General features: G+C 38.4%; 722 protein-coding genes, 9 tRNA genes, 3 other RNA genes, 15 pseudogenes, 1 riboswitch and 1 other annotated feature (1 of these 751 only partly in view). Of the genes and pseudogenes, 355 read left to right on the top strand and 394 right to left on the bottom strand.

The features are described 5' to 3' along the window. Positions 1-83: 83 nt before the first annotated feature. A complete protein-coding gene (gene adk, locus AC21OH_RS02365) occupies positions 84-737 on the top strand; it encodes an adenylate kinase (RefSeq protein ID WP_487370633.1) in 654 nt (217 codons plus the stop codon). A 415-nt stretch (positions 738-1,152) separates the two neighbouring features. On the opposite strand, the gene secB is transcribed toward adk, so the two are convergent. From secB to rsgA, 4 genes are all read right to left on the bottom strand, one after another. Continuing rightward, the gene (gene secB / locus AC21OH_RS02370; RefSeq protein WP_486535905.1) at positions 1,153-1,596 is read right to left on the bottom strand and encodes a protein-export chaperone SecB; all 444 of its coding nucleotides are present in this window, start codon (positions 1,594-1,596) and stop codon (positions 1,153-1,155) included. A gap of 113 nt (positions 1,597-1,709) precedes the next feature. Continuing rightward, the gene (grxC, locus tag AC21OH_RS02375; RefSeq protein WP_486535904.1) at positions 1,710-1,973 is read right to left on the bottom strand and encodes a glutaredoxin 3; all 264 of its coding nucleotides are present in this window, start codon (positions 1,971-1,973) and stop codon (positions 1,710-1,712) included. Between the two features lie 129 nt (positions 1,974-2,102). Next, a complete protein-coding gene (locus AC21OH_RS02380; RefSeq protein ID WP_487370632.1) occupies positions 2,103-2,531 on the bottom strand; it encodes a rhodanese-like domain-containing protein in 429 nt (142 codons plus the stop codon). A 239-nt stretch (positions 2,532-2,770) separates the two neighbouring features. Continuing rightward, the gene (gene rsgA, locus AC21OH_RS02385; protein WP_487370599.1) at positions 2,771-3,952 is read right to left on the bottom strand and encodes a ribosome small subunit-dependent GTPase A; all 1,182 of its coding nucleotides are present in this window, start codon (positions 3,950-3,952) and stop codon (positions 2,771-2,773) included. Positions 3,953-4,288: 336 nt separating this feature from the next. On the opposite strand from rsgA, the gene orn reads away from it, so the two are divergent. Further along, entirely contained in the window at positions 4,289-4,876 is a 588-nt protein-coding gene (gene orn, locus AC21OH_RS02390) for an oligoribonuclease (protein WP_487370597.1), read from the top strand. Positions 4,877-4,959: 83 nt separating this feature from the next. On the opposite strand, the gene AC21OH_RS02395 is transcribed toward orn, so the two are convergent. Next, positions 4,960-6,051, bottom strand: coding sequence for a UDP-2,3-diacylglucosamine diphosphatase (locus AC21OH_RS02395; RefSeq protein WP_487370596.1), 1,092 nt, complete (start codon positions 6,049-6,051; stop codon positions 4,960-4,962). An 81-nt stretch (positions 6,052-6,132) separates the two neighbouring features. Further along, positions 6,133-6,645, bottom strand: coding sequence for a peptidylprolyl isomerase (locus AC21OH_RS02400; protein WP_487370631.1), 513 nt, complete (start codon positions 6,643-6,645; stop codon positions 6,133-6,135). A gap of 548 nt (positions 6,646-7,193) precedes the next feature. On the opposite strand from AC21OH_RS02400, the gene AC21OH_RS02405 reads away from it, so the two are divergent. Beyond that, positions 7,194-9,002 (top strand): glutamine--tRNA ligase/YqeY domain fusion protein, encoded by a 1,809-nt coding sequence (locus tag AC21OH_RS02405; RefSeq protein ID WP_487370595.1) that lies wholly within the window; start codon positions 7,194-7,196, stop codon positions 9,000-9,002. Between the two features lie 266 nt (positions 9,003-9,268). Continuing rightward, positions 9,269-9,802 carry a TFIIB-type zinc ribbon-containing protein gene (locus AC21OH_RS02410; RefSeq protein WP_487370594.1) on the top strand — a complete coding sequence of 178 codons (534 nt, stop codon included), beginning with the start codon at positions 9,269-9,271 and terminating at the stop codon, positions 9,800-9,802. 270 nt (positions 9,803-10,072) lie between these two features. On the opposite strand, the gene AC21OH_RS02415 is transcribed toward AC21OH_RS02410, so the two are convergent. Further along, positions 10,073-11,863, bottom strand: a complete 1,791-nt coding sequence (locus AC21OH_RS02415) for an aminotransferase class I/II-fold pyridoxal phosphate-dependent enzyme (protein ID WP_487370593.1) — start codon at positions 11,861-11,863, stop codon at positions 10,073-10,075. A gap of 460 nt (positions 11,864-12,323) precedes the next feature. On the opposite strand from AC21OH_RS02415, the gene msrB reads away from it, so the two are divergent. The 13 genes from msrB (at position 12,324) to radA (ending at position 25,949) form a co-directional block, all read left to right on the top strand. Then, a complete protein-coding gene (gene msrB / locus AC21OH_RS02420) occupies positions 12,324-12,752 on the top strand; it encodes a peptide-methionine (R)-S-oxide reductase MsrB (RefSeq protein WP_486535896.1) in 429 nt (142 codons plus the stop codon). 265 nt (positions 12,753-13,017) lie between these two features. Next, positions 13,018-13,494: a glutathione peroxidase gene (locus AC21OH_RS02425; RefSeq protein WP_486535895.1), complete on the top strand. Its 477-nt coding sequence runs from the start codon at positions 13,018-13,020 to the stop codon at positions 13,492-13,494. Between the two features lie 368 nt (positions 13,495-13,862). Further along, positions 13,863-14,456, top strand: coding sequence for a 6-pyruvoyl trahydropterin synthase family protein (locus AC21OH_RS02430; RefSeq protein ID WP_487370592.1), 594 nt, complete (start codon positions 13,863-13,865; stop codon positions 14,454-14,456). A gap of 141 nt (positions 14,457-14,597) precedes the next feature. Further along, positions 14,598-15,110, top strand: coding sequence for a tRNA (adenosine(37)-N6)-threonylcarbamoyltransferase complex ATPase subunit type 1 TsaE (gene tsaE, locus AC21OH_RS02435; RefSeq protein WP_487370591.1), 513 nt, complete (start codon positions 14,598-14,600; stop codon positions 15,108-15,110). Between the two features lie 263 nt (positions 15,111-15,373). Next, positions 15,374-17,389: a DNA mismatch repair endonuclease MutL gene (gene mutL, locus AC21OH_RS02440; protein ID WP_487370590.1), complete on the top strand. Its 2,016-nt coding sequence runs from the start codon at positions 15,374-15,376 to the stop codon at positions 17,387-17,389. A gap of 147 nt (positions 17,390-17,536) precedes the next feature. Further along, positions 17,537-18,574, top strand: coding sequence for a tRNA (adenosine(37)-N6)-dimethylallyltransferase MiaA (miaA, locus tag AC21OH_RS02445; RefSeq protein ID WP_487370630.1), 1,038 nt, complete (start codon positions 17,537-17,539; stop codon positions 18,572-18,574). 222 nt (positions 18,575-18,796) lie between these two features. Beyond that, complete coding sequence (gene hfq, locus AC21OH_RS02450; RefSeq protein ID WP_487370589.1) at positions 18,797-19,441, top strand: RNA chaperone Hfq; 645 nt, start codon at positions 18,797-18,799, stop codon at positions 19,439-19,441. A 566-nt stretch (positions 19,442-20,007) separates the two neighbouring features. Further along, positions 20,008-21,006, top strand: coding sequence for a KpsF/GutQ family sugar-phosphate isomerase (locus AC21OH_RS02455; RefSeq protein WP_487371186.1), 999 nt, complete (start codon positions 20,008-20,010; stop codon positions 21,004-21,006). Positions 21,007-21,197: 191 nt separating this feature from the next. Next, a complete protein-coding gene (locus tag AC21OH_RS02460; protein ID WP_487371185.1) occupies positions 21,198-21,725 on the top strand; it encodes a KdsC family phosphatase in 528 nt (175 codons plus the stop codon). Positions 21,726-22,073: 348 nt separating this feature from the next. Beyond that, positions 22,074-22,664 (top strand): LPS export ABC transporter periplasmic protein LptC, encoded by a 591-nt coding sequence (lptC, locus tag AC21OH_RS02465; protein ID WP_487371184.1) that lies wholly within the window; start codon positions 22,074-22,076, stop codon positions 22,662-22,664. Positions 22,665-22,929: 265 nt separating this feature from the next. Further along, complete coding sequence (gene lptA, locus AC21OH_RS02470; protein ID WP_486535887.1) at positions 22,930-23,430, top strand: lipopolysaccharide transport periplasmic protein LptA; 501 nt, start codon at positions 22,930-22,932, stop codon at positions 23,428-23,430. Positions 23,431-23,523: 93 nt separating this feature from the next. Further along, the gene (lptB, locus tag AC21OH_RS02475; protein WP_487371187.1) at positions 23,524-24,240 is read left to right on the top strand and encodes an LPS export ABC transporter ATP-binding protein; all 717 of its coding nucleotides are present in this window, start codon (positions 23,524-23,526) and stop codon (positions 24,238-24,240) included. 254 nt (positions 24,241-24,494) lie between these two features. Continuing rightward, the gene (gene radA / locus AC21OH_RS02480; protein ID WP_486535886.1) at positions 24,495-25,949 is read left to right on the top strand and encodes a DNA repair protein RadA; all 1,455 of its coding nucleotides are present in this window, start codon (positions 24,495-24,497) and stop codon (positions 25,947-25,949) included. A gap of 32 nt (positions 25,950-25,981) precedes the next feature. Here the strand turns inward: radA and thiD are convergent, their stop codons facing one another. From thiD to AC21OH_RS02525, 9 genes are all read right to left on the bottom strand, one after another. Then, a complete protein-coding gene (thiD, locus tag AC21OH_RS02485; RefSeq protein ID WP_487371183.1) occupies positions 25,982-26,767 on the bottom strand; it encodes a bifunctional hydroxymethylpyrimidine kinase/phosphomethylpyrimidine kinase in 786 nt (261 codons plus the stop codon). A gap of 169 nt (positions 26,768-26,936) precedes the next feature. Beyond that, the gene (gene thiE, locus AC21OH_RS02490) at positions 26,937-27,584 is read right to left on the bottom strand and encodes a thiamine phosphate synthase (protein WP_487371182.1); all 648 of its coding nucleotides are present in this window, start codon (positions 27,582-27,584) and stop codon (positions 26,937-26,939) included. Between the two features lie 316 nt (positions 27,585-27,900). After that, complete coding sequence (gene thiM / locus AC21OH_RS02495; protein WP_487371181.1) at positions 27,901-28,710, bottom strand: hydroxyethylthiazole kinase; 810 nt, start codon at positions 28,708-28,710, stop codon at positions 27,901-27,903. A 105-nt stretch (positions 28,711-28,815) separates the two neighbouring features. After that, a riboswitch (TPP riboswitch) is annotated at positions 28,816-28,907 on the bottom strand. A 228-nt stretch (positions 28,908-29,135) separates the two neighbouring features. Continuing rightward, positions 29,136-29,729: a septal ring lytic transglycosylase RlpA family protein gene (locus AC21OH_RS02500; RefSeq protein WP_486535882.1), complete on the bottom strand. Its 594-nt coding sequence runs from the start codon at positions 29,727-29,729 to the stop codon at positions 29,136-29,138. 350 nt (positions 29,730-30,079) lie between these two features. Then, a complete protein-coding gene (gene greA / locus AC21OH_RS02505; protein ID WP_486535881.1) occupies positions 30,080-30,556 on the bottom strand; it encodes a transcription elongation factor GreA in 477 nt (158 codons plus the stop codon). 550 nt (positions 30,557-31,106) lie between these two features. Then, positions 31,107-34,373 (bottom strand): carbamoyl-phosphate synthase large subunit, encoded by a 3,267-nt coding sequence (gene carB, locus AC21OH_RS02510; protein WP_487371180.1) that lies wholly within the window; start codon positions 34,371-34,373, stop codon positions 31,107-31,109. A gap of 68 nt (positions 34,374-34,441) precedes the next feature. Continuing rightward, a complete protein-coding gene (carA, locus tag AC21OH_RS02515; RefSeq protein ID WP_487371179.1) occupies positions 34,442-35,704 on the bottom strand; it encodes a glutamine-hydrolyzing carbamoyl-phosphate synthase small subunit in 1,263 nt (420 codons plus the stop codon). Positions 35,705-36,234: 530 nt separating this feature from the next. Beyond that, on the bottom strand, positions 36,235-36,786 hold the full coding sequence (locus AC21OH_RS02520) for a phosphatase PAP2 family protein (RefSeq protein WP_487371178.1): 552 nt from the start codon (positions 36,784-36,786) through the stop codon (positions 36,235-36,237). Positions 36,787-36,863: 77 nt separating this feature from the next. Continuing rightward, positions 36,864-37,946 carry a DUF475 domain-containing protein gene (locus tag AC21OH_RS02525; protein ID WP_487371177.1) on the bottom strand — a complete coding sequence of 361 codons (1,083 nt, stop codon included), beginning with the start codon at positions 37,944-37,946 and terminating at the stop codon, positions 36,864-36,866. A 768-nt stretch (positions 37,947-38,714) separates the two neighbouring features. Here AC21OH_RS02525 and AC21OH_RS02530 point away from each other — a divergent pair. The 3 genes from AC21OH_RS02530 (at position 38,715) to prfB (ending at position 41,508) form a co-directional block, all read left to right on the top strand. Next, positions 38,715-39,251, top strand: coding sequence for a gamma carbonic anhydrase family protein (locus tag AC21OH_RS02530; protein WP_487371176.1), 537 nt, complete (start codon positions 38,715-38,717; stop codon positions 39,249-39,251). A 176-nt stretch (positions 39,252-39,427) separates the two neighbouring features. Further along, positions 39,428-40,138 carry an HAD family hydrolase gene (locus AC21OH_RS02535; protein WP_487371175.1) on the top strand — a complete coding sequence of 237 codons (711 nt, stop codon included), beginning with the start codon at positions 39,428-39,430 and terminating at the stop codon, positions 40,136-40,138. Between the two features lie 274 nt (positions 40,139-40,412). After that, positions 40,413-41,508 (top strand): peptide chain release factor 2 gene (gene prfB, locus AC21OH_RS02540; protein ID WP_486535874.1). Its coding sequence is split into 2 segments (ribosomal slippage): positions 40,413-40,484 and positions 40,486-41,508, totalling 1,095 coding nucleotides; the frame shifts between segments, so codons are not numbered across the junction. 40 nt (positions 41,509-41,548) lie between these two features. Here prfB and AC21OH_RS02545 read toward each other — a convergent pair. Continuing rightward, positions 41,549-42,415: a Cof-type HAD-IIB family hydrolase gene (locus tag AC21OH_RS02545; protein ID WP_487371174.1), complete on the bottom strand. Its 867-nt coding sequence runs from the start codon at positions 42,413-42,415 to the stop codon at positions 41,549-41,551. Positions 42,416-42,568: 153 nt separating this feature from the next. Between AC21OH_RS02545 and cobT the strand changes: the two genes are divergently transcribed. The 4 genes from cobT to AC21OH_RS02565 all read left to right on the top strand — a co-directional run bounded on the left by cobT (position 42,569) and on the right by AC21OH_RS02565 (position 46,013). Continuing rightward, positions 42,569-43,624, top strand: a complete 1,056-nt coding sequence (gene cobT / locus AC21OH_RS02550; protein ID WP_487371173.1) for a nicotinate-nucleotide--dimethylbenzimidazole phosphoribosyltransferase — start codon at positions 42,569-42,571, stop codon at positions 43,622-43,624. Positions 43,625-43,702: 78 nt separating this feature from the next. After that, positions 43,703-44,536 carry an adenosylcobinamide-GDP ribazoletransferase gene (cobS, locus tag AC21OH_RS02555; protein WP_487371172.1) on the top strand — a complete coding sequence of 278 codons (834 nt, stop codon included), beginning with the start codon at positions 43,703-43,705 and terminating at the stop codon, positions 44,534-44,536. Between the two features lie 96 nt (positions 44,537-44,632). Continuing rightward, complete coding sequence (locus AC21OH_RS02560) at positions 44,633-45,217, top strand: histidine phosphatase family protein (protein WP_487371171.1); 585 nt, start codon at positions 44,633-44,635, stop codon at positions 45,215-45,217. 208 nt (positions 45,218-45,425) lie between these two features. Next, positions 45,426-46,013: a YhgN family NAAT transporter gene (locus AC21OH_RS02565; protein WP_487371170.1), complete on the top strand. Its 588-nt coding sequence runs from the start codon at positions 45,426-45,428 to the stop codon at positions 46,011-46,013. 71 nt (positions 46,014-46,084) lie between these two features. Here AC21OH_RS02565 and AC21OH_RS02570 read toward each other — a convergent pair whose 3' ends face one another. Further along, a complete protein-coding gene (locus tag AC21OH_RS02570; protein WP_487371169.1) occupies positions 46,085-47,698 on the bottom strand; it encodes a DUF2135 domain-containing protein in 1,614 nt (537 codons plus the stop codon). Between the two features lie 569 nt (positions 47,699-48,267). Here AC21OH_RS02570 and AC21OH_RS02575 point away from each other — a divergent pair. The 17 genes from AC21OH_RS02575 (at position 48,268) to AC21OH_RS02655 (ending at position 74,498) form a co-directional block, all read left to right on the top strand. Next, entirely contained in the window at positions 48,268-48,600 is a 333-nt protein-coding gene (locus AC21OH_RS02575) for an ArsR/SmtB family transcription factor (RefSeq protein ID WP_487371278.1), read from the top strand. A gap of 90 nt (positions 48,601-48,690) precedes the next feature. Continuing rightward, a complete protein-coding gene (locus AC21OH_RS02580; RefSeq protein WP_487371279.1) occupies positions 48,691-49,125 on the top strand; it encodes a YeeE/YedE family protein in 435 nt (144 codons plus the stop codon). An 80-nt stretch (positions 49,126-49,205) separates the two neighbouring features. Beyond that, complete coding sequence (locus AC21OH_RS02585; protein ID WP_487371280.1) at positions 49,206-49,646, top strand: DUF6691 family protein; 441 nt, start codon at positions 49,206-49,208, stop codon at positions 49,644-49,646. Between the two features lie 437 nt (positions 49,647-50,083). Next, positions 50,084-51,874 carry an AMP-binding protein gene (locus AC21OH_RS02590; RefSeq protein WP_487371281.1) on the top strand — a complete coding sequence of 597 codons (1,791 nt, stop codon included), beginning with the start codon at positions 50,084-50,086 and terminating at the stop codon, positions 51,872-51,874. A gap of 122 nt (positions 51,875-51,996) precedes the next feature. Further along, complete coding sequence (locus AC21OH_RS02595) at positions 51,997-52,773, top strand: SDR family NAD(P)-dependent oxidoreductase (protein WP_487371282.1); 777 nt, start codon at positions 51,997-51,999, stop codon at positions 52,771-52,773. A 468-nt stretch (positions 52,774-53,241) separates the two neighbouring features. Next, entirely contained in the window at positions 53,242-54,471 is a 1,230-nt protein-coding gene (locus AC21OH_RS02600; protein WP_487371283.1) for a DNA topoisomerase IB, read from the top strand. 396 nt (positions 54,472-54,867) lie between these two features. Continuing rightward, complete coding sequence (locus AC21OH_RS02605; protein WP_487371284.1) at positions 54,868-56,670, top strand: phospholipase D-like domain-containing protein; 1,803 nt, start codon at positions 54,868-54,870, stop codon at positions 56,668-56,670. 272 nt (positions 56,671-56,942) lie between these two features. Beyond that, positions 56,943-58,571 carry a 3-deoxy-D-manno-octulosonic acid transferase gene (locus AC21OH_RS02610; RefSeq protein WP_487371285.1) on the top strand — a complete coding sequence of 543 codons (1,629 nt, stop codon included), beginning with the start codon at positions 56,943-56,945 and terminating at the stop codon, positions 58,569-58,571. A gap of 7 nt (positions 58,572-58,578) precedes the next feature. Then, a complete protein-coding gene (locus AC21OH_RS02615) occupies positions 58,579-59,295 on the top strand; it encodes a 16S rRNA (uracil(1498)-N(3))-methyltransferase (protein ID WP_487371286.1) in 717 nt (238 codons plus the stop codon). A gap of 122 nt (positions 59,296-59,417) precedes the next feature. Further along, a complete protein-coding gene (locus AC21OH_RS02620) occupies positions 59,418-60,554 on the top strand; it encodes an ABC transporter substrate-binding protein (RefSeq protein WP_487371287.1) in 1,137 nt (378 codons plus the stop codon). 214 nt (positions 60,555-60,768) lie between these two features. Then, on the top strand, positions 60,769-61,926 hold the full coding sequence (locus AC21OH_RS02625; protein ID WP_487371288.1) for an extracellular solute-binding protein: 1,158 nt from the start codon (positions 60,769-60,771) through the stop codon (positions 61,924-61,926). Between the two features lie 260 nt (positions 61,927-62,186). Beyond that, positions 62,187-63,719: an ABC transporter permease gene (locus tag AC21OH_RS02630; protein ID WP_487371289.1), complete on the top strand. Its 1,533-nt coding sequence runs from the start codon at positions 62,187-62,189 to the stop codon at positions 63,717-63,719. 473 nt (positions 63,720-64,192) lie between these two features. Continuing rightward, complete coding sequence (locus AC21OH_RS02635) at positions 64,193-65,440, top strand: ABC transporter ATP-binding protein (RefSeq protein WP_487371290.1); 1,248 nt, start codon at positions 64,193-64,195, stop codon at positions 65,438-65,440. A 394-nt stretch (positions 65,441-65,834) separates the two neighbouring features. Further along, complete coding sequence (gene gyrA / locus AC21OH_RS02640) at positions 65,835-68,588, top strand: DNA gyrase subunit A (protein WP_487371291.1); 2,754 nt, start codon at positions 65,835-65,837, stop codon at positions 68,586-68,588. A gap of 135 nt (positions 68,589-68,723) precedes the next feature. After that, the gene (locus AC21OH_RS02645) at positions 68,724-69,428 is read left to right on the top strand and encodes a glutathione S-transferase (RefSeq protein WP_487371292.1); all 705 of its coding nucleotides are present in this window, start codon (positions 68,724-68,726) and stop codon (positions 69,426-69,428) included. Positions 69,429-70,087: 659 nt separating this feature from the next. Next, on the top strand, positions 70,088-72,673 hold the full coding sequence (clpB, locus tag AC21OH_RS02650) for an ATP-dependent chaperone ClpB (protein WP_487371491.1): 2,586 nt from the start codon (positions 70,088-70,090) through the stop codon (positions 72,671-72,673). A gap of 196 nt (positions 72,674-72,869) precedes the next feature. Further along, positions 72,870-74,498, top strand: coding sequence for a BCCT family transporter (locus tag AC21OH_RS02655; RefSeq protein WP_487371490.1), 1,629 nt, complete (start codon positions 72,870-72,872; stop codon positions 74,496-74,498). A 345-nt stretch (positions 74,499-74,843) separates the two neighbouring features. Here AC21OH_RS02655 and AC21OH_RS02660 read toward each other — a convergent pair whose 3' ends face one another. From AC21OH_RS02660 to dnaQ, 6 genes are all read right to left on the bottom strand, one after another. Further along, complete coding sequence (locus AC21OH_RS02660) at positions 74,844-75,182, bottom strand: DUF3144 domain-containing protein (RefSeq protein WP_486535397.1); 339 nt, start codon at positions 75,180-75,182, stop codon at positions 74,844-74,846. Positions 75,183-75,220: 38 nt separating this feature from the next. Next, entirely contained in the window at positions 75,221-76,387 is a 1,167-nt protein-coding gene (metK, locus tag AC21OH_RS02665; RefSeq protein WP_487371489.1) for a methionine adenosyltransferase, read from the bottom strand. A 105-nt stretch (positions 76,388-76,492) separates the two neighbouring features. After that, complete coding sequence (nth, locus tag AC21OH_RS02670; protein WP_486535395.1) at positions 76,493-77,188, bottom strand: endonuclease III; 696 nt, start codon at positions 77,186-77,188, stop codon at positions 76,493-76,495. 159 nt (positions 77,189-77,347) lie between these two features. Then, positions 77,348-78,175: an RnfABCDGE type electron transport complex subunit B gene (locus tag AC21OH_RS02675; RefSeq protein ID WP_487371488.1), complete on the bottom strand. Its 828-nt coding sequence runs from the start codon at positions 78,173-78,175 to the stop codon at positions 77,348-77,350. A gap of 361 nt (positions 78,176-78,536) precedes the next feature. Continuing rightward, on the bottom strand, positions 78,537-80,267 hold the full coding sequence (locus AC21OH_RS02680) for a hypothetical protein (RefSeq protein WP_487371487.1): 1,731 nt from the start codon (positions 80,265-80,267) through the stop codon (positions 78,537-78,539). Positions 80,268-80,716: 449 nt separating this feature from the next. After that, positions 80,717-82,492, bottom strand: a complete 1,776-nt coding sequence (dnaQ, locus tag AC21OH_RS02685; protein WP_487371402.1) for a DNA polymerase III subunit epsilon — start codon at positions 82,490-82,492, stop codon at positions 80,717-80,719. 303 nt (positions 82,493-82,795) lie between these two features. Here dnaQ and AC21OH_RS02690 point away from each other — a divergent pair, with 303 nt between their 5' ends. After that, positions 82,796-83,353 (top strand): hypothetical protein, encoded by a 558-nt coding sequence (locus AC21OH_RS02690; RefSeq protein ID WP_487371401.1) that lies wholly within the window; start codon positions 82,796-82,798, stop codon positions 83,351-83,353. Between the two features lie 18 nt (positions 83,354-83,371). Then, positions 83,372-83,677, top strand: coding sequence for a hypothetical protein (locus AC21OH_RS02695; RefSeq protein ID WP_486535390.1), 306 nt, complete (start codon positions 83,372-83,374; stop codon positions 83,675-83,677). Positions 83,678-83,988: 311 nt separating this feature from the next. Here the strand turns inward: AC21OH_RS02695 and AC21OH_RS02700 are convergent, their stop codons facing one another. The 4 genes from AC21OH_RS02700 to AC21OH_RS02715 all read right to left on the bottom strand — a co-directional run bounded on the left by AC21OH_RS02700 (position 83,989) and on the right by AC21OH_RS02715 (position 91,805). Next, a complete protein-coding gene (locus AC21OH_RS02700; protein WP_487371400.1) occupies positions 83,989-85,749 on the bottom strand; it encodes an efflux transporter outer membrane subunit in 1,761 nt (586 codons plus the stop codon). Between the two features lie 41 nt (positions 85,750-85,790). Then, complete coding sequence (locus tag AC21OH_RS02705) at positions 85,791-89,063, bottom strand: efflux RND transporter permease subunit (protein WP_487371399.1); 3,273 nt, start codon at positions 89,061-89,063, stop codon at positions 85,791-85,793. 29 nt (positions 89,064-89,092) lie between these two features. Further along, on the bottom strand, positions 89,093-90,556 hold the full coding sequence (locus tag AC21OH_RS02710) for an efflux RND transporter periplasmic adaptor subunit (protein ID WP_487371398.1): 1,464 nt from the start codon (positions 90,554-90,556) through the stop codon (positions 89,093-89,095). 319 nt (positions 90,557-90,875) lie between these two features. Then, complete coding sequence (locus AC21OH_RS02715) at positions 90,876-91,805, bottom strand: polyprenyl synthetase family protein (protein ID WP_486535425.1); 930 nt, start codon at positions 91,803-91,805, stop codon at positions 90,876-90,878. Positions 91,806-92,458: 653 nt separating this feature from the next. Between AC21OH_RS02715 and rplU the strand changes: the two genes are divergently transcribed. The 4 genes from rplU (at position 92,459) to AC21OH_RS02735 (ending at position 95,052) form a co-directional block, all read left to right on the top strand. Then, positions 92,459-92,770 carry a 50S ribosomal protein L21 gene (gene rplU / locus AC21OH_RS02720; protein ID WP_486535386.1) on the top strand — a complete coding sequence of 104 codons (312 nt, stop codon included), beginning with the start codon at positions 92,459-92,461 and terminating at the stop codon, positions 92,768-92,770. Between the two features lie 135 nt (positions 92,771-92,905). After that, positions 92,906-93,163 (top strand): 50S ribosomal protein L27, encoded by a 258-nt coding sequence (gene rpmA / locus AC21OH_RS02725; RefSeq protein WP_486535385.1) that lies wholly within the window; start codon positions 92,906-92,908, stop codon positions 93,161-93,163. Positions 93,164-93,494: 331 nt separating this feature from the next. Continuing rightward, on the top strand, positions 93,495-94,211 hold the full coding sequence (gene lolA / locus AC21OH_RS02730; protein WP_487371397.1) for an outer membrane lipoprotein periplasmic chaperone LolA: 717 nt from the start codon (positions 93,495-93,497) through the stop codon (positions 94,209-94,211). 190 nt (positions 94,212-94,401) lie between these two features. Beyond that, a complete protein-coding gene (locus tag AC21OH_RS02735) occupies positions 94,402-95,052 on the top strand; it encodes a TetR/AcrR family transcriptional regulator (RefSeq protein ID WP_487371654.1) in 651 nt (216 codons plus the stop codon). 2 nt (positions 95,053-95,054) lie between these two features. Here AC21OH_RS02735 and queE read toward each other — a convergent pair whose 3' ends face one another. From queE to AC21OH_RS02750, 3 genes are all read right to left on the bottom strand, one after another. Further along, entirely contained in the window at positions 95,055-95,783 is a 729-nt protein-coding gene (queE, locus tag AC21OH_RS02740; protein WP_487371656.1) for a 7-carboxy-7-deazaguanine synthase QueE, read from the bottom strand. 118 nt (positions 95,784-95,901) lie between these two features. Continuing rightward, on the bottom strand, positions 95,902-96,723 hold the full coding sequence (dapD, locus tag AC21OH_RS02745; RefSeq protein ID WP_486535380.1) for a 2,3,4,5-tetrahydropyridine-2,6-dicarboxylate N-succinyltransferase: 822 nt from the start codon (positions 96,721-96,723) through the stop codon (positions 95,902-95,904). 243 nt (positions 96,724-96,966) lie between these two features. After that, positions 96,967-97,884, bottom strand: coding sequence for an alpha/beta fold hydrolase (locus AC21OH_RS02750; protein ID WP_487371655.1), 918 nt, complete (start codon positions 97,882-97,884; stop codon positions 96,967-96,969). Positions 97,885-98,288: 404 nt separating this feature from the next. On the opposite strand from AC21OH_RS02750, the gene AC21OH_RS02755 reads away from it, so the two are divergent. The 3 genes from AC21OH_RS02755 to AC21OH_RS02765 are packed head-to-tail and all read left to right on the top strand — an operon-like array spanning position 98,289 to position 102,091. After that, the gene (locus AC21OH_RS02755) at positions 98,289-99,362 is read left to right on the top strand and encodes a TAXI family TRAP transporter solute-binding subunit (protein WP_487370339.1); all 1,074 of its coding nucleotides are present in this window, start codon (positions 98,289-98,291) and stop codon (positions 99,360-99,362) included. Positions 99,363-99,414: 52 nt separating this feature from the next. Then, positions 99,415-99,990 carry a DUF1850 domain-containing protein gene (locus AC21OH_RS02760; RefSeq protein WP_487370338.1) on the top strand — a complete coding sequence of 192 codons (576 nt, stop codon included), beginning with the start codon at positions 99,415-99,417 and terminating at the stop codon, positions 99,988-99,990. Continuing rightward, complete coding sequence (locus AC21OH_RS02765) at positions 99,968-102,091, top strand: TRAP transporter permease (protein ID WP_487370337.1); 2,124 nt, start codon at positions 99,968-99,970, stop codon at positions 102,089-102,091. The genes AC21OH_RS02760 and AC21OH_RS02765 overlap by 23 nt, the downstream gene beginning before the upstream one ends. 155 nt (positions 102,092-102,246) lie before the next feature. On the opposite strand, the gene lipA is transcribed toward AC21OH_RS02765, so the two are convergent. After that, positions 102,247-103,290, bottom strand: coding sequence for a lipoyl synthase (gene lipA, locus AC21OH_RS02770; protein ID WP_487370336.1), 1,044 nt, complete (start codon positions 103,288-103,290; stop codon positions 102,247-102,249). Positions 103,291-103,617: 327 nt separating this feature from the next. Then, a complete protein-coding gene (locus tag AC21OH_RS02775; protein WP_487370335.1) occupies positions 103,618-104,010 on the bottom strand; it encodes a carboxymuconolactone decarboxylase family protein in 393 nt (130 codons plus the stop codon). An 896-nt stretch (positions 104,011-104,906) separates the two neighbouring features. Here AC21OH_RS02775 and acnB point away from each other — a divergent pair. Beyond that, positions 104,907-107,510 carry a bifunctional aconitate hydratase 2/2-methylisocitrate dehydratase gene (acnB, locus tag AC21OH_RS02780; protein WP_487370334.1) on the top strand — a complete coding sequence of 868 codons (2,604 nt, stop codon included), beginning with the start codon at positions 104,907-104,909 and terminating at the stop codon, positions 107,508-107,510. Positions 107,511-107,840: 330 nt separating this feature from the next. Here acnB and AC21OH_RS02785 read toward each other — a convergent pair whose 3' ends face one another. From AC21OH_RS02785 to dnaB, 3 genes are all read right to left on the bottom strand, one after another. Next, on the bottom strand, positions 107,841-108,644 hold the full coding sequence (locus tag AC21OH_RS02785; protein WP_487370333.1) for an enoyl-CoA hydratase/isomerase family protein: 804 nt from the start codon (positions 108,642-108,644) through the stop codon (positions 107,841-107,843). A gap of 620 nt (positions 108,645-109,264) precedes the next feature. Further along, on the bottom strand, positions 109,265-110,311 hold the full coding sequence (locus tag AC21OH_RS02790; RefSeq protein WP_487370332.1) for a threonine aldolase family protein: 1,047 nt from the start codon (positions 110,309-110,311) through the stop codon (positions 109,265-109,267). A gap of 47 nt (positions 110,312-110,358) precedes the next feature. After that, positions 110,359-111,807 carry a replicative DNA helicase gene (gene dnaB / locus AC21OH_RS02795; RefSeq protein ID WP_486535370.1) on the bottom strand — a complete coding sequence of 483 codons (1,449 nt, stop codon included), beginning with the start codon at positions 111,805-111,807 and terminating at the stop codon, positions 110,359-110,361. A gap of 236 nt (positions 111,808-112,043) precedes the next feature. Between dnaB and pdxA the strand changes: the two genes are divergently transcribed. The 3 genes from pdxA (at position 112,044) to AC21OH_RS02810 (ending at position 115,428) form a co-directional block, all read left to right on the top strand. Continuing rightward, positions 112,044-113,534 carry a 4-hydroxythreonine-4-phosphate dehydrogenase PdxA gene (gene pdxA / locus AC21OH_RS02800; RefSeq protein WP_487370331.1) on the top strand — a complete coding sequence of 497 codons (1,491 nt, stop codon included), beginning with the start codon at positions 112,044-112,046 and terminating at the stop codon, positions 113,532-113,534. 80 nt (positions 113,535-113,614) lie between these two features. After that, on the top strand, positions 113,615-114,487 hold the full coding sequence (gene rsmA / locus AC21OH_RS02805; protein WP_487370343.1) for a 16S rRNA (adenine(1518)-N(6)/adenine(1519)-N(6))-dimethyltransferase RsmA: 873 nt from the start codon (positions 113,615-113,617) through the stop codon (positions 114,485-114,487). 104 nt (positions 114,488-114,591) lie between these two features. Next, positions 114,592-115,428, top strand: a complete 837-nt coding sequence (locus AC21OH_RS02810; protein WP_487370330.1) for a symmetrical bis(5'-nucleosyl)-tetraphosphatase — start codon at positions 114,592-114,594, stop codon at positions 115,426-115,428. Between the two features lie 76 nt (positions 115,429-115,504). Here AC21OH_RS02810 and AC21OH_RS02815 read toward each other — a convergent pair whose 3' ends face one another. The 6 genes from AC21OH_RS02815 to ahcY form a co-directional block, all read right to left on the bottom strand. Next, positions 115,505-118,051, bottom strand: a complete 2,547-nt coding sequence (locus AC21OH_RS02815) for a site-specific recombinase (RefSeq protein WP_487370329.1) — start codon at positions 118,049-118,051, stop codon at positions 115,505-115,507. 461 nt (positions 118,052-118,512) lie between these two features. Beyond that, positions 118,513-120,297 carry an acyl-CoA dehydrogenase C-terminal domain-containing protein gene (locus AC21OH_RS02820; RefSeq protein ID WP_487370328.1) on the bottom strand — a complete coding sequence of 595 codons (1,785 nt, stop codon included), beginning with the start codon at positions 120,295-120,297 and terminating at the stop codon, positions 118,513-118,515. 263 nt (positions 120,298-120,560) lie between these two features. Next, positions 120,561-122,354 carry an acyl-CoA dehydrogenase C-terminal domain-containing protein gene (locus tag AC21OH_RS02825; RefSeq protein ID WP_487370327.1) on the bottom strand — a complete coding sequence of 598 codons (1,794 nt, stop codon included), beginning with the start codon at positions 122,352-122,354 and terminating at the stop codon, positions 120,561-120,563. A 334-nt stretch (positions 122,355-122,688) separates the two neighbouring features. Next, a complete protein-coding gene (locus AC21OH_RS02830; protein WP_487370326.1) occupies positions 122,689-123,795 on the bottom strand; it encodes an RsmE family RNA methyltransferase in 1,107 nt (368 codons plus the stop codon). A 4-nt stretch (positions 123,796-123,799) separates the two neighbouring features. After that, positions 123,800-124,675 carry a methylenetetrahydrofolate reductase gene (locus AC21OH_RS02835; RefSeq protein ID WP_487370325.1) on the bottom strand — a complete coding sequence of 292 codons (876 nt, stop codon included), beginning with the start codon at positions 124,673-124,675 and terminating at the stop codon, positions 123,800-123,802. A gap of 224 nt (positions 124,676-124,899) precedes the next feature. Then, a complete protein-coding gene (ahcY, locus tag AC21OH_RS02840; RefSeq protein ID WP_487370342.1) occupies positions 124,900-126,297 on the bottom strand; it encodes an adenosylhomocysteinase in 1,398 nt (465 codons plus the stop codon). Between the two features lie 885 nt (positions 126,298-127,182). On the opposite strand from ahcY, the gene AC21OH_RS02845 reads away from it, so the two are divergent. After that, positions 127,183-128,049 (top strand): hypothetical protein, encoded by an 867-nt coding sequence (locus AC21OH_RS02845; RefSeq protein WP_487370324.1) that lies wholly within the window; start codon positions 127,183-127,185, stop codon positions 128,047-128,049. Positions 128,050-128,231: 182 nt separating this feature from the next. Here the strand turns inward: AC21OH_RS02845 and AC21OH_RS02850 are convergent, their stop codons facing one another. The 3 genes from AC21OH_RS02850 to AC21OH_RS02860 form a co-directional block, all read right to left on the bottom strand. Then, complete coding sequence (locus AC21OH_RS02850; protein ID WP_487370323.1) at positions 128,232-129,194, bottom strand: 4'-phosphopantetheinyl transferase family protein; 963 nt, start codon at positions 129,192-129,194, stop codon at positions 128,232-128,234. Positions 129,195-129,360: 166 nt separating this feature from the next. Next, positions 129,361-129,873 carry a peptidoglycan-associated lipoprotein Pal gene (gene pal / locus AC21OH_RS02855; RefSeq protein WP_487370322.1) on the bottom strand — a complete coding sequence of 171 codons (513 nt, stop codon included), beginning with the start codon at positions 129,871-129,873 and terminating at the stop codon, positions 129,361-129,363. A gap of 254 nt (positions 129,874-130,127) precedes the next feature. Beyond that, positions 130,128-130,775, bottom strand: coding sequence for a DUF6231 family protein (locus tag AC21OH_RS02860; protein ID WP_487370321.1), 648 nt, complete (start codon positions 130,773-130,775; stop codon positions 130,128-130,130). A 375-nt stretch (positions 130,776-131,150) separates the two neighbouring features. On the opposite strand from AC21OH_RS02860, the gene pepN reads away from it, so the two are divergent. Continuing rightward, positions 131,151-133,823 carry an aminopeptidase N gene (gene pepN, locus AC21OH_RS02865; RefSeq protein WP_487370341.1) on the top strand — a complete coding sequence of 891 codons (2,673 nt, stop codon included), beginning with the start codon at positions 131,151-131,153 and terminating at the stop codon, positions 133,821-133,823. Between the two features lie 144 nt (positions 133,824-133,967). Here pepN and AC21OH_RS02870 read toward each other — a convergent pair whose 3' ends face one another. Then, entirely contained in the window at positions 133,968-135,053 is a 1,086-nt protein-coding gene (locus AC21OH_RS02870) for a 3-deoxy-7-phosphoheptulonate synthase (RefSeq protein WP_487370320.1), read from the bottom strand. A 488-nt stretch (positions 135,054-135,541) separates the two neighbouring features. Between AC21OH_RS02870 and lpxB the strand changes: the two genes are divergently transcribed. Further along, entirely contained in the window at positions 135,542-136,852 is a 1,311-nt protein-coding gene (gene lpxB, locus AC21OH_RS02875) for a lipid-A-disaccharide synthase (protein ID WP_487370319.1), read from the top strand. Between the two features lie 61 nt (positions 136,853-136,913). Beyond that, complete coding sequence (locus AC21OH_RS02880) at positions 136,914-138,065, top strand: ribonuclease HII (RefSeq protein WP_487370318.1); 1,152 nt, start codon at positions 136,914-136,916, stop codon at positions 138,063-138,065. A 92-nt stretch (positions 138,066-138,157) separates the two neighbouring features. Here AC21OH_RS02880 and AC21OH_RS02885 read toward each other — a convergent pair whose 3' ends face one another. Together AC21OH_RS02885 and AC21OH_RS02890 are read right to left on the bottom strand one after the other, a co-directional pair. Next, on the bottom strand, positions 138,158-140,737 hold the full coding sequence (locus AC21OH_RS02885) for an esterase/lipase family protein (protein ID WP_487370317.1): 2,580 nt from the start codon (positions 140,735-140,737) through the stop codon (positions 138,158-138,160). Positions 140,738-141,007: 270 nt separating this feature from the next. Further along, positions 141,008-142,951 carry a TonB-dependent receptor plug domain-containing protein gene (locus tag AC21OH_RS02890; protein ID WP_487370316.1) on the bottom strand — a complete coding sequence of 648 codons (1,944 nt, stop codon included), beginning with the start codon at positions 142,949-142,951 and terminating at the stop codon, positions 141,008-141,010. A 398-nt stretch (positions 142,952-143,349) separates the two neighbouring features. Between AC21OH_RS02890 and AC21OH_RS02895 the strand changes: the two genes are divergently transcribed. Continuing rightward, positions 143,350-145,320: a mechanosensitive ion channel family protein gene (locus tag AC21OH_RS02895; RefSeq protein ID WP_491140016.1), complete on the top strand. Its 1,971-nt coding sequence runs from the start codon at positions 143,350-143,352 to the stop codon at positions 145,318-145,320. 167 nt (positions 145,321-145,487) lie between these two features. Here the strand turns inward: AC21OH_RS02895 and AC21OH_RS02900 are convergent, their stop codons facing one another. The 4 genes from AC21OH_RS02900 to AC21OH_RS02915 all read right to left on the bottom strand — a co-directional run bounded on the left by AC21OH_RS02900 (position 145,488) and on the right by AC21OH_RS02915 (position 149,842). Further along, positions 145,488-146,222 carry a Smr/MutS family protein gene (locus AC21OH_RS02900; protein WP_487370314.1) on the bottom strand — a complete coding sequence of 245 codons (735 nt, stop codon included), beginning with the start codon at positions 146,220-146,222 and terminating at the stop codon, positions 145,488-145,490. 313 nt (positions 146,223-146,535) lie between these two features. Next, positions 146,536-147,399 carry an indole-3-glycerol phosphate synthase TrpC gene (trpC, locus tag AC21OH_RS02905; RefSeq protein ID WP_487370313.1) on the bottom strand — a complete coding sequence of 288 codons (864 nt, stop codon included), beginning with the start codon at positions 147,397-147,399 and terminating at the stop codon, positions 146,536-146,538. A gap of 142 nt (positions 147,400-147,541) precedes the next feature. Further along, a complete protein-coding gene (gene trpD / locus AC21OH_RS02910; RefSeq protein ID WP_487370312.1) occupies positions 147,542-148,639 on the bottom strand; it encodes an anthranilate phosphoribosyltransferase in 1,098 nt (365 codons plus the stop codon). Between the two features lie 471 nt (positions 148,640-149,110). Next, positions 149,111-149,842 (bottom strand): anthranilate synthase component II, encoded by a 732-nt coding sequence (locus AC21OH_RS02915; RefSeq protein ID WP_487370311.1) that lies wholly within the window; start codon positions 149,840-149,842, stop codon positions 149,111-149,113. 877 nt (positions 149,843-150,719) lie between these two features. On the opposite strand from AC21OH_RS02915, the gene glnA reads away from it, so the two are divergent. Beyond that, positions 150,720-152,129 carry a type I glutamate--ammonia ligase gene (gene glnA, locus AC21OH_RS02920; RefSeq protein WP_487370310.1) on the top strand — a complete coding sequence of 470 codons (1,410 nt, stop codon included), beginning with the start codon at positions 150,720-150,722 and terminating at the stop codon, positions 152,127-152,129. An 86-nt stretch (positions 152,130-152,215) separates the two neighbouring features. Here the strand turns inward: glnA and AC21OH_RS02925 are convergent, their stop codons facing one another. After that, positions 152,216-152,941, bottom strand: a complete 726-nt coding sequence (locus tag AC21OH_RS02925; RefSeq protein WP_487370309.1) for an SIMPL domain-containing protein — start codon at positions 152,939-152,941, stop codon at positions 152,216-152,218. A 312-nt stretch (positions 152,942-153,253) separates the two neighbouring features. Here AC21OH_RS02925 and ffs point away from each other — a divergent pair. Together ffs and AC21OH_RS02935 are read left to right on the top strand one after the other, a co-directional pair. Further along, an RNA gene (gene ffs, locus AC21OH_RS02930) (signal recognition particle sRNA small type) lies at positions 153,254-153,350 on the top strand. Positions 153,351-153,713: 363 nt separating this feature from the next. Then, on the top strand, positions 153,714-154,901 hold the full coding sequence (locus AC21OH_RS02935) for a CinA family nicotinamide mononucleotide deamidase-related protein (RefSeq protein ID WP_487370308.1): 1,188 nt from the start codon (positions 153,714-153,716) through the stop codon (positions 154,899-154,901). Between the two features lie 403 nt (positions 154,902-155,304). Here the strand turns inward: AC21OH_RS02935 and AC21OH_RS02940 are convergent, their stop codons facing one another. The 5 genes from AC21OH_RS02940 to AC21OH_RS02960 form a co-directional block, all read right to left on the bottom strand. Next, positions 155,305-155,526, bottom strand: a complete 222-nt coding sequence (locus AC21OH_RS02940) for a hypothetical protein (protein ID WP_487370307.1) — start codon at positions 155,524-155,526, stop codon at positions 155,305-155,307. 518 nt (positions 155,527-156,044) lie between these two features. Then, positions 156,045-156,254 (bottom strand): hypothetical protein, encoded by a 210-nt coding sequence (locus AC21OH_RS02945; protein WP_487370306.1) that lies wholly within the window; start codon positions 156,252-156,254, stop codon positions 156,045-156,047. Beyond that, positions 156,244-156,471 carry a hypothetical protein gene (locus AC21OH_RS02950; protein ID WP_487370305.1) on the bottom strand — a complete coding sequence of 76 codons (228 nt, stop codon included), beginning with the start codon at positions 156,469-156,471 and terminating at the stop codon, positions 156,244-156,246. The genes AC21OH_RS02945 and AC21OH_RS02950 overlap by 11 nt, the downstream gene beginning before the upstream one ends. 2 nt (positions 156,472-156,473) lie before the next feature. Then, on the bottom strand, positions 156,474-156,731 hold the full coding sequence (locus AC21OH_RS02955) for a hypothetical protein (RefSeq protein WP_487370304.1): 258 nt from the start codon (positions 156,729-156,731) through the stop codon (positions 156,474-156,476). A gap of 2 nt (positions 156,732-156,733) precedes the next feature. Continuing rightward, positions 156,734-157,234 carry a hypothetical protein gene (locus tag AC21OH_RS02960; RefSeq protein WP_487370303.1) on the bottom strand — a complete coding sequence of 167 codons (501 nt, stop codon included), beginning with the start codon at positions 157,232-157,234 and terminating at the stop codon, positions 156,734-156,736. Between the two features lie 190 nt (positions 157,235-157,424). Here AC21OH_RS02960 and AC21OH_RS02965 point away from each other — a divergent pair, with 190 nt between their 5' ends. Continuing rightward, a complete protein-coding gene (locus tag AC21OH_RS02965) occupies positions 157,425-158,795 on the top strand; it encodes an SNIPE associated domain-containing protein (RefSeq protein ID WP_487370302.1) in 1,371 nt (456 codons plus the stop codon). Positions 158,796-158,849: 54 nt separating this feature from the next. Here the strand turns inward: AC21OH_RS02965 and AC21OH_RS02970 are convergent, their stop codons facing one another. The 9 genes and pseudogenes from AC21OH_RS02970 to rpsF form a co-directional block, all read right to left on the bottom strand. Beyond that, complete coding sequence (locus AC21OH_RS02970) at positions 158,850-159,419, bottom strand: YagK/YfjJ domain-containing protein (RefSeq protein ID WP_487370301.1); 570 nt, start codon at positions 159,417-159,419, stop codon at positions 158,850-158,852. A 640-nt stretch (positions 159,420-160,059) separates the two neighbouring features. Next, positions 160,060-160,341: a helix-turn-helix domain-containing protein gene (locus AC21OH_RS02975; RefSeq protein ID WP_487370300.1), complete on the bottom strand. Its 282-nt coding sequence runs from the start codon at positions 160,339-160,341 to the stop codon at positions 160,060-160,062. A 2-nt stretch (positions 160,342-160,343) separates the two neighbouring features. Further along, positions 160,344-160,640, bottom strand: coding sequence for a helix-turn-helix transcriptional regulator (locus AC21OH_RS02980; protein WP_487370299.1), 297 nt, complete (start codon positions 160,638-160,640; stop codon positions 160,344-160,346). Between the two features lie 151 nt (positions 160,641-160,791). Continuing rightward, positions 160,792-161,457, bottom strand: coding sequence for a hypothetical protein (locus tag AC21OH_RS02985; protein WP_487370298.1), 666 nt, complete (start codon positions 161,455-161,457; stop codon positions 160,792-160,794). A gap of 158 nt (positions 161,458-161,615) precedes the next feature. Continuing rightward, positions 161,616-162,851: a tyrosine-type recombinase/integrase gene (locus tag AC21OH_RS02990; RefSeq protein WP_487370297.1), complete on the bottom strand. Its 1,236-nt coding sequence runs from the start codon at positions 162,849-162,851 to the stop codon at positions 161,616-161,618. Between the two features lie 149 nt (positions 162,852-163,000). Further along, positions 163,001-163,358, bottom strand: a transfer-messenger RNA (tmRNA) gene (ssrA, locus tag AC21OH_RS02995). Positions 163,359-163,952: 594 nt separating this feature from the next. After that, a pseudogene (gene rplI / locus AC21OH_RS03000) lies at positions 163,953-164,447 on the bottom strand (50S ribosomal protein L9); the annotation flags it as partial. A 19-nt stretch (positions 164,448-164,466) separates the two neighbouring features. Beyond that, positions 164,467-164,694 carry a 30S ribosomal protein S18 gene (rpsR, locus tag AC21OH_RS03005; RefSeq protein ID WP_007395263.1) on the bottom strand — a complete coding sequence of 76 codons (228 nt, stop codon included), beginning with the start codon at positions 164,692-164,694 and terminating at the stop codon, positions 164,467-164,469. Positions 164,695-164,720: 26 nt separating this feature from the next. Continuing rightward, the gene (rpsF, locus tag AC21OH_RS03010; protein ID WP_486535346.1) at positions 164,721-165,110 is read right to left on the bottom strand and encodes a 30S ribosomal protein S6; all 390 of its coding nucleotides are present in this window, start codon (positions 165,108-165,110) and stop codon (positions 164,721-164,723) included. Positions 165,111-165,554: 444 nt separating this feature from the next. On the opposite strand from rpsF, the gene AC21OH_RS03015 reads away from it, so the two are divergent. From AC21OH_RS03015 to AC21OH_RS03035, 5 genes are all read left to right on the top strand, one after another. Beyond that, a complete protein-coding gene (locus AC21OH_RS03015) occupies positions 165,555-166,271 on the top strand; it encodes an NAD-dependent epimerase/dehydratase family protein (RefSeq protein ID WP_487370296.1) in 717 nt (238 codons plus the stop codon). 133 nt (positions 166,272-166,404) lie between these two features. Continuing rightward, on the top strand, positions 166,405-166,920 hold the full coding sequence (gene rraA, locus AC21OH_RS03020) for a ribonuclease E activity regulator RraA (protein ID WP_487370340.1): 516 nt from the start codon (positions 166,405-166,407) through the stop codon (positions 166,918-166,920). A 565-nt stretch (positions 166,921-167,485) separates the two neighbouring features. Further along, positions 167,486-171,217, top strand: coding sequence for a transcription-repair coupling factor (gene mfd / locus AC21OH_RS03025; RefSeq protein WP_487370295.1), 3,732 nt, complete (start codon positions 167,486-167,488; stop codon positions 171,215-171,217). A 209-nt stretch (positions 171,218-171,426) separates the two neighbouring features. Then, a complete protein-coding gene (locus AC21OH_RS03030) occupies positions 171,427-171,606 on the top strand; it encodes a hypothetical protein (protein WP_487370294.1) in 180 nt (59 codons plus the stop codon). 457 nt (positions 171,607-172,063) lie between these two features. Continuing rightward, positions 172,064-172,498: an HIT domain-containing protein gene (locus AC21OH_RS03035; protein ID WP_487370293.1), complete on the top strand. Its 435-nt coding sequence runs from the start codon at positions 172,064-172,066 to the stop codon at positions 172,496-172,498. A gap of 77 nt (positions 172,499-172,575) precedes the next feature. Here the strand turns inward: AC21OH_RS03035 and fdx are convergent, their stop codons facing one another. The 8 genes from fdx to AC21OH_RS03075 form a co-directional block, all read right to left on the bottom strand. Then, positions 172,576-172,914, bottom strand: coding sequence for an ISC system 2Fe-2S type ferredoxin (fdx, locus tag AC21OH_RS03040; RefSeq protein ID WP_486535341.1), 339 nt, complete (start codon positions 172,912-172,914; stop codon positions 172,576-172,578). Positions 172,915-172,971: 57 nt separating this feature from the next. Then, positions 172,972-174,990: a Fe-S protein assembly chaperone HscA gene (gene hscA / locus AC21OH_RS03045; RefSeq protein WP_487370291.1), complete on the bottom strand. Its 2,019-nt coding sequence runs from the start codon at positions 174,988-174,990 to the stop codon at positions 172,972-172,974. 238 nt (positions 174,991-175,228) lie between these two features. Beyond that, positions 175,229-175,783, bottom strand: coding sequence for a Fe-S protein assembly co-chaperone HscB (gene hscB / locus AC21OH_RS03050; protein WP_487370290.1), 555 nt, complete (start codon positions 175,781-175,783; stop codon positions 175,229-175,231). Positions 175,784-176,054: 271 nt separating this feature from the next. Further along, on the bottom strand, positions 176,055-176,375 hold the full coding sequence (iscA, locus tag AC21OH_RS03055) for an iron-sulfur cluster assembly protein IscA (RefSeq protein ID WP_486535338.1): 321 nt from the start codon (positions 176,373-176,375) through the stop codon (positions 176,055-176,057). A gap of 95 nt (positions 176,376-176,470) precedes the next feature. Next, the gene (iscU, locus tag AC21OH_RS03060) at positions 176,471-176,866 is read right to left on the bottom strand and encodes a Fe-S cluster assembly scaffold IscU (protein ID WP_487370289.1); all 396 of its coding nucleotides are present in this window, start codon (positions 176,864-176,866) and stop codon (positions 176,471-176,473) included. 103 nt (positions 176,867-176,969) lie between these two features. Beyond that, a complete protein-coding gene (locus AC21OH_RS03065; protein ID WP_487370287.1) occupies positions 176,970-178,196 on the bottom strand; it encodes an IscS subfamily cysteine desulfurase in 1,227 nt (408 codons plus the stop codon). After that, the gene (locus AC21OH_RS03070) at positions 178,193-178,714 is read right to left on the bottom strand and encodes an Rrf2 family transcriptional regulator (protein ID WP_486535335.1); all 522 of its coding nucleotides are present in this window, start codon (positions 178,712-178,714) and stop codon (positions 178,193-178,195) included. Before AC21OH_RS03070 ends, AC21OH_RS03065 begins: the two co-directional genes overlap by 4 nt. A 547-nt stretch (positions 178,715-179,261) precedes the next feature. Further along, positions 179,262-179,897: a hypothetical protein gene (locus tag AC21OH_RS03075; RefSeq protein ID WP_486535334.1), complete on the bottom strand. Its 636-nt coding sequence runs from the start codon at positions 179,895-179,897 to the stop codon at positions 179,262-179,264. A 996-nt stretch (positions 179,898-180,893) separates the two neighbouring features. On the opposite strand from AC21OH_RS03075, the gene AC21OH_RS03080 reads away from it, so the two are divergent. Further along, positions 180,894-181,172: an HU family DNA-binding protein gene (locus AC21OH_RS03080; RefSeq protein WP_486535333.1), complete on the top strand. Its 279-nt coding sequence runs from the start codon at positions 180,894-180,896 to the stop codon at positions 181,170-181,172. Between the two features lie 145 nt (positions 181,173-181,317). Beyond that, a complete protein-coding gene (locus tag AC21OH_RS03085) occupies positions 181,318-183,192 on the top strand; it encodes a SurA N-terminal domain-containing protein (RefSeq protein WP_487371367.1) in 1,875 nt (624 codons plus the stop codon). A 401-nt stretch (positions 183,193-183,593) separates the two neighbouring features. Here the strand turns inward: AC21OH_RS03085 and purH are convergent, their stop codons facing one another. The 5 genes from purH to mrcB form a co-directional block, all read right to left on the bottom strand. Beyond that, positions 183,594-185,168 carry a bifunctional phosphoribosylaminoimidazolecarboxamide formyltransferase/IMP cyclohydrolase gene (gene purH / locus AC21OH_RS03090; protein ID WP_487371368.1) on the bottom strand — a complete coding sequence of 525 codons (1,575 nt, stop codon included), beginning with the start codon at positions 185,166-185,168 and terminating at the stop codon, positions 183,594-183,596. Between the two features lie 242 nt (positions 185,169-185,410). Continuing rightward, positions 185,411-185,653, bottom strand: a complete 243-nt coding sequence (locus tag AC21OH_RS03095; RefSeq protein ID WP_486535419.1) for a helix-turn-helix domain-containing protein — start codon at positions 185,651-185,653, stop codon at positions 185,411-185,413. Positions 185,654-186,084: 431 nt separating this feature from the next. After that, a complete protein-coding gene (gene prmA / locus AC21OH_RS03100; protein WP_487371369.1) occupies positions 186,085-186,999 on the bottom strand; it encodes a 50S ribosomal protein L11 methyltransferase in 915 nt (304 codons plus the stop codon). A gap of 94 nt (positions 187,000-187,093) precedes the next feature. Continuing rightward, a complete protein-coding gene (locus AC21OH_RS03105; RefSeq protein WP_487371370.1) occupies positions 187,094-187,954 on the bottom strand; it encodes a tetratricopeptide repeat protein in 861 nt (286 codons plus the stop codon). A 200-nt stretch (positions 187,955-188,154) separates the two neighbouring features. Further along, on the bottom strand, positions 188,155-190,632 hold the full coding sequence (gene mrcB, locus AC21OH_RS03110; RefSeq protein WP_491140400.1) for a penicillin-binding protein 1B: 2,478 nt from the start codon (positions 190,630-190,632) through the stop codon (positions 188,155-188,157). Between the two features lie 673 nt (positions 190,633-191,305). On the opposite strand from mrcB, the gene AC21OH_RS03115 reads away from it, so the two are divergent. Continuing rightward, positions 191,306-194,215, top strand: coding sequence for a heavy metal translocating P-type ATPase (locus AC21OH_RS03115; protein ID WP_487371373.1), 2,910 nt, complete (start codon positions 191,306-191,308; stop codon positions 194,213-194,215). A gap of 92 nt (positions 194,216-194,307) precedes the next feature. Here AC21OH_RS03115 and AC21OH_RS03120 read toward each other — a convergent pair whose 3' ends face one another. Further along, positions 194,308-195,030, bottom strand: coding sequence for a Bax inhibitor-1/YccA family protein (locus AC21OH_RS03120; protein ID WP_487371374.1), 723 nt, complete (start codon positions 195,028-195,030; stop codon positions 194,308-194,310). Positions 195,031-195,704: 674 nt separating this feature from the next. Between AC21OH_RS03120 and AC21OH_RS03125 the strand changes: the two genes are divergently transcribed. After that, positions 195,705-196,598 (top strand): NAD(+) kinase, encoded by an 894-nt coding sequence (locus tag AC21OH_RS03125; RefSeq protein WP_491140402.1) that lies wholly within the window; start codon positions 195,705-195,707, stop codon positions 196,596-196,598. Positions 196,599-196,763: 165 nt separating this feature from the next. Beyond that, positions 196,764-197,075 carry a YeaC family protein gene (locus tag AC21OH_RS03130; protein WP_486535326.1) on the top strand — a complete coding sequence of 104 codons (312 nt, stop codon included), beginning with the start codon at positions 196,764-196,766 and terminating at the stop codon, positions 197,073-197,075. A 125-nt stretch (positions 197,076-197,200) separates the two neighbouring features. Here AC21OH_RS03130 and AC21OH_RS03135 read toward each other — a convergent pair whose 3' ends face one another. The 5 genes from AC21OH_RS03135 to AC21OH_RS03155 form a co-directional block, all read right to left on the bottom strand. Further along, a complete protein-coding gene (locus AC21OH_RS03135; RefSeq protein ID WP_487371375.1) occupies positions 197,201-197,575 on the bottom strand; it encodes a HopJ type III effector protein in 375 nt (124 codons plus the stop codon). A gap of 76 nt (positions 197,576-197,651) precedes the next feature. Beyond that, positions 197,652-197,897, bottom strand: a complete 246-nt coding sequence (csrA, locus tag AC21OH_RS03140; protein WP_486535324.1) for a carbon storage regulator CsrA — start codon at positions 197,895-197,897, stop codon at positions 197,652-197,654. Positions 197,898-198,527: 630 nt separating this feature from the next. Beyond that, positions 198,528-199,811 carry an aspartate kinase gene (locus AC21OH_RS03145; RefSeq protein ID WP_487371298.1) on the bottom strand — a complete coding sequence of 428 codons (1,284 nt, stop codon included), beginning with the start codon at positions 199,809-199,811 and terminating at the stop codon, positions 198,528-198,530. Positions 199,812-200,153: 342 nt separating this feature from the next. Further along, a complete protein-coding gene (gene alaS / locus AC21OH_RS03150; RefSeq protein WP_487371299.1) occupies positions 200,154-202,838 on the bottom strand; it encodes an alanine--tRNA ligase in 2,685 nt (894 codons plus the stop codon). Between the two features lie 504 nt (positions 202,839-203,342). Continuing rightward, positions 203,343-205,463, bottom strand: a complete 2,121-nt coding sequence (locus AC21OH_RS03155) for a DUF389 domain-containing protein (protein WP_487371297.1) — start codon at positions 205,461-205,463, stop codon at positions 203,343-203,345. Between the two features lie 277 nt (positions 205,464-205,740). Here AC21OH_RS03155 and AC21OH_RS03160 point away from each other — a divergent pair, with 277 nt between their 5' ends. Further along, the gene (locus AC21OH_RS03160; RefSeq protein ID WP_486535321.1) at positions 205,741-205,929 is read left to right on the top strand and encodes a hypothetical protein; all 189 of its coding nucleotides are present in this window, start codon (positions 205,741-205,743) and stop codon (positions 205,927-205,929) included. Between the two features lie 203 nt (positions 205,930-206,132). Here the strand turns inward: AC21OH_RS03160 and AC21OH_RS03165 are convergent, their stop codons facing one another. Then, positions 206,133-207,446, bottom strand: coding sequence for an MFS transporter (locus tag AC21OH_RS03165; RefSeq protein ID WP_487371296.1), 1,314 nt, complete (start codon positions 207,444-207,446; stop codon positions 206,133-206,135). 206 nt (positions 207,447-207,652) lie between these two features. Here AC21OH_RS03165 and AC21OH_RS03170 point away from each other — a divergent pair, with 206 nt between their 5' ends. Both AC21OH_RS03170 and AC21OH_RS03175 read left to right on the top strand, forming a co-directional pair. Then, positions 207,653-211,387 (top strand): autotransporter assembly complex protein TamA, encoded by a 3,735-nt coding sequence (locus tag AC21OH_RS03170; RefSeq protein WP_487371295.1) that lies wholly within the window; start codon positions 207,653-207,655, stop codon positions 211,385-211,387. Positions 211,388-211,526: 139 nt separating this feature from the next. Then, positions 211,527-216,530, top strand: coding sequence for a translocation/assembly module TamB domain-containing protein (locus tag AC21OH_RS03175; RefSeq protein WP_491140036.1), 5,004 nt, complete (start codon positions 211,527-211,529; stop codon positions 216,528-216,530). A 358-nt stretch (positions 216,531-216,888) separates the two neighbouring features. Here the strand turns inward: AC21OH_RS03175 and hemP are convergent, their stop codons facing one another. Continuing rightward, positions 216,889-217,053 (bottom strand): hemin uptake protein HemP, encoded by a 165-nt coding sequence (hemP, locus tag AC21OH_RS03180; protein WP_486535317.1) that lies wholly within the window; start codon positions 217,051-217,053, stop codon positions 216,889-216,891. Between the two features lie 268 nt (positions 217,054-217,321). Between hemP and AC21OH_RS03185 the strand changes: the two genes are divergently transcribed. The 18 genes from AC21OH_RS03185 to AC21OH_RS03270 all read left to right on the top strand — a co-directional run bounded on the left by AC21OH_RS03185 (position 217,322) and on the right by AC21OH_RS03270 (position 241,811). Further along, positions 217,322-217,765: an NUDIX domain-containing protein gene (locus AC21OH_RS03185; protein ID WP_487371293.1), complete on the top strand. Its 444-nt coding sequence runs from the start codon at positions 217,322-217,324 to the stop codon at positions 217,763-217,765. A 435-nt stretch (positions 217,766-218,200) separates the two neighbouring features. Further along, a complete protein-coding gene (locus tag AC21OH_RS03190; RefSeq protein ID WP_487371606.1) occupies positions 218,201-218,902 on the top strand; it encodes a lipocalin family protein in 702 nt (233 codons plus the stop codon). A gap of 295 nt (positions 218,903-219,197) precedes the next feature. Further along, on the top strand, positions 219,198-220,640 hold the full coding sequence (locus AC21OH_RS03195) for a glyceraldehyde-3-phosphate dehydrogenase (protein ID WP_487371607.1): 1,443 nt from the start codon (positions 219,198-219,200) through the stop codon (positions 220,638-220,640). Positions 220,641-221,057: 417 nt separating this feature from the next. After that, positions 221,058-222,266: a GTPase ObgE gene (gene obgE, locus AC21OH_RS03200; RefSeq protein WP_487371608.1), complete on the top strand. Its 1,209-nt coding sequence runs from the start codon at positions 221,058-221,060 to the stop codon at positions 222,264-222,266. A gap of 168 nt (positions 222,267-222,434) precedes the next feature. Continuing rightward, positions 222,435-223,598 (top strand): glutamate 5-kinase, encoded by a 1,164-nt coding sequence (proB, locus tag AC21OH_RS03205; protein ID WP_486535415.1) that lies wholly within the window; start codon positions 222,435-222,437, stop codon positions 223,596-223,598. 122 nt (positions 223,599-223,720) lie between these two features. Beyond that, a complete protein-coding gene (gene hemE, locus AC21OH_RS03210; RefSeq protein ID WP_487371076.1) occupies positions 223,721-224,866 on the top strand; it encodes a uroporphyrinogen decarboxylase in 1,146 nt (381 codons plus the stop codon). Positions 224,867-225,035: 169 nt separating this feature from the next. After that, the gene (argC, locus tag AC21OH_RS03215) at positions 225,036-226,103 is read left to right on the top strand and encodes an N-acetyl-gamma-glutamyl-phosphate reductase (RefSeq protein ID WP_487371077.1); all 1,068 of its coding nucleotides are present in this window, start codon (positions 225,036-225,038) and stop codon (positions 226,101-226,103) included. A gap of 214 nt (positions 226,104-226,317) precedes the next feature. Then, the gene (locus AC21OH_RS03220) at positions 226,318-227,112 is read left to right on the top strand and encodes a coiled-coil domain-containing protein (RefSeq protein ID WP_487371078.1); all 795 of its coding nucleotides are present in this window, start codon (positions 226,318-226,320) and stop codon (positions 227,110-227,112) included. A 338-nt stretch (positions 227,113-227,450) separates the two neighbouring features. Then, on the top strand, positions 227,451-227,882 hold the full coding sequence (locus AC21OH_RS03225) for an ATP-dependent Clp protease adaptor ClpS (protein WP_486535309.1): 432 nt from the start codon (positions 227,451-227,453) through the stop codon (positions 227,880-227,882). A gap of 351 nt (positions 227,883-228,233) precedes the next feature. After that, the gene (locus tag AC21OH_RS03230) at positions 228,234-230,819 is read left to right on the top strand and encodes an AAA family ATPase (RefSeq protein ID WP_487371079.1); all 2,586 of its coding nucleotides are present in this window, start codon (positions 228,234-228,236) and stop codon (positions 230,817-230,819) included. A gap of 326 nt (positions 230,820-231,145) precedes the next feature. Beyond that, a complete protein-coding gene (locus tag AC21OH_RS03235) occupies positions 231,146-231,862 on the top strand; it encodes a uracil-DNA glycosylase (protein ID WP_486535307.1) in 717 nt (238 codons plus the stop codon). 61 nt (positions 231,863-231,923) lie between these two features. Continuing rightward, positions 231,924-232,502 (top strand): tRNA adenosine(34) deaminase TadA, encoded by a 579-nt coding sequence (tadA, locus tag AC21OH_RS03240; RefSeq protein WP_487371080.1) that lies wholly within the window; start codon positions 231,924-231,926, stop codon positions 232,500-232,502. A gap of 294 nt (positions 232,503-232,796) precedes the next feature. Further along, positions 232,797-233,501 (top strand): (d)CMP kinase, encoded by a 705-nt coding sequence (gene cmk / locus AC21OH_RS03245; protein ID WP_487371081.1) that lies wholly within the window; start codon positions 232,797-232,799, stop codon positions 233,499-233,501. A 179-nt stretch (positions 233,502-233,680) separates the two neighbouring features. Beyond that, the gene (rpsA, locus tag AC21OH_RS03250; protein WP_487371082.1) at positions 233,681-235,366 is read left to right on the top strand and encodes a 30S ribosomal protein S1; all 1,686 of its coding nucleotides are present in this window, start codon (positions 233,681-233,683) and stop codon (positions 235,364-235,366) included. A gap of 348 nt (positions 235,367-235,714) precedes the next feature. Beyond that, a complete protein-coding gene (locus tag AC21OH_RS03255; RefSeq protein ID WP_487371083.1) occupies positions 235,715-236,014 on the top strand; it encodes an integration host factor subunit beta in 300 nt (99 codons plus the stop codon). A 65-nt stretch (positions 236,015-236,079) separates the two neighbouring features. Then, positions 236,080-237,372, top strand: a complete 1,293-nt coding sequence (locus AC21OH_RS03260; RefSeq protein ID WP_487371084.1) for a CNNM domain-containing protein — start codon at positions 236,080-236,082, stop codon at positions 237,370-237,372. A 244-nt stretch (positions 237,373-237,616) separates the two neighbouring features. Further along, on the top strand, positions 237,617-238,099 hold the full coding sequence (locus AC21OH_RS03265) for a hypothetical protein (RefSeq protein ID WP_487371085.1): 483 nt from the start codon (positions 237,617-237,619) through the stop codon (positions 238,097-238,099). Positions 238,100-238,478: 379 nt separating this feature from the next. Beyond that, entirely contained in the window at positions 238,479-241,811 is a 3,333-nt protein-coding gene (locus tag AC21OH_RS03270) for a lytic transglycosylase (protein WP_487371086.1), read from the top strand. Between the two features lie 262 nt (positions 241,812-242,073). Here AC21OH_RS03270 and AC21OH_RS03275 read toward each other — a convergent pair whose 3' ends face one another. Both AC21OH_RS03275 and AC21OH_RS03280 read right to left on the bottom strand, forming a co-directional pair. Next, the gene (locus tag AC21OH_RS03275; RefSeq protein ID WP_487371087.1) at positions 242,074-243,300 is read right to left on the bottom strand and encodes an MltF family protein; all 1,227 of its coding nucleotides are present in this window, start codon (positions 243,298-243,300) and stop codon (positions 242,074-242,076) included. A gap of 818 nt (positions 243,301-244,118) precedes the next feature. Continuing rightward, positions 244,119-244,886: a Nif3-like dinuclear metal center hexameric protein gene (locus AC21OH_RS03280; RefSeq protein WP_487371088.1), complete on the bottom strand. Its 768-nt coding sequence runs from the start codon at positions 244,884-244,886 to the stop codon at positions 244,119-244,121. A 1,057-nt stretch (positions 244,887-245,943) separates the two neighbouring features. On the opposite strand from AC21OH_RS03280, the gene AC21OH_RS03285 reads away from it, so the two are divergent. Next, the gene (locus AC21OH_RS03285) at positions 245,944-247,272 is read left to right on the top strand and encodes a S1C family serine protease (RefSeq protein WP_486535297.1); all 1,329 of its coding nucleotides are present in this window, start codon (positions 245,944-245,946) and stop codon (positions 247,270-247,272) included. A 207-nt stretch (positions 247,273-247,479) separates the two neighbouring features. Here AC21OH_RS03285 and yfaE read toward each other — a convergent pair whose 3' ends face one another. After that, positions 247,480-247,737 (bottom strand): class I ribonucleotide reductase maintenance protein YfaE, encoded by a 258-nt coding sequence (yfaE, locus tag AC21OH_RS03290; RefSeq protein ID WP_487371089.1) that lies wholly within the window; start codon positions 247,735-247,737, stop codon positions 247,480-247,482. Positions 247,738-248,050: 313 nt separating this feature from the next. Beyond that, positions 248,051-249,184 carry a class Ia ribonucleoside-diphosphate reductase subunit beta gene (nrdB, locus tag AC21OH_RS03295; RefSeq protein ID WP_486535295.1) on the bottom strand — a complete coding sequence of 378 codons (1,134 nt, stop codon included), beginning with the start codon at positions 249,182-249,184 and terminating at the stop codon, positions 248,051-248,053. 682 nt (positions 249,185-249,866) lie between these two features. On the opposite strand from nrdB, the gene AC21OH_RS03300 reads away from it, so the two are divergent. From AC21OH_RS03300 to AC21OH_RS03310, 3 genes are all read left to right on the top strand, one after another. Next, a complete protein-coding gene (locus tag AC21OH_RS03300) occupies positions 249,867-250,964 on the top strand; it encodes a TRAP transporter substrate-binding protein (protein WP_487371090.1) in 1,098 nt (365 codons plus the stop codon). 105 nt (positions 250,965-251,069) lie between these two features. Then, positions 251,070-251,621, top strand: a complete 552-nt coding sequence (locus AC21OH_RS03305) for a TRAP transporter small permease subunit (protein ID WP_487371091.1) — start codon at positions 251,070-251,072, stop codon at positions 251,619-251,621. Continuing rightward, positions 251,618-252,964, top strand: a complete 1,347-nt coding sequence (locus AC21OH_RS03310) for a TRAP transporter large permease (protein WP_487371092.1) — start codon at positions 251,618-251,620, stop codon at positions 252,962-252,964. Before AC21OH_RS03305 ends, AC21OH_RS03310 begins: the two co-directional genes overlap by 4 nt. 473 nt (positions 252,965-253,437) lie before the next feature. On the opposite strand, the gene AC21OH_RS03315 is transcribed toward AC21OH_RS03310, so the two are convergent. From AC21OH_RS03315 to AC21OH_RS03385, 15 genes are all read right to left on the bottom strand, one after another. Beyond that, on the bottom strand, positions 253,438-253,650 hold the full coding sequence (locus AC21OH_RS03315; protein WP_487371093.1) for a hypothetical protein: 213 nt from the start codon (positions 253,648-253,650) through the stop codon (positions 253,438-253,440). 168 nt (positions 253,651-253,818) lie between these two features. After that, positions 253,819-254,583, bottom strand: a complete 765-nt coding sequence (locus AC21OH_RS03320) for a TSUP family transporter (RefSeq protein ID WP_487371094.1) — start codon at positions 254,581-254,583, stop codon at positions 253,819-253,821. Positions 254,584-255,048: 465 nt separating this feature from the next. Beyond that, positions 255,049-255,603 carry an NADPH-dependent FMN reductase gene (locus tag AC21OH_RS03325; protein ID WP_487371095.1) on the bottom strand — a complete coding sequence of 185 codons (555 nt, stop codon included), beginning with the start codon at positions 255,601-255,603 and terminating at the stop codon, positions 255,049-255,051. A 678-nt stretch (positions 255,604-256,281) separates the two neighbouring features. Next, entirely contained in the window at positions 256,282-256,461 is a 180-nt protein-coding gene (locus AC21OH_RS03330) for a hypothetical protein (RefSeq protein ID WP_487371096.1), read from the bottom strand. Positions 256,462-256,516: 55 nt separating this feature from the next. Beyond that, positions 256,517-257,682 (bottom strand): IS3 family transposase gene (locus AC21OH_RS03335; protein WP_491140049.1). Its coding sequence is split into 2 segments (ribosomal slippage): positions 256,517-257,424 and positions 257,424-257,682, totalling 1,167 coding nucleotides; the frame shifts between segments, so codons are not numbered across the junction. 62 nt (positions 257,683-257,744) lie between these two features. Next, positions 257,745-258,431 (bottom strand): hypothetical protein, encoded by a 687-nt coding sequence (locus AC21OH_RS03340; protein ID WP_487370971.1) that lies wholly within the window; start codon positions 258,429-258,431, stop codon positions 257,745-257,747. Between the two features lie 55 nt (positions 258,432-258,486). Further along, the gene (locus tag AC21OH_RS03345; protein WP_487370972.1) at positions 258,487-259,725 is read right to left on the bottom strand and encodes a hypothetical protein; all 1,239 of its coding nucleotides are present in this window, start codon (positions 259,723-259,725) and stop codon (positions 258,487-258,489) included. A 38-nt stretch (positions 259,726-259,763) separates the two neighbouring features. Next, on the bottom strand, positions 259,764-259,898 hold the full coding sequence (locus tag AC21OH_RS03350; protein ID WP_487370973.1) for a hypothetical protein: 135 nt from the start codon (positions 259,896-259,898) through the stop codon (positions 259,764-259,766). 348 nt (positions 259,899-260,246) lie between these two features. Then, a complete protein-coding gene (locus AC21OH_RS03355) occupies positions 260,247-261,233 on the bottom strand; it encodes a hypothetical protein (protein WP_487370974.1) in 987 nt (328 codons plus the stop codon). Positions 261,234-262,324: 1,091 nt separating this feature from the next. After that, positions 262,325-262,774, bottom strand: a complete 450-nt coding sequence (locus AC21OH_RS03360; protein ID WP_487370975.1) for a hypothetical protein — start codon at positions 262,772-262,774, stop codon at positions 262,325-262,327. Positions 262,775-262,948: 174 nt separating this feature from the next. Next, on the bottom strand, positions 262,949-265,237 hold the full coding sequence (gene nrdA / locus AC21OH_RS03365) for a class 1a ribonucleoside-diphosphate reductase subunit alpha (protein WP_487370976.1): 2,289 nt from the start codon (positions 265,235-265,237) through the stop codon (positions 262,949-262,951). Between the two features lie 813 nt (positions 265,238-266,050). Next, on the bottom strand, positions 266,051-266,398 hold the full coding sequence (locus tag AC21OH_RS03370) for a DUF493 domain-containing protein (RefSeq protein ID WP_487370977.1): 348 nt from the start codon (positions 266,396-266,398) through the stop codon (positions 266,051-266,053). Between the two features lie 215 nt (positions 266,399-266,613). Further along, positions 266,614-268,494 carry an RNA polymerase sigma factor RpoD gene (gene rpoD, locus AC21OH_RS03375; protein ID WP_486535285.1) on the bottom strand — a complete coding sequence of 627 codons (1,881 nt, stop codon included), beginning with the start codon at positions 268,492-268,494 and terminating at the stop codon, positions 266,614-266,616. A 484-nt stretch (positions 268,495-268,978) separates the two neighbouring features. Continuing rightward, positions 268,979-271,351 (bottom strand): DNA primase, encoded by a 2,373-nt coding sequence (dnaG, locus tag AC21OH_RS03380; protein ID WP_487370978.1) that lies wholly within the window; start codon positions 271,349-271,351, stop codon positions 268,979-268,981. 311 nt (positions 271,352-271,662) lie between these two features. Beyond that, a complete protein-coding gene (locus AC21OH_RS03385) occupies positions 271,663-272,853 on the bottom strand; it encodes an outer membrane protein assembly factor BamD (RefSeq protein WP_487370979.1) in 1,191 nt (396 codons plus the stop codon). A gap of 361 nt (positions 272,854-273,214) precedes the next feature. Here AC21OH_RS03385 and AC21OH_RS03390 point away from each other — a divergent pair, with 361 nt between their 5' ends. From AC21OH_RS03390 to AC21OH_RS03400, 3 genes are all read left to right on the top strand, one after another. Next, positions 273,215-274,417, top strand: a complete 1,203-nt coding sequence (locus AC21OH_RS03390; RefSeq protein WP_487370980.1) for an RluA family pseudouridine synthase — start codon at positions 273,215-273,217, stop codon at positions 274,415-274,417. A gap of 244 nt (positions 274,418-274,661) precedes the next feature. Further along, positions 274,662-275,951, top strand: a complete 1,290-nt coding sequence (locus AC21OH_RS03395; protein WP_487370981.1) for a purine nucleoside phosphorylase YfiH/LACC1 family protein — start codon at positions 274,662-274,664, stop codon at positions 275,949-275,951. 155 nt (positions 275,952-276,106) lie between these two features. Further along, entirely contained in the window at positions 276,107-276,730 is a 624-nt protein-coding gene (locus AC21OH_RS03400) for a flavodoxin family protein (RefSeq protein WP_487370982.1), read from the top strand. Between the two features lie 428 nt (positions 276,731-277,158). Here AC21OH_RS03400 and AC21OH_RS03405 read toward each other — a convergent pair whose 3' ends face one another. The 4 genes from AC21OH_RS03405 to tolQ form a co-directional block, all read right to left on the bottom strand. After that, positions 277,159-278,478 carry a hypothetical protein gene (locus AC21OH_RS03405; protein WP_487370983.1) on the bottom strand — a complete coding sequence of 440 codons (1,320 nt, stop codon included), beginning with the start codon at positions 278,476-278,478 and terminating at the stop codon, positions 277,159-277,161. A 256-nt stretch (positions 278,479-278,734) separates the two neighbouring features. Further along, on the bottom strand, positions 278,735-279,742 hold the full coding sequence (locus AC21OH_RS03410) for a TonB C-terminal domain-containing protein (protein WP_487370984.1): 1,008 nt from the start codon (positions 279,740-279,742) through the stop codon (positions 278,735-278,737). 65 nt (positions 279,743-279,807) lie between these two features. Beyond that, positions 279,808-280,269: a protein TolR gene (gene tolR / locus AC21OH_RS03415; RefSeq protein WP_486535277.1), complete on the bottom strand. Its 462-nt coding sequence runs from the start codon at positions 280,267-280,269 to the stop codon at positions 279,808-279,810. A 12-nt stretch (positions 280,270-280,281) separates the two neighbouring features. After that, positions 280,282-281,034, bottom strand: a complete 753-nt coding sequence (tolQ, locus tag AC21OH_RS03420; protein WP_487370985.1) for a protein TolQ — start codon at positions 281,032-281,034, stop codon at positions 280,282-280,284. 696 nt (positions 281,035-281,730) lie between these two features. Between tolQ and AC21OH_RS03425 the strand changes: the two genes are divergently transcribed. The 4 genes from AC21OH_RS03425 to AC21OH_RS03440 all read left to right on the top strand — a co-directional run bounded on the left by AC21OH_RS03425 (position 281,731) and on the right by AC21OH_RS03440 (position 286,905). Then, the gene (locus AC21OH_RS03425) at positions 281,731-282,495 is read left to right on the top strand and encodes an MBL fold metallo-hydrolase (protein WP_486535275.1); all 765 of its coding nucleotides are present in this window, start codon (positions 281,731-281,733) and stop codon (positions 282,493-282,495) included. 123 nt (positions 282,496-282,618) lie between these two features. Next, entirely contained in the window at positions 282,619-283,509 is an 891-nt protein-coding gene (locus AC21OH_RS03430) for a hypothetical protein (RefSeq protein WP_487370986.1), read from the top strand. A gap of 227 nt (positions 283,510-283,736) precedes the next feature. Beyond that, positions 283,737-285,761, top strand: a complete 2,025-nt coding sequence (locus AC21OH_RS03435) for an AAA family ATPase (protein ID WP_487370987.1) — start codon at positions 283,737-283,739, stop codon at positions 285,759-285,761. Positions 285,762-285,792: 31 nt separating this feature from the next. After that, entirely contained in the window at positions 285,793-286,905 is a 1,113-nt protein-coding gene (locus tag AC21OH_RS03440; RefSeq protein ID WP_487370988.1) for a type I glyceraldehyde-3-phosphate dehydrogenase, read from the top strand. A gap of 67 nt (positions 286,906-286,972) precedes the next feature. Here AC21OH_RS03440 and AC21OH_RS03445 read toward each other — a convergent pair. From AC21OH_RS03445 to AC21OH_RS03475, 7 genes are all read right to left on the bottom strand, one after another. Next, positions 286,973-287,063: transfer RNA gene (locus tag AC21OH_RS03445), tRNA-Ser, on the bottom strand. 244 nt (positions 287,064-287,307) lie between these two features. After that, positions 287,308-287,398 (bottom strand) — tRNA-Ser (locus AC21OH_RS03450). Positions 287,399-287,468: 70 nt separating this feature from the next. After that, positions 287,469-287,804, bottom strand: a complete 336-nt coding sequence (locus AC21OH_RS03455; RefSeq protein ID WP_486535414.1) for a CopG family transcriptional regulator — start codon at positions 287,802-287,804, stop codon at positions 287,469-287,471. A gap of 317 nt (positions 287,805-288,121) precedes the next feature. Further along, positions 288,122-288,197 (bottom strand) — tRNA-Asn (locus AC21OH_RS03460). A 193-nt stretch (positions 288,198-288,390) separates the two neighbouring features. Next, the gene (locus AC21OH_RS03465; RefSeq protein ID WP_487370989.1) at positions 288,391-290,406 is read right to left on the bottom strand and encodes a flotillin domain-containing protein; all 2,016 of its coding nucleotides are present in this window, start codon (positions 290,404-290,406) and stop codon (positions 288,391-288,393) included. Between the two features lie 229 nt (positions 290,407-290,635). Then, positions 290,636-291,397 (bottom strand): OB-fold-containig protein, encoded by a 762-nt coding sequence (locus tag AC21OH_RS03470; RefSeq protein ID WP_487370990.1) that lies wholly within the window; start codon positions 291,395-291,397, stop codon positions 290,636-290,638. A gap of 256 nt (positions 291,398-291,653) precedes the next feature. Further along, a tRNA-Asn gene (locus AC21OH_RS03475) sits at positions 291,654-291,729 on the bottom strand. Positions 291,730-292,201: 472 nt separating this feature from the next. Here AC21OH_RS03475 and AC21OH_RS03480 point away from each other — a divergent pair. Then, a complete protein-coding gene (locus AC21OH_RS03480; RefSeq protein ID WP_486535270.1) occupies positions 292,202-292,762 on the top strand; it encodes an acyl-CoA thioesterase in 561 nt (186 codons plus the stop codon). 427 nt (positions 292,763-293,189) lie between these two features. Beyond that, complete coding sequence (gene uvrB, locus AC21OH_RS03485; RefSeq protein WP_487370991.1) at positions 293,190-295,307, top strand: excinuclease ABC subunit UvrB; 2,118 nt, start codon at positions 293,190-293,192, stop codon at positions 295,305-295,307. A gap of 207 nt (positions 295,308-295,514) precedes the next feature. On the opposite strand, the gene AC21OH_RS03490 is transcribed toward uvrB, so the two are convergent. The 8 genes from AC21OH_RS03490 to nirB all read right to left on the bottom strand — a co-directional run bounded on the left by AC21OH_RS03490 (position 295,515) and on the right by nirB (position 335,359). Beyond that, complete coding sequence (locus tag AC21OH_RS03490; RefSeq protein WP_491140062.1) at positions 295,515-303,350, bottom strand: Ig-like domain-containing protein; 7,836 nt, start codon at positions 303,348-303,350, stop codon at positions 295,515-295,517. A 57-nt stretch (positions 303,351-303,407) separates the two neighbouring features. Further along, positions 303,408-312,674 carry a beta strand repeat-containing protein gene (locus AC21OH_RS03495; protein ID WP_491140064.1) on the bottom strand — a complete coding sequence of 3,089 codons (9,267 nt, stop codon included), beginning with the start codon at positions 312,672-312,674 and terminating at the stop codon, positions 303,408-303,410. A gap of 65 nt (positions 312,675-312,739) precedes the next feature. Beyond that, positions 312,740-313,675, bottom strand: coding sequence for an OmpA family protein (locus AC21OH_RS03500; protein WP_491140066.1), 936 nt, complete (start codon positions 313,673-313,675; stop codon positions 312,740-312,742). A gap of 614 nt (positions 313,676-314,289) precedes the next feature. Beyond that, on the bottom strand, positions 314,290-316,971 hold the full coding sequence (locus tag AC21OH_RS03505; RefSeq protein ID WP_491140068.1) for an Ig-like domain-containing protein: 2,682 nt from the start codon (positions 316,969-316,971) through the stop codon (positions 314,290-314,292). Positions 316,972-317,206: 235 nt separating this feature from the next. After that, complete coding sequence (locus AC21OH_RS03510) at positions 317,207-330,799, bottom strand: Ig-like domain-containing protein (RefSeq protein ID WP_491140070.1); 13,593 nt, start codon at positions 330,797-330,799, stop codon at positions 317,207-317,209. Between the two features lie 72 nt (positions 330,800-330,871). Then, positions 330,872-331,774, bottom strand: a complete 903-nt coding sequence (locus AC21OH_RS03515; RefSeq protein WP_487371704.1) for an OmpA family protein — start codon at positions 331,772-331,774, stop codon at positions 330,872-330,874. A gap of 531 nt (positions 331,775-332,305) precedes the next feature. Continuing rightward, positions 332,306-332,680, bottom strand: coding sequence for a nitrite reductase small subunit NirD (nirD, locus tag AC21OH_RS03520; RefSeq protein ID WP_487371309.1), 375 nt, complete (start codon positions 332,678-332,680; stop codon positions 332,306-332,308). A gap of 57 nt (positions 332,681-332,737) precedes the next feature. Further along, positions 332,738-335,359, bottom strand: coding sequence for a nitrite reductase large subunit NirB (gene nirB, locus AC21OH_RS03525; RefSeq protein ID WP_487371308.1), 2,622 nt, complete (start codon positions 335,357-335,359; stop codon positions 332,738-332,740). 408 nt (positions 335,360-335,767) lie between these two features. Between nirB and AC21OH_RS03530 the strand changes: the two genes are divergently transcribed. The 5 genes from AC21OH_RS03530 to cobA all read left to right on the top strand — a co-directional run bounded on the left by AC21OH_RS03530 (position 335,768) and on the right by cobA (position 346,999). Continuing rightward, positions 335,768-337,273, top strand: coding sequence for a NarK family nitrate/nitrite MFS transporter (locus AC21OH_RS03530; protein ID WP_487371307.1), 1,506 nt, complete (start codon positions 335,768-335,770; stop codon positions 337,271-337,273). 188 nt (positions 337,274-337,461) lie between these two features. Continuing rightward, entirely contained in the window at positions 337,462-339,984 is a 2,523-nt protein-coding gene (locus tag AC21OH_RS03535; protein ID WP_487371311.1) for a bifunctional protein-serine/threonine kinase/phosphatase, read from the top strand. A 271-nt stretch (positions 339,985-340,255) separates the two neighbouring features. Further along, positions 340,256-341,827: an NAD(P)/FAD-dependent oxidoreductase gene (locus AC21OH_RS03540; RefSeq protein ID WP_487371306.1), complete on the top strand. Its 1,572-nt coding sequence runs from the start codon at positions 340,256-340,258 to the stop codon at positions 341,825-341,827. 80 nt (positions 341,828-341,907) lie between these two features. Continuing rightward, positions 341,908-345,762: a nitrate reductase gene (locus AC21OH_RS03545; protein ID WP_487371305.1), complete on the top strand. Its 3,855-nt coding sequence runs from the start codon at positions 341,908-341,910 to the stop codon at positions 345,760-345,762. Between the two features lie 247 nt (positions 345,763-346,009). Continuing rightward, on the top strand, positions 346,010-346,999 hold the full coding sequence (gene cobA / locus AC21OH_RS03550; RefSeq protein WP_487371304.1) for a uroporphyrinogen-III C-methyltransferase: 990 nt from the start codon (positions 346,010-346,012) through the stop codon (positions 346,997-346,999). Between the two features lie 206 nt (positions 347,000-347,205). On the opposite strand, the gene AC21OH_RS03555 is transcribed toward cobA, so the two are convergent. The 3 genes from AC21OH_RS03555 to AC21OH_RS03565 all read right to left on the bottom strand — a co-directional run bounded on the left by AC21OH_RS03555 (position 347,206) and on the right by AC21OH_RS03565 (position 348,834). Beyond that, positions 347,206-347,601, bottom strand: a complete 396-nt coding sequence (locus AC21OH_RS03555) for a hypothetical protein (RefSeq protein WP_487371303.1) — start codon at positions 347,599-347,601, stop codon at positions 347,206-347,208. A gap of 191 nt (positions 347,602-347,792) precedes the next feature. After that, positions 347,793-348,140 carry an AzlD domain-containing protein gene (locus AC21OH_RS03560; protein WP_487371302.1) on the bottom strand — a complete coding sequence of 116 codons (348 nt, stop codon included), beginning with the start codon at positions 348,138-348,140 and terminating at the stop codon, positions 347,793-347,795. Continuing rightward, entirely contained in the window at positions 348,133-348,834 is a 702-nt protein-coding gene (locus AC21OH_RS03565) for an AzlC family ABC transporter permease (RefSeq protein WP_487371310.1), read from the bottom strand. Before AC21OH_RS03565 ends, AC21OH_RS03560 begins: the two co-directional genes overlap by 8 nt. Positions 348,835-349,169: 335 nt before the next feature. Here AC21OH_RS03565 and AC21OH_RS03570 point away from each other — a divergent pair, with 335 nt between their 5' ends. After that, positions 349,170-350,630 carry an SLC13 family permease gene (locus AC21OH_RS03570; RefSeq protein WP_487371301.1) on the top strand — a complete coding sequence of 487 codons (1,461 nt, stop codon included), beginning with the start codon at positions 349,170-349,172 and terminating at the stop codon, positions 350,628-350,630. A 277-nt stretch (positions 350,631-350,907) separates the two neighbouring features. On the opposite strand, the gene AC21OH_RS03575 is transcribed toward AC21OH_RS03570, so the two are convergent. Together AC21OH_RS03575 and AC21OH_RS03580 are read right to left on the bottom strand one after the other, a co-directional pair. Beyond that, positions 350,908-351,378 carry a Dps family protein gene (locus tag AC21OH_RS03575; RefSeq protein WP_487371300.1) on the bottom strand — a complete coding sequence of 157 codons (471 nt, stop codon included), beginning with the start codon at positions 351,376-351,378 and terminating at the stop codon, positions 350,908-350,910. 616 nt (positions 351,379-351,994) lie between these two features. Further along, positions 351,995-352,645 carry a YcxB family protein gene (locus tag AC21OH_RS03580; protein ID WP_487371340.1) on the bottom strand — a complete coding sequence of 217 codons (651 nt, stop codon included), beginning with the start codon at positions 352,643-352,645 and terminating at the stop codon, positions 351,995-351,997. Between the two features lie 432 nt (positions 352,646-353,077). Here AC21OH_RS03580 and serS point away from each other — a divergent pair, with 432 nt between their 5' ends. Both serS and tkt read left to right on the top strand, forming a co-directional pair. Beyond that, positions 353,078-354,364, top strand: coding sequence for a serine--tRNA ligase (gene serS, locus AC21OH_RS03585; RefSeq protein WP_487371339.1), 1,287 nt, complete (start codon positions 353,078-353,080; stop codon positions 354,362-354,364). Between the two features lie 406 nt (positions 354,365-354,770). Then, on the top strand, positions 354,771-356,783 hold the full coding sequence (tkt, locus tag AC21OH_RS03590) for a transketolase (protein WP_487371338.1): 2,013 nt from the start codon (positions 354,771-354,773) through the stop codon (positions 356,781-356,783). 416 nt (positions 356,784-357,199) lie between these two features. On the opposite strand, the gene AC21OH_RS03595 is transcribed toward tkt, so the two are convergent. After that, positions 357,200-357,889 carry a hypothetical protein gene (locus AC21OH_RS03595; protein ID WP_487371337.1) on the bottom strand — a complete coding sequence of 230 codons (690 nt, stop codon included), beginning with the start codon at positions 357,887-357,889 and terminating at the stop codon, positions 357,200-357,202. Positions 357,890-358,136: 247 nt separating this feature from the next. Between AC21OH_RS03595 and AC21OH_RS03600 the strand changes: the two genes are divergently transcribed. Further along, on the top strand, positions 358,137-359,141 hold the full coding sequence (locus AC21OH_RS03600) for a nuclease-related domain-containing protein (RefSeq protein WP_487371336.1): 1,005 nt from the start codon (positions 358,137-358,139) through the stop codon (positions 359,139-359,141). 26 nt (positions 359,142-359,167) lie between these two features. Beyond that, positions 359,168-359,758 carry a hypothetical protein gene (locus AC21OH_RS03605; RefSeq protein WP_487371335.1) on the top strand — a complete coding sequence of 197 codons (591 nt, stop codon included), beginning with the start codon at positions 359,168-359,170 and terminating at the stop codon, positions 359,756-359,758. A gap of 56 nt (positions 359,759-359,814) precedes the next feature. Here the strand turns inward: AC21OH_RS03605 and AC21OH_RS03610 are convergent, their stop codons facing one another. After that, positions 359,815-360,741 carry an IclR family transcriptional regulator gene (locus AC21OH_RS03610; RefSeq protein WP_487371334.1) on the bottom strand — a complete coding sequence of 309 codons (927 nt, stop codon included), beginning with the start codon at positions 360,739-360,741 and terminating at the stop codon, positions 359,815-359,817. 569 nt (positions 360,742-361,310) lie between these two features. Here AC21OH_RS03610 and AC21OH_RS03615 point away from each other — a divergent pair. From AC21OH_RS03615 to AC21OH_RS03635, 5 genes are all read left to right on the top strand, one after another. Beyond that, a complete protein-coding gene (locus AC21OH_RS03615) occupies positions 361,311-362,516 on the top strand; it encodes an acyl-CoA dehydrogenase (protein ID WP_487371333.1) in 1,206 nt (401 codons plus the stop codon). A gap of 216 nt (positions 362,517-362,732) precedes the next feature. After that, entirely contained in the window at positions 362,733-363,998 is a 1,266-nt protein-coding gene (locus tag AC21OH_RS03620) for a CaiB/BaiF CoA transferase family protein (protein WP_487371332.1), read from the top strand. 162 nt (positions 363,999-364,160) lie between these two features. Continuing rightward, positions 364,161-365,558: a tetratricopeptide repeat protein gene (locus AC21OH_RS03625; protein WP_487371331.1), complete on the top strand. Its 1,398-nt coding sequence runs from the start codon at positions 364,161-364,163 to the stop codon at positions 365,556-365,558. Positions 365,559-365,657: 99 nt separating this feature from the next. Further along, positions 365,658-368,282: a WG repeat-containing protein gene (locus AC21OH_RS03630; RefSeq protein ID WP_487371330.1), complete on the top strand. Its 2,625-nt coding sequence runs from the start codon at positions 365,658-365,660 to the stop codon at positions 368,280-368,282. Positions 368,283-368,349: 67 nt separating this feature from the next. Then, positions 368,350-369,210, top strand: a complete 861-nt coding sequence (locus tag AC21OH_RS03635) for a hypothetical protein (protein WP_487371329.1) — start codon at positions 368,350-368,352, stop codon at positions 369,208-369,210. 14 nt (positions 369,211-369,224) lie between these two features. On the opposite strand, the gene AC21OH_RS03640 is transcribed toward AC21OH_RS03635, so the two are convergent. Then, a complete protein-coding gene (locus AC21OH_RS03640) occupies positions 369,225-369,998 on the bottom strand; it encodes an IclR family transcriptional regulator (protein WP_487371328.1) in 774 nt (257 codons plus the stop codon). Positions 369,999-370,406: 408 nt separating this feature from the next. Between AC21OH_RS03640 and AC21OH_RS03645 the strand changes: the two genes are divergently transcribed. From AC21OH_RS03645 to AC21OH_RS03655, 3 genes are all read left to right on the top strand, one after another. Next, a complete protein-coding gene (locus tag AC21OH_RS03645; RefSeq protein WP_487371074.1) occupies positions 370,407-371,861 on the top strand; it encodes an NAD-dependent succinate-semialdehyde dehydrogenase in 1,455 nt (484 codons plus the stop codon). 277 nt (positions 371,862-372,138) lie between these two features. Further along, positions 372,139-373,398, top strand: a complete 1,260-nt coding sequence (gabT, locus tag AC21OH_RS03650) for a 4-aminobutyrate--2-oxoglutarate transaminase (RefSeq protein ID WP_487371073.1) — start codon at positions 372,139-372,141, stop codon at positions 373,396-373,398. A 94-nt stretch (positions 373,399-373,492) separates the two neighbouring features. Beyond that, complete coding sequence (locus AC21OH_RS03655; RefSeq protein WP_487371072.1) at positions 373,493-374,929, top strand: APC family permease; 1,437 nt, start codon at positions 373,493-373,495, stop codon at positions 374,927-374,929. Between the two features lie 306 nt (positions 374,930-375,235). On the opposite strand, the gene copM is transcribed toward AC21OH_RS03655, so the two are convergent. From copM to AC21OH_RS03700, 9 genes are all read right to left on the bottom strand, one after another. Then, on the bottom strand, positions 375,236-376,039 hold the full coding sequence (copM, locus tag AC21OH_RS03660) for a CopM family metallochaperone (RefSeq protein ID WP_487371071.1): 804 nt from the start codon (positions 376,037-376,039) through the stop codon (positions 375,236-375,238). A gap of 57 nt (positions 376,040-376,096) precedes the next feature. Then, the gene (locus AC21OH_RS03665; protein WP_487371075.1) at positions 376,097-376,774 is read right to left on the bottom strand and encodes a glycosyltransferase family 2 protein; all 678 of its coding nucleotides are present in this window, start codon (positions 376,772-376,774) and stop codon (positions 376,097-376,099) included. 147 nt (positions 376,775-376,921) lie between these two features. Next, entirely contained in the window at positions 376,922-377,728 is an 807-nt protein-coding gene (locus tag AC21OH_RS03670; RefSeq protein ID WP_487371070.1) for a class I SAM-dependent DNA methyltransferase, read from the bottom strand. Continuing rightward, entirely contained in the window at positions 377,715-378,548 is an 834-nt protein-coding gene (locus AC21OH_RS03675) for a PIG-L deacetylase family protein (RefSeq protein ID WP_487371069.1), read from the bottom strand. Before AC21OH_RS03675 ends, AC21OH_RS03670 begins: the two co-directional genes overlap by 14 nt. Before the next feature lie 127 nt (positions 378,549-378,675). After that, positions 378,676-379,851 carry an acyl-CoA dehydrogenase family protein gene (locus AC21OH_RS03680; RefSeq protein WP_487371067.1) on the bottom strand — a complete coding sequence of 392 codons (1,176 nt, stop codon included), beginning with the start codon at positions 379,849-379,851 and terminating at the stop codon, positions 378,676-378,678. A 177-nt stretch (positions 379,852-380,028) separates the two neighbouring features. Beyond that, complete coding sequence (locus AC21OH_RS03685) at positions 380,029-381,843, bottom strand: alpha,alpha-trehalose-phosphate synthase (UDP-forming) (RefSeq protein ID WP_487371066.1); 1,815 nt, start codon at positions 381,841-381,843, stop codon at positions 380,029-380,031. Next, positions 381,840-382,943 (bottom strand): trehalose-phosphatase, encoded by a 1,104-nt coding sequence (otsB, locus tag AC21OH_RS03690; RefSeq protein WP_487371065.1) that lies wholly within the window; start codon positions 382,941-382,943, stop codon positions 381,840-381,842. The genes AC21OH_RS03685 and otsB overlap by 4 nt, the downstream gene beginning before the upstream one ends. Before the next feature lie 199 nt (positions 382,944-383,142). After that, positions 383,143-384,627 (bottom strand): ATP-binding protein, encoded by a 1,485-nt coding sequence (locus AC21OH_RS03695; protein WP_487371064.1) that lies wholly within the window; start codon positions 384,625-384,627, stop codon positions 383,143-383,145. 68 nt (positions 384,628-384,695) lie between these two features. Then, complete coding sequence (locus tag AC21OH_RS03700; protein WP_486536455.1) at positions 384,696-385,379, bottom strand: heavy metal response regulator transcription factor; 684 nt, start codon at positions 385,377-385,379, stop codon at positions 384,696-384,698. Positions 385,380-385,556: 177 nt separating this feature from the next. Here AC21OH_RS03700 and AC21OH_RS03705 point away from each other — a divergent pair, with 177 nt between their 5' ends. Together AC21OH_RS03705 and AC21OH_RS03710 are read left to right on the top strand one after the other, a co-directional pair. Continuing rightward, positions 385,557-386,213 carry a DUF411 domain-containing protein gene (locus AC21OH_RS03705; protein WP_487371063.1) on the top strand — a complete coding sequence of 219 codons (657 nt, stop codon included), beginning with the start codon at positions 385,557-385,559 and terminating at the stop codon, positions 386,211-386,213. A 67-nt stretch (positions 386,214-386,280) separates the two neighbouring features. Next, positions 386,281-386,421: a hypothetical protein gene (locus AC21OH_RS03710; RefSeq protein ID WP_487371062.1), complete on the top strand. Its 141-nt coding sequence runs from the start codon at positions 386,281-386,283 to the stop codon at positions 386,419-386,421. 455 nt (positions 386,422-386,876) lie between these two features. On the opposite strand, the gene AC21OH_RS03715 is transcribed toward AC21OH_RS03710, so the two are convergent. Continuing rightward, a tRNA-Asp gene (locus tag AC21OH_RS03715) sits at positions 386,877-386,953 on the bottom strand. A 37-nt stretch (positions 386,954-386,990) separates the two neighbouring features. Next, positions 386,991-387,066: transfer RNA gene (locus AC21OH_RS03720), tRNA-Val, on the bottom strand. 313 nt (positions 387,067-387,379) lie between these two features. Between AC21OH_RS03720 and AC21OH_RS03725 the strand changes: the two genes are divergently transcribed. From AC21OH_RS03725 to proX, 4 genes are all read left to right on the top strand, one after another. Continuing rightward, positions 387,380-388,006 carry an SOS response-associated peptidase family protein gene (locus AC21OH_RS03725; RefSeq protein ID WP_487371061.1) on the top strand — a complete coding sequence of 209 codons (627 nt, stop codon included), beginning with the start codon at positions 387,380-387,382 and terminating at the stop codon, positions 388,004-388,006. 318 nt (positions 388,007-388,324) lie between these two features. Next, positions 388,325-389,620: a glycine betaine/L-proline ABC transporter ATP-binding protein ProV gene (gene proV, locus AC21OH_RS03730; protein ID WP_487371060.1), complete on the top strand. Its 1,296-nt coding sequence runs from the start codon at positions 388,325-388,327 to the stop codon at positions 389,618-389,620. 70 nt (positions 389,621-389,690) lie between these two features. After that, positions 389,691-390,845 (top strand): glycine betaine/L-proline ABC transporter permease ProW, encoded by a 1,155-nt coding sequence (gene proW / locus AC21OH_RS03735; protein ID WP_487371059.1) that lies wholly within the window; start codon positions 389,691-389,693, stop codon positions 390,843-390,845. 72 nt (positions 390,846-390,917) lie between these two features. Further along, positions 390,918-392,012, top strand: coding sequence for a glycine betaine/L-proline ABC transporter substrate-binding protein ProX (proX, locus tag AC21OH_RS03740; RefSeq protein ID WP_487371058.1), 1,095 nt, complete (start codon positions 390,918-390,920; stop codon positions 392,010-392,012). 675 nt (positions 392,013-392,687) lie between these two features. Here proX and AC21OH_RS03745 read toward each other — a convergent pair. Then, a pseudogene (locus AC21OH_RS03745) lies at positions 392,688-393,122 on the bottom strand (DDE-type integrase/transposase/recombinase); the annotation flags it as partial. 417 nt (positions 393,123-393,539) lie between these two features. On the opposite strand from AC21OH_RS03745, the gene AC21OH_RS03750 reads away from it, so the two are divergent. The 4 genes from AC21OH_RS03750 to AC21OH_RS03765 all read left to right on the top strand — a co-directional run bounded on the left by AC21OH_RS03750 (position 393,540) and on the right by AC21OH_RS03765 (position 396,388). Next, positions 393,540-394,097, top strand: coding sequence for a CdiA family toxin C-terminal domain-containing protein (locus AC21OH_RS03750; protein ID WP_487371057.1), 558 nt, complete (start codon positions 393,540-393,542; stop codon positions 394,095-394,097). After that, positions 394,081-394,512: a ribonuclease toxin immunity protein CdiI gene (gene cdiI / locus AC21OH_RS03755; protein ID WP_487371056.1), complete on the top strand. Its 432-nt coding sequence runs from the start codon at positions 394,081-394,083 to the stop codon at positions 394,510-394,512. Before AC21OH_RS03750 ends, cdiI begins: the two co-directional genes overlap by 17 nt. Continuing rightward, the gene (locus tag AC21OH_RS03760) at positions 394,488-395,750 is read left to right on the top strand and encodes a VENN motif pre-toxin domain-containing protein (RefSeq protein ID WP_487371055.1); all 1,263 of its coding nucleotides are present in this window, start codon (positions 394,488-394,490) and stop codon (positions 395,748-395,750) included. The genes cdiI and AC21OH_RS03760 overlap by 25 nt, the downstream gene beginning before the upstream one ends. A gap of 116 nt (positions 395,751-395,866) precedes the next feature. Then, complete coding sequence (locus AC21OH_RS03765; protein ID WP_487371054.1) at positions 395,867-396,388, top strand: hypothetical protein; 522 nt, start codon at positions 395,867-395,869, stop codon at positions 396,386-396,388. 413 nt (positions 396,389-396,801) lie between these two features. On the opposite strand, the gene AC21OH_RS03770 is transcribed toward AC21OH_RS03765, so the two are convergent. After that, positions 396,802-396,878: transfer RNA gene (locus AC21OH_RS03770), tRNA-Asp, on the bottom strand. A gap of 496 nt (positions 396,879-397,374) precedes the next feature. Here AC21OH_RS03770 and ftsY point away from each other — a divergent pair. The 3 genes and pseudogenes from ftsY to AC21OH_RS03785 form a co-directional block, all read left to right on the top strand. Further along, the gene (gene ftsY, locus AC21OH_RS03775) at positions 397,375-398,574 is read left to right on the top strand and encodes a signal recognition particle-docking protein FtsY (RefSeq protein ID WP_487371053.1); all 1,200 of its coding nucleotides are present in this window, start codon (positions 397,375-397,377) and stop codon (positions 398,572-398,574) included. A 140-nt stretch (positions 398,575-398,714) separates the two neighbouring features. Then, a complete protein-coding gene (locus AC21OH_RS03780) occupies positions 398,715-399,284 on the top strand; it encodes a methylated-DNA--[protein]-cysteine S-methyltransferase (protein ID WP_487371052.1) in 570 nt (189 codons plus the stop codon). Between the two features lie 216 nt (positions 399,285-399,500). Then, a pseudogene (locus AC21OH_RS03785) lies at positions 399,501-399,662 on the top strand (IS3-like element ISPar1 family transposase); the annotation flags it as partial. A gap of 344 nt (positions 399,663-400,006) precedes the next feature. Here AC21OH_RS03785 and AC21OH_RS03790 read toward each other — a convergent pair. Further along, positions 400,007-400,753, bottom strand: a complete 747-nt coding sequence (locus tag AC21OH_RS03790) for a YebC/PmpR family DNA-binding transcriptional regulator (protein WP_487371051.1) — start codon at positions 400,751-400,753, stop codon at positions 400,007-400,009. 193 nt (positions 400,754-400,946) lie between these two features. On the opposite strand from AC21OH_RS03790, the gene AC21OH_RS03795 reads away from it, so the two are divergent. The 3 genes from AC21OH_RS03795 to AC21OH_RS03805 all read left to right on the top strand — a co-directional run bounded on the left by AC21OH_RS03795 (position 400,947) and on the right by AC21OH_RS03805 (position 403,976). Next, complete coding sequence (locus AC21OH_RS03795) at positions 400,947-401,777, top strand: ion transporter (RefSeq protein WP_486536443.1); 831 nt, start codon at positions 400,947-400,949, stop codon at positions 401,775-401,777. Positions 401,778-401,916: 139 nt separating this feature from the next. After that, positions 401,917-403,224, top strand: coding sequence for an ABC1 kinase family protein (locus AC21OH_RS03800; RefSeq protein WP_487371050.1), 1,308 nt, complete (start codon positions 401,917-401,919; stop codon positions 403,222-403,224). A gap of 65 nt (positions 403,225-403,289) precedes the next feature. After that, positions 403,290-403,976 (top strand): YoaK family protein, encoded by a 687-nt coding sequence (locus tag AC21OH_RS03805; RefSeq protein ID WP_486536441.1) that lies wholly within the window; start codon positions 403,290-403,292, stop codon positions 403,974-403,976. A gap of 98 nt (positions 403,977-404,074) precedes the next feature. On the opposite strand, the gene AC21OH_RS03810 is transcribed toward AC21OH_RS03805, so the two are convergent. Continuing rightward, complete coding sequence (locus AC21OH_RS03810) at positions 404,075-404,584, bottom strand: Lrp/AsnC family transcriptional regulator (protein WP_487371049.1); 510 nt, start codon at positions 404,582-404,584, stop codon at positions 404,075-404,077. Positions 404,585-404,828: 244 nt separating this feature from the next. On the opposite strand from AC21OH_RS03810, the gene leuA reads away from it, so the two are divergent. After that, positions 404,829-406,580, top strand: a complete 1,752-nt coding sequence (gene leuA, locus AC21OH_RS03815) for a 2-isopropylmalate synthase (RefSeq protein WP_487370540.1) — start codon at positions 404,829-404,831, stop codon at positions 406,578-406,580. Between the two features lie 69 nt (positions 406,581-406,649). Here leuA and AC21OH_RS03820 read toward each other — a convergent pair whose 3' ends face one another. The 5 genes from AC21OH_RS03820 to AC21OH_RS03840 form a co-directional block, all read right to left on the bottom strand. Continuing rightward, the gene (locus AC21OH_RS03820) at positions 406,650-407,450 is read right to left on the bottom strand and encodes a YdcF family protein (RefSeq protein WP_486536438.1); all 801 of its coding nucleotides are present in this window, start codon (positions 407,448-407,450) and stop codon (positions 406,650-406,652) included. A gap of 101 nt (positions 407,451-407,551) precedes the next feature. After that, on the bottom strand, positions 407,552-408,697 hold the full coding sequence (locus tag AC21OH_RS03825; RefSeq protein WP_487370539.1) for an S-(hydroxymethyl)glutathione dehydrogenase/class III alcohol dehydrogenase: 1,146 nt from the start codon (positions 408,695-408,697) through the stop codon (positions 407,552-407,554). Between the two features lie 62 nt (positions 408,698-408,759). Further along, the gene (locus AC21OH_RS03830; RefSeq protein ID WP_487370538.1) at positions 408,760-409,620 is read right to left on the bottom strand and encodes a mechanosensitive ion channel family protein; all 861 of its coding nucleotides are present in this window, start codon (positions 409,618-409,620) and stop codon (positions 408,760-408,762) included. 322 nt (positions 409,621-409,942) lie between these two features. After that, positions 409,943-410,290 carry a DUF7079 family protein gene (locus AC21OH_RS03835; protein WP_487370537.1) on the bottom strand — a complete coding sequence of 116 codons (348 nt, stop codon included), beginning with the start codon at positions 410,288-410,290 and terminating at the stop codon, positions 409,943-409,945. 145 nt (positions 410,291-410,435) lie between these two features. After that, positions 410,436-414,437 (bottom strand): AAA family ATPase, encoded by a 4,002-nt coding sequence (locus AC21OH_RS03840; protein WP_487370536.1) that lies wholly within the window; start codon positions 414,435-414,437, stop codon positions 410,436-410,438. A gap of 482 nt (positions 414,438-414,919) precedes the next feature. On the opposite strand from AC21OH_RS03840, the gene AC21OH_RS03845 reads away from it, so the two are divergent. The 3 genes from AC21OH_RS03845 (at position 414,920) to AC21OH_RS03855 (ending at position 416,411) form a co-directional block, all read left to right on the top strand. Continuing rightward, a complete protein-coding gene (locus tag AC21OH_RS03845) occupies positions 414,920-415,201 on the top strand; it encodes a hypothetical protein (RefSeq protein ID WP_487370534.1) in 282 nt (93 codons plus the stop codon). A gap of 39 nt (positions 415,202-415,240) precedes the next feature. After that, positions 415,241-415,702: an Abi-alpha family protein gene (locus AC21OH_RS03850; protein ID WP_491140099.1), complete on the top strand. Its 462-nt coding sequence runs from the start codon at positions 415,241-415,243 to the stop codon at positions 415,700-415,702. Between the two features lie 244 nt (positions 415,703-415,946). Next, positions 415,947-416,411: an HAD domain-containing protein gene (locus AC21OH_RS03855; RefSeq protein WP_487370533.1), complete on the top strand. Its 465-nt coding sequence runs from the start codon at positions 415,947-415,949 to the stop codon at positions 416,409-416,411. Between the two features lie 51 nt (positions 416,412-416,462). On the opposite strand, the gene AC21OH_RS03860 is transcribed toward AC21OH_RS03855, so the two are convergent. Beyond that, positions 416,463-416,708, bottom strand: a complete 246-nt coding sequence (locus AC21OH_RS03860; protein ID WP_491140101.1) for a helix-turn-helix domain-containing protein — start codon at positions 416,706-416,708, stop codon at positions 416,463-416,465. A 121-nt stretch (positions 416,709-416,829) separates the two neighbouring features. Then, positions 416,830-418,437 carry an exonuclease SbcCD subunit D C-terminal domain-containing protein gene (locus tag AC21OH_RS03865; RefSeq protein WP_487370532.1) on the bottom strand — a complete coding sequence of 536 codons (1,608 nt, stop codon included), beginning with the start codon at positions 418,435-418,437 and terminating at the stop codon, positions 416,830-416,832. A 182-nt stretch (positions 418,438-418,619) separates the two neighbouring features. On the opposite strand from AC21OH_RS03865, the gene AC21OH_RS03870 reads away from it, so the two are divergent. Both AC21OH_RS03870 and AC21OH_RS03875 read left to right on the top strand, forming a co-directional pair. Further along, positions 418,620-419,801, top strand: coding sequence for a methyltransferase (locus AC21OH_RS03870; RefSeq protein ID WP_487370531.1), 1,182 nt, complete (start codon positions 418,620-418,622; stop codon positions 419,799-419,801). 162 nt (positions 419,802-419,963) lie between these two features. Continuing rightward, complete coding sequence (locus tag AC21OH_RS03875; RefSeq protein ID WP_487370530.1) at positions 419,964-420,512, top strand: hypothetical protein; 549 nt, start codon at positions 419,964-419,966, stop codon at positions 420,510-420,512. Between the two features lie 162 nt (positions 420,513-420,674). On the opposite strand, the gene cysG is transcribed toward AC21OH_RS03875, so the two are convergent. The 4 genes from cysG to AC21OH_RS03895 form a co-directional block, all read right to left on the bottom strand. After that, on the bottom strand, positions 420,675-422,147 hold the full coding sequence (gene cysG, locus AC21OH_RS03880) for a siroheme synthase CysG (protein ID WP_487370529.1): 1,473 nt from the start codon (positions 422,145-422,147) through the stop codon (positions 420,675-420,677). Between the two features lie 650 nt (positions 422,148-422,797). Beyond that, the gene (locus AC21OH_RS03885) at positions 422,798-423,442 is read right to left on the bottom strand and encodes a phosphoadenosine phosphosulfate reductase domain-containing protein (protein WP_486536732.1); all 645 of its coding nucleotides are present in this window, start codon (positions 423,440-423,442) and stop codon (positions 422,798-422,800) included. Positions 423,443-423,662: 220 nt separating this feature from the next. Continuing rightward, positions 423,663-424,256, bottom strand: a complete 594-nt coding sequence (locus AC21OH_RS03890; RefSeq protein ID WP_487370527.1) for a DUF934 domain-containing protein — start codon at positions 424,254-424,256, stop codon at positions 423,663-423,665. After that, positions 424,249-425,934 (bottom strand): nitrite/sulfite reductase, encoded by a 1,686-nt coding sequence (locus AC21OH_RS03895; protein ID WP_487370526.1) that lies wholly within the window; start codon positions 425,932-425,934, stop codon positions 424,249-424,251. Before AC21OH_RS03895 ends, AC21OH_RS03890 begins: the two co-directional genes overlap by 8 nt. 454 nt (positions 425,935-426,388) lie before the next feature. On the opposite strand from AC21OH_RS03895, the gene cls reads away from it, so the two are divergent. Together cls and AC21OH_RS03905 are read left to right on the top strand one after the other, a co-directional pair. Further along, on the top strand, positions 426,389-427,783 hold the full coding sequence (gene cls, locus AC21OH_RS03900; protein WP_491140106.1) for a cardiolipin synthase: 1,395 nt from the start codon (positions 426,389-426,391) through the stop codon (positions 427,781-427,783). An 87-nt stretch (positions 427,784-427,870) separates the two neighbouring features. After that, positions 427,871-428,110 carry a hypothetical protein gene (locus AC21OH_RS03905; protein WP_487370524.1) on the top strand — a complete coding sequence of 80 codons (240 nt, stop codon included), beginning with the start codon at positions 427,871-427,873 and terminating at the stop codon, positions 428,108-428,110. A 61-nt stretch (positions 428,111-428,171) separates the two neighbouring features. Here AC21OH_RS03905 and AC21OH_RS03910 read toward each other — a convergent pair whose 3' ends face one another. From AC21OH_RS03910 to AC21OH_RS03925, 4 genes are all read right to left on the bottom strand, one after another. Next, positions 428,172-429,059: an SEL1-like repeat protein gene (locus AC21OH_RS03910; protein ID WP_487370523.1), complete on the bottom strand. Its 888-nt coding sequence runs from the start codon at positions 429,057-429,059 to the stop codon at positions 428,172-428,174. Between the two features lie 76 nt (positions 429,060-429,135). Beyond that, positions 429,136-429,936, bottom strand: coding sequence for a M48 family metallopeptidase (locus tag AC21OH_RS03915; RefSeq protein ID WP_487370522.1), 801 nt, complete (start codon positions 429,934-429,936; stop codon positions 429,136-429,138). A 5-nt stretch (positions 429,937-429,941) separates the two neighbouring features. Further along, positions 429,942-433,271, bottom strand: a complete 3,330-nt coding sequence (locus AC21OH_RS03920; protein WP_487370521.1) for a type I restriction endonuclease subunit R — start codon at positions 433,269-433,271, stop codon at positions 429,942-429,944. A 165-nt stretch (positions 433,272-433,436) separates the two neighbouring features. Further along, positions 433,437-433,868 (bottom strand): hypothetical protein, encoded by a 432-nt coding sequence (locus AC21OH_RS03925; RefSeq protein ID WP_487370520.1) that lies wholly within the window; start codon positions 433,866-433,868, stop codon positions 433,437-433,439. A 496-nt stretch (positions 433,869-434,364) separates the two neighbouring features. Between AC21OH_RS03925 and AC21OH_RS03930 the strand changes: the two genes are divergently transcribed. Both AC21OH_RS03930 and AC21OH_RS03935 read left to right on the top strand, forming a co-directional pair. After that, positions 434,365-434,577 carry a hypothetical protein gene (locus AC21OH_RS03930; protein WP_487370519.1) on the top strand — a complete coding sequence of 71 codons (213 nt, stop codon included), beginning with the start codon at positions 434,365-434,367 and terminating at the stop codon, positions 434,575-434,577. A 3-nt stretch (positions 434,578-434,580) separates the two neighbouring features. Further along, positions 434,581-435,369, top strand: coding sequence for a hypothetical protein (locus tag AC21OH_RS03935; RefSeq protein WP_487370518.1), 789 nt, complete (start codon positions 434,581-434,583; stop codon positions 435,367-435,369). Between the two features lie 556 nt (positions 435,370-435,925). Here the strand turns inward: AC21OH_RS03935 and AC21OH_RS03940 are convergent. From AC21OH_RS03940 to AC21OH_RS03960, 5 genes are all read right to left on the bottom strand, one after another. Continuing rightward, positions 435,926-436,393 carry a hypothetical protein gene (locus tag AC21OH_RS03940; RefSeq protein WP_487370517.1) on the bottom strand — a complete coding sequence of 156 codons (468 nt, stop codon included), beginning with the start codon at positions 436,391-436,393 and terminating at the stop codon, positions 435,926-435,928. A gap of 122 nt (positions 436,394-436,515) precedes the next feature. Further along, a complete protein-coding gene (locus tag AC21OH_RS03945; RefSeq protein WP_487370516.1) occupies positions 436,516-437,679 on the bottom strand; it encodes a restriction endonuclease subunit S in 1,164 nt (387 codons plus the stop codon). Further along, entirely contained in the window at positions 437,669-439,243 is a 1,575-nt protein-coding gene (locus AC21OH_RS03950) for a type I restriction-modification system subunit M (protein ID WP_487370515.1), read from the bottom strand. The genes AC21OH_RS03945 and AC21OH_RS03950 overlap by 11 nt, the downstream gene beginning before the upstream one ends. Before the next feature lie 640 nt (positions 439,244-439,883). Further along, on the bottom strand, positions 439,884-440,477 hold the full coding sequence (locus tag AC21OH_RS03955) for a DUF2058 domain-containing protein (protein ID WP_487370514.1): 594 nt from the start codon (positions 440,475-440,477) through the stop codon (positions 439,884-439,886). 254 nt (positions 440,478-440,731) lie between these two features. Beyond that, positions 440,732-441,514 (bottom strand): hypothetical protein, encoded by a 783-nt coding sequence (locus tag AC21OH_RS03960; protein WP_487370513.1) that lies wholly within the window; start codon positions 441,512-441,514, stop codon positions 440,732-440,734. Positions 441,515-441,936: 422 nt separating this feature from the next. Here AC21OH_RS03960 and AC21OH_RS03965 point away from each other — a divergent pair, with 422 nt between their 5' ends. The 4 genes from AC21OH_RS03965 (at position 441,937) to AC21OH_RS03980 (ending at position 446,266) form a co-directional block, all read left to right on the top strand. After that, on the top strand, positions 441,937-443,028 hold the full coding sequence (locus AC21OH_RS03965; protein WP_487370512.1) for a sulfate ABC transporter substrate-binding protein: 1,092 nt from the start codon (positions 441,937-441,939) through the stop codon (positions 443,026-443,028). Positions 443,029-443,388: 360 nt separating this feature from the next. Beyond that, the gene (gene cysT, locus AC21OH_RS03970; protein WP_487370511.1) at positions 443,389-444,279 is read left to right on the top strand and encodes a sulfate ABC transporter permease subunit CysT; all 891 of its coding nucleotides are present in this window, start codon (positions 443,389-443,391) and stop codon (positions 444,277-444,279) included. A 148-nt stretch (positions 444,280-444,427) separates the two neighbouring features. Next, positions 444,428-445,435, top strand: coding sequence for a sulfate ABC transporter permease subunit CysW (cysW, locus tag AC21OH_RS03975; RefSeq protein WP_487370510.1), 1,008 nt, complete (start codon positions 444,428-444,430; stop codon positions 445,433-445,435). A gap of 108 nt (positions 445,436-445,543) precedes the next feature. Beyond that, the gene (locus AC21OH_RS03980; protein ID WP_486535524.1) at positions 445,544-446,266 is read left to right on the top strand and encodes a sulfate/molybdate ABC transporter ATP-binding protein; all 723 of its coding nucleotides are present in this window, start codon (positions 445,544-445,546) and stop codon (positions 446,264-446,266) included. Between the two features lie 120 nt (positions 446,267-446,386). Here AC21OH_RS03980 and AC21OH_RS03985 read toward each other — a convergent pair whose 3' ends face one another. Both AC21OH_RS03985 and AC21OH_RS03990 read right to left on the bottom strand, forming a co-directional pair. Beyond that, positions 446,387-447,277 (bottom strand): universal stress protein, encoded by an 891-nt coding sequence (locus AC21OH_RS03985; RefSeq protein ID WP_487370509.1) that lies wholly within the window; start codon positions 447,275-447,277, stop codon positions 446,387-446,389. Between the two features lie 280 nt (positions 447,278-447,557). Beyond that, positions 447,558-447,875 carry an ArsR/SmtB family transcription factor gene (locus AC21OH_RS03990; protein WP_486535522.1) on the bottom strand — a complete coding sequence of 106 codons (318 nt, stop codon included), beginning with the start codon at positions 447,873-447,875 and terminating at the stop codon, positions 447,558-447,560. Positions 447,876-448,142: 267 nt separating this feature from the next. Here AC21OH_RS03990 and AC21OH_RS03995 point away from each other — a divergent pair, with 267 nt between their 5' ends. From AC21OH_RS03995 to AC21OH_RS04010, 4 genes are all read left to right on the top strand, one after another. Further along, entirely contained in the window at positions 448,143-449,432 is a 1,290-nt protein-coding gene (locus AC21OH_RS03995; protein ID WP_487370508.1) for an arsenic transporter, read from the top strand. Positions 449,433-449,522: 90 nt separating this feature from the next. Beyond that, complete coding sequence (locus tag AC21OH_RS04000) at positions 449,523-450,104, top strand: arsenate reductase ArsC (protein ID WP_487370507.1); 582 nt, start codon at positions 449,523-449,525, stop codon at positions 450,102-450,104. Between the two features lie 146 nt (positions 450,105-450,250). Further along, on the top strand, positions 450,251-451,018 hold the full coding sequence (gene arsH / locus AC21OH_RS04005; RefSeq protein ID WP_487370506.1) for an arsenical resistance protein ArsH: 768 nt from the start codon (positions 450,251-450,253) through the stop codon (positions 451,016-451,018). A 353-nt stretch (positions 451,019-451,371) separates the two neighbouring features. Then, the gene (locus AC21OH_RS04010) at positions 451,372-451,827 is read left to right on the top strand and encodes an MgtC/SapB family protein (protein ID WP_487370505.1); all 456 of its coding nucleotides are present in this window, start codon (positions 451,372-451,374) and stop codon (positions 451,825-451,827) included. Between the two features lie 42 nt (positions 451,828-451,869). On the opposite strand, the gene AC21OH_RS04015 is transcribed toward AC21OH_RS04010, so the two are convergent. The 3 genes from AC21OH_RS04015 to AC21OH_RS04025 all read right to left on the bottom strand — a co-directional run bounded on the left by AC21OH_RS04015 (position 451,870) and on the right by AC21OH_RS04025 (position 454,641). Further along, complete coding sequence (locus tag AC21OH_RS04015) at positions 451,870-453,297, bottom strand: DHA2 family efflux MFS transporter permease subunit (protein WP_487370504.1); 1,428 nt, start codon at positions 453,295-453,297, stop codon at positions 451,870-451,872. 168 nt (positions 453,298-453,465) lie between these two features. Further along, a complete protein-coding gene (locus tag AC21OH_RS04020) occupies positions 453,466-454,359 on the bottom strand; it encodes an alpha/beta fold hydrolase (protein ID WP_487370503.1) in 894 nt (297 codons plus the stop codon). A gap of 174 nt (positions 454,360-454,533) precedes the next feature. Then, on the bottom strand, positions 454,534-454,641 hold the full coding sequence (locus AC21OH_RS04025) for a hypothetical protein (protein ID WP_491140119.1): 108 nt from the start codon (positions 454,639-454,641) through the stop codon (positions 454,534-454,536). A 250-nt stretch (positions 454,642-454,891) separates the two neighbouring features. Between AC21OH_RS04025 and yghU the strand changes: the two genes are divergently transcribed. Both yghU and csdA read left to right on the top strand, forming a co-directional pair. Beyond that, positions 454,892-455,764 carry a glutathione-dependent disulfide-bond oxidoreductase gene (gene yghU / locus AC21OH_RS04030; protein WP_487370501.1) on the top strand — a complete coding sequence of 291 codons (873 nt, stop codon included), beginning with the start codon at positions 454,892-454,894 and terminating at the stop codon, positions 455,762-455,764. Positions 455,765-456,333: 569 nt separating this feature from the next. Then, positions 456,334-457,806, top strand: a complete 1,473-nt coding sequence (gene csdA, locus AC21OH_RS04035; RefSeq protein ID WP_487370541.1) for a DEAD/DEAH box helicase CsdA — start codon at positions 456,334-456,336, stop codon at positions 457,804-457,806. Between the two features lie 135 nt (positions 457,807-457,941). Here the strand turns inward: csdA and AC21OH_RS04040 are convergent, their stop codons facing one another. Further along, complete coding sequence (locus tag AC21OH_RS04040; RefSeq protein WP_487370500.1) at positions 457,942-459,453, bottom strand: L-serine ammonia-lyase; 1,512 nt, start codon at positions 459,451-459,453, stop codon at positions 457,942-457,944. Between the two features lie 400 nt (positions 459,454-459,853). Between AC21OH_RS04040 and AC21OH_RS04045 the strand changes: the two genes are divergently transcribed. From AC21OH_RS04045 to AC21OH_RS04055, 3 genes are read left to right on the top strand one after another with little or no spacing between them, the layout of a single operon-like run. After that, positions 459,854-460,687: an amino acid ABC transporter substrate-binding protein gene (locus AC21OH_RS04045; RefSeq protein ID WP_487370499.1), complete on the top strand. Its 834-nt coding sequence runs from the start codon at positions 459,854-459,856 to the stop codon at positions 460,685-460,687. Next, a complete protein-coding gene (locus AC21OH_RS04050) occupies positions 460,684-461,421 on the top strand; it encodes an amino acid ABC transporter permease (RefSeq protein ID WP_487370498.1) in 738 nt (245 codons plus the stop codon). Before AC21OH_RS04045 ends, AC21OH_RS04050 begins: the two co-directional genes overlap by 4 nt. Positions 461,422-461,463: 42 nt before the next feature. Then, positions 461,464-462,207 carry an amino acid ABC transporter ATP-binding protein gene (locus AC21OH_RS04055; protein WP_487370497.1) on the top strand — a complete coding sequence of 248 codons (744 nt, stop codon included), beginning with the start codon at positions 461,464-461,466 and terminating at the stop codon, positions 462,205-462,207. A 193-nt stretch (positions 462,208-462,400) separates the two neighbouring features. Here AC21OH_RS04055 and AC21OH_RS04060 read toward each other — a convergent pair whose 3' ends face one another. From AC21OH_RS04060 to uraD, 15 genes are all read right to left on the bottom strand, one after another. Beyond that, positions 462,401-463,147 (bottom strand): proteasome-type protease, encoded by a 747-nt coding sequence (locus AC21OH_RS04060; RefSeq protein ID WP_486535508.1) that lies wholly within the window; start codon positions 463,145-463,147, stop codon positions 462,401-462,403. Positions 463,148-463,380: 233 nt separating this feature from the next. Then, positions 463,381-464,166: a transglutaminase family protein gene (locus AC21OH_RS04065; RefSeq protein ID WP_486535507.1), complete on the bottom strand. Its 786-nt coding sequence runs from the start codon at positions 464,164-464,166 to the stop codon at positions 463,381-463,383. A 3-nt stretch (positions 464,167-464,169) separates the two neighbouring features. Continuing rightward, positions 464,170-466,488 (bottom strand): circularly permuted type 2 ATP-grasp protein, encoded by a 2,319-nt coding sequence (locus AC21OH_RS04070; protein WP_487370496.1) that lies wholly within the window; start codon positions 466,486-466,488, stop codon positions 464,170-464,172. 423 nt (positions 466,489-466,911) lie between these two features. Continuing rightward, positions 466,912-467,676, bottom strand: a complete 765-nt coding sequence (locus AC21OH_RS04075) for a hypothetical protein (RefSeq protein WP_487370495.1) — start codon at positions 467,674-467,676, stop codon at positions 466,912-466,914. A 75-nt stretch (positions 467,677-467,751) separates the two neighbouring features. Further along, positions 467,752-468,480: an anthranilate synthase component II gene (locus AC21OH_RS04080; protein WP_487370494.1), complete on the bottom strand. Its 729-nt coding sequence runs from the start codon at positions 468,478-468,480 to the stop codon at positions 467,752-467,754. Positions 468,481-468,615: 135 nt separating this feature from the next. After that, positions 468,616-470,037 (bottom strand): anthranilate synthase component I family protein, encoded by a 1,422-nt coding sequence (locus AC21OH_RS04085; protein ID WP_487370493.1) that lies wholly within the window; start codon positions 470,035-470,037, stop codon positions 468,616-468,618. A gap of 157 nt (positions 470,038-470,194) precedes the next feature. Then, on the bottom strand, positions 470,195-470,515 hold the full coding sequence (locus tag AC21OH_RS04090) for a Trp family transcriptional regulator (protein WP_487370492.1): 321 nt from the start codon (positions 470,513-470,515) through the stop codon (positions 470,195-470,197). Positions 470,516-470,685: 170 nt separating this feature from the next. Then, positions 470,686-471,204: an ureidoglycolate lyase gene (locus tag AC21OH_RS04095; protein WP_487370491.1), complete on the bottom strand. Its 519-nt coding sequence runs from the start codon at positions 471,202-471,204 to the stop codon at positions 470,686-470,688. An 89-nt stretch (positions 471,205-471,293) separates the two neighbouring features. Then, the gene (gene alc, locus AC21OH_RS04100; RefSeq protein ID WP_487370490.1) at positions 471,294-472,385 is read right to left on the bottom strand and encodes an allantoicase; all 1,092 of its coding nucleotides are present in this window, start codon (positions 472,383-472,385) and stop codon (positions 471,294-471,296) included. 69 nt (positions 472,386-472,454) lie between these two features. After that, positions 472,455-473,474 carry an allantoinase PuuE gene (gene puuE, locus AC21OH_RS04105; protein ID WP_487370489.1) on the bottom strand — a complete coding sequence of 340 codons (1,020 nt, stop codon included), beginning with the start codon at positions 473,472-473,474 and terminating at the stop codon, positions 472,455-472,457. A 140-nt stretch (positions 473,475-473,614) separates the two neighbouring features. After that, a complete protein-coding gene (locus AC21OH_RS04110) occupies positions 473,615-475,045 on the bottom strand; it encodes an NCS1 family nucleobase:cation symporter-1 (RefSeq protein ID WP_486535498.1) in 1,431 nt (476 codons plus the stop codon). A gap of 99 nt (positions 475,046-475,144) precedes the next feature. After that, positions 475,145-475,822 carry a GntR family transcriptional regulator gene (locus tag AC21OH_RS04115; protein ID WP_487370488.1) on the bottom strand — a complete coding sequence of 226 codons (678 nt, stop codon included), beginning with the start codon at positions 475,820-475,822 and terminating at the stop codon, positions 475,145-475,147. 806 nt (positions 475,823-476,628) lie between these two features. Continuing rightward, the gene (locus AC21OH_RS04120; RefSeq protein ID WP_487371028.1) at positions 476,629-477,972 is read right to left on the bottom strand and encodes a urate hydroxylase PuuD; all 1,344 of its coding nucleotides are present in this window, start codon (positions 477,970-477,972) and stop codon (positions 476,629-476,631) included. An 86-nt stretch (positions 477,973-478,058) separates the two neighbouring features. Beyond that, entirely contained in the window at positions 478,059-478,442 is a 384-nt protein-coding gene (gene uraH / locus AC21OH_RS04125; RefSeq protein ID WP_487371029.1) for a hydroxyisourate hydrolase, read from the bottom strand. Positions 478,443-478,495: 53 nt separating this feature from the next. After that, positions 478,496-479,020, bottom strand: a complete 525-nt coding sequence (gene uraD / locus AC21OH_RS04130) for a 2-oxo-4-hydroxy-4-carboxy-5-ureidoimidazoline decarboxylase (RefSeq protein ID WP_486535494.1) — start codon at positions 479,018-479,020, stop codon at positions 478,496-478,498. 218 nt (positions 479,021-479,238) lie between these two features. Here uraD and AC21OH_RS04135 point away from each other — a divergent pair, with 218 nt between their 5' ends. Continuing rightward, positions 479,239-479,886 (top strand): TetR family transcriptional regulator C-terminal domain-containing protein, encoded by a 648-nt coding sequence (locus tag AC21OH_RS04135; RefSeq protein ID WP_487371030.1) that lies wholly within the window; start codon positions 479,239-479,241, stop codon positions 479,884-479,886. Positions 479,887-479,949: 63 nt separating this feature from the next. On the opposite strand, the gene AC21OH_RS04140 is transcribed toward AC21OH_RS04135, so the two are convergent. Then, the gene (locus AC21OH_RS04140) at positions 479,950-481,365 is read right to left on the bottom strand and encodes a uracil-xanthine permease family protein (protein ID WP_487371031.1); all 1,416 of its coding nucleotides are present in this window, start codon (positions 481,363-481,365) and stop codon (positions 479,950-479,952) included. Between the two features lie 235 nt (positions 481,366-481,600). On the opposite strand from AC21OH_RS04140, the gene AC21OH_RS04145 reads away from it, so the two are divergent. Next, positions 481,601-482,863, top strand: a complete 1,263-nt coding sequence (locus tag AC21OH_RS04145) for a DUF819 family protein (protein ID WP_487371032.1) — start codon at positions 481,601-481,603, stop codon at positions 482,861-482,863. A 74-nt stretch (positions 482,864-482,937) separates the two neighbouring features. Then, entirely contained in the window at positions 482,938-483,693 is a 756-nt protein-coding gene (locus AC21OH_RS04150; RefSeq protein ID WP_487371033.1) for a M90 family metallopeptidase, read from the top strand. A gap of 108 nt (positions 483,694-483,801) precedes the next feature. On the opposite strand, the gene AC21OH_RS04155 is transcribed toward AC21OH_RS04150, so the two are convergent. Next, complete coding sequence (locus tag AC21OH_RS04155) at positions 483,802-484,668, bottom strand: hypothetical protein (RefSeq protein ID WP_487371034.1); 867 nt, start codon at positions 484,666-484,668, stop codon at positions 483,802-483,804. A 135-nt stretch (positions 484,669-484,803) separates the two neighbouring features. Continuing rightward, complete coding sequence (locus AC21OH_RS04160) at positions 484,804-485,331, bottom strand: LysE family translocator (protein WP_491140130.1); 528 nt, start codon at positions 485,329-485,331, stop codon at positions 484,804-484,806. Between the two features lie 553 nt (positions 485,332-485,884). Here AC21OH_RS04160 and AC21OH_RS04165 point away from each other — a divergent pair. Next, complete coding sequence (locus AC21OH_RS04165; protein ID WP_487371035.1) at positions 485,885-487,351, top strand: aminotransferase-like domain-containing protein; 1,467 nt, start codon at positions 485,885-485,887, stop codon at positions 487,349-487,351. 622 nt (positions 487,352-487,973) lie between these two features. Here the strand turns inward: AC21OH_RS04165 and AC21OH_RS04170 are convergent. After that, the gene (locus tag AC21OH_RS04170; RefSeq protein ID WP_487371036.1) at positions 487,974-489,269 is read right to left on the bottom strand and encodes an NCS2 family permease; all 1,296 of its coding nucleotides are present in this window, start codon (positions 489,267-489,269) and stop codon (positions 487,974-487,976) included. Positions 489,270-489,554: 285 nt separating this feature from the next. Between AC21OH_RS04170 and xdhA the strand changes: the two genes are divergently transcribed. From xdhA to guaD, 4 genes are all read left to right on the top strand, one after another. Beyond that, positions 489,555-491,117: a xanthine dehydrogenase small subunit gene (gene xdhA, locus AC21OH_RS04175; protein ID WP_487371037.1), complete on the top strand. Its 1,563-nt coding sequence runs from the start codon at positions 489,555-489,557 to the stop codon at positions 491,115-491,117. 70 nt (positions 491,118-491,187) lie between these two features. Further along, positions 491,188-493,866 carry a xanthine dehydrogenase molybdopterin binding subunit gene (xdhB, locus tag AC21OH_RS04180; protein WP_487371038.1) on the top strand — a complete coding sequence of 893 codons (2,679 nt, stop codon included), beginning with the start codon at positions 491,188-491,190 and terminating at the stop codon, positions 493,864-493,866. Between the two features lie 138 nt (positions 493,867-494,004). Further along, complete coding sequence (locus AC21OH_RS04185) at positions 494,005-494,982, top strand: XdhC family protein (RefSeq protein WP_487371039.1); 978 nt, start codon at positions 494,005-494,007, stop codon at positions 494,980-494,982. Between the two features lie 21 nt (positions 494,983-495,003). Continuing rightward, positions 495,004-496,518 carry a guanine deaminase gene (guaD, locus tag AC21OH_RS04190; RefSeq protein ID WP_487371040.1) on the top strand — a complete coding sequence of 505 codons (1,515 nt, stop codon included), beginning with the start codon at positions 495,004-495,006 and terminating at the stop codon, positions 496,516-496,518. 67 nt (positions 496,519-496,585) lie between these two features. Here the strand turns inward: guaD and AC21OH_RS04195 are convergent, their stop codons facing one another. The 8 genes from AC21OH_RS04195 to AC21OH_RS04230 all read right to left on the bottom strand — a co-directional run bounded on the left by AC21OH_RS04195 (position 496,586) and on the right by AC21OH_RS04230 (position 508,783). Next, entirely contained in the window at positions 496,586-497,296 is a 711-nt protein-coding gene (locus AC21OH_RS04195) for a DarT1-associated NADAR antitoxin family protein (protein ID WP_487371041.1), read from the bottom strand. 295 nt (positions 497,297-497,591) lie between these two features. Beyond that, the gene (locus AC21OH_RS04200) at positions 497,592-498,788 is read right to left on the bottom strand and encodes an OmpP1/FadL family transporter (RefSeq protein ID WP_487371042.1); all 1,197 of its coding nucleotides are present in this window, start codon (positions 498,786-498,788) and stop codon (positions 497,592-497,594) included. Between the two features lie 112 nt (positions 498,789-498,900). Next, the gene (locus AC21OH_RS04205; protein WP_487371043.1) at positions 498,901-500,586 is read right to left on the bottom strand and encodes an AMP-binding protein; all 1,686 of its coding nucleotides are present in this window, start codon (positions 500,584-500,586) and stop codon (positions 498,901-498,903) included. A 429-nt stretch (positions 500,587-501,015) separates the two neighbouring features. Beyond that, entirely contained in the window at positions 501,016-502,710 is a 1,695-nt protein-coding gene (locus tag AC21OH_RS04210) for an AMP-binding protein (protein ID WP_487371044.1), read from the bottom strand. Positions 502,711-502,907: 197 nt separating this feature from the next. After that, positions 502,908-503,969, bottom strand: a complete 1,062-nt coding sequence (locus tag AC21OH_RS04215; RefSeq protein WP_487371045.1) for a CaiB/BaiF CoA transferase family protein — start codon at positions 503,967-503,969, stop codon at positions 502,908-502,910. Continuing rightward, positions 503,962-506,133: a 3-hydroxyacyl-CoA dehydrogenase NAD-binding domain-containing protein gene (locus tag AC21OH_RS04220; RefSeq protein WP_487371046.1), complete on the bottom strand. Its 2,172-nt coding sequence runs from the start codon at positions 506,131-506,133 to the stop codon at positions 503,962-503,964. The genes AC21OH_RS04215 and AC21OH_RS04220 overlap by 8 nt, the downstream gene beginning before the upstream one ends. Before the next feature lie 97 nt (positions 506,134-506,230). Next, entirely contained in the window at positions 506,231-507,439 is a 1,209-nt protein-coding gene (locus AC21OH_RS04225; protein WP_487371047.1) for an acetyl-CoA C-acetyltransferase, read from the bottom strand. A gap of 192 nt (positions 507,440-507,631) precedes the next feature. After that, the gene (locus AC21OH_RS04230) at positions 507,632-508,783 is read right to left on the bottom strand and encodes an acyl-CoA dehydrogenase family protein (RefSeq protein WP_486535475.1); all 1,152 of its coding nucleotides are present in this window, start codon (positions 508,781-508,783) and stop codon (positions 507,632-507,634) included. A 268-nt stretch (positions 508,784-509,051) separates the two neighbouring features. Here AC21OH_RS04230 and AC21OH_RS04235 point away from each other — a divergent pair, with 268 nt between their 5' ends. Then, positions 509,052-509,630: a TetR/AcrR family transcriptional regulator gene (locus tag AC21OH_RS04235; RefSeq protein WP_486535540.1), complete on the top strand. Its 579-nt coding sequence runs from the start codon at positions 509,052-509,054 to the stop codon at positions 509,628-509,630. 109 nt (positions 509,631-509,739) lie between these two features. On the opposite strand, the gene AC21OH_RS04240 is transcribed toward AC21OH_RS04235, so the two are convergent. Beyond that, entirely contained in the window at positions 509,740-510,714 is a 975-nt protein-coding gene (locus AC21OH_RS04240) for a hypothetical protein (RefSeq protein ID WP_487371048.1), read from the bottom strand. Between the two features lie 638 nt (positions 510,715-511,352). Here AC21OH_RS04240 and AC21OH_RS04245 point away from each other — a divergent pair. The 11 genes from AC21OH_RS04245 (at position 511,353) to prpF (ending at position 523,582) form a co-directional block, all read left to right on the top strand. Beyond that, on the top strand, positions 511,353-512,606 hold the full coding sequence (locus tag AC21OH_RS04245; RefSeq protein WP_487370391.1) for an NRAMP family divalent metal transporter: 1,254 nt from the start codon (positions 511,353-511,355) through the stop codon (positions 512,604-512,606). A gap of 452 nt (positions 512,607-513,058) precedes the next feature. Continuing rightward, positions 513,059-513,745, top strand: coding sequence for a hypothetical protein (locus AC21OH_RS04250; RefSeq protein ID WP_487370390.1), 687 nt, complete (start codon positions 513,059-513,061; stop codon positions 513,743-513,745). A 217-nt stretch (positions 513,746-513,962) separates the two neighbouring features. After that, a complete protein-coding gene (locus tag AC21OH_RS04255) occupies positions 513,963-514,988 on the top strand; it encodes a LysR family transcriptional regulator (protein WP_487370389.1) in 1,026 nt (341 codons plus the stop codon). 330 nt (positions 514,989-515,318) lie between these two features. Then, the gene (prpB, locus tag AC21OH_RS04260; protein WP_486535470.1) at positions 515,319-516,209 is read left to right on the top strand and encodes a methylisocitrate lyase; all 891 of its coding nucleotides are present in this window, start codon (positions 515,319-515,321) and stop codon (positions 516,207-516,209) included. 156 nt (positions 516,210-516,365) lie between these two features. After that, positions 516,366-516,965 (top strand): DUF2059 domain-containing protein, encoded by a 600-nt coding sequence (locus AC21OH_RS04265; protein ID WP_487370388.1) that lies wholly within the window; start codon positions 516,366-516,368, stop codon positions 516,963-516,965. Between the two features lie 115 nt (positions 516,966-517,080). Continuing rightward, on the top strand, positions 517,081-518,211 hold the full coding sequence (gene prpC, locus AC21OH_RS04270) for a bifunctional 2-methylcitrate synthase/citrate synthase (RefSeq protein ID WP_487370387.1): 1,131 nt from the start codon (positions 517,081-517,083) through the stop codon (positions 518,209-518,211). Between the two features lie 21 nt (positions 518,212-518,232). Next, positions 518,233-518,520, top strand: a complete 288-nt coding sequence (locus tag AC21OH_RS04275; RefSeq protein ID WP_487370386.1) for a hypothetical protein — start codon at positions 518,233-518,235, stop codon at positions 518,518-518,520. A gap of 163 nt (positions 518,521-518,683) precedes the next feature. Further along, a complete protein-coding gene (gene acnD, locus AC21OH_RS04280; RefSeq protein ID WP_487370394.1) occupies positions 518,684-521,332 on the top strand; it encodes a Fe/S-dependent 2-methylisocitrate dehydratase AcnD in 2,649 nt (882 codons plus the stop codon). Between the two features lie 307 nt (positions 521,333-521,639). Further along, positions 521,640-521,942 (top strand): type II toxin-antitoxin system Phd/YefM family antitoxin, encoded by a 303-nt coding sequence (locus tag AC21OH_RS04285; protein WP_487370385.1) that lies wholly within the window; start codon positions 521,640-521,642, stop codon positions 521,940-521,942. A 9-nt stretch (positions 521,943-521,951) separates the two neighbouring features. Then, positions 521,952-522,212 (top strand): Txe/YoeB family addiction module toxin, encoded by a 261-nt coding sequence (locus AC21OH_RS04290; protein WP_486535465.1) that lies wholly within the window; start codon positions 521,952-521,954, stop codon positions 522,210-522,212. 122 nt (positions 522,213-522,334) lie between these two features. Further along, positions 522,335-523,582 (top strand): 2-methylaconitate cis-trans isomerase PrpF, encoded by a 1,248-nt coding sequence (gene prpF, locus AC21OH_RS04295; protein WP_487370384.1) that lies wholly within the window; start codon positions 522,335-522,337, stop codon positions 523,580-523,582. A gap of 381 nt (positions 523,583-523,963) precedes the next feature. On the opposite strand, the gene AC21OH_RS04300 is transcribed toward prpF, so the two are convergent. The 3 genes from AC21OH_RS04300 to dsdA all read right to left on the bottom strand — a co-directional run bounded on the left by AC21OH_RS04300 (position 523,964) and on the right by dsdA (position 527,421). Then, the gene (locus tag AC21OH_RS04300; protein WP_487370383.1) at positions 523,964-525,310 is read right to left on the bottom strand and encodes a Y-family DNA polymerase; all 1,347 of its coding nucleotides are present in this window, start codon (positions 525,308-525,310) and stop codon (positions 523,964-523,966) included. Positions 525,311-525,519: 209 nt separating this feature from the next. Further along, a complete protein-coding gene (gene umuD / locus AC21OH_RS04305) occupies positions 525,520-525,978 on the bottom strand; it encodes a translesion error-prone DNA polymerase V autoproteolytic subunit (protein ID WP_486535462.1) in 459 nt (152 codons plus the stop codon). A gap of 168 nt (positions 525,979-526,146) precedes the next feature. Continuing rightward, a complete protein-coding gene (gene dsdA / locus AC21OH_RS04310; protein ID WP_487370382.1) occupies positions 526,147-527,421 on the bottom strand; it encodes a D-serine ammonia-lyase in 1,275 nt (424 codons plus the stop codon). Between the two features lie 294 nt (positions 527,422-527,715). On the opposite strand from dsdA, the gene AC21OH_RS04315 reads away from it, so the two are divergent. From AC21OH_RS04315 to AC21OH_RS04325, 3 genes are all read left to right on the top strand, one after another. Next, entirely contained in the window at positions 527,716-528,474 is a 759-nt protein-coding gene (locus tag AC21OH_RS04315; RefSeq protein WP_487370381.1) for a GNAT family N-acetyltransferase, read from the top strand. 78 nt (positions 528,475-528,552) lie between these two features. Beyond that, positions 528,553-529,914 (top strand): DUF2868 domain-containing protein, encoded by a 1,362-nt coding sequence (locus tag AC21OH_RS04320; RefSeq protein WP_487370380.1) that lies wholly within the window; start codon positions 528,553-528,555, stop codon positions 529,912-529,914. Positions 529,915-529,983: 69 nt separating this feature from the next. After that, entirely contained in the window at positions 529,984-531,747 is a 1,764-nt protein-coding gene (locus tag AC21OH_RS04325; protein ID WP_487370379.1) for a DUF3482 domain-containing protein, read from the top strand. 105 nt (positions 531,748-531,852) lie between these two features. Here the strand turns inward: AC21OH_RS04325 and AC21OH_RS04330 are convergent, their stop codons facing one another. Together AC21OH_RS04330 and AC21OH_RS04335 are read right to left on the bottom strand one after the other, a co-directional pair. Further along, complete coding sequence (locus AC21OH_RS04330) at positions 531,853-533,538, bottom strand: hypothetical protein (RefSeq protein WP_487370378.1); 1,686 nt, start codon at positions 533,536-533,538, stop codon at positions 531,853-531,855. Between the two features lie 26 nt (positions 533,539-533,564). Continuing rightward, on the bottom strand, positions 533,565-535,412 hold the full coding sequence (locus AC21OH_RS04335) for a hypothetical protein (protein WP_487370377.1): 1,848 nt from the start codon (positions 535,410-535,412) through the stop codon (positions 533,565-533,567). A 313-nt stretch (positions 535,413-535,725) separates the two neighbouring features. Between AC21OH_RS04335 and AC21OH_RS04340 the strand changes: the two genes are divergently transcribed. After that, positions 535,726-536,391, top strand: a complete 666-nt coding sequence (locus tag AC21OH_RS04340; RefSeq protein ID WP_487370376.1) for a hypothetical protein — start codon at positions 535,726-535,728, stop codon at positions 536,389-536,391. Positions 536,392-536,499: 108 nt separating this feature from the next. Beyond that, positions 536,500-537,066 carry a hypoxanthine-guanine phosphoribosyltransferase gene (locus tag AC21OH_RS04345; RefSeq protein WP_487370375.1) on the top strand — a complete coding sequence of 189 codons (567 nt, stop codon included), beginning with the start codon at positions 536,500-536,502 and terminating at the stop codon, positions 537,064-537,066. A gap of 171 nt (positions 537,067-537,237) precedes the next feature. Here the strand turns inward: AC21OH_RS04345 and recD are convergent, their stop codons facing one another. The 3 genes from recD to AC21OH_RS04360 all read right to left on the bottom strand — a co-directional run bounded on the left by recD (position 537,238) and on the right by AC21OH_RS04360 (position 549,360). Next, positions 537,238-539,733 (bottom strand): exodeoxyribonuclease V subunit alpha, encoded by a 2,496-nt coding sequence (gene recD, locus AC21OH_RS04350; protein WP_491140148.1) that lies wholly within the window; start codon positions 539,731-539,733, stop codon positions 537,238-537,240. 151 nt (positions 539,734-539,884) lie between these two features. Continuing rightward, positions 539,885-544,456: a UvrD-helicase domain-containing protein gene (locus tag AC21OH_RS04355; protein ID WP_487370393.1), complete on the bottom strand. Its 4,572-nt coding sequence runs from the start codon at positions 544,454-544,456 to the stop codon at positions 539,885-539,887. Between the two features lie 101 nt (positions 544,457-544,557). Continuing rightward, entirely contained in the window at positions 544,558-549,360 is a 4,803-nt protein-coding gene (locus AC21OH_RS04360; protein ID WP_487370373.1) for an exodeoxyribonuclease V subunit gamma, read from the bottom strand. A gap of 914 nt (positions 549,361-550,274) precedes the next feature. Here AC21OH_RS04360 and AC21OH_RS04365 point away from each other — a divergent pair. Together AC21OH_RS04365 and dnaE are read left to right on the top strand one after the other, a co-directional pair. Next, a tRNA-Arg gene (locus AC21OH_RS04365) sits at positions 550,275-550,350 on the top strand. A gap of 395 nt (positions 550,351-550,745) precedes the next feature. Then, positions 550,746-554,441 (top strand): DNA polymerase III subunit alpha, encoded by a 3,696-nt coding sequence (gene dnaE, locus AC21OH_RS04370; RefSeq protein WP_487370371.1) that lies wholly within the window; start codon positions 550,746-550,748, stop codon positions 554,439-554,441. A 60-nt stretch (positions 554,442-554,501) separates the two neighbouring features. Here dnaE and AC21OH_RS04375 read toward each other — a convergent pair whose 3' ends face one another. From AC21OH_RS04375 to AC21OH_RS04400, 6 genes are all read right to left on the bottom strand, one after another. After that, a complete protein-coding gene (locus AC21OH_RS04375; RefSeq protein ID WP_487370370.1) occupies positions 554,502-555,290 on the bottom strand; it encodes a DUF3726 domain-containing protein in 789 nt (262 codons plus the stop codon). 97 nt (positions 555,291-555,387) lie between these two features. Next, positions 555,388-557,259: a hypothetical protein gene (locus tag AC21OH_RS04380; RefSeq protein ID WP_487370369.1), complete on the bottom strand. Its 1,872-nt coding sequence runs from the start codon at positions 557,257-557,259 to the stop codon at positions 555,388-555,390. A 73-nt stretch (positions 557,260-557,332) separates the two neighbouring features. Then, complete coding sequence (locus AC21OH_RS04385) at positions 557,333-559,150, bottom strand: BCCT family transporter (RefSeq protein WP_487370368.1); 1,818 nt, start codon at positions 559,148-559,150, stop codon at positions 557,333-557,335. 117 nt (positions 559,151-559,267) lie between these two features. After that, positions 559,268-560,290 carry a membrane dipeptidase gene (locus AC21OH_RS04390; protein ID WP_487370367.1) on the bottom strand — a complete coding sequence of 341 codons (1,023 nt, stop codon included), beginning with the start codon at positions 560,288-560,290 and terminating at the stop codon, positions 559,268-559,270. Positions 560,291-560,344: 54 nt separating this feature from the next. Then, entirely contained in the window at positions 560,345-561,799 is a 1,455-nt protein-coding gene (locus tag AC21OH_RS04395) for an aldehyde dehydrogenase family protein (RefSeq protein WP_487370366.1), read from the bottom strand. A 174-nt stretch (positions 561,800-561,973) separates the two neighbouring features. Further along, positions 561,974-562,456, bottom strand: coding sequence for a RidA family protein (locus tag AC21OH_RS04400; protein ID WP_487370365.1), 483 nt, complete (start codon positions 562,454-562,456; stop codon positions 561,974-561,976). A 554-nt stretch (positions 562,457-563,010) separates the two neighbouring features. Between AC21OH_RS04400 and AC21OH_RS04405 the strand changes: the two genes are divergently transcribed. The 3 genes from AC21OH_RS04405 (at position 563,011) to cysE (ending at position 566,009) form a co-directional block, all read left to right on the top strand. Further along, complete coding sequence (locus AC21OH_RS04405; RefSeq protein WP_487370364.1) at positions 563,011-563,895, top strand: LysR family transcriptional regulator; 885 nt, start codon at positions 563,011-563,013, stop codon at positions 563,893-563,895. A 123-nt stretch (positions 563,896-564,018) separates the two neighbouring features. After that, positions 564,019-564,918: an RNA methyltransferase gene (locus AC21OH_RS04410; RefSeq protein ID WP_487370363.1), complete on the top strand. Its 900-nt coding sequence runs from the start codon at positions 564,019-564,021 to the stop codon at positions 564,916-564,918. A 152-nt stretch (positions 564,919-565,070) separates the two neighbouring features. Continuing rightward, complete coding sequence (gene cysE / locus AC21OH_RS04415) at positions 565,071-566,009, top strand: serine O-acetyltransferase (RefSeq protein ID WP_487370362.1); 939 nt, start codon at positions 565,071-565,073, stop codon at positions 566,007-566,009. Between the two features lie 75 nt (positions 566,010-566,084). On the opposite strand, the gene AC21OH_RS04420 is transcribed toward cysE, so the two are convergent. The 6 genes from AC21OH_RS04420 to pheA all read right to left on the bottom strand — a co-directional run bounded on the left by AC21OH_RS04420 (position 566,085) and on the right by pheA (position 573,650). Further along, positions 566,085-566,720, bottom strand: coding sequence for a hypothetical protein (locus AC21OH_RS04420; RefSeq protein ID WP_487370361.1), 636 nt, complete (start codon positions 566,718-566,720; stop codon positions 566,085-566,087). A gap of 272 nt (positions 566,721-566,992) precedes the next feature. Continuing rightward, positions 566,993-567,370, bottom strand: a complete 378-nt coding sequence (gene folB / locus AC21OH_RS04425; RefSeq protein WP_487370360.1) for a dihydroneopterin aldolase — start codon at positions 567,368-567,370, stop codon at positions 566,993-566,995. A gap of 148 nt (positions 567,371-567,518) precedes the next feature. Next, complete coding sequence (rarD, locus tag AC21OH_RS04430) at positions 567,519-568,430, bottom strand: EamA family transporter RarD (RefSeq protein ID WP_487370392.1); 912 nt, start codon at positions 568,428-568,430, stop codon at positions 567,519-567,521. A gap of 307 nt (positions 568,431-568,737) precedes the next feature. Next, positions 568,738-571,032, bottom strand: a complete 2,295-nt coding sequence (locus tag AC21OH_RS04435) for a bifunctional prephenate dehydrogenase/3-phosphoshikimate 1-carboxyvinyltransferase (protein ID WP_487370358.1) — start codon at positions 571,030-571,032, stop codon at positions 568,738-568,740. 175 nt (positions 571,033-571,207) lie between these two features. After that, a complete protein-coding gene (gene hisC / locus AC21OH_RS04440) occupies positions 571,208-572,311 on the bottom strand; it encodes a histidinol-phosphate transaminase (protein WP_487370356.1) in 1,104 nt (367 codons plus the stop codon). A gap of 118 nt (positions 572,312-572,429) precedes the next feature. Next, positions 572,430-573,650, bottom strand: a complete 1,221-nt coding sequence (gene pheA, locus AC21OH_RS04445) for a prephenate dehydratase (protein WP_486535437.1) — start codon at positions 573,648-573,650, stop codon at positions 572,430-572,432. Between the two features lie 292 nt (positions 573,651-573,942). On the opposite strand from pheA, the gene AC21OH_RS04450 reads away from it, so the two are divergent. Continuing rightward, positions 573,943-574,890: a transaldolase gene (locus AC21OH_RS04450; RefSeq protein ID WP_487370355.1), complete on the top strand. Its 948-nt coding sequence runs from the start codon at positions 573,943-573,945 to the stop codon at positions 574,888-574,890. 271 nt (positions 574,891-575,161) lie between these two features. Here the strand turns inward: AC21OH_RS04450 and AC21OH_RS04455 are convergent, their stop codons facing one another. Then, entirely contained in the window at positions 575,162-575,695 is a 534-nt protein-coding gene (locus AC21OH_RS04455; RefSeq protein WP_487370354.1) for an adenine phosphoribosyltransferase, read from the bottom strand. Between the two features lie 338 nt (positions 575,696-576,033). On the opposite strand from AC21OH_RS04455, the gene AC21OH_RS04460 reads away from it, so the two are divergent. From AC21OH_RS04460 to AC21OH_RS04470, 3 genes are all read left to right on the top strand, one after another. Continuing rightward, complete coding sequence (locus AC21OH_RS04460) at positions 576,034-576,198, top strand: rubredoxin (protein ID WP_486535434.1); 165 nt, start codon at positions 576,034-576,036, stop codon at positions 576,196-576,198. A gap of 81 nt (positions 576,199-576,279) precedes the next feature. Continuing rightward, a complete protein-coding gene (locus AC21OH_RS04465; protein WP_487370353.1) occupies positions 576,280-577,245 on the top strand; it encodes an alpha/beta fold hydrolase in 966 nt (321 codons plus the stop codon). 237 nt (positions 577,246-577,482) lie between these two features. Further along, positions 577,483-578,430, top strand: coding sequence for an alpha/beta fold hydrolase (locus tag AC21OH_RS04470; protein WP_487370352.1), 948 nt, complete (start codon positions 577,483-577,485; stop codon positions 578,428-578,430). Between the two features lie 202 nt (positions 578,431-578,632). On the opposite strand, the gene argJ is transcribed toward AC21OH_RS04470, so the two are convergent. The 7 genes from argJ to cysS form a co-directional block, all read right to left on the bottom strand. After that, complete coding sequence (gene argJ, locus AC21OH_RS04475; protein WP_487370351.1) at positions 578,633-579,922, bottom strand: bifunctional glutamate N-acetyltransferase/amino-acid acetyltransferase ArgJ; 1,290 nt, start codon at positions 579,920-579,922, stop codon at positions 578,633-578,635. A gap of 107 nt (positions 579,923-580,029) precedes the next feature. Continuing rightward, on the bottom strand, positions 580,030-580,854 hold the full coding sequence (gene xthA, locus AC21OH_RS04480; RefSeq protein ID WP_487370350.1) for an exodeoxyribonuclease III: 825 nt from the start codon (positions 580,852-580,854) through the stop codon (positions 580,030-580,032). 247 nt (positions 580,855-581,101) lie between these two features. Further along, complete coding sequence (pdxH, locus tag AC21OH_RS04485) at positions 581,102-581,743, bottom strand: pyridoxamine 5'-phosphate oxidase (RefSeq protein WP_487370349.1); 642 nt, start codon at positions 581,741-581,743, stop codon at positions 581,102-581,104. A gap of 97 nt (positions 581,744-581,840) precedes the next feature. Further along, positions 581,841-583,196: a phosphoglucosamine mutase gene (gene glmM, locus AC21OH_RS04490; RefSeq protein WP_487370348.1), complete on the bottom strand. Its 1,356-nt coding sequence runs from the start codon at positions 583,194-583,196 to the stop codon at positions 581,841-581,843. A gap of 374 nt (positions 583,197-583,570) precedes the next feature. Then, the gene (gene guaB, locus AC21OH_RS04495) at positions 583,571-585,043 is read right to left on the bottom strand and encodes an IMP dehydrogenase (RefSeq protein ID WP_486535427.1); all 1,473 of its coding nucleotides are present in this window, start codon (positions 585,041-585,043) and stop codon (positions 583,571-583,573) included. A 299-nt stretch (positions 585,044-585,342) separates the two neighbouring features. Beyond that, positions 585,343-587,427, bottom strand: coding sequence for a mechanosensitive ion channel family protein (locus AC21OH_RS04500; protein WP_487370347.1), 2,085 nt, complete (start codon positions 587,425-587,427; stop codon positions 585,343-585,345). Positions 587,428-587,716: 289 nt separating this feature from the next. Next, on the bottom strand, positions 587,717-589,282 hold the full coding sequence (gene cysS / locus AC21OH_RS04505; protein WP_487370346.1) for a cysteine--tRNA ligase: 1,566 nt from the start codon (positions 589,280-589,282) through the stop codon (positions 587,717-587,719). Positions 589,283-589,615: 333 nt separating this feature from the next. On the opposite strand from cysS, the gene AC21OH_RS04510 reads away from it, so the two are divergent. Beyond that, positions 589,616-590,236, top strand: a complete 621-nt coding sequence (locus AC21OH_RS04510) for a cob(I)yrinic acid a,c-diamide adenosyltransferase (RefSeq protein WP_487370345.1) — start codon at positions 589,616-589,618, stop codon at positions 590,234-590,236. Between the two features lie 126 nt (positions 590,237-590,362). Here the strand turns inward: AC21OH_RS04510 and AC21OH_RS04515 are convergent, their stop codons facing one another. Next, positions 590,363-591,337, bottom strand: a complete 975-nt coding sequence (locus AC21OH_RS04515) for a hypothetical protein (protein WP_487370344.1) — start codon at positions 591,335-591,337, stop codon at positions 590,363-590,365. Positions 591,338-591,738: 401 nt separating this feature from the next. Here AC21OH_RS04515 and AC21OH_RS04520 point away from each other — a divergent pair, with 401 nt between their 5' ends. From AC21OH_RS04520 to AC21OH_RS04535, 4 genes are all read left to right on the top strand, one after another. Continuing rightward, positions 591,739-592,647: a glycerophosphodiester phosphodiesterase gene (locus AC21OH_RS04520; protein ID WP_487371445.1), complete on the top strand. Its 909-nt coding sequence runs from the start codon at positions 591,739-591,741 to the stop codon at positions 592,645-592,647. 171 nt (positions 592,648-592,818) lie between these two features. Next, entirely contained in the window at positions 592,819-594,279 is a 1,461-nt protein-coding gene (locus tag AC21OH_RS04525) for an acyl-CoA desaturase (protein WP_487371446.1), read from the top strand. A gap of 284 nt (positions 594,280-594,563) precedes the next feature. Then, positions 594,564-596,294 (top strand): protein adenylyltransferase SelO, encoded by a 1,731-nt coding sequence (locus tag AC21OH_RS04530; RefSeq protein ID WP_487371447.1) that lies wholly within the window; start codon positions 594,564-594,566, stop codon positions 596,292-596,294. Positions 596,295-596,765: 471 nt separating this feature from the next. Continuing rightward, complete coding sequence (locus tag AC21OH_RS04535) at positions 596,766-599,087, top strand: NADP-dependent malic enzyme (RefSeq protein WP_487371448.1); 2,322 nt, start codon at positions 596,766-596,768, stop codon at positions 599,085-599,087. 263 nt (positions 599,088-599,350) lie between these two features. Here AC21OH_RS04535 and AC21OH_RS04540 read toward each other — a convergent pair whose 3' ends face one another. Further along, complete coding sequence (locus AC21OH_RS04540) at positions 599,351-599,995, bottom strand: BLUF domain-containing protein (protein WP_487371449.1); 645 nt, start codon at positions 599,993-599,995, stop codon at positions 599,351-599,353. Between the two features lie 253 nt (positions 599,996-600,248). On the opposite strand from AC21OH_RS04540, the gene AC21OH_RS04545 reads away from it, so the two are divergent. Both AC21OH_RS04545 and AC21OH_RS04550 read left to right on the top strand, forming a co-directional pair. Next, positions 600,249-601,457: a tRNA nucleotidyltransferase/poly(A) polymerase-related protein gene (locus AC21OH_RS04545; RefSeq protein WP_487371450.1), complete on the top strand. Its 1,209-nt coding sequence runs from the start codon at positions 600,249-600,251 to the stop codon at positions 601,455-601,457. A gap of 93 nt (positions 601,458-601,550) precedes the next feature. Beyond that, positions 601,551-601,627: transfer RNA gene (locus tag AC21OH_RS04550), tRNA-Ile, on the top strand. Between the two features lie 70 nt (positions 601,628-601,697). Here AC21OH_RS04550 and AC21OH_RS04555 read toward each other — a convergent pair. The 5 genes and pseudogenes from AC21OH_RS04555 to AC21OH_RS04575 form a co-directional block, all read right to left on the bottom strand. Next, a complete protein-coding gene (locus tag AC21OH_RS04555) occupies positions 601,698-603,899 on the bottom strand; it encodes a beta-propeller domain-containing protein (protein ID WP_487371451.1) in 2,202 nt (733 codons plus the stop codon). A 591-nt stretch (positions 603,900-604,490) separates the two neighbouring features. Further along, positions 604,491-605,117 carry a hypothetical protein gene (locus AC21OH_RS04560; protein ID WP_487371558.1) on the bottom strand — a complete coding sequence of 209 codons (627 nt, stop codon included), beginning with the start codon at positions 605,115-605,117 and terminating at the stop codon, positions 604,491-604,493. 164 nt (positions 605,118-605,281) lie between these two features. After that, entirely contained in the window at positions 605,282-605,725 is a 444-nt protein-coding gene (gene arfB / locus AC21OH_RS04565; RefSeq protein ID WP_487371557.1) for an alternative ribosome rescue aminoacyl-tRNA hydrolase ArfB, read from the bottom strand. A 442-nt stretch (positions 605,726-606,167) separates the two neighbouring features. Further along, complete coding sequence (locus AC21OH_RS04570) at positions 606,168-606,581, bottom strand: hypothetical protein (RefSeq protein ID WP_487371556.1); 414 nt, start codon at positions 606,579-606,581, stop codon at positions 606,168-606,170. A gap of 7 nt (positions 606,582-606,588) precedes the next feature. Then, positions 606,589-607,869 (bottom strand): annotated as a pseudogene (locus tag AC21OH_RS04575) (type I restriction-modification system subunit M); the annotation flags it as partial. 449 nt (positions 607,870-608,318) lie between these two features. Between AC21OH_RS04575 and AC21OH_RS04580 the strand changes: the two are divergent. Then, the gene (locus AC21OH_RS04580) at positions 608,319-610,133 is read left to right on the top strand and encodes a choline/carnitine O-acyltransferase (RefSeq protein ID WP_487371555.1); all 1,815 of its coding nucleotides are present in this window, start codon (positions 608,319-608,321) and stop codon (positions 610,131-610,133) included. A gap of 338 nt (positions 610,134-610,471) precedes the next feature. On the opposite strand, the gene AC21OH_RS04585 is transcribed toward AC21OH_RS04580, so the two are convergent. The 3 genes from AC21OH_RS04585 to AC21OH_RS04595 all read right to left on the bottom strand — a co-directional run bounded on the left by AC21OH_RS04585 (position 610,472) and on the right by AC21OH_RS04595 (position 612,311). Beyond that, entirely contained in the window at positions 610,472-611,041 is a 570-nt protein-coding gene (locus AC21OH_RS04585; RefSeq protein ID WP_487371554.1) for a peptidase associated/transthyretin-like domain-containing protein, read from the bottom strand. A gap of 477 nt (positions 611,042-611,518) precedes the next feature. Beyond that, a complete protein-coding gene (locus AC21OH_RS04590; RefSeq protein WP_487371553.1) occupies positions 611,519-612,052 on the bottom strand; it encodes a peptidase associated/transthyretin-like domain-containing protein in 534 nt (177 codons plus the stop codon). Beyond that, positions 612,036-612,311 carry a hypothetical protein gene (locus AC21OH_RS04595; protein ID WP_487371552.1) on the bottom strand — a complete coding sequence of 92 codons (276 nt, stop codon included), beginning with the start codon at positions 612,309-612,311 and terminating at the stop codon, positions 612,036-612,038. The genes AC21OH_RS04590 and AC21OH_RS04595 overlap by 17 nt, the downstream gene beginning before the upstream one ends. Before the next feature lie 771 nt (positions 612,312-613,082). On the opposite strand from AC21OH_RS04595, the pseudogene AC21OH_RS04600 reads away from it, so the two are divergent. After that, positions 613,083-613,535: pseudogene (locus AC21OH_RS04600) on the top strand (integrase core domain-containing protein); the annotation flags it as partial. Between the two features lie 407 nt (positions 613,536-613,942). Here AC21OH_RS04600 and AC21OH_RS04605 read toward each other — a convergent pair. The 9 genes and pseudogenes from AC21OH_RS04605 to AC21OH_RS04645 form a co-directional block, all read right to left on the bottom strand. Beyond that, entirely contained in the window at positions 613,943-614,572 is a 630-nt protein-coding gene (locus AC21OH_RS04605; RefSeq protein ID WP_487371354.1) for a hypothetical protein, read from the bottom strand. Positions 614,573-615,061: 489 nt separating this feature from the next. Beyond that, positions 615,062-615,688 (bottom strand): hypothetical protein, encoded by a 627-nt coding sequence (locus AC21OH_RS04610; protein ID WP_487371355.1) that lies wholly within the window; start codon positions 615,686-615,688, stop codon positions 615,062-615,064. 315 nt (positions 615,689-616,003) lie between these two features. Next, positions 616,004-616,375 carry a hypothetical protein gene (locus AC21OH_RS04615; protein WP_487371356.1) on the bottom strand — a complete coding sequence of 124 codons (372 nt, stop codon included), beginning with the start codon at positions 616,373-616,375 and terminating at the stop codon, positions 616,004-616,006. Beyond that, complete coding sequence (locus AC21OH_RS04620; protein WP_487371357.1) at positions 616,372-616,590, bottom strand: hypothetical protein; 219 nt, start codon at positions 616,588-616,590, stop codon at positions 616,372-616,374. The genes AC21OH_RS04615 and AC21OH_RS04620 overlap by 4 nt, the downstream gene beginning before the upstream one ends. A 51-nt stretch (positions 616,591-616,641) precedes the next feature. Then, positions 616,642-616,803 (bottom strand): annotated as a pseudogene (locus AC21OH_RS04625) (PAAR domain-containing protein); the annotation flags it as partial. Positions 616,804-616,857: 54 nt separating this feature from the next. Further along, positions 616,858-617,670: a type IVB secretion system protein IcmH/DotU gene (gene icmH, locus AC21OH_RS04630; protein WP_487371358.1), complete on the bottom strand. Its 813-nt coding sequence runs from the start codon at positions 617,668-617,670 to the stop codon at positions 616,858-616,860. 107 nt (positions 617,671-617,777) lie between these two features. Further along, complete coding sequence (gene tssK, locus AC21OH_RS04635; protein WP_487371359.1) at positions 617,778-619,124, bottom strand: type VI secretion system baseplate subunit TssK; 1,347 nt, start codon at positions 619,122-619,124, stop codon at positions 617,778-617,780. Between the two features lie 9 nt (positions 619,125-619,133). Continuing rightward, complete coding sequence (locus tag AC21OH_RS04640; RefSeq protein WP_487371360.1) at positions 619,134-619,838, bottom strand: hypothetical protein; 705 nt, start codon at positions 619,836-619,838, stop codon at positions 619,134-619,136. A 108-nt stretch (positions 619,839-619,946) separates the two neighbouring features. Beyond that, complete coding sequence (locus AC21OH_RS04645; RefSeq protein ID WP_487371361.1) at positions 619,947-620,996, bottom strand: M15 family metallopeptidase; 1,050 nt, start codon at positions 620,994-620,996, stop codon at positions 619,947-619,949. 426 nt (positions 620,997-621,422) lie between these two features. On the opposite strand from AC21OH_RS04645, the gene AC21OH_RS04650 reads away from it, so the two are divergent. From AC21OH_RS04650 to AC21OH_RS04720, 15 genes and pseudogenes are all read left to right on the top strand, one after another. After that, complete coding sequence (locus AC21OH_RS04650; RefSeq protein ID WP_487371362.1) at positions 621,423-622,907, top strand: hypothetical protein; 1,485 nt, start codon at positions 621,423-621,425, stop codon at positions 622,905-622,907. Positions 622,908-622,967: 60 nt separating this feature from the next. Continuing rightward, the gene (tssM, locus tag AC21OH_RS04655; RefSeq protein WP_487371363.1) at positions 622,968-627,011 is read left to right on the top strand and encodes a type VI secretion system membrane subunit TssM; all 4,044 of its coding nucleotides are present in this window, start codon (positions 622,968-622,970) and stop codon (positions 627,009-627,011) included. Beyond that, a complete protein-coding gene (gene tagF, locus AC21OH_RS04660) occupies positions 627,008-627,970 on the top strand; it encodes a type VI secretion system-associated protein TagF (RefSeq protein ID WP_487371364.1) in 963 nt (320 codons plus the stop codon). The genes tssM and tagF overlap by 4 nt, the downstream gene beginning before the upstream one ends. A gap of 74 nt (positions 627,971-628,044) precedes the next feature. Continuing rightward, the gene (locus AC21OH_RS04665) at positions 628,045-628,848 is read left to right on the top strand and encodes an OmpA family protein (protein ID WP_487371365.1); all 804 of its coding nucleotides are present in this window, start codon (positions 628,045-628,047) and stop codon (positions 628,846-628,848) included. Between the two features lie 94 nt (positions 628,849-628,942). After that, positions 628,943-631,606, top strand: coding sequence for a DUF2345 domain-containing protein (locus tag AC21OH_RS04670; RefSeq protein ID WP_491140167.1), 2,664 nt, complete (start codon positions 628,943-628,945; stop codon positions 631,604-631,606). 9 nt (positions 631,607-631,615) lie between these two features. Next, complete coding sequence (locus AC21OH_RS04675; RefSeq protein WP_487371650.1) at positions 631,616-633,049, top strand: zinc metalloprotease; 1,434 nt, start codon at positions 631,616-631,618, stop codon at positions 633,047-633,049. 8 nt (positions 633,050-633,057) lie between these two features. Beyond that, a complete protein-coding gene (locus AC21OH_RS04680) occupies positions 633,058-633,750 on the top strand; it encodes a hypothetical protein (RefSeq protein ID WP_487371651.1) in 693 nt (230 codons plus the stop codon). Positions 633,751-633,853: 103 nt separating this feature from the next. Beyond that, complete coding sequence (locus AC21OH_RS04685) at positions 633,854-634,069, top strand: hypothetical protein (RefSeq protein WP_487371652.1); 216 nt, start codon at positions 633,854-633,856, stop codon at positions 634,067-634,069. Then, positions 634,066-635,568 carry a DUF2345 domain-containing protein gene (locus AC21OH_RS04690; RefSeq protein WP_491140170.1) on the top strand — a complete coding sequence of 501 codons (1,503 nt, stop codon included), beginning with the start codon at positions 634,066-634,068 and terminating at the stop codon, positions 635,566-635,568. Before AC21OH_RS04685 ends, AC21OH_RS04690 begins: the two co-directional genes overlap by 4 nt. Continuing rightward, positions 635,568-635,723, top strand: a complete 156-nt coding sequence (locus AC21OH_RS04695) for a hypothetical protein (protein ID WP_487371665.1) — start codon at positions 635,568-635,570, stop codon at positions 635,721-635,723. Before AC21OH_RS04690 ends, AC21OH_RS04695 begins: the two co-directional genes overlap by 1 nt. Before the next feature lie 157 nt (positions 635,724-635,880). Next, positions 635,881-636,372, top strand: a complete 492-nt coding sequence (locus AC21OH_RS04700) for a hypothetical protein (protein ID WP_487371664.1) — start codon at positions 635,881-635,883, stop codon at positions 636,370-636,372. Between the two features lie 11 nt (positions 636,373-636,383). Then, positions 636,384-637,151 carry a hypothetical protein gene (locus AC21OH_RS04705; protein ID WP_487371663.1) on the top strand — a complete coding sequence of 256 codons (768 nt, stop codon included), beginning with the start codon at positions 636,384-636,386 and terminating at the stop codon, positions 637,149-637,151. Positions 637,152-637,325: 174 nt separating this feature from the next. Beyond that, a pseudogene (locus tag AC21OH_RS04710) lies at positions 637,326-637,436 on the top strand (IS982 family transposase); the annotation flags it as partial. Between the two features lie 69 nt (positions 637,437-637,505). Further along, positions 637,506-637,817 carry a transposase gene (locus tag AC21OH_RS04715; protein WP_487371662.1) on the top strand — a complete coding sequence of 104 codons (312 nt, stop codon included), beginning with the start codon at positions 637,506-637,508 and terminating at the stop codon, positions 637,815-637,817. Continuing rightward, positions 637,814-638,320 carry an IS3 family transposase gene (locus AC21OH_RS04720; protein ID WP_487371661.1) on the top strand — a complete coding sequence of 169 codons (507 nt, stop codon included), beginning with the start codon at positions 637,814-637,816 and terminating at the stop codon, positions 638,318-638,320. Before AC21OH_RS04715 ends, AC21OH_RS04720 begins: the two co-directional genes overlap by 4 nt. Here AC21OH_RS04720 and AC21OH_RS04725 read toward each other — a convergent pair. Then, a protein-coding gene (locus AC21OH_RS04725) for an IS3 family transposase (RefSeq protein ID WP_491140049.1) occupies positions 638,308-639,473 on the bottom strand; the annotation gives its coding sequence in 2 pieces (ribosomal slippage) (positions 638,308-639,215 and positions 639,215-639,473; 1,167 coding nt in all). The genes AC21OH_RS04720 and AC21OH_RS04725 overlap by 13 nt on opposite strands. Positions 639,474-639,646: 173 nt before the next feature. Here AC21OH_RS04725 and AC21OH_RS04730 point away from each other — a divergent pair. From AC21OH_RS04730 to AC21OH_RS04780, 11 genes are all read left to right on the top strand, one after another. Next, complete coding sequence (locus AC21OH_RS04730; RefSeq protein ID WP_487371726.1) at positions 639,647-639,970, top strand: integrase core domain-containing protein; 324 nt, start codon at positions 639,647-639,649, stop codon at positions 639,968-639,970. A 6-nt stretch (positions 639,971-639,976) separates the two neighbouring features. Next, positions 639,977-640,507: a hypothetical protein gene (locus tag AC21OH_RS04735; protein WP_491140173.1), complete on the top strand. Its 531-nt coding sequence runs from the start codon at positions 639,977-639,979 to the stop codon at positions 640,505-640,507. 39 nt (positions 640,508-640,546) lie between these two features. After that, entirely contained in the window at positions 640,547-641,221 is a 675-nt protein-coding gene (locus tag AC21OH_RS04740; RefSeq protein WP_491140175.1) for a hypothetical protein, read from the top strand. Positions 641,222-641,719: 498 nt separating this feature from the next. Further along, entirely contained in the window at positions 641,720-642,508 is a 789-nt protein-coding gene (locus AC21OH_RS04745) for a DUF2345 domain-containing protein (RefSeq protein ID WP_491140178.1), read from the top strand. Between the two features lie 21 nt (positions 642,509-642,529). Further along, complete coding sequence (locus AC21OH_RS04750; protein WP_487371668.1) at positions 642,530-643,366, top strand: hypothetical protein; 837 nt, start codon at positions 642,530-642,532, stop codon at positions 643,364-643,366. Then, positions 643,351-643,722 carry a DUF7079 family protein gene (locus AC21OH_RS04755; protein WP_487371669.1) on the top strand — a complete coding sequence of 124 codons (372 nt, stop codon included), beginning with the start codon at positions 643,351-643,353 and terminating at the stop codon, positions 643,720-643,722. The genes AC21OH_RS04750 and AC21OH_RS04755 overlap by 16 nt, the downstream gene beginning before the upstream one ends. A gap of 58 nt (positions 643,723-643,780) precedes the next feature. Beyond that, a complete protein-coding gene (locus AC21OH_RS04760; RefSeq protein ID WP_487371670.1) occupies positions 643,781-644,011 on the top strand; it encodes a DUF2515 family protein in 231 nt (76 codons plus the stop codon). 98 nt (positions 644,012-644,109) lie between these two features. Further along, on the top strand, positions 644,110-645,222 hold the full coding sequence (locus tag AC21OH_RS04765; RefSeq protein ID WP_491140181.1) for a hypothetical protein: 1,113 nt from the start codon (positions 644,110-644,112) through the stop codon (positions 645,220-645,222). A 156-nt stretch (positions 645,223-645,378) separates the two neighbouring features. Further along, positions 645,379-645,495: a DUF2515 family protein gene (locus AC21OH_RS04770; RefSeq protein WP_491140183.1), complete on the top strand. Its 117-nt coding sequence runs from the start codon at positions 645,379-645,381 to the stop codon at positions 645,493-645,495. A 110-nt stretch (positions 645,496-645,605) separates the two neighbouring features. Further along, complete coding sequence (locus tag AC21OH_RS04775; RefSeq protein ID WP_491140185.1) at positions 645,606-646,709, top strand: hypothetical protein; 1,104 nt, start codon at positions 645,606-645,608, stop codon at positions 646,707-646,709. Between the two features lie 296 nt (positions 646,710-647,005). Next, the gene (locus AC21OH_RS04780) at positions 647,006-647,797 is read left to right on the top strand and encodes a hypothetical protein (protein WP_491140187.1); all 792 of its coding nucleotides are present in this window, start codon (positions 647,006-647,008) and stop codon (positions 647,795-647,797) included. Here AC21OH_RS04780 and AC21OH_RS04785 read toward each other — a convergent pair. Further along, positions 647,785-648,950, bottom strand: a protein-coding gene (locus tag AC21OH_RS04785; protein ID WP_491140049.1) for an IS3 family transposase whose coding sequence is annotated in 2 segments (ribosomal slippage) — positions 647,785-648,692 and positions 648,692-648,950 — 1,167 coding nt in all. Because the reading frame shifts where the segments join, the coding sequence is not laid out codon by codon here. The two genes, AC21OH_RS04780 and AC21OH_RS04785, sit on opposite strands and share 13 nt — an antisense overlap. An 85-nt stretch (positions 648,951-649,035) precedes the next feature. Between AC21OH_RS04785 and AC21OH_RS04790 the strand changes: the two genes are divergently transcribed. Both AC21OH_RS04790 and AC21OH_RS04795 read left to right on the top strand, forming a co-directional pair. Further along, positions 649,036-649,680: a DUF2345 domain-containing protein gene (locus AC21OH_RS04790; protein ID WP_491140189.1), complete on the top strand. Its 645-nt coding sequence runs from the start codon at positions 649,036-649,038 to the stop codon at positions 649,678-649,680. Continuing rightward, positions 649,677-650,117 carry a hypothetical protein gene (locus AC21OH_RS04795; RefSeq protein WP_487371720.1) on the top strand — a complete coding sequence of 147 codons (441 nt, stop codon included), beginning with the start codon at positions 649,677-649,679 and terminating at the stop codon, positions 650,115-650,117. Before AC21OH_RS04790 ends, AC21OH_RS04795 begins: the two co-directional genes overlap by 4 nt. Positions 650,118-650,160: 43 nt before the next feature. Here AC21OH_RS04795 and AC21OH_RS04800 read toward each other — a convergent pair. Beyond that, a protein-coding gene (locus AC21OH_RS04800) for an IS3 family transposase (RefSeq protein WP_491140049.1) occupies positions 650,161-651,326 on the bottom strand; the annotation gives its coding sequence in 2 pieces (ribosomal slippage) (positions 650,161-651,068 and positions 651,068-651,326; 1,167 coding nt in all). A 167-nt stretch (positions 651,327-651,493) separates the two neighbouring features. Here AC21OH_RS04800 and AC21OH_RS04805 point away from each other — a divergent pair. From AC21OH_RS04805 to AC21OH_RS04860, 12 genes are all read left to right on the top strand, one after another. Next, entirely contained in the window at positions 651,494-652,114 is a 621-nt protein-coding gene (locus AC21OH_RS04805; protein WP_487371619.1) for a GH-E family nuclease, read from the top strand. Beyond that, the gene (locus tag AC21OH_RS04810) at positions 652,114-652,695 is read left to right on the top strand and encodes an ankyrin repeat domain-containing protein (RefSeq protein WP_487371618.1); all 582 of its coding nucleotides are present in this window, start codon (positions 652,114-652,116) and stop codon (positions 652,693-652,695) included. The genes AC21OH_RS04805 and AC21OH_RS04810 overlap by 1 nt, the downstream gene beginning before the upstream one ends. Positions 652,696-652,804: 109 nt before the next feature. Beyond that, a complete protein-coding gene (locus AC21OH_RS04815; RefSeq protein ID WP_491140408.1) occupies positions 652,805-653,050 on the top strand; it encodes a T6SS effector amidase Tae4 family protein in 246 nt (81 codons plus the stop codon). Further along, entirely contained in the window at positions 653,050-653,442 is a 393-nt protein-coding gene (locus AC21OH_RS04820) for a T6SS amidase immunity protein Tai4 family protein (protein WP_487371617.1), read from the top strand. The genes AC21OH_RS04815 and AC21OH_RS04820 overlap by 1 nt, the downstream gene beginning before the upstream one ends. A gap of 282 nt (positions 653,443-653,724) precedes the next feature. Beyond that, complete coding sequence (locus AC21OH_RS04825; RefSeq protein ID WP_487371616.1) at positions 653,725-654,051, top strand: hypothetical protein; 327 nt, start codon at positions 653,725-653,727, stop codon at positions 654,049-654,051. Positions 654,052-654,261: 210 nt separating this feature from the next. After that, positions 654,262-654,531, top strand: a complete 270-nt coding sequence (locus AC21OH_RS04830; protein ID WP_487371615.1) for a hypothetical protein — start codon at positions 654,262-654,264, stop codon at positions 654,529-654,531. 462 nt (positions 654,532-654,993) lie between these two features. Beyond that, the gene (locus AC21OH_RS04835; protein WP_487371614.1) at positions 654,994-655,371 is read left to right on the top strand and encodes a DUF7079 family protein; all 378 of its coding nucleotides are present in this window, start codon (positions 654,994-654,996) and stop codon (positions 655,369-655,371) included. A 66-nt stretch (positions 655,372-655,437) separates the two neighbouring features. Beyond that, positions 655,438-655,671 carry a DUF2515 family protein gene (locus AC21OH_RS04840; protein ID WP_487371613.1) on the top strand — a complete coding sequence of 78 codons (234 nt, stop codon included), beginning with the start codon at positions 655,438-655,440 and terminating at the stop codon, positions 655,669-655,671. A 2-nt stretch (positions 655,672-655,673) separates the two neighbouring features. Next, the gene (locus AC21OH_RS04845) at positions 655,674-656,891 is read left to right on the top strand and encodes a hypothetical protein (protein WP_491140194.1); all 1,218 of its coding nucleotides are present in this window, start codon (positions 655,674-655,676) and stop codon (positions 656,889-656,891) included. A 156-nt stretch (positions 656,892-657,047) separates the two neighbouring features. Continuing rightward, positions 657,048-657,164, top strand: coding sequence for a DUF2515 family protein (locus tag AC21OH_RS04850; protein WP_491140183.1), 117 nt, complete (start codon positions 657,048-657,050; stop codon positions 657,162-657,164). A gap of 110 nt (positions 657,165-657,274) precedes the next feature. Continuing rightward, positions 657,275-658,291 carry a hypothetical protein gene (locus AC21OH_RS04855; protein ID WP_491140196.1) on the top strand — a complete coding sequence of 339 codons (1,017 nt, stop codon included), beginning with the start codon at positions 657,275-657,277 and terminating at the stop codon, positions 658,289-658,291. Positions 658,292-658,563: 272 nt separating this feature from the next. After that, positions 658,564-659,799, top strand: a complete 1,236-nt coding sequence (locus AC21OH_RS04860; protein ID WP_487371498.1) for a DUF2345 domain-containing protein — start codon at positions 658,564-658,566, stop codon at positions 659,797-659,799. A gap of 18 nt (positions 659,800-659,817) precedes the next feature. On the opposite strand, the pseudogene AC21OH_RS04865 reads toward AC21OH_RS04860, so the two are convergent. Continuing rightward, positions 659,818-660,905, bottom strand: a pseudogene (locus AC21OH_RS04865) (IS3 family transposase). Between the two features lie 240 nt (positions 660,906-661,145). On the opposite strand from AC21OH_RS04865, the gene AC21OH_RS04870 reads away from it, so the two are divergent. Then, positions 661,146-661,673, top strand: coding sequence for a hypothetical protein (locus AC21OH_RS04870; protein ID WP_487371499.1), 528 nt, complete (start codon positions 661,146-661,148; stop codon positions 661,671-661,673). A 28-nt stretch (positions 661,674-661,701) separates the two neighbouring features. Here the strand turns inward: AC21OH_RS04870 and AC21OH_RS04875 are convergent. Continuing rightward, positions 661,702-662,356, bottom strand: a pseudogene (locus tag AC21OH_RS04875) (IS1595 family transposase). Between the two features lie 436 nt (positions 662,357-662,792). Between AC21OH_RS04875 and AC21OH_RS04880 the strand changes: the two are divergent. From AC21OH_RS04880 to AC21OH_RS04940, 13 genes are all read left to right on the top strand, one after another. After that, entirely contained in the window at positions 662,793-662,966 is a 174-nt protein-coding gene (locus AC21OH_RS04880) for a hypothetical protein (protein ID WP_487371500.1), read from the top strand. Between the two features lie 159 nt (positions 662,967-663,125). Continuing rightward, positions 663,126-663,734 carry a T6SS effector amidase Tae4 family protein gene (locus AC21OH_RS04885; protein ID WP_487371501.1) on the top strand — a complete coding sequence of 203 codons (609 nt, stop codon included), beginning with the start codon at positions 663,126-663,128 and terminating at the stop codon, positions 663,732-663,734. 3 nt (positions 663,735-663,737) lie between these two features. Then, positions 663,738-664,325 (top strand): hypothetical protein, encoded by a 588-nt coding sequence (locus tag AC21OH_RS04890; RefSeq protein ID WP_487371502.1) that lies wholly within the window; start codon positions 663,738-663,740, stop codon positions 664,323-664,325. A 721-nt stretch (positions 664,326-665,046) separates the two neighbouring features. Further along, positions 665,047-665,400, top strand: a complete 354-nt coding sequence (locus AC21OH_RS04895; RefSeq protein ID WP_487371503.1) for a hypothetical protein — start codon at positions 665,047-665,049, stop codon at positions 665,398-665,400. Positions 665,401-665,785: 385 nt separating this feature from the next. After that, the gene (locus AC21OH_RS04900) at positions 665,786-666,601 is read left to right on the top strand and encodes a WG repeat-containing protein (RefSeq protein WP_487371504.1); all 816 of its coding nucleotides are present in this window, start codon (positions 665,786-665,788) and stop codon (positions 666,599-666,601) included. Positions 666,602-666,923: 322 nt separating this feature from the next. Next, positions 666,924-667,346 carry a hypothetical protein gene (locus tag AC21OH_RS04905; RefSeq protein ID WP_491140204.1) on the top strand — a complete coding sequence of 141 codons (423 nt, stop codon included), beginning with the start codon at positions 666,924-666,926 and terminating at the stop codon, positions 667,344-667,346. Positions 667,347-667,367: 21 nt separating this feature from the next. Then, a complete protein-coding gene (locus tag AC21OH_RS04910; RefSeq protein WP_487371506.1) occupies positions 667,368-667,721 on the top strand; it encodes a DUF7079 family protein in 354 nt (117 codons plus the stop codon). A gap of 671 nt (positions 667,722-668,392) precedes the next feature. After that, positions 668,393-668,647: a hypothetical protein gene (locus AC21OH_RS04915; protein ID WP_487371535.1), complete on the top strand. Its 255-nt coding sequence runs from the start codon at positions 668,393-668,395 to the stop codon at positions 668,645-668,647. A 468-nt stretch (positions 668,648-669,115) separates the two neighbouring features. Further along, the gene (locus AC21OH_RS04920) at positions 669,116-669,754 is read left to right on the top strand and encodes a hypothetical protein (RefSeq protein WP_487371534.1); all 639 of its coding nucleotides are present in this window, start codon (positions 669,116-669,118) and stop codon (positions 669,752-669,754) included. A 682-nt stretch (positions 669,755-670,436) separates the two neighbouring features. Then, positions 670,437-670,601 carry a hypothetical protein gene (locus AC21OH_RS04925; RefSeq protein WP_487371533.1) on the top strand — a complete coding sequence of 55 codons (165 nt, stop codon included), beginning with the start codon at positions 670,437-670,439 and terminating at the stop codon, positions 670,599-670,601. After that, complete coding sequence (locus AC21OH_RS04930) at positions 670,601-670,954, top strand: DUF7079 family protein (protein ID WP_487371532.1); 354 nt, start codon at positions 670,601-670,603, stop codon at positions 670,952-670,954. The genes AC21OH_RS04925 and AC21OH_RS04930 overlap by 1 nt, the downstream gene beginning before the upstream one ends. A gap of 72 nt (positions 670,955-671,026) precedes the next feature. Next, positions 671,027-671,158 carry a hypothetical protein gene (locus AC21OH_RS04935; RefSeq protein ID WP_487371531.1) on the top strand — a complete coding sequence of 44 codons (132 nt, stop codon included), beginning with the start codon at positions 671,027-671,029 and terminating at the stop codon, positions 671,156-671,158. A 19-nt stretch (positions 671,159-671,177) separates the two neighbouring features. Then, positions 671,178-671,501, top strand: a complete 324-nt coding sequence (locus AC21OH_RS04940) for a hypothetical protein (RefSeq protein ID WP_487371530.1) — start codon at positions 671,178-671,180, stop codon at positions 671,499-671,501. Positions 671,502-672,071: 570 nt separating this feature from the next. Here the strand turns inward: AC21OH_RS04940 and AC21OH_RS04945 are convergent. Then, positions 672,072-672,305 (bottom strand): annotated as a pseudogene (locus tag AC21OH_RS04945) (transposase); the annotation flags it as partial. A gap of 204 nt (positions 672,306-672,509) precedes the next feature. Here AC21OH_RS04945 and AC21OH_RS04950 point away from each other — a divergent pair. Next, positions 672,510-672,881 (top strand): DUF7079 family protein, encoded by a 372-nt coding sequence (locus tag AC21OH_RS04950; protein ID WP_487371529.1) that lies wholly within the window; start codon positions 672,510-672,512, stop codon positions 672,879-672,881. 148 nt (positions 672,882-673,029) lie between these two features. Here AC21OH_RS04950 and AC21OH_RS04955 read toward each other — a convergent pair whose 3' ends face one another. From AC21OH_RS04955 to AC21OH_RS04965, 3 genes are all read right to left on the bottom strand, one after another. Further along, positions 673,030-674,313 carry a hypothetical protein gene (locus tag AC21OH_RS04955; RefSeq protein WP_487371528.1) on the bottom strand — a complete coding sequence of 428 codons (1,284 nt, stop codon included), beginning with the start codon at positions 674,311-674,313 and terminating at the stop codon, positions 673,030-673,032. Positions 674,314-674,416: 103 nt separating this feature from the next. Next, entirely contained in the window at positions 674,417-675,343 is a 927-nt protein-coding gene (locus AC21OH_RS04960; protein ID WP_487371527.1) for a hypothetical protein, read from the bottom strand. Positions 675,344-676,019: 676 nt separating this feature from the next. Next, positions 676,020-677,183 (bottom strand): tetratricopeptide repeat protein, encoded by a 1,164-nt coding sequence (locus AC21OH_RS04965; RefSeq protein ID WP_491140211.1) that lies wholly within the window; start codon positions 677,181-677,183, stop codon positions 676,020-676,022. Between the two features lie 485 nt (positions 677,184-677,668). On the opposite strand from AC21OH_RS04965, the pseudogene AC21OH_RS04970 reads away from it, so the two are divergent. Next, positions 677,669-677,822 (top strand): annotated as a pseudogene (locus tag AC21OH_RS04970) (IS1 family transposase); the annotation flags it as partial. A gap of 262 nt (positions 677,823-678,084) precedes the next feature. Here the strand turns inward: AC21OH_RS04970 and AC21OH_RS04975 are convergent. The 36 genes and pseudogenes from AC21OH_RS04975 to AC21OH_RS05150 form a co-directional block, all read right to left on the bottom strand. After that, the gene (locus tag AC21OH_RS04975; protein WP_487371674.1) at positions 678,085-678,387 is read right to left on the bottom strand and encodes a hypothetical protein; all 303 of its coding nucleotides are present in this window, start codon (positions 678,385-678,387) and stop codon (positions 678,085-678,087) included. 65 nt (positions 678,388-678,452) lie between these two features. Then, positions 678,453-679,160, bottom strand: a complete 708-nt coding sequence (locus tag AC21OH_RS04980; RefSeq protein ID WP_487371673.1) for an RHS repeat domain-containing protein — start codon at positions 679,158-679,160, stop codon at positions 678,453-678,455. A gap of 1,173 nt (positions 679,161-680,333) precedes the next feature. Further along, the gene (locus tag AC21OH_RS04985) at positions 680,334-680,771 is read right to left on the bottom strand and encodes a hypothetical protein (RefSeq protein ID WP_491140214.1); all 438 of its coding nucleotides are present in this window, start codon (positions 680,769-680,771) and stop codon (positions 680,334-680,336) included. 280 nt (positions 680,772-681,051) lie between these two features. Beyond that, positions 681,052-681,486, bottom strand: coding sequence for a hypothetical protein (locus AC21OH_RS04990; protein ID WP_491140217.1), 435 nt, complete (start codon positions 681,484-681,486; stop codon positions 681,052-681,054). Between the two features lie 215 nt (positions 681,487-681,701). Next, positions 681,702-682,777 (bottom strand): IS3 family transposase gene (locus AC21OH_RS04995; protein WP_491139564.1). Its coding sequence is split into 2 segments (ribosomal slippage): positions 681,702-682,522 and positions 682,522-682,777, totalling 1,077 coding nucleotides; the frame shifts between segments, so codons are not numbered across the junction. A gap of 307 nt (positions 682,778-683,084) precedes the next feature. Further along, positions 683,085-684,250, bottom strand: a protein-coding gene (locus AC21OH_RS05000; protein WP_491140049.1) for an IS3 family transposase whose coding sequence is annotated in 2 segments (ribosomal slippage) — positions 683,085-683,992 and positions 683,992-684,250 — 1,167 coding nt in all. Because the reading frame shifts where the segments join, the coding sequence is not laid out codon by codon here. 182 nt (positions 684,251-684,432) lie between these two features. Further along, positions 684,433-684,717, bottom strand: a complete 285-nt coding sequence (locus AC21OH_RS05005) for a type VI secretion system Vgr family protein (protein WP_487371687.1) — start codon at positions 684,715-684,717, stop codon at positions 684,433-684,435. A 3-nt stretch (positions 684,718-684,720) separates the two neighbouring features. After that, entirely contained in the window at positions 684,721-684,852 is a 132-nt protein-coding gene (locus AC21OH_RS05010; RefSeq protein WP_487371686.1) for a hypothetical protein, read from the bottom strand. Next, positions 684,849-684,992 (bottom strand): hypothetical protein, encoded by a 144-nt coding sequence (locus AC21OH_RS05015; protein ID WP_487371685.1) that lies wholly within the window; start codon positions 684,990-684,992, stop codon positions 684,849-684,851. Before AC21OH_RS05015 ends, AC21OH_RS05010 begins: the two co-directional genes overlap by 4 nt. Next, positions 684,982-686,067: a hypothetical protein gene (locus tag AC21OH_RS05020; protein WP_487371684.1), complete on the bottom strand. Its 1,086-nt coding sequence runs from the start codon at positions 686,065-686,067 to the stop codon at positions 684,982-684,984. The genes AC21OH_RS05015 and AC21OH_RS05020 overlap by 11 nt, the downstream gene beginning before the upstream one ends. Before the next feature lie 575 nt (positions 686,068-686,642). Then, complete coding sequence (locus AC21OH_RS05025; protein ID WP_487371711.1) at positions 686,643-686,879, bottom strand: hypothetical protein; 237 nt, start codon at positions 686,877-686,879, stop codon at positions 686,643-686,645. A gap of 439 nt (positions 686,880-687,318) precedes the next feature. Then, on the bottom strand, positions 687,319-687,552 hold the full coding sequence (locus AC21OH_RS05030) for a hypothetical protein (protein ID WP_487371712.1): 234 nt from the start codon (positions 687,550-687,552) through the stop codon (positions 687,319-687,321). 473 nt (positions 687,553-688,025) lie between these two features. Further along, complete coding sequence (locus AC21OH_RS05035) at positions 688,026-688,268, bottom strand: hypothetical protein (RefSeq protein WP_491140221.1); 243 nt, start codon at positions 688,266-688,268, stop codon at positions 688,026-688,028. Between the two features lie 341 nt (positions 688,269-688,609). Next, positions 688,610-688,681 carry an RHS domain-containing protein gene (locus AC21OH_RS05040; protein ID WP_487371630.1) on the bottom strand — a complete coding sequence of 24 codons (72 nt, stop codon included), beginning with the start codon at positions 688,679-688,681 and terminating at the stop codon, positions 688,610-688,612. A gap of 2 nt (positions 688,682-688,683) precedes the next feature. After that, complete coding sequence (locus tag AC21OH_RS05045; RefSeq protein WP_487371627.1) at positions 688,684-688,860, bottom strand: hypothetical protein; 177 nt, start codon at positions 688,858-688,860, stop codon at positions 688,684-688,686. Between the two features lie 132 nt (positions 688,861-688,992). Next, a complete protein-coding gene (locus AC21OH_RS05050; protein WP_487371626.1) occupies positions 688,993-689,160 on the bottom strand; it encodes a hypothetical protein in 168 nt (55 codons plus the stop codon). Between the two features lie 300 nt (positions 689,161-689,460). After that, entirely contained in the window at positions 689,461-689,829 is a 369-nt protein-coding gene (locus AC21OH_RS05055) for an ankyrin repeat domain-containing protein (protein WP_487371625.1), read from the bottom strand. 633 nt (positions 689,830-690,462) lie between these two features. After that, positions 690,463-690,597: a hypothetical protein gene (locus tag AC21OH_RS05060; protein ID WP_491140224.1), complete on the bottom strand. Its 135-nt coding sequence runs from the start codon at positions 690,595-690,597 to the stop codon at positions 690,463-690,465. 144 nt (positions 690,598-690,741) lie between these two features. Beyond that, the gene (locus AC21OH_RS05065; protein WP_487371624.1) at positions 690,742-691,224 is read right to left on the bottom strand and encodes a hypothetical protein; all 483 of its coding nucleotides are present in this window, start codon (positions 691,222-691,224) and stop codon (positions 690,742-690,744) included. Then, complete coding sequence (locus AC21OH_RS05070) at positions 691,211-691,792, bottom strand: hypothetical protein (RefSeq protein WP_491140226.1); 582 nt, start codon at positions 691,790-691,792, stop codon at positions 691,211-691,213. Before AC21OH_RS05070 ends, AC21OH_RS05065 begins: the two co-directional genes overlap by 14 nt. A gap of 253 nt (positions 691,793-692,045) precedes the next feature. After that, on the bottom strand, positions 692,046-692,174 hold the full coding sequence (locus AC21OH_RS05075; protein WP_491140411.1) for an RHS domain-containing protein: 129 nt from the start codon (positions 692,172-692,174) through the stop codon (positions 692,046-692,048). Positions 692,175-692,179: 5 nt separating this feature from the next. After that, positions 692,180-692,428, bottom strand: a complete 249-nt coding sequence (locus AC21OH_RS05080; RefSeq protein ID WP_491140228.1) for a hypothetical protein — start codon at positions 692,426-692,428, stop codon at positions 692,180-692,182. 257 nt (positions 692,429-692,685) lie between these two features. Then, positions 692,686-693,426 (bottom strand): tetratricopeptide repeat protein, encoded by a 741-nt coding sequence (locus AC21OH_RS05085; protein WP_487371675.1) that lies wholly within the window; start codon positions 693,424-693,426, stop codon positions 692,686-692,688. A gap of 12 nt (positions 693,427-693,438) precedes the next feature. Then, positions 693,439-693,921, bottom strand: coding sequence for a hypothetical protein (locus AC21OH_RS05090; protein WP_487371676.1), 483 nt, complete (start codon positions 693,919-693,921; stop codon positions 693,439-693,441). Positions 693,922-693,939: 18 nt separating this feature from the next. Continuing rightward, a complete protein-coding gene (locus tag AC21OH_RS05095) occupies positions 693,940-694,206 on the bottom strand; it encodes an RHS repeat-associated core domain-containing protein (RefSeq protein WP_487371677.1) in 267 nt (88 codons plus the stop codon). Then, a complete protein-coding gene (locus AC21OH_RS05100; protein WP_487371678.1) occupies positions 694,207-694,413 on the bottom strand; it encodes an RHS domain-containing protein in 207 nt (68 codons plus the stop codon). A 638-nt stretch (positions 694,414-695,051) separates the two neighbouring features. After that, positions 695,052-695,822, bottom strand: coding sequence for a hypothetical protein (locus AC21OH_RS05105; RefSeq protein WP_491140232.1), 771 nt, complete (start codon positions 695,820-695,822; stop codon positions 695,052-695,054). 134 nt (positions 695,823-695,956) lie between these two features. Beyond that, complete coding sequence (locus AC21OH_RS05110) at positions 695,957-696,916, bottom strand: hypothetical protein (protein WP_487371709.1); 960 nt, start codon at positions 696,914-696,916, stop codon at positions 695,957-695,959. A 115-nt stretch (positions 696,917-697,031) separates the two neighbouring features. Next, a pseudogene (locus tag AC21OH_RS05115) lies at positions 697,032-698,198 on the bottom strand (IS3 family transposase). Positions 698,199-698,431: 233 nt separating this feature from the next. Beyond that, a complete protein-coding gene (locus tag AC21OH_RS05120; RefSeq protein ID WP_491140234.1) occupies positions 698,432-698,743 on the bottom strand; it encodes a hypothetical protein in 312 nt (103 codons plus the stop codon). A gap of 35 nt (positions 698,744-698,778) precedes the next feature. Continuing rightward, positions 698,779-699,234: a hypothetical protein gene (locus tag AC21OH_RS05125; protein ID WP_487371683.1), complete on the bottom strand. Its 456-nt coding sequence runs from the start codon at positions 699,232-699,234 to the stop codon at positions 698,779-698,781. Positions 699,235-699,864: 630 nt separating this feature from the next. After that, positions 699,865-700,431 carry a DUF2345 domain-containing protein gene (locus AC21OH_RS05130; RefSeq protein WP_487371682.1) on the bottom strand — a complete coding sequence of 189 codons (567 nt, stop codon included), beginning with the start codon at positions 700,429-700,431 and terminating at the stop codon, positions 699,865-699,867. 6 nt (positions 700,432-700,437) lie between these two features. After that, a complete protein-coding gene (locus AC21OH_RS05135; RefSeq protein ID WP_487371681.1) occupies positions 700,438-700,746 on the bottom strand; it encodes a hypothetical protein in 309 nt (102 codons plus the stop codon). Positions 700,747-700,866: 120 nt separating this feature from the next. Further along, positions 700,867-701,928: a DUF6708 domain-containing protein gene (locus tag AC21OH_RS05140; protein WP_491140237.1), complete on the bottom strand. Its 1,062-nt coding sequence runs from the start codon at positions 701,926-701,928 to the stop codon at positions 700,867-700,869. Between the two features lie 159 nt (positions 701,929-702,087). Then, positions 702,088-703,173 (bottom strand): hypothetical protein, encoded by a 1,086-nt coding sequence (locus AC21OH_RS05145; RefSeq protein WP_491140239.1) that lies wholly within the window; start codon positions 703,171-703,173, stop codon positions 702,088-702,090. 575 nt (positions 703,174-703,748) lie between these two features. Continuing rightward, positions 703,749-703,985 carry a hypothetical protein gene (locus AC21OH_RS05150; RefSeq protein WP_487371711.1) on the bottom strand — a complete coding sequence of 79 codons (237 nt, stop codon included), beginning with the start codon at positions 703,983-703,985 and terminating at the stop codon, positions 703,749-703,751. A gap of 519 nt (positions 703,986-704,504) precedes the next feature. Between AC21OH_RS05150 and AC21OH_RS05155 the strand changes: the two genes are divergently transcribed. Next, positions 704,505-705,580, top strand: a protein-coding gene (locus AC21OH_RS05155) for an IS3 family transposase (protein ID WP_491139564.1) whose coding sequence is annotated in 2 segments (ribosomal slippage) — positions 704,505-704,760 and positions 704,760-705,580 — 1,077 coding nt in all. Because the reading frame shifts where the segments join, the coding sequence is not laid out codon by codon here. A 95-nt stretch (positions 705,581-705,675) separates the two neighbouring features. On the opposite strand, the gene AC21OH_RS05160 is transcribed toward AC21OH_RS05155, so the two are convergent. The 4 genes from AC21OH_RS05160 to AC21OH_RS05175 form a co-directional block, all read right to left on the bottom strand. Continuing rightward, positions 705,676-706,200, bottom strand: a complete 525-nt coding sequence (locus AC21OH_RS05160) for an RHS repeat domain-containing protein (RefSeq protein ID WP_491140241.1) — start codon at positions 706,198-706,200, stop codon at positions 705,676-705,678. Positions 706,201-706,457: 257 nt separating this feature from the next. Beyond that, positions 706,458-707,198 (bottom strand): tetratricopeptide repeat protein, encoded by a 741-nt coding sequence (locus AC21OH_RS05165; protein ID WP_487371724.1) that lies wholly within the window; start codon positions 707,196-707,198, stop codon positions 706,458-706,460. Between the two features lie 15 nt (positions 707,199-707,213). Further along, positions 707,214-707,690 carry a hypothetical protein gene (locus tag AC21OH_RS05170; protein ID WP_491140246.1) on the bottom strand — a complete coding sequence of 159 codons (477 nt, stop codon included), beginning with the start codon at positions 707,688-707,690 and terminating at the stop codon, positions 707,214-707,216. A gap of 18 nt (positions 707,691-707,708) precedes the next feature. Beyond that, positions 707,709-708,185 carry an RHS repeat domain-containing protein gene (locus AC21OH_RS05175; RefSeq protein ID WP_487371570.1) on the bottom strand — a complete coding sequence of 159 codons (477 nt, stop codon included), beginning with the start codon at positions 708,183-708,185 and terminating at the stop codon, positions 707,709-707,711. 105 nt (positions 708,186-708,290) lie between these two features. Here AC21OH_RS05175 and AC21OH_RS05180 point away from each other — a divergent pair. Then, a pseudogene (locus AC21OH_RS05180) lies at positions 708,291-708,599 on the top strand (integrase core domain-containing protein); the annotation flags it as partial. A gap of 104 nt (positions 708,600-708,703) precedes the next feature. Here the strand turns inward: AC21OH_RS05180 and AC21OH_RS05185 are convergent. Further along, positions 708,704-709,246 carry a hypothetical protein gene (locus AC21OH_RS05185; RefSeq protein WP_486547888.1) on the bottom strand — a complete coding sequence of 181 codons (543 nt, stop codon included), beginning with the start codon at positions 709,244-709,246 and terminating at the stop codon, positions 708,704-708,706. A 145-nt stretch (positions 709,247-709,391) separates the two neighbouring features. Beyond that, the gene (locus tag AC21OH_RS05190; protein ID WP_491140249.1) at positions 709,392-710,048 is read right to left on the bottom strand and encodes an RHS repeat-associated core domain-containing protein; all 657 of its coding nucleotides are present in this window, start codon (positions 710,046-710,048) and stop codon (positions 709,392-709,394) included. A gap of 129 nt (positions 710,049-710,177) precedes the next feature. On the opposite strand from AC21OH_RS05190, the gene AC21OH_RS05195 reads away from it, so the two are divergent. Further along, positions 710,178-710,306: a hypothetical protein gene (locus tag AC21OH_RS05195; protein ID WP_487371568.1), complete on the top strand. Its 129-nt coding sequence runs from the start codon at positions 710,178-710,180 to the stop codon at positions 710,304-710,306. A gap of 60 nt (positions 710,307-710,366) precedes the next feature. Here the strand turns inward: AC21OH_RS05195 and AC21OH_RS05200 are convergent, their stop codons facing one another. The 15 genes from AC21OH_RS05200 to AC21OH_RS05270 all read right to left on the bottom strand — a co-directional run bounded on the left by AC21OH_RS05200 (position 710,367) and on the right by AC21OH_RS05270 (position 723,999). Then, the gene (locus AC21OH_RS05200) at positions 710,367-710,741 is read right to left on the bottom strand and encodes a hypothetical protein (RefSeq protein WP_487371567.1); all 375 of its coding nucleotides are present in this window, start codon (positions 710,739-710,741) and stop codon (positions 710,367-710,369) included. A 1-nt stretch (position 710,742) separates the two neighbouring features. Further along, entirely contained in the window at positions 710,743-712,131 is a 1,389-nt protein-coding gene (locus AC21OH_RS05205; protein WP_487371566.1) for an RHS repeat domain-containing protein, read from the bottom strand. 241 nt (positions 712,132-712,372) lie between these two features. Further along, on the bottom strand, positions 712,373-713,392 hold the full coding sequence (locus AC21OH_RS05210; protein WP_487371565.1) for a hypothetical protein: 1,020 nt from the start codon (positions 713,390-713,392) through the stop codon (positions 712,373-712,375). Position 713,393: 1 nt separating this feature from the next. Continuing rightward, positions 713,394-713,846, bottom strand: coding sequence for a T6SS effector amidase Tae4 family protein (locus tag AC21OH_RS05215; protein WP_487371564.1), 453 nt, complete (start codon positions 713,844-713,846; stop codon positions 713,394-713,396). Between the two features lie 455 nt (positions 713,847-714,301). Beyond that, on the bottom strand, positions 714,302-714,949 hold the full coding sequence (locus tag AC21OH_RS05220; protein ID WP_491140253.1) for a DUF2345 domain-containing protein: 648 nt from the start codon (positions 714,947-714,949) through the stop codon (positions 714,302-714,304). A gap of 317 nt (positions 714,950-715,266) precedes the next feature. Continuing rightward, positions 715,267-716,328 carry a DUF6708 domain-containing protein gene (locus tag AC21OH_RS05225; RefSeq protein ID WP_491140255.1) on the bottom strand — a complete coding sequence of 354 codons (1,062 nt, stop codon included), beginning with the start codon at positions 716,326-716,328 and terminating at the stop codon, positions 715,267-715,269. 159 nt (positions 716,329-716,487) lie between these two features. Then, positions 716,488-717,573, bottom strand: coding sequence for a hypothetical protein (locus AC21OH_RS05230; RefSeq protein WP_491140256.1), 1,086 nt, complete (start codon positions 717,571-717,573; stop codon positions 716,488-716,490). Positions 717,574-717,818: 245 nt separating this feature from the next. Beyond that, positions 717,819-718,880 carry a hypothetical protein gene (locus AC21OH_RS05235; protein WP_487371647.1) on the bottom strand — a complete coding sequence of 354 codons (1,062 nt, stop codon included), beginning with the start codon at positions 718,878-718,880 and terminating at the stop codon, positions 717,819-717,821. Positions 718,881-718,895: 15 nt separating this feature from the next. Further along, a complete protein-coding gene (locus AC21OH_RS05240) occupies positions 718,896-720,965 on the bottom strand; it encodes a hypothetical protein (RefSeq protein WP_487371646.1) in 2,070 nt (689 codons plus the stop codon). 30 nt (positions 720,966-720,995) lie between these two features. Continuing rightward, positions 720,996-721,424, bottom strand: coding sequence for a hypothetical protein (locus AC21OH_RS05245; RefSeq protein WP_487371645.1), 429 nt, complete (start codon positions 721,422-721,424; stop codon positions 720,996-720,998). Positions 721,425-721,432: 8 nt separating this feature from the next. Then, the gene (locus AC21OH_RS05250) at positions 721,433-722,293 is read right to left on the bottom strand and encodes a hypothetical protein (RefSeq protein WP_491140260.1); all 861 of its coding nucleotides are present in this window, start codon (positions 722,291-722,293) and stop codon (positions 721,433-721,435) included. A gap of 294 nt (positions 722,294-722,587) precedes the next feature. Further along, the gene (locus tag AC21OH_RS05255; RefSeq protein ID WP_487371325.1) at positions 722,588-722,863 is read right to left on the bottom strand and encodes a hypothetical protein; all 276 of its coding nucleotides are present in this window, start codon (positions 722,861-722,863) and stop codon (positions 722,588-722,590) included. After that, the gene (locus AC21OH_RS05260; RefSeq protein WP_487371324.1) at positions 722,860-723,234 is read right to left on the bottom strand and encodes a hypothetical protein; all 375 of its coding nucleotides are present in this window, start codon (positions 723,232-723,234) and stop codon (positions 722,860-722,862) included. The genes AC21OH_RS05255 and AC21OH_RS05260 overlap by 4 nt, the downstream gene beginning before the upstream one ends. After that, positions 723,235-723,558, bottom strand: a complete 324-nt coding sequence (locus tag AC21OH_RS05265) for a DUF2345 domain-containing protein (RefSeq protein ID WP_491140262.1) — start codon at positions 723,556-723,558, stop codon at positions 723,235-723,237. It abuts the gene before it with no gap. A 174-nt stretch (positions 723,559-723,732) separates the two neighbouring features. Further along, a complete protein-coding gene (locus AC21OH_RS05270) occupies positions 723,733-723,999 on the bottom strand; it encodes a type VI secretion system Vgr family protein (RefSeq protein ID WP_487371323.1) in 267 nt (88 codons plus the stop codon). Between AC21OH_RS05270 and AC21OH_RS05275 the strand changes: the two genes are divergently transcribed. Further along, entirely contained in the window at positions 723,985-724,170 is a 186-nt protein-coding gene (locus tag AC21OH_RS05275) for a hypothetical protein (RefSeq protein ID WP_487371322.1), read from the top strand. The genes AC21OH_RS05270 and AC21OH_RS05275 overlap by 15 nt on opposite strands. Positions 724,171-724,187: 17 nt before the next feature. Here the strand turns inward: AC21OH_RS05275 and AC21OH_RS05280 are convergent, their stop codons facing one another. The 15 genes from AC21OH_RS05280 to AC21OH_RS05350 all read right to left on the bottom strand — a co-directional run bounded on the left by AC21OH_RS05280 (position 724,188) and on the right by AC21OH_RS05350 (position 745,465). Next, positions 724,188-725,396, bottom strand: coding sequence for a DUF6708 domain-containing protein (locus AC21OH_RS05280; protein ID WP_487371321.1), 1,209 nt, complete (start codon positions 725,394-725,396; stop codon positions 724,188-724,190). A 118-nt stretch (positions 725,397-725,514) separates the two neighbouring features. Continuing rightward, positions 725,515-726,726 (bottom strand): DUF6708 domain-containing protein, encoded by a 1,212-nt coding sequence (locus AC21OH_RS05285; RefSeq protein ID WP_487371320.1) that lies wholly within the window; start codon positions 726,724-726,726, stop codon positions 725,515-725,517. Beyond that, positions 726,727-729,381, bottom strand: coding sequence for a T6SS effector BTH_I2691 family protein (locus tag AC21OH_RS05290; protein WP_487371319.1), 2,655 nt, complete (start codon positions 729,379-729,381; stop codon positions 726,727-726,729). Positions 729,382-729,405: 24 nt separating this feature from the next. Beyond that, positions 729,406-730,356, bottom strand: a complete 951-nt coding sequence (locus AC21OH_RS05295) for a hypothetical protein (RefSeq protein ID WP_487371318.1) — start codon at positions 730,354-730,356, stop codon at positions 729,406-729,408. Between the two features lie 21 nt (positions 730,357-730,377). Further along, entirely contained in the window at positions 730,378-733,161 is a 2,784-nt protein-coding gene (locus tag AC21OH_RS05300) for a contractile injection system protein, VgrG/Pvc8 family (RefSeq protein WP_487371317.1), read from the bottom strand. A 195-nt stretch (positions 733,162-733,356) separates the two neighbouring features. Next, complete coding sequence (tssA, locus tag AC21OH_RS05305; RefSeq protein WP_487371316.1) at positions 733,357-734,493, bottom strand: type VI secretion system protein TssA; 1,137 nt, start codon at positions 734,491-734,493, stop codon at positions 733,357-733,359. A gap of 161 nt (positions 734,494-734,654) precedes the next feature. Further along, on the bottom strand, positions 734,655-737,561 hold the full coding sequence (gene tssH, locus AC21OH_RS05310) for a type VI secretion system ATPase TssH (RefSeq protein WP_487371315.1): 2,907 nt from the start codon (positions 737,559-737,561) through the stop codon (positions 734,655-734,657). A gap of 87 nt (positions 737,562-737,648) precedes the next feature. Then, positions 737,649-738,662, bottom strand: coding sequence for a type VI secretion system baseplate subunit TssG (gene tssG, locus AC21OH_RS05315; protein WP_487371314.1), 1,014 nt, complete (start codon positions 738,660-738,662; stop codon positions 737,649-737,651). Then, positions 738,626-740,458 carry a type VI secretion system baseplate subunit TssF gene (tssF, locus tag AC21OH_RS05320; protein ID WP_487371313.1) on the bottom strand — a complete coding sequence of 611 codons (1,833 nt, stop codon included), beginning with the start codon at positions 740,456-740,458 and terminating at the stop codon, positions 738,626-738,628. Before tssF ends, tssG begins: the two co-directional genes overlap by 37 nt. A gap of 170 nt (positions 740,459-740,628) precedes the next feature. Then, positions 740,629-741,111: a type VI secretion system baseplate subunit TssE gene (gene tssE, locus AC21OH_RS05325; RefSeq protein ID WP_487371312.1), complete on the bottom strand. Its 483-nt coding sequence runs from the start codon at positions 741,109-741,111 to the stop codon at positions 740,629-740,631. Between the two features lie 282 nt (positions 741,112-741,393). Next, complete coding sequence (locus tag AC21OH_RS05330) at positions 741,394-741,897, bottom strand: Hcp family type VI secretion system effector (RefSeq protein WP_487371657.1); 504 nt, start codon at positions 741,895-741,897, stop codon at positions 741,394-741,396. 37 nt (positions 741,898-741,934) lie between these two features. Then, positions 741,935-743,416: a type VI secretion system contractile sheath large subunit gene (gene tssC, locus AC21OH_RS05335; protein WP_487371658.1), complete on the bottom strand. Its 1,482-nt coding sequence runs from the start codon at positions 743,414-743,416 to the stop codon at positions 741,935-741,937. Between the two features lie 2 nt (positions 743,417-743,418). Next, positions 743,419-743,931 (bottom strand): type VI secretion system contractile sheath small subunit, encoded by a 513-nt coding sequence (gene tssB / locus AC21OH_RS05340; RefSeq protein WP_487371659.1) that lies wholly within the window; start codon positions 743,929-743,931, stop codon positions 743,419-743,421. A gap of 144 nt (positions 743,932-744,075) precedes the next feature. Beyond that, entirely contained in the window at positions 744,076-744,825 is a 750-nt protein-coding gene (locus AC21OH_RS05345; protein WP_487371660.1) for a hypothetical protein, read from the bottom strand. A gap of 160 nt (positions 744,826-744,985) precedes the next feature. Beyond that, on the bottom strand, positions 744,986-745,465 hold the full coding sequence (locus AC21OH_RS05350) for a tetratricopeptide repeat protein (protein ID WP_491140273.1): 480 nt from the start codon (positions 745,463-745,465) through the stop codon (positions 744,986-744,988). Between the two features lie 453 nt (positions 745,466-745,918). On the opposite strand from AC21OH_RS05350, the gene AC21OH_RS05355 reads away from it, so the two are divergent. From AC21OH_RS05355 to AC21OH_RS05460, 22 genes are all read left to right on the top strand, one after another. Then, complete coding sequence (locus tag AC21OH_RS05355) at positions 745,919-748,750, top strand: DUF2345 domain-containing protein (RefSeq protein ID WP_491140275.1); 2,832 nt, start codon at positions 745,919-745,921, stop codon at positions 748,748-748,750. 77 nt (positions 748,751-748,827) lie between these two features. Further along, complete coding sequence (locus tag AC21OH_RS05360) at positions 748,828-749,934, top strand: DUF2931 family protein (RefSeq protein WP_487371586.1); 1,107 nt, start codon at positions 748,828-748,830, stop codon at positions 749,932-749,934. A 159-nt stretch (positions 749,935-750,093) separates the two neighbouring features. Beyond that, positions 750,094-752,046: a T6SS phospholipase effector Tle1-like catalytic domain-containing protein gene (locus AC21OH_RS05365; RefSeq protein ID WP_487371585.1), complete on the top strand. Its 1,953-nt coding sequence runs from the start codon at positions 750,094-750,096 to the stop codon at positions 752,044-752,046. A gap of 10 nt (positions 752,047-752,056) precedes the next feature. Continuing rightward, positions 752,057-752,515: a hypothetical protein gene (locus AC21OH_RS05370; protein ID WP_487371584.1), complete on the top strand. Its 459-nt coding sequence runs from the start codon at positions 752,057-752,059 to the stop codon at positions 752,513-752,515. Between the two features lie 92 nt (positions 752,516-752,607). After that, positions 752,608-753,081, top strand: a complete 474-nt coding sequence (locus AC21OH_RS05375; protein WP_487371583.1) for a hypothetical protein — start codon at positions 752,608-752,610, stop codon at positions 753,079-753,081. Between the two features lie 89 nt (positions 753,082-753,170). Beyond that, positions 753,171-753,650 (top strand): hypothetical protein, encoded by a 480-nt coding sequence (locus tag AC21OH_RS05380; RefSeq protein WP_487371582.1) that lies wholly within the window; start codon positions 753,171-753,173, stop codon positions 753,648-753,650. A gap of 81 nt (positions 753,651-753,731) precedes the next feature. Further along, positions 753,732-754,214: a hypothetical protein gene (locus AC21OH_RS05385; protein ID WP_487371581.1), complete on the top strand. Its 483-nt coding sequence runs from the start codon at positions 753,732-753,734 to the stop codon at positions 754,212-754,214. A gap of 81 nt (positions 754,215-754,295) precedes the next feature. Next, complete coding sequence (locus AC21OH_RS05390) at positions 754,296-754,772, top strand: hypothetical protein (RefSeq protein ID WP_487371580.1); 477 nt, start codon at positions 754,296-754,298, stop codon at positions 754,770-754,772. An 88-nt stretch (positions 754,773-754,860) separates the two neighbouring features. Beyond that, positions 754,861-755,340 (top strand): hypothetical protein, encoded by a 480-nt coding sequence (locus AC21OH_RS05395; RefSeq protein WP_487371579.1) that lies wholly within the window; start codon positions 754,861-754,863, stop codon positions 755,338-755,340. Between the two features lie 81 nt (positions 755,341-755,421). Continuing rightward, the gene (locus AC21OH_RS05400; RefSeq protein WP_487371578.1) at positions 755,422-755,904 is read left to right on the top strand and encodes a hypothetical protein; all 483 of its coding nucleotides are present in this window, start codon (positions 755,422-755,424) and stop codon (positions 755,902-755,904) included. 81 nt (positions 755,905-755,985) lie between these two features. Further along, positions 755,986-756,471: a hypothetical protein gene (locus AC21OH_RS05405; RefSeq protein WP_491140280.1), complete on the top strand. Its 486-nt coding sequence runs from the start codon at positions 755,986-755,988 to the stop codon at positions 756,469-756,471. Between the two features lie 89 nt (positions 756,472-756,560). Next, positions 756,561-757,040 (top strand): hypothetical protein, encoded by a 480-nt coding sequence (locus AC21OH_RS05410; protein WP_487371740.1) that lies wholly within the window; start codon positions 756,561-756,563, stop codon positions 757,038-757,040. Between the two features lie 81 nt (positions 757,041-757,121). Then, positions 757,122-757,601, top strand: a complete 480-nt coding sequence (locus tag AC21OH_RS05415; protein WP_487371730.1) for a hypothetical protein — start codon at positions 757,122-757,124, stop codon at positions 757,599-757,601. Between the two features lie 81 nt (positions 757,602-757,682). Then, positions 757,683-758,159, top strand: a complete 477-nt coding sequence (locus AC21OH_RS05420; protein WP_487371696.1) for a hypothetical protein — start codon at positions 757,683-757,685, stop codon at positions 758,157-758,159. 89 nt (positions 758,160-758,248) lie between these two features. Beyond that, positions 758,249-758,728 carry a hypothetical protein gene (locus tag AC21OH_RS05425; RefSeq protein WP_487371695.1) on the top strand — a complete coding sequence of 160 codons (480 nt, stop codon included), beginning with the start codon at positions 758,249-758,251 and terminating at the stop codon, positions 758,726-758,728. Positions 758,729-758,809: 81 nt separating this feature from the next. Then, positions 758,810-759,286: a hypothetical protein gene (locus tag AC21OH_RS05430; RefSeq protein WP_487371694.1), complete on the top strand. Its 477-nt coding sequence runs from the start codon at positions 758,810-758,812 to the stop codon at positions 759,284-759,286. A gap of 89 nt (positions 759,287-759,375) precedes the next feature. Continuing rightward, entirely contained in the window at positions 759,376-759,855 is a 480-nt protein-coding gene (locus AC21OH_RS05435) for a hypothetical protein (protein ID WP_487371740.1), read from the top strand. Positions 759,856-759,936: 81 nt separating this feature from the next. Continuing rightward, positions 759,937-760,416: a hypothetical protein gene (locus AC21OH_RS05440; protein ID WP_487371730.1), complete on the top strand. Its 480-nt coding sequence runs from the start codon at positions 759,937-759,939 to the stop codon at positions 760,414-760,416. A gap of 81 nt (positions 760,417-760,497) precedes the next feature. Next, positions 760,498-760,974, top strand: coding sequence for a hypothetical protein (locus AC21OH_RS05445; protein ID WP_487371729.1), 477 nt, complete (start codon positions 760,498-760,500; stop codon positions 760,972-760,974). Positions 760,975-761,055: 81 nt separating this feature from the next. After that, on the top strand, positions 761,056-761,541 hold the full coding sequence (locus AC21OH_RS05450; RefSeq protein ID WP_491140284.1) for a hypothetical protein: 486 nt from the start codon (positions 761,056-761,058) through the stop codon (positions 761,539-761,541). An 89-nt stretch (positions 761,542-761,630) separates the two neighbouring features. Then, positions 761,631-762,107, top strand: coding sequence for a hypothetical protein (locus AC21OH_RS05455; RefSeq protein WP_487371635.1), 477 nt, complete (start codon positions 761,631-761,633; stop codon positions 762,105-762,107). Between the two features lie 89 nt (positions 762,108-762,196). Further along, positions 762,197-762,679 (top strand): hypothetical protein, encoded by a 483-nt coding sequence (locus AC21OH_RS05460; protein WP_487371636.1) that lies wholly within the window; start codon positions 762,197-762,199, stop codon positions 762,677-762,679. 205 nt (positions 762,680-762,884) lie between these two features. On the opposite strand, the gene AC21OH_RS05465 is transcribed toward AC21OH_RS05460, so the two are convergent. Further along, on the bottom strand, positions 762,885-763,409 hold the full coding sequence (locus AC21OH_RS05465) for an SUMF1/EgtB/PvdO family nonheme iron enzyme (protein ID WP_487371637.1): 525 nt from the start codon (positions 763,407-763,409) through the stop codon (positions 762,885-762,887). A gap of 662 nt (positions 763,410-764,071) precedes the next feature. On the opposite strand from AC21OH_RS05465, the gene AC21OH_RS05470 reads away from it, so the two are divergent. The 11 genes from AC21OH_RS05470 (at position 764,072) to AC21OH_RS05520 (ending at position 775,744) form a co-directional block, all read left to right on the top strand. Then, complete coding sequence (locus tag AC21OH_RS05470) at positions 764,072-764,278, top strand: hypothetical protein (RefSeq protein ID WP_487371638.1); 207 nt, start codon at positions 764,072-764,074, stop codon at positions 764,276-764,278. A 598-nt stretch (positions 764,279-764,876) separates the two neighbouring features. Beyond that, positions 764,877-765,113: a hypothetical protein gene (locus AC21OH_RS05475; protein WP_487371639.1), complete on the top strand. Its 237-nt coding sequence runs from the start codon at positions 764,877-764,879 to the stop codon at positions 765,111-765,113. Between the two features lie 208 nt (positions 765,114-765,321). Next, positions 765,322-765,537, top strand: a complete 216-nt coding sequence (locus tag AC21OH_RS05480; RefSeq protein WP_487371640.1) for a hypothetical protein — start codon at positions 765,322-765,324, stop codon at positions 765,535-765,537. Positions 765,538-765,693: 156 nt separating this feature from the next. Then, complete coding sequence (locus AC21OH_RS05485; protein ID WP_487371734.1) at positions 765,694-765,948, top strand: hypothetical protein; 255 nt, start codon at positions 765,694-765,696, stop codon at positions 765,946-765,948. A 6-nt stretch (positions 765,949-765,954) separates the two neighbouring features. Beyond that, positions 765,955-766,188: a DUF2345 domain-containing protein gene (locus AC21OH_RS05490; RefSeq protein WP_491140289.1), complete on the top strand. Its 234-nt coding sequence runs from the start codon at positions 765,955-765,957 to the stop codon at positions 766,186-766,188. Beyond that, on the top strand, positions 766,178-767,161 hold the full coding sequence (locus AC21OH_RS05495) for a DUF8616 domain-containing protein (RefSeq protein WP_491140291.1): 984 nt from the start codon (positions 766,178-766,180) through the stop codon (positions 767,159-767,161). Before AC21OH_RS05490 ends, AC21OH_RS05495 begins: the two co-directional genes overlap by 11 nt. A 5-nt stretch (positions 767,162-767,166) precedes the next feature. After that, positions 767,167-768,156 carry a hypothetical protein gene (locus tag AC21OH_RS05500; protein WP_487371691.1) on the top strand — a complete coding sequence of 330 codons (990 nt, stop codon included), beginning with the start codon at positions 767,167-767,169 and terminating at the stop codon, positions 768,154-768,156. A 338-nt stretch (positions 768,157-768,494) separates the two neighbouring features. Continuing rightward, positions 768,495-768,869, top strand: coding sequence for a hypothetical protein (locus AC21OH_RS05505; protein ID WP_491140293.1), 375 nt, complete (start codon positions 768,495-768,497; stop codon positions 768,867-768,869). A gap of 360 nt (positions 768,870-769,229) precedes the next feature. Further along, a complete protein-coding gene (locus AC21OH_RS05510) occupies positions 769,230-769,472 on the top strand; it encodes a hypothetical protein (RefSeq protein ID WP_487371715.1) in 243 nt (80 codons plus the stop codon). A gap of 171 nt (positions 769,473-769,643) precedes the next feature. Further along, positions 769,644-772,508, top strand: coding sequence for a DUF2345 domain-containing protein (locus AC21OH_RS05515; RefSeq protein WP_491140296.1), 2,865 nt, complete (start codon positions 769,644-769,646; stop codon positions 772,506-772,508). Then, the gene (locus AC21OH_RS05520; protein ID WP_487371549.1) at positions 772,508-775,744 is read left to right on the top strand and encodes a hypothetical protein; all 3,237 of its coding nucleotides are present in this window, start codon (positions 772,508-772,510) and stop codon (positions 775,742-775,744) included. Before AC21OH_RS05515 ends, AC21OH_RS05520 begins: the two co-directional genes overlap by 1 nt. 122 nt (positions 775,745-775,866) lie before the next feature. On the opposite strand, the gene AC21OH_RS05525 is transcribed toward AC21OH_RS05520, so the two are convergent. Continuing rightward, positions 775,867-776,847: a formylglycine-generating enzyme family protein gene (locus tag AC21OH_RS05525; protein WP_487371548.1), complete on the bottom strand. Its 981-nt coding sequence runs from the start codon at positions 776,845-776,847 to the stop codon at positions 775,867-775,869. A gap of 446 nt (positions 776,848-777,293) precedes the next feature. Next, positions 777,294-778,280, bottom strand: a pseudogene (locus tag AC21OH_RS05530) (SUMF1/EgtB/PvdO family nonheme iron enzyme). 673 nt (positions 778,281-778,953) lie between these two features. On the opposite strand from AC21OH_RS05530, the gene AC21OH_RS05535 reads away from it, so the two are divergent. The 20 genes from AC21OH_RS05535 (at position 778,954) to AC21OH_RS05630 (ending at position 797,799) form a co-directional block, all read left to right on the top strand. Beyond that, a complete protein-coding gene (locus tag AC21OH_RS05535) occupies positions 778,954-779,142 on the top strand; it encodes a hypothetical protein (protein WP_487371547.1) in 189 nt (62 codons plus the stop codon). A gap of 30 nt (positions 779,143-779,172) precedes the next feature. Continuing rightward, positions 779,173-779,382: a hypothetical protein gene (locus tag AC21OH_RS05540; RefSeq protein ID WP_491140413.1), complete on the top strand. Its 210-nt coding sequence runs from the start codon at positions 779,173-779,175 to the stop codon at positions 779,380-779,382. A gap of 357 nt (positions 779,383-779,739) precedes the next feature. Next, positions 779,740-779,976 (top strand): hypothetical protein, encoded by a 237-nt coding sequence (locus AC21OH_RS05545; RefSeq protein WP_487371546.1) that lies wholly within the window; start codon positions 779,740-779,742, stop codon positions 779,974-779,976. Between the two features lie 208 nt (positions 779,977-780,184). Further along, on the top strand, positions 780,185-780,538 hold the full coding sequence (locus AC21OH_RS05550; protein ID WP_491140299.1) for a type VI secretion system Vgr family protein: 354 nt from the start codon (positions 780,185-780,187) through the stop codon (positions 780,536-780,538). An 18-nt stretch (positions 780,539-780,556) separates the two neighbouring features. Beyond that, positions 780,557-780,811: a hypothetical protein gene (locus AC21OH_RS05555; protein WP_487371734.1), complete on the top strand. Its 255-nt coding sequence runs from the start codon at positions 780,557-780,559 to the stop codon at positions 780,809-780,811. 6 nt (positions 780,812-780,817) lie between these two features. Beyond that, a complete protein-coding gene (locus AC21OH_RS05560; RefSeq protein WP_491140301.1) occupies positions 780,818-781,123 on the top strand; it encodes a DUF2345 domain-containing protein in 306 nt (101 codons plus the stop codon). Between the two features lie 104 nt (positions 781,124-781,227). Continuing rightward, complete coding sequence (locus AC21OH_RS05565; protein WP_491140303.1) at positions 781,228-782,982, top strand: phospholipase effector Tle1 domain-containing protein; 1,755 nt, start codon at positions 781,228-781,230, stop codon at positions 782,980-782,982. 62 nt (positions 782,983-783,044) lie between these two features. Then, a complete protein-coding gene (locus AC21OH_RS05570) occupies positions 783,045-783,419 on the top strand; it encodes a hypothetical protein (protein ID WP_491140293.1) in 375 nt (124 codons plus the stop codon). 360 nt (positions 783,420-783,779) lie between these two features. Next, on the top strand, positions 783,780-784,022 hold the full coding sequence (locus AC21OH_RS05575; RefSeq protein ID WP_487371715.1) for a hypothetical protein: 243 nt from the start codon (positions 783,780-783,782) through the stop codon (positions 784,020-784,022). Positions 784,023-784,194: 172 nt separating this feature from the next. Next, positions 784,195-787,197: a DUF2345 domain-containing protein gene (locus AC21OH_RS05580; RefSeq protein WP_491140306.1), complete on the top strand. Its 3,003-nt coding sequence runs from the start codon at positions 784,195-784,197 to the stop codon at positions 787,195-787,197. Then, entirely contained in the window at positions 787,181-787,741 is a 561-nt protein-coding gene (locus AC21OH_RS05585) for a hypothetical protein (RefSeq protein ID WP_487371538.1), read from the top strand. The genes AC21OH_RS05580 and AC21OH_RS05585 overlap by 17 nt, the downstream gene beginning before the upstream one ends. Positions 787,742-787,761: 20 nt before the next feature. Continuing rightward, positions 787,762-790,170: a hypothetical protein gene (locus AC21OH_RS05590; protein WP_487371539.1), complete on the top strand. Its 2,409-nt coding sequence runs from the start codon at positions 787,762-787,764 to the stop codon at positions 790,168-790,170. Between the two features lie 14 nt (positions 790,171-790,184). After that, positions 790,185-791,003, top strand: a complete 819-nt coding sequence (locus AC21OH_RS05595; protein ID WP_487371540.1) for a hypothetical protein — start codon at positions 790,185-790,187, stop codon at positions 791,001-791,003. Between the two features lie 347 nt (positions 791,004-791,350). Further along, positions 791,351-792,190: a hypothetical protein gene (locus AC21OH_RS05600; RefSeq protein ID WP_487371541.1), complete on the top strand. Its 840-nt coding sequence runs from the start codon at positions 791,351-791,353 to the stop codon at positions 792,188-792,190. A 176-nt stretch (positions 792,191-792,366) separates the two neighbouring features. Next, positions 792,367-793,497 carry an N-acetylmuramoyl-L-alanine amidase gene (locus AC21OH_RS05605; RefSeq protein WP_487371542.1) on the top strand — a complete coding sequence of 377 codons (1,131 nt, stop codon included), beginning with the start codon at positions 792,367-792,369 and terminating at the stop codon, positions 793,495-793,497. After that, positions 793,475-793,894 carry a hypothetical protein gene (locus AC21OH_RS05610; RefSeq protein ID WP_487371543.1) on the top strand — a complete coding sequence of 140 codons (420 nt, stop codon included), beginning with the start codon at positions 793,475-793,477 and terminating at the stop codon, positions 793,892-793,894. Before AC21OH_RS05605 ends, AC21OH_RS05610 begins: the two co-directional genes overlap by 23 nt. 18 nt (positions 793,895-793,912) lie before the next feature. After that, positions 793,913-794,647 (top strand): hypothetical protein, encoded by a 735-nt coding sequence (locus tag AC21OH_RS05615; protein ID WP_487371544.1) that lies wholly within the window; start codon positions 793,913-793,915, stop codon positions 794,645-794,647. Positions 794,648-795,245: 598 nt separating this feature from the next. Further along, positions 795,246-795,755 carry a hypothetical protein gene (locus AC21OH_RS05620; RefSeq protein ID WP_491140310.1) on the top strand — a complete coding sequence of 170 codons (510 nt, stop codon included), beginning with the start codon at positions 795,246-795,248 and terminating at the stop codon, positions 795,753-795,755. A gap of 66 nt (positions 795,756-795,821) precedes the next feature. Next, positions 795,822-796,897, top strand: a protein-coding gene (locus AC21OH_RS05625) for an IS3 family transposase (RefSeq protein ID WP_491139564.1) whose coding sequence is annotated in 2 segments (ribosomal slippage) — positions 795,822-796,077 and positions 796,077-796,897 — 1,077 coding nt in all. Because the reading frame shifts where the segments join, the coding sequence is not laid out codon by codon here. Positions 796,898-797,496: 599 nt separating this feature from the next. Further along, on the top strand, positions 797,497-797,799 hold the full coding sequence (locus AC21OH_RS05630; protein WP_487371718.1) for an SH3 domain-containing protein: 303 nt from the start codon (positions 797,497-797,499) through the stop codon (positions 797,797-797,799). Positions 797,800-798,100: 301 nt separating this feature from the next. Here the strand turns inward: AC21OH_RS05630 and AC21OH_RS05635 are convergent. Continuing rightward, positions 798,101-799,104 (bottom strand): annotated as a pseudogene (locus AC21OH_RS05635) (IS110 family RNA-guided transposase). A 639-nt stretch (positions 799,105-799,743) separates the two neighbouring features. Between AC21OH_RS05635 and AC21OH_RS05640 the strand changes: the two are divergent. The 8 genes from AC21OH_RS05640 to AC21OH_RS05675 all read left to right on the top strand — a co-directional run bounded on the left by AC21OH_RS05640 (position 799,744) and on the right by AC21OH_RS05675 (position 809,126). After that, on the top strand, positions 799,744-800,217 hold the full coding sequence (locus AC21OH_RS05640) for a hypothetical protein (protein WP_487371631.1): 474 nt from the start codon (positions 799,744-799,746) through the stop codon (positions 800,215-800,217). Positions 800,218-800,607: 390 nt separating this feature from the next. After that, complete coding sequence (locus AC21OH_RS05645) at positions 800,608-801,930, top strand: hypothetical protein (RefSeq protein ID WP_487371632.1); 1,323 nt, start codon at positions 800,608-800,610, stop codon at positions 801,928-801,930. A 499-nt stretch (positions 801,931-802,429) separates the two neighbouring features. Next, positions 802,430-802,546 (top strand) — a sequence feature (AL1L pseudoknot). A 350-nt stretch (positions 802,547-802,896) separates the two neighbouring features. Then, on the top strand, positions 802,897-804,048 hold the full coding sequence (locus AC21OH_RS05650; RefSeq protein ID WP_491140314.1) for a hypothetical protein: 1,152 nt from the start codon (positions 802,897-802,899) through the stop codon (positions 804,046-804,048). Positions 804,049-804,402: 354 nt separating this feature from the next. Continuing rightward, entirely contained in the window at positions 804,403-804,657 is a 255-nt protein-coding gene (locus AC21OH_RS05655; RefSeq protein ID WP_487371485.1) for a hypothetical protein, read from the top strand. Between the two features lie 77 nt (positions 804,658-804,734). Then, on the top strand, positions 804,735-805,049 hold the full coding sequence (locus AC21OH_RS05660; protein WP_487371484.1) for a hypothetical protein: 315 nt from the start codon (positions 804,735-804,737) through the stop codon (positions 805,047-805,049). A 72-nt stretch (positions 805,050-805,121) separates the two neighbouring features. Then, the gene (locus AC21OH_RS05665) at positions 805,122-806,516 is read left to right on the top strand and encodes a DUF2931 family protein (protein ID WP_487371483.1); all 1,395 of its coding nucleotides are present in this window, start codon (positions 805,122-805,124) and stop codon (positions 806,514-806,516) included. A 682-nt stretch (positions 806,517-807,198) separates the two neighbouring features. Then, a complete protein-coding gene (locus AC21OH_RS05670; protein ID WP_487371482.1) occupies positions 807,199-807,822 on the top strand; it encodes a hypothetical protein in 624 nt (207 codons plus the stop codon). Positions 807,823-808,529: 707 nt separating this feature from the next. After that, a complete protein-coding gene (locus AC21OH_RS05675; protein ID WP_487371481.1) occupies positions 808,530-809,126 on the top strand; it encodes a hypothetical protein in 597 nt (198 codons plus the stop codon). A gap of 86 nt (positions 809,127-809,212) precedes the next feature. Here the strand turns inward: AC21OH_RS05675 and AC21OH_RS05680 are convergent, their stop codons facing one another. After that, positions 809,213-814,087, bottom strand: coding sequence for an NAD-glutamate dehydrogenase (locus AC21OH_RS05680; protein WP_487371480.1), 4,875 nt, complete (start codon positions 814,085-814,087; stop codon positions 809,213-809,215). 863 nt (positions 814,088-814,950) lie between these two features. Here AC21OH_RS05680 and curA point away from each other — a divergent pair. From curA to AC21OH_RS05695, 3 genes are all read left to right on the top strand, one after another. Further along, positions 814,951-816,000, top strand: a complete 1,050-nt coding sequence (gene curA / locus AC21OH_RS05685) for an NADPH-dependent curcumin/dihydrocurcumin reductase (RefSeq protein ID WP_487370948.1) — start codon at positions 814,951-814,953, stop codon at positions 815,998-816,000. Positions 816,001-816,076: 76 nt separating this feature from the next. Beyond that, positions 816,077-816,766 carry a type 1 glutamine amidotransferase domain-containing protein gene (locus AC21OH_RS05690; protein ID WP_486535800.1) on the top strand — a complete coding sequence of 230 codons (690 nt, stop codon included), beginning with the start codon at positions 816,077-816,079 and terminating at the stop codon, positions 816,764-816,766. Positions 816,767-816,777: 11 nt separating this feature from the next. Next, positions 816,778-817,407 (top strand): glutathione S-transferase family protein, encoded by a 630-nt coding sequence (locus AC21OH_RS05695; protein WP_487370949.1) that lies wholly within the window; start codon positions 816,778-816,780, stop codon positions 817,405-817,407. A 223-nt stretch (positions 817,408-817,630) separates the two neighbouring features. Here AC21OH_RS05695 and AC21OH_RS05700 read toward each other — a convergent pair whose 3' ends face one another. The 4 genes from AC21OH_RS05700 to AC21OH_RS05715 all read right to left on the bottom strand — a co-directional run bounded on the left by AC21OH_RS05700 (position 817,631) and on the right by AC21OH_RS05715 (position 823,532). After that, positions 817,631-818,716, bottom strand: coding sequence for a WG repeat-containing protein (locus AC21OH_RS05700; protein WP_487370950.1), 1,086 nt, complete (start codon positions 818,714-818,716; stop codon positions 817,631-817,633). Positions 818,717-818,928: 212 nt separating this feature from the next. Then, positions 818,929-820,272 (bottom strand): D-arabinono-1,4-lactone oxidase, encoded by a 1,344-nt coding sequence (locus AC21OH_RS05705; protein ID WP_487370951.1) that lies wholly within the window; start codon positions 820,270-820,272, stop codon positions 818,929-818,931. After that, on the bottom strand, positions 820,260-821,468 hold the full coding sequence (locus tag AC21OH_RS05710) for an alanine racemase (RefSeq protein ID WP_487370952.1): 1,209 nt from the start codon (positions 821,466-821,468) through the stop codon (positions 820,260-820,262). Before AC21OH_RS05710 ends, AC21OH_RS05705 begins: the two co-directional genes overlap by 13 nt. Before the next feature lie 393 nt (positions 821,469-821,861). Then, positions 821,862-823,532 (bottom strand): fatty acid--CoA ligase, encoded by a 1,671-nt coding sequence (locus AC21OH_RS05715; RefSeq protein ID WP_487370953.1) that lies wholly within the window; start codon positions 823,530-823,532, stop codon positions 821,862-821,864. 306 nt (positions 823,533-823,838) lie between these two features. Here AC21OH_RS05715 and xseA point away from each other — a divergent pair, with 306 nt between their 5' ends. The 4 genes from xseA (at position 823,839) to AC21OH_RS05735 (ending at position 829,338) form a co-directional block, all read left to right on the top strand. After that, positions 823,839-825,365, top strand: a complete 1,527-nt coding sequence (gene xseA, locus AC21OH_RS05720; protein ID WP_487370954.1) for an exodeoxyribonuclease VII large subunit — start codon at positions 823,839-823,841, stop codon at positions 825,363-825,365. A gap of 83 nt (positions 825,366-825,448) precedes the next feature. After that, complete coding sequence (gene xseB / locus AC21OH_RS05725) at positions 825,449-825,709, top strand: exodeoxyribonuclease VII small subunit (RefSeq protein WP_486535807.1); 261 nt, start codon at positions 825,449-825,451, stop codon at positions 825,707-825,709. Positions 825,710-825,813: 104 nt separating this feature from the next. Further along, positions 825,814-826,623: a prolipoprotein diacylglyceryl transferase gene (locus AC21OH_RS05730; protein ID WP_491140326.1), complete on the top strand. Its 810-nt coding sequence runs from the start codon at positions 825,814-825,816 to the stop codon at positions 826,621-826,623. Between the two features lie 1,068 nt (positions 826,624-827,691). Then, positions 827,692-829,338 (top strand): radical SAM protein, encoded by a 1,647-nt coding sequence (locus AC21OH_RS05735; RefSeq protein ID WP_487370956.1) that lies wholly within the window; start codon positions 827,692-827,694, stop codon positions 829,336-829,338. Positions 829,339-829,657: 319 nt separating this feature from the next. On the opposite strand, the gene AC21OH_RS05740 is transcribed toward AC21OH_RS05735, so the two are convergent. The 9 genes from AC21OH_RS05740 to AC21OH_RS05780 form a co-directional block, all read right to left on the bottom strand. Continuing rightward, complete coding sequence (locus tag AC21OH_RS05740; RefSeq protein WP_491140329.1) at positions 829,658-831,442, bottom strand: DUF4178 domain-containing protein; 1,785 nt, start codon at positions 831,440-831,442, stop codon at positions 829,658-829,660. Between the two features lie 128 nt (positions 831,443-831,570). Continuing rightward, positions 831,571-832,629 (bottom strand): SPFH domain-containing protein, encoded by a 1,059-nt coding sequence (locus AC21OH_RS05745; protein ID WP_486535811.1) that lies wholly within the window; start codon positions 832,627-832,629, stop codon positions 831,571-831,573. Between the two features lie 122 nt (positions 832,630-832,751). Beyond that, positions 832,752-833,159, bottom strand: coding sequence for a DUF350 domain-containing protein (locus AC21OH_RS05750; protein WP_486535812.1), 408 nt, complete (start codon positions 833,157-833,159; stop codon positions 832,752-832,754). A 187-nt stretch (positions 833,160-833,346) separates the two neighbouring features. Beyond that, positions 833,347-833,850 carry an S-adenosylmethionine decarboxylase family protein gene (locus tag AC21OH_RS05755; RefSeq protein ID WP_486535813.1) on the bottom strand — a complete coding sequence of 168 codons (504 nt, stop codon included), beginning with the start codon at positions 833,848-833,850 and terminating at the stop codon, positions 833,347-833,349. Positions 833,851-833,921: 71 nt separating this feature from the next. Further along, positions 833,922-835,550, bottom strand: coding sequence for a polyamine aminopropyltransferase (locus AC21OH_RS05760; protein WP_487370958.1), 1,629 nt, complete (start codon positions 835,548-835,550; stop codon positions 833,922-833,924). A gap of 128 nt (positions 835,551-835,678) precedes the next feature. Beyond that, on the bottom strand, positions 835,679-837,433 hold the full coding sequence (gene msrAB / locus AC21OH_RS05765) for a bifunctional peptide-methionine (S)-S-oxide reductase MsrA/peptide-methionine (R)-S-oxide reductase MsrB (protein ID WP_487370967.1): 1,755 nt from the start codon (positions 837,431-837,433) through the stop codon (positions 835,679-835,681). 466 nt (positions 837,434-837,899) lie between these two features. Beyond that, complete coding sequence (locus AC21OH_RS05770) at positions 837,900-838,934, bottom strand: ATP-binding cassette domain-containing protein (RefSeq protein WP_487370959.1); 1,035 nt, start codon at positions 838,932-838,934, stop codon at positions 837,900-837,902. Positions 838,935-839,146: 212 nt separating this feature from the next. Then, positions 839,147-841,075, bottom strand: coding sequence for a glycine betaine ABC transporter substrate-binding protein (locus AC21OH_RS05775; protein ID WP_487370968.1), 1,929 nt, complete (start codon positions 841,073-841,075; stop codon positions 839,147-839,149). A 399-nt stretch (positions 841,076-841,474) separates the two neighbouring features. Further along, on the bottom strand, positions 841,475-842,887 hold the full coding sequence (locus AC21OH_RS05780) for a coniferyl aldehyde dehydrogenase (protein ID WP_487370960.1): 1,413 nt from the start codon (positions 842,885-842,887) through the stop codon (positions 841,475-841,477). A 384-nt stretch (positions 842,888-843,271) separates the two neighbouring features. On the opposite strand from AC21OH_RS05780, the gene lipB reads away from it, so the two are divergent. The 4 genes from lipB to AC21OH_RS05800 all read left to right on the top strand — a co-directional run bounded on the left by lipB (position 843,272) and on the right by AC21OH_RS05800 (position 849,145). Beyond that, the gene (gene lipB / locus AC21OH_RS05785; protein ID WP_487370969.1) at positions 843,272-844,231 is read left to right on the top strand and encodes a lipoyl(octanoyl) transferase LipB; all 960 of its coding nucleotides are present in this window, start codon (positions 843,272-843,274) and stop codon (positions 844,229-844,231) included. A gap of 188 nt (positions 844,232-844,419) precedes the next feature. After that, entirely contained in the window at positions 844,420-845,226 is an 807-nt protein-coding gene (locus tag AC21OH_RS05790; RefSeq protein WP_487370961.1) for a hypothetical protein, read from the top strand. Positions 845,227-845,810: 584 nt separating this feature from the next. Further along, complete coding sequence (gene ilvD, locus AC21OH_RS05795; protein WP_487370962.1) at positions 845,811-847,751, top strand: dihydroxy-acid dehydratase; 1,941 nt, start codon at positions 845,811-845,813, stop codon at positions 847,749-847,751. A gap of 158 nt (positions 847,752-847,909) precedes the next feature. Next, positions 847,910-849,145 carry a cation:proton antiporter gene (locus AC21OH_RS05800; RefSeq protein WP_487370963.1) on the top strand — a complete coding sequence of 412 codons (1,236 nt, stop codon included), beginning with the start codon at positions 847,910-847,912 and terminating at the stop codon, positions 849,143-849,145. A gap of 85 nt (positions 849,146-849,230) precedes the next feature. On the opposite strand, the gene AC21OH_RS05805 is transcribed toward AC21OH_RS05800, so the two are convergent. The 4 genes from AC21OH_RS05805 to AC21OH_RS05820 form a co-directional block, all read right to left on the bottom strand. Continuing rightward, positions 849,231-850,712: a serine hydrolase domain-containing protein gene (locus AC21OH_RS05805; protein ID WP_487370970.1), complete on the bottom strand. Its 1,482-nt coding sequence runs from the start codon at positions 850,710-850,712 to the stop codon at positions 849,231-849,233. Between the two features lie 150 nt (positions 850,713-850,862). Further along, entirely contained in the window at positions 850,863-851,369 is a 507-nt protein-coding gene (locus AC21OH_RS05810; protein ID WP_487370964.1) for a protein tyrosine phosphatase family protein, read from the bottom strand. A gap of 476 nt (positions 851,370-851,845) precedes the next feature. Further along, complete coding sequence (locus AC21OH_RS05815; protein ID WP_487370965.1) at positions 851,846-852,742, bottom strand: MaoC family dehydratase; 897 nt, start codon at positions 852,740-852,742, stop codon at positions 851,846-851,848. Positions 852,743-853,097: 355 nt separating this feature from the next. After that, a complete protein-coding gene (locus AC21OH_RS05820; RefSeq protein ID WP_487370966.1) occupies positions 853,098-854,498 on the bottom strand; it encodes a 3-oxoacyl-ACP reductase in 1,401 nt (466 codons plus the stop codon). A gap of 529 nt (positions 854,499-855,027) precedes the next feature. On the opposite strand from AC21OH_RS05820, the gene AC21OH_RS05825 reads away from it, so the two are divergent. Next, the gene (locus AC21OH_RS05825; protein WP_487371263.1) at positions 855,028-856,926 is read left to right on the top strand and encodes an acetyl-CoA C-acetyltransferase; all 1,899 of its coding nucleotides are present in this window, start codon (positions 855,028-855,030) and stop codon (positions 856,924-856,926) included. Positions 856,927-857,188: 262 nt separating this feature from the next. Here the strand turns inward: AC21OH_RS05825 and AC21OH_RS05830 are convergent, their stop codons facing one another. The 8 genes from AC21OH_RS05830 to rsmG form a co-directional block, all read right to left on the bottom strand. Continuing rightward, positions 857,189-857,521: a PilZ domain-containing protein gene (locus AC21OH_RS05830; protein ID WP_487371264.1), complete on the bottom strand. Its 333-nt coding sequence runs from the start codon at positions 857,519-857,521 to the stop codon at positions 857,189-857,191. 190 nt (positions 857,522-857,711) lie between these two features. After that, positions 857,712-858,881 (bottom strand): DNA polymerase III delta subunit-related protein, encoded by a 1,170-nt coding sequence (locus tag AC21OH_RS05835; protein ID WP_487371265.1) that lies wholly within the window; start codon positions 858,879-858,881, stop codon positions 857,712-857,714. A gap of 230 nt (positions 858,882-859,111) precedes the next feature. Beyond that, a complete protein-coding gene (kdsB, locus tag AC21OH_RS05840; protein WP_487371266.1) occupies positions 859,112-859,960 on the bottom strand; it encodes a 3-deoxy-manno-octulosonate cytidylyltransferase in 849 nt (282 codons plus the stop codon). A 110-nt stretch (positions 859,961-860,070) separates the two neighbouring features. Then, the gene (gene lpxK, locus AC21OH_RS05845) at positions 860,071-861,219 is read right to left on the bottom strand and encodes a tetraacyldisaccharide 4'-kinase (RefSeq protein WP_487371267.1); all 1,149 of its coding nucleotides are present in this window, start codon (positions 861,217-861,219) and stop codon (positions 860,071-860,073) included. A 41-nt stretch (positions 861,220-861,260) separates the two neighbouring features. Further along, positions 861,261-863,078, bottom strand: coding sequence for a lipid A export permease/ATP-binding protein MsbA (msbA, locus tag AC21OH_RS05850; RefSeq protein WP_487371268.1), 1,818 nt, complete (start codon positions 863,076-863,078; stop codon positions 861,261-861,263). Positions 863,079-863,270: 192 nt separating this feature from the next. Next, positions 863,271-864,473: a ParB/RepB/Spo0J family partition protein gene (locus AC21OH_RS05855; protein ID WP_487371269.1), complete on the bottom strand. Its 1,203-nt coding sequence runs from the start codon at positions 864,471-864,473 to the stop codon at positions 863,271-863,273. A 327-nt stretch (positions 864,474-864,800) separates the two neighbouring features. Then, entirely contained in the window at positions 864,801-865,556 is a 756-nt protein-coding gene (locus AC21OH_RS05860; protein ID WP_487371270.1) for a ParA family protein, read from the bottom strand. Between the two features lie 214 nt (positions 865,557-865,770). After that, complete coding sequence (rsmG, locus tag AC21OH_RS05865; RefSeq protein WP_487371271.1) at positions 865,771-866,442, bottom strand: 16S rRNA (guanine(527)-N(7))-methyltransferase RsmG; 672 nt, start codon at positions 866,440-866,442, stop codon at positions 865,771-865,773. Positions 866,443-866,694: 252 nt separating this feature from the next. On the opposite strand from rsmG, the gene AC21OH_RS05870 reads away from it, so the two are divergent. From AC21OH_RS05870 to AC21OH_RS05880, 3 genes are all read left to right on the top strand, one after another. Next, a complete protein-coding gene (locus AC21OH_RS05870; protein WP_487371272.1) occupies positions 866,695-869,232 on the top strand; it encodes a Lon protease family protein in 2,538 nt (845 codons plus the stop codon). 159 nt (positions 869,233-869,391) lie between these two features. Next, positions 869,392-870,462, top strand: a complete 1,071-nt coding sequence (locus AC21OH_RS05875; protein WP_487371273.1) for a helix-turn-helix transcriptional regulator — start codon at positions 869,392-869,394, stop codon at positions 870,460-870,462. Positions 870,463-870,612: 150 nt separating this feature from the next. Further along, on the top strand, positions 870,613-871,413 hold the full coding sequence (locus AC21OH_RS05880; protein ID WP_487371274.1) for a TerD family protein: 801 nt from the start codon (positions 870,613-870,615) through the stop codon (positions 871,411-871,413). A gap of 64 nt (positions 871,414-871,477) precedes the next feature. On the opposite strand, the gene AC21OH_RS05885 is transcribed toward AC21OH_RS05880, so the two are convergent. The 3 genes from AC21OH_RS05885 to aceE form a co-directional block, all read right to left on the bottom strand. Continuing rightward, complete coding sequence (locus AC21OH_RS05885; RefSeq protein ID WP_487371275.1) at positions 871,478-872,476, bottom strand: ion transporter; 999 nt, start codon at positions 872,474-872,476, stop codon at positions 871,478-871,480. A 381-nt stretch (positions 872,477-872,857) separates the two neighbouring features. Next, the gene (locus AC21OH_RS05890; protein WP_487371276.1) at positions 872,858-874,711 is read right to left on the bottom strand and encodes a 2-oxo acid dehydrogenase subunit E2; all 1,854 of its coding nucleotides are present in this window, start codon (positions 874,709-874,711) and stop codon (positions 872,858-872,860) included. Positions 874,712-874,771: 60 nt separating this feature from the next. Continuing rightward, the gene (gene aceE, locus AC21OH_RS05895) at positions 874,772-877,597 is read right to left on the bottom strand and encodes a pyruvate dehydrogenase (acetyl-transferring), homodimeric type (protein ID WP_487371277.1); all 2,826 of its coding nucleotides are present in this window, start codon (positions 877,595-877,597) and stop codon (positions 874,772-874,774) included. A gap of 834 nt (positions 877,598-878,431) precedes the next feature. On the opposite strand from aceE, the gene AC21OH_RS05900 reads away from it, so the two are divergent. Further along, entirely contained in the window at positions 878,432-878,941 is a 510-nt protein-coding gene (locus AC21OH_RS05900; protein WP_487371226.1) for a hypothetical protein, read from the top strand. A 221-nt stretch (positions 878,942-879,162) separates the two neighbouring features. On the opposite strand, the gene zapE is transcribed toward AC21OH_RS05900, so the two are convergent. Together zapE and AC21OH_RS05910 are read right to left on the bottom strand one after the other, a co-directional pair. Beyond that, positions 879,163-880,257, bottom strand: coding sequence for a cell division protein ZapE (zapE, locus tag AC21OH_RS05905; RefSeq protein ID WP_486535840.1), 1,095 nt, complete (start codon positions 880,255-880,257; stop codon positions 879,163-879,165). Between the two features lie 67 nt (positions 880,258-880,324). Then, the gene (locus AC21OH_RS05910; protein WP_487371227.1) at positions 880,325-880,999 is read right to left on the bottom strand and encodes an alpha/beta hydrolase; all 675 of its coding nucleotides are present in this window, start codon (positions 880,997-880,999) and stop codon (positions 880,325-880,327) included. A gap of 248 nt (positions 881,000-881,247) precedes the next feature. Here AC21OH_RS05910 and AC21OH_RS05915 point away from each other — a divergent pair, with 248 nt between their 5' ends. Then, on the top strand, positions 881,248-881,637 hold the full coding sequence (locus tag AC21OH_RS05915; RefSeq protein ID WP_487371228.1) for a hypothetical protein: 390 nt from the start codon (positions 881,248-881,250) through the stop codon (positions 881,635-881,637). A gap of 168 nt (positions 881,638-881,805) precedes the next feature. On the opposite strand, the gene AC21OH_RS05920 is transcribed toward AC21OH_RS05915, so the two are convergent. From AC21OH_RS05920 to AC21OH_RS05965, 10 genes are all read right to left on the bottom strand, one after another. Then, positions 881,806-882,819, bottom strand: a complete 1,014-nt coding sequence (locus tag AC21OH_RS05920; RefSeq protein WP_487371245.1) for an ABC transporter permease — start codon at positions 882,817-882,819, stop codon at positions 881,806-881,808. Positions 882,820-882,882: 63 nt separating this feature from the next. After that, positions 882,883-883,953: a microcin C ABC transporter permease YejB gene (locus AC21OH_RS05925; protein WP_487371229.1), complete on the bottom strand. Its 1,071-nt coding sequence runs from the start codon at positions 883,951-883,953 to the stop codon at positions 882,883-882,885. Between the two features lie 120 nt (positions 883,954-884,073). Continuing rightward, the gene (gloB, locus tag AC21OH_RS05930) at positions 884,074-884,853 is read right to left on the bottom strand and encodes a hydroxyacylglutathione hydrolase (protein WP_487371230.1); all 780 of its coding nucleotides are present in this window, start codon (positions 884,851-884,853) and stop codon (positions 884,074-884,076) included. Between the two features lie 293 nt (positions 884,854-885,146). Further along, the gene (locus tag AC21OH_RS05935) at positions 885,147-886,997 is read right to left on the bottom strand and encodes an extracellular solute-binding protein (protein ID WP_487371231.1); all 1,851 of its coding nucleotides are present in this window, start codon (positions 886,995-886,997) and stop codon (positions 885,147-885,149) included. A gap of 68 nt (positions 886,998-887,065) precedes the next feature. After that, positions 887,066-888,238, bottom strand: coding sequence for a 3-phosphoserine/phosphohydroxythreonine transaminase (serC, locus tag AC21OH_RS05940; RefSeq protein ID WP_487371232.1), 1,173 nt, complete (start codon positions 888,236-888,238; stop codon positions 887,066-887,068). Positions 888,239-888,361: 123 nt separating this feature from the next. Then, a complete protein-coding gene (locus tag AC21OH_RS05945; protein WP_487371233.1) occupies positions 888,362-889,273 on the bottom strand; it encodes a hypothetical protein in 912 nt (303 codons plus the stop codon). A gap of 433 nt (positions 889,274-889,706) precedes the next feature. Beyond that, positions 889,707-890,591 (bottom strand): MetQ/NlpA family ABC transporter substrate-binding protein, encoded by an 885-nt coding sequence (locus AC21OH_RS05950; RefSeq protein WP_487371234.1) that lies wholly within the window; start codon positions 890,589-890,591, stop codon positions 889,707-889,709. Positions 890,592-890,789: 198 nt separating this feature from the next. Beyond that, a complete protein-coding gene (locus tag AC21OH_RS05955; protein WP_487371235.1) occupies positions 890,790-891,473 on the bottom strand; it encodes a methionine ABC transporter permease in 684 nt (227 codons plus the stop codon). Positions 891,474-891,476: 3 nt separating this feature from the next. Then, a complete protein-coding gene (locus AC21OH_RS05960; protein ID WP_487371236.1) occupies positions 891,477-892,232 on the bottom strand; it encodes a methionine ABC transporter ATP-binding protein in 756 nt (251 codons plus the stop codon). A 305-nt stretch (positions 892,233-892,537) separates the two neighbouring features. Beyond that, complete coding sequence (locus tag AC21OH_RS05965; RefSeq protein WP_486535851.1) at positions 892,538-892,744, bottom strand: DUF2905 domain-containing protein; 207 nt, start codon at positions 892,742-892,744, stop codon at positions 892,538-892,540. 361 nt (positions 892,745-893,105) lie between these two features. Here AC21OH_RS05965 and purD point away from each other — a divergent pair, with 361 nt between their 5' ends. Together purD and AC21OH_RS05975 are read left to right on the top strand one after the other, a co-directional pair. Continuing rightward, the gene (purD, locus tag AC21OH_RS05970; protein ID WP_487371237.1) at positions 893,106-894,383 is read left to right on the top strand and encodes a phosphoribosylamine--glycine ligase; all 1,278 of its coding nucleotides are present in this window, start codon (positions 893,106-893,108) and stop codon (positions 894,381-894,383) included. 273 nt (positions 894,384-894,656) lie between these two features. Continuing rightward, a complete protein-coding gene (locus AC21OH_RS05975) occupies positions 894,657-896,120 on the top strand; it encodes an ABC1 kinase family protein (RefSeq protein ID WP_487371238.1) in 1,464 nt (487 codons plus the stop codon). Positions 896,121-896,223: 103 nt separating this feature from the next. On the opposite strand, the gene AC21OH_RS05980 is transcribed toward AC21OH_RS05975, so the two are convergent. Next, complete coding sequence (locus AC21OH_RS05980; protein WP_487371239.1) at positions 896,224-896,916, bottom strand: class I SAM-dependent methyltransferase; 693 nt, start codon at positions 896,914-896,916, stop codon at positions 896,224-896,226. A gap of 429 nt (positions 896,917-897,345) precedes the next feature. On the opposite strand from AC21OH_RS05980, the gene AC21OH_RS05985 reads away from it, so the two are divergent. Together AC21OH_RS05985 and AC21OH_RS05990 are read left to right on the top strand one after the other, a co-directional pair. Then, positions 897,346-897,537 (top strand): DNA gyrase inhibitor YacG, encoded by a 192-nt coding sequence (locus AC21OH_RS05985; RefSeq protein ID WP_487371246.1) that lies wholly within the window; start codon positions 897,346-897,348, stop codon positions 897,535-897,537. Positions 897,538-897,710: 173 nt separating this feature from the next. Beyond that, a complete protein-coding gene (locus AC21OH_RS05990; RefSeq protein ID WP_487371240.1) occupies positions 897,711-898,904 on the top strand; it encodes an aspartate aminotransferase family protein in 1,194 nt (397 codons plus the stop codon). A gap of 106 nt (positions 898,905-899,010) precedes the next feature. Here AC21OH_RS05990 and ruvA read toward each other — a convergent pair whose 3' ends face one another. The 3 genes from ruvA to AC21OH_RS06005 form a co-directional block, all read right to left on the bottom strand. Next, complete coding sequence (ruvA, locus tag AC21OH_RS05995; RefSeq protein WP_487371241.1) at positions 899,011-899,643, bottom strand: Holliday junction branch migration protein RuvA; 633 nt, start codon at positions 899,641-899,643, stop codon at positions 899,011-899,013. A gap of 444 nt (positions 899,644-900,087) precedes the next feature. Beyond that, positions 900,088-900,462, bottom strand: a complete 375-nt coding sequence (locus AC21OH_RS06000; RefSeq protein ID WP_487371242.1) for a hypothetical protein — start codon at positions 900,460-900,462, stop codon at positions 900,088-900,090. A 284-nt stretch (positions 900,463-900,746) separates the two neighbouring features. Further along, on the bottom strand, positions 900,747-901,952 hold the full coding sequence (locus tag AC21OH_RS06005) for a phosphoglycerate kinase (protein ID WP_487371243.1): 1,206 nt from the start codon (positions 901,950-901,952) through the stop codon (positions 900,747-900,749). Between the two features lie 268 nt (positions 901,953-902,220). On the opposite strand from AC21OH_RS06005, the gene AC21OH_RS06010 reads away from it, so the two are divergent. Beyond that, positions 902,221-902,550, top strand: coding sequence for a TraR/DksA family transcriptional regulator (locus tag AC21OH_RS06010; protein ID WP_487371244.1), 330 nt, complete (start codon positions 902,221-902,223; stop codon positions 902,548-902,550). Between the two features lie 110 nt (positions 902,551-902,660). On the opposite strand, the gene AC21OH_RS06015 is transcribed toward AC21OH_RS06010, so the two are convergent. Next, positions 902,661-903,695, bottom strand: a complete 1,035-nt coding sequence (locus tag AC21OH_RS06015) for a serine hydrolase (RefSeq protein ID WP_491140365.1) — start codon at positions 903,693-903,695, stop codon at positions 902,661-902,663. Between the two features lie 521 nt (positions 903,696-904,216). Here AC21OH_RS06015 and AC21OH_RS06020 point away from each other — a divergent pair. Continuing rightward, positions 904,217-904,852: a response regulator gene (locus AC21OH_RS06020; protein WP_487371605.1), complete on the top strand. Its 636-nt coding sequence runs from the start codon at positions 904,217-904,219 to the stop codon at positions 904,850-904,852. Between the two features lie 151 nt (positions 904,853-905,003). Here AC21OH_RS06020 and AC21OH_RS06025 read toward each other — a convergent pair whose 3' ends face one another. Both AC21OH_RS06025 and gpmI read right to left on the bottom strand, forming a co-directional pair. Beyond that, complete coding sequence (locus AC21OH_RS06025; protein ID WP_487371604.1) at positions 905,004-906,485, bottom strand: S41 family peptidase; 1,482 nt, start codon at positions 906,483-906,485, stop codon at positions 905,004-905,006. A gap of 289 nt (positions 906,486-906,774) precedes the next feature. Beyond that, positions 906,775-908,367: a 2,3-bisphosphoglycerate-independent phosphoglycerate mutase gene (gpmI, locus tag AC21OH_RS06030; protein WP_486536825.1), complete on the bottom strand. Its 1,593-nt coding sequence runs from the start codon at positions 908,365-908,367 to the stop codon at positions 906,775-906,777. Positions 908,368-908,924: 557 nt separating this feature from the next. Here gpmI and ssrS point away from each other — a divergent pair. Then, positions 908,925-909,116: non-coding RNA, 6S RNA (gene ssrS, locus AC21OH_RS06035), on the top strand. Positions 909,117-909,248: 132 nt separating this feature from the next. On the opposite strand, the gene AC21OH_RS06040 is transcribed toward ssrS, so the two are convergent. Further along, positions 909,249-909,878 carry an FxsA family protein gene (locus AC21OH_RS06040; protein ID WP_487371603.1) on the bottom strand — a complete coding sequence of 210 codons (630 nt, stop codon included), beginning with the start codon at positions 909,876-909,878 and terminating at the stop codon, positions 909,249-909,251. A 192-nt stretch (positions 909,879-910,070) separates the two neighbouring features. Between AC21OH_RS06040 and ruvC the strand changes: the two genes are divergently transcribed. Next, complete coding sequence (gene ruvC, locus AC21OH_RS06045; protein WP_486536823.1) at positions 910,071-910,655, top strand: crossover junction endodeoxyribonuclease RuvC; 585 nt, start codon at positions 910,071-910,073, stop codon at positions 910,653-910,655. A gap of 182 nt (positions 910,656-910,837) precedes the next feature. Here ruvC and AC21OH_RS06050 read toward each other — a convergent pair whose 3' ends face one another. From AC21OH_RS06050 to AC21OH_RS06075, 6 genes are all read right to left on the bottom strand, one after another. Beyond that, a complete protein-coding gene (locus AC21OH_RS06050) occupies positions 910,838-911,662 on the bottom strand; it encodes an META domain-containing protein (RefSeq protein ID WP_487371590.1) in 825 nt (274 codons plus the stop codon). Positions 911,663-911,692: 30 nt separating this feature from the next. Then, a complete protein-coding gene (locus AC21OH_RS06055; protein ID WP_487371591.1) occupies positions 911,693-912,316 on the bottom strand; it encodes a glutathione S-transferase family protein in 624 nt (207 codons plus the stop codon). Positions 912,317-912,619: 303 nt separating this feature from the next. Continuing rightward, the gene (locus AC21OH_RS06060; RefSeq protein ID WP_487371592.1) at positions 912,620-913,261 is read right to left on the bottom strand and encodes a peroxiredoxin; all 642 of its coding nucleotides are present in this window, start codon (positions 913,259-913,261) and stop codon (positions 912,620-912,622) included. 381 nt (positions 913,262-913,642) lie between these two features. Then, entirely contained in the window at positions 913,643-914,353 is a 711-nt protein-coding gene (locus AC21OH_RS06065) for a DUF2057 family protein (protein ID WP_487371593.1), read from the bottom strand. A gap of 57 nt (positions 914,354-914,410) precedes the next feature. After that, positions 914,411-915,223, bottom strand: a complete 813-nt coding sequence (gene hda, locus AC21OH_RS06070) for a DnaA regulatory inactivator Hda (RefSeq protein ID WP_487371594.1) — start codon at positions 915,221-915,223, stop codon at positions 914,411-914,413. Between the two features lie 152 nt (positions 915,224-915,375). Beyond that, positions 915,376-916,476, bottom strand: coding sequence for an AI-2E family transporter (locus AC21OH_RS06075; protein ID WP_487371595.1), 1,101 nt, complete (start codon positions 916,474-916,476; stop codon positions 915,376-915,378). Between the two features lie 517 nt (positions 916,477-916,993). Here AC21OH_RS06075 and purM point away from each other — a divergent pair. Then, positions 916,994-918,085 carry a phosphoribosylformylglycinamidine cyclo-ligase gene (gene purM / locus AC21OH_RS06080; protein ID WP_487371575.1) on the top strand — a complete coding sequence of 364 codons (1,092 nt, stop codon included), beginning with the start codon at positions 916,994-916,996 and terminating at the stop codon, positions 918,083-918,085. Between the two features lies 1 nt (position 918,086). After that, on the top strand, positions 918,087-918,788 hold the full coding sequence (gene purN / locus AC21OH_RS06085) for a phosphoribosylglycinamide formyltransferase (protein ID WP_487371574.1): 702 nt from the start codon (positions 918,087-918,089) through the stop codon (positions 918,786-918,788). Between the two features lie 115 nt (positions 918,789-918,903). On the opposite strand, the gene AC21OH_RS06090 is transcribed toward purN, so the two are convergent. From AC21OH_RS06090 to AC21OH_RS06105, 4 genes are all read right to left on the bottom strand, one after another. Further along, on the bottom strand, positions 918,904-919,635 hold the full coding sequence (locus AC21OH_RS06090; protein WP_487371573.1) for an ABC transporter ATP-binding protein: 732 nt from the start codon (positions 919,633-919,635) through the stop codon (positions 918,904-918,906). 78 nt (positions 919,636-919,713) lie between these two features. Next, complete coding sequence (locus AC21OH_RS06095) at positions 919,714-920,646, bottom strand: ABC transporter substrate-binding protein (RefSeq protein ID WP_487371576.1); 933 nt, start codon at positions 920,644-920,646, stop codon at positions 919,714-919,716. A 188-nt stretch (positions 920,647-920,834) separates the two neighbouring features. Continuing rightward, complete coding sequence (locus AC21OH_RS06100; protein WP_487371572.1) at positions 920,835-921,614, bottom strand: ABC transporter permease; 780 nt, start codon at positions 921,612-921,614, stop codon at positions 920,835-920,837. Between the two features lie 220 nt (positions 921,615-921,834). After that, positions 921,835-922,746, bottom strand: the 3' portion of a protein-coding gene (locus AC21OH_RS06105; protein ID WP_487371571.1) for an NAD-dependent succinate-semialdehyde dehydrogenase. It continues 486 nt past the right edge of the window; only the last 912 of its 1,398 coding nucleotides appear in the window; its start codon lies beyond the right edge, outside the window; it ends in the stop codon at positions 921,835-921,837.

A 922,746-nucleotide genomic window follows, 5' to 3' on the forward strand; every position in this document is an offset into this window, starting at 1 on the left:
AACTTATAGCTAAACACTGTGATATAGGTTTATATAAAGACATAAATTACCTATCACTTAAACCAAGAGGATAACAACTTATGATGCGTATTATACTGCTAGGACCTCCGGGGGCGGGTAAAGGTACCCAAGCTCAATTTATCTCAAAAGAATTCGATATCCCTCAGATTTCAACAGGAGATATGCTGCGCGCTGCTATTAAAGAAGGAACAGAGCTCGGTAAGAAAGCGAAAAGTATCATGAAGACGGGCGGGTTAGTATCCGATGACCTAATCATCAATCTTGTCAAAGAACGTATCGCTAAGCCGGACTGTGCCAATGGTTGTATTTTTGATGGTTTTCCACGCACTATACCACAAGCGGCTGCCTTAGTAGATGCGGGTGTAGACATTGATCATGTGGTTGAAATAAGTGTGCCAGACGATGAAATAGTTAATCGTCTTTCTGGCCGTCGTCAGCATCCTGGATCCGGACGTGTGTATCATATGATTCACAATCCTCCTAAGGAAGAAGGCGTTGATGATGTGACGGGTGAGCCACTAATACAACGTGAAGATGACAAAGAAGAGACTATCCGAGATCGCTTAGCTACCTATCACGATCAAACCTCTAAACTTGTCGACTTTTATCAGAAAAAAGCGAATCAAAACCCAGATGCTGCTCAATATCATCAGTTTGATGGTACTAAAGACATAGAAGTGGTTAAGAATAATATTCTAAAAGCTTTAAAAGGGTAGTTTATTAGTTTTAGTACGATAAGTAACATCAATAAAAAAAGCTTCTATATATGCAGAAGCTTTTTTTTGTTCGAAGCTTTTTATTCATGTAGTCAGCGAACTTGTAAAGAGTCACAATGTTAACCTCGTTAAGCCTACCCTAGTAGTACTTGCACTCGGTTGCCATGTGACTACTTTAAAGTTCTTTGACTATAGTATTAGGAGATACTTACAGGGGTTGCCTCCATTAAAGACACGCCCTTATAATAGATTAAATAGAAAAAGACCGCAAAAGCGGTCTTTTTAATTTATTCAAATATAAGTATTTAAGCTAAGTCTTGAACATGAGATATTAAGCTTAACATTCAGTTGGATTAGACACTATAGCGTTAAACCTTAAATAGTGCATATCTGTAAATAGTGCATATCTGAATGATTAAGCATTACCTTGAACTTGCTGTTGGCTTTGTGCATAAGCTTGATCAAAGTTAACAGGAGCTAAAAGTAATTGTGGGAAGCTACCACGGGTCACGATATCACTAATTACTTCGCGAGCGTATGGGAATAATACGTTAGGGCAATATGCGCCTAGGATTTGACCCATTTGATCTTCTGGGATGTCTTTTAATAAGAAGATACCACCTTGATGCACTTCAGCGATAAAAGCTGGCTCACCTGAGTTTTGAGCATTAACGGTTACTGTTAATATAACTTGATAATGATCATCATCAAGTTTTTTAGCGTCCGTAGCTAAGTTAATATCAAGCTCTGGTTGCCATTCCTTAGTAAATACTTCAGCACCTGGAACTTCAAGAGACATATCTTTTACGTAGATGCGTTCTAATGCCAATTGAGGTTGTGCTTGTTCTTGCTCTGCCATGATAGCTGTCCTTTATTAAAATTAAAAAAATAAATAAAAATGAAAGATAATCAGAGTAAATTAAAATTAAATCTTAATCATCAAGGTACAAGTAGCACCTTAACATAATACGATTAAGCATTAACCATTTCATCAAGTTTACCGTCTTGGTTTAATTGATTAAGCTCATCAAATCCACCAATAAACGTTTCACCAATAAATATTTGCGGTACAGTACGATAGTTATTAGTTTTTTTCATAAGATTCATACGCTCATCAGAGCTAATGTCGTGCATGCCAATCTCTTCAAATTCAATATCTTTAGAATTTAAAAGTTGTTTTGCATTGGTGCAATATGGACAAATTGGGGTAGTATAGACCGTTACAGTAGCAGTCATGATAAATCCTTATATTGTATATAGTGAGTTTATAAACAAATTTAAATAAAATACTTATGTGTCAATAGGGGACGTCAATATACGGTGTAAATTCAGGGGTATTAAATCAAACAAAATTAAAGTTAATAATTAACGCGCTTTAGCTTTGCTATTAATGGTTTTACCTTTGGTAGACTTGCCACCGACTAAAGGCATACCTGCAGCTTGCCAACCACCTATGCCACCATCTAAGCGGAACACATTAGGCTTACCTATCATCTGTACTGCTGCACCTGCTTGTATGCCCATATCACATACCACCACGATAGGTGCGTCAATCGCTTGAATTTCAGTAAGCCGATCTTTAAGACTCGTAAATGGAATGTTACGACTACCTTGAATGTGACCAGTTTCAAACTTTTTATTAGAACGTATATCAATAATCTGTGCATTTTCAGAATTTACAAGGGTTCCCAAAGCATTAGGTGATATCTTCTTACCACTTCTCTTATTCTCAACTGCAAAAAATAGAACCAAAAGTACAGCTAAAGTACCAAATAAAAATGGGTGGTTACCCATAAATTCAAGCCAACGATCTAATGACAAAACACTTCTCCAATAATAAACTTTATGTATAATATTATAACGTGATAGACCTTAGAATGCATCATACAATACAGTCAACCCTACATAAACCTTGTATCGTTTTAAATATTCTATAAGACGCACTGCTTCCATGAAAGGCGCTGCTTTAAAAAGCGACATAATATTAAACCTTTTCAGTTAAACGACCGTCTGCTGATAATGCTGTATTTAAATTACCTATAATCCTGAGTATCTGCTTCAGCTTGTAAGGTAACGAGACTCTCAACGCGCCGTTTTAGTACTTTATTGTCATCAACTGCTTGCCATAATGCACACCCTTTACTATTGTGAGTGTGCTTACAGTCTCGAAACTTACAGTCTGCTGAAAGTGGATATAACTCTTTAAACCCTGCTATGACATCCTCTGGGGTCAGATGCCATACTCCATATTCACGTATACCAGGCGTATCCACGATGCCCCCTTGAGACAAATCATTCGGAACAAAGGGTAATAAACAGCTTGTCGTTGTTGTATGTTGACCAAGTTTTGAATTGGTCGAGATAACGTTAACGCTCTGATCGGAGTTGGGCAACATAGCGTTTACTAAGGTGCTTTTACCGACACCAGATTGTCCAGCAAAGATTACCAGCTTGTTTTTAATTTTGTGCTGTAGCTCATCGACACTAATGATCCGCTCCATAAGTGAGTCTTGGATGGTGTCATTGTCTAATTTAGACGCTGATTGAGATGCTGATGGTTCTAACGGTGCAGATTGATAAAGACTGTTCTCAGGGCAAGGAGCAGCAGTTAATACAGTTTCATAGCCTAGATTTTTGTAGTCAATTAATAGGTTTTCAGTAGGGGCATGATCTTCATTATTCAATAAATCTGCTTTATTTAATACTAATAATGGGGTCACACCCGCATGATGACAAACAACCAAATATCTATCAATAAGACCAGGTGCGGCGGCGGGTAAAGGTGCAAATACAATGGCTAAAATATCAATATTTGCAGCCACTGGTTTTAGTTTATGATATCGATCTGGACGTGAGATGATAGAGGTACGGTTTTGAACAGATTCGATTCGACCAAACCCAGTATTTGGGTCAGCCGTCCAGCGCACCTTGTCTCCTGTGGCCAGCATAGGAAGATTAGTGCGGGCGTGGCAGCGCCATATGTCATGCATCTTCATCTCTTGCCAAAAGGGCTCAGGCTCACCCTCAGCTACAATAGGCGGTTCAGGTATATGTTTTGGAAGTGACGTAACCTGTACCTCAAGCTGCTTACCATAGTGCGCCATAACAACACCATCCATTAGACTATCATTGTCTAAGTCTTGCTGTTGGTCTTGCTGTTTACTAATGCGGCGAAGCTGTTGTTTAGTAAGTTTGCGTTGTCTTATTAGCGCCATATTATTTGATTACCGTGTTTAATGTTTGGATGAATTATTTAATTAAATTCGGTATGAAAAGCCGATTATAAAATGTAGTAGAATTTACTAAGTTTTATAATTCTAAAGCTTAATAACTAGAATTGTATGAAGTCTCTGCATGAAATTTGTTACTATAGACATTCTAAAAATCTCATACAGTCAGTGAATAACTAAACGGCTACGGTATTAATCTAGCTTAGCTAACTGCATATTAAGTTCACAAGTATGTTCATTCGATTAGCGTGTAACCATTTCAGACTTCATTGATTATAGATGATATTTTGAAAGGTTTAATTTCATAAAATAGGATTAATAATGGGAACGACCAACCACCCTAACAAAATAAAAATTAAAAACCAAGGTAAAAAAGGTTTGGTATGGATAGACCTTGAGATGACTGGGCTTGATACCATGCACGATGATATTATAGAGATTGCGACTATCGTGACTGATGATGATCTTTATGTATTGGCTGATGGCCCTGTTTATGCCATCAAAGTGTCAGATCAGAAGCTAAACGCGATGGATGAATGGAATACGAAACAACATGGCGAATCTGGCTTAATTGATAGAGTACGTAGAAGCCAAGTGACGTTAGAAGAAGCTGAGGCAGGTACGATAGCATTCTTGAATAAATGGGTTGATGAAGGCAAATCGCCGATGTGTGGCAATTCTATCTGTCAAGACCGCCGCTTTTTGGCAAGGCAGATGCCAGCACTGGAAAAGTTTTTTCATTACCGAAATCTAGATGTATCTTCAATCAAAGAGCTTTGTTATAGGTGGCGACCAGACGTACTCAAAGGGGTTGAAAAGACGGGATCGCATCTAGCAATGGACGATATTCGGGACTCCATTAGAGAATTAAAGCATTACAGACAACATTTTTTTAAACTTTTGGATTAAATTGCCTAAAATTAATTGCTCTAATTAGCAATTGTTGAATTAAACATCCGCAACTTAACACTGGTTAACCTAAAGTAGTTTAATTAAACAGTGCGTAGTTTGTGCTTAAAGCGCACCAATTGGAAGTTTTCAGATTCTGATGATTGTGAGTGTTCATGATTAAAAGTACTAGGTTCTAAAGTACTAGGTTCTAAAATATCAGGCTCTAATGTAGTTATTCCTATAACTGCCTCTACATAACCTTTAGATGAATAAGTAAGCTTTAATTTATCATCGTTAAGTTTGGGGTTGTCATGGTTTATATTTAATGCATTTTTTATAAAATGACTGCTTTGCTCAAGATTACTTTGCTCAAGATTGGTTTGCTCAAGATTGCTTTGCTTATGTTCGAAAATGAGTTTGTCAGTATTAAGTACTCTCCAATCGCCTAATACATAGCGAGGTTTATCATCCATCGTTTGATGACAAGCGGGTCGATGGGTATGACCATGTATAAGGACATCTACCTTATGGATAGCTTTGTCGACTGCCGCATAATTAACATCCATAATCAACTCATTTTTGGATGATTTATCTGAGGCACTTCTTTTTCGAATTTTATCAGCGAGTTTCTCACGCTGCGATATAGAACGTCTTAACAGTCCCCATTTTATTGGTCGAAAGCGTAAGACCTTGCGCATGCGCTGATATGCCACATCGTCTGTACAAAGGGCATCCCCATGCTCAAGCCTTACTGTTAAGCTGCCAATTTTTGATGTATAAGGTTCTTTAATAAGTTGACCATGAAAGGTGTCGCATAGATCTTGTGAGATTAGAAAATCTCTATTGCCATGCATCACGTAGGTTTGACACCCTGTTGTGTGTAATTGTTTTAATTGTAAAATAAGTGGGGTTAACCAATGTCTCTGTTTTTGAGCATGAGATAAGCTTAAATAGGCATCGTCACCAATCCAAATATCAAACCAATCCCCGAGAATATAAAGCTCATTAAGGTTAGGTAACTGACAACAGTCATCTAATAGAGCTGAAAAAGCCTGCACTAATGCAGACTCCTCAGCTGACAAATGTAAATCACTAACAAACACACGCTTTATATCATGCGGGCGTGTGGTTATTAAGTGATTATAATTGATAACATAAGGTCTATCGGTGTCATAAATGTCTGAATAAGTCATTTTTACTTTTTTTAATCAATAAATTTTAATAAATAATATTGAGCTAATGTTATCGAGCGTTGTTAATAACTTGTTAAGGCATTATTTGCTAACGACTGTCGCTGTGTTGATGAATACAGCTTCATTAGGCACATCGGCATGCATACCAGAACGTCCAGTAGATACACCTTCGATTTTCTTAACAACATCCATGCCGTCGGTCACTTTGCCAAATACAGTATAGCCCCAACCTTGCATGTTTTTACCAGTATGATTTAAGAAACCATTGTCATTTACATTGATAAAGAATTGACTGGTAGCTGAATGTGGGTCTTGAGTACGTGCCATGGCAATTGAACCTTCTTCGTTCTTAAGGCCGTTGTCCGCTTCATTTTCAATCGGCGCGTTAGTCGATTTTTCTTTCATATTTGCGTCCATACCACCACCTTGAATCATAAAGTTTGGTATAACACGATGAAAAATAGTACCGTTATAATGACCTGACTCAACATAGTTAATAAAGTTATCAACCGTTTTAGGTGCTTTTTCTTCATTTAGTTCAATAGTAATGTCACCCATTGAAGTGTTAAGTTGTACGACTGGATGTTCGCTCATTTGAGTCTCCTTATAATTGGTTTTAGAGATAGCGTCATTTTCGTGGACACTATCATTGACATGGTTGTTTGAGTTGGCACAGCCCATAAGGAACATGGGTAGTAAAAAACCACCTATGCCAAAATTTCTTAATGCAATCATTTCACCCTCGATGGTTTGTTAATTACCAAACGTTAATTAGCTTTAAGATGGTTTGGAACTTTCAAATTTATTTTTAATAACATTTATTTTGATAACAGGCTATATATAAAAACTATTAGTGACTTCCAAAATATAGATATCAGTAATTAAAGTTTTTTTGAACAAAGCTATTCTTGATCAAAGTAATTAGGGATAAAGGCAATTATACAATAAGTTATTAGCGATTAAGTTATCAAAGGCGATAGTCTAACGCCTTTTTTTATTGATGTCATGTGTCTAGCTGTTACAGGGTTTGGTAAACCTGTTAGAATAGGCTTAATGATGTATTTTAAAAATCTAGTTTTTAAATCACCTTCTATCTATCCAAATATAAATCTTCCTAATTTAAGTGACAGGAGCACGCGTTTATGAGTCATGCGAACAGCGTCAAAGGCAACCTTGGCAACCCTAAAAATAACAGCAATTCTGCAAATAGTAATTCTTCTAATAGCACTCAAGACGCTCAAAAAAATGATTTTATACGTCATATTATTAGAGAAGATTTAGCCGAGAACAAGTACGATACAATCGTCACACGTTTTCCGCCTGAGCCAAATGGTTATCTGCACTTGGGACATGTTAAATCTATTTGTCTTAACTTTGGTGTGGCAAACGAATTCGGTGGCGTGTGCAATTTACGCTTCGATGACACCAACCCGTTGGCTGAAAAACAAGATTATATTGATAATATCGAAAAAGATGTGAAGTGGTTGGGGTTTGATTGGGTAGGGGAGCCACAACATGCTTCAGGTTATTTTGATCAATTGTATAAGTGGGCGGTTCAGCTAATAGAACAAGGCGACGCTTACGTTGATCTACAAACACCAGAACAAATAAAAGACAATCGAGGTTCGTTCAAAGAACCTGGTACGCCGTCTCCACAACGTGATGCGAGTATTAAAGATAATCTAAAGTTATTTGAAGATATGCGCGCAGGTAAGTTTGAAGATGGTGAAGCGGTGCTACGTGCCAAAATTGACATGGACAGCCCTAATATGAATATGCGAGATCCAGTGATTTATCGTGTACTTCATCAAGAACATCATCAAACGGGTGATAAATGGTGTATCTACCCTATGTATGATTTTGCGCATCCTTTATCAGATGCCATCGAAAAGGTAACCCATTCGCTATGTACCCTTGAATTTGAAGATCACCGTCCATTCTATGATTGGGTAATTGAAAAAATTGGTGAAAAAGGAGGTATCTATAGAGCGCCGCATCAATATGAATTTAGTCGCTTAAATGTGGATCATACCTTAACCAGTAAACGTAAGCTTAAACAATTGGTTGATGAAGAGATTGTAGAGGGCTGGGATGACCCACGAATGCCAACTGTCGCCGGTATGCGTCGACGCGGTTATACGCCTGAAGGTCTGCGAGATTTTTGTGAGCGTGTAGGTATCACCAAAGCGGATAGTGTTGTTGACTTTCGGTTGTTAGAGTTTAGTGTTCGTCAATCATTAGAAAATTCCACAGCTCGTGGTATGGCAGTTTTAAAGCCACTTAAAGTTACAATAACAAATTTTGATAAAGCAATCAGCGAGTGGCAAGATCTAAAAGCTGAGAGTGTGACTGCGCGATATGATGATGCCAACAAAACCCTATGGTTAACTCAGCCAAAACATCCTAATGTTGATATGGGTGAGCGTGAGATTCCATTTACAGATACCATCTATATTGATCAAGGGGACTATGAGCTCGAACCTCCAAAAGGTTACAAACGTTTGTCTCCTGAAAAGACTGAAATACGCTTACGAAATACTTATATATTATCAGTGACTAACCATGTTCTAGATGATAATGGAGATGTCGTAGCATTGGAAGCCACGATTGATAAGACCACCTTAGGTAAAAACCCAGAAGATCGAAAAGTAAAAGGTGTTATTCATTGGGTATCTGCAAGTCAAGGGGTGCCGGCTAAAATACGGTTATATGATCATTTGTTTAGCATAGAAGATCCAAGTAGTGTTGACGATGTTCACGATGCGTTAAATCCCAATTCATTAACTGAGCTTGATGCCATAGTTGAGCCTTCACTTGCTAATTGTGAAGCAGGAAGCCGTTTCCAGTTTGAACGTGAAGGGTATTTTGTCGCTGATAGTAAGCTGCATACGTCAGAAAAGCCAGTGTTTAATGAGATTGTTAGCTTGAGAGATAGTTTTAAGCCTGACTAAGAAATGCTGTTTAGTTGAACTCGCAATTTTTAAGCGAGTTTTAAAGACATACTTAAATAAAAAAGAGTATGTCTTGTTTTATGGTTGAACAGTGAAAAACACTTAGCTTTGTCTTAAGTCTTTGATATATAAATGAATTTAAAAATAGTATTAAAATAGAGTCTAGTAATTGAACAATAGTTCATAAAATGGTGTATTCTGTCATTATTAGTAATCAATTCGAGACTAAAATGCAATTAGACTGCTACAAATGCAAGACTAATACCATGGAGCCCAATCTGCTTGAGGGAAGTTTAGAAACCTTGAAGTGTTCGACCTGTAAGGGTCTCTATCTTAATTTATCCACTTATAGAGCGTGGTTAGAGGCTAAAACACTGTCGCAGCGTAATGCTAACAAACTAAACTTGAGCAGTCAGCCTGATACATTTAAGTTTATAGAAGCTGAGAACACTCAGGGCGCTATAATCTGTCAGCAATGCGGCAAGTTCACAATTAAGTACGATATAGATAATGAATTTGATAACACCATTAATGTTTGCGAAACGTGTGATGCCATATGGTTGGATAGGGGAGAATGGCAGCTCTTAAAGTACTTAAATATTGAAAATAAGCTGACAAAAGTAATTAGCGACTCTTGGCAACGCCATCTAAGAGCGCAAGAAATGGAGAATGACTTCAAAACACTTTATCAGCAGAAGTTGGGTGATGACTACAATAAAGCAGAAGCGTTTGCACAATGGCTAGTATCACGTCCTAATAAATTTGAAATAATCCATTATCTTACAGAACGAAAGCTGTAACTTATTTTTAACGAAAGCTTACAAATTATGCTTATAACTCATGCTTATAACTTAAGATTTAAACGTTAGCTTTCAACTTAAGCAGTCAACTTATGTTTTAAAAACAGGTTTAAATAACAGCTTTCATATATTATGACTTAATCAGGGCCTGTTAATACTAAATTAATAGGCCCTGAATTTTTAGTCCTTTGATTCATTCCTTTCAAGAAATCTTATATTTAATACCGTCTACTTAATACCATCTATATCAATGAGCTACGAAAATAAGTTCTAAGCATTTTGGGTGTCATGACTGTTAACATTAGATTCAGAGTTATCATTATCTATAACATCAGTCGTATCTGTCCCGAACTTCTGACGCTGATTTGCAAAGAATCTCTCAATTCTATCCATCGCTTCTTCCAAATCATATAGGTTAGGTAAGAATACCACTCTAAAGTGATCTGGTGCATCCCAATTAAACCCGCTACCTTGCACCATCAGTACTTTTTCTTGATTCAATAATTGCATCATAAAATCTGTATCGTCTTCAATAGGATAGATTGAGCGGTCAATCTTAGGAAAACAATAAAAAGCCCCTTGAGGCATGGTGCACGAAATCCCTGGGATTGCATTTAACCGCTCAACCGCCATTTGACGTTGTTTATACAAGCGTCCATTAGGTTCTGTTAACGCTTTCATGCTCTGATAACCTCCAAGGGAAGTTTGAATAGCGTATTGAGCAGGCACGTTTGAACAAAGGCGCATAGAAGCCAGCATATCCAAACCTTCTATGAAGTCTTTGGCATGACTCTTATTACCCGAGAGCATCATCCAGCCTGCTCTAAAACCTGCAATGCGATGCGACTTTGATAGACCGTTATAAGATAATATCATCACATCTTGCGATAAAGTACACATGGGGGTATGAACGGCGTCATCATATAACACCCGATCATAAATCTCATCTGCCATGATCACTAAGTTGTATTCGCGAGCGAGATCTACAATTTGGTTCAACAATTCATCTGAATACAACGCACCAGTTGGGTTGTTTGGATTAATCACTACGATACCGCGCGTTTTATCCGTAATCTTAGCTCGTATATCTTCGATATCTGGTTGCCAGTTATCCGCTTCATTACATCGGTAATGCACAGCCGTTCCACCTGCAAGGTTAGTGGCTGCGGTCCACAGCGGATAGTCTGGCATAGGAATAAGCACCTCATCCCCATCATTCATCAGCGCTTGCATTGTCATAACAATTAATTCAGATACTCCATTACCTAGGTACACGTCTCTGATATCTACGGCAGACAATAACCCTTTTGATTGATAGTATTGCAAAATGGCTTTACGAGCAGAGAATATACCTTGTGAATCTGAATAGCCAGTAGCATTATGAAGGTTTAGCGCAACGTCTTGCAGAATCTCATGCGGCGCTTGAAGACCAAAAGGCGCAGGATTGCCAACATTTAGTTTGATAATTCGTTGTCCTTGCTGCTCCATTAAGTTGGCAGTTTTAAGAAGAGGGCCTCTAATGTCATAGCATACATTCTGCAGCTTTTCAGACTTTCTAAGAGGTTTGGGACTATTATGATTTGAATGTGTCATAGTCGATTCGCTTATACGTAATGGTGATGGATTTGAATGAGAACCGTTTTGGCTAGTTTTGCTTTGCGAGTCATTCTCTGCTTTATTATTTTGACTAGGGTTGCTGTTATTGTTATTAGAATTCGTATCGAGAGAACTATTCCTAGAAGTAGTATCTTGCTCGTTTTGAGCACTGTTAATTTTTCTACTTTTAGTAGGGTTACTGGTTTTGTTTAGATGGTATATTTTTTGATCGGGCTCACCTGTCAACAAATAACCTTCTGAGCAGTCTAGTAATTTGACCAAGGTAGGTATTTTTGAGGCAACAATACCATTTATGCCCCTTTCCCAATTTGATATTGCACCTCGGCTGACTTTCGCACCTGCCTCAGTCATTAGTGTTGCGAGCTGTTCGGCAGTAAGTCCTTTTGACTTACGCAAAGCGCTTAATCGTTTGCCTTGATCTTTGTATTCTAATGAGTCAGTCATAATACTGTCCAATATGGTATTTTGAGAACGATAGAGGTTTGAAGCTAAATCTAATTAGAAAGTTTAATAATTAATTATATTAGATCTATAATGCAAGATATTATTGCAAAACTAGACTGAGCGCAAGTATATATGATGCAAGTTTTACTTGCATTGATTGATTGTTATTTATAGAACGTTAAACATTCAAGATAACTGCCGATTATATAATCCACCAATTATAATAATTGATTTTAAAATGTGATTTACTGTTGAACAAATTTTGAGTACTTAGGTTTTATTGAACTCAAAGTGTTACAACCCCATCTATAGAGTATTGCGTTCCTATATATAGAAATCTTTAAAATGTAATCTAATACAATATGAATCCCTATTTATATACATAAGTCATATATAGAAGTTTAATCACTGATGTGGATATTTAGAAATTTTATAAATCAATCAAACCTAAGGAATCATTATGCAAGATTCACAATTAACCAAAGAAGAGATACAACAGCTTACTGATGCAGACTGGCGTGAGCGCTTGACCCAAGAAGAGTACAACGTTCTACGCCAAAAGGGTACGGAGCGTCCATTTACGGGTATACACAACGATATGAACGAACAGGGTACCTATCGCTGTAAAGGCTGCGGTACTAAATTGTTCGAATCAAAGAATAAATTTGATGCAGGATGTGGCTGGCCTAGTTTTGATGCTTCGGTTGACGACTCTGCAATAGATGAACATCTTGATACGTCGCATGGTATGCGCCGTGTTGAAGTTACCTGTAGCAATTGTGGTGGCCATTTAGGTCATGTGTTTCCTGATGGACCAAAAGAGACAACCGGCATGCGTTACTGTATAAACTCGGTGGCTATTGATTTAGAGCCTAGTGATACGCCTTAGTCATCAAAAACTAGGGGCTGTATTGAATTGATTTGTGGGACTGGCGGAGACTATTTTTTAGTCAATATGCAGGTGAATTTTAGCAGCTTAATCGTTCTAAGTTAGAATCGTAAGTTAGAACCGTTAATTATTAAAAGTCACATTATATTGGCAAAAAATAGCCCTGCTCCCCTCTCGAGCAAAGCTCTTGCCTTGCGAACGGAAAAAGCAATGCTTTGCTCGAGAACCGTTCTCAAGGCTGATATATAATAACAAGGATGCAATTATGACAACGATATACGATTTTAAAGCCAATGATTTAAGTGGTAATGAAGTTGATTTTAGTGACTTTAAGGATAAGGTTCTATTGATTGTGAATACTGCCAGTCAGTGTGGGTTCACACCTCAATTTGAAGGTCTTGAAAAGTTGTATCAAAAGTATAAGGATCAAGGACTTATCGTAATAGGCTTCCCATGCAATCAGTTTGGCAGTCAGGATCCCGGTTCGAATGAAGAAATTGGTTCTTTTTGTCAAAAAAATTATGGCGTTAGCTTTTTGATGATGGAGAAAGTTGATGTTAATGGTAAAAATGAGCATCCGATATTTACTTGGCTTAAAAAGCAAGAGGGTGGTTTTTTAACAAGTGGGATCAAATGGAACTTTACAAAGTTTCTTGTAAACTCTAGTGGAGAGGTGACTGATCGCTATGCCTCGTTATCAAAACCTGAAGCTATTGAAAAAGACATACTAAAACTGCTTTAAAGCCGTTAAACCCTTATTTAACTTTATTAAATGAGTAAAACATGAATTATAAGCAGGTAGACTCGTTGATTATTTAATCTGTTGTCTGAATTAACTAATTCGCTTGCTTGCTCATTTGATTACCTGCTTATTTGCTTACTGGACTTAATGGATAGTGCTAAATAGCGTTATCCATTTTTGTTTGCGCGTTTAAATGTTAAACTGTATAGAAGTAGTGAGCTGTAGAAGTAATTTACATCTGATTCATAAACAGTCAGCGTCTACAAATTAAAAGCGCTTTATATCGATCTATTAAACCTTCCTGAAAGTGTCAGATAGGTTTTATTTTAAAAAATTAAAGTAGGTTAACAAAAGTAGTGAGAGAGTAAATGAGAATAAGAAAACTCTTTAAGTTTGAGAATGCGCATATAGTGCGTAACTGTAGTTCGGATAGATGTAAACGTTCGATCCATGGTCATAGCTATCAAATTGAGCTTATATTACAAGCTGATAGACTCGACAACGGACAAATGGTGTATGATTTTGGGTTATTAAAATCCTCTATTAAAGACATCATTGATAGCTTTGATCATGCCATCTGTTTTTGGAACAGAGATGACCCTGAATACATAGCAATGTGCAAAAAATTCAGTGCGCGGTGGATTAGCCTACCTGTTTCTCCATCTGCCGAGCAGTTTTCAAGGGTTATATTTTTTTGGGCACAAAATATTCTGAATCAAACTAAGATGGTCAATGGCGAAGCAGGCGTGAGTGTGTATTCCGTCATTGCTCATGAGACCGCAACTGGCTACGCACAATGTTTTGAGGAAGATGTCGCTAATGAAGATATGGGTATTCTTAAGCTCGAAGATTTTGAATTTAGTGATCAAGTTAAGCAGGAATGGCATGATCCCGAGATGTACTCTAAATTGATCGCAGGGGAGCCGTTCATCAATCCTGAGGTTCAGTTACAAATTAAATAGACCTTCCAAACATCCATAGAAATTTGGTCAGATTCACCTCCAAATTATCCCATAAATAAATCCTCGTTAAAGCTAATGTCTAATCAGGTTATACTTTTAATTCACTAGCTTTAATTTAAGTAGCTTTTGAGTGAGAACAATATGCCTCAAGAATCCACATCTGAATCTACCCCTATTATTTTATATTCTGAACAAGATACCAAAAGGTTTGCTGAGTGGTTAGCCAGTAACGAAATATTGGGCAGTGTATGGCTGATAGGGGATATGGGAGCTGGTAAAACAACTTTGACGCGCTATTGGTTACGCGCTCTAGGTCATGAAGGTGCTGTTAAAAGTCCAACCTATACCTTGGTAGAACCGTATGGATTGAATAATATGATTCAGAGTAGAAATAGCACGCTTGAGCGCGTTTATCATGCTGATCTTTACCGTTTACAAGATCCTGAAGAACTATCATTCATTGGTTTTGAAGAATATCTCGAAGATGACCATGCGCTTGTCATTATAGAGTGGGCCAGCAAAGCTTTAGAGTACTTACCAACACCGCTGATGAAAATTCATATAAAACTGGTTGAGTATGAAGGGAGTACTGTTAGACAAGTCCAAATTGAATCAGATGAAACGCTTGTTCTTGATGTTGATAACTATAAATAAAGATATAGTATTTAGTAGCTATCATTTGAATATCATAAATCTGCTAACAATAAGATGATACCAGTAATTGAATAACAGTAATTAAATAACAATAATATGATATCAGTAATTAAATAATAGTAATTAAATAACAGTAATTAAGCCACAGTAACTAAAGAACAAAATTGAGAAAATCGTTTTAATAAATTAAATTGAATAAAATAATGAACTTAAGCAATGGCCCTACAAACAACTTAAAGACCCTAAGTCAAAATGACCTAACAATGTATAGGCAGGGCAGCTCATCGTCTCGTAAAAATAATCTTTCACCCTCTAATGTGCCGTCGAATACCGCCTTAAATTCAAATCGTATCAAAAAACTATCACCACTTTTGGTCAATCAACTTGCAGCCGGGGAAGTCGTAACACGGCCAGCTTCGGTGGTAAAAGAGTTGGTAGAAAATGCTATTGACGCTGGTGCAACGTCTATTGATGTTCGAATTACACAGGGTGGAATGGGGTTTATAGAAGTAAGTGATAATGGCTACGGCATACATCCTGATGATATGGTTATGGCGGTAACACGTTTTGCCACCAGTAAAATAGCAGATGTGGCGCATCTACAAGGCATAGCGACGCTAGGTTTTAGAGGAGAAGCTCTGGCCGCTACTGCTTCAGTATCTAGACTGACATTAACCAGTAGCGCCAATCATAGTGGTATAGGACGTGCACTTAATGTAGCAGGTATTTTAGATGATTCGCCAGAACTCGTTCCCGTTGTCCACCCATGCGGTACAACCGTTACTGTTAGGGATTTATATTTTAATGTACCCGCGAGACGTGCTAATTTAAAATCGATTTCGACTGAATATGCTCATATTGAAGAAGTGGTTAAGTATTTGGCTTTGGTAGCCAGTGACATAAGTTTTAATCTGTGGCATAACGGTAAGAAGCGATTTCATTTCGAGCCAATTCAGCTTACAGATGATGAAGGTTTTGATAATATTGATGTGAATGTTTTGGATCATAGCCATGCTCATAGCAATAGCAATCGCCATGTGCCTACTGGTTTTCATCAGTCAGTTTTGTCTCGAATACGCTCAATTTTTCCAACCACACAGTCATCTTTATTTGATGTCTATAACCTTCAGCCTATTGCAATAGATTTAGAAGGATTGAGGGTTAATACCAGTCCGCCAATAACCCCATACTCTCATAACGAGACTGTCCTAGACGAGACTGTCCTAAACGACAATTCGCACCCTATAGATATTCAAGGTTTCTTGATTCCAAGCGATCAAAAGCATATTAATAACATATCTAAGTTGATATATATAAATGGACGGCTGGTTAAAGACAGTCGCATTTCTAAATGCATGCGAGACTGTGCTAAGGAAGTGAAAAGTTTAGGGTATGTTTTATTTTTTAGATTGCCAAAACAATGGCTAAACTTGAATGTGCACCCATCAAAGCAATGCATAAAAATTCAAAACTTAGGTAACATTATGGCTTATTTAGATGTGGGTACTAAGGATGCGCTGCGCGAGTGGAAAAAACGTCAGGTTAATTTAGAAACGGTTGAACAGCCAATCCAATCGTCTTTTAAGACGCCTCTAAAATCATCGTTGTCATCACATCATAGTCGACAAAATAGTCCACAAATAAACAACGAGGATCTCATTGATAAATCAGAGCTTGAGTTAGACGTTGGCAGCTTTGGTAGTGGTCGTTCTAGTAGCAGTTGTTCTAATAGCAAACATTATACTAGCAGTCGTTCTAAACATAGCTATTGCAGCGATACTGCGACATCCTCTACAAACACGGTACATTTGGGCATTGCTCAGGATAATTCACGTCAAAATGTTAGAGAGTCATCATTTCAATATCTAGCTAATTCGAGGGAACATAACCAATCCGATTTGACCTATAGTGAACATAATATAAGATGTTTGGGTATCTTTAATAACGACAATACCAACAACATAGTGGTTGATGCGTTTAAAGATCAGCTATCAGATCTAAGTGATCATTCAATGCTGGCCTTAGTGCAAATTGACACTGCTATGTGCTTGCTTGGATTGTCAGATTTGATGACGTCGATAAATATTAATTATATGGCAGATAATAAAATTAATGCTGCGCACATCAACCAATTGTTTGACCGTGTTTTAAGCTTACAAACAGACGTTGACCCAAAAGATATCGTTGATAATTTATCTGCTGCAGCGCTCGCCGAACTACAAATGCATGAGATTGTTGCAATTTTATTAAGTCAATCTAAATCCCTATATGATTCTTAATCCAAAAGAATATCCACATAGTTTATTCCTCTCATAAATCATCTTACATAACTTTCAATCGAGTATAACGTGTTCAATACCATTACAGATACCGCTCATTTATCAAAAGATTTGGATAAGTTACCTGATAACGCTGTGCTATGTTTGATGGCGCCTACGGCAAGTGGTAAAACGTCACTTGCATACGAGCTATATGATACTGGCCGAATCGAGCTTATATCTGTCGATTCTGCATTGATATATCGCGAAATGGACATTGGTACGGCGAAACCAACCCAAGAGGAACTTGAAAAATATCCCCATTATTTAGTTGATATCATTGACCCAACTGAAACATATAGTGTGGCTAATTTCGTGGAAGATATAGACGCATTAATAAATGACGTACATGCGAGAGGTAAGATTCCTCTGCTAGTCGGAGGGACGATGATGTACTACATGGCTTTGTTTGCTGGACTATCCCCAGTGCCTCAAACAGATTTTAAAGTACGAGAAGAGGTTGAACAGTGGCGACAAGAAGCTGGTATTAATACATTGTATCAATATTTATCAGAGGTTGATCCTGATATCGCCGAACGACTAAACATTAATGATTCACAGCGTATTACCAGAGCCATAGAAGTATTTAGACAAACTGGCAAGCCATTAAGTTATTGGCAGCAACTACCAAAACAGGCATTATCTGATAATCCAAATCAGCTCTGGATAGGCATAGCAGTAATGCCAGATAGAAAATGGCTGCACGAACGGATTGAATTGCGACTTAAGATGATGTGGGAGGAAGGGTTCGTTGATGAGGTCAAATACTTATTAAATAAATACGCGTTAACAGATGACGCCCCTTCTATGCGATGTGTGGGTTATCGTCAAGTTATTGATTATCTTATACAAACTAAAGATTCAAGTGTTCAACACTTACAAATTAAGTCAGACCATAACGATAAAGAGTCACAAATACAGCTATCTAAAAACCCTGATTATGATAAGGATATTTCTTGTCAACATATGAAAAATAAGGCATTATATGCAACTAGACAGCTTGCAAAGCGCCAATATACATGGCTTAGAAACCTATTGTCAACATATGGTACGAAAGAGGACGGGTCATTAAATTCAAATAACAAAATAGTCCTTAAGTTTTCAACCATGGAAGACGCTAAACGTTATATTATTTCATTAATATAAACTTTTAATCTTTTGTAATAGTTCTTTTTATTTATATGTGGTAACAAATTTAGTGTCATTTTATGACTCTTTTAGTATGATAAATGATAACGTATCCATAAAGTTATTTTAAATACTAGATTAGTCTGATTAAATAGTACATATTGAAATAATTAAGATTTTAAGAGGCTAACTTAACTTTGTCATCCATAAATAATAAATTAGAAAAAGGAGACACAAATTATGTCTAAAGGACAGACGTTACAAGATCCATTTTTAAATTCATTAAGAAAAGATCGTATTCCAGTATCTATATTTTTAGTTAATGGTATCAAGCTGCAAGGTCAGATTGAATCATTTGATCAATATGTCGTTCTACTAAAAAATACCGTGAGTCAAATGGTCTATAAACATGCCATATCAACTGTAGTTCCTGCTCGTAATCCTCGTAGTAGTAGCACGACGGCTCAAGGCGCTACCACGTCGCAATTGTCAGGTTTCCAAGGTGGGTTCGGTGCGGCACCTACCCCAACTGGGTTTGAGTCTGGTAGTTTTGCTAACAAACGCAGCAGCTTTAACCGTGGCGGCTTCCCTGAACGAGGTTTTAATCAAGAACGTGGCGGCCTTACTGAAGACCGTGACTTTGCCAATAAACGTGGCTTTGATAGTGATAAAGGCTTTGAGACGGACAATTCTTTTGATAATCGGTCTCAACAAGGTTTTGAAAATCGCGGATTTGCAGATAAAGGGTTTGCATATAAAGGGTTTGAAGATAAAGGTGCTGATACATCAAATATCTCAAGCTCAACATCCGATTCTAATAACTTAAAATCGGACTTTAATAGAAACCCTGATAATGAGTCTGGTGGGTTTAATAAAGAAGATTAGTATTTATTTAATTAGTATTTAGTTTTTAATTTATAAATATCATATTGTTCTGATTAATTAAACGTTAACTATATAGATTATTTTATAACTACTTGTGTACGCTTTAAAGCTAATAGAAAGCTAAGTGAAGAGTATTTAATATCTATTTAATGATTTAGGACTGTCTATCATCAACATTAAGTCAATAAATTAAATAATAACCAATATACTTAATATACGAATAGAACCTGCTTCAAGCAGGTTTTTTAATGACTATCGATTAATTTATTTTTATACCTTTTTAAAATCGCTACTATGAGCTCTTTAAAAACTTCTGATATTTTTTAATTGAGTGTCTATACATGGGTCTTTATAACCTAGCCCTCATATAACGATTACTGAATTACAGATGCTTTACATAGACGTTTGATATCGACCAATCTTAATATGCTAAACTTATGCTGTTAATAAGCTCATTAATAGACTCGTTATTTATTTATTAAACATAAAAACTGATTCATTAGCAGGCTAATTGTATCTTTAATTCGTATCTTGAATATATCTACTAAAAAGAAAATAATAAATTTATGACATCTCATACCTTATCTGATAAAGAGAAACGTTATATCGACTATGCTTCTGATGCCATTCGTACTGAACAGGCAGCTTTAGATTTATTAATAGGCCAACTTGATGAACGTTTTGTGAGTGCTTGTGATTTGATACTCAACTGCAGTGGACGAGTTGTTGTCACTGGGATGGGTAAATCAGGCCATATTGGACGTAAAATTGCGGCAACTTTTGCCTCTACTGGAACCCCAGCGTTCTTTATGCATCCAGGTGAAGCAGGTCATGGGGATCTGGGTATGTTAGTCACCGGAGATGTGCTATTAGCCATTTCAAATTCTGGCGAGTCAGATGAAATTAAAACATTACTACCTGTTGTCAAACAGTTGTCTATACCGCTCATAAGTATTAGCCGTGATAAACGTGGGATGTTACCCAAAAATGCAAACGTTGCATTAACCCTAGGCGCTTTTGATGAGGCATGCCCGTTAGGGTTAGCGCCCACATCAAGTACAACAGCAACATTGGCACTCGGTGATGCGATTGCAGTAACGCTTGTGCATCTACGAAATTTTACATCCGAAGATTTCGCAATGTCACATCCAGCAGGTGCTCTGGGACGCAAGCTGCTTATGCGAGTGAGTGATCTGATGCACAAGGATAAAAGTGAGCTTGAGTTGCCAACGGTCAATACGAGTACAAGCCTGCATGAAGCATTGTTCACCATGACTAGTGGACGTCTTGGTATGGCCGTGGTTATTGATTCAGACAGCAAAGTGGTGGGTATTTTTACTGATGGCGATTTGCGCCGAGCTCTTGAAAAACATATTGATTTAGACACGTCTATGCAGCAAATAATGACCCCAAACCCTAAGCAAATATCCAAAGATACACGTGCGTCTGATGCCTTAAGTATTATGAATGAATTAGAGATTAGTCAATTGTTAATTGTAGATGAAAACCTGCGCTTAGAGGGCGTTATTTCTATACATGATCTTATACAAGCAGGGGTGACGTAACACGCTCTTTAATCTGCAAATTTTTTGAAGGTTTAAAGGTGTTTTATATTCAACAGCCTCAATATAATTGCTTCAATCATGTATATAATAATCAAACAATAGACTTTAAAGCTTTAATGAAATGCTAGGAACATACTTAGTTAAATTAACACCTATACTAATTAACATGATAACTATTTAAGAGAGTTAATATGCAAGACTTAATTCAAGACGCTAGCAAAGTTAAGCTATTGGTTTTAGATGTGGATGGCATTTTATCCGATGGTCATATTGTCTATGATGCTAATGGCATCGAAACTAAGAGCTTTAATGTTAAAGATGGGATAGGGGTAAAATCTCTTAAATTTGCGGACGTTAAAACTGCGATCATAACGGGCCGAACGAGTCCTATGGTAGACAAGCGGGCTAGCGAAATGGGCATTGATTATGTTGTACAAGGCCGTGATGATAAATTATTGGCTTTAAAAGAGTTAATTGAAGAACTTCCTTACGAACTTGAAGATTGTGCTTATATGGGCGATGACTTACCTGACATCAAAGCATTACAGACTGTTGGTTTTTCTGCGACGGTAGCTAATGCACATTCTGAGGTATTAAGCAGAGTCATGATGGTGACTACACGTGATGGTGGAGAAGGCGCTGTACGTGAAGTCTGTGATGTTATCTTAAAGGGTCACAAGAAGTATGATGAGTTTCTAAGCCAATATTTGGTTGATTAAGTTTAAAAACTTATAGTGATAAGACCAGTTGCTAGTTCGTTCACTAAATCTTTAAACTATCATTCATATCATTCGATGATTTAAGCATACGCTTACGCTTTAAAGCCGCTGAGCTACTGATCAATTTAGACCAAGCATTCAAACTACCAAGCAAATAATTATGTTAGCTAACTACCATGCAACTAATTATGTTAGCTAACTATCATGCAACTAATTATGTTAGCTAACAAGCTATCCGTTTGATAAGCTATCGGTCTCATAACTCATACGAATGAGACTTAAAACATTAGGTTTTTAAATTTATAATATAATTGACGTCTTAACAAACGAATCTACTGTAGAAATATCATGAATACACGCTTTTTATTTGTATTGTCTCTTGTCGTGATGGTGTTCGCTGTCTGGTTTTATAGAAACCAAGGTGATTTAGATTCTGTCGTAAACTTGGCTGGAACTAATATTGAGTATCAAGCAACCGATATATTGGCTGTCCAAACAAATAATGAGGGTGTGGCCGAGTATGCATTGACTGCTGATGAACTAACCCATTATTCCGCTCAAAATGCAGATAAACTTATTGGAATGACGCTTAATTGGCGACCAAATGCTTCTCGAAATGTGGTGATAAATGCAAATGAAGCCACTATGTTTCATGAGCAAAATAAAGTTGTTATGACAGATAATGTGTTGTTTTCAAGCCGAAATGCTTATGCAAATTCTGATACTATTAGCGCTCCGATTAAACTTGAAGCGCAGAAACTTATTGGTGATTTGATTAGCAAGCAGGTATATAGTGATACGCCTATTCAGGTTGTTCAAGCTAATAACAGTTTTAAAGCTGCCGACTTTTCTGCAAACTTGCAAACAGGAGAGTATGATTTTTCTATAGTTGCAGTCACATTCATGCCCCCAAAACGTAAAGATGTTCCTTTATTTTAATAACGCCTTGTATGCTATTGCACAGTAACTAATTGATGAGACTTTTGTATCATTTAAAATCACTAATGAGTAACTAATCTTACCTCTTACAATACTAAAAGTTTTAAGGTAAATATATTAAACTCAAAAACACTAAAGTTAATAAACGGCCTTACCTCATAATCAAAAATGAAATAATTGATATAACATTGGGAAATAAATAGTGAATAAACGCTCTAATTGCATAGCACCGACTTGGTCATTTAATTTGATAAGTGCGGTTAAAATGACAGCTATTATTTCGACGACTATGATGGCGTCTATGACTGTCAACGCTTTACCTTCTGATGCTAATCAGCCCATACGATTACTCGCAGACAAAGCAACTTACAGTGAGCGTACTGGCGTAACCTCTTATTATGGCGACGTGACGATAACCCAAGGCACACTTAAACTTTCAGCTGATAAAATAGTGGTTAATTTATCGGGGTCACGCAGTATTCAGTCCGCAGTTGCTACAGGTCGTCCTGCTACTATGCAGCAAGTAGTGACTCAAGAAAAGGGTCTAGCGAAAGGCCAAGCAAATCGTATCGATTACAATGCTCAAACTGGGATTGTAACACTCACCGGTAATGCTAAGTTGTCACAAAATGGCGCAAGCTTTTCTGGTAATGAGATTCGCTATAGTTTGAAGCTTGGTGATGTTGAAGCAACTGCTGGCGGCAGTCAGCGAGTTGAGCTTATTTTCCCGCCTAGTGAGAGTACCAATCGTAGAGGAATTAGATAACTCATGCACAATAAGCCTACGTCTGCACATATAGAACATATTGATAGTAATGAGCTATCAAACACACAAACATCTGATAAATCTGTATTAACCATGCGCAATCTTGCAAAACGCTATGGTAAGCGCTGGGTCGTAAAAGATGTGTCATTTAGTGTAGAGCAAGGTCAAGTTGTTGGGCTGTTAGGACCTAACGGTGCAGGAAAAACAACCAGTTTTTATATGGTTGTTGGTCTTGTGAATATGGACAAAGGCACGGTCAAACTCGGCAACAACGATTTGTCTAAATACGCCATGCATGAACGTGCACGTGCTGGTATTGGATATCTTCCTCAGGAAGCATCCATTTTTAGAAAGCTCAGTGTACAAGATAACATTCTAGCTATTTTGCAAACGCGCAAAGATTTAACTAAAGAGGCCCAGCAAGCAGAACTTGAAAAACTTATTGCAGATTTTAATCTGGGTCATGTTCGTCATTCTTTGGGTATGAGTGTATCAGGTGGCGAACGAAGACGTTGTGAGATAGCCCGTGCTCTGGCGGCCAATCCAAAGTTTATTTTACTAGATGAGCCATTTGCGGGTGTGGACCCAATTTCTGTCAGTGATATTAAAGAGGTTATCATCACTTTAAAAGAGCGGGGTATTGGCGTGCTCATAACTGATCATAATGTTCGCGAGACGCTTGCTATTTGTGAATCCGCTTATATTGTTAGTGAAGGTCAGATTATTGCAAATGGCACACCCGCTGAGGTGTTAAGCAACGATCTGGTCAAAGAAGTCTATTTAGGTAAAGATTTCCAAGCTATGATTTAATAATTTAGATGATTTGATAGTCTAATATTACCTAATTATTTCGTCATTTTGTGACGTGTATTCTCATTTTATTATTCTAACTACTTCACTCTTAACCAACACAGCTGGCATTTTTGTCGGCTATTTTTGACTAAATTCAATTCGTTTCAATTTACAATCTACAGTCTAAGCTGCAAGCTGCAGGCTTCAAACTCTCAATACGAGTTATTAAAAAAATATCTATCAAAGTTACTGTTATCAACCAAGGTTAATTCATGGCGAAATCCAAAACAAGTTATGTGTGTCAAAACTGTGGAGCTTATTTCGGTAAATGGTCGGGTCAATGCTCAGATTGTGGCGAATGGAATACCTTAGTGGAAGCCCCTAATGTGAGTATGCCGCATCATAAGACGCCTAGTAAATCATCAAAGCCCTCATATACAGGAGCGCCTGCAAGAGATGGGTCCACGATAGCAGCAGAACGGAGTAACTATTCAGGTTCACAAAGTGGGGTCGTGACACTCAATTCAATTAACGTCACCTTCGATACCAGGTTACCTACAGGTATTAGCGAGTTTAACCGTGTTTTGGGCGGCGGATTGGTAGCAGGGTCTGTCGTCTTAATTGGCGGTGATCCTGGGATTGGTAAATCAACAATATTATTACAAACAGCAGCTTACATGGCTGACCCTGAATCACTATCAGGTAGTGCGCTATACGTGACCGGTGAGGAGTCGTTATCTCAAGTTGCAATGCGCGCTCAACGTCTTGGTTTACCAGCCACTCATTTAAAGGTGATGACTGAAACAAATGTAGAAACAATTTGTGCAGCGTTGACTCAAGAACAACCCGCGGTAGCAATCATTGATTCTATACAAACGATTTATACCGATGCGATCAATTCGGCTCCAGGTGGGGTAAGCCAAATACGTGAGTCTGCTGCCATGCTAACCCGCTATGCTAAACAAACAGGTACGGCGTTATTTCTAGTGGGGCATGTGACTAAAGAAGGTACGCTGGCAGGCCCACGCGTACTTGAGCACATGGTAGATACGGTACTGTATTTTGAAGGCCAGTCCGATTCAAGATTTAGAATGATTAGAGCGGTCAAAAATCGATTTGGAGCGGTTAATGAGCTCGGTATTTTCGGTATGACTGATACGGGTCTAAAAGAGGTGGCAAACCCTTCGGCAATATTTTTAAGCCGCTATGAAAAGCCCATTTCAGGTTCTGTTGTTATGGTAAGCCGTGAAGGTACGCGGCCTTTATTGGTCGAGGTACAAGCCTTAGTAGATGACTCGGCAGGACAGCCTAGACGAATGGCGCTTGGATTGGATCAGCAGCGGCTGGCAATGCTATTGGCGGTTATGCATCGTCACGGCGGTATTCATACCAGCGGTCAAGATGTCTATGTCAATGTCGTGGGCGGGGTTAAGGTGATGGAGACAGGTTCAGATTTGGCAGTATTACTGGCTTGTGCTTCTAGTATTAAAGAAAAACCTTTACCCTCGTCATTAGCTGTGTTTGGAGAGGTAGGGCTCTCTGGAGAGATACGTCCTGTACCAAATGGTCAAGAAAGGCTTAAAGAAGCAATGAAGCACGGTTTTAAACATGCCATAGTGCCCAAAGCAAATGCGCCAAAGGATTTGATGGGACAATTCAAAGATATAAATGTGATTACAGCCGATAGGTTAGATGATGCCATAGACCGGGCTTTTGAAATAAACTAATACGGCCGCTTAGGTCATCAATTAGATCGACGTTAATAATATTTATAAAAATGATGAACGGGCCCCTGACCACGGCCTACCTTTAATTTTGAGGCATTCTGTAGAGCGCCTGTTAAATAGTCTTTTGCTTTATCACATGCTGTATTTAACGTATCGCCTTGACCCCAAAAAGTTGCGATAGCTGCTGAGAGGGTGCAGCCTGTACCGTGACTATTCTTAGTAGAAATACGCGGACTCTCATACCAATAAAACTCTCCGTCACAAACTAACAAATCTGGAGAGCTGTCCATTGTCAGATGGCCACCTTTTAAAAAAGTAGGTACCGCAAAACTTTTAGCCTGCTGAATCATATCTTCGCGATTCTGGGCTTCTGACATATTCAGTAAATAAGCAGATTCGGGTAAATTAGGTGTCATTAAACCTACGTTCGGAATCAATAGCTCTCGCATAGCCTGAACCGCATCAGATTCTAATAATCTATCGCCACTTTTTGCAACCATAACAGGATCAAGTACCACCTTTTTTGGTTGGTATTTGTTTAGCGCATCAACAACGCAGCGAATAACCTCGGAGTTGCCTAACATGCCTATCTTAACAGCATCGACTCGCACATCATCAAATACTGAATTGAGCTGCGCTTGTATCATATCAATGGGTAATATTTGTACCTTTTGAACGCCTTGAGTATTTTGAGCTACCACACCCGTGATGACACTCATTGCATAACCCCCATTCGCGCTTATGGCTTTAATATCTGATTGAATGCCCGCTCCGCCTGTACAATCGGTGCCTGCAATCGTTAATATATTAGATATCATTTTATTATCCTTAAAGACGATATGTAGTTATCAGAAATTTTTAAAGCGTGTTAGGTACTAGCGTCTAAGGTACTTTACTTAGGTACCATGTGTAGGTAACTTGTTCAAACATCTTACTTTGCTATCAGCAGTCCCAATTAATCAATTCTGTACAGCCCATAGTAAGTTTTTAGAGATTTATTAAATCATAAGCCGCTTGTTTAGGGTTGTGCGCAGCGCAAATGGCCGACACGACTGCAATACCATCACAACTGGTATTATAAATCTCCTTTGCATTGTTCAAATTTATACCACCGATTGCCACCGTAGGCAGTTTACTAGCTTGAGCGAGTGTATCGATACCTTGTACACTTAAGGGTTGGGCGTGATTTTTTTTAGTTTTGGTGGGATATACCGGACCAATACCAAAATAATCTAAATCATCAAGAAAATAAGTCTGGGCTTCTTGGCATTCTTCTAAGTTTCCTATAGACAGACCTATTAATGCCTGTGGTCCTAAGATACGACGGGCTTCTTTAACATTCATATCCCCCTGACCAATATGCACGCCATTAAGTTTTGCTTTATACGCTATATGAACCCGATCATTTAGTATTAATGGTACTCGGCCATCTATGGCTTTCTTAAGCTCGCAAGCAGTATGATATAAGTCGTCATCACAAGCTTGTTTGTCACGCAGTTGTACCATTGTGGCACCGCCTTCAATTGCTGCACACACGGTGTCGATAAGCCCTCGTTTTGCACACATACTAGGATCAGTGACCAAGTATAATCGTAAAGCAGAAGCTATCTTTTGTTGAGCAACCAGAGTCATCATCGTCCTCCCTAATCTTTAATACTTATAATTATCAATACATAGCGTTTAAACTGCTATAAATCATTAGCTATAGTCAAAGAACTTTAAAGTAGTCACAAGGCAACCGAGTGCAAGTACTACTGGAGTAGGCTTAACGATGTTAACACCGTGACTCTTTATAAGTTCCCCGACTATATTAAACCCCACTCTCAACTTATTAAACTGCCTAGTAGGCTTGTGCTTTTAGCCCAGAAAATCTCAAATTTTTTATTCATATTGCTGTGCTAAAGCCATAGCTTACGTCAAGAGTTGAGAGTGTGGTCTATCAAATAATAAACTATGTATCAAATAATGATGCGCTAACCTTTGAGTCTCTAGCAAGTTGTAAGGCATCTAGGTTATGGAGGGCATCTAAAAATTCAACATAAAAGCTACCTGGACCATTGCTAGTTTTGGCTGCAAGTTCGCCAGCTAGACCATAGAAGCAAAGAGCGACGGCAGCAGCTTCACCTTTGTGCTCAGTATTTGAAGCAACAATACCTGCTATAAGTGCAGATAAAGCACAGCCTATAGCGGTGACTTTTGTCATCATAAGATCGCCATTTTCTATAGACCAGCAGTGCTTACCATCAGTAACCCAATCAGTTTCTCCGGTTACTATGACAACGGATGCATGTTCTAATAAACTGGCAGCGGCACGCTTTGCTGATTGAACACTATCTCCACTATCTGCGCCTTTACTAGAGCTACTCATTCCCGCTAAGGCTAAGATTTCTGATGCGTTTCCGCGTATTACGTCGGGTTTGAACTTTAATAGCTGCTTGCAAGCAAAAAGACGAAAGGACGTAGCGCCTACTGCAACTGGATCTAAAACCCAAGGTATATTATTGTCGTGAGCAGATTGTGCTGTGGCAAGCATACTCTCTAAGCTTTGTGAGCAAAGCGTGCCGATATTGAGGGCTAATGCATGGGATATTTTGACAAAATCAGGAGCTTCTTCAATAGCTATTACCATAGCAGGAGATGCACCACTGGCTAATAAAACATTAGCAACCGTATGGTTAGCAACATCATTGGTAATATTATGAACTAATGGAGAATGTTTTTTGAAATTAGTAAAGTGAGATTGGATAGATTTAGATTGCATATTTCCCTCTAAAGAAAAAGAGGGCGAAAGAAAACACACAGAGTACCGCAGCAGTTTAATTAAATGCCATAATTAAAAAATTAATTTAAATTACAAATAAGCTTTGCAGTACTGCTATACACTCCCTACGCCAGTATAATCTGGATCAGGTTCAAAGGGTACGTCTCAGCCAATAGATGGCGCCCCTGTGACTAACATTGATCAATTGAGTTTATATCATAGCGAAACTGATTAAGTTTAACAAGCCAGTGCGGTTTATTACCGGTATAACAAATCGTTTTTAAAAAGTTTAGGACATAAAAAAAGACTTACCTAGGTAAGTCTTAAGATTATTAAAAATAGGCTTTGAATTTATATAATATATGAATCAAGATCTATCCTAAAACTATAATAAATAATTAACATAGTTTTAGTTTATATATAGGTTATGGATTATTGACACGTTCGATAACAACATTAGCAGTACCACGATTAACTAAGCCAATCTTTTTAGCTGCGCCGTAAGAGAGGTCTAAAACACGATTACCATGGAAGGGACCACGGTCATTTACTTTAACAACAACACTGCGGCCATTGTGCTTATTAGTTACTTTTAGATAAGTATTAAAGGGTAAAGATCGGTGTGCAGCGGTCAAAGAGTTCATATTAAAACGTTCGCCACTAGCCGTTTTTCTTCCATGAAATTTGCCGCCGTACCAAGATGCACGACCGTTTTGTTTAAAGTTATTGACTGAGTTTGATGCAACTAACGTTAAATGAGATAAAACATCATCATTATTGTTAGAGGCATTGACCGTTCTAGATTTAATTAAGCTGCTATTATTAGCTAATGATGTAGGTTCAAAGGACGCTTGGAATAATGAGGGTGATTGTTGTTGGTGTGCTAATTGGCTTAGTACCATATCAATATTATTAGAGTCTTTGGCTCCACCAACTTGATTATAGTCAGTGGCATGAACTAAAGAGGTTGCACCGATCATACATGCAAAACCACATAGTGCAGATGAAATCTTCATCATAATTGCCTCATAAATATCTATTGAATAATAATTCAAACTCGAGAAACTATGCATTCTTTAATAAATATTGCGCATAGACAAGTTAAAATGGTGTTTTAGTATTAGTTATATAAAGTACGACTTTATTATCACTATTAAATGTTTCATTGTTGACGTTTTGTAACTTAACATTAAATAAGTATGTTTTACAAGTGACTAAACAGTTTATTTTATAAATAAGTTGGTTTACATTTTTCTATACAATAATTATCTATATATATTATTATTCGAATAATTAATTCAATATGTTTATTTAGGCGCTAAAATAAAAAAAGCTAAGCAATTGCTTAACTTTTAATTATTCAAAAGGATTATTCATAGATAACTTCAACAACTTCGAATTCAACCATACCGCTCGGGGTTTGAATTCTCGCTTCATCTCCTTCTTCTTTACCTATTAAACCGCGTGCAATAGGAGAATTAATAGAAATCTTATTAAGCTTAAAGTCAGCTTCATCATCGCCAACGATTTTATAACGCTTTTCTTCTTCATTATCTAGATTTTCAATGACTACCGTCACGCCAAATACCACACGACCTTCTTGAGGAAGGGTAGTCGGGTCAATGACTTGGGCGCCAGATAATTTGGCTTCGATGTCTCGAATACGTGCTTCACAAAACCCTTGTTGCTCGCGGGCAGCATGGTATTCAGCATTTTCTTTTAAATCACCATGCTCTCGTGCTTCAGCGATGGAAGCTGTGATGCGAGGACGATCAACGGTTTTAAGTTGTTTGAGCTCATCTTCGAGCTTAGCGTGTCCTTGCGGTGTCATTGGGTAGCGTTGCATATCAATTTCCTTTGTTAAACATTTGCATTGTGAATCATTCAATAAACTATGTGGTTTATCAGGTTGTAAGGATTAAAAAAACATAAATACCATAACACCATCCAAAGTGGATGGCGTTATGAGTGTAACTTTTAGGGTCTAATAGGATTTATATATAATAAAGTATTATAAATCAACCATTATTAGAACTGCCATAATAAGATGATGATTCAAAGTATAGCTACTTTTTAAATATAGCTACTATAGTCAGCGAACTACTAAACGGTTTCGGCATTATCCTAGCTAAGCCTACATAAGTAGTACTTGCACTCGGTTGCCTAATAACCATTTTGACTGTTTCGACTATATATACAGACCCTAAGCATTTAAATAAAACCCATACCATTTAACTGAAAAATTGCTAACCGCATCTACGATTAGCAATTATTTAGGTATCAAGTTGGCCTATAAAAGCGAATAAATAAAAACTCAAATGCAGCTTAAGTAATACCAAACAACCTAATCAACTATAGCCGACTGATGAAGTGGCTAGCTATATTTAGTTATTAGCTTAGCTATTTAGCGCTTGAGCATGTAGCGCTTGTAACTTATAAACTTCAAAAGGTAAGTCGATCGCATATGATTTACATATGGCATCTGCCGCACCTAACGTAGTCACATAAAACACTTTACTTTGTAAAGCGTTACGGCGGATTGAAAAAGAGTCTTCTTGAGCTTGCTTACCTTCAGTAGTATTGATGATAAGGTCAATCTCACCATTTTTCAAGGCGTCAACCACATGAGGTCGGCCCTCAGTTACTTTATTGATACGCGTACATTCAATACCTTGGTCATTCAGATATTGCTGTGTACCCGCCGTTGCAACAAGTTTAAAGCCATAATCGACTAATTGGTGAGCTATAGGCGTAAGACCTGGCTTATCACTGTCTCTTACAGAGATGAATACGGTCTTAACCTCATCGGCTTTAGGTAATCCTGGCAGACGTTCGTTAGTACCAATAATTCCTTTATAAAAGGCTTCTCCGAAGGTTTTACCAACTCCCATCACCTCGCCAGTAGATTTCATCTCAGGGCTTAAAATAGGATCAACGCCAGGAAATTTAGCAAATGGGAATACCGCTTCTTTAACGGCATAAAATGCAGGCTTAATTTCTTGAGTAAAGGCTTGATCTGCTAATGATTGACCAGCCATACAGCGAGCAGCTACTTGCGCTAATGATGTGCCAATACACTTAGATACAAAAGGTACGGTACGCGCAGCGCGTGGGTTTACCTCTAAAATATACACCGTGCCATTTTTGACAGCGAATTGTACGTTCATTAATCCCACAACGCCAAGCTCTTTTGCCATGGCAATGGTTTGCGCTCGCATCACATCACAAACTTCTTCTGATAACGAATAAGGGGGTAGTGAACAGGCGGAATCTCCTGAGTGAACACCCGCTTGTTCAATATGTTGCATAATACCGCCGATGACCACCTCATTACCGTCACTTACACAATCAACGTCAACTTCAATCGCATCGTCTAAGAATCGATCAAGTAGCACAGGCGCTTCATTTGAAGCTTGAACGGCGGTGCGCAAGTAATGCTTAAGCTCATCTTCGTTATAAACAATCTCCATTGCACGGCCACCTAAAACATAGGATGGACGTACCACTAATGGATATCCGACTTCTTTAGCTTTAAACAATCCATCTTCTAAGCTGGTTGCTAACGCATTAGGTGGCTGAATTAAGTCGAGTTGATGAATCATATGCTGAAAACGCTCGCGGTCTTCAGCACGGTCAATCGCATCAGGCGACGTACCAATGATGCTGACGCCAGCTGCTTCTAAGCTGCGAGCAAGTTTCAAAGGTGTTTGACCGCCAAATTGTACAATAACGCCTTGAGGTTTTTCGATACGGACTATTTCAAGGACATCTTCTAATGTAATTGATTCAAAATACAATCTATCAGAAGTATCATAGTCAGTGGATACCGTTTCTGGGTTACAGTTCACCATGATGGTCTCGTAGCCATCGGCACGCATGGCGAGCGCTGCGTGAACACAGCAGTAATCAAACTCAATACCTTGACCAATGCGGTTAGGACCACCACCGATAACCATTATCTTCTTATTATCCGTCGGGTTGGCTTCACACTCTTCATCATACGTTGAATACATATATGCCGTTGAGGTGGCAAATTCAGCAGCACATGTATCCACTCGTTTGTAGACTGGATAAACTTCTAAATCCCAACGTTTTTTACGCAGTTGTTTTTGCGACACACCAAGCAGTTTTGCAAGACGAAGATCAGACAAACCTTTACGTTTAAATCGTCTTAAATTATTGGCATTTATACCGCCAAATCCAAGCGATTTCACATGCGCTTCTGTGTTAACGATATCTTTGATCTGAACTAAAAACCACGGGTCGATATTAGTATAATTAAATACATCATTGACACTCATGCCAATTCTAAAGGCATCTGCTAAATAAAAAATACGTTCTGGCGTCGGTACTGTGAGACGCTGCTTAATCTCTGCTTTAACTTTATCTGCGCTGATCTTACCTTCTGCTAAGGCAGCAAAGTCAATCTGCTCATCAAAGCCATCAGCGCCTGTCTCTAACCCACGTAAGGCTTTTTGCATGGACTCTTGAAAGTTACGCCCAATCGCCATAACTTCACCAACAGACTTCATTTGTGTTGATAAAATGTTTTCTGCTTGTGGGAATTTTTCAAAGTTAAAGCGTGGAATCTTAGTCACAACGTAATCAATTGATGGCTCAAAGCTTGCAGGCGTTTTACCACCAGTTATATCATTATTAAGCTCATCAAGGGTATAACCAACCGCTAGTTTTGCAGCTATTTTAGCAATTGGGAAGCCGGTGGCTTTAGAAGCCAATGCAGATGAGCGTGAGACACGTGGGTTCATCTCAATGACTACCATACGCCCAGTCTTTGGATTGACACCGAACTGTACGTTTGAGCCACCCGTTTCAACGCCAATCTCGCGCAGTACGGCGAGTGACGCGTTACGCATGATTTGATATTCTTTATCAGTGAGCGTTTGCGCCGGTGCAACTGTGATCGAATCCCCTGTGTGTACGCCCATTGGGTCAACGTTTTCAATGGCACAGATAATTATACAGTTATCGTTTTTGTCGCGTACCACTTCCATCTCATATTCTTTCCAGCCGATTAATGACTCGTCAATCAATAATTGATGGGTAGGGGAGAGATCAAATCCGCGCTCACAAATTTCAATAAATTCGTCACGGTTATAAGCGATACCGCCGCCTGAGCCACCCATGGTGAATGATGGACGTATAATACATGGAAAGCCCAGCTTGGCTTGTATATCAAAAGCTTCATCCATAGATTCTGCGATTTCGGCACGTGGACACTCAAGACCAATACGCTTCATTGCTCGGTCAAATAAATCACGGTCTTCAGCCATCTCGATCGCTTCTTTGGTTGCGCCGATAAGCTCAACGTTATGTTTTTCTAAGACACCGTTTTTGTCTAAATCTAGAGCGCAATTAAGCGCAGTTTGACCGCCCATAGTAGGCAAGATAGCATCAGGACGTTCTTTTTCAATAATCTGTTCAACGGTTTGCCACGTGATAGGCTCAATATATGTTGCATCTGCCATGACAGGGTCTGTCATGATGGTTGCTGGGTTTGAGTTAACTAGGATAACGCGGTAGCCCTCTTCACGTAAGGCTTTACATGCTTGAGCGCCTGAATAATCAAACTCACACGCTTGCCCAATAACGATGGGACCTGCGCCGATAATAAGAATGCTTTTAATGTCGGTACGTTTTGGCATAAGTTTCTCTTTTTATAAATGGTATATATTTGAACGATTTAAGAATATAGGTAAGATTAAAATGTCCGTTAGCTTTGTTTATATGCATTCAACATTTCTGCAAATTTCTTAAATAAAAGGGCAGCATCTTGCGGACCAGGGCTAGCTTCAGGATGACCTTGGAAGCTAAAGACAGGCTTGTTGCTTAATTCAATACCTTGGTTCGTACCATCAAATAGCGAACGATGCGTTGGTTTAACATGATCTGGTAGAGTACTTTCATCAATAGCAAAGCCATGGTTTTGGCTGGTAATCAAGACTTTTTGAGTCGCCAAATCTTGAACAGGATGGTTGGCACCATGATGTCCTGTTTTCATTTTCAAAGTATCTGCGCCGCATGCTAATCCTACTAACTGATGCCCTAAACATATGCCAAAAGTTGGTATGTTGGTTTCTTCAATTATATGACGAACAGCGTCAATAGCGTAACCACACGCAGCAGGGTCTCCAGGGCCATTCGATAAGAAAATACCATCTGGATTCATCGCTAAAACATCTTCAATAGGCGTTGTCGCTGGAACAACCGTTACTTTACAGCCGATATCCACCAGCATACGTAAGATATTGGTTTTGGTACCAAAGTCATAAGCAACCACATCATATCTATGTTCAATATGCTCGCCTAACTGTTTGTAGTAGCCACCGGTTTCGCTTTTTGTGACCCCATGCACACCGCGGTCTGCTAATTCCCATGTTCCTGCCGTCCACTCAAACCCTTCCGGATGGCAAGACCACTGTGCTAAGTCCATACCTTTAAGACCTTCAAAACCTCTAGCAAGCTCTAAAGCTTTTTCTATGTCGACATCGGTTAGGGTATCGTCGTTACTGGCCGTTAAAATACAGCCATTTTGCGCGCCTTTTTCACGTAATAAGCGAGTCAATTTGCGGGTATCAATCTCGGCAATGGCGACGGTTCGCTGACGTTCAAGATAATCTGACAAGCTTTCAGAATTACGAAAATTTGAGGTGGTCATGGTGGCGTCACGAATAATTAACCCTTCTGCCCATACTTGATGGCCATCTGGTGAGGTGCAATCAATGTTTCCTGATTCTGCATCCTCTGTATTAGTACCGGTATTGCCAATATGCGGGTAGGTTAGGGTAACGATTTGTTTGGCATAACTAGGGTCAGTAAGTATTTCTTGATACCCTGTCATAGAGGTATTAAATACGACTTCACCGATGCGATGACCTTTAGCACCTATAGAGATGCCGCGGAAGATACTACCGTCTTCTAATGCCAAAACAGCTTCGGTTTGTTTGAGATAAGTTGTGTCTTGTTGTACGCCCATATGACTACCCTTGTAATTCGTGATTATCATGACCTGATATTTGGAAAAAATGACGGTTTGCTGCTGCAATAAATATGTAATCTGTTCCAAATGATAGAACTAATGCTGATAGAAATGATGCTGATGGATATGATACTAGGTTTAAACCCATTCTTATAAAAGCAGTTTGAATAGATTAAGCCTATCAATTGGATGATATGTTTATAAATTAAAATGTGATTTTTGCAAAATTTGGCCACAAAAAAGCGAGTAGCTTAACAACAGAAAACAACGAAATCACTAAAAGGTATGATATTAGTGAGCGCTGTTAACTGTGTCATTTCTACTCGCTTAGGTACAGATTTTGCATATTATACAAAACCTAACAGTAAATGGCTACTGAATCCTAAAAAAAATATTAAAATGACATAAGTCTTTTTAGTAAAAAACTTTTTAGTCTAAACTTCATGTAATCTTAATATAAATATGATTATAGTCAGATAGAAAACCCATATATATCTTGTATCACTATATGAGTGCATTGTTATAAATTAAAAGTGGTAATTAAGAGTTATTAGATAATTATCGGGGTCAACATTGGCACTAATATGTAGTTTGTCCTCAGTATAGCTTTTGGTAAAGAATAGACTACTGGCAACCCCTAAAGCTGCACCAGCTAAAACATCAGAGGTGTCATGTTTGTCCGCTTCAATACGGCTATAACCAACAAAAGCAGCGCCTACATAAGCAGGTAAGCTTTGCTTAAACCCATATCGCTTGTGTACAAAACTGGCACCTTGAAATGCTATTGAGGTATGACCTGATGGAAAAGAATCATCATCACTTTTATCCGGTCTTTGTTTATTGACAACTTCTTTTAGGGCATAAGTTGCAGCGACATTAGTACCAAACCCTTTATATAGCTGCATTCTTCCTTCTTTATCATCCATATAATGCGCAGTGCCATAAGCATATGCTGGAATAGCTACCATAATTATATCGCCTGCGGTTTCGATATCCGAGCTGCCAGCTGTTGCTGAATGGGTAGCGAGCATAATACCGCTGCCTATGTATAAAGTTGCACGAAGATGTCGGTTTAGCATCAAGAGGTTCCTATAGGGTCTAAGTTTAAAGGGTTTTATATATTTAAATCGCTTCGAGTTTTGTTTGTCTTTGAGGGCTAAGTGTGTTCATGACGTCTTTTATATTGGATAGAATTAAATAAGGACAATCCAATAAAGGCGACACCAATAAGACCAGTAATTAACTCAGGAACATGATATTTCATGGACACCAACATGATTACTGCTAAAGCACCGATAGCATAGTGTGCGCCATGTTCAAGATAAATAAATTCACTTAATGTTCCCTTATCTACTAAAAAGATAGTCATGGAACGAACAAACATAGCACCGATTGCCAAACCTAACATAATAATAATCACGTCGTTGGTAATAGCGAATGCACCAATCACACCATCAAAACTAAATGAGGCGTCTAATACTTCTAAATAGATAAATCCAGCGACGCCCCCTTTTAAAATTGTCGTTGAGACGCCTGCTGTATTTGTGACCACATTACCATTCACGTCAACAACGACGTCATCCTCGTCGCTATCCTCTTTACCCTCTAGCAAAGTTGAAAGTACATTGACGCCTAAGTAAACCAATATACCCCATATACCAGCAGTCAAAATAACTGATTCTTTGGCTTCCTCAACCCACGATAATGAAATCATTAATACCACGATGGCAACAAAGGTACTCATAGCATCAACCTTACTAAAGCGGTTTAATTTACTTTCCAGCCACGAAAACCATTCCACCTCTTTGTCACCGAAAATAAAGGTTAAAAATACCAATAATAAAAACATACCTCCAAACGCTGAAATTTCAGCATGATGGGCGTTTAGATGAGTGGCATATTGTGCTGGATCATTGAGTGCTAGCTGAATGACCTCAATGAATCCAAGGTTAGCAGTCACCGCCACAATAACGATTGGGAATACCAAGCGCATACCGAATACTGCAACTAAAATACCTACTGTTAAGAAAATCTTTTTCCAAAACTCATTCCAGCCTTTTAGAATGGACGCATTCACTACGGCATTATCAAATGATAATGAGATCTCCATAACTGCCAGTATGGCTGTTACCGCTAATGCTGAAAACATCGTGGTTACACCACCATGCGAAAACCCCCACCAAGCGGCGGCAATTAGACAAACAATTGTAAAAATAATATCAAATAAAAAGTGACGCATAGAATGTCCAGTAAATAAGGAATTTTAGATAGGAATGATATGACAATTTTTGATACTAAACGTGAATCAGTTTATGATAACGCTTTAGTGTCGTTATAGGGTTTATTAAACATTTAATAGAATCCTAAACGAATAATAATGATGCAGATGATATCATGACCTATACTGACAAATAAATTAAGTTAATATAAAAGGTTGCTGTGTCATATCGATTATCAATTTATAATAGCCACTTTATTCGTTTTGTTTTTATAGAATTAGGCGTCCGTACGAGTTTTGATAGCTATCATAAGTAAGGCTTCTATCATAAGTAAGGCTTCTATATTTGAATACGTTATTAGGGGCTGTATAGAATTGCTTAATTAGGACTGCTGATAGTTACCAATTAATCCAAGCTGTGTTCCAAGCTAGGCGTTAATCGACGATAATGCCCGAAGCGTATTGGACCTTAGCTAGTTTTACAACAATGTTTGGGGCAATTTTAGCATCAGCCTTGAGAACGGTTCTTGAGCAAAGCACTGATTTGCCCGTTCTAAAGCCGAGAGCTGTGCTTGAGAGGGCAGGTCTATTTTTTGCCAATATATTGTGACATTCAATAATTAAGGGTTCTAACTTAGAACGACTAAGTGTCTAAAATTTCCCAGTATATTGCATAAAAAATAGCCTCTGCCAGTTCCATGAATCAATTCTATACAGCCCCTAGTTAATCAGCTAAAAAGTTACTCTGCGTTTTAAAACAACAATTAAATTTAAATAAGGATATTTAAAATGATTTATCAATTTATGGACAAAAAACCTGAATTTGCAATCCCATTTAATGGATGGGTGGCTAACAATGCCCAAGTAATAGGTGATGTGTACTTAGGGCATAAAGCCAGTGTCTGGTTTGGTGCCGTGATCCGTGGGGACAACCAGCGCATTCATATTGGGGACTATTCCAATGTTCAAGAAAACGCAGTGATACATACTGACGTAGGCGTCGAAGTAAATATTGGAGATCACGTTACCATTGGCCATCTGGCTATGCTACATGGATGTACGGTGGGCAATAATAGTCTTATCGGTATTGGTGCGGTGGTGCTAAACAACGCGAAGATAGGTAAGAACTGTATTATCGGAGCTAAGGCACTTGTGACAGAAGGTAAAGAGATTCCGGATAACTCATTAGTCATGGGAGCGCCGGCAAAAGTTGTAAAAACTCTCACTGATCCTCAAGTGGCGATGCTAAAAATGTCTGCACTGCATTACGCGGAAAAATGCCAGCAGTTTAAAACTGAATTAAAAGAGGTAGAGCTGCCAGATTAATTAAGTGTTAATTTGATTTACATCAATCACTTATTCATACCTCTTATCTACTTATAACAACTGTAAACACGGAAGGTTAAACACAACTCAGTTTCTTAACACATTAATTAATACAGTAATTAACACAGCAATATATTGGAAAAACTAACTAGGTATAAATTAAAATAAGGCGTTTTATGAATAGTCAGTCTGCTAACTCAAATAATTACACCATCAATGAACTGGCTCTATTTGATCTGGATCACACTTTGCTTGATGTAGACAGTGATTATTTATGGGGCGAATATATCGTTAAGAAAGGACTGGTGGATGAGGCGCAATATCGGACAGCGAATCAGCGATTTTATGAGCAGTATATAGAAGGCACTTTAGACGCTACCGAATATAACGAGTTTGTCGCAGAGTTTTTAACTACTTTACCGATGGATAGACTGCTAAAGATACGCGAAGACTATATTAAAACTGAGATTGAACCGCACATACGTCCAAAAGCTATTGATGCTATCAAACATCATATTGATGCAGGACATGATGTGGTCATAATTTCTGCCACCAATGATTTTGTCGTGTCTGCCATCGCTGCGAAGTTTGGTATTAAAGCGGCTAATATTTTGGCGACTCCGCTTGAGGTTAAAGATAATCGGTATACTGGAAAATTAACTGACAAGCCTAATTTTAAAGAAGGTAAGCTATATCATCTAGAGAAATGGCTCAATATGCGCATGCAAGATGGTATTGAATACACCAAAACGTACGCTTATTCGGATTCAAAAAATGATTTACCTTTACTTGAATGGGCAGATGTTGCCATTGCGATTACACCCGACGATGTATTACATGCGTATGCACTGGCTCATCGCTGGGCAGTAGAAGATTGGTCTATTTAAATAATAGCCTAAGCAGTATGTCGTCATTAATAAATTTAGAAAAAGCAATCAATGCTAATCCCGTTATACCAAATAAAATTTTTGATAAAAACCTAGCTTATTTAGCTATACTTAATCAAATACTTACTTAACTAATAAAAAGTATCGTATTTACTCTTTACGCTATTGATATGTTATTTAAACGATGGCATATCAGGTAATGTCATGATTTAGAATGCTTCAAAACTTTAATTAAACATTGAATAAATACAAAACCCTGAACTTTGGAATAGTTATGGAAACCAATCAATATCAAGAACAAATTAAAGACCTAACCGAACGAGCAAAGGATTTACGGAGGTATCTTTGACTTCGATGAAAAGGTCGAACGCTTAGAAGAAGTGAACCTCGAGATGGAATCACCAGAACTTTGGAATAATCCCGAGCGTGCCACCAAAATGAGTAAAGAGAAAAGTCAATTAGATGGGGTTATCGATACCATTACAGGATTAGAAGCCACCTTAGAAGATGCGTCTGCTATGCTAGAGTTAGCTATCGAAGCGGATGACGAGGGTTTACTGACGGACGTTCAAAGCGAGCTAAATACTGCTCAATCTCAAGTAGATGACTTAGAATTCAAACGTATGTTCGATGGCGAGATGGATACCAATAATTGTTTCGTCGACATTCAATCAGGCAGCGGTGGTACAGAAGCTCAAGACTGGGCAGAGATGCTACTACGAATGTATACACGCTGGTGTGATTCACACGGATTTAAAGTTGAAATTATTGAAGAGTCTGCTGGCAGTGTTGCAGGTATTAAATCTGCATCGTTTAAAGTCACAGGAGATTATGCATTTGGTTGGCTACGTAGTGAGACGGGGGTTCACCGTTTGGTACGTAAGTCACCTTTTGATAGTAATAATGGACGTCATACCTCATTTGCAGCGGTATTTATTTCACCAGAAATTGATGATGATATCGAAATTGATATCAATCCTGCCGATCTGCGCATTGATACGTATCGATCGAGCGGCGCGGGTGGTCAGCATGTCAACACAACAGATTCAGCAGTGCGTATTACGCATGAGCCTACAAATACCGTCGTACAGTGCCAAAATGAACGTAGCCAACATGGTAACAAAGCCACTGCCATGAAAATGCTCCGGGCCAAACTGTATGAGCTTGAAATGCAAAAACGCATGGAAAAGCAGCAAGCTGTTGAAGACAACAAATCGGATGTGGGCTGGGGGAGTCAAATTCGTTCATACGTTTTGGATGATTCGCGTATTAAAGACTTACGTACAGGGGTGGAAACTTTCAATACGGGAGCGGTACTCGATGGTGATTTGGATCAGTTCATCGTCGCCAGTCTGAAAGCAGGTCTATAGTTTTACATAAACGCTTTTTAAAAAACGATTCCGCTAGAGCTTATGTTTGCTTAAAAGGCTCTAGTAATGGATCCAAAACCGTTTGCAATCCAAACGCTTCGATACTGCCTGTAATAAAATCTGCACGTTCCTGTAAGGCAGGCTGGCCATCGCCCATCGCGACAGCATAACCGACCGTATCGAACATTTCCATATCATTAAATCCATCACCTATTGCCATAGATTCATCAACCCCAATGTTAAAATGCTGGCATATATCATGCACACCGCGTGCTTTTGATGCGTCACTAGGAAGAATATCGCCGCCAACGCTGTGCCAATATACAAGCTTTAAACCGTCTTTAGCAAAATCTACATCTTGCATCTTATTGGTTTTATCAAAAAAGAAAACAGAACACTGATAGACCGTATTATTTTTAAAATAGTCAGGATCTACAAATGAGCTTGGGTGATGCTCGATAAATTCGCGGATACGTTCATTGGCATGTGACCATACCACGTGCTCAGCTGAGTCAAATTTGTGAATAAAATGACGGCTATTACATAGCTCATTAATTTTAAAGGCCTGTTTTAACGTAAGTGGATAGTGACTAATTAACCCCTGGTTGTTAAAACTATATTGACCATTCATACATATAATGGCATCAAATACGTCAGATTCTAATAGACCTAAAATGTCTTTGGGTAACATCGATTTTGCTCGGCCTGTGGCGATAACCAGCTTGATATCAGTTTGAGCCAATGCTTCCAAAGTTTTTTTATTATGCGGTGCTATAATCCCATCGCGGCTCAGCGTATCATCAATATCAAAAAATATGATTTTTGGAACAAATGCCGAACCATTTAGTTGGCGCTGTACGCAATGAGTATTATTATTTTGAGTTATAGTCGTACTATCATTAGACATAACTTACCTGTTCAAATAGGGTTTAAATGTTTATAAATATGACTAGATCACTAGACCACTTTAGCATATTTAGCTTAAATGAAACGTAACCTTCAGTTGTCTTCATACTTCAAATCAGATGGTTTATTAGACTAAAATTTAGGAAAATTCAAATTGACTACGTTAACTTTACCCAATATTGCTCATATCGACAATCTTCCACTGCAAAAGGAATTGCAGCGTATATTAGACAAGAAAACCAAACCGATTGGTTCATTAGGTAAACTCGAAACACTCGCTATAAAGATGGGGCTGATTCAAGATAGCGTGGCGCCTAGCGTTAATAATGCAATTATTCGAGTGTTTGCAGCAGATCATGGTTTGGTTAAACACGGCATCTCAGCCTATCCAAGTGAAGTCACTGCACAAATGGTGCTAAATTTTCTAAACGGTGGTGCGGCAATTAATGTGTTGGCGCGTCAACACGATATCGATCTGAAAGTTATCGATGCAGGCGTTTCAGTATATTTCTCAGAATATAATGTGTTAGACCATCCTAGTCTTTTAAATTACAAAGTGAGGTTAGGTAGCCGTGATGCGCTTATTGAACCTGCTATGACACTTGAAGAATGTATTCAATCACTTCATTCAGGTATGGACATTGCTAAGCAGCTTGACGGGGAGTTATTTATTGCAGGGGAGATGGGTATAGGTAATACCTCGTCAGCGAGCTTGCTGCTTGCAAAAATAGGCGGTTTTCCAATTGAAAAATGTATTGGTAGAGGAACGGGGCTGGATGATGCGGGACTCAGCCGCAAACAAAAAGTCTTAACTCAAGTCTTAGCACGGCATACTCAAGTTACGCAGCCTCTTGATATTCTAGCCTCAGTTGGCGGTCTTGAGATAGCTATGATGGCAGGCGCTTTTATACAGGCTGCGAGTGATAGAAAGGTTTTACTAATTGATGGATTTATAAGTAGCTGTGCTTTGTTAGCTGCTGAGCAAATAGCATCTGGTGTTAAAAATTATGCCGTATTTGCACACCATTCTGTAGAGCCTGGTCATCGTTATTTACTTAAGCTATTAAATGCTCAGCCATTATTGGACTTTGATATGCGATTGGGAGAGGGAAGCGGAGCCGCTTTGGCTTATCCTTTATTAAAGTCTGCCTGTGCAATAATTAATGAAATGGCAAGCTTTGAAGATGCGGGCATCAGTGAACAACAATGATTTACTTTATCTAATTGAATAAAACTTAAAATAAAGAACTATAAATAAAAAATTAATAACCGTATATGAAAGAGTGATATGTCAAAAGACAATCTATCGAAGCGCCAACATTCTTTTTTAATAAAAGCTATCAAATATGAATGGCAACTGTATCTCGTAGCGCTTCAGTTTCTGACACGCATACCCATTAGCTTTAATAAATATCAACCTGAATGGCTACATCAAAGTAGCCGACACTTTCCAGGGGTGGGTTTGCTGGTAGGAGTATTATGTGCATTGATTTACTGGCTGACAAGTTACTTGTTTACACCCATTGTCAGCGCTGCATTAAGTACGCTTTTTGGCATCAAACTTACGGGTGCATTTCATGAGGATGGGTTAGCAGATACTTGTGATGGGTTAGGCGGCGGATTAACCCGTGAGCGTACGTTAACTATTATGAAAGACTCGCGTATAGGCACTTATGGCACGCTGGGGCTAATAAGTGTGATATTACTTAAAATCCTATTATTGGCATCAATGCCATTATCATCCGCACTTGTAGTTATAATTGTTGCGCACACCGCATCCAGACTATTGTGTACGAGTCTTATCGTATTATTGCCTTACGGCGGTGATATTGATCACGCAAAAGCAAAACCTATGGCTCAACAAATGTCGCCTGTTCAATGGTTGGCGAGTACTTTATGGCTGGTTCTTTTAATATTAATAATGTACTTAGGCTTACCCGAATTATGGCACCAAATCCATATTGCACAGTGGACATTGGCTGCACTGATGGCGATTATAGTGACGTATTATATGTATAAATTATTGAAGAGACGACTGACAGGGTATACGGGTGACGGATTAGGCGCTACCCAGCAGGTAGTTGAAATAGCTATTCATCTAGGGCTTGCTGCAAATATTTAATAAACCAGTGTTTATGATCTAATTAAAGTAACCATATTTAAAGAGTAAACCGCTTTTAAACTATCGCGCAGTTAGATGATAAAAAGAGAGTTAAGCATGAGGTTATATGTCTGGCGGCATTCCAAGCCTAAATATAAAATTGGCGTTTGTTACGGTCAGACTAATATAAGTGTCGACTCACGAAAAATTAAAAGACTTGCCAATCAGATACATAGCTTTGTAAAGAAGCACCAGCTTCCTAAAGTCGTATGGGTTAGCCATTTGGATCGCTCGAAAAAAGTTGGTGAAATGCTTGAAAAAAGAGGTTTTGAATGCCATGAAGATTCAAGGTTGGCGGAAATAAATTTTGGTGAATGGGAAGGGAAGCACTGGTCTGATATAAATAAACTCCAAATTGATAGGTGGTGTCATGATTTTTTAAATTTCGCCCCTCACGACGGTGAAAGTTTGCAACAACTTTTTAATAGAGTGGATAAATGGGTAAGTGAAAGGCTCAATGAGCCTAACGTGTTAGCCATCAGTCATGCAGGCTGGATTACATCGGTCAAGATGATATCAATGGGCCTAGAAGCACCTAAGCTTGCAAGCGATTGGCCAAAACCTATTAAATACCGACAACGATGTGAGCTTGAATTCAGCAGTAAAGAGAGTGAAAAAGAAAACAAGAAGGAACTCAATTAAAAAAGCGAGAAAGAAAGCGCGCGAGTAATATCTTCAATAGCTATAAATACATAATACGGACTCTAATAATAGATTAATTTAAAATATTAATATCTACACTATCAAAAATTAGATCACCCAAACATTAAAAACTTTCTAAAATAAATTTAAGTTATAATGCCCTCAAACAATATCTATAATTTATTAGTCATTTAATTTTTGAGGATTTATGGAGATATTTGCCACAGCTTTGACATTATTTTTAATTATGGATCCCTTGGGCAATATTCCCATATTTCTAAGCGTCCTAGATAAGGCTCCTGAACAAAGACGTAAATTTATTATTATTAGAGAGCTCTTACTGGCACTTGGTGTGATGGTACTGTTTTTATTTGCAGGCGGTAGTATTCTGCATACCTTAGGGTTAAGTACGGAGGCTGTTGCCATTGGTGGCGGGCTTGTGATGATGATTATTGCAATACGCATGATCTTCCCACAGCCAGGTGGGGTTATGAGTGATGATGATATTGATGGTGAACCCTTCCTTGTGCCTTTAGCCATTCCATTAATAGCAGGTCCATCCATTTTAGCGACACTAATATTGTTAACAGAGAAGAACCCTCAGAGTATTCCGAAAGCGTTGATGGCACTATTCTTAGCATGGTTTGTTACTTCAATAATCCTGTTTTTCTCAACCAAGCTATATAGTATATTGGGTAATAGGGGGTTAAAAGCCATAGAAAGATTAATGGGGATGATTTTGATCTCAATCTCTGTACAGATGCTATTAAATGGTTTCTCATCTTTTTTGCAATAAATTATAGTTTTAAATAAAACAAACCTCCATATTGGAGGTTTGATTCATTTAAGCCTACAAATGATTAGAAGTTATAGCATTGGTACGGTGCAATACTCTGGATCAGTAGCCGTTGTATTCACAAATTCAGACATCTCTTGCTCAGTAGATAACCATTGGTCTACGGATTCAAAAGAGATATTGCATGATTCGTCCACAATAAGATCAAAAGCATGCCAGAAGCTATATAAATTGGTTGCATTGTCTTCAACTGAAGGAACTAGGGTACGTGACCTAAGGGTTGGGCCTTCTAATAACACATTGATCGGTGAATTCTTGAGACCAGGATTATAAGTTCCTGAAAAATTATTGACACCATATTTATATCGCCCTACCATTAATTGACGGACAGTAATAAATTCGGGACCATAACTATCTATATCATCCACGTCTAAATTAACGAACGGAGCTTGAAATAAATTTCCAGGATTCTCATAATATATATGTTCACCAGACGGCGTTACTATGTGTGAGTCAACATCAGCGGGTTTTTCTCCCCAAGTTAATCGTACAGATAGACTATTATCATCTGTGCTAATAACCAGACAACTTTGACCTAACGAATAATTAGATCCTTCTGTAGTAACTGTTACCGCATTAGAATTATAATTTTGTAATTGGGAATATACATATAGCTCACCCGTTTGGCGCGCTGGAAGTATAAAGTCACCTTGTGCATCCGTATAAGCTGTTGTGATCGAAGAATAGTTTATGCCATCACCTTTAACAATGGCGCCAGAGATACGATTGCCATTTGTATCTTCAACACACCCTGTAATATCAACAGTTTGCATCTCTTCATCAACATTCCATGCACCGATGGTGTCTACCTCTGATGTATACGCTTGACTATTATCATCCAGTACAACTAAATCAGCGACACCATTCTCAATCCAGCCACCAAGTTGAATATCATAATAAAATAAGGGCATTTGTTCGTGCAATTGATCAAGATTACTACGTGTTGAAACTGGGATAACAATAGACGCTATATTACCTTGTTGAAGCTCTAATTCGTTTCCATCTTCATCAATCGCAGATATGATAAGGGCGCCAAAGCTTTCCATAAAACCGCCATCTACGATCTCATAACCGCCTGGCATTTCTTCTGGGTCTACGCTAGGCGTTACCGCATCTATCGTAACTGTCACCTCTCCAACGATTGGCTCTCCATCGGTACGAACCAGCGCATTAGCAGGAATAACAACTTCGGCACCATTTTCTGGGACATAGACAACGATTTCGGAACTCGCAGGCAATGTGGTATTGGCTACGGTCGAGTCATTACTAATTCTATACTCTACTTCAAGTGATTGATTACCAGCTATGGTTGTTGCATAGCTACGCTCTGGGTAACCCTCAGCAGTCACTGTTAATAAAATAACATCTCCAGCATTAACACCTTGAATTTCGAATTGACCATTATCATTTGTCGTATATTGCATCCCATCAGCTATGATGGTTGCATTTGCAATAGGCAGTAGGCTTTGTTCGTCAACAAGCGTACCTATTAAGCTATTGGTAACGATAACTTCAGAACCATTTGATGAATTATCTGAATCGTCGCCACAAGCTGTAAGTAATATAGTTGAGGTTAAAGCAACTAAAAGAGTTTTGGTAAAAGGAGCTAAATGAATATATTTCATGAACAGTGCCTTCTAAGTAGATAAATATAAATAAAAAAAGAGGTGAGTTAGTTCTAAAAAAAATTAGGAACTAATATAAGATTTATTAAAAGATTCAGAACAGATAAATACGCTACTTAAACTTAAACTTTAAAATAAATCGTTTTAATATGATATTAAATACCCTAAGTGCATAAGACACCATTCAGCCCAAAGGTAAGAACGATAAAAATAGTATATATATTTTAAAAAATTCTTATTTATTTTAGATAATCTAAACCAATAAAGATAAAAGTCATAAATACAATATTTATATTGAAGCATTTAATACAATTAATATTACTACGGTAATCATTGATAAACAAAGGGTATTTAAGCAAATAAACTTTTATCATTGATTTTTTAAATTAATAGAATCTAAACGCTTGATATTAAAGTATATTACAATCAGACTTATTAATTATATCTAAAATGAATAAACAAAGTATTTATTTGCATATGATGAAATTCTGATATATTCAAAAATACTTGAGAACAAACTGCATCTAAAGAGATGACAACTTTATATAACAATAAATGAAGGCCAATTAATGACTGACACATTACAAAGAGTTGACCAGGTAGAACTAAGTGGGCTTAAAGAATCTGCCTCTAAAGCCTCTCAATTACTTAAATCCCTTTCGCACTCCAATCGTTTATTATTACTGTGTAGTTTGGTTGAATCTGAAGCTTGTGTTCGAGATTTAGAAATATCTACAGGTATCAAACAGCCGAGTTTGTCTCAGCAATTAGGTGTTTTGAGAGAAAACGGCTTAGTAAATACCCGCCGGGAGGGCAGACAAATTTACTATAGCATCGCAAGTGACGACGCATTGGCTGTGATGAGAGTATTGTATGAGCGTTTTTGTACAGCGCCTAGTTAAAATGACTATTTATTAGAAATGGTATGATTTATAATATATAAAATTATAATATATATTAATATATACTATTTAGTTCGAATAGGAGCGTTTATGCCCGCATGGATCGATATAGCAAATTTTACACCATGGAGCGCTTTAATCGGTGGTCTTATAATAGGATTTGCAGCCTCTGTCTTAATAGTAGGTAGCGGTCATATCATGGGCATGAGTGGCATATTAAAGAACTCTATAACTCAGTTGCCAAAGCCTAGTTGGCAATTGTTTTTTGTATTTGGTATGGCCTTAGCAACTTGGGTTTATGCTTTACTTATCGGCTTTCCCGAATTAAATATGGCCCAACCTATATGGAAAATTATCCTTGCAGGGCTGTTGGTCGGTTTTAGAACTAGATTGGGTTCAGGCTGCACAAGCGGACATGGAATTTGTGGTATTTCAAGGCTGTCGCCACGCTCAATCACCGCCACCTTACTGTTTTTATCAAGTGGCATTCTAACGGCAACTTTTTTTGCAATGATTCAAACTTAGTCAGTCCCGCCTACAGTTTTAATATTTACCTTTCTTTTTTCTATTTAATTTCTCTCTCATAGTCATTTTGTGAGCCTGTTATGATATCAAACAACCGACTAACGCTGACATTTAGTTTCATTTCTGGTTTTATATTTGCCATAGGGCTCATCGTATCTCAGATGGTTAATCCTGAGAAAGTATTGGGATTTCTACGACTTTTTCATAATTGGGATCCTTCATTAGGTTTGGTTATGGGTGGGGGTATCGCCGTCGCTATGCCAGTCTTCTTCTATATTAAATCACGTAAGAATCAAGGCAAAAAAGCATTAAATAGTGCTCCCTTTGACCTGCCTACGACCAGTAAAATTAATTCAAAACTTATAATAGGCAGTTTGATGTTCGGAATCGGTTGGGGTATGTTAGGGTTTTGCCCTGCACCTGCATTGGTAACAGCATTTGCAGGTTATACCGAATCTATTCTATTTGTTATAGCCATGTTAGCTGGATTTTGGTTGCACGCTAAACTCATTAAAACTTAACGTTCAATACTTGATTCAAAAAGCTAACATTATTCTTACTTATAATTATCTAAGCGTTATACTATTAGAGTTTTAAAAAATAATAATATGTCCTAATACAATCAATAATAAAAGACTCTGAATCATTGAAAAGTAATAAATATATAGAATGAGATGAAATGTATTGATATACTAAATTAGGGGCTGTATAGAATTACTTAATTAGGACTGCTGATAGCTAAAATTTACCTGCATATCGACTAAAAAATAGCCTTTGCCAGTTCCATGAATTAATTCTATACAGCCCCTAGTAGGAATAGAAATTAGAAAATAAATTAAAGATTAACAGGATTTAATCTTTTGTTATTTATTCAGATTTTATTCAGGTCTGTTTAATTAAATAGATCAGTATTTCTAATCAGTACATATACAGTATCTCGCTAAAGGAGTAGCAGAAAATGTCACAAGATACGTCTATCAACACCTCATTAAGTCAGCTTCCAGAACACTCTCAATATAAAAGCCAAGACCAAAACCATAATCAGTTTAGTCAAAATAATGACACGAGTGACATTCAAGCCTATCAAGCCTTCTATCAAACCTTCAATCAAGATGTATTGGTGCAAAAGATTTTCAAAGATACACCAGAAGATGCATTAAATGCCTATGTGGCATGTTGCGGTAGACATGTCCGCAATGGATTAGGCGATAAAATCGCGCTCGTCCATCAAAATACCAATGAAAAAGTGACACAGCTAAGTTTTAATGACTTAGATCATAAAAGTGCTCAGGTTGCTCACATGTTGCAGCAATATGGGGTCCAGTCTGGTGACAGAGTAGCAACGATGCTACCGCGTACGCCAGAGCTTTTAATAATTGTATTAGCAACCTGGCGCATTGGTGCTATCTATCAACCATTGTTTACAGCATTTGGTGTTGAATCTATCGAATATAGGTTGAATAAAGCGGATACTAAGGTGGTGTTTACTAATCCTGAAAACCGCGAAAAATTTGATGATATCAAAAACTTGCCAAAAATGGTGTTTGTAACAGACGACCATACGTTGAATGAATCGAATGAGAAGCAATCAGATGTCGATTACGAAGATATCGATTACGAAGATGCCAATTTGAGAAATGCCAATTTGAGAAATGCCAGCCAATTTGATACAAAATTTGAGCCAATCAATCTCGCACCCGATGCCCCTTTCTTACAGATGTTTACCTCGGGTACTGTTGGAAAGTCTAAAGGCGTGAGTGTTCCTTTAAGTGCTCTACCTACCTTTTATTTATACATGTGTTATGCTATTGATTTGTGTGAATCAGATAACTACTGGAACATGGCCGATCCTGGGTGGGCATATGGATTGTATTATGCCATTACTGGGCCTTTGCTTATGGGCATGACTACCTACTTTAATGAAGCCGGGTTTGATGCGCAAAATACCTTTGATTTTCTAGTACGCCATAAGATAACCAATGTTGCTTCCTCACCGACAGCATTTAGAATGATGAAGTCGAGTGGTGTATTTGAAAATGTTGCTGACCAATTATCATTACGAATTGCCAACTCAGCAGGTGAGACGCTCAACACTGAGGTTGTGACTTGGGTCAAAGATAATTTAGGTTGCCCTGTGTATGATCAATATGGACAAACAGAAACTGGAATGACCTGTTGTATGCATCATGCACTTACCCACGATGTGCCGACTGGTAGCATGGGTGTGCCAATGCCAGGGCATAAACTGATTGTATTAAATGATCAGTTAGAGCCAGTAGCTGATGGGGTACAAGGGCAACTGGCAATTGTTGTTAGTGAATCCCCTGCATTCTACTTTAGCGGATACAGCTGGGATGAAAAGCAGTCTTTTTCAGGTGATTATTATCTGACTGGCGATATCGTAGAGCGGCATAAAGATGGAACATTCTGGTTTGCAGGACGCGATGATGATATCATCATCACTGCAGGTTATCGGATAGGTCCAACGGATGTAGAAAACTGCGTCATGGAGCATGAGGCAGTGGCTGAATCGGTGGCAGTGGGTGTGCCAGATGAGATGAGGGGGCATGTTATCAAGTCATACGTGGTATTAATGCCAGGTATAGAAGGCACAAAAGATTTGGAAGATGAGATTAGATCTTTGGTACACAAACGCTTATCAGCACATGCTTATCCAAGATTTATTGAGTTTATCGAAGCATTGCCTAAGACGCCTAGTGGTAAAGTTCAGCGTTTTTTACTGCGTTAATAGGCGCTTTTGCTGCGCCAATAACTTAAGATGCTTTAATAGCTCTTCAATAGTTCAATAATATCAATTCAACAAACCCTAATTTTTAACTTCTTTAAAATATAACCTAAAAAGGACAATAAATGAAAATTGAATCAAAAACGTTTATCGTAACTGGCGGCGCTTCAGGTTTAGGTGAAGCGGTGACTAGAGAGTTGGTATCTCGTGGGGCGAACGTTGTCATAGCTGATTTAAATGAAGAAACAGGCGCGGCCTTAGCCAAAGAACTTGGCGATGTTGTGCGTTTTGTACGCTGTGATGTGACTAGCGGTGAAGATGTTTCAACCGCTGTTGAAACTGTCGAAAATGAATTTGGTGCACTGGCGGGCAGTATTAACTGTGCGGGCATTGCAATCGTACAAAAATTGCTTGATCGCGATAATAATCCTGCTGACTTGGATCAATTTAACAAAGGCATACAAGTTAATTTGGTAGGCAGTTTTAATGTGGCACGTTTAGTAGCTGCAAGTATCGCTAAGCAAGTGGCGAATAATGGGGGTCCTAATAATATAGACCAAGGTATTATCATCAATACAGCTTCAATTGCTGCGTTTGATGGTCAAGTGGGTCAAGCCAGTTATGGTTCATCAAAAGCTGGGGTAGTTGGTCTGATGTTGCCCTTAGCACGTGAGCTGACACGACATGGTATTCGAATAATGACCATAGCGCCTGGAGTGTTTGCCACCCCTATGATGGATTCTATTCCAGATAAAGCACGTACACAGCTTGAAGCAAGCGTACCTTATCCAAAACGCTTAGGCCAGCCCGCTGAGTTTGCTAATTTAGTAGCACATATCATTGAGAACGCCTATCTTAATGCCGAAGTAATACGCCTCGATGGTGCGATCAGAATGATCTAACATTATTCGCATTTCCTAAAATTATAGTGTTTGAGATTAATGTAATATAGCTGCGTCTTATCAGATGCAGCTTTTTTTTGACATAAATTATTCATATAAAGGTTAACGCATATTTATTTGAATTAGAATAAGTTGCGTGTTTGGGTTCAACTATAGTCGGCGAACTTATAAAGAGTCACGGTGTTAACCTCGTTAAGCCTACCCTAGTAGTACTTGCACTCGGTTGCCTTGTGACTACTTTAAAGTTCTTTGACTATATATGACGTTTTATTACAGTAAGTGCGCCCAATAAAACATATAACGGTGAATTACGTAACCGGGCTTTACAGTTTTACTATGCGTAAATGCTGTGTTATGCAAGAGACTTCTAATAGAATAAGAAACCATAACACTTAAACTTTTAAATGTATTCTAAAAAGTCTTATGTAATAAAAGATACCAAGATTATAATTAGCCTTCGAGGTTTAAATGCAGACTAATAAAAACAGCCCCAATAAAAATAGCCTTTCTAAAAATGGCTCAAAGCAAAAGACCCCTAAGAACAACAAAGATAATAATAAACTTAAAAATGAGACGTCTAATAAGCAGTCAGTTGCCAATGATACCGATAATAAGTCGGTATTAGATGAGCTGTCTGATACTGTAGATCGACATAATTATGAAGCATTAGCCAAACGCGCAAACTTACGTTATGTAAGCGATAATGAGCCGGGTTATACGCGAAAACGTTGGGGTAAAGGATTTAGTTTTAAGGACTATAACGGTAAGACGATTAAGGACAAAAACTTACGCGCTCGGTTTGATGCTTTAGCGATACCTCCGATGTGGTCTGAGGTTTGGATATGCAAATATGATGATGGTCATCTTCAATGTACGGGCAGAGATGAAAAAGGACGTAAGCAATATCTGTATCATGAACTGTGGAATAAGGTTCGTGATGAGGCAAAGTTTGATGCGATAGTAGGTTTTGCTGAAAACTTACCAACGTTACGTGCTCAAATAGAAGCAGATTTAAAATCGGAGTTTTTAAGCCGTGATAATGTACTCGCTGCAGTAGTAAAGTTACTAGAAACCACCTTAATACGTATTGGAAATGATAGATATGCCAAAAAAAACAAAAGCTATGGGCTTAGCACATTAAGAAGTAAGCATGTCAGTGAAACAGAAGAGGGGTTAGCGTTTGATTTTGTGGGCAAAAGTGCCAAAGAGCATCATATAGAGCTTCAAGATGAACGACTTATAGATATCGTCAGGGCGTGTTCCGATTTACCCGGTTATCGTATTTTTAAATATATTGATAATGAGGGTAAAAAACAAATTGTTGAAAGCCAAGATATAAATGAGTATCTACGTATCCATACCGGGCATGAGTATAGTGCAAAAGATTTTAGAACATGGATGGCGTCGGTGTTAGCTGCCGATTATTTATATGAGCAAGCAGGAAATGACATATTAGAGAGTAAAAAAAATAGCAAAGCGCGCCAACAGCTGATAGTTGACGTGGTCAAACAGGTGGCTCAAGACTTAGGTAATACGCCCAGTGTCTGTAGAGCGTCATATATTCACCCTATGATTTTAAACAGCTTTTTAGAAAATAACTTTATTGAACGCTATAAAAAAGGACGTGTCGGCCGGACACGTAAATTCCAACAATTGAATGAAAAAGCTTTATTAGCGTTTTTAAAATCGTTCGATTAGTTAAGGGCAGTCTAAAATTAGTATATGTCACTGACTAAGACTATTTTTTTGGCCGTACGCAGTATAATTTTCGATGCTTATTGAATCTAGGTTAGACCAGCTTTTAGAAAATTTTACAATGTAGTGGCAAAAATAGTCCTGTCCCTTATAACGGGTATCGAGCAATGTACTGCTTTACCCGTTCGCAAGGCAAGAGCTATGCTCGAGTGAGGGGCTGATGCTAGAATTGACCCAAACATTGTTGCAAATCTAGCCAAGGTCTAATACGCTTCGGGCATTACCGCCGCTTTGTGACTAATCTGAAACAATTATAGCTATCGGCAGTACTAATATACTAATTCTAAACAGCCCCTAGTATATCGCCCTAAATATTTAAGAGAGAACTGACATTTTTTCATGAGTCCAATTTTACCTAATCCCTTGTTTCTTGCAGCAGCTACTACTTCAATTCCAATTGAGGGTATATGGTCGTGGTTGCAAAATATATCGCTGGGGGACTGGGCATGGTTAGGGGTCGCAGCCCATATCATTCTAACAATTTACATGTTTGTAAGGGTGTTATCCACTCAGCGCAATACCAGCATTGTCATCACTTGGTTGGTATTAATTATTGTGGTTCCTTTTTTTGGTATTATTGCCTATATATTAGTGGGCGAACCTTATTTAGGTAAAAGTTATAAATTAAGAAGCTCCAAGGCGCAGAAGATGCTTAAACAATTGACGGATCATGAGGGTATCACTTATGACACCGTTGAAGATATGCTTCCTGAGCGATATCAGGGGGTTAGCCGTATTGGAACTTATGATACAGGTTTTGGGGTTTATGATGGTCATACCATGCAACTGCTAACCTCAGCAGACAGTACGATCGATAGCTTGCTTGTAGATATAAATAATGCCACTCGTTTGGTGCTTATGGAGTTTTATATTATCTATCCTAAGGGACGGGTTCAGGAGATCTTTGATGCACTCATTAAAGCTTCCAAACGCGGGGTAGAGTGTCAAATACTTGCAGATAGTGTCGGCAGTTTTAGCTTTTTTACCGATGATTGGTATGAAAAATTAATCCACTCTGGCGTCATTATTCATCAATCGTTGCCAGTTGGGCTATTTAAAACGTTATTTAAACGCACAGACTTGCGTAATCATCGCAAAATAGTGGTAATAGATGAGTATATAGGCTATACCGGTAGCTTTAATCTGGTTGATCCAGAGTTTTTTAAACAAGACAAAGCGCTAGGTCAATGGATTGATCTTATCATGCGCATAGAGAGTAAAGAACAACTTAGTGTAGTAACCGCGCTGGCTGCAGTAAATGTTACGGACATAGGTGCAGAAAGCTCTGAAAATCTAAAAGTATTAAGTCAGCGTATCGATGAGAGCATCAATACCTATACACGCAAGCTGTATCGACCCAAACCTACGATTAACGATCTTAATGATAAGGTGCCGGGTTATATTGCACGGCAAATTTCAGCGTTAAATCTAAGCGATGAATATGGTCAAGAGTTTCAAACACCAAATAGCCATTCAACTTCAATGTCTAAGTCAACATCAACATCTATATACAAGTCAACGTCAACATCAACATTTGGGGATATAGCGTCTCAAGGTTATTTAAAGCCGATTAAGCAAATGCCTGTGGTTCACAATATCATAGCGCAGTTGATACCCTCTGCCCCTAGGCTCACAGAAAACGTGATATATAATACGTTACTTACCGTATTTCATAGAGCAAATTTTAAAATTCAAATTACGACCCCTTACTTTGTTCCTGACGAAGCGTTATTAGCTGCCTTAACCACAGCCGCCAAACGGGGTGTAGAAGTTACATTAATACTGCCCAAAAAAGTTGATTCATTTTTGGTCCAACACGCGTCGCAGGCTTCTTATTCTATATTAATGGAGGCGGGCGTTAACATCGCTCAGTTTAAAGGCGGCCTATTGCATGCTAAAACTGTCGTTATCGACGATGATTACTGTCTGTTCGGAACTGTTAACATGGATATGCGCAGTTTTTATTTAAATATGGAAGTTAGTCTAGCGTTATATTCTCCTGCAATAGTGCAGCAGGTGTTGACCTGTCAACAAGCCTATCTAACCCAATCCGAAATACTGGATTCACAACACTGGGAGATGCGCCCAACCTACAAAAAATTGTTCGATTCAAGTATTCGGCTATTTAGCCCCTTGCTATAATATAATGTTGACTATAAATGAATAATATTGGCTTATCTTATATCCATACTATTTAAACTATTTTTTATAATGTAAAATAGCCTATCCCTATACAAATAACGAGCACATAAAGCGTAATCATAAAGCGCTTGAACTTAAATCGTCTGAAATAGTAGAACTTCAACTTAAATCTAATAAAAATTTAACAGTTTAAACTATCTTTACGCGTTAGTTGTGTACAAAAATTAGTCTTAGATTTGCAAGCCATTGCACCTTATTAGGTATTTTATTACATGCCCGCGCCAAATTCTCTTAATTCTTCTGAATCTGCTTATGCGCTATTATCTGATGTAGCTGAAACATCAAATGCGCTTAAGCCCCCTTTTTACTACCGATTGCTCATAAAGCTTTTAAAGCCTTTATATCGCGTTGCTTTATGGCGCCGCCATCAAAAAAGTAAAAACTTAGACACGCCTACCGCTGATTATGAACAAGAAATTGACGCACGGTTTGGTCGTCAATATCCAAACCCGCCTACGCTCCCACATACTCATACAGGTACTGTAAATACTCAATTAGATAAGTCATCTGTGTTTTACGATAAGACAGTTTGGTGTCATGCAGTGTCACTGGGTGAGACCAATACCATCGCGCCTATGCTAAAGATTATGCTCGAGCAGGGTGCAAAGTTATGGATTACTAATACGACGCAAACTGGCTTTGCCCGCGCGGAAGAATTGTTTGCTACTTATTTGCAAACAGGTCAAGTGGCACACACATTTGTACCCGTGGATGATAAAGCAGTGGTAGAAAAGTTTGTAAACCACGTTAGACCTGACATTGCTTTATTTGTTGAAACTGAGTTGTGGGCGAACATTCTAAATGTCCTCAATAGGTTAGGCATTCCTTCTGTGTTAGTTAATGCCAGATTATCTCAAAAGTCTTTTCAAAACTATGCCAAGTATACTGATGTCATTACCAGTATGGTACAGAATTTGACGATGATAATCGCTCAAGACGTCGATACTGCGAAACGATTTCGTAGACTGGGCACCCCTGTTCCTAAAATACGCCGTGCGGATTCTTTAAAATGGTCTACGGGCTCTGCGCCGAGCTTAACAAAGTCCCATTTTATGTCTAAACCTTCTAATAGGGCAGATCAGATTGACAGCGAATCGGCTCAAAAGTTTGCTGAAGATTTGAGTGCTCTTGATAGACCAATTTGGGTGGCAGGCAGTACCCATGCTGGCGAGGAACAGGTTGTATTGGAAGCACATCAAGCGATCATTAAGATGCCTTCTCTTAATAACGCGTTATTGATTTTGGTGCCACGTCATCCTGAGCGATTTGATAAGGTTGCAGATCTCATTTCAGCGACGGGCATGACGCTACATCGACGCAGTAAAGGGGACAAAATAAATAAAGATACACAGGTTTATCTTGCTGATACTATGGGTGAGCTTAACGCATGTTACGCCCTATCTGATGTGGCTTTTGTTGGCGGGTCGGTAGTCAATATAGGAGGACATAATCCTATTGAAGCGGCAAGTTTGGCAAAGCCAATAATTATGGGTAGCTATACTCAATCCTGTCATGAAGTCGTGAGCGCCTTATATGATGCTGGCGCGCTTAGATTGATAGAGCCTAATACGGGTCAATCCAAACGTCAAAGCAAACGAAATAAAAGTCAGCTTAAAGATGTTGCGACAACACTTGCTAAGATAGTTAGTGACTGGCTTTTAAATCCAGAATTAGCCAAACAAGCAGGCGATGCTGGATGGCAATTAGTAACTCAAAAAAGCAACGCCATGCAAAATCAACTGGCCATGATAGAATCTTTATTAATTGATCTTGAACCTACGATAGAAACGTCGCTTCAAGCAGATGATTTAGACCACTTTGTAGTTAAATCACGATCATAACTACCCTATGAATATTATTCTATTACCAAGTACTGCTACGTTCGGTCAAGAGTTTACAATCACAAATGAGCGTCAGATAACTCATATCCTTAAGGTACTCAAGCTTGAGGTAGGGGATTTAGTAAAAGTTGGCATTGTATCGGGTAACATCGGAACGGCAACTATAAAATTTATAGATAGTGATAAAGTCATTTTATCAAACCTTGTCAGTCAGTATTTTCCACCAAACAAGCTTAATTTGACGGTTGTTCTGGCGCTACCAAGACCTAAAGTATTGCGCCGATTAATCATGGATATGACCGCTATTGGTGTGGATCATATAATATTAGTCAATAGTTACCGTACCGATAAAAGCTATTGGCAAAGCCCCATGTTACATCGTGTTGATGAGTTTATCGAATTAGGTTTACAACAAAGTGTCGATACCGTAAAGCCCATAGTAAGTTTTAAGAAACGGCTTAAGCCTTTTGTCGAAGATGAACTAAGTGTGATGACCCAAACCCACACATGTGTGGTAACGCATCCTTATGCACAAACCTCTTTTGGACAGTCTCAAAAGATCAATAGTTTTCCACAAATAGTCTGTATAGGTGCAGAAGGCGGGTGGATAGATTATGAGATTGAGCTATTTGAAGCAAATGGATGTACCGCTGTGTCTTTAGGAAACCGGATATTACGCACTGAAGCGGTTGTGAATGCATTGTGTGGTCACTATCTATTTTAACTGGTTGAATAATGTACTTACCAAACTATATGTTGAGAGTTATAGAGGCCAAATAAATGTTTAAAAGTTATCATTATTTACACAGTTTTATTATAAATGTGGTATCCAACATGATGGCCTTTATGTCAATTGTTTTCTATTATGATGACAAAGCTAATGGGTCAATAGCCCATAAACTGTGGTTGGTTTTAAGTGTTACTATACTCATGCTTGCAGGATGTGATAAACAAGCTACCCAAACAAATTCGGACACTATAGACACGGAGATACTAAACGCACAAGCACCCATTAGAATTGGAACAGATATTGAGATAAACTATCTTAAGCCTATAAGCGATGCTTATTACGAACAAGAAGGTTTTGAGATTGAATGGGTTCCTCTTGATACTGAGCTATTTAAACTCGACAGAACGTCGAATTTGCAGCTATCAGATAGTATAAACATCCCTCAAGATATCGATATGCTACTCATGCATAGTGCACATACCCTTTTTAACGCTGCTAGTGCTCATAAACTTCAGCCCATAGGCTCAAATAAATTAAATGATGCCGTGCCAAAGCAATATCAAGATACCGATGGTGAATGGTTTGGTATAAGTAGCTATGCACGGACTATTATTTACAACAAAAATAAAGTCAACGAACCTGAGCTGATTAATTATGCAGGGTTAAGTAACGATAAATGGCACAACCGATTATGTATGACTGACATAATGCTACCTGAGAATCAATCGATAGCTAAAATGATGTGGCATTATCGAGGGAGTAAACCAACTGCAAAAATCCTCTCTAATTTAGACCGCAATGTGTCAGAGTATTCGATAAATGAACAAGCCGTTATAAATAGTATTGAACAAGGTCGGTGCGATGTAGGTGTGGTCAATAGTGATATATTCTGGCGCTATGCTAAATCTAATCCTTCAACACCCGTTAGACTAACTTGGTCTAACCAAATTAATCGCGGCACTCTGACGGATGTCATTAGTGCCGGTATACTAAAATCTAGTCTTAAGGCGGGTCAATCCTTAAGATTTATGGAATGGCTGGTTAGTGACACAGGACAAGCATTAATAGCCTTCAATACCAGCACGTTTCCTATTATTAATATTAAAGATCCAAGTATTAACTCAGGTGCTATTCGTCCTAATTGGACTCAGTTCAACCCTGATGATAAGCCTTTGTATGACATTTATGAGAACAAACGGGTGTATAAGCCCACGCAAATTGAGTCTGAGGAAGCGTTGGAAGATAATATTTGATGTCGTTTAGTTTTTAATGACAATTAATGGCATTAATTATAAAGTTGCAAGTGAAGACAAACCCTAATAATTACTTCTAAATATTAACTTTTATATAGAACGTTTCTCATTTGTTATTGATAATTATTATTATTTGTATTATTATGCCGTTTACTATTAATAGTGCAGCAATATTAAAAATTATCATCGATTTATCATAACTAATGAGGGCCATATGAGTAACGCAATAGAGGCAACATCCGGCAAACTAAGCACTACCAAAATCACATTATTAAGTGCAGCAATTATGGGTGCATTCGCACTTACAGGTTGTAATCAGACAACTGAAACTACTGAAGCTGAAGCACCTGTTGACACGGAAACCACAAAAGCTGTCGAAACCGAAGTTGTCAGTTCTGAGGCTGCAAATACTGATGTGGCAAGTAAAGGCCCAGTCACTATCTATTCATCACGCAATGAACAGTTGATTCAGCCGTTGTTAGATCAGTTTACTTCTGAAACTGGGGTTCCAGTTGAATTGGTTACTGATAAAACAGGCCCATTAATGGCACGTTTAGAAGCTGAAACGACAAACACACCTGCTGATATGTTATTAACTGTTGATGCAGGTAACCTGTGGCAAGCGGGCGAACAAGGCCTACTACAGCCTTTAAACTCTGAAGTGGTTAATACCAACGTTCCACAGAAGTATCGTTCATCAGATGATCTATGGACAGGCTTATCGCTTCGTGCACGTACCATTTTTTATGATCCAGCTAAAGTAGATGCATCAGACTTATCAACCTATGCTGATCTTGCTGATCCAAAGTGGAAAGGTAAATTATGTTTACGTACCTCTAAAAAAGTCTACAATCAATCTTTAGTCGCCAGTATGATTGAGCATTATGGTGCTGAAAAAACTGAAGAAATCGTTAAAGGTTGGGTAGATAACTTAGCGGCTCCAGTGTTTAGTAATGATACTAAAATGCTAGAAGCAATCGCTGCTGGTCAGTGCGAAGTCGGTATCGCAAACAGTTATTATTATGGCCGTATCTTAGAAGATAATCCAGATTTCCCAGTTAACATTTTCTGGGCAAATCAAGGTGACGGTGCAGAAGCTACCGGTACGCATGTGAACGTATCGGGTGCTGGTATTGTAAAAAATGCTGATAACCCAGAGGGCGCGCGTATGGTCATCGAATGGCTGTCATCTGATACCGCTCAGGGCGAATATGCTAGCAGTGATAAAGAATTCCCTGTAAAAGAAGGCATTAATAAGTCAGAAATGCTTAATTCTTGGGGCGACTTTAAACAAGACGATATCAATGTAACAGTATTTGGTAAGCGTCAAGCTGAAGCTGTTCAGTTGATGGACCGTGCAGGATACGAATAATAATACCTTATCTGAAAACGATCTATCATTGTCAAACTCGAACCTAGTGATGGTAACGTTTGCACTGGTTTTCATCGATATGTTAATTTTTAGATTAGGTATAATAAGCAGTCTCATATTCACTTTATGATAAATAATAACGATTGCTAAGGCGTATACATTTCAAGAATGTATACGCCTTACAAAAGGGTATTATGAAATCAAATACAATAAAGCGTGACTTAATAGCGAAATTGGTCCTTGGGCTAATTTCGCTATTTATGTTAATACCAATACTCATTGTGATGCGATCATGGCTAGAACCAATGGCCGATGTCTGGTCGCATCTTTTAGATTATGTCCTACCTGATGTTGTCAAAAATACAATATTGATATTAGCACTGGTCACGCTAATTGCGGGTAGTTTAGGCACTTATCTTGCGTGGCTGACAAGTATGTACCGATTTACTGGTCAGCGGTTTTTCGTGTGGGCCTTAATGTTGCCATTTGCAATACCTGCCTATGTCCTCGCTTTTGTGAGTGTTGGTCTATTTGATTATAGTGGGGTCGTACAAACCACACTACGAGATATGGGCATCACATGGTCATTTAGTCAAATTCGAAGTGTATGGGGTGCAGGGGTTATCCTCTCACTTGTATTTTATCCATACGTGTATTTACTTGCGCGCCAAGCATTTTTATCTCAAGGAAAAAGAGCCTTAGAAGCCGGCCAAATGCTAGGATTAACTAAGCGTACTGCATTTTTTAAAGTGGCGCTTCCTCAAGCGATGCCTTGGATTCTTGGCGGACTACTTTTAACGTGGATGGAAACCCTAGCAGACTTTGGTGCGGTCTCGGTATTCAATTTGAATACGTTTACTACCGCGATTTATAAAGCTTGGTTCGGATTTTTTAGTTTAACCACGGCTGCGCAATTAGCGGCTATATTAATTCTTACTGTTTTTATAATTTTATCTTTAGAACGATATTGGCAACGAAAGCGAAGTTATTTACCCAGTGCAGGTCAGCGTGAACGAGAAAAGTTAACCGGAGTCCCTAATGTGCTTGCGGTACTGTCTTGTAGTATCGTATTTTTATTAGCATTTGGGTTTCCAATGCTGCAATTAATTGCTTGGGTAATAGATAATTATCATATTGATTTAGATACCCGCTACTGGGGGTTTTTGTTTAATACATTATCAATCGCTGCGACTACGTCAGTGGTCATCGCCATAATAACTCTAGTTATGGCATGGCTTTTAAGGCAATATCCCAATAAAAGTAATCAGTTAATTGTGTCTTTAGCGAACTTAGGATATGCGGTGCCAGGTACGGTATTAGCGGTCGGCGTATTTATACCGATTGCGTGGGTGGATAACTTGTTTATTGCCTATAATATTACTGACGCACAGGTATTAAGTGGCAGTGTCCTTGTAATGCTACTAGCATTGACAACCCGCTTTTTGACAGTGGGGTTTCAGCCTATTGATCGTCAATTAAATCGATTAACACCCAATCAAGAGCAAGCGGCGCAGCTACTTACTACCAACCGCTGGAAACGTTGGCGCAACGTCTACATGCCTGTGATAAGTCCAGGTGTGTTTACCGCGCTTATTATGGTATTTGTGGAAGTTACCAAAGAGATGCCCATTACATTAATGACACGACGTCATGGATGGGATACGTTGGCAGTTAGGGTGTTTGAAATGACCTCAGAAGGTATGTATGAACGAGCAGCATTGCCAAGTTTAACGATTGTTTTACTTGGTTTAATCCCTGTCATTCTACTCATTCGTCAATCTGACAAACTATAGAGTCTATTGGCTTCAACTATATTTACAGTGATAAACACACTTTATATCTGCACTTTAAAAATAAGTACGTGTCTACATATTAAGTTAGGGCGTGTGGAACTTTCGACCATGGCACTGGCGGCGGCTATTTTTTAGTCAATATGCAGTGAAATTTTAGACGCTTAGTCATTCTAAGCTATAAAATTTCGCAATATATTGGCAAAAAAGAGACCCGCCCCTGAGGACGGATTAAGCAAAGCACTGCTTTGCCGTTCGCAAGGCGAGAGCTGTGATCGAGTGAGGCTGATGCTAAAATCGCCCCAGATGTTGTTGTAAACCTAGTCAAGGTCCAATACGCTTCGGGCAGCCTAGTCTGGAACGATTTTAGCTATCAGCAGTGCTAATTTGCGAATGTTCTACACGCCCTAATAAGTTTAAAGATATATAAATGAATAAATGCATATAAACGACATTAAGCCTAATGGTGAAAACAAATGACATCCAAAGTACCTAATCCTTCACGTCCTGATTCAGAGTCATACTTAGATATCAATAATCTAAGTGTTAGCTTTGGAGATACAGAGGTGGTAAAGTCATTATCAATGCAATTAAACCAAGGTGAAATTGGATGTCTACTTGGATTTAGTGGCTGCGGTAAAACGACGGCGTTAAGAACAATAGCTGGGCTTGAACAACCTCAGCAAGGACTGATTAAATTAAATCATAAAACTTTAACCTACGTTATAAATACTCATATCAAAAAACAGGTAGCGCCTGCTAAACGCGATATGGGAATGGTATTTCAAGATTACGCATTATTTTCACATCTGACGGTAAAAGAAAATATAGGGTTTGGCTTACACCGATTGAACAAAGCTCAAAAGGCTGAACGTATTCAAGAAGTTCTACAATTAGTAGAGCTCAGTGAGCATGCTAATAAGCGGGTAACTGAACTCTCAGGCGGACAGCAGCAGCGCATTGCATTAGCCCGCGCACTAGCGCCTAAGCCTGAGTTATTGCTTTTGGATGAGCCGTTTTCAAATTTAGACATGATGCTGCGAGAATCTCTTGCCAGCAGAGTGCGAGATATATTAAAAAAGACAAATACAACGGCGATATTAGTAACCCATGATCAGCATGAAGCGTTTGCAATTGCGGATAAAATTGGTGTCATGCATCATGGTAAGATTGCACAGTGGGCCACACCAGATAAGTTGTATCATGAGCCCAATAGCCCGTTCATTGCCGAGTTTATTGGAGAAGGCGCGATGATTAATGGTGTAATAGAGCAGGGCGTTATCAAAACGGCCCTTGGTGATATTATGCGCCAACCAGAACCCATCCACGCTCGTGGCACCGCTCCCCCTCTAATCATTAGCGATTCAGAACATCAATTAACCTCTAATAGGACTATCGAATCAGACAATAAAGCACAGTTTGATAAAGGTGAAGTATGTCGCTACGATTATCCCAACGGAACGCAAATCAAGATATTGATACGTCCAGATGATATTGTTCATGATGATGATAGTCCGCAACAGGCTGAGGTCGTTGAGCGGGTATTTAGAGGTGCGAATTTTCTTTATCGATTACGCTTAGATAACGGAGAAGAGGTGTTGTCTTTAGTCTCCAGCCATCATGATCATCCTATTGGGTCTAAGATTGGTTTTTATCCGATAATGGCGCATGTCGTATTATTTCAAGGTAATGGCTTAGATGTCACCACTTGGCAACGTATTTGAATCTTATAGCAATACTTTAAAGCGGTTTTATAAATTAACGATCTCATATGTCCTTGATAAAGCCCTTAGACTTTCAAGCTTGCATAAGTTTTGACTAATTAAGCTGTTGTAAATTACACTGTTTCTATTAACCATTAATTATTATACTAACAAAGTGTGATTGGCTCACCTTATATTAAAAAATCCTATCTAAACAAACCATTTTATCGTCATATATAGTCTCCCATAATGGTGTGTCTATACGCCCGTTACATCTTATTTTGTGTTAAAATAGCAAAGATATTTTTGATACAAAAACTTTTAAATAGTTTGTATTATTTTTAGATCATTTCGGAGCCAATTGTTCCTTAATTATTTAATGATTTAAAGCTATTAGCAACACGGAGATGTATATATGAGCGATTCGGTCAGTCCTATTGCTATCGTCGATGAGATGAAGCAATCCTATCTTGATTATGCTATGAGCGTCATTGTTTCTCGGGCGCTACCGGATGTACGTGACGGGCTCAAACCTGTGCATCGCCGTATTATGTATGCCATGCATCAACTCTCAAACGACTACAATAAACCTTACAAGAAGTCTGCCCGTGTGGTTGGTGATGTTATTGGTAAATATCACCCGCATGGTGATACAGCAGTTTACGATGCCATCGTGCGAATGGCACAGGATTTTAGTCTTCGCTACCCTATGGTAGACGGTCAAGGTAACTTCGGCTCTATTGATGACGATCCTGCTGCTGCCATGCGTTATACCGAAGTGCGCATGACCAAGCTTACCCATCAAATGCTCGCTGATCTTGAAAAAGATACGGTAGATTGGGAAGATAACTATGATGGCTCTGAACGTATGCCGAGTGTTCTGCCCGCGCGTATCCCTAATTTACTAGTAAATGGAGCAACAGGTATTGCGGTTGGTATGGCCACGAATATGGCACCGCATAACTTAACTGAAGTACTGGATGCTTGTTTGGCTTATGCAGAAGATTCTAATATTTCTAGCGAAGCGTTGACCAATTTCATATCAGGCCCTGACTTTCCTACTGGCGGCATTATTCATGGTCGTTCAGGTATTGTTGATGCCTATCGTACGGGTAAAGGACGTCTTCATATTCGAGGACGTTATCATATTGAACCTATGAGTGACTCTGGGGCGAACCGAGATCGAGAGCGCATTGTATTCACCGAAATTCCATATCAATCAAATAAAGCCAAACTTATCGAGCGTATCGCTGAATTGGTTCGTGATAAGAAAATCGAGGGTATTTCCGAGATTCGCGACGAGTCTGATAAAGATGGTATGCGTATAGCGATTGATCTTCGCCGTGGAGAAGTTGCCGAGGTCATCGTTAACAACTTATTCTTGCAGACGCCTTTAGAGTCAAGCTTTAGTATTAATATGGTTGCGCTAGACAATGGTCAGCCAAAGCTTATGACGCTAAGACAGCTTATTGCTGCATTTGTACGTCATCGCCAAGAAGTTGTGACCCGCCGTACTATTTATGATTTAAATAAAGCCAAAGCTCGCGGACATCTGTTAGAGGGCTTAACTGTTGCCTTAGCCAATATTGATGACATCATTGCAACTATCAAAGAGTCTGCAAATCGTGGTGAAGCTCGTGAAAAGCTATTGGCTGAGGTGTGGGATTCAGGTACAGTGGTTGCTATGCTTCAAGCGGCAGGGCGTGGGTCACTTGAAACAGGGGATCTTCGTTCTGTACGTCCAGAGTTTATTGATGATGAAGATCTTAAAAACCCTTTTGGTTTGATTGATAACGGGAACAACTATCGGTTGTCATTAGATCAAGTCAATGCAATTTTAGAGATGCAATTGCACCGTCTTACTGGACTTGAACAAGAAAAGTTAACGGAAGAATATCAAGATTTATTGCGCCAGATCGCAGAGCTTGAATCTATCTTAGATGATTTTGATAAGCTTATGACGGTAATCAAAAACGAATTGATTGAAATTCGTGACAATTTTGGTGATGAGCGCCGAACAGATATCGTAGATTCACGTATTGATTTAAGCCGTGAAGATTTAATACCGGAGCAAACGGTTGTATTGACAGTGTCGCGTACAGGATATGCAAAAACCCAGCCTATTGGTGATTATGTTGCTCAAAAACGTGGGGGCAAAGGTAAATCTGCTACTGCCATGAAAGAAGATGATGTGATCGATCATTTGGTAGTGACGTCTACGCATTCTACCGTACTGTGTTTCACTGATAACGGGCGAGTGTTTAGTCTACGCGGTTTTGAAGTGCCTATTGCTAGCCGTGGTGCTCGTGGTCGTCCTTTGGTCAACATCATTGGATTAGATGCGGATGAAGTTGTCACCACAATATTGCCTATTCCTAAAATGGTTGAAGAAGCCCCAAATACAGCAGCTGTTGTAGATTCAGACGATTTATATATCGACAATGATGAAGATAACAACAACAATGATGCGGCAGTAGAAGGTCCGTTTGTTTTCTTTGCCACTGCTAATGGTGCGGTTAAACGAGTAGAGTTAAAGCATTTTGCAAATATCAGATCGAATGGGTTAATAGCCATAGGTTTAGATGAGGGTAACAAGCTGGTATCTGCTCGAGTTACCGATGGCTTGCAGGAAGTCATGCTATTTGCCTCAAGTGGTAAAGCCATTCGCTTTGATGAAAATGACATACGTGTCATGGGACGAACTGCAAAAGGCGTGCGTGGTATGCGAATCAGCAAACAAGAATCTATTAAATCTTTAGTCGTTATTGATGAAGATGTGAACGAGATACTGATTGCTTGTGAGAATGGGTTTGGAAAACGTACTTCTATTGATGAATTCAAGACTCAGAATCGTGGTGGCGGTGGCGTAATCGCTATAAAAACCAGTGAACGAAACGGTGCATTAGTTCGGGCTACAAAAGTGCAACCTGAAGATGATGTCATCTTGATATCAAACAAAGGTACTCTAGTGCGCACACCAGTTGCTCAAGTAGCCACATCAGGGCGTAATACTCAAGGTGTTACCTTAATTCGTTTATCAGAAGATGAACAATTAGTATCGATGGCACGAGTTGAAGATACTGGTGAAGAAGATGAGATACTTGAGGCTATCGCTGATGCCACTGCATTAGATGATGACGCGGCAGTTGATAATCAAAAATTAATTTAAACTTTCATTCTCTATATACTTATATTTAATATTGATATTAAATTTATGTCGTTGATATAGACAATAGAAATCTAATGCCGACATATAGGTTGTCGGCATTGTATTATCCATACCACTATTTTATTAGGAATCTTTATGTCTAACCTTCGAATACATCATCTAGAGAACTCACGGTCGTTTAGAATCGTTTGGCTATTAGAAGAACTAGGTTTAGATTATGAACTTACTCAATATGAACGAACCAAAACATTTTTAGCACCAAAAAGTTTAGAACAAGTTCACCCGACTGGTAAGTCTCCCATACTTGAAGTAACTGGTATAGATTCAGACAACCCTGAACATACTCAAGCATTAATTGAATCAGGTCACATTATAGATTATTTGACTGCAAAATATGATGCTGACTACAAGCTGCATCCTAAAGTGAATCCTGAAGATGTGGTATGGCGTAATTATAATTTTTGGATGCATTACGTCGAAGCATCAGCGATGCCAGGACTCGTTATGCGTCTGATTTTTAATAAAGTGGTTGAGCGCTCTCCTGCGCTTATCCGTCCTATTTCAAAAAGTATTCGTAAACAAGTTGAATCCTCAATGATTGAGAAAAATATCAAAAAATCATTGCAAATGGTCGAATCTCAGCTAAGTAGTAACAAATGGATAGCGGGTAATAACTTTTCAGCAGCAGATATTCAACTGGCTTTCTTTATTGAAGCGGCGAATAGTGGTGAAGGTTTGGATGCAGTGAAATATACCAATACATTAAATTGGCTAAAACTGTGTAAAGCACGACCAGCTTATCAAGCAGCGGTTGAAAAAGGAGGAAAGCTTGAGTTCTAGAAGGTCGAATCAGATAGAGAACTCTTATAAACCAGAAGTATTAAAGTCTTGGAAGACGAAATTACTTATACTTATATTATGTGTAATAAGTTTTTATGCTGGGTGGCAGGCAAGTCGATCGTATCTTATAAAGAACTGTCAACAGGCAGGCGCTATTGTAGAAGTTCAAAACGCTTTGATCTTGTGTCAAATGCCAAACAAGTAATTGGGTTAAAAAGTATACTCTACAAGTCAGCGAATAAATGAGCGTACAATTTTGGTATTGTACGCTTTTTTTATGTTTATTTAATCTGCAAATATAGCTCCTATTCAAGTTATAAATTTAAGTTTTACTATTTTAAGCTTTATTATTCTAAGCTTTAATTTATTGAACTGTTTTAGAGAACTATCTAATCAATTAAGCTCTATTTTTGTAAAATAAATCAAATCTTATGGTTTAATTAGACAAGCTAACTACGTAGTCATATTAAAACTTGACATAAATAAATATCTTTGATTTTTATTGAATTATTAGTTAATCATCCATATATAGTTACTAGAGTAAAACGTAAGCTTAGTATCATAAATGTTCTAACCATTTATTATGATTACATTACGAGTTAGAGCTTATAGTTACGTTTATATAAATAATAAAAATATTAAATTTTATAAGGATTATTATGAGATTAGATAAATTTACGCAGAAGCTTCAAGCTGCTTTACAGCAAGCTCAAAGCTTAGCAGTGGGTAGAGACCACACCAGTATTAGCCCTGTTCATTTAATGGCAGCATTACTTGAAGATGAGTCTAACTTGTCTGTATGTCAGCAAGCTGGGGCGAGTATACCTGCGCTAAAAAATGGCGTTGCTAAAGCGTTAGAGAATGAAGCAGTTATTGCAAACCCAACAGGTGAAGTAAACTTAAACCCTGAAGTCGTTCGAGTGCTGAATTTAGCAGATCGTCAAGCGCAAAAAGCGGGAGATGAATACATCGCGACAGAATGGGTTTTATTGGGGTTATCTGAGCAAGGTGATACTAAAAAGATATTCACTCAATCAGGGGTGACCTCTGAAAAACTAAAATCGGTTATTGAACAAATTCGTGGAGAACAAACTGTGGATAGTCAAAACGCTGAAGATCAACGCGACGCTTTAAATAAATATACAATTAATTTAACCGAACAAGCAGAGACCGGTAAACTCGATCCCGTTATTGGACGTGATGAAGAAATCCGCAGAACCATTCAAGTACTGTCACGCCGTACCAAAAACAATCCTGTATTAATTGGTGAGCCCGGTGTTGGTAAAACCGCTATTGTAGAAGGTTTGGCTCAAAAAATTGTGAATGGTGATGTACCAGAGGGTATGCGTTCCAAAGAAGTGTTATCACTTGATTTAGGGGCTTTAATTGCAGGTGCCAAATATCGTGGTGAGTTTGAAGAGCGTTTAAAAGCGGTACTGGCCGACTTATCTAAGCAAGAGGGTAATGTCATATTATTTATCGACGAATTGCATACCTTAGTTGGCGCTGGTAAAACTGATGGCGCGATGGATGCGAGTAATATGTTGAAACCTGCACTTGCACGTGGTGAGTTACAGTGTGTGGGCGCAACGACATTAGATGAATATCGCCAATATATTGAAAAAGATGCTGCACTTGAACGCAGATTCCAAAAAGTACTGGTTGATGAGCCTACGGTTGAAGATACCATCGCAATATTACGGGGTCTAAAGGAGCGCTATGAATTGCATCATGGTGTCGACATTCAAGACAGTGCCATTATTGCCGCGGCGCGTATGAGCCACCGTTATATTACTGATCGTAAGCTACCCGATAAAGCGATTGACTTGGTGGATGAGGCTGCTAGCCGTTTGCGTATGGAAATGGACAGTAAACCAGAAGCTTTGGGTAAAGTGGATAGCCGCTTAATTCAATTAAAAATGCAGCGCGAAGTTCTTAAGAATGAAGAAGATGCGGGAGCTCAGGCAGAACGAAAACTTCTGGATGAACAGATTGAAGAGCTTGAAAAAGAATATGCCAATTTAAATGAAGTATGGCAGGCAGAAAAAGCACTGCTCAAAGGCAGTCAGCAGTTAAAAGATGAGTTAGATAAAGCCCGTATCGCTTATGATAAAGCAAGTCGCGAAGGCGATTACGAAACCATGAGTAAGCTTCAATATGAGACCATACCTCAATTAGAGAAGCGTATTGCCGAGTCTGACCTAGCAGAGCAAAAGCAACAGTCTGAAGAAGGTGAAGATATTAAGCTGCTACGTAACAAGGTCACTGATAACGAAATCGCTGAAGTGGTTGCGTCTGCTACTGGTATTCCGGTAAGCCGTATGCTTCAAGGCGAACGTGAAAAAATGTTGGCAATGGAAGAGCGTTTACACGAGCGTGTTGTCGGCCAAGATGAAGCGGTTCAGTCAGTTGCGAATGCGGTACGTCGTAGCCGTGCTGGTTTGTCAGACCCTAATAGACCTTCTGGGTCCTTCTTATTCTTAGGCCCAACAGGTGTGGGTAAAACAGAGCTAACTAAGTCACTCGCCAAGTTTTTATTCGATTCTGATGATGCTATGGTTCGTATCGATATGAGTGAGTTCATGGAGAAGCATAGTGTGAGTCGATTGGTTGGTGCGCCTCCTGGCTATGTGGGTTATGAAGAAGGTGGTGTTTTAACAGAAGCGGTACGACGTAAGCCATATAGTGTAATCTTGTTTGATGAGGTTGAAAAAGCACATCCTGATGTCTTCAATATCCTACTTCAAGTGCTAGATGATGGTCGTCTTACTGACTCTCAAGGCCGTGTCATTGATTTTAAAAACACCGTCATTATTATGACCAGTAACTTAGGATCTCATAAGATACAAGAAATGGCAGGTGATGATTATGAAGAGATTAAAGCGGCAGTCATGGATTCTGTTGGTCAACACTTCCGTCCAGAGTTTGTGAACCGTATTGATGAAATAGTAGTCTTTCATCCACTTGGTATGTCGCAGATGGCTGGTATTGCTGAAAGACAACTTGAGCGTTTACGTGAGCGCTTACAAGAGCGTGAAATGGATATCAAACTCACGCCTGATGCTTTGAATCTGTTAGTAGCCGTTGGCTATGATCCCGTTTTTGGTGCTAGACCGCTAAAACGCGCTATTCAGCAGCAAATTGAGAACCCATTATCACTCAAGTTACTCGCTGGTGATTTTGTCGCTGGAGATACGATCAAAGTTGATATTGATGACAACGACAACTTGGTTTTTTCTAAATAATGGTCTAATTAAATAGGCAAGAGACCTAACACTTTGTTGGGTCTTTTTTATGCATGTTATATTTAAATAGTTATAAATTCAGTTAAAATTTAGAACAAAAACGTGACTCAGTCTTGTAATAGATATGTTTCTGATAATTGATAATTAATAATTGACTTGTTAATGTATCATTTTTTTTAGGACATAAGGTATTCTAATGGATGACTTAAAAGTTGGGCGCTTAGGTCCTTTTCCTAGGGTTAATAAGCCTGTATTTATAGCCTCGGTTATTTTAATCGTAGGCTTTATTGTATTTGGTGCTATTTTCCAAGACTTAGCAAGTGAGGTGTTTAGCGCGAGTCAAAGCTTTATTACCCAAAGATTCGGCTGGATGTTTATTATTTTGATGAATGTCGCTGTTGCGTTTTGTCTTTATTTGATTTTAAGTCGGTATGGTGATATCAGATTAGGGCATCAAACTGAAGCCCCTCGATACAGTTTGCTATCGTGGATTGGCATGTTGTTTTCTGCTGGTATCGGTATTGGAATCATGTACTGGGGTACTGCCGAACCTGTCTATCATTTCATGGCACCTCCAATGGGAGAGCCGCAAACGATAGAAGCTGCAAAACAAGCGATGAATATCTCATTTCTACATTATGGTATTCATGCTTGGGCAATTTATGCCTTTGTTGCTTTATCTTTGGCATATTTCCATTTTAGACGCGGTTTGCCGCTTGCAATACGCTCAGCCCTTTTTCCTATTTTGGGTAAACGTATCAATGGTAAATGGGGCCATACAGTAGATGTGTTGGCTGTCTTTGGTACGATGTTTGGGGTGGTTACGACACTTGGCTTAGGGGTCTTACAAATCAATTCAGGCCTTGAAGGATTGTTTGGACTACCCAACAATGTGCCAGTGCAGATAGTTTTAATCGCATTCATTACACTTTTGGCATGTGGCTCATTAATGCTAGGATTAGACAAGGGTATCAAACGTTTAAGTGATTTAAATATATTTTTAACCTTTGTGTTATTAACATTTGCCTTTATATTAGGGCCTACGCAATACATCATGGATAGTTTTGTTGAGAACATTGGTAATTATATAAGTAATGTCGTTGAACTGGCTTTTTGGAATGAAGCCTATACTAAAACAGACTGGCAATCTTCTTGGACTATTTTCTACTGGGCATGGTGGGTAAGCTGGTCACCATTCGTCGGCGTATTTATTGCACGTATTAGCCGTGGGCGAACCATCCGAGAGTTTTTATTAGGTGTGCTTTTTGTGCCTATGACCATATTGTTCTTTTGGTTTACCACTTTTGGTGGCGTAGCTGTCAATATGGAACTTATAGGTGATGCTGGATTTATCGAAGTCGTTCAAAATGATTATGGTAATGCTATCTTTAAGCTTATGGAATACTATCCATTAACTAAAATAACGACTATGTTAATCATTATTATGATTGTATTGTGGTTTGTGACGTCATCAGATTCGGCAAGTTTCGTAATTGATATGTTGACCTCAGGTGGAGATACCAATCCACCCAAAATACAGCGTTTATTTTGGGCAGTAACTCAAGGTTTAGTAGCAGCGATTCTACTGGCAGCAGGCGGGCTAAAAGCACTACAAGCAGCAGCAATTGTTGCAGGCTTCCCGTTTGCTATCGTTATATTTGTGATGATATTAGCACTCTTAAGAGGGCTTAGCCGTGATAGATTAATACTATATCGTACTCAGCAGCGCTTTATTACTGAAGAGTCGGCAGAGCATAACTCAGCGAATGAGTTTAAGGATGAAGATCTTCTTAAAGGTCCACCTAAAATAGTATCAGGTGAATAGCCCGTACGCTCATAAGTCGATTGAAAGCCAATTCCAATGAATTGGCTTTTTTATTTGTTTTTTAAAGGCTGTAATCATTTAGTATAGTCAAAGAACTTTAAAGTAGTCACAAGGCAACCGAGTGCAAGTACTACTAGGGTAGGCTTAACGAGGTTAACACCTTGACTCTTTATAAGTTCGCCGACTATAGTTCGATGACTATATTAATCCAATTCTATAAGTTCAAATTATATTTTATAAAAAATTAACCCACCTTAGGGTGGGTCAATATTTTTAAAAATAAGAAGTAACAACTTAGATTAAATAAGTGGTTCTTTAAAGTATTAGCTTTTAGATTCTAACTAACTAGTTTTTTGGATCTTTATTAACCTGTACATACTTGTCAAAATTGTCCGCATAATCGTCAAGATTATCACTAAGCATCTGACGGTATTGCTTGGCGTAAAAGTCAATGATGTCTTCTTTCTCTTTTGCTAAATCACCTCCCTTAACAAAGCCTATTGATGCCACTGAAGCACTATAGCGAGCAGCCGCATACAATAAAGAGGCGCCTACTTGACCAGAATGAGATTCAGGTCCCAACTGACTGTTTGCTAATTGAATAATGGCGTCGGCACGTTTATAAAATGCTTCAATATCTTGAGATATTTCTGGGATTTCTGGTGTATTAGAAGTGTCTGTCATAATAAATAACTTTTGAATAAATGAGTAAATGATTCAATTTATAAATTAGCATCAGCACGAAGTATTTCGGCTTTGTCTGTTTTTTCCCATGTAAATGCCGTTTCTGAACCTTCACGTCCAAAATGCCCATAAGTAGCCGTTTGTTGATACATAGGCTGTAACAGGTTTAACATGTGAGTGATGCCATAGGGGCGTAAATCAAAATGGGTGCGAATAAGCTCAATAATAGTTTCTGAGCTTACTTTTGAAGTACCAAATGTATTCACTGAAATGGAGGTAGGCTCAGCGACACCAATAGCATAACTGATCTGAACCTCACAGCGCTCTGCCAGTCCTGCTGCAACGATATTTTTGGCAACATAGCGACCTGCATAAGTGGCACTGCGATCAACTTTGGAAGGGTCTTTACCACTAAAAGCACCCCCACCATGACGCGCCATACCCCCGTAGGTATCCACAATAATCTTACGACCTGTTAGACCCGCATCACCTACTGGACCGCCGGTAACGAACTTTCCAGTAGGGTTGATGTGGTATCTTGTGCCTTGATGAAGTAGGTCAGATGGCAATACATGTTTAATAATATTCTCCATGACTGCTTCTTTTAAGTCTGACTGAGAGATGCCTTCATCATGCTGCGTAGAAAGAACAACAGCATCGATAGCAGAAGGGACACCGTTATTATATTGTAGAGTTACCTGCGCCTTAGCATCAGGGCGTAACCAGTTAAGCTCTCCAGAACGGCGTAATTCAGATTGTCGTTCCATTAAACGGTGCGCGTATTCGATAGGCGCGGGCATCAATACTTTGGTTTCATTGCTAGCGTAACCAAACATTAAACCTTGATCACCAGCCCCTTGGTCTTCAGGATTAGAGCGATCTACACCTTGCGCAATTTCATTAGATTGTTTACCAATCATATTAATAACCGCGCAAGTATTACCATCAAATCCTAAATCAGAATGGTTATAACCAATATCATTAACTGTTTGACGAACGATACGCTCCAGATCTACATTGGCATTTGTTGTGATTTCACCCGCTAATACTACAGCGCCAGTTTTAACTAAAGTTTCGCAAGCAACACGAGCATTTAGGTCTTCTTTTAATATGGCGTCGAGTATGGCGTCTGAGATTTGATCTGCCATTTTATCTGGATGACCTTCGCTAACAGATTCTGAGGTAAAAAGTTGATAATCATGCATAGTTTATAAGTCACTTATATTTTAAGCTTAAATTTTATGGCTTGAAATGGGGGTATATTAGATATCAGATTTTAACACATTAGGATTATACAAACATTAAGCATGTTATTGTGTAGCAAAAACTTGTTTATTCTTGAACATGCATTCGTCGTACACGGGGCATTTACCACACTTTGGGGTACGCGCTTGGCAGGTATAGCGGCCATGCAAAATCAAATAATGATGCGCGGTTAAGATATACTCATCAGGTACTCTTTCAAGTAATTTTTTTTCAACGGCCAATACCGTTTTGCCGGTAGCAAGGCCTGTTCTATTACTGACTCTAAAGATATGCGTATCCACGGCCATCGTTGGCTGCCCAAAAGCAGTATTTAATACAACGTTAGCCGTTTTTCGACCGACTCCCGCCAGTGCTTCCAAATCCTTACGGTTATCTGGAACTTGACTATTATGTTTATCTATTAAATCTTGGCACGTTCTAATAATGTTCTTCGCTTTAGCATTATATAAGCCAATCGTTTTGATATAGTCTTTAAGGCCGTCTTCACCGAATGCTAAGATGGCTTCAGGCGTATTAGCTACTTTAAATAGCTTCGAAGTCGCTATATTTACACTCACATCAGTAGCCTGTGCAGAGAGTATAACAGCGATAAGTAGCTCAAAGTTATTGTTATATTCAAGTTCGGTTACAGGTTCTTCGATAGCTGCAGAAAGCTTATCGAAAAATAGACGTACATTGCGATTTGGTAGCCGCCTTGATGGGGGTGTTTGGGCTGTTTTATGCTTTACAGTCAGGCTCATAAGGTTTTATTAGGTCAAAAAGTAGTGAGTTAATATGTTTTATATTTTTAGTTTTTAGTTTTTAGTATGGATGATCTTGATGGTATCGGGACTATTTATAAATAAATATTCTAATCATAAAATTGATCTGATTAAAAGGACAATTAAACCTTACTTAAATTAATCTGTTATCGCATTTAATTCTTGTTTTAGCTTATTAAGCTCGCTCTGTTTTTTCTCATTCGCTCTAACACTAAGCTGCTTCTCGAGTTTTTTTATTTTAGTGCGTAGCTTGGCTGACGCTATGGTTTTCTTAGCTTCATCAGCGTCGATATTCAAATGATTGATTGATGCATTCCCAAGCTTGGTTTCAACCATACTCGTCACTGGCTTTGCATTGGTATTATCCGCCATTTGCTTAGCGACTCGATTTATATGGGTATGATACCGCTTACGTAAGTGAGATTGTTCAAGGGAGCGGCTTTCAGGAGATTCTAATTCAGCGGCTCTAGGCACTTCAACTAAGTCAATACAGTCAACAGGACAGGGAGGTAAGCATAGCTCACAACCTGTACAAAGATCAGTAAATATAGTATGCATGTGCTTACCTGTGCCTACTATCGCATCGACAGGACATGCAGGTATACACTTGGTACAACCAATACAATCATCTTCTCGTATAACCGCGCGTACCTCTACCGGTCGCTGTGTGACAGGATCTACAGGCCACTGTGATTCGCGAGCTTTAAGCGATTGGCGGCCTAGTATACCTGTAATAGCATCTGTCACAGGCTGACCACCAGGCACGCATTTGTTATGCGGTTCGTCATCTACAACGATTGCTGCCGCATAAGGCAGACAGCCATCAGAATGATCACACAGGCCGCATTGAGTTTGAGGCAATTCGGCATCAATCATAGAGATGATATTGCGCTGTTGCTGTGTAAGTTTTACTAATTCTAGACGTTTAAATAAAATAGGAAGGTTGTCTAATCGAGTATTACTCATGGGTGCCTTGGCTTAATTTCATTAAACACGAAATACTTAATTATAAAATAGGTTAGGGATTACATAGAATAGCTACGGCTAAAAAGATATGGCGGCTAATAGGAGCACGGCATATAGTCAGAAAAATGCTAAACGGTTACGGTGTTAACCTCGCTCGCCCTACTACTAATTGTACTTGCACTCGGTGGCCTTGTAACCGTTATAGATTTATTTGACTAGCTATTTTATAAATTAAACATAAACAAAATTAAACAGTATAAAAATTAACCAGCGATAACCTTTGATCGTAATTCATTAATAATAAGCTCACGTGAGTGACACATAAGTTTTAAAACGGTCATGTGCAACGAGACAAGATGATTTAAGCCGCCAATTGAGTCATCAGCTTATTAAGGCTTTCATTGCCAACGTTCATAGCATGATTGCCAACGGGATGGTTTTTCTGTAATGCGCTCAGTGTATGATCAACAGCAAGTATGACGTCCGCTACTTTAGCGTATTTGCGGTAGTTGGCGTTTTCATCATTTTCTATAATATTATGATCAATATATAGCGCATCACTCATATAATTAGACAATCGATTGATTACATTAGCAGCATCGGTAAGTTCTAAAAAACTTAATGCTCCGGCAACTTGTTTAAGTTGTCCAGGCACGTCTTTTAATACATCGACATCCTTATTAGGATTGGTAATGTCATCCATAAAGTTACTAATTGAATGTTCTATAAGGGATAAGAGTTTACGACTTTCATTGACCAAGGAGTGATAGGCGGTATCAAGTTGGAAAATGGATATGTTTTCATTATTAAAAGGATGAATTTGAGACCCTGGTGTGTGCGCTTTAGAAAGATTTATCGCTGCATTTTCAGTAGTCATCAGTCTATTTAGTAAAGCATCTAGATCCGATAGATTAGGCGTCGTCCATTTACCCACTATTAACGCACTCTCATCAAGCTCTTTGGCCGCATTGTTCAAAGATAGCATGCGCATAGTAGACGCTAACTGCTTAAGCTTAGCCACAATAGGCTTCACGTCATCAGGTTTGATCGCTGAACCTGTATCGACGTTGTTGTCATATACCAAATTACTAACTTGGCTTTTAATATCACTAACTTCACTTTGGATGATATTGTTTAAAGTATTGGTAATGTCCTGATCAGGGCCGAACATAAACTTTCTTAACTGTCCTCGTTGTGAGTCTGTTAAGGTATTGGCGTCGAGCTGTTTTCTAAGCTCAATTGCCAATTCATGATTGCGTAAACAGGCGAAACTGACTAAGTCAGCAAAGCGCTTATCATCTGCTGGCAAGTAATTGTGGAACTGTTGGTCCAAAAATATAAAAATGTGTTTATGTTCGCTCGGTAAAGGTAGTAATTCTTGAATCTGATAAGTAGCTGCTGCAGCTGCTTTCCAAAACAGCGAGTCTGACCTTTCTGCCACATGAGCACAGGATTGATACATGGCATTAAGTTTTTCTGAATCTTTAGCATTAAGCTCGTTATTGTCGTTGGCTAGAATAACGTTAAGCCCAGTACGATAAACCGTACTCAAGAGCTCTGAGTCTAGATCGAGACTCGCCAAAGACTTAAAGTTTTGTGCAGGGTTCGCGAGGGAGACGTGACTATAATCATAAGTGATTAAATTATCTAAACTTAACGGCTGTTTACCGATAACCTCATTAAGCTGATTAATTACAGGTAATAACAAACTTGGTTCTAGAGTTTCATACAACAGCACAAATTCTATATAACGATTCAACGTCATAATTGCTTGAGAGGTCGCCATAATTAATAGCTCATTTGTGTTCTCACCGATGTCATATAGTCGCTGCATCGATTCTGATAACAGTTCGGCAAGTTCTCCGCCACCTGATAAAGATATGAGCTTTAGCACCTCGGCAAGCTGTTTGAGCATAGCTACTGAATCTAATAGTAATGGCGCTTGCTCTTCATTATCATTAAATTCACTTAAATGACGTTCCGCATTTTTTAAGGTGACAGTTATTTCAGGTCTAAGCAAATATAATGAAGACAAATCAAAATTAGTGACACTTATTGCTTGAGTGCTTAAGGGTTCTTTTGTCAATGTCATCGTATGCTACCTAAAATTGAAGGGTATTTTAAATTAAATTTTCTTAAATTAGATGCTTATTAAATTAAATGCTGGTTAAATTAAATGCTATTTAAGATCGAACGCTTTAAAATTAAACTTATTATAATTAAACGTACCTAAAGTGTATCTTGCATAAATATTGCATAGATATAATACTATCTTAATATATTAATATGAAAAACAATTTAAATTCTAACATTAAACGCGTGCTTTAATCATTAACAATAGTAACTATTCATACTAACAATCAATAGTAAATTTTAATAGCAATTAACAATACTAACCATCAATCTTTGTACTTACTAATTGCTATCAAATAAATTATTTAAATGTATTTAAAAATGAATTTTTAGATATTAAGTCCATAAAAAGGTAGATTTAAACATTACTAAGTCTCTAGTACACTTAATAAGTATTAAAAAGAACCATTAACAACCAATAAATAAAGCATTTTCTAAGATAGGTGGGTTGTTATAAATTAATTTCTCATCAATATTTGATTCAGATGTCATCTTTAATGTATTAGAAAGCTGAGTACGCAAGACAGATAAAGAACTATTCACATTAGCGTCATTAACTTCTGTTAAATAAGCCACATCCTGTACCTCTAATAGTTGTGGATGGTCTTTAACTAGACCTGCAACCCATGCAACATGTGCTTTAAGATTCGAAGGAGCTGCTAAAATCTGCGAGGCCAATTGACTAAAATCTTCATGTGAGTTCGATCCTTCAGATTGAATGTCTTCATCAATTGCAAGGGTAACTTGCCCGCCTGTCATGGCTAAATAAACTTCTGCTAATATCTCAGAGTCTAATAAAGCCCCGTGGAAAGTACGATCCATTTTACCCACATTTAGACGGCGTACTAAAGCGTCGAGGGTGTTTTTTTGGCCAGGGTATTGTTGTTTGGCCATGACTAATGAATCCGTCACTTTAATCACATCTGTAAAGTCGTCTAAACCTACTTTAGCGAACTCCATTGATAAAAAGCTAATATCAAACGGCGCGTTATGAGCGATAACTTCTGCACCATACATAAATTCATATAACTTATGAGCGACTTTATCAAAGGTTGGTTTATCCGCTAAGAATGCTTCAGAAATGCCATGAATTCTGATGGCATCTTCATCCATACCGCGCTGAGGATTAATATAAACATGAAGTTTTTCACCCGTGAACTTACGGCCAATTAACTCGACAATACCGACTTCAATAATACGATCACCTTTGAGCGCATCAAGCCCCGTTGTTTCAGTATCCATGATAAGTTGCCGACCGGATTGACCACGGTTTATAGGTTCGGGTAATAATGGCTTGAACCCAGGGTTTGCTCGACTTGTATCGCCGTCAAATTCAATATTAGTTGGTTCTTCAGCTGACTTTACTTGTAGGGTAGTTTGTACCGATTTAACCTGTTGTATTGGTTGTATATGTTCAGGTTCAGAGACTAAAGTCATGTCATCAGCATTCATTTGATCTGCTATATTTGTGTCTGCTAACTCATCGAAACCTAGCGGATCTCCTGAGATCCAATCTTCACTTTCAGACCCACTACTTTGAACATGGCCTTGGATGGGTTTTTGATTGGAGATGTCATTTTGCGAATTAGTCATAGTATTAAAAGAACTTGTAGAATGATTAGTAATAGAGGTGTTGGTAGAGGGTAGGGCAGAGTCTGAATTATTTAGTTTTTTTTGGTTGTTTTGTGAATCAGTAAGGGTAGAGACAGAGGCATCGATATTCGATTCTGAAGAAGCTGAAATACCCCGATTGGCCAGCTCATCAGCTTTTTCATTACCTTCATGTCCCGCATGACCTTTTACCCAGTGCCAACTGACGTCACGATTACGCTGTAATTCATCGAGTCGCTGCCAAAGCTCTTTGTTTTTAACAGGTTTATTACCAGACGTTTTCCAGCCTTTATTTTTCCAACCTTTAATCCATGAGGTTATTCCATTTTTTACATAGCTTGAGTCAGTCCATATTTCCAGTAGTTGATTATTAGGACTTTTTTCAAGAGCCTTAATGGCACCCATTAACTCCATTTGATTGTTGGTTGTATGGGATTCACCACCATAATGCTCTTCGACTCGGCCATCACTAAATACCAGATAGGCGCCCCACCCACCAGGACCAGGATTGCCTTTACATGCGCCATCAGTGAAAGCGATAGTGGTATTAGGTTTAGGATTTAGAACGGACATAAGAGCTCACTAGCGATAAATGAATTAGTACAGGATATTAAAAGACGATTTAGTAACGTTCATTATATCAAAGATACAGCTTATAAAAATGGTTAAACATTCAAATAACAATAAGATCGATTTGCTATAATAATGTATTTATTATCAACGACACGCTCTAATATAATAACGGCATCTATGATCCGAAATCCTTATATAATTAATAACTATGTTCTATTAAATTTATATATACGGCAGATCGAGAGAGATATCAATCATAGCGTCTTATCATCAATGACTTATAAAACATAATAGGAATCTATATTGAATATCTATAATAAATTGATATCTACTATAGTTGTTATCAGCTTAATTGCATTAAATACAAGTTGCAGTGAACCTGAAAATAATAGCATGGTGTTTTCTGGCTGCTACTCAACACTAAAGCCAAATGGACCTGCGCAAATTAAGGTCAATGTGAACAGTGATGATGTGACGATGCAAATGAGAGCATCGATATCCGCTACTGGAAGAGTTTGGGATGATCCGGCATCTTTAGACCTAATACCGATCAATGATGCTGAAAAGTATTTTGATATCGATCCTAATAATGTAACCAGTATGGTCGGGCGCTCTGATAGATTCTTTGTATTAGGTCATGTTACAGATTCTTATGCAAATATTAATCCACTATTAGACAGCCAGTATTTGATATATATTCTTAATGCTTCCAACACCGTTTTTAAAGTCGATTGTGATAAAATTCAACCAGAAAAAGGTTCTCATAGTTCTATACATTCAAAATCCTCAATTCATAATAAGAGCTACATTCATGACAGCAATATTAGTATTGAGCCTGCTCAAAATACTGAACCACAATAACATTTAGGATATTTATCTATGGAGTTTCTTGGTTATCTAATTATGGGTGGTTTGGCATATGGTGCTGGGTGGGGCGTTAGGACTCATATACTCGACAAAAACCCAAAGCCTGAAAAACCTTATGGACTAAAGCATCCTCTGATAATACGCTACATGCTAATATTCTTTATTTTTATGTTAATTGTATCCGCCTTATTAGGACGATTTGTGTTGGATCATGCTCATTTAGACATACCTTTTATTGTTATTAACAGTTTGGTAGCAACCTTTGTGTTTTCTTTTGGGGTAAGTCCGGATAATGTGACTTATGATGTACCGGATTAAACTGTCTACGATTCTTAACGTATTTATCCTAATTATTTCAATTTAATGTTTTTTAAACTATTTATATTAAAGTTATCTATCATTTAAAATGCACAAATCTAATTTGAATCTCCTTCATCTTTAACCCACTACATTATTTTTGGGTTGATTTTCACTACCAGTATCTTATTAAACCGTTTTTTTTATAATTTTTTTTCGTACTTGTTATACCTGTACATATATTTTCAAATAAAATAGGGCCAAATACAGGCCCTATTTATCTCGTGGTTTAGATAACTATTTATACAGCTATCTTAATAAATATATAACGATTATTCTGCAGGTAAAACAACGTACCCATCAGCTGTAGAACTAGGTTCATAAGGCGTGATGTCATTAGCTTGCGGTGTGATTATTTCGACATCGGCAACAACCGCTTCAGCTTGTCTATCTCCATCTAAGTCTACAGGCGCAGCTTCGCTATACGTGAACAACGTTGCAGGTTGAGCGGATTCAATAACATCTGCTTCTTCGGCTGAGATTAGCTTAGGTGCGCTCGCAGCTTTGACAGCATCTATTGCTTTTTGCTCATCAGTTTGGGTGTTCAAAATATTTATTAGATTTGTATTTTGTGGCGTTGGTATTGCTTTAGGCTCACCTAAATTAGCACCGCCACCAAGCACTTGATATAACTCAATCTGATTAAACAATCGTTCCTGCTCTAAACTTAAAATAGAGAGCTGCGTTGAGAACAAAGAACGCTGCGCATCTAGAACACTCAAATAGTCATCTACTTGTGCAATATAACGCGCTTCAGAGATATTAAAGATTTCATTATAGTTCTCTTGTTGACGGTATTGAGACGCTGTTCTTGCATCTAATGTGGCTCTGTCTGCCAGAACATCACTCACCTCTTTAAATGCAGTTTCAATGGTGGACTCATACTCAGCGAGCGCTTGTTGTCTTTCAACTTGGGCAACATCATAGTTTGCATCACGTTGACCAGCGTCAAAAATTGGCAGATTAATTGAAGGTCCAAATGACCAGCTCGCTGCGCTACTCTTAAATAAGTCTGATAAATCCCCACTAGAATAGCCTAAATTTCCAGTCAAACTTATAGTGGGGTAATAGGCAGCTCGGGCAACATTAATATTAGCACCTGCAGCTTTCAAACGGTATTCAGCCTGTAACACATCTGGTCTATAAAGCAGTAAGTCGCTTGGTAGGCCTGCACTCATAATGGTATCAGTAGCAATCTTGCTTACTGCTGGATCGGGTAATAGATCGTCAGATAATGGCGCACCTATCAAGTATTTAAGGGCATTTTTAGCTTTTAGTACACCGCTTTGAGCATCCAATGCTGCTATACGAGCAGTTTCAGCTGAAGCCGCCGCTTGTAGAGAAGGAGCTTTGGAATCGATACCGGCGTTGAGACGTGCACGAGTGATACGTAGAGACTCTTCACGACTTTGTAACGTTTTGGTGGCGAGCTCTAATTGCTTTAATTGATAGCTTAAAGATACATAACTTTTGGCAATATTCGCTATTAAACTTGTCTGTACGGTATCTTTAGCGGCACTCGTCGCTAAATAATTTTGTAAGGCTTGTTCCTTTAAACTTGAGATCTTACCCCAAAAATCTAGCTCGTAGCTTGCTAATCCTAAGCCTACATTATATGAATCGCTTGGATTACGGTCGCGTATATTGTTTGCACCACGTGAATATCCGCCTTCTAATCCTACAGTAGGTAAGTCTGAACTATCAGAAATACGATATTGAGCCTGAGCTTTTTGTATGGCCAGTATGGCTTGCTTAATGTCTTTATTGTTTTCAAGACCAAGCGCAATCAATTGTTTTAATTTTGGGTCAGTATAAAAAGTTTGCCAGCGTACACTGGCTAAACTTGAAGGCACTTGGCGATTTCCATAAACTTCATATCCCTCACCTGGGTTTAAGGGAATATTCGGACGCGCAACGGCCGTATCGGTATTCATAGTAGGGATAGTTTGACACGCGTTTAGCGCAATCACTATAGCTGAAAGACCGAATATACGTGACACTTTTTTGGGCATTGATATTGTACTTGTATTCACAGTTCGACCTATTAGATTAGTTTTTATATTTGGAAATGTCATCATTGTGTATTATCTCCAAAATTAGCAGATTCGGGTGATACGACCACCTTAGTATCATATTTCGTAGCCTCATTGTGGCGTTTGTCACCTTCACTATTGCTACCATTACCACTGTTGCTACTGTTGCTATTAGAGCTGTCACCACTATTGTTATCAATATCTTTATTTTTAATTTTAAATATAGAGCGTACCCAAACGTAGAACATTGGAATAAAAAAGATACCAAGTAACGTTGCGGTTATTACACCACCAAGAACACTAGTACCAATAGCATTTTGGCTACCCGACCCTGGACCACTTGCAATAAATAACGGTACAACACCAAGTCCAAATGCTAATGACGTCATAATAATTGGACGTAGACGTTGACGTGCAGCAATCATAACAGCATCTTTTAGAGAGTTACCAGCTTCTTGGTGCTCTTTGGCAAACTCAATGATAAGAATAGCGTTTTTAGCAGACAGACCTACAACGGTTAATAAACCGACCTGAAGGTATATGTCGTTATCAAAGCCTTTAAACCACGTTAATAATACGGCACCCAGCACCCCTAATGGTACCACTAATAGTACAGAAAAGGGGATTGACCAGCTTTCATACAACGCAGCCAAACATAAGAACACAACAAGAATTGATAGAGCATATAGCATAGGTGCTTGTGCGCCCGACTTCTGTTCTTCTAAAGACAAACCTGTCCATTCAAAACTCACGCCTTCGGGCAACTGATCGACCATTTGCTCCATGGCAGACATCGCTTCACCAGTACTTAGTCCAGGAGCAGCTTCACCCTGGATATTCATGGAAGGGAAGCTATTGTATCGTGTTAGACGGGGAGAGGCATAGCGCCATTCACTGTTAGAAAACGCATCAAATGATATCATCTGACCAGTATTATTACGCACAAACCATTTTTGGATATCACTGGGGTTAGTGCGGCTTTCTGGCTCGCCTTGCACAAATACTCGCTTAATACGGCCTCTATCTATATAGTCGTTCACATAAGTAGAACCCCATGCAATAGATATTACGCTATTGATCGCTGGCATAGGCAGACCGTACGCAGCTGCTTGCTCTTGATCAATATTGACCTTCAGCTGAGGCGCATCTTCTTGTCCATTAGGACGAACATTTTTAACTTGATCGCTTTGAGAGGCCATACCTAATAACTGGTTGCGCGCTTGAAGCAACTGATCGTGACCTATGTTTTCAACATCTTGAATCATTAAATCAAAACCACTCGCATTTCCAAGCTCCGTAATAGCAGGTGGTACAATTGCATAGACTTGAGCTTCGTTAAGTTGGGTGAAGAAATACCCCATGGCTCTTTGTGCAACCGCTTGGGCAGTGTTTTCTTCCCCAACACGACCTTCCCAATCAGATAGACGTATAAAGGCAAGTCCCATGTTCTGACCTTGACCTGCAAAACTAAACCCTGCTACGGTAAATACTGAATTAACATTATTTTCTTCTTGAGAATGATAATAATCATTTACTTTATCCAGTACATCTTGCGTTTGATCAAGGGTTGATCCAGCTGGCAACTGAACCAAAGTAATCATAATGCCCTGATCTTCTTCGGGCAAAAACGACCCAGGTATTCTTAAAAACACCACGGTCATAACCGCAATAATGGCAGCATAAGCAATAACATAAAGCCATTTTAAGTTGATGCTCTTACCTATAATACGTTCATACGAGCGACTGGTTTTATCAAATACACGGTTGAACCAACCAAAAAAGCCTTTCTTACCTTTTTCTTTATCGCGTTCACGTTTAAGTAAAGTCACGCATAATGCTGGAGTAAAAATTAACGCTACCACTGCAGACAGTACCATACTGGTAATTAAGGTAATAGAAAATTGACGGTAAATAACACCTGTAGACCCACCAAAGAATGCCATAGGTACGAAGACTGCAGCTAGTATAAGTGCGATGCCAATAACGACTTTACTAATCTCGCCCATAGACTGAATAGTGGCATCTTTGACAGAGATATTTTCGTCTTCTTCTAAGATACGTTCGACGTTTTCTACAACAACAATAGCATCATCAACAAGCAAACCAATGGACAATACCATGGCAAACATGGTTAAGACGTTAATACTGAAACCGGCAACATATAGGACAGCAAATGTCCCTAAAAGAACGACAGGAACAGCAAGGGTGGGAATAATCGTCGCACGAAAGTTCTGTAAAAACAGGAACATGACTAAGAATACTAAAATAATAGCTTCGATTAAGGTCTTGACTACTTGTTCAATAGAAAGTTTAACAAAGGGGGTTGTATCATAGGGTACGACTGTTTTTAGACCTGCTGGAAAATTCTGTTCCAGCTCCGCCATGCGTTCTTCAACAAGTTGTCGAGTGTCTAGAGCATTAGAGCCGGGTGCTAATGAGATGCCAAAACCAGAGGCATCATAGCCATTATAACGTGAGATAACACCATAGTTCTCACTACCCACTTCAACTTTTGCAACATCGCCTAGACGTACTTGTGCGCCAGTATTATCAGTTTTTAATAAAATATTTTCAAACTCTTCTGGTGATTGCAAATAGCTTTGCACACTGACCGTGGCGTTGATTACCTGATTGTCAGTGTCAGCGGGTGCTTGACCTAATTGACCGGCAGAAACTTGAGTGTTTTGTGATTGAATTGCCTGGACTATATCGCTAGGCACAAGGTTATACCCACGAAGGCGGGCAGGGTCTAGCCAAACACGCATCGCATAAGACGAACCGAAAAGCTGGACATCTCCAACCCCTTCAACGCGGCTTATTTGATCCACGATATTTGAAGCAACATAATCAGCAATGTCAACATTGTCCATTGAGCCATCTTCTGATACGAAGCCCTGAACCATTAAAAACCCACTAGATGACTTAGTGACATTAACGCCTTGTCGCTGAACTATTTCAGGAAGGGCGCTCATGGCAGACTGCAACTTGTTTTGTACCTGAACCTGAGCAGTATCTGGATTTGTGCCATTTTCAAAAGTTAGAGTTACCGAACCCGTACCACTTGAAGAGCTTGAGGATGACATATACATCAAGCCATCCAAACCTTTCATCTGCTGCTCAATAATTTGAACAACTGAATCTTCTACAATTTCAGCGTTGGCACCGGGATAGACTGCATTAACACTAATGGTAGGCGGTGCAATTCGTGGGTATTGTTCAATCGGTAAATTGATAACCGATATAACGCCCAACAGCATGATTAATATTGCAATAACCCATGCAAAAATAGGGCGGTGAATAAAAAATCGTGACATGATAATTTCCTAGTATGCCTATTCTTGAATTATTGCGCAGTTTGAGCTTGTTCTTGATTAGCAGGACTTTGTACAGCCTGCTCCTCGGACCCTGACTGTTGAGGTGATGCTTGTTGAGGAGATGCCTGTTGTGGAGCTGACTGTTGAGACTCATTCTGCTGAGAAGGCGGGGCATAAGGCCCTTTAGATGCTGCTTGTGGAGCGGATCTGTTAAGTTGGTTAGGCGCTGGAAGCGGTTTAACAACTACCTCTTGATCAGGCTGCACTTTAGAGCCACCTATCGCCACAATTTTTTCGCCAGCATTCAATCCATCAGTGACAACCCAGTCCCCTTTATAAGTTCCATTAACCTCAACATCTCGTACTTGTATCTTATTTTCGTTATCAACTATATAGACTTGAGTCTCACCTTTAGGGGTACGTATCAGAGCGCCTTGGGGTAAGAGAACAGCATTATTAATCAATCCTTGAATTATTTTAGCTTTTACGTACATACCGGGTAGTAATATATAGTTATCATTTTTGAATATAGCTCTTAATGTTACAGCGCCGCTATCTTCATCAACCTTAGCTTCAGCCAAAGATAATTGACCGCGCACCGGATACGTACTGCCATCTTCAAGTATAAGCTCTACGGTGCTGCTACCTGAATCAAGCTTACCTGAAGCTTGTTGTTGTTTAAGTTTTAACAAGTCTGAAGAGGATTGGCTAATATCGACATAAATAGGATTTAGTTTAGATATTGTTACTAAAGGCTCGGCTTGGTTAGCATTCACTAAAGCACCGACCGTAACATTTGAACGGTCTGTTTTACCGCTAATAGGTGCGCGCACGATGGTACGGTTTAAATCTAATTGACTGCCTGATAATTGAGCTCTAGCAGTCTCAACAGCAGCTTGTGAGCTTGCAATATTTGCTTTAGCTTGTTCAACAGCTGCTTGTGAGCTAGCAAAAGCAGCTTGCGCAGTTTTAAAATTGGTTATCGCTTGCTCAAACTGCTGTTGTGAAATAGCTTTCATTCCAACCAAAGGCTCTAATCTTTGAACATCAGAACGCGCTTGTTCCAGCAGTGCCTTTTGAGACTCTAAATTAGCCAGCGCATTATTGTAACTGGCCCTCGCTGTATTGACATTAGCCATAGCTTGTTGAACAGCTGCTTGCGCCGCAGCTTGACCAGCTTGATAGTTATCGACGCTTAACCGATATAAAGGCTGATTTTTATTGACCATACTTCCTTCACGATACAATATCTCATCGACGACGCCTGTTGCTTGTGGACGAACATCAGCTTGTTGATAAGCGTGTGTTCTACCAGAAAACTCTTTTATTAAAGGGACTGTTTGAAACTGCGCATTAATTACGTTGACAGTAGCAGGAGGCATTTGTTGTTGAGCGGCAGCCGCTGAAGCTTCATCTTCCTTTTTATCACAACCTTGCAACAAAATGCTGGATACAGCCAAGCTTAAAGCTAAAAAAAGGGGAGAGTGATTCATTTAATAAACCTTAATAATTGGGTCAACACAAGCAGTTAAATAAGTAGGGATATTTGATAATTTAGCTTGTAGAAAAGATATATTTATTATCACCTATTTAGCAGTTAAAAATCAGTGATAGGGATTTTTTTAATCGTTTCGAAATTGTAATATTTTGCACGAGGTTCTAATTGATTGGTTGTGAAATCTTCATGTAAACACGCTGTAAAATATGATTTAGTTGATTAAGCTTAAATCGATGCTTAATAGACGTATATCCAATATGCCAATTTACTATAAGTAATTTTTTTTATAAGTAATTTTGTTTAAAGCGAATAATTTAAACTAATCGATTGGTCGCTAATTGTGTGAGCTGCCATAACCCTAAACGGTATTGATTGTCAGGCAAAGCTGTTAACGCCTGTTGTGCCAGACGCGTCTCTTCTAAAGCGCGCTTACGGCAGTATTCTAAAGCCCCAGAGTCTTTTACCAAACTAATTAGTTTTTGAGGATCTCCAACCTTACCTGTCTGAACTGCGATACGAAGTAGGTTATAATTATCTTCATCGCTATCTTTTAATATTTTGAGTGCCACAATGGTAGGTAAAGTAGGCTTGCCTTCAGCCAAATCGTCGCCAAGGTTTTTTCCCATAACCTCACTATCACCGCTATAATCAAGGACATCATCTATAATCTGGAATGCGTTACCAAAGTGCTGACCAAAATCACTAAAAGGTTTTATAAATTCTTTTTTATTTTGCAAAATAGCAACACCACAAGTAGCCATCATGAATAAACGAGATGTTTTACCATCTATGATACGCATGTAATCCTCTTCTGTTGCTTCCGGATTATGCTGATGTTGAAGCTGTAAAACTTCACCTTCTGCAATATCACACGTTCCATCTGAAAATAATTTAAGCAAGGGTAAACTTTCAAAACCTACCAGTAGATTAAATGCACGTGCTATAAGATAATCACCCACTAATACAGCCGTTGGGTTATCCCATGTTGCATTCGCAGTAGGACGACCTCGTCTTAAGCCCGATTCATCAATAACGTCATCGTGAACGAGTGTGGCTGTATGTAGCATTTCAGTAATAGCAGCCAAATGCATAGTGTCTCTGGATTGCTCATCTTGACATAGACGTGAACATAACAAGGTAATAAGGGGCCGCATTCGCTTGCCACCAGCATTAATTACATGTTGCGACACGCTCATAACAAGCTTAACTTTGGAGTTTAAACTGCCAAATACTTGTTTATCCATAATATCGAAATCTTCTGCAACGATGTTTTGAATATCAGCGTATTCGATATGAGTGGTGGCGTTATTTTTAATTAAATCATTCAGTTCTGTAGAAGTTTTAGAGGTCATATTTCGAGTCATCTCATATTTCGAGTCATCTATAGTAGAATTGCGATTTTAGTATAAAGATGAAAATTATTACGTTGATAAATCGTTTAAATAGCAAATAGCATCTAATATTCTAAACCAAATATGGTAGCTGTATAAAAAATTTATATCACCAAACCTAAATTAGGTTTTTGAATTATTCTAGCATAGGTTTATTTTATAGACAGGGCTTGCAATTACATCAATAAATGCGTAAAATTCCGTCTTCATATTTAACGTAAAGCTTCTATACATAGCGAGTTTAAATTGTTGTGATTTCTTCGTAGTTATTAGCCTAATTAATTTGGGTGTCATTTATCAAACACCTGTCTTAATTTATTAAGTTTAAATTACCCTCTTGAATTTACAAAGCCTTGAATTCGCTTAATCTTGAATTTTAATTGTATAGAAAATTTTCCTGTAACTTTCCCTGTAGTGATCGTCGTTCAAGCGATACGCTGAAGCGTTATTTGAGCTTTATTTGAGCAGATAATAACCACGTCACACGGGTTAAATGGAGTCATAAGATGTACGCAGTTATTAAAAGTGGTGGTAAGCAGCATCGTGTAAATGTTGATGAACTACTAAAAGTTGAGCTTCTTAAAGCTGAAGAAGGCGAGACCATTAAAATCGAAGATGTATTAATGGTTGTAGATGGCGATGATTATAAGATCGGTCAGCCAGTTGTTGAAGGTGCTAGCGTTGAAGCTGAAGTAGTAGAGCACGGCCGTGGTAAGAAAATCCGTATCGTTAAGCATAAGCGCCGTAAGCATTATCATAAAGAGCAAGGCCACCGTCAGTGGTATACGCTTCTTAAAATCAAAGCGATTAATGTTTAATAGCTAAATAGTTCTTTTCAAATATTAAGAGAGTTGATTTACATTTATCAATTTACAGTTATTGATTAATAGCCTATTATTCATCGTCTTAATACTTAAAGTTTTTATATATTAGTCTCAATAAGGAGATTTCTCATGGCACATAAAAAAGCCGCAGGTTCAACTCGTAACGGTCGTGACTCTAACCCTAAAATGCTTGGTGTAAAAGTATTTGGTGGTCAAGATGTTGTTGCTGGAAACATTATCGTTCGTCAACGTGGTACTGAATTTCATGCCGGCGAAGGCGTAGGTATGGGTCGTGACCATACTTTATTCGCACTAACTGATGGTGTTGTTAAGTTTGACACTAAAGGTAAATTCAACCGTCGTTATGTTTCTATCCAAGAAGCTTAAACAACGGTCAAATCAAATTCAAGATATTTATATTAATAAATAACTTAAATTATGATTTTGATGTATATGTTGATATATAGATACCAAAACCCTGATATTGTCTATCAGGGTTTTTTTATATGCTTATTTAATACTTAAACAAGGTTGGCAGCTATATATTAGTCGCGAACATGCAATAGATTTAAGATAATATCTAATCAAAATTAAACTGCGTTACATAACAGAAGTTATTTTTGCAATTATCATCTAGTCACGTAAGAAAAGAACTGGCAAACTAGCGTTCAAGTTATCAATTCAATTGACTGATATTAATTAACTATAGGTAAATAATATGCAAATAAATATCAACCAAAATAATAAAATGAAACCACTACTGAAGAAATTAATGGGCACTGCGCTATCTGGCGCTTTGATTTTTGGTATGCCAGTTATGACCATGTCTCAAGCAGCACAAGCTACTACAGCCGCTGACAACTTAACAGCCGCTAAACGGTTGAATGCATTACTCAAGAATACAAGAAGTATGACCGCTAATTTCACTCAAACCACTAAGGGTGAAGGTGGTGGTAGAAGCGGGCTAACTGCAAAAAATGGTACTTTTTCAGGCAAAGTAAGTTTGAAACGTCCAAATAACTTTCGCTGGAATATAACGTCACCATTTGAACAGTTAATCGTCACTAATGGTAATGATCTATGGGTATATGACAAAGACTTAGAGCAAGTGACGCGTCAAAACGCAAGTCAACAGCTAGGCAATACGCCAGCCTTACTTTTATCAGGTGAACCTTCAAAGATTTCACAGAACTTTAAAATAACTCAGCCTAATAAAAATAAGAACTATTATGTCTTATATCCAAAATCTAACGCAAGTAATTTTAAGAGTTTAGCGGTTAGTTTCAATGGCGGTAAGCCGGTGATGATGGTATTGAATGATTCGTTAGGACAAGTTACTTCTATTAATTTTAACAATGTTAGGTTAAATACTAGCATCCCTAGTAGCCAATTTAGCTTTACACCGCCAGCTGGTGTAGATGTAATAAACCAATAGTATAGATAGCTTAATAGTCGTATTATTATTTAATATAATATTTCTTAATATAAAATTAACCCAAGCTTAAAGCTTGGGTTTTTTAGTATATAATATTAATTAATAAATACTTATGAATAGTTTGATTAATAATCATTTTTTTGAATGATAAGAGATGGTATCAATTAACTTTATTTAAAACGAGAAAACTATGATAGCTACCCTCAAAGTTAATAGTTCTAAACGCGCCGAGCAGGAGCGAACTAAAGAAACCAAAAGTAAGATACTTACCGTAGCTATTGAAGAGTTTTCATCTTCTTGTTATGACGGTGTCTCCGCGCGTTCGATAGCTGCTAAGGCTGATGTTAATCATACGTTAATTACGCATCACTTCGGCAGAAAATTGGACCTATGGAAAGCATCGGCTGAGGTTATTTTTGATACTTACATATCGGAATCTGATAAACGGCGTAAGCAGATAAGCGATGTGGATGAACGTATACTCATTCGTGAACTTATTCAACATTATATAGAGTTTAGTGCTCACTATCCGTACTTCTATCGATTTATGATTCAAGCCAATCAAGGAAATCCTGACCGCATAAATTGGTTTACAGACAATTATATTGGCCCAAATGCCCGATCGGAATTAAATCTGCTTAAACTCGCTCAAAAATATGGACTTATGCCTAAAGGTGACAGTATTCATATACGCTATATCTTTATTGGAGCCGTCAATTCTATCTTTATTTATGCACCTCAATTCTACCGTATATCTGGTAAAGACCCTTACTGCGATAAAGTAATAGAGCAGCATATTGATTATGTGATGTCGATATTCGGAACAAAGAATATCAATTAATTTTATTTACCCTTCGCATCTGCCCATATGATTTTATGCAGCTGCAATTGTAACCTTACAGGCAGTGCATCTTCGAGTATCCATTCTGCTAATTCACGTGCTAAATTGGGTACTTTTACAGTCTGTTCTATATTCTCATCTATATTAAACATAGGTGAAAACCATACGGTTCCTACCAATTTATCAAGTTCATATTCTTTAAGCTTTTGTTCGGACCATTCATAATCACTGCGATTCATAATCACAAATTTTAATTGATCATGGTCAGTCAAATGTTCAAGATTTGACCAAAGGTTTTTATCGACTTCGCCGCTACTAGGTGTCTTTATATCCATAACTTTACTAACAGCTTTTGGTACATCCGCAACAGATAGGGCGCCAGCGGTCTCTAATGATATTTCATAACCGTCTTCAAGCAGTCTCTTAATTAGAGCTATACAATTAGGCTGCGCTAGAGGTTCTCCGCCAGTAACACAGACACGTTTACAAGGATATTGGGCAATCTCATGTATGATTGTATCAAGTGATAGTCGCTCTCCACCTACAAAAGAGTAGGTTGTGTCACAATACACACAGCGTAAAGGACACCCTGTTAATCTAACAAAGATTGTGGGTAACCCTGATGTTAATGCTTCTCCTTGAAGCGAATAAAAAATCTCAGTCATGCGTAAACCAGCTTCAGGGTCAGTAACCGGAATACTGGGGCTACGTAGTGGTTTATTTTGAGTCATAATAATTTGCTCTAAATGAATAAAGGTGCTTAGAAGCATTCTAAGCACCTTATTAAATCGTCTGATAGTTTTGTATTAACAAAAGTAAAGCTAATTATGGGTTAGACTGAATTAAAGTCTAAGCTAATCGTAATAATTCGTTGATGCTGGTTTTTGAACGGGTTTGTGCATCAACTTTCTTAACAATTACCGCGCAATATAGGCTATGTGAACCATCTTTGGCAGGAAGACTACCAGACACGACCACTGAACCAGCGGGTACACGGCCATAGTGTATTTCTCCAGTTTCACGATCATAAATCTTAGTTGATTGACCAATATAAACGCCCATAGAAATAACTGAGCCTTCTTCAACAATGACACCTTCAACAATTTCAGAACGCGCTCCAATAAAGCAGTTGTCCTCAATAATCGTAGGGTTAGCTTGCAAAGGCTCTAATACGCCACCAATACCAACACCGCCTGATAAGTGAACATTCTTACCAATTTGCGCGCACGAGCCTACTGTCGCCCAAGTATCAACCATTGTACCTTCATCAACATATGCACCAATATTGGTATAGCTTGGCATTAGTACCACACCTTTAGCAATGAATGATCCACGGCGCGCTACTGCAGGGGGTACGACTCGGACGCCAGCTGCTACAAACTGCTGCTCAGTCCAATTTGAAAATTTAGTCGGTACTTTGTCATAAAATTGTAGATGCTCACAGCTTGGCATCGGATAGTTATCATTCATACGAAAAGATAATAAGACAGCTTTTTTAGCCCACTGATTTACGGACCACTCGCCATCTTTCTTTTCAGCAACGCGAAGAGACCCGTTATCAAGTTGTTCTAAAACGGTATTTACGGCATCTTTTACATCTTGAGGCATAGAACTAGGGCTAAATTCAGCACGTTTTTCGAAAGCTTGTTCAATGATTTGTTCTAATGACATAATATTATCCATTTATTCAATTTATACCAACTCATAAAAATAATCTGTCTTTATCAAACTCGCTGAACCTACTACTTATAGCGTTCGCACTCGTTCTCATTGATATAATAATTTTTAGATTTAGTATATGTTATTTAAAGATTATAAAAGCGTGCAATATTCTAGTAATTTGACGTAGAGTATTGTCGCTAATTTCATCAAAATTAGCAACTTATTCGAGTGGACTATATTTGATACTAGGAGTTAGGAGTTAGTATTTATCCAGTTAGATAAGTCTGCATAGACAGTTTCATATTCCTTTTCATGCAAAGGTTCATGACGCATTAGAGGATATAGTATTTGATCTATATTTTTGAAATCTTGCTTTTCTAAGCTTGACGTCACTTTTCTTATTCCTTTACCCATGTTGCCAACGGGGTCATTTTCACCGCTAATAAACAGCATAGGGAAGTCATGCTCTATAGTAGAAGCCCAGTTTTTAGATAAGCCTGTCTCCATAAGTTCAAATAATGTGTAAAACCCATTATTTGTAAAATCAAAACCACAAAGGGGATCTTTTATATAGGCTTCTATAGCTTCTGGATTTTTACATAACCAAGCATATTCAGAATCCATTTTCTTATCGGTGAGTTTGGCATTCAATATCTTATTCATGATATTTGAGAAGGCGGCATTATGACGTTTAGGTTGAAACTTGTTTAAAACCTTACTTAAAGGCCTTAACGCATTTAATAAAGGATCATAGTCACTACTACCCATTAATATGGCACCTGCAAAATCGTGACTATGAACTTGTAGAACATTACGCACAATGAAAGAGCCCATTGAATGACCCATTATAAAATGTGGGGTCTTTGGATAGTGGCGTTTCAAAACGTTCGCCATGATAATAGTGTCTTTAAGAAGAGTTTGGGCGGGATGCGCCTGCGTAAAATAACCTAAGTCATCACTATTTCTAATACTACGCCCATGGCCTAATATATCGTAGGTTAAAACCGCAATGCCTATATTTGATAAATACTCAGCAAAATCGGTATATCTACCCCCATGCTCCATCATCCCATGAACTATTAATAAAGTTGCTTTTGTATCGCCGCTTGGTTTAAATAAGGTGTGATGCAGCGTGTGTATTTTATCAGATGAGAATATAGACTTAGCCATAGAAATCCTTTAAAGAGTATTTTTTAAATATAATTGATTATGAGAATCTTATGTTTAAACCTAAATAAATTCAATGAGCGTATTATAAAATATGGTAGCAATTAAATAGTCATAAAGCTGTACATAACAATATATCAATAGTTCAAGTCATATTTTATAAGCAAATAATTATATGTTGAACCCTATTTTAGATATAGACAGTTATATACGGCTATGCATTAAACAGTCACATAAAAGTAAGAAGAATTAACAAAATTCTATAAGTTATTAGTATTTTATGTTATAAATATTATGGTTATCTAAATTGTAACCATATTTATTGATCTAAATATAGATCATTATCAACTTAATACTAACAGCACTTAATTCTTAAGCCTACTTTTAATTTTTATAGGGATATAAATATGACAGCTTTGTCTACACTCCATACCGCAATTAACTCGCATAAAATAGGGTTAGCTTCGCTGATTTTATTAACAACTATGGGCTTAACCGCTTGTTCTGATAATAGTACTGATGCAGTAACTGAAGGTGATACGCCTGAAGAAACGGTTAAAGGCACTGACACTGAAAGTGGGACTGAAACGGTGGCAACTGATAAGCTTGAGACCAAATTTGCAACACTAGCGACAGGCGGTGCTTCAGGTCCTTATAATATTATAGGCACCTCACTAACCGAAGCTTTTAATCAAACCTATGGCGTAAACTCCAAGACTCAGACCACAGGCGCATCAGTGGAAAACATGAATCTTATCAATCAAGGTAAGGTCGAAATGGCATTTGCCATGAGCGATGTAGTAAACGATGCTGTTAAAGGCCAGAATAACTTTACTGCACCCATTACTAAGGTGCAGCAAATCGCAGCTTTATATCCTAACTATGTTCAAATCGTAACCTCGAAAGATTCAGGCATTACCAACTTTGAAGACTTACGTGGCAAGCGCATTGCAGTTGGAGCTCAGAACTCAGGAGTTGAAGTTAATGCACGCAACTTGCTTAAAGGCTTTGGCATGAGCTATGAGGATGTTAAAGTAGATTATTTGGGTTATGCTGAAGCAGCAGACGCTCTAAAATCTGGCAAATTAGACGCAGCGTTTTTAACCAGTGGTTTACCCAACTCTTCATTAATGGAACTAGAGCAAGGTTTTGATCTACAATTGGTTAGTATTGATCCTGCTAAAGTGAACGAAATCGCTCAAGATCAAACTTATTTTACGACTAAAGAAATTCCTGCCGGCACTTACGGTAATGAGACAGCCATACCCACTGCCGCGATTATGAATGCGTTTGTTGTTAGCTCAGATTTGTCAGAAGATGATGTGTATAAGCTCACAAAAACGTTTTTTGATAGTCAAGATAAGCTTAAAACGGCACACCAAGCAGCGGCTGGCATTAGTCTAGAAACTGCGCAACAAGGATTGGTCGCGCCGATTCATCCAGGTGCTAAGCGCTATTATGATGAGCAAAATGCTAAATAGATAGCTATGGCAATCGGCAATTAGCAATCGTTTATCGAGAAAGTTAATCTTAATGATATTAAATAACCGCGATCAGCACTGGCAACACCACCATGCTGGTCGCTTTTTATTTGTAAAGACTTTAATAATAAGCCTATTAGCTTTTGGCTTGCTAATTTATTTGGTTAGTTACTGGTTTTTGATACCTCATAGCGTTGTAACGGTGAGTTTTAACAATTATCAGTGCCTACTTGAAGATGATTTTGAAATCAAATGGATGCACTCGGTTGAAAAACAGTGGTGGATTGAGAGTTATAAAAAGCAGGGTGATCAGCTCCTATTAACAGATACCTATTTTGAAACCTTTGGTGCGGGTACACCATCTACCGGGACAATAGGTAGGCCAGACGGTAAATACCCTCAATATACCCATTATTCAATCAATACGACATTGCCATATTTGAACTGGATGATATCAAGCAATATTAAAGCGCAAATAATACTTAACCACAATAATGACACCTTCGACAGTTTACCTATTTATAAATGGGTAGACGGTTATACCAACATTTATATAGCAATACGGAAGCTCAACCTATGGAATCTAAGACGACAGGAATCTTGTTATGAGTACATCCCGCCCAAGTAGCGGAGGCATAAATAATCCCGCAACATCTAGTATACCCACCAGCGCTATTCCAGCACCAGGAGCAGCTATTCCACCCTATGATGAGCTGCCTAATGTTGATGATATTGATGAAGATGCACCTACCGCAGAGCAGCAGCAGAAAATACTAGAGAAGTTCGATCGCGAGTCGATTACAAGGCATCTTAAAAATAAAAAGGTAAGTTGGTTGATTGCGGCGATAGCGATCTTATACGCAATTTTTCATTTATACATTACTTTTAACCCCATGCCTGCTTTGTTACAGCGTGCTATACACGTAGGCGTTGGTTTCGGGCTTATCTTCCTGATTTATCCTGCTACTAAAAAAGCATCACGTTTAAAGGTGGCTTTCTATGACTGGATTTGGTTCTTGATGTCCTTGTCAGGTGTTGTGTATTTAATGATGGAGTATCAAAACATTGTTACGATTCGCGGCGGCATACCCAATACATTAGACATTATATTTTCTATAATTACCGTACTTTGTGTATTGGAAGGTACAAGACGTATCACTGGGTTTATATTGCCATTATTTGCATTGGTATTTTTAGCATATCCATTTTTTAGTCATCTCGACTTTATGCCGGATAGATTACTGACCAGACCGTATGATATGGGTGATATTTTTGGGCAGCTTTATCTTAAAACTGAAGGATTATACTCTACAGCCATTGGGGCGTCGGTAACGTTTATCTTCCTATTCATTCTTTTTGGCGCATTTTTATCACGTTCAGGTATGGGGCAACTTTTTAACGATTTAGCGCTTGCGTTAGCTGGGCACAAACAAGGTGGGCCTGCAAAAGTTGCGGTGATTTCCAGTGGCTTTATGGGAAGTATCAACGGTGCTGCGGTTGCTAATGTCGTGGGTACGGGTGCGTTCACTATTCCTTTAATGAAAAAGGTGGGTTACCACAAAAATTTTGCTGGTGCAGTGGAGGCAAGCGCCTCTGTAGGCGGGCAGGTACTACCTCCTATTATGGGTGCCAGTGCTTTTATTATGGCCGAAACCACAGGCGTTAAATACAGTACCATTGCTTTGGCGGCTTTATTACCAGCTGTGCTTTATTACTTAGGAGTGATTGCACAAGTTCATTTTAGAGCCGGAAGACGCGACCTAAAAGGTATTGCTAAAGATAGCCTGCCACAGTTAAAAGAAGTGATGCGCGCGCGCGGGCATATGCTATTGCCTATCATCTTTTTGGTAACGTTATTAGCCAAATCGGTACCAGTTGGTTTTGCTGCGGCTTACACCATCGGGTTTACGGTTTTAATCAGTATGATTAAAAAAGAAACGCGCATGAGCTTCACGGATGTACTTGGCGCTTTAGAAGACGGAACGCGTCAATCGCTGGCGGTAATGGCAGCGTGTGCGGTGGTCGGTATTATCATTGGTGTGGTGAGTTTGACCAGTTTTGGTACAGTAATGACTTCATCAATAGTGACCCTAGGGGCCGGCTCGTTATTGCTAACCCTTATATTAACAATGCTGGCTTCAATGGTACTTGGTATGGGATTACCTTCTATTCCAGCCTATATCATCACTGCGACTATGGCAGCACCGGCACTGGCTGGTTTTGATATTCCTATTCTATCAGCACATATGTTTGTGTTTTATTTTGGTATATTTGCCAATATAACCCCACCTGTTTGTTTAGCAGCCTTTGCTGGAGCAGGGATAGCTGGTGGTGACCCGATGAAAACTGGTTTTCAATCTCTAAGATTAGCTTTGGCTGGGTTTATCGTGCCGTTTATGTTTATTTATAATCCAACCATGTTGATGATTGATCCAGTAGGATTGGCAGTAACCGCTAAAGAATTCCCTTTGCCACCTATATTAGACATTATTACTGTGGTATTCACTTCAGTAACTGGTGTAATAGGGCTAAGTGCTGCGGTTGAAGGCTATTTTAAAGGTCCAATGAATGCTGTCACTCGTATTATATTAGGAGTGGGCGCCTTGTTGCTTATTTATCCTGAGCTGATGACCGATGTGGTAGGTGGAATAATTGTACTAGGTATAGTGGTTTTAAATATCACTGCCAATAAATCAAATAAAAAACCGGTACAAGTTTCTACACTATAAAGCTAAACTATAAAGCTAAATTCTGTGTTGAATCTAAATAGGTTCTATTTTAATAACAAGTTAATCGTTTTAATATTAAGTTAATAGTTCAAACTTAAAAAGGAGACCTAGTTATTAGGTCTCCTTTTGACTTTATTTCGTAATTATGGTTTTTATTAACAACCAAGCTTACCTTCAGCTTCTAAAGCCTTTTTACTACGAATAGGCGTAGGGCAGTCTTCACCATAGTATTGACGATCTGCAAAGTAACTTGAGCGTACCATCGGTCCTGCCCATATACTAAAGAAGCCTATCTCTTTTCCATAATCCATATAACGCTGGAACTCATCAGGGTGCACATAACGCTCAACTGGAGCATGGTTTTTACTAGGTTGCAAATATTGACCAATGGTGATCATATCAACATCATGTGCTTTTAAGTCATCAAGTAAAGCATAGACCTCTTCTTCAGTTTCACCAAGTCCCACCATGAAGCCGCACTTAGTTGCGATATCGGGACGACGTGCTTTGTACTTTTTAAGCAGATCGAGTGAATGTTGATAATCCGAACCAGGGCGAAACGCTTTATATAAACGAGGCACCGTTTCGATATTATGGTTAAACACATCTGGTGGTGTCTCAGTTAATAAATCTAAAGCCACCTCCATACGTCCTCTAAAATCAGGAACAAGGATTTCTATCAAACAGTTTGGGCTTAAAGCTTTTGATTCATTGATAACCTCAACAAAATGTTGAGCACCACCATCTTTTAAATCATCGCGATCAACTGAGGTGATAACCGCATACTTAAGACCTAGGCCTAAGATAGTTTCTGCGGTATGACGTGGCTCATCAGGATCGAGGTTGTTTGGTCGGCCATGTGCCACATCACAAAACGGGCAACGGCGTGTACATATATCACCCATAATCATAAAGGTAGCCGTACCATCACCGAAACACTGAGGTAGGTTGGGGCAGGCGGCTTCTTCACACACGGTATATAGTTTTTGTTTACGCAGTGTCTTTTTGATGCGATCGACCTCGGCAGGAGATGACATCTTAACGCGAATCCAATCAGGCTTCTTTTTAGCCTTATCTGTAGGAATAACTTTGATAGGAATACGTGCAACCTTATCATAGCCGCGTAGTTTCTCACCTTTCACCGCTTTTTTTGGCTTTGGCTTCGGTGACGGTACATGAGTTTGTACAATTACAGTCATAATAAACTTATCTCTTAAACCGTTATTAAATAAGGGTTTTTAATCAATCATTCGATCATAAATAATTATTGTATTATATCAGAGTATCGATGTTTTAAAGTCATATTCGTGCACAAGCGTCTGATGCTCAGTGCAGATCCAATTTCGCTTTTGATCTCTTACTTATGAACGACTAGTTCTGAATAAGTAATTACCCAACTCACAACTTTTTAAACTGCCTTGTAGGCTATGACTTTAGCCCATCAAATTAAAAATTTTTTTCATATTTCTGGGCTAAAATCACAGCCTACGTCAAGAGTTGAGAGTGAAGTAAGTAATTATAATCAACTATTTATAATCTATCTCCATTTCTTCAAACACTTCAATAGCGGCCCTAAAAGCTTCTTGAGTAGTAGGCGCCCCGCAATACAGCAAGCTGTGCATTAAGACTTCACGTATCTCTTCTACAGAAGCGCCATTGTTAATAGCACCTCTAATATGACCTTTTAATTCATTTGGACTTTTTTGAGCAATTAAAAACCCTAATGTTATTAAAGATCGATATTTAAGAGGTAATATTGAGTCATCCTGCCACGTCGTTCCCCATGCGTGTTCAATAATCCAGTCTTGAAGAGGCTGGGTAAAAGAGGTGGCAGCATCTAAAGAACGCTGGACATGCGCCTCGCCCATAACTTCGGTACGAACTTTAAGACCTTTATTATATTTATCGTTTTTTGACATACGTGGTTATCCCAATATAGTGATTATAATTTAACATTAACGTATAAATTGTCTAAATGTTATGAACGTTTTATATATTCACACGTTATAAAATTGACAATACTGATGTTCAGCACCATCAAGCTACGTATGAATTTATATCTTAAAACTCTGTGGCAAATCTACAAAAAATACTAATTTATCATAATTATATTAGGGGCTGTATAGAATTGATTAATTAGGACTGCTGATAGCTACCAATTAATCCAAGCTGTGTTCCAAACTAGGCGTTAATCGACGATAATGACTGAAGCGTATTGGACCTTTGCTAGGTTTACAACAACGTTTGGTGCAATTTTAGCATCAGCATTGAGAACGGTTCTCGAGCAAAGCATTGCTTTGCCCGTTCGAAAGGCGAGAGCTGTGCTCGAGAGGGGGCAGGGCTATTTTTTGCCAATATATTGTGACATTCAATAATTAAGGGTTCTAACTTAGAACGACTAAGTGTCTAAAATTTCCCAGTATATTGCCTAAAAAATAGCCTCTGTCAGTTCCATGAATCAATTCTATACAGCCCTAGTAATTTAATAAACATTGTGAACTTTAATACTCTTATTACATTTAATGCCAAACTATTAATAAATGGTGTAGATATAATATCTAAAATAAAACAGATAGGCATAACTTTTCCATATACCGTATTTCAATAATAAATGATGATTATAGTCCCTTATTACTAATGTATAACGCTATTAGGATTAACTTTTGCCGCGTTTTACGCTATATTAGTAGGGATATTTAAACCCACCTGCAAGGCCCTGGCAGCCAATACATAAATCCACTGAAATCAGATGATTGGTCAGTGGATTTATCAATGTAGCTACCTTAGCCTGCATTTAAATTTAGAGGACGCTATTGTGTTAGATGCATATCGTAAACATATTGAAGAACGTGCCGAACTCGGTACAGTACCACTACCTTTATCTGAGCATCAGACTGCAGATTTGGTAGAACTATTAAAAAATCCTCCAGCGGGTGAAGAAGAGTTCTTGATGGACTTATTGGCGAACCGCGTACCAGCGGGTGTTGACCAAGCAGCATATGTAAAAGCCGCTTTCTTAGCAGCTATCGTAAAAGGCGAAACAACCTCACCTCTTATTGACAAACAAAAAGCAGTCGATATTTTGGGTACCATGCAAGGTGGTTATAACGTATTACCATTAGTTGAAGCTTTAGAAGACGAAGAAGTTGCTGAAAATGCTGCTGAAGCGCTTAAAAAGACATTATTAGTATTTGATGCGTTCAATGACGTTACTGACAAAGCTGAAGCGGGTAACCAAAAAGCTAAAGAAGTGATTAAATCTTGGGCAGACGCTGAGTGGTTCTTAAACCGTCCAGAAGTACCTAAAATAACAACTTATACTGCGTTTAAAGTAACTGGCGAAACCAATACTGATGACTTATCTCCTGCTCAGGATGCTTGGAGTCGGCCAGATATTCCACTGCACTCATTAGCCATGCACAAAAACTCTCGCGACGGCATTCAAGCTGACGAAGAAGGTGTCCGTGGTCCTATGACACTTATTGATGAGCTTAAAGAAAAAGGCCATCCACTAGCTTATGTTGGTGATGTAGTAGGGACAGGTTCTAGCCGTAAGTCAGCTACCAACTCTGTACTTTGGTTAATGGGTGATGATATTCCTAATGTACCTAACAAGCGTGCAGGCGGTCTTGTATTAGGTGGTAAAATTGCGCCTATCTTCTTTAATACGATGGAAGACTCAGGTGCGCTACCTATCGAAGACGTTGAAGTTGATAACATTGAAATGGGTGATGTGTTTGACATCTATCCACATGATGGCAAAATCACTAAGCATGATTCAGATGAAGTATTATCTACTTTCAAACTGAACTCTGCAACGCTTCTAGACGAAGTACGCGCCGGTGGCCGTATTCCTTTAATCGTAGGCCGTGGTCTGACGAACCGTGCACGTGACTATTTAGGTTTAGAGCATTCAGACGTATTTGCTAAGCCTGAGCAGCCTGAAGAATCTGACAAAGGCTATACTTTAGCTCAGAAGATGGTAGGTAAAGCTTGTGGTATGGAAGGTGTACGTCCAGGGATGTACTGTGAGCCTAAGATGACAACCGTTGGTTCTCAAGATACTACCGGTCCTATGACTCGTGATGAGCTAAAAGATTTAGCTTGTCTAGGCTTCCAAGCCGATTTAGTCATGCAGTCTTTCTGTCACACAGCTGCTTATCCAAAGCCTGTCGACGTTGAGACGCAGCACACCCTTCCTGACTTCATCATGAACCGTGGCGGCGTAAGCTTACGTCCTGGTGATGGTATTATCCATAGCTGGCTGAACCGTATGCTTCTTCCTGATACGGTTGGTACGGGTGGTGACTCGCATACGCGTTTCCCAATGGGTATCTCATTCCCTGCAGGTTCTGGTTTGGTTGCATTCGCTGCTGCGACTGGGGTTATGCCACTAGATATGCCTGAGTCTGTACGTGTTCGTTTCGTTGGTGAGCGTCAGCCTGGTATTACTTTACGTGATCTAGTACATGCTATTCCTTTACAAGCGATCAAAGAAGGGTACTTAACGGTTGATAAGAAAGGTAAAATCAACGAATTTAACGGCCGTATCTTAGAGATTGAAGGTCTAGAAGATCTAACTGTTGAGCAAGCATTTGAATTGTCTGACGCTTCAGCTGAGCGTAGTGCTGCTGGCTGTACCATCACGTTATCTGAAGATTCAGTTAAAGAGTATCTAGAGTCAAACATCACACTACTTAAGTGGATGATCTCAGAAGGCTATGGTGATGCACGCACACTTAGCCGCCGTATTGAAGCAATGAAAGAGTGGTTAGCGAATCCAAGCCTCATGCGCGCTGATGCAGACGCTGAGTATGCTATTGATATGACCATCGATATGAGTCAGATTAATGAGCCAGTATTATGCTGCCCGAACGATCCAGATGATGCTAAGACGTTAGCTGATGTTGCTGGCGACAAAATTGATGAAGTGTTTATCGGTTCTTGTATGACTAACATTGGCCACTTCCGTGCAGCGGGTAAATTACTACAAGAAGTACCTGCGGGTAGCCTCAAAACTCGTTTATGGATTGCGCCTCCAACTAAGATGGATGCACGCCAGTTAATGGAAGAGGGGTATTACAACGTTTATGCTCAAGCTGGCGCACGTACTGAAATGCCAGGGTGTTCACTATGTATGGGTAACCAAGCACGTATTGCGCCAGGCTCTACGGCGGTTTCAACTTCTACGCGTAACTTCCCGAACCGTTTAGGTCAAGGCGCGAATGTATACTTAGCATCAGCTGAGCTGGCTGCAGTTGCTGCCGTACTTGGTAAACTGCCAACGAATGATGAATATCAGCAATACGCTGGCATGCTAAACAGCATGGGTGATGAGGTATACCGTTACATGAACTTCGATCAGATGGAAACCTATTCTGAAGAAGCGGATAAGATTAACGTGGCACAATTGGCTTAATTTTATTTAAGTAATATCTTATAAACAAAAGCTCTCGTATTAGTATACGGGAGCTTTTTTGGTTTCTATAGTCAGCGAAATACTAAACGGTTACGGTGTTAAACTCGCTCACCCTACTATATTAGTACTTACACTTAATTGAAATGTAACCATTTTAGTTTTTTTAACTATTTATGTTGTTTTAATTAATATGATAAATTAAGTCTATCAAGGTAAGTTTAAAATATAATAATTTAGATTGGCTGAATTTGAATGGCTTAGATAGTCAATTTATAGCCAAAATAGAAGCTACCATTGGGTAGCCTTAAATTAACTCGTTATATAGCAAAGTTATTTGACAATATAAACGGGTTGTCGTTTTTCAACAAAGGCGGTGACCCCTTCGATAAAGTCATCCGTTTTTGCTAACCGAGCTTGCTGATGAACTTCCATATCTAAAGCTTCATTTAAGCCTGCATAGGCATGTGTGTTTAACATATGTTTCATAGTGGCTAATGCAACGCCTGGTAGACGGCTTAAACGCTTCGCTAAAGTGAGTACAGTATCATCGAGCTCATCTTGAGTGACCACTTGATTTATTATATTTAAATCTGCCATATCTTGAGCACACAATTTATCACCGAGCATCACAAGCTCAGTTGTTTTGGCAGCGCCCACCAGTTGGTTCAATAAGTAAATACCCCCAGCATCAGGTACAAGACCAATATGAACAAAAGCCTGTAAATATTTAGCAGTATCGGTAGAAATTCTAAAATCGCAGGTTAATGCTAAGTTCATGCCTGCACCTGCTACAGCGCCTTCAAGTTTTGCAATGATAGGTTTGTGAATTTTACGAAGTTTTAAACTTACCTCGCCTGCGCCTTCTACCATCGATTCTAATTTGCTAGAAATTTTGTCTTTATCAATCCCATCAGATAGCATCTCTTTTATATCGCCACCGCTAGAGAAGTTACCACCAGCACCTTGCAAAATAATCACTCGTACCTGTTCATCTTTTTCTGCCGCGTCTAGCACTTTTAGAACACCATTTTTCATAGTGGTGTTAAACGCATTTAAGCTATTTGGGTCATTTAAAGTGATGGTAGCTATGTGATCTTCAACTTGGTATAACACGGTATCTTGAGATTGGGTCATTAGCGAAATCCTTAAATTATAAATAGTTATAAAGATATGATAAATCGATCAAAACAAGGGGTTTACCTTTAATACATATTGGCACTTGAACTTAGTAGATATAGGGGCTGTATAGAATTGATTAATTAGGACTGCTGATAGCTTCCATTTAATCCAAGCTGTGTTCCAAACTAGGCGTAAACCGCCGATAATGCCCGAAGCGTATTGGACCTTAGCTAGGTTTACAACAACGTTTGGGGCAATTTACGCATCAGCCTTGAGAACGGTTCTCGAGCAAAGCATTGCTATGCCCGTTCGCAAGGCGAGAGCTGTGATCGGGAGGGGGGCAGGGATATTTTATGCCAATATATTGTGACATTCAATAATTAAGGGATCTAACTTACTATTCTAACTTAGAACGACTCAGCTGCGAAAATTTCCCTGCATATTGCCTAAAAAATAGCCTCAGACAGTTCCATGAATCAATTATATACAGCCCCTAGTTAAAGACTTTAAAATTATTGTAAAATGTTTAAAAGAATTAGCGGCTGCACGATTAATAAGCGCTTTTCTCATTAAGCGCTAAAGACAATAAGCGCCATAATCAATAAGCGCCACAATCAATAAGTACATCGAAAAATTTAAGAGCAGGCTTCTGCCACGATTCGTAGAAATTTATCAACTTCATGTTCTGGAGTAGCCCAAGAGGTCACAAGTCGAACAATACTGCGTCCATCATTTAATTGCTGCCACTCATAGAAACCAAAGTCCAACGCAAGCTTTTTAATGAGATTAGTATCTAATATAGCAAAGACTTGATTGCTATGGGTAGGAACAGACAGTTCAATACCATAACTGGTGAGTCCATTTGCAAGTTTTTGGGCCATGTTGTTTGCATGCATGCAAAGCTCGATATACTTATTGTCTTTTAATAAAGTGGCAAATTGTACACCCAATAAAAAACCTTTAGCCATTAAAGCGCCCTGACGTTTTAGATAGGTATCAAAATCTATAGCAATATTTTGATTGGGTATAATAATAACTTCACCAAATAAAGCCCCCATTTTGGTACCTCCGAGCCAGAATATATCGGTCAGTTCTGCAAAGTCGGCTAAAGTAACGGTTCGTTCATTGTCTTGAGTAGTTGTATAAGCAATAGCTGTACCTAAGCGAGCACCATCCATAAACAATAACATGTCATGTTTACGGCAGTAGTTCGATAACGCTTTAAGCTCTTGGTAGCTGTATACTGTACCAAGTTCTGTTGAATTGGAAATATAAACGGCTTTAGCACGGACCACATGTGGTTTAAAACTATGACGTACCCTAAGCGTCTCGATAGCGTCAATGGTTAATTTACCGTTTGTCGACTCAGCGATAATAACTTTATGACCTGTGGCTTCAATAGCGCCTGCCTCATTCACCGCAATATGACCAGTATCACATGCAATAATACCGTCTATCGGTGATAACATAGCATCAATACAAACTTGATTGGTCAAAGTTCCTGTCGTACAAAAATATACGGCAATGTTTTCGTCTTTGAGTTCTTTTCTAATTAAGCGCCGCGCAGAGTCACAGTAGTCATCTTTGCCATATCCGCCATATTGATGTAAACCTGTCGATTGAATAGCTTGAATTACATCGGGATGAGCGCTTTCGCTATAATCATTATAAAAATGAAACATATGAGAGTATTCGCTTTTATGGTTTAATTTATTAGGACTAAACTTTTTTATTCATCATTTTCAAAGGCGGCATCTGCCATAAAGTGATCGGGCGTTAGGTTTATGAATCGTGTGTATTGACCTTCAAAGGCGAGTCGAACCGTTCCTATAGGGCCGTTACGCTGCTTACCTATGATAATTTCGGCCACACCCTTTAGATCAGAATTTTCGTTATAAACCTCATCGCGATAAATAAAGGTGATTAAATCGGCATCCTGCTCAATCGCTCCAGACTCTCTTAAATCTGACATGATAGGACGTTTATTGGGACGGTTTTCTAAGCTACGGTTGAGCTGAGACAAAGCGACCACAGGACAATTTAGCTCACGCGCTAAGGCTTTTAAACTTCGAGAAATCTCTGAGATTTCTTCAACACGGTTACCACTTAAGCTAGGGACTTTCATCAGCTGCAAATAATCGACAACAATCATGCCTAATCTGCCATCATGATTTTTAGCAATTCGGCGGCAACGTGAACGTAACTCAGAGGGGGGTAGGGCGGTGCTGTCATCGATATATAAATGCTTATCTTGTAAATGGGTTATCGCATTCATCATTCGCGCCCATTCGTCTTCATTCATCTGTGCTGAACGCAAATTGGTTTGATTAATTTGACCCCACGACGACAACAAACGAAGCACAATAGATTCCGCAGGCATCTCCATCGAAAATACAACAACTGGTAGGTCTTCATTGAATAACACACCTTCAGCCAAGTTCATCGCAAATGTCGTTTTACCCATAGATGGACGTGCTGCCACAATAACTAAATCACCAGCTTGCAGTCCTTGAGTTTTATTATTTAACTCAGCAAACGGGGTTCTTAAACCTATTAGACCGCCAGGGTTGTTTTTAATTTCATCTAATTGTTCGACCACATTGGATATAACATCAGTCACTTCTCGAGGGCCACGTTGTTCAGCACGTTTATTATGTTGTTCATTAATAGAGAATATTTTTGATTCAACGGTGTCTAAAATATCACTAACACCCCGATCTCTAGGGTCATAAGCCAAAGCCAACATCTCATTACCCGTAGTGATCAGCTGTCTTAACGTCGACAATTCACGTACGCGCTCTGCATAGGATTGTAGATTAAATAGAGTGCCCGGGCTTTGGGTCACAATATCGGCCAAGTAGCTTTCGCCGCCTGCCGCTTTAAGTAGCTTTTGAGAGCTTAACCAATCATGAACCATAATGGTATCATAAGGCTCTCCAACCATCGCTAAATGTGTAATTGCAGCAAATATATGCTGATGTCGACCCGCATAAAAATCGTCTTTTGATACGATGTCAGAAATTTTATCAAAAGATTCCTCAATGCTCATCAAGGCAGCAATTAAAGCTTTTTCAATGTCGATATTATGAGGCGGCTGTTGACTGAGTAAGTCAGTCAATCCTGCATCATTGTTACTGTCTTGTGTGTTGTTCTTGGACTTTTTTTTGGTTTCTGCCATAGTTATATAATCTTATTCTTAACCTTAATAATAGTATCGTTAAGAAAACTTAATATTAATAGATTTAAATGAATTCGCGAGTTTAATAGATAGGGTTAAATTGAATAAAGAATCGAAGATCGTAGCAGGTAAAGTTTACCACATTGCCCGTGTACAAAAGATGAATTTAGCATTTAATAAGCCTATAAATGTATGAGCAAAATAAATATTAACGATAGCCATGCGAGTAAAGCAATATGAACAATAGCAATATTAACAATAGTTGTCATAAAAATAGCAGTGATAAAGATAACAATATAAATAACAATAACAATATCAGCGATTCATTTTCGAATGACTCTAATTCTTTAACAAAGCTTAGGACAAAACAGTATAGGCTACCTTTAATAGTTACCTCAGGTGAACCTGCCGGCATAGGTATGGATATTATTTTACAGCTTGCGGCATCAGGTAAACTTAGTGAACTAAATCGACCAGTTATCGTTTTGGCTGATGAGCAAGCATTAATAGAGCGTGCTAATCTTATATTTAATAAAGCCATCACAAAGGATTCTAAGCAGAATCAAACTACAACCTTGCCTAACGAGCTTAGCGCTATTAAATGGATACGACTGTGTAACATCAATGAATTAACGAGTATTGAAGATAGCCATATTGAAGATAGCAGTATTGATGAAAACAGTATTAACAAAACCAGTATTTATAAAGATAGTATTTATAAAGATAGTATTGATAAAACCAGCATTAAAAAAAGCAATCAAAGCAGCACACTTGAAAGCACTAAGCCTGATAGCACTAATCCTAATAGCACTAATCCTAATAGCACTAATCCTAATAGCATTAAAATTGAAAGCACTAAGATTAACTGTTATCTAACCCAAGTTACTAAAGAAAATCCTATGCACAATGATGAAGGATTTTATTTGATAGATGTGCCATGCACTGAGCCAGTCATTCCTGGAAAATTAGTGGTAGATAACGCCCATATGGTTATTGAACAGCTTGAACTGGCTAGCCGCTTAGCTGATTCAGGTAGTGTTGCCGGTATTGTGACCGGACCACTGCAAAAGTCGAACCTTATTGATGCTGAAATCACGCTTGATGATGGAACGATGTTCACAGGTCATACGGAGTATTTTATGCAAAAAAGTGGCTGTGACAAAGTGGTGATGATGCTTGCGAATAATGCGATGAAGGTTGCCTTAGTCACAACACATTTACCCCTTAGACAGGTTGTTGATTATGTGACGCCTAAGAACGTGAGACAAACTGTTCAGATTGTATTGAATGATCTTAAATCAAAATTTGGCTTATCTGATCCTAAAATACTGGTTTGTGGATTAAATCCTCATGCAGGTGAGGGCGGACACTTGGGTGAAGAAGAGATAACCATTATAAACCCTGTACTTGAGGACTTTCAAAAACAGGGGGTTAATATATCTTCAGCGATGCCAGCCGACACTGTATTTACTTCAAGACATCTTGAGGACTGTGATGCGGTGATTGCTATGTATCACGATCAAGGGTTACCTGTTCTTAAGTCGCACGGATTTGGAGATACAGTGAACCTAACCTTAGGACTACCCTATATTCGAACCTCTGTAGATCATGGTACCGCTTTAGACTTAGCCGGTAACCTTATAGGTCAAGGAGAAGCCAGTAGTAGTAGCCTATGGCAAGCGCTTTTTATGGCCGATAATATGGCGTCCTCTCAAGAAATGTTGTGAAATCAAGGGATCATAATTCAACCTCTAGTTGTGCTAGAATGAAAGACCAAACTAATATTATCGGTAACAGCTATATATTTATGACGCATTCAAATTTACCTAAACATCCTCTTGCTAATAAATTACAACGTACGGCCAAACATCAGCCTAGAAAGCGTTTCGGTCAAAATTTTTTACACGACAGTAGCATTATCGGTCAAATAGTCGATTCAATTAATCTCAATAGAGAAGATAATTTAGTTGAGATTGGACCGGGTATGGGCGCCTTAACTGAACCACTGTTAGAACAAGTTGATGCCATGACGGTTATTGAACTGGACCGAGATTTAGCGAGTAGTTTGCGTATTCGTATTGGCGCAAATAGCCATGAAAATTTTAAAATTTTATCCGCGAATGCGATGGATTTTGATTACGCGACTTTATACGATGCCAACAGTGACGCACCCAAAAAACTGCGTATAGTAGGCAATCTACCTTATAATATATCAACACCGCTATTGTTCAAACTTCTTGAGTATTCAGACATTATTGAAGATATGCACTTTATGCTGCAAAAAGAAGTGGTTGAACGCATTACGGCTGATGTAGGTAGTAAGATATATGGCCGATTATCAATAATTATGCAGTATCACTGCGAAACCGAATATCTGCTTACAGTACCACGTGGGGCATTCAACCCACCTCCAAAGGTAACAAGTGCCGTATTTAGATTGCGTCCCCATCGTGTCAAACCTGTCATAGCAGAAGATGAACAGACTTTTGCTATCGTAGTACGCGAAACCTTTAATCATCGTCGTAAAACACTACGTGCTATTTTTAAACAGTCATCATTTTTACCTCAGTTGACAGACGAAGATTTCGCTTCAATTGATATATCAAGCTCTGCACGTCCCGAGACATTGGACGTGAACCAATTTGTAAAACTGTCAAATTTAGTTACCCAACGTCAATAGTGTCCACTTCATAAAGTTATGGTCAGTAGAACAGTTTAAAGTAAAATTTTAAATATAAATTTAGAATAGTAAAAAATTAAGTATAGTAAAAATTGAGTGATTTTATGAGTTGTCGTGCCGAATATGTGATTGGCGATTTACAAGGATGCTATGCTGCATACCTTGAATTATTAGATAAATTAGACTTTGATCCTAAACAGGACAAACTCTGGTTTGTGGGAGATATTGTTGCGCGTGGAGATGATTCTCTTGCGACACTAAGACATGTAAAAAATCTATGTTATCAGAATGCGGCTGCTATTGTACTCGGTAATCACGATATAACACTCATTGCAGTATGGCGCGGTATAATTAACCTTAAAGATAAAGACAAGACCCAACCTATATTTGAAGCTGAAGATTGCGACGAGCTGCTTCAGTGGTTACGCAAACAACCTTTGCTTAGATGTCCCGACGACAGAACTGTCATGGTACACGCCGGAATTCCACCACACTGGACCATTAGTCAAGCCCAACGCTACGCGCGCGAGGTAGAGGTACAGCTTTCAAGTAGCTTACATCAATTAGATAGGGTGCTACCGCATTTATATAGCAAGTATCCTGATGAATGGTCTGAGCAGCTAAACGGATTCAGTAGAATAAGAGCCATTACCAATTACTTCACTAGAATGCGCTTATGTAAAGCAGATGGTTCACTGGAATTTGACTTTAAATCAAGCTTAAGTGATGAGATGCCAGATAGCTTTAGACCTTGGTTTGAATGGGATGTACCGCGCAAAAGAAAGATATTATTTGGTCACTGGGCGGCATTAAAGGCTGAAATAGACTTACCTCATGCACGAGCATTGGATGGCGGATGTGTGTGGGGTAATTGTTTAGTTGCCTATAGATTGAGCGATGGCAAAACCATTACATCTTCTAAAAATTGTCCCAAGAATTAACAAACGTTAGTAAATCGGATTCTTACAAACTTTGATGACCTTTGAGCTTTAATGACCTCTTAACTTTAAGGACCCCTTAATTTGGAAGATTAGGGGGTTTTTTAGGTTTTGGTAAGGAGTGTTTTTTATCCCCCTGTTCTTGAATGGACAGGTTTTTATTATTAGAAGTCTGTTGGTTTGAAGATAACTTGTTGTGTTTGTCTACAGAGGTTAATTCAGCAATGCGCGTCGTTTTATGAGGTGAGCTGAGTTGTCTATCAGGTTTGTCAGTAGCTTGTTTATCGCTAACTTGTGCCCCGTTATGGATCTTATTTTGCATTAAATTTTCAGGTATATCATTCGTTAATATTACCTTTTTAGCGGGTTTAGGGTTTACTTCTTTCCCATTAGCGCTGGCTAGATTCTGCTGCAATTGTTTCTTATGTTTTATCTCATCTATTTTGTCCTTATCAATGGTCATACCTTTTGGTAACACTTGAATCTCGGATAAGTGACGAACTGCTGACTTTGATTGTATATTTGCTGATACAGCATTTGATGGCGAGTTAGCAGTATGGCTACTGTCATTATTATCTTCATAAATCATCTGACCTTGTTCATTGATATGTGCATATTGCATAGGCTCAGGTCTTGGCCAAAAGAAATCACGGGTATTGGTAACCATATGATTGAGTAATAAATGACCGAGAGTTTTCCATTCAGAGAACTCAACGCCTTTTGATCGAAGAGCAACCATTAACGCTAATGAAAAGCTAACCATCAGGTTAATTATACCGATTAAGGCAACCCCTAATAAAGAGATAAGAACCAAAGTGATGCTAAAGTAGTCCGCTGGAATGTTAAAAATACCATGTGCAAAATTAGCAGATGAAAACGCAATATGGCGTATATCAAGAGGTAAACCAAATATAAACCCAATAGTTGCGGTACTACCTAAGAATACACCGAACATAAAATTACCCATTATTGCACCCAAATTGGATTCAACAAATGCGCCCAATCGCTCCGTCTTTTTGACAGACATAAATTTTAGTAATAGTTTGTGTCTTCCTATCCGTTCACCAATATCATTAAACACAGCTAGGTTGTCATAAAAACCTGCTATCAGACCTGCCATAAATAAATAAACGCCCGCAATAGCCGCATGAAAAAGAGCTAGGGAAGTAATAGGGTTTAAATCATCAAGTAAATATTTTGCTTTATCGAAGTTTATAATTGGATCGCCAGTAAATTGTACCCATGCAAAAGAGATAATCAACGCCAATGGCATGGCTATCAAAACATTACCCATAATGGCTATAAATTGAGTACGTAAAATATCAACCATGATTTCTGATAGTTTAGAGAGTCGTTGAGTCCGCTTGCCTGACCCGTCAGAAATTGTTGAAGCAATAGCAGCTGCTGTCATAGCGGGTTGTTTGGTAGCTACGGTTCCATGAATAATATGAATAAATACAAAACCCAGACCATAAATCATACTGTAAACAAATGCGCGGCCCATAGGAGCCAAATCTAAGTTATAAGCTAGTATTTTAAGCGTTGCCATAAATGCGATAACAAAACCGCCAATAGCAGCCTTCTTAAACATTTTTTTATAGCCCGCTTTATTAGTACTGATATAGTGCTCGCCAACGCGACCTGAATTTTCAGTGACTTTACGAGATAGCAGCTCCGTATTGGTGCGAAATAGATAACGTATGCTGTACCGCTGTTTAGCACTAAAAATAAGAACTTGACTCAGCTCAACAATGGCCTTATCGCGATTTAGATGTTCGTTAGACAATAATTCACTCAGTACTCTTAGGCGGTTAATTTTCTGCTCCAACCGCAGTAGCATATTGGTCAAACGTATAGATATGCCAGTTTTATAAATGCGCTTGCGAATAGTGGATACGGTATTATCACACTGTTCGAGCATCACTAATAAGGGATCAGTAGAGACAGGCTCATCTCCTTTATTTTCTGGACGACCTTCTAAACCTTGCTCGTTACGATATTCGTTAGCAAACAGGAGCGTCTCTTGGTTTTGAGCAACAAAAGCAGCTGAATAATCAATCATCTCGGGGTAGGCTTTCATTAAATCTTGATGCAATCCCAACCCATTTATACGATATGACAAGACGACCATGGCGTTAATAAGGTTGTTCTTTACCTCAGCGACCAATTCGCTGTCAATATCGCCTTGAGACAATATGTTGATTAATTGCTCCCACAATGTGGTGTCAATTAAGTCTAGCCATTGATCATCATCTCGATCATCGAAGAGGTAGTCTATAATCTCTATCATATTGTCATCATCAGGTAATAACGGTAGAAAGCGATGACCAACCAACCTCATCACATTATGTACAAAACCGTAGCCTAAGATACCCGTGTCGGTAAATAGAGACATTTTATAGTGCGTATTTAATAAAGTGAGAACAAAGGTGGTAAGACCAACCGCATAATCAGGGTTGGACTTTAATATATCGATAAGCTCATCAATTTTGACATTCGCGGATTGCTGAGCGTTTTTATCATCATGACTGACCCTAAGCAGATCAATAAGCTGTTTAAGAACATAGGGCTCTGGTACATGTTGTAGCGCTGTTATCTTATTTAAAATACGCTCAAGCTCACTCACTAAAATATCCTCTGAATTATTAATGTCAAATCAATTTTTACTTTATGATTATAAGGTTAGAGATGTTAAGTTTAAAATATTTTTAACGGCTATTGAAATATAGTTAATCTTAAGATTTATTACTTTTTACTTATAACATTGTGTTAATAGTTTCGTGTATAAAGCCTGCCGTGTATAAAACAGTCATGCTTTTATCATCTATGACCGTTCTTTACTAATGCAAATATCATGCTATATTACGCGCTAATAGTGAGAAATGTTTATAGCTAATTTGTAGTATAATTCCTGAGAGCATGTATCAGATATAATTAATAAAACTATTAATTAATTTACCAAGAAGCCTTCATTAAATAAATCCTTAATAGAAAAACAACGCTCAACAAAAAAACGCTCAATAAAAAAGACAACCCTTGGTTGTCTTTTTAAATTAAATAATAAGAAAATAAATATATAACTATAACCTAGCTGACATTCTCTTCAAAATAAGATTGATCGAATGCCATAATGGGGTCACTACCTGCTTTAACCATGTCAGCGTGAGCACGTATGCGTGGTAAAATGCGCCCGATATAATAGTCAGCTAATTTTAATTTATCAGCATAAAACTCGCCTTCTTTATCATGTGCCGCTTCTACCATCATGGCAAACATGAATGAATAGCATAAATAGCCCATGGCATGTAGGTAATCCACCGCGCAGCCATTGATTTCACTTTTACGAGTCGATAAGTTAGTTAAAACGGTTGATGTAAGCTCTTCGATCGTATCAGCAGCGTCTAATGTCGCTTGTTTAATCTTATGTTCAGCTTTCATAGTAGATACGAAATCACGAATCTCACCTAAGAAATTCTCAAGGTATTTACCATTATTACGAACGACTTTACGACCTAATAAGTCGAGAGCCTGAATGCCATTTGCACCTTCGTAAATTTGAGCAATACGGGTATCACGAACGATTTGCTCCATACCCCATTCACGAATGTAACCATGACCGCCAAATACTTGCTGACCATCAACGGTGGCCTCTAATGCTTTATCGGTCAAAAATGCCTTAGCAATTGGCGTTAATAACGCAACACGACTCGCTGCAGCTTTGGCATTTTCAGCGTCGGTACTAAATTTAGATTCATCAAGTTGTTTAGCCACATACATCGCAAAGCAACGTGACGCTTCAGCATTAGCGCGTGCATTTAACAACATACGGCGCACATCAGCATGATGAATAATGCTGTCAGCAGGCTTCTCTGGGCTTTGAATTTGAGTATCGCTACGACCTTGCCCACGCTCTAACGCATAGGCTGCGGCATTTTGATAAGCAAGCTCAGTACCACCTAAACCTTGTAGACCCATGGTTAAGCGCTCGTAGTTCATCATTACGAACATTGATGATAACCCGGTGTTTTCAGCACCAACCATCCAACCTTTGGCGTCATCAAAGTTCATTACACAAGTTGCCGAGCCTTTGATACCCATTTTATGTTCGATAGAACCTGCTGCTAGCGAGTTACGCTCGCCAACAGTGCCATCATCATTAACTAGGAATTTAGGTACGATAAATAGTGAGATGCCTTTAGAGCCTTCTGGCGCATTGGGTGTCTTTGCCAATACTAAATGAATGATGTTCTCAGTTAAGTCGTGCTCACCGGCAGTAATAAAGATTTTAGTACCAGAGATGGCATAGCTACCATCATCATTTGGTACGGCTTTAGTTTTGATGATGCCCAAGTCCGTACCCGCATGAGGTTCGGTAAGACACATTGTGCCTGACCATTCACCAGAATAAATTTTCTCAAGGTAGGTTTCTTTTTGTTCATCACTTGCAGCAGCTAGTAAACAGAGTGAAGCACCGACAGAGAGGTTAGGATATAAAGCAAACGCTTGGTTTGCAGTAAATACCATCTCCTCGGTAAGCATTGTTACCATTTTTGGAAAGCCTTGACCGCCATACTCAGGATCGCCGCCAAGACCAATCCAGCCTGCTTCAGCATACTGTTTGAACGCATCTTTAAAGCCTGCAGGTGTGGAGACAACACCATCGCCTTCATACTTTGCGCCTTCTTCATCACCACTACGATTAAGAGGTAATAAAACGTTTTTAGACAGCTTAGCCATCTCTTCAAGCACCATGTTGATGGTATCCATATCAACATGAGCTAAATTTTCATTGGCTTGCCAAAATTTCTCGACATCAAATACGTCATTTAACATAAAACGCATTTCATCTAATGGGGGATTATAAATCGCCATAATGATCCTTTTATTCTTTATGATTTTGGGATTATTTGTGAATATCTACTTAACTAAACTTACACATATCAATAAGATATGACGACCGGCAATCATTTTTGAATCGTCTAGAAGTAATGCGTAGCCGCTCCAAAAATAATTACCAGTCGTTAATCAAAGGGGTAAATTATATTTTGCTTAAATTCAGTACTTAAGACAAGTGCTACACATCGATAGTAGCACTTGATTGTTAGCCTAAGTAGCGTTTATTCGTTACAATTAAATTAGAAAGCGAACTGGTCTACATCCATGCTCATAAATGGCTCAACACCAGTGGCGATACGAGCCACATGTGTACGAGTACGTGGTAACAGCTTACTAAAGAAGAATTGTGCTGTCTTCACTTTAGCGTCATAAAAACCCGTTTCAGTGGTATCACTTGCCAGCGCTGCTTTAGAGACTACTGCCATACGTGCCCATAAATAAGCAAAAGTGACGTAACCGCTATAGTACATGTAGTCAACAGATGCCGCGCCAACTGCCAATGGGTTTTGCATGGCTTCTTTACCGATATTGGCAGTAATATCTGCCCACTCTTTATTTAAATCAGCAAGTGGCTTGATAAACTCACTCATTGATTCGTCACCTTCATGCTCTTTACAGAATTTATGAATGACTTTAGTAAAGTTAGCTAGCAGCTTACCTTGTGAGCCCAATACTTTACGACCTAACAAATCAAGAGATTGAATTTCAGTAGTGCCTTCATACAAGCAAGCAATACGCGTATCACGAACATTTTGTTCCATACCCCACTCACGAATAAATCCATGACCACCATAAACTTGAACACCATGATTAGCCGCTTCATAACCTGTTTCAGTTAAGAAGGCTTTGGCAATAGGCGTGAGTAACGATAACATTTGATCGGCGTACTGTTGTGCTTCGCCTTCACCTTTATTTACGGTATCGGCAAAGAAAGATAAATAATAGATTAAAGCACGGCCGCCTTCAGCAAACGCTTTTTGAGTCAATAACATATTACGTACAGGTGGATGTACAATAATAGGATCGGCTTCTTTTTCTGGTTCTTGCGGGCCTGCTAATGAACGCATAGCCAAACGATCTTTAGCATATTCTAATGAACCTTGAAATGCCAATTCAGATGCCGTTAGACCTTGCACAGCCGTACCAATACGAGCCACGTTCATAAACGTGAACATACAGTTTAGACCACGATTTTCAGGACCAACGAGATAGCCTGTTGCTTGGTCAAAGTTCATCACACAAGTGGCAGATGCTTTAATACCCATTTTATGCTCGATAGAGCCACAGGTAACGCCATTACGCTCACCTAAGCTGCCATCGGCGTTGATATTAACTTTAGGCACTATAAATAATGAAATACCTTTCGTACCTTTAGGGGCATCTGGAAGACGCGCAAGAACAATATGAATAATGTTCTCTGTCAAATCATGCTCACCTGATGAGATGAATATTTTTTGACCTGTAATGGCGTATGTACCATCATCGTTTGGCACAGCCTTAGTGCGAATAAGACCCAAATCAGAACCGGCATGCGCCTCAGTTAAGCACATTGTGCCCGACCATTCGCCCGTAACCATTTTATTAAGATAGGTTTGCTTTTGCTCATCACTACCATGATGCTCAAGGGTTGCAATAGCACCATGACCTAAAAGTGGATACATTGAAAAAGACCAGTTTGCCGTACCAATGATTTCATTAACGACCGTGCCTAATGAAGAGGGCATACCCAAACCACCAAACTCTTCATCAGCGGATAGTGCTGCAAAACCTAATTCACAGTACTGTTGGTACGCTTCTTTAAAACCAGTCGGGGTGGTGACCACGCCATTATCAAAATGGCAACCTTCTTCATCACCGGTACGATTTAGCGGCGACAATTCGTTTTCGGCATAGCTTGCAGCTGCTTCAAGATAGCTATCGACAATGTCACTTTCAACTTCTTCATACTCAGCCATGCTTTTATAGTGAGAAGTGCTGTCTAAAAGCTCATGTAAAACGAACTGCATGTCTCTGATAGGGGCTTTGTATTGCATACTAATATCCTTTATTGGGTTCATTCAAATGAATAGGGCGAATCACGATTCAAGATGGGCAAAAGATGAGAAAAAATTAAACGATAAAGAAAGATTAATAATCACTTACGATTAAAAGTCATTTATATAATGAACTTTCATGGCGAATTGCAGTTATTAATTTCTACAGTTAATATCTGGGTTTAATTTCTATAAATAATTTTAACTATTAGGACATAAAAGATAGATGTTAAGCCATTATATTACAAGCCTTTGGCTAGACTTATAAGTCACAAAAACTTTGTTGAAAAATTAAAAATGATGCTGATTTTTGAAGTATTAGTACTTAAGACGCTTATGTATAATATTGAACAGATGACATTTTTGAGATTGCCATTAATGTTGAGAGAGCGGCCACAGGGGCAGTCTCTGTGCGCAGTACACGGTTACCCAGTTGCCAAGGCAAATATCCCTTTTCACGTGATAATTTATACTCTTTATCAGATAGACCGCCTTCGGCACCGATAAGGATATTAAAGCGGGGTGTCACATACATTGACGTAGAGGAAGTCGTGGAGAGTGAAGTGTTAGAGGTAGAAGAAATGTTAGAAGTAGTGAGCGATTTAGAATCAGATGTAGCTTTAGCACCTGATGACATCATATCACTAATATATTGATGCACTTTAATTTTTAAGTCTTCTTCAGTATTAGGTACGGCCAATACTAAATTTAATGACGGGTTTATAGCATTATAAATTTCAGGGTTGTTTACATTATCAGCTTTATCTGTTAACTGACCAGGTGCATGACCGCTTGTTTGACCTCTAGTATCATCTAAGCCTTGGTATAAATCATATTGATTAAAGTAATTGCTGTAATAGTCGCTTTCAACCAAGTACTGAATAGAATCATGTACCTGACCTCTATCACCTTCTAAATACGATACGATGGATATTGGTGAAAATACTAAAGTAGGGCAGTTAAGCCCACACTGCTCACAGGCGGATAAAGCAACTTGTTGCCAATGTTTAAGCTTTTTATCAACTTGAGAGGATTTAAGTTTAACTTCACCATATTGGCTAGTAAGAAGCTGGATTGAAGTGGCGCCTAGTTCAGTCGACTTTTGAATGGCATAGTCCATTCTGTCTCCGCGACTCATGACAATGGCTATATTTGTTAGATAATCAGACGTTCTATCAATGGGTGAATGAGATAAAAGCCTAACGGTTGCGTTTTTCTTATCGATTGACTCCAGCTGTACAGTTGACTCGCCGCCTAAACCATCAAATAAGATACTTTGATCACCTATCTTGGCGCGCAATACGCGGCACCAATGATGAAATACATTCTCAGGTAGCATAAGAGAACTGCCAATATTAAGGCTATTTAATGACGGGGAAGCGTTTTTAGAAACATCCCCAAAGTTCGTACTTGAAATTGAAGGATAAAAAAAACGACGCATGGGATTATCCCTCTTCTTGCACAGCATGTTGAACAGGGGATAGACCTAATGAACCTACCAAACGTTTATTTGGCTCAATGCGATTCATGCTATAAAAATGTAATGCAGGCACACCCTCACAAATTAAATTCTCACATAGACGGTGAACAACTTCAAAGCCGAACTCTCGAATAGCTTTACGATCATCACCGTAATCTGCTAACTGTTTGCGGATATAACGGGGTATATCAGCGCCACAGCTATCAGCAAAACGGACCAAATTATTTGAATTTGTAATAGGCATGATACCAGCTACTAGCTTGTGCTTATCCGTATCAACCCCACGCTTTTCAAGCTCATCACGGAGATACAAATAACTCTCTGTATTGTAAAAAAACTGTGTGATAGCTGAATCTGCACCAGCATCAAACTTATTAATTAGATTCTGAATATCAAAATCAAAGCTTTTTGCTTGAGGATGCATCTCAGGGTAAGCTGCTACTTCTATCTTGAAGTGATCACCTGAATGCTCACGAATAAAACGGACTAAATCGACTGCGAAAGGTAACTCGCCCATCCCAACTTGACCTGAGGGCAAATCACCACGCAGCGCAACAACACGATCTATATCTATGGATTTATAGAAATCTAAAAGTTCGGCAATCTCATTCTTATCATCACCGATACAAGAGATATGCGGAGCGATAGGGGTGTTTGCACGCTTTTGGAGCGCTTCTACAATACCTAAGGTACGCTCCCGGGTAGTTCCGCCTGCACCATAGGTTACTGAAAAATATGAGGGAGATAGCTCATTTAAGGTATCAAACGTTTGGCATAACTTTGCCACCCCGTCATCAGTCTTGGTAGGAAAAAACTCAAAAGAAAATTGAGGTTTGTTCATGTGTGGTCCTTTGTAAGGAGTTAAAAGGCACTAATGTTTGCTAAAAATTAATATAAAAGTTTCAATAATTTAACTGATTAGCGCCTTATAATATAAAGAACTATAGATAATTTAGCTTACTGAATAATACCCATAAGAACCTAAATATTAAATAATTTTATAAGGTTCTCATTAGGGCTTTATTTCTTAATTATTAATACTAACTAAGCATAATAGGCTAGTGTTTAATACTTGTAATCTTCAGGTTTGAATGGGCCTTCAACAGGCACACCCAAATAATCTGCTTGTTCTGGGGTAAGCTTGGTCATAACCCCACTGAATCCTGCGACCATTGCAGCAGCTACTTCTTCATCAAGCTTCTTAGGTAAGACACGGACATATAAATTATTGCTACGGTCATCTATTGGAAGCTCTGAGAACTTTTGCTCATGTAGATACATCTGTGCCAATACTTGGTTTGCAAATGAACCATCCATGACACGTGAAGGGTGGCCAGTCGCATTACCAAGATTCACAAGGCGACCTTCTGCTAATAAGATTAAATAATTACCGTCATCATCAGAGCGGTAAACTTGATGTACTTGAGGTTTGATTTCAACCCAGTTCCAATTATCACGCATAAATTGGGTATCGATTTCAGTATCAAAATGGCCTATATTACAAACCACAGCACCTGATTTTAAAGCAGCTAACATATGCTTGTCGCATACATGGTAGTTACCCGTTGTCGTAACGATAAGGTCTGTATCTTGTAATAAACGTGTATTGATATTTTCAGCAGTATTGTTATTCGTACCATTAATATAAGGTGAAACCAGCTCGTATCCATCCATACATGCTTGCATGGCGCAGATTGGATCAACTTCAGATACACGTACTATCATGCCTTCTTGACGTAAGCTTTGTGCAGATCCTTTACCCACATCACCATAGCCAATAACCAATGCACGGCGACCTGCAAGTAACATATCTGTTGCGCGTTTAATCGCATCATTTAAGCTATGACGGCACCCATATTTATTATCATTTTTTGACTTAGTCACCGCATCGTTAACATTAATAGCAGGAACTTTTAAAGTGCCTTTATTTAACATATCAATCAAACGGTGCACGCCTGTAGTCGTTTCTTCAGAAATACCGTTAATGCTATCAAGCATTTGTGGATAGTCATTATGGATTAATGCGGTTAAATCGCCCCCATCATCTAGTATCAAATTAGCGTCCCAAAGCTGACTGCTTTCTTCACCGCCCACATGCAATTGTTGACGTAAACACCATTCATATTCCTCTTCAGTTTCGCCTTTCCATGCAAATACAGGAATACCACTAGCCGCCATGGCTGCCGCAGCGTGATCTTGAGTAGAGAAGATGTTACATGAAGTCCAGCGTACTTCCGCACCAAGCGCCACAAGCGTCTCGATAAGTACGGCGGTTTGAATGGTCATATGAATACAACCAAGAATTTTAGCACCAGCTAAAGGCTGCTCGTCGCTATAGCGCTTACGCAGTCCAATTAGGGCAGGCATTTCTGCTTCTGCAAGTGAAATTTCACGGCGGCCATAATCAGCAAGCGTGATATCGGCAACTTTATAGTCAGTAAAACTTGTATCGATGTTAGACACTGCGTCCATCTCGAACTCCTAGATAGAATTAAATTTATGGTTAAATTTACGCAGGTGTCGTTGATTGTTTAGTTAAAAGTTTAAGACATTATTAAAGTAAAAGTAGAATAGAGACAACTAAAGTAGGTTGGATACATTTAAAACATTAATAGTAGGTTGTACCCTTATAGAATTTATATAAGGATACAATAAAATGATAACTATTGAGTTTTAAAACTACTTTTAGTTAGTGCTAATATTCTATCGCTACTTGTTCAAAAGCCTATAAACCTTTGTATACACTAAGACTATCGGATGCTATAAATACATAAAATGTTTAGCACATAAAAATTATTATTGGAGCTAGTCAATTAAAAATAAACAAACTTATATGAATGAAGTATTAGATAATAGATATAAGTTAAGCAGCAATATAATAATTTTTAAATAGCGTCCATACCGATATACCGAGCCTGACAGTAACGTTTAACTAATCTGTATTTAAGTGATATAATATATATCGTGCTAAACATACTGACGCAACACCTCTCGGTAGCTGCATATTGTAATGGAAGTAAGTACGATTGTCATCTTCTCACTTCTTAAATCATTATCACCGATTTAGATTTAATAATTGGTTTTTATACTCAACTATTCAATATTTAGTTGTAAAACAGCTCATCTAATCTTAACTGATTACAAATTGTAAGTAAAAATTACAGAAACTCTATTAAAAAACAACTATGAGAGGATGACTTAAATTGTAAAAAAGTGTTTAATAGTAATACATTAATACGGGACGTCTTAATTGAGCAATTAAAGGATTAGCAGTTCAGGTGGTTTTATCTGGATTGCTTTTTTAGTTGCGTAATTTAGGCCTAATACAGTTTAAAATTTGGAGATATTATGAAACTTTTAAAATTATCAGCTTTGGCTGCAGCAGTGTTAGGATCAACAGCAGCTATGGCAGCTACGGATGCCGTCGTTGTTACTGATGCGAATGCGGTAGTTGTAGAAACTCAACCTGCTTATCAGTATGACCGTAACGCTGGGCTTGTTAGAAATACTGCTGGTGCGGTAACGGGTACTACTAAGACACTTTTCAATACCGTAACTAATCCAGCCGCTATTAGCGCTGAAGTTGGTACAATGGGCTACGGTGCTAACATCGCATGGGGCTTAAATGAAACTACTGAGCTTCAAGCTGGTTGGTCAGGTATGGATTTTGACGGCGATCAAGATTTAGACAGTAATGATTGGATTAACTGGTCAAAAGCTTTTGGTGACGGCTATGGTCGTTACGATGGTAACATTGCTTATGATTTTGATTTTAGTAACCCATACATTGGCGTTCAAATGCGTCCATTCGCAAACGACTTTACGATTGCTGGTGGTGTAATGGTTCCTGATAACAAAGTTAAAGCGACTTTAACGTCTAATAGTTCTGATGCTACAGTTTCTATCGACGGCTACGAATATAACATTGGTAACGAAACTGTTAATATCAAAGCTGAAAACAAGAACACTTTAGCGCCTTATGCGACTATCGGTTACCGTCCTAATATTAATAAAAGATGGGGTGGTTTCTTTGAAGTAGGTGCGGCGTACATGGGTGAGCTTGATGCTAAAGTTTCTGGCGGCGAAACTGTAACTGGCGTAAATGATGCTGGTCAAGTTTCTACCTTAAACTTTAATGAAGCTGCTAAACAAGAAATTCAAGAAGATGATTTCTGGTATCCAATCGTTAAAGCAGGTGTTACTCTACGCTTCTAAGATTTAATACTATTGATAGTAAACTATTAGTTGCATGATTTAAAAAAACGACTCAATTGAGTCGTTTTTTTTATTTTTATACTGCTATAAAGAGTACTGATTTTAAATAAAACAACGTGATAGAGTTTGACAATCTTTTTAGATAGTCATTATGGCGTATTAGACTTTGTAAAAATCTGAATTTATAGCGCCAGAACTAAATTACAATCTGGTATCCAAATATAGCTAAAGTTATATGGGTCATCTGCATAATAAACTGGTGCAGTATAGTTTTGATTATCATTAACATCCTGCCCGTTATATTTATAAATTATTTCACTAATGATATTATTAAATGCCGCTGTCTTAAATAACGTTGTCTGAAATAACGTTGACGGCTCTCTTGAGTAATAGATTTTAAGCAGATGGCAGGCAGGCAGACTTAAGTCATACTTTAACTCTTTAAACAAACCAACTGTAATGTCCTCATTCCCCAATCGTTTAATCCTAGCTTCTTTAAGTGACCAAAGTAGCTTTAACGCAAGTTTGCATTGATGCGTATCTAATGTATTTAGCCACTTTAATTCATATGGATGATAATAGCGATGGGCTACTTTTAGAGAGACATTTGATAATTCTATATCTAAACCAATAGGTGAGTGATAGACCACACATGCTGCAAAATTTTTAGAATGTGAAAAACTCACATAGTAGTTGTAAGGCGTTAATAGGTAAGGATAAATTGAGTCATTTAACGAAATGTTGTTTACATCACCATTATTTGAAAATTGACGTAAAGTGTGAGTGGTTGCAAATAAATGCATGTCGTTTTTATAGTGATGACTCAAATCATTAAGTAATTGGCGTACCGCAATTTTTTGACGAGAGTTTTGATTTGTTTTTATTTTAGTATAGGAGTTAGAATCTGAAGAATTGATTTTTTTCTGATCTTGTATTGATGGGCTATCGATACAAGTACCAGCACTCATATCATCAGTATTGTTAAGATCTTCTATCTGACCTAAGGCTAACCAGATAGGCGAGAGAGACTTAGCTGCATAAGCTGACAAAGATGGGCTTAGCGCTGAGGTAGGTTGAATAATATCTTTACCCTGATTAGCAAGTTCTGCCAAGTTCAAACTAAAGAAGAAACTATTCGCTATCATAAATTAGCAGTCTATGAGTTAGTTAAGTATTTATTAGTATAAAATTGAAATTATTAAACGTTAATTGTTCATATCTTTATAAAACTAATAAACCCAGTGCTAGCTGGGTTTATTAATTAATATGAATAGTACTCAGTTTGCAGTCTATAACTTATTAAGACTATTCTTAGTAAGATAGTTCTGCACGGCGGTTTTGAGCATATGCAGCTTCATCGTTACCAACTACAGCAGGACGTTCCTCACCATAACTAATCGTCTCTACACGAGCATTGCTAATACCTTGACCAGCTAAATAATTACGTACTGCATTTGCACGGCGCTCACCTAATGCATGGTTATATTCGCGGCTACCACGCTCATCAGTATGACCCGCGACTAACACGGTAGCATTAGGATTATTACGCAAAAATGCAACTTGTTCATTTAATACGCTTGCAGCTTCACTAGTAATTGCATTGCTGTCAAATGCAAAGTACACGATACCCCTTACATTTTGCGCAGCTGCTTGTATGGATGCTGGGTTAGTGACTATCGTACCCGTTCCATATACTGCATTTCCCGGTACGCCCATAGGGGCTACAACGACTTCAGAGGTCGAGCGTTTATTAGCACAACCTGAGCTAAATGTCATTGCTGTTGAAATAATTGCTAAACCCGTTAATTTAGTTATGGTATTCATATTACTATCCTCAATGATGTGTTCTTTATTTAATGTATATATCAATTAATACCGGCTTAAATAATCATTAATTATTATTCATGACTTATGGATAAGAATATAGCACAAATAATATCTGATGTTATTTTGTGTAAGTAGGCTTACTGTAAATATGATTAATCTTGCATGTTTTGAGACCTTAACTTATAGAAATAATAGACATAAAGTCAGTCAAATAAATGAATTATGTTAACTCATCAATCTATTACCAGATTTTACCAGCGGTATTTATCATAATTTTCTGGATTAGCCCAAAATCTTGAATTTAGCCAATCTGGACGCTGTTTATAATCGTATAAGTTAAACTGCCAAAATTGTATGTTGTTATTAGCCTGTGTTTGATTATCAGATGTTAATAAGGTGTATCCTAAGCTGTTTAGAGTTATACAATTCTGTTGTGACTGGTTTTGATAGGGTACGTCATATTCAGTGCGCGTAAATACAATACATTGATGAGCAAATAAATCCCTTAAGCGCATTGCAATGATATTCAAAGTTTTTGAAGTATCGGTATGATTATCATATTTTCTAAGGTCTTCGCTTTCCTTTTTTTGATGACCATTGTAGTCCGATATAGTATTAAATTCTGAATTATTAGTCACACTTGGCTCAATAAAACATCCTAAATCGAATCTTGAGTTGAAAGGTGTTTCTAAGAACTCATTCATTGAAAGCGTGGTCATACTAATTTGAGGGCGTAAGTCACAAATTATAGTGGATACCTCAGAGTTTAAGCTTTTAGTACTCGTGAGTATTACGTTTAGGGAGTGATGCTCATCAGTCTCAAGATAGTTAATAACACTGAGAATATGATGTGTTATAAAAGATATTGTATCTAGATCAGAGTGATTTTTAATTGTCATAATTTATACTTATTAATTGTTCTTAAAATAGCGACTTAAATCCATCTACTTCATTCGATTATACTAAAGAAGGTTAGAAGTTATAAGAGACTGTTTAATTAGAGACTTTTTTGAAGAGTTAAGACTTTTAGAGGTTTAAAATTTTGTTTAAGCAACAATATACATTGAATGACTTATAAAAATCTATATGCGTCTCATCATTCTATATTAATTCTATTTAAAATGACGTGCAGTTTAACGATAGATGAGAGATAAATGGATTTATAAATGAGTCGATAATAATTAATTTACATCACTAAAATGAGAGCTCTAATGTCTGAACTTTATAACAATAACATTACAGATGACGATAATGCATCATTAATAAATAACACAATGCCTGATGCGCCCAATCATAACCCACAAGATACGAGTGTACCTGCAAAAGTATATCTTAAGGATTATGAGCCACCAGTATTTGAGGTTGATAGCGTCAGTTTAGACATCAAATTATTTGAAAAACATGCTGAGGTTGAAAGTATATTAAAAATGTCCCGTCAATACCCAGGAGACTTGGTGTTGTTTGGACAAAATATGACGTTGTTATCGATAAAACTTAACGAAAAAACGCTTGATGCAAGTGGTTATACCCTTAGTGATACCAGTCTTATTATTCATGACGCACCTGAGAATGCCAAACTTAATATCAAGGTACAGCATGAACCGCATACCAATACTGAACTAGAAGGTCTATATATCGCGGGTGAGGGTAGTGATCAGATGTTCGTGACCCAGTGCGAGCCGGAAGGGTTTCGTAAAATAACGTACTACCCCGATCGACCCGACGTATTGTCTGTGTTTACGACACGATTAGAGGCAGATATGGCCTATCCAACTTTGCTAGCGAACGGTGATTTGATAGAAGCTGGTGAGGTTGATGGTGATAGTACGCGGCATTATGCGATATGGCATGATTCAAGCAAGAAACCCAGCTATCTATTTGCGTGTGTTTTTGCCAACCTCGCCGTATTAGAAGATAGCTACACCACCATTGAAGACAGGGACGTTAAGCTTGAAATTTATGCCAAAGCGCATGATATTGATAAATGCCTCGTCGCTATGCAAGCACTAAAAGACGCCATGAACTGGGATGAGGTGAACTATGGGCGGGCATATGATCTTGACCGCTATATGATAGTCGCAGTCAGTCAATTCAATATGGGTGCTATGGAGAATAAAGGTTTAAATATCTTTAACACATCTTGTGTGCTTTCAAGTCCTGAAACCACCACGGATAGTCGTAGTTTTAGCGTTAAGTCTATTATCGCTCACGAATATTTCCACAATTGGACAGGCAACCGTGTTACATGCCGTGATTGGTTCCAGCTATGCTTAAAAGAAGGTTTAACGGTATTTAGAGACCAGTCTTTTTCAGCTGATCATCAGTCACCTGCGGTTCAACGTATCGATGATGTGTCCATGCTTAGGGCGCATCAATTTAGTGAAGATGCAGGTCCATTGGCACATCCGCCACGGCCAAATAGTTTTATAGAAATTAATAACTTCTATACCGCGACTGTCTATGAAAAAGGTGCTGAAGTGGTACGCATGCTCGCCAATACTTTGGGCGATGAATACCGTCAAGGTACGGACACCTATTTTGAACGCTACGATGGTCAAGCTGTCACTGTAGAGGATTGGTTGTCTGCGCTAAGTGCTGAGGGTAAATCGGTAGAGCATTTTATAGACTGGTACACACAGCCCGGTACGCCAGAAGTTGTTGGTAGCCAGACGTATGTATTTAATGATAAGAGCCAAGCGGGCGATTTGACCGTTACCTTGTCTCAGCATACTCGACATGTAAAAGGCTTTGATGCCCCTAAACCTTTACCTATTCCTATTGCTACCGCTATCTTTGATAGAGAGACTGGTGACTTGATTGAAGAATGTCTCTTAATGTTAACTGAGGACACTCAAGAGTTTGAATTTAAGAATTTAAAAACTACTAAAGGTCTAGAGCCTGTAGTCTCTGTCTTACGCGACTTTAGTGCGCCGGTGCAATTAAAGTATGACCACAGTGAAGAAGATCTCGCATTTTTGTTAGCCTTTGAAATCAGTGGGTTTAACCAGTGGCAGAGTGCCCAAGCTTTAGTTAATCGAGTCTTATTACAAGATATAGACGCTAAAACGTACCTAGATGCGGTTAAAAAAGCCTTTTTAAGTCTTGTCGATACTGACGCTATGTTGGCCGCTAGGATATTGGATATACCTGCTGAACGTGAGCTTGCTACCGCATTTAATTCAAATTACGACCCTGAAATAATTAAACAAAAACGACAAAAGCTCAAAAAGCAATTGGCCAATACATTAAAAGAAGACTTATCTGAAATATATGCCAATTTACCTATCGAGCCCTATACAGATACGCCAGAAGCACGAGGTATACGTGCATTACGCAATGTGGTTTTAGACATGGCGTTTGAAGCACAAATTGAAAATGCTCTTGAATGGGCCAAAGCGCAGTATAATAATGCCTATTGTATGACAGAGCGCTTGGGTGCACTTAGTAGCTTAGTTCATCATCAGCAGGCCTACGACAATAGTGCTGATAAACAATCAGATACTAAAGGTGCGTCTTTAAAAGATGCCTACCTACAGGATTTCTACAACCGTTTTGAAGAAGAAGCTTTGGTCATCGATTTATGGTTTAGTATTCGGGCCGCTGATGACAATGCCTTGATCGATGAGGTACAAAAACTGATTGTGCATCCAGATTTTGATTGGCATACGCCAAACCGCATACGTGCTGTAGTTAGTAGCTTTGCTTCTAATCCTACGAAACTATGGACCAGTAAAGGTATTGATTTATATATAGAGGTGGTACAGAAGCTAGATGACAGTAATCCTGTATTGGCATCTCGTTTATTACAAGTATTATCAAGATGGTATACACTGATAGAGCCTCTACGCAGTATGACTGAACAAAGACTTAAAGCGTTAAGTAAAAATGTTACCTCGAAAAATGTTATTGAAAGTTTGCAGACCATACTAAATGCAGGTCATGAATAGAACTGATTGGTTTGTTATATATATAATTCCAAAAAAAACGCCTAACTCAATGTTAGGCGTTTTCTATTAAGGTTTACTAAATAAGATAAATAGCTATTTCAAAGATGATAGTCATTCATAATATTTAAATCATTTATAGCGTTGCTAGCGTACTTCAATCACATCTTTAATGGTATTTCGCAAATTACGTAATGAGGCTACGGTACTGTCCCAATCAAGACAGCCATCTGTAATCGATTTGCCATACTCAAGATCACTTGGATCTTTGGTTAATTTTTGATTGCCACCTTTTAGATGGCTTTCAATCATTAAGCCCATAATAGATTTATTACCATTGGCAATTTGCTCAGCCACATTTTGTATAACCATAGGTTGCAAGTAAGGGTCTTTACCAGAGTTTGCATGGCTTGAGTCAATCATGATTTTGACCATAGCATTGCCTTTTTCCAACTCATTTTCAGCTTTTTCGACAGATGATTGGTCGTAGTTTGGCTTTCCGTTACCCCCACGTAAAACTACGTGAGCGTATGGATTTCCTTTGGATTTAATAATACTGACTTGACCATCACTTGAAAGGCCTAAAAAGTTATGCCCATATTTAACGGCATTCATGGCGTTGACAGCAACAGTCATGCCGCCATCGGTACCATTTTTGAATCCAACAGGGCACGACAAGCCAGAACTCATCTCACGGTGAGTTTGACTTTCAGTAGTACGTGCACCGATGGCAGACCAACTAATAAGATCCTGCATGTACTGAGGTGTGTTTGGATCTAATGCTTCGGTCGCACAAGGTAGACCTTTTTCATTCAAATCTAATAGAAGCTTACGAGCCATACGCAGGCCTTTCTCTATATGGAAACTGTCATTCATATCGGGGTCATTAATCAGACCTTTCCAGCCAACTGTTGTTCGAGGTTTTTCAAAATAAACCCGCATAACAATATACAGACTGTCTTGCACTTCTTTGGCAAGCTCTACTAATTTATCAGCATATTCATGCGCCGCTTCTACATCATGAATAGAACAAGGACCCACCACAATCAACAAACGCTTGTCTTTACCATCTAAAATGTTTTGGATGGTAGTACGACCTGTTAAAACTGTTTCATGTGCTTTTTCAGATAGTGGATACTCTGATTTAAGTTCTGCTGGGGTAACAAGCGGTATAAATTTTTCAATATTCACGTCGTCAATGTCTGCTGTGTGGGAAATCGAAGATGTCGTCATAAGCAATCTGCCTAGTTTAATTCGTTATAAATTCGGTTGAAAGTTTAATTAGTGGTGATCACTCAATAAAACGACATTATAATCATACTAAATTATAATTTTTATGGATGATGTAACCATTCCTAATTGATTAAAAGTAGGTTACTGGGCACCAGTTATAAGCCATTGATCATTTAATATCGTTTATTAAGTATGTTGACATCACTATTCGTATCAATATCAATAGATGTAAAACAAAAAAAGTAGCGAATTAATTCAATATTTTTTAAGTAGTTACCTATTATTATGAGGGCATTGAATGATATTGACAAGTGTTATACGTTTTTGATTACCTGATATAAGGAATAGGGGGTAAAAATTTTTGTTATAATATTTAAGCCTTTGAACTATCAATCGTTTAAATTTAGTCAATAGTTTAAAATTTAACCATAAGATAAAATTGAACCAAAAGTTAAATCCAGCCTTTTAAATAGAAAGTCGAGTTGATAATGTTAGCATCCGCTGCAGATTCATATGTACCCAAAGATCAAACTTATACAGATAATCAAGAAGCTCACGAGGCAGTTGTACCTCGGCCGCTAGTCATCGGTATTGTTGCGGGCGAGGCCTCAGGTGATAGTCTCGGAGCTGACTTTATGCAGCAAATGAATAACCTATACGAAAACGTCATTTGGGTGGGCGTCGGTGGGCCAAAAATGGCGGCACAAGGGCTAGTGTCTTTATTTGCTTTAGACAGATTGGCGGTTATGGGACTTGTGGAAGTGATGTCTCGGTTGCCAGACCTATTGAAAGCTCGAAAAGAGCTGGTTAATGCTTTCATAGAGGCTCATATCGATATGTTTATCGGTATTGATGCGCCAGATTTTAATTTAAGGGTATCCAAAAAGCTTAAACCTTTAGGGGTATTTTGCGTTCAATATGTGAGTCCTTCAATATGGGCATGGCGAGAGTCACGTATCGAATCTATCAAAAAAGCCACTCACTTGGTACTGTGCTTATTCCCTTTTGAGCTTGAGGTTTATGAGCGGCATAATCATCCTGCGGTATGCGTCGGCCATCCCTTATTACATAGCATACCCAAAGAATTTATAGAGGTCTCAACGCACGAGCAGCGTTTAGAGAGGGTATGGAATAATCATGAGCTACATACCTATTTTGCAAATCGTAAAGATGATATCAGTAATATCATTTGCCTCATGCCTGGTTCCAGACGCTCTGAGATTAATGCAATTTTACCGCTTATGTTAGAAGCCATAGGCCGATTGTTGTTAATTGACGAAAACTTATGTTTTATAATCCCAACTATTGATAAGAACCATCAATATATTGTTCAAGATTTAGTAGACAAACAAAATGCATCGCTCAGATCAGTGGTGGCTGTTGCCTATGACGAGAAGCAAACCAATGCTAATTTTAGCCAATCTATCATGGCCATGTCGGATTTAATTATATTGGCTTCTGGTACAGCCGCGCTTGAAGCAATGCTGCTCAATCGTCCCATGGTTGTGGTTTATCAATTAAACAAACTCACTTATTCCATTGCAAAGCGTTTGGTAAAACTGCCTTATGTGTCTTTACCAAATATATTAGCTGATGAGCAAATAGTTCCAGAACTTATTCAAAAAGAAGCCACTGCTGAAAATATATGCCGCACTGTCAATCGGCTTATACAAGATCGAGAGTATGTCGAACAACTTGAAAAGCTTAAACAAACCTCTGACTGGCTGCGTAAACAAAGCAATCAAAGTGCAGTTGCTGCTGTTATCAACACATGGCATGATTATAATGAAAGTCATTAAAGATTGTATCATCACATAGAAATTAAATATTTATACTATATAGAGGTCTAATAAAGCGTAGATGAGAATACTTAATGACACGTTGTATCACTTACCTGAAACCTTCGATTCAATAAATGGATTTTCATTTGATTTACAAAACCCTTTAAAAGATCCTATCCAAATTAATGGTCATATCAACGATCTAGAAATTATTAAAGATATCAGATCACATCTTAATTCAAATACTATAGATGAGATTGATGAGATTTGTGAGCCTTATTGTATGCAAGTAGGGATTGATGAAGTAGGGCGGGGGCCATTATACGGTAGTGTGGTGGTGTCGGCGGCGGTTCTACCTTCAAGATGGTCGGGTGAGATTGACGCCAAGCTATTGAACAATACCCCCTTACAAATTATGACGGACTCTAAAAAGCTAACTGAAAAAAAGCGTGAGTTGTTATTTGAACCGATAAACGAACTTGCTTTATTGATTTTAACCGTAGACATACCTGCATGCGTAATTGATGAGATTAATATACTGCAAGCTACATTATTAGGAATGCGGCTAGCAAGTGAACGAGCGATTTGTTCAATGGCTGTATTTTTGGAAAATAATGTTCAGAAATTTATAGGTATGCATCATGATGAAGTCAAAGAGTCTATATTAGATAAAACAGAAAATAACGACACCTCGCATTATCCACATACAGATTTATCAAGGCACCATAATTTATCAAAGCAAGATAATACATTTAAACAAATAGACTTATCAGAAATGGTGACATTTGAATTATTGATTGATGGTAATACAGTTCCCAATTTAAATAATAGAATATTTAAGAAGGATAGGATTCAAATCAGGTCTAAGTTTGATGACGATAATGATTTAAATGATAACTTAGATAACTTTATTTCAAATAACGGTAACTTAGACGAAGGTAATACAGATATCGGTAATTCAATGACTGAGTCGTGCTATTCATTTAAAGCGCAAGCCTTGGTCAAAGGAGATGGTCGTCATACCGCCATTGCAGCAGCCAGTATTATTGCAAAAGTAACACGAGACCGACATCTGATCCAAGAGGGTTTCATATACCCAGGATATGGCTTAGAAAACCATAAAGGGTATCCTACTAAGCCTCATATTGAAGCCATAGCAGAGCTTGGTGTGTTGCCCAAGCATCGTCGTAGCTTTAAACCTGTGCGTGACGCACTCTCAACATCCAAATAGACATACTAAAAATATATAGGTATCAGAAGCCATCTTACTTCTTATTGATTTAAACAATTTAGACATCTTGTTCAATTAGTTATCTCATTGATTTATTGTTCTTCGACTGGATATTTATTAAGGTGTTCATGCAATATTTTACGTAATGTTAAAATAGCTTCTGGCGTTTCATGAATGCCATGACCACCTGATAATATGGTTTCACTGGCCGCACCTTCTAAATGTGCACTCTTATAAGGCACAATTCCATCTGAGAGATTAGGTGTGATCGTTTGTGTCAATTCATCTTTTAAATCACCGATAGTTAGATTCGAATACTCACCATTGGTTTTATTTTCGTTATCCACTTTTTCAGATTCTGCATTAATAGCAGCTACCTCTGGCGATAAACCATCTAAATCAGAGAGCTCTGTATCGGGTGCACTGGTGATATTTAACCTCATTAAGCCTTGAAACAAATCCGAATCTCTATTTGCAATGATCGAGTGATAGGTCACACCGTCCGCTATTTTAAGATCAGCAGTGAGTTTCATAAATGAGGATTTGTCACTCAGCTGGCTGGCACCATTTTCAAAATATAATGCACCTAAAGGATTAGAGGCTAATTCTCCTTCTGAGGCTATACTGGCTAGATTTCCCTGAATAGTTTGTATAAAGCCGATAGGCAATTGCACAATGCGGCGTAACAGTTGCGTAAACCATCTATCGGCAAAGTTAGTACCTCTAAATGGCGCTGAGATGAATATGGCAGTATCAATACTGTCTATTTTATTTAGATACAATCTATTTTTAATATTGAGCTCATCAAGCTTATTAGACAATATTTTATTTAATTTATGAGCCGGCTCTTGACGGCTAAGTTCTATAAATTTTTGTTCAAGATTTTGATTTGATACCAGCATTCTTCCGATGACTGCACCCATACTGTGGCCGATTAGCACACTATGATTACTGGCTATATGTTCAGCGCGTGGATCATTTAGATCATACGCTGTTTCAATTAATTCTTGAATACGGTAACGGTTCTCTAAAATTGGTATGTTGGTTGGGTAGAAAATTTGCCAAACTTGATAATTGTTTCTAAGATTAACGTCATTACCTATGTCATTCGTGACACTCACCCAAGTCGCTGGACTAGATGCTAACCCGTGAATCATAATAATAATACGTTTATTAGGGTCGTAAGGCTCTAGCATAAACAATTGTGGTTGGACCAAGGACTGTTGTTTGGCTAATAAGTTAAAATAACCAACATTATTAAGTCTGTTTTCTGCTAACCACATGCCATAGCTTGCTGAGAAGTTGGCAGCTAAATAGTACGGATTGCCTAATATGTCAACGGTTTCGGTATGATAAGGGTTATATAAATTAATATCATAATCTTGACTTTGTAAGACATTTTCTAAAGTATCACCCTTGGGCTGAATAATACTTGATAGAAGCAAATTGCCTGTCAAATGGATACGGTCTAAAGGATCCTCAGAGTTAAGAGATTCGTTGTCAGAGGTTAATAATCCTTTAATTGATGTGTTCAGTCGGTCTTCAAATAAAGTCACATAACTCACGCCAAAGCCTTCTCGCTTACTGACGGTGTTTAGACCAGAGAAGCTTAGATCGTGACTGGCATAAATTTTATCTATACTTTGGTTATAACGGCGTGAGTTTTGAAGATATTCTGGTTCATTAGGAAGGTATAAGTCTATAGAGGAAGGTTGAGCAGTAATAGAGGGTGATGAACCATTGTCTTCATCTTGTGTATTAATCTCAGGCTTTGACACTTGCTTAAGGTCAGTATTACTATTAGTGTTTAAAACAGCCGGCTCTTCTTCAGCATTGATAGGTACAAAATACTTATTGTCTTCAATAGGCGGGAAAGTAAAATTTAAAACTTTTATCTGCCCACCATAAGATGCGATACCAGAGCTATCGACGTTGTCCATAGACTGCCTAGCATCTGAGACTAAGTCAGTACTTAAGTACGAGGTAACATTTGCAACTTTATGACTGATATTTCTATTGACATAGAGACGCTTAATGAGGGAATCAGAAGCATCGTCATACACATCTTGAGTTTGGATGTCTAAATCTGTTGGTAAATGGTTCGAATTACTTAATAATTGCTTTGATTCCTCGGCATTAGGCGCTAACTGTGCATAAAACAGATAGCCGTAGCTGTACTTAATAGCGTTTAGTAAGTAAATACGATAATAGGTATTGCATTCAATAAGCTCATTAGTACGTGCTATTTTCTCAGCATCACTCAAGGGAGCATTGGCGTAATAAGGGTCAATAGGGGGTCTGACTATTTCAGGTTCGCAGCCTTCTTTTGACTCGATACTTTTAGCCTTAGCTAAGTAGAGCTCAGCATATAATGCTAAGTTTTCGCGGCTGTTCTTATTGAGAGTACCTCGATCGATGTTCTCTAAACATTCTTTAAAACTAGACAAGCAATTATTTGCATCTATACCCTTAGATCTGAGTACGGATGTGGTTCTTCTACTTAATGTGCTGGCGGTTACAATATTACTACGTTGGTTTTGTATGGTTCGACTGGAGCTGGTTGTATTTACTGAAACGGTGCTACACGAAGTTAACAATGATGCATTTATCATTAAACCTGTCAAAATGAAGGGCTTCAACATTAAAGATTTAAAGCGGGTTTTAATAGTCATTAGATAGGCTTAATATTATAGATAAAAAGTTGAACCAAAACCAGAATTATTCAATCATACCTTAAAATTATGACAGATATAGAAACTTATATATGACTGGTAAATATAAATCATTCTGAACTATAAACAAATCAGTTAAACTCCATACCAAATACCAAATACCAAATACCATTTAAAATTAAAAAAATAAGCCACTTACTCAAGTGGCTTATTTCTAATTGTAAAATTCAAAGTTAAATATGAAGACACGCTTTAGTCTTTAAATCTATTTTATTTGAATGTATAGGTCAATGAGGTTAAAAAGTTCGTGCCATTATCAGTGCTATAACCTGGTGAAGTGACATAATCTTTATTGAAGACATTATTTAATCGAGCCGATAATTTCAGTGAAGGCGACAGTATATAGTTACCACTTATATTCACTAAGTTGTAACTGTCCAGCTGGGTATTATTTGCACTGTCATAATAATAGTCATCAACGTATTGATATTCTGCGCGAACATCTAAGTCAGCAATACGATATCCTACATAGACCATGCCTTTGTTTTCTGGTCGAATCGGCAGGTAGTTGCCATCGTTAGCCCGCTGTTCACCACTCTCATTTTTAGCTTTCTGATAGTCATAGCTGATTCCGAATAAATAATCATCGATATTCCAATCAGAAACCAAAGACACGCCACTTATTTCAGCTTCTTCTATATTAATATTTTTCCCATATGGAAAATCTGCGGTACTGATACCGTCACTTGCTATCATATCTTCTACGTTACTTCGATATCCCGTTAAACGTGTAGACTGATTAAGGGTAATATATTCTAAGAATGCTTCATAGTTATCGCTAGTTTCTGGGCTTAAGTTAGGATTGCTACCCCAACTCTTTGGACCATAAAGATCATTAAATGTTGGAACGCGGTAGCCTTTAGCATAATTAACACCAGCACGAAGCTGCGGCGTAAAGTTATAAGCAGCACCTAAGTTATAAGTGGTTTCGCTATCAAAATCTGAATAATCGTCATAACGTACGTTAGCCTGAGCATCAATATTATTATATGAGGTTAGATAACCTAAGAAACCACTGGTTACTTTGCGGTCATCTGCATCATAGACATTAGAATCAAGCTTTTGTTTTAAATGTTCAGCACCGTATATCAATTCACCTGTAGGTAAGTTGTAAGTGCCTATCAAATTAACTTGCTGCTGTTTGGTGTCATACTGACTTGGGTTTGATAAATGTTGAACATTCTCATAAGTAGATGATTTATCAACGCTGTATCCATAAGACAGTTTTGCATCATATTGATCTGTAGAATAAGCTATATAAGCATTACCAGCGCCATTTTCTTGGTCAGCGTGCGCATTGTCTAAAGCAGCAGCGCCAGTTTGCCAATCATCTGCTGAATCAATATCTGTTGTTGAATCCATGAATATACCACTTGCGCCAACATCAATATAATCATTAATTTGATGTTTTAGATTCAAGCTATAGCTGTCACTCTCAAACCCGTCGTCGTCTTTATTGTACCCATAGCCACCAGGTAACACAGCGCTGTAGCCTTCAGTTTCATTGTGCACAGCAGATAAGCTTAAACTTGATCCCTGATTATTTAGTAATTGTGCCGTCGCACCGTACAAATAATGATCATTGCTACCCGCTCCAACTATCACCGAGAGCTGGTTGTGTTTAATATTATTACCTTTGGTAAATATCTGAATAACACCGCCGACAGCGTCTGCACCATAGATACTTGACCCTGATGCCCCATATAGGACTTCAATACGTTCGATTTGTTCTGCGGGTAATAAGTTTAGGGTAGCGCCTCCAGCACTAACAGAGCTATAACGCATGCCATCGATCAGTACCAAAATACTTTTATTATCGTACCCACGTAGATAGAAGTTTCCACCTGTCCCCAAACCACCGTAGCTAAATTGACTAAAACCTGGCTGGCGTTTTATAACTTCTAACGCAGATAGTCCTTGGTAGGTATTTAAGGTTTCACTGCCAATAACTTGTGTTTGCGCTATTGTATTGTCTATAGCGAGTGGTGTGCGTGTGGCTGTTATCGTGATTTTATCTAAAGTAGCTGTCGGCAAACCATCTACAAAACCCTGAGCGGCATACGCTGAAAAAGAAGACAGACACGCTATGGTAGTTAAGAGAGTAGTGGATGCATTGAATAAACTTTTGTACAAAGTGCTATAAGAGGTATTCATTATTGACTCGAATATAATAATTGTTTGAAGTGGTAAAATAGGTCTATAAAACGATTTGAAGAACCTTGTGCACGTATTATCCATTATTAGCATCAAAAAGTAAGGGTTTTTAATTGATTTATACTCACTTTTCCACAAATTTGATTCAATAAGCGTCAATCTGTACGAATAAAAAAATTAATTTATAAAATTTACTAAAAATAAGCAGCTGATAAAGTTTGTAGCCTATTAAAGCCATGCTAGAATTATAAGTTCTTTGAATCTAAATGCTATCTAAAAATAGATGTTACTTATATTTGAACAAATCTATAGCGGTAGATAAAAGCTGAATTTATACCAATAAATTCAATTGCAAATGATATATGACATTTATTTAAATAAGACTAAAGGTTGTCTAGATGCGCCACCCTATAAACCAACCCAACGCTAAATATAAATCTAGCACAATGACACGTTTATTCAGATCACAGTCGGCTAATTCACAGTCTGCTAATTTGATTAAAGCTGGCATGAAGACCACCAGTTCATATATTGAAAATAAAAGTAACTTTGCTAAAGCGAATGATTTAGAGGCACATGATTTTGAGGCACATGATTTTGAGGCACATGATTTTGAGGCACATGATTTTGAGGCGAATGAAAGCTTGCAATATATTGACGTCAAATTGAAAAACGCAGATGCTAAGTTTAAAGTTGTGGACGTCAAATTAGAATCTATACATTCTATAGCCAAAAAACTATCTGTCTCTCTTCTTATTATGTTAGCGTTGTTTATGTCGTTTGGCGCTCATGCTGAAAATGAATCTACGGATGCAGTGGCAGCGACAGTAGCACCAGAGCCTGAAATAATTGATCCTTTCGGTCGTCAAACACCGCGAAGTACCGTTCAAGGATTTATTAGAGCGCTATCTGAAAATAATGCTTCACTTGCTGCAAACTATCTTAATTTAAACGCGGGTGACAACCCTGTCCAAATAGTGCGCCAGCTTAAATTAGCCTTGGATCAAGGGGGAAGGCTGTATGCTGAACTGCAAATCAGTAATAGTCCCACCGGCGATTTAGCCGATCAGCTACCTTCCTCGCTTGAAAAAGTAGGTACAATCACCTCAGGTGATCAAGTGATTGATATTATATTGGTACGCAAAAACTCGGTACACGGTAATCAATACTGGCAAGTTTCCTCCGAGACCATTCAAGCTATCAAGAATACCAAATTTGCCACAAACACCTCACTTATAGATAAATACACATTTGAACCCTTCAAAGGCAAGACCGTAGGGGGTTATAACTTAGCAGATATATTTGCAGTATTGGTTTTAGCACTAATATGCATAGCTGCAAGCTATATCTTTGTTGGTGTCATTTATTTAGTGCTCAAAAAATATTATCCACGTATACGTAATAAGCCTTTACCAGCAGATTCTAAATTTATTTTACCGTTAGCGCTTGTTTTGACGTCAATCATTTTATATGAAGTGATGGTGTATGCCGGAGTCTCAGTGACGGTTAGAGAACCTGTGAACCGTATCAAAGACATTGTTGGCTGGTTTGCTTCAACATGGTTACTCTTGCGTATAATAGATGCTATTTTTAACCGTGCTGAACGCCAAAGTTATAAGAAAAACCAAACCGAACGTGTCTCCATCTTAAGCTTACTGCGAAAGGTTATAAAAACACTATTATTAATCCTAGCCTGTATATTTATATTTGGGAACTTAGGTTTTGATTTAACAACTGGTATCGCAGCGCTGGGTGTGGGTGGTTTAGCTTTAGCGTTCGGTGCTCAAAAAATGATTGAAAACTTGGTCGGTAGTGTCGTCGTTGTTGCAGATCAGCCTGTAAGAGTAGGGGATTACTGTAAGTTTGGACCGTTGGAAGGTACAGTCATCGACATAGGTATTAGGTCTACCCGTGTACGAACACTTAATCGTACCGTTGTAACCGTGCCAAATGGTGACTTTTCATCCATGTCCATCGAGAACTTTGCGTCCCGTGATATGTTTCACTTTTTGCATAATATTTATATTAAAAGAAACATCAGTGCCAGTGATCTTGACGAGTTTTTAAAGGATATGGAAGAGTTTATGAATAATCATGAACTTACCAATTCTGAATGGACGCAAGTAAGAATTGCAGAACTGCGACAGGACTGTTTGGTTATTGAGTTTCGCGCGTATGTGTATGCGAGCGGAGCCGATGAGTTTTATGATAAGCAGACACAACTGCTTATAGAGATTCTAAAAGAAGTAGAGAAGTACAACGTAGAACATGCACTTGAAACTCAGCGTATTATTATTGATACTGAAACCTCAGAAACGACACCATCAACCGCTCCTAAAACCTTTGAAAATAAACCCGTTGATGAATAAACCAGTTGATAAATAAAACATCTGATGAATTTAAGTATTGTTATTCATATCTTACAGTAGTTAATCGAACACTATAAAGCCATTACCTAGAAGTAGTGGCTTAAGTGATATCATAAGTTAAATAATAAAATATTAAATATCTACCATTCAATATTTTTTCAAATACCCTAAGACTTATTATTATCGGTTTTATTCTTTTTTAGTAACACCAGTACTGCACCATTGCCGCCATCTTTAGGCGGTGCAGAGCTAAAACCTAGCACTTCAGGCAGTTGTCTTAACCAGCCATTAACACATGTTTTTAATACAGCATCAGTACCTTTACCGTGTACTATTTTAACGACAGTTTCATTGTTCTTTTTAGCCTGAGCTATTAGGGCAATTACGGCTTCTCTAGCTTCATCAATGGTAGCACCATGGATGTCTACCGCATCATACCAGCGTAGCTTACCTTGTTTAAGCTGATTAAAGACTTTATTCTGTAACGTCGGCGTTTTGTAGATTAAATATGAATCTCCACTGACAGGATTGAGTAGCGCTTGCATATCTGATAAGCCTGATTCTAAAGTCTCAATCTCATCTCCTTGGGCCGCTGCACGCTTTGATAATGTATCAGCGTCAGGTTTAATTTTAGGTTCTTTAACCTCAGAGATTGTGTTGTTATCTTTTATAGGCTCAACACCTGCCATGGCTTGCATAAACAATATTTTTTCATCATCTATATGCTCGCTATCCAACTGTTTGACTGTTTTTTCAACTTGTTTTTTTGTGGGTAGCGCTACAGGATCAGTTGGTTTTACATTTTCTGGATCATCGGGCGAGGTAGCACGGCCTTTACTCAATTCACTTTTCAGCTCTTTAAGCTGATTTTGCATGTCTTTAGAAAATAATGATTTAGTCATATTGTCGTTCACTTTATTTATTTAATGAGCTTAGGGCGTGTACCTATTTGCAAATGAAATAAGTTATCGTCTAGAAATGTCTATATTTTCGCCAATCTTTGTATAATTTCTAGATAATATGCCTATATTATCTTCGAAATTATTCGTGTTAGACATAAATTTATCACATTTTTAGACTCATAGTCCTAATAGGGACACGCCCTAAAGTTTAATATATGTTCGTGTTAATAGTTGAATTTTGTATAGTTAATGGCAGAAGTAGAAAGTTATGTGCAAACTATTTGAGAGCTAATTTAAAGCTATAAGGTATCGATTATAACGACTCTATTAAGCTTTTAAGGGTATCCCCAGGATGGTCTGTTTTCATAAATTGCTCCCCAATTAAGAAGCTTGAAATATTGTTATCTAACATAAGCTTCATATCATCAGAATTGTGAATACCACTTTCGGTCACTAATAGTTTTGATTCTAGTTTAACATCTGTTTGAGTATCTATATATTGTTTAAGCTCTATAGAGGTTTCAAGATTCGTATTAAAAGTGTTTAAGTCGCGATTGTTAATACCGTAAATATTATGCTGAGAATGAGACAGCTTTAAAGCTCTTTCTAACTCTTGTTGGGTATGCACCTCAATTAGAACATCCATATCAAAATCACAAGCTACTTGATGTAATGAATAAAGCGTATCATCATCCAAACAGGCCACAATCAATAAAATACAGTCTGCACCTAATAAATAAGACTCGTAAATCTGATAAAAATCTATTATAAAATCCTTACGTAAGATAGGCAGAATGCTGGCTTCTTTTGCTTCTTTTAAATAGGTGTTACTACCTTGGAAATACGGTTCATCCGTTAATACTGACAAGCAGGTTGCGCCTGCTGCTTCATACTGTTTGGCAATAGAAGCGGGATTAAAATTAGGACTAATAATACCTTTTGAAGGAGACGCTTTTTTAATTTCAGCAATAATACCGGGCTGCTTCAGACAGCTTTTATGGCGTAGAGCGTTTGCAAACCCTCGACGCGGTGCGTTATTGGATTCAAACAATTCTAAAGCTTCTGATTTTATATCATCAATGGGTTTATTAGCTTTAGCTATAGATACTTCATCTTTTTTGGTTTCGATAATTTTTTTTAGTATCGAAGGTATTTCAAGGGTGTTATTCTGCATCATAATAAACTCGAATTTAAGAACACTTTATATATATCATCTTTTCTAATGTTTTGGGTGTTGTCAGGTTTAGCGCTGACAGTAAAATGAAAATAGTAATACTATAAGTTAATTAAACATTAGATTAATTTGTAATTTAACAACATTATGATTCATCAAATGCTTGAGTAAAAGCCGCTAATTCATTCATTTTTTCCAGCGCCTTACCGGATCGAATAATATTCTGTGCTTGGCTGACACCATTGGGAAGATTACTGGCAAGTCCTGCCACGTAAATAGCCGCGCCAGCATTCAATGCAATCATGTCTCTTGCTTTATTTACACTACTTTTTGTTGACTTGTGGCCCGACAAAGCAGCTTGAATAAGATTGAGACTTTCATCAGAAGAATTCACACTCAAGCCGATTAGCGTTTGCGATTCTATACCTGCGTCTTCAGGATATAACTCATATACCGTCACTACTCCATCTTTAAGTTCTGCAACTTTAGTGCTGGTAGCAAGACTGATCTCGTCCAAGCCATCTTTAGAGCCTACCACCATCACATGATTTGCACCTAAGTTTTTAAATACATGAGCCAAAGGTTCGCACAACGTGTCTGCAAATACACCAACGAGTAAATTTTTGACACCAGCTGGGTTGGTTAAAGGCCCCAGTATGTTAAAGATGGTACGAATCCTTAGCGCTCTACGTACAGGAATTGCATGTTTCATGGCTTTATGATGATTAGGTGCAAATAAAAAGCCAATGTTTTGCTGCTCTATACATTGGCGGGCTTGATCTGGAGTAATACTTAAATTTAGACCTGCCTGCTCAAGCAAATCAGAGCTACCAGATTTTGAAGACACCCCTCGATTTCCATGCTTTGCAACATGCGCGCCTACAGCGGCAGCAACGAATGCAGAAGCGGTGGAAACGTTAAACAAATTACTGTCATCTCCACCAGTACCAACAATATCAACCAGATTTTCGCAGTTTGGTTCAATTTTGGTCGCAAAATCTAACATGACACTTGCAGAAGCGGTTATCTCGTCGATGGCCTCACCTTTCATATTTAATCCAGTGAGGATAGCACCCATAGCTGCGTATGAGCATCGCCCATCCATAATTATCGTCATTACTTCACGCATCTCTTTGACCGTCAAATCGATGCGTTTGGTAATACGGTTTAATGCGGTGGTCAAAATGTGGTTAACCTGATCATCAGTTAAATTTGCCGTAGAAAAAGCTTCATTATGTGTCATAAGTTTCAAATTATTAGTAGTTTAAGAAGATTTAAAGTCCATGATTTATTTCAAAAATCATAACATTTATGGCATACATCATCATATTATGTCATAAGTTCTCATATCAGAACATTATACTATAGTCGAAGAAGTCAAATGGTTACTAGGCGCCGAGTGAAAGTATTACTCTTTAGGCTTAGCAAGTTTAACGTTTCAACCGTTTCGTTGTTTGTTGACTATAACGTGACGGTATTTTCTAAATTCAAATAGCTGACAACACTATAGACAGATTTAAATTTAAACCCCTCTCTCAACTTATTACACCCTATAGTAGGGCGTGCTTTAGCCCAGCCAAATTTATCTATTAATGTAATATGCTGGACTAAAGCAACAGCCTACGCAAAGTTTTGACAGTAAGTTAAATCTCATAAAATTTATAAATGAAATTCACAATAAATATCAAGTCTATTGAACTCAAAGCGACTATATTTAAACCAAATCATTGAGTTTTAAAAAGTTTTTAAATAGCTTCAGCCCGTCGTGACTTAGAATAGATTCAGGATGAAACTGAACACCTTCAATAGGAAATTGCTTATGGCGTATGGCCATGATTTCATTGAGTTCCGTATCCAACTCATTTAGTAACATATTAGGATTTGATAGATGGATGTTTGGATTTGTTGGGTGGCTTTGCGCAGATGAATCAATAGGCGCTGAGCTTTCTATGCTTTTAGTGGATAGTGTGTTGTGTGACGTGTTTTTAAGACGATCTTCACTACGCGTCCAAGCCGTCACTACTAAGCTTGATGGTAATGTCGCTTTATCAACAATTAAAGAATGATATCTGGTAAATTCAGTAGGGTTATTTATACCTTTAAATAAGCCTGCTTGATTATGATATATTTTAGAGACTCTACCGTGCATCACTTTTGGTGCATGTATAATTTTTGAACCAAATGCTTTTGCAATAGCTTGATGACCTAAGCAAACGCCGAGAATAGGAATACTATTATAAAAGTGATTCACGCAGTCCAAAGTTATACCAGCCTGAGATGGGGTACCAGGGCCAGGGCCGAGAACAATCGCTTTAGGAGACATATGCGTGATTTCTTTGATACTAATGTCGTCATTTTTACAGACGAGCACGTTGGTATCAAGCTGTTCTAAGTATTGCAAAATATTGTAGGTAAAGCTGTCATAGTTATCTATTAGCAATATCATAATTTAATTGGCACTTTGTAAATAAATTTATAAGCGATATTATAAGTGAGTTAAAGAGCGAGATTATAAGTGTATCAACGAGTGAATTAATAAGCGGGTTTATAAGTGTGTTGACAAGCGAATTGATAAGACAATTAACAAGTCAATTAATAATAGAACAAATGACAACTTATTGAATTGAATGACACGCATTCAAAAAATAAATAGGGTGATATCATTTCATACTAATATGCACTAAAATAGTTCTTTCCTGTTTACTATTGCACAATAAAAGTGCCTTTATAATTTAAAATTTGTTTATTGACAGTGCATATAGATTTTTAATAAATCTCTAATAGCTGATCAAATTACTCATTCCTTATTAAGGCTTGAAATTATAAGCGATAGGGCCGTAAATTTCACCCTACTAAATATTGGTAAATGATTCTGGCATATGATTTGCAATATCTAAATCAGAAAATCTTAAGTTAAAAAACTTAATTTATGAATGAGAAGCCATTAGATAAGGACGTCATTTAAAGTATATATTGATACGGCTCTTTGATTATTATTTAAGTTACTGATTTAGTTGCTAGAGTGGTATATAAGCTGTTATCAAAAACTGATTTATATTTTGAGGTTCATCTTTTAAGGGTTTATATTGAAAGACTACTAGGTTTTTATTCTGCTGTCGCCTATACTATTTTAAGCCTTTACTAAATCATGAAAGCCTATAATATGTATGTGGATGAAAGTAACGTATCAATAGGAATAACTTAGGAATAACTTAATTTTTTAAACGTGCTATATAATCATATATTGCATAAATTTTTAGAATTAGTTGCGTTTGAACTAACGACAACTAAGTATTTGTTACTAATAAATGGAGAGACATAAAATGTCGAACAAACTTTTTGATCTAATCAATGAATCTGGTGCTAAATGGGTAGATTTTCGTTTTACCGATACCCGCGGTAAAGAGCAACATATCAGTTATCCAGCGTCTACAATCGACGAAGATGTCCTTGAAGATGGTAAAATGTTTGATGGATCATCAGTAGCAGGCTGGAAAGGTATTGAAGCGTCTGACATGATTCTACGTCCAGATCCTGAAACTGCGTTTGTAGACCCGTTTTATGATGCAACGACAGTTGTTGTAACCTGTGACATCATTGAGCCTACGACGATGCAGGGTTATTCTCGTGATCCACGTTCAATTGCGCGCCGTGCAGAAGAATATTTAAAATCTACAGGCATTGGTGATACGGCTTACTTTGGTCCAGAGCCTGAATTCTTCGTATTTGATGACGTTAAATGGTCAGTAGATATGTCAGGTGCCCGCCATCGTATCACAGCTGAAGAAGCAGCTTGGTCTACTGATAACGACTATGATTGGGGTAATATGGGTCACCGTCCACGTGTTAAAGGCGGTTATTTCCCAGTACCACCAGTAGATAGCTCACAAGATCTTCGTTCGGTTATGTGTCAGCGTTTAGAAGACATAATGGGTCCAGACCGCGTTGAAGTACATCATCATGAAGTTGCATCATGTCAGTCTGAAATTGGTGTGTCATTCAACACTATGGTTCGTAAAGCTGATGAAGTTCAGCAATTTAAATACGTAGTCCATAACGTCGCACATCAATTCGGCAAAACTGCGACCTTTATGCCAAAACCTATCGTTGGTGATAACGGCTCTGGTATGCACGTGCACATGTCAATCTCTAAAGATGGTGTCAACACGTTTGCTGGTGATGAATACGCTGGTTTATCAGAAAATGCACTATATTACATCGGTGGTATTATCAAGCATGCTCGTGCGCTAAATGCGATTGTTAACCCATCAACTAACAGCTATAAGCGTCTAGTACCACATTATGAAGCGCCTATCATGTTAGCTTATTCAGCTCGCAACCGTTCAGCATCTATCCGTATTCCATATGTCAGTTCACCTAAAGGTGTACGCGTTGAAGCACGTTTCCCTGATCCTACTGCCAACCCATATCTAGCTTTCGCGGCTTTATTGATGGCTGGCCTTGACGGTATTCAGAACAAAATCCATCCAGGTGATGCAGCTGATAAAAATTTATATGATCTTCCTCCTGAAGAAGAAGGTTCAATCCCAACTGTTGCTGAGAACCTAGAAGTAGCGCTTCAAGCTCTTAAAGATGACCATGAGTTCTTACTAAAAGGTGATGTATTCACTAAAGACATGTTAGATGGCTTCATTGATCTTAAAGAAGAAGAAGTTCAGCGTCTAAATACAACAGTACATCCAGTTGAATTTGATATGTACTATAGCTTATAAGCCGTTGTAGACTGCTTCTAATAATCAAAACAATAAAATCCCTGACTAAAAGTCAGGGATTTTTTTTATTAATCTTTAACGCTCAATTACTTCATCCAAGGTATGAGCTCAATCGTACCGCTAGCAGTAACGCTCAGCTTAGTATTACCGCCTTCAAAGTTTTGAGCGGGTACACTACCTTTAAAAGAAGATTCGCGCATCATCATTACCGGACGTGGCTGATAACCACCATTGGTATTAAGAGAAACATTGACGATTTGATACCCGCTCATATCCCAAGTTTCAGTTAAAGATTTCGCTTGCTCTTTAAATTGCAGTGATGCTTTTTTGATTAACGCCTGTTCTATTTGTTTTTGTTTGTTCTCAGAGACGCCAAAGTTAATATTTTGGATGACTAAGGTATTTTGTAATTTAGAAATTAGCTCGCTAGTGCTAGTAAAGTCGTTGCTATTTAAATCAATACTGACAGAGCCTGTCCAGCCCGTTATTTTGCCATCTTTATTATATATTGGATGGTTATTTTGTTGACCGGTAGTTGCAGTCACGGTAGGGTAGCGTTTGGCGATATTAAGTGCTTGATTAATAGCGGTATTTAACTGGGTAGCTAGTAGATTTGGGTCAGAGGATTGTACTTGTTTGGATAAAGTAGCCGTTACTTCATCATTTTCGACCTCTTGTCTCGCTTCTACATCAAAGCTGATTTGATTGTAGCCATTGGGTTCTGCATGCGCAACTTGAGTGATTGATGCAGCACAACCGATTAATGACAATAAGCTGGCTTTAGTTAGCGTTTTAGACATTGATTTAAACATAGAGTGAATCCTTACCCGTAAAGTTATTATATTAATGAATTGGTTTATTTAACTATACTAGTTTATTAGGAATATTAGTATTGCCACTTATAAACATACCAACTAAATAGTAGCAGTTTTAAATATTGCCGTAAGTTCTAAACCTGTGAATATTGTTTCAATAAAAAACTGAAATTTAATTATTCCAAAACGCGCAACTTCACTACATCAATGATACTTTACATAAATGATGCTTAGTCAATAAGGGTTACTATTAATTCGAATCTACTTGAAAACAATGAAAGTTTAGGTATAATACGTGTTTGGTGGCTCCATTGGTAGCCTCGCAACAGTGTACTACGAACCCCGCCAGGACCGGAAGGTAGCAACGGTAGTAGATATATTGTGTGCCGAGGATGTGCTGATGGGGCCATCATTTTTTATGTCTAAAATCTATTCATAGTTATTGTTTTATAAAGTTTATGAGTCATGATGGTCTGCCACTATAAAGTGTCAGACTTTTTTTTGCACAATTTAGATGATTACTACACAATGTATAGTTTATTGATTGCTATGATAAGTGCTTACACTATATGAGTTATATTGAATCGTTAGATAATATCGATTCCTCAATAAGTTTTGGAAAGTCATAAGTAATTAATTGAATCATAGGCTATTGACTGAATCATAAGCTATTGATTAAGCACTGTGGTATTAATAGGTTCTCAAGTTGTTTATTAACTAATCCTTGATCAATTCGTAAGTTATAAAAATTATAAAAAAGGTGACTGCTATGAAAGCCGAGATTATCGCCATTGGAACTGAGATATTAATTGGTCAAATTGTGAATACCAATGCTCAATATATGGCTAAAGAATTGGCAGATTTGGGCGTGGATGTCTACTTTCAAGGCGTGGTAGGTGATAATATGATCCGCGTTAAAGAGGCGCTGAGCATCGCCAGTAAGCGTTCAGACCTAGTAGTTTGCTGTGGAGGTTTGGGCCCAACTGAAGATGATTTAACCAAAGACGCTATCGCCGAATTTACGAACTCTAATCTGATTATCGATAAAGCAGCGGAACACAAAATCCTTGAATTGTTTAAAGGCGGGGGTAAGTCACTAATCGCCTCTAATAAAAGACAAGCCAATATTATTAAAGGCAGTCATATACTTAATAACGAAGTTGGACTTGCTGTGGGCTTTGTTCATCAATACCAAGGCACCTATTTTGCAGTGATACCAGGCCCACCTAGAGAAATGAAAGTAATGTTTGAGTGTGCGCTTAAGCCTTATATTGATAACTTACTTGGCAAGCGAAAAAAGCTTTATTCAAAGTATCTTAAGTTTGGCAATATCGGTGAGTCTGCTGTGGAGAATACTCTAAAAGATTTAATTAAACACCAAAAAGAGGTATCAATTGCCCCTTATGCCGGTATAGGTGAGATTACAGTTCGGTTGTCAGTTAAATCACAGAGTGCTGAACACGCAGAAAAGGATATTAAACCAATCGTAAGTCAGATAAAGGAGTTATTGGGTAACTATCTGTATAGTGAACAAAATGAGTCACTTGAACAGGTATTAGGTCAAATACAGATTGATAACTTTGGGGTTATTGAAATTAACACCAGTGCTTACTTGAGTCATAGAATCTTAAGTACGGACGCCACCTATGAGAATTTATTAGTTAGCACTACCAAAACTGAAAAAATGAATATCACGCCAGCATTGGCAAAAAGTCAGTTTATAGAATTTATTAACCAACACCAGTTAGAAAATGGTTTGGGTTTATTACATTGCAAAGTCTCTCAAACATCAGTGACAGCATCTGGTCGCCCAAAGAAACGGTTCTTTATTGCTTTGTGTATTAACAACCAAGTGACAGTTATTGAAAGAACCTTTATCGGAGATAGACAAGCAGTTCAAATACGAGCGGCTAAAACGGCATTATTTATGTTCATCAAACAATTAAAAGAGCAGTGATACATCAACCCTTTAATTTACATCAACGTTTTAAAATGCATCAAGACTTTAAGTTGCATCAACTCTTTAAGTTGCATCAACACTTCAAAATGTCAGAATGTCGAACTCATAACGGAAATTTCGAACATACGAGAGGTTAGAGTAGATACGTTATTAAAGCAGATTATAGTATAAACATAAAAAAAGCTTGCCACATTAATGTGACAAGCTTTTAAGAATATGGTGGAGATGGCGGAAACTAAACTTAATAACTAAGATATTGATATTAAAGGTATTTATTAATTTAAATTTATTTTATACCAACAAATATACCAACAATAAAAAAAGTTACCATCAGTTTTTAGCTTAAAATAATCTGTAATTTTACATCAGAATAGAATTGTTACTGATTGTAATTTGATAATCAATACAGATCGAATTTATAAACTATCACATTTTGGTTAACTGCCATTGCTTCTAACTTATCCAATAAAGCATCTCTACCAAACAGAATAAGACAATCGCTATCTTCAATAAGTTGCTGTGGGGTGTCCACTGTTATAACTCTCTTTTGAGCGACACCAGCATAACGGCGAGCCCATCTGTTCGCTTTGGTATCTTTACCTATGACTATATCAAGGCTCATTACGCTATAGTTCTTTATAACCTCATTACAGCACTGTATAAGCCTCGGATAGTGGCGATAATTGAAGTTCTTACAGGTCTTAATCGCTATTCTGTGGTTATATGTCGCCATAGTTGCATCAGTATTGTTTATTCAAAATATGGTTAGTTGTTGGCAAGCGAGCTGTAGTTTCATTTTAAATGTGAGCCTTAAATACATGATAGGTAATTCTGCATTTCAAATGCTAAATAATTTGCATCTGTGTGGAGTTAATTACCATGCAGTTAACTGACTCTTAAGTCATCAGATGATACGCCTACAATATTACCTTGATATGACTGTTCACGTGCGTGTGCGTACTGTTCCAAAAACCTCTTTTTATACTGTAAAAAAATCCATTAATGAAGTGCTTTATAAGCTTATTAGTAAGTTACCAAAGCTTTTAATTTTGCGACTATGAATATTTGTGCAAGTGGGCGGTACTTTGATGCTAACTTTTAAACTTTTTTACCACCTCTCCCTAACGTGTCCGAAAATTATCAAAATTCCATTATCTTTTTAAGCACTGGGTCATTGTTATATTTCTCTCGTTGCTCCAATGCAGTGCCACCACCTAGTAACTTGCATTTACTCATAGTACAACTTAACGCTGTTTTATAATCGTTTTCTGTAAGTGCTAATTGTCTTATTTGATCTATTTCCTGTAGGACTGTATCGAGTGTGATTTCATCTCTTAATCTACTGCTCATAACTTACCTCTTTTTGTCCATCAGGGTTTATTCTTGCATCCTCCACTTGGATAACGACTTTAACAGGCTGGACTTCCTCATCTTCAATAACTCCATTATCCAGCCCAAATAATTTAGCCTTACTCATAGTAGCACTGATCATAGCAGTAGCCTTGCCAGTGTCTTTGGCTATCTGCCTTGCATCGTCTAATTCTGCTATAAGATCGTTAACGGTCATATTTAATAACTCTGTGTTGTGTTGTTCACTGGGTCAACTATCGTCCTAATGACTTTTATATTATCCTCTGCTATTTCGTCCATCAGATTTGACACACTCTGAATGTCATTATCCGATGGATTAACTGGATTTGGATTTGCCAGTCCTAATAACTTAGCTTGGGTCATAGTAGCATTAACCAAACCATTCACGTTCTCATTCTTAATGGCTATATCTTTGGCAAGCTGTAAATCCTGTATCAAGTCGTTTAAATCTGGCATTCTCATTCATTCGTCTCATTGTTTGGTAAATAGGCAAGCGTGGCATTTATCGCTTGTTTAGCCACCGTATGATATTCATTCAATAATCTATCGTATGTTTTTTGGTGCATATAACGAGGTCTATCTCCTATGCCATGTGCAAGCCCACCTTGCCAGCCTAAACGCTTTCTAAGCTCTGCTATACGCTTAAAATACCTATCAATGGGCTGTATAAGCTGTGTTTGATAGTTAGCACCTATGCAGTGTCTACAGACGTATATACCAGCACAATAAAGCACACTGACACGCTTAAAACACTTAGGGCACTGCCACCAGTAACGCTTACCGCCATAATTTGGCTGTGTCGTTGTCACTGGTAGATCATATTGATAATTTTGCTGTTTGTAAGAGTAGTTTAAGGTAATAGCAGATACTTTATCCGATACTCTCAATTGATCTCTATATCTGCTAATTGATAGTCTGGGGTAGTCTCTGAGACTGTGAGCAGTAGCTAATATAGGCATTAATATCTAAATCATTAGAAAGTTTAGTTATATTATAACATTTTAGTTTTAATTTTTTCCTATAATGATTTAATAAATTCTATAAACTTAATAAAGGTTTATTGTTTATTAATTTTGACATTCGTTACACTTTCTTGCATATTCTATTTATGAGTTATACGGTAAGATAATTTAAAAAATGAGTCTCACTATGAATATTAAAAAAATACTGTTGGTTTCTTTGGCAGTTATTCTAACCTTGACAATAATATTGTATATCCCTCAATTAGCTATAGTTCTTATCATTGGTGTTTTGCTTTACAAATGGATTAATGCAAAGAAAAAAATAGAAGAATACGAAGAGAAGTATTCAAAAATCATTGACGTTGATTCAGCAGTAGATAACTCAAAAGCAGAATTAGAAAAAATTAATTTTGAAATCGCAAAACTCAAGGAAAATTATACAGAAAAGCGAACTCTATATGATGAATTAATACACAAAGTAGCTATCTTTGATGAACGTTTAGACTTTGCTGAGATGGGGCTATATGAACCTCATTTTGATTTTGATGTTTCAGAATCATATAAGAATAAAATAAAAGAGGTTAAAGAAAAACAGAAAGAAATGATTAGAGATAAGTCAGCTATTACTTGCACAATTGAATGGCAAGTTAGTGGTAGCAAGGCTGAAGGGCGTAAAATGACTAATAGGGGCATTCGTTTAACTGCTAGAGCATTTAACAATGAATGCGATGCAGCAATTGCTAATGTGTCTTGGAATAATATTGAAAGAATGGAAAAAAGGATTAAAAAAGCATTCGAAGCTATTAATAAGCTAAACGAGACCAATAAAATATATATTTCTCATCCGTATTTAAAATTAAAACTTAATGAACTATATCTAGCACATGAATATAAAGAGAAGCGACAAATTGAAAAAGAAGAACAGGCCGAATTGCGTAGATTAGAGCGTGAGGAAGAAAAGTTAAAGAAAGAAGCAGAAAGAGCTTTAGCTGAAGAGAAAAAATTGGAAGACTTATTAAGTAAGATTCAAGAAAAAGCAAAGCATTCACAAGGCGAAGAACTTGAAAGGCTGAAAGCAGAAATAGCCCAACTTGGAGATGAACTTAAGGACATGCAGAAAGAACACGATAGAGTTAAAGCAATGGCAGAACAAACTAAATTAGGATATGTGTACGTTATATCTAATGTAGGATCATTTGGAGAAAATGTTTATAAAATTGGAATGACAAGAAGATTGGAACCAATGGATAGAGTAAAAGAGCTTGGTGATGCAAGTGTACCTTTCTATTTTGATGTTCACGCAATGATATTTAGTGAAGATGCACCAGCTTTAGAAGCAACAATTCAAAGAGAGTTTGCAGATAAAAGACTGAATTTAGTCAATTTCAGAAAAGAATTTTTCAATGTAACTCTTGAAGAAATTAAAGAAAAAGTTTGGGAACTAGAACCTGATGTTGAATTTATCGATGAAATTGAAGCTAGAGAATTTAAAGAATCCTTATCATTAAGAAAAAGTACAAGTTTTGAATCAACTTCAGATTTGCCAGCTGAAATCTAATATAAGATTTTAAATAATTATGAAAAAAATGAGGAACTATCAATTAAGTTTTCCTCATTTATTTAGTTTAATTCTACTGGCTGAATAGTTGTTAGCTAACTTACCCTTCTCCTCTTTACTACGCTCTTTAGCTAAGTAACTGCCACGCTTAAAAGCTTGATTAAATTTATCTTGTTCACCTCTAGCAATTATGTAATAACAATTTTTAGGTGTGTAAGCAGATAAATCATATATTGATGCCATATAATCAATGCGATCTATTATTCGTTGGGGATAAATCACCTTGTTAGCGTCAATCATAAGGATTAAGTGATAATGTTGTTTTTCAGAGTCTTTTTGCTCTCTTACCCATAAATGACCAATGTCTCTAGTTTTATAGTTGTTTCTAAACCATTTTTTCAACTGTCTGAGAAATTTACTCATCACTGAATTAGTTTCAGTATATTCATAAATTCTTATGTCAATTCTTAGAAACATTATTCTGCTATGTTTCGATAACATTATATTCATTTGTTCATATAATGCTTTTAAAATTTCAACATAACAGCCGTATGAACCATTGGCGTTTATGGGTAACTTCAACCCATTCAGCTCTATGCTGTTTTTATAGGTTATCTGCCTCATATTAAGCCTGTATGTAGTAAATGCTAATAGATAATATGAAATACCGACCTGTTTTTAATAATTTACCTAACCCCTAAAGCTATATGGTGACTTAGCTAAAGGGGCAGTGATTAATTAAAATTTCAGGGTACAATATTGACATTAGTTTACGGTTGTAAACTCAATTAACATTTACTTTCAAACGGCTTTTAGTGGTCATAGATAACCTTAATTTCCTAGCTAATTTGCCAAAATTTGGGGGTCTATGAGGTGATAGCAGGGTATCAAGGCATAAATACACCTTTAGACTTCCTGATATGCCTATAGACTCCCTTATTTTATCTTTGCCATTATCTTTTACTGCTTCTCTAAGATAAAAGCAAACTGGTTCACCTTTTAGATATTTTCTATTTTGGTAATTATCATCTAAGGGGCATATAGGGGCGTTGCAACTATCAAACCGTTTGCATCTGTGCATATTCATTGATCAACCCCCTGAATGAAGTTTGTAACTAAAACAGGGGCTGGCTTGCAAGATGGTAGTATGAGCATTAGTAATGCAATGAATATAACCAGTATGAAAGTTGAATAGTTTTTAAAAATGCGTTTAAATATATTTGTTCGTTGCTTTGGTCGGCTGTGAACATTGTTTGAGGGGCGGTTATTTTTCTCCATAATTAACTACTCCCTCTAACAATCCATCATTTTTATTTAATCGCTTGTTATATCTTTCTATATCTTCAGTATCAATCCAATAAACTGCATGTTTAACATTGTTGACTACCATTCTACTTTGGATATTTAAGCCTTGTTTCCTGAGCCTATAAATCACATCACGATACGCAAGGCAACCAAATTCCAGCATCAATTCTAACCCTGTAAGGGTCTTACCAGACAATAGATATTCTTTAACTTTTAAAGTTTTATTAGTTTTAATATCCATGATTAAGCCTCCTCTTTATCAGTTGAGGTAGGCAGTTGGCTCTCAAGCCATGCTAAAACATCAGAATTACGCCATGCCACCATAGTAGGTGATAACTTAACGCTGGCAGGGAAGCGCCCATCATTACTCCATTCGTGTAATGTGGTACGGCTAAAAGGTAAGAATGGCAGAATGTCTTTTGCTCTGCTCATTCCTTGAGATGGTAGGTATTTTGCATATTTACTTAGTGATAAATGCTCAGCATCACAATTTGATTTTTGATTAAAGTCGATAACTTTACTATTGGTAGGATTATTCATATATATCTCTCCATACTGTTTATATTTAACGGTATCTGTAGTTACCGCTTGTATGGAATGATAGGTATATTCATAAGGCAGTTAAATCATGTTGCTAGTAGAATGCACAGTATGCTTAAAGAATGTACAATATGCTTGCATTCTGTAAACGCTAATCTTCTTTTGACGCTTCACTAAGCTTTTCATAAATCCATCTATATTTTTTACCTTCAGGGTTTTCATTCAGATGGATATAGTCAGTAGCACTAGCAATAGTGTGGTGTTTTCCTTCTCTCATAATTCTCAAATATTTTCGTTTTAGCTGTTCGGTTTCCTCATTACGAGGTTTCCATCTAGTGTTAGCGGCTTTAGTACCTTTATTAGATAATGCTTTATCTTTAATTTCATCGTAGTCTAAACCAATTGAAAAGTTAAGAATCGCTTCGACCTGTTGTTGTTTCACATAACAGTCTATTCCACGTAAAAAGTAACCCTTTATAAACATTCGTCTTGCTAGTTCTCTATAAACTACCCATGAAGTAAACCCAATAACTCCTTTAGATTCTTTTTCATATTTATTGCATAAAGCGTTAGTAGTGCTTTCAATAAGCTCATCTATATGTATATGAAAAATTATCTCCAGCTCTTGTTCTGAATGCTCGCTGTATTTGTTATAAAAGTCATCAATGTAATTATGAATATCTTTTAAGAAGTTTATTAAATCACCGAAGGTACAATTTGAATGAGCTTGGGCAACAACTATAAATATAAATGGTATAGAACCAATTTTATCTAGCTTTGTATGCTCAATTATTTCTTTAGATAGCTTATCGAACATAAGTTCACCTTTAGCACACCTTTAGATAAAGTAAGGTGCAAGGCGGTGACTGCATAAAGGTGTAAATGGCAGTCTTTCGGGTAATTACTCCTAGCCTTGCAAGCTGTTGTGAGATTTATCTCATATTTGGGGTTTTGGCAGTTTTGTCAGTTGGTCATCTAGCCATTTTGTATTTTTTTGGACTTCGGCATGACTATAAGATTATCAGTCTTACCGTTAAAAGCATCGTCAACATAGTTAGCCCAGTCATTCATCATCTTAGTGCGATAGGGCAGGTGTTGAGCGCCATTATATGCCTTGCTTATTTTGTTTTCTCTATCATGTGCAAGTTGAAGCTCAATAGCTTCGTGCATATACTCTTTTTCATGTAACGTGGTGCTGGCAAGCCCTCTAAAGCCATGACCAGTCATTCTTCCTTTATAACCCAAACGCCATAAGGCAGTTATAAAAGCATTTTGGCTATATGGTTTACGTGTCGATGGATTATAGAAAACGTATTGATCTGAGAAACCTAACTCTTTAATCTTTTTGAGCAAATCTATTACTTGCGGTGCTAAAGGTACAAGGTGTATCCGTTTAGCTTTCATTTTTTCAGCAGGTATGGTTATTAGTTTGCGTGTGAAGTCGATATCCTGCCATTCAAGATATCTAACCTCATTTGTTCTAAGGAATGTATAGCACATAAACCATAATCCATACTTAACCAATACATCACCATCATAAGCATCTATATCTTGTAATAGCTTGGGGAGTTGTTGTGTAGTTATTCGGCTATGGTGTTTTGTGCGGTGAGGTTTGATAGCTTCAGTTAAATCATTAGCTGGATTGCTAGTTGCTAAACCTGTGCGTATGGCGTGTTTAAAGATTTGACCAACTTCTCTTATGGTTCGTCTAGCCATTTCATTAGCACCTCTTTCTTCAACTGCTTTACCAATTGCTAAAACATCGGGAGAGGTAATGTCGTCAATTAGTTTGTGACCTATAGCAGACTTAATATCACGTTCATAAGCTGAATAGTTTCGGCTAAAGGTACTAGGTGCTAAGTATGTTTTACGCTCTGCATACCAAGATTGAGCTATAGTGTCGAATAGTTTTGAGCCATCTTGGCTGGCTTGCTGTTCCTTTTTATGATCTTTTGGATTTATACCATCAGCGATCTGTTTTTTTATTTCAAGGTTTTGTTGTCTAGCGTTTTGCAATGATAGGGCAGGGTATTTACCTAAAGTAAGGCTTTGCTGTTTGCCATTCCATCTATAAGCGCTAACCCAAACTTTATTACCTGTGTGTCTTACCCACAATTGAAGTCCATCACCATCACTATGCTTGTCAGGTCGGCTCGGTGTGCATTTTTCGCTTGGTGTTAATTTATTTATGTAGGTATGAGTTAATGACATGTTGGTATATTCCTATGTTGTGACTATCTATACCAACAAATATACCAACATTCTATATGTAACACCATAGCCCAATATATTCGCTAATCCTCTAAAACGCCCATTAAAAAAGGCTTACCGAATGTTACGGTAAGCCTTGATTAAGAATATGGTGGAGATGGCGGGAGTTGAACCCGCGTCCGCCAGCACTACGCTCATGAGTCTACATGTTTAGGGTCTGTCTTTAGTTTTAGCCCGCACCGAACCGACAGTCAGGTTGGATTGGGCGATCCTTTAAGTTTGAACCCAAACAACTAAGGCAGTTGCTTAAGCGAACCCATATGCGTGCGCTTCAACTCGTCTAACCCACTATGGGTAAAGGGCAGAGGAGTAAGCAGGGTTTAAGCTGCTAGAGCGTAAGTTTCGTCGTTTGCGACTATAACAATATATGTTTGATTTACGAGAGGACATATACTCTCGACATGCATCATTGAGTTTCATCACCAGCGTCGAAGCCAGAACATCCCCAATTGATAGAACGACATATTATACTATATTTCAGTGTTTTAAGCAAGTTTGATCCATTGAGTCTTATTGGATGCTGTCCTTAAAAAGCACTTATTTAATAATAAGGTATAACGTCTCACACAACTTATATATTAGTCTTAAATAAGAAATATCAAGACCTTTAGTATAAAACTTCTATATAAGAATATAGTCAGCGAACTACTAAACGGTTACGGTGCAACCTCACTCGCCCTAATATAGTATAGTCGGCGAACTTATAAAGAGTCACGGTGTTAACCTCGTTAAGCCTACCCTAGTAGTACTTGCTCTAGGTTGCCTTGTGACTACTTTAAAGTTCTTTAAATATAGTATTCGCACTCGGTTGCATAGTAATTATTTTAGATTATTTTAACTACAGTATTAAAATGACGATATAAAAAAAGCCAGCCTAAGCTGACTTTTTACTAAACTATAAGCTTTATAATACTCTTATTATTCTGAAGCTTCTTCAGTAGAGGTAGCTTCTTCTTCAGTCTCTTCGCTAGAAGTTACTGCAGTTTCAGCTTCTTCGTTAACAGGTTCTTCAGAAGCTTTCTTAGCGGCTGCTTCTTCAGCTTTCTTTCTGTCAGCTTCTTTCTTAGCAGCTGCAGCTTCGGCAAGACCATCTTCAGACATAATGGTTACTAAGATATTAGCAAAGATGTCATGGTGAAGCTGGATATCAACCTTGTATTCACCAATCTGACGTAAAGTACCTTCTGGTAATTTAACTTCAGAACGGTCAACTTCAAGACCTGATTTAGTAAGTGCATCAGCGATATCACGTGTACCTATAGAGCCGAATAACTTACCATCTTCACCAGACTTAGCGCGCATAATAACATTAACATCAGTTAATGCATCCGCACGTTCTTTAGCAGCTGCAATTTCTTCAGCTTCAATGGCTTCAAGCTCAGCACGACGTGCTTCAAATCTTTCAACGTTCGCAGCTGTTGCAGGTAACGCTTTACCTTGAGGTATTAAAAAGTTACGACCGTAACCTGATTTAACATCAACAGTATCGCCAAGCTTACCAAGGTTGACGATACGCTGTAATAAAATAACTTGCATGAGTCACTCCTAAGTTGGCTTACTGATGGTTGTCAGTGTATGGTAGCAATGCTAAATAACGGGCTTGTTTGATAGCAGTTGCTAATTGACGCTGATACTTGTTTGAAGTACCAGTGATACGGCTAGGTACAATTTTACCATTGTCACTAATATACTGTTTTAATAGCTCAACATCTTTATAGTCGATGTGAGTGATACCTTCAGCAGTAAAACGGCAAAATTTACGACGGCGATAAAAACGTGCCATGGGTGTTCTCCTTAAATGAGCTTAAATTATGCGTCAGACTCGGCGTTCTGATCGTTTTCATTGTCTTCACGTGGCGATTTGCGAGTGCGTTTTTCGTCAGCACTTTTAGCTAACTGCGAAGGCTCAGTAATCGCTTCATCACGACGAACAACCAAACTACGGATAATCGCGTCGTTGTAACGGAATAGCTCTTCAAGCTCTGATAGAGTTTCACCATCACACTCAATATTGAATAATACATAGTGAGCTTTATGGATTTTGTTGATTGGATAAGCCAACTGACGACGGCCCCAATCTTCAAGACGGTGTACAACACCACTATTGTCTTGAACTAATTTAATATATCGCTCAACCATACCTACTACTTGGTCGCTTTGATCTGGGTGTACGATAAGCACCACTTCGTAATGTCGCATTTAGGACTCCTTACGGATTAATAGCCATTGACACCATTGTCAATAGCAAGGAGATTTATAGCAGATGCAAATTTGGGTGAATTTAATTACACCACTTATTAAAATACATCTACAGCTAAATAAATTTAAACCACTAAATAAGCAACTTAAAAATAAGATACTTAAAATGAGCCATATAAATTATTATTTGACTAGTTTGCTATAAAGCGCGGGATTATATCATTTGTACACAAAATTGACAAGCTTTGTGTCAAAAGATTGCAAACATGAATAACTGATTGTGGCGATGCTAAAATGCGTTTAGAGTATGTCATAACTTAAATAAAAATTGCAAAAATTATTAAATATCAGCTCTTAGTTTAACTCAAATTGAATCATTAACAGCTCTTGCTGTGCATTTATTCAGTACTAATATACAGAACTAAATTATAGGTTATAAAAGGTATGAATCGAAAAGCCATTTTAATAGGCGCAACAGGTCTGGTCGGGCAACATTTGGTTGAGTACTTGAGCCGAATGTATGACAGCTTAATTATCATCTCAAGAGTTGCGCCGAAGCATATTGATAGCCATATGCAGTATTATCATTTAGGCGACTTTAGCAACCTAGAACAAACCATGACAAACATCGATATCGGTGCAAATACTGATGCATTTACCTGTCTTGGTACCACCAAACGGCTTGCAGGTAGTGAGCAAGCGTTCAAAGCCGTTGATTATGGTTTTAATTATCAGTTTGCGAAGCTATGCTGCAATAAAGGCGTGGAACGATTTTATTTACTATCTGCCAAAGGCGCAGATACCAACAGTCGATTTTTTTATAATCAAGTAAAAGGTGAGCTTGAAGAGTCAATAAAACAACTTGGATATAAAGAGCTAGTTATTTTCCGCCCCTCCTTACTATTGGGTATGCACAAAGGGCGGGTGCTTGAGAACTCTGCGCAAGTTGCATTCAAGCTTGTCTCACCTTTGGTGTCAAAATCTTTTGGTTCGCGTCCTATTGAAGCACAGCGGGTTGCTGCAGCAATGGCATTAAGCGCCCAGCAATTATACGATCGTCATAAGTACGTCGATGGATATACAGATAAAGAAAAAGTCAAAAACAAGATAACTATCATTGAAAACAAACAACTGCTTGCGATGACACGTATAAAGTCTTAAGCTTATTTATCAACATAACTAAACTTATGTTCATATATAAATCACCAAACCATATATAAAATACCAAACCATGCCTAACTAAACTATCTCTAACCAAAAGATGTCTAACTAAAAGGGTAAAGCGATGACTGAAATGACCAAAACCAACTTTGTAACCTGTGATTTATTAGATGCCAACCCTCAAAGCCAAGTTTGCTTGCCTAATATAGAAGGCAAAACCTTTAAAAGCTTCGGCGGTAAAGACAAATTCTGCGGTGAAATCGTAACAGTCAAATGCTTTGAAGATAACAGCCGCGTCAAAGAGCTCTTAAATAGCGATGGGCGCGATGACAACGGCGAGGCGAAAGTCTTAGTAGTAGACGGTGGTGGCTCAATGCGCTGTGCGCTGCTGGGCGATATGATAGCGCAATCAGCAATTGATAATGGCTGGGCAGGCGTGATCGTATATGGGTGTGTACGTGATGTCGATGATATGGCGCAAATGGATATTGGCGTCAAAGCGCTAGGATGTATTCCGCGAAAATCAACTCGGCGCGGTGAAGGTCAAACCGATATCGAAATACGCTTTGGTGATTTGACACTCACCTCAGGAATGTACATATATACCGATAACAATGGCATTATAGCCAGCGAAAAACCTTTACTTTAAAGACATATAATAGTTGTTAAAACGATATACGCTAACATAAAGTCAATTATGTTGGCGTTTTAACAATTTGATAAGGCATTTAATGTTCTATTGATTTAGCATAAATGGGTTAATATATTCGCTAATAGCTGCTCCAATGAGTTCATTGAAAATAACTGTGAACCAATTACCCAAAACCATTAAAATTTAATTAGAAGCTTTAATAGGTATGAACGAAGCCATACCTGCTTTACGCTACTATCTTGGTTCGTCCTTGGTGAATCGCTACATCTTATCGCGTTCCTGCTACCGCGATAACGCGCTAAGACTAGCGCTTCACTCAAGGACATTACCAAGTATTTCCGCTGCAATCAGGGCTAAACCGCACCACCTATTAACTGGCGGTACGTACAATCAGCCGTTTAAGTCAGCACTATAATTTAGCGCTAAAAGTCATCGCTAAAAGTCAGCACTTTAAATTAGTGTTTGAAGTAAGCACTTTAAAAAAGAGTCTAGGGCGTGTCCCTAATTAACAAATTGGCTATCAATAAGATCGGCTACCCTTAAGGATAAAAATTTCACCATTATGCCCAAACACCATAAGCATCCGTTAACTGATATATTTACCCCCATCAACAAACAACTATTTCCGATCAAAGCAGCACAAAGGCGTTGGCTATATCCTGCGCATGCTGCTGCGGGAAGTTTGTGGCTTGCAAGCCTAACAGATTGCCCAGAGGCTAATGTCGAAAACCGCTTAAAGGTCATGGTGACCAAAGATCAAAATCAGCTCAATCAAATTGAGACAGAGCTGGCTTTTTGCGGCGTAGATGCTTATGTATTTCCAGACTGGGAAACCCTAACCTATGATGAGTTGTCGCCGCATCAAGATATCGTTAGTGAACGGATAAATCTACTTACCGAAATGCCAAAAGAGGGTATTTTACTCATCAGTATTCAAACCCTCATGCACCGCGTTGCACCCCCAAGCTGGCTTATTGGGCAGCACTTTGATCTCAGTGTCGGAGATGTATTTGATATTGAAACGCAGCGTGAAATGTTGGCTACAGCAGGATACCGAGCTGTCGACAATGTGTTTGAGCCAGGGGAGTTTGCCGTTCGCGGTAGTGTGGTAGATATATTTGCTATGGGTCAGCCCTTTCCTCTACGCCTAGATTTGTTTGATAATGAAATCGAAACCATAAGATTTTTTAACCCGCAAACCCAGCGTACCTTATCTACCCAAACCCTCGTAGAGCTGGTATCAAGTCGTTCAGATACAGACAGTGCCAACAAGCACGATTTATCCGTAGAATCATTGTCTTTACTCCATAAATTACCCGATGTTTCTAAGCCCATCACTGAGTTTCAGATATTACCTGCAAAAGAGTTTCCACTTGAAGAAGGGCGAGATACCTTCCGCAACAACTTCGCTGCCATGTTTCCAAAAACCAGTGCCCGCAAGTTTGAGCTACATAAAGATGTGATGGCAGGAATCGCCAGTAGCGGCATTGAATACTATCAGCCTTTATTCTTTGATCTTGAAGATTGGTCTCAAACTGGTCATCTGTTTTCATACCTACCAAAAGATGCTTTATTCATTGCAGACGAGCATATTGCTGAAGCTCAAGCTGACTTTTGGTCTCAAATTCAGCGCCGTTATGAAGAGCGTCGCCATGATATCGATAAGCCTATTCTAAACCCAGCTCTTTTGTATTTACCGAGTAATGCACTGAACGAAAAGCTCAATGACTACTCGCGTATTGTCTTGAGTCATCAGGATTTAGACGCAGAAAATGACAGTCAAAGTGGTAAGGTTAAGCTGCCAGTTAAGATGCCCCCAGATCTGCCCGTCAGTCATCAAAAAGCCGAACCGCTCGCTAAGTTATTGGCCTACGCCTCAGAGCCATGGGAAGATGTTGGACAGCGTATAAATGGTGCAAACCCTCAAGATGTACGCCGTCCAATATTAGTCGTCGCAGAAACAGCGGGACGCCGTGAGATACTTTTAGAGCTATTTAAAGGTAAGCTGGATGTCAAAACATTTAATAATCTGCATGAATTTTTAACCAGTCCGTTATACAAGTCACCTCAGCAATACGACCTCGATCTTAAACCCATTGTTGGCTTAACTATTGCACCTTTAGAGCGTGGGGTAGTGATAGAGGGTGAGCTTTCTATCATTAGCGAAACCCAGCTCTTTGGTAGGCAAGTATTACAGACGCGTAGACGTCGTCAAAGTGATGTCTCAGAAGAGTTCTTGATCAAAAGTGTCACTGAGCTGACTGAGGGCAGTCCAGTTGTACACATTAATCAGGGCATAGGGCGTTATCATGGTCTAATAACCATTGATGCAGGTGAGGGTGAGCAAGAGTTTATTCATCTTAAATATGCTGACGATGCCAGTATTTATGTACCTGTCGCAAATCTACAGCTCATTAGCCGATATAGTGGCGGCGATCCAGCATTAGCACCACTGCATAAAATTGGTAGTGGTAAATGGGATAAAGCCAAGCAAAAAGCGCTCGAACAAATTCATGATGTTGCAGCAGAGCTTCTTAATATGCAGGCTCGGCGTCAAGCAAAAGAAGGAATTAATTTTAAGGTTGAAACAGATCAATATGAGCTGTTTGCCAGTCAGTTTGCATTCGAAGAAACACCAGATCAGGCCAATGCTATTCGCGCAGTAATGCATGACATGAAGCAAAACAAACCTATGGATAGGTTAATATGCGGCGATGTCGGCTTTGGTAAAACCGAAGTTGCCATGCGAGCGGCATTTATTGCAGTAAATAGTGGTTATCAGGTCGCGTTACTGGTACCGACTACCTTACTTGCCGGTCAGCATGAAGACAACTTTAAGGACCGCTTTGCAGATTGGCCTATTAGAGTCGAGACTTTATCGAGATTTGGGGGTAAAAAGTATCAAGATAAAGTTTTAGAAGATTTGGCAGCTGGAAAAGTAGACATTGTTATCGGGACGCATAAATTACTGCAAAAAGATGTAAAATTTGCCAATTTAGGATTGATGATTGTCGATGAAGAGCACCGCTTTGGGGTGCGCCACAAAGAGCGCATTAAAGCGATTCAAAGCGATGTGGATAGTCTATCCATGACAGCGACGCCCATACCGCGAACATTGAATATGGCCCTAACAGGTATGCGTGATATGTCAATCATAGCTACGCCGCCAGCGCGAAGACTGTCTATTAAGACTTTTGTGATGCAAAAGTCCGATCAACTCATGAAAGAGGCCATCTTGCGTGAATTGCTGCGTGGCGGGCAGGTCTATTTACTGCACAATGACGTCGCAAGTATCGAGAGAATGGCTGAAAACATTCGTGAGTTAGTACCTGAAGCAAGAGTAGGGGTTGCGCACGGTCAAATGAACGAGCGTGGTCTTGAGCAAGTGATGCAGCAGTTTTATCACAAAAAGTTTAACGTATTGGTATGTACTACCATTATCGAAACGGGTATTGATGTGCCCAATGCCAATACCATAATTATAGAACGTGCTGACAAATTTGGTTTAGCTCAGCTACATCAGCTGCGCGGGCGAGTAGGACGAAGCCATCATCAAGCATATTGTTATTTACTGGTGCCATCGGTGAAAGGGCTTAAGGGCGATGCCAGAAAACGTTTGATGGCGGTGGAGCGTGCAAATACTCTAGGTGCTGGCTTTATGTTGGCAAGTGAAGATCTTGAAATTCGCGGTGCAGGTGAGTTACTTGGTAAACAGCAAAGTGGCAACATGCAAGCTATTGGGTTTAGTTTGTACATGGATATGTTAGAGCGGGCGACTAAAGCCATTAAATCTGGGAAAGAGCCTGATCTTAATACACCTTTATCACTCACTAGCGAAATCAATCTACATTGTTCCGCTTTAATTCCTGAAGATTATGTCAATGATGTGCCGCAGCGTTTATTGTTCTACAAACGTATCAGTAATGCTGAGGATAAAGATACCCTGACAAATATTCGTACTGAGATGATTGATCGATTTGGTGCGTTACCAGATCAAACCAAACAACTCCTTGCGATTCATCAGTTACGCGTTAAAGCTGAACCATTAGCCATTAATAAAATAGACGCAACCACAAACAGTGTGTCACTAGAATTCGCTCCTGATACGCCAGTGCAAGCGCTGGCTATTATAAAACTAATTCAGTCAGATGGTAATCGATACCGCATGAACGGTGCATCAGGGATACGCTATACCAATCCTGATAAGCTCGATACGCCTCAAAAGCGCATTGATGTGGTACACGAATTATTAAATCACTTCTCCAAAAACGTCAATGAAAAATCCAACGAGTAGATGTCGGTTACACAACCAGTCAATTGACTTTGAATTTGGTTATATAGCCAAACTTCATAGCCTTAACCACACTACATTGCCATAACTTCATCAGGACAGCTGTATTGAACACCCTAGATAGTCATAAAATTGTCATCAATACTTCATAGCGTTGTCATTTATTGTATTTAGTATATATTTCACTAAATAAAATAGTGAAGGAGGCAGAAGTGAGTTCGTATACAATATTAAGACCTAAAGTAATAAATAGCAGGGGCGTCAATAGCAACGTATTTACAAGCACTCCATATATTAATAATAAACGAAATGTGCATTTTGCGATTGAACTTGAAGAATTAAATTCGCCAGAATGGGGTAACGATGAGGCAGATGACGCCGTGGAAATGTAATGTACAATTAATAAATAACTCAGTTTAAAAGTTATAATCGATACCAAGGATGACTATTAGAACAAAAGGACAATAATAAGAACGACTAGTTAAGACGGTATTTGAAAACTATACCTATTCGTAAAGCAGCCTTAAGGCTGTTTTTTTTGTGTATGGACTTAGGGTCTGTTGAACGTTCAAATGTGGAACTGACGGTGGCTATTTTTTAGACCATGTGCTTAGATTTGACGAGTTTATTTATATAGTTAGCGAACTACTAAACGGTTATGGCGTTAACCTCACTAATTCTACATGCGTAGTACTTGCACTCGGTTGCATTGTCACCATTTTAGACTTCTTTGATTATAGACTGCCACATCCAAGTAAACCCAATTAAACCTTATCAACATCTATAATATCTAGGCAATACCTGATAAAATAGCTAACAAATAATTTATATAAAAATCAGAGAGCAAATATGTTTCAACTTCATCCGACACTTGCCAAAGACTCGTTTTTAGTAGGCGACTTTCCTTTGTCTACTTGTCGTTTAATAAATGACTGCCAGTTTCCTTGGTTGATTATGATACCTAGAGTTGCTGGAGTACAAGAAATTTATGAACTATCAGCTGAAGATCAAGCTCAGTTTTTACGTGAATCAAGCTGGCTATCAAGCCAATTAGCAAAGGCATTCAATGCAGACAAGATGAATGTGGCTGCACTCGGTAACCAAGTCCCTCAGCTTCATTTTCATCATATTGTACGTTTTCAAAATGATTTAGCATGGCCTAATCCAGTATGGGGAACGCCATCCGTACCCTATACTCAAGAAGTATACTTAGCCATGAAACAAACGCTAATGATGGCCTTAAGAGGACATAATCATATGCCTTTTGATTGGCAAATGACATAACCGATAATGACATATATAAAATAAAAAAAGACACCCTTGAGGTGTCTTATTTATATAACTTTAATGAATTAACGTAATCAATGATTCTCTTTAGCATGATTAAGTGTGTATTTGGGGATATCAATCAATAGGTCAGTGTCTTCAACGATAACTTGACAAGATAAGCGTGAATCAGGTTCGAGTCCCCAAGCCCTATCAAGTAAGTCAGCTTCAATATCATCCATCTCTTCTAAGCTATTAAATCCCTTACGAATCACAACGTGACACGTTGTACATGCTTTTGACATCTCGCAGGCATGTTCAATCTTAAATCCCTTTTCTAGAAGACCTTTACATAGGTTTTGTCCATTGTCTAATTCTACTTCCGCCCCTTCTGGGCATATTTCGTGATGAGGTAATAATGTAATTTTAGGCATAAAAGTATCCAAAATAGTAAGATATGATCATTTCAAATATAAATTGTAAATAAGTTCCTATTTAGTCCAGTCTTCTGCACTGGTACCTGATAACGATTGTTTAATACTTAAGTTCATAATACGAGCAGCGAAGCTATCACTTAACGGTTTCAATTGTGATTGTTTGGCATCAACATTATCTTTGATAGCACTTAGATCCTCTTTTGCGCTGGCTGAAGTCTGGCTTAAAGCAGTTTCTAAATCTAGTATGGCTTTACTAAGATCGTTTAATTCAGTTTCAGATAATAAATTACCATATTCATGCATAGCAGACTTCAATGCAAGTATCTCACGTTCAGCTTCGACTTTCGCTTCAATCAAGCTGCGTGAAAGCTTATCCTGCTCAGCATATTCAAACCCAGAGCGTAATAGCGCTTCTTGTTGTTCGTCGCTCAGTCCATAAGATGGCGTGATTTTAATATCACTTTTAACGCCCGTTGTGGATTCTTCAGCGCTTACAGATAATTGACCATTCGCATCAATATCAAAAGTAACTTCTATACGTGCAAGACCTGCCTTCATAGGTGGAATACCAAATAACTCAAAGCGGCCAAGTGAGCGACAGTGCTCGACTGTATCGCGTTCGCCTTGCACAACATGTATCACCATTCCTGTCTGACCATCTTGATAAGTCGTAAAGGTTTGTTTTTTAGCGACAGGAATAGGGGTATTACGCGGTATCACAACTTCAACCAGTCCGCCCATCGTTTCCAAACCTAGAGACAGTGGTGTCACATCTAATAATAAGACATTGTTAGACTTGTCATCTTTAATGAGCTGATCTGCCACTTCAGCTGCACCTAAAGCCACTACTTCATCTGGGTTTAAATGAGACAGTGGTTTGATACCAAAAAAATTATGCACTGAATTTTGAATGACTGGCATGCGCGTAGAACCACCCACCATGATAATATTATCAAGTTGATCAGGTTTTATATTAGCATCACGAATAACTTGTTCACAGGTCGCTAAAGCTCTACGAGTAATCGGTTCAATGATTTGAGTTAATGAATCTGAATCAAGCGTGCCCTGCCAAGTTGTATTTGCTATATCTAAAGTTACGTCAACACGATCAGTATCGGAAAGCTTTTGTTTGTACCTTTCAGCTTGGCGTGCAATTTTAGATCTCTGCTGAGCAGACAAATCCGCAGGATTTAGACCGGCTTGTTTTAATAGCCAGCCCATAATCAGGCGGTCCATGTCATCTCCGCCTAATGCGCTGTTGCCTCCTGTAGCAAGTACCTCAAATACCCCATCATTCATCTTGAGTAACGACACATCAAAAGTACCGCCGCCCAAATCATATATCAAATAAATCTTTTCTTTAGTATCCGTAGCGTCTCGATCAAGACCATAAGCAACTGCTGCAGCTGTAGGCTCATTTAATAAGCGTAATACCTCAAGTCCCGAAAGCTTTGCGGCATCCTTTGTTGCTTGACGCTGAGCTTCATCAAAATAAGCAGGTACGGTAATGACCGCACCTTGCAGACTGTCATCTGGTAACGCTAGTTCAGCACGATTTTTTAATGTTCGAAGTATCTGGGCTGATACTTCAACCGGCGAAATATCACCTTGTGACGTGATAAACGAAGGCATGGATGCTTGCTGGGCATCAGTGCTTTTCAACTCATAAGGGTGCGAAAATTTGATGTCATTGATGCTTCGACCCATAAAGCGTTTAGCAGAGATGATGGTGTTACTGGGATCAGTTTCGAACTGCTCAAGCGCCAAGCTACCTACAACAGGATTAGACGTATTTAAGTTATTTCCATAGTAAACAACCGAAGGTAGTAGGGTATCTGTAGGGCTTTCATTCGATAGAGTCGTGCTGCTTTTAGGGTTATGAATAACAGCAGCTTCGGTTGAATTTGTCATGTCCTTTAGCGACTTAGAAGTAGGCGCTTCTATTAAAGATGCTTTACCCGAGCGCACTACAGCGGCCATAGAACGTGTCGTCCCCAAATCTATACCAATAGCATATTTATGTTCATGCGGTTTGGTACTTTTGTTAGGTTCAGCAATCTGTAATAAAGACATATAAAACTCAATCGGTTAAGAAAATATGAAATAAAAAAAAGAAAATTTACTATAAAGCGATAAATAGGGTCAAATGACACTTTTCTTAAGTAACAGTCTTCTTAAGTTACTGTCTTCTTAAGTGACAGTGTTCATAAGTGACAGTGTTCTTGAGTCTAACTATGCAAAATAAATAGTATAAAAACAAACCATTACTCTATAAATTCAATTTTATAAATGTAACTTTATAAATGTAACTTTATAAATACAAATCATCATCATTGTCATGACTTTGCTGACTGGTATCAATAGCGGTATTAATATCTCTTTTTAGCTTAACAAGAAATTTAAGCTTTTGCGTCGCATCAATAGCACTGTTCCAGTCTTGATCTAAATAAGCGCTTTTAAATCGATCGGAATAGTCATCAATACGGGTATCAACGCTTGCCTTGAGGGACTGTATTGTATCGATATCCTGATTACTTTCAGCATCCTCTAATGAAACTCGTAAATCCATAGCATCGTCTAAAAAATCTAAATCGCTTATAGACTTATCGGTATTAAGCTCTTGATTAGAAAGCTCTAATAGATAGGTTGCACGGCTATCGGGATTTAATAGTATCTCATAGGCGTGATTTATAATCGCAGAATTTTGCTGAGATTGAGCAGTGCTACTGCCACTTATATTATCGGGATGATACTGCTTTTGAAGGCTTCTTAATTTTTGATTTAACATTGATGTATCAATATCAAAAGCCACAGGCTGATCATATAAATCAAAAAAGTTTGAAAATGAAGGGGTAATATTAGACATAAGTTTATTATATTGAAAAATGAATAAGGATGATAATATTTAAAAGTGAGTTATCGTAACATGTAAATAGGTAAACCCTTAGATATCCATACTAGAATAAGAAGCAAGCTTACTAATTATAGGAGTTATATCAGTTATAAATATTATAATATTAAAAACTAAAGCTGACGAACAACGTCGTCAGCTAAAGGTAATAAGGTAAGTAATAAAACAGTTTAGTAATAGAAGCAATACTTCAAAACTTATGATGCAGTATCATAGATGATATAAGTTAAACGGTGAAAGATTCACCACAACCACATTCGCCTTTTTTATTTGGATTAGTAAATTTAAAGCCTTCATTAAGACCTTCAACCACATAATCCATTTGTAAACCATCAAGATAAACCATGCTTTTTGGATCGACAAAAATATTGACACCATTACTTGTGTATTTTTCATCGACCTCATCAGGTTCATCAACAAATTCAAGTACATAGGCTAGTCCTGAGCACCCAGCAGTGCGAATTCCCACCCGTATACCTTCACCATGACCACGATTATCTAAATAATCTGTCACATGTTTAGCTGCGCGTTTGGTCAATTCAATCATATAGACTTTCCTACTTATTTTATTCAGTAGCTTTTGATTTAATTCAATAGCTTAAACTCATTAGCTTGTGTTTCACCGACACTATTTAACTCATATTAAGCATCAATTTTTAAATTACTTTTTGCTTGATAGTCATGAATAGCGGCTTTAATCGCATCTTCTGCTAATACTGAACAATGCACTTTAACTGGCGGTAGAGCAAGCTCTTCGGCGATATGTTTGTTCTTAATCTCACCAGCTTGATCCAACGTTTTACCTTTTAACCACTCAGTAACTAATGAGCTTGAGGCAATAGCTGATCCGCAACCATACGTCTTAAATCTTGCATCTTCAATAATGCCATCATCATCTACTTGGATCTGTAAGCGCATGACATCACCACAAGCGGGTGCACCAACCATACCAGTACCGACATTAGTCGCATTTTTATCTAAATTACCAACGTTACGTGGATTCTCATAATGGTCAATTACTTGATTACTATAAGCCATTGTATTACTCCTAGGTTTTAACCTATCAAAATATGAATATTATTATTTAATACTTACTTGCTAGCTATTTTAATGGTTAGCTATTATTGATGTTCATTTAATATTAATGTTCAGCCCATTCAACCGTGTTTAAATCAACACCGTCTTGATACATATCCCAAAGTGGAGACAAATCTCTAAGCTTATCTACCGCTTCATGAATTTGAGCTAATATCACATCAATATCTTCTTCGGTAGTATAACGACCGAAACTAAAACGTATTGAGCTATGAGCCAGTTCGTCCGGACGTCCGATAGCACGAAGTACATATGACGGCTCAAGCGTAGCAGACGTACAAGCTGATCCAGAAGAGACGGCCATGTCTTTAAGCGACATCATTAACGACTCACCCTCAACAAAGTTAAAACTAATATTGATAATATGGGGCACGCTATTTTCAAGACTACCATTTAGATAGATCTCTTCGATATCTTGTACACCAGCCCAAAGCTTATCATGCATCTTTTGAGCATGAGCTCTATCATTTTGGAGACGCTCACCAGCAATAGCAAACGCTTCCCCCATACCAACAATCTGGTGTGTTGGCAAAGTGCCTGAACGCATACCACGCTCGTGGCCACCGCCATGTTGTTCAGCACGAATACGTACACGCGGTTTACGGCGTACAAATAAAGCGCCAATACCTTTAGGACCGTAAACTTTATGACCTGAGAAACTCATCAAGTCAATTTTCATGTCTTGCAAGTCTATTTCCGTCTTACCAGCAGCTTGTGCGCCATCTACATGGAATATAACACCAGCTTCTCGAGTAATCTCGCCAATAGCTTTTACATCAGTAAGTGTACCGAGCTCATTATTAATCATCATCAAAGACACTAAGATGGTATCTTCGCGCATAGCTTCTTTAACTTGCTCTGGTAGGATTAAGCCTGTACTTTCTTGCGGAACAAGATAAGTGATTTCAAAACCTTCTTGCTCAAGTTGACGACAAGTATCAAGGACAGCTTTGTGTTCGATTTTGCTCGTAATAATATGTTTACCACGACCTTCGTAGAAGTGAGCGGCACCTTTAATGGCTAAGTTGTCCGACTCAGTCGCGCCTGATGTGAATACAATCTCACGTGAGTCTGCATTAATAAGGTCTGCAATTTGCTGGCGCGAGTTTTCTACTGCTTCTTCAGCTTGCCAGCCATATCCATGCGAGCGTGATGCTGGGTTACCAAACATGCCATCAAAGGTCATGTATTCAGCCATAACTTTAGCAACCTGAGGATCTACAGGAGTTGTTGCTGCATAATCAAGATAAATAGGGCGATCTAAGTTACTCATACTGGTTTAACCTCACTGGCTGAGAATATAATATTAGGGTTTAGGTTATTTAATGAAATATCAGTTGCGGTCTCAGAAATCAATTGTTGACGCGCTGCAACATCACTCACATTCTCCATTTGTAATAATTGATCTAGAGTAATGTTTCTTAAATATTGTTCGATATGTTTTGATAGTGCACACCACAAATCATGGGTTAAGCACATCGCACCACCTTGACAGTTGCCCTTACCATCACATTGCATCGCATTAATAGATTCATCAACGGCAGTGATTATGGTCATGACATCAATGTCAGCTAAAGGTTTAGCAAGATGATAACCACCAAAGGCACCTCGAGTACTAGTGACTAATCCAGCTTTTCTTAATTTAGAAAAAAGCTGTTCTAAATAAGATATCGAAATTGATTGGCGTTTTGCTATATCAGATAAGGAAACAGCGCTTGAAGTGTCACTATCTTGAATAGCCAAATCAAGTAACGCAGTAACCGCATATCTTCCTCGAGTAGTTAAGCGCATCGTGCCTCCAAAGCTTACTATGAATTATAATAAAGCTATTATAATTAAACCTGAGTAATTTAGTCAAGATTAAATATTGTATTGATAGTAAAGTTTTTGTAAGGCAATATATCTTAAAAAAATAAAACTTAATTATCGAATGAAGAGATTTAACTGGCAAAAAAATTAAAGTAGTTATTTAACTACAATAGGTGGATGTTACTTGCTATATGGGGGGGATAGATTAAAACGCAAGCTATAGGCAGGTAGAATTAGCACAAATAGGGCTAATTATTTTAGTCATTTAAAGTATCTTAACGTCTCTTTAAAAAGGGCTAAAATAGAGTGAATAGTACATAACAAAACAGACGTATTGAAATCTTCAATACGCCTCTTTTATATAAAAGTTTTAATAATGTATAGAATATAAGAGATATTAAGTATGAGAGATATTAAGTGTAAGAGGTTTTAATATGTCATAGTAATTAGATATATATTACCTTATAAGTAAAGCAAAGTTCTCGACTCACGTACCTAATCAAGTACTTAAATCACTTTAATACTTTTACTACAATATCCATCCAATTATAGCGCCGATAGCAACTAAAGAGACAACTACTAGCGCAATCAAAGTGACTTTCTGCTTACTTTGTACCTCTTTTATAGTCATTTCAAGCTCATGATTTCGCATACTTAAAACATTAAGCTGTTCTTGTTGTTCTTGAATTCTTGCTTTGTAGTCTGGCTTATTTTCCTCAGTAGATTTGGGTTTGTCCGATTTATTGTCACCCTTAAATGTACGTATTAAACTTTGGAACAGACTAGCAATACCAAGCTGAACTAAAAAGTGGCGCAATTGGACCACAGTTTCAGTTGCTCCTCGCATAGTTAATTTACTGATTTGCTTAGGGTCATTGCTGATTAACGAATTAATAAGTTGATGACTATAAGCATTAATGACGACATCGGCTTTTTGATGATCGTCTGCTAGTTTGGTATCTAATAACACCCCGCGGTTGTTAAACGTCGCGAAAACTTGAGTATGTGGCAAATAGCTTCGTATACAAACCGTCGTATTAGACTTAGCTAATGGGTACATTGCTTTACGCAGGTTGGGATCAAACCTTAACACGATGGAAATAACAGATTCTGCTAATACCAGTACCATATTTAATATAGAGTTTGTGATAGGATTTTGATTCATGCGAAACCTTATTATTATTTAAAAAAGTCTATTGTTAAAAAAGTATGTCGTTATAAAAGTCTGTTACTAAATTTTAAATAGACTGGAGTGTGTAGGGACAAATATTGAACACGTAAGGGTTAACTATTTTTATTTAAACTATTAACTATAAACTAACAATTATCAATTATTTTCAATTCACTAATATAGAGTTAGATTCTAAGCCATCAAAACCGTCTTAAATAATAGCATATTGCAGATAATTCAACATAACCACTATAGTAATAAATAGTTAAGTAATGAATAGTTAATGGCGTAATTTTAAAATATTTGAAAGTTTCTTATGTACTTATATTTATAAGCAATATCATAGGTTTATATAAGTTAGTTAAACTTAAAGTTTATGAGTTAGCTCATTAATCATGATTTATTACCTTTATTTTATCAATACTAATGGGCTTAATATCTTTTGTCCATTGAGTTTACCTCCCTTTATTTACTTGCATTTAGAAGATGAACTGTGTATTAATATAGCAAGCATACTTAAAGAGGTTTAAACCTATACCTTTATCGTTATAATTTAGCGTTACCATGACTTTTAATAATTTTGGAATATTAAATTTATTCAAAGATTTCAATATAATTATAGTTTTAAATATATTGATAATTATCAAAAGAATTTTAAGTATTGATTCTTAAATTATATTTATTCAATAAATTATAATAATAAGAGTTTAAATACTTGAATCTTATTGTATTTAAAGGTATAAAATAACTTCTACAAGCCAGTTATAATATATGATGAGTATATAAATCTACTAGAATATGTAATTTAACTTGCACATTTTAATAGCCCTTGTTATAACTGCAAATGATTCAACCTATATAAAGAACATATTAGAAATATAAAGTGCATTTTTTGCGCTGTTTTGTAGTCTTTATAGGCTTGGTTATTGCTTAATTAATGTTTAAGCGATAAAATTTACCCCGAATTAAACCCAATTTAAGGAATTCTTTATGAACAAATCAGAATTAGTTGATAGCATCGCTGAGAAAAGTGGTCTTAACAAAACTCAAGCTGCTGACGCTCTAAATGCTATGATGGAAAGTGTTGGTGAAGCTCTAGAAAGCAACGATACTATTTCATTAGTTGGTTTTGGTACATTTAGCGTTAAAGATCGCAAAGCACGTACTGGCCGTAACCCTAAAACTGGTGATGAGCTTCAGATTCCTGCAAGTCGTGTACCACACTTTAAAGCGGGTAAAGGTCTTAAAGATCGCTTAAATCAAGGTTAATTAAATCTTTGAGTTGAATATCCACTATTTGAATTTAATTTTATTCGTAATGATAACGCACCTTAGGGTGCGTTTTTTTTGTGTCGTACAATTTTTTCGAGTATGATATGTCGTTAACCTTAAACAACCAAGACTGATATGTACTATGGAATCAATACGTAATTTTCTTAAGAGCTGGCCAGGTAGAATCTTTTTGATGCTTTGTTTGTCACCACTAGCAATTCTTGGTCTTGAAAGCTACTTTAGTGGCAGTTCAAGTATTAATGAAGTTGCTAAAGTAGGGGAGCAATCAATTAGTCGTACCGAATATCAAGAAAGTATTACTGCTCGTAGAAATCAATTAATGCAAAGCGGAGTTGATCCAAGCAATATCAATACGAATACGTTAAATAGCGAAGTACTCAAAAACTTGATCAATCGCGCATTACTTCAAGAACAGTCTAAACATCTTGGGTTACATGTGTCTGATAGAGTGATTAACGACTTACTATTGCAAGAACGTAGCTTTTTAGATAACAATGGTCAATTTTCAAACGAACGCTTTGCTGCTACCTTAAGACAACAAGGGATTACCAAGGAGCAGTTATTCAATCAGTATCGTCAACAATTAAATTTAATGCAGTTATTTAATGGGGTAACTCAAACTGCTTTATATCCAAATAGTGATATTGATGATTTGATTTCTCTAAAGCGAGAAAGTCGCGAAATTTCGCTACATAGATTTTCTTGGCAAGATTATAAAGATAAGGTTCAGGTCTCTGCTAAAGATATCGAAGATTATTACAACCAACACAAAAATGATTTAAATAGTGTATCAAAGGTAGACTTGTCTTATATACTATTGAATCCTGAAAGCGTCAATATGGACGATATAACTGATGAAGAGATTCAGGCAGAATATGACGCATTTAAAGCTAATTTTGTTACTGATGAGTCTAAGAGAGTCAGTCAAATATTGATAACAGGTAATGAGGCCGAGAAGACAATAAATGATATTAAAACACGTTTAAATGCAGGCGAAAGTTTTGATAAGTTAGCAAAAGAGGTATCACAAGACCCAGTAAGTGCTCAAAATGGCGGTGATATTGGTACGTTTAATCCAGATATGTTTGGAGAAGACGGAACAAAAGTAGCTAAAGTTATTGATTCGCTTAAAATTGATGATATCTCTGATCCTATACAGACAAATTTTGGTTATCAACTCTTTAAAGTCACGGATATCTCGTCTAATTCTATCCCATCACTTGATGACAAACGTGAAGAAATCATCACCAAAGTTCAAAGACAGAAAAAAGATCAACTTATAGCTGATAAAATTACGCGTATCAATGATATGGCAATTGATGGTGTGAGTATTGCAGATATAGCTCAGCAAGAAGAGTTAGAGGTTCATAAGATTGATAACTATACTGAGACTAATAATTATACTAAGCTTAATCAACCTGCGATAATCGAAGCTGCTTTTGATGATTTTATTATTGAAGATGAATCAGTTAGTCCGAGTATTAAAATAAACGACGGCACTGTATGGCTACAGTCTAGTAACTATAGGCCGGTAGCGCCTTTAAGTCTTGATCAAGCTTCTGATAGAATCAAAGCGGTGTTAATTAGAGAAAAGGCGACGCAAAAAGCACTGGATACCGCAAAAGCATTGGCTGCAAAAATCAATGAAAATGGTATAAATTCAGCGGGTATACGTTTTGAAGATTTAGGTGAGTTAAATCGTCAAAATAATAAACTATTACCTGCAGAAAATGCTGCGGCATTTAGTGGTGATACTGATAAGGCTCAGGGTAAAGCTATTGCTCAAAAAACCCAATTGGGCGCTTCTATCTTAGTGCTTGGAGATATCAATCGTGGTTCAGCTGATGATGTGGCCCTTGAAGAGCGTATGATGACCACTGCTACTGAAAGACAAAATAGAGGTATAGAGCAGTTTAATGACTATATACAATATTTACGAGAAGCTATCCCTATCGCTAAAAATGAGGATATTATCAATGATGTGGCTGGGCTGTAAATATGTGAGCTAAATGGTTTAAACGTGAGGCTAATTGAACTAACAGTTAGCCATTAGTAAAAGAAAGCTTAACTATTAAAGTCACTAAATCAATTAACTCAATTGATTAAATAAGCTAGGTTAGATATTTAGATCAATTAGATTAGACAGTTGAATAGTAAAAATAAAACCCATTGATTTTTAGTCAATGGGTTTATTTTTATATCGCTCAAAAGTTGAGTTTCATTGGGCGCTATATATAGTAAATAAATCTAAAATGGTTACAAGGCAACCGAATTCAAGTACTACTATAGTAGGGCAAGCAAGGTTAACACCGTAACCGTTTAGTATTTCGCTGACTATAGCTTTTTGTTCAGTATATAATATGGCTGCGCTTTAAATTTATACTTGATTTATAGCGTTTAGTGACGGAAATGGCGCATACCAGTAAATACCATAGCTATACCATGTTCATCTGCAGCAGCAATGGTCTCATCATCACGTATTGAGCCGCCCGGTTGTATAATAGCCTTAATACCGACTTTGGCTGCATTATCAATACCATCTCTAAATGGGAAAAAGGCGTCAGAAGCCATGACTGCGCCATTAGTAGCTAGGTTTGCATGTTCCGCTTTAATAGCAGCGATACGAGCAGAGTTGACACGGCTCATCTGTCCAGCACCCACGCCAATGGTACGCAAATCTTTGCCATAGACGATGGCATTTGATTTAACATATTTAGCGACTGTCCATGTGAATAACAAATCATTAATTTGTGACTCGGTTGGATGAAGTTTGGTTACGATATTTAGATCACTTGCAGTAATTAGACCTAAATCTTGGTTTTGAACCAGCAGCCCGCCTGTCACTCGCTTGAAGTCAAGATTTGAAGTACGCTCGGTAGGCTTTGGCAATTCACCACAAGTTAAAACGCGGACATTCTTTTTCTTAGCTGTTATCTCTAGAACTCCCTCTTCTAAAGATGGAGCAATGATGACCTCAGCGAACTGATTATCCACGATAGACTGAGCAGCTGGTTTAGTAAGTGGACGATTAAAAGCGATGATACCACCAAATGATGATTCAGGATCAGTACTAAATGCCGTCTTATAAGCTATCGTTTGATCTGCATTAATAGCCACGCCGCATGGATTGGCATGCTTAACTATTACACACGCAGGCTCACTAAATGATTTAACACATTCAAGCGCAGCATCAGTGTCTGCAATGTTATTATAAGACAGCTCTTTACCCTGATGCTGTTTGGCGGTTGATATACATCCATTTACTAAACTGTCAGTTTCAGTATAAAACGCTGCTTTTTGATGTGGATTTTCACCATAACGTAAATCCTGAGATTTGGTCATTTGAATGTTTATAGTACGAGAAAACTCAGATGGCTCGTCAAATGATTCAAGTCTATTTCCTAAAAAGTTTGCGATCATCCCATCATAATTTGAGGTATGCTCAAACGCTTTAACAGCCAAATCAAAACGAGTACGCTGAGATAAGCTGCTTTCATTTTTGAGCTCATCTAATACTTTGTTGTAATCTTCTGGATTCGTCACAATTGCAACATGCTCATGGTTCTTAGCGGCTGAGCGAACCATAGTAGGACCACCGATATCAATATTTTCAATTGCATCAGCTTTACTTACATTAGGATTTGCCACAGTTTGGGCGAAGGGATATAAGTTTACAACCACTAAATCTATAGGACGGATGCCATTTTCTTGCATCACGGAATCATCTTGACCACGGCGACCTAAAATACCTCCATGAATCTTAGGATGTAAGGTTTTAACCCGTCCATCCATCATCTCTGCAAATCCAGTATAGTCAGCAACTTCTGTAACTGCTATGCCATTTTCAGATAATAGACGATAGGTACCGCCAGTAGATAATATATCATAACCAGCTTCAATAAGGCCTTGAGCAAAATCTTCTATATTTGATTTATCAGATACTGAAATAAGAGCGTATGGTTTTTCAGACATAAAATTTCCAATTCTATTAAGGTTATTGGTGGAGGAGGCGTAAGCGATTGAGTACGGTTGTATTGTATGGTGCTATTATTGAACTAATCAAAATGGTACCTAAATAGCCTAAAGATAAATAGCAGTTAGGTTAAGTATTTATCCATAATTGGTTTTATATTATTTGGAATGCTTAAAAAATTACTTGGAATTATAAGACACTATATTTGGGTCTGTTGTACAAATCTGTTTGGCAGCTAGATTTACATTAATCCGTATTGAGCCATTTTTTTACGCAGTGTTCCTCGGTTTAAGCCAAGAATCGCTGCAGACTTCGATTGATTGCCTTTAGTTTGTTTTAAGACAACCTCTAATAGTGGCTTCTCAACCTCTTTGAGTATGGTGTCGTATAAGTGAGTTGGCATATCACCTTCAAGCTCAGCGAAATATAGCTCAACAGCAAGCTGTACATGGTGACATAGAGGCGTACGCTCCGCTTCAATCATAGCGCACTCTGCATAGTTGTTTTTAGCCAGGTTATCTTTAGTTATTGAAGCTTGAGTCGTTAAAGCGTCGAGACGTTCGCCGCTATTTTGTTCATCACTATCAGATACGGTGGAGTAAGGGAGATTTGTACTATCATTATATTTTAAAAAAGCACCCTCATAGTCATCATCAATACTGTTATTATTGACAATGGTGGCTTTAAAGGTTTGTATGTTTATATCACTCATAATAGTATATCTATACCTTGGAAATGAACATTCTAATCGCCACTGTTTAGCAGCATTCATGACTAATAGAATATAACAGCCCATTCATTTAATAGGCATCATTTGGCTAAAAACCATAAAATTTATAATGCCCTATTATAATCGAATATAAAATAAACGGTGTGAAATTTTATGACCGCTTTAATAAGCCTAAGCACAATATATTAATTGATTCGTTTACCTGATAAACGGTGCCAGTGTGAATCTTCTGCTTTTTCATAAGCATGTCTGCTGTTCAAATCGAACCAAGGCTTAAAGGCGGCAACTACCTCATCAAGTTGTTCAGATATTAAACCAGCTAGAACAATGTCCGCACCAGGCTTTACTAACGTTGCCAAATAGGGCGCTAACTCCATGAGGGGCTTAGCTAAGATATTTGCTGTAATCATATCTACCTTATGACTGCCCTTTTCTTTAAATACATCGGTAAATTCATGAGGTAAATATGCTGATAGGACCTGATAGACGTCATTTCTTTCAGCGTTTTGACGGGTTGCCAAAACAGCTTGGGGGTCTATATCTACACTGTATACCTGTTTAGCTCCTAGTTTTAAAGCAGCAATACCCAAGATACCCGAACCGCATCCGTAATCTACAATGACTTTATTTTCAAGATCTTGATCAGTTAACCAGTCTAAACACAGCCTTGTAGTAGGATGATAGCCGGTTCCAAAGGCCAGACCAGGGTCCATCATGATATTGATAGCATCAGGGTTAGGAGGGGTAAGCCATTTTGGAACTATCCAAAGATTGTTTGTACACTCGATAGGAACATAATGCGACATCCACTCTCGTTCCCAATCTGTATCTGCAAGCGGCGTAATCCAGACTCGACTGGCATTGACTAAAACTGCCATTGTTTGGGCGGTGGCTTCTATGTCTTGAGCGGTATCGGCTTCAAATAGACCGGTAACAATAACCTCATCCCAAAGGGGGGATTGACCAGGTAAGGGTTCAAATAAAGGCTGATCACCGGCATCTTCTAAACTAATAGACAGTGCACCTTCTTCTAATAACAAGCTTTCTGCCAGATCAACGTCATCTTTTTTACATTGCAAATGTAGCTGTTGCCAATCCATAGTGGTCCTTAAGTATAGTGATAACGTAGGGTTCTTAAATTGACAAGTCAATTCATATGAAACCTTAATATAAACCTACAATTTAGACAAAGCGTTAATTAGATAAAGCTCTACGTGCTTCATTAATCACACGCTGATTACCTTGAGCCTGACCTGCTTTTAAGATAACTTGCCATAAGGCTGTTTTTCTCGAAGAAGTTTTAGCCACTACCACCCCCCGTCGTGCCATTGCTTCTGCTTTTAAAGGTTGATCTTGTTTTAGTGCCACTTGTCCTAGATAAAAGTAAACAGCTGATGATTTTGGTGCAATGCGCTGAGCACGTGTGAAGGTATCTTGTGCAGCGGAGGTCTGACCCTGACGCAATTGAGAAACGCCTTTATCCATCAAAGATCTAAAGGCAGGAAGATTGTCGCCTTCTTCACCACTTGAAGATGCTTGAGCTGAAGGTGATGAGTTTTGGCGCGCTTGCTCAAGCAATATTTGATTTACAGATCTATTATCTTCTATGCGAATAGGCGGACTAACAGGGCGGCTAGGTCTAGTGGGTTGTTCAGTATTAGGGCTTTGTAATCCAAAGTCATTCGCTTTAGACTCGGTAGGGGTTTGAGTATTGTTATTATGAACGCTATTGTCATGAGTAGAATGGGGTACAGAAGGTCTGGTGTGATCACTTTCAAAGGGATTATCTACACGGTTGTTGTGAGGCTGTATATCTTCCTTTGGTTCAATGCTTGCACGGGGAACGTCTTGATTTTGAGGTTGATGCGTATCGTTAATAACAGGTTGTTGTGTTTCGATTCTTTGATGTTCAATTGTACTCTGGCTGTTTGTATTAGAAATACCAGTAGTGGTCTGACACCCCGACAACGCTACTAGTCCTAAGCCCGCCATGACTAATAATGAATTTATAGAAAGTTTGTTCTGAAGAGGTTTGGCTAGGCTAGTATGCATCATAAGACTTTAAATCTTCCATAGTAATGTTTTAAGGGGGTATAAAATAGTAAAGCATTTAATATAACGCAAATATATAGCAACTGACGACAAAGAATAACTGACAATTAAATAGTAACTGACCATAAGAGTATCTATATTAGGATTATAAACCGTATGCGGGTTTATATAGGGTACTAAATAGCTGTACTACAGCATACACACTACTCCATCCATTCTACCGCTCTATCATACCAAGTATCAGCATTTTCGTTTTGCTCATCCGTTTCAGCATTATTGGCGTTGCCATTTTGGGAATCAGAGCTACTTTGGTTATTAGGGTCAATAGAGTTATTAGGGTTATTTGAGTTATTAGGATTGATTGAGTTTTGATTGTCGTAATTATAATCACCTTCTTCTTGAGCTTCTGTCAAACTACTATCCGTATCATTCTGACGACTTTGATCAAGTAGTTGTCTGTTCTCATTTCTCAACCACTGCATTTGACGCTGAGATTGTGCTTGTTGATAGATTTGTATCGCACAAGTGCTGGCCTCTTCTGGGAGATACTTTGAGAGTACAGGTAAGTAACGCGCGTTAGGACAGCTCTCATGTGATAATTGACCTGTACCGTTTTGAAGCCATAACCATTCAATATTTTCAGGTTGAACCAGATCAACAGGCGTTAAACGTAATCGTCCCATGTAATCTTTCCACACGGGTAATGCCCCACTACCGCCACTTAAGCCAATAGGTTTATTATCATCACGACCTACCCAAACTACGCTAACATAGTTACCGCTATATCCTGCAAACCAAGCATCACGGTAGTCATTGGTAGTACCTGTCTTGCCTGCTAGGTTTAAATTACTGCCCAGAGATTTTAAAGATTTAGCAGTACCATTTCTTACGACTTCTTGCATGGCATAATTTGTTAAATAATTTACACCAGGTGGGATGCTGCGTTTAGTATCAAGCCCAGAGCGCTGCAAAATCTGACCACGATCATCAACCACAGAGCGAATACTTATTATAGGTGTTCTAAAACCACCAGCAGCGACAACTTGATATACCCCAAGCATATCCATCGGGCTTAGCTCTACAGAGCCTAATAGGATTGATGGATAAGTAGGGAGTTTTTTGTTGATACCTAATCGGTGCAATTGATTTATGAACGTTCCTATGCCAAACTCTACACCTGTATTAACCGCCGCTTGGTTATAGGACTTAGCCAAAGCAGTGGTTAAAGGTACAAAGCCGTGATCGCGTCCCCCATAATTTTTGGGCGTCCACGTGCCACCATCTTTTAATTTTAGGGTAACAGGATTATCATTAACAGGACTGGCTAAATTATACTTGCCACTTTCTAATGCGGTCATATAAATAAAAGGTTTTAATAATGAACCTACTTGACGATTGGCATCGATAGCGCGGTTAAAGCCTGTAAATTCGCTACCACTACCTACCACTGCAACTAACTCGCCTGAAGCTGGATTGGCACTTACTAAAGCAGCTTGTAAATTTTTGGTCTTGTCACTCTTTTTACGTAACGTTGTCAGTTGTTTGTCTATAGCAGCATCAGCGGCTAACTGAGCAATTGGATCCAACGTGGTGAATACTTTTAGGCCTTCGTTCTTAAGATCGTCTTTGTGATAGTTATTACGCAGTTCACGCTTAACAATATCTAAAAAGTCGGGGAAACGGCTTTTGCCAACGCTCGGCTTTTCAACCACATCTAATTCATGGCTAATCGCAGTATCATAAGTCTCTTGGTCTATTTTACCAGTGACTAACATATTACTTAATACGGTATTACGGCGATTTAAAGCCCGTTCTGGATGGCGTCTAGGGTTGTAGTAAGAGGTACCTTTAGCTAATCCTACCAACAATGCTTGCTGATCTATTCGAAGCTCTTTTAATGGTTTATTAAAGTAAAATTGTGACGCCAAACCAAAACCATTTATAGATCGATTGCCGTTTTGCCCTAGATTAATTTCGTTCAGATAGGTTTGCAAAATTTCATCTTTGTCATAGTGCAATTCTAAAAGAAGTGCCATAACGGCTTCGTTAGCTTTACGCTTTAAACTACGGTCTGAGCTTAAGTAAAAGTTTTTGATAAGCTGCTGGGTTATAGTAGATCCACCCTGCATGCTACCGCCTTTTAAATTGTTCAGTATGGCGCGGCTAATACCTTTTACTGAAACGCCTTTGTGTTCATAATAACTACGGTCTTCTGTTGCTATTAAGGCATCAATAAGGGGCTGTGGCACCTCACTAATTGGGACAACAATTCGGTCTTCATTATTATCAGGATAAATGCCACCAATTGTAATCGGCTCAATACGTACTATTCCCGTATCGTTTGGTTCAGTGCTTTGAATATCTGTTATTTTAGAATTATTAATGCTGATTTTAATGACTTGCTCAGGCTCAATGTCATTTGCACTATATTTGAAGCCACGCGTATGAATGGTATATTTACCTGATGCTTTGTTATAAGAGCCAGTACGGTCATAATTTGAAGCGGATTGGTAATTTAGCATCTCAAGCCATTTTTCAAGGTTTTTCCCTGATATAGGCGCACCTTGATATAATTCTAATGACTTTGAGTATACCTTAGCTGGAATGTTCCATCGTTTACCCTCAAACTTTGTAGTTATGACTCTGTCTTGCTTTACAAGATACATCGCCAATACCAGCATACCTACTATAATAATAATAAGTAAAATAAAGCTGGTAATGGCACCTTGCTGACTTTTCAAATTTTTTGGAAAAGAGCTGTTTGGAATAGGGCGGTTTGGAACGTGAGAAGGGGTTAGCGGATTCAAACCACCGTTTGCGTTGTTTAGCGTATTTGGATGAGACGTTGAAGAAGAGGTTTTTTTTGAGAATGAAGGTTTTGAATACACGATATTTTACCAACTGAAGATGACAGGGTTATGATGACGTAAAAATTTATGATTTTCAATGCTATTAATTAAAACCACACCGCGATGCATGTTTGGCGCATTGTTTTCATCTATTTTCCATACAACTTGGGTTTGAAGCACATTCAGTGACTGTTTATAAGCTTTTAAACGTATTAAAGCATTTAATATGAAATTATTTAAACAGACACCGTATTTAATTTATTAGGGACACGACCTAAACTAACCAGCATGCTATAAGACGGCGTAGTATAATATAATTAACTTCCTAGAATTACAAACCTAGGGCATCAAATTTAGAAAAATTAATAAAAGGGTTAGTTTCCTAATTTACTTGTTTTAAAAAGTTTACCTAATTAATTATTTTTTATTCGCAGCGTGCCTTATATTTTATAACTCTCAATTTAAATCAATAATCAGAGCTCATTCAATATATTGTGAAAATTATATGACCCATCCTTCTAGTTCCTTTGTAGATTCCCAGCAGAGTTCTCAAAACAAGCAGACCGATCTGGTTTATTTAGAAGACGACATTAATAACTTAGTCCTTCCACCAGAAGGATGTTGTTTTCATTGTGGAGAGCCTGTGCCCATCACACCATTTAAGGCTGTAATTCTCGGGGAATCGCGTTTGATGTGCTGTATGGGGTGCCAACTGGCCTCGGAAAGTATTGTCGAGGCAGGACTAGAGCAATATTATTTAGACCGTACAGAAATTAACCGTACCGCCAGTTTGCCTACGGAGCTTGATCGTTTAAAAGCTTATGATCATGAAGATGTTAAATCTCAATTTGTATATTCAGATGCCAATCATTCAGTAGCAGAGCTATCAGTAAATAACTTACGCTGTGCAGCTTGCACATGGCTTATTGAAGCAAGGGTTGATGAGCTTGAAGGGGTCGAAAACTGTCAGGTTAATCTCACCAATCAGCGTATGCGAGTCGTTTGGGATGAAGACAAATTAGCCATTAGTGAAATACTGGGCTCTATCAATCAAATCGGATACGATGCCAAGCCATATCGTCAAGATACTCACGAAGCGATGCTTGCAAAACATAATAAGCAAATGCTGATTCGATTAGGGATTGCGGCACTTGGTGCTATGCAGGCTATGATGTTTGCAGTGGGTATGTATTTTGGTAAGTATACTGAATTTAGTGGCATGCTGGTTGAGCAGCGCGACTTTTTACGCTGGGTGTCTTTATTTGTCAGCGTACCTGTATTTTTCTATTGTGCCGTACCTTTTTTCAAATCAGCATGGTCAGCCATCAAAGTCCGTCAAGTCAACATGGACGTTCCTGTAAGTATTGCGCTATTCATCACATTTTTTGCTAGTGTCTATGCCACCATTATGGGGCACGGAGAGACGTATTATGACTCAGTTAGTATGTTTGTTTTCTTTCTACTGGCAGGTAGATATATTGAAAACAATGCGCGTTTAAAAGCGGCAAATATGGCGAATGATTTGGTAGTTATTGAGCCGTCATTAGTGCAGCGTATAGGCAATGACTTACCCTTGGTCAATCAGCTTATATCCAATCAGCCTAAAGATTCAATAGAGCAAACCGATGATTTATCTAAACTTAAAATCAATGCTAATAGTAAAAGTAATAGTAATATAAAGCCATTAGATCGGGCTCAAGGTGCTTTTTATATAACCGATGACTATAAAACTGAGCAATATACGACCGAGCAATATACGACCGAGCAATTAGATCAATTGGCAGAGATAGGGGATGGGCTGCTGACTGCCAAAACGCTCATTGACGATACTCAAACTGATTTAGGTCCTGAATCAGTGACTGCAAACGTGTTACACATCGGAGATATTATACTGATTGAGGCGGGTAGTGAAGTTGTTGCAGACGGCATCTTGTGTAGTAACACTGCAACTGTCTCGCAGAGTTTACTGACAGGTGAAAGTCAGCTTATCGTCAAAAAAAGAGGCGAGCTTGTTGTAGGAGGCTCTCAGAATGACAGTCAGCCTTTTATAATGATCGTTACAGCGTTGCCAGAAGACAGCCAAATTGCACTAATAGATCGGCTAATGAACCGAGCGCTGAGTGAAAAGCCTAAAATTGCTGAACAAGCCGATATTTGGGCGCGCTGGTTTGTCGCGCGCATATTAGTATTGTCGGTATTGGTATTCATAGGCTGGTATTTAATAGATCCATCTCAAGCATTGTGGGCGACAGTTGCTGTATTAGTCGCGACCTGTCCTTGCGCATTATCGTTAGCAACGCCAATTGCACTGACTGTATCTACCAATCGGCTGGCAAGCTATGGGTTCTTGACCACTCGCGGACATACTATTCAAACATTAGCAGATATTAGATATGTTGCTTTTGATAAAACAGGCACATTAACTTATGGCAAACCTAACTTGTTATATATTGATGATTTGCAGCATAAGGAATCCGGCACGACTCAATTCAGTTCAGAAGCGGTTAATACTGATCACTTACTTGCGCTTGCCGCTACTTTAGAAGTCGGTAGCCGCCACCCAATTGCAAAGGCTTTATTAGATGCCGCTTACCAACTGCATCTGCCAAGAGTAAGTCAATTGAAGCACCATGTTGCAGGGGGTGTAGAAGCCATTATTCATAATGCAGGTAACAACAACCGTTATCGATTAGGACATGTGGATTTTGCCTTAAATCGTACAAAATTAAACAGCGAGTCCTCGTACTTAAACGATAGCTATCCGGACTACACCCCGCAATTAGAGACGCACAACGCCAGTACAGCAGTTATGTTATCAAGACAAAAAGATAACGAGTCATCTACTGCAAATGACGACTGGGAGCCTCTGGCTATGTTTTATTTTAATGACAGTGTGCGAGAGGGCGTAGCGGAAATGATTGCGTCGTTACAAGCACAGCATATTAAAACGATCATTTTAACTGGTGATCCAAGTCAACATGCTCAATCGATCGCTAAAGAATTAAATATCGATGAACTGTATTATGGTTTATCACCTAGTGATAAGGTCAATCATATCAAAGCCCTTCAAGAAAAAGGGGAGGTGGTAATGATGGTGGGCGATGGCATTAATGATGCCCCAGTATTAGCCGCTGCTAACATCTCAACTGCAATTGCAGGTGCAGCAGATTTGGCTCAAGTCTCAAGCGATAGTGTTATATTGAATGGCGCGGTTACTGCGGTAGAGGATGCCAAGCGAATAGCAGATAAAGCGCAGCATATTATCAAACAAAATCTACGGTGGGCTATTGGTTATAATACAGTAGTTTTGATACCTGCGGCTCTAGGATATGTGCCGCCATGGCTAGCCGCCATAGGCATGTCATTAAGCTCACTTGTGGTTGTGCTCAATGCCCTTAGATTAAAAAGATCATAACTTTATAGCATCAGTATTAAAACATTTATACAAAAAAAAGGTCGAATAATTCGACCTTTATATATTGAACTTATTGAACTGTTTATTGAGCATTAGTCTTGGAAATGACTGAGTAAACGCATGAATTCAAAGTACATCCATACCAGTGTTGCTAGAATACCAATACTAAAGATCCATTCAAAATCTTCAGAAACACCTGCTGCCACGCCACGCTCAATGTTATCAAAGTCTAATAGCAAACTAAATGAAGCGATAACAACAACGAACAGACTAAAACCAATGGCAACAAGACCACCTGTTTGGAACAAGAAAGGCAGCGTTGAACCGAACAGAACAAAGCCCCACTGTACGATGTAAATTAACATAATTGCAAAAATAGCCGACATCATAATTGAGCGGAATTTTTCATTGACTTTAATCATTCCTGAACGGTAAAGTCCTAGCATTACCGCCGCAGTGACAAATGTAGCCGCTAACGCATTAAGGGGAATGCTTGGGTCAATGGCCATGAACATAATAGACACACCGCCCAAGAATAAACCCTCTAAAATGGCATAAGGTGCTGCTAGAGATTTGGCTTTTTGTGGTTTAAACGTTATAAATATCGCTAAACCAAATGCGATAAACATACTACCAAAGGTGACCATTTGCACCATGCCACCACTAATACCACCACTTACAATAAAGAAGAAGAAGCTCAAAGCAGCAATAGCACTCAAACCCAGTAAGAAACTGGTCTTATGTATAACACCCTTAACGGACATAGACTTGCCGCCAACTGCGAGCTCTGCACGACTGACAATAGGATTTGCCATATTGTTAATTCCCTTAATATATAAATTTGAGCTTTTAAGTTACTCTATAAACGTTAAATTTTGGAACTGTCTTATTGAACTAAGTCTTCATAAACAAACAAATTTATAGCAGTATATAAGCCACAATGTAATTAAATAGAAAAAATAGTTCTTAACTAGAATAATTAATAGAGCTAATTAACGTTCATAATAGCGCACTATAATAATGTTAGTAAAGATTTTAGTGAGCGTAATCGATAATGTTTGAAGCGCATTCAACATACAAAGATACCTTTATAAGGTTATAATGGTAACAAATAGACTCAAATTCAATGCTTAAATGAGAATTAAGTGATTCTAACTCAATAACTTTTTAAATAATTTCTGATATAACCTGCTAAATTTTTCAACGCTAAAAGTATGTTTTAATGTACGCAGTTATTAATGACGTACAAAGCATAGTATGATACGCTTTAAACCTGTCATTAACCCGATATAATTACTCATTTAAATGATTATTAGATTAAAAATAATAAGGTATTTTATTTCGGATTTATCCTCTTTGATACATTTTAATCAACTTAGATCTACCAATGCCTATGGAAAGCTCTGCGCAATCTGACAAAATTCCAAACCTATCAGAATCGACACATTTTCATTCAATTAAAAACCCTGCATTTAGACGTATTGGACTTATGGGCCGTGCCAGAAAACGGGGCGTAATTACGACTATTCATGAGATTGGGCAGCGTATTAATGACATGGGCCTTGATTTATATATTGACTCTGAAACAGCTGGTTTACCAGAATTGGAACTTGAGAAATTAAATAAACTACATATGGTCAAACGTAGTTTACTTGGTGAGATATGCGATCTTGTCATTGTAGTCGGGGGAGATGGATCTATTTTACATGCCGCCCAAGCTTTAGCTAGATACCGAGTCCCCGTGCTGGGTGTCAATAGGGGCCGTTTAGGGTTCTTAACAGATGTCAATCCTGATGAAGTAGGGACCAAGTTACGTCAAGTGCTTATGGGTGACTATCAACTCGATCAACGTTTTTTACTCACAATGGAAATAAGAGAAGGGCGTGAGGTTATTCATCAGGATATGGCGCTAAATGACGTGGTTCTACATGCCGGTAAATCTGTACATATGATAGATTTTCAGCTCAAGATTGATGGATTAGATGTCTACCGTCAGCACAGCGATGGATTAATTGTTGCGACGCCCACAGGCTCTACAGCTTATGCCTTATCAGGTGGGGGTCCGATCATACATCCAAGTTTAGATGCCATATGTTTAGTACCTATGCATCCACACACCCTCTCAAGTCGACCCATAGTGGTAAGCGATCAAAGTGAAATTATTATAAGAATCCATAAAGACAATCGCACCCAGCCCATGGTAAGCGCGGATGGTAAGCAAAGTATACAAATTGATCAACATCAGCGGCTGCATATTAGAAAACATCCAGACAAATTAACCCTGATTCATCCTCCTGGATTTGATTTTTATAAAGCATGCCGTACCAAGCTTAATTGGAACGTACATGCAGAAGAATTTTCCTTAGATGGAGATGATGATTAAATAATCATTAGTTCGTCCTGAGTGAAATTCTACTTTTATTATCTATCAATAAACTTAGAGGTATACAGCTTAACCAAAACCTTGTCTCATTGTTTGATTTATACTGTAGCTAATTGATTTGAAAGTTCTAGCACTTACGTACTCGTATATGTCATAGAGGGCATCATGGATAAACAAAAAATTTTAAACGCAATGACACCTGAATTAGTGGAGTCGTTTAAATTAGCGATAGAAATTGGGAAGTGGCCTGATGGATCAAAGCTGTCGTCTGAACAGCGTGAAACTTGCATGCAGGCTGTAATGGTGTGGGAGCATGAAAACCTACCTCCGCAAGAGCGAGTAGGATATATTCATAAGCCTATTAAAAAAGATGGGTCGGTTGTGGGTGAAGAATGCGATGTAGAGCACGATCATCATTATCCTAACTTACCTAATCCTAAAGGTGATATTCAGGCGGTAAAATTCCGTAATAAGTGATATTTTATAAATTGGTTTTAAGAATAAGTTATTTTTATATAAGTCACAGGATTGATCGAAACAGTAAAATGAATTCATAAAAAAAGACCAGCAAATGCTGGTCTTTTTTTAGTCATAAAGCAATATTAAATATTTTTAACATCTACATTAGGACGTTTTGTTAATGGATTCTTTTCCATTAAAAAGGCTTGCCATCCCCAATGAATAAAATTGCGAATGTTGGCGTGATCTGTACCATTTGGCGTTGATAAGACGGAGTCATAATGCTCGCCAAAAAGTTTAAGAGTGTCCATTTGGCTTAAATTATGATGCTTAGCGAAACCAAAAATTTTAGCACTGCCCTCATTTGTGCCAGCTTCATTAACTACCTGACCGTTAGTGAACTTAACGGGAGTGTAACGATAAAAATCATCGATAAAGTTAATGACATCATCGAAGCCTATGGCTTTTTTACTTAGTCCATTTAGTAATGCAGATACGTCCGATTGGCGGATACTCATAAAAGCCTCTTAATTTCTAAAAGATGAAAAATATTAGTAGAACAGTATAAAGGGTTTATCGCATTAAAAAATAAGATTATCTATTAAAGAAATCATCATCATCGAATGAAGCAGGAAAGTTGCCTTGTTCAAGATGCTGCATTTGAGACTGCATTGCGCGTTCGTTCTGAATACGTTGATAAATCTCTTCGCGGTGAACAGCAATATCCTTAGGTGCATTAACACCAATGCGAACTTGATTACCTTTTACACCTAAAACAGTGACACTGACTTCGTCACCTATCATTAATGTTTCACCAACTCTGCGAGTTAAAATTAACATGCGTCACGCTCCTTATGTCGCAATAAAAAGAATTGGCAAATGCCAAACTTAAAATTAGTCATATCATTGCCCAATATATATATTTAATTAAATAATTGGCCTTTTAAAACACCTTCAATTTAAAATATATAAAAGTCGAAACTAAATAAATTATAGCTTTACATTTTAAATTGCAGCTGCACTTGGTAATGTATTTGCCCTAAGCCACTCTACCAATAAATGTTTTGATCAAATAAAACATTAAAATTATAGTATTTAATTGTCTATAATTAACTTTTATAATTTAAATCCTATTTAAATTCATGATAAATGAGTGTCTTAAATAGCATCACTATAGGCCTCAATCGAACAGCACATTATAAAGATAATAATATAATATGTCATTATCATTCATTGTATTCGAACAATAATTAATAATTCAATAAAAGTACCGAAACGAATTAGGTTGCGAATCAGGTTAAGAAGAATTTATTTAATTCTATATAGATCATTAACATACGTATTAATCGAAAAATACACATAAAAAAAGAGCCTATTAAGGCCCTTTTAATATAACATTCTAAACCTAATTAAAAGATTCAAAATATCAAAATACAACACGATGTAAACAGTTAGAACATAAAATATAACTTACAGTCCAGCGACTTTGCTTTCACCATCTGTTCTATCTAAACCAAATGCGGAATGTAAAGATTTGACAGATTTATCAAGATATTGTTCTTTTATGAGTACTGATATTTTGATTTCACTGGTCGATATCATTTGAATGTTAATGTTGTTTTCTGCTAACACTTGAAACATTCTGCTAGCAACTCCTGCGTGTGAGCGCATACCAACACCAACTAGAGATACCTTAACCACATCTGTGTCGCCATAAATATCTTTTGCACCAATATCTTGTTTGTTTTGTTCAAGAATACCAATTGCTTTTTCAAAATCAGGACGATTAACAGTAAAGCTAAAATCCGTTAGACCTTGGTCAGATAGGTTTTGCAATATCATGTCAATTTCGATATTAGCATTACTAATCGGCGTTAAAATTGAAGAAGCAACACCGGGGTGATCAGGTACGCCGCGTACGACAATTTTAGCTTCATCTCTATTAAATGCAATGCCTGAAATTACCGGCTGTTCCATGTCGTCTCCTTCGTCTACAGTAATTAAAGTGCCAACGTTTTGGCGGAATTCATCATCAAAACTACCATCTTGCCCTTCATCAAAGCTCGATAGCACTCTTAAAGGAACCTGATATTTACCTGCAAATTCAACGGCGCGAATTTGCAACACTTTTGAGCCTAAGCTTGCCATCTCTAGCATTTCTTCAAAAGTTATTTTATCAAGTTTGCGAGCTTTAGATGTCACACGCGGGTCAGTGGTATATACGCCATCCACATCTGTATAAATCTGGCATTCATCAGCATTTAATGCCGCAGCAAGCGCAACACCAGAGGTGTCTGAACCACCACGTCCTAATGTCGTAATGTCTTTATTTGCATTGACACCTTGAAAGCCTGCAACGACAACGACATTACCTGCATCCAATTCAGACTGAATGTTGGTTTCATCGATAGATAAGATACGCGCTTTGTTATGGGTTTCATCTGTCATTATAGCAACTTGACCACCTGTAAATGAGCGCGCGCCAACCCCTAATTCCATCAGTGCCATAGACAATAATGATATAGAAACTTGTTCGCCTGTAGATACCATTTGGTCAAACTCGCGTGGATTTGGCGTATGGCTAATTTGATTCGCAAGATCAATCAATCGATTGGTTTCTCCACTCATGGCAGAAACAACAACAACGACTTTGTGGCCATTGTCGTGCCAGCGTTTAACACGCTTTGCAACATTCTTGATACGATCAATACTACCCATCGACGTACCACCATATTTTTGTACAATCAACGCCATGTTGAACCCTTTGAATTGATAGTTTAATTTATAAATTAAATGTTAATGATAGTCTTACCGCCTTTTATATGGCCGTAGTGGTTACCATATCTTCAAAAAACTAGCTTATATTATAATAGTTTCAATAGTAGCTTAAATATTAGCTTCTTAATAAATAACGCATCTATTTATGCAGTAACTCAAAGTAAGAGGTGACCATAAAAATTTAGCCATTATTAGAACGTACGTTATATCACAACCCAAGCATAGTCACAAAGATTGAATGAGTAAAATTGATTAAAAATAGTTATTTTAAAACCAACTATTTAAAATATAACCAATCCAAATCAGCTATTATTTTACTTACGCGTTAAGCTGAGATGCTATCCAGTTTGGTAAATCTGTAATAACATTTTCTAATTTATTACTGTTCGGTGCGCCGCCTTGAGCATAATCAGGTTTACCGCCGCCTTTACCGTCAAGCTCACCTGCTAAGTAACGTATGATATCACCCGCTTTAATCTGATTGGTCAATGTTTTACTTACTGATGCTGCCATTGCCAGTTGATCTGTTTTTTCACCAATTAATACGATAACAGTATCTTGTAGTTTGGACTTGATATCATCCATAAGACCACGTATGGCTTTACCATCAATACCAGCAACTTTAGCTATTAGCACTGAAGTTCCTGCGATAGTCTGAACGTTATCAACGAGATTCGCAGCTTGAGCACTCGCAATTTTCTGATTTAATCGTTCAATCTCTTTTTCAAGTTCGCGCTGTTTATCTGCCATAGATTTAACACGTTCGGATACCTCTGGACGTTTGGCTTTAAGCTGATTGGCTAAGGCGGTTAATTGACTATCCGCTTGCTGAACATAACGTAAGGCACCCATACCTGTTAGCGCTTCAATTCGACGTATACCTGCGGCAATACCAGACTCAGATGTTATTTTGAATAAACCGATATCTCCTGTTCGCTGAACATGCAGACCGCCGCATAATTCAATAGAAAAAGGCTTCTCAATGCCATCCTCTATCTCATGCGTACCCATCGTTAACACCCTGACAGTTTCGCCATATTTCTCACCAAATAATGCAGCGGCGCCTTTAGCCATAGCTTCATCAATACCCATATGTTCGATTTGGGTTTCAACATTGGCTAATATTTGCTCATTAACCAAGCGCTCAATAGTGGACAAGTCTTTTAAAGAGACCGCATTGTCGTACGAAAAATCAAAACGGAGGATATCACTACTAACCAGTGACCCTTTTTGTGTTACTTTGTCACCCAGCACCTTGCGAAGTGCAGCATGTAATAAATGCGTTGCAGAATGGTTACGTGCACTGGCTGAACGAATTGCAGAAACAACTTGAGCATCAGCAGACTGATTTTGCTCAATACTACCCATATTTACCACACCATAGTGAATAATAGCTTGGCCAGATTTTTTGGTGTTTTCAACATTAAATAGCCCGGTACTGGTACGAATTTCACCCATTTCACCAACTTGTCCGCCGCCTTCTGCGTAAAATGGGGTACGGTCTAAGACTAAAATAGCTTCATCGCCTTCGTTTAAGGTCGTTACAGCTTTGCCTTCTTGATACAGGCCAATAATATTGGTTTGTTTATCATCAAGACGCTCATAACCAACAAATTGAGTAGGGGTATCTACTTTAATGGTCGCTGAATAATCGACATCAAACTTACCGGCATCGCGGGCCCGTTGACGTTGTAGCTCCATTTGTTCATCAAACCCAGCTTCATCAATGCTAATACCACGCTCGCGCGTTATATCCGCAGTTAAGTCAACAGGGAATCCGTAGGTGTCATAGAGCTTGAAAGCCGCTTCGCCAGAGAGTACGTCGCCTGAATTAAGGGTTTCAAGTTCACTGTCTAACAGACGCAAACCTTGAGCCAATGTTTTGGCAAATTGAACCTCTTCTTTTTCAATTGACGCTTCAATAAACTCTTGTTGCTCGACTAATTGCGGATACGCATCCCCCATTTCTTTAACAAGAGGCGCAACCATTTTGTAAAAAAAGCTGTCCTCAGCACCAAGTTTATTACCATGACGAACACCGCGGCGGATGATACGGCGCAGCACATACCCACGCCCCTCGTTACTTGGTAAGACACCGTCCGCAATTAAGAAGCTTACCGCTCGTATATGATCTGCAATGACTTTTAAAGAAGCTTGTCCTTCATTTTGTATGCCTAATAACTGTGCGGCGCTATTCATAAGATTGACAAATAGATCGATCTCGTAGTTGCTGTGTACCCCTTGCAATATGGCACTGATACGCTCAAGCCCCATGCCCGTGTCCACACTCGGAGCAGGTAACGGCTCCATCGTGCCATCAGGCTGGCGGTTAAATTGCATAAATACACAGTTCCATACTTCGATGAATCTATCACCGTCTTCTTCTGGCGTACCAGGTAGGCCGCCTTCGACGTGTTCACCATGATCATAAAAGACTTCTGAACATGGACCGCATGGGCCCGTATCACCCATAGCCCAAAAGTTATCAGAGGCATAAGGGGCGCCTTTATTATCACCAATACGGATAATGCGCTCTGTAGGCAGTCCAATGTCTTGATGCCATATGTTGAATGCCTCATCGTCCGTTTCATAAATGGTGACATATAATTTGTCAGCATCTAAGCCGAGCCACTCTTTTGAAGTTAAAAACTCCCATGCATACGCGATTGCAGATGATTTAAAATAATCACCGAAAGAAAAATTACCTAGCATTTCAAAGAAGGTATGATGACGTGCTGTATAGCCTACATTATCTAAGTCATTATGTTTACCACCCGCTCTTACACATTTTTGAGAAGAGACCGCACGGGTATAGTCACGTTTATCGATGCCTAAGAAACAATCTTTAAACTGATTCATACCTGCATTAGTAAATAATAGCGTTGGGTCATTATACGGAACCAAGCTCGATGAGGGTACGTGGGTGTGGTCTTTACTCACAAAGTAGTCAATAAATGCTTGACGCAGCTCTGCTGTGCTAAGTGATTTTTGAGTATTGGAGATGTTAGATGTATGAGAACTAGAAGTGGATTGAGTCACGAGTACCCCTTTACAATGGCTTGAAGGCTATAGGTAATTAAGATTAATTAAAAGTTTCCAATGATTTAGAACATACACAAATGATGTCGGTGTTAGCAAAATTTAGCTATGGTTTGATTAGCGTTATTGGCGTTCTTGACACTTTCATTGCTGTAAATTTTTTAATCATCAACAACCTAAAAATTAGTTGGAGTTTTAATTTTTGAACGTATAAAAATAGGTGTATAAAATATAAGGGGCAAAGTTTATCATATTTCACACCAAAACATGAGTATTGCAAAGCACAGAACAGGATAACGGCACATTCTGATTTAGAAAACCAACCACTATCAAGATACATAGTCAAATCAGTAATAATCGCTGATAAATAGACGCTAGTAATCAAGCACTGATAAACAAGCACTGATAAACAAGCAATGATAAATAGGCGCTAATAAATTTAAAGAATTTAAAAAATAGTGCAATAACTTACTCGTTAGTCAAAATAGCAGCATCTGTTTTATCAATATCATCGATATTGTAAGGGGATGATTCGATAACGATGACTGGCATATATCTAAATTGAAGTTTTACCGGTTGGTATTTAGGATATTCTGATAGAATACGGCTATTTATCTTCTGTTCTAAAAAATGGGCATCATAGGGCGTAGGACGTGTTTCACCGCGCATGACCGCTCTGACAGTTTGATGATCCTCTCTTGATAAAAACTGAGTGACCGCCAAGGCATTACCTTTATCAATAAAGTAATTTTCAATACTTTCTTTAACTTCATTTTCAAAAATCTGTCTTTTTCTAACTGTATTAAAGTTAATTGTTAAATATGCACCGATGCCAACTAACAATAATAAAGGTACGGTATTGCGACGAAAAAATGCAACGATTGGACTGCTCTTATAATCATTATCGACCAATCTGCGAAAACCTGAGAACCATAAGACCAATGCATTAGTAAGCTGAATGGCAATAATATTAGTAATGGCCAGTATTAATGCTCCCAATCCCAAAGTATTCTCACCGTGGGCAAATAATATACCGCTAGCGGCCAACGGAGGAACCAATGCGGTAGCAACTGCCACACCTACTACGGCCACAGACAAATGCGGCGAAATCATCGCATACGCGCCTGCCGTACCACCGGCAAGTGCAATCATTAAGTCCATAGACGTAGGCTGCGTACGTGACAGTATTTCATTAGTCAGCGGAGAGTCTTGGTGCATGAATCCAACAATATAGCCGATAAGCACGACCATAAAAGCACCTGAAGCTACAGTTAATAGGGATTTTCGCAAAAATGGCATGCGGTAATCAATAATGGCTAAGGCAACCCCACTGATAGGGCCTAACATCATTGCCACTAGCATTGCACCGATGACAACGGCAGCTGAATTAATCACCAAACCGTAGCTCGCTATAATGGCAGAGAGTGCATTCATTATAAAATACATGCGGTTTGGTAACGCGTTTGCTTCAATATCAATGCGTATGCCAGGGTAGTCGATATCAACTTTACTTTTCTGCTCAGCTAAGAACTGTTTGTAAGATTCAAGTTGTGATTCTTTTTCTATTTTTTGCTTTTCTTCCTCAGTTAGTTCCTTATCGTCATCTTCCTTATCGTCATCCGTCTTAGCATCCTCGTTCTCTATAACGTCATCTTTAACTGGTTCTTCATTATTGCTCTCGTAGTTATCTTTCTCATTCTTGACTTGGTTGTTTTTTATAGGGGCATCATCATCAGATTCACCATTACTAGAGTCATCGATTTCTTCATCAGATTCTATTTGTTCAAAAAGCGCATTAGATTCAGTCGAACTAACTTTCTTAACTTGCGTACTGGTATGATCCGATTGAGCGCATTGATCTGAAGTTTCTTTGTTTACTAAAGAATGTTTAGAGGCTATGTCAACATTTTTAGTCGCAGACACAGATGCTATGTCTTGTTGAGAAGTATCTGTTGAAAGACTGTCTGATTGTTTGGCTGTATTATTGCCATTGGCAGTTTTTATTCTATTGCTATCAGACGTATTATCGGATGCAACTGACTTCTTTTTTTTCTTTTTGTGAGCTTTGGCATGGACAGGATCAGCTACTTGTTTAGCTAAATAATCTAACCTCGCTTGCTCTTCTTTGGACAGATCTTCATAAGTTGTAGTTGTATCAATAGTGGGCGTATCAATAGAAGTATCCTTACTATCGAGATTATTATCGTAATCACTACCGGGTTCAGACGAGTTTGTTGAATCAGAAACGTTAGCATTAGAGTCACTAGATTGTTCAGAATCTATTTCTAGATTGTTATTGGCATTACTTTCATCATATTGTGTCTGTTCGGTGAATTTAATAGGCTCGCCAACGTCGACGTCATCTTCGTAACCGTTTTCATAGTCAGCCTCATCTTCAACCGGTTCTTCTGCAACCGCTATGTTCATCAAAGGTTCATTTATATAATCTGCATCAATAATAATAAAAGGGCAATGACGATGTATTTTTTTATTAGGAACAGGCTTATAGCTATTATGAGATAAATCATAATGAATTGAATTGGGTGCGAATTGAAAGTAGGGTGCTGGAATGTAGGAGGAGTTCGACATTCAATGACCTAAAATATGATTTGAATGAGTAGAATATAAAAGAAAATTCAAGAAATTATATTATATTGATGGAATTGCCTTAACTATAACATTTATAGTAGTAAACGTAATATATTTATATCGACTATATAAGTGACAAAATAAGTGACAAAAACTTTTAAAAACCTTAAAGAAAATATGGATATAGTGTATAACTGTATTATAATAAAGATATACGATACAACATAATATATTATTCATTAAAACTTGTTATTTCTACAAAGGTGAGGAATTCGAAATGAACTGGCAACTACTTAGTATGATTTGGAGTATGACAGCAACTGTTCTTATTGGCGTATTTATGATTGCTGCACTGGTGATGGGTTATGATGACATACCTCATATTATTGGCGTCGCTATAGCCGGGGTTTTATTAGCAATACCTGTTGCCTTGGTATTAACGAAAAGAATTAAACATATAAAGTAATTACTAATTAGGTCTAATTAAACGAGTCAATTAATATACTTATATCACTAATTGACTTATATACTATTTGACCTATATAAAAGTCAAATGGTTGCCTTAATAATTAGACAGCCAACTTATTATGAGTTGGCTTTTCTATTTTTGTTCAACATAATAATTACCTATTTAAACCGTTAAGCGTGGGTCATATTAGCATTGAGTTTTTATGAATCTGCATGAATCTGCATAGTATCTTTAAACTTATTTAATTTTAAATAAAGAAACAATCCATAGACTATATTTATAACACCCGTCACTAAAAATAGCTGAGGTAGAGATAGATTTATAACATCCAAAATAAGTATGGCAAAAATTGCTGAACTCACCATAAATATGGCATTGAATATATTATTTGACCCTATAATTCTCGCTCTATGGCTAACAGGAGAATAGGCCTGCATCGCTGCGTATAAAGGTACAATATAAATACCTCCGCTAAACCCTAGTAGAAATAAATCTGCAAATACTCGCAGACTCCCATTTGATCCTACCAACTCTTTAATGCCTAACAAGCTACTTGAGTCGATATTAACGGAGGATAAAGATAAGTATAAATCTATAGCAAATAAACTTAATCCTGCCATACCAAAAGGTAGTAGCTTAAAGCTCACTTGATTTTTGGTTAACGTTTTACAAATTAGCGAGCCTGAAGCGACGCCTATAGAAAACAAAGTGAGTAAGAAGATTACAACGGACTGATTGCCATGCAGGATAACTTTGCTAAACTCAGGGGTCTGGGTTATAAATGTTGCGCCATAAAACCAAAACCAGCTGTTACCTAGAATGATAAAGAATAACAAAGGCAGACAGTACAGATATTTAGTAGTCTCCATACTGGTACGCCAGATGTTCCAATCAATATTGATATCAGGCTCTACAGCAGGCATTTTCGGAATATATTTACTGGCAGTTAACCCCATAAATGCGATTAAAATAGCCGCGCCACTCACCCAAACTAGATGGTTGTCCATTTGAGTAAATAAGCCAGCGATTATCATACCGAGCAAAATTGACATCGACGTACCCGTTTGAAATAAGCCATTTGCACCTACCAACTCGTCTTTATGCATGGCTTGCGGCAAATAAGCGTATTTAATGGGTCCAAAAAAAGTAGATTGTGCACCTAATAAAAATAACGCAACAAACAATAGCCAATACAGCTCAAATATAAGTCCAATAGCGGCTAGCACCATAATAATAATTTCTAAAACTTTGATATACCAGGTTAACCGCGATTTTTCATATTTATCTGCCAGTTGTCCTGCTAGCGCTGAAAATATAAAAAAGGGTAAAATAAATAACATCGCCGCAAGATTATTCAGTAAACTAACAGAGGCGCCCATCTTGTCTGCCGCACTGTAAGTCAAAACCAATAACAACGCTTGTTTAAAAAAATTATCGTTAAAAGCACCCAAAAACTGCGTTAAAAACATGGGTGTAAAGCGTCGGTGCTTAAATAAACTAAACTGTGAGGCCATAACGGCTTCCTAATATGATTTCAAATTTGTATTCTAAATTCTCTGACTGAATAATTTATGCAGCTGAGGTATCATAGCCACAATTTATCATAACTACATTAAGATTGTTTTTAATTTTTGAAATTCAGCTATCTTATAAGGGTTTATTGTTAATTGGTTTTAATTTAATATTTTTAAAAATTAAGATTTCACTTTAGAGATTTAGAATGCGTACAAAATACGATACCCCATTTGTTAAACACAATAATGTTAATAAAGTTGATACTAAAATAAATCATAAAAAAGACATGGTCAATAAACACCATAAAGGCGAAATAATAGCTGCTAAATCCCCCCGCTATTTGGTACGATCTTCCTTATTGCCAATTTTTCCAACCTTACCTTTCAAATACTCTACTCTAGCTTATGGTCTACTCAGTTGTGTCCTATCAAATATGGCTATGCAGCCTGCTTACGCCGATAACAACAATCAGGTTTCACAAAATTATATTGATAATTTAAGCGAAGATGATTTACAAAACCTTGATGACTTACTTCAGCAACAAAGAGAGGCGGCAGAATCTGCTGATTCAAAATCTGATAATAAATTCACACAACTCGATACCAGTCGAAGTAAAAGCGGCGGCTTCGATAACTATAATCAAGCTAACCTAAACCTAGATGACAGCAGTCAGTATGATGATGAGCAGCTCGAAGAAGCACTGGTTGCATTACGACTAAAACGAGCGGTAGAAAGTGGCATTATTAGCCCTGAGGTTTTGAAAGATTATCAGCGCGAAACGCTTAATAATGAAAGTTTATTTGATCAAAATGCAACTGATAGTGAGCAGTACGAAGCGTTGATAAATAGTAAGTTAGAAAGTGAAGACAATTTAAATCAAACAAAAGACGATAATATTGAAACCAGTATAGATGACAATAACTCTCCAAGAGATTTTATTGATGCGATACAAGAAGTAGAGGATTTTGCAAGCGATCAGCAGTTAGATTCTCCTCAAGAGTTAGAGAATATTCTTAATCAGGTGACCCTAGGGGTTGAAGATAGTTTTGATGCACCAACAGCCCTGCTGGATGATAACCAGCCGCCCATAGGTTTAGACAATAGACCGGATGAGATGGCAGACTTCGTGCCAAATAACCGAGAAATATTGGGTTTAGATATCAGAACACCACTGGTACAACAAGAGGCTGTCAAGACACAAAATGACATTCCTACTCAAGATGTTCAAAACAACCATGATGGCCAAGACAACCCAGATTATCAAGACTTCCAAGGCTACAATGTGTCGCAGAATAATACTGTAGCGTCATCTGATTCATATTCACTTAGTGAGGGCTCTATTAATAAGGAGTCATTAGAGGAATCTATAAATCAGCACACTATCCATGCAAATAGTGATGCTATAGACAATATTATTGATGAAGTGGATAAAGAATTAGGCGATGTGAAAGGTAATGGCCTTAATCCCGACGAATATTTACCCGAATACGATAGCGATGCAAATGGTGGGCTTGATGATAATCAAATTATAGTAGATAGCGGCTATGAGGAAGAAGTCGAAGATTCTGAACCAGGATTTTTTAAGCGTCTATACAATCGATGGTTTAAAGATGGCTACAACGCACTGCCTAAAATTAAAGCCAAAGTTTATGTGCAGCAATCTATCAATGAGTCGCTGCAGCCTGAGCTTGTACGCGCAGATTCTGATGTTCAGCCAATAAGTAATATAAAGGCGGCAATAGAGAATATCACTGTTGAAGCCATCAATGACTTCACAGCAGCGACGCCTAAATTACGTGAAGAAGCTATTGATGCGGCCGAAGCAGTAGGGTATTACGATGTACGTCTACGGTTTAATCGAACAGATAGCGATAAAGTAGATATCATTATCGAAGATATAGGTGAGCCGGTGTCAGTCGCTAGCCGAATTGTAGATATACGCGGGGAAGGTAGTGATCTTAAAGAGTTTCAAGTTATTGAAAATACAGCGTCTCCTCAAGAGGGCGATGTCTTTAACCATGGTATATATAAAAATACAAAAAGTTTAGTAGAGGGCGTTAGAAACAACTATGGTTACTTTGATGGATACTGGTTGAATAAATCAGTAGACATTATTTTGCCCGATGATACAGCAGATGTTGATTTGATCTATGAAACAGGGCAACGTTACAAATTCGACGAGGTGGTTTATTTTACGATTGATCAAGATACAGGCAAGCTGACTACCGATCCTGATAAATTACCTGTTAAACCTGAATTATTACATCAGTTGCATCAGTTTAAAGCGGGAGATTATTTCTATAATCCGCTTATAACAGACTTCACGAATGATTTGTCTGCTACTAGGTATTTTAATGCCGTGAACGTAGAAGTTATACGACCGTCCACGGACAATCCTAGCTCATTGGACTTTGATGAAGATGAAGAAACTAATGACAATAACGAAAATGTGAATGATTCGACTGCGAATAATAACACGGCTGACAATGGGGCTGATTCTTCAGCTCAAGACAACACTTTAGCTCAAAACAATTCAGATCAAAATACGCAGTCAGATTCTGATCAAAACGATTCAACATTAGATCAAGCCAGTTATAGAGAGAGCTTTGAACCTATTGAATATACAGTTGATGAAGAAACCTCTACAAAGCTTGCGAGTATCACTGAAAAGGCAGAGCGTTTGTCTCGTTTGCCTGATGATAGAGTACTAGATGAAGCCGAAAAAGAAGAGGCTAAGAACTTTTTGGGTAAAATATCAAATGCCATCAGTAATTTGGTTGAAAAAATAGTACCTGATGATAAAGATGTATTGGCAGATTCAGATGCCTTACCTGATGATTTAAGCAATACGTTTTTATCAAACCGTATCACACCTGAAGATGTCGCTGAAACAAAATCTGTTCCCTTATATGTATTTGTGATGTCTGATAAACCCAAAGATGTAGATTTAGGTATCGGATATGGCACTGATACGGGCGTTAGGGCTATTGCTCGTTTAGACCACAATCTTATCAATAGAGACGGTTATCAAGCAGGTGTGAGTGTAGGCGCTTCACGTATAAACCGATCTATAAATGTCAATGTAAGACGACCTTGGAAACATCCACTTAATGATATATTAACGGCGAATGTCAGTTATGAGCAAGAAGAGATTAATCAAGGTGAGGGTAATCTTGACCTATCGACTAATACTGTCCAAGCGGGTATTGCACGAAGAATAAGAAAAGAAAATGGCTGGAATAGATCTTATTCGTTAAGGTATCGATTAGATGATTTGGAGAGTGGTGTAGAAGGGGCGGATCGTCAAAACTTACCTGTACCCTTTAATCGTAAAGGGGCAAGCTTTGAACAAGAAGCGCTATTGCTCGGCTACCAAATGGATAAAACCTCAGCGAATAGCAAAACTAACCCCACTCAAGGATGGCATCAATATTATGGCATTGAAGCCGGTACCAAAAGTGTCTTAACAGATACAGATATGGCCATTGTAAGAGCAGGGGTGAGCGGTCTATATAGCTTTGGTGAAAGTGATAAACATCAATTACTTGGTCGATTAGATACGGGTTATATTTGGACAGATGAATTTGAAGCAGTACCCTATAAGCTGCGGTTTTTCGCAGGTGGGGATCGCAGTATCCGTGGCTACGATTACAACAGTCTATCGACTTTAGAAAATGGCTACCTTGTTGGAGGTCAAGTGTTGGCTCTGGGAAGTACGGAATATAATTATGAATTTAAACCAGGCTGGCGAGGCGCTGTATTCGCTGATTTTGGTAATGCATACGACACCAGTTTCGAGACTGAGACTAAACTTGGAGTGGGTTTCGGGGTACGCTGGGCGTCACCCGTTGGAATGGTTCGAGTCGATCTTGCAGCAGGTGTTTTAGAAGACAGTATTCCAGTACGTTTGCATCTGTTCGTAGGTTCACCGCTACAATAAAAGATTTGTCTATGACTTATTTTAATAAACCCTTATTGAAAAATAGTTCGATGAAAAATAGTTCGATAAAAAATATAAAAATAGTTCAATATACACATTACTCCTAAATAGTTATTGACCCTTAGAAGTTAACTTATCTATGACTACGCCTCAAACTCCAGATTCTAATAACAATCAAGACCCTAATCAGCATCCTGCTCAGCGCGATGCTGAACGTCTTAAAAGACACTATCCTTTATCATTTTTGATAAAGATATTGTCACTGCTTTTGGTGTTGTTCTTGATAGTTTGTATTGTTCTTTATGTCATGGCGGGTACGTCCAAAGGCACTAAGTTTTTAATAGAAAAAATAGTTTCTGAGACTGGGGTATCTTTAGAGTATGGTGAAGGGAATCTGAGAGATGGACTTATTGTCAAAGACATCGCCTTAAGTGCATCTGAGGATATTGATGTCCATTTTGTTGATACCTATGTCAAGATTGGCTGGCGAGATATGTTCACCAAAGAAGTGCATTTACGAGATGCGGATATCAAACGCATCGAAATAGTCAATCATAAGCCCCCAACGGGTGATCCCTTTGATTATAAAACTCTAGAGCTACCGGTAAACTTGCGTTTTGATAGAGCCCGAATAGACCAAATTGTTTACAACCAAGTTGTTAAGGAGCCGATAGAGGTTAACCACATTTGGGCAGAAGATCTTAATTGGGTAGGTAGTGAAGTTGAAGTTGGTAATGCGCATATACTGTATAACGATCTTGTTAATGTGGCAGACCTGAATGGGTCAATAAACCTGACTGGCGACTATCCATTAGACCTATCAGCAGTGGTTACTGTTAAAAATTTAGAAAAAGCACATATAGATGCTTTTAACATAACCGCTGGGGGGAGCTTAAAGCGTACTGTAGGCAAAGTGCGAAGTCGTTATAATGACAGCGATGTACGCGGTGAATTTGTTGTTCAAGGTATGGACAGTAACGCACCTTTTGACGCGAAGCTATATTGGGACGAGGTTCGATTACCGTATGTAGAAAGCCGCAATATAAACTTATACCAAGGTGTTGCGGTTGCCTATGGGGTTTTGTCAGATATAGAGCTTAGAATTAATACGCGTCTTATTGGAGATGGTATTCCGAGTGGACAATATAGAGCCCGAACTAAGGTAATTGACTTTAATAAAATGCTGGTCGAACGCTTAACTGCAAATACGTCAGATGGTGATTTACTCGCTCAAGGTGTCCTGAACTGGGAAGACGATTTTACAATCAAAGCACTATTGAATAGCAGTGATTACCAAGTGCGCACGTTACTACCAGATTCTGTAAAATCTTATGCTCCCAAATATTTAGATGGTAAATTAGCATTTATTCTTAATACGAAAAATGACAAAAATTTATTGCAAATGAATGCGCATTTAGATCAGCGTGATGGTGAAACCATATCAGCGAAAATCGTACAAGGCGCTAAACCTAATAATCCACGCTACGATGCAGCATGGTATATAGATGCAAACTGGAAGAATCTTTATCGTGCTGATGTGCCACAACTTGACGTTATCGACAGTCCGTATGGTAAGGCGAACGTCCAATTACGTGGTGGTCTATTGTGGGTCGATGCCGATGCACGTATTGATAAACTAAATGTTGCACCCGCTGGTGATTACAGTGTACGCATGAACAAAGTTAACGACACTATTAAGCTGCGTAACCTCAACTATGATGGCGTAATGGGCGATTTAAATGGACAAGGCAATATCGTATTAGCGAATAATGACCAACCATTGAAATGGACGATTAATGCATCAACGAATGAGCTTAAACCACAAGTTTTATCCTCAGACATTCCAGTGACTAGAGTGTCAGGGCGTCTCAGTGCCTCAGGTCAAATGCAGGATATTTCAAAAGTAGTTCAAGGTAAAGTTGTTAAAGGGCAACGCCATATCTTCAATATTGATTCTACCAACTTATCTACGACATTAAATGCGCAAGTTAACGAGACAAATGAATACCGCCGAATAAATATAAGTGGTGATGGAAGGGGGTCTGTAAGCTTATTCGACGGGTCGCTACAAGCTTTTGCTGTAAAAGCCAATGGAATGTTAGATACCCAAGGCATTCCTAAAGGTAGTTTAAAAGTTGAAGCTAAAGGTACCCCCAATAACATTGCTATAGATACATTAAATTATGCAGGTGGTGCAGGACAAATAAATGCAAATGGTTCTATTAATCTCACCCAAGGCGTCGGATGGCAAATTAAAGCCAAAGCCAAAAATTTTAATATTGGATTGTTTGCGCCCCAAACTCAAGGCATTATCACGGGTGATTTAAATACTACCGGTAAATGGCGTGATAATAATACCAAACTTGGTGATTTAAGAGTGTTCTCGCTTAAATTTGATGGGTTAATAGACACCCCGCAGTTACCTGCTGGTAAACTTATCATAGATGCCGAAGGCGATGCGCATGCTATTAAGCTACGTCGTTTTAGTCATTCGGGTGAAGCAGGTAATGTGATTGCTACAGGTACTGTCAATGTTAACAAAGGAATCTCATGGGATATTAATGCCAGCATGAATAAGTTTAATGTAGGGTATTTCCTAAAAGACACACCAAGTACAATTACAGGACGCATCAACACAACTGGCACATGGCAAGATTCGTTACAACGTATCAATATAAACCAGATGTCGTTACAAGGCTCATTAAAAGGTGAACCTGTGATTGCTCAAGGTAAATTAACCGCATTATTACATTTGCCAAAAGATTTAGAGTCTTATCTGCAAATGTTGAAAAATGCGGACACCAACAATCAAGTCAAACAAGTAAGAACTCTTATTGAAACCTTAAAAGCAGACAATCTATTGGTGCAATGGGGTAACAATCAAGTTGTTGCAAACGGAGATGCAGAACGTCTTCAAGCTAAAGTTAAAATACGTAATTTAAGAGACATATCTAAAGACCTATCCGGCAATATATTAGGCGGCCTTACATTGGTTCAGCCTCAAAATCAGGCTCTGCCGACTATTTATGTTGATTTAACGGCTGAGAATTTGGTGTTATCAGGAATCAAACTCAATAAAGGAGTGCTAAAAGGTAAGGTTGTTAATCTGGCCAAACAACCGAGTACGTTGGTGCTATTGGCCACAGGATTAAGAACTACTGGTAATACCTTTCAATCTTTAAAAGCTGTTTTTAAAGGCACTGAAAAGCAGCATGTGCTGTCATTAAATGCTGAAACCGAACGCGCTGATACAGATGTTGCGATCAAAGCTATCGCAAAGGGCGGACTGGATCGCAATAGCTCAAGCTGGCGAGGTATTATTGGTAATGGTGAAATAACAACCAGATATGTTAGTTTAAAACAGAACCAGCCAGCCCAGCTGGTGGCGAGTTATGGTGGTAACGCGCCCAAAATACAATTGGCCGCACATTGTTGGCAGACGACAGATCAAAAAGGAAAGCTGTGTCTACGTGACAAGCTTATCGCATCAGCAGATAAAGGGATGCTAAACCTTGCTGTTCAAGATTTAAATACCACATTATTTGCACCTTTTTTGCCTAAGGATCTCTCATGGCAAGCCAAAGTCGATGGTAAAGCTGTCGTTAGCTGGCAAAAAGGAGTGGATCCATCTATCGATGCTACTTTCTATTCTGATAATGGCAAAATCGGTATGACACAGGATGATCAAGCCAGTGCTGTAACGCTACCCTACAAGCGGATCTCTTTAATTGTTAAATCCTTTGCAGAGGGATTAAAGCTTCGTACGGACATTGATAATGGTCAAGGAGCGCGAGGTTACGCAGATATTGTTATTGATCCTTTTAAAGAATCGAAACCAATTTCAGGTGCGCTGGTGCTGAACCAATTTAATTTAGCGATTCTCAAACCATTCTTCCCCGGTATGCGTAAACTTAGTGGCAACATAACGATGGCAGGGGGACTGGGCGGTACAGTATCTAGTCCGGTGTTTTATGGTGATGTAAACCTAAAAAATGCAACTGTAGCTATGTTAGATTTGCCTGTTAATTTAACCAATATTAATGCTAAAGGTAAAATTCGTGGACAAAGCGCAACAGTCAATGGCACCTTTTTGAGTGGTGAGGGACAAGGTAACGTCAGTGGCACCGTGAATTGGCAACAAGAGCTGCAAGCCAAGCTAAGAGTAACTGGAGATCGTTTGGTCATAACCCAGCCGCCGTTATTGTTCGCCGAAGTTAGTCCTGATGTGAATATAATTGTGAAACCGAATCAGCAATTCGTCAACATTGTTGGTGCTATTTCAGTGCCAAGAGCTACCATTAGACCACCAGAAGCCAACAATGAGGTAATCACAAAATCTGAAGATGTGGTTGTACTTGATAGACGCTTGATAGGTAATATTGATGAAGTACTGGCCATTTCAGAACCTTGGTCTATTAATGCTGATATCGGCATTGATTTGGGACCTAACGTCAACTTCCGTGGATTCGGTTCTGTATTACCATTAGCGGGAGCGGTTCATATCACTCAACAAGGTCGAGGTGTTATGAAAGGCGTTGGGGTTGTTCAAGTCAGTCGTCGTACCAATATTGATGCTTTTGGTCAAAGTCTTGAGCTTAACTATGGTCAAGTTAGATTTAACGGTGATTTATTAGATCCTCGTCTAAGTATTGAAGCTGTCAAAGAAATTGAAGGCCGCACCGTTGGTGTACGCGTTAAAGACAACGTGTCCAATCCGAATATTGTTGTATTTAACAATGCGGGGTTGACCAATCAACAAGCCATGAATGCATTGGTAACAGGCCGGATTAATGACTCTAATGCTACGCAAATTAGTGAAGAAGGGTTTAAATCTGAAGTCACTAACAACATCGCTGCTGCAGGCTTAAGTATGGGTTTGAGTGGTACCAGAGGCTTAACAAACACAATTGGAAATGCGTTTGGTCTTGAAAGACTAACGATTGATGCTTCTGGCACCGATAGCGATACCAATGTCAATGTGACAGGCTATATTACCCCAGATCTATATATACGATATGGGGTTGGCGTGTTTAATGCGCAAAGTAGCTTATCGTTACGTTATCAGTTAACCAGACGTATATATGTAGAAGCTTCTTCTGCGGCTGAAGACGCGGTTGATATGGTATATAGTTTCAAATTTTAGCTCTAAGTTATAGTTCTAAATGTCAAAGGTGTGTTCTGTAATCAGCGAACTACTAAACGTTTACAGTGTTAACCTCGTTAAGCCTACTCCAGTAGTACTTGAAATGGGTTGCCTTGTAACCATTTTAGACTACTTTGACTATATAGTGCTTTTAATAGCTATAGTGCTTTTAATAGCTTCGAGATATAAAATGTATATTGATAAAAAAAATCATAACTTTTATATAACTGAACAGACAAACAATAAAAGGGTGACAGTTTATTGTCACCCTTTTAAAACTTTATATGCAGTTATAAAATTTTCAAAGCGTTTAAAACAAAGCGTAGTTAGTTTAAACTGTTTGTTTGGTAAAAACTGTTTATTTAGTTAAAATGAGGCGATTGTTACGGGTTAGACGTAAACGATATTCTTCACCTTCATGCTGAATACGTACCTCTTTAGTTAGTGCAAAAAGATGTTGCGACTGAAGCATTGGAAGCTGGTTGTCACGGAGTTGAAGCGCTCGAGAGATAATAGTAGCCATGCTAGTGTCCTTTTTGTTTGCCGTGGTTAAATATCGAACTGAATGAGTATGCTATAAGATAAGTAAACTATAGAATTTAATTGATAATGATTATCATTAACTTATTATTGTTTATTTTTTCTTTTTATGCAAGCACTTTTTTAAACAAATTAATACATATATTTTTTAATAAAAATACGACTATAATTTGAAGAAATTAAAGCGAAAGTAGGCTTTAGTTTTCCTATTTAATTCTTAAATATTTGATTAACAGGACTTAATAGACATAATGAAAAAAGTTCAGGTAGCCATTGCGGTTATCAATTATTCGGATTTTTATCTTCTAAGCTATAGAAATGAATCTCAGCACCAAGGTAATCGGTATGAGTTTGTTGGAGGCAAAGTAGAGGGTAGTGAATCTGAAATGCAAGGTTTAATCAGAGAAGTACGTGAAGAGATTGGTTTAGATATCAATCAATATAGCCGCATTGAAAAAATGGGCGTCATAAATCACCAATATATCGATAATAAATATATAAACAATTCGAAATTAGTTAGTCTACATGTTTTTAAAGTGGTTTTATCTAGACAGCAGTATGATGATTTGAAACTTAAAGAGTATGGATGTGAAGGACAAAAACTTATATGGGTCAATAAGTTAGATCTAATCAATAATAAATATAAACTCCCTGATGCTAATATAACGATTCTAACTTGGCTTATGGGCTCTTAAAGTTTATTTATTTAAAATGAGGCTTGATAAATTCTAATAAAGTGTTGCGACTTAAACTATATTTAACAAGTATTTAGTCTTAAACGATTATAATAGTTTTGAATTTAATATATAAAATAAGCCTTAATAGACATCAATAGAAAATATAAAAGCTAATTAAAATTACGAAAACTTATAAAATGTTACTCAAATTCATGTTTTTAACATTTGGTATCTTTATACTACATTCGGTAGATAGATAACAAAAAGATATTATTTTAAAGTCGTCTTATTACTGATTAGCTTATAATCGTTTTATTTTATTAAGAATAGCTGATATTAGTGAATTAATTTAATTTATGTGCATTATTAAATAATAAAGTACAATTAATCGGAAAATATTAATGCTAGCTTAATAACTTTAAAACCAATTTTTTTTCAACTTGTGAATTTATTATGACTGAATTTGAACATGATATTTCGGAACGTACCTTTATGAGTGCTTTGCTAAAGCACACGGGTATCGCTTTAGCGATGTTAATCCCTTTAGCAGCATATACATCCTTAGCTCATGCATCTTCTGGTGTTCAGCCTAGATATAGTAATGATAATGCATCTTCTGGAGTTAGCATTGCTGGATCTAATACCGCAGCTGAAGGTCAAGTTAATTCTGAACCCACAGCTGTCGACGGTGTTGATTTAGAGAAATATGCTGGCCGCTGGTATGAGATTGCACGTCTACCTATGAAATTTCAAAAAGACTGCGCCTCAGATGTCACCGCTACCTATAATGTACTTAAAAATAGTTTGGGTGATATAAAGTCTGTCCAAGTTATCAATGAATGCCGAGAAGATGACGGCTCACTTATGCAAGCTAAAGGACTCGCCAAACCTGCCAATAGCTCAAACAGTAAGCTTAAGGTTAGCTTTTTACCAAGCTGGGTGCGCTGGGTTCCGGTAGGAAAAGCGGATTATTGGGTATTAGAATTAGATGATGAGTATCAAAATGCGTTAGTTGGTACACCAGATAACAAATTCTTATGGTTACTTTCACGCACGCCTGATATGTCAACCACGACCTACAATCGTTATGTAGAAAGTGCACAACGTCAAGGTTACAATACCAATAAGCTTAAAATGACTATACATAATCCTTAAGGTTTACTATTCAGTATTTATATTACATACGCTTAAGTCAGCAGATTTGAGCGTTTTTTTTATCTTAATTTTTTATATCGATTAGGGTTGCCGTCTCGTTTGTGCAATAGACCCTAGCTTATAAAGTCGATATGATTTAAAATCTCATTTTATAAACTAACATCTATAAACTTCCCTATTAGATAGCTGATACAAGCTATTGATAATTGTCCATTAGTAAAGTCGACAGTAAACCTGCTGACTGTATACTGTTGACCGTATATAAACATCTAAACTTCTTTTATCTTATCAAAGGATGACTATTGTGAGTAATGCTAATAAGCACCGCGAATTACATCAAAATCACTTAGCTAAATACCAAAACCAGAACAATCAAGCACATGATCTTGTGAGCATACTACATGATCTATATATCAATAGAGATATAAAAGTAAACCTATTTGGTGAAGCAATCAATGGATTGTCCACAGCGGATGTACTAACAAAGGTTCAGCAAACATCAACACGAAATAATGGTGTGGCGCTTGATATCAACGATATCTTGTCAACTGTTAAAAAAGTCGCTGATAATAAAGATATCTCTACAGCTATTATAGATGCAGGACAGTTGGTCAAAAATAATACATCAGCCAACGATGCTTTAAAAAAAGCAGACACTTCTCAAAAGCCAAACAGCACTGCATCTGACGTTGTATTATATGGTTTTGGTCGTATTGGACGTATTCTTACGCGCTTATTACTTGAACAGTCAGCCAGTGATAAAGGGCTTCAGTTAAGAGCCTTTGTCGTGCGCCCTGGTAAGGATGGTGATATTGCAAAACGTGCGTCACTGCTAGAACGTGATTCTGTACATGGGACTTTTGCAGGTTCAGTCGTTGTCGATGAAGAAAACCAAGGTATTATAGTTAATGGCCGATTTGTACAAGTTATCTATGCTAATGATCCAAGTGAGATTGATTACACCGAATATGGTATTAATGATGCCATAGTAATTGATAATACCGGTATTTGGAAAGATGAAGACGGCTTAGGTAAGCATCTAAAAGCCAAAGGGGTTAAAAAAGTATTACTTACTGCACCGGCTCAGGGTGATATCAAGAATGTTGTTTATGGTGTAAACAATAATACTATTGGTGAAGATACTATTGTGAGCGCTGCCAGTTGCACGACTAATGCCATCACCCCATCATTGAAAGTCATTCATGATGAATTTGGTATCGAAAATGGCCATGTTGAAACGATCCACGCGTTTACTAATGATCAAAACTTGATTGATAATTATCATAAGTCAGATCGCCGTGGTCGTAGTGCGGTCTTAAATATGGTAATAACAAGTACTGGCGCTGCCAAAGCGGTTGGTAAAGCGCTCCCGGAGTTAAATGGTAAATTAACTGGCAATGCAATACGTGTACCCACACCAAATGTAAGTTTGGCTATTTTGAATTTGAACCTTGAAAAAGCGCCTGAAAGCGCAGAAGCATTTAATGAGTTTTTCAAATTAGTTTCTGATAGCGATACTTGGCAGTCTCAAATTGCCTATTCTGATTCTACAGAAGCCGTATCCACTGATTTTGTAGGGACTAAACAGGTAGGTATTTTTGATGCCGAAGCTACCATCGTTACTGATAATCATGCCACTGTATATGTCTGGTATGACAACGAAGTTGGTTATAGTACTCAAGTGTTAAGAGTAGCTTCGCAAATGGCGGGCATTCATTATACAAATATTTCAGCTTAGTTTATTAGGCTCTAATTTATTATTAAACGTTAAAGACCAATTATGGTTAAGTCCAATTAAAGGCCTCAAAATATTAGACGACTGATCCTACAATCCTTTAATGTTATTTAGGTTATAATAAGTCAGTTGAATAAATACCCGATAATCTTTAAGGTTGTCGGGTATTACTTTTATATATCTAGGGTTAATTTAAAAATTAATAAGATCACATGAAGATCACATTGGATGTAATGATATTAGTACATATTATTTAAGACAATCAGGGCTGAAGCTATTATTCTAATAATTATTCAATTGTTTCTTAAAAACATTTAAGTTAGCGCGCAATCATTTTAACTATTAAATACACTGGATTATTAAGGTTTATTGACCCTAAAATAATTCTAAGCAATACATTATAAGTATGGAGCAATATTAATGCGATTTATCGATGAAGCAGTGGTTACTGTCAAAGCAGGGGATGGTGGTAATGGCATTGTGAGTTTTCGACGTGAGAAATATGTTCCGCGGGGTGGGCCCGATGGCGGTGATGGTGGTAAAGGGGGTGATGTGTTTGTCATCGCTGATGACAACACCAACACCTTGGTAGATTATCGTTATACCCGCCGGTATGATGCTGGACGCGGCCAAAATGGTCAGAGTAAAAACTGTTCTGGAAAGGGTGCGGACGATATATATTTGCGTGTTCCCGTGGGTACAACCGTGATCGACACTGAAACGGGTGAAGTAATTGGTGACTTAACTGAGATTGATCAAAAGTTATTAATTGCAAAGGGTGGTGATGGCGGCTTAGGGAATACTCACTTTAAAAGCTCTACAAATCAGGCACCGCGAAAAGCTACCTCAGGGTTTGAAGGCGAGTTAAAACAGCTAAAATTTGAGTTAAAAGTTGTGGCAGATGTGGGCTTGATTGGTTTGCCAAATGCTGGAAAATCAACTTTTATTCGCCAAGTATCTTCGGCTAAACCTAAAGTTGCTGACTATCCGTTTACAACACTAGTTCCTAATTTAGGTGTGGTTGATGTGGGTGTCCATCGTTCCTTTGTTATGGCGGACATCCCCGGTCTTATCGAAGGTGCTTCAGAAGGTGCAGGGCTTGGTATAAGATTCTTGAAGCATGTTGCGCGTACACGCCGCTTACTGCATATTATTGATATTAAGCCGATAGATGGTAGTGATCCCATAGAAAATGGACGAGTTATTTTAAATGAACTCGAACGTTTTTCATCTGAGTTGTCAAAACTACCGCAAATTCTTATTCTTAATAAGATAGATCAAGTTCCTGATGAAGCAGAGCTTAACGAGCTGTGTCTGCATATCGTAGCGGAGCTTGGATGGACGGGCGCTGTATTTAGAACTTCAACCTTAACTGGTGAAGGGGTTGATGCCGTCAAATATCATCTTATGAATGAGATTGAACTTGAAAAAGAGCGCGAAGAGGAAGATCCTTTATTCGCTGAAGCTCAGAAAGAAAGGTTTGAGCGTTTAGAAGAAGAGGTTCGCTTAAATACTGAAGAGCAAAGAGAAGCTTACCGCGCCGCACGTCGAGCCCAGCGTGAAGCCGCATTAGAATTTGACGATGATGATGACGATGACGATGGTGTTGAAGTCATCTATGTGCCTTAGTAAATAAGTACGGTTTAATAAGATAAGTACGGTTCAATTATTACCTTTTTACTAAAAACTACCTATAATTAATTTATTTTAACCTAGGTCTAATTATTAAACGGTAAACCAAATCCAGTGGTAGAAAATCATATGTATGATCAATCAAGCAATCAAAGTGTCATTTCAATGCCAACTCAGGATGGTGATGAACGGTTTGCTATTAAAGACCGTTCTTTCAATTTACAACGTGTCATCGTCAAGATAGGCTCATCATTACTTACCAATAATGGCAAAGGTCTTGATAGAACAGCTATTTACGAATGGGCCAGTCAAATAGCCAAACTACATAATGAAGGTAAAGAGGTCATATTAGTGTCCTCAGGTGCAATCGCAGAAGGGGTTGTGAGAATGGGGTTGGAGGAGCGCCCCAAAAGACTTGATGCCCTGCAAGCTTGTGCTGCCATTGGACAGATGGGTTTGATTGAAACATGGTCGTCAGCTTTGATACAAAGCGGTGTTCATAGCGCCCAAATACTACTTACTCATGATGACCTCTCTAACCGTGAACGTTATCTTAATACTGCCAATACATTGGGTAAGCTATTATCGTGGCGTGTCTTACCAGTAATTAATGAAAACGATACCATAACCGTTGATGAGATAAAATTTGGTGATAATGATACCCTAGGCGCTATGTCAGCTGCGATGGTAAACGCTGATTTATACATTATTCTCACAGATCAAGAAGGGGTATATACAGATAACCCCCGTGACAATCCCGATGCAAAAATGATACGTCAAGAGCGAGCGATGGCAGATTATTTGTTTGATATAGCAGGTGAAGGCGGTAAATTAGGCAGCGGTGGCATGCTGACTAAGATACGTGCTGGTCGTCTTGCAGCTATGGGGGGTTGTCCGACCGTTATTGCCAATGGCGCTATTGAGAACGTCATTAGCCGAGTTGCTTATGGCGAGCCTGTAGGAACGTTACTCAGTACCAATCAAAAAGATAAAATCATTGCGCGTAAGCAGTGGTTGGCCGCGCATTTACGTATGTCAGGTACCTTGTTCATCGATTCTGGCGCTGTCCATGCTATTTGTGTTCAGGGAAAAAGCTTACTGCCCGTGGGCGTGGTTGACATTCAAGGTGATTTTGAAAAAGGTGACGTGGTCGCTGTTGTGAATCATGAAACTAACGAACGTGTTGCTGTTGGTCAAGTAAATTTTTCCGCTAAAGAAGCAAGACGCGTGGCACGAGAAAAAACACAAGATTTTGATAAGATTTTAGGTAATGCTGAAGATCGTGTGGTGATGATCCATCGTGATGATATGGCTATTATAAATAAATGAATAAATGAATAAATAAATAAATAAAACATCCGTTTTAATTAAATATTTATCTATTTATTTAACCGCAATTATTTTAAAAGTTTTAACGACGCTAATAACTTAAATGATTTAAAGAGAGAACTATGACTAGTAATAACTCTTCTAATAATTCTTATAATGATTCACATGCATTTGCCCCTCTAAAAAATGATAGATTGTTAAGGGCGCTGAAATTTGAACAGATTGACGTAACCCCTGTGTGGATGATGCGTCAAGCAGGTCGTTATTTACCTGAATATAAAGCAACCAGAGCTGAAGCGGGTGATTTTTTAAGCTTATGTAAAGATACGGCGCGTGCCACTGAAGTCACCATGCAGCCGCTAAGACGGTTCGATCTAGACGCAGCGATACTATTTAGTGATATATTAACCATTCCTGACGCAATGGGTTTGGGCTTGTACTTTGAAACGGGTGAAGGTCCTAAATTCAAGAGAACGTTGCGTACTGAAGAAGACTTTAAACAACTTGAAGCCTTTGATGCTAAAGATTCATTAGGCTACGTCATGGATGCCGTCACTAGCATCCGCAAAGAGCTTAATGGTAAAGTGCCCTTATTTGGATTCTCGGGTAGTGCTTGGACTCTAGCCACCTATATGATTGAAGGCGGCAGTTCTAAAGATTATCGCCATACTAAAGGGTTGTTATACAGTCAGCCTGAGTTTTTACATCAGATTTTATCGCACACTACAGAGTGTATAATTGATTATTTAGATGCTCAAATAAATGCTGGTGCTCAGCTTGTGCAATTGTTTGATAGCTGGGGCGGCGCTTTAGCACACCGTCAGTTTGTGGAATTTTCACACAACTATAATAAAAGAGTCGTTTCAGAGCTTAAAAAGCGTCATCCTGATATCCCTGTGGTATTATTTACCAAAGGCGGGGGCGTGTGGTTAGATGTGCAAGCCGATAGTGAAGCTGACTGTTTAGGTCTAGATTGGACAATGCCACTTGATAGAGCGCGCGCCATTCTTGCTGATGAACAAAAAGCACTCACTAAAAAATACAAGAAAATCCAAAAGAGTAAAGCAGTACAAGGTAATTTAGATCCAGCAACCCTTTATGGATCACCTTCGACCATACAACAGTCGGTGAAGCTAATGTTGGACGACGCTTATGCCAATAGTGAGAAAACTGGTTATATTGCAAATCTAGGTCATGGTATTACCCAGTGGGTTGATCCTGATCATGCTAAAGTATTTGTAGATGCTGTACATGATTATAAGCTTTAGGATTTGATGAACCGTTTAGCAACTATGATAAAAACCATATTAAAAATCATATTAAAAATCATATTAAAAATCATGATAAAAAACCGTGTTAGAAAATCATACTTAATAGTTGTTCGCTAAAAGGGCTGTAAACGGATAGACTACAGTCATAAATAATTTGGGGTAAATCATGTTAGAAGTAGCAATTGTCGGCGGAACAGGATATACCGGAGTCGAGCTTATCAGGCTATTATCTTCGCATCCAAAAGTAAACATAAAGTGGCTGACGTCACGTTCTGAAGCTGGCAAGCCAGTCGCAAGTATTTTTCCGAGTTTACGCGGGTTTAGTGATCTTGTGTATAGCGATTTAGGGGAAGATACTTTAAAGTCGTTGACTCAATGTGACGTGGTATTTTTTGCCACCCCGCACGGCGTCGCAATGCATCAAGCACAAGACTTAGTAAATGCGGGTGTCAAAGTAATTGATCTCGCTGCCGACTTTAGGCTGGAATCGCTAGAAGAATTTGAGCGATGGTATAAGCATGATCATGCCTGCCCAGATCTACTAAAACAAGCTGCGTATGGGCTGCCTGAGATAAATCGTGCTGCTATAAAATCTGCAAATATTGTCGGTAATCCCGGCTGCTATCCTACCACCGCTATCCTTGGTTTAAAGCCTATTATCGAGTATCAAAATGAATGCGGTAATAAAATCATAGATCAAAGAATCATAATTGATGCTAAGTCTGGCGTATCAGGTGCAGGTAGACAAGCCAAACTTGATTTGAACTACGCTGAGACGACTGATAATTTTAAAGCTTACGGGGTGAAAGGTCATCGTCATTTACCTGAAATTGTGCAGGGCGTAAATGTGCTACTGCAAAGTAAGTTTGATCATAAAGTACGTTTCTTGCCGCATCTGGTGCCTATGATTCGAGGCATGTTCTCTACCCTACATTTGGAATTAACCAAAGAGGGCATGCAATGCGACTTACAGCAAATATATGAGCACGCCTATAAAGGTGAGCAGTTTGTCGATGTTTTACCTGCCGGAGAATATCCAGATACCCGAAGTGTAAGAGCGAGTAATAAGCTGAGAATCGCAGTGCATCAAGATAATGACAACCAAGTCGCCACAATATTTGTTGTGCAAGACAACCTAGTTAAGGGTGCTGCAGGTCAGGCAATTCAATGTATGAACGTTATGTTTGAATTTGATGAATCTTTAGGTTTAAATCATGTGCCTGTTGTGCCATAAATCTGAATACGAATTATTGTTATATAAATATGAATTATTTATAATTTGTATTTTTAGCTTTATTAAATACGCTTATATTAAGCTAAGTCTGGTGTTAGTTATTAAGTAAATAGTTAGGTATAATGATCAGCCGTTTAATCAAAAATTGAAGTTTTGAGAGCCATATGCCTAACGCATAAATCTAACGCCGAGTTACAAGAGACGAGCTTATAACATGTCATCCGAAATCAGCAATCCAAATTATAGACCTGATCAAAGCGTATCAACGAGTTTAAAAAACCCGTTGATACTGGTCATGTTTGTTAGTGCTGTACTGATAACGGGTATCGTTGCCATAGCCTTTGGACATAAATTTGGTTATAACCAAGGTTATAAATCATCGCAGCAGGCTATTAAACATAATAGTACTAATATCGAGTTTAGTAGTGAAGAAGTTGACTCACTAAAATCAGAAGTCGAAAGTTTGAGAAAGAACATTGACTCTCTTGAACAAGAACGTGATATCAGCCTTAATAATTTAGAACAATTACGCAGTAAGGTGGATGATTTAGAATTATCAAATCTTCAGCTTGAACAGGTCATCACCGTATTCTCTAACGAAATATCTCAAAAAGGCGGTTTGGATTTGAAGGTAGTAGGTGCCAAGATAGCCCCGTTACCAGAGAACGCCTTTGAATATCGCTTTGATATTGCAATGCTTGCTCGAGATAATGATGAACACCGCTTAACCCCCAAATTAACTCTATTAGACGAAGATAACTTGGTTGAGGTCCCCATAGAACCCAAATATTATGACATTAAAGGGATATCTAGAATTCGAGGACGCTTTATCATGCCAACTGGGTTTAAACCTAAGCAAGCTAAACTCGAGCTTAGTGCAAACGGCCAAGATGTTGAACAAATTTACGATTGGGAGCTTGATAAGCCAGTCGAAAAGTTACCTATCTCATTGGCAGATATTCCAGAAACTGATAAAAGACCTGTGACTATGGATGAGAGTGATAATTAAAAAATGCTAATTACTTTGTGATAGCTATTTGCAAAAGCTACTTCGTGATAGCTTTTTTGTGATAATCACCTTTGGATAGCTACTTTGCGATAATTAATTTTAAGCTATAGTCAAAGAAATTGAAAATAGTCACAAGGCAACCGAGTACAAGTACTACTAGGGTAGGCTTAACGAGGTTAACACCGTGACTATTTATAAGTTCGCTGACTATATCAGCAGTCCTAATATTAGAATGCTCAACAGACCCTAGAAAGAAGCTACTTTATTTTTTAATAATAATCGCTATATAGTCCTTAAATGCGTCTCCAAAATTTATACTGAACCCCAAAAATAAAATTATGATTAAAAAAGAAATTTATTCTTCCAGACCTTACGACATTTTATTAGATTGGCACCATCCATCTACTAAGCCTATTGAACATCCTAAGACAGATAAGCCATCTAAACTTATGGATGAAACAGAAGGTGATAGTGAAGTAGAAGTCATGGTGGCAGATCCTGAAGTTGTTGAACCACCAATGTTTGCAGTGGTTATGTACAATGACGACTATACCCCTATGGAATTTGTAGTGTATGTATTACAATCTGAATTTAAACACAATATTGATAGTGCTGTTGAAATTATGTTAAGCATTCATCACAACGGCAGAGGTATTGCAGGCATATATCCAAAAGATATTGCTGAAACAAAAGCAAAAAAAGTAAATCAAACCGCTCGTAATGAAGGCTATCCTTTATTGACTCAAATAGAACCCCATCAAGACGGCTAAATATTCATCAGATATTTATATCTCATCCATTTCAAACCCCATCTTATTCATACTGTCTGCACGCTTATCGAGCTCTAAATATTTAAGTGTTTGATAAAGTAGTTAAAATACCTTCATTAAATATATAAACTAATTCATATATATACTTGATATTCCTTACGATTGACCATATTTATAAAGAAACTCAATTAGAACATCTGGCAATTCTGTCATTCTGAATTCGAAATGTGGAAAAACCCTTCTTTTTTTACCCCTTAATCCTCTGAACTTGCTATAGTAAAGTTACACACTACATTTTTATTCAAACTGACATTGCCCATTTAAAATAAAAAGTATTATCAGGATAAATATATGTTAAGTCGTCATTTAGAAGTATCATTACGATTAGCCATGACATTGGCGCGACAGAAATCTCATGAATATCTTACCGTTGAACATCTACTTTTAGCACTGCTTGAAAATAATGATGCTGTCACCACTTTAAAATCATGTGGTGCTGACATTACCACTTTACGTACAGATCTTGAAGCTTATATTGAAAAACATACGCCTACCCTTGATCCTGACGTAGAGCAAACCCCTGAAGCTACGCAAAGCTTCGATCGTATATTGCAGCGTGCTATTTTCCATGTCCAGTCGATTGGATCAGGAAGATTAGTTCAAGGTTCAGACATTCTCGTATCCATGTTTTCTGAGCACGACACGTATGCTGTGTACTTGCTTAAAAAGCAGGGTGTGAGCCGATTAGAGCTGACTCAGTATCTATCTCATGGTGCTGATGGAGAGGAAACCCCTTCAAGTCAAACAGAGGGTGATAGTGCAGAGGCAAAAGCTGGCCGTGCTAAAAAAGATCCGCTGACAGAGTTTGCTCAAAATCTAAATAAGCGCGCCGCTGAAGGCAAAACTGACCCATTAATAGGTCGCAGTAGTGAAATTGAGCGCACTGCTCAAGTCTTATGCCGCCGCCGCAAAAATAACCCTCTATTAGTGGGTGATCCAGGTGTGGGTAAAACCTCTATTGCTGAAGGCTTAGCGTGGTTAATTATTAATAATAAAGCGCCTAAGCCGCTGCAAGGCTGTGTTATCTATAGTTTAGATATTGGTTCGCTTATAGCTGGTACTAAGTATCGCGGTGATTTTGAAAAAAGAATGAAAGCGCTACTTGAAGCTTTGAAAGAGAAGCCAAATGCCATCTTATTTATCGATGAGATTCATATGATAATAGGCGCAGGCTCATCTATGAGTAGTAACATGGATGTGTCTAATTTGATTAAGCCTGCCTTAGCAAACGGTGAGCTTAGATGTATTGGTTCAACTACCTTTACTGAATACCGTCAAGTATTTGAAAAAGATCATGCGTTATCGCGTCGATTCCAAAAGATTGATGTGAACGAACCTAGCATTGATGACAGTATCGATATTCTTCGAGGTTTAAAACCGCGCTATGAAGAGTTTCATAACGTTGAGTATACTGATGCAGCACTTGTTAGCGCCGTTAATTTATCTGCTAAACATATTCATGAACGCTTTTTACCCGATAAGGCCATCGACGTTATCGATGAAGCGGGTGCTTATAAACGTTTAGGCATAACGCCTGATGCCGAGCAGGTTGATGATGAAGATCAGCTGATTGATGACATTAATAATGCTGAATTCAATATAGTTGATGAAGAGCCTGATACCGATGTGACTTCAGAGTCTGATCTGGCAATCGAGGTCGAATCAAGAATTGATGCTGTTATTGAAGATGAGACTTTAGAGATTGAGTCAGATCTTGATACAGAACTAGATAGTGATCTAGAGTCAGAGCTTGATGATGATGACGATAAATTACGATCTTCTACCGATGAAAGCAAGCCAGTTACAATCATTGATGTAGATGATATTGAAGCAATCATATCGAAACTTGCTCGTATACCGCCAAAATCTGTATCTAATGATGACAAATCATTGATGCAGCACTTAGAGCGTGATTTGAACCGTTTAGTATTCGGTCAAAGCGAAGCAATCAATACCTTATCTGATGCCATCAAGTTGTCTCGTGCTGGCTTGAAAGATGCGAACAAACCTATTGGTTCATTTATGTTTGCAGGTCCTACTGGGGTCGGTAAAACCGAGGTCTCTAAACAGTTGGCTAATCTTATGGGGGTTGAATTAATCCGTTTTGATATGTCAGAGTATATGGAAGCCCATACTGCTTCTCGATTAATCGGCGCGCCTCCAGGTTATGTAGGATTTGATCAAGGCGGTCTACTGACTGAGAAAATCAATCAGCATCCACATTGTGTACTGTTACTCGATGAAATTGAAAAGGCTCATCCAGATGTATTCAATCTATTATTACAAGTCATGGATCATGGTACGCTAACTGATAATAATGGACGTGTGGCAAGTTTCAAACAAGTTATCTTGATTATGACCACTAACGTCGGTGCAGAGAACATTAGCCGAGCGTCTATGGGCTTTACGAAACAAGATCATAGTAGAGATAATACCGAAGCGCTAAATCGGGTATTTACGCCAGAGTTCCGTAACCGTTTAGATGCTATTATCCAATTCAATCCTCTTGATCCATCGATTGTTGTTTCTGTTGTGGATAAATTCCTTGTTGAATTACAGGCGCAACTTGATGACAAACAAGTGGTACTTGAAATTGACGATGCTGTCAGAGATTATTTGGCTGAAAAAGGATACGATCGCTTAATGGGTGCGCGTCCTATGCAGCGACTGATTCAAAACGAAGTTAAAAAGCCGCTTGCAAATATGGTTTTATTCGGCGACTTAGCCGATGGTGGTGCTGTACACGTCACCTTAATCGATGAAATATTTGAAAAGTCTCTTGATGTTGGCAGTAAAGCTGCAGCTGAAGGCAGCCGTATATTATTGACGGTAGTCGAGAAGCATGGTCAACGTGGTGTGGAATACGCCGAAGTTTAAAGTTAAAGTTAGCGAAAACTAAACGGTTACGATGTTAACCTTGCTCGCCTTACTATAGTAGTACTTGCACTCGATTGCCCTTTAACCATTTCAGACTTCTTTGACTATATTCTAACCTTATCAGTTAATACACGATTTTATTAAAGTTTCAGCAATTACTTTTCTAAACTTTTTATAATAAATTTAACAAGGGCTAACCTTAAGGGTCGGCCTTTTTTATTTTATGTTAACCAAAGTGGCTGATATTCATTAGGATGTTATACAATTAAATCAAATTATTTAACGATCAACTTGATGACGGAGGTCATATGCAAACGGAACTGGATATGAGCAAGACCGAAGAACAAAAACAAGCCATATTAGAAAAAGTACAGATGCCAGAAGATTGGAAACAGGCGCTTAAAGAAGAGCTAACCTCTCAAAATATGGATAATCTACGCGATTTTTTGAAAGAAGAATATCAGTCCGATACCCCTATCTATCCTAGAGCAGGCCTCATGTTTAACGCCTTTAATTTGACCCCATTATCAGATGTTAAAGTGGTTATCCTCGGACAAGACCCTTATCATGGGCCAGGTCAGGCCATGGGGTTGTCATTTTCAGTACCTAAGAGAATTCCTATGCCGCCATCTTTACGTAATATAGTTAAAGAAATGGCAGATGATATTGGTACTGTTACGCCGCGGCACGGTGACTTAACGCATTGGGCCAAACAGGGCGTATTATTATTAAACACATCATTGACTGTACAAGAAGGTAATGCTGGAAGCCATCAAGGTATGGGGTGGGAGCAGTTTACCGATGCAGTAATTGATGTCATTAATAATTATACCTCCAATACTGTATTTATATTGTGGGGTAGCAAAGCTAAAGATAAGGGCAAATTTATAGATACGGACAAGCATTTGATTCTTACTGCCGTTCATCCTTCACCGTTGGCAGCGAATAGAGGTGGTTTTTTTGGTAGTAAACCTTTTTCAAAAGCCAATGATTACCTTATACAGCATGGTAAAGCCCCAATTGAATGGCAATTGCCCCAATAGTTTGCCATCTATCATATAAATGTTGTTTTAACCTTATAAAGATTTCATAACGTGTAAAATTATGGAGCAGCTAAACCTTATAAACTCTTATATAACTTATGCTAATAAAAGCCGTGATGTAGATAATTTATCTATAACTAGCTACTTGATAGATGCTAAATACTGGTCCCTAGATGATGTGAATTTTATGCGACGCGCATTAGATTTAGCACGACAAGGTGCGAATAAAGATGAAGTGCCAGTAGGGGCGGTATTAGTGCATCAAGGTGAAGTTATCGGTGAAGGGTTTAATCAGCCTATTATGAGCTGTGATCCGACTGCACATGCTGAAATAGTGGCATTACGCGAAGTTTGTACCAACTTACAAAACTATAGATTGCCGATAGATACTACGTTATACGTGACTTTGGAGCCTTGTACTATGTGTTTAGGCGCGTTAATTCATGCACGATTGCATAGAGTAGTATTTGCAACTAATGAGCCAAGAGCGGGGATGATCGGTAGTCAGTTAAATTTAATTAACATGGATTTTTATAATCACAACATTATTGCACATTCAGGGTTGTTACAAAGTAATAGTCAGCAAATTTTAAAGTCCTTTTTTAAAGCCAAAAGAAAACATGCTCAATTAAAAAAATAATGCTTAGTCAAGTTGGTTCGATAAATATGACTAACCAAAAAGCTAAGTTCAATTAAAATTAATGATGGGTTTGTACCTTGTTATTTTAATAATAAGGCTACATCAATCATCCGATAAATTTTTGTTTACGAAACGTTAAAATTACCTAGAGGTGTGGTGCGATATTTGTTATAATCTCGCACTATTTTGTGTTCGCCGGATTTTTTGCTTACTTTTTCATGAACTTAACGAATTTAAATTATTTATACGACGGCTTATCAGTAGGATATCGTTCAATATTTTATAGAGTATAATATGAGTTTTCCTGTTATAACGATAGACGGGCCTAGTGGTGCTGGCAAGGGCACAGTCTGTCTCAAATTAGCGCAGGCTCTTAATTATCGTCTATTAGACTCAGGTGCGCTATATAGAATAGTAGGATTAAAGGCATTTGAAGCAGGCTTATTGACTAATACCGAATTAGATGCCAAAGATGAAAATGACATTGCTAAGCTAACTCAAAAACTGGACATACAATTTCAGCCTAGTTTGACAGGTGAGGTCGATATCGTTGTCGATGGTAAAAACGTAGCAGGCGAGATACGAAACGAATTAGTTGGAAGCTATGCTTCAAGGGTTGCGGTATTGCCTAAAGTAAGAGAATCATTATTACAGCTACAAAAAAATATGGTCAATAAATCAGGATTAATTGCTGATGGTCGCGATATGGGGACAGTTGTTTTCCCGAATGCTGACGCCAAAGTGTATTTAACAGCAAGTGCAAAAGCGCGTGCTGAACGACGCGTAACCCAGTTACAACAATCAGGTCAGAAAGCAGATTATAATGCCATTTTGACAAGTATTAAAGATAGAGATGAGCGTGATGAAACTAGATCCATAGCGCCCTCTAAACCTGCAGATGATGCGTTATTAATAGATAGCTCATCAATGAGTGCAGATGAAGTATTTGAAACAGTTAAGAGATTTTGTCAGCAAAAAGGTATTAGTTTTAGTGACTAATTGCTATTCATTTTAGCAATAAATACTTATTTTGAGTATTAAATTTTAAAAGAATACCCTTTTAAAATAATTTTTTTATTAAATGAGAGTAAAAGAGTAAAACCAGCTTCTATCTTTTACTCTCATTAACTTGAACCGTACTGTGCTGGACAGGATACGGCTATATTAAGGTAATCATAATGGAATCATTTGCTGAACTATTTGAAGCGAGTCTTGGAGAGCAGGGTCTTGATATTGAGCGTGGCTCAGTAATCAGCGGTTCTGTTGTTGCAATCGATAGCGATTGGATAACAGTTGACACTGGCTTGAAGTCTGAAGGTGTTGTTGCTCGTGAAGAGTTTTTAGACGACAATGGCGAGCTTGAAGTAGCAGTGGGCGATAGCGTTGATGTTGTTGTTGAAGCTGTTGATAACGGTATGGGTCAAACCCTACTATCACGTGAAAAAGCTAAACGTGTTGAGACATGGAATGCACTTGAGAAATTATTTGAAGGCGATGAAATCGTTAAAGGTATTATCTCTAGTAAAGTAAAAGGCGGTTTTACAGTTGATATCGGTTCAGTACGCGCATTCCTACCAGGTTCTTTAGTTGATGTGCGTCCTATCCGTGATACGACACATCTTGAAGGCAAAGAGCTTGAATTCAAAATTATTAAATTAGATCAAAAACGTAACAACGTTGTGGTTAGCCGTAAAGCGGTTATGGAAGCTGAAAATTCAGCAGAGCGTGAAGAGCTACTTAATAAGCTTGAAGAAGGTATCGAAGTTGAAGGTATCGTTAAAAACCTAACTGACTACGGTGCATTCGTAGACTTAGGTGGTATCGATGGTCTACTACACATTACAGATATGGCATGGCGCCGTATTAAGCACCCTTCAGAAGTTGTTGAAGTAGGTCAAGACCTTAAAGTTAAAGTTCTTAAATTTGACCGCGAGCGCAATCGTGTCAGCTTAGGCCTTAAGCAATTAGGTACAGATCCTTGGGATAACGTTGGCGGTACTTACCCAGTAGGTAGCATTGTTAAAGCACGCGTTACTAATCTAACCGATTATGGTTGTTTTGCTGAGATTTCTGACGGTATCGAAGGTTTGGTCCACGTTTCAGAAATGGATCACACGAATAAGAATATTCACCCATCAAAAGTTGTACAGATTGGTGACGAAATCGACGTTATGATCCTTGAAATAGATGAAGAACGTCGCCGTATTAGCTTAGGTATCAAACAAACCCTACCTAATCCTTGGGAAGAATTTGATAAGAAATTTGATCGTGGTGATAAACTTACCGGTACGATCAAGTCTATCACTGACTTCGGTATCTTTATCGGTTTAGATGGTGGTATTGATGGTCTAGTACACTTATCTGATATCTCATGGAACGAAACTGGCGAAGAAGCGATCCGTAACTACAACAAAGGCGATACTGTTGAAGCGATGGTTCTTTCAGTTGATGCTGAAGCCAACCGTATCAGCCTTGGTATCAAGCAATTAAGCTCTGATCCATTCAACGAGTATTTAGTTGCTAATGACCGTGGTTCGATCGTTACAGGAACCGTTAAAGAAGTAGATGCTAAAGGCGCTACTATTACGTTAGCTGATGAAGTTGAAGGCTACTTACGCGCATCAGAGATACAGCGTGATAAAGTTGAAGATGCAACTAAGCATCTAAATGAAGGTGATTCTGTTGAATCTAAAATCATTAGCGTTGATCGCAAATCACGTAGCATCAGCTTATCTATCAAAGCTAAAGATGAAGCAGATGAGCGTCAAGCTATTAAAGAGCTTGGTAGCACTCAAACTGCGACTCCAGAAGCACAACCAAAAACAATTGGTGACTTGATAAAAGAGCAAATGCAAGAGGATTAATAATTAATAGATATTTTATTATTTATAATCTTAGATTTATATCTAGCACATGCTTGTTATATTAGTCTCATAAACTAAATTAATGAAATAAGTAGCCTAAGGGCTGCTTTTTTTTATGTCAAAATTGAAATTCTAAATAAATGTAAATAATTATTTCACACTACGACAAACTTATGATTTAATACACTATAAGTTAGAAAATATGAACAATAGCTATTTAATAACCTGTAGCATTTAATAATCTATTATCTCATAATTTTTGAGAACTAAATCATTTTTCTAACTTGTTAAACTAAAAGGACTTAAAGTTTTAACTTATAATTCATTATCATCAAGGGTCAAATGGATATGACAGATATTATTAACAAATCAGATTTAATTCAAGATGTCGCATGCCGCTGTGATTATATTGCAGACTCAGAAGTTGAGGATGCAGTGCGTGAAATATTAGATTTATTATCACAATATCTAATTGAAGACAGCCGAATAGAGGTTAGGGGGTTTGGTACATTTTGTTTACATCACCGCGAAGCCAGACAAGGACGTAATCCTAAAACTGGTGAAACGGTAATGGTACCTGCTAAAGCCATCCCTCATTTCAAACCTGGTAAAGCACTTCGTGAAGGTGTTAACGATAAATGGATGTGATATTTAGAGTTTTAATGCTATTCTGTAGACATTCTTTTATTTGATAAATTATATTAGGTGTTGACTTGAAAGCTCGATCCGTTGTAACTGCGTTTTCTACTCGGTTTTTAATTATTCTTTTCACTGTGTGTCTCGTACTCCCACTTATGGCTTATGCCGCTGGTGGGTCTTCTGAAGCAGCAGTACAAACCTCCTCTTATGGTGTGCATGTGGCTATGCTGGTAGGGTTTATATTCCTATCAGTCGTTGTCTCCTTCATCTGTTCAGTATCAGAAGCTACGTTACTAACGATGACACCCTCTTATGTGGCTTCAATTGCCGAAGAAGATCCAAAAAAATCTGCTTTACTTAAAAAAGTTAAAATAGATAATATCGATCAATCTATTGCTGCTATTTTGACATTAAATACAGTGGCGCATACTGTTGGTTCATTGGGTGCTGGTGCTCAGGCTACTATCGTTTTTGGTAGTGAATGGTTTGGTGTGTTCTCAGCAGTTATGACTTTAATTATATTAATTGGTTCTGAAATTATACCTAAAACAATGGGTACCGTTTATTGGCGTACGCTATCTACACCGGTTGCATATTTTGTTAAAGCTATTATATTTATTCTCTATCCTCTTATTTGGATATCTGAAAAAATTACTAAATTACTTACTCGTGGTAAAAAAGCGCATACGTTTAGTAGAAACGAATTTGCAGCACTAGCAAGTGTTGGGGAACAATCTGGTCAAATTGATCCTTTAGAGTCGCGTATTATTCGCAACTTATTAGCGTTTGGCGCTATTAAAGTTGAAGATATTATGACACCGCGCTCGGTCATGCATGCTTTTGAGCAAGGTATAACGGTTGCCGAACTATTGGCCAATAGACCAAAATTGATGTTTTCAAGATTGCCAATTTATGATGAAGATTTGGACAAAGTCACAGGCTTCGTATTAAAGTCCGACATCTTATTAGCAAAAGCCAATAACCATATGGACAAGCCTTTAGAGAGCTATAGACGTGAGATTACATTCGTCTTCTCTAAAATGAAGCTATTCGATTTATTAGATTTGATGCTAAAAAGCCGTATTCATATTGCAGTTACCGTGGGTGAGTATGGTGAGGTAAAAGGTCTGGTAACGTTAGAAGATGTGTTAGAAACTTTGCTTGGGCTTGAGATTGTCGATGAGGTCGATAGAGTAGAGGACATGCAGGCTCTAGCCCGCCAAATGATGCAGCGCCGTTCAGTACGATTGGGAATGTCTGTTGAAGATGACAACACTCATGACGGTGCTCATAATAATAGAGCTCATAATAATAGCAGCCTAAATAATAGTAGCCAAACCAATAATGTGAACGATGATCCGATGTAAACAGGTTAAGGTCTGTTTAACGTTCAAATGTTATCACTTAAGTTAAGTAACTGATATTCAGTGACTATAAATTACACGCCATTAATAGTTAGTTTGCATGGATACAATCTAACTATAGTAGAATAAAAATTGTAGAATAATAAAGTTATTTGGGATTTATATATTTAGAGTTATCAATCAACTATGCAAGGGATGTCTCTACTTATCAAATGACTTAATTTATCGAAATTAAGGAAAACTTTTCATGCATATATTTAATTCGAATCATAAAATCAAACCCTATATTATGCCATTGACTATCGCAGTTGTAAGCTCAATAGCTTCAGTAACTGCTAATGCTGCTATAACAGAACAAAGCGTTCAAAACTACGCACTATTAATGAAACAAGCAGCTAATAGCCAGAACATTAATCAAGTATCTAGACTAGTGGATGATGATGCCTTAATTTCATTATCACGCCGAGGTAAGACCACCAGTCTAGATAAGTCGGCTTATTTAAAACTACTTCAAGACAGTTGGTCTGAATCAAGTAACTATAACTATGATATTACGATTTCAAATATAGTTATAAGTGGTGATCAGGCCAAAGCAAATGTTAGAACCACTGAATCTTGGAACAAGAATGGTCGTCAAACTAAGTTAACTACTAATTCAAGAGCTACATTGAAGTCTGATGCTAATAATGCGGTGTTACTAAGAGCAGTCGCTCAAGTTACCATTGATTAAACTTGGGCGTGTCTTAATTGAAGTTTTTTAAAATTTATGGAAAAAGAACGGCTTAATTTAAGCTAAACTGTTTCTAATTTCTAGCTAATATAGCCATATTATCTGCTAAATTATCGTAGTTTAACAATAAAACCTATCTCAATTTTAGCTACATAATCTAATTTAAGACACACCCTAGTAGATTGATTCAAGTTTTACAAATGATGCTAATTTATTAAAGATGTATAAGATTTTAAAAGCTTTATTAGAATATAGCTTTATTAAATTAAGATACTGAATCAGATTTTAGTGATTCTTGGGTATCTTAAACAGATTTAAATTTACATTACCTTCGCCATATTAACCACTAAGCAACTGAATATATTGGGTCATTTTTATCATGAACTTTAGACAACATACGCTTCAATTTTGCAAATTACCATTAGCAATAGCCATTAGTTCACTATTAATTGTTGGTTGTACTAGTACAAGCACAACTGGCGTAAATACCGTGCCTGTCGCTCAAAATCCAGCCGTTTCAAGTGTACCAGCGGGCAGTGGTTACAGTAATGCGTTGTTGGATGATGATAGTTTGGACGAACTTGAAAACCTTTTAGAAGCCACTGATATGAAAATGGTGGAAGATGATAAGTTAGCTATTCAGCAATATGGTAATTTGTGGGACCGTATGCGAGCTGGATTTCGTATGAATCAAGGTCAATATGGTTACACCCAGCAGCAGCGAATAGATGCTCAAAAGAATTGGTTTATTACCCGCCAAGAGTATATCAATCGACTCACTGCCCGTGCTAGCCGCTATTTGTACCACACCGTACGTGAAGCAGAGCGCCGTAATATTCCTACTGAACTGGCTCTACTACCTGTCATTGAAAGCTCGTATGATCCAACAGGTACCAGTAATGCAGCAGCAGCAGGATTGTGGCAGTTCATTCCAAGTACTGGCCGTATATACGGTCTTACGCAAACGCCATCCTATGATGGTCGACGGGATGTTATTGAATCAACACGTGCCGCTTATGATTTCTTGACCTCATTACATAATCAGTTTGGAAGTTGGGAGCTGGCTTTAGCCTCTTATAATGCAGGCCCTGGCCGTGTTCAAAAAGCCATTGATTATAACCGTTCAAGAGGCTTGCCGACTGATTTTTGGTCGTTGTCTCTACCGACAGAGACCATGCACTATGTACCCAGATTTATGGCGGTAGCTCAAATAGTTAAAGACACAGATCAGTACAACATCTATCTACCAGCTATTGCTAATCGTCGGCATTTTAGAAGTGTACCAGTTAATTACGGCGTTAGTTTGAACGAAATATCTGGACTGACAGGCGTAAGCTATGACGAACTAAAGGCTTTAAACCCGTCATTAACTAACGGGCGAGTGGACATTGCAGGACCTAACCGGGTTATTATACCTAACCAAGTTAATATACTTGTAGACTCAAAAATTAGTAACTTAAGTGGTAGTGGTATTTACAATGCTAGCAATCCATATAGCATACCTGATGAACAATATGAGAGTATGGTAACCTCTTCAGATGGATTGGCAGAGTTTGCTAGTACAGCACGCGCGCCAGTTCAAAACGCTCAATATATTGTACCAATAACAACCGCTTTAACGCCCTCAGAGCCTCCTATAAGCGCGGCTGAAAAACAAAGAGTTGAAGCTGAATTGGCTAAAACAAATACGCTTCCCACTACTTCTGCAACGTTAACTAAAAACGATACGATCATTCAAGAACCGCAATTAACGGCAGAAGAGAAGCAATTTATATCCCAACAAATTCGTCAGCAGTCTCCAAATGTGGGTGAAGTGGTAAGTCCCGTTGATGGTAATATTAAACTTGAAGCTATTCAAACTCAGCAATCTATCTTAGAAGCACGCGGAGAAGGTAAGAAGCTTAAGTTTGATACGACGCAGAACCAACAACAGACGGCACCACCTAAGCCAAGTGGACAGCGTACGGTTTATACGGTTCAGCGCGGCGACACATTAGGTAATATTGCGGCTCGTGCGGGCTTGAATTGGCGCGATATAGCCGATTGGAATCAGATTAACCCTAATTCAACGCTGCTTACTGGTACCAAACTGTACCTTTATGGTGCCAATTCAATTGAGCCATTAAGCTCATCCACTACTAATTCTAACTCTACTGTATCTGAACCAACTGCTCAGCCAAATACTTATACAGTGCGTCCTGGTGACACGTTGATTGGTACCGCCAATCGAGTAGGGTTAAGTGTTTCAAGACTGGCGAAATATAATAATTTATCTACAAACGCGCAACTTCGTGCTGGTCAAAAATTATGGCTTATACCTGGTAAAGTTAAATCTAGCGATACGAGTGATTCTCAAAACACCCCAGCATACAAAGGACAGACTGAGCGATACACTGTTAAGCGAGGTGAAAGTCTAATTGGGTTGGCTAATCGTTACGACGTCACTGTATCCGTACTGGCCGCTATGAATGATTTAAGTCCTACTGAACAGCTTTTAGTAGGACAGCGCTTAGTTGTACCTGCAGCTCGTAACCAATCTCGAACAGCTGATAATTCGTCATCTAATAATGCGGCATCTGCCTATAGTGGACAAACCACAACGTATCAAGTTAAGTCTGGCGAAACTTTAATAGGTATCGCAAATAAGCTTGGGGTGTCTCATACGCTAATAGCACAAATTAACGGTTTTTCGAATAATAAACAGCTTCAACGTGGCCAACGTATTAAACTTCCTTCAAGCCAAGATCAAGTCAATCGCGCTTTAGAGGATAAAGAAATAAGTTACACCGTTAAGTCTGGCGATACTTTAATTGCGCTTGCAAACAAATTTAACGTATCGTTGAGTGATCTTTCAGCAGCAAATGGCTTATCAACCACATCTCAGTTGTTAAGAGGTGCCAAACTGACTATTCCTGCTAGAAACGGCAGCACACAGCGTGGTCAAAATACTACCAGTTCAAGTTCTGCAAGCTCAACTGGTTCTTCAGCCTCAATAGCAACGCCTAGCTCATATAAAGTTAGATCTGGTGATACGCTTATAGGTTTGGCATCGAAGTTTGGTGTTTCTGTTTCTCAATTAGCTGTAGCTAATAATATTAGCAGTAGTGCAAACTTACAAATAGGTCAAACACTGAAGGTGCCAAGTGGGGATGAGTCGTCAAGTCGTCCTAATACATCAAATTCAAATGTGAGCTATACAGGGAACTATAAAGTACAATCAGGCGACACTTTAATTGGACTGGCTAACAAATATGGTGTATCAGTATCGAACTTGGCCAGTGCAAATAAATTAAGTACTACCACTGGTCTACAAATTGGACAACGTCTAAAGGTACCAAGTAACACTTCAAGTACCAATAACGCTAATACAAGCGATCGCCCATCAACTCAGCAAAGCAGTGCGGTGAGCAGTGGGTCAGGAAATTATACTGTTAAATCTGGTGATTCTTTAATACGATTGGCTAATAAACATGGCTTAAGCGTGCAACAGCTGGCGAGTGCGAATAATTTGAAAACCAACGCTGAGCTTCAAATAGGACAGAAATTAAATATTCCCGCGACGACCACTTCTTATAAGGTTAAATCGGGGGATAGTTTGATAGGTTTGGCGAGAAAATATGGAATAAGTACAGCTGAGCTCGCTAAACTCAATGACATCAGTAGCAGTGCCATGTTACAACGGGGTCAAACGCTTAAAGTTCCTGTTAAATAAACGTTACTTCATAAGCGTTACTTAATAAGTGTTACTTAATATTGTTACTTAATAAATTTGATGCAGCGTTATTATTGGGTCAAATTTTAGCAACATTTTGATAACTGAGATTTTACTAGGTTTATAAGAATCTATAAAACGTGAAAAAGAGAGTTCATAATTATATGAACTCTCTTTTTTTTAATTAAACTATTTTAACTTAAACTATTTTTAATTAAATACATTTTTTTAAGATTAAAGGTGAATGCATTTTAAATACAGATTAAGTCGTACTGGTTTTCATTGATTCTAAATAGCTGCGAATATTGGTCACGTAATGCATACACTGTACATAGCGTGAATTCATTGAGGCATTATCTGACATATATGCAAATACATTAGACCAGCTATTTGGGTTCTCACCAGCAGCTTCAACGTTGCGTTGAATCTTCTTAACGGCATTAGGACCCATGTTATAAGATGCGAGCGCGAACCATAATCTATCTGGATTAGGCACATCCTCAAAAGTCGACTTCATCTGTTCTAAATAACGAGCGCCGCCACCAATGCTTTGATAGGGGTCAACTCGGTCAGATACGCCCATCTCTTTTGCAGTATTATTAGTAAGCATCATCAAGCCTCTAACTCCCGTAGGCGATACTGCATTAGCGTCTAGATGAGATTCTTGATATCCCATTGCTACCAACAACTCCCAATCATGGTTGTAGTTGCTTGCTTGCTGCTTAAAAGACGATTTGTAGCTTGGTAAGTTTGTACTCAATGTTTTTTCAAAATGCTCACGATTATAATCATCTTTCAAAAGATTCTGATCATAAAAATCTGCAATCTTGGCAGTATTAACTTTTTGTTCACTTGAACATAAAAAATGACTGGCTTGAACCGCTAAAGGATCTTCTTTATTACGAAAGCTCCAATTAGTTTTTGGATGTAGACTATTTAATGATAGAGTTTGATCAAACCCACAACTGATGTTAATAGAAGTCAGTCCTGAATTAACTGTTTGCCGTGTACTGGCTGTCGTCAATGCCATATCAGCAAGACCTTCATTGACAGCTCTTAGTGCATCTTCATTAGTAGGATAATCTTTAACTTCAACGTTGGCACCCAATTCATGTGCATAAGCACGAGCAATGTCATAACCAAAACCGTGCTGGAATCCATCGGTAGAAAAATAGGTGCTATCCCCTTTAACAGAGGCGATCGTAAGTACTTTACTTGTGACAACACCATCATAAGCAAGGGCATCACCGCTAAATACGGACGTAGTAATACTTTTTGCGGGTAGAGATAGTAGCGCTATACTTGAAACTTGTGCCACCATCTTAGTCTTAGCGAATCTTTTATTCGCTGGAATCTGATTCAAATTAAGGCGTTTGATTTTTGAGAGACGGTGAAGGTTTTTAAACTTACTAGTAAGTCTAATAGGTTTTTTTGTTGTTTTTGATGTCTCATTATTCTTGCGTTTTGACCAATAGGTTATGCGTTGCATCGATGTCTCCTCTATCCAACCATCCATACCGTGTAGAGATCAACGCACCATTACGTTAAGGTCTCCTAAGCCAAGATATGAGCAACACTTAAAACGCTATAACCTAAAGGGCTCAAAGGAATACAAGATTCTAAAGCGCGTTATATAAATCAGTTCATTGCAAACGTAATCAACATTAATGAAAGCATAAAAATTAAAAACTTACTTATTAAGCAGTTTTCAAAATGCAAATGATTAATGACATTTTTAATAGAACGAAAAATTTATAGAAATAGAAATAACTTTTCGTTCTAACATTTGAAACGAATTTAAAGTGTTACTAGCAGACGGGTAAAAGATTTAACAACATAGCCATATAATAAGATAATAATTAAGTTAAAAGACAGTCATTTAGTCTTAAGACAATGCATTGTTAAGTCTTTATAGTTTATCTGAAAGTTAGTTGAACAGATAAAATTCGGATTGATGTGATATAAGATGACAACCAACGTTTTGATTTTTACTTAAGTTTTAATGTAATTATAGAAAATGACATTAAATTAAAGGACTAAAATTAAAAACGTTTATAATCGCTCAAGTTATATCTATCAAACCCCGCACATGCGATGATTTGTTAAAATTGGCAGTTCATTGCAAAGCAAAATAAACCTGATAGTAGTTCGGCAGAAATTTTGCTATGAATATAAATATGGGGTGTTTTATGCCAAATTTCAATAGTAATAAAGCGTTTAATTATTAATATTTGGTTACATTCACACCCAATTCGCAGCATTATACTAAATTAATAACGAATAATGTAAACTCCCCAGTTTCGTGTACTATGCTGGGTTTTCATCATTTACAAAAACAACGTCAAGTCCGTGTGTTTGAGCAATTAATTCACCTAACGCCTTTATACCACCAATCTCAGTAGCATGATGCCCACAGGATAGGTAGTCTATACCCAGCTCTCGAGCGCTGTGCGTAGTACGCTCTGATATCTCACCAGATATGTATAAATGACACCCCATCGAAGCCGCTTGCTCAATCATATCTTGTGCTCCGCCTGTGCAAATACCTACTTTACTGATATATTCATTACCAGCCTTAATATGCAGTGGAGTACGCTTCAAGACTACTTGGACATTACTTATAAAATCAGCGACAGGTGTGCGTTCGCAGACTGCTATATTTCCAACAGGATATTTTTCTTCAGGATACAGCCCTCCAGTCAAGGTCAGACCCAATTGATTTGCCAACATTGCATTATTTCCAACTTTGGGATGCGCATCCAAGGGCAGATGGTATGCCAATAACGATATGTTGTTTTTAAATAAGCTACTGACACGTTTGCCCTTCATGCCCGTCAATACTTGAGGTTCTCCTTTCCAAAAATATCCATGATGCACTAATATCGCGTCAGCATTGTGCTCTATGGCGGCATCAATTAAGTTTTGAGTGGCGCTAACCCCTGTTATAATCTTCTTAATCGGCTTTCCTGCATCTAGTTGTAATCCATTAGGAGAATAGTCTTTAAATGCTTTTGCATTCAAATAGTCGTCACACCATGATTCAAGCTCGATAGGCGTTAATTCGTTACGACTCATAAATAACCTCATAGTTTTATATTTTTATACGTTATTTTAACTGTTATCTAATAAATACCGTTATATCATACTACTGAGTCTGAGTTTAATTGGAGAGCTTATGCGATTTAGTAACATTATTTTAACAAGATAATTTAAATTATGGCTTCAGGTGTGACGTGCAAGGCTTTAAGTAGTGGTAAACTATCCATATTAATATTATGGTTATGAAAACATGGCTATTAAAATTGCGCGGCTAATTATCTTAGGTCATATACGTCAGGTCATATAAATAGTCCTACTTAAATAAAACTACTTAAATAAAACTACTTAAATACAGCTACTTAAATACAGCTACTTAAATACAGCTACTTAAACAAAGCTACTTAAACAAAGCTATTTGATACCTCATTATCAACTGTTTGCGTAGGCTGTGGCTTTAGCCCAACACATTTGGATAAAAGATACATTTTGCTGGGCTAAGAACACCAGTCTACATTAGATTTTAATAAGTTAAGAGTGGGGTATTAGATTAAGGCTATTCAATAGAGCTTGAACTAATGATGCTTTATAAAATTAAATTATTGTCTTGAATTTATTGAGTTTCACCTAAATATTAGAAAAATCAGAAACTTTTCTTTTATTTAGGGTCTGTTGAACATTCAAATATGGAACTGGCGGCGGTTATTTTTTAGGCAATATGCAGGGAAATTTTAGACACTTAGTTATTCTAAGTTAGAACCCCTAATTATTGAAAGTCACAATATATTGACAAAAAATAGACCCGCCCCTGAGAACGGATTAAGCAAAGCACTGCTTTGCCCGTTCGCAAGGCGAGAGCTGTGCTCGAGTGAGGCTGATGCTAAAATTGCCCCAAACGTTGTTATAAACCTAGCTAAGGTCCAATACGCTTCGGGCATTATCGTCGGTTTATGCCTAGTTTGGAACACAGCTTCGATTAATTGGTAGCTATCAGCAGTCCTTATATTTGAATGTTCAACAGACCCTAGTCTTGATACTGTAACTGATCTTATAACTATATATTTTTAATTGCCTATTATTTACATTGAGGAGTGTCATGTCCAAATCGTCAAAAAACAGTGTCATATGGAAATTGCTACCTTGGCTCCTATTGGCTTCTGTAATAGCGGCTTTAGTTCTAATTTATGTTGAGCAAAGAGCCAACCAGCAGAATACCTGGCAACCTCCTCGTAGCGAAACTACATCTATCCCTTTAGATTCAAATCGAGATTTTGATAGACCTGAACCTATAAGCTCTTACCATGATGCGGTAGCTCAAGCGTCACAATCTGTTGTAAACATATATACGACCCAAACGGTGACTCAAAACCCTTATATGAATGATCCTATATTGAGACGTTTTTATGAGTTTCATGGTCAGTTGCCACAATCAGGTGCTGAAACGAACTTGGGCTCTGGTGTTATCGTGTCTGCTGATGGTTTCATCGTTACTAACGCGCATGTAATTGCTAAAGCTGATGAAATTGTGGTGGCGTTAAACGATGGGCGAAAAGGTGTGGCTGAAGTTATTGGTTCAGACCCTGATAGTGATCTGGCTGTTATTAAGGTCAATATTAATAATCTTGAACCCTTAGTGTTTAGAGAAGATCCTATCAAGGTAGGTGATGTGGCACTGGCTATTGGTAATCCGTTTGGTGTGGGTCAAACGGTCACGCAGGGTATTATTTCTGCGACAGGACGAACGGGGCTAGGTATCAACACCTTTGAAGACTTTATTCAAACAGACGCTGCTATTAACCCGGGTAACTCAGGCGGGGCATTAGTTGATGCCCGCGGTGAGCTTGTAGGTATTAATACCGCTATATTCTCACGATCTGGCGGCTCAATGGGTATTGGATTTGCCATACCTACCGCACTTGTAGAGCAGGTTATGAATGCCATCATTAAAGATGGTAAGGTAAGCCGTGGATGGTTGGGTATCGAAGTCTTATCGCAGCTACGTAGTCCAACTGAGCTTGATAATTCAACTGGTGTTGAGGTTAAAAAGATTATTCCAGGCAGTCCTGCTTCTAAGAGTGGTTTAGAGGTTGGTGATATTATCTTGTCCATCGATGGTGTAGAGATGACTGATGCCAATAGATTAATTCAATACGTGGCACGCAAACAGCCAAATACTGTGTTGTCTACTCAGGTATTACGTAATTCAGAGAATATGAACATTGATATCACGTTGACTGAACGACCCAGCCAAAGTAATCTACAGCAGCTGCCAAATCAACAAGTGCCTATAGATCCAAGGTTTCACGATGATCCTGAATTGATGGGTGATGACCCCAATATGGGTGAGGACTTGACCGATGAGCAGCGAGCTCAATTGCGTGAAGAGCTTATTGAATTATTTGAAAATGGTCACGTACCTAATTAGTATTTGATACATTAAATTATTGCAAAGCCTAATTGTTATATGTTTTAAGTCCTTTATTTATTGTCAAATATGTCTTTTACTCTAAGTATAATTAAGCCCACTATTTAGCGGGCTTTTTATTTATATATGCGAGTAGTCAAAGTTTAGAACACTGTACCTTAAGCTACTTAAAAAAAGAGATGACTATAAGCGTTTTAGATAAGACATTTAAGTGATTTCTTTAAGATGAATCATTCCTTTGACATTACAACAACAAGTGAGTATCTCATTGTTTTCAAGCATGGCTAGAGGGGGCTCATCATAGGTTACTTCATGTGAAGAAGCCGTCATCATCACTCGGCAACTACCACAATACCCCTCACGGCATTGGAAATTCACATCGTGCCCAGTGCGCAATAATCCATCTAATAAAGATTCGTCATCATGCAAATAAAAGCGAGTTTTGGAGGTGAAGACCCAAGTCATATAATTAAAAAAACCTAATGATGAATTGATACAAGAGAAACAAGTATAGATAAATAGCCTAAGCAGAAATAATCTTAGACCATGAAATTTAGACCATGAAATTTAGACCATGAAATGAAGCCAACCTCTAAATCATATAGTTATGAATGTCTAAATGATTAACATTATCATGCTATAGGACTTGTATCGTATCGTATAAAAAAGATAGGTATCCCTTGTTTAAAATATCCGATCTTTTGAAAATTTTATTCCGTTTAAAATTCCCTACCACAAAAAACATCAAGTAGTTCGAAGCGTCTATAGCTCAAAGAATCTATAGTTCAAAATCATCAAAATCACTGTCAGAGAGGTCTGAATCAATTTGACCAACCAGATAAGAGCTAATCTCTGTTTCTTGTGGTGCAACCTGCACATTATCAGACGATAACCAGGTATTAATCCATGGGATAGGGTTGGTCTTAGAGTTAGGGAAGATGGAAGGTAGCCCGACAGATTGCATACGTAGGTTGGTGATATATTCAACATATTGGCATAAGATATCATTATTAAGACCAATCATAGACCCATCTTTAAATAAGTAACTTGCCCAATCTTTTTCTTGCTCAGCAGCTTTACGGAATATCTCAATGCTTTCTTCATGGCACTCTTGAGCGATTTCTGCCATTTCAGGATCATCTTTACCCGAAGCCATAATATTTAGCATATGCTGTGTACTGGTTAAGTGTAGGGCTTCATCACGCGCAATCAATTTGATAATTTTGGCATTACCTTCCATCAGTTTGCGTTCGGCAAAGGCGAACGAACAGGCAAATGATACATAAAAGCGAATGGCTTCAAGCACATTGACTGCAACCAAACACAGATACAATTTCTTTTTGAGTAAGCGTAAGTCTACCGTGATTTGTTCATCATTTAACGTATGCGTGCCTGCACCAAATAAGCTATAAACCTGTGATAACTGATACAACTCATCATAATATTTAGCGATATCAGTAGCACGGTTGAGAATGTGTTCATTTTCTAAAATGTCGTCGAACACCACACCTGGGTCATTCACAATATTACGGATAATGTGCGTATAACTACGTGAATGGATGGTCTCAGAGAATGACCACGTTTCGATCCATGTTTCAAGCTCAGGAATTGAAACAAGCGGTAATAGCACCACGTTTGGGCTACGGCCTTGAATAGAATCGAGCAGGGTTTGGTACTTTAAATTACTGATAAAAATATGCTGTTCATGAGTGGATAAATTACCATAATCGATACGGTCTTTTGAAACATCAACTTCTTCAGGACGCCAAAAGAACGACAACTGCTTTTCGATGAGCTGCTCAAAGATAGGATGTTTTTGCTGATCATAACGCGCTACGTTAACAGGTTGACCAAAAAACATTGGTTCTTTAAGCGCATCATTTTTAGTTTGGCAAAAGATTGAGTACGTCATGGGTTTACCTTTTTAACCTTTGATATTTAGGGTTTGCTAAAAACTAGAAATGGAATAATAAGTACACATAAAACGGTATGGGATCAACATCTTAATCCCCTATAGCATTAATAATAAAGTTATAAGTTTTAACAGATAAGGTCTGGTCATGCATGAAGTTTTTAGGATCAAATTCTCGTTATATTGGCACAACAGCACTTAAATGAGTTTTTAATATTTTGTAGGCATCTACATCGTTATTCTAAATAGACTAGTGTACCTCAAAGCACCGTTTTTCTAAATACTTTATCTAACTGTTGTGTCCAAATTGTTGTTATGAATATTGTTGTTATGAAAATAGGTACACAATTAAACGCTGATAGATAATATGTATTATTAAATAGGTTATTAAATATAGGTTATTAAATATTGAGTCCTCTCAGTTTAACCGACAGTATTTTAAAAACAAACCATTTGTACCAATACGTCAATTGAGAACAGATATCATATAAGCGATTTATAAGTTAAGTGACTAATTTTATCGATTAAATAATTATTTAAAAGATTTTCTTAAATACTAGTTTTGAATTAGATTAAAGTTGTATATACTTGATTAAGGAGTAAATCTTTGTTACAAATTTTCGCATTTGTAACTTTGTTGTAATAAAGATTTCAAGGAGATTTATCAAAAAGGAGTAGTAACTTGTTAAACAAAATAACAGTGATTCTTACAACCGCGCTATTAATGACCGCATGCGGCTCAAATTCAGAAAATACAGAAACTGCCAGTGCCAATTCTGCTGAGCCTGACAAAGTATATAAGCTAAAATTAGCGGCGACATGGGGACCAACCCTTACACCATTTATCGAAGCCTCAGAAAATATGGCAAAAATGGCTGAAGAGATGTCTAATGGTCGCTTACAAATCCAGGTAGACCCCTCTAACAAGCACAAATCTCCCTTAGGTATTCTAGATTTAGTCAAGTCTGGTCAATACGACATGGGACATACCGCTTCTTACTACTATAAGGGCAAAGACATTGCTACAGTGCCCTTCACGGCTATGCCATTTGGTATGACCTCATCTGAGCAGCAAAGTTGGTTCTATTACGGCGGTGGTCAAGAGCTGATGCAAAAGGTATTTAAACCCCATAATATCATCCCTTTTCCAGGCGGTAATACAGGCGTGCAAATGGGCGGTTGGTTTAAAAAAGAAATCAACACGGTTGACGACTTTAAAGGCTTAAAAATGCGCATACCTGGTTTGGCTGGTGAAGTGATTGCCGAAACTGGTGCTGTGCCAACTACTATTCCAGGTGGTGAGTTATACACTGCATTAGACCGTGGTACGATTGATGCGCTTGAATGGGTTGGACCTTCTATGGATATCAAGATGGGCTTTCATAAGATTGCACCTTACTACTATACGGGTTGGCATGAGCCTGGTGCAGAGCTTGCTTTTTTTGTGAACGAGAAGTCTTTTGAGAAGCTGCCTAAAGATTTACAAGAAATTTTAAAAACGTCTATTCGTGTTGCCGCAGATGATATGTCAGTTAGAACGTACCACATGAGCGCTGTAAATCTAGATAAGATGAAAGAAGAAGCGCCTAACGTTCAAATTAAAGCCATGCCACCTGCTGTACTTAATGAGCTTAAGAAGATTAACACTCGTCTAGTGGATGATATGTCTAAAGAAAGCCCACTTGCGAAAGAGGTGATCGACTCACAAAGAGCATATCTAACAAAAGCTCGTGAATGGAGCAAGCTGTCAGATTATCAATACATTAAAGAAAATCAGTAGACTTATTGACTTAGAACTCTGTAAACAAGACAACACCAAAAATGCGAATTTGCATTTTTGTTTTCTTTTAAAAGCTAAGTTATTAGAAAAAAGGATAAAGGATATATGCTTAAAAAAATTGAAAGAGCATTTGACGCCTTTGGTATAGCGATAGGAAATCTAACCTCAATTGTTTTGGTGTTGATGATTTTAAACGTATTTTATGACGTGGTGATGCGCTATTTCTTCAACCAAGGCAGCATCGGCTTGCAAGAGCTAGAATGGCACTTATTTTCTATTATCATCTTACTGGGTATGGCCTATACGCTACAACAGGATGCTCATGTAAGGGTTGATGTATTTTATGACAACTTGAGTATCACCAAAAAATCGATTATCAATATTGTTGGTACACTGCTTTTTGTTATTCCCGTCGCCGTTATTATAGGCATTGGCTCTATAGACTATGTGATAGAGTCTTACACCTCAAATGAAGCCAGTGGTGACCCCGGCGGTTTAACCCATCGCTGGATAATCAAATCACTCATTCCATTAAGCTTTTTGTTTCTGGTTATTTCTGCCATAGGGTTTTTGATCAAACAGATAAATACCTTGAAAGACCATAAGTCAGAAGATAACAAGTTAGCGGCAAATGGACCTAAAGGAGTGAAGTCATGATTGGTATTATTATGTTTTTTACCGCACTCGTGATGCTGCTTATGGGTTATCCTGTGGCGTTTACGTTTGCGGCAGTAGCATTGTTATTTGCGATTATTGCAGGGCTAGTAGAGACTGACTTTAGCCTTGTTGATGGTTTTGCCTCTGCCATAGATATGTTTGATTTTATGCCGTTTCGTATCATGTCCATCATGACCAATACGATCCTAATGGCAGTGCCGATGTTTATTTTTATGGGCGTGATACTGCAAAAAACAGGTCTCGCCGAAAAGCTACTAGAGTCTATGGCGAAGTTGTTTGGTGAGATTCGGGGTGGTCTTGCCATCTCAACCGTACTGGTTGGCTCATTGTTAGCAGCTTCTACTGGTATTGTTGGCGCATCTGTCGTATCGATGGGGGTAATCTCCCTGCCGATTATGCTTAGGCATAAATACAGCCCAGAGCTTGCTTGCGGTACGATTTGTGCGTCCGGTACCCTTGGTCAAATCATCCCGCCATCTATTGTACTCATTATCTTAGGCGATGTGTTCCAAGTACCTGTTGGCGACTTATTTAGAGCGGCTGTATGGCCTGGATTATTACTGGTGGGTTTATACATTCTTTATATCTTGATTCTAGCCTTTTTTGTAAAAGGGGCTGCGCCTGCGATTCCCGCTAGTGAGCTTGGCGCTACCAACAAAAAAGCCTTAGTCTTTGAAGCCATCAAAAATATCGTACCGCCACTTGCGCTTATTGTACTCGTGCTGGGGTCTATATTCTCGGGGGTGGCAACAGCGACCGAATCTTCGGCGGTTGGTTGTGTCGGTGCTATGGTTTTGGGTGCGCTATATAGGAAGTTCTCATTCTCTATGGTGAAAGAAGCGGCACAAGAATCGGTTAAAATCACGGCAATGGTATTTGCTATTTTAATCGGCGCTACTGCCTTCTCAATGGTGTTTAACTATACAGGCGGAGAGGAGCTGGTAGAGCAGTTTATGTTGAACTTGCCAGGTGATGGTAAATGGAGCTTTATCATCTTTACGATGCTAGCGATTTTTATCTTAGGCTTCTTTATCGACTTTGTCGAAATTGCCTATATTATCGTGCCTATTTTATTACCAGTATCAGAGATTTTAGGTATTAGCCCATTGTGGTTTGCAATTTTGATTGCGATGAACCTACAAACGTCATTCTTAACCCCGCCATTTGGCTTCTCGCTATTTTACCTAAAAGGGGTCGCACCGCCAGAGGTTCAGACAACACAAATATATAAAGGGGTGCTACCCTTTATTGGGATTCAGGTGTTTGTGTTGATGCTCATTGCTGTATTCCCCTCTGTATTTGGACTGTCTCCGCTGTTGTAGCGACTTAAATAGCTTAAAAAATCGAATCAATGCAAAACTTAAAAAGAGCCTAAGGGCTCTTTTTTTTGTTAACGTTGCTAGAGCTAATCCTGCTATCCGCTATTATCTACTAGGCTGGGCGAGGCGGTGATTACGGTTTGAGTGATTGCTGTTGCCTCGACACTCTCTCAAAACCTAGACACCGCAACTCGCCCAACCTAGTAGGATAACCGCTACTATCAGGGCTAAACCGCACCTTCAATGCTACTATCATAGAGTCAATTAGAATGCGTTGTGTGCAGAAGTGAGCACATGGGGTCTGCTTGGCAGTGGGTTCCGCTTAGGTTGGCAATAGTAACATTTCCAATTTAATAAAAATAGTTTTGGTATTGGGTTAGCTATTTCTTCAAGGGCGTTGATATTTGATTAGCCGTAGCCTCGTGCATTTTATGGTATTGTGGCAAACCCACACAGAACGTATTTAATACGTGGGTTTACTTTACACCCACACTACGCTTGATATAGTAGCTATCTTGTTTAATAGCGCTTATTGTAATGTACGCGATGGCTAAAGCTTCTAGCATGACTTCAATTAAGACAAAGCCAATGTCTAACCAAGTAGTAGTCCATAAAATGGTTCCAAATATAAAGACGATATAGAGAATTGATGTCCAAGCTTTTTGAAGACTGATTTTTGTTTTTAGCAAGTAATCAGAGTCATTAACGTTGATTATGACTATATATGCGTTTACGAAATCTTTAATAATATTTCTTATAATCATTTATCATCTATTAAATATATCAAATTGCTTTATAAAAGCTCTTTACCTAGACTAACTGGATAAATGCAATTGTGCAAGCTAGGCTTAATCAACTCAAAACCAAGAGGAATAGACGTATTTACTGACCATGGCTAAACATACCAACACAATGACAGGACGTATGAGCTTACTGCCACCTTTCACTACCATATGCGAGCCAGCATATGCCCCAATGGTCTGTCCAACCATCATCGCTAGCCCCACTTTCCACAGCACATTACCGCCTAAAATAAAGAAAATAAGTGAGGCAATATTTGTCGATAGATTCAGTACTTTAGCAGTGCCAGTAGCAATAATAATCTGACGACCACGTAATGCCACATTGCCCAGTGCAAAGAACATACCTGTACCGGGCCCGATATAGCCATCATAAAAGCCAATAAGCGGTGCGACAACCTTTTGCCATGCAGACTCTGAGATGCGAGGTTCGGCATCTACTTCCCCTAAGTTTGGGGCAAATAGGGTATAAATGCCGATAGCGGCTATCAAAAATGGAATAAGTTTTTCAAGTAGTGCCGGGGATGACAGTTGCACCGCAATTGTACCAATCATAGAGCCAATAAAAGCGCCTATAATAGCCAACTTGATGTCACGTGGATTGACCACCTTTTTTCTTATCATGGTCATCGAGGCGGCAAATGCCCCCGAGGCCGCTTGTAATTTATTGGTACCCAGTGCCAGTACAGGGGGTATATTTGCGAGTAATAAGGCAGGTATGGTTAATAGACCACCACCACCTGCAATGGCATCAATAAATCCAGCCAGCCCAGCCACTACAGCAAGCAGTATGATGATGTCTAGGGACAGGGTGATATCCATAAAAGGGTCTCGAATTATCGTTCACGAGCCACGATGCCATTTAATCATGTAGGTATATAGCCACGTTGCTATGTAGCATATAGCCATGTAGCATCGTCTCGTTAATTGGTAAGTATATCAAGCTTCGAAAAGGTATGGGACTAGGTATAGTGTGACTTGGTGTAGTGTGGCTAGGTATAGTGTAATTAGGTATAGGAAGTGGTACAGCACTTACGTCGCCCAACCATAGTACGTTTTTATGTTTGAGTGGATTGTAAGTGATATGTGCTGATTGCTGTGAGCTAATTGATAAGTCCTGATAGATAAGTGCTAATTACTGAGTACTGATTGATAGGTTGTGCTTCGCTATCCTACGGGCTACGCCTAACTGCGGTCGGTGTCGTTCATAGTGTACAAAGCAGTTAACCATTGTTGGTTAACCGCGTATTGTGTCATCAGTTATTGACTATTATGCGCGTTAAGTTACTAGGAAGCGAAGTCAACAAAGGCGTCTACAAACTTATTTAAATATTTCTGGGTGCGCTCACTGGTAAAGTTGCCATCATCGTCAAGCGCATCATAAGCATTGCTTAGATATATCTCTGGGGACAACAGTACGGGTGCTGCAAAGGGCAGCATCGTTTTACGCAGATCAAACCCACAGCTTCTACCCCCATAACTGCTGGGTGAGGCGGTGACAAAGGCTGTTTTCTTACCCGACAGTGCGCTGGCTTTGAACGGTCGTGAAAGCACATCCAATGCATTTTTAAGGCCACCTGGAATACTACGGTTATATTCAGGACTCACAATCAATAACGCATCGGCATTTTCTACTTGTTGACGAATACGGGTGTAGCTTTCGGGTGGGGTGTCGTTATCAATATCTTCATTATAATGTGGTAAATCATCGATACGACATTCTGTTACTGTCACATGCTCTGGCATCTGGGACACCATATATTCAGCAAATTTACGATTGACAGATTCTTTACGTAAGCTGCCTATGATTAGAGCGATGCTTACTGGTTTGTTTGAGTTCATTATGGGCTGTCCTTTTAGTTATATATAATTTTAATGCAGTGCCATCTTGGATGGTCACTGGCATAGTACCATCTGTAGTTTTTAATTAGAAATGACTTTGAGAAGTTTCTGGCGCTTGACTGCAAAAAAAGAGTTTTGCAGTTAGTAAAGCGTATGATTAGTGATTTAGGGTTGTTGATAGGCGGTTTAGGCTTGGTTAACTTACTTTAAGATCTTAAGGAATATTTGTTAAATAGGTGAGCGTCGATACACACGACCTAACTATTTAAGTATTGAATGTCTGGGTAATATACATATTGTTTATAGCGTCTTAATAAAATTAGATTCTTGACCATTCCAGCCACATTTTAGACAGTTACCGTCTACAAATTCGTGAATACAGTTAGGATAGCCATATAGTTTATAAGCACAATTAGGACATAAGTCCGCCATTTTAGAGCTATGTTCTAAGTATTTAGATTCGCACTCGGTGCAACTTATTGAGTTCGATATAGATTGACTGTTCTGTTTTATAGATGGGTACATTGAATGGTCTTATTAACTAGAGATTCTAGAGTGTCACCCATAAGACACTCCTTGGATATTGTATGATAACACCACCCTCATACATATTATTTACAGATATTTTGCAAGGTAGTTGCTTCAATTTTATGTGCTTAGCTAAACAACTATACTTTTTCACTCCCCAAACGCATCATAATAATCACTCACCAGTGCCTTTGTGTCTTCAACAAGTCTCGCTCTATCCATATCTGCCACACGGCTTGTAAATACAGAAACAAACTCTGGTCTATCCAACAATTGCGTATAAGCAGATAAAAATAACTGTTCATGATAGTTATCTATATCTGTAGGCATGACTAACGTTGACCCCTGCTGTCAAATCCGTACAATTAAACTTGGGAGATTTTAGTTACGCAGCCTGACGACAATAATCAGACCACACCTGTCTTGGCGATTTATAGCCTAAACTCTTTTGAATCCTCGTTTGGTTGTAGTACAGCTCAATATAGCCAATGATATCGCTGATCGCTGCAAATCTTGTTTTATAGTCTTGGTGATATACCAGTTCATTCTTTAATGTACCCCAGAAGCTTTCTATCGGAGCGTTGTCATAGCAATTACCTTTGCCACTCATAGAGCCTATAAAATGCTGCTGCTTGATGATCTTGTGATACGCATGGCTGCAGTACTGGCTACCTCTATCAGAGTGAACGATTAGCCCTTTGCTGGGTCGTTTGTTCTTAATGGCCATATTGAGTGCACGGCATACAAGATCCGCAGTCATACGTTTATTGATGGCATAGCCGACAAGCTCTTTGGTATACAAGTCTTTAACACCAGCCAAGTACAGCCAGCCCTCGTTTGTCCAGATATAAGTCATATCACTGACCCAAGATTGATTAGGTCGACTGGCTTCAAACTTTTGATCCAGCACGTTTGGATAAACTAACTTGTTATGGTGTGAGTCGGTGGTGACTTTAAAGCGTTTGTGGCGACGGCATTTGATGTTATGTTCTTCTTTGATACGTCGAACCATGTATAGGCTAATATCAAACCCTTGCTCTGTCAGCTTTGCCTGCAGTCGCTCAGCACCATAACGTTCTTTACTTTCACTATGAGCGGCTCTAACCAGTAGCTCAGAGCGGTTACGATGTATCTGCTGCTCACTGATATCGCGATTTATCCAGTCATAGTAGCTAGAACACTTAACCTTTAATACCCGGCACATAGAGACGATACTAAAAATCTGTCTATTCGTCTTTATAAAGGCGTACTTCACTAATTGTTTTTCGCAAAGTACGCGGTGGCCTTTTTTAGGATCTCTCGTTCCTCTTCAGCAACTTTAAGCTGTCGTTTAAGGCGCTTGTTCTCTTCTATCACAGCCATAAGCTGTGGATCGTACTGCTCTGTCCCTTCAAGTTTGCCTTGATTGGCTTTGTGATGCCAGTTCGATAGCGTTTGCATGGCGATGCCAAGCTGCTTTGCGGTCGCTGTAATATTTCCGTTGTTCTGTGCTATCTTCTTGACGGCTTCGGCTTTGAATTCTGCGCTATAAGTTCTGATTTTCTTGGTCATGGTAAACTCCTCATTGAGTCACTAGTTTACCAAGTTTATCTCTACGGTTTCTTCAGCATAGCTCACATGGCTTTGTTTAAATGCATGATGTACATATCGGGATGGGTGTTTGGCGTATTGTTAAAATAGGGATATCTCATGAGTGGGTTGTAGTCTGCATAGCACTCATTCTTTTTTGTTGTTTTTAGCCATTCAATGATATCTGATAAACCTTTTTTAAGATGCTCGGGGCTTTGTACCTTTGCATCCTTAAAGTACTTCGGGAAGTAGCTATTATATACGGACTCAGTATCTACCTCATATAGCGGATGACCAATACCTTTTTCAATATTCACATACGCCATTTGTAGTACGGCAGAGGGTAATCTGTCTTGGTAGGTTATAGTCAGTAGGTCATCCGCTTTGGCAATGGCTTGCTCTTTGGTCAGTTTAATATTTAAAAAGTCTCTGGCATTGTCTTGACGTAGCAGAATATTATAATCCCATAACTCCTTTGAGGTTGCTGTACCTGCTTGCACGCGCTCATGAACTTGCCGATAATATTTAGTAAAATACTTATAAATATCATCCTCATAACGCATACCGCCGGGATAGGTGGCTTTGTCTTCATACCAGGACTCTGCGCTCGCTTGATGACTGATAGTAGTGTTTAAACCGACCAGTAATAGACCTTTTATAATCATTAAAAAAAAGGGGTGCTGGCGTGAGACTAAATTGCGAGTAGAGCCTTTATTATCGATGTTTTTCATTTAATTTTACCTTTTTATCTTCCTTATAGATTGAATATTTATCTATTTACACCAATCAATACCAATCAAGCTTCGTATCCGCTGGAATAGAGTCTGCATAAAAACGTCGATATTTATTCAATAATTGCTCACGCTGCGCATTAAATTCTATTTGGTCTTTTGTATTGAGTGGATAAGAAAACACAGGCACTAGCTCTTTTTTGTCTAGTAATTCTGCCATAATAGACAATACCACTCTGTGTCTCATAGGGTCCCTGTCTTTAACATCTGGGATAGAATAGTCTCTAGCAGCCACACCGTCTGTTTGTCCCGTCAAAAAGCTTGACAGTTCATTAAGCACGTATTCACGCTGATAGCAATATACATAAGTACGCAGATATATCATATCTAGTAAATCTTCAATATCAGGATGCTCGTCCAGCTCAGCACGTGAAAACTCATCAAGTCTGCTTCCGATAGGTCGATTTCTATTAATCGTGATTTCACCAGACTCACCGTAGACATGATGGTAATAAAACGGATATTCTAAAGTAGGATGATAATCCACCAGACATTGCGACTTTAACGCTGTTGCAAGTTGAGTTAAACCCGTCGACAATGCCTGATAATCTTTGACAGTCACCTCATAATAAGGTCGGTAAAAGCGACCAATCTTTACGGTGCTAAATATAGGTTTGCCTATCGCCTTCACAATATTGTCATAGCCTGTTTTGGTAAGGGCAGATAAATCCCCCATAGCCACGGCTTTGGTTTGTAGCGTCTGTGCTAACTCATCCGCTTGTGCTTGCGTTAACGGCAAATCTAGAAAATCACGCACTCTTGGCTCACGAATAATTAAACTGTAGTAATACAAATCTTGCCCTGTTGCCTCATTGCTTAGTGCATTGGTTTGCATGGCTGTAAAAACACGAGTTCTTTCATTGTCAACTTGATTAAAATCATACTCTGTACCATAGAGTGATTGTAAATGCTCCAGTAACATCTGCATTGTTGCCATATCAGGGTTTTCTTCTGAATACAGTTTTCGGATACTCGTCATTAATTGTTCTTTTGTTGGTTGTCGATGTGGTACGACTACTGGCATCGGTGTTGGCGTTTGATGGGGGACTTGCGATGATGAATTTCCAACTTCTGTAGCCGTTGCCAAAGACTGAATTTTTGGTGGCGGGGTGCTCACACAAGCGGTACTCAGTCCAAATACACCACATAATAGCAGCCATGATAGGTTTTTAGCGTAGTGGTTATATTTATAGAATAGAGGTTTGCGTATTAGAGCCTGCTTATCGTGTGTCATTTACAATTTCCTATATTGTTTTTATTATTATGCACTTATCAAATGACTTGTTTAACAATGTATAGCAACTCTCGCTTTTCACTACTATCTTGGCTAGCACGGCGGCAGGTGCTAATAGACAGTGTCGTTCCTGCGCTACGATAACGCCGCTGGCTAAGCACCTTCATCGCCATGCTGTACCAAGTATATCTGCTTCAATCGGGGCTAAACCGCATCACAATACTACTACTGTACGATTGGTTAAAATATCAGGGTAGGGTATAGTCAACATAAGAGATATTCTATACATGGGTTTCAATGTGTTGCACCCACGCTACGCTTGCTTGAGCTTATGCGCTAAGATGTAGATATATGGGGCGCTCACCACGTATTAAAGCCGTCCTAGAGTAGGTAGGTGTTGAGGTGCGAGACCCAACACGTTGTAACTTGTTGTTCGTTGGGTGTCGTACCTCCACCCAATCTTCAGGCTTAGGTTTTTGATATTTAATTATCTTATGATTTATAAAGTCATATCAAAGCTTTTAAGGTCGCCAGTTGATACTTTTAACCGGTAATTTCTCTGCTTTTTGTTGCCAATAGCGTTTATCAGTTTCAGTAAATACGTCTGGCGCATATCTAATTAGATCGTCAGCTTTGTCTGAAAGGAAGTGTATAGCAAGGCGACTGTCTTCATTGGCAAGTACAATGAGCTTTGGTAGTGAATACTCAATACATTTAGGATCGGCAGTATCGAAGTCGTCTGTCAACTGCATCGTTTCAGCATCAATTAATCCAGCTTCTATTAAGATTTTAAAAGGAGCCTCCATAATATCATTCGACCAAGTTGGGTTGTTTTCGTTATCTATTACCTCTCCATAATAGCCCATGTTATATATCGTACCTATCACGAGTGCCTCAACCTGATCTGGAGAGATCTGCTGATACAACTCATTATACTTGCTAAGATATCGAACAGCTTTATAATCATTTTTAGGAACATATTCTCCAAAATAATAAGAATTGAATAAATATATTAAATCATCACTAGCGTCGCTCTGAGTCAATCCGTTACTGAGTTGAAGGACTTCTCTAACCTTTTCCTCGCCACCTTGAGCCATATAATCATGCAGGTCCTCATTTGACGGGAAGGTAGTTATGTCTGCATTCATAATATATTGCTCTACGATTTTCTGTATTTCTTTGATTTCATCCTTTTTTTTTGGATTATCAGTGACTGCCGCATTGGCAGTAATCATAGGGTAATTTATAACTTGACGGTGATAGTAGCCACATTGATCGCTTGAATCAGCTGTAGGTATAGATGGATTGCTTTCTTCAATAATAAGCTCTGCGATACTAGGGGTGGATAGACCTAGAAGTATTGGAAGGACAGATAACTTGAGTAGCTTGTTCGTTAGTGTTGTTAGTGACTTATTGAAAGGAAAAGAAGTACTTAATGAGGTGGTGCTCGTTTGTTTGCCTAATCTTCTATTACCTTCTTTTCTAAATGTTAATTTAGTTTTACTCATCTTCAGTCCTTTTAGTATATTTTTAATTGAGTATGCTTTATAAACATTAACTTCTTTAATATTGAGTATAGTTTAAAAATATACTACTTTCATCGATATTCATAACAAATTATGCTTATTGAGCACTGAAACCTTAAATCTTTTAAAGGTTATAGTTTTATTAAATATCATGATGATTTCATTCTTGTAGTTCATTAAGTGAATTACTTCATTTAATAAACTATATAATCCTTAATGGCTGACTTTATTGGATTCAACAATCAAACAGTTGACTAAATCCAGAGTACTAAAGATGCTTAAAGGCAATGTTATTTGTTGAGTGTAGTACCTCCGCCCAACCCACAGAATATTTTAGGTTATGATTTGGCTTTTATTTCGGGAGGTATTATTTAGTCAACTGAGCATTCGTTGGATGTATGGTAGAGTGCGTGATAACCCACGACGAGCTAGCTATTCTCCCAAATCGAACTTACTATTTTAATTACTGACTTATTGAACTGTTTGGAGACGTGATCATTACTTAATCAGTGGGTTTCACTTCGTTGCACCCACGCTACGCTTGCTACGACTAATTTAATTTTGATGCCTAATAAATGTATGGAACGCATTTTAACGATTTGTAAAAGCTAGGCATTTGTTTTGGGTCTACACTTATCATCACTAGCAGTCCATACGCAATCGGCTTTTTTGTAAGTAGGTATCGATAATGACTTCTAACAAATTATATTTATCAAGTTGTACGTTGTAACATCCATCCAGCCCAGATTCTATAATTTATTCTGCTCAATAATTTCTAGGATTTTATGAGCTTTCCAAGCGTATCCAATATCTAAATATTGTTTATCATCAACTCTAGTATATGACTGAACATTAACTCCAGCTAAAATAATACTTTCGTTGGAATTGAAATTGACATTGCCAGTTGTGTCATAATAAACCTCATGACTTTCATTTATTATAAAAATTGGACTACCACTTGATCCCTCGAATACTGTAGCATCGAATAAGAAAGCTTCTTTCCCCTCAAAATCCGAGTATAAAGGAGTTGCTAAGAATCCACTCCTTGCAATAGGTAAGTTGTTAACATTATCTCAAATTGCACAGGGATAGCCTACAAAAAAAATTCGTTCCATTGCAGGGACTTCTCTGGCTTTTTCTTTAGTAGCAATCACATCTATAGGTAAATGACGGTAGAAGATATATTCTTTGCGATTATATAGATCAGCCATGATTTCCGTTAAATTTATAACTGCTAAATCAACCTCGTCATCATCATTAAATTTCCAGCCAGTTACCCATTCATTATCTGTAAAATGATAAATAAAATCGCCTACTTTTTTATCAGGGCTTATAGATTCAGACTTGTGAAATCTAATACAACATTCTGTTTTATCTTTAACTACATGCTTATTAGTTACAAGGTAAACCCTACTCAGATTAGCGATTGTCATAGAAATAAAAAATGCTGTACCTGTACTTTGGGCTGTTTCAATCATAACGGTACAGTAATACAATTTATCTTTTATTGAATTAGGAGTCATAGATAAATACTCTTATACTGAGATATATGGACGTCAGAAAAATTATAGGATTAGCATGACTCTGCTCTTCGCCGAGGGACGAGGCACGGACATAGCCATTAAAGATAGACTGCCCATGCCTCGCATATTTCTCAATTATTAAAGAGCTTAGATGCTGAGGCTCATCTTGTTCGCTTAAAGCTTACAAGCCCCGCCTTCACAACCATCATCCATATCGGCTTGGGCATCGTTCGCACCGTCACGGGTGTTGTGATAATACAGGGTTTTGACGCCGAGCTTATAGGCGGTCAATAAGTCCTTGAGTAGCACTTTCATAGGCACACGCTGACCCTCATAACGGCTGGGGTCATAATTGGTGTTGGCAGAGATACTTTGGTCAATAAACTTCTGCATAATTGCTACCAGCTTGAGGTAGCCGTCATTATTAGGCATCTGCCATAGCAATTCATACTGGTTGCGTAGGGTTAAGATGTCAGGCACAACCTGCTTTAAGATGCCGTCTTTTGAAGCTTTAACCGAGACCAATCCACGTGGCGGCTCGATGCCGTTGGTAGCGTTGGCAATCTGACTTGAAGTCTCAGATGGCATAAGCGCCGTAAGGGTCGAGTTACGTAAGCCATGCTCGGTAATCTCAGAACGTAAGGTTTCCCAATCAAGCTGTAGCGGCTCATTGCAGACTTCATCAAGATCCTTTTTGTAGGTGTCGATGGGCAGTTTGCCTTGCGAGTAGGTGGTCTCGTTAAAGGCTGGGCAAGCGCCTTGCTCTTGTGCAAGCTTATTTGACGCTTTGAGTAAATAGTACTGTAACGCCTCAAAAGTTTGGTGCGTTAAGCCGAGAGCGGAACCATCCGAGTACTTAGTGCCGTTTTTAGCAAGGTAATACGCAAAGTTGATCACGCCCACACCGAGCGTGCGGCGGCGCATTGAGCCGTTTTCAGCAGCTTTAACAGGATAGTCTTGATAGTCGAGTAGGGCGTCAAGCGCTCGCACGATAAGCTCAGCAGGCTCTTCGATGTCCTTAAGATTATTAACTTCACCCAAGTTCACTGCGGATAGGGTACATAGGGCAATTTCACCGTTTTCGTCGTTGATATTATCCAGGGGCTTAGTGGGTAGTGCAATTTCCATACATAAGTTGGACTGGCGGATGGGCGCAACGCTGGCATCAAACGGGCTGTGGGTGTTACAGTGGTCAACGTTTTGGATATAGATACGCCCTGTACTGGCACGCTCTTGCATCATGAGGCTAAAGAGATCTGCTGCTGGCACGTGACGCTTACGAATGCTGTCGTCTTGCTCATACTTCGTATATAGCGCTTCGAACTCATCTTGGTCGGCAAAGAATGCTTCGTATAAGCCAGGTACATCAGAAGGCGAAAATAATGCGATGTCCTGTCCTTTGATAAGACGGGTGTATAACGTTTTATTGATTTGCACGCCGTAGTCCATTTGACGCACACGATTGTCTTCAACCCCGCGGTTGTTCTTAAGCACCAATAAGGATTCTACTTCTAAATGCCATAGTGGGTAGAATAAAGTCGCCGCACCGCCACGTACTCCGCCCTGCGAGCAGCACTTGACTGCGGTTTGGAACAATTTGTAAAACGGAATGCAGCCGGTATGCTGTGCTTCGCCACCTCGAATAGGACTACCAAGCGCTCGAATATTACCCGCATTGATACCGATGCCAGCACGCTGTGACACATAACGCACAATAGCGCTGGTAGTGGCATTGATAGAGTCTAAGCTGTCGCCGCATTCAATAAGCACGCATGAGCTAAACTGACGCGAAGGGGTGCGTACGCCCGCCATGATGGGGGTAGGTAATGATATCTTAAACTGTGAGGCAGCATCATAAAAGCGCTTCACGTAATTTAAACGCTCTGCTTTGCCATACTGCTTGTCATAACCTGCAAACAGACACATACCGACTAAGATATATAAGAACTGCGGGCTCTCATAAACGGTTTTCGTTACTCGGTCTTGTACTAGATATTTGCCTGCCATCTGTTCAGCCGCAGCATAAGCAAGGTTCATATCACGCCAATGGTCGATGTAGTCATTTAATTCATCGAACTCTTCTTTGGAGTAATCTTGTAGGATATGCTCGTCGTATTTGCCCGCTTCAGTTAATTTGCTGACGTGATCATAAAGATGCGGCGGCTCAAACTGGTTGTAGGCAATTTTACGTAAATGGAAAATCGCTAAACGTGCAGCAAGATATTGGTAATCTGGCGTGTCTTCACTGATCAAATCGGCGGCCGCTTTGATGATGGTTTCATGAATATCTTTGGTTTTAATACCGTCATAAAACTGAATGTGAGATTTAAGCTCAACTTGTGACACTGACACATCATCAAGATCATTGGCAGCCCACTCAATTACCTTATGGATTTTATCCAAATCGATCGGTTCTAAGCGTCCGTCACGTTTCATAACCTTGATGTTGTCAATATGTGTCATTACGATCTCCAGTGAATGTAAAAAGCGTTGGTCAGTGTAGGGTTTGTCTTTTGATTTAATGTCGTTTTTATAACGAGCATGAATCGTATTCTGTGCAATTTTTCAACATTGATAAAAGCTGGTAAACCTACATTAAACGCTAGTAAGTATATAAATAAAATAAGTTGCTTGTATTATTTTAGAATACTACAAACACTATATATAGGGTGGCTTTTAAGTTATAGACACAATATAAAGGAAAAAAAGTATTCTTACCATATTGACAAATCGCAAAATTGAGGTTCAATACCTGCAAAAGCAAGGTAATAAAAAATACCACTTTTAGTTGTCATTCTTGAACCGCTGAATCTGTAACGTTTACGTAATATGTCAAGAAAAAATTCAAATCTTTTTTAGGTTTAAATTTTTTTTATTGCGTTTTGTGAACGTAAGGTCATCACACATAAATTTTGAGGAATTAGATTATTGAGGTTATAAAATCTCTATAATTTTTTGATTATTTAATTATTTATAAAAAAGTACATAGAAGGTAGGGGGATTAATAGGGTATATAAGTTATCTAGTCAGCGAGCTGTTAAACAGTTACGGTGTTAACCTCTTTAAGCTACTTTAGTAGTACTTGCACTCGGTTGGCTTGTCACCACTTTAGATTACTTTGACTATAGGCATAAATAGATAGACATAAAAAAGAGCAGTATAAAACTGCTCTTTTCTGTTTCGATTTCAGTGTCTTGGTATGGGTGTTAGTAACGGTTTAATTATTAGAATGTTTATAATCGCTATTAAGAAAATAAATAATGATTAAAACAGTGCTTAAACTACTGTTCTAACCGTTTTTGCTTTATCAAGTGCGGCATATAATGCATTCACTTGCTCAGCTTCTGTAAAATACAACTTAGCGCGAACTGACGTAAATCGGCCTGTACTAGACTGCTTTACTACTAAGCTTTCAGTATCAAAATCTGGAAACTGCGTACCAAGTATCAGCTTAACTTCGTTTTTAAGGTTTTCGTGCTCGCCTTCATGACCAATAATGCTTAACGGATAATCCATAGGGAACTCCCAAAGATGCAAGTTTTGGATGTCTGTTTTTTTAGCATTTGGGTTTGTTTTAAGGGTTAAATATTGATTGGCGTTTAAATTTAGGTTTTTATTTGACATAGATGTCGCTCCACTTATTCGTGTCATTCTTTCTGCATACCCCCTATATGGGGGTTTTTTTATAGAAGTAAAGTATAGGGGTGGCTCATTACAGACAATAATAAAACCAATAAAAAAGAAGCTAAGCATAGGCTTAACTTCTTTAGGGTCTATTGAACATATATATGTAGAACTATCGGTAACTAATTATGGTTAACTAAATAGTTGCGCTCTTATTAGTCGTTCTCAAGGAATGAACGTAAATGTTCAGAGCGAGAAGGGTGACGTAGTTTGCGCAGTGCTTTGGCCTCAATCTGACGAATACGCTCACGCGTCACGTCAAACTGTTTGCCTACTTCCTCTAACGTGTGATCGGTTGGCATATCGATACCAAAACGCATACGCAGCACCTTCGCTTCGCGTTCAGTTAAGTTGCCAAGTACGTCGCGAGTGGCTTCTTGTAGGCCAGCAGATGTCGCATCTTCAACAGGACTAGAAATCGTCTGATCTTCGATAAAGTCGCCTAAGTGCGAATCTTCATCATCACCAATAGGTGTTTCCATCGAAATCGGCTCTTTGGCAATCTTCAGTACTTTACGCACTTTGACTTCGTCCATCTCTAAACGTTCGCCTAATTCCTCTGGAGTAGGTTCACGTCCCATTTCTTGAAGTAACTGACGAGAGACACGGTTTATTTTGTTAATCGTTTCAATCATGTGGACTGGGATACGAATGGTACGCGCCTGATCCGCAATAGAGCGGGTAATTGCCTGACGAATCCACCACGTCGCATAGGTTGAGAATTTATAACCACGGCGATATTCAAATTTGTCTACCGCTTTCATCAAACCAATGTTACCTTCTTGAATCAAGTCAAGGAACTGTAAACCACGGTTGGTATATTTCTTAGCAATTGAAATTACCAGACGTAAGTTGGCCTCTACCATCTCTTTTTTAGCACGGCGTGCTTTGGCTTCACCAATTGCCATACGGCGCGCAACGTCTTTCATCTCAGAGATTTGCATATCGAGCTTGTTTTCGTGGTCTCGAATACGGCGCTGTAAGACAACCACATCGTCAACAACCTTAGCAAGGCTTTCAGCAAACTTAGGCTCACCTTTTAATCGATCTGACAACCAATCAACGTTGGTTTCGTTGCTTGGGAAAGTCTTACGAAATTCACTACGTGGCATCTTACCGCGGCGAATGACCAAACGCATGATTTGACGTTCTTGCTTGCGAACATCGTCATATACGTCGTGCATAATGGCCAATACATTTTCCGATACACGGTTGTTGAGCTTTAATAACATAAAGCGTTCAGCGAGCTGTGCATACGCCTCTTCAGCTTGCGGACTACCACGGCCATAATCTTCTAAAGCTTGTTTTGCAGTTTTAAACAGCTCTCGAATTTCATCAATACGCAGGCGAACAATCTCAGGATCTAAACCGCCGACTTCTTCTTCAGCATCGTCATCTGTCTCTTCATCTTCTTGGCCATCGTCGTCGATGTCATCATCATCGATATCTTTTGCCTTAGACTTAGACGCAATAACAGGAACTTTTTCTTCCTCTTCTTTAGCAGCTTCTGGCTCATCAGGATCTAAGAATCCTGTGATAACGTCAGAAAGCTTCTTCTCGCCAGCTTCAATTAAGTCGTATTCGTTTAAAATAAACTGTACAGTACCAGGCCAATACGCCATCGCATGCTGAACGTCACGTATACCTTCTTCAATACGCTTAGCGATAACAATCTCGCCTTCACGCGTCAATAAATCGACCGTACCCATTTCACGCATATACATACGCACAGGATCAGTCGTACGACCTGGCTCTGTTTCAACAGCGGCGAGAACAGCAGCGGCTTCATCAGTGGCCATTTCATCATCGCCAGACTCATCATTCATCAAAATATCATCAGCATCAGGCGCAGTTTCAAAAATTTTGATACCGACGTCAGTCAACATTTGGACGATGTCTTCAATTTGGTCGCTTTCAGTAATAGAGGCGGGAAGTTGGTCATTAACCTCAGCATAGGTCAAGTAGCCTTGCTCTTTACCCATCTGGATAAGGGTGGCTAGTTGTGAGGTAGATTGAGAGGCTGCCTTATCGGTCATAATATCTCGCTTGCATTAGAAGATGTGGGTTTAAAGGTGCGTGTGCTTATTAAGTTACGTCTTATAATTATTAGATCATTAAAAATTTAAATCATTAAAAAGTTAAACCATTTATGAGAACGTATAGGGGATGACGATAGTGTAATATGTCATAAATCAAAGCCATTAAATAAGGGCTAATAAGGTGTCGTCAAGCGTCTGAATTATATCATATTATAAAATACAGCACCGTGTTACGTCCTATTTATAGCTATATTTATTCAAAATAGTCACAAACATAGTCGCGCTAAATAGCGTTAACTATTGAACCATTACTAATACTATGGGGATTCGTGCCAATATTTAAAGCCCTAAATGTTATAGGGTTATTAAATGCTTATATAATGGTTATTAAATGGCGACTAAATTGCTGATAGGTCTGATCGCTAATTAAGCCTACGTTTCTTTGATTTTACATAGTCTATTTAAGCCAACTAATTCTGACTTAACCTATTTTAGCTGATTGTTCTGCTTGTCTACGTTTTTGCCAGGCATTTAACGTTTGCCGCTGACGATTCAAATAACTGGTCACTAGAATGTTTTTGGTTTGGCTCATTTGTTTAGAGAGTGCTTGTAGCATCAGTTGTACCAGTAAATCATCAACCAACTCATCAATATCAATAACGCCACGCTGATTAAGGTTGGACCAAAAAGGATGCCAACGCTTTGCCAAAATATGCTGCTGCTGGGTAGGAAGATTGGCCAATATATAATGTGCAGCCGCATTAGTGTCTTTGGGCAGATGCGTTGATAAAGTAATGATCGTATCTATTAAGGTCAATAAGTTCTTATTATCAAAGGCTTGCCAACTTGGCAGCTCAGGTTTTTGTATATTACCTCTGTCAATCTCTTTTTTGAGCTTAGGCGGCATTTGAATTGCGCTTACACCAGTCTCTTGCCACAGCCTTTGAATCGGATCGTCTGTTAGAATATCAGGTGAGAATAGCAAACACAGCTCGAGCTGACGACTGACCGTCATATCACTATTAAAATCTAATAAAACGTCATGAGCAGTGCTCTTTTGACCTTTACGACCACCAAGCTTTTGATAAATATCGTTATTTAAAAGATATTTAAAGCTTGAGCCTTTAGGTAGGTTATTGGTCAATTGGCGTACTTGAGACATCAGTTTTGCTTTACCTTCAGCCATGCTCAAATCATAGCGCTCGCTTAAATAAGCGAATATATATTGGGACAAAGGCATGGCGCGCTTAATCTGCTCACGCATAGCTGCAACGCCATGCTGCGTAATATACGTATCTGGGTCATGACCATTAGGTAGGGTTAAGAAGCGTAATTCTTTATCATCACTGAGTACGGGCAGTGCTATCTCTAAGGTTCTCCATGCAGCTTTTTGACCAGCACTGTCACCATCAAAACATAAAGTCAGGGTTGGGTTAAGCTGTAGCAAACGCGATATCTGGCTTTCATTGATCGCCGTACCCATAGATGCAACTGCTCCATAGATGCCTGCTTGATACAAAGCAATCACATCCATGTAGCCTTCAACAACCACCCAATCATTGGCACGGTGCTGGCGTGACTCAAAATAACCGTATAGAACATGCTGTTTATGGAACACAGGAGAGTCACTTGAGTTTATGTACTTGGGTTTGACATCGTTGTCTAACGCCCGACCTGCAAAGCCAATTATTCTGCCTTGATTATCTCTAATTGGAAAAATAACTCGATCACGTAATAAGTCATAATCGCGTCCTTTCTCGGACTGACGTACCAATCCTAAAGCCTTAAGACCTTCTATATCTTGAGGAAAGGCGTGTTCTAAATGTTGCCAGCCTGCAGGCGCGTAACCCAATTTAAATTCTTCTATCGTGCTATTGGTTAAATCGCGCTCTTTGAAATATGACAGTGCATGAGCGTTGTTGCGTAGACAGTTTTGATAAAACTCACATATACTCGTCAGTAAATCGTACAAATTTCCATCTTGCGATTCGGGTGTTTGGGACGTCACAAATGCAGTGTCGTTTGATCCGTCAAATGAACCATTACTACCATCCACCCATTCAGGTGGCGAACCATAATAATAGTCACCTACATCCATCGTATCAGCATAGTCTAAGTCTTCATAATTAGAACTCGCAGGCGGTGTACCATCTATTGCCGATGACGAAAATGATTTTCCGTCAGCAGGATGTTGAATACTCGGTGAGTGACCTGTCGTAGTTTGGACTACAGGTGATTTGGTGTGGTGGTCTACATTGTTATCTACATTGTTATCCACGTTGTTGTATACATTGTTGGAAGGGGTATGTTGAGTTGAAGCTAAGTGTCTAGCTTCGGGCATTCTTTGCGTATGATTTGATTGTGAATTGCTTGGTTGATGACCGTTTGATTGATGACCGTTTGATTGCTGACCGTTTGATTGCTGACTATAAGTTTGCTGATTGTTTGTTTGGTGATTGTTTGTTTGCTGATTGCTTGTATGGTTGTAAGGTTGCGATGTTTTATGCTGCGTGGACGTAGGCTGCTTTACTTGTCTTTTATACTGTACTTTACGATTGTCTTCCTTTGGTATCTCAATACCTGTCTGGCGCGACAATTCGCGCACCGCCTCCATGAACGTATGATTTTCATAATCTTTTAAAAAACTAATGGCATTACCGCCAACACCGCAACCAAAGCAATTGTACACGTTCTTTTGCGGATTGACATAAAATGAGGGCGTTTTTTCACCATGAAAGGGGCAATTGCCTTTAAACTCACGACCTGCTTTTTTGAGCGTTGTGTGCTTACCAATAATTCCAACTAAGTCGGCTTGGCTATTGAGCTGATCAAGAATATGATTTGGAATACTCATGGAATTGGCTTAGTTCGCAGGGCAATTTTAGAAAGATAAACAAAAGGTTATTGTAATTTATTTTATTAGGACGTGTCACTATTGGGATTATGCGGCTAAAAATGAAATAGATTATTATCAAACATAAATAAATTCGAAGATAATATAGGCATATTAGCTAGGAATTAGACTCAGTTTGGCAAAAATATAGCTATTTTTAGACCCTAACTTATTTAATTTGCAAATAGGGACACGCCCTAAATTCATATCATTAAAAGAATAAGCCACTTTATATAGGTAAAGTGGCTCTTTATTCATAGCTCAAATAAAAGCTATTTGGGAGCGTCTTTTGATACAGGCTGCGTATTTGAATTATCAGGATACATGTCCGATGGGCTACTAAGGCGCTGAGCCGGTTGCGGCTGCGGTACAGTTTCTGCTTCTTCAGGTAGCCCAAGTCCTACACTGACGCCACGGCGCTGAGCTGGTATCGCAGGTAAGTCAGATTGCGTTGTAGCTTGCTCAGGCAATTGTAATTGCGCCGCACGGCGAATAACTTGCTGTTTGGTATCGCCTGTATATTCGCTGGAAACTGATGCAGCATCTTCATCACGATTATCAGAACGTCCAAGTGTACCAAAACTTATTTTATTGAGTATACTGCTCTTAATATTGGTATCCAGCTTAACTTTACCCTTACGGGTCAACCATTCAGGATAGTTAATTTGCAATAAGGTTTTGTATTGTTGTGCAAGATCATCCAAACCAAGTTGGTCATTACTATAGGCTAAAATGGCGATTGCTTCAGGCGTTTGCTCACTCAATGGGAAGTATTGAAATACCCATCTTGCACGGTTGGCTGCGGCCACATAAGCTTCACGCTTAATATACCAGCGCGCAACGTGTAGTTCATTCTCCGCCAGTTGATTATAAATATAGGTCATACGCTGAGCGGCATCGGGCGCGTACTTACTCTCAGGATAGCGGGTAATTAAATCCTGAAAATTACTAAATGCTAAACGCATATATGAAGTATCACGGTGAGCAGGATTTTGTCGCGCGACGTTAAAAAAGGTGTTGCTACTTGCATGCATGTTGGACACACCACGCACATAATAAGCATAATCGACTTGAATATTGCGAGGATAAAGTTTTATAAACTGCTCAGCACTGGTTGCTGCCAATTCAAACTCATTATTCTGAAATTGAGCATACATTAAATCAAGTAATGCTTGCTCTGCATAAGGGCCAGTAGGATAAAAAGTACGTAGCTCGTTTAGTTGCTCAGCGGCATTGCCATAGTTCTGCTTTTCGATTGATTCAATAGCATCTTGATAATATCTCTCAGCAGATCTATCAGCAGAAGCCACCGCATTTTCTTCATCTCCAATGAGGTTTTTAAACGTTTGGCATCCCGTTAGGCCAAGCATACTCGCAGTGAGGACTGCTAAAGTCAGTTTAGTCATAGAGGATGATTTAGTAGTAGATTCAGTGGTAGTATTAAGAGTTGAAGCACGCTGCATGAATATCTCCGCAGAATATGATAGTCAAAGGATAAGGTAATTTGAATGGCTCTAGTTTAGCACGTCATGGTTATCATGTGGTATAGGATTCTAATTCGTAGTGAAGAGAAAAGTTAAGTTCTTCTTCTTAAGGTACTAAAGCTGATCTTTTTAAAAATCTCATCTATAGAAACTCATCTATAGAAACTCATGTATAAAAACTATGCTTCTAAAACTAATCTATAAAACAGAACTTTAAAACAAAGCTATTCAAAACGCTATTTAAATCGTTCATGCATCTCACGGCCTCATTTTCTCTTAAACATGATACACTTAGCGGATTAAGCTAAGCGATTATTTCAATATTAAATGGTTCAAACCTATGTCTTCAACATCCCGTTCAGCGTCCGATATTCAACCACCAACACATACCCTGTTTGACAAAAATGCCACAGAGCGTAAGGATGGTAGTGATGTAGTTTCAAGCCGTTTAAGTACTAATATCAGCTCAAATGATCAGGGCTTAAGCAATGAAGACTCAATTGATGAAGATACAATTGACGAGGGCTTAAGTGATGAGGGTTTTACTGATGATGAATTAAGCCAGACTGATAACGAATCGAATAATGGTGATGAAACACACATTACAGCTGTACACACAGTGACCATTGAAGAGGCAGGTCAACGAGTCGATAAGCTATCAGCGGATATTTTTGATACGCATTCTAGAGCGCAGCTGCAAGAATGGATTAAAAACGCAGATCTATTGGTTAATGGGTTGGGTGTTAAATCCAAACACCGGGTTAAAGCTTTTGATAAATTGTCCTTAAACGCCGTATTAGTACAGCATGGTAACGATCAGCCAGAGAACATACCCTTAGACATTATTTATGAAGATGATAGTGTGATTGTTATCAATAAGCCTGTCGGTATGGTTGTACATCCAGGTGCTGGTAACTGGTCAGGAACATTGGTCAATGGGTTGTTATATCATTATCCTAATCAATCGCATTTGCCTAGAGCTGGGCTTGTGCACCGTATTGATAAAAATACGTCCGGATTATTAGTGATTGGCAAGACCAAAGCGGCGCAGCTAAACTTACAAGATCAGCTCAAAGATAAAAGCGTTTACCGCCACTATCAATGCGTCGTCGCAGGGGATGAAGCAAGTTTGACGCGCCAGCGTGTTATAGATGCACCAATAGGGAGACACCGTGTCCAGCGTACAAAGATGAGTGTAACCAGTACGGGAAAATCAGCCGTCACTCATATTATTAATATTACGGCATTAGGCGAAAGTTATTCGTTATTGGATGTGCAATTAGAAACGGGGCGTACGCATCAAATACGGGTGCATTTAAGCCACATTGGTCACCCTATTATAGGCGATGATGTGTATGGTAACCGTCAGCAGCTTAGAGCAGGTATAACCAAAGAGCAGCGGGCCGCCATTCAAAACTTTCCACGCCAAGCCTTACATGCGTACAAACTTGGCTTTAATCATCCGAATACGGGTGACACTATAGAGCTTACCGCACCGCTTCCTGATGACATTGTAAAATTGTGTGCCGTTTTAAGCGAGTAGTAATGCAATTAGCTAGTCAACAATTTGTGCAAGTAGCGTTTCATTAATGGTTCTATCGTCATATAAAAATCATATGATCTATGAGTGTTGTTATACGTTCGCTAACATTAGCTTAATATCAGATGCTGAAAAATTGAAGCTAAATAACTTATGCTCAAAAACTTATGCTCAAAAACTTAAGCAAAACAACTTATGCTCAACTACCAAAACTGGTGCATTGGTTAAGAATAAAGGGGTAGGACTCATGACATCTAAAAAAGAGAGTACCCAGTCCAATTTGAGTACATATGACATCCAAGATGACCTGCCATCCGTACACAGCTTAAATCAATTAATAGACTTAAAGTGTTTTGAGGTCATTGCACATACAAAGGATGTGTTAGTGGTGCAAACGAATGCAGGGATGTTATTAGACAGTTTAAATGTCTCTGACACTACTAATACGGATACAAGTTTTGGTAAATTTAATTTAGGGCTACACGTCAATGATGACCCGACAACAGTGTTGGCAAATAGAGCCTATCTTTTGGTCGCCTTAAATAAATATTTAAAAATTAAGTATAAAAACAACGCTGAAACAGCCAATCAAGATCTAAATACGGCTGGTAATACTGGCAAAACAACTAATCAAAACATCGAAAGCATATATTGGTTAAATCAGACGCATAGCAATGAAGTCTACAATATAGATACAGGGGTTATTAAGTGCTGTATTCAAAACAAAACTAATCATGAGAATAATCCCCAAAATTTAAAAAACTTACCGCCAAAAAAAGATTTTCAAACCCAAAGTTTATCACTGAATGCACCCAATGCAGACGCGCAGCTCACAGCTTATGCTCATAAAGCTTTGGCTATTATGACTGCCGACTGCGTGCCGATAGTATTGTTTAACCCAAATAGTAATCAGGTAGCGGCAATCCATGCAGGCTGGCAAGGTCTAGCCAGCGGCATTATAAAATCAACCTATAATACCTTCAATAAACTACCAGCCGATACCCATAATGATCTTGAAAAATCCTCTAAGTATTCTCATCAACCCATACACGCCTGGATAGGAGCTTGCATTAGTCAATCATGCTATGAAGTTTCTACAGAAGTAGTGGATAAGATACTGAGTGGCTGTGCTCAACTAGACTTGAAACTAGGCTTAGCTTCGCAACTCGATACTTCGACTATAAAACAGCACATTGTTAAACCTCATCAAAACCCTAATAAAGCATGGATAAATCTGCCCAAACTTGCACAATTGCAATTAGAAGCATTAGGAATAGAGGTTATTAAGCATAAATCTAATCCGATTAATAACTCAAATGGTTGTGATGACCCAAGTGTTCTGAATTTCTCTATTAACGATATAAAGAATGATTATAAAGACAGCAAGCACGATTTGAATAACAGCAATGCAGCTTATGCCTGTAGCTATTCTAATTTAAAATACTATTCCTATCGAAGAATGACTCATCATCAGCAGACGTCTACTGGTAGAATGGCGATGATTATTGTGCGTTTAAATCAAGAGTGGGCTATTTGAAGTAGTGGTTAAAATTTGCAATCCACATTAATCTTAGGTTAAATAAGCGCCCTAGAAAAATTGAACTAAAATTAAATTAAAGTTTTTAAAAATAAGTTCAGCTTTTTATTAAGCTTATTCAGTATATGTTCACCCAAAGTTAGGATATATCGTCCATGACCGCAGACCTTAACTCAAAAAAAAACCGTCAAATCAAACCTGATGACGTTAATTCGCTTAAAATCGCTATTATTTACCACAGTAATTATGGGCACACGCGCCGAGTTGCACAAGCGATTGCTATGGCGGTGACAGCTTATGATGAAGCTGAAATTGAAGTCAAGTGTATTGATACAGATGACATGGATTGGGAATATGCGGATGACGCTCAGATGATCATCTTTGGAAGTGCCGTGTATATGGGCAGTATTACTGCAGAGTTTAAAACATTTATGGACAGTAGTTCCAAACGTTGGTATCACCGTATGTGGCAAGGAAAATGGGCGGCAGGCTTCGCTAATTCTGGTGGTTTGAGCGGTGATAAGTTAGCGGTATTGCAACAACTGTGTTTATTTAGTATGCAACATGGTATGAATTGGGCTGGATTTCCTATCATGCCGACCGGTCACACAGAAACAGACATTAACCGACTTTCAAGCTTTTCGGGATTAATGACCCAGTCGGCAGATGCTGCACCAGAGGTAACACCATGTGAAGGGGATATTGAAACGGCCAGATTGTTTGGTAAGCATCTTGCGAAAATTTTACACACACAGCCGCCTTTGATTAAACATAACTAGGTTTAAAAAGAATAGCGGTTAAATAGAATAATGTTTAAAAAGAATTGCGGTTAAATTTAAAGATGAATATTATTACTTAAATGTTAAGAATCATGAATAATATTCATAGTGACTGAATTTCTTTGCTATTTAAGAATGATTTGTATTTATGACCTCAGTGTGAGCCAGTACAGGAATAGGGTGTTCGACATTATAAAATGTACTGCACCCCGATATATTCATAAGGCTTGTCCCTAATAATATACTCTGTACTAATACAGAAGGTTTTATCAAATAGCTTTTTGAACCTCTTAAAGTCACATATCTAAATTCAGCCATAGTTTCGGTCTTAATTATTTAAGTTTTTATAAAATTAGATTAAGTCGTCTCTTATCAATGCAATGATTCATGCCTTAACTATTCTATTACTGAACCTTTATAGCGATGAGTTATTCAGATGTCGGTATCCAAGTAGGTGAACGAACAACCCCATCCACTTGTTTAGAGATAGTTTTGCCCCCGTCAAGTGAGCGTATGACAATTAAACTGTTATTACGACCTTGAGAATAAACCACACGCTCACTTGAAGGTGAGAAACTTGGCGATTCATCAATACCTGTACGCCCAAAGTTGGATATAGTATTGCCTGAATTACTCATAACCGCAGCATTACGGCCATTTAAATACCCAATTTTTGAACCATCTGGACTGTAGCTTGGCGCTGTGGCCAACCCATTTCTACTAATTCGAGTAGGCGCACCTGAAAACGAATACCGATAAATACTTGGACGATTCGGACTTTCATGATCAGAGGCAAACACAAAGCTACGACCATCTGGCGCATAGCTAGGCTGTACTTGATCATATGGCATTGGTATTATACGTTCAGGTATCCCTCCCATACTACTTACACGGTAAATATCAGCATCACCATCTACAGTACTTTGGAATAAAATGTAACTACTATCAGGCGAGTAAGAAGGGCTAAGGTTACTGCCTTTTAAATTAACGAGCTTTGAAATCTGACGAGTTTGTAAATCGTATTGGTATAAGTTGGCATAATCATTTTTTAATTGTACTGAATAAGCAATGTAACGACCATTAGGTGAAACAGCAGGTTTGAAGATACTGGCATCTCTAACTTGAGTAATGGTCTGAGGGTTTTCAAATTTGGCATCAGTAATGACTAAAGAGGATACCTTATTGCTACCTGCGCCAGTTTCTTTAACATATACGATGCGTGCGTTTAAATCTGATTTTTTACCCGTAATTAACTCATAAATACGTGCTGCAGCCTTATTAGCAGTTTGACCAATATTTTTTCCACGTATAGTCTGTTTATTTTCAAGAATACGACCGGTTATAACGTCAATGACTTCAAACTCAGCTACCGTATTGCCTCTGTCTCTACTTGTTTTACCTATAACCAAATAAGGGATGCCAAGTTGTTGCCATGCAGGTAATGATTCAGATAATTCGCTACTAGAGTGCGGTCTACCTATTAATTGATTGGTATTTATTTTGAGTGAAGTGGTTTCAAGATTATCTAATATCGCATTTGATAGTTGATTATCACCAGCAAAGGGCACGAAGGTAACTTGGGATTGAATAGCTTGTCCTTTTTTTGAAATAGTTACCTCAAGGTCATAATCGTCTTCGGCATGAGCAGTAGAAACAGCCAGTAGCATATTTGTTGACACAAACAATGAGCTAACAATCATCGTTGATAACGTTATCGATGGGACGAGACGAGGTGGGTTATTTTTCATTATTTTTTATCCTAAAATAATTGGGTGTTTTAACTTTATATAAGGGCTGTCTAGAATTGCTTAATTAAAACTGCTGATAGCTAAAATTTTTCCAAGCTGTGTACCAAACTAGGCGTAAACCGCCGATAATGCCCTAAGCGTATTAGACCTTAGCTAGGTTTACAACAACGTATGGAGCTATTAAGATAACTTAAAATTATAAATCTTTAAAAAAACCTAATGTGATATCCATATAAGCTTATGAATCAAGCACTTATTACTCGACAACAAAATTTAATTTGATTTTACGCAATTTAGTGTCTGCAAGTGGGGTAAGCGGGACTGAATCATCAATTGCTGCCTCTAATGATTCTTTTAATTTTTGGTCATTGGTGTCAACTGACTTCGATATCAGCTTACCTTCGTCATTCACACGAATTGTTACAATAACTTTTTTGCCTACTTTACCTTCGGGCAGCGTCCAATGAATTTTGATAAGGTTTTTCAGTTCTCTACGGATAGTTTCCTTATCTCTATCTGAAGAGTTTGAAGCGCCAACTGGCACAGGATTTGGAGGACCAGCTGACGTAGAACCTGTTTCTTGATTGTTTAAAGGATTGCCACCATCACCAAGATCAAAATCTGGCGGCGTGTTGTTAGTATCGGTTGTTTTTGAAAAAGGATTATCGACTATTGTTGATTGAGTCGAGGAGGATGATTTAGTTGATGTAGTTGGATGGATAGGACTCGGCACATAATCTGAGCTTTTAAGTCGCTCTTCAATTCTTTTACGGTATTCTTCTCGCGTCTTATAATTGTGTTTACGTATATGTTCTACCGTCTCTGTTACCTCTGTATCGTCTATATCGGGTATTTCTTTAACCTCATCCAATTCATCTGGTGACTCATCAGAGCGACTAAATATCGAAATAGAACGTTTTATTTTATCTGAAACTGTGTCTTTGGTTGGCTGATTTTGAACAGATGGGCTTTCGGTAGTTGGATTATTGACATCAAGCGAGTTTGTTTCTTGAGTCTCGCTATCGAACTGGGCACCTTTAGCCTCTCTATTTGAAGCAATATCTGCTTGCATAGCGGCCAATTGATCAGGGCTTACAATACTGGTTTCAATCGGAGGTTGAACATCAATTTTGGGAATGCGGTGTGACAGTACGATAAAAGCTAATATAGCACCATGCACAATAAGGCTTAAAATGGCAGGAATGGTAACCCCATTTTCATCAGGTTCGACAGGAACATATACCGTTGGTGCGCGTTTTAACACGTTTATTATCTCTACTATCTTAAAATAAATGAAATAAGTTTATTGAATAGTTACAAATTTATCAGCTAATTTTGTATATCTTGAGTAGTGGGTATGGGCTTACCTGTTAGTAATCCTACCTTTTCAACACCTGCCTGCTGCAAATCGGCCATAAGCTGCATTATCATACCGTATTGATTGTTTTGATCAGCATTGATCATGACCTTAAGCTCACTTCCGCCTTCTTGTTGCTGTAAGCGAACTAAAGTATCAATCAACTCCGTCTGACTAACAGGTAAGTCGATGTCATTTTCATAACTCATATAAACCTCACCATTTGACAATAGGGATACGATGACAGGCATTTGCGTACCTGTCCCTACGTTTTTGGTTTCGGCTTTAGGTAAGTCAACATTAACACCCGTTGTCAACATTGGAGCTGTCACCATAAATATAACCAGTAGTACAAGCATGACATCGATATAAGGAACAACATTCATGTTTGAGTTAAGTTCCGCTTGTCGTCTTGAAAAGGGGCTAGGTTTCATAGGCTTGCTCCTTTAAAGTAACGATGAGCGATCAAGAGTAGAGGTAATACTGACATCGTTATGATCTGGCTCATCTTGACGAGTGTTAGTCTGTACAGTCTCAAGAGTTTCACGCTGTAACATACCCGTCATCTCATCACAGAATAGGGCACGGCTATCATAAAGTCGCGCCGCTTTTGATGTAAAATGGTTGTATGACAATACCGCAGGAATGGCAGCAAATAAACCCATGGCTGTCGCAATAAGAGCTTCGGCAATACCGGGTGCCACAGCTGATAAACTCACTTGATCGGTCATAGATAAGCCTAAAAAGGCGTTCATAATGCCCCATACCGTACCAAAGAGTCCAATATATGGTGAGACAGAACCAATACTTGCCAATATGGATAATCCAGATTCTAATGACTGCTGCTGGCGTCCTAACCCGACACGAAGTTTACGCTCAACCCCATCTATAATATGATCTTTGGGTTGGCGTTTTTTATTCATTCTTAAAAACTCTGAAAAGCCCACATAAAAAATATTAGCCAAGCCTGGCTTTTCAGGAGAATTTTGAATGCCTTGATATAGCTTAGCCAAATCTTCACCTGACCAAAACCAACTTTCAAATTGCTGGTCCTGACGCTTAGCCATTCCTAATCTTGCACTTAATCTAAAGATTAAAACCCAGCATACAATGGAAGCCAATAATAATATGCCCATTACAATTTGTACTAATAAGCTGGCTTCGGTGATTAACGTAATAAGGTTAAAAGACTCAGACATTGAAGAATTACTCGCTTTGGGTTTTATAAAAATTAATTAGTAGGTAAATAATATTTGATTCATACGGTAATAATATAGTTGATATGTTTATTGATGAAATATAATAAAAATTATAGGTAAATAGTTGCATGCAATTGTACCTAGTCTATCACTTTAAAAAAAGTTTAAAATCGTATCTGTTTCATTGCTTATATAGACATACTTAATTACTGATATTTGTAGCTTGGGCGTGTCCCTTATTGGATTATAAGGATAAAAATGAGAGTTATCTTTGTCAAACTAGGATGATTTTGCCGCTGCTATTTAAATATCTATCAAAAATAAAACACTATTTGGTGTAAATATAGCCGTTTATATGCCCATAAATTGTAAAAGTTCCAATTAGGCATATGCCCTGAATAACATTTTTTAAATACTAGCATTATTAAGGTCATTTTAAATATTCATCTGAATAAATTTAAACAATTGAATTTAAAACCTGAGTATGCACTTTTAAAACTTAAATAGTGTTTATTGCGATATAATCCTAATCTAATTTAATAATAGCGTTTAACAGCAATAGAAGTTGCTGCCTAATTTTTAAAGATTAAGTTTAAAGATTAACTTTAATGAATAACCTTAATGATCAACCGCTGATAATTAAGGAATTAAAACAGCTTTAAAATATCAAGACATAAATATAAAAAGGGAATTTGAATGAGATTACAAGAAGTAGTCGAGCTTGAAGGACATATTCAGTCCATCTACCTTGCTGTATATGACACTAAACTGCTGTTATTAGATGGCTGTTGCCGATCAGATGTTTATATCGTCCTTAATTATATTACTAAAACTTTAAATAGGCCTGTAACTGACCTAAAGGTTGTGTTTGTCACCCATATGCATCCAGACCACGCTGGCGGGGCACTATCCTTTAAGAGAAAAACTGGCTGTCAGATAGTGACGGCAAACAAAACCACGCAGTGGTATAAAGGAATACAAGGACGATCCGCGCACGCCATAGATATTGGGTTGACTTATTTCGTTGCTAATCGCAAAGGAAAGCCTTTAAAGTATTTATGGTATCCGCGCTATTTAACACCTGATATAACGGTTTGTGATGGCGATAAAGTACCCGGATTTGAGGATTGGAAGGTTATAGAAACGCCTGGACATACAGATAGAGATTTATCGCTTTATCATGCTGAATCAGGGCTGGTTTATACGGCTGATTTAATTATTAAATTACACCATAAATTTGTCGCGCCTTTACCTGTATACATTCCAGATTTGTATAATGCGTCACTGCGTAAAATCAAATCATTGAAGCCTAAGCAAGTATTGTTAGCGCACGGCGGTAAACTTAAGATTGAGCCTAAAGTATTTGATAGTCTAATCAAAAATGCCCCTAAAGAACAGGTCACCTTTAGGCAAGCAGCAGAACGAAAACTATTGTGGCTGCTAAAAAGAACCAGCCGATAGCAGCGCAGTGCAAATTGTTTATCCTATTTTATCACTTATGCAACAGTTACGTTATTGGTCTTGCTTCGATGACTCAAATTGCTTACTCTGAGTTATAAATATACAAATCGATATGGTTTTAATATGGATTCATTTTCATTACTACCTGTGACATTGGCATCAATTTTATCTTCTTTTTCAGGTACTAACGGTATGGTAGAAGAGGCCGTTATAACCACACACACCCTGCCTGAAATTGCGGGAACTTGGGAGTTAGAGTTAGAAGAACCGTCGTCTTTGAGCGAACAGTTGTCGCAGCTAGCTAAGTTTAATGAACTTGAGAATAGAGATAGTTCTATTAGTAACAGCGCCAACGCTATAGATCCTGAGCTTAAAGCGCTTATTTTAGGCATTATAGAGTCGAGTGCTATCGAAGCTCAATTGCTATCAGAATCAGAGTCTTCAGAATCAGAGTCTTCAGAATCAAAGTCTTACGCAGAAGATACCGCTCATACCACATCAATTGAGATAATGATACCGGATTCGGATACAGACCATGCTAATTCTTATATTAACGACTTTGGAGTTAATAATATTGAGGCTTATAGATCAAATGGTAGGGACTCTCAAAGTCAGAATTTAGAGAATAGTATCATTCCATTAAAACAAAGTCCTATAACGCAAAATGGCACTATCAATAATGTTCAAAATAGTGAAGCGAGTCGCATAAAAGCTGATAATACATGCTATGAGCGCTATAACTTTGGGGCTGATAACGTTGTTTTGACGACCAGTGGTGCTGAATGGACATATGGACAATATATCTATCAGTATACAGGCGATGGACTGCCTATTATCGCTATCAATACCCTTTATGATAATAATGAAGTGGATTGTTCAGGGGTTCAAGTCGATCAAACCAACACATCCATGATGGCCTATGTCGACTATCAGCCGCATCAAAACGAGATGCATTGGTGTATTGATAATGAGGGTAAGACTTGTTTTATGTCTTTTAAAAAGCTACTGCCATGATGTCTTATAAGTCAGTAGTCTTAATAAGTCAGTAGTCTTAATAAGTCAGTAGTCTTAACTTTCTTATTACGGCATAATTTAATATCAATGCTTTATAAGTAGAGCTTTCATAAGCCACACATAACGTTGTGGCTTTGTTATATCTATTTAAGGTTCACATTCAGTTTTCTAACATTCCAACTTTTAAACATTCCAATTTTTAACATTCTTATAAAGATATCTACCACATGAAACAAAAAACCGCTTTGGACATTTTAAAAACGGGTAAAAACGTATTTTTGACAGGTTCTGCAGGCTCCGGTAAAACTTATACGTTAAATCAATACATTCATTACCTGCGAGCAAGGCGAGTTGCAGTAGCCACAACGGCAAGTACAGGTATTGCTGCAACTCATATGAATGGTATTACGATTCATAGCTGGTCTGGTATCGGCATCAAAGATGAACTTAGTGATAGAGATCTTGCTAACTTAGCACGTAAGAAAATATTAAAAGACCGTATTAAAGATACGGCGGTATTAATCATTGATGAGATATCAATGCTACACGCCAAGCAGCTTAATTTGGTCGATCAAGTCCTCAAGCATATGCGCAGTAATGATTTGCCATTTGGAGGTATTCAAGTTGTTGTTGCAGGAGATTTTTTTCAGTTGCCTCCAGTAGGCAGCCGAGGGGAGAGTAACCGAGATAAGTTCGCATTTATGTCGGATGCATGGTTAAACGCGCAATTTAAAATTTGCTATTTAAGTGAACAACACAGACAGAATACAAACAAAGATAGCAAAGATAAAGACAAAGAAGTCATCACCCTGAATCAGATTTTAAATCAAATTAGAGGTGAAGACGGAGTTTCGGCTGAGGCTATTGAAGCATTGCAAAATACGTTTTATCAACAAGTAGATACCAATCGAACAAGACTATATACCCATAATGTTAATGTGAATAAAATTAACGAAGGAGAGCTTGCATTATTAACCGCAGAGAGCGTCACTTATAATGCAATAGCACATGGGGATAATAAGCTGGTTGAAACCTTAAAGAAATCTGTACGTACCAATGATGAGTTGACGCTTAAGATTGGTGCAAAAGTTATGTTTATAAAAAATAATAACGAGCTGGGTGTCTCTAATGGTTCGATGGGAGAGCTCGTAGGATTTACCACCATCAAAAAATCAAAGTCAGCAAAAGAGGATACTGATGATGAGGAGAATAAAGAAAGTTCTAAAAAGAGTCAGGATATCAAAGTCATTGAAACAGATGCTGAACAAGTAGAGCAAGATGATATAACCGATGAGTCACTAGATACGAATACCATTGAAGACGATGATGCCCTTAGTATATCTACCGATCGCTATCCGGTTGTAAAATTAAACACGGGACGTAAAGTAATCGCAGAAGGCGAAGAGTGGGTTATCGAAGACGAGAACGGTGATGTGCTGGCAAGCTATACCCAAATCCCGCTCTCCTTAGCTTGGGCCATCACTATTCATAAGTCTCAAGGTATGACACTCGATGCCGCCGAGATTGATCTGTCAAAGACCTTTGAGCTGGGGCAAGGCTACGTGGCTTTGTCGCGTCTCAAATCCTTAGAAGGTTTAAAGTTATTAGGGATGAATGATTTAAGCTTACGACTCGATCCCCTAGCACGTGGTGCGGACTCACGGTTCAAAACCTTATCATCTGAAGCTGAGTCACAGTATGAAGAGATCGATGAAGAGGAGTTACAAGAAGCTCAAGATAGATTTGTTTTAATATCTGGGGGATCTTTAAATAAAGCTAATATTGATGCTTACGATGCTCAACTAAACAAACGCAAAAGAAAAAATGCTATTAAGCAGTCTCAAAAAGACAAACTAAGTAATCAGTTAAGCGATCAGTCAGACAGCACGCTCATGGCAACCAAACTGTTATTAGATGAAAGTTTGAGCATAGCAGAGGTTGCCCAATCTCGAGGCCTTGCACAGTCTACAATCATGAATCATGTGACCAAATTAAAATATCAAGACCCGAGTCTTAACTTTGAGCATCTACGACCCGATGACACCATCATTGATAAAGTTAGTAAGGCGGTTGAGGCCATCATCGCAGCGGGTGATCCTAATGACTTTAGTGAATCTTCAGATTCAGGTACGGATACTAATGATTCACAACCATTCACAAAATATAGAATTAAACTGCGTCCTATCCATGAATATTTAGATGAGCAAATAGACTATAATAGTATTCGTTTAGCACTAATTTTTGTAGATTAGTTTTTTAATGCTTTTTATATAATTGGGTACCATGTCTTTTAATAATGTATTGTCCGTTCCTTTAAGTCCTACTTCAAAACCGCCACTGCGTATCGCAATTAATGGTTTTGGACGAATAGGGCGTAATATCTTGCGTGCCTTGATTGAAAGATTCGAGGTGCTTGGCAGGCAAGTTCATATCGTTGCCATCAATGATGTGGCGGATGCAGATACCTTACTACATTTGCTAAAGTATGATACCACGCACGGGCGTCTTAGCCGATTAGGTGTAGATGCTGCTATTAAATCAACATCGCTTAATGATACATGTGTAACTCAGCTATGTCTAACAAAGCACAATACGACGTATTGCATAGATCTATTAAGCGACTCTCAGCCTGAGCTTCTGCCTTGGGGGCAGCTTGATGTTGATGTCATATTAGAGTGTACTGGTCATTTTAGGTCTTATGATGATGCGAGTCGCCATTTAAAAGCTGGGGCTAAACAAGTTATTGTGGGCGCAGCACCTTTTGACACGGTTGATGCAAGTATTGTCATGGGCGTTAATGATGATGAGTTAACCCGCGCGTTACCTATTATATCTAGCGTCTCTTGTACTACTCAGGCTCTGGTGCCATTGATATATGTACTAGACAATGCGTTTGGTACTAAGTCCGTGATGATGACAGAAATTCATGCAGTCACAGCCGATCAAAATGTGCTCGATCAGCCGCATAGAGACAAACGCCGTGCTCGCGCTTCAGGACATAATATTATTCCCACCACCTCAAGCAGTATCGCCGCCACTGAGCGAACCTTACCACATATGAAGGGTAAGATTAATGGTCATTCTATTCGTGTACCAACAATCGATGTCGCAGCTATTGATGTTAATTTCATATTTAATCAAACAGTCACTATCGATCAAGTGGAGCAAGTACTTAAAGACGCCTGTGCATTGGACAGTCGTTTGCATGGTATTATGGGCTATACTGATGAGCCGTTAGTGTCTAGTGATTTTATACATCAACCAGAGTCATTAATTATAGATTCCGAGCAGTTGATGCAGGTGGGTGATCAAGTTAAGGTATTTGCTTGGTATGACAATGAATGGGGCTATGCAAATCGTTTGTTAGATATGTGTCTACATCTGTACAACGCTTAGAAATACGGCAATAAAAAAGGTCAGCTTATAATGTAAGCTGACCTTTTTTATATGTGGCTTTACTATTTGGCGGAGTCGGTGAGATTCGAACTCACGAAGGGCTATGAACCCTTGCCGGTTTTCAAGACCGGTGCATTCAACCGCTCTGCCACGACTCCAATAGGTTGTCTATTATAAGCATTTTTGTGTTGAATGCAAGTGTATCGGATAATCAAATTTCAATAAATTTAATCTATCTCGTTTAGGTTGCAACTATTCAAATAGTCATTCCATCAGGTAGTCAACTAAACATACCAAAAGTTAGTCAAATAGACAAACAGGCAGACACACCGGCAAAATAGTAATGACTAAATATCAGACAAAAAAAAGACCAACTTAACAATAAGCTGGCCTTTTACTATTTGGCGGAGTCGGTGAGATTCGAACTCACGAAGGGCTATGAACCCTTGCCGGTTTTCAAGACCGGTGCATTCAACCGCTCTGCCACGACTCCGTAGGTGCAGTATTATAGAGAAACTTGAATGTATTGCAAGTATTATCTATAAAAATATTCAATTAAAAAACTATTCTTTGTCTTCGTACTGTTCATCAAGTAGACCTTTGGACTCACACGAATTATGAGTATCTACAATAGCATCTTCAATTACAGAGTAGCTTACGCCTCTTGCACGAAGCTTCTCGATAAAGACTTCATCATCGGCAAGTGTATAGCCGTCGTGATCTCGGTCCAATCCTTGACGTATATATAGCCTAATTAGTCCTTGGATTCGCTTGAATCCATGCTCTTCAGCTGTTTCCGTTAGTAAAGTTATCATCTCTTCTGATAGCTTAATACTAACAGGGCGCATTATCTTTTGTGGATGATCTGAGAATTTATTACGAATGTGTGGAGGTATCATAGCCATGTCAATTATCTTATAAAATTTAAATTATTATAGGTTATATAGGGCGTAACTTAAACAACTAAGTTATTAAGCAAAATCAATCTATTAAGTACACTCAAACGTTCCAGTCAATAAAGAGCCATCTAGACTATAAAGAGCCTTCCAGCCAATAAAGAGCTATTTAGCAATAAATTTAGTGTTAAAACTTAGATTATGCTACTACAAAAATAATAGCAACTTTGTTTTAAATAAATTATAACATACAAAAAAGCTCTAATCGTATCGATTAGAGCTTAGATGAAAGGCAATTTAATAAATAGCCTTTTAGAATTTGGCTCCCTAACCTGGGCTCGAACCAGGGACACACGGATTAACAGTCCGATGCTCTACCAACTGAGCTATTAGGGAATAACTTAGGACACTATCTTAAATATTAATTTAAATACTAAACATAAAAAAGAAGTTATGTATAGAATCTTAGTTTTCAATATCTTAACTAATGATATCTTAATTGACAGGGTCTTAACTAAGTGATGCGTATTCTAGCCAAGCTTTAGTTACCTGTCAACCCTTTGAACAAAAAATATAAATTTTAAAGTAACTATTTGCTATCCGGTGCGATAGTGATATTAGCGCCTTCAGTAGTAGAGGGTTTATTATTCCCTTTATCAGCGTAGGATGTTGTGGTGCTGTCTACTTTTTGAATTGCTTTTTCAACTCTTTTATTCACACCTGTAGGCAGTTCGACCTTATGCAATTTAGCGGCTGCAGACCCTTGGTCCGAAGATTGCGTAGCGTTAGATTTAAAGCCTGCATTATCCGCATAACGGGTGCGATGATTTGAACTATTAGAGTTGCTGTTTGACGTATTAGTAGAAGAAGTATCAGTAGAGTTTGCAGGTTTAAACTGGGAGTCTACTAAGGTACGTGTCATTGCGTTAATGTCGCCACCACCAGCTAACCCAAGCTCACCAAGTAGATGGTCAATAAGAGGGGCTTGACTGCGATAGCGAAGTGCAGAGCTTACAACCTCATCGGCTAAAGATCCATTTGCATGACCACCCGATGCAGATGTTGTACCGTTATCAGAACCACCGATCATACTACCTCCGTTACCTCCGACTTGTAGAATTTTGATACCGTCAATGTTTTCGATAGGTTTAACAGATTCTGCAATGATTGAGGGTAGACGTTCTAACAAGGCGATACGGACTTGCATGTCAATTTGATCTGGAGACAGAACATTAGCCGCTTCATTAATGGCTTCTGTACCTTCGGCTTCTACTCTATATTGTTCAGCTTTAGCTTTTGCAATAACAAGTTGTGCATCTGCTTCACCCTGAGCGATAAGACGCTGTTTGTCTGCTTGAGCCTGCGCTTCTATACGGACGGCTTCTGCTTTGTCAGTTGCTGCTATCTTATCTGCTTGCGCGGCAACTTTGATATCAATAGCTTCTTTCTCAGCTTGTTCAGTAGCTTTAATCAATTGAACCGCTTTGGCACGCTCAGCAATTTCTCTTTCACGTACTGTTGAAACGTTTTCTGCTTGTTGAACAGCCAATGCACGTGCTTTATCAGCTTCTGCTTTGGCTACTGATTCTGCTCGAGATTTTTCCGCAACTGCAATTTGACGGTCCTGCTCAGCAAGTTCGATGGCTTTTTGGCGTTCAATATTGGCCTGTTCTAATGCTTGTTCTTTGATAATATCTTGATTTTTAATATCACGCTCGGCATTAATACGCTGAAGATCAATTTCACGCTCTGCTGCAATTTTTGCTTCTTCGGCTTCTTGTTCTTTAATACTTTCTTCTGTTGCAATATTTGAGGATTGTTCAGCACGGCGTATTGATATCTCACGCTGCTGCTCAAGCTTTGCATATTCTTCTTCACGCACAATGTCGATGCGGCTACGTTCTGCTTCTAAGTTCTTGGTCTTAATAGCAAGATCTGTTTCTTGTTCAATATCATTACGCAGTTTAAGTCTATCTTGGATGGTTTTGGTCAATCGGGTCATACCTTCGGCATCGAAGGCGTTTTGAGGATTAAAATACTCAAAGTTAGTTTGATCAAGTCCAGTCAAAGATACAGTCTCAAGCTCTAGACCATTTTTTGATAGATCTTCAGATACAGCACGCTGAACACGTTGTACAAAGTCAACACGTTGTTCATGCAGCTCCTCCATAGGCATTTCGGCAGCAACTGCCCGCAAAGCATCAACAAACTTACCCTCTACAAGGCTTTTAAGCTCATCTGGCGCCATTGTTTTCATACCCAAAGTTTGGGCAGCGGTAGCAATTGATTCTTTTAATGGACTAACACGGACATAAAACTCTGCTTTTACATCAACACGCATACGATCTTTGGTAATCAGTGCTTCTTCATTAGCACGGCGAACCTCTAAGCGCAGCGTATTCATGTTAACTGGTATGACTTCATGCAATACGGGAAGTACAAAGGCACCACCGTTTAATATAACGCGCTCGCCACCCATACCCGTACGTACAAATGAGACCTCTTTACTAGCACGAGTATATAAACGAGTTAATATAAACCCGATGAGGAGTAACAGAACAAAGATAATACCAGCAACAATGGCGTAGGTGACTAAACCCGACATAAAACGTCCTTATTTGTATTGAAGTTTAAACTGTAATTTTGAACATAACTATGTTCAAAATTAATCATAAAAAATATGACATATTTAGAACTGAAAAGGGAGTCAAATAAAAGAATATATGAATGCGAACAAACCTTATTAAAGAAATAAAGAAACCTAGACTGACTGATACTTGATAAATAGGTAATTGGTTCATTAATCGAATTCACGAAATCAATGGAAAGCTTCTTCATAACTTTCTTACCAAGTAACGTTCTGATACTCTTTTGGTAATTATTAAGTCGTCATTATCGGTAAGTACTGGAGTAGCAGATTGAATGGGGTTTTGAACAGTATTTTGTATAGGATCTTCAACTGTAGTTTGTTCGGTAAACTTGTGAGATGTTCTATGAGTGGGTGCTAGTGTCAAATCAGTGCAATACTGAGGATCTGGCTCAACCATAATATAATGAACTTGACCATGATTATCGATAGTCTTAGCTTGAGCAGCTTCACCAAAACTTGAATGACCTATAACAAGTTTGGCGGATAAACCTATCAATGCATCTCCACTAATTGCAGTTGTCTCATCTTTAGGGATAATTGGATAGAGTAGGGAGGCAAAGATCTTTAGAAGGGGGGTGCTGATGACTAAAGCATCAAGGCTCGCTATCCAAGGAGATAAGTAATGACCTAGAATAGAATATGATAATTGCTGCAATAAAATGCCACTGATACAAAAGCTACCAATAAACAAAATCAATAGGATCATGGTAGGAATACGGCCAACATATAACCAATCGAGTGCTTTTAATCCTAAACTCAAATCGCTATCAATACTTACATCGGCGTCAAAGTCAGCATCAACTAATGAGTCGGGTACTAAATTGTCCAAAAAACCGCTAAGACCACCGAAGATAAATCCAACGATTTCAACAATCAATAGAATAACTAAAACAAAGCCAGCAACGAAAAAAGGTGCAAAAGCTGACGTATTTAATAAATGCAACATGCGAGATTCAATTTACCGGTTTTAAATTTTGTAGTTCCATTATAGTTCTACAGACTCTAACAATTATCAGTTAATTAGTTTACATTAATTAACTTAAAAAGACGATTTAAATATATAGATATTTTGAAAATTTTTAAACTTAGGAAAATTATAGACAAAAAAAACCCCTTATTAAAAAACAAGGGGTTTGGCATATGCCATAAGAGAATTAGCTTCTAAGTTAACACTATCATTAAATGTCACTAATGTCTTTAAGTGGCTCCCTAACCTGGGCTCGAACCAGGGACACACGGATTAACAGTCCGATGCTCTACCAACTGAGCTATTAGGGAATAATCTTTACAAAGCAATATTTATCTTATTAGTTATTTATTTGGATAATAAGATGTTTGCGTTGAGTGGGGCGTATTCTATCAAATTTATTTCAGTCGTCAAGCTATTTTTTAAAAAATATAGATATTTGAGAATAATGACTTTTTTCTGAATTAAATTCCATGCATACCTTTGAACAATTATATAAATTTAAATTTTAAAATATAGTAGTTAATCGTATTACATTAGCCTAAATCGCAGTTTAAGTTATATATAGTTCATATTAGATATAATCGTTAGATTTTGTCGCGCATTATTATGACGTGTCAATTAGAATAGCATCAATAGACTTTATATATAGAGTACAGTAAAATTAAACGATTGGACCTCTTAATCGTCATATAAGTGAACAAAATTTAACATCAGATTATTTATAATCACAGATGAATTTAATCACGAATAAATTTAATCACGAATGAATAAAGGATTGATATGCCTCAACAGAATACGAGTAGCACCGCAGTTAAAGCACCTGTAAAACATGAACTTTATATGTCTATCTTAATGACACCAGATATGGCTAATTTTACTGGGAATGTGCATGGCGGCGACTTGCTCAAAATGCTAGATCAAGTAGCGTACGCGTGTTCTAGCCGTTATAGTGGGGGATATGTAGTGACGTTGTCGGTCGATCAAGTCATGTTTTTAGAGCCTATCTACGTAGGGGAGCTGGTTACCTTTGCTGCAAGTATTAATTACGTCGGCAAAACCTCAATGGAGGTAGGTATAAGAGTTGAGGCTGAGAATATTCAGGAGCGAACTGTACGGCATACCAACAGCTGTTTCTTTACCATGGTAGCTGTTGATGAGCATGGTAAACCTACGCCTGTACCTCCTCTTGAAATAAAAACTTATTTACAGCAATGCCGTTTTGATGCCGCCGTAGAGCGCAAGCGGTTACGCAAGTTAAATGCTAAACGCCCCAGTTGTAGCATCGATAAAAAACCCCCTGGACAACTTGAAGGTGGACGTAAGCCAAGTGATGATGTTTAACGTCATTTCAAACAAGTAATGATTAATTAGTGCTGATTGATTAGTGATGATTGATTAGTGATGATTGATTATAATAATAATCGAATGAATTTATTTTAGTCATTTAATTCAAGCAAATTTATTTGCAAGCTTATTATCAAACACCTATTTAATGTAATGAATTTGATATAAATAATTCAAAAATTTAAAACAAAAAAGCCATCTTTTGATGGTTTTTTTGTGTTTAGTCTTAGGGATATATACCAGTATAATTAATTGTTTATCCAAAAAAATAGGGTGTTAAACCAGATATTAAATTATATTGTTGATCATGTTATGACCTTACGTTTTGACTTTAATAGGTACTTTAAAATATCGTTTATTGCCCCCATAAACCAATAATAAAACACTTATTAATACCTCATAAATGCGAGTGAAGATAGTTATTATGCGAATGCCTGAACCGAGATCGTCAAGACAATTAAATCAATTAGCTACTCAATTACAAGATGAAGCAGAAATTACTGGTGTTAATGCATCAGGTACTCAAATAGCCAGCCGTGCATTTGATATGGTTACAAGCTTTGAACCTGCAGGTGATCAGCCTCAAGCTATCGAGAAGCTAGTCAAAGGTATTAATGCGGGTATGGATGCTCAGTTGTTGCTAGGGGTAACTGGCTCCGGTAAGACGTATACTATGGCAAAAGTTATCAGCGAATGCCAGCGTCCAACCATTATTATGGCGCATAATAAAACTCTTGCTGCTCAGCTATATGGTGAATTTAAATCATTCTTCCCAAATAATGCTGTGGAATATTTTGTTAGTTATTATGACTACTATCAACCAGAAGCGTATGTCGCAGCAAGCGATACGTTTATTGAAAAAGACAGTGCGATTAACGATCATATCGACCAGATGAGATTGTCTGCTACGCGGGCTTTGCTTGAACGTCGTGACGCTATCATCATCTCTTCTGTGTCCTCGATCTATGGTCTCGGTGATCCTGAGAGTTACCTTAAGATGCTACTGCATGTAGTTGTGGGTGATAATGTAGATCGTAATGCGCTCATCAAACGACTAGTAGAGCTGCAATATACGCGCAATGAGTTAGATTTTGAGCGGGGTACGTACCGCCTGCGAGGTGAGCTATTAGACATTTATCCTGCTGAATCCGAACAACTCGCTGTTCGTATCAGTATGTTTGATGATGAGATTGAAAAAATAAGCTGGTTTGATCCTTTGACTGGTAAAACTGTACGCAGCGTTCCTCGTATTACTATCTATCCAAAGTCGCACTATGTGACACCTCGTGAGAAACTTGAAAGAGCAAGTGAAACGATACGTGAGGAGCTAGATGAGCGTTTGGTATATTTTCGTGAAAACGATAAGCTTATTGAAGCACAGCGTATTAAAGAGCGTACTCAGTACGATCTTGAAATGATTCAGCAGCTTGGATACTGTAACGGGATAGAAAACTACTCTCAGCATCTATCGGGACGGCCTTTAGATGAAGCTCCACCTACGTTGTTTGATTATATTCCTGCAGATGCGCTGCTATTTATTGATGAGTCTCATGTAACAGTACCTCAAATCGGTGCTATGTATAAAGGTGACCGCTCACGTAAAGAGAATTTGGTGAATTACGGTTTTAGATTACCCAGTGCTATGAGTAACCGCCCCATGAAGTTTGAAGAGTGGGAGAGAATTAAGCCGTCTACTATCTTTGTATCCGCTACGCCTGCACAGTATGAATTAGAACATAGCGAACAAGTTGTCGAGCAGGTAGTACGTCCAACTGGTCTCATTGACCCTGAAATTGAGATACGACCTGTATTGACTCAAGTAGATGATGTGTTATCTGAAATAACCAAACGTCGTGAGTTAAATGAGCGTGTTCTTATCACTACTTTAACTAAGCGTATGTCAGAAGACCTTACCGACTATCTGAAAGAGTATGATGTCAAGGTTGCATATTTACATTCTGATATTGATACGGTTGAGCGTATGCAAATTATTCATGAACTGCGTTCCGGTACCTATGATGTACTGGTTGGTATTAACCTGCTACGTGAAGGGCTTGATATGCCTGAGGTTTCTTTGGTAGCGATCTTTGATGCGGATAAAGAGGGCTTTTTACGATCTGAGCGCTCATTAATTCAGACTATTGGACGAGCAGCCCGTAACTTGAACGGTAAAGCAATATTATATGCTGATCGTATTACGCCAAGTATGGAAAAAGCGATTGAAGAGACGGATCGACGTCGTGAAAAGCAGATTGCATTTAATGAAGAGCATGGTATTACACCCAAATCTGCGACTCGCAGCATTACCGATAAGATTGATACGGGTGAAAATGAAGAAGATTTAAACGATAATCAATCTATACCGACTAGCAGCAGTCTACCTGATGTAGACATCGAGATATTACGCAGTCCAGATTTATTGGCAAAAGAGATCAATCGTCTTGAAAAACAGATGAAGCAATTCTCAAGAGAACTTAAATTTGAAGATGCTGCTAAGACGCGTGATAAGGTACTAGAGTTAAAGGCTTATATTGTCCAATAATATTAAATTAAAATGTTATTAAACCAGTTACTTCATTCCTTTTCACAAATGTGTTTAAATGAATGGAGTAAGTGGTTTATTTCAAATGAACTTATTATTTTTTATAAAAAAATCACCCTTAGTTTTAACTAAGGGTGATTTTTAATTTAATACAATGTGTCATTTAAATTGAGAAATTTATATTAGTTATTCAAACCAATACGGAGATTAAATAACGACAACTCCTTGCTCAATGTAAACATCATTCCTAGTGTCTTCATTCGCAATAGTATTATGATAGACATCATAGTTAGTACCTTGGATAGTTACGCTATCGGTTTGTTCCCAGTAACCACCAGTAGAATCATGCATTTGAGCTTTGTTTGCCCCATCGCTATTCCAATTAGTAGAACCTAGATCAACTTTACTATTACTATCTCCTTGGATGAATAACGCGCCATCACGGCTTGTATCGTCAACTAAATCTGTATAGCGTACATCGACAACGTTTTTACCTGTCATTTCGATGTTTTCAATACCGCTAAAGTTCTTAGTTGACACGTTAGTTTCATGTTTCCAGCTAGTCACTAAGCAATCATTGTTATCGTAGGTTAGTACAAGTGTGTCATCACCCTCTGCTCCAGATATATGACCTGACATCTTTTTACCGCCGAAGTAAATAACATCATCACCTTCACCAAGCATAACAGCTGCTTTACCATGCATACCGCCACTAATAGTAACGGTATCATTACCAGTGCCAGCGTCAACCTTAGCTGAATGATTGATATTATGTACATTTAAGATATCGTCACCTGCACCTAAGTCAACTTCGGCGCAAGTATTCATTGATCCTTTGATAATTACCGTATCGGCCTCATCACCAGTACTAACTTTAGCGTAATCATTTAAATTACAACCAATAACAACCTCATCGCTACCACCGCCTAATTCGATGGTGCTCTTACCATTAACTGATTTGCTAATATTGACTGTATCATCGCCAAGACCACCAAATATGTGCGCTGAACTTCCACTATGATAAGACCACCAACTATAGCAGGCACTTTCACCCAGACATCCATTAATAGTGACACTATTTATATCACCAGCCATATCGAGTGTACTCGCAAGCTGCATGTCTGTCGTTGTCGCATATTCAGTACGGCCAGCGCCAAGGTCTATAACGGCACCTTTTATAACGTTGCCATAAACAGTAACATTATCACTACCACTACCAGTGAATATACGGCCACCGTCTATACCACCGGCACATACTTTACCCTCACCGTTACCGCCTATCACGACAGTATCATCACCTGATTCGGTGTAAATATAGCTACGCGCTGAAAGGTCTTTTTTGATAGCATGAGAATTAGAATCTAGTTTGTTTTGAACGTAGTAGGTATCATTACCACTACCTAAAGCGGCAACAGTGTATGCGTTCTGATCATCTCTAATTTGAACGAAATCATTACCTGCATACGTTTCCATTTTCCAAACAACATCACCATCTCCGCAGTCACGCTCAAAATCACCATCCCAGCAAGATTTAATTAACTGTCCATTGCTATCAAACCCGTCATAACCAATGTAGATTTGGTCATTTAAAATTCCAGTTTGGTAGTTTACATCTGTACCGTACTTGCCACCAAATTTTCCGCGTTGATCTGTCGGTCCTTGAGTGTCATTTAAGTTATAACCCAGGTGCCATAGGAAAATTGGATCAGCATCGGGTATGGTGAGATCAACTAGAGCACTATCTTGAGCTTCTTGTGATATATTACCAGCTTGATCAGTAACGGTAGCAACTACTTCAATAGTTTGTCCATCAACGTCCTCAGGAACGAAGCCCCCAATGTATCCATTATTAATAATATCTTGAGTAACCGTTATGTCTTGACCATTAATAGTCAAAATATCACCAACTATGGCATCAGGACCAACAGTAACCTTATAGTTAATGTTTCCTTCATCGTCGGTCGTATCTTCGACGTTTTCTATATACGAAACCACACCATCGTTATTCGAATCTTCAATAATATCAACAACTGGAGCTTGTATTTCGGTATCTACGCCATAGTCTTTGCTCGCGGTTACTGGGGCTGTGTTGCCAGCAGGATCTGTGGCGTTGACGGTGATGTCCGCTGTCGCGTCTGGGTCAGCAGCTAGATCGCTACCTGCCACATCAATAGTAAAGCTGCCATCTGCACCCACGGTAGTGTCATAGTCTGTACCATTGACGGTGACGGTAACGCTGTCACCTTCTTGGTATTCGCCAGTCACGGTACCCGTTACTGGGATGTCTTGACCTGATTCTTCGGCGTTGATGATGTTGTCATCGGTGATGTCATCTACAGTGATTTGCGTGTCAGCGTCTGTTGGTCCTTGGGTGTCAACGGTGTAAGGACGCTCTGCGGTTGCTGAACCTGTGTTACCTGCCGCATCGGTGGTGGTCACTTCGGCTGTCACGTTGGTGTCAGCGGCAAGCTCGCTACCAGGTACGACGATGCTGTAGCTACCATCTGCTGCAACTGCACCGGTGTAGTCGTTACCGTTTACGTTTAGGGTGACGGTGTCACCTTCGTTGAAGTCGCCACCAACGCTACCGGTTATGCTGATGTCTTGTCCAGACTCTTCTGCATTGACAATGTCATCGCCGGCAATGGTGTCAATGGTGAGGGTTGGTACTGGGGCGTCAGTAGCTACGCCATAGTCTTTGCTCGCGGTTACTGGGGCTGTGTTGCCAGCAGGATCTGTGGCGTTGACGGTGATGTCCGCTGTCGCGTCTGGGTCAGCAGCTAGATCGCTACCTGCCACATCAATAGTAAAGCTGCCATCTGCACCCACGGTGGTGTCATAGTCTGTACCATTGACGGTGACGGTAACGCTGTCACCTTCTTGGTATTCACCAGTCACGGTACCCGTTACTGGGATGTCTTGACCTGATTCTTCGGCGTTGATGATGTTGTCATCGGTGATGTCATCTACAGTGATTTGCGTGTCAGCGTCTGTTGGCCCTTGGGTGTCAACGGTGTAAGGACGCTCTGCAGTTGCTGAGCCTGTGTTGCCTGCCGCATCGGTGGTGGTCACTTCGGCTGTCACGTTGGTGTCAGCGGCAAGCTCGCTACCAGGTACGACGATGCTGTAGCTACCATCTGCTGCAACTGCACCGGTGTAGTCGCTGCCGTTTACGCTTAGGGTGACGGTGTCACCTTCGTTAAAGTCGCCACCAACGCTACCGGTTACGCTGATGTCTTGACCAGACTCTTCTGCATTGACAATGTCATCACCGGCAATGGTGTCAATGGTGAGGGTTGGTACTGGGGCGTCAGTAGCTACGCCATAGTCTTTGCTCGCGGTTACTGGGGCAGTGTTGCCAGCAGGATCTGTGGCGTTGACGGTGATGTCCGCTGTCGCGTCTGGGTCAGCAGCTAGATCGCTACCTGCCACATCAACTGTAAAGCTGCCATCTGCACCCACGGTGGTGTCATAGTCTGTACCATTGACGGTGACGGTAACGCTGTCACCTTCTTGGTATTCACCAGTCACGGTACCCGTTACTGGGATGTCTTGACCTGATTCTTCGGCGTTGATGATGTTGTCATCGGTGATGTCATCTACAGTGATTTGCGTGTCAGCGTCTGTTGGCCCTTGGGTGTCAACGGTGTAAGGACGCTCTGCGGTTGCTGAACCTGTGTTACCTGCCGCATCGGTGGTGGTCACTTCGGCTGTCACGTTGGTGTCAGCGGCAAGCTCGCTACCAGGTACGACGATGCTGTAGCTACCATCTGCTGCAACTGCACCGGTGTAGTCGCTGCCGTTTACGCTTAGGGTGACGGTGTCACCTTCGTTGAAGTCGCCACCAACGCTACCGGTTATGCTGATGTCTTGTCCAGACTCTTCTGCATTGACAATGTCATCGCCGGCAATGGTGTCAATGGTGAGGGTTGGTACTGGGGCGTCAGTAGCTACGCCATAGTCTTTGCTCGCGGTTACTGGGGCTGTGTTGCCAGCAGGATCTGTGGCGTTGACGGTGATGTCCGCTGTCGCGTCTGGGTCAGCAGCTAGATCGCTACCTGCCACATCAATAGTAAAGCTGCCATCTGCACCCACGGTGGTGTCATAGTCTGTACCATTGACGGTGACGGTAACGCTGTCACCTTCTTGGTATTCACCAGTCACGGTACCCGTTACTGGGATGTCTTGACCTGATTCTTCGGCGTTGATGATGTTGTCATCGGTGATGTCATCTACAGTGATTTGCGTGTCAGCGTCTGTTGGCCCTTGGGTGTCAACGGTGTAAGGACGCTCTGCAGTTGCTGAGCCTGTGTTGCCTGCCGCATCGGTGGTGGTCACTTCGGCTGTCACGTTGGTGTCAGCGGCAAGCTCGCTACCAGGTACGACGATGCTGTAGCTACCATCTGCTGCAACTGCACCGGTGTAGTCGCTGCCGTTTACGCTTAGGGTGACGGTGTCACCTTCGTTAAAGTCGCCACCAACGCTACCGGTTACGCTGATGTCTTGACCAGACTCTTCTGCGTTGACAATGTCATCACCGGCAATGGTGTCAATGGTGAGGGTTGGTACTGGGGCGTCAGTAGCTACGCCATAGTCTTTGCTCGCGGTTACTGGGGCAGTGTTGCCAGCAGGATCTGTGGCGTTGACGGTGATGTCCGCTGTCGCGTCTGGGTCAGCAGCTAGATCGCTACCTGCCACATCAACTGTAAAGCTGCCATCTGCACCCACGGTGGTGTCATAGTCTGTACCATTGACGGTGACGGTAACGCTGTCACCTTCTTGGTATTCACCAGTCACGGTACCCGTTACTGGGATGTCTTGACCTGATTCTTCGGCGTTGATGATGTTGTCATCGGTGATGTCATCTACAGTGATTTGCGTGTCAGCGTCTGTTGGCCCTTGGGTGTCAACGGTGTAAGGACGCTCTGCAGTTGCTGAGCCTGTGTTGCCTGCCGCATCGGTGGTGGTCACTTCGGCTGTCACGTTGGTGTCAGCGGCAAGCTCGCTACCAGGTACGACGATGCTGTAGCTACCATCTGCTGCAACTGCACCGGTGTAGTCGCTGCCGTTTACGTTTAGGGTGACGGTGTCACCTTCGTTGAAGTCGCCACCAACGCTACCGGTTATGCTGATGTCTTGTCCAGACTCTTCTGCATTGACAATGTCATCGCCGGCAATGGTGTCAATGGTGAGGGTTGGTACTGGGGCGTCAGTAGCTACGCCATAGTCTTTGCTCGCGGTTACTGGGGCTGTGTTGCCAGCAGGATCTGTGGCGTTGACGGTGATGTCCGCTGTCGCGTCTGGGTCAGCAGCTAGATCGCTACCTGCCACATCAATAGTAAAGCTGCCATCTGCACCCACGGTGGTGTCATAGTCTGTACCATTGACGGTGACGGTAACGCTGTCACCTTCTTGGTATTCACCAGTCACGGTACCCGTTACTGGGATGTCTTGACCTGATTCTTCGGCGTTGATGATGTTGTCATCGGTGATGTCATCTACAGTGATTTGCGTGTCAGCGTCTGTTGGCCCTTGGGTGTCAACGGTGTAAGGACGCTCTGCAGTTGCTGAGCCTGTGTTGCCTGCCGCATCGGTGGTGGTCACTTCGGCTGTCACGTTGGTGTCAGCGGCAAGCTCGCTACCAGGTACGACGATGCTGTAGCTACCATCTGCTGCAACTGCACCGGTGTAGTCGCTGCCGTTTACGCTTAGGGTGACGGTGTCACCTTCGTTAAAGTCGCCACCAACGCTACCGGTTACGCTGATGTCTTGACCAGACTCTTCTGCGTTGACAATGTCATCACCGGCAATGGTGTCAATGGTGAGGGTTGGTACTGGGGCGTCAGTAGCTACGCCATAGTCTTTGCTCGCGGTTACTGGGGCAGTGTTGCCAGCAGGATCTGTGGCGTTGACGGTGATGTCCGCTGTCGCGTCTGGGTCAGCAGCTAGATCGCTACCTGCCACATCAACTGTAAAGCTGCCATCTGCACCCACGGTGGTGTCATAGTCTGTACCATTGACGGTGACGGTAACGCTGTCACCTTCTTGGTATTCACCAGTCACGGTACCCGTTACTGGGATGTCTTGACCTGATTCTTCGGCGTTGATGATGTTGTCATCGGTGATGTCATCTACAGTGATTTGCGTGTCAGCGTCTGTTGGCCCTTGGGTGTCAACGGTGTAAGGACGCTCTGCGGTTGCTGAACCTGTGTTACCTGCCGCATCGGTGGTGGTCACTTCGGCTGTCACGTTGGTGTCAGCGGCAAGCTCGCTACCAGGTACGACGATGCTGTAGCTACCATCTGCTGCAACTGCACCGGTGTAGTCGCTGCCGTTTACGCTTAGGGTGACGGTGTCACCTTCGTTGAAGTCGCCACCAACGCTACCGGTTATGCTGATGTCTTGTCCAGACTCTTCTGCATTGACAATGTCATCGCCGGCAATGGTGTCAATGGTGAGGGTTGGTACTGGGGCGTCAGTAGCTACGCCATAGTCTTTGCTCGCGGTTACTGGGGCTGTGTTGCCAGCAGGATCTGTGGCGTTGACGGTGATGTCCGCTGTCGCGTCTGGGTCAGCAGCTAGATCGCTACCTGCCACATCAATAGTAAAGCTGCCATCTGCACCCACGGTGGTGTCATAGTCTGTACCATTGACGGTGACGGTAACGCTGTCACCTTCTTGGTATTCACCAGTCACGGTACCCGTTACTGGGATGTCTTGACCTGATTCTTCGGCGTTGATGATGTTGTCATCGGTGATGTCATCTACAGTGATTTGCGTGTCAGCGTCTGTTGGCCCTTGGGTGTCAACGGTGTAAGGACGCTCTGCAGTTGCTGAGCCTGTGTTACCTGCCGCATCGGTGGTGGTCACTGTGGCTGTCACGTTGGTGTCAGCATCAGCCGCTAATGCACTTCCTGGTACAAGTATGCTGTAGCTACCATCTACCGCAACCTCGCCTGAATAGACACCATTATTAATATTAAGGGATACGATATCACCTTCATTGAAATCTCCAGTTACAGTACCAGTTACTGAGATGTCTTCTTGAGATTCATCAAAGTTAATGGTATTGTCATCGGTGATAGCATCAATAGTAATTTCAAGCTCTGGAGGGTTCATACTCGTCGTATAATCGCGAGTAGCTTCAGCACTACCTGTATTACCTGCGGCATCTACAGTAGTTACAGTCGCGGATATACTAGAACCAGCCGCAAGATCCATACCTTGTACTGGAATACTATATACTCCAAAGGCATCAACATTACCAGTGTATTCATTGCCGTTAATAATAATGGTAACTGTATCTCCTTCACTGAATTCTCCAGCAACTACGCCTGAAATGTCAATGACACCTTGAGCCTCACTGTCATTGACGACGTCATCGCCAGCTATTACATTAATAGTAATAGTAGGAACTGGAGCATCTAGATCTGCATCTGCTACGGGTACATCGGTGGCAGTACCAGTATTACCAGCTGCGTCAGTAATAGAAGCTATAACTGGTTGTCCGGGTAGAACATCCACCTCAAACCCATTATCAATCATATCTTGAGTAATCGGATAGTCTACACCGTTAACGGTTAGAATATCACCAGGTTTGGTAGTTTCAAACTCATTGTCTGACGTCGGTAGGGTAATAGTCGCTGTTACCGTACCATCTGGGTTGGCATCTTCAATATTGTACTCGCCATTACCACCAGAAGGTGTCGGCAGTACAACAGTAGGCTCGAGAGGGGCAGTTGTATCGACACTAAACTCTAAGTCGAAACTGATACCTCTCTCACCATTCTCTGCGTTAAAATAATTATTAGCATCAATTACTATTAACCCATCTCCATTGTAATCAGAAGCCGCTTTGACGGTACCTGTCCAAGTAAAGCCATCACCAGCTGGCGTAAAGCTCTCAAGAGTGACACCTGTAAGCGTCAAATCATTCTCATCAAAACCTACAACAGGCGTTTCAAAAACAATGGTAAGCGTGGTGGTTTCGTTGGCAGAGAGATTAGTATCACCTAGCTCAAAAGTTCTTATACTAGTAGACATGTTAAATTTCCTTTCATTAATTAAAAATTCTGTTTCTTTTTTGGGATATAAGCTGTATTAACCTTGAATCACCTCAGTCAAGTTTTGAATATCTGCATAGACTTGGTTTTTGTTAGCATCAAAGAACAAGAGTTCATATTGCCACTGAGTTGTACCTACACCGTCATTGGCATCTTCAGCTAACACCTCAAATCCGTAACCATCAATAACACCATCTGCGTCTCGATTTACATCGAAAAGGAATCTGCCGTCAGAAGTAACTTGAGTAAATTCCCCGTTTTCATCCAAGAAACCAACATATTCAATCTCCCCTTGAAACGCGTCGTCTGCGAAGTTTATACCAGCTCGGAAACCGCTTTGTGGCACATTGTATTCTACACCAGTTTGGTCGTCATCAACACTTTGTGCACTAATAGTAGCGCCTGTATTACCCGCCTCATCTGTATTAGTAGCAGTAACCGTGGAGCCATCAAGCGCTCTATCTGAATTGATGACAACAACGGCTTCGTTTACCCCATCATCATTCAAATCAGTGTTATCAAGTACTATTGCAGATTGAACGACAGATGGGTCAGCAACAGCGTCTTGACCATCAAACGTAAGCCAGTTCCAATTGCCATCGTCTCCTCTAGCGACTGTCACCTCATGTGGTGTACCAATCAGACCTGTCTCTGGGTTATAGGATTCATCCGTATAGGTAAAGGTCATTAAATCTGTATCTGGATCAGTACTAGATTCAACTCGGACTGCACCTTGGCTTTCAACACGTACAAAGTTACCATCTTCATCAAAGATAATATTGGGTCTGGTGCGTGGAAGTATGACAGGGTCTGGTGCTGTTAAGTCAACTATTGCATTGTCTGATACTAAGGTTGAATTACCTGCAGGGTCTGTCAATGTTGCTGATACTTCTAATGTTTCACCATCTGCTGGTATGTCTGTCTGTACAGTAACCTTGCCTCCAGGTTGTATATCGGTACCTACGGTATATCTACCAAGCTCATTATTAGAATTATCAGTGATAACTAATTCATCTCCTGCTTCTGCAGTTATTGGGACTTCTACTTCAACACTAATATTAGTTTTACCATCAAGTTCTGCAATGTTTAAGAAGGCGTCATTGTTATTGTCATCTATTATGTTAATCATAGGCTCTTCAGGCGGTGTGGTATCAATCACAGCACTGTCTGAGCCAGTCGATGTATTACCTGTTTGGTCTGTCAGTGTCGCCTCAACCGATACTGTCTCACCTTCAGCGGGTACAGGTACTTGAATGGTGACTGTACCTCCACGTAAAACGGTATCACCAACTTCATAAGTGTAGCTAGTACCTAAATAGTCCGTAACCGTTAAGACGTCTCCGATTTGCGCATCTGATGGCACAGCTATTTCAACGTCTAGCTCAGTTTGACCATTAAGCTCTGCATTATTTATAAATCCATCATCAGGGCTATTGTCTTCAGTTATAGTGACAGTGGGTGAATAGCTTAACTCTGTAGCAACTTCATAAGCTTTAGTGGCGTCGATAATGCCTTGGTTACCAGCGGCATCGGTGGCGGTTACGCTGCCATCAATGGTGCTGTCTGAGTCAGCGGCAAGATCGCTGCCTGGTACGTCAATGCTATAGCTGCCATCAGTGGCAACGTTGCCTGTGAAGTCAGTACCGTTAATGGTGAGTGTAACGCTGTCACCTTCTTGGTATTCACCTGTTACGGTACCGGTGACTGGGATCGTTTGTCCTGATTCTTCGGCGTTGATGATGTTGTCATCTGTGATGTCATCTATAACTAATGTGGTCTCGCTGTCTGTTGGCGCTGTGGTGTCTACAGTGGCGCTGTCAGTTGCCGGATCACTGGTGTTGCCCGCTTGGTCGGTGATGGTCGCTTGGGCATCTAGGGTGTCACCTTCTGCTGGGGCAGGTACTGGAACGATGGCTTCACCATTGGTGATGTCGTCGTCTGTTAGTACTTGCTCTACGCCATTAACTGTGACGGTGTCACCTGCTATCGCGTCATCAGGTAAGCCTACGGTAACTTCAACGTTGCCGTCAGCGTCAATCTCGTCGCTTGTAATGAAGTCATCACCGTTACCAATCTCGACTAAGGTCGGTGGGTTGATGGTGGTGTCTACTTCATAAGCTTTAGTGGCGTCGATAATGCCTTGGTTACCAGCGGCATCGGTGGCGGTTACGCTGCCATCAATGGTGCTGTCTGAGTCAGCGGCAAGATCGCTGCCTGGTACGTCAATGCTATAGCTGCCATCAGCGGCAACGTTGCCTGTGAAGTCAGTACCGTTAATGGTGAGCGTAACGCTGTCACCTTCTTGGTATTCACCTGTTACGGTACCGGTGACTGGGATGGTTTGACCTGATTCTTCGGCGTTGATGATGTTGTCATCTGTGATGTCATCTATAACTAATGTGGTTTCGCTGTCTGTTGGCGCTGTGGTGTCTACAGTGGCGCTGTCAGTTGCCGGATCACTGGTGTTACCCGCTTGGTCGGTGATGGTCGCTTGGGCATCTAGGGTGTCACCTTCTGCTGGGGCAGGTACTGGAACGATGGCTTCACCATTGGTGATGTCGTCGTCTGTTAGTACTTGCTCTACGCCATTAACTGTGACGGTGTCACCTGCTATCGCGTCATCAGGTAAGCCTACGGTAACTTCAACGTTGCCGTCAGCGTCAATCTCGTCACTTGTAATGAAGTCATCACCGTTACCAATCTCGACTAAGGTCGGTGGGTTGATGGTGGTGTCTACTTCATAAGCTTTAGTGGCGTCGATAATGCCTTGGTTACCAGCGGCATCGGTGGCGGTTACGCTGCCATCAATGGTGCTGTCTGAGTCAGCGGCAAGATCGCTGCCTGGTACGTCAATGCTATAGCTGCCATCAGCGGCAACGTTGCCTGTGAAGTCAGTACCGTTAATGGTGAGCGTAACGGTGTCACCTTCTTGGTATTCACCTGTTACGGTACCGGTGACTGGGATGGTTTGACCTGATTCTTCGGCGTTGATGATGTTGTCATCTGTGATGTCATCTATAACTAATGTGGTTTCGCTGTCTGTTGGCGCTGTGGTGTCTACAGTGGCGCTGTCAGTTGCCGGATCACTGGTGTTACCCGCTTGGTCGGTGATGGTCGCTTGGGCATCTAGGGTGTCACCTTCTGCTGGGGCAGGTACTGGAACGATGGCTTCACCATTGGTGATGTCGTCGTCTGTTAGTACTTGCTCTACGCCATTAACTGTGACGGTGTCACCTGCTATCGCGTCATCAGGTAAGCCTACGGTAACTTCAACGTTGCCGTCAGCGTCAATCTCGTCACTTGTAATGAAGTCATCACCGTTACCAATCTCGACTAAGGTCGGTGGGTTGATGGTGGTGTCTACTTCATAAGCTTTAGTGGCGTCGATAATGCCTTGGTTACCAGCGGCATCGGTGGCGGTTACGCTGCCATCAATGGTGCTGTCTGAGTCAGCGGCAAGATCGCTGCCTGGTACGTCAATGCTATAGCTTCCATCAGCGGCAACGTTGCCTGTGAAGTCAGTACCGTTAATGGTGAGCGTAACGGTGTCACCTTCTTGGTATTCACCTGTTACGGTACCGGTGACTGGGATCGTTTGTCCTGATTCTTCGGCGTTGATGATGTTGTCATCTGTGATGTCATCTATAACTAATGTGGTTTCGCTGTCTGTTGGCGCCTGAGTATCAATAACTGCACTATCTGAACCTGATGGACCTGCATTACCTGCTGGGTCTGTCAGTGTCCCTGTGACTTCTAGGGTCTCGCCATCTGCTGGAATAGGCGCAGTGACGGTGATGGTGTCACCGGCACTGGCGTCTACACCAATCTCGTAGCTGCCAAGCTCGTTACCCGCATTGTCGGTGACGGTCAATATGTCTCCGGCTTCGGCGTCCGTAGGTATGTCAACGGTTACGCTTACTTCGGTTTTATCGCCAACTTCTTCTGCGTCTAGGTAGCCATCGTCGTCAACATCGTCTGTGATGGTTACGGTCGGTGCGCTTGTAGGGGCAGTGGTGTCTACTACGGCGCTGTCTGAGCCTTCGGTGGTGTTGCCAGCGGCGTCGCTTAGTTCGGCGGTGACTTCTAGGGTTTCGCCTTCTTCTGGTACTTCTGCGCTGACGGTTACGCTGCCACCTCTGGTGATGTCATCACCTACGGTAAATGTGCCAAGCTCGTTTCCGGCTTGGTCAGTCACCACAAGGGTGTCTCCGATTTGAGCACTGTCTGGTACGCTGACGCTAACTTCTACTTGGGTTTGTCCGTTAAGCTCTTCGGCGCTTAGGTAGCCATCGTTGTTGCTATCATCGGTGATGACCACACTCGGTGCGTCTGGATTGGTTAGGCTGATACCTAGGGTGTCATTTGCGGTATTAGATTGGTTGCCCGCTGGATCTTTGACATATGCCTGTGCTTCTATGGCGGTGGTGGTGTCTGTGATCAACGCGTCCACTTCTACGTAGCCGTTTGTTAGCGCTTCTTGGGTGACTATGATCTCTTGTTCTTCACCATTGATGGTTAGGACGACGGTGTCTGCGTCTTCTGTATTCGCAGGTAGGCTTACGCGCACTGGCGTACTGTCTGGGTTTGCACTGTTCTCTGCGGTGTTTAGGGTGCCATCTTCATTGCTGTCTTCTGGGAAGCTGATGATTGGGGCACCTTTGTCGGTGGTGGCATCGTTGTCGTTGTCATCTGGGGTGCCATCGCCATCAACGTCGCCTGGTACGCCAATGTCAACACCAAGACTTTCTGAGGCGGTGTTTGATTGGTTGCCTGCTGGGTCTTTGACATACGCGTCAACTTGTATGTCTTCTACGTTGTTGTCAGCGTCTGGCTGTATGGGCGCATCAACGCTTACGTAACCGTTGGCGATGTCCGCTTCGGTAATAGGCACTTCTTGTTCTTCACCATTGATGGTCACGACGACGGTGTCACCTGGTTCGGTGCCAGTGGGGGTGCTGATTTGCACCGGTGTGGTGTCTTTGGTGGCGCCGTTTTCTTCAACGTTTAAGATGCCATCTTCATTGACATCTTCTGGGAAGGTGATGATCGGGGCACCTTTGTCAGTGGTGTCATCGTTGTCGTTGTCATCTGGGGTGCCGTTGCCATCTGTGTCACCTGGTACGACGGTGTCTATTTCAGCACTATCTGTGTCAGATACGCTGTTACCTGCTGGGTCTGTCAGTGTCCCTGTGACTTCTAGGGTCTCGCCATCTGCTGGAATAGGCGCAGTGACGGTGATGGTGTCACCGGCACTGGCGTCTACACCAATCTCGTAGCTGCCAAGCTCGTTACCCGCATTGTCGGTGACGGTCAATATGTCTCCGGCTTCGGCGTCCGTAGGTATGTCAACGGTTACGCTTACTTCGGTTTTATCGCCAACTTCTTCTGCGTCTAGGTAGCCATCGTCGTCAACATCGTCTGTGATGGTTACGGTCGGTGCGCTTGTAGGGGCAGTGGTGTCTACTACGGCGCTGTCTGAGCCTTCGGTGGTGTTGCCAGCGGCGTCGCTTAGCGCGGCGGTGACTTCTAGGGTTTCGCCTTCTTCTGGTACTTCTGCGCTGACGGTTACGCTGCCACCTCTGGTGATGTCATCACCTACGGTAAATGTGCCAAGCTCGTTTCCGGCTTGGTCAGTCACCACAAGGGTGTCTCCGATTTGAGCACTGTCTGGTACGCTGACGCTAACTTCTACTTGGGTTTGTCCGTTAAGCTCTTCGGCGCTTAGGTAGCCATCGTTGTTGCTATCATCGGTGATGACCACACTCGGTGCGTCTGGATTGGTTAGGCTGATACCTAGGGTGTCATTTGCGGTATTAGATTGGTTGCCCGCTGGATCTTTGACATATGCCTGTGCTTCTATGGCGGTGGTGGTGTCTGTGATCAACGCGTCCACTTCTACGTAGCCGTTAGTTAGCGCTTCTTGGGTGACTGTGATCTCTTGTTCTTCACCATTGATGGTTAGGACGACGGTGTCTGCGTCTTCTGTATTCGCAGGTAGGCTTACGCGCACTGGCGTACTGTCTGGGTTTGCACTGTTCTCTGTGGTGTTTAGGGTGCCATCTTCATTGCTGTCTTCTGGGAAGCTGATGATTGGGGCACCTTTGTCGGTGGTGTCATCGTTGTCGTTGTCATCTGGGGTGCCATCGCCATCAACGTCGCCTGGTACGCCAAGGTCAGTGGGGGCGGTGTCACTTCCTGAGCCAATCTCTTCGTCTTCAGGGTTTTTAACGATGGCACTGACGGTGGTGTCTCCATTTTCTACTGGGGTGACCGCTACGGTGATACCATCTTCTATGTTATCTTCTGTGAGTTCTACTTCTGTTGTTTCTCCATCAGGTCCGGTTACTTGTAGTTTGTCACCTGGTAGATATCCACTATCTTCTGGGAACATGATCTCTACTGGGACTTGTCCTGCTTCATCTAGGTCTTCAGGATTGATGTATTCGTTGTCACCTGTGGTAATTTCTACGTAGGGGCCATTCAATGGGTCACGTGAGCTGGTTGCTTGTGAGCTTGAGGTGTTGCCATTTTCGTCACTGTTTGAGGCGATAACTTCTGAGAAGTCTTTGACGGCATCGTAATGCATGTCGACTTCACCAGTTTCAGGGTCTACTGTGATACCTTCAGGTAGTGTTGTGCCTGGTTTGGGTGCCCAGCTGCCATCTTCTGCTTTTTCGATCTCAATTTTCTGTTCTTGATCGTTTTCGTCTGTGTAATCAATGGTTAGGTCTACCGCATCTTCTTCGGCAGGTTTAACGGTCATTGATCCATCAGCTTCTGGTATGATGGTGGGCGCAGGGGGCGGGGTTAAGTCTTCTATGTCGTTACCTGCAGTAGTTTCTGAGCTTGATGTTCCGCCTTCATTGCTGTTTTCAGCTTGAACATTTGAGCCATCTTCTACGGCGTCAGGGGGTAATGTGACAGTACCATTTTCAGGATCTACAGTGACACCTGGTGGCAATTCAGTACCTTCAGTTGGTGCCCATTCACCTGTTTCTGGGTCTTTTTCGATCTCTACGCTTTGCGCGTTACCTTCTTCATCTGTGAAGTCGACTTTACCTTTGTCGGCATCCTCAGATGGGGTCATCTCGACAGAGCCGTCAGGCTTAGCATCAAGGGTGGGTGCGTCTGGCGCAGTAGTGTCTACTATGTCATTACCTGCAGTGGTATCAGCACCAGCAGACCCTTTGTCGTTACTGTTTTCAGCTTCAACAGGTGAACCATCAAGTACGCCGTCAGGCGCTATGGTGACATTCCCAGTCTCTGGATTTAATGTGACTCCTGGTGGTAATTCAGTACCTTCAGCGGGTACCCATTCACCTGTTTGTGGATCCTTTTGTATTTCAACTTTTTGAGGTTGATTGTCTTCATCAGTAAAATCAACGGTTGCATCTGTTGCGTCGTCAGATGGTGTCATATCTATTGAACCATCTGGATTTGCTACTAAATCTGGGGCGTTTGGACCGATATCATCAGTATTGGGGTCATTATCACCTGCTGTTACTTCTGAGCTTGAAGATCCATTGTCGTTACTGTTTTCACCTGTAACTGTTGAACCATCTTCAACACCTTCTGGTGGTATGACTACTGTACCTGTATCAGGGTCTACGGTGACACCTGGTGGCAATTCAGTACCTTCAGTCGGACCCCATTCGCCTGTTTCTGGGTCTTTTTCGATCTCTACGGTTTGCGCGTTACCTTCTTCATCTGTGAAGTCAACTTTTGCATCAGTTGCTTCATCAGATGGGGTCATTTCAATTGAGCCATCAGGCTTAGCGATTAAGTTAGGTGCATCTGGTGCTGTTGTATCTTCTATGTCGTTACCGGCAGTAGTTTCTGAGCTTGATGTTCCGCCTTCATTGCTGTTTTCAGCTTGAACATTTGAGCCGTCTTCTACGGCGTCAGGGGGTAATGTGACAGTACCATTTTCAGGATCTACGGTGACACCTGGTGGTACGGTATCAGGATCTACTGGCTGCCATTCGCCTGTTTCTGGGTCTTTTTCGATCTCTACGCTTTGCGCGTTACCTTCTTCATCTATGAAGTCGACTTTTGCATCAGTTGCTTCATCAGATGGGGTCATCTCGACAGAGCCGTCAGGCTTAGCAACAAGGGTAGGTGAGCTTGGAGCGATTGGAGATTCAAGATCATTACCTGCATTGGTTTGTGCTGAGGAGTCTTTGCCAAAGTTGTCTTCGTTTGTGGCTTCTACTACTGAGCCGTCTTTGACTGAATCAGGCGATAATGTGACTTTACCGGTTGCTGGGTCTACGGTCACGCCTTCTGGTAATGTGGTGCCCTCTGCTGCGCCCCATTGTCCATCGTCTCCTTTTTCTACCACAACTTGCTGCGGCTGATCATTTTCGTCTGTGTAGTCTACGGTCATCTCTACGGCGTTTTCATCTACCGGTTCTGCGGTTACTGAGCCGTCTTCAAGGGCGATAAGGTCTGGGGTGATTGGGTCAGTTAAGTCACCGGTTACGGTCGCTTCTTCTCCAATTTGATTACCGCTGTCATCTTGGGCGATGACGTCATATTGAACGCCGTCTTCTAGTGGTTTGCCTGATTCTGCGGTAAAGTTGCCATTGCTATCGGTGGTTCCTGTTCCAACGATGTTTGGCTCTCCGTTTTCATCAAGTACGGGGTTGCCAGCGCTGTCAAGTTCTACTATGACGATGTTGGTATTAGGCTGTGCGGTTCCGGTTATGAGGGTGCTACCATCCGGATCTTGTTCGCTAGGTTCTATGTTCTCTAGTGTGTCCACTAAAACGTTTGCTACTGGCGCAGGTGCAGGCGTAGGTGTATCATCATCGTCATCATCAAGCGCCGCTGCTATCAAGCCAATGCCCGCTAGACCTGCAAGCCATGGCAACCATGCAAATCCGCCATCTTCAGTCGCACCGACCCAATAAGGGGTAGGCTGTGCATTACCCCCTAACGCTTGACCCTCTGTTGCACCAGGTTCAAGTTCAGTCACATAATCGGCCACCTCACCTGTATCTGGTACATAGTAATAGTAGCTGCCATCTTCTGCTTGGCCAATCAATGCGCCATCTGGCTGATCATAATATCCTTCTATGATTAGATCGCTTTCTTGACCACCATCTTCCATTGAGACGTGTAGATCTTTACCGACTCGTTTGGTCACTATGTGATCAGGCGCTACGCCTGTTTGCGGATTGACAAGCTCATAGTTTGCTTTTTCAGTCGCTTTTATGACTGTTGGTTGTCCGTCTTTGGTGACAACTTGATGTTCTGCTATGGTTTGTACGGCGTTGTTTACTTTTACGATTACTGTGCTCATGGGGTGTTCCTATTTTCTGATTTTTTTAATTTTGTTTGTTCTTTAGTTTGCTTATATTAGTTTGCTTATTCGGTTGCGCTTACGGTGGCGACGACGCGTCTGTTTTTATATCGCCCTTGTTTTGTAGCGTTTGTTGCAACAGGTCTGGTTTCTCCAAAGCCTTGCGTGTTTAGTCTTGTGGCGTCTATGCCGTATTTGTTGACAAGTTCTTGTTTGACGGCTTCTGCTCGGCGCTGTGATAGGTCCATGTTGTAGCTGTCGTTACCGATGCTGTCTGTATGGCCTTCTATGAGTGTGGTTGTATTTGGATATTTCTTCATGAAGTTGGCAACCGCTTCGATGCGCTGGTTGAATACGGGTTGTACGATGGCTTTGTCAAATTCAAATAGGACTTCTAGGTTGATTGGTTTGTCTATTTCTACTTTGATGACAGGCTCAGGTACGACTACTTCTGGACAGTTTCGCTGTACGCGGCTGATTTGATGGGTTTGTTCTGGATAGCTGCTGATAAGCTCTTTGGCATACTCTGGTGTGAGCTTGCTTAGCTGTGGCTGCTTTGTGCTGTCATCTACGTCGACATAGATGTAGTTGTTTTGCTGGGCGGGAAAGTCTACTTGGTAGCTTGTGGCTAATTCAAAGTTGTTGAGGTTGGTTTCGGTGGTGGCGATGTCTATTTTGTGCACGCCACTGCAATATCTGATTTGCGAGTAGTGTCCTGGTTGTAGGCTGACTTGGAATCTGTCATCGATGGCGATGTTGGCACTGGTGTCTATGCCATCAGCGTCTAGGGGTCTGACGAATATGAGGTTGGTTTCGTTATTGGGCAGGTTAAGCGCGACCTCTTCTTGATAGGCGGTGTTACCTGATTTATACCATTGTACGTGCTGCATGCTATTCGGGTTATAGACTACTGACGCTTCTGTTGGTTCTGCTGTTGCTGGTTGTGTGGTTAATATAGCCAGCATTAAGGCAGATGTTAGTGTAGAAATTTTAGTATTCATTTTATTTAAACCCTTCATAATACATTTTCCTATTAATATTCTTATTAAAAATTAAAAAATTAATTTAGTAAGTAGGTGACTTTATTGAGAATATGGCAATAAACTACATTATTTTATTCTTACTATTAATCATGTACTATGACCTCTAAGTTTTATTTATTAAGTATATATAATATATTATATAAATATTTAACATAAACAATATAAGTTTTTAAATAAACTATATAGTTTTTAAGTTAAATTAATTACTAATAATCTTTAATCAAAATTAATTTAAAGTAGATAATTAATTATTTGATCTATCAATATGTATTCATGTTACAACTTAACTATATTTTAGAAGTTAATTAAAATAAAATTATTAATTATTTTATGCTAAAATTTAATAACTTAAATAAAATAATAGACTTTAATATTATACATTAGGTAAATTATAAATATATCTAACAATAACATTTAAGTATTATAATTATAAAACCAAGATATTTACCATTTTTTAATTTATAGTCTATTATAATTAATTTAATTATAATTATATGTAATAAAAAAACACCTTTAGATAAACTAAAGGTGTTTTTTTGTAAAAATGAATAATTGTGAACAATGTCTATAATTTATATGACAACAATACCTTGTTCGATATATACATCATGAGAACCATCAATGGCTGATGAATTTTGATAAACATCATAATTTAAACCTTCAACAGTTGTACTGGATATTTTTGACCAATTACCGTCTGTAGAGGTATCATCAAATTTGGCTTTATCAGCGCCGTCGCTATTCCAATTGGTAGATCCTAAATCAACTTTACTTGAATTATCTCCTTTAACATATAAAGGACCATCGCGTTCAGCATCACGGACCAAGTCTTCAAACCGTATGTCTAAGGCATTTTGACCAGTCATTTCAACGATCTCTACATTACTAAAGTCAGATGTGGAGACATTCGTCACATGTTGCCAACTCCAGTTGCCAACTAAGCTATCATCTTCATTATAAGTTAATTGTAGAGTATCAGTACCTTCACCACCTTCTACGAAGCCGTTCATTTTCTTACCTGAGAAGATAACAATATCATCACCTGATCCTGCATCTACTTGACTATTATTATGCATATCATTAATAGATAGCACATCGTCACCATCTCCTAGAAGCATCGTTGTATAAAAATGCATGGTATCGATAGTCACTTCATCATCACCAGTTCCAGCATCTAAGAAGCTATTCCCATGCATATCAGATACTGACAGCGTATCGTCTCCTGCACCTAAATCTAAACTTGAGCGATAACGAATACTATTTCCGATAATTACCGTATCGTCACCAGCGCCCATTTCAACTACTGCTTTGTCTCTAATGGAATCAGAAATATTCAGCACATCAGAACCAGATCCAGTCTTAAGTATGCTGTTGCCTTTTAGATTGCTTTCAATATTAATAATATTGTCACCATCTCCCAAATCTACTTGGCCATTTGAACGAAGATCATCAGCAATATTTAAAGTATCATTACCACTTCCAGTAATAATTTGGGCTTTTCCTGAGATATCATTACCAACATTTATGACGTTAGTCCCGTCTCCAAGATCAATAATGCTATAACTTTTGACATTCTTGCCAATTGTTACCGTATCATCTCCTTTACCACCAAATATATGACCAAAGTCATTCGCTGCAATCTCGCCTAAGTTGTGCGTGATAGTTACTGTATTCGTATCACCTTCATCATCAACTGAGCTGGCAGCATCAAAATTATTACTACTTGAATATTCTGTACGGCCAGCACCTAGATCAATTACGCCACCGTCATCCACCGAGCCATAAACTTGAACATCATCATTGCCACTTCCAGCAAAAATGCGTCCTCCATCTATACCCCAGCCAGTAACTTCGCCCTCTCCATTACCCCCGATGACTACTGTGTCATCGCCAGTTTCGGTAAAGATAAAGCTACGCGCTTCAGGGTTACTTTGAGCTTGATAAAGATTAGAATCTAATGCGCCTTGAACATAGTAGGTATCATTACCAGTACCCAATAAAGCTACCGTATACGCATTTTGATCATCACGTATCTGTACAACGTCATTACCAGCATAAGTTTCCATCTTCCATACGGCATTACCATCACCGGTATCTCTTTCAAAATCACCATCCCAACGTGATTTATTTAAGCTGCCGTCTTCGTTAATACCATCATAGCCTATATAGATATAATCATTAAATATCCCTGTTTCGTAGGCAACTTCATTTCCATATTTACCTCCAGACTTACCACGCTGATCTGATGGTGCTATGGTATCATTCAAATTGTAACCTAAATGCCACAAGTAGATAGGATCTGCATCGGGTATGGTTAAATCTACCGTTGCATTCTCTTGTGATACTTCAGAAGTATTACCTGCTTGATCCGTAACGGTAACTTCAATGCCAATTTGCTCACCATCTACTAGAGGAAGAGTACCTTGATATCCATTATCAATTATATCTTGGGTTATTGTTACTTGTTCATCGTTAACTGTTAGTGTATCTCCAACCTCAGCATCACTGCCAACATTTACGATGAAATCAGTATTTTCAGGATTACCATTTGTACTATACTGACTTTCCTCATAACTGATAATACCATCACCATCAGTATCATCAGGTAAGCTGATAGTAGGTGCTTCAGGCGCCACAAGATCGGCATTTGGAACAGGTTGCTGTATCGAAGGTCCAGTATTACCTGCCTCATCTTCAATATAAACCTCAATGGGTTGACCTGGCTGAACGTTTACCTCAAACCCATTATCAATCATATCTTGAGTGATTTCGTACTCGTTGCCATTCACCACCAAGGTATCACCAGGCATAGTGGTTTCAAACTCATTGTCTGACGTTGGTAGGGTAATGGTTGCCGTTACCGTACCATCTGGATTAGCATCTTCAATATTGTACTCGCCATTATCCCCAGAAGGTGTCGGCAGCTCAATAGTAGGCTCGAGAGGGGCAGTTGTATCGACACTAAACTCTAAGTCGAAACTGATACCTCTCTCACCATTCTCTGCGTTAAAATAATTATTAGCATCAATTACTATTAACCCATCTCCATTGTAATCAGAAGCCGCTTTGACGGTACCTGTCCAAGTAAAGCCATCACCAGCTGGCGTAAAGCTCTCAAGAGTGACACCTGTAAGCGTCAAATCATTCTCATCAAAAGCTATAACAGGCGTTTCAAAAACAATGGTAAGCGTGGTGGTCTCGTTGGCAGAGAGATTAGTATCACCTAGCTCAAAAGTTCTTATTCTAGTAGACATGTTAAATTTCCTTTCATTGTTAAAATTTTCGTAAATTCAGAATAAACATTTGCATTATTTCTTATATAACAAAACATTGTTTTACCCATAAAATAAGTAAAACAATGTTTGATTTATTATTTATGATTTTAGGATAATTAAATTATACATTAAAGACATTGATTAGTAAATTATCACATATATTTCAATAATTTAGTATTCTAGTAGATATCTTTAAATGTCATATTTAAAATCATTAACCCTGAATCACCTCAGTCAAGTTTTGAATATCTGCATAGACTTGGTTTTTGTTAGCATCAAAGAACAAGAGTTCATATTGCCACTGAGTTGTACCTACACCGTCATTGGCATCTTCAGCTAACACCTCAAATCCGTAACCATCAATAACACCATCTGCGTCTCGATTTACATCGAAAAGGAATCTGCCGTCAGAAGTAACTTGAGTAAATTCCCCGTTTTCATCCAAGAAACCAACATATTCAATCTCCCCTTGAAACGCGTCGTCTGCGAAGTTTATACCAGCTCGGAAACCGCTTTGTGGCACATTGTATTCTACACCAGTTTGGTCGTCATCAACACTTTGTGCACTAATAGTAGCGCCTGTATTACCCGCCTCATCTGTATTAGTAGCAGTAACCGTGGAGCCATCAAGCGCTCTATCTGAATTGATGACAACAACGGCTTCGTTTACCCCATCATCATTCAAATCAGTGTTATCAAGTACTATTGCAGATTGAACGACAGATGGGTCAGCAACAGCGTCTTGACCATCAAACGTAAGCCAGTTCCAATTGCCATCGTCTCCTCTAGCGACTGTCACCTCATGTGGTGTACCAATCAGACCTGTCTCTGGGTTATAGGATTCATCCGTATAGGTAAAGGTCATTAAATCTGTATCTGGATCAGTACTAGATTCAACTCGGACTGCACCTTGGCTTTCAACACGTACAAAGTTACCATCTTCATCAAAGATAATATTGGGTCTGGTGCGTGGAAGTATGACAGGGTCTGGTGCTGTTAAGTCAACTATTGCATTGTCTGATACTAAGGTTGAATTACCTGCAGGGTCTGTCAATGTTGCTGATACTTCTAATGTTTCACCATCTGCTGGTATGTCTGTCTGTACAGTAACCTTGCCTCCAGGTTGTATATCGGTACCTACGGTATATCTACCAAGCTCATTATTAGAATTATCAGTGATAACTAATTCATCTCCTGCTTCTGCAGTTATTGGGACTTCTACTTCAACACTAATATTAGTTTTACCATCAAGTTCTGCAATGTTTAAGAAGGCGTCATTGTTATTGTCATCTATTATGTTAATCATAGGCTCTTCAGGCGGTGTGGTATCAATCACAGCACTGTCTGAGCCAGTCGATGTATTACCTGTTTGGTCTGTCAGTGTCGCCTCAACCGATACTGTCTCACCTTCGGCGGGTACTGGGACTTGTATGGTGACTGTACCTCCACGTAAAACGGTATCACCAACTTCATAAGTGTAGCTAGTACCTAAATAGTCCGTAACCGTTAAGACGTCTCCGATTTGCGCATCTGATGGCACAGCTATTTCAACGTCTAGCTCAGTTTGACCATTAAGCTCTGCATTATTTATAAATCCATCATCAGGGCTATTGTCTTCAGTTATAGTGACAGTGGGTGAATAGCTTAACTCTGTAGCAACTTCATAAGCTTTAGTGGCGTCGATAATGCCTTGGTTACCAGCGGCATCGGTGGCGGTTACGCTGCCATCAATGGTGCTGTCTGAGTCAGCGGCAAGATCGCTGCCTGGTACGTCAATGCTATAGCTGCCATCAGCGGCAACGTTGCCTGTGAAGTCAGTACCGTTAATGGTGAGCGTAACGGTGTCACCTTCTTGGTATTCACCTGTTACGGTACCGGTGACTGGGATCGTTTGTCCTGATTCTTCGGCGTTGATGATGTTGTCATCTGTGATGTCATCTATAACTAATGTGGTTTCGCTGTCTGTTGGCGCTGTGGTGTCTACAGTGGCGCTGTCAGTTGCCGGATCACTGGTGTTACCCGCTTGGTCGGTGATGGTCGCTTGGGCATCTAGGGTGTCACCTTCTGCTGGGGCAGGTACTGGAACGATGGCTTCACCATTGGTGATGTCGTCGTCTGTTAGTACTTGCTCTACGCCATTAACTGTGACGGTGTCACCTGCTATCGCGTCATCAGGTAAGCCTACGGTAACTTCAACGTTGCCGTCAGCGTCAATCTCGTCACTTGTAATGAAGTCATCACCGTTACCAATCTCGACTAAGGTCGGTGGGTTGATGGTGGTGTCTACTTCATAAGCTTTAGTGGCGTCGATAATGCCTTGGTTACCAGCGGCATCGGTGGCGGTTACGCTGCCATCAATGGTGCTGTCTGAGTCAGCGGCAAGATCGCTGCCTGGTACGTCAATGCTATAGCTGCCATCAGTGGCAACGTTGCCTGTGAAGTCAGTACCGTTAATGGTGAGCGTAACGGTGTCACCTTCTTGGTATTCACCTGTTACGGTACCGGTGACTGGGATCGTTTGTCCTGATTCTTCGGCGTTGATGATGTTGTCATCTGTGATGTCATCTATAACTAATGTGGTTTCGCTGTCTGTTGGCGCTGTGGTGTCTACAGTGGCGCTGTCAGTTGCCGGATCACTGGTGTTACCCGCTTGGTCGGTGATGGTCGCTTGGGCATCTAGGGTGTCACCTTCTGCTGGGGCAGGTACTGGAACGATGGCTTCACCATTGGTGATGTCGTCGTCTGTTAGTACTTGCTCTACGCCATTAACTGTGACGGTGTCACCTGCTATCGCGTCATCAGGTAAGCCTACGGTAACTTCAACGTTGCCGTCAGCGTCAATCTCGTCACTTGTAATGAAGTCATCACCGTTACCAATCTCAACTAAGGTCGGTGGGTTGATGGTGGTGTCTACTTCATAAGCTTTAGTGGCGTCGATAATGCCTTGGTTACCAGCGGCATCGGTGGCGGTTACGCTGCCATCAATGGTGCTGTCTGAGTCAGCGGCAAGATCGCTGCCTGGTACGTCAATGCTATAGCTGCCATCAGTGGCAACGTTGCCTGTGAAGTCAGTACCGTTAATGGTGAGCGTAACGGTGTCACCTTCTTGGTATTCACCTGCTACGGTACCGGTGACTGGGATCGTTTGTCCTGATTCTTCGGCGTTGATGATGTTGTCATCTGTGATGTCATCTATAACTAATGTGGTTTCGCTGTCTGTTGGCGCTGTGGTGTCTACAGTGGCGCTGTCAGTTGCCGGATCACTGGTGTTACCCGCTTGGTCGGTGATGGTCGCTTGGGCATCTAGGGTGTCACCTTCTGCTGGGGCAGGTACTGGAACGATGGCTTCACCATTGGTGATGTCGTCGTCTGTTAGTACTTGCTCTACGCCATTAACTGTGACGGTGTCACCTGCTATCGCGTCATCAGGTAAGCCTACGGTAACTTCAACGTTGCCGTCAGCGTCAATCTCGTCGCTTGTAATGAAGTCATCACCGTTACCAATCTCAACTAAGGTCGGTGGGTTGATGGTGGTGTCTACTTCATAAGCTTTAGTGGCGTCGATAATGCCTTGGTTACCAGCGGCATCGGTGGCGGTTACGCTGCCATCAATGGTGCTGTCTGAGTCAGCGGCAAGATCGCTGCCTGGTACGTCAATGCTATAGCTTCCATCAGCGGCAACGTTGCCTGTGAAGTCAGTACCGTTAATGGTGAGCGTAACGGTGTCACCTTCTTGGTATTCACCTGTTACGGTACCGGTGACTGGGATCGTTTGTCCTGATTCTTCGGCGTTGATGATGTTGTCATCTGTGATGTCATCTATAACTAATGTGGTTTCGCTGTCTGTTGGCGCCTGAGTATCAATAACTGCACTATCTGAACCTGATGGACCTGCATTACCTGCTGGGTCTGTCAGTGTCCCTGTGACTTCTAGGGTCTCGCCATCTGCTGGAATAGGCGCAGTGACGGTGATGGTGTCACCGGCACTGGCGTCTACACCAATCTCGTAGCTGCCAAGCTCGTTACCCGCATTGTCGGTGACGGTCAATATGTCTCCGGCTTCGGCGTCCGTAGGTATGTCAACGGTTACGCTTACTTCGGTTTTATCGCCAACTTCTTCTGCGTCTAGGTAGCCATCGTCGTCAACATCGTCTGTGATGGTTACGGTCGGTGCGCTTGTAGGGGCAGTGGTGTCTACTACGGCGCTGTCTGAGCCTTCGGTGGTGTTGCCAGCGGCGTCGCTTAGTTCGGCGGTGACTTCTAGGGTTTCGCCTTCTTCTGGTACTTCTGCGCTGACGGTTACGCTGCCACCTCTGGTGATGTCATCACCTACGGTAAATGTGCCAAGCTCGTTTCCGGCTTGGTCAGTCACCACAAGGGTGTCTCCGATTTGAGCACTGTCTGGTACGCTGACGCTAACTTCTACTTGGGTTTGTCCGTTAAGCTCTTCGGCGCTTAGGTAGCCATCGTTGTTGCTATCATCGGTGATGACCACACTCGGTGCGTCTGGATTGGTTAGGCTGATACCTAGGGTGTCATTTGCGGTATTAGATTGGTTGCCCGCTGGATCTTTGACATATGCCTGTGCTTCTATGGCGGTGGTGGTGTCTGTGATCAACGCGTCCACTTCTACGTAGCCGTTTGTTAGCGCTTCTTGGGTGACTATGATCTCTTGTTCTTCACCATTGATGGTTAGGACGACGGTGTCTGCGTCTTCTGTATTCGCAGGTAGGCTTACGCGCACTGGCGTACTGTCTGGGTTTGCACTGTTCTCTGCGGTGTTTAGGGTGCCATCTTCATTGCTGTCTTCTGGGAAGCTGATGATTGGGGCACCTTTGTCGGTGGTGGCATCGTTGTCGTTGTCATCTGGGGTGCCATCGCCATCAACGTCGCCTGGTACGCCAATGTCAACACCAAGACTTTCTGAGGCGGTGTTTGATTGGTTGCCTGCTGGGTCTTTGACATACGCGTCAACTTGTATGTCTTCTACGTTGTTGTCAGCGTCTGGCTGTATGGGCGCATCAACGCTTACATAACCGTTGGCAATGTCCGCTTCGGTAATAGGCACTTCTTGTTCTTCACCATTGATGGTCACGACGACGGTGTCACCTGGTTCGGTGCCAGTGGGGGTGCTGATTTGCACCGGTGTGGTGTCTTTGGTGGCGCCGTTTTCTTCAACGTTTAAGATGCCATCTTCATTGACATCTTCTGGGAAGGTGATGATCGGGGCACCTTTGTCAGTGGTGTCATCGTTGTCGTTGTCATCTGGGGTGCCGTTGCCATCTGTGTCACCTGGTACGACGGTGTCTATTTCAGCACTATCTGTGTCAGATACGCTGTTACCTGCTGGGTCTGTCAGTGTCCCTGTGACTTCTAGGGTCTCGCCATCTGCTGGAATAGGCGCAGTGACGGTGATGGTGTCACCGGCACTGGCGTCTACACCAATCTCGTAGCTGCCAAGCTCGTTACCCGCATTGTCGGTGACGGTCAATATGTCTCCGGCTTCGGCGTCCGTAGGTATGTCAACGGTTACGCTTACTTCGGTTTTATCGCCAACTTCTTCTGCGTCTAGGTAGCCATCGTCGTCAACATCGTCTGTGATGGTTACGGTCGGTGCGCTTGTAGGGGCAGTGGTGTCTACTACGGCGCTGTCTGAGCCTTCGGTGGTGTTGCCAGCGGCGTCGCTTAGCGCGGCGGTGACTTCTAGGGTTTCGCCTTCTTCTGGTACTTCTGCGCTGACGGTTACGCTGCCACCTCTGGTGATGTCATCACCTACGGTAAATGTGCCAAGCTCGTTTCCGGCTTGGTCAGTCACCACAAGGGTGTCTCCGATTTGAGCACTGTCTGGTACGCTGACGCTAACTTCTACTTGGGTTTGTCCGTTAAGCTCTTCGGCGCTTAGGTAGCCATCGTTGTTGCTATCATCGGTGATGACCACACTCGGTGCGTCTGGATTGGTTAGGCTGATACCTAGGGTGTCATTTGCGGTATTAGATTGGTTGCCCGCTGGATCTTTGACATATGCCTGTGCTTCTATGGCGGTGGTGGTGTCTGTGATCAACGCGTCCACTTCTACGTAGCCGTTTGTTAGCGCTTCTTGGGTGACTGTGATCTCTTGTTCTTCACCATTGATGGTTAGGACGACGGTGTCTGCGTCTTCTGTATTCGCAGGTAGGCTTACGCGCACTGGCGTACTGTCTGGGTTTGCACTGTTCTCTGCGGTGTTTAGGGTGCCATCTTCATTGCTGTCTTCTGGGAAGCTGATGATTGGGGCACCTTTGTCGGTGGTGGCATCGTTGTCGTTGTCATCTGGGGTGCCATCGCCATCAACGTCGCCTGGTACGCCAATGTCAACACCAAGACTTTCTGAGGCGGTGTTTGATTGGTTGCCTGCTGGGTCTTTGACATACGCGTCAACTTGTATGTCTTCTACGTTGTTGTCAGCGTCTGGCTGTATGGGCGCATCAACGCTTACATAACCGTTGGCAATGTCCGCTTCGGTAATAGGCACTTCTTGTTCTTCACCATTGATGGTCACGACGACGGTGTCACCTGGTTCGGTGCCAGTGGGGGTGCTGATTTGCACCGGTGTGGTGTCTTTGGTGGCGCCGTTTTCTTCAACGTTTAAGATGCCATCTTCATTGACATCTTCTGGGAAGGTGATGATCGGGGCACCTTTGTCAGTGGTGTCATCGTTGTCGTTGTCATCTGGGGTGCCGTTGCCATCTGTGTCACCTGGTACGACGGTGTCTATTTCAGCACTATCTGTGTCAGATACGCTGTTACCTGCTGGGTCTGTCAGTGTCCCTGTGACTTCTAGGGTCTCGCCATCTGCTGGAATAGGCGCAGTGACGGTGATGGTGTCACCGGCACTGGCGTCTACACCAATCTCGTAGCTGCCAAGCTCGTTACCCGCATTGTCGGTGACGGTCAATATGTCTCCGGCTTCGGCGTCCGTAGGTATGTCAACGGTTACGCTTACTTCGGTTTTATCGCCAACTTCTTCTGCGTCTAGGTAGCCATCGTCGTCAACATCGTCTGTGATGGTTACGGTCGGTGCGCTTGTAGGGGCAGTGGTGTCTACTACGGCGCTGTCTGAGCCTTCGGTGGTGTTGCCAGCGGCGTCGCTTAGTTCGGCGGTGACTTCTAGGGTTTCGCCTTCTTCTGGTACCTCTGCGCTGACGGTTACGCTGCCACCTCTGGTGATGTCATCACCTACGGTAAATGTGCCAAGCTCGTTTCCGGCTTGGTCAGTCACCACAAGGGTGTCCCCGATTTGAGCACTGTCTGGTACGCTGACGCTAACCTCTACTTGGGTTTGTCCGTTAAGCTCTTCGGCGCTTAGGTAGCCATCGTTGTTGCTATCATCGGTGATGACCACACTCGGTGCGTCTGGATTGGTTAGGCTGATACCTAGGGTGTCATTTGCGGTATTAGATTGGTTGCCCGCTGGATCTTTGACATATGCCTGTGCTTCTATGGCGGTGGTGGTGTCTGTGATCAACGCGTCCACTTCTACGTAGCCGTTAGTTAGCGCTTCTTGGGTGACTGTGATCTCTTGTTCTTCACCATTGATGGTTAGGACGACGGTGTCTGCGTCTTCTGTATTCGCAGGTAGGCTTACGCGCACTGGCGTACTGTCTGGGTTTGCACTGTTCTCTGTGGTGTTTAGGGTGCCATCTTCATTGCTGTCTTCTGGGAAGCTGATGATTGGGGCACCTTTGTCGGTGGTGGCATCGTTGTCGTTGTCATCTGGGGTGCCATCGCCATCAACGTCGCCTGGTACGCCAATGTCAACACCAAGACTTTCTGAGGCGGTGTTTGATTGGTTGCCTGCTGGGTCTTTGACATACGCGTCAACTTGTATGTCTTCTACGTTGTTGTCAGCGTCTGGCTGTATGGGCGCATCAACGCTTACATAACCGTTGGCAATGTCCGCTTCGGTAATAGGCACTTCTTGTTCTTCACCATTGATGGTCACGACGACGGTGTCACCTGGTTCGGTGCCAGTGGGGGTGCTGATTTGCACCGGTGTGGTGTCTTTGGTGGCGCCGTTTTCTTCAACGTTTAAGATGCCATCTTCATTGACATCTTCTGGGAAGGTGATGATCGGGGCACCTTTGTCAGTGGTGTCATCGTTGTCGTTGTCATCTGGGGTGCCGTTGCCATCTGTGTCACCTGGTACGACGGTGTCTATTTCAGCACTATCTGTGTCAGATACGCTGTTACCTGCTGGGTCTGTCAGTGTCCCTGTGACTTCTAGGGTCTCGCCATCTGCTGGAATAGGCGCAGTGACGGTGATGGTGTCACCGGCACTGGCGTCTACACCAATCTCGTAGCTGCCAAGCTCGTTACCCGCATTGTCGGTGACGGTCAATATGTCTCCGGCTTCGGCGTCCGTAGGTATGTCAACGGTTACGCTTACTTCGGTTTTATCGCCAACTTCTTCTGCGTCTAGGTAGCCATCGTCGTCAACATCGTCTGTGATGGTTACGGTCGGTGCGCTTGTAGGGGCAGTGGTGTCTACTACGGCGCTGTCTGAGCCTTCGGAGGTGTTGCCAGCGGCGTCGCTTAGTTCGGCGGTGACTTCTAGGGTTTCGCCTTCTTCTGGTACTTCTGCGCTGACGGTTACGCTGCCACCTCTGGTGATGTCATCACCTACGGTAAATGTGCCAAGCTCGTTTCCGGCTTGGTCAGTCACCACAAGGGTGTCTCCGATTTGAGCACTGTCTGGTACGCTGACGCTAACCTCTACTTGGGTTTGTCCGTTAAGCTCTTCGGCGCTTAGGTAGCCATCGTTGTTGCTATCATCGGTGATGACCACACTCGGTGCGTCTGGATTGGTTAGGCTGATACCTAGGGTGTCATTTGCGGTATTAGATTGGTTGCCCGCTGGATCTTTGACATATGCCTGTGCTTCTATGGCGGTGGTGGTGTCTGTGATCAACGCGTCCACTTCTACGTAGCCGTTAGTTAGCGCTTCTTGGGTGACTGTGATCTCTTGTTCTTCACCATTGATGGTTAGGACGACGGTGTCTGCGTCTTCTGTATTCGCAGGTAGGCTTACGCGCACTGGCGTACTGTCTGGGTTTGCACTGTTCTCTGTGGTGTTTAGGGTGCCATCTTCATTGCTGTCTTCTGGGAAGCTGATGATTGGGGCACCTTTGTCGGTGGTGGCATCGTTGTCGTTGTCATCTGGGGTGCCATCGCCATCAACGTCGCCTGGTACGCCAATGTCAACACCAAGACTTTCTGAGGCGGTGTTTGATTGGTTGCCTGCTGGGTCTTTGACATACGCGTCAACTTGTATGTCTTCTACGTTGTTGTCAGCGTCTGGCTGTATGGGCGCATCAACGCTTACATAACCGTTGGCAATGTCCGCTTCGGTAATAGGCACTTCTTGTTCTTCACCATTGATGGTCACGACGACGGTGTCACCTGGTTCGGTGCCAGTGGGGGTGCTGATTTGCACCGGTGTGGTGTCTTTGGTGGCGCCGTTTTCTTCAACGTTTAAGATGCCATCTTCATTGACATCTTCTGGGAAGGTGATGATCGGGGCACCTTTGTCAGTGGTGTCATCGTTGTCGTTGTCATCTGGGGTGCCGTTGCCATCTGTGTCACCTGGTACGACGGTGTCTATTTCAGCACTATCTGTGTCAGATACGCTGTTACCTGCTGGGTCTGTCAGTGTCCCTGTGACTTCTAGGGTCTCGCCATCTGCTGGAATAGGCGCAGTGACGGTGATGGTGTCACCGGCACTGGCGTCTACACCAATCTCGTAGCTGCCAAGCTCGTTACCCGCATTGTCGGTGACGGTCAATATGTCTCCGGCTTCGGCGTCCGTAGGTATGTCAACGGTTACGCTTACTTCGGTTTTATCGCCAACTTCTTCTGCGTCTAGGTAGCCATCGTCGTCAACATCGTCTGTGATGGTTACGGTCGGTGCGCTTGTAGGGGCAGTGGTGTCTACTACGGCGCTGTCTGAGCCTTCGGAGGTGTTGCCAGCGGCGTCGCTTAGTTCGGCGGTGACTTCTAGGGTTTCGCCTTCTTCTGGTACCTCTGCGCTGACGGTTACGCTGCCACCTCTGGTGATGTCATCACCTACGGTAAATGTGCCAAGCTCGTTTCCGGCTTGGTCAGTCACCACAAGGGTGTCCCCGATTTGAGCACTGTCTGGTACGCTGACGCTAACCTCTACTTGGGTTTGTCCGTTAAGCTCTTCGGCGCTTAGGTAGCCATCGTTGTTGCTATCATCGGTGATGACCACACTCGGTGCGTCTGGATTGGTTAGGCTGATACCTAGGGTCTCACTTGCGGTATTAGATTGGTTGCCCGCTGGATCTTTGACATACGCCTGTGCTTCTATGGCGGTGGTGGTGTCTGTGATGGGGGCGTCCACTTCTACGTAGCCGTTAGTTAGCGCTTCTTGGGTGACTGTGATCTCTTGTTCTTCACCATTGATGGTTAGGACGACGGTGTCTGCGTCTTGTGTGTTCGCAGGTAGGCTTACGCGCACTGGCGTACTGTCTGGGTTTGCACTGTTCTCTGTGGTGTTTAGGGTGCCATCTTCATTGCTGTCTTCTGGGAAGCTGATGATTGGGGCACCTTTGTCGGTGGTGTCATCGTTGTCGTTGTCATCTGGGGTGCCATCGCCATCAACGTCGCCTGGTACGCCAAGGTCAGTGGGGGCGGTGTCACTTCCTGAGCCAATCTCTTCGTCTTCAGGGTTTTTAACGATGGCACTGACGGTGGTGTCTCCATTTTCTACTGGGGTGACCGCTACGGTGATACCATCTTCTATGTTATCTTCTGTGAGTTCTACTTCTGTTGTTTCTCCATCAGGTCCGGTTACTTGTAGTTTGTCACCTGGTAGATATCCACTATCTTCTGGGAAGGTGATCTCTACTGGGACTTGTCCTGCTTCATCTAGGTCTTCAGGATTGATGTATTCGTTGTCACCTGTGGTAATTTCTACGTAGGGGCCATTTAATGGGTCACGTGAGCTGGTTGCTTGTGAGCTTGAGGTGTTGCCATTTTCGTCACTGTTTGAGGCGATAACTTCTGAGAAGTCTTTGACAGCATCGTAATGCATGTCGACTTCACCAGTTTCAGGGTCTACTGTGATACCTTCAGGTAGTGTTGTGCCTGGTTTGGGTGCCCAGCTGCCATCTTCTGCTTTTTCGATCTCAATTTTCTGTTCTTGATCGTTTTCGTCTGTGTAATCAATGGTTAGTTCTACCGCATCTTCTTCGGCAGGTTTAACGGTCATTGATCCATCAGCTTCTGGTATGATGGTGGGCGCAGGGGGTGGGGTTAAGTCTTCTATGTCGTTACCTGCAGTAGTTTCTGAGCTTGATGTTCCGCCTTCATTGCTGTTTTCAGCTTGAACATTTGAGCCATCTTCTACGGCGTCAGGGGGTAATGTGACAGTACCATTTTCAGGATCTACAGTGACACCTGGTGGCAATTCAGTACCTTCAGTTGGTGCCCATTCACCTGTTTCTGGATCTTTTTCGATCTCTATGCTTTGCTCGTTACCTTCTTCATCTGTGAAGTCGACTTTACCTTTGTCGGCATCCTCAGATGGGGTCATCTCGACAGAGCCGTCAGGCTTAGCATCAAGGGTGGGTGCGTCTGGCGCAGTAGTGTCTACTATGTCATTACCTGCAGTGGTATCAGCACCAGCAGACCCTTTGTCGTTACTGTTTTCAGCTTCAACAGGTGAACCATCAAGTACGCCGTCAGGCGCTATGGTGACATTCCCAGTCTCTGGATTTAATGTGACTCCTGGTGGTAATTCAGTACCTTCAGCGGGTACCCATTCACCTGTTTGTGGATCCTTTTGTATTTCAACTTTTTGAGGTTGATTGTCTTCATCAGTAAAATCAACGGTTGCATCTGTTGCGTCGTCAGATGGTGTCATATCTATTGAACCATCTGGATTTGCTACTAAATCTGGGGCGTTTGGACCGATATCATCAGTATTGGGGTCATTATCACCTGCTGTTACTTCTGAGCTTGAAGATCCATTGTCGTTACTGTTTTCACCTGTAACTGTTGAACCATCTTCAACACCTTCTGGTGGTATGACTACTGTACCTGTATCAGGGTCTACGGTGACACCTGGTGGCAATTCAGTACCTTCAGTCGGACCCCATTCGCCTGTTTCTGGGTCTTTTTCGATCTCTACGGTTTGCGCGTTACCTTCTTCATCTGTGAAGTCAACTTTTGCATCAGTTGCTTCATCAGATGGGGTCATCTCGACAGAGCCATCAGGCTTAGCTATTAAGTTAGGTGCATCTGGTGCTGTTGTATCTTCTATGTCGTTACCGGCAGTAGTTTCTGAGCTTGATGTTCCGCCTTCATTGCTGTTTTCAGCTTGAACATTTGAGCCATCTTCTACGGCGTCAGGGGGTAATGTGACAGTACCATTTTCAGGATCTACGGTGACACCTGGTGGTACGGTATCAGGATCTACTGGCTGCCATTCGCCTGTTTCTGGGTCTTTTTCGATCTCTACGCTTTGCTCGTTACCTTCTTCATCTGTGAAGTCGACTTTTGCATCAGTTGCTTCATCAGATGGGGTCATCTCGACAGAGCCGTCAGGCTTAGCATCAAGGTTAGGTGAGCTTGGAGCAATTGGAGATTCAAGATCATTACCTGCATTGGTTTGTGCTGAGGAGTCTTTGCCAAAGTTGTCTTCGTTTGTGGCTTCTACTACTGAGCCGTCTTTGACTGAATCAGGCGATAATGTGACTTTACCGGTTGCTGGGTCTACGGTCACGCCTTCTGGTAATGTGGTGCCCTCTGCTGCGCCCCATTGTCCATCGTCTCCTTTTTCTACCACAACTTGCTGCGGCTGATCATTTTCGTCTGTGTAGTCTACGGTCATCTCTACGGCGTTTTCATCTACCGGTTCTGCGGTTACTGAGCCGTCTTCAAGGGCGATAAGGTCTGGGGTGATTGGGTCAGTTAAGTCACCGGTTACGGTCGCTTCTTCTCCAATTTGATTACCGCTGTCATCTTGGGCGATGACGTCATATTGAACGCCGTCTTCTAGTGGTTTGTCTGATTCTGCGGTAAAGTTGCCATTGCTATCGGTGGTTCCTGTTCCAACGATGTTTGGCTCTCCGTTTTCATTAAGTACGGGGTTGCCAGCGCTGTCAAGTTCTACTATGACGATGTTGGTATTAGGCTGTGCGGTTCCGGTTATGAGGGTGCTACCATCCGGATCTTGTTCGCTAGGTTCTATGTTCTCTAGTGTGTCCACTAAAACGTTTGCTACTGGCGCAGGTGCAGGCGCAGGTGTATCATCATCGTCATCATCAAGCGCAGCAGCTATCAAGCCAATACCCGCTAGACCTGCAAGCCATGGCCAAATACCAACGCCTTCTTGATCAACACCAATCCACCATGGCGTAGGTTGGGGGCTGCCTCCTAAGGCTTGACCCTCTAATTCTCCATCGGTTAAATTAGTAACATAATCTTCAGCTAATGTTGTGTCAGGGATATAGTAGTAATAAGAACCACTTTCATGCTTACCAATTAAAGCACTGTTATCGTCGTTGTAAAAGCCTTCGATAACTAAATCGGCTTCTTTGTTGTCTTTATCAAAGGCTACTAATAAATCATTGCCTTGACGCTTAGTCACTATATGATGAGGTGCGAAACCTGTTTCCTCAACAGTTAGCTCATAATTGACGTTTTTAGCTGCTTTAACAACAGTAGGTTTTCCATTTTGAGTGATGATTTTATGTTGGGCGACTATTTGAGCTGCGTCATTTACATTAACAATGATGGTTTTCATAAAAGTATTCCTTTAGACCTAAGACGATGTAACTTTAATTGGTTGTAATAATTTATAGTTTAGATATTTATATTATTTTGGCGAGACGATAGCGACTACACGTCTATTTGTCTGGCGACCCTCTCTAGTACTATTAGAAGCCACAGGTTTACTTTCACCATAACCGATGCTGGTAAGACGATCGGGACTAACACCGTAGTTTTTGACCAGCTCATCTCTCACAGCAGCTGCACGACGCTCTGATAAACCCTGATTATAATCTTCAGTACCCGTACTGTCTGTATGACCTTCAATACTAGCAATGGTATCTGGATATTCGCGCAAATATTCTGAAAGTTTCTCAATTCTTGCATTGTATACAGGCTGAATAACAGCTTTATCAAATTCAAATAAAACGTCTAATCTGTAAGGAACAAATAGTTCAACTTCTGGAACTACCTCAACAACCTTAGTAGCAGGCGGACAATTAACCTGAACACGACTAACTTGATGGTTTTGAGTGGGTAGTGTATTAATGAAATCTACAACATTCTGGTCATTAATATTAGCCGTTGGAGAAATAGGTGAGACGACAGTCTCATTCTGATCACTAACACTTACCTGGTATAAATAACTCAATTCGCCTTCAGTATTAACAAGCATAGGATTATAAGACAAGTCATTAGATTTGTTGCCAGTCACTTGCGTGCTAATCGTATGTTCACCCGTACAAACTAGGAGGTTAGTGACATGCCCAGAACCCAAACTAACATGATAATCAGAATCAACTGCTAAATTGGCGTTAGTTTCAGGTGATAAATTATCTTGTAAGCGGAAAAAAACCAGATGACTCATGTTATCTGGTACATTTTTATCCGCAAAGTTTGTTTCCCTTGAAGTATCCCAAGTAATCTCACCTACTTGACGTGTTTCAGCATTTAAGCCAGTTGAAATTGCAATAGATAAGATAAGTAATGACTTTTTAAATAACTTCATCAGAGTGTCCCAGATATGAAAAATTAGCGATATCCTATCACTTTAAATTTTTATTGACTTGTCTTTAAATCAAGCGATAGATTATTAAATTTAGGTTAAGCTATTGATATTAAAAGAAAAATATTTTATTCAATATAAATAAATATGACGTTAACTAATACTTAAGGAAATATGAACCTATATAAATACATTATAACTTTTTTAAAAAAACAATAAAGACGTAATATCATTAACAGGGGGTATATTTACATTTAGATACATTTAAAGAGTCATTAAGATATTAAGGGCTTTTGACTCAAAACTAGTTTAGAGATTAAAATATATTTTTGTTAGCATTGCTACATTCCAACATTTAAAATATTAGCTATTTAAGATAAAAAAAGTGTTTAAAATCAATATTTAATAGGTTTATAATCACTAGTGATATAGTATAAAAACGATAAAAGGCGAGCTAAACTCACCTTTCATTGAATATTAGGTCTATTAAACATTAACCGCATATATATTCAGTAGTAACCTGAGTTTAAGGGGCTAAGCAGCGACTAGTTGATCCAAACATAATAAAATCTCACCATCAACAAGCTTCAAAGGATAGCAGTCAAGTTTGACGCTATCATCATCTAAGCAAGCTCCAGTAGCCAAATTAAAGCGCTGTTTGTAAATAGGCGATGCTATATAGATGATTTCTTCATTTACTAACTCTTCATCTCGTTGAACCTTGACCACTGTACTACCCAACAAACCGCGCGATAGTACATTTGCTTTGCTAAAGGGATCAAAGTTATCTATGGCGAAAACTTCGTCAAAACGGGTGCGAAATATGGCTACCTGTTTGCCATCAACTAAAGCGCAAACTCCGCCCTCGGGTATAATGTCTTCAAGTTGGCATATATATTGAGTCGTCATAATATTTTCCTTAATCAATTTTTTGATCTGTAAATTTCAACTGCATTGAATAACCACTTAAGCTATAACAGCCTCTAAAGCTTCTTTCTCGACATCAGTTGCTGGGCGAATTTGTTCTCGTTCAGTCACAAAAACGACATTATCATCACCTAGTTCACTATTAACAAAATGACGGAAACGCTTAAGTTTCTCTTTATTGGTAATGGTTTCTTTCCACTCGCAAACATAATTGTCTACTAGCAGCTGCATTTGAGTTTCAAGCTCGTCTGCGATACCTAAGCTGTCTTCGATGATGACGTCTTTTAGATAGTCCAGTCCACCCTCAAGGCTTTCTCGCCACTTGGAAGTACGCTGTAGCTTATCAGCAGTTTTGATATAAAACATAGTGATGCGATCGATGTATTTAATCAACGTTTCCGTATCTAAATCGGTAGCAAATAACTCACCATGACGCGGCACCATACCGCCGTTACCACAAACGTATAGGTTCCATCCATTTTCTGTCGCTATTATTCCAAAATCTTTTGACTGCGCTTCAGCACATTCGCGGGTACATCCAGACACACCCATTTTAATTTTGTGAGGTGCACGAACGCCTTTATAACGATTTTCAAGCGTTAATGCTAAGCCTACGCTGTCATCAACACCGTAACGGCACCAGCTATTACCCACGCAGGATTTAACCGTTCGTAAAGACTTACCATAAGCGTGTCCAGTTTCGAATCCAGCTTCGATTAATCGTTGCCAGATATCAGGTAGCTGCTCAAGTCGAGCGCCAAATAAATCAACACGCTGACCACCAGTAATCTTGGTATATAAGTTAAAATCTTTTGCAACTTCACCCAATACAATAAGCTTGTCCGCTGTAATCTCACCACCTGCAATTCTTGGAACAACGGAGTAGGTTCCATCTTTTTGAATATTGCCTAGATAGTAGTCGTTGGTCTCTTGAAGAGGCGCAAGTTTAGTATCTAAGACATAATCGTTCCAGCAAGAGGATAAAATAGACGCTACCGCAGGTTTACAAATTTCACAGCCACGCCCTGTACCATGTTGTGTTAATAATTCATCAAATGTCTTAATACCGTGTACACGCACTAAGCTATATAGCTCTTGACGAGAATGAGCAAAGTGTTCACATAAATCGTTATTAACTTCAAAACCCATGTCAGTTAATTTATAAGCCAATACATCTTTAACCATGGGAGCACAACCACCACAGCCTGTACCAGCTTTGGTACAGCTTTTTACTTCTGCAAGTGAATAAGCACCGTCTTCTACCGCCCCGCATATGTCGCCTTTGCTGACATTAAAGCATGAACAAATAGCTGCTGTATCTGGCAGGTTATCAACACCCATCGTAGGTTTTTCAACATGAGGAAGGATCAAACTTTCAGGATGATCAGGTAAATCCATATTATTCAAAAACAATTGTAATAGGTTGTTATAGTCCTCGGTATCGCCTACCATAACCGCACCTAGAAGCTTCTTATTGTCTTGACTGGTTACAAGCTTTTTGTAGATACCCTCATTAGGGTTTTGATAAACATAGCTCAAACTGCCTTCAGTTTTACCATGCGCATCACCAATACTACCCACATCAACACCCATAAGCTTAAGTTTGGTACTCATATCAGCACCTATGAAGGTTTTTTCGGTATCACCAGCGATTTGAGCGGCGCAAATACTCGCCATCGTATAGCCTGGTGCGACTAAACCGAAAACCTTATTGTCCCAGACTGCACATTCCCCTATAGCATAGACGTCACTTGCATTGGTCTTACAACTGTTATCAATTAATATACCGCCGCGGCCACCAAGTTCAATGCCAGTATTTTCATTATTTTTGATAATGCCGTCTTGAGGTCTGATACCAGCGCTAAATACAATTAAATCGGTGTCAAGCTCGGTATCGTCAGTAAACTGCATAGTGAGAACGCTGTTTTTTTCTAAGCGTAAGTTGTCAGTATGTTTTTGATGAATGTCATGATTTAAAGAAATAGAATTGTTTGCAATTATTTCTTTTGTATTTTTACCTGTTAATACGGTTACTCCTAAAGCTTCAATTTTCTTTCTTAGGATATCTCCGCCCGCTGGGTCTAGCTGGACGCCCATAAGTTGTGGCGCAAATTCAACAACATACGTGTCAAGACCTAGCGTCACTAAAGCTTTTGCAGCTTCAAGCCCTAGCAGACCACCTCCAACCACAACACCTTTTTTAACTTTAGGCTTATCAGCAATCTCTAGGATTTTGTCCAAATCTGCGATAGTACGGTATACCTGACAATGAGAATGATCCCCCCCTTCAATAGGTGGTACAAAAGGATAAGAGCCTGTCGCTAACACTAATTTGTCATAGTCTATTTTTTCGCCGAACTCTGTTGCTATAAACCGTTTTTCACTATCTATATCAATAATACGTTGGTTTAAATGCAGCTTAATGTCGCCATTTTTGTAGGCTTCTAAATCGACAAGGTTAAGTTTGCTGGCATCTTTATGTTCAAAATAACTTGAAAGATATACTCGATCATAAGCGGGACGATCTTCTTCTGCGAATACATGAATGTCATAGAGTTTGTTTAAACCAAGTTCTATCGCTTTTTCTATAAAGTGGTGACCAACCATGCCATTACCGATGACCACTAAATTGTTTTTGTCTGAACCTTGAATCTTACTCATATTTAACTTACTCGCATTATTAATGAAATAGGGTGGTTGAAATCGACTGATCAAATTTAAAGACGGTATTTGTAAAACAGTATTACAACATCTAAATTAGTCAATATCTATTGCCTATATATATACATTCAATAATCATGCCAGTTAAACAAATAGTTTTAATATATGATTGTAAATATAAGTCGGTACAATAAATTAACTCATAGTAATGAATTAATAGGCATTAAAAGGTTTTGATCTGAAGAATGAAAGTGGCTATATAAAATTTGTATTTAAATAAAAACTTAAATATTTATTTAAAATTAGTAAGTTTTTAAAGGATTTAATTTATATGGCATAGGGATTGCAAGAACTAACCTGTATCAAATTGTTAGTTTATATCTTTTGAATATCTTAAGGAACAGGTTTATGTCTTCTGCAACCCCAGTACCACCCAGCAAGGATAAGTTAAATGTCTTATCTTTTACAGGTAAAAACAAAATTCTTCATTTAGGATGGATGGCGTTCTTTTTAACCTTCTTTGTCTGGTTCAACCATGCCCCCTTCTTATCTGCCATTGGGGAAACTTTAAACCTCACAAAACCTCAAGTTAAAACCCTATTAATTTTAAACGTCGCTTTAACGATTCCAGCCCGAGTCATTATAGGTATGCTAACCGATAGATTCGGACCTCGTATTGTCTATACTTGTATTTTAGCGCTAGGTGCCATACCCTGTTTTACATTCGCATTTGCACAAACCTATGAAACACTTGCATTATCGCGCTTTTTAATGGGCTTTATTGGTGCAGGTTTTGTCGTGGGTATTCGCTTAATGAGTGATTGGTTCCCATCGAACGAATTAGGTACCGCAGAAGGCATATATGGTGGCTGGGGTAATTTTGGTTCTGCGGCTGCTGCGATGCTATTACCGACGCTTGCTATTGGTTTTGCAGCATGGTTCGGCGGTGATGAAGGCTGGCGTTATGCTTGTGCAACATCTGGCGTTGTTATGGCAATTTTTAGTATTATTTTCTATACCAAAGTTCGTGACACCCCTAAAGGTGCAACGTATTTCAAACCCAAGAAGAACGGCGCCATGACGGTGACTTCAAAAGGTGACTTTTGGCTAATGATGGTATTTAAGATACCGATGTATCTTGCGTTGGCAATTTTGGCATGGAAATTATCACCTACTGGTGTAAGTTTGTTAAGTCAATCCACAGTCAACATTATCTATATTCTATTAGCCATACTGTATGTTTATGAGTTCATTACCAGTTACCGTCATAATAAAGAGGTATTTCATACAGAAGTACCAGAGGCACAGCGTTATGACTTTAAGCAAGTAGGTGTGTTAAATATTCTTTATTTTGCAACTTTTGGCTCAGAGCTAGCTGTTGTATCAATGTTGCCATTGTTCTATCAAGAAACGTTCGACTTATCTATTGTTGCTGCAGGTTTACTCGCGTCTTCATATGCGTTTATGAACTTAATGTCTCGTCCTGGTGGCGGGTGGTTGAGTGATCGATTTGGTCGTAAAAGTACATTACTTATACTTACTGCTGGACTTGCCGTTGGTTATTTCTTAATGGGTATGGTTAATTCAGGTTGGCCTATTGCCATGGCGTTAATCATTACTATGTTCTGTTCATTCTTTGTTCAGGCAGGTGAAGGCGCTGTGTTTGCAGTAATTCCTTTAATCAAGCGCAGCATGACAGGTCAGTTTGCAGGGATGGCAGGCGCTTACGGTAATACAGGCTCAGTCGTTTATTTGACCGTATTAAGCATGGTGAGCTATCAAGCTTTCTTTATAGTCATAGCAGTAACCGCAGTGGTTGGATTCATAGCATTATTCTTCTTGAAAGAGCCATCAGGGGTTATATTAGAAGAGATGCCCGATGGGTCATTTGCAGAAATTCAGGTTAGCCATTAAGTAACATTAAGCATTAATGTTGCCATTCAATATGAATAAGCATTAATAAATGAAACCTAATGCCATACCATATGAGATATAAAGTGACATCACTTTATGTCTCATAAAATATTTTAATAGTGCAAACTAAGGCGTTTAATATAAAAACGCCTCTTATATCGCTATAAAGACAGGAGTTAAACGTGTCAATGGATAGTGACTTAGCTAGATCAGTTAGCTTAGATTCAAAAGGCTTAAACCATATTAGTAATAGTGCTACCACTAAGACTATTACCCCGCATATTCAAAATAAAATAAGTAATACCCCAAATTCAAGCCTACCCACTGCCAGTTGGTGGATCGATTTCTGCACCATGTCAGGTCATAAAAGAGAAAATCAGGACAGCATCCTAGTAACAACGTGTCTAGTAAATTACGCAAACATTTTTAAGACGACATTTAAGTTAAATAAATTAAATTCAAAACTTAGTGATTTAAAACCCTATTCAGACATCGCACATCAAGTCAAATCCCAACAAGACAACGCACGTCAATTCAAATCCCACCAAGACAAAGCCCAACAAAGTAGCACACATAAAACCTGCCAGCTTATCAAGCGTGAACAATTACCAGTATTGACCGTATTGGCGGATGGTGTAAGTGCTTGTCAATTTCCGAAAGCGGCGAGTCGACTCGCAATTGATACTTTCACAAAGCATTTAATTAGTGAGCTAGATAAGATATTTCAAGAGTGGATGACTGAAGCTAATGAAAAACGTGAAGGTATCGATACACAAATTAAAGATTTAACAGATATTTTGGACAATTATAAAGTGGCTGCGGCTATCAAACACGCTGTGAATAGTGCAAACGATGCCATGTATTTTTCACAAGCTTATCAACGGGTTGCCCCATTATTATCAACCTTATCTGGTGTTCTATGCATTGGAGATTGTGTGCATGTGTTCCATACAGGGGACTCTAGAATATATAGAGTCAATGCAAGTAGCTTTACTATACTCACTACCGATCACCGAATAAATCACGGGCAAGATAAAGGCGCATTATCTGCAGCCCTAGGCGCTGACGCAACTGTTAAACTACAACAAAAAGTATTCACTTTGCACCAAAATGAATATTTAGCTCTCATGACAGACGGTGTATATGAGTTTATTGATCCTATTGAATTGCAATACAAATTAACTTCTAGCATAGAGTCATTAACAAGTAATGTTGATGCCAATATGTCTCTGCTTAATAGTATTAGCCAAGATGTATGTGATCATTCATTGAATGAAGGCAGTAATGATAATTTAACGATGATTTACTTAGGCATGGGAAGTTTAAATTTTGAGTCACTCTCTCACACTCATCTATCTAGCCCTATGAATGCTAATAATATAAAAGCTAATAATATGAATACACATAAAAGCGTATCCAATGAAAAATATTCATCTGAGCCTAATTTTTCCGAGCTATCTTCTGATTCAGAGAACCAAACCGAAATGACTAATATTTCTGAAACTGAGTCTCAGCCTAAGCCTAAGTTTAAGCCTAATACCATTAATGGTACTGAAAACTTGATCAGTTCGGACAATCACAATTTAAATAATTTTAAACAATTTAAGATTCCGACAGGATTTGAGGAAGGAGAATATATTGATGGCTTTGAGATTACAAAAATAATTTCGCGAACAGCGCGTAGCGAAGTTTATTTAGTAAAAGATAATGACGGACATGATTATGTTTTAAAATCTCCGAGTTTAAGAACGGTAGATGATGGTAATTATTTACGTGAGTTTTTAAAAGAAAGAAAAATAGGGCTGAGTCTGTCAAAGTACAAACGAGCAGGGGAGACGGCGCACAATCAATTAAATCCGAACCAATTAAATCCGAATGTAGATGCCAAACCACACTCATCAATAAATCAAACCAGCAATAATCGTTCACATGGTGGCATTTCTAAAGTCTCAAATTCTGGTATGTCTGGTTTAGGCGCTTCATTAGGCGCTTCAGGACTGCTTCGCTATTATCCTGTTCCAGCAAGATCTGAATACTTATACCATTTAACAGAATATATAGAAGGTGAAAGCTTAAGAGTCTATATGACTCGTAACGGACCCTGTGATGTGTGGCAAACCTTCGACTTGCTAACCAAAATCAGTATGGCGGTGCGAGTGATGCATCGTAATTATTTGCTACATCAAGATATTAAACCTGAAAACATCATATTAACCAAAACTGGATCAATCAAATTAATAGACTTTGGTTCAGCAGCATCTTCAATTATTAAAGACAATACTCGCCCGCCAGTAGGCGATTTACATTATGCTGCACCAGAATATTACACTGATGCACCCAAAGGAGTGCATTCTGATCTATTTTCAATTGCTGTTATCGGTTTTGAGTTATTAACTGGTTTATTACCGTTTACGTCTCAAATGCTCATGAACGCAGCTGATGATATGGTCGTTCCAACTCACCTACTCAGGCAGCATAAAGTTCCAGATGCTACTCAACAAGCTCTACTAAGAGCATTACACCGAAACATAAATGCACGATATCAAGCTATTGGCGAGTTTTTACAAGATTTTGATCCTGATAATAATTCCTCTTTTAAGGAGCCTGAGCCTTTAATTAAACGAAACCCATTATTGTTTTGGCATGGCATTTGCTTGATACAGGGTATATTTATAGTTTTTTTACTTATTAAATTTCTACCATTAATTTGATCCATTTTTAGTGAGACTATTTAATTACTCTTCTGATACTGCGTGTGATTCATTGATGTGGTCATGCACCAATTTAAGAAAAAATTTGGGTATAAAGTAAATGGGTAATAATCAATTGGATAAAAAGTAATAAAGTTTGTTGTTTTAAATATGGTTATAAAACACTTTTATGAGCTAACGTATATGCCCTGCTTATAAACAAATCTAGTTACCATATGTAGCAAACTTTCTATAAAAATAAAATATACCAACACAGAGTCTAAGGACTGTCATGGCAAAACATCATTTAGCTATCAGTGCGTCATCAAGCAAAAATGGAGTTAATGAACTTTTAACTTCGGTTGAAAAAAGTTCAAGCGATGTTCGTGAAATAGAGCACTCAAGTAATATAGTCATAATCGGCGCGGGTATGGCAGGAAGTCGCATGGCTATCAAGCTTGCAACTGCATTCGGTGCAGCCAAATTAGAATGCCCTTCAATAACTCTCATCAGTAAAGAGATAAATGTGGGCTACAACCGCATTATGCTATCTCCAGTATTAGCTAATGAAATAAGCTTTAATGAGACCTATCTTTATGACAAAAATGAATACGATGCGCTTGGTATCAATGTGCTTGCAGGAATCAGTGTTGAATCAATAGATACTGATAATCAAATTATCAAACTTGATAATGGCTACAATGTTTTATATGACAAGCTAATCATCGCAACAGGATCTACCGCTAAAGTCATCCCTTTTCCAAACTTTGAGGCAAAAGGGGTGCATGTGTTTCGTGATGTGGCAGATGTAGCTGTTTTAAGTAACTATGCCAAACAAGGTAAGATGGGGCTGGTTATCGGAGGCGGTGTATTAGGGTTAGAAGCGGCGTGTGCTTTGCAGGCTCAGGGCGCTTCAATGAGTGTCGTCCATGTCGATGAGTATGTGTTAAATCGGCAACTTAATGAATCAGCTGCATTGCTACTACAAGAGGAACTATTAAGACGTGATGTTGGCTTGGTATTGTCAGCATCAACGCGTGCTATTGAAGTCAATGACAAGCATGAAGTCACTGGGTTAAGTCTTGATGATGGAAGGACGCTAAAGGCAGATTTTATAGTTATGGCTGTGGGTATTATACCGAATACCAGTCTTGCTAAAGCGTGCGGTTTAGAAGTTAGTAGAGGCATTATTGTCGATGAATATATGCAATCTAGCTGCGATAATATATATGCTATCGGAGAGTGTGTTGAATTTAATAATGAGCTTTTTGGTATGGTATCTTCAGTAAATCAGCACGTAGATACTCTGGTTAGCGTTTTAATACATCAAAAAAAGCAAACTTCATGGACGCCGTTTGTCAGTGTGCCATTAGCATTAAAATTAAAAGTTTCAGGTATCGCCGTGTATTCATCAGGTCAGATTAGTTTTGATGATGAAGAATTAGAAACTTTGGAAGAGATTGTGTATAAAGACGAGCAAAATGAACATTATCATTGTTTGTATATACAATCTGATAAATTGGTGGGCGCCGTACTATATGGCGAAACCAGTGACGGCAATTTTTATGGTCAGTTAATCAATGATGAAACAAATATTTCACAAATTAAGGATGAATTAATCTATGGCGCCGCATACTGCCAACCTTTATTAGATAAATTGCATGAATCAACGGCCAATGAGCTATCATCTGAAGCATTCGCACCCGTCGAATCCATAGAACCAATTAAAAATCTTAAACATGAGAACAATATTCAAAGTAAAACCAGTATCCAACTGCACCACCCTGACCATACTCATACTAAGCCAGATACTTCTGAGCGAATAGAATCTATGAATACCCTTAGTACTTCCGCAGTGGGTTGAACCTATTTAACAATATCATTCAATACAATAACACTCATTAAAATGCCATTTATTTAAATGTCACTTAGTCATAAAAAAAAATGGCAATAACGAACCCTAATAAGACAAAAGCCACAGTTTATAGCGAGAATCTTATCAAAACTAGTCATAAAAGCTTTATTAAACAATCGAATAATAATTTAGATGATACAACCAACATCACAGCACCTGACATAGAGACTTTAACTCAATTTACGCCGCTCCAAGATATGTATAACCCTAAAACTTCTGCTCGTGACATCATAGATTCAATTACCATTGATAGTAACAGCCCTCAAAAAATACGAACAACCTGCCCGTATTGCGGCGTGGGCTGCGGTGTATTGGCTACGATTGACAAGGGAGTGGTCAGTGTTGAAGGTGATCCAAACCACCCGGCAAACTTTGGCAAACTATGCTCAAAAGGTAGCGCATTGGCGCAGACCCTTGGAGTAGAGCGGCGGTTAACTGAGCCGTTCTATCAGCGTAAACATAATACGATGCTGCCCACTTTTCAATATAAAGATTTATTTCATCAAGATGCCAGTTTATCAACCATCAAAACTTATGAACCTACCGAACAAGCTTTACTATATAAACTTGATTCCAGACAAGCTGATGACGCGCCAGAAGCCGTTATAATCAAATCAGATTGGGATACGATTACAGCTGATATTGCTCAAAAACTAAATAACACTATTGATGAATATGGGGCCGATAGTGTTATGTTTTATACCTCAGGTCAGTTACTAAGTGAAGATTATTATGTTGCTAATAAGCTTATGAAAGGCTTTATTGGTAGTAATAATATAGATTCAAACTCGCGTCTTTGTATGTCTTCTGCTGTTGCAGGTCATAAACGCTCTTTTGGTGCAGATCTAGTGCCTGGCAGCTATAGTGATTTGGAAACATGTGATTTGTTGGTGCTTATCGGTTCAAATATGGCATGGTGTCATCCCATATTGTTTGGGCGTTATTTGGAAGCCAAAAAGACAAACCCAAGCAAAAAGCTAATCGTTATTGACCCACGCCGTACAGACTCCTGCGAGTTTGCAGATCTTCACTTACCTATCACAGCGGGTACAGATACGCATTTATTTAATGGACTACTTCACTATCTGCACCAAAATGGGTTTGAAGACTGTGATTATACCAAACACTGTGATGGGTTAGAAGACGCTTTGCAGGCTGCTAAATCTTGGACGCTTGAAGCTGTGGCTCAAGTAACTCAAGTAGATATAACGCTTATCGAACAGTTTTATAAATTGGTAGCGAGCCATCCAAAAACACTATCAGCGTTTAGTATGGGGGTGAATCAGTCGAGCGTAGGTACTGACAAGGTCAATGCGATTATTAATACGCATTTATTGACGGGGCGTGTGAGTAAAGATGGCGCCAATCCCTTTTCATTAACTGGCCAGCCTAATGCCATGGGCGGGCGAGAAGTGGGCGCCTTGTCTAATCTTCTGGCTTCTCATTTAAAACTTGAAAATAGCGAACATCGCCAAGCAGTAGCGGACTATTGGCATTCCCCAAAAGCCATAAGCCCGAACAAGGGTACAGCTGTATGCGATGTCGCCGACGCCATATTAGACGGCAAGATTAAAGCCATCTGGATTATGGCTACCAATCCTATTGTAAGTATCCCTGAAGCGGATAAGTTTAAACGAGCGCTAAAGCATTGTGACTTGGTGATTGTGTCAGAGTGCTCAATGGATAGTGATACGGTACGTTGTGCTGATATTGTATTACCTGCACAGGGGTGGGGTGAGAAATCAGGTACGGTAACCAATTCGGAGCGTCGTATCTCTCGTCAGCGTCCATTAATGCCTGCCGTTGGCAGTGCAAAACCTGACTGGTGGATTATGTCACAAGTGGCAAAACGCATGGGCTTTAATGGATTCGATTACCAATATGTGGGCGATATCTTTAATGAATATGTGGGATTAACCGACTATAGAAATGACGATAGTTTTAATAAGGTCTTCTATAAAAGTATTGTCAACAGTAACATTAACAGTAACAGTATTATAAACAGTCCCATCAATAATATAGAGAAGTCAGCTGATATCAAGGTTGACGACAATGAAAGATCAATTGACATTAATTATTCTAATGATAATAACCCTCTGCCTAATGAGCGCACGTTACCAATACCTCGATATCTAAATATAGCAAAAAGTCTGCAAAATTCGTTAGGTTGGGCTTTGCCTCTTACTAAGCAGCAGTATGATGAGTTAACGCCCATACAATGGGGAGAGCGTCATATTCATATGACGAGAGCTGATTTTGAACATGAATTAAAGTTTGTAGCGGTGCATAGCCACCTTGACGTTGATGCTATCAAAGCATATTGTCACGCTAATAATGCAAGTGTAGTTAGCAAAACAGAAGATCGTAACGGCTTAAAGCTACGGTTGAATACTGGAAGGCTGCGGGATCAGTGGCATACCATGACGCGCACCGCACTGGCGCCGATACTTAATCAGCAACAATCTGAACCTATTATTAGTATTAGTCCCAATGATGCAATTAAGTTAGGACTATTGAAAGAAGACGCTCACAATACCGAAATCACTAACAAAGGTATTGATTTGATAAGTAAAGCTAACACAGATGTCAATGCGTTAGATCAATTAAGTGAACCTGCCTATATTCAACTCAATTCAAGTGTATTAGCGTCTAATGATGGAACTGATTCAAAAGGTTCAGATCAAAATAAATTCACCAGGGTCATCGCCAAGGTTCAAATTAATGCAGATTTGCGTGAAGGAGATGCCTTTATGCCGATACATTGGAGTGATGCTTTTGCTAATAGCGCCCGAGTAGGCGCATTAGTACCCACAAAGGTTGATCCAGTATCGGGTCAACCTGAGCTTAAAAACTCCGCAGTCTTTGCAAGCGCAGTATCAATTAAGAGTGTCGCAAAAATTATTATTCACCCTGACTATAGAGACTGGATTGTTGGAGAATTGCGTCAGCTTATAGCAGACGAACAATATTACGACACACTATCATTCGATAACACCCAACAAGATAGTAATACATCACGTATGCAGGTTATTAATTCTAACGGAATAAGTGCTCGAGATAAAAAAGTTCACTCTAAAAACACGCCTAATTTAATTTATAGCCTTAGTCGTCAAAAAAATAGCGTCTCACTATCCATTGCTGTATTCAGCGCTAAACTTGCTGCGGATCTTATTGAAAATAATTTTTGGAATAATTTATTGAGTACTTTAAACGGTCAATCGGATACTCATACTAAATCATTAAATGAGAACAATGCGTATGCAGATATGTCTGCAAGTTCAACAAGTCTGAACGGGGACTCTGTTGAAGGCTCGAAAAAACAATTGCCTTTAAGCTCAGATATAAACCAACAAAATCTAGAATTTAACAAAAGTTTGATCTGTGATACCAAACGCAAAAAATTTCGCTTAGCCGTGCAATTCGCTTCAAAACAACCTTCTAAAGGTGTTCAAAAAGATGCTCAGTTGAGCGATACATACTGTGATATACATAGTGATGCAGAAACTGAAACTAATATAGGGTCGCATACAGAGAATAACAATCAACACTCAAATCATATGGTCATGGCAGTGTATGTAGGATCTAAAAACAGCGATTTACCCAAGACAACTTGGCTAGATGAGTGCTTTATAACTATGGATGAGGTGCCATCCATAAAATGGATACTGGCAGGCAAGCCAGCACATGGTTATGTCGACCCTGGGGCTATCGTGTGTGCGTGCATGGGGGTGGGTGAGAATACTATTATTAAAGCGATTAAAGAGTTTAATTGTACAAGCTCTAGTAGTGTCGGGCATCATACTAAAGCAGGCACCAATTGTGGATCGTGTGTTAGCCAAATTAATGAAATTATTAGAACCAATACCACCGTTGAGGAGGTATAGTCAAAGAAGTCTAAAATGGCTACAAATCAACCGAGTGCTAGTACGGATCGCTTAGGCTTATTGAGGTAACGCCGTAACCGATTAGTAGTTCGTAGACTACAGAAGCTATTTAGCAGTAATCTAATGTGTTACATTGCTTTATGCGTCTTATTCGCTATCTGGCATATAAGTTGCAGTATATTTAATGAGTCTTTAATAAAGATTCGTATTAGAAAGATTACTGCACTATGCCAGGAGCACACCAAGCATGACCTTAACAAGCAACTTAGACCCAAGCATGACAGAGCCAAGCTATAACCGACCCGCCATTTCTAACCACTATTTAAAACCCTGCTTAACTACCAAACAAATTATGCAAGATAAGGCTAAGCTATTAGCTAAGCCTGCTCAAAAAGGAGTTGTTTACCTCGTAGGCGCTGGGTCAGGTGATCCTGAGCTTTTAACCCTCAAAGCTTATCGCGTAATGCAACAAGCAGATGTGGTTCTTTATGATAGCTTGGTGTCTCAAGATATTTTGGATATGTGTGCTATGGATTCTAAAAAAGTATTCGTTGGCAAACGCCGCAATAATCATGCAATGCCGCAGGAAGATATTAATCAGCTGTTAGTGACTTATGCTCTAATGAACAAGTGTGTAGTGCGCCTAAAAGGGGGCGATCCCTTTATTTTCGGCCGTGGAGGGGAAGAGCTGCAAACGGTAGTCGATAATGGGATCTATTATGAATCAATTCCTGGAATTACCGCAGCGAGCGCCGCCTCAAGTAGTACGGGTATTCCTTTAACTCACCGTTCGTGTTCTCAATCTGTTAAATTTGTGACCGCGTTTAAAAAGACTAATCAGCCCAACGAAGACTATAAAGAGCTTCTTGATCCTACTCAAACGGTCGTACTATATATGGGACTGAACCGCTTAGAAAGTCTAACAACAGGTTTGATGAAGGCTGGACGATCTCGTGATACCCCTTTTGCTTTAGTAAGCCATGCAAGTCTACCAACCCAGCAGGTTTTAGTTGGGACACTTGAGTCTATTGTCGAACAACAAGCCAGTGCAAAACTACCCACACCCGCATTATTGATAATGGGGGAGGTGGTTGCACTATATGATCAGCTTTCTGCCTACAATCTGTTTAATTCGAAGACTAATGACCTAAGCCCAATAAGAAATGAAATTAATTCGATAAATAGTGAGGCGGTTCACAGTTCAACAGTTGAAGAAATCCTATCCTCTGTGGCTTAATACTTTGGTCTTTTTATGACTATCTTACACCTTAGTTTATATTGTCTAGACTCATGCCTCACAGCTCTTTTTTATATAGACTAATAAGAGCTCAGATTATAGATCTAAATATAGGGCGAATAAAAACAGATTTGATTTATCTAAACAACTACATTTAATCTGGTCTAAGCTTTTTTAATTACGATTAAGCCAGTTATTAAATAGCATTAGTTAAGCATAGAGCTATAGCAAGATTGTAGTGAGCGTGCGACAACTTTACCCACCAACTGTGCTCTATAGTTCGAATCTACCGCTGCATTTGTCATATCGGCAACGGTAACCTGCTGAGGTGCTTGATCACTAACACAGCCACAAATTTTAGACTGCATCGCAGTTTCTTGTTCAGCTGTCATCGCTGCCCGTGCAATGCGCCATGCGTTTTGTTTGTTGAGCTCCTCACGGCATTGATTATCGACGGCTGATTTAAAGATGGACATGCCAGCATTTGTCGCCGTGCCTATATCAATATTTCCAGTCCCACCAGTAGTCGATGTGCCTGTGGATGTGCATCCCACCATAGCCATCAATGCTAATAAGGTAGCGGTCTTTAATGTGTTTTTCATATTTGGTCCTATAAGTGACTTTGTTGATTTTTAAGGTTTTTATCTAAGTATTTGTTTGTTTTAATTCAGGGTTGTTTTAAGTCAGGGTTTATATTAAGTGCTCGATTGATTTAGATGAAAGCTTTACTATGTTTTTGATTAACCGATGCTAAAGACATTAAACCCATTTGATTCTACAATTAAAACGATAACTACGTAAACATCCATAATAGCCCATTTAAGGCGGCAATGCCGACAATCATGCTAACCAGTAATTGACGACTCACATGATAGACTAATAATACCAGTAATAATGCACCCACTTGAGCCAAAAATAATGATACTTCTTGAATACTTAAATCGCTAATTAATGTTAGCGACGGATAGGATAAGCTTGTCAATATAAGTAGTACCATAACTGATAAAGGTAAGCTTTCATTTAATCGATGCAGCCAAGGCGTATCAATTATTCTCTTCGGAATTAAAGCGGGCAACGCACGGGTTACAAATGTGACTCCTGCCATTGCTAGGGTTGCCAATATGAGATAACCATTATCCATTATCAACACCACTTGATATTGATTCAACCCAATATGCACGTACCAATATAAGGAGCATACATAGGCTTATTGCCGTCAAGAGCAACCATTCGCTAGTGATATATGACGCCATAAACAACGCCAAAATAGCTATAATAATTGGAAAATAACGTTTTATACTATTAAATTGTTCATAGGCCAATATCGCAAATAAACAAACCAGTGCAAAATCTAAATGAGGAATCAAGCCATTTAACGTACTGCCTATCATCACTCCAATCGCACTAGCAATCACCCACCACATTTGATTAAACAAGCATATTGGCAACATCAATGTTGAGCGTGTCGCAGCAGGCAGGCTTGTCATTACGGAAAATGTCTCATCGGTTAAGGCAAATAAACAATAGGCTTTGGCAATCTTATTTTTGGGCATGATTTCCAATAACGGCATACCATAAAATATATGCCGTAAATTAATAGCAGCGATATTAGTGGCTATACTACTTATCGCCATACCTGCGCTTAGCATAGGAATACAGGCATACTGCGCGGCGCCCGCATAGAGAAGAATGCTCAAAAATATAGTCGCCCATGCAGGTACACCTGCCACTTGAGCCAAAACCCCAAATGCTATTCCAGCGGGCACATAGCCTATAGCCACTGCTAGGCTTTTTTTAAACCCTAAATGCCAATCATACCCAGCTTGAGGGGTCATATCGTTTACTCTATTGATAACGCCGTATACCCATAAATTAATCTTAAAGCTTTCATAAAGTTTATCAATTACAAGAATATTTAGCATTAAATAGTTTTTTCTTAAGTGCTTTATAATTTAATAAATAAAAAATAGACAGTATTTTATAACTTATAGTAACTTTTTAGAAATTGTTTAGTGACTTTTTAGCCAATCAATTTTACAATTATTCATTGTTTGATTTTTCAAGGCATTATTTACCAGAACAATTAATCGAATCCTGCATCCATAAACAATACTAATTAAAATGGTGTTATTCATTATGGTATGAGTTAAATATTTTATAAGGACATAAAATGTCAAAGACAAATACAAATCCAAATTCCAAACGAGGTCCAAATGATGATCTCGACGATCATCTACCTAACGATGGCAATGAATATCTTTTTACGGACACATTTCCTAAGGGTACTTTCAAAGGGCTATTAATTACCGCTATTGCTGCAATTGTTAGCATAATATTATTTTATATTTTACCCTTTGATTCAAGTGTGAATAAGGGCTTGACCTTATTGGTGTTTATTGGAGCATTATGGCTTACAGAAGCACTACATGTAACTATCACTGCGCTGTTGGTAGTGGTGGTTGGCGTGATTATAGGTATTCCAGAATTTGATACAGCAAAAGCCCTTTCAAGTTTTTCAAACCCACTGATTTATCTCTTCTTTGGTGGCTTTGCGCTTGCCGCTGCACTCCATGTACAAAAATTAGATGCAAAAATTGCCTTAAAGATTATATCTATGTCGGGCGGGCGTCTAATGAACGCAGTTCTTTTACTTTTTGTAGCCACTGCATTCTTATCGATGTGGATTTCAAACACTGCAACGACCGCCATGATGTTGCCGCTCGCTATTGGACTGCTAACGCAAGTAGATAGAGAGAATGATCGAGGCACATTTGTTTTTGTCTTGTTAGGTATTGCCTTCTCAGCCAGTATTGGTGGATTAGGCACCATCACAGGCTCCCCACCAAATGGTATTGCTGCGGAAGCTTTAAATATGGCCAATATCGATTGGATGAAGTTTGGTATACCGATGGTCATCATCTTATTACCTTTACTAATCGGCTCTATGTACTTTATCTTAAAACCAAACCTAAATGTTCAGATAAAGTCTGTTGATGCGGCATCAATTCCATGGACAAAACCTCGAGTATTAACCATTATCGTCTTTATATTAACGGTGCTCGCATGGTTATTTAGTAAAAAGATCGGTGCAACGTTTGATATTGCTAAAACGGACACTATTATTGCTTTGAGTGCAGCTGTAGCCGTGGTTGGACTTGGTTTAGTTTCTTGGAAGCAAGTATCAGATAATACGGATTGGGGTGTGCTCATGCTGTTTGGTGGGGGTATTGCTTTATCCAATGTATTGAAAATATCAGGGGCATCAGTTGTGATGGGTGAGTCAGTTGCTACTGCCCTAATGAATGCGCCGATGTTCTTGATCTTGTTAGCCATGGCTGCTTTCATCATCTTTTTAACTGAATTTGCGTCTAATACCGCTTCTGCTGCTTTGCTTGTGCCTATATTTGTGGCCATTGCCGAACAAATGGGTATACCTACAGAAGTATTGGTATTGATAATAGGAATTGGTGCATCTTGTGCCTTCATGTTACCTGTCGCCACACCGCCAAACGCTATTGTATTTGGCACGGGTTTAATCAAGCAGTCTGAGATGGTCAGGGTAGGGGTGATACTCAATATCATTGCTGCCGCAATAGTGGCATGTTGGGCTTATTTTATTCTACTCGGATAAAAATTTTAAGCCTATTACTAAGATTTATTGATATAACTTATGGTCTGGATATAAATACGGTAAACAGGTACTAAACGAGTGTAATGCTTAAAGTATGAATCAATCAATCTACTCATATTAAAGTCATTAAAAAAGCCCTTGCTAAATAGCAGGGGCTTTTAATTTATCTCTAATGGTGTAATGCTAAGATTAATTCATCGCAATTTTAATATAGTTAACCTATCACATTGCATATTAAAAGTTTATAAACATATTTATGATTTAAACTATTTATGAATTAACCTAAGAATGCGTTGTACATCCAGATAAGTTTCTCTTGCTCTAGTACATAGTCATCAACTAAGTCAGCTGTACCTTGGTCTTCAGCTTCTTCAGCGGCTTCAGATACATTACGCTGCTCTTCAATAAGCTCTTGAAGACCTGCTACAACACCGCGAACACAGTCGTTACCAGCGAAAACGTTTTTATCTTCACTTATTTTACTGTGCTGAGAGAAATCGCTATAAGCATGTAATGGGGTCCCACCAAGCGTTAGTACGCGTTCAGCAATTTCATCAATTTGAACTTGTAAATCTGTATACAGTTCTTCAAACTGCTCATGTAGTGAGAAGAAATGCTCACCTTTAACGTTCCAGTGATAACCACGAACGTTGATATAAAAGATATGGTAGCTTGATAACAAGTTATTTAGTTTTTCAATAACAATTGACATATCTCTTTTTTCAAGACCGATTTGGTTAGTAGTCATAACATTTATCCTTATTTTTATTAATTATTAATTATTGATTAATTTAATTTAGACCGTGTGACGATCTAAATTTTTAGAACGTATCTAAAATTAAAATACTTAAGCGATTATCGAATACCTATAACTAGGGTTAAAACTAATAAGAATTAAATCATAAACATTTTAACTAAAGTAAAATTGGGCATAGGTTTTATACACACCTATATAAGACATAACATAATTAAGCCATAACATTATTTAGCCATAACCTAAATATTATATCGCTCAAATGTCTAATGGTTATTATAATAACAAATGAATATAAATAATTAAAATTAAACGATTTTATAATAGTAATTTATTATTCCAATCATAAAAATTTAATTCAAATATTTTAGATAAAGATTCTATATGATATTAACTTGTATAAATGTAAATCAGCTTTATCATCTAGATGGTGCATTAAGCTGATTCATATATTAGCGATAAAGTGATACTAACTAAATAGTTAGATACATATATATAAGGAAAGCCAACTTATTATAACTCTATAATTTATAATGTTATAGAAAGATGACGAAAGTTGGCTTAAATATAGGGTGGGTTAACAACTCTGTGTTCATCAGTTAAGACTTATTTACTGTGTGATTGCTTGAGTCTGTAAACCTTTTTCTGGAATAACTTCTAATAAATGGGTACGAACGGTATCAATAGGAAACTTATTTGCTTTTAAACGCTTTGGAATGATTTGACTGCCTTGTTGACCTTGCATTTCAAATAACATAAATATGTAATCGTCGGTCTCTTCCCAGCTTTTAATCGATGTCCACGGAATAACCGCTTGTTGCATATTTGAAGCTCGCATTTGCATACCTCGCATAGACTTTGGCTGCATACCTGCATTTGGCGAAGGCATTGACATAATCAAACCATGCTTTTGTACACCAAGTTTAAGCTGCTTCATTTCATCAGGCATCTCTTGTTCAGCCATCTGTTTTTCAAACTCTCTTTTAACGTACCACTTCATTCCAAATGTCCGCACTAACAGATAGATCACCACTAAAGCTAACATGACCCAAAATATAATAGTTGAATAGCCATTAACGTACAATAATCCAGCCACCGCAGCAATAACCGCAATAGCCATAATTATCCATTCTTTAAGCTTAATACTGGACAATCCGAAAGAGGGGTTGGTTTGTTCAAATAATTCGTACTGAGCTTGATGAAACTCTTCTTCAGTTAAATTTATATCGATAGGTTGGAGGGTGTAGGGGTAGAGAGCCATAGATTTACTCAAATAAATGTTAAATAGGTCGAGGATTCAAAAAATAGTTGTATTAGCAGGCGATCCGCCTTTGTATCGCTATCTTACCTAAAAGTAGTTACAAATGAAACTTATAGATGCTTATCTATTTAATTCAATTGAAGTTAAAATCAGTGCTAATTAACATCAATGCGATTTGCTTTCCATCCAATAAATTAATTCAATATACGTGAATGTTTTTATCCACAGAGATCCTAATTATTAAAATTAAATTATAAAGATTCGAATTTACTAAAAGCAATGAATGAACACACGGTTACTAAAATTTTTAAGGTTTGTACATTTTTGAAAGTTTAAGCATAGTCAAATATGCTTTCAATTGATATCATACCCCTTAACCAAAATGCCATAATCATATATTTATTAGTTATAAAAAAATTATAAAGGTGCTGCATGATTGATCCAAAGCTATTACGCCAAGATTTAACTGACTTAAAACAAAAATTAGCCACCCGTGGTTATGCATTAGACGTACCTTTCTGGGAAGACGTAGAGTCGCAGCGTAAAACGTTACAGGTCAAAACCGAAGAGTTGCAAGCACAAAAGAATGCTGGCGCTAAGCAAGTAGGCATGCTCAAAAAGAATGGCGAAGACGCTACTGAGTTACTCGCACAAATGCAGACCATCAGTAGTGATATGAAGCAAGCAGAAGAGCAACTAAAAACACTACAAGACACAATCAATAATGCTGCGCTACAAATCCCCAATATTCCTGCCGATGATGTACCTATAGGCGGGTCAGAAGAGGACAATGTTGAAGTTCGCAAGTGGGGCGAACCACGCCAGTTTGATTTTGAGATTAAAGACCATACTGACATTGGTGAATCTTTAGGGTTGCTTGACTTTGAAACCGCTGCTAAAGTTACGGGTAGTCGCTTTAGTGTGCTTAAAGGGTCACTGGCACAACTACACCGTGCCTTAATTCAATTAATGCTTAATACGCATATCAATAAATATGGTTATACGGAATGCAATGTACCTTATATTGTAAACTCCGATAGCCTAGAGGGCACAGGGCAATTACCAAAGTTTGAAGATGATTTATTTAAGCTGACCAATCATACCAATAATGACGGCACTAACTTCTATCTAATTCCCACTGCCGAAGTACCGATGACCAACTTGGTACGTGGTGAGCGCTTAAATGCTGATGAGTTACCGATTAAATTCACTGCGCATACACCTTGTTTTAGAAGCGAAGCAGGCTCGCATGGTCGTGATACACGAGGGCTTATCCGTCAGCATCAGTTTGAAAAAGTAGAAATGGTAAATATTGCCAAACCCGATGAATCGGACGATTTGTTAGAAGCGATGACCGCCCAAGCGGAATTTATATTGCAAGAACTGGACCTACCGTTCCGAGTGGTTAAATTGTGTACTGGTGATATGGGCTTTAGTGCCAAACGTACTTACGATATTGAAGTCTGGTTGCCAAGCCAAGATACTTACCGTGAAATATCAAGTTGTTCAAACTGTGGCGACTTCCAAGCTCGTCGTATGGGTACGCGCATTAAAGAGGGTAAAAAAACCACGTTGGCGCATACCCTTAATGGTTCAGGCTTAGCAGTTGGGCGTACCCTGCTCGCCGTCATGGAAAACCATCAGAATGGAGATGGCAGTATCTCCATTCCAGAAGTATTACGTCCATTTATGGGTGGGGTAGATAAGATTAGCTTATAAACTCAATTATCAATAAGTATCAGTAACTTGAAACTATATAGTTAAACAACATACAGTTAATTAGCGTGCTTAGATTTATAAGTCTAAGAACAAACTATGTATTATAAATTTTAAGTATTTAATAAGTAGATAACGTTTTTTAATACACAAATCGACTATTAATTTACTTTATTAATCTCTAATTTAAAGGTAGGTTTCTAACTTTACAGTTAGCTGGTATTTTATATTAGTTTTAAAGTCTAAGCACATTGCCAAAATCAAATTATAGCGACTGCCAGTACGGCTAACTTCATGTTAGAATAGCGCCGAATTTTATATGCTAGATAATAAAATTGTCAGTGCTTGATTAAGTTCCTTTATCTGTTTTTCAATATCTTCATACTTTATTTAAAACCTAGGATACTCTATGTCGACCCCAATAGCCGAGCGTAAACTTGCAAATGCCATCCGTGTACTCTCATTCGATGCGGTACAAAAAGCCAACTCTGGTCATCCGGGTGCGCCCATGGGCATGGCAGACATCGCTGAAGTGTTATGGCGTAAATTCTTAAAGCACAACCCTGCCGACCCAAAATGGCACAACCGTGACCGCTTTGTTCTATCCAACGGTCATGGCTCTATGCTGATTTATGCGCTATTACACCTCACCGGCTATGACGTCAGTGTCGAAGACCTAAAACAATTTCGTCAATTACACTCTAAAACCCCAGGTCACCCAGAGCTTGGCTACACTCCTGGTGTTGAAACCACTACAGGTCCACTCGGGCAAGGTATCGCCAATGCCGTCGGTTTTGCCATTGCTGAAAAAACGTTAGCAGCACAATTCAACCGTGACGGTCACAATATCATCGACCATAACACCTACGCATTTTTAGGTGATGGTTGCTTAATGGAAGGCATCAGTCATGAAGTCTGCTCGCTAGCTGGTACGCTAGGACTTGGTAAACTCGTTTTCTATTACGACGACAACGGTATCTCAATCGACGGTGACGTCGAAGGTTGGTTCACCGATGACACCCAAAAACGTTTTGAAGCCTACGGCTGGCAAGTCATCAAAGTGGACGGTCATGACACCGACGCCATCACCCAAGCCACCGAAGACGCCCTTGCGGAGACAAGCAAACCCAGTCTCATCATCTGTAAAACCATCATCGGTGTCGGAAGCCCTAACAAACAAGGCAAAGCCTCAAGCCACGGTGCGCCGCTTGGTGACGAAGAAATTGCACTAACTCGTGAAGAGTTGGCTTGGAAACATGCCCCGTTTGAGCTAGACGACGAAATCTATGAAGCATGGGACGGCAAAGTCAAAGGCGACGTCCAACAAAAAAACTGGCAAGCCGACTTTGACGCCTACAAAAAAGCCTACCCAGAGCTTGCTGAAGAGCTTTTACGTCGTCTAAATGGTGACTTACCAAGCGACTTTGACCAAAAAACCAAAGACTACATCGCTCAATGCCAAGCGCAAGGCGAAGACGTTGCCAGTCGTAAAGCCAGCTTTAACGCGATTAACACCTTCCAGCCTATGCTACCCGAACTCATCGGCGGTTCAGCCGATCTTGCAGGCTCCAACTTAACCCTATTCAAAGATGCTAAAGGCATCGATACTGACGCTGATGGCAACTATATTTACTACGGCGTGCGAGAATTCGGTATGACCGCCATCGCCAACGGCATCGCCCTACATGGCGGATTTATCCCTTACGTCGCTACCTTCCTTATGTTTATGGAATACGCGCGCAATGCTGTTCGCATGGGTGCGCTTATGAAACAGCGTGTGATTCATGTTTACACCCATGACTCTATCGGACTTGGCGAAGATGGACCCACGCATCAGCCCATCGAGCAACTTACCAGCCTACGCACCACGCCTAATTTACACACATGGCGTCCTTGTGACACGGTTGAAACGGCAACTGCTTGGACAGAGGCTTTAAAAGCGGATAGCACCCCAAGTGCACTTATCTTTAGCCGTCAAGGTTTACCGCATCAACAACGTGACGATGAACAAGTCGCCAATATCGCTAAAGGTGGCTACATACTTGCTAAAGAAAAAGGCGGCGCTGATAAAGAACTAGAAGCTATTATTATCGCTACCGGTTCAGAAGTCGGACTGGCAATGGATGCTTACAACACGCTAAGCGAGCTGGGCATTAGTGTTCGTGTGGTCTCCATGCCATGTGCCGAAGTATATAGCCAACAGGATGCTGATTACCGTGAGTCAGTATTGCCATCAAATATTTTGGCGCGTGTTGCAGTCGAGGCGGGTCATGTTGATTATTGGTACAAGTTTGTTGGTCTTGACGGTAAAGTTATCGGCATGACCACTTATGGTGAATCTGCGCCAGCAAATGATTTGTTCAAAGAATTTGGTATCACGGCTGATGCTGTCGTTGAGGCGGTCACCGAATTAATAAAATAAAACAACTTAACCCAATCTAAGATTAAAAAAGAGTTGTCAGATAATCTGCCAACTCTTTTTTTTGGTTTTAAATAAAGATTTTTGAAGCTAATCTCGCTTTTCACTTCTATCTGCTCATCTAACCGAGGCAGTGGCTAACATTTTGGGTTGTCGCTTACTCCGTGCGCCAACCCAAATGAAGCCGCTGCAACTCGTTTAGCTCAGCAGTATATCCGCTTCAATCGAGGCTAAACCGCTCCTCCGTTGCAACTTTTTATTGTTACTCATGATGAAATTTATAATAGTAGTTGGGTAGAGTAGGCGTTAACCTGTGACATGAAGTATTTCTTCGTAGGGTTTTACTTCGCTTAACCTACCTACATTACGTTTTATAAATTTTATAAATTAAATAAAAATCTCTATCCCCATATTAACCCCTAAAAAAAAGCCAATTGCAACTCATCAAACACAGCTATTAAATCAATATCTTCAGGCTTAACCAATTCATACTCAAATAACCGTTCTTGCCAGCCTATATCATTACTATCATCAGCTGAAGGTACATAACAGATAGATTTTAACTTATTGATATATAATGCACTTTTCTCTAATATGAATCCGATTCTATTACTACACTTTATCGACTGTCCTGTCTCATAATCTAAATAAAACCCATTGTTATCGTTATATAGCTGATTGATGAATAATTTAGGTACCGAGGCATAACCTATATTTAGATTTTGACTAATCGTTTCATGGGTATTAAGGTCTGTTATCACTATCATAACGTCCCCAAATAATGATGAGTCGCAAAATGCTTGAGAGTTATCACTAGGGCGAAGTAACGCTATCAACTCCTCGACACCGTCTTGGGTTAAATCTTGCTTAATAACAGATTGCACTTGAAGTAAGTCTGATATTGACCATAAAGATGAGCTATCATTAAACACCTCGTTCTCAATAGTACAGTTGCTTGAGAACTGCTCAATTGACATCACCTGCAATGCACTTTGCAGAATGGCTTGATTTTCGAGCAAGGTAGATGTTGTCTCTTCTTTTTTTTGGACATTTGCTTGGGTACAAGAACCGGTTAATAATAAAAGACAAAGCAGTGGTATAAATCTCATTAAACAACGCTCCAAAAGCGGTAAGACTAAATTTAGGTGGCATTTATGTTACGCTTATGTCTTCCTGACTAATACAGTGATTTTACTTAAATTATGTCATAGCGCTCATAAAATTTGTGCAACCTCTACAACATAAGTATTGCAATAGTAAAGTCAAGGCGTACCAAAGGAATATATTAAAGTCATTAACTGGTGTGAAAAATATTGACGACTAAACCCTATTGTAACTTATCGTTGGAGAAATAATATGTCCCTAAAATCCACCCTAAAAGGTATGCTAGGCGAAGCGGTTATTAATGTCGGCACTTGGCTAATGCTCGATAAAGAAGTCTATCACCGTATCAACAACGTCACCTTGCCATTACCTGATGGCGGCAGTACTCAAATCGATCATGTTATCGTCTCAAAATTTGGTATCTTTGTGATTGAAACCAAAAACTACAAAGGTTGGATATTTGGTAGCGAAAACCAAGCGCAGTGGACGCAGGTATTGCACAAACGCAAGTTTAAGTTTCAAAATCCTTTACGCCAAAACTACCTACATATCAAAACGCTTAGCGACTTACTACAATTAGAAGAAGACAAGTTTCATTCTGTTATCGCATTTATAGGCGACTGCCAGCTAAAGACAAAAGATAAGTTACCCAAAAATGTGTTGGCCAATGGCTGGATTCCTTATATTAAAGACAAACAAACAGAGTTGCTAACGCCACAGCAAGTATCTCAAATAGTGGCAAACATTGAGTCGGAACGTTTTAGCAAATCCTTTAAAACTAATTCAAATCATAAAGCCTATGTAAAACAGAAGGTTAAAGACAAGAGCGAAAAAAAACTCAACCAAACGTCGAATCATCAAATGCTAGGGGCGCCAAATCCAGTTCTACCTAAAGATGCCGCACCTACAAATGAACAAACTCAATCAACACTTAATCAATTATCATATAACCAAACAACACATAGTCAAACAACCACTTCAAAGTCATTGGACGACGATAAAATCGATGATAATACGCTATACTTAAATACCTCAAATCTAAAGGTTCAAAAATCGCCACAGACCTCATCTAAGCGTGGCGTAGCTATCAATGAACCTACGATAGAGCAGAGTACACCGATGTATACAGTGCCAACCTGCCCAAATTGCCATGGCGAAATGATTAAACGCAAAGCCAGAAAAGGGGCTCGTCAAGGTCAAGAATTTTACGGCTGTGCTAAATTTCCTAAATGTCGTGGCGTGGTTAATATTACATAAATTGTTGATTTGAATATGAGACTTTAATGATAAAAATAAAACAGTTATTTATTAGCGTACTGATTAGCCTATTACTATCTAGTTTATGCTCACTAAGTGCAACTGCTAATATTAATAACAGCGTAATCGATAGTGTGGCGGGTCAATATGAGCCTGATGCTACAAATATAAAGCTTAAGCAGGATAAAGCACTGATAGAGAAGATTGATGCACAATTTTCATTACAATATTCTAAATGCGATGCTGATAATATAAAAGTCGTAAGCTATAATACCAATTCGCATAATTGGATTATATGTGAACCATCTCAAGGTCATAGGATCATTAGCATCAAGTCATTAGAAGACTATATAGAGATGGGCGAAATTTATTATGACATCAATAATGAACTTATTTACGCTATGGAATGGGAGTATGTAAAATCTAATGATGCAGAAATCTTAGATATTTGGAACTATCAGTATTATTTCAAAGATAGGGTATTGAATGGCGAGACCTCACTTGGACATGGTAAATCTGAACGTAGTGATTGGAATCCTGAAAACATCGTCAACATCTATAAAAATAGGCTAGACCAGCTAGATAATTTAGATTCTATAAATCAGGCTCATAAATAGTAACCACCGCGCTTATTAAAGAATTGGCAATAGATAGATTGATTGTTAAAATCGAATTAAAGCGATTCAATATGACCAGCCAAAGTTTTTAAATGCGGCACAATGTACGTAATATAATCAGTTTTATTCCATACCGCTCTTGGCACACTGGCGTTTATAGAATAATGATATTCACCAGTAAGAGAATCGTATAGAGGTACGGCCACCGCTAATATATCTTGTGAAAACTCCCCATCTGAATAGCAATAATGATGTTCTTGATAAAACTCAGTTGCCTCGTTGAGCTTTTGAAGTGAATCTTCTCGAATCTCGAGACTACTTTTTCCGTTATTAGAATGTGTGCCTTTATTTTTATCTGGTTGATTATACTGCTCGTTTGAACCTTCCCTATCTTCGTGTACGTTCAATTCATTTATAAGTTGCTGCTTAAGAACAGGGCTTAACGCAGCATAGTAAGCCCGCCCAATCGCAGTTTGCGCTATAGGTACGGTCGAGCCTACTGCTAAATTAACGGCCAGTCTCGCTGGGCTGCGGTAACATGCTAAATAACGCATTTCACCTTCGCTTTGAGTCGCAATATTAACTGATACTTGATGTTTTAACGCAAATTCTTTTAACAAAGGTAATGCTTCTTCAACCATATCATGGTTTTGCAGGGCGCTCGCACTAAGCTTGAGTAAGTTTTTACCAAGTTTATAACGCTCGTTATGAGTGCGGTTAATTAATTTTAAGGTTATTAAGGTATGTAATAGTCGACTTATGGTAGCCTTTGGCAAGGCTGTTTTATCGCACAATTGATGATGGGTCAGTTCCTGTTCATCCTCAAACACGCTCAATAATAACAATCCTCGTGCTAGCGCCGTGATAAAGGCTTTATCTTCATGTTCTTTAGCGCGCTTTATATCATCCATTATGCTCGTACGCAGAGTATTCATATTTTTTATATTCATCCATTGTGTGTTTGTGCGACATGTATCGGACATCTTTATTCTTATAAATCGAATTATAGTCAGTGAAATACTAAACGATTACGGTGTTAACCTCGCTCGCCTTACTATAGTCAATGAACTTATAAAGAGTCACGGTGTTAACCTCGTTAAGCCTACCCTAGTAGTACTTGCACTCTGTTGCCTTGTTACTACTTTAAAGTTCTTTGACTATATAGTAGTACTTGCACTCGGTTACCTTCTAAACATTTTAGATTTCTTTAACTATGGCTCGTAGTGTTTGGAGCTATAAATTTGAAGATCAATTAGTTTTAGTGCCAATAATAATTATAAATTTAATCGCAATGTCTTTACTTAACTTAAGGAATTTGGTTTAATAATTTCAATAAATGAAACTTTGTTCCGCTATACGAAACATGATAAGTTTATCAGTTATTTTATTATTTGGCTATAACGCTAAACGTCGATTAATCAAATCATTTTACTTAATCTGTTTCTTAAGTTATAGACACATCTAATTAACCATCAATTAACTAGCAAAATTTAGCACCAGTCAAAAAGTTATCACCAAACTATTATATTTAAATAATTAAACGGAGTTTGTTATGTCATCAGATACCAATACCGCTTACGCAACCGAGCGTCCAACTTTTGAATGGTCAGATGCATTTTTATTAAACAATCAGCTCACCGAAGAAGAGCAGATGGTGCAAAAGTCGACGCACGATTTTTGTAAAACTGAATTGATGCCAGGTATTTTAAAAGCCAATCGTCATGAAAACTTTGATCGTAACATCATGCGCCAAATGGGCGAGCTTGGATTATTAGGCGTGACTATTGACGGTTATGGGTGTGCAGGCTTATCAAGTGTCGCCTATGGCGTTATAGCAAGAGAGGTTGAAGCCATAGATTCAGGCTACCGTTCTGCCATGAGTGTTCAATCAAGTTTGGTTATGCATCCAATATGGGCATATGGCACAGAAGCACAAAAGCAGAAATACTTACCAAAACTAGCCACAGGGGAATATGTGGGTTGTTTTGGTTTAACTGAGCCTGATGCGGGATCTGATCCAGGATCGATGAAGACGCGCGCAAAAAAGGTAGAGGGTGGCTATCGGTTAAAAGGCAGTAAAATGTGGATCACCAACAGTCCTATTGCAGACGTGTTTGTGGTATGGGCGAAAGACGATCACGATGAGATTCGCGGATTTGTTTTAGAAAAAGGCATGGAAGGATTATCTGCACCGAAGATTGAGGGTAAGTTCTCACTACGCGCTTCAATAACGGGTGAGATTGTCATGGATAATGTGTTTGTGCCCGAAGAAAACGCGTTCCCAGAGATACGTGGACTAAAGGGACCCTTTGGATGCCTAAACAAAGCGCGTTATGGCATCGCATGGGGCTCTATGGGTGCGGCAGAGTTTTGTTGGAAAGCGGCGCGTCAGTACACGCTCGATCGTAAACAGTTTAACCGTCCTTTAGCGGCGACTCAGTTGGTGCAGTTAAAACTGGCCGATATGCAAACTGAAATTTCACTAGGTCTTCAAGCCGCTTTACGTGTCGGACGCCTAATGGATGAGCATAACGCCGCCCCCGAAATGATTTCTCTTATCAAGCGTAATAATTGCGGCAAAGCCCTAAATATAGCTCGCGTGGCTCGTGATATGCATGGCGGCAACGGTATTAGCGATGAATATCATGTCATTCGTCATGTTATGAATCTTGAAGCTGTCAATACCTACGAAGGTACACACGATGTGCATGCATTGATATTAGGACGTGCGATTACTGGCATTCAGGCATTTGCTTAAGTCTACTGTGTTTATAGCAATTTGAGCCTGCTATATTACCTTATGGTTGATGTATCGTTCAAAACATCTTTCTCATTGTTTATTTGATGGTGAAATGAATGTTTTGGACGATTCTCAGTTTAACAACGTTTTATTCTTTTAAATCAGGTTCGTGCTTGGTAATAGGTCAACTTCTCATCTCAATTAGTAAGTAGATAGACTTTAAGAGAGTACATTATGCTATCAAATCAATCATCGTCTGATCCTTCCAATCATCTGTCTTCGAAAGCCCCTAATGCAGCATTAGCACAACAAGCATTAAAAGGCATTAAGGTTCTCGATTTATCACGAGTACTGGCAGGGCCGTCGTGTACCCAGATATTAGCTGATTTGGGAGCCGAGGTTATCAAAGTTGAGCGTCCGCTTATCGGCGATGAAACCAGACATTGGAACCCGCCAAGCTTTGTAGACCCGAAGGACGGTACAAAAACAGCAGCATACTTTGCGACTGTTAATAGAAATAAAAAATCAATCACGGTCGATATTACAAAACCTGAAGGGCAACAAATAATCAAAACTTTAGCCGCCGATAGTGACGTTCTGGTTGAGAACTTTAAAGTCGGCGGGCTTAAAAAATATGGTCTAGATTATGAGACTATAAAAGAGATAAACCCCAAGCTTGTATATGCTTCTTTAACCGGATTTGGGCAATATGGTCCTGATGCTTACAAACCTGGATATGATTATATTATCCAAGGTCTGTCGGGGCTAATGAGCATCACAGGCCCCGCTGATGGAGAGCCACATAAAGTAGGTGTGGCTGTAGTTGATCTGTTTGCAGGACTGCAATTGACCATAGGTATTGAAGCGGCGCTGCTGGCACGTGAAAAAACGGGTAAAGGTCAATATGTCGATGTGGCCCTATTGGATAGTGCAGTTTCTATGCTAGCCAATATTGGTATGAACCAATTGGCATCAAATACAACGCCGCCGCGACTGGGTAACGCGCACCCTAATATTACCCCTTATCAAGTATTCGAAACGGCTGATGCCAATCACTTTATTCTCGCTTGTGGTAATGATAGTCAATTTGCCAAAGTCTGTAAGCTATTAAAACTACCCCTAAATGAAGATAAACAATACGCTACCAATCCAAATCGAGTGGCTAACCGAGACCACTTACAGGCCATGTTGTCTAAAGCTTTTAAACAAAATACTCGGTGTTACTGGTTAAATGAGCTTCAAGCTATGGGTGTGCCCTGTGGTCCTATTCATAATGTAACAGAAGCTTTGGCCATGCCTCAAGTTGCCGCGAGAGAAATGATTGTCAGCTTCGAGAATAGTCCAATTAAAGCGCTTGGAAGCCCAATAAAACTATCAGACTCGCCGGTAAGCTTTCGCACACCGCCGCCTAAACTTAGTGAACATACTGATCAAACTCTATCTGCACTTGGGTATGACCGCGAAACTATAGATAAGCTTAAAGCAGATGGTATTATTTAGATTTAAAAATATTGAACAATAAAGGAGTATTTTTAAGGTTTGAATGTTAACTTAATTATTAAGTGTATATAATAAACTAAGTCCTAAACTTTATACCTTATACCTTTTGCTAGGGATCGCGCCTTGAACAAAATTTACCTTCAACTTTATAAGGCTCTATTATTGAGCCTTACCTTTCTCACACCCCTAAATGCATGCACCAATGAACCTGATCAAACCTCCCACAGTGATGAAGAACGTCCTTCAGTATTTAATTATACCGGCAATCCGGTAAATGGTTTCACAGATGTATACTCAGCTGCATTGAATGGTGATGAGATCGCTCAAATTCAGTTGGCACAAGTTTATGAGGATGGACTTGGTACACCACAGGATTATGCCAAAGCAATTGAATGGTATAAAAAAGCCGCTAATCAGGGTAATAGATTGGCTCAATATAATTTAGGTACGATTTACAATGATGAGAACAGTGGTGTTCAAGATTTTGATAAAGCTATGCATTGGTATAAAAAAGCTGCGCAACAGAACTACCCATTAGCGTTAAATAATATAGGGTGGATGTACCTTGAAGGTAGGGGTGTAGAACAAGATTATCAAAAAGCGATAAATTGGTTTGAAAAATCGGCTGAGTTTAAAGAACCCTTAGCGTTAAATAACATGGGATGGGTATATCATCAAGGAAAAGGCGTCCCCAAAGATATAAAGACAGCTTCGAGCTGGTATAAAGAAGCAATCAAATACGGTAGTTTTTTGGCGCGAAATAATCTAAACGCTCTTGAATTAGAACAACGAAAACCTTGTGTAGAATATAATAATACAAGCAAGCATTTCAAAAAGACGCTTAAAGCCGCTGAGCACGGCAGTAAACAAGCACAGTATGAACTAGGTGAGATTTATCAAAGTAGTGATGAGGTCTGTCCAAATATTGATAAAACAGTCGAGTGGTTTACTAAATCTGCTGAACAAGGGCATGCTAAAGCATTAAACGATTTGGCAGCCCTTTATGAGTATGGGCAGGGCGTTGAACAAGATATTGATAAAGCATTCGTTATGATTAAAAAATCTGCGAATAAAGGCAATACAATTGCTATTTTTAATCTTGGGACATTTTATTTTAATGGAAAGTCTGTACCTCAAAATATTGATAAAGGTATTGAACTGTATACTAAAGCTGCAAATGAAGGATTAGATTTAGCTCAATATGAATTAGGAATAATCTATGAAAATGCTAAAGGTGTTCCTAAGGACTCGACGCAAGCATTATACTGGTATAAAAAAGCTGCAGAACAAGGACATGCTTTAGCTCAGTATAATCTCGGAATCAACTATCGCGATGGTTTATATGTAGAACAGGATTATGCCAAAGCCATGTACTGGTTTAAACAAGCCGCAGAGCAAGATCTTCCCTTAGCGCAAAATAACTTAGGCTGGATGTATCAGCAAGGTGAAGGTGTTGATGTGGATTATGAGAAAGCCATGATGTGGTATCGCAAGGCGTCAAGTTGGGGAAATGAGACGGCTAAGATTAATCTTGCAAATCTTAATGGATATGTAGATTGAGTTAGTATTTAAACGTTATTTCTTTAGTTGTATAAATTTAGATTTCGCTTAACAGAATTAGTAAAACTATAAATGACCCTTTAATTAAAAGCTATAAATATGAAACTTCTTTTATGGAAAAAGATAGTATCTTTTTCAAAAACACTAAATTCGATTAACCAAAATTTTATCAGACCTGAACTTAAAATAATTAGTAACTGTTCTGTACTGTCCTTTGTCATTTTCAGCTTAATTGCCAGTGCCAGTGCCAGTGCCAGTGCCAGTTCCAGTGCCAGTGCCAGTTCCAATATCAATGAAAAGGTTGCCGCGTCCTATGTTAGCACTGACTCAACTAAAGTTTGTCTCCCGCAAACGGTGGAGAATATATATTACGATGACTATAATTTAAATAATCCTTATGGTTTAAAAATTAAATTTCATGGTGCTACATATGAATTAGTTGATAAGCATAATAATACCCTATTTTCAAATATTTATTATATAAGAAAATTAAGTGACTTTAGAATAATTGCTAAGAGAAATGGACTCAAGGGTGTTATTGGTTCAGACGGTAAGCTTATACTTGATTTTAGTTATCACGATATATTGCCAAGTTATGACCCTAGTGTTTATTCTGTCAAAATTGTGGATGGCAATACAAAAGGATCGGCTTTAATTAATGATAAGGGTGAATGGATATTCCCTAAAGCTGGTGAGAATGAGAATGGTCTTGAATTATCTAAAAAAATTAAAACAATATATCCGATCCATACAAATTTTGAAGATAATAAAAGCTTTTTCGAAGTTATTTATAAAACTAATATTCAGTTCGTCGATAAAATTAAAAACAAAGGTGTGATAGATCATACTGGTCAGATTGTTCTTCCCATAGAATACTACCGAATTGACACAAAATATAGTTGTTTAACCAATAAGCTAATATTCGTTCACTATGTTAATAATAGGGTTGGAGTTACCGATGAAGATGGTAAAACTATTGTTGAAGAAGATTATCGTAATAATATAAATATATTTAATGATGAAATTAACCTACTACGTCAATCAATCTCACTATTTAAAAGTTCGCCAAATGATTTTCATAATGGTAATAATATTATATTAGAAAGGATAGTTAATGATAAAGGTGAAACCATCATTGAGTCTTCACGTAGTCTAAAAGGTTTAGGCGATGATATATATCAATTTACTATAAATGAGAAACATGGCCTTATTGACGGTAGTGCTAATGTAATATTACAACCTATTTATGATGACATTATAGATTCATATTCTATCAATAAACCTATAGTCGTTGAACAAGACAATAAACAATCAGTTTTGATCTTTGACACAACAAATAAAACTTTAAAACCAAGTTTTTTCTATGATCACATACATCCATTGAGTAGACTACATCCAATTGAGTTGCATAACATGACATCAGGACCTAAACCAGGTTCGCTCAAATATACTATACCAACGAATAATGAACTTCATTTATCATCCAATAGTAATTCAAAATTAACGCCCTTGATTATAGATAGCGACACTAGTTTGAATTATAGCTACTCATATGATGCTAACTCTATATTTATGTATACCTTAAATAATAGGCGTGGTTTGGTAACCGCTCATAATGAAATTATCATTCCCAATATTTATGATGATATTTACCCTCAAGACAGGTTTTTAAAAGTTCGCCTTGGTGATAAGTACGGGTTAGTTACCGTGTTTAATGAAGTCATATTGCCTATTGAATATGACGCTATATCCCAGATAGGTTCTAATACCAATCAACCTGATGAGAAAAAACTATATGAAATTAAGCGTAATGGATTAACAGGTATTTTAGATGCTAACGGTCAACTGGTTGTACCGTTGCAGGATATGACGATACCAGTTTTAAAAAATTCTGGTTATGATGATTATCTATTCATTGAAAATAAAGGTTTGTTTGGATTGATAGAGCTTACTCATGGAAAGCAAATTCTACCTACTGTATTTCAGGATATTAACGCTGATGAATATAATGATTTTATCCTTACTATAAATAATGGGCACTACGAGCTATATAGTCTTAATGGGGAATTGTTATTAAAAGCAGAAGATAGTATTACTTTAGTTGAACCTTTGAATACTCAAATTTTAATCGATAAAAACGGTGACAGTAATGAATATTTGAAACTTCAATCTACTGAACAGTTTATTAGGATAGTAGATATCAAAGGATATTTGAGTTTATGGAATTTGAATAAAGGTAAAGAGATTATTAAGGGTAATTATGATGATATTAGATATGCAGGAATTGCAAATACCAAAGAAGATTTAATAAATAATATTATAACCCCAATGTTTATAGTGTCTATTGGTGACAATAAAGGAGTGATTGATGCTAATGGTGATTTATTGTTTTTGGATAAATATATAGGTATAGCTTCTATTAACTATCCTCCTCATTTCATTGCTGCAAAATCTGTTCCGATTAAAGGTGAATATGATTCAGATATACTAACGAAACAATTGGAACTTGATGGATTATCTGGCGAATCGTTAAATAACTCTAAAGTAATAAAATTTGGCTTAATTGATAAGTCAGGTAGCGTTTTATTGCCATTCGACTATGATTATATTGAGGTTTCTTATGCCGAAGATGAGGTTTATATTAATGCATTTAGTAAAGGTTTAGTACATAAATATGATCACGATTTAAATCTAATAGAAATTATTCATGATTCTAAATTTTGATATACACAGTTATTCAAAAAACTAAACATATCAATCAAATACGCTCACGTTTATAAAGGCATACCCATTGATAGTCTATAGAAAGCAGTTTTTAACCTCACTACTTGTAGCCATTATCTGTATAAGTCATACCACCTATAGTTATGCTGATACTGATACTGATTTTGATGAGTTTTATTTAAGACAGCTAACAAGTGATGATCACGCTTATAGCGGTGATATGGATGAAACTATTTTTAAAGTTTTAATTGATTATACAACTGAGGGTTATCGTAACATCAGTAGAATAGATCCTAAAAATTTTGATAAATATGATTTTACCAATGCAATAGCTGGGTCTATCGAACGTACTGATTACAATATTGGAATCATAGGCAGTAATTACCAACGTTTAATTATGAAGATCGATCATGTTCGACAAGTTCCCAATCAATTTCAGCGTTATCAAATATTAGGGACATCTAAAGTTAAAAATAATTTAAATGATTTTGAAGGCGTATTAACTCTTAACGATATTTATATCTACGCAGATTTTGATTATGGGGTTGATGAGGAATATAAAAACAAAGGATCGGTTGAACAAGGATTCGCAGTATTCGATTACGTATTAAAAGAGAACCCGAACCAAAAATATAGTGGTGTATTTAGTGGTAAGCTTTATAGTAAGTGGTATTTGACAGACGATAACGTCATGCACTACAACTATATTAACTATTATTCTGATAGTTACTTCAACAATCTATACTATGGTAAATGGTCTCCCTATACGAGCGATAAAACTAAGATAGCTGTCTGGGCCGACTATAAATTAATTAATGAAATTGTACCTGATTTGAACATCGGTGCAGGCGGCTTTTCGCCTAATCCAAAATATCTTAAATATGGGTGGGCGGATTACCATAAACAATTCCAATATAATAGCGATTAAATAGTAAACCCTATTCAACTGCCTCCCATCCGCGCGGAAATATCCTTGGCTAATTCAAGCAAAGCTTGACTCACCACTTCGCGCTGACACTCATATTCTTGTTTGACAAAACTCACGGCCATTCCTGCAATGGGCTGACCTTCAGCATCAGCTATATAAGTACCCATACAATACATACCTTCACGAAGCTGACCATCATCTAATGAGACGCCAGTTTGACGAACCTGATCCAATTCACTTAATAGCTTATCCAATGACTGTACACTTCGAGAAGTATAAGGTTCTGGCATTATGTCACCTAATAATTTAAGAAGGGTTTCATCATCATAAGCCGACAGCATTGCTTTACCAGTCGCTGAAAAAGGCGCCGGCACGCGAACACCTGACCTAAAGGTAAACCCTAAGGGAGCTGGAGACTCATGACATGCTAGAAATACTACCTCAGTACCGTCTATTTCTGACAGAGTTACTGTATGATCCAATAGAGTAGGGTGCTGCGATATCACTTCATGAAAAATATCAATAATACTGTTCTGCTTTTCATATTTACCCGACCAGTACAAAAGATATGACCCCAATTGAAAACGATTATCACGATCTTTGTACACGATATGTTTGGCCAATAAGCTTTGCAAAATATTGTGTGTGCTACTACGCGGTAACTTTAATTCTTCAGCAATTTCAGCGGAAGTTAATGGGTAATTGGTATCCGTAATTAAATCAAGAATGAGACACATTTTATCAATAGCTGGTACGCTTACCGCTGGCTTTTTATGATTAGATTTCAATATTTTAATCCTATGTAGGTATGATTAAATTTTAAGCTACACTTTTTATGTTTCGCATTATAAGTGTTGATGTTATGAGAGCATAGTACAAAAGCTATATTAGGGCATTTAAAATAGCCTAAGCAAAATTATTCGTCAATCTTATTAGTATGATTCATCTAAAATAAACTTCAATAATGGTATTGCATTATAAATAAGTTTATACCTATAATAATTCATCTTGTATATGAAATATGAATTCAATATATTGAATTATATCATTTTTACCTTTTATTTAGAATATATTATTTCAATTTAAAAAAGGTTTTAGCAGTTACTGTTCATTTCGTTTAAAAAATTTAAAACTTACTTATATCAATACAATAGCTATTTAAAGTCAATAACATTGCAATCTCAAGGACGGTTAAAATGATAAATCTAAAAAATAAACATTTACTAAAGTCTCAATGTCTAGTTGGTACTGGCTGGATCTCCGCAGAAGATGAAGCATCTATAGATGTTTTGAATCCTTATAATGGTGAAAAAATAGGTCACGTTCCTAGTCTGACTCAGTCACAAGTTGAACAAGCCGTCAGTGATTCAGAATCTGCACAGCGAAGCTGGGCAAAAATGACCGCAGCTGAACGTGGCAAGTTACTTAATAAATGGGCAGATCTCATTGATGAGAATCATGAAGATTTGGCAGTTATTATGACCGCAGAGCAAGGTAAGCCGCTAAAAGAATCGCGCGGTGAAATTACTTATGCAAACAGTTTTATTCGCTGGTTTAGTGAAGAGGGTAAACGTGTATACGGTGATGTCATACCAGCCACCAAATCTTCACAGCGTATTACCGTTCTAAAGCAGCCAGTAGGCGTATGCGCGGCCATTACACCTTGGAACTTTCCTTCGGCCATGATTACACGTAAAGCTGCGCCTGCATTAGCAGCAGGTTGTACCATGATAGTTAAGCCTGCGACCGAAACTCCTTTATCTGCATTAGCCATAGGAGAGCTTGCTATACAAGCTGGTATTCCAAAAGGTGTCCTGCAAATTGTTACGGGTAAGTCAGCTGTCATTGGTGACGTACTTACCTCAGACAAACGTGTCCATAAGCTATCATTTACCGGATCAACTGAGGTAGGACGCACACTGATGGCGCAATGTGCACCAACTATAAAAAAACTGTCATTAGAGCTTGGTGGCAATGCACCATTTATTGTATTTGATGATGCCGATTTAGAAAAAGCGGCTGATGGCCTTATCGCTGCCAAATATCGCAATGCGGGTCAAACCTGTGTTTGTGCGAATAGAATTTATGTGCATGAAGCAATTAAAGAAGAGTTCTTAACCGTATTTTTACAGAAAGTAAGAACCTTAACCGTTGGCGATGGACTAAAAGAAGGTGTTGATATCGGGCCACTTATTAATAAGAGTGCGCTAGAAAAAGTAACCGATCTTCTTAAAGACGCATTAGACAAGGGTGCTGAATTATTAGCAGGTGGCGATCTAAACGAGGCCTCCGAATTAACGATGAATCCAACCGTGATTAGCAATGTGACACAAGATATGGACATTGCGCATGAAGAGATTTTTGGACCAATCACAACTATCTTTACTTTTAATAACGAAGAAGAAGTTATAAAAAAAGCCAACGATACAATTTTTGGGCTTGCAGCGTATTTTTATAGCCATGATTTGGCACGCTCGTGGAGAGTGAGTGAAGGTTTGGAATACGGTATGGTTGGTCAAAATACAGGTATTTTGTCAACTGAAGTGGCACCATTTGGCGGGGTAAAACAATCTGGCTTTGGCCGTGAAGGGTCCAAATATGGTATTGATGAGTATGTGAGCATTAAGTACTGGGCTCAAGAGCTTGGTTAAATTAAACCTGATTAATTGAAGCTTGTTTAATACAAACTTCTCAAAAGTTAATGTTGTAATGATTACTCTTTGAAAGTTTGGTTGCAATGAGGTGGTTTAATTGGATTAAATCAATAAAGATCTACTATAAATTGGAACAGTCTCCAAGCTAAGTTTTTTTTATACGCAATCTTAAAAATGAACATTAAACGTTATTTTATAGAACAATTCATTAATTAAGACAAACAATAATACTGAATTAAGGATGCATTGGCATCAAATTACAAAGGATGTGGCTATGAGCAATCTAACGAATCAATCTTTATTAGAACGCCGCAAAGCGGTTTTACCAAACGGACTTGGTGTTGCATTTCCTGTATTTGCAGAAAAAGCATTGAACTCTGAGTTATGGGATGTTGAAGGCAATCGCTATATCGACTTTATTGGCGGAATTTCTGTACTTAACACAGGTCATAACCATCCAAAAATCACTGAACGTGTACGTGAACAATTAGATAAATTTACGCACACTGCGGCGCAAATTGTCAGCTATGAGAGTTATGTCAGCTTGGCTGAAAAACTTTGTGAGCTTGCGCCGATTAACGGCGATAAAAAAGCAGTATTTTTCACCACGGGTGCAGAAGCGGTAGAAAACACCATGAAAATTGCTCGTGCGAGCACTGGTCGCTATGGCGTTATCTCATTTGCAGGCGGCTGGCATGGACGTACTCATATGTGCATGGGCTTAACTGGAAAAGTCATCCCTTACAAAAATAACTTCGGGCCTATGCCTGCATCAATCTATCATGCACTATTCCCTGCGCCAGAATTGGGTGTGACTGAGGAGCAAGCTTTAGAGAGTATCGAGACGATCTTCCAATCTTGTATTCATCCCAGTGATGTGGCAGCCATGATTATAGAGCCTGTTCAGGGTGAGGGCGGATTCCATCAAGTTACGCCATCATTTGCCAAAGCATTACGCAAAATCTGCGATGAGCATGGCATCTTATTGATCTTTGATGAAGTCCAAACCTGTTTTGGACGTACAGGCACCTTATTTGCAACTGAGCAACTAGGGGTTGAGCCAGATATGATGACCAGTGCTAAAAGCTTAGCCGGTGGTTATCCAATATCAGCGGTTATTGGACGCGCTGAGGTTATGGACGCGCCTCAACCAGGCGGGTTGGGCGGTACGTATTCTGGTAATCCTCTAGGCTGTGTGGCGGCGCTAGCTGTTATAGAAGTGATCGAGGAAGAAAACTTACTTGAGCGTAGTAACGTTATTGGTGACCGTATAGCTGAATTCTTGAAAAATCTGAATAGTAATAAGATAGGCAATATTCGTCACAAAGGTGCGATGCTTGCTTTTGATATTGTTGATTCTGAAGGTAACCCTGATGCGCAAACAACTGCAAAATTAAGAGCCGATGCGTTTGAAAAGGGCTTATTATTAGCCTCTTGTGGTCGTCATGGCAATGCGATACGTATTATGGTGCCACTAACTGTCTCAGATGAGGTTTTACAAGAAGGTCTGGATGTTATTAAAGCTGTGATCTAATAGGTTGCTTTGTGGGTGATTGAATTGTCATTATTGAATCATACTCTTATCATTAGTTAAGAGCGCTATAACAGATACTATCAAGGAGAGAAAGATGTCTGGATTAAAGAAAACTTTAGGAATGGTCGATATTGTGGCCTTAGCGTTCGGCGCTATGGTAGGTTGGGGATGGGTAGTTCTCGCAGGTGGCTGGGTGCTGTCTGCTGGGATATGGGGCGCAGTCCTAGCTTTTTTAATTGGCGGTTTGGCGGTTATCTGTATCGGTATCACTTATGCAGAGCTCGCTGCTTCAATGCCCATCACAGGCGGAGAACATACTTATACGCATCGAGCATTAGGAGTTCATGCTTCCTTTATATGTTCGTGGAGTATTTTATTTGGTTACCTGTCAGTTGTGGCGTTTGAAGCTGTGGCGTTACCGACGGTAATCGAATATCTTATCCCTAACTTTAATCAAGGTAAACTTTGGAATGTTGCAGGATGGGATGTTTATGCCTCTTGGGCTATAGTAGGTATGATTGGGTCCATACTTGTGACATGGCTTAATATACGCGGGGTGAAGGTGAGTGCATGGTTTCAAAAGCTAGCAGTCACCGGTATTTTATGTGTGGGTACGTTACTTATTGTAGGTGCTATACTTTATAGCCCTGATCAAAGTGCCGCTCAAACCCCTGCATTCATAGGCGGTGCTGGTGGTATCATGGCAGTTATAATTATGGTTCCGTTCATGTTTGTAGGATTTGATGTTATTCCTCAGGCTGCTGAAGAAATTGATTTAACCCGTCCAAAGATTGGTATCTTTTTGATAGTATCTCTCATAGTTGCCGTAGCATGGTATGCCGGTGTGGCTTGGAGTGTGGGACGTACTTTACCCCTTGCAGAAGCTAAAGAGTCAACATTAGCGACTGCCGATGCCATGACCAATGCTTGGAATGGTAAGTGGGCAGGGGTACTATTAGTCATCGGTGGCGTGTTAGGTATTTTATCGAGCTGGAATGCATTTTTGGTCGGTGGTAGCCGTTTGATGTTTGCAATGGCGAAGTCGCATATGTTACCAAGCTTTTTGGCCAAGCTACATCCAAAGTACAATACGCCTGTGAATGCCATTTTACTAATCGGCGGACTTGCTACGCTCGCACCTTTGTTTGGTCGCAAGATGCTTGTTTGGATAGTTGATGCAGGTGGCTTTGGTATTGTTATTGCCTATACCTGTGTTGCGATCTCCTTTTTAGTCTTGCGCTACCGCGAACCTGATATGGTAAGACCATTTAAAGTACCTGCAGGTAAAGTGTTAGGTATTATAACTATCATACTAAGTTTGGGATTATTAGTACTTTATATGCCAGGTATGCCGTCTGCGTTAACTGGCATTGAATGGGTAATCTTTATTGGATGGATCATATTAGGCTTAGCTTTATACCTTTATTCTTTAAACAGAAACCCTGGTAAGAGTAAGGAATATATGGATGCTGAAATTGATGCCGTAAAACAGCTCAATGTAGAATGGCTAAAAAATAATAAACTAAAGTAGTTAAGTGACTGACTTGTATCTTTAACCGTACCTATGCTCTAAAAATACAAAAAAACTCCTCAACAATGCGGAGTTTTTTTGTTTATTGACTAAAGACTTATTGTCCAAGTTATATCAAAGTATACGTTGCTAAAAACATCAATTGTTGGTTTTGTTAGATTGATATAGTTTATCCTAAAATTCGTTTAGTTGGATTGTTTCAATATCATATATATCAATGATTTGCGATAGCAACCATACAATATTTTCACTCCAATATGCCTTCAAAAATATCGTAATTTAACTATACCGATTATTAAAATAATTTTACGAATGCTGATCGATCCAGTTTTGCATTAACTCGATTTCTTGATTTTGAGCATCGATAATAGTTTGAGCCAGTTTCAGCATGTCATCGTCTTTACCATATTTAAGCTGAACTTCGGCCATATCTATGGCACCACGGTGATGCGGCAACATGCCTTTAGCAAAGGCCATATCTGGATCAGGATCTAATATTCCCTCCATCATATCCCCATGCATAGCGTTCATGCCATCGCTATAAGCTTGATGCATCTCAGCGGTATATTCCTGAACAGGGGTATCAGGATGGTTATCTAGCCAGTTATCCATTTGCTCAATTTCAGCATTTTGCGTTCTGATAATATTGGACGCTAATTGGCGCATGGTCTCATCTTTGCCGTATTCTAATTGTATTTCCGCCATCTCTACTGCGCCTTCATGATGGGGGAGCATGCCTTTAACAAATGCTACATCGGCATAATTGGCCTGCATGCCCTCCATCATATCTTCATGCATATCATACATGCTATCAACGTATTCTTCGCCAAATTCAGTAGTCGCTTTAATATCCGACATATCATGATCGTCATCACGGTCCATATCTACCGTTTTCGCAGTAGGACTACTTGGCTCTACGTCGTCTACAGTGGCTGTGTCTGTATCGCTTGTCGTATCTACAGTGGGTTCGTTGTCTGTGTTGGGTTTACATGCGCCTAATAAAAGCGCCGTAGAACACAAGCTCGCCACCACAAGTTTTTTGGTGGTGGAGGTTTGTAAAGTGCTTTGAATCCTATTAGTTGTCATGGTTTTGTTGGTATAAGTTTTCATTTTTATCTCCTTATTTTCGTAACCCTCACTATATACATCGTATTATTTAATTTATTTTCAAGGTTGTGAGCTTCCGCTTTCAAGATTATTTAAAAAGGTTGCAAATCCGCCTTTGGTTCTGACTTGTAAACGACTACTTGTCGTGACCCGTACTTTATTCGTCCATATAATTTGATAGCCGTGAGTCTTAAATTTTTCGACCAGTGCCACATCTTCATGACACTTTAAAGTATCAAAACCGCCCACGTTAACATAGGCGTCGCTAGTAAAGCTTATGTTAGCGCCGTGTATATGGTGGTGATTCATACTGTCATTATAATGAGTCAAATAGTTTATTTTGGTTTGAGGTTGTAGGTGCTCCCATTTATCTATCGAAACCACGCCGCAAACCATCTCAGCACTATCTTGAATATGATGCACCATTTGCTGGTATAGCCAATTTTCGTCAACGGTGGAATCTGCATCGGTACATGATATCCAAGTTGCATCAGACTCAATTGCATGACGTATTCCAGCGTCTCTGACTTTTCCCACACACTTATATTCACAGGTTAAATACTCAACTCCTGCGGCTTTGACGAGATTAAGTGTATTATCGGTACAAGAGTCAAGCACCACAATCGGATAAGCATGGATGGTAGGAGGCAACGCTTTAATAGCTATTTTAATAGCGTCTAGACAGTCGTTAATGGTATTCGCTTCATTGTGAGCTGGGATAACTATGGCAATCTTAATAGCTGACTCAAGGAGTGGGGTAAGAGCTGTTGCTTCTAAAATAGGCACTTGAACATTCACATCTTTAGATTCATAAGGCTGTGTCAATAGTTTGTTATTGTTATTGCTATTTGAATTTATATCATGATAGGTCATTTAATACCCTAACTAGTTGGTCAACCCTTCTTGCATGGCGACAGTCTCTAATGTATTCACCCAAACATCAACTAAGAAGTCTTTATCTTGCAACCGGCTCTGATGCGTCAATTGATGATTTGATTGAGGGGTAAGGTTAAAGTGAAGCGATTGCGATGAATTATCTAATGATTTTAAATTGTCAGACTCAGTTAATTTATGGTTATTATAGGCATCATACAAACGTTGATGTACCAGTTCACCAGTCATCTCAAACCCATCTATATCATAGCGCCAGTGACAACATATTAGGGTGCCGCCTATCGCTAAATGCTTTAATACCCAATCTATGACGATATCTATATCGCTCGCTGACAAATAATAGAGTACCTCGCTAATCACTATTAAATCGAATGAAGAGCCGCTATAGGTTGATGATTGGTTATTTAAGTCATTATCCAAATCAGTTTTTAGATCGTCATTTAAACCATCCTTCATATTTTTTGCACTAAATAAAATATCAGGAATAACACCTTCAATGAGTTTTATGTGCGAAATTTGTTTTAAATTATCCTCAGCGAGCTCAATGGCTTTTGCATTAGCATCAATACTTGTTAATGAATGACAACGTGCTGCAAGCAGCTTACTAAACACCCCATTGCCGCAGCCTAACTCAAGCGCATTGTTGTAATGAGGTTTAGGCAGTAAGGATAAACATATTTCTCGCTTGCGCGCTTCATACCAGCGCGTCTGATACTCCCACGGGTCATCGTTTTCATTATACAATTTATCAAAATAGTTTTTAGGATATGTGGTTTTCTGTTTATCAGGATTGATCATAAATATATACTTCCCAAGGCTGATTAATTCGGTCAATAGTATAGGCAGATAATATCGGCGCATTGCCCGTGCTTTCATCGGTGCTGATCTGACTTTTAAAACAGTGTATGGCATCAGCTTTTCGCTGGTTTTGTTGGGTATCTAAATCAACTCTATAAGCATTATGCCAAGGAATACGCTCATCATTAGGCTTAGCCCAGTGCCAAGCCCATATCAGCACTTGATAGCATTTCAACCCGTTTTGTTTTGCATATTCGCTCACAGTTTGCCCAGTTACTTCATGATCGGGATGACCATCATGGGCAAACGGTGCTACCAAAATATCTTGAGGTTGCACCACTGTCTCTAACTTTCGTTTTAATAGCGCTTGTTGGCCAGGTACCTGACCGTCTTCAATCTCTAAAGATAAGGTCTTTACTTTAGATGCTATGCCTAATGTTTCTAAGGCTGCCATGCTCTCATTCGGCCTTATAACATTAAGTTTATGCGGCGGGTAAATGGTTGAATCGGGATGACTTTGGGTGCCATTAGTGACATATACGATTAAAATTGGAATATCATTGGCTGCCAACTGCTGTAGTAAGCCGCCACAACCCAATATTTCATCATCGGGATGGGGTGCAAATATACAGATGCGAGGCTTTGAGTTATCTTCAGATATAAAATGATCTGCCACGTTTAGTCGGGGTAAATCACTCAAACCTTGCCAGTTCTGCCATGCTTCTCGGCTAGTACCTTGACCTTCAATAACTCGATCGCCCACAATAGGATGAATACGATGAGGTTCGTTAGTTGATGCATCGTCTACTAGGTTAGACATTATTCTCTCCCTAAAGATATCAAAATTGTAGCAAAGCCTAGTACTTGACTACCTTGCATCTTTTTAGCAGCATTTAAACATGCTGTATTAGAATCAGTTTTCTGCAACGCCAATTTGAACGTTTGATTTATAGATTCCATAAATTTTGTTCTTCTGCTATCGACTCATTAACCAATTCAGCAATACGCTTGAGATCAAATGCAGCATGACTTTGACGGATAAACACACTTAAATCAGCCGATAGAGTGGCAAAATGCGCATGACCACAAAATGGAGCAGCACCTAAAGCTTTACCTACTGTGGTTAAAATCAGTGTTGCCAATGACTCAATATTGGCTCTTAATTGGCGAATTTGTCTTTCATGGTTTACCTTGCTATTTGAGTCTATTAAGTAAGCAGTGTGATATAAATAAGATTGTGACACGGCAACTGCGGTACTAACGTCACCCAAATACATGGCTTTGTAATCGTTGGGTTTGTGATGAAATGATGTGCTTAAATAGTTAGCAATACTGATAGCGGCCCCGTACCAACATGATGCTACACCTGCGGCACCATGCCAAAATCCAACTCTATCAAGATAGTCTTTGGGTTGACCCACTTTGGTAGCCACTACTTTATTGAACGTAAGGGTTGCCGTATCGGTGTCCTTCATGCCTACCGCTTGCCAGCGGTTATTATCCATCTTGATACCGTCTCGACTCATATCGACAATTACTAAGTTTGACTGTCCTGATTCATCACGGTACGTCATTAACCCATAGTCAACAATATGCGCCCCTGAGCACCATGCTTTATTACCCTCAATGATACCATCGTTATAAACGATAGGTTCTGGATGACCATCTGCCGCCCATACTGCCCACAAGCCAGTAGCAGAGTGTTCATAGTTTAATTCAGCTAGAATACTAAGCGCATCTAAATGAGACTCAAACCACTTAGCCAGGGTCAAATCGATACCAGATACATATGATAATATCTGCCAACGAAGCAGTGTTTGAGAACAAAGGGTTTGAGAATAAAGGGTATTAGAATGAAGGGTATTAGAATGAAGGCTTGAAGCGCTCGTTGAACTGTCATTGCTTAACACTTTAGGGTTTTTATTTGAATTAGAGATAAATCCACTGGCGGGATGCGGTATCTTGGACGAATAAGAGATCAAAATATCTAACAACTCACGTCTCATTTTTTCATCAATTTGTAGTGTAGGATGAGAGGCTATGTTTTCAATTTTGGGAAATTGTTCTTTTATACCTGCTTTGATGTCATCCAAAAATTGATTGTCTACATTAAAAATGTGCATGTCCCATTCCTTTATTAACGACGCTTATTTATTCTATACTGCCCTTAATTATTGCATTATCAATAATATTAAGTTGGTGAATAACAATTTACATAGAGTCTATTCGTATAGAGCTTTTATATTAATCCATTTTTAATAGAGCCATTTTAAATCAATTAAACTTAATCAGGCTAAAGCTTAAGTGTCTCTCTTATTTAAGTTATAAAAATCTTGACGAAGATCGTGCATAAACTTGTTTTGCCACCACTGTAAATCCTGCTGCTTAAGACCCTCTAAAAGCTTAGAATGTCGCTGATTGCGCTCAATCAGCGGCATTGATATTGCTTTTTTGAGCCCATCCATGACGCTCGTTATGTCCAGCGGATCGATAATAACTGCCTCATGCATTTGATGACTGGCACCTGCATAACAAGATAGAATTAAAACCCCAGGGTTTTGAGGATTTTGAGCCGCTATAAACTCTTTAGCAACGAGGTTCATACCATCTTTAAGCGAATTTACCCAACATATATTACTGTGCCAAAATAATGACATAAGTTTCTCATGACTATATACGTGTTCGTTATAGACGACTGGTTGCCAAACGTAGTGAAACTTCAAATTAGTGATGGTATTTTTTAAATTTATATTAAATCTATCAAGCGGTTTTAAGTTTAATAGGTTTGTTTTATATTCAGAATTTGTTAAACAGGTGGTAAGCTCTTTGGAGTCATCATTGAGCTTATTACCTTCAAATTTATTTACATAAAATTTATCTAATTCAAGTTTATTTACATTAAGTTTATCTACATCAAATCTATTTATATTAACAACGCTAGATCTGACATCTTGATAAAACTCTCTATACGTAGTCAGATCTAATCGGGTAGGGCACGCAATCTGCAATAGGTGTAAGTGGTGTTCATATTCAGGATGATGTTGAAAAAAAGTGCGAAAGCTGTCGAATCGTTCAACCAATCCTTTTGAATAATCAATTCGATCTACAGCGATGATTTGCTGATAGTTACTCTTTTTATCCGCATTTGTAGATTCATTCGTTTGTAAGTCATCTAAAGTATCAGTATTTAAATGAGCGACTTGCTGCTCTATTTTCCCGACGTTAATACCTATAGGGTAGGTATCTATTATGAGATGATGTGCATGTTTATCATTAAACTCTAAATCTAGCTTTAAGATTAGCTTATTTGGGGTTTGATCTTTATATTTTAAGTTATCATCGTTTGCTAAAGTATCATCAGACTTTGTAAAATACTTGATCACTTCTGCACAGTTACGTTTGTCAGCTAAAGTTTGAGTGCCTATCACATCATAATGTGCGAAATGACTAATAAGAATGTCGCTCGATTTAATCGACAGCCAATACTTTAAAGGGGCAAAAGGGATGTGTAAGAAAAATCCTATACGATTATCCATACCAAGTTTACGGCAGTAATATGCCACACTCATAAAATGATAATCATGCACCCAAATGACATCATTAGGCTCAATAATTGAATATAGCTTTTTGGCAAATAGCTTGTTAACGGATTGAAAGGTTTCAAAATCTTTTGGATCATCTTTGATTAGTTCTGGCTGCTCATGCAACATTGGCCACAGCACGTTGTTTGCATAGCCACAGTAATAATGCTGATACTGACTTGACGTCAAAGGCGTGGTTAAGTAATTTATCTGACCTTCTTGGCCATGTTCAAAGCCACGTTCAAAGCCACGTTCTAAGCCACGTTCAAAGCCACCTTCTAAGCCATTTTCTAAGTCGCATACTAAATCACGTTTTGAATAGTCATCGCTTGAGCGAATAGATTTATATGTAAATCTGTCTACATCATCCATATTATTCACTTGAGTAGGAGCGTCAATAACCTCGCCGTCCCATCCCATCCATATGCCTGAGCTTTGTTTTAAAATTTCACAAAGGGCAACTGCCAACCCGCCTGCCATCGGTGTATCTTGTGGCATTTTAACGCGGTTCGATAATACGATTAAACGACTCATAAAGCAGACTTCGATATCCGTTTAGACATAGGTTTAGATGCCGATTTTGCAGATAAATTAGACGCTGAATCAAACATTGTAATCGACTCAGACGCACAGCCGATACGTTCATTATTAGGTGTTAAATGACTGGATGTTAATTGAATGGATGTTAATTGATTGGATGTTAAATGCTGAGCCTCTATAAATTCTAAAAAGGTCGCCAATAATCTCTGTACTTGATTGATATCTTTAACATAATAGCTGGCATGAGTAGGTTCATCCCCAACTTTGATAGTTATCGCATTTGAAGCCTCTGTGTAAGAATGTATGGCCTTGAACCCTGCTTCATCTGTCACATCATCACCAAAGAATATTGGGCATAGCGGTGGGTCAGCTAATTGATTTTGAGTGTTAAAATCGTCCGCGACTGGGTTCTTATTACACCCATTTTTTAATGTTTGAATAGTTGAGTTTTCAGCTTTAAGTTTGTCAGCATTAAATTCTTCAAGCAGTGTCAAAATGGCTGAGCCTTTATTGATACCTTTAGGGACTATCTCAAACACATATTTACCTTTTTGAAGCATCCAATTAGTAAATTTAGCTTCTGTTTTTCTCATTATAGAATGAGCAACGTTTTGTAATTCAGGATGTTTGCGATAGTGTAAGGCACAAGAGTAGGGCTTGTCTTCAAAAGCTAAGCTAGGATACCGCTTTATTGATTCTTTGATAAATGATTTGATCTCATTGAGCTCATTTATAAATGTATCATTGAATAGACTTAGTGAATTGTGACTTTCGGTATTACCGTCTTGTTTAAAATTAATTTCTAAGCCATGTGTCGCAGCGATACACACATCTATAGGTGAAAGCATCTGCTGTGCTTCACCCAAACTACGCCCTGTAACAGCCGCTATAGGTACACCAATATTAAGAATCTTATTCAGTAAATCTAGGGTCTGCTTTGGTATGAAACTGTCTTTAGGGTCGAGCGTGAACTCCGCTAAGGTACCATCTATATCTAAAAATAGAGCATAGTGATTAGAACGTGACAACAGACTCTTGAACTGCTGCTCTTCTACAAACTTGGCATGATGATTAAATGATGTGTTATCTGTCATCACAGTTAATCCTTTAGTAAGGCTGTTGTTCATTGGATGTTGAGGAACATTATATAAGTATGTTTTTACTACAATGACAGCTACTTATGGCATAGTCGATAACGATAATGTATCTAATAGTATAGGATTAATATGTTTTAATTATTTTGAATGTTTAACTGAAATGAAAGGATCAATTGAACTGATTATAAGACGTGTTCTAGACTGCAATTAACAAACTTACAGCGACTTCAAAAAAGTCTTCGTCTTTTACGGTAATGCTAACCTCCCCGTTGTGTGCGTTGGCAATAGCTTGAACTATTGAAAGTCCTAATCCAGTACCTGAATAGTATTGACTCGTTTTATCATGACGATGAAACCGCTCAAATAACCGATTTGCTTCAGCTTGTGTCATCGGTTCGGCAATTTTATTAGTAATCGTCACAATCAGCATAGGTTGAGTATTAAGCGTATCGCTTAGATGATTATTATTAATGACTCTCTCAACAACACCTTCAACCAACTTAGCGCCTATCTCAATGGTACTATTGGACTTAGCATAATAAATGGCATTGGATATAAGATTAGAAAATAGCCGCTGTAATAATCCATTATTACCCTTTACGTTAACAGACGACAACTCAGCAGATGAGCCTTCTATAAATAAACCCGACTTAGATAAAACAATATTCCTATCCTCTGCTAGCAACTCATAATACTCAACAAGTTGACCGATTAAGCTTCGCATATTAATTGGTTTTAATAGCTCTGAGTTCATTCCCTTTTGAGTTTTAGCCAGCAATAACATATTGTTTATCATGCCAGACAATTGCTGTAAGGTTTCAAGCTGATGATGTAATTGCTCTATATATTCCTCAGTTTCTCTAGGTTGACTAAGCATAACTTGAGTTTGAGTCGTTAAAGTAGCAATTGGCGTGCGCAGCTCATGAACAATATTGTCTGAAAACCGGGAAAGTGATTTAAAATTGTCCTCAAGCTCATACATCATAATGTTGTAGGATTCAGCAAGTGGTCTAAGCTCACTAGGCATATCAGATACTGTTATCCGTTCGCCAAGTTGTTGTAAGTTAATGCTTTTCATACGTTGAATAAAGGTAGTTAGAGGCGAGAAACCCCAATACACACTTAAAGCCGCTATTGACACTAATAATAGGGTGATCATAAATAGTATGATCTTTAATTGAAAAGTGAATTGGTTTAAATAGATATGGTGCACGTCAATTGGTAATGCCAGTAGATATATACTGTTGTTAAGAGTAATAATGATACTGCGATACGGTCTATCGCCTAACTGTAATTCAAACTGCTTATCACCATACTGGTTTTTCAGCTCATTAATATTAACCCTATTTATATTCTCGAACTCTGAACTGTTATCGGTACTATAATTGGTATTTGAACCTGTAATAAGTTGACCGTTACCATTAAACTGAAACACTTTAATAGTGTAATCTAACCCATCATTATGACGATGAACTTGATTGGTGTCTTGCAATACGTTTTCTGAATTTATACTGGATTTTCGCAAATTGAATACGGCGTGGGTTAACATCTCTGCATCCATCACCTCAAAATGGCTTTTGACAGAACGCTGAATCCAAAAATAAACCATCACTTGAGATATCACCACAAATACGGTGAGTAATATAACGGTTCGCCACAATAAGGATATTCTAGTATTCATAGTGCATGGATTCTTATTAAATGAGGGTAGATAAACGAGTTAGATGAAAGGTTGTAATAAACCCTATTTTAGTTATTCTCGTTATCCAATTTATACCCCATACCTCGTACCGTATGAATTAGCTTCGACTCAAACCCATCATCAACCTTTTTACGCAGACGCCGAATCGCTACATCAATCACATTGGTATCACTATCAAAATTTATATCCCATACTTGCGATGCAATCACCGAACGGGGCAAGACTTCGCCTTGACGCTCTAGCATAAATCGTAATAATGAAAACTCTTTGGCGGTCAATTTTATGGCGGTATTACCGCGGTGTACACTATGCTTCGCTAAATCTACTTTTAGGTCAGCAAACTCCTTTATAGTGCTTTGAAAATCCGACTGATTTGCCCGTCGTAGCAGGCTTTTAATACGTACTAATAATTCTGCAAAGGCAAAAGGTTTGGTTAAATAATCGTCCCCACCAATCTCGATACCATTGACCCTATCCACCAAATTATCTTTGGCAGTCAAAAACATAACAGGTGTAAAGTAACCTGCATCACGGTAACGCTTGACTATCTCAAATCCATTGATGTCAGGTAACATAACATCCATTATGACTACGTTATAATCATCAGACATCAGCGCATGAAAGCCATCCAACCCTGTTGCTTGATGCTCAACGACAAACCCAGCCTCGCCCAGTCCTTTAACAATATATTCTGCAAGTTTGGCTTCGTCTTCTACCAGTAATATTTTCATGCATACCTTAACTTAATGTATGTGTGACATGCTTTATATAATAGGACAATCGTCAGTGTTTGCCTAATAAATGAGTTGTAGATGACAAAAATGTAATGTTGTTGTCATCTCGTAGTCAGATGGTTTAATTTAAAATGTACTTAACATACTAGAACAAATAACATTTTGGAGTGAATTATGATGCGTTTTGGTTTAAGTATTTCAAACAATAAGACAAAACTAGTAGGACAATTGGCACTAATAATGATGTCCATGTCTATATATGCTTGTAGTCAAGATGAAAGCGTAGCTTCAAACGCTACTGATAATGTGGATACAATCAATAGTATTAAAGCTGAATCATCTAATCAAAACATGAATACTGCTATTGATGACACATTGACACTCAATAAAGCAAACAGTGACTTAACTATAAGTGAAAACAAAGGGCTAATGAATGTCTCAGCCACCGTGTACAAAGACCCAAATTGCGGATGCTGTGGAAAATGGATTGACCATGCCGAAGATGCGGGTATGACAGTCAGCGTACAACATCCTAAGCAGCTAAATCTATTTAAAGACCGCTACGGCGTACCTCAAAATATGCGCTCCTGTCACACCACAGTTACCGAAGACGGCTATGTCTTTGAGGGGCATATTCCTGCCAAATACATTGCCGAATTTCTTGCCAATCCGCCTAGCGACGCCATTGGACTTAGCGTACCTGGTATGCCAGTAGGTAGCCCTGGTATGGAATATCAAGACAAATTTATGCCTTATGACATCTTACAAATGAATAAAGACGGATCAACTGAGGTTTATGAGAATGTCACTTCAATAGACGATCAAATATAAAACTAAAACCATAATACTTATATTCAATATTGCATCGCTGATAATTAAATTAAGCTTGGAGACACTCATGCAACCCACACAGCAAAATACGCATTCGGATAACACTAATTCAAATCACTTACAAAGCCAGCACTCTGGCATGAATCCTTATGCCAAGTTTGCGCTGATGATTCTGACCTCAACCTTAATCATGTACATCATAATGTAATTCAATAACCACATCTGGGATCACGTCTATTTTAGCGAAACCCAAGCCTATATGGCACTATACATGGGCGCAATGATGGCAATAGTCATGATAGCGTTAATGCGTAATATGTATAAAAACAAAAAATTAAACCTAATCATCTATGGGTTAATTGCCGTGCAATTGGTAATGACAAATTAAAGACAGGGTTAAACAGTTCGATAAACAACTATCAGACCAAGCAGATAGTCGTCGTAGCAAGGGTTAAACGATGATGTATGTGGCGGTTGATAACCAGCCAGCAGGACTTATCTATGTGGCCGTCCCTATAAAAACCAGTACCAGCAAGGCAATTAATAACGGCTTTAAATAATCCAACTAAAATAACACGCACAAAAAACCCCGCTAGATATAATCTAGCGGGGCAAAACTATTAAGTAAGCTATAAATAAACACAACTAAACTAGTTTTAAAGATGGCGCAGCGGACGGGACTCGAACCCGCGACCCCCGGCGTGACAGGCCGGTATTCTAACCAACTGAACTACCGCTGCTAGTCGCATTAGTAAGTTTAACCACTAACTAATAAAGTGGTGGGTGATGACGGATTCGAACCGCCGACATTCTGCGTGTAAGGCAGACGCTCTACCAACTGAGCTAATCACCCTAAGAAGCGTTAATAAAAAGTCTGGGAGACTTTTTAGCTTCGCAAGAGAAAATCACTAAAAGAGGATATTCTAAAAACTTAATAACTTTATTAGGTATTATAAAGAAAATCCAATAATAAGAATTTCCTGTACACTCAACAGATATATAACCTCTGAATGTAGGAGCGTATTATATAGAATATTACTAAGCTGTCAAATATATTTTTTAAATTAACATCGATAAAGTACTTATATAACGTTTAAAATTAATACGATCATATTTCATCAGGTCAGTTAGGTGAATGGCTTAGTTTATAACTTAAAGGAAGTAATATGTGCTCAAACTTTGAACCTGCAAGCCCTAATCAAATCCAGAAAATTATTGAAAATAAACAATTAGAGTTAGACTTTAAATATAAAAAAAGAGTATACCCCGCAGATTTCTGCCCGATCATAATCTCTACCGAAGATGGTTTGCAAGTCGTAAAAGGTCAATTTGGATTAAGTCCGAAATGGGCGAGCAATCCAGTTGACTATGCCACCTACAATGCCCGTATTGAGACTATTGAAGATAAGAAAACTTTTAGACCTGCCTTTACTCAAAATCAGTTTTGCTTGGTACCAATGTCAGCATTTATGGAGCCGTATTATCAAAGCGATGACCCTAAGGAGAATGAATGGCAACGAATCTATCAGAAGAACGAGGTGCCCTTTACGATAGCAGGTATGTATGAGTACAATTCTCACTTTGACGATCCAGTGTATAGCTTTACGTTGTTAACTCACAATGCAGACGATGAGCCATTTATGAGCCAATTTCATAAACCGCATAAAGAAAAGCGGTCCATATATTTGGTTCAACCCGAAAAACATTTTAAATATTTACAAGCCTCAAGAAACCAAATTACTAAAATTATGAGTAATATAGAAGCGGATAGGTTTGAATTTGAGCAAGCTTAACCAAACCTTTGAGTTATTCTTTACATTTTTATATATATGTAAGGTAACTAATAACTAACTTATAGACGAATAAATAATAGTTACTAGAACTTCTTAAAGTCACATCTTCATTACTAGTTATTGTTAGTCATCATATTTAAAAAAACTTACTAATAAACTTAATAACTTTTAGATTTTGATAGGAAGTTTTATTACAAATAAATGTTTGTTTTTGTCTATATTATATCCTCAAAAACCATATTTTTTTGACTGTACCGATTTGTTAAAGCGTTAACATTATGTTACTGTCCTTTACAATTCAATGAATATGGTTCAGTTATGTCGGATGTATCGCTCGATAAAGAAGTGGACGTAAAAATTAGTAAAACGCATAAACCCCTTGATAGTAATTCAAACCTAACTCTCCCAAAATTAGAAGTCAGGAATCTATACAAGATTTTTGGCGAACATCCCAAAAAAGCCATAGAGCTTGTCAATAAGCAACAAAGTAAAGATGAGATATTTGCTAAAACAGGCAACACTGTTGCGGTCAATGATGTCAGTTTGAGCATTCAAGAAGGTGAAATCTTTGTTGTAATGGGCTTGTCTGGATCTGGTAAATCTACACTCATACGCTTATTAAATCGATTGATAGAACCCACTGCTGGTAATGTATTTGTCGATGGGGAAGATGTTGTCAAAATGAATGATGACAAACTTCGTCAGACGCGCCGTGAAAAGATGAGCATGGTGTTTCAATCCTTCGCATTAATGCCTCATTTAACCACCCTACAAAACGCAGCATTTGGTCTTGAACTTGCAGGTATGGATGAAGAGTTGCGGCATAAACGAGCTATGATCGCTTTAAAACAAGTCGGACTCGACGCCAACGCCAATAGCTACCCAAATGAGCTGTCTGGGGGGATGCAGCAACGAGTTGGTCTTGCCCGCGCATTAGCGAACGATCCAGATATATTATTGATGGATGAAGCTTTTTCTGCTTTAGACCCTTTAATTCGTACCGAAATGCAAGATGAGCTACTTAAGTTACAACAGCACGATAAACGCACCATCGTATTTATCACCCACGATTTAGATGAAGCCATGCGAATTGGTGATCGTATTGCCATTATGCAAGATGGTGTGGTCATTCAAGTTGGAGCGCCTGATGAAATCCTTAATAACCCTGCCAATGAGTATGTCTCCTCATTCTTTAGAGAGGTGGATGTCAGTCAAGTGTTTACGGTTGGTGATATTGCGCATCGCAGTCAACTTACCTTAATTCTAAAACCAGATACTCCGCCAGGGCAGGGTATACGTACGGCATTAAAGCGAATGAGTGAAAATGATAGAGAATACGCTTTCGTGTTGTCTCAGCAGCTTGAGTTCTTGGGCGTTGTATCGTCAAAATCTCTAGAAGATGTTCTGATAAAACAAAAAGATATTCAAGCAAATTTAACACTGAGTGATGCCCTATTAGATGATGTGGCAGCCGTTCCTGCGGATACAAACATTGGCGATATCTATAACCAATTAGCACGTTCACCTTACCCGCTACCCATTGTTGATGCGCAAGGTAAGCATATCGGAAGTGTGAGTTATATCAACTTGCTAGAGACGTTAGGAAAGAATTAAAGCTTGAGTATGTTTCATATACAAAAACATTCATCAAAGTAGTTAACTAAAATTATAAAACGTGAAAAATATGCCAGATTCAAATGACGATCAAAGCTTAAATAGTGCTTCAAATAGTGCATCTGAAATCGTTTCCGATAGCGCCACTGACTCACTAGTAGATAGCCCGATAGAAGCCCCAGAAGCAACTGCCAACGCATGGGACAGCGCGGGCGCAACCATCAAAGATACCTCAAATAGCAGCCTTTCGAGTGAATCAACCAGTTCAATGAGTAGTATGTCCTCTGGTGATATAGAAAAAGCTGACTTCTCATGGTTAGACCCATTCGCTCAAACCCTTATACCATTAGACAATTGGGTGGATAGCGCAATAGGATGGATTGTTACACAATTTCGCCCTTTTTTTATCGCCATCAAAGTACCTATTGATTGGACGCTTAATTCTATTGAAGCTGGTTTATCCAGTATTCCAGCGCTATTATTTATTGTGCTTTTTAGCTTACTCGCATGGCAAATGGCGGGTAAAAAAATGGCCGTAGGAACATTTATCGGAATGACGATATTGGGCGCCATTGGGGTATGGGAGGAGTCTATAACCACGCTCTCTTTGGTGCTAACCGCAGTATTGTTCTGTATGATTATCGGGATTCCAAGCGGTATTATGATGGCACGCAGCGATACGATGGCTAAGATTATGCGCCCAACATTAGATGCGATGCAAACCACGCCGGCATTTGTTTATTTGGTTCCGATTGTCATGCTATTCGGGATAGGTAATGTGCCGGGCGTTGTCGTTACTATCATATTTGCCGTGCCGCCTGTTATCAGACTAACCAATCTTGGCATACGGCAGGTACCTGTAGATTTAATCGAAGCGGCCAATTCATTTGGCGCAGATAAAAAACAACTGCTATATAAAGTTCAGCTGCCTTTAGCGATGCCAACCATTATGGCAGGTGTCAATCAGACGTTAATGCTCAGTCTATCGATGGTGGTTATAGCTTCTATGATTTCAGTAGCAGGTTTGGGTCTTATGGTTCTGCGAGGTATTGGACGTTTGGATATTGGGCTTGCGACTGTCGGCGGATTAGGCATCGTTATCATGGCGATTATTCTTGATCGAATGACGCAGTCGCTAGGTCAGAATAACCGCGATAAAAAGCATCAAAAGTGGTACCAGTCCGGGCCTATTGGATTGGTATATAGTGTATTTAACAAGTCTTAGTTTTTTAACCCTGTTTTTTTAACCATAAATTTATAACCAACAATTTTTTGACTATGTATAAGGAACATATTAATGAAGTTATTTAATCAAACCGTATTATCAATTGCGATCGGTGTTACTGGTTTATCGCTTACTGCGTGTAATCCCACCGAAACCGAAACATCAGAAGAAACAACTTCCACCGAAGCTACTACCGAATCCACTACCAAATCTGGGAATGTGACCGCTAATGAGGCTGGTGCTGAGAGCATGCCAGGTGAAGGTATTAGTGTTCAAGCCATTCAAAGCCCAATTTCAGAAGAAAGCTTTCAGACAATGGTTGTCAACCAAGCGCTAAAAGATTTGGGTTATGATGTAGAGCCAATCAAAGAAGTAGATTATAGTGCAGGCTATACTGCTATTGCTTCTGGCGATGCTGAATATGCGCCTGTGAATTGGTATCCACTACATAACGATATGTACGAAAATGCTGGTGGGGATGAAGCGTTTTACCGTGAAGGGCACTTAATTGAAGGCGCCGCTCAAGGTTATTTAGTTGATAAGAAAACGGCAGAAGAATACGGCATTACCAATCTAGAAGCATTTGCTGATCCAAAAATTGCCGCTTTGTTTGATACAGATGGTGACGGTACGGCTGATTTAACTGGTTGTCAAGCCGGCTGGGGCTGTGAAGCGGTTATCGAACATCAGTTAGATACCTATGGTTTGAGTGATACTATCACTCATAATCAAGGTCAATATGCTGCTATTATTTCAGATACCATTGCCCGTTACGAAAGTGGCGAACCCATTTTCTATTATACGTGGACGCCTTACTGGGTTTCTGGAAAACTAGTGCCTGGCGAAGATGTGGTCTGGTTAGAAGTGCCTTATACCGCAAACCCTCATTCAGATGATACGACTGCGCCAAATGGCAAAAATTATGGCTTCTCGGTCAATAGTGAGCGTATTGTAGCCAATAAAGACTTTGCAGAAGCTAATCCAGCCGCTGCTAAGCTGTTTGAAGTTGCAAGCATTCCTTTAGCGTCAGTAAGTGAAGAGAATATGCTTATTGCGAATGGTGAAGATTCACAAGAGCAAATTAAGCAACATGCTTTAAACTGGATTAAAAACAACCAAGAAGTTTATAACGGTTGGTTAGAACAAGCACGCGCTGCTGCAAAATAAGATGATATAACTAAGTTCAAGTTTATACGTTAAACTTGAATGCGTGTTTAATTTATATCGTTTGATTTATATTTTTTATTTTAAAAAGACGAGTAGCTTAAATAGTTACTTGTCTTTTTTTGTGGGGTAGGTGGGGTGGTTCTGATGGGTCTGAATTTTAAAAATTTAAACCAGGTCTATTGAGCCATTATACTATCGATCTTATTTAAGAGAGTTTGAGTTTAAAAATCTGTCAAGCTTATGGATGAACTAGATAACTTTACAGTATGAAGTATAAATACATTAAAGATTTCATTCAATTATTCTACTATCAACTATTGTATTAATCCAATATAACAACTTCCGGAAAATCTTTAGTTGGTTAAACACGATCAATGTTAATTAACGCATTGTCTACCTTGACCCCTGCTGTCAAATCCGTACAATTAAATTTGTAAGATTTTAGTTATGCAACCTGATGACAATAATCAGACCACACCTGTCTTGGTAATTTATAGACTAAACTCTTTTAAATACTTGGCTGATTGTAGTACTGCTTAATATAGCCAATCATATCACCGATCGTTGCAAATCTCGTTTATATAGTCAAAGAACTTTAAAGTAGTCACAAGGCAACCGAGTTCAAGTACTACTAGAGTAGGCTTAACGAGGTTAACACCGTGACTCTTTATAAGTTCGCCGACTATAGTCTTGATGGTATACCAGATCATTCTTTAATACGCTCCAGAAGCTTTCTATCGGAACGTTGTCATAGCAATTACCTTTGCCACTCATTAAGCCTATAAATTGCTGCTGCTTGATGATCTTTTGATACGCATGGCTACATTACTTGCTACCCCAATCAAAGTGAACTATTAACCCTTTGCCGGGTCGTTTGTCATTAATGGCCATATTTAGAGCACGTCATACTAGATCGCAGTCATACGTTTGTAGTTGGCATAGCCGACAAGCTCTTTGGTATACAGGTCTTAAACACCAGCCAAGTACAGCCAGCCCTCGTTTGACCAAATATTATTAATATCACTGAACCAAATTTGATTAGGTCGACTGGATTCAAACTTTTTTATACAGCAAGTTTGGATATACTAGCTTGTTATGGTTAGAGTCACTAATTTACCGAGTATTCCTCTACGGTTTCTTCAGCATAGTTCAATGAGTATAATTAATGAATTAACCAACCGAAACCACCACCCACAAAAAAACCCCGCTACATGCACTGTAACGGGGTTGAAACTTATCTAAACTAAAAGTCTAAAACTGTTTTAAAATATGGCGCAGCGGACGGGACTCGAACCCGCGACGTGACAGGCTAGAACCACTAAATTACGATAAATTATATTAATGTACTTTATCATAGAAGTATTTATAAATAAAGGGTTTGAGTTGATTTTAATTTCTGACATTTAGCATAATTTAATATAATTTATATAAGCTATATTATAAAAAATGGTCACTAAAATATCCGAAATATTTGGATTTATAGTTTTAATAAATCCGAATATTTAGGTCTAGAATTTTATAATTTTTTTGGTCTTTGATATTTTTTCGAATTTTAAATGCCACTATGTAAATGCAGCAGGAAGTGCTGGAGTAGCAGCATTTAAAAGATTATCACAACAGAAAGCAAGAGAGAAGATTTTAAATGATTTAAAAGGAATGAGTATAAATTCTAATCTGAAGAACCATATAGCTAATGTAGATGGATTTACACAACGTAATGGTATTAAAGGAGGCCATAATAGAGAAAAGTTTGAAGCAGAGCTAAAAAACCGTGGGGGTAAAATTATTTCTGAAACACCAACTGGCGTTGATGGTATTGTAACTATAAAGTATGAAATTCATAAATTAAATAGTGCGGGTAATCAAATAGGATGGAAGGCTATAAGCTCCCCTAAAACTGTCTATGATCCAAAGAAATTCTCAGATGATGAAATTCTTAATATGGGTATAGATGCTGCTGCTAAAGGTTATAATGAGGCTATGGAAGCTGGTAAATCAAGTTATAATTCTACTGTTAATGGTATATCTTTCAGAGTATATCTTGACCCTAAAACTGGAGTAGTAGGAAATGTTCACCCTAAATAATTTTAATTATGACCCTATTAATCCAAATGATTTGTATTTTTTCTATGACTGGCGTTTTAACGTTACAGATGGTAATTATCAAAGTCAAATCATAAAAGGTTGCTTCAGTATATTCTATGCAGACGGTGTTTTTCTGGAATCAATAGTAAATGTTCTATTAAAATATGAAGATGCAGGTGTAGAAGGATGTTGGTGGTACTATCCTGATTTGGATAGTCTTTATCCAGAAGATGTATTTGACGGGGTATGTTTTGAATTAGGTTTTGATGAACCAACGAATAGAATATATATTACTGAGCAAGATAATTTTGAATATACTAAACTTGCGTGTCAACGATTTTTAGAAATTCATCCACAATTTAATAAATTTATAAAAAATATTCTAAATAATTGGATGCCCTTAAATCCCGTCTAATATTAGACATAAAAAGCTGGGCTTTTAGCACACCTATTTTTCGTCTAAACAAAAGTAACAAAACATTACTCGTCCATGCCCTATTAGGCGCAGCGGTAAGTGCTGCCACAGGTAACGATGCCCTAACAGGGGGCATATCTGCAAGCTCAGGGGAGGTGACTGCTACCTTACTGTCTAAGTACATCTTTAAAGTAGATGACCCAAGTGAGCTAACCGCTGAACAAAAGGATACCATAAGTAATATCACTACCTTAACAGGGATAGCTATTGGCTCTACCACAGGAGAAGTCACTGATGCCGTGAATGCAGGTGAAACGGCAAAAATGGCGGTTGAGGATAATCTTCTAGCAAGTAAAGATTTCGACACTCTTTATTCATTATATGAAAAAGCTGAGTCTAATAAAGGCATGTTAGGTTTCGGGAAGTATAAGTTATCTCTAGCAGACTCTATAAAATTAACAGATTTAGTAATTCTAGATCAAGTAGGAAATCAACTTCTTAAAAAATATAGAAAAGATCAAAACTCCTTAAGTCAGGACGAAATGAAAGCTCTTGGAGATATACTTAATTACTACTACTCAAGTGGTGGTAGTTTACAGTCTATTCAAAATATGCTTAAGAAAACTACAGGTCCTAGTTTTACTAATACAGACTGGTTATTTGAGCCTAGTATAGGTGGACAACATGAAGAAATTTTTTGGCAAGCAGCTACTACTAGAAATATTAATTCACAAGTTGAAGAAGTCGCTCGGTATGGAGGAGATGCAGTTTGGGCAGCACCTGGAAAAATGATGTATGTTGCAAGAATCGCACTTGGGAGTAGTGCAATCGCCTCTGGCTTAAATAAAGTTAAACAAGGGAACTATGGAGAAGGATATTTTGAAATAGGTACTGGTGGGTTGGCGTTTATACCGATAAAAGGAAGACCTATTCCAGCTCAGATTGCACACTCTGCATTAACTCATGGAAGTAAAGTAAGTACTGGGGCTGTCGCCACAAGAATTAATGTGGCGAATGGACCAACTCGTTTCACTCCATTGAAAAGTAATGGTAGACCATACGATGCAGGTTTTAATCATGTAATTGAAGGTCACTTTAATAGACCAGTAGCTAACAATAGATCTATATTTACTATTACGCCCAGCTCGTTAAAATCTATTTTACAGGATGCTAATACGGTTAAATCTCCAGTATATTCTAATGGTGATGGTACTTTTGTTAGAGTTGTTAATACTTAAAGAGTTATTGGTACTACGTCTATAAAAGAGGGTCAAAAGCCTACTACTTATATTAAAATCTTTACAGATGCACATGGCAATCTACTTACTACTTTTCCAGTTAAAGGGAATTGATAATGTCTGTATTAAAATTATCTTCGTTAAATAATCTTAAATCTAATTTGGATGATTTATCAAATACATCTTCAACAAAAGAGTTACTTGATATAATTCTGAATTGGATGAGGTCAAATAAGAAATTACTTCAATACGAACCTTTCAATAAGTATCTCTTATTGGAGTATTTGGAATACGATTATTCACTTTATCCGATTGAATATTCATCAATGCTTGGTGAGGAAATCGATGTATTCAAAAGAATTATTGATTCATACACTACTAAAAGTGAAGAAAGCCTAGCTATGCTTTTATCTGGAACACTTGAAAAAATAATTACCCTTGAGGTAGATGATATTTGTTATATTTGTGGTGGAGGTTTAGGTATGCGTGTTTGGTATGATGAATTAGCATCACAAGTAGTTCTTGATTGTAATGCTTGTCATAATACTTATAATTTAGACGGTAGCCTTCATAAAGTTTTGAGTCGTTTAAAACCAGCTACCTTAGCTCAACTAAAAGAATTAAATCTAATTAAATAACTATTATTTTCTTGACCCCTGCCGTCAAATCCGTATAGTTAAACTTGGGAGATTTTAATTAGGCAGCTTAACGATAAGGGCAAATTTGGGATCAGTTAGCATAACCAATTTTTAACAACCTTGGTCACAAAATGGTCACCGTTTGGTCACCATGCAATTGGTCACCGTAGATTGGCTTAACTACTAGCTAGTATTAATTAATAATCACTTTCTGAACAAGTTCAAAGCCAGTACTTACTAAATTAAAAGGGGAGAGAGTTTGTTTGAATCTCTAAATCTACGATGAGACAATATAGATAAAGGGATGAGATGAGGTAAGTGTTAAATCTAAAAAACACAAAAAAACCTCAAGTAAAAATACTTGAGGCTGAAACTGTGAGCTTAATGATATAAGCAAACTAAGTTTTAAAATATGGCGCAGCGGACGGGACTCGAACCCGCGACCCCCGGCGTGACAGGCCGGTATTCTAACCAACTGAACTACCGCTGCTGATCTCATTAGTAAGTTGAACCACTAACTAATATGGTGGTTTGCAATAACGGATAAACCGCGAACATTCTGACTATAAGACGATTGCTCTACCAACTCATCTGACGGAAAAGATATTGAATAATATCAGTCATTCTCGAATTGGTGCACGCTATTTTATACATAAAATCGAATCTGTCAATTCTTTAAATCAAAAAACTCAAATAAATCTTCCATAAACTAAGCTAATTTGTCTAAATCAGACATGAACTCAAGCAAACAGAAACTATAGTCAGCGAACTACTAAACGGTTACAGTGTTAACCTCGTTAAGCCTACTCCAGTAGTACTTGCACTCGGTTGCCTTGTAACCATTTTAGACTTCTTTGACTATAAATAAGAGGATTAAATAAGCCTTTAGCCAATTATGGTAAACTATCCCATACTAAAATTATTCGCTATTTTATCAAAATTTAACACCTTACTAATTATAAAAACCCATATACAAGAGATGCCCAATGAATAATCCTAATAATCCAACGCGCATAGTCATTGACCTTGATGGTAGTTTGGATGAGATAGATGATGATGACATCACCTTGCCAGATTTGCCCAGTACGCAAGATATTCCTATTATTGAAACGCCTCGTGTTGAAGAGCCAGAAGCGGTTATTCCAGCATTTCAGACAGAGCTACCTTCAGAACCTATAGAGCCTCAAACCCCTCAAGCTGACCCTGTCATTACACCGCCTCAAAAGACCAGTCAGCAAGTAGAAGAGGATAATAAAAAACGCGGTGGCTGGTTCTCACGTATGAAATCAGGCTTGACCAAGTCGCGTAAGAACTTAGCCGAAGGGGTAGCAAACATCCTAATCGGTGGTAAAGAGATTGATGATGAGCTGCTTGAGGAGGTCGAAGATCAGCTATTAATAGCCGATATTGGTGTGGACGCTACTAACAAAATTATCGAAAGCTTAACGGAGCAGACCGCACGCGGTGATTTAATTTACTCTCATTCTTTATATAAAGCGCTACAAAAAGAGTTGGTAGAAATTCTAGAACCAAAAGTTGCACCGTTGGTTATTGATACCACTAAAAAGCCATTTGTTATTTTAGTAGTGGGTGTGAACGGTGTGGGTAAAACCACCACCATTGGTAAACTTGCTAAGCGTTTACAATCAGAAGGCAAGTCGGTCATGCTAGCAGCAGGGGATACCTTTAGAGCGGCAGCAACCGAGCAATTGCAGGTATGGGGTGAACGTAATAACATCCCAGTTGTGGCTCAAGGTCATGGTGCAGACAGCGCATCAGTAGTATTTGATGCCATGCAATCTGCTAAAGCCAAGAATATTGATGTGTTAATCGCTGATACAGCAGGACGTCTACAAAATAAGACCCACTTAATGGCTGAGCTTGAAAAAGTGGTACGTATTATGCGTAAGTCTGATCCGACTGCGCCGCATGAAGGCATGGTGGTACTCGATGCAGGTACGGGTCAAAATGCTATAAATCAAGTCAAAGTTTTTAATGATGCAGTGCCTTTAACCGGTATAACCATTACCAAACTAGATGGTACTGCTAAAGGCGGGGTCGTGTTTAATATCGCCAATACCACTGACATTCCGATACGTTATATTGGTGTCGGTGAGTCGATTGATGATTTACGCGCCTTTAGTCCGAAGCAGTTTGTAGCAGCACTTTTTGAGACCGATGAATAGTCGATTAAACCTTTATCAGGTTTTAATGATTTTAGACAGCCCTAATACAGCCCCTAATATTGTTTACATTTATTCATATATATATTTATAAAATTATGGCACCTTTATAGGTGCCATTTTTATTTCATAAGGGAAGTTGAATGATAGCGACCATTACCTATATAGATAAATACCCACTGTTGTTAATAGCAGGGTCAGATTTTGATGCTCAAAATAAACTTATACCAAAACTATATACGGTTGAATGGCTCGCAGACAAACAAAGCTGGGAACAGTCTAAATCAATCGATAAATTAATAAAACATTATAAACTGTCTAAAGCTGATTTAACGTTGATTGATAAAAATAGCCTAAGCAAAAATAATCAATTACAGTCCCTATTATTAGATGCCATTTCTCAATTAGAACAGTATCAAGCTGGCAAGTTACAACAGTTTGATATCCCACTTGAATTGTCTTTAGGTACAGCGTTTCAGCAGCAAGTTTGGCAGGCTTTACAACTTATACCGTATGGTGAGACTATTAGCTATGCAAAGCTTGCGTCAAACATTTATAAACCTACCGCTTTTAGAGCGGTGGCCAACGCCAATGGTAAAAACCCATTTAGTATTATTATTCCTTGCCATAGGGTAGTGGCGAGTGATGGAAGCTTAGGAGGATATACTGGGGGACTTGATAAAAAGCGGCTGCTACTTAATATCGAGCAATAAATATATAGATTCTATTTTTAGTGTTTTAAACCTTTTGACTATTCATTTTGTATAAGCACCTAAATTTATGGTTATTAAATCAAATTGATGGTTAAGCTATGCTGAAAAAACCGCAGACTAAAAAAATGGGCAAATTAAATAAGATAACTAAGAGCTTACCATGACTAATAAAGTTAAAGATACAGTTAAGAAATTAAAGCAGAAGCGGTTAAGGCAATGGAGAATAATGTTGGCTGTATCTGTGCCACAGCAAGGCAGTTAGGGCTACCAATGCAAACACTGGCTAATTGGCTACGCTAAGCCATTCAAGATAAGCTTAGAGGTGCTAAACAGTTTGATCCTGTGCCAATGGCTGTTATTGAAGAGAATAAGTGTTTATAGTAAGAATAAGAGATTGCGTGTTATGAGCGAGTGATATTAAATGAAGAGGAATAAAGCGAAACACTGCTTCGCCCCGACGCATGGCAAGCGCCATGCTCGAGTGGAGTCAGGATTCAGCAGAGTTTAGATATGATATCGCCAAGAAAGGTTTAAATGGATTTATATTCAAAAGCTAAATCAAAATCTACCAAGTTTAGGTGTACGGATTTGACGGCGTAGTCAGTAGGCTTAACGAGCTTAAAGCCCTAATCGTTTAGTAGTTCGCTGGCTATATGTTTAAAACGGTACTGTTTATCTGTTAATGTCGATATGTCTATAAGTTTTTATTGATCAAACAACACTTAAGATAGCTGCTCTAATATCTCATCTGGGAAATCAACATTTGTATGCACGTCTTGCACGTCGTCAATATCCTCAAGCATATCTATCATTTTCATAACTTTTTCAGCATCATCTATATTGTTAATGATAGCCGTGGTTGAGGGCGACATAGTGACTTCTGCATTTACAGACTCAAACCCTGCCTCATTCAACGCGTCTTTGACACTACCGAAATTATCAGGTTCGGTGATGACCAGTAGGCTCTCTCCATCATTTTCGATATCCAAAGCACCCGCATCTAAAGCAACCAACATAATGTCGTCTTCTAGTGTCACATCATCAAACACAATCTCTCCACGCTTGGTAAATAAATAAGCCACTGAGCCTGCTGTGCCCAGATTACCATCATATTTGGTAAAGGCATGACGCACTTCACTCACGGTACGGTTTACATTATCTGTCATGGTTTCAACTAAAACGGCAACACCGCCTACCCCGTAACCCTCGTAGGTGAGTTCATCCATTTCACCACCTTCGGTATTACCGGCGCCGCGTTCGATTGCCCGCTGTATCGTATCTTTAGTCATATTCGCTGAAAGCGCTTTTTCAACAGCAGCACGTAAACGTGGGTTTGTTTCGGGATCTGGATCGCCCTGTTTGGTCGCTGACACCAATTCTCGAATGATTTTAGTAAAGACCTTGCCACGTTTAGCATCTTCTTTGGCTTTTTTATGTTTTATGTTTGCCCATTTGGAATGACCAGCCATAGTGTATTTATCCCTATTAGAAATGTTTAGGTGTATTATAAACTTATTTATAGCTTGTTATATTTTGATAAATTATAACAGACCTTATTTCATTCAATTCATAAATTAACTTAAAACAAATATGAGTATAGAGTCACATTATTAGATTTATGAAGTATAATGAAGCACAATTATAGGTTAGCTGCCCGTATTTATGAAAAAAATTAGCTCAAATAGCCTCAATAGTTTGCGAAATAGGATTCATGTTGTCATTGAAGGCACCGACACGCCTTTAGGTAAATTCTTTGATATAATTTTATTAATTGCAATTGCTGCAAGTGTTGGTGTGGTGATGTTAGACAGTGTTCTATTTTTGCGATTGCAATATGGGACTATATTTTGGTATGCAGAGTGGTTTTTTACAGTTTTATTCACCCTTGAATACGCATTAAGGTTATTTTCTGCGCCCAATCGTATACGCTACGCGTTTAGCTTTTTTGGTATTGTTGATTTATTGTCCGTATTACCTAGTTATCTTAGTATTATTTTTGGCGGCGTACAATATCTATTGGTGGTACGCATCCTGCGTATTCTTAGGGTCTTTCGAGTTCTTAAGCTTAAGTCGTATATGCAGCAAGCGGGATTTTTGGCATCCGCGCTCAAAACCAGTCAGCAAAAGATCACTGTTTTTTTCTTATCCGTATTGTTGCTTGTCACCATATTCGGCTCCGTTGTCTATGTGGTCGAAGGACCGCAAAACGGATTTACCAGTATTCCTGTGTCCATCTATTGGGCAATTGTAACTTTAACGACAGTAGGGTATGGTGATATTTCTCCAAAAACTCCTATAGGTCAAGCCATAGCGAGTATGGTCATGATTACAGGTTATTCTATTATTGCCGTGCCAACGGGTATCTTTACCTCTGAATTATCAAAGAGTATGCGTCCTCAACTGCACCCAGTGACTTGCCCGCAATGTGGCAAGTTTGGTCATGCTGCCGCTGCACAATTTTGCGATCGCTGTGGTCATGAGCTTCATATTTAATTAGCTTTATATTTAATTAGCTTCATATTTAAAAAGCTACAGATTAAATAGACAACTATTGATTATTTATTAAAACTGACCACTACAATCACTATGTTAAAACCAAACTAGCACCCTTTAAAAAGTAGGCTGTAAACTTATGCCAGGAATATTAAAAAAATCTTTTAATGTCGTCAATCGTGTGCGTCATACAGCAAGCGTTGCCGGGTTATCCGCTTTACGAGTGGCTAAAGGGGAACGTCCTGACGCAGTAATGCTTCGAGAAACCTTTGAGCAGCTTGGCACAACGTATATTAAAATCGGTCAATTTATAGCCAGTACGCCTTCCTTGTTTCCACGCGACTATGTCATTGCTTTTCAAGACTGTTTGGATCAGACCACACCGCTATCGTACAAATATATCGAACAAGTGCTTAAAGAAGAGCTGCTTAACGGTGACGATAGCTTTGACGATTATTTTCAAAACATTGATAAAACTCCTTTGGCTTCTGCAAGCATTGCGCAGGTTCATGCTGCTACTTTAAAAGACGGTCGTGATGTTGTCCTTAAAGTTCAAAAGCCGGGCGTAGGCACCATCATGCAAACGGATTTAGGTGTTTTACACGCTGTTACCAAGATTTTAGAACGCGTTGTGCCGAATATGAAGTTTGCAAGTTTGTCTCCTATTATTGATGAGATAAGAACGCGTATGCTATCTGAGACCGACTTTATTGCAGAAGCGCAAAATATACGTGACTTCCAGCAGTTTTTGCAAATGACTGGCAATACTAAAGTGGTTGCACCAGAGGTGGTCGATGAGCTGACTACAAAGCGTGTGCTAACCATGAGCCGTTTGTATGGGATGTCCATGGTAGATGAAGTGGCCATGCGCCAGTACTGTGATGACCCTGCGCAAGTTATGGCAGATACGCTTAATACTTGGTTTGCCAGTCTAATGTATTGTAATAGCTTTCATGCAGACTTGCATGCGGGCAATTTGATGTTGTTAAAAGATGGTAGAATTGGATTTATAGACTTTGGCATCGTCGGGTCATTAAAACCTGAAAGCTGGCAGGCCTGTATGGGCATGATGCAAGCCTTACAACAAAACGATTATGTGACCATGGCGAGTTGTATGATTGACATGGGCATGACACATGATCGCGAAAAAGTCGATCAAGGGCAGCTGGCAGGTGATTTGGCCAAAATGATTACGCGAATTATGGCTGAAGATAAGACTTATACCAGTGGTAAGCCTTTTAATAGTAAAGAGCAAGCGGATGAGCTTAATCAAATGATGCTTGAGATAGTTGAGGTGGGTAAGCGTCATGGTATTCATTTCCCACGTGATTTTGCATTATTAACCAAGCAAATGTTATATTTTGATCGTTTTATGCGTACGCTTGCGCCTAATATGGATATGTTTGATGACGCCAGAGTGAGTTTACTCGGTCAAATCAATCAGTAGTTGAATGAATTATCTTATTTAAATTCTAAAAATTTAACACTATTTAAAGTGATTATTGAAGGCTTATGATAACTAAGTTGCCTTTATGGATATTAATAGGCGGGGCGGTATTAGCATTTAGCGCAGGTAGCGTAAATATTATTGCGCTGAGTAGTTTTACCAATCTTTCGGTATCCCATGTTACAGGGAACGTAAGTTTGTTTTCGTCTGCGATTGCAAACTTTGATGCCTCATCAATTATATTTATCGGTGCATCTTTACTTTCTTTTTTAACCGGCTCTATATTAAGCGGCTTTTTAATCGGTCAGCATTCTTTGAGGCTTGGACGCCGTTATGGAGTCGCCTTGTTTATTGAAGCCGCTTTATTGTTCTGTAGTTTCTTATTATTCTTTCAGCATGATTATTTTGGTCAGTTATTAGCGGCTATGGCATGCGGGCTTCAAAACTCGATGGTAGCGACATATAGCGGAGCTGTTATACGCACCACGCACTTAACGGGGCTCACCTCTGATATGGGCGCCGCAATAGGCAACTGGTTGGCGGGCAGACCAATTAATATCATGATTCTAGGTTTTCAAACCATCATATGGTATAGCTTTTGCGGCGGGGGTGTGCTTGGCGCCTATGCATACTTCAAGCTTGGATATACCGCCATGTTGATACCAACGGGTATTGTGATATTAGCAGCGCTATTTTACCAGTTGGCTTCCAATCGTTTACCAGAAAAGCGTGTCTTACCATCTAAACGTTAAGGTCCCTTGATCTCACAATTGAATTAAATTTTTCAGTTCTACGTTGATCAAGTTATTCAGCTATTGAGCTATTTAACGATTTAATCGCTCACCCTCAATTATTTGGTTATTCCTCTATTAAATACCTCACGCAGCTCAAAGCTGGTATGTACCTGACTGACCCCGTCCAAACGATTTAATCGATGTAATAAGAACTCTTCATAGTGCGCCATGTCGCGAACCACAACTTTTAATAAATAATCTTCTGTGCGCCCTGTGACGATACTACAGCTGACCACTTCATCAAACTCTTGTACTCTATCTTCAAATTCTTGAAAGCGTTCTGCAGTATGTTTATCCATACTAACTGCTATAAATAAAGACAGTCGATAGCCGAGTTTTTGGGGGTCAACACTGGTATGATACCCTGTAATAATACCCGCTTCTTCTAAACGCTTGATGCGTCTAGCACAAGGTGTCGCTGATAAATGTACCGTCTCTGCCATATCGGTAATACTCATACGAGCATCTTGTTGTAGCAACGACAATAACTGCTGATCTATTTTATCGATTGAATAAGTATTGGCGTCATTTTTATTGTGCTGGTTTAGGTTGGTTTTATTAGTCATAGAAGTTAATAATATTATTGATAGTAGTGATTTTCACTATAACATACATTAAAATTAATGAAATAAACTATTTTATAAGTTTTATAGCTTTAATTTAGTGTAATTTTCTAAGTAAACTTTGATAAAATTACCCTCATGATAAATAACTACAGTCATTTAAACAATTAACCCTTATTCATATACTTAATTATAGATAGTAAATTTCTTATCAACTTTAATTCAATTATTTAAATAGAGTAAAGCCATGAGCCAAGTTACTGATCGTACGCCATCTACTAAACCTAAAGTAAAGCCTAAGTTTGAAGCTTTTGACTTTCGTAAATATCAGCCTTTTGCATTTGCGCCGCAGCTAAGTGATCGCACTTGGCCTGATAACACGATTACCAAAGCACCCATATGGGCAAGTGTAGATCTACGAGATGGTAATCAAGCATTAATTGATCCAATGACCATCGATCAAAAAATGCAGTTTTTTAAACTCCTTGTCGATGTAGGGTTTAAAGAAATTGAAATTGGTTTTCCCTCAGCTGCGCAAGTTGAATTTGATTTTGCGCGTAAGTTAATTGAGGAAAATCATATTCCTGATGATGTAACTATTCAAGTTTTGGTTCAAGCCCGTGAGCACTTAATTGAACGTACTTTTGAAGCTTTGCAAGGGGTTCGTAGAGCTGTCGTCCATGTGTATAATTCAACCAGCAAAGTTCAGCGCGACAAAGTGTATGCAAAAGATTTGGAGCAAATCAAAGACATCGCGGTAAAAGGCGCACATATGTTAAAAGATTATGCTGCCAAGCATCCTGATTCAGAGTGGGTATTCCAATATTCGCCAGAAAGCTTTAGCCAAACGGAACCTGATTATGCCATTGAAGTCGTCAATGCCGTTAATGCCGTATGGAAGCCTCAAGATGGTCAAGAGGTTATCATCAACTTACCAGCAACCGTAGAGTCATCGATGCCAAATGTATATGCCGACCAAGTTGAATACTTCTGCCGTCATATTAATCATCGAGAGCATGTGATTATAAGCTTGCACACGCATAATGATAGGGGAAGTGCGGTAGCAGCGGCTGAACTTGGCGTATTGGCTGGCGCTGATCGTATCGAAGGTACCTTGTTAGGAAATGGTGAGCGTACGGGAAATATGGATATTATGATTATGGCCATGAACTTATACAGTCAAGGCGTAGACCCTGAACTTGATCTTAGTGATATGAGTAGAATTGTACAGGTCGTTAGTGAATGTAATAATTTACCCATACATCCACGCCATCCTTACGTTGGTGAGTTGGTATTTACAGCCTTTAGTGGATCGCATCAAGATGCCATAAAGAAGTCATTAGACTTTAATGAAAAAAATAGCGATGCCACTCAAAATATATGGGACGTCGCTTATCTACCAATTGATCCTGCTCATATTGGCCGTAGCTATCAAGATGTAGTGCGTATAAATAGTCAGTCTGGTAAAGGGGGCGTCGCATATATCTTGCAGCGTAACTATGGCTTTAACTTACCCCGCTGGATGCAGATTGACTTTAGCCGTGTTATACAGCAAAAAGCGGAAGACGCAGCGCGCGAGCTTAAAAACGACGAGATTCTTGAAGCGTTTGAGAGCACCTATTTACAAAATTCTGACTATCAATTATTAGATCACAGCGTCAATAATAAAGGTGGAGAAGTTGAATTTAACGGTCAAATTACTCTAAATGGTGAAACGGTGGACATATCAGGTAACGGCAATGGCCCGCTTTCATCATTCATAGATGGGGTTGCTCGCCATACAGGTAAGCAGCTGCATATCATTAACTATTCTGAACACGCGATTAATCCTGAGTTTCAGCAAGAAGGCGGTGGTGATAGTGATAAAACCAATGCCAAAGCGGCTGCTTATATTCAGCTTAATGTAGATGGGGAGATTTACTCAGGAATTGGAACTCATACCAGTACCGTTTCTGCGATGTTGAAAGGGGCGTTATCGGCGCTTTCTCAAGCGCTTTAGATAACTTACTATTGTTAACATTTAAAAGACCTATCATAGTGATAGGTCTTTTTTATTGACAACACGCTATTAATATTCCCCTAGAAGCCAACCGCTAATGTATGCAAAATACTCTCTAAACCATGCATTATAACGAATATTAAGTGGGGTAGGGCTCGATACGGGTACAATGTCGGTATAACCTTGATGCTTTGCAATAGCAATGGAGCGCGGTATGTGAAAATCACTGGTAACAATAGCAATAGAATCAGTCATATGCACACCCTGTTTTTCCAATATAGGTTGACTATATAACAGATTCTCTTCAGTACTGGTGCTTTCTTCCTCTGGAGTTATTAGCTTTTCATCAATGCCATGAACTTGGGTAAGGTAAGTCTTCATGACCTCACCTTCACTGAGCTCTTGAGAAATTCCAATACCGCCACTGGGTACGACGATAACTTGTGGGTGCTGATTTATAATTTGAGCGGCTATATCTAGCCTGCTGGCAAGTGTCGGCGTGGGTTTGTTATTCTTAACGCCGCCGCCTAATACAATTACCGCTTTTACATTTTTGATATCATCTTCGTATGTATGGCTGCTACTTAGCGAGATTGCAAAAGCAATAAAACTGAACAACCATATTATAAATCCTGACCACAATCCGCCCCAAATATATCGGCGCAGCTTGCTCGTATTGATAAAGTTTTGAATTTGATGCCAATATAGGGCGTGTATTATAAATATAATACCGATTAAAAAAGGAACGACGGTACCGAAGTTGATTTTGAATTGCATCAATAAGAACAGACAATCTAAAACCAGAACGATACCACTAACGAGTAATATAAACTTTACTATTTTTAGGTAAATAGGCGTTGAATAAGTCATGGTTTAAAATCAATAAAGTATTAGAAGGGGAGATGCCAAGATATTTAGCAGTTGTTATATAATTTAAAAACTTTCAGAGTATATCAACCTTATAAAACATCTTATTTCTGGTCATTTAAGGCGTCGAAATGAATCACACTGCGAATGCTTTTACCTTCATGCATTAACTCAAACGCTTCATTAATCTCTTCAAGGGACATGGTATGCGTAATAAACTCTTGAAGTGGGATCTCACCTGCTAGATAGCGTTCAACATAACCCGGTAATTCAGTACGACCTTTAACCCCGCCAAACGCTGAGCCTCTCCAAACTCTACCGGTTACTAACTGGAAAGGGCGCGTAGAGATCTCTTCACCCGCGCCTGCGACACCAATAATGATAGACTCGCCCCAACCTTTATGGCAGCACTCTAGAGCCGAGCGCATCACATCAACGTTACCGATACATTCAAATGAATAATCCACGCCGCCATCGGTCAAATCAACGATAACTTCTTGAATCGGTTTATCGTAGTTTTTTGGATTGATGCAATCGGTTGCGCCTAATTTTTTGGCCAATTCAAATTTGCTTTCATTCACATCGATACCAATAATGCGTCTGGCTTTTGCCATATTTGCACCGATAACAGCAGATAGACCAATACCGCCTAAGCCAAAGATGGCGACTGTAGAGCCTTCTTCAACTTTAGCTGTATTCATCACAGCGCCCATACCCGTAGTAACCCCGCAGCCAAGTAAGCAGACTTCTTCAAGAGGTGCTTCTTTATTGACTTTGGCCAAAGATATCTCTGGAAGTACAGTATATTCAGAGAACGTAGAGCAGCCCATATAATGATATATAGGTTCGCCGTTTTTATAAAAACGGGTTGTACCATCAGGCATTAACCCTTTACCTTGAGTCTCGCGAACCGCAGAGCATAAGTTGGTTTTGCCAGAACGGCACATTTTGCAAATACCACATTCCGCAGTATATAAAGGAATGACATGATCGCCAACCTCAACACTAGTTACACCTTCACCTACTTGTTCTACAATACCGCCGCCCTCATGGCCTAATATTGCAGGAAAGACACCTTCAGGATCAGCGCCTGATAGTGTATAAGCATCGGTATGACACACACCGCTGGCTAGTATCTTAACCAATACTTCACCCTTTTTGGGTAACATGACATCGACTTCTTCGATCTTTAGTGGCTCTTTAGGACCCCATGCTACAGCAGCTTTTGATTTAATAAATTCTTGTGACATATAACCCTCTTATTTTTATAGTTTGATTTGTGAAACTTACAATAAATTGTTTAGATGCAATCTTATTGTTCTTTATTATTATTTGATGACTCAACAATGTCATTTAAACCACTTACATGAATGCTGCGCTGTGGATAAGGTATATCTATATCATGATTATCTAGTGCAATCTTGAAATCTTCAAGAAGCTGACACTGCATGGCCCACCAATCATCATTACTCGTCCATATGTTCAACGTGAGATCAACGGAATTATCTCCCAAATTTGTCACTCTTATAACTGGCTCGGGATCAGAGTAAGCTAAAGGGTTTTCTTTAGCGGTTTGCATGAGTACTTCTTTAGCCAATTTAAGATCGGCATCATAGCCGACGCCAACCGTAATATCTACGCGGCGGTTAGGTAAAGACGTATAGTTAGTAATCGCTGAGGTACTAATATCACTGTTTGGAATAACCACATCATGGTTATTGACCGTGGTCACATGTGTATTGATTAAGGTTATATCAGTAACGGTACCTGTATAGCTACTAATCTGGACATAATCGCCACGTTCGAAAGGACGGAACAGTACAATTAATACGCCAGCTGCAAAGTTTGAAAGTTGATCTTTAAGCGCTAAACCTACTGAAACTGCGACACCACCTAATATAGCAACGACTGAAGTCGTATGTACGCCTAATTTACTTAATGCGGCTAAAACGACAATCACCAATAAAATGCCATATAAAATACGACTTAAAAACCCTGCTACCGTTTCATCCAAACGGCTACGGCGCATAATATTGTGACTAAAGTCAACAATTCTCTTAGCTATCCAACGTCCTATAACGAATATGAGAATGGCAAAGATAAGTTGAGTTATTAAGTATATGGCATTCTGAGTTAGCGTTTGAACATCAAACGTAAAACCTAATAGTTCCATAGTTGATCTCGCATAAGTAAATTTAAATAAATAACATTTTTACTTTAATATCTCTAAGTATTATGTTCCCTATGCGAAAGTATAATAGTGAAACGGTCTATTACCAATTAGTTTTACTAACTATCAACATAACGTATATATTAGGCGGGTTGGAATTGAAGGGTAGGTTTAACTGGTTTATGCTCACATGTGATAATAAAAACTTGGTTATCAAAATTGGATGAATAGGCGTTATTTGTTAATAATTAATATAAATGCGTTAAATAATTGACGTTAAAGCAATTAATGAAGTAGATGTGGAAGTGCAAATTAAGCTGTTGAATCAATCTTGAAGTAATTCAATTTCTCTTTTTAAATCCAACCATACTGATTTTAAAAAATAACTGTAAATCAATCCCAGTATATTTGACTTAGCTAGATATAATTTGCTGCTTTGCATTTTATTGATATGTAGCCTTATATTATCTATAAACTCATGTTTGTCGTACGCCAACCATTCATACGGTACTGGCGTAAAGAATACCGAACCGTAAATAGGGGCTACTTCATAAAACAATGTATAACGTATATCTTGCAAAGAGCTTTGATAAATAATTGAGGCGATATACTTATAATCTATTACATTATCTACAAATATTTCTGATAAAGCGTACCATATCTCTTCTTTCATAATAGGTAACACTCCAAATTTTAAAAAATTAAATATTTATAACCCAATATATAGAACAGTCCCATATTGAGCTTTTAAATCCTAGTAAAGTTTCATTACTCAATTACTGCTTAAATTAATCTTTTCAACAATATATTTATTAACCCTAACCCGCAATTCTATAACATCCCGCCCCACTAATCACACTGCACCCACCTGAAACTTTTTCTACTTTAATCTGAGTCATTATGCGCTCTTTTAAACTTTGAACGTGCGAGATAACCCCAATCAATTTGCCTTCGGCTTGCAGGTTAGTCAAAGTATCCAGCGCAATATCAAGCGAGTCTTCATCAAGCGTACCAAATCCTTCATCCAAAAATAGAGAATCAACGCTGATATTTTGACTTGCCATTTTGGATAAGCCAAGCGCTAACGCTAAACTAATAATAAACCCTTCACCGCCCGATAAATTTTTAGTACTACGAATCTCGCCACCTTGATAGTCATCAATGACGTTTAGCTCTAATGGATTCTCTTCATCACGAGTAAGCAAGTAACGGTCACTCATCTTTTTAAGTTGAGTATTGGCATTACTGACCATGATTTGAAAGGTTAACCCTTGCGCAAAGGTGCGATATTTTTTACCATCTGCCGAGCCAATAAGCTCACGTAAATTGCGCCAAACTGCAAATGACTGTTGTTGCGCTTTAATTGCCTCAAGTTGAGCTTGTTGATTGGCTTTATTGGCGTCATTGTCTTTAAGCTTTTGTTCAAGCGCACCAATTTGTTTATTAAGCTCTGATATCTCAACCTCTATTGCTGACAGTTTGGTCGTAAGTGTAGTCTTATCAGTTGCATCGCTTTCAGCGCCTTTACCAACCTCAACCAATGGATTTTCCAGTTTCTCTACTAATTGATGTTTAGTATCTTGAAGTTTATGTTGAGTGATTTTTAAATCACTGTCTATTCGATGATGTTGTCTGGCTAACGCCTCACGAGTCTCACGCTCTAACATGGCATCTTTAAACTCACTTTCATTATCAAAATTATTGTCTGTTAATAGTGATTTGAATAATGTCTGTTGCTGAGTAAGACTACCGCTTGTCTCTTTTATAGCAGTCTCTAATTTATAAATCTGTTCCTTAAGTTGCTTAATCTCTTGCTGATAACGGTTATAATGCTCACGAGTTTGTGACAGCTTCTCTTTAGCCGTATCAACCGCCACTCGCAATCGGTTTTCCTCAACATCCATATCTTTGTCTTGATACAGCGTTTGTCTCTTCTTTTGCAAAGAGGCTAAAGACTCATCTAAATCTTTGACCGCACCATCTACCGTATTTAGCTCCTTTGCAACGTCACTAAGCTGACCCGCAACGCTGTTAATTCGCGTAGCATAATTACTAATCTCACTACTAAGCGACTGGCTAAGTTCGCGTTGCTGATGATAGGTTTGATGTAAGTCTCGCATCCATTTGCAATACTCACGTAAAGCTTGCAAGTACTGCTCACAGTCACTCTCAGTCAATACCTGTTTACTTGTAATAGAATCTGTTAACTCCTTCAAGTCCGTATCAAGCGTCGCCCATTTATCATTATCATCCTGTTTATAAGGGTCAACCAAATCTGCGATAACACGAATTAAGCGTTCAATTTCTACAAAATTAGACTCAATATAATCCTCGTCATTACTAATTTGTTGCATGACCAACTTAATATCCGTATTAAGCGTATTTATTTCCTGATTTGCCGACTGGGTAGCATTCTCTAACGCTTTGACCTCAAGCTCACTCTGGCTAATATCCTGCATTAACCTATCGTTATCATCCAGTAGCGTATTCAACGCATTCTTTTGCGACGCTAAATCCTGCAATACAATTTGAATCAATTTAGATAAATCATCAGCAGTCGTCATGACAGTTTGTAAACCATCATATGAAACCTTGTCATCGTTCAGCTCAACACTATCGACTAAAGTATCTGGCGACGCTTTCAACTGCGAGATTAACGCCTGATTGTCAAATATTTTAATGAGGGCAGGGGAAAGGTCAGCCACATTTTGGGTAAAAGTAGTCACTAAAGATTTATTGTCACTCATTAACTCTGTTATTTGAGTGATTTGCTCATGTAACTGTTTATGATAACCACTTAACTCATTTCGAGTAGTACCAAGACCAATCTTATCGTCGGCAATTTGCTTCTCAACACTCTTAATGATACTGGATAACTCTGCCAAACGAGATTTAACCTTGACTATCGGTGTTTGTTTATCGGCATCAACTTGAGACTCATTCGTACTATTTATTAATAGAGGATGATTACCATCATAAGGATGTTCCAGCGAGCCACACAGCGGGCAAGGCTTATCGTCCTCCAATTTAACAATTAAATCCTCAAGCTTAACCACCTGTAGCAATAACGCCAAATTCTCTTGCTTATCGTTAAACTCAGTATTAAGGCGATGTAACGTATCCTCATTATCCTTAATGCTCTGCTCAAACCTATCAATACGACGCTGTCTATCAGGTAGCAACCCTTGTATCTGTTCAGCCTGCACAGCCAATTGATGTACCTGCCCAAACTGCGCCATAATCTCATTAAGCTGTTGGCGACTCTGCTCAATATCATTTTGCTGATGGCGTACGCTTTGCAATGTTTGACCTTGCATTAGCTTGTATTGACGTAGATTTAGCGTCGCTAATAGTTGCTTTTTTTGCTCAATCTTATCGCCCGCTTGCTGTTGACTGTGCTCAAGCTTAGTCAACTTATCACGCAACTTCGCCAAACTCTTGATAGCATCTTGCCTCTGTGCCTCCTTACCCGCATTATTATGTAACGCTGTTTTAACTTGCGTCCCAAGCTGATGCAACGACTCAATATCACTCGCCAGCGCCTCATGATGCGAGCGTGTGGCTAAATATGCCTTAGTCTTATCAAGCCTATCTTGTAACTGTGACTGCTCTTGCTTAGAGGTCGTCAGCGACTCTGTTAACTTAGCACTACTTACCTTAAGCGCATCACCTCGACTCCGTTGGTCATGCAACCGCTCTTTAGTGTTCAAAATCTGCCCATCAAGCTGGCGAGTCTCAGCAATTAGCGGTTGCGCGCGCTCAAACTCACTAACCGCTGTCTGCTCGGCTAACTCAGCTTTGTGTAAATCTTGCTGACTCTGCTCAAAGCTCGTCTTAACGGCTAGTAACTGTTTGGCACTATCCTCCTTATCCACCGTAAAATCAGCAAGCTGCTTGCGGTAAGTCTCCAACTGATTAAAGTCATTACCAATCTCAAGCGCTTTATTCGCCTTTTCTAAACGCTCGGCATCTGCACTAAAATCCGACTTCGCTTGCTCGGCATTGTGCACATCCTGCTGATACTGCTTTTGCTTACCTTGCAAATCCGCAACTTCATCTAGCCATTTAATCTGTGACTCAAACCCTGCTTGCATGGCTTTGTTACTATTAAGCTCACCAGTCAACGTGCCAATCGTCATTCGATATTCCGCTTCGGTATCGGTATCAAGTAGCGACAAACTATCCGCCACCGCTTGCATCCGCTCAAGCTCTTCTTTCTCACAACGGTACTTCTCATACACATTTTTAGAGATATCGGCATAAATCTGTGTACCCGTAATCTTCTCCAAAATATCGGCACGCTCATCCGCTTTGGCTTTTAGGAATGCCGAAAAACTCCCCTGTGCCAACAAAATAGAGCGGGTAAACTGCGAAAAGTCCATCGACGTCAGTTCAATAATCTTTTGCTTGGTGCGAGACAACTTCTCCTCTAAAATCTCATCGCCCTTATCAGGGTCATCGCTTACCCGACTCAATTCGTGTGTGGCATCCTGTAAATTCCCATCGACCTTGCCATATGCTCGGCGCTGACCCCAACGGCATCGGTACTGCGCTCCGTTCAGCTCAATCACCACCTCGGCAAAACATTCTCCCGTCTGCCGTGTCATCACCTCATTGCTACTTTTGCTAATGCTATTAATCCGTGGCGTTTCTCCGTATAACGCCAGACAAATGGCGTCCAAAATCGTGGTCTTACCCGCACCCGTCTGCCCCGTGATGGCAAAAATCCCTTCATTCACAAACGCCACATCGCTAAAGTCGATATGCCATTCACCCTTTAAGGAATTTAGATTTTTTAGTCGTAGTTCGATTAGGCGCATGATGTCATCTTTGAAATTATTTTAGAATTAAGAAGTTATAAGGTGATTTTAAAGGAAATGATGATAAGGAGCCAATCTCGCTTTCGCTACTATCTGCACGTTTGAGTGAGGCGAATGGCTAAGGTTTGACGTGCCGCCTGATTCGCGCGCCACTCCAAAACCAAGCCTGAGGAGGGATAAAGCAAAGCACTGCTTTGCCCCGACTCAAGAGAAAATCTGCGATTTTCTGATAGACTCACTCAACCGCACAGTATATCCGCAACAATCGAGGCTAAACCGCACCTTCGATTTATGGTTAGTGAATATAGTTGAAATTTAATACTTTAAGCAGGTATTGAAGTTGAATATACTCAAACTAACAGATAGAATAAAATTAAAATTATATTAGATCATCCAAAATAGTTTATATCACATATACAGTTTAGAGATTTTTATTTAAACTATGACGATAATTTAATACCACTCAGCGGGTAGATAAAATTATGACTAATGATGATAATCAAGAAGTAACTACAATAGTCTTGAATAAAGCATTACCTAAGCTAGCTGTTAAGACTTTATCGCCCGCTGCAGAAGAAATAGGTAAAGGTGCTGTTACTATAGCAAAAGCATTGAATATAGCACTTTCCCCTTTGGAAGCAGTTGTATGGGGCTATGATAAAATTAGAGAGTATGTTATCAGCTCAGTTGCAATAAGACTTGCGTATATACCAGCAGAACAAATCCAAACGCCTCCTGCTCATATAGCTGTACCGATAGTATAGTCTTTAAAATATACTGGAAGACTAGAAGAGCTCAGAGGTATGTTTTCTAACTTATTAGCAACTTCAATTAATACTAATACAGAACACTTAGCTCATCCTGCGTTTGTAGAAGTAATAAAACAATTATCTATAGATGAAGCACGAATAATTAATACTTTAAAAACCTTAAATGAATATCCGTTTCTATGCGAAGCAAGTTACGAAGATAATGATATCCATTCGTCGTATGAAGCACTCAATCCTGAATTCATAAAAATCTGTATAAATGCTAAAGTCGATAATATCAACTTAGTTAAAACATATTTAGGTAACTTACAAAGATTAAAGATTCTAGAAATACGTAATTCAGCCTATGTAGAGTTGATTCAAAAAGATACAGGCTATGCTATTCGTCCATATGATAATAGTCCAGCATATATACTGGAAGAGTCCAGGTATGAAGCGTTATACGTTACTGATTTTGGTACACAATTAATTGACGCATGTACATTACAAACTTAGGCACTAATGTAAACTTAGGCTAGCCTTTTTGGCCTTCAAGTTAATTGTCCTAGCTTTGATCATAATCCATATCGAAGATGTCCGTCACACCACTGCATCCCCTATCAGCAGGATAACACCTATTTATAATAAAATTATGAATGGTTGATTACTCCAAATTTGTCAACTTAAAATACGTTTAAAAAGTAATAAACTCTATTTTTTAAAGGGTGCGCTGTGTGCACTCTTCGGGAACTGATAATTTATGAAAATTCTTCTAGACTTAGATGGTGTAATGGTGACAACACCTATATGGCGTTCTGTTCAACAACTCAATGATGGCTTTATGGCATTTAATGCAACCTGCGTTAATAATTTAGCTACTATTCTACAGATAACTAATGCAGAAATCGTACTCACGACCACACATCGTCTTCATTATGATAATAATCAATGGGTTCAAATATTCGCAAAACGAGGTATAGTGACAACCCATATTAGCAAAGTTAATAAAGCATCGAAGTTTGATGAGCTTGGCGTCAGGTGTAATGAGATTATGGCTTGGGTTAGTCAGTATCCAAATGAAAATTATGTGATTATAGATGATGATAAAAGTTTACGTAATTTGCCTGACAATATAAAAGAAAAATGGGTAGAAACTCGTTTTCATGAAGGACTAACTAAAGAAGGTGCAAAAAAAGCGTTAGCTATTTTGATGAGAGAAAATTAAATAGTTGATAAAAACCGCTCATAGGCGTGGATTTAAGCCCAATTGATAATCTCAATCCACATCCACCAAATCAGCTTCAGACTTTCTTTGAGTGAAATCTAAACTAATATCAACACCCAAGTTTGCATTTATATTGACTAGAGCATCTAAGCTGAATTTGCTAATTTTTCCTTGCAACAAATCATTTAGCCGAGGTTGAGTAATGCCACAACGTTTAGCAATTTCATTTTGAGTGATTAACATAGGGGGCATATGCTTAATCAAATTTGTAATATGGTGCATTAGATCAGCACGCATTTTTAAGTTAGCACTTTGAACGGGCGTATCACTTATGGCATAAAATACAGAAGTATATCAAGTCATCTTGTAACTCCTTTATAAGTTTATAACACTACACAAACTTCTAATCTTGCTCAAATCAAACCTCACCCGAATTAATATCCTTCTGACTCGCCTCATGCAATATCTGCTGATAGGCGTTCCGTAACTCATCCTTTTGCGACTCGGCGATATTATGCACCGTCATACAGCGCTCAAACACTTCCATCACATTTAAATCTTGTAGCGTCTCAGTGCTATTCTCAGACGTTAATACATTATCGTATTTGTTAGTGTTCTTTATCTTTAACGCTCTAAATGCAGTATCTTCTAATAATTCTTGAATTTCCTCGTTAAAATTACTAACGATTTCTTTACCGTCGTAAATAACCTCTAACCAAATAATCTCATCTTTCGGGAGCGCACTTATGGACTGCTCAATATGCGTCATATCGCCTTTGATTTGCATTAACTTTTGAAAGGTAGGGATGGGGACAGATATAATCTGCATTTGCTTATCTTGATCGTGATAAATAGAAGTAGGAGTAGCGGTATCTTTATTTAAGCTGTCTTTATCTAAGCTATCAATAACAGTCGGGAACTCTTCAGGAGCTTTATTTTGATTGCATTCCTCTTTATCTCCCTCGTTAAGCGACTCATCAATATCCGCAAACAAATCATCCATAAATAGATTGGCTTGAGTTTCGGGTATAGGCTTAGTTGTTTTTATTGATGAATTATCAGCAGTAGGTATTTTGGAGGGAGTCGTTACCAAGGTATCATCTACTTTAGTCGGAAACTCACGAGCGGCATCTATCGGCATACTTATAAAGTCGCCAAACCGAATCAACAAAACTTTTTTTTGCTGGCGAGCCTCCCCAAAACCCATCGCAATCGGCGAACCACTATAACGAATATGCTCACGACCACCGACGCGTTGTGGTACATGTAAATGACCCAACGCCACATAATCAAAACAGTCTGCAAACATGTCGGCTGATATTTTGCCTAATGAGCCAACGTATAAATTGCGAACGCCGTCATCATCTGTAGTACGTCCACCAGAGGCAAACAAATGACCAGTAGCAATTATCGGAATATGGCGTTGGTACTGCTCAATTAGCTTACCTTGTCGAGCTTTGGCAATTTCTGCGACACCATCATAATGGGCTTTGATACCTTCAATGACTTTACTGTCTTTATCACTATCAGACTCGCCAGCTCGGCTACTGCGCACATCACGGTCACGCAAATAAGGCACTGCGGTAATGATGCAAGACGGAGTGCTTTGGTTGTCGGTGAGCGTAATCACTTCATCTTCTAAATCTTCACAAGCTGTACCGACCACATGCACATTTAAAGACTTTAATAGATTACTGGGCGCATCGAGAAAAGTAGGGGAGTCGTGATTGCCTGCTACAATCACGATATGCTGACAATTAGAGAAGGCAACTCGACCCAAAAATTCATAATACAGCGCCTGCGCTCTATTACTTGGTGTCATGGTGTCAAAAATATCACCAGCCACGATTAAGATATCGACTGCATACTGGCAAATACTGTTCTCAAGCCACTTTAAGAAAGCTTCAAATTCATCATAACGCATCTGCCCATATAGACGGCGCCCAAGATGCCAGTCGGAGGTATGCAGTATGGTTAAGGATTTACGAGATTGGGGTACGGTTGACGGTGTGTGACGGTTTGACATAAGGTAAGATTCAACACAAATTTAGATAAATATCATACCATAAATAGGTTTTAGCTTACTGATAAGTGACTGTTTTATATTAGTCTCAAAGGACAGTTTATAATAAGGGATTCGTGTATGATGATTATAAAATTTATGCAGATAATTCAAATATAGACTAGGATATCAAAGAAGGTTAATACGTGTTAAAACAAGCATATCAGTATGTACAGTGGCAAGAAGATGGGGTTGAACATCAAGCAAGATGGTTATCTCAAAGTGGACATGCGCCCCCTAAACGTATAGTTATCGCCAATGATAAAACCAGTGCTGATGACGCGTACCGTTTGGCGAATGCTGGCACATCCATGCTATGGCGCGGCGATTACCATAATGCTCGTCAATTACTTCAAGCCCTAAATAGACGTATAGATAAAGCTGAACTACGAAAACTAAGCAAAGCAAAAGCAAAACAAAAAATTAAACCGAATAATGACTCTGAGCCGCAACAAGTCTTAGCAAACTTATTCCATCAAAATCGACTGGCGCAATCGCAGCGTGCACGCTTGCTAAGTCGGTTGCTATTGAAGTTTGAACCTGACTTTGAGCTCAATCTTCGCCGTGCGCCTGAAGTTAGGGCTGCCTGTATTGAGGCTTTTGGTCAAATAGACGAACCCGTTGTTATGTCATTTCGGGATTTACAGGGGGCAGTGAGTGCGGCGCAGTGGCGTGAAAAAGGTGTACCTATACACGCATTAGGGGTATCCATTCACCCTCATTATGCCGTGTTTGCGCCGACACGACAGGAATACGTTCAGTTGTTACTTGATGCGCCACTTCCTGATAAGCAAAAAGTGGCTTATGACATAGGAACGGGAACAGGGTTGCTCGCTATCATATTAGCTAAACGTGGTTTTGAGCAAATTATTGCAACGGATCTAAACCCTCGTGCGTTAGAATGTGCTCAAGATAATCTCAGCCGCCAGTCGCTCTCAAACGTGACGTTACAGCAGACAGATTTGTTTCCAGAGGATGCTCCAAAAGCAGATCTTATTGTCTGCAATCCCCCTTGGTTACCAGCTAAACCCAGCTCGCCATTAGAATATGCCGTTTATGATCTCAATAGTACCATGCTACGCGGGTTTTTGATGGGGGCAAAGCAGTGTTTGGCGGAAAATGGCGAGGTTTGGCTTATTTTGTCAGATTTGGCAGAGCATTTAAAGTTGCGTACCCGTGAAGATCTATTAGGTTGGTTTGAAGAGGCTGGATTGACCGTGAAATATCGTCTAGATACGCAGCCGACGCATAGTAAAAGCCAAGACAAGAGTGATCCATTATATGTTGCTCGTAGTTCTGAGGTTACGTCACTTTGGTGTTTGTATTAAAGTTAGGAGTTTTAGTTGTCTTACATACACTAGAAGACTGAACTAAACCCATTGGCTTTTCTTATTTTATACATCGTTTATCCATTTAAGGCGGGTATTGTTTAGTCAATACCAAAATTATTATCACTTTCTTATGATTAATTGCCTCAATGGAAAATTACTATGACATCAGAACTTCAGCCTCAACCTCAACAAAATTTAAGTTCAAATAAACAAAACCTTGAAGAATGCTCTGATTCATCACTATCCTCGATTGACTCGCAGATCGGTTATTTTGAGATCACTGAATATCCTACGTCTAAAATCATAACCTGTTTTATCCTTTTTGGCGGTGTTTTAGGCGGCTTAATAATATGGCTGCCATTAGGAATATCCAATTCGTATTATATGTTAGATATTTTGATAACGGCTTTACTAGGTGGGGCAGTCTGCGGCATCGTCCCTTCACTTATAGTGGCGCTAAAGTTAGTTTATGATGAAAAGAAGTTACGACAAGCTTCTGATTGGGGGTATCTATTTTTCTTAGGCGCTCTAGTGAGTTTTCTATACGCTATTATAATAATCTTTGGGATAGCCATTGTTTCAAAAGGCGATATATTTGGAGGAATGAATGGATTTAATGAAGTTTTGTTAACTATAACGTTATCAGTTACCGCAGTTGGTGGTCTTAGTAGTCTTATATTAGGTAGTATTGTTTTACCTAAACATTAATCTATTTAATAATATATAGCCTAATTAATTTAAGATTTTATATATCATGTAAATCAAAAAAACAGCCCTTGTATATCATAGAAATAAAAAAACAGCCCTTGTATATTATACTAAGGCTATTTAATTACTAAAATCTATTAATCGAACGATAATTTAATGGCGCTAAACCATATTCAGTGCATGCGCCTGTTGGTCGGTATCCACAATATTAGCTCCAAACCAGGCTAGCTCATCATGCAGCTGAGCCACTTTACCAACTATCAATAAGGCAGGGGTAGGTAATGGGTTGGCTTCATGTTTAGCAACGATATCTTGTAAGGTACCAGTCATAATTTGTTGATTCGGTAAACTGGCTTGAGAGATGATTGCAATCGGCGTATCGGCGTATCGTCCTGCATCGATAAGTCCTTTGGTCAATCGCTCTATGGAATGTAGACCCATATAAAATATGATCGTTTCGGTGGGATTGGTTAACGCGGCAAACCCAGTATTGGGCTCGCCAGATTTTAAGAAACCGGTGACAAACCTTACCGACTGAGCATGATCTCTATGGGTAAGCGGAATACCGGCATAGCAAGAGGCGGCACCAGCAGCGGTAATTCCTGGTACGACTTGATAGGGAATATTTGCCGCTCGTAGCGCTTGTATTTCTTCACCACCACGCCCAAATACGAAAGGATCTCCGCCCTTAAGACGTACGACGCGTTTGCCTTGTTTGGCACTATCAATCAATAGTTGATTAATATTGTCTTGGGCAACCGCGTGATTGCTGCGTTTTTTTCCGACAAACACTTTGTCAGCATCACGGCGGCACAGATCCAGCACAGCGTCAGAGACTAATGCGTCATGATAGACAATGTCAGCTTGCTGCATTAATCTTAAAGCTTTAAAAGTTAGAAGTTCTGGGTCACCTGGACCCGCACCGACAATATAAACTTCGCCTACGTTTTGAGGACTATCTGAAACAGCGCTTTTATTAGAGCCTAAATCGTTAAGACTATTATGAGTTGCTTCTAAATCTGCTTTAAGGGCTCGCTCAGCCTCAGCCTCACGACCAGCAAACATAAGCTCACTCACTTTACCTTCAAAGGCCTTTTCCCAAAACTGGCGACGACCAGTAAGCGTTGGTATTTTTGATTTCACCTCATCGCGCATATCACCGGCAAGCTTGGCCAATTTGCCATAACCTTGCGGGATTAAGGTTTCTAATCGAGCACGGGTTAGGCGGGCAAGTACTGGAGCTTTACCATTTGAAGAGATGCCGATAATAATTGGATTTCTATCGACAATGGCTGGAAAAATAAAGTCGCATAAGGGCGGGGTATCGACCACGTTCACAGGAATATTTAATGCCTTACAATCGGCATGAATTTGATTATTGAGTGCTTCATCATCAGTACCAGCGATTACGATACGTTTGCCCACTAAATACTTTTTATCATATTGCTCAGTAATAAGCGTATGCTTACTATCGGACAATAAGTGATGAATCTCATCACTTATATGCGGCGCTAGAATAGTAATATAAGCGCCAGCTCTAGATAACAAATCTGCTTTACGCTGTGCTACTTCGCCGCCACCTACGATTAAGACAGGTTGATTGGATAATTTAAAAAATAGAGGAAAGGTGTTCATAACTTAAAAACTTACTCTTAGAATATGGTGACATTATGTCGTATTTTGGGCTGACTATCATTAAAGACTTGGCGATTACTAAATTCTTATTATTCATAAGCTTTATGTATATGAGGGTATAAAGCACTATGTACAGTTTTTTTGAAGGAGTAGTTTATACACAAGTACTTTATATGATTTGCTTAAAATCTGTTATAAAGCGGATAATAAGTTAAATATAGTTATCAATAATGTATAAGGTTGTTTATATTAAATTGAGTTCACCATCAGGCGTTTTTGCGGTAATAGATACTTCTTCATCTAATGAGTGTACATACTTCTGCAAAGTGGACAGCTTAATATCTTTAACGCTTTCAACTTTAAAAAAACTAGCTTCAGATAATCCCATTTTTTACAGCGAGTTCTGATTGCTTCAACTGATAGCTATGGCGCAATTTAGATCATGCAACACAAAGTGGTAGGAGTACATAATAGTTATTCATAAGCTACCATTTAATAATACGGCTCTATATTTTAAACTATTATAGGTCGCACTTAATTAGGATAACAATAACCCCTAGTTCTATAGCTTAGTTAAAGCGTTAAACTAGGGGCATAAACTACTAGGTTTTTTGATTAAATTAAAGCTGAGAGCTAATTTAGGCTGAAATTTAAAGCTGAGTATGCAGCCCACACTCACGGTTTTCTTCAACCTTAGTAGGATCGAAATAACGCTGCTCATCTGGTAGGTTATGTTTGGCGATATACGCTAATTGATCTTGCTTTGACCAGTGGAAAATAGGCGCAATTTTTAAAATACCTGTGGCGCTTCTGCTTAATATGTCTAGGGATTTACGAAATTCGGTTTGATCGCTACGGATTCCTGTAATCCACGCATCAGGATTGAACTCATTGAGCGCTTTTTGGAAAGGGTCTATCTTAACCAATTGGGTAAACGCATCATGATTAGCATCGCTAGGCATTGGAATGCCTTCGCGGCGGAACTTAGCTAAAGCCTCGTTATTATCAGGATGCCGCACTATCAGATTGAGATTTAAAAGGTCCGTAATTTTGTTAGCATACTCAAGGGTAGGATCAACGTTGTACCCCGTATCTACCCAAAGCACAGGGATGTTTGGCATCACCTGAGTGACCAGATGTAGAATGGCTGCCGTATGGGGTCTGAAGTTAGTGGTTAAGATCGGATTTTGCGCATGCTCAGCAGCCCATTCTATGATTTGAATAGGACTTTTATTTTGAAGTTTTGAATTGTACGCTTCGGTATCTAAGCGCTGCATTAAGGTGGGCTGCTGCATAGTATTCTCTTATTGTGGATGAGCTAGAGTGCTACTAACTTCATTACGAATGGGCTTAACTAATAGGCCTTATATGTTAGGTTCATAATAAAGATAAATAGCACTCTTATACCTATTCTATATAAAAACTCTTTAAGTTTAACAACGTATTTAAGTAGTGTGACTCATTTAAACCGTTCAAAGCCGACTTGAGACTATTGGCGAATAAAAATACGCCTATCTAACGAAACATAGGTAACGCATCAGCATCACTGCCATCGTATGAGGAAGGTAGTGCCTTAAATGCGGTTGATATATCATCAGTTACTAACTCTTCAGCCAACATAAAACTATCGACACCTGCACGTTTTAAATAAGCGATTTGATCGCGTCCAAAGTCACCAGAGATGCGTATCTCTCCGTTATACCCACGCTGACGTAAATGACGTGCTTGGCTAAAACTTCGACCATCAGCGAAACTGGGCTGATACAATACAATCAAATCAAGATTATGCAATATCGTATTATTCACATCACTTTGAGCAGTGATTAACAAATCAATATCTTCCATATCCATACTGGTATCTAACCATAGCCCAGTACGGCTCGTACGATTGGCAATGAGTGTCAACAGCTCAGCAAGCAGCCCTTTAGGATTGATCACATCCGTTACGGGGAGTATCACATCCAAGCGCTCTTCTTTATTAAAAAGCTCACTCAAATCAATACTTCTGATGAATACAGGATCAGGAAGCTCTTTGGTATCCAATGCATACCAAGTGTCGTTTGCAGTAATATTAACGGCTTCATCATTTAAAATATGGAAACTACCCATATACGGCCTCCTTGAATGGCTTAATGCCGACACGATGAACGAAGTCTGCAAATGGCTCGGCATTATCACCCTCAACTTGGCGCTGATTGGTATATACATCCAATACTTTTTCTAAAGTTGATGCCACCTCATCGGTTGCGACCGAACGCCCTAATATGGTACCGATTCGAGCATCGGACTTGGAGCTGCCGCCCAAGCTGATTTGATACCAATGCTCGCCTTTTTTATCGACACCTAGGATACCAATATCGCCTACGTGATGATGCGCACAGGCATTCATACAGCCAGACATATTGAGCTGAATATCACCAAGATCATATAGGTAATCTAAATCATCAAAATGCTTCTCTATTTGCTCTGCAATGTTATAAGTCGTGGCATTTGCTAAAGCACATAAGTCAAAACCAGGGCAGACGATCATATCGGTTAAGGTTCCGATATTTGGACGTGCTAAATCTATTTGGTTTAACGCTTCCCATAGTTCAAATAGGTCGGTTTGCTTCACATCGGCGAATACCAAATTCTGCTGATAGGTGGCTCTCATTTCCCCAAAGCTGTATTGATCCGCTAAGTCCGCGAGTCTATCTAACTGCTCATGAGTCACATCACCGGCAGGTACATATTTGCCATCTACCAAGCCAGCTTTAAGTGACATAATGACAGCACTATAGCCCGCGACCTTATGCGCCACTGTATTGCGAGCATACCAATCTGAAAATGCTTTATTACTTTTTAATTGCTCGCTCAGCTTAGTTTTGCTGGCGAGCTCATCAATCTTCTCATAGTCAAATGAGGAGAAATGACTTTTTGCTGTGGCAAAGTTGTCATCTGTTAACGTAAGTGGCCCATCTTTAGTAATGGTCTTCCATTCAGCATCAACCAGCTTCGTAAATTCACGTGTGCCCATGCTTTCGACCAATATTTTTATACGCGCTTTGTACTTGTTATCACGGCGACCATAAAAATTATAGATACGCAAGATTGCATCTAAGTAGCTTAACAAATGCTGACGCGGTAAAAACTTATTAATCGTTTTACCAATAACAGGTGTACGGCCCAGACCACCTCCAACAATCACTTCAAACCCAATCTCGCCTTCTTCATTTTTTAAAATATGCAGCCCAATATCATGCACTTGAGTAGCAGCACGGTCTTCGGGTGCTCCAATAACGGCGATCTTAAATTTACGCGGTAAGAACGCAAACTCAGGGTGAAACGTTGACCACTGACGAATGATTTCACAATAAGGACGGGGATCTTCTACTTCATTGGCATTGATACCAGAGTAGGGGTCTGTTGTGGTATTACGAATACAGTTGCCAGAGGTTTGAATGGCATGCATTTGTACCGAAGCTAATTCCGCTAGTATTTGGGGCACTTCTTCAAGTTTTGGCCAATTTAGCTGTAGGTTGGTACGTGTTGTAAAGTGCCCATACCCTTTGTCATAACGACGGGTAATGTCAGCAAGCTTACGCACTTGATAGCTTGCCATTAACCCATAAGGAACTGCGATACGTAGCATGGGCGCATGGCGCTGTATATAAAGACCGTTTTGCAGACGTAATGGCAAATATTGCTCTTCTGGAAGCTCTCCCGCTAGGAAGCGACGGGTCTGGTCGCGAAACTGCTCTACCCGTTCATCCACCATGGCTTGATCCGCATGAGTGTATTTGTACATTATAAAGATGCCCTTACTTTGAAAAAATCATGACGCTATAGTACCTAGGCTAGGTGTTATTTATAAATTCATATCTGACATATAGATATACAAACTAGGCATAGGTTAAGCAAATTTAGTTATTGAGTACTCATAAAGTGCTAGTTGAATGCTAATAAAGTGCAAATAATGTCATAGCTGATACCTAATAGAATTATTAGTTATTTTATTATAAAACTAAGTCTAAGATTTAACGATATTTAAATCATATTGTTAAAAACTACAGTATTAAACTTAAAACCTAAATTAAGACTAGCTATACTCATATAATGCTGACTTACGTCATCGTAGTATTAAAAGTATCATACAACATGAATTGAAATATGATATTTGAATAAAAAAGCTAAATTTAGTTAACAACAGGCACCTTATGCTAGTAGACATATTTTTAACCCTACACTTTATAGTATGGCTTGTGATATCACTTAGGGTGTTATCGCGTGATAACATTACATCACCTGCACGACTTGCGTGGATTGTCATATTGTTTGTCTTGCCGTATTTTGGTGTCCTAGTATATTGGATGTTTGGTGAGGTTCACTTAGGGGTTAACTTTGTTAGGCGTTATGAGAAAATCAGACAAACCTTACATTCAAACTATCCAAAAGTTTTGGGCGATCAAACGCTTTTGAACGACGTAGTAAAGCCTGAATACAAGCATGGATTTAGCTACGCTGCCAAAACCAATTATTTTAACTTGGTAGCGGGTAACAAAGCTGAGCTTATGGCGGATGCCGATACGACCCAGCAGCGAATGATAGCAGATTTTGATGCCGCTACCGACCATATTCACGTTATGTATTACATTTGGTTAGAAGATGGCATGGGTACAGCAATTGCTGATGCTTTAATTCGTGCAGTTGAACGCGGGGTGAGATGCCGTGCTATGGTAGATGGGCTTGGATCTCGTAAGCTTGTCATATCGTCACTATGGCAACGTATGAAGGATGCTGGCGTGGAGGTGAATGTGGCACTGCCTATACGCAATATCCTTAAGGTTGTGTTATTTAGCCGTATTGATTTAAGGAACCACAGAAAGATAACCGTTATTGATGGCAAAGTTGGCTACATCGGTAGCCGTAACAGTGCCGATCCAGAATTTCGAATTAAGCCCAAATACGCGCCATGGGTAGACATTATGCTACGGGTTGAGGGACCAATTGTGGCTCAAAACCAAATGCTATTTGCAAGCGATTGGATGATGGAGGATGAGCGTGCAGATTATAACAGCTTCCCCTATATCACTGAACAGCATCCAGAAGGTATCCCTGCGCAAGTATTTGGAGATGGACCTACGCAGCGGCAAGGCACCACACCACATTTATTAAGCACCTTGATGAGCCAAGCCAAAGAGTCGCTCATTATCTCCACTCCGTACTTTGTACCAGACTATACGCTTATTAATATGATATGTGCTACCGCCTATCGAGGCGTTGATGTCACCATGATTTTTCCAAAAAAGAACGACTCTTTTATTGTTGCCGCCACCAGTCATAGTTATTATCGGCAGCTACTTGAAGCAGGTATTAAGATATATGAGTATAAGCCAGGGCTATTACATGCCAAGACCTTAACCATAGATGATCAAATATGTATGGTCGGTTCGACCAATTTGGATCTGCGTAGTTTTGATTTAAATTATGAAAATAATGCAATATTTTATGACAAAAGCCTAACCCAGCAGATAATTCAGCGTCAATACACTTATATTGAGGATTCAGATCCAGTCACACTTAATCAAGTACGAGATTGGCCAATTTATTATCGAATCTGGAATCACATTATCGCCACTCTAGGGCCAGTTTTATAGCAGTATGAATATTAACAGCTCGTAAAAGTATTGAAAATTAAAGAATATAAAACACTAAAGAATATAAAATATTAAAAGGAAATATAAATGTCGCAATTTAATAACACTGAAGAGCTCAATGCAGACAAAAAAAAGCGCCTCGTCAAGCAGTACCTTCAAAAGCTGGTCAAAGAGCAACCCAATTTATATTATGAATCCACATCAATCATTGCCCGCCAGCTCGACTTGATGATCAAAGAACACAAAAACAGAATGCCCGTAGAAGAGCAGGCTTTATTAAGAAATATGACGGTTGAGCAAATCGAGGTCATACTAAGTTATCGCTAATTCCACTAACATCATCAAAGAAGTCTAAAATTGTTACTTGATAGCCCCTATACAGCGTTAATTATATTCGGCCAATTCTATCAACAAGGGGCGCTTTAGCCGCCCTATCTTGCCAATATTTTAGCTGTTCCTCGTATTTGTTTGGCTGCTCATCATTTAGTAGTCCATATATCTCTGCAAGTCCATGAATCGCATAATAACTGCCTTTATTAGCTAGCGCGGTTAAATCTTCGATTAAAACGTCATCACAGGTTGATTGTGAATCTTTAATATAATTTTTAAGAAATAAAGCCTGAGTATCTATCGATCCTGACTCTAATAATAAAGCGAATATTCTTTCTTCTATGATATCATCGTACCTTGAATCACTTTCATCTAATATGGCGTCATCTTCAGATATTAAGGCGCTATCATCACTGTCTGTAAACGAAAACATAGTGACAATATAAACTAACCCTGAAAGGTTACCAGGATTTTCCAATTCCAAATAATCCACCGCTTTAGTTAAATATTTGACTGCTTTCACATCATCTCTAGGTACATATTCACCCGTAATATAAGTCCGAAATAATCCTAGTAATAAGTACGATACCTCCTCTAAAAATAATTGATCTGTATTGATCATGGCAACGAACTCGTCATCATTACCTAAATAAATAGGATCTGGCAGGTTAGCGAAATCTTCATGCATGATAACTCTATCTAAAAAACGCTCAGCGGTGTCAAGCATTTCGGAATTATCGTTTTCGACAATCAGCGGCTGGCTAGGCTTAATTGAAGGCATTGAAGGCAAATGTGCTTGATACTGAGCATGACATGTGGCTATAACAGTGTTGTATTCATCTAGGCTTTGCACGTCAATGCTGATCGCGTTGACGTTACTGGTTACGGTTAACAATAGGGTAGTGCCTACTAGAGAATTTAGTACGAACTTTGTTAGTGATATCACGCATATTCCTTAGGTAGTTTTAAAGGTTCTAAACTAGAACTTAGTTAAAACAGGGTTTAAAAGTAGAGACTATTTGTTATTCATTCAAATAAAGCTCAGCCATGCTATCAAGCTGAGTTTTAACGGCTTGCCAATGCGGCATGACTTGACTCAGTAGCCGCCAAAATCTGTCACTATGATTGTGCTCGGCAATATGACACAGCTCATGCAATATCACATAGTCGATGCATTCTTTTGAGGCTTTAACCAAGTGTGGATTTAGTATTAAATCGCCTTGAGTCGAACAGCTGCCCCATTGCTTTTGCATAGATAGCAGCCTAAATGATGGCTTATCTTCTACCCAATCTGCTTTGGGTAATACAGCGGTTAAACGCTCATCAAATACAGCTTTTGCTTTATCCTGATACCAACTGTCTAACAATTTTTTAATTTTTAATGCTCTATTATCTAAATCCTCGAAATCCTTATTGAGCGTCACCGTTAACTTACCACGGTATAGCTTAATGCTGTCTTTTTGCGATGGGTCTACATTCACTTTAAGTACGTACCTGCGACCTAAATAAAACTGTGGTTCACCGCTGACATAACGCTTTGGCAAAACGTCACTTTTGTGATTGGCGAAGTCTTGCAGGTGTTGCCAAATCCAGCGCGCCCTTTTATTAACAGTAGCTTGAATAAATTCATCAGTGGTATGGTGTGGTGCTGTGACGATTACCCGTTGATCGGGGTGAATCTTAATTCGTAATTTGCGACTATTGTCTTTGCGAACTACTTTATAATGGATAATATTTTGCCCATAATACAGTTTAGCTAAGTCTGTATTGCTTAGTGAGCCGCTTAGTGAGTTGCTTACTGATTTAATTGGCGTGTCATTCATTATCATTAGCCCCGAGACAGACCAAGACGCGCTATCTTAATTACTTCGCTTACCATGTCTTTTGCTTTATCAGTACCTAGCGGTTTATATAACAAAGGAATAATCTTGAGGTTGATTTGTTTTTCTATCTGTGACTGATTCAGTGAGTTTTCAGCCACCGCAGTGTTCACTATATCGTCAATCTGATACGCATAACTAACCATCGTATCCTTATCAAGACCTTTATCTTGCAAAAAACTAGAATCAAATAAATGCTTAAATAAGCCAAAATAAGCCTGAGCGTGTTTGTTATGTTTGCCCGATTTGTCGACAAACGCTTTGGGGACATCAGGCACATTACGGTCTTTAACCGCTTGTTCGAAGTCAGCAAACATCATGTATTGTTTAATAGGCGCATCAAACATAGCCTTGGCGTCTTCAATGGCTTGTTTCAAAAGTTTTGAGAAATATTCTTGGGCGTAAGGATCATCCGCCAAATCTTGCTCAATAATTTTAGTGACACGACTGGTTATTTTATCGGTTTTATTGCGCGCCTCGGTGTCCGTTAATTGTTCAGGTTTAGCATCCTTACCCATATTGTCTACTAAGTAAGCGCCTTCTGGCTCTTTAACCTCTAACCCAGCAACGTGTTTGTTGAGTAAATTGCGAATATCATTTTCATATTCGTCAAAGTTGATGGTCTCATTGGCATCTTCTCGCACCTGCTTACGCAAACCAACGAAGGCTTTTAAGTCTTTTTTATAGTTATCGCGTTTACCATCAAAAACACTGTCTTCAAAATAAGAAGCGGATTGTAGCGCCACCTTCATCGTATTAGAAAACTCAGTCAACGCCGCATAAAAATCGTCACGACGTTTAAGATTGGTATCAACAACCATGCCATCACGCTGCTGCATTTTTGGTGATAACGATTGACGTAATGCATGACCATCATGTTTATTGGGCACGTCATCAAACAGTGCCCATAACTTTTTATGCAGCATCGGCAGTTTCTTGTATTCTGTTTGCATCGCAGCATACATGCCTTTTAGGTCGTCAATATCAAAGCCGCCTTGGGTGCGTTCTGCCAGGTTTTGGTACTCTTCAATAGTCGTGTCGAGCTCCTTTAAAATACCGCGATAATCGATGAGATAACCAAACTGCTTGTTTGGATGCAGCCTGTTAACCCGAGCAATGGCTTGAATTAAGTTATGGCTCTTGAGCGGTTTGTCGATATAGAGAACCGTATTTTTTGGTTCATCAAACCCTGTTAATAGCTTATCCACCACTATCATGAGATCTGGACCATTCTTTTTGCTAAAGTCCTCAATGATATCTTTGGTGTATCCAACATCATCCAACCCATAATTAGGATAAACGTTTTGCATCCACCAGTTTTGAACGATGTCTTTACTCTCTACGTCCACCTCGGTATGAGCTTCACGAGTGTCGGGGGGCGACATAGCAACAACAGAGGTCACTTTACCAATGCTGTCCAGTGCTTGTTTATAACGAATCGCTGATGCTTTCGAGTCGCAGGCAAGTTGACCCTTCAAACCTTGTTGTTTAAAGTTTTGGAAATGGTCGGAGATGTCATGAGCAATGAGTTCAATACGTCCTTCAACTTGATACACCTGACCTTTTTTGGCAAATTTACGTTTAAGGTCTGCCTTCTGCTCTGTGCTTAGCTTTTGGGTAATACGATCAAACCATTTATCTATCGCCACATCATTGGTATTTAGCTCTGGCACACGTTCTTCGTAGAGTAGTGGGGTAACGGTCTTGTCCGCCACGGCTTGTTGCATGGTATAAGAGTGAATAATCTTTCCGAATTTGTTTTCGGTTTTATCATCTTTTAGTAGTGGCGTGCCGGTAAAAGCAATAAACGCTGCATTCGGTAGGGCTTGCTGCATACGAATGTTATTTTCACCATTTTGGCTGCGGTGACCTTCATCGACCAGTACAATGATGTTTTCACTGGGGTTATAAAATTCATCGTATTCAGCCGCCGCCCCGAATTTATTGATAATCGAAAACAGAATACGTTGATTGCCTTCACCTACCTTTTTGGCTAAATCTCTGCCCGAAGCAGCTTTAGCCTCTCGGCGGTCTTTATCACTTAACGCACCTGCCGCCATAAAGGTACGAGCGATTTGGTTCTCCAGATCAATACGGTCAGTGACCACAAATACTCGACATTCCGCCAAATCTTGCATCCAAATTAAGGCTTTGGCTAAAAACACCATGGTGAAGGATTTACCGCTACCCGTGGTGTGCCAAATTACCCCACCTTTACGGCTGCCCGATTTACCATTTAAGTTGTCGAACTGACCAATACGCGCTACCAACGCTTTAATGCCAAATACTTGCTGATAGCGAGCAACAATCTTGCCGGCACGACTGTCAAATAGGGTGTAAAAACGCATCATATCAAACAGTCTATCCGGACGTAATAAACTGATTATTAGACGGTCTTGATCGGTTACGCTAAGCTCGCCGGCGTCTATTAATGCTTGATAGGCTTGTTTGTCGCTATTTTTTCTATGGGCAAATAAGCGATCTATCTGTTCGCTATGCAAATGGTTGTTTTTAAGCCGTTGAAACTCAGACTCACTAATGTCCTCTTCAATCCATTTCGCCCAAAAATTTTCAGGGGTATTACAGGTTGCATATAGTCCCTCATAACCATTGATAGCTAAGAGTAACTGGCTATAAGTAAATAAATGTGGAATATATTGAGGCTTTTGATTACGTAAGTGCTGTGATATCGCTTGAGCATTGGTGGATTGATGCGGATTATTTGAGTCTGGGCGTTTGGCTTCAATAACCACCAAAGGCAACCCATTAACGAAGCAAACCATATCGGGAATAACGTTTCCTGTGGCATCACGGTTTTGCACTACCATTTCTTCGGTAACATGAAAGGCATTGTTGCCAATATTGTCCCAGTCAATAAGTTGAATGGTTTGAGAGGTCTTTTTACCTTCAATAAATTCGGTGACGCTGACGCCATAAAGCAGGGCATCATAAATAATCTCGTTGGCTTTTATAAGACCTTGGTTTAGGGCAGGGCTAAGCTGTTGAATGATTTTATCAATGCTGGCTGAGGATAAATGATGCGACTGACCTTCGAAAACAAAGGTTTGATTGGCTAAATAGTCACGCAGTACAGGCAATAGCATAACTTGGTTAGTGCTACTGCCCGTTTTGATGCTATTGCCCGTTTTGGCGGTACTGCGCAGTTTTAAGCATTGCTGAGGGGAGAGGTAGTGATAGCCTAAAGTCATTAATAAGGTTAGCGCAGGGATCTTGGCGCTAAATTCTTCTTTGAAATTAATGTTTGGGCTAGTGTGCATATCAATTTAAATCCCGTATAAATCTTTATCAATCACCTGCACTGTACTAATGCTGGCAGGGCTAGGTCGGTGTTCAGAGGTGGGGCTATGGTTATTATCTCTAAATGAACCGCTTTATACAACGTGCGCTCAAGTTACGCCTTGATCTCGCCAATCAACTGATTATTATGACAACTTTTTATCCAGCCAATAATAACAACCCGCACACAGCACACCACTTATAACAATAACCGTCAATATAATCATATCATCAACCGATACGCTACCACGTCTGCCAAACAACAGCGGCGACAACCCATAGACAAAGCCGCTAACCAGCACAGTCACCAGACTAAGCTTGCCAAATACTTTTAGAAACGACAGGTAAATGAAAAATGGTATATAAACCAATATATAGAAGAAATAAAATACAAAGAGGGTTTTGACAAAGCTGATAAGCTCTGCGCTAAAGGGCACCTCAAGACTTTGTATCAAGCTATCAAACTGCAGACTAATGACATAAGTGATAGCGAGCACGATCGCACCTACCAAAGGCGGTATAAAGAATTTATTAACGGTATTAACGACAGTTTTGAGACGGTTCTTTTTGGTAGTCAAGTTAGGTCATCCTTGATTTGTTTAATGCCTAGTTTTATTTAAGATAAGCAAGCGTACCTTATCATAATATTTATATGACGATACATCCAAAAGCACGATGTCACTATTTAACTAAGGCTCGTCTCTAAGTCTTTAAGACACTATGTAGAGAGTACAGCACTGCCTAAGTAGCCAATCCCGTTTTCCGCTACTATCTTGGCTTGCACAGGGACAGGCGCTATAGACTAGCGGCATTCCTGCGCTGCGATACTGCCTCTAGCCAAGCGCCTGTAACCCTGTACTGTGCCAAGTATATCCGCTGCAATCGGGGCTAAACCGCACTTAAGGCGGAGTTTGCAGCTACAAATTCAAAAGGTTTAACAAGTAGTTTTTTTAAAATTTACTTTAATATTCTGCAATGACACACAAAATTAATATTGCTTGTTGCCCCAAAAAGTAGTGTAATAGCTAAGATATATGAATACCATCGTAGAATATATTTATAAAGGAGATGGATATGAAAAATTCAAGAGAACGTAACTTCATAGAAAAAGCAATTGGAATTAATAAACCGAAGGTTAAGTTAAGTCGTAATGGTAAGCTTTTAATTGATGAATATGGAAATGTTAGATCTAACTACAATAATCCAGAAGTGAGAGCTAAATTAGAAAGCCAAATATCAATACAAGCAAAGATGTCATCATTGTCGCCTGCTTATAAAGACAGTTAAACTATGGCTGTTCTCGTTGTTCTTTTAATTCTCTTGCTTGGGTATAGAATAAACGCAAAGGTAGATGAAAAGAACTACAAACTCAAGCGAAGTTCTGGTTGGGTTTCATATGTCATGCTAGGTGCTGATGGTGCAATTTCATTTGCCATAGCTAGTTCAGTGTTAGTAGTGATATATATTATTCTTTTATTTATAGGTAGCCTACTATCGTGGGATATACTTAATTTTAACGTGTTTGAACCTCATATAACAACGCTTATTAATAACAGTTACGTAAAACTAATTTTCGGTCTTATAGTCTTGATAGCGTCTTTAATCGTTAATGAAATACGTTTGAACCTACTAGATGCCGCACCAGATTTAAGTGCTTTAAAAAAGTTAGATGGCATGATGAGCATCATAATAACAGCGCTTGAAAACTCTTCCTATCTCAAAATATCTCTTAGTTCAGGCAAGGTGTATGTCGGTGTCTTACTCAAAGAAGACTTTAAGAGTGGACCTGATGAAACCTTGATTATATTACCTATGTTAAGTGGATACCGTGCCAAAGAAAACCTACATATGCACTTAGACTGTAATTATTTAGAGGTCTATCTAAAACATGGCATTGTTAAGAAAACAACTAAAGGCATCTGTTACAATCCAGAACGTGCTGATAAGGCTTCAATGCTTATTCCTGTAAGCGAGATTGAGTCAATATCGTTTTTTGATATCAATATGTATCAGGACTTTAAAATAGGTAGTGACACTGTTGACCAGTTTAGATCTCTTCAAACACCAGAGATATATTGACCTATACACTTTGATATTATGAATTATCTCTGTAGAAATAAATAGCAATTTCCAATGTTTTAAATACCATTTGATTAGACATCTAACCTATTTGCAGTCTAACCTAATTCATAATTACAGCCTATAAATATTACATTCAAGTTCGTATTATTTTCATGGGGCGTCATAGTGTCCTGTTACCATTTTTGAAATGCATTATAGACTTTGGTGAATAATTTTCTGGGGTTCATACTCATGACTGTGTGCAAACTTCTATAATTTTAAACGGTAGGATGCGCCTTGCGCACCATTATAGGATGTGATGTTTATCAGTGCGCGGGGCGCACACTACGAACCCAATCACCTTCAAAACTAACTTTAAGCAGATCTTTATTCGCTGTCGATTCTAATTTATCTAGAGTTTTATGGATAGTTTAATTATCAGTTGCAGATATTCTCAAGACTGAAAAATCCTTGATGATCATTCTCTATATCTCTAGAGTTATAAACATGCTCTTCGGAATCTTAAACATTACCTATAAGTATCACAGTATCAATCAATAAAGTAATGATTGATTTAAGAGCGAGCGGGACAGGTTTTATTATTAAGGTCAACAGCAGTGATTGTTTGGTGATCAAGGTTTTTTATAGCATAGGTTACCGTGACATCATTAGCAGCGAGATACTTGTCTGTATAAAAAAAATTGTCGCACAGTACGCGAATACTACTGGGTCGATGTGAATACTCTTGGATTTGTGCTTTTTTTGCATTAGAGTATTCATTAGGATTAATCAACGTTATCGAAGTCGTATAGGGAGACAGCGTCAACATAACATCTTCACCATTGGACGCGGCCACATCCTCTTCCCGTACCGATTCAAAAATGCTTTGATGGACACTAAACACTTCTTGAGCTGCATCTAGGTCGATATAAACATAATTATTGTTTACTGCACCTGACTCGACCAGCATTTCATCTAAGATACTGGCCATAACCGTGGTAGATAAAGCAGTACCAATTAGGAAAACCATTCCTTTCTTCATATTTATTCTCTATTTTATATAATGTTTAGTTAATAGCTTATCACAACTATTTTTATGTTAGGTTGATTATACTAATCTAAGAGCAGGATTAACCCAAAATTCAATTAGCAAATCTAGCCACTTCAATCCAGCTTAACCCGTTTTTTACCCGTTAAAAGCTGCTGCATCAACGCCTTTTTTTCTTGCTGTAAATCGGCAAGCTGTTGTTCAAGTAATTCGATTTCTTTATCGGCATTGGTTAATACCGCAGCGATTTTTTGTTGTTCTTCTACTGATGGAAGCATAATGGGCATTTTTTTAAACATAGGTAGTCTAAGAGATTTAACTGTACTACCTACAGCTTGAGCTAGGAAATAATGCCGATAGAACGTCATGTAGTAATATATGAACTTACCGATTGAATTTCTGTAGTCCATTACTGCATAAGTTCTTTGGTGTAAATCAAACTTCCCAATAAAGTGTTTAGGTATAAATTCTTGTCCTTCACCCGCTACGATAACTGCTTCACAGTCAAAAAGATAAATACTACTTCTTCTAACATCCAGTGAGCGGTCAAAAAATGCGTATTCATCATCTAATGATGAATCTACTCTATTCGAACTGCCAGTGGTTATATCACTAATATCACCTAACTTAACCTCATCCCAATCCCTAGAAAAACGCTGACCATTCTCATCAATTAAACGCTTTTTACCCGTCAACAATTGCTGCATAAATGCCTTTTTCTGCTGTTTGCTGTTTTCAATTAAACGTTCAATGGTATCAATCGCTTTATCCCAAGTGGTAAGGATTTCAGCGATTTTTTGTTGTTCGGGTAGAGGTGGTATATCAGCTTTAACTGAATAGACTAATTCACTACTGATATTACTCACTACCCCACCAGCCGCAAGTCGTTTATATTGGTTCTGAATAAGTTCTGAACCTAGATATTGTAGGAGATATGATTTATTAAAGTCATCTTCATAATCTCTTATTACAAACCAACCATCGTGAATACAGCCATCAATGTTCAAAATATAAGGTTGACCGTAACTCATAGAGTTTGAAAGAATTATTTCACCTTTATAAACTCTACGTGATTTCTTTGAACCCTCACATGTTATTTTTTGCTTGGTAGAATTTATATACAGAGAATCAGATTTAGTGTCACCTATTTTAATCCAGTTTACTCCACCTTTAGACTCAGTAATATAATTTGCTATAGGTCTAGGTGAGCTACCTCTATTAAGTTTAATTAAATCTTTAAAAAGACTCTGTTTCCATACGGAGTTAACATTACTCACCATAACCCAACTCCTTCAAATAGCCGTCCATCTCTTTCTCTAGCTCCGCCATTTCCGCTTTCAGTGCCAATCGCTCACGGCGCACTGCAACCAAATCAATCTCTGGCTCAGGTTCAAAAGTATCAACATAGCGTGGAATGTTTAAATTAAAGTCGTTCTCTGCAATTTCATCAAAACTGGCAACATATGCAAATTTATCAACAAACTCACGGTTTTTATAAGTGGTGATGATTTTGTCTAAATTATCGTCGGTCAATCGGTTTTGGTTTGAGCCAGACTCATACTCACGGCTGGCATCAATAAACAGTACGGAGTTATCAACCTTACCACTAACAGGATCGGTTTTATTCTTTTTAAATATCAAAATTGCCGCAGGAATACCCGTGCCAAAAAATAGCTTTTCGGGTAAACCAATCACCGCATCCAATAAGTTTTCTTCAATCAACTGCTTACGGATTTTGCCCTCGCTAGACCCACGGAACAGCACCCCATGCGGCACCACCACACCCATACGCCCGCCTTGTTTTGACGATGTGGCAGGTTTTAAGGTTTCAATCATATGGGTAATAAACGCATAATCGCCTTTGGTTTTGGGTGGCAGACCACGATGGAAACGACCATACGGATCATCTTCGGCAACATCGTGACCCCATTTTTTAAGCGAAAAGGGCGGATTGGCAGTCACCACATCAAAGCGCAACAAGTTGTCTTTATCATCCAGTAGTAATGGATGACGCAAGGTGTCGCCCCATTCAATACGGTGATTGTCCTCTCCATGCAAAAACATATTCATTTTTGCCAATGCCCACGTCGAGCCAATCGCCTCTTGCCCAAACAACTCATAATTTTTAGAATCGCTATTTTTGCGCACCATAGCCCCGCACTTAATCAACAAGGAGCCAGAGCCACAAGCAGGGTCGCATATCGCATCGCCCTCAGTGGGTTCGAGTAAGGTAGCGAGTAGGGTAGACACTTCAGGCGGTGTATAGAACTCGCCCGCACTGGCACCAGAGTCTGCCGCAAAGTGCTTAATTAAGAACTCATAGGCATTACCAATCACATCAAGACTGCCCACACGCGAGGGGCTTAGGTTCATCACCGCTTTACCAAAGTCTTCTAACAAATGGCGCAGCAGCTCGTTTTTCTTTTTTTCATTGCCCAGTTTATCGGTATTAAAACTGATGTCTTGGAACACATTTCTAAGCTTATTGCCATTGGCTTCTTCAATGGCGTGCAATGCCTCATCAATGCGCTGACCATTGCCCGGTTGATGGCGCTGCTCGTACAAGTCCCAAAAGCTTGACCCCTCAGGCAGTACAAAACGCTGATTGTCCATAAGCTCTGTGACTAATGCAGCATCGCCATACTCTGCCATCAGCGTGTTGTATTCGTCACGATACACATCCGACAGATACTTTAAAAACAGCATGGTTAAGATAAAGTCTTTATAAGTGTCGGCACTAATCACACCGCGGAAGGTGTCACACGCATTCCAAACGGCTTTGTTGATTTCGGATTGGCTAATGGAGTCTGACGTATTTGAAGAAGCGTTTTTTAAATCGAGCATTGGGATGAAATCCTTAATTTTTGCAATTTTTTATAAAGTTTTGATGTTATAAAGTATCAAGATGGCTAAGGTAGGTAGTTATGATAACTTACTGATTTTATGCACTTATATTTTTAACTCAAGTTAATTCTTAATTCTTAATTCTTTAAAGTTTTAATTAAATAAGGTAGTTTGAGCCAAATTGAGTTATGTAAAGGGTTTTGGTCTTATTAGATGTCATGCAACATATGCCTGTCGCTAATAAGGATACAAATTGGTTTGGTAATTGTAGCATTAACATTAACTGCTTAAGTAATTATAAATGAGTAAAAAAAGCCATCTATAGACAGCGAACTACTAAACGCGGTGTCTCGTTAAAGCCTACTTGCGTATTACTTGCTACTAGCACTCGGTTGCCTAGTAACCATTTATAGTCAAAGAACTTTAAAGTAGTCACAAGGCAACCGAGTGCAAGTACTACTAGGGTAGGCTTAACGAGGTTTACACCGTGACTCTTTATAAGTTCGCCGACTATAGACTTCTATGACTATAGTAAATACTTAGCTTAAAAATAAGCTCAATAAAAAACCTGCACACTGGCAGGTTTTAAGTTTTTATAAATAACTATCTAGAGTTTAAGGGTATATAGTGTAAGGGTAACTTACCACATCAAGTCATCAGGGATAACATACGCAGCGTATGGATCATCCTCATCAATATCGTCAGACTTATCATTTGATTCAACAATAAACCCTTCCATTTTCTCGTTGATTCTATCGGCCAATGGGCGCGGTAATAAAGCATAACCATCTTCTAAACGCGCAATAGAAACATGACCCGCTACCACTTGATCATATAGCTTTTGGCTAAGTGACAGCTTTTTGATTTTGCCATCATCTACAAATTGATAATCGACCTCATCAGCGCTGTCGTCTTTAGATTTGTTGTGCGCGCCACTAGTAGTATTAGTATCATTTTGATTAGCATCCGAAGCTTTAATCTGATGCTGATTAATCATCTGCACGATATTAGAGCGCAGTGTTTTCTCTTCAAGCGCCTTTTGACGTTCTAAATTCAGCTTTTGATCCTTTTCAAGCTTCTCAGCCTGTGCTTTGGCCACAGATTCTTTAATTGCTTTATCAGGATCATCACCAACACGTTTGGCATGCGCCGCTTGTTTGGTGAGTTTCTTTGCTTTTTTATCATCTACTAGCCCCGCTTTAAGCAGCTGCGCTTGTAATGCATTTTTTGCCATAAGTTTGTTGCCTTATAAAAGGAGTATAGAGAATACGTTGATAGATTATTTAATAGTAGAGGGTCATAGCGTTTAATAGACTAAATATGCCGTTTATGCATGACGGGCGCTAGATAGTGATTATAACATTTAGCTGATTATTAATTGGTTACTAACTGGCTGATGACTGGCTGCTGAATGACTAATATCTGCAGCTAACATACTGTTAGTTTAAATATGACTGATAGCAGACTTATTGACGACTTAATAGCAACTTATTGATCAGTGGAAGCGTAGTGACCCTTAAGCGTGGTATTACCAGTACAGACACGGGTTAAAGAATCAGGATTGTTACTATCTATAGACAACACATTGTCTTTAAATCGCAAAAATATTAACCCTTTAGAGATGTCTTTAGGTCCGCTGACTTGTACAACAGGTTGGCTAGGATTATTAGAGGATTCTAAAGTTGTCGATACCATAGGGGACAAAGATAGGGTTTGGTCATTGAATGCATGCGCCGAGTAACTAAAATCAGTCTCGTTTAATGCATTAGAGATGGGTAATAGAGTAAAGTCTTGCGGTGGCTGCATAGCTGATTGAGCGGTGCCATTTATGACATGAGCAATTGACATTATAGATGCATGATTATGATCGGCTGAATATTTGAAGCTTTCAACAGGTATCGTATATACGATACCATGTAGCGCGTCTTGACCCATTAATGTTGCCGTGCCGTTGTAATGACATGCTGGCTGGTTTAAATCACTGATATTAGTGGTGGTGACTTTAATAGATATGTTTTTAGTCGGTTTTGATAGCCCGAGCTTTTTTATGTGTACTACAATATTTGACGCTGAATCTTGATCAGCGCGTTTTATCTGATGTTTTTTATAAGCCCCAGCAATCTCAACGTCTTGAGGCGAAGATAGATGGTTTTGGGTATTCGCGATTGTTGGCTGCAAATTTGATGACGGCGTATTCGTAAAACAGCCCAATAACGACATTGAGCACAGGGTGCTAAATAAGACTGTTTTAAAAAATGTGATAGAGGGCACGTTGCTTTCCACTGTTTAACGTTTTATCAAGATATATATTAATTATGCCACAATTTGTCTTTACAGTCTTTAACATTAAAGCAAAATTGACCCAATTTCATCAATTTGAGCAAATGTGGCCTAAATAATTACTGTTAAAAGAACAATACCGCAAAAATAACGCAAGAAATGAACCTTTATAGGGTGGTATAAAAAATCTATATATTTAGTGTATATTCCATTTATTCACTAAGATAGGGTTAAACATCATTAAACTAAATAACTAAGCCTTGTTAGCATAGCGATCACCAAATGGCAGACAGTTTATTGTCTTAAGCCAAAAATTTTTTGCCATATTTTAAGCCACAGTTTATGCGCTAACTATGCGTTAACTATGCATTAACTAAGCGCTAATTAAGCAGGCTGCTATAAAGGAAAACCGCATGAGCACTACATATCGTTTCGGCAATGCCATCAAGCTTGCATCTATTACTACCTTTACCACATTAGCTATCGGACTTAGCGCATGTGGCAATCAGCAAGCGGAGACGGATGCACAAACATCGACTGATGCTGCAACGACCACTGGCGACAATGTCGAATTATTAAACGTCTCATATGATGTGGCTCGCGACTTTTATAAAGATTACAACCCAATGTTCAAAGCGCATTATGAAGCACAGAATCCGGGTAGTACAGTGACTATTAAGCAGTCGCACGGTGGTTCAAGTAAGCAAGCTCTATCTGTTGCTAATGGATTGCAAGCAGATGTCGCCACGATGAACCAAGGTTCAGACATTGAGCTACTTCAGAAAAAAGGTCTGGTTGCTGATGATTGGGAAGAGACATTCCCTGATCACTCGGTGCCATTTACCAGCACCATCGTATTTTTGGTTCGTAAAGATAATCCTAAGAATATTTCAGGATGGGATGATTTAACCCAGCCAGGCTTAGAGATTGTAATGGCAAACCCAAAAGTTACGGGTAACGGTCGTTATGCGTTCTTAGGTGCGTATGGTTATGGTCTGCATAAATTCAATAATGATGAGACGCAAGCCAAAAGCTTTGTAAAAGATTTATTAAAAAATATCAAAGTGTATGAAAATGGCGGACGCGCTGCTACAACTACTTTCGTACAGCGTAACATCGGTGATGTATTGATCACATTTGAAAATGAATCTAATTTGGCAGCCACTAAGTTTGGTAAAGGTCAGGTTGATATTGTGTATCCTGATTATTCAATCAAGTCTGAAAGTCCTGTGGCCGTTGTGAAGACGGTAACCGAGAAAAAGGGTACAACTGAGCCTGCAACCGCTTATTTAGATCACTTGTGGAGTGATGAAGCACAGCAGCTTGCTGCCGATTTATACCTTCGTCCAAGCGTTCAAACCGTACTGGATGCCAATAGTGATAAATTGCCGCCTGTAGATACGTTTAGACCAAATGATGTATTTGGTACCTGGGATGAGATCATGAGCACGTACTTTAGCGAAGGTGGTGTGTTTGATGAATTGGCGATTAATGCTCCTGAATAAAATAGTGCTTAAGTTTTAAGCTCTTAAATTTCAGACAGCTTTGTCAGTGATAACAGTCATAAAATGCCAGTAAAAACATTATAGTTTTTACTGTGCATGTTATGGCTTTTTTTTACTTTAAAGCTATAAGGTTTTATTAGTTTTAGATGAGACTTTTTTAGTTTTAGATGAGCTTATTTTCATAACCAATAAACAGTGCTGATCATCAGTGCTGACGCTTGAATGATTAGCAAAGCTTATTAACATTCGCACCTTATATTCGTTCTTATATTCCTATTATGCACTTAGATAGCCTTATTCATCATTAAACTTAATAGCAGACCCCTGATAGCATAAGCAACATCAAATTAGGAGTGCTTTATGAGTTCAACCCCTGCATCGTCGACCACGGCCAATCACACACGCAATCGTTCGTGGCTTACTAAGCTACGTCAGCGTAACGTGTTGCCAGGATTCGGTTTGTCGATGGGCATAACCGTATTAAGCTTATCGCTATTGGTAATATTACCCTTTGCGATGATGGCTTATACCACCACTCAAATGGGGTTGTCAGGTTTCATAGAAGTCATAAGCCAACCACAAGTAAAAGCGGCAATCATTTTGTCATTAAAAATGTCATTTTACGCCATGTTGACCAATATGGTCTTTGGCACGTTAGTTGCGTGGGTATTGGTTCGTTATGAGTTCTGGGGTAAATCTTTGATTAATGCTTTGGTAGATTTACCTTTTGCGCTACCAACAGCGGTAACGGGTATATCGCTCGCCACGTTATATGCACCAAACGGTTTGATTGGACAATTCTTTGCCAAAGCAGGTATACAAGTGGCATTTACGCCAATAGGTATTTGGCTGGCTTTAGTGGTTGTGAGTTTCCCTTTTATCGTACGCGCGGTTCAACCTGTATTAGAGGAGCTGTCAGTAGAATTTGAAGAAGCCGCTGCTGTATTAGGTGCTAATAGGCTAACGACATTTAGAACCATTATACTGCCAGAGTTATTGCCCGCATTGCTGATGGGGGCTGGCATGATGTTCGCGCGGGCGACTGGCGAATATGGCTCGGTTATCTTTATAGCAGGTAATATTCCAATGCATTCGGAGATACTACCGCTTATTATAATCAGTAAACTTGAGCAATTCGATATTCAAGGAGCTTCTGCGGTCGCTTTATTTATGCTGATTATCTCGTTTGTTATTTTGTTGTCCATCAATATATTGCAGTGGCGTTTGTCACGACGAGTCGGTGCAAAATAGCTTATTATGATTTCGTGTAAACGATGACAATGATGTGTTCAACCGATTCTAATTGATCGCTTACAAACCTATGAATGACCTTCAATTAACTAACGACACCTTTAAGCAGACTTTTAAGCAGACTCTATTCAAGTTTTAGGACAAGACCATGCAAGTATCAAATGGATACGATTATCAAAACAATGCCGCTACCCGAGACGCCCCTTGGGTGCGTTTGCTATTTATTGGTATTGCATCATTATTCATGATCATCATGCTAGTCATTCCTTTAGCCGCCGTATTCTATGAAGCGCTAAAAGGTGGCTGGGATTTATATGTGGCGGCATTGGTAGAACCTGAAGCAGTCGCTGCTATCAAATTAACGTTATTAACCGCAGCCATTGTGTTGCCTATTAATATCATTATGGGTGTTGCCATTGGTTGGTTAGTAACCCGCTATAAATTCAAAGGCAAACAAATCATCACCACGCTACTAGATTTACCTTTTTCGGTGTCTCCTGTCGTAGCGGGTCTCATGTTTGTTATGTTGTTTGGGCTCAATTCAACCATGGGTGGTTGGCTTGAAGCTCAGGGAATACAAGTAATCTTTGCCGTACCGGGTATCGTACTTGCTACCTTGTTTGTCACGTTTCCTTTCATTGCACGCGAACTAATTCCTTTGATGCAATCTCAAGGGGACAGTGAAGAACAAGCTGCACTAACGCTAGGGGCATCAGGCTGGCAAGTGTTTTGGCATGTGACACTGCCAAATATCAAATGGGCGCTTCTTTACGGTATTATTTTAACCAATGCAAGAGCCATGGGTGAGTTTGGTGCGGTCAGTGTGGTATCAGGACACATTCGCGGTGAGACCAATACCATGCCGCTTTTGGTTGAAATTGCCTATAACGAATACAATTTTACTGCCGCATTTGCATTATCTAGCATATTAGCCGCACTGGCTCTACTCACGTTACTAGTACAGCAATTAATGACAAAGCTGCAAGACCGAAAGTTTGCCAAAGCCAATGTACGTGACCCAATCACAACCACAAAGCTTGTGGTTGAAAATAACGATGATACAAGTGCAGATATAAATATGGATTCAAACTTTCATTCAAACACTGATTCAAAAGATGCAAATTATTTAGGTCGTTTAAATCCTAAAAATAATTAACAAGTAAACTTAGATATCAAACGTAAGAAGCGTATTAGTTAATAACTATGGCTTAATTAAAAATGATTCGAATAAATTATTAGCTCTAAAAATGAAAAGAGTATAGATATGAGTATAGATATTCAAAATGTATATAAAAGTTTCGGTGATTTTGTAGCTTTAGACAATATTACCTTAAGTGTGCCAACTGGCAAACTGACCACATTGTTAGGGCCGTCAGGCTGCGGTAAAACCACCTTATTACGAATAATTGCTGGTCTTGAATATTCAGACCGTGGCCGAATATTGTTTGATGGTGAAGATGTCACAGATGTTCCAGTACAAAAACGTCATATCGGGTTTATGTTCCAGCATTACGCATTATTTAGACACAAAACGATTGGCCAAAATATAGCGTTCGGGCTCAATTTGCTACCTAAGAGCGAACGACCTAGTAAAGCGGATATTCAAAAAAGGGTAACGCATTTATTAGAATTGGTACAGTTACCCTCGCTAATAAATGCCTATCCACATCAGCTATCAGGCGGACAACGCCAACGTATTGCGTTAGCCCGCGCACTGGCAATCGAGCCAAAGCTGTTACTACTTGATGAGCCGTTTGGCGCATTGGATGCCAAAGTTCGAAAGGAGCTACGTAAGTGGCTCAAAAATATTCATCATGAACTGGGTGTAACCAGCATCATGGTGACGCACGACCAAGAAGAAGCCCGTGATGTCTCGGATGAGATTGTGGTGATGAATCATGGTACGGTTGAGCAAATTGGAACACCGCAAGAGTTAATCACTAATCCTGCCAGCGATTTTGTTGAAGATTTCCTAGATTTAGTTTAAATCTATTTATTTTAAAGTTATTTCCAAATAAAAAGGACCCTAAGGGTCCTTTTTTAATTATGGTGTAATTTAAGTCTTATCTATATCTTATCAATTGCTAATTAATTGCTAATCTATATCTTACCTAAGCAAAATGACAGGCGCAGTAGTCTTCGATAGAAGTCTGGTTGTGGTGCTTCCAACAAAAAATTGACGCAATTTGGACTTACCATAAGCGCCTATTACAAACATACTGATGTTGTTTTCAATACGAAATCTCGTTAAAGCATCGACCACATCTTTGTTGTCTTGCTTTCTGATATCTACTTCATGGGCAGACACATCCAGACCCGCATCAAGCATTTGTTTTTGTGCTTTATATAGGGATTGCTGATGGTCCACATCACGGTTACCGACCATTAAGATATAACCTTTCAAAGTTTTGGCAAGGGGGCTATCACAAATCAGTTGCACTGCTTTTTGTGCGGTAGGGCTGTTGTCAAAAGCCAGCATATAAGAGTCAGGCGTCTTAAAATCATCTGAACACACCATAATAGGACGACTAACTGCGCGTACCACACTTTCTATTTGACTACCAATATTGACGCGGTCGTTTTGATGATCTTGCCCACGGCGTCCAAGTATGACGACATGAGTTTCATCAAGAGTGTGTTCTATAGCGGGTAGAAGCTTGCTACGACGTAAGGACAAATGAATCCTATCTTTATCAATAGTCGATGTTTTTAGCATGTGCTCTTTAGCATCTTTTAATAGAGCCGTTCCATGCTGATTGGCAACTTTAGATACTTGCTCATCTAGCATAGCCAATTCGTTCATCAGGTGACTACGGCTGTCCATACCAATGGCACCGCTCAAGTCATGTCGATAGGATCGAGGCACATCAATAACGTGTAATAGCTTCGCATCCAGATCAAGCTGTTGGCTATACCACGCTGCATAATCACAGACAGATGTTGTCACAGACGATCCATCAATACAGGCTAAAACGGTATTTAAAGCTGTGGTTGTCATTATTATATCCTTTAGTAATTAATATTGATGAAGATTAAATAAGTTGTTCAAAGTTTTAGTAACCGTAGTTGGATTAGTTTTAATAGTGAGGAATATATTGATTGTTAATGCACTTTTCCATAATACGTTTTACTTTAGCGTTCTTTTATGTAAATAGTGCCATAAATAGCAGTATGAATCGATATGAAGGTGTCAACGTTATATAGCTTATTGGTTAAGGATCGTGAGCTAAGGGTCGTGAATTAAAAGTTACTAATTTTGTATATTAAGTTTCAGCTGGCTAGCAACAATCATTAGGCTGTATCGTTGTCTCACACTCCACAGTATTTATCACATCATGACACCAAGCTGGCATATCGGCATTGATGGCATACCACATCCATGTGCCTCTACGCTCTGAGGTAACGACATTAGCCTTTCTTAGATAGCTCAAATGACGGGATATGGTGGACTGAGGCTGCTGCAAGTTTTCAGTCAAGTCGCACACGCACAGAGCCTCTGTATCTTTAAGCTGCATGATTAAGTTTAACCGTGTGGGGTCAGATAGGGCTTTAAAGAATGTGGTCGGATGCATCTTTGTTTGACTAAGTGTTTGCATATGCTGCCTCGGTAAACCCATTTATTATTTTCATATTAAAGTATTGTACCTTAGATTAAAAGTTTGATATATTCGCTTATGCGGATATATGTATACAAATATGCTTTAATGTATTTAGTAAATATTTCTTTTAATTTTTATACCCGATCTTAAAACCAACCTATCGAGTAAAACGAGAGCTAAAGCTACGCATAGTAGATTCAGCGACTTTAACAATAATAGGTTGGTTGTTTGAAAGTTATTAATCTTTTATATAAGAGCCAAACTATGTTCACTGCTGGGTTGATATTTATAGGTACATTGATATTGGTAATTTGGCAACCTAAAGGACTGGGTATTGGCGTTAGTGCGACCCTTGGCGCCGTAGTAGCGTTAATATCAGGTGTCATCGATATACATGATATCCCTATTGTGTGGGATATAGTTTGGAACGCTACCTTTGCCTTCATCGCTATCATCATCATAAGCTTGTTACTTGATCAAGCTGGCTTTTTTGAATGGATTGCTTTACATGTGGCTCGCTTAGGCAAGGGTAATGCAAACTTGCTATTTGTTCTTATTGTATTGCTGGGCGCTGTGGTCGCTGCATTATTTGCAAACGATGGCGCAGCATTAATATTAACGCCCATTGTGATAGCCATGCTTATTAAAATGCGGGTGTCAGCGGCCACGACATTAGCGTTTATTATGGCGGCTGGATTTATTGCAGATACGGCAAGCTTACCTTTGGTGGTGTCAAATCTCGTTAATATAGTCTCTGCAGATTTTTTCAATATCTCTTTTGATCGCTACGCCCAAGTTATGATGCCCGTCAATATCGTATCGGTGCTAAGCTCACTTCTGGTGCTATATATCTTCTATCGCCGCGACATACCTAAAACCTATGATGTCGCAAGCTTGCCCAAGCCTAGTACTTCAATTATTGATCCTCTAACCTTCAAGACAGGCTGGCTCGTATTAGCAGCGCTTTTAATTGGGTTTTTCGTATTAGAGCCTATAGGTATTCCAATAAGTGTTATTGCCGCATCAGGGGCTTTAGTATTGCTGCTGACAGCCACTATCAACAAAAAGCTCTCTGTCTCCAAGGTAATTAAAGAAGCACCGTGGCAAGTGGTGGTCTTCTCACTCGGTATGTATTTGGTCGTATATGGGCTTAAAAATGAAGGATTAACTGAGTATTTGACGTATGCATTAAATGGTTTGGGCGATCATGGCTTATGGAGTGCGGCAATAGGTACAGGATTTATGTCTGCTGGATTGTCCTCAGTGATGAACAATATGCCTACCGTACTAATCCAGTCTCTAGCTATAGCAGATACCTCGCAACCTGATCTAATCGCACAGGCGATGGTATATGCCAACGTTATAGGCTCAGATTTAGGCCCCAAGATAACGCCCATTGGTTCTTTGGCAACCTTACTTTGGCTGCATGTTCTGGCGAGTAAAGAGGTAACAATTACGTGGGGATACTATTTTAAAGTAGGAATAATATTAACGGTACCTGTCCTATTAGCGACGCTTACCGCTTTAGTAATATGGCTTCCAATGGTGAGTTAATCTTAACTGTTTGGGGTCCTTAGGCATTCTATAAGCATTTAATAGACATTCATTAAAGTTTTATAGGTATACAATTCATTAGGAGTAGCGATGCAACCGCTTAAAATCTTATATATCTGTACGCATAACCGCTGCAGAAGCATACTGTGTGAAGCCATAACCAATCAAATGGCAGCGAAGGTTAAGACCAACACACAAGAACATTCAGACCGAAAGTGTAAGGCAACAAGCGACATGCCTCAAAGTGAACTAAATATAAACACTGAATCGTTATTAATTGCGAAAAGTGCAGGTAGTACACCGGTAGGAGAGGTGCATCCTTTAACGCTTAAATATTTGCAAGAAGGCGGCTATTCAATTGAAGGATTAACGAGTAACTCTTGGGAAGATGCTGAATATATGCAAGATTTTGAACCTGATGTGCTGATTACTGTGTGTGATAATGCTGCTGGCGAGGCGTGTCCATTATGGCTTGGTGACTTGTCAAATTTGACTAAACTACATTGGGGTTTGACTGACCCTTCAAAAGACACACAAGATGCACTGCAAACCCAAATCAATTTTCAAAACACGATTCGCACTATAGAAGATAGGGTAGAGCAGCTAATGAAAGTAGCATCGTTACCAAAACAGGATCGTAAAATAGCTTTAGAAAATTTGATTAAGAAGTAATAAAGCCAATTACAATAAATGTTAATAAATAGCCTAAGCAAATATGTTGTAATAAGTGGATTACATTAGATGAAAAACTCTCAATGTATTTTAAATATCGTGAGTAATATTAAACTTTACTACAATTAATTGTAACTGATAAAAATATGACAAAATCTCAAAATAAAATTGATATTGATAACAACCTTGTCGATTTACCAAATATCGAAGGTCATCATTTCAAGATACCGAATAGCCGTGACTTTAAAACGCAACTTTCAACACATTCTCCCAAGTTTTTACTTTTATATGGCTCGTTACGTGAGGTCTCATACAGTAGGCTTCTGATTGAAGAATGTGCACGGATACTCAAAGCTATGGGCGCCGAGGTTCGAATATTCGATCCAAAAGGTCTGCCGTTAGCCGACAGTGAAGATGTGAGTCATCCTAAGGTTGCTGAACTTAGAGAATTAGTACAGTGGAATGATGGCATGGTGTGGTGTTCACCAGAGCGCCACGGTGCGATGACAGGAATTATGAAAACTCAAATTGATTGGATACCTCTATCATTGGGCGCGGTTCGGCCCACTCAAGGTAAGACGTTAGCTGTCATGCAAGTCAATGGTGGGTCACAGTCTTTTAATACGGTCAATCAGCTGCGTATCTTAGGGCGGTGGATGCGTATGTTAACCATCCCGAATCAGTCCTCAGTACCCAAAGCCTTCCTTGAATTCGAAGATGTGATAGACGGTGAGGGCAATACAACAAAACGTATGAAGCAATCAGGATATTATCTACGGGTGGTGGATGTGCTTGAAGAGTTAATGCGCTTTACTTTGCTAACAAGAGACCACGCTGAATATCTTGTAGATCGCTATTCAGAACGTGTCGAATCAGCAGAGGCGTTGATCAATCGAGTGAATCAAAGTCATTAAGAATAAAAGAATAAATAGCCTAAGCAAATAAAATAGGATATGTTAAATTATTAAACTATAAAATCTAGAAACGGACACATCGTATCTAATTAAACCAATACAAAATTTGCGACAATAATTGTATTAATGACATGAAATAGTTTTATAGATAAATAAACTCTTTACACTCAAAATATGCCACTAGTGTCAGTTTAATCCAACGTATAACATGATTTCATTTAACCATTTGTATTGAATAACTGCATGTACTTAATAGTACCGATATGATGATAAACTGTATTAAATAATATTGAAATTTATGTTTTAGTTTTGAATAGGATTATTCATAGAGTTTGAGGTAGGGAGGTAGTTTAATGACTGGATTTAATATAAATATTGAATTATTACAGTTTCATTTAATTCAATTGGGCATCGCATTTGTGCTATCGCTACCTATCGCGCTAAACCGTGAAATGAAAGACAGCGGAGCAGGGCTACGCACATTTCCTTTAGTTACAATAGCATCATGTGCGTTTATGTTAGTAGCTTTGGAGGTGTATCAAGCAGATGCTGAAGCTCGAATTATGTATGCGGTAATCTCAGGTATGGGCTTTATTGGTGGGGGTGCTATTTTCAAAAGCGAGGATGGGCCGCGTGGTACAGCGACTGCTGCAAGTTTATGGAATACGGCGGCCATTGGCATTACAGTAGCTTATCAGCGCTATGAAATCGCCATCATTTTATCCCTAGTGGGATTTTTAATTTTAAATTTCTCAGATCCTTTGAAACCAAAAGTTCGTATCACAATCGATAAAGACAATAAGCTTTAATTTATTTGATTATACATCGAATCAATATAATCATATATGTAACTAATATAGCCCGCGACCATCCTCAGGTTTTAGTCTTAAGAAAGACAATCCTGATATTACCGTCAATATACCAAGCACATAATAAGTCGCATTAAAAGCTTGAATGACATCAAAGTTTAATCGATCACTAAATACGGTTAATACCGCCGCGCCAAAGGCAATACCAAAACTAATGGCTAATTGCTGGTTTACGGCCATCAGGCTATTTCCGCTACTGGTTTGTGGTCCGTCTAAATCACCTATGGTTATGGTATTCATGGCACTAAACTGCATAGAGTTGCACCCACCCATAATAACTAAAAGTGGCGCAATAAAATACCAAGGTACAGATTCATTAAGCTGAGCCAGCATAATAATTAACAGCCCCAAAATAATCGTATTAGCTACCAATACCTTCCGATAGGTAAAGCGCTGAATGATTTTACTCACCCAAGGCTTGATTCCCATAGCGCCAATAGCAATAGGGGTAAGCAGCCACCCAGCTTGAGAAGGCGTATATTTGAAAGCAACTTGGAATAACAGGGGTAATAGGTACGGAACGGCGCTAATGCCTAAACGCGTAAACAGATTTCCAGTGATGCCTATTCTAAATGTTCTTATATTAAATAAAGATAAAGGGAATAGAGGGTTTGGAGCTTTGCGAGCATGTCTTACATATATAAATAGTAGAAGTAGAGCGATGCCAAACATCATTAAACCCTCTACAGCCTTACCGGGTTGCGATAAAAATTCAACCGCTAGTGTCAAAATAGCAGCAGCAACCGCAAATAGTACGAAACCTAACCAATCAAGCTTGCCGGCTTCTTCTCTAATGTCAGGTATTAATTTATAACCGATAACAAGGCCAAGTAACCCCATTGGAATATTAATAAGAAATATCCACTGCCAACTTGCATACTCTACAATATACCCACCTACCAAAGGCCCAAGCAAAGGTGCAATCAGCGCTGGGATAACCGCAAAATTCATAACTGTTAATAAGCGATTACGCGGAAATGACTTAACTAAAATTAAGCGGGCAACAGGCGTCATCATAGCGCCGCCAATACCTTGCACGACTCTTGAAGCTACTAATATATCTAAAGTAGTGGACAGGGCACATAGTATTGAGCCAATACTAAATATAACAATAGCACCCAAAAATACTTTGCGGGTACCATATTTGTCTGCTAAGAAGCCACTTATCGGTATAAATATTGCCAAGGTCAGCGCATAGCTAATCACCGTCCATTGCATCTTTAAGGGAGATTCGCTCAATGCCTTAGCCATTTCAGGTAATGCGGTATTTAGGATAGTTGCATCCAAAATTTGCATAAACAGAGCGACCGCTAATACATACGGCAGAAACTTAGCTTGTGCAGGTGTTAGGGTGAAGTTAGGATTAGTCTCTTTGGTTATAGAGTGTTCTTTTGTTAAATTAGCAGACATAATGAAGCCTAAGATTTTAGTTCTATTCTTTTAGGTTTAATTAAGGGTTTAAAACTTCGGGCTTATATTATCATTATGTCTAAGGGTACTATTTAGTGTTAATGTTAGTAAATTTGAACTTTTAATTGGTATTTAGTGTTGGTTATTAAGTGCTAGTTATTAAGTGGTCTAATTAATTACTGAGTTTAAATTATCGCAAATAGCCTCTACCACTTTGTCTGGTCTTTTAACCCAGATGCCATGCGGATTGCCTTTAAGATTATCATCAAGCTTTACTCTAACAATATTAGAAGTAGCACAAAGATCGGCAAGTTTTTGGGTTGCTGTCAATGGTGCAAAGTCATCCCCAAGTATATTGATATATAGACCTCGACCTTTTGCACTGTCCATTTTATTCGTTATAAAATCATATTTGTTTGTAAGAGAGATTCTGCACCAGTTGTGCATCATCGTTTTGGCTTCTCGCTCACCTAATCCAATCTTATTACCTGGCAAATATCCATATAGTCTTATCAATGCTTGAATAACGGCAACCGCCGACAGTATTCTAATACGTCCACGACCCCGCCAGCTTTTGTAATGGGTACTACCACAGGCGATGCCTATAATCGGTACATTGTGGATGGCTGAATAAATAGTACCAAGATGCCCGCCTAAGCTATGGCCCACTAGAACAATATCGTTATTTGGCGTATGCGCTTTGGCTTTTTCGACTAACTGATGCACAAAATAATTCACCAGTTCATCGTAGCCGTAATCAATGCCTCGTTTTATATGTGGCATATTTTCACCACAATTTGGATAATCGGCATAGATAACGGTAAACCCTTTTTTAGTCAAACCTTTAATAAGCTTGTCATACTTTTTTATGGTTACGCCCAGCGCATTAAGCATAATGAGGGTTGTTTGTGGTGCTTGGTTGTCAGTGCTATGGTCAGCACTGTTTTTTTTAGCGTTGTTATTTTTAGAACTAGAATCATCAATGAAATCTGTAGACGGTTCGCTAATATTGACATTAACTCGGTAGGTGCCATTTGCGGTCTCAAATTGAAAATTTGTCACGATAGATTATCCTTAATCTTGTTTTAACTAATCATAGCATTAAAACTTTGTTAATAAAGACGTAGGGTCAAATTATTTAATTGGGTTTGTCTTTATCTTTAGTACTGTATGTAAACGCTATCTTTACTAAGGAACCTTACTGATTTGAATTAGAAATTATCATTTCTCATTAGACTAAGACCAAGCCAGCATAGCCACTTTAACCGCCATCACCCATAAAATAATACAAGATAAAAAATATAGCGCAAAGCGGTGCATGATTTTGTTGTAGGTACATTGCACTACGCTATGCAACCCTCTAAGGATGACAAAAGCCCAAGCCAACTTGAGCTTCTAATTATTATCTAGATATTGACCAATTCATCATCGCAGAATAAGGTGAATTTAGCTTGTTTTTAAACTAAGATTAAATTTTTAGGTTTAGATTATTATTGAGAAAATATGGCGAATGTGCAACAGACCCTAATGTATTGATAGACTATCATCCTATAATAGTAGCGCTAATAAATAATCAGAATGATTAGGACCAAATATGAATAATACTTCTTCAGATAAGCCATCCAATCAAACCACTACTAATAACACCGACTATACGCCGCCAAAGGTTTGGCAGCCGGTTCAAAATGGTGGCAAGTTTGCCAATACCAATAAACCTACTGCGGGGGCAAGGCATCAACAAACGTTACCGGTCGGTAATATTGAAGATAAGCCATTACAGCTGTATTCGCTAAACACCCCTAATGGAATCAAAGTCAATATTCTGCTAGAAGAACTGGCTGAATTACGCATTGAAGAAGCGAAATATGATGCCTATCAAATTAATATTATGGACGGCGATCAGTTTGGTTCAGACTTTGTTGATATCAACCCCAACTCTAAAATACCAGCATTGGTTGATTATAGCGTTGAAAACTCACCGGTTGAGGTGTTCGAATCGGGCGCAATATTAATGTATTTAGCGGAGAAATTTGAGCGCTTTATACCGCAAATATCGGCTGAACCACAATTACGTGCCTCGTGCTTGAGTTGGATAATGTGGCAAATGGGTAGTGCGCCCTATGTAGGCGGCGGCTTTGGTCATTTTTATAATTATGCACCTTATCCAATGCAGTACCCAATAGATAGATTCACTATGGAAACCAAAAGACAATTGGATGTACTTGATAAACATTTGGCAAATACCGAGTATATGATAGGCAATGGCGAACAAAGTTATACTATTGCGGATATGTTGATATGGCCTTGGTATGGCAGACTGGTACTAGATGAGTTATATGATAACAGTGCAGAATTCCTAAACGCCTCTAGTTATTCCAATCTACAGAGATGGGCAAAGCAAATAGCTAAACGTTCAGCTGTCAAACGTGCTGTAGAGCTTGAGCTTCAACCTATCAGTTCACATTAAATTCTATGTTAAGACACTTCAGTGCTATTAGTTGTATAGCATTCTAAAACTCTTATAAAAATTTTCTATACTAAACGGTTGGATAATCATAAAAGTTATTTAATAATAATTAAATTTTTAATAGGTATAAAATCTAAATAGGGGGATTATTTGAATAAATTTTAAATAATCCCCCTAAATCATATAGTTGTGGTATAATGCGCGCCTGCTGATTGATAACATCGCCCGCAATTGTCGTCTGGAGAAGACACCTTTTATAATTGTTGCCGATGATTTTGCCGTTAGCCTTTACTATAACTTCTTGATATTTGTTTAAATATTAAAGTTATCATTGCTAACGATTCACGGTAACAACCATCAAAATACGTTATTGATATGTACATTGGATGTACATATTTTCAAACGCTTATCTGTGTTGTACCTAAAAACTTTAACTGTAAACTACTGGCCTTCAGCATCGGCCGAATAAGTAGTGGCAGTAATTTATTGGATACACATATATGTCTAAGCTAGAAAATGTACTAAATAATGCCGCAAACGAAATTGACGGTGTCGTAACTACTCGAGATTTGAACGATAAAACCCATCCTAACACCAACGTAGCAACTGAAGATAAAGTTTCATTCAGTGACCTTGATTTAGCGCCTGAACTATTAGAAGCGCTTAATGCAAGCGGCTATGAGCATCCTACACCTATTCAAGCACAATCTATCCCGCCAGCACTTAAAGGCCGTGACTTACTATTGTCTGCACAAACGGGTAGTGGTAAAACGGCAGCATTTGTACTACCAATGCTAGATAAAATTATTCGTGATAAAGCGACTAATAAAGTAGTGCATACCGTAATCTTGACACCTACACGTGAGCTTGCAAACCAAGTTAGTGATAGCGTACGTCAATATAGTTCAAAAACTCGCAATATATTCAGTGTTCCTTTAGTGGGCGGTGCACCTTACGGTGGTCAAATTCGCGCACTAAATAAAGGTGTACAAGTTATTATTGCCACCCCTGGTCGTTTCATTGATCACATGAATTCGGGTCGTATCGACTTATCTCAACTTGAGCTATTAATTCTTGATGAAGCTGATCGCATGTTAGATATGGGCTTTGCTGACGATATTGAAAAAGTTATGAAAGCTGCACCTAATAGCCGTCAAACCATTATGTGTTCAGCCACTTGGGATGGTCCTGTTGGCAAAATTGCAGCAAGCTTCACCAATAACCCTGAAAACGTATCAATTAAAGCGGAAACCAAACACATTGATGAATCAGTGTACTACGCAGATGATTTTAATCATAAAAACCGTCTATTAGATAAGTTATTGACCCAAAAAGACGTTAATCAAGCCATCGTATTTGCGGCGACTAAACGTAGCTGTGAGACGTTAGCTAAGAGTCTTAAAGAGCAAGGTCATAAAGCCAGCTTCTTACACGGTGATCTACCTCAGTCAAAACGTACTCGTATTATAAATGACGTGAAAGCGGGTAAAATCACTATATTGGTAGCGACTGATGTGGCTGCGCGTGGTATTGATGTGAGTGGTATAACTCATGTATTTAACTACGATCTACCACGCCAAACAGAAGACTACGTGCATCGTATTGGTCGTAGTGGTCGTGCTGGTCGTACAGGTATCGCAATAAACATATGTAGCATTGATGACCGTCCACAACTTGACGCCATCAATCGTTATTTAAAACGTACCATGTCTGTTGAAGAGATCGAAGGTATGGAGCCTAAGAAAAATACCAAAGATTTAAAAGTTGGTACAGCTCCGAAACGTGGCCGTGGCGGCAATCGCCGTGGTGGTTCTGGTGCAAACAATCGCCGAGGCGGAAACGGTGGTGGTGGCTATCGTGGTAAGTCTAATAATAATTCTGGTGGTGCAGGCGCTGGCCGTCCAAGTGGTAAGCCTAGTGGTCGTCGCTTTGGTGGTAATGGTAAGCCAGGAGCTGCAGCAGCTAAACCAGCGGGTCAACGCCGAGGCGGATCGTCTCGTTCAGGCGAAGGTCGTCCCGCTCGCCGTTCTAATAATGGCTAGTACTTTAGTTTATATTGATTAGCGAATAATCTAAAAGACCAACTTTATTGAGTTGGTCTTTTTTTGTATAGATTATAAATTAATACAAATGCTATAATTAGTATCTAACTACTAACCAATTGATTTATTAACAACCTAACACTGTGGATAACCCACACCAACCTCTACGACATCGATGCGTCCATCTTTAGAATCTAGAGCGTGAATGGCCAATCCTCCTTTTGCAGTTTCTTTATACTTATCCATCATATCGGCGCCAGTGGCTTTCATCGTTGCTATGGCTTTATCAAGAGATACGTGATGTTGTCCATCGCCGCGACTGGCTAATCGTGCTGCATTTATAGCTTTGACTGCGCCCATTGCATTACGTTCGATACAAGGTATTTGAACCAGCCCGCCTATCGGGTCACAAGTTAAACCCAAATTGTGTTCTATACCTATCTCGGCTGCATTAGCACATTGTGCAGGGGTTAATCCTATAACGTGAGCCAAACCAGCTGCGGCCATTGCACAAGCAGAACCGACTTCGCCTTGACAGCCGACTTCAGCCCCAGATATCGACGCATTTTGTTTAATGATGGTTCCGATTGCAGCAGATGTGAGCAGAAACTCACGCACCCCTTTTATAGTATAGTGGTTCAAGAAGTCTCTATAATAATGCAATACTGCTGGAATAATGCCGGCGGCGCCATTAGTCGGTGCGGTGACAACTCGTCCACCATTTGCGTTTTCTTCATTCACGGCCAAAGCAAACAAATCTACCCAATCCATAGCCATTAATTTATCTGTGTTATTGGTCGGGTTTTGCAGCTCATCAAGTAGTTGCGTGTACAACATTTTTGCTCTACGTTTAACGTTTAATCCCCCGGGTAAAATGCCATCGCTACTGCACCCATTTTTAACGCAAGTTTGCATAACTTCCCATACATCATCTAAATATTGGTTAATTGTAGATTCATCTCGTAAAGTTAATTCATTCGCCATCATTATGTCGCTTATGTTTAACCCATGACTCTCACATAAGGTAAGTAACTCAGAGGCGTTGTTAAATGGGTAGGGAACATTACTATCGTCTGTGATTGCGACACTGTCTGCTTCGTGGCCACTTTTTTTGCTAATTGTGTTGGATACTTTGTCGGTACTCGTTACCCTGTCGTCAAATTCATTGGATCCATTATATTCGTATTCGGTAGCAACGAATCCACCACCTATGGAATAATAAACTTTGGAAGCTATGAGCTTATCAGAATTATAAGCCGAAAAACGCAGTCCATTAGGATGATGCGGCAAGCTTGATTGCGGGTGCCATACGATATCAGTATCGTAATCAAAAAAGATATCATGCAGTCCAGCGAAATTGAGGGTCTGATTGTATAGGGGATCAGCTAAATACTCGTTTACTTTATTGGTATCAATACTATTGGCTTTAAACCCAAGCAGCCCTAATATACAAGCGGTATCTGTAGCATGACCTGCACCTGTCGACGCTAATGATCCATATAAATCAATTTGAACGCGGCTAACCTCTGACAAATTATAATCCGATTGAACAGCATCTATAAACATGCCAGCAGCAACCATTGGCCCTATAGTATGAGAGCTTGAAGGTCCAATACCTATTTTAAACATATCAAACAAACTAATCATTAAATCTAAAACCTTGAAAGTATTCAAAAAACTAAAGACTTATTATAATGATATGTTTATACAGTTAATAACTATTTTTTATATAGTAGGTAACTGAAACTTTCTTCATATAGACATTTTTATGTGATGTCCTATGTATTGATATTGATGTGATTATTAGTCGCAGGAGTGACATATTAAACGTAGTGACCTAGAATAGGTAAATTAGTTACATTCAAGAACCATTCAATAGAACATAGCTATTTAAAGCATAGCATTTATTGAACAATGCTAATTAAAACATAGCTTTTATAAAACATTTCAATCTTGAATATTGTTTTGGTAATCTAGAATTTAGAAGATAATTATCTTTATGATATAAAGCTAAAAATTTTATTATTTAGATATATAAGGAATACTTATGCGCTTTAAGACTTTTAAAAATTTTTCAGTCGTTGCTGCCACTGCTATATTAGTAGCTGCTTGTAATCAATCGGCCACAACTGATAGTGTTTCAGCAGATGAGTCAGCTACAGGATCAGATCTTCTAAGTCGTATAAACAATGGGGGTACGATCAATGTTGGCACTGAGGGTACATACCCACCTTATACTTATCATGATGAAGACAACAAACTTACAGGGTACGACGTTGAAGTGACACGCGCCTTAGCAGACAAACTTGGAGTCACTGTTGATTTTAAAGAAACCCAATGGGATGCGATGTTAGCTGGATTGGACGCTGGGCGTTTTGATATGGTAGCCAACCAAGTTGCGCTCACTACACCTGAGCGTCAAGCCAAATATGATATCGCCGAACCTTATAATTGGTCGGGTGCAGCGGTATTGGCACCTAAGTCAGACAGTCGGTATAACGCTTGGGAGTCGTTAAAAGGGTTAAAATCTGCTCAATCATTAAGTAGTAATTATGGTGAAATGGCTGAAAAATATGAAGCAGAAGTTGTACCTGTAGATGGCATGGCGCAAGCAATTGAGTTGGTGAAACAAGGCCGTGCCGATGTGACCTTAAATGATCATTTAGCCATTCTTGATTACCTTAACAAATTTCCAGATAGCGACTTAGAAGTAAAGCTTGTCGCACCTGCTGAAGAAAAGACGGGCTCTGGTATCGTGATGTTGAAAGGTAATGATGAAGCACTTGCCAAAGTTGATGCGGCGATGAAAGAGCTCCATGAAGATGGGACATTAACCGAGCTTGGCAAACAATTCTTCGGTGAGGATATCAGTAAGAGATGATCGCATCTGTTATAGAAGCATTAAAGAATCTTCTGGCAGTCTTGCCATTCATGACACCCAATCGGGCTCAGATTGTTATAGATTCTTTCTGGCCAATGTTAAAAGGCGCTATATACTATTCGATTCCGCTAGCGATAGCGTCTTTTATTATTGGAATGGGAATAGCGCTTGTTGTAGCGCTCATTCGCATCGTACCTCGCAATGCTCTGTGGCACAAAATCGCTTATTATATAGCGCGCGCGTATGTATCGGCTATCCGTGGTACGCCGATGTTGGTTCAGTTATTCATCATATTTTATGGTTTACCAAGTATTGGGGTCAAATTAGAACCATTTCCAGCGGCAATTATCGCATTTTCTTTAAACATCGGTGCTTATGCTTCTGAAACTGTTCGTGCGTCAATTTTATCTATTCCTAAAGGACAATGGGAAGCAGGTTCAACGGTTGGTTTAAGCTACCTTCAAACATTTCGTCATGTAATATTGCCGCAAGCGCTGAGAGTCTCAGTACCGCCTTTATCTAATACGTATATTTCATTGGTCAAAGACACTTCTCTCGCCTCATTAATTTTGGTAACGGAGCTATTTAAGCAAGCCCAAATTATCACAGCGCGAAATTATGAATTTATGCTGGTTTATACCGAAGCGGCTGTTATTTATTGGGTCATTTGTTTGGCATTAAGCTCGCTGCAAGGAAGATTAGAAAAAAGACTTGATCGCTATATTGCTAAATAGCCAAATAAACCATAACTAGGATTGCGTTATCAGGATACAAGAATGATTAAAATATCCAATATTCATAAAGCCTTTGGAGATAATGAAGTTCTTAAAGGTATTGATCTTGAAGTAGAAAAGGGGAGTGTTGTTGTTATATTGGGTCCATCAGGATCTGGTAAAACCACCTTCCTACGATGTCTAAATGGTTTGGAAGTGCCTGAAAAAGGTATTATAGAATTCACAGATGGCAGCTTAATAGTTGACTTTGCTCAAAAAGTCTCAAAGCAGCGTATGCGTGACCTAAAAAAGAAATCAGGCATGGTATTTCAGTCTTATAACTTATTCCCTCATAAAACTGCACTTGAAAACTTAATGCTAGGTCCAGTTGTGGCCCAAGGTATGAACAAAACTGAAAGCCGTGAGAAAGCGTTAAAACTATTGGACAAGGTAGGATTATCAGATAAGGTAGAATTATATCCGTTTCAACTGTCAGGCGGGCAGCAGCAGCGTGTGGGTATAGCGCGTGCGCTTGCCATAGAGCCTGATTTATTACTATTCGATGAGCCAACCTCGGCCTTAGATCCAGAATTGGTTCAAGAAGTATTAAAGACTATGCAGCAATTGGCATCTGAAGGATGGACAATGGTTGTGGTCACGCATGAGATAACTTTCGCGCGTGATGTGGCAGATATCGTCATGCTTATGGAAGATGGCTATGTTGTTGAAGTAGGACCTCCACAGCAGCTTTTTGCAGAGTCGGAACATCCAAGAACCAGAGCCTTTTTACAGCGTATTAATAATTAAACTTTTTCTGAAAATAACTCATATTAGTTAAACACGCTAAACTTTTTACTTCAAGATTTGGTAACTCTCATGATTATGAAGTTTATGCATTATGGTTTGAACGGCTTTGTTAAGATAAATATAACAATAAGATTTGTCGTAAAAAAGCTCTTATATATATAAAAGTTTGGTCTAATAAATATTTATCATCTTATTAATTTTGATCCCAATAGCCCTCTGGGTAGTCCGGCAGTGATAATAAAGTATTCAATAAGGCATCAGACCATCGTTTGCTTAGGTCGCAATAATACTCATCATCTTCACTAATACGGCGTATGGTCGGCAGTTTCAAACTATCGTTATGATAAATAACCATATCAATCGGCATACCTACCGACAAATTTGAGCGTATAGTTGAATCAAAAGATAGCATCATAGCTTGAGCTGCATGTTCTAATTCAATATCATAATTGACAGATCGATCTAGAATTGGCTTACCGTATTTGCTCTCACCTAATTGAAAAAAAGGAGTGTCTTTAGACGCTCTAATACAATTACCTTCGGGGTATATCATATACAGTTCGGCTTCTTGTCCTTTAATTTGACCACCCAGCATAAACGTACTGGCAAAGGTGCCACTAACAGAATCATTGGCGACGTTTTGCGCCTTAGTGATTACATCGCGTACCAGTTCACCAACTATTTCGGCCGCATCGAACATCGTTAAGGCAGTTAATAAATTGGTTTCTGAGCGCTGATCGATAGCATTTTGCAATCTTTTAAATACCGCTTGAGAGGTCGCTAAGCTACCCGCAGTTTGAATAACGATACTGCGTTCACCATCGATACCAAAGGTATAAAGTTTACGAAAGGACGAAATATGATCGACGCCAGCATTGGTGCGTGTATCGCTGGCGAACACCATGCCATCTTTGAGTCTTAAGGCTGCACAATAGGTCATTAAAGTTCCTAAGTTAAATCAATATTTAAAATTGAAAAGGGGTTATGAGGTAAGTCAAAATACTCTATTCATTAATAGCTACCTAAATCTATAATAGATTGAATAGTATTAAACGATAAATTATTCTGATAAAAAGTAGCGCATGATACCACCTAACATTTGTTAATTTGTATAAGAATTATTAAAAATGAAATGACTTAAAAACTACCACATACAACCTCAATTATAAGCGATTAATCCAAACGATTAACTACGACTTGGCTATAAAGATTTTCGTAACCACCACCCATACGTACGCCGCGCACTGGCGCAGCATCAAGGTAGTCTCGTCCGATAGCTACATACACATGAGAGCTGGGTTTATATAGCTGATTTGAGATATCAAATGTGTACCAATATCCGTCTAAGTATGCTTCAGCCCAAGCATGACTTGCCATATGATTATCGGTATCGTCATACAGATAGCCCGACACATAGCGCGCGGGTATTAATTTATCTCGAAGGCAAGCTAAAAACACATGGGTATGGTCTTGACACACTCCTGCTTTTATCTCAAAACTTTCGGCTGCCGTTGTTCCTACATGCGTCACATATTTGGTATAGGGCATATAATCAAGTAGTGCCTTTGAGAATTTTTTGAGATTATCGACAGATACTTCTTCTAGATAAGAATTTGCAAATTCACGCATTTGTTCTGAGCACACTGTTAATGGGCTTTGTACCGTAAATAACTGATAGGGTACATTACCCGTATCTTCAAGACGTTCAGTTTCTAAATCAATCTCTACCACACCAGAAGCTTGCATCTGTAAGTTATTGTGTGCTTCGTTACGACTCAGGGTTAGCCAAATATTGCCAAAGCCATCCTCTTGAGTCGTAGCAAGTTTAGGTAACATTACCTGCCAGTTATGTACTTTTTGATGAGAAATTCGCATTGGAGTCATTCTAATGTATTGAACACTACGCTGAGCGAGTTCATCATAAAAATAATTAGTTTGATGACTGATTTGTAGTTTCATGAATTACACTCCTTGTTGCAATATGGTATTAAACTCCTGACTCAATAATACATAGTCATCATAAGATTGAGATTTTATAAGTTGGTTAGTGAGTCGAATCAGCTCGCGCCATCTTGTATTCTCAGGCAACTCATTAACCCATTTCTTGAATTCTAAACTTGATTGCTCAGCGTTTTCATTTAATAAAATAGCACGCTCTAATACTTCAAACTGTCGTCCAAGTTGCCAAAAGGTTTTAACCTTAAAGTGCTCTTGCATCATCGCAGCGTTACACGCTTCAAGTTGAAGCGTCGCTGCGCGATATGTACCTGCACTCGATAAACGCTTGATTAAGTTATAAAGCTCGGCAGTATCTTTACCAAGTACACCTTTAGCTTCTTGAACATTGGTTTCGATAGATTCGATAACACTAGGTATTTTGTTTGTTTCTAAGTCTTGTAATATGGATAATACAATGGGTTTTATTTTAATATTATCAGTATCACAATTATCATCCATATAATCGATGCCAATACCTAACGAATGAACAATATGATCGAGTTCGCTTATGTCATATTCCTCCTTTAATACCTTATTCATTAGGCTATCATAGTAATGAAGACGCTCGCTAAATCTACCTAACCATACCAAATAATTGGCCGTTGATAACAGTAGTATCATTGGCGCTGCATCAAGATTTTCATAACCAACTTCTACGGGATGAGACTTGTCGGCATAATAGTTATGACGCGCAACGATTGAATTTAAGGTGCCCTGCATAGTTTGCTGATTAGCATCCCTAAAGCTATTGTTATAGGGATCGGTATCTTTATTAGTATCGTCAACTACCCAAGTATCCTTAATACCACCGCCTTGCGAAGAGTTAACCACTAGTGAGCCTTCATTCATAGCAACTCGTGTTAATCCACCAGGTACAATGTCAACGCTACCATCACCATGACTTAATACAAATGGACGCAAATCAATATGTCTTGGAGCAATACCATCATTAACGGTTGTGGGATTGGTTGACAACGATATGGTAGGCTGAGCGATAAACCCCGCAGGGTTATCCATCAATCGCAAGCGATAGGCTTCTATTTCTTTTTGGGTAGCACTTGGACCGATTAACATACCATAACCACCTGAGCCTTGAGTCTCTTTAACGACTAGACTCTCTAAGTTATTTAGAACATAGTCTAGTTCTTCAGGTTTGCGGCATTGGTAGGTTTTTACGTTGGGTAGGATAGGTTTTTCGCCAAGATAATATTCGATCATATCAGGCACGAATGGATATATACTTTTATCATCCGCAACACCAGTTCCGGGTGCGTTTACAATCACGACATTACCCGCTCGATAGGCACTCATTAAACCAGAAACTCCTAAGATTGAATCAGATTTAAATCCTAAAGGGTCTATAAAAGGGTCATCAATACGCCGATAAATAATATCGACTTGAACCTTACCGCGTATACCTTGCATGTATACTTTGCCATCTTCCACCAATAAATCGTATCCATGTACCAAAGGCACATGCATTGCTTGGGCTAGAAAAGCATGTTCATAGTAAGCACTATTAAAACGACCTGGGGTTAATATAACTATCTGAGGATCATATTTAATTGATGAGCTTGAAAGACAAGCTTTTAAACGCTGGGGATAATCTTCAATATCTAAAATAGACATGTCATTATAGACATCTGGTAATAGCATTTTGGATATATTACGACTTTCAAGCATATATGAAACGCCTGATGGAGTACGTAGATTGTCTTCTAATACACAAAATGTACCCTCTTCATCTCGTATCAAGTCTATACCACTTATATGCGAATACACTGGTTTGGCGAGGTTAATATTCATCATCCAAGGTTCATAGCAGCCGCTTGCATATACATAGTTTGAGGGAACGATACCTTCTTTTAGAATATTTTGTTCATGGTATATGTCGTCAAGGAATTTATTTAATGCCGTAATGCGCTGTTTACAACCTGCTTCAACAGTTTGCCATTCGCTATAGGGGATAACACGTGGAATAATGTCAAAAGGTATCATGCGCTCGATGTTTTTGGCATCGCTGTAAACGGTAAAAGTGACCCCTTTACGATAAAATACATCAGCCGCTTGATCGTTTAATTGATTCAATGCATCTAGATTGGTGTTGCTTAACCAATGACCTAATTTTTCGGCGACGGCTCGATAACTACCGTCATTCTCTTGGAGCTCATTAAATGCCTGATTTGTTATATTTAATGATTCATTAGGTTGAGAATCGAATTTAGGAGATGGGGTATCACTTCCAGAATTATTTAAACCACTTATTTTGCTTTCTCCCGACATAGGTTTAATTCCTTTTAAGTAGATGTAAAATATATTCTTAACTATAAGCTTTACAATTATTAAATCGTCCCAACGTTCAAATTTATACACATATATTAAAAATTTATAATATTCAAAAGTCTATATTTGCTTAAACCGCATCTAAAAAACTACGATACTGCTAAACTACTGCAAAATCAGTACCAAGGTTTTATCGATAATATTATGTCATTGTTATGTTTAAACTATTAGATTCATTCATGTGTTCTAAATTCAATATATAACACTGTTTTATAGAATGGAAGTAAATAAAGAGGAAGAGAAACTAACATTAAGAATTCGATTGTCAAAGAGGTTAAACCTAATAGCGATGTGACTACTATTTAATTCATAATTTAAGTAATATTTAATTAGAGCTCTAAAAATTCAATATGCCGATACTTATTAATCAATCCATAGAAAGTAAGCACTATCTCTTTTTTTAGTCTCTTGGTAAAAACACGCTTTTTCCAGTTGCGTGCGCGGAAGATGCTGCTGGTTGGCGCCGCACTTGCGTGAACGTTCGATAATCCAATTAATTTGATCGTCTTTGAATTCTTTTGCCGCATCAGAACCGTAAATGTTCTTAACTTCATACAAGATGGCTTTATATCCAGAATCAATCCATTCATCTGAATAGTTATACAAAGTATCTATAAAACTATGTCTATTATTTAGAGGTTGGTAATTTATATCGGAGCTATTTACGTTTACAAGTGGTAAAGTGATTTGTTCATTATTAAATGAATGAATGGAATCAAAAGTTATGGTTATATCGTCATGTGTCATTAATCCTTTGATACCATGACCTTCAAAGCTATAGCCATGAAACGCACATGGTGTCACGCCATCTTTGCAAGTGCTATGTAGTGTGGTGGTAGGATAATATTTAATAGTACTGGGCTTTTTATAATCATAACCTTTTAGATTAATTAAATTCATTAAATCAGGTGATTCGAGTAACATATCTTTGCACGATATATCTCCATCATCGCAGCCCTTATATAAGTTTAAGCGTTGACCTTCCACCTCAATTGCAAACCAGAAGTTATCTTCAATAGGTGCTAGCGCATTACAAGACGTACTATAAACGAACAATCCTATAGTCAACGCAAATACAGTACATAGATGCTTAAGCATACTCATAGTTATGGCGTCTGAATTCATCATATTCGTTCTCCATGTAGGACTGATTCGATTAAGAGTTAACCTTTAATAAGCATCTTTAATATAGCCTATAAATATCTAGCGCTGGATTAAAAAATTATATAAAAGTTGTTTGGCACCCTCAGTTGCAAATGATTCTGGATGAAATTGCACCCCTTGAATAGGGTAGTCTTTATGCCGTAGTCCCATGATCTCTTCACCATTTTTTACGCAGTCATTGAGCTGAAGCTCATAAAATGCTTCATTTGATACCACCGACGTGACTTCTAAACAATCAGGCAATGTATCTCCTCTGACCATAAGCGAATGATATCGCATGATCTCAATATCTTGCGGTAATCCGTGGTAGACACCTTTATTATCATGACGAATTGGAGAGGTCTTGCCATGCATAGGCACGCCAGCCTTAACTACATCTCCGCCAAACACATGCGCGATGCCTTGCATACCTAGACATACCCCTAACAAGGGCGTTGTTGGACCAAGCTCTTTAATCACATCTGCACAAACGCCAAAATAAGCGGGATCATCAGGTGAGCCAGGGCCGGGTGATATTATGATGCGATCGTAGTTTTCTGATTTTATATCTTCTATACTTATTTCATTATTGCGTTTAACCGTCACGCCATGAGTAGGCTGATTTTTTGTACCTTCTGTATTCTTATGCAATAAAGAGTCTGAGTCTGATTCTGATTCTGAGGCTGAATCTGATTCTGAGTTGTTTAGTGAGGTTTTTAATATCTCACCGACATACTGATATAAATTAAAAGTGAATGAATCGAAGTTATCCATTATTAATACGTTCATAAAGTTTCCTAAAGTTTTCACTAACTAAATGCTGATTGCCAATCATTAAGTAATAGAGACAACCGTGCAGATCGAATCTAACCTAAATCAATTTATAAGTTTAAATCGTGATTTTTGATTATTATTAATTTAAATCTATTCATGCGTATTTGAAAAGCTATCTAAGACCACTTTCATTGCAGACAGCTTGCGCTGAATTTCTAAATACTCATCTTCAGGATTAGAATCATATACATTGCCGCCGCAAGTTTGTGCATAGGCGAATTCGCCTTCTATAAATAAGCTACGAATTGGTATGGCAAAAATACAATCACCATTGAAGTTAAATGAACCTAATGCACCGCCATATGCACCGCGACCATCAGGCTCAAGCTCATTAATAATTTTTATCGCTTCAATTTTTGGGGCGCCAGACAACGTGCCCGCCGGGAAGTTGCTCGCAAGAGCAGTAAACATATCTTCGTCAGGATGTAATACGCCAACGATTTCTGACGAGATATGCTGTACATGAGAATATCTTTTTATATCCATTAAGTTACGCACCTTGACTGTGCCAAATCTTGCGACACGGCCAATATCATTACGGTGCAAATCAACCAGCATATTATGCTCAGCAATCTCTTTGTCATCATTTAACAGTGCGCGGGCCAATTGACGATCTTCCACCTCATCTTTGCCTCGCTTTGCGGTTCCTGCCAGTGGAAAAGTTTCCATCTCTCCTTGGCGCAATCTAAACAACAATTCTGGTGACGCCCCTATAATTCGCTGTTCCCCAAACTTCATATAATACATATGCGGAGAGGGGTTAACTTGACGCAGTTTTTCATAGATAGGAATATGCTCTCCAACGATTTTGTATGTTGATTTAAAGCCTACTTCGCACTGAAATATACGACCCGCTATTATATCTTCTTTAACCTGCATCACTGCTTTAGCATGTTCTGAGCGGCTCATGCCATCCCCCAAAAACTCAACTTGAGGCGATATGTAAGTAGGTATTGGGCTGTCAAGCAATTGTTTGATTAATTCGATACGATTTTGTTGTTGATACGCGGGATAATAAAAGTAAAAAATCTCACCCGTCATTTTATCTAAAGTGAGGCCATCTAAATACACACCAAATTTGAATGCTTCAAAATGTTCACTAGACTGAGCATCAAGACTGGGTTCAAAAAAGTTAACGCTATCGTAACCAAGATAACCTACTAATCCGCCTGTTTGGTCGCGAGCGATAACATGTTGAGGCGTTATATTGCGTAGTAATTGGTAAGGATTATTTGTATCAAAATCTTCAGTACGATTCTCTACGTTATTTTTGATACGAAGGGTTTTACGATTTGGTGCAGAAATCATCATAATAGGGGAGAACCCAATGGCGTGATGCCGCGACATATGACTCTCTTCACCGAGGGATTCAAGTAAATAACAAGTATCGAACTGTGCTTCTATACGTTTAAATAATTCAAAAAAGTCTATATCTTGCGTAAGTTTTATTCGAATAGGCTTGCTCGGTATATCAATTGGTTTGGGCTGATTGGTAGTGTTCGGGTTTGGCATAATTTACTTCCAGCTCTGATTGATTAAAAGATTGGTTTAAAAGATTGATTTAAAAGAACGGTTTAAAAGGGTGGTTTGAAAAGTTTGAACATATGAATGTTTTGATAGTTATGTTTTAAAAATAAAGCAAATATTAAATTTTGATATCTAAAAAACTCTATTTAAGATGCCTGTTCTTAATATTGTTGCTATGTTTATTACGATGAGTGGCGAGCAAGTTTTCAATAGATGAGTTATCAATGTTATTCAATGCTTTTGCTCCTCTTGATACGGTAGCTATACCTACGCCTAATTGCTGTGAGATATCTCGTTGAGGAATGCCTTGTTCTAAAAGATCAAAGATTCTAATACGATTGGTTATGTCTTGCTTTTCTTTATCGGTCAATAGTGCTGATAATAACTTATCTATCTGAGAGGTATCAGATGAATGAGCTAAATGCTTTAATAAGCTATCAAAAGCGAGTGTGTTGTTTGGCATAAAATTGTCTACTGAATCAAAAAATGATAGTGTATTTTATAATTTAATATTTATGTTTCAGCATTCTAGTACAGCAGTACGGTAATTACAATAGAAAGCCAATAATTTTATAATTATTGGCTTTCTAAATCGCTATCTAAATATCGGATGAATAAATATGCAATATAAATTTAGTCGAAATCTATAATGGCATTCCAATCACTTATATTTAATTCTACACAGTTATTACCTTCACCATTGATCCTATCAACCACTAAAAATGAAGAAGGCTTGTTAAGTGCTAATAGAGGATGGTGCCACACGCCAGCGTTATATTGGATACCTTGATTAGATTTGGCATAAAATACACTTAAATCTTCTAAAGACTCAGGCGCTTTACCTTTTGGAGCCACCACTACTATATAGTCTTGACCTTCCATAGAAAAAAATGCCTGAGTACCAAGTGGGTGATACTCCATTACTGATAGGGTAATGGGGTGCGAGCGTGGTTTGGCATAAAAAATACTCATACCTACTTGTCCGCCATCTAGTCCTGCTGTCGCTATAGCATGATGACGCATGGCATAACCATTATTAATCTCAAAGCAATTATCAGCCGTCTTTTGTGAATCGTCATAAGGTTCAATAACAGTACCGAAAGGTTCGAATGCTGATTTAGTTAACGGTTTTGCTTTTAAAAGGGTAGTCATAAATATCTCATAAGTTATTATTTAACGTGTGTAGCGCAAGCTCATTCAATGCTCAACACACATTAATCATAGTTTTGGAAAAATTTTTTTTATAAGTGATCTAAAAACTTACCATATAAGCGAACTCGACTAATACCACCATCTGGGAATATGTTGACTCTTATGTGAGTAATCGGCTTATCCATACATAAGTCTTCAAATGTATGTACGTTATGTGCAGAGGTCTTTTGCGGCTCTAACAAAGTCTCCCAAAACATACTTTGAGTTATCAAAGTTGATTCTGTCATAGTAGGCGCATAAGCAGCTTGTACAGATACCTTATCTGGATAGTTGCCCTTAAAATGATTGGTGTCAATTTCAATAGATTCAGGAATACCAGCACCGCCTAAGGCTATAATACACCAGTCATTACCAGGTTCACGTCTGCGTCTGGTTTCCCAGCCTTCGCCCATGTTCGGTGCTTTATTTGGTAGTAATAGGTTTTCAACTGCACCAAAGTGAGCATCATTACAGGCAATGGCGCGGCCGCCGTTGCGAGCTGCAACTAAATCGACAGTTTCATTCTCGGTCTCATTTCCTTCGATATTGACATAGCCATACACTCTAAGACGGGCAATACCACCATCAGGATAGATATTTAAACGTAAATGGGTGACGATGTCTGTCGCATTCGGTTTATCAAGTTTTATAAACTCATGCGAGTTGCCTTCTAGTGGTGTCATACCGATAAAGTATCGCCATGACATATCGTCCCAATCGTCTTTTGTAAGCGAGTTTATTGTATCCTCGTCTTTTTCCATCAGTTCAGGTGCATAGATCGCATCGATACTTGCCGACGGTGGGAAGTTTCCAGTGAAGTGACTGGTGTCAATATCTATACCGATTATTCGCGTAGGACGAGCCAATTGAATCACGCAGTAGTCATGACCCAATCCGCGCTTGCGCCGAGTCTCCCAGCCGTCCATCCATTTACCATTATCATCAAACTTGCTCACGATAAAAACGGGTGGTTCAGGCTTAATCAAGCGATCCTTAGGGGCAAAAAAATCATCAGTAGCAAACAATACTTTGGCACCCAAACGGCTATCTGCTACATTGGTTCTTTTGACAAAATCAGGCAGTACATCTGGTAGGTTATCTGGAAGTATAATTTTTCCAGGTTCAATCGTATTTTGGGACATAGTTCTCTCAACAAAAATGTAAAATTACTTTGGTGATTAATTAAGGGACGTAAGCATTAAAGCTAAAACTTAAAGCCAGTCTGAAATATTATCTTCAGTTACAGGGTGGTTCTCATACCAGTGTTTAGCTATATCATCGCGGCGACATACCCAAACATCTGGCTTTTCACTGATATATTTTAAGAAATTTTTAAGCGCAACGATTCGACCGGCACGGCCAATCATACGACAGTGTAGGCCTATCGACAGCATTTTGGGCACTTGTGCGCCATCATTAATTTCACTTTCAGCGTAAAGTGTATCGAAGCTATCTTTTAAATATTGATAGAAAGGCTCAGCATTGGTATATCCAGGACTTGAAGCAAAACGCATATCGTTGGTTTCTAATGAATAAGGGATAACCAAATGCGGTTTTCTAACCGTTTCAATCACATCGCCTTTATTTTGTTCGGTTTTAACATTCACCCAATAAGGTAATTCGTCGGCATAGGAGTCGCAGTCGTAAGTATAACCGCCTTGTTCAACTACTAATTCACGCGTATTTGGACTATCACGACCGGTATACCAGCCTGAAGGCTGATACCCTAGCATTTTTTTGAAAATCTCGGTGGCTTTACGAATGTGTTCACGTTCAGTTTCGCGGTACATATTTTGATATGTTATCCAGCGTAGTCCGTGACTTGCCACTTCATGACCATCATCTAAAACTCTATCGATAATATGAGGTGTTTTTTCGGCCGCAGCCGCGCAGACAAAAGTTGTGATAGGAAAGTTAAACTCTTTAAACGTATCAAGCACACGCCATACACCAACACGGCTACCATATTCGAAAGCTGATTCGATCGATTGGTGACGGTTATCAAATGCAGGTGTCCCTAAAATATCCGATAAGAATTTTTCAGATTGGGCATCACCATGAATAACACTATTTTCAGCACCTTCTTCGATGTTTAAAACAAATTGCACTGCAATCTTTGCACCACCTGGCCATTTGGGATCTGGTGGGTTACTACCATAACCTTTTAAATCTCTAGGGTAGCTATCCATATCAAAATCTGATGTGACATGTTTAAATGTTTGCTTAGACATCTTTCACCTCGTTTTTATTCGTATTATTAGGGTTTGTTGAATACTCAATTTTATAAAAAATACAGTGTATCGACCGCTTTATTAACTATAAATGCATATAGCTTTATATTGCTATATGCATTCTTTATAGAACGTATAATTTATTTATTACGCATTAACAACCAATAGATTAAGCCGCCTAAAGCTGCACCTATAAGAAATCCAAAGCCTTCAAGCGCCGTAAGCGATGGTGTTAATGAAATAATCACGGACACAATGCCTGCAACAACAAAGGCAATTACACCTTTCATATTCCAGCCGTTCTGGTAATAGTACTTGCCAGAAGGTGAATCGTCGAACAACGCTTGCACATCAAGGGTTTGCCGCTTAATTATATAATAATCAATCACCAATATGCCAAAGAATGGTGCGATGATTGAACCAATGATATTAACAAATCCAACAATACCAACTTGGCTAATAAAGGATAGCCATAATGCGCCAACGAAGAAGGCTATGATCGCTGTGATGAGCCCGCCTCGTCTAAAGTTAATTTGTTTTGGGAATAAATTGGCCAAATCGTATGCTGGCGGTATAAAGTTAGCGACCATATTAATACCAACTGTGGCCGCAAAAAAGGTCAAGGCCGATACAATGGTTAACGGTAAAGCATCAACCTTGGCAACAATATCTGATGGATTGGTCAACGGCTCGCCGAATAGTACAAGCGTACCTGCAGTGATAATAAGGGCAATAAAAGAGAAGAAGACCATGTTAAAGGGTAACCCTATGAGGTTACCTAGTTTCATCTGTTTTTCGCTTTTAACAAATCGTGCAAAGTCGCCAAAGTTGATTACAACTGCAGCAAAGTAAGCAATCATCGTTCCGACAATAGCGGTAAATGCATCAAACTTTGTGCCTTCATACGTGTTATTTTCGCTAAATATGGTACTTATTGCAGGTAGTAATTCAGAGCCTGCCGTATACCAAACGACCCCCATTAACGCTATCATAACCACATATACTAGTGGGCCTGCCCAGTTCAAAAACTGTTTGATGGGTTCAATACCTGCCCAAAACAGCATAATTTGGAAAACCCAAACAATCACGAAGGATATCCAAGCTGTAGAGGATAAGCCTAAGAATGTTCCTGATGAATCACCTATCATCATTGTTAATAATATAGCGACCGCTGTGGATGCAAAATAGGTCTGTACGCCGTACCAAAAGATACCAATAATGGCACGTAGCATCGCTGGAAGGTTAGCCCCTTTAATCCCCATACTTGCTCTAATAACGACTGGGAAAGGTATGCCGTATTTTACGCCAGGACGCCCGGTTAAATTCACCATGAACATCACAACGATACCAGCCAGCATAATTGCGGCCATTACCCACCAACCACTTAATCCATAAGTCAAAAACAATGAAGCAGCTAATGTATAGCCAAAAAGACTCTGAACGTCATTAGACCAAATATTAAAAATCTCAAACCAGCCCCAATTTCGCTTTTCTTCTAGCGTCGGTGCAAGATCTTCATTGTATAAACTGGAATGTTCATTGACGATTGTCAACTCTTTATCTGATAGCATGTCTATCTCCTTTAGGGTGGGGTGGTTTGAAAGGTTAAGCTGTGATTAGGGATTTAAATAACATTCTAGTTTTAAAAGGTAGATAGATCATTTAAGTTTTCAAGAGATTCGCGATATAAGTTCTGAGAAGTCGACCGTCTTATTAGAATCTGACTGTATATTCAAATTGTTTTCAAGTTTGCTCAAATGCTCAACCATATATTCTTTAATGCTTTGCTGATTGTCTTGTTTAAATAATTTGACCAAATGATGATGACAGCCATTGTCACATTGCATCGTCGTTGGTTTGTTGTAGACAGCCAATGCTAACGACGTACGTGCAATGAGCTGTTTTACCATGGTGATTAAGGTCTCGTTATTGGTCAATTTAGCAAGTTCAATATGAAAGTCACCTGATAAAGTATTAGCTCGACTATAATCATTTGCTTTAATCGCCGCGTTTTCATAAATACAAAGCTGATTTAAATGTTCAATTTGATCAGATGTTAATGGAAACTTTAAAAGCTCAATAACGCCTGCTTCAATAATCTTACGAGCGTCAAAAACATCGTTTATTTGTTTGGGTGTTAAAGATTCTACAAAACAGCCCCTATTCGGCAATCTGACAACCAAACGCTCATGTATAAGCTGTTCTAATATTTTTCTAATCCGTGTCCTGCTCACTTTAAAGCTTTTTGCGAGCTCATCCTCTGGTAAATGAGTATCGGGAAGTAGATGATGCTCATGTATGGCTTTAAACAACGTATTATAAATTTGATGGTCAGTAAGTTTTGACATGTTAAATTCTTTTTAGTTAACGGTACGATTAAAATAAATGGATGACTATATAGGTATAAATAATAGTTTAAATTTAAGCTATAGATTTGAATACATTTATAATCTAAACACGTTAATTAATTGTTTTTTCTGATTTAATAACTATACGCTAATTATAAGATTGTATACAACACTAAATTTAAATTTGTGTTATCCAATCTGATTAGAAAACAAATTTATTTGAGCATAATAAGATTTAGTATTAACGATACTGTGTATTAGCTTAAATTTAACTTTAATGTAAGGTATTTTACTAATAATAAATTATTTATATTAAAACTTTATGAGTTTAAATCTGTTCTATCTATCAAAATACAGTGTTCTATAAAATTATTTGTATACAATTTAATTCGAAGATTTATATTTTTAATAATATGAAACTTATACTAAAAGTTTATGTGTACCATTATTTTAATAAAAAAGACCAAGCTGATTCGGCTTGGTCTTTATAATAGAATGAGTTATTAGTTCAGCATTAAAGCTTTAATAAACCAATAAAACTAGGGCGTGTGGAACATTCGACCATGGCACTGGCGGAGACTATTTTTTAGGCAATATGCAGTGAAATTTTGGACGCTTAGTCATTCTAAGTTAGACAATTTCGCAATATATTGGCAAAAAAGAGTCCCGCCCTTTTAGGCTGATGCTAAAATCGCCCCAGACGTTGTTGCAAACCTAGTCAAGGTCTAGACATTAACTGCGGTTTGCGCCTAGTCTGGAACAATTTTAGCTATCAGCAGTGCTAATTTGCGAATGTTCCACACGCCCTATAATGATGACACGTAGTCGATTAATTGTTGTCGCTCGTTATCAGTCATCTGAGTTAAGTTCGCCAGCGGCATATAGTTGGTTCGTAGCGCTGTTATGATTTGAGTTTTATAAGTTTTTAAATCATCAGCGTTTTGTAATACTATACCTTGCGGTGCAGCGCTAAAGCCAGTTTGAGTGGGGGCGACCGCATGACATGTGCTACATCTTTCATTCACAACATTTAGAATATGCGCATCTGCAACTGAACTTGCTTCAAGAATGCTTTGATCGCTATTTGTTGCTGCAGTACCTGTTGTATTATTTGCTGTTGTATTAATTGATGCTGTATTATTTGCTGATACTGTTACATCGTTATTTGAGTTAGCTTGTATAGTAGAAACCTCAGAGCTGGACGCCGCTTGTACATTAGTAACTGGCTCAATAGGTTCTGGACGCATCCATAAAATAAGTACGATAGTGAGTAGTGCAGGTATGACTAAATAACGCGGCTTTTTATTACCTAAATGCTTTTGATTGAAATAATGACGGGCTATGGCCGTGATGATGGATATATAAACCAAAATTAACCATCCAGACTCATGCGCATAAGTCATAGGGTAATGGTTGCTGATCATTATGAAAATTAGGGGTAGGGTAAAGTAGTTGTTCATTAAAGAACGGTTTTTGGCTTGGAGTGCCAGTTCGGCAACTTCTTTGCCGGGCTTTTCTCCGTTACGCACACACTCGACCAAAGCGCGCTGTGCCGGCATAATACCAAAGAATACATTACCAACCATAATGGTACCTAATATAGCACCCATATGAATGTATGACGCTCGATCGCTAAATAATTGGTAAGCCAGCCAGCTGTCCGTTACCATTAAGATAAATATGAGCACACTAAATATAAAGGCATTTTTACCTAAGTCACTACGAACGATGGCTTCATATATAAAGTAATTACCAAATATAAATAATAGACTTGTCGCAACGGCTGTGACGTTTGAGCTAAAAGCAACTTTACTTGGGTCAATAAGATAGGCTGTGGCATTGAAATAATAGACCACAAATAGCATCGCCATACCAGTTAACCACGTGGTATAGGCTTCCCATTTAAACCAATGCAGCTTTTTGGGCATCTCCTCAGGCTCAAGTTTGTATTTTGCGATCTCATAAAAACCGCCACCATGTACTGCCCATAAGTCTCCTGAGATACCTTTTTGCTTCTTCCATTCTGGCGGCTTTTGTAGACTTAAATCCAACCATACAAAGTAAAAGGATGCGCCTATCCACGCCACGCCAGCGATGACATGGAACCATCTAAAAAATAGCTGTAACCAGTCTAGTAAATATGCGCCCATCTTTTTAATCCTATCTTATATTAATATTACGTGTCTTAAATATGTGTGATCTTAGTTTGTGAATAACTTTAAGAGCATTTATATACTTATGATCCGCGATAAGTACTGAAGCCATGTGCGCTCAACAAAAGAGGAATGTGGTAATGGCTATTGTCTCTAATTACGAAATTGATAGTCGCTTTGGGATAAAATACATCTATATCAAGCTGTGTGAAGTATTTGTTAGTTTGAAAAACCAAACAATACTCGTTAGCCTCTAAATCAAGAGAGTCTGTTTCCTCGTTAACAATATTCCAAGCGTTGATACCGATACGTCCGTCATTATCCGTTTGTGCTTCAGCTAACAGTACATTCTCTGAATTATCAGGTTCAATCGTACTGGTTACTACCTTGTACAATACTACGTTTATGCCTGAGGCAGGTTTGCCTAAGTGAGTATCTAATACGTGTGATGATAAAGTGGCAGTCATGATGATCCTTAATGTTTTGATGATTTTAATTTCTAGAATACATAGCAGCTAGACTATAAAGCTGCTGGCACTTCAAACAATTTAGTGAGGCGTAATCGGGTTATCTTATTTTGTTCACGCGCTGCATTGTTTATCTCTTCAGCCTTAGTGTTGGGTAAACGGTCGTTTAAAATATTAAGCATCTGTTTAGCTGACTTACCGGTAGCGTAGACAATAAAGATAAAACCAAATTTATCTAAATATGCACGATTGGCTTCAGCGAGGTGTTGTAAGGTTTTATCATCGGCATGATTTACCTTGGATTGCTCGTGAGAAGCACTGCCTATGGTATTTTGATATTTTTTCTTTAAAGTAGATACATCTCCAATCTGGGGATGACCTTCAAATGCTTGCATATAATCTTTAGTTGTCAAACCTGCCCAAATCTTGTCGCTCAGTTGTAATAACGAATTTAACGTGTCAAATGGGCGAGCCGCTATTAAGTTATTCGCCCAACTTTCAGAGGTACAGCACGTTAACAAATGGTGAAGTGCATCTTGAGCAGACATTGCATTAAACTCATTAAGATTGATGGACATAGTTGTGATACCCTAAAACTAAAATATATATAAGTTGTGGATTAAAAAAAACTAAATAGGTAAATATAAACTGAATAATAAAATTTAAATTAAACTTAGTCGTTGTACTTTAAGTTTAAAAATGGACAATTTGGGTTAATATGCACAAATAAAGTGCAGTAGCTAAAATATAAGTAGCTACCTTCAAAATAAATTCAATTTTCCTATTAGGAATATAAATGACCTCTGCCAGAACGAGCGACTTAAAAAAACCCCGTACTCATCAAAACATACGGTCTGAAAATAAACACGCTATCATCGAAGCGGCTGAATCTGTATTTGTAGCCAATGGCTACAAAGGTGCTACCATGCAAGCGATAGCGGATTTGGCAGGATTACCTAAAGCCAATATTCATTATTACTTTAAGAATAAAAAAAATCTCTACTTTACGGTTTTAACGACTATTATTGATGAATGGAATAATGGTTTAGATGACATCAATGAGGACAGTGATCCTAAGGAAAGTATTGAGAATTTTATTCGTATCAAATTAAATAGCGCTTTTGAACAACCAAACCGTCATAAGCTGTTTGCTTTAGAAGTTATTAATGGCGCACCGTACATACAAGAATTTATGAATAAACAGATGAATGAATGGGCTTTAGCTAAGTCAGCGGTCATTAATAGCTGGTACGAACAAGGTAAAATAGCCATTAATGACCCCGTACTTTTGTTAATACTTATTTGGACCACAACCCAGCGTTACGCTGAGTTTGATACCGAGATATTAAAATTAATCAATAAACCTTCTTACGATGCCATAGATAAACAAAGAATTGAAGATTTCTTGGTGTCCTTCATCCTTCGAGGATGTGGGCTGAGTTAAGCATCGCGTTTCAAATACAAAAAGAGACTAACCTTTAAATGGCTAGGCTCTCATTGTCTAAAACTAAACGTCTACTCTTTGAGCGTCTAAACTTTTACCATAGTCTTTAGGAAGTACGGTATCTAAGAAAATAGCAACGATACCAGCTACGGTAACGGCTGAACCAAATATGTTTTGGATCATCTTCGGCATTTGAGACAGTACATCTGGAACAAATGCGATACCAAGTGCCAATCCTAGGGTAGTGGCAATAATCAAAATATTACGATGATTAAATTCAACAGTTGATAATATACGAATACCCGCCGTAGCAACGGTAGCAAACATCAGTAGCGTGATACCACCAACCACAGGTTTAGGTAATTGGGTAAAAATGGCACCAATAAAAGGGAACATACCCATTAATAAAAGGATGCCACCTACATACATACCGACATGACGACTGGCCACACCCGTCATTTGGATAACGCCATTATTTTGGCTAAACGTTGTGTTAGGGAAGGTATTGAACATACCAGCAATTAATGAATTCACACCATCACCCAATACACCGCCTCTAATACGTTCTTTATACACAGGTCCTTTGATAGGCTCTTTTGAGATAACAGACGTTGCTGTTAAGTCGCCTGAGGTCTCAATCGTTGTGATGATATACATCAAAGCAACAGGTATAAATGCTTGTAAATCAAAAGAGAAACCATACTTAAATGGAATTGGCGCCGTAAACATTGCGGCTTCACCAACCTTACTAAAATCGATTTTACCCATGAATATTGATATGAGGAGTCCTGATATAAGCGCAATAAAAATAGCATTTGAACGGATATACTTATTTTTAAACACACTAACCAGTATGACTATAAGTAAAACACTTCCGCCCAAGGCTAAGTTGCTTAAGCTACCAAAGTCTTCAGCTTTAAACCCGCCAGCCAAATCTGTTAAACCTACTTTGGTAAGCGATAAACCAATAGTAACAATGACACAACCAGTGACCAGCGGACTCATGAACGTTTTAAGTTTGGTAATAAACTGACTAAATAAAATCTCTATAAATGCACCAAGAAAGGTCACTGTGAAGATAACTGCAAGAATATCCTCCGAGCTGCCCCCTTTGCCTTTAACAATGAAACCTGCTGCTAAAATAGCACTTAAAAAACCAAAGCTTGTGCCTTGGACAGACATTAAACCTGAGCCTACTGGCCCGATCTTTTTGGATTGAATGAAAGTTGCAACACCAGAAACAACCAGTGCCATACTTATAAGATAGGGAATGTGTTCCCCAAGACCAAGCACGCCACCGATAACGAGCGATGGTGTAATAATACCAACGAAACTGGCTAATACATGCTGAATGGCTGCTAAGGTTGCTTTTGCAGGTTCAGGTTTGTCGTTCAGACCATACAATAGGGTATTTTGAAGTTGAGGTACCGCTGTTGAGCCATGATTGGAGGATGGCTGATTTGAAGAGGGCAAATTCATATATAACTTCCTGTATTCATCCAGTAGTGGATGGGCTATTTTGATTAATGACACAATCTAACAATAATAAACTACTTATCAAATTGCCTATAAATCTGACCAAATGGTCAGCTATTATTACATTAAAGCAATTCTTATGCCAAACAAAAAAAATATTAATTTTATTTCAAAAAATGATTTAAAATTTAAATAATATTTAAAATACATAATATTTATTAATTTGCTGGAGCCATTAATGCCAGATACATCACCATTTGCTGCTACAAGTTTAGCGATTGAAAGCCTGCCATTAGCGTTTGGCATTATCATGGCTATTATAGGCCTGGTGTTTTATACCCAAGGGCTACCCGGTAAGTTCTGGCGAAGGTTTTATGCGGTCTTACCTGGCATCGTTTTATGTTGTTTTATACCTGCAATCTTAAATAGCGTAGGCGTATTTGCCCAAGGCGTAGGCCCGCAGATATATGGGTTTACTGCCACGTATCTACTCCCTGCCAGCTTATTGCTAATGACCCTTTCTATGGATGTGCCTAAGATTCTAGGATTAGGTTGGAAAGCGATAGCGATGTTTTTTGCTGCAAGTTTTGCGATCATAGTGAGTGGTCCGATCAGCCTTAGTATCGCTAAATGGATGTCACCAGACATGTTTACTGATGACACATTGTGGCGAGGATTCTCCGCAGTAGCAGGTAGCTGGATAGGGGGCGCGGCAAACCAAGCAGCAATGAAAGAGCTGTTCGGGGTAAGTGATGACTTATTTGGTATGATGATTTTAGTCGACACTACCAATGCATCCTTATGGTTATTAGCCATTTTAGTGATGGCAAAGCATAGCGCGAAGATAGATAAGTTTTTAGGTGCTGATACTCATAGTATCGATACATTAGTTACCGCTGTAGAAAGCTATGAGCGAGATCATGCTCGTCCGGCAAGCTTAAATGACTTGATGGTGATGTTCGGCCTGTGTTTTGCTATGGTTGGTTTGGCGCACTTTATAGGTGGTCAAATCGCAGACTTCTTTTCACCCTATAGCTGGGCGGTTCAATATAGCTTTGCAAGTTCATTCTTCTGGATGGTAGTCATCATAACGCTGATTGGGGTAGGTTTTTCATTCACAAAGATTCGCAGATTGGATCATATTGGGGCCTCAAAGATAGGTACAGTGTTTATCTTTGTTTTGATTGCCGCCATAGGTATGCAGATTAATCTTAATGGCTTGGTATCACAGTGGCGTTTATTATTGATAGGCCTACTTTGGATGTCTATTCACGTTGCGATAATATTTATGGTAGCAAGACTCATTCGGGCGCCTTTCTTTTTTTTAGCAGTAGGCTCAAACGCCAATACAGGCGGCGCATCATCTGCCCCCATTGTAGCAACCGCATTTCACCCCTCTTTAGCACCTGTAGGTGTGTTCTTAGGTATTCTAGGTTACGCGGTTGGTACTATTGGCGGGTATATAAGCACTCAATTGATGCGAATTGTCGTTGGTGGTTAAGTACTGTTATTAGCAGCTAATTAGTCGTAGGTTTTGATTGAATTTATACAAATTTAATATAAGTAGAGATAAGCATGTTCGACAAAATAAAAGACTGGTATGACCAGCGAATCATTGATAATAGCCCTTATACCAAAGACAGCTTATTAGATAGTGCTAAACATATACCTATATTAGATAGATTATCAAAAGATGAACTCGATAGGCTAATAGAGCTAGCAATCTTATTTTTGGAAGACAAATCTATTAAAGGGGCGAATGGATTTGAAATTACCCATCAGGTGAAGCATTCAATTGCACTTCAAGCTTGTCTACCAATATTGAATTTAGGATTGGAGTGGTATAAAGGGTGGAGCTCTATCATTGTATATCCAAGGTCTTACATCACCAAGACTACTAGGACAGATGAATTCGGTATAGTTCATGAAGGTCATCAGCACCGTAGCGGGGAGGCGTGGCTCAGAGGACCAGTGGTCTTATCTTGGATAGACATTAAGCACGCAGGAGAAGCAGATGGCAACAATGTGGTTATTCATGAGTTTGTTCATAAGCTTGATATGTTAAACGGCAGAGCCAATGGTTTTCCACCTATGCAGCCTTCACTACATGAAGATTTAGATCCAAAAAAATGGACTCAAATTATGGAGCGAGGGTTCAATGATTTTAAAGTCAATCCCAAACCTGGCATTGATAGATATGGTGCGACCAATCCTGCGGAATTTTTGGCCGTGTTAAGTGAAGTGTTTTTTGAAAAACCACAGGACTTAATGGACGCCTATCCTGAGATTTATAAATTGTTTGAAGCATTTTTTCAGCAAAGTCCGCTTTAATAATATTTGTCTTAGTTAATTTCTTCTTTATTATTTACTCTTTATTATTTACTTCTTTAATTCAATTGCTCTTTAATGCAATTCATTTAATAATACCCTTATTTAAAATTAAGACACTGTAGGGATAACTGATTGTTCCAACCATTTTTTAATCAATTCATCATCTTCTGAAATTTTACCTAATACCCGATAATTCGAGTTAGCAAGGACACCAGAGGTTCTAGCTGATTCTGATATTGCACTTCTGGTCGGTTGAATGCTTGAGTGTATAAAGTGAATGTCTTGACCATCATGCCAAATATAACCCACATGAAAATCTAGACCTACAATATACAATCCTTTTCCCCATTCATCTATGGCATCTACAAATTCTGATAATGATTTATTGCTAAAACGTTTTATATGACTTTCCGTCGTAAGACTTTTTATGATATTTTCTGATGCTTGCTGTGCTAATTTATTACGCTCAACTCTTAAGCCACTATCTTCAAGTACAGTCGATACATAGTAGCCGCAAGCTATTTGTCCTTGTTGTGGCGTAGTGGAAGTGCCATTAAAGTCCCATGCAGTACCATACCAATAGGGTAGGAGGGTGGTCATGGATTCTACATAGGAAACTCGTGCTTCTTCTATAACTTGAATTTTATCGCGTTTTGAGTCAGCGTTCCTATATGCACTGCCAAGTTGCATACGTTTTTGTTCAATAGAACTCATGGCATCTGTATAAGCTATTGCAGTGGTTGGCGGGGTGGATATAACGTTATTATCTAAAGTGAATAAGCTGTTATAGGTTAAGCGTTCCTTTGCATTTGATTCAACTTCAATATATTCAACAACTTTGGAGACTCCTTCTTTACTTTTTATTAATTCAATAAGATTGGTTTTGAATGAAGTAATAACCACTACTGAGATTAATAATAATGTGATCAGCATAATAATAAAGAGTGTAAAACGCTTAAGGGTAGAGGCTTGCATAGATATATACCAAGTAAAGGGGATTGAGAATGTTACAGGTGCCTATTTACTATAATCTTTATCAGTAAAGCCAGGATGGAAATTAAATTGAATGATTGTGTAAAAGCGATGAACACTTTGAATTCTATTAATCTGTTAAAACCACATTGCAACAGCACAATACAACGTCATGATGACAATCAAACTGTGTACTATCTTCAATAACTTAGAATGATGTACCAAAGATCTGAGCGATTGCCCGCCTGCCGACCAGAAGCTAATGCAAACTATATTTATACACATGCACATTAATACTAACGGTAAGTTATCAAACCAAGGCCGTGCGTTTGTCATCATGAATATACTGGGTGCAACCATAGTCATCGTCCATGCTTTTGGATTTAACCATTGAAAAATAGCTGCTTGTACGAAAGTAAGCGGCAGCTCGCCAAAGCGTTTTTTATTCTGGGCAAATGGCGAGTTCTCTAGTTTTCGGTTAACTAAAGCGTTATTAATCGTTGCTTTGAAGTCGCTAGTAGCCATCACGTAGGTAAGCCACAACAAGTACCCCGTTCCCAATACCTTAATGACAATCATTAATATAGGAATCTGAACGATAAGTGTCGATACACCCCAATAGCTAAGCCAAAGCATAATTCCTACACCAAAAGAGATGCCAAGCATATGCCAGCGGCACCCCCAATAGCCTTTTTTTAGCCCCCCCTTGTAGTAGCATTAAGTTATTAGGGCCAGGTGTTATTGAATTTATCATCATAAATAAAGCTAATGCAGCCACACTGCCTTGTAACTCTTCCATTATTCCCATCCATTATTAATTATTTGCGCTTAAACAGTTTATAAAGCTGCTAGGTTTAGTAAATCTAAATAAATTTATAGATTTATACTTTTAACTATATACTTATAGTTCTATACAGTACCTATACAGTACTTATAAAGTAATAAATACAATTATCAAGGTGTAATGGTCTATATAACTACACAGATATATAACAGATATTAGTTGCGTATTGTGTGCATTATAGAATTATACATATCGGTGGGCGTAACCATCTCTATACAGCTTTGCGGCTAATCAGCTTACCAATCAAGTGAAACTGAATGAAGTTAAACATTTAGAAAGTATGAGGTTTTATATGTTTAAAATGGCACTACATTTACTAAATTAGATATTTTGTCATTTATATAACTTAACTAAACCATCTAAAGGACTTAAAAAATGGAGTCTACGTACCGCCTTAACCCAAACTTAACCAAAACAGAAGCGGTTATAGAATGGATAACTGAGCGTATCGAATGGCAGGTCTATAAACCTAATCAGCGCATACCATCGGTTAGAAAACTTGCTAAATTAGTAGGGGTATCAAGTTTTACTGTCTCTCAAGCCTATGAGCAATTGGTTGCTACCAACGTACTATTGGCTAAACAGGGGTCTGGGTATTATGTGAATTCAGTCGGCTTAAAAAGCAATCGTTCAGATGACAGCCAATCAAATACTGAGTACGACACTAATTTAAAGACTGATGCGACAACGAGCTCACGTGATAGAGAGATACCAAGTACCGTTATAGATTCTAAATGGCTAGTACGCCAGATGTTTAGTGATATTTCGATAGATAAATCACCAGGTTCAGGCGTCTTACCTCAAGAATGGATACGTAATGAAAAAATGGAATGGGCGATACGACAAATCACATCTCAAGCTAAAAGCTTTATATATGAATACGGTGCTATTCAAGGATTTGAACCCTTACGTCATCAATTGGTTCAGTATTTAGGTATCCTTGGCATGCAAACAACCGCTGATAACGTTATAACAACTTCTGGGGTCTCACACGCGGTCATTCTTGTTGCCCAGCTTCTACTTAACGAGGGTGATGCAGTACTAGTTGATGAACCTGGCTGGTTCTGGCTATCGAGCAGTTTGCAAAATATGGGGTTTAAAGTAATAGGCGTACAAAGGGATTATATGGGGCCTAAAATTGAGCAGATGGAAGATTTGTTTGAACGATACAAACCTAAAATGTATCTAACAAATAGTGTGCTTCATAATCCAACCTCATACAATCTACATCCCGCTCGCGTTCATCAAGTGCTTAATTTGATTCATAAATATGATGCCTATATTTTTGAAGATGACTTATATGCCGCTTTATTACCTGAAAATAATGCACTCAGATATTCTAGTTTGGATCAGTTTGAACGGGTATTTTATGCGACTGGATTCTCAAAGTTCATGGCATCAGGTTGGCGTGTGGGATTATTAGTCAGTCCTGATAGGTTTGTAGATGAAATTATTGGTATAAAGACCTTAAATAACATGACTACACCAGAATTTGGAGAACGTGTCATTCATAAGCTCTGGACACATGGTGAAAGTAGACGGCAACTCAAAAAACTTCAAAACCTTCTATATGAGGCGCATCAACAATTACGTCAAAAGCTTACCAACATCGGTCTAGAGTATCCAGAGCATACACAGCCTGGATTGTTCGTATGGGTCGATTCAGGCTGTGATACTGCTAAACTTGCATTGTCTGCACATAATGAAGGTTGGCTAGTAGCTCCAGGTCAGTTGTTTGATCCTAAAGGTGATTATTCAACACATCTGCGACTTAATGTTGCAACGACCAGTGATGCGTTTCTACAGTGGTTAAAAGCTTATATCGATAATGAGACCAAATAAATACTAACAAGAGTGTTTAAATTAACGTTAAACCGTCAATTGGAGATTGATAATGGCCACAAGTTAAGGTTTGCCTTGATAGATTTCAAATATTAAACGTAGTGATTGTCAATCGATTCGTGTTTACTGTTTATGAGTTTAACTAGTGATTTAAATGGATAGCTTTTGTGAGTTGGCGCTGATATTTAACTCTAAATGAATGATAGTATAAAGTTGTGATTAAGCAATGAATAAACGCTCCAAAAGCAATTGGTTTGTTTTCGCATAATGTATATTATGTTAAATAGACTATAATAAAGTACTACCTATTATCTTAACCTAATTAAACTTATAAATTTTCTGTACAATGTGTTTGAACTAATAATTTATAAAGCTCATATTCTTAATAATAATACTTAAACTTAAGATTTGATACGACATTGATTTAAATACTCTTACACAGAACAGCACTATCACCCTACTTTTTGTGTTCTGTGCAAATTAGAGCGTTATTATATTTAATTTTAGTCAGATTAAGAATAATATAATACCTATCTCAAACACAAAAGCCGCAATCAAAAGATTGCGACTTCATTAACTATATAGATTACATATAATTTATATTAAGGCAAGACCTAGCTTTTTATGCAAACAAATACTTTAATAATAAGATGATTGTAATCACCCATACTGCAATACTAATTTGATTAAGTTTGCCAGTGATAAGTTTTACAGCGGTATAAGTTATGAAGCCTAATGCAATACCGTCTGCAATCGAAAACGTTAAAGGCATGAGTATCAGCGTAACTGCCGCAGGAGCTGCTTCTGTTAAATCATCCCATTCAACATCCCTTAAAGTAAATAGCATCAATACGGCCACGTAAAATATTGCACCAGCAGTTGCATACGCAGGAATCATGCCGGCCAATGGCGCAAAGAATAAGCTTAATAAAAACAGAACACCAACAGTCACCGCCATTAGTCCAGTGCGACCACCAGCAGCAACACCAGCGGTGCTCTCGACATAACTTGTTGTTGATGAAGTACCGACTAAGGCACCTGCTACGGTCGCTGTTGAATCCGCTATAAGCGCTTTACCTAGATTAGGTACCTGCTCATCATCCTTCATGAGCCCTGCCCTTTTTGTCACAGCAATCAAGGTGCCTGAAGTGTCGAATAAATCAACAAACAAAAATGCGAAGATAACGCTAATCATACCCACATCAAATGCACCAGCAATGTCTAGTTGCATGAGTGTAGGCGCTATTGGCGGTGGCATAGACATAATACCGCCGAATGCCACATCGCCGAATATTAATCCCAATACTGTGGTTAATAAAATACCAATCGTTACCGCACCAGGTATTTTGTGATAGCTTAAGCCTACTATAACGATAAAGCCTAATATTGCCATCGCAGGACCAAAAGTTGTTATTTCACCCAATGATACAAACGTGGCGTCATTGGCACTGACCACACCTGCGTTTTTTAGCGCAATGAACCCTAAAAAAGCACCGATACCAGCAACAATGCCTTGCTTTAGTGTATGTGGAATCGAATTAATAACCCATTCACGTACTTTGAATAAGCTTAATAGTATGAAAATACAACCAGATAAGAAAACAGCGCCCAAAGCGGTTTGCCAACTGTGGTTCATACCCAAAACCACACCATAGGTAAAGAAGGCATTTAGACCCATACCTGGCGCTAATGCTAAAGGAAGCTTTGCGTATAGACCCATAATCAAACACCCAATTGCAGCTGCTATACAGGTTGCTACGAATACAGCTCCCTGATCCATACCAGCATCCGACAAGATCATTGGGTTAACAAATATGATATAGGTCATAGTCAAGAAGGTGGTTAGACCCGCTATAACCTCTGTTTTAACACTAGTTCCCTTCTCGGCTATACCGAAATACCTTTCAATTGTGCTCATACATTACCCTCAAATTTAATTTGAAATAAATAATATCACTAAACCAATGACAGCAAAAAACATACCATTGTGTACAAATTAATTTATTCATGTATACAATGGTATGTTTGTCGCTTATATTAAATCTGCTATTGATAGTTTTGTTTGTTTATTGAAGTGTAAATATTTAATCTTCTGTTATATTAACAGTAAATAAGTTTACGGTATAACAAATTTTAATACACTACTCATCAATCTTTAAATAAAGCAAGTATATATCTCTAATTGTAATAGCCTGAGAACCCTATGATCACTTTTCAACTAAACGGCATAACTCACCGTGTCGATACTATAAATCCAAATACTACCGTTCTAAATTACCTTAGGAATCATTTAGATATAATCGATGTAAAAGAAGGATGCGGTAGCGGCGACTGCGGTGCTTGCACTATTATGGTTCGCGATATGCAAAAAGACCATAGGGTTGATACCAATAGCCCCTCTCAATTCTATACGCTTAATACTTGTATCACGCTTTTATCTCTAGTTCATGGAAAAGCGCTATTTACAGCATCTTATCTTGCGAATAACCCAACCAATCATCCAGAACAAGCTCAGCTTCATCCTGCTCAAGAATCGTTAGTTGAGTGTCATGGGTCACAATGTGGCTATTGCACGCCTGGATTTGTCATGTCATTGGCATGTTTGTATGAAAATGAACATATCGCGAATCATCAAACTATCAGCGAACCAAATAACACCACCGAACATATAGAGTCTACACATTCAAAAGTAGATAAGGATGATGTCATACAGGCAATATCGGGTAACTTGTGTCGGTGCACAGGGTATCGTCCAATTGTAGATGCGGGCATCAAAATGTTTGATCTTGATAAGCCCAGTACGCTCAAGAATAAATTTAGTACAAATGAATGTGAATTCAGTACTAATAAAAATGTATTTAACTCAATTGAAGCAGTCCAACCCGCGTTATACCTTAATGATATTCAGTTGTTTATGCCTACGTTGTTAGACAGTTTAGATAAAACGTTAAACCAACACCCTGATGCTATATTATGGGCAGGTGGTACCGATTTGGGACTCGCAGTTACGCAGCAATTTATGGACTTTAAAACTATTATTCAATTGTCTGAAGTTGAAGCGCTTAAACAGTGGTCTTGTGCCGATAATACGTTAATACTTGGTGCTGGAATGACCTATCATCAGCTATCTGCAGTATTAAAACAGTATATGCCAGAGTTTGAAGCTATACTTCATCGTATCGCCTCTCCGCAGATTCGTAACATGGGCACCATCGGTGGTAATATCGCCAACGCATCCCCTATTGGTGACCTGCCCCCTATTCTGCTTACTCTGGATTCGAAGATCCATATCAGGCATTGTGCTGACCAATATTGTGACGAGATTATTCCATTAGTAGAGTTTTTCATAGCTTATAAACAGACCAAACTTAAATCAGGCAGCTATATTGCCGCCATTCACGTCCCCTTACTCTCTGATCAGCAAAGACTTGTCATTCACAAAATCAGTAAGCGTTATGAAGATGATATTTCAGCTTGCATGATGGCTATGCGTATCGATTTGGATGAGTCTTTGACTACTATTGTTGATGCTCGTATAGGCCTAGGTGGAATGGCCGCGATTCCGCTATTGGCTACAAACTCTCAACGTCAATTAATTGGCTCTGAATTAAATGTAGAATGTTTTAAACGTGCGGCAGATGTACTAAGTGAAGATGTGACCCCACTGAGTGATGTGAGAGCCAGTCGTGAATATCGAATGAAAGTGGTACAACGTTTGATAGTACAAAGTGGAAAGCAGCTTGTTAACCAATATGCGAGTAGTTAAATTTGCGTATTTGCTCAATATACCAAATTTAAGTAATAAAACTTTTTAATAAATACTTCGAGACAGCGCTATGAGTCACCAATCTCCATTATTTGATACCTATGCAGCAAGGCGTAATCGTCCGCCTAAGCAAAAAATTGGCTCGTCTGCCAAACACGACAGTGCCGTTAGTCACGTTATGGGTAGCGCTATCTATGTTGATGATATTGCCAAACCCAAGAACACACTGCATATTGCTATCGGTAAAAGTGAAATGGCTCATGCTCGTATTACACACCTTAACCTTGATGCTGTGAGAGCGTCCGAAGGTGTAGTAGACGTTATTACGTTTGAGGATTTACCCGCTCAAACTGATATCGGCCCAGTGTTTGATGGTGATCCACTTATAGCAGATACTAAGGTCGAGTATGTGGGTCAAACCTTATTTGCCGTCGCTGCAACCTCTCACATTGCAGCCAAAAAAGCTGCACAAAAAGCGCTAGTAGAGTATGAAGTTCTTCCTGCTATATTAAGTATTGATGAGGCATTAAAACAAAAACAGTTTGTCCGACCAAGTTATACCATGCAGCGAGGAGATTATAGAAATGCACTCAAAAATGCACCGACTATCATCAAGGGATCTATACGCATGCTGGGTCAAGAGCATTTCTATCTTGAAGGCCAAGTCGCGTTTGTTATTCCGACCGATGATGGCGGTCTTGAGGTACATACCTCTTCTCAACATCCAAGCGAGGTGCAACAGCTAGTTGCCGAAGTCACAGGTCTGCCCTTTCATAGTGTTAATGCCATCGTACGTCGTATGGGCGGTGCCTTTGGCGGTAAAGAAACCCAAGCAGCTGCATGGGCGTGTTTGGCAGGAGTCGTCGCAAAGCGTCACAATCTACCTGTGAGTATGCGCCTAAATAGACAAGATGACATGGTAGTTACTGGAAAGCGACATGAGTTTTCAAACCGTTATACGATCGGAATAGATGAGTCTGGAAAAGTACAGGGAGTGGATATACAGTTAGCAGCTTTGTGCGGCTACTCCCCCGATCTGTCTGACGCGATTGTCGATAGGGCCATGTTCCACTGCGACAACGCCTACTTTTATCCTACTGCCAAGGTAGTTGGTCATCGCTGCAAGACGCATACTGTCTCAAGCACTGCTTATAGAGGGTTTGGTGGGCCTCAAGGTCTGATGACTGCCGAATATTTGATGGATCATATTGCCTATTCTATAGGCAAAGACCCTTTAGAGGTACGTCTTAATAATTTATATAAAGATGGTCAGCAAACTCACTACGGTCAGCCAATAGAACATTTTGATCTTGCAGACTTAATGCACACGCTTGCCAACGATTGCGATTATAAAGCACGTCGTCAACTAATAATTGAAAGTAATAAAAAAGCAGATAGTAAAGGCAGTCCAAAAAGACGTGGTATCGCATTAACACCAGTTAAATTTGGTATTTCCTTTACCGTTCAAACCTTGAACCAAGCAGGCGCTCTGGTTCATATCTATACCGATGGCAGTATTCATCTAAATCACGGTGGTACTGAAATGGGTCAAGGCTTATTTGTTAAAATAGCCCAAGTAGTTGCCAATGAGTTCGATGTTGATTTAGAAACGGTAAAGGTATCTGCAACCCGTACTGATAAAGTTCCTAACACCTCTCCTACTGCCGCCTCATCTGGCACAGACTTAAATGGCAAAGCGGCGCAAAATGCGTGCCAAACTATCAAATCAAGACTCATTGAGTTTGCAAGTGACTTCTTTAAGGTAGATGAATCAGATATTAGTTTTAAAAATAATCACGTTTATATTGAGGCTGTTCAACAAAACACCCACGTGAGTACCATAAATAATCAAGACGATGCAGATGGTAAAACTATGGTGCTCACCTTTGCAGATTTTGTTACCCTTGCCTATCGACACCGAGTGAGCTTATCTTCAACAGGATTCTATAAAACGCCCAAAATATTCTATGAGCGCAATAAAGCCTGGGGTCGACCCTTCTTGTATTATTCACTCGGGGCGGCGTGTAGTGAGGTTGAAATTGATACAACAACAGGCGTATATAGCGTTTTACGCTGCGATATTTTGCACGATGTGGGTCAATCCATTAATCCAGATATTGATATTGGTCAAATTGAAGGTGGATTCATTCAAGGGATGGGCTGGTTAACCCAAGAAGAGCTATTGTGGAATGAAAACGGATCTCTAGCGTCAAATAGCCCAGCTAATTACAAAATTCCGACGGCCCATGATATGCCGAAACAATGGGACGTCAAGCTTTATAATCGAAAAAATAAAGAACAAACCATCTATAATTCAAAAGCCGTCGGTGAACCTCCATTTATGCTGGCTGGCAGCGTATGGTGTGCCATTAATAATGCCATTGCAAGTATTGCAGATTATCAACAAAACCCTGAACTGTCTATGCCTGCTACCCCTGAAGCGGTTTTAAAATCAATCATTAAGCTTGAAGGTAGCGAATGGGAAATTACAAACAGTAGTCACGATGATGAAACGGTAAATAAATTGATTGTGGAATCGAACTCTGATAAAAGGTTCGTATCACCTATGTGTAGTAATAGTACGCATACCTATATGAACTATTTTAAATTATTAACGCCTTATGTTGATCACGATACTCAGACTAAACCACCTTATGTGTCTTTAAATCAACCTTTAAATATAGACAATACTCAATCTATAGATGATGCTAATTTGGAAGTCTCAAGAGGACCTGCTCACAGCGTTTAGTAAAAGGGTGTACATTAAGATGATGTAGACTAGGGTCTGTTGAACACTCCAAAATATCTATCGGCAGCACTGGCTAAAAATATCTAAAACAATGTATGTTCAAATATCATATCAAGCTAATCAATGAAGCAAACTTAAATGACTCATAATGTAAGAAGGCCTATAAAATGGTATGAGGCGTTGAACGAATGCCAACTTAACGGTATTCCTCATGTGCTGGTTACTATTGTGAAAATAAGTGGATCAGCACCACGTGATCTACAGGCAAAAATGGTTATTACCCAAACGAACAGCTTCGATACGATTGGAGGTGGTGGTCTTGAGTTTGATGTTATCAACACTGCAAAGGAGCTTTTGAGCGGACAAATAACCAATAAACTTAACGTGCCAAATAACGTCCAAAATGAGCTGCTAAACAATAAGATTCAGGAAAAAAAGGTTACTGGTAACAAAGAGTCTTTAACTAACCAACACCAATCCGTATTTTCCAAACATTATCCACTAGGCGCGAAGCTTGGGCAATGTTGCGGTGGTAGCGTTACCGTGAGTTTTGAAGTATTTAATATTAAACCTACTTTATCTTTATTAATATTTGGTGCAGGTCACGTTGCTAATGCGTTGGTAAGCATATTGGCTCAGACAACTTGTCAGGTGAGTTGGATTGATAATCGGCCGGTTATGTTTAATAACCAAACAGATTCTTTAATACAAAATCTTAAAAACACCGATTCTGAAATTAATGATCAAGATGGCTTATTACCCGCTCATATAAAAACACATATTACTGATGATCCTACAGAATTCATTAAATCCTACCCTACCCCTCATTTTGTACTGATCATGACGCATGATCATGGTTTGGATTTTGAATTAGTAAAAAAGGCCATTGAAGTAAATCAGCACTACGATAATGAAAAACCTTTCACTTATATTGGTTGTATTGCTTCACAGACTAAGGCCAAACGATTCAGACACCAATTGTCTCAGCGTCATATAGCTGATAGGGATATGGCGCAACTTCATATGCCGATTGGGCTGCCCATAGGGGGTAAAGAGCCTATGCAAGTTGCCGTATCAATCATGGCACAAATACTACAAGAATATAATAACCAATAGCTGTCTCATTTTAGGATCTACATGACCTTACACATTTATCAAGCCAAAGTATTGCATTACGTTAGCTACCCTATTGAAGACAAATCTAATAAAAGCAAATCAAATGCATACCTTATAGACTTGCCTATCGACCTTATGACGATTAATAAAGGGTATAAAATATTTCCAGAATATATACAACAAGGTGCTTTGGTAGTTGATGATAGTAATGGACTAATTATAGATTATGGTCATTCCAATGAGATTCTCCCAAGGTACTTGAATAACCAACTATCCAAAAAAGATTCGGGCCAACGTGAAGGGGTTCAAAATTCAGTTGATTTAGACGCACCTTCAGTAAACACTCCTTCTATAAATGAACCTTCTATAAATGAACCTGCATATAGTACAGTAGAAGTTAAGGTACATGATTTTAAAAAGTATATGATCATGCCAGGGTTTATAGACACGCACATTCATTACCCTCAGCTGGACATGGTAGCAGCGTATGGGGATCAGCTATTAGATTGGTTAAATAATTATACCTACGTCACAGAAGCCAGTTTCGGTAATCGACAGTTTGCATACGCTCAGTCAGAATTTTTTATAAATCAATTATTGGCTAATGGCACCACCAGTGCCATGGTATATGCAACCAGTCACTTAACCTCAGCTGATGAATTTTTTAAAGTAAGCGCTGAGCTAAACACGAGAATGATTTGCGGTAATGTATTGATGGATCAAAATGCCCCTGAGTCATTATTGGTTGAAGCCAAACAAGGTATACAAGATACGCAAACCCTAATTAATAGCTGGCATGATAATGGTCGTCAGCACGTTGCCATCACTCCCCGCTTCGCGATTACCTCAACCCCAAAGCAATTAGCTTTGGCAGGAGAGCTTTATGCTGATAATAAAGGTGTGTATCTTCAAACGCATTTAGCGGAAAATAAGGATGAAATAGCGGCCGTAAAGCAGATGTATCCTAGCTACAATGGGTATTTGGATGTCTATGACAAGATGGGCTTATTGGGTAGTAAGACGACGCTTGCGCATGGCATTTATCTAAATGACTCTGAGTATCTACGCTTACAAGACACTGGTACTCAAATATCACATTGTCCAACATCCAACTTGTTTTTGGGCAGCGGCTTATTTGATCTACCCAAAACTTTAAGTTATACCGGAGTAAGTATTGCAACAGATGTTGGTGCTGGCACGAGTCTTAGTTTATTAACCACATTAAGTGAAGCCTATAAAGTCCAGCAGCTACAAGGCAATCGTTTGTCCGCGCATCAGGGTTTGTATCAAATAACCTTAGGTAATGCACAGTCTTTATGTTTAGAAGATAAAATTGGTAATCTTTCAGTAGGAAGTGAGGCTGACTTTTTAATCATTGATACCGATGCCACTCGGCTACTTGAGCAAAGAATGTCTCATACCAATACGCTTGAAGAGACACTCTTTGTACTTATGATGATGGGTGATGACCGAGTCATTAAACAAACTTACATTGCTGGGGTTTGTCGATACAACAAAATTGAAGATATGTCATGAGATTTAAAAATGATATTTAAATAGTAACGATTACAAGGTAAGCTTTGATTATTGCATGATGTCCATATCAGAACCATCCCTCTTCTAAAAGCTGCTCAGTATTACTCAATTTAAACTCGGTGTGCAAATCATAAAATTCGCCTGGGTTTTCTACTTTTTCGAGCAGCTCTCTTTTATACAGTGCTACAAACATGGCAAGAGAGTACGCAGCACAATGTATGATTCTTTTAGGGTTAAAGGTAATATCAGTAAATGCTTGATAGTGCATCACCTCTTCATGAAGTTCAGAATGTTGCTTTAAAGCATTAATATAAAGCCAATCATAAAAAGTTGTTAAGGGTTCAACATTCCATAGCATTCCGAAAAAATCATAACCCGTTAGCTCTCCAGATGAGATTAATCTGTCATCATTTCTGGCTTGACGAGGTTTGGCGGTCAATAGATCAATATATGGACCACCTTTTTCAAAGACTTTACTGCTTTGAAAAGCATTTTCAACACTAAACTGATCACCGTTTTTATTAATAATCTTCAGGCTATAAGGGCTGAGTAGAAAACTTAACTTATTACCAGATTTAGTCGATAGCTCTAGTACATTTTTGAAACCGTACTTTTTACGAATAACTTGATGCAGGTCATTGATGGTTTTTTTCTTTTGTCTGCTAGCAAATCCTGAATGTCTCTCAATTCTGACCATATCTGTTTTTACAAGATTATCACTACCAACCCTAGGCATAAATACTGGTTTTTGTTCGGAAGCGGTTGATGCTAATTTCATAACGAGGTGCCTTTAACTCTAATTTACTTGGTATCAATAAATAAATATCATGTCATCTTAGCAAGGCAGTTTAACTTATTCTGAGTGATTTATCTTGAGGAGTTTTTTGGACTATAGAAAAAAGTCAAAGAAGTACTTATTATAATTGTCTGACTAAATTTTGAACAACTACTTAAATGGCTGTATTTGTATAACACAAGGCAACTACCCTGGTTTTATATTCTATACAAATACAGCCAAACTAAGTGGTTTTAAAAATTATTCAATTGTTTAGTTAACTAGCTTAGTTAATCTGCTATTTAGAAGCGTATTCTAATTTCATACCGACCACATAGGCATCGTTATCTTCAAACTTACCCATAGGTGCTTTGGTTGAAGATAACTGTGTATCTGCATCACCTAACATAAGATACTTACCCCCTAACGCAACAGACCATTCTGGAGTAACATTGTATTTAGCACCCAAACCAATACTGTAATATCCTTCAGCGGGACCCAATACTGTTACAGGATTTCCAGCGCCTTTATCCCAACCAATAGTTCCAGAAACCGCAAGTGCTGGTGATAGACGCTTACCTAAACCTAACTCAAGCATATAAGAGTCATCAGAGTAGGCAACTAAAGGCGCTTCCTTAGCCCCCGTAAGTCTTTTTACATTACCTGACAACAAAGGTGGAGAGATTTTAAAATCACCCCAAGGTACCCAGCGTGCTTTTGCAGTCATCAAAGTCGTAGGATTTAGGCCAGTCTGAAAATCGATATTAATCGACTCTGGTAGCTCCAAAGTCGCTTCTTTAGATTGTGAGGCTCTAAAAGCTGGCATATTCTCGCGGAAATTAATATCATGCTCTATCTCAGATCGATAAGTCACCGCTGCTTTTAAACCAATTTCAGGCTTAACATATGCAGCACCAACCATATAGCCATAATCTGAATTTTTATCAAGACTCAAAGTATATCCATCTATCGCAGCTAAGCTACTTAAACTGCCAGATCTCTCTCCGCTCGCTAAATTGAGATCGCCTTCAAGCTTACTTAAGACTGGGCCACCATAAAGTCTAAAGTTGTCGTTCTGACCAAGCTTTAAGTTAACTAAACCCGTAAAGGTATCTGACTTTACACTTGCTTTGGTATGGACATTTCCATTAACAAGCGGGTTGTTATCGCCTTCAACTTCAATCTCTGCACCAAAGGGCTGATCATAGAAAACCCCAACACTAACTTTATCGTTTATATCGGTTTTAACACCATAACCATAGCCATTATAATCTTGAGCAACTTCGTCATATTTTCTAGTAACGCCGTTATCAGTATATTCTCCCTTGGTTTCTGGGCTAATACGATAAGCACTTGCATAAGCATAAGTACCCTCTTTAGTAAACTCAGCACTAGGTTGACCAGAGCGATCAAGACCAGCAGCGCCAGCCATTGAAGCTAAAGACACCAATGCTAAAGCACCAGCTAATTGATTTAGAGTGAAATTTTTTGACATTGTACATTCTCCATTGCAGTATTATTAGCCACATCCATTGCGACTAAATAGGGGTTATTAGCGAAGGCAAATAATGAGCTATTGAACTTAAATGACTCATTATTTAATTGATCTATTCTTTATTGCTTAATGTTCGTAATTTATGTCTTAATATTTTACCGACAGTAGACTTGGGCAACTCATCAATAAACTCAATATGGCGTGGACATTTGTAACCAGCTAGATTTTTCTTACAGAACTCGTAAACTTCTTTTTCAGTTAAGCTCTTATCATCTTTAACGATAAATACTTTGACTGATTCACCTTGGGACTCGTCATCCACTCCAACTACAGAGCACTCTCTTACTTTAGGATGCATTTCAACGACACTTTCAACTTCATTAGGATAGACGTTAAATCCACTCACAATAATCATGTCTTTTTTTCTATCAAAGAGTTTGACATAACCCTTTTCATCGATAGATCCAACATCCCCTGTTTTAAGGTAACCATCATTGGTGAAAAACTTACTATTATCTAAGTTATGATAGCCGGAGATAACATTACCACCTTTGATAACAATCTCACCAATCTCACCAATACCTAGCGGATTTTCATTTTCATCATAGATTTTAAGATCGATACCACATAATGGAATACCTATCGACCCTGTAAATTCCTTATTCGTTAAGGGGTTTGCAGTGCCAACGCCGAGTGTTTCGGACATCCCCCAACCTTCAATAATAGGGACGCCTGTTGCTTCATACCATTTTCTCGCCATTTCAGGTGTGGCTGCCATCCCTCCAGCCAATGAAAGCTTAAGCTGGGAGAAATCAATATCTTTGAATTTTGGATGTAAAAGTAATGCGTGAAATAAGGTATTAACGGCAGGAAACAAATTTACCGGTTCTTTACTTAACAGCTTCACAAAGGCATCAATATCCCTCGGATTAGTGACGAGTAGAAGATGTTGTCCTTTACGTATTCCTAAGAAAGATATGATTAAGGCAAAAATATGATACATCGGCAGAGCAACGACACACGTAAGCTGGCCAATATTATTTAAACCATCATAAATTGGATTAAACCATTCGTCGTACTGTTTGGTCCCATATACCACATTGCGATGACTAATTAATATACCTTTAGCAACACCTGTCGTCCCGCCAGTATATTGAATCATCGCTAAGTCATCAGGCTTTGGTTGAGGGCGGGTATATGTTAAATTATTGGACTCATTTAAAATGGATTTAAAGTGAAGTACGGCATGTTCAGAGGTGGTCTTGATATTGTATTTAGGTACTGCTTTTTTAATATATTTAGCAGCAAAGTTAATAACGGCGCCCTTGGTAGTACCTAGCATATCCCCTATTGAACTTACAACGACTGTCTTGACAGGTGTCTTTTCAATAATGCTATCCATAGAATGGCAAAAGGGCTCTAAAATAAATATCATTTTGGCATCAGAATCTATAAGTTGATGCTTAAGTTCACGTGGGGTATATAAAGGATTGACTAAAGTCAATACCATACCGGCTCTTAAGGCCCCAATAACTATAGGAAGATACTGGTTAACATTTGGCATCATGACCGCAATGACTGAACCTTCAGGTAGTCCAGTACTTTGTATCCATGCAGCTATGTTACGAGACATCTGACCGACTTGATTATATGAGTAAGATACGTCCATATTCGTCATGAATTTATCTTTAGCAAACTCATCTAACGATTTTTCAAATAGATCGATCAGAGTATCATTATCAAAGGGTACGTCAGCGGCGACACCTTCAGGGTAGTTCTGGGTCCAAAATTTATCCATTGTTCACCTTCCATTGGTAATTAAGCTCGCCTCTTCATTGAGGCATTTGAAATGTCAAACCTTCAATAATCTATGTCTATATAAGACACTAATTTCTAAAAATTGTTCAACTTATTTATAATAGCCAAAAAATGATGTTTTTTCACTATTTTTTAAATTATTTAATACTTAATTTATATTCATCAGTTTAACGAAACTAAATGCAATATGGGTTTATTGTTTAAATAGATTCCTACCGTATACACCCTCATTTGATCAGTTTCAAATACTTAAAAGGGCTAAATAATATATTAATGATTCAGCCCTTTTTAACGATAAGACCCCATCATAAAAACCATGTTTGTTTCATACCAAAAAATTATATGGGTCTTTATTATCTGCAAGTTACAATATTCCAAGACATTTTCTTAAGCATTAGTAATATATCATTCAAGCCTCTTCAGCTACGTCTTGATTCTTTGAACGAAGTTCATGCCTCAAAATCTTGCCAACAGTAGACTTTGGTAATTCATCTATAAAGTCAATATGGCGTGGTCGCTTATACCCTGCCAGATTCTTTTTGCAAAATTCTTGAATGTCTTTTTTGCTTAGGCTTTTATCATCTTTGACGATAAATACCTTAACAGATTGACCTTGAAGCTCATCGTCAACACCAACAACAGAACACTCCCTAACTTTAGGATGCATCTCCACAACACTTTCGACTTCATTTGGATAAACATTAAATCCACTAACAATGAGCATATCTTTTTTTCTATCAAAAAGTTTTACATATCCCTGCTCATTAATAGCGCCAACATCACCTGTTTTAAGGTAGCCATCTTCAGTAAAGAACTTAGTATTGTCAAGATTGTGATAGCCTTTGATAACGTTGGCACCTTTTATAACAATCTCTCCCTCTTCATTTATTGCTACCTCCTCCCCGTTATCATCAATTACTTTAATGTCTATTCCGGGTAGTGGCATCCCAATTGTGCCGTTAAATTCGGTAGAAGTAAGCGGATTTGCAGTACCTACTCCAAGTGTTTCAGACATACCCCAACCTTCGAGTATGTGCACACCGGTGATATCAAACCATTTTCTAGCTGTTTCCTGAGTGGCTGCCATACCACCGGCTAGGGTCAACTGTAACGAAGAAAAATCGACGTCTTTAAATTTGGGATGATTGAGCAGTGCTTGGAACAAAGTATTAACCGCAGGCAAAAGATGAAACTCTTCTTTGCTAAGTATCTTAACAAAACTGTCTACATCTCGTGGATTGGTAACCAATAGTAGATGCTGACCGGTACGAATACCAAGTAGCGAGATAATAAATGCAAAAATATGATACATAGGCAGTGCAACCACGCATGTTAGCTGATCCGCATTGTCTCGATTACGGAAAATCGAGTTCAACCATGCATCGTATTGACTACTACCATACACTGCATTTCTATGGGTGATTAGAATACCCTTTGCAATCCCGGTGGTGCCACCCGTATATTGAATCATGGCTATATCGTCAGGTTTAATGCTTGGACGTGTATAGGTTAACTTCCTGCCCATTGCAACAACTTTTTTGTAGTGGGTTACGGCACAATCGTCTTGTTCTTTAATAGCATATTTTGGAATTGCTTTTTTAATATACTTAGCAGCAAGGTTTACTATCGTACCTTTGGTTTTGAGCATATCGCCAATACTACTAATAACAACATACTCGAGCGGTGTTTTGTCGATGATGGTATCTAAGGTATTACAAAAAGGTTCTAAGATAAATAATACTTTAGCCTCGGCATCAATGAGCTGGTGTTTAAGCTCACGTTCAGTATACAAAGGGTTGATTAAAGTTAATACCATGCCTGCACGCAGGGCGCCAATAACAATAGGTAAATATTGGTTTACGTTAGGCATCATCACACCTATCGAGGAACCTTGAGGCAGTCCCAAACTCTGCAAATAGGAGGCGATAGAAAGTGATATGTTATCTATATCCGCATAGGTATAGCTAACACCCATATTAGTGGTAAATTTATTGCTAGAGAATTCACTGAGTGTTTTGTCGAAGAATTCAACAAGCGTGTCATCAGTAACAGGAATGTCGGTTGCGACACCCTCGGGATAGTGCTTTGTCCAAAATTTAGTCATTTCTTACCTTCCATAGTATACGTTAATATTCCTTCCTTGGAACATTTTAATCTTAATTCTATATAAGCTGCTCAAATTATCATTAAAGATATTAAACAGTTAATTTACAACTACCTACATAATGATTTTTTGGTGCTATAGCTAATAAACTATAATAAGCGCATTAAAATGTCTAGAAGAAATAAAATTAAATTAATCTATTGCCAACCTGCAGTAGCGCCATACTGATCTTGATGAGCAAATAACGGATGCTGTTGAGCCTCTGCTAAGGTTAATACAGTAGTAACGCAGACATCGGCGTCAGCAAAGACTTGTTGCCAATGCGCTAATGGCTTGCTTGCAAATTTATCAGCTAGGGTTTGCATAGCGGCACGGCTATCTGGCGTATTTGGCAGTACACCACGCTGCCAGTGCGTATTTTTCAAATCTGCTAACTCAAGTACTTCACAAAGCCCTTGCCAGAACTTAAGCTCAAGCGATCCGACTGCCATATAACGCTCATCTGATGTCTTATATAGGCGGTAACAAGGTAACAGACCACCCAAGAAGTCATACTGAGGAACAGGTTTTTTACCAGTCATCTGCTCAATCAGCTTACCGGTAGACTTCGGCATAACCATATGGTTATATAAGCTGTGAGTCATACTAATATTAATATGGCGACCTTTACCCGTAGCTTTGGCTGCAATAACCGCAGCTAATAATGCGATGACTGCAGTATCACTACCACCTGCTAAATCAGCAAACTGAATATTTGGCATAGCTTGCCCACCATCAGCAGTCTTTAACTGATCAAGCACGCCACTCATCGCCATAAAATTAATGTCGTGACCTGCTTTTTGAGTCCAGTTATGATTTACCGTTTCGCCATCAGCTTTACCATAACCAGTAATGGACACCATAACCAGTTTTGGATTAAGCGCTAGTAAAGTCTCAGCACTTAACCCTGTGGCTTCTAGTACGCCAGGGCGAAAGCTATCAAGCATAACGTCGGCGTCTCTTATCTGCTCTTTAATAGTCTCAATACCCACTTTGTCACGAAAATTCACTTTTTGAGTGTCTTTACCATGATTTAATGCAGTAAACAAATCACCAAAGGCACGAGCAGGATCTCCATTCGGCGGTTCAATCTTAACAATTTGTGCGCCAAGGTCCGCAAGTAGCCTAGTCGCAAATGGACCAGGCAAATTACGGGTTAGATCCACTACTTTTACACCTTGAAGGCAGTCTGACATTTGATCCAGTAGTGAGCTACTCATCGCTAAACTCCTGACCTTTCTCTGCCATCTCTACTAGAATTTTAGCAGGTGCAAAACGCTCACCATAGGCAGCTGCAAGCTCTTTACTACGCTCAACAAACTTAGCAACGCCAACTGAGTTAATGAACTGTAGCGTACCACCTTGGTTTGGTGCAAAGCCCCAACCGAATATTGATCCAACATTAGCATCCGCTACTGAACGTACCACATTCTCTTCATAACATTTAGCAGTCTCATTCGCTTGAACGTAAAGCAAACGATCGACTAAGTCTTGCTGTGATGGCTGCTCATCTTTAGTCGGATAAAGCTCGGTAAGCTCAGGCCATAAGCGTTTTTCACCACTTTCTGGATAATCATAGAAGCCTTTACCTACTTTTTTACCTTCACGTCCTAGCTCATTTACCATTTTTTCGACTACTGGCATAGCTGGATGCGGGGTAAAGGTTTTACCTTCAGCTTCTAAAGCAAGCTTAGTCTGCTGCATAACGTGTAACGACAAGCTTAGCGATACTTCGTCTTGTAGGGCTAAAGGCGGCATTGGCATACCCGCTTTTAAACCGGCAACTTCGATGCTGCGTGGATGAATGCCTTCAGCCAACATTGCTATACCTTCTGATACATAGGTACCAAAAACGCGAGAGGTGTAGAAGCCGCGACTGTCATTAACTACGATTGGCGTCTTAGCAATTTGACCCACATAATCAAAACCTTTGGCTAACGTGGCATCATCTGTCTCTTCACCAACAATAATTTCAACCAATGGCATTTTATCTACCGGAGAGAAGAAATGTAATCCGATGAATTGATCTGGACGTTTACTCGCTTTTGCCAGTTCAGTAATGGGTAGCGTCGAAGTGTTTGAAGCATAAACGGCAGTTTCTGGAATGACTGCTTCAGCATTACGAGTACAAGCCGCTTTAATATCTATGTCTTCAAATACCGCTTCGATAATTAAGTCACAGCCTTCTAGGTCGTCATAAGATACGGTAGTCTTAATTTTATCTAATAAGGCTTGCTTTTTGTCCTCATTAGAACGACCACGACTAATGGCTTTATCTAATATTTTGGTAGAATAGTTTTTACCTTTTTCAGCACCTTCAATAGATGTATCTAAAAGCACAACATCCATACCTGATTTTGCAGAAACGTAAGCAATACCAGCACCCATCATACCGGCACCAAGAATACCAACCTTGCTCACTTTAGAGCGCTCAAACCCATCAGGGCGTGACTGACCTTTCTTGATGTTATTTAGCTGAGTCCAAAGGGTATTAATCATGTTTTTAGAAACATCAGATAAGGCACAAGCGACAAAATACCGTGACTCAATTTTCAGGCCATTATCGATATCTGTTAAGCAGCCTTCAAACACACTAGATAATATATGTGTAATAGCTGGGTAATTGCCATGCGATTTTTGATTCGCCATTGCCGGAGCAATTGAAAATACCTGAACCACTTTCGGGTTCTTGCTATCTCCACCTGGGATTCTAAACCCTTTTTCATCCCAAGGCTGGCTGGCTTTAGGATTATTATTGATCCATTCTTTAGCTTTGCTGATTAGCTCATCATTGTCTTTAGCAGTGTCATTAATAAGACCAATTTCAACGGCTTGCTTAGGACGAAGCTCTTTGCCTTGAGTCATCAATTCAAGCGATTTTTGGATACCCACTAAACGAGGTAAACGCTGAGTACCGCCGCCGCCTGGCAATAGACCCAGTTTTACTTCAGGTAGACCCAGTTTGGTCTTTGGAGAGTCAATAGCAATTCGGTAGTGACAGGCTAAAGCAAGCTCTAAACCACCGCCTAATGCCGTGCCTGTAATGGCTGCTACTACGGGTTTGCCTGCGGTCTCAAGCTTACGTAGACTGGTTTTTAGGTCTTCTACTAAATCAAAAGCTTGTTGCGCAGTTTCTACTTTTGCAAGCTTATCAATATCAGCACCAACCACAAAAGTGGATTTGGCAGAAGTTAATATAAGACCTTTAGCCTCTTCATCACTAATAAATGAGTCAGTTAAAGTGGCAAAAGCTTCATTGAAGCCATCGCCAATCACGTTCATTTTGCGATCACTTTGATCAATGGTAACGGTGATAATACCGTTGTCTGCTTCTGCCGAAAAATTATTTAGTTCATTAATGGCGTTTACGCTGTTTGTGCTCATGTTATATCCTTATTATTTCTACACTTAATGTAGGGCGTATATTCTGTCCGTATTTAGACTTTAGAAGAGTGTAACCATTTAATTGATAGGTTGCGGATTAAACACGCTCAATAATGGTCGCAATACCCATACCGCCACCCACACACAATGTAATCATGGCAGTACTTAAGTCACGACGTTCTAATTCATCCAATACGGTGGTCACTAACATAGCGCCTGTAGCTCCTAATGGATGACCCATGGCAATAGCACCACCATTAACGTTTACTATGTCGAGTGAAATACCAAAGTCAGCAGCAGTATTCATTGGTACGGCTGCAAAGGCTTCGTTAATTTCCCAAAGATCGATATCTGCAGCCGTCATACCGGCTTTATCTAGGGCTTTTTGACAAGCTGGTGTTGGACCCGTTAACATAATTGTAGGCTCTGAACCGATAACAGATGCCATGGTAACCTTAGCTCGTGGTTTTAGACCGGCTTTGTCACCAGCCGCTTTACTACCTACTAAACATAAGGCTGAACCATCAACAATACCAGATGAATTACCGGCATGGTGGACATGAATAACGTCTTCAATTGTGGTGTACTTATCAAGAATAACGCCATCAAAGCCCATTTTGCCAGGCATAGCAAATGATGGGTTTAATTTGGACAGGGTTTCAACAGAAGTATTGGGACGGATAGTTTCATCTTTGTCCAATAGTAAAAGACCATTTATATCGTTAACTGGAACCACTGACTTATCATAATAGCCTTTCTCCCAAGCAGCAGTCGCTCTTTTGTGCGACTCAGTAGCAAATGCATCCACATCTTCACGACTAAAGCCGCGTAAGGTAGCAATTGTATCTGCGCCAACGCCTTGAGGAACAAACTCGGTAGATACGTTTACGCGAGGATCCATATACCAAGCACCGCCATCTGAACCCATAGGTACACGGCTCATAGACTCAACACCGCCAGCAACAACTAAATCTTCCATACCGGACATCACTTTGGTAGCAGCCAAGTTAATCGACTCAAGACCAGAAGCACAAAAGCGTGACAGGGTTAATCCTGCCACGCTCTCATGCCACTGGGCATCAATAGCAGCAATACGCGCAATGTCAGAACCCTGCTCACCGACTGGGGTAACACAGCCCAATACGATATCGTCTACTAAACTGGTATCTAGATTGTGGCGCTGCTGCATCTCTTTTAATAGCGTGCGAACCAGCCAAATTGGTGAGGCTTGATGCAATGAACCATCTTTTTTACCTTTACCGCGAGGTGTACGAATGGCGTCGTAAATATAGGCAACTTCAGTCATAAAAATCCCTTTTTTAATTTTTAACAATAATTTATTTAAGAGCTGTTTGTTTACATCAAAACAGTTGATTAACATTACCATATTAGGTCATGTTAAAGATAGTAGATTAAGCCAAAGATAAAAGTTTTAAACGTTACTATTTGATGACTTGACATCGTGTTCAAGTCACCAAAGTTTAGCTTAACGGATGCATTACATGAAACGTGAGGCTAGCTCTTTCATAATCTCATTAGTACCGCCGTAGATCTTCTGGACACGAGCATCAGCATACATACGAGCGATTGGGTACTCACTCATGTAACCATAACCGCCGAATAATTGTAAGCATTCATCCATTGCCTTACATTGCTTTTCCGTTACCCAGTACTTAATTAGTGAAGCATGCGCTGCGGTTAATTTACCTTCTATCATTGACTCAATAGCCGCGTCACATAACGCACGTACTGCCAGATAATCTGCTTGAATTTCTGCCAATTTAAAGCGAGTATTTTGGAACTTCCAAATAGGACGACCAAATGCTTCGCGCTGCTTAACGTAGTCCAAAGTAAGATCTAATGCCAATTTGATAGCGCCACACCCACTTAAAGCAATAATTAGACGCTCTTGCGGCAACTCTTGCATCATCTGAATAAAGCCTAACCCCTCAAGACCACCAAGTAAGTTAGATTGCGGTACACGAACGTTACTGAAAAATAACTCTGAAGTATCTTGACCCGCTAACCCGGTTTTCTTAAGGTTACGACCACGCTCAAACCCTTCAAGCCCGTCTGTTTCGACAACGATTAAAGAAACGCCTTGTGCGCCTTTATCACGATCAGTTTTACACGCTAAAATTATAATATTGGCATGTTGACCGTTGGTTATAAAGGTTTTTGAACCATTGATGATATAGTCATCACCATCTTTTACCGCATATGTTTTAATGGCTTGTAAATCAGAACCGGTTGTAGGTTCTGTCATTGCAATGGCACCCACATATTCGCCAGTCGCCATTTTAGGTAACCATTTCTTTTTTTGATCTTCTGTACCCAAATTCAAAATATAAGGTGCTACGATACCTGAATGTACCATACCGCCATAGCTTGCTTGGTTAGCGTGTGCTTGGGCAAGTAAAATAGCCGCTTCATGACCAAAATCGCCGCCACCGCCACCGTATTCTTCTGGCATAGACGCACATAAGAAACCCATGTCACCAGCTTCATTCCAAGCTTCGCGATCAATCATGCCATTGCCGCGCCATCCTTCGTCCTTCTCTTCCCAATCTTTAAACATCTTGAAGGCACTTTCATATACCATTTCGTGTTCTTCGGTCATCCAATTACTTTTAAAAGCATCAATACTCATAAGGTCATTCCTTAACAATTAAACATTTAAATAATTTATAATGGTAATCAGTATTACCTTTAATAAAGTACAGTTTATAGCAATTAAAGCTTGTAACTGCATGTATTAGGAATTTATACTACAAAAGTAATTTTACAAAATCAATGAAAGCTATAAAAATAGTAATTATAATTACCCTATTGTTGGAGTGTATGTGAGCCATTCATATAACCAAGTAGATATCATATCTAAAAGCAAAGATAATAAAGCCTTAGCACCTTTGTCAAAAATGCGACCAGCTACATTAGATAACATAGAAAGAGTGGTACATGAGCTTTTTTCTATAAACAACGCTAAAGATGTCACCATGATTCAAATAGCAAGAAGTGCCAATGTTTCCCTTCAAACTTTGTATAAATACTTTGGGGATAAGCAAACTCTATTCCAAACGATTATGGATAGAGTGCTAGGTAGACTAGCTCTACGTATGATGGATCATTTACATGGGATTGATAGTGTTGAAGATAGAATACGAAAAACACTTTGGGTTATTTTTGATTTTGTTGATAACAATTCAAAAGCCGTTCTAGTATTGACCACTGTTTCTGCAACGGACATACGCAAGATATCAATCTATGAAAATGAGGAGCTTATCAATGCATTCACAAGTGTACTATCCGATGGGCAGAATCGAGGGGTACTAAATGATGATGTTCCTCTTTACGTGCTTTTTGATGTATTTATGGGGTTTGTGATGCGTATTGGCATGATGCAGGTTGTGCGCCAAACTGATAAATTGTTAACTGACAGTTTTGATGATTTATTTATTATTCTTTGGCGCGCACTGTCAAAACCTAAAACATATTAATCTTTAAATTTTAACAGTCAATCGCATGAACACTTAAAACTAATAAAATTATTTAAACGGTAAGGGTGTATTGGATTGTTTAACTTCGTTTTTAATAGCATCTTTAATACTATCGTTCATTAAGTTCATCGTTAATTGTGTCTTTCATATTGTTATTGGTATTACCATTGCTATCTTCCTGCCCTTCAACAAATATCGGCGTTTCGGCAGACTGAATAAAATCCTCGTAACTCACTTTGTTATTTTGATTATTAATATAGTTTATTTCACTTGAAGCGTATGAACCATCGGGTGACGCTTGACGGTCATACTGAGGCTGAATAGGTTCGTACGGCACATCATAAGATTGCGTTTCTCCCAAAGCAGCAGCAATTGCTGCTTTTACTGCTGGATCTTGTTCTGGATTCGTATTAAGTTCTACTGTAGATTCATTGTCAATTTCGTTGCTTTGCTTTGAGCTATTTCTAAGTGTTTCACTTTCAGCAGAACTATTTGGTACAACAGTTACCGAGCCTCCATTAGATGCATTTTTTACTTCCCCGTTTTCAACCAAAGCAGAATCTTGTTCACTGGTTTGGGTCAAATTATTGTCATCATTATTCACTAATCTATTAGATAGCGTATTGTGATTTAGCAGTAATCCTATAAGTGCAGCGAGCAATATAACTAAAAATATAATATAAAGTGTGGTGCGTAACCGTTTTCTATCTGTTTTTTTACTCAAATCTGAAGTGGGTATCAATATATTAGAAGCGTCTAAATTGTCAGCGCCCCTATTTGGGGCGTTTAAGTTAGAAGTGTTTATATTAGAAGTTTTTATATAATAATTGTTTATATCAGATGGGTCTATTTCCGAATTGATTATAGTGGAAGTATATGCCTTATCGAGTGTCTCATCATATTTTACGTTTGTAGAATAGGTAAGGTTATCTGAACTTTTGGTTGTGGGTGTATCAGATTTATAATGAGTTAATTTGAGTTCGTCAGCCGATGTGTGATCACTATGACGCATATTATGATTACTGTTCGTCTCATCCAAAGTATTGGACTCCGAAAATAACGGATTGTGTTTGTTATGCGCCATAATTTGCATTTACCTTATATGCATTTTAAACAGTCATATTTTGAGCAGTCACATTTAAAAGAGACTTATAAACTTTACCGATAAAATAACTTGACTGCTTAAAGGTGTTAAACGATTAAGATTATAAATGATTTAATTGTGAAAGGATTAGGGTGTGTCCAAATTTGGATTTTTAAACCATAACTTATTTCATTTACAAATAGGGATACGCCCTAATCCTTGAAGTTAATCTACCCAAAGCTTAGCTTTCATAAAGTATTTAGTGTTAGATTCAAAGCTTTGAGTATTAATAAATACATTGTTCAAAACTTTTATTAATAAAGTTTAAAATAAATGAAATTATAATACATTAATATGGATTAAATCAGAATTGTTTCTGTTTTATTTAAGTTACATGATATTATATTATGCTTTTGTAACTTAACGGATCATCTTTAAATCAAAATTTTGATTAAAATATATTAAAATTTCAGTATATACCGGATTATAACCCATTTGAATTTTTTATGAGCGACGCATATCTTAAAGATCGAAGCTTTATAAATGCTGAATAAATTATAAAAAAGCCTATTAAAATGCTATCTATTGAACATCGTACTAGGGTCTGTTAAATAAATGATATTAAAGGACGATAACAAATGAGTATTACTGCTACCGAAACGACCAACAAAGGTTCAAGTTGGAAAAACTTTGGACCGGGTATTTTATTAGCAACTGCGGCAATTGGTGGGTCACACCTCATATCATCTACTCAAGCTGGCGCGCTTTATGGTTGGCAGTTGGCTATCATGATTATTTTAGCCAATTTTTTTAAGTACCCTTTCTTCAAATTCGGTACAGATTACGTCTATGAAACAGGTGAATCTTTAATAGCTGGATACGCTAAAAAATCTAAATTTTATCTTTGGGCCTTTTTCATTCTATCTCTAGCAGCTTCAGTTATCAGTACAGGCGCCGTTGCCCTCTTGGCTGCGGTTATACTCGGTATTATGTTGCCTGAAAGCTTAGGTCTGTCTACCACCAATGTATCATTGATAGTATTGGCCGTATCGTGGTTATTTCTAATACTAGGTCATTATAAATTGCTAGATAGAGTGACCAAATGGATCATGGTAATTTTGACTTTGGCGACTATAGCGGCCGTATTCATCGCTGCGGGCAAACCTGCTATCATTTCACAAGATTTCGTGGTCACCTCACCATGGAATATGGCAACGCTTGGGTTTATTGTCGCTTTTATGGGCTGGATGCCTGCACCTCTTGAGTTCTCAGCGATTAATTCGATGTGGATTTCTGCAAAAATTAAAGCAGATCACACGACACATCGCCAAGGGCTTGTCGACTTTAATGTTGGGTTTATTTCAACATCGATTCTAGCCTTGCTGTTCTTAGCCTTGGGTGTCTACGTTCAATATGGATCAGGTGTTGAAATTAAAACCACGGGCGGTGCCTATGTGGGACAGCTTATCAATATGTATACCGAGACTATTGGTGAATGGTCACGCTTATTGGTAGCATTTGTGGCCTTTATGGTTATGTTTGGAACAACCATCACTTGTGCTGATGGTTATGGACGTATCAATGCAGAGAGCTGGCGCCTAATCAAAGGTGATAAAAGCTTATCGCAAACCCATATTCTTTTATGGACAACGTACTGTGCGTGGGGCGGCTTTATTCTTATCACCTACTTTACTGGTCAATTAGGAGCCATGCTTAAGTTTGCCATGATCAGTGCTTTTGTATCTGCACCAATATTTGGTTGGTTGAACTATTCATTAGCCAAAAATCACAAAAAATTATCAAGCGGTATGAAGTTATATAGTATAGCCGGTTTGATTTTCTTAGGCGGGATTGCTCTGCTGTTTATACTTCAGCAGTTGGGCATAGTTTAATGAGTGTTAATGCGTAGATGTATAAGTGAAAAGTTTGCTTATAAGTGATTTCTTATGAGTATACATCTATAAGTAATTGTCTTGATGTAGATTATAGGCTGTCATTAATATATGACAGCCTTTTTTTAAAACATATACAATGCTTAAATGAATTATAAAGTTACCCCACTCTTAACTTAAGACAATCCATTGTAGGCTGGTGATTTTAGTCCATAAATACGTATCTATTAATCTTATATGCTAAGCTAAAGACACAGCTTACGCAATGTGTTGAGAGTAAGGTAAATTTCATAAATAGATAAAGAAATAAATATAAAACAATCAAATTTGTATTGTATCGGGTCATTATTAAAGGGTATAGTTTTAAGGCGGTATTTATATCGTATTAAATACAAGTACAAGAATAAAAAACTAAATGAATTCCAAACAGCTACCTAGGAATGGAGAAAGTTATGAAGGGTCCGTTTTATTATATACTGCCACTATTTATGGGTTGCGTCATGCTATCAGGTTGCAGCTCCAATACCGAAGATCCTATGCAGCAAACTATTTCTACTGACTCTGAACAGTGGCAAGACGAACTAGGTGATACCTTAAATCAACTCACCCAACCTAATAGAGAGCTTTTAAATCGGTATATGACTAGAATGCGCTCTAGTGAATCTCATGAAAAAGGCGCTATGACAAGAACAACGATCAAGCAGGCTATCGAACAACAGCGAGAATATGAAGACCTGCACCCCCAAAGCCCTACCGGACCTATAGATCAAAATCTAAATAGCACAGAAAAAAATAACTTTTCATTCGCACTATTGCCGAGCAAAACGAGTGAAAATGACAGTCTAACCAATGTTAAACTTAGGTTTGTGTTAGCCAATCGCGGCGATGTAGCTATTAGCAGCTTTAAGGGTACTTTACTACTTAAAGACTCAACTTTTGATCAGCCAAAACCGGTAGTCATTCCTTTAACTCAATTTGATCCAGCTATAGCGCCAAATGGTACTGATTATATTGATGTGGATGTCACATTATCAGATCCTAAAGTATCAAAAGCCATTAGCACTAATAAAGAGATTGAAGTAGATGTCTCTGATGGTCGAATGACTTTTGAAAATGGGGATGACATAGACTTTGAATAAGTTATAAGTATAAAAATATGATAAAGCGTCATATCAATCTATCGCAGTATTAGCTTATAACTAATTTAGTAAATAATCCCTATTTAATATTTACAGCTATTTAAACAATCAAATTTAGTATACGAAGCGCACAATATATGAAGCACTATCACTATGTGCGATCTAGGCATACTTATTCACGTTAATAACTTCTTTATTTATACGATATGAGCTTAGAATGCAATTAAAAAGATTAAAAGCTTTTCATGTGGTTGCCCAGTTAAAAAGCTTTAGTGAAGCTGCCTCTTTCACTCAATTGTCCCAGCCTACTTTGAGCCGTTTAATCAAACAACTTGAAGACAATATCGGTGTTCAACTTTTTGACAGATATCATCGGCCGCTACAACTTACTGCAGCTGGAGAATTTTTTTATAATAGAATTGATATTATACTTAAAGACATTGAAAGCACGATCACGCTAACACAGCGTTTAGCCCATCCGACTAATACATTGAATATAGGATTTGTGCCTTCGGTATTATATGGGTTGTTACCTGCTATTATTTCAAATTTAAAATCAAAACTGCCTGAACTAAACGTTCATTTAAAAGAAATCAGTTCTTTTAAACAGGTTGAGGCGCTAAAAGCAGGCGAGATTGATGTTGGGTTTGGACGTTTTGTTCATAATGACTCTGATATTAATCAACTGCTCCTTCGCCATGAACGTTACGTCGCAGCCCTACCCAAAGACCATGCGCTGATAGACGAAGACGACATACATTTAAATCAATTAAAAAATGAACAAGTTATTCTTTATCATCAGACACTTTTGCCTTTTGACACTATCTCGCAAACAGATTCATTCGCGGATCAAGTACGTAATGATCCTTCAAAAACCTCTTCGATCAATAGTCATTCGGTTTCAATACAAATAAAACCCCAATCGTCAATTAGAGAGCCGTTATTAAACTTATTCGCAAAACAATCTGCCCTTCCCCATCGCAAAACATATGTGAGTGATATTCAAATTGCACTAAGTCTAGTTGCAGCAGGTGAAGGTGTAACGCTAGTACCAGATAGCCTTAAAACAGTTCGTTCCGAGCAAATTAGTTATCAAAAATTAGTTCATGAAGATGCAACCTCGCCTATTTACATTTGTACCTTAGAATCTCCCGTTCATCCAGCATTTAATGATTTGCTCTCTGTCATTTATGATATATATGAGATACGTGGTATTACTTATCGCAATCATAGGACAAAATGAAATAAAACTGAGAAATTGAATAAGTATTATAAATAGTGTAACTAAATGTAAATATTCAATTCGTCTTTAATAATTAATAACTTAAAAATGAATAATAGTTGCATGAAACTATGAAATTATGCATAACATTATTCAATTAACAAATACCTTTAAATTTTATTAATAATGTTTTAATTTAAATTAAAGTAACCTTCAATTTGTACCTTTTAATATTTACAAATTAGGCGTAATCTATAAATACAATTTAGTTCGCCACTCTATAAATCAATATTTTTAACAGGTGGTTAGATCCCTGTCTTTTATTCATCGTATAAGTTCTAAGGAAAGAATATGACTTCACATTCTGCTGGCAAGCGTTTTCGTGACGCTATCTCTGAACAAAAATCAAAAGATTTACCCCTGCAAATAGTGGGTACCATCAATGCATATACAGCAATGATGGCTAAAGAAGTTGGCCATAAAGCCATTTATCTCTCAGGTGCTGGCGTGGCTAATGCCTCATATGGTTTACCAGACTTAGGTATGACCAGTCTCGATAACGTGTTAGAAGATGCTAGCCGTATCACAAATGCCGTTGATACGCCTTTGTTAGTTGATATCGACACAGGTTGGGGCGGTGCATTTAATATCTCTCAAAGCATCAAGAAAATGGAAAAAGCAGGTGTGGCCGCCGTTCATATTGAGGATCAAGTGGCGCAAAAGCGTTGTGGTCATCGTCCTAACAAAGAGATTGTCTCTACCGGTGAAATGGTAGATCGCTTAAAAGCCGCTTTAGACGCCAAGGTTGATCCTGACTTTGTAGTTATGGCGCGTACCGATGCGCTTTCAGTGGAAGGATTAGAGGCGGCTGTTGAACGTGCAGTTGCTTTCGAAGAGGCTGGCGCAGATATGATTTTCGCTGAAGCGCTTACCGATATTGAGATGTATCGCAAGTTTACCGATGTGCTAAACATTCCTGTATTGGCCAATATGACAGAATTCGGCCAAACCGATTTATATACCACTGAGCAGTTATATAGTGTAGGTGTTGATATGGTTTTATATCCGTTATCTGCATTTAGAGCGATGAACAAAGCTGCGCTTAATGTATATCAGCATCTGTTAGATGATGGCACTCAAGAAGAAGTCGTCGATACGATGCAGACGCGTATGGAATTGTACGATTTCTTAAATTATCATGAATTTGAGCAAACATTAGATAAGCTTTTTGCCAATAAATAAGATCTAATAACTAATTAAGATCTAATTAGTAATAAAGTTAAATGAGCTCATGTAAGCAGCGGAATTTTTAAATTTTAATATAATGTCTTTTATATAGTAGATTAAACAATGAATTTTATTAAAAAAAATATATTCATAACGGCGACTATAGTTGCTATGGCATCATTATCAGCTTGCGATAAGACCAATTCTGAAAGTGAAGAGGTAATGGTTGATGTAGAAGCTGAAAATGAGGAAGTATCAGAACAGACAATAGGTGTGCCAGGTGAACTGGCTGCGCAATCTCAATATATGCCAGTATCTCTAATAACGAGTCAATATAGTGTAATGGGTGCCATCGGCGCCTTAAATAGTATGGTCGAATTAAATGATGAACAAAAATCATGCCTAAATAATATCGATAATAAATTTGCAGCTGAAGAGTTAGAGGTATATTTCAAGAATAATTATACCGATGACGAATTGAGTACTATTAATGATTTTTATACTTCGGATTATGGTCAGAAAGTTTCGAACTACCAAAGTAAACAGATGTTGCAAGCATTTGGTGGTGAAGCCCCCGATCCGTCAGAGGCGCCAACCGAAGAAGAGGTTATGAAGGCTGCGCAAATGTCACAAGATCCTGCTATGATCAAATACACTCAATCGTCTTTACAACAAGGCGAAGGTAGCCTGCAAAATCTAATTCAACCATTAATACTTGTAAAAATAGATGAGTGTGGCATAACTGATAGTCTAAGAAATAACGGCAGTTAAAATTATTAGTTAAAATAAAGTCACATCTGGATAGTTGTATTCAATCTAATCTATTTGCTAAACACTAAACACTAAACACTAAACACTAAACTCAATTTTAATTAAGGATAAAATAATGGCAGCAGGTAAAAAACTTTCAGGCGCAGGACTACGCGGACAAGTTGCAGGACAAACCGCGCTATCAACCGTAGGTAAGTCAGGTTCTGGCTTAACTTATCGTGGCTATGACGTTAAAGACTTAGCAGAAAACTGCATTTTTGAAGAAGTCGCCTATTTATTATTATACGGTGAGCTACCGACTCAGTCTCAACTAGACGACTATAAAGCAGAATTAAAGCAACTGCGCGACTTACCGCAATCGTTAAAAGAAGTACTTGAGCGCATTCCAAAAGACGCGCATCCAATGGACGTTCTACGTACCGGTTGTTCTATGCTAGGTAATCTAGAACCAGAAGAAAGCTTTGAGCAGCAGCTTGATAAAACCAATCGAATGCTGGCAGCGTTCCCAAGTATCATCAACTACTGGTATCGCTATAGTCATGACGGTGTGCAAATTGATTGTAAAACTGATGCAGATACCATTGGCGGACACTTTTTGCAAACGCTCAAAGATGAAAAACCAAGCGAACTGCACGAACGTGTGATGAATGTTTCGCTAATTTTATATGCAGAACATGAGTTTAACGCATCGACTTTCACCGCTCGCGTTTGTGCCTCTACCCTATCTGATTTGTTCTCTTGTATTACCGGTGCAATCGGTACGCTACGTGGACCGCTACATGGTGGTGCAAACGAAGCGGCCATGGAGCTTATTGAAAGTTTTGATTCACCAGACGAGGCTGAAGCAGGCTTAATGGGTATGCTTGAGCGCAAAGATAAAATCATGGGCTTTGGTCATGCTATTTATAGTGAATCTGACCCTCGTAACGTTATTATTAAAGAATGGGCAGAAAAGCTCTCTAACGATGTAGGCGACGATGTCCTTTATCCGGTATCTGTGCGCTGTGAAGAAGTGATGTGGCGCGAGAAGAAGTTATTCTGTAACGCAGATTTTTTCCATGCTTCAACCTATAACTTCATGGGTATTCCAACCAAGCTATTTACGCCTATATTTGTTTGTTCACGATTAACAGGTTGGGCAGCGCACGTATTTGAGCAGCGTTCTAACAACCGTATTATTCGTCCAAGCGCCGAGTATATTGGTGAAGAGCCTAGAGAAGTGCCCCCTATTAGTGAGCGTGGTTAATACATAGAGTACTTAATAAAAGTGGATCATCAACCTGAACATCTCAATAGTCGAACTTCTAAAGATTCTTCATCAGATTCTAAAGAAGTTCGCAATCAACAGACTCATGAAGATCAGCCTGAACAAGAAAGCTGTTGTAGACAGTTATTAGGTGAACTGATTGAGGGTTTATTATCTGAAGCTCTATTGCTAATACCTTTAGGAGTTTTAGGTATTTTAGGATGGTTATTTATCTCAATAGGTATGTTTTGGTTGATCGCCCCTCTTATCATTGTAGCTATATTTTTATTTCGTAAACTTTACAAATAATCAGAATCACACCGTTTATATCTTATTAAAATTTCAACAATTTTATAAGTTTAAGTTTTTAAGTTTAAGTATTCAAAATGAATTTTTTAGAATTCAAGGATAGCCCATAATGCCAACCCAAAATACAGACAAGCCCATATTAACTCATAAGCATCCGCAGCCTATGAATCAGGATTATAAAAAACCGCTTCCTCTTCCAAATGGGGACGAGAGTGGTTTATATTATTTTGATGTAGAGCAAGCCGTAAACGAGATTGAACCTAATGCTTATGCTAAATTACCCTTTAGCTCAAAAGTACTTTGTGAAAATTTAGTACGACGTTGTCCTCCAGAAGATCTTACCGAAGCATTATCTCAGCATATTTACCGCAAACAAGAAATTGACTTTCCTTGGTACCCTGCCCGTGTTGTGTGTCATGATATTTTAGGTCAGACCGCATTCGTTGATTTGGCAGGGCTTCGTGATGCGATTGCTGAAGAAGGCGGCGATCCTTCTAAAATCAATCCTATAGTACCTACCCAGCTAATTGTTGATCACTCCTTAGCAGTTGAACACCCAGGCTATGAAGAAAACGCTTTTGAAAAAAACCGAGCTGTTGAGGAACGCCGCAACGAAGACCGTTTCCATTTTATCAACTGGTGCGAATACGCTTTTGATAATGTGAACGTGGTGCCACCGGGTAACGGCATCATGCATCAAATTAATCTTGAAAAAATGTCCCCTGTTGTTCAAGTCATTAAAGATCAACAAGGTGATGTTGTTGCTTATCCCGATACCCTAGTTGGGACAGATAGTCATACGCCTATGGTGGATGCATTAGGTGTTATCTCTATTGGTGTTGGCGGTTTAGAAGCCGAAAGTGTCATGCTAGGAAATCCCTCTTATATGCGTCTGCCAAACATTGTAGGTTTACATATTACTGGTAAATTACAAAAAGGCGTCACTGGTACCGATTTAGTATTGGCGATGACCGAATTTTTACGAGAGGAAGGCGTTGTATCTGCCTATGTGGAGTGCTTTGGTGAGGGTGCAAGAAGCCTATCAGTCGGTGATAGAGCGTCGATTTCTAACATGACGCCAGAGTATGGTGCGACGGCAGTTATGTTCTCTATTGATGAGCAGACTATAGACTACTTACGGTTAACAGGTCGTACCGAACAGCAAATCAAAGTCGTAGAAGCTTATGCTAAGCAAACAGGGCTTTGGGCCGATGGCATGAAAGACGCCGAATACGAGCGCGTGCTGAATTTTGATCTGTCTTCTGTTGTTCGTAATATTGCTGGACCTTCAAAGCCTCATGCACGAGTGTCTACAACTGATTTAGTGGATGTGGGCATTGCTCAAGAAGACTTTGATCCTACAGTACCTGAAGATGGTCTCATGCCCGATGGCGCTGTTATTATCGCCGCTATTACCAGTTGTACCAATACCTCCAATCCTCGTAATATGATTGCAGCAGGTATTGTGGCTCGCAATGCCGTTCAAAAAGGACTGGTGCGTAAACCTTGGGTAAAAACCTCTTTAGCACCGGGTTCCAAAGCAGTTAAACTGTATTTAGAAGAAGCTGATCTACTGCCTGATCTACAAAAGTTAGGTTTTGACGTTGTGGCATTTGCCTGTACGACTTGTAATGGTATGAGTGGCGCTTTAGAACCTGAGATTCAAGAAGAGATCATTGAACGTGACTTATTCTCTACAGCGGTACTATCTGGCAACCGTAACTTCGATGGACGTATCCATCCTTATGCCAAACAAGCTTTCTTAGCGTCACCGCCTCTAGTCGTGGCATACGCTATCGCCGGGTCAATACGTTTTGATATCGAAAAGGATGCATTAGGAAAAGATCTAAACGGTAATGATGTTTACTTAAAAGACATTTGGTTTGATGATGCAGAAGTCGATGCTATCGTTGAGTCCGCTGTTAAGCCTGAACAATATAGTAAAGTTTACATTCCTATGTTTGATGAAGGCAAAGTAGATGCAGAACGTCATGATGCCATTACTGACCCTCAATATAACTGGCGTAAACTTAGTACATATATTCGTCGCCCTCCATATTGGGAAGGAGCAATGGCTGAAGCGAATAAGCTTAAAGGTATGCGTCCCTTAGCAGTATTGGGCGATAACATTACCACCGATCATATGTCCCCCTCTAACGCCATCTTGCCTGACAGTGCCGCTGGTGAATATTTAGATACGATGGGATTACCCGCAGAAGATTATAACTCTTACGCGACGCACCGTGGTGACCATTTAACCGCGCAACGTGCAACTTTTGCTAACCCAAAGTTATTGAATGAAATGGTACTGGACGAAAATGGTGAAGTCATCCAAGGGTCACTAGCACGTGTTGAGCCAGAAGGCGAAGTGATGCGTATGTGGGAAGCCATTGAAACCTATATGCAGCGTAAACAGCCACTGATCATTATCGCAGGTGATGGGTATGGTCAAGGTTCAAGCCGAGATTGGGCTGCCAAAGGGGTTCGTTTGGCTGGCGTTGAATGTGTCGTGGCAGAAGATTTTGAACGTATCCATCGTCAAAACTTAGTCGGCATGGGTGCCCTACCTGTCCAGTTCGAAGAATGTACTACACGTAAAACTTTGAACATCGATGGTTCTGAAATGTTCGATATTGAAGGCGAAGTTTCTGCGGGTGGCAAGATGGTTCTAGTGATTCATCGCACTGATGGAACGATAGATAGAACGCCGGTTATCTGCCGTTTAGATACTGCGGATGAAGTTAAGATGTATAAATCTGGCGGTATGCTACAACGTTTCGCTAAAGAGTTCTTAGCTGGCGAAGTGGCCTAGAATATCTTAGAAGATATAGAGACTAAGAATTTTAGAGATAACAGACCCTAGTATAATTTATGAGTTTACTAAAGCATAAACCTGGTGTTTATGCTTTTTTTAAACGTTTTCATTCTTAAAATTTGGTCATACTAGATGGCTTTTATTTTCCTGTGGGATATAAATAGCGCTGACTACTAATTTCTATAAATAGCGATGATAAACAGATCCTAGTTAAAATTATTGAACTGTGCCATAATATGTACCATATATTGTACATATTATTATCGATAGTTTTAAATTTTGTTTAACCAGAAGGATAATTACGATGAAAGTCGTTACTTTTACAGAAGCTAGGCGTCATCTTAAAGACGTATTAGATTCCGTAGTAGAAGATGTAGCTGCTACTATTGTGACTCGGCGCGATGCCGAAGATGCGGTAGTACTATCTTTGGACCATTACAATAGCTTAATGGAAACGGTACATTTATTAAAGTCTCCAGCTAACGCAGCACACCTTGCTCAGTCTATTGCCCAATACCAGTCAGGTAATGTTAAGCCCCAAGATTTGATAGAACAAAATTTGGATGCTGACGAAACGCGTGATGATGTCGCTTGTGATAATGGATAGCTTATATTTATGAATAGACAGCTGGCGTGGACAGATTTGGCTTGGAAAGACTATCTATATTGGCAAACTCAGGATAAAAAAACTTTAAAGCGCATAAACAAGTTGATTATTGAGTGCAAACGTACTCCTTTTGAAGGTATTGGAAAACCAGAAGCACTCAAAGAAAACTTGTCTGGATTTTGGTCACGCCGTATCGATGAGACACATCGATTGGTATACGCCGTTAATGATAACTATCTGACGATTATTGCTTGTCGGTATCATTATTAATTTTTATCACTAATAATTTCCATTTTTAATGACTACATAACACTCTTTACACTCTTTTAGCTACTTAAATCAAATTAGACTCATATAATCGTATCTACAGATTAATAATTAAAGGATTAATCATGTCTCAAACTCATCATAATAATGCCCCCCAAAATAATAACCCACCCCAAATACCTGTTCCCGCTACTTATATGCGTGGTGGTACATCAAAAGGCGTGTTCTTTAAATTATCTGAATTACCAGAGCGTTGTCAGCAGCCAGGGGCAGCTCGAGATAATTTTCTTTTACGGGTTATCGGTAGCCCAGACCCTTATGGCAAACAAATTGATGGATTAGGTAACGGTTCCTCAAGTACTTCAAAGACGGTTATCCTTTCTAAATCAGACCGAGATGACCATGATGTGAACTACTTATTTGGTCAAGTTAATATCACAAAACCTATGCTTGATTGGAATGGTAACTGCGGCAATCTAACGGCGGCAGTTGGTGCTTGTGCTATAAATATGGGGTTGGTAGATGCTGATAAAGTGGCAGCCAGTGCCGAGTCAGGTATTTGTGAAGTGCGAATATGGCAACAAAACATCAGCAAGACTATCATTGCCCACGTTCCTGTCTATGTAGATGAAGCGGGTCAAGTTCAGGTACAAGAAACAGGTGACTTTGAGCTAGATGGGGTCACCTTCCCTGCTGCTGAAGTTAAAATTGAATTTATCGACCCTGTTGATGCCTCTAGTGAGATGTTCCCTACTGGTAATTTGGTAGATGATTTTGATGTCTCAGGCTGTGGTCTGGATAAAGATACGGTTCAAGCCACCTTTATTAATGCCGGTATTCCTACTATTTTTATGAAGGCCGAAGATTTGGGCTTTACTGGCACTGAGCTACAATCTGATGTCAATGGTAATCCAGAGCTACAGGCTAAACTTGAGACCATCCGTGCCAAAGGTGGTGTGGCTATGGGGATTTTTGAGGATATTAGTGATGCTGAAAAAAGCCAGCATATTCCCAAAATTGCATGGGTAGCCCCAGCGCAAAGCTATACAGCTTCAAGCGGTAAAATGGTTAACGCTTCTGATATTGATTTGGTAGTACGTGCGATGAGTATGGGTCAACTACACCATGCTATGATGGGTACTGCTGCTGTAGCGATTGCAGCGGCGGCAACCACACAAGGCACCTTGGTCAATCATGCAGCAGGCGGTGGTAGCTTATCAGAAGTTCGGTTTGGACATCCGTCTGGGACGTTACTTGTGGGTGGTAAAACAGAGCAAGTCAATGGTCGCTGGCAGGCTAAAAAGGTGTCAATGAGCCGTTCTGCTCGCCGTATTATGGTCGGTCAGGTGTTTGTGCCAAGTAATAGTTTTTAATCTTATTTGCATTTAGTGTTTTAAGTGCATTTAAATTATTCTTTTATAGTTGGCAAGATACTATATTATTAGCCCAAGTCAATATTGATTTGGGCTTTGGCTTTTGTGCGAGGGACGAGCACTGAGTGGAGTCTATAAAAATAGACTACCTATGTTAGGCATATTTCTCCCCTATTAAATAAGCTGATGCTAAGGCTATCTTTTATTTTTTTTATTTTGCTACTAAACATGCGTTATACACTTGGGTTCTATGGAATATGGGCTATCAAGGTTAAAATAGAATGGTTAAACGTTAGTAATCTATAAGTATCAAAATCAATTAAATAACGCTAATCTCAACTTAAAATTCAGACCTTTATATAGACAGTTTATTGATGGTTTTTATTTAACGATTAAGACGTCACTGATACGTGTCGTATAGCACGGGCTCAAAAAATTGCGGTTCATCTGCCACAATTGCTTATCTTTAATACCTTCACTGGCCACAAATAAGGTCGCTTGCTGATTACGATCGTGTCTAAACTTGCTATTTAGCTCATCCATCACTGCCATTAAAGCCGTCTGCCTTTGTTCATCATCATACGTTTTAGTGTTTTCAGTATTTGCACCTGAAGCGTTTGCGTTTGCATCGTTGATAGCGGATTGATCGAATAGGTTTGGCTGTATTTCATCATGTTGGCAAATATCAGATAACATCACTCCTGCTTTGGCGTATCTGACGCCCTCTTTATATATTTTATGTAGCACTTCTCGTGCGGCACTGACCATGATTCTACTGTCTGCCGTTGGTGCGCAAAATTGATATTGCCCCGATATAGGTGTGTACTTTTCTTGCTCATTAAAGGCGCTATTTTTAGCAAACACTATTAAGGTGGCGCAGACACTGTGCTGTTTGCGCAGCTTACTTGCTGCTGCTGAGGCATGACTACATATCGCCTGTTCTAAATCTTGCTGGCAGGTGACTCGTTTAGAAAATGAGCGAGAGGATACAATCTGCTTTTTGGGTTCTGCTTGCTCGATGCCTAGACAAGATTGTCCGTTAAGCTCTAAGCACGTGCGTTCGAGCACCACACCGAAATGCTGACGAATTTTGGCCGGCTCGCATATCGCCAGTTGATACACAGTTTCAATACCTAGCGCATTAAGCCTACGTACATAACGGCGGCCTACACCCCAGACCTCTTTAACATCAGTAATTTGCATCAGCCTGCGTATCCAGCGTGGGTTTGTTAGGATGCAAACACCTTTTGTCGCAGGGAACTTTTTGGCGGCATGATTGGCAAGCTTGGCTAAAGTTTTTGTTTGACCAACGCCCACACCGACAGCAATACCTGTGTATTGCTCGACGATGTTTTTAAGCTTTGTGGCATAGGCGTCAAGATCTTGCATCGCAACCGGATAGTCGCCAAGATACAAAAAAGCCTCATCAATTGAATATACTTCTACAGTAGGACATAAGGATTCTAAAGTACTCATTACCCGATGTGACATGTCTGCGTATAGCGCATAATTTGAGCTAAATACGGTCACATTATGCTGCTGGCAAAAGTCTTTCACTTTGAAATACGGCACGCCCATTTTTATACCTAGCGCTTTTGCTTCAGAGGATCGGGCGACTACACAGCCATCATTGTTTGATAACACCACGACTGGCTTATATTTTAAGTCAGGTCTAAATAGCTTTTCACAAGAAGCGTAAAAACTGTTGCAGTCAATAAGGGCATACATGGGAATGTCCCAGTAGGTGGCATTAGGGTGAATTTATTAAAGCTGTGCTTAAAGGTAATAAACTTAAGGTAACAGACTAAAGCAGGTTTATCATAGTTAATAAAATGAATTAACGACGACGGTTGTCGCATAGATTGCTTATCGGGCTGAGTATTCTTAAATGCGCCACGACATTTATGTCTATATATTTATGCCTATAAATCTAAGGTTTAAAAATCAGGTCGGCGATTCTGACCGCGGCCGCGTTTAATTTCACGAATGATGTTTTTTACCACTCCGAAAACTTCAAAATCTATATCATCATCTAAAATAATATCATCGTAGTCATGGTTATAAGCGACGAGCTTGGGGGTAGGTTCAAGGCACAGCTCTTTGACTGTAAACTCCCCATTGACCGCACACACAATAATATCGCAGTGCTGAGCCTCTAAGCTGCGATCGACTACTAACAAATCTTCAGGATGTATGCCTGCATCAATCATTGATAACCCCCCTGCTCTCACTAAAAAGGTGGCATTGGGATGGCTAATGCATAATTCATTTAAATCAATACTGGCTTCCACGTATCCTGCAGCTGGTGAGGGAAACCCCGCAGGAACCTTCTCAATAAAGAATGGTAGGGGCGTATAGCTTTGAGGATTTAACTTACCAAGTACTTTAGTTTTCATAATTTATTTTAATCGTTTGTTTTCATAGTTTGTTTTCATAGTTTGTTTTCATAGTTCGTTTTATAATTGACCTTATAGGGTCACATCATAATCTAACAACAAGGGTAATAAAAGCAATCTAGATGACCAAAGATATCACTTTAAGAAAATCATAAGAATGAATGAGTGTTAGCGTGCTAAAAGCTCTGCAAAAACCTCATCTGGCATCATACTGCCGCCAGTTGCCCAAACGATATGTACGGCATTATCAACATGAGAGAAGTAGTTAACCCCAGCAAGACCAGCACAGGCTGAAGGTTCGAGTTTTAAATGTTCGGTGTCATAAATAGTTTGCATGTCATCAAGTAGCGTGTCGTCTTTTACAGTATAAAGGGCATCTAAAGAGCGCTGCATTGCCTGTCCTACAAAGCCCGATGCTCTGACGACAGCTAGACCGTCAGCGAGTGTTTTATTATTAAGTCCAATATCTTCTACACTAATGCCATTGTGCAAACCGGTATAAATCCCTAACAACATACAAGGCGATTGTACAGGTTCGGCAAAAACACAGTGAACATGATCTCCAAAAGCCAGTTTTAGTCCAAAAGCAACACCACCTGGACCACCGCCGACACCGCAAGGTAAATAGACATAAAGTGGTCTATCAGCATCTATCGTGATATCCATATGACTCAATTGATGCTTTAGACGCGCACCCGCTACTGCGTATCCTAAAAATAAGTGACGTGAATTTTCATCATCAACAAAATAGCCGTAAGGATTCTGCTCTGCTTGACGACGACCATTGGCAACCGCTTCGCCATAGTCTCCTTCATATTCAAACACATGAACACCATGATGTCTTAGTTTGTCTTTTTTCCATTGTTTGGCGTCTGCCGACATATGCACTTGCGCATTAAACCCCAATTTCGCAGAAATAATACCGATAGATAGTCCCAAATTACCTGTAGAACCTACCGAAATCGAGTATTGTGAAAAGAAAGTCCTGAATTCATCGGAGTCAAGCTTGCTATAGTTATCTGTACGGTTTAATAAACCATGATCTAAAGCAAGTCTTTCCGCATATTGTAATACTTCATAAATACCACCTCGCGCTTTAATAGATCCTGATATTGGCAACTCATTATCAGCTTTGATATAAAGAGTACCTTTATCTAAATCTAGGCCCAATCGGTGTTGTAAATGCGACGTTTGGTATAGGTTACTCTCGATAATACCGTTATTTGGAGAGGTTTCTGGAAACGCTTTTAGTATATAAGGGGCAAATCGCTCTAGCCTAGCATGTGTAGCATCCACATCTTCTTGAGTTAATCCAACATCTTCAATGGCTTCCTTAAAAGTTGTTAGCTTAGGATTGTGCCAACATACAGGTATCAAATCGCGCAACTTATTTAGCAGCTCATTTTCTTTATCTTTATAATGACTCAATAGGCTATGTGACACTTTATCCCCTTATAAGCTGTCATTGGACTGGCTAGTAAAATTGACATTAAAAATCAGCTATTAAATTGAGCTATTCAAAACTAGCTATGAAACCAAACTTAATAACACATTTCATATCTATACTATTTATATCTATACTATAAAATGCGTTAGAGCGAAAATATATAACCCAAAGGTGTTTAAGTTTATAATGACCTATTATACTGTTTAAAAACATACCGCTTATAATTAAGACTTAAAAATAACCCTAATAATAAACCTGAATTCTAAACAGACCTTATTAAGATTTAAACCATGGCAATAAGTTATTCAATCAAAAAATTCGATGAATTAAGTGCTGTTGATTTGTACTACATTCTTCAAGCACGCTCACAAGTATTTGTGGTAGAACAAAAATGCGTGTATCAAGATATTGATGATATTGATTTTGACTGTTTGCATATGGTTGCGCATAAGGATCAATCCTTAATCGGATACTGCCGTATTATCCTACCTAATACACCTATGCCATCCTCGCCTAGAACTGCAACCGACTACGCTACAGATCATAAGTTTGTCAGTAATGAGGATGATACTATAGAGGATTATAGCATCCAGTATGACAACCAATATGATGATCAGTATGGCAACCAGTATGACGATAGCACCGAGGTTATGCATTCTTATCAGCGACAAACGCCGCATACAAATATTGAGGGAGATTGCCGCATAGGCCGTTTGCTTGTAGTGGCAGAACATCGCGATACGGGGCTTGCACGTCAAATGATGACGCGTGCTATCAAGTATTGCCGCAGCAAATATAAAAAGAAGCCCATTAGTATCGCTGCACAAACGTATCTTGTCGAGTTCTATCAATCTTTGGGTTTTGAGCCTATATCAGGCGCATATTTAGAAGATGGTATTGAACATATCGATATGCGCTTAACCACACCAAAACGTAAGGCGATGTCACTACCGAAGATGGGTGAAGGCAGCGGATCTAACCTCATACTTAATATTTTGCTCTTAATCGTTGCTATTGGCATAGTCGGAACGCTATATATCTTAATTTAATAGGTTGTTATTCAGCGCATATTCTCAGTGCATGTTAAATGCTACTATAAGGTTAAATAAGAGTAGGAAACGCCCCAAATGCTATCTAAACAAGATCAACTAACAGAATTGGTTCGTGAACTTGAGACTAATAATCATGTGTTTGCGACAGACCCGCTGCTGATTACAGAAAAAATGCAAGATGAACCAGGCACAGCTATCGAAAAACTTCATAGACGTGCTAAGCGTGTTGATAGTAACGGGGCGTTATCTAATATTCTGAGTAGAATAGATGGTCGCATCAAAGGCATTATATTGATCATGAGTATACTTTGGTGTATCTCGGGATTTTTAGGTTTGTTTGCTTTATTACAAACCAATGTGGTTAACTTTTTTTATGTGCTGGTCTGCTTGTTAGGTTTCCATACCATCATGTTAGTCGGATGGATAATACTGACAGTGATAAATCGTGGCAGCCAATCACCCAGTATTGTTACAAGCTTTATAAGTCCCAAAGCACTTATTCGAGGTAAAGATGACGCGACTCAAGCTGCTGTAGCGCTGTATGATAAACAGCTCCATCATACAGGTATGCGGTGGTACTTAAGCCGTTTTAGTCACCAATTATGGCTGGCCACATTGACTGGCATGTTACTGGCCATAATTTTTCTGCTTATTGTACGTCAATACAGCTTTAGCTGGGAATCAACGTTGTTGTCTAATGAAGCGCTCGTTGGATTAACTCGTGTACTGGGATGGTTACCGAGTATGGTCGGTTTTGCTGTACCTGATTCTGAAGCTATCGTCCAGAGCCGATTGGCGACCGAAGCCATGCCATTATCGGTAGCTCGGCAATGGGCCAGTTTATTAATTGGCAGCTTACTTATGTACGGTATTGTTCCTAGAGCCATAGCTTGGGCGTTTTGCGCTGTGATGTTTAAACGTAAAAAAATGAAGCTCGATATCAATCGGCCGTATTACCAAAAGATATTAAGCTTTTGGCAACGCAAAGTGGTCGACGAAGATGATTTTGTTGAAAAGGTTCAACCCGTTGCACCAGTAGCTACAGTGACTAAGGGTAAAAAGCTCGTGGCCGTTTTAGAATATCCACCTTATGAGGAGGATTGGTATGTGGCTGCTGGCAATGAATTTATTCAAGATAATATTGAGCTATTTGGTATATTAGATGATAGAGATGACATGGACCGCATGGTTGAGTATCTCGAAAACAATGATGTTCAGGTATTGCTAGGGGTTCATGCCAATGCCCTGCCCGACCGCGGCACGATGCGTAAGCTTGATAATATTGCTAAATTTGCAAAGCAAGGTTTAATTGTTCAATTGCTTAAAAGTAAAGATCATGCCTTAGATATTAAAAAGACAGACAACACTCAAGACGCTGTTCGTCATAATCAGTGGCAAACAGCTCTAGCTGAACGACATATCGGCCTAGTAAATTAGGGCTAATAGATTAGTGCTAGTTGATTAGAACAAGTCAATTAGAACAAGTTAATTAGGATTGGATGATCAATGAATAATAATAAGCTTAATAGTCATATGGACGCTAATAACGGTGGTAATCACGACGTCAATAACGATAATGACACTAGTAGTACTGCTAACAAGATAGAACAAAAACCTAAAGTAGGGCTATTTAGTGATAAAGCCTTTGAACCTTCATCATCTCAAGTTACTGATAGCGAACGCAGTCATTTAAACTCCAATAACGTTCATTCTGCTGATCAAACTACTAGGCTTAGCGCCAATAAACAAGGCGGTTTATCGCAGAGCGAAAGCCATGTCAAGGCTGGGGCTATTGGTGATGCTAATCGAACTACAGCAGGTCAAGAGACATTAATTCAAAAAACAACAATTGCTGGCGGCGAAGCATTAAAATTAGCCGTGGTAGGTCATACCAATACTGGTAAGACCTCAATACTCCGAACCCTACTGCGTGATATGTATTTTGGTGAAGTAAAAGATGAAGCAGCCACAACGCGTCATGTTGAACGTGCTGTGATAAGCGACAGTAAAACTGAAGAAGCATTAGTTGCTTTATTCGACACCCCCGGACTTGAAGATGCGTCAGGGCTCATGGACTGGCTCGAGGATAATACTGCCAGTCGCCGTGATGGTATTGAGCGCCTACAACAGTTTTTGGCCAGTGATATTGCCATAAGTAATGAACAACTTGGTACTGTCGTTGATTCATTTGATGACTATTCACAAGAAGCTAAAGTTATCCGTCAATTGCTGGCAAGTGATATGGCCATCTATGTGATTGACGCTCGAGAGCCTGTACTGGGTAAATATAAGGACGAATTAACCGTATTGTCGTGGTCGGCTATACCCGTGATGCCCGTATTTAACTTTACTGACAGTCAAGACGCCAATATCGATGAGTGGCAAACCATGCTGGCACGTCGCAATTTGCACATATCTACTCGGTTTGATTCGGTGGCGTTTGAGTTTGAAGATGAGATGACGCTATGGTCTAACTTAGCCACCATGCTCACGCATTCTGAAACTTTGGACAGACTTATCGAAAGACGCCGTGAAGACTGGCATCAATTGTATGAACAGGCCACCATAATCATTGCGCATTTCTTAATAGAAGTCAGTGCTTATGTGCGCGAAATAGATGATGAAGATGACCCATTACCCGTATTAAATGAGATGCAAGAAGCGGTGCGTCAGTCAGAGCGGGCAATGCAAAGTAAACTTATGAACCTATATAAGTTCTACGACAATACCTCAGTTGTCACACCACTTGAACTCAATGAGTATCAGCAAGATCCCTTTGATCCAGAGCTGCTTAAAAGTTATGGACTACGCACAACATCGGGCGCTGCGGCAGGTGCACTGCTAGGACTAGGCTTAGATGCTGCAGCGTTAGGTACTACGTTAGGTTTAGGTGCAGCTATCGGTGGTATCGCAGGTGGTATATTGTCAAATACAAGTAGTATTGCTGACAAACTTACGGGAGTAAAACGATTATATATTGACCCCGCAACCATTACCTTACTTGCAACACGCTCGTTAGACTTGCTAGCATCACTGCGTCACCGGGGTCACGCGGCCAAACCTGGTACCCCAATTACTGAGCTACAAGAAACTACCCTACCGCCATGGGATCCAAATAAGTTACCAAGTGAGCTTAAAAAAGCACGTGGTAAACCCCAATGGAGTAGTCTTGCAAGTGGTAAAAGTGAGCATGCGATAGAGCTAAGAGCGGATGTGGCATGGTCCTTATCGTCTAAATTGAAAAAGTCGCGTAAACAGCCAAAGGCTTAGCTCTAATGCCATTTCGCGCACTTAGACGCACCTTAATTTAACGTACCTTAATTAAACGTACCTTAGTTTCACGAACTTTAATAGATTTAGACTGAATTGCCCTATTTAAAACGCGCCCAATATCATATTACCCCATACCGTTCCTTCACCATTATCATACCTGTCTAGCAAATCATAAAAGTATGTTTTAGCATCAATAGTATTGCTATTATTGGGCATTTGAGCACCATCAGGAAGCGACTCAAACATGGGGGCAGTCAATGACACATTAGAGTACCGTGTTAACGCCTCAAGTTTGACGTCTTTAAATGTATCATCATCACCATAGGTTGAAGCATCCATTTGGCGTTGAGCCAAATACCACGTTATACGTCGTTGATTATCTAGCCCATATACATTACGCCACACCCATTTATCTTTAGACATATCAGAATCACGCACAGCATAATCAACGGATTGGTTAATATCAAACCGTGGAGTTTCTTGAGTTTCATCGACACTTATGGTATCAGGCTCGGCAGTCAAACCTAGGAGACTAAATAAATTTTGGAATATAGCCAAACTATTTATGGTTGAGAGATCATCAGGATTAATATCCGTATTATTTTCGAGGAGTTGAGGGTATTTTTGAGTCATCTCTTTATGCAAGATAGCAGAATAGTTGTCTATATCTTCTTCAATTTTATTCTTAGGAATATTGTGTTCAATAATTACTGATGCCCTATTTAGATATGGCGCATGTTTATCATCAGGTTTGTTTGTGCCACTAAGTAATTGATTGGTGGATAAAAAACGATATTGATTGTGACTTGAATTAGCTTGAACTTCATTTTTAGCTTTAATATGAGCCATTATCAAATCTTGAGCAAAGATATCGGACAAACTTTCATCAACAAGATCTAGTTTTAACCATTTGTTTTGCATGCCCAAACCAAGATCTTTATCAAAATAATTAGATAAAATTAATGCGAGTGTATCCGCCCAAATATAAATCTCACCTTTTTTAGCATCAATATAAATCAAATCAGTTTTTGATAAGCTTAAATTGCGGCTTTTGTAAGCAAAGTTTGGAGCAATACTAATTTTACCTCGTAATGGTCGATAAACCCCTGAGGCCGTTATGCTCGTTGGATTAAATAAATAAGCATCTATCAGATTTGCTTTGCGAGCATCAAGTTTAGTATGCGAAGCATCATAACCGGGTAAAAACTCATCGTTCTCGTTATATTCGCTGGAATACTCGTACTCATCGTCATCATACTCATACGAGTTATCTGAGTCATTAGAGTATTCATCAAGTGTCCGCGCATCGTACCACTGGTCGTATGCTGCGCTGCAACTGAGATAATTATTCTTAATCACTGCTTCTTGAGCAGTATAAGAAGGGTCACTGTCTGATATGCCAGCAGCTTCAAATTCAGTAAGCAGGTCGGCATAGGCTTCATCATGCACATGTTCACAGTGAGTATTAGGATTGTCACTCATAGCAAGTTGATGCGACGTGGAATTAGCTAAATCTGCTCTTCTTTGATCATTCGATCCTAAAACGTTAACATGATATGCATAGCTACTTGTTCGCTGGCTACGTAGTGCTTCAATAAGCGTGGTTTTAGCTAATTGAGATTGATGCTGTGCAGGCATGCTTCCCGATTGAGTTAAGTGTGCAGTGTTACTATTTGGCACAGTTTGACATGCAGTCATGCTTAGGGGTATTAGAATAGACAAGGATGCCAGTTTTGTACCCGTTTTGGTACCCGTAGATAGATTGGTTTTATTAGATTGAGTTTTCATCGCTGACCTTAAATTTTTCATAGCTATTAATTAAAATAATCGTTTACGTTTCCGGCATCTTCGATAGTCACTGAAGGCGTATAGTCATCAGTATCAGATGCGTATTCTGAGTCGTCTATTGAATACTCATAGCGTGCCAAATTTGCTTCACGTAGTTTTTTATTGCGATCAGTTATTTTAGAGAACCAAGCATTACCATCGACACTATTAGGTAGTGTATTTTCGAAGGGAGTACCGAATGATTCTTGATACAAGCTATTAAGAGGGTGCGAATTAAATTGTCTTTTGTTATAGGTTGTTTGTTCTAAAATTGTTGTATTGGCTCCGAGGATATCCCCACTCATTGAAATCGCAGTTTGCGACCCTAATAAGCTGCCTTTGGCATCAAGATAGTAATAATTATTTTGGTTAAAACTGAACGGCGCGACAGCTTCAATAAGCTGAAAGAAGGAACCTAAATCAGAAGTATGAAATTTAGTATTCATATCCTGCCATTTGTTGATTGTCACATTGAAAATATCATAATCTGAGTAAAGTTCAGGATGTAAATCTACATATTCTTTTAACTGGTTGCCCATATGTTTAACAACAAAGCCAATTAGCTTTCCACTTTGATGACTATTGAGGTTAAGCTTAACAGCAGATCTAGCTCCTAAATTTTTAGCGTATTCATCATTCGAAATATCTAATGGCGTAAAGCTGCTCGCTTCAAGCTCAGTCAAACTATGCGCTACAGCGGCTATAAAAGCATCATATATGACTGTTGGGGGTATTTTTTGACTGATCTCATTAGGCAGTTTGAATGCGATAGTTGCAGCTTCAAGCTCTCCAGGAAGCGGTGTGTTCTCGGGCGATATAAGCGCCATTAATCCAAAAAATGCACTTGGATCGACCGTTAATTTAGCATGATTAAAATCAAGCGCAGCGGGAAGCTGTATTGAATAAGCTGAGGTAGGTGATACAAAATCGTAGCTATAGACGGTATTGACAGTCCGATTATTAGGATTAAAAGCGGTGACACGACTTAATAAGGTGTTTTTATTAATGTAATAATTCGCAGCTTCTAATTGAGCAGGTGTACGCTGATAATATTTATATAGCATATCTACAATTTCTTTAAGCTCCGAATTTTCCTCTACCTCATATTCGTCTTCACTATATTCACAATCACTATACTCATCTTCATCGCAGTAATACTCATCATAGTCGCCCTCATTATAGTCACCTTCATTATAGTCTCCTTCATAGTACACTTCTTCGTTAAGACCCTCATCGACATTTTCATCGTACTCCTCATAGTACGCATCATAGTACGCATCTTCGATATGGTATTGTTCATCGGCTACTAGCACACTATTAACATCTTCTACGGCTTGCGGCACTTCATAGTTATACTCATTGTATTCATCATGCTCATCGTAATCATCGTAATCATCGTAGTCTGATGAACTTGAATAATCTTCCGCAAAATCAACAACGTATTCCATAAGCGTTAAATAAATACTATCAGAGTTCTCATCAACACTTCCCTTTTTGATATAGGGACTGTCATGCATTCTGGTTAGTGATACTGAAACATGAGGACTATAAAGCTGCCTTTGCACTGCCTTAACTAACTTATCTTGTGCACTTATATCAGGATTGTTGTTTGGGTTATTTTCGAACTGAGACTCATAGCTTGCATAGGTATTTATAAGTTCGCGTTTATATTCAGCGGTGCTCGTTAGAGGCTGATCTAAAATATAATCATTAGTAGTATGGGGTTGATAACTGGTTTGACAGCCTGCTAACAATAAACTTACACCAATAAAGGGTAGAATGAGAAGGTTTGCAGACGGTAAGAAATGGTTAGACATGAATGGACGATTTTTCATAATATTTAGAAAATCCTAACAAGAATTGATGCTATGAATGACATAGTAACGAACATACTTATATGTTAATCAAATACGTCGTATTGAAATGTCAATAAATCTAATAAACAACAATTGTTTAACAACACAAAGTTTTAATTTTAGGGTACTATTACGAATTGATGACCTAATCATCTATCGTAATTATGTGTAACCTAAAAATAGTTAAGTTATATTAGCACAATATTTGACTACATTAAGTTACATTTAACTAATTATGAAAAATTCATAAATGTTTCTTTAACTATTCTTATTTAATTTAAAAGGACTTAAAATGGCTCACTATTTTGGATTTGAACCAACTGATAAACTTTCTAATATGATCGATGAAGCATATCAAAAAGTTGAGTCAGGTAGCACTGAACCATACTACCCTATACGTAATGATATCTCACAGCAGATAGGTTATGAGATTATTGAAAATCTATTGGTGAATCTAATTAATGTCATACCAGATGAAGAACGAAAAGCAAAAATGAAAAATATCGTTACTAAAATCGAGAGTGCGACTGAAACCATGCTCAATATCTTGCTTGGTAAAGATACTAATGAACAAGTCATGGTCAATATGCGCTATTTGGAAGAAGAGACCGTTTTTGAAGATAATGCAGGTGTTCGCCGTATTGGATTTCTGCTCGATGAAGATAGAGCTAAGACGATTATGGATGGTTTTGATTCAGTTACAGAAGATTCTGTTGACAAACATAAGCTCAAATCCGCATTAACCGCAATGAACCATGCTGTTGTCGATCATTTCATAGTACGTTTTTCAGAGACGCTACCTTTAGGTATGTTTAAACGCAAAGCAGTTCCTGTTGCAAGAGCAGGTATTAACAAAGCATTAGATATTGCTATTAATAAGCTTCTGCCAGAGCTACCTAATGATGCACTGAATAGACTCGTTAACTTCTATCGCACTTTTATTGTTGATAAGGATTAGGATCGTCTAAGTTATAAATCTAAATTTTATGTCTTAGTTTAACAGGATTAGCCCGAGTGGCTTATTCCTGTTAAAATACATCCTTTTATAACTACGTGTATATCTACTATGACCCAGATTAGCAATCAAGAGATAGAACAAACCCTTCGTAATTCAGAATGTTTGATAAGTAGCATCGAAGTTGCTGCCGCCTATGAGCGTTTAGCAGCCCAGCTAAACCTTCATTATGCAGGTTTGAATCCCATCGTTATGGTCGTGATGAATGGTGGATTAATCCCAGCTGGTCAGTTGTTAACTCATTTAACTTTTTATCATCGCATGCATTATATTCATGCGACGCGCTATCGTGACAACGAAGGTACCAATGAATTATCATGGCAATTCAAACCAGATGTTGATATTACTGACGAGCATGTATTATTAGTTGATGATATTTTTGATGAAGGTATTACTTTAAAAGCTATTGTAGAAGAGCTTGAAAAGGAAAAACCTGCTTCAGTAGATTGCTGCGTCCTATTAAACAAACAACATGATCGCAAAGTAAAAGATTTTGAAGTGGACTTTGTAGGTCTTAATGTTGACGATCGCTATGTCTATGGCTGTGGCATGGATTTTCACGGTTACCTACGTCATCTACCTGGTATCTATGCGATTAAAGAAGAAAAACTACCTTAGTTAGCGTTTTAATATTTTAAATAATTGTATCTAGTACATATTAGAGTACATAACAGTTTTAAATAGTAATATGCGAATATTAATTAGCACCTAGCTTTATGCTTAGGTGCTTTTTTTGTTGTGACGTAATGACTTAACATGTGAGTTAATAAGCAATTTGGGAATTGCTATTTATGTCATAAATTGCAATCCTAATCCAGTGTGCCTTTCTGTTGGGGTTTGGATGGCTGTTTCAAAAGCTGCCTTAGTGCTATATATCGTGACTTGTTTTTTGGCACGAGTGACGGCGGTATATATTAATTCTTTGCTCAATAGCCTTGCATGGTTTGTATCGAAGGTAATAGCAACATGATCAAATTCTGAACCTTGAGACTTATGTATGGTCATCGCATATGCGGTAGAAACCAAATCCTCATTGAGTAAATTAACCGCAATTCCTTGGGTCTTGTTTTCAAAGAAAACCTCTAATTGACTACCCTCCCCCTCAGTTAACAGACAAATCCCTATATCTCCATTAAACAATCCCAATTCATAATTATTTTGCAATACCATTATTGGACGACCGTGATACCAACGACTATTACCAAGAGGTAGCTTTAAACTTGTGATATGCCAATTCGTAAGATAGGCATTAATATTGTCATCTCCCCAATCACCATGATGACCTGCACTCAGTATTCGGAATCTATTAAACGCTGTCATTAGTTCAGAGATAGTCGAAGTGACCTCTATGGGTATGGATTTTTCGATAGGTGTGTTTTGTAATTTTTCGATTTTTAATAAATATTCTTTATATTGATTAGAAAGCGACACTAAATGTTTTTTATTGCTTAGGCTATTTGTTTCATCTTTATTATACTCTTGCGTAGTCTGTTTGGAGTTTTGCTGCTTCGATGCTATTGAAGGACTATTACTTGAAGAACTAGTACTTGAAGAACTATTATTGAAAATAACCGATTGAAAACTTAAAGATGGATCACTGTCTATCAGTTGCCATACTTGATGAACGTCAGTCGATGGATTATTAATTTGAGCGGCAAGCTTACCTATACCAGACTCAGAATCAAATCTTTTACTGTCTTGCAGCTGAACATGAATCTGACTTAGCATAGGTATATGACATAGATCGGCTAGCACAGCGCCCGCATCAACTGCTGCTAACTGGTTATCATCGCCTAATAGAATGAGTCTGGCTTCAGGTTTTACTGCGCTTACTAAATAGTTGGCAAGCTCTACCCCAAGCATAGACGCCTCATCAACTATTATAATATCCTCACCCAAAGGATTATTGGCATGATATCTTGGCCTTCCATCACGGCCTATTCCTAGTAGTCTATGGATAGTTTTGGCTTCTTGCAGCTGCACCTCAACATTAGCGTGATTTAAAGCGGCTTGTAAGGATTCTTGCATTCGCTGTGCCGCCTTACCCGTAGGTGCTGCTAAAGCCAACCCTGCATTATCTGTACTAAATCTAATTGTAGGCGACTGCTCTGCTGATTTAGAACTCTCCTGCATATCTTGTGCTTGTTGTAGGGCTATAACCAGCTGTGCAACGGTATAGGTCTTACCTGTGCCAGGGCCGCCGGTAATAATGCTAAAAGCGTTTTTATTGGCAACTTGTACTGCTGCCACTTGTTCTAAATTTAAATTATCTGGTATTTGTATCGGTAACGGTGTTACAGGCTTGTTCAAAATATTGATAATGTTGTTGGCCAGATTGTACTCTGCTTGCCAAGTTCTATGCAGCCAAAAAATCAAAGTGTATTCGGTAGGTTTAGCTGAATTTAATTGTAGGGATTGATATATAATTGGTGTTTGATTTGCAGTATTTTCGAATGATTGATATGAATTTTTGCTTAGGCTATTTTTTATTTTATTCGTTTTGTTATTCTTCATACTGTCTAATGAAGTCGTATTAAACGAGAATAAGGGTTGTCTAGCAACGATGTGTTGAAAGTTTTTTAAACTATCTAAAGATGTAATCAAACGGCCGTCAATATAATTAAGCTGTTGCATTAACTCGTAATTGTGTTTAATAAGTGTGAACCGTTCAACCAGATTAGCTTTTTCACTTTTAGATAAATTAGATTGAAGCCATAATTGAGTCCCCCTACTCAACAACGTATCAATCAAGTTATAAATAGGAGCGCTATCTCGACTTTGTTGAATACTGAACGTCTTATTCGAGGCTATTATTGAGCTATCTACAATATCATATAAGGGTCCCGCTAATATATCTAATAGTTTAATTTGCCACTGATAAAGACTTACAGTTTCTTGTCCAACTAAACCCTGAATTGGAGGCTCACGATCATACGCCTTTAATATTAAGACAGTATGACCCTCTTCCAGTTGTTTTACTAAAGTCATAAATATTGACTTAAATAACCAGTCATGGGTATTAAATGCAAGCTCAAAATCTAAACTTACATAATCTTTTAGTGATATGTCATCAGTTTCATTAGTACTGTCTGCTTGTGAAGTTACGCTTGCTTGAGTAGTAATACTTGTTTGCGAGGTTGCCGTATCTTCATTAACATACGCTGAATACGTTTGCCGTCTTCGCATTATAATATAATCGCTCACAGTGCTCGCCCAACTAACTTGAGAATTATTCACTTTGCTATTCAATTTGTTATTAGTGTTGCTATTTTTTTTATTCTGCATGTAAACGTTATATCCTACCTTCAAATTGTTTTAACTAATTTATCAAACTAACACTTAGACTTTTATACGTTATCTTTTAAAACATTTATTCCACTATGCACTTATTTTTATAAGCTCATTATCTTATTAAAAATTACTCATTGATTATGACTCATTGGGGCTTACCAAAAAGATGGTCTAAGGCTTTAACAAATTCTATAGGTATATCCCACGTTACCAAACCGTAGCGCCCATCATCAATACTATTGTTTAGCTCATTTGCATCTAACCCTAAGCTTTGATCATTATTAAGATCGTAAGTACCACGCAAAAACACATACTCTACTGGACCTAAATATTTATGTTCGTTACCAATGTAGTCTTTAATTCTTATTGTTAAAAAACGATGCAAAGCGACTTGATATATAGCAGCTTGAAGCCAATAGCCTGCTTTGCTCATGGCATGTTTTAAAGAATTTTGGGAATAATTGCTTAGGCTATTTCCTAGATAGTTACTTTTGTAGTCGACAACATAAAACTTACCTTCATGCTCATAGACCAAGTCGATCTCTCCCCTCAAGTATCGATATAGACCTTGATTGACTTGAGCAATTAAGCTGACATGTTTATCAGGCTCATCACTCAAATATTGTTTAAACACTTTGGTAATAGCTTGTGCTTTGAAGTTCTCAGATAGTCCCATATTGAAGCTCATTTCTGCAAAGCGTCTATTAGGTGCAATGTCTACCAAACGCTGATTTGACGCCATAAGAGGTGTATGTAAGACTTCTTCAATCCAATTTTGTAAGGCTTCGGGCTGCACCCCGTCAATATCAATATTTATTGAGTCTTGTTGGTTTTGGTCATGAGCATGATGTGGATTATCAATTATGTTGTTAGCAACATTAGTATCTGTATCAGCGATATGAGCTAAACTTAACGTGCGCAGCTGCTGCTCAGTGCTGGTATAGACCAACGGTAACTGATAACTGCTAACTGCCCTATCTATAACAGCGGACCATAATTGATTATCATTAAAATCTATTTTTTCAAAAACCTCATGCAGAAAAGTACCTGCATTAGCGCCGCGCACAAAGCTAAAGCGAATATCATCTGCTGGCTTAATTTCACTGGTATCTACATGTGAAATAACAGGTAGATTTGAATCGTTTGTTAGTAGTTCAGTTGTTTGATCAGACGCTATAGCACTGATATCGATTTCGGTGGCGTCGTCAATTCGCTCATCAGCTATCGCTAGGGCTTGAGTGGATTCATCTAATTGACGTGCCAGCGCGGTAAAACTAGTTTTAGCCCAACCAAAGAAGTATTGTTTTCGCATAACTTCTGCAAAAGGCTGATACTCAATAGGTTTAATAATAGGCGCATTAGTTTGTTCTAATTTTACTTGTTGGGTATTGTTGCTTTTATCTTTGTGTCTAACATTATGTCTATTTTTGTGTCCCGCCTTAACTAAATCTGACTCTGAATTCGTAACCGTACCGGCATCGCTATAAGCATAGATATTAGAGGCTCGAATCATGCCAATATGTTGAATTAGCCTGTCGGGTATTTCAAATTTGGCTTCATCTGAATCAAACCAATAAAACATAGGTTTTAAATCCATATACTTTTTATCTTTTGGGTCTTGTAAGACGATATAAAGCTGTTCACTGGCGCGAGTGAACGCCACATAGCCTAACCTTCTGAACTCATCGAATCCTTCTTGGGTTTCGATATCAGTATAATAGCTGTCATCAGTTGACGTGCCTTTTATTGGTGAAAACCTTCGATGATTAGAGGATGTTTGAATTAGAGATGGCTGAATCAAAGTTGGCTGACTAGAAGAAGCCGCATTTGAAGCAGCTTGTCGTGCGTTGTATAAATACAGTCCATACTGTTCTTTGTTACCTGATTTACGACTTGCTTTATCCATACCCAGCACATAGACAATTGGGAACTCTAGACCTTTAGACTTATGAATGGTCATAAGCTGAACCCCAGAGTCCGTAGGAAGAGGATACTGCTTCGCCCAATCACTACTGGGCGCAGCTTCTATATTTTGCCTAAACCAACTTAGCAGCTCATGCTCTCCCATGCCGGCGCCGTATTGAGCCAAGACATCAGTAACCTGACGCAAATCCATGATGTGACGATCACCTTCTGGTAAGGCTGCAAGCGATTGCCATACGCCCTGAGGTTGAATTGGACTTTTATCAAACAAATAATGGAGTGCTGATAAAATCCCGTAATCCTGCCAATTAAGTGCGCCTTGCTTTAGATAGCTAATAAAGTCCTGATAGCTTTTATAGTCATTATTCTTATCGCTATTGTTCTTATTAGAAGCATTATTGCCAATAGGTGAATGATTGAAAGTTGCCTCAGCCTGCTGTGGTACCCCCGATTCGTGATCTGTCATCATTGCTTGAACTTGACTTATGCTCAGTCCGTATAGATGACTGGTCAACACTCTATTAATCATGTCATGCCGATACGGATATAACATTGCGCTTAGTAAGGCAGCCACATCTTGTGCCATCACCGTTTCAAATATACTCACATCACTGGTAGTTAAAGTAGGTACTTTAAGCTTAATGAGCTCATCCTCTACCCGTTTTAAATCTTTTCTGGCTTTTGCTAACACGCCAATGTCACTTGGCTGAATTGGCTTTCCTTTTAAGGTTTCACCGCTGTTTAATAAAGCAGCGATATGCCGTGCTGTTGTTTCATGTTCATCAATCTCACTTTCTTTATCGTATGGCAGATGAATGATACTGGTTGGCTTCGCGGACAATACATCCTCAATTAATGAGCCATTATTGACTTTATTTGAATCAAACCAAGACAGTTCACTCTTAGTGTTATGGGCTTTGATATGCTGATAATAGATACCCTCACCCAGCTGAGCCAATTTATTGTTTTTAGAGTTTGACTTAGGCATTCCAAACCAATGATTTAAAGAATCAATCAAGCCGCTATTGGATCGGCGATTAATATCCAGGGTCCATATATTCTTATGATCAAATTTATTCTTCATGTGATTGTAGTTGGCAACATCACCACCGCGAAACCCATATATCGCTTGCTTTGGGTCACCGACTAAGAGTAAGAATTCATTATTGGCGCCTGCTTTTGATTGATTATTTGATTGATGTTTTGCCAGATAAATACTTTCAATCATGGTCGCTTGTTCGCCATTAATATCTTGCGATTCATCTATTAAAGCCACAGGATAATGATGACGAATATAACGCGCTAATTTTTGACCTTGCCTCCCCGTTAATGCGTTATTTAATCTCACCATCTGTAGCCCAAAAGTAGTCTCTGAGCGCTCTTCTAACGTAATTGGTAAAGTCTCTCGTACGGTAAGTATTATTTTACGATTAAGGTTAGCTAGTAAAAAATTAATATACTGATCTAAACCTTCTACCATATCAACAATAGACATCAATAGGTCTATGGTTTGAAGCTCATAAAATTGCTGATGCTGTTTTTCTTTATTCTTATTAAAGTTTTTAATCTTACCCTCATCTGTAGGGTATCTTGCATTAATCAAAGACTTTAAAAATTTAACAACATCCTCGTTTAAATAGCTTTCAAAAGCTAGTTTATGTTCCTTAATTTGCTGATGTATATCTAGTATTGAGTCAAATCGCGTATGTAAGCTTGAGCGACTATTAAAACCTTGAGACTTTCTGTAATCAGGATTCAAATAAGGTTGGATATCGTTTAAATCGTGCTGCGCGAACCTATCTAGTAAACTTTCGAAAATCTGAAAGTTGAATCCGTCTACAATAGGCACCTCATCAATAGGTGCAGAGAAGAAGTTTAATGACCGTGACACGTATTTCTTATGACTATCCACATCTGTCAAAGCGCCTTTTTGAGCCATCAGCATATACATCTTAGGCTGCTCATGATATAGCATACTTTGAAACTTACGCAGCTCATCGTGAATAATGCTGTCAGTTACCTGCTCAATCCTGGCGTCTTCTATAATTGACATATTCTGCTGATGACCAGTCTCGCTACTGTATTCAGACAACCACTTTTGCGCAAGGCTGTCTAATGTACCTACGAACAGCTGATCCAAAGTGGTTAGTACTAATGCTGTACGTTTTATTGCCTCAGTTAAGGAGTACGTTTTAGTATTGTCTAATAGATAACTAATCAAATGAAGGTTAATCGGATCTTGCATGATTGAATCTAGACGAGCTGATGATGCTTGATTTATCAACCAGTCCGTTCGATGTTTTTGAGCTTGTAATTTTAATTGTTTCTGTGAATTTTCATCATTATAGGCAGCATCGTTTTTGGTTGTTTTGTTGAATGTTTTGATTGTTGATAAGTCGTTATTTGATGCGCCATTTTTTGATAGATTATTTATATTAGTATTATTACCACGTTTTTTAGTATTATCTTTAGAGCCTTTATGAGAACCATCTGAGCTTTGGGGAACGATCTGCAGAATATCTGGATATAAATTTGCTAGGTTATCCTTATTAGCACTTAATCCCTTTATCCATTGCAACAACTGATAAAAGTCTACAAGACGATCATGTATACGTTGTCTCATTTCAGCTGCTGCAGCACGCGTAAACGTGGTGGCGATTATTTGCTCTGGGGCACGCCGAGCTTCAATAAGTAAACGCAGAACAATACCAGTTAGCGTCCACGTTTTGCCCGTACCTGCTGAAGCTTCTATTAAATGCTGACCTGATAATGCCACTTCAACAGCAGGAACCATTTCGATTTTAGAATCAATATCTATCGAGTTCGAGTTTGAATTACTCACGTTATCTAGAGTGTGGGTAGTGGTTTGGGGATCTGATAAACTACGATCTTCGCTCATTCTAGACCCTCTAATCGGCTATACATTGGTTCGTATAATGACTTAGATAATTGATTCAACGATGCCGTTAAAGCTTTGAAAACATCCTGATCTCGAAGTAAATATTGCCATATTGGATGCTGCGAACAGGTGTCATATATTGTGTCATTGCCATAATTAGGGGATAGCCATTCCGCAAAATCTGAACGATTGGGCCAATAATTGCCTTGATCTTTATCAATAGCCTTTTGATACTTTTCTAAGTATAGCAAGGCATACTCTGGTAAAAGTGTCATAGGCATAACACTGGCAAGCTTACCGAAGATAGACCACTTTATTAGCTCTGCAACTGCTTGTTCATAGGGTACGGGCTTTAGCATAAAGGTTGTACAAGACTTATAAGCGTCTAACTTTGAGCTGCTTTTATTAAAGCGCCAAATACTTATACCATCATTTGATGCCACTTGATTCACCGTTGTCTGCCTAGCCACTTGCCAATACAGATGTGATAACCAAAACTTTAACAGATGGCGGGGACTTGCGGAGTTAGGTAATATATTAAGCCACTGTTTTGGTGATTGCTGCGCATAACTCAGACCGGACTGCTTGTATCCAGATTTTGACCTTGTTAATTCTTGATTAGTTTCTGATAAGGACTCTAAGTTTAATTTAAAAGGTACCAACCCTTTTATCTTGATAACATCAGGTAACCACTGTCTCCAATTTTCTACATTATTCTTCAGTTGATTATCGGTCAATTGATTCATGATAGAACTCAATTCAATGCGAACAGGGTGTTCAGCCGTAGGTGCTATAAGATTAGATATAATATTTGACCTATTATTATTATTTGAATGACTAGTGTCAGAAATGAGCTCAGACTCATCAGCGACATAATCAAGTTCTATATGTTGTTTAGCGCAATAGTCTTCAATCTGATGTCTAAATTGCAAACATTGCTGATTAAGATGTTGAACTTCATTAGGTATTGTGGTTTGACGTGCGACGCCAGCTGGCATTATATTTTGAAAGATCAAGACTTGCTGTGCTACGGACTTTGTTTCTAAGTCATGAGATGGCTCAAATTCCATTCTTGATAAATTAAGAATTAATTGTTCTTTGATTTTATATGCGGATAAATGGTCTAAAAATAATGGTTCCTGCGCCGCCAATGATTCTTCCCCTCGAAGTACATGCACTTTTTGATGACGTAAAAAGGCTTTTGCGGGATGGCGGACCTGATATATAAGGTCAGATTCAATATCAATCTCTGTAATATTAAATAATAACGTTGCTAGGCTTTGCTTTTCTAAGTTGTCTTTTTTTAAACTGGCTTTTTCTAAATTGGCTTTTTCTAAATAGGTATTGCCAGCTAAATTAAACATATTCATTAATGCAGATAAAACCTGATTATCAAGCTTACCAAGCTGACCGCTATGATTTCCCAATAGTTCAGCAATAACTTTGTATTCTTTTTCAGTAATCAACTTAACCCGCTGCAAAGATTTAACCGAATTACGCGAATTTAACGTATCAAACACTGCCTGCCATATAGGTGCAGGTGGAAACTGCTTTTTTTGTTCAAGTTTAGTTTTAGCCATTGCATGATTTAATATTTGATCCAAATCTTGCTCTATTGCTTCTTTAGTTTTTACAGCGTCATTATTTGAAGCTTGGAAAAGGTCAGTCTGGACGTATTGAATGACTTTCCTATCAAATGCTGACTGACCTTCACTATCATAGCCTTCTGAATCAGTCTCTTCTTGAAATAAACTGTGATGAAAAGGCAAGGCAGGATGCTCAGTTACTAACCACTGTTTTACTAACCGTGGTAGCGATTGCTTCAAACTTTCAGCTGTCGCATCAACTTGTTCGGGTAATTCTTGCAACGAATTTACCTGCCACTGCACCTCTCCTTGTAAAAACTGTAATAACTCGCTTACTGGATTGGCTGGTAGATGCTCATGCGTATCAGTTAGACTTTGTCCGTTATAAAATATCCAACATCCATTTCGCGCACATAGCAGCGCATCTAAAAATGCACCATTATCGTCATCTTCACTGACCCTATCGCCGCGGCGCGCAATAGTTGCTTTCATCAAATCATATCGATTATCACGATCTCGATTCGGAAATTCTGACAGATTCATATTGAGCATGACGACCAGCTCAAAGGGTACGTTTCTGAGTGCGCCAAAGCGACCAAAGGTAATGACGCCAGTTGGCTCAGCACTAACTTGTTGACTCTCAAGCTCAGCCTCGATACTGTCGAGCATAAAGCTTAGCTTTAATGGGAGCTTTTCAACCTTAGCAAGTTTGGATTCCAACTCTTTATCATTTAAATCTGCACCCGTATCATTGGTAATGGTATCGGTGTCAGCCGTTGCTGATGCGTATTGCTGATAATGACGGTTGGCACGTAGGCTGGATTTAAACCCATTCATGGCATTATATATGGCGCGCATACTTCGAGTCTGATCGACTTTTTCAAAGTAGCGATGTATCACATTGGTTTCAATTTGAGACAACCACTCTTCTGCTTTGAACTTAACTTTATATTCATAACGGCGCTCATTTAGCCCTATAAAGATAAGGCATAAAGCTTCGATAATAGGCGCATCATTAAGACTAACTTGAGGCAGGGGCAAGCTTTTTTCTGCAATGGCAGAGCATGGCCATTGATTTTCTTCAATAGGGTATAAACAGTCGGTAATTTCAGCTTCTGGCATAAGTAAACCTAAGCTCAATCGATCCAACGCCCAAGCGAAGGTAGATCGATAATCGAAATCTTTATTATCTAACGTTTGCTGAAGATGACGCTCATCAAAACCACGTATAAATCCAGCCTCAACCAGTAAATCACAACCCCGACTCATCTGATCATGAGTCAGCCCAAAGTTTTCAAATAATGGTGGCAACATTAGCCAATCCAGTACTTCAGCGGCCTCGAAGCGAGCACTGTCACTACCAAGAAGTTTATAAAAGCCAATAACGGCTTCCCACAACTGACGAATAGAGGCATCTACGACACCGGTCACTTTTGCGGGCAAGGTTAACCCATCTTGTCCTTTACCACTGACAAAAATGGAGCTAATAAGAGCATGATGGCGCTCTACATCGGGTAATAAAACAACGATATCAGAGATGTGACGTATTTTCTCATCGGGTTTGGTAGGTTCATTAAGCCAGCGTCCAATCATAATGCGTAAGACTTCAAGCTGGCGCTGTAGACTATGACATGAATGAATAGATAAACTGTTATCTTGAGCAAAATTCCATTGTCGATGCTTTGAAAATCGTTTGTTCTTTAAGGCCTCTTCTTCATGCCAAGGGGTTTGATTAGATGAGTTTGAATCGTCTGTAGATTGGGTTATAACTGAGTCATTGTCTTGTCCGATTTGCTGACTAATAGACTTTGAGACAGTAACTGCGGCAGCTTGCTGAGTTCCGCGTTCATCAAGCATCAACACATCATGTTGCAATCGGCGTAGAAGACTTGGCTCGTTATCTAATTTAAAACTATGCTGAGCGTCATCTGAATTAACAACTCTAGTCTCATCTATATCATCTAAACTATCCTTAAATTCAACGTTATCATGAGTCATATAACTTGTGCTAAAGTCGTCATTAAAATCATCATGCCAATCAACCACAGCATCTTCAAACTGCTCATTACCTGATAAATTTGCAAGCATAGCAAACGTATCGCGAGACTGCTTGCCTAAGCGAGATAATAAACTATGACCATAATCCCGAAGAAACACACTCTCAGGATTGATGATTTGTTGACGCTGCAACCAAGACTTATCGACAATATCTGCCCAGAACAGCTGTGAAGGATTGTAATGCAGTAATGTAATGTCCATATAAAGTGACAACTGCTGTAAAAAATCAAGCTCAGTTTGCGGCAGTTGTTGTATGGTGAATATACGCAGCTGTTTTGGCAGCTTATCCCGCTCGCCTGCATTATTTGACTCTAGCGCCTTCCAAAATTGCTTTTCTAAGGCCACTCGGTATTGGTGTACATCAGCGAAAAGATTAAACCACAAAAACCGCTGCGCCTCTTCAAGCTCTGCATAATGATCGACCAGCCAATAAGGTGTCCCACGCGAATATTCATCAAAATGCAGCGACAAGGCATCCTTTTCAGCTATCATCTGTTCTACATCAAGCTTTTTATTAAACGACCACTGCTGTAACCAATCTTCTCTATGGGTCAGATAGCGATTAAATACCCGCGCCAAATCATTCGCCAGCTGCCACAGTCTTGAATCTTGTTGAGACTTAGCAGAAGAGGTTAAAGAAGAGGATTTAGAGATGCTAGATTGTGTAACTTGAATCCTCGCTTCACCATTCACATCTGACTGCGCTTGTGTGTCATCTTCAGTATCAGTTCTAATGTTGGTTTCAATTAAAGCATCCACAATGGCATTTAAAGGGTGTTTGTTATCACGAAGAATAAGCGGCAAATAATAAGTTAGATAGCCAAAGATGCGCCATTGCATCACTGTGGGTGAAAGTACCGCAACTTCGGGTACATTTAAGGTTTTTGCTTCTGAATCTTGACTCAGCAGATATGAATTATGACAACTTAATACCTCTTGCATCAGCGTCCACTGATATTGACCCCAAAACTTAGTCATTACCAACGTACTAATCCCTGCTCGACTGGCTATGGTTTTATCAAGCCAATCACCTAATACCATTGAGGGTACAATAACCACATACGGATCAAAAATAGACTGCTGCTGTGACTGATATTCTTCGAGCAGACGCTCTACCAGATTTTCAGTGCGGTGAGATTGGATGATTTTGAACATAAGTTGTTTTTCTTTTTTATTTTGGCCTAACTTGTTGTAGCATACCTAATAATTAAGCATATATGAGCTAAATTTTAAATAATGCGTCAATAAATGTCGTATAGTTAGCATCTGATAAATTTAATTGTATTTAGGGTCTGTTGAACATTCAAATATTAGGACTGCTAATAGCTACCAAACAATCAAAACTGTGTTCTAAACAAAGCGTAAACCGACGATAATGCCCGAAGCGTATTGGACCTTAACTAGGTTTACAACAACGTTTGGGGCAATTTTAGCATCAGCCTCACTCGAGCACAGCTCTCGCCTTGCGAACGTGAGCGAGGATATAGCAAAGCATTGCTTTGTCCGAGCACAAGACGAGAGCTATGCTCAAGGTTAAGCATTGCTTTGCTTAATACGTTCTCAGGGGCGGGTCTATTTTTTGTCAATATATTGTGACTTTCAATAATTAGGAGTTCTAACTTAGAATAACTAAGTGTCTAAAACTTCCCTGCATATTGCCTAAAAAATAACCGCCGTCAGTTTAACATTTGAATGTTCAACAGACCCTAAAACTTGATTGATCCGCAATCTTTAGTGAATAAACCTTATGGCAAACACGAAAAAGTCTATTTATTTTTATTTATTAGTAATAAGTGCTGCGCTTATTCTACTTCTTATAATAGTCATTGGTATATTGTGGCTAAATAATAGGCAAACGTCCCACCCATTGCCCATTGACGTTATCAATATTAATGCTATTAAATTTAATGAGTTTCATCGAGGGTGATTTACTGATAGAACTGCCTATAATGGTGATGATAAGATTAGTTTAAATAGCAAAACTTGCCGTAAATACCGTCAGCAGGTAAAATTTAGAACACAAATTAACAGCTCACACTTTAAAAAAGTATAAATTAATTGTTTCTTTGGTGCTTATAGCTCAACAGGATAGAGCAGTCGCCTCCTAAGCGATCGATCGGGGTTCGAGTCCCTGTAAGCACACCACTTTATATACTTAGACAATTTAGTATTTTAAAAGGTTTATTTATCAATTTTGAACTTAGACCATTCATTACCCTATCTTTCAATAAATTATGATTAGTTCTTTTATAATTTTATATATCACTCAAAATGAGCTAGGGCATGCCCCTATTTTTGATGGCTCAATGTTTCAAAAAGTGCTATAGTTATCTCTCAATTTAGATCGTTAGTGTACCCGTTTTACTCTCTTAGCTCACTAAACAATCCAGTCAATTTAACCTTTTAAGTTTATGATTAAATTTAACTTTTTTACTGTTTATAGTTATACCTCTCATTTAGTTAAATAATGTTGTTGTATTTCCCCCCTATTCTTTAAGCTTTTATATTGAGCTATTAAAATTTAGACAATCAGGTCGTTTATGGCATTTGTACATCTTGGTATTCATAGTGAGTTTTCAATTACAGACTCGATTATTCGCATCAAACCTTTGGTAAAAGCTGCCGCCGCTGACGGTCAAATGGCGTTGGCATTGACGGATCTATCTAATCTATATGCCACAGTTAAGTTTTATCGAGCGTGCTTGGGCGCCGGTATAAAGCCCATCATTGGTGCAGAGATTATACTAGATGACGAGTCTACTCGATTAACCTTATTGGCCATGAATAACGAAGGCTATAAAAGTATCACCCGTATTGTTTCACTTGGATTTACTGAAGGGCGTATGAACCCCGATAATAGAGGGGTTCCTGTTGTTAACAAGCAACACATCTTAGAAAACAATGAGGGGGTCATTGTATTATTCACCGAACATTCAGATGTGGGCCACGCTTTAACAGGTTCAAATCCACAACGTGGCTATCGGTTGATAGAGGAATACAAATCGACATTTGGTGATCGTTTATATTTTGCAATTAAGCGCACCAACCGCCCCGGTGAAGATGCATTTATCAAACAGTCAATATATGCAGGCAGTCAATACGCGATTCCTATTATTGCGCACAATGATGTTCGATTTTTAAAACAAGAAGATTTTGATGCTCATGAAGCGCGTGTTTGTATTGCAACCTCTTATGTATTAGCAGATCCAAATCGGCCCCGTAACTATTCAGACCAGCAGTATTTAAAAACTCAACAAGAGATGGTCGAGTTATTTGCTGACATACCTCAAGTGATAGAAAACACGGTCACACTCGCACAGCGTTGCAACGTTAATTTAACCCTTGGAATTAACGTATTGCCTGAATTTCCGGTTCCAGAGGGCGAAACAGTCGAGTCTTTTTTTCGCTCAGAATCCAAACGTGGTCTTAATGCAAGGCTTGATAAACTTTACCCTGTTGAAGAACGTGACGATACCTGGCCTGAGATTCGTAAGCCCTACGATGAGCGTATAGAGCACGAGCTCAATATCATTTTAAAGATGGGATTCCCCGGTTACTTTTTAATCGTTATGGACTTTATTCGCTGGGCTAAAGCCAACGGTGTCCCTGTAGGTCCAGGACGTGGATCAGGTGCGGGATCATTAGTTGCTTATGCGCTTAATATTACTGATTTAGACCCGTTACATTACGATTTGCTGTTTGAGCGCTTCTTGAATCCTGAACGGGTGTCTATGCCCGACTTTGATATAGACTTTTGTATCGAAGGCCGTGATCGCGTTATTGAATATGTGGCCAGTCAGTATGGCCGAGAAGCGGTATCACAAATCATTACTTTTGGTACGATGGCCGCCAAAGCGGTGGTGCGTGATGTGGCTCGCGTTCAGAGTAAATCCTACGGTTTGGCTGACAAAATCTCCAAACTTATTCCCAAAACGCCCGGTATCACCCTTCAAGATGCGCTATTAGAGGAGCCTCAACTCAAAGATCTAATCTCCAATCCAGACAATATGGATTATGAAGATGCCAATGAGATTTGGGAGATGGCATTAAAGCTTGAAGGTATTACGCGTAACGTCGGTAAACATGCCGGCGGTGTATTGATTGCGCCTAATAAAATTACTGATTTTAGCGCTATTTATTGTGATGAAGAAGGTCACCGCGTTAGTCAATTTGATAAAGACGATGTCGAATCTGTAGGATTGGTCAAATTCGATTTTTTAGGTTTGCGTAACCTTACCGTTATCAATGCCGCTGTCAAAAATATTAACGAAAGACGTGCTCGTGAAAACCAGCCGCCCATAGAGCTTGAAGATTTACCGCTTGATGATAAAAATGCTTATAAACTTTTACAAGATGCCAAAACCACTGCGGTATTCCAGTTAGAAAGCTCTGGCATGAAGAAATATCTGGCTAAGCTTAAACCAACTGATATCGAAGATGTGATCGCGATGTGTGCATTATACCGACCTGGCCCTTTAGATGCCGGCATGGTAGAGATGTATATTGACCGCAAGCATGGCCGTGAAAAGGTGGTATATGATCATCCAAACCTTGAGCCAATTTTAGAAAATACCAATGGCGTTATCGTCTATCAAGAACAGGTCATGCAGATCTCTCAGGTTATGGCTGGATATAGTCTAGGCGGGGCGGATATGCTGCGCCGCGCGATGGGTAAGAAAAAACCAGAAGAGATGGCCAAACAGCGCGATATCTTCGTATCGGGTTCTACCAATCAAGGCATCGACCCAGTGGTATCTGGGGGTGTTTTTGATTTGATGGAAAAGTTCGCCGGTTACGGTTTTAACAAATCACATTCTGCGGCATATGGGGTGTTGGCGTATCAAACTGCCTACCTAAAATACTATTATCCTGCCGAATTTATGGCGGCAGTGCTCACATCCGATATGAACAATACTGATAACGTGGTATTTTTCATCAATGACTGCCGTGAAAACTTTGATTTAACTGTAGACAACCCTTCTGTTAATCGTAGTGAATGGCATTTTGTTGCTGATAAACCTACCAATATTATTTATGGATTAGGTGCAATCAAAGGGGTGGGTGAGGGTGCAGTAGAGTCCATAGTACACGCAAGACAGATAGGCGGGCCATTTACTGATTTATACGACTTCTGTCGCCGTGTCGATATTAAAAAGGTCAATAAACGAACGTTGGAAGCATTGATCAAATCAGGATGTTTCGATGACTTTGCGATGACGCTGCGTACTGATTTAGATATAGATCAGCATCATCAAATTCGCGGTGCTTTGATGAAGCAGCTGCCAAGTGCCGTACAAGCGGCCGAGCAACAACGTCAAAATGATGAACTGGGGATGATGGACTTGTTCAGTGAAGTTGATAACGCGACCACTGCTCCCCCGCTCCCTACTGATGCTGATCTGATCTGGGGAGACAAACATCGTCTTAAAGCTGAAAAAGACACCTTAGGTCTATATCTGACTGGACATCCCCTCGATCAGTATCGTAAAGAAGTGGCCATCTATACCAATAATGCCCGCTTAGATAGCTTAGCGGACACAGGCTATAACGGTAGTACAATGTTTGCGGGTTTAATCATGGATATCGCAAACTTTGGCAACCGCTGCGTGATCACCCTCGACGACGGCACTGCACGACTTGAAGTCAGCTGCTATGCAGAACGCTTTAACCGTATCAAAGACAAGCTTAGAATAGATGAAGTGATTGTGATTAAAGGCGGTATTCGTGATAAGGATGGCAGAATATTCGCTCGGTTAGATAATGCTTATACGCTACTAGAATGTCGTCAGCGCTGGATCAAAAAAATCACCATTAAGATTCATACTCATGATGAGCAGTTGCTACACTCGATAGAGCCGCTACTAAAGACCGCTCAAGCAGATATTATTCCACGTCAAGATTCGGCGCTTATTGAATCCTCAAGTTTTGATGATGACATGGATGATGTCAACGGGCAAGATACGGCCAATGCCTATTACGAAAACGGTTACCAGAACAGTCATGAAAACGGTGCAGTGACGCCTGTTATGCACAATAACATGCCCGACAACGTACCTTCTAATATGAACCCAACTATAAATGATGGATGTATTCCACTATCACTGAATGTGTTCTGCGACTTTGCTATTGCTAATGTGGATCTCAATGAGGATTGGCGTATGTATCCTAGTGATGACAATCTAATGCAGCTCAGCACTATCGTGGCGGATGATCATTTGCACTTTCATTATTCATAATAGCGCTTTATAAGGGGCTGTATAACGTTTAAAACATAAATTATTTTAAGAACATTTTGATTAATTACCGCCAGCGCCTTGCTCTGACGCTGCGCTATTTTTTACGAGCATGAGCTTGGCGGTTTGTTTTAGTTTTTGCCATTCAAGATCGTCTACCTCAATACCTAAGTCCCAAGATTGTTGATGTCTATCAATAATGTCTTCAGCGCTTAAATATTTGGTATACCCTTGCACATACTTTTCAAGCTCAAAAGTACTGGTTGATAACTCAATAATCATATCTTGTTCATTCATAGAAGATATTTGCTGATCGTCTAGTAAATATAAATCTGGATAAATATTACCAAGCTTTAGTGCAAACAGTGTGTGTCTCGGATGGCTTCCATTATCCCACTTGGTGACATAAGCAATGCCTTTGGTTGCTATTCTTAATAATTCACCATAAGCAAGCCAGCGATTATGACAGTTTCTAAGCTTTAATTTGATATGCTGAAGCCCGCCGCTAGCAAAGTGCTCCAAAGCATAATCAAGAACTGCTGGCAGATGATAGGAGATGCTATTATTATGAAAATCAAAACTTAGGGTTAAAGTGGATGCCGTTGCTTTATCGTTATTGTTTGATACGACATCGTCGATAATATCGTTATTTAGAACATCAATCTCCACTTCAGTCTCTGTCTCATTAAATAGATAATCACTGGCATTATTAAAATGCATTACGCCATCCAAACCTGCCATTTGTAATTCTGCCACCATATTTGCAATCAGCTCACATTCACCATATACATTGCGCGTCCCAATAAAGGCCTTTTGCACTAAATTTATAATTTCATTATGAGAGACGATCATGTTGTGCTCCATTCTCGAACAGTTAACGCTATGATGTAAAAACTTAGTCGCATGTATAAATATTATTATTCTAAAAATGTCTAGGGTCGGTTGAGTCTTATTTCAATTCAGGTAATAACGGAAACAGCCATTCTTCATCGTTAACTTCTTTAAAGGTTGGCGCGCCTTGGAATAAGGTAATTCTCACCCACCTATCCGATCTGGGATCGAACTTAGTGGCTCCAAATAAGGATAACTTGCAGCGTAGTAAATCGATTGGCAACGCCTCTTTATGCAGTATATTCATCTGAATATCGCCCATTTGTTTATTACCCATTGTCCATACTCTACGCGTGATATATCTGAATTTTGGATATTTGAGTATAAATTCTGACATTTTTTGATTCGGATCAACCTGCTTTAGCGATGCGTATAAATTTAGCGCTTGGCGACCTATATCTAATGCAAGTTCCTTTTCTACACCATCTTCACTCCCTCTAACGCCTAGTCTGGGTTCTTCTTTGTCCTCTGAGCGATACCAAAACCAGTATTTATTTTGAGGATCATCAAAATCTATGTTGATTGCCCATTGATATCGTGACTCTAACACCTCGATAACGTCAGCTACTTTTTTTCCAATCGGCATCTCCATTGTTTCATCGGCATTCATGTTATATTCAAATGCATCAACTTTATCGGGATACAGCTCTAGTAAACAGGCGATAAACACTTCTTGAGTTTCAAAACTTTTCGAATTTATGGCATCAAGCATGTTACCCCAAGAACCATAGCTTGTGAAATTTAAATGATTAACTATATCACTCACCTCTTTGGATGCTATTTCATTCTTATACTTTTGCAGCTCGTTAATCGTAATCACTTCATTCAAATGATTTGACGCTCTATTTAATAGTGACTTTAGAATATCGAGTTTAGATTCATCTATGTTAGTTTTAAGAACGGATGCCAATGCTTTTTCTCTAGTGCTCAGCCATTGATCGACGATACTGGGATGATTAATTAAATAAGGCGCCATACCTAGACCCGTTGCATTACCGACGCCTAAATATTGTTTTAGGCGTGGATCGAGTCCGACCGTTTTACACCCTCCTTTATTTCTAGCTAAAAATTCAACCCAGTCTATACTAAATTCTCTAAGTAAGTACACGGCGCACATCTGCGCGCTAAAAGACTGCCCGAAATCACTTGAGCTCTCTAAAGGTTTAAAATCATGAATTCCGAATTTGCCATTCCCGTATACGGCGGTAGTTCTTAAAATATAGCCAACTTGAGCCAGAACATTAGGATCGGGTTGCATGCCTTGGGCCAAACTATCCACCACGTGATTGAACACGCGCACACTTTTGTTAGCGCGAGCCAATACGATAACCTTATTGGTATTTCTGCCCGCTTCTTGCAGTGGTACGTTTTTTTTAAGTTGATGAAGCAGATCTTCAGGCACCTCGCCTTTTACCATACAAAACGTGACATCCCAGCGCTGTGCAATCACTCTATCGTTACGCTCCTCATCGGCGATATCATCACAAAATATCACGAGATGATAGATGCCGTTTTGAGTAGTTAATCTATATATGGCGTGACCCACACCTTCTGAGGTCAACCACCACCGCTGTAAGTTTAGTTGCCATTTTTCACGGTAGATTTTTCTAAGTAAGGTGCGAACAAAGCTCAGACGAGTTTGATGCATGGCGCCGAGTCTATCTGGACTCATAACGACACTCGGATCGCGTAGTTTTATAGACGCTTCGACCTTCTCTTTGTGAGCCTTATTAGTAGAGTCGTTAAAAGTCTCGTTTAAAGACTTACTTATAGACTTGTTTAAAAACTCATCGATATATGAAACCTGTGTATCCTTAGCATTGATAACATCAGCCTCAGTTGCACCGTTTATATTACTTGCAACGTTTTTAGTATCCTTATCCTTATCCTTATCCTTATCCTTATCCCTATCCTTAATACCATTAGCCATGCTTTATTCTCCTTCATCCATGAATTAGATATTTATAAAAATCCTAAAGCTCTCCTTGTTGTTGGTTGTAAAATTATGGCGTATGTTTGTCCATGGGCTCACTAGCTAATGGTTTAGCTGTGGCTGATTCCGCTGGATGACTCTTTGTAAGGGCACCATTATCGATGTGATCGGAAGTTAAATTGTTGTTCCTATCGATTATATTGATGTTGGTATCGATTATATTGTTGTTTAATAGTCTCTTAGTTTCTAAGCTTTGTGTCAGCATACTATTGGGGCGGTATAAGTCTTGATCTTTTGCCATTTGTCTCGCTATTTGAGGCCCATTCCATAAGGCTGGAATCATAATAAAAGACACTGGCACCGCTGTAATCACAATGAATGATTGAAGTGCTGTAATACCACCAGAGCCAATTGAGATAAGTACTATCGCGGTCATACCCATCATAATACCCCAAAAGGTTCTAATAAGCGCATTTGGCTCACGCTCACCACTAATTACGACACTAATGGTATACGTCATTGAATCGCCAGTTGTGATAATAAAAACAGTCGTAAGAATTAAAAATAGAATGGACACGATCTTAGGAAATGGTAACTGCTGAGTTATGGCCAGTAGCGCACCAGGCAGATTAAATCCTTCAAAGGCTGTACTTACACTTCCTGGATTTGCAATTTCAAAAGCAAGTCCACTTCCGCCTACTACCGTAAACCAAAAGCAGGTTACGACAGGTGCTACTAAGCAGACGGTGGTGATTAATTGTCTGATCGTGCGTCCGCGTGAAATACGCGCGATAAAGATTGCCATCATGGGGCCGTATCCTAAAAACCATCCCCAAAAAAACACCGTCCACCAACTAAGCCAGCCTTCATCTCCTCTAAAGGTCGCCATCGGTATAAAGTTGTCCACCATACTACCCAAACCCTGAATGTAACCATTAACGATAAAGTTACTAGGGCCAAATATAAGTATGAATACCATTAATGCTACTGCGAGCATGACATTAAAGCGGCTCAATAACTGCATGCCTCTAGCAAGTCCACTTATAGCTGACAGGGTATACATGGCTACGGCAAATAAAATGATGATAAGCTGTGTGGTGAACGTATCTGGTAAACCAAATAAAACATTGAACGCATAGCTAATTTGCAATCCTAAAAAGCCAATTGGTCCGATAGTTCCAGCAGCCACGGCAACGATACAACAAGCATCAATAATTGCACCCGTCTGCCCTGTTAGCACACGATCTCCAAATACAGGATATAAAAAAGTACGCGGCTTAAGCGGTAGGCCTTTATCATAATGTAAATGCATAATAACTATTGCGGACAGACTACCTACAATAGCCCAAGCCAAAAACCCCCAATGCATGAATGATTGGGATAACGCATTAAATGCTTGCTGCTGAATATCAGCCGTTTCAGCAAATAAAGGCGGCGGCGTTACAAAATGAGCCAAAGGCTCTGCCGCTGCCCAAAAGACGCCCCCACCTGCTAATAGGGTGCAGAATAATATTGCCATCCATTTAAAGCTGTCCATCTCAGGTTTGGCCATATTGCCTAATATAACCCGTCCTGTTCGTCCCGCCCCAACAACCAAGGCAATAACAAACGTCGCTAACAATAAAATTTGCCAGACAGGACCGAAGAATTTAACAGACCAGTTGAATCCTACTTCTACGATTTGAGCCAATAACTCTTGGTTAAAGACGGCTAGTAATACAAACATTAAAATAAATCCGCCGCTATACCATAAGGCCGGATTTGACAAGCCTAATGTGTCTTTATTAATGACGGTCTTATCGACAGCGCTGGTTCCATTGTTATTCGTCTTAGAATAAATTTCAGAGTCAACTTTAGAGTTATTTGGGGTGATATCCTTATCAGTCATTGTCTTATATCCTTATATGAACGTTATATTGACCTACAGGCACTTCATTTATAAAGATTCCTTCTCTACATAATGAAGCGGATTTGACCTATTTTTAGTTATATCGATGAGGCTTATTTAAGTTGTTAAGTTGAAATTATTAGGGTCTGTTTGGTTTTGAGTCTTTAAAGACTGGTCAAGAAACGCATACCAGTTACCTCCAATAATTTGACCAGCTTCTACCTCATCAAACCCGACTCTTAGAAGTCCTTCATAAATATTGTGCATACCGTCTTTACCCGCAAACCAAGGTAGTGACTCTGGCCAGCCTGCGTTATTGGCAGACCCTTCGCCATAGTCTTTTTTCTTTGACCAGCGGCCATTACGCATCCATTCAAGCACAGAGACAGGTTGATTCAAACACAAGTCACTGCCTATCCCTAGTCCATCAACACCCACCATCTCTGCCGTTTTGGCAACCATGACACAAAAATCATTTAGCGTACAATCGCTACCATTAGGTAGGTGAAAAGGATATAAACTAAACCCCAATAGTCCGCCTTTCGATATCAATGATTTGATGACCTCATTAGATTTGTTGCGTAGTGCATCATGGGCAAAAGATGGGTTGGCATGGCTAATACATATAGGACGTACAGATTGCTCAATGGCTTCAAGAGTTGATCGCTCAGCACTATGCGACATGTCAATAATCATTCCGACTCGGTTCATCTCTTTTATTACTTGCTCTCCAAAACGTGTAATTCCAGAGTCATGTTTTTCATAACATCCGGTCGCTAGCAAACTTTGATTGTTGTAAGTCAACTGCATGATACTTAAACCTAACTTTTTCATAACACTTATCAGTCCAATCTCATCATCGATTGGTGAGCAGTTTTGTGCGCCAAATATAATGCCGACTTTACCCATACGCTTGGCTGTATCGATGTCTTGAGCCGTATATATAGGCATGATGACATCCGCGTTTTGTTCAAAATGCAGCTCCCATTCGGCAAACCTAGTTAATGTCTCTCTTGCATTTTCGTGATAAACCAAAGTTGCATGAACGGTGTTAATGCCACTGGCCTGTAGCATCAAAAAATAGTCTCTATTCCAATTAGAGTATTGAAGTCCATCAATTACGATCTTATCTTCAAACATGGTTCTTCCTTGAGCTTCGCTTTATATATCTAGTGTTTATATATATCTAATGTTTCAATAAGCTTTTTGATAGGCGGTTTTAACAATGGTATAGAATTCTTTCGCGTATTGACCCTGTTCTCGAGGACCAAAGCTCGATGATTTGCGGCCACCAAAAGGCACATGGTAATCCGTGCCTGCTGTCGCTAGATTCACCATAACGCACCCCGCCTCGACTTTTTCTTTGAATAAAGCACTATTGCGTAAACTTTGGGTAATAATGCCGCCCGTTAAACCAAATCGTGTGGCGTTAGTCATGGCAATCGCTTCATCAATTTCGTCGCTAATACGAATAACAGACGCTAACGGTGCAAACACCTCTTCTTGGTTGACGTCCCAATCATTTTCAGTATTTAGAAGTAAGGTAGGCGCCATATAATAGCCATCGTGTGGCATATCCAAACGCGTGCCACCACAAGCAACATCTGCGCCCTGACTTTTAGTTTTAGCAACCCAATCTAAGTTAGATTTTAGTTGGGTATTATCTACCACTGGCCCCATAAATATGCCTTCTTCTAGCGCATGGCCTACTTTTAATGATTCAATTCGTTTGAGTAGTTTTTCAACATATTCATCATAAACACTATCCATCACCAATAAGCGAGACGATGCCGTGCATTTTTGACCTGATCCTGAGAATGACCCTGCAATAGAGGCGTCAATGGCAATATTCATATCGGCATCATTGGCAATAACTAAGGCGTTTTTACTTCCCATTTCTAACTGACAACGTACGAAGTTGGGCGCAGTTGCGGCCGCTACTTTACGCCCTGTTTCAACCGATCCTGTAAAGCTGACGGCATCAATATCTGTGGCGTTAATGAGTGCATCGCCAACACTGCTGCCGCCGCCCAACAATAAATTGAACGTGCCAGAGGGCAAGCCATGCCTATGAATAATCTCGGTTAATGCAACCGCACTGGCTGGGGTTAAGTTGGCAGGCTTCCATATAACGCTATTACCGTATGCCAATGCAGGCGCTATCTTCCAAACCGCCGTTGCTGTAGGGAAATTCCATGGCGATATGATGGCGACAACACCGACCGCCTCTCTTGTTACTTCAACTTTAACGCCCTGGCGTACCGAATCAGCCAGATCACCCATTTGGCGTAACACCCCGGCTGCATAATAATGAAAAAACTGACCTGAGCGATATATTTCACCGCCGCCTTCAGCAAAGGGCTTGCCCTCTTCTCTAGACAGTAAACGCCCTAACTCATCACATCGCGCTATTAACTCATCCCCGATGGACTGTAATATACTTTGCTTACGTTCCATAGGGACACTCGCCCATTCTGGCTGTGCACGGCGCGCAGCGTCTATTGCTTCTTGGACCTGAGACTCATCGGCTTGAGCAAAGACACCTATTGTCTCGGTTATATCAGACGGGTTGATATTGGTTATGGTGTTCGATCCCTCCCGCCATTCACCATTGATGTATAAAGCATTGGTAGTGGGTAAGTTAGTCATAATGCGATCCTTGCGTCATCAAAAAGGTAAGTTGTTAATATATGTGGTTAAAATTCTGTTTAGGACTTATAGGCGTAATAAGAGTATATGAAATTTCATAAAGCTCTTTCATATAACCTAGGTCTAAAAGTTTAGTAAATCAAAATCATTGGATAAATTAAATTAGTTTTAATACTATTCTTTAGTTCCGCTATTAGGCACTGATGCATATATCACAAATTCTACGAGCATTTCTTCTCGCGCCAGTCCAGCTACAACTACAGCAGCTCTATTTGGATATGGCGCATTGAAGTAATCACTATAAATCTGATTGACCGTCGTCAAATATTTACGCTCAGTCACATAGATAAGTACTTGATTAATGGCATCCATAGTCACGCCAGCACAGTCGAGCGTATGTTCTAGATTTTTAAAGGTTTGACGCGTTTGTGCTTCAATACCCCCATCGACAACGGCGCCTGTATCATCAATCGGGATTTGCGCAGTATACAAAGTTCCGTTACTGACTACTGCCCATTCCAAAGGTGCTTTTGAAGCATATAATTGGGTTTGAATAGGCAGCTTTTGTACGTTTGCTTCATTCGCCAGATTAGTTTGCATTGTCTGTTCAGTTTGTTTTGATTGTTCAGATTGTTTTAAAGAACTATTTGAAGTCATGAGGTTATCCATTATCTTGAATGTTTAGCAAGGCTATAAATAATTGTTCTTAATAATTGTTCTTAATAATTGTTCTTAATAGTTGTTCTTAAAGAAAGCTCTTAACATGAGCTCATAGATAGAGTTGAATATAAGCTTGGGATTGATCAAATAAAATCTATTTATAAATATTAAAACTAATTATGTGCATCGGATCATTTAAGACCATCATAGTGTATAAAATGAGTTCTATTTAATTTAGTTGAACACGTATTAAAGCTTATTTATAGTCAGCGAAATACTAAAGGGTTACGGTGTTGACCTCGCTTGCCCTACTATATAGTCAGCGAACTTATAAAGAGTCACGGTGTTAACCTCGTTAAGCCTACCCTAGTAGTACTTGCACTCGGTTGCCTTGTAGCCAATATAGATTTCTTTGACTATATGCACCTATGATAAGTATTAAAATGTGATTTATCTAACAAATTAAATTATAATTATGATAGATAAAATCTATCAGTATGTTTATAATAAATCTTATAGATATAGGTCTAAACAAAATCAAGATAGTCGTTATGAATATAAAGCTGCAACAGTTAAGACATTTTTTATTTGTCGTCGAAGAAGATGGATTTAGAGCGGCGGCTTCAAAAGCCAATCGATCGCAAGCAACTTTGTCATCCTCTATAAAAGCACTTGAGAATGAATTAGGCAGCGTATTATTTGAAAGAGGTAATCATACAAAACTGACACCGTTTGGCCGCGCTTGCTTACCAAAAATACAGCGATTTATGGAAGTTTATAAAAACTTAGAATTAGACTTGCTCAAGGAAGCTTTAGGGAAAGTTGGTAAGATTCGGATTGCCACAGTGCCGTCATTAGCCACAAGATTGCTCCCTAATGTTCTTCGAGAATATTCAAGGTTGTACCCAGATGTAGAAATTAGTATTGTGGATGACAATTCAGTAGGAGTCTGTAAACGCTTGCTGGCAGGTGAGGTGGATATCGCACTGGGTAACTTAAGCACACTCAATCAAGAGGAATTTGTATTTTCGTTATTGCTTGAAGATGCCATCGGCGTGGTTTGTACCCAAGGGCATCGATTAGCGGCTTATAAAAAAGGGGTTGTTTGGCAAGAGTTAATGTCTGAATCCTTTATACTCAATGGTACGTGTCACCTACTTGACCATACACCAGCGTATAAAATCAATCAAACCCCCCGTTATGAAGTTGCAAATATAACCTCTTTGTTTTCATTGCTTCGTAATCAGTTAGGCGTTACCACATTACCTAAACTTGCATTTCCTGAGTATGATACTCAGTTAGTATGGATACCTTTACTCGAACCACTTGTTAAACGCCAAATTGGAATCTTTAGCGTAAAAGATAGAACGTTATCGCCCCAAGCTCAGATATTTACAGAACTATGTGAAAGCTACGTGCAGACATTAAGCGATTAAAAGGGAGTTTCAAATTGAAAGCTAATAACCGTCCAAGATGGCTCGTAAAAATCTAAAACATACCTAATTTATCAATACCTAAGACTTATTAACACCTAATAATAAACAATACTTTGAGAAGTTATGACTGCGCCTAATGTAGAAAATCAAAACCAACCTTTATCTAATGAGAATTCGACTGCGTTACATGAACAACTCGGCCGCATTAGAATCATTATGGTCAATACGACCCTGCCTGCCAATATAGGTTCGGCTGCAAGGGCAATGTATACTATGGGTATAGAAGATCTGATGGTTGTAGACCCTGCACGTCCTATTGATGCAGACAGCGCCGCTCATGCGGCGGGTGCGCAGCACGTTCTAAATAATTGCAATATCGTAGATACTCTGGCAGAAGCTATTCAAGATTGTGAACTGGTATTTGCTGCCAGTAGTCGTCAACGCCATTTGCCGCGTCCTGTAGTCTCTCCCGATATGGCAGCTCAAATCATGATTTCAAGACCTTTGAATAGCTCTAACATAGCCATTATATTTGGGCGTGAAGACAGAGGATTAACTAATGATGAGCTTGCCTTAGCAGATTATCATATTCAAATTGATGCCAATCCTAACTATCCAGTACTCAACGTGGCATCTGCTATTCAAGTTATTTCAAGTTTTATTTATAGCCAGTTCTCGCATCAATTTAGCAATGTGTCAAATACGCCAAGCTCGCTAGCCATATCTAATACAGCATTGAATTCAACACCAGATAAAATTGCCGAGTCAAAGCAAATTGATGTGGTCATTCGTCAGATATGGGACACTCCCGCCATTAGTCATGAACAAAAAGCAGCTTTGGAAACTAGACTTATTGAACTAATGTATCAATTGGATCTTATCAAAAGCACCGATAACGATACGCTTAGAGAGCTACCCAGCCGACTTTTACGATTAATATCTAGGGTTCAACTCGATCAGAAGGAATATGAGATTATAAATGCTATAATTGCTAAAATTAGTCGTAAACTTATCGATAAATAATGTAGATAATATACTCATATTTATTATTAAATAAAGGCGTATAATAAGATCTATCAATGTTTAGACCCTTTAAAACTCATAAAAAACATAAAAAATAATCCGCAAATGCGCCTAAGCTAACTTTTAAACTTAATCTATTATAAGACTGTGATATGAGACTCATTAAAGCCATTCAAAAAGCCAAGTTCTCATTACAAGAAGATATTGCTTCTGTATTTAATCGTGACCCCGCCGCGCGCAATAGTTTAGAAGTGTTATTGACCTACCCAGGTATACACGCGCTAATTATGCATCGAGGCGCACATTACTTATGGAACAAAGATTTTAAATTTTGCGCTCGCTCGCTTTCTTATGGTTCGCGCATGTTGACTGGTATTGAGATTCATCCTGCTGCACAGATTGGCAAACGGTTTTTTATCGATCATGGCATGGGTGTGGTGATAGGTGAAACCGCTCAAATAGGTAACGATGTTACCTTGTATCATGGCGTTACGCTTGGCGGTGTGTCGCTCGGAAATGGTAAACGTCATCCTACTTTAGAAGATGGTGTTATTGTTGGGGCAGGCGCCAAGGTACTTGGACCCTTTACCGTCGGTAAAAACGCTAAAATAGGCTCTAATGCTGTCGTGGTTAAGTCAGTACCTCAGGAAGCAACTATGGTCGGTAGTGCCGCACGTATGATCACCCAAACAAGTGAACCCCAAAGTTCTTCAAAAATGGATTTAAAAGAAAACTCCTGCCCTGACGGTACCAGAATAGACAGCTCTAAAACAGACAGCTCTAAAACTGACAGCTCTAAAACAGACAGCTCTAAAACAGACAGTACTATTTCATATCGTACCCAAACAGATAAGACAAAGGCTACCTCGATACCGATTAAAGAACGTTTTGACTTTAGCGCTTACGGCCTAAACCCAAATTCAGAAGACCCTGTGGCTGAAGCTTTCGCAAAAATGCTCGATCACATTCAGCAATCAGAAATACGCATTAATGAGCTACAAAAAGCTGTTTGTAGGCTTGACCCAAAGTTTAAGGCAACTGAATGCGACAAATTGACTTCAGAGGATTTGGACCTCATTAGAAACTCTTAGACCGCTTCAATTCTAATCATATAAGAGGGCTTAAAAGAATCGCAAACCTATAGTATTTAAATGATTTTACCCCATTTATACAAAAGCTTGCGCTTTGATGAGCTCTTTGATACCGACCCATTCATGATGCTTGAAAGGATACCGCTCTAATATCGCTATCAGCTGGTTACCCTCTCCTTTAAATGCTAAAACGTCTATATCTATGATAACCTGACGTACCTTAGGTGCTTTTATATGGTTAATAAAAACCTCTGTGTCTAATTTGCTAATAAGCTCGGCGGCATAACAATCATTTTGTATTATTTTTTCTAAAACTTTTGTCGTTTTAACGAATTCGCCCAATGTTATGGCGTCATCACCTAAGTTATATACATTATTGAATTTTTGAGTGTTTAGTATTAGAAATCCACATTGATTGGTATAATCTGGTTTTGGATTATCTGGTGTGGCCGTATAGTCTTGATTAACGAATTCAGATGACCATTTTGTAAAATCTGAAATCGATTCAAGCTCCTCTCTTGCTCGCTTCAGATGCTGTTCAGTATTTGTATTACTTCCGAGTTCTATTAAGACCGCATGTGTAACCTGATCGCTTTGTTTGCTTAAAGACTGCAAAGCCGTAAAAGGCAGGTTTATTTGATAGGTATCAGAACTACTGCCCTTCATGCTAGGGTTAGTTTCGTTTGTTTTTAAAATTTTTTGACCACTCATCTAAGTGTGTCCTCAACCTAATCGTCTTTTTATATAATGGCTATCTAAATTAATGCATCGGTTTATCGAAATATAAAAAACGATGACTTTATAAAACCTCACCACCTGGAATCTTATTACCTATCACCTACTAACCTACTTACTACCTATCACCTACCTGCCCATCACCTACCTGCCCATCACCTACTTACCTAGCAGCTACTTATCTTTAATTAAATTATCTAAAATTTGTAATGTAGAACCTACTTACTTAAAAATTACTTAATTAGAGTTTACTTATTCAGGTTTCCATGTCGACTACGTACAATCTGCACGGCAACCAAATCTGCTTCTTTAATAGCTGTTGGTTTACCGATGCTTATTTCAACCTCATCGGTTTCGTAATTTTCGAGTATATTGTTTGCAATTAATACAGCTAAACGCTCTATAAGCATCGCTTTGGTGTCTTGGCACCATGCAGTTATATCATCGCATACCGCTTTATAATTAATCGTGTGTTCGATATTGTCAGTATTAGCTGCCTCATTAATGTCAGTTTTCATGGTCACATCGATAACTAAGGGCTGGGTGATTGCGCGCTCCCAATCGTATACGCCAATGACAGCATCTACTTTGAGCCCTTTGATATATACCTTGTCCGAATGACGCATATAATTCTGCCTTATTTTATAGTTTATTTTATCGTACATTTGTACTATTAATTAAAACCGTTTGGCTTTATTTTTATTCTTGATCAGTCCTTCATTTGAACCGTCATAAATTTGATCAGTAAGCAAATAGTCTTTAAGCGGATTTCGGTTAGTTTAATAGCTTACTCGGCCTATGCCGCCATAAATCAATACTAAACAATAACAATCCTATCCAAATTAAACCAAACACCATCAATCGCTTAGAATCAAAAGGTTCGTGATAATAGAATATGGCGACCAAAAATATAATCGTAGGTGTTAGATAATTCATAAAACTAATAATACTAAAGGCGACCATCTTGGTTGATTTATTAAATAATAATAGTGGTATCAATGTCACAGGTCCTGCCAGCATTAAGAACCATATGTTATTACTCCACCAAAATGAAAGGTTGGAGCTGACCACATCTGTCGTCATAAACCAGTAAATACAAATCGGTACTAATAACGCCGTTTCTAAAAATAATGCATCTAGCGCTGCTAAAGGCGTTCTACGCTGCATCACCCCATACACACTGAACGAGCATGCCAAAATCAAAGAAACCCAAGGCAGACTACCTAACATCGCCACTTGAATCAAAACCGATGCCGCTGCAAAACCTACCGCTATCCATTGAAGCAGTCTTAGACGCTCTTTTAATACGATTAGTGACAATAATATACCCACTAATGGACTGATAAAATACCCTAAGCTGGCTTCTAAAATTTGATTGGCATTGACTGCCCACACGTAGGTCAACCAGTTTATGGCAATAATCAAACCAGATAAAAAAGTAATCCAAATAAGTCTTGGATGACGTTTTAGAGTGTTTATCCAATCCCAGCGTTTACTAATAGTCAGTACAATCAGTAAGCATATAAATGTCCAAACAATACGATGCCCTATAATCTCGACAGCATTGTATTGACTTAACTGTTTAAAATAAAATGGAAATGAACCCCATATTGAAAAAGCAGCTAAAGCAGTCAAAACCCCTTTGGTTGTCGTTTGGATCATAGCGGGTTTGGCCTTAGTAGTCATACCCTGTTTTGAAAGAGTGCTTTTAGAAGGATGGTTTGACATATAGGTATTCCACAATTATACGGCTAAGAATAGTCATCGAACTACTATACGGTTACAATGTTAACCTCGTTAAACCTACATGAATGGTAATTGCACTCGGTTGCCTTGTAACTGTTTTAGACTTCTTTGACTATAGTTCGATGACTTTACCTTTCGTTGACTATCATTAAAGCATTGTTCCATTTTAAATAATAAATAAAGCCACCCTCTTATGGATGGCTGCTTAATATATTAAGTTATTAAGAGTGTGAACAGTATCAAATAATTAATTCAATTTAGTAGCGATATTCATACCAATTCGATTTGCTAACTCTGCAAACTTTGGGAAGCTCGTATTCACTGTCTCAACTCCATTAATGGTAATGGTGTCATTGGCTCTTAAGCTTGCAATTGAAAAACTCATGGCTATACGATGATCATGGTGTGAATAAATATCCCCACCACCAAATATAGCATCATGCGATTCCTCATTACCTTTACCTTCGATAATAATACCATCGTCCGTTACGGTACATTCTATGCCTAATAGAATCAAACCTTCTGCCATTACCGCGATTCTATCCGACTCTTTAACTCTGAGCTCTGCTGCGCCAGTTAATACAGTTTGACCTTGTGCACAGCTGGCCGCTACAAAAAGCACGGGGAACTCATCAATAGCCAATGGCACTAAATGCTCTGGAATCTCAATACCTTTAAGCGGTGCAGACTTTATGGTGATATCGGCAACAGGCTCACCCCCAACGAAGGTTTCATTAGTGAGTGATATATCCGCACCCATAAGTTTTAAAATATCTATCACGCCTGTGCGCGTCGGGTTCATGCCTACTTTTTCAATGGTAATCTCAGCATCTTTCGCGATAGATGCTCCAACCATAAAGAAGGCAGCTGATGATATGTCTGCAGGAACGGCTATGTCGCAGGCTGTGAGCTTCCCACCACCTGACACACTAATTTTATTGCCATCGACATCCACATCATATCCAAACGCTTGTAGCATGCGTTCAGTATGGTCTCGCGTAATTTCAGGTTGAAAGACGGTGGTTGTACCCTCAGCCCATAATCCTGCAAGTATTAAACAAGATTTAATTTGTGCTGAAGCCACAGGCATGGTGTAAGTGATACCATTTAGCGAGGTGCCTCGCTTATCACTACCTGTGATGCTAACTGGTGCCGTGCCACGCTCTCCAGTAGTTTGCAATGAAGCTCCCATTAGACGCAGCGGCTTAGCTACTCGCTCCATAGGGCGTTTTGACAAGCTGGCATCTCCAGTTAGTACACTGTCAAAGGTCTGTGCTGATAAGATACCAGAAAGCAGACGCATGGTAGTGCCAGAATTACCCATATATAGAGGGGTTCGACTAGGCTTTAATCCATTAATTCCCACACCGTGTATGGTTACTTCGCCATTTTCAGGACCTTCGATGGTCACCCCCATGTCTCTAAATGCCTGCAGCGTTGCCAGTGCGTCTTCACCTTCTAAAAAGCCGCTTACTTTGGTAATGCCTTCCGCTAAGCTACCAAACATAATACTACGATGAGATATCGACTTATCGCCAGGGACTTTAATACAGCCTTTTATAGTCGTAGATGGTTTGATGATGAACGAACTTGAAGGGGTAGTAGTCATATATTTATCCGTGGTCGAATGCTCTAATAGTATTTTGGTATAAGGGGTGCTGGTTAACATATGATCAAAATGCTGCCTTGCAGATTGCGAGCGACCTAGTAAGCCAAGAAGCTTAGTTGAATCTTCTTGCTCTATCATGAGCCGCATTTTAGATAGGTAGTCGCTGTATTCATCTAATGCATTTAGCAATGAAGATTTGTTAGCAATAAAGATATCATGCCACATCATAGGGTCACTGGCTGCAATGCGGGTAAAGTCTCTAAACCCGCCTGCGGCATAACGGAATATGTCCATATTATCGTCGTGACTTGAGAGCTGCTCAACTAGATTAAAGGCCAATAAGTGAGGTAGATGACTGGTATAAGCCAATACCGCATCGTGATGCTCGACATCCATTTTCATGACAGTAGCGCCCACTGCTTCCCACAAGGCACTGACCTTATCAATTGAGGCTATATTGGTACTGTCTAATTCACACACAATTACTTTATGATTTTCAAAAAGTGTGGCAACCCTTGCTGTGTAACTAGAACGCTCTGCCCCTGCTATTGGGTGCGCTGGAACAAAGGTTTCTGGTAATTCGCCGAAAATATCCTTAGCTGACTTCACCACATTTTGCTTGGTACTACTCACATCAGTAATAATGCAAGTGTCATTTAGTAGACCTTGTTGTTTTACAGAATGTAATTTTTTAAAGATAGAGCTGACTGCTTTGACAGGAACGGCAATAACAATACAATCACTGCCTTGAACCACCTCGCTTAAATTATCACCACCATAATCAATTACTTTATCTTCTATAGCAGCCTCAATGCTAGGCTTATGATTATCTACTGCGACAAGGCGCGCGGCTAGGCCTCTATCTTTAATTGCCTGTGCTAGGCTTGCACCTATTAGTCCTAAACCGACAATACAAACCTGTTCAAAAAGCATATCTTTCTATCTTCCTAATAACCTAAATCGGGTAGCGCTAAAAACGTATAGTTTAATAACATCTTCCACTATCATAACCATATCGTTAAGACTATAACTCAAATATAAAAACCAAGATATCTAAAGGTCTAGGCTTTAAAAGTCTATACAATACGAAAGATAAACAATGAACATTTTAGAATGATTCTAAGGTATCTCTCAATGTGTCTATCAATCGCGTGTTATCTTCGGGACTCCCCACTGTAATACGTAGCCATTCATCCAACCCATAGTCATTTAGAGGTCGTACGATGATGCCTTGTTTGAGTAGTGCGTCGTATATACCTTGTGCATCACCGACGTTCACCGTAACAAAGTTAGCCGCTGATGGCACAAAACCAAGACCCAAGGCATCAAATTGCTTACATAACCAGCGTCTCTGACCCTCATTAAGCTCAATTGTCTGCTCTATAAATAGCTGATCTTCTATTGCAGATGTTGCCGCCGCTTGAGCAAGCAAGCTGACATTAAAGGGCTGCCTGATACGATTGATAACCTTAGCAATCTCGATATGACATATTGCATATCCAACTCGCAAGCCCGCTAATCCATATGCTTTAGAGAAGGTTCGTACTATAATAACATTATCAAACTCATCAACGAGCGCACTATTATTCTCATCAAACGCATATTCTATATACGATTCATCTATTACCACTAAGACATGTTCTGGTACGGTTTTAACGAACTGATAGATGTCATCTTTGGATAGAAGTGTCCCAGTAGGATTATTAGGATTAGCGATAAACACCATGCGCGCATTCGATGTGTTTTGAACAGCATCTTGCATTGCTTCAAGATCATGTCCATACCGCTCTGCAGGGACTTCAACACCTACTGCGCCGAGCTTTTTAGTCAACGTTTTATAAGTATTGAACGAATATTGACTATAAATAATGGCATCATTATTACTCACAAATGTAGTTGCAATAATGTGCAGTAAATCATTAGAACCATTACCTAAAGTGAGCTGATTTAACTTTTTACCGGTTAATTTAGAAATGGCGGCTTTAAGCTCTACCGCTTTGGAATCAGGATATCTTGAAAGCTTACCAAGCTTCTCTGTGATAGCGAGGGTCACATAGGGTGAACAGCCTAAAGGATTGACATTGGTAGCCAGCTTTAAAACATCGCTTAACTCATAATCTCGCGCCAACTCTTCGACTTGTTTGTCAGATTCATAAGCTTGTAGCTCTAAAATACTGAGATAAGCAGGCGTTGCAAATGTTTTTTGACTCATAGTATTACCTAATTTATTCAAACCCAATTAATCCATTAATTGTAATATAGCTAAAATTCTAAGAATAGCTATTAAATGAGATGCATAATAAATAAACAGCCGATAGATGGCATCAATTCTAAATAACCGCTTTTGGATATGATCCTAAGATACGTACATCTCTCACTAACGGACGAATCTCTTCAATAGCATTTCGAACATTATCGTCTTTAATATGTCCTTCCATATCGATAAAGAAAACGTATGCCCAGTTGTTTGGGCGTTCTGGCCGTGTTTCAATACTGGTCATTGAAACGCCATATTTGGATAAAGGCTTTAATATCTCAATTAATGCGCCAGCTTTATCATGAGCAGAGACTAATATAGAGGTTTTGTCATGCCCTGAGGGTTCAATCTCTTCGCGTCCAATAATTAAGAAACGAGTCGTATTGTTTGGATTGTCCTCTATATTTTCGTGTAGCTTATATAAGTCATATTCAGCAACGGCTACATCACCGGCTATGGCAGCGGAATGCCACTCATTTTTAAGACGACGGGCAGCTTCCCCATTACTTGAAACTTGCACGCGTTCTACATTTGGATAATTGACATCAAGCCAATGACGACACTGCGCCAATGACTGCTGATGTGAATAAATACGACTTAGACTATCTACTTTAGTATGTTCAGCGACAATAAAATTTTGATGAATAGGAAGCTCAACTTCCCCTATAATTCTCAAATCGGAGGACAAAAACCCATCAAGGGTATGATTCACAACGCCTTCTGATGAGTTTTCGACTGGCACGACGCCATAAGAGGCTGTACCAGAAGCTACTTCGCGAAATACATCATTAATAGTTGTAAGCGGTACAGTAGTCGCTGCTTGCCCAAAGTGCTTAAGCGCGGCGGCGTGGGTGAAAGTTCCGACTGGACCCAAAAAAGCAATCTTTTGAGGTGCTTCAAGATCTAAGCATACTGACATAATCTCTCTAAACAAACGTGCCATTTTCTCATTACTTATGGGACTGTCTTCATCCTCGTTACGCGACATAATATTACGAAGAACTTGAGCTTCACGTTCAGGACGATAGAACACGGGATCGGTTTTATGATTTGAATCATTTGATATCTCTGACTCTGCTAAACGTTCTTTTTTATAAGTACCTACGTCTTGAGCGAGCTTTGCTCGCTTGTTTATAAGCTTTAAAATATGAGCGTCTACCGAATCAATTTGCTGACGTAGCTCGCCCAATGTATTTTCAGTTTCGTTTGATATGTCGACATTTGTTTCATTATTTGTGTCAACACTATCCGTACTTAGATTTTGATTAGAATTACTATTTGATGTCGACGTCATAGGATGGCCTGTATTTATGGTTTTACTATATAAGGTAAACCTAGTTAGCTGTTTTACTTATTTATTTGAAGTGTTTACGATGATACTATATCAAACTTCACTGCAGTTTTACCAACACTAGTACAAACTTAGCCATAACTCTGTTGCTAATTAACTCTACTAATGAGATTTGATAAATAACTGAATATTTGGGTTATAACAAAATTTTAATGGTTATACGATTCAATTAACACGAGTAGTTCACTATTTAACATCATTTACACCCTTATAAATAAATCAAGATAGGACTAATATGAGCGCTTTATCTCAACTTAAAACCATGACCACCATTGTTGCAGACACAGGTGACTTGAATGCAATTGCAAGATTAAAGCCTGTTGATGCCACTACCAATCCTAGCCTCATCACGAAGGCGTTGACCCACCCAGACAAGCAGGCCATGTTATCAGATACATTGAATCGTTTTTCAAATGATGGCGATCAAATGATTGATAATGTTATTGATAACCTGACTATTCAGGTAGGGTGTAACATATTGCAAATTATTGAAGGTCGCGTATCAACCGAAGTAGATGCAAGACTGTCATATGATACAGAAGCTACGATAGCAAAAGCGCATGAGTTTATGGCAGCTTATTCACGAGCTGGTATTGATAAGGATCGAATTTTAATCAAGATTGCCGCAACGTGGCAAGGCATCAAAGCTGCTGAGCAGTTGGAAAAAGAAGGCATACACTGTAATTTGACATTAATATTTGGACAACATCAAGCAGTGGCTTGTGCTGATGCGGGCGTTACGCTTATCTCTCCATTTGTTGGCAGAATTTTAGATTGGCAAAAACGTGAGCAAAACCGTCAAATTATTCCTATAGAGGATGACATGGGCGTTCAATCTGTTAAGCGTACGTATCAGTATTTCAAGCAGCATGGTTACCTGACGCAGGTAATGGGCGCAAGCTTTCGCAGTATTGATCAAATCTTAGCGCTGGCAGGGTGTGATCTGCTTACCATAGCGCCTAATCTTCTTGATGAGCTTGCACAGCTTGATACTGAAGTTACCCAACAACTATCTCCTAATATGCAAAGCGCACCGATGCCGAAAGTTAGTCTAGATGCTCGTGAATTTAACGACGCGTATGAAAGAGATAGCATCACTCAAGCGCTTCTGCCTCAAGGTATCGATGGTTTTATATCAGCTCGAGATGAATTGGCCAAAGCCCTTAAGCAACTCAAAAGATAGCTTTATACCAAGTCGCATTATTAGGATGCGCCCTTAGACATGGCACTTGTATTAACCGTTCGTATAGTAGCTGTCATAACGACTAATATTTGCCATAAATGCTCATACTTTATATAACTACTAATACTTGTCTTAACGAATTAATCAATAAAAAACTCTACCGTTTGGTAGAGTTTTTTTGGTTATTTTTGAGGCTATAACTAAGTCATTATATGACGTACAACAGATATATGAAGCATGGATAATTATTTTATAGGAAATGCTCCAACCATTAGCCTTCTAGTACCGTATAGATAGGAACAGGAAATTTATCATGTAATTCCGTCAGGTCTAATAATACGAGCACACCAGCAACGATATGACCTGCATCAATACATAATTGATAGGCCGTTTTTAAAGTACCCCCTGTTGCCAAAATGTCATCTACCAGCAGTACATTTGATTCAGATAAATCAGACTGAATCTCTAACGTATCTTTACCATACTCTAAAGAGTAAGCTTTATTAGCGACTGGCGGCGGCAGTTTACCTGGCTTACGTAATAATATCATGCCTTTACCTAAACGACCTGCAAGCAAACTTGCAAAGACAAAACCACGTGCTTCAATCGCCACTAAATAATCCACCTCATCAAGTAGGCCATCAGGCAGTGCGTCTAACATCGCATCTATGACTTCGTTAATATGCCCAAGTAATAAAGGCGTAATGTCGTAAAAATCAATGCCAGGCTTTGGAAAGTCTGGAACGGTACGTATAGCGTTCCATAAAGGATGAGTGGTTGTAGAAGCTCGTGCTTGGTTGTTCATACGGGTTTCCAGCTAAATAAAATAACGTTTATTTTAACACAACTATAGTCAGCGAACTAATAATCGGTTGTGGCGCTAACCATCTAGGCTAATATGAGCCTAATTAAGGTTATATGAGCTTCGTTAAGTTGAAATGAGCTTTGCAGAGTCTAACTACATAAATAATACTTGCACTCAGTTGCCTTGTAGCCATTTCAGACTTCTTTGACTATCTGGCACTGTTGTGACATTCTTCAATTTTAATATAAAAGAATTTGCTATAATCGACGCCATAGTTTTAGTACGATTCAATGGTTAAGTACATCGAAAATTTAAGTACAATAAACAAGAGGTATTAAATGAAAAAGTGGGAATGCATTATTTGTGGTTGGATATATGATGAAGCCTTAGGCAGCCCTGAAGATGGCATCTTACCAGGTACCAAATGGGATGACATCCCAGATGATTGGACTTGCCCCGATTGTGGCGTTAGCAAACTTGAATTTGAAATGGTAGAGCTCTAATCTATTGATAAATAGAGAGTATTAAATGTAGTAAAAATATATAAAAGATGTAGTTAATAATATTTATAAAAGGACGTTATCATGCCAGCGCACAAACAATCAAAGTTTGAGTGGTACCCTTCACCCTTATCTTCACTCATGCAACAAGCCATTATTCCTGTGTCTGAAGATATTGAACTGTGCGTAGAAGTTGGCGGCAATCCTGATAACCCCCCTTTATTATTAGTCATGGGATTAGCCTCTCAGCTGATCTTCTGGCCAGAGAATTTTATCAAGCGTTTGATTGATGCAGGTTTCTACGTAATACGCTTTGACAATAGAGATATAGGCCTCTCTACTAAAATAAAGCGTAGTGATTTACCCAATGTGAATACGATTTCGGCCATGTTTAAATTGCAATTCGGTTTAGATAATACCAAAACGCCAGTTGCCTATACCATTCATGATATGGCAGAAGACACCGCAGGATTGATTAAAGCCCTTGGTTATCGGAAAGTGAACGTATTAGGCGCATCAATGGGAGGAATAATTTCTCAAATATTAGCGGCGAAATATCCCGAGCTGGTGAGCCACTTAGCTTTGATATTTTCCACCAATAATAAGCCATTGTTGGCACCACCCCGCCCTAAGCAATTGTATACGCTGATCAAAAGGCCAGATAGCTATGCTGAAGAAGACATCGTTAATCACGGTAAATGGTTCATTAAAATCATAGGATCACAAGGTCATATTGATGAAAAAGCGGTAGAAGATGTGGCACGTCTGCGTTACAAACGCTCCTTTTATCCCCGAGGATCTGTGCAGCAATTAAAAGCAATCCTAATGACAGGATCTATTCAGACTTATAGCAAACAGATTCAAGCACCAACATTAGTATTACATGGCAGTCATGATGGGCTGTTACCGCCCTCGCATGGTAAAGCAGTTGCAAAAGACATTCCTAATGCAAGATTTAAGCTCATAAAAGGGATGTCTCATGATTTACCAGAATATTTTCAACCTTTTATCGTAAATGAACTTAAAAAACACATGCTGCAAAAGCATTAAGCGTATCGTACATCTCTTGTATTAGTATTTACTTATAGTTATGTATAATTAACTGTATATTTAAACCGCTTGTGTCAACAGTCTAAATGTCACGAAACTGACATTGTATTCATCTAGTCTTATACAACCATAACGTATCCAAAACCTCACTCATGCATATAAGACTAGGTTTAAATGATGTCCGATTCAAATTCGCTTTATTGCATTAAATCAAAACCATCTAAATATGCTCATTTTATGAAGGCATATAAAATAAGAACCCCCAAATATAAGTTTTATTTAGAGCGCGGTGGTAATGAAAATGATCCAATTATATTACTAATTATGGGGCTTGGCGCTCAATCCTTAGTTTGGTCGAATGTGTTTTGTGAGCGGTTAATACACAATGGCTTTCAAGTAATAAGATTTGATAATAGAGATATAGGTAAATCGAGCAAAATAAAACATAAGAACAAACTAACCAAAGAATATAAACAACTGTCAAAAAAATTAGCTTTACTTTCAAAATTTAAGTTAGGCATACCTTACAAATTAGAATCGGACAACATACCCTACACCCTATATGATATGGCAGAAGACGTTAATCAATTGATGCATGCTTTAGAAATAGGACGTTGTCATATCATAGGTATGTCGATGGGTGGAATGATCGCTCAAATCATAGCATCAAGATATCCAAAGAGGGTCTTAAAACTGGGGTTACTTGCCACCAGCAATAATAAACCTCTATTACCCTTACCGAAGTTAGATGCTTTAAATGCTTTACTCAAACCCGTATCAGATAGTAAAGACGATAAAGAAATTATAGATAACGCGTTACAACTACAACGGGTTATTGGGTCACCGCAATATTTTGATGAAAAGCGCGTACTGAACAAAACCACACTACTCTATGAGCGACGTTTTTACCCAAAAGGAGTACAGCGTCAACTTTTAGCGATACTTGCCACGGGTTCATTGGTTGATATAGATCGTAAAATCACCCAGCCTACTTTGATAGTACATGGATTAAAAGACAGACTGCTACCTGTTGCGCATGGGCATAGCTTAGCCAAAACCATACCGCAAGCGTCTTTAAAGTTAATACCAGATTTAGGACATGATATTCCACACACGCTGGCTAGATATCTGGCCGATGAATTTGCTGAACATTTTAATAAAGGGTGCGTTACAAAATTAGAGTAGCAGTATGCTGTGTCTAAATCAAAAACCTATTTCTATAAAACTAATCACCATACAACTTTTATCTATAAAAATATAAGCCTCTAAAACTATATTATTGAATAAATAATATGGGTTTAGAGGCTTATTAGTGTTTGATAAGTGTTTAAAATCAAAGACGCTTAATATTTAAATTTATTATAAATCTATTTCAAAACAGCCAACGTTAGCTTCGGTAATCAGCGTTTATACTTATATACTCATGAGATAAATCACAGGTATAAACCGTATCAGTCGCCTCTCCCACCCCTAAATCAATAGAAAGCTTAATCTCTGGTCGGCTCATTACAGCTTGCCCGCGTTCTTCGTTGTAGTCTTGATCAAGTTGACCACGCGTACAAATTGCAACGTCTTCAATAGCAACACTCACTTTATTAGGATCGATATCGTTGGCACCTGAATACCCTATTGCAGCGATGATACGCCCCCAATTAGGATCACTGGCAAAAAAGGCAGTTTTAACTAACGGAGAATGTGCCACGGCATACGCCACATCACAACAGTCTTCTACTGTACGTCCACCCGTAACCGTGACCGTTATGAACTTAGTCGCCCCTTCTCCATCACGGACGATTAAAGTCGCCAAACGTACAAATATCTCTTTTAAACCTTCGTACAACGCTTGATAATGAGGATGCTGGTCAGAATCAATCAGTTGTGAACTGTCGTCTCCAGTTGCCATAAGCACACAGCAATCATTGGTTGACGTATCACCATCTATGGTTATGCGGTTAAAAGACTGTTTGGTAAGTGACATTAGCATCTCATCGAGTACCAATTGCGATACCGTTGCATCAGTGGCCACATAAGCAAGCATTGTCGCCATATTAGGCCGAATCATACCTGCCCCTTTAGAGATGCCAGTAATGTTGTACAGCGTTGCATGATCAGTTGAATTATTAGTTGTATTGTCGGCTGAGCTATTAATTGAGCTATTCACCGCCACTTGTGTACTCGCAATTTTAGAAATTGTATCTGTAGTACGTATACCATCTGCAGCGGTTAACCAATTATCTTCAGACAAGTTAGCTATACAATCATCTAAACCTTCAATGATCGCATCACTATTAATTACCTCACCAATAACACCTGTGGAAAAAGGAAGGACTTGGTGGACCTTAACATCGGTTTTATTCGCTAAAGCCTGGCAGGTTTTTATAGCGCGATTATAACCCTCTTCACCAGTTGCAGCATTGGCGTTACCCGTATTTATTAGCAGAAAGCGCGGTGAGTGATGTCCACTCATTAATGACTGTAGGTGTTCACGCAATACGACAACCGGTGCAGCACAGCATTGATTGGTGGTAGTCACACAGGAAGTTTTGGTGGACTGACTAAGCTTAAATACGACCAGATCATTACGATCTTTGTATCGTACGCCAGCGGCGGTGACACCCAGGCTAATACCATTGATTGGGTGTATCTTATCAGGTGGAGCAATATTACCTACAGGCATAGCAGTCCTTATATATAAATCTAAAATGTATCAAGAGTTAAATAACATATTCTCAAAAGTTTAATAAACATAATATTAAACCAAAATAATCTTAAACGAACGTATAGCTAAATGCTTTTGAAATCAAACGATGCCCATATCGGTGCATGGTCCGATGGCTTTTCCATGGCTCTTAGCTCGTAACTGATACCCGCATCGGTGCATTTGTGTTTGATATCTTTTGTGCACAAGATGTGGTCGATTCTTAGACCTCGCTTTGGGTCATCATCGAATCCTCGGCTACGATAATCAAACCAGCTAAACTTTTCGTTCGAATCAGGATAAAACAGACGGTACGTATCGTACAGCTCACGGCTCATAAGTTCACGATACCATTCACGCTCTTCTGGCAGAAATGAGGTTTTACCATTTTTTAACCAGCGTTTTGCATTTATTTCGCCAATACCTATGTCGGTATCTTCAGGGGCAATATTCATATCTCCCATTAATATGATACTACGCCCCTCTGTATGTAGCGCATCAATATATCGGTTCAAAGAAGCGTAATATTCTCTTTTCATAGGAAATTTAATAGGATGATCGCGGCTTTCACCTTGAGGAAAATAACCATTTAATACATCAACTTCGTGACCATCGAATTCATAACGACAATGTATAAAGCGTTTTTGCGATTCTTCTAGGTCTTCTGGAAAGCCCTTATGTACAAAGATTGGTTTTACTTTTGACACCATAGCCACACCATAATGCGCTTTTTGTCCAAAGTACTCGATGTGATACCCAAGAGACTCTACCGCTTTGAGTGGAAATTGCTCATCATGAACCTTTGTTTCTTGAAGTCCCATAACATCGGGGTCAATAATATCTCGTACGGCTTCAAGCTGGTGCTGGCGTGCTCTTATTCCATTAATATTAAAGCTAACAAAACGTGTCATAGATGGTAATTTCCTAAATTTATTATTTAAATGCTATTTATATAATATTTATTGATAAGTTGATAATCTAATACTTAGTGCGCTATAGTCGGCGAACTTTTGAAGAGTCACGGTGTTAACCTCGTTAAGCCTACCCTAGTAGTACTAGCACTCGGTTGCCTTGTGACTACTTTAAAGTTCTTTGACTATAAATGACATTATAAAACTGCACGTATAAACAAAACTCTAATAAATAAAAACGAATTTATTAGGGCAATAACCTTACTGTAGACCAATTAGAGTCGCGATTTGAATACAGGATTCTATCATGCAGTCGATTTGCGCCGCCTTGCCAGAATTCCGCTTCATCTATAATAATTTCATAACCGCCCCAGAAATCTGGTGTTGGCACTTGTGTTCCTTCGGGGTATTTACGTTTTAATTCTATAAACTTATTATCAATTACTTGTCTACTTGCAACCTCTTCACTTTGAGGCTGACTGACCCAAGCACCTATCTGGCTTTCATAAGGTCTTTTTTGAAAATAGGCTTCAGTTTGTTCTCGGCTGATCTTTCTAATATCGCCCCGCAAACGTACTTGTCGCTGCATCGCATACCAATAAAACAAACACTCAGCATTCGGGTTTTGTTCTATATCTACGCCCTTATGACTCAAATAATTGGTATAAAATATAATACTATCATTCGTAATTTGACGTAATAAAACCGTCCTTACGCCTGGCATCATATCGTTTCCACAAGTTGCTAAACTCATGGCATAAGGTTCGGTGACATCATCGTCAATGGCTTCTTTTAACCAAGATTTTAATAGTTCAATAGGACTTGAAGGTATGCTATCTTCGCTTAATACACCTTTATCATAAGATTGTCTTCGATTAGATAAATCCATAATGATCCTTGAATTGAGTCAAATTTATGATACTGAGTCTGCTTATAACATATGCACTTTGAATGTTCATTCTAATACTTTAGTAAAGTATTTTATACTAAGCCATGACTCGCTTTACATCTTCTGCTAAACGCTGAGCCAATTGATGACACTCATCCTCATTATCAAGCTCCACCATGACGCGTATAAGTGGTTCTGTGCCAGATTGGCGAATTAAAATTCTTCCGCGACCTTCAATAGACTGGGTTGTATCATCAAATATACGAACAAGTTCAGGGAAATCATAAGGATTGCGCATCTCTTCTAAGCGTACATTAACTAAGCACTGGGGTAATAATTTAAAGCCATTGGTTAGTTCACTCAAGCTTTTTTTGGTTTTAACCATGATGCCTAAGACTTGCATGCCCGCAATTATGGCGTCTCCTGTTCGGCTCTGATCTAGGCATAAGATATGACCTGAGGGTTCGCCGCCCAAGATCCAACCTTTGTTATCCAATCCTTGCATCACATATCGATCACCAACATCTGAACGCTCTAGAGGGATATTCTCAGCTTGTAGGGCAAGTTGTAACCCCATGTTCGTCATTTTAGTGCCAACTACCCCTTGAGCCTTAGTCTCAGCTTTAGTAGCTAGAATGTATAAAATGCCATCGCCATTTATCAATTCACCATTTTCATCTACCATAATAATGCGGTCGCCATCACCATCCAAAGCAATACCAACGTCGGCCTTATGCTCTAGTACCGCTTGTTGTAAAGATTCGGGATGTGTGGATCCACAGTTGTCATTAATGTTTATACCATTAGGTTTGTTATGAATTGAAATAACATCAGCCCCTAGCTCTTTTAGGACTCTTGGACCAACACTATAGCCAGACCCGTTAGCGCAATCAATCACGATTTTTAAATCGGATAGATCATATAGATATGGAAAACTTCCTTTACAATATTCGATATAACGACCCTTAGCGTCATTAATTCGATGGTGCTTTCCAAGGTTTGACGAATCATCTAATTCGTAGTTGGCATGACCTTCAACAATACCCTTAAGCTTTTGGTTTATAGCATCTTGCATCTCATCACTAAGCTTACGCCCATCGGCTGAAAAGAATTTGATGCCATTATCGTAATAAGGATTGTGTGAGGCTGATATCACGACACCTGCATCAGCATGAAAGCTGCGGGTCAAGTGAGCAATAGCAGGAGTTGGTAAAGGGCCAACCATATGTACATCTACACCTGCTGAGTTAAAGCCTGCTTGTAATGCCGCTTCAATGACATAACCCGATAAACGCGTATCTTTCCCTATAATCACGCTTGGCTTTTTGTTTGGGTTATTGTTATTCTCAACCAATACTTGGCCGGTAACGTATCCAAGCTTTAAGATAAAATCTGGTGTTATTGGAAACTTACCAAATAGACCGCGAATGCCATCCGTGCCAAAATAACTCATATCGTCCTCACAATAGTGCTTAATCAATTTATTTTTGGTGTTATACCATATTCAAAATTTTATAGAGTCATGGTTAATCAATTTAAATAGTATTAACCAAGCGTACTTACTCTTAGGGTAGGCTTAAATAGGGTTACGCTGTAAATTTTCTTTATGACTACAACTATACTCTATAAAAAAGACCAAAAGATATTATCTTTTGGTCGATATAAAGTATATATATTAAAATGAATATAATAAAGAAAATACTTAAATTTATCTAAATTTAAAATTAAGTAATACCATACTAAATCATATCAAAAATCAAAGATATGAATATATCGTATAGAAACGCTTATTCTTGGGTTCAATAATTTATTTTAAAGTTTTAGAACTTAAGAAACACGGTAATTGGGCGCTTCTTTAGTGATTTGCACATCATGAACATGAGATTCTTTCATACCTGCAGAAGTCACTCGTATGAACTGAGGCTTAGTTCGCATCTCTTTAATATTTGAAGACCCTGTATAACCCATCGAAGAGCGTAATCCACCAACGAGTTGATTGACGATGCCATTAACCGGGCCTTTGTAAGGAACACGTCCTTCAATACCTTCTGGAACGAGTTTTTCAACCCCATCTTTAGCATCTTGGAAATATCGATCTGACGAGCCATTTGATCCAGACATAGCTCCTAAGCTGCCCATACCACGATAAGCTTTATAATATCTACCTTGAAACAGCTCTACTTCACCAGGCGCTTCTTCCGTACCTGCCAGCAAAGACCCTACCATAATGCATGACGCGCCAGCGGCAATCGCCTTTGCCATATCACCAGAGTAACGTATACCGCCATCAGCGATCAATGGAATGGTGTCTTTTAGAGCGGATGCGACATTATCGATAGCAGAAATTTGTGGAACACCAATACCTGCGATAATACGGGTGGTACAAATAGAGCCTGGCCCAATACCCACTTTAACAGCGTTAGCACCGGCATCTCTAAGCGCTAAAGCGGCGTCACCCGTTGCAATGTTACCACCGATAACTTGAATATGTGGGTAGTTCTTTTTAACCCAAGCTACTTTATCAATAACCCCTTTAGAGTGACCATGTGCCGTATCTACCACGATAACATCAACTTCAGCTTCTACCAATGCTTCTACTCGTGCTTCGGTATCAGCGCCAGTACCCACCGCAGCGCCTACTCGTAAACGACCCTGCGAATCTTTACACGCATTGGGGTTGTTTTCAGCTTTATTAAAGTCATTGACAGTAATCATTCCTTTTAAGGCAAAATTGTCGTCAACAACCAATACTTTTTCAATACGGTGCTCATGCAATAACTTTTTGATATTTTCGTTATTTTCGCCTTCTTTAACCGTTACCAATTTATCTTGAGGTGTCATCACGTTACTAACAGGCTGATTGTGATTGGTCTCAAACCTGACATCGCGATGCGTAACAATACCTACTACTTGACCGCTTCCTGTTTCTACAACAGGCACACCTGAAATGTTATTTTCAGTCGTAATACGTAGCAATTCACCCACACTGATGTCGGGCGTTACGGTAATTGGATCAACAACAGTACCCGCTTCGAACTTTTTAACTCGTCGAACTTGCATGGCTTGGCGGTCTATGTCCATATTTTTATGAACAATGCCCATTCCGCCTAGTTGAGCCATCGTAATGGCCATCTCTGATTCAGTTACCGTATCCATTGCTGCAGATATGATTGGCAGATTTATATCAATATCTTGTGTTAAACGCGTTGATAAAGACGCTGTTTTTGGTAACACATCTGAATATGCAGGTAACAGTAAAACATCATCAAACGTTAGGGCATCATCTACGATTCGCAACATACAAACCTCATGGCTATAATTATAAGCAGCTTATTATATCAAAAATATGTCGATTTTAGGCGTTAATTATTCTATAGTTAAAGAAATATACAATGGTTACAAGGCAACCGAGTGCAAGTACAACTATAACAAGTACTACTATAATAAGACGAGCTAAGTTAATGCTGTAACCGTTTAGTATTTCGCTGACTATATCTAAATCAACCGATATCTAAATCAACCGATCTAGAATATTAGAGTTATAACATAAACTTATTTAATACAGGTTATAGAATAGGGTAAAGTTGTTGTAGACTCTGTTATGCAGGGCCTCTAGGTGTTAACGTAACTCGCTCTGTAGGAATATCAAGTGGTTGTTCCTGACTAAGATATTCAAGCATACTTTTTCGTATATCACATCCCAGTATCCAAGCATTTAAGGGAGAGTCAGAGCTCACCTTACACCGCACCGTAACGGTATCTTCAGAGACGGCCGTTACCTGCATCACAGGTGTAACTTCTTCATCCCAAAGCTCGTGCTCATTAGCAAGCTCAATAAATTTATTCTCTAAACTATCAAAGTCAGCCCCATAATCAACATAAAGGTAAACCGCATTGGATTGACTGGTATTGGTATGAGACCAGTTCTCTATAGTCTCGTTGACTAAATGGCGCATTGGGACGATCAACCGTCTTTCATCCCATGTTTTTAATACCGCATAGGTGTATCTTAAGTCCTCGACCTCACTCCATATACCATCCATCATAACGGTATCGCCAATACGCACGGGCTGAGTGACAGCAACTTGGAAACCAGCAACAATGTTGCCTAGTGTCGGCTGTGCTGCAATACCAATAATCACACCTGCGATACCTGCCGAAGTCAGTAAGGTCTTGCCGAGTCCTTCTAAATCGGCAAATTCTGCCAACCCAATCCAAATACTACCGAGTACCATCACGAAAATAAATATACGTCTAAATATAGAAACGTACGTCATTCGTTCACGCTGCGTACTAAATTGATCCTCAGACAAGGTATCAATTTTAAAATCGGTATATCTATTAGCAAAGAAGTTAATGGTTCGGATACCTAGCCATAAGCCGCTGAATACCAATCCAAACCACATAATTGGTTTGGTAGATGTGGCAATAGGTTCAACTTTAGGTAAGCTTCCGGTGACTAAAGCGAACATTAAAGAAAAACTGACTAAAATAGTCAGTGGTACTGTAATTTTGGAAATAAGATCGGTGAGTCCTTTACTTTGTAGAGATAAGGTCTTTTTTGAGCTTAAGTCTTTTGCTTTATCTGAGTAGCTATACACTAACTTTGTGACAATTCGGCTGACGATGAGGCCAATACCTATGGTGATTATCATAAAAATAAGCAGCGCGATAAGTTCCCAAATGCTTAAGCCAAACACTTTAGCTTTCATCCATTCGGGAAAATACCGTTCAAATTTTGCAGGCTTATGAATGGCGTAAAGCGACTCAATATTCATAACTGATTGCGATGAAAACACCCAAACTGGTGCTTTATCTTCAACTTTCACGCGTTCTAAATATAAAGAAACTTTGCGCTCACGATAATCTATAGAACCCAACTTAAGAGAACGTCTGGGAATGCCTTGAATAGGGTTTTGACTGCCTAAAGATGGCTCAATCATTCCATCAATACGGTCAGGCAATTTATCATAGACATAGAGGTCTTTTTCAACCAATAGGTAGTCAAGCTTTTTTGCAAGATCGGCTGCCACATTTTTTTGCTCACCCTCAGCTATTGAGTTTAGATTAAGGGCATATGATGCTAATGCGAAATCTTTGTTGGCTGTCGTTGTACTAAAGAACTCTAATGTTGATAGCGGCGTCTCAAGATTCGGCGGCGGTACTAATTCGGGTAATCCAGCGTTTAAGGTTGCAACCTTATAGTAGCCCTGTTCTTCTCCAATAAGCTCGGTATTCGCTTGTAAACGCTTTGTTTCCTTGAACTCTTCTTCTTTAGAATCATCTGTGAACTGATCTTCAACGAAGTCTATTATATTTTCAGGTTCGTCTTTAACGTCTCCTTGACTAGCCTCATCGATTGAATTTTGTTTTTGAGGCGTATTTGACTTGGATTGAGCCGCTTGTGAATTATTGTCTGCATTGTTATTAAACCTGTTATTAGAACTGTTATCAGAACTGTTATCAGAACTTTTATCAGAACTGTTATCAGAACTGTTATCAGAACTAAAGAGCTTACTATCAGATGCTAAAGACGTTGGGGATATTAATGATAAACACAAGCTTGTAAGGACTAATAGAGCTAGAATAATGACCTGTCGAACCCTCAACGATAAAGTAATGTTTGACGACTTTATTGTGGTTAAATTGCATGATGATAATTTTGGGTCAGTACAGTTATTCATAGCGTCCTATTTCAATTTAATTATCATTATTTGATAAGATTTATTGGGTTTGATATTTTTATATCTTTAAATATATAGTGGTGTATCAATTGAAGATACGCTCTAAGCAGCTACATATAAATAGTATTATTCTTATGGTTATATTTGAATAGTATAAAGAATTAAAGCAAGATTATGATTTATATACTGTTATGAATACGTATTAAAAAAGCCCGTTCATTTAAGAGAAGGGCTAAACTTGAGTCTGTTAAACATTCAAATATTACAACTATGGCTTTAAATTAAATATCTAACTTCTACGCCATGTTGTTCCCGCTTTACTGTCTTCTAATACCACCTTACTGTCTTGTAGGATATTTCGAATCTCATCAGCACGTTTAAAGTCTTTGTTAGATTTAGCATCAATACGTTCTTGTATTAGCACATCTATTTGTTCATCAGTAAGCTGATCACTATCCGTCTTCCCTATTTGAGCTTGCAAAAATTCGCTTGGGTCTAGTTGACCGATATTTAAAATTCCTGAAAGCTCTTTTAGTTGTTGAGTAAGCGACTTGAGCTTGTCTATATAATCATTTGAATTAAGGTCACGAGCAAGTTTATTCACCTCTTTTGCAAGACTAAATATCACACTTAGCGCCAAAGAGGTATTAAAGTCATCGTTCATTGCAGAAATAAAATCTTGCACATAGTGACTGTTGTAAACACTATAATTTGTACAGTCTTTGCTTTTACTGTCTATACTTTTATTATCAAAGCTTATATTGTCTATGTTTGATACAGCATCTGGTTTGGTTGCATCCAGTACTGCATTTGCGGATTTGAGCGCTTGGTATAAGCGTGTTAATCCTGCATGAGCTTCTTTTAACGCTGCATCAGAGAAATTAACCTGACTTCGGTAGTGGCTCGATAAAATGAAAAATCTTATCGTCTCAGGATGGAAGCTTTGCATCACATCCCGAATCGTAAAAAAGTTACCTAAAGACTTAGACATCTTTTCACCATCTACATTGATAAAGCCCACATGCATCCAGTTATTGGCATAAGTGCAGCCTGTGGCGGCTTCTGATTGAGCTATTTCATTTTCATGGTGCGGGAACTGTAAATCGTGGCCGCCACCGTGTATATCAAAGCTATTCCCCAAGCACTCAGTTGACATCGCTGAACATTCAATGTGCCAACCCGGCCGTCCACTACCCCATTTAGAATGCCATTGCGGCTCACCCGACTTTGCCGCCTTCCACAGTACAAAATCAAAAGGATTCTTCTTATCCGTTTCTATATCCACTCTCGAACCTGCTTGCATATCCTCTAACTTTCTTTTAGATAATTTGCCATAGTCTTCAAAAGACTCTACTGCATAATACACATCGCCGTTTAAGCCTTCATAGGCATAATTATTATTTTCAAGCGTTTCTATCATCGATAGCATATCGGGAATGTAATCTGTAGCGCGTGGTTCAGCGTCTGGGTTCATGCAGCCTAATGATTGAGAGTCTTCATGCATGGCCTTTATGAATCTAGCCGTCAACGCTCCTATTTTTTCATTATTCTCATTCGCGCGTGCAATAATCTTGTCGTCAATATCTGTTATATTTCGCACATAATTGACATCATAGCCAAGGTGACGCAACCACCGACTCACAACGTCAAATGCAACAATAACGCGGGCATGCCCAATGTGACAATAATCATAAACTGTCATGCCGCAAACATACATACCGACTTTACCTGCTTCAAGCGGCTCAAAGTTACATTTTTCTGTACGCATTGAGTCGTATAGCTTTAAGCCATTTTGGTTTTCAATCAATAGCTGAGATAATGCCTCAGAAGTACGATTAAGTGTTGCTTTTGACATAATTTAAAACCTTCAATGAATACGTAACTTTATTAACAGAAATGGAATACATGATATGGAATGCAAGATATAAAATCTAATTCTAAACGTCTTATTATAGTCAATTAATTAATTTTGGTCTGTTGAATTTGGGGTGTCATCTTACCTAAGCTCACTATAAATTGCTACATAACAAGATACTACTAATCAGTGAATGCTACTAATCAATAAATGCTACTAAGCACGAATAAACATTATAAAAACTTCGACAATGCTAGCTTCTTGCTCGACACATATAAGTTAAACAGATGTAAGTTAAACACATATAAGTTAAATAAATAAAAGGATAAAGAAATGGGAAATCGTTTAAGTAAAATTTATACTCGCACTGGAGATGATGGATCAACAGGTATGGCTAATGGGGATAGAATTAGTAAAGCTGATATTTTATTCGATGTTATTGGAGATGTTGATGAATTAAATTCGCATATCGGTTTGATTATATCGCATCTTAATGAGTTACATTCAAACCCTAATAAACATTCTGATAGTCACCACATCCCTTCTATAACGGATGTAGTTGATAATTTAAATATAGTTCAGCATCTATTATTTAACGTAGGCGGTGAATTATCTATGCCTCAGTATAAAGGTATTGATACCTCGCATATTATGTGGTTAGAAGATGAAATCGACATCATCAATAATCAGCTATCAGCATTGAAGGATTTTATCTTGCCTTCTGGGTCTATGCTAGTGAGCCAAATACATATTACTAGAACAGTATGCCGCCGTGCTGAACGTCAAGGGGTTCGTCTTAAAAACAAAGCATCCGATGGGATTTCTGATGATATTCTAAAGTTTCTTAACCGTCTATCAGACTGGCTATTTGTTCTTGCTAGATATTGCACCAAACTAGAAGGGTCTAATGAGGTATTATGGAATAAAACTATATTAAGTAAATTTGATCAGTAATGAAAAGGTTAATTGAGTCTTATCTTTTAATCTATGAAGTTTATAAGGGTATACATAGATTGAAAAAGGATCAAATGTTCAATTTGATCCTTTTTTTATTTAAAATATAATTTTTTTAAAACTGTCTTAGTAAGTACCTTCTTCTTCAATGATGAGCATCTCAATGCTGTCGTCAGTTGGCACTTCAAATTCTTCACTTGAAGGTATTGGTTTTTCAATCACATCTTCTATATCACGTTCAGGTTTGGCAGGTAAGGTCGGTTCAATAGGATTAACCTGCTCAGTAGGCCGTGTTTGTTCAGGTTCGTAAGTAGACCGAGGTTCAGAGTCATTTCGGTTCGAATTACTACTTCTTTGATCATCATTATCATAAGAATTATCTATCGATGGTGGCTGAACAACCACCGGACGAGATGGTGCAGTAGGTGGCCTGCTAGCATCGAGTGCAGACTTATACTGAGATCTGGCAATGATATCTGCTGCTGCTGAAAGCACAGGCGGGAACCCTACGATACGGGCCACAGGCTGACCATTTTGTTCACCAACCACATAATTAAAATCGTTACTAACGAGCATATTATTATTTAAAGTCACATTTTTTGTTCTTAAATAATTATTCAAACTGCCTTCTTCAAGCAGCTCATATACTTTTTTAGCGCGTGTTACATCTTTATTAGGTAGCGTTAAGCTTAGGCTTGAATTACAGGTTACCACACCTTGAGCATTGGTCTGTTGTAATACTTTTGGATTAGCCACATCAATTAATATGGTGTTGACTGCATTGTTTGTGTCACTATAGTTTAAAGTTGTACCCGCCCGCTCTCCAAAACTTTTAAATAAGTTCTGAGTTTGAGAGCTGACAGAAGATTTGACAGATTGAGTCAATTGATTCAAAACAGCAGGATCATCACATTCTATAGTAATCGTATTAACCGCCGCATCGTTGTTCATACCATCAACCGTCACTTGCTCATCTTCAGTATTTGTGGCATCCGTATCGTTTTTATCTTTCTTCGTACAACCAACAGCCGTTAGGCCGCAAACTACTGCGACTCCTAATAATTTCTTATGACGAGCGATTCTGTCTAAACTTAATGTCATCTTGACCTCTTAGCTTATTATTTCTCTTAATTTGGTATAATGAGATAAGTGTTATAAAAGTTATAATACTAAAAATACATTAATGTATTTTAAACTTGAATATTATTAATAAATTTTAAATATAAGTGTAGTATTAAAATTTTAGAGTCGATTTATTAATCTACTGTCAATAAATAAATGAAACAACAAAAGGTTAATAGACACTAAATAACGTTTGTAACTTATCTTTAATCATAAAGTACATAGAATGTTAAATATGCATATATAGGCTATTATACGCCAAATCTTATTTATTTGTTATTCAATATACTCTAATCAATAAGCGTTTATTGAATGATGTTATTAATTACCTACAAACCATTTAATTTTAATAGCTTAAATGAATATCAGTAGAGCCCATTATGACTTCAAAGCATAGTTCGCCCTCTAGCCTACAACAGCTTAGTACTGTAAAAATGTTAAGGTCGAGTAATACCCGTTTGCTAGGTCATCGCGGCGTACGTGGTGAACAATTTGAAAATAGTTTAATAGGATTCAAACATTTAGCAGCATTAACAAAGCGTTCGTCAGGTTTGCTAGCGGGCGTAGAGTTTGATGTTCAATTAACACAAGATGGTGAATTGGCGGTTTTTCACGATGATAATTTGCTTAGGCTATTTAAGTTACAATCAAGAATAGATAACATCTCATTTAAACAGTTGCAACATATGACAGAGGGTCACTATCAAGTTGCCTCATTTGTACAGTTAGCGCCACTTTTAGAAAGCTATCAACACATTGAATTAGAAATTAAAACTCACAATAGAACCAATTACGCTAACCTCATAAAAGCTCTTAATGACTCCCTTTGTCATAAATTACTCGTTTCTCTTCCTATTACACTCACCAGCTTTGATTTAAAATTGCATGAATTGATCAATGCACATCCTATCCTAAAAACTTTTAGAAGAGGGTTACTTGTTGAGTTGCATGATAGTGTCATAAAAGATATTGCTTCACATACCAACAATCGGCCTATATCTGATATAACTGATTATCGTTCATTTAATCTTAATACACTGACATCTACCGAACAACCTTTATCACAAGCGCCTCATATTGCCATGCGTTTAGGCTGCAAAAGTGTGGGACTATATTTCGCCCTCTATGGTCCATCAATAATGAGACTATGCAGGCACCACGGACTATCGACAACGGCTTGGACGGTCAATGAAACAGATGAAGCCAAACGCTTAATCAAGCTTGGGGTTCGTTACATTATTACGGACTACCCTACTAATCTACTGGAAGATGGGACTACACATACTTAATAGTACTAATAAATGTTACCAATTATTGTTACCAATAACTGTTTTAAGTGTTTATTGAAAGTAAATTTTGACCAATTAACTAATAACTGAGTGAATAAATGTTCACTTTAATACAAGTTTGGGGTATGCTATTAGTTCAGTAAATAATAGATTGCAAGGACAGCTTTTAGTATGCTTAATGAAACCAAAAACCCTCTCAATAAGTTATCTCACGCATTGAGTAGCACGTTACGTCAAGGTAAACGTGTTTTAAACGACTTTCCTGATGTGATACAGACACTGCGCCGTCGTGTTACATCAAGTGTTAAGAAGCCATCAACTGATCTTTTAGACTTTAATGACCGTTTTGATAACGCTAAACTCACCATACCTACAGTCAAAGCTTCAGATTCTAGTTTATTACAATCCAATCAATCTGCTACTCAGCCAATAGATAACGAGCTTGCAGAAGAGCATGCCTTCAGACGAGCACCAATTAACTGGGTTCCAGCTGTGGTGCTGGTTGCGACACCTCTTGCTGCGGCAGTTATCACGCCTTGGTATATAATGAAACACGATGTGAGTGCGCCGGTTTGGGGCGTGTTTGCTGCGGTTGGTGTTTGGACCAGTTTAAGTATCACCGCAGGCTATCACCGGCTAATGTCTCATCGTAGTTATAAGGCACATCCTGCGGTGCGCAATTTTTTCTTAGTCGGTGCTACACTAGCCGTTCAGGGTTCAGCATTTGATTGGTGCTCTGGACACCGTACCCACCACAAGTATGTCGATGACCGTATGAAAGATCCCTACTCTGCAAAGCGTGGTTTTTGGTTTAGTCATATTGGTTGGATGTTAAAAAAATACCCAAGTGGCAATTTTGATTATAAAAACATTCGTGATTTGACCAATGATAAAGTGCTGCAGATTCACCATAAATACTATGGTCTTTGGGTATTGGGCGCTAATGTAGGGCTAATTGGCGCTATTGGCTGGGTCGTTGGTGATGTATGGGGCACCTTATTATTAGCGGGTCTGGTTCGCTTAGTGCTTAACCATCACTTAACCTTCTTTATCAACTCCTTATGCCATATGCATGGTAAGCGTACCTATACTGATACCAACACTGCGCGTGATAATTTTATATTAGCTATCCCCACATGGGGTGAGGGTTATCATAACTACCATCATTTCTTTCAGTATGACTATCGCAATGGGGTTAAGTGGTGGCAGTATGACCCGACAAAGTGGCTAATTTCGGTGTTAGCTAAAGTTGGTTTGGCATCTGATTTGCGTGTGGTAGATGATACGACCATCAAACATGCTGAGGTTAATATGCAGTTTAAGCGCGCCCAGCAGAAAATTGAGCATATAAAAACCAACAAACTTGAAGATGACTCGCTACTCCCTTACTCAATACAGACTTTTAGTGACCGTATTCAGTTTGAATATGACCTATTCACCGAGACGGTAAAAGAGTGGCAAGCGCTTAAAACTAAGTCAATGCAAATGAAAAAAGAAGCCATTGCCGATAAACTTCATGAAGTTGATGATATGCTGAGTGATCAATACGCGCTTATTGAAGGGCGGATATTTGCCCACAATAGAAATGTGAAACGAGCCTTTCGTACCGTCGGCTTTAAATCAGTCTTATAAACACTAAAAACTATAATAATAAACTTTGTTTCCTCCTCCCCTTCTTATAAGGGGTTTTTTTTGACTTATAAGCTGTCATCTCTACAGTACTGTGTATTATAGTCATCAAAACTTAAATTGGTTATGAGGCAACCGAGTACAAGTTATACTTACATAGACCTACTTGATTAGCTCATAACTTTTTTATAGATTGTTGACTTAGCAGTTAGTTAACATCAAGTATGCGTTAGCAAACTTATAATATTAGATACTATCCTTTTAATTAAACGATTAAAGCTAAAATCATGAATTATAACAACAGTTACGCAAGACTTGATGAACGTCTATATAACAAACAAAACCCTTCCCCTTTATCTAATCCTAAAGCTGGTCACTTTAACCCCATCGTTGCCAATCAAATTGGTTGGGATAAAAATGATACATTAATGGATAATTGGGTAGAGATCATCGCAGGTATCAAAATACCTAATGGGTTTGAACCTTTAGCAATGGCGTATGCAGGGCACCAATTTGGTCATTGGGCAGGTCAGCTTGGCGATGGACGCGGCTTACTTATGGCGCAGGTTATCGATAACAATAATCAACTTACAGACCTTCACCTTAAAGGCGCAGGACTCACCCCCTTTTCACGTATGGGTGATGGACGTGCGGTGCTGCGTAGCACGATTAGAGAATATTTGTGTGGTCATGCTATGTCGTGTTTGGGTATTCGATCTTCAAATGCGTTAGGATTTATCACTTCTGATACGCTAGTACGCCGTGAGCGTATGGAACAAGGTGCTGCGCTTATGCGTGTATCGGATACTCATATTCGTCTTGGCCATGTTGAATGGATTGCAAACTTTGCTCCAGAGCTTATGCATGACTTCACCAAGTACATGATTGAAACCTACTATCCTGAATATAAATCATCTAACACACCTTTAGCTGATTTCATTTCAGCTGTTGTTCGACGAACTGGGACTCTGATTGCTAATTGGCAATTAATAGGGTTCGCGCATGGTGTTATGAATACCGACAATTTATCGATAACTGGTACGACTATAGACTACGGTCCATTTGGGTTTATGGAACGTTTTAATCCAGCGTGGATAAACAACCATTCTGACTACACTGGACGCTATTCTTATCAAAACCAGCCGGCTATTGGTCATTGGAATCTAAATATTTGGATGAAGCATTTTATGCAACTTTCCAATAGGAATATTTTTATTGATACAAAAGAAAATATTAATCGAGAAGTATTAGATAAATGTTTGGCCCAATACGAATCAGTTTTCTCTCGCCACTATCAACAAGGTATCTGTCGTAAATTAGGCTTGCCTTGGTCTCTACTCTCTATACATACTAAACTTAAAGAGAGTACAAACTGTACAGATAACTTTAATAATAAGTCAGATAGTAATATAAGAGATAAATCGAATAATTTTTATGACAACACGGCAATAGAACCAGATGATGCAAAAAGAATAAACGATACGCTCAAACTCGCCTTTGAGTTTTTAGAGTTGATCGAATCCAATAAATTAGATTATACCAATAGCTTTAGAGCACTGATTGCAGTGTTTACAGAAGACAGCTCAGGTTATAATCATGAATATCCAAATGAATATCCAAATGAATGTCCAAATGAATATCTACATGAACATTTACTTATTAAAAGATTAAAAGATGAGCTAGCAGCCGATCAGTTAGAAGCATTTGAGCAGTGGATTAGTAACTATAAATCACATGTGCAACATATTATATCTAGTAATGTCAAGCTTAATAGCGGTCATCCGAGCCGAATTAGTGATGTCATAGAAAATTTGGCAAAAGCTAATCCCGCTTATGTACTTCGTAATAATATGGCTCAACAAGCGATTGAAATGGCTCAGCAAGGTGATTTTAGTGAAGTGGATAGATTGTATCAATTATTATCTACCCCTTACAATGTGCAGTCTATTGCTATAGAAAGTGACTTTACACCTCCTGCACTTGATGAAGAGCCCTTAGTGGTGAGTTGTTCATCTTAAGTTAATAATGATGGTTCAAAATCAGTTTTAAATTATTAATTAGACGTTAATAATAAGGCCATAAGTGTCTATTTTTTTGATATGAATAGCTACTTGATTATTCGTTGATTTAGACTTGTAATTAGTTAATTACTCTTTATTAGTTTCTTAATTAGTTAATTACTCTTTATTAGTTTCTTAAATAGTTACTTTAATAATTAGTTTCTTGAATAGTTGCTTCATTCAATAATTTATAACTATACTTGGATTGATTTGATTAAGTTAGATCAATAATTTGTATCATAAATTTGTACAAATAAACCAAATTTGCATTTCGTATTTGAACCAAATTGCGTTACCCTATATTGTAATAATTTATATCACCTTCAATCTTAGATATTAGTGATATAATATTAAGATTGAAAATTGCGACACTTATGAGTCTCCCTTTAGCGGAGTTCCTTTTTATTCAAGTTATAATTGGTCTTAAACATGAGCGATATTACTTCAAATACCCCTGCCGTTCCTAATGATATTAGCAAATTAAATCAAGAGCAGTTCGAACAATCTGCCCTGCATTATCATGAGAATCCTATTCCAGGTAAGATTTCTGTTACCCCTACGAAGCAAATTGCTAACCAGCATGATTTAGCGTTAGCTTATTCACCAGGTGTTGCAGTTCCTTGTTTAGAAATACAAAAAGACCCAAAGCTTGCAGCAAAATACACTGCTCGAAATAATTTAGTAGGCGTTGTGACAAATGGTACGGCCGTTCTTGGACTGGGTAATATCGGCCCATTAGCTTCTAAACCTGTCATGGAAGGTAAAGGCGTATTATTTAAGCGTTTTGCTGGTATTGATGTCTTTGATATAGAAGTTGCTCAAAATGATCCCGACAAGTTCATTGAAGCGGTTGCCTCTTTAGAGCCTACTTTTGGCGGCATTAATTTAGAAGATATCAAAGCCCCTGAATGTTTCAAAATTGAGCGTGAATTGCGCGAACGTATGAACATTCCAGTATTCCATGATGACCAACATGGTACTTCAATTATTGTTGGTGCCGCACTCATCAACGCTCTACAACTTATTGACAAAAAAATCGAAGACATCAAAGTTGTTTGTTCTGGTGCAGGTGCTGCCGCTATCTCTTGCTTAGATTTAATCTGCGCTCTTGGTGTTAAAAAGTCAAACATCTTTGTATCAGACTCGCGTGGCATTATCTCAACCAAACGTGAAAACTTAGACGAAAGTAAACAGCGCTATATACGTGAAACCAATGCGACGACTTTAGAAGAAGTTATGCCAGGTACTGATATGTTCTTAGGACTATCTATGCCAGGCGTTTTGACTAAATACATGGTTGAAAGCATGGCGCGCGATCCAATTATCTTTGCGTTAGCTAACCCAACTCCTGAAATTATGCCAGAGATTGCTCATGCCATTCGTGATGACGTTATTATGGCAACGGGTCGTTCCGACTATCCTAACCAAGTCAATAATGCTTTGTGTTTCCCTTATATCTTCCGCGGAGCTCTAGATGTTGGGGCCACTACTGTCAATGAAGAGATGAAAATTGCCTGTGTACATGCAATTGCTGCTATGGCACATGTTGAAGCCACGCCGCTTCAAGGTCAAAAATACATCGACACCAGCAAAACGTTTGGTCGTAATTATCTGATCCCAGGCCCACTTGAACCTAACTTAATTATTGAGATTGCCTCTGCGGTTGCTAAAGCTGCAATGGATTCAGGTGTAGCTACTCTACCGATCGAAGACTTTTCTGCTTATCGTCAAAAGCTATCTGCTTTTGTTTATAACTCCGCTTTAATAATGAAGCCATTGTTCGCTCGAGCTAAAGAAGATCCAAAACGCATTGCCTTTAGTGAAGGCGAGGATCCAAATGTACTACGCGCCGTTCAGGTAGTTGTTGATGAAGGCTTAGCCAAACCTATATTAATAGGCAGACCGGCTATTATCGAAGCACAAATCGAAGCGCTTGGATTAAGACTTGAAGCGGGTGTTAATGTTGAAATTATTAATCAACATGACGATCCACGCTACAAAGATTATTGGCAATCATACTACGCTAAAAACAAACGTGATGGGGTAAGTATCGAGCTTGCGCGCCGTGATGTCCGTCGTAAAACAACATTGATTGGCTCGCTACTTGTCGAAAAAGGTGATGCTGATGGCCTTATTTGTGGTACTTTCAGTCATTATCATTTACACCTTGACTATGTTCAGCGTGTGATTGATAAAGTAGAAGGCGCTACTAATTTTTATGCAATGAATGCCGTATTAATGCAAAACCGTAATTTATTCATTGCTGATACTTATATTCATGAAAATCCTACAGCTGAACAATTAGCAGAAATGACGGTATTGGCTGTCGATCAAATGCGCAGATTTGGTATCACACCACGAGTTGCTTTATTATCACATTCAAACTTCGGCACCTCAGATCTTGAAAATGCTGTCAAAATGCGAAATGTCTATAATATATTAACTGAAATGGATGTTGATTTTGAGTTTGATGGTGAAATGCATGGAGATGCAGCGCTGGATGACTTTATCCGTATGCAAGATTTTCCACACAGCGTATTAAGTGGCCCTGCTAACTTATTGATCATGCCAACTCTTGATTCGGCGAACATTGCTTTCAACTTGCTTAAAACTGCGACTCACAGTGCGTCTATCGGTCCAATATTACTAGGAGCGAGTAAGCCTGTACACATATTGACGCCTTCAGCCACTGCACGCCGTATCGTTAATATGACTGCGTTAGCGGTAACAGAAGCTCAAGATCTTGCATAAAGTTAACTGACCTTTTATATATATGAACTTATATCAATGTTAAAAAATTAAAGCCAGCATAATTGCTGGCTTTATTCGTTTGTAGATATACTAAATAATAATCATAAGTATAGTCAGCGAACTACTAAACGGTTACGGCGTTAATCTCGTTTAGCCTACTCCAGTAGCACTTGCACTCGGTTGCCTTGTAACCATTTTGGACTTCTTTGACTATACATGACATGTATAAGTTAATGTATTTAACATTTATTGAATATCAGCTTTTATAAAATAGCATTCATTTTTAATATGATGACAAATATTAGCGCCGTCATCAAGATCAGTACTCGGTGCAGTAGTGTTGAATCAAATATACTTGTCATCATGATATTTGAATCTTGAACGATGTTATAGCTATGATTATCTATATCATAATTTTGAGTAGCGTCATCGAATTTACGCATGGTCTCTAGAAAATGCTCTAAGAACCATTCAGACCATTCAAGTGGTTTAAAAGGTATGAACTGTATAAGTTCAGGAGAATTAGATTGGATTGAGTCTTTAAGCCGTATGCTGTCGTCTAGATTCAAACTTCGCATACGCCAATCATCAAAACTGTATTTTTTTATAGGCTTTAATAGAATTACTTTGATTGTTTTATGTCTATCATCCTTATAAATCCTTTCCATCAAAGGTAATAAGACGTCTTTGTTACCTTCTAAACACTGCATAAACTTCTTTTTATTATTACAAAGCATGCCTCTGATATTATATTTACGATTATAATCTTCGGCATGATAGAGTATATGTTCAAATATTGAAGCATCCAATTTCTTACTTAAAGTGCTGACATACACCAGCCTTAAAAGCTGCTTATCATCCATTTTGTATGATTCATTATTTAATTTGGCAAAGCTTGAAACCATCATTCAATATTCTCTTTTTAAATCTTTATACAACCACACTGTATTTTTTTATCTTAAAGTACTGATTTTATTTATAAATTAACTCTCAACCAGATTATATAACTACACTCATATTTTTATATAAAATTATTTAGCCTATAAAAAATATGACTATAATAACCTATAGTCATATTTCTATTGCCAAAGCTTATTATATAGAAAAAATGGATCCTCTGTATTTAAAATTTCTTACATATAATATAAAAAAAGGAGATGTATGAAAACGTATATGGTCGGTGGCGCAGTACGAGACAAACTACTTAACCGTGACTACACTGACAAAGACTTTGTAGTAGTCGGTGCAACTCCAAAACAAATGCTAGAAGCAGGCTTTATACAAGTCGGTGAGGACTTTCCTGTATTTCTACATCCTCAAACTAAAGAAGAATATGCTCTAGCACGTACCGAACGTAAATCCGGTAAGGGCTATAAAGGGTTTGAAGTATATGCGTCACCAGAAGTAACTATTGAGGATGACTTATTACGCCGTGATTTGACCATTAATGCCATGGCGATAGAAGTTAAAAGCTTATTTGACGATAATCCTATTTACGCAGATATCGTTGACCCCTACCATGGTCAGCAAGATCTTAACGATAAAATTCTACGCCATGTCTCGCCCGCATTTAGCGAAGATCCCCTCAGAGTATTGAGAATCGCTCGATTTTATGGTCGTTTTTACAATACCGAATCTAATGATAACTTTAGTATAGCCCCTGAGACAGTTTTATTAATAAATGATATAAATAACAGCGGCGAATTATATCACCTAACCGCTGAAAGGGTATGGCAAGAGACCAGTCGAGCTTTATTGGAAGGCTCCCCGCAAGCTTACATAGATTGCTTAATTCAGATCGGCTCCCTACCCTATATTATGCCTAACCTTGCAAGTGCATTAGAAGACATTCGATTGAAACTTTTAGTATTTAATTCATTACAACTTGCAGGTGAATATAAGTTGAATTTGGCTCAGCGCTGGACGATACTAAATTTTGCCTTCAATGTAGATTACGAAATTCGCTTACATGGTTCGCTCAATACTAAACCTACTAATGACGCTGACAGCCAATGGATGGTTCAATCTAATAAATTGGCACAACGGTTAAAAGTGCCTACTAAAATTATTCAATTCACGAAAGCTTATATAAATTGCTACCCTTACTTGTGTAGGTTAGAGGATCTCACGGCAAATGATATTGCAAATTTTATAAAGGCTACTAAAGCTGACAAGAGCAACCTTGAATTAAATCAACTTATACAAGTACATAAAATTTTAGAGCTTACATCCGTCCAGATTAACTTTGACCAGTATATTAAAGCGTTTCAACGAATATCTATCAAAGATGTTGATAAAGGGCTGCAAGGTAAAGCAATTGGTGACGCAATACAACAAGCTCGAGTAAATGCAATCAATACGCTTCTTTGATTTTTGATAAAAAAATAGCGTATGACGCTTGCAAAATAAAATTTTTCAGGTAATATAATGCGTCTAATAAAGTTGTTTAAACAGCTTGCTTTAGGGCCCATAGCTCAGTTGGTTAGAGCGCACGACTCATAATCGTTCGGTCGTAGGTTCAAGTCCTACTGGGCCCACCATATTTTGAAAGTAAAAATAATTAAGGCTTACCTATTTAGTTTAGGTGAGCCTTTTTTTATTCTTTATTAATTACTGCTTACCCCACAAGTATTTTTCTATGATGCCATCATTGGTGGTGTAATATAATTCATCGCCATCAATCAAAGCTCTAAATTTTAAATCATGTGCATGATTTGAATCAGTCATATGTCCATAGCGGAGGTTTCGATTCATAAACTTAGCCGACATTGGATCAATTTCATACTCTACTGCTTTGGTTTGATAGTTAAAATTATTTGATTCCGACAACTGCTGGAGATATGGAATCGTCACTTTGTACTTTCCTTTATCCATAACTGATGATAAAGCTTTACTGTCCTTATCAAGCATTAGATCGAATTGAGGGGTAAAGTCCTGATCATGGATACTAACTGTGTCCTGAGAGACAATTTTAGGTGCTTCTGACACATCGAATAAAGTGGTTTGAATGCCAATTGGTACTGCTCTTTCATTAACGGTATAGCCTACTCCCATCAAATATGTATCATTCATTTGGTGCAGGTAAGCCGAATAGCCGGGCATTTCTAGTTCACCCTCCATTTTTGGATTAGTAGGATCAGATAAATCTATTTTATACAATGGATCCGAATTTTTAAATGTAACAATATAGCCCTGATTACCCATGAAACGAACCCCTTTTATACGTTCACCAGGTTTGCCGATTGCCTTAGGTTTTTGCTTATTGGGTAATGTGGCTAATGTAACCAATTCAAGCTTAGTATCAGACTCTTCTAATGTATGCAGCATATTTTTAATTCCATCTGCACTATCGGAGCTGGTTGCAATACGTAATATACCTTGATATTCATTCATACTAAAGCTAGGTACTTCTTCATTAATGATACCTTCTACTTGACCAGAACCAACATAACTTATTTCTTTAACATCATTGTCAATAGCAAACTTATGGAGGGTTGTTTTCTCTATAGGTGGTATATACTCCATCATACTAGGTTCCACATCACTATTTTCAAGCTCAGATGTGCTGTCAGTTTGATAGTATTCATTATTGGCAAAATACATAGCAGCATCACTCATATAAAAGCCATTTGCACTGCTCGCCACACATATGCTCTTATGTTCCCTACTTTTGAGATTAATTTTATGTATTAATGTTAAATCCCTATAATTTATTGAAGCTGAGTTATTATCTTTATTGGACCTAGGCACATAACACGCTTTAGGGTCAATAGGTTTACCATCACTTCCGAGTGGCATACGTCTTGCTAACTCTTGTTGAGACAGCCTATATTTATCTTGACATCGCCCAATAGCTGATTCAGGAGTTGATGCTAATTTATCAACTATATTGATATAGTAAGAATCACTGTCACAATTAAAATTATCTGGTAAGTCGATACTATTTTGGGTTATCACATACAAATCATCATCGATCTTACGAGACTGCTTATAATCTCCAGTTAATCTAATAGATAATGTAGATTCTGGGGCATGGATATCTTTTATATCATAGCCTTCAATGTCTATGAAGCTATTCGAGCGCCCTTGACTATATGGATCGTATGAAAAACCTGCTAAATTTAGAGCATAAAGATGGTTTTTAGTAAGGTATATACCTTCCAGCTCGTTGTCGGTATATATTGATATTGAGCTAATTTTAGACGGAAGTAAGGTTGATGAAGAAATTTGGCGATTTGTAATTCGTGGATTATTTTGGGATTGATTTTGGGACTCATCTTGATTGTTATTTTGAATAAAGCTTGCTTCTTTAAAGTCTGACTTATTATAGATTCGTATCGCTTTTTTACCCTCTTTATCTCCATATAGAAAAATATAATTAGCGTTTTGCTTTACAAAATCAGCTTCATCTACTCCTTGTTCAATTAAATTAGTTTTGGAGTAACTTACACTTGTAGCAGATTCGTCTGAAGCCGCAGCTGCATCTTCTAAAAAAGAGTCATAGTCTATATTGTCGTAATCATTATAATAATAATCGTTACTAATCATATCTTCAATATGACTGCTCATAGCATTGTTGATGTGGTCTAATAGCGCCCTTTCTCCTTTGACTAAAGAGTATTTACCGACAGGTTTGTCGCTAGGATACTCACCTATATAATCTTTATCGGATTGAGTAGTCGTTGATTGCGTAGAGGTATTACTTTTTAAGAGTCCTGACTCTGTGTCATTGACAGACTGATCGCAGCCAGTTAATTGAAAACTGGCTATAGGTAGGATTAAAAAGAGAGGTATCAATTGTCTTGTTAACATCAAACTTCCATATTAATTGTTTTTAAATGACGATTTATAAGCGAGATGGATTAATGATTTAATAATAGCTTAAACAAAAAACCTTTTAAATACACGCATTTGGTATTCAAAAGGTTTATCAAATTTGATTCTCATGCTAATTGATCAGTCTACATATTTTGGTAAGCCGCAACTTCTAAGCTTGGCATAATAAGCATTATTCCAACTATAAAAAAAGGTATAGAGATTAAGCTTTTTAGGAAGGGGGATTTACATTTATCCCAGCGCGTTATAATAAAATATAAGTTAGCAAAGGGGACAAATAAGTACATGAGACCCCATGCGGTTGACTCTCTAAAAGCAATGATTATGAGTTTGATACCGTAAAATAAAGAGATAGCGAGTCCAATAAAAAATAAAATAAGCCCTAAAATATACATTTGGTTTCCAGAATAAGTGGTTTACAAATTATTAATAGATAATTATTAAGGTTTAATAATTATCTATTTTCAATTCTAGTAAATATATAGACTTATTAAAATAAAAACAATGTAAATCTTAGATAAATTAATAATAGTTAGTAATTATATATTGAAGTTATCATTGATAGCGCTAGTCAATGTTACCATCTTTGACGTTATACGATTCTTGCATAATTTTATTGAGTTTAGGCTGAAGCACCCAAACACCAATTGGATAAAACCAGATTAAAATCATATTAATAAAGTATTCATTTTTCTTTTCCGCTTTATGCTCAGCTAGCGTTATGGTTTTACCCAAATAATAAAAAATATATAAAATGCCGACTATCATTATGAGTTGTATTAAGAACATATAATGAAAATAATTGAAAATAGCGCTTTCAAGATATGAGTTATTTATTGAACTAACCATTATGAACATAAAGCTTGTAAATATTAAAAACAAAATAAATACGGCAGTTGCAGCAAACTTAAATCTTTGTAAATGTGGTTTTAGATGCATAGGAATTTTTGCATATAACTTAGTGCCTATTGCCCAGTACCACATCAATAAAAAGATTTGACCGATAAACGATAATAAAATATTAATCCCAAATACGGTAGAAAATGTAGACTCAAATGCGCTGATAGATGACGCACTGCTTGAACTTATGGTTTTAAAGAGAATAAACATACAAACCATTTGCAGTATGAATGGTATGGCAAAAATTAGTATGAACACCTGCCAATGTTTTAGTTTTAGAAGTTTAATAAGCATAAATTCATCTTTTAAATATTTTTGAAGAAAATTCTATCAATGTTTATTACAAAATTTAAATATAGCGCTATAAATAGCAAAAGACATTGATCGTAAGGTTATTAATAGTAAAGGATATTAATAGTAAAGGTTATTTAGATTAAATGTTATAGGCGATAAAGTAATTATTTAAAATAATCCACTTTAACCCTTAGAGCCTTTGTCTTACCTCGCAACACCTTATTATCGACTCGTTTACGCTTGGCATTACGGCTAGGTTTGGTAGGTCGTCTGGTTTTGCTCACACGAGTGGCAGAAACAATAAATTGTTTCAAACGCTCGATTGCGTCCTCTTTATTTCGCTCTTGGGTGCGGTGCTGCTGCGCTTTAATTATCAGTACGCCGTCTTTAGTGATGCGATTGTCTTTGGTATCTAGTAAACGCTGTTTTAGCGCATCGCTTAGGCTTGACGCCTTAATGTCAAAACGCAGATGAATGGCGGATGAAACCTTGTTAACGTTTTGCCCGCCAGCGCCTTGGGCGCGAATAGCGGTCAGTTCCACATCGGTGTCATAGAGGGTTATGCTATTATTGGCGCTATCGATATATATCATGGTGATTGTATTCATTTTATTTATTTATATTTTTTATAAACACTATGCCCAAAAAACAAGAATAATATATAAAAAAAACCTCCTCCTAATAAAATATCGGCATAACCATAACTGGTTGATCTCATTGCTGCGCCAACTATAATATACGTTGCTGGTACTGCTGGCAGTACGTATCTTAAGAACTTGTGCTCCCAAAAATAGCCAATAATGAACATAAACCCCACTGAAATAGCAAAACCAATCCACTTTAAAGCGTCTAAAGAAAAAATAATGATATCTCCTTCGTAGAGCCGTTTTTTATAAGGCTTAAAAATTTAATGAAAAAGTGACTGACTTTGAATATGTTAGTAAGACAGGTCGTGAATATAGCAAGTTTAAGAATTTCTTTGATAAAGCATACTATCGTATAAAACACCCAAAATAGTTTGAATATATGTAATCAAGCTTTTAGTATATGCTAAGCACTTAGCTTCATATCAAGCATCAACCGAAGAAAGCGATTAAACTTATCAGGGTTTGAGAGTAAATGGTTAGTCATCCCTCTAAATGAGGCTTCAGCGTCAAAAAGCGCATCTTCGGCGGCAGTTGGATAAGTGCCTAACATAATCTGATCGGTGGTATTATTTTCAAATTGCTTTACGACTATTTCATTTTCGTTAATCTTATCCCAAATAGTTTTATGGAAGTTCACCATATCATCTTCGGTAAACCCCTCCCCTGCAAAAATATGATTAAGCTGACGAATAATCTCTGACAGATAATCTTCTTTTTTGTCCTTAGGTGTCGCTGTCCCCAGTCCGCCGGCAGGATCTAGCTTATAGTCCTCAGAGTGCTCCTGTAGCTTTAAGTCCTGCTGTTTGAGTTTAGACACACGGTATAGTGCCGTCGATAAGCTGTACCTTACCTTTGCGCTCGGCGGTTTTATGATTGGTTAATATCCAAATATAGGTGGCAATACCGGTGTTGTAGAACATATCGGTGGGCAGTGCGACAATGGCTTCTAATAAATCTGACTCCAAAATATAACGTCGTATTTCACTCTCACCGCTACCTGCCCCACCTGTAAATAAGGGAGACCCAATTAAGATAATACCGATACGACTGCCCTGATGACTGTCATCCGAACCTGATGGGGATCGCATCTTACTGATTAGATGCAATAAGAACAGTAGCGATCCATCCGACACCCGTGGCACGCCGGGTCCAAAACGACCGTCATAGCCTTTTTGTGCATGCTCATCTTTAATCTCGCCAGCTATCCTTTTTCAATCCTCCCCAAACGGCGGATTAGACAACATATAGTCAAACTGTTTACCCGCCAACTGATCATCAGACAAGGTATTATCCAGCTTAATACGGCTCACTTCTTGACCTTTAATCAGCATATCGCCTTTACAAATGGCGTAGGACTCAGGGTTTAACTCTTGCCCAAAGGCACGCATCACCGCATTTGGGTTTAACTCGAGTACATATTCCATACCAGACGATAAAAAGCCGCCTGTACCTGCGGTGGGGTCATAAATGGTACGAATAATACCCTCTTTGCCTAGTGCGGCGTCGTCTTCCATAAATACCAACGACGTGGTTAAGCGGACAATATCACGCGGGGTAAAGTGCTCCCCTGCGGTCTCATTCGAGCTTTCTGCAAAGCGGCGGATTAACTCCTCAAATACCAAGCCCATCTCATGGTTAGAAACAGCATCAGGGCTTAAATCGATGTTCATAAACTTCTGCACCACTTTATACAATAAGTTGGCATCGTTTAATTGCCCGACAAACTCTTCAAATTTAAAGTGGGCAAATATCTCACGCGCATCTTTTGAGAATGACTGAATATAGTGACTTAAATTGGCTTCGATATCGCTTTGCCCCATGGTTGCCAGTGTTAACGATGAGGTGTTGTAGAACGCTAAGCCATTGGTCTTACGCAATAAATATTTAGTTTCAGCAACCTCTGTTTGTGGCTTCTGCTCCTCTGGCAACTGTTGCAAACGCTTTGACTCAGCCAAAACAGCGTCTTTGGTGTCTTGTAAAACACACTCCAAGCGGCGCAATAAGGTAAATGGCAAAATAATTCGACCATACTGCGACTGTTTGAAGTCGCCCCGCAATAGGTCGGCAACCGACCAGATAAAGGCGGCTAGATTGGTTGACGTGATAGATTTTGAAATTCCAGCGCTAGAAATTGATATAGGACTCTTTAAATAATTGTATAATTTTATAGTTAAATAAATAAATAACTGGATGCGTTGATAAGTAAGTTTAGGTTTATGAGGGTTATTTGTCCATTCTTTTAATAAATGTCAAATTAAACCATTGGGATGACTTAGCTCATGTAAATTAGTTCGTTTAACTTAGTTCATGTAAATTAGCTCATTTAACTTGACTCGTATATTTAAGTTTACGAAGCTAAACGAATGTCAATTATATAAATCATCAAATTCCTATTTTTAATAGGTGATTGGTTCATACTCTATATGGAAAGCCAAGCTCACAATATGCTAAGTTAAACCTATCATTTAAAGTCTTAATACTGCCCCTAGTTTAATTCTAAAGATTTATTCAAACCCAGATGGTTCAAGTCTTTAATAATTTAAGAGGTAACTTTATGCAAGCCATACCTATTCCCCCGTTAGAGCAGACCCTTGAACGCTTTATAGACGGTATCTCACCATTATTAAACCCCCAACAGATTGAGCAAACTCAACAAGCTGCTGAAGCGTTTAAACAACAAGGTGGGGCAAAGCTACAAGAGCGATTAATAGACTATGCCGAACTGCAAACGCAGAAAGGGGAAAGCTGGCTGACCGATCTTAAGCTTAATGAGTATCTGCACGATGGCCGCACCCATTCCATAACCAATAATGCTAGCCTGCAATTAGACTACCCTTACTATACAAAGGCTCAAAATGCTCAGGATCAAAGTCGAGGTGCCGAACAAAGTATAGCGCGTACTGCATCCCTTATTCATCGCTTACTACGCTTGCACATAGATTATATCAATGATGATATCGAGCAGCCTGTAGATGCACGCAATCAGCCTATATCTATGTACAACTGGCGAATGCTGACAGGCTCCATGCGTATCGCCAATAGCCAACAAGCAGACTTACAAGTAGACTTACAAGCTGTCAAACAATCTGACAAACAAGCTAAAAACTACGATTATTACTATTATGCTCCAAAGCAGGCTGCTAATCGTTTGATTAGTGTGTTATGGCAGGGTCATCATTTCAGCGTTCAAGCAACTGATGGCAATGGTCATATCTATTCAACGTCTGCCATTGAAAGTGCGCTTAAATCAATTTTGCAAGGCGACTATAAGCAACAAGCCTATGGATTTAGTGAAATTAGCGCTTTAGACAGTATTAAAGCCCAAAAATACCTAGATCAGCTTTGTGATCAACCACACAATCAACAGGTGTACGACGCTTTAAAAAATAGCTTATTTTGCTTTTCTTTATATCATTCAGGCGTTGATGATGAACAGCAAATCAAACAGCAGACCTTTATACCGGGCAATGCTTGGCAATATAAGCCCAACACCTATCAGATGGATTTAGATTCAGATTTTCTCACTATCCACTTTGAGCACAGCGAAATTGATGGTGCGGCCATATTACAAATGTTCAACTATGCATTACATGTTGAGTTAGACAATACTGAATTGGCTCAAGGTGTGATGAATATAGAACAAATGGATTGGGAATATGATGCCGACTTTGCAAAGCACGTTAAACAAGACATCGCAGATATTTATACACAAGCAGATCAACTAAACGTACGTATTTGTACCGCAGACTATATAGACATAACCCGAAAAGTTAGTCATGATGCGCTAATGCAATTTGCGATGCTATATGCGCAGTTAAAGGTATTCGGTAAAGTCCGTAACACCTATGAAGCAGTTGATACCAGTCACTTTATGGCAGGACGTACCGAAGCCTTACGTCCTAATAGTGCTGAAGCCATTGAACTTGCTACTTCGCTATTAAATAATGAAGCGACTACAGATGATCTTGATAAAGCATTGGCTGCACATAAACAGCGCGTGATTGCTTGCAAAAAGGGTCAAGCCTTTGACCGTCATTTATCAGGTCTAAAGTATATGATTGATATATATGATGATTCAAGCAACGATCTTACTAATGACCAAAGCATCAAAGCGTTTTACAACAGTCCCGGTTATAAGACTTTAACCGGAGGTGACTTCTTATCTACCTCATCTATGGGTAGCCAAACACCCGTTAAGCGTATTCTATTCGCCCCCGTTATGGAAGGCGGCTTTGGTGTTAACTATAGCTTAAATGATAAAGACTACGAAATTGTTTATTTTGGTGATAAGCAAAGTAGTCAGTATTTAGATGCTATGTGTCAAGCCAGCGTCGAAGCTATTGAAAAGATAGTTAAATTGGCAGGCTAGCTAAAGACGTAATTCATTATTAGCATACATCAATCACCTTCAATCATAATGTCATCAAACTAATATACTGTGTGAAACTGTTCTTTATCTCGTCTACAATTTAAATCGTCCGGTTTATATAGTCCGGGATTACCATAGGTGGTAAGTTAAACTGACCACTAGCATTAAAAGTGGTCTTGAACTCATCTGTAAGATAGACACTAACATTAGCAACAGGTTGATGCGTATTTTTATTCAATAACTGGCCTGATAAAGCTGGGGTAACATAAAACTCTGTAGTACCAGGAGTTATAAAGGCACTAAATTACAAAGGTGTTACACTTATTAAAGAGGGTGTTTTATAATGCTTTATCCTTAACCCCGTCAGGTAATGGCATACAGTTAACCTCTTTTTGCGATTCGTTTGGCTTACAGTATGTTAGTTTATCAATATAGCTACTTTCAACCTCATAGCTACTTTCAGCCTCATAGCTACTTATACCCTCAGGTAAAGGTTCTAAATATATTTTACCTATATGGATGTGATATGGAACTTCTAAAGTATGTTTGATTTCTGATGTTTTAAGTCCAAAGTTCCAGTAACTTTTAGCAGCATAACCATCTTTATATATATAGATATCACCCTCTGATACCTCATTCAATGTTATAACATCATAATCTGAGGAGCTATAAGAGTACTTAAAAGCACTTAATTTGAAGTAACCATCGCTATTAGTTTTAGTTTCATGAATACTGTTTTCACTAATTAGAACATTACTTAAGGGTTTATTAGTCTCTTTATCTATCACCTGTCCTGTAATGATAGGAGTAACATAGTAATGACTAACTGGTCCGGATGCACAGCTTAAAAGGCACAGTGGAGCAAATGAACTGATCATTAAACCTTTTAAATTTCTCAATGTTCTCATAAGATTACAACCTATTTAATGCTGAGCTTTGATATGGCTAGCAAACCTAGAACATCTTCTTCACTTGCCACTACTTTGTCGTATTAATCAGATGGTCTAATCTCAGAGTATTTCATTAAATGATACTCAATACCGGTAAATTTGTGACTACCATTTATAAGAACCTGAAATAACGGTTCCTCCATGATTGGTCTTAGCACTAAAAGTTATGAAGGCGGTCAAAGTACTATTCTGATTTGAAGTAATATGATACATAATAGGTTATGATTATAGTTAAAGTACAAACTTGTTCTTTATTATATTTATGATTTGCATTTTTAATTATATCTGGTTTTGTATTAGAGGGTGTATATAGTAAGTTATAGTGACATTTCTATTTATCAATAATATGTCGACGACCAACTTAATGATCAGACGGGTGCGATATTCAATTAGTTTAATAAGATTTTCTTTATCTTAATTAACCCTGCTCAGTAGTCATATTTTGGGCAAAGGAATGCAATCAATTTCTTTTTGTGATTCATTTGGTGAACAATAAGACATTGTTTCTACATATTCATAAACTCTATCATATATATGCTCGCCTTTAGATAATGGGGTTAAGTATAGGCTGCCCATATCGATAGTCACTGGGGTTTTGGTATCAAAATCTAATACAGGCAGAGGTATACCATCTACATTGAACAGTCGGCGTTGATATCCATCTCCTTCAATCATAATGTCTGCAAATTGATATATTCTGTGCAACTGTTCTTTATCTCGTCTACTATTTATAGCGTCCGGGACTACCATAGGTGGTAAGTTAAACTGACCACTAGCATTAGAAGTGGTTTGGAACTCGTCTGTTAAATAGATACTAACATTAGCAACAGGCTGTTGTGTGTTTTTATCCAATAACTGGCCTGATAAAGCTGGGGTAACATAATACTCTGTAGTGCCAGGGCTTATACAGGCACTTAATAATAAAGGTAATATGGTTATTAAAGATAGGGCTTTATAATGCTGCATCATTAACCCCGTCAGGTAATGGCATACAGTTAACCTCTTTTTGCGATTCGTATGTTTGGCAAAATGACATTTTTTCAACAGTTTCATATGCAACGTCGTTGATGGATATACCTTGAGGAATCGGCTCCAAATATATCTTGCCCAAATGAACATGATACGGAACTTCATCAGTATATTTTACTTCTAAAAATCTAAGCATAGAATTTCCAATGTACTTTCTTCTATAGCTTTCTTCATAAAAAAGAAATTCACCTTCGCTCATTAATTGTAGCCCTAAACCATTATCTGATGACGTATAAGTAACTTTTTAGGCTGGCAATTTAAAATATCCGTTATGATCTGTCGTTGTACCATCCTCACTTGTTTGGGAGATTAAGACGTTTTTAATCGGTTTATTAGTTGTCTTATCTAGCACTTGACCAGTAACTATAGGTGAAGAATAGATATAGGTTATTGATTCTGAAGAACAGCTAACTGAATAGAAAGGTATTAAACTTACAATTATTAGTCCACTTAATAATTTTAGTATTTTCATCGAATCAATCTCCAACTTATCTATCTATAATATCCCTTTGAAATCGTTTTAATTAGCCACTACTCACTCATTAAAATTAATCGGTGGATAGTAATCATTGGGGAGAAAAACTTGTACCCTCAACTATTTGAAATAGGTTAAACCTCTACATTTGGATATATTATTTTTAAATTGAAATTAAAATGTTATAAAATACTAAAATATTAAGCAAAAGAAAGAATAAGAGCCATATAGAAATTATAATATTATTTCCGAATAAAATGGTGGCGTAGTTAATATTAAAGAAACTATTTATCTCTTAAAACTCAAAAAACCATAATTATATAATGATAGCATTCAAAAAAGTATGCTTTTTATTATTGGCTTAATAAAATAAAGGGCGTTACATAACGCTAAGTAATAAAACTCCATTTCCTTTTATTAGTAATACGAAATCATTAATGACTGAGCCTTTCAAGTAGGATAAACGATATGAATCATTGTAGATGATATGAATTCTATATGCACGATGCTTTAACCGATGGTCGAGCTATTAGATTGTTTAATGTCATTGATGATTATAACCGTCAAGCTTTGATCATTGAGGTCGACTTCTCATTAATCGCTCAAAGAGTTATACGCAGTTTAAATCAACTTATAGAATGCCGTGGTAGGCCTAATTAAATAAGATGCGATAATGGCCCTAAATATATCAGCAATGATTTAAAGGACTGGGCAACTGAGCAAGGTATTGTTATCGAATACATTGAGCCTGGTAATCCTCAGCAAAACACCTATGTAGAGCGGTTTAATAAAACAGTGCGTTATGATAGGCTTAATCAGGTGCTATTTGATAGTTTAGATCAAGTGAGACAAAAGGCTGAGGTTTGGCTCAATCACTATAATAACGAGAGACCCAATATGGGTAATGGTGGATTTACGCCTATTCAGAAACTTAATATGGCAGCTTAGTTCTACTTATTTGGTGTTTTAAATTTGGGGGTATTTCAATTACATCATGTATTCAGGTTTATCGTAAATTTTGGGTGGCTGATGATTGTCTATAGGCGATTCTATGATATCAGAGTTTACTGGTTGATTTAATTCTTTAATTTCTGCTTTGTTATTTATATATGTAGAGTAAGAATCATGATCAGAAGTGCAAGAAATCATAACCATTACAGTGAACGATATAATCAATAGTTTTCGCATCAATCAAGATTCCTAATACTTAATTTTCCGACATATTGGATATATGTTAGCTTAGTTCAAACTAACTAAGATACTTTAAAGAGTTAGGCTAAAGAAAATATAAGGTTGCTATTGAATTTTTTACAAAGATTTTAAAGTCGCAAATGTCATTGTAAAAGGTACAGATATCAAATACATTGCTTTAAAATAGCGGTGTCAGCAAAGTTACCTTCAAAATCTAGGACCTTATTTAAACAGCTAATTTTATCCATTAAAGATTGTGCCTCATTTTGGCTTAACTTCTGCTCATCGTTATAGTCTATTTTAGTATAGCCTCCTAAAACAAGCTGAAGCGCAAGTCCATAATTTACTCGAACTTTATACTTTATATAATCTAGTTCTATGGTTTTTCTTCTGAACTCTTCGAGCAAGTCATTAGTATCACACTTACAAATTTTATCTGAGTTATTTATATACTGTAACATCAAAGCATCTCCTGATTTTACGAGCAACTTAGGAGATGGATAGTAAACCGAAGCCGTACTGTATCGATTCCATGCTGTTCCATAGCTATTTTTAGAAAATGCTATATCGCCTTCTTTTTCAAGGTTGAGCAAATATTGATAGCTTTCTTTTTTCTTAGCAACAGTTTTAGGCGCTTCCCAACTATTTATAAACCGGCTTAAGATCGCTTCTGAATCCTCAAAACCTTTAGAAGATTTTAAACTTTGCTTCAACCACGATTTTAACTCATCTCTTTCTGTCGTATGATGATTAATAACTTTATGATCATTATGTGTCACATCTTCGTTAGTCATGCAAGATGTAATAGCCAAACAGGTACATAGCGGGAGGGTTATTATTGACACTATTTTTTGCATCGTGTCTTCCTAATGATTAGTTTACCGACGTAACGTGAGTCTGTTTGTCTATGACTATTAAGCCACTCATTTACTTTTTAAATTTGATGTTTAACTTAAATAGGCTAGTATTTGGTTTACTAGGATTATTTAAAAGTCTGAGAGTGTTACTGATAAACTACTCGAGGAATGTAGATAAATCATACTGTTTATGAAGTCAAAAAAATAAGACAAATATAACCATACTACCCAATCCAACCACTTATTCTTAAATAGTGCAAAAGTAGGTTATTCTGTACTGGCTATATTAGCTAATATTAACTTTACACCGATATATAGCTATTAATATGTATTGTATGATCTTTATCATAAACAAAAATATTCCTAAACGTACATAAAAAAGCTTCACTAATAATATTATTTATACCAATTGCTACGTTGTTTTCATTACGGCGTTTTATTTTTTAAACCTCGGCTAGTTGGCATGTATAAATTATTTAAATCAAACTTTTTAGGTATACCGAAACTGACCCCTTGTATACAACGTTTATCATTTTCATCGTTTATTCTAACTTCTAAACCCAAACTTCCTATCTGATTCTTTTCATCAAGAATCTTTGCAAAATATAGGAGCTTTCCTCTGGGGTCCATCACAAATTTTGGAAACTCCTCTTTGAATTGAGGTCGACTTATACACAATTCGTTTATCAGTTTAATAGATAGGATTTGACTATTAGTCATACTTTCTTTAAAAATAATTTGATTTACAAATAAACTATAATTTGTAGTTTGATCAACTTCAAAGTGATGAAATACTGGTGAATCGACACTTACCAATGCAAAATTATTATTATAAAATGATTCTATTTGATGAGTCGAGTAAGGATAGTTATTTGAAAAGTATTCGATCGTACTTAGTAACTTTTGTTTATTGGAATCTGACTCGTTAACTACTTTAATTTCATGAGTTACCGGCTCTAAGCTCAGTAAGGAGCATGAATAAAGTACAGATGATGACATAATAGATATTATTAAAGTAATAATTTTTAATAATCTATTGCTTATGTCATTCATATAATTCTCTGTATTATTATAAAAACCTAAAATAAACTAATAAAACATACCCCACTCTCTACTAATAACGTAGGCTATGCCTTAGCCCAGTAATTTCAAATGGGCTTTAATTTGTTGGACTAAAAGCACTAGCCTACAAAGATTATTATTAATATGAGAACAGGATAAAACATATAAAAGTTATATAATGTTTATAAAAGACCTAATCTAAATAGTGGCTTAATAATTACCTTCATCATAACGCCTGCTATTAAAAAACTTCATACGTCTCACCTGTTGTAGAAGTCTTAGTAAATCTATAGTACTCTCCCATCTCTACCAGCCTTGATCATTATCTCCGTACTTATCATAAATCGAATCTTTTGACGCTAGTTCATTGGTATCTACATGACTTAAAATATCGTTACCACTATTATTTAAGATTTCTTCTCTGATCATGTAACTATAAGTCATAGCACCGCCTTCGCCTTTTAATTTGCTATTAACATAAGCTTTCTTAGTTGTGGTATCAATTTCTCTAGCATAAGTAGCGTGTCCTACTTCATGAGTCAAAGCGTGCATAGCTATATTAGGAAAGGTTTTAAAGTATTCTGAAACAACTATTAGTTTGTCATAGTAGTTAGTATACGTACCTTCACTATCAGGACCCCATATAACATCCCAGCCATCATAAAATAGATCAGTCATGTTTTCTTTAAAATTGGTGAATGAATCGCTATTTCATCAACATCACTTCCCAAGCGAGTAGTAAAAGCGTCAACTTCACTACTTAGTTCGGTTGATTCTGGTGAACTTATGGATAAATCACTCGTTGCTGACTTAGATAAAACTAACGTCGCCGAAGGCTCAATCCCACCAACATCAAAATCAGAAAACGCAAATGACTGCTGATTTGCAATCAATTTTGATCCACAACTGGTAACATCACCTGCACGAGCAATCGGTTGACCGTCTACAATAAAGGTTGAGTCGCCGGTAACAATAGTGACAACTTTTTTACACTTTTTACAGGCAACTTTATCGCCTTTGCGAGCGATAGGTATGCCATTGTGGGTAGAGTGAGGAGAACCTGAAATAACGGTTCCTACATGCTTGGTCTTCGCACCAACAGTGATGTAAGCGGCTAAAGTACTATCATGTTATGTGAGAACGGATATTATAGAGTTTGATTATGGTAAAAATATCGAAATATGCGCTTGTTCTTTATTGTCTTGAATGACACCGTTGTAATTCATTAACTGATCTTGTCTATTACTATTCAATAAAAATGACATTAATCCAAACATAATAGCGAGTAATAGCCCCACAACTAAGAATATCAACCATGCGGGTATTTCACTACTTAACGTATGTTTAATCTGATCAGGTATGGCCCAAAATGGTGAAAACTCGTTCTTATTCCCTCTAAGATGTTCAATTTCATCGCCCAATCTTGAGATTAAATAGCGTATCTTTTCGGGTGCTTCAAGCCTATACCTACCTTGAAATCCTAATAACATACAATAGTGGTAAACCTCTAAGGCAGGCAGATGCGTCTCCCCTTGTTCACGCAGTCTATCTAAGCGTTCAAAAAATTCATCACCCGCGATCTGAGAACCAAAAAGCTCTAATTGTAGAGGGTTAATCTCCCACCTATCCTTTAAAGTTTGAAATTCAGGCTCTTGCGCCGTCATGATGGTTTCATCAATTAATGCACAATATGCATATTTGGACTCATGGATGTCCTCAGATGAAAAACCTTTTTTACGCGCAGAGTTTTCGAATTCATTTAGAAACTCATGAATATGACGTCTAAACTCAATGGGATTGGTGCTGTAATAATGATTACGTAATAAAAAAACAAGATAAAAACCATCGTACATGATATCGACTAGAGATTGGCTTTTAATCCGTTTGTCTAAGGTTCCTAAAGACACCTTTGATGCCACCTCACCGGTATCTAACAAAGAAGGTGCTTTAATTGTGGACTTATTATCCGGCATTCTAATTCCTAAATTAAACTTTTGCGTAAACTATGTTTAAGTAAGTTGTTCACCGTTTCATGAATAACTTATTCTTTGTATATAACGCTTTTAAATGTACCTTAAATTTATTGAACAATGGCCATTAATTCCATTTTTAAATCATCAAAGCCGTTGGGCACGTATATACATATGGCCTCTGCCTTAAGCATATCATCATAGACTTCACCAAATGGTTCGATATGGAAGTAGGTGAACCCAGGTCTCACAGGTATGGCACTTGGTACTTGAGTAACATGCATAATCGTTGTACCAGGGAGCGCGGACAATACTCGCTTTTCTACACCATCTGGCGTCGCAATTTTAAAGCGTCTCGGTACAATTTCTATAAGTTCATGCATAGGTAAGGACGAACTTAACGCCAAATACAATCTTGAATCACGATTGATTTTATCACTCGCAAGCTCACCAAGATAGTATGAAGGTTTGGTTTGTACTAAAGGTATAGATACAAAGTTACTAGCAATGACAGTATTTAATAGCTCTCGAATCATTCTAATAACTGTATCAAATGATTCGTTAGTATGATCGTGGCTATAAGCTGGTAAGTCGCTGACTTTATAAAGAGAGCTAAAGGTACATAATTGACTGGCCACATTTAATAGAACTTCATACAATCTCTCTGGATGCAACATAGCATTGTTAAACATATGGCTAAGCTGAGAATATGCTGAATTTAAAGCATGTAACAACCAAAAAGAAGCAATGTCGGAAGATCTAAATTCCAAAAGATTGTTATTGGTTTGACGGTGATGATCATACAAAGCCGAGGCTTTAGTATTAATCATCGTCATCAGCCGATTTACATGATTAATTAATGATTCATTACTAGCGATATGCAAGCTTGGCACCAAATAATCTTCAGCAACTTGGTAGCCTCCTTGAGGATTACGCAACAACTTAGCCACCAGTACTGCAATGCCTTCATTGGTATTAGGCTGAGGGGATGAATTAAGTTGAATTTTAGGAGATAGGCTAATGACATCTACCATAGATTCTGTTGCTTCAGTGTATAAATCAAAAGCTTCTATGGTTTTTGACTTATATCTTGCAGAATTATCGCTTGATTGAGTTTGTATATTGCCACCATCCGCATGTACTACTTCAAGATTAAGAAATACGTAAACCTCATCTCCCACATCACTATTATTCAAAGAGACTGAAGGCGGTAACATATCCACTTCAGGGGCTTGATATATTGTACCATCAGGGAAAATGCTAGAAATTTTGGTAAAATTCAATATATTACTGTCCAATAAGGACACATCAATTTCTACATCATCTATACCGTAGAAATAGGGATGCTGAGCACGCATCATGGCAAATCGTTGATGCTTATTGAAATTATCTTGTTGCTGGAAATGTTGAGGTCTTAGAAACAGTCCTTCACCCCATAATACTTGTTGTTTGTTCAAGGGTATCTCCTAAAGACAACTTACTAATGGTGATTGATAAAATTCGAGTTTGGTTTGATAACTTGACGACATCTCTGGATCTATACCCTTTGTTATGAACGCATCGCACCCACCTATAGATATTGTTAAAGGGTTTTTGAAATCCACACTTTCAATAGGTATCAAAAATTGCGAGCGTTTTTTGGTATATCTTAAATCTATTTTGACAGCGATAAATTTTGTTTCTTCTGTCAAATTTAGAACCGTTTGAGCTTCTCTATTCGGTATGATACTTATCTCTTTACTGGCTAGACTCTGAACATCAGCAAAGTCATCTTTATTCTCTAATGCAGCAATATAGGCAGTGCTTGCAGTGGCTTGATTGCCTCTACCAGCGTTAGCCTGTTTCGATGGATTAAAGACTATAGTTACCTTTTGGCGCTCTAGTTTTTCTTGTAATTCTTTTTGCTGTTCGATTAAGGCATTCATCTGCTCTTTTAATTCATTAATGCTTTCATCATTCTGAACTGCATTAATGTCGTCAGTATTGATACCTTCTTTGGCATCATCTTTGTTGAATACAGATACTTTATCTAATAAAGGTTCTACGCTATTTGATACGGTTTCGCAGCCTACGAGTAGAGATATACTAGCTATGCAAAGCGCTTTAGGTATTAATTTTAATTGAGCTTCGTTTAACTGGGCAATAAAGCTTCTTTTCTTATGCAAAGCCATATACATCATCCTTTTATAATACACTTTAATAACAGCTATTTTAATCACAGCAAAAACAAAGCATTGTGTTTTTATGGTGGAAACATCCAGACTAATGTGTTTGATAGGTTATTGGGAGGTTAGTATTCTCGCCATTTCAGGACGTCCAAGTACACCTTTTTTGGTCAACTGAACATGCCCTAAATCCATCATCTTCCAATCACCACCCCAAGTTAGACCCATAGATTTCGCAACTTTTCCATATAGTCTATAGCCTTTCATTGCCCAAGGGTCGCGCTCAGAGATCACAATTTTGCCATTTCGAATAAAGGCGCTGTCCGCAGCAAGACCAAACTGATGGTAGCTTCTATAAGATCCCGCTTTAGTAACACTTGGACCTTTAGCAAGTAGCTTCGCTTGCCTGCCAGGGCTTCTATACCCTTCTAATAGAACCATCTCATATCCGTACTGATCGTTCATTATTTTATAAACTGCCAGCAGCCGTTGGACGAACTCTGAGTTCATTTTATTCCAATTTCGGTCTGCATTTTTTATATTGATATAGCCACTGTTTAAATGCGTTGATAGCATATCATATGACATCTCACCTTTAAACTCTGGCGGAGCAGTTGTTACATCAACAGGGGCAGTGTTGAAATCACCTCGAACCAGCAAATCATTTGAAGGCGTATAACTATTTAATCCTTGCAGCCCAATGTTTTGATTGGCTCTATTCCAATACCCTTCATCAACTTGCTGGGCTTTTAGACTTTCAAGCTCTGCATCTAATTGAGCAAATAGAGCCTTCGGAGGTTCTGGCGGCGGCTTCAAGCGCTCACCTTCTAAAAGCTGACTCACTTGTTGATTATAACCACTATTCCCCGTCGCACTGTGCCGATAGACATCTAGTGAGGTGTGGCTGATTACCCAATAGCAGATCAACGCAGTAATAACTATTAAAACGAATGATAATAAGTATGCAGGATGAATATTGGTACTTAATAAAGAGCCGTTAAGATATTTAAACCCTTTAAATTTAAGAGGGGTTTTGTTTATATTGCTCTTAAAATTTAACGGATTAATTTTCTTGATTAAACCATGGTTTTTGACTTTGTCAGAACTTAGTTGTTTTTTATTTTTATTACCAAATAATTTTTGAGACGTTAATTTATGAAACATTAACTTATAAAACTTTGGATCATAAAGCCATACGATAATTATAATTGAAAATATTGCCACAACTGTAATATAAAAATAAATCATATATCTAACAATCAAGCCTTATTATTGCCAGCTAATTTAACCCAGCTTTCTACTCAATAAATAGCTACTAAATAGCTATAGAATATCTACTATCTAGGTATAACTAAATAATATCCACAATAAAAATAGTTTAAACCTTCTTAAAATTTTATACATTTTAAATTCAAACTTTTCTATTATATAACTTTATATTAGAATGATATACCAATTTTGGTGATATATCATTTTTTAAAACTGATAACAATAGAGATAAAGTCTGTGGCTGGCAATAAAATTCTAAAGTATGCGCTCTATTTTTTAGTAATATTATTTATTGCGTATTTGATCCTAATATGGAAGTTTTTGAAAGATAACGTTGACCATTTGACTGTCTCTCAAATTGTTATAGGATTGCTGCTCGTTCCTATAATATTTATAGCTTTGTTTTTAGGGATAAAATGGAAACGAAAGAAATTATCAGAGCCCAAAACAACCTCAGATGACAAAGATATCATTATTAAAGATGATGAAGTAAATCATACCATTCATAATATATTTATGTATGCTGGTATCATACTTCCAGAGGGTGAAAGCTATAAGGACATCGTTAACAATCTTGATGATTTAACTGAGATTAACGATATCTTATTAGACTTTGATGGCATTCCTTTACTGACCAAACCTATTAAAAATCTAGAGGTCTTAGATTCAAGTAGTGGAATTGATATTGATAATATAGAGCCTGCCACACTTAAGCTATGTGAATTAATTCATAGCTTAGTGTCGCAGCATCAGGCTGTTTTGATGCGTTTTAGTGCGAACTACGATCAGCTAAATTCTAAATACAATCAGGTCAATCTTGCTGCTAGCATGCATCCTGAATGGCAACAATCGTACATCAGTACCGAAGACCAAAATATAGACCGATCAGCTTACGATGATATACAAATTATATCCAGCATCAATGTCATCGTATTTTTGAATGAAGTCATGTCATACGATCAAGACATCATTAATAACTTTGTTAATTATCAAATGCGACAATTAGGATTTCCCGAAGACTATATTAAAGTAGTTATTCAATCTTATGATCCTAACAATAAACCTGAATATGAAGCTATCAAACATCACGTGTTTAGTTTAGATCAAGACACTGGACCAATTTTAAATATTATATTTGCAACTGAGTCCGAAATAAATGAACAGTGGGTTGATAACAGTCACACATTATATTCAAATACTAATCAGTCTAATGACAAACCAGTACCTGAAGAAGCAGGTGTATTGATTGTAACTTGGAATAAAATGACAGAACAAATTGTTGGGAGTCATACTGATACACAGTACAATTTAATTAAATTTATTGAAGAAAAAGATACTGAAAATGGTTATAATCACCATTATAAAGATTTTATAAAGTTTTCTGAAAGATTTATTGAACAGAATGCAGCAGCGGATTCAGCATTAAGTTCATCAATAAATTCAGTATCAAGTAATAAAGAAGCCGGTAAAAAGAAAGTCGACAAACAAAATTCAGCTAAGAATAGTGCTTCAGATTTATTGGATAAAAATTATCAAATATTAACAAATGTTAATATTATTAAACAACCTCACAATGCCTCTTTGATTATGACCTTGAGCGATAGATTAGAACAACAGGGCGCACTTATAGAGAGTACTAATCTAGGCTTTTATATGCAAAGGAATGCTTGGTTAAACTCATTGATTAGCCTCAGCTTATTTGTAGATGCCACGCTCGATGATTTTGAAGATTTTGATGCGGTTTATTTGTTGACTGAATATAGTGATTCAAATCTTCTATGGTCAGCAAAGCCTAAATCCAACTAGTCCTCCACCACTCAAGACATCCCATTTATTAAGATTACAATAAAACATTAGGTATATTGCATGTTTTCAAGGTTTTACCACTTATTATACAATCCAAGGGTGTTAATTGGATTAGCTATTATTGTAGGTTTGGTTTTATTATACGATAAGGTAGCTCTTAATACCTTTATTACAATAATCTCTATTATTATCGCCACTTTAATGATTGGCTTGATAGCCTACTATTATATAAAAAAGAGAAAAAAAGCATCGGCAGAATTGGCAGATCTGGTCGAAGACAATACCGATGCTGAGGTCGTCAAAACTGATAACTCTCAAGAAGTTCAAGTATTGCGTGAGCAGATGCAGTCTGCTATTAAAACCATTAGAAAATCAAAACTTGGCGATCAAACTGGCCGAGCGGCACTTTATGAGTTGCCGTGGTATATGGTTATTGGTAATCCTTCTGCCGGTAAAAGTTCGGCTGTTTTGCATTCTGGTTTAAAGTTTCCATTTATGGAGCAAACCAATCAGCTCTCAGTCAAAGGCGTTGGCGGCACTCGAAATTGTGATTGGTTTTTCTCATCTGAAGGTATCTTATTGGATACTGCTGGACGCTATTCTGCATACGATGATGATCGTTCCGAATGGATGTCGTTTTTAAACTTGCTTAAAAAGAACCGCCCAAAAGCTCCGATTAACGGTATCATTATCGCAGTCAGTATTGCAGAATTGACCAAAAACGACCATAAGTATGCGTTAGAACTGGCCAAAAATTTGCGTAGTAGAGTTCAGGATCTAACCGAGCAACTTGAAGTCTACGCGCCAGTTTATGTTGTATTCACTAAAATGGATTTGATCTCAGGATTTAGAGATTTCTTTCAGGATTATGAACAAGATGAACGCGAACAAGCATGGGGTGCTACCATTCCCTACCCTGAAAAGCCTGATGATGTGAACATCGATGAGGTATTTGAAGAACACTTTAATATACTTGTAGACGGCTTAAAGGACTTAAGTACGACTAAGCTCTCTTTAAGACATCAGCGTACTGTATCTCCAAGTTTAATGACCTTTCCCATGGAATTTCAGGCGTTGCGCCCTGCAATTCGCACCTTGATGCATACTTTATTTGAAGATAATCCTTTTCAGTTTAAACCAATTTTAAGAGGCTTTTACTTTACTAGCGCCCTTCAAGAGGGTGAGGTTAGCAGTCAAATGACCTCTCAGATGATGCAGAAGTTTGGCTTGCAGTCCCCTACTGTTCCTTTAGCATCTTCAAAGACAACGGAAGACAAAGCTTATTTTTTACATGACTTATTTTCTAAAGTCATATTAAAAGATAAACATTTGGTCAAACAACATAAAAACCGAAATCAGCGTAACTACCGTGCGATTGGTACCGTTGCATCTATTGGAGTAATTTGTTTGGCTGCAGGTTTGTGGACATGGTCTTATACCAACAATCAGCAGCTCATTAGTAGAGTTCAATCTGATTTAGAACAAGTTGCTGAGATACAGTCCTCTGCTGATACCAATCTGAGACGTCAGCTTGAATCATTAGCCATTTTACAAAATAGAATTGAGCAATTAGAAGATTATGATGAGGACAAACCCTTATCACTAAGCTTTGGTTTGTATCAGGGTGACAAGCTAAAACAAAAGCTTTTAGCTGAGTATTTTAATGGTGTCAATATCATTATCTTACAACCTACCAAACAAAGCTTTGAATCATTTTTATCAGAAGTTAATACCAATGCCAATGCTCTTGAGATAAAGCAAGACAGTGCGGAAGATAATATTCAGAGTTTTAATCCTAATGAATCTTATATTCAGTCGGACCCGACAGATGTTGAAGATGCTTATAACACGTTAAAAGCGTATTTGATGCTCGCGGATCATGAACATCTTGAAACCAGTCATTTAAGTGATCAAATGACCAGGTTTTGGCGCAATTGGTTAGAAGCCAATCGCGGAGATATGCCTAGAGATAAGCTTATTAGGGAAGCAGAAAGAATTTTGACCTTCTCTTTAGCGCATATCGATCATCCAAACTTCCCTCTAATTCAGTCTGATTTGGCATTAGTAGACAATACCCGTGCTAATATTCTACAAGTTAGTAAAGGGGTTCCTGCACGCGATAGAGTTTATGCTGAAATTAAAATGCGGGCTTCTGCTCGTTTCCCTTCGGTGACTGTCGCTCAAATTGTTCAAGATAGTTCAAGTGAAACCTTATTAGGCAGTTATGTCATCTCGGGTACATTTACCAAGCAAGCATGGGAGTCCTTTATCGATGATGAAATCGATAAGGCTGCTACCACAAAAGTAGTTGCAAACGACTGGGTAGTTGGGTCGAGTGCTCAAAGTGATCTGACTTTAACAGGCAGTCCTGAACAGATACGTAGCTATCTTGTGAATCGATATAAGAATGAATATATTGCTGAATGGAAGCGTTTCTTATCTCAAGTTTATATACGCGAGAGTGAAAGCTTTGAAGATCATTCGGAATTATTAAACAAGCTATCCAATGTTCAAAACTCTCCATTGAAAACACTATTTAAAACCGTGGATAGACAAACACAATGGGATAACGAAAACCTAATTACGAATGCTGCTGATAATGCAGGTGCTAAACGAGGGTTTTTGGATTGGTTTAAGCAAACCATCCTAAGACAAAGTCCTGCAGAATTAAGAATGGCTAATTCAGCAATGAACAATAGCCAAAACAGTAATTCTCCAACGAGCGAGAATTTGCCTAATAACTCGGGGATGATTGCTCAAGAGTTCGCATCTATTCATGCTTTAGTTGAAACTCGAGAGGACAATCAAGACAAATCTTTGATTGATAATTACTTAGAAAGCTTGGCGAATATTACCACTCGTTTTAACAACATCTCTCGTACTGGTGATATTGGACCTGATGCGTTACTTTTTGCTTCACAAACTCTTAGTCCAGAAGGATCAGAGCTCAGTAAGTCTTTGCAAATTTTGGATGAACAAATACTCAGTCAAGCCAATTCTGATATCAAACAGATTATCAGACCGATACTGAGTAACCCTTTAACTCGATCATTCAATATGCTTTTAGAACCCACTAAAGTTGAAATCAATAAGGTCTGGCAAGCTCAAGTTTATAAACCATTTGCGGACAATTTAGCTAAAAAATATCCATTTACTGCCAATGCTAATATAGAGGCTACTCCTGCGGAGATTGGTCAGTTCTTTGGAAATGATGGGTATGTTGCTAAATTCGTTAACGAAACCTTGTCACCATTTATTATCAGACGAGGCAATCAAATATCTAGCAAAGTTTGGAATGGGGCTGGTTTGGGATTAACGCCTAAATTTGTCGCTGACTTTAGTCGATACTATTTGAACTATACGGGTGGTAGAAGCAATGCCAATACTTCATCATCAGCGCCGGCAGCTAACCAGACTACTTTCCAATTTATGCCATTGCCTGTTAGTGGTTTGACTGAATATACGATTGTCGTCGATGGTCAGCAGCTTAGATATAGAATGGGCTCACAAGCTTGGACAACCTTTATATGGCCAAACCCAAGTAGTCAACCTGGTGCAAGCATCCGAGCAAAAGATTACGATGGTAGAGATTATACAGTGTTTGAAGAAGCAGGTAGCTTCGGTGTTGAGCGCATGATCAATACTGCGGTTAGAACGCAGTTGGATAATGGCATTTATGAGATGAAATGGACTGGTGATGGTATTACCATACCAGTACGGTTTAGAATCATTAGCGGTAGTGGCGCATCCACCTCACCAGGTCAATCAGATAATCCATTTGTGGGCATGAAGTTACCTGAAGAGGTTGTGGGTAGTGGTATTACTCAAGTAGCTGAGCCATCTAATGATGATATAACGCCAGACTCTGAAACTGTAAATAATAACGGTTCGCCAACAAACACTAATACTGAGACCGACCCACCTAATAATAATCAGAATGCTACCAACCCCTTACAAACGGATGAAGGTACGCAATCTGGTGCCACAACGACGGACAATGCAACTAACAATAATGCGGTAAATAACAATGCGTTAAACGTTGATGGAACAACTACCTCACCCGACACAACCGACAATAGTAATACCGAGGTAACGGCTCAATGATGATAGGTTCACACCCCTTAGTCTATTTTGGAAAAATCCCCTCCAGAGGTGATTTCATTAGATCTAGAACGCATGCTTCTCAAATAGATATTATAGATCGTTGGGTCAGTAACGCATTGGTTCAAAATAAGGATGCTTTTACAGCGTCAACCTCTTCTAATATTTATTTTAGTCATGTTGATACGACCACGCATGAAGTAGTCACTGGGGTTATGATTCCTAGTAAAGACTCCTCAGATAGAAAGTACCCGCTTATTGGAATGAGTATTCAGTCGCATAATAATCCTAAAAGCTGGTTGAATTATACGGCAATCAATTCTCAAGAATTATGGGATATCACACATAAATGCTTGGCACAATCCATTCATCAAAATGATGATTCCAACGCTTTGGCCGCACTCAACGATTGCGCTTTGCCAAGTGCAGAACACTCAAATGCTGATTATTATGATTTTATAAATACGGTGACTTTTGAAGAATGTGCTCGAATGGTTGGGTTCGATAAAGAAGCGTTTGCTCAGCAAATCATTGCAACAGGACTTTTATTTTTACCAACATTTACCAAAGGCTTTATTGGATTAAATAAACGTTTGAGTTGGCCGCTTACTACAGATATGGCAAGCTCTATTCAAGTTGCTACGTTTTGGCATGATTTAATAAATGGGTTTTACAAACCTCATGAAATTTCCATAAATACCTACTTGTATCAACTAAAAGATAGATACATGATGGTGTTAAATTTTAATGAGCTTGATGGTGTCTTGCTAAACCATTTAATTTCTCATTCGAACAACTGTCAGAATAAAGATTTCTGGGTATGTCTTCAAGATAGTGAGTGGACTCAGGATTATATTGCTGAAGATATTGGACTGAGCCGATTACACAAAATATTGCTAGAAGACGGTTTGATATTATACGATGTACGTAAGTTGTTTAAACAAATTTTCTTAGGTCAATAATTTAAATTTTATGAACTTTCATAGTACAAATTTTATAGAACAGCTTATATAAATAGAACAACTAAGGGCTTAATATGACGTTATCAAATACCTTAATAAACAGGTTGCAATCAAAGAGTATGGTCAGCATAGCTTTGAGCCTAGCCTTTTATGTTGCACCAATGAGTTATGCTGCAGCCGCCCCCGTTGTTATTAAAGGGGTTGTGGCCTCACAATCTGAAAAGCAGCAACTCATAGACAAACTAAAAGCACAATTTCCAAATCAAGAAGTTCAAGACGAAGTTGAAGTGCGCTCAAACATAAATATTCCAACCAAATGGCAAGAGATTTCAGCAGCTATAATAGATAGTGACATCACCAATATTCGTCAAGGTAGAATTGATATTCACGGTACAGTCATAAGTTTGCATGGCAAAGTCGATACACTCGAACAAAAAAACGCCATACAAAATCGTATTCATAGCCGCCTTACCGACCTATACCAATTAGATAATCGATTGGTGGTTACCAATAACTCAGGTGAGCAGCAGCTTATAGACAATACATTAGCTGATAGAATTGTAGAATTTGAATCCGGTAGCGCTAATCTGACACCAAGAGGGCTTGGAATATTGGATGATATGGCAGGTGTATTAAGAAATATTGGAGACAAATCAGTGACCATTATCGGCCATACCGATAATGTGGGTAACGCTGATGCTAACTTATCTCTCTCCAATGCACGCGCCGAAGCTGTAAAAGAGTACCTAATAGGTAGAGGGATTGATTCCTCAAGACTTTCAACAAGTGGTAGAGGTGACAGCGATCCAATAGCCAGTAATGACACTGCCGAAGGGCGCACACGCAATAGACGAATTGAATTCATATTAAGTGATTGAACCTGATCAACTGATGACTTGGAATAAAGCACCCAAATCACATTCAGGCTCTACACTTAAATAACACTCTTAAACTCGAACGGAATAACGAATCATGTCTACCCTAATCAACACCGACATACCCATGATTCTTGATCGGCTATATGCCAGTGAAGGCAGTACACAAGCGCCCTATGCCAGTAGCACCCAAGACACTCAGGTGCATCAAGAATGGATAGAGCGCTTAATCAAAGCTGAAACAGAAGCTACCATCACCCGCCTGTTAAACCCTGTAGCTTCTTTGCAGCATGATCAGCATGGCATTGATACTTATATCCTTCAAGTTTATATCCACGAGCATATAAAGCCGCCGTTCACGCCGCTATACCCTTTAATTAATAGTCCTTTAACGCTATGCTATGACATACCAAGTGGCACAGCCTACCGACACTTAACTATCACTGCCATACGCCAGCTTGATCATGAAGGCAGCTATGGATACTATCGCATTATTGCTCAGCCTAGTATCAGTCAACTACATCAGCACCCACGTTCACATGTCGACACCCAAACCGACGTAATTAGCATGGTATCAGAACGCGTATCAAATCTAGATATTGAGGTTGTCGATGACAGCGGACAAGACTGGACACCGGCGCGCATGACTCAGTGGCAATTAAGCGACTGGGCTCATATTTGTGAACGTTTGTCACGTCAAGGCCTAACTGCTTATCTGCGCCATAATCAGACACAAGACCACAAACCGCCAACGCTTATTATAACAAACTCACAGCCTACTGAATCGGATAGTATTAGCCAAAACGTAGGCTCGATACGCTATCACCAAGTCATGCATGACCGCAGCGATGCGCCTGTCATAGCCATCAATCAAAAGATAGTGGCTATACCCAATACGGTAAACGTACAACGCTTTGATAGCTTAGAGGTTTCTCATCCGCATCAAGCGTCTCAAAACGAGCCAATCTATAATAGCGACGTTTTCACTACTCAATTAAACATCGACACTCCCGCTGCATTTGCGCCCGTCACCGATACCAAAAACATCGATGATGCCAACATATTGGCTGAGTATAGTACCTATCAACACAATCAATACCATGCACTAAGCCATGCTACCGATGCCACTATCGCAGATAGATTTCATCTCATAGGTCATGATAGCCTAGATAATGAATACCGCGTTATTCATTTGGTGCATCTGATGCGTAACAACCTATCGCATATCACAGGACTCACTCTAAGCAAACGCCATATGCAGCGCCATGCAAGTTACATAGATTCAGGTACGCACTTAACCCAGCTGGTTCTTATCACAGCCGATACCCCATGGGTAGGTGCTTTTTATAGCAAACACAGCACCCCGCCGATGACGGGAATAACTGCTACACAGTCAGACACAGACAGTCGTGATAACATGACCCCTACTCGCCTTGCCTTGTTTGATGCACCTGCACAGCCTATACACCGTATGGAAGCACAAGCAGGCGCAAACTATGGGACACACTTTACACATAGAGCTGATGATCAAACCTTGGTTCAGTCACTTGGTGATGGTGAGCATTTAATCAATGCGGGTAGCTTATTGTCTACCACGCGTCCTAGTCTTTTTAAAGCTGAAAATGAAAAAGCAATAGAAAGCGGCTATCGACATACTTCTAACGGTGGGCATTCAGAATGGGTAACTGATCATAGAACTGATAAAGCCTACTCACAGCTTAATATCAACCAAGGTGATGTCGATGCTACCCTTAAGATGGGTATCATTAACCCATCAAGCACAGAGTCGACTCCTCAGCGTGACGGCATACATGCCACCACCACGGCACAAGTAAGTGTCAAAACGGGTCAAGCACTGGTCATATCAAGCCAATCCCAAACTCATGACCAAAGCTCTGAGCATGATTATCAGCATCATACCCCTACCCTCACCCAAACCAGCCTTGGTGGTCAGCATCTAAGCGAGCGCTTAACCCAGCTTGCGACAGGTTTAGGTCGTCAGGTTAATAGCCATAAAGAGATTAAGACTCAGCTTGAGTCTATCGCTGACGAGCAAATCCAAACCACACATCACACTACGCCTTATACCCTGATAGACAGCGCTGCTGATAGTAGTTATGTCAGTGAGGATTTGCTGGTGCATAGATCTATGGGTGAGATGCTCTCAACCACGCAAGAAGATAGGATGGTGACCAGTGGTAAGGGGCATCATCAGGTGAGCGGTGAGTCTATGACCCTTGTGGCGGACGGTAGTGTGAGTATGACCAATGCGAAAGACAATATCATTGTATCGGCGCATACGGGACGACTTGAGGCAACGGCTAAGCAGGATGTGACTATATCGTCATCAACCCAGGCAGTTGAGATTGCGGCGAGTAATAAGGTGACGATTCATGCAGGCTCAGCAAGTATTACGCTTGAGGGCGGGGATATTACGATTAAGGCCAATGAGTTTATTGAGAAAGCAGGTAAGCATAGTCCGGCTCGTGGTGGGTTTGATGGGCTGGGGCTTGGTGGGTTGCCTAGTATGATTTCCGATAAAAAGTCACTGATGGATGGGGTTTACAACTTGGCTTTTCACTTTGTTGATGATGATGACGTGCCGTATGCAAATACGCATTACACAGCTGTTAATAAACGTACTGGTGAAGAGTTTAAAGGCGTTACAGATGATGAAGGGTGGTCGGAACGTTTTTATTCAAATAATCAAGATGAAATTGAGATTCATTTAGAGCTTGATTGGCAAGATAACAATAAATAGGACGAAATTATGAGTCAAACTTCTAATGGTGCCATGGGACCTCGAGATCCTTTTAAATTAGTAAGGATAAGTCGTCCAAACTTTACTGTACATTTTAGACAGCCACAAGATATGGCTGGTCGCTATGGTTTTGATTATCCTAGAGATGCTGATAGGTATCCGATAGAAGAAGTATCTGAACTAATACGAGGTAAACCAACTCTTACTCGCAAAAAATTATATAAAGGTAACATAGTAAATTTTAATAATATTTACCTTAAAGATGCAAAATTATCTAGTAGTCTACGGGACAGGGATTATCTACCAGCTTGGTTAGTCATATTTCCTCATACTACCAATAGTGTCTACCGCGGTGGCTCAGATATGCATTCTGCAGGTATTAAGCTTGATATAGAAGTACAACAAATCATTGGTGCCACAACCCCTTTGACTGCTGATAATTATAAAAAAATAGTGTTTGTCTCTTCTAATCCGAGCAAACTAACTGTTTCTCCTGCTGAAATACCACTTTCCAATTTATTGAAAAGTGGGCCTTCCGCTACTGTAGTAGATAGGATAAATGGCAAAAAAAGAAATGACTATATTACTAAAAGAGCAGTTCATGTAAAAGGAGTGAAAAATCAACTACTCACTACTCATGAAAATATTGCCGTCTATGCAATATCAAATAGTAATCAAAGGCATTTAGTAGGTGAGTTGATGGTACATAAAAATAATGTTACCTATAAAGCTGAGTTAGTGTTTGTAGATGTGTTGTCCTCGCCATCATCAACTATTAAAGGGTCAAGGGATATTGAATACCATTTAAAATACCTCTCTTTTAATCAAGCATTGATACGAGCTGAGAAGCGAGTACAATCACAATTTAAGTTATATGAATTAACTAGATACTCTAAAGTTAGTAAATTTCTAGCCACTGTCAAAGCTGGTGTAGCAGGTATTCAAAAAAAGTATGGTCTTAATAAAAAAGATGCTCAAAACAAGCTGATTAGCATTATTAAGAATCAATTAATAGAGTTATATGAGCTATATGGAGATCATACTCCAAAAGATATTAATGGAAATAAAGTCAGTTTGAATAACCCAAACAATCCTAGAACCTTTATTTTTAATACCGACTTTAGTGCTGGCAGTATAAACGGTTTTGCCTATGCTGAAATTACAGGAAGCAAAATAAAATGGGGCAATAGTGTTATTATATTTAGTCAAGCTAACAGTAAAAATGACACCCTATCTCATGAAATCGGTCATAGCTTGACGCTCAGACATGTATTTGACTCTAAAGCTCCTCATGTTTTTTATCAAGGCTTTAGTGACAAAGTGATGGATTATACTTGGCGGCGTATAAGTGGAAGAGTAATACAAAACAATAACAAAAGATTGTCATTTACCCGATATCAATGGTATCAAATGCATAAAGATCCAAGTGTCCATAAATTATAAGGAATCCTATGACATCTTTAATCTCGCTATTATCTGCTTCAGTTCTATGTCTCATGTTGACTTCCTGCGATTCGCCTTCAATTACAAATGTTGAACAAAACACTAATGTCAATAATTCTATAGAAAATACAGAGAATTTAGAAACGATAAAAGAGCCTATAATAGAAGCCAACTCAGAGGAAAATGCTAGTGATCCCGTAGATGATTGGGAGCCCTATATGGTAAAAACTCCAATTAGCCAGTATCATACATCCTTTGAATTTTCTCAATGGAATATACTAAAAATCAAGACTTATTTTTATGATGATATTATTGAAAGTGAGTCTACAACAAAGTCCTTAATTGACAATGATTATATATTTGAAGGATATGTGAGTAATACTGACCATACTTTATTTCATTATTCTTTTTTAAAAGAGGAAGGGAAATATTTAGGCAAAGAACTCTACTTAGCAGGTGACTATGAACTAAAAGATAAACTGACAGGGCCTTATAAAGATACGGTTTATAAAATGCTTGAGATAAGTGGCGTGGATAATCCTAAGCAATTCTTACAGGAATTATTAGCTAACCCTAAAATTACTAAATATACAGGTTGCACCGTTCAACTAAAACAAGTGAAGTATGGCGTGATAGATTTAACCTCTTGTCTAGAAGATGATGCAACAGTTCTAGCGTTGTACAATCCTAAACCAAAGTAAAAATGCTTAAAGTTTTTAGAGGGCTTGATATAACATGAAAAACAGCAAATAATTTACAACCTAGTGAAACACTCAGCCTGACTTAATCGCACTGATATCACCTATGTTAATCACCACAGGCTGTCAGCATACTGAAACAAAAAATAATAGCCAAGATGGCGGGGTGATTCGTTACCATCAAGTACTATCAGAATTTTGCTTCAAATTTAAAAGCAGGCAGTCATCTTATTCAGTTGAGCTATATATTAGTCAATACACTTTGGATGAGTCATTTATGTCGCAGCAGATCGTTCAGACACAGACAGCCGTGATAACATGACCCCTACTCGCCTTGCCTTATTTGATGCACCTGCACAGCCTATACACCGTATGGAAGCACAAGCAGGCGCAAACTATGGGACACACTTCACCCATAGAGCTGATGATCAAACCTTGGTTCAGTCACTTGGTGATGGTGAGCATCTAATCAATGCGGGTAGCTTATTGTCTACCACGCGTCCTAGTCTTTTTAAAGCTAAAAATGAAAAAGCAATAGAAAGCGGCTATCGACATACTGCAAACGGTGGGCATTCAGAATGGATAACTGATCATAGAACTGATAAAGCCTACTCACAGCTTAATATCAACCAAGGTGATGTCGATGCTACCCTTAAGATGGGTATCATTAACCCAGCAAGCACAGAGTCGACTCCTCAGCGTAACGGCATACATGCCACCACCACGGCACAAGTAAGTGTCAAAACGGGTCAAGCACTGGTCCTATCAAGCCAACCCCAAACTCATGACCAAAGCTCTGAGCATGATTATCAGCATCATACCCCTACCCTCACCCAAACTAGCCTTGGTGGTCAGCATCTAAGCGAGCGCTTAACCCAGCTTGCCACAGGTTTAGGTCGCAATGTGAATAGCCATAAGGATATCAAGATCCAACTTGAGGCCATTACCAAAGAGCAAACCCAAACCACGCATCATAAAACCCCGTATACCTTAATCGACAGCGCTGCTGATAGCAGTTATGTGAGTGAAGATTTGCTGGTTCATCGCGCTATGGGTGAAATGCTATCAACCACGCAAGAAGATAGGTTTGTTACCAGTGGTAAAACGCACCATCAAGTCAGTGGTGAGTCTACAACTATTGTGGCAGATGGTAGTGTGAGTATGACTAACGCCAAAGACAATATCATGGTATCGGCACATACAGGACGACTTGAGGCAACCGCTAAGCAGGATGTGAATATTTCGTCTTCAACTAAAGAAGTTGAGGTTGTGGCAACCAATAAGGTAACTATCAATGCAGGCTCAGCGAGTATTACGCTTGAGGGCGGTGATATAACGATTAAGGCTAATGAGTTTATTGAAAAAGCGGGTAAGCATAATCCAGCTAATGGTGGGTTTGATGGGCTGGGGCTTGATGGGTTGCCTGAGTTTATTGCTGGCGCTATTTATAAAGCACAGTTTCAGTTTGCTGATGATTTAGAAATACCCTACCAATACACTCCATATATAGCCCTTAATGAGCGTACTAAAGAGATATCTAAAGGTTTTACAGATCAAGAAGGAAAGACAGAAACTTTATTTAGCGCTAAACCTGATGAGATCAAGGTGCATTTGAAGTTAGATAAGTATAGTGCTCAGTTTAGATTTGTTGATGACGATGATATACCCTATAGCTTTGTAAATTATATTGCGCAGGCTGAACAAACAGGTGAATTGTTTGAAGGTACGACTGATATAGATGGTTATACAGAGATTTTACGTACTTCAATTGAGCAGGAAATTAAAGCTCATTTGCTAATTAAAAATATGGAGAGTATATAATGAGTATATTTAAAGATCGTCCTGGTGATTTACCATATGACGAGCAATATTTATCTAAGACTACTACTCAAAAAGATTTAGATGTAACAACCGTTAATATTACCAATAATTCCAGGTTGATAGTTATCGATGATTTTGTAGAAAAGTTCAAATAATTGCACTAATTTGAAGATGGGTGATGGAGAGAATTGCACTTTGTATTCCTTTAATACTAAAAGCCAAAATAACCTAAAACTAGTTTGCGAAAAAATCAACGACTATTTTATTCGAGGACTGCATGGACATAGACCCAATTTATATGAGATAGCTTATATGATATCAACTGCTTTTATTGAAGCATATCATTATTTAAGTCCTGTTATGTTGTTTAGTAACTTACCAGAAGTAGGGGCAAGAAACTACTTTAACAAATATGATATTGAATATAATCCTAGAAAAGTTAAGGAACTTGGAAACGACGAACCAGGAGATGGTTTTAAGTACAGAGGTAGGGGTCTTGTACAAATAACTGGTAAAACAAATTATAAAAAATTTAGCTCTATTTTAAATATAGATTTAGTAAATAATCCAGACTTAGCTTGTAAGTATCAGTACTCTGTTCCAATAATGATTTATGGCATGAATGAAGGTAAATTCACAGGGCGCAAGCTCTCGCAATATATCAATCAAACAGCCATAAACTATGTTGATGCTAGGGCAATAATTAATGGTAATGACAAAAAACATCTTATAGCAAGCAATACGCAATTTATTGAAGGCTGGTTAGAAAGTACCTCACCCAACTTACCAAAAGAATTTAGATAAGGATATCAATAATGCGATTAATGGTTTTAGGTATATGTTCTATCATTTTTTTATGTAGTTGCAACGAAGGTATTTTCAATAAAAGCCACCACACTACTTTATCTGACTCAAACAGTTGTAACGATGAGATTCGTTGTGTTATTTATCCTTCTAAGCAACAGTTAGAATCTGTTTTGGAAAAAATAAAGCCATATCCCTATATACCATTAAGGTTTACTGTAATAGAGTCAGTTGATAATAAATATGTATTAACGGACTTTAGTATGACTTCTGGTGAAACTGAATACAAATACTTTATCAAAGTAGTCGACGATGTATTAATTATTGATAAAATAATTGGTAAGACATCAGTCTATGGCATTACTAGAAGGTTTGCTGTAACTAACGTGAACATACCTTTAGACAAAAGATATAGAGAAGTTGCTGATAATTTTTTAGCCGAGTCAAAAGAAGGATTTGCGAATGAAGATTATAAAGATGAAAAAATAGGCACATATCACAACTTACCTATGCAAGAAACACGCGGGAAGATAGGAAATACCGTTTTTTATATAAGATACGAAAATGAAGAAGATTTAAGTAATTTCGATATGAAACAAATTATACAATGTGATGGTGATAAGAGAACCTTAAAAGACGGAGTGGACTTCTTTATTGGGTATGATTACAGTAATTTAGAGTCAGAAAAGTTTATTTTAATAAAGGATAAGTTAGATAACTATCATTATTATTACCAAATGGAAGATATTTGTGCATCACATACGCTATTTAAAGATTAAAAATATTAAACTAAGTGGTGGTGATAAAAGAGATATTGTTGAAGGAGAAATAGTGAAAATAGCAGGATGGATTAATAAAACTTACCTCACTCTCAACTCTTTTAGGGGGTTGAAAAAATAAGGGCACCTCACCATCCTACAAGTTTTCGACCAAGAAGACTAATGGACAATGAGATGCCACTTGACGAATTTATCATTAATATCTATCTAATGGTAGAGCAGTATTACAACTTAGTCGTTCAAAAGCCTTTAAGAAGAGGCGGTTATGCTCCTAAACTAAGTGACACCGTGTAGTGGCATAATTAATTTAGACACCTTTTAAGAGGTTATACTAACCTAAAAAAGGACAACACCATGACTCAACAATACGGCAAATTTAGTCGAGAATTCAAACTTGAAGTCATCAACCTAGTCATTAACGACAAACGCAAAGTAACAGAAGTCGCAGACTCATTAGGTATTGGACACTCAACACTCGACAACTGGGTACGCAAGTACCGTAAAGAACAACAAGGCATCACATCTACTGAGGGTCGAGCACTGACAGACGATCAGCGTCGTATTCAAGAGCTTGAGCGAGAGGTTAGGCAACTCAAAATAGAAAAAGACATATTAAAAAAGTCATTAGCTCTGCTGGCATCAGACAACCTCAACGTATATCGTTGATTAAAAAACTTTCAGAGCAAGATAAACGGTTAAGCAAGCGTCAGCTATGTGACCTATTTGAGGTAGCGAGAAGTAGTTACTACTATGGCACACGTATAAAACCTATTGACGTTAAGCGTATCCAACTCAAAGCCTTAATACGTCAGATTTTTAATGATTCTAATCAGTCAGCAGGGGCGCGTACCATTGTCGCCTTACTAAACAATGAACACGGCGTGAAACTGACGCGTTACTTAGTCACCCAGCTTATGAAGCAGATGGGTTTGGTCAGTAGGCAACTAAAGACACACAGATACAAGCACTGTGATGAAACACATAAAATATATGCCAATATCTTAAATCGAAACTTTACACCTTCTGCTTCTAATCAAGTCTGGAAAGGGGATGTGACCTACATTCGTATAAAAGGTGGCTGGTGCTACTTAGCTGTGGTTCTAGACCTATTGACCCCTGCTGTCAAATCCGTACAATTAAACTTGGGAGATTTTAGTTACGCAGCCTGACGACAATAATCAGACCACACCTGTCTTGGCGATTTATAGCCTAAACTCTTTTGAATCCTCGTTTGGTTGTAGTACAGCTCAATATAGCCAATGATATCGCTGATCGCTGCAAATCTTGTTTTATAGTCTTGGTGATATACCAGTTCATTCTTTAATGTACCCCAGAAGCTTTCTATCGGAGCGTTGTCATAGCAATTACCTTTGCCACTCATAGAGCCTATAAAATGCTGCTGCTTGATGATCTTGTGATACGCATGGCTGCAGTACTGGCTACCTCTATCAGAGTGAACGATTAGCCCTTTGCTGGGTCGTTTGTTCTTAATGGCCATATTGAGTGCACGGCATACAAGATCCGCAGTCATACGTTTATTGATGGCATAGCCGACAAGCTCTTTGGTATACAAGTCTTTAACACCAGCCAAGTACAGCCAGCCCTCGTTTGTCCAGATATAAGTCATATCACTGACCCAAGATTGATTAGGTCGACTGGCTTCAAACTTTTGATCCAGCACGTTTGGATAAACTAACTTGTTATGGTGTGAGTCGGTGGTGACTTTAAAGCGTTTGTGGCGACGGCATTTGATGTTATGTTCTTCTTTGATACGTCGAACCATGTATAGGCTAATATCAAACCCTTGCTCTGTCAGCTTTGCCTGCAGTCGCTCAGCACCATAACGTTCTTTACTTTCACTATGAGCGGCTCTAACCAGTAGCTCAGAGCGGTTACGATGTATCTGCTGCTCACTGATATCGCGATTTATCCAGTCATAGTAGCTAGAACACTTAACCTTTAATACCCGGCACATAGAGACGATACTAAAAATCTGTCTATTCGTCTTTATAAAGGCGTACTTCACTAATTGTTTTTCGCAAAGTACGCGGTGGCCTTTTTTAGGATCTCTCGTTCCTCTTCAGCAACTTTAAGCTGTCGTTTAAGGCGCTTGTTCTCTTCTATCACAGCCATAAGCTGTGGATCGTACTGCTCTGTCCCTTCAAGTTTGCCTTGATTGGCTTTGTGATGCCAGTTCGATAGCGTTTGCATGGCGATGCCAAGCTGCTTTGCGGTCGCTGTAATATTTCCGTTGTTCTGTGCTATCTTCTTGACGGCTTCGGCTTTGAATTCTGCGCTATAAGTTCTGATTTTCTTGGTCATGGTAAACTCCTCATTGAGTCACTAGTTTACCAAGTTTATCTCTACGGTTTCTTCAGCATAGCTCACTATATGCTCGCCGTATCGTTGGTTTTAGCGTTTCAGACTCTCCGAACAGTACTTTGACTGTTAAAGCACTGCACATGGCATATCAAACAAGGCTTAAACCAGTTAATGTGCTATTCCATTCAGATCAGGGGACACATTATACGAGTGAAGAGTTTGGTGAAGGAGTCGCTGAATGCGATGATATGATCCAAAGCATGAGTCGTAAGGGGAATTGTTGGGATAATGCTCCTACTGAACGTTTCTTTAGAGGCTTTAAGACAGAATGGATGCCTAAGGATGGTTATGAAGATATATCACAGGCTAATAGGTCTATTTGCCACTACATTTGGGGTTACTATCAAAATGTCAGACCTCATACTTTTAATGAGTATTTACCACCAAGTGAAAAAGAAAGACGCTATTTCAATCAAAACCTCTTATCTGTTGTCTAATTAAACTTGACCACTACAATACCTAGAAACAAGGGTAGTAGTTTAAAACAAGATATAGTTAAATTATATGAAACATTTAGTGAGAAGTACGTACCCCCAGGAGGAATAGAAGGGAAGAATAATAAAAAAACCTTCGTGATATTTACCGACTATAAAGTAACAGATGGAACTTATACTACCCTTGGTAGTGCTCAAGCACGTGAAAAAAACATGTTTGAAAATCTATTTGATTGCACTTTCAACAACGACTGCTTTTCAATGGTGTGGGGAAATGCAGTTGTACTTTTTGACAAGGGAAACGTTAGATTAGACACTTTTGCTCATGAACTAGGTCACAGCTTTAGCTTACCTCAGACATTTGCTAGTCGTTCATTAACTAAACATAGTTTCTATCAAGGATATACTGATAATTTAATGGACTACTCATTTTTTTTAGATTCAACGACAAAAATAGTGGTGGTAGTAATCAGTACCGCAATCATATGTGGTCACTATTTAAATGGCAGTGGGATCTACTTAGAGAAGACAGAAGTGTGAATTAAAACTATAAAACTAATAAATTTTGGGGTTATAGATATGTTTAAGATTATGTATATAATATTTCCGATTTTTACTATAGCTAGTTGTTATGATTTAACAAATAGAAAATCAAATTTAGAGAACCCTATTGAAGATTGTCGCCAATTTACATCAATTGCTGAGTATGAGCTAATAGAGCTTGTTATACCCGTAACCGATGTAGAAAGAAAAAATCCAATAAATCTTGTTTCAAGAATTGAATTTATCAAAAGATTAAGACATTCGACATTATGGAATACTTTAAGAGATAATTTTTATGAAAATGAAGATTATACAAATACTTTTACATTCGAAAAAAGTGAAGGATACATACGAGTTTTAGGTGATAACTATATTAGCAATGTTACATATGGCTTCAATGATGCTTATAAAAGAAATAAATTAGGGCATGAGTTAAGTGATAGAGACAAGTTTGAGATGGAACAGACTATTAACTTAATAATTGATGATGAAGAAGCGAGTACTAAGTTATTAGATGAGCTTTATACAGATTATCTATATAAGATTGATAATGAAATAGTTTTAAACAAAAGCTCGGGGGAAAATAATAAAATTTATCACACTCATAGATTTTATAAAGGAATATTATTTGAATTATGGGGCTTAGAAAAATCTAGTCATCCTATTAAAGAATGTAATTTGAATATGGTAGAAAAATTGACCATAAGCTAAACCTGAACTCATCTCAATGGCTCGAGGACGTTGCCCTGTAAACTAGACTTGTTCTAAATCAGGATTTTGGTTTACCTATGCTAAATCTTAAAGCCGAGGCTACTTTAAACAAGGCACAATTATGCCAGATTATCCAAACAATAATTGGGGAGTCGTCATTTGGCAATTTGATGGAGAAGCTTAGAATAGCTTTAATCACGCCCACCCTAAGTAAGAATACAATCTTCCCTTAGCCCCGATTGAAACGGTTATACTTGGTAAAGCACAGGATTGCAGGCGCTAGGCTATTAACATTATCGCAGTACAGGAATGATACTAGCCTTAGCGACTGCCCCTGTGCAAACCAAGATAATAGTGTAAAGCGGGAAATACTATTACTCTCCAATCAGCCTGTATACGTCTTTATTACATCATACCCCTACCCTCACCCAAACCAGCCTTGGTGGTCAGCATCTAAGCGAGCGCTTAACCCAGCTTGCCACAGGTTTAGGTCGCAATGTGAATAGCCATAAGGATATCAAGATCCAACTTGAGGCCATTACCAAAGAGCAAACCCAAACCACGCATCATAAAACCCCGTATACCTTAATCGACAGCGCTGCTGATAGCAGTTATGTGAGTGAAGATTTGCTGGTTCATCGCGCTATGGGTGAAATGCTATCAACCACGCAAGAAGATAGGTTTGTTACCAGTGGTAAAACGCACCATCAAGTCAGTGGTGAGTCTACAACTATTGTGGCAGATGGTAGTGTGAGTATGACTAACGCCAAAGACAATATCATGGTATCGGCACATACAGGACGACTTGAGGCAACCGCTAAGCAGGATGTGAATATTTCGTCTTCAACTAAAGAAGTTGAGGTTGTGGCAACCAATAAGGTAACTATCAATGCAGGCTCAGCGAGTATTACGCTTGAGGGCGGTGATATTACGATTAAAGCCAATGAGTTTATTGAAAAAGCGGGTAAGCATAATCCAGCTAGTGGTGGGTTTGATGGGCTGGGGCTTGATGGGTTGCCTAGTAAACAATTAACACTAAAAGACGCTACTTTAAGAAAACCTGATTGGATTGCTTTTGAAGAAAAAGATTTAGATATAACAGGTATGAAGTGTAGATTGACACTTAACACTGGTGAGGTTATTGACTCTGAATTTTATAATAATAGTTATGTTGTATTTCAAGGTATATATGAAGAAGATGTTGATCAATTTGAGATTCTTTACGAAGAAAGTAGTGAACCTAAATATAGTTTAGTAGATGAACTATTAAACTTAATATTTAGATAGTAAACCTAAGGACAACTTCTAATGAGTGATGGTTATACAGGCTTTAGTGATTATGGGTCAGCTAACAGAGTTTGGAAAGATAGAGTTTATCTCGAAGAGCAAGCTAGAATAAACAATATTAATTATGTTAATGGAAATGAGGTTTTAAAATTTTGCGTAGAGAGATTTCAATCAGTTTCAATAACCTATGCTAATCAATTTATAAAAGATAATAATGCTAGAGTTAACTATGTACGTAAAATAAAGGAGATGTCATATAAGACTTTACAATCAGTCCGTTCTGGTGAGATTTCTTTAGCAGAAGGTGTTTCATATAGTAACGAAATGCGTAATGTAATAATGGATGAGACAAGAGTTTTGAGTTCTAGAGTTGGAAACGCTGAAGCTATTCGTCTTAAACAATATGGAAAAACTGAGCTGGAATTACTAGATAAATATGCTGACGATCTATTCAAAAAGACATATAGTCAGCTCGATGATATTGAACATAGAATGGTTCAATATCATTTGATAAGAGCTTCTGGTAGGGCTAGAGTTAGCGTAACAGTAAAATCTAAATCATTAAGTATTCTAGGTAGGGTATTTTGGGTAGTAACAGCTGCTTTTGCAATTTACTATATTATGAATGCAGAGAACAAGTCAAAGGAGTTTGTTATTCAAGGAAGTACCATAGGCGGTGGTATTGCTGGAGGAGCGTTGGGCGGAGCTGCTGCTTCTTTCGTCTGTGGGCCTGCCAGCCCAATATGTTTTTTAGCATTTATTTCTATTGGAGGGTTGGCAGGTGGGTGGGCTGGGGCTGAACTTTCCAGAAAAATCTACGAAGAGTCTGAGGAGTATGTAACATGGAACGTATTTTAGGAGAACAAGAGATTTGGTACCCTTTGTCTGATTTATTCATTGATAATGAGATACCATATGAATCTGTAGCTAGAAAAATATTTAATTATTCTAATGAAATAATTGAATACACATTATTTTATGAGGTTGCTCCAGTTTGCGCACCGAATTTACTCGCTGCTGCTCCAATAGCTTGGGGAGGATTTAATAGGAAGGCTTTAGAAGAAAACATCACAAAACATGCTTATAAGTATAGCAATTCTAAAGCCTATAAATTTTTAATAGATATAAAGGCAAGTATATACAAAATGAAATATAAATCTGAATGGGAAATGTTGAAAGAATATTTAGAAGATAAAAGAGGTCAAACCTCATAATTTAAAACATTACTTAGATTTGAGAGTCATATATGAAGATTGGAGGGCTAAAAAAGACTTGTGGCTACAAAGTCACTCCTTTGGCTTAGCTCCCCCATTAAAGCTTACACTCAGTGCAACTAATTCAGGTCCATATGAGTCTTATGCTCATGAAGATATTGATCTAACTAATGTGGAAGATAGAATGAAATGGATATATAGCGTGGCTGATCTTTTTGAGAAATATATGTTTGGTAAGGAGAGAGACTATATGCATCAACAGTTAGAAACTATGGCAGGTTGGGTATGACACGACATCTGATAAATAAGAAGATAATTATATTTATACTGATTTTAATAGGTTTGACTACCTATGTAACCTGTCACAGTAATAATAAGGATAATATCATGCCACCTCAAGATAAGTTCTTAGAACTAACATTACATTCGACTGCTGAAGAATTATATGATAACAATTTTGAATTTAAAAACTTCCAAAAGCTTACTAAAGGTCCAATCGGACGAGATCAAAAAGGCTTTGACTTTCCTCGTGGTAGTAAAGTAGGTGCAAAATTTAATTACCCTGAGGGTCAGTTGGTTTTAAATAACATTAGTTTTATCAATGTAATGGATGATACTCGCATTGAAGACTATCGTTTACCTCAATTTAAAATTGTAACTTTCCTTCGTGGCAATAACCCTGATAACATAACAGACCATGAAGCCTATGAACAAGTACAGAAGATATTTAAACAGTTAGAAAATCAGGGCTGGGAATATAATTTCGCTATAAATGCACCGCGCATCACACCTGAAAATGCAGTCAAATATGCGTTAGCAGGTGGGAATGCCTCATACTTAGATTTTCGTTATCCACTCACGTTTAAAGAGTTTAATCAAATTACCTCCTACATTCATCGTTGGTATCTACGCCATGGCACAGATACTTTTTTAGAGATTGAGATGTGGCGTAATATAGAGGACAATGGCGATACAACTATACTATTTGCTTATGAATTTCATGACCAATTAAGTGAACTCGAACGTTTTGTAGATCTTGAAAGTAATAAATCTATTATGAAGACTTTTGCTCAACATTATCAAAGAGAACCACATATTTATAGACTAAACTCTGAATCTAAAGTTATCTCAAAAAATATTCCTATTGACAAAACCTTAACTACTTATACCTTTCCGTTAGTTAAAGAACAAACTGGATTTGATACTGCAAATCTAATTAATACTGACCCTTATAAAATAACCTTTGAAGAATTCATTAAACGCTTCGAGGCTGGCGAAGACATGACACCTTACTATGAGAACCAACCAAAAGCTAAACCTGAAATAACCAGCCAAGCTCGAGGACGTTGTCCTGCAAATCAGCCTTGTCCTAAATCAGGATTCTGGTTTACCCATGCTAAAGCTAACAGCCGAGCTTACTTCAAACAAGGCACAATTATGCCAGACTACCCAAACAATAATTGGGGAGTTGTCATTTGGCAATTTGATGGAGAAGCTTAGAAAGCTTCAACCACGCCCACCCTATGCGAGAATACTATCTAACCGCTAGCCCCGATTGAAACGATTATACTTGGTAAAGCACAGGGTTGCAGGCGCTTGGCTAGTGGCAGTATAGTAGCTTACAAAAACATCGCAAATGCTAATAAGGAGAATAGAATGAAATGGATTAATAGGGCTGCTAAAAAATTTCATGGATTGATGCAAAATGAAAAGACTTATATGCACAATCAGCTAAGAACTATGGTTAGTTGGTACAACAAGGCAGACTCATGAGCTTATATAAAATACGTTTCAGCCCTATGTTAAAACGACTATGCTTACCTATTATCTTTATTGTTCTATTATTTTATACAATTGCTTGTCAAGCTAATAAAGAGGTCGTTATGCCGAGTAAGCCCTTAGAAATTGCATTGAATATTACAGCAAAAGAGCTGTATGAAATGAATCCTGATTATAAGCAATATCAGGAAGCAGATGCTCAGCCAATGGGAGCTACCTTTCAAGGCTATGACTTTCCTCGTTATCAAGAAGCACCACTGCTATTTAAATATTTTAATGATGAAATCCTAATAGATGGCGTGATGTATGTCATGGCATATGATAATGTAAAAATAAACGATGGTCTGTTAACGAATTATGATATCGCTTTTCTCTACAATAAAGATAAAGTAAGTATAAGTGATAAAGAAGCCTATGAGAAAACTATGGCTTTCTTTAAGCAGTTGCAAGATAAGGGTTGGGTTTATGATAATGGTATATCTCATGCACGGCTATCTCCAGATGATAGTTTCGAATTCTCTATAAATCCACTAGGCCATGAGTTTTACTTAGATATATCTAAAGACTTAACTTTTGATGAGTGGATGCAATTGAGTGATTCGCAAATATGGAAAGTACGAAATAATACTGATACGTTTATGGATATACGATTAAACCGACAAACAGATGAAATGACAAATAATCGCCATTATTTGATAATTCTCACTATATACGACCAAATTGAAAAAGTGAAATCGACTGTAGGCGCTGATCATCGAAATGATTGGGAGACGGTATATCCTAAAATTTATTTGAAAATTCCCACTTGGAGATTAGAAAGTGAATCCAAAGCTCTAGAAATGGGCCTCGACATCCAACAAGATCAACCAGACTACACCTTACCAATTGTGCTAGAGAAGACAGGTATCGACACCAGCAAGTTTGTATCAATTGACCCCTATAAAATAACCTTTGAAGAATTCATTAAACGTCAAGATGCTGGCGAAGACATGACACCTTACTATGAGAACCAACCAAAGGCTAAACCTGAAATAACCAGCCAAGCTCGAGGACGTTGTCCTGCAAATCAGCCTTGTCCTAAATCAGGATTCTGGTTTACCCATGCTAAAGCTGACAGCCGAGCCTATTTCAAACAAGGCACAATCATGCCAGACTACCCAAACAATAATTGGGGAGTTGTCATTTGGCAATTTGATGGAGAAGCTTAGAATTGCTTCAACGACGCCCACTCTATGCAAGAATACTATCTAACCGCTAGACCTGATTGAAACGGATTTACTGACACAGCTCCTTGCGATGCAGACTGTGGCTAGCGGCGGTATGGTCATAGCAGTAACGACACTAGCCACAAAAGTCTGCACTCCATGGGCAAGGCAGATATTATTGTAAAGCGGGAATAGCTACCAACCTATACCCAAACTGACAGTCACTTAACCCAGCTGGTTCTTATAACAGCAGATACCCATGGGTAGGTGCTTTTTATAGCAAACACAGCACCCCGCCGATGACGGGAATAACTGATACACAGTCAGACACAGACAGCCGTGATAACATGACCCCTACTCGCCTAGCCTTGTTTGATGCACCTGCACAGCCTATACACCGTATGGAAGCACAAGCAGGCGCAAACTATGGGACACACTTTACACATAGAGCTGATGATCAAACCTTGGTTCAGTCACTTGGTGATGGTGAGCATTTAATCAATGCGGGTAGCTTATTGTCTACCACGCGTCCTAGTCTTTTTAAAGCTGAAAATGAAAAAGCAATAGAAAGCGGCTATCGACATACTTCAAACGGTGGGCATTCAGAATGGGTAACTGATCATAGAACTGATAAAGCCTACTCACAGCTTAATATCAACCAAGGTGATGTCGATGCTACCCTTAAGATGGGTATCATTAACCCATCAAGCACAGAGTCGACTCCTCAGCGTGACGGCATACATGCCACCACCACGGCACAAGTAAGTGTCAAAACGGGTCAAGCACTGGTCATATCAAGCCAATCCCAAACTCATGACCAAAGCTCTGAGCATGATTATCAGCATCATACCCCTACCCTCACCCAAACCAGTCTTGGTGGTCAGCATTTAAGCGAGCGCTTAACCCAGCTTGCCACAGGTTTAGGTCGCAATGTGAATAGTCATAAGGATATCAAGACCCAACTTGAGGCCATTACCAAAGAGCAAACCCAAACCACGCATCATAAAACCCCTTATACCTTAATAGACAGCGTGACCCCTGCTGTCAAATCCGTACAATTAAACTTGGGAGATTTTAGTTACGCAGCCTGACGACAATAATCAGACCACACCTGTCTTGGCGATTTATAGCCTAAACTCTTTTGAATCCTCGTTTGGTTGTAGTACAGCTCAATATAGCCAATGATATCGCTGATCGCTGCAAATCTTGTTTTATAGTCTTGGTGATATACCAGTTCATTCTTTAATGTACCCCAGAAGCTTTCTATCGGAGCGTTGTCATAGCAATTACCTTTGCCACTCATAGAGCCTATAAAATGCTGCTGCTTGATGATCTTGTGATACGCATGGCTGCAGTACTGGCTACCTCTATCAGAGTGAACGATTAGCCCTTTGCTGGGTCGTTTGTTCTTAATGGCCATATTGAGTGCACGGCATACAAGATCCGCAGTCATACGTTTATTGATGGCATAGCCGACAAGCTCTTTGGTATACAAGTCTTTAACACCAGCCAAGTACAGCCAGCCCTCGTTTGTCCAGATATAAGTCATATCACTGACCCAAGATTGATTAGGTCGACTGGCTTCAAACTTTTGATCCAGCACGTTTGGATAAACTAACTTGTTATGGTGTGAGTCGGTGGTGACTTTAAAGCGTTTGTGGCGACGGCATTTGATGTTATGTTCTTCTTTGATACGTCGAACCATGTATAGGCTAATATCAAACCCTTGCTCTGTCAGCTTTGCCTGCAGTCGCTCAGCACCATAACGTTCTTTACTTTCACTATGAGCGGCTCTAACCAGTAGCTCAGAGCGGTTACGATGTATCTGCTGCTCACTGATATCGCGATTTATCCAGTCATAGTAGCTAGAACACTTAACCTTTAATACCCGGCACATAGAGACGATACTAAAAATCTGTCTATTCGTCTTTATAAAGGCGTACTTCACTAATTGTTTTTCGCAAAGTACGCGGTGGCCTTTTTTAGGATCTCTCGTTCCTCTTCAGCAACTTTAAGCTGTCGTTTAAGGCGCTTGTTCTCTTCTATCACAGCCATAAGCTGTGGATCGTACTGCTCTGTCCCTTCAAGTTTGCCTTGATTGGCTTTGTGATGCCAGTTCGATAGCGTTTGCATGGCGATGCCAAGCTGCTTTGCGGTCGCTGTAATATTTCCGTTGTTCTGTGCTATCTTCTTGACGGCTTCGGCTTTGAATTCTGCGCTATAAGTTCTGATTTTCTTGGTCATGGTAAACTCCTCATTGAGTCACTAGTTTACCAAGTTTATCTCTACGGTTTCTTCAGCATAGCTCAGCGCCGCTGATAGCAGTTATGTGAGTGAAGATTTGCTGGTTCATCGCGCTATGGGTGAAATGCTATCAACTACGCAAGAAGATAGGTTTGTGACCAGTGGTAAAACGCACCATCAGGTGAGTGGTGAGTCTACAACTATTGTGGCAGATGGTAGTGTGAGTATAACCAATGCCAAAGACAATATCATGGTATCGGCGCATACAGGACGACTTGAGGCTACCGCTAAGCAGGATGTGAATATTTCGTCTTCAACTAAAGAAGTTGAGGTTGTGGCAACCAATAAGGTAACCATCAATGCAGGCTCAGCAAGTATTACGCTTGAGGGTGGTGATATTACGATTAAGGCTAATGAGTTTATTGAAAAGGCAGGTAAGCATAATCCAGCTAAGGGTGGGTTTGATGGGCGTTTCGTTTCTAGCTTACCTTCTAACGTACTTGCAGAACCCCTTACCTTTATTGAGCTTAATTATTTATACGATGATGATACGCCTGTTAGCGGGGCACCCTATAGAGTAGAGTTTGAAGATGGTTCTGTACGTGAAGGCACACTTGATGAAAATGGCTATGCTCGTTTAGTGGGTGTACCAAAAGGTCAAGCACGGTTATATTATGGAGAAGATCCTGCAGAGTTTAAGCCTTATATAAATCTGGAGGATGATGTATGAGTAATGGTTTCGGAGGAGGTGCTTTAGGCATAACGAATATTGGTAAGGATTATACGCCGCAAAAACGAAAGAATAGTACCAATGAGAAACCTGTAGGATGGTTTGAGGAATTAAAAAAAGAAGTAGGTAGCTTTTTAATTGGTGAGAATACGTCATCATGGGCTTTGTTTGCTGAGATTGTCATTGGAGCTGTGCCTATTGCTGGACAATTGGTAGATGCTCGAGATATCGTTAAAGCTGTCATGAACTTAAAAGATAAGCCTTCTGATATAACATTATGGTTCATACTTATTGCAGCACTTATAGGCTTAATACCTGTCGTTGGAGATGCCGTCAAAAGCTCTATTAAAGCGATTAAATTAGGCGGTAAAAATCCCGAAGACTTACTAGCATTTATGCGAAATAATGGGACTGGCAACCCAGAACAAGCTATTTGACCCCTGCTGTCAAATCCGTACAATTAAACTTGGGAGATTTTAGTTACGCAGCCTGACGACAATAATCAGACCACACCTGTCTTGGCGATTTATAGCCTAAACTCTTTTGAATCCTCGTTTGGTTGTAGTACAGCTCAATATAGCCAATGATATCGCTGATCGCTGCAAATCTTGTTTTATAGTCTTGGTGATATACCAGTTCATTCTTTAATGTACCCCAGAAGCTTTCTATCGGAGCGTTGTCATAGCAATTACCTTTGCCACTCATAGAGCCTATAAAATGCTGCTGCTTGATGATCTTGTGATACGCATGGCTGCAGTACTGGCTACCTCTATCAGAGTGAACGATTAGCCCTTTGCTGGGTCGTTTGTTCTTAATGGCCATATTGAGTGCACGGCATACAAGATCCGCAGTCATACGTTTATTGATGGCATAGCCGACAAGCTCTTTGGTATACAAGTCTTTAACACCAGCCAAGTACAGCCAGCCCTCGTTTGTCCAGATATAAGTCATATCACTGACCCAAGATTGATTAGGTCGACTGGCTTCAAACTTTTGATCCAGCACGTTTGGATAAACTAACTTGTTATGGTGTGAGTCGGTGGTGACTTTAAAGCGTTTGTGGCGACGGCATTTGATGTTATGTTCTTCTTTGATACGTCGAACCATGTATAGGCTAATATCAAACCCTTGCTCTGTCAGCTTTGCCTGCAGTCGCTCAGCACCATAACGTTCTTTACTTTCACTATGAGCGGCTCTAACCAGTAGCTCAGAGCGGTTACGATGTATCTGCTGCTCACTGATATCGCGATTTATCCAGTCATAGTAGCTAGAACACTTAACCTTTAATACCCGGCACATAGAGACGATACTAAAAATCTGTCTATTCGTCTTTATAAAGGCGTACTTCACTAATTGTTTTTCGCAAAGTACGCGGTGGCCTTTTTTAGGATCTCTCGTTCCTCTTCAGCAACTTTAAGCTGTCGTTTAAGGCGCTTGTTCTCTTCTATCACAGCCATAAGCTGTGGATCGTACTGCTCTGTCCCTTCAAGTTTGCCTTGATTGGCTTTGTGATGCCAGTTCGATAGCGTTTGCATGGCGATGCCAAGCTGCTTTGCGGTCGCTGTAATATTTCCGTTGTTCTGTGCTATCTTCTTGACGGCTTCGGCTTTGAATTCTGCGCTATAAGTTCTGATTTTCTTGGTCATGGTAAACTCCTCATTGAGTCACTAGTTTACCAAGTTTATCTCTACGGTTTCTTAAGCATAGCTCAATTAGAAGAGCTTTAGATATTGGTAAATTAAAAAGCTTACTAAATAAAATTTTAACTCCAAAGTTTTTAAATAGTTTAAGTCGCGCAAACAAGCAAAAACTAGTGCAAATCCAAAGGGATTTTGATCGTAAAGCCAATATCATCATAAAAGAAATTGAAGGCTGGCTTACGAGGACGCCTGCAACGGCTAGTAGTAATGTTGCAAGTTCTGGAATAGCTTTAGGTAATAAACCAAGTACAGCCCTTGCTTCAACTAATAATCGTGCGTCAGGTGAGGTCGTAAACCATAATAACTCAAATACTTCTCGGGTTGGATCGAAAGATCCTCCTAGAGATGAAAAAGGACGTTATACTTATGACCCAAATAAACCTATAACAAGCTTAACGAGGCCATCCATTCGATCAGAAACGAAACGTAAAATTAGAGAACGATATGATTTTACAGAGGACGGTAAAGCTATAGACAAATTAACTGGTGAAGTTATAGAGCCGCCATTACACTATGGTCATATTGAGGGGTGGGAGAATAGGCGACTAATAGAAGCCTCTGAAAAATTAGGTATGTCCCAAAAACAGTTAAATGACTATGTAAATTCCAGACCTGATATATTTGAGATTCAAAACGGGCCTGAGAATATAAGTCACAAAGGTGAAAAACCTGGGCGTGGAGAATTAGAGAGGATATTAAACGATATGAATCAATCTCCTAAAAAGGGCAACTAATGAAAAATAATAAAAGTAGTGTAGAAGCACGTTTTGACGAACTTTATAAAAGTAGTCCCAAACTTCGGGTGGCTGTTGCAGAAAGTGAAGGGAATATTAAACTATTGAAAAAAATATTTTTAATCAACAAAACTTTAGATATACTAAGCATCTCAGAAGAAGAATCATGGAACTACCTTCATAGAGCGAATTTAATTAACCCTTCTCCTAAAGAAACCATTCAATTCTATATAGATAATGGTGTGCCTGTAAACACTCAGGACTGCTATGGTATGACGCCTTTGCATTATGCCATGCGAGCTCAGAATGTTGAAGCAGCTAAGTTATTACTTGAGGCAGGTGCTAATCCCAATATACCTAATGATAAAAATATAACACCACTTGCGTATATTAATGGCATGCCCGAAGAGTTAGGCTTACTAAAAATGATGTTAGAAAAAAAAGGGGATGTTAACTTTGATACAGGTGGTGGCAGTATTTTAGAAAAGATTAAAAAATACAGATCTAATGACCCAAGGTTTATCCCTGTTATCAAATTGATGGAGAAATACGAGAAAGGTCATCGTCCTTATCTTGATTAAATATTATATTTAATGTCCGTTTGGAAAATAGTATGAGTGTATATATAGTAGAGGGGGATGGGCGAAAGGTTCTGATAATAAGATATATTTATTAAGAGTAAAAGATGCTATTAAACTTGCAAAAAAACATTTTGGTCAGCCAACCTCGACTTTTAGTTCGACACAAATATCAATGTCTGAAGTTCTTAAACAACTTACGGAAAAAACAGGCATAAAAATATTTGGTGTTAGAGGCTTTAATAACGCGACTGGTCATGTAACGCTTTGGAATGGTTCTGATTGTGGTGACAAATGTTATTTTTACCATAGTGGCTCTGCACAGACTACTGAGGTTATTTTCTGGGAGATAAAGTAATGAGATGTTTATATGTAATAGCCCTTATCCCTTTTATATTATTATTACAGGGCTGCGCAACTACGAATACAACAATAAAAAAATCACATATTATTGATTCCAGACAGAAACTTAAGAATTTTGGTATGGCTTTTTGCATGAGATACAAGACTCCAGATGAAGAAAGCCAAATCTATAAAGAGTTTTCTATTGCTGAATCAGCTTATTTAGAGTCTGGCTCTCATGATTTAAGGATATACAAAAATGTTAGAAGATTTGTAAAAGAAAACTATCAAGAAAGTGCTTTTTCAACATATGATAAGGATGTTGCACTAGTTTCCTGTCTAAGTTTATATAACAGTCCAGAGTATAACGATTATATTAAACAGCTTGATTCTGAAATATATGAATAAGAATATATAAATTATAAAATTAAAAAAATTAAATTTATATTTTATATACTTTAATTAGGGGCTGTCTAGAATTAGTAATTGAAAAAAAAGTAACGCATTACATTTTATTTAACACAACAAAAAACAAAGACGTTAGTTATGGCTCGAACCATGCTCAAAGACGAACAATGTCAATAGTTTGCACATATATTGAAGCAAATTCGAATATATAAGATTTTTATGCGATAGTTTTTTATTGCTATTCTTCTATGTCTACTAGCCTTGTTAACTACAACTTCTTGCATGGGGCAATCTAAGCCTACACCACAAAAAGTCACTCTGCACTTTATTCAACAAGGCGTTGAAGACTTTATAACTTATACTGGTGGTAATGCAGATGTTCAGCCTGCTGGAATGAGCTTTTTTAGTTTGTTTTGGACGCCTCCTAATCTAGGGTCTGTTAATATTGCTCATGGAGGTCATACTTTAACTATAGATAATGTATTTTCCGTACTAGGAAACTCTAAAAATAGCAATTTAATTAAAGGTATTATAGGTATACGTATTAATTCCGGCTTAAATAAAGCAGAATTTGTAAAGCCAAAAGAAGCTTACTTAGCCTACAAGTAACTACTAAAACAAATTAATCAACGAGGTTGGCATCAATATTATGCCCCCTATGCACCTCGTATTTCAAAACAAGATAATCTTAGGTCTATAAAGCAATCTAACGAAGTCACGGATCCTAGTTATATTTTAAGCTATGAAGAATGGTTTGACTTGTTTAACAGCAACCCAGACCAAAGTCTGTATTATAATTTATATCTTGATGGCATTATAATGGGTATTACTCTTAAAAGAACAGAAGCTAACGAGATTAGACAAGAGCAGTATATGCTTAGGTTTTATTTTGAAACGGAAGAATATGTCGGCGTTAATTTAATAGAAAATGGCTCTAAACTTGAAGGGGCAGCCTTGAGACAAGCCTATGAAGACACCATTAAAATGGCTTTAAATGGTAGATCAAAGCAAGAGCTTGAACTTAAAGAACAAGGCTACACTATAGATGAAAGTTACGAGACCCCTGACTCATGGGAGTATATGCAATAGTTGAATGTAACAATTGGATAATGATTTTTTTTATGAAACTCAAAGACTCATAGTTTCCATTCACATAGTTGATGAACTAGCAATCTAGAGTGGTTATAGCAACACTGGTAGTAGTAATAGCCGTGAATCAGTTGTCATTCTCAATTCAAAAGTTTGTAGGGGGAACCCGGAATGTTAAAAAATTGAGAAGTTATAGAGCCTGTCGATCCATATATAGGTGCAATTGAAGCCAGTACTATAGCAGATGTAAGGATAGTGGTATCAGGAGAGAGTGTCACATAGTAATTTTTAACGCTCAATATTCGCAAACTACGCAGTGGGCTCATTAGTATGTGGACCCGCAGCTTATTTGTGTTTTGGTACTTTAATATTGATATTTAGTGTATTAGGGACTGTCTTTACCTCTTGGAGTTCAGAGATAATCTATGATGAAGCTCAAGAGTTTACTAGTTGGAACTAAATATGAAAGAAAATTTAAATCGACATGATATTTGGTATCTAATGTCAGATATATTTGTAGAAGATATTAATGAATATGATTATGTTGCTAGAGAGTTAAACCATCTTCCATTAAATGAATTAAAATTAATTTTCTTTAATGAAATTGCACCTGTCTTTAAACCTAAGATATTAACCTCAGTCTATATAATTGATTATGGTGGTTATAATAGAGAGTATGTTGTTTCAGCAGTTAGAAAACATATTAAAAATTATCAAAACAATGCTCTATATAGAATCAAATCTGACATACTAATGAAAATATTTGATAAGTCAGTTAATGAGAAATGGAAAAACATGAAAAATTATATAGATAAATATCACCAAAATCCAAAGCAGTAGAGCTCGTATTGATCTACTCGAGTAAGCTATGCGCTGAATAAATTGGCTGAATTTGGAAGAGGAAAAATGTCTATTCCTGAACTGCAGATTGTATTTACTTCAAAAGCGGACACAAATGATCCCAAATTAATAAATATTACACCTGATTATATCAAACTGGCTAATATTACTAAAAGGATGAAGTGGATTACCAGTGTTGCCGAGCAATTTATTAATCTTATGAACGATAATGATACGAAAGCAAAAGTTGAGAGGGAGATGGTCAAAATAGCAGGATGGATTAACAAAACTTTGGAATAGTTATGCTTAAACATCAACTTATCAAAACAGTATTACTAGCAATTTCATTATCACTATCTTCAGTAGCCTGTAGTGAAAATAATAAAGTAAATACTATGCCGCCTCATGCGTATGTTTCAGTAGAAGAGAGTCCAGAAACCTTTAAAAAAAATAATGAGCACATTAAACAGTATTGGAGTTTTGACGATAATCCACTCAATATTGGCAGCTTAGGGGTTACTTTTTACGAAATTAACTTTCCATCTAACAATGGGACTGCTACCTTTAACCACCCTAACGTTCCCCCGCTTACTATTAATAATGTCGGTATGACCTCAGGCTTTTATATTCATGATAAACCTAAACGAGGCATACAGTCGGTTCGAATTGATTTTTTCGTCCCCAACTCTCAAGGTAGCTATGGCGTTACAAAAAAAGATGCTTATACCGCTGTGCAAAAGTTGTTTAAACAACTAGAAGAGCAAGGTTGGCAAAATGATCGCCGTGTCACTAATGCTCGTATATCTGTTCAAGATAGTTATTCTTATGTCACTAATGAGAATGTATCATCTAGTTTTTTGAACTATCAATACCCTCTCACCTTTGATCAGTTCAAGAGCTTACCGAGCTTGCAAGCATGGAAACTGCGCCATGGTACTGATGTGTTCTTAGATGTTAGATTGCAATACAACTTTGAAGAAGAGATTAATAATTACGTTTATATGATCAGCTTGGATTTTAGGTCAGAAGAAGTTTATATCAACAGTTATATCAGTTACGACAATCCAAACGATACTATGGAATTAGTTTTTACAAAGTCTTATCCAGACTTACCGCAAGCAAGGTTATATGCTGAAACTCAAGCTTTAGAAATGGGCCTCGACATCCAACAAGATCAACCAGACTACACCTTACCAATTGTGCTAGAGAAGACAGGTATCGACACCAGCAAGTTTGTATCGATTGACCCTTATAAAATAACCTTTGAAGAATTCATTAAACGCTTCGAGGCTGGCGAAGACATGACACCTTACTATGAGAACCAACCAAAAGCTAAACCTGAAATAACCAGCCAAGCTCGAGGACGTTGTCCTGCAAATCAGCCTTGTCCTAAATCAGGATTCTGGTTTACCCATGCTAAAGCTAACAGCCGAGCTTACTTCAAACAAGGCACAATTATGCCAGACTACCCAAACAATAATTGGGGAGTTGTCATTTGGCAATTTGATGGAGAAGCTTAGAAAGCTTCAACCACGCCCACCCTATGCGAGAATACTATCTAACCGCTAGCCCCGATTGAAACGATTATACTTGGTAAAGCACAGGGTTGCAGGCGCTTGGCTAGTGGCAGTATAGTAGCTTACAAAAACATCGCAAATGCTAATAAGGAGAATAGAATGAAATGGATTAATAGGGCTGCTAAAAAATTTCATGGATTGATGCAAAATGAAAAGACTTATATGCACAATCAGCTAAGAACTATGGTTAGTTGGTACAACAAGGCAGACTCATGAGCTTATATAAAATACGTTTCAGCCCTATGTTAAAACGACTATGCTTACCTATTATCTTTATTGTTCTATTATTTTATACAATTGCTTGTCAAGCTAATAAAGAGGTCGTTATGCCGAGTAAGCCCTTAGAAATTGCATTGAATATTACAGCAAAAGAGCTGTATGAAATGAATCCTGATTATAAGCAATATCAGGAAGCAGATGCTCAGCCAATGGGAGCTACCTTTCAAGGCTATGACTTTCCTCGTTATCAAGAAGCACCACTGCTATTTAAATATTTTAATGATGAAATCCTAATAGATGGCGTGATGTATGTCATGGCATATGATAATGTAAAAATAAACGATGGTCTGTTAACGAATTATGATATCGCTTTTCTCTACAATAAAGATAAAGTAAGTATAAGTGATAAAGAAGCCTATGAGAAAACTATGGCTTTCTTTAAGCAGTTGCAAGATAAGGGTTGGGTTTATGATAATGGTATATCTCATGCACGGCTATCTCCAGATGATAGTTTCGAATTCTCTATAAATCCACTAGGCCATGAGTTTTACTTAGATATATCTAAAGACTTAACTTTTGATGAGTGGATGCAATTGAGTGATTCGCAAATATGGAAAGTACGAAATAATACTGATACGTTTATGGATATACGATTAAACCGACAAACAGATGAAATGACAAATAATCGCCATTATTTGATAATTCTCACTATATACGACCAAATTGAAAAAGTGAAATCGACTGTAGGCGCTGATCATCGAAATGATTGGGAGACGGTATATCCTAAAATTTATTTGAAAATTCCCACTTGGAGATTAGAAAGTGAATCCAAGGCTCTAGAAATAGGCCTCGACATCCAACAAGATCAACCAGACTACACCTTACCAAATGTTCTAGAGAAGACAGGTATCGACACCAGCAAGTTTGTATCAATTGACCCTTATAAAATAACCTTTGAAGAATTCATCAAGCGTCAAGAGTCTGGCGAAGACATGACACCTTACTATGAGAAGCAGTCTTCTAAAAAACCTGAATTCACCTCAAAGGCTAGAGGACGTTGTCCTGAAAATCAGCCTTGTCCTAAATCAGGATTCTGGTTTACCCATGCTAAAGCTGACAGCTGAGCCTACTTCAAATAAGGAACAATTCTGCCAGACTACCCAAACAATAATTGGGGAATTGTCATTTGGCAATTTGATGGAGAAGCTTAGAATAGCTTTAACCACGCCCACCTTAAGCAAGAATACAATCTAACCGCTAGCCCCGATTGTAACGGTTATACTTGGTAAAGCTCAGGGTTGCAGGCGCTTGGCTAGTGGCAGTATCGTAGCACAGGAATGACACTCGCCTTAGCGACTGCCCCTGTGCAAACCAAGATAATAGTGTAAAGCGGGAAATGCTACCAACCTATACCCAAACTGACAGTCACTTAACCCAGCTGGTTCTTATCACAGCCGATACCCCATGGGTAGGTGCTTTTTATAGCAAACACAGCACCCCGCCGATGACGGGAATAACTGATACACAGTCAGACACAGACAGCCGTGATAACATGACCCCTACTCGCCTAGCCTTGTTTGATGCACCTGCACAGCCTATACACCGTATGGAAGCACAAGCAGGCGCAAACTATGGGACACACTTTACACATAGAGCTGATGATCAAACCTTGGTTCAGTCACTTGGTGATGGTGAGCATTTAATCAATGCGGGTAGCTTATTGTCTACCACGCGTCCTAGTCTTTTTAAAGCTGAAAATGAAAAAGCAATAGAAAGCGGCTATCGACATACTGCAAACGGTGGGCATTCTGAATGGGTAACTGATCATAGAACTGATAAAGCCTACTCACAGCTTAATATCAACCAAGGTGATGTCGATGCTACCCTTAAGATGGGTATCATTAACCCAGCAAGCACAGAGTCGACTCCTCAGCGTAACGGCATACATGCCACCACCACGGTACAAGTAAGTGTCAAAACGGGTCAAGCACTGGTCATATCAAGCCAACCCCAAACTCATGACCAAAGCTCTGAGCATGATTATCAACATCATACCCCTACCCTCACCCAAACCAGTCTTGGTGGTCAGCATTTAAGCGAGCGCTTAACCCAGCTTGCCACAGGTTTAGGTCGCAATGTGAATAGTCATAAGGATATCAAGACCCAACTTGAGGCCATTACCAAAGAGCAAACCCAAACCACGCATCATAAAACTCCCTATACCTTAATAGACAGCGCCGCTGATAGCAGTTATGTGAGTGAAGATCTGCTGGTTCATCGCGCTATGGGTGAAATGCTATCAACTACGCAAGAAGATAGGTTTGTGACCAGTGGTAAAACGCACCATCAAGTCAGTGGTGAGTCTACAACTCTTGTGGCAGATGGTAGTGTGAGTATGACCAATGCCAAAGACAATATTATGGTATCGGCGCATACAGGACGACTTGAGGCAACCGCTAAGCAGGATGTGAATATATCGTCTTCAACTAAAGAAGTTGAGGTTGTGGCAACCAATAAGGTAACTATCAATGCAGGCTCAGCGAGTATTACGCTTGAGGGTGGTGATATTACGATTAAGGCCAATGAGTTTGTTGAAAAAGCAGGTAAGCATAGTAAATACCCCCATATTTAAAACACTAAATAAGTAGAACTAAGCTGCCATATTAAGTTTCTGAATCGGCGTAAAGCCACCATTACCCATATTGGGTCTCTCGTTATTATAGTGATTGAGCCAAGCCTCAGCCTGCTGTCTCACTTGCTCTAAACTATCAAATAGCTCCTGATTAAGCCAATCATAACGAACTGTTTTATTAAAGCGCTCTACATAAGCATTTTGCTGAGGATTGCCAGGCTCAATGTATTCGATAACAATACCTTGCTCAGTTGCCCAGTCTTTTAAATCATTGCTGATATATTCAGGGCCATTATCACACCTGATTTGATTAGGTTTGCCACGGCATTCAATCAGTTGATTTAAACTACGTATCACTCTTTGAGCGGGTAATGAGAAGTCAACCTCTATGGTTAATGCTTCACGGTTAAAGTCATCAATGACATTAAAGAGTCTAATAGCTCTACCATCGGTTAAGGTATCGTGCATAAAGTTCATACTCCAGCTTTGATTGACGTTAGCAGGCACAGCAAGCTTTTTGGGTTTGTCTCGTTTAATACGGTGTTTAGGCTTGATTCTCAGGTTTAATTAAAGCTCACGGTAGATACGATAAACACGCTTATGATTGTAAGGTAATCCGAGTACATTTCTTAAGTATAGAAAGCATAGCTTAAAGCCCCAGTTTTTATGGTCGTTGGTTAAGTCAATCAATAGCCTAGCTATCTGCTTATTTTCATCCGCTGTCTTTGGCTGATAGTAATAGCAGGTTATGCTGATGTTAAAGATCAGACAGGCCAAGCGTACGCTAATGGCTCTGGCTTTGATGTAATGCTGAGCAAGCTCTTTGCACCTAGAGGGCGCTACCACTTTTTTGATATAGCGTCCTGTAAGATGTCTGATTTAAGCCGTTCTTCCGCGTACATCTTTTTAAGACGAGCGTTCTCAGCTTCTAATTCTTTAAGACGGGTAATGAGTGAGGCGTCCATACCACCGTATTTGCTTCTCCATTTGTAGTAGGTGCTCTGACTTATATTGTGTTCACGCAGCATGTCACTGACAGGTATGCCTTGTTCTGCCTGTTTGAGTATATTAACAATCTGAGTGTCGGTAAATCTTGATTTTTTTATGTCGAAATCTCCTACTAGTATTTTAGCAGTTAGTTTCTACTTTTAGGTGTTATTGTTTTTTGGGAGGATTACCAAACCAGAAAGGGTTTGGAAGAGATATGATAGTATGGACAAAACCTGAGTTAATAAATACAAGAAGTTTGGGGATGGGAGATGGAAATAGTAACGGACCAAGAAGTTCTCCTTATAAATTTTTATCTAAATATATGGACTATATATTAGCTTAATAATGAGATTTACATGAAGAAAATTATAAATGCTATTATTGTCTATCCTTTAATAGCTATATTATTAATATGGATAAGTACCCATTTGTTCTATAGAATAGAAGCATATAAGATTATGTCGAATCAAGATAGTTATAGCAATTGTGCATCGATTTCCACTTATGAGTTTTCAGATAGCAAACATATAGCAAAAAAATATTTGTATTATACCTGTCGTTTATTTTTGGATGCTAAGACCCTAGCATTCTACTATGATCCAGAAGACGATAAGATTGTAGAACAGAAAATTATTAACTCTAGTTATGAATCTGTACTAATGTCTGACCCTACTTTTTGTGTATATGGTACAACTAATGCTGATAAAACTAATATTTATGAAAGATGCACAGCTTTTATTATAAACTCTTCGATTTTCAACAAAGATGGTCGAATCTTTTTAAGCACTCCTGCCACCATTATTACAGACTCTAAAATAAAAGCGAAGATTAAAGAAGAAGGTAATTTGACTAATGTTGATGAATTTAAAACTTCTACATTTTAAATGTATTAGGGTCTGAAGTAGATAAGGGTTATATATAACACCAATTTATCAGAGTTTTAAGCTGATCAGATGGTGACCCATAATTAAATCTAAACTCATACTCTTTTAAAAAACAGGTGGAAGTTCTTTTTATCTATTCCATGATATTTTATAAGAATACGTTTAGACTTATTACAAAAGTTTTCAATGCAATTTATATGATTACGACCTTGAGCAAACTCTTTAGAATGATTTACTTTAAAATGCTCAAATGCGCTCACATCTAAGGCATTATAACCACGATAGTTATCGGTGTAGATAAAGCTATCAGGCTTTATCTTACGCTTAATAACAGGCATTAGAGTTCTATGTCTGGTATAACCTACATCAATGGTATAAACCTTACCGTTTCGTTTTAAAATACTAAATACGGCTGTCTTACCAGCAGCGTCTAGAACTCCTTTACCTTTGCGTAGACCTCCATAATAACTTTTGTCTAATTTAACTCCGCCATCGAAGACGTCATCTGCTTCAGGTGATAGATAATAGTCTATAACGAGTCTTATCTTTCGATAGTATAATATAGCTTAATTCGGTTGTATACCCATTATATAAGCCGCTGAACAAGCAGTTACTTCAAGTACAAAGTACTCAAGTAACTTTAACTTTACTTTTTTACTTAAGTTAAAACGGGTTAGCTTCATAAAAGTAGTTTAGCATAATGTTTATTTAGTTCAGGCCCATTTATTATTCATAAATTTAATTAGTAACTGTTATACTTGGTAAAGCACAGTGTTGTAGGCGCTTAGCTAGTGACAGTATTGAAGCACAAGAATGGCACTCGCCTTAGCGACTGCCCCTGTGCACGCCAAGATAATAGTGTAAAGCGGGAAATGCTATTACTCTCCAATCAGCCTGTATACGTATTTATTACATCATACCCCTACCCTCAATCAAACTAGTCTTGGTGGTCAGCATTTAAGTGAGAGCTTAACCCAGATTGCCACAGGTTTAGGTCGTCACGTTAATAGCCATAAAGATATTAAGACCCAACTTGAGTCTATTGCTGACGAGCAAACCCAAACCACGCATCATAAAACCCCTTATACCTTAGTCGACAGCGCTGCTGATAGCAGTTATGTGAGTGAAGATTTGCTGGTACATCGCTCTGTGGGTGAGATGCTGTCTACAACGCAGCAAGATAGGATAGTGAACAGTTGTAAGGGACATTATCAAGTCAGTGGTGAGTCAACGACTCTTGTGGCAGATGGTAGTGTGAGTATGACCAATGCCAAAGATAATATAATCGTATAGGCACATACAGGACGACTTGAGGCAACCGCTAAGCAGGATGTGAATACTTCGTCTTCAACCCAAGCAGTTGAGATTGCGGCAACCAATAAGATAACCATCAATGCAGGCTCAGCGAAGTATTACGCTTGAGGGCGGAGATATTCAGATAAGGAGTAAATTATGCCAACACCTACTAATGGAAATCAACGAAACTCATTTGCTATACTTGAAGGTGATAGTATATCGAATGCAGTTAGTGAAGAAATCCAAATTCTAACAAGAGTTAATATTAGTCGTCATATAAAATGTAATTGTAAGCTACCATATGCCGATGATTTTATGAAACACTACTTAAATTATGATGATTACAGTGGTGCCCAAGCTTGGGAAAAAATCGGAGGTAACATCGGAAAAGCTTATGGTGTAAACGGTCCTGACGGTCTACAAAACTCATGTGCTGCAAGAGTAAGTTATGGATTAAACAAAGCTGGAAGACCTATACCTAGAGGAGCACCTTCAGCAAATTTGAATTTTAAGGATAATCAAAGATACATCCTTGATGCTGCCGAAATGAATAGATATTTGCATACGCTAGGAAAACCTGACTATACCTTAAATATTAAAGAAGAATTCAATAAACTTAAATCATCGTTAACTCACGATTATGTTTTTATTATGGCAAAAAAAGGCCATGCAACTGTCGTAACAATTAACTATCAAGATGGTTTTGCTACATCTTATCTTGGAGATGTGTGGTTCCTTCCTACTAGAAGATGCTCTTGTGGATAAATTATGAAAAAAATATTTATTATAACATTATTTTTATTTTTGGGATGTGGTTGTAAAGAAACAGCTGTAAAAACATCGACTAGTGAAAAAGATGTTATTCAAAAAAAAATTAATAATGAGAAAATTAAATCTAAAGACATCATAACTAATGACCATAATTATGCTGATGACACAGATAAACTACCATCAACTTCTCGATCATCAATCACTATAAATTTTAACGCTAAGGAAAGCTTAGAAAAATTAATTAATGATAATGATTCTAGAGAGTTGGTTTACTTACTACATCCATCAAACAATATGCTTGTTTATTGTTATCATGCCATCAGGTCTGAGTGCCATATTGAGGGGGTACATAACAATGAATATTTTAGTTATGACATCTCTCAAGTTGAAAGTCAAAATAAAGGCAAGCTTACCGCTCCAGGTAATCCTATCGAATCAGCTAAAACATTTCCTGTTCAATGGATGACAGTAAACGATGAATATGCGGTGGTGCAAATGACATCAAAAATTATGAAAAACTCACAGCAACATACCTTGCATGAGCCATTAATTATTTACTATAAAACAGGTATGATGGTTAGATAATTCATTTAAACTAAGTTTATAAATAGCATAAAATTAATTATATAATGTTATTTGTTAAAATATAATAACATTGTCAAGGCTTCCTCCTTATTAACCTGTTTAATGAAGCGATTTTACTGATGCTCGCTAGGCTCGATATATTCATTGATAATCTTTTATATATTAGGCCACTTATTTAAGCCATTATTAACAGTAATATCTGAATAACCTAAGAAAAATGAAGAGACTATAAATTAAAGGGAATTAACTATAAATAAGCTTTAAGACCAACACTAAACCAGCCTTGACACTGGGTTTTTACTAGAAAGCTTCATCCACGCCTACCATTTGGAATAATACAATCTAACCGCTAGACCTGATTGTAACGGTTATACTTAGTAAAGCACAGGGTTGCAGGCGCTTGGCTAGTGGGATTATCGTAGCATAGGAATGACACTCGTTTAGGGACAGCACCTGTGCAAACCAAGATAATAGTGTAAAGCGGGAAATGCTACACAGGCCTCACAGATAACACAGGCGACGCTAACGCCAACCTTTTAATATCTAAACAGCGAACATAAGCTGTCAATCAATACCTTATTGGACGCGGTATTGACGCAAGCTGCCTAACTACCTCAAGTTAAGTATATACCGACCCTATAGCCAGTAATGACACCGAAGAGGGTAAAGCCTGTGATCAGCCTATTGAATTTACCCTAGGTGAAAAACAATGACTATATTCATGCCAACTCTACATAACACAGCCCTACACATTCACCTTGACAGCATTTACGCCTCCGAAGTTAGCACTCAAGCGGCTTATGCCAGTCAACACTTAGATATTAATGAGCATAGCAAATGGCTTGATGCACTGATTAATAATAGAAATGAACTATCCTCAATCTACTCACTTATCCCAAACGATAACTCACAGCATGTCCAGCACAGTATAGACACCTATGCCATTAAAACCTATAACCATGAGCGCCATCAGTCTCCCCTTAGCTCAAAGGCGCATCTTATTCATTCTCCCTTGACCTTAAGCTTTGACATCCCAAGTGGTATTGACTACCGCCACCTGAATGTGGCTGGATAAATAATTCTTATGGTGAAAATAGCCCCGGAGGAGTAGAAAACACATGCGCAACTCGAGTAAGTTATGGTTTAAACAAAGCCGGTAAGCTAATACCCGCTAACATAGATGGGTTAATAAGAATACGGATGGTATGAGATATATTCTATCTGCTAGACTTATGGGACGTTATATTAATAAACTTCCTAAACCTCACTATTCAATAACATCCCAATCTCAGTTTGATGCTATAAGAAGTAACATGCCATCAGATAGCGCTTTTATAATGGTTAGCAACAAACATGCGGCTTTTGTGACAAAAACCTGGGATGACGGCGGTTATCAAAGTGCGTTCGGTGATATATGGTTTCTACCTAACAAAGGTAAATGTAATTGTGGATAAATTATTATGAAAAAATTATTCTTATTAACTTCAGTTGTTATTGTATTAGGTTGCACATTTGACAGCTTAAATTCAGAGTTTTCTAATGCATCAAACTCGGACTTAGAGTCTAATCAAGTTCAAGATGAAAATCTGGATGGCATTAAAAATTTTAATGATGAGCTCGCTTACAATGATATCTATTTTGAGCCAAGTGAAGTAGATGATTATGACTTCAAGCCCTTTGAGTCTGAAGGTAAGTGGGGTTATAAATATAGAGGTAGAGTAGTTATTGAACCTGAATATTCTTCTGCAGATTATTTTAAACAAGGATATGCTAGGGTTGAAAAGAATAACAAGATGGGTTATGTAGACCGTCAAGGAAACGTTGTTGTCGATTTTTTATATGAGCGTTCATCAAACTTCTATGATGGTATGGCTAGTGTCCAATTAAATAATAAGTGGGGAATAATAAATACCAAAGGCGAAGTATTACTTCCTTTAAAATACGACTCAATTGATCATTTTAATGAAGGATTAGCTTCTGTTAAAAGAGATGGAAAACGAGGTTACATTAATGAGCAGTTTGAAGAAGTTATCGAGTGTATCTACGATGAAGGCTACGACTTTAATGAAGGTCTAGCCAGTGTTCAACTTAATAGTAAGTGGGGTTACATTAATAAAAAAGGAATGGCAGTCATTCCATTCATATACGATGATGCTGATAGATTCAGATTTGGGGAAGCCCAAGTTATAAAAGGTAGAGAAACATTTTTAATAGATATGACTGGCAAACGTCTTAACAAACCAGTCACTGTTGATTACCTATACAAACTTGAATAGTTTGTTTGAAAGTAGTCAATTTACATTGCATGAGTATTAATGACCCCTGCCCTCAAATCTGTACACATAATCTTGTGAGTTTTTGCTACGCTGCTTGACAATTATATTCAAACCACACCTGTTTTGGCGATCTCGTATCGTACCCGTACCCATATAAATATCCATAACAATGTGGTTAGCATGACAACGCAGCGGCTAGGCACATGTCTGTTAGCGTCTATCGCGTCCGGGTCTAACCGGCTATCTACGTCACACCCAAACGATTAAGCACACCCCGCCACGCTTGAACATCACCAGTAGCACGCCCAGCGAAGCGGACAATATGATTTATAACATCGGTGCGATACGCTTTCATCAAGCTCTACATGATTGGGTTCACGTACCCGTACTTGCCATAACGCATCGTGTTACTGCCCTACCTAGCCACGTTAATGTTCAGCGATTTAATACGGATGCAGTATCACATCCACTGCAATGCACAGTCACCACATCCGTCTATGACTCAAGTGTCTTTACCGTCAAGCTAGCCATGGATACCCCAGCCGCCTCTGCTCATGTAACAGACACCCAAAGTATCGATGATGCTCAAAGTGCGATAGACTTACCACTAGGTATTTCTTTATTTAATGTATCAGGTGCTCTAGTATGTGCTATGGCAATAGTGGTAGCTATCTTAGGTAATCAAGGGGGAAGCATATTAGGTGCATGGGCAGGAGAAGAGATTTACGATGAAGCTGACGAATAAAATAAATGGGGAAATTTTCCAATGGAAGAAGATGTGTGGTTTGCATTATCTGATATTTTTGTAGATAGCGAAATTGATTACAAATTTATTGCTTCAAAACTAAAAAATATACCTCACGAATTAATAAAAGAAGCATTATTTTACAAGCTTGCTCCTATTTATGGATCGGTCTATTTTACACCAATACCACAAGAATGGATGGGTTTTGATAAAGCTGAGGTAATAATTAAAGTAAGAAGACACATTAATAAATACAGTAAGAGTAAAATATATAGACTTAAAACAAATATGTTAGGAGCTTTTTATAGTTGCTTTTTGAATGATGTATGGAAGGAACTTAAACTTGAATTAGACAAATATAATAATAAGTTTTAATGTTTAAAGCATGCTTTGATGAGTAAATATCAATACACAGTGCGTTATGAGCAATACATAGTTTCTATCAAGGATATACTGATAATTTAATGGACTACTCATTTTTTTTAGATTCAACGACAAAAATAGTGGTGGTAGTAATCAGTACCGCAATCATATGTGGTCACTATTTAAATGGCAGTGGGATCTACTTAGAGAAGACAGAAGTGTGAATTAAAACTATAAAACTAATAAATTTTGGGGTTATAGATATGTTTAAGATTATGTATATAATATTTCCGATTTTTACTATAGCTAGTTGTTATGATTTAACAAATAGAAAATCAAATTTAGAGAACCCTATTGAAGATTGTCACCAATTTACATCAATTGACGAGTATGAGTTAATAGAGCCTGTGATACCTGTAACTGGTATAGAAAGAAAAAATCCAATTATTCTTGTTTCAAGAGTTGAATTTATCAAAAGATTAAGACATTCGAAATTATAGAATACTTTAAGTGATAAATTCGAAGAAAATGAAGACTATACAGATACTTTTACATTCGAAAAAAGTGAAGGATATATACGAGTTTTAGGTGATAATTATATAAATAATATTACATATGGCTTCAATGATGCTTATAAAAGAAATAAATTTGGGCATAAGTTAAGTGAACGAGACAAGTTTGAGATGGAACAGACTATTAACTTAATAATTGATGATGAAGAAGCGAGTACTAAGTTATTAGATGAGCTTTACACAGACTATTTATACAAGATAGATAATGAAATAGTATTAAACGAAAACTCGGGTGAAAATAATAAATTTTATCACACTCATAGATTTTATAAAGGAATATTATTTGAATTATGGGGCTTAGAAAAATCTAGTCATCGTATTAAAGAATGTAATTTGAATATGGTAGAAAAATTGACCATAAGCTAAACCTGAACTCATCTCAATGGCTCGAGGACGTTGCCCTGTAAACTAGACTTGTTCTAAATCAGGATTTTGGTTTACCTATGCTAAATCTTAAAGCCGAGGCTACTTCAAACAAGGCACAATTCTGCTAGACTATCCAAACAATAATTGGGGAATTGTCATTTGGCAATTTGATGGAGAAGCTTATAATAGCTTTAACCACGCCCATCCTAAGCAAGAATACAATCTAACCGCTAGCCCCGATTGAAACGGTTATACTTGGTAAAGCACAGGATTGCAGGCGCTTAGCTAGTGGCAGTATCGCAGCACAGTAATGATACTAGCCTTAGCGACTGCCCATGTGCAAACCAAGATAATAGTGTAAAGCGGGAAATGCTACTTACTTTTCAACTAGATTAATGAGTCAGACAAAGCTAACTGATTCGAGCAACTCACACTCTGATATTGTCGGAGCGGATCATGGTGATATAAATGAGACTTAATATACCCGTATTATCCATATTTATAGTCAATCTTTTTACACATCATTTTGATATACAAAGAGAAGATTTAAATATTAAGGATAAATTTCAATGGTATAACAATTTGTATGTTAAAAAACAAACCATTGAAACTGATACTAATGAAGATAATATTAATAGAATTCTTTATACATCAATTAATATTCTACATCAAAATTTTTTAGATGAAGAGAATAGAGCTGTATTAGGTAAATACAAACCAGTCATTCCTAAAAGAAGTGCACAATCAGTATTTCATTTTGAAAATAATTCTTACAAAAGTAAAATTGGTATTAATCATGATAAAAAATTGATTGAATATATTATTATTATTCCTACCAACGAAAATATATACAAGTATGACGTAAGTTTTGACAGATTAGTTCTAATTGAAAACAAGGCTATTGAATATGAATACGATGATGACTCTAGACTTACTAATGAATATAAAATCAAATCTATTTATTCCTCAAAAAATTACCCTAATATTAAGATTGAGTTCTTCAATAAGTTTGATAATACAGAGTTGAATAGATATTTATATTTAAAAGAGAAATCAGACCAAATAAATTCATTTCAATATGTAAAAATATCTATCAACCAGGTGTAATGTACAAAATCTACGCTGAAAAACTTGAGGCTAGTCTTATGGATATAATTCAGGCTATCCTACAGAGTACGTCACTAAAAAGCTCTTTACCAACTTTAGATTAAGTAATTAATTGAATTAAATATAACAATTATATTGTCGTTTTAACCCACTTAACAGACTTTCAATATAATTGGTAATATTTGGTATTTTCAAGTTATACAACTCTATAAGCAATAAGCTAATTACTATTAGTTTTTTATGCTTTTATAAGCGCTCTAAAATGTTTATGGGTTAACCATATTTTGTTTAGAAGATGAAGCAACTGTTCAAGCGTTTTACAATCCTTAATTAAATTTAAAATGCTTAAAGTTTATAAAAGTGTCAATTATCAAGTAAAGCATTAAATTATTGAGATACCAGTGAAGCACTTAATCTTACTGGTGTAATTAAGCTATTTTTAACAGTCTGTAAGCCAATTAAATTAGAAGATATAATCCAAAATATTGGTTCAATACGCTATTATCAAACACTGCATGACCGATTTAACGCAACCTTATTTGCCATCACTTATTTTGTAAACTTAATTCCTGACATAATTATTATCCAGCACTTTATTACTTATATTACGCTTGATACTCTAGCCGCCTTTGCTCCTGTGACAAATATTCAAAGTATCGATGATGTTCACAGTGCAATAGGTTTGGCACTAGGAATTTCTTTATTTTGTGGACCAGGTGCTCCAGTGTGTGCTATGGCAGTAGTGGTAGGTATCTTAGGTAGTTTAGGGGGAAGCGTATTAGGTGCATGGGCTGGTGAAGAAATTTACGATGAAGCTCAAGAATATATTGAATGGGACATTTTCTAATGGAAGAAGATATGTGGTTTGCATTATCTGATATTTTTGTAGATAGCGAAATTGATTACAAATTTATTGCTTCAAAACTAAAAAATATACCTCACGAATTAATAAAAGAAGCATTATTTTACAAGCTTGCTCCTATTTATGGATCAGTCTATTTTACACCAATACCACAAGAATGGATGGGTTTTGATAAAGCTGAGGTAATAATTAAAGTAAGAAGACACATTAATAAATACAGTAAGAGTAAAATATATAGACTTAAAACAAATATTTTAGGAGCTTTTTATAGTTGCTTTTTGAATGATGTATGGAAGGAACTTAAACTTGAATTAGACAAACATAATAATAAGTTTTAAGGTTTAAAGCATGCTTTGATATTTAAATCCGTATTCTTGGTATAATCTATTTAAAACTAAGTATGGATAACCATGTTATACGAACATAGTGGTACTGAAATAGCTGATCCTATAATCCTTGAAGACCAATGGAAGACTATGAAAGGGACTACCGTACCTAATATCATTGCTACATATTCTTATCATTCGGATATGTCAAAATAATAAGAATTGAGAATTTAGTATGATAAAAGTCGCTCTAGTTACTCTATCTCTTTTTTTAGTAAGTTGTGAAACTTCTGAAAACACACAAATTGAAGGCTCTGCTAAACAAGGTGGACTATCGTTATATAAAGCATTAATAACAGCAAATAACTTACAATCAATCACTCGTTCTGATTTTAAAAACATGACAGAAATAACAAAGGCTGCCATGAGACTAGTTTCTAATGAAACAGATTTGATTTCAGAGTCGAATATTCTTGGTATCTATAAGCCTTTTACTCCCAAAGCCAATAATTGGATTAGATATAGTTTTGAGACTACAGATATTCACTTATCTAAATGATAGCAAAGAAAGAAGTATTTATATTAGTAACATTGACAAACAATTTATATCAACTGAATTTCAATTAGATTTAAAAGACCTTAATATCACTTATTTAATATGAATTAATAAAGTCTGAAACTAATGATAATTTATACGATGCCGATTTTGTCTATAAATCAAATGACTATGAAGATATACTAATCGGATTTAAAGCTATTGGTTTGACAGAGAATGACATTTAAAAATACGATGAACTTGAGTCTTTACCAAATAGCATCACTTCTATCAGAGTATATTCTTCACAAGATAATGAAGATTGATGTTCGATTCTAATTTTATGATAAACCTACTGCTTGCATTATATGAAATAGAATAACTTACTATATAGACAAACTTAATCAATCATCCGCATAGAGACCCAAACAGGCAGCAATTATGTTAGCCACTTCACCCATAGAATCCATGATGAAACCTTTATACAATCCATTGGTGATAGCGAGCATCTAATAAATACTGTCAGTCTGCTCTCATACAATTGACCTTGCCTGTATGCCATAAATGATGAACTATCAATCGAGAGTGGTTCTCTATTTGTGCTTTAAGGCTTAAATCTGCATACATCTGTTTAAGCCTACGGTTTTTTTCTTCAAGATCTTTTAAGCGTTTGACGTCAGACGCTTCCATGCCTCCGTATTTCGACTTCCACTTGTAGTAGGTCGAGCTAGCCATACCGTATTTACGGCACAGCTCTTTAGCAGGTATTCCAGCTTCTGCTTCTTTTAAAATTGATACTATTTGGGTTTCAGTCATTCGTTTGCTCATGTTAAAACTCCTTATGGGTATTTTATAAGAAATTCTACGTTTGAGCTGTGTTATTTTAGGGGATAGTTACACTGCTTCTTTCGTCTGTGGGCCTGCCAGCCCAATATGTTTTTTAGCATTTGTTTATATTGGAGGGTTGGAAGGTGGATGAGCTGGGGCTGAACTTTCAAGAAAAATCTACGAAGAGTCTGAGGAGTATGTAACATGGAATGTATTTTAGGAGAACAAGAGATTTGGTACCCTTTGTCTGATTTGTTCATTGATAATGAGATACCATATGAATCTGTAGCTAGAAAAATATTTAATTATTCGAATGATATAATCGAATACACATTATTTTATAAGGTTGCTCCAGTTTGCGCACCGAATTTACTTACTGCTGCTCCAATAGCTTGGGGAGGGTTTAATAAGAAAGCTTTAGAAGAAAACATCACCAAACATGTTTATAAGTATAGCAATTCTAAAGCCTATAAATTTTTAATAGATATAAAGGCTAGTATCTACAAAAGAAAATTTAAATCTGAATGGGAAGTGTTGAAAAAATATATAGAAAATAAAAGAGGTCAAACCTTATAATTTGAAATATTACTTAGATGTGAGAGTCATATGAAATAGAATAACTTACTAAATAAACTAAATTTATTAACCGATTAGAGACTGTTGTGTATTGTTCAGGTATAACTTCCAAATTCAAATGGCTTTTTTAGACTCATTGCTTATGACGTCATTCCTCTTCTGCACTTATCATCTTAAGCATCTTGAAAAAGCTATGAGTAGCATTTGCTTCAAGCCCACTGTAATTAACCAGAACAAGTCTATCTAAATTGCCACCTTTATGTTCACGATCTATATAGCCCTGTATACTTACACGAACAGAAGTATCGCTATTTTCTAATACAAACTTAATTAATTGCTGTTTAAGCTTTTCTTGACGCTGGTTTATGGTCACTATTTGCAACTCACCACTCGACACCTCTAATATTAACTCATTATTTAGTATTTTTAAATCACCCAAATAACTATCTGTACCGCCGTTATATTCACTTTTTGGAATATTGGCAGGGTTGCTCGCCAATTCAGCATTAAATATTTTGTCATAGTCTTTCACAAGCGCTTCTATATATTCTGATCTGACGTCTTGACTAGCTATTGACATATCGTTGACTCGCTCAACCAGCATCCATGTAACTGGCTCTTCGCTATCTGCTTGCATAGTTTCAGGGTCATAACCGACAAGCGCCAAAGGTGCAGCTATTCCTTTAGGTAATAAATTCGCACTAACATCGGGTTTATTAGCGACATATATACCCCTAACCTCAATATTATCTTCACCTGCCTCCACGGTGATATTAGGGTTTATACGGTAAGCTGGTAATGAGTCGGGTAGGTTAAAAGAGGCTTCATTTTGTGCATGGTATCGTTTATCTAAATCGCCAATTCTCCATCGAAATAAATAAGTTGACTCGAGGTTTTTAGCCATGATCTCGGCCAATTTATGCCATTTCTTAAATTCTATCTGATGCTCTTTGTTCATCCAATCAATAGGATAATTAATCTCTATAGTCTTAATACTTTTATTGACGTGTTCGGCACCTACTAAAGCACTAGAATCTCCGTCTACTATCTCTAGTCTATATAATTCATCCTGCGTACGTTTCATATAAGGTAAGACTTGATCCCGCCAAACGATGTCATATTGTTCATCTTCAGGGCGGCCTTTAAGGTCATAGGGTAAGTTATTAATATATTGTTCAAGCGCTTGTTCTGACACTATCATTATACTGGCATATGCATCATTCATGTTTTCAAAATACTCAGGAGAGCTATAACGCTCGAGTAAATAAATCTCTTGCGGACGTATAATATACGTATCTTCAAGCTGTATGAGCTGTGTTGAAGCGTCTAAGACTTCTTTAGTCTCTAAAAGTTGCTCACGATACGTTGTTTGACATCCACTAAGGGCGAATACTATTGCCGCACCTATGAAGAACTTGATTTTATAACTCATGAATTTTAATGACTGTTGTATCATGATAGTTTGTGCTCATTATTAAATTCTATAGTATGCGAGATAAATAGGACGTTTTATACTGCTTGATATAAATTTTTTATTATTCGATGTCTAGACGGTTGGTTTCGCTCAAATACCAAATGGTTTTCCATTCGAGTCTTTTTGTAATTGGCATTATTTGACCTCGTTCAAAATGCTTTGGTTCGTTACTCGATGGTGTCCACCATAGCCCCGTTTGAGGGCAATTCTCACCTGCTTCGCAACGTAGTCGTTTGGGTTTAACTGCAGCATTTCTACCACCTGTATTAGCAATTCGCTCAACCAGCATCCATTTGACGGGTGCTCTACCTACCGCTTGCATGGTTTCGGGGTCATAACCCACGTACGCTTCTAAGGCTCTGTCACTCTTAGGTATTATTTGAGCACTGGCATCGGCTCTATTAGGCACATATATGCCGCCCACCTTGATAATGTCACCTGTTTTAAAGGCCATCTCAGGGTTTAGTCGATAGATTGGCCAAGACTCGGGCGCATCAAGTGGTCCTCTTGCCATAGCGCTGTAGCGCTCAGTTAAGTCACAAATGGTCCAACCAAAGTAGCTAGAGATTTTTAAGTTAAAAGAACGCATACTTGCTTCTCTCTCCCATTTATCGTATTCCGCCAGTTGCTCTTTTGGCATCCAATTCACATCATAATCCATATTAATCGCACGAAATGCGCTTTCTACATTGCCACCATACCCTAATGCGGTATAGTCTCCTCTTAACAGCTCTTGATAGCCTATGTTCAAGCTATCTAACACAGCGCGAAGATTCGGTAAAACACGCTCACCCCAGATGATGTCATACTGTTTATTGAGTGGTCGTCCTCTTAAGTCATAAGGCAAATCGTGCATAAAGACGTCAAGTGCTTGCTCGCCCACTGCTAACATGTTGGCAAACGCATCACGCATGTCTTTAAAGTATTCAGGTGAGCTATACCGCTCAAGCAAATAAATCTCTTGAGGTCTTATGGTGTAGTCATTCATATAGTTTTAGTTTCAAATTGTTTATGGTTTAATACGATTAATAATTAGTATGAGGTAATATCTTTTTATTGCAGATCTATCCCTCTACACCTCTAACATCAGGTTAAGTTTCATAAACATCGATTACGTAGCTACAAAAATCCTTCATTTTTATTTATTACTTTAAAGGCTTTTACCTTACCTTTGAACAATGGCTTTCCTTATCTATTTTTATCAATATCATGCCAACCAATATTAATATTAACTGGATATTATTGAAATAAAGCATATTTACTAATTTTGAATAATTAGAGTACATACATCTTTAAAAGCTACTTATGGCCAAAATATTCTAATAATCACTATATATTTAACTAAGTTTAACGTTATAAAATTATATCAGTTAAGCTATATATCATATAAACACTAGCTTGTGATTAATATGTGTGGTTTGATTTTGATTGTCTTTTAAACGTTTCTATCGATGATGCATAAAGGAGGCTTAAGTTTTCCGCCAAAGTCAGCTTCATATAAAAGATTAAATTTTGAGGTATAAAAAAATATAATTCATCAATAACATCTACCTTAAATCTACAATAAGCCTTTTGTAAAATTTTTAAAGCTTTTACCTTAGGAATTAGACTGGTTGTTAACTATAGATATTCTAATTTTTTATATCTAGTTAAGCGGTTTAACTTTATAAGCTATTCATAAACTCAATTTCAGCTTGTGTTTTTAACCTATTAGAATAATTAAATCTTTGTTTAATATGTTCCAACTCCTTGTGCATTGATTTGATATTATAGAATTTAGCTAACTCTATTAGAATACTATTGTCGTAGGGATCAATTTTTTCAATCTTGTTTAGATACTCTAATTTTTCATTTTCATGTGAGTTGTGATATTTATGCCAAAGCAATCGATAATTCATTGGATTGAATTTTTCAGCTATTAATATATTTCGATTAAGTTCATCATTATTAATTGGCAGAGCTATTCTATTCAAATAGAAATCAATATAGTTTTTAGCAGCTTCTAAGCGATTTAATCTATCTTGAAGCATATTCATTTTAATTAGTACTTGATCATCTCTAGCATCTGGAAATAAGAGTTCAATTGAATAAACTAAAATATAAGTATTTTGAGTTTTCATTCCTAGGTTATAAACATTTTCATAGGCACTATGTTTGTCTTTTTGAACCAAATATTGATTATATAAAAGCTCTAGAAACTCATTGTTATGATCATTTTTTTTAACAATCAAATAATCAATAGCCTTATCATAACCTTGCGTTAAACTTATTAAGTTAGCCGTAGTAGCTATTGACTCATCATTTTCAACTTCTAATCTTTTTAAAACCTCAATAGCCTCATGAATATTATTTTCACGTAAATATAATCCACTTTGTACCGATGATAGAGTTGGATTTTTAATCAAATCTTTATCTTTAATTGATATTAAAAGTTCTTTAACTTTATCAAAATTTGTGTTCAAAAAATTATAGAGAACATTATAATTATAATATTCAATTTTTAACCATTCAGACTTTGAATTTATACTCTCAATACTTCCTAATTGTCGTTTCATATTAGGCATATTGTCTGTTTCATAAGCAATGAGTAATAGCCCATACTCTCCATATTCAGTAGATTCTTTATTAGAACTATTTTTAAGTTCAATAAATATTTCCATAGCCTTATCAATAGCACCAACTTTTATATTATTTAAACCAACTATATACAGTTCAAACTCTTTATTATCATAAAGAATATCAGCATCAATATAATCAATATGACTTTTATTCATAAAATCATTAAATGTAGAATCATCTTCGAATTGAGAACAAGAAGCTAACAACATAAAACTCGTGTATAAAACAACTATTTTTATAATATGATAATAAATCATGGCGCATCTTCTTCTTATACTATTTTTTGTTTTATACCTACTCAACCCAAGTCTTCGTAAGTTGTACCACTAGGTATCTTACCATGTATAGGAATTGGGGTATGCAACACATTGAAATGACTATTTATCATTTGGGCACTTATATTTTTCACATAAAACCTATACCCTCAAGGTGTAAACAATCCACCACACTTAATTTAATTAACTCCTTGCCCAACCTCATTTACGATGTCTTCATTATACCCTTGTGCTGTTCCATTTGGAGGTATTCTATTAGGAACAGTAGTTGTTGGTAGCCTAATTTTTTAAACTTAATGGATCCACTCACCCCGTAGTATTATGTGCATAAACGAAGACATTGAAGCCGTCTTTCAATTCAATAGGATCTCACTACATTGTCAGTATCGTTGTCACCCCCTGAGAATAAACTAATTTGTAAAAATTATACTGTTGGTATTGAAGGCAATAACTGCTGAATAAGACAAGGATTAAGACGAGCCTTTAGAAAAACTTGTGGCTTCAATAAAACGCTCGACAACCAATTTAAGACCTTTAAAATCCTGTTTTTACATAAATTATGGGTATGTATAATGTCATCATAATTTTTAAAACACCCCCTATTTTATTAAACCTTTTATATATAAATTTAAGCAAAATTAACTATTATTTATCATCTTCAATATTATTAATATATCTTTTGAGCTCATTGTTTTTTTTGTAAGTTTCTATGTACCATATATCCCATTCTGCAACATAATTTTTCTTATTAATGTAACTATATTTACCTATTACAAATGAAATACTCCATAGCATAAAGAAAGCTAAAGTTATTAATATTACTCGCTGAATATTGTTATTTGAAATCTGCATCTTTTCTCTCCGTTAAAGGAATATAGCGAGGATTTTGAGAACGGAAATATTCATAGTCGGTTTCGTTCCTATCAACTAACTTATCAATATAAATTTTTGCTTTATCAGTCCCCTCGTTATTAATTATTCTATTAACTTCACTTAAATTGTAAGAGTAGTTAGCATTAACTAAATTATATGCCTCATTAATTCTTTCTTTATTTTTTATTGATGTTATAAAATAGCCATGCATAAAACCAAATAAAATTGCTATTACTGCTATATATAAATTTTTCCGATTAATCATTTCATTCCTATTGAACTAAACTGGAGACAAATGAGCTTTAAACTAAAATTTTAAATCTAAAATAACTACCTTACTTTATACTCATGGTCTTTTCTTAAGGAAACTTCATTGCATTCTGCTCCTTGTGATTTAATATATGAAGGTGTAGGAGGCCAAAATACTCCTGAAGGTATAAACTGTTGTTTCTGTTGACTTACTTCAATATAATGTACATCAGCTTTATATCCATCATCGAGAGTATAGGATGCATTAGTAGACACTAAATAAACATCATTACAATCTATTCTTAGTACATTAGATAAAGGTCCATCACCTCTCATTACTTTTGATTGGTTCATAGCCTCTGGTGGAGTTATACTTCCGCGACTAATAATGCCTATTAACCTCAACGTCTCAATCCATCCACTACAATTCGGCGCATAAGCAAACATATTATCGCCACCATTTAATACAATCGCGTCTATTGAGATAACCATGCCTAAATTAGGATCATAATAGCGTAAACAGTTGTAATGTAGTCCTGTCTCCTCGTCGAAGTGCTGCCCTTGAAAGCGTATCGGCTGTAGTTGATTTGAAGCGATCTTTAATTCGCCAATATTTTGCGTGATATACTTTTCTTTATTAATTACACCCCACGCCTCATAGTCTGCTAGCCATACCACCTCTCCATTTTCATTGGTTAACTCATTGGGCGTACCAAGTTGATCGTTATGATAGTAGTACACCTGTATACTTTGCTTATCATCATTTTCTAACCACACTGCTCTTGCCACTGGCGCAAAGCTGCTTTGATCGTATATGGTCGTAAATACTTGATCTTCAGTATATTCCTGGATCGCTTGGTTGCCATTCCAAAGTATATGCGTTGATTTGTTTTTAGTTGCCTTTTTATTACTAGTATCACTTTGTTTATGTATACGTCGTCCAAAGGCATCATAATAGTAATGCGTTGTATTTATAACGGTATCGCTACCTTTTTGAGCTTTAGTTCTGTTTTAATGAGCTCGTTATTAGGCTTATACCTAAAGCTTAGCTCTTTTTTTAACTGAACTAGGCTATTGTTTAATTGCCGATTCGCTCATTGAATGTTATCGGGTGTGATTTGATTAGTTTACGTACGACTCTGCCATGCTCATCATAATGATAGCTGATACGTTTGACTTGGCTGATCAGTTCTGTGTGGTCTACCTTGGGTCTTATATTGATTAGATAAAGCTATGTCATCTTTGATAGTGCTTTCATGAGCAGATTGTCTATTGCTTGTGGCATCAAAGGCGAATTGCTAAATGAAATGGCTGTTTTGGCTTTTAAGTTTGTGCTGAGTCAGACGACCTATAGCATCATATTTATAGTGATGATTAGGGATAAATGGTATAAGGTTATTGTCGAGATCAGTTAGGTCAGTTTGACCTTGGATGTCTGTTAGCTGACCTAATGGGTCATATTGAAATTGACGGCTGATAACTATATGTTCATCTTTACTACTTTGTTAATTTCTTAATCTCCCCATAGGATCAATATCAAAGACGCTGTGTACGCTTCCTTGTTGTCTAAAGACCTCAATGTGAGTTTGTTGCATTCACTATGGCGTAGTTCGACATGCTCATCGGTATTTGGATCGAATAGGCTTTGATTAAATAGGTGTCTCGAGCCGTAATGTATCTGTTTGATGACTTTACCATCTGTTAAGGTGGTGACTATGTCGTTACGAATAACTTGTATCGCATCAACTATTATTATTGAATAGCCTTCATAACTTTCTTCATCGTTATAAGGAAAGTCAATTTTAAATGAAATTCGTGTTATATAAAATGTGTTTATATTATTTGCTAAATAATATTGTAATGGACAAAATATAAGTCTGAATTCAAGCAGTTAGTCTCTAATGTACAATATCAGGCTAGTGAGCATAATTTGCCACTGGGCATTATTTTTGTATATGCGAACTATTTTACTAATAAGAGCTTCTTATAACAAAGATTATATTTTCTTTCTGTTATATCAACATATTCATTATAAATATCTATCTTGTATCCACAATAGCCATTTTTTTGTATTAAATACTCACCTGAAAAAAAACTTTTATTATTATTCTTTACTGAGATGTTCAATTTATTGTTATCTGAAAATAAGTACTTTCTTTGAATGCTAATTTTTTCAGATTGATTATTTTTTAACTTTGTAGAGCTTATAAACATATCTTCTACTTCTTCAAAGGTAGGTTCAACAGATTTTAAATTAGTTTCACTTTTGTAAACCTTTAGAGTGTATTTTGAATAGTTTGTAATAGTTATTTCTGGAGAGATAAATAATGTATATATTGAAGATACTAATACATATAAAAGAATAATCACAATTAAAATGATGTATATTGATTTTTTCATTGCGAGAATTACCTTAAAATTCTTATTAGTTCATCTAAAAAAATAATGTTCCACATTTTGCCTCTTTAAAACTACTGTCTGGTTTAAATTTAATTAGGTTTAAAATTTTGTGGCTGTAATATCGCGGCTTAATGGGAATGTTTAAAAAATTCAATGCCTATTTAAATTCCAGTATTGAAATAAGTAGCATCGAATTTAAACTAAAGTATAGATACTTGACTAAAAATTTAGCGTAGTTAGAATCTTTTTAAAATAAAATTATTAAAATCCTATAGCTAAACTACTTAACCAGTAGAAGCTTTTTATAGCAGAGATTAAATTTACTTGTATCTACAATATGTAATCCATCGTAAACATTGATTTTATATCTACAAAAACCATTTTTTGAAATTTTAAAACTCTCTTCATAAATTGTTTCTCCATGTTCATAAGATACACCGATTATTATATTATTTTTAGATGTAATCACCTTGGAACTAACATCATATGAGTAACTGGCGTTTGGTTTTAGGGATACTTCGCTAAGAAACGAATTTTTAATGTCATCATATTCAGGCTCTATTTTACCGTTATCTAACTCAATTTTAGCTATTCTTATGACCTCATTTGTGTTGTTAACTAATTTTACATTTGGACTGATTACATAAGAATAGAGCCATGAGATAACAACGAGGCATAAGATAATAATTAATAAATATTTAAAGTATTTCATCATTAAATTCCAAAAAATTCACTGGTTATTAATTATCTTAACAATAATATTAACTTTTGGTATTGGTAAACTATTGTATGGTTTAGATGTAATTTATTTAATATTTTATTATAATTTTCATTCTTGTAAGTGAACCAGCCTCAGCAATTAAATTCATTTTCTTTATTTATTATCTATTGTAAATACCCCATCTTTAACACAACATCATCGTAGAATCGTTAAGCCACCTGTCTGTACTGGGCAGGTGTCATATCATCAAGTGAATCATGGGGTCTTTGGGTGTTATAAACCTCAATCCAATCTTCAGTCAGTTGATTGACCTCGTTTAAATTGTTGAAAAGGTAACAATCTAAAACCTCATTGCGATAACTGCGATTAAACCGTTCAATATAAGCATTCTGATAAGGACAACCAGGTTCGATATAGTCAATGTAAATACCGTGAGCCGATGCCCAATCAGTGAATACGTGTGAGGTAAACTCACTACCATTATCCACACGAATTTGCTTAGGGTAACCATGCCACTCGGCTAGCTGATCAAGGTAGCGAATCACTCGAAGTGAGGGGATGCTGGTACCAATATCAATGCCTAATACTTCACGGTTATAATCATCAATCACATTAAAGGTTCGAAAGCGAATATTGTTATGTAGCTTATTGCTCATAAAGTCCATAGACCAAGTATGCCCAAATGCACTTGGCACACTTAGCGGCTGAGGATTGCGTGCTGGCAGTCGCCTTTTAGTCTTACGGCGTAGGTTTAAGTTTAACGCTTTGTAAACACGATGTACGCGCTTGTGATTCCATGAATAGCCAAGTGCTCGCATACGCTTAAAGCACTTTGGAAAACCCCAGCGATTATGCTTGTCAGTAAGCTCATTTAAGACATCAATAATCTCACTGTCATCAGATAGTTTAGGCTTGTAGTAATAAGCAGTTCGACTCATGCAGACCACCTGACAGCTAACCACAATACTAACACCATACTGCGCCTGCAGTTCTTGTGCCCAGACTTTACGTTCAAGGACAGGCGCTATAGCTTTTTTATGATTTCTTCCTGCATTTGTGATTTGAGGCTTAAATCAGCATACATCTGTTTAAGCCTACGGTTTTCTTCTTCTAGTTCTTTTAGTCGCTTGACGTCAGAGGCTTCCATACCTCCGTATTTAGACTTCCACTTGTAGTAGGTTGAACTAGCAATACCGTATTTACGGCACAGCTCTTTGGCAGGTATTCCAGCTTCTGCTTCTTTTAATATCGATACGATTTGGGTCTCAGTCATTCGTTTGCTCATATCAAAACTCCTTATGGGTATTTTATAAGAAATTCTACGTTTGAGCTGTGTTATTTTAGGGGATAGTTACACAATAGCCAACTATTTAAAAAACTCTAGTATTTATAGTTATCCCTAATATAAGAATTACTACAATGAGTATGACTAAAAGGTTAATTATTTTCTTTAAAATAATGGACTAATTTAATTATGTAGTTTTTTACTTTTCATAAAAATATAACACTCCCTCTCCTTTTTTAGCCATATCTGGCTTAGCCATAGTGACCCCTGCTGTCAAATCCGTACAATTAAACTTGGGAGATTTTAGTTACGCAGCCTGACGACAATAATCAGACCACACCTGTCTTGGCGATTTATAGCCTAAACTCTTTTGAATCCTCGTTTGGTTGTAGTACAGCTCAATATAGCCAATGATATCGCTGATCGCTGCAAATCTTGTTTTATAGTCTTGGTGATATACCAGTTCATTCTTTAATGTACCCCAGAAGCTTTCTATCGGAGCGTTGTCATAGCAATTACCTTTGCCACTCATAGAGCCTATAAAATGCTGCTGCTTGATGATCTTGTGATACGCATGGCTGCAGTACTGGCTACCTCTATCAGAGTGAACGATTAGCCCTTTGCTGGGTCGTTTGTTCTTAATGGCCATATTGAGTGCACGGCATACAAGATCCGCAGTCATACGTTTATTGATGGCATAGCCGACAAGCTCTTTGGTATACAAGTCTTTAACACCAGCCAAGTACAGCCAGCCCTCGTTTGTCCAGATATAAGTCATATCACTGACCCAAGATTGATTAGGTCGACTGGCTTCAAACTTTTGATCCAGCACGTTTGGATAAACTAACTTGTTATGGTGTGAGTCGGTGGTGACTTTAAAGCGTTTGTGGCGACGGCATTTGATGTTATGTTCTTCTTTGATACGTCGAACCATGTATAGGCTAATATCAAACCCTTGCTCTGTCAGCTTTGCCTGCAGTCGCTCAGCACCATAACGTTCTTTACTTTCACTATGAGCGGCTCTAACCAGTAGCTCAGAGCGGTTACGATGTATCTGCTGCTCACTGATATCGCGATTTATCCAGTCATAGTAGCTAGAACACTTAACCTTTAATACCCGGCACATAGAGACGATACTAAAAATCTGTCTATTCGTCTTTATAAAGGCGTACTTCACTAATTGTTTTTCGCAAAGTACGCGGTGGCCTTTTTTAGGATCTCTCGTTCCTCTTCAGCAACTTTAAGCTGTCGTTTAAGGCGCTTGTTCTCTTCTATCACAGCCATAAGCTGTGGATCGTACTGCTCTGTCCCTTCAAGTTTGCCTTGATTGGCTTTGTGATGCCAGTTCGATAGCGTTTGCATGGCGATGCCAAGCTGCTTTGCGGTCGCTGTAATATTTCCGTTGTTCTGTGCTATCTTCTTGACGGCTTCGGCTTTGAATTCTGCGCTATAAGTTCTGATTTTCTTGGTCATGGTAAACTCCTCATTGAGTCACTAGTTTACCAAGTTTATCTCTACGGTTTCTTAAGCATAGCTCATAGCAACCCACGTAAATTTTATAGCAGCAGGGCCTGAACACTTAAAGTTTTCAATTATAAGTCTTATCTATTGGTTTAACATGCTCTCATTGCTAAATATACTTGATTCTCCATTTATCAAATACCTTTAATGTGCGGCGGCATAATACATATCTTTTTTTCAGTCATACCAGATATCATAGTACCAGTATTCCATCCTGTACTAGTTATTTTTCTTGAGGTAGGTATAAAAGGTCTACATTGGATATTGCCAGCCGCATTAGTTCCAAGGCTGATGCCTTGTCCTCGAGCGCTACCTCTGCTGTGGTCGGTGTGCTGGTGTACGCCGTCAAGGGTTAGGCTGCTTTGATAGGTGGTGCTATATAGCTGACTTTGTGGATGGCTTTGGTGCTGGTTTAACATAAGTTAATTGTAGCCATTTATGTCACTGTCTTTATTGCTATCCCCTGTACGGCTAGTTTCAATGCTTTGGGTTTTGATGACGTCTATGGGCTGGGCATTGTCAGCAACAATAAAGCTAACAAGAGCACGACTCACACAACTTTAGCAACACAATATATATTTGGGTGGTCTTTAGCGACATCTTGAACATTGCTATAGGGACGAGGTAATAGAGTAATACTCACTATATCTTGAGGGGGTAAGGTAATTCTAGTCTGACCCTCTTTAGTAATCATCGAGATAGCCTAAATATAATGCGTAAAACAAACCAATTATACTCAGTATTAGTAAGGTATGTAATATACATATTATACGCCAACGCCATATAAACCATTTGCTTTGGTTATTAATCACTTTAATACGGTATGGATTTATGTTTGGGTCTATATAGGGATTTGGCGCATCTGGTGGGTAGCGTAGATGCTTGTACTGGGGTTCGTCTAGTATGTTGCGTCCTTTAGACTGTATCCAGCCACCTCCGAGTTTGATGTAGGCTTGTAGTATTAATAAAGGAATGTACCACGGCCATACTCTAAAGTTTTGAGTGACACCATAGCTTGGTAAGATACTGTCGGTATATAGATAAAGCTTATGCTCTTTAGTTGTCTTTGGCGGATCAAAAGGTGTAATTGGTGGTAGGCTGTTTGCGTCCTTTTCCATGTAGTTTCGGATAAACTGCCACTGTGCTCTTGCATAAGCATCCGAGTTGGCTGGAAATGATGAAACCAGTTGATTAATAATATTGCGCTCGTCATCTAGCCAGTTAAGTTGTAAAAAGTAGGTTCGACTCATACCGCCCGCACTGACCATATTGACGCTTTTGACACTGGCATGGATGTCTTTATATGGCAGTTCATTAACACCATGATAATCTACTTTTATGCTACCGTCTTCACGGCTAACATCAAATTGTAATATACGTTGGTTGATTTTATCATAGGCATCTATGGGTTTGTCGCTGTCGGTTAGCTTTGAAACTTTGCGTATCATAGCCATTGGTAGAACGAACGTTATTAAGATTAACCCAATACCGAGTACTATCTCCACAAAACCCTCTAAGAAAAGGTCTATAAGAAGTGCTGGTATCATTATTATAAAAAGAACTAAGTAACAAATAATTATTACCAAACCACCTTCATTTAGCATACTACTACCGACATCATTAAAGGTCATTGCATAAGGCGTGATGCCGCGCACGTCTTTTGCTACATATAGCATATTAGGATGGTCTGTAGGCACATCTTCTACCTCACTATAGGGACGAGGTAATAAAGTGATACTGGTAGTGTTTTGGGGAGGTAAAGCTTTCATCTTTTAATGGCTCATTATTCCTATTTATCTAAAATGCTAGATAGTCAGGATTGATTTATTGTTGGCATTGTATTGTAGATGTAGGGCTATGTGTTTACGTTTATCAGAATTAATTAGCTACCCTATGGTCTCATATATCATCCGCCTGTGGCTGTCATAGCTATAGCGGATACGCTGTCCGTTACTGATTAAATTTCTGAGTCAGGTTATGATAGCTGACGTCGTAGATGCGTTTTCAGCTATACTATACGTATACAGTCACTTGAATAATTTAGAATAAAATCTATTGAGAGATTTATGTACTTTTGATATTTTCTTGACTTGTTATAAACTATATATTTCTAATGAAGTTTTTCTTATATTAGTCAGAGTAGCTTATTTATCTTCTATATACTTTGTCAACTCTTCGAAATCCTCTAACGACTCGATATAATAAATATAAGAAGGATCAATATATTTATCACTATAATAAAAAGAAAACCTACCAATATATATAAATGATATGTATATTGATATTAAAAAAATAATACGAAAAAATTTTCTTAAAATCATTTCTCTTTCCTTAACATTTAAAATTAATCATATAATTCTTCATACTCTTCCTTTAGATCGCTTATATAATTTCTAGCTAAATCTTTATTGCCACTATTTATGAACTCGTCTACCTTACTTTTATTTTTAATATAATTTTCCTCAATAACCCTATATATATCATCAATTACATCCTGATAATTAAGATTAGCAATATAGTATCCTTGAAAAAATCCTAATCCTGCAAAAATAAAGGTTACGATAGTAAATCTAAACTTCATTAAGACCTCCTCTTCGATATGATTATAATTTTATAAAAATGGTAAACTTCATCTGAAGATATTTACATTAAGTAGTTAAAAACATTAATTGATTTTAATATGATTTTACGGTATACCTCCGTATCCGTGTATTCCAATCCAGTCTCCTAATCCTGATGACATTCTACGTTGTAACTCACTATGGTCTATAGATGATTCGGGTTTACTTGAAGGTTCTTTAGGTGGTGAACATAAATGGTTGTAAATAAAAAGAGATCAATATACTCATTAATCATTTGGTAGCCATACCATAGTGTATGATTAGCGTTGAATTGGATAGTGTCTTTTTGATTGATGTTACTTTGTTTGTGAATGCGGCGTCCAAAGGCATTGTATTTAAAACAGTGCAGGTTTGTATGATGAGGTCGCGGTGATACTCACGAGTAATACAACTGCTCATTTAATTATTGGCATTGTATTGTAGATGTAGGGCTGTGCGTTTGCGTTTATCAGAATTATTTACTGACTCTTTGGTCTTATACATCATCCACCTGTGGCTGTCATAGCTATAGCGGATACGCTGTCCGTTACTGATCAGCTCTGTAGTTCGTCCTATATATACCACTGCAGTAGATGTATTATCATTGTTGTCTTTACCATCTTCAAGATTATCTTCATCGTCACAGCTACACAATTGCTCGCAAGTACAAATTCAAACCCTTCTGTTATACCTGTCTGCAGTTTTTAATCCATCAGCTTATGCTCAATTAGCCGAACTTGTTTGCCATACTCATATTTATAATCCTTCTAATAGCGATTGTTATGTTAGCTATTTTACGTGCCTTTGATAATGCTATTACCTGTTAAATGAGTTAGTTGACCTAACGTATCGTAGTATCACTCTATAGTGATTTACGGTCTATTTTTGCAGTGTAACTTGGTTAGTCGGTCTATTGCGCTATATTACTTTTCCTTATTTTCAATATATTGTCGTAACTGCTCCAAACTCTCTAATGACTCAAGATAATATACCTTCCATGCAGGTAGGAAATCATTACCATTAAGGTAAATATATCTTCCTATTAAAAAAGAGATTAACAAAGTAAGCAAAACTGTTAGTAAAAATATTCCGCGTAAATATTTTTTATAACTCATATTATTACCTTATCACTCACTACCATATATTTTATTATATTTATCTTCCATCTTATTAATATAGGTATGTGCAGACTCATATCCATTTTGCTCTATAATTTTATCTACTTCTTTTTTCATAAGCTTTTTATCTTTATCAACTAGTAAATATGCTTCATCAAGCTCTTTAACATGTTTTTGTTTAGCTGTTAGATAGCCGTTCAATAAACCTAAAACAATTACGGAAATTAAAATCAAAATTAGACTTTTATACATACTACCCCTTATTTTCAACTATAATACCTTTTAAAACACATATATCGAAATATTAAATTAAAAACTCAATTATCATATTAAAATGTACTTTTGTTTCACTTGGTTTCCTAAAACTAAACCACCTGGTACATCTGTATTACAACGAAACCATTACTGACTATCTACTCATAAAGGTGTTGGAGGCCAGAGCTCACTAAGTATTCTTTTTCTACCTGTAGCGGTTCAACTTTGTTTAATTTCATACTATCTTAGCCGTATTAACTCGAGCACAGCTCGCGCCTTACGCTCTGGCAAAGCATTGCTATACTTATTCCTCGCTCACCAAGCTCATAGTCAACAATTTAAACTAAGTCACCCTTATAATTAGTAAGCTCAGTTGGCGTACCTAATTGGTCATTATGGTAAAAAAAGATATTTAAATCAGATTGGTTCGAATTAAATTTCTCATTTTGTCATCATAGCTATAATAATCATCTCCAACGTCTTCATATGCTTCAAGCTTAATGCCCGTTTTTAACCACACCGCTTTAGCAATCGGTACAAAGCTACATTGATCACAAATTGTAGTATATAAATGTATGTTACTATTCATCGAATGGCTATATTATTAAGCCAGAACATATGGTTTGTTGAAATTGGGTTTACTTGAGTGCTTAAACAAATATTTGTTTAATAGATCTTGTTCAGTAATCAGTTACTGTATTTTACTATGTTAGGTAATACGTCATTCAAAGTCGTCATAGTGATAGCGGGTGCAGGTTTGTTTGACGTTGTTGCCTTGGTATTTTCGAGTATGGCTTTTGAAGACTTCATTGCTGGCGTTGTATTGCAGGTGTAATAGTGTGCGTTTGTGTCTATCAAGATTGTCTACCGACTCTTTAGTCTTATACATAACCCGCCCATGGCTGTCATAGGTATAGCGGATGCGCTGTCCGTTACTGATTAGCTCAGTAGGTCGTCCTGTAATAAGTTATGCTTCTTGTGTATTTGACTCATCACTTTCAGTACTCATTGATTATACAGGCACAAGATTGCTCGCAGGGTCAATGGTAGACTGCTTTGTATAAGGTAAAATAGCTTATCACTTCAATCAATATTTGAACGACTCTTTCTCTAATCTCATGGGTGTAGTTTAGTGTTTTGATTATCGTATTCTTTCAAAATATTAAGTCACTGATAATACTAAGACAATTCACTTTAGAATATTTATTAGTTTATTATCAATAATTGTATTAAGCTTAGCTACTTCCAAAGGTGTTTGATTAAACTCGTTTCGAATATATTTACTAGCTCCGTTATTAAGCAGAGTTTTTACTACCTCAAGATTATTTGTCATTGCTGCAAAATGTAGTGGAGTATTTTCTAAGTCACCTTTTTGGTTAATGTCTGCACCATATTTAATAAATAAGTTTATATCCTTTAAATCCCCTCTTCTTGACGATATATGTACAGGAGTATCATCAACAGCACCTTTGTCATTTGGTGTATTAAGGCTCATTCCTAAAAAATCAGGATGATCTCTATATTTGTTCAATAATTCTTGCAATACCCCGTTTTTCATATGAAGTCCTATTAATTGAATTATTATTACTCTTTATTTCTATATTAATCGTAATAGCTATATTTGTTAACACAGTGGTTTTGATGATACTCTTTAAATGAATCCAGCCTATTATTCCAAGTTTTTAGTTTACATCATGTCTGCCTGGATACCACTTCCTATCCCTAGCCTCATATAGCTTAATACAATTTTTGGCATGACCAATTTTGTTAGATATAGCAGTACAATCATTTCGTTCAGGCATAACTTGAGTATCACAATATTTCCTTGCATGCTCATATTATTTCAGTCTTAGATTGTTTTGACTATTAGACGCATTCAATATTGCTAAATGTTCTTCTTTAAGAGGTTCAATCATAGCATCACCCATCATTGTAGGTGGTATAGCTTGCAAATAATCCCTTGTACACCCCGAATAACTTTACCACCTACTTTAAGCAGCGATATAGATTTATTTGAAGTACTTCCGGTTGTACCAGCAGTCAACCCTAACGGATCAATTCACCCTGTCGGATTCGGCGCATAAGCAAATACATTATCGCCACCCATCAGCCCAATCGGATCTAGGCTGATAAACATTACCAAATCAGGATCAAGATCTTTGTTTAGTTGTGCAATCTGTGCGTCTAGGTCTTAATTAATGCTTTGGGTAGCGCCTGCTACGTCATCGCTTACGTACATAGTTATAATTTTGCGTGCTGTATTATCTCCATTTGAACTTCTATCAAATATTTCAAGGCTTTGTTGAGTAATATCATGGGTACTCATTAAATCAATAGCAATAGGGGTTTTTAAGTTTGAAGAATTATTAATGGCTTTGGTAATTATTACTACTTTAGTAGGCTTAACGAGGTTACAATGTAACCTTTTATTTGTTCGCTAACTATATCTGTATTGAAAGGTTTTCATTCTCTACTTCATGTATATGGTTTTCATATCTCTATACAGTACTAAATCAACAGGTTCACCTACCACTTTATCTGTAAAACCAATTTCGCCTTTTTTACGCCAAAATGTTGCTATATCATCTTCACCAAATTCTATATACTTGTTAGCTATGTACTCACAAGCACTTGGTTCATTTTCATAAGCAGCAAGATCAATTAAGAATTTCGCAACTATCGGATTTGAATATAAATAGGTTACAGAAGTTAACAAGTGTTTGGCAATACACCATTTACTATGAATTGCTCCTTTACTCACCTGATTACAATATATCTCCATACATAGATAAAATATATCAATTCTATCTACACCTAGTATTATGTTCTCACCAAAAACGTAACTTGTCATTAGTGCGTCTGCAAATATTTCACTTTTAATAACACCTTCAGCATCCCACAGTTCAACCAATTCTATAAGATGCGCTTCATTTTTAATGTTAAAAATATTCATTACTACTCCTTAACCTATAATTTTTAAACTTCAAATTTTGATAACCCTCTAAGCCAACATCGCGGTTTGGCATACTCGGAGGCTCTTTGTAACGCCATTCATCTGTATCTTTTGGTGCATACTTCATACATTTAGGTCCTGCTTGAGCTATAGATTGCCCTAATTCCGTTTGCGACTCCTTAAACTTAAAAATATGACCATCCCAACTACCATGTTGATTATGTTTGTCTTTCGTTTTACGATGATTTTGATACAAATTATGCTCATCAATTAGAAGAAGATAGTATCTTGTTTTAACTACACGTAGCTTACTTTTTAAATTACTCAAAAGCACTCGGCAGGAATTCTCTTCGTCATCATCCTTAGTACAAGAAGTGCAGCCAGTTTTACCTCTAGCTCCTGTTTTGCTAATTCCTAGTGCGAGCTTGATAATATCATCAAGAACCCCTACTGCAACTTTAGCATTCAACCCCAACGGATCAACCCACCCAGTAGGATTCGGCGCATAAGCAAACACATTATCGCCACCTTTTAATTCAATAGGATCTCTTAAAACAAACATCCCCATGTCAGGATCATTATAGCGTAAACAATTGTAATTTAGCCCCGTTTCACTATCAAAGCACTACGAGCAAAGCTCTTAGTCTTTCGCTTCGGGCAAGGGTGCCCCATACCCTTGCTTGTCCTTGCTCACCATGGAAACGTATAGGTTGAAGCTCTTTTGCCCATATTTAAAATCCCCAATACGTTGAGGATTTGTATTGCTCTTTTGCGTTCACTCGAGCACAGCTCTCGTCTTGCGACGCTAAAATGTGCCCCCATCACATTTCTTCACGCGTCTCACCCCAAACCTCATAGTCGGCTAACCAAACTACCAGTCCTTTGTTATTAGTCAGCTCATTCGGCGTACCAAGCTGATCATTATAATAATAGACCTTTATGCTATTAATATTGTCTAACTTGTCTCTTCTAAGATAGTCATCATAATAGCTTGAAACTCTCTTAGGTTGACTCTTGTTTCAGGCTCTTTGCCATTAAACTTGGTTAACCACTCTTTGTCCAGTTCGCTCACTTGCTCATGAATAAGATGTTCGCGTAGCCAAACTAGCATTGCTACAGGTGCAAAGCTATTTTGGTCATAGACGATGGTAAATACATTGTTGTCGCTATACTCTTGAATGAGTCTATAACTATGCCATAGCATGTGAGTGAACTGATAAGTGGGTTTGATTATTGCTTTTAAGGTGTAGCAGTCTTTAGTCAGTTGTCTGATGTCAATTTGTTTGGCTATATGCCGTCCAGAGACCTCATAGTTATAGCGGGAGGGGGTTTAGTTGACATTGTTGCTTTGGTATTCTCGCGTCAGGATTCTGATGATTTCGTTATTGGCGTTGTACTGTAATAGTAGTGCTTGACGAGCCTATGAGTGAGGGTTTGAAAACCATCTTGTAATTTAAAGATTTAGTCAGTACTATCAGTTGATAAATCTTCTAGTTTGTTAGAAGCCAATGCAAAACCCTGAGCTGCAGATTTTTCATACCAATATTTTGCTTTTTCAATATCATTATCTACGTATATACCGGTCTCATACATATAGCCTATATTATGTTGAGATTCTGCATCCTTTAAATTCGCTGCTTTCAATGTATATTTATAAGAGCTTTCATAATCTTCTAAATAATAATAAGCTTGAGCTAAACCTTTATATGCTCTTATTGGGGTATCATTGATGGCTAATTCGAACCATTTTATTGCCTTTCTTAAATCTCTTTTTGTTCCAAACTCGCCAATTACATAACCACTTCCTAAATTCGCTGCGGCTTGTCTGCTCCCATTCTGATACGCTTGGAGGTAGAACTCTTCTGCTTTTTTTGAGTTCTCATTAACATCACAACCATAGTTATAAATTAAACCCAATCCATTTAATGCTTCTGCATTATTCTTCTGAGCCGACTTTTCAAACCAATACTTTGCTCTTTCGCAGTCTTTTTTTATACCATTACTACCAACAAAATAAATAAAGCCCATCGTCTGTTCTTTATCATCTATTTCTAAGTTTGGGTCGTTATAAATCTGACATTGTAGTGAGTCGCTACTGCCCGAAAGTTGACATTCTGTCTCCAAATTAGGTTTATTGTATTTAGCTTGCATGTTAGAACAAGATGACAATAATACTATTAAAATTAAATATAAAACTTTCATTTTTATATATCCTTATTTTGTGGGACACCACGTTAAAGGTCTACATACTTTTCCTGAAAGACCAGTACCACCTCCAAAGGAAATTCCCCCAGATGACGTCGTACTTCCATCACTACCTGTACATACACCAGCGTTAGCCCCAACTGAATAAGTAGCTGATGCCTCTAAACATTTTTGATTTGAATAATTAAGTCCATTTGGAGATGCACTATCCGTATTACTTTTATTAATCCCTCCACTAACTCTAGCTTCTGAACCTGCTGTGATACAAGGACTTATAGTATAACACTGAGTAGGTATGTTTTTATCATCATAACTTTTACCCCATCCAACACTAAACTCGAACCCTCCTAATGCTCTTCCAGTTGCACTAATATTAGTCATATGAGTAGTATTGGCACGATTTGGCCTAGCACTACTTGAAGAAGGAGTATAGTTTTTAGCATCATGTATAGCCCACTGCATACCTTCTGAATTCCCGTAATCTTCTAACATTCCCCATTCACTCAACCCCTACGGATCAATCCACCCAGTAGGATTCGGCGCATAAGCAAACACATTATCCCCACCCTCAAGTCCAATAGGGTCTCTTGAGATAAACATTCCCAAATTAGGGTCATAATAGCGGAAACGATTGTAATGTAGTCCTGTTTCACTATCAAAGCTATGTCCTTGGAAGCGTATTGGCTGTAGTTGATTTGAAGCGATATTTAATTCGCCAATATTTTGCGTGATATACTTTTCTTTATAAGTCTCACCCCACGCCTCATAGTCAGCCAACTAAACCACTTCACCGTCTTGATTGGTCAGCTCATTAGGCGTACCAAGTTGATCGTTATGATAGTAGTACACCTGTATGCTTTGATTATCATCATCTTTTAACCACACTGCTCTAGCAATAGGTGCAAAGCTGTTTTGATCATATATGGTAGTGAATACTTGATCATCAGTATATTCTTGGATCGCTTTGTCACCATCCCAGAGCACATGAGTAGATTTAATTTGAATACTATTTTTTTGGTTGATGTTACTTTGTTTATGTATACGTCGTCCAAAGGCATCGTAATAGTAATGCGTTGTAGTTATAGTGGTATCGCTACCTTTATGATGTGTAAGCTCTGTTTTAATCAGCTCGTTATTAGGGTTGTAGCTAAAGTTTAGTTCTTTTCTAAACTGAACCAGACTTTTGTTTGATTGCTGATTCGCTAATTGAGTGTTATCGGCTGTGATTATTTTATGTACGACTCTGCCATGTTCATCATAACGGTAGCGTACGAGTTTACCATTGCTAATCAGTTCGGTAGGTCTAACTTTAGTACTGAATTGAGTAGAATTGTTTTGATTGGCAGATGTAGCAGTGTCTTTAGCTGAAACTCGGTTACCTTTGGGATTAAAGCGTTCTCGCTCATAGAAGCGATTAGCACTATAAAGTAAGATAACTAAGGTTTTAGAATGAGGCGCTTACAAGTAGGATACATGGACTCACCTATAAGCAAGTCTGTATAAAGTTCAAAGTTCCATTCTGTTAAAAAAGTATATTTCAATTCTCTCTTACCGTTGTCATTACGATTGTTCGATAATCTTAGCTATTATCATAATATTTCTTTAATAGATAGTTTGTGAGCTCAATAAGAGTCAGAAAGTAAGTTTTTTTCGACTTTATAAGCTGAGTATGCTAAAAATGCATAGTGAACAAGTACTTTATTAGCAAAAAGATAAATGACGAATACACCTAGACCAATTAGGTACAACAAAAAACTATCACCTACCGTACTATTGTATTTTTTAGCTAATACTAAACTTACACCAACTGATCCTTTACCAAATATACCGAATATAATAATAGGTATCAGTAAAATTCCAAGAATTCGCATATAAAATGAACTTGGATTAGTTTTAATCTTAGCTTTTCTCACCATTTCAGTCCAATTAACAAAATCAAATAAATAAATTTTATTATTTGTTATGATGTTAGATAAAATATAATCATAATATTGTATGTAGTGTTTAGTTTTAATAATCAAAATATATTCAATCATCATCATGACTAATGATATTATGAAACCTATTAATACAATTTTAGAGTTATAAATTTCAACATTCATAAAATAAGAAAAAAAACATATAAATAAACTTAAACTTCCGTATAGCGCACCTAATAAACTAAGGTAGAAGTACCGTTTCAATGTTTGGATTTTATACTGTTTAGGTATTAGCAAAATTAATATGGCTGATATAAATAATACAATATTTATAGATTTATAATAATAGCTCATAAAGGATGGAAGTAACATGAATCCATTAGCTAGTAGACATAGTATGACACCTGAATGAAGGCCTCTCAAAATATAACTATTGTTAGTATTAAGGTCTTTTGGAATAATTGTTTTGATCATGACATCTATAGGCCTATAGCATTGAAATGATTTTTAGCTTTTTGAGTATGCTTGGCTAACTCGCTATGTTTTTCTTCAATCATTACCTTATCCTTATCGACTTGTGACGCTAGTTCGTAGCTGATTGAGTCTGACTAGCTATTATAAGCATACACTGCCCATGCAAATAAGCTTACGTTAATTAGAATGATTAATGCCCATCTGACGTTAACTTCCCAGTTTCTGCCTTCAAAGGCAAGTTTTGCCTCAGGCGTTATCGGCTGTATCGGATATGGATTATCCTTACCATCCCATGTGAGCATCTGTTTAACGTCAGGATGTGATATGGCTTGTTTGGTACATTGATAGCCATTTGCTTGTAATAAGTTACCTAATGCTATGAGCGAGCCTATTATAAAGACGATGATTTGATCACCGCCTGAGTGGTTACTAGGTAAAATGCCGTTTTTACGGTAAATAATGTCAGCACAGGCAAACAGTGATTTGCTAGTGTCTTCGGGATAAGCTTGGCATAACTTTGGGTCTATGGGTAACTCTTTGGCATCGCTTTCCATATAGGTACGGATAAAAGCCCAATGTACTCTAGCATCAACATGTGTATCATGTGGTTTTATATGATGGGTGATATCGCCTGTGTTTGGGTCTGCGACATATAAGTTTAACGGTTTATAAGCCGTGTTGTGTTTTATGGTATGAACTTCAGGAATGAGATCTTTATAATCGACTATTTTGAGCTCATAGGGTTTAAAAAACTGTAATGCAGGTCGGAAATAATAAGCAACTTTTTGTTGTTTCTTTAAAAAATAGTATTGGGTACGGTAGGGGTGTTTTTTAAAAAATTGATAAAGGAGTAGAATCAGTGGCGTGCATGAAACTATAAATAGGGCTATTAAAAAAAACACTCTGAAGTAAAATATACCTCCTAAGGATATGCCACTTTCAAACATATCTCTATAAAATATATCTCCAATAAAAGTTGTTAAAAACATAAATGTGGAAAAATAAACCCACCCTATTCCAAAGTACCAATACCAAAAATAGCTGGGTAGAAAGCTCATATAGTCTGGATTGATATTATGAATTTGTTTATTCAAGTGCTCTATGTCTTCACTCTGCGCTAATAACTTATTATCTATTTTGCCACTATAAGGCTTTTCAAGAACTGACCCCTGCTGTCAAATCCGTACAATTAAACTTGGGAGATTTTAGTTACGCAGCCTGACGACAATAATCAGACCACACCTGTCTTGGCGATTTATAGCCTAAACTCTTTTGAATCCTCGTTTGGTTGTAGTACAGCTCAATATAGCCAATGATATCGCTGATCGCTGCAAATCTTGTTTTATAGTCTTGGTGATATACCAGTTCATTCTTTAATGTACCCCAGAAGCTTTCTATCGGAGCGTTGTCATAGCAATTACCTTTGCCACTCATAGAGCCTATAAAATGCTGCTGCTTGATGATCTTGTGATACGCATGGCTGCAGTACTGGCTACCTCTATCAGAGTGAACGATTAGCCCTTTGCTGGGTCGTTTGTTCTTAATGGCCATATTGAGTGCACGGCATACAAGATCCGCAGTCATACGTTTATTGATGGCATAGCCGACAAGCTCTTTGGTATACAAGTCTTTAACACCAGCCAAGTACAGCCAGCCCTCGTTTGTCCAGATATAAGTCATATCACTGACCCAAGATTGATTAGGTCGACTGGCTTCAAACTTTTGATCCAGCACGTTTGGATAAACTAACTTGTTATGGTGTGAGTCGGTGGTGACTTTAAAGCGTTTGTGGCGACGGCATTTGATGTTATGTTCTTCTTTGATACGTCGAACCATGTTATAGGCTAATATCAAACCCTTGCTCTGTCAGCTTTGCCTGCAGTCGCTCAGCACCATAACGTTCTTTACTTTCACTATGAGCGGCTCTAACCAGTAGCTCAGAGCGGTTACGATGTATCTGCTGCTCACTGATATCGCGATTTATCCAGTCATAGTAGCTAGAACACTTAACCTTTAATACCCGGCACATAGAGACGATACTAAAAATCTGTCTATTCGTCTTTATAAAGGCGTACTTCACTAATTGTTTTTCGCAAAGTACGCGGTGGCCTTTTTTAGGATCTCTCGTTCCTCTTCAGCAACTTTAAGCTGTCGTTTAAGGCGCTTGTTCTCTTCTATCACAGCCATAAGCTGTGGATCGTACTGCTCTGTCCCTTCAAGTTTGCCTTGATTGGCTTTGTGATGCCAGTTCGATAGCGTTTGCATGGCGATGCCAAGCTGCTTTGCGGTCGCTGTAATATTTCCGTTGTTCTGTGCTATCTTCTTGACGGCTTCGGCTTTGAATTCTGCGCTATAAGTTCTGATTTTCTTGGTCATGGTAAACTCCTCATTGAGTCACTAGTTTACCAAGTTTATCTCTACGGTTTCTTCAGCATAGCTCATACCTTTATTATAGTTATCAGGATACCCAAAAAAATGCAGTGAAAGAGATTCTCTATTTCTTTTAATATAAAAGTAAATAATAATTAAAAACCCAAACCAACTTATAAAGCTAAAAACAAATAATATACTGCCAATTGACATTAATATAATATAATCCATATAGTTCCTTAATCGATTATGATGACACCTAAAAATTCACCAAACTCTTGACCCAATAAGGTACCTGCATATCCAGTAGCCCCTCCTCCTATAGCTGCAGATACACCAACAACTGCTAGTCCAACCCCTCCGGTTCCCACTCCGAGTAGTAGAACTACAAATGCAGTTCCAGCTGCTGCACCTAGAGTTCCCCCAGTTATACTACCACCAACTTTAAAGGTTTCTTTTATCGCTGTTTTATGACCATAAGACCTATCTCCTGTATCATAAGCCTGCTTAATATTAATACCTGCGTCAGCCACACTTACTGCAACAAGCAAATTGCCACCAAATTTTGTATACTTGGTAACATTACCTAAGCTTTTATAGTTTTCGAATAAACCCGATTTACTTTATTGGTTGTCGTAGATCTAGCATATACATCTATTTTAATTATGTTTCTGAGTTTAGTTGTCCTAACTCCAGTCTCTTCTTTAAAAAAACTCATAGACCATGCATTATCAAAGTCTCTAATCAAATCTGAATATTTTATTCTGAATTGACTAAAATGTTTAGGATTTGCAAGCTTGCTTTTATTTGCTTTTTCAAGCTCCATTGCTTCAACTAAACTTTTATAATTACTAGTCACTCTTTTATTTACTGCTTCATTAAAATGAATATTACCTTGATAAAGTGTAGTAGCTACAGTCGTACCATTAAAATCAGCTTTAAAAGGTTCGTTTGTAGCAGCTACAAATTCAGATGAATTATAAATACTGTTTAACACATCTAGATTGTTAGCAAAAATAACGGGATCAAAACTCGAATCCATTTTTAATTATTCAATTTTATTTTTAGCTGACCTTGCTTCACTTTTAACTCTTTTCAACTCTCAATTTTCAGTAGAAGTATTAGATAATACGACAACGTCACCGGGTTGTAGCTCGAGAATAGGATTGCCTACTAAATGTGGGTTATTTGCTCTAAATATATTTTCTTGCCTAGAAGTAGGAGTATATCTATAGATTCTACTTAAAAAAATTTTTATAGACTCTCTTTTCTTAACCAGATACCATGCAACTTCTGTATTATCAACATAAACTTCCTTTATATTATTAGGGTCTTTTCGAGTTGCCGCTGTAGTTGTTTTTTAAGGATAAGTGCTATATAGACCCCTTTTTTCATAAGGCTTTGCAGTTTTTTTTTAATTAGATTGCCTTCCTGGTCTTTAATATAATAAGTGATTTTTGATAAGGTACCGTTAGCCAGTTGATGCTCTTTGATTTTCCTTGATTGTTAAATGTTTGATTTATTATATTGTCTACTTTAGGACCAGTTGGTCTTTGATAGTTTCTTAAACCATCTTCTTATTTAATTTCAAGATCATATATATACTTATGTATATCTTCCGTACTAGGTATAGTTAGCTTTAATCCTGTATATTGAGTTGCCATCATTGACTTCATCTATTATGAAGTGACTTTTTATCTTGAAAAATGACTTCATCTTCAAAATCATTAACTATTACATGTAGCTCATATTCTAAAGATTGATCATCAACCAATACCTTTAACTTACCTTCATGATCTGTCGTATGCAGCTCTGTAGAACCATAGGGTTTAAACAATAAACACTTAGTTCTTGCTAAAGGCACTCCGTCTTGGTCTTTAACGACATAACGTAAGTAATAATCTAAGTTATCGAGCAGTTTAGCTGTCGGTAGATGCACAGCAAGAGACCCACCTCCACTACCCCAATCCACCTTACTCGCCTTATACCCTGCTTGTGTAGGCGTAATTAAAGTCACATTACCGCCACTCATCTCAATACCACTTCCCGCTGATTTTAGGGTTAGCGTATCTGGGGCGATGATCTCTATATTGTCACGGCTATGAATGCGCAGTACTTGCTCGCTGTTTAGACGCATCTCGTTCTGGTGCGCTTGAATGGTGACATCACCATGAGCTGCGGTATGGGTTTGGGCTTTATTAGCGTAGTAGTGAATGTCGCCAGCCACTTGCTGGTTCATCTGGGTTTAACTGTGATGATGGGTGTTGTCTGTGGCGTGGCTATGGTTGCTCTGGGTGCTGGTCTGCTGGCTGTGTTGACCTGTTAATAATGCTAGGTTGTGTTGTGAGTCTATTAGGATATGCGGCTGTGCCCATTGTCCTGACTCTAGTGCTTGGGTGTTGGTGTCTTGGCTGATACTTGCATAGGGAGTGCTCTCTACTGAGTCTTTAGAGTCTTGGGCGACTCCGACAGGCTGATGATGCACAGCAAGTTGAATATAAGCCAGTTGCTGCTGGTCAACGGTTTGTAATTTGCTTTGGCTGTGATGACTCATGTGGGCGTGAATGTCTGCGCTATAGCTTGTGATGTGGACGCCATTTGTGCCTTGGATATTGCCGGCCGCTTTAGTCTCAAGGCTGATGCCTTGTCTTCGAGCGTAGCTAATTAAGTCTGACTAGTTATTATAAGCATACACTGCCCAAGCAAATAAACTGGCATTAATCAGTATGATTAATACCCACCTGACGTTAACTTCCCAGTTCCTGCCTTCAAAGGCAAGTTTTGCCTCAGGGGTTATCGGCTGTATTGGATATGGATTATCTTTACCATCCCATGTGAGCATCTGTATTACTTTAGGATGTAATATGGCTTGTTTGGTACATTGATAGCCATTTGCTTGTAATAAGTTACCTAGTGCTATGAGTGAGCCTATGATAAAGACGATGATTTGATCACCGCCTGAATGGTTGCTAGGTAGAATGCCGTTTTTACGGTAAATGATGTCAGCACAGGCAAATAGTGATTTGCTGGTGTCTTCGGGATAAGCTTGGAATAACTTTGGGTCTATCGGTAACTCTTTGGCATCGCTTTCCATATAGGTACGGATAAAGGCCCATTGTACCCTTGGGTCTACTCTATAATCCTCTAGCTTCATGTGATGAGTAATGTCGCCTGTTTTAGGATCTGCGACATATAGGTTGAGCGGTGTATATGCTTGGTTGTATGGGTCCTGATGCAAGTCTGGATGAACGTCTTTATAATCGACTATTTTAAGCTCATACGGTTGTCTAATTTTCCAAAAGGGACGATAGTAGTAGGCTATTTTTTGCTCTTTTTTTAAAAAGTAATATTGAGTACGGTATGGATTTTTTTTGAAAAGTTGATAAATGAGTAGAAATAAAGGTGTTGCAAAGACAATCAGCCATAACACAGTAAGTATTGAATCAAAAACACTAAAAGTGTCATTAATAAATACAACTTCTCCAATATCTTGTAAAAAAAAGTTTCCTAACCAAAATAAAGAAAAATAAACCCATCCAATAGCAAAATAAAACACCCAAAAGTAGGCAGGTAAAAAGGTTAGATAGTCAGGATTGATATTCTTTATTTCTTTGTTTAGATGTTCGACATCCTCAATACTATCAAATAAGCTTTTGTCTATATCGGCTGTATAAGGTCTATCAATAGGATTCTTTAACTCACTAATATGCTTAGCAAAGTCATTACGCAATTGCATATGATTATCCTTATCGACTTGTGATGCTAGTTCGTAGCTGATAGTGCGGATACATACTTAAGTTGAGCGCATACTTGACTACTGCTCTAATTTTATTAATTAAATCGAATAATGCTTGCAATGTCTTAAGTCGTTAAAACACTTATGGTCTGACCCTCTTTAGTAATCATCAAGATAGCCTAAAAATAATGCGTAAAAAAACCCAATAATACTGAGTATTAGTAAGGTATGTAATATCCATATAATTCGCCAACGCCATATAAACCATTTGCTTTGGTTATTAATCACTTTAATACGGTATGGATTTATGTTTGGGTCTATATAGGGATTTGGCGCATCTGGTGGGTAGCGTAGATGCTTGTACTGGGGTTCGTCTAGTATGTTGCGTCCTTTAGACTGTATCCAGCCACCTCCGAGTTTGATATAGGCTTGTAGTATTAATAATGGAATGTACCACGGCCATACTCTAAAGTTTTGAGTGACACCATAACTTGGTAAGATGCTGTCGGTATATAGATAGAGCTTGTGCTCTTTAGTTGTTTTTGGCGGATCAAAAGGTGTAATTGGTGGTAGGCTGTTTGCGTCCTTTTCCATGTAGTTTCGGATAAACTGCCACTGTGCTCTGGCATAATCATCCGAGGTGGCTGGAAATGATGAAACCAGTTGATTAATAATATTGCGATCGTCATCTAGCCAGTTAAGTTGTAAAAAGTAGGTTCGACTCATACCCCCTGCACTGACGATGTTGACGCTTTTGACACTGGCATGGATGTCTTTATATGGCAGTTCATTGATACCATGGTAGTCGACTTTTATGCTACCGTCTTCTTGAGTGACGTTATATTGCAAGATGCGCTGGCCTACTTTATCAAAGGCGTCTATGGGTTTGTCGCTGTCGGTAAGCTTTGAGACTTTGCGGAGCATTGCATAGGGTATACCAAAAAATATTAATATTAAAACTATACCAGATAATATATACACGAGACCCCCAGAGAAAAGTTCAATGAGAAGTGCTGGTATCATGATTATAAAAAGAACTAAGTAACAAATAATTATTACCAAACCACCTTCATTTAGCATACTACTACCGACATCATTAAAGGTCATTGCATAAGGCGTGATGCCGCGCACGTCTTTTGCTACATATAGCATATTAGGATGGTCTGTAGGCACATCTTCTACCTCACTATAGGGACGAGGTAATAAAGTGATACTGGTAGTGTTTTGGGGAGGTAAAGCTTTCATCTTTTAATGGCTCATTATTCCTATTTATCTAAAATGCTAGATAGTCAGGATTGATTTATTGTTGGCATTGTATTGTAGATGTAGGGCTATGTGTTTAAGTTTATCAGAATTATTTACTGACTCTTTGGTCTCATATATCATCCGCCTGTGGCTGTCATAGCTATAGCGGATACGCTGTCCGTTACTGATTAAATTTCTGAGTCAGGTTATGATAGCTGACGTCGTAGATGCGTTTTCAGCTATACTATACGTATACAGTCACTTGAATAATTTAGAATAAAATCTATTGAGAGATTTATGTACTTTTGATATTTTCTTGACTTGTTATAAACTATATATTTCTAATGAAGTTTTTCTTATATTAGTCAGAGTAGCTTATTTATCTTCTATATACTTTGTCAACTCTTCGAAATCCTCTAACGACTCGATATAATAAATATAAGAAGGATCAATATATTTATCACTATAATAAAAAGAAAACCTACCAATATATATAAATGATATGTATATTGATATTAAAAAAATAATACGAAAAAATTTTCTTAAAATCATTTCTCTTTCCTTAACATTTAAAATTAATCATATAATTCTTCATACTCTTCCTTTAGATCGCTTATATAATTTCTAGCTAAATCTTTATTGCCACTATTTATGAACTCGTCTACCTTACTTTTATTTTTAATATAATTTTCCTCAATAACCCTATATATATCATCAATTACATCCTGATAATTAAGATTAGCAATATAGTATCCTTGAAAAAATCCTAATCCTGCAAAAATAAAGGTTACGATAGTAAATCTAAACTTCATTAAGACCTCCTCTTCGATATGATTATAATTTTATAAAAATGGTAAACTTCATCTGAAGATATTTACATTAAGTAGTTAAAAACATTAATTGATTTTAATATGATTTTACGGTATACCTCCGTATCCGTGTATTCCAATCCAGTCTCCTAATCCTGATGACATTCTACGTTGTAACTCACTATGGTCTATAGATGATTCGGGTTTACTTGAAGGTTCTTTAGGTGGTGGAAGGTTTGGTTTATTAGATGGATATCTGATAATTTCTTCTGTGAATGTTCTAGCTCTTGAACCATGACATATTGCACCATATTTTTCTACGTAGGACGGTGTTGGTGGCCAGTAAACATTTGTGGGTATTGCGTCTACTCCAGTAGGTTTGAAATCTGTTGTATACTCACTCCCATCTTCACGTTTATACGTAGCACTTGTACAAACAAGGTGCTTATCGTGTAACTATCCCCTAAAATAACACAGCTCAAACGTAGAATTTCTTATAAAATACCCATAAGGAGTTTTAACATGAGCAAACGAATGACTGAAACCCAAATAGTATCAATTTTAAAAGAAGCAGAAGCTGGAATACCTGCCAAAGAGCTGTGCCGTAAATACGGTATTGCTAGTTCAACCTACTACAAGTGGAAGTCTAAATACGGAGGTATGGAAGCCTCTGACGTCAAGCGACTAAAAGAACTAGAAGAAGAAAACCGTAGGCTTAAACAGATGTATGCTGATTTAAGCCTCAAATCACAAATGCAGGAAGAAATCATAAAAAAGCTATAGCGCCTGTCCTTGAACGTAAAGTCTGGGCACAAGAACTGCAGGCGCAGTATGGTGTTAGTATTGTGGTTAGCTGTCAGGTGGTCTGCATGAGTCGAACTGCTTATTACTACAAGCCTAAACTATCTGATGACAGTGAGATTATTGATGTCTTAAATGAGCTTACTGACAAGCATAATCGCTGGGGTTTTCCAAAGTGCTTTAAGCGTATGCGAGCACTTGGCTATTCATGGAATCACAAGCGCGTACATCGTGTTTACAAAGCGTTAAACTTAAACCTACGCCGTAAGACTAAAAGGCGACTGCCAGCACGCAATCCTCAGCCGCTAAGTGTGCCAAGTGCATTTGGGCATACTTGGTCTATGGACTTTATGAGCAATAAGCTACATAACAATATTCGCTTTCGAACCTTTAATGTGATTGATGATTATAACCGTGAAGTATTAGGCATTGATATTGGTACCAGCATCCCCTCACTTCGAGTGATTCGCTACCTTGATCAGCTAGCCGAGTGGCATGGTTACCCTAAGCAAATTCGTGTGGATAATGGTAGTGAGTTTACCTCACACGTATTCACTGATTGGGCATCGGCTCACGGTATTTACATTGACTATATCGAACCTGGTTGTCCTTATCAGAATGCTTATATTGAACGGTTTAATCGCAGTTATCGCAATGAGGTTTTAGATTGTTACCTTTTCAACAATTTAAACGAGGTCAATCAACTGACTGAAGATTGGATTGAGGTTTATAACACCCAAAGACCCCATGATTCACTTGATGATATGACACCTGCCCAGTACAGACAGGTGGCTTAACGATTCTACGATGATGTTGTGTTAAAGATGGGGTATTTACAATCGCTACATCCAATATGAAGAAAATTACAAAGAGGTCCATCTCCGTTAATTCCTCATGCTTGATTCATTGCCTCCTCTTTCGTAAGCCGGACTCCCTTTAAACCCAGGGGATCAATCCAACCCGTTGGATTTGGCGCATAAGCAAATACATTATCGCCACCCATCAGCCCAATCGGGTCTCTTGAGATAAACATGCCCAAATCAGGATCATAATAGCGGAAACGATTGTAGTGTAGCCCTGTTTCACTATCAAAACTCTGTCCTTGGAAACGTATCGGCTGTAGTTGATTTGAAGCAATCTTTAATTCGCCTATATTTTGCGTAATATACTTCTCTTTATAAATCTTACCCCACGCCTCATAGTCAGCAAGCCATACCACCTCACCATTTTCATTGGTTAACTCGTTGGGCGTACCAAGTTGATCATTATGATAGTAGTACACCTGTATGCTTTGATTATCATCATCTTTTAACCACACTGCTCTAGCAACAGGTGCAAAGCTATTTTGGTCATAGACGATGGTAAATACATTGTTGTCGCTATACTCTTGAATGAGTCTATAACTATGCCATAGCATGTGAGTGAACTGATAAGTGGGTTTGATTATTGCTTTTAAGGTGTAGCAGTCTTTAGTCAGTTGTCTGATGTCAATTTGTTTGGCTATATGCCGTCCAGAGACCTCATAGTTATAGCGGGAGGGGGTTTAGTTGACATTGTTGCTTTGGTATTCTCGCGTCAGGATTCTGATGATTTCGTTATTGGCGTTGTACTGTAATAGTAGTGCTTGACGAGCCTATGAGTGAGGGTTTGAAAACCATCTTGTAATTTAAAGATTTAGTCAGTACTATCAGTTGATAAATCTTCTAGTTTGTTAGAAGCCAATGCAAAACCCTGAGCTGCAGATTTTTCATACCAATATTTTGCTTTATCTAAGTCTTTATTTACACCTAGTCCTGATTCATACATATATCCAAGATTGTGTTGAGCTTCTGCATCGTTCATTTGTGCCGACTTCAATGCATAATCATATGAAGTTTTAAAGTCTTCAAAGTAATAGTAAACTTGAGATAAGCCTTTATAAGCCCTCAAAGGTGATTTTTCTATAGCTAATTCAAACCATTTCAATGCTTTTTCTAAATTTTGTTCAATTCCGTATCCCCCCAGTACATATACATTTCCTAAATTTGCTGCAGCTTGTCTACTATTATTATCATAAGCTAATAAGAAATACTCTTCAGCTTTTTTAAAATCTTTATCAACACCACAACCTGAATAATATAAAGTACCTAGACCATCAAAGGCTTCAGGATTATTTCTAGAAGCAGATTGACTAAACCAATATTTAGATTTTTTACAATCTTCTTCGACCCTACTAGAATTCATTAAGTAGTACATTCCTAATAACTGCTGTTTTTCATCTAAGGATAATCCATCCTCGTAAGCAATTTTGCATTGAGTACTATCCTTTCCTGTAGAATTTTCACATTCTTTTTCTAAAGTAAGTTTAACATTTGTACCTTGATTATAAGTACATGAACATAACAAAAATATTGATAATAATAGATGATTTTTCACATAAAACTCCTTATATTATTCACACCATACTAGGGGTCTACATAGTTTCCCAGAAACACCTGTACCACCGCCTAATGTAATACCACCTCCACTCGTTAGACTACCATCATCACCTGCACATAAGCTGGCATTAGCACCTACACCATAAGTAGCTGATGCCTCTAAACATTTTTGATTTGAATAACTAAGTCCATTTGGAGATGCACTATCCGTATTACTTTTATTAATCCCTCCACTAACTCTAGCTTCTGAACCTGCTGTGATACAAGGACTTATAGTATAACACTGAGTAGGTATGTTTTTATCATCATAACTTTTACCCCATCCAACACTAAACTCGAACCCTCCTAATGCTCTTCCAGTTGCACTAATATTAGTCATATGAGTAGTATTGGCACGATTTGGCCTAGCACTACTTGAAGAAGGAGTATAGTTTTTAGCATCATGTATAGCCCACTGCATACCTTCTGAATTCCCGTAATCTTCTAACATTCCCCATTCACTCAACCCCTACGGATCAACCCACCCTGTTGGATTAGGTGCATAAGCAAATACATTATTACCACCCTTTAGCCCAATTGGATCTCTTGAGATAAACATTCCCATATCATTATCATAATAGCGATAACGATTGTAATGTAGCCCTGTTTCACTATCAAAGCTCTGTCCTTGGAAACGTATCGGCTGTAATTGATTTGAAGCGATCTCTAATTCGCCTATATTTTGCGTAATATACTTTTCTTTATAAATCTCACCCCACGACTCATAGTCAGCCAACCAAACCACCTCACCATTTTCATTGGTTAACTCATTAGGCGTGCCAAGCTGGTCATTATGATAGTAATAAACGTGCAGGTTTAAGATATCAGCTAGTTTATCTTTTTTGCTATAGTCTTTTGCATAGTAAGGGTGCTCGCGGGGATCTATGCGTCTTTCTTTCTCCCACTGTTCAAACTTAGTTAACCACTCTTTGTCCTGCTGGTTCACTTGATCATTGATGGGATGTTCTTGTAGCCAAACTAACCTTGCTACTGGAGCAAAGCTTGCTTGGTCATAGACAGTGGGAATACATGAGTGTCGCTATACTCTTGAGCGATAGCCGATAAAAACCATCCTAAAGATGTGATTCATCATAGTGATAGTGGTGTTCAGTATTTAGCCATTCGCTATACTGATAAGATGGCTGATTCTGGCATCATTGCATCTGTTGGTGCGACAGGTGATTCATACGATAATGCATTATCTGAAACGGTTAAGGGGCTTTATAAAATTGAGGTGATTGATTATTTAAAGCAACAATGGCAAGGTGTGAGTGATGTTAAATTAGTAAATCTTGAATGGGTCGATTGGTTTAACAAAACACGTTTGCATAGTATAATTGGTTATGTGTCGCCTTTTTAGTTTGAGAGACGATGTTATGAAAGTCTTAGTGAGTCAGACAGAGCTGCCTGACTCAAGTAATCCACTCTCCGATATAGTCGGGGCCGTTCAGTCATTTTTTGTTCTTATAACCAATGATTAAACGTCTCATAAGTTCCACTATTAATGAATACTTCAACTATTTTCCACGGGTGTTCTGGTATTTGATTTATATTTAAATTTAAATAACAGTCAGCTATTACAGGACTTTTCAACAAATTAAATTTATTTAATGAATCTAAATCACCTCTATATTGTGCAGATATACCATGCGAAACTATGCTGATAAATCCAAGATCCATGACATCATATCCTATCGAAACTAAGTTAGCTTCTTCATAAACTGCTTGATCAGGATAAAAGTGGCACGCCTGAATCCAGTCCTCGTAATCTCTGACTTTCAAAATACAGGGATAAAAATTATATTCAAAGTAATTTAGAGACAAAGCATTTTTAGGCTGAAAATGTTCTACATATTCATCAGCCAATAGAAGACCATATTGGTCAAAGTATAATTGCTCAACCTTATTAACTTTACTCGTAGACTGCCATATTTCATCATCATACGATAATGAAAAATTATTATGATTAATATTTGGCTGTGCACAAACTCTAGTTGATAAATACATTATTTATACCTTAATGTGGATAGTTTGGTGGTCTTTTAGGACTACTATTTAAATTTATCCATGTTGACTTAATAAAACCAAAGTACTGATGCCCCCACTCACTTTTTTTACCATAATTCCAAAAACATTGACAGGTTCTAGTATTTTAATTTACAACGAAAATGTGATAGTGGGCCTTACCAGCATCGATACCTCTTTGATGAGTCTCAGGTCCTTGATAACCAATAGTCCCTTTTGGATACGGTTTACAAGGGGGACAAGGTTGACAGCTTGTACAAGGAGTATCAGTTGCAGTTTTTTGTTTAGGAGTATCTCCAGATACAGTCGCTCCTCCACCCAATATGAATGCTGCCAGGAGGCTGCCACCTATTCCGATACCACAACCTACAGGCCCTGCAGCACAACCTATAGCCCCAGCCGTCAACCCCAACGGATCAACCCACCCTGTTGGATTAGGTGCATAAGCAAATACATTATTACCACCCTTTAGCCCAATTGGATCTCTTGAGACAAACATTCCCATATCATTATCATAATAACGATAACGATTGTAGTGCAGCCCTGTTTCACTATCAAAGCTCTGTCCTTGGAAACGTATCGGCTGTAGCGAAATTGAATCGATCTCTAATTCGCCTATATTTTGCGTAATATACTTCTCTTTATAAATCTCACCCCACGCCTCATAGTCAGCTAACCATACAACCTCACCATTTTCGTTGGTTAACTCGTTGGGAGTACCAAGCTGATCATTATGATAGTAGTACACCTGTATGCTTTGATTATCATCATCTTTTAACCACACTGCTATAGCAACAGGTGCAAAGCTGTATTGATCGTATATGGTAGTGAATACATGGGTATAAGAATATTCTTGGATAGCTTTGTCACCATCCCAGAGTATATAAGTAGCGTTACTTAGAATACTATCTTTATGGTTGATGTTACTTTGTTTGTGAATGCGCCGTCCAAAGGCATCATAATCATAGCGGGTGCAGGTTTGTTTGATATTGTTGCCTTAATATCCTCAAGTCAAGCTTTTAATGATTTCGTTGTTAGTTGACTTCATTCTAATAATCTAACTTAATACTTTTCTACTAAAGCCCCTATTCTATCTTTAAGTCTACAATTCGTGCTTAAAACCTATACCATAGTCAATATCAATTACTGTAGCTAACTTCCACAGCATCATTAAATGTTCTCCTTTAAAATCTAAAATATATCTTGCTTTGCTATTGTCAACTGAAATATATATATGCATGATACTTCCTAAATAATGATCACTTAAGATTTGTATATCTATATCTTTAATAGTTTGAATTACTTGTTCCATCCATTGGCTTAAATTATTTATTGACGTTTCGTGGAGTACGACTAATTTTTTATCACCCTCATCTTTTAAATAACAATCTAGCGGTAGTTTAGTCTCTAAATATCTTTGAACTGCATTTTTTTCCTCACTAATGTATGTCAAAACAAAATCAACTTTTACACTCATTTCAATAGTACTCCCAAGTCGGAATTATTGGACCTTTACAACCTTTGTGCCTTATTACAATAGAATTATCTTTACATTTACAAAGCTCATATAAGCTAACTTGAGCAGTTTTACCTAATATTCCATGCTTAATATCATGAGCATCTAAACCTTTTTCACTAATCTGCCAATCTGAAAGTCTTTGTTTGCAGTCATTATTATTATATTCACCAGTACATGAGTCCTCTATATCTGTTACACGACTAATACTTCTATCTTTATTAGCCATTTTTATAAAATCTTGATTACAAGAACCATCTGAACAGGCGCCAGCAGCTTTCGGCTTAACAGCTTCCCATAATAATCCTGATCCGCCCCTTAATGCTTTGCTTAGCACACTTGTTCCACTTAACCCCAACGGATCCACCCACCCCGTAGTATTAGGTGCATAAGCGAAGACATTTAAGCCTCCTTTTAATTCAATAGGATCTCTTGAAACAAACATCCCCATGTCAGGATCATAATAACGGAAACGGTTATAATGTAGCCCAGTTTCACTATCAAAGCACTGCCCTTGGAAACGTATCGGCTGAAGTTGATTTGAAGCAATCTTTAATTCGCCAATATATTGAGTGATATACTTTTCTTTATAAATCTCACCCCACGCTTCATAGTCAGCTAACCATACCACATCACCAATTTCGTTGGTTAACTCGTTGGGAGTACCAAGCTGATCATTATGATAGTAGTACACCTGTATGCTTTGATTATCATCATCTTCTAACCACACTGCTCTAGCAACAGGTGCAAAGCTGTTTTGATCGTATATGGTAGTGAATACTTGATCATCAGTATATTCTAGGATCGCTTTGTCACCATCCCAGAGCACATGAGTAGATTTTATTTGAATACTATCTTTTTGGTTGATGATACTTTGTTTGTGAATGCGCCGTCCAAAGGCATCATAATAGTAATGCGTAATAGTTGTAGTAGTATCGCTACCTTTATGATGTGTAAGCTCTGTTTTAATCAACTCGTTGTTAGGATTATAGCTAAAGCTTAGATCTTTTTTATACTGAACTAAGTTATTGACTGATTGGTATGGATTTGTAGTAATAGTTTTATGTACGACTCTTCCATGTTCATCATAACGGTAGCGTATGAGTTTACCATCGCTAATCAGTTCGGTAGGTCTACCTTTAATGCTGAATTGAGTAGGATTGTTTTGATTGGCAGATGTAGCAGTGTCTTTAGCAGACACTCGGTTACCTGTGGCGTCAAAGGCAAACTGTTCTACGATACTGCTGTTTTGGCTCCCTAGTATGTGATCGGTAAGACGGCCTAGTGCGTCATATTGATACTGATGACTACGTGTATACTGATCGGATGTGTCATTCATACCTGTGAGCAAGGTATGACCTTGGATGTCTGTAAGCTGTCCTAACGGGTCATACTGATATTGACTTTCTATGAATACTTTGTTATTGCAACTGGTTTAAGACAAAGGTCGAGGCATAGGGTAGTATCGGTAGGTAGTTGCAAAGCTTACCAGTTGGCGATTTAATTAAATGTACAGTTGATTAAAGCAACCTATTTCTTAAAATCTCAATTACTGAACGTAAGGCCATACAATACTTTTAAACCTTAAATATTTACTCAATATCATAAATAAAACGCTTACTATCGATTTCACCAAGATTTAAATAATCCAACTTATTCTGCTTTATATTTGTAATACCATCAGGTAATCTATCGTCATATAAGTAATAGCTTTCGTAATTATTAACTAATTTTATATACTGATCTTTAGAATTAGTACTAGTAAATAAACGATAGCAATCTGCTTCAATATTTAATTTGGTATTTGATTCAATAATAACACTATTAAAACTATCCCTTAATTTAGTGTCTTTTATCAGAGTGGGCAATGCTACATAATTTGCTATCATAGATTTTCGGAGTATTTCATAGTTGTCATCAATAGATATACAATAAGCAACTCCTAAATCCTGATAATCTTTTAGGACTTTTTCATCTTCTTCAAGCGTCTCTGATAAATACAAATCAAAATCAATAAATTTCCTTATCTCAACAATACCAAGGTTTAAATAATCAAGACGATCTTGAATAGGGTCATACCCATGTTCAACAGAGTACAAATTTTTATCTTTCATAAAATTTCGATAAAAATCATATGAGTAACCGTCTCTATAGGTTTGACGACAAGTTTCTTCATCATGTTTTTTAATATTTTGAGATATTTCAAAATTAGCCAGCTTGTCTTTTACTTTATCTCTATTAGTTAATCTAGCCAAAGGATACATTTCATTGTAATATTCCATAGATGTGGTCATATAATCATCTTCACTAATACAATGCTTAATTCCCAATCTCTTAAGCTGGCTAAATGCTGTCATATCTTGCAAAAACTTATTCTGTATAGCTGTTATAAAATAATCATTTTCAGATTCATCAACTTTATATAATCTTGATGGATATATTTTGTTGTTATTTTCACTAGATGAATGTCTACGTTCATTTATAGAAAGTTTTCGTTCAACATTGTCTTTATTATTATCTGACGAAAGATCAGATGAAGAAATCTGAATGGGATTACAACCAATTACAGCCAGTAAACAAGATGTATAAAAGAATATTTTGAACATTGACATGTTATTGTAACTCCCAAAAGTGTATTTCACCATGACCACGAATATAAATATGGCCACCAACAACATCGGCATTTTTCCGAATCCATAATGTAGCATGACCAGATATTGTAGTATTAGGAAAAGCATCTACTATGATATACACTCTATTCATAATTTGCCCATTAAGGCTGTTAATAAGTCTTGCTACACTTGCAAGGTCTTGAGGTTTATCAATAATAACATCTGCTTTTCCCCATAAATCATTTCTAGATAAATAATTTTTTAATCCCTTTGCGCTAGCTATAAACCCCTTATTATAGAATTTATGATTACGTTGGTTGATTAGGAAGTCTTTAGGTATCCACATTCCTCCATTTAATAAACCTAACGACACTCGAGTGGCGCAAGCATTATTGAGCTTTTCATCATCGTAATTTGGCCCTCTTAAGGAGGTAAAAACCTGTTTTGCTGACAAATCATCATTACCACTACTATTTAAAGGATAACCTTGATAGACACTTCTCCAAGATGGTCGACGCGGCTCTAGAGTTTTCCTTTGTATGTTAACCCTAACTTACTTTGTATTATTAATTGAAGGCTTTGTCACTGCTAGAGTTGTTGGTAACTCTCGGTATCTATAATTCCCTCTTGAAGAAAACGTACTTAGCTTATATGTTTTAATAATATCATTATTTAACTTAATATAGATATTGACTTGAGTGATATGAGAAGGAAGCCTAAACTCCCTAGTTCTAAGGTATGTTCCTTCATGAAAAAACATTTGATTCACTTCATAGCTTTCCTCCATATAATTCGCCATTACGTTAGGTAAGTAATAACAAATATCCATATCAAATTTATATTGTCTGGAGTCTATATTTCTAGGGACCTTAACTTTTAAAGCAAAATACTTAGTCATAATTTATGTGCCTATATCTCATCATTAACTATCACATGTAGCTCATATTCTAAAGATTGATCATCAACCAATATCTTTAACTTACCTTCATGATCTGTCGTATGCAGCTCTGTAGAACCATCGGGTTTAAACAGTAAACATTTAGTTCTCGCTAAAGGCACTCCATCTTGGTCTTTAACGACATAACGTAAATAATAATCTAAGTTATCGAGCAGTTTAGCCGTCGGCAAATGCACAGTAGGAGATCCACCCCCACCCCCACTGCCCCAATCAACCTTACTCGCCTTATACCCTGCTTGTTTAGGCGTAATTAAAGTCACATTACCGCCACTCATCTCAATACCACTACCCGCCGCTTTTAGGCTTAGCGTATCAGGGGCGATAAACTTTATCTCATCTCGGCTATGGATGCGCAGTATCTGTTCACTATCAAGGCGCATCTCGTCCGTATGCGCTTGTATTGTCACATCGCCATGCGCAGCAGTGTGGGTCTGAGCTTTATTACTATATAGATGTATATTGCCAGCGGCTAGCTGATTGAGCTGAGTTTGACTGTGGTAATAAGTGTTATCAATGGCGTGACTGTGGCTGCTTTTGGTGCTGGTATGTTGACTGTGTTGTCCAATGAGCAGTGCTAGTTGTCGCTGTGAGTCGATCATGAGGTGCGACTTTTCCAATTGTCCTAACACTATTGCTTGGATGTTGGTGTCTTGACTAATACTTGCATAGGGAGTGCTCTCTACTGAGTCTTTAGAGTCTTGGGCGACTCCGACAGGCTGATGATGCTCGGTGAGTTGACTTTAAGTCAGTTGCTGCTGGTCAACGGTTTGTAGTTTGCATTGGCTGTGATAACGCAAGTTGGCGTTATGTCTGCGCTATAGCTTGTTAAGTGGACGCCACTTGCGCCTTGGCTATTTCCGGCCGCTTTAGTCTCAATGCTAATGCCTTGTCCTCGTGCGTAGCTGATTGAGTCTGACTAGCTATTATAAGCATACACTGCCCATGCAAATAAGCTTACGTTAATTAGAATGATTAATACCCATCTGACATTAACTTCCCAGTTTTTACCTTCAAAGGCAAGTTTTGCCTCAGGCGTTATCGGCTGTATCGGATATGGATTATCCTTACCATCCCATGTGAGCATCTGTTTAACGTCAGGATGTAATATGGCTTGTTTGGTACATTGATAGCCATTTGCTTGTAATAAGTTACCTAATGCTATGAGCGAGCCTATTATAAAGACAATAATTTGATCGCCGCCTGAATGGTTGCTAGGTAGGATGCCGTTTTTACGGTAAATGATGTCAGCACAGGCAAATAGTGATTTGCTGGTGTCTTCGGGATAAGCTTGGAATAACTTTGGGTCTATCGGTAACTCTTTGGCATCGCTTTCCATATAGGTACGGATAAAGGCCCATTGTACCCTTGGGTCTACTCTATAATCCTCTAGCTTCATGTGATGAGTAATGTCGCCTGTTTTAGGATCTGCGACATATAGGTTGAGCGGTGTATATGCTTGGTTGTATGGGTCCTGATGCAAGTCTGGATGAACGTCTTTATAATCGACTATTTTAAGCTCATACGGTTGTCTAATTTTCCAAAAGGGACGATAGTAGTAGGCTATTTTTTGCTCTTTTTTTAAAAAGTAATATTGGGTTCGGTAGGGATTTTTTTTGAAAAGTTGATAAATGAGTAGAAATAAAGGTGTTGCAAAGACAATCAGCCATAACACAGTAAGTATTGAATCAAAAACACTAAAAGTGTCATTAATAAATACAACTTCTCCAATATCTTGTAAAAAAAAGTTTCCTAACCAAAATAAAGAAAAATAAACCCATCCAATAGCAAAATAAAACACCCAAAAGTAGGCAGGTAAAAAGGTTAGATAGTCAGGATTGATATTCTTTATTTCTTTGTTTAGATGTTCGACATCCTCAATACTATCAAATAAGCTTTTGTCTATATCGGCTGTATAAGGTCTATCAATAGGATTCTTTAACTCACTAATATGCTTAGCAAAGTCATTACGCAATTGCATATGATTATCCTTATCGACTTGTGATGCTAGTTCGTAGCTGATAGTGCGGATACATACTTAAGTTGAGCGCATACTTGACTACTGCTCTAATTTTATTAATTAAATCGAATAATGCTTGCAATGTCTTAAGTCGTTAAAACACTTATGGTCTGACCCTCTTTAGTAATCATCAAGATAGCCTAAAAATAATGCGTAAAAAAACCCAATAATACTGAGTATTAGTAAGGTATGTAATATCCATATAATTCGCCAACGCCATATAAACCATTTGCTTTGGTTATTAATCACTTTAATACGGTATGGATTTATGTTTGGGTCTATATAGGGATTTGGCGCATCTGGTGGGTAGCGTAGATGCTTGTACTGGGGTTCGTCTAGTATGTTGCGTCCTTTAGACTGTATCCAGCCACCTCCGAGTTTGATATAGGCTTGTAGTATTAATAATGGAATGTACCACGGCCATACTCTAAAGTTTTGAGTGACACCATAACTTGGTAAGATGCTGTCGGTATATAGATAGAGCTTGTGCTCTTTAGTTGTTTTTGGCGGATCAAAAGGTGTAATTGGTGGTAGGCTGTTTGCGTCCTTTTCCATGTAGTTTCGGATAAACTGCCACTGTGCTCTGGCATAATCATCCGAGGTGGCTGGAAATGATGAAACCAGTTGATTAATAATATTGCGATCGTCATCTAGCCAGTTAAGTTGTAAAAAGTAGGTTCGACTCATACCCCCTGCACTGACGATGTTGACGCTTTTGACACTGGCATGGATGTCTTTATATGGCAGTTCATTGATACCATGGTAGTCGACTTTTATGCTACCGTCTTCTTGAGTGACGTTATATTGCAAGATGCGCTGGCCTACTTTATCAAAGGCGTCTATGGGTTTGTCGCTGTCGGTAAGCTTTGAGACTTTGCGGAGCATTGCATAGGGTATACCAAAAAATATTAATATTAAAACTATACCAGATAATATATACACGAGACCCCCAGAGAAAAGTTCAATGAGAAGTGCTGGTATCATGATTATAAAAAGAACTAAGTAACAAATAATTATTACCAAACCACCTTCATTTAGCATACTACTACCGACATCATTAAAGGTCATTGCATAAGGCGTGATGCCGCGCACGTCTTTTGCTACATACAGCGTATTTGGGTGGTCTGATGGCACATCTTCTACCTCACTGTAGGGACGGGGTAGTAAAGTGATACTGGTTGTATTTTGGGCTGGTAAAGCTTTCATCTTTTAATGGCTCTTTATTCTTATTCATCTAAAAAGCTAGATAGTTAGGATTTATTTTTTTATTTCTTCGTACAAATGTTCTACGCCTTTTTTTTAACTTCAAATAATCATTTGTCTATATCGGTTGTATACGGTCGATCAATAGGATTATCTAATTCACTGATATGTTTGGCAAAGTCATCTCGAAGTTGCATATTATTATCCTTATCGACTGGTGACTGTCGTGCGTAGCTGATTGAGTCTGACTAGCTATTATAAGCATACACCGCCCAAGCAAATAAACTGGCATTAATCAGTATGATATATACCCATCTGACGTTAACCTCCCAGTTCTTGCCTTCAAAGGCAAGCTTTGCTTCAGGGGTTATCGGCTGTATGGGGTATGGGTTGTCTTTGCCATCCCATGTGAGCATCTGTTTAACGTCAGGATGTAGTATGGCTTGTTTGGTGCATTGATAGTGATTGGCTTGGAATAGGTTACCCAGTGCTATGAGCGAGCCTATTATAAAGACGATGATTTGATCACCGCCTGAATGGTTACTTGGCAGCACACCTGTTTTACGGTAAATAATATCAGCACAGGCAAATAGGGATTTGCCGGTGTCTTCAGGGTAGGCTTGGCAACACTTTGGGTCTATGGGTAGCTCTTTGACGTCGCTTTCCATATAGGTGCGGATAAATGCCCATTGCACTCTTGGGTTTACTCTATAATCCTCAAGTTTCATGTGATGGGTGATATCCCCTGTTTCCGTGTCTGCTACATAAAGATTAAGCGGGGTGTATGCTCTGTTGCCTTTGTCTTGATGTAGGTCTGGAATAACGTCTTTATAATCGACTATTTTTAGTTGATAAGGCTCTCGAAACTTCATCAATGGACGATAATAGTACGCTATCTTCTGCTCTTGTTTTAAAAAGTAGTATTGGGTGCGGTAGGGATATTTTTTAAAAAATTGGTAAAGAAGAAGAAGTAATGGGCCTACAAATACAATAAAATTAAATATAATAATTAAAATATCAAATAAGAATAAAGCAGAATTGCTACTTTCTAATAATCTAATCTCGCTTCCAAAGAAGCTGACAAACATAAAGGCTGTAAAATAAACCCACCCAATAGCAAAATAAAATATCCAAAAGTAAGCAGGGAAAAAGGTTAGATAGTCAGGGTTGATATTTTGAATCTCTTTATTTAAATGCTCAATATCTTGTTGCCTGGCAAATAGCTTTTTGTCTATATCGGTTGTATACGGACGGTCAATCGGATTATCTAATTCACTGATATGTTTGGCAAAGTCATCACGTAATTGCATAATAATAGCGTCTTATTAACTGGTTATTGTGGTGCGTAGCTGGTAGTGCGGATTAACGCTGGGATTAAACGAATAAAAGACGACGGTTCTTAATTTTTCAATTTGAACGTCAAGATTATCTTTTGCTCTTTGTCTTGCCTCTTGCATACGCTGCTGTGTATGTGGGTTTAAAGTACCTTCTCTTGCTGACCCTATATATTGACCCTTAAAATGTTTTGTTTTAGGGATATCTAAGGTGACTTTTAAGCCCTCATCAATGATCACCGCTTTATTCTGATTTTTTAATGCACTGATGCTATACTGTTGTCTATCTAAACCAAGGGATTGATCGTTTATGCCTATATAATGTATTTCAAGTTCGCTATTCTCCCTCCATTGACTGATTATAACCTCTACTTGCCCTGTTAGTATTTCATCAAAACCCTCACTATGACGTTTAAATCTTGGCTTTAGCTGTATTTCGATTAATGCCAATGTATAGGCATGTAAATCTTCTTGTAGATTTTCCATAGCTCGAATCTTAAAAGGGTTGTTGGGGTAGTCATCATTGAGCATTTCTTGATTACCGAATACACCAGCATCCAACCAATAATGAATGGGCAGTATATTGCTTTTATCGTATCGAAAGGCAACCCATTGGGCAATAAGGCTGATCCCCCATGACGCTGCCATAACCCCTAATAACCAAGGCATGGTAGAACCCAGTGCAATAGCCATACCCGATACACCGGCGACACCTGCAGCACCTATAGCTATATTAGTAGCTCGTCTGCTTACTCTACTCTCATTCTCAACATGTTTTTGTCGAGCTATATTTAAACTATAAACCTCAAACCCTGCCCCCACGGCCCCAAGCACACCGACACCTAAGCTAAGCCGTGCAATCCAAGCGCTACGGGCAACTTTCATTTGCATTCCTGCATTGACCACATCTAAGCTGGCAGAAGTCAGCGCCATTGTGCTACTCGCATAGCTCGTCATAAACTCAAGTGCGTCACGGTCGCCTCTAGCCGCCATGTTTGCAATACTATTTTTACCTATCCACATACTTCGCAGTTGAAACAGTCCTATACCTGCTGAGACTAAGGCCGCTTTGCCAGCAGAGATGCGCTCAAGTTGTCTGTATTGACCACTGATGGGATCAAGATCTTTGTTTAGTTGTGCAACCTGTGTGTCAAGGTCTGAATTAATGCTCTGGGTAGCGCCTGCTACGTCATCGCTTACGTACATAGTGATGATTTTTCGTGCTGTATTATCACCATTTGAACTTCTATCAAATATTTCAAGACCTTGTTGAGTAATATCATGGGTACTCATTAAATCAATAGCAATAGGGGTTTTTAAGTTTGAAGAATTATTAATGGCCTTAGTGTTTATTGCTGATGGTAGTAGACTTGAATGGGATTTTGCTTTGTTAATAGCATTACTTAAACGTTGCTCACTCCATTTAAGTATAGCTTCTGGACTGTACTTCAAAACTCTTTGAGCAAGCCTAAACCCTGTGGTTTGATGTACTGAAGCTTGTGTCCATAAGTCGAGCTTGTATAATAATTTATGGTTATCTTGGATATGACTTAAGTTAGCGCTCAGTGTCTGAATGATTTGCGCTTTATAATTGGCAAGGTTATTTATTTTTTCGACTCTATCTGCAATATTTGCTGTAATTTGATTGTTTTGGTTTTGAGTCTTAAACGCCATCACCCAGCTGGTCGTTGTACCAATAAAATCACTAGCTCGATCAAGCTTATCAAAGGTTGGTGCGTCATGCATCTTCTGTACATTACCAGTATTTAAACCAATTAGGGATTTGATGATATAATTTTTTTCAGGAGATATAGAGCCGTTAATAAATGGCAGTAGTGTTTGATTAAATTCGTCCTTAGCTGTGATATCAATAGTTCCCTGCGTATTGTTATTTGCCCATAAACTATCAGGGATACCTATGTTACTTTCATCAATACCAATGCCTTGAATTGCAGTAGCAGTAATTTTTGCATAGCCTACATGACTTTCTTCATCGTTTTCAGGAAAGTCATTTAGCATAACTTCTGCAAACTTAGGATTGTTAATAGCGTGAATAAACATTTTTTAGCTTGAGAAATAGCTTTCAAAACTTTAATTTCTAATACTTTTTGCAACAATAAAAAAAACTCCAGATCCTATAAAACAGATTAGACCTATTCCTAATGCTAAAGAATGTAATAAAATCAATTTAAAGTGTTTATCGATTAAAGATAAAGCTGATTTCTCATCTAAATTTGGAAAAATAGGCCCCGCTCCATTTTTAAACATAGGAAATTTACCTGTCCGTTTATAAATTAGATGATACTGTATAAATAATGGAACCAGAATGACATTCATAAAGAAAATATCCAACTTATCTATACCTTTATTATAGTTATCAGGATACCCGAAAAAATGCAGTGAAAGAGATTCTCTATTTCTTTTAATATAAAAGTAAATAATAATTAAAAACCCAAACCAACTTATAAAGCTAAATATAAATAATATACTGCCAATTGACATTAATATAATATAATCCATATAGTTCCTTAATCGATTATGATGACACCTAAAAATTCACCAAACTCTTGACCCAATAAGGTACCTGCATATCCAGTAGCCCCTCCTCCTATAGCTGCAGATACACCAACAACTGCTAGTCCAACCCCTCCGGTTCCCACTCCGAGTAGTAGAACTACAAATGCAGTTCCAGCTGCTGCACCTAGAGTTCCCCCAGTTATACTACCACCAACTTTAAAGGTTTCTTTTATCGCTGTTTTATGACCATAAGACCTATCTCCTGTATCATAAGCCTGCTTAATATTAATACCTGCGTCAGCCACACTTACTGCAACAAGCAAATTGCCACCAAATTTTGTATACTTGGTAACTTTACCTAAGCTTTTGTAGTTTTCGAATAAACCTGATATACCTCTATTGGTTGTCGTAGATCTAGCATATATATCTTCTTTAATTATGTTTCTGAGTTTAGTTGTCCTAACTCCAGTCTCTTCTCTAAAAAAACTCATAGACCATGCATTATCAAAGTCTCTAATCAAATCTGAAAATTTTATTCTGAATTGACTAAAATGTTTAGGATTTGCAAGCTTAGTTTTATTTGCTTTTTCAAGCTCCATTGCTTCAACTAAACTTTTATAATTACTAGTCACTCTTTTATTTACTGCTTCATTAAAATGAATATTACCTTGATAAAGGGTAGTAGCTACAGTCGTACCATTAAAATCAGCTTCAACAGGTTCGTTTGTAGCAGCTACAAATTCAGATGAATTATAAATACTGTTTAACACATCTAGATTGTTAGCAAACATAACGGGATCAAAACTCGGATCCCTTTTTAATTCTTCTATTTTATTTTTAGCTGACCTTGCTTCACTTTTAACTCTTTTCAACTCTCTATTTTCAGTAGAAGTATTAGATAATACGACAACGTCACCGGGTTGTAGCTCGAGAATAGGATTACCTACTAAATGTGGGTTATTTGCTCTAAATATATTTTCTTCCCTAGAAGTAGGGGTATATCTATAGATTCTACTTAAAAAACTTTTTATAGACTCTCTTTTCTTAACCAGATACCAAGCAACTTCTGTATTATCAACATAAACTTCCTTTATAGTATTAGGGTCTTTTCGAGTTGCCGCTGTAGTTGTTTTTAAAGGATAAGTGCTATATAGACCCCTTTTTTTTCATAAGGCTTTGCAGTTTTTTTTAATTAGATTGCCTTCCTGGTCTTTAATATAATAAGTGATTTTTGATATGGTACCGTTAGGCAGTTGATGCTCTTTGCTTTTTCCTTGATTGTTAAATGTTTGATTTATTATATTGTCTACTTTAGGACCAGTTGGTCTTTGATAGTTTCTTAAACCATCTTCATATTTGATCTCAAGATCATATATATACTTATGTATATCTTCCGTACTAGGTATAGTTAGCTTTAATCCTGTATATTGAGTTGCCATCATTGACTTCCTCTATTATGAACTGACTTTTCATCTTGAAAAATGACTTCATCTTCAAAATCATTAACTATAACATGTAGTTCATATTCTAAAGATTGATCATCAACCAATACCTTTAATTTACCTTCATGATCTGTCGTATGTAGCTCTGTAGATCCATCGGGTTTAAACAGTAAACACTTAGTTCTCGCTAAAGGCACTCCGTCTTGGTCTTTAACAATAAATCGTAAATAATGATCCATGTTCTCAAGCAGCTTAGCCCTCGGCAAATGCACAGCAGAAGATCCACCCCCACCCCCACTACCCCAATCCACCTTACTGGCTTTATACCCTGCTTGTTTATGCGTTAATAATGTCACATTACCGCCACTCATCTAAATACCACTACCCGCCGATTTTAGGCTGAGCGTATCGGGGGCGATAATATCTATCTCATCGCGGCTATGGATGCGTAATACTTTCTCACTGTCTAGACGCATCTGATCCGTATGCGCTTGTATTGTCACATCACCTTGAGCGGCGGTGTGGGTCTGGGCTTTGTTGCTGTAGTAATGAATGTCGCCTGCCACTAGCTGGTTCATCTGGGTTTGGCTGTGATCATGGGTGTTGTCTGTGGCGTGGCTATGGTTGCTCTGGGTGCTGGTCTGCTGGCTGTGTTGTCCACTGATCAGTGCTAGGTGACGCTGGGAGTCGATCATGAGGTGAGGCTGTTGCCACTTTCCTGATTCATTTAGGCTGTTGTCATTGGTATCTAGGCTGTTGTCATTGGTATCACGGCTTATTCCAGCAAAGGGCGTTCCTTGTTCTGCGCTGTTGCTCTTATTATGACTGCTACCCTCAAGTCCTACCGCTTAATGGGTTTCTCTTAGCATCTAATAGGCTTGCTGATGCTGGTCGGCAGTTTGCAAGCGGCTATGACTGTTATGACTCATGTGCTGTGTTGATTGCTGGCTACTAATATGAATGCCTGTGCTACCTTGTACATTGCTAGCCGCTTTGGTCTCTAGGCTTATTCCTTGTCCGCGTGCTTGTCCTCGGGTGTGGTCGCTGTGCTGGTATAGGTGTCCTAGCGTTACACTACACTGGTAGCTGGTGCTATAGAGATTTATTTGTGGACTCTCAGGGTGGGTGTCAAACATGAGCTGGTTATAGCCGTTGGTGGCGCTGTCTTTGGTGGCGTCGCATGTGCGGCTAGTATCAATGCTTTGGGTTTTGATGCCATCAATGGGGTGCGCGTGGCTTTGATCAATAAACCAAGTGGGGCTGGTGGCGTCAATGAAATCAGTATCACTGGCGATAAAAATATTTAACCATCTTTTTTATCTAATTAGAACAACCATTTAAAGCTAAATAAATACCATAACATGCCAAAGAAGTCTGGATGATGTCCACGAATGCTACCAATCATGTCAACAAATAAAGCAAAGGCAAACAGCATGACAATACCGAATAAGATTAATCCTATATAATAAAGTATCGTTTTCCATAGGGGTCGATTACTGTCCTCAAAGTTACCCTCAGGCAGATGTTTGTTTAAGTCATGCGGATCATTGGGGTCTATGACACTTTCGGCTTCAATCTCGGCACTAAAGTGTGGCGTGATGCTGGTGTTGATTGAAATAAGACGACCTAGGTAGCGTAACCATGCAAACGGTATCAAAAGGTACTCTGCCAATACAGGTTTAAATGTACTAGGGTACTCTTGATTAACATGACTGGCATGATAACCAAGCTTTACTCTTTGCAAAGAAACCAATGGGGTTTCTCTTTTTTGATATACGGGATGAATATAACGAATGGCATTCTTTACTTCTATAAGGTCTTCTTCATCTCCTTCCATATAGCGGCGGACAAACTCAAAATGACCTAACAGTGCGCCTTCATCATGTATATCTGCACCCAAACTATTTACAAAAGGCAGGCTAAACATACCAGTAATGGTCATACCATCCTCTGCTAAGGTAATACCTCTGATATCGCCACCATCTTTGTAAGTCGTTGCCATATAAAACTTGAGATCATCCCAGTCAAAGATGTCTACCTTACGGTTGGCTTGACGCACATATACTTTACGGGTTTTTCGATTAAAGCGTATGGGTAAATAGGTGTAAGTAAAAAGCTCGGTTGAGAGTAGTGCTATTAGCATGGCAAGAAGGAAAGTGATAAATAACAGACTGCCTAATAAGAATATTATAAATAATAATGAAGTTTCTCCAATAATTTCCATATTAAACATCATTATTATGACATATAAAATATAACTCCCTATAGTTAATAAGAACAAACTCCATGAAGTCATATCACCTCGAATTCTGTCTTGACGTCCTGTAAGCTCCATATAGGTAGAATTAAACTGAACGACGGTACGTTGCGGATAAAGCGGTACATCATAACCTTGATTTTTATCTAGCCACTTAAAGTCTTTTATTTCTTGAATTCGACCACCAAATACTTGACCAAAAGTACCATCTACTTTTTTACCTATTTCTATATATCCAAATCTAGCAAAAGGATTTCTACCATTTGTGTCTAACATGATTAGTTATCCTTTTGATCAATATCTTCGCCTTCCGCCACTTTTTCATACTGTGCTAACTCGTGTTTAAGTGACCTAAATCACTATCAATAAAGACAGTCAAAGTGTCGATAATGATTTAAAATAGCCATTTAAAACTAAATAAATACCAAAGCTTATCAAAAAATCCTGAGTCATGCCCCTTAGCGTTACCAATCATGTCGACAAAGAAAGCAAAGGCAAACAGCATGACAATCCCGAATAAGATTAATCCTATATAATAAAGTATCGTTTTCCATAATGGTCGATTACCATCCTCAAGATTACCCTCGGGCAGATGTTTGTTTAAGTTATGCGGATCATTGGGGTCTATGACACTTTCGGCTTCAATTTCGGCACTAAATTGTGGCGTGATACTGGTGTTAATAGAAATAAGGCGTCCGATGAAGCGTAGCCATAACTGTATAACGATTGCTAGATGTGTCCAATGTAGCTTCAATGCTTGTTTTGGATATTCCATGTTTTCGTCTGAATTAAGTGCTGCTAATGTTGCTCGCTGAAAAGAGATTAAAGGGGTTTCTCTTTTATGATGTACGGGATGAATATAACGAATGGCATTCTTTACTTCTATAAGGTCTTCTTCATCTCCTTCCATATAGCGGCGGACAAACTCAAAATGTTGTTTTAGCTGTGTACCCCCTAATATTTCTTTAGCTGTTAAATCACTAACAAAGGGAAAGCTAAACATACCCGTAATGGTCATACCATCCTCTGCTAAGGTAATACCTCTGATATCGCCACCATCTTTGTAAGTCGTTGCCATATAAAACTTGAGATCATCCCAGTCAAAGATGTCTACTTTACGATTGGCTTGACGCACATATACTTTACGGGTTTTTCGATTAAAGCGTATAGGAAGATAGGTGTAAGTAAAGAGTTCGGTTGACAGTAAAGTTATTAAGTATATTGCCATTAATACAAATACAAATAATATAAAACCAACATAAGCTACGCTAATAAAGTTATTTTTACTAAAATCTAATAGAATACTTAAAGTTGTGTAATATATTCCGATATTAAATATAGTTAGAAAAAAGAAACTTCCAGATGTAACATCACCTCGTATTCTATCTTGACGTCCTGTTAGTTCCATATAGGTAGAATTAAACTGAACGACGGTACGTTGTGGATAAAGGGGTACGTCATACTTTTGATGTTTATATAACCATTTAAAATCTTTTATTTCTTGTACTCTGCCTCCAAGCCCTTTACCAAAAGACTCATCTAGCTTTTGATTAATTTCTTTGTAATGTAACTTCGTAACGGGGTTCCTGCCATTGATATCTATCATTTAATTATCCTTTTGATCAATATCTTCGCCCACGACAGCACGATCGAATTGCTCTAACGTATATTCAAATGACCAATCATCATCTTTAACGCCCCAAATACCAAGATTAAGCCAATTCTCCATACCTGTCTTCTTCCAGTAACCGATAAAAAGATTGATGCCAATAAAGCCTATTAATAACACAACGCCAATACCAGTTGCAGTTGCTCCTAGACTTAAGCTAAGAAGAGTTGTTGAAACAGCACCTGTAAAAGCTGAGCCATAATAGGCATATTGAATTATGCTATTGTCATTACGACCTGCTTGATATCCTGATTGAATATCAAACCCAGCAAATATTGCCGCCCCGCCAATACTTAAACCTCTTGCAACTATAGATAATCGACTAGCCTTACGAGTAGCTTCTGATAATTTTTTGGCATCAATAGATTTTCCTGCATTTTTCATTAATTCAAGCTCACTTGCCAAAAGTTGACTGGCATTTCCACGTAGCTCCAAGCTGCCACCCAACAGCATCATCAGCCCTGCCGCAGCCTTGCTACCTTCAACTAGTCTCTCCTCCTGAGTCTTCGCTTGAAAGAAGGCATTGACCAAAAACACACAAGCGACTGTCTGTAGCATCGCACCAAAATAGTTGGCTCTAACTGCTTGGTCTATCTTTCTATTAGTAATATCTTCAAAGCGTTTGTAGTCTTTATAACCTTGATCGAAGAGTTCAGGCGTTGTAAAAACCGAACGATCAATAACCTGCCTAAGTGCACCTTTATCAGCGTAAGCTCTGTTGCTACTTTGATAGACATTCATACCCGCTTTTAGCTCGTTCTTGTCAATATAGTAGATAAAGCTTTGAGCAAAGGGCTTGTTTAGTCGTGTCACCTCACCTGAAGTTTTAAGAGCTTGATCGACACTTTCGCGTATTCTAGTCGGTAAGCTGCCACTGCCAACGATATTCATAACGCCATTCATCAGTGCTTTTCTGGCGTCTGCATAGGTTCCTTGTCCTTTGACTATAATCAGCGCCTTTTCGTGATGATAGCCAAATAAATACTCCTTTTGTGAGATCATAAGACCAGATAGCGTCTGACCTGTACGGTAGTTTTTCATAAAGGGTAGCGCAAGCTGTTCTGCTAGGCTAACCGTTGCGCCTACTTGGTTAGCAATAGCATCATACTTTGCAAAGATGCCAGCTGATCCTGTGTAGAGCAGTCCTGACCATGAGTTGGTCATAACTTCACTAGGAGTTAGTCCTGACGTTATAGGTGGCAGACTGTCAATAAAATTAACCACTTCATCTTGGTTAAATACTAAAGCCCGTGCTAGGTAGTTATTATCGTTACTTGAAGTTTTATTTGATAAATGCGAATCATATAAATCGGATAACATCGGTATGGTTGCTGTTGATCCTAAAAACTGCTGAACAGTAAGAGTATAATAGATTCTACTAATATCATCTTCTTTATCAAAGTTATAAAACATTGTGTTATTAAGATGATCGCTTTCAAAAATACTTTTATATTTAGAAGCTAGCTTATCTAATATATTATTCAGCTCAAATTTTCTATTTTTAGAATACGCTTCAAAATTTTTAAGCCATTCATTCATCTCATTTTCTCGAATAAGCTTACTATAGTTTGACCATGCTGCTTCTACCTGACGTTCTTTATATTTTAAAGCTCCTTCTTCACGAGCTTTCTCTTCTTCTAGTCGTTCTGTTTGGCTTGGCCCATCGCCTTCCCATCTTGGCATTGGTTTTGATAATTCAGTAACTTTATCGACCCTATCTATATGGCGCTGAGCATCGTATTTTGTTTTTTCGTCTATGTTTTGTTTTAACGTAGTGATAAGTGACGCAACTGTATACCTATATATATCTTCTTCAACAGGCTGATAAGCTAGCTGAGCCTGAATCATAAACTCATTCAAATCAATGAGCCCACCAACAGGATCAATAAAAAAAACATTTAAAACTCGATTAATTTCTTCTGCATTATTTTTTTCTATAGTATTAAGCGTTGTGTCTAATTTCTCACGTTGATCAGTTCTATCAGGTTGATAGGCTCTATCTGTAAATGGGTTAATAAAACCAAAATATTCATGTACTACATGTTTTCTTAATTCAAATTTACCGTCTTTTTCTGATTCATAGCTCATTAAATTATACCATCCTGCAAGCTGTGAATATACAGTCCCTAACGATGCTGTTGACGTACTTTTGGTAGCTGAAATAGGCACTTCAACCATATTATTTGTTCTAGCATCATCCACATTATTTTGATGATTGTTGATGATGGTTTTTGTCCACTTAACAGGGCTAAAGGCTATCCATAAAGTGTTAATATCCTGATTTGGATTAGGTATACGGATAAAACTTTTTAACGCTTTACAGTTATCACCAGCATGACACACAAAGTCAGTTTTAGTGATATCAGGATTGTCTGTTGGATCATGGACATTAAATGACTCAAGATATCTCCCTGCGTTAACCACATAACCATACCACGTATTATTATTATCTAATATGTAAATATAGCCTTCTCTAACCAATCTTCCGTAAGATTTGACTCTTAAATCCTCTTTATTTATTGTAAAGCCCCTACGCTTAGGAATTAGAGTAATTCCTTGTGTCACGCATTGATCACATCTTTTATCAGCCACTGTTAGCCCCTTATTCTTTATATATTAATGTGTGCTTTGTTCACTTGCGCTGTATTGCACATAGTATTCTAATAACCAGCGATTCATCATCGTCTGTCGATCCACTCGGCTGGTTAGATGCGCCGCTTTTGTCAATCGTTTTTTTGAGTCATCTACCCATTGTTGAACTAGCGGATAATCATCTACGATAAGCGGTTTATTATTAATTCCATTTTGGGTTAAAAAACGATTAATGATGCTGATATCTGCTAGTTGCTCTGGTGTCATTGGGCAATAGTTTGAATATCGCTCAAAGTGATTAGTGTCAGTAGCTAGGTAGCAATCAATACCATTAACACGATACCACTCTCTGTCTATAGGCAGCCACATTCGCTTAGGATAAGCAAAGCGATTGGCGATATAAGCTTGATGCCCTAATGATAAAAAGTGAATCGATACTTGTAGGTCTAAATAGCGAAGATGTTTTTTGTGCTGTCCTAATTGAATGATCTGATTGCGGCTTAAGTTGACAGCAATATCTGCCATATCAAGTGACCCGTCATCTACCAGCTTTTGAGTGGAGTCTATTGTAAAACGTGATAACTGAGCACTCTGCGTTAAATAAGAGTCGGGCAAAAACTCATAAGCACTAATGCGCGTTTTATCAACGCGTCTTTGAGCAGGCGTATAATCTAATAAAGCAAGTAACCCATCATTAGTATCTAATAACTCACAACGATTAATATGCTCCTCTATGATTACTCCGATATTACGGTGACCTTCTACCACAATCATAACTGGGCTATCAATCATATGATGACGTAGCAAATCTTGATCCAAAGCATAAACCGCTTTAGGATTTTCTTGTTTTATATGATTAATAAGCTGCTTTTGACTATGATGCACAATGAGGGCATCAAAAGTATTGATAGCTCTACAGTCTAATGCTTGCGTTTGTCTATTCAGACTTAATGCAGGCGTATTATTTTCATTCATATTATTGTTTAGCTCTAAGTGTTATAAGTCACTCACTGCAGCATGATTTTTTTCAGCTTCGTTTGCCAGCTGAGAACATGCCTCAAACTTCATTTGTTGTAACGCGATCGCTTTACTCTCCCCGCCCCCACTGCCCCAATCCACCTTACTCGCCTTATACCCTGCTTGTTTAGGCGTAATTAAGGTCACATTACCGCCACTCATCTCAATACCACTACCCGCCGCTTTTAGGCTTAGCGTATCAGGTGCGATAATCTCTATCTCATCTCGGCTATGAATACGCAGTATCTGTTCACTATCAAGGCGCATCTCGTCCGTATGCGCTTGTATTGTCAAATCGCCATGCGCAGCGGTGTGGGTCTGAGCTTTATTACTATATAGATGTATATTGCCAGCGGCTAGCTGATTGAGCTGAGTTTGACTGTGGTAATAAGTATTATCAATGGCGTGACTGTGGCTGCTTTTGGTGCTGGTATGTTGACTGTGTTGTCCTGTGAGTAGGGCAAGATGGCGCTGAGAGTCCATAAGTACATGCGGCTGTTGCCATTGCCCTAAGTCTTTAAGCGTACTGTCTTTGCTATGCTGACTAAAGCTACCAAACGGGGTGTAGCTGTTTTTATCTTCCTGCTCTTTTTGTTTGGTGCTGTCGAAGTCAACATTCACGCCGACGGGCTGATGCGTGTCCGCCAAAGTGTCATAAGCTTGTTGATGCTGATCTGCTGTGAGCAGCTTGCTATGACTGTGGTGACTCATGTGTGAGCTGATATTAGTTTGATGACTGGTAACATGAATGCCTTGGCTGCCCTGAAGTGTACCTGCAGCTTTGGTTTCTAAACTCATGCCACGGCCGCGCGCTTGGCCTCTAAGGTGGTCTGTATGCTGGGTGGGATACCCTAAGGTAAACCCACTTTGATGTGCACTGCTGTACAGCTGGGTTTGCGGATACTGTTCGTGCTGATCGAACATAAGCTGGTTGTAGCCGTTTATAAGGTTATCTTTGTTGGCATCCCCACTGCGGCTGGTGTCTATACTCTGGGTTTTTATGCCGTCTATGGGGGCACTATGTGTTTGGTTGTTAAACCAAACAGGACTGGTGGCATCTAGGCTGTCTGTGTCGCTTGTTTTACTGTTGTGCTGGGCGTCTTGATTACCTTGTCCATTATGGGTACTTCCGACGATAACAGGCTGGGTGATGTCTCCACCTATAAAGTCAATTAAAACGTGTTGCCCGTGGCGTAGAGGATGGGTTTGCCCCATGTGGTCTGCTACTAGGTGGCTTGCTATGGGTATCCACTGGGCTGTGTCGTTACTATCTTCTGATGTCTGCCAATGGTAGCGAATATGCGCTCGGTGATTACGATCTGTGGTGATTGCTGCACTGTCCGTATCTATGATACTAGCACTCATTAGTCCTGTAAGACTTGCATGTGGTTGTCCTAATTGCTTAAGCTCACTGCTAAATGGTATATGATGATGGTAGGGATGCGGCAGATAGAGCGCGATAATCTGATGTACCTGATCTGCTTCATTTTCCTGAACTGGGTTTAGCTCTTTTTGATTGTTGGGTTGATCTTGTTTATTCGCTTCGGCGTCTGAGGCTATGTTGGCTGGATTTGGTTGTAAGTTGGTTGGGTCAAATGGGGTGGTTCCAAGCCAGTCGGCATTTATATGGTTGTTGATAAGGTGATGTATGGAGATTAGGCTAATAGGGTCTGTTTGATATGGATTACCTTCTATACGATGTGAGCTTGGTAGGCTTAGGTGTCTAATATTACCTTTTATAAGTCCGGTATATGCGTGTTGCTGCTGGCTCAGTTGTAGGCGTTTGGCAAGGTTAGTTAGCTCATCATTATTCATGCGGGTTTGACTATGCATAAACCGTGTGTGCGTGGTCGGGTGTTGACTGGTTTGGTCAACGCTATGACTGCCTGTATAGTTATCTATGAGACGGTTGTCATATCGGTACAGTTCGGTTTGCAGGTTATGATGTTTCGCTTGCGGGGTGACGGTGGTGAGTCTGTCTTGGTTATCGGCTAGGTTCTCAGGGTTTTGGCTTAAGACACTTGAGATCTGTGATGCGTCGATATGTATTGAGGGGTGATCGTGAGCTACTAGCTCCAGCGTATGGCTATCGGCGTCATGTTTGAAGTAACCGGTGATGCCAAATAATGCCAGTTGCTGCTTTAAATAAGCCAAATCGGTTTGGTTATATTGGACACTGTGCTGTATGTGGCAGTCTTTAAGCGCATTGTCTATTTGAAAGTTTATTGGATTGGCCGCGCTTTGGTAAGGGGCGAGTAGCTCTTCTATGAGCTCGTTTAGACTTAGATGATGATAGCGTTTGTTGTGACTATTTAAGCGTAGTTGGCTTATGGCGGGTTCACAGATAATACGGTACGCGCCCATGCCTTGATTACTGCCAAGATGCTGAGCTTCGGTTATGATGCCGTTTCTTATTTGTGTGGGCTCGGTACTGTTGCCTGTACTCCAGTTTAAGCTGATGTTTTGCCCGATCCAGTCTTCTATTTTGAGAGATGCATTTTCGTTTAAAAGAATGATGCTGTAACGATAACCACAGTACAGCGCTTGTTGGCGATGCTGATAGCTTTGTTTACGCTGGTCATGGTGGTATGGGCTTGGATAGTCCGCAGGATTTGGCATGAGCTCTGCACTATCCCAGACACTATCAGGTAGGCGGTGACCTAGTAGACTTTCACTCAGTTCGGCTTTACTTATGATGCTAGTGGCTATGTCTGGATGCGCGCTATCAATTTGTAGGTGCCTTTGGGTTTGAGTCCATACCATGGCGGGTTCCTTTGGTTTCTATGGCGCTATATAAGTGCGCTATCTAATGCAGTTTTAGTAGTTTATGTGCTTATTATGACAACAAAGCTTGCTATGATAAAGCATAACTAACATCAGTCTATTTGATTTAATTTGCTATAAACCTATCTTTCTAGCTTTCATTTTAACTATAGTTATCTAGCAGTACATTTTTATTTAGTAATTGTCTTCGTTTTGATTATCATCACGCTTATTAATACCTATCATATCTGACAACATACTCAGCTGATCTTCATTCTTAATAACATGTGAAAGCCATTGGTCAAGTGGCATATCTGCCCAATCAATCGCACGTTTCAAAAGAAAAGTAACGGGACTATGTGGTTCATTTTCAGAAAAATAATCCTGAATTTGGCCCAATAGTTTTAGTGCTTGCCGGCGATTCGATTGGTGATCGCGATTGACTGGATTGAAGCTAGACTGCATTTGAGGTTGAGCAGATGCCATTAGAGTGGACGCATTTTCATTATCTAGTAAAGACTCACTATGTCCCTCTTCTGTATCAATTAGAGTAGAAGATGATACATCTGGCAGTAATGGCGCTAAATGTTGACTCAACTCTTTTAATAGATCTGTTACTGAAGAGAATACTGGGGCATCCATGCCCATTAAATCATTAAGCTGATCTGTTAGTTCGTTCCACAACTCGATGGTTTTGTTCAAAGACACCATTAACGTCTGTTGCCAGTGATCATTACTACTTCTTATGCCTTGATAGTAATCTGTTAATAGCACACCTTGGGGTAAGTCGACGTCAGGGTTTTGCTGACGCTGCTTTTCATGAGCACGAGCAGTTAAAAAGTCGTTATATGTATAGCTATGATGACTACTATCAGAAAGTGATAGCTGATTGATATCTTGAGTTAACGCTTTAACAAACCAAGATAGTAACCCTGCCCTTACATCCATGCTGTCTTCCTCACCATCTAAAGGAGGATACATGGTTAGCCAATATTCATCGTTTAAATTTATTAAAAGTTTAAGCCCCTGATTAATACCTTCAAAGTGGTCAGTATGGCTTAATGCATCGACATACCAAAGAGCGATTTTTAAATCTTTACTTACATTTATAAGTATATCCGCACACTGCTGCTTCACGAACTCCCAGTCCGCAACTTTGAGGTCAGTTACCCAGTCACCCTGCGCTAAAAGAGGATCATCCTCTTGTTTTGCATTAGAAATGGCATCTATACGTGGATCGAATGTTAAGTCTTCCCCGACCCCCTGTTGAGTGCCTTCGATAGGAGCAATAAGTGCTTCTATATCAATTAAATTAGGGTTCAAATTACTCATACTTTGATTTCCAGCTTGTAGTTCTTTATAGCTATATAACTTGATAGCTAATTTGTAAATGCTTTATTGCTTTATTGCTTAAAGACTAATATAAAATTTTAAAGTATATGTCTTAAACCTTTTAATATGCTATTCGTTTAACTACCGCTAAGGGGGTCGTTTTATGAATCACTGCCCGCTTCCAGAGAATCATCAGTTAAAGATGAGCTTTGAGACTGATCATCTTCTGACAGATTTAAATTTTCAGATTCAGGCTCTTCATCAGTTAACTCTTTATCATCGCTTTGTTGCGCCATCTGATTTAATGGGACAATAGGCGAAGTTACCAACTCATAGCTAAACTCGTTATCTTCATTCACATTTACTTTTATTTGAGTTAACTCTGCTTTGCTATCATCATGTGCAAGCAGTTTAGTGGCCAGTTGTGGTAATAGTGTATGACTGATAATTGCATCAGCATTTCGAGCTCCAGAATCCACTTCATGACAGCGTGACAAGATAAGTTCTATGACCTCAGGATCTATTACGCAGTCAATATCATAATTCTCTTTAATACGGTTAACGATTTTATTTAGCTTCATACTAATAATATCAGCAAGCGCATCATCAGAGAGTGGATAATATGGCAATACCGTCATACGACCTAAGAAAGCAGGCTTGAACGCTTTGTAAAGGTGTGGGTTGATTATTTGTTTTAAAGTATCACTATCAGGTATCTCAAACGCCGTGTTTTCAGGATCTGTATTCATGCAGGCTTGCATAATAGCTGATGATCCAACATTACTAGTCAATAAAATAAGGGTGTTTTTAAAATCTATAATTCTACCTTCTGAATCCTCCATGACTCCTTTATCAAATACTTGATAAAATAGGTCCAGAACATCAGGATGCGCTTTTTCAACCTCGTCGAGCAGCAGAACGCTATAGGGGCGCCTACGAACTGCTTCGGTCAACACCCCTCCTTCCCCATATCCGACATAACCTGGCGGTGAGCCTTTTAACGAGGCCACACTATGTGCTTCTTGAAACTCAGACAGATTAATAGTTATTAAGTTTCTTTCACCGCCATATAATACGTCCGCTAAAGCAATAGCGGTTTCAGTCTTACCCACACCACTCGGGCCTACCAACATAAAGACACCTTGGGGCCGGCTTGGATCATCAAGTCTGGCTTTAGCGGTATGAATACGTTTTACAATAGCATCAAGTGCTTGATCTTGTCCTACTACTCTTTGCTTTAGAGTATCCGCTAAATTAATAATATGGTTCTTTTCATCACCCTCCATATCGTTAAGTGGTATACCCGTCCAATCTGAAATAATTTGCTTAATCACTTGTCTATCAAGAGCCGCATGAACCAAACGATACGTTTCTTGATGATGTTTTAAATCTTGCTCGATACTTTGGTAAGTGGATTGTTTATCTAATCGATCATTCGATTCAAGCTCGCCTTTAAGCGCTTCGTTGAGTTTATCGAGCTCATTACTTAATCTAAGCTGTTCCTTCCAAGCCGACTCCATTTCATAGATAGCTTGCTGATTCTCTTGACGCAGTTCATCTAAAGCGGATATCTGTTGGCTAAGCTTCTCTTTATCATCCGCATTACCTATACGTTCTAATTGTTGACTTAAGTTATTAATATGCAGCACCAAACGTTGATCTTTAGCCCGTAATAAATCTAGCTGATTGGGTACTGAAGTTTTAGATAGGCTTACTCGAGCCGCTGCTGTATCAAGTACACTCACCGCTTTATCAGGCAATTGTCTATCACTAATATAACGAGCCGAGAGTTCAACTGCGGCTTGTAAAGCATCATCTTGAATAACGATATCAAAATGATCCTGCATTTTTGCGCCCAAACCCCGAATCATTGACACGGCAGTCTCGATATCTGGCTCTTCAACTTTTACGACTTGAAAGCGTCTAGACAATGCAGCATCTTTTTCAAAGTACTTTTTATACTCTGACCATGTGGTGGCAGCAATAGTTCTTAATTCGCCACGGGCTAATGCAGGTTTCAATAAATTAGCGGCATCATTTTGACCTGCCTGCCCGCCAGCACCTATCATAGTATGCGCTTCATCAATGAACAATATAATTGGCTTTGGAGATGCTTGTACCTCTTCAATGACTTGCTTGAGACGATTCTCAAACTCACCTTTGACACTAGCACCCGCTTGTAGCAAACCTAGATCAAGACTCAGTAATTTAACTTCTTTTAATTGATCTGGTACGTCGCCGGCAACTATTTTTTGAGCCAATCCTTCAACTACTGCTGTTTTACCAACGCCGGCTTCACCCGTCAATATGGGGTTGTTTTGACGGCGTCTAATTAAGATATCGATTAGCTGGTGTATTTCAAACTCACGACCAATAACTGGATCAATCTGATCACCTTCAGCTTTTGCAGTTAAATTGTGTGTATATTTATCTAGAGCGGGCGTCTTAATTGATGCAGTTGCATCTATTAATGACTCATCACCATCTGAATTGGTAGCCAGACCACTATTCGATTGAGAGTCCTCTGCCATTTGGGTAGCGGCAACATTGATCTCTACAGCTTCGGTACTACCTTCACATAGTTTCTCATAATCATCTTTTAGGGTGAGTCTATCTATATAAGTTAATTCTTTAGGTAATCTATTTAGCAGCTTTTGATACTCATCAAATGTCAATAAAGCTAGCAAAATATGCCCAGATCGAATTTGCATGGGCAGTTTATTAGCGCTGTTATTGTTAGGGCTATGATCAGAGCTCTGAGTGCTGGCTATTTGCCAAGCATCCTCAAATAATGATATTAATCTCTCACTAAACACTGGGCTTATGCCCACTACTTTATTAAAGTTATTTAGGTAAGCTTCGATTGCACCAATCAATTCATTTTTATTAAGTTTGGTGTATTCAATAATCTTATCAACATCATTATTTTGTGAAGATAATAGCTCTACTAATAAATGAGGTATGTCTACTTCTTTATGGCCAATATCGATACATAGTCGAGCCGCGAGTTGTAAGCTTTGACGACAACTTGGGCTTAAACGAGTAATAATTGCTTTGAGTTGGCTCATATAAAATCCTTAATTATTAAAAGCGCTAAGCGTGATGAAAATTTTAATTGGGTTTATCTATTATAAATATACACAGTTAAATAATGTTTATGCGGCATGATAGGGTAATAAGTAACGCATATCGTCATGATGATCATTTGCAGGTTTTGTCATTAAAAACCCGCCCCTACCCAAACTACCAAAACTACTCTCAGACAGCGATAAGGGTTTTATATTGTCTTTATGCAGCTCAAGTTGCATCTCTACACACAAATTTACACCGCACCACTTACGTAAGAACTCTACCACTACCATGCTCATATCGCCACTAGGCATTAATCTAAAGTAGCTGTCTGTATCCAATTCATGACAAATTATTCGAATCTTACTATCATATTGAACCGCGCGCTCTCCGCAAAAAGTTGACACGCCGAGTTGTGCAAACTTACCGCCTAGGGCGGTTTGTTCATCTTTATCTAATTTAAACCATTCGGGTACAAATTGTTCAACACTAATTTTAAGATTGAAAAACTTAGATAAAACATGAGACAGCTGGCCTGCTGTTAATCTACCAGGTGCAATCATACCTGCATAACCAATAAGACTATCAATAGACGTTATTTTTTTGGGTTGACGAGCTAACGCTCTTAAGCTTAATAAGTATCTATCTTTATTTGGATTAAGTTCATACTGTAGAGGTAGGTTGTAAAACCAACTAGACTCGACATAAAGCTCGGTCAACCTATGGTTAAATATATCTAAAAATGCTGGTGCCGCTTTGTCTTTTAAATGCATAGATCTTGAAGCAAGGTAATCTGTGTACATAGTGGGTAAAGCCGACAAAGGACCTGTTAATCCAATCATTGAAGGATATAAATCAATGGATATACCCTCATCTTTACCCTCTCCTACATTAGTATTTTGAGGATATACGGTCATTGACTCAATCTCTGCCAATGGAAAAGATAACGATAACGATGAGCGGTACTTGACATCAATGTTAATTTTATTGATGAACGACTCATGTTTGATTAATCGAATTGCCTGAATAAACTCATAAGATTGTGGCTGCTTAATTAAGTGATTTATATTAGAGGATTGAGTCCACTGCGCGGTTGACATGTGTATAACGCCTCCTTTGTCGTAGCATCTAGAATAACAACCTCAGAAAAGCTATTTAAGCTGGCATGATGTCCAAATACCACGGACAACAAATGCGCAAATTGCCTTATACTGACACCAGCAAATAACTTAGTATTGATATAGATTTCAATCACTGTTCCACGAACAAACCCCGGCTGAGGCTGTCTAAGTATTCGCCTAGATTTTATGCGTGTAGACACTGACGTGATACCGTCTATAATTTTTTTATTAGAAGCAGATTGAGAAATGTCATATAGGGACAAATACTCTTTCACCAAATCCGCATTTTGAGAGGCAAGAGCTAAAAAGTTTAGACTAATTAAAGATATTAAACGCCAGCGATCCTCACCAGTATAGTTAAAGCGCTCGGTTCTTGATGGCTGTTGTAGAAAAGATAGACTGCTAAATCCTGACATCCCCTCTGCAAATAGATCCCCACGCGATTGACCAAATATAATTTGAGAAGGAAGGTCTCGATTAGTACATAACAATGATGAACTTATACTCACATTAGCATTACTGGCGTTTTCACTGTCATTAGTGTTGTTTATGAACATGATCTGATAATCGAACCCTTGCTTAAAATCAGCCATGTCTTTATCTCGGCGTACATGGTAATAACAGCCTTCATCAGCTTGTTCATAGTGACTTAGCGCATAAAAAGGATGATATTCTTGATGTATTACCCTATTTTGGGTTTTTCTTGATTCAATAACTTTTACTACTTCATATATCTCGTGCTGATATAAGGCATGGGTATCAGGAACCAAGTCATAATAGACTTGTTTGTTAGAAACCTGTATAGGTTTACCAGCTCGTGAAAAGATATTGATAACAGGGCTACAAAAAAGCTTCAAACTGTTAGCGCTTAATTGCTGAAGGTTTTTAAGTTTAATCGTATTTTTTTTATCGAATTTAAAATAGCATTTGATTTCAAAGCCATTTGAACCTATCTCAATGTGCTTATTAAGTCCGGAAAGATTAAGTCTTAAAAAGTTAAATTTTTCTGGGAAGAAAAAATATTCTTTGAGTAAGTTTGCAGAATCGTTGTTAACTCTACTTTCGGGTAATAATTGCTCGTTAGGCGTAAACCCTATCAATTCAAAGGGACTTTTAGGAACGTTTATTGTGTTAGAACCTACAATTTCAGTATGTTTTACATCCCAGTATAAAAGGTCCCATAAGCTTGTACCTTGACTTGCATCTTGATCAATATAAATATCTAAAGGATGCTCTAGTAGTAACTGATAGTTAAACGAAGGATTCAGAGCCTTGAATTTGATTTTGATACAACCATTCAAATAGCCATCCTCTTCTGTATACACTTGATGACCTGATTCAAATACAACGGAATCAATATCTAAAGGCAATAAAGTAACTTCTTGTGTGGACTTAAACTCACAAGCAACCCCTTTGATTTTAGGCGTTTTAAAACTCGAATCTCGCGCTACTGTAATAGGTTCACTTAATGAATTAGCTTGTACGCCTAGATTAAACTTAGCAATTGATACCGATGGAAAAGGTTTGAGGTAGTCGGGATATACGACTTGTAATAATGACTCGGTGAAATCTGCATAAGAATCGTCAAGTTTTTTATTGATTCGAGCGCTTATTAAAGAAAATGCTTGTATAAGACGTTCGATGTGAGGGTCATCAACTGCATCCTGCCCCATCAGTAAACGACTCGCAATTTTTGGATATTTTTTTGCGAATTCTTTTGATTGTTTATTGAACAGATTTAATTCATGTTCAAAGTATGGCAGTAAACTATCCATTATTCCTCTAAATAATTACTAAACTTAATATTGATAATTGCATTAATTGGTTATTACGCTCTGACTGTTTTAAGTCGATTATATTAGTTTTATAATATTTGTTAATTTTATTAATCGTTTTTAGTTTTTATAATTTATATGCGGCTATAAAAATGGGTTATATCTAATACTTAAGTTTTGATTTCATATCGCTGTGAGGTAGGTTCAAAATAAGCATCAAAACTAACAAGCTCTTGAGATGGAAAGACTTTAAGCAATGCTTTAATTGAAAAACACAGTTGATTAACCGCAATTGCACCGACTTCTAAATTAACTCTTACGTTTTTAAGTCTTGAGTCTTGACTTTGAATCGTGTTTGCAAGTTGACGACATATATAGTCGCAATCAGCAGGGTTAGCACTACTTAAACCTACAAAGTCTAATATTCCAAAATTCATAATCGAATCTTGAACCAGTTCAAATTGCTGTAACTTATTAGATATAACCGAGCGGGTATTAAGTAATCCCTCAAGGTCGCGGGCAACAGATGATTTTAATTCATCGAGTGTCAACCGTCTTATGGCCAAATCATTATTTGACTTACCAGGGCTATCATCGAATAATTTTTCGAATAAATTAGGTCTAAATCCCAACTCTTTTTTGGTATAACTCATAAATAATACTCGATCTTCAGACAAACTTTACTAAATAGTAAATCAAGTTTTTAAATATTGGAAATTCAGTTATGCAGCTATATAGTTCATTAAGTGTATTTGAGTGACTGTTTATTGTGATACTGTTTATAATTTAATGTTTATAGTTAAATGGTTATAATTAAATAGTTATAAATATAAAGTTATAAATATAGGAATATAAATTTAAAAAAAGAAAGGTTGTTTAAAACCTTTCTTAATTGAGTATTAAAATTAATCAGGACACATAGCAAATACAATAGATTAAGAGGTATATGTAGCTGTATTATTAGCCAATGACCATTTCTTAGTAACCGCACCACGTGCTGTACCATCGATATCTTGCTGGGTGTAGGTCCACTCGACTGCAGCGTACTTAAGACCAACTTCTTCAGTCGGAACACCTTCAGATTCGATAGCAGGTCTTACCTGTGAAATTAATGCATGCTTTAATTTGATTTCAAGGTATTTAACACGCTTGTCGCCATTAGCACGGTAAAAATCAATTTGCACTTCATCAAAAGTATAGCCAGCAGAACATGCTTCCCATAGCTTTGGACTTGTAGAATCTAAATCTTTCATGAAAGTCATATCAGCATGTTCACAACGCTCTGAAGTATGACCGCCAACACTACTAGCAGTAGCTGATTTAGGCTGTCTGATTAAATGATGCCAAGTATTTGCTTCAAGCCAACCTTTATGCTCGCTATCACGTGACTCGCCGTCAATTTTGTATTTACCTCTAAACTGAATGTAAATGTCCTTCATACTACTTTTCCTTTAAAAGTTACTATTAGTAAAACGATTAACTGTTACTAGATTGAGGTAACTCAGTAACCAATCTAAGTGAAACAGAAAGTTCGTCAAGTTGAAAATGTGGTCTTAAAAATACCACCGATTTGTAGACACCTGGTTTGCCAGGTACTTCCACAACTGATACAGAAGCTTCACGTAATGGATACTGTGCTTTCGCTTCTTGTGAGGCGCCGTCATCAAGTAAAACGTATCTTGAAATCCAGTTATTTAAAAAGGATTCAACATTACCTGCTGACATAAAGCTGCCCACTTTGTCTCTCATCATGGCTTTAAGGTAATGTGCAATCCTTGAAACCGCCATAATATATTGTAATTGTGTTGATAATACCGCGTTGGCATTGGCATCATCATTTTGATAGGTTTTGGCTTTTTGTACCGACTGAGCACCAAAGAATGCGGCATAGTTCGTATTTTTACAATGAACTAAAGGAATAAACCCTAAATCGCTAAGCTCTTTTTCACGGCGGTCAGTAATAGATATCTCAGTTGGACATTTCAGTGCCAAATCGCCTTCGTCTGTCTTGAAGGTATGAACAGGAAGTCCTTCGACTAAGCCACCACCTTCAACGCCTCGAATGGCAGCACACCATCTATAGTCAGAGAATGCTGAAGTTAAGCGAGAGGCAAAGGCATAGGCAGAGTTGATCCATAAATAGTCATTATGATCGGACCCTGAAACCTCTTCGACAAAGTTAAATCCTTCTACAACAGTGCCATCTTTAGGATTATAAGGTATACGACCTAAGAATCTAGGAATTGTTAACGCCACATAGCGTGAATCTTCAGACTGTCTAAATGCACGCCATCTGATATATTCAGCTGTTTCAAAGATTTTAGACAAGTCTCGTGGACGACCGATGTCTGTGTATGAATCTAAACCAAACATTTCTGATGATGCTGCTGATACAAATGGCGCATGCGCTGCAGCAGCGACATGTGATAACTGTTCTAATAAATACATGTCTGCATTTTGTCTAGTGAATTCAAAGTCACCAACAATAGCGGCATAAGGTTCACCACCAAAACTACCAAATTCTTCTTCGTAAATCTTCTTAAACAATGTGCTTTGATCAAAATCAATAGATGATTGAAAATCTTTGGTCAATTCACGTTTGCTAGTATTTAGCATACGTATTTTTTGCATAGGCTCAGATGGCGTCTGGCTACATAAGTAATGAAGACCACGCCAACTTGATTCTAATTTTTGAAATTCTGGCGCATGCATTATCGTACTTAACTGCTTTGAAATAAGCGCGTCAATTTCAGCAATACGGGCATCAATTGATGCCGCTAAGTTATTAGATACGGTCAAAGTACCTTGCATAACTTCATTTGCTAATTCAGATATTTGATCTTTAGCTCTATTTTTTTCATCTTCAGATTTAGCGATATTACTTTGATTAACAATCTCTTCAAGTATATCGTAACCTTCGTCTAAAACTGCGGAATCTTGTTGTAGTTGAGCGCTCATTATTATTCCTCACCATCGTATTGTTTCTGTTCAGCCATTTTCTCAACCTGCTGAGTGTTTTTAAGCACATCATCCAACAAATCTTCAAGCTTTTCATTTGCAGAAATTTTATTTCTTAAATCTGCTAATTTGTCACGTGCTTCCACTAATTGGCGAAGCGGATCAACTTGTTGTGCAACTGCTTCAGGTCTAAAGTCATCAATACTATTAAATGCCAAGTCGACTGCAAACTCTCCCGATTTTTCACTTAACTCATTTTGTACTCTAAAAGTAGCTCTAGGGGCTAAGCCTGACATCACCTCATCGAAAGTATCTAAATCAACTTCAACGAACTTTTTATCTTTAAGTTTTGGTTGTTCAACAGTTGAGTCACCAGAGAACTCGCCCAAAACACCTACCACAAAAGGGATTTCCTTTGTTTCGATTGCATCACCAATCTCTACATCATAGGTTAGATGAACACGCGGTGCTCTAACTTTACCTAGTTTTTTTTGTACGCTATCTTGCTTTGCCATAATTTTTCTCTAATTTAAGGTATCTAATTTAAAGGTCTTTATCTTATAAAGTTACTAATACAAATTGCTATAATTGAATTATTAATTAGTTAAGATCATTGATGATTAGAACAATTAATTAAATTCAATATATATTATTACTCTCTAATTGCGAACTGGTGCAAATGGATCAGTTGGTTTTGGTCTAGACTGAGGCCTACGTGTTGGAGTTGGTCTAGAAGGAGTCACGACACTTGGCTTCTTAGTTTTAGGACGATTTGCGCCTTTGGTCCGTTTGACTATTTTTTTAGGCGGTCTGGTATTAACAGTGATCTTCCCTGGTTGCTTAACTGGCGCCCTTCTTACATAAGATTCATCGTAATTGAAATTATGAACAGCGCCATAGATCTTACTTATCGCCGTCTGATATGTATCAAAGTAAGTTTGGCTATTTATATCTTGCAAATAGCTACTAGATAACTGATCCTCTGCCACTAAAATACTCGAATCTAATAGTATCCAGTCAAGTTGTTCAGAATCATAGCCTAGTGATTTCGCTTGGCTACCTGCTAATAATGCGTAGTCAGAGTAACCTTCATTGTAGTATATGTTGGCCAGTAAAACCCAAGCGTCAATAGTACTAGGATAATTAGTAACGATTTGATTTAATTCATCAACCAATATCGCTACTTGATTTTTGTCATTAATAGAATCAGTTAATAACTCGTACTGTCTTTCAATTTCGAATACTCTACTTTGAATAATTGATATCTCACTAGCAGAATCATCTTCACTTAAATCTGTAAGTTCAGCATTGGCTATTGACGTACCAGCAATACCTAATAACATTGCAACTGTCGCAGTGCAGGTAAATTTCTTAGTCAATGTATATAGCTGACTTAATTGTAGATTCATATATAAAATCCATTATTATTTATCTAATACGATTTATTAATAGCTTCAGTTTGGTTAAATCTATGTTTATTCTAAGTAATTTTTTAATAATTTATATATATGCATTTATATAGCATCTTTAGAAATGAGCTTTTATAAATACTCTATTTACTAACCATAACTATTCATTAGCATTTTGTCTTGCGTTTGATATTGTTGAGGTAATTGTATTTAATCTGTCTTTTAGTTCCTCTCTATAATCATCTGTAATTTGACCATTTTTAGCATAAGAACCGATATTACTTTTAGCCATAATAATTGATGAAATCGTTGCAATCTCACGCGCTTCAATAGTATCTCGAATTGCAATAGACTTTTCAGCAGCTCTTAATGACTTAGCATAGTCACCTTTTTTATAATATTGATTGGCAAGTGCTAACCACTGTACTTCATTCCAATTAGATAGATTAGTATCGAATTCTTTAGAGATATCTGCATCAACATGAGCGATGGGCGGAGGATTAAGCGTTTTTGCTGAGGTTACAACAGGCTTAGAAGATGTTGAATTACCTATACAGCCAGAAGCTAAAAAGGAGATTGAAGAAACAACTAGAATAGTTTTAATTTTTTTATTCATTAAATTTTTAGATGAATATTTCATAGAGTTTAATATCACTATATGTCATAGTTAATTATGATATTGACGATTAATCATTAATTCATCTAATTAATAATCATCAATATTTATAAGTTTTAAGACTAACGCTTTATAAAGATATTTTCAACATGTAAGTGAACATTCGTTTTAAAATTCATGCTAATTACACATTAAACTTATTTATTTAATAGTTTTTTCATACCTTTATAATATCGTTCAAGATATAGTAAAATTTAATTATTATTTTTGTTGACAATTTATTACAAAATAATAACTTATTTATTTAATTATACATGTACTTGACATAATTTCAATTAAACATATACTTTTATTTATTCTTATATTTAATATTTCTTAATTATAATAAATGCATACTACCTATATACCTATTTATTGTCTATAATAATTTAGCTTTTTTTAAAACATAGTTTAAAATCATACTTAGAGATATATCTAATGCCCCTGCAAACTGACCGTTTACACCAGTTGATCGTACAATCTACCGCAGTCTCTCCACATGCCCTCCTTCCTCTTAGTTTCACATGGCAAACCTTAATCAATACCTCTAATACTGCTCATATATTAGCTTATACTACCGAGCTATTATTACCAAACGATTGTGACGCACTACTAGGCAGCTCACTTTGTTTAACCACCCTCAATATATCCCGCGACGTAACCTCACGTACTGGCTTAATAAAATCTTTTAACTATCTATACTCTGATGGCGCCTTACACTTTTATGAGATACAAGTCGTCTCGCCAGATTGGCTATTAAGTCAAACCACACATACCCGAACCTTTGTAGAACAGTCTACCTTAGACATTATTACCAGCATACTTAAGTCATATGACTTTAAATGGGAAGTCTCTGATGATTTAATGCAATTAGAGCAGTTTACTCGCACCCTCCCCCTGCGTACTCAAATTAACATTAGTGACAAAGAATTTATAAATAACCTATTGGCTGATATTGGTGTATATAGCGTCTGGGTTAGTGCGGACACTGTTGATAGCAATAGCATCAGTATAGATACCATTGGCATCTGGTGCTTAATATCAGACTTACCGCAGCTAACACAGTTTGATGTTCCGGATGTGGACTACACCTATGCTCAAGCTTCGGTGCAGTCAGGTCATGATACTGTGCAGCAGCTGCAGCCTATGAATAAAAAGCTTGGCGCAAATGAAGTCACTGTACGCAGTGATGGCTTAGCCTTTGATACTATCTATGAGGGCACAGCTTTTGATGAGTCTTTATTATGCAGTGATAAAAGCGCAGTATTAATCGGTTCACCTTCTAGAATAGACAGTGATGATGCAGCATTAAAGCATGCCAATTTATGGGTTAAAGCCAATGCTTGCCATCGTGAATACTATAAAGCCACAGGTTCTATGCGCGGCTTGTATCTAGGCGCTCAAGTAACTATTAATGAGCTGCCCTCCATTGATATGTTAAGCAGTTATTGTATTGGTGCCCAAATCGTGGGCATAGAACCTGCGAGTAACAGTACCGCGTATCATCATAAACAACAGATCATAACGTGGTTAGACTCACACGGTGTGCCTATGCAAGGCAGCGAAGTGGCTTTTGATACAGGCGTCTGGGTCAACGCAACCCTACTTGACACCTCAATCCCGTACACGCCCTACCCAAGTGAATTATCTTTTGCCGCGCACACCTACTCAGGTCTTACGCAAGCTCATACCGGTCAAGCAGACTCAAACAGCTACGACTCTACAATCACCGAGTCTGGTCTGCATGAAGTGGTCACCACCCCCGTATATGCAGGCATCAGTGACAATGATGATGGCATCACCCCGCCCCTTCGATCTTTGCAGCTCTCCTCAGGTGCCACGCACGGTTGGCAATTTGCACCAAGACTAGGTCAAGCGGTATTACTCACGCACTGGTATGGCGACATAGACAGTCCTGTTATCCTGCGTAGCTTATATGAAGGTATGGGCATGGGGGATATTGATGACAAAGATGTTACCTATCAATCAGGTGGTAAACCTCATCGCTATAACCTAAATGGCGGCGCCTCCCCGCGTTGGCATGGCGGCGCTTTAGGATTATCACAAATCGGTGACGATGACACCCATGCTGGATGGGTGTCAGGCATCAGTCAGTTTGGGCTCGATAGCGAGTCTGAGACTACCCTACTCTTTGATGACACGCCCAACAAGATAGGCATGCAGTGGACGGTAAATACTAAAGATCGCGCTAATGCCGCCACTCCGACTATAGGTGATAAAGGGGTATTTAGTCCAAGCGAGCATATGCTTGAGCTTGGGGTACTGCGTCACCGCTTTGCGAATCATCAATCCACTTCTACTGGCGATGGTTTTCGCTTGGCCAGTGATGAGGGGGTGCAAATCACTGGAGCCTCAGGCACGCTTTTGTCCACCTTTGATATTCGTCATTCTCAAAGCACGCATGAATCTGCTTGGGTGAATGATGCCGGTGTGCGTCAGTTAGAGTTAGGCTTTGAGCTAACGGAGGTGTTTGATGAGGCAAAGCAGGCGCATCTGCAAGCTCGTCAAGAGGTAGATGCCCAGGTGAAGGCATTTAAGGAGTCCGCTCAGGTATTGGATGAGGGCTTGGGTGCTGAGTCGCTAGGCGCATCTGATGTGATGCTTGTTAGCCGCGATAGTGTTTTGGCATCAAGTGGTCATACGTTGTTTACGGCCAAACAGGTGGTGCGTCAGTCAGCACTGACACAGTCGGATATGGTGGCTGGCCATTATAAGCTGCATGCGGATAGTTTAAGTAGCTTAGCTGGCGCTGGTGGTAATGCGGCTAAGTCGGGCTTTCATATCAGTGCAAATACTAAGCCGCTTGCGATACAGGCGCAGGGCGGCGAGCTGCAGCTGCATTCACAGCTTGGGATGACGATAGGCAGCGCATCGGGTGAGGTGCATGTGAGCTCCCCGACTCGGATTAAACTGCAAACGAGTGGCGGGGCGTCATTAACCATTGATGAGAGCGGAGTTAAGCTTGTGTGCCCAGGGACGATTAAGATTCAGGCGGTTAAGAAGGGATTGGTGAGCGGGGCTTTTGCAAAATATGGTGTGCTTGATTATAAAGATCCTTATGATGAGATGTTTGTAATCAAAGATACGCTAGGTAATCCAGTACCTGGATTTGCCTATAAGATAACAACTGATGAGGGTAAGGTCTATCGAGGAATGACCAATGAGAAGGGTGAGACTGTAAGAATTTATACTAGAGATCAAGCAATCGGTATGACGGTTGAAGCTGACGATGAAGATAACTATTCGTGATAAAGCGTATCATAAGTCAGTTTAACTTACGCTTTATACAGTATTAATTCAATAACTAAACTTTTAAAGGTAGATTCATGGGTATATTTGATATCTTTAGTTCTGAACGTATTAAGTGGACTACTAGGATATTCGCTCCTCAACACTATCCAGTACGTTTGGTAACGGGAGATAACTTCTGGTTTTATAAAGGGGACCGTATCTATGGGTTCACAGGTGAAGCGTATAACGGTTGGCGTGATCATGGTCTGTATATCAAAGGAGGTATTCCTGATGGTAAAGCCATGTTACCAGATGCAGTACAGCTAACGTGGCTCGCTGAGACAGAAAGGAAGTTTTATCAAGTGCAGATACCCCTACCTCGTAAAAGAATCCTTGAGTTATTTGATACGCCTATTACAGTTGTCAAATTTGGTGTCAAAGAGATAGGCAATTATACCGCAATCGACTTTGCCTTTGAGCCGGGAGGTCGAGTGCATTTACGCATTAGTGGGCTGAGTACAATCACCTTAGATACTTTTAAAGCAACAGAGATCCCAGTAGAGTGGTGGTACTTTGCACGAGCGGTGGGTTTTGATTCTCGCTGGATCCCCGAGGAGAAGTACTACGTTTTAAGAGATCCTGAATTACCAGATTACGTCAAAGAAAACTATAAAAACGGCACTATACCCAAAAACCGTTGGCTAAACTATCATCAAACTACGTTTCGTTGGCAAGTGGATATAGCAGGCGTTGAGTTAGAAGCTTATCGTGTTCGCTTAGCAAACGGTGACTTTTACTGGGTTGACTCTAGTAATTTGACTGCAGAGCAAGCTAGGAACAAGCAGATCCCAACTGAGTTTACTTTCAACTATATTGAGAATGGTCAGCGGTATAGGCACAGGTTCTTCTTAACTGATTATGATGGTGGCTTTGAGCATACTGAGCAGCCTAATGGGGTCGAACCTCTTTGGACAGCCTTTACTGAGTTCTTTGATAAAGTAGGTAAATCTAGTACAGCTACCTTGCAGTTCATTCGGGTCAGAGATATTGAAAACAGTACGAACCCTGCTGTCGCTAAAATATATCATGACACTATAGAACCATCTCATAAATTTCTCGCACTGCTCAGTTACAATGAAGACGTTATCCCTTTACGTATATTTTACTATTCTCGTAAGCCACTAAACGATGGAGATGTCTAATTATTATACAGTCTTTACATCGTTTACACCTAGCATCGTTTGCATCCAGAGTAATACGGGCTACTCTACAGCATCAGTATTATAATGGATCAAAATCGTAAACCTAGTAGTAATGCCGTCAGCTGATAAATGAACCATATCGACAAAAAGAGATAAACAATGAGTGAGCAGCCTACAGAGAATCAAGCGACTGATAAAGCTTCATCTAAGAGTATCGGAGATGGGGTCGCCAATCCAACGCCAGAGTCCGAAATACACTTAGAAGTCAAAACGCTTGAGGTTAGTATCTTCTTTGATGGTACTTGGAATAACCGTGATAACTCCTTATTGTACAACGGACCAAATCGCTTTAATGACCTCGAGAATAGTCCTCACAAAGCTAATACAGGCGATGGTAGCGCTTATGGTGGTCTGCCAAGAGATCTAGAAGAGATGAACAAGTACCGTTACAATCCAGACTTATTCATAAACGATTCTGTCAGTTATTCACGCCTTCCTACAGGTGTTGATAGAATGGAAGGCGCTTACAAAGAGCGTACTCCTATCAATCGCAAGATATATATCGATGGTGCTGGTACGGTACAGCATACTGACTTGCCAGGCGATATACAAATAAACTATGCTGATAACCCTATAGGTGCAGGCTTAGGTTGGGGTTCGACAGGAGTCAATGCCAAGATCGCCAAAGCCTTTAACCAGCTCAATCAGATCATTGAAGAGACCAACTCAGACGGTGATTATCGAATATTGATGATTAACCTATTTGGCTTTAGTCGTGGATCGGCATCTGCACGTATCTTTGCCAACATGTTATTCAACAGCCAACCGCTAAATGGTGAGATACCTGAACGCGAGCGTAAGCTTATATTTGCACAAGGTAAGCGCATGTCAGTACAGCTCAAGTTTATGGGCATATTTGACACGGTTTCCTCATTGGGCTTTACGCACGGTGATGATGAAGGTCTAGACTTTGCTAATTATATCAGTGAAGCACCGAGTGATGACGTGATTGGCAGTGTCGCTCCTGAAGAGATGACTATCAACCTCAAGCGCAACCAAGCCTCTCGTATCGTGCATCTAGTGGCTAGTCACGAATATCGTGATAAGTTTGAATGCTATGACATTCACGGTGCTGTAAGACGCGGTCATGGCGTCGAGATTCATCTGCCTGGTTGTCATACTGATTTGGGAGATGGTTTGGGTACGATGGGTAAGGTTGCCTTTGAAAATGAGGGTGGACATATCGTACCTGAATATCATGAGGGAAAGACTAAAAAGTTCTGGTATGTGACTGCGCGTGATGATGACAAAGTTGTCATCGCTCAAAAGGAAGTCAACTTAAATCATCCTGATAAGCCCATGAGTCATAAGGATAGACAAGCGCTACTAGATGATATTAAGCCCTATGGCAGCTACAATAAAGACACCCCAAGTGTATTTAAGACCAAAGCCAATGCCTTGGATCAAATGCAACTGGCAGACTTTGATACGGTGGCGCAAAACCTTATCGACATTGGGTTTTTTCAAGCATCAACAGCTGCTACCAATAACAAGAAAAAGCAAATCGAAGTCATCGAAACCAATAAGCGTATCTGGCGCTGGAAGATATTTCCCAGTAGCAAGCAGCACCAATGGATAAGGATCAACCGTGAGCAAATATCCATGCTCTATCCAATCATTCCCACTCATATTATGTTGGAGCTTGCAAAGCGTCACGGTGTCGATAGCTTTAACGATGTTAGAATACATGAATACAGTGTCGAATACGGGACCGCATACGATGATACATCAAGTGAAAAGTTTGGTGATATTTGTAGTGAACTAACAGCTCAAGCATTGGCTTGGGATGCTGAGTTGGCTAGTAAGTTTCAGCCAGTGCCTGATGCGACGACAGGACTGGTCAGCTTTGCCGCGCAATCATTATCAGTTGACGAGCTGATTCCGATAATAGAACCTAAAGATGAACAAACTAAAAAGATTATGTACAATCAATATATACACTGGTCAAGTACTATCGCCACCGAAGGTGTGCTTGCGCCCTTTGCCTTGGTGGGGTTAGGTCAAATCAACCACGCCACTGGTCAGTTTGAGCGTACTATTTATCACGGATAAGGAAATTAATATGAAACTATCATATCTCATCGCCAGCTTTATAACGTCGCTAGTTCTAACAGGCTGTATTAATAATATCGCGGGTATAGATAACTCAAAACCTGACGATTACATCCTTAATGGGGATGGAGGCTGGGCACTTGATTGTCTAACAAACCGCCCCTTAGGTAGTGAGGCAGAATGGTTTTGGGAAGCACATAACCTACCTGCTGGCACAGTGGACTACGTTTGTAAAGAAGGTAAAGCCTATCTACCTGGACAAGCTCCAAACTGCGATATGCAAACAGGCTTTTGTCCGCCAGATAAAGAGACGAAGAAATGTTATAGCCTTGATACTTCATACTATTATGCCAAATCATGTAATGAAAATGATCGATTAGAGGGATACTGGGAAGGCGATAAATGGATGAATAGAGTGCGTACAAGTAACGGTGTAAAATATATTGAAGGAAAATGGTTTGGATTGTAATTATGAGATATAGCAGTATTGGATTATCGCAACTTAAACGACCTTTAAAATAGTAGTATCGAACAGCATAATGACGCTAGGCGTAAAATATTATGACAAAACTTCCTATAAACCTATCGCATCTGATCGCCAGCTGTATAGCGGCGCTAGTCCTAACAGGCTGTATTGATAATATCGCAGGTATAGATAACTCAAAGCCTGATGATTATATACTTAATAGTAAAGGTGGCTGGGCACTTGATTGTCTAACAAACCGCCCCTTAGGTAGTGAGGCAGACTGGTTTTGGGAAGCACATAACCTACCTGCTGGTACAGTGGACTACGTCTGTAAAGAAGGTAAAGCCTATCTACCTGGACAAGCACCAAACTGCGATGTACAAACAGGCTTTTGTCCGCCAGATAAAGATACGAAGAAATGTTATGGCTATGAAACGTCATTATATTATGCAAAACAGTGTGATGAAAATGACTTTAAAATGGGTTACTGGGAAGGCGATAAATGGATGAAAAGAGAAGGCAATGCGGACAATCCAGTTTGGATAGAAGGAAAATGGGCTGGCTTATAATTTTGAGATCTAACGATATCAAATCATTAATTTATAAACGACTTTTAAAATAGCAGTATCGAACAGCGTTATGACGCTAGGCTTCAAATATGATGACTAAACTTTCTATAAACCTATCGCATCTAATAGTCAGCTGTATAACGGCGCTAGTCCTAACAGGCTGTATTAATAATATCGCGGGTATAGATAACTCAAAACCTGACGATTACATCCTTAATGGGGATGGAGGCTGGGCACTTGATTGTCTAACAAACCGCCCCTTAGGTAGTGAGGCAGATTGGTTTTGGGAAGCACATAACCTACCTGCTGGCACAGTGGACTACGTTTGTAAAGAAGGTAAAGCCTATCTACCTGGACAAGCGCCAAACTGCGATATGCAAACAGGCTTTTGTCCGCCAGATAAAGACACTAAGAAGTGTTTTTCTTTTGAAAATGGATATTACTACTATAGTAAAAATTGCAAAAATAATGACAGTTTAAGTGGTTACTGGAAAGGCGATATATGGATGAAAAGAGAAGGCAATGCGGATAATCCAGTCTGGGTTGAAGGTAAATGGTTTGGATTGTGATATAGCAGTATTGGATTATCGCAACTTAAACGACTTTTAAAGTATCAGTATCGAACAGCGTAATGACGCTAGGCGTAAAATATGATGACAAAACTTCCTATAAACCTATCGCATCTGATCGCCAGCTGTATAACGGCGCTAGTCCTAGCAGGCTGTATTGATAATATCGCAGGTATAGATAACTCAGGAAATCCTGATAAATACGTAAAAAATGGTAAAGGTGGCTGGGCACTTGATTGTCTAACAAACCGCCCCTTAGGTATGAGAGCAGATTGGTTTTGGGAAGCACATAACCTACCTGCTGGTACAGTGGACTACGTTTGTAAAGAAGGTAAAGCCTATCTACCTGGACAAGCGCCAAACTGTGATGTGCAAACAGGCTTTTGTCCGCCAGATAAAGACACTAAGAAGTGTTTTTCTTTTGAAGATGGATATTACTACTATAGTAAAAATTGCAAACAGAATGACAGTCTAAGTGGATACTGGGAAGGCGATAAATGGATGAAAAGAGAAGGCAATGCGGACACTCCAGTTTGGATAGAAGGAAAATGGGCTGGCTTGTGATATAGCTGTATTGCATTATCGCAACTTAAACGACCTTTAAAATAGTAGTATCGAACAGCGTAATGACGCTAGGCTTCAAATATGATGAAAAAACTTTCTATAAACCTATCGCATCTAATAGTCAGCTGTATAACGGCGCTAGTCTTAACAGGCTGTATTGAAGACCCTGCAGGTATTCATAACACAAATGTTGATGACTACGTCCTTAATGGTAAAGGCGGCTGGGCACTTGATTGTCTAACAAACCGCCCCTTAGGTAGTGAGGCAGATTGGTTTTGGAAGGCAAACAACCTACTTGCTGGTACAGTGGACTACGTCTGTAAAGAAGGCAAAGCCTATCTACCTGGACAAGCGCCAAACTGTGATGTACAAACAGGCTTTTGTCCGCCAGATAAAGACACTAAGAAGTGTTATGGTTATGAAACGTCTATATATTATTCAAAGCAGTGTGATGAAGATGATCGACTAGATGGCTATTGGGAAGGTAATAAATGGATGAATAGAGCAGGAAGTTTGGACAATCCAGTCTGGGTTGAAGGAAAATGGGCTGGCTTATAATTCTAAGATCTAACGGTATCAAATCATTAAATTATTAACGACCTTTAAAATAGCAGTATCGAACAGCGTATTGCGCTAGGCTTAAAACATGAATACAAAACTTTCTATAAACCTATCGCATCTAATAGCCAGCTTTATAACGGCGCTAGTCCTAACAGGCTGTATCGATAATATCGCAGGTATAGATAACTCAGGAAATCCTGATAAATACGTAAAAAATGGTAAAGGAGGCTGGGCACTTGATTGTCTAACAAACCGCCCCTTAGGTATGAGAGCAAATTGGTTTTGGGAAGCAAACAACCTACCTGCTGGTACAGTGGACTACGTTTGTAAAGAAGGTAAAGCCTATCTACCTGGACAAGCGCCAAACTGTGATGTGCAAACAGGCTTTTGTCCGCCAGATAAAGACACTAAGAAGTGTTATAGCCTTGATACTTCATACTATTATGCGAAATCATGTAATGAAAATGATCGATTAGAGGGATACTGGGAAGCTGATAAATGGGTGAATAGAGTGCGTACAAGTAACGGTGTAAAATATATTGAAGGAAAATGGGCTGGCTTGTGATATAGCAGTATTGCATTATTGCATCTTAAACGACCTTTAAAATAGCAGTGTCGAACAGCGTAATGACGCTAGGCGTAAAATATGATGACTAAACTTTCTATAATCCTATCGCATCTGATCGCCAGCTGTATAACAGCGCTAGTCCTAACAGGCTGTATTGATAATATTGCAGGTATAGATAACTCAAAACCTGACGATTATATACTTAATGGGGATGGAGGTTGGGCATTGCATTGTCGGACAGGAAGACCATTAGGCGTTTCAGCCGATCGATTTTGGAAGGCAAACAACCTACCTGCTGGTACAGTGGACTACGTTTGTAAAGAAGGCAAAGCCTATCTACCTGGACAAGCGCCTAACTGCGATATGCAAGCAGGCTTTTGTCCGCCAGATAAAGATACTAAGAAGTGTTCGGAAAAGCAATGGGACGGTGGTTATTATTATGCGAAAACTTGTGAACAGGGCGATACTATTGAGGGTTACTGGGAAGGCGATAAATGGATGAATAGAGCTGGAAGTTTGGACAATCCAGTCTGGGTTGAAGGAAAATGGTTTGGATTGTGATATAGCAGTATTGCTTTTTCGCAACTTAAACAACTTTTAAAGTATCAGTATCGAACAGCGTAATGACGCTAGGCGTAAAATATGATGACTAAACTTTCTAAAAACCTATCGCATCTCTTCATCGGCAGTATAACAGCGCTAGTTCTAACAGGCTGTATCGATAATATCGCAGGTATAGATAACTCAGGAAATCCTGATAAATACGTAAAAAATGGTAAAGGTGGCTGGGCACTTGATTGTCTAACAAACCGCCCCTTAGGTATGAGAGCAGATTGGTTTTGGGAAGCACATAACCTACCTGTTGGTACAGTGGACTACGTCTGTAAAGAAGGCAAAGCCTATCTACCTGGACAAGCACCAAACTGCAATATGCAAACAGGCTTTTGTCCGCCAGATAAAGATACTAAGAAGTGTTCGGAAAAGCAATGGGACGGTGGTTATTATTATGCGAAAATTTGTGAACAAGGCGATACTATTGAGGGTTACTGGGAAGGCGATAAATGGATGAAAAGAGAAGGCAATGCGGACAATCCAGTCTGGATTGAAGGAAAATGGGCTGGCTTATAATTTTAAGATCTAACTATATCAAATCATTAAATTATAAACGACCTTTAAAATAGCAGTATCGAACAGCGTAATGAAGCTAGGCGTAAAATATGATGACTAAACTTTCTATAAACCTACTAAATCTAATAGCCAGCTGTATAACGGCGCTAGTCCTAACAGGCTGTATTGATAATATCGCAGGTATAGATAACTCAAAGCCTGACGATTATATCCTTAATGGGGATGGAGGCTGGGCACTTGATTGTCTAACAAACCGCCCCTTAGGTAGTGAGGCAGACTGGTTTTGGGAAGCAAACAACCTACCTGCTGGCACTGTGGACTACGTCTGTAAAGAAGGCAAAGCCTATCTACCTGGACAAGCGCCAAACTGCGATATGCAAAAAGGCTTTTGTCCGCCAGATAAAGACACTAAGAAGTGTTTTTCTTTTGAAAATGGATATTACTACTATAGTAAAAATTGCAAAAATAATGACAGTTTAAGTGGTTACTGGAAAGGCGATATATGGATGAAAAGAGAAGGCAATGCGGATAATCCAGTCTGGGTTGAAGGTAAATGGTTTGGATTGTGATATAGCAGTATTGCATTATCGCAACTTAAACGACCTTTAGAATAGCAGTATCGAACAGCATAATGACTCTAGGCGTAAAATATGATGACTAAACTTCCTATAAACCTATCGCATCTAATAGCCAGCTGTATAACGGCGCTAGTCTTAACAGGCTGTATTGAAGACCCTGCAGGTATTCATAACACAAATGTTGATGACTACATCCTTAATGGTAAAGGCGGCTGGGCACTTGATTGTCTAACAAACCGCCCCTTAGGTAGTGAGGCAGATTGGTTTTGGGAAGCACATAACCTACCTGCTGGTACAGTGGACTACGTTTGTAAAGAAGGCAAAGCCTATCTACCTGGACAAGCGCCAAACTGTGATGTAGAAACAGGCTTTTGTCCGCCAGATAAAGACACTAAGAAGTGTTTTTCTTATGAAAATGGATATTACTACTATAGTAAAAATTGCAAAGAGAATGACAGTCTAAGTGGATACTGGGAAGGCGATAAATGGATGAAAAGAGAAGGCAATGCGGACAATCCAGTTTGGATAGAAGGAAAATGGGCTGGCTTGTGATATAGCTGTATTGCATTATCGCAACTTAAACGACTTTTAAAGTATCAGTATCGAACAGCATAATGACGCTAGGCGTAAAATATGATGACTAAACTTCCTATAAACCTATCGCATCTAATAGCCAGCTGTATAACGGCGCTAGTCTTAACAGGCTGTATTGAAGACCCTGCAGGTATTCATAACACAAATGTTGGTGACTACGTAAAAAATGGTAAAGGTGGCTGGGCACTTGATTGTCTAACAAACCGCCCCTTAGGTAGTGAGGCAGACTGGTTTTGGGAAGCACATAACCTACCTGTTGGTACAGTGGACTACGTTTGTAAAGAAGGTAAAGCCTATCTACCTGGACAAGCGCCAAACTGCGATGTACAAACAGGCTTTTGTCCGCCAGATAAAGAGACGAAGAAGTGTTATGGCTATGAAACGTCAATATATTATGCAAAACAGTGCAATGAAAATGACTATATATTGGGTTATTGGGAAGGCGATAAATGGATGAAAAGAGAAGGCAATGCGGACAATCCAGTTTGGATTGAAGGAAAATGGGCTGGCTTATAATTTTGAGATCTAACTAGATCAAATAATTAAATTATAAACGACTTTTAAAGTATCAGTATCGAACAGCATAATGACGCTAGGCGTAAAATATGATGACTAAACTTTCTATAAACCTATCGCATCTAATAGCCAGCAGTATAACAGCGCTAGTTCTAGCAGGCTGTATCGATAATATTGCAGGTATAGATAACTCAAAACCTGACGATTACATCCTTAATGGGGATGGAGGCTGGGCAATACATTGTCGGACAGGAAGACCCTTAGGCGTTTCAGCCGATCGATTTTGGAAGGCAAACAACCTACCTGCTGGTACAGTGGACTACGTTTGTAAAGAAGGCAAAGCCTATCTACCTGGACAAGCGCCAAACTGCGATGTACAAACAGGCTTTTGTCCGCCAGATAAAGACACTAAGAAGTGTTTTTCTTTTGAAAATGGATATTACTACTATAGTAAAAATTGCAAAAATAATGACAGTTTAAGTGGATACTGGAAAGGCGATATATGGATGAAAAGAGAAGGCAATGCGGATAATCCAGTCTGGGTTGAAGGTAAATGGTTTGGAATGTGATATAGCAGTATTGGATTATCGCAACTTAAACGACCTTTAAAATAGTAGTATCGAACAGCGTAATGACGCTAGGCGTAAAATATGATGACAAAACTTCCTATAAACCTATCGCATCTGATCGTCAGCTTTATAACGGCGCTAGTCTTAACAGGCTGTATTGAAGACCCTGCAGGTATTCATAACACAAATGTTGATGACTACATCCTTAATGGGGATGGAGGTTGGGCAATGCATTGTCGGACAGGAAGACCCTTAGGCGTTTCAGCCGATCGATTTTGGAAGGCAAACAACCTACCTGCTGGTACAGTGGACTACGTCTGTAAAGAAGGTAAAGCCTATCTACCTGGACAAGCACCAAACTGCGATGTACAAACAGGCTTTTGTCCGCCAGATAAAGATACGAAGAAATGTTATGGCTATGAAACGTCATTATATTATGCAAAACAGTGTGATGAAAATGACTTTATAATGGGTTACTGGGAAGGCGATAAATGGATGATAAGAGAAGGAAGTTTAGACAATCCAGTCTGGGTTGAAGGAAAATGGGCTGGCTTATAATTTTGAGATCTAACGATATAAAATCATTAAAATATAAACGACTTTTAAAGTATCAGTATCGAACAGCGTAATGACGCTAGGCGTAAAATATGATGACTAAACTTTCTATAAACCTACTAAATCTAATAGCCAGCTGTATAACGGCGCTAGTCCTAACAGGCTGTATTGATAATATCGCAGGTATAGATAACTCAAAGCCTGACGATTATATCCTTAATGGGGATGGAGGCTGGGCACTTGATTGTCTAACAAACCGCCCCTTAGGTAGTGAGGCAGACTGGTTTTGGGAAGCAAACAACCTACCTGCTGGCACTGTGGACTACGTCTGTAAAGAAGGCAAAGCCTATCTACCTGGACAAGCGCCAAACTGCGATATGCAAAAAGGCTTTTGTCCGCCAGATAAAGACACTAAGAAGTGTTTTTCTTTTGAAAATGGATATTACTACTATAGTAAAAATTGCAAAAATAATGACAGTTTAAGTGGTTACTGGAAAGGCGATATATGGATGAAAAGAGAAGGCAATGCGGATAATCCAGTCTGGGTTGAAGGTAAATGGTTTGGATTGTGATATAGCAGTATTGCATTATCGCAACTTAAACGACCTTTAGAATAGCAGTATCGAACAGCATAATGACTCTAGGCGTAAAATATGATGACTAAACTTCCTATAAACCTATCGCATCTAATAGCCAGCTGTATAACGGCGCTAGTCTTAACAGGCTGTATTGAAGACCCTGCAGGTATTCATAACACAAATGTTGATGACTACATCCTTAATGGTAAAGGCGGCTGGGCACTTGATTGTCTAACAAACCGCCCCTTAGGTAGTGAGGCAGATTGGTTTTGGGAAGCACATAACCTACCTGCTGGTACAGTGGACTACGTTTGTAAAGAAGGCAAAGCCTATCTACCTGGACAAGCGCCAAACTGTGATGTAGAAACAGGCTTTTGTCCGCCAGATAAAGACACTAAGAAGTGTTTTTCTTATGAAAATGGATATTACTACTATAGTAAAAATTGCAAAGAGAATGACAGTCTAAGTGGATACTGGGAAGGCGATAAATGGATGAAAAGAGAAGGCAATGCGGACAATCCAGTTTGGATAGAAGGAAAATGGGCTGGCTTGTGATATAGCTGTATTGCATTATCGCAACTTAAACGACTTTTAAAGTATCAGTATCGAACAGCATAATGACGCTAGGCGTAAAATATGATGAAAAAACTTTTTATAAACCTATCGCATCTGATCGCCAGCTTTATAACGGCGCTAGTCCTAGCAGGCTGTATCGATAATATCGCAGGTATAAATAACTCAAAACCTGACGATTATATCCTTAATGGGGATGGAGGTTGGGCAATGCATTGTCGGACAGGAAGACCCTTAGGCGTTTCAGCCGATCGATTTTGGAAGGCAAACAACCTACCTGCTGGTACAGTGGACTACGTTTGTAAAGAAGGCAAAGCCTATCTACCTGGACAAGCACCAAACTGCGATGTGCAAACAGGCTTTTGTCCGCCAGATAAAGACACTAAGAAGTGTTATAGCCTTGATACTTCATACTATTATGCTAAATCATGTAATGAAAATGATCGATTAGAGGGATACTGGGAAGCTGATAAATGGGTGAATAGAGTGCGTACAAGTAACGGTGTAAAATATATTGAAGGAAAATGGGCTGGCTTGTGATATAGCAGTATTGCATTATTGCATCTTAAACGACCTTTAAAATAGCAGTGTCGAACAGCGTAATGACGCTAGGCGTAAAATATGATGACTAAACTTTCTATAAACCTACTAAATCTAATAGCCAGCTGTATAACGGCGCTAGTCCTAACAGGCTGTATTGATAATATCGCAGGTATAGATAACTCAGGAAATCCTGATAAATACGTAAAAAATGGTAAAGGTGGCTGGGCACTTGATTGTCTAACAAACCGCCCCTTAGGTATGAGAGCAGATTGGTTTTGGGAAGCACATAACCTACCTGTTGGTACAGTGGACTACGTTTGTAAAGAAGGCAAAGCCTATCTACCTGGACAAGCGCCAAACTGCGATGTACAAACAGGCTTTTGTCCGCCAGATAAAGATACTAAGAAGTGTTCGGAAAAGCAATGGGACGGTGGTTATTATTATGCGAAAATTTGTGAACAAGGCGATACTATTGAGGGTTACTGGGAAGGCGATAAATGGATGATAAGAGAAGGAAGTTTAGACAATCCAGTCTGGGTTGAAGGAAAATGGGCTGGCTTATAAATTTGTGATATAGCAGTATTGCATTATCGCAACTTAAACGACTTTTAAAGTATCAGTATCGAACAGCGTAATGACGCTAGGCTTCAAATATGATGACTAAACTTTCTATAAACCTATCGCATCTCTTCATCAGCTGTATAACAGCGCTAGTCTTAACAGGCTGTATTGAAGACCCTGCAGGTATTCATAACACAAATGTTGATGACTACGTCCTTAATGGTAAAGGCGGCTGGGCACTTGATTGTCTAACAAACCGCCCCTTAGGTAGTGAGGCAGAATGGTTTTGGGAAGCACATAACCTACCTGCTGGCACAGTGGACTACGTTTGTAAAGAAGGTAAAGCCTATCTACCTGGACAAGCACCAAACTGCGATGTGCAAACAGGCTTTTGTCCGCCAGATAAAGACACTAAGAAGTGTTATAGCCTTGTTACTTCATACTATTATGCCAAATCATGTAATGAAAATGATCGATTAGAGGGATACTGGGAAGCTGATAAATGGGTGAATAGAGTGCGTACAAGTAACGGTGTAAAATATATTGAAGGAAAATGGGCTGGCTTATAATTTTGAGGAATAGCACTATTGCATTAGTGCAACTTAAACGACTTTTAAAGTATCAGTATCGAACAGCGTAATGACTCTAGGCGTAAAATATGATGATCAAACTTTCTATAAACCTATCGCATCTGATCGCCAGCTGTATAACGGCGCTAGTCCTAGCAGGCTGTATTGATAATATTGCAGGTATAGATAACTCAAAGCCTGATGATTATATACTTAATGGTAAAGGTGGCTGGGCAATGCATTGTCGGACAGGAAGACCCTTAGGCGTTTCAGCCGATCGATTTTGGAAGGCAAACAACCTACCTGCTGGTACAGTGGACTACGTTTGTAAAGAAGGCAAAGCCTATCTACCTGGACAAGCGCCAAACTGCGATATGCAAACAGGCTTTTGTCCGCCAGATAAAGATACGAAGAAGTGTTCGGAAAAGGAATGGGACGGTGGTTATTATTATTCGAAAACTTGTGAACAAGGCGATACTATTGAGGGTTACTGGGAAGGTGATAAATGGATGAATAGAGCAGGAAGTTTAGACAGTCCAGTTTGGGTTGAAGGAAAATGGTTTGGAATGTGATATAGCAGTATTGGATTATCGCAACTTAAACGACCTTTAAAATAGTAGTATCGAACAGCGTAATGACGCTAGGCGTAAAATATGATGACAAAACTTTCTATAAACCTATCGCATCTAATAGTCAGCTGTATAACGGCGCTAGTCCTAACAGGCTGTATCGACAATATCGCAGGTATAGATAACTCAAAGCCTGATGATTATATACTTAATGGTAAAGGTGGCTGGGCACTTGATTGTTTAACAAACCGCCCCTTAGGTAGTGAGGCAGCCATTGACAATACTGTTGGGCAGTTTGCCAATTAATACCCGCTGCTGCATTGGGTTGACGTATTCCTATGCTAATAGGTTGCATACTGACTTTATCTTGGCCAGTCGCCATGGTATAAATATCAAAGTCACCATAAGTCGCTTTATAAGCATTCATACTAAAGCTATCAAGCGTGACTTTATGTAATGGCTTATTGTCTGCATCTCCCGTCAATGGCAAGCCCTCTGTCCAGTCTAGCTTAAGACCAAAGCCCCCTATCTCAAGGCTACCACCCTCTACAAAGCGCATATTTGATTTTTGCTTGGGTACAAACTGATCAAGCTGCTGCTGTTCTGCATCCATTAGATTGTCTAGGGTTTGCGGAATGCCGTTTGCATCAGTTTTAGGTGTTGGCTCTGCTGCACAGGCTGTTAGGCACAGTGTATTCAAAATAAATAACATTAATAAGTCAGTTTTTTTCATAAACATAGCCTTAAATAAAATAGCAATTAATATACAAGTTGACTTTGAGTAGATATAAGCACGCCTTAGACATATAGCTAAACTCTCATTATATTAGGCAACTATAGATAATATGCGTAGATGCGCTGCACGTAGCTTTTAGATTTCACTAACCGAAAGATACGTAGAATACAACTTTTATTTTGATTGGATTAAAGCTTCATACATAAGTATGATTACGTGGCATACCCCGTCATAGGAGTGTTTTAGCCACGATTGCAGCGGATATACTGTACGGCAACATAGGCTGCTGTGGTCAGGCTTAAGATGGCACGCGAAGCAAGTGACATCGCAAGACATTACCACTGCCCTAATGTTGACGGACAGATAGTAGCGAAAAGCGTGAATAGCTGCTCAAAACTCAATACTTGCGAACGCTAAATAACTTGAAGTAATTCTAATTTTTAAGACTCCAATTAGTCGGCTTCCTACGAAAAATAATTAATCTGTGTAGACCATTGGTCTTTATCAATCACATTATCATCAGCCAAACTTAAATATTTTCCATCTCAAAAACAAAATGACACGTTAAATAACCGAAGCAATTGGGTTACGCTTCATTACACTTCATGTTTCACTTCTGCCCATTATGATGTACGAGTGACTACACTTAAATTCATTAAATGTTATGCTTAAAAGAACTGTCGTATTATGCCTTCTACCTACCTCAAACTGAGCTATATACTCTAGACTTTATCTGGCAATCTACCATTAACCAGCCGCATCATGCTCATATCCTTGTCTATAGCACCTACCTTCTAACCACTTATGAACGTCAATCGCAACTGGGCAATAGCCTATATCTTACCACCTTAGATGCCCAGCGTTAGCCCAACACCCGTACTGGTATCATCCAAGCCATTCACTACCAACACTCAAATGGGCCCCTACACTTCAATCAGCTTGATGTCGTCAGCCCCGACTGGCTACTGACCCAATCGTATCACACCCGTACCTTTATCAACCAGTCGCCCTTAGATATCATAACCGCTATCCTGACCGATTATGACTTCGATTGGCAACCGATAGGTGCCCTACTTGAACATCCCCCTCTTTAATCAGCCGATTTGACTGCTTACCCAATACGACGTCAGTGACTGGGACTTTATCACAAACCAACTTGCCGACACCGGCATCAACTCTCTATGGGTACCAGATGACTCTAGCGACAAGCTAGTTTACTGGCAGCTGCTCACTCCACATGACCGCTTAGGCAATACCTGTTATTACTGCTACGCCCAAGCTTCAGTACAGTCAGGACAAGACTCAATAAGTCAGCTTCAACCGGTTAGCAAACAACTGGGTAGTCAGCACGTTTTAGTACGTAGTGATGGCTTTGAGGCGGATGTCGTCTATGAGGGATCAGCCTTTGATGACTCTTCATAAGCGATTGATGACACCACCTGTCTTATTGCCGCGCCCTCTCGTGTGGACAGTGATGATGTCTCAGCCGCCGTTGCTAAACAGTGGGCCGCTGCAAATTCGACATGCCGTGAGTACTATCCTGTCGTAGGAGCGATGCGTGGACTGTATGTTACAAACGTAGTAGATATCACCCGCATGCCCACTATTCACGTCTTATCCGCTTACTGTATTGCCTCAACCTTAGTTGGCATAGAGCCTACAAGTGACAGTTTCTCTAATCATAATCATTCTTCAATCTAAGCGTGGTTGATGCGTCAATCGGTATCCGCTGATCTATGAGGATGATGCACACAGTGGATGGATTTAAGGTATCAGTCAGTTTGGGCTTGATAGTGATTTTAAAACCTATCTGCTGTTTGATGATACGCCAAATAAACTTGGGCTTCAGTGGTCAGTCAATACGCAGGATAAAGCCAATGCCAGTACACCGACATCATGTGATAAGGGTGTGTTCTCCCCAAGAGATCATGTGATAGAGCTTGGTGTATTGCGTCACCGCTTTGGTAATCATCAGTCTAGTATTCGTGGTGCTGGGTTTGAGGTGGTAAGTGATAAAGGCTTACAGCTGTCAGGGGATGGCGTTGTTTTGTTATCGACATTTGGTATACGCCATTCTCAAAGCCGTCATGAGTCGGCTTGGGTAAATGATGCCGGCGCTCGTTAGTTGTATATAGGCTATAGCTTGTCTGATAGTTATAGTGAGGCAAAGCAAGGTCATTTGCAGAGCGGGCAAGATGTAGATAAACAGATTGAGGCGTTTGAGCAGTCAGTACAGATCATAGATAGAGAATTAAACACGTAGGTGATATGCGCTGAAGATGTGATGTTGTTGAGCAAAGACAGTCTACTGGCATCAAGCCAAAACACTCTGTTTACGGCTAAGAGTATGGTGAGACAGTCTGGGTTAACTCAGTCGGATATGGTGGGCGGTAGTTATCAGCTACTTGGTGATTCGTTAAGCTCGCTTTCAGGAGTATCTGGTCAAGCAGCTAAGTCAGGCTTTCATGTGAGTGCCATTACTAAGCCGCTTGCGTTACAGGCGCAATGTGGTGAGCTGCAGCTACACTCTCAGTAAGGGTTGATGATAGATAGCGCATCAGGTGAGGTGCATGTGAGCTCACCGACTCGTATTAAACTGCAAACTAGCGGCGGGGCGTCGTTAACCATTGATGAGAGCGGGGTTAAGCTTGTGTGCCCAGGAGCGATTAAGATTCAGGCGGTGAAGAAGGGATTGGTGAGTGGTGCTCGGGCTACTGCTAGAATTTTAACTTTTCAAGAACTTGATAAAAATATAAATAAATTATTTGGTAGATAGCTCAACTGGTCGTATCTTAAAGAACAGACGTTTCCGCATAATAGATTCAAGTAATGGCCATATAGTTTTAGGTAAGTCTGATCAAATGGGTAAAATCAATGAACATTATCCAAATACACTATTAGAAATACTACCTGAAGAAAACAAAACTTATCAAAGTGATATAACAGGAAATTTGTCAAGTATATTGGAACACCCTGCGCCAAGTCCATTAAAAAATGTTATTACTGCTAATGATCAAGACTCTATAAATGCAATTGTTGATAACTTAAAAGCTAAAGATTCATCATTTAAATCACATTATGACAGAAGAATTAAAACAGGGTTTACTTTAGACTCAGTACCCCTTGTTCCTAATGGAACTAAACTGATTTCATTCAAGAGCTTATTAAAATTAGCACCTAATACTGGAAGTAAAATGTTTTATAAATCATATATTGGCTTTGCATCTAATGAAAAGATCTTCCATGATACTATTGAGGTTTTAGAAGGATATAAATATTTACCAAATGAATATTACTATGTTTACGGTCATGGTAGCAATACCGGTATTTTATGGGTAAATACTTATGATCCTGACCCTATACAAAGAGAACTGAATTTAACAAGATCAGATAATCAATATGTATCAATTAAAAGAAAAAATAAAAGAGAAAGGATTGAAGCTATAAATAGATTCTATGAAATTATAAGAAAGAATGGTTATAAGGATAATCAAACATTAGTCTTACTATCATGTAACGTAGGTAATGGTATTAATAAAACTATCGCTCAATATATTTCTGAACATCCAAATATAGGTACAGTATATGCTCCAACTTCTGTAACTTGGTATCGCTCATCTGATCCGAGTGTAGACTCTTATTATAGATGGCTACATCCTGACTCAAATATGAAAACCCTACCAGAAAAAAAGCTAATGGGTCATTTCAGAGTTTTCAATATCGCTACAATAGTACGTAGTAACAGGTAGAACTTATGTTAATAGAAAAGTTAATACTATCATTAATAGCTGTACTGATTTTATCTTCTTGCGATACTTCTACAACGTACAATCAAGGGCCAAAAATAAATAGCTCTAATGAACAAAAGATTGAGTTACCAACTAATAGGCGCTTGAGTTTTAATGAAGCAATGGATTTAAGAGCTAGCGATTTAAATCTTAGGATTTATGACGCAAGAAGAATTGAACTACTGAAAAAATATGCTCAAGACCCAAATGAAATAAACGCTCAATATGCATGGGCAACATATCAATTATGGCATGAGAATAAACCTAGTGTTGAAACTCAAGGCTATAAAAGTATTTTTCGATTGGCAGAACTTGGACATCCATACGCTTGTGCTGACGTTTATACATGGAGTTACGAAACTGATATTCAGTTTATAGAAAATAAACTGAGACTGAATTATAAAGATATTTTAGCTATTAAAGATAGATGTTTAGAAGTTGCTTTAGAATACAATGCTAACTCTATAAAATACAAATTAATTGAAAAGTTTTTTTCTGATTATAGCCGTGGAGAAGATTACTCTGATTTCAATATTGTTTCAGAGGAATCAATGAAAGACGTAGATCAAGAAACATTAGATAATATTAAAGAATATTTAATAATGTATTTGTTTTCAAGGGATAATCAATTTATGAATAATATTCCAGCAAATAATTTAGCTAACGATAAACTAATAAGTTTATATCTTCAATTATTAGCATATGACCCTTATGAATTTAACTCAATAGAGTCATGCGCTTGGTTAAAATATTACGATGAAGATTTTATTCCCTATTTAAAAGCCAAAAATCTTCCTAATATTAAGATTATTGAAGAAAAATTAATCAATGCTCTGCCGATCTTAAGAGCTAAGCTCCAAGAAATACAAATTGATGAAGAAGCATGTCAATCCAGATATCTTGAAATAAGAGATACTAAACGTGACAACCGATCATTAATGTTAGATTTCTATTAATTTAAAAAATAGAATGATAATCCAAATACAACGTTATCCTCAAATTTTAATGAGCTGAAGACTCAAACATTAGCCTTAGACGGTAAAACAGCGTATATGGCTAAAAGTACCATGCATAGAGGCGATGGAAACCCGCAACAACTTTACATTACTGATTTAATTATCAAAAACCATTATTTACATATAAGTGCCAGTAATAGTGGCTTTCCATATGTTTGTGTACCTAATGTAGATAATAAGGAAAATCGATTTTACCGCATTGTCATTCAAGGTTAATTAAAATGAACCACTTTATGAAAATTATTAATACTATGATAATAAGTGTTTGCTTAATAGGAGTGACAGCTTGCAATGATTTGCAAAACTGGAATAGTAGCTATCTATCAGGAGGAACAGAATACCTATCGAATGAGCAAGGAAGTATGGTAGGAGATTGTAGAGGAGATAATTTAAGTCTCAGGCATGAACCATTTTCAGAAGCTGATAGATTTTGGCAATACAACAATTTACCTAAAGGGACGTTTCGATTTGTGTGTAAAGATGGCAAAGCTTACTTACCTTATAAAGTGACTGATTGTCAAGGCAACCTTATTGCAAAACAGCCTGGTGGTGTTGAAGGATTTAGAGCAAAGCATAAATTGAATAATGGGAATATGAGGTTTACTTGCAATAATGGCACCGTTACTCCTGTTCCATTAAGTAGCTTGCAATAAATTATTAAATATTTAATCTTATCTGGAGTGTAGCCCACAATTTTAAATCAGCTATATTAAAATTTTAATGATACTTAGCAAGCATATTGCTCATTACATAGTGAAAGGACAACCTCACATCTAACCACGAAATTTCGGTTAAATGAACAACCTATATCTTCCTAGAGATATAATACCACCCAAAGATTGTGAAGGTAATTCGCTAACCACACCACAAATTCGTAAATATTGGCGAAAGCACAACCTGCCAGTTGGTACAAGGAATTTGACTGCAGTACGGGGGTGCCGCTAGTACCTCAAGACAAATAAGCCATAAGAATAACAGGCCTCTCAGGTTAATCAAACAATAAGGACATTATCATGCAAGCGATTAAAGCTTCATTACTTACCACCAGCCTCTTAGGTCTAACCGCATGTCCGCCTACTGGACAGATTTTTGGCGGACAAATTGATGCTTTAAAAAATGATCAAGGCAGCTCATTATGGGAATGTAGAACTGATATTAACCCAGTAACTGGGCGACCTGTGTTCGATATCATTCCAAAAAGCTTAGCCAATACTTTTTGGATTAAACATAACCTTTCTAAATGCACTTTATATTAAGTTGGTGACGGTACTAAAGCCTATTTACCCAAAGATTTTTAAGTTAATTCGCTAACCACACCTTAGATTCTTAATTATAATAAATGCATACTACCTATATACCTATTTATTGTCTATAATAATTTAGCTTTTTTTAATCATAGTTTAAAATCATACTTAGAGATATATCTAATGCCCCTGCAAACTGACCGTTTACACCAGTTGATCGTACAATCCACCGCTGTCTCTCCACATGCCCTCCTCCCTCTTAGTTTCACATGGCAAACCTTAATCAATACCTCTAATACTGCTCATATATTAGCTTATACTACCGAGCTATTATTACCAAACGATTGCGACGCACTACTAGGCAGCTCACTTTGTTTAACCACCCTCAATATATCCCGCAACGTAACCTCACGTACTGGCTTAATAAAATCTTTTAACTATCTATACTCTGATGGCGCCTTACACTTTTATGAGATAAAAGTCGTCTCTCCAGATTGGCTATTAAGTCAAACCACACATACCCGAACCTTTGTAGAACAGTCTACCTTAGACATTATTACCAGCATACTTAAGTCATATGACTTTAAATGGGAAGTCTCTGATGATTTAATGCAATTAGAGCAGTTTACTCGCACCCTCCCCCTGCGTACTCAAATTAACATTAGTGACAAAGAATTTATAAACAACCTATTGGCTGATATTGGTGTATATAGCGTGTGGGTTAGTGCGGACACTGTTGATAGCAATAGCATCAGTATAGATACCATTGGCATCTGGTGCTTAATATCAGACTTACCGCAGCTAACACAGTTTGATGTTCCGGATGTGGACTACACCTATGCTCAAGCTTCGGTGCAGTCAGGTCATGATACTGTGCAGCAGCTGCAGCCTATGAATAAAAAGCTTGGCGCAAATGAAGTCACTGTACTCAGTGATGGCTTAGCCTTTGATACTATCTATGAGGGCACAGCTTTTGATGAGTCTTTATTATGCAGTGATAAAAGCGCAGTATTAATCGGTTCACCTTCTAGAATAGACAGTGATGATGCAGCATTAAAGCATGCCAATTTATGGGTTAAAGCCAATGCTTGCCATCGTGAATACTATAAAGCCACAGGTTCTATGCGCGGCTTGTATCTAGGCGCTCAAGTAACTATTAATGAGCTCCCCTCCATTGATATGTTAAGCAGTTATTGTATTGGTGCTCAAATCGTGGGCATAGAACCTGCGAGTAACAGTACCGCGTATCATCATAAACAACAGATCATAACGTGGTTAGACTCACACGGTGTGCCGATGCAAGGCAGCGAAGTGGCTTTTGATACAGGCGTCTGGGTCAACGCAACCCTACTTGACACCTCAATCCCGTACACGCCCTACCCAAGTGAATTATCTTTTGCCGCGCACACCTACTCAGGACTCACGCAAGCTCATACCGGTCAAGCAGACTCAAACAGCTACGACTCTACAATCACCGAGTCAGGTCTGCATAAAGTGGTCACTACCCCCGTATATGCAGGCATCAGTGACAATGATGATGGCATCACCCCGCCCCTTCGATCTTTGCAGCTCTCCTCAGGTGCCACGCACGGTTGGCAATTTGCACCAAGACTAGGTCAAGCGGTATTACTCACGCACTGGTATGGCGACATAGACAGTCCTGTTATCCTGCGTAGCTTATATGAAGGTATGGGCATGGGGGATATTGATGACAAAGATGTTACCTATCAATCAGGTGGTAAACCTCATCGCTATAACCTAAATGGCGGCGCCTCCCCGCGTTGGCATGGCGGCGCTTTAGGATTATCACAAATCGGTGACGATGACACCCATGCTGGATGGGTGTCAGGCATCAGTCAGTTTGGGCTCGATAGCGAGTCTGAGACTACCCTACTCTTTGATGACACGCCCAACAAGATAGGCATGCAGTGGACGGTAAATACTAAAGATCGCGCTAATGCCGCCACTCCGACTATAGGTGATAAAGGGGTATTTAGTCCAAGCGAGCATATGCTTGAGCTTGGGGTACTGCGTCACCGCTTTGCGAATCATCAATCCACTTCTACTGGCGATGGCTTTCGTTTGGCCAGTGATGAGGGGGTGCAAATCACTGGTGCCTCAGGTACGCTTTTGTCCACCTTTGATATTCGTCATTCTCAAAGCACGCATGAATCTGCTTGGGTGAATGATGCTGGTGTGCGTCAGTTAGAGTTAGGCTTTGAGCTAACGGAGGTGTTTGATGAGGCAAAGCAGGCGCATCTGCAAGCTCGGCAAGAGGTAGATGTCCAGGTGAAGGCGTTTAAGGAGTCCGCTCAGGTATTGGATGAGGGCTTGGGTGCTGAGTCGCTAGGCGCATCTGATGTGATGCTTGTTAGCCGTGATAGTGTTTTGGCATCAAGTGGTCATACGCTGTTTACGGCCAAACAGGTGATGCGTCAGTCAGCACTGACGCAATCGGATATGGTGGCTGGCCATTATAAGCTGCATGCGGATAGTTTAAGTAGCTTAGCTGGCGCTGGTGGTAATGCGGCTAAGTCGGGCTTTCATGTGAGTGCCAATACTAAGCCAGTTGCTATACAGGCCCAGGGCGGCGAGCTGCAGCTACATTCACAGCTTGGGATGACGATAGGTAGCGCATCGGGTGAGGTGCATGTGAGCTCCCCGACTCGGATTAAACTGCAAACGAGTGGCGGGGCGTCGTTAACGATTGATGAGAGCGGAGTTAAGCTTGTGTGCCCAGGAACGATTAAGATTCAGGCGGTGAAGAAGGGATTGGTGAGCGGGGCTCGGGCTACTGCTAAACCACTGTCACTACATGGATCTAATATAAAGAGTTATCTAACCTATATTGTTAAAGATGCTATGGGAAAGCCTATCGCAAATACAGACTATATCTTATTTATGGAAGATGGCACTACTAAAAGCGGGAGAACCGATGCCCAAGGTAGAACTAAGAAGGTTGTGACTGAGACACCAGAGGAAGTTGGTATTCATATTTCTGGCGATGACTACGAAGGATTTACGGTTAGTATGGAAGGATCTGAATAATGGAAGAAAAGAGCTATAGAATTGATATCATGAGAAAGATGGCTGACGGTTCTGGATCAAAAATTAATGCTAAAGAAGTTCTCATCGTCTGCAATAGTAAAAAAGAGTTTTGGGTTAGTCCAGGGTATAGAACCAAAACTTTTGTAAAAGTTAAAACATGGGACGAGCTAAAGTCGGTCGTTGTTTTCGATTATGGAAATGATGGCAGACGTTATGATGTTTCAGTCAGTGACTCAGTTATCAGGACCCTCAAAGCCCATCCACGAGATAACGACTATGCGTACTCAAAAATATTATATTTGAGTGATTCTCGCGGAATCATGCGTTTACAGTTTTATGCGGAAGTTTATGAAAACAGCAGTACTGAAAGAGTAGCTCCTACATATGGAAGAGTAGACTATCAGATTGATTATGAACATAAAGGTGTTCTTAAAAAAATATTTGGTGAAACTAGTCCAGTTGAAGAATTAACTTACAATCATAATTATACAAAAAAACTACCTATTATATTTGGCACAAATTATCGAATATACTTACGTAATGGCTCAAATTTAATTAGCCCTTATCTAAAAGGTCAGAATGGCGCTAAGCCATTAATATTAAAAATACCTAATAAGGCAGAATTAGCAAAAGATTCTTGGGAAAGGCAAGGATATACCTATATCAAGCGCTATCGGTTGCAAACTTTTTTACAATTTAAAGTAAAAGGAAGTAATGGAATAAATGTTCAAAATGTAAAGATACAGTTGTTGAGCCATAGTAACAGAGTAGTTAAGACCCTGACAGTCAGAGCCGATGGTTTAACTGACAAAATAGCTGCAGATTATAAACGAAATGTAAAAGTCTTACTCGATGGCAAGCATATTCCGAATGCTAAGCTGATGAATAGAAGAGCTGATAAAGAAGCGACACCTAGAGTTAAAGGCTATACTTACGATATTGTTATACCTATTTCTACTGCGACAACCGTTCCATCTGCAACAGCTAATGAAACAGCTTTGGCATCTGTATCAGCTAAAATTAAGCCGCCATTAGTATATGACTTAGAAAATCAAGAATTAATAGTTTTAAAACCATCTGACTATGAACAATTTGAGGAAATAGCATCAGAGCTGACAAAGCTGATAGGTGGAACCTCTAAGTTACGTGGCGACTACTCAAATGCTTTACAAAGCACGCAAAATCGTACCTTAGAACAAGTTAAAACAATAGAAGATAACTTAAAACTGTCTGAGGATAGCGTTAAAAATCACCTAAATAGTAACTATAAAAACAAAGCTGATTTAAAGGAGGTCTTCTTAGTTGAGGGTTATGTTGGATCTAATAGTGAGGGTAATACACGCTTAGCGAGAAAATACCTAAAAAAAGATAGGTATTTAAGGTATCGTAATAACAGGCTCAATAAAACAAATTATAAAATCAAAATTAAAGCTCCTAGTGGTATAGACTTATCCACCAGTCCCAAATCTATTAAACTTAACGACCTGAAAGATAGTGTTAAATCGATATCTGTTTCGAAAAGTTTTAAATACGAAACACAAACATTCATCAAAGATTTTGACGGTCTAAGTGAAGGTATGATTAAATCAGTTAATGAGCTTAGTCGCTGTCTCCATGAATCTAAACATTTCAAAGTAGATGTAGATGCTCAGTGGATGAGAGCAGTAGCAGGTGCTTCTGCGAATGGCTCTGCTTCATGGAGTCCCTCCCAAGGCGATATCGGTCTAAAAGGTGGGTTTAATTTAAACGGTAAGATGGTGCTTTGTGAAGGTAACTTAAATACTAAGCTTGCTCTACCATCATTGGATGGCTGGAGAGTGGCAACAGTCTTTGATTCAGCTGGCGAAATAGATCTTGGCGCTATTCGGTTTGTGTTATCTTGCGACTTCTATGGGTTTGTCGGTGCAAAAGCTGGTATTGCAGGTGCAGCTTCTATTAAATTTGAACGGGGCGCTCAACGATTAAATGCAGCACGTAAAGCGCCTACGGAAACCATTGCTAATATGTGGGATGCGGCTAAACACAGACCTAAATTTGTCGCTGAAAGAAGCTATGAACGCACTGAAGTATTACAAGCAAACTCAAACGTAGGTGCTGATATTGGCGTTGATGCCTTTGCTGGTGTAGAAGCTGGTATTACCCCTGCAGGTAGCATTGAGTGGTTAAGTCCAGAAGCCAAAGGCTTTAAAGCATTTGCAAAAATATCGGCAACCGTTGCAGGGAGTGCTGGTATAGGTGCTAGAGGTAGCTTTTATGTCTTTTATAGCAATGGAAAATTTAAAATAAGAGTACATGCGGCGCTTTGTCTTGGGGTGGGTGGTAAAGGGAGTGCAGAGTTTGAGATCGACAGTGGATTAATTTTAGAATTTACACGTTGGCTGTCATATCAACTGATGAATGCAGGGTTTCGTACTTTAGTATTTGTCCACGAAGAAGCCTTTGCTTATTTAAGTCAGCTTTCTGTTATGGTGCTTGGTAAAGACTCAAATATTACTCTGGCATTACAAAATATATCAGATAATTTCCGGAAGTTTTTAGATTACATAGATACTGATAAAGCAAGAGTTAAACTGGCACAACGTATCATTAGTAAACGTGATGATGATTGGTTAAAGTACGCCACACCTGAAGCAAAAGGTATGCTCCTTTATCAACTGACTCGCCATGCAAAAATTAGCCACTTAAGCGATCTTCCTACTACGTCAATCAGAGGTTTTAATGATGTAGATATTGATTTATTAGATTATCGAAAACAAGCTATTATCATTATATTTACTACTGTTACCACTTCACCTGAGTGGCTCAATACAGTCCAACATATGACTATAGACGGAAGTAAGGGAAGTCTAGGTAAAAATCAGGGTGATATCATTCGTTTGCTCAATTATGGTGAAGCATTAGCAGATGAGTCATCAGTCCTAGATATCATAAATTCAGGCAATACATCCAACCCAAACACTGGTAGCTATTATGTTGATGAGTATATAAAAATGCTACAAAATGTAAAACCTCAATTCCCTAAGGGCATCGAAGTGGTTAAAAATACAGATCCAGCTTACGATATCTATAGCAGTCTAGGTGATTACGCTAGTCCTACCTTTTATGCAGCTGCTAATCCAGAACAATTTGATTCAGCTGTTTTTGCAAGTGAACTAGATTTAACAGTAGCACAAGATAATACATTAATGGCTCAGAATAATATTGGTGAAGATACGGATGATAGTTACCCAACCTAAAAGATTACTTTGTAACTTTTTACCTGAGCCAATAGCCATGTAAACTAGCACCTTCAGCCTAATAAGTTTATTGTTCTACAAGTTAAAATTAAGCTCCTACAAATAAGATAAAATTCAAATATTTAATTCAATGGCACTTTACTGTTTGCGACACAACGGGCAGAGGTTGCTCTATTTTGGTTTAAGTCAGGATCATCAGAAATCAAAGGTGGATCAGGTAGTCTTTGAAAGCGCCTAACAGTGACTGGACCTCCTGCATTGACATTATTAGCTGAGCCTTCATTGGCATCCACACCACGTAATACCTTTTCAGTACCCGTCTTTGGACCTTGCGGATTATGTTCAGGACTGTTGGCATAATATTCAGCATCATACCAGTCTAGCATCCATTCGTAGTTTTGATTCACCATATCATACAGCCCTAATGGATTGGGTGGGTATAAACCGACAATAGGTACAGTAAGAACAGGGTCGTATTTTCGGCTGTACGCTCTTTTTTGCGCATACGTCCACATATTACGTCCTGGGTCTATCACTCCTGTATCAGTTGGAAATAGTACGTACTGCCCTCGGTTACGCGCCGCATATTCCCACTGGGCTTCGGTTGGCAAATCCATCGGTACATCATGCTGTTGACCCAGCCACTGACAATACTGCTGGGCAGTTTGCCAATTGATACCTGCTGCCGCATCGGGTTGACGTATTCCTATGCTAATAGGTTGCATACTGACTTTATCTTGGCCAGTCGCCATGGTATAGGTATCAAAGTCACCATAAGTCGCTTTATAAGCATTCATACTAAAGCTATCAAGCGTAACTTTATGTAATGGCTTATTATCTGCATATCCTAATAAAGGCAACCCTTCTGTCCAGTCTAGCTTATGACCAAAGTCCCCCATCTCAAAGCTACCACCTTCTACAAAGCGCATGTTTGCTTTTTGCTTGGCCAAAAACGTATTAAGCTGCTGTTGTTCTGCATCATTAAGATTGTCTCGGGTTTGCGGAATGCCGTTTGCATCGGTTTTAGGTGTTGGCTCAGCGGCGCAAGCGGTTAGGCACAGTGTACTCATGGACAGTATTAAGGAGGTGATAGCGACATTCATAGGGTGGGACCTTTTAAGTCTTATTTAATTAACGTATTATAAATATTATAGGTTTTGAGGGTAAACTTTGCTAATCATATTTTGCTGATTGTTATTAAATTACAACGAATTCTTTTCAAAATAGATTTCACTAGACCTAACTATTCGTTTTAATTATTTTAATCTCATAATTACGCTAGTCCTACCTTTTATGCAGCCGCAAATCCAGAACAATATGATTCAGCTGTTTTTGCAAGTGAACTAGATTTAACAGTAGCACAAGATAATACATTAATGGCTCAGAAAAATATTGGTGAAGATACGGATGATAGTTACCCAACCTAAAAGATTACTATGTAACTTTTTACCTGAGCCAATAGCCATGTAAACTAGCATCTTCAGCTTAATAAGTTTATTGTTCTACAAGTTAAAATTAAGCTCCTACTACATAAGATCAAATCAAATGTTTAATTCAATGGCACTTTACTGTTTGCGACACAACGGGCAGAGGTATTATAGTTTTGGTTTGAGTCAGGATCATCAGAAATCAAAGGTGGATCAGGTAGTTTTTGAAAACGCCCCACATTAACTTCTCCAACGGCTTGTTGGTTACCTGCTGAGCCTTCTCCAGCTGGTACACTGCGTAACACTTTTTCTGTGCCCGTCTTTGGGCCTTTCGGGTTATGTTCAGGACTGTTGGCATAATATTCAGCATCATACCAGTCTAGCATCCATTCATAGTTTTGATTCACCATATCATACAACCCCAATGGATTGGGTGGATATAATCCCACAATGGGTACTGCTAAAACCGTATCATATTTATCGCTGTACGCTTTTTTTTGCGCATAGGTCCACATATTACGACCTGGGTCTATTACTCCTGTATCAGTTGGAAATAGAATGTACTGCCCTCGGTTACGCGCCGCATACTCCCACTGGGCTTCGGTTGGCAAATCCATCGGTACATCAAGCTGTTGACCCAGCCATTGACAATACTGCTGGGCAGTTTGCCAATTGATACCTGCTGCCGCATCGGATTGACGTATTTTTATACCAATACGCTGCATACTGACTTTATCTTAGCCAGTCGCCATGGTATAGGTATCAAAGTCACCATAAGTCGCTTTATAAGCATTCATACTAAAGCTATCAAGCGTGACTTTATGTAATGGCTTATTATCTGCATCTCCCGTCAATGGCAACCCCTCTGTCCAGTCTAGCTTATGACCGAAGTCTCCCATTTCAAAGCTACCACCCTCTACAAAGCGCATATTTGCCTTTTGCTTGGCTAAAAACTGATCCATTTGCTGCTGTTCTGCATCAGTAAGATTGTCTCGGGTTTGCGGAATGCCGTTTGCATCAGTTTTAGGTGTTGGCTCTGCTGCACAGGCTGTTAGGCACAGTGTATTCAAAATAAATAACATTAATAAGTCAGTTTTTTTCATAAACATAGCCTTAAATAAAATAGCAATTAATATACAAGTTGACTTTGAGTAGATATAAGCACGCCTTAGACATGTAGTTAAACTCTTATTATATTAGGCAACTATAGATAACATGCGTAGAAGCGTTGCACGTAACTTTTAGATTTCCCTAACCGAAAGATACGTAGAATACTACTTTTATCTTGATTGGATTAAAGCTTCATACAAAAGTTTGACTATGTGGCATACCCCGTTATAGAAGTGTTTTAGCCACGATTGCAGCGGATATACTGTACGGCAACATAGGCTGCTGTGGTCAGGCTTGATATGGCACGCGAAGCAAGTGACATCGCAAGACATTACCACTGCCCTAATGTTGACGGACAGATAGTAGCGAAAAGCGTGAATAGCTACTCAAAACTCAATCCTTGCGAACGCCGAATCACTTGAAGTAATTCTAATTTTTAAGACTCCAATTAGTCGGCTTCCTACAAAAAATAATTAATCTGTGTAGACCATTGGTCTTTATCAATCACATTATAATTAGCCAAACTTAAATATTTTCCATCTCAAAACAAAATGAGGCGTTAAATAACCGAAGCAATTGGGTTTCGCTTCTTTATACTTCACGCTACACTTCTGCCCATTATGATGTACAAGTGACTAAACTTAAATTCATTAAATGTTATGCTTAAAAGAAATGTCGTTTTATGCCTTCTACCTACCTCAAACTGAGCTATATACTCTAGCCTTTATCTGGCAATCTACCATTAACCAGCCGCATCACGCTCATATCCTTGTCTATAGCACCTACGTGCTAACCACTTATGAACGTCAATCGCAACTGGGCAACAGCCTATATCTTACCACCTTAGATGCCCAGCGTTAGCCCAACACCCGTACTGGTATCATCCAAGCCATTCACTACCAACACTCAAACGGGCCCCTACACTTCTATCAGCTTGATGTCGTCAGCCCCGACTGGCTACTGACCCAATCGTATCACACCCGTACCTTTATCAACCAGTCGCCCTTAAATATCATAACCGCTATCCTGACCGATTATGACTTCGATTGGCAACCGACAGGTGCCCTACTTGAGCATCCCCTCTTTAATCAGCCGATTTGACTGCTTACCCAAGCTAACGTCAGTGACTGGGACTTTATCACAAACCAACTTGCCGACACCGGCATCAACTCCCTATGGGTACCAGATGACTCTAGCGACAAGCTAGTTTACTGGCAGCTGCTCACTCCACATGACCGCTTAGGCGATACCTGTTATTACTGCTACGCCCAAGCTTCAGTACAGTCAGTACAAGACTCAATAAGTCAGCTTCAACCGGTTAGCAAACAACTGGGTAGTCAGCACGTTTTAGTACGTAGTGATGGCTTTGAGGCGGATGTCGTCTATGAGGGATCAGCCTTTGATGACTCTTCTTAAGCGATTGATGACACCACCTGTCTTATTGCCGCGCCCTCTCGTGTGGACAGTGATGATGTCTCAGCCGCCGTTGCTAAACAGTGGGCCGCTGCAAATTTGACATGCCGTAAGTACTATCCTGTCGTAGGAGCGATGCGTGGACTGTATGTTACAAACGTAGTAGATATCACCCGCATGCCCACTATTCACGTCTTATCCGCTTACTGTATTGCCTCAACCTTAGTTGGCATAGAGCCTACAAGTGACAGTGTCTCTTATCATAATCATTCTTCAATCTAAGCGTGTTTGATGCGTCAATCGGTATCCGCTGATCAATGAGGATGATGCACACAGTGGATGGATTTCAGGTATCAGTCAGTTTGGGCTTGATAGTGATTTTAAAACCTATCTGCTGTTTGATGATAAGCCAAATAAACTTGGGCTTCAGTGGTCTGTCAATACGCAGGATAAAGCCAATGCCAGTACACCGACATCATGTGATAAGGGTGTGTTCTCCCCAAGAGAACATGTAATAGAGCTTGGTGTATTGCGTCACCGCTTTGGTAATCATCAGTCTAGTATTCGTGGTGCTGGGTTTGAGGTGGTAAGTGATAAAGGCTTACAGCTGTCAGGGGATGGCGGTGTTTTGTTATCGACATTTGGTATACGCCATTCTCAAAGCCGTCATGAGTCGGCTTGGGTAAATGGCGCGGGCGCTCGTCAACTGGATATAGGCTATAGCTTGTCTGATAGTTATAGTGAGGCAAAGCAAGGTCATTTGCAGAGCGGGCAAGATGTAGATAAACAGATTGAGGCGTTTGAGCAGTCAGTACAGATCATAGATAGAGAATTAAACACGTAGGTGATATGCGCTGAAGATGTGATGTTGTTGAGCAAAGACAGTCTACTGGCATCAAGCCAAAACACTCTGTTTACGGCTAAGAGTATGGTGAGACAGTCTGGGTTAACTCAGTCGGATATGGTGGGCGGTAGTTATCAGCTACTTGGTGATTCGTTAAGCTCGCTTTCAGGAGTATCTGGTCAAGCAGCTAAGTCAGGCTTTCATGTGAGTGCCATTACTAAGCCGCTTGCGTTACAGGCGCAATGTGGTGAGCTGCAGCTACACTCTCAGTAAGGGTTGATGATAGATAGCGCATCAGGTGAGGTGCATGTGAGCTCACCGACTCGTATTAAACTGCAAACTAGCGGCGGGGCGTCGTTAACCATTGATGAGAGCGGGGTTAAGCTTGTGTGCCCAGGAGCGATTAAGATTCAGGCGGTGAAGAAGGGGTTGGTTGCTGGGGCTTTTGATAAAGAAGGTATACTGGATTATCAAGACCCTCATGATGAGATGTTTATCATACGTTATCAATATGGCGATCCTGTACCTGGATTTCGCTATAAGATAGTTGATGAGAATAGTAAGGTCTTATATGGTCGCGCTTAGGAAAAGGGTCAAACGGATCGTATTTTTAGTAGAGCTAACAAGATCAAGCTTAAGATTCATCCAGATATGCGTAGTGTTAGTGGCGGTGTTGAGGAGGAGCAATAATGAGCGCTGACAACACAAAACATGACAAGCCCTTAAATGGTGAAGACGACTTAACCAACCCAACAGAGAACTCGTCTGTAGAGGTTACGGTACGCATTTTAACCTTTAATATTTTTTTTGATGGGACGTGGAATAGTAAAGATAACTCAAACCTATATAACGAAATTGCACCAAAACAAGCAAAAAGCCTATCGGATAGAATGCATGAAAGATACAATCCGAAGTCTACGTTTGGCTCGTCTCTCAGCTTTGCACGAGCGCCAACCGTGGTTGATCAATTACATAGAACTGCAGATAATGACAAACCCCATGTTAAAAACTTATATACTGACGGCTCAGGCATCGAAACCAGAACTAAATCTAAAAATACTACCGCTCCAGTACCGGGTTGGAAGTATCACGCTGATAATGCGTATGGATCGTGTGTTGGCATGGGTGATACAGGTGCTAAAGATAAACTTAAGCGTATACTAGAGCAAGTACAGACGTCTTTAAATGTTTATGAGGCTGAACAGGCTGGTAAACCTGCCCAACTTGTATTTAATGTCTATGGCTTTAGCCGCGGTTCAGCGACTGCTCGAATGTTCTGTAAACGAATTTTTACTGATAGACGTAAGCCAGAGGTTAAAAGATTCATTGATCTAAAAGACTATCCAAATATCAACTTTAACTATGTAGGGTTATTTGATACGGTTTCCTCTATCGGCACCAATCACGATGACGATGTAAAAGAGGAAGGTCAAGAGCTAAACTTTACAATTGCAGACCATACTAAGGTCGTGCATATTGTCGCTGGAGATGAGTTTCGTCAGAAGTTTAATTTAACCAATATTGGTCAGTCCGTGCGTTCAGGGGTTGGATTAGAGTTCTCTATTCCTGGTTGTCATACGGATATTGGTGATGGCCTGAGTACTCTAGGTGAGTATGACAAGGAAACTGGTAAATGGGAAGTCATAGGTCGTAATGATGAAGAACAGGTTGTTCTAACCAAAAACCGTCATGAGCTTCCTAAGTTTGGATCGTCTAGAGAAAGAAGGTCTGAACCTACTTACTATAGAGACATCGACCCTGATCCTGACAAAAACACTGAGATGAATTGGTTTGGTAAAATCGTAACGTTTAAAGTTCTTGAACATCAAAGTAAAGCCTTTAGTGGGCAAAAGTATGCAGACTTTGACATTATGTTACAAGCCTTAAAAGCAGAAGGCTGGGCGGACAATACTGGTAAAGCCGAATATGAATGTATTGGAGCAACGTGTGAGCTTAATACCTGTAAAGTCAAAAAACAGCAGGCTGAACAAGAAGCCGCTGGATTAACACCCGTGGCAGAGGCTGAGACTGAATTATTTATTCGCTGTACAGGTGATAAAAACCAACTCATTGCGGATAGAAAACAAGTCTCGCCAGACTATCCAAAAATACCTGCACATCTCATGCTTGAATTTATCAAGAAATATTACGCCGACTATTATCTACCTAAAGAGCTAAAAATGTATGCCGTACCCGCTGAGTTATCCTCAAATTTTAATGAGCTGAAGACTCAAACATTAGCCTTAGACGGTAAAACAGCGTATATGGCTAAAAGTACCATGCATAGAGGCGATGGAAACCCGCAACAACTTTACATTACTGATTTAATTATCAAAAACCATTATTTACATATAAGTGCCAGTAATAGTGGCTTTCCATATGTTTGTGTACCTAATGTAGATAATAAGGAAAATCGATTTTACCGCATTGTCATTCAAGGTTAATTAAAATGAACCACTTTATGAAAATTATTAATACTATGATAATAAGTGTTTGCTTAATAGGAGTGACAGCTTGCAATGATTTGCAAAACTGGAATAGTAGCTATCTATCAGGAGGAACAGAATACCTATCGAATGAGCAAGGAAGTATGGTAGGAGATTGTAGAGGAGATAATTTAAGTCTCAGGCATGAACCATTTTCAGAAGCTGATAGATTTTGGCAATACAACAATTTACCTAAAGGGACGTTTCGATTTGTGTGTAAAGATGGCAAAGCTTACTTACCTTATAAAGTGACTGATTGTCAAGGCAACCTTATTGCAAAACAGCCTGGTGGTGTTGAAGGATTTAGAGCAAAGCATAAATTGAATAATGGGAATATGAGGTTTACTTGCAATAATGGCACCGTTACTCCTGTTCCATTAAGTAGCTTGCAATAAATTATTAAATATTTAATCTTATCTGGAGTGTAGCCCACAATTTTAAATCAGCTATATTAAAATTTTAATGATACTTAGCAAGCATATTGCTCATTACATAGTGAAAGGACAACCTCACATCTAACCACGAAATTTCGGTTAAATGAACAACCTATATCTTCCTAGAGATATAATACCACCCAAAGATTGTGAAGGTAATTCGCTAACCACACCACAAATTCGTAAATATTGGCGAAAGCACAACCTGCCAGTTGGTACAAGGAATTTGACTGCAGTACGGGGGTGCCGCTAGTACCTCAAGACAAATAAGCCATAAGAATAACAGGCCTCTCAGGTTAATCAAACAATAAGGACATTATCATGCAAGCGATTAAAGCTTCATTACTTACCACCAGCCTCTTAGGTCTAACCGCATGTCCGCCTACTGGACAGATTTTTGGCGGACAAATTGATGCTTTAAAAAATGATCAAGGCAGCTCATTATGGGAATGTAGAACTGATATTAACCCAGTAACTGGGCGACCTGTGTTCGATATCATTCCAAAAAGCTTAGCCAATACTTTTTGGATTAAACATAACCTTTCTAAATGCACTTTATATTAAGTTGGTGACGGTACTAAAGCCTATTTACCCAAAGATTTTTAAGTTAATTCGCTAACCACACCTTAGATTCTTAATTATAATAAATGCATACTACCTATATACCTATTTATTGTCTATAATAATTTAGCTTTTTTTAAATCATAGTTTAAAATCATACTTAGAGATATATCTAATGCCCCTGCAAACTGACCGTTTACACCAGTTGATCGTACAATCCACCGCTGTCTCTCCACATGCCCTCCTCCCTCTTAGTTTCACATGGCAAACCTTAATCAATACCTCTAATACTGCTCATATATTAGCTTATACTACCGAGCTATTATTACCAAACGATTGCGACGCACTACTAGGCAGCTCACTTTGTTTAACCACCCTCAATATATCCCGCAACGTAACCTCACGTACTGGCCTAATAAAATCTTTTAACTATCTATACTCTGATGGCGCCTTACACTTTTATGAGATACAAGTCGTCTCACCAGATTGGCTATTAAGTCAAACCACACATACCCGAACCTTTGTAGAACAGTCTACCTTAGACATTATTACCAGCATACTTAAGTCATATGACTTTAAATGGGAAGTCTCTGATGATTTAATGCAATTAGAGCAGTTTACTCGCACCCTCCCCCTGCGTACTCAAATTAACATTAGTGACAAAGAATTTATAAACAACCTATTGGCTGATATTGGTGTATATAGCGTCTGGGTTAGTGCGGACACTGTTGATAGCAATAGCATCAGTATAGATACCATTGGCATATGGTGCTTAATATCAGACTTACCGCAGCTAACACAGTTTGATGTTCCGGATGTGGACTACACCTATGCTCAAGCTTCGGTGCAGTCAGGTCATGATACTGTGCAGCAGCTGCAGCCTATGAATAAAAAGCTTGGCGCAAATGAAGTCACTGTACGCAGTGATGGCTTAGCCTTTGATACTATCTATGAGGGCACAGCTTTTGATGAGTCTTTATTATGCAGTGATAAAAGCGCAGTATTAATCGGTTCACCTTCTAGAATAGACAGTGATGATGCAGCATTAAAGCATGCCAATTTATGGGTTAAAGCCAATGCCTGCCACCGTGAATACTATAAAGCCACAGGCTCTATGCGCGGCTTGTATCTAGGCGCTCAAGTAACTATTAATGAGCTGCCCTCCATTGATATGTTAAGCAGTTATTGTATTGGTGCCCAAATCGTGGGCATAGAACCTGCGAGTAACAGTACCGCGTATCATCATAAACAACAGATCATAACGTGGTTAGACTCACACGGTGTGCCGATGCAAGGCAGCGAAGTGGCTTTTGATACAGGCGTCTGGGTCAACGCAACCCTACTTGACACCTCAATCCCGTACACGCCCTACCCAAGTGAATTATCTTTTGCCGCGCACACCTACTCAGGACTCACGCAAGCTCATACCGGTCAAGCAGACTCAAACAGCTACGACTCTACAATCACCGAGTCAGGTCTGCATAAAGTGGTCACTACCCCCGTATATGCAGGCATCAGTGACAATGATGATGGCATCACCCCGCCCCTTCGATCTTTGCAGCTCTCCTCAGGTGCCACGCACGGTTGGCAATTTGCACCAAGACTAGGTCAAGCGGTATTACTCACGCACTGGTATGGCGACATAGACAGTCCTGTTATCCTGCGTAGCTTATATGAAGGTATGGGCATGGGGGATATTGATGACAAAGATGTTACCTATCAATCAGGTGGTAAACCTCATCGCTATAACCTAAATGGCGGCGCCTCCCCGCGTTGGCATGGCGGCGCTTTAGGATTATCACAAATCGGTGACGATGACACCCATGCTGGATGGGTGTCAGGCATCAGTCAGTTTGGGCTCGATAGCGAGTCTGAGACTACCCTACTCTTTGATGACACGCCCAACAAGATAGGCATGCAGTGGACGGTAAATACTAAAGATCGCGCTAATGCCGCCACTCCGACTATAGGTGATAAAGGGGTATTTAGTCCAAGCGAGCATATGCTTGAGCTTGGGGTACTGCGTCACCGCTTTGCGAATCATCAATCCACTTCTACTGGCGATGGTTTTCGCTTGGCCAGTGATGAGGGGGTGCAAATCACTGGAGCCTCAGGCACGCTTTTGTCCACCTTTGATATTCGTCATTCTCAAAGCACGCATGAATCTGCTTGGGTGAATGATGCCGGTGTGCGTCAGTTAGAGTTAGGCTTTGAGCTAACGGAGGTGTTTGATGAGGCAAAGCAGGCGCATCTGCAAGCTCGTCAAGAGGTAGATGCCCAGGTGAAGGCATTTAAGGAGTCCGCTCAGGTATTGGATGAGGGCTTGGGTGCTGAGTCGCTAGGCGCATCTGATGTGATGCTTGTTAGCCGCGATAGTGTTTTGGCATCAAGTGGTCATACGTTGTTTACGGCCAAACAGGTGGTGCGTCAGTCAGCACTGACACAGTCGGATATGGTGGCTGGCCATTATAAGCTGCATGCGGATAGTTTAAGTAGCTTAGCTGGCGCTGGTGGTAATGCGGCTAAGTCGGGCTTTCATATCAGTGCAAATACTAAGCCGCTTGCGATACAGGCGCAGGGCGGCGAGCTGCAGCTACATTCACAGCTTGGGATGACGATAGGTAGCGCATCGGGTGAGGTGCATGTGAGCTCCCCGACTCGGATTAAACTGCAAACGAGTGGCGGGGCGTCGTTAACGATTGATGAGAGCGGAGTTAAGCTTGTGTGCCCAGGGACGATTAAGATTCAGGCGGTGAAGAAGGGATTGGTGAGCGGGGGTAAAGTATTTGCTCCTGTTATAGCTTTGCCGACTTCGGGAATGTTTAGTCGTCGTTTTGACTTTAGCCAACTACTAGATGCAGGTCTTTTAAAAGCAGGTAGAAAATATAAAGTTGTAAATCTTACCAAAGGTACTGAATTTTACGATGTAATACCTGAAGATGGCAGAACGCCTAGACTATTTGGCACAGAACAAGATGAGATTGAAGTTATTATCATTGGTCATGAGGATGCTGAAGAATTACTAATGATGGAAAATGAGATTAACAATAGTAATCAGGACCATGAGAACGAAGAATGCTGTGCTCTTGAGGAAGAGGACAACAATGTGGATGAATCTGATTTTGAAATCAATATAGATGATAATCTAGAGGATGACTACCATGAATTTGGTAATTAATGATTTGTTTAAAACGATACTTCTGCCCTTAATATTAGCTAACAGCTCTATAAGCTGCGTGAGTGCAAAACCTTTGCCAGAAACTTTAAAGTCTCCAGCAAAATCTATTATTATACAAAAGAACCAAAGTGACTTGGAAACAAATCAAAAGGTAAAACTTGAATTCAATACCATTCATGATTCTGAGGAGAAATGTGATCCAAATAACTTTGGCTTTACTTGGCAAAACCTTGAAGACGATCTAGCTTATTACGGAATGGGGTGGGACAAGATTCGCTGGCTAATGAGTCCTTATTACTGTACTAAAGTAAGAACATCAGGCTTTGATAATGTAATAATATATGAGTTGTATGATAGAAACAGTCCATTACATGTTTTTTATATATACGATACAATGAAAAATGAACGCGTTTTGGTAACAGTAACACGTAGCGATCCTCTTCAACATATCTCAGAAGGTAAACGTCAGTATTTAGGAGATATAGATAGTTTTCTAAAAGGAAAATTTATTATTAATCAGTATATAGACAAACAAAGTTATTAAGAATAACAAGTGGGGATATAATGAGCTTTGTAAAGCCAGTAAATAGAGTTACTTATCCATCTGATCGTCAAGGTTTTTTCTATGCATTGTCAAGTAGAGAAACTAGTTCTGATTTGAATCAGCCTGATAACAGCCCAATCAATATTGAACGTCAAAAGGTTCATAACCAGCCAGGTAATAGAGGTTATATAGGATATTTTCAAACTGGTGAAGCTGCACTTTACGATGCTGGTTTTTTCACTGTACCTTATCCATATAGTACTAAGAAAAACAGTCAATTTCAATTAGCAATTACGAATAATGATTGGGTTGGCAGTTGGACTGGTAAAGACGGAGTAAATTCTAAAGCTGATTATCTTAGAGGGAGACGTCATCAGTTAACCGCTATTAATATTCTTGTTAATAGAAACTGTGGCTATATAAGAAACGATAATATCAATGAGTTTTATGGTAAAAAAATGAACGGGGTTGAATTAACAGAATCTGGTTGTATTGCTGCTTCTCATTTAGTCGGTTTTGGATCATTAAAGAAATATGCTTTATCTAATGGAAAGACAAATATAAAGGATGATAATAATACTAGCGTACAAGATTATATGGATTTGCTAAACTACTACGATATGGAGTCTTGTTGTAACCGTAAAATATATGTAAAAGTTGTAGAAAACGGTGAGCCTGTATCAGGTGTTATAGTAAATATTGAGTCAGAATACAAAGAAGGTAAATACTACTCTCAAATAGGTAAAATTCAGAACTCCTATACTACCAATGGTGAAGGAAAAATCCCTGTAATCGTTCGTCACCCTGGTGCGGTCATTAAAGTTACCATCAATGGTAAATCAAAAACCATCGTCCAAGAAGCCAGTAGAACCCAAGATTATGTTATTGACATAACAGGTAGTATTAAGGTTAGAGGTAGGCTAGATAAACCAGGTAACCCACAACCGCGCCCCTTACCAGAAAAATCACCACAGGATCAACGTAATGAATTAAAAAATAAACCACTAACACAATCGGCTAGTAAAGAGGCTAAAGATGTCACTTTTAACCTATCAATTATTGAAGCTGATACTAAAAAGCCTATTACCAATATGCGCTATTACTTGATATATAAGGGCAATTCAAAAGAGCATCGCACTAATAATCAAGGCATAGAGTCTGATATAACTGCAACTGAAGGAGAAGATATTGAAATATGTGTTGCTGGTAAGGACAAATTGCAAGCAGTAGGAGACTTTATAGTCAGTAGCAATCATGAAGGCAAAACGATTAAAGTTCCATTACCCGTAGAATCCTTTAAACTAAAAGTTATTGATGAAGACAGATATGTTGTTAAAAATACATATTTTATGATTTTTTATAGGGGTCGTCAGATTATTAAAAAAACCAATTCTCAAGGTTTTTTCAATCTAAATATGTTAGTAGGCTTCGTTTATGGATTTGGACAAACTAACGGTATAGAGCTTCTTAAATTAAGATGCTTAAAAGGTATTGATGAACAGCCTATAAAAATTAATGCATCAGCCAAAGCCACTGCACTTAGAATTAATATTATGCGCGGCACATTAGGGTTTAACTCTAATGACAGATCCACTTCCAATACGAATTCAGATACGAAGAATAGTAAGCCATCTAAAATAGAGAGTGAACCTGTTGCAATACAGAAAGTAGAGTCTAATACGCAAACTAATGGTAATCCTGTTACTAGCGTCGTCACATCACAGCCTACAAGTGATACGACAAGATATCATATTTATTATAATGGTAAAATTAAAAGGCAGAACGCAAATGCTACTGGGTATGCAGAGTTCATCTACTATGATGAAAATGGGGGTAAGCATAATTTGGGTAAGTCGAAATACATTCGTACTCCCAGTCTTAAAGCTGGAAACATTCCAAATGGAGGTAATATTTATTTGGTAGACGAAAGAAAACATGACAGCTATATCAGCTCTGATAAAAAGTTAGGATATAAATGGCACATTCCTGCATACATAGGTAAAAACCTTAGGGAAAGATATTACTTAAATGGTTTAACTATGGCTGGTACACTTGGTACGTTAATGAAAATGGGATATCAAGAATATGAGGGTACTGGTTGGAGTAATGTCAAAGCTGAGTCTAAAGGAAGTTCATCTCATTACAATGGACGTGCAGGAGATTTTCGGTACTTAGGAAAAAATAATGCTCATAGAAAGGGTGCTGTACATACGAGTTATAAGACTTTTGATAAACTAGAAAATGAGAGGTGGGTAAAAATATTTAAAACCTACGGATTTCAAACATTTTATACAGGTACTTCAGCTACAAGTGGTGTTCCCGCATTGAAAGGAACAACCTACTGGAAAGGCCACCACGATCATCTACACTTAGGTAATCAAGGTTCAGCAGCTAGTTTAAAATCTCGTGGTATTCTGGAAGATATTTAAATAGGACATTTATAATGAAATACTTATTATTACCTTTGTTTTGTATTACGTTATCGGCATGTAATGTGAGTAATGAAAGCACTGCTAAAATCGATACTAACGATGCTATTAAGATCAATGCGAATGATACTGCAAAGATTAATAATAAAGACGCTATTAAAGTTGATTCAAGTGACAATGGTATAGTCGAAGTTTCAGATAACAAAGCATCAGGATGTCATAATACTATACCAGATTGGCAAATTAAAGAGCTTGCAGAAGTTCCTTGTTTAAAATTACCTATTTCAAATCAAGACTTCCTAGATATAAAAAAGTTTAATAATGGTATGTTAGATGTTGAAGGCGATACAAAATACCCAAAATCTCAAGACTATTACAAACAAATATTGCTTGGTCTCATACCCTACGATGATGAAGAAACGTTTCTGATTAGTTTTAGCAACGACCAGTACGAAGATATGTATCCAAATCAGTCATTTCACATTACAAAAGTAAAAAAACACAATGAAGAAGGTAGTCTTTATACTTTAGGTATTTATCCTCTAGGACTTGTAAATTATGACTTCCAGGACAGCGAATTAATCAAACTAGGCATAGACCCAAATGAGTTTGCAGATATCGATTTCAATACTCTTGGACAAGAAAATATCCCTATAGACGATGTTTGTATGATGAATTTTATTATTAATAAAGATTGGACACTAACTCGTTCTTATTCTTGCCAGAATAGTCAAGCCACTAAAGAAGATATTGATAGTTTCAAAGAACAATTCGGTTTTAAGTATAAATTAAATGTTACCGATTTGGGTTTGAACTATGAGCGTGTGGATTAGATAATTAAGCAATATAAAATTAAATGAGTATAAGTTTAAGATTATTTATTAAATATAAATACCTATAATTTCGTTATATGAGATTGATAGCGGTAAGGTTTTGAATATGATTATAATATTTAATTTTCGCTTTTTGGCTAAGCTTTTTAGCCACGATTGCAGCGGATATACTGTAAGTTAACATAGGCTGCTGTAGTCATATTGAGTTAGCACGCGAAGCAAGTGACATCGCAAGCCATTACCACTGCTCTATGCTGGCGGACAGATAGCAGCGTAAAGCGTGAATAGCTACAATAATAAAACATCATCTAAGCCATTCACTACCAGCATTCAAATCACTCACCCGCTTGCCCACTATTCATTCTTTATCCCCTTACTGCTTTGACTCAACCATAATTGGCATAGAACCTGCGAGTAACAGTACCGCGTATCATCATAAACAACAGATCATAACGTGGTTAGACTCACACGGTGTGCCGATGCAAGGCAGCGAAGTGGCTTTTGATACAGGCGTCTGGGTCAACGCAACCCTACTTGACACCTCAATTTCGTACACGCCCTACCCAAGTGAATTATCTTTTGCCTCGCACACTTACTCAGGACTCACGCAAGCTCATACCGGTCAAGCAGACTCAAACAGCTACGACTCTACAATCACCGAGTCAGGTCTGCATAAAGTGGTCACCACCCCCGTATATGCAGGTATCAGTGACAATGATGATGGCATCACCCCGCCCCTACGATCTTTGCAGCTCTCCTCAGGAGCCACGCACGGTTGGCAATTTGCACCAAGACTAGGTCAAGCGGTATTACTCACGCACTGGTATGGCGACATAGACAGTCCTGTTATCCTGCGAAGCTTATATGAAGGTATGGGCATGGGGGATACTGATGACAAAGATGTTACCTATCAGTCAGGTGGTAAACCTCATCGCTACAACTTAAATGGCGGCGCCTCCCCGCGTTGGCATGGCGGCGCTTTAGGATTATCACAAATCGGTGACGATGACACCCATGCTGGATGGGTATCAGGCATCAGTCAGTTTGGGCTCGATAGCGAGTCTGAGACTACCCTACTCTTTGATGACACGCCCAACAAGATAGGCATGCAGTGGACGGTAAATACTAAAGATCGCGCTAATGCCGCCACTCCGACTATAGATGATAAAGGGGTATTTACACGATAAATGTAAAAAGCACTGATGATTACTGTGCAGATAGGTATCCTAAGTCTATTTTAACAACCGATGGCGACTGTGTTTGTAAAACCTATGATTTGATTTGGGGAGCAAAAGTAAGCTGTGAGTTTAGAAAGAAAGTAATTGAAATATGTCAAGATCTTTGGCCTGAGAATTATCTGAATATGGCTAATAATTTGATGGCTATATTTTCATGGGAAACTGGAGAAGAGTTTAAAACAGGAACTGCCAATAAGAAAAACTCTGGAGCTACCGGACTCCTTCAAATAATGCCTGATACTTATAGAGGACTAACTGGTCAAGAGCCCATAATGGAAACAGTCAATGTAAATGGCAAAAACCTACAACGAATTAAACAGCTCGCAGATATGTCAACAGTTGAATATCTTGATATTGTTAAAGATTATTTTGAATCTTTAAGAGGCAAGAATATTGAGTTCATAGATCTTTATCTAAAGGTTATATTTCCTGTTTCTAGTATGAAACCTGAACATGTTGTTTTTGCCAAAAGTAATGATTTATTGGATCTTCCTAATGAGTCAGCATATATTAAGGGTTTGCGTGTAGATAAATTTTCAAGAAACAACATGGATAAAAATAATGATGGTAGAGTAATGAAATCTGAAATTGCACAGTCAGTGAATTATCATCTTACAAATGGTGAGAATCATAAAGAGTTTGGAAGCTGTGAAACTAAAAGTGTTATAGAAAAACCTGAATCTGAAATCATTGATTGTCCATCTAATATAGATAACTGTTTTTGCCTTCAAAATAAAAAATTACCAATGGAATCTGGTTTTTTAAAACATTCACGTATTATCAAACATCATACTCCAAAATTAGAAAGACGAGATTATAGCCAGAAAATTAAAAATATTATTCTACATAGAACTGTTAATAGTTCAGCTCAAGCAACATTTAATTCTTTTAACAGAGGTGCAAAACCTTATGGCACTCATTTTGTAGTAGATAAAGATGGTAAAATTTATCAAACTGCAAACCTAAAGAAACTTACTATACACGCTGGTAACGCTAATCCTTATTCAGTAGGTATTGAGGTAGTTGGAATGCCTTTAGCCGCAGATGGCAAGACAACAATGGGTACTAAGGATCGGCCGGTGGTCAGATGGGAAAACCTAACTACCGATCAGACCCAAAGTGTTGCATGTCTTACAAAGTATTTACTAACTCATTTTGACTTAGCTAAATCAGCTATTGAAGTACATGAAGATGTTGCAGCTAAAACTGAAGGCGAAGGGAGGACTGTATACAATGCAATCAAAGATTACCTATAAAATCGTCATTATTATGACATTAGGGTTATATTTAAATGCATGCAAGTATGATAATCAGACTAACAACTATTCAACAATTTGTGTAGATGAAGATACATCTATAGAAAATGATATCCCTAATGAAGGAATAAGTTGGTCATTATCAACTCAAGATTTAAAAGATATAAAATCTCTAATAGAGAAGCACCCATATGACTTCATATATGCTAGAAATTCTATAACCACTTGTGAACTATCTTTTGAAGGTATTGAGATAGACGGTAAGTTATGTAATGTTCATTTGAATGCTGGTGCTTATGGTATTACAAAATGTGGTAAAGAAACTGAGTATAGTTTTGGTTGCTATGATAAAAAATGCAATAAATTTTTTCCTTTTCCCTTTGTAGAACAGGAGTAAATATAAAAGGACTACATAATGAAGAAACTTGTATCATTGATGATTCTGTTTAGTATACAAGCTTGTAGCGATAGTGGTACTCAGATAGAGAATACTATTTTTCCTGAGCAGAGTACTATCACCTCAACCTCTAAAATACAAAATAAACAAGTTAAAAAACAAAATAAATCAAACATTATTCCAGAAGGTATTTACTTCTCATACAAGATTTGCACAAAAGACAATTCATGCCAATTTTTCAAACCTTTAGAAAAAGATGGAAAGTTTTTTCTATCAAGAGATCAGGATTCAAATGATAGTCAGTATTACTTGACAGTGAATGATAATGATAAATATCTATATAGTTTAAAGTTCGTGGATGAAGAGTCTAGAGACGTCGGCGTTTGGGCTAAACTACTAGAATCTAAGCATTCACAACTATCTTATAAAGTTGAATCAATTGAACAGATCATGGGTACAGATTATATGGGAAGGTATGACAACGATGATATAGATAAGAAACTAGCAACGATTTCTAATAAAACAGGGTTAATAGAGATTGGTAATCCCATTCAGGGTAATACGATACCTACACACGAGTCTATAAGATTTATAGCGCTTAATGATGACTACAAATTAGAATGTGACAGCTACATGAAGGAGTATGATAATATATCATATGATTTGTACGAACAGGGTAACATGGCTGTCGGCTACCACTTCTATTATGAATGTCTTGCAGGAGAGAGCATCTACTTCTATAAAATCAATTAACTCTATCACAATTAACAAACTAGAATCTAAAGTTCATTTTTCGTTAATTAAGAGTAGATAATCCTGTGTCAACGCTTTTAAAGAGAATTAAGGCTTTGATCTATGACTGTTAAAAAGAGTTACCACCTCAAAAAATAACACCTAAAAGTAAAAACTAACTTCCATTACATGATTATTTTATTAAATATTTAATTTTCGCTCTATGGCTAAGCCTTTCAGACACGATTGCAGCGGATATACTATACTAAACGGTAACATAGGCTGCTGTAGTCATCTTGAGATAGCGCGTGAAGCAAGTGACATCGCAATCCATTACCACTACCCCATGCTGGCTGACACTAATATCTATTATCATTGAGATTACTGGAAATCCTAATAATCATAGTTATTGAAAACCATATTTTTTGAAGTTCTAAATATGTGGATATTCAACATTACACTACTTTTAACTCTTTGATACAAAATTAGATTCAATATTTAACAAATATATTAAAATTAAATTTATATAGATTTTATTAAAATTAAATAAATTTTGATAGATAATTATTACATACAAATTTTACATTCATTAAAGCCAATATTTTAAAGGTCCCTAAAATTGACAAAAAATCTTTTACTTTTATCGCTGATTCTTGTTATAACATCCTGCACAAATGATTTAGATATAGAAGCAAATGAAATTAATAATAATCGATTAAAACAAAAAAGTGATAGAGATTTAATATCTCTAAAATCTAATAATGCTGATATCACTCTTATGGATGTTAACCCAAACATTTATTACAATAAAGATTCAAACAAAGTTTCTTTAAGATATAAAAATAAAAAATATATTTTAAATACTTTTGACAACAAATCATTTTTAAATATTGTTATTGATAATAAGTATGTAAATAATAATATCGAAATAGATTATGATTCAGATTTTAATACTAACTCAAAAGACGATCATAGAAAAATTAGTTTATTTACAAATGGTGACGATAGTTTACAAGTTTTATTACTACCCACTTACGTTGAAGAATATCCATCCCATTTGATTATCCCTATAGATGAAAGTGGAGTCATAAACATTTACATGGTTGAAGTTTTAGAATATAAATTGTAACTATCCCCTAAAATAACACAGCTCAAACGTAGAATTTCTTATAAAATACCCATAAGGAGTTTTAACATGAGCAAACGAATGACTGAAACCCAAATAGTATCAATTTTAAAAGAAGCAGAAGCTGGAATACCTGCCAAAGAGCTGTGCCGTAAATACGGTATTGCTAGTTCAACCTACTACAAGTGGAAGTCTAAATACGGAGGTATGGAAGCCTCTGACGTCAAGCGACTAAAAGAACTAGAAGAAGAAAACCGTAGGCTTAAACAGATGTATGCTGATTTAAGCCTCAAATCACAAATGCAGGAAGAAATCATAAAAAAGCTATAGCGCCTGTCCTTGAACGTAAAGTCTGGGCACAAGAACTGCAGGCGCAGTATGGTGTTAGTATTGTGGTTAGCTGTCAGGTGGTCTGCATGAGTCGAACTGCTTATTACTACAAGCCTAAACTATCTGATGACAGTGAGATTATTGATGTCTTAAATGAGCTTACTGACAAGCATAATCGCTGGGGTTTTCCAAAGTGCTTTAAGCGTATGCGAGCACTTGGCTATTCATGGAATCACAAGCGCGTACATCGTGTTTACAAAGCGTTAAACTTAAACCTACGCCGTAAGACTAAAAGGCGACTGCCAGCACGCAATCCTCAGCCGCTAAGTGTGCCAAGTGCATTTGGGCATACTTGGTCTATGGACTTTATGAGCAATAAGCTACATAACAATATTCGCTTTCGAACCTTTAATGTGATTGATGATTATAACCGTGAAGTATTAGGCATTGATATTGGTACCAGCATCCCCTCACTTCGAGTGATTCGCTACCTTGATCAGCTAGCCGAGTGGCATGGTTACCCTAAGCAAATTCGTGTGGATAATGGTAGTGAGTTTACCTCACACGTATTCACTGATTGGGCATCGGCTCACGGTATTTACATTGACTATATCGAACCTGGTTGTCCTTATCAGAATGCTTATATTGAACGGTTTAATCGCAGTTATCGCAATGAGGTTTTAGATTGTTACCTTTTCAACAATTTAAACGAGGTCAATCAACTGACTGAAGATTGGATTGAGGTTTATAACACCCAAAGACCCCATGATTCACTTGATGATATGACACCTGCCCAGTACAGACAGGTGGCTTAACGATTCTACGATGATGTTGTGTTAAAGATGGGGTATTTACAAAATGTTTTGATTTTGATAAAATTATAGTTAACTCAGATTTTAATATAATTAAAGTTGGAAATAAAGAAAATGAAGTATGTGAGATAAATCTGTTTGGAGAACAAAATATTTCATCAAACAAAACTAATGATAATAGTAAATACATTTCATCTAACAAGCTAAAAAGCCTCTATTCAGATAACGATTATAGTATTAACAGTTTTGATCTAAATGCAGATGGTTTAGAGGATAAAGTTATTACACTTAAATCTTATAGGAACGATATTGATAATGAGAAAAATTTAAAAGTATACATTAATGCCGATAACGATACATATTACAATGATTTAGAGTTTTCAAACTTTACATCTGATGGAGTTGTTTCTCTGAGTAAAATTTTACCTAGAAATAACAACAACGGATTTATAATTCGTAATTATTTTAATAGTGGTGATGGGAATGTTTATTTTTATTTTAGAAAAATAAACAATAAATGGGCAATTACTAATTATATCTTAGAATCTACTACTAATACAGGTGTTGATTTTTATTGTAATGAAGAGATTAACCGTTTCATTTTGGATCCAAATTATTTTAGATATGGAAGTGTTATAGACTATCCAGATAGTAAAAAAATAGAATTATGCCCTACTTTACCAAGTACATACATAGTCACCTTAGATAAAGCTGAGGTACTAACAGAAGACTTTGAAAATAGAAACCCACCCCACTATTTTATCAAAGGCGATACTGTAGAAGCCCTTGACCAGAACGAAGACTGGGTAAAAGTCAGTTATAAAATTAAGACTAAATTTGGTTGGATTGATAAACGAAATTTAAAGCCTATTAATTTATATCAATATCCTCAAACTACGCCCTAATATAATATCACGTAGATTCGATAATGGTAATCACTCCATAAACAAAAACACCTAAAATCACAATCTAACAGCTCTCATATAGCGACTTTATTCATATCTTTTATTTATATACAGTGGTTAACTTGTGATGCGGTTTAGCCACGATTGCAGCGGATATACTGACTGGCTTGGCGAATTGCGGGCGGTTAGTTTTACGCTGGTATCGAGACAGCAGGAACAGCGTAAACCATAGCGCCCGCTTCGCCTAGCCGGACAGATAGTAGCGAAAAGATACCATCTTATATGTCAACTCAAATTACTATCAAATAGCAACTTGAGGTTTGTATTTGCTTTGGTGCTTTATCACACCATAGCAAATCTGTAATAACTTTCTCATACCTGCAATCAAAGCCACTTTTTTGCATTTTCCTCTCTTCAGCAGTCGCTCATATAGTTGCTTAACATCAGGATTGCAACTAATTGCAGATAAAGCACACATAAACAACTTCGATCGTAGGTTGCCATCCCCTTTTTTACTAATACGGCTTCTCTTTTAAAGATTCCTGACTGTATATGTATAGGGGTTAATCCAACAAATGAGGCACATTGCGAAGCATCCTTAAAGTCCTTAGATAGGAGTAGCGACAATACATTCGGTGCGACTGTCTTACCTATGCTTGGAATGCTAACTAGGTTGTCATAGCCTGACTTTAAGTCAGGATGATTATCTATGTGTTTATCTATTTTGGCTTGGATGATATCTATTTGTTCGTTATAAGTGTCTATCACTTGTTTTATAGATTGGGCGATATCGTTGTCATAGCTTTTTCTAGATTCAACTTTTTCTAGACGGTTGCTTTCTCGCTTTTTATCAGCCTTGAGCGTGTCTAAACGGTCTAGCAGATACTTGAGCTTTCTCACGTGCTCAGGTTCTGGCTGCCATGCTTTAGGGTGCCTTGTATAGGCGTATTGCGCGAGTACGTACGCGTCTTGTTTGTCGGTTTTGTGATGACTGCCGATGGCACCTGCAAATTGTTTGGCATATGCCGGATTAATAACGGCTACTGTGTAGCCTTTACTGTGTAGATCATAGGCTAGGTTCTCATAGTATATGCCTGTGGCTTCCATGATGATAAGACATTCATCCGGTTTCTTGTTTGTGCTTTGCTTAGCTAGCCATTTGGTAAAGATTGCAAAGCCTTTTTCGTCATTAGTAAAGGTTTTGCTGTGGGCTTTGTTTTTAACCTTTTTACCTTCTTTGTTTAGCCATGTTGCGTCAAATTTAGCTTTGGATATGTCAATTCCAACGTATACTTGATAGGTCATTTCTTTGCATTTCCCTTGTGAATACAGTGTCTCTTAGTTTTATTTTCTAAGGCACTTTGATACCATTCAATCTAAAGAAATGCAGGTAGAGGGCTTTATCTTTGAGTCGAGCTCTTTGGCTATAGCGGGATCACTAGCTCACTCTACCTGCTACCATAGCTAAGGTTAAAACTTATCTATGGCTTTTTTAACATACAAGCGGGATTGGCTACAACAGTTACACATCCTCCAAGCCATTCACTACCAACACTCAAACGGCCCCCTACACTTCTACCAGCATGATGTCGTCAGCCCCGACTGGCTACTGACCCAATCGTGTCACACCCGTACCTTGCCCTCAGTGAGTACTATCTTGCCGCAGGTGCGATGCGTGGTCTACATGTTGCAAACTAAACCAAGGAGTTAGTTATAAACTGATTAATCATATTAAAAACCCTAAGTTTGAAGGTGTTCTTAATGAAAATTGACAAACAGCTCAAGTGTTTGAAGATAAGGCTGATAACGTAGAGTTTATATTGGATAGAATTTTAATTAGAGAAGATGATAGGTTTGAGTTAACTACTTAAGATGACGAATATAATCACGATGAAGGCGACAGTGGATGTTAATCTTAATAATTTAACTATATAGGAAATGGGTATGGATACATTTAAGAGGTACAAAGATTTTAAGATAATAAAATTTATAAACAATATATTTAAATTAGCTATATTATTTATGTTTGTTACGCTTAGCTATAAAGTTAGTGCTCAATCAAATACAACGTTTGAAAAATATATTTTAAACAACTCTGGTGACTTAAAATTATTTGAAGTCCATGCTAAAACCTGTGCCATTAATACTTGGGATTATTGTTTCACGTCTGTAATCGTTTTAATAAAAGACAAGTTTACACCTAATTCCTATCAAGTTATTGATGTCATTACAGCTATACCTTCTTTAGAAGAAATTAATACAAGACTATATGCAGATACTCGTACTAAAGAATACTCTGCGTTCGAAAGGTATTCGTTTATACTTGGTGATTTTAACTTTGATGGTTATACGGATTTTGCACACATATCGGGTTTGTTTGGTGCTTATGGTAGCCCTTCATATACTTTTTACATATAAGATAAGAATGATAGAACGTATAAATCTAATTCAAACTTTTCTGAACTGACTATTGAAGGTAGAAATGTACCAAAATTTAACTACGTTAAAAAAGAAATAATATCTACTGAAAAAGCTGGAGCTGGAAATCGTTCAAGCTACTACCATGTTAAATCTAATAAACCACAGCTATTAAAATAATTGAACGTGATTACATTGTTAAAGCTGATAAAATATATTTAAAAACTACTATAAAAACCTTGAATAATAAGAATGTATGGACAACTGCTATTAGTTACGTTGAATATATAGAAGGATAATATTGGCTCTAAAATATGGCTACTAAAAATTTAAGATCTCAAAATCAGAGTCTGAAAGAATTATTATAGAGCATCAATACGGAATAATGTTATGAATAAATTTTTAATCAGCCTAGTACTTGTTAATACATTCTTGGTTGTATCATGTGAGTATACTACTATTAAAGATTATAAATCTTCAGCAGGTTTACAGGATATTGATAAAGCTATAAATGTACTTTATAAACAAAAAATCAAACCTAAATACGATAATATAAATCAAATAATAGATTTAAATGATTCATTTAAAATTAAACTTCATGATTATAAGGCGAATTTAGAATACACTTACCAAAATAAGTTAGTCGGTGATAAAGATATTTATTTTGATTACATATACAGTGAAGATATTGAATCAGCTATACCTAAAATTTACTTATTCAGTGATAATAATTATGGATTCTTATTCTATCCATCTAGCACTGAAGAGTTCCCTACATTTTCTATAACACCTTACTCAAAAACCAAAATAGAAGATGAGTACACCATTGAGATGAAATCACACCAATGTTTTGATTTCAATAAAATCGAAGTTAAGGGAAATAAGGTAACAAACATTTATAAACAAGACCTCAGATGTGATTTTAAAATTATAAAGAATAGTCTCAATAAAGATTTTTCTACAGCGTTAATTGAAGAAGATTTAATAAAGAATAACTCGCAATATACAAACTCTTTAGATTCAGAAGGGTTCAGTATCTCGCAGATAGATAAAATATATAAAAGCGGCTTATATAAGATTTATACTTTTGATGTTAATGAAGATGGTATAGAAGATAAAATAATCACTAACATAAACGATAATCAAAATAGATTTCAAGGTGATCATCTTATTGTCTATTTGGGAAATAAATATAAGAAATACCAGCTTAGTTTAGATACTTCAAACTTTACCAGCGATGGTGTTTACTTATTATACGATATTTTACCTCGTCCAAAACGTAATGGTTTCATTTTGGGTACTTACTTCTCCAGCAAGGGTTATCCAATAAATCGATACTATTTTACGTTTAAGAATAATGATTGGTATATATCTAAAACCACGACCCAGGGTCATTCACCGAGTGGACATAATTATTATTGTATTGATCATGAAGAAACTCAAGTGGCGGATTATATATCTAATATAAGTAGTTCAGGCAATGATACTGTTCTCGCTAATGAATGTCCTTTATTACCCACTAAGTATATCGTTACATCAAATAAATCAGAAATACTAACCGAAAGTTTTGAATATAGAAATACAACCAATTATTACATTAACGGGGATGTTATAGAAGCATTTGACCAAAATGAAGATTGGATAAAAGTAAGCTATAAAAACAACACAAAATTCGGCTGGATTGATAAACGTGACGTAAAGCCTATTAATTAATATTGATACCCCACTCCCAGCTCTTTATATATTTTTGAGAATTAAAAGCTTATAAAGGTAAGCCCTTTAAAATCATGAGTAATAAAAGAGTTGAGATTAGGGTATAAATATAAACCGCCTCGTTTATATCATATAGATAATTACTTAAATCAGGCTTCATTGATTGACAGAGTTAAACTATGAACCGCCCCGTGATTGTCGGAGACCTAACGCTCCTATAGATTACGACTATGACAACACGAAACTACACTCCCGAGATTTAAGAGCTAGCCGTCCGTATGCTAATTGAAGCTAAAGACGACTATCCATCCACATGGTGAGCCATCAACGCCATAGCGCCAAAGATAGGTTGCACCCCTTAGACCCTACGATCATGGCATTAAAAGCACATTAATAAAACCATTCCTGCTAATATTCAAGCTCTCAGCCAAGCCGATCGCATCAAAGAACTTGAGAACAGAGAACTAAATCAAGCCAATTAAATCATAAGGAAAGCCGCCGCTATTTTAGCCAAGGCGGAGCTCGACCGTCCAGCCAAGTAATGGTCAAATTTATTGATGATCACAAACAACAATATATAGTCGAGTCAATTTGTAGAGTATTACCTATTGCTACATCCACATACTATCGTACTAAAGACTTGGAGGATTACCCTGAGAAGCGTTCACAGCGTATTAGTCATGACGACTTATTCATGTTCAGATGTATATGTTTGGAGAAAAAGCAATGGTATAGGGCACTGTGGAATCGTTTATAATCTCAATCAAAATTCTAATATAGTGACTATTCTTGAAGCTATTGGAAACGTCGGCAGTCTTGATGAAACACTAAATAAAAAAACACTTGAGCGTATTATGGATAAGGCGTTTCTGAGCTTCTATGTATCTAAGAAACAGTAAAGCTTTAGTAAACCATTCTGGATGGGTTGGCTATTATCGCCCTAAAAATTATAATAAGGTTATTTGAATGTTTAAATTTATGTTTATTTCGTTTTCAGTATTATTAACATCATGTAATGATTACTACGTAACTAATAATTTTAATCAAATCACACAAAAGGATTCTAATAATGAAGAAATAACTACCGAAAACAATAAAGTGTTAACTTTCGATAGTATAATAAAATGCAATGATGACAATCAATTTACTTTTAATAACGGTTATTTCTACTATCCTGATTTTGGTTGTATATATAATGATAGTAATAAATTCGGAGATATACAAATCTATCTATTTCCAAAAAATAGCACTTTTTTACCTAATTCAATATCTGAAGAAGATTTAATTATTAACAAAGTCAATGCGTTACCTGCTAATGAAATAAAAAATAACTTTAATATCTTTATAAGATTAATCAATAAAACAGACTTAGTTTTCACCAAAGACTTAGACTCTCCGTATTATATAAAAGACAATCCTATTAAATTGGTTTACTACTTTGATAAAGCTTGGAAACTTATTGAAATGTCAGATGATATAGATACAAATCCGTTTGAATATTATTTAAATTTTTCTAAATCTATAAATAAAGGCTTGAATAAATCTAATACCGAAGAAGTTTATTATGTTGAACATAACGATTATACCTCCAATGCACCAACTAGAATATATCAAGAAAACCTATATGACACTTTTGATGATGCTAATTTTAACTCACAGTTTAGCAATAATACTACGTATACTATCCTAGAAAAACAAGCTGACTTAGACATGGACGGTCATAGAGATATTATAAGAGTAGTAAAACCCAAAGAACAAGACGTTAGAAATTTTGATCTTGAAATTTCCGTATATCGAGGTTTTAATAACAAAATCTCTTTATGGCATCAAAACAATTCAATGTTTGAAGACTCAATCAACGGCTGTATGATGGACGGTTTGGAAGATATTACTACAAGCTCAGGTAAGTTTAATATTGAATACACGTCTTGCTACGACAATAAGTATGCTAGTAGATTTGTGAATTTTTCATATGATCCTCTGTCAGATGACTTTAAAGTGACTAAAAATACGATAAGCTTTTTAAACTCTGAATCGAGTGAGTTAAACCAGACGTTTGACTGTAGAGATAATGAATACTTATTTTCATCTTATGATGGTAGCTGTGAGTGGTTTTAACAATTTTTATTAACGTCCAACAATACTAAATAAAATGAATAATATCCTTAAGATATAGGCTTTTGTAATATTTTCAAACTCTATCGTTGTCTCTAACGCAGAATCACCTCTTTAAAGCCTGATCCAATTTATGTCACTATAAATACGACTGCGGTTAATGATACTGATTATGTCTAAACTAATAAGAAGATTGTCCTATATATGAAACCGCATGACCTATTAGGCTTCTATAAATTTTGTAAGTCTGATGCAGTGTCATTGAGGTATTACTAATGATAAAGGCGAAACTGTAAGAGTTCATACATGTAATAAAGCAGTAGAAGTGGTTTTTGAGCCAGAAGATGAGGATGTATAATGAGTAGAACAACTGCTACAAGTAATTCAAGAGCTGGGTCGTCAGTAGAGGTAGAAGTAGACAGTGAAACGGTCAATTTGTTTTTTGATGGTACAAAAAATAACTTGTTCAATACTGATGCTTTTAAAAACTTCTCACGAGACAAGAAAAGAAGACATATTAAAGATGAAACCAGTTATGCCAATGCTTATTCTAATGCGGCTCATATGTATCTTTTAGGGATAAACATAATGGACAAAAGTGGATCTATATAGATGGTATAGGTACAGTTAGACATGGAGGAGATTCAATAGTAGGAAACGCTTCGGGATTAGGAGATACAGGCGTTGTTGTGCGTGCTAAACTAGCTTTTACTAAGATAAAACAGGAATTTGGGCAAAAGCCTAATATGCTTATCATCAATGTATTTGGCTTTAGTCGTGGAGCAGCGACTGCTCGCCATTTTATTCATTTAGCTAAATCAGATCCTACTCTTTTTGACGGTTGGAATCTAAGAGCGAATCAGATCAGATTTAAGTTCGTAAGGCTATTCGATACCGTACTTGGTCATAGATCAGACTTCAATAACGATCTAAACGATTTAAAGTTAGACTTAAGAGAATTAAGATCGGTAGATAAGGATTTAACTAAAGCTTTTATATCATAGCTGGCGATGAATATCGATTAAATTTAGCAAAGATATTAATGGATAATTCTATAATAAATAGTGAGTATTAAAATGTTACGTACTTGGTCAACCTCTTCAAAACTCATCATCATTATTATATTTGGACTGTTAACGATGGCGTTTGTTTCTTTATATCAGGATAAAAAAATGAAGGATAATAAAGTTTTAGAATGGGGGGCTAAATTATCTGTTGCTGCTTATACGCTCTACAATACAAACAATTTTTATAACGAAGTCAGTTTACAAAAGTCAGATAAGGTTCCAAATTACAGCACCAGTTTTTATTTGAATGATGGTACTAGGTTACGCTCGCTTGATGGAGGTACAGGTAGATGGGGCTATGGATCCAGACCCCTAGGTGGTAATGAATTTGAACAGCCACTACCTGATAAAGTACGTGTTACTTTCTTAGATTCTATAACTAATCACTATTATCAAGGCGAACATAGTCTTCCGAAAGATAAAATATATTCGCTTATGACCAGTCACCATAAGAAGATGGAAGATACCAATCCTTGGTCTATAGAAACCGGTAAGATTTATAATAACTACAGTGATATTGAACTTGCTTTTGCACCAAAAGGATGGGTCATTGTATTTGTTACTGGGTGGGCAGGACGTATTGAAGTTGCTTCCTTTCAAGCAACGCCTGTCGAGCCAAATCCTGAGACAATCAAAGGTCCCCCTGTGTCTAGTGGGGATGATTACTTGTATTTAGCCTATGATGCTTATCTTGAAACAATAAGAACTGGCGAAAATGACTCCTTTATATTTTTAGAGAAGCATTTTCCAGACGCTTACAAAAAATGGCAATCAGGAGATTGGCGCATCTCATCAGATTGGTACAAAAAAATGCAAACCAAATATCCATGGAATTTATCTGTTACAATTGATGGGCAAGATTGGAATGGTGAATATTATGCCCAGTTTGCAAATACAGAAAGATATGCCGTACTTGATGACCAATTTGATACCCACAACACAGATCTAAAATCAGTGCCTCATACTATTAAAATCTGGGCGATTAATCCTCAAACAAATGAGCGTACCGGACTTGAAGTGCATTTGTATCCAAGACCAAGATGGTCTGCTAAAGCGCTAAGAGATTCATACTATCAGCCTTACTACCAAGACCCTAACTTAAATCGATTCTTTAAACATTTTGAATCACTCTACCCTGCTCGCTCACTTTCTACTAATAACCAACCTGCAAACCCTAATGACTTTGCAACACTACATCTCGACTTTAATAAAGATTTAATCCTTCAAGGCAGCTATTTAATAAAAGATGATGAAAAGATAGCTTTAGATGGGGCTTATCAGTTTTCAAAAGCCCCAATTGATCCCGATCAAGGACAGTTTATTACTCAGCGAGGCTACCCTATTTTCTTAACCCAGCCTAAGGTTGAGGATTTAAGCGACCCTGCTTTTGTTCAGTTGGACTAGGTGTTAAAGTTTAGACGCACCATTGTTAGGACGTACCATTGTAAGGACGTACCATTGTTAGTACTTACCATTGTTAGGGCGTACCATTGTTAGTACGTACCATATTTAAAAAGTTATTTAGTTAAGCTCATTCACCTATCAATTTCAACTGAAGCAAGATAAATATGAATTACTATAAATCTTGATTAGTTAAACCTATCATTTGATACTAAATTTGAAATGAATAGCAAATGCAGATCTATTGAGCGTTTTAGCCCCGATTGTAGCGGCTATCCTTGGTGCGGCACTGGGCAGAGGCACACGTCTTAGACCGTTATCGCGGTAGCAGGAACGGCATAAGACATTGCGCCTCGCCCTGCGCTAACCAAGATAATAGCGAAAGCGGGAAATGCTACTCAACTATCTTCTGTTTAAAATATCTTATCTATCATAGTAACGTCATATACAAATGCATCTGGGTCATGGCCTCGTTAATTGACACCTCAATTTCTTATGCTATATAGTAAATGGAGTGTGATTGAACATAAGATAGAAGACATGGTTCAATCTGTAGGTACGAGCACTGTGTATAGCTAAAAAATAGATAAAAATATGTGGTTATTCCGACGGGTAATTATTGAATAATAGGGATATGCGATACACTTAACATGAATATTTAAATAGATAATAAACTTGAGCATCTATGCATAATTTAATAAAAGTGATACTGCTTTTTCTAACCTGCTTTTCTATTCAAGCATGCTCAAATAAGCTTGATAGCTTTGAGACGCCAGACAATTCCACAAAGACATTTAGTACCTTCTGGGTAGTTAAAGAGTGTAGCCAAGACTTGTGTTCATTCTCTCGCCTTATAGACAACCAAAAAGAAGAATTAGTTACTGTAAATAGTGATAGATTGAGTGATATAAAGAAGTTAAATGATGACTTATATTATTTTCACATATCGTGTGGCAACCCTTGTGGTTACGGTCATTATGTTACTAGTCAAGATGTGTTTGTCACTCAAGATAATGAGATAGTAGTTGATGAAGAAATAATGTGCATTGTATATGCCGACTGGACTTATAAAAAAATATATTCACATGATTTGAATAAACCTGTTTCGCAAACTAAGCTAGTATATGACTTCAAGACGGATGATAGATATATCAATAATATCGACTATTTGCAAGAAAGCTTATCGATGGGTCATTTGCATGACTTATTCAAAGAAGATGCCGTTATTGATGATTATGGTACGTTGCATCTCTATTTATTCGGTAAAGAATCGAACTCTCTTGAGCTGCATATAGAGAATGCCTGTTAAATACTGAGAGTTTATAAGTAATCGTTTGCAATATGATGCCCAGCTCTGATGCGTCTACTAAGTTAAGTCATTAAACATAATAATCGCTCATTTAAGACTACTATTATGAAAATTACTAATTTAATTTTGTTTACTATATTAGTGTCGTCATGTTCTAATCGTATTGATGAACATTAAAACATCTCTAATAACATCCAAAATTATAAGGATTATTATAGTTTTGATACTGATACAAGTATGGATGTTATCAACAATAACGTTTTGAACGATTATAAAATAGCTCAATCTTCTATGACTCATTAAATAAAAATGACTATATATTGACTAATACTGGTATTAGATAAGACTTACAGATGATAGTGTCTCATATATTTGTCAAAATACGATACCTTTAATTTTTTATTTAAAAGGTTGTGGATAGTACACAATTTTATGAGTACCCTTAACGTCAATTCTATATACAGCTTAATAGTATTTAGTCAAACCCTTCGCACATTTAAAAGTAAATTAAGCGTGTCCCTATTTGGATTATGAAGGTAAAAAGAGATAGTTTTTTGATAAACACGAATTATTTTAAAGATAATATAGGCATATTAGCTATAAATTAGGCACAGTTTAGCGAACTTATATCCATTTTTATACCTAACTTATTTAATTCGCAAATTGGAACACGCCCTAATAATATCCTATCCAAATAGATTAAAAATATGAAAAAATTCATCATCCTATGCTCGTCACTACTGTTTATGTGTGGATGCAACGGCTACAATCCAAATTTAAATGAAGAGAGTTTAAAAAGTAATGCTTTTTCCGAAACATCCTTAAATAAAACTATTAAGTTGATAATAGTAGGTGACCCTATCAACAAATACGATATCTTAAATAGTATTTCTAAAAACGTAATGTTGAGAAAAATAGCGTCAGTTGAAGAATGTGGTGGGTTTCTAGCTATTGATGATGAGCATAACGAAGATATTAATCAGTTAGGGAACCTGATAATTAATACTATGGATGATTTAGCCGTTATCTCCAAAGTAGTCAATATAGAAGAAGGCACTAATTTTATTTATAAGGGCTTTTTGATAAATAGCGACTTAACATCTGATAGTATAGATGATGCTAACTTTGAGGTTTCAGAGCCTGAATACAATTTATCGAATAAAAAAATTAGTATTGAGACTACTGATATTGAAATGTCTTACGATAAATTATATCGAATTAGACAATTTGACAGTGATGACTTATTAGATTTATATTTTTTAAATGACAAGATTGTAGGATTTGAAGTAGTATCTCAGTGTTAATTAAACCACCCCTTTTGAAAAATAGGGGTGGTTATTAGTGTGGATATTTGATTGGATTTTAAGAGTCATATTATAACTCAATGAACTTAGCCACTTATTAGTTTATTAATCTCACTAATCATTACAGACAGCACTGAAAGCCCTACCGTAGCGCCTTCGAGTTTATCCATCTCCTTAGTCATACGATAAATAGCCTCTTCGTGCTGCAGTTGCCATTCATGTAATGATCCTGCTGGATCACTCTGAGATAGCAGCTCATTCATCATCTGTCTTAAGCTACGGGTCAGGTCATTTAATAAGGCATAGCGAGCACGGCGGTCCCATTTATCTTGCTGCGGTAGCTTCTCAACTTTAAGCATTAACCAATCGATATTCAGATTTTGATAAACCTCAAAATATAGTTTTGAAATCTCTTCCACGTGACGCTTATACTTTTCTGACAACAATGCAATGTCTAAAGCATCGATAGCATAAGGCAATATTGCAAAAATTTGCGAGTTATCGCTATTTAGACCCGCATCAGTTAGCTCATAAATATCGTGTTGTAGATGATCTGAAAATTGGTCCGCAATGATACCCTGCGGCTTTATTAGATCTGCCACACTACTTTCAAAGCGATCTATACTATCAGCAACCTTTATATCACTTCCAAAGGCGTTCACCATCCAAACGATGCCTTGCTCGATTGCCGCGCGAATCCTGTTTTCTAGTTCTAATAGCGTAATAGCATCCACTATATTATCAAGAGACTCTAACGTTTTCCAGCTATCGCTGACCTGAAATATGTCTCTTATGACTGCATAAGCTCGGCTTAAAGTCGCTACAGTTTGACCCGTTTCTTCATATAGCCTAAAAATTGCTTCGATACCCAAACGGTTAACGATACTATTGGTGAGATAAGTACTAATAATCTCACGATGTAGACGGTGTTCGGTCATCTCTTCAAAAAATTGGTTCGCTAATGTATCAGGAAAATACTTACTAAGCTCTTTAGTGAAGTACAGCGCATCCGGTAAGTTTGAGTCTAACAACTGCTCATAGACCCACATTTTTCCATAGGCTAAAATCACTGCAAGCTCGGGGCGAGTCATGCCTATACCTTGTTTTTGACGCTGCTCAATAACCTTATTAGAAGGTAAAAACTCAAGCCCTCTATCTAGCCTTCCTACAGACTCTAGATAATCAATAATACGTTTATGATCCGTTAAGTTATCCGCTCTATTAAGATGGCTAAGCTCAAGCGCTTGAGGTTGTAGATAATTTTGACGCAGTACCAATTGTGCAACTTCGTCGGTCATCTGTTTTAACAGCTCATTACGCTGTTTAACAGTCATGTCTCCTTGCTCTACGATTTTGCCTAACAAAATCTTGATATTAACTTCATGGTCAGAGCAATTTACGCCGCCTGAATTATCGATAGCATCCGTATACAACTGACCCCCTTCGTTATCAGGACCCCCTCGTAACGCATATTCAATACGGCCTTGTTGGGTACAGCCTAAGTTACCCCCCTCCCCGATCACTTTGGCGCGAATATCTTCACCGTTAACACGGACGGCATCATTGGCCCGATCACCAACATCAGCATGACTCTCATCACTACTTTTAACATACGTACCGATACCGCCATTCCATAACAAATCAACAGGTGCGGCTAATAATCGACTTATCAGCTCATTCGGGGTTAAGCTGTCTTCTTCAATGTCAAATGCCTCTTTCATTTCATCGGTAATACTAATTGACTTATCTTGGCGAGAGAACACACCGCCGCCTTGGCTAATCAAGGATTTGTCAAAGTCATCCCAAGTTGAACGCGGTAAGTTAAATAACCGCTCCCGTTCTTCATACGTCGCTTGGGTATCTGGATTAGGGTCGATAAAGATATGTAGATGGTTGAAGGCTGCTTGTAGCTTGATATGTTTAGATAGCAGCATACCATTACCGAAGACATCGCCACTCATGTCGCCAATACCTACCACTGTAAAGTCATCTTTGTTTTGAATATCTAAGTCGAGCATTCTAAAGTGGCGTTTGACAGACTCCCAGGCACCTCGCGCCGTAATACCCATGGCTTTGTGGTCATATCCAACCGAGCCACCTGAGGCAAAGGCATCATCAAGCCAAAACCCATATTCTTTAGCAACGCCATTAGCGACATCAGAGAAGCTGGCCGTTCCCTTGTCCGCTGCTACGACCAAATATGGATCATCATCATCATGACGTACCGTATTATCTGGATAGACGACTTCGCCATCAACTAGGTTATCTGTCAAATCGAGCATTCCCCGTAAGAAAGTTTGATAGCACTCAACCCCTTCTTTTTGGAATGCCTCACGACCATCCGCTGGAGATTTTTGCTTAACAATAAAGCCGCCCTTAGATCCAACAGGTACAATTACGGCATTTTTAACCATTTGCGCTTTGACCAGCCCCAGTACTTCGGTACGAAAATCTTCCATACGATCCGACCAACGCAAGCCACCCCGCGCGACTTTGCCGCCGCGCAGATGTATTGCCTCTACGCGCGGTGAATAAACAAATATCTCAAACATGGGTTTGGGTTTGGGCAGATTTGGAATTTGGCTTGCCGCAAATTTAAATGATAAGCGATCTTTTATATCGCCTGCCTCATCTCGTTGATAGTAGTTTGTTCTTAGAAGCGCATTGATAAGATCTAGATACCAACGTAGAATTCTGTCCTCATCGAGACTTTCAACTTTGGATAAAGCGGATTTAATTTGATCCTGGTATGATTTAGTTTTGGAATCTCGTTGATCTTGAGAATGCTTAGGATTCATACGCGCATCAAATAAGTCAGCTATCATCACAGCGATATCTTTGTTCTTATTCAAGGTTTGCTGGATATATTGGCTTGAAAAAGGTGCTTTCGCTTGTAAAATATAACGCATGAAGGCACGTAGAACGACCACTTCAAAAGTATCTAAACGTGTGGATAATATGAGCTCATTTAATGAATCACTCTCAACACGTCCTGCCCAAATATGCGCTAAGCTTTCCTCAAACTGTTCACGCACTACTGCCAGATCAATTTGCTTTGTATTATGTAGGGTCAGCTCATATTCTTGTAACCACATCGGCTGATCGGTGACATCAAACTCATAGGTTTGTGCTGAAACAACCCATACCCCAAAGTTTTCAAGAATGGGCAAGATATTAGATAAAATAGTCGGTTTGTTTAAACCATATAGTTTTAAATGCAGCTGATTACTTTCATCACCCGATGACTGATATAACTTCCAAATCATTGGACTGTCTATATTTAAACTTGCTAAGCGTTTGGTATCGGTCACAGCGGTACGCACATCAAAATGCTCTTGATACGCGGCAGGTATAGTCTGTAAAAACCGTTTGAATAATTTATTCGCCTTTTGTTCACCGAGCGCTTCAAGCATTACCTGCTGATATTGATCTTGCCAGCTTTCCATCAGCGTGTTCAGTTCATCTTCTAATTTGTCTAGATTGACACTATTAATTTGACCGGGTTCTGTACGCACGTGCACATGAACTCTAGCGTGATACGACTCATCGAATTCAGTAGTAAACCCACATGAAATCCCATTGAACGCCGTCATTAGCGCTTGTTGGATTTTCAATCGTACATTACTATCGAATTTATCGCGTGGAATGTATACCAAGCATGAAACGAATCGCTGATAATGATCGATACGACTAAATAGGCGCAATCGCTTTTTGTCCTTGAGCTGAGCTATGCCAGATACGATGGGATACAGCTCATCTATACTCGCTTGGAACAGGTCATCTCGCGGTAAGGTATTAATGATATGCATATATTTATGATAGTTATACCCATTAATTGGAAAATCCGCCTTATCCATAATTTTATCGGCTTTTTCGCGTAACAATGGGATTTGTTGCACGCTTAATTGGTAGGCTTGTGATGTTAGTAACCCTATAAAACGATATTCTCCAATAAGACGTCCAGATTCATCGTATTTATGGATGCCCAAAAAATCCATGTATACAGGACGATGAATGGGCGATAATTGACTTGATTTTGAAAGCAGTACCACTCGCGGTAGTGTCAAAAGTGCTTTTAAGCTGTTCGGTAACTGTGCAAAACTATCCGATGGTGTATCTTTTTTGACCCCATTTAATAACCCTAACCCACTATTAGCCACGGTGATCAAATTGATATTAGCAGCGGCTTCATTTGACACGACCTCTGACATCTCACTAGATGTTTCGCGCTCACTTTCGGCGCCCTCAATACGATACTCTCTAAAACCCAAAAAGATAAAGTTATCATCTTCCACCCACTTTAAGAAATCTTTGATAACGTCAACACTATGATAAACCTCAGGAACGGTAACTGTGTCAAGCTCCTTCCTGATTTGATTTAGTTTATCGCGCATTGGTTGCCAATCGCTAACAACCGTATCCAAGGTAGTAATTCTATCCTTTAGAAGCTCTTTTAAGCGCGCCATTGAGGCACTGTCTGTACGTTCTATTTCACAATGTATTAATGATAAATATCGTGTGTCGCTGTCCTGAACTTCATTAACTTTTATAATGTCTTCACTTTTACTGCGTTCAACATCAATGATAGTGTTGTGAATACGATGCACATCAAGCCCTTCTGACTCAATGCACATGCTTAGCGTATCTACCAAAAAAGGACGGTTATAGGCTACCAGTTGTAATAATGTATGCCCACTATGAAAATGCTGCTCTTCAACATTAGGATTAAACAAATGCAGTTCAGGCTGATTCTCTTGATAAGACTTAAGCAGTACAAAATGATGCAAAGCCATTCCAGCTAGGTCAGTATCGGATTCAGATTCGGCAAGCCGTGGCGCCAAATTCTTATAATAAATCATTATAAACTGCTGTAATAAATCTCTGTCTGTAGTGACATAGCTACTGGCTATCTGAGTTATGTTGTTTAGCCTTTCGTTGCTTATTGAGGTTAAGTTGCTCATGAGATGTCCTTTCTTATCGTTTTAATTATTTAATGAATGATCAAATATTTATTTATCTATAATTTTTAAATTGAACATTTTAATTTTTGTTTAATTTATCTATATTTAACGCCTATTTTTTGAAGCTCAAATAAGGTTTTTTATCACAATGTTAAGAAACTTATAAACCGAATACCACTATATGAGAAGCTTCTTAATTTTAAGATTCTATAATGCAAACGTCTAAAGGGTTACTTTTTAAATAAAGTATTCTTACTCTTGATTCTACGTGATGAAAATTTAATTGTGGTGTTCGTTTGAAACTAAAATGTTTTATTAGGTTTCAAAGTCATTGTGCCCTTTTCTTTTTTTGACCTATTCTCTTTTTTTACTATTCTCTTAATAACTTAATAACTTAATAACTTCAGATATTAACGGCATTAATCATAAACATATGAGGTTGCAGTTTTAATATGGCGGTTACTAATAAAATGGTTAACCTTTAATACTGACATAATGTTATGAAAGATTTCAAATATTTGAAATTAAACTTATCATCCTTATTGAGTATCTATAGGCTTTATTGAATGGTCTAATTGAATAGGTTCAATAGAAGTGGAAACGACTTAATTTTATATATATGCTTTTTACTATATAAATTTATTTGGTTATAAATAGAGTTTTGTTCACTACATAATAGATGACGCGATATCACAGGATGTTATTTAACTAATTTAGATCTATAAGTTTGTAGTTTCTATTCTAAACTTTTCTACCTATATACACGCTAGACTATATATCCCTAGTATATTGTCATAATCTACTAACTTATTAGATGAACAACATTTACTTACTTATCTGATGTACAACAATAAGGATTTAAAATGAGCTTTGATAAACAACAATCAGAAACAACAAATCGTCAAATTAAATTAGCCAGCCGTCCGCATGGTAAGCCCAATGAAGAAAACTTTGAGTTCAATACTGCCGATATCCCTACAGCTTCAGACAATGAGATGTTATTACGTACACTCTATCTATCGTTGGATCCTTATATGCGAGGACGTATGAGCGATGCTAAAAGTTATGCAGATCCTTTAGAAGTAGGTGATGTGATGTTGGGTGCCACCGTCTCTCAAGTCGTTAACTCTAATGTTGAGGGTTTTGAAAAAGGTGATTTGGTCGTCGCCTACTCAGGCTGGCAGGACTATAGTGTCAGCAATGGTGAAGGCGTCTATAAGCTCACCCCAGATATGAGTCAGCCCTCTTATGGTTTAGGTGTTCTAGGTATGCCAGGTTTTACTGGTTATATGGGATTGACAGATATTGGCAAACCCAAAGTTGGTGAAACTTTAGTCGTTGCAGCTGCAACAGGCCCAGTTGGAGCCACAGTCGGCCAGGTAGGCAAACTCCATGATCTAAATGTTATCGGTGTCGCAGGCGGTGAGGACAAATGCAAGTTTGCGGTAGAGGAATTAGGCTTTGATAAATGTATCGATCATCGTGCAGATGATTTTGATCAACAATTAGCCGATGCCTGTCCAAATGGTATCGATATTTATTATGAAAACGTAGGGGGCAAAGTATTTGATGCTGTATTACCCTTATTAAATGCCCATGCTCGTATTCCAGTCTGTGGTCTCGCTGCTCACTACAATCAAACTGAACTTCCTGAGGGTAAAGACCGTCTAAGCCAGCTATTAAGTGTCATTTTAAGACAGCGTCTAACCATGAAAGGCTTTATTATCTTTGAGGAATACGGTGACCATTTCCCAGAATTCTTGCACAAAATGGGTAAATGGGTCTCTGAAGGTAAGATTAAGACTAAAGAGCACATCGTAGATGGTTTAACTAATGCGCCGCAAGGTTTTGTAGATATGCTATACGGTAACAATTTTGGTAAGACCGTAGTTAAAGTAGCAGATCCGAAATAATTCAGCCTACCAAAAACATTTATTTTAAATCAATAACTCTATAAAAAACTGTAGAACAAATACTAATAGGATACTTATGAAAATTTTAATGGTTCTAACGTCTCACGAAAGACTTGCAGATACTGGTAAAAAAACGGGGTTTTGGTTAGAGGAGTTTGCAGCTCCTTATTACATTTTTAAAGATGCTGGAGCAGAGATTACTCTGGCATCACCTGCTGGTGGTCAGCCGCCACTGGACCCTAGCAGTGATACCCCTGATGCGCAAACTGAATATACAAAACGCTTTAAACAAGATACTACTGCTAAAGAACATTTAGCTAGTACTCATAAACTGGCTGATATATTGGCTAATAATGGTGTCGATAATTATGATTCCGTGTTCTACCCAGGTGGTCATGGCCCGTTATGGGATTTGGCGGTAGATAAAAACTCCATTGAACTTATTGAAGATTTTGTGAAAGCTAACAAACCTGTTGCCTTCGTATGTCACGCCCCTGCTGCCTTAAAAAATGTAAAAATCGATGGGGTCTTTCTAGTCAAAGATAAAGACGTAACCGGCTTTAGTAACTCTGAAGAGGAAGCCATTGGTCTTAGTGATGTGGTGCCTTTTTTGCTTGAAGATGCTCTTAAAGAAAATGGCGGACACTATAAAAAAAGTGAGGACTGGCAATCATATGTGGTAGAAGATGGACTGTTGATAACAGGACAAAATCCTGCCTCTTCTGAAGAAGCGGCTAATAAACTTATCAAACGACTACAGTCATAAGGTTTAGAAATATGATCAAATTACATCATTTAAATCAATCGCGCTCTTTACGTACGTTATGGCTACTAGAAGAGCTTGGTCAGCCTTATCAAGTGATTAGTTATCAACGCGATACAGATACGCATCTTGCCCCAGATAGCTTAAAGCAAGTACATCCATTAGGTAAGTCGCCAGTAATAGAAATTGATGGGAAAGTAGTAGCAGAGTCAGGCGCAATAACTCAGTTGTTGATTGAGCGCTTTGCTGCCGAGCGTTTGCGTCCTGCTATTGATTCTTTAGAGTACGCTGATTATCTACAATGGATAGACTTTTCAGAGAGCTCACTCATGGTGCCATTACTGCTTGAGTTATTTACTCAAGCCGCCGGTGTTAACGATAACGAGTTTTTAACAGGCTATATAGATAAAGAAAAGCGCAATTTACTAAGTTATCTAAATAACAATCTTAAGGGCAAAACTTATCTTGTCGGTGACAAACTCACTGGTGCTGACTTTATGTTGTCTTTTGATTTGATTATGTTGGCACAGCGAGGTCTTCTTGAAGATTATCCGCATATCAAAGCCTACGCCAATGGCTTATCTAGTATAGACAGCTACCAACGTGCTTTAAAGCTAGAAGCTGAGTATGATAAGAGCAAATAATCAGTATTTAGTAATTATTAATTAGCAAGGGTTTTTATAGTCAAAGAAGTCTAAAATGGTTACAAGGCAACCGAGTGCAAGTACTACTGGAGTAGGCTTAACGAGGTTAACACTGTAACCGTTTAGTAGTTCGCTGACTATAGAGATGTTGTAAGGCGTCTCATATAAAAACAGCCCTTAATGGGGCTGTTTTTTTCGAACGAAATATATCTGTACTAAAAACTTATGAACAGTTCACATATTTACCCGAGGTATCAATACACATTTTAGCACCATTAGCTAAATTGCCAACCCACGCTTTTCCATCTATAAACACAAATGGTTTGACGCCTTTATATGTCTCATTATCTCCACGGTCAAGTTCAGACTCGTTAAATTCAAAAGGTATCTTTAACTCGCCTGCTAAGTCTACAAACCCCCACTTACCTTCTAGCTGTACGCCAGCTAAATTTTCAGAATAGGGTGTGACATCATCAAACATAATTTTAATCATTGGGATATTTTGGTTATCAACGAATCCCCATTTATCATCACGTTGAACAGGCTGCCAAATATCAGTATTTGACATGACAGCTGAGGTATTAACACTGGTGATGTGACTTTCTTCTATGGTCAAAGACGGGTTTGCGGCACTATTAGATTTAGCATAATTAGAAGGAGTAGAAGGTGCTTGTTCAGTATCTATTGGGTTGAAGTCATTCGTGGTCGCTTGTATAGGCTCTACATTAGGGTTTGCAGTTTGCCTGGCATTCAAATCGACCAAAATTGTACCTGATGCTTTATCGATTTGGGTCACACCCGATTTATAATCTTTGATGGATCGATACGCTCCTGAAGGACTCAAAATAGTCCTATTTGAAGTATCAATAATGCCAAACTTGCCATTTTTCTTGATAATAATTCGGCCCTCTTTAGCGGGTCTTGCCCAGCCTTTGGTATATTTATCACCACTGATCGGATCGTATACTGGCGGTACCACCTCTCGGCCTGACATGTTAACGTAACCAACTTTACCAAGCTTTCTTACAGGCATGACGCCTTCTCTGATCTTATTGGCATCGGCCGCTTCATAGGGAAATAGGTTTACAACCCTTCTCCCTTGCTTATTTATTAAAGCTACAGGATGACCAGAATCTTTGAGGGCGATAAAATAGTTTGGGTTTGAGGTACAAAAGACATTCGAATAATAGCTTTTTGGCACGTTGCATGCCATAGCTTGAACACTGATAAGCCCTGTTATACCTAAAAGACTGAACGCTTTAGCGATATCTAGGGAATTAGAAACAGAATATCTTGAAATTTTAAACATAGATTGCCATTAATACACATAAGTAATTATAAAACTATTAAAGCAAATATATGAAACAAATTAAACCCTAAACACTCATTATTAGGGCTTAAATTATGCTTATTTATGTTTTAAAACGTTTTTAAAATAATATTTAAAACAAGCAGTTAAGAGCAGTCTGGTAAGACCATGCTTTTAAAACCATTTCATTATTAATAGTCAATCAGGAACATCTAATTATGCGACTGACCTAAGAACTTCTCATCAAGCCAATCATTCATAAAGACATTGTCTGGATCATACTCTTCTCTAATTTCTAAAAAACGCTGCATTTGAGGATATAAATTGTGAAGCTCATCTGAGTTTAATTTATTAACTTTTCCCCAATGTGGACGCCCCTTCCACTTTTTCATATAGTCATATAGCCATTCAAACAAAGGTTCGCAGTCCATCCCTTTATAAACGTGAAACGATAGAACGGCACTGTCTTGTCCCTGAGTTGGGCTTAACATACCCGTCTCACCCTTGTGCGTACGTACTTCAATTGGGAAATGAGACAGTTTATTATCCTCTAAAAGAATACTGTTAACCTCTGTAATACACGCTTCAAAATCTGATAAATTAATAAAATATTCTGACTCATTGAATTTTACACCACGCGGCGTTGGGAACACCTCATAGCTATAGCCTTCGCGGTGAGTATTAGGTATAGAATTGGCTGATATTTGGCTGACTTTTTTGGTCAGCTTCGGATTCATACGTGCCATTTCAGACAGCATATAAAATGCCCCGTTTAAAATCACTGTACTGTCAAATTTATCTTTAAACTTTTGACCGCTTTTCATAGGCTTAGGTGGTATGACTGATAATGATTTTTGCTGTAGCTTATTCGTACCAGGGAATAAGAACCACTCAAGATGACGATGGGTTTTTATATTGTCTGCAAAACATTTGATACCATCCTCGAACTCTAAACGCTCGTTCGATTCACGCAGCCCATACAGACTCACAACTTTAAGGGTTAATTTAGTGAATATTCCAAGCATACCCAAGCTTGCATGTAAGGCATTACCTAAATCATCGGTTTCAGGATCGCCACGATAATGCGTATTAAGCTCCCCTTTACCATCTACCCATTCCCAGCCAATCACTTGATTTGCTACAGAGCCCAAAGTTATACCCGTTCCATGAGTGGCAGTACTCGCTGCACCTGCGATCGTTTGAGCTTGGACATCGCCCATGTTTTCTAATGCGAACCCATGCTCACGTAAAGCATCCCCAATCTCATGTAAGTAAGTTCCCGCATGTAATGTCACTTCTTTGGCGTCTTTATCTACCGATATCAGTCCACGCATGTGGTGCAAACTTATCGCGATTTCTTCAGGCTTTGCACATCCGCTAAATGAATGGGCGGCGCCAGTAACCCTTATACGCTTATTATTAGTACGTGCATCCTTAACTATTTGTTGCAACTCATTAATGGTTGAGGGTGTTAACTTTTGCTCTGGTGCGGTTTTTACATACCCTACCCAATTTTCCCAGTCTCTTTTCGCTTCCCAACGCTTTAGTGAAAACATTTTCCCTCTCCTCGATACGTAGTCATAGTATGTGCAGCTCCTTCTGCTATTGGTTGGTTGTTTTGGCGATAGCAATACATTACTTTAAAGTGCTCGCAAAGCTCGCCAGCTTTTGCGTGTCGACACCATACGGCATCCCCTATTTCAGGTATATTATGTTTATCTATAATCTTAGTATCTATTGCGAGTGGCGTTTGAACCTCACCAAACCCTTCATCCGCTAATATACTAAGGCCCTTAGGATAATAAACAATAGGTGATTTATCTATACCTGATGCGCCGGATGCGATAAACCCGCCGCCATGACAAGTTATGACCCCTTTTTCAGGGCGCCGCGTTACAGGTAATACAAATCCTGCTGCAGGTTTAAATGCTTGCATTGATTCCATATAATCAAAATACGCAGGTTTGTAGTACGCTGAGCCCACTGTAATTTCAGTAATCTCAGGCTGGCTTGACGTAAAGTCCATGCTGCCACTGCCGCCACCATTAACGATTTGAAGATCTATACCTTGTCTATTAAGCCACTTCACTATTGACCCACGACGTTGACTGACTTGCTTTTTGGATCTGTTTTTTAAAAGCTTTATTGCAGGTGCTAGTAGCGCTTTACCCGGTAAATGTTCTGGTAATCCTGCGATTTGGGCTTCATAGCCCATTAAGGAGGTTAGTTTGATATATTTGCAATTCTTAATATGTTTTAGAAGGCGTTTTACCTTCTTTTTTGAGAGCAGTGAAGATCGTTTGGTTCCAAAATATAATTTGGGCAATGGCATGGACATATTTATATCTAAACATACCTCAACCACTTCTCCATATTTTTGACCAGTTTTATTTAGAGCATCAACTTGTTCAGGTCGATCAACCATCCATGACATGATACTGCCCTGCCTGGTATATTCAAAAGTTTTAGCAACGCTATCCATATCTAAAGTAGGATAGGCACACAATATATTTTCAAAACCATTTTTGAGCAGATATACAGACTCATCGGCAGCATAAGACATTAAACCGATGTAATTTGGAGATTTATCTTCAATATACTTAATGACTTCAATAGAGCGGATGGACTTAGTAGCCAAACGTAGATTAACGGCTTTTGTTTTACTATTTACTAACTGAATGTTGTGATCAAGTGCATCAAGATCTAGCCATGCAGAAGGCATGTGGGGCGGGCTAAGTTGGGCAAAATCCATTTTGCTTTCCTTAATTAAGTTGCTTTTATTAGATGTTTCTAATTAGATGTTTCTAATCAGTTATTATAATCATTTAATTTTTGATTAGCATATTTAAGTAAGCTACTGTTTAATAGCTGCTATTAAAAAAACATGCTATAAACTATTATCATAAGTTAATATTTATAGCTTCATACATCACGTTAATTTATTAAAAATATGCCATATGAGTTTGAACTTACTAAATCGTCGAGTCAAGTACCTTAGAAAATATTTTAAAAATCAACACTATTCAAATTAAAATTTTATTACTAGGGACTGTACAGATTGCAAAAAACGCAGCTTAAATCTGCGTTTTTTTTATATTAAATAACGTACATTAGATGATCATTTGTTTTAAGAGGTTTATCTCACTTATATCTGGGTTTGACCAACATACAATTCGCGCATAACCTTTTTGTCGTGTTTACCAACAGAGGTTTTTGGTAAGTCATCGACAAACTTATAATGATCAGGAACACCATATTTAGTAATCATGCCTTTTTCTGCTGCTTGTTCAGCTAAGGCTTTAATGTCTTCAGACGTTGTATCTTGACAGTCAGGTTTTAATACAATTGCTGCTAATGGACGTTCCCCCCACTTTTTATCATGAACACCGATAACAGCAACATCAGCCACGGCTGGGTGCAAAGATAAAATGGTTTCAATCTCAAGCGATGATATCCACTCCCCGCCCGATTTAATGACATCTTTTAAACGATCAGTAATTTTCATCGTTCCATCATCAGTCATAAAGGCGATATCCGCGGTATGCATATACCCGCCTTCCCAAAGCTCAGCTCCTGCATCATCATTTTTGAAGTAGCTTCGAGTCAACCATGGTGCGCGCAGGACAAGCTCACCTGTAGTTTTACCATCGTTTGGTAGACGCTCATTTTTATCATCCCAAATTTGGGCATCTACCATTAGTACAGGTTTACCAGTCATACTACGGCGCTTGGCTTCTTCATCTAAAGTCATTTCTGGATCATCAGATCTAAACTCTGTCAATCCAATAAGCGGTGCAGTTTCTGACATGCCATAGCCTGTATAGACCTCAATGCCTGATGATAACGCAGTTTTGGCAAGACCTTCGGTAAGACGCGAACCACCAATGATCATTTTAAGCCCATCAAACTGTTTACCTTCTGCTTCTGCTTGTTTTAATAACATTTGTAGAATAGTTGGAACGCAATGAGTGATTGAAACTTTTTCATTTTTTATTAAGTTCAACATCACATCAGGTGCATAACGTCCTGGATATACCTGCTTCATCCCAAGCATCGTCGCCGTATACGGAAAACCCCATGCCATCACATGGAACATTGGCGTCATTGGCATATAAACATCACCAAGTACCAAGCCTTGTTTCTGCGGAAGAACCCCAAGCATCGCAGCTTCTGCTAATGCATGCAGAACCAACTGACGATGACTAAAGAATACACCCTTAGGATTACCAGTGGTTCCTGATGTATAAAAAGTTGAGGCAATGGTATTTTCATCGAAATCTTCAAATTCGAATTCACTACTAGCAGCTTCTAATAGTGATTCATATTCACCAACCAAACGTGATTGGTTTATACCGAATACCCCTTCACTACTAACATCGTCATCATCTAACCAAATAATATGCTCAATCGATGAATTTTCAAACTGATAGTCTTTCACCATGGTTGCAAATTCAGAATTTAATAATAAAACCTTTGGCTTAGCATGATTGATGGTGTATAAGATTTTTTCAGGAGACAGTCTTATATTAACGGTTTGAAGTACATACTGTGACATCGGCACCGCAAAATAAGTTTCTAAAAATCGGTGCGAATCCCAATCCATCACCGCCACAACATCGCCATGATCGAGGTTCAAACCATCAAGAACATTCGCTAATTTTGCAATACGTTCAAAAAACTCACTATAGGTCATGCGTTTTTTATCAGCATAAACTATTTCTTCGTTTTGAGAGGTTAATTTTGAACGATTTAAAAGCTGTTTAATCGTTAATGAGAAGTTAAAAGCTTCGGGAGCGGCGTTATAGTGATTTATCATTATATATTCCATTATTGTTTGATTCGTTATAAGCCAATATAAACCCTTTAGGAGAGCAATTGTACACTGAGTAAATTTATCATAATCAACTCGGTGATATATGTAAAGAACAGTTATTAATGAAGTATTATTCAACTTATTAAGCTGATATCCATTGAATCATTTTATAATACTAAATTCTTGTATTTTAAATTTATATACAATAGTCGCGGCAACTTATACCATGTTATGATTAATTCGTAACTGTATTTACTGACTACAATTATGTTTAGTTAAACTCACCTTTAGCCTATCGACACCCTCATTATGAATAAACCAGATTTATCCAAACTTGATCATATCAATACAGATTTAAACTCAGAAGCGGGTGAGGCTGAAAGTTCTTATGCTTTTGATGGCGACACTCTTGATGATGAATTAGAAAACACAGTTCTTCGATTAAGCGACTATTTATCAGCAGTTGAGTTGGTTATTAAAGAAACGTTTCGCCATAGCGTTTGGGTTAAAGCTGAAATTCGAAACTTATCAAGCAAAAATGGACATTACTACTTTGAGCTTGCTGAAAAAGATGATGAGGGCAAAGTTATCGCTAGTTGCCGTGGTAACTTATGGCGGTTTAAAGCATCCAGAGTGCTTGCGAAGTTTGAGCGTGCTACTGGCATGAAACTTGAACGCGATGTGACAGTATTACTCAATGTCTCAGCAAACTATCATCCTTTATATGGTTTTTCACTAACAATTAATGATATTGATCCAAGTTATACCTTAGGCGACCTGGCTCGGCAGTATGCTGCCATGCTTGAACGTCTAAGTGCTGAGGGTCTATTGAATCAAAACAAACAAGTCGCCAATCCTTTTGATATCGAACATGTGCTCGTTATAGCACCAGAAAAAGCGGCGGGGCTTGGTGATTTTAAAGCAGATGCAGACAAGCTTGAACGTACTAAAGCCTGTTATTTTCATTATCACTATGCCACTTTTCAAGCCAACCATGCTCCGACTGAAATACGCCATGCCATAACCAAAGGCATGCTCACTTTTAAAAAAGAATACGATCGCTACCCCGATATTATGGTAATTATAAGAGGCGGCGGCGCAGTTGGTGATTTAGCGTATCTTAACGATTATGAATTGGCAGCATTAGTTGCTGAACAGCCCATCCCTGTGTGGGTAGGTATTGGGCACGAACGTGATACGGTTATACTTGATGAGGTAGCTCATACCTGTTTTGATACCCCTTCTAAAGTCATCGCAGGTATCATCAATCATTTATCATCTTTAATGCAGCGTACCCAAGGGTATGCAGACTTTGTTAAACGTATCAGTCGACAATATTTAGAGCAAGCGTCTAACAATTCAGAACGCCAATTCTCCTCAATTCAAAGTCTTAGCAAACATAACTTACAGCATTGGCAGCATTTAAATGATCAATACATGAATAGCGTCAAACAGCACGCTAAATTTGAACTACGTGAAGTCAGTCTTACTACCCAAAGTAATATCAAACGCATACGCCAATTGAGCTATCAACGATTGCAGCAAACCACTCATCAGATAGACGCTTTATATCAAAGTACTCAGCGCACTAGCTATAATTTATTGAATGATGTTGCAAATCAAATTCGTTACTATCAACAAGTTATATTGGTACAAAACCCTGCACGATTACTAAAACAAGGCTATGCATTTGTTAAGGATTCAAATAATACGTATCTAAATTCTATAAATAGTATTGAAAAAGGTGATTTTGTAAACGTTACCATGAGTGATGGGGATATTAATGCTGTGGTGTATAATGTCACTAAACACAATACGCCTACTGATATAGAATAATTTTTTAATCACTATTATACATTATCAATTAATAAAACTTATTCAACTATAAACTAAACTCTATTTGCAAAAGGAATTTCTATATGTCCACACGTAAAAAAGCAGCACCAAAGACCTTTAAAGCTGCTTATCAAATATTGAAAACAAATGCCGAAGAGCTGCAAAACTCTAATGAGCCAGATATTGATAATTTAATGAACACCGTTGAGCAATCAATAGCTGCTTATAAGGTATGCCAATCTCGAATAGAAGCGGTGCAACAAGCATTAGATGCTGCATTTGATGAAGGGGAGGAAGCTGAAGAAAGTGAGGAATCAGTAGCCAATGTCGACGATAATGTTTAGTCAGGGTCTCTTTTGCGATCTATTATGTATTGAGTAAGTCATCACTGAGTTGCTCATAATAAATCTATACCACTTGAATAAATAAGAACCTACTCACTCAACCTATGACTCTTGCCTACCATACACTGTCTCCTACAACTGCACATATTATTCATTTTGTATTTGAATGGGTTGCTTTGATTGTGGGTGTGCAATCTTATCGGCTTATAAAAAAGCGCCAAGCTAACCAATATCCAAACAATCCTAAATATTCTAACCTTTTGTCAAACAACAGTTTTGCAGTTGCCATCGGTTGTATATTGGGTGCAGCCATTGGTAATAAATTGCTTTTCGTCATTGAAGTACCGCAAGCTTGGGAACAATACGGCTGGATGTCGTTGGGCATGGGTCAAACCATTGTAGGCGGTATGATCGGTGGGCTTGTTGGTATTGAGGTAGCAAAGAAAATCGCAGGTATTCGCTATTCGACGGGGGATTTGTTTATTGTCCCCTTTTGTGTGGGTTTGATAGTTGGGCGTATGGGCTGTTTTTTAGCAGGACTAAATGATGGTACGTATGGCGTGGCGACTAGCTTACCTTGGGGTATTGATTTTGGCGATGGGGTGAGCCGTCATCCGACCCAAATCTATGATATGTTGTGGGCAGTGGCGATGCTTGTCTTTTTTTATTACACCTATCCTAAGTTAAAAGCCGTTAGTGGATTGTCGTTTAAACTGTTATTTTTGAGTTATATGCTGTGGCGATTGTTGGTGGATGGGATTAAACCGGTGCCCTATGTGTATTGGCTGGGTTTATCGGGGATTCAGTGGGCGTGTTTGCTGTCGATTGCGGTTTATTTGCCGTTAGTAATTCAGGATTTTAAACGGTTAAGAATAAAAAATCGTAGTTTTATTTCTATACAAGATATTAAATAATTGTAATAATTAGTTTAATAACTATTTTAATAACTATTTTAATATTACTAAATAAATTTACTCGGCGGGTTAATAAATGTATGACACACCTACCTTTTTCATGTTTCTGTCAATTATTGGCATATCGCATCTATTATTATTTATAGCGGTGGTATTAGCTTTAGTCGGTTATTTTGGAAAAAATAAAACTAATAAAAACAGAAACTTTGTAAGAGCAGGTAAACTGTTGATAGCTTGTGCATTATTTGTGCTAATTGGCTCAGGCGGCTGCATAATGCTTACTAATTTAACCTAACTCTATTGTATAGAAGTACCTCACATGTTTGATATTCTAATAGTATTATTCTCCAGTATGTATATCCTCGCTTATGTAGTACTTCTATTAGCAATAATATTTGCTGTTATAGGGGGCTTCCAAAAAAATGAGTCTGATAGCATCGTCTCTTATACACTTGCTTCAAAGACCTTATTAATAGCCGCTTTATTATTTATTATTGGTCTATTTAGTTCAGTATTGTATTAGGTCTATCTAACAATTAAGCTTTAAATTAAGACACAATTACCAATTTTAAGTATTTAAAGCAGTTAGCCCATAGTTCAAGTAAAATTTCAAGTTTAACTGGTAGAACTGATAGTTATTTAGAGTCTTATACCACAATGCCTAATACTCACCCCTTCGATTCTATAATTAATATAGAAGTTTGTTTATAACGCTAATGTTCCTTCTTAGGAGCGGTTTAGCCTCTTAGAAGCGTTAAAGAATTACACTGCAATTTTAGGTTCGCAAGAGACATTTATGCATAGATTTCATCTTGCGCTTCGGGAAAGCGTGCCCCACACGCTTTCTAAACCTCGCTCACCTATAAAGAGGATTGCTTGATACGATATCCTTGTTTGAATAGAGTGTTGCGGTGACTTAGCTTAAGATGTTATCGCTGAGTCAGGAATGGCTCTGGATGTAGTCACCGCCACTTTAGGCAAGCAATATAGGAACACAAAGCGGGATTAGCTACTTGTTGAGGTACTGATTGTTACGCTGACCTTTTATAATATTGGATTGAGAATTTTATGTCACATAAAAACCGCCCTTATGAGTTTTACGATACGACAAGCTCGGTGTGTAGCACCTGCTTGTACCCCGTTGAGGCGAAGATAATTTTTAAGAACGGCAACGTTTTTATGGATAAGTGGTGCCCTGTACACGGGGTGGAGCGGGTGCTGATGATGGACGATGTGGCGTATTATCGCAGTTGCCGTGAGGTGTATGTAAAGCGTCCCGAGATGCCCAAGACGTTTGCAACGCCGATGCAGTACGGTTGCCCGTATGATTGCGGACTCTGCCCAGACCATATGCAACATTCGTGTTTGACGATTGTTGAGATTACCGATGTGTGTAATTTGGATTGTCCAGTGTGTTTTGCCGATTCGGGGATGAGCCGTGAGACCAATCTTCCGCATTTGTCGTATAAGCATAAATCTTTGGAGACGGTGAAAGCGATGCTTGATACGGTTGTGGCTTGTGAAGGTGAGCCTGATGTGGTGCAATTGTCAGGCGGTGAGCCAACCATGCATCCACAGTTGTTTGAGATTTTGGATTATATGCAAACATTGCCTATTCGTCATATTATGATTAACACCAATGGGGTGCGGTTGGCGAAAGAGCCTGAGTTTGTAGCGAAGTTGGCCGATTATGCGCATCGTTTTAAGAATAGAAATAGTGAAAAGGTGCAGGGATTAGAGATTTATTTGCAGTTTGATTCGTTACATGATGCGCACATGCAGGTTTTGCGTGGCGCAAAGTTGGCTAAGCTTCATGAGCAGGCGTTGGCGCATTTGGAAGCGCATGGTTTGTCCACAACCTTGGTAGCGACGATTAAGAAGGGACTGAATGATGGCGAGATGGGCGATATTATCCGTCATGCGATGGGGTTTCGCTGTGTGCGTGGGGTGAGTTTTCAGCCGTTATCGGAGGCAGGTCGGGTTGGGATTGATGAGACGTTACTCGATGATAGGAAACAGCGATTGACGATATCGAGGATGCGTCGTCAGATCGCTGAGCAGTCAGATGTGTTTACGCTTGATGATATTGTGCCGGTGCCTTGTAATCCAGATACGTTGGCGATGGGTTATGCGCTTAAGACGTATGCTGATAGTAGTGATGATGAGAAGGTTGGATATGGTAAGAGGAGCAAGCCAATTGTTGCACCGTTGACTCGTTATTTGACCCCTGATGTGATTATGAATGGCGGTGGGAATACGATTTTGTTTGAGCAAAACCCTGAGGTACAGAGCCAAGCGAAGGCGCAGTTATTTAAGGTACTAAGCACCAATCATTCGCCGGAGTCGCAGGCAAATTGTTTGTCAGAGTTGTTGTGTTGTTTGCCTAAGATTGATGCACCGCATTTGAGTTATGAGAATGTGTTTCGGGTTATGATTGTGCAGTTTATGGATGCGCATAATTTGGATATTCGGGCATTAAAGAAGTCGTGTATTCATTTTGCCCAGCCTGATGGGACGATGATTCCGTTTGAGAGTTTTAATTTGTTTTATCGTGATGATAGGGCGCAGAAGTTGGCGGAGATTCGGAGAAGTTTGGCGAAGGGGTTTGAGGCTCGTAATGTAGCTAATGCGCCAAAATATAATGTTCAAAAAGATGATGCTCAAAAAGATGATGCTATTAGGGATAAAAGCTTGATTAATTCGGTGTCAGTTTAGAAGCTAATTTGAGGATAGTTAGAGAATAGTTAGAAGCTAGACTGTCTCTAAAGGTCTATCATATAACCGCTTTAATAACTGAACTTAAGCTAATAGATATTTTAAAGCTTTAAAAGCAACTGGTGATTTTTCTGGATCAACTGGCCCTACCCTCGTAAAATTCAAAAATGAATACGAACCGTTTTACCATCTTGTGATACATAAGCTCATTTGAAAGAATCTTTAAATAAGGTAGACTTCACAAATTAGAAGCCATAGATTAAAAAAAATTAAATTTTTCCTAATTGAAAAAAATAGACCATAAACCTGGTCTATTTTACTATTTATGCGACCCACCAGAGCTATATCCAGTGCGACCATTATTGCCATTAGTGCCCCCACCCCCTCCAGGCAAAATGATAAAACCACCACCACTTCTACCAGCTTCTTCTTCACTATTTGGTCCTGTCACAGCAGGTCTTGAGTTCATCCCTATAACAAAACTTATGATTAAGGCAAATACAATAATAATTACTGAAATAGTTTTAGATCCTGATGAGCTATAATTAAAGGGTCCAGTTTCGACTTCATCACTTACATGCTGGCGTTCTGATTCACTCGCTTTGAAGTAAACCATATAAATCAAAATAGCGCCTATAACCCCGACTATTATAGATCCACCCGCTAAGAGCCAGACCGCAACTTGAAGCAAGGTATGCCAAATAAGGAGAGATTTTAAGCTGCCCTGATGGCTAAAACTACCTGAGCGTGTGGATATTCTATCTTGGTTTAAATAGTCTCCAAACCAATTTTCAAGCTTTAATGAATTGACTGGCTTTGAATGCGTAAATGTAATTTCTCGATCAGTTTGCTCTGAGGTAATGACCTCATCACCATGCTTATAATCGATAAGTAAATCACTATCGCCAATGTTCACCTGCCAGTTAAAGGCACCCATCGCAAACACGACTTGATTGCGATATCCAGTGCCGACTTGACGCCACTGCATGTCTTTATAAATTAACAGACCTGGTTCTTGTACTGGCATTTCACTAAGAATGCGAGCGACATACCAACCCGTTGACTCCTCGGACAGCCATAAGAAACCATCAGTTAAACTATATAATAAATACTCAGTCCATGCGCCAAATTCACCTACTTCATTTAGCCGCATTATACCTATAACGACATAATCATGATAAATACTACTTTCAACAATTTTATCAGCGGCGTCATCTGATAAAGCAAACGCACTTACTTCCACTATATCTGCCGCTGCTACACGTGCTTTGGCACCTAAGGGTAGACTGCTGTCGAAGCTTTGCATTGTGGAATGCATTTTAATGACGCTGGCAGTATTACCGGTGAGTTTAACTTCGCTATGACAAGCAGGACATACTAGAAAATCTGTCGCACCATCAACGTAAGGTATAGGACTACCACAGTTAGGGCATTCTATTTTGCTAATAATAATGGCGTTGTTAGTATCAGGAACAGTATTGCGCGATTGGCTGACATCTTCATTAATCTGACGGTCATCTTTGAGCAGCTGCATATCTAGGTCTGAAAACTCAACCGCATGCCCTTGATAAACTACTGGAGGATGTTCAGGACCAGCATCTGTGTAGTCAAGCGTAATGAACTCTCGCTTGTACTGCGCATCTATGACCCACGTCTCCCAACCTTTACCAACAACATAAGGCAACTCGCCTTCACCAGCGATAGCTTGAGCGTCACGTCTATCATTGACTTGATAGGTATGATCGCCAAAGCGCACACTATCATTAATAGCCAGGGAATGATAAGCAGGTAGTGTTGAAGTCGTGCCTTCACCTATTGTGATTGAATAATGACCCAACGCCTCAGAGAGCCAACCACTAAGCCCGTTAGAAAATTGGACATACCATTCGTTCCATATACCTTGAGAGTATTGAAGTTGAACGCGGCCTATAACCGCGAATTCTTCACTATCATACCGTCCAACACTACCAATCTGTAAGGGAGAATAGTCTTCAATAGTAAGAGACTGCTTACCCTGTTCTACCAATGTATCACCTTCACGTAGCACAGAGGTTTGACAGTATTCACACACTGCCATAACAGACCCTGGTGAAGCAAACTCCACAAGAGCGCCACACGATGGACAGGGTGCAGTAAAGGTCAGAACATTAAAATAAATGGGTAGTTTTTGTTTCGACTGTGGCAAAGTATTACTCTCTATAGTTTATTAAGACTATCTTCAAAACGACCTATTTATTTAGATAACAGATCTAAAATTTTAGCCTTAGTTTCATCATAATCTTCTTGACTAATTAGCTCTTGATCCAATAAACCTTTGAGTTTATTTAATCTGTCCATATAATCAGGCTCAGTAGCATCAGTGGCATGGCTGGATTGTTCGGTAGGTTGACCTTGATTTTGTGGCTGTTGTGTTGATGAATTTTGAGAGCTATTTTGTGAATTAAAAGCATCACTCATAACTTGACCCATATTCATACCAACACCAAGACCTGCGCCTATACCTGCCATGCCTCCTTCATTTTTGGCAGCATGCTGAATAGCTTCTGCTGACTGATAGCGAGTATACTCGTTGATATCGCCTATCATGCCCATAGAAATACGCTTATCCAGCGTTTCTTGTAAGTTCTCAGGTAATGACACATTCTCTACAACAAATGATTCTACTGCCAAGCCATACTTAGCAAAGTCAGGCTGCAATTCTTTTTTAATCTCGTCAGCCATTATTCCTTGATTGGCTGCCAAATCAATAAAGGGTACAGAGCTATTTCCAAGTCCTGAAGCAAGATCTGATACGATTAAGTTTCTAAGCTGAGGTTCAATTTGCTCTGCACGATACACATCGTTCATACCCGTTATGTTTTGATAAAACTGGGTAACATCATTAATCTTGTATGAATACATACCAAATGCGCGTAAACGCACCATGCCAAACTCTGCATCACGTACAGTGACTGGCTGCGTAGTTCCCCATTTACGGCCTTGTTGCAGGCGCGTACTAAAGAATAAAACGTCAGATTTAAACGGTGAGTCAAAACCCATGCGCCAATTTTTTAAATTAGTCATAAGAGGCAGTGTTTCTGTGTTTAGGGTATAACGACCAGAGGTGAAAATATCTGCTATTTGACCTTCGTTTACGAACACCGCAACTTGACCATCACGAACGGTTAATGTTGCACCATTTTGTATTTCATTATCTGCCATTGGGAACTTCCACATCAGAACATCATCGTCCTGCCAGTCCCATTCGATAGCATCAATAAACTGCTTTTTGATAAAACTTCTAATACCCATTGTGATTCCTTTATTTAATCGAGTTAATATATACGTTTGTTTATACTAAATGTTTGCGCAGTATAAATTGTTGTACTTCTTATTGATTGAGGGTTTTGTAAAAGCTAGGGGTTATTAATGAATTACGACAATACACCTGCGTTAATAATACCTAATACCAAACCTGTGATACCTATTAATCCACCTACCGCCATGTTATTAACTTTAATATGCTGAGGCACATTGCCGATAATCTTTACTATAACAAAATAACCTATAATTTGAACGACCATGGCAACGGCACTCCAAATTAAAAAAGAGATGAAGCCTGCATTATAGATAGCACTAGCCGCTAAGGTTAAAGAGAATCCTAAAATAGTTCCCCCAAAACTGAGCACTGCCGCACCAGAGCCGCGACGTATAAGTGCAATTTCATCATAAGGCGTAATTGCCATATATATGACTGAAAACACAGCGAGCATCACTACGCCGCCGCCGAAATATATAGCGTAATAAAGCAGTTCCGTCTGCAAGTTTCCTAAATTTTGCATCTAATTAACCTTTGTTTTGTTAGTAATTGGATAATGATTTAATGAATTGAAGAATATATAAAATTTAAATAGATGGTGGTTTATTTAAGTCAATATCTGTAAACCCTTTATATTTAAATTATAAATATTACAAATTAAAAGCTTAGCTCTGACTTTAGTTTAAAACAAAATCGAATAGCTACTGTTGTTATTTGTTTTGGATACCATGATGGCGAGATACATTATTCACGTTATGGTTTTTTGGTTTGAATATATTTAAACAAGCGGCAAATAGATCATCTGCTTTACTAGTATTTTCATTCGTGACATTACACACGTATATATCCAAAGTAACCGTTTTATACTCACCCCATGTGTGTAAACAAATATGCGACTCTGCTAATAATATAGAAAGTGTCAGACCACTTTTTTGTTCAATGTCATCAACATCCACATTTACCACATTCTCTACCGGATTGATTACGCCAATATTGGTTCTAATAAGTTTTGATTTGGTGATTTTTTGCGACCCAAACTCATACCCTGCTTTGCCAACCATAGTTAATCCAACCTTATCAACTTCACTTGCAAGCAGTTTAATTAATGGTTCAACTTTGTTTAATAATTCAGAATCGCATTCGCAATCCCAAAGCTCGGCCAATATATGCTTACCACTCATAGAAGGTTTAGGTGCATTCATATCGTTTGTCATTTTCTCACCATTTAAATGGGTTTTAATAGAGTAATAATTAAAAATATTATTAATTGATACTTAGAAGATGATTATTCATCAGACCAGTCCTGTAGATAGTAGTGTACCAGTATCTGCCTATCTAAAGTATTGGGTTCGACATCTATTGGCTGCATATCGGGGGGAAATGTAAACATTTCACGGCTCACCGAAGGCGTTAAGAATTTTAAAGGTAGATCATACTGCGTTGGTGGTTCAAACTTTTTATCATTACTACCTACAATAAACCCCCACTCTCCGAACGAGGGCACATAAGTATGATAAGGGGTGGTTTTAAAACCAGATTTTTCAAGCGTTTTATTTATGGACCAAAAGGATCTCGGCGCATAATAAGGAGACGTTGATTGAACGACAACAAAGCCTTCTGCATTCAAATGATGACTTACTAGATTATACATAGACTCTGAATAAAGCTTCGCTAAGCTATACTGTGAAGGATCAGGCAAATCAATGATAACCGCATCATAAAATTCATTATTGTCCTCAAGCCATTTATAAGCATCGGCATTAATAACACTTACCTTAGGATGAGTTAATGAATTGTTGTTTAATTCAGAAAACCGTGATGAAGCTGCAAAAAACTCAGTCATTTTTGGATCTAAATCAACTAAAGTTATATGATCTACTTTATCATATTTAAGCACTTCACGCGCAGCCATGCCATCTCCGCCTCCTAATATAAGTATCTCAAGACTAGGCTTTGCTGCTCGGCTATTATTACTTAGTTTTTGCAGAATAGGATGCACAAGTGCTTCATGATAACGATATTCATCGCGGGTTGAGAACTGGAGATTGCCATTTAAAAAAAGTTGGTGGTATCCACTGCGCTCCGTAATGACCAAACGCTGATAAGGAGAATTGGTTGCAAACACGACTGGCGCTTTAAATAGCTTCTGTTCTGAGATTCCTACTAACCTATCAGCAAACAATAACCCTGATAAAAGCAAGATGGTAGATATTAACAGTCTGGTTATTAATCGTTGGCGGACTTTATGATGATCAACCGCCTGGAATGAGAATGAGGAAGAAGAGCTACTTGTTTTATTAAAGTTACCATCGTTAGTATTTAAGGCAGCTTTTGGATAAAAGTGGCGAACCGTCCAGCCAGCTACTAATACATTTAATAAACCAAAAACAACCGCCGAGCGAGCCAATCCTAACATTGGTGCCAAAATAAGCGGGAATAGTAATGACACCGCAAGCGCACCTAAATAATCGAAGGTTAGTACCCGACTTACTAACTCGTTAAATGCATGCTTTTCTGAATTGAATATTCGCATGACTAGCGGTATTTCCATACCTACCAGTGTACCTATGCAAATAACCAAGCCATAAAGTATTGACTTAAATGTAGGTAGCCAAGCAAACGCCATAAATAAAGCGATGGCGGATAATCCACCGATAAGACCAACCAAAATCTCGATTTCTATAAATCTCTGTAGCACTTTATGCTCAGGTACATACTTAGATAAATGCGATCCTATTCCCATTGCAAACAGATACGTGCCAATAATGGTTGAAAACTGTAAGACTGAGTCGCCCAAGACATAGCTCGCTAACGCGCCCGCAATTAATTCGTAGGCCAAACCGCAAGAGGCCACAATAAAAACTGACAGCACTAAAAGTGAGTCAGTTTGCAAACGTTTAAAAGTCAGGGTCATAAAATCTACTTGATTAGCGTTAAAGGCTATAGGAGCAAAAGCCAAAACCTAATTTACATGTTAACTACTTAGCTTTTGAAATAATTAGTTTTTAACTATACTAATACTTTGCTACCTATATAAATTAGCTACTTAACCATATCCACAAAAACGCCATAGCCAGATTGCGGCATTTTATCGACAGGAATAAACTGTAAAGCGCCGCCATTAATGCAGTAGCGTAGTCCAGTTTTATCTTTAGGACCATCATTGAACACATGTCCTAAATGAGAGTCAGCTACTCGAGATCTTACCTCGGTACGTACCATATTAAAGGCGGTATCACTGTGCTCAGTTATGACCTCAGGGGCAATAGGTTGCCAAAAGCTTGGCCAACCACAGCCTGAATCGTACTTATGTGTCGACAAAAACAAGGGTTCACCGCTCACCACATCCACATAAATGCCAGGCGCAAATAGATGATCATATTCATGACTAAACGCGCGCTCTGTACCCGCCTCTTGGGTAATGTTATATTGGGATTTAGTTAAGGTATCTTTTAGAGCATTTTTATTATAATTAGCGTAGCGGCTAGGATTTAAAGCAGCTTCTATGGTGTTTGCTGCTGATAGCTTGCTTTGAACATTATTTAATGTACTGGTGCTCGATGACTGAATGATATCATCAGCCAGACTCAAATCAATATGACAATATCCATTTGGATTTTTGGTTAGGTAGTCTTGATGATATTCTTCAGCGTATGCAAAGTGGTGTAACGGTTCATTTTCTACCACAATATCTTGACTATATTTTGAATCAAGTTGTTGTAAACCAGCATCAATAATAGCCTTATCGCTAGGGTCAGTATAATAAATGCCTGTACGGTATTGAACGCCTCTATCATTACCTTGCTTGTTCAAACTGGTTGGATCAATGACTCGAAAATAATACTTAAGTACGGTTTCTAAATCTATTTTATCGGCGTCATAGACCACTTTTACTGTTTCAGCATGACCAGAACCTGCGATAACCTGTTCATAGGTTGGATCGCTAATATTTGGATTACCATTAGCATATCCAGAAATAGCATCTACCACCCCATCTACACGCTCCATATAAGCTTCTAACCCCCAAAAGCAGCCGCCTGCCAAATAGATGGTTTTAGTATTGATAGGCGAACCATCAGAATTGTAATAGACACCTTCTTTTTGCGTGGTCGCCGTAGATACTGCCGATTGATTGGTCGTTAATGATGTCGGCTTAGCAGTGCTTCTTTTTAAATCTCGGAAGTCATTATTCGCATTTTCAGCCAATGCATAAGCTTGTTCTTCTGTTAAATTACCCTTTATCAAGCGTACCAAATTGCCCCGTTTGTCCAAAATTGCCCAGCTTGGATATACTTGAACGCCCAATTGTTTGATTAAACTTCCAGACTCATCAATAAGTACGGGCAACTGAGGGTAATCTTGCTGTACACCAGCATACCACTGTTTAAAGTCGGCACTATCCTTTTCATTCAACTGACCAGGACTTGCTACCGTCACAACGTTTAAATTAGCAAATGCTGTGTCGTTACGCCACGTTTCAGTTTCTTCTAAGGTTCCTAAACATAACGGACACCAACTTGCCCAAAATTTTACCAACGTTGGTTTGTTATCCTCTAATACAGATGCCCCAGTCGCTCCTAATCCTTGAGTTAGCTGTGGAAGAGAGCTTAAATTTTGTAATACATCTGATGGCAACATATCTCGGCTATCTGTAATACCTGTATTTGAGCCTTGAGCTATTGATTCTTTAGTATTGTCTGATGTGGAATGACCATTATCGGCACTACTCATTTGGCCACATGCCATGAGCAGTGTAGCAACAGATCCAATAAAGGCAGCTTTAGTCATTGTCGGCATGAGCGCAGAGTGTTGTTTCGGCAATTGAGGTGTTTGATTGAATGAGCGATTCATAGCGGTGTCTTCATCAAATTTATTCATAAAATATTTTTTAACCATCACAATGTATCTATTTATATATTAATTATTTAAAGTGCAGGGGGGTATGAACTAATTTTTATTACTAAATCTTATAGTCTCATATAGACTATATTAGGGTTCACTGCTGTTTTTACAATAATTAGTTCTAAATCAATTTAGTAAAGATAATATGGTAGCGTTGACCTATGCAAACTGTTGAGAGATATGTCCATAGCGGTACACGCTATTAATACGACAAATTTTAAGAATTTTGATTGATAGGATTAGGGTCTGTTGAACATTCAAATATAAGGACCGCTGATAGATATCTAGGTTTTAGCAATTCTAATGCCCATATACTCTATAGTCTATAGTCTATATTCAACTTTAAAATTTAAATACAGCTTTATCCATTCATAAATCTTGCCACATAGTCATCAGCGGGGTTGTTCTTCAAATCATTGACTGTACCCGTTTGAACCAATCGACCACCATTTAGGATACTAATGCGACTGCCTAATTTAATCGCTTCATCAATATCATGGGTAATAAAAGCGATTGTTTTACCCAGTTTGTCTTGTAAGGATAAGAGCTGATCTTGTAACTGACCACGTATCAAGGGATCTAGCGCCGAAAAGGCTTCATCCATCAAAATAATGGGCGTATCAACTGCTAAGGCGCGTGCTAAGCCAACCCGCTGCTGCATACCGCCTGATAATTCATCAGGATAGCTTTTATCAACCCCTTCAAGCCCAACTTCAGCCAACCAGTAGCGAGCAATATCATGACGTTCAGCTTCAGACATTTTGCGAACTTTAAGTCCATAAGCGACATTTTGAATCACTGTCATATGCGGCACCAATCCAAAATGCTGAAACACCATACTGACATTGTGCTGTCTAAATTGTTGTAACTGCTTATCATTAAGGCTTAGGACGTTGATAATTTGACTATTGGTTGTGTCATTATCCAAATTAAAGCTGTTGTTGGTAGGAATAGAATTTACTAATTGGGCGTTCTTAGAAGGTACTGACCCTGATGGTACTGACTCTGATAGATCTGACTCTAATGATACTGACTCTGATGGTACTGACTTTGAAATTATTGGTTCAGAATTTAGATTAGCTTTATCCAATCTCTCAACATTATCATCAGAAAACGTCGTCACGCTATCAATCCAAATTTTACCTTCACTAGGGTCTATCAAACGATTAATATGACGCACTAAAGTAGATTTTCCAGATCCGGATAATCCCATAATGCAGTGCAGCTCACCTTTATCGATACTGAGACTAACATCATATAGTCCCACGGAGTAGCCATACTGCTCGCGTACTTCACTACTACTCATGCCTTGATTAAGTAACGTAAGCACTTTGTTTTTTTCGTCTTGATTCACATCAAATATTTTGCTGACATTTTCTAGACGTAAATGAGTCATGATAAATTCCGTGAATAATTTTTGGCTAAATTTAAACTCAATATTATGATTTTGCTTAGGCTATTTTTAATCAACTAAGCTATTTGTGAATATAAGATACCATATGGATTTAAATAGCCATTTGTATTTAAGAGACCATATGTACTTAAAGGAATATGTGACACTTGTAATCTAAATGTTAGTAGCTAATCAAATCTGCAGAACTACTCCAGTTAATCAATGAGCTCCTGACGGGCTCGTCTGCCTTGACCAAATGCCTGTGTAATCCTATCAATTATGATTGCCATTATAACAATCGCGGTGCCCGCTTGTAGACCTTGACCAATATTTAGGGTTTGAATAGATTGCAGTACGTCCTCGCCCAATCCTGGTGCGCCAATCATCGAAGCCAAAACCACCATAGCCAGCGACATCATAACCGCCTGATTGATGCCTGCCATGATGCTGGGAAGCGCTTGCGGTAACTTAATCCAGAAAAGCAGCTGCGCATGGTTACTACCGAATGAACGACCCGCTTCAACCATCTCTTTGGGGACTTGCTTTATACCGAGCATGGTCAATCGGATGAGTGGCGGCAAAGCATAAATAACGGTGGCAAATAATGCAGGGACTTTACCGATACCAAAGAGCATTAGTACAGGTATTAAATAAACAAAACTTGGCATCGTCTGCATCACATCAAGTACAGGAGTGATAATACGTCGTAACCATGGGCTGCCTGCCATTACTATACCAACTGGAATACCAATCACCATGGTTATGATAACGGAGACGATCAATAGTGCTAAGGTTTGAATTAACGCAATCCATAATCCAAACGCACCGATTAGAAATAATCCGATTGCACAAGCCGCTGCAAACCATACTTTACGAGTTGCAAACCATCCTAATAAGCCGACTAAGGCGATAAGTAGCCAAGGCGGTATCCAACCTAAGAACGCTTCTATTGGTAGTATTAAATAAGTTAGCGTCACATGACTGATACTTCTAAATACCTCACTAAAGTTTTGTACAACGTAGCTTAGCCCATTGTTAAGTGGCGTCTCTAATGACCATTCAGGGAACCATTTAAATCTAGCGCTGGCTGCACTACTATTATTAGTCGTACTTATACCAGAAGTTTGATTGGTGTCAGTAGTAAGGGGAATACCTAACTTGGTCGATAAATTTGAAGCTGCTTCATCGGTTAACCAGTTCCGCCATACTTGCGGATGACGCTCAAAAAACAAACGTGCTTGTTCTTCACCGCTACGCTTGTTTTCAGACATCTCTAAAATAGCCAAATTTAACGTATCTGGTTCAAATTGTACTTTTTCAAACGCTTCTATCAGTTCAGGATGTCGGTCTTTAAATGGGGTCGATACGGCAACGCCTAGCTCAGAGACGGGAAATCCAGATACACAATTTGTCTCACTTGTCGCATCTAAAAGTTTATCCCAGCACGTACCATCATATTCAGGAAATGGGATGGGCGCAAAATCATATTTTGCCATTAGCCCCGTCGGTTGCCAGTAGTAAAACAATAAAGGCTTACGCTGCTCAAACGCAGAAGATATTTCTGCGTCCAGCGCTGCACCTGTTCCGGGATGTACATTATTATATTTAGCACTAAGCCCAGTATTATTCAAAAGATGGGTATTAAATATCTCACATGTCCAGCCAGTTGGACAGTTCATGAACCTTGCCGTGTCAGGCTGTTCTGGATCAGTAAATAGATGATCGTAATTGATTAAATCTTGATAAGTTCTAAGATCAGGATTGTCGTCTATAACATATTTTGGTACATACCATCCCTGAGTTGCACCGCCCTTAAGCGTGCTGCCTATAACCGCCGCATTACCCTGCGCAATTGCATCTTCCATAATAGGAGAGCGTCCAACCCACTGCTCACCAATCACTTGAATGTCATTTTGGGACAGAGCTGTTTCAAGTGCTGGCCCTGCACCTGGGACTTGTTCGGTAGTACATTCATAACCATCTTCTGCAATGGTTTGAAGCACTGAGGTTATAAATTGTCCACTTTCCCACGTGAGGGAGCCAAACTTGATAGGCGTACTATTCGCATCCCCACAAGCTGAAAACACTTGTGAAGATATAAACAATAAACTGAGTATAAACCATCGGTTAAATCTGGAGAGTATGTTCACAAAATGACCTATTTATTTATATTTTGGTGATAACCAAATGTGATCTGAATTAAGTTTACCCTAATTTGTTAATTCAATACCATGCTCAAGATACAAGATGACATAATTCAAACAGATTTACAGCGGTCTTACTAGGACTTATTGCAGTCTTGCAATGATTTAAAGCTACCGTGGGTTGACATTTTAACTATAGTCGAACCACGCTTAAAGTTTTACATCCTTAAACTCGCTTAGGCTGTGCTAGTAGTTCTTGTACTTCAACGACTTAATCGTTTGCCTTGTACCATTTCTAAGATTTATTGCATATATATATCTAATAAACTAGTCATAAAAAAAGTCTTTCAATGAGTTGATTGAAAGACTTTAATTAAGACACCTGCATACCTACAAAGGCTATTTCATTAATAGCCCAAGACCTTTTTTAAACAGCTTGCTATACGGAGGTAGCATCAGATTCATGCCATTTATTTTTGCTTGAACAAATACAGGCTTCATATGGCTTAAGCGCTCAAAGCCATGCTTTCCGTGATAGGCGCCCATACCAGAATTACCAACCCCACCAAAAGGTAACTCGCTTTGCGCAACATGCATAATTACTTCATTTACTGCAACACCGCCTGAAACGGTATAATTGCGCACATATTGTATATCTTCGTTACTTTCTCCAAATACATACAACGCCAGTGGACGTGGACGACTATTAACAAATTCAACCGCATCTCGTAACCCATTAACATGTATGAGCGGTAGCACAGGAGCGAACAGCTCATTTTGCATCACATCACTGCTAGTATCTGGATTGGCTACGATAACGGGCGGCATTAAACGGGTCTCTTCGTTAGCCGATTCTGTCGTTAAAGGGATCACCTTTTCACTCGGCAAATTATCTAAATACCCTTGAATACGTTTAAACTGTTTTGGATTAATGATACGAGTATAATCATTATTGTTGGCAATATTTGGATAATGTCTGTTTACCCATTCTTTAGCCAGTTTGATAAACTTGCTGTGCAGCGATTCTTTAATAAGGACATAATCTGGCGCGATACAAGTTTGACCTGCATTGATGGTTTTACCCATCATCACTCGGTTCACCACATTTTCAAGGTTAGCATCATCAAGTACAATGACAGGTGACTTGCCGCCAAGCTCTAAAGTCACAGGTGTTAGGTTTGGCGCTGCTGCCGCCATGACCTTTTTACCAACTTCTGTCGAGCCTGTATAAAGTAGATGATCAAAGGGTAACTCACTAAACGCGACTGCCAAATCAACTTCACCAAGTGCTACAGATATAACATCTGGTGAAAAATGCTCTGCAATAGCTTCTGCAAAGACAGAGGCAAATAAAGGTGCAGACTCGCTCATTTTAACCATAACGCGATTGCCAGCAGTTAACGCATCTATGATAGGCCCTATCGCTAAAAATAAAGGGTAGTTCCAAGGCACCATAATACCAACCAGCCCTAGTGGCTGCGGCTGAATTTCATTGTGTGCAGGGCGGTATAGGGAATAGATACCAACCTTTTTTGATTTCATCCACGATTTGCCGTGTTTTTTGGCATAGGCAATACCGTGTAACGTTGGAAAAGTTTCTGCAAAATTGGTTTCATCTTTGCTTCGATTGCCAAAGTCTTGTTTAATTGCTTCTGCAAACTTATCTTTGTTATCTTTGAGCATTCTTTCTAATGAATCAAGCAGCGTTTCTCGGTCAGTCCAATTCAAAATTGGCTGCTTACGCGTTAAAGTATGCATGTGCTCGAACTGTGAACCCAGCTCTTGTTGATTGGTTATAATACTTTGACTCATTAATATATCCTTATGTTTATGGTGTCAATGATGTGTTTATGGAATCGATGTTCCAATTATTCGAACTTTATATGGCGTTATTCGAAAACGTATGATTTTTTAAATGATGAAACGCCAAACTAATTAACTCAAATTTATAAAATAAATGTAGAATGAATTCTATACAGTCCGCGTTATTATACAAGTTGTTAAATAAATAAATAAACAAGTTGATTCTACGTTTTTAGTGCTTTAAAAAAATAGCACATATTGAAGATTAAATCCCCTATTTTATGGAATTAAATTTAATTATAAGTCGTTAATTGTTATAGACTTAAGACTTATATACTAGCAGACGTGCTTTCATTATTATAAAAATATATGTCTAAAACTATGTCAAACAAAATGCCGAATACACCTATTGCTCAATCATCTATACCCCTAATTAAAAGGTTATCGTATGCCGACTATTTAGTCACTCATGAGCACATGCTACACACAACTCTTAATCGTATTGATAAGAAAAAACAGGGTATATTTACCCCTGATGAGCTTTGGATAGTAGAACACAATGATGTGTATACTTTAGGTCAAGCAGCTAAAGAGGAACACATTTTACAACGTGGTAAAACACCTATTATACAAACTGATCGAGGTGGTCAGGTCACATGGCATGGTGCGGGGCAATTGGTTTTATATTGGCTGATTGATTTAAATAATGCAGGATGGACGGTACGTGACTTGGTGTCGCACGCAGAGCAAAGTATTGAAGATATTGTTAATAACCACCTAGGCTTCAATGCTACAAATAAGACGCCAAATTTACCTGTAAACACGCCTACTAATCAATACTACGCAAGATCACGACGTGATGCACCTGGCGTATATATTTATAATACAGATGAACTGCTGCTAGGAAAAATAGCGTCGCTTGGGTTTAAGATTAAGCATGGTTTTAGCTATCATGGCATCGCACTCAACTTAACATGCGATTTAACGGTATTTAATGCAATCAACCCATGTGGCTACTCAGGTATGCAGATGCTAAAACTTGCTGATTTTGTGGATTTAAAATCAGTAACTGATGCAACTGAAATTATTAATAAAAGCGTTAATCAAGATTTCCTAAATAAAGATACTAATAGTCAAAACCAGTCCACTACAAACACTAATAAATGTGCCAACCAAAAGAGCCTTGATTCATCTATGAATCAATTACAAAATAACATTACTAAAACAACTCATAACATTGCAAATTTAGACGTCACGCAACGCTTAGTAACTAACATCGTGCAGCGTTTACAAGGTAAAATTGAACTGCGTCAAGTTTCAGAACAAAAGAAATCATTAAAGATTGTTAATTAAATATCGTTGATTGGATATTGTTAATTAGATATCGTCAATTATATAAAGACGCTTGATACAATTATTTCTATAGGCTCAACAAGTGCTATTACAGCTGATCGACTTATTTAAATCCAGTTATACGTATTTAGAACCCGATTTAATAGACCTGAAAAATAGAAAGACCTATTTGAATAGGATGCATAATTATGAGTGAAAATATGACCGACAACATAAAGTCTATCCAACCGTTTAACGATACTAATAATAGTCATAATATAGCTACTACTCCCAACGATTTTGATAGTAATCAGAACGATGATACTAATACTGATATTTCTATAAATGATATTTCTATACCTGATGTAGCTATAAACGATATGCTCGTTCTTGAATTAGCAGCAAACCCCAATACCATTGTACTAAATGAATTAGTGATTGATGATCAAATTGTCTGGCAGATTCATAATTGTAAAATCACTGAGAACACTGCATCTCAAAATGAAAAACTGCCTTTTTTATACCATTACGATGCCTTACCTGAGGACGTAAAAGAACGTCACCCTCTTAACGCAAAACTCTTAAAATATTTTAATACCCCTCTTGATACTAACGAAGCTGCTAATCTAATTGGCATTTCTGAGTCATTATTTCAGTCGCCTTGGCAGGTTAAAATCAAAGGTACGTTAGTGATGTTCAACGAGCGTTTACAAATTGCTCTGCGCCTTAAATTTACCAATACGTCAAAAGACAATGATGCTGTTTATACCAGAGACAAAGCAACTGCGATTAAAACAACAATGCAGAATTGGACGTTTTATGGCAATGTATTTGTGCTAAATAAGTCTACTAAGCCCCTATTGGTAGTAAGTGACGATAGCATAATGCGATTACCAAGCTCATCGGAGTATCAAAGCTTGTCAAATGAACATTCGTTACGCCTCTTAGAAATACTTGAAGAACAAAAATCTCGGTTGGATCAGCTTGATGACGCCATTTTATCCAGACTGATTTAGCTAATTAGATTAAAAATTAGCTAAATATACTAGGGCGTGTCCCTATTTAGATTAAGAGGCTAAAAATTAGATAGATTTTTGTCTAACACGAATAATTTCTAAGATTATATAAACATATTAGCTAGAAATTAGACACAGTTTGGTGAAAATATAGCCATTTTTAGACCATACTTTATTTAACTTTCAAATAGGGACACGCCATAGATAAATATTTGATTTATCTAGGGTCTGTTGAACATTCAAATATAGAACTGGCGGCGGTTATTTTTTAGGCAATATGCAGGAAAATTTTAGACACTTAGTTATTCTAAGTTAGAACCCCTAATTATTGAAAGTCACAATATATTGACAAAAAATAGACCCGCCCCGTAGGGCTGATGCTAAAATTGACCCAAACGTTGTTATAAACCTAGCTAAGCTCCAATACGCTTCGGGCATTATTGTCGGTTTATGCCTAGTTTGGAACACAGCTTTGATTAATTGGTAGCTATCAGCAGTCCTAATATTTGAATGTTCAACAGACCCTAATCCAAACTTTATACGTTACAATAGAACACGAACAACTTATTTTATAAGGAAGATATATGCAGTACCGCTCTAAAACCTCTACTTCGGGTCGAAATATGGCTGGCGCGCGCGCTTTATGGCGTGCAACAGGTATGACTGACGGTGATTTTGATAAGCCCATTATTGCCATTGCAAACTCATTTACTCAATTTGTACCGGGCCATGTTCATCTTAAAGATATGGGACAATTAGTAGCTCGTGAGATTGAACGTGTGGGCGGTGTTGCAAAAGAATTTAATACCATCGCTGTTGATGACGGTATTGCCATGGGTCATAGCGGTATGCTTTATTCTCTACCCAGCCGCGACCTCATTGCTGATTCTGTTGAATATATGGTGAATGCGCACTGCGCTGATGCGCTAGTATGTATCTCTAACTGCGACAAAATTACACCCGGTATGCTGATGGCGGCAATGCGTCTGAATATACCTGTCATATTTGTCTCAGGTGGACCTATGGAGGCGGGCAAAGTTCTGGCTTCTGACTTAGATTCTGGTCTTATCAGTCATAATACCGATGGTTCAGACGATGCACCCGATGATGATTTAGTCAAAAATGATCAAGGTAAAACAGTTCGTAAACTTGATCTAGTCGACGCGATGATTGATGCAGCAGACGATAACGTTAGCGATGCTGATGTATTAGAAATAGAGCGCTCAGCGTGTCCGACTTGCGGCTCTTGTTCAGGTATGTTTACGGCCAATTCAATGAACTGTTTGACCGAAGCTTTGGGCTTATCTCTACCAGGCAATGGGTCACTACTAGCCACGCATGCCAAACGAGAAGCTTTATTTTTAGAAGCAGGACGCCGTATCGTTGACTTGGCAAAACGTCGCTATGAGCAAGATGATGACTCGGTATTGCCACGCTCTATTGCCACCAAACAAGCTTTTGAAAATGCAATGAGCTTAGATATTGCTATGGGCGGATCTACCAATACTATTCTGCATTTGTTAGCGGCTGCCTATGAAGCAGAGGTTGATTTTAAAATGTCTGATATCGATAAGCTGAGTCGCCAAGTACCTTGTCTATCAAAAGTTGCGCCGGCCACTCAGAAGTATCATATGGAAGATGTGCACCGAGCAGGTGGCGTAATCGCTATCTTAGCCGAGCTTAATCGCGCCGGTCTATTGACGACTGATATTCCAACAGTTCATAGCAAGTCTCTTCAAGAAGCATTGGAGATGTGGGATGTGATGAATACAGATCATCCAAACCATCAAGCTGCACGCGATTTGTATATTGCAGCACCAGGCGGCGTGCGCACAACTCAAGCATTTTCACAAAACAAAGCGTGGTCAAACCTTGATCTCAATCGTGAATCAGGATGTATTCGCTCGATTGATCATGCCTACTCTACAGACGGTGGTCTGGCAGTATTATTCGGCAATATAGCCGAGCGCGGCTGTGTGGTGAAGACCGCTGGTGTCGATTACAGTATCTTAACCTTTACAGGACGCGCCCGAGTTTTTGAGTCTCAAGATGATGCGGTTCACTCTATATTAGCGGACAATATAGTCGCTGGTGATATCGTTATTATTCGTTATGAAGGGCCCAAAGGCGGACCTGGCATGCAAGAGATGCTCTACCCAACGTCATATTTAAAATCGAAGGGATTAGGAAAAGAATGTGCCCTATTAACCGATGGACGTTTTTCAGGCGGTACCTCTGGATTATCAATTGGACATGCGAGCCCAGAAGCTGCTGAAGGTGGCGCTATTGGCTTGGTTGAAGAAGGCGATACTATTCACATCGATATACCAAACCGCCGTATTAATCTAGATATCTCGCAAGAAGAGCTTCAAAAGCGTAGAGACGTCATGGAGTCACGCGGTAGTAACGCGTGGAAACCTAGGACCCGTGAGCGCCGTGTTAGTCCAGCACTGCGTGCCTATGCTGCAATGACTACCAGTGCCGACACTGGGGCCGTACGCGATGTCACTCAGGTAGAACGCTAGACTAATAAAAGTCATATAGAGATGTGAACGACTTATCTAATAGTTATTTTGAGTTTTTTATTTAAATTGCATCGTTTTATATATAAATGTCAGCTACGGCTGGCATTTTAGTCTATATAATATTGACTATCCTTTAACCATAAAGACGTTATAAACCCATGATTGAAAACTATAATCAATTTTTATTACTGTGCGGTGCGGCATTCGCATTGGGGGCATTTGCACCGCTGATGTTTAAAAAGCTGCCTATTTCTCTTCCTATGCTTCAAGTAAGCTTTGGCTTACTACTTGGTTATTTTTGGACCTCATTAAAGTTCTTAAGTCCACTGGAGAACGGCGTCGTAATAGAAAAGCTGTGTGAAATGGTGGTTCTGGTTTCGCTTGTGGGCGCAGGTATTAAGATTGACACCCCCTTAAGTTATAAAAATTGGCGCCCTACCCTTCGTTTGTTATTAATTACAATGCCGATATGTATCGCACTTATGGCAGCTTTAGGCTATTACGTGTTTAGCTTTAGCTTAGCTGCCTCGATTTTATTAGGAGCAGCGTTAGCACCCACAGACCCCGTACTTGCATCAAGCATTCAAGTTGGGCCACCAAACACAGGTAATGAAGATGCCACCCGCTTCTCGTTAACCTCAGAAGCTGGTTTGAATGATGGTTTGGCCTTCCCTTTTGTCTACTTAGCCATATTAGCTGCAGAGCATGTTGGTAAAACCGAAGGGTTATCTTTAAGTATTGTGTATGAATGGATAACATTTTATGTGCTTTGGAAGATTATAGTCGGTGTGGTAGTTGGCATTATAATTGGCAAATTAATGTCACAAATTGTTTTTGCTCGAAAAGTGAAAGAGACCACTATCTCTCAAGGTTATGTCATTATTGCGCTAACTTTGTTGTCATACGGTGCGGCGGAATTTGTACAGTCTTATGGGTTTATAGCTGTTTTTATTGCAGCATTTACCTTTCGAAGAGGCGAGCTTGGTCATAACTACCACGAAGAGCTGCACCACTTTTCTGAACAATCAGAAGGGCTTTTAATGTCATTAGTATTGGTGTTCTTCGGTATTGCTCTTGGTCAAGGTATTAGCTCAGGGGTTGAACTGACATGGCAGGTTTATACAGTGAGTATCATGTTCTTGCTTTTGATACGTCCTTTAGCAGGCTGGTTTGGCCTAAGTGGTTTAAACTTACCAAATAAAGAACGTTTTATTATTTCAAGCTTGGGCATCAAAGGCATTGGGTCTTTTTATTATCTTTCATATGCGTTGAATAAAGATGTTTTCCCTACAGATGATGCTCAAGCGCTTTGGCTGATAACAGGTATCATCGTCTTTATTTCTATATTCCTACATGGTATGACCGCACCCTATTTGATGAAAAAGTCCGGTTAATAAACCATAATATTTTATCAAAAAAAATGTGAACAACAGCGATGAAAATAATTAAGATCGGTAAGCGTTTATACCCCTTAAGGTATTACAGCATGTTATGACTGGTTGGGTGATGATGTTTAAACCAGTCTAAGACAGTCTCAGTAATCGCAAATTGACGAATATCTGTACTCATGGTGACATCAAAATTATGGACATATGCCATAGCAAGTTTTTGACTCGGGTCGCACCACGCTACCGATCCATTGTATCCCATATGTCCAAAAGCTGTTCGTAACAAAGTATCACTACCACACCGACTAAACACGCGATGATACCCGAGCCGCCAGTACATACTATTGGGCTGCGTCGCGGGCATGATAGCATCAGGGCCCTCGATATATATGTTGGTCATATCATCAAATATCTCAGCATTTATGAGCTGCTTTCCTTCCCATTTCCCTTTGTTAGCAAGCATGGCATACATTCTAGCCAATGCATTAGCTGAGGCCACGTTATTTGCCGCTGGTATCTTAGCCGTCATCGTATCAAATGTATAATAGTCCAAACCAGCTTTACCACGTGGGGCTAACGCATGCTTGAAATCATGAAAGTTTATTTCTTTCATATCAAAATATAAACCCACTATATCCATCGTCTTTAGTGGTGGTAATGGCGGTTCTTTTTTTTGTTCAGAATTTTTAGCAGATGTTGTTTTATTTAAAGAAGATATTGATTCATTATTATTTAGTAATTGATGCCAGCAGTCATAACTACGCAACTGTTGATAAGTATTTAGTGTCTTTTCGGTATCTTCACGCAGGACTGGTTTGGGCGTTCTTAATTTAGAACGTGCTGATCCATTTTGACCTGAACCATATCTTGAATCATTGTTTGCCAAGGGTGAGCTTGAAGAATGCGCTCGTAGATCAAATTCATCAAAGTTTTTGACCAAATTTGCAACGTTAGACACTTTATCACTAGGTACACCAAAATACATCTCTTCACTAATCTCTAAGGGTCCAGTGAGATAACTTTTTAGGGCGTCATTAAGTTTTAACTTAGTCACTTTTTCTATAAGACCGCCCAACACCCAACCTGATACCAATGCACTATATGCACTGTGAGCACCTTCCATTTTAGGCTTAGCAGTAGGCATTTGTTCTATACGTGATAACATCAAGTCCCAATTTTGCATATCGATCGCAGTATCAGTAATCGAACGTATATCAAACAAACCTGCGCTATGCGTTAATACATCTCTTAATCTTATGGTTTGCTTATTATTTTGAGCAAACTGTGGCCAATGTTTGGCAATCGTATCCTTATGATTGAGTAATCCTTGACTCACTAATATATGGATTAACGTTACCAACACCCCCTTACCGGTCGAAAAGTTGAGCGACAAAGTTTGTTTATGCCACTCGTGAGTTGGGGTTGCCTTACCCACGCTAACGCTTGCAATCAATTGACCATCATAATAAACCACAACGGAGCCACCTGCAGGGGCATCTTCTAATTGAAGACTATCCAAGGTCTTTTGCAATGTTTCTTGTAGAGATCGGTTTATATGTTCCATATTGGTCACAGTATTCAAATTATCCTTAGTTTTTAAGCCAACTGTAAAGCCATCTGTTAATCCATTTGATAGGCGATATGCTAGTCCAACAATTTGATATCAGCTATTTGATATCAGCTATTTGATATTAGCTATTTGATATTAGCTATTTAATATCCGCTATCTGGGTACCAGCAATCGGTTACGGACTTCTTCTTCTAGTCCGGTTAATCCATGATCTTTTCCTCGCTGTATTGCGGTATCCATTTTGCGGCCACGTAACCAGCCCGCTCTTAATGCCATACAAGCACCTACTCGGTTACCTGAGCCGCAATGCAACAATGTCTTCTTACCATGGTGCCTCCGCAATGCTTTATCAAATTCTAGCAGGTTTACTTGCTTCAAATCATCTTCATTGGCTATAGGCAAGTGCGTGTAATGTATGCCATGAGACTCAGCTTCTTTTTTTTCATCAAATAAGAGCTCATCTTCAGGTTGCAAATTAATGATATGTTCGATACCAGCATCAGCTGCTAATGAAACTTTTTCAGGCGTTAAACTCCCCGTTACTACAGTCCTAACATCAGGAAATTTAGCATTAACTAATTTAGACCCTAAAGCCTTTTGTAATTTTGTTAATTCTGGGTGGTTTGGTTCATTATTTTGAGCATCAACACTTACCGACATAAAGTCTCCTATGTTTGTTTAAAAGCTGCGAATAACATCTTTATAAAGCTATAAATATCTATTTTAAAACAATTTGCCAATTATACTAAATCCCAAATTTTAGGGTCTGTTAAACATTCAAACATTAGGACTGCTGATAGCTAAAATTGTTCCAAACTAGGCATAAACCGACGATAATGTCTAGACATTAGCTAGGTTTATAACAACGGTTGGGGCAATTTTAGCATCAGCCCTACGGGGCGGGTCTATTTTTTGTCAATATATTGAGAAATTTTCTAACTTAGAATAACTAAGTGTCTATAATTTCCCTGCATATTGCCTAAAAAATAACCGCCGCCAGTTCCATATTTGAATATTCAACAGACCCTTATAGCCAAAGTTTAACACTTTGGCTATTTGTTTTATTTCTAATACTAGTAGCATTAATAGTACTAGTACTCTTTACAATATATAAGTTTATTTAATATCGACCGTCATTATCGTTTGGTAATTTTTCCTGCCAAATGAGGTTTATCATTTTTAGCACTATATAAATTAAACTCGGCTTTACTGCTATCGTCTAACTGATTTAAATTATCCCCTATTAATTCGACTTCAGAGGGTAAAAATATAGGTAATTTAAAAGCAACATCAACCGTATAAGCTTCGGGCAAATCCATCAAGCTTAAGCATTTGGCTTTAGACCACATACCATGAGCGATTGCTTTAGGGAATCCAAACGCTTTTGCCGTATATTCATGAAGATGTATTAAGTTAAAGTCGCCTGAAATTTTAGCATAACGTCGACCAATGTCCTCAGGCACAGAAAAGATACTGTGAATATCGTCTTTTCCGACCTCAGGCTTTTCAGTAGCGGCTTTGGACTTTTTATCTTTTGAACCAGAGTCTGTTTTTTGACGTGATAAGTAAGTAGACACACCTTCCCAAATGAGTTCATCATCGGTGTGTACCTGAGTGATAAAATCAAATTGTTTGCCTTTGTCGTGGTCACGAAGGTTGGCAAAACTAACTGTCATTGTTACTGTTTCAGTGTCAGCAATACGGCGGTACTGAGTCACTGAGTTCTCAACATGTACCAAACCTAGCATTGCAAATGGAAATGCTTCGTCAACCATCATATTAATTTGTAATGATTGAGATAAAACTGAAAAGTAAGTTGGCGGTATTTGGCCATTTTCTGCAAACCCACAGATACGTCGGTAATCCTGCAAGTTAGATTTGTCAATGCTTAACTCATTAACCTTATAAGATGCTTCGGGCAACGTATTCTTTTTACCCTTTGAACTTTTCCCAATGATGGGTAACAATGATTTAATGACTTTGATGTAGGTCTCACGAGCTTCAGGCAGATTTGAAAATTCACGAGTTGACATACTTTCTCCTTTTATACTGATTTATTATTGTATGAATGATAACTTACTATTCTTAAATCTTTTATGCGCAATAATTTACATTGTATTAGTATCATAAGCGCATCGTACCGTTAATCATATTAAGTTGAAAACCATTATTAATTAGAGTAACTATATTTAATTAAAGTAACCATCTATAATTTAAATAACTATCGTAGATTTGAATAGAGATATGGCACTTATTATCAATAAAAAAGCCATCTTACGATGGCTCTTTAATATACTTTAACGACAGGGATTTAAGCTCTAAAAGCGTATTAAACTTGTGTTTAATGAAGCGTATTAGCAAATTCTTCAAGTCGTTAATTAGATATAGTTAGGCGCCAAGTAAACTTTGACCACAAACTCGTAAAATATTACCATTTAAACCACCTGATGCGGGTGAGGCGAACCACGCTGTTGCTTCCGCCACATCAACAGGCAAACCGCCTTGGCTCATAGAGTTCATACGACGACCCGCTTCACGAATAGTCATAGGAATAGCAGCCGTCATTTGAGTTTCGATGAAACCTGGAGCAACTGCATTTATGGTAATTGACTTGCCTTGATCTTTAAGCATTTTAGCGGTGGCTTGTACCAAGCCAATAACACCGGCTTTAGAAGTTGCATAGTTAGTTTGGCCTAAGTTACCTGCGATGCCTGAAATAGATGAAACACAGACTATACGAGCATTTTCATTTAACACGTCATGCTGAAATAAATAGTCATTCACTTTAGCAATACTTTTCAAGTTGATATTAATGACCATGTCCCATTGTTTTTCATCCATATTAGCAAGTGTCTTATCACGAGTAATACCTGCATTATGAATGATACCGTCAAGTCCATTGCGCTTAGCTGCTGCTTCAGCGATTTGCTCACCAGCATCTTCAGCGGTTATGTCTAAAGGCAAGGTTGAACCACCAATCTCTCCAGCAACTTTTTGTAAATCTTCTTGCTGAGGAGGAATGTCTAGACAAATAACATGGGCACCATCGCGGGCTAAAACACGGGCCATTGACTCACCGATACCTCGGCTCGCACCAGTAACTAAAATGGTTTTACCAGCTAAAGGTTTTGACCAGTCAACCTGTTTAGAGTCACCTGAACCTATACGAACCACTTGTCCTGAAACATAGGCAGAACGTGCAGACACAAAGAAACGTAAAGTTGAGTCGATATTATCTTCAGCACCTTCACTTACATAAATAAGCTGAGCGGTTATACCTTTTTTAAATTCTTTACCAACTGATTTTACAAACCCTTCAAGCGAGCGCTGTGCCAACGCTGAACCTATTTCTTTACATTCTTCAGGTGGACGACCAACAACAATAACTCTACCAGACTTTTCAACTTGACGCGCAACTGGATGAAAGAATTCATACATCTGTTTTAGGTCAGCTGCATTACTTATATTACTGGCATCGAATATCAATACACTATACTTATCAGAATTAACAGCACTGTCATTAGTTTCGATATCAGCAGTTTTAAATGATTGTTGATGCGCATCATTACCAGCAGTATAAACATCAGCTTGAAGCGTATTCAACGTGGTTGCAATAGCATCACTTATACGACTGTCATCACCATTGGCTGAACCAAATAAAACGCTACCACGTACTACCTTCTCTCCTACTTTAAAACGATCCAGTTTAGTAGGAAGCGGCAACCCTAAGTTTTTAGCTACTTTTTTACCTAGTGGCGACTGAACAAACTCTCCATAACGGTCTGACATACTAAATCCTTGATATAATGATTTTAATTAAGTAATAAATAAAATTTTTATTAAAATTATGTTTCAAATACGTAATATAGAAGTATATACACAAACTAAATATTAAATAATTCGATGGCTATTATACTATCATTTATAGAATGTCATTAATAATGAATATGCTAAAATCAAACATAATTTTATCACTATAGTAATTAATTATAAAATAATATTATGATTTGATAGTTTCTACTATAAACTGTTGTCATCAATGATACTATATAAAATATTATAGAAGTTATATGTAGATTTTAAATTAACATCATCTATATCAACACTTATATAAACTTTTGAATAAACGAAGTTACTTGCAATTTATTCATTCTGTTTAAGTTTGATAGTAATAGATATGCCGTTACCTAAGATTGTCACCATAACTTAAGATTTATTTATAACTTTTTTCTTAGTTTTAATTTTTTAAAAACCGTTTTAGGACTATCTATGTCGCTAGATAATAAACCTGAAACTTTATAATATATAAGGATAATAAATGAGTAATTCCAATCAGCCTAAAGATACCAATGCTTCAAAAGATGCGCCTATTACCTCAACCGTTGTCAGTAAAGATGGCAAACAGCTTCTTGATGAAACATCAGATAATAACACTCAAAACACAAAATCCAAAGCTCAAACAGATTTTGCAGATTTGAAAGAACAAGTTGCTAATTCTCCTAAAACTGAAGCTGACAAAGTAATCAGTGAAGATAGATCTGCTAAGCAAAAGATTATAGAAGCACGTAAAGAGCAAACAGAACAAGCAGACAATCTAAGCGCTGCTGATAGTGCTAATACTAAATCGGCAGATTCAAAAAAGACTGAAAGCAGCATTACTGATACTAAAACTGATTCAAAACCAAAATCTGATTCAAAACCAAAATCTGAGCCAACTAAATCAGATGCTAATAAAGAGTCTAAAAAAGAATCTGAACAAACGACTACAAAATCTGACTCTGAATCTGAATCTAAATCTAAATCAGCCTTGAAAGGTTCAGATAAGACAGCGTCTTCTAATACTAATACCGAATCACCCGCAAACACTAATTCTACTTCTAAATCAAACTCAAAACCTAATACTAATAAGGAACCATCAATGCCAGATAATGCACCATCAATACGTCCTGTTGCAATTTTAGGCGGTAACCGCATACCTTTCGCAAGATCTAATGGCCCGTACGCTGATGCAAGTAACATTGATATGTTAAGCGCGGCTTTAAATGGCTTAGTAGAACGTTATGAACTACAAGGTGAGCGTGTTGGTGAAGTGGTTGCTGGCGCTGTTTTAAAATTAAGCCGAGACTTAAACCTTACTCGTGAATCTGCTTTAAACACCGCTTTAGACCCGCTTACTCCCGCTTATGATATTTCTCAAGCATGTGGTACGGGACTACAAGCAACGTTTGCAGCAGCGAATAAAATTTCTCTAGGTATTATTGATTCTGCTATAACTGGTGGTGTGGATACCACCTCTGATGCGCCAATTGCCGTAGGTGACGGCTTACGTAAAGCACTTATCAAACTTGGTGCTGCTAGAAATAACAAACAGCGCCTTGCTGCTTTAACCTCAATTAATCCTAAAGACTTAATTGATGCTCCTCAAAACGGTGAGCCTCGTACTGGTATGTCTATGGGTGAACATCAAGCAATCACCGCTTTAGAATGGAATATTTCACGCGAAGATCAAGATGAATTGGCGGTTAACAGTCACCATAATCTAGCTCGTGCATATGAAGAAGGTTTCTTCGATGATTTGATAACGCCTTTTAAAGGATTAACACGCGATAATAACTTGCGTCCTGATTCTTCACTTGAGAAACTGTCTTCATTAAAGCCTGTATTTGGTAAGCGTAATGCTAATCCAACGATGACTGCTGCTAACTCTACCCCATTAACTGATGGTGCCTCTTGTGTCTTATTAGGTACAGATGAGTGGGCTGAGCAGCATGGCTTAAAAACGTTGGCTTATATCACGCACCAAGAAACAGCTGCCGTTGACTTTATTGGTAAAGATGGGGTTAAAGAAGGTCTATTAATGGCACCTGCCTATGCGGTTCCACGTATGTTAGAGCGTGCAGGCTTAACTCTGCAAGATTTTGATTTTTATGAGATTCATGAAGCGTTTGCTTCTCAAGTATTATCAACGCTTGCTGCATGGGAAGATGAGACTTTCTGTAAAGAACGTTTAGGTCTTGATAAGCCACTTGGATCAATAGACCGTAGTAAGCTTAACGTTAATGGTTCTTCATTAGCAGCTGGTCATCCATTTGCTGCTACTGGTGGTCGTATATTAGCTACTGCTGCAAAACTACTTGACCAAAAAGGTTCAGGCCGTGCCCTAATCTCAATCTGTGCAGCGGGTGGTCAAGGTGTGACTTGTATTGTTGAAAAATAACAATGAATAACTGATTTTTTAATATTACAGATGTATTTAAATTATGAATAATTTGGTAAATTTATAAAAAAAAAGAGCCTTATGGCTCTTTTTTTTGTGTCTTATAAAATTAATATCGCTTGATAGCAATAACAATACTATAGTCAAATAAGTCTAAAATGGGCGTAAATCAAATGAGTGCAAGCTCTACTCATATAGGCTTAGCGAGGTTAACGCCTTAACCGGTTAGTAGTTCGCTAACTATACTGAATGAAAGAAACTTCTAAACTGTGTATGTCGCCTGTAGTGAACCAGTCATGCCTGCTAACATTCTTTCAATTTCACTTTTGATGGCCAAACCATTTTTATCATTACTCAGTTGCACTGCAAATCCTGAAGGTCGACTTCCTTGGGTTCGATGATTTATCCAAACCACCCCACCTTGAAAATTTTGTCTTTCACTAGATCCTAGCAAGCTTATTGAAACCTCAAACGTATCGCCTAAACTTACCCGCTGCTTAGATGGAATGAAAATCGCCCCATTTTTTACATAAGGTAGATAGCTCAGATAAAGTTTATGATTGTCAGGTATATCATATTCTATTATGTTATTCATATTAGGCTCAACCATGTAACAACTCTTCTTTTATTTTTTATTTGAAATATTTAATTTATTTAAGCTATTTTGGTTATTAAAGCTATTAAATTATTAATGCTATTAGAATGATTCAATGGCTTTTATAAGCTAAGTTATTTGCCCCGCTCTAAGCTAAACTCTAAGCCCAGCTATTATCACCGTAAATTAATTATAAACGCGCGATAGATTCGGTTAACTTATCATATGCCATTTTATCTTGAACATTTTGGTGTTGAGCCAATTTGATATCATAAATATTTGATATAACTGCTTGTACAGACTCAATGTTTAGATTCTGAATTGAATCATAATCTTCAAACCCAATATCCCTTTGTAATGGCGTTAAACCTAAAATATATCGACTAAAATCCATTAACATAATTTCAGAAAGCTTTAGCAAATCCTCCAAAGTTAATGTTTTTTGCCAGTATTCACTGGCAGCAATACTAGACCGTTTACCAGATTTAAGTGCCAGCCATACCTTTATCCAATTATCGCGCTGCTGATACCAGTCAGATGCTAGTAAGTCTAGAGCAGCTAAAGGGGCACCATTCGCAAGTTGCAAACCCTGTAAAACTTGTTGGCTTAATTGATGATCATCATTATAAGGTATCATTTGTTCAGCTATAATACGATTCTTCAGATACGAGATCATGTCGTCAGAATTTTTGGACTCCAAAGTCACATGCTGGACGCGGCTTTTTATTGTGGGCAGCAACTTGGAGGGCATATCTGTTATTAGCAGTAGTAGTATACCCTCTCTAGGCTCTTCAAGTGTTTTGAGTAAAGCATTGGCAGCTGCGGTGGTCATAGAATCAGCATTATCAATTACACATATTCTTCTGCCAGAACTTCCTTGATTAATAAAAGGCTGTAGATGTCTTATGTCATCAACTTTGATAGATGTTAACGGCGTTTTTTTATCAATATTAGCTTTAGTTTTAGACGGTTTGGTTTTTTTTGTCGTGTCTTTTTTAGCTTGATTCAAATTGTCTTCAGATTTTATAGGCAAACTGCCTGCAGGCAGTACCATAAAATCAGGATGCGTACCTGATTTCAACCAAATACAGCTCTCACAATGTCCGCACGCATTATCATAGCTGAGACCTTCATTATGCTTTAACCCTTGGTTATCATTACCACGGTTATCACATAGCAGCCATGCGACAAACCGCCATACAAATTGTCGTTTACCAGTACCCGCCATGCTTGAGAACAATAGGCCATGTGGTAATTTTTCATGTCTATCTAATAGTTGATGCCACGCACTAACCTGCCAAGGTAGAATTGGTCTAAAATATGCTAATTCTTCGGCACCTGTATGCCCTTCATTATTCATCGCTAGCTTCTTTTAATGAGTACTTTTATTGAGTACTTTTATTGAGTATTTATATTGAGAAATTAATTTAATACTTCCATCTTTTTTTAGTTCTAATTTATATTCATTTAACAAAATGTCATCGTGGTTCTATGATTAAACGATTAGGTTTATATTAAACTATAAGCTTGTATTTTTAGACACGTAATTTTTAATATAAAACCTTTAACCCATAATATGTAGAAAGATACTTAATTGTGAAAAACACTAACAGGCATTTGGTTAAGTCGATCTAAATCTTGCTGGGTATCTACGCCGGCGGGTAATTCTAATAGCGCTTGAGCGATAGCAATCTTTTTACCATTCTCTAACACGCGTAATTGCTCTAAACTTTCAAGCCCTTCTAAAACGCCTTTAGGCCACTTTACAAAGTCTTGGAGTAACTTAACTCGGTATCCATATATTCCTAAATGACGCATACCCATAATGGATGACGCTATTGAGGCAGTTGACGCTAGTTTATTGGATACGTTAGGTCCATTAGTTTTGTTAGTTTCGTTATTTATAGATACTCTGTCAAAAGGAATAGGCGCGCGGCTAAAATATAAAGCATGACCTAAAGCATCTACCACAACTTTTACAGCAGACGGTCTTTTAAATTCATCAAGAGTTGTTATGGGTTCATATAAAGTAGACATGACACTATCGGGACTATCAACTAATAAATCTCTGACTTGCTTTAATAATACAGGCGGTACAAGAGGTTCATCACCTTGCATATTGATGACTATATCATCAGCAGACCATTTTTTAATCTGTGCAACTTCACTTAGCCTATCAGTACCAGAGACATGATTGGCATCTGTCATGACAACGTTAAAGCCCGCTGACTCGCATACCTGTCTAATACGTTCATCGTCAGTGGCGATACATAGGTCATCTGCAAAATCAGCTTGATAGGCTTTTTCTGCAACCCACAAAATCATGGGTTTATTATGAATGTTTAACAAAGGCTTTCCAGGTAATCGGCTACTTTGAAAACGTGCAGGAATGACAATGTGTACTTTAGGTTGTTTGCCTAACATAATATTTTTATTCATTTTTAAGGCCCATCTAATTACCTAAATTTCAAAAGATTATGGTGTGCTGAAACAGTAATTTGCTAAACCACTATAAGATATACTAATACAACTTTGAAAGTATTTTGCCTTCAGTAATCAATACCAATTTGTCTCAATTGTTTGTGCAAAACATCATAACATTTATTAGATAATTCAGCGTTAACAGGTAAAACCCAGATAGACATTTTCGCAATTTGACTGTTAGATCTAGCTAAAGGTCCAATTTTCACAGCATCTTTTGAGGTAATGACAATCGGATAATCGGTTCGTGATAATAAATCTTCTTCTTTAAATTTATGATGATCAGGCATAGGGACTTCAATAACCTCAAAACCTTGCGACTTAAGTATGTTAAAAAAACGTTTGGGATAGCCTATACCGCTCATGGCGTATACCTTTTTGTTTGAAGGGTTAAACGTAAATGCATTACCACCCTCGCTATCTACTACGGTATCGTTAATCAATAAAGGCTGTAAAACGTCAGCTTCAAGGTGCATAGAAAGCTGGTACTTAGGAAGCTGATCATGTATCGTATTTTTGGTGTCGATTGAATGAGGGTGATTAGAGTCCTTAACGTTTGGTGCAATGTGATATATAACGGTAGCGTCATTTAAACGACTTATTGGCTCTCTTAAAAATCCTGTAGGCAGCAGCTGCTTATTACCAAACCCGCGCGCACTATCAACAACTATCCATTCTATATCTCGCTTGAGTTTATAATGCTGTAAACCATCATCAGCAATGATTAACTGGGTATCAGGCGCATGACCTAAAACACACTCAATCGCTAACTGTCTATTAGGTGATACCGCCATACTAACCCCAGTTCGCCTAACGATTAAGCACGGCTCATCTCCTACCTCAATGGGCTGACTATCGCGAGTAACAAACTTAGGCATTGAAGCCTCATTGCCGCCATATCCTCGGCTAATGACTCCTACCTTGACGTTTTTTTGTTGTAGGTAGTTAACCAGCTCAATTATCAAAGGCGTTTTACCACTACCGCCCACGGTTATGTTACCCACAATCATAACTGGTACAGGCGCCCGATATTTGGTTAGTAACCCCTTATCATATAACTGCCGCCTTATAACAATAGCAATTCCATATACCCAACTAAATGGTAGAAGTAACCATAACCACCAAGCTTGAGACTGCCACGCCGCAACCATACCTACCTCAAGGCTTGAAGTAGACTTAAAGGAATCTATAGGGGTTGACGAGTCTTCATCGGTCATAGGGGTATATAGTGATCCTTAGTGTTTAAAGTCAATAGAATTTATTCTTCAAAGTCTCTTGCATACATTTGGGCATATTGCCCTGATAAATTCATGAGCTCGTCATGATTGCCTACCTCAACGATAAGACCTTTATCCATAACTACTATTTTATCGGCTGCTTCGATAGTAGTTAATCGATGTGCAATAACGATAGTTGTTCTATTTTGCATCACATTATTTAATGCTTTTTGAATATAATACTCCGACTCGTTATCCAATGCACTTGTTGCTTCATCCAAAATCAAAATAGGGGCATTTTTTAAGAGTGCACGTGCTATAGATAACCTTTGCCGCTGACCGCCTGATAACTGTAAACCTTCAGCACCAATTGAGCTGTTATAACCCTCTGGTAAATTCATAATAAATTCATGTGCAAATGCAGCTTTAGCCGCTTCAATAACCTCTTCATCTGACTTATTAGCCAAATCACCGTATGCGATATTGTGCTTGACAGATTCATTAAAAAGGACAACTTGTTGATTTACGGTCGCAATTTGAGATCTTAAAGACTTTAAAGATATATCATTTAAAGGAATATCATCAATATAAACGGTACCACTAGTTGGATCTAATGTTCGGGTTAATAAATTGACCAGTGTGGTTTTACCAGCCCCACTTTTACCCACTATGGCGACTGTTTCACCCGCATTAATAAATAAGTCAAAGTTATTGAGAGCTTTGGTACCATCTGGGTATTGCATCGATATACTATCAAAGCGAATATTACCTTCAACTGAGTCGGTTTGAATACCTGTATCGACTTCTTCTGGCTGATCAAGTAATGTGAAGATTGATTGACCCGCAGCAATCCCTCTTTGAAGCTTCTGATTAACATCAGTTAAAGCTCTAACTGGCTTACTTAGTAACCCTGCGGCTGTCAAATAGGCAATAAACTCGCCTGCTGTTGTGCCTTCCATAACCTCAGGACGTAAGGCGAGCCAGACGACAACCGACATAGCGGCGGCCATTAATAGTTGAACGGCAGGTGTATTAATACTATTAGTAACAACGACTTTCATGCCTTGTTTAAGGTTTCTTAGTGATGCGGCATCAAATCTTCTGTGTTCATATTCTTGACCACCGTAGTTTTTGACAACATGATAACCACTGATTACCTCATTAGTAATATGGCTCACCTCTCCCATTGTCTGTTGAATACCTTTTGAAAGCTTAAGATAGCGCTTTGAAGCTATCTTTATTATATATAGAATTGGGGGTAGTACGACAAATAAGATAAGGGTCAAGCGCCAATTTGAGTATAATAAAAAGCTAAGTAGAGCGATGACTGTTAGCCCATCTCTCAATATGGTCTTTAAAGAATCAGTGCTTGCGGCGGTCACTTGCTCGACATCGAAGATTAACTTCGAAGATATGGTGCCTGATGGGTTTTCAATAAAAAAAGAGTTAGGCAGCTTTAAAAGCTTATCAAATACCTCAACACGCATTTCATAGACGATGTTTCTCGAAATAAGGGCCGTAAAATAATTTCCTAAGAATGATCCCACGCCGCGAATTAGAAATATCGCGATAATCAATACAGGGAACAAATTTCTTTGTTCTTGGGTTCCATTATTTATCGCATCAGTTATAAACTGAATCAACTTGGCAATACCAACCTCAGTGGCTGAATTAATAGCAAAACCGATGATGGTTAATAAGATTGCCCACCAGTATTTTTTGACATACTTTAACAGTCTTAAATAGGTTTGTGCACTGCTTATCTTTACAGGAGGCTGATTAAGGTTGATAACACCCTCTGACTGAACTTTTTGTACTTTTGCAGCTGTAGACTGTACATTGGGTTTATGCTGAGTCATCTATTGCCCTTTATAATTTGACATGCGAAGCATAAAATTTATAGCCAGATAAACCACATAATTCATAAAACTGCAATTCTAAGCTTTTAAAAAGCATCAAGGATTTAATGGTTTTTAAAATACGATATTGAATTAAAAATGAAGTTTATAGACTAAAGATGAAGGATTCTAATTATAGAATAAAAATATGACTTAACGTTTAAAGTGCGCTAATAAACTTTCTAGCTCATCATGACTATGAAAAAATATCTCAACACTGCCCTTACCGCCTTTTTTCTGTTTTAATTTGACAGTGGCACCCAAATAGTCTGAAAGTTTTTGATTGAGTTTCTCAACATCTATATCAGATTTAGGTTTTGTGTCTTTTTTTGGTTCAGGATTTAAAATCGATTTAACGAGTTTTTCTGCATCCCGAACTGTCATAGACTCATCGATAATTCTTTGAGCGATAACTGGCTGTTGATCTGAGGACAAAGACAGCAAGGCTCTTGCATGCCCCATATCTAAATGACTCTCACTAAGATGGTTTTTGACATCGTCATGTAAGTGATTTAATCGAAGTAGATTAGATACAGTGGTTCTTGCTTTACCGACTACATCTGCAATCATGGCATGACTCATACCAAACTCAGTGTGAAACCGCTGTAACGCAGCCGCTTGCTCAATGACAGACAAATCTTCACGCTGTATATTTTCAATCAGCGCTAAAGCAATCGCTAATTCATCAGACAAAGCACGCTCAATGGCAGGTATCGTTGTTTGACCAGCTAATTTTGCTGCTCGCCAGCGACGTTCACCTGCAATAATTTCGTGCGTTACCCGTTTGGATTTTTTTTCTTCGTTGGCCAGTAGTGGTCTAATGACAATAGGCTGCATCACACCGTGCTGCTTAATAGAGGAAGCCAATTCAGCCAATGCCGTTTCGCTCATATCACGTCTGGGCTGATATTTACCCGCTTGTAAACGCTCTATACGCATTTGTACAAGCGACATATCTTCATCAGCAGAATTTGAGTCATCAAAACCTACTTTTTGCGCACTCGTTTTAGAGCTCGAATTAGCTAATAGCGAATCTTCCGTTAGTGCATCTTTAAATAAAGGACTACCTATTGAGTCGGTATCGTCTTTAGCATTTCGCGTAGACGGTTTAACAGCTGGTTTCTTATTTGCGGTACGCCTGTTTGATTTTTTAGTTTTTTTATCAATAGCTGAAGCATTTTTATATGGTGTACCATTCTCTGTCATGCCATTGTCTGAAGGAGCATTGTCGTCTGACGATCCAATATTTTGCGAGTCATCGCGCAAGGCATCAGCAGTAATTTCTTTTTCTTTTTTTATAGATCCAAGAAGAGCATCTAACCCTCGGTTTGCTGCTAATCCGCGCTTCTTTGCCATGTTAGTTTATCCTCTACTGCTTGCTTATCTGATCTATAAATTTTCAAAATTAAAATAATATAACCCAGCGCAGCTACCATAATAACCGTGAATACTTTTATATCAATTAAATTAAATAATATTTCCAATTTAAATACAAACTATTTAATTAAATGAAATATAATAATACTTCAATTCGGTTGAACTATTTAGGGACGACTATTTTAATGGATTGTACAAAGCTTGCAAGGTTAATGATTATTTTTATTGAATTACTTTAGCACAAACTTAACCATATTGACGCCATTAATTATGACTCAACTATAAATGTATAAGGCTAAATATTAACTACTGTCTGCTTTGTCTTATAATTTCAGACGCAAGTTTGCGATAGGCCTGTGCACCTTTTGAACTTTTATCGTAATCAATTACTGGCATACCATGAGCAGGTGCTTCTGCAAGTCGTATATTCCTTGGAATAATGGTTTTGAACATAATCTCACCAAAATGCGATTCAAGCTCTTCTGAGACATCATTTGCAAGTGTATTTCTTGCATCAAATAAGGTGCGTAAAACGCCTCTAATATGTAAATCAGGATTTAATTCTTTTAATCTTTCGATAGTTTGGGACAAATCAGCCAAACCTTCCAGTGCATAATACTCACATTGCATAGGTATGATCACACCTTGCGTGGCGACCATTGCATTAATGGTTAATAGATTAAGACTGGGCGCACAGTCGATAATAACGTAATCATATCCCTCTACAGAATCCAATGCGGTATCTAATAATAAATGACTGTCATTCTTACCCATAAGCGTAATATCAATTCCGGATAGATCTCGATTTGAGCCAACCACATCAAATCCTGCAGGACTTTGATACGTTGCCTCCTTAATACTCACGCCTTCAAGCAGTACATCGGCAATTGACAACGCTAGATCACGCTTTTCAAGTCCAGTACCTGTTGTGGCATTACCCTGAGGGTCTAAATCAATAAGCAATACTTTTTTACGCCGAGCTGCCAAACATGAAGCAAGGTTTACAGCTGTCGTGGTTTTACCGACACCACCTTTTTGGTTTGCAATAGCGAGTATTTCCATAACGTTACTTTTTTACCTAGGATCTATTAAATAGTCAATATGGAGCAATGAATATCTTGATGCTTGCTTTTAAATGTATGTACTGGGATCATTGGCAGCTAAACTTTTTATAATAAACAGTATGTTAATTAATATAAAGTATGTGCATAAATAAAGAGTATGTGTTTAACAGCACCTGTCTTTATGAAGTGCATTTGATTAAACATGTGTTTGATTATTTCTTATAAAGCTCGATAATGTGACGCGTTTCATTTAAAAAGGGCACGTCTAAAGGCAAACTTTCTACATGCCACTCATGCGTGAATTGGTTTAACTCCTCCTCAGTAGGAATTAAACCCTTCATAGCCTGCAGGCAGCCATCTTTAGCTAATCGCGGTGTAGCTGCCTCTACAAAATCAGTTAAACTTGCGAACGCTCTTGAGGTGACAACATCATACTTGTCAGTGTCATCTAAAGTATAGTTCTCAATCCTACTGGCAATGGGACTTACGTTCTTTATATTAAGCTCACTCACCAACTGCCTTATGAATCTAATCTTTTTTGAATTACTATCTAATGCCGTTACTTCTCGATGCGGCTCACAAATCGCTATAATAACACTTGGCAAACCTGCACCAGTACCTATATCAAGTAGTCTACCCGGCTTTAAATGAGGCACTATCGCCAAGCAGTCGATAATGTGCTTTATTAGCGCTTCTTTAGGTTGCTTAATAGCTGTCAAATTATAGGTTTTATTCCAAAACAGCAACTTATCTAAATATAATAACAGTGTCCAGCGCTGCTCGGTATCTAAGTTTAGATTTAATTGAGTGACGGCATCATCTAGTAGCTTCTCCAAGCGGTCTATATCATTTTTAATTACAAAAAAATCAGAGCTTGTTATCATAATTGAGATACTCTACTGCATAAGGTTATATTTGATCAACGGTATAAAAAAATCGACTATTTAAACGATACTATTTGAACAATGCTATTTAAACAATGCTATAAGCAATAAGGGACTATCTTGACACACTTGGTACAAATAAACTCTTCATATCCCTTAGGGTCAACATAACGAAGCATTATAACACGTTCAATTATTTATAAGATATCATCTCAAATTTTATGCACATTTTAAACTTTACAGTAATCGAATATGAATAAAGACATTAGCACCAATACTAATCAAACCCCTATTATTAAATCCGATATTAAGCATGAACAAGATAAGGCCACTATCGATCACATTAAAACCCAATGTGTCATTGATATAATAAAATTAAAAAAATACACTGATCCCGACATATTACCAACTACGACAGCCGATACACCAACTGTAGACCCTGCTCTTGGTCAAGACCGTGCGATTCATGCACTCCGAACTGCTATTGATATCCACGCTCAGGGTTATCATGTATTTGCAGTGGGCGAAAATGGATTAGGCAAAAGAACCTTTATTACTCAGTTTTTACAGCGTGAAGGTCGTTTACAATACCCAGCTAATCAGGATGTATGCGATTGGGTATATGTTTATAACTTTGAGAATCCTCGACGTCCCCTTGCTATTGCTCTTCCCGCTTCACATGCACCTGTGATAAAAAAAACAATACTTGAAATATGGAATTTACTCAATGATAGGTTAAAGTTCCATAAACTAAATGAACATAAGTTTAATGCCCTCAACACAGAGTCGATCCTATATCATAGTTCTGAAGATAAAGATAACCATACCCCTACTACCGACGATTTATATTCTATCGATTTTCATCCTCAGGACCCTAGCCGCATTGCGCAAGAATCGATTAAAAGTAGGTTTGATAAGTTACTTAAAACTTATAAGGATTATAATAAGCTATATAATTATCTAATTCATATTCAAAATGACATGATTAAAAATGCTGACGTAATTGCAAGTGGCGAAGATGATCGATTTATATGCGATGATTTAGAATTAATTCCTACTCGCTATGCTTTAAACATCATGGTCACTCAGACTAAACAGTGTCAAAGCCATCAAAATGGTAACTCTGATAATGTCATTTATAAAACGATATTAAGTGATTTGTTCGATAAGGACGCTGCGTCTAACGAAACGGTCTTTAATGACGCTGACTCAAGTGATACGGTCTCAAAAGAATATATTTCTTCAGAATCCTCTAAACATGCCCGTTGCGATTTGAAGTACACCAATGACAATGCGCCTATATTATTTGAACCTTACCCTAAGTTGAATAATTTAATTGGTTTTATAGGTAACTCTCTAAAGTCTGGTACAACGGTTACTAATCACATGCTGATCCAGCCAGGCGCCCTACATGAAGCGAACGGTGGGTATTTAATTATCGAAGCAGGACACTTGGCTGAACACATTGACGCATGGCGCGCTTTAAAAAGAACCCTACAATCCAGACAGGTTGAGCTTTCAAACTACCGTCAAAGCGACTTAATGGGCGGTGTCACTTTACATCCTGAACCCATACCTTTAAATGTAAAAGTAGTCATCTTAGGTGAGCCTGAACTATACGATCAGTTTTCTGAAATTGATGCTGAGTTCAATACCACCTTTAAGATTAGAGCAGACTTCCATGATGAGCTTTCAAGAGATTCTGATAATGAAATAGCTATGTCTTCAAAAATGGCGGATATAATCCATAAATATCATCTAAAGCATTTTGACGCGGCTGCACAAGCCACCATACTTGAATATTTAAGCTTATTAAGCGAAAATCAAAACAAATTGAGCTTGCACTCAGATCATCTGATACAACTTATGCTTGAATCCAATCGTATCTCTGATCAGCGAAACACAGTGTTAGTTGAATACAGTCATGTCAAAAAAGCCATTGATGATAAGGACTACCGGTCCGATTATTTAAAAGAGCTGTATTTGCAAGAGATAACGGATGGTCAACAGCTGATAAATACAAAAGGCTATGCGGTGGGTCAAATTAATGCGTTAACTATTGTAGATTATGCCAATAGTGAGTTTGGCATGCCCGCTTTATTAACCGCGGTATTACAAAATAGTACTGGATCAGGTGATATATTAGATATCGAACGTGATGTCGAGCTTGGCGGCAGCTTACATGCCAAAGGCATGCTTATCATGAACAGTTACTTACGTGCTCTGTTTAGCCCTTATGAGCCCTTAAACTTTACCGCATCACTAGCCTTTGAACAAAGTTATGCACATATTGATGGTGATAGTGCTACCTTGTCTGAGGCGTGTGCCTTATTATCTGCATTGTCTGATGTTTCTATTTCTCAATCGCTGGCGATAACTGGCTCTATGAATCAGTTAGGAAGAGTACAAGCGGTTGGTGGTATTAATACAAAAATAGCAGGGTTTTATGATGCTTGCTTGCATCAAGGCCTGACGGGCACGCAAGGGGTGATTATACCATCAGCAAATATCACTCAACTGATGCTAAGAGATGATATTATACAATCTGTAAAAGAGGAAGAATTCATCTTATATGCGGTTGATACTTTAAGTGAAGCACTGACTATTTTATCGGAAAAGCTAGTAGACCACGTAAATAAAAAAGGTCGTTATAGAAAATCAACTTTATTTGGTAGAGTGATTAAAAATCTAAAAAAATGGGAAGATCAACTCAATCCACCAGATAGTATGCAAGATGAACTCAACTTAAAACCAAATATAGACTCAAATAGCGATGCGAATAAAAATTAAAATAGCAATTCAAATAACAGTATGATTACCAATACGAATAACTATTATGAAGATTTAGATTAAAATAAAGTTCAAGACTATCAGTACAGATGTTAAGTTAATAACTTATTTTTAGCATTCTACTGAGTTCGCAAACTATACATAATGGCTGATATTATTATGACAAAGGACGGCTCTAGTAACAGTACAGCGACAACCGCAAGACAATGGGAACTGCTTAATCTTTTAGAACGTGGAAATTGGCGCGGCACTCATCATTTGCATGAGCAGCTGAGCCTAGCCAATTTTGATGTGAGCCTTCGCACCGTACAGCGCGATCTAAATGCTTTATCAAAACGCTTTCCGATAGAAAAAAATAATGCCAATCCTCAAGGTTGGCGCTGGAAAGAAGACGCACCTGTGCAAAGCTTGCCGCATATGAACCTATCGCAAGCCGTTGCTTTTAATATGGTTGAGGCAAACCTATTACAGCTTTTACCCCCTGCGATTTTAGATGAGTTATTCCCTTGGTTCGACCTTGCCAGAAGACAACTTAAGGACAGTAAGGTCTCACATAACTGGCTTGATAGAGTCCGTATAGAACCCGCCACCCAGCCCTTAATCGCCCCTGAGATGTGCCGCGAATGTAAAGATGCTATCTATCAAGCAATATTTTATGAGCGTCAAATCATGGCTCTTTATACGCGCCGTGATAAAGAAGAACCCGGAATATACTATCTAAACCCCATTGCCATTGTTCAACGCGGAGTGGTTATTTACTTATTGGCAACCAAAGTCAAAGATCAAGAAGAGATTATAAGAACCTTTGCACTACACCGTTTTATTGAAGTCACAATTGAGGATGCTAAACCTGCTATCATTCCAAAAGACTTTGAACTCTCAACGTATCTTGATTCTGGTGGGATGGGGTTTGCGTATTATTTGTTCAATGATTTACCCAATCATGGTAAAAACACCAAAATCAAGCTTGTGTTTGATGGTAAGGCGGGTACAAGCTTAACTGAAAGCAGATTGAGTCAAGATCAGGAAGTGTATGAAGATGACTCTAATAACACTCAGACCATAACGGCAACGATTAACCTTACCTCACAGCTTGTTTGGTGGTTACGCGGATTTGGTAAAAAGTTGATTCATATTGAGCCAAAAATTTTATCACATGCTGTTAAACAAGATAATCCTATCAAGGCGGACAAAGCTAATAAAGTAGATAAATCTGATAAAACGCTTTAAATACTATATACATACTTTCTATTAAGAGTTAATTGTATAGTGATATACTCTTTTGATTCAAACCATAAGGTATAATTAAGAATTGTTTCTAACAATTATTTCAAAACCTAACTTTATTCTCATTTCTACGACCATATTAGGGAGTTTTACTTGGACGCTTCAAACCCCACCCTAAACACCATTAAAAGTGTCAAACCGCAGCATACTTCTGATCCAAATCTTATGGTTAATAAACCTCAGGCTGATGGAGTAACAGTTGATAAACCGATAGAACCCGCTACTGATCTCTCTACAGATATGGCTGATGGAAAACCTACTGAAACTTTAATAGACACGCATAATACTTCAAGCTTATTATGCGAATTACCTATCCATAACAGCACGTTGTTGTTTGGATTAAATTTTAAAAATACCAAAGTTGCCAAGTCTGGTATCCTTAATAAAATCAAAGGTAAAACAGAGAACATGGATTTGGATTTATCGTGTTTGGTTTTTGATAAAGAATTAAAAATTTTAGATACGATATGGTTTAAAAAATTACGTGATGTCTCAGGGGCTATACGCCACCAGGGGGACAGTTTGAATGGTAATGATAGAGGCGATGCTGCAAAGCTTGATCGTAATATAGATGTTGAAACTATTGAGCTGCGCTTATCTAGGCTTGGCAGCGCTGCCACACATATTGCGTTTGTTGTCTCGTCTTATAAGAACCATGCCTTAAATAAAATCGATCGAGGCAATATTTATATCAGTGATGATGAAGGTAATGAGATATATTCCTATGACCTCAAACTGCTTGTATCAAGCAAAGTCGCTCTGTGCGTGGCATTACTAAGTCGCGAATTTGATGATTGGAGATTCACGATAAAGAATATGCCTTTAAGTAGCGCTGATATGGATAACATTGAGAATCAGGTGCATGCAGAGCTTATAAGATTATATGGGGTTTAAGTTAAATTAGTTGTTCAATCTTATTTGGTCAATCTTAATTGGGCAATTATGTATATGCTCGACGCTATAAATGCTCGCCACAATGAGGGCAATAGTTCTTTTTGTCGATTTCCGCTATTTTAAACTCATACTCTTGATCTCGTAATAGCTGGGTTATAACTTCTTCGGCTTGGTCTTTATCTAGCCCAACTTCCCGTCTCAAGCGTTCAATTTGATACTTGTCTTTAATTAAGTCAATATATTCATCTTCAATTAACATCTCCTTAAAGCGCTGTTCAAGAAGCTCACGGCGTTGTTCGAGTTCTGATGCCAAACCAGAGGCTAAAATACCCGCAGGTAACGCGGCTAAACCTACCCCCAATATCGTGATAACGGAACCTAAGAACTTACCCAGTGTGGTAACAGGAATTACATCACCGTAGCCTACCGTGGTTAATGTTACAACCGCCCACCACATAGATTTTGGTATAGACTCAAATACCTCAGGCTGTGCTTGGTTTTCTACCACATATATGCCACTTGAAGCCGTTACTATCATAATGATTAAAATAAAAACAACCGCTTTAAACGATTCTTTCTCTTTACTCAATACCACCAATAAAATTCTCATCGCTGTGAAATAGCGGGTTAATTTTAAGAGTCTAAATAATCTTAAAACACGTAAGAATCGTAAATCGACAGTAACGAAGAAGTTTATAAATGCAGGTAAGATAGATATGATGTCAATAATAGCGCCAGGACTACGTATCCAGATCCATCTTTTGCGCCAATTTGATAAATTTGGATCAGCATCACCACCTTTTTCCTCAACTACAGACCATAGTCGTAATAAGTACTCCATAGTAAAAATAGCAATAGAGAACTGTTCGAATACTTCAAAAAAATGTTGATGCGGGAAATAAATTCGGTCCACTGATTCTGCAATTACTGCCGATACATTGAGTAATATCAATAATATTAGAAACTTGTCTACATATTTACTTAATGGAGTTTGATAAGCATCATTTTCAATAATATCGTAAACGGACTCTCTAAATTGTTGATATAGTTTGTTATTTATCATATTGATATTTGGCTTATCTATTTTTAGAGTTAATAATTATGTGGGTAAAGCTGGTAACGTTAATTACTTAATGAAATAAACGTTACATTATCAAGTTGAAACTATTTAATAATAAATATCATTCATTTTATTATAGAGTAGCCTTAGAGTTTTTACTAATTTATGACATAAAAACCCTAACCGCCAATAGCGATTAGGGTCATGATAAAAGAACTTTAATATCGATCAGTTTAATAATTATAGGCTGACGTAAAAACATTTAGGATAGTTAAATTTAGTAATTTTACTTTTATAGGTTAACTCATATATAGCTTTATTGATAAAGCCATAATTTAATCACTAAAATCTTCTACCTACTGACCAGTACTGCTATTTATATCATTACAATAATATGCGTCTAGGATCTGAAAGTAAGCTTGCGATGTATCTAGTAAAAACTGCAGCATCTGCACCATTAATGACTCTATGATCATAAGATAAAGACAGAGGTAGCATCAGACGCGGTTTGAATTTCTGCTTATCATCGTTCCAGCGAGGCTGCATAGTCGCTTCAGATATACCCATAATACCAACTTGTGGCCAGTTCACCAAAGGCGTAAAGTAAGTGCCGCCAAGATTACCTTGGCTAGATATAGTAAAGCTTGCACCTTGCAACTCTTTCGCCGTTAATTTTTTATCACGTGCTTTTACAGCTAATTCGCCAATTTCAACGGCAATTTGTTTAATGCCTTTAGTTTGCGCATCTTTGATAACAGGCACTATGAGACCATCATCCGTTGCCACTGCCAGACCCATATTAACGGTTTTTCTAATATGAATCTGTGTGTTGTCATCACTTAGATGACTATTAAACTTAGGATGCTGCATTAACGCATAAGCAGTAGCTTTAACAATGAATGCAAGAATAGTAAGCCCAATTCCTTCTGCCTTAAACTCAGCTTTGAGCGATTTACGCAGTTTTTCAGTTTCAGTAATATCAGATAAATCAAACTGTGTCACTTGCGGCAAGTACGTATTGTAGGTTAACTGAGGTATTGAGACTTTTTGCAAGCGGCTTAAGTCTATGGTTTCAATTTCGCCCCAAATCTCCTCCCTACTCATATCAGGAAGCTTAGGCAAAGCCGAACTCTCACGGCTTAATGAAGATTTCGAACCGGTATCATTCGTATCGACCATATGCGTTTTCACATAATTAAATAGATCTTCCTTAACGATACGATCATTAAGAGCAGATCCTTCAATTTGTGTGATATCAACGCCTAACTGACGGGCCAATTTACGCACAGCTGGACCCGCATACACATCTGTTAATTTAGCATTCACCTCTGATTCGCTCAATTTATGCGAACCACCCGATCTAGTGCCTTTATCAGTGCCAGAAGTATTTGTGCTAGAAAACGTCTTAACCTCTTTGTTCTTAGACGTTGAGTCACCATAGCCTAATTGAGTAGGCTTAGAGTTCGCATCAGCTGCTTGGTCTAAATCAGAACCTCCCTTTTTATCGCTCTCTTTTGCAGTTTCTTTGGAGGATGGTTTAGAAGATTCTTTTGAAGATAATTCATTGTCATCAGCAGCGCTGCCCCTTACTTTTATAACAATATAATCTTGTCCATTTGAGACACTATCGCCATCCGCTATTAGAATCTCTTCCACAGTGCCAGAAGCGGGTGAAGGCACTTCTACAGACGCCTTATCAGATTCAATTAGTAGTAAAGATTGTTCAGACTCTACAGAGTCACCAACACTGACCATAATTTCTGCAACGTCGGCTTCCTCTACACCTAAATCGGGTAAAGCAAAAGTTTTACTTTCAGACTGATCTTGCAGTGATGACTCTGAAACGGTTTCATTACTATCATTCACATCTGACATTGTGTTATGAGTACTTTTTGAGCCTTTATTTTGCTTATCAACTTTATCTTCAGTGTCATTTATTGAGTCATTTTCATTACTATTGAAATCACTATTGTCATTGATATCTTTAGAGTCAGCCTCAGAGTCTGAGTCAGCACTTTCTTCTAATTCTATTAGAACACTACCTTCACTGACTGAGTCACCTTCTGACACTAAAACTTGTGTTACTTTACCAGCTGTTGTACTTGGTACTTCAACTGCTGCTTTATCCGACTCAAGCAAAAGTATATGATCATCAACTTCAATAACATCACCAACTGATACATATATTTCACTTACCTCGGCGCTTTCAACACCTAAATCTGGGGTTTTAATTTCCATGTCTTATCTCCAGCGTAATCATTATTATTCCAGCCTATTGGTATAATTATTTAAATAGCTTCATTTATCATCATCCAATAACTCAGCGTCCGCTAGATCTTCAGCTTTACCCTCGTTATCAATCTCATCATCGTCTTCTTCTACCAAATCAGGAACTGGATTAGGATTCACTTCGTCTTCATCAGGTGCAGGCGCATCAGGGAAATGATCGTACTGAGGCTGAGGCTGCCATGCTGGAGGCTGGTCAACATCAATGCCTAAGCTTGTAATAGCATCTTTAACCAAACGCATATCTACTTCACCTTCATCTGCTAAGCATTTCAAGGTAGCTACGACGATATGTTCAGCATTGACATGGAAAAAACTACGTAAATTTTCACGCGTATCAGAACGACCAAACCCATCCGTTCCTAAGGTAGTGTATGGACGATTATCAGGCAACCATCCTCTTATTTGCTCTGAGAAATTGCGCATATAGTCTGTCGCTGCGACCACAACGCCTTCATGTTTGGCTAATTGCTCAGTGACCCAAGGTACTTTTTCCTCTTCCATTGGATGCAATCGGTTATAGTCATCACATGCCATACCTTCACGTGTTAATTCATTAAAGCTCGTAACACTCCAAACATTGGCACTGATATTAAACTCATCTAACAAAATACGTGCAGCTTTCTGTACTTCTCGCAATATGACACCCGACCCTAATAGCTGAACATGGGTTCGTGCATTTTCAGTGCTATTGTCTTCAAGCAAATACATACCGCGCTTAATGCCCTCTTCTACGCCCTCAGGCATAGCAGGATGTTCATAATTCTCATTCATTAGGGTTATGTAGTAATACACTCGTTCACCTTCAGCGTACATGCGGCGCAGTCCATCATGAATGATGACTGCAAGCTCATAACCAAAACATGGGTCATAGGACACGCAGTTAGGTACGGTGCTAAATAATATATGAGAATGACCGTCTTGATGCTGCAAACCTTCACCATTCAATGTCGTTCTACCCGCCGTTCCCCCTAATAAGAAACCTTGAGCTTGGCAATCACCCGCGGCCCAAGCAAGGTCGCCCACACGTTGGAAACCAAACATGGAGTAATAAATATATAAAGGAATCATAGGTAGAGCATTAATAGAGTAACTGGTTGCTAACGCAATCCATGCACTCATCGCGCCAGCTTCGTTAATGCCTTCTTCTAGCATGTGACCATTTTTAGCTTCCCGATAGCCCATTAAAGCATCATTGTCCTCTGGGGTGTATTTTTGCCCGACAGAAGAGTAAATACCAAGCTGACGGAACATACCTTCAAGACCAAATGTTCGCGCCTCATCAGGAACAATAGGCACAACTCTGTCTTGAATGTTTTTGTTTTTAAGCATCATACCCAATAAGCGTACAAACACCATGGTCGTAGATTGCTCTTTACCATTACTCCCTTTAAGTACTCTGTCAAACATTGACAACTCTGGAATGTCTAAGGGAATATGCCCACTACGCCGATTAGGTAGATGTCCGCCCAAAGCTTCACGGCGTCCACGTAGGTATTTCATTTCAGCAGAGTCTTCATCAGGACGATAAAAAGGTAGGGACTCTAAATCTTCATCTGTAAAGGGCAGATGAAATCTATCTCTAAAGTACATTAACCCTTCTTGATCAAGCTTTTTAATCTGATGCGCTTTGTTGACCGCTTGAGCTTGGGACGAAAGACCATATCCTTTCACAGTTTTAACCAATACTACGGTAGGCTGACCTTGAGTTTTCATTGCTTCACTAAAGGCGGCATAGACTTTAATAGGATCATGGCCACCGCGGTTTAGACGTCTGATATCATCATCTGTTAGATATTTGTCTGCCATCTCTTTGAGTTCAGGATATTTCCCAAAAAATGCCTCACGAACAAATCCGCCATCACGGGTTTCATATAATTGATACTCGCCATCGACCACTTCTTCCATACGTTTTTTGAGAGCTCCTGACTCATCTTTATCTAATAGACTATCCCAGCGGCCACCCCATATAACTTTAATAACTCGCCAGCCCGCGCCTCTAAATACAGATTCAAGCTCTTGTATGATTTTGCCATTACCACGAACAGGACCATCTAGACGCTGCAAATTACAGTTGATGACCCAGATTAAATTATCTAGACGTTCTCGTCCTGCAAGTGAAATTGCCCCTAAGCTTTCAGGCTCATCCGTTTCACCATCACCTAAGAAAGTCCATATTTTACGACCTTCCTCTTTTAAAAGACCACGGTTAATTAAATATTTATGTACGTGCGCGTGGTAGATAGACATAATGGGACCCAGGCCCATCGAAACCGTTGGGAATTGCCAATAGTCAGGCATTAAATAAGGATGCGGATAACTTGATAACCCTTTGCCGTCTGCTTCACGTCTAAAATTAACGACCTGCTCTTTAGTTAGACGTCCTTCTAAATAGGATCTGGCATAGATACCTGGCGCCGAATGACCTTGGTAATACACCATATCCCCACCAAAATGATCACTCGCTGCTCTAAAGAAGTGATTAAACCCTGTCTCATACAAGGTCGCACTAGATGCGAAAGTTGCTAAGTGGCCACCGAGATCATCTTCATTTTGGTTGGCGCGCATCACCATTGCTAATGCGTTGTAACGTATTAAAGCTCTGATATTACGCTCAATAGACAAATCCCCTGGATAAATAGGTTCGTCTTCAACAGGTATGGTGTTTAAATATGCAGTATCAAGGCGGTTAAAAGGTAATCCTTCTTGAACCGCCATGTTATATAACGCTTTTAATAAAAACTGTGCACGGTCTTTATCAGCATGCTTGATAACAGATTCAAAAGCATCAAGCCACTCTTGGGTTTCGTTGCTATCAACATCGTTATAATAATTCATAATTAAAATTCCTTGGCTTATATTATTTGCTCGCCTTTATATTAGTTAGGCACAAGTTAAGTTGGGTTAAAGGTCACAAATTAATTTTTTTATAAGATAGTTTTTTAAACTAATTTATTTTTAGTTGGTTCTTCTAAGTCAATTACCTATTAATGTGTATAGTGCTTAAAGTCGAGTTTATATCGAGTGATAATAATCGTTGATTAAATCTCTGCTAATATACTTAAGTTCTAATTTAAGACCATTTATATTTAACTACTTCTAATCCTTTCACATTTATAACTCTATAAATTTATACTATATTCACCTAGACCCTTTAATAAGTATAAACTTACCTATCTCAAGGTTGAGTTAACAGTTGTAATTCGTTATTAGTATAACGTCAAATATTGAAGCAATGCTATCAACCCATAGAAATGATAAAAAGTTATTCATTTATTTAAGAAATAATGAAAATTTATTGTAATTATAAAAAAGTTAGATGTAATTGTATTAACTTTGCGCTAATATTTAATGACAATAATTTAAATATGAATAAATTTAACTTTAAATTTACAGCAGATGATTCATTAATGGGTTTGTATTGGTAATGGCATAAAACTTACGTATTATTGAAGACTAAATTATTCGAGCTTTTATAAAATTACAAGGCAACCTAATGCAAATACTAATGGGTCGGCTAAGCGAGGTTAACAGAATAACTTTTAGTAACCTCGCTCCGACTATATATGTTCGCGGCTATAGATAATAATTTCATAAAGATTTGGCATATTAATAAAACAAGTTTAATAATATGCTAAATGAGGATGTGAAATACATCAAAAAGGAGTTTTTTTGTTGCATAGATATCTTACGATGGACAAATTTGAACACATTAATTCAACTATAAATAGTCAATTTCTATATAGATGTATGGCACTTACTATTGGTGTTGTTTTTTCTAATGCTGCTTATTCAGTTGAAGCATTAGATATGGTCATCACCGCGAAAAAACTGGTTGAAAATGCCGAGGGAAAAATGGTGTATGTGCCAGTACGAACTGCAAACGTTGGTGCCATTATTCAATACAAAGCAACTTATCAAAACACACACAATCATGCTCTAAGGAACACCTCCGTAACAATACCTATTCCTACCAATACTGAATTCACAGGTCATGCTTTTCCACCAAGTGCGCAAGGCTCCATAGATTATCGAAACTATATGGACATACCTTTAATGAGACGTGTGGATGGCAAACTTGAGGAAACACCATTTTCAGACTACAAATCTCTACGATGGAACATAAAATATATTCCTCCTCGTAAGTGCGTCGATGTCGCTTTTAACACAATCGTTAAATAGAACGTCCTATTTAAAACTATAATTAACCATAGAACATACAACAAATGGATAAATTAAGTATTTGAATCGAAGCTATTTAAAAACAGCTGTTAATCAAAACAATAGTTAATTATATCTACAGCCAAATTGAACAACTGCCAAATAAGTCAATAAGCCAAACTTTTAAATCGTACTAACTGTATTTGAATACTATTTGAGTCGGGCATATTGAGTCAGGCTTATTATGTATCTAAACGATGTTCTAATTTTAAGTAATCCTCTGATTGCATTTCAAGCAAACGAGATCGCGTTCTTTCAATTTCAAAAGCTAGCTTTTCACCGTCATAAAGCTCTAAAATTGATTGCTCCGCTCTTACCAACAACTTAACGCGGCGATCATAAAACTCATCAACCATATAAATAAATCGGCGTGTCGGATCTCGTAGTAAATCGTTTAAAGCCGGTACATTATCAACCAATACAGTTGAAAAATTATTGGCAATCTCGATAAAGTCATTCGCAGAACGCGGCGCCATACATAACTGTCTAAAGTCACAAAATAAGACGGTTTTTGTACGTGCATTGATCGTAATTTGACGCCCATTAATTTCTATAGGATCTTCTGAGATTTTTTGATTATTCGCTATTGAGGTAAAGCGGTTTGCAAGCCAGTGACTATTTTCTTTAGTAAGAGGACTGACATATAGTTCAGCTTGTTGCAATAGTCGTAGTCGATAATCAATACCTGAATCAATATTCATTACTGTGGTGTGTTTTTCAAGCTCATGCACCGCTGGCATAAAGCGGTCACGATGAAGTCCATCTTTATATAGTCCAGATGGTTCAATATTAGACGTTGCAACTAAGGTTATGCCACGTTTAAACAGCATGGTAAACAAATCGCCCAAAATCATCGCGTCAGAGACATTTGATACAAAAAATTCATCAAAGCATATAAGAACTGCCTCGCCGTGAATAATGTCTGCAACCTTTTCAAGTGGGTCACTACTTCCTTGCAGTTTATTAAGCTCTTTATGCACTCTTTGCATAAAATGATGAAAATGCATGCGCATTTTTCGCTCTATAGGTACAGCTTCAAAAAACATATCCATCATCCATGTTTTTCCCCGCCCTACCCCGCCCCACATATATAGCCCTTTGGGCGGAGTTGGCGCAGATTTAAACAGTCCAAATAATCCTTTTTTCTCGCCTGAATTCTCTATGAGCTTGTTATACACCTCATCAAGATATTCCATAGCCTCTTGTTGGATTGGATCATGATTAAATTCATCGGTGGCAACGGCAGCTTTATATCTCTCTAATGGGGATTTATTCATGGTTAAATTACCGTAATTTTTTTAAGTAGTAAAAGTAAAATATTCAGTATGCCCTTGATAGGTGCAGCTATGGGGTATATCGGGCATGGCGTTCTAATAAGTCTTTGATATCAGTCAATTGACCGTGGAAAAAATGACTGGCCCCTTTAATAACATACGTTTGAATTTCCTTATTATCAGCAAATTTCTGCATGATATCGGGGTCAATGACATCATCTGCATCGCCATAAATTTGGATGGTTTTTTTAGTTGGTAACATAACATCTGATGCATCATTATTTTCTACCGATGGTGCCATCAAGACGACCTTAATAAGCGTCATATCACTTAGCCCCCAAATATGCGGCGTGACCATCATTTGCTCAGCAACTCTAGCGGCAACATAACCCCCAAAGGAAAACCCACCCAGCCATAATTTACGGGCAGATGTCTTAGAATACGCCCACTGCAATACAGCCATGGCATCTTCAATCTCACCTTTAGCAAAGTCATGTTCACCAGTTGATTTACCCGTGCCCCTGAAGTTAAACCTTATGACGTGCATTCCCTCATCACGAGCAAAGTTAAACATTGTCGTCACTACTTTATTCTTCATAGTGCCCCCAAAACGAGGGTTTGGATGACATAAAAGGGCAATTACCTTTGTGTCTGGGTCATTAGGATTATTATTTTGCCACAAAGCTTCTACTTCTAATTGACCTACTGGCCCTGCAATAAGTTCTCTTTTAATTTTATTTGTCATAATATCGGTTACTTGAATGATTTAAATTTAAAGCCAACTATATTACCAAAGCTTTAGATTAGGAATGGTTACTCACTGTTACTGGTACAAGTTTATAAAAACCTATTTACTATTAAGTGATGTATCATCGAAAATATTTATTCGAAACTATGCTGCATTAATAATTCAACACTATTTATATAAATAAAACTCTATGCCATATTATAATAATGGCATTAAGCTGATTTTAACTCAACATTGAGGTATTTATGACTATGATATATGAATTTAAGCATACGATTGCAACATTAAAACTTCCTGCGATAGCGGTTTGCATCACTCTTTTATTATCTGGCTGTCAATCGACACCCTCAGCTCCAGTGATACAACGTGCTAATTCTACATTTGAAACGACTGGTATAGGTCAAACTAAAGTTAAAGCGCAAGAACATGCATTAGATAGTGCTAAAAAAACGTGCCGTTCACGCCAAGCTATCATCGTTGAAGACGATCTAAAATACAATGGTGTATTCGATGAACGCACGGGTCGTATGATTGATCTAGTTGGCGCGATAGCGGGCGTAGTTTTAGGAACTGGCAAAACCGATTTATCTCGTGATGATGATTATGAATATACCATTACGTTTCGTTGCCAATAACAGTTTATAGTTAGTAAATAATACGAATTATTAGCTGTTTAATGCTATAAGCTGTTTAAACGTTGCAGCTATTAATAAGTAACAGCTCTTTATAAGCAGTTAATTGTTCGTAGCTAAATTTAAATAGCTGCTACTTACACATAGAATCTTTGCAGTGATACTACTCTATTAGCGTCTTGGATCAAAGGCGTCTCTTAAAGCTTCACCAATAAATATTAGTAAAGACAACACAATGGTTAGGCTAAAAAATGCAGATAATGCCAACCACGGGGCATCCAAATTGTTTTTACCTTGAGTCATCAATTCACCAAGAGAGGGCGACCCTGGCGGTAATCCATACCCTAAGAAGTCTAATGAAGTTAAGGCGATGATGTTTGCTGTTAGAATAAAGGGCAACTGTGATAAACTTGAAGCCAATGCATTAGGTAGAATATGCCTTAACATGATCCGATAGTCTGAAACTCCCAAATTACGCGCCGCTCTTACATAATCAAAGTTTCTTGCTCTTAAGAACTCTGCCCGAACCAGTCCGACTAAGCTCATCCAACCGAACAATAACATCAATCCAAAGAGCACCCACATACTGGGGCTGAATAAACTGACTAATATTATTATCATAAACAGTTGCGGCAAGCCTGCCCACACTTCCATAAAACGTTGACCTATTAAATCAATCCAGCCACCAAAATAACCTTGTAATGCTCCGACCATTATCCCTATCAACGAACCAACAACGGTCAGTGCAATGCCAAATAATAGCGAAATGCGTAATCCATACAGTATACGTGCTAATACATCACGCCCTGTGTCATCAGTCCCTAGCCAGTTTTGCGCATTAGGCGGGGCGGGATATGGCAGTGCTATTTCAACGCTTGGCGTTTGATCTGCAAACTCGATGGGCGGCATAATCATGAAACCATTGGATTCAATCAATGATTGCACGGCTGGGTCTTTATAATTCGCTTCGGTTTCAAATACACCGCCAAACTCAGTTTCTGGATAGGCGCTCAATACAGGAAAATAAAGTTGACCGTCGTATGAAACTATCAAAGGTTTGTCATTGGCAACAAAGTTTGCGCCCATACATATAATGAATATTGCCATAAACAAACTAAGCGCAATCATCCCTAATCTATTTTTCTTAAAGCGCTCCAAACGTGCCTGCCATATAGGACTTAACATGCTAGGTTTTATCGTTGCATTATCGACATACTGCGCACGCTGTTCTTCTGAAACTGTTTGCATCTATCGGCCCTCAAAATCTATACGAGGATCTATGAGGCGATAGCTAATATCACTTATCAACTGCAATAACAGACCTACTAAAGTAAAGATGAACAATGTACCAAAGATAACGGGATAATCACGTTGCTGAATAGCTTCAAAGCTTAACAGTCCTAAACCATCAAGTTTGAATATAATTTCAATTAAGAAGTTACCGGTGAAGAATATGCCGACAATTGCGGCAGGTATCCCTGCAATGATGATGAGCATGGCATTTCTAAATACATGGCCATATAGTACTTGGTTATTACTTAAACCTTTGGCGCGTGCGGTGAGAACATATTGTTTTGAAAGCTCTTCCATAAAGCTAAACTTAGTCAAATAAGTTAACCCCGCAAAGCCGCCTACCGTACTCGCTATAAGTGGTAACGTTAAATGCCAAAAATAATCTTTTATTTTATTTAATAAACTAAGTTGATCAAAATTCTCGGAAACCAGTCCTTGGAGCGGAAATATTTGCAAGTAGCTACCCCCTGCAAAGAACACCAGCAATATCACCCCAAACACAAAGACAGGTATAGCGTGACCAATTGCCAATAACAAGGCAGTTGCTTTATCGATACCTGACCCATTGCGCATGGCTTTAAAAATACCTAAAGGTATTGCAATCAGATAGATAAGCAGGGTACTCCAAAGACCTAAAGATATGGAGACAGGTAATTTATCAATAATAAGCTCTGTTACGGGTTTGCCTTTAAAAAATGAGTCACCAAAATCAAGTTTGGCGTAATTAGTAAGCATAAGCCAGAAGCGTTCCGGTGCAGATTTATCAAAACCATATTGCGCTTTAATAGCCGCTACCATGTCATCAGACAGCCCTCTTGAACCGCGATAGCTATTGCTCTCAAGAACATTATTGCCGCTCATAGCTGAGGTTGAGGACTCACCCGTAAAATTGGCATTTTCTATTTGTGCAATTTGCTGTTCAACGGGGCCACCTGGCGCAGCTTGTACCAAAATAAAATTGGTTAACAAAATCAAAAATAAAGTAGGGACGATTAGCAGTAATCTTTTCAGTATGTATTGACCCATTTACTCTATTTCCTTGACCAACTATTCTATGCAACACTTATTGAGTTAACAACATTTAAGAGCTGAAAGTAAAACTTATTCATTGAATTATTAATTGGTAATAGGCTAAACATTCAACATTTAAAAGTTATCTTTTAAAGACCTAAGTGCACTAAATACTGTAAAAGGTTTTGAATCTGGTAAGACCTGATATGTCTTAACGCCTTCGATGACGCTTTCTTTATCGACTCTTAAAAATACGTTAACATCACGTTCATGATCGAGTGTGACAGGTAATGAGGGTTTGCCAGCTGCAATGAGCTCATTAACTTCATCTAAAGTTTGTTGCATAAATTTATTATTGGGTTCGATACTCAGTCCAAACTTTAAATTTGCCGCTGTGTATTCATGTGCAGGATAAAACAACGTCTCATCTGGCAGCTTATCAAAACGTTTAAAGCTTTCAAACAACTGATCAATCGTACCTGTAAATACGCGTCCGCATCCAGCACTAAACAAAGTATCCCCGCAGAATACATGTTTTTCTTCATCTTTTTCAAGAATATAAGCAAGGTGGCTTTTAGTATGCCCAGGAACTGCCCAAACTTTAGCAGTGAATCCCCATACGGTTACTGAACTGCCCTCCTTTACAACTTGGTCAGGCTTAATTTCGTGATCAGATCCAGCAACTACATGAGTCATGGGATAAAACTCACGTAGCTCAGCCACGCCCCCAATATGATCTGCATGATGATGGGTAATCCAAATGGCCGTTAATTCTAGATCGTAGTCGTCTAGATATTTGGCAACTGGCTCGGCTTGACCTGGATCAATAACAATCGCTTGTTTATTGGAATCATTGACCAATGCCCAAATGTAATTATCTTCAAACGCTTTAATGGGCGTAATAATGATGCTCATAGAGTATCCTATTAAATTTATAATCTTTATACGTAGTTATTGTTCAGATCAATTAATTTAAGACTAGAGATTTTAGCATATGCGAAAATTTAAGTAATTGCTTAAAACTTCTAAAGGGTTAAATATTTTAATTACCTATAAACCCAACACGGTTTATAAATGTCTATTTATAACAAACACTCTATATAGCAAAAACGCCATGAACAAGCCCGCTTTATAATTAATACGCTTTATAATTTATACGCTTAATAAATAATATGCTTTAAAACAAACACAATTTACAGCAAACTCTATTAATTTAAATAATTTTCAATATTCTTCTCAGCTGTTTTATCTATCCACCAATAATCCAAACCTATAGCATTGTCTGGTAACTTATCCACATGACGATACTTATCCCAATAGGCAACTCGGGTTAGCGTTGTACCGTACATTGGTACCATGTAATAGCCACCACGTAGCAACCTATCTAACACTTTGGTATAAAGCACGATCTCATCACGACTGTCAGCATAAGTGAGCTTAGCTATAATATCATCTATGGCTTCATTTTTAATACCGCTATAATTACGGTTTCCTTGTTCGTCTGCTGCCGCACTACCCCACAAATAGCTTTGTTCACTACCTGGTGACAAACTTTGCGGGAAGCTACTCATAATCATATCATAATCAAAACGCCGCAAGCGCTCTAAGTACTGAGGCATATCAACTAATCTTAAAGAAGCATCAAAACCCAGTCTTTTCAAATTGCGAATATAGGGTAACAAAACTCGGCTCATGTTACTGTCGGTCATAAGTATTTCTAATTTGGCAGTCGTGCCATTAGGCTGATAAAGCTTCATGTTTTCATAATAAAAGCCTGCGTCTAGTAACTTTGCGCGTGCTTCTAGTAATGCCTTTCGGTGATAGCCTTTACCATCTGACTCCTCCAGTTGCCATTCATTTAATACCGCTTGTTTTTGAAATTTTTTAAGCGTTGGCAGTAGCGGTTTAAGCACGGCATACTCTGAATCACTCGGTTTACCTGTTGCTGCCAGCTCTGAACCATGAAAATAACTTTGTAAACGCTCGTATTGACCGAAAAATAAAGTCTTATTCATCAGCTCAAAATCTAGAGCTTTAGTTAACGCTTGACGCACTCGAATATCTTTAAATACATCTCGGCGTAAATTCATAACAATGCCCTGCATCACAACAGGGTTCATAGAGGCTATCTCTTCTTTTTTAATAAGCCCAGCTTTAGCAGCTGGAAAATCATAGGCCGTTACCCATCTTCTGGCAGAATTCTCTTCACGAAAGGTATATTGACCGACCTTGAATCCTTCAAGTGCGGTCTCATTTCCCCCATAATAAATGTATTTGATGATATCAAAGTTAAAACGGCCTATATTTGCCATCACTTGATAGCCCCAATAGTTGGGGTCGCGCTTAAAAACCACACTTTGACCTTCGTTGATACGCTCAAGCTGATAAGGCCCACTTCCCATCAATGGTGTTAATGATAAAGTTTCGAAGTCTTGATCGACTGACGCCTTTTTAAAAACTGGAAATTGACCCACGGTCAGTAAAACTTCTTTATTATCATCATTTTTAAAGTTAAATTTTACTCGGTGCTCATCAAGCGATTCTACGCTATCAATAGCAGATAGATAACTTCTAACTTGCATCAGCCCTTTATTCAATAAAGCATCAAAGGTTGCTTCAACATCTTGTGCAGTAACAGGAGAACCATCCCAAAATTTGGCTTTAGGATGAATATGATATACCACCCAGCTGGTATCCTCAGGATCATAAGTAACCTTTTGAGCAAGCTGCGGGTACATCACAAAAGATTCATCTAATGAGCCAGTCATGAGCGTATCGTATAAGTATTCGGTACCCCGCATGGCGATGCCCGTCGTCATCCACGGATTTGCACTATTAAATGTACCAAATGCACTTAGAGATAACGTCCCACCCTTTGGCGCTAAAGGGTTGGCATAAGGAAGATGTGGCGCAGTAACATATTGAGCCTCACTATTATGTGCTAACGCTTCAACCGTAATCGGTTCAGCACTCGATGGCGCTGCACACAAAGTCACTGCACTAAGGACAGCACTTATCAAAACTTTGTTTGAGAACCAATCAATTTTTTTAATTCTCACTAAATGCTCCAAAAACGGGGGTTCATTCTAATCTCAATTGATCTTAATAGCTCAGCATCATAAGATTATTAATAATGCTTTTTAGCAAATTTAATCATGAAATCACATAGTGCTTCTACTGACTCAAGGCTTACAGCATTATAAAGGCTTGCACGCATGCCACCCACATCTCTATGACCTTTGAGATTCAATAAATTATTGGAAGCTGCTTCTTGTAGAAATAGCGCATCAAGTTCACTATTTAGAAGCTGGAAAGGAATGTTCATGATTGAACGATACCTAGTATCTACCTCGTTGATATAAAAATCATGAGTATCAATGGTGTGATAAAGAAGCTTTGATTTTTCACGATTAATTTGGGCCATTGCTTCCAAACCGCCTTGTTCTTCGAGCCATTTAAATACAAGCCCTGCTAGATACCACGAATAAGTGGCTGGTGTATTGAGCATGGAGTCTTTATTAGCTTGGTTCTCATAATCTAATAAGGCAGGACACCAGTCGCTAGCTTGACCTATTAAATCTTCTCGAACAATCACGATGACTAAACCCGCAGGACCAATATTTTTTTGCGCCCCTGCATAAATAAGCCCAAACTTTGAAACATCAACAGGTTCAGATAAAATACAAGAAGACATATCGACTACTAACGGTGCACTCACATTAGGAGGATCAAATATTTGAACGCCGTGAATCGTTTCGTTAGCGCAGTAGTGAAAATATTGAGCATTATTACTTAATTTCCAGTCTTGAGTATCTGGTACTGTAGTATAGTTACTGTCTATGCTGCTGGCCACTTCATTCACTTGCCCAAGTCCCAACGCACTATAGCGTTTAGCTTCTTTTATGGCTTTCATTGACCACGAACCTGTCGTCAAATAATCAGCGTAGCCATCACCCCATTTACCTTGCATTAAATTGAGTGGAATCGCAGAGAACTGAAGCGTCGCTCCACCTTGCAAAAACAAAACCTTATAGTTATCGGGTATCTGCATTAACCGGCGCAAGCTCTGTTCAGCTTGTTCAGCTACCTCAACATACTCTTTACTTCGATGGCTCATCTCCATAATTGACACACCTTTACCGTGCCAATCTATAAGTTCATTTTGCGCGGTTAATAACACTTCTGTTGGAAGCGCTGCTGGACCAGCACAAAAATTGTGCGCACGTTGAGAGCTTTTTAATGAGCTATCTAATGAGCTGTTAATAGTAGATTTTAGATTTCTCGATTTATCGTTTGTCATATGCTGCTAACTCTATTAAGGTGAAATTATGGTTTAGGGCGTGGCCCTAATAACTGACATTTTAATAAATTATCGTACATTCAAGTTCTAAGCTATCTATTTAACTATTCTAAAGCTATACCATTAAGAATTGATAAATTGCCAAAACTTTTTTTTATTCTCACCATCCTCAACCATATCTTTAAGGTAAGGACCCTGAGTTATTCCTTCAATTTCAATACAATCAGGTAGCGCAGTCGCTGCTATAACCTTATTATCATCAGTTTGAGACAGTTTGAAAATAAACCCTGCAACACTTGCGTTGGCCGCTTCTTTATCAGTAATCCCTTCACAAATTGGGAATTTTTGACTCTGTTGAGTGACAGACAATGAAGACGTTATATTCTCCCATAATTGCGACAACTGAGTTTCTCTTATTTCAGCATTATCAGCCAATATGATATTGCCTTTATAATTGACACCAACAACCTCAAAAGGTGCCACTTGTGACAAACTCATTTCTTCTACAAACGGTGCCACCGAAGTGCGTGAAACAGGGGTGTCAAAGGTTTTAGGAGCATCAAGGGTATCAGTTGTCTCTATTGATCTAAGCGTTAGACTTTGAGAATCAGTTTTATCCGTGACTTCTTGAGAAGAATCAGGATTTAATATAGGCGAGCTTGTTATGCTTGAGTGATGATCACTTTCTGAGTTAGTCTCTGTAGCTATTTGGTTAGAATATAGGTTAGGTTGAGTAGGCTTTTCATCCGTAGCGCTATCTAAATTAGGAGCGCTAGAATTATAATGGTTTGCTATCAGAGCATCTGATAGCTGTGCATCTAATGGCTGTGCATCTGATGGCTGAAAATCCGAAATAAGTGAATCTACATCAACAAATTGCGTAGTTGAGGTAGTACTCGCCCAAACATCAATGCCCATCAATACCAATATGTGGCGTTGTTGAGCAATTAATGGCGATATGCGAGCGCCATGAGCATCGTCATGGTGATACTCATTTTTAGTAACTGTATCTTTAGTATATTCAGTTATCTTCATAGGGTTGGCAAGCGTTTTGACTAACAGTTATTAATAGTTGTATTTAAGATATAGTCAGCAAAATACTAAACGGTTACGATGTTAACCTCGCTCGCCCTACTATAGTAGTACTTGCACTCGGTTGATTGGTAACCATTTTAGATTTAATTGTCTATTGATGCACTATCTATTAGATATACTTTTTTAGTTTAACAAATTTGATTGGATTAAACGATATAAACGATGTCATTTATAGTTTAGATTAAAGTAAGTACATATTGAACTGGTTATGGTTTAAATATGTACCGATTGAAGGACTTATTAAAAAGACCAAGTTCAATTCAAATTGAGCTTGGTCTTCTTCTTTAGTGAGACTAATAAAACAAAACTAGGGCGAGTCTTTAAGTGGAATATGTGGCTAAAAATGAAGACACGCCCTCGCATTAGTTCAATATTATTGAGCCTCAGCAGTGGCTACGTTTTTATCCCATATCTTAGGATATTTATAGCCAGGGAATGTTGAATGCGCATACGCTTTAAATTTATCAGAGTTGTAGGCATCAGTGACATCTTTTAACCACTTAGCATCTTTATCTTCCGCTTTAACTGCTGACCAATTGACATACGCGAAGCTTTTTTCTTGGAATAGCGCATCGGTTAGATCAATACCCGCGTCGGTCGCATAGTTACCATTGATGACAGCAAAGTCTACTTCATCACGAGCTCGCGGTAATTGGGCAGCTTCAAGCTCTATGATATCGATATTTAGGGGATTGGTAGCAATATCAGATTTTGAAGCGGTTAGCGGGTCAATATCATCCTTTAAGGTTATCCAGCCCAAATCATCCATCATCACTAACGCACGGGCAAAATTACTCGGATCATTAGGTGCTGACACTGTCATACCTTCATAAGTATCGTCTAAGCTGGATTTTTTACCAGTATATATACCTAAAGGCGCTGTAGGTACTTGGAATACTTCAACCAAATCTAGGTTGTTCTCTGCAGCAAAGGTGTCAAGATAGGGTTTATGTTGAAAAACATTTATGTCTAAATCGCCTTCAGCTAATGCTAAGTTTGGACGCACATAGTCGGTAAATGTAGTCAACTTCACGGTATAGCCCTGTGCCTCAAGATCAACTTTGATTTGAGTACGTACCATATCTGCAAAATCGCCTTCTGTTGTACCAATAACGATGGTTGTTTTTTCTGTATTCACACCATCTACATTGGCCGCTTCTTCGGTAGCATTGTCACTACACCCGATTAATACCATAGCAGACATACCTGCTATTACAGCTGATAAATAGATACGTTTACGAATAGCACTTAACTGCATTTTAAATCCTTAAGTTTATGATTTGATTACTCTAATTTAATATGACGCTATATTAACTTAAAAGTTGCTTATTACCTATGACTAAACTCATGATAATTTTTAACGATCATATGAGTATTTTTCACTAAAAAATCAAATACTTTTTAATGAGGCCTTTAAATTTAAAGTTAATAAAATCTTTGATTCCGGAATTACTTATTATCGTTTATCAAGACGGGTCGCTAACCAGTTACCGAAGCCTTGAATGCCCACGACCAATAGGGATAGCATTAGAACAATAAAAATCATCACTTCAGTTTGGTAGCGGTAATAACCATATCGGATGGCCAAATCACCCAATCCTCCCCCGCCAATCATGCCAGCCGCTGCTGAAAAAGACAGTAAGCTGATACATAAGATCGTCACGGACAATACAAGCCCTGAACGTGCCTCGGTTAATAGTACTTTAATGATGGTAAAAGGTGTGGCGCCCATTGATTCTGTGGCTTCAATAATACCGCGCGGTACTTCACGCAAGTTTTGCTCAACCAAGCGTGCAAAGTAGAATGAGCCTGCAATGGCCAATACAAAAGACGCAGCGATTGGTCCAATACTGGTACCAATTAATGATTTTGTGAATGGTGTCATTGCAATCATTAAGATTACAAACGGGAATGCGCGCATGAAGTTAGTAATGGCACCTAAAATGTTATATATAACCTTATTTTCAAGTAACTGTTTGTCGCCTGATAAAAATAAAAATATACCAAACAATCCCCCTATTACCACCCCTGCAAGTGTTGAGATACCCAGCATAATGAACGTATCAATTGTGGCTTGTAAAATCTCTTCTCGAAGCTCCCACAAGCGCTCAGTTGCTTCGTTTAAACTTAATGCAGACATTTATCAATCCTCCACAACCAAACCACGACCGATTTTAGTGTTTGCAATTATTTGATTATCCACAATATCTGCAACTTCCAATAATTTGCCGTCATGCAATAAAGCAGCTCTATGACATAGGCGCCTAATCACGCTCATCTCGTGAGTCACAATCACAATAGTTACCCCAAGCTTTTCATTAACTTCCTTAAGCGTACTTAATAATGCCCGGGTCGTTTGAGGATCTAGCGCACTGGTGGGTTCATCAGCCAATAGTACTTTAGGATTCGAAGCAATGGCACGTGCTATACCAACCCGTTGTTTCTGTCCACCAGACAACTGCGCTGGATAATGATTCGCTCTATCTGTTAAATTCACAATCTCCAAACACTGCATGACTCTATCGTAAGTTTGATCTTTAGGGTAGCGGGCTACATTTAAATTAAATGCGACATTTTCAAAGACAGTACGGTTGGACATAAGGTTAAATTGTTGGAAAATCATACCCACATTATGACGTGCTACCCGCAGTTGCTTAGGCGACATATCAGTCAGTACTTTATTATCGATAGTCACCGACCCACCATCTGGCTGTTCAAGTAAATTCATTAAACGCAGTAAGGTAGACTTGCCTGCTCCAGAATATCCCATTAGGCCAAATATCTCACCTTGCCTGATGTTTAATGAGATAGGCTCAACAGCAGTAAACCAATGTTGTTTGCCATCTTTTGTAGTTTGGAATTTTTTATGAACTTGATTTAGAACAATCATATCTGTCATGGCATACACTTTAATCTACATACACTATTTTTTACTACTGTATTTAAATCAGTCATTTGTGTTGATTGAATACAATAGGCCAATTTTGAAACGCAGTAATATAGCATATTAAGCCTTTAATAGCATTAGCTTAGGCTAATAACGTCATTCAGCTTTGGAATATATTTATAGTAAAATCTTAGATGTATAATTATTTTCGCACGATTTGAAATAGGTAGAGGTAGGAGGGCGCTAATGTATGTAGCTTATACTTGTACTTATACTTATACTGATACTTATGCTTACGCTGATAAGAAGGTGCGGGACTACCGTCTAAATATATTAAGTAATAAACTAAACACTATACTAACTACAATCATAGTCACAATAGGAAAATAGACACGCGTGTTGCCAGATTCGTAGCGTATGTCACCAGGCAGTTTGCCAAACCAAGATAATGCACTAGGGAACATTGTCCATATAATGCCAATCGCTACTAAAAATACGCCTATAATAATTAATATCTTTGGCATTCTAACAACTCCATTTATAATGATTTAGGATTAATGGCTGACAATATGACGAATATAACTACCATGCGGCTAATATAGCTAAAACATAATAAAAGTAATGACAATTATTAATTTTGATTTTTCAAAGTTCTAACTGTTTTAGATCTATAAAATGCATTCATGCGAATTTAAATATAGCTTAGTGTAACAAATTTAGAAAATACAAACCTGCACGCAATGTTGAGTTTTTGCTAAACTAAGCGTATTAAGGTTTATATAGAATTTTATGCAAACACTTTGCAAAAACTGGTTTTAAACCAGTTGTCAATTATTTAAACAACCGTATTAATTACTATAACGACAACAATAACTAAGGATATCTATGAATGTTTTAATTATTGGTTCAGGTGGCCGCGAACATGCATTAGCATGGCAATGTGCTAAAGACACCAATGTCGCCACTGTGTATGTTGCTAACGGCAATGCCGGTACCAATAAAGAATCAAAATGTCAAAATATAGCTTTAGATACAAGCGTCCATGACGATGTCATAACCTTTTGTATAGACAATAATGTGGACTTTATCATTGTAGGGCCCGAAGCACCTCTAGTAGCTGGGCTAGTTGATGATTGTAAAAAAGCGAATATTCCAACTTGGGGACCCTCTAAATACTGTGCTCAGCTTGAAGGCTCTAAAACATTTGCTAAAGAATTCATGTTAGCCAATAACATTCCTACTGCTAAATACAAAGGGTTTACCGACATTGAACCTGCAAAAGAATATGTTAACGAAAACGGTGCACCTATTGTTATCAAAGCAGATGGATTAGCCGCTGGTAAAGGAGTTATTATTGCTGAAACCTTAGAACAGGCTCACGAAGCTATCGAAGATATGCTCATAGATAATAAGTTTGGCGACGCAGGTAGCCGAGTAGTCATTGAGCAGTGCTTACAAGGTGAAGAGGCCAGCTTTATATGTATGGTTGATGGTACTAACATCTTACCAATGGCTTCAAGCCAAGATCACAAACGTGCCTTTGAAGACGATAAAGGACCTAATACCGGCGGGATGGGCGCTTACTCGCCAGCTCCAGTGGTAACCAACAAAGTGCACCATAAAGTGATGACGCGGGTGATTGAACCTGTTGTCAAAGCCATGCAAGACGCGGGGCATCCTTACACTGGCTTTTTATATGCAGGATTAATGATTGATGAGAACGATGACCCCTACGTTATTGAGTTTAATTGCCGTTTTGGCGATCCAGAAACTCAGCCAATTATGATGCGTTTAAAATCCTCTTTGGTCGAATTAATACAACTGGGTCTTGAAGGTAATCTTCCCTCAGAAGCTGATTGGGATGAGCGAGCCGCATTAGGTATTGTAATGGCTTCAAAAGGCTATCCAGAAACGTCTTCAAAAGGCGATGTTATCACAGGGTTGCCGCCCTTGGATGACAGCGACACTGTAAAGGTATTTCATGCAGGTACCAAAACAGATGGTGATTATATTGTCACTAATGGTGGCCGTGTTCTTTGTATTACTGCGTTAGGTGATACAATTTTAAACGCTCAGCAAACTGCACTTAAAACAACTGCTTCCATACAGTTCGATGGGGCTCATTATCGCCGAGATATAGGTAATAGAGCGTTAGACCGATAGCTATTAAAACCGCCGATAGCTATTAAAACCGCCTATAGCTATCAAAACCGTTAGCCATTTAAACCAATAGCTATTAAATTTAATTTATAGATAAGCTCTTTTTTTTATTAGGCTCTTATATAGTCATCGTTAAACTGATAACATTTAAGCTGCTTATTTAGTTATAAATCTTATAATGGTACGTCTTTTATTTGTACTATTTTAATTAATGCATCTTTAAAATAGACTAGTCTGGTTATTTGAACCGATGCCTTAACCTTTTGTGGTTTAAACATGTCCAATTCGTTACCGACTCAAGATCTTAAAAATCAAGATATCGAATCTAATACCCCGCAGCCCTCTACGTCATCTAATGAAATGGAAAGCTTGAAAACAACTCGTTTGGATAGACGATTATCTATTGCCAAAACATCCTTAAACCTTGGTCGCCGCTGGGCTGGTAATAGTTTTTCAGGTCTGTTTTTAAGTAAAGAGCAAAAAGCTTCAAGAAATGAAGCCTTTATGAAAGAACAGGCCAATTATCTTGCTGATGAGCTTGGTAAGCTTAAAGGTTCAGTTGTCAAAATTGGACAGATGTTGGCATTATATGGCGAGCATTTTTTACACCCTGAAATCACCACTGCCCTACATCGTTTAAATGATAGTACAGCAAGCTTGGCTTGGTCTACCGTTGAGTATACGATAAGACGGCAACTTGGTGATCGTATTAATGACCTTGAAATTTCAAAATACCCAATTGGTACCGCCTCCCTTGCTCAAGTTCACCGTGCCAAGATAAAAGCATCGGGACAAGAAGTGGTGCTAAAAGTACAGTATCCAGGTGTTGCTGATGCTATAGACTCTGACCTGAGCTTATTTAAACAATTACTAAAAGTCACCAACGCGGTACCTCAAACCAAAGCATTAGATGAATGGTTTAATGAAATAAGTGACTTACTAAAAGTTGAAGTAAATTATGAGCTTGAAGCGGCTACTACGAGCCGTTTCTATCACCGCCTAATGGACGATGAGCGCTATGTTGTTCCTAAGGTATTCGAAGAATATTCTACCGAAAGGCTTTTGTGCTTAAGTTATGAAGAAGGTGTTCCGGTTACGGACGCTAATCTACAAGCATTATCTCAACAACGCCGCGATGTCTTAGGTAAAGCTGCGATTGATATTATGTTGAATGAGATATTTGTATGGGGTGAAATGCAAACTGACCCAAACTTTGGTAACTATTTGATAAGATCAGAACCGGCAGATAAGCCCAATGGAAAAGATGAATTAATTTTATTAGATTTTGGAGCTATGCGCCAGTTTGATGAAAATCTTTTAAAAATAGCGCGAAATTTAATGTTAGCTGGATTTAATTATAATAAAGATCAGATGATTCATGCCATGCAGGGTTATGAGTTTTTTGACAGTATGAGCGCAGAAGTTAAGTCAAATATGTCAGACGTATTTTTATTAGCGACAGAACCCTTTAGATCGCCCAAACTACAATCACAAACTGCCAATGACCTTATAGATGACGAAGGCTATTATCATTGGGCGAATAGTAATTTGCACAAACGTTTAATAGAAGCTTCAAGTAACGCGATGCAATCTAGAGAATTCAGCTTACCTCCAAAAGAGTTTATGTTTATAAGCCGTAAGTTTATTGGTGCTTATACCTTTTTGACTGTTCTGGATGCCCGCACTAATACATACGATACCATCAGTAAATTTGTTCCTATCAATACGACGCCACGTTAAATAAAATAATTCTAAGTTATACTACTGTCATAACTTAGGATTATAGTTGATAGTGAAATTGCACATAAAGTTAAAATTAACGATTATTATTCATTATTAATATTTATTCACTTTTGAAAGAACTAGTTGAATAATATTCATCAAATCTGGTTTTATAATTTTCTGGCTTTTGTATATTAATTTCCCAACACTGCTCACCACGCGCCAAATACTTTATTTCAAAATGAGTGCGTTGACTGTCTTTACTAACTTCGAATTTTTGAACCGGTAATTTCCACATAGTAACAACGCGGTCATAAGCGTTTTCAATATAAGGCTCGATATTACTAGCCAGAATAATTTCACCATAGGTTTTTAATCTAGATAATAAAAATTCAAAAAAAGGCATATTTAGCCATTGCTGATTTGGATTCTTCTGCTCTGGATTAGGATATAGAATAAATATGGTATCTATCGAGCGTGGCGGAAGAGCATATACGCAATATGGTATGGCGTCAGCATGGACAGGCGTTAGATTATTTAGCTTAACATTGGATGCTGATAATTTTGCGATTTGATTAACGAATGCAGAATATTTATTCTGAGTTCGTTCTATGGCGATGATGTGTTTTTCGGTATTATTTTTAGCAAACTCAATAGCATGCATCCCCTTCCCTGCTCCAATTTCTAATACTATTGGAGTTTTTTTATTATAGTCACTATTTTCAATAACTTTCTTGATAATCTTAGGGGCACAAAAATCTCTGGGTGGTCTAAGTTGTTCTGGCTTAAATAAGCGTATATTATTGGTATTCATTTAAACTCGCTTATCGTCTTTATAACTTGCATAATTTATTTATTCGCCTGATTATCTTAATTGTCTTTTTATAAAATCATACTATGATAATTGGACGATTTTATAATTCGTACCCTGGTATTCGAACTATATCATTCCTAAAATATCATTTTAACAATGGTATTCAATTGGCTTAAAAATTCAGACAGCCCCTAGTTTGCATACAATTTATTTAATTTTTTATCACCATTTTCATATTTAGCTGAATCATTATATAACACAGCGGCGCGATATCTTAAATGAAATCAGTATATTATTACGTTAATGTAGGGTCTATCGAATTTAATAACAGTAGTTAAAGGGACTCGTTGAAATAAATATATTCGAACTTTCTTATTAATAAAGATGATTATTATGAATACACCGAACAATCTATACAAAGCTAACAACATTACCGAATCTATCCACTCAGATCACAAAACCTATCCATGTCCACAATGTAATAAAGAGACGAAATGGCAGAATAACCCTAATAAACCTTTTTGTAGCGATCGCTGCAAATTGATTGATTTTGGCGCTTGGGCCAATGAGGATTATCGTGTGCCTGCCGAAGACTCTCTTTTTTCTCAAGATTTGGACTAATTAAATTTAGAATACTATTAAATATAGGATATGTTGACTAATCCTCTGTTAAATCAATAAACGATTATTCCAATTTGTAGATTAATAACGTACTGAAGTATTTAAACAACCTTTAATAAGCCTTAATATACGCTAATAACTTCTCATTAATTTTAATAACTTTAGGAATTTAAATGTCAGCTTCTCATTCATATATTATGCCTACCTATGCCCCTCAGCCCATCAGCTTTAAAAGAGGTAGTGGTAGCTGGTTATATACTGAAGATGGAACAGCATATCTAGATGCTTTAACAGGGATTGCTGTTTGCGGGTTGGGTCATTGCCATCCAAAAGTTACCGAAGCAATCACACTGCAAGCGTCAGAACTTGTCCATACCAGTAATTTATTTAAGATAGATTGGCAAGAGAAGGCTGCTGAATCCTTATGTACTGCTGCAGGAATGGATTCTGTATTTTTTTCCAATAGTGGTGCAGAAGCCAATGAAGCTGCATTAAAAATGGCCCGTTTATATGGTTATAAAAAAGGATATAAGAACCCTAAAGTTATTGTCATGGATAAAGCGTTTCATGGCCGTACATTACTCACGGTGTCAGCGACAGCCAATCCTAAAGCACGTGAAGGTTTTTTTACGTTAGATGCGAGTTTTATCCGAGTACCATTTGGGGACGCCGGTGCATTAAGAAAAGCCGCTAAAGATCATTCTGAAATCACTGCTGTACTACTAGAGCCTATACAGGGAGAAGGCGGACTAAATACTGCTAAAGATGGGTTTGCCTATCTAGATCAAGTTCAACAAATTTGCGATGCAAATGAGTGGCTATACATACTTGATGAGATCCAAACCGGTAATGGACGCACTGGAAAGTATTTTGCATTCCAGCACAGTCAAGCGGTACCAGATATATTAACGACTGCTAAAGGACTGGGCAATGGTTTTCCTGTAGGTGCATGTATGGTGCAAGGACGTGCTAAAGACTTGTTCCAAGCTGGTAGCCATGGTTCAACCTATGGCGGCACGCCTCTTGGTAGTCGTATTGTATATACGGTATACGATCTATTAAGCCATTCAAATGTTATGGACAATGCTAGGACAGAGGGCGATTTTATTCAGCAAAGCTTATACAATAAGTTAAAATCATTAGGCGTGACTACCCGTGGTACTGGTATGATGATGGGCATAGTGTTACCAAGCCAAACAGACTGTAGCCTAGTTGTAGACTACGCTCGTGATACAGAAAACTTGATAATAAATGTTACTGGCGGTCATGTCGTCAGGCTGCTGCCACCATTAAATATTAACCGCGAAGAAAGTGAGCAAATTGTTGAAAGACTTACTAGGGTCATTAAACATACAATAAATCCATGAGTCTATGAAAACGCTATTAGAATATCAACGCTAAGATTTATTAACGTCAAAATTTATCAATGCGAATTTATTTCAAGGAAATATAAATAGACTCTTCAAATTGGATTTAATAGGTTGATAATTGACGCAGGGAAAGTTTTAAAAGTTTTTGAGTACTATTTATGCTTTGACCCTCTTCAGTAGCGCGAGCGGATTTAATAGCAGCTTGCGCTTCTTTTTCGCGGTATCCCAGACTAATCAATGCGGATTCTACTTCGGCCAGAACCATACCTTCATTAATTATACTAGCGTCATTTACTTTGTCGATTTCTGTAAATAAACCATCATCGTTCGCTATATTATCAAATTTACCTTTAAGCTCAATCAATAGCCTTTGGGCAGTTTTCTTACCTATCCCAGGAACTTTAACCAGTGCGCTTTCGTTGTCAGATTCAACATTATATTTAAGCTCGCTAGCAGTCATGGTAGACATCATTGCTAAAGCCATTTTAGCGCCAACGCCATTGATGCGTATTAATTGCCTGAACACATCCCGCTCTGCCATTTTTATAAAACCATATAGCAACTGTGCATCTTCGCGAACGTGTAGATGCGTCCATAGTGCGACATCAGCATCTAACTGTAAATGACAAAAGTCAGGTAATGGTAACTCTATTTCATAGCCAACTCCTGATGCGGTCATAAGACATACTTGAGGGGCAGCGAGTTGACAAATTTTTCCTTCAATTAATCCAATCATTTAAAAGTTTATTCCGTATTTATTATAAGCTAAGTTTAAATGGTTATGACGAAGTTAACATAATCCTAAGTTTTAGAGAATTTTATTCTTATTGTGATTGTCAATATTTCTATGCTGCATATATTTCTATGCTGCCTATATTTCTAGACTGACTATATCTCTAAACTGCTTAATAATACCATCATGTATAAACCTAGCTCTAAATAGACTTGACTCTATATTGACATAACTTTATATAAAATCGTGTTAGTCCGAATGATTTTTATATAACTAAATATTTAGTTAAGTATTAAATTATTCGAAACCTTTATATAAAAATGAACGATATCAAGATTTATTAAACACTAAAAATCAATATAAATAAAAAAAGGATCCTAAAATTTCAGGACCCTTTTTATTATAAAGTATAATCGACCAATAGTTAAAAACTAAACATAGTTATGATTAGTACTGTTGGTTCTCATCCACTACTTCAACTTCATTATGTGTAGCTCCATCAACAGACTCTGCTACTGCAGTAGCACTGTTGCTAACACCATCAGCAACATTTGAAGCACCTTCGCTTATTGCTTCTCCAGCGTTGATGGCCGCGCCAGTTGCTACGGAGCCAGCTGTTTGAGCGGCATCACCCGCTTCAGCAACAGCACCTTCTGCGGCACTTGCAGTCTTATTAGCAGCATTAGCAATATCGTCGCCTGCACTTTCAGCAGCGGCTTCATGATTATCTTTATCAGCAGCTTCATCAGTTTGCTGGCTACAAGCAGTAAGAGCAAACGTACCAGCTACCATGCTAACAAGAAATAGGTTGCGTATTGACATAATTAATCCTTTGATAATAAATTCATTTAAACATTCGATTGCATTCTAAGTTTAATATATAAATTTTACAAGTACCAATTCGTAATCAAAAAGTTAGTGATTAATTGAATAAATCTGAATAAATCAAAATTAGCTTCTGATAAAATATTTAAATGTGTATTAATCTGCATTTATGAGTCTGCTTTATCATTTAAACAATCTGGTTCACTCATAGCAGTATAACTTATTCAAGAATCATTAGATTTTGTTTAATTTAGACAAATACTTACACTAATAAAATAATTCTAGAGACTATTGCTTTTTAAAGCAGCCACAGCTGGTAGTGTTTTACCTTCAACGAATTCTAAAAATGCGCCGCCCCCAGTAGACATATAACTTACATCATCCTCCACACCGAACTTATATATCGCGGATAAGGTATCTCCACCGCCAGCAATTGAAAAACCATTACTGTTTTTAACTGCTTCAGATAATAATCGAGTACCTTCTGCAAATGCGTCTACTTCAAATACGCCGACAGGTCCATTCCATAATATAGTTTTAGCTTTTTCGATTACTTTAAAGATATGATTTGCACAATCAGAAGAGATATCTAAGATCATTTCATCGTCATTTACTTCCGAAATATCACGGTTAAGCGGCGTTGCAGATTTTAAAGACCCTATAAAATCATCAAAATTAATCTCATTCTTATTGGCAACTACTACTTTCTTCGGTAATAAAATTTCAGTTTGATCCATAATATTTTGAGCGGTTTCGATCATATCAGCTTCATATAAGGAGGCGCCAACAGAGTGACCTTCAGCAGCAATAAAGGTATTAGCAATACCACCGCCGACAATTATTTGATCACATATTTCAGCCAAACTTTTTAATACATCTAATTTAGTTGATACTTTTGAACCACCGACAATAGCTACTAAAGGTTTTTCAGGTTCATTAAGGGCTTTTTGCAAGGCATCCAATTCAGTAGCCAAAAGAGGCCCAGCACAAACGACTTTATTAGCTTTGGCAGCTTGTTGAATGACCCCTTCTGTCGACGCTTGTGCTCTATGTGCAGTACCAAATGCATCCATTACGAACACATCACATAGACTGGCGTATAGTTTAGACAAAGCCTTGTTATTACTTTTTTCACCCGCATTAAAACGAACATTTTCAAGTAATTTGACTTCTCCAGGTTGAATGTGGACCCCTTGATCTAAATAATCCTTAACTAAGGTAACAGGTTGGTCTAATTTATCAGATAGGTATTCTGCAACCGGTTTTAACGAAAATTTGTCTTCGTAAACATCTTCTGTTGGACGGCCTAAATGTGAACATACGATAACCGCTGCACCTTTTTGAAGGGCTAGATTTATAGTGGGTAAACTCGATAGTAATCTGGCATCATTTGAAATGATGCCGTCCCTTAAAGGTACGTTAAGATCTTCACGAATTAAAACAGTTTTACCTTCTAAATCTTGATTTTCCATACGGTTAAAAGTCATATTCTCGCCTACATGTATTGTTATGTTAAGTGAATGGTTTGGGCTTATTTATTTTAAAGATTTTAACATATTTATAGGTAGCAATATAAAAGGATAAAGAGTTTTTCCTATCAAAAGTATATTATCTCAAAGGTTAGCCAATTACGTTCTGTAAAGGATAAATATGCTATTGAATGGTATTCTTATGCGACAGTATTAAATATTTTATTAACAACAATACCAATAATTAATTCATATTTAACAAGTTACTAATCTAAGGAAATTTTAAATGAGTATCGATTATGACAAATTTAAACAACAGTTACTTAAGCTTGAAAAAGAATATCAAGATCGTATTGATAAGATCGAGGATCATATTCATAATCCGCAAGATGAACTGAATGAACATTGGGATGATCAAGCCATATCAATTCGAGAAAATGACATGCGCAAAAGCTTACTTGCTGAAGCGGAGCAAGGTATAATTGATGTGAAAAATGCTTTAAGTAGAATGGAAAATGGTACATATGGTGAATGTACTGTCTGCGGTGATGATATAGAAGAAAAACGTCTTGAAGCTGTACCTTATGCGACATTGTGTATGGAGCATGCTTCTTAAGTATACAATATTATAAAAGATTATTAAAAAATATATATCAATAAAAAAGAGTGCTGAAATTCAGCACTCTTTTTATTATATATGAATCTATAATTTTAATAATTTATGCATCAAATAGTACGACGCATGGCTAAATTGTCTAAAATAGTCTCAGCATCACTCCAACGAGTAGATGAATTCTTAGCACCTAATAAGACGATAATAGCAGGACGATTATTCACACGCGTTTCCATAACAACGCATTTACCCGCTTCATTAATAAATCCAGTTTTGGATATACCTATAGGATAATTACCATCCCGAACCAAATAACTTGTATTGCGAGCAGGATAGCTGCGATTGCCAGCTGAGTAATTAGCAACAAAGAAATTATAATTTTTAGTTGTTGAGAAACGGCGAATAACTTCGTATTGACCCGCAGCTGTAACCATTTTTACCAAATCGGCAGGGGAAGCTACGTTACGTTTATCTAAACCTGTAGGATCACCAAAGAAAGCACTGTTCATACCTAGTGAACGAGCTTTAGCATTCATAGCGCGCATAAAGGCATCATAACCACCAGGATAATGCCTCGCTAAAGTTTTAGCAGCAGGATTTTCAGACTTCATTAAAGTCATTAATAATAACTCTGCACGGTTCATACGGTCACCCGCTTTTAAACGAGAACTGGCACGCTTTGGACCTACAAAGTCAATAGGATCAAGTTTGATTTCTTCTCTCATATCTTGACCTGCATCAAGCACTACCATAGCCGTCATAAGCTTAGTAATGGATGCAATAGGACGCGCAATATTAGCATTTTTTTCATACAAAGGTAATCCAGTTTCTACATCCATTACAATAACGCCGCGCGAACCTGTGGAGATAGGAAGACTGTCTGAATAATTGAAATTTGAACCGTATGAATTATTAGAAGGGGTATTAAAGTTTAAACTACCATTATCTATTCTTCTGACACCACTATTAGTGTTCGAATACATAATGTTTCGCGCCTCTGACAAGCCACCTGCATTGCCCCAACTAATTTTAGCGGTACCAGGCTCAGAAATAGTAAGAGCTGCGGTAGAAGCAGTACTAGCGGTCCCAAGACCTAACGCGATGCAGACGAAAATATGTGATTTCTTTAAAGGCTTAGTGATTTTCATAATCATCCCATTTGGTCAAAAGGTAGTTATAATTAAAAACAATAAAAGTATAGATATTAATTTAAAAAAACAGATAAAGAATAAACCTAAAGTTTACGACTATCTAAATCTTTATGACTATCTAGATTATTACAACAATATCTTTAATGCATTTAATAAAAAAAACATAATAAGATTGTACAAGTTTTAATACAGTATAATAATCGAATTATAATCTTATAGTTATATTAATTTGATGAAGTTATTAATTAAAAACAGATATGTCATTATCAAAACATTCTAAAAACAATCAAACACTAATTTGATTCACAAGTGTTTAAAATTAAAATATTTACTATGATATAGTTTGTTATATTTATGATATCACCATTTATATTTCAGGTTAAGAAATAAATGAATGGTTTAGCACCTCCTTAAGTTGTTTTGTCAATTTAAAACAAAGTATTTACGATGTAGCAACATTTATTTATAGAAATTTAAAATCAGTTAAAAACAGTTTAAATCACTTAGGATAGATTTACATGATAAAAGTTTTAGTGGTTGATGATCATGATTTAGTAAGAATGGGTATTAGTCGGATGCTTGCTGATGACAATTCTATAGAGGTTATTGGCGAAGCTGACAGTGGAGAAAGCGCTATTCAGATGGTCAAATTTATGTCTCCTGATGTGGTATTGCTTGATGTAAATATGCCCAATATAGGCGGTGTCGAAACAACTAAAAGGCTTAGACAGTTTGATAATAATGTTAAAATATTGGCAGTTAGTAGTGTCTCAACACAGCCCTATCCTTCTATGTTATTAAAAGCTGGCGTGAACGGTTACATAACCAAAGGCACACCACTTGATGAAATGATTAGAGCCATTAAAAAGATTTATAAGGGGAGTAAATACTTTAGTAGTGATGTTGCTGAACAATTAGCGGATATGCTACTAACGGATAGTGAAGAATCACCTTTTGATAGATTAAGCGAACGTGAAAAACAAGTTGCTATGATGGTAGTCAATTGCCAAAGTCCTCAGCAAATTGCCGACCAATTGTTCGTCAGTGTTAAAACAGTTAATACGTATAGATATCGCATATTTGAAAAAGTTGGTGTCGATAGTGATGTGAAGTTAACCCATTTAGCCATGCGACACGGATTGATAGCTCCATAGCCTTAATAGCTTTATATTGATAGCCTATAAACTTTAAGTAATTCATAAAAGTAGTAACGCCTAGCCTTAATTGCTTTTAGACCCTATGACCATCTTTATAACTTTATATATAAATGTAGTTATAAATCTAGTTATAAAAGAACAATCTGGATCAATAGTCATCAACGACCGAAATACCATTGAATTCATTATCAAACTTAATACCCACATTTCTATCTTTTGATAAAAGTATAGAGATCGCCTTACTTTGCCAGTTTGAGCCATCATGTGAATAATAAATATCAGGCTCTATACCAACACCATCTATAATCTCACCCTGAGAGCTTCGGTATTCTGCTACGGTTAATTTTAAACCGCCGCCTAATTTTAAAGGCACAACCTCTTGAACCGTACCTTTACCAAAGCTTCTTTCTCCAACTATTATCGCTCGGTCGTTTGATTTAAGACTACTAGAGAGCACTTCAGCTGCGGATGCTGTGAATTTGTTTTGGATAACCACTACAGGTAAATCCGATAAATATGGCGTACCCATTGATCGTAAAGTTTGGTTATTGTTAGTACGACTACTCACTTGAATAAGATCATCGTTTTTAACAAATAAACTGGCAATATCTAAAGCAGTAGACAACACGCCGCCAGGATTATTTCTCAAATCAATAACAACCCCAGTAATGGGCTCACCAGATTGTTTGAGCGCATCAATAATCTGATCTTTAGAACTGTTTTGGAATACGGGTAGGCGTATCATGGCAATACTGTCATATACGTTCACTTCAAGTTGAGTATTAGCAGATATATTACGTTGTAATATTAAATCCTTTTGACGACCTACCTGATCTACTATGGTTACCTGCACTTGTGATCCAGCGATACCCGATAGTAATTGATCGATATCTTGCTGTTGTAAATCTGGAAGCAGCTCAGCGTCCTTAATCTTAATCAATCTATCGCCAGATTTAATTCCCATGTCATTTGCTGACGAATGGGCTGTAACTCGCTCAACTATCCAGCTTTTTGATTGATCGTCCTGCTGGACTGTAAGCCCTACTTGACCTATCTCACCATCGGTAAAGTTTCTTAAATTTTCATAATTTTCAGGAGTTAGGTAACTGGCATGACTATCTAGCTGCTCAAGCATTCCAATAATCGCATGCGTAAAAAGCGCTTCATCATTGATAGGTTTTAGAAAATCTCTACGAACCACATCTATAACTTCTACAAACGTTTCAATAGTTTGTGGAGAGATAGAGTTCAATGGAATTTGCATTAAGTCATGATCATGAATTGCATCAGTTACCCCAGTTACATAGCCATCGTCTTGGTCTATATGGTCTAATTGATAGCCATTAATGATATCCTGTTGCGAAAAACCATCTTCTAAAAAATCATCATTAGGTGTGCTATGTTCTGAAAACCCATCATCTGAACCAATAAATGCATCATTTGATATCTCTTTAATAGCGTCTTTATTCGCCACAATATCGATTGCATCACAATCTTCAATACAATCCTGTGGTAAAGAGGACGGTTTTAAGTCATTAAAGGGAGTTTCGAAGTTACTGTTTAGGTCGTCCTGAGTGACAGACGTTAAATTAGGGTTATGAGTTTGTGCCGCATTTGAAGCACTCGACATACTAAATATTAAAAGAGTGAATAAAAGTGTCGTCTTAAAAGACTTCATAGTATATAAAAGTGTAGCATTCATAAAAGGTAAATGATTCTTATCGGTATTACTCCCGTTATCACAACCACTGCACGTAGGGTGATTCAAATGTTTCTTTGATATCGATTTATGGATCATCCGAAGTCCTATTCATAGGCTTAATTTATGATATTTACATTGAGCACACTTTAACTTAGTTACTATTTATAAAGTAGATGTCGCTAAAGTAGATAAATCTATAGCATTTATATCTATAATATTATTCTGAAATCAATAAATTTTTACCAGTCATCTCTTCTGGAACATCAAGACCCATCAACTCCAAAATAGTAGGCGCAACATCGCTTAATTTACCGCCCTCACGAACCGTTACTTCATTATTACCTATGTAAATTAAAGGCACATGTTCTGTCGTATGCTGTGTATGCACCTGTCCGCTGTCGTAGTCTTGCATTTGTTCACAGTTACCATGATCTGCTGTAATAAGCATGTGCCCTTTTTCTTCAATTACCGCAGTAGCGACTTCACCAATGGCAACATCTAAAGCTTCAACGGCTTGAATAGCAGCTTCGAAATCACCCGTGTGTCCAACCATATCACCATTAGCATAGTTTACGATAAGTACATCGTACTTACCCGAATGTATGGCTTTAACTAAGTTTTTAGTAACTTCAGGCGCGCTCATTTCGGGCTTTAAATCGTAAGTTTCTACATCTGGTGAGGGTATTAATATACGTGATTCACCTTCATACTCATCCTCTTTTCCGCCACTAAAAAAGAATGTGACATGCGCAAATTTTTCTGTTTCTGCAATTCGTAATTGGGTTTTATTCTGATTTTGTAAGTATTCACCTAACGTATTTTGAAGTTGTGTCGGCTTATAGGCGACTGAAGTTTTAGGATTGGCTGCAAGCTCATCTGAATAATGTGTCATCATGACAAAAGCTGAAAGTAGCGGTTGTTTTTTTCGTGCAAAACCTGAGAACTCATGATCTGGTAATATGAAAGCTTGACTAATTTCACGCGCTCTATCTGCTCTAAAGTTCATGAAGAATACAGCATCATGATCATTAATAGTAATGGGTGTCTCTCCGTGTTCTATAACATTTGTAGGGCTGACAAATTCATCTGTTTCACGTGACTTATAGGCTGCTTGCACCGCACCATCAGCTCGGGTTGCCATACGCTCAGCCTCACCAAGTGTCATCAAGTTATATGCTTTTTCGACGCGGTCCCAGCGGTTATCTCTATCCATAGCGAAATAACGACCGACAATACTAACAATTTGTACATCGCTTTCATAATATGAATTAAGATTGTTTAAATAGTCTTTTAGACGTTTTATATATTTGTCAGCTGATTTTGGAGGGGTATCACGTCCATCTAAAAAGCAATGTACATAGACATGCTTTGCACCGTAAACCACAGCAGCATGACACATCGCTTCAATATGATCTTGATGCGCATGAACGCCTCCATCTGATAAAAGACCAATAATATGAATATTGCCGCCAGCATCCAGTGCTGCTCTTAATCCTTCAACAATACTCTCGTTCTTATAAAAGTCTCTATTAATAATGTCTCGAGATATACGTGTAGAATCTTGGAATAAAACACGACCAGCACCAAGGTTCATATGACCCACTTCAGAGTTACCAAACTGTCCATCAGGCAGTCCTACATCTTCGCCCGAACCCGAGATGAGCCCATGCGGATACTGTTGATATATTCGATCAAGGTTGGGTGTATTAGCAGCAGCAACCGCATTATCACGCTCTTCCTCGCGGTAACCAAATCCATCTAATATCATAAGTACGTGAGGGGTTTTTTTACTAGGATTCGCAGCTGCCATTTATTCGTTCTCCAATTTTATTACTTAATCTATATAATTTGCTTCAAAGTGGCTATCGTATTTATAAGTATCTATTATGAAGGGTCATTATAAAAACGTATAAACGTATATTAGGTATTTAAGAAATTTAAGGAATTTAAAAAAATAAAACACACTAAGGTTTAATTTCGCCTCAAAGGTTTAACTTAATTAAATAAACGTAGCACAATTTTAACATATTAAGCTCTGTATCTATAATTTAGAGCGAAAAACACTTGAATTTAGCACATAAGCACTTGAAGTGATTTAGATTTTAAATTGTATTCTTATTTATGTATTAAGTTTAATATGTGGCTATAAGATTGAGATACGCATCGAATTTAGTAACGCATTAGTATTAGACTATTAAAAGATTGGTTCTAGAATGTATGATGGGGTTTTTGCGCAATAGTACTGAATAAACTTTAATATAGTAGTATTGCGTTAATCCTTAATATAGAAGTAGTTAGTAATTTTTATTCAGTTACAAACTTTTAAATATGTAATTTGCATAAGAAACCTATTTTAGATAAAATGTTTATATTCTGAAGTGTTCGCCAGTAGATGATATTCCCTGAGCCGATAACGCACTAAATGGATGTGGTACCTATTGCTTTACTGAGTATGCCTGCGCTGCTTGCAGTGTTTCAGGAAACCTTAAGAAGCAATGACGCATCCGCCCTGAACTTCACGGTTCATGGGTCCCCATCTTACAGCGGCACTTCGGTTCTAAACATAAACCCCATTTGCAATTTAAGCAAATGGGGTTTTTTATTGTTCTAATTATTTTTTTAATTTTTTACTCATTAGACAATTGGCTTCATTGGCTAATATATAGTACTACTTAACTCAAATTAATAGACTTACTCATCATTTGCAGGCTTTTTAAGCTTCTTCACATCTTTCACAACGGTCTTCGCAGATCCGTCAACTGTGGTGTTTTGTTTAAACACATCACCGAAAGGATTTTGATTTTGTGCGCCTTTTTTTGTATCAAATGGATTTTGATTACCAAAAGGATTTTGACCACCAAATGGGCTATTACCCATACCCCCAAATGGATTTGGTCCACCTATCTGACCACCCATTTGCTTAGCCATCATTTCCATCATTTTATCTTGATTGTTCAATACATAATTGTTCGCCATTTCTTTAAGCTTTTTTTGTACTGGAGGAAGCACTACCAATAGTGCAAGCAAGTCTGATAACAAGCCAGGAATGAGTAGTAATAAACCACCTACAGCCATAGCAACTGTTTTAATCATTTTATTTTCAGGTGGTCGCATAGATGGATTCATCATGCCACCGGTTTTCATTTGTTGAGCCATAGGATTTAAGGTAGTTAGCCCTTTACGGATAAGCGTTATACCAATAACAGCCGCTACGATAAACCATATAAACACCCACCAACCGCTTATAAACTGAGCTACTAAATACCAAAGCAGCATTTCAATTATAAACCATACGATGGCAATACCAACCAACTGACCCATGATACGTCGTCCTTATTATCTTTTAATATACTAAATGCGAATTTAAACTTATATATGTTATTTATATGGGGATGGCTTGCTATACTATCAAATCTTAAATTATAAATTAACGTTTTATACTTTTCATTTAAAATTTTTTATTATTTTATTTTATGATGGTTTAAAAGTTAAAAGTTGGACGGTTACACATTTATGGCAATTATAATTGGTATAGACCCAGGTTCAAGAATGACGGGTTACGGAATCATTCATCAAAAAGGTGATACGCTTCGATATCTAGACGCGGGTACAATCCGAACCGAAACAAAAGAAATGCCAGAACGTTTAAAGCGTATTTTTAATGGTATAACGCGTATAACTCAATATCATTTAAAATATGCCGACGAACCCATTCATGCTGCTGTTGAGCAAGTATTTATGGCCGAAAACCCTGATTCCGCTTTGAAACTTGGTCAAGCACGTGGGGCTGCTATCGCCGCTTTAGTGGCGCTTGATCTTGAAGTTTCTGAATATACAGCACGGCAAATCAAACAATCCGTATGCGGCTATGGCGCTGCAAGTAAAGATCAAGTTCAAGAAATGGTGTGCCGTATTTTAAAATTAGATGTCGCTCCCCAGCAAGATGCTGCTGATGGACTGGCGTGTGCCATTTGTCATGCTCATTCAAGCCATTCCATGAATAAGATTTTAATGAATAGTACGGTTCGCGGACGGGGAACTTCAAAAAAGAAAGGACGATGGCGCCTTACTGAAGACGACTTAAATGGGTTAAGATAATTTAGTTTTATCAATTTATATTTCTTGGTTTCGCAATACTATTTAAACATAAAGGTAGTTTGTTATTAATATCTTTACGAATGAATATATATTACGTTAACATGATTAGAGCGCTACAGATTGTGTAAACTGATACGTTAAAAATTTTTTTATTATCTATATTTTTTAATTTGTAATATCTTTTAATCGCCAATAACTGAAGTTTCGACAACTTGGTCTAATACATAAACAAATTGCTTACCTTTTACATCTACAGGATCGGCACTAAACCGTTTCAACCGTACAACTTGCTCTAAAGTTTTATCATGTGTATATCCTTCAATCTCTCCGACAAATATATCCCAATCGCCCTCACCCGTTTTGATACCTCGATCATAATATATTGGTTTTATTTTTAAACAGGTTTTCGTTAAAACATTGGGACAAGGTAATTCACTATTATCTATTTTCCAAAATACAATGTCGGCAACTTGCGAATACTTAGCTTCGGGCGTTTCACTACCCCGCCAAATTATACTATAGCCGTTCTCGGTTATTTGATTGAGTATCGGATTATCTCCCGTTTTATAAATCAACTGACTGCTGCCTTTCATTATATCTATAAGTAATTGTTCAGCCTCACTTAAGCCCTCGCAGTACATCTCAGTACTCATGACTTGATCTATATTTAGGGTATTTTGATTTAATGTGTAGCGTCCACTTATCTGATTACACCCTACGCTAGATCCAAACCAATTTTTGTCATTCTCATCATTAAAATCAAGGGTTACTTTATATGCAATTTCATTAAGAGTATTAATAGCATAATTGTCATTATAATTGGCGCTTACTAATTGCCAGTTATAACTGTTTAAGTCAGGGTAGGTTATATTTTTCTTAGTTTCGGCTTTTTGACTATTATTAGAGTTATCCATATCCGCGCTATGTGCACTATGTTGTTGATTTTGACAGCCTAACAGCCCTGTTAAACTTGCCGTAACTATCATGGTATAAATACTAAATTTCATCCCTTAACCCTAATTGAAATATTCAATAACTTAAAACCCAAATTGATCATTCATTCGGTTATAAAATACCGCCAATCCTTTGCCATGGGCAGTTGGATCTACTTTTAGCAGTCGTCCGAAATCTAAAGCGATATAGAGAACGATGTCCGCATAACTGAGTTGCCCGCCTATTAAAAACTCGTTATCTTTTAGAATATTTTCAAAATATGGTAATGCTTTAAGTGCTCTTTCTATAGATTTAGGCGCAAATTCAGGTACTTGATTAACGCGATTGGCCTTAGATGGGTGACTGTGCTGAAACGCCAACATAAAATTATATAAAACCTCAAATTCTGCGGTGCGGCGTAGTGCGCACACTTGCGCTCTTTGAACGACATCATTACCCATATAAGAATGCTCGCCGTACACTCTGTCCATATATTCACATACAGCTTGAGAATCATTAATAATAGTACCATCACCTAGTACCAATACTGGAAGTAACTTTAGGGGATTGATATTAGCAAACTCTTCGGTTAGATTTTCACCAGTAGCCATATCAATGTCAATAACTTCTAAGTCATCAATATTATCGATATCAATACCTTTAGCTTGCATCAAAACCACTACTTTACGAGGGTTGGGTGCTTTACGTTCTAAATATAGTTTTTTCATCTCAGACTCCATAATATAAAGGCTATTTCAATTAACTGTCGAGTAATATCTGTTATTCAAACCGCTAAACTTATCTAATAATTTATCATATCAAACCATTTAATATAGCGATTAAATTATTTATTAGGTTAGTTAACTAATAATATGTTTAAAAAGTTATAAGAAAAACAGGATTTCAATAAAAAGCTCCCACAATTTGTATTGTGAGAGCTTTACTTATTTAAAATGATTTAAATCGATGATTTAAAAATTTTTAAACTACCAAATGAATCTGTTGCTATAAATAATTAAAAGATGATTTTCTTATTTATTTGGATGCGGTGTGGTGCGTAAATAAGGTTTAATTTCAGTAAAGCCTTTTGGATAGTCTTTTTCAGAAATATCTTCGGTTTTAATGCTAGGTGGGATGATGACATCTTCGCCATCTTTCCAATCTACAGGAGTAGCAACGTTGTATTCATCTGTCAATTGCAGGGCATCAATTGCACGCAAGATTTCATCAAAGTTACGACCAACACTGGCAGGGTAAGTTAGAACTAAACGTACTTTTTTATCAGGATCAATGATATAAACACTACGCACAGTATGAGTGGTAGCCGCGTTAGGATGAATCATATCGTAAAGTTCAGCTACCTTTTTGTTTTCATCACCGATAATGGGGAAATTCAAATCTGTACCTTGAGTTTCGCCAATATCACAAGCCCATGCTTTATGATCTTCTACATTATCTACAGAAATACAGATTGGTTTAACACCGCGTTTTTGAAACTCACCATTTAATGCGGCAGCACGACCTAATTCTGTAGTACAAACTGGGGTAAAATCAGCTGGATGCGAAAAAAGTACGACCCAGTTGTCGCCCGCCCAATCGTAGAAGTTAATATCACCTTCCGTAGTCGGAGCATCGAAATTTGGAGCAGAATCACCTAAACGTAAATGAGCCATATTTAATTCCTTTGTTTAGTTAGTAGTTCTTGGTTTTAAGTTAATGATTAATCGGTGTTGCTGAATCGGTGTTGCTGAATCGAACTTGCAGAATAGTTTATTGTAAATTATTAAAAAACTTAAATAATTTATAAACTTTTATGCTTACTATGTTATTCAATTAAAATCATAAATAATTCGAATACTTTGATGACTTTTTATGTTTTAAATAACCTAAGATACTTTAAATAATATAGTATTAAATCATTTTATGAAAAAGATCGATGTCTGAAAACACTTTTAGTATTCAATATTTTTATCTATTGATAGCTATTTATAAATTGATAACTATTTATAAATTGATAACTATTTATAAATTGATAACTATTTATAAATTGACAGTTATTTCTGCACCCATTGACGTATTTTTTCTCTTTCCGCTGGGGTGGCTTGTAACCATAATTGCATAAATTGATCTAATGCTGTACTCGTACTATCTAATCGATTGCTATCCGAACTACTAATAGGAGCAGGCATACTTGATGCTGGGACGCGCTGAGTCTGAACTGTCGTTGTAGGGGTTTGTTCAATAGCAGAAATAGTTTTTTTATTATCTATTTGAGCCGGACTATCTCCTATACCTAAGACGCTAGACAAACTTGAAAATATACCACCCTCTTTAGCAGCTGCAGTATCTTGAACAATTATATTTGTACCTTGAGTAATGGCTAAGGTTGGGTTCTTAGCGTAGTTGCGCGCATCATCATAACGTTCTGGCTGATTCAACATAGCCAAGGTATACGTTTGATTGTCATTAAGATTGGCAGCGACGGTAATATTTGAAGATCTTAAATAGTCATGATCATCACCCCGTAAATCATACAATCTGTCGTATTTAGCAGTGATGGCATGCGTACCTGGTTCAAGGGTAAACTCACGTACTAAAGGTTTAAATAGGCTTTTATTTACCTCTTTTCCATTAATAGCGGTCACTTTGATATTTTCATCCACCAAAAGCTTTACTTCGGCGTAAGCTGAGGACAAACTGACTAACCCCAAACTTGCTACGACAGCCAACTGTTTAAACGATGATGTTATTTTTATTTCATTCATATTGAAACCTTGTCATTTAAATAAAATCGCTTTTATGATTAGAGCATGTCTTTAGTTTTAAAAATTAAAACTCATATTATCTCGGTAAGGACCATTTACCTCAGATTTAGATATAAAATCTTCTTGCGCTTCTTGATGTATATCTTCAAGCTCAGCTAATAATGTATGCTCATCAATCATTAAAATAGCTTCATTTATAACCGCTTTTGAGACATGAGCTCGATTTAAATTAGAAAACAAGGGTTGAATGACCTTTAGAATATCGAGCATGCCGCCGATACGATGTGGCCCTTCATTAAGAAGATGATCGATAATTTTTGAATCAAATTGCCAGCCTCGTCTACGCATAACGGATTCAAGCATTGCTTTTCTATCGGCTATATCATGACCCTCAGGGACTCTAAATGCAGGCGATTGAATGAGCCTTGTTAACAAATCAGGCAAATCAAAAGGGAGTTCACTGGCAGGGGTTTTAGCAGCAAAGACTAATTGACCTTGACCCTCACGGCTACGGTTAATCAAATGAAAGATAGCTTCTTGCCACGCTCGACTTTTTTTGATTGCTTCCAAGTCATCAATCGCAACCAAATCAAAGCTTTCTAATGAGGCTAGAACACCTACATCTGTATGAACCAATTCTTTAAGGGATAAGCAAATTGCAGTTTTACCCATCTCCATATAAGACTCGCTTATCGCAGATAGTAAGTGTGTTTTTCCTGTTGATGTACTCCCGTAAATATACATCTGACCAATCAGACCAACGTGAATTTGACGTACAGCATCGATTAAAGTCGACCAGCCTGGACCCGAAAAATCACTTAGGCTAGCATCTTTTTTGATTTCTAAATTTAAACTTAGTTGATTATTCATCAGGCTAGTATCTCGGCTCGATATGTCTCTATATACTTATTTATATAGCGCTTATTTATAACACAAATTTAAACTTATTCATATGTTGATGGGTTTTATAAACGTTTTGTCCTCAGTAAGACAACGCTTTTAGCTTTTGTGAAAAAATTAAACTACTTAAATAATTTATATTGCTTATTTCCTTTATGCCAATCACTCCCTAAGTAGGCATTATATGCATGCTGAAATAGAACATTGAGCACAGCGGAAACAGGTAGCGCAATGAGCATTCCTACAAATCCCATTAAACTTGCACCCGCTAAGACCGCAAATATAACCAATAATGGTGACAACCCTATCTTGTCGCCAAGTAATAAAGGCTGAAGGACATAACCTTCCACCGCTTGACCGACTAAAAAAGCACCTATAATTAAACTTATATAAAACCAATCCATACCAAACTGGAATAAGCCTGCAATAATAGCGGCAATAAAGCCTATTCCGAAACCTAAATAAGGTACAAAGCTAGCTATGCCTGCAATCATACCAATAATTAACCCAAGCTCCAATCCAATTAATTCTAATTGAATCGCGTATACCGCACCTAACAGAATCATGACCAAAAGCTGGCCTTTAACAAAGGCTAAAAGAGCGTCATCTGAATCTCTTGCAATTTCAATTATTTTATCTCGGCTAGAATATGGCAATGCTTTTTTCCATGTTTCTAATCGCTCATTCCAATTAAATAAAAAGTAGAATGTCAAAATAGGCACTAACACCACCAACCCAGCATTATTAATAAACCTCATTCCAGAGCTTAATATTTGCTGCACAAAGGATTGAGCATCTTCAACGTTATAATTTTCATTTAAGTATTCGATGAACGTATTTGAAACGATATGGGATTCTAGTGGCATTAAATCGAACTGGCTATTCTCATTAACCCAAACCCGAACATCTTCGTTATACCATTCTACTAACTGTGGCAAATATTCAAGGCCTGCTTGAATCTGTTGCCATATGGTAGGAAACAACCACCAAAGCAATATACCTAGACCAATAATGATCGCAGTATATACCACGATTATGGCGAGCCAGCGTGGCACATAACGTGCCATTCGAGCAACAATTGGGTTGATTAAATATGCAAGGATGAAGGCACTCGCAAAAGGAATTAAAACCGGTATTAATAGATACAATATATATAAAATAACTGCTATGGCGATAATGGTAGCGATTCGTTTAAAAAAAGGGTCTATGTAAGCAGTCTGCATATATACGTCTCTTTAGATTCAATGAACTAACATAAATTAATTAAACCTGATAGGTAAGTAAACTCTAAAGCCAATCAAGCTTAAAAAGCATTTAAACTAATTTAAATATTTGACTTAAAAACAGTTTTTTAAGCGCTATATTAATGCTTAATTATAAAATAATTATGAAATCGAAATAACTTTACTCAAATATTTAATAAAATTTTAAATAATATATATTAATTAAATAGTTACATCATATAAATAGTTACATCATACGAGTAAATCAGTTTATCAATAAGAATAATTTAGTCATTTTTTGTTGTATTATTCAATATGACCTATTTATATTTTGAGTGGAATAGGTTTTTGCGTATAATGCATCAGATATCTATTATTTTATAAAATATTTCGTAACTTAAAATATATTAAATAAATTAATAAGTTATTCAAGAGTTTAATATCATCTCAATATAATGACACCATTCATATATTAACCCAATAAATTTACATTCGCTTATTAAGGTCTATCCAAACCATGAGCCATCCGAATTCAAATGAATCCGCTACCCCATCAACCCGTGATAATTCTACGTCATTAAGCTATAAAGATGCTGGTGTCGATATTGATGCAGGTGACGCCCTTGTACAGCGCATTAAATCTGTTGCCAAATCAACCACGCGGCCAGAAGTCGTCGGTGGACTAGGTGGTTTTGGAGCATTATGCCGAATTCCAACAGGCTATAAGTCTCCGCTACTGGTATCTGGTACTGATGGTGTCGGAACAAAGCTTAAATTAGCATTACAACTCAATCGTCACGACACCATAGGTATTGATTTAGTGGCAATGTGTGTTAATGATTTATTGGTTTGTGGTGCAGAGCCATTGTTCTTTTTAGATTACTACGCGACTGGCAAGTTAGATGTCGATACCGCGGCAGATGTGGTAACTGGGATTGGCGAAGGCTGTAAGCAGTCAAACTGTGCATTAATTGGTGGCGAAACCGCTGAAATGCCAGGCATGTATCAAAAAGAAGACTATGACTTAGCTGGTTTTTGTGTGGGCGTGGTAGAAGAAAGCGAAGTCATTACTGGTGACAATGTCGCTCAAGGTGACGTATTGATAGCTATCCCTTCTAGCGGTGCGCATTCAAACGGATATTCGTTAATCCGTAAAGTCATTGAAGTAAGCGGCATAGATATTACGAACTCTGACGAGACCCTTGATGGTCAGCCTATTGCAGATGCTTTAATGGCACCTACTAAGATTTATGTTAAATCTATTCAAACCCTACAAAATAAGCTGGGTAACGGCAAATTGCACGCGATGTCTCACATAACAGGGGGCGGTTTCACTGAAAACTTACCTCGTGTATTACCAGAACATTTAGCTGCTAAGATTGATACCTCAAGCTGGGAGATGCCTGAGCTATTTAAGTGGCTTAAAAAGCATGGCAATATCGAGCAATCAGAGATGTACCGTACCTTTAACTGTGGCGTCGGGTTTGTGATTGCAGTGCCAGCTGATGTCGCCGATCAAGCGATTAGCGTATTAAATGACGTTGGCGAGAATGCCTTTAAGTTTGGTGAAATCATTGCTCGTGACACAAACGCGGTGGTTTACGCATAATATGGCTAATAATCAATCAACTTTCACTTCAAATACCCCACTTAAGATTGCAGTATTTGTCTCTGGCAGTGGCAGCAATCTTCAAGTACTCATTGATGCTATGAATTCGGGCAGTTTACCGATTCAAATTGTGGGTGTTATCAGTAATAACAAAGATGCCTATGCGATTACCCGTGCTGAGCATGCTGGGATACCCGTCACTGTACTTTCGCATATTACTGAAGGTGAGAATGCCGGTAAGCGCATGGGTATCAAAACTTTTGAGCATCATGCCAGCAGTCAACTGAACGAATGGCAACCGGACTTGATCGTGCTTGCTGGGTTTATGCGTGTATTGAGTGGTGGCTTTATTGATGGTGCCCCTGCTCCAATGATCAATCTACACCCATCCTTATTACCTAAATATAAAGGATTAGATACTCATCAACGCGTCTTAGAATCCAGTGACAGCCATCATGGATGTAGTGTGCATGTGGTTACGGCAGAACTTGATGCGGGACGAGTACTGACGCAAGCTCTGTTAGCTATCGACAAATCTGAGAGTGCTGATGAACTACAAAATAGAGTACAAAAGTTAGAGCATAAAATACTGCCTTGGACCATTCTATTGATTGCTAAAGGAGTATTAGACTTAAGATTATTACCTTCTAAAGACTTAAACAAACATCTGCCTACCCTTCCTTATCAACTTTGGTTGGACTAAACACGCTTTAATTAAACTTTTTATTTAAGTAAAGCCCAAGCTAAAATTGGGCTTTTCAAGTTAAAGGCTTTTTGGATTAATTTTGTATTAGATCAAGGTTTAGATCGAAGCCAAATTAATCCTGAATTGCGTTAAGTATTTGTTTTTTAAGTTGTAGATACGCTTGGCTGTCCAAAAATCCTTCTTGTTTTGGAATTTCAAACTGCTCTGTAAAATGAGCGGGGCTACCTTTTAACACATAAAGATGATCTGATAAATAAATAGCTTCATCAATATCATGGGTGATAATTAAACAGGTTAAGCCCAAATTTTTTTGCAGTTTACTAAACCACTGATACATCTCATCCTTAGTTACAAAATCCAATGCTGAAAAAGGTTCATCAAGTAGCATAATAGGATTGTCACTCAAATAAGTTCTAAGTAACGCTGCTCGCTGTCGTTGCCCCCCGGATAGCATTTGTGGGAAGTTGTGTTGTAATCCTTCTAACCCAAAATGAGCCAATTGTGGATTGACTATCTCAGCAATCTTAGACTTACTGTAGCCCTTAACGGTTAACGGTAAAGCTATGTTATCAAACACGGTTTTGAATGGCAGCAGCAAATCTCTTTGCAGCATATAGCCCACCGTACCCGCCTGCCCAGTCGTTTCAGCTCCGTTAATAAACACTTTGCCGGAAGTTGGAATAAGTAGACCCGCGGCAATATTAAATAAAGTCGTTTTACCGACGCCACTTGCACCAACGATACTTACCACATCATTCTCAGCAACTGACATATTTAAATTTTCAAATATCGGTATTTGATCAAAAGCATGGGTGATGTCTTTTAGTACCAAAAGCTTATCCATTAACATTTTTACCCACAACGTGGCCCATAATGACCATGATGAAATCCATTACTTATAAAATAAGTTGGGTTTGAGCGCCTATAAATAATCATTAGTCACCCCTGCTTGAGGTGGTAAAGGCTGCTCAAGTAATCCATTTTCGTAGACCCACTCATAGAATCTATCCCAACGATCATAATCAAATTTACCCCACTCATCATTTTCATCTAAATATTGAGTTGAAATATATTTTTGACTGGCTAGCGCAAGCTCTTTATTAGTCTCTGGGGCATGTTTAATTAAAATATCAGCACTCTCTTCTGGATTATTAGCTGCATAAATATAGCCTTTTTTCATAGCAACCAAGGCTTTCTTAACCATTTCTGGCTTGGTTTCTAATAGCTTATTATTAGTTATAATTACAGGTGCATAGTAATCGAATATGGGCTCATAGTCTTTTAGAAAGAAAAAATTGGTATCGACATCTTGCAGCTGTGCATGTATTCCATCCCAGCCATAGTAAGCTAAGATATAATCAAACTGATTCATGCGTAAAGCGACCGTTGCATCGGTCGCCTCCCCTGGTATTTTAACCATATCATCACCCACAATATGTGCCACAGTAGCGTCATCGATAGGATCTTCCCAAGTAGAATAACGTTTACCATTGAGATCTTTTGGCGACTTTGCACCCAAAGATTTTAAACTTAAAAGTCCTGCTGGGTTATGTTGTAATATTGCAGCAACCGCTGTTATTGGCATGCCTTTGGCCAACCTACTGGTCATATTAGGCTGAAAATAGATACCAAAGTCGGCTCTATTATTAGCTACCAAAGTAGACGCACTGTCTTCACTTGGCTGAACAATCTTTACGTCTAGTCCTTCATTTTCAAAATAGCCTTTTTCTTGTGCAACATACAAGCCTGTGTGATTGGTATTAGGTACCCAATCTAGCGATATAATAACTTCCGTGAGCTTATCACCCGCTACTTCCGCACTACTACTTGATTCATTATTTGGCTGGCATGCCATTAGGGTTATTGCAATCAAGCCTATAACGGCTATCCAAGCTGACAGTACTATTTTATTATTTTTAAAGCTATCGAAACTACGCATATTTAAAATCAAAATAATTAATCCTTGTTAGGGCGTGTTGAAGTATTCAATTATTAGGACTACTGATAGTTCAACATTTGAATGTTCCACACGCCCTATATTATTTATAAATAATTATGTTTAAGCACTCTTTTTTCTATCCACTTCACTAGACCAATCAATAAGATAGTAAGAAAGCTAATCAAGAAGATAACCGCAAACATGCTATCTAGATCATATGATTTACGAACTCTGGTCATATAAACACCCAAACCATAATAACCGCCAAGCCATTCAGCAATGACTGCAGATATCAGCGCATATGAAAGCGCCACTTTAAGTCCTGTAAAGAATGACCCCATTGCTGAAGGTATTTTTAAATGACGATATAGCTGATATTTAGATGCTCTCATTGATTTAAATAAATTCAAATGCTCTTTACTGACCGATTGATACCCATCCACTAGAGCAATAGTAATAGGAAAGAATACAGCCAATACAACCAAAACAACTTTTGGCGTGATCCCATACCCCAGCCAAATAATAAGTAAAGGCGCAATAGCAATAGTTGGAATGGTTTGGTTTAGTAATATAACAGGATATATAAGCTCTTTTACAGTTTTTGATAAATCCATCAAAATGGACAGCACAAAACTAATCAATAGACCTATCGCTGTACCAATAAATGCAGTGACTAAAGTGTATTTAGCATGCTGCATTAATAAACCAAAATCTTCTATAAAAGCTTCTACTATTTGAACTGGTGAAGGTAATAAATAATCAGGAATCACCTCCATCCACACAAAAAGTTGCCATAGGGCAAGAATTAGTATTACCAGAACATGACTCTTAATAAGACTGATGATTTTTCTATTTGTTGGTGGTTTTTTAAGTGAAATTATCATTATTTAGGACTCAATGATGCTTAACGGGGGCTAATGCCAACGCTTCAATGATAAGATTCTAACAAAATAAGACTGTTTTTTTTGATATTCTTGATTATAGCCATATTTTGCTAGACAGTCCTCAAAAAGTAGCCAATAAAAAAGTCCTTAGCTTTAAAGCCAAGGACTTTGATTAAATTTATACGCTTACAAGCTTTGAGGTTAATATAAACTTAAGCTTTTATGCAGGTGCTTGACCTACCACGTGCAATGCTTTGATATTTACAAATTCTTTAATACCAAAGCCGCCATGTTCACGGCCATAACCTGAATTTTTAACACCGCCAAATGGAAGACCCGGATGAACCAAGCTGTAGCCATTGATATAAACCATACCAGTGTCAAAGTATTTACTCGCTAAGCGGATAGCTTTATCTTCATCTTTAGAGAAGACACCACCGCCTAATCCATAACGGCTATCGTTAGCAATACGGAAAGCATCGTCTTCATCTTTAGCACGTATCAATGCTGCTGCTGGGCCAAATAATTCATCTTTATAAGCAGGCTGATCTTCAGAAATATTTTCTAAAAGAACAATAGATTGAAAAGCACCATCTTTAGATAAACTCTCATCTAACTCACTTTGATAGGCAATTGTAGCGCCTTTATCAATACTTTCTTGAATTTGTTCCTGTAAAGTCTCGCGCTGCTTGGTACTAGACATAGGACCCACATCAGTAGTTTTTTTCATTGGGTCGCCAACGGTATAACCTTTAAACTTCTCAATAAGAAGCTCACGGAACTCATCATAAACAGAATCTACAACGATGAAACGCTTAGCCGCAACACAGGTTTCACCATTATTATATAGTCTAGCATGAGCACAAGTTGTTGCAGCTAATTCAAGATCAGCATCATCAAGTACGATGAAAGCATCGTTAGAGCCTAATTCCATAACGGTTTTCTTAAGAACTTTAGCAGCTTGCTGTGCTACCACTGCACCAGCCTTATCGCTACCCGTTAGAGTGACACCACGTATTTTATCATTTTCGATCACTTGTTCAGATTGATCATGGCTTATTACTAGAGTACGGAATAAATCATTAGGTAGATCAGATTCATGCAGGATTTTTTCAATAAATAACCCTGAACC

The organism is Psychrobacter sp. CX10, from assembly GCF_057621575.2.

Excerpts from the sequence above, each read along its gene's own strand:
- adk (WP_487370633.1), top strand. The coding sequence starts at position 84 with ATGCGTATTATACTGCTAGGACCTCCGGGGGCGGGTAAAGGTACCCAA.
- secB (WP_486535905.1), bottom strand. The coding sequence starts at position 1,596 with ATGGCAGAGCAAGAACAAGCACAACCTCAATTGGCATTAGAACGCATC.
- grxC (WP_486535904.1), bottom strand. The coding sequence starts at position 1,973 with ATGACTGCTACTGTAACGGTCTATACTACCCCAATTTGTCCATATTGC.
- AC21OH_RS02380 (WP_487370632.1), bottom strand. The coding sequence starts at position 2,531 with ATGGGTAACCACCCATTTTTATTTGGTACTTTAGCTGTACTTTTGGTT.
- rsgA (WP_487370599.1), bottom strand. The coding sequence starts at position 3,952 with ATGGCGCTAATAAGACAACGCAAACTTACTAAACAACAGCTTCGCCGC.
- orn (WP_487370597.1), top strand. The coding sequence starts at position 4,289 with ATGGGAACGACCAACCACCCTAACAAAATAAAAATTAAAAACCAAGGT.
- AC21OH_RS02395 (WP_487370596.1), bottom strand. The coding sequence starts at position 6,051 with ATGACTTATTCAGACATTTATGACACCGATAGACCTTATGTTATCAAT.
- AC21OH_RS02400 (WP_487370631.1), bottom strand. The coding sequence starts at position 6,645 with ATGAGCGAACATCCAGTCGTACAACTTAACACTTCAATGGGTGACATT.
- AC21OH_RS02405 (WP_487370595.1), top strand. The coding sequence starts at position 7,194 with ATGAGTCATGCGAACAGCGTCAAAGGCAACCTTGGCAACCCTAAAAAT.
- AC21OH_RS02410 (WP_487370594.1), top strand. The coding sequence starts at position 9,269 with ATGGAGCCCAATCTGCTTGAGGGAAGTTTAGAAACCTTGAAGTGTTCG.
- AC21OH_RS02415 (WP_487370593.1), bottom strand. The coding sequence starts at position 11,863 with ATGACTGACTCATTAGAATACAAAGATCAAGGCAAACGATTAAGCGCT.
- msrB (WP_486535896.1), top strand. The coding sequence starts at position 12,324 with ATGCAAGATTCACAATTAACCAAAGAAGAGATACAACAGCTTACTGAT.
- AC21OH_RS02425 (WP_486535895.1), top strand. The coding sequence starts at position 13,018 with ATGACAACGATATACGATTTTAAAGCCAATGATTTAAGTGGTAATGAA.
- AC21OH_RS02430 (WP_487370592.1), top strand. The coding sequence starts at position 13,863 with ATGAGAATAAGAAAACTCTTTAAGTTTGAGAATGCGCATATAGTGCGT.
- tsaE (WP_487370591.1), top strand. The coding sequence starts at position 14,598 with ATGCCTCAAGAATCCACATCTGAATCTACCCCTATTATTTTATATTCT.
- mutL (WP_487370590.1), top strand. The coding sequence starts at position 15,374 with ATGTATAGGCAGGGCAGCTCATCGTCTCGTAAAAATAATCTTTCACCC.
- miaA (WP_487370630.1), top strand. The coding sequence starts at position 17,537 with ATGGCGCCTACGGCAAGTGGTAAAACGTCACTTGCATACGAGCTATAT.
- hfq (WP_487370589.1), top strand. The coding sequence starts at position 18,797 with ATGTCTAAAGGACAGACGTTACAAGATCCATTTTTAAATTCATTAAGA.
- AC21OH_RS02455 (WP_487371186.1), top strand. The coding sequence starts at position 20,008 with ATGACATCTCATACCTTATCTGATAAAGAGAAACGTTATATCGACTAT.
- AC21OH_RS02460 (WP_487371185.1), top strand. The coding sequence starts at position 21,198 with ATGCAAGACTTAATTCAAGACGCTAGCAAAGTTAAGCTATTGGTTTTA.
- lptC (WP_487371184.1), top strand. The coding sequence starts at position 22,074 with ATGAATACACGCTTTTTATTTGTATTGTCTCTTGTCGTGATGGTGTTC.
- lptA (WP_486535887.1), top strand. The coding sequence starts at position 22,930 with ATGACAGCTATTATTTCGACGACTATGATGGCGTCTATGACTGTCAAC.
- lptB (WP_487371187.1), top strand. The coding sequence starts at position 23,524 with ATGCGCAATCTTGCAAAACGCTATGGTAAGCGCTGGGTCGTAAAAGAT.
- radA (WP_486535886.1), top strand. The coding sequence starts at position 24,495 with ATGGCGAAATCCAAAACAAGTTATGTGTGTCAAAACTGTGGAGCTTAT.
- thiD (WP_487371183.1), bottom strand. The coding sequence starts at position 26,767 with ATGATATCTAATATATTAACGATTGCAGGCACCGATTGTACAGGCGGA.
- thiE (WP_487371182.1), bottom strand. The coding sequence starts at position 27,584 with ATGATGACTCTGGTTGCTCAACAAAAGATAGCTTCTGCTTTACGATTA.
- thiM (WP_487371181.1), bottom strand. The coding sequence starts at position 28,710 with ATGCAATCTAAATCTATCCAATCTCACTTTACTAATTTCAAAAAACAT.
- AC21OH_RS02500 (WP_486535882.1), bottom strand. The coding sequence starts at position 29,729 with ATGATGAAGATTTCATCTGCACTATGTGGTTTTGCATGTATGATCGGT.
- greA (WP_486535881.1), bottom strand. The coding sequence starts at position 30,556 with ATGCAACGCTACCCAATGACACCGCAAGGACACGCTAAGCTCGAAGAT.
- carB (WP_487371180.1), bottom strand. The coding sequence starts at position 34,373 with ATGCCAAAACGTACCGACATTAAAAGCATTCTTATTATCGGCGCAGGT.
- carA (WP_487371179.1), bottom strand. The coding sequence starts at position 35,704 with ATGGGCGTACAACAAGACACAACTTATCTCAAACAAACCGAAGCTGTT.
- AC21OH_RS02520 (WP_487371178.1), bottom strand. The coding sequence starts at position 36,786 with ATGCTAAACCGACATCTTCGTGCAACTTTATACATAGGCAGCGGTATT.
- AC21OH_RS02525 (WP_487371177.1), bottom strand. The coding sequence starts at position 37,946 with ATGCGTCACTTTTTATTTGATATTATTTTTACAATTGTTTGTCTAATT.
- AC21OH_RS02530 (WP_487371176.1), top strand. The coding sequence starts at position 38,715 with ATGATTTATCAATTTATGGACAAAAAACCTGAATTTGCAATCCCATTT.
- AC21OH_RS02535 (WP_487371175.1), top strand. The coding sequence starts at position 39,428 with ATGAATAGTCAGTCTGCTAACTCAAATAATTACACCATCAATGAACTG.
- AC21OH_RS02545 (WP_487371174.1), bottom strand. The coding sequence starts at position 42,415 with ATGTCTAATGATAGTACGACTATAACTCAAAATAATAATACTCATTGC.
- cobS (WP_487371172.1), top strand. The coding sequence starts at position 43,703 with ATGTCAAAAGACAATCTATCGAAGCGCCAACATTCTTTTTTAATAAAA.
- AC21OH_RS02560 (WP_487371171.1), top strand. The coding sequence starts at position 44,633 with ATGAGGTTATATGTCTGGCGGCATTCCAAGCCTAAATATAAAATTGGC.
- AC21OH_RS02565 (WP_487371170.1), top strand. The coding sequence starts at position 45,426 with ATGGAGATATTTGCCACAGCTTTGACATTATTTTTAATTATGGATCCC.
- AC21OH_RS02570 (WP_487371169.1), bottom strand. The coding sequence starts at position 47,698 with ATGAAATATATTCATTTAGCTCCTTTTACCAAAACTCTTTTAGTTGCT.
- AC21OH_RS02575 (WP_487371278.1), top strand. The coding sequence starts at position 48,268 with ATGACTGACACATTACAAAGAGTTGACCAGGTAGAACTAAGTGGGCTT.
- AC21OH_RS02580 (WP_487371279.1), top strand. The coding sequence starts at position 48,691 with ATGCCCGCATGGATCGATATAGCAAATTTTACACCATGGAGCGCTTTA.
- AC21OH_RS02585 (WP_487371280.1), top strand. The coding sequence starts at position 49,206 with ATGATATCAAACAACCGACTAACGCTGACATTTAGTTTCATTTCTGGT.
- AC21OH_RS02590 (WP_487371281.1), top strand. The coding sequence starts at position 50,084 with ATGTCACAAGATACGTCTATCAACACCTCATTAAGTCAGCTTCCAGAA.
- AC21OH_RS02595 (WP_487371282.1), top strand. The coding sequence starts at position 51,997 with ATGAAAATTGAATCAAAAACGTTTATCGTAACTGGCGGCGCTTCAGGT.
- AC21OH_RS02600 (WP_487371283.1), top strand. The coding sequence starts at position 53,242 with ATGCAGACTAATAAAAACAGCCCCAATAAAAATAGCCTTTCTAAAAAT.
- AC21OH_RS02605 (WP_487371284.1), top strand. The coding sequence starts at position 54,868 with ATGAGTCCAATTTTACCTAATCCCTTGTTTCTTGCAGCAGCTACTACT.
- AC21OH_RS02610 (WP_487371285.1), top strand. The coding sequence starts at position 56,943 with ATGCCCGCGCCAAATTCTCTTAATTCTTCTGAATCTGCTTATGCGCTA.
- AC21OH_RS02615 (WP_487371286.1), top strand. The coding sequence starts at position 58,579 with ATGAATATTATTCTATTACCAAGTACTGCTACGTTCGGTCAAGAGTTT.
- AC21OH_RS02620 (WP_487371287.1), top strand. The coding sequence starts at position 59,418 with ATGTCAATTGTTTTCTATTATGATGACAAAGCTAATGGGTCAATAGCC.
- AC21OH_RS02625 (WP_487371288.1), top strand. The coding sequence starts at position 60,769 with ATGAGTAACGCAATAGAGGCAACATCCGGCAAACTAAGCACTACCAAA.
- AC21OH_RS02630 (WP_487371289.1), top strand. The coding sequence starts at position 62,187 with ATGTTAATACCAATACTCATTGTGATGCGATCATGGCTAGAACCAATG.
- AC21OH_RS02635 (WP_487371290.1), top strand. The coding sequence starts at position 64,193 with ATGACATCCAAAGTACCTAATCCTTCACGTCCTGATTCAGAGTCATAC.
- gyrA (WP_487371291.1), top strand. The coding sequence starts at position 65,835 with ATGAGCGATTCGGTCAGTCCTATTGCTATCGTCGATGAGATGAAGCAA.
- AC21OH_RS02645 (WP_487371292.1), top strand. The coding sequence starts at position 68,724 with ATGTCTAACCTTCGAATACATCATCTAGAGAACTCACGGTCGTTTAGA.
- clpB (WP_487371491.1), top strand. The coding sequence starts at position 70,088 with ATGAGATTAGATAAATTTACGCAGAAGCTTCAAGCTGCTTTACAGCAA.
- AC21OH_RS02655 (WP_487371490.1), top strand. The coding sequence starts at position 72,870 with ATGGATGACTTAAAAGTTGGGCGCTTAGGTCCTTTTCCTAGGGTTAAT.
- AC21OH_RS02660 (WP_486535397.1), bottom strand. The coding sequence starts at position 75,182 with ATGACAGACACTTCTAATACACCAGAAATCCCAGAAATATCTCAAGAT.
- metK (WP_487371489.1), bottom strand. The coding sequence starts at position 76,387 with ATGCATGATTATCAACTTTTTACCTCAGAATCTGTTAGCGAAGGTCAT.
- nth (WP_486535395.1), bottom strand. The coding sequence starts at position 77,188 with ATGAGCCTGACTGTAAAGCATAAAACAGCCCAAACACCCCCATCAAGG.
- AC21OH_RS02675 (WP_487371488.1), bottom strand. The coding sequence starts at position 78,175 with ATGAGTAATACTCGATTAGACAACCTTCCTATTTTATTTAAACGTCTA.
- AC21OH_RS02680 (WP_487371487.1), bottom strand. The coding sequence starts at position 80,267 with ATGACATTGACAAAAGAACCCTTAAGCACTCAAGCAATAAGTGTCACT.
- dnaQ (WP_487371402.1), bottom strand. The coding sequence starts at position 82,492 with ATGTCCGTTCTAAATCCTAAACCTAATACCACTATCGCTTTCACTGAT.
- AC21OH_RS02695 (WP_486535390.1), top strand. The coding sequence starts at position 83,372 with ATGGAGTTTCTTGGTTATCTAATTATGGGTGGTTTGGCATATGGTGCT.
- AC21OH_RS02705 (WP_487371399.1), bottom strand. The coding sequence starts at position 89,063 with ATGTCACGATTTTTTATTCACCGCCCTATTTTTGCATGGGTTATTGCA.
- AC21OH_RS02710 (WP_487371398.1), bottom strand. The coding sequence starts at position 90,556 with ATGAATCACTCTCCCCTTTTTTTAGCTTTAAGCTTGGCTGTATCCAGC.
- AC21OH_RS02715 (WP_486535425.1), bottom strand. The coding sequence starts at position 91,805 with ATGGATAAACAAGTATTTGGCAGTTTAAACTCCAAAGTTAAGCTTGTT.
- rplU (WP_486535386.1), top strand. The coding sequence starts at position 92,459 with ATGTACGCAGTTATTAAAAGTGGTGGTAAGCAGCATCGTGTAAATGTT.
- rpmA (WP_486535385.1), top strand. The coding sequence starts at position 92,906 with ATGGCACATAAAAAAGCCGCAGGTTCAACTCGTAACGGTCGTGACTCT.
- lolA (WP_487371397.1), top strand. The coding sequence starts at position 93,495 with ATGCAAATAAATATCAACCAAAATAATAAAATGAAACCACTACTGAAG.
- AC21OH_RS02735 (WP_487371654.1), top strand. The coding sequence starts at position 94,402 with ATGATAGCTACCCTCAAAGTTAATAGTTCTAAACGCGCCGAGCAGGAG.
- queE (WP_487371656.1), bottom strand. The coding sequence starts at position 95,783 with ATGACTCAAAATAAACCACTACGTAGCCCCAGTATTCCGGTTACTGAC.
- dapD (WP_486535380.1), bottom strand. The coding sequence starts at position 96,723 with ATGTCATTAGAACAAATCATTGAACAAGCTTTCGAAAAACGTGCTGAA.
- AC21OH_RS02750 (WP_487371655.1), bottom strand. The coding sequence starts at position 97,884 with ATGGCTAAGTCTATATTCTCATCTGATAAAATACACACGCTGCATCAC.
- AC21OH_RS02755 (WP_487370339.1), top strand. The coding sequence starts at position 98,289 with ATGACAGCTTTGTCTACACTCCATACCGCAATTAACTCGCATAAAATA.
- AC21OH_RS02760 (WP_487370338.1), top strand. The coding sequence starts at position 99,415 with ATGATATTAAATAACCGCGATCAGCACTGGCAACACCACCATGCTGGT.
- AC21OH_RS02765 (WP_487370337.1), top strand. The coding sequence starts at position 99,968 with ATGAGTACATCCCGCCCAAGTAGCGGAGGCATAAATAATCCCGCAACA.
- lipA (WP_487370336.1), bottom strand. The coding sequence starts at position 103,290 with ATGACTGTAATTGTACAAACTCATGTACCGTCACCGAAGCCAAAGCCA.
- AC21OH_RS02775 (WP_487370335.1), bottom strand. The coding sequence starts at position 104,010 with ATGTCAAAAAACGATAAATATAATAAAGGTCTTAAAGTTCGTACCGAA.
- AC21OH_RS02785 (WP_487370333.1), bottom strand. The coding sequence starts at position 108,644 with ATGACCCAATCTCAAGATACCGTGTTATACCAAGTTGAAGATCACATA.
- AC21OH_RS02790 (WP_487370332.1), bottom strand. The coding sequence starts at position 110,311 with ATGTTTCATTTTTATAATGATTATAGCGAAAGCGCTCATCCCGATGTA.
- dnaB (WP_486535370.1), bottom strand. The coding sequence starts at position 111,807 with ATGGCAGAAACCAAAAAAAAGTCCAAGAACAACACACAAGACAGTAAC.
- pdxA (WP_487370331.1), top strand. The coding sequence starts at position 112,044 with ATGAACAATAGCAATATTAACAATAGTTGTCATAAAAATAGCAGTGAT.
- rsmA (WP_487370343.1), top strand. The coding sequence starts at position 113,615 with ATGACGCATTCAAATTTACCTAAACATCCTCTTGCTAATAAATTACAA.
- AC21OH_RS02810 (WP_487370330.1), top strand. The coding sequence starts at position 114,592 with ATGAGTTGTCGTGCCGAATATGTGATTGGCGATTTACAAGGATGCTAT.
- AC21OH_RS02820 (WP_487370328.1), bottom strand. The coding sequence starts at position 120,297 with ATGGCGATTTATAATCCCCCATTAGATGAAATGCGTTTTATGTTAAAT.
- AC21OH_RS02825 (WP_487370327.1), bottom strand. The coding sequence starts at position 122,354 with ATGCAATACAAAGCCCCTATCAGAGACATGCAGTTCGTTTTACATGAG.
- AC21OH_RS02830 (WP_487370326.1), bottom strand. The coding sequence starts at position 123,795 with ATGCGTCGTTTTTTTTATCCTTCAATTTCAAGTACGAACTTTGGGGAT.
- AC21OH_RS02835 (WP_487370325.1), bottom strand. The coding sequence starts at position 124,675 with ATGAACAAACCTCAATTTTCTTTTGAGTTTTTTCCTACCAAGACTGAT.
- AC21OH_RS02845 (WP_487370324.1), top strand. The coding sequence starts at position 127,183 with ATGAAACTTTTAAAATTATCAGCTTTGGCTGCAGCAGTGTTAGGATCA.
- AC21OH_RS02850 (WP_487370323.1), bottom strand. The coding sequence starts at position 129,194 with ATGATAGCGAATAGTTTCTTCTTTAGTTTGAACTTGGCAGAACTTGCT.
- pal (WP_487370322.1), bottom strand. The coding sequence starts at position 129,873 with ATGAATACCATAACTAAATTAACGGGTTTAGCAATTATTTCAACAGCA.
- AC21OH_RS02860 (WP_487370321.1), bottom strand. The coding sequence starts at position 130,775 with ATGACAATTAAAAATCACTCTGATCTAGATACAATATCTTTTATAACA.
- pepN (WP_487370341.1), top strand. The coding sequence starts at position 131,151 with ATGCCTGATGCGCCCAATCATAACCCACAAGATACGAGTGTACCTGCA.
- AC21OH_RS02870 (WP_487370320.1), bottom strand. The coding sequence starts at position 135,053 with ATGACGACATCTTCGATTTCCCACACAGCAGACATTGACGACGTGAAT.
- lpxB (WP_487370319.1), top strand. The coding sequence starts at position 135,542 with ATGTTAGCATCCGCTGCAGATTCATATGTACCCAAAGATCAAACTTAT.
- AC21OH_RS02880 (WP_487370318.1), top strand. The coding sequence starts at position 136,914 with ATGAGAATACTTAATGACACGTTGTATCACTTACCTGAAACCTTCGAT.
- AC21OH_RS02885 (WP_487370317.1), bottom strand. The coding sequence starts at position 140,737 with ATGACTATTAAAACCCGCTTTAAATCTTTAATGTTGAAGCCCTTCATT.
- AC21OH_RS02890 (WP_487370316.1), bottom strand. The coding sequence starts at position 142,951 with ATGAATACCTCTTATAGCACTTTGTACAAAAGTTTATTCAATGCATCC.
- AC21OH_RS02895 (WP_491140016.1), top strand. The coding sequence starts at position 143,350 with ATGCGCCACCCTATAAACCAACCCAACGCTAAATATAAATCTAGCACA.
- AC21OH_RS02900 (WP_487370314.1), bottom strand. The coding sequence starts at position 146,222 with ATGACTAAATCATTATTTTCTAAAGACATGCAAAATCAGCTTAAAGAG.
- trpC (WP_487370313.1), bottom strand. The coding sequence starts at position 147,399 with ATGATGCAGAATAACACCCTTGAAATACCTTCGATACTAAAAAAAATT.
- trpD (WP_487370312.1), bottom strand. The coding sequence starts at position 148,639 with ATGACACATAATGAAGCTTTTTCTACGGCAAATTTAACTGATGATCAG.
- AC21OH_RS02915 (WP_487370311.1), bottom strand. The coding sequence starts at position 149,842 with ATGATATTGCTAATAGATAACTATGACAGCTTTACCTACAATATTTTG.
- glnA (WP_487370310.1), top strand. The coding sequence starts at position 150,720 with ATGTCGAACAAACTTTTTGATCTAATCAATGAATCTGGTGCTAAATGG.
- AC21OH_RS02925 (WP_487370309.1), bottom strand. The coding sequence starts at position 152,941 with ATGTTTAAATCAATGTCTAAAACGCTAACTAAAGCCAGCTTATTGTCA.
- AC21OH_RS02935 (WP_487370308.1), top strand. The coding sequence starts at position 153,714 with ATGAAAGCCGAGATTATCGCCATTGGAACTGAGATATTAATTGGTCAA.
- AC21OH_RS02940 (WP_487370307.1), bottom strand. The coding sequence starts at position 155,526 with ATGAGCCTTGATATAGTCATAGGTAAAGATACCAAAGCGAACAGATGG.
- AC21OH_RS02945 (WP_487370306.1), bottom strand. The coding sequence starts at position 156,254 with ATGAGCAGTAGATTAAGAGATGAAATCACACTCGATACAGTCCTACAG.
- AC21OH_RS02950 (WP_487370305.1), bottom strand. The coding sequence starts at position 156,471 with ATGACCGTTAACGATCTTATAGCAGAATTAGACGATGCAAGGCAGATA.
- AC21OH_RS02955 (WP_487370304.1), bottom strand. The coding sequence starts at position 156,731 with ATGCCAGATTTAAACGACTTGATACAGGATTTACAGCTTGCCAAAGAT.
- AC21OH_RS02960 (WP_487370303.1), bottom strand. The coding sequence starts at position 157,234 with ATGCCTATATTAGCTACTGCTCACAGTCTCAGAGACTACCCCAGACTA.
- AC21OH_RS02965 (WP_487370302.1), top strand. The coding sequence starts at position 157,425 with ATGAATATTAAAAAAATACTGTTGGTTTCTTTGGCAGTTATTCTAACC.
- AC21OH_RS02970 (WP_487370301.1), bottom strand. The coding sequence starts at position 159,419 with ATGAGGCAGATAACCTATAAAAACAGCATAGAGCTGAATGGGTTGAAG.
- AC21OH_RS02975 (WP_487370300.1), bottom strand. The coding sequence starts at position 160,341 with ATGGATATTAAAACTAATAAAACTTTAAAAGTTAAAGAATATCTATTG.
- AC21OH_RS02980 (WP_487370299.1), bottom strand. The coding sequence starts at position 160,640 with ATGAATAATCCTACCAATAGTAAAGTTATCGACTTTAATCAAAAATCA.
- AC21OH_RS02985 (WP_487370298.1), bottom strand. The coding sequence starts at position 161,457 with ATGTTCGATAAGCTATCTAAAGAAATAATTGAGCATACAAAGCTAGAT.
- AC21OH_RS02990 (WP_487370297.1), bottom strand. The coding sequence starts at position 162,851 with ATGTCATTAACTCATACCTACATAAATAAATTAACACCAAGCGAAAAA.
- rpsR (WP_007395263.1), bottom strand. The coding sequence starts at position 164,694 with ATGGCACGTTTTTATCGCCGTCGTAAATTTTGCCGTTTTACTGCTGAA.
- rpsF (WP_486535346.1), bottom strand. The coding sequence starts at position 165,110 with ATGCGACATTACGAAGTGGTGCTTATCGTACACCCAGATCAAAGCGAC.
- AC21OH_RS03015 (WP_487370296.1), top strand. The coding sequence starts at position 165,555 with ATGAATCGAAAAGCCATTTTAATAGGCGCAACAGGTCTGGTCGGGCAA.
- rraA (WP_487370340.1), top strand. The coding sequence starts at position 166,405 with ATGACCAAAACCAACTTTGTAACCTGTGATTTATTAGATGCCAACCCT.
- mfd (WP_487370295.1), top strand. The coding sequence starts at position 167,486 with ATGCCCAAACACCATAAGCATCCGTTAACTGATATATTTACCCCCATC.
- AC21OH_RS03035 (WP_487370293.1), top strand. The coding sequence starts at position 172,064 with ATGTTTCAACTTCATCCGACACTTGCCAAAGACTCGTTTTTAGTAGGC.
- fdx (WP_486535341.1), bottom strand. The coding sequence starts at position 172,914 with ATGCCTAAAATTACATTATTACCTCATCACGAAATATGCCCAGAAGGG.
- hscA (WP_487370291.1), bottom strand. The coding sequence starts at position 174,990 with ATGTCTTTATTACAGATTGCTGAACCTAACAAAAGTACCAAACCGCAT.
- hscB (WP_487370290.1), bottom strand. The coding sequence starts at position 175,783 with ATGTCTAATATTACCCCTTCATTTTCAAACTTTTTTGATTTATATGAT.
- iscA (WP_486535338.1), bottom strand. The coding sequence starts at position 176,375 with ATGATTGAATTGACCAAACGCGCAGCTAAACATGTGACAGATTATTTA.
- iscU (WP_487370289.1), bottom strand. The coding sequence starts at position 176,866 with ATGGCTTATAGTAATCAAGTAATTGACCATTATGAGAATCCACGTAAC.
- AC21OH_RS03065 (WP_487370287.1), bottom strand. The coding sequence starts at position 178,196 with ATGAGTAACTTAGATCGCCCTATTTATCTTGATTATGCAGCAACAACT.
- AC21OH_RS03070 (WP_486535335.1), bottom strand. The coding sequence starts at position 178,714 with ATGCGCTTAACTACTCGAGGAAGATATGCGGTTACTGCGTTACTTGAT.
- AC21OH_RS03075 (WP_486535334.1), bottom strand. The coding sequence starts at position 179,897 with ATGAATCAAAATCCTATCACAAACTCTATATTAAATATGGTACTGGTA.
- AC21OH_RS03080 (WP_486535333.1), top strand. The coding sequence starts at position 180,894 with ATGAACAAATCAGAATTAGTTGATAGCATCGCTGAGAAAAGTGGTCTT.
- AC21OH_RS03085 (WP_487371367.1), top strand. The coding sequence starts at position 181,318 with ATGGAATCAATACGTAATTTTCTTAAGAGCTGGCCAGGTAGAATCTTT.
- purH (WP_487371368.1), bottom strand. The coding sequence starts at position 185,168 with ATGTCTGAAAAACCATACGCTCTTATTTCAGTATCTGATAAATCAAAT.
- AC21OH_RS03095 (WP_486535419.1), bottom strand. The coding sequence starts at position 185,653 with ATGATTGAAGCGGAGCGTACGCCTCTATGTCACCATGTACAGCTTGCT.
- prmA (WP_487371369.1), bottom strand. The coding sequence starts at position 186,999 with ATGGATTGGCAACAGCTACATTTGCAATGTAAAAAAGATGACGTTGAT.
- AC21OH_RS03105 (WP_487371370.1), bottom strand. The coding sequence starts at position 187,954 with ATGATGCATACTAGCCTAGCCAAACCTCTTCAGAACAAACTTTCTATA.
- mrcB (WP_491140400.1), bottom strand. The coding sequence starts at position 190,632 with ATGCTGGTATTGGCGATGTATCTTGTAAAGCAAGACAGAGTCATAACT.
- AC21OH_RS03115 (WP_487371373.1), top strand. The coding sequence starts at position 191,306 with ATGACCCATCCTTCTAGTTCCTTTGTAGATTCCCAGCAGAGTTCTCAA.
- AC21OH_RS03120 (WP_487371374.1), bottom strand. The coding sequence starts at position 195,030 with ATGGCAAATCCTATTGTCAGTCGTGCAGAGCTCGCAGTTGGCGGCAAG.
- AC21OH_RS03125 (WP_491140402.1), top strand. The coding sequence starts at position 195,705 with ATGGGCCGTGCCAGAAAACGGGGCGTAATTACGACTATTCATGAGATT.
- AC21OH_RS03130 (WP_486535326.1), top strand. The coding sequence starts at position 196,764 with ATGGATAAACAAAAAATTTTAAACGCAATGACACCTGAATTAGTGGAG.
- AC21OH_RS03135 (WP_487371375.1), bottom strand. The coding sequence starts at position 197,575 with ATGAGTATCCGCCAATCGGACGTATCTGCATTACTAAATGGACTAAGT.
- csrA (WP_486535324.1), bottom strand. The coding sequence starts at position 197,897 with ATGTTAATTTTAACTCGCAGAGTTGGTGAAACATTAATGATAGGTGAC.
- AC21OH_RS03145 (WP_487371298.1), bottom strand. The coding sequence starts at position 199,811 with ATGGCGTTGATTGTACAAAAATATGGTGGTACGTCGATGGGTAGTATT.
- AC21OH_RS03155 (WP_487371297.1), bottom strand. The coding sequence starts at position 205,463 with ATGTCGAACTCCTCCTACATTCCAGCACCCTACTTTCAATTCGCACCC.
- AC21OH_RS03160 (WP_486535321.1), top strand. The coding sequence starts at position 205,741 with ATGAACTGGCAACTACTTAGTATGATTTGGAGTATGACAGCAACTGTT.
- AC21OH_RS03165 (WP_487371296.1), bottom strand. The coding sequence starts at position 207,446 with ATGGCCTCACAGTTTAGTTTATTTAAGCACCGACGCTTTACACCCATG.
- AC21OH_RS03170 (WP_487371295.1), top strand. The coding sequence starts at position 207,653 with ATGCGTACAAAATACGATACCCCATTTGTTAAACACAATAATGTTAAT.
- AC21OH_RS03175 (WP_491140036.1), top strand. The coding sequence starts at position 211,527 with ATGACTACGCCTCAAACTCCAGATTCTAATAACAATCAAGACCCTAAT.
- hemP (WP_486535317.1), bottom strand. The coding sequence starts at position 217,053 with ATGGCTACTATTATCTCTCGAGCGCTTCAACTCCGTGACAACCAGCTT.
- AC21OH_RS03185 (WP_487371293.1), top strand. The coding sequence starts at position 217,322 with ATGAAAAAAGTTCAGGTAGCCATTGCGGTTATCAATTATTCGGATTTT.
- AC21OH_RS03190 (WP_487371606.1), top strand. The coding sequence starts at position 218,201 with ATGACTGAATTTGAACATGATATTTCGGAACGTACCTTTATGAGTGCT.
- AC21OH_RS03195 (WP_487371607.1), top strand. The coding sequence starts at position 219,198 with ATGACTATTGTGAGTAATGCTAATAAGCACCGCGAATTACATCAAAAT.
- obgE (WP_487371608.1), top strand. The coding sequence starts at position 221,058 with ATGCGATTTATCGATGAAGCAGTGGTTACTGTCAAAGCAGGGGATGGT.
- proB (WP_486535415.1), top strand. The coding sequence starts at position 222,435 with ATGCCAACTCAGGATGGTGATGAACGGTTTGCTATTAAAGACCGTTCT.
- hemE (WP_487371076.1), top strand. The coding sequence starts at position 223,721 with ATGACTAGTAATAACTCTTCTAATAATTCTTATAATGATTCACATGCA.
- argC (WP_487371077.1), top strand. The coding sequence starts at position 225,036 with ATGTTAGAAGTAGCAATTGTCGGCGGAACAGGATATACCGGAGTCGAG.
- AC21OH_RS03220 (WP_487371078.1), top strand. The coding sequence starts at position 226,318 with ATGTCATCCGAAATCAGCAATCCAAATTATAGACCTGATCAAAGCGTA.
- AC21OH_RS03225 (WP_486535309.1), top strand. The coding sequence starts at position 227,451 with ATGATTAAAAAAGAAATTTATTCTTCCAGACCTTACGACATTTTATTA.
- AC21OH_RS03230 (WP_487371079.1), top strand. The coding sequence starts at position 228,234 with ATGTTAAGTCGTCATTTAGAAGTATCATTACGATTAGCCATGACATTG.
- AC21OH_RS03235 (WP_486535307.1), top strand. The coding sequence starts at position 231,146 with ATGAGCAAGACCGAAGAACAAAAACAAGCCATATTAGAAAAAGTACAG.
- tadA (WP_487371080.1), top strand. The coding sequence starts at position 231,924 with ATGGAGCAGCTAAACCTTATAAACTCTTATATAACTTATGCTAATAAA.
- cmk (WP_487371081.1), top strand. The coding sequence starts at position 232,797 with ATGAGTTTTCCTGTTATAACGATAGACGGGCCTAGTGGTGCTGGCAAG.
- rpsA (WP_487371082.1), top strand. The coding sequence starts at position 233,681 with ATGGAATCATTTGCTGAACTATTTGAAGCGAGTCTTGGAGAGCAGGGT.
- AC21OH_RS03255 (WP_487371083.1), top strand. The coding sequence starts at position 235,715 with ATGACAGATATTATTAACAAATCAGATTTAATTCAAGATGTCGCATGC.
- AC21OH_RS03265 (WP_487371085.1), top strand. The coding sequence starts at position 237,617 with ATGCATATATTTAATTCGAATCATAAAATCAAACCCTATATTATGCCA.
- AC21OH_RS03270 (WP_487371086.1), top strand. The coding sequence starts at position 238,479 with ATGAACTTTAGACAACATACGCTTCAATTTTGCAAATTACCATTAGCA.
- AC21OH_RS03275 (WP_487371087.1), bottom strand. The coding sequence starts at position 243,300 with ATGCAACGCATAACCTATTGGTCAAAACGCAAGAATAATGAGACATCA.
- AC21OH_RS03280 (WP_487371088.1), bottom strand. The coding sequence starts at position 244,886 with ATGAGTCGTAACGAATTAACGCCTATCGAGCTTGAATCATGGTGTGAC.
- AC21OH_RS03285 (WP_486535297.1), top strand. The coding sequence starts at position 245,944 with ATGTCCAAATCGTCAAAAAACAGTGTCATATGGAAATTGCTACCTTGG.
- yfaE (WP_487371089.1), bottom strand. The coding sequence starts at position 247,737 with ATGACTTGGGTCTTCACCTCCAAAACTCGCTTTTATTTGCATGATGAC.
- nrdB (WP_486535295.1), bottom strand. The coding sequence starts at position 249,184 with ATGACGTACTCAATCTTTTGCCAAACTAAAAATGATGCGCTTAAAGAA.
- AC21OH_RS03305 (WP_487371091.1), top strand. The coding sequence starts at position 251,070 with ATGCTTAAAAAAATTGAAAGAGCATTTGACGCCTTTGGTATAGCGATA.
- AC21OH_RS03310 (WP_487371092.1), top strand. The coding sequence starts at position 251,618 with ATGATTGGTATTATTATGTTTTTTACCGCACTCGTGATGCTGCTTATG.
- AC21OH_RS03320 (WP_487371094.1), bottom strand. The coding sequence starts at position 254,583 with ATGGATATCACCCTGTCCCTAGACATCATCATACTGCTTGCTGTAGTG.
- AC21OH_RS03325 (WP_487371095.1), bottom strand. The coding sequence starts at position 255,603 with ATGAACTCAAACAAACCAGTAAGCATCGCTCTAATCATAGGCAGCTTA.
- AC21OH_RS03330 (WP_487371096.1), bottom strand. The coding sequence starts at position 256,461 with ATGCCTACAGATATAGATAACTATCATGAACAGTTATTTTTATCTGCT.
- AC21OH_RS03340 (WP_487370971.1), bottom strand. The coding sequence starts at position 258,431 with ATGAAAAACATCGATAATAAAGGCTCTACTCGCAATTTAGTCTCACGC.
- AC21OH_RS03345 (WP_487370972.1), bottom strand. The coding sequence starts at position 259,725 with ATGACACACGATAAGCAGGCTCTAATACGCAAACCTCTATTCTATAAA.
- AC21OH_RS03350 (WP_487370973.1), bottom strand. The coding sequence starts at position 259,898 with ATGGCGATGAAGGTGCTTAGCCAGCGGCGTTATCGTAGCGCAGGAACG.
- AC21OH_RS03355 (WP_487370974.1), bottom strand. The coding sequence starts at position 261,233 with ATGAGTAAAACTAAATTAACATTTAGAAAAGAAGGTAATAGAAGATTA.
- AC21OH_RS03360 (WP_487370975.1), bottom strand. The coding sequence starts at position 262,774 with ATGACTCCTAATTCAATAAAAGATAAATTGTATTACTGTACCGTTATG.
- nrdA (WP_487370976.1), bottom strand. The coding sequence starts at position 265,237 with ATGACACATATTGACAACATCAAGGTTATGAAACGTGACGGACGCTTA.
- AC21OH_RS03370 (WP_487370977.1), bottom strand. The coding sequence starts at position 266,398 with ATGTCAAATAAAAACCTAAATTTAAACGCCAATCAATATTTAACCCTT.
- rpoD (WP_486535285.1), bottom strand. The coding sequence starts at position 268,494 with ATGACCGATAAGGCAGCCTCTCAATCTACCTCACAACTAGCCACCCTT.
- dnaG (WP_487370978.1), bottom strand. The coding sequence starts at position 271,351 with ATGAGTATTCCAAATCATATTCTTGATCAGCTCAATAGCCAAGCCGAC.
- AC21OH_RS03385 (WP_487370979.1), bottom strand. The coding sequence starts at position 272,853 with ATGCAGCGTGCTTCAACTCTTAATACTACCACTGAATCTACTACTAAA.
- AC21OH_RS03390 (WP_487370980.1), top strand. The coding sequence starts at position 273,215 with ATGTCTTCAACATCCCGTTCAGCGTCCGATATTCAACCACCAACACAT.
- AC21OH_RS03395 (WP_487370981.1), top strand. The coding sequence starts at position 274,662 with ATGACATCTAAAAAAGAGAGTACCCAGTCCAATTTGAGTACATATGAC.
- AC21OH_RS03400 (WP_487370982.1), top strand. The coding sequence starts at position 276,107 with ATGACCGCAGACCTTAACTCAAAAAAAAACCGTCAAATCAAACCTGAT.
- AC21OH_RS03405 (WP_487370983.1), bottom strand. The coding sequence starts at position 278,478 with ATGAAAAATAACCCACCTCGTCTCGTCCCATCGATAACGTTATCAACG.
- tolR (WP_486535277.1), bottom strand. The coding sequence starts at position 280,269 with ATGAAACCTAGCCCCTTTTCAAGACGACAAGCGGAACTTAACTCAAAC.
- tolQ (WP_487370985.1), bottom strand. The coding sequence starts at position 281,034 with ATGTCTGAGTCTTTTAACCTTATTACGTTAATCACCGAAGCCAGCTTA.
- AC21OH_RS03425 (WP_486535275.1), top strand. The coding sequence starts at position 281,731 with ATGAGATTACAAGAAGTAGTCGAGCTTGAAGGACATATTCAGTCCATC.
- AC21OH_RS03430 (WP_487370986.1), top strand. The coding sequence starts at position 282,619 with ATGGATTCATTTTCATTACTACCTGTGACATTGGCATCAATTTTATCT.
- AC21OH_RS03435 (WP_487370987.1), top strand. The coding sequence starts at position 283,737 with ATGAAACAAAAAACCGCTTTGGACATTTTAAAAACGGGTAAAAACGTA.
- AC21OH_RS03440 (WP_487370988.1), top strand. The coding sequence starts at position 285,793 with ATGTCTTTTAATAATGTATTGTCCGTTCCTTTAAGTCCTACTTCAAAA.
- AC21OH_RS03455 (WP_486535414.1), bottom strand. The coding sequence starts at position 287,804 with ATGATACCTCCACACATTCGTAATAAATTCTCAGATCATCCACAAAAG.
- AC21OH_RS03465 (WP_487370989.1), bottom strand. The coding sequence starts at position 290,406 with ATGTCGGGTTTAGTCACCTACGCCATTGTTGCTGGTATTATCTTTGTT.
- AC21OH_RS03470 (WP_487370990.1), bottom strand. The coding sequence starts at position 291,397 with ATGTTGCATTTATTAAATACGTCAGCTTTTGCACCTTTTTTCGTTGCT.
- AC21OH_RS03480 (WP_486535270.1), top strand. The coding sequence starts at position 292,202 with ATGCCTCAACAGAATACGAGTAGCACCGCAGTTAAAGCACCTGTAAAA.
- uvrB (WP_487370991.1), top strand. The coding sequence starts at position 293,190 with ATGCGAATGCCTGAACCGAGATCGTCAAGACAATTAAATCAATTAGCT.
- AC21OH_RS03490 (WP_491140062.1), bottom strand. The coding sequence starts at position 303,350 with ATGTCTACTAGTATAAGAACTTTTGAGCTAGGTGATACTAATCTCTCT.
- AC21OH_RS03495 (WP_491140064.1), bottom strand. The coding sequence starts at position 312,674 with ATGAGCACAGTAATCGTAAAAGTAAACAACGCCGTACAAACCATAGCA.
- AC21OH_RS03500 (WP_491140066.1), bottom strand. The coding sequence starts at position 313,675 with ATGAATACTAAAATTTCTACACTAACATCTGCCTTAATGCTGGCTATA.
- AC21OH_RS03505 (WP_491140068.1), bottom strand. The coding sequence starts at position 316,971 with ATGTCTACTAGAATAAGAACTTTTGAGCTAGGTGATACTAATCTCTCT.
- AC21OH_RS03510 (WP_491140070.1), bottom strand. The coding sequence starts at position 330,799 with ATGAAAACCATCATTGTTAATGTAAATGACGCAGCTCAAATAGTCGCC.
- AC21OH_RS03515 (WP_487371704.1), bottom strand. The coding sequence starts at position 331,774 with ATGAAGTTATTTAAAAAGTCATTACTTATCTTATCTATTGCAATTTCA.
- nirD (WP_487371309.1), bottom strand. The coding sequence starts at position 332,680 with ATGACGACTCAATATATATGCCAACTTGAAGACATTATACCCGAGGGC.
- nirB (WP_487371308.1), bottom strand. The coding sequence starts at position 335,359 with ATGAGTAAGATTCAAGGTTCAGACAAAAACAATTTAGTGGTCATCGGT.
- AC21OH_RS03530 (WP_487371307.1), top strand. The coding sequence starts at position 335,768 with ATGTCTTCTGCAACCCCAGTACCACCCAGCAAGGATAAGTTAAATGTC.
- AC21OH_RS03535 (WP_487371311.1), top strand. The coding sequence starts at position 337,462 with ATGGATAGTGACTTAGCTAGATCAGTTAGCTTAGATTCAAAAGGCTTA.
- AC21OH_RS03540 (WP_487371306.1), top strand. The coding sequence starts at position 340,256 with ATGGCAAAACATCATTTAGCTATCAGTGCGTCATCAAGCAAAAATGGA.
- AC21OH_RS03545 (WP_487371305.1), top strand. The coding sequence starts at position 341,908 with ATGGCAATAACGAACCCTAATAAGACAAAAGCCACAGTTTATAGCGAG.
- cobA (WP_487371304.1), top strand. The coding sequence starts at position 346,010 with ATGACCTTAACAAGCAACTTAGACCCAAGCATGACAGAGCCAAGCTAT.
- AC21OH_RS03555 (WP_487371303.1), bottom strand. The coding sequence starts at position 347,601 with ATGAAAAACACATTAAAGACCGCTACCTTATTAGCATTGATGGCTATG.
- AC21OH_RS03560 (WP_487371302.1), bottom strand. The coding sequence starts at position 348,140 with ATGGATAATGGTTATCTCATATTGGCAACCCTAGCAATGGCAGGAGTC.
- AC21OH_RS03565 (WP_487371310.1), bottom strand. The coding sequence starts at position 348,834 with ATGACCCCTCAAGCTGGGTATGATTGGCATTTAGGGTTTAAAAAAAGC.
- AC21OH_RS03570 (WP_487371301.1), top strand. The coding sequence starts at position 349,170 with ATGTCAAAGACAAATACAAATCCAAATTCCAAACGAGGTCCAAATGAT.
- AC21OH_RS03575 (WP_487371300.1), bottom strand. The coding sequence starts at position 351,378 with ATGACTACTAACCAAATCGGTCTTGAAAAAAGAGATATGTCAATTGTT.
- AC21OH_RS03580 (WP_487371340.1), bottom strand. The coding sequence starts at position 352,645 with ATGGCTCTCTACCCCTACACCCTCCAACCTATCGATATAAATTTAACT.
- serS (WP_487371339.1), top strand. The coding sequence starts at position 353,078 with ATGATTGATCCAAAGCTATTACGCCAAGATTTAACTGACTTAAAACAA.
- tkt (WP_487371338.1), top strand. The coding sequence starts at position 354,771 with ATGTCGACCCCAATAGCCGAGCGTAAACTTGCAAATGCCATCCGTGTA.
- AC21OH_RS03595 (WP_487371337.1), bottom strand. The coding sequence starts at position 357,889 with ATGAGATTTATACCACTGCTTTGTCTTTTATTATTAACCGGTTCTTGT.
- AC21OH_RS03600 (WP_487371336.1), top strand. The coding sequence starts at position 358,137 with ATGTCCCTAAAATCCACCCTAAAAGGTATGCTAGGCGAAGCGGTTATT.
- AC21OH_RS03605 (WP_487371335.1), top strand. The coding sequence starts at position 359,168 with ATGATAAAAATAAAACAGTTATTTATTAGCGTACTGATTAGCCTATTA.
- AC21OH_RS03610 (WP_487371334.1), bottom strand. The coding sequence starts at position 360,741 with ATGTCCGATACATGTCGCACAAACACACAATGGATGAATATAAAAAAT.
- AC21OH_RS03615 (WP_487371333.1), top strand. The coding sequence starts at position 361,311 with ATGTCATCAGATACCAATACCGCTTACGCAACCGAGCGTCCAACTTTT.
- AC21OH_RS03620 (WP_487371332.1), top strand. The coding sequence starts at position 362,733 with ATGCTATCAAATCAATCATCGTCTGATCCTTCCAATCATCTGTCTTCG.
- AC21OH_RS03630 (WP_487371330.1), top strand. The coding sequence starts at position 365,658 with ATGAAACTTCTTTTATGGAAAAAGATAGTATCTTTTTCAAAAACACTA.
- AC21OH_RS03645 (WP_487371074.1), top strand. The coding sequence starts at position 370,407 with ATGATAAATCTAAAAAATAAACATTTACTAAAGTCTCAATGTCTAGTT.
- gabT (WP_487371073.1), top strand. The coding sequence starts at position 372,139 with ATGAGCAATCTAACGAATCAATCTTTATTAGAACGCCGCAAAGCGGTT.
- AC21OH_RS03655 (WP_487371072.1), top strand. The coding sequence starts at position 373,493 with ATGTCTGGATTAAAGAAAACTTTAGGAATGGTCGATATTGTGGCCTTA.
- copM (WP_487371071.1), bottom strand. The coding sequence starts at position 376,039 with ATGAAAACTTATACCAACAAAACCATGACAACTAATAGGATTCAAAGC.
- AC21OH_RS03670 (WP_487371070.1), bottom strand. The coding sequence starts at position 377,728 with ATGATCAATCCTGATAAACAGAAAACCACATATCCTAAAAACTATTTT.
- AC21OH_RS03675 (WP_487371069.1), bottom strand. The coding sequence starts at position 378,548 with ATGTCTAACCTAGTAGACGATGCATCAACTAACGAACCTCATCGTATT.
- AC21OH_RS03680 (WP_487371067.1), bottom strand. The coding sequence starts at position 379,851 with ATGCACATTTTTAATGTAGACAATCAATTTTTGGATGACATCAAAGCA.
- AC21OH_RS03685 (WP_487371066.1), bottom strand. The coding sequence starts at position 381,843 with ATGAGTCGTTTAATCGTATTATCGAACCGCGTTAAAATGCCACAAGAT.
- otsB (WP_487371065.1), bottom strand. The coding sequence starts at position 382,943 with ATGACAGATAACACATCATTTAATCATCATGCCAAGTTTGTAGAAGAG.
- AC21OH_RS03695 (WP_487371064.1), bottom strand. The coding sequence starts at position 384,627 with ATGAATACTAGAATATCCTTATTGTGGCGAACCGTTATATTACTCACC.
- AC21OH_RS03700 (WP_486536455.1), bottom strand. The coding sequence starts at position 385,379 with ATGAAAATATTACTGGTAGAAGACGAAGCCAAACTTGCAGAATATATT.
- AC21OH_RS03705 (WP_487371063.1), top strand. The coding sequence starts at position 385,557 with ATGATGCGTTTTGGTTTAAGTATTTCAAACAATAAGACAAAACTAGTA.
- AC21OH_RS03710 (WP_487371062.1), top strand. The coding sequence starts at position 386,281 with ATGCAACCCACACAGCAAAATACGCATTCGGATAACACTAATTCAAAT.
- AC21OH_RS03725 (WP_487371061.1), top strand. The coding sequence starts at position 387,380 with ATGTGCTCAAACTTTGAACCTGCAAGCCCTAATCAAATCCAGAAAATT.
- proV (WP_487371060.1), top strand. The coding sequence starts at position 388,325 with ATGTCGGATGTATCGCTCGATAAAGAAGTGGACGTAAAAATTAGTAAA.
- proW (WP_487371059.1), top strand. The coding sequence starts at position 389,691 with ATGCCAGATTCAAATGACGATCAAAGCTTAAATAGTGCTTCAAATAGT.
- proX (WP_487371058.1), top strand. The coding sequence starts at position 390,918 with ATGAAGTTATTTAATCAAACCGTATTATCAATTGCGATCGGTGTTACT.
- cdiI (WP_487371056.1), top strand. The coding sequence starts at position 394,081 with ATGTTCACCCTAAATAATTTTAATTATGACCCTATTAATCCAAATGAT.
- AC21OH_RS03765 (WP_487371054.1), top strand. The coding sequence starts at position 395,867 with ATGTCTGTATTAAAATTATCTTCGTTAAATAATCTTAAATCTAATTTG.
- ftsY (WP_487371053.1), top strand. The coding sequence starts at position 397,375 with ATGAATAATCCTAATAATCCAACGCGCATAGTCATTGACCTTGATGGT.
- AC21OH_RS03780 (WP_487371052.1), top strand. The coding sequence starts at position 398,715 with ATGATAGCGACCATTACCTATATAGATAAATACCCACTGTTGTTAATA.
- AC21OH_RS03790 (WP_487371051.1), bottom strand. The coding sequence starts at position 400,753 with ATGGCTGGTCATTCCAAATGGGCAAACATAAAACATAAAAAAGCCAAA.
- AC21OH_RS03795 (WP_486536443.1), top strand. The coding sequence starts at position 400,947 with ATGAAAAAAATTAGCTCAAATAGCCTCAATAGTTTGCGAAATAGGATT.
- AC21OH_RS03800 (WP_487371050.1), top strand. The coding sequence starts at position 401,917 with ATGCCAGGAATATTAAAAAAATCTTTTAATGTCGTCAATCGTGTGCGT.
- AC21OH_RS03805 (WP_486536441.1), top strand. The coding sequence starts at position 403,290 with ATGATAACTAAGTTGCCTTTATGGATATTAATAGGCGGGGCGGTATTA.
- AC21OH_RS03810 (WP_487371049.1), bottom strand. The coding sequence starts at position 404,584 with ATGACTAATAAAACCAACCTAAACCAGCACAATAAAAATGACGCCAAT.
- leuA (WP_487370540.1), top strand. The coding sequence starts at position 404,829 with ATGAGCCAAGTTACTGATCGTACGCCATCTACTAAACCTAAAGTAAAG.
- AC21OH_RS03820 (WP_486536438.1), bottom strand. The coding sequence starts at position 407,450 with ATGACTTATTCAACGCCTATTTACCTAAAAATAGTAAAGTTTATATTA.
- AC21OH_RS03825 (WP_487370539.1), bottom strand. The coding sequence starts at position 408,697 with ATGTCACAAGAATTTATTAAATCAAAAGCTGCTGTAGCATGGGGTCCT.
- AC21OH_RS03830 (WP_487370538.1), bottom strand. The coding sequence starts at position 409,620 with ATGGAACTATTAGGTTTTACGTTTGATGTTCAAACGCTAACTCAGAAT.
- AC21OH_RS03835 (WP_487370537.1), bottom strand. The coding sequence starts at position 410,290 with ATGAAAGAAGAGATATGGTACGCTTTATCAGAAATATTTGTAGATAAT.
- AC21OH_RS03840 (WP_487370536.1), bottom strand. The coding sequence starts at position 414,437 with ATGCGCCTAATCGAACTACGACTAAAAAATCTAAATTCCTTAAAGGGT.
- AC21OH_RS03845 (WP_487370534.1), top strand. The coding sequence starts at position 414,920 with ATGACTAATGATGATAATCAAGAAGTAACTACAATAGTCTTGAATAAA.
- AC21OH_RS03850 (WP_491140099.1), top strand. The coding sequence starts at position 415,241 with ATGTTTTCTAACTTATTAGCAACTTCAATTAATACTAATACAGAACAC.
- AC21OH_RS03855 (WP_487370533.1), top strand. The coding sequence starts at position 415,947 with ATGAAAATTCTTCTAGACTTAGATGGTGTAATGGTGACAACACCTATA.
- AC21OH_RS03860 (WP_491140101.1), bottom strand. The coding sequence starts at position 416,708 with ATGCGTGCTGATCTAATGCACCATATTACAAATTTGATTAAGCATATG.
- AC21OH_RS03865 (WP_487370532.1), bottom strand. The coding sequence starts at position 418,437 with ATGTCAAACCGTCACACACCGTCAACCGTACCCCAATCTCGTAAATCC.
- AC21OH_RS03875 (WP_487370530.1), top strand. The coding sequence starts at position 419,964 with ATGACATCAGAACTTCAGCCTCAACCTCAACAAAATTTAAGTTCAAAT.
- cysG (WP_487370529.1), bottom strand. The coding sequence starts at position 422,147 with ATGAACACCTTTCCTCTATTTTTTAAATTATCCAATCAACCTGTCTTA.
- AC21OH_RS03885 (WP_486536732.1), bottom strand. The coding sequence starts at position 423,442 with ATGCAGCAGCCCACCTTAATGCAGCGCTTAGATACCGAAGCGTACAAT.
- AC21OH_RS03890 (WP_487370527.1), bottom strand. The coding sequence starts at position 424,256 with ATGGGTAGTTTCCATATTTTAAATGATGAAGCCGTTAATATTACTGCA.
- AC21OH_RS03895 (WP_487370526.1), bottom strand. The coding sequence starts at position 425,934 with ATGTACAAATACACTCATGCGGATCAAGCCATGGTGGATGAACGGGTA.
- AC21OH_RS03905 (WP_487370524.1), top strand. The coding sequence starts at position 427,871 with ATGTCGCAATTTAATAACACTGAAGAGCTCAATGCAGACAAAAAAAAG.
- AC21OH_RS03915 (WP_487370522.1), bottom strand. The coding sequence starts at position 429,936 with ATGAATGACACGCCAATTAAATCAGTAAGCAACTCACTAAGCGGCTCA.
- AC21OH_RS03920 (WP_487370521.1), bottom strand. The coding sequence starts at position 433,271 with ATGCACACTAGCCCAAACATTAATTTCAAAGAAGAATTTAGCGCCAAG.
- AC21OH_RS03930 (WP_487370519.1), top strand. The coding sequence starts at position 434,365 with ATGAAAAATTCAAGAGAACGTAACTTCATAGAAAAAGCAATTGGAATT.
- AC21OH_RS03935 (WP_487370518.1), top strand. The coding sequence starts at position 434,581 with ATGGCTGTTCTCGTTGTTCTTTTAATTCTCTTGCTTGGGTATAGAATA.
- AC21OH_RS03940 (WP_487370517.1), bottom strand. The coding sequence starts at position 436,393 with ATGAAGAAAGGAATGGTTTTCCTAATTGGTACTGCTTTATCTACCACG.
- AC21OH_RS03945 (WP_487370516.1), bottom strand. The coding sequence starts at position 437,679 with ATGGTGAGTAATGTTAACTCCGTATGGAAACAGAGTCTTTTTAAAGAT.
- AC21OH_RS03950 (WP_487370515.1), bottom strand. The coding sequence starts at position 439,243 with ATGCTCGATTTAAAAAACGCTTCTTCAAATACGTCAGACTCCATTAGC.
- AC21OH_RS03955 (WP_487370514.1), bottom strand. The coding sequence starts at position 440,477 with ATGGCAAAAAATGCATTACAAGCGCAGCTGCTTAAAGCGGGGCTAGTA.
- AC21OH_RS03965 (WP_487370512.1), top strand. The coding sequence starts at position 441,937 with ATGAGCACTACATATCGTTTCGGCAATGCCATCAAGCTTGCATCTATT.
- cysT (WP_487370511.1), top strand. The coding sequence starts at position 443,389 with ATGAGTTCAACCCCTGCATCGTCGACCACGGCCAATCACACACGCAAT.
- cysW (WP_487370510.1), top strand. The coding sequence starts at position 444,428 with ATGCAAGTATCAAATGGATACGATTATCAAAACAATGCCGCTACCCGA.
- AC21OH_RS03980 (WP_486535524.1), top strand. The coding sequence starts at position 445,544 with ATGAGTATAGATATTCAAAATGTATATAAAAGTTTCGGTGATTTTGTA.
- AC21OH_RS03985 (WP_487370509.1), bottom strand. The coding sequence starts at position 447,277 with ATGACAACCACAGCTTTAAATACCGTTTTAGCCTGTATTGATGGATCG.
- AC21OH_RS03990 (WP_486535522.1), bottom strand. The coding sequence starts at position 447,875 with ATGCAAACACTTAGTCAAACAAAGATGCATCCGACCACATTCTTTAAA.
- AC21OH_RS03995 (WP_487370508.1), top strand. The coding sequence starts at position 448,143 with ATGTTCACTGCTGGGTTGATATTTATAGGTACATTGATATTGGTAATT.
- AC21OH_RS04000 (WP_487370507.1), top strand. The coding sequence starts at position 449,523 with ATGCAACCGCTTAAAATCTTATATATCTGTACGCATAACCGCTGCAGA.
- arsH (WP_487370506.1), top strand. The coding sequence starts at position 450,251 with ATGACAAAATCTCAAAATAAAATTGATATTGATAACAACCTTGTCGAT.
- AC21OH_RS04010 (WP_487370505.1), top strand. The coding sequence starts at position 451,372 with ATGACTGGATTTAATATAAATATTGAATTATTACAGTTTCATTTAATT.
- AC21OH_RS04015 (WP_487370504.1), bottom strand. The coding sequence starts at position 453,297 with ATGTCTGCTAATTTAACAAAAGAACACTCTATAACCAAAGAGACTAAT.
- yghU (WP_487370501.1), top strand. The coding sequence starts at position 454,892 with ATGAATAATACTTCTTCAGATAAGCCATCCAATCAAACCACTACTAAT.
- AC21OH_RS04040 (WP_487370500.1), bottom strand. The coding sequence starts at position 459,453 with ATGATTAGTTTGTTTGATATGTTTAAAATAGGTATTGGACCTTCAAGC.
- AC21OH_RS04045 (WP_487370499.1), top strand. The coding sequence starts at position 459,854 with ATGCGCTTTAAGACTTTTAAAAATTTTTCAGTCGTTGCTGCCACTGCT.
- AC21OH_RS04050 (WP_487370498.1), top strand. The coding sequence starts at position 460,684 with ATGATCGCATCTGTTATAGAAGCATTAAAGAATCTTCTGGCAGTCTTG.
- AC21OH_RS04055 (WP_487370497.1), top strand. The coding sequence starts at position 461,464 with ATGATTAAAATATCCAATATTCATAAAGCCTTTGGAGATAATGAAGTT.
- AC21OH_RS04060 (WP_486535508.1), bottom strand. The coding sequence starts at position 463,147 with ATGACCTATTGTGCAGCCTTAAGACTCAAAGATGGCATGGTGTTCGCC.
- AC21OH_RS04065 (WP_486535507.1), bottom strand. The coding sequence starts at position 464,166 with ATGAAACTACAAATCAGTCATCAAACTAATTATTTTTATGATGAACTC.
- AC21OH_RS04070 (WP_487370496.1), bottom strand. The coding sequence starts at position 466,488 with ATGTCGGGAGAAAGCAAAATAAGTGGTTTAAATAATTCTGGAAGTGAT.
- AC21OH_RS04075 (WP_487370495.1), bottom strand. The coding sequence starts at position 467,676 with ATGATGAATTCAGACGCCATAACTATGAGTATGCTTAAGCATCTATGT.
- AC21OH_RS04080 (WP_487370494.1), bottom strand. The coding sequence starts at position 468,480 with ATGAACGTATTAATAATGGATAACTTCGATTCATTCACTTTTAATTTA.
- AC21OH_RS04085 (WP_487370493.1), bottom strand. The coding sequence starts at position 470,037 with ATGCCAAACCCGAACACTACCAATCAGCCCAAACCAATTGATATACCG.
- AC21OH_RS04090 (WP_487370492.1), bottom strand. The coding sequence starts at position 470,515 with ATGCCAAACAACACACTCGCTTTTGATAGCTTATTAAAGCATTTAGCT.
- AC21OH_RS04095 (WP_487370491.1), bottom strand. The coding sequence starts at position 471,204 with ATGACTACCCTTTTAAAAGCAAAACCGTTAACTAAATCAGCATTCGAA.
- alc (WP_487370490.1), bottom strand. The coding sequence starts at position 472,385 with ATGTCCCAAAATACGATTGAACCTGGAAAAATTATACTTCCAGATAAC.
- puuE (WP_487370489.1), bottom strand. The coding sequence starts at position 473,474 with ATGTCTAAGCAAACATTTAAACATGTCACATCAGATTTTGATATGGAT.
- AC21OH_RS04110 (WP_486535498.1), bottom strand. The coding sequence starts at position 475,045 with ATGCTATCAGATAAAGAGTTGACAATCGTCAATGAACATTCCAGTTTA.
- AC21OH_RS04115 (WP_487370488.1), bottom strand. The coding sequence starts at position 475,822 with ATGTCAAAACTTACTGACCATCAAATTTATAATACGTTGTTTAAAGCC.
- AC21OH_RS04120 (WP_487371028.1), bottom strand. The coding sequence starts at position 477,972 with ATGGGCGCATATTTACTAGACTGGTTACAGCTATTTTTTAGATGGTTC.
- uraH (WP_487371029.1), bottom strand. The coding sequence starts at position 478,442 with ATGACTGCCACTTTATCATCACACGTATTAGATACTCACTTAGGCAAA.
- uraD (WP_486535494.1), bottom strand. The coding sequence starts at position 479,020 with ATGTCCATCAATCTTAATGAGTTTAATGCAATGTCTGCTCAAGATGCA.
- AC21OH_RS04135 (WP_487371030.1), top strand. The coding sequence starts at position 479,239 with ATGACCTCTGCCAGAACGAGCGACTTAAAAAAACCCCGTACTCATCAA.
- AC21OH_RS04140 (WP_487371031.1), bottom strand. The coding sequence starts at position 481,365 with ATGAATTTGCCCTCTTCAAATCAGCCATCCTCCAATCATGGCTCAACA.
- AC21OH_RS04145 (WP_487371032.1), top strand. The coding sequence starts at position 481,601 with ATGCCAGATACATCACCATTTGCTGCTACAAGTTTAGCGATTGAAAGC.
- AC21OH_RS04150 (WP_487371033.1), top strand. The coding sequence starts at position 482,938 with ATGTTCGACAAAATAAAAGACTGGTATGACCAGCGAATCATTGATAAT.
- AC21OH_RS04155 (WP_487371034.1), bottom strand. The coding sequence starts at position 484,668 with ATGCAAGCCTCTACCCTTAAGCGTTTTACACTCTTTATTATTATGCTG.
- AC21OH_RS04160 (WP_491140130.1), bottom strand. The coding sequence starts at position 485,331 with ATGCTTGGCATCTCTTTTGGTGTAGGAATTATGCTTTGGCTTAGCTAT.
- AC21OH_RS04165 (WP_487371035.1), top strand. The coding sequence starts at position 485,885 with ATGGAGTCTACGTACCGCCTTAACCCAAACTTAACCAAAACAGAAGCG.
- AC21OH_RS04170 (WP_487371036.1), bottom strand. The coding sequence starts at position 489,269 with ATGAGCACAATTGAAAGGTATTTCGGTATAGCCGAGAAGGGAACTAGT.
- xdhA (WP_487371037.1), top strand. The coding sequence starts at position 489,555 with ATGATCACTTTTCAACTAAACGGCATAACTCACCGTGTCGATACTATA.
- xdhB (WP_487371038.1), top strand. The coding sequence starts at position 491,188 with ATGAGTCACCAATCTCCATTATTTGATACCTATGCAGCAAGGCGTAAT.
- AC21OH_RS04185 (WP_487371039.1), top strand. The coding sequence starts at position 494,005 with ATGACTCATAATGTAAGAAGGCCTATAAAATGGTATGAGGCGTTGAAC.
- guaD (WP_487371040.1), top strand. The coding sequence starts at position 495,004 with ATGACCTTACACATTTATCAAGCCAAAGTATTGCATTACGTTAGCTAC.
- AC21OH_RS04195 (WP_487371041.1), bottom strand. The coding sequence starts at position 497,296 with ATGAAATTAGCATCAACCGCTTCCGAACAAAAACCAGTATTTATGCCT.
- AC21OH_RS04200 (WP_487371042.1), bottom strand. The coding sequence starts at position 498,788 with ATGTCAAAAAATTTCACTCTAAATCAATTAGCTGGTGCTTTAGCATTG.
- AC21OH_RS04205 (WP_487371043.1), bottom strand. The coding sequence starts at position 500,586 with ATGGATAAATTTTGGACCCAGAACTACCCTGAAGGTGTCGCCGCTGAC.
- AC21OH_RS04210 (WP_487371044.1), bottom strand. The coding sequence starts at position 502,710 with ATGACTAAATTTTGGACAAAGCACTATCCCGAGGGTGTCGCAACCGAC.
- AC21OH_RS04215 (WP_487371045.1), bottom strand. The coding sequence starts at position 503,969 with ATGAGTAGCTCACTACTGGATCAAATGTCAGACTGCCTTCAAGGTGTA.
- AC21OH_RS04220 (WP_487371046.1), bottom strand. The coding sequence starts at position 506,133 with ATGAGCACAAACAGCGTAAACGCCATTAATGAACTAAATAATTTTTCG.
- AC21OH_RS04225 (WP_487371047.1), bottom strand. The coding sequence starts at position 507,439 with ATGACTGAAGTTGCCTATATTTACGACGCCATTCGTACACCTCGCGGT.
- AC21OH_RS04230 (WP_486535475.1), bottom strand. The coding sequence starts at position 508,783 with ATGAGTATTGATGCTTTTAAAAGTAATTGGATGACCGAAGAACACGAA.
- AC21OH_RS04235 (WP_486535540.1), top strand. The coding sequence starts at position 509,052 with ATGCGACCAGCTACATTAGATAACATAGAAAGAGTGGTACATGAGCTT.
- AC21OH_RS04240 (WP_487371048.1), bottom strand. The coding sequence starts at position 510,714 with ATGGCGCATAACAAACACAATCCGTTATTTTCGGAGTCCAATACTTTG.
- AC21OH_RS04245 (WP_487370391.1), top strand. The coding sequence starts at position 511,353 with ATGAGTATTACTGCTACCGAAACGACCAACAAAGGTTCAAGTTGGAAA.
- AC21OH_RS04250 (WP_487370390.1), top strand. The coding sequence starts at position 513,059 with ATGAAGGGTCCGTTTTATTATATACTGCCACTATTTATGGGTTGCGTC.
- AC21OH_RS04255 (WP_487370389.1), top strand. The coding sequence starts at position 513,963 with ATGCAATTAAAAAGATTAAAAGCTTTTCATGTGGTTGCCCAGTTAAAA.
- prpB (WP_486535470.1), top strand. The coding sequence starts at position 515,319 with ATGACTTCACATTCTGCTGGCAAGCGTTTTCGTGACGCTATCTCTGAA.
- AC21OH_RS04265 (WP_487370388.1), top strand. The coding sequence starts at position 516,366 with ATGGCATCATTATCAGCTTGCGATAAGACCAATTCTGAAAGTGAAGAG.
- prpC (WP_487370387.1), top strand. The coding sequence starts at position 517,081 with ATGGCAGCAGGTAAAAAACTTTCAGGCGCAGGACTACGCGGACAAGTT.
- acnD (WP_487370394.1), top strand. The coding sequence starts at position 518,684 with ATGAATCAGGATTATAAAAAACCGCTTCCTCTTCCAAATGGGGACGAG.
- AC21OH_RS04285 (WP_487370385.1), top strand. The coding sequence starts at position 521,640 with ATGAAAGTCGTTACTTTTACAGAAGCTAGGCGTCATCTTAAAGACGTA.
- AC21OH_RS04290 (WP_486535465.1), top strand. The coding sequence starts at position 521,952 with ATGAATAGACAGCTGGCGTGGACAGATTTGGCTTGGAAAGACTATCTA.
- prpF (WP_487370384.1), top strand. The coding sequence starts at position 522,335 with ATGTCTCAAACTCATCATAATAATGCCCCCCAAAATAATAACCCACCC.
- AC21OH_RS04300 (WP_487370383.1), bottom strand. The coding sequence starts at position 525,310 with ATGTATGCCCTTATTGACTGCAACAGTTTTTACGCTTCTTGTGAAAAG.
- umuD (WP_486535462.1), bottom strand. The coding sequence starts at position 525,978 with ATGAAAACTAAAGTACTTGGTAAGTTAAATCCTCAAAGCTATACGCCC.
- AC21OH_RS04315 (WP_487370381.1), top strand. The coding sequence starts at position 527,716 with ATGGCAATAAGTTATTCAATCAAAAAATTCGATGAATTAAGTGCTGTT.
- AC21OH_RS04320 (WP_487370380.1), top strand. The coding sequence starts at position 528,553 with ATGCTATCTAAACAAGATCAACTAACAGAATTGGTTCGTGAACTTGAG.
- AC21OH_RS04325 (WP_487370379.1), top strand. The coding sequence starts at position 529,984 with ATGAATAATAATAAGCTTAATAGTCATATGGACGCTAATAACGGTGGT.
- AC21OH_RS04330 (WP_487370378.1), bottom strand. The coding sequence starts at position 533,538 with ATGAAAACTCAATCTAATAAAACCAATCTATCTACGGGTACCAAAACG.
- AC21OH_RS04335 (WP_487370377.1), bottom strand. The coding sequence starts at position 535,412 with ATGAAAAATCGTCCATTCATGTCTAACCATTTCTTACCGTCTGCAAAC.
- AC21OH_RS04340 (WP_487370376.1), top strand. The coding sequence starts at position 535,726 with ATGGCTCACTATTTTGGATTTGAACCAACTGATAAACTTTCTAATATG.
- AC21OH_RS04345 (WP_487370375.1), top strand. The coding sequence starts at position 536,500 with ATGACCCAGATTAGCAATCAAGAGATAGAACAAACCCTTCGTAATTCA.
- recD (WP_491140148.1), bottom strand. The coding sequence starts at position 539,733 with ATGCAGAATAAAAAAAATAGCAACACTAATAACAAATTGAATAGCAAA.
- AC21OH_RS04355 (WP_487370393.1), bottom strand. The coding sequence starts at position 544,456 with ATGGTTCCTGCTGTTGAAGTGGCATTATCAGGTCAGCATTTAATAGAA.
- AC21OH_RS04360 (WP_487370373.1), bottom strand. The coding sequence starts at position 549,360 with ATGTTCAAAATCATCCAATCTCACCGCACTGAAAATCTGGTAGAGCGT.
- dnaE (WP_487370371.1), top strand. The coding sequence starts at position 550,746 with ATGGCATTTGTACATCTTGGTATTCATAGTGAGTTTTCAATTACAGAC.
- AC21OH_RS04375 (WP_487370370.1), bottom strand. The coding sequence starts at position 555,290 with ATGATCGTCTCTCATAATGAAATTATAAATTTAGTGCAAAAGGCCTTT.
- AC21OH_RS04380 (WP_487370369.1), bottom strand. The coding sequence starts at position 557,259 with ATGGCTAATGGTATTAAGGATAGGGATAAGGATAAGGATAAGGATAAG.
- AC21OH_RS04385 (WP_487370368.1), bottom strand. The coding sequence starts at position 559,150 with ATGACTGATAAGGATATCACCCCAAATAACTCTAAAGTTGACTCTGAA.
- AC21OH_RS04390 (WP_487370367.1), bottom strand. The coding sequence starts at position 560,290 with ATGTTTGAAGATAAGATCGTAATTGATGGACTTCAATACTCTAATTGG.
- AC21OH_RS04395 (WP_487370366.1), bottom strand. The coding sequence starts at position 561,799 with ATGACTAACTTACCCACTACCAATGCTTTATACATCAATGGTGAATGG.
- AC21OH_RS04400 (WP_487370365.1), bottom strand. The coding sequence starts at position 562,456 with ATGACTTCAAATAGTTCTTTAAAACAATCTGAACAATCAAAACAAACT.
- AC21OH_RS04405 (WP_487370364.1), top strand. The coding sequence starts at position 563,011 with ATGAATATAAAGCTGCAACAGTTAAGACATTTTTTATTTGTCGTCGAA.
- AC21OH_RS04410 (WP_487370363.1), top strand. The coding sequence starts at position 564,019 with ATGACTGCGCCTAATGTAGAAAATCAAAACCAACCTTTATCTAATGAG.
- cysE (WP_487370362.1), top strand. The coding sequence starts at position 565,071 with ATGAGACTCATTAAAGCCATTCAAAAAGCCAAGTTCTCATTACAAGAA.
- AC21OH_RS04420 (WP_487370361.1), bottom strand. The coding sequence starts at position 566,720 with ATGAGTGGTCAAAAAATTTTAAAAACAAACGAAACTAACCCTAGCATG.
- folB (WP_487370360.1), bottom strand. The coding sequence starts at position 567,370 with ATGCGTCATTCGGACAAGGTATATATCAAAGGGCTCAAAGTAGATGCT.
- rarD (WP_487370392.1), bottom strand. The coding sequence starts at position 568,430 with ATGACTACTAAGGCCAAACCCGCTATGATCCAAACGACAACCAAAGGG.
- AC21OH_RS04435 (WP_487370358.1), bottom strand. The coding sequence starts at position 571,032 with ATGCTTTTTGAACAGGTTTGTATTGTCGGTTTAGGACTAATAGGTGCA.
- hisC (WP_487370356.1), bottom strand. The coding sequence starts at position 572,311 with ATGAGTCAAAAAACATTTGCAACGCCTGCTTATCTCAGTATTTTAGAG.
- pheA (WP_486535437.1), bottom strand. The coding sequence starts at position 573,650 with ATGACGTCGACATCAAATAGTAATTCTAATCAAAATCTAAGTACGGAT.
- AC21OH_RS04450 (WP_487370355.1), top strand. The coding sequence starts at position 573,943 with ATGAGCGCTTTATCTCAACTTAAAACCATGACCACCATTGTTGCAGAC.
- AC21OH_RS04455 (WP_487370354.1), bottom strand. The coding sequence starts at position 575,695 with ATGAACAACCAAGCACGAGCTTCTACAACCACTCATCCTTTATGGAAC.
- AC21OH_RS04460 (WP_486535434.1), top strand. The coding sequence starts at position 576,034 with ATGAAAAAGTGGGAATGCATTATTTGTGGTTGGATATATGATGAAGCC.
- AC21OH_RS04465 (WP_487370353.1), top strand. The coding sequence starts at position 576,280 with ATGCCAGCGCACAAACAATCAAAGTTTGAGTGGTACCCTTCACCCTTA.
- AC21OH_RS04470 (WP_487370352.1), top strand. The coding sequence starts at position 577,483 with ATGAAGGCATATAAAATAAGAACCCCCAAATATAAGTTTTATTTAGAG.
- argJ (WP_487370351.1), bottom strand. The coding sequence starts at position 579,922 with ATGCCTGTAGGTAATATTGCTCCACCTGATAAGATACACCCAATCAAT.
- xthA (WP_487370350.1), bottom strand. The coding sequence starts at position 580,854 with ATGACACGTTTTGTTAGCTTTAATATTAATGGAATAAGAGCACGCCAG.
- pdxH (WP_487370349.1), bottom strand. The coding sequence starts at position 581,743 with ATGGATTTATCTAATCGAAGACAATCTTATGATAAAGGTGTATTAAGC.
- glmM (WP_487370348.1), bottom strand. The coding sequence starts at position 583,196 with ATGAGTTATTTTGGCACGGATGGCATTCGCGGTCTATTTGGTAAGTTT.
- guaB (WP_486535427.1), bottom strand. The coding sequence starts at position 585,043 with ATGTTGCGAATCGTAGATGATGCCCTAACGTTTGATGATGTTTTACTG.
- AC21OH_RS04500 (WP_487370347.1), bottom strand. The coding sequence starts at position 587,427 with ATGAATAACTGTACTGACCCAAAATTATCATCATGCAATTTAACCACA.
- cysS (WP_487370346.1), bottom strand. The coding sequence starts at position 589,282 with ATGTCAAAAGCAACACTTAATCGTACTTCTGAGGCATTATCTCAGCTA.
- AC21OH_RS04510 (WP_487370345.1), top strand. The coding sequence starts at position 589,616 with ATGGGAAATCGTTTAAGTAAAATTTATACTCGCACTGGAGATGATGGA.
- AC21OH_RS04515 (WP_487370344.1), bottom strand. The coding sequence starts at position 591,337 with ATGACATTAAGTTTAGACAGAATCGCTCGTCATAAGAAATTATTAGGA.
- AC21OH_RS04520 (WP_487371445.1), top strand. The coding sequence starts at position 591,739 with ATGACTTCAAAGCATAGTTCGCCCTCTAGCCTACAACAGCTTAGTACT.
- AC21OH_RS04525 (WP_487371446.1), top strand. The coding sequence starts at position 592,819 with ATGCTTAATGAAACCAAAAACCCTCTCAATAAGTTATCTCACGCATTG.
- AC21OH_RS04530 (WP_487371447.1), top strand. The coding sequence starts at position 594,564 with ATGAATTATAACAACAGTTACGCAAGACTTGATGAACGTCTATATAAC.
- AC21OH_RS04535 (WP_487371448.1), top strand. The coding sequence starts at position 596,766 with ATGAGCGATATTACTTCAAATACCCCTGCCGTTCCTAATGATATTAGC.
- AC21OH_RS04540 (WP_487371449.1), bottom strand. The coding sequence starts at position 599,995 with ATGATGGTTTCAAGCTTTGCCAAATTAAATAATGAATCATACAAAATG.
- AC21OH_RS04545 (WP_487371450.1), top strand. The coding sequence starts at position 600,249 with ATGAAAACGTATATGGTCGGTGGCGCAGTACGAGACAAACTACTTAAC.
- AC21OH_RS04555 (WP_487371451.1), bottom strand. The coding sequence starts at position 603,899 with ATGTTAACAAGACAATTGATACCTCTCTTTTTAATCCTACCTATAGCC.
- AC21OH_RS04560 (WP_487371558.1), bottom strand. The coding sequence starts at position 605,117 with ATGCTTATTAAACTTCTAAAACTAAAACATTGGCAGGTGTTCATACTA.
- arfB (WP_487371557.1), bottom strand. The coding sequence starts at position 605,725 with ATGAATACAATCACCATGATATATATCGATAGCGCCAATAATAGCATA.
- AC21OH_RS04580 (WP_487371555.1), top strand. The coding sequence starts at position 608,319 with ATGCAAGCCATACCTATTCCCCCGTTAGAGCAGACCCTTGAACGCTTT.
- AC21OH_RS04585 (WP_487371554.1), bottom strand. The coding sequence starts at position 611,041 with ATGAGAACATTGAGAAATTTAAAAGGTTTAATGATCAGTTCATTTGCT.
- AC21OH_RS04590 (WP_487371553.1), bottom strand. The coding sequence starts at position 612,052 with ATGATGCAGCATTATAAAGCCCTATCTTTAATAACCATATTACCTTTA.
- AC21OH_RS04595 (WP_487371552.1), bottom strand. The coding sequence starts at position 612,311 with ATGAGCGAAGGTGAATTTCTTTTTTATGAAGAAAGCTATAGAAGAAAG.
- AC21OH_RS04605 (WP_487371354.1), bottom strand. The coding sequence starts at position 614,572 with ATGACTAACGAAGATGTGACACATAATGATCATAAAGTTATTAATCAT.
- AC21OH_RS04610 (WP_487371355.1), bottom strand. The coding sequence starts at position 615,688 with ATGAATGACATAAGCAATAGATTATTAAAAATTATTACTTTAATAATA.
- AC21OH_RS04615 (WP_487371356.1), bottom strand. The coding sequence starts at position 616,375 with ATGACTGATCTATTTTATGATGGCTGGGATGTTATATGGGGTCCTGAT.
- icmH (WP_487371358.1), bottom strand. The coding sequence starts at position 617,670 with ATGCCGGATAATAAGTCCACAATTAAAGCACCTTCTTTGTTAGATACC.
- AC21OH_RS04640 (WP_487371360.1), bottom strand. The coding sequence starts at position 619,838 with ATGGCTTTGCATAAGAAAAGAAGCTTTATTGCCCAGTTAAACGAAGCT.
- AC21OH_RS04645 (WP_487371361.1), bottom strand. The coding sequence starts at position 620,996 with ATGTTTCATAAATTAACGTCTCAAAAATTATTTGGTAATAAAAATAAA.
- tssM (WP_487371363.1), top strand. The coding sequence starts at position 622,968 with ATGTTTTCAAGGTTTTACCACTTATTATACAATCCAAGGGTGTTAATT.
- tagF (WP_487371364.1), top strand. The coding sequence starts at position 627,008 with ATGATGATAGGTTCACACCCCTTAGTCTATTTTGGAAAAATCCCCTCC.
- AC21OH_RS04665 (WP_487371365.1), top strand. The coding sequence starts at position 628,045 with ATGACGTTATCAAATACCTTAATAAACAGGTTGCAATCAAAGAGTATG.
- AC21OH_RS04670 (WP_491140167.1), top strand. The coding sequence starts at position 628,943 with ATGTCTACCCTAATCAACACCGACATACCCATGATTCTTGATCGGCTA.
- AC21OH_RS04675 (WP_487371650.1), top strand. The coding sequence starts at position 631,616 with ATGAGTCAAACTTCTAATGGTGCCATGGGACCTCGAGATCCTTTTAAA.
- AC21OH_RS04680 (WP_487371651.1), top strand. The coding sequence starts at position 633,058 with ATGACATCTTTAATCTCGCTATTATCTGCTTCAGTTCTATGTCTCATG.
- AC21OH_RS04685 (WP_487371652.1), top strand. The coding sequence starts at position 633,854 with ATGTTAATCACCACAGGCTGTCAGCATACTGAAACAAAAAATAATAGC.
- AC21OH_RS04690 (WP_491140170.1), top strand. The coding sequence starts at position 634,066 with ATGACCCCTACTCGCCTTGCCTTATTTGATGCACCTGCACAGCCTATA.
- AC21OH_RS04695 (WP_487371665.1), top strand. The coding sequence starts at position 635,568 with ATGAGTATATTTAAAGATCGTCCTGGTGATTTACCATATGACGAGCAA.
- AC21OH_RS04700 (WP_487371664.1), top strand. The coding sequence starts at position 635,881 with ATGATATCAACTGCTTTTATTGAAGCATATCATTATTTAAGTCCTGTT.
- AC21OH_RS04705 (WP_487371663.1), top strand. The coding sequence starts at position 636,384 with ATGCGATTAATGGTTTTAGGTATATGTTCTATCATTTTTTTATGTAGT.
- AC21OH_RS04715 (WP_487371662.1), top strand. The coding sequence starts at position 637,506 with ATGACTCAACAATACGGCAAATTTAGTCGAGAATTCAAACTTGAAGTC.
- AC21OH_RS04740 (WP_491140175.1), top strand. The coding sequence starts at position 640,547 with ATGTTTAAGATTATGTATATAATATTTCCGATTTTTACTATAGCTAGT.
- AC21OH_RS04750 (WP_487371668.1), top strand. The coding sequence starts at position 642,530 with ATGAGTGATGGTTATACAGGCTTTAGTGATTATGGGTCAGCTAACAGA.
- AC21OH_RS04755 (WP_487371669.1), top strand. The coding sequence starts at position 643,351 with ATGGAACGTATTTTAGGAGAACAAGAGATTTGGTACCCTTTGTCTGAT.
- AC21OH_RS04765 (WP_491140181.1), top strand. The coding sequence starts at position 644,110 with ATGCCACCTCAAGATAAGTTCTTAGAACTAACATTACATTCGACTGCT.
- AC21OH_RS04770 (WP_491140183.1), top strand. The coding sequence starts at position 645,379 with ATGAAATGGATTAATAGGGCTGCTAAAAAATTTCATGGATTGATGCAA.
- AC21OH_RS04775 (WP_491140185.1), top strand. The coding sequence starts at position 645,606 with ATGCCGAGTAAGCCCTTAGAAATTGCATTGAATATTACAGCAAAAGAG.
- AC21OH_RS04780 (WP_491140187.1), top strand. The coding sequence starts at position 647,006 with ATGACGGGAATAACTGATACACAGTCAGACACAGACAGCCGTGATAAC.
- AC21OH_RS04795 (WP_487371720.1), top strand. The coding sequence starts at position 649,677 with ATGAGTAATGGTTTCGGAGGAGGTGCTTTAGGCATAACGAATATTGGT.
- AC21OH_RS04810 (WP_487371618.1), top strand. The coding sequence starts at position 652,114 with ATGAAAAATAATAAAAGTAGTGTAGAAGCACGTTTTGACGAACTTTAT.
- AC21OH_RS04820 (WP_487371617.1), top strand. The coding sequence starts at position 653,050 with ATGAGATGTTTATATGTAATAGCCCTTATCCCTTTTATATTATTATTA.
- AC21OH_RS04825 (WP_487371616.1), top strand. The coding sequence starts at position 653,725 with ATGGGGCAATCTAAGCCTACACCACAAAAAGTCACTCTGCACTTTATT.
- AC21OH_RS04830 (WP_487371615.1), top strand. The coding sequence starts at position 654,262 with ATGGGTATTACTCTTAAAAGAACAGAAGCTAACGAGATTAGACAAGAG.
- AC21OH_RS04835 (WP_487371614.1), top strand. The coding sequence starts at position 654,994 with ATGAAAGAAAATTTAAATCGACATGATATTTGGTATCTAATGTCAGAT.
- AC21OH_RS04840 (WP_487371613.1), top strand. The coding sequence starts at position 655,438 with ATGTCTATTCCTGAACTGCAGATTGTATTTACTTCAAAAGCGGACACA.
- AC21OH_RS04845 (WP_491140194.1), top strand. The coding sequence starts at position 655,674 with ATGCTTAAACATCAACTTATCAAAACAGTATTACTAGCAATTTCATTA.
- AC21OH_RS04850 (WP_491140183.1), top strand. The coding sequence starts at position 657,048 with ATGAAATGGATTAATAGGGCTGCTAAAAAATTTCATGGATTGATGCAA.
- AC21OH_RS04855 (WP_491140196.1), top strand. The coding sequence starts at position 657,275 with ATGCCGAGTAAGCCCTTAGAAATTGCATTGAATATTACAGCAAAAGAG.
- AC21OH_RS04860 (WP_487371498.1), top strand. The coding sequence starts at position 658,564 with ATGCTACCAACCTATACCCAAACTGACAGTCACTTAACCCAGCTGGTT.
- AC21OH_RS04870 (WP_487371499.1), top strand. The coding sequence starts at position 661,146 with ATGAAGAAAATTATAAATGCTATTATTGTCTATCCTTTAATAGCTATA.
- AC21OH_RS04885 (WP_487371501.1), top strand. The coding sequence starts at position 663,126 with ATGCCAACACCTACTAATGGAAATCAACGAAACTCATTTGCTATACTT.
- AC21OH_RS04890 (WP_487371502.1), top strand. The coding sequence starts at position 663,738 with ATGAAAAAAATATTTATTATAACATTATTTTTATTTTTGGGATGTGGT.
- AC21OH_RS04895 (WP_487371503.1), top strand. The coding sequence starts at position 665,047 with ATGCCAACTCTACATAACACAGCCCTACACATTCACCTTGACAGCATT.
- AC21OH_RS04900 (WP_487371504.1), top strand. The coding sequence starts at position 665,786 with ATGAAAAAATTATTCTTATTAACTTCAGTTGTTATTGTATTAGGTTGC.
- AC21OH_RS04905 (WP_491140204.1), top strand. The coding sequence starts at position 666,924 with ATGATTTATAACATCGGTGCGATACGCTTTCATCAAGCTCTACATGAT.
- AC21OH_RS04910 (WP_487371506.1), top strand. The coding sequence starts at position 667,368 with ATGGAAGAAGATGTGTGGTTTGCATTATCTGATATTTTTGTAGATAGC.
- AC21OH_RS04915 (WP_487371535.1), top strand. The coding sequence starts at position 668,393 with ATGGAACAGACTATTAACTTAATAATTGATGATGAAGAAGCGAGTACT.
- AC21OH_RS04920 (WP_487371534.1), top strand. The coding sequence starts at position 669,116 with ATGAGACTTAATATACCCGTATTATCCATATTTATAGTCAATCTTTTT.
- AC21OH_RS04930 (WP_487371532.1), top strand. The coding sequence starts at position 670,601 with ATGGAAGAAGATATGTGGTTTGCATTATCTGATATTTTTGTAGATAGC.
- AC21OH_RS04935 (WP_487371531.1), top strand. The coding sequence starts at position 671,027 with ATGTTATACGAACATAGTGGTACTGAAATAGCTGATCCTATAATCCTT.
- AC21OH_RS04940 (WP_487371530.1), top strand. The coding sequence starts at position 671,178 with ATGATAAAAGTCGCTCTAGTTACTCTATCTCTTTTTTTAGTAAGTTGT.
- AC21OH_RS04950 (WP_487371529.1), top strand. The coding sequence starts at position 672,510 with ATGGAATGTATTTTAGGAGAACAAGAGATTTGGTACCCTTTGTCTGAT.
- AC21OH_RS04955 (WP_487371528.1), bottom strand. The coding sequence starts at position 674,313 with ATGAGTTATAAAATCAAGTTCTTCATAGGTGCGGCAATAGTATTCGCC.
- AC21OH_RS04960 (WP_487371527.1), bottom strand. The coding sequence starts at position 675,343 with ATGAATGACTACACCATAAGACCTCAAGAGATTTATTTGCTTGAGCGG.
- AC21OH_RS04965 (WP_491140211.1), bottom strand. The coding sequence starts at position 677,183 with ATGTTGTTAGCTTCTTGTTCTCAATTCGAAGATGATTCTACATTTAAT.
- AC21OH_RS04975 (WP_487371674.1), bottom strand. The coding sequence starts at position 678,387 with ATGATTAATCGGAAAAATTTATATATAGCAGTAATAGCAATTTTATTT.
- AC21OH_RS04985 (WP_491140214.1), bottom strand. The coding sequence starts at position 680,771 with ATGAAAAAATCAATATACATCATTTTAATTGTGATTATTCTTTTATAT.
- AC21OH_RS04990 (WP_491140217.1), bottom strand. The coding sequence starts at position 681,486 with ATGATGAAATACTTTAAATATTTATTAATTATTATCTTATGCCTCGTT.
- AC21OH_RS05005 (WP_487371687.1), bottom strand. The coding sequence starts at position 684,717 with ATGTTAAACCAGCACCAAAGCCATCCACAAAGTCAGCTATATAGCACC.
- AC21OH_RS05015 (WP_487371685.1), bottom strand. The coding sequence starts at position 684,992 with ATGATTACTAAAGAGGGTCAGACTAGAATTACCTTACCCCCTCAAGAT.
- AC21OH_RS05020 (WP_487371684.1), bottom strand. The coding sequence starts at position 686,067 with ATGAAAGCTTTACCTCCCCAAAACACTACCAGTATCACTTTATTACCT.
- AC21OH_RS05025 (WP_487371711.1), bottom strand. The coding sequence starts at position 686,879 with ATGAAGTTTAGATTTACTATCGTAACCTTTATTTTTGCAGGATTAGGA.
- AC21OH_RS05035 (WP_491140221.1), bottom strand. The coding sequence starts at position 688,268 with ATGTATAAAAGTCTAATTTTGATTTTAATTTCCGTAATTGTTTTAGGT.
- AC21OH_RS05045 (WP_487371627.1), bottom strand. The coding sequence starts at position 688,860 with ATGAATAGTAACATACATTTATATACTACAATTTGTGATCAATGTAGC.
- AC21OH_RS05050 (WP_487371626.1), bottom strand. The coding sequence starts at position 689,160 with ATGTATAAGACTAAAGAGTCGGTAGACAATCTTGATAGACACAAACGC.
- AC21OH_RS05055 (WP_487371625.1), bottom strand. The coding sequence starts at position 689,829 with ATGAAAAACGGGGTATTGCAAGAATTATTGAACAAATATAGAGATCAT.
- AC21OH_RS05060 (WP_491140224.1), bottom strand. The coding sequence starts at position 690,597 with ATGAGTACCCATGATATTACTCAACAAAGCCTTGAAATATTTGATAGA.
- AC21OH_RS05065 (WP_487371624.1), bottom strand. The coding sequence starts at position 691,224 with ATGAATATTTTTAACATTAAAAATGAAGCGCATCTTATAGAATTGGTT.
- AC21OH_RS05070 (WP_491140226.1), bottom strand. The coding sequence starts at position 691,792 with ATGGGGATGTTTGTTTTAAGAGATCCTATTGAATTAAAAGGTGGCGAT.
- AC21OH_RS05080 (WP_491140228.1), bottom strand. The coding sequence starts at position 692,428 with ATGCTATGGCATAGTTATAGACTCATTCAAGAGTATAGCGACAACAAT.
- AC21OH_RS05085 (WP_487371675.1), bottom strand. The coding sequence starts at position 693,426 with ATGAAAGTTTTATATTTAATTTTAATAGTATTATTGTCATCTTGTTCT.
- AC21OH_RS05090 (WP_487371676.1), bottom strand. The coding sequence starts at position 693,921 with ATGTTAGAAGATTACGGGAATTCAGAAGGTATGCAGTGGGCTATACAT.
- AC21OH_RS05105 (WP_491140232.1), bottom strand. The coding sequence starts at position 695,822 with ATGATCAAAACAATTATTCCAAAAGACCTTAATACTAACAATAGTTAT.
- AC21OH_RS05125 (WP_487371683.1), bottom strand. The coding sequence starts at position 699,234 with ATGGATTCGAGTTTTGATCCCGTTATTTTTGCTAACAATCTAGATGTG.
- AC21OH_RS05130 (WP_487371682.1), bottom strand. The coding sequence starts at position 700,431 with ATGAACCAGCAAGTGGCTGGCGACATTCACTACTACGCTAATAAAGCC.
- AC21OH_RS05135 (WP_487371681.1), bottom strand. The coding sequence starts at position 700,746 with ATGAGTCATCACAGCCAAAGCAAATTACAAACCGTTGACCAGCAGCAA.
- AC21OH_RS05140 (WP_491140237.1), bottom strand. The coding sequence starts at position 701,928 with ATGCAATTGCGTAATGACTTTGCTAAGCATATTAGTGAGTTAAAGAAT.
- AC21OH_RS05145 (WP_491140239.1), bottom strand. The coding sequence starts at position 703,173 with ATGAAAGCTTTACCTCCCCAAAACACTACCAGTATCACTTTATTACCT.
- AC21OH_RS05150 (WP_487371711.1), bottom strand. The coding sequence starts at position 703,985 with ATGAAGTTTAGATTTACTATCGTAACCTTTATTTTTGCAGGATTAGGA.
- AC21OH_RS05160 (WP_491140241.1), bottom strand. The coding sequence starts at position 706,200 with ATGCTATGGCATAGTTATAGACTCATTCAAGAGTATAGCGACAACAAT.
- AC21OH_RS05170 (WP_491140246.1), bottom strand. The coding sequence starts at position 707,690 with ATGTTAGAAGATTACGGGAATTCAGAAGGTATGCAGTGGGCTATACAT.
- AC21OH_RS05185 (WP_486547888.1), bottom strand. The coding sequence starts at position 709,246 with ATGTATTTATCAACTAGAGTTTGTGCACAGCCAAATATTAATCATAAT.
- AC21OH_RS05195 (WP_487371568.1), top strand. The coding sequence starts at position 710,178 with ATGGTTGATGTTACTTTGTTTGTGAATGCGCCGTCCAAAGGCATCATA.
- AC21OH_RS05200 (WP_487371567.1), bottom strand. The coding sequence starts at position 710,741 with ATGAGTGTAAAAGTTGATTTTGTTTTGACATACATTAGTGAGGAAAAA.
- AC21OH_RS05210 (WP_487371565.1), bottom strand. The coding sequence starts at position 713,392 with ATGTCAATGTTCAAAATATTCTTTTATACATCTTGTTTACTGGCTGTA.
- AC21OH_RS05220 (WP_491140253.1), bottom strand. The coding sequence starts at position 714,949 with ATGATCGACTCACAGCGACAACTAGCACTGCTCATTGGACAACACAGT.
- AC21OH_RS05225 (WP_491140255.1), bottom strand. The coding sequence starts at position 716,328 with ATGCAATTGCGTAATGACTTTGCTAAGCATATTAGTGAGTTAAAGAAT.
- AC21OH_RS05230 (WP_491140256.1), bottom strand. The coding sequence starts at position 717,573 with ATGAAAGCTTTACCAGCCCAAAATACAACCAGTATCACTTTACTACCC.
- AC21OH_RS05235 (WP_487371647.1), bottom strand. The coding sequence starts at position 718,880 with ATGCAATTACGTGATGACTTTGCCAAACATATCAGTGAATTAGATAAT.
- AC21OH_RS05240 (WP_487371646.1), bottom strand. The coding sequence starts at position 720,965 with ATGTTTATTCACGCTATTAACAATCCTAAGTTTGCAGAAGTTATGCTA.
- AC21OH_RS05245 (WP_487371645.1), bottom strand. The coding sequence starts at position 721,424 with ATGGATTATATTATATTAATGTCAATTGGCAGTATATTATTTATATTT.
- AC21OH_RS05255 (WP_487371325.1), bottom strand. The coding sequence starts at position 722,863 with ATGATGGCAACTCAATATACAGGATTAAAGCTAACTATACCTAGTACG.
- AC21OH_RS05260 (WP_487371324.1), bottom strand. The coding sequence starts at position 723,234 with ATGAGTGGCGGTAATGTGACATTATTAACGCATAAACAAGCAGGGTAT.
- AC21OH_RS05265 (WP_491140262.1), bottom strand. The coding sequence starts at position 723,558 with ATGATCGACTCCCAGCGTCACCTAGCACTGATCAGTGGACAACACAGC.
- AC21OH_RS05270 (WP_487371323.1), bottom strand. The coding sequence starts at position 723,999 with ATGTTTGACACCCACCCTGAGAGTCCACAAATAAATCTCTATAGCACC.
- AC21OH_RS05280 (WP_487371321.1), bottom strand. The coding sequence starts at position 725,396 with ATGTTAGACACAAATGGTAGAAATCCTTTTGCTAGATTTGGATATATA.
- AC21OH_RS05285 (WP_487371320.1), bottom strand. The coding sequence starts at position 726,726 with ATGATAGATATCAATGGCAGGAACCCCGTTACGAAGTTACATTACAAA.
- AC21OH_RS05295 (WP_487371318.1), bottom strand. The coding sequence starts at position 730,356 with ATGAATGAAAATAATACGCCTGCATTAAGTCTGAATAGACAAACGCAA.
- AC21OH_RS05300 (WP_487371317.1), bottom strand. The coding sequence starts at position 733,161 with ATGGTATGGACTCAAACCCAAAGGCACCTACAAATTGATAGCGCGCAT.
- tssA (WP_487371316.1), bottom strand. The coding sequence starts at position 734,493 with ATGAGTAATTTGAACCCTAATTTAATTGATATAGAAGCACTTATTGCT.
- tssH (WP_487371315.1), bottom strand. The coding sequence starts at position 737,561 with ATGAGCCAACTCAAAGCAATTATTACTCGTTTAAGCCCAAGTTGTCGT.
- tssG (WP_487371314.1), bottom strand. The coding sequence starts at position 738,662 with ATGTCAACCGCGCAGTGGACTCAATCCTCTAATATAAATCACTTAATT.
- tssF (WP_487371313.1), bottom strand. The coding sequence starts at position 740,458 with ATGGATAGTTTACTGCCATACTTTGAACATGAATTAAATCTGTTCAAT.
- tssE (WP_487371312.1), bottom strand. The coding sequence starts at position 741,111 with ATGAGTTATACCAAAAAAGAGTTGGGATTTAGACCTAATTTATTCGAA.
- AC21OH_RS05330 (WP_487371657.1), bottom strand. The coding sequence starts at position 741,897 with ATGAAGGACATTTACATTCAGTTTAGAGGTAAATACAAAATTGACGGC.
- tssC (WP_487371658.1), bottom strand. The coding sequence starts at position 743,416 with ATGAGCGCTCAACTACAACAAGATTCCGCAGTTTTAGACGAAGGTTAC.
- tssB (WP_487371659.1), bottom strand. The coding sequence starts at position 743,931 with ATGGCAAAGCAAGATAGCGTACAAAAAAAACTAGGTAAAGTTAGAGCA.
- AC21OH_RS05345 (WP_487371660.1), bottom strand. The coding sequence starts at position 744,825 with ATGAATCTACAATTAAGTCAGCTATATACATTGACTAAGAAATTTACC.
- AC21OH_RS05350 (WP_491140273.1), bottom strand. The coding sequence starts at position 745,465 with ATGAAATATTCATCTAAAAATTTAATGAATAAAAAAATTAAAACTATT.
- AC21OH_RS05355 (WP_491140275.1), top strand. The coding sequence starts at position 745,919 with ATGCCCCTGCAAACTGACCGTTTACACCAGTTGATCGTACAATCTACC.
- AC21OH_RS05360 (WP_487371586.1), top strand. The coding sequence starts at position 748,828 with ATGGGTATATTTGATATCTTTAGTTCTGAACGTATTAAGTGGACTACT.
- AC21OH_RS05365 (WP_487371585.1), top strand. The coding sequence starts at position 750,094 with ATGAGTGAGCAGCCTACAGAGAATCAAGCGACTGATAAAGCTTCATCT.
- AC21OH_RS05370 (WP_487371584.1), top strand. The coding sequence starts at position 752,057 with ATGAAACTATCATATCTCATCGCCAGCTTTATAACGTCGCTAGTTCTA.
- AC21OH_RS05375 (WP_487371583.1), top strand. The coding sequence starts at position 752,608 with ATGACAAAACTTCCTATAAACCTATCGCATCTGATCGCCAGCTGTATA.
- AC21OH_RS05380 (WP_487371582.1), top strand. The coding sequence starts at position 753,171 with ATGATGACTAAACTTTCTATAAACCTATCGCATCTAATAGTCAGCTGT.
- AC21OH_RS05385 (WP_487371581.1), top strand. The coding sequence starts at position 753,732 with ATGATGACAAAACTTCCTATAAACCTATCGCATCTGATCGCCAGCTGT.
- AC21OH_RS05390 (WP_487371580.1), top strand. The coding sequence starts at position 754,296 with ATGATGAAAAAACTTTCTATAAACCTATCGCATCTAATAGTCAGCTGT.
- AC21OH_RS05395 (WP_487371579.1), top strand. The coding sequence starts at position 754,861 with ATGAATACAAAACTTTCTATAAACCTATCGCATCTAATAGCCAGCTTT.
- AC21OH_RS05400 (WP_487371578.1), top strand. The coding sequence starts at position 755,422 with ATGATGACTAAACTTTCTATAATCCTATCGCATCTGATCGCCAGCTGT.
- AC21OH_RS05405 (WP_491140280.1), top strand. The coding sequence starts at position 755,986 with ATGATGACTAAACTTTCTAAAAACCTATCGCATCTCTTCATCGGCAGT.
- AC21OH_RS05410 (WP_487371740.1), top strand. The coding sequence starts at position 756,561 with ATGATGACTAAACTTTCTATAAACCTACTAAATCTAATAGCCAGCTGT.
- AC21OH_RS05415 (WP_487371730.1), top strand. The coding sequence starts at position 757,122 with ATGATGACTAAACTTCCTATAAACCTATCGCATCTAATAGCCAGCTGT.
- AC21OH_RS05420 (WP_487371696.1), top strand. The coding sequence starts at position 757,683 with ATGATGACTAAACTTCCTATAAACCTATCGCATCTAATAGCCAGCTGT.
- AC21OH_RS05425 (WP_487371695.1), top strand. The coding sequence starts at position 758,249 with ATGATGACTAAACTTTCTATAAACCTATCGCATCTAATAGCCAGCAGT.
- AC21OH_RS05430 (WP_487371694.1), top strand. The coding sequence starts at position 758,810 with ATGATGACAAAACTTCCTATAAACCTATCGCATCTGATCGTCAGCTTT.
- AC21OH_RS05435 (WP_487371740.1), top strand. The coding sequence starts at position 759,376 with ATGATGACTAAACTTTCTATAAACCTACTAAATCTAATAGCCAGCTGT.
- AC21OH_RS05440 (WP_487371730.1), top strand. The coding sequence starts at position 759,937 with ATGATGACTAAACTTCCTATAAACCTATCGCATCTAATAGCCAGCTGT.
- AC21OH_RS05445 (WP_487371729.1), top strand. The coding sequence starts at position 760,498 with ATGATGAAAAAACTTTTTATAAACCTATCGCATCTGATCGCCAGCTTT.
- AC21OH_RS05450 (WP_491140284.1), top strand. The coding sequence starts at position 761,056 with ATGATGACTAAACTTTCTATAAACCTACTAAATCTAATAGCCAGCTGT.
- AC21OH_RS05455 (WP_487371635.1), top strand. The coding sequence starts at position 761,631 with ATGATGACTAAACTTTCTATAAACCTATCGCATCTCTTCATCAGCTGT.
- AC21OH_RS05460 (WP_487371636.1), top strand. The coding sequence starts at position 762,197 with ATGATGATCAAACTTTCTATAAACCTATCGCATCTGATCGCCAGCTGT.
- AC21OH_RS05465 (WP_487371637.1), bottom strand. The coding sequence starts at position 763,409 with ATGAAAAAAACTGACTTATTAATGTTATTTATTTTGAATACACTGTGC.
- AC21OH_RS05470 (WP_487371638.1), top strand. The coding sequence starts at position 764,072 with ATGTTATGCTTAAAAGAACTGTCGTATTATGCCTTCTACCTACCTCAA.
- AC21OH_RS05490 (WP_491140289.1), top strand. The coding sequence starts at position 765,955 with ATGATAGATAGCGCATCAGGTGAGGTGCATGTGAGCTCACCGACTCGT.
- AC21OH_RS05500 (WP_487371691.1), top strand. The coding sequence starts at position 767,167 with ATGTTAATAGAAAAGTTAATACTATCATTAATAGCTGTACTGATTTTA.
- AC21OH_RS05510 (WP_487371715.1), top strand. The coding sequence starts at position 769,230 with ATGCAAGCGATTAAAGCTTCATTACTTACCACCAGCCTCTTAGGTCTA.
- AC21OH_RS05515 (WP_491140296.1), top strand. The coding sequence starts at position 769,644 with ATGCCCCTGCAAACTGACCGTTTACACCAGTTGATCGTACAATCCACC.
- AC21OH_RS05520 (WP_487371549.1), top strand. The coding sequence starts at position 772,508 with ATGGAAGAAAAGAGCTATAGAATTGATATCATGAGAAAGATGGCTGAC.
- AC21OH_RS05525 (WP_487371548.1), bottom strand. The coding sequence starts at position 776,847 with ATGAATGTCGCTATCACCTCCTTAATACTGTCCATGAGTACACTGTGC.
- AC21OH_RS05535 (WP_487371547.1), top strand. The coding sequence starts at position 778,954 with ATGTCGTTTTATGCCTTCTACCTACCTCAAACTGAGCTATATACTCTA.
- AC21OH_RS05560 (WP_491140301.1), top strand. The coding sequence starts at position 780,818 with ATGATAGATAGCGCATCAGGTGAGGTGCATGTGAGCTCACCGACTCGT.
- AC21OH_RS05565 (WP_491140303.1), top strand. The coding sequence starts at position 781,228 with ATGAGCGCTGACAACACAAAACATGACAAGCCCTTAAATGGTGAAGAC.
- AC21OH_RS05575 (WP_487371715.1), top strand. The coding sequence starts at position 783,780 with ATGCAAGCGATTAAAGCTTCATTACTTACCACCAGCCTCTTAGGTCTA.
- AC21OH_RS05580 (WP_491140306.1), top strand. The coding sequence starts at position 784,195 with ATGCCCCTGCAAACTGACCGTTTACACCAGTTGATCGTACAATCCACC.
- AC21OH_RS05585 (WP_487371538.1), top strand. The coding sequence starts at position 787,181 with ATGAATTTGGTAATTAATGATTTGTTTAAAACGATACTTCTGCCCTTA.
- AC21OH_RS05590 (WP_487371539.1), top strand. The coding sequence starts at position 787,762 with ATGAGCTTTGTAAAGCCAGTAAATAGAGTTACTTATCCATCTGATCGT.
- AC21OH_RS05595 (WP_487371540.1), top strand. The coding sequence starts at position 790,185 with ATGAAATACTTATTATTACCTTTGTTTTGTATTACGTTATCGGCATGT.
- AC21OH_RS05605 (WP_487371542.1), top strand. The coding sequence starts at position 792,367 with ATGGCTAATAATTTGATGGCTATATTTTCATGGGAAACTGGAGAAGAG.
- AC21OH_RS05610 (WP_487371543.1), top strand. The coding sequence starts at position 793,475 with ATGCAATCAAAGATTACCTATAAAATCGTCATTATTATGACATTAGGG.
- AC21OH_RS05615 (WP_487371544.1), top strand. The coding sequence starts at position 793,913 with ATGAAGAAACTTGTATCATTGATGATTCTGTTTAGTATACAAGCTTGT.
- AC21OH_RS05640 (WP_487371631.1), top strand. The coding sequence starts at position 799,744 with ATGGATACATTTAAGAGGTACAAAGATTTTAAGATAATAAAATTTATA.
- AC21OH_RS05645 (WP_487371632.1), top strand. The coding sequence starts at position 800,608 with ATGAATAAATTTTTAATCAGCCTAGTACTTGTTAATACATTCTTGGTT.
- AC21OH_RS05650 (WP_491140314.1), top strand. The coding sequence starts at position 802,897 with ATGTTTAAATTTATGTTTATTTCGTTTTCAGTATTATTAACATCATGT.
- AC21OH_RS05655 (WP_487371485.1), top strand. The coding sequence starts at position 804,403 with ATGAGTAGAACAACTGCTACAAGTAATTCAAGAGCTGGGTCGTCAGTA.
- AC21OH_RS05665 (WP_487371483.1), top strand. The coding sequence starts at position 805,122 with ATGTTACGTACTTGGTCAACCTCTTCAAAACTCATCATCATTATTATA.
- AC21OH_RS05670 (WP_487371482.1), top strand. The coding sequence starts at position 807,199 with ATGCATAATTTAATAAAAGTGATACTGCTTTTTCTAACCTGCTTTTCT.
- AC21OH_RS05675 (WP_487371481.1), top strand. The coding sequence starts at position 808,530 with ATGAAAAAATTCATCATCCTATGCTCGTCACTACTGTTTATGTGTGGA.
- AC21OH_RS05680 (WP_487371480.1), bottom strand. The coding sequence starts at position 814,087 with ATGAGCAACTTAACCTCAATAAGCAACGAAAGGCTAAACAACATAACT.
- curA (WP_487370948.1), top strand. The coding sequence starts at position 814,951 with ATGAGCTTTGATAAACAACAATCAGAAACAACAAATCGTCAAATTAAA.
- AC21OH_RS05690 (WP_486535800.1), top strand. The coding sequence starts at position 816,077 with ATGAAAATTTTAATGGTTCTAACGTCTCACGAAAGACTTGCAGATACT.
- AC21OH_RS05695 (WP_487370949.1), top strand. The coding sequence starts at position 816,778 with ATGATCAAATTACATCATTTAAATCAATCGCGCTCTTTACGTACGTTA.
- AC21OH_RS05700 (WP_487370950.1), bottom strand. The coding sequence starts at position 818,716 with ATGTTTAAAATTTCAAGATATTCTGTTTCTAATTCCCTAGATATCGCT.
- AC21OH_RS05705 (WP_487370951.1), bottom strand. The coding sequence starts at position 820,272 with ATGTTTTCACTAAAGCGTTGGGAAGCGAAAAGAGACTGGGAAAATTGG.
- AC21OH_RS05710 (WP_487370952.1), bottom strand. The coding sequence starts at position 821,468 with ATGGATTTTGCCCAACTTAGCCCGCCCCACATGCCTTCTGCATGGCTA.
- AC21OH_RS05715 (WP_487370953.1), bottom strand. The coding sequence starts at position 823,532 with ATGATAAATCACTATAACGCCGCTCCCGAAGCTTTTAACTTCTCATTA.
- xseA (WP_487370954.1), top strand. The coding sequence starts at position 823,839 with ATGAATAAACCAGATTTATCCAAACTTGATCATATCAATACAGATTTA.
- xseB (WP_486535807.1), top strand. The coding sequence starts at position 825,449 with ATGTCCACACGTAAAAAAGCAGCACCAAAGACCTTTAAAGCTGCTTAT.
- AC21OH_RS05730 (WP_491140326.1), top strand. The coding sequence starts at position 825,814 with ATGACTCTTGCCTACCATACACTGTCTCCTACAACTGCACATATTATT.
- AC21OH_RS05735 (WP_487370956.1), top strand. The coding sequence starts at position 827,692 with ATGTCACATAAAAACCGCCCTTATGAGTTTTACGATACGACAAGCTCG.
- AC21OH_RS05745 (WP_486535811.1), bottom strand. The coding sequence starts at position 832,629 with ATGGGTATTAGAAGTTTTATCAAAAAGCAGTTTATTGATGCTATCGAA.
- AC21OH_RS05750 (WP_486535812.1), bottom strand. The coding sequence starts at position 833,159 with ATGCAAAATTTAGGAAACTTGCAGACGGAACTGCTTTATTACGCTATA.
- AC21OH_RS05755 (WP_486535813.1), bottom strand. The coding sequence starts at position 833,850 with ATGACAAACGATATGAATGCACCTAAACCTTCTATGAGTGGTAAGCAT.
- AC21OH_RS05760 (WP_487370958.1), bottom strand. The coding sequence starts at position 835,550 with ATGACCCTGACTTTTAAACGTTTGCAAACTGACTCACTTTTAGTGCTG.
- msrAB (WP_487370967.1), bottom strand. The coding sequence starts at position 837,433 with ATGCCGACAATGACTAAAGCTGCCTTTATTGGATCTGTTGCTACACTG.
- AC21OH_RS05770 (WP_487370959.1), bottom strand. The coding sequence starts at position 838,934 with ATGACTCATTTACGTCTAGAAAATGTCAGCAAAATATTTGATGTGAAT.
- AC21OH_RS05780 (WP_487370960.1), bottom strand. The coding sequence starts at position 842,887 with ATGAGTCAAAGTATTATAACCAATCAACAAGAGCTGGGTTCACAGTTC.
- lipB (WP_487370969.1), top strand. The coding sequence starts at position 843,272 with ATGCCGAATACACCTATTGCTCAATCATCTATACCCCTAATTAAAAGG.
- AC21OH_RS05790 (WP_487370961.1), top strand. The coding sequence starts at position 844,420 with ATGAGTGAAAATATGACCGACAACATAAAGTCTATCCAACCGTTTAAC.
- ilvD (WP_487370962.1), top strand. The coding sequence starts at position 845,811 with ATGCAGTACCGCTCTAAAACCTCTACTTCGGGTCGAAATATGGCTGGC.
- AC21OH_RS05800 (WP_487370963.1), top strand. The coding sequence starts at position 847,910 with ATGATTGAAAACTATAATCAATTTTTATTACTGTGCGGTGCGGCATTC.
- AC21OH_RS05810 (WP_487370964.1), bottom strand. The coding sequence starts at position 851,369 with ATGTCGGTAAGTGTTGATGCTCAAAATAATGAACCAAACCACCCAGAA.
- AC21OH_RS05815 (WP_487370965.1), bottom strand. The coding sequence starts at position 852,742 with ATGTCAACTCGTGAATTTTCAAATCTGCCTGAAGCTCGTGAGACCTAC.
- AC21OH_RS05820 (WP_487370966.1), bottom strand. The coding sequence starts at position 854,498 with ATGTCAGACCGTTATGGAGAGTTTGTTCAGTCGCCACTAGGTAAAAAA.
- AC21OH_RS05825 (WP_487371263.1), top strand. The coding sequence starts at position 855,028 with ATGAGTAATTCCAATCAGCCTAAAGATACCAATGCTTCAAAAGATGCG.
- AC21OH_RS05830 (WP_487371264.1), bottom strand. The coding sequence starts at position 857,521 with ATGAATAACATAATAGAATATGATATACCTGACAATCATAAACTTTAT.
- AC21OH_RS05835 (WP_487371265.1), bottom strand. The coding sequence starts at position 858,881 with ATGAATAATGAAGGGCATACAGGTGCCGAAGAATTAGCATATTTTAGA.
- kdsB (WP_487371266.1), bottom strand. The coding sequence starts at position 859,960 with ATGAATAAAAATATTATGTTAGGCAAACAACCTAAAGTACACATTGTC.
- lpxK (WP_487371267.1), bottom strand. The coding sequence starts at position 861,219 with ATGACCGATGAAGACTCGTCAACCCCTATAGATTCCTTTAAGTCTACT.
- msbA (WP_487371268.1), bottom strand. The coding sequence starts at position 863,078 with ATGACTCAGCATAAACCCAATGTACAGTCTACAGCTGCAAAAGTACAA.
- AC21OH_RS05855 (WP_487371269.1), bottom strand. The coding sequence starts at position 864,473 with ATGGCAAAGAAGCGCGGATTAGCAGCAAACCGAGGGTTAGATGCTCTT.
- AC21OH_RS05860 (WP_487371270.1), bottom strand. The coding sequence starts at position 865,556 with ATGGAAATACTCGCTATTGCAAACCAAAAAGGTGGTGTCGGTAAAACC.
- rsmG (WP_487371271.1), bottom strand. The coding sequence starts at position 866,442 with ATGATAACAAGCTCTGATTTTTTTGTAATTAAAAATGATATAGACCGC.
- AC21OH_RS05870 (WP_487371272.1), top strand. The coding sequence starts at position 866,695 with ATGAATAAAGACATTAGCACCAATACTAATCAAACCCCTATTATTAAA.
- AC21OH_RS05875 (WP_487371273.1), top strand. The coding sequence starts at position 869,392 with ATGACAAAGGACGGCTCTAGTAACAGTACAGCGACAACCGCAAGACAA.
- AC21OH_RS05885 (WP_487371275.1), bottom strand. The coding sequence starts at position 872,476 with ATGATAAATAACAAACTATATCAACAATTTAGAGAGTCCGTTTACGAT.
- AC21OH_RS05890 (WP_487371276.1), bottom strand. The coding sequence starts at position 874,711 with ATGGAAATTAAAACCCCAGATTTAGGTGTTGAAAGCGCCGAGGTAAGT.
- aceE (WP_487371277.1), bottom strand. The coding sequence starts at position 877,597 with ATGAATTATTATAACGATGTTGATAGCAACGAAACCCAAGAGTGGCTT.
- zapE (WP_486535840.1), bottom strand. The coding sequence starts at position 880,257 with ATGAATAAATCCCCATTAGAGAGATATAAAGCTGCCGTTGCCACCGAT.
- AC21OH_RS05910 (WP_487371227.1), bottom strand. The coding sequence starts at position 880,999 with ATGACAAATAAAATTAAAAGAGAACTTATTGCAGGGCCAGTAGGTCAA.
- AC21OH_RS05915 (WP_487371228.1), top strand. The coding sequence starts at position 881,248 with ATGACTATGATATATGAATTTAAGCATACGATTGCAACATTAAAACTT.
- AC21OH_RS05920 (WP_487371245.1), bottom strand. The coding sequence starts at position 882,819 with ATGTTAAGTCCTATATGGCAGGCACGTTTGGAGCGCTTTAAGAAAAAT.
- AC21OH_RS05925 (WP_487371229.1), bottom strand. The coding sequence starts at position 883,953 with ATGGGTCAATACATACTGAAAAGATTACTGCTAATCGTCCCTACTTTA.
- gloB (WP_487371230.1), bottom strand. The coding sequence starts at position 884,853 with ATGAGCATCATTATTACGCCCATTAAAGCGTTTGAAGATAATTACATT.
- serC (WP_487371232.1), bottom strand. The coding sequence starts at position 888,238 with ATGACAAACGATAAATCGAGAAATCTAAAATCTACTATTAACAGCTCA.
- AC21OH_RS05945 (WP_487371233.1), bottom strand. The coding sequence starts at position 889,273 with ATGAAGATAACTGAATATACTAAAGATACAGTTACTAAAAATGAGTAT.
- AC21OH_RS05950 (WP_487371234.1), bottom strand. The coding sequence starts at position 890,591 with ATGCAGTTAAGTGCTATTCGTAAACGTATCTATTTATCAGCTGTAATA.
- AC21OH_RS05955 (WP_487371235.1), bottom strand. The coding sequence starts at position 891,473 with ATGTCTGCATTAAGTTTAAACGAAGCAACTGAGCGCTTGTGGGAGCTT.
- AC21OH_RS05960 (WP_487371236.1), bottom strand. The coding sequence starts at position 892,232 with ATGACAGATATGATTGTTCTAAATCAAGTTCATAAAAAATTCCAAACT.
- AC21OH_RS05965 (WP_486535851.1), bottom strand. The coding sequence starts at position 892,744 with ATGCCAAAGATATTAATTATTATAGGCGTATTTTTAGTAGCGATTGGC.
- purD (WP_487371237.1), top strand. The coding sequence starts at position 893,106 with ATGAATGTTTTAATTATTGGTTCAGGTGGCCGCGAACATGCATTAGCA.
- AC21OH_RS05975 (WP_487371238.1), top strand. The coding sequence starts at position 894,657 with ATGTCCAATTCGTTACCGACTCAAGATCTTAAAAATCAAGATATCGAA.
- AC21OH_RS05980 (WP_487371239.1), bottom strand. The coding sequence starts at position 896,916 with ATGAATACCAATAATATACGCTTATTTAAGCCAGAACAACTTAGACCA.
- AC21OH_RS05990 (WP_487371240.1), top strand. The coding sequence starts at position 897,711 with ATGTCAGCTTCTCATTCATATATTATGCCTACCTATGCCCCTCAGCCC.
- ruvA (WP_487371241.1), bottom strand. The coding sequence starts at position 899,643 with ATGATTGGATTAATTGAAGGAAAAATTTGTCAACTCGCTGCCCCTCAA.
- AC21OH_RS06000 (WP_487371242.1), bottom strand. The coding sequence starts at position 900,462 with ATGTCAATACGCAACCTATTTCTTGTTAGCATGGTAGCTGGTACGTTT.
- AC21OH_RS06005 (WP_487371243.1), bottom strand. The coding sequence starts at position 901,952 with ATGACTTTTAACCGTATGGAAAATCAAGATTTAGAAGGTAAAACTGTT.
- AC21OH_RS06010 (WP_487371244.1), top strand. The coding sequence starts at position 902,221 with ATGAGTATCGATTATGACAAATTTAAACAACAGTTACTTAAGCTTGAA.
- AC21OH_RS06015 (WP_491140365.1), bottom strand. The coding sequence starts at position 903,695 with ATGAAAATCACTAAGCCTTTAAAGAAATCACATATTTTCGTCTGCATC.
- AC21OH_RS06020 (WP_487371605.1), top strand. The coding sequence starts at position 904,217 with ATGATAAAAGTTTTAGTGGTTGATGATCATGATTTAGTAAGAATGGGT.
- AC21OH_RS06025 (WP_487371604.1), bottom strand. The coding sequence starts at position 906,485 with ATGTCGAGTGCTTCAAATGCGGCACAAACTCATAACCCTAATTTAACG.
- gpmI (WP_486536825.1), bottom strand. The coding sequence starts at position 908,367 with ATGGCAGCTGCGAATCCTAGTAAAAAAACCCCTCACGTACTTATGATA.
- AC21OH_RS06040 (WP_487371603.1), bottom strand. The coding sequence starts at position 909,878 with ATGGGTCAGTTGGTTGGTATTGCCATCGTATGGTTTATAATTGAAATG.
- ruvC (WP_486536823.1), top strand. The coding sequence starts at position 910,071 with ATGGCAATTATAATTGGTATAGACCCAGGTTCAAGAATGACGGGTTAC.
- AC21OH_RS06050 (WP_487371590.1), bottom strand. The coding sequence starts at position 911,662 with ATGAAATTTAGTATTTATACCATGATAGTTACGGCAAGTTTAACAGGG.
- AC21OH_RS06055 (WP_487371591.1), bottom strand. The coding sequence starts at position 912,316 with ATGAAAAAACTATATTTAGAACGTAAAGCACCCAACCCTCGTAAAGTA.
- AC21OH_RS06060 (WP_487371592.1), bottom strand. The coding sequence starts at position 913,261 with ATGGCTCATTTACGTTTAGGTGATTCTGCTCCAAATTTCGATGCTCCG.
- AC21OH_RS06065 (WP_487371593.1), bottom strand. The coding sequence starts at position 914,353 with ATGAATGAAATAAAAATAACATCATCGTTTAAACAGTTGGCTGTCGTA.
- hda (WP_487371594.1), bottom strand. The coding sequence starts at position 915,223 with ATGAATAATCAACTAAGTTTAAATTTAGAAATCAAAAAAGATGCTAGC.
- AC21OH_RS06075 (WP_487371595.1), bottom strand. The coding sequence starts at position 916,476 with ATGCAGACTGCTTACATAGACCCTTTTTTTAAACGAATCGCTACCATT.
- purM (WP_487371575.1), top strand. The coding sequence starts at position 916,994 with ATGAGCCATCCGAATTCAAATGAATCCGCTACCCCATCAACCCGTGAT.
- purN (WP_487371574.1), top strand. The coding sequence starts at position 918,087 with ATGGCTAATAATCAATCAACTTTCACTTCAAATACCCCACTTAAGATT.
- AC21OH_RS06090 (WP_487371573.1), bottom strand. The coding sequence starts at position 919,635 with ATGGATAAGCTTTTGGTACTAAAAGACATCACCCATGCTTTTGATCAA.
- AC21OH_RS06095 (WP_487371576.1), bottom strand. The coding sequence starts at position 920,646 with ATGGCATGCCAGCCAAATAATGAATCAAGTAGTAGTGCGGAAGTAGCG.
- AC21OH_RS06100 (WP_487371572.1), bottom strand. The coding sequence starts at position 921,614 with ATGATAATTTCACTTAAAAAACCACCAACAAATAGAAAAATCATCAGT.